The organism is Bradyrhizobium sp. USDA 4504, from assembly GCF_054063995.1.
In genome coordinates this window covers 919,586-1,834,252 of record NZ_JBSSGV010000001.1, presented here as the reverse complement: position 1 = coordinate 1,834,252, position 914,667 = coordinate 919,586, and the positions used below count along the sequence as shown (strand labels likewise).

The 914,667-nt window shown below is 64.7% G+C and carries 777 protein-coding genes, 11 pseudogenes and 1 riboswitch (2 of these 789 only partly in view); of the genes and pseudogenes, 321 read left to right on the top strand and 467 right to left on the bottom strand.

Annotated features, from left to right (window positions below; genetic code table 11):
* Positions 1-1,078, bottom strand: the 5' portion of a protein-coding gene (locus tag ACVMB1_RS07890) for a c-type cytochrome (RefSeq protein ID WP_456849884.1). It extends 215 nt beyond the left edge of the window; only the first 1,078 of its 1,293 coding nucleotides appear in the window; the start codon lies at positions 1,076-1,078; its stop codon lies off the left edge, out of view.
* 117 nt (positions 1,079-1,195) lie between these two features.
* Between ACVMB1_RS07890 and ACVMB1_RS07885 the strand changes: the two genes are divergently transcribed.
* The gene (locus tag ACVMB1_RS07885) at positions 1,196-1,597 is read left to right on the top strand and encodes a hypothetical protein (RefSeq protein WP_244558738.1); all 402 of its coding nucleotides are present in this window, start codon (positions 1,196-1,198) and stop codon (positions 1,595-1,597) included.
* 128 nt (positions 1,598-1,725) lie between these two features.
* Here the strand turns inward: ACVMB1_RS07885 and ACVMB1_RS07880 are convergent, their stop codons facing one another.
* From ACVMB1_RS07880 to ACVMB1_RS07840, 9 genes are all read right to left on the bottom strand, one after another.
* Positions 1,726-1,920 carry a hypothetical protein gene (locus ACVMB1_RS07880; protein ID WP_057017127.1) on the bottom strand — a complete coding sequence of 65 codons (195 nt, stop codon included), beginning with the start codon at positions 1,918-1,920 and terminating at the stop codon, positions 1,726-1,728.
* 136 nt (positions 1,921-2,056) lie between these two features.
* Complete coding sequence (locus ACVMB1_RS07875) at positions 2,057-3,361, bottom strand: acyl-CoA dehydrogenase family protein (RefSeq protein ID WP_456848398.1); 1,305 nt, start codon at positions 3,359-3,361, stop codon at positions 2,057-2,059.
* A gap of 11 nt (positions 3,362-3,372) precedes the next feature.
* Positions 3,373-5,049, bottom strand: a complete 1,677-nt coding sequence (locus ACVMB1_RS07870) for an AMP-binding protein (RefSeq protein WP_456848396.1) — start codon at positions 5,047-5,049, stop codon at positions 3,373-3,375.
* Positions 5,050-5,160: 111 nt separating this feature from the next.
* Entirely contained in the window at positions 5,161-5,835 is a 675-nt protein-coding gene (locus tag ACVMB1_RS07865; RefSeq protein ID WP_229189506.1) for a GntR family transcriptional regulator, read from the bottom strand.
* Positions 5,836-5,965: 130 nt separating this feature from the next.
* Positions 5,966-7,507 carry a sugar ABC transporter ATP-binding protein gene (locus ACVMB1_RS07860; protein WP_310880355.1) on the bottom strand — a complete coding sequence of 514 codons (1,542 nt, stop codon included), beginning with the start codon at positions 7,505-7,507 and terminating at the stop codon, positions 5,966-5,968.
* Complete coding sequence (locus ACVMB1_RS07855) at positions 7,504-8,622, bottom strand: SMP-30/gluconolactonase/LRE family protein (protein WP_057017124.1); 1,119 nt, start codon at positions 8,620-8,622, stop codon at positions 7,504-7,506. Before ACVMB1_RS07855 ends, ACVMB1_RS07860 begins: the two co-directional genes overlap by 4 nt.
* Before the next feature lie 3 nt (positions 8,623-8,625).
* Positions 8,626-10,737 carry an ABC transporter permease gene (locus ACVMB1_RS07850; protein ID WP_456848394.1) on the bottom strand — a complete coding sequence of 704 codons (2,112 nt, stop codon included), beginning with the start codon at positions 10,735-10,737 and terminating at the stop codon, positions 8,626-8,628.
* 115 nt (positions 10,738-10,852) lie between these two features.
* The gene (locus tag ACVMB1_RS07845) at positions 10,853-11,875 is read right to left on the bottom strand and encodes a sugar ABC transporter substrate-binding protein (RefSeq protein ID WP_028334112.1); all 1,023 of its coding nucleotides are present in this window, start codon (positions 11,873-11,875) and stop codon (positions 10,853-10,855) included.
* A gap of 59 nt (positions 11,876-11,934) precedes the next feature.
* Complete coding sequence (locus tag ACVMB1_RS07840; RefSeq protein ID WP_229189502.1) at positions 11,935-12,921, bottom strand: ABC transporter permease; 987 nt, start codon at positions 12,919-12,921, stop codon at positions 11,935-11,937.
* Positions 12,922-13,431: 510 nt separating this feature from the next.
* Here ACVMB1_RS07840 and ACVMB1_RS07835 point away from each other — a divergent pair.
* Complete coding sequence (locus ACVMB1_RS07835) at positions 13,432-14,025, top strand: alpha-ketoglutarate-dependent dioxygenase AlkB (RefSeq protein ID WP_456848393.1); 594 nt, start codon at positions 13,432-13,434, stop codon at positions 14,023-14,025.
* 229 nt (positions 14,026-14,254) lie between these two features.
* On the opposite strand, the pseudogene ACVMB1_RS07830 reads toward ACVMB1_RS07835, so the two are convergent.
* Positions 14,255-14,515: pseudogene (locus ACVMB1_RS07830) on the bottom strand (DUF2312 domain-containing protein); the annotation flags it as partial.
* Positions 14,516-14,624: 109 nt separating this feature from the next.
* On the bottom strand, positions 14,625-15,236 hold the full coding sequence (locus ACVMB1_RS07825) for an exopolysaccharide biosynthesis protein (protein ID WP_456848391.1): 612 nt from the start codon (positions 15,234-15,236) through the stop codon (positions 14,625-14,627).
* A 66-nt stretch (positions 15,237-15,302) separates the two neighbouring features.
* On the opposite strand from ACVMB1_RS07825, the gene ACVMB1_RS07820 reads away from it, so the two are divergent.
* Both ACVMB1_RS07820 and ACVMB1_RS07815 read left to right on the top strand, forming a co-directional pair.
* Entirely contained in the window at positions 15,303-15,833 is a 531-nt protein-coding gene (locus ACVMB1_RS07820) for a hypothetical protein (RefSeq protein WP_159109551.1), read from the top strand.
* A gap of 8 nt (positions 15,834-15,841) precedes the next feature.
* Complete coding sequence (locus tag ACVMB1_RS07815; RefSeq protein WP_063790083.1) at positions 15,842-16,204, top strand: hypothetical protein; 363 nt, start codon at positions 15,842-15,844, stop codon at positions 16,202-16,204.
* A gap of 103 nt (positions 16,205-16,307) precedes the next feature.
* Here the strand turns inward: ACVMB1_RS07815 and ACVMB1_RS07810 are convergent, their stop codons facing one another.
* A complete protein-coding gene (locus ACVMB1_RS07810) occupies positions 16,308-17,228 on the bottom strand; it encodes a LysR substrate-binding domain-containing protein (RefSeq protein WP_057017118.1) in 921 nt (306 codons plus the stop codon).
* Positions 17,229-17,328: 100 nt separating this feature from the next.
* On the opposite strand from ACVMB1_RS07810, the gene ACVMB1_RS07805 reads away from it, so the two are divergent.
* From ACVMB1_RS07805 to ACVMB1_RS07705, 21 genes are all read left to right on the top strand, one after another.
* Positions 17,329-18,099 (top strand): ABC transporter ATP-binding protein, encoded by a 771-nt coding sequence (locus ACVMB1_RS07805; protein ID WP_456848389.1) that lies wholly within the window; start codon positions 17,329-17,331, stop codon positions 18,097-18,099.
* Positions 18,096-18,818: an ABC transporter ATP-binding protein gene (locus ACVMB1_RS07800; protein ID WP_141341045.1), complete on the top strand. Its 723-nt coding sequence runs from the start codon at positions 18,096-18,098 to the stop codon at positions 18,816-18,818. The genes ACVMB1_RS07805 and ACVMB1_RS07800 overlap by 4 nt, the downstream gene beginning before the upstream one ends.
* Before the next feature lies 1 nt (position 18,819).
* Positions 18,820-19,734, top strand: coding sequence for a branched-chain amino acid ABC transporter permease (locus tag ACVMB1_RS07795; RefSeq protein ID WP_057017115.1), 915 nt, complete (start codon positions 18,820-18,822; stop codon positions 19,732-19,734).
* 3 nt (positions 19,735-19,737) lie between these two features.
* Positions 19,738-20,811: a branched-chain amino acid ABC transporter permease gene (locus ACVMB1_RS07790; RefSeq protein ID WP_456848387.1), complete on the top strand. Its 1,074-nt coding sequence runs from the start codon at positions 19,738-19,740 to the stop codon at positions 20,809-20,811.
* A gap of 31 nt (positions 20,812-20,842) precedes the next feature.
* Positions 20,843-22,030, top strand: a complete 1,188-nt coding sequence (locus tag ACVMB1_RS07785; protein WP_028345052.1) for an ABC transporter substrate-binding protein — start codon at positions 20,843-20,845, stop codon at positions 22,028-22,030.
* Positions 22,031-22,119: 89 nt separating this feature from the next.
* Entirely contained in the window at positions 22,120-22,848 is a 729-nt protein-coding gene (gene pxpA, locus ACVMB1_RS07780; protein WP_028345053.1) for a 5-oxoprolinase subunit PxpA, read from the top strand.
* Positions 22,849-22,888: 40 nt separating this feature from the next.
* Positions 22,889-23,131 (top strand): acetyl-CoA carboxylase, encoded by a 243-nt coding sequence (locus ACVMB1_RS07775; protein ID WP_018270951.1) that lies wholly within the window; start codon positions 22,889-22,891, stop codon positions 23,129-23,131.
* A 16-nt stretch (positions 23,132-23,147) separates the two neighbouring features.
* On the top strand, positions 23,148-24,548 hold the full coding sequence (locus tag ACVMB1_RS07770) for an acetyl-CoA carboxylase biotin carboxylase subunit (RefSeq protein WP_253640150.1): 1,401 nt from the start codon (positions 23,148-23,150) through the stop codon (positions 24,546-24,548).
* Between the two features lie 42 nt (positions 24,549-24,590).
* The gene (locus ACVMB1_RS07765; RefSeq protein ID WP_057017112.1) at positions 24,591-25,466 is read left to right on the top strand and encodes a 5-oxoprolinase subunit B family protein; all 876 of its coding nucleotides are present in this window, start codon (positions 24,591-24,593) and stop codon (positions 25,464-25,466) included.
* Positions 25,456-26,433: a 5-oxoprolinase subunit C family protein gene (locus tag ACVMB1_RS07760; protein WP_229189496.1), complete on the top strand. Its 978-nt coding sequence runs from the start codon at positions 25,456-25,458 to the stop codon at positions 26,431-26,433. The genes ACVMB1_RS07765 and ACVMB1_RS07760 overlap by 11 nt, the downstream gene beginning before the upstream one ends.
* Positions 26,434-26,651: 218 nt before the next feature.
* Positions 26,652-27,617: a LysR family transcriptional regulator gene (locus ACVMB1_RS07755; protein ID WP_253587230.1), complete on the top strand. Its 966-nt coding sequence runs from the start codon at positions 26,652-26,654 to the stop codon at positions 27,615-27,617.
* Positions 27,618-27,722: 105 nt separating this feature from the next.
* A complete protein-coding gene (locus ACVMB1_RS07750) occupies positions 27,723-28,679 on the top strand; it encodes an AraC-like ligand-binding domain-containing protein (protein WP_456848384.1) in 957 nt (318 codons plus the stop codon).
* A 165-nt stretch (positions 28,680-28,844) separates the two neighbouring features.
* The gene (locus ACVMB1_RS07745) at positions 28,845-30,872 is read left to right on the top strand and encodes a hydantoinase/oxoprolinase family protein (protein ID WP_253587231.1); all 2,028 of its coding nucleotides are present in this window, start codon (positions 28,845-28,847) and stop codon (positions 30,870-30,872) included.
* A gap of 3 nt (positions 30,873-30,875) precedes the next feature.
* Positions 30,876-32,837: a hydantoinase B/oxoprolinase family protein gene (locus ACVMB1_RS07740; RefSeq protein ID WP_076826271.1), complete on the top strand. Its 1,962-nt coding sequence runs from the start codon at positions 30,876-30,878 to the stop codon at positions 32,835-32,837.
* A gap of 103 nt (positions 32,838-32,940) precedes the next feature.
* Positions 32,941-34,041, top strand: coding sequence for a TMAO reductase system periplasmic protein TorT (gene torT / locus ACVMB1_RS07735; protein ID WP_168856840.1), 1,101 nt, complete (start codon positions 32,941-32,943; stop codon positions 34,039-34,041).
* 72 nt (positions 34,042-34,113) lie between these two features.
* On the top strand, positions 34,114-35,652 hold the full coding sequence (locus ACVMB1_RS07730) for a sugar ABC transporter ATP-binding protein (protein ID WP_456848382.1): 1,539 nt from the start codon (positions 34,114-34,116) through the stop codon (positions 35,650-35,652).
* Positions 35,649-36,665 (top strand): ABC transporter permease, encoded by a 1,017-nt coding sequence (locus tag ACVMB1_RS07725; RefSeq protein WP_076826266.1) that lies wholly within the window; start codon positions 35,649-35,651, stop codon positions 36,663-36,665. The genes ACVMB1_RS07730 and ACVMB1_RS07725 overlap by 4 nt, the downstream gene beginning before the upstream one ends.
* Complete coding sequence (locus tag ACVMB1_RS07720; RefSeq protein WP_076826264.1) at positions 36,658-37,671, top strand: ABC transporter permease; 1,014 nt, start codon at positions 36,658-36,660, stop codon at positions 37,669-37,671. Before ACVMB1_RS07725 ends, ACVMB1_RS07720 begins: the two co-directional genes overlap by 8 nt.
* On the top strand, positions 37,668-38,558 hold the full coding sequence (locus ACVMB1_RS07715; RefSeq protein ID WP_244558735.1) for an FAD binding domain-containing protein: 891 nt from the start codon (positions 37,668-37,670) through the stop codon (positions 38,556-38,558). Before ACVMB1_RS07720 ends, ACVMB1_RS07715 begins: the two co-directional genes overlap by 4 nt.
* A gap of 16 nt (positions 38,559-38,574) precedes the next feature.
* Entirely contained in the window at positions 38,575-39,033 is a 459-nt protein-coding gene (locus ACVMB1_RS07710) for a (2Fe-2S)-binding protein (RefSeq protein WP_076826263.1), read from the top strand.
* Between the two features lie 15 nt (positions 39,034-39,048).
* Entirely contained in the window at positions 39,049-41,409 is a 2,361-nt protein-coding gene (locus ACVMB1_RS07705) for a xanthine dehydrogenase family protein molybdopterin-binding subunit (protein WP_076826260.1), read from the top strand.
* A 144-nt stretch (positions 41,410-41,553) separates the two neighbouring features.
* Here the strand turns inward: ACVMB1_RS07705 and ACVMB1_RS07700 are convergent, their stop codons facing one another.
* The 4 genes from ACVMB1_RS07700 to ACVMB1_RS07685 all read right to left on the bottom strand — a co-directional run bounded on the left by ACVMB1_RS07700 (position 41,554) and on the right by ACVMB1_RS07685 (position 46,206).
* Positions 41,554-42,441, bottom strand: coding sequence for a 2-hydroxy-3-oxopropionate reductase (locus tag ACVMB1_RS07700; protein ID WP_456848379.1), 888 nt, complete (start codon positions 42,439-42,441; stop codon positions 41,554-41,556).
* A gap of 125 nt (positions 42,442-42,566) precedes the next feature.
* The gene (gene hyi / locus ACVMB1_RS07695) at positions 42,567-43,352 is read right to left on the bottom strand and encodes a hydroxypyruvate isomerase (protein ID WP_076826256.1); all 786 of its coding nucleotides are present in this window, start codon (positions 43,350-43,352) and stop codon (positions 42,567-42,569) included.
* 36 nt (positions 43,353-43,388) lie between these two features.
* Positions 43,389-45,176, bottom strand: coding sequence for a glyoxylate carboligase (gene gcl, locus ACVMB1_RS07690; RefSeq protein ID WP_076826254.1), 1,788 nt, complete (start codon positions 45,174-45,176; stop codon positions 43,389-43,391).
* Positions 45,177-45,357: 181 nt separating this feature from the next.
* The gene (locus ACVMB1_RS07685) at positions 45,358-46,206 is read right to left on the bottom strand and encodes an IclR family transcriptional regulator (protein WP_229190204.1); all 849 of its coding nucleotides are present in this window, start codon (positions 46,204-46,206) and stop codon (positions 45,358-45,360) included.
* Between the two features lie 238 nt (positions 46,207-46,444).
* Here ACVMB1_RS07685 and ACVMB1_RS07680 point away from each other — a divergent pair, with 238 nt between their 5' ends.
* From ACVMB1_RS07680 to pyk, 6 genes are all read left to right on the top strand, one after another.
* Positions 46,445-46,858: a CBS domain-containing protein gene (locus ACVMB1_RS07680; protein ID WP_057017285.1), complete on the top strand. Its 414-nt coding sequence runs from the start codon at positions 46,445-46,447 to the stop codon at positions 46,856-46,858.
* A gap of 85 nt (positions 46,859-46,943) precedes the next feature.
* Positions 46,944-47,963, top strand: coding sequence for a 2-dehydropantoate 2-reductase (locus ACVMB1_RS07675; protein WP_057017096.1), 1,020 nt, complete (start codon positions 46,944-46,946; stop codon positions 47,961-47,963).
* A gap of 5 nt (positions 47,964-47,968) precedes the next feature.
* Positions 47,969-48,751, top strand: coding sequence for a fumarylacetoacetate hydrolase family protein (locus ACVMB1_RS07670; RefSeq protein WP_456784511.1), 783 nt, complete (start codon positions 47,969-47,971; stop codon positions 48,749-48,751).
* A 65-nt stretch (positions 48,752-48,816) separates the two neighbouring features.
* Complete coding sequence (oxlT, locus tag ACVMB1_RS07665) at positions 48,817-50,175, top strand: oxalate/formate MFS antiporter (protein ID WP_229190205.1); 1,359 nt, start codon at positions 48,817-48,819, stop codon at positions 50,173-50,175.
* A gap of 30 nt (positions 50,176-50,205) precedes the next feature.
* The gene (locus ACVMB1_RS07660) at positions 50,206-51,501 is read left to right on the top strand and encodes a glycerate kinase type-2 family protein (protein WP_456784510.1); all 1,296 of its coding nucleotides are present in this window, start codon (positions 50,206-50,208) and stop codon (positions 51,499-51,501) included.
* 3 nt (positions 51,502-51,504) lie between these two features.
* Positions 51,505-52,920 (top strand): pyruvate kinase, encoded by a 1,416-nt coding sequence (gene pyk / locus ACVMB1_RS07655; RefSeq protein WP_456848376.1) that lies wholly within the window; start codon positions 51,505-51,507, stop codon positions 52,918-52,920.
* Positions 52,921-53,001: 81 nt separating this feature from the next.
* On the opposite strand, the gene ACVMB1_RS07650 is transcribed toward pyk, so the two are convergent.
* Both ACVMB1_RS07650 and dinB read right to left on the bottom strand, forming a co-directional pair.
* Positions 53,002-53,211, bottom strand: coding sequence for a hypothetical protein (locus ACVMB1_RS07650; RefSeq protein ID WP_456815961.1), 210 nt, complete (start codon positions 53,209-53,211; stop codon positions 53,002-53,004).
* A 114-nt stretch (positions 53,212-53,325) separates the two neighbouring features.
* Complete coding sequence (gene dinB / locus ACVMB1_RS07645) at positions 53,326-54,573, bottom strand: DNA polymerase IV (RefSeq protein WP_456815960.1); 1,248 nt, start codon at positions 54,571-54,573, stop codon at positions 53,326-53,328.
* A 423-nt stretch (positions 54,574-54,996) separates the two neighbouring features.
* Here dinB and ACVMB1_RS07640 point away from each other — a divergent pair, with 423 nt between their 5' ends.
* Both ACVMB1_RS07640 and ACVMB1_RS07635 read left to right on the top strand, forming a co-directional pair.
* A complete protein-coding gene (locus ACVMB1_RS07640) occupies positions 54,997-55,263 on the top strand; it encodes a hypothetical protein (protein WP_016846025.1) in 267 nt (88 codons plus the stop codon).
* Positions 55,264-55,528: 265 nt separating this feature from the next.
* A complete protein-coding gene (locus tag ACVMB1_RS07635) occupies positions 55,529-56,632 on the top strand; it encodes a hypothetical protein (protein WP_456815959.1) in 1,104 nt (367 codons plus the stop codon).
* Between the two features lie 156 nt (positions 56,633-56,788).
* On the opposite strand, the gene ACVMB1_RS07630 is transcribed toward ACVMB1_RS07635, so the two are convergent.
* From ACVMB1_RS07630 to ACVMB1_RS07555, 16 genes are all read right to left on the bottom strand, one after another.
* Positions 56,789-57,325, bottom strand: a complete 537-nt coding sequence (locus ACVMB1_RS07630) for a tetratricopeptide repeat protein (protein WP_210262745.1) — start codon at positions 57,323-57,325, stop codon at positions 56,789-56,791.
* A 171-nt stretch (positions 57,326-57,496) separates the two neighbouring features.
* Positions 57,497-57,898 (bottom strand): hypothetical protein, encoded by a 402-nt coding sequence (locus ACVMB1_RS07625; protein WP_253592203.1) that lies wholly within the window; start codon positions 57,896-57,898, stop codon positions 57,497-57,499.
* Positions 57,899-57,909: 11 nt separating this feature from the next.
* Complete coding sequence (locus tag ACVMB1_RS07620) at positions 57,910-59,529, bottom strand: type II and III secretion system protein family protein (RefSeq protein WP_456815957.1); 1,620 nt, start codon at positions 59,527-59,529, stop codon at positions 57,910-57,912.
* A 397-nt stretch (positions 59,530-59,926) separates the two neighbouring features.
* Positions 59,927-60,337: a TadE/TadG family type IV pilus assembly protein gene (locus ACVMB1_RS07615; protein ID WP_456815956.1), complete on the bottom strand. Its 411-nt coding sequence runs from the start codon at positions 60,335-60,337 to the stop codon at positions 59,927-59,929.
* Positions 60,337-61,650 (bottom strand): pilus assembly protein TadG-related protein, encoded by a 1,314-nt coding sequence (locus tag ACVMB1_RS07610; protein ID WP_456815955.1) that lies wholly within the window; start codon positions 61,648-61,650, stop codon positions 60,337-60,339. The genes ACVMB1_RS07615 and ACVMB1_RS07610 overlap by 1 nt, the downstream gene beginning before the upstream one ends.
* An 8-nt stretch (positions 61,651-61,658) precedes the next feature.
* Positions 61,659-62,111 (bottom strand): hypothetical protein, encoded by a 453-nt coding sequence (locus ACVMB1_RS07605; RefSeq protein WP_456815954.1) that lies wholly within the window; start codon positions 62,109-62,111, stop codon positions 61,659-61,661.
* Between the two features lie 27 nt (positions 62,112-62,138).
* Positions 62,139-62,777 (bottom strand): methyltransferase family protein, encoded by a 639-nt coding sequence (locus tag ACVMB1_RS07600; RefSeq protein WP_456815953.1) that lies wholly within the window; start codon positions 62,775-62,777, stop codon positions 62,139-62,141.
* An 18-nt stretch (positions 62,778-62,795) separates the two neighbouring features.
* Positions 62,796-63,701 carry a type II secretion system F family protein gene (locus ACVMB1_RS07595; protein WP_456816544.1) on the bottom strand — a complete coding sequence of 302 codons (906 nt, stop codon included), beginning with the start codon at positions 63,699-63,701 and terminating at the stop codon, positions 62,796-62,798.
* Entirely contained in the window at positions 63,698-64,624 is a 927-nt protein-coding gene (locus ACVMB1_RS07590; RefSeq protein WP_456815952.1) for a type II secretion system F family protein, read from the bottom strand. The genes ACVMB1_RS07595 and ACVMB1_RS07590 overlap by 4 nt, the downstream gene beginning before the upstream one ends.
* Positions 64,624-66,069, bottom strand: a complete 1,446-nt coding sequence (locus ACVMB1_RS07585) for a CpaF family protein (protein WP_456815951.1) — start codon at positions 66,067-66,069, stop codon at positions 64,624-64,626. Before ACVMB1_RS07585 ends, ACVMB1_RS07590 begins: the two co-directional genes overlap by 1 nt.
* A complete protein-coding gene (locus ACVMB1_RS07580) occupies positions 66,066-67,097 on the bottom strand; it encodes an AAA family ATPase (protein ID WP_456848374.1) in 1,032 nt (343 codons plus the stop codon). Before ACVMB1_RS07580 ends, ACVMB1_RS07585 begins: the two co-directional genes overlap by 4 nt.
* Positions 67,098-67,267: 170 nt before the next feature.
* The gene (gene cpaB, locus ACVMB1_RS07575; protein ID WP_456815949.1) at positions 67,268-68,233 is read right to left on the bottom strand and encodes a Flp pilus assembly protein CpaB; all 966 of its coding nucleotides are present in this window, start codon (positions 68,231-68,233) and stop codon (positions 67,268-67,270) included.
* A gap of 1 nt (position 68,234) precedes the next feature.
* Positions 68,235-68,741 (bottom strand): A24 family peptidase, encoded by a 507-nt coding sequence (locus tag ACVMB1_RS07570; protein ID WP_092090353.1) that lies wholly within the window; start codon positions 68,739-68,741, stop codon positions 68,235-68,237.
* 72 nt (positions 68,742-68,813) lie between these two features.
* Positions 68,814-69,029, bottom strand: a complete 216-nt coding sequence (locus ACVMB1_RS07565; protein ID WP_456815948.1) for a Flp family type IVb pilin — start codon at positions 69,027-69,029, stop codon at positions 68,814-68,816.
* 93 nt (positions 69,030-69,122) lie between these two features.
* Positions 69,123-69,338 (bottom strand): Flp family type IVb pilin, encoded by a 216-nt coding sequence (locus ACVMB1_RS07560; protein WP_456815947.1) that lies wholly within the window; start codon positions 69,336-69,338, stop codon positions 69,123-69,125.
* 897 nt (positions 69,339-70,235) lie between these two features.
* Positions 70,236-70,661, bottom strand: coding sequence for an HlyD family efflux transporter periplasmic adaptor subunit (locus ACVMB1_RS07555; RefSeq protein ID WP_456848372.1), 426 nt, complete (start codon positions 70,659-70,661; stop codon positions 70,236-70,238).
* A 358-nt stretch (positions 70,662-71,019) separates the two neighbouring features.
* Here ACVMB1_RS07555 and ACVMB1_RS07550 point away from each other — a divergent pair, with 358 nt between their 5' ends.
* Positions 71,020-71,166 carry a hypothetical protein gene (locus tag ACVMB1_RS07550; protein ID WP_168856864.1) on the top strand — a complete coding sequence of 49 codons (147 nt, stop codon included), beginning with the start codon at positions 71,020-71,022 and terminating at the stop codon, positions 71,164-71,166.
* A 676-nt stretch (positions 71,167-71,842) separates the two neighbouring features.
* Here the strand turns inward: ACVMB1_RS07550 and ACVMB1_RS07545 are convergent.
* From ACVMB1_RS07545 to ACVMB1_RS07530, 4 genes are all read right to left on the bottom strand, one after another.
* Entirely contained in the window at positions 71,843-73,213 is a 1,371-nt protein-coding gene (locus ACVMB1_RS07545) for an HlyD family type I secretion periplasmic adaptor subunit (RefSeq protein WP_233475537.1), read from the bottom strand.
* An 8-nt stretch (positions 73,214-73,221) separates the two neighbouring features.
* Positions 73,222-74,934: a type I secretion system permease/ATPase gene (locus ACVMB1_RS07540; protein WP_347340111.1), complete on the bottom strand. Its 1,713-nt coding sequence runs from the start codon at positions 74,932-74,934 to the stop codon at positions 73,222-73,224.
* A gap of 204 nt (positions 74,935-75,138) precedes the next feature.
* Positions 75,139-82,983, bottom strand: coding sequence for a beta strand repeat-containing protein (locus tag ACVMB1_RS07535; protein ID WP_456849881.1), 7,845 nt, complete (start codon positions 82,981-82,983; stop codon positions 75,139-75,141).
* 1,512 nt (positions 82,984-84,495) lie between these two features.
* Positions 84,496-87,282, bottom strand: a complete 2,787-nt coding sequence (locus tag ACVMB1_RS07530) for a DUF7507 domain-containing protein (RefSeq protein WP_253587258.1) — start codon at positions 87,280-87,282, stop codon at positions 84,496-84,498.
* Positions 87,283-88,017: 735 nt separating this feature from the next.
* On the opposite strand from ACVMB1_RS07530, the gene ACVMB1_RS07525 reads away from it, so the two are divergent.
* A complete protein-coding gene (locus ACVMB1_RS07525; protein WP_168859126.1) occupies positions 88,018-88,170 on the top strand; it encodes a hypothetical protein in 153 nt (50 codons plus the stop codon).
* A 343-nt stretch (positions 88,171-88,513) separates the two neighbouring features.
* Here ACVMB1_RS07525 and ACVMB1_RS07520 read toward each other — a convergent pair whose 3' ends face one another.
* The 3 genes from ACVMB1_RS07520 to ACVMB1_RS07510 form a co-directional block, all read right to left on the bottom strand.
* Positions 88,514-89,227: a nuclear transport factor 2 family protein gene (locus ACVMB1_RS07520; RefSeq protein ID WP_456848370.1), complete on the bottom strand. Its 714-nt coding sequence runs from the start codon at positions 89,225-89,227 to the stop codon at positions 88,514-88,516.
* Between the two features lie 527 nt (positions 89,228-89,754).
* Positions 89,755-90,324: a hypothetical protein gene (locus ACVMB1_RS07515; protein ID WP_456848368.1), complete on the bottom strand. Its 570-nt coding sequence runs from the start codon at positions 90,322-90,324 to the stop codon at positions 89,755-89,757.
* Between the two features lie 473 nt (positions 90,325-90,797).
* Positions 90,798-91,013, bottom strand: coding sequence for a hypothetical protein (locus tag ACVMB1_RS07510; RefSeq protein WP_168859128.1), 216 nt, complete (start codon positions 91,011-91,013; stop codon positions 90,798-90,800).
* A 125-nt stretch (positions 91,014-91,138) separates the two neighbouring features.
* On the opposite strand from ACVMB1_RS07510, the gene ACVMB1_RS07505 reads away from it, so the two are divergent.
* The 6 genes from ACVMB1_RS07505 (at position 91,139) to ACVMB1_RS07480 (ending at position 99,146) form a co-directional block, all read left to right on the top strand.
* Positions 91,139-91,675 (top strand): LabA-like NYN domain-containing protein, encoded by a 537-nt coding sequence (locus tag ACVMB1_RS07505; RefSeq protein WP_456815942.1) that lies wholly within the window; start codon positions 91,139-91,141, stop codon positions 91,673-91,675.
* A gap of 122 nt (positions 91,676-91,797) precedes the next feature.
* Entirely contained in the window at positions 91,798-92,256 is a 459-nt protein-coding gene (locus ACVMB1_RS07500; RefSeq protein WP_076826195.1) for a hypothetical protein, read from the top strand.
* A gap of 270 nt (positions 92,257-92,526) precedes the next feature.
* Positions 92,527-94,227, top strand: coding sequence for a TolC family outer membrane protein (locus tag ACVMB1_RS07495; protein WP_456815941.1), 1,701 nt, complete (start codon positions 92,527-92,529; stop codon positions 94,225-94,227).
* A 267-nt stretch (positions 94,228-94,494) separates the two neighbouring features.
* Positions 94,495-96,648: a type I secretion system permease/ATPase gene (locus tag ACVMB1_RS07490; protein WP_456849879.1), complete on the top strand. Its 2,154-nt coding sequence runs from the start codon at positions 94,495-94,497 to the stop codon at positions 96,646-96,648.
* 14 nt (positions 96,649-96,662) lie between these two features.
* Entirely contained in the window at positions 96,663-97,913 is a 1,251-nt protein-coding gene (locus tag ACVMB1_RS07485; protein ID WP_456848366.1) for an HlyD family type I secretion periplasmic adaptor subunit, read from the top strand.
* A 219-nt stretch (positions 97,914-98,132) separates the two neighbouring features.
* Positions 98,133-99,146, top strand: coding sequence for a transglutaminase-like cysteine peptidase (locus tag ACVMB1_RS07480; RefSeq protein WP_456848364.1), 1,014 nt, complete (start codon positions 98,133-98,135; stop codon positions 99,144-99,146).
* A gap of 84 nt (positions 99,147-99,230) precedes the next feature.
* Here the strand turns inward: ACVMB1_RS07480 and ACVMB1_RS07475 are convergent, their stop codons facing one another.
* The gene (locus ACVMB1_RS07475) at positions 99,231-108,149 is read right to left on the bottom strand and encodes a DUF5801 repeats-in-toxin domain-containing protein (RefSeq protein WP_456849877.1); all 8,919 of its coding nucleotides are present in this window, start codon (positions 108,147-108,149) and stop codon (positions 99,231-99,233) included.
* A complete protein-coding gene (locus tag ACVMB1_RS07470; protein ID WP_456848362.1) occupies positions 108,043-108,909 on the bottom strand; it encodes a hypothetical protein in 867 nt (288 codons plus the stop codon). Before ACVMB1_RS07470 ends, ACVMB1_RS07475 begins: the two co-directional genes overlap by 107 nt.
* Positions 108,910-109,083: 174 nt before the next feature.
* Here ACVMB1_RS07470 and ACVMB1_RS07465 point away from each other — a divergent pair, with 174 nt between their 5' ends.
* The gene (locus ACVMB1_RS07465) at positions 109,084-109,587 is read left to right on the top strand and encodes a hypothetical protein (RefSeq protein WP_253609349.1); all 504 of its coding nucleotides are present in this window, start codon (positions 109,084-109,086) and stop codon (positions 109,585-109,587) included.
* 44 nt (positions 109,588-109,631) lie between these two features.
* Here the strand turns inward: ACVMB1_RS07465 and ACVMB1_RS07460 are convergent, their stop codons facing one another.
* Together ACVMB1_RS07460 and ACVMB1_RS07455 are read right to left on the bottom strand one after the other, a co-directional pair.
* Positions 109,632-110,186, bottom strand: a complete 555-nt coding sequence (locus ACVMB1_RS07460; RefSeq protein WP_456815939.1) for a DUF3617 domain-containing protein — start codon at positions 110,184-110,186, stop codon at positions 109,632-109,634.
* 265 nt (positions 110,187-110,451) lie between these two features.
* Positions 110,452-111,036 (bottom strand): DUF3617 family protein, encoded by a 585-nt coding sequence (locus tag ACVMB1_RS07455; RefSeq protein WP_158074169.1) that lies wholly within the window; start codon positions 111,034-111,036, stop codon positions 110,452-110,454.
* Positions 111,037-111,365: 329 nt separating this feature from the next.
* Between ACVMB1_RS07455 and ACVMB1_RS07450 the strand changes: the two genes are divergently transcribed.
* The gene (locus tag ACVMB1_RS07450) at positions 111,366-111,740 is read left to right on the top strand and encodes a hypothetical protein (RefSeq protein ID WP_141339930.1); all 375 of its coding nucleotides are present in this window, start codon (positions 111,366-111,368) and stop codon (positions 111,738-111,740) included.
* Between the two features lie 62 nt (positions 111,741-111,802).
* Here the strand turns inward: ACVMB1_RS07450 and ACVMB1_RS07445 are convergent, their stop codons facing one another.
* From ACVMB1_RS07445 to ACVMB1_RS07425, 5 genes are all read right to left on the bottom strand, one after another.
* On the bottom strand, positions 111,803-112,066 hold the full coding sequence (locus ACVMB1_RS07445) for a hypothetical protein (RefSeq protein WP_076826182.1): 264 nt from the start codon (positions 112,064-112,066) through the stop codon (positions 111,803-111,805).
* A 97-nt stretch (positions 112,067-112,163) separates the two neighbouring features.
* Positions 112,164-112,934, bottom strand: coding sequence for an SDR family NAD(P)-dependent oxidoreductase (locus ACVMB1_RS07440; protein ID WP_456815938.1), 771 nt, complete (start codon positions 112,932-112,934; stop codon positions 112,164-112,166).
* Positions 112,935-112,987: 53 nt separating this feature from the next.
* On the bottom strand, positions 112,988-113,785 hold the full coding sequence (locus tag ACVMB1_RS07435) for an SDR family oxidoreductase (protein WP_168858924.1): 798 nt from the start codon (positions 113,783-113,785) through the stop codon (positions 112,988-112,990).
* Positions 113,785-115,173, bottom strand: coding sequence for a transaminase (locus ACVMB1_RS07430; RefSeq protein WP_456815937.1), 1,389 nt, complete (start codon positions 115,171-115,173; stop codon positions 113,785-113,787). The genes ACVMB1_RS07435 and ACVMB1_RS07430 overlap by 1 nt, the downstream gene beginning before the upstream one ends.
* Positions 115,170-116,654, bottom strand: coding sequence for an aldehyde dehydrogenase (locus tag ACVMB1_RS07425; RefSeq protein ID WP_456815936.1), 1,485 nt, complete (start codon positions 116,652-116,654; stop codon positions 115,170-115,172). Before ACVMB1_RS07425 ends, ACVMB1_RS07430 begins: the two co-directional genes overlap by 4 nt.
* A 217-nt stretch (positions 116,655-116,871) precedes the next feature.
* On the opposite strand from ACVMB1_RS07425, the gene ACVMB1_RS07420 reads away from it, so the two are divergent.
* From ACVMB1_RS07420 to ACVMB1_RS07410, 3 genes are all read left to right on the top strand, one after another.
* Positions 116,872-118,134, top strand: a complete 1,263-nt coding sequence (locus tag ACVMB1_RS07420) for a Tm-1-like ATP-binding domain-containing protein (RefSeq protein ID WP_253624072.1) — start codon at positions 116,872-116,874, stop codon at positions 118,132-118,134.
* Positions 118,131-118,796 carry an HAD family hydrolase gene (locus ACVMB1_RS07415; RefSeq protein ID WP_253624073.1) on the top strand — a complete coding sequence of 222 codons (666 nt, stop codon included), beginning with the start codon at positions 118,131-118,133 and terminating at the stop codon, positions 118,794-118,796. Before ACVMB1_RS07420 ends, ACVMB1_RS07415 begins: the two co-directional genes overlap by 4 nt.
* 119 nt (positions 118,797-118,915) lie before the next feature.
* Positions 118,916-120,268 (top strand): aminotransferase class III-fold pyridoxal phosphate-dependent enzyme, encoded by a 1,353-nt coding sequence (locus ACVMB1_RS07410; RefSeq protein WP_456848360.1) that lies wholly within the window; start codon positions 118,916-118,918, stop codon positions 120,266-120,268.
* Here the strand turns inward: ACVMB1_RS07410 and ACVMB1_RS07405 are convergent.
* From ACVMB1_RS07405 to ACVMB1_RS07360, 10 genes are all read right to left on the bottom strand, one after another.
* A complete protein-coding gene (locus ACVMB1_RS07405) occupies positions 120,254-120,571 on the bottom strand; it encodes a hypothetical protein (RefSeq protein ID WP_141339924.1) in 318 nt (105 codons plus the stop codon). The genes ACVMB1_RS07410 and ACVMB1_RS07405 overlap by 15 nt on opposite strands.
* Entirely contained in the window at positions 120,568-122,580 is a 2,013-nt protein-coding gene (locus tag ACVMB1_RS07400) for a copper amine oxidase (RefSeq protein WP_456815935.1), read from the bottom strand. The genes ACVMB1_RS07405 and ACVMB1_RS07400 overlap by 4 nt, the downstream gene beginning before the upstream one ends.
* Before the next feature lie 68 nt (positions 122,581-122,648).
* Positions 122,649-123,647, bottom strand: a complete 999-nt coding sequence (locus ACVMB1_RS07395) for a branched-chain amino acid ABC transporter permease (RefSeq protein ID WP_253624075.1) — start codon at positions 123,645-123,647, stop codon at positions 122,649-122,651.
* A 26-nt stretch (positions 123,648-123,673) separates the two neighbouring features.
* Positions 123,674-124,540, bottom strand: a complete 867-nt coding sequence (locus tag ACVMB1_RS07390; protein WP_057017060.1) for a branched-chain amino acid ABC transporter permease — start codon at positions 124,538-124,540, stop codon at positions 123,674-123,676.
* A 16-nt stretch (positions 124,541-124,556) separates the two neighbouring features.
* Positions 124,557-125,255 (bottom strand): ABC transporter ATP-binding protein, encoded by a 699-nt coding sequence (locus tag ACVMB1_RS07385; RefSeq protein WP_028331396.1) that lies wholly within the window; start codon positions 125,253-125,255, stop codon positions 124,557-124,559.
* Entirely contained in the window at positions 125,242-125,973 is a 732-nt protein-coding gene (locus ACVMB1_RS07380) for an ABC transporter ATP-binding protein (protein ID WP_253624076.1), read from the bottom strand. The genes ACVMB1_RS07385 and ACVMB1_RS07380 overlap by 14 nt, the downstream gene beginning before the upstream one ends.
* A gap of 1 nt (position 125,974) precedes the next feature.
* Entirely contained in the window at positions 125,975-127,288 is a 1,314-nt protein-coding gene (locus tag ACVMB1_RS07375; protein WP_456815933.1) for an ABC transporter substrate-binding protein, read from the bottom strand.
* A gap of 42 nt (positions 127,289-127,330) precedes the next feature.
* Complete coding sequence (locus tag ACVMB1_RS07370; RefSeq protein WP_168858932.1) at positions 127,331-128,419, bottom strand: CobW family GTP-binding protein; 1,089 nt, start codon at positions 128,417-128,419, stop codon at positions 127,331-127,333.
* Positions 128,419-130,086: an amidohydrolase gene (locus tag ACVMB1_RS07365; RefSeq protein ID WP_253624078.1), complete on the bottom strand. Its 1,668-nt coding sequence runs from the start codon at positions 130,084-130,086 to the stop codon at positions 128,419-128,421. The genes ACVMB1_RS07370 and ACVMB1_RS07365 overlap by 1 nt, the downstream gene beginning before the upstream one ends.
* 330 nt (positions 130,087-130,416) lie before the next feature.
* Positions 130,417-131,994: a gamma-glutamyltransferase family protein gene (locus tag ACVMB1_RS07360; RefSeq protein ID WP_253624079.1), complete on the bottom strand. Its 1,578-nt coding sequence runs from the start codon at positions 131,992-131,994 to the stop codon at positions 130,417-130,419.
* 496 nt (positions 131,995-132,490) lie between these two features.
* On the opposite strand from ACVMB1_RS07360, the gene ACVMB1_RS07355 reads away from it, so the two are divergent.
* Positions 132,491-133,417 carry a D-alanyl-D-alanine carboxypeptidase family protein gene (locus ACVMB1_RS07355; RefSeq protein ID WP_456815932.1) on the top strand — a complete coding sequence of 309 codons (927 nt, stop codon included), beginning with the start codon at positions 132,491-132,493 and terminating at the stop codon, positions 133,415-133,417.
* 994 nt (positions 133,418-134,411) lie between these two features.
* Here ACVMB1_RS07355 and ACVMB1_RS07350 read toward each other — a convergent pair.
* Positions 134,412-135,104 (bottom strand): response regulator transcription factor, encoded by a 693-nt coding sequence (locus tag ACVMB1_RS07350; protein WP_456848358.1) that lies wholly within the window; start codon positions 135,102-135,104, stop codon positions 134,412-134,414.
* A 234-nt stretch (positions 135,105-135,338) separates the two neighbouring features.
* On the opposite strand from ACVMB1_RS07350, the gene ACVMB1_RS07345 reads away from it, so the two are divergent.
* Together ACVMB1_RS07345 and ACVMB1_RS07340 are read left to right on the top strand one after the other, a co-directional pair.
* Positions 135,339-136,541, top strand: coding sequence for a serine hydrolase domain-containing protein (locus ACVMB1_RS07345; RefSeq protein ID WP_456815931.1), 1,203 nt, complete (start codon positions 135,339-135,341; stop codon positions 136,539-136,541).
* Between the two features lie 22 nt (positions 136,542-136,563).
* Positions 136,564-138,153, top strand: a complete 1,590-nt coding sequence (locus tag ACVMB1_RS07340) for an ABC transporter substrate-binding protein (protein ID WP_456848356.1) — start codon at positions 136,564-136,566, stop codon at positions 138,151-138,153.
* A 5-nt stretch (positions 138,154-138,158) separates the two neighbouring features.
* Here ACVMB1_RS07340 and ACVMB1_RS07335 read toward each other — a convergent pair whose 3' ends face one another.
* The 9 genes from ACVMB1_RS07335 to ACVMB1_RS07295 form a co-directional block, all read right to left on the bottom strand.
* Positions 138,159-139,562: an amidase gene (locus ACVMB1_RS07335; RefSeq protein WP_456848354.1), complete on the bottom strand. Its 1,404-nt coding sequence runs from the start codon at positions 139,560-139,562 to the stop codon at positions 138,159-138,161.
* An 86-nt stretch (positions 139,563-139,648) separates the two neighbouring features.
* Positions 139,649-140,410: an SDR family NAD(P)-dependent oxidoreductase gene (locus tag ACVMB1_RS07330; RefSeq protein ID WP_253624085.1), complete on the bottom strand. Its 762-nt coding sequence runs from the start codon at positions 140,408-140,410 to the stop codon at positions 139,649-139,651.
* Positions 140,411-140,473: 63 nt separating this feature from the next.
* A complete protein-coding gene (locus ACVMB1_RS07325; protein WP_016845725.1) occupies positions 140,474-141,184 on the bottom strand; it encodes an ABC transporter ATP-binding protein in 711 nt (236 codons plus the stop codon).
* The gene (locus ACVMB1_RS07320; protein WP_018270850.1) at positions 141,174-141,893 is read right to left on the bottom strand and encodes an ATP-binding cassette domain-containing protein; all 720 of its coding nucleotides are present in this window, start codon (positions 141,891-141,893) and stop codon (positions 141,174-141,176) included. The genes ACVMB1_RS07325 and ACVMB1_RS07320 overlap by 11 nt, the downstream gene beginning before the upstream one ends.
* Positions 141,894-141,896: 3 nt before the next feature.
* Positions 141,897-142,970, bottom strand: a complete 1,074-nt coding sequence (locus ACVMB1_RS07315; RefSeq protein WP_057015931.1) for a branched-chain amino acid ABC transporter permease — start codon at positions 142,968-142,970, stop codon at positions 141,897-141,899.
* A gap of 13 nt (positions 142,971-142,983) precedes the next feature.
* On the bottom strand, positions 142,984-143,850 hold the full coding sequence (locus ACVMB1_RS07310; protein WP_016845722.1) for an ABC transporter permease subunit: 867 nt from the start codon (positions 143,848-143,850) through the stop codon (positions 142,984-142,986).
* 93 nt (positions 143,851-143,943) lie between these two features.
* Positions 143,944-145,158, bottom strand: a complete 1,215-nt coding sequence (locus ACVMB1_RS07305) for an urea ABC transporter substrate-binding protein (protein ID WP_253624086.1) — start codon at positions 145,156-145,158, stop codon at positions 143,944-143,946.
* A 59-nt stretch (positions 145,159-145,217) separates the two neighbouring features.
* A complete protein-coding gene (locus ACVMB1_RS07300; RefSeq protein WP_456815928.1) occupies positions 145,218-146,213 on the bottom strand; it encodes an acetamidase/formamidase family protein in 996 nt (331 codons plus the stop codon).
* Between the two features lie 17 nt (positions 146,214-146,230).
* The gene (locus tag ACVMB1_RS07295; protein WP_456815927.1) at positions 146,231-147,631 is read right to left on the bottom strand and encodes an amidase; all 1,401 of its coding nucleotides are present in this window, start codon (positions 147,629-147,631) and stop codon (positions 146,231-146,233) included.
* A 423-nt stretch (positions 147,632-148,054) separates the two neighbouring features.
* Between ACVMB1_RS07295 and ACVMB1_RS07290 the strand changes: the two genes are divergently transcribed.
* Both ACVMB1_RS07290 and ACVMB1_RS07285 read left to right on the top strand, forming a co-directional pair.
* The gene (locus ACVMB1_RS07290) at positions 148,055-149,218 is read left to right on the top strand and encodes a transporter substrate-binding domain-containing protein (RefSeq protein WP_057015928.1); all 1,164 of its coding nucleotides are present in this window, start codon (positions 148,055-148,057) and stop codon (positions 149,216-149,218) included.
* The gene (locus ACVMB1_RS07285) at positions 149,215-149,802 is read left to right on the top strand and encodes an ANTAR domain-containing response regulator (RefSeq protein ID WP_057015927.1); all 588 of its coding nucleotides are present in this window, start codon (positions 149,215-149,217) and stop codon (positions 149,800-149,802) included. The genes ACVMB1_RS07290 and ACVMB1_RS07285 overlap by 4 nt, the downstream gene beginning before the upstream one ends.
* A gap of 10 nt (positions 149,803-149,812) precedes the next feature.
* Here the strand turns inward: ACVMB1_RS07285 and ACVMB1_RS07280 are convergent, their stop codons facing one another.
* From ACVMB1_RS07280 to hutI, 15 genes are all read right to left on the bottom strand, one after another.
* On the bottom strand, positions 149,813-152,101 hold the full coding sequence (locus ACVMB1_RS07280) for a VWA domain-containing protein (protein WP_456848352.1): 2,289 nt from the start codon (positions 152,099-152,101) through the stop codon (positions 149,813-149,815).
* A 14-nt stretch (positions 152,102-152,115) separates the two neighbouring features.
* Positions 152,116-152,943 carry an AAA family ATPase gene (locus ACVMB1_RS07275; RefSeq protein ID WP_456814226.1) on the bottom strand — a complete coding sequence of 276 codons (828 nt, stop codon included), beginning with the start codon at positions 152,941-152,943 and terminating at the stop codon, positions 152,116-152,118.
* Between the two features lie 34 nt (positions 152,944-152,977).
* On the bottom strand, positions 152,978-153,997 hold the full coding sequence (locus tag ACVMB1_RS07270) for an alpha/beta fold hydrolase (protein ID WP_057015925.1): 1,020 nt from the start codon (positions 153,995-153,997) through the stop codon (positions 152,978-152,980).
* A 34-nt stretch (positions 153,998-154,031) separates the two neighbouring features.
* Positions 154,032-155,366, bottom strand: coding sequence for a purine-cytosine permease family protein (locus ACVMB1_RS07265; protein ID WP_225647403.1), 1,335 nt, complete (start codon positions 155,364-155,366; stop codon positions 154,032-154,034).
* Between the two features lie 94 nt (positions 155,367-155,460).
* On the bottom strand, positions 155,461-156,498 hold the full coding sequence (locus ACVMB1_RS07260; RefSeq protein WP_456814225.1) for an aliphatic amidase: 1,038 nt from the start codon (positions 156,496-156,498) through the stop codon (positions 155,461-155,463).
* 33 nt (positions 156,499-156,531) lie between these two features.
* Entirely contained in the window at positions 156,532-157,224 is a 693-nt protein-coding gene (gene urtE, locus ACVMB1_RS07255) for an urea ABC transporter ATP-binding subunit UrtE (protein WP_050386944.1), read from the bottom strand.
* Positions 157,217-157,969, bottom strand: a complete 753-nt coding sequence (gene urtD / locus ACVMB1_RS07250) for an urea ABC transporter ATP-binding protein UrtD (RefSeq protein ID WP_057015922.1) — start codon at positions 157,967-157,969, stop codon at positions 157,217-157,219. The genes urtE (ACVMB1_RS07255) and urtD (ACVMB1_RS07250) overlap by 8 nt, the downstream gene beginning before the upstream one ends.
* Positions 157,966-159,105 carry an urea ABC transporter permease subunit UrtC gene (urtC, locus tag ACVMB1_RS07245; protein ID WP_229189288.1) on the bottom strand — a complete coding sequence of 380 codons (1,140 nt, stop codon included), beginning with the start codon at positions 159,103-159,105 and terminating at the stop codon, positions 157,966-157,968. Before urtC (ACVMB1_RS07245) ends, urtD (ACVMB1_RS07250) begins: the two co-directional genes overlap by 4 nt.
* Before the next feature lie 16 nt (positions 159,106-159,121).
* Positions 159,122-159,991, bottom strand: a complete 870-nt coding sequence (gene urtB, locus ACVMB1_RS07240; RefSeq protein ID WP_057015920.1) for an urea ABC transporter permease subunit UrtB — start codon at positions 159,989-159,991, stop codon at positions 159,122-159,124.
* A gap of 129 nt (positions 159,992-160,120) precedes the next feature.
* Positions 160,121-161,371: a transporter substrate-binding domain-containing protein gene (locus ACVMB1_RS07235; RefSeq protein ID WP_456848350.1), complete on the bottom strand. Its 1,251-nt coding sequence runs from the start codon at positions 161,369-161,371 to the stop codon at positions 160,121-160,123.
* 127 nt (positions 161,372-161,498) lie between these two features.
* Entirely contained in the window at positions 161,499-162,140 is a 642-nt protein-coding gene (locus ACVMB1_RS07230; protein WP_016845707.1) for an ANTAR domain-containing response regulator, read from the bottom strand.
* Complete coding sequence (locus tag ACVMB1_RS07225; RefSeq protein WP_253587281.1) at positions 162,137-163,291, bottom strand: transporter substrate-binding domain-containing protein; 1,155 nt, start codon at positions 163,289-163,291, stop codon at positions 162,137-162,139. Before ACVMB1_RS07225 ends, ACVMB1_RS07230 begins: the two co-directional genes overlap by 4 nt.
* 363 nt (positions 163,292-163,654) lie before the next feature.
* Positions 163,655-165,322 carry a urocanate hydratase gene (gene hutU / locus ACVMB1_RS07220; protein WP_253587282.1) on the bottom strand — a complete coding sequence of 556 codons (1,668 nt, stop codon included), beginning with the start codon at positions 165,320-165,322 and terminating at the stop codon, positions 163,655-163,657.
* Positions 165,323-165,349: 27 nt separating this feature from the next.
* A complete protein-coding gene (hutH, locus tag ACVMB1_RS07215; protein ID WP_456815926.1) occupies positions 165,350-166,909 on the bottom strand; it encodes a histidine ammonia-lyase in 1,560 nt (519 codons plus the stop codon).
* Positions 166,906-168,120: an imidazolonepropionase gene (gene hutI / locus ACVMB1_RS07210; protein ID WP_456848348.1), complete on the bottom strand. Its 1,215-nt coding sequence runs from the start codon at positions 168,118-168,120 to the stop codon at positions 166,906-166,908. Before hutI ends, hutH begins: the two co-directional genes overlap by 4 nt.
* Before the next feature lie 85 nt (positions 168,121-168,205).
* Between hutI and ACVMB1_RS07205 the strand changes: the two genes are divergently transcribed.
* The 5 genes from ACVMB1_RS07205 (at position 168,206) to ACVMB1_RS07185 (ending at position 173,029) form a co-directional block, all read left to right on the top strand.
* Complete coding sequence (locus tag ACVMB1_RS07205; protein WP_456814222.1) at positions 168,206-169,564, top strand: formimidoylglutamate deiminase; 1,359 nt, start codon at positions 168,206-168,208, stop codon at positions 169,562-169,564.
* Complete coding sequence (hutC, locus tag ACVMB1_RS07200; protein ID WP_456784449.1) at positions 169,561-170,304, top strand: histidine utilization repressor; 744 nt, start codon at positions 169,561-169,563, stop codon at positions 170,302-170,304. Before ACVMB1_RS07205 ends, hutC begins: the two co-directional genes overlap by 4 nt.
* A 146-nt stretch (positions 170,305-170,450) precedes the next feature.
* Entirely contained in the window at positions 170,451-171,395 is a 945-nt protein-coding gene (locus ACVMB1_RS07195) for an ABC transporter substrate-binding protein (RefSeq protein WP_057015912.1), read from the top strand.
* Positions 171,396-171,473: 78 nt separating this feature from the next.
* Positions 171,474-172,247 (top strand): ABC transporter permease, encoded by a 774-nt coding sequence (locus ACVMB1_RS07190; RefSeq protein ID WP_456784448.1) that lies wholly within the window; start codon positions 171,474-171,476, stop codon positions 172,245-172,247.
* The gene (locus tag ACVMB1_RS07185) at positions 172,244-173,029 is read left to right on the top strand and encodes an ABC transporter ATP-binding protein (RefSeq protein WP_168857084.1); all 786 of its coding nucleotides are present in this window, start codon (positions 172,244-172,246) and stop codon (positions 173,027-173,029) included. Before ACVMB1_RS07190 ends, ACVMB1_RS07185 begins: the two co-directional genes overlap by 4 nt.
* A gap of 116 nt (positions 173,030-173,145) precedes the next feature.
* Here the strand turns inward: ACVMB1_RS07185 and ACVMB1_RS07180 are convergent, their stop codons facing one another.
* The 7 genes from ACVMB1_RS07180 to urtA all read right to left on the bottom strand — a co-directional run bounded on the left by ACVMB1_RS07180 (position 173,146) and on the right by urtA (position 179,837).
* On the bottom strand, positions 173,146-173,493 hold the full coding sequence (locus tag ACVMB1_RS07180; RefSeq protein ID WP_057015943.1) for an FmdB family zinc ribbon protein: 348 nt from the start codon (positions 173,491-173,493) through the stop codon (positions 173,146-173,148).
* Between the two features lie 101 nt (positions 173,494-173,594).
* A complete protein-coding gene (fmdA, locus tag ACVMB1_RS07175) occupies positions 173,595-174,824 on the bottom strand; it encodes a formamidase (RefSeq protein ID WP_057015910.1) in 1,230 nt (409 codons plus the stop codon).
* Between the two features lie 28 nt (positions 174,825-174,852).
* Entirely contained in the window at positions 174,853-175,542 is a 690-nt protein-coding gene (urtE, locus tag ACVMB1_RS07170) for an urea ABC transporter ATP-binding subunit UrtE (protein ID WP_050400072.1), read from the bottom strand.
* 12 nt (positions 175,543-175,554) lie between these two features.
* Positions 175,555-176,310 carry an urea ABC transporter ATP-binding protein UrtD gene (gene urtD / locus ACVMB1_RS07165; RefSeq protein WP_057015909.1) on the bottom strand — a complete coding sequence of 252 codons (756 nt, stop codon included), beginning with the start codon at positions 176,308-176,310 and terminating at the stop codon, positions 175,555-175,557.
* Positions 176,311-176,322: 12 nt separating this feature from the next.
* Entirely contained in the window at positions 176,323-177,459 is a 1,137-nt protein-coding gene (gene urtC, locus ACVMB1_RS07160) for an urea ABC transporter permease subunit UrtC (protein ID WP_057015908.1), read from the bottom strand.
* Positions 177,460-177,476: 17 nt separating this feature from the next.
* Positions 177,477-178,403, bottom strand: a complete 927-nt coding sequence (gene urtB, locus ACVMB1_RS07155; RefSeq protein ID WP_057015942.1) for an urea ABC transporter permease subunit UrtB — start codon at positions 178,401-178,403, stop codon at positions 177,477-177,479.
* A 171-nt stretch (positions 178,404-178,574) separates the two neighbouring features.
* Positions 178,575-179,837 carry an urea ABC transporter substrate-binding protein gene (gene urtA, locus ACVMB1_RS07150; protein ID WP_092079983.1) on the bottom strand — a complete coding sequence of 421 codons (1,263 nt, stop codon included), beginning with the start codon at positions 179,835-179,837 and terminating at the stop codon, positions 178,575-178,577.
* A gap of 169 nt (positions 179,838-180,006) precedes the next feature.
* Between urtA and ACVMB1_RS07145 the strand changes: the two genes are divergently transcribed.
* Together ACVMB1_RS07145 and ACVMB1_RS07140 are read left to right on the top strand one after the other, a co-directional pair.
* Positions 180,007-183,375, top strand: a complete 3,369-nt coding sequence (locus tag ACVMB1_RS07145) for a hybrid sensor histidine kinase/response regulator (protein ID WP_456814220.1) — start codon at positions 180,007-180,009, stop codon at positions 183,373-183,375.
* Positions 183,365-184,291 carry a response regulator gene (locus tag ACVMB1_RS07140; protein ID WP_456784445.1) on the top strand — a complete coding sequence of 309 codons (927 nt, stop codon included), beginning with the start codon at positions 183,365-183,367 and terminating at the stop codon, positions 184,289-184,291. Before ACVMB1_RS07145 ends, ACVMB1_RS07140 begins: the two co-directional genes overlap by 11 nt.
* Before the next feature lie 130 nt (positions 184,292-184,421).
* Here the strand turns inward: ACVMB1_RS07140 and ACVMB1_RS07135 are convergent, their stop codons facing one another.
* The gene (locus tag ACVMB1_RS07135; RefSeq protein WP_456814219.1) at positions 184,422-185,339 is read right to left on the bottom strand and encodes an AraC family transcriptional regulator; all 918 of its coding nucleotides are present in this window, start codon (positions 185,337-185,339) and stop codon (positions 184,422-184,424) included.
* 130 nt (positions 185,340-185,469) lie between these two features.
* On the opposite strand from ACVMB1_RS07135, the gene ACVMB1_RS07130 reads away from it, so the two are divergent.
* Entirely contained in the window at positions 185,470-186,006 is a 537-nt protein-coding gene (locus ACVMB1_RS07130; protein ID WP_310884976.1) for a carboxymuconolactone decarboxylase family protein, read from the top strand.
* 37 nt (positions 186,007-186,043) lie between these two features.
* The gene (locus ACVMB1_RS07125) at positions 186,044-186,550 is read left to right on the top strand and encodes a YkgB family protein (RefSeq protein ID WP_057015903.1); all 507 of its coding nucleotides are present in this window, start codon (positions 186,044-186,046) and stop codon (positions 186,548-186,550) included.
* A gap of 566 nt (positions 186,551-187,116) precedes the next feature.
* On the opposite strand, the gene cobF is transcribed toward ACVMB1_RS07125, so the two are convergent.
* Genes cobF through cbiE form a run of 6 tightly spaced genes read right to left on the bottom strand, consistent with a single transcriptional unit; the run spans position 187,117 to position 192,234 of the window.
* Positions 187,117-187,866 (bottom strand): precorrin-6A synthase (deacetylating), encoded by a 750-nt coding sequence (gene cobF / locus ACVMB1_RS07120; RefSeq protein WP_456814218.1) that lies wholly within the window; start codon positions 187,864-187,866, stop codon positions 187,117-187,119.
* Between the two features lie 7 nt (positions 187,867-187,873).
* Positions 187,874-188,602, bottom strand: a complete 729-nt coding sequence (gene cobA / locus ACVMB1_RS07115; protein WP_253587288.1) for a uroporphyrinogen-III C-methyltransferase — start codon at positions 188,600-188,602, stop codon at positions 187,874-187,876.
* Positions 188,599-189,909 carry a cobyrinate a,c-diamide synthase gene (locus ACVMB1_RS07110; protein WP_456815922.1) on the bottom strand — a complete coding sequence of 437 codons (1,311 nt, stop codon included), beginning with the start codon at positions 189,907-189,909 and terminating at the stop codon, positions 188,599-188,601. The genes cobA and ACVMB1_RS07110 overlap by 4 nt, the downstream gene beginning before the upstream one ends.
* A complete protein-coding gene (gene cobM, locus ACVMB1_RS07105; RefSeq protein WP_229189273.1) occupies positions 189,906-190,691 on the bottom strand; it encodes a precorrin-4 C(11)-methyltransferase in 786 nt (261 codons plus the stop codon). Before cobM ends, ACVMB1_RS07110 begins: the two co-directional genes overlap by 4 nt.
* Positions 190,688-191,056, bottom strand: coding sequence for a cobalamin biosynthesis protein (locus ACVMB1_RS07100; RefSeq protein WP_057015941.1), 369 nt, complete (start codon positions 191,054-191,056; stop codon positions 190,688-190,690). The genes cobM and ACVMB1_RS07100 overlap by 4 nt, the downstream gene beginning before the upstream one ends.
* On the bottom strand, positions 191,053-192,234 hold the full coding sequence (cbiE, locus tag ACVMB1_RS07095) for a precorrin-6y C5,15-methyltransferase (decarboxylating) subunit CbiE (RefSeq protein ID WP_456784439.1): 1,182 nt from the start codon (positions 192,232-192,234) through the stop codon (positions 191,053-191,055). Before cbiE ends, ACVMB1_RS07100 begins: the two co-directional genes overlap by 4 nt.
* On the opposite strand from cbiE, the gene ACVMB1_RS07090 reads away from it, so the two are divergent.
* A complete protein-coding gene (locus ACVMB1_RS07090) occupies positions 192,233-192,982 on the top strand; it encodes a cobalt-precorrin-6A reductase (RefSeq protein ID WP_057015897.1) in 750 nt (249 codons plus the stop codon). The genes cbiE and ACVMB1_RS07090 overlap by 2 nt on opposite strands.
* Here the strand turns inward: ACVMB1_RS07090 and cobJ are convergent.
* Genes cobJ through ACVMB1_RS07055 form a run of 7 tightly spaced genes read right to left on the bottom strand, consistent with a single transcriptional unit; the run spans position 192,958 to position 200,865 of the window.
* A complete protein-coding gene (gene cobJ, locus ACVMB1_RS07085) occupies positions 192,958-193,692 on the bottom strand; it encodes a precorrin-3B C(17)-methyltransferase (protein ID WP_456784438.1) in 735 nt (244 codons plus the stop codon). The genes ACVMB1_RS07090 and cobJ overlap by 25 nt on opposite strands.
* The gene (locus ACVMB1_RS07080; RefSeq protein ID WP_456848346.1) at positions 193,689-194,420 is read right to left on the bottom strand and encodes a precorrin-2 C(20)-methyltransferase; all 732 of its coding nucleotides are present in this window, start codon (positions 194,418-194,420) and stop codon (positions 193,689-193,691) included. Before ACVMB1_RS07080 ends, cobJ begins: the two co-directional genes overlap by 4 nt.
* Positions 194,421-194,422: 2 nt before the next feature.
* The gene (locus tag ACVMB1_RS07075; protein ID WP_456784436.1) at positions 194,423-195,052 is read right to left on the bottom strand and encodes a precorrin-8X methylmutase; all 630 of its coding nucleotides are present in this window, start codon (positions 195,050-195,052) and stop codon (positions 194,423-194,425) included.
* On the bottom strand, positions 195,052-196,215 hold the full coding sequence (cobG, locus tag ACVMB1_RS07070; RefSeq protein WP_456814215.1) for a precorrin-3B synthase: 1,164 nt from the start codon (positions 196,213-196,215) through the stop codon (positions 195,052-195,054). Before cobG ends, ACVMB1_RS07075 begins: the two co-directional genes overlap by 1 nt.
* The gene (gene cobN, locus ACVMB1_RS07065) at positions 196,212-199,460 is read right to left on the bottom strand and encodes a cobaltochelatase subunit CobN (protein WP_456814214.1); all 3,249 of its coding nucleotides are present in this window, start codon (positions 199,458-199,460) and stop codon (positions 196,212-196,214) included. The genes cobG and cobN overlap by 4 nt, the downstream gene beginning before the upstream one ends.
* Positions 199,460-200,494 carry a cobalamin biosynthesis protein CobW gene (gene cobW, locus ACVMB1_RS07060; protein ID WP_057015891.1) on the bottom strand — a complete coding sequence of 345 codons (1,035 nt, stop codon included), beginning with the start codon at positions 200,492-200,494 and terminating at the stop codon, positions 199,460-199,462. The genes cobN and cobW overlap by 1 nt, the downstream gene beginning before the upstream one ends.
* Positions 200,491-200,865 carry a DUF1636 family protein gene (locus ACVMB1_RS07055; RefSeq protein WP_028331460.1) on the bottom strand — a complete coding sequence of 125 codons (375 nt, stop codon included), beginning with the start codon at positions 200,863-200,865 and terminating at the stop codon, positions 200,491-200,493. The genes cobW and ACVMB1_RS07055 overlap by 4 nt, the downstream gene beginning before the upstream one ends.
* 94 nt (positions 200,866-200,959) lie before the next feature.
* Positions 200,960-201,171, bottom strand: a riboswitch (cobalamin riboswitch).
* A 36-nt stretch (positions 201,172-201,207) separates the two neighbouring features.
* Here ACVMB1_RS07055 and cobO point away from each other — a divergent pair.
* Positions 201,208-201,861 (top strand): cob(I)yrinic acid a,c-diamide adenosyltransferase, encoded by a 654-nt coding sequence (gene cobO / locus ACVMB1_RS07050; protein ID WP_456814213.1) that lies wholly within the window; start codon positions 201,208-201,210, stop codon positions 201,859-201,861.
* 11 nt (positions 201,862-201,872) lie between these two features.
* Positions 201,873-203,321, top strand: a complete 1,449-nt coding sequence (locus tag ACVMB1_RS07045; RefSeq protein ID WP_456814212.1) for a cobyric acid synthase — start codon at positions 201,873-201,875, stop codon at positions 203,319-203,321.
* A 181-nt stretch (positions 203,322-203,502) separates the two neighbouring features.
* On the opposite strand, the gene cobD is transcribed toward ACVMB1_RS07045, so the two are convergent.
* Both cobD and cbiB read right to left on the bottom strand, forming a co-directional pair.
* Positions 203,503-204,468, bottom strand: coding sequence for a threonine-phosphate decarboxylase CobD (gene cobD, locus ACVMB1_RS07040; protein ID WP_456814211.1), 966 nt, complete (start codon positions 204,466-204,468; stop codon positions 203,503-203,505).
* An 11-nt stretch (positions 204,469-204,479) separates the two neighbouring features.
* A complete protein-coding gene (gene cbiB, locus ACVMB1_RS07035; protein ID WP_456814210.1) occupies positions 204,480-205,421 on the bottom strand; it encodes an adenosylcobinamide-phosphate synthase CbiB in 942 nt (313 codons plus the stop codon).
* Positions 205,422-205,570: 149 nt separating this feature from the next.
* Here cbiB and cobU point away from each other — a divergent pair, with 149 nt between their 5' ends.
* The 5 genes from cobU to ACVMB1_RS07010 are packed head-to-tail and all read left to right on the top strand — an operon-like array spanning position 205,571 to position 208,039.
* Positions 205,571-206,074 carry a bifunctional adenosylcobinamide kinase/adenosylcobinamide-phosphate guanylyltransferase gene (gene cobU / locus ACVMB1_RS07030; RefSeq protein ID WP_456814209.1) on the top strand — a complete coding sequence of 168 codons (504 nt, stop codon included), beginning with the start codon at positions 205,571-205,573 and terminating at the stop codon, positions 206,072-206,074.
* A gap of 32 nt (positions 206,075-206,106) precedes the next feature.
* Entirely contained in the window at positions 206,107-206,739 is a 633-nt protein-coding gene (gene bluB, locus ACVMB1_RS07025; RefSeq protein WP_057015939.1) for a 5,6-dimethylbenzimidazole synthase, read from the top strand.
* On the top strand, positions 206,717-207,061 hold the full coding sequence (locus ACVMB1_RS07020; protein ID WP_076833476.1) for a hypothetical protein: 345 nt from the start codon (positions 206,717-206,719) through the stop codon (positions 207,059-207,061). The genes bluB and ACVMB1_RS07020 overlap by 23 nt, the downstream gene beginning before the upstream one ends.
* Positions 207,058-207,270 carry a CbtB domain-containing protein gene (locus tag ACVMB1_RS07015; protein WP_456784431.1) on the top strand — a complete coding sequence of 71 codons (213 nt, stop codon included), beginning with the start codon at positions 207,058-207,060 and terminating at the stop codon, positions 207,268-207,270. Before ACVMB1_RS07020 ends, ACVMB1_RS07015 begins: the two co-directional genes overlap by 4 nt.
* Positions 207,271-207,280: 10 nt before the next feature.
* Positions 207,281-208,039: a CbtA family protein gene (locus ACVMB1_RS07010; RefSeq protein ID WP_456814208.1), complete on the top strand. Its 759-nt coding sequence runs from the start codon at positions 207,281-207,283 to the stop codon at positions 208,037-208,039.
* On the opposite strand, the gene ACVMB1_RS07005 is transcribed toward ACVMB1_RS07010, so the two are convergent.
* Positions 208,022-208,849, bottom strand: coding sequence for a dienelactone hydrolase family protein (locus tag ACVMB1_RS07005; protein WP_456848344.1), 828 nt, complete (start codon positions 208,847-208,849; stop codon positions 208,022-208,024). The genes ACVMB1_RS07010 and ACVMB1_RS07005 overlap by 18 nt on opposite strands.
* A gap of 104 nt (positions 208,850-208,953) precedes the next feature.
* On the opposite strand from ACVMB1_RS07005, the gene ACVMB1_RS07000 reads away from it, so the two are divergent.
* Positions 208,954-209,880, top strand: coding sequence for a GlxA family transcriptional regulator (locus ACVMB1_RS07000; RefSeq protein WP_456814206.1), 927 nt, complete (start codon positions 208,954-208,956; stop codon positions 209,878-209,880).
* Here the strand turns inward: ACVMB1_RS07000 and ACVMB1_RS06995 are convergent.
* Positions 209,869-210,291: a hypothetical protein gene (locus ACVMB1_RS06995; RefSeq protein ID WP_456814205.1), complete on the bottom strand. Its 423-nt coding sequence runs from the start codon at positions 210,289-210,291 to the stop codon at positions 209,869-209,871. The two genes, ACVMB1_RS07000 and ACVMB1_RS06995, sit on opposite strands and share 12 nt — an antisense overlap.
* Positions 210,292-210,446: 155 nt before the next feature.
* Here ACVMB1_RS06995 and ACVMB1_RS06990 point away from each other — a divergent pair, with 155 nt between their 5' ends.
* Positions 210,447-211,814: a glycosyltransferase family 87 protein gene (locus ACVMB1_RS06990; RefSeq protein ID WP_456814204.1), complete on the top strand. Its 1,368-nt coding sequence runs from the start codon at positions 210,447-210,449 to the stop codon at positions 211,812-211,814.
* Between the two features lie 312 nt (positions 211,815-212,126).
* Here ACVMB1_RS06990 and ACVMB1_RS06985 read toward each other — a convergent pair whose 3' ends face one another.
* From ACVMB1_RS06985 to ACVMB1_RS06930, 12 genes are all read right to left on the bottom strand, one after another.
* Positions 212,127-212,960, bottom strand: a complete 834-nt coding sequence (locus tag ACVMB1_RS06985) for an inositol monophosphatase family protein (protein WP_456814203.1) — start codon at positions 212,958-212,960, stop codon at positions 212,127-212,129.
* 57 nt (positions 212,961-213,017) lie between these two features.
* Positions 213,018-214,208, bottom strand: a complete 1,191-nt coding sequence (mmsB, locus tag ACVMB1_RS06980) for a multiple monosaccharide ABC transporter permease (protein ID WP_456814202.1) — start codon at positions 214,206-214,208, stop codon at positions 213,018-213,020.
* The gene (mmsA, locus tag ACVMB1_RS06975) at positions 214,205-215,785 is read right to left on the bottom strand and encodes a multiple monosaccharide ABC transporter ATP-binding protein (protein WP_456848342.1); all 1,581 of its coding nucleotides are present in this window, start codon (positions 215,783-215,785) and stop codon (positions 214,205-214,207) included. Before mmsA ends, mmsB begins: the two co-directional genes overlap by 4 nt.
* 168 nt (positions 215,786-215,953) lie before the next feature.
* Positions 215,954-217,027 carry a multiple monosaccharide ABC transporter substrate-binding protein gene (gene chvE / locus ACVMB1_RS06970; protein ID WP_057015877.1) on the bottom strand — a complete coding sequence of 358 codons (1,074 nt, stop codon included), beginning with the start codon at positions 217,025-217,027 and terminating at the stop codon, positions 215,954-215,956.
* A gap of 615 nt (positions 217,028-217,642) precedes the next feature.
* Complete coding sequence (locus tag ACVMB1_RS06965; RefSeq protein WP_456814200.1) at positions 217,643-218,359, bottom strand: HAD family hydrolase; 717 nt, start codon at positions 218,357-218,359, stop codon at positions 217,643-217,645.
* The gene (gene cbbX, locus ACVMB1_RS06960) at positions 218,356-219,297 is read right to left on the bottom strand and encodes a CbbX protein (protein ID WP_057015875.1); all 942 of its coding nucleotides are present in this window, start codon (positions 219,295-219,297) and stop codon (positions 218,356-218,358) included. The genes ACVMB1_RS06965 and cbbX overlap by 4 nt, the downstream gene beginning before the upstream one ends.
* 109 nt (positions 219,298-219,406) lie before the next feature.
* Complete coding sequence (locus ACVMB1_RS06955) at positions 219,407-219,832, bottom strand: ribulose bisphosphate carboxylase small subunit (RefSeq protein ID WP_076833455.1); 426 nt, start codon at positions 219,830-219,832, stop codon at positions 219,407-219,409.
* A 12-nt stretch (positions 219,833-219,844) separates the two neighbouring features.
* The gene (locus ACVMB1_RS06950; RefSeq protein WP_057015873.1) at positions 219,845-221,308 is read right to left on the bottom strand and encodes a form I ribulose bisphosphate carboxylase large subunit; all 1,464 of its coding nucleotides are present in this window, start codon (positions 221,306-221,308) and stop codon (positions 219,845-219,847) included.
* 30 nt (positions 221,309-221,338) lie between these two features.
* Positions 221,339-222,421, bottom strand: a complete 1,083-nt coding sequence (gene fba / locus ACVMB1_RS06945) for a class II fructose-bisphosphate aldolase (RefSeq protein WP_057015872.1) — start codon at positions 222,419-222,421, stop codon at positions 221,339-221,341.
* A 15-nt stretch (positions 222,422-222,436) separates the two neighbouring features.
* Entirely contained in the window at positions 222,437-224,458 is a 2,022-nt protein-coding gene (gene tkt / locus ACVMB1_RS06940) for a transketolase (protein ID WP_456848340.1), read from the bottom strand.
* Positions 224,455-225,330 (bottom strand): phosphoribulokinase, encoded by an 876-nt coding sequence (locus ACVMB1_RS06935; RefSeq protein WP_229192041.1) that lies wholly within the window; start codon positions 225,328-225,330, stop codon positions 224,455-224,457. The genes tkt and ACVMB1_RS06935 overlap by 4 nt, the downstream gene beginning before the upstream one ends.
* Before the next feature lie 10 nt (positions 225,331-225,340).
* Complete coding sequence (locus ACVMB1_RS06930) at positions 225,341-226,372, bottom strand: class 1 fructose-bisphosphatase (protein WP_410469753.1); 1,032 nt, start codon at positions 226,370-226,372, stop codon at positions 225,341-225,343.
* Between the two features lie 155 nt (positions 226,373-226,527).
* Between ACVMB1_RS06930 and ACVMB1_RS06925 the strand changes: the two genes are divergently transcribed.
* Both ACVMB1_RS06925 and ACVMB1_RS06920 read left to right on the top strand, forming a co-directional pair.
* Positions 226,528-227,454 carry a LysR family transcriptional regulator gene (locus ACVMB1_RS06925; protein ID WP_028331483.1) on the top strand — a complete coding sequence of 309 codons (927 nt, stop codon included), beginning with the start codon at positions 226,528-226,530 and terminating at the stop codon, positions 227,452-227,454.
* 97 nt (positions 227,455-227,551) lie between these two features.
* Complete coding sequence (locus tag ACVMB1_RS06920; protein WP_456815235.1) at positions 227,552-229,309, top strand: ATP-binding protein; 1,758 nt, start codon at positions 227,552-227,554, stop codon at positions 229,307-229,309.
* A 9-nt stretch (positions 229,310-229,318) separates the two neighbouring features.
* On the opposite strand, the gene ACVMB1_RS06915 is transcribed toward ACVMB1_RS06920, so the two are convergent.
* Entirely contained in the window at positions 229,319-230,023 is a 705-nt protein-coding gene (locus ACVMB1_RS06915) for a TetR/AcrR family transcriptional regulator (RefSeq protein WP_092079865.1), read from the bottom strand.
* Between the two features lie 157 nt (positions 230,024-230,180).
* Here ACVMB1_RS06915 and ACVMB1_RS06910 point away from each other — a divergent pair, with 157 nt between their 5' ends.
* Both ACVMB1_RS06910 and ACVMB1_RS06905 read left to right on the top strand, forming a co-directional pair.
* Positions 230,181-231,365, top strand: a complete 1,185-nt coding sequence (locus tag ACVMB1_RS06910; protein ID WP_168857120.1) for an HlyD family secretion protein — start codon at positions 230,181-230,183, stop codon at positions 231,363-231,365.
* Between the two features lie 8 nt (positions 231,366-231,373).
* Positions 231,374-232,987: a DHA2 family efflux MFS transporter permease subunit gene (locus tag ACVMB1_RS06905; protein ID WP_083715182.1), complete on the top strand. Its 1,614-nt coding sequence runs from the start codon at positions 231,374-231,376 to the stop codon at positions 232,985-232,987.
* Positions 232,988-233,032: 45 nt separating this feature from the next.
* Here ACVMB1_RS06905 and ACVMB1_RS06900 read toward each other — a convergent pair whose 3' ends face one another.
* The 3 genes from ACVMB1_RS06900 to ACVMB1_RS06890 all read right to left on the bottom strand — a co-directional run bounded on the left by ACVMB1_RS06900 (position 233,033) and on the right by ACVMB1_RS06890 (position 236,148).
* Entirely contained in the window at positions 233,033-234,676 is a 1,644-nt protein-coding gene (locus ACVMB1_RS06900; protein WP_057015865.1) for a benzoate-CoA ligase family protein, read from the bottom strand.
* Between the two features lie 158 nt (positions 234,677-234,834).
* A complete protein-coding gene (locus ACVMB1_RS06895) occupies positions 234,835-235,650 on the bottom strand; it encodes an alpha/beta hydrolase (protein ID WP_456814198.1) in 816 nt (271 codons plus the stop codon).
* 3 nt (positions 235,651-235,653) lie between these two features.
* Positions 235,654-236,148, bottom strand: a complete 495-nt coding sequence (locus tag ACVMB1_RS06890; RefSeq protein ID WP_016845834.1) for a MarR family winged helix-turn-helix transcriptional regulator — start codon at positions 236,146-236,148, stop codon at positions 235,654-235,656.
* A 294-nt stretch (positions 236,149-236,442) separates the two neighbouring features.
* Between ACVMB1_RS06890 and ACVMB1_RS06885 the strand changes: the two genes are divergently transcribed.
* Positions 236,443-237,609, top strand: a complete 1,167-nt coding sequence (locus ACVMB1_RS06885) for an ABC transporter substrate-binding protein (protein WP_057015863.1) — start codon at positions 236,443-236,445, stop codon at positions 237,607-237,609.
* A 21-nt stretch (positions 237,610-237,630) separates the two neighbouring features.
* Positions 237,631-238,083 carry a cupin domain-containing protein gene (locus tag ACVMB1_RS06880; protein WP_141339932.1) on the top strand — a complete coding sequence of 151 codons (453 nt, stop codon included), beginning with the start codon at positions 237,631-237,633 and terminating at the stop codon, positions 238,081-238,083.
* 134 nt (positions 238,084-238,217) lie between these two features.
* On the opposite strand, the gene ACVMB1_RS06875 is transcribed toward ACVMB1_RS06880, so the two are convergent.
* The 10 genes from ACVMB1_RS06875 to ACVMB1_RS06830 form a co-directional block, all read right to left on the bottom strand.
* Positions 238,218-239,459 (bottom strand): flavin-dependent oxidoreductase, encoded by a 1,242-nt coding sequence (locus ACVMB1_RS06875; RefSeq protein WP_456814197.1) that lies wholly within the window; start codon positions 239,457-239,459, stop codon positions 238,218-238,220.
* Between the two features lie 267 nt (positions 239,460-239,726).
* The gene (locus ACVMB1_RS06870) at positions 239,727-240,122 is read right to left on the bottom strand and encodes a RidA family protein (RefSeq protein WP_038382134.1); all 396 of its coding nucleotides are present in this window, start codon (positions 240,120-240,122) and stop codon (positions 239,727-239,729) included.
* 1 nt (position 240,123) lies between these two features.
* Positions 240,124-240,963, bottom strand: a complete 840-nt coding sequence (locus ACVMB1_RS06865) for an enoyl-CoA hydratase family protein (protein WP_194295415.1) — start codon at positions 240,961-240,963, stop codon at positions 240,124-240,126.
* A gap of 11 nt (positions 240,964-240,974) precedes the next feature.
* Entirely contained in the window at positions 240,975-241,754 is a 780-nt protein-coding gene (locus ACVMB1_RS06860) for an SDR family NAD(P)-dependent oxidoreductase (RefSeq protein WP_456814196.1), read from the bottom strand.
* Positions 241,751-244,066 (bottom strand): bifunctional salicylyl-CoA 5-hydroxylase/oxidoreductase, encoded by a 2,316-nt coding sequence (locus tag ACVMB1_RS06855; protein ID WP_456814195.1) that lies wholly within the window; start codon positions 244,064-244,066, stop codon positions 241,751-241,753. Before ACVMB1_RS06855 ends, ACVMB1_RS06860 begins: the two co-directional genes overlap by 4 nt.
* A gap of 347 nt (positions 244,067-244,413) precedes the next feature.
* Entirely contained in the window at positions 244,414-245,952 is a 1,539-nt protein-coding gene (locus ACVMB1_RS06850; protein ID WP_456814194.1) for a sugar ABC transporter ATP-binding protein, read from the bottom strand.
* Positions 245,949-247,070 carry an SMP-30/gluconolactonase/LRE family protein gene (locus tag ACVMB1_RS06845; protein ID WP_456814193.1) on the bottom strand — a complete coding sequence of 374 codons (1,122 nt, stop codon included), beginning with the start codon at positions 247,068-247,070 and terminating at the stop codon, positions 245,949-245,951. Before ACVMB1_RS06845 ends, ACVMB1_RS06850 begins: the two co-directional genes overlap by 4 nt.
* Entirely contained in the window at positions 247,070-249,208 is a 2,139-nt protein-coding gene (locus ACVMB1_RS06840) for an ABC transporter permease (protein WP_456814192.1), read from the bottom strand. Before ACVMB1_RS06840 ends, ACVMB1_RS06845 begins: the two co-directional genes overlap by 1 nt.
* Before the next feature lie 100 nt (positions 249,209-249,308).
* Positions 249,309-250,334, bottom strand: a complete 1,026-nt coding sequence (locus ACVMB1_RS06835) for a sugar ABC transporter substrate-binding protein (RefSeq protein ID WP_076833596.1) — start codon at positions 250,332-250,334, stop codon at positions 249,309-249,311.
* Between the two features lie 79 nt (positions 250,335-250,413).
* Entirely contained in the window at positions 250,414-251,439 is a 1,026-nt protein-coding gene (locus ACVMB1_RS06830; RefSeq protein WP_233475853.1) for an ABC transporter permease, read from the bottom strand.
* A 91-nt stretch (positions 251,440-251,530) separates the two neighbouring features.
* On the opposite strand from ACVMB1_RS06830, the gene ACVMB1_RS06825 reads away from it, so the two are divergent.
* Positions 251,531-252,526, top strand: coding sequence for a LysR family transcriptional regulator (locus ACVMB1_RS06825; RefSeq protein WP_076833425.1), 996 nt, complete (start codon positions 251,531-251,533; stop codon positions 252,524-252,526).
* 128 nt (positions 252,527-252,654) lie between these two features.
* On the opposite strand, the gene ACVMB1_RS06820 is transcribed toward ACVMB1_RS06825, so the two are convergent.
* Positions 252,655-252,870, bottom strand: a complete 216-nt coding sequence (locus tag ACVMB1_RS06820) for a hypothetical protein (protein ID WP_076833423.1) — start codon at positions 252,868-252,870, stop codon at positions 252,655-252,657.
* A gap of 41 nt (positions 252,871-252,911) precedes the next feature.
* On the opposite strand from ACVMB1_RS06820, the gene ACVMB1_RS06815 reads away from it, so the two are divergent.
* On the top strand, positions 252,912-253,004 hold the full coding sequence (locus ACVMB1_RS06815) for a DUF6471 domain-containing protein (RefSeq protein WP_229159983.1): 93 nt from the start codon (positions 252,912-252,914) through the stop codon (positions 253,002-253,004).
* Positions 253,005-253,293: 289 nt separating this feature from the next.
* On the opposite strand, the gene ACVMB1_RS06810 is transcribed toward ACVMB1_RS06815, so the two are convergent.
* From ACVMB1_RS06810 to ACVMB1_RS06800, 3 genes are read right to left on the bottom strand one after another with little or no spacing between them, the layout of a single operon-like run.
* Entirely contained in the window at positions 253,294-253,857 is a 564-nt protein-coding gene (locus ACVMB1_RS06810) for a VOC family protein (protein WP_076833421.1), read from the bottom strand.
* Positions 253,858-253,873: 16 nt separating this feature from the next.
* The gene (locus tag ACVMB1_RS06805) at positions 253,874-254,737 is read right to left on the bottom strand and encodes an SDR family NAD(P)-dependent oxidoreductase (protein ID WP_076833419.1); all 864 of its coding nucleotides are present in this window, start codon (positions 254,735-254,737) and stop codon (positions 253,874-253,876) included.
* Positions 254,738-254,741: 4 nt separating this feature from the next.
* Positions 254,742-255,299 (bottom strand): carboxymuconolactone decarboxylase family protein, encoded by a 558-nt coding sequence (locus ACVMB1_RS06800; protein ID WP_141340879.1) that lies wholly within the window; start codon positions 255,297-255,299, stop codon positions 254,742-254,744.
* Between the two features lie 219 nt (positions 255,300-255,518).
* Between ACVMB1_RS06800 and ilvD the strand changes: the two genes are divergently transcribed.
* Positions 255,519-257,363 carry a dihydroxy-acid dehydratase gene (gene ilvD, locus ACVMB1_RS06795; RefSeq protein WP_229191386.1) on the top strand — a complete coding sequence of 615 codons (1,845 nt, stop codon included), beginning with the start codon at positions 255,519-255,521 and terminating at the stop codon, positions 257,361-257,363.
* A 449-nt stretch (positions 257,364-257,812) separates the two neighbouring features.
* On the opposite strand, the gene ACVMB1_RS06790 is transcribed toward ilvD, so the two are convergent.
* From ACVMB1_RS06790 to ACVMB1_RS06775, 4 genes are all read right to left on the bottom strand, one after another.
* A complete protein-coding gene (locus ACVMB1_RS06790) occupies positions 257,813-258,028 on the bottom strand; it encodes a hypothetical protein (RefSeq protein ID WP_028331505.1) in 216 nt (71 codons plus the stop codon).
* Between the two features lie 656 nt (positions 258,029-258,684).
* A complete protein-coding gene (locus tag ACVMB1_RS06785; protein WP_456814191.1) occupies positions 258,685-259,734 on the bottom strand; it encodes a hydroxyacid dehydrogenase in 1,050 nt (349 codons plus the stop codon).
* A gap of 15 nt (positions 259,735-259,749) precedes the next feature.
* Positions 259,750-260,646: an amidohydrolase family protein gene (locus ACVMB1_RS06780; protein WP_456814190.1), complete on the bottom strand. Its 897-nt coding sequence runs from the start codon at positions 260,644-260,646 to the stop codon at positions 259,750-259,752.
* 3 nt (positions 260,647-260,649) lie between these two features.
* Positions 260,650-261,615, bottom strand: coding sequence for a Bug family tripartite tricarboxylate transporter substrate binding protein (locus ACVMB1_RS06775; protein ID WP_456814189.1), 966 nt, complete (start codon positions 261,613-261,615; stop codon positions 260,650-260,652).
* Between the two features lie 186 nt (positions 261,616-261,801).
* Here ACVMB1_RS06775 and ACVMB1_RS06770 point away from each other — a divergent pair, with 186 nt between their 5' ends.
* On the top strand, positions 261,802-262,353 hold the full coding sequence (locus tag ACVMB1_RS06770) for a thiamine pyrophosphate-binding protein (RefSeq protein ID WP_050405122.1): 552 nt from the start codon (positions 261,802-261,804) through the stop codon (positions 262,351-262,353).
* 8 nt (positions 262,354-262,361) lie between these two features.
* Positions 262,362-262,964, top strand: coding sequence for a thiamine pyrophosphate-dependent enzyme (locus ACVMB1_RS06765; protein ID WP_456814188.1), 603 nt, complete (start codon positions 262,362-262,364; stop codon positions 262,962-262,964).
* 156 nt (positions 262,965-263,120) lie between these two features.
* Here ACVMB1_RS06765 and ACVMB1_RS06760 read toward each other — a convergent pair whose 3' ends face one another.
* The 4 genes from ACVMB1_RS06760 to ACVMB1_RS06745 form a co-directional block, all read right to left on the bottom strand.
* Positions 263,121-264,182 (bottom strand): ketopantoate reductase family protein, encoded by a 1,062-nt coding sequence (locus ACVMB1_RS06760; RefSeq protein ID WP_456814187.1) that lies wholly within the window; start codon positions 264,180-264,182, stop codon positions 263,121-263,123.
* Positions 264,183-264,384: 202 nt separating this feature from the next.
* Positions 264,385-264,774, bottom strand: coding sequence for a DUF1236 domain-containing protein (locus ACVMB1_RS06755; protein ID WP_016842369.1), 390 nt, complete (start codon positions 264,772-264,774; stop codon positions 264,385-264,387).
* Positions 264,775-264,988: 214 nt separating this feature from the next.
* On the bottom strand, positions 264,989-265,768 hold the full coding sequence (locus tag ACVMB1_RS06750; RefSeq protein WP_456814186.1) for an NYN domain-containing protein: 780 nt from the start codon (positions 265,766-265,768) through the stop codon (positions 264,989-264,991).
* Positions 265,769-265,916: 148 nt separating this feature from the next.
* Positions 265,917-266,324, bottom strand: coding sequence for a hypothetical protein (locus ACVMB1_RS06745; protein ID WP_456814185.1), 408 nt, complete (start codon positions 266,322-266,324; stop codon positions 265,917-265,919).
* Between the two features lie 365 nt (positions 266,325-266,689).
* On the opposite strand from ACVMB1_RS06745, the gene ACVMB1_RS06740 reads away from it, so the two are divergent.
* Both ACVMB1_RS06740 and ACVMB1_RS06735 read left to right on the top strand, forming a co-directional pair.
* Positions 266,690-268,102 carry an MFS transporter gene (locus ACVMB1_RS06740; protein ID WP_057020275.1) on the top strand — a complete coding sequence of 471 codons (1,413 nt, stop codon included), beginning with the start codon at positions 266,690-266,692 and terminating at the stop codon, positions 268,100-268,102.
* A 106-nt stretch (positions 268,103-268,208) separates the two neighbouring features.
* Positions 268,209-268,967, top strand: coding sequence for a GntR family transcriptional regulator (locus tag ACVMB1_RS06735; RefSeq protein ID WP_253609454.1), 759 nt, complete (start codon positions 268,209-268,211; stop codon positions 268,965-268,967).
* 6 nt (positions 268,968-268,973) lie between these two features.
* On the opposite strand, the gene ACVMB1_RS06730 is transcribed toward ACVMB1_RS06735, so the two are convergent.
* The 6 genes from ACVMB1_RS06730 to ACVMB1_RS06705 form a co-directional block, all read right to left on the bottom strand.
* Positions 268,974-270,083 carry a Zn-dependent alcohol dehydrogenase gene (locus ACVMB1_RS06730; RefSeq protein WP_456814184.1) on the bottom strand — a complete coding sequence of 370 codons (1,110 nt, stop codon included), beginning with the start codon at positions 270,081-270,083 and terminating at the stop codon, positions 268,974-268,976.
* Positions 270,084-270,118: 35 nt separating this feature from the next.
* Positions 270,119-270,427, bottom strand: a complete 309-nt coding sequence (locus ACVMB1_RS06725; protein WP_456814183.1) for a DUF6166 domain-containing protein — start codon at positions 270,425-270,427, stop codon at positions 270,119-270,121.
* Between the two features lie 40 nt (positions 270,428-270,467).
* The gene (locus ACVMB1_RS06720) at positions 270,468-270,665 is read right to left on the bottom strand and encodes a hypothetical protein (protein WP_024579640.1); all 198 of its coding nucleotides are present in this window, start codon (positions 270,663-270,665) and stop codon (positions 270,468-270,470) included.
* A 12-nt stretch (positions 270,666-270,677) separates the two neighbouring features.
* Positions 270,678-271,055, bottom strand: a complete 378-nt coding sequence (locus ACVMB1_RS06715) for a hypothetical protein (RefSeq protein ID WP_057020272.1) — start codon at positions 271,053-271,055, stop codon at positions 270,678-270,680.
* Positions 271,042-271,839, bottom strand: coding sequence for a sterol desaturase family protein (locus ACVMB1_RS06710; protein ID WP_076833360.1), 798 nt, complete (start codon positions 271,837-271,839; stop codon positions 271,042-271,044). Before ACVMB1_RS06710 ends, ACVMB1_RS06715 begins: the two co-directional genes overlap by 14 nt.
* 267 nt (positions 271,840-272,106) lie before the next feature.
* Complete coding sequence (locus tag ACVMB1_RS06705; protein WP_456814182.1) at positions 272,107-274,236, bottom strand: acetate--CoA ligase family protein; 2,130 nt, start codon at positions 274,234-274,236, stop codon at positions 272,107-272,109.
* A gap of 217 nt (positions 274,237-274,453) precedes the next feature.
* On the opposite strand from ACVMB1_RS06705, the gene ACVMB1_RS06700 reads away from it, so the two are divergent.
* The 3 genes from ACVMB1_RS06700 (at position 274,454) to frc (ending at position 278,309) form a co-directional block, all read left to right on the top strand.
* A complete protein-coding gene (locus tag ACVMB1_RS06700) occupies positions 274,454-275,149 on the top strand; it encodes a GntR family transcriptional regulator (protein ID WP_050387017.1) in 696 nt (231 codons plus the stop codon).
* Positions 275,150-275,238: 89 nt separating this feature from the next.
* Entirely contained in the window at positions 275,239-276,972 is a 1,734-nt protein-coding gene (oxc, locus tag ACVMB1_RS06695; RefSeq protein ID WP_253587327.1) for an oxalyl-CoA decarboxylase, read from the top strand.
* Between the two features lie 59 nt (positions 276,973-277,031).
* On the top strand, positions 277,032-278,309 hold the full coding sequence (frc, locus tag ACVMB1_RS06690) for a formyl-CoA transferase (protein WP_076833358.1): 1,278 nt from the start codon (positions 277,032-277,034) through the stop codon (positions 278,307-278,309).
* A gap of 101 nt (positions 278,310-278,410) precedes the next feature.
* Here frc and ACVMB1_RS06685 read toward each other — a convergent pair whose 3' ends face one another.
* Both ACVMB1_RS06685 and ACVMB1_RS06680 read right to left on the bottom strand, forming a co-directional pair.
* Positions 278,411-278,653, bottom strand: coding sequence for a helix-turn-helix domain-containing protein (locus tag ACVMB1_RS06685; RefSeq protein ID WP_057020304.1), 243 nt, complete (start codon positions 278,651-278,653; stop codon positions 278,411-278,413).
* 11 nt (positions 278,654-278,664) lie between these two features.
* The gene (locus ACVMB1_RS06680; protein ID WP_456814181.1) at positions 278,665-279,222 is read right to left on the bottom strand and encodes a DUF2975 domain-containing protein; all 558 of its coding nucleotides are present in this window, start codon (positions 279,220-279,222) and stop codon (positions 278,665-278,667) included.
* A gap of 133 nt (positions 279,223-279,355) precedes the next feature.
* On the opposite strand from ACVMB1_RS06680, the gene ACVMB1_RS06675 reads away from it, so the two are divergent.
* Positions 279,356-279,862 carry a DUF2147 domain-containing protein gene (locus ACVMB1_RS06675; protein WP_456814180.1) on the top strand — a complete coding sequence of 169 codons (507 nt, stop codon included), beginning with the start codon at positions 279,356-279,358 and terminating at the stop codon, positions 279,860-279,862.
* A 118-nt stretch (positions 279,863-279,980) separates the two neighbouring features.
* On the opposite strand, the gene ACVMB1_RS06670 is transcribed toward ACVMB1_RS06675, so the two are convergent.
* The gene (locus ACVMB1_RS06670) at positions 279,981-280,613 is read right to left on the bottom strand and encodes a helix-turn-helix transcriptional regulator (protein ID WP_456814179.1); all 633 of its coding nucleotides are present in this window, start codon (positions 280,611-280,613) and stop codon (positions 279,981-279,983) included.
* A gap of 91 nt (positions 280,614-280,704) precedes the next feature.
* Here ACVMB1_RS06670 and ACVMB1_RS06665 point away from each other — a divergent pair, with 91 nt between their 5' ends.
* The 7 genes from ACVMB1_RS06665 to ACVMB1_RS06635 all read left to right on the top strand — a co-directional run bounded on the left by ACVMB1_RS06665 (position 280,705) and on the right by ACVMB1_RS06635 (position 287,482).
* Entirely contained in the window at positions 280,705-280,935 is a 231-nt protein-coding gene (locus ACVMB1_RS06665) for a hypothetical protein (protein WP_456784393.1), read from the top strand.
* Between the two features lie 188 nt (positions 280,936-281,123).
* Positions 281,124-281,261 carry a hypothetical protein gene (locus ACVMB1_RS06660; RefSeq protein ID WP_167350443.1) on the top strand — a complete coding sequence of 46 codons (138 nt, stop codon included), beginning with the start codon at positions 281,124-281,126 and terminating at the stop codon, positions 281,259-281,261.
* 257 nt (positions 281,262-281,518) lie between these two features.
* The gene (oxlT, locus tag ACVMB1_RS06655; protein ID WP_456814178.1) at positions 281,519-282,811 is read left to right on the top strand and encodes an oxalate/formate MFS antiporter; all 1,293 of its coding nucleotides are present in this window, start codon (positions 281,519-281,521) and stop codon (positions 282,809-282,811) included.
* Between the two features lie 237 nt (positions 282,812-283,048).
* Positions 283,049-284,365: an oxalate/formate MFS antiporter gene (oxlT, locus tag ACVMB1_RS06650; RefSeq protein WP_028331533.1), complete on the top strand. Its 1,317-nt coding sequence runs from the start codon at positions 283,049-283,051 to the stop codon at positions 284,363-284,365.
* 300 nt (positions 284,366-284,665) lie between these two features.
* The gene (locus ACVMB1_RS06645; protein ID WP_028331534.1) at positions 284,666-285,100 is read left to right on the top strand and encodes a CBS domain-containing protein; all 435 of its coding nucleotides are present in this window, start codon (positions 284,666-284,668) and stop codon (positions 285,098-285,100) included.
* 246 nt (positions 285,101-285,346) lie between these two features.
* Entirely contained in the window at positions 285,347-286,342 is a 996-nt protein-coding gene (locus tag ACVMB1_RS06640; RefSeq protein ID WP_456814176.1) for an NAD(P)H-dependent flavin oxidoreductase, read from the top strand.
* A gap of 171 nt (positions 286,343-286,513) precedes the next feature.
* A complete protein-coding gene (locus ACVMB1_RS06635) occupies positions 286,514-287,482 on the top strand; it encodes a zinc-binding dehydrogenase (protein ID WP_141340892.1) in 969 nt (322 codons plus the stop codon).
* Between the two features lie 93 nt (positions 287,483-287,575).
* Here the strand turns inward: ACVMB1_RS06635 and ACVMB1_RS06630 are convergent, their stop codons facing one another.
* The 5 genes from ACVMB1_RS06630 to ACVMB1_RS06610 all read right to left on the bottom strand — a co-directional run bounded on the left by ACVMB1_RS06630 (position 287,576) and on the right by ACVMB1_RS06610 (position 292,436).
* Entirely contained in the window at positions 287,576-288,070 is a 495-nt protein-coding gene (locus ACVMB1_RS06630) for an RlpA-like double-psi beta-barrel domain-containing protein (protein ID WP_456814175.1), read from the bottom strand.
* A 54-nt stretch (positions 288,071-288,124) separates the two neighbouring features.
* Complete coding sequence (locus ACVMB1_RS06625; RefSeq protein ID WP_456814174.1) at positions 288,125-288,376, bottom strand: hypothetical protein; 252 nt, start codon at positions 288,374-288,376, stop codon at positions 288,125-288,127.
* 58 nt (positions 288,377-288,434) lie between these two features.
* A complete protein-coding gene (locus tag ACVMB1_RS06620) occupies positions 288,435-290,456 on the bottom strand; it encodes an alkyl/aryl-sulfatase (protein WP_456814173.1) in 2,022 nt (673 codons plus the stop codon).
* A 424-nt stretch (positions 290,457-290,880) separates the two neighbouring features.
* Positions 290,881-291,747 (bottom strand): DMT family transporter, encoded by an 867-nt coding sequence (locus ACVMB1_RS06615; RefSeq protein WP_076833340.1) that lies wholly within the window; start codon positions 291,745-291,747, stop codon positions 290,881-290,883.
* A gap of 92 nt (positions 291,748-291,839) precedes the next feature.
* Entirely contained in the window at positions 291,840-292,436 is a 597-nt protein-coding gene (locus tag ACVMB1_RS06610; RefSeq protein WP_456815234.1) for a TetR/AcrR family transcriptional regulator, read from the bottom strand.
* Between the two features lie 555 nt (positions 292,437-292,991).
* Between ACVMB1_RS06610 and ACVMB1_RS06605 the strand changes: the two genes are divergently transcribed.
* Both ACVMB1_RS06605 and ACVMB1_RS06600 read left to right on the top strand, forming a co-directional pair.
* Entirely contained in the window at positions 292,992-294,380 is a 1,389-nt protein-coding gene (locus tag ACVMB1_RS06605) for a cation diffusion facilitator family transporter (protein WP_456814172.1), read from the top strand.
* A 193-nt stretch (positions 294,381-294,573) separates the two neighbouring features.
* Complete coding sequence (locus ACVMB1_RS06600) at positions 294,574-296,895, top strand: ATP-binding protein (protein ID WP_456784388.1); 2,322 nt, start codon at positions 294,574-294,576, stop codon at positions 296,893-296,895.
* A gap of 9 nt (positions 296,896-296,904) precedes the next feature.
* Here the strand turns inward: ACVMB1_RS06600 and mdoH are convergent, their stop codons facing one another.
* The 3 genes from mdoH to ACVMB1_RS06585 all read right to left on the bottom strand — a co-directional run bounded on the left by mdoH (position 296,905) and on the right by ACVMB1_RS06585 (position 301,618).
* Complete coding sequence (mdoH, locus tag ACVMB1_RS06595; protein WP_456848338.1) at positions 296,905-299,025, bottom strand: glucans biosynthesis glucosyltransferase MdoH; 2,121 nt, start codon at positions 299,023-299,025, stop codon at positions 296,905-296,907.
* On the bottom strand, positions 299,013-300,479 hold the full coding sequence (locus ACVMB1_RS06590; protein WP_456814169.1) for a glucan biosynthesis protein G: 1,467 nt from the start codon (positions 300,477-300,479) through the stop codon (positions 299,013-299,015). The genes mdoH and ACVMB1_RS06590 overlap by 13 nt, the downstream gene beginning before the upstream one ends.
* Before the next feature lie 242 nt (positions 300,480-300,721).
* Complete coding sequence (locus ACVMB1_RS06585) at positions 300,722-301,618, bottom strand: LysR family transcriptional regulator (protein WP_018270739.1); 897 nt, start codon at positions 301,616-301,618, stop codon at positions 300,722-300,724.
* Between the two features lie 256 nt (positions 301,619-301,874).
* Here ACVMB1_RS06585 and ACVMB1_RS06580 point away from each other — a divergent pair, with 256 nt between their 5' ends.
* The 5 genes from ACVMB1_RS06580 to ACVMB1_RS06560 are packed head-to-tail and all read left to right on the top strand — an operon-like array spanning position 301,875 to position 307,841.
* Complete coding sequence (locus tag ACVMB1_RS06580) at positions 301,875-302,351, top strand: formate dehydrogenase subunit gamma (protein WP_028331545.1); 477 nt, start codon at positions 301,875-301,877, stop codon at positions 302,349-302,351.
* Complete coding sequence (locus ACVMB1_RS06575; RefSeq protein ID WP_456814168.1) at positions 302,348-303,904, top strand: formate dehydrogenase beta subunit; 1,557 nt, start codon at positions 302,348-302,350, stop codon at positions 303,902-303,904. The genes ACVMB1_RS06580 and ACVMB1_RS06575 overlap by 4 nt, the downstream gene beginning before the upstream one ends.
* Before the next feature lie 13 nt (positions 303,905-303,917).
* Positions 303,918-306,797, top strand: a complete 2,880-nt coding sequence (gene fdhF / locus ACVMB1_RS06570; RefSeq protein WP_456814167.1) for a formate dehydrogenase subunit alpha — start codon at positions 303,918-303,920, stop codon at positions 306,795-306,797.
* Between the two features lie 2 nt (positions 306,798-306,799).
* Positions 306,800-307,636, top strand: coding sequence for a formate dehydrogenase accessory sulfurtransferase FdhD (gene fdhD, locus ACVMB1_RS06565; RefSeq protein WP_456814166.1), 837 nt, complete (start codon positions 306,800-306,802; stop codon positions 307,634-307,636).
* On the top strand, positions 307,620-307,841 hold the full coding sequence (locus ACVMB1_RS06560; RefSeq protein WP_076833312.1) for a formate dehydrogenase subunit delta: 222 nt from the start codon (positions 307,620-307,622) through the stop codon (positions 307,839-307,841). Before fdhD ends, ACVMB1_RS06560 begins: the two co-directional genes overlap by 17 nt.
* A 163-nt stretch (positions 307,842-308,004) precedes the next feature.
* On the opposite strand, the gene ACVMB1_RS06555 is transcribed toward ACVMB1_RS06560, so the two are convergent.
* The 11 genes from ACVMB1_RS06555 to ACVMB1_RS06505 all read right to left on the bottom strand — a co-directional run bounded on the left by ACVMB1_RS06555 (position 308,005) and on the right by ACVMB1_RS06505 (position 323,720).
* A complete protein-coding gene (locus ACVMB1_RS06555; RefSeq protein ID WP_456814165.1) occupies positions 308,005-310,962 on the bottom strand; it encodes a bifunctional [glutamine synthetase] adenylyltransferase/[glutamine synthetase]-adenylyl-L-tyrosine phosphorylase in 2,958 nt (985 codons plus the stop codon).
* A complete protein-coding gene (locus tag ACVMB1_RS06550; protein ID WP_057020254.1) occupies positions 310,959-312,413 on the bottom strand; it encodes a sensor histidine kinase in 1,455 nt (484 codons plus the stop codon). Before ACVMB1_RS06550 ends, ACVMB1_RS06555 begins: the two co-directional genes overlap by 4 nt.
* Positions 312,397-313,077: a response regulator transcription factor gene (locus tag ACVMB1_RS06545; protein WP_028331552.1), complete on the bottom strand. Its 681-nt coding sequence runs from the start codon at positions 313,075-313,077 to the stop codon at positions 312,397-312,399. The genes ACVMB1_RS06550 and ACVMB1_RS06545 overlap by 17 nt, the downstream gene beginning before the upstream one ends.
* 265 nt (positions 313,078-313,342) lie before the next feature.
* Positions 313,343-314,929 carry a Do family serine endopeptidase gene (locus ACVMB1_RS06540; protein WP_057020253.1) on the bottom strand — a complete coding sequence of 529 codons (1,587 nt, stop codon included), beginning with the start codon at positions 314,927-314,929 and terminating at the stop codon, positions 313,343-313,345.
* Positions 314,930-315,100: 171 nt separating this feature from the next.
* Positions 315,101-315,607, bottom strand: a complete 507-nt coding sequence (locus ACVMB1_RS06535) for a cytochrome c-type biogenesis protein (protein ID WP_456784378.1) — start codon at positions 315,605-315,607, stop codon at positions 315,101-315,103.
* Entirely contained in the window at positions 315,607-317,589 is a 1,983-nt protein-coding gene (locus ACVMB1_RS06530) for a heme lyase CcmF/NrfE family subunit (protein ID WP_456814164.1), read from the bottom strand. The genes ACVMB1_RS06535 and ACVMB1_RS06530 overlap by 1 nt, the downstream gene beginning before the upstream one ends.
* Positions 317,586-318,083: a cytochrome c maturation protein CcmE gene (ccmE, locus tag ACVMB1_RS06525; protein ID WP_076833296.1), complete on the bottom strand. Its 498-nt coding sequence runs from the start codon at positions 318,081-318,083 to the stop codon at positions 317,586-317,588. The genes ACVMB1_RS06530 and ccmE overlap by 4 nt, the downstream gene beginning before the upstream one ends.
* 47 nt (positions 318,084-318,130) lie before the next feature.
* Positions 318,131-319,270 carry a c-type cytochrome biogenesis protein CcmI gene (ccmI, locus tag ACVMB1_RS06520; protein WP_456814163.1) on the bottom strand — a complete coding sequence of 380 codons (1,140 nt, stop codon included), beginning with the start codon at positions 319,268-319,270 and terminating at the stop codon, positions 318,131-318,133.
* Positions 319,271-319,636: 366 nt separating this feature from the next.
* Entirely contained in the window at positions 319,637-321,031 is a 1,395-nt protein-coding gene (locus tag ACVMB1_RS06515) for a hypothetical protein (protein ID WP_229193578.1), read from the bottom strand.
* A gap of 357 nt (positions 321,032-321,388) precedes the next feature.
* On the bottom strand, positions 321,389-322,765 hold the full coding sequence (locus tag ACVMB1_RS06510; RefSeq protein ID WP_310884986.1) for a sensor histidine kinase: 1,377 nt from the start codon (positions 322,763-322,765) through the stop codon (positions 321,389-321,391).
* Between the two features lie 292 nt (positions 322,766-323,057).
* Complete coding sequence (locus ACVMB1_RS06505; protein WP_016841655.1) at positions 323,058-323,720, bottom strand: response regulator transcription factor; 663 nt, start codon at positions 323,718-323,720, stop codon at positions 323,058-323,060.
* 172 nt (positions 323,721-323,892) lie between these two features.
* On the opposite strand from ACVMB1_RS06505, the gene ACVMB1_RS06500 reads away from it, so the two are divergent.
* Positions 323,893-324,492, top strand: coding sequence for a VanZ family protein (locus tag ACVMB1_RS06500; RefSeq protein WP_456814162.1), 600 nt, complete (start codon positions 323,893-323,895; stop codon positions 324,490-324,492).
* A gap of 18 nt (positions 324,493-324,510) precedes the next feature.
* On the opposite strand, the gene ACVMB1_RS06495 is transcribed toward ACVMB1_RS06500, so the two are convergent.
* Positions 324,511-324,744, bottom strand: coding sequence for a hypothetical protein (locus ACVMB1_RS06495; RefSeq protein WP_310884988.1), 234 nt, complete (start codon positions 324,742-324,744; stop codon positions 324,511-324,513).
* On the bottom strand, positions 324,741-325,898 hold the full coding sequence (locus tag ACVMB1_RS06490; RefSeq protein ID WP_310884989.1) for a hypothetical protein: 1,158 nt from the start codon (positions 325,896-325,898) through the stop codon (positions 324,741-324,743). The genes ACVMB1_RS06495 and ACVMB1_RS06490 overlap by 4 nt, the downstream gene beginning before the upstream one ends.
* Before the next feature lie 126 nt (positions 325,899-326,024).
* On the opposite strand from ACVMB1_RS06490, the gene ACVMB1_RS06485 reads away from it, so the two are divergent.
* Both ACVMB1_RS06485 and ACVMB1_RS06480 read left to right on the top strand, forming a co-directional pair.
* Positions 326,025-327,602, top strand: a complete 1,578-nt coding sequence (locus tag ACVMB1_RS06485; RefSeq protein ID WP_456814161.1) for a hypothetical protein — start codon at positions 326,025-326,027, stop codon at positions 327,600-327,602.
* 36 nt (positions 327,603-327,638) lie between these two features.
* Entirely contained in the window at positions 327,639-328,625 is a 987-nt protein-coding gene (locus ACVMB1_RS06480) for a UbiA family prenyltransferase (RefSeq protein WP_229190050.1), read from the top strand.
* Between the two features lie 100 nt (positions 328,626-328,725).
* Here ACVMB1_RS06480 and galE read toward each other — a convergent pair whose 3' ends face one another.
* The 4 genes from galE to ACVMB1_RS06460 form a co-directional block, all read right to left on the bottom strand.
* A complete protein-coding gene (gene galE, locus ACVMB1_RS06475; protein ID WP_456814160.1) occupies positions 328,726-329,721 on the bottom strand; it encodes a UDP-glucose 4-epimerase GalE in 996 nt (331 codons plus the stop codon).
* 552 nt (positions 329,722-330,273) lie between these two features.
* Complete coding sequence (locus ACVMB1_RS06470) at positions 330,274-330,903, bottom strand: transglutaminase-like cysteine peptidase (RefSeq protein ID WP_456814159.1); 630 nt, start codon at positions 330,901-330,903, stop codon at positions 330,274-330,276.
* A 219-nt stretch (positions 330,904-331,122) separates the two neighbouring features.
* Entirely contained in the window at positions 331,123-331,785 is a 663-nt protein-coding gene (locus tag ACVMB1_RS06465; protein WP_028345280.1) for a ParA family protein, read from the bottom strand.
* Between the two features lie 15 nt (positions 331,786-331,800).
* A complete protein-coding gene (locus tag ACVMB1_RS06460; RefSeq protein ID WP_310884992.1) occupies positions 331,801-333,036 on the bottom strand; it encodes a glycosyltransferase family 4 protein in 1,236 nt (411 codons plus the stop codon).
* Between the two features lie 194 nt (positions 333,037-333,230).
* Here ACVMB1_RS06460 and ACVMB1_RS06455 point away from each other — a divergent pair, with 194 nt between their 5' ends.
* Both ACVMB1_RS06455 and ACVMB1_RS06450 read left to right on the top strand, forming a co-directional pair.
* Positions 333,231-334,157, top strand: coding sequence for a hypothetical protein (locus ACVMB1_RS06455; RefSeq protein WP_225641897.1), 927 nt, complete (start codon positions 333,231-333,233; stop codon positions 334,155-334,157).
* Positions 334,158-334,182: 25 nt separating this feature from the next.
* Positions 334,183-336,738, top strand: coding sequence for a glycosyltransferase (locus ACVMB1_RS06450; RefSeq protein ID WP_310884993.1), 2,556 nt, complete (start codon positions 334,183-334,185; stop codon positions 336,736-336,738).
* Here the strand turns inward: ACVMB1_RS06450 and ACVMB1_RS06445 are convergent.
* Positions 336,679-339,255 carry a glycosyltransferase family 2 protein gene (locus tag ACVMB1_RS06445; RefSeq protein WP_244558970.1) on the bottom strand — a complete coding sequence of 859 codons (2,577 nt, stop codon included), beginning with the start codon at positions 339,253-339,255 and terminating at the stop codon, positions 336,679-336,681. The genes ACVMB1_RS06450 and ACVMB1_RS06445 overlap by 60 nt on opposite strands.
* Between ACVMB1_RS06445 and ACVMB1_RS06440 the strand changes: the two genes are divergently transcribed.
* On the top strand, positions 339,254-340,561 hold the full coding sequence (locus ACVMB1_RS06440) for a UDP-glucose dehydrogenase family protein (protein ID WP_057020237.1): 1,308 nt from the start codon (positions 339,254-339,256) through the stop codon (positions 340,559-340,561). The genes ACVMB1_RS06445 and ACVMB1_RS06440 overlap by 2 nt on opposite strands.
* A 135-nt stretch (positions 340,562-340,696) precedes the next feature.
* Here the strand turns inward: ACVMB1_RS06440 and rfbD are convergent, their stop codons facing one another.
* Entirely contained in the window at positions 340,697-341,608 is a 912-nt protein-coding gene (gene rfbD, locus ACVMB1_RS06435) for a dTDP-4-dehydrorhamnose reductase (protein WP_076833270.1), read from the bottom strand.
* Positions 341,608-342,162: a dTDP-4-dehydrorhamnose 3,5-epimerase gene (gene rfbC / locus ACVMB1_RS06430; RefSeq protein WP_028331576.1), complete on the bottom strand. Its 555-nt coding sequence runs from the start codon at positions 342,160-342,162 to the stop codon at positions 341,608-341,610. The genes rfbD and rfbC overlap by 1 nt, the downstream gene beginning before the upstream one ends.
* A 109-nt stretch (positions 342,163-342,271) precedes the next feature.
* Here rfbC and rfbA point away from each other — a divergent pair, with 109 nt between their 5' ends.
* The 3 genes from rfbA (at position 342,272) to ACVMB1_RS06415 (ending at position 344,975) form a co-directional block, all read left to right on the top strand.
* A complete protein-coding gene (gene rfbA, locus ACVMB1_RS06425) occupies positions 342,272-343,183 on the top strand; it encodes a glucose-1-phosphate thymidylyltransferase RfbA (protein WP_018270712.1) in 912 nt (303 codons plus the stop codon).
* Positions 343,173-344,240, top strand: coding sequence for a dTDP-glucose 4,6-dehydratase (gene rfbB, locus ACVMB1_RS06420; protein WP_057020236.1), 1,068 nt, complete (start codon positions 343,173-343,175; stop codon positions 344,238-344,240). Before rfbA ends, rfbB begins: the two co-directional genes overlap by 11 nt.
* A 168-nt stretch (positions 344,241-344,408) precedes the next feature.
* Positions 344,409-344,975 carry a hypothetical protein gene (locus ACVMB1_RS06415; protein WP_225161215.1) on the top strand — a complete coding sequence of 189 codons (567 nt, stop codon included), beginning with the start codon at positions 344,409-344,411 and terminating at the stop codon, positions 344,973-344,975.
* A gap of 116 nt (positions 344,976-345,091) precedes the next feature.
* Here the strand turns inward: ACVMB1_RS06415 and ACVMB1_RS06410 are convergent, their stop codons facing one another.
* The 12 genes from ACVMB1_RS06410 to ACVMB1_RS06355 form a co-directional block, all read right to left on the bottom strand.
* Positions 345,092-346,336, bottom strand: a complete 1,245-nt coding sequence (locus ACVMB1_RS06410) for a glycosyltransferase family 92 protein (protein WP_057020235.1) — start codon at positions 346,334-346,336, stop codon at positions 345,092-345,094.
* A 503-nt stretch (positions 346,337-346,839) separates the two neighbouring features.
* Entirely contained in the window at positions 346,840-347,763 is a 924-nt protein-coding gene (locus tag ACVMB1_RS06405) for a glycosyltransferase family 2 protein (protein ID WP_076833264.1), read from the bottom strand.
* Between the two features lie 11 nt (positions 347,764-347,774).
* A complete protein-coding gene (locus ACVMB1_RS06400; RefSeq protein ID WP_168856485.1) occupies positions 347,775-349,979 on the bottom strand; it encodes a glycosyltransferase WbsX family protein in 2,205 nt (734 codons plus the stop codon).
* A 334-nt stretch (positions 349,980-350,313) separates the two neighbouring features.
* Complete coding sequence (locus ACVMB1_RS06395) at positions 350,314-352,350, bottom strand: tetratricopeptide repeat protein (RefSeq protein WP_456848336.1); 2,037 nt, start codon at positions 352,348-352,350, stop codon at positions 350,314-350,316.
* Positions 352,347-353,693: an HlyD family type I secretion periplasmic adaptor subunit gene (locus ACVMB1_RS06390; protein WP_076833256.1), complete on the bottom strand. Its 1,347-nt coding sequence runs from the start codon at positions 353,691-353,693 to the stop codon at positions 352,347-352,349. Before ACVMB1_RS06390 ends, ACVMB1_RS06395 begins: the two co-directional genes overlap by 4 nt.
* Positions 353,683-355,917, bottom strand: coding sequence for a peptidase domain-containing ABC transporter (locus ACVMB1_RS06385; protein WP_057020230.1), 2,235 nt, complete (start codon positions 355,915-355,917; stop codon positions 353,683-353,685). Before ACVMB1_RS06385 ends, ACVMB1_RS06390 begins: the two co-directional genes overlap by 11 nt.
* Positions 355,918-356,112: 195 nt before the next feature.
* On the bottom strand, positions 356,113-356,727 hold the full coding sequence (locus ACVMB1_RS06380) for a class I SAM-dependent methyltransferase (RefSeq protein ID WP_057020229.1): 615 nt from the start codon (positions 356,725-356,727) through the stop codon (positions 356,113-356,115).
* Positions 356,728-357,188: 461 nt separating this feature from the next.
* On the bottom strand, positions 357,189-358,460 hold the full coding sequence (locus ACVMB1_RS06375; RefSeq protein ID WP_076833253.1) for a calcium-binding protein: 1,272 nt from the start codon (positions 358,458-358,460) through the stop codon (positions 357,189-357,191).
* 668 nt (positions 358,461-359,128) lie between these two features.
* Positions 359,129-360,283, bottom strand: coding sequence for a glycosyltransferase (locus tag ACVMB1_RS06370; RefSeq protein ID WP_076833251.1), 1,155 nt, complete (start codon positions 360,281-360,283; stop codon positions 359,129-359,131).
* Positions 360,280-362,268, bottom strand: coding sequence for a heparinase II/III family protein (locus ACVMB1_RS06365; protein WP_076833248.1), 1,989 nt, complete (start codon positions 362,266-362,268; stop codon positions 360,280-360,282). The genes ACVMB1_RS06370 and ACVMB1_RS06365 overlap by 4 nt, the downstream gene beginning before the upstream one ends.
* A 1-nt stretch (position 362,269) precedes the next feature.
* Positions 362,270-364,450: a bi-domain-containing oxidoreductase gene (locus ACVMB1_RS06360; RefSeq protein WP_076833246.1), complete on the bottom strand. Its 2,181-nt coding sequence runs from the start codon at positions 364,448-364,450 to the stop codon at positions 362,270-362,272.
* Positions 364,451-364,561: 111 nt separating this feature from the next.
* The gene (locus ACVMB1_RS06355) at positions 364,562-365,812 is read right to left on the bottom strand and encodes a glycosyl hydrolase (RefSeq protein WP_244558969.1); all 1,251 of its coding nucleotides are present in this window, start codon (positions 365,810-365,812) and stop codon (positions 364,562-364,564) included.
* 117 nt (positions 365,813-365,929) lie between these two features.
* Between ACVMB1_RS06355 and ACVMB1_RS06350 the strand changes: the two genes are divergently transcribed.
* The 3 genes from ACVMB1_RS06350 (at position 365,930) to ACVMB1_RS06340 (ending at position 369,351) form a co-directional block, all read left to right on the top strand.
* Positions 365,930-367,234: a glycosyltransferase family 4 protein gene (locus ACVMB1_RS06350; RefSeq protein ID WP_076833240.1), complete on the top strand. Its 1,305-nt coding sequence runs from the start codon at positions 365,930-365,932 to the stop codon at positions 367,232-367,234.
* 78 nt (positions 367,235-367,312) lie between these two features.
* On the top strand, positions 367,313-368,623 hold the full coding sequence (locus tag ACVMB1_RS06345) for a nucleotide sugar dehydrogenase (protein ID WP_076833238.1): 1,311 nt from the start codon (positions 367,313-367,315) through the stop codon (positions 368,621-368,623).
* Positions 368,624-368,631: 8 nt separating this feature from the next.
* On the top strand, positions 368,632-369,351 hold the full coding sequence (locus ACVMB1_RS06340; protein ID WP_076833235.1) for a class I SAM-dependent methyltransferase: 720 nt from the start codon (positions 368,632-368,634) through the stop codon (positions 369,349-369,351).
* A gap of 21 nt (positions 369,352-369,372) precedes the next feature.
* Here the strand turns inward: ACVMB1_RS06340 and ACVMB1_RS06335 are convergent, their stop codons facing one another.
* The 11 genes from ACVMB1_RS06335 to ACVMB1_RS06285 all read right to left on the bottom strand — a co-directional run bounded on the left by ACVMB1_RS06335 (position 369,373) and on the right by ACVMB1_RS06285 (position 381,912).
* Complete coding sequence (locus tag ACVMB1_RS06335) at positions 369,373-370,044, bottom strand: class I SAM-dependent methyltransferase (RefSeq protein ID WP_076833232.1); 672 nt, start codon at positions 370,042-370,044, stop codon at positions 369,373-369,375.
* A gap of 85 nt (positions 370,045-370,129) precedes the next feature.
* Positions 370,130-370,756: a class I SAM-dependent methyltransferase gene (locus ACVMB1_RS06330; protein WP_057020219.1), complete on the bottom strand. Its 627-nt coding sequence runs from the start codon at positions 370,754-370,756 to the stop codon at positions 370,130-370,132.
* A complete protein-coding gene (locus tag ACVMB1_RS06325) occupies positions 370,753-372,072 on the bottom strand; it encodes a polysaccharide transporter (RefSeq protein ID WP_456848334.1) in 1,320 nt (439 codons plus the stop codon). Before ACVMB1_RS06325 ends, ACVMB1_RS06330 begins: the two co-directional genes overlap by 4 nt.
* Entirely contained in the window at positions 372,069-373,361 is a 1,293-nt protein-coding gene (locus ACVMB1_RS06320) for an O-antigen ligase family protein (protein ID WP_076833226.1), read from the bottom strand. The genes ACVMB1_RS06325 and ACVMB1_RS06320 overlap by 4 nt, the downstream gene beginning before the upstream one ends.
* A complete protein-coding gene (locus ACVMB1_RS06315) occupies positions 373,358-374,473 on the bottom strand; it encodes a glycosyltransferase family 4 protein (protein WP_310884996.1) in 1,116 nt (371 codons plus the stop codon). Before ACVMB1_RS06315 ends, ACVMB1_RS06320 begins: the two co-directional genes overlap by 4 nt.
* Positions 374,474-374,476: 3 nt before the next feature.
* Positions 374,477-375,235 carry a class I SAM-dependent methyltransferase gene (locus tag ACVMB1_RS06310; RefSeq protein ID WP_076833222.1) on the bottom strand — a complete coding sequence of 253 codons (759 nt, stop codon included), beginning with the start codon at positions 375,233-375,235 and terminating at the stop codon, positions 374,477-374,479.
* Positions 375,232-376,074 carry a hypothetical protein gene (locus tag ACVMB1_RS06305; protein ID WP_244558967.1) on the bottom strand — a complete coding sequence of 281 codons (843 nt, stop codon included), beginning with the start codon at positions 376,072-376,074 and terminating at the stop codon, positions 375,232-375,234. Before ACVMB1_RS06305 ends, ACVMB1_RS06310 begins: the two co-directional genes overlap by 4 nt.
* Entirely contained in the window at positions 376,058-378,331 is a 2,274-nt protein-coding gene (locus ACVMB1_RS06300) for a polysaccharide biosynthesis tyrosine autokinase (RefSeq protein WP_076833217.1), read from the bottom strand. Before ACVMB1_RS06300 ends, ACVMB1_RS06305 begins: the two co-directional genes overlap by 17 nt.
* A gap of 129 nt (positions 378,332-378,460) precedes the next feature.
* Positions 378,461-379,123 (bottom strand): hypothetical protein, encoded by a 663-nt coding sequence (locus tag ACVMB1_RS06295; RefSeq protein ID WP_244558966.1) that lies wholly within the window; start codon positions 379,121-379,123, stop codon positions 378,461-378,463.
* 58 nt (positions 379,124-379,181) lie between these two features.
* The gene (locus tag ACVMB1_RS06290) at positions 379,182-380,696 is read right to left on the bottom strand and encodes an O-antigen ligase family protein (protein WP_244558965.1); all 1,515 of its coding nucleotides are present in this window, start codon (positions 380,694-380,696) and stop codon (positions 379,182-379,184) included.
* Between the two features lie 31 nt (positions 380,697-380,727).
* Positions 380,728-381,912, bottom strand: a complete 1,185-nt coding sequence (locus ACVMB1_RS06285) for a polysaccharide biosynthesis/export family protein (RefSeq protein ID WP_194295410.1) — start codon at positions 381,910-381,912, stop codon at positions 380,728-380,730.
* 221 nt (positions 381,913-382,133) lie between these two features.
* Between ACVMB1_RS06285 and ACVMB1_RS06280 the strand changes: the two genes are divergently transcribed.
* The 5 genes from ACVMB1_RS06280 (at position 382,134) to ACVMB1_RS06260 (ending at position 385,597) form a co-directional block, all read left to right on the top strand.
* The gene (locus ACVMB1_RS06280; RefSeq protein WP_143271189.1) at positions 382,134-382,442 is read left to right on the top strand and encodes a hypothetical protein; all 309 of its coding nucleotides are present in this window, start codon (positions 382,134-382,136) and stop codon (positions 382,440-382,442) included.
* Positions 382,443-382,546: 104 nt separating this feature from the next.
* Positions 382,547-382,831, top strand: a complete 285-nt coding sequence (locus ACVMB1_RS06275; protein WP_143271187.1) for a hypothetical protein — start codon at positions 382,547-382,549, stop codon at positions 382,829-382,831.
* Between the two features lie 109 nt (positions 382,832-382,940).
* A complete protein-coding gene (locus tag ACVMB1_RS06270; RefSeq protein ID WP_456814154.1) occupies positions 382,941-384,224 on the top strand; it encodes a hypothetical protein in 1,284 nt (427 codons plus the stop codon).
* 7 nt (positions 384,225-384,231) lie between these two features.
* Entirely contained in the window at positions 384,232-385,008 is a 777-nt protein-coding gene (locus tag ACVMB1_RS06265; RefSeq protein ID WP_083715177.1) for a metallophosphoesterase family protein, read from the top strand.
* Between the two features lie 4 nt (positions 385,009-385,012).
* Positions 385,013-385,597: a hypothetical protein gene (locus tag ACVMB1_RS06260; protein WP_057020211.1), complete on the top strand. Its 585-nt coding sequence runs from the start codon at positions 385,013-385,015 to the stop codon at positions 385,595-385,597.
* A gap of 29 nt (positions 385,598-385,626) precedes the next feature.
* On the opposite strand, the gene ACVMB1_RS06255 is transcribed toward ACVMB1_RS06260, so the two are convergent.
* The gene (locus ACVMB1_RS06255; protein WP_310884999.1) at positions 385,627-387,045 is read right to left on the bottom strand and encodes an undecaprenyl-phosphate glucose phosphotransferase; all 1,419 of its coding nucleotides are present in this window, start codon (positions 387,043-387,045) and stop codon (positions 385,627-385,629) included.
* Positions 387,046-387,164: 119 nt separating this feature from the next.
* Here ACVMB1_RS06255 and ACVMB1_RS06250 point away from each other — a divergent pair, with 119 nt between their 5' ends.
* Positions 387,165-387,470 carry a hypothetical protein gene (locus ACVMB1_RS06250; protein ID WP_016841787.1) on the top strand — a complete coding sequence of 102 codons (306 nt, stop codon included), beginning with the start codon at positions 387,165-387,167 and terminating at the stop codon, positions 387,468-387,470.
* A 13-nt stretch (positions 387,471-387,483) separates the two neighbouring features.
* On the opposite strand, the gene ACVMB1_RS06245 is transcribed toward ACVMB1_RS06250, so the two are convergent.
* Complete coding sequence (locus ACVMB1_RS06245; protein WP_018270679.1) at positions 387,484-387,858, bottom strand: helix-turn-helix domain-containing protein; 375 nt, start codon at positions 387,856-387,858, stop codon at positions 387,484-387,486.
* Positions 387,859-388,525: 667 nt separating this feature from the next.
* Here ACVMB1_RS06245 and ACVMB1_RS06240 point away from each other — a divergent pair.
* Positions 388,526-388,714 (top strand): hypothetical protein, encoded by a 189-nt coding sequence (locus ACVMB1_RS06240; RefSeq protein ID WP_028331611.1) that lies wholly within the window; start codon positions 388,526-388,528, stop codon positions 388,712-388,714.
* Positions 388,715-388,900: 186 nt separating this feature from the next.
* Here ACVMB1_RS06240 and ACVMB1_RS06235 read toward each other — a convergent pair whose 3' ends face one another.
* From ACVMB1_RS06235 to ACVMB1_RS06200, 8 genes are all read right to left on the bottom strand, one after another.
* Positions 388,901-389,110 (bottom strand): hypothetical protein, encoded by a 210-nt coding sequence (locus ACVMB1_RS06235; RefSeq protein ID WP_016841790.1) that lies wholly within the window; start codon positions 389,108-389,110, stop codon positions 388,901-388,903.
* A 765-nt stretch (positions 389,111-389,875) separates the two neighbouring features.
* Positions 389,876-390,133 (bottom strand): hypothetical protein, encoded by a 258-nt coding sequence (locus tag ACVMB1_RS06230; RefSeq protein WP_225641843.1) that lies wholly within the window; start codon positions 390,131-390,133, stop codon positions 389,876-389,878.
* Between the two features lie 181 nt (positions 390,134-390,314).
* Positions 390,315-391,343 carry an NAD-dependent epimerase gene (locus tag ACVMB1_RS06225; protein ID WP_141342556.1) on the bottom strand — a complete coding sequence of 343 codons (1,029 nt, stop codon included), beginning with the start codon at positions 391,341-391,343 and terminating at the stop codon, positions 390,315-390,317.
* Positions 391,344-391,437: 94 nt separating this feature from the next.
* Entirely contained in the window at positions 391,438-391,854 is a 417-nt protein-coding gene (locus ACVMB1_RS06220; RefSeq protein ID WP_057020208.1) for a hypothetical protein, read from the bottom strand.
* 55 nt (positions 391,855-391,909) lie between these two features.
* Positions 391,910-392,188: a hypothetical protein gene (locus ACVMB1_RS06215; RefSeq protein WP_057020207.1), complete on the bottom strand. Its 279-nt coding sequence runs from the start codon at positions 392,186-392,188 to the stop codon at positions 391,910-391,912.
* A 168-nt stretch (positions 392,189-392,356) separates the two neighbouring features.
* Positions 392,357-392,554, bottom strand: coding sequence for a hypothetical protein (locus tag ACVMB1_RS06210; protein ID WP_076833203.1), 198 nt, complete (start codon positions 392,552-392,554; stop codon positions 392,357-392,359).
* Positions 392,555-392,715: 161 nt separating this feature from the next.
* A complete protein-coding gene (locus ACVMB1_RS06205; protein WP_168856472.1) occupies positions 392,716-392,874 on the bottom strand; it encodes a hypothetical protein in 159 nt (52 codons plus the stop codon).
* 415 nt (positions 392,875-393,289) lie between these two features.
* Positions 393,290-393,442, bottom strand: a complete 153-nt coding sequence (locus ACVMB1_RS06200; protein ID WP_016841798.1) for a hypothetical protein — start codon at positions 393,440-393,442, stop codon at positions 393,290-393,292.
* Positions 393,443-393,706: 264 nt separating this feature from the next.
* Here ACVMB1_RS06200 and ku point away from each other — a divergent pair, with 264 nt between their 5' ends.
* Together ku and ACVMB1_RS06190 are read left to right on the top strand one after the other, a co-directional pair.
* Complete coding sequence (gene ku / locus ACVMB1_RS06195) at positions 393,707-394,684, top strand: non-homologous end joining protein Ku (RefSeq protein ID WP_057020206.1); 978 nt, start codon at positions 393,707-393,709, stop codon at positions 394,682-394,684.
* A gap of 54 nt (positions 394,685-394,738) precedes the next feature.
* Positions 394,739-394,966 (top strand): hypothetical protein, encoded by a 228-nt coding sequence (locus ACVMB1_RS06190; RefSeq protein ID WP_076833200.1) that lies wholly within the window; start codon positions 394,739-394,741, stop codon positions 394,964-394,966.
* A 30-nt stretch (positions 394,967-394,996) separates the two neighbouring features.
* On the opposite strand, the gene ACVMB1_RS06185 is transcribed toward ACVMB1_RS06190, so the two are convergent.
* Positions 394,997-395,161 carry a Flp family type IVb pilin gene (locus tag ACVMB1_RS06185; RefSeq protein WP_016841801.1) on the bottom strand — a complete coding sequence of 55 codons (165 nt, stop codon included), beginning with the start codon at positions 395,159-395,161 and terminating at the stop codon, positions 394,997-394,999.
* A 424-nt stretch (positions 395,162-395,585) separates the two neighbouring features.
* On the opposite strand from ACVMB1_RS06185, the gene ACVMB1_RS06180 reads away from it, so the two are divergent.
* Entirely contained in the window at positions 395,586-397,220 is a 1,635-nt protein-coding gene (locus ACVMB1_RS06180; protein WP_283062661.1) for a thiamine pyrophosphate-requiring protein, read from the top strand.
* Between the two features lie 83 nt (positions 397,221-397,303).
* The gene (locus tag ACVMB1_RS06175) at positions 397,304-398,518 is read left to right on the top strand and encodes an NAD(P)/FAD-dependent oxidoreductase (RefSeq protein WP_310885000.1); all 1,215 of its coding nucleotides are present in this window, start codon (positions 397,304-397,306) and stop codon (positions 398,516-398,518) included.
* Between the two features lie 178 nt (positions 398,519-398,696).
* Here ACVMB1_RS06175 and ACVMB1_RS06170 read toward each other — a convergent pair whose 3' ends face one another.
* The 7 genes from ACVMB1_RS06170 to ACVMB1_RS06140 all read right to left on the bottom strand — a co-directional run bounded on the left by ACVMB1_RS06170 (position 398,697) and on the right by ACVMB1_RS06140 (position 407,354).
* The gene (locus ACVMB1_RS06170; protein ID WP_057020203.1) at positions 398,697-399,941 is read right to left on the bottom strand and encodes an ABC transporter substrate-binding protein; all 1,245 of its coding nucleotides are present in this window, start codon (positions 399,939-399,941) and stop codon (positions 398,697-398,699) included.
* Positions 399,942-399,982: 41 nt separating this feature from the next.
* Entirely contained in the window at positions 399,983-401,461 is a 1,479-nt protein-coding gene (locus ACVMB1_RS06165; protein ID WP_028331621.1) for an ATP-binding cassette domain-containing protein, read from the bottom strand.
* Complete coding sequence (locus ACVMB1_RS06160) at positions 401,462-402,388, bottom strand: branched-chain amino acid ABC transporter permease (protein ID WP_076833577.1); 927 nt, start codon at positions 402,386-402,388, stop codon at positions 401,462-401,464.
* 1 nt (position 402,389) lies between these two features.
* Positions 402,390-403,265 carry a branched-chain amino acid ABC transporter permease gene (locus ACVMB1_RS06155; RefSeq protein ID WP_076833192.1) on the bottom strand — a complete coding sequence of 292 codons (876 nt, stop codon included), beginning with the start codon at positions 403,263-403,265 and terminating at the stop codon, positions 402,390-402,392.
* Between the two features lie 94 nt (positions 403,266-403,359).
* The gene (locus ACVMB1_RS06150) at positions 403,360-404,583 is read right to left on the bottom strand and encodes an ABC transporter substrate-binding protein (RefSeq protein ID WP_076833190.1); all 1,224 of its coding nucleotides are present in this window, start codon (positions 404,581-404,583) and stop codon (positions 403,360-403,362) included.
* A gap of 479 nt (positions 404,584-405,062) precedes the next feature.
* Positions 405,063-406,658 (bottom strand): MDR family MFS transporter, encoded by a 1,596-nt coding sequence (locus ACVMB1_RS06145; protein ID WP_456848332.1) that lies wholly within the window; start codon positions 406,656-406,658, stop codon positions 405,063-405,065.
* A 159-nt stretch (positions 406,659-406,817) separates the two neighbouring features.
* Positions 406,818-407,354, bottom strand: a complete 537-nt coding sequence (locus tag ACVMB1_RS06140; RefSeq protein ID WP_076833185.1) for a YcgN family cysteine cluster protein — start codon at positions 407,352-407,354, stop codon at positions 406,818-406,820.
* A 288-nt stretch (positions 407,355-407,642) separates the two neighbouring features.
* Between ACVMB1_RS06140 and ACVMB1_RS06135 the strand changes: the two genes are divergently transcribed.
* Genes ACVMB1_RS06135 through ACVMB1_RS06125 form a run of 3 tightly spaced genes read left to right on the top strand, consistent with a single transcriptional unit; the run spans position 407,643 to position 411,125 of the window.
* Positions 407,643-409,928, top strand: a complete 2,286-nt coding sequence (locus ACVMB1_RS06135; RefSeq protein ID WP_310885001.1) for a transglycosylase domain-containing protein — start codon at positions 407,643-407,645, stop codon at positions 409,926-409,928.
* A 1-nt stretch (position 409,929) separates the two neighbouring features.
* The gene (locus ACVMB1_RS06130; protein ID WP_057020198.1) at positions 409,930-410,508 is read left to right on the top strand and encodes a DUF1214 domain-containing protein; all 579 of its coding nucleotides are present in this window, start codon (positions 409,930-409,932) and stop codon (positions 410,506-410,508) included.
* On the top strand, positions 410,505-411,125 hold the full coding sequence (locus ACVMB1_RS06125; protein WP_057020197.1) for a DUF1254 domain-containing protein: 621 nt from the start codon (positions 410,505-410,507) through the stop codon (positions 411,123-411,125). Before ACVMB1_RS06130 ends, ACVMB1_RS06125 begins: the two co-directional genes overlap by 4 nt.
* Here ACVMB1_RS06125 and ACVMB1_RS06120 read toward each other — a convergent pair.
* The gene (locus ACVMB1_RS06120) at positions 411,122-411,964 is read right to left on the bottom strand and encodes an MBL fold metallo-hydrolase (protein ID WP_076833179.1); all 843 of its coding nucleotides are present in this window, start codon (positions 411,962-411,964) and stop codon (positions 411,122-411,124) included. The two genes, ACVMB1_RS06125 and ACVMB1_RS06120, sit on opposite strands and share 4 nt — an antisense overlap.
* A gap of 91 nt (positions 411,965-412,055) precedes the next feature.
* On the opposite strand from ACVMB1_RS06120, the gene ACVMB1_RS06115 reads away from it, so the two are divergent.
* Positions 412,056-412,916 carry a LysR family transcriptional regulator gene (locus tag ACVMB1_RS06115; RefSeq protein WP_076833176.1) on the top strand — a complete coding sequence of 287 codons (861 nt, stop codon included), beginning with the start codon at positions 412,056-412,058 and terminating at the stop codon, positions 412,914-412,916.
* Position 412,917: 1 nt separating this feature from the next.
* On the opposite strand, the gene ACVMB1_RS06110 is transcribed toward ACVMB1_RS06115, so the two are convergent.
* Both ACVMB1_RS06110 and ACVMB1_RS06105 read right to left on the bottom strand, forming a co-directional pair.
* A complete protein-coding gene (locus ACVMB1_RS06110) occupies positions 412,918-413,685 on the bottom strand; it encodes a hypothetical protein (RefSeq protein WP_038379546.1) in 768 nt (255 codons plus the stop codon).
* 16 nt (positions 413,686-413,701) lie between these two features.
* A complete protein-coding gene (locus tag ACVMB1_RS06105; RefSeq protein ID WP_024579523.1) occupies positions 413,702-413,896 on the bottom strand; it encodes a hypothetical protein in 195 nt (64 codons plus the stop codon).
* 295 nt (positions 413,897-414,191) lie between these two features.
* Here ACVMB1_RS06105 and ACVMB1_RS06100 point away from each other — a divergent pair, with 295 nt between their 5' ends.
* Entirely contained in the window at positions 414,192-415,124 is a 933-nt protein-coding gene (locus ACVMB1_RS06100) for a DUF2336 domain-containing protein (RefSeq protein WP_310885002.1), read from the top strand.
* Here ACVMB1_RS06100 and ACVMB1_RS06095 read toward each other — a convergent pair.
* Positions 415,121-415,465, bottom strand: coding sequence for a DUF1491 family protein (locus ACVMB1_RS06095; RefSeq protein WP_092079509.1), 345 nt, complete (start codon positions 415,463-415,465; stop codon positions 415,121-415,123). The two genes, ACVMB1_RS06100 and ACVMB1_RS06095, sit on opposite strands and share 4 nt — an antisense overlap.
* 225 nt (positions 415,466-415,690) lie before the next feature.
* Between ACVMB1_RS06095 and ACVMB1_RS06090 the strand changes: the two genes are divergently transcribed.
* Positions 415,691-417,334 (top strand): hypothetical protein, encoded by a 1,644-nt coding sequence (locus ACVMB1_RS06090; protein ID WP_456848330.1) that lies wholly within the window; start codon positions 415,691-415,693, stop codon positions 417,332-417,334.
* Positions 417,335-417,454: 120 nt separating this feature from the next.
* Here the strand turns inward: ACVMB1_RS06090 and ACVMB1_RS06085 are convergent, their stop codons facing one another.
* The gene (locus tag ACVMB1_RS06085; protein ID WP_199805192.1) at positions 417,455-418,195 is read right to left on the bottom strand and encodes a peptidoglycan-binding domain-containing protein; all 741 of its coding nucleotides are present in this window, start codon (positions 418,193-418,195) and stop codon (positions 417,455-417,457) included.
* Positions 418,188-419,999, bottom strand: coding sequence for a PAS domain-containing sensor histidine kinase (locus ACVMB1_RS06080; RefSeq protein ID WP_253587381.1), 1,812 nt, complete (start codon positions 419,997-419,999; stop codon positions 418,188-418,190). The genes ACVMB1_RS06085 and ACVMB1_RS06080 overlap by 8 nt, the downstream gene beginning before the upstream one ends.
* A gap of 433 nt (positions 420,000-420,432) precedes the next feature.
* Between ACVMB1_RS06080 and ACVMB1_RS06075 the strand changes: the two genes are divergently transcribed.
* Positions 420,433-420,813, top strand: coding sequence for a DUF5330 domain-containing protein (locus ACVMB1_RS06075; protein WP_310885004.1), 381 nt, complete (start codon positions 420,433-420,435; stop codon positions 420,811-420,813).
* A gap of 144 nt (positions 420,814-420,957) precedes the next feature.
* The gene (locus ACVMB1_RS06070) at positions 420,958-421,389 is read left to right on the top strand and encodes a SufE family protein (RefSeq protein WP_141343262.1); all 432 of its coding nucleotides are present in this window, start codon (positions 420,958-420,960) and stop codon (positions 421,387-421,389) included.
* Between the two features lie 4 nt (positions 421,390-421,393).
* On the opposite strand, the gene ACVMB1_RS06065 is transcribed toward ACVMB1_RS06070, so the two are convergent.
* Positions 421,394-421,807 (bottom strand): MucR family transcriptional regulator, encoded by a 414-nt coding sequence (locus ACVMB1_RS06065; protein ID WP_057015640.1) that lies wholly within the window; start codon positions 421,805-421,807, stop codon positions 421,394-421,396.
* 177 nt (positions 421,808-421,984) lie between these two features.
* Positions 421,985-422,878, bottom strand: coding sequence for a DUF308 domain-containing protein (locus ACVMB1_RS06060; protein WP_310885005.1), 894 nt, complete (start codon positions 422,876-422,878; stop codon positions 421,985-421,987).
* 339 nt (positions 422,879-423,217) lie between these two features.
* Here ACVMB1_RS06060 and ACVMB1_RS06055 point away from each other — a divergent pair, with 339 nt between their 5' ends.
* Together ACVMB1_RS06055 and ACVMB1_RS06050 are read left to right on the top strand one after the other, a co-directional pair.
* Entirely contained in the window at positions 423,218-424,867 is a 1,650-nt protein-coding gene (locus ACVMB1_RS06055; protein WP_141339566.1) for a glycosyltransferase family 39 protein, read from the top strand.
* 146 nt (positions 424,868-425,013) lie between these two features.
* Positions 425,014-425,793, top strand: coding sequence for a class II aldolase/adducin family protein (locus ACVMB1_RS06050; protein ID WP_028331642.1), 780 nt, complete (start codon positions 425,014-425,016; stop codon positions 425,791-425,793).
* 103 nt (positions 425,794-425,896) lie between these two features.
* Here ACVMB1_RS06050 and ACVMB1_RS06045 read toward each other — a convergent pair whose 3' ends face one another.
* Together ACVMB1_RS06045 and ACVMB1_RS06040 are read right to left on the bottom strand one after the other, a co-directional pair.
* Positions 425,897-427,297: a M20/M25/M40 family metallo-hydrolase gene (locus ACVMB1_RS06045; RefSeq protein WP_456814149.1), complete on the bottom strand. Its 1,401-nt coding sequence runs from the start codon at positions 427,295-427,297 to the stop codon at positions 425,897-425,899.
* Between the two features lie 95 nt (positions 427,298-427,392).
* Complete coding sequence (locus tag ACVMB1_RS06040) at positions 427,393-429,015, bottom strand: helicase HerA-like domain-containing protein (protein ID WP_076833148.1); 1,623 nt, start codon at positions 429,013-429,015, stop codon at positions 427,393-427,395.
* Positions 429,016-429,367: 352 nt separating this feature from the next.
* On the opposite strand from ACVMB1_RS06040, the gene ACVMB1_RS06035 reads away from it, so the two are divergent.
* The 11 genes from ACVMB1_RS06035 (at position 429,368) to ACVMB1_RS05985 (ending at position 439,471) form a co-directional block, all read left to right on the top strand.
* Positions 429,368-429,733, top strand: a complete 366-nt coding sequence (locus ACVMB1_RS06035; protein ID WP_016841849.1) for a hypothetical protein — start codon at positions 429,368-429,370, stop codon at positions 429,731-429,733.
* A 57-nt stretch (positions 429,734-429,790) separates the two neighbouring features.
* Positions 429,791-430,198: a DUF4332 domain-containing protein gene (locus ACVMB1_RS06030; protein ID WP_018270650.1), complete on the top strand. Its 408-nt coding sequence runs from the start codon at positions 429,791-429,793 to the stop codon at positions 430,196-430,198.
* 105 nt (positions 430,199-430,303) lie between these two features.
* The gene (gene folP / locus ACVMB1_RS06025; RefSeq protein ID WP_246786898.1) at positions 430,304-431,143 is read left to right on the top strand and encodes a dihydropteroate synthase; all 840 of its coding nucleotides are present in this window, start codon (positions 430,304-430,306) and stop codon (positions 431,141-431,143) included.
* The gene (gene folB / locus ACVMB1_RS06020; RefSeq protein ID WP_016842351.1) at positions 431,140-431,520 is read left to right on the top strand and encodes a dihydroneopterin aldolase; all 381 of its coding nucleotides are present in this window, start codon (positions 431,140-431,142) and stop codon (positions 431,518-431,520) included. The genes folP and folB overlap by 4 nt, the downstream gene beginning before the upstream one ends.
* 6 nt (positions 431,521-431,526) lie before the next feature.
* A complete protein-coding gene (gene folK, locus ACVMB1_RS06015; RefSeq protein WP_141339559.1) occupies positions 431,527-432,018 on the top strand; it encodes a 2-amino-4-hydroxy-6-hydroxymethyldihydropteridine diphosphokinase in 492 nt (163 codons plus the stop codon).
* 105 nt (positions 432,019-432,123) lie between these two features.
* The gene (locus tag ACVMB1_RS06010; RefSeq protein ID WP_141339557.1) at positions 432,124-433,998 is read left to right on the top strand and encodes a methylmalonyl-CoA mutase family protein; all 1,875 of its coding nucleotides are present in this window, start codon (positions 432,124-432,126) and stop codon (positions 433,996-433,998) included.
* Complete coding sequence (locus ACVMB1_RS06005) at positions 433,995-434,465, top strand: GFA family protein (protein ID WP_057015646.1); 471 nt, start codon at positions 433,995-433,997, stop codon at positions 434,463-434,465. Before ACVMB1_RS06010 ends, ACVMB1_RS06005 begins: the two co-directional genes overlap by 4 nt.
* A gap of 55 nt (positions 434,466-434,520) precedes the next feature.
* Entirely contained in the window at positions 434,521-436,677 is a 2,157-nt protein-coding gene (gene scpA / locus ACVMB1_RS06000; protein WP_141339555.1) for a methylmalonyl-CoA mutase, read from the top strand.
* A gap of 73 nt (positions 436,678-436,750) precedes the next feature.
* Positions 436,751-437,515 carry an RsiV family protein gene (locus ACVMB1_RS05995; protein ID WP_141339584.1) on the top strand — a complete coding sequence of 255 codons (765 nt, stop codon included), beginning with the start codon at positions 436,751-436,753 and terminating at the stop codon, positions 437,513-437,515.
* Positions 437,516-437,834: 319 nt separating this feature from the next.
* Complete coding sequence (gene meaB, locus ACVMB1_RS05990; protein ID WP_076833131.1) at positions 437,835-438,827, top strand: methylmalonyl Co-A mutase-associated GTPase MeaB; 993 nt, start codon at positions 437,835-437,837, stop codon at positions 438,825-438,827.
* On the top strand, positions 438,824-439,471 hold the full coding sequence (locus ACVMB1_RS05985; protein ID WP_141339553.1) for a pyroglutamyl-peptidase I: 648 nt from the start codon (positions 438,824-438,826) through the stop codon (positions 439,469-439,471). Before meaB ends, ACVMB1_RS05985 begins: the two co-directional genes overlap by 4 nt.
* A 32-nt stretch (positions 439,472-439,503) precedes the next feature.
* On the opposite strand, the gene ACVMB1_RS05980 is transcribed toward ACVMB1_RS05985, so the two are convergent.
* Positions 439,504-439,794 carry a hypothetical protein gene (locus tag ACVMB1_RS05980; RefSeq protein ID WP_057015652.1) on the bottom strand — a complete coding sequence of 97 codons (291 nt, stop codon included), beginning with the start codon at positions 439,792-439,794 and terminating at the stop codon, positions 439,504-439,506.
* Between the two features lie 529 nt (positions 439,795-440,323).
* Here ACVMB1_RS05980 and ACVMB1_RS05975 point away from each other — a divergent pair.
* Positions 440,324-441,697 carry a TIGR03808 family TAT-translocated repetitive protein gene (locus ACVMB1_RS05975; protein WP_141339551.1) on the top strand — a complete coding sequence of 458 codons (1,374 nt, stop codon included), beginning with the start codon at positions 440,324-440,326 and terminating at the stop codon, positions 441,695-441,697.
* Positions 441,698-441,774: 77 nt separating this feature from the next.
* Here the strand turns inward: ACVMB1_RS05975 and ACVMB1_RS05970 are convergent, their stop codons facing one another.
* The 4 genes from ACVMB1_RS05970 to ACVMB1_RS05955 form a co-directional block, all read right to left on the bottom strand.
* Positions 441,775-442,269, bottom strand: coding sequence for a TIGR03809 family protein (locus tag ACVMB1_RS05970; protein WP_141339549.1), 495 nt, complete (start codon positions 442,267-442,269; stop codon positions 441,775-441,777).
* 553 nt (positions 442,270-442,822) lie between these two features.
* Complete coding sequence (locus ACVMB1_RS05965) at positions 442,823-444,505, bottom strand: S8 family serine peptidase (RefSeq protein WP_141339547.1); 1,683 nt, start codon at positions 444,503-444,505, stop codon at positions 442,823-442,825.
* A 37-nt stretch (positions 444,506-444,542) separates the two neighbouring features.
* Positions 444,543-445,262 carry a hypothetical protein gene (locus ACVMB1_RS05960; RefSeq protein WP_050387103.1) on the bottom strand — a complete coding sequence of 240 codons (720 nt, stop codon included), beginning with the start codon at positions 445,260-445,262 and terminating at the stop codon, positions 444,543-444,545.
* The gene (locus ACVMB1_RS05955; protein WP_016843228.1) at positions 445,259-445,828 is read right to left on the bottom strand and encodes a sigma-70 family RNA polymerase sigma factor; all 570 of its coding nucleotides are present in this window, start codon (positions 445,826-445,828) and stop codon (positions 445,259-445,261) included. The genes ACVMB1_RS05960 and ACVMB1_RS05955 overlap by 4 nt, the downstream gene beginning before the upstream one ends.
* 417 nt (positions 445,829-446,245) lie before the next feature.
* Here ACVMB1_RS05955 and ACVMB1_RS05950 point away from each other — a divergent pair, with 417 nt between their 5' ends.
* Both ACVMB1_RS05950 and ACVMB1_RS05945 read left to right on the top strand, forming a co-directional pair.
* Positions 446,246-447,394: a GGDEF domain-containing protein gene (locus ACVMB1_RS05950; RefSeq protein WP_141339545.1), complete on the top strand. Its 1,149-nt coding sequence runs from the start codon at positions 446,246-446,248 to the stop codon at positions 447,392-447,394.
* 57 nt (positions 447,395-447,451) lie between these two features.
* The gene (locus ACVMB1_RS05945; protein WP_141339543.1) at positions 447,452-448,558 is read left to right on the top strand and encodes a DUF2336 domain-containing protein; all 1,107 of its coding nucleotides are present in this window, start codon (positions 447,452-447,454) and stop codon (positions 448,556-448,558) included.
* Here ACVMB1_RS05945 and ACVMB1_RS05940 read toward each other — a convergent pair.
* Both ACVMB1_RS05940 and ACVMB1_RS05935 read right to left on the bottom strand, forming a co-directional pair.
* The gene (locus ACVMB1_RS05940) at positions 448,555-449,193 is read right to left on the bottom strand and encodes an NrsF family protein (protein WP_141339541.1); all 639 of its coding nucleotides are present in this window, start codon (positions 449,191-449,193) and stop codon (positions 448,555-448,557) included. The two genes, ACVMB1_RS05945 and ACVMB1_RS05940, sit on opposite strands and share 4 nt — an antisense overlap.
* 2 nt (positions 449,194-449,195) lie before the next feature.
* Positions 449,196-449,741 carry a sigma-70 family RNA polymerase sigma factor gene (locus ACVMB1_RS05935; RefSeq protein ID WP_200844632.1) on the bottom strand — a complete coding sequence of 182 codons (546 nt, stop codon included), beginning with the start codon at positions 449,739-449,741 and terminating at the stop codon, positions 449,196-449,198.
* Positions 449,742-449,790: 49 nt separating this feature from the next.
* Here ACVMB1_RS05935 and ACVMB1_RS05930 point away from each other — a divergent pair, with 49 nt between their 5' ends.
* Positions 449,791-450,750, top strand: coding sequence for a hypothetical protein (locus ACVMB1_RS05930; RefSeq protein WP_246786897.1), 960 nt, complete (start codon positions 449,791-449,793; stop codon positions 450,748-450,750).
* A gap of 124 nt (positions 450,751-450,874) precedes the next feature.
* Complete coding sequence (locus ACVMB1_RS05925) at positions 450,875-451,654, top strand: enoyl-CoA hydratase (RefSeq protein WP_141339537.1); 780 nt, start codon at positions 450,875-450,877, stop codon at positions 451,652-451,654.
* Positions 451,655-451,729: 75 nt separating this feature from the next.
* Here ACVMB1_RS05925 and ACVMB1_RS05920 read toward each other — a convergent pair whose 3' ends face one another.
* Positions 451,730-453,601 carry an acetyl-CoA hydrolase/transferase C-terminal domain-containing protein gene (locus tag ACVMB1_RS05920; RefSeq protein ID WP_141339535.1) on the bottom strand — a complete coding sequence of 624 codons (1,872 nt, stop codon included), beginning with the start codon at positions 453,599-453,601 and terminating at the stop codon, positions 451,730-451,732.
* A 242-nt stretch (positions 453,602-453,843) separates the two neighbouring features.
* Here ACVMB1_RS05920 and ACVMB1_RS05915 point away from each other — a divergent pair, with 242 nt between their 5' ends.
* Entirely contained in the window at positions 453,844-455,262 is a 1,419-nt protein-coding gene (locus ACVMB1_RS05915) for a TolC family outer membrane protein (RefSeq protein WP_141339532.1), read from the top strand.
* Positions 455,263-455,400: 138 nt separating this feature from the next.
* Positions 455,401-456,369 carry an amidohydrolase family protein gene (locus ACVMB1_RS05910; RefSeq protein ID WP_141339530.1) on the top strand — a complete coding sequence of 323 codons (969 nt, stop codon included), beginning with the start codon at positions 455,401-455,403 and terminating at the stop codon, positions 456,367-456,369.
* Here the strand turns inward: ACVMB1_RS05910 and ACVMB1_RS05905 are convergent.
* From ACVMB1_RS05905 to ACVMB1_RS05895, 3 genes are all read right to left on the bottom strand, one after another.
* Positions 456,362-459,496, bottom strand: a complete 3,135-nt coding sequence (locus tag ACVMB1_RS05905; protein WP_076833100.1) for an efflux RND transporter permease subunit — start codon at positions 459,494-459,496, stop codon at positions 456,362-456,364. The genes ACVMB1_RS05910 and ACVMB1_RS05905 overlap by 8 nt on opposite strands.
* Before the next feature lie 115 nt (positions 459,497-459,611).
* Complete coding sequence (locus tag ACVMB1_RS05900) at positions 459,612-460,859, bottom strand: efflux RND transporter periplasmic adaptor subunit (RefSeq protein WP_057015665.1); 1,248 nt, start codon at positions 460,857-460,859, stop codon at positions 459,612-459,614.
* Between the two features lie 151 nt (positions 460,860-461,010).
* On the bottom strand, positions 461,011-462,417 hold the full coding sequence (locus ACVMB1_RS05895) for a CoA transferase (RefSeq protein WP_141339528.1): 1,407 nt from the start codon (positions 462,415-462,417) through the stop codon (positions 461,011-461,013).
* 122 nt (positions 462,418-462,539) lie between these two features.
* Between ACVMB1_RS05895 and ACVMB1_RS05890 the strand changes: the two genes are divergently transcribed.
* Complete coding sequence (locus ACVMB1_RS05890) at positions 462,540-462,827, top strand: hypothetical protein (protein WP_018270628.1); 288 nt, start codon at positions 462,540-462,542, stop codon at positions 462,825-462,827.
* Positions 462,828-463,428: 601 nt separating this feature from the next.
* Here the strand turns inward: ACVMB1_RS05890 and ACVMB1_RS05885 are convergent.
* The 3 genes and pseudogenes from ACVMB1_RS05885 to ACVMB1_RS05875 all read right to left on the bottom strand — a co-directional run bounded on the left by ACVMB1_RS05885 (position 463,429) and on the right by ACVMB1_RS05875 (position 469,237).
* Positions 463,429-466,867: pseudogene (locus ACVMB1_RS05885) on the bottom strand (error-prone DNA polymerase).
* Positions 466,864-468,513, bottom strand: coding sequence for a Y-family DNA polymerase (locus ACVMB1_RS05880; protein ID WP_200844631.1), 1,650 nt, complete (start codon positions 468,511-468,513; stop codon positions 466,864-466,866). Before ACVMB1_RS05880 ends, ACVMB1_RS05885 begins: the two are co-directional and overlap by 4 nt.
* Positions 468,404-469,237 (bottom strand): ImuA family protein, encoded by an 834-nt coding sequence (locus ACVMB1_RS05875; RefSeq protein ID WP_375167000.1) that lies wholly within the window; start codon positions 469,235-469,237, stop codon positions 468,404-468,406. The genes ACVMB1_RS05880 and ACVMB1_RS05875 overlap by 110 nt, the downstream gene beginning before the upstream one ends.
* 329 nt (positions 469,238-469,566) lie before the next feature.
* Here ACVMB1_RS05875 and ACVMB1_RS05870 point away from each other — a divergent pair, with 329 nt between their 5' ends.
* Positions 469,567-471,015, top strand: coding sequence for a UdgX family uracil-DNA binding protein (locus tag ACVMB1_RS05870; RefSeq protein WP_076833091.1), 1,449 nt, complete (start codon positions 469,567-469,569; stop codon positions 471,013-471,015).
* Between the two features lie 534 nt (positions 471,016-471,549).
* The gene (locus tag ACVMB1_RS05865) at positions 471,550-473,172 is read left to right on the top strand and encodes an inorganic phosphate transporter (protein ID WP_057015669.1); all 1,623 of its coding nucleotides are present in this window, start codon (positions 471,550-471,552) and stop codon (positions 473,170-473,172) included.
* Between the two features lie 91 nt (positions 473,173-473,263).
* On the opposite strand, the gene ACVMB1_RS05860 is transcribed toward ACVMB1_RS05865, so the two are convergent.
* Positions 473,264-474,172 (bottom strand): LysR family transcriptional regulator, encoded by a 909-nt coding sequence (locus tag ACVMB1_RS05860; protein WP_057015750.1) that lies wholly within the window; start codon positions 474,170-474,172, stop codon positions 473,264-473,266.
* 139 nt (positions 474,173-474,311) lie between these two features.
* Between ACVMB1_RS05860 and ACVMB1_RS05855 the strand changes: the two genes are divergently transcribed.
* Positions 474,312-475,493 (top strand): cytochrome P450, encoded by a 1,182-nt coding sequence (locus ACVMB1_RS05855; RefSeq protein WP_057015670.1) that lies wholly within the window; start codon positions 474,312-474,314, stop codon positions 475,491-475,493.
* Positions 475,494-475,496: 3 nt separating this feature from the next.
* On the opposite strand, the gene ACVMB1_RS05850 is transcribed toward ACVMB1_RS05855, so the two are convergent.
* Positions 475,497-476,669 carry a M20 aminoacylase family protein gene (locus tag ACVMB1_RS05850; RefSeq protein WP_057015671.1) on the bottom strand — a complete coding sequence of 391 codons (1,173 nt, stop codon included), beginning with the start codon at positions 476,667-476,669 and terminating at the stop codon, positions 475,497-475,499.
* Positions 476,670-476,931: 262 nt separating this feature from the next.
* Here ACVMB1_RS05850 and ACVMB1_RS05845 point away from each other — a divergent pair, with 262 nt between their 5' ends.
* Positions 476,932-477,357 (top strand): hypothetical protein, encoded by a 426-nt coding sequence (locus ACVMB1_RS05845; RefSeq protein ID WP_057015672.1) that lies wholly within the window; start codon positions 476,932-476,934, stop codon positions 477,355-477,357.
* A gap of 43 nt (positions 477,358-477,400) precedes the next feature.
* Here ACVMB1_RS05845 and ACVMB1_RS05840 read toward each other — a convergent pair whose 3' ends face one another.
* Together ACVMB1_RS05840 and ACVMB1_RS05835 are read right to left on the bottom strand one after the other, a co-directional pair.
* Entirely contained in the window at positions 477,401-478,027 is a 627-nt protein-coding gene (locus ACVMB1_RS05840) for a pyridoxamine 5'-phosphate oxidase family protein (protein ID WP_141339524.1), read from the bottom strand.
* A gap of 164 nt (positions 478,028-478,191) precedes the next feature.
* Positions 478,192-478,962 (bottom strand): IclR family transcriptional regulator domain-containing protein, encoded by a 771-nt coding sequence (locus ACVMB1_RS05835; protein ID WP_076833082.1) that lies wholly within the window; start codon positions 478,960-478,962, stop codon positions 478,192-478,194.
* A gap of 170 nt (positions 478,963-479,132) precedes the next feature.
* On the opposite strand from ACVMB1_RS05835, the gene ACVMB1_RS05830 reads away from it, so the two are divergent.
* From ACVMB1_RS05830 to ACVMB1_RS05810, 5 genes are all read left to right on the top strand, one after another.
* Positions 479,133-479,624 carry a MaoC family dehydratase gene (locus tag ACVMB1_RS05830; protein ID WP_057015674.1) on the top strand — a complete coding sequence of 164 codons (492 nt, stop codon included), beginning with the start codon at positions 479,133-479,135 and terminating at the stop codon, positions 479,622-479,624.
* 11 nt (positions 479,625-479,635) lie between these two features.
* Positions 479,636-480,088 carry a MaoC family dehydratase gene (locus tag ACVMB1_RS05825; RefSeq protein WP_057015675.1) on the top strand — a complete coding sequence of 151 codons (453 nt, stop codon included), beginning with the start codon at positions 479,636-479,638 and terminating at the stop codon, positions 480,086-480,088.
* Between the two features lie 231 nt (positions 480,089-480,319).
* Positions 480,320-481,627 carry an MFS transporter gene (locus ACVMB1_RS05820; protein WP_076833079.1) on the top strand — a complete coding sequence of 436 codons (1,308 nt, stop codon included), beginning with the start codon at positions 480,320-480,322 and terminating at the stop codon, positions 481,625-481,627.
* Between the two features lie 197 nt (positions 481,628-481,824).
* A complete protein-coding gene (locus tag ACVMB1_RS05815) occupies positions 481,825-483,444 on the top strand; it encodes a GMC family oxidoreductase (protein WP_141339522.1) in 1,620 nt (539 codons plus the stop codon).
* Positions 483,445-483,451: 7 nt separating this feature from the next.
* On the top strand, positions 483,452-484,354 hold the full coding sequence (locus tag ACVMB1_RS05810) for an alpha/beta fold hydrolase (protein WP_141339520.1): 903 nt from the start codon (positions 483,452-483,454) through the stop codon (positions 484,352-484,354).
* A gap of 26 nt (positions 484,355-484,380) precedes the next feature.
* On the opposite strand, the gene ACVMB1_RS05805 is transcribed toward ACVMB1_RS05810, so the two are convergent.
* From ACVMB1_RS05805 to ACVMB1_RS05780, 6 genes and pseudogenes are all read right to left on the bottom strand, one after another.
* Positions 484,381-484,890 carry a DUF2721 domain-containing protein gene (locus ACVMB1_RS05805; RefSeq protein ID WP_246786895.1) on the bottom strand — a complete coding sequence of 170 codons (510 nt, stop codon included), beginning with the start codon at positions 484,888-484,890 and terminating at the stop codon, positions 484,381-484,383.
* A 123-nt stretch (positions 484,891-485,013) separates the two neighbouring features.
* Positions 485,014-486,026 (bottom strand): annotated as a pseudogene (locus ACVMB1_RS05800) (SphA family protein).
* Between the two features lie 193 nt (positions 486,027-486,219).
* On the bottom strand, positions 486,220-487,653 hold the full coding sequence (locus ACVMB1_RS05795) for a DUF1254 domain-containing protein (RefSeq protein WP_141339518.1): 1,434 nt from the start codon (positions 487,651-487,653) through the stop codon (positions 486,220-486,222).
* 91 nt (positions 487,654-487,744) lie between these two features.
* On the bottom strand, positions 487,745-488,086 hold the full coding sequence (locus ACVMB1_RS05790) for an HdeA/HdeB family chaperone (protein ID WP_141339574.1): 342 nt from the start codon (positions 488,084-488,086) through the stop codon (positions 487,745-487,747).
* 106 nt (positions 488,087-488,192) lie between these two features.
* Positions 488,193-488,860, bottom strand: a pseudogene (locus tag ACVMB1_RS05785) (hypothetical protein).
* Between the two features lie 106 nt (positions 488,861-488,966).
* Positions 488,967-489,353, bottom strand: a complete 387-nt coding sequence (locus ACVMB1_RS05780) for a helix-turn-helix domain-containing protein (protein WP_141339516.1) — start codon at positions 489,351-489,353, stop codon at positions 488,967-488,969.
* A gap of 217 nt (positions 489,354-489,570) precedes the next feature.
* Between ACVMB1_RS05780 and ACVMB1_RS05775 the strand changes: the two genes are divergently transcribed.
* From ACVMB1_RS05775 to ACVMB1_RS05760, 4 genes are all read left to right on the top strand, one after another.
* Positions 489,571-490,623: an AraC family transcriptional regulator gene (locus ACVMB1_RS05775; protein WP_310885009.1), complete on the top strand. Its 1,053-nt coding sequence runs from the start codon at positions 489,571-489,573 to the stop codon at positions 490,621-490,623.
* Between the two features lie 65 nt (positions 490,624-490,688).
* The gene (locus ACVMB1_RS05770; RefSeq protein WP_456848328.1) at positions 490,689-491,414 is read left to right on the top strand and encodes a hypothetical protein; all 726 of its coding nucleotides are present in this window, start codon (positions 490,689-490,691) and stop codon (positions 491,412-491,414) included.
* Between the two features lie 896 nt (positions 491,415-492,310).
* On the top strand, positions 492,311-492,757 hold the full coding sequence (locus tag ACVMB1_RS05765) for a hypothetical protein (protein ID WP_076833062.1): 447 nt from the start codon (positions 492,311-492,313) through the stop codon (positions 492,755-492,757).
* A gap of 112 nt (positions 492,758-492,869) precedes the next feature.
* Complete coding sequence (locus ACVMB1_RS05760; protein ID WP_246786893.1) at positions 492,870-493,157, top strand: hypothetical protein; 288 nt, start codon at positions 492,870-492,872, stop codon at positions 493,155-493,157.
* A gap of 78 nt (positions 493,158-493,235) precedes the next feature.
* On the opposite strand, the gene cax is transcribed toward ACVMB1_RS05760, so the two are convergent.
* Positions 493,236-494,339: a calcium/proton exchanger gene (cax, locus tag ACVMB1_RS05755; protein WP_456814146.1), complete on the bottom strand. Its 1,104-nt coding sequence runs from the start codon at positions 494,337-494,339 to the stop codon at positions 493,236-493,238.
* Between the two features lie 229 nt (positions 494,340-494,568).
* Here cax and ACVMB1_RS05750 point away from each other — a divergent pair, with 229 nt between their 5' ends.
* On the top strand, positions 494,569-495,075 hold the full coding sequence (locus ACVMB1_RS05750) for a Spy/CpxP family protein refolding chaperone (RefSeq protein WP_057015685.1): 507 nt from the start codon (positions 494,569-494,571) through the stop codon (positions 495,073-495,075).
* A gap of 98 nt (positions 495,076-495,173) precedes the next feature.
* On the opposite strand, the gene ACVMB1_RS05745 is transcribed toward ACVMB1_RS05750, so the two are convergent.
* Positions 495,174-495,581, bottom strand: a complete 408-nt coding sequence (locus tag ACVMB1_RS05745; RefSeq protein WP_076833057.1) for a GFA family protein — start codon at positions 495,579-495,581, stop codon at positions 495,174-495,176.
* 249 nt (positions 495,582-495,830) lie between these two features.
* On the opposite strand from ACVMB1_RS05745, the gene ACVMB1_RS05740 reads away from it, so the two are divergent.
* The 4 genes from ACVMB1_RS05740 (at position 495,831) to ACVMB1_RS05725 (ending at position 498,539) form a co-directional block, all read left to right on the top strand.
* Positions 495,831-496,784 carry a metallophosphoesterase family protein gene (locus ACVMB1_RS05740; protein ID WP_057015687.1) on the top strand — a complete coding sequence of 318 codons (954 nt, stop codon included), beginning with the start codon at positions 495,831-495,833 and terminating at the stop codon, positions 496,782-496,784.
* 12 nt (positions 496,785-496,796) lie between these two features.
* On the top strand, positions 496,797-497,120 hold the full coding sequence (locus ACVMB1_RS05735; RefSeq protein WP_028338682.1) for a cupredoxin domain-containing protein: 324 nt from the start codon (positions 496,797-496,799) through the stop codon (positions 497,118-497,120).
* A gap of 94 nt (positions 497,121-497,214) precedes the next feature.
* On the top strand, positions 497,215-497,772 hold the full coding sequence (locus ACVMB1_RS05730) for a sigma-70 family RNA polymerase sigma factor (RefSeq protein WP_018270594.1): 558 nt from the start codon (positions 497,215-497,217) through the stop codon (positions 497,770-497,772).
* The gene (locus tag ACVMB1_RS05725) at positions 497,769-498,539 is read left to right on the top strand and encodes an anti-sigma factor family protein (RefSeq protein WP_057015688.1); all 771 of its coding nucleotides are present in this window, start codon (positions 497,769-497,771) and stop codon (positions 498,537-498,539) included. The genes ACVMB1_RS05730 and ACVMB1_RS05725 overlap by 4 nt, the downstream gene beginning before the upstream one ends.
* Positions 498,540-498,641: 102 nt before the next feature.
* Here the strand turns inward: ACVMB1_RS05725 and hpnO are convergent, their stop codons facing one another.
* On the bottom strand, positions 498,642-500,033 hold the full coding sequence (gene hpnO, locus ACVMB1_RS05720; RefSeq protein WP_057015689.1) for an aminobacteriohopanetriol synthase HpnO: 1,392 nt from the start codon (positions 500,031-500,033) through the stop codon (positions 498,642-498,644).
* A 102-nt stretch (positions 500,034-500,135) separates the two neighbouring features.
* Here hpnO and ACVMB1_RS05715 point away from each other — a divergent pair, with 102 nt between their 5' ends.
* Positions 500,136-500,765, top strand: coding sequence for a DUF2147 domain-containing protein (locus ACVMB1_RS05715; RefSeq protein ID WP_141339510.1), 630 nt, complete (start codon positions 500,136-500,138; stop codon positions 500,763-500,765).
* Between the two features lie 83 nt (positions 500,766-500,848).
* On the opposite strand, the gene hpnN is transcribed toward ACVMB1_RS05715, so the two are convergent.
* Entirely contained in the window at positions 500,849-503,461 is a 2,613-nt protein-coding gene (hpnN, locus tag ACVMB1_RS05710; protein WP_057015691.1) for a hopanoid transporter HpnN, read from the bottom strand.
* A 449-nt stretch (positions 503,462-503,910) separates the two neighbouring features.
* Here hpnN and ispH point away from each other — a divergent pair, with 449 nt between their 5' ends.
* On the top strand, positions 503,911-504,837 hold the full coding sequence (gene ispH / locus ACVMB1_RS05705; protein ID WP_076833051.1) for a 4-hydroxy-3-methylbut-2-enyl diphosphate reductase: 927 nt from the start codon (positions 503,911-503,913) through the stop codon (positions 504,835-504,837).
* A gap of 44 nt (positions 504,838-504,881) precedes the next feature.
* The gene (gene hpnH / locus ACVMB1_RS05700; RefSeq protein ID WP_028331712.1) at positions 504,882-506,042 is read left to right on the top strand and encodes an adenosyl-hopene transferase HpnH; all 1,161 of its coding nucleotides are present in this window, start codon (positions 504,882-504,884) and stop codon (positions 506,040-506,042) included.
* A gap of 249 nt (positions 506,043-506,291) precedes the next feature.
* On the opposite strand, the pseudogene ACVMB1_RS05695 reads toward hpnH, so the two are convergent.
* The 10 genes and pseudogenes from ACVMB1_RS05695 to ACVMB1_RS05650 form a co-directional block, all read right to left on the bottom strand.
* A pseudogene (locus ACVMB1_RS05695) lies at positions 506,292-507,014 on the bottom strand (Rossmann-like and DUF2520 domain-containing protein); the annotation flags it as partial.
* Positions 507,011-507,853, bottom strand: coding sequence for a class II aldolase/adducin family protein (locus tag ACVMB1_RS05690; protein ID WP_141339507.1), 843 nt, complete (start codon positions 507,851-507,853; stop codon positions 507,011-507,013). The pseudogene ACVMB1_RS05695 and the gene ACVMB1_RS05690, both read right to left, overlap by 4 nt.
* A gap of 11 nt (positions 507,854-507,864) precedes the next feature.
* Positions 507,865-509,553 (bottom strand): acyl-CoA dehydrogenase family protein, encoded by a 1,689-nt coding sequence (locus ACVMB1_RS05685; protein ID WP_141339505.1) that lies wholly within the window; start codon positions 509,551-509,553, stop codon positions 507,865-507,867.
* Positions 509,550-510,194, bottom strand: coding sequence for a TetR/AcrR family transcriptional regulator (locus ACVMB1_RS05680; protein WP_057015695.1), 645 nt, complete (start codon positions 510,192-510,194; stop codon positions 509,550-509,552). Before ACVMB1_RS05680 ends, ACVMB1_RS05685 begins: the two co-directional genes overlap by 4 nt.
* 346 nt (positions 510,195-510,540) lie before the next feature.
* Positions 510,541-511,299 (bottom strand): phosphorylase, encoded by a 759-nt coding sequence (locus ACVMB1_RS05675; protein ID WP_076833044.1) that lies wholly within the window; start codon positions 511,297-511,299, stop codon positions 510,541-510,543.
* Positions 511,296-513,257 (bottom strand): squalene--hopene cyclase, encoded by a 1,962-nt coding sequence (gene shc, locus ACVMB1_RS05670; protein WP_141339503.1) that lies wholly within the window; start codon positions 513,255-513,257, stop codon positions 511,296-511,298. The genes ACVMB1_RS05675 and shc overlap by 4 nt, the downstream gene beginning before the upstream one ends.
* Before the next feature lie 164 nt (positions 513,258-513,421).
* Positions 513,422-514,672: a hydroxysqualene dehydroxylase HpnE gene (gene hpnE, locus ACVMB1_RS05665; RefSeq protein WP_456848326.1), complete on the bottom strand. Its 1,251-nt coding sequence runs from the start codon at positions 514,670-514,672 to the stop codon at positions 513,422-513,424.
* Positions 514,672-515,508, bottom strand: a complete 837-nt coding sequence (gene hpnD / locus ACVMB1_RS05660; protein ID WP_141339499.1) for a presqualene diphosphate synthase HpnD — start codon at positions 515,506-515,508, stop codon at positions 514,672-514,674. The genes hpnE and hpnD overlap by 1 nt, the downstream gene beginning before the upstream one ends.
* Positions 515,505-516,383, bottom strand: a complete 879-nt coding sequence (gene hpnC, locus ACVMB1_RS05655) for a squalene synthase HpnC (RefSeq protein ID WP_456848324.1) — start codon at positions 516,381-516,383, stop codon at positions 515,505-515,507. The genes hpnD and hpnC overlap by 4 nt, the downstream gene beginning before the upstream one ends.
* 194 nt (positions 516,384-516,577) lie before the next feature.
* Positions 516,578-516,814, bottom strand: coding sequence for a hypothetical protein (locus ACVMB1_RS05650; protein WP_057015701.1), 237 nt, complete (start codon positions 516,812-516,814; stop codon positions 516,578-516,580).
* 406 nt (positions 516,815-517,220) lie between these two features.
* Here ACVMB1_RS05650 and ACVMB1_RS05645 point away from each other — a divergent pair, with 406 nt between their 5' ends.
* Entirely contained in the window at positions 517,221-517,724 is a 504-nt protein-coding gene (locus ACVMB1_RS05645; protein ID WP_028331723.1) for a hypothetical protein, read from the top strand.
* Positions 517,725-517,819: 95 nt separating this feature from the next.
* On the opposite strand, the pseudogene ACVMB1_RS05640 reads toward ACVMB1_RS05645, so the two are convergent.
* From ACVMB1_RS05640 to ACVMB1_RS05625, 4 genes and pseudogenes are all read right to left on the bottom strand, one after another.
* Positions 517,820-520,206 (bottom strand): annotated as a pseudogene (locus tag ACVMB1_RS05640) (efflux RND transporter permease subunit).
* A 197-nt stretch (positions 520,207-520,403) separates the two neighbouring features.
* Positions 520,404-521,198 (bottom strand): ethanolamine ammonia-lyase subunit EutC, encoded by a 795-nt coding sequence (gene eutC, locus ACVMB1_RS05635; RefSeq protein ID WP_141339493.1) that lies wholly within the window; start codon positions 521,196-521,198, stop codon positions 520,404-520,406.
* 4 nt (positions 521,199-521,202) lie between these two features.
* On the bottom strand, positions 521,203-522,789 hold the full coding sequence (locus ACVMB1_RS05630) for a B12-binding domain-containing radical SAM protein (protein ID WP_076833026.1): 1,587 nt from the start codon (positions 522,787-522,789) through the stop codon (positions 521,203-521,205).
* 129 nt (positions 522,790-522,918) lie between these two features.
* Positions 522,919-524,301 (bottom strand): ethanolamine ammonia-lyase subunit EutB, encoded by a 1,383-nt coding sequence (locus tag ACVMB1_RS05625; protein ID WP_076833024.1) that lies wholly within the window; start codon positions 524,299-524,301, stop codon positions 522,919-522,921.
* Positions 524,302-524,639: 338 nt separating this feature from the next.
* On the opposite strand from ACVMB1_RS05625, the gene ACVMB1_RS05620 reads away from it, so the two are divergent.
* Together ACVMB1_RS05620 and ACVMB1_RS05615 are read left to right on the top strand one after the other, a co-directional pair.
* Complete coding sequence (locus ACVMB1_RS05620; protein ID WP_141339491.1) at positions 524,640-526,346, top strand: methyl-accepting chemotaxis protein; 1,707 nt, start codon at positions 524,640-524,642, stop codon at positions 526,344-526,346.
* A 165-nt stretch (positions 526,347-526,511) separates the two neighbouring features.
* Positions 526,512-528,014, top strand: coding sequence for a sensor domain-containing diguanylate cyclase (locus ACVMB1_RS05615; protein WP_456814144.1), 1,503 nt, complete (start codon positions 526,512-526,514; stop codon positions 528,012-528,014).
* 47 nt (positions 528,015-528,061) lie between these two features.
* On the opposite strand, the gene ACVMB1_RS05610 is transcribed toward ACVMB1_RS05615, so the two are convergent.
* The 11 genes from ACVMB1_RS05610 to ACVMB1_RS05560 form a co-directional block, all read right to left on the bottom strand.
* Positions 528,062-528,940, bottom strand: coding sequence for a transglutaminase family protein (locus ACVMB1_RS05610; RefSeq protein WP_456848322.1), 879 nt, complete (start codon positions 528,938-528,940; stop codon positions 528,062-528,064).
* Entirely contained in the window at positions 528,937-531,474 is a 2,538-nt protein-coding gene (locus ACVMB1_RS05605; RefSeq protein WP_141339485.1) for a circularly permuted type 2 ATP-grasp protein, read from the bottom strand. Before ACVMB1_RS05605 ends, ACVMB1_RS05610 begins: the two co-directional genes overlap by 4 nt.
* A gap of 20 nt (positions 531,475-531,494) precedes the next feature.
* Positions 531,495-534,752 (bottom strand): transglutaminase family protein, encoded by a 3,258-nt coding sequence (locus ACVMB1_RS05600; RefSeq protein ID WP_456848320.1) that lies wholly within the window; start codon positions 534,750-534,752, stop codon positions 531,495-531,497.
* Between the two features lie 226 nt (positions 534,753-534,978).
* Positions 534,979-535,482: a GDSL-type esterase/lipase family protein gene (locus ACVMB1_RS05595; RefSeq protein ID WP_246786892.1), complete on the bottom strand. Its 504-nt coding sequence runs from the start codon at positions 535,480-535,482 to the stop codon at positions 534,979-534,981.
* A gap of 293 nt (positions 535,483-535,775) precedes the next feature.
* Entirely contained in the window at positions 535,776-537,299 is a 1,524-nt protein-coding gene (locus tag ACVMB1_RS05590) for a UxaA family hydrolase (protein ID WP_076833008.1), read from the bottom strand.
* 192 nt (positions 537,300-537,491) lie between these two features.
* A complete protein-coding gene (locus ACVMB1_RS05585) occupies positions 537,492-538,268 on the bottom strand; it encodes an HpcH/HpaI aldolase family protein (protein ID WP_018270573.1) in 777 nt (258 codons plus the stop codon).
* A 40-nt stretch (positions 538,269-538,308) separates the two neighbouring features.
* On the bottom strand, positions 538,309-539,394 hold the full coding sequence (locus ACVMB1_RS05580) for a malate/lactate/ureidoglycolate dehydrogenase (protein ID WP_141339481.1): 1,086 nt from the start codon (positions 539,392-539,394) through the stop codon (positions 538,309-538,311).
* A gap of 36 nt (positions 539,395-539,430) precedes the next feature.
* Positions 539,431-540,159 (bottom strand): ABC transporter ATP-binding protein, encoded by a 729-nt coding sequence (locus ACVMB1_RS05575; protein WP_057015754.1) that lies wholly within the window; start codon positions 540,157-540,159, stop codon positions 539,431-539,433.
* Positions 540,159-541,931 carry a branched-chain amino acid ABC transporter ATP-binding protein/permease gene (locus ACVMB1_RS05570; RefSeq protein WP_141339479.1) on the bottom strand — a complete coding sequence of 591 codons (1,773 nt, stop codon included), beginning with the start codon at positions 541,929-541,931 and terminating at the stop codon, positions 540,159-540,161. Before ACVMB1_RS05570 ends, ACVMB1_RS05575 begins: the two co-directional genes overlap by 1 nt.
* Complete coding sequence (locus ACVMB1_RS05565) at positions 541,928-542,803, bottom strand: branched-chain amino acid ABC transporter permease (RefSeq protein ID WP_016841141.1); 876 nt, start codon at positions 542,801-542,803, stop codon at positions 541,928-541,930. The genes ACVMB1_RS05570 and ACVMB1_RS05565 overlap by 4 nt, the downstream gene beginning before the upstream one ends.
* A 75-nt stretch (positions 542,804-542,878) precedes the next feature.
* Positions 542,879-544,024: an ABC transporter substrate-binding protein gene (locus ACVMB1_RS05560; RefSeq protein WP_092083322.1), complete on the bottom strand. Its 1,146-nt coding sequence runs from the start codon at positions 544,022-544,024 to the stop codon at positions 542,879-542,881.
* A 289-nt stretch (positions 544,025-544,313) separates the two neighbouring features.
* Between ACVMB1_RS05560 and ACVMB1_RS05555 the strand changes: the two genes are divergently transcribed.
* The gene (locus tag ACVMB1_RS05555) at positions 544,314-545,309 is read left to right on the top strand and encodes a GntR family transcriptional regulator (RefSeq protein ID WP_092083321.1); all 996 of its coding nucleotides are present in this window, start codon (positions 544,314-544,316) and stop codon (positions 545,307-545,309) included.
* A gap of 25 nt (positions 545,310-545,334) precedes the next feature.
* Here the strand turns inward: ACVMB1_RS05555 and hpaR are convergent, their stop codons facing one another.
* Positions 545,335-545,868: a homoprotocatechuate degradation operon regulator HpaR gene (hpaR, locus tag ACVMB1_RS05550; protein WP_057015717.1), complete on the bottom strand. Its 534-nt coding sequence runs from the start codon at positions 545,866-545,868 to the stop codon at positions 545,335-545,337.
* Between the two features lie 110 nt (positions 545,869-545,978).
* Here hpaR and hpaH point away from each other — a divergent pair, with 110 nt between their 5' ends.
* From hpaH to ACVMB1_RS05520, 6 genes are all read left to right on the top strand, one after another.
* Positions 545,979-546,785, top strand: coding sequence for a 2-oxo-hept-4-ene-1,7-dioate hydratase (hpaH, locus tag ACVMB1_RS05545; protein WP_141339477.1), 807 nt, complete (start codon positions 545,979-545,981; stop codon positions 546,783-546,785).
* A 21-nt stretch (positions 546,786-546,806) separates the two neighbouring features.
* On the top strand, positions 546,807-547,205 hold the full coding sequence (locus ACVMB1_RS05540; protein ID WP_076832987.1) for a 5-carboxymethyl-2-hydroxymuconate Delta-isomerase: 399 nt from the start codon (positions 546,807-546,809) through the stop codon (positions 547,203-547,205).
* On the top strand, positions 547,198-548,742 hold the full coding sequence (hpaE, locus tag ACVMB1_RS05535; RefSeq protein WP_057015720.1) for a 5-carboxymethyl-2-hydroxymuconate semialdehyde dehydrogenase: 1,545 nt from the start codon (positions 547,198-547,200) through the stop codon (positions 548,740-548,742). Before ACVMB1_RS05540 ends, hpaE begins: the two co-directional genes overlap by 8 nt.
* Before the next feature lie 108 nt (positions 548,743-548,850).
* Positions 548,851-549,834, top strand: a complete 984-nt coding sequence (hpaD, locus tag ACVMB1_RS05530; RefSeq protein WP_141339475.1) for a 3,4-dihydroxyphenylacetate 2,3-dioxygenase — start codon at positions 548,851-548,853, stop codon at positions 549,832-549,834.
* Positions 549,835-549,898: 64 nt separating this feature from the next.
* On the top strand, positions 549,899-550,771 hold the full coding sequence (locus tag ACVMB1_RS05525; protein WP_141339472.1) for a fumarylacetoacetate hydrolase family protein: 873 nt from the start codon (positions 549,899-549,901) through the stop codon (positions 550,769-550,771).
* Between the two features lie 25 nt (positions 550,772-550,796).
* Positions 550,797-552,425 (top strand): thiamine pyrophosphate-dependent enzyme, encoded by a 1,629-nt coding sequence (locus tag ACVMB1_RS05520; protein ID WP_141339470.1) that lies wholly within the window; start codon positions 550,797-550,799, stop codon positions 552,423-552,425.
* A 90-nt stretch (positions 552,426-552,515) separates the two neighbouring features.
* On the opposite strand, the gene ACVMB1_RS05515 is transcribed toward ACVMB1_RS05520, so the two are convergent.
* The 10 genes from ACVMB1_RS05515 to ACVMB1_RS05470 form a co-directional block, all read right to left on the bottom strand.
* Positions 552,516-553,730, bottom strand: a complete 1,215-nt coding sequence (locus ACVMB1_RS05515; protein WP_141339468.1) for an MFS transporter — start codon at positions 553,728-553,730, stop codon at positions 552,516-552,518.
* Positions 553,731-553,756: 26 nt separating this feature from the next.
* Complete coding sequence (alkB, locus tag ACVMB1_RS05510; RefSeq protein ID WP_057015725.1) at positions 553,757-554,410, bottom strand: DNA oxidative demethylase AlkB; 654 nt, start codon at positions 554,408-554,410, stop codon at positions 553,757-553,759.
* A gap of 13 nt (positions 554,411-554,423) precedes the next feature.
* Positions 554,424-555,167, bottom strand: coding sequence for a 2OG-Fe(II) oxygenase (locus ACVMB1_RS05505; RefSeq protein WP_141339466.1), 744 nt, complete (start codon positions 555,165-555,167; stop codon positions 554,424-554,426).
* A 255-nt stretch (positions 555,168-555,422) separates the two neighbouring features.
* Entirely contained in the window at positions 555,423-556,109 is a 687-nt protein-coding gene (locus tag ACVMB1_RS05500) for a DUF2848 domain-containing protein (RefSeq protein WP_141339464.1), read from the bottom strand.
* Entirely contained in the window at positions 556,102-557,451 is a 1,350-nt protein-coding gene (locus tag ACVMB1_RS05495) for an amidase (RefSeq protein ID WP_141339462.1), read from the bottom strand. The genes ACVMB1_RS05500 and ACVMB1_RS05495 overlap by 8 nt, the downstream gene beginning before the upstream one ends.
* A 92-nt stretch (positions 557,452-557,543) precedes the next feature.
* Positions 557,544-558,263 (bottom strand): ABC transporter ATP-binding protein, encoded by a 720-nt coding sequence (locus ACVMB1_RS05490; protein ID WP_057015727.1) that lies wholly within the window; start codon positions 558,261-558,263, stop codon positions 557,544-557,546.
* Complete coding sequence (locus tag ACVMB1_RS05485) at positions 558,253-558,981, bottom strand: ABC transporter ATP-binding protein (protein WP_141339460.1); 729 nt, start codon at positions 558,979-558,981, stop codon at positions 558,253-558,255. Before ACVMB1_RS05485 ends, ACVMB1_RS05490 begins: the two co-directional genes overlap by 11 nt.
* On the bottom strand, positions 558,971-559,891 hold the full coding sequence (locus ACVMB1_RS05480) for a branched-chain amino acid ABC transporter permease (RefSeq protein WP_141339458.1): 921 nt from the start codon (positions 559,889-559,891) through the stop codon (positions 558,971-558,973). Before ACVMB1_RS05480 ends, ACVMB1_RS05485 begins: the two co-directional genes overlap by 11 nt.
* A complete protein-coding gene (locus ACVMB1_RS05475) occupies positions 559,884-560,807 on the bottom strand; it encodes a branched-chain amino acid ABC transporter permease (protein ID WP_028338731.1) in 924 nt (307 codons plus the stop codon). The genes ACVMB1_RS05480 and ACVMB1_RS05475 overlap by 8 nt, the downstream gene beginning before the upstream one ends.
* A gap of 45 nt (positions 560,808-560,852) precedes the next feature.
* On the bottom strand, positions 560,853-562,103 hold the full coding sequence (locus tag ACVMB1_RS05470) for an amino acid ABC transporter substrate-binding protein (RefSeq protein ID WP_233475624.1): 1,251 nt from the start codon (positions 562,101-562,103) through the stop codon (positions 560,853-560,855).
* Between the two features lie 228 nt (positions 562,104-562,331).
* On the opposite strand from ACVMB1_RS05470, the gene ACVMB1_RS05465 reads away from it, so the two are divergent.
* From ACVMB1_RS05465 to ACVMB1_RS05450, 4 genes are all read left to right on the top strand, one after another.
* Positions 562,332-562,745 (top strand): Zn-ribbon domain-containing OB-fold protein, encoded by a 414-nt coding sequence (locus tag ACVMB1_RS05465; RefSeq protein WP_016841161.1) that lies wholly within the window; start codon positions 562,332-562,334, stop codon positions 562,743-562,745.
* A 4-nt stretch (positions 562,746-562,749) separates the two neighbouring features.
* Complete coding sequence (locus tag ACVMB1_RS05460) at positions 562,750-563,889, top strand: thiolase C-terminal domain-containing protein (protein ID WP_076833558.1); 1,140 nt, start codon at positions 562,750-562,752, stop codon at positions 563,887-563,889.
* Positions 563,890-563,998: 109 nt separating this feature from the next.
* Positions 563,999-564,913, top strand: coding sequence for an SDR family oxidoreductase (locus ACVMB1_RS05455; RefSeq protein ID WP_141339456.1), 915 nt, complete (start codon positions 563,999-564,001; stop codon positions 564,911-564,913).
* A gap of 188 nt (positions 564,914-565,101) precedes the next feature.
* Complete coding sequence (locus ACVMB1_RS05450) at positions 565,102-566,214, top strand: SMP-30/gluconolactonase/LRE family protein (protein WP_141339454.1); 1,113 nt, start codon at positions 565,102-565,104, stop codon at positions 566,212-566,214.
* Between the two features lie 134 nt (positions 566,215-566,348).
* Here the strand turns inward: ACVMB1_RS05450 and ppc are convergent, their stop codons facing one another.
* The 4 genes from ppc to ACVMB1_RS05430 form a co-directional block, all read right to left on the bottom strand.
* Positions 566,349-569,156, bottom strand: a complete 2,808-nt coding sequence (gene ppc, locus ACVMB1_RS05445) for a phosphoenolpyruvate carboxylase (protein ID WP_141339568.1) — start codon at positions 569,154-569,156, stop codon at positions 566,349-566,351.
* 292 nt (positions 569,157-569,448) lie between these two features.
* Positions 569,449-570,414 carry an IS481 family transposase gene (locus ACVMB1_RS05440; protein WP_069280608.1) on the bottom strand — a complete coding sequence of 322 codons (966 nt, stop codon included), beginning with the start codon at positions 570,412-570,414 and terminating at the stop codon, positions 569,449-569,451.
* Positions 570,415-570,474: 60 nt separating this feature from the next.
* Positions 570,475-572,019, bottom strand: coding sequence for an acyl-CoA synthetase (locus tag ACVMB1_RS05435; RefSeq protein WP_141339452.1), 1,545 nt, complete (start codon positions 572,017-572,019; stop codon positions 570,475-570,477).
* Between the two features lie 138 nt (positions 572,020-572,157).
* On the bottom strand, positions 572,158-572,970 hold the full coding sequence (locus tag ACVMB1_RS05430) for a crotonase/enoyl-CoA hydratase family protein (RefSeq protein ID WP_141339450.1): 813 nt from the start codon (positions 572,968-572,970) through the stop codon (positions 572,158-572,160).
* Positions 572,971-573,070: 100 nt separating this feature from the next.
* On the opposite strand from ACVMB1_RS05430, the gene ACVMB1_RS05425 reads away from it, so the two are divergent.
* The 3 genes and pseudogenes from ACVMB1_RS05425 to ACVMB1_RS05415 all read left to right on the top strand — a co-directional run.
* Complete coding sequence (locus ACVMB1_RS05425; protein WP_141339448.1) at positions 573,071-573,946, top strand: SDR family oxidoreductase; 876 nt, start codon at positions 573,071-573,073, stop codon at positions 573,944-573,946.
* Positions 573,947-574,187: 241 nt separating this feature from the next.
* Complete coding sequence (locus ACVMB1_RS05420) at positions 574,188-575,768, top strand: fatty acid--CoA ligase (RefSeq protein ID WP_141339446.1); 1,581 nt, start codon at positions 574,188-574,190, stop codon at positions 575,766-575,768.
* A 207-nt stretch (positions 575,769-575,975) separates the two neighbouring features.
* Positions 575,976-576,875, top strand: a pseudogene (locus tag ACVMB1_RS05415) (IS481 family transposase); the annotation flags it as partial.
* Positions 576,876-576,948: 73 nt separating this feature from the next.
* Here the strand turns inward: ACVMB1_RS05415 and ACVMB1_RS05410 are convergent.
* Together ACVMB1_RS05410 and ACVMB1_RS05405 are read right to left on the bottom strand one after the other, a co-directional pair.
* Positions 576,949-577,428 (bottom strand): GFA family protein, encoded by a 480-nt coding sequence (locus ACVMB1_RS05410; protein ID WP_076827205.1) that lies wholly within the window; start codon positions 577,426-577,428, stop codon positions 576,949-576,951.
* A 15-nt stretch (positions 577,429-577,443) separates the two neighbouring features.
* The gene (locus tag ACVMB1_RS05405; protein ID WP_038388013.1) at positions 577,444-578,718 is read right to left on the bottom strand and encodes an acyl-CoA dehydrogenase family protein; all 1,275 of its coding nucleotides are present in this window, start codon (positions 578,716-578,718) and stop codon (positions 577,444-577,446) included.
* A gap of 220 nt (positions 578,719-578,938) precedes the next feature.
* Between ACVMB1_RS05405 and ACVMB1_RS05400 the strand changes: the two genes are divergently transcribed.
* On the top strand, positions 578,939-579,718 hold the full coding sequence (locus ACVMB1_RS05400; protein ID WP_076827202.1) for an enoyl-CoA hydratase-related protein: 780 nt from the start codon (positions 578,939-578,941) through the stop codon (positions 579,716-579,718).
* Positions 579,719-579,909: 191 nt separating this feature from the next.
* Here the strand turns inward: ACVMB1_RS05400 and ACVMB1_RS05395 are convergent, their stop codons facing one another.
* Genes ACVMB1_RS05395 through ACVMB1_RS05385 form a run of 3 tightly spaced genes read right to left on the bottom strand, consistent with a single transcriptional unit; the run spans position 579,910 to position 582,113 of the window.
* The gene (locus ACVMB1_RS05395) at positions 579,910-580,281 is read right to left on the bottom strand and encodes a DUF6285 domain-containing protein (RefSeq protein WP_456814141.1); all 372 of its coding nucleotides are present in this window, start codon (positions 580,279-580,281) and stop codon (positions 579,910-579,912) included.
* Between the two features lie 60 nt (positions 580,282-580,341).
* A complete protein-coding gene (locus tag ACVMB1_RS05390) occupies positions 580,342-581,325 on the bottom strand; it encodes a phosphotransferase family protein (RefSeq protein WP_057015739.1) in 984 nt (327 codons plus the stop codon).
* Positions 581,322-582,113 carry an enoyl-CoA hydratase/isomerase gene (locus ACVMB1_RS05385; protein ID WP_057015740.1) on the bottom strand — a complete coding sequence of 264 codons (792 nt, stop codon included), beginning with the start codon at positions 582,111-582,113 and terminating at the stop codon, positions 581,322-581,324. Before ACVMB1_RS05385 ends, ACVMB1_RS05390 begins: the two co-directional genes overlap by 4 nt.
* Positions 582,114-582,264: 151 nt before the next feature.
* On the opposite strand from ACVMB1_RS05385, the gene ACVMB1_RS05380 reads away from it, so the two are divergent.
* The 5 genes from ACVMB1_RS05380 (at position 582,265) to ACVMB1_RS05360 (ending at position 586,419) form a co-directional block, all read left to right on the top strand.
* Entirely contained in the window at positions 582,265-583,047 is a 783-nt protein-coding gene (locus ACVMB1_RS05380; protein WP_016845858.1) for an SDR family NAD(P)-dependent oxidoreductase, read from the top strand.
* Positions 583,048-583,392: 345 nt separating this feature from the next.
* Positions 583,393-583,770: a VOC family protein gene (locus ACVMB1_RS05375; protein WP_057015741.1), complete on the top strand. Its 378-nt coding sequence runs from the start codon at positions 583,393-583,395 to the stop codon at positions 583,768-583,770.
* Positions 583,771-583,944: 174 nt separating this feature from the next.
* The gene (locus ACVMB1_RS05370; protein WP_076827195.1) at positions 583,945-585,219 is read left to right on the top strand and encodes an acyl-CoA dehydrogenase family protein; all 1,275 of its coding nucleotides are present in this window, start codon (positions 583,945-583,947) and stop codon (positions 585,217-585,219) included.
* Between the two features lie 298 nt (positions 585,220-585,517).
* Positions 585,518-586,132: a flavin reductase family protein gene (locus tag ACVMB1_RS05365; protein ID WP_141339438.1), complete on the top strand. Its 615-nt coding sequence runs from the start codon at positions 585,518-585,520 to the stop codon at positions 586,130-586,132.
* Positions 586,133-586,143: 11 nt separating this feature from the next.
* The gene (locus tag ACVMB1_RS05360; protein WP_141339436.1) at positions 586,144-586,419 is read left to right on the top strand and encodes a GNAT family N-acetyltransferase; all 276 of its coding nucleotides are present in this window, start codon (positions 586,144-586,146) and stop codon (positions 586,417-586,419) included.
* Positions 586,420-586,487: 68 nt separating this feature from the next.
* Here the strand turns inward: ACVMB1_RS05360 and yghU are convergent, their stop codons facing one another.
* Entirely contained in the window at positions 586,488-587,366 is an 879-nt protein-coding gene (gene yghU / locus ACVMB1_RS05355; protein WP_057015744.1) for a glutathione-dependent disulfide-bond oxidoreductase, read from the bottom strand.
* A gap of 277 nt (positions 587,367-587,643) precedes the next feature.
* Between yghU and ACVMB1_RS05350 the strand changes: the two genes are divergently transcribed.
* Entirely contained in the window at positions 587,644-588,777 is a 1,134-nt protein-coding gene (locus ACVMB1_RS05350; RefSeq protein ID WP_141339434.1) for a nitronate monooxygenase, read from the top strand.
* Positions 588,778-588,921: 144 nt separating this feature from the next.
* Positions 588,922-590,433, top strand: a complete 1,512-nt coding sequence (locus ACVMB1_RS05345) for an acetyl-CoA acetyltransferase (RefSeq protein ID WP_141339432.1) — start codon at positions 588,922-588,924, stop codon at positions 590,431-590,433.
* A 183-nt stretch (positions 590,434-590,616) separates the two neighbouring features.
* On the opposite strand, the gene ACVMB1_RS05340 is transcribed toward ACVMB1_RS05345, so the two are convergent.
* From ACVMB1_RS05340 to ltnD, 6 genes are all read right to left on the bottom strand, one after another.
* Complete coding sequence (locus ACVMB1_RS05340) at positions 590,617-591,819, bottom strand: efflux RND transporter periplasmic adaptor subunit (protein WP_141339429.1); 1,203 nt, start codon at positions 591,817-591,819, stop codon at positions 590,617-590,619.
* A complete protein-coding gene (locus tag ACVMB1_RS05335; protein ID WP_168857530.1) occupies positions 591,806-594,985 on the bottom strand; it encodes an efflux RND transporter permease subunit in 3,180 nt (1,059 codons plus the stop codon). The genes ACVMB1_RS05340 and ACVMB1_RS05335 overlap by 14 nt, the downstream gene beginning before the upstream one ends.
* 381 nt (positions 594,986-595,366) lie before the next feature.
* Positions 595,367-597,058 carry a methyl-accepting chemotaxis protein gene (locus tag ACVMB1_RS05330; RefSeq protein ID WP_057017651.1) on the bottom strand — a complete coding sequence of 564 codons (1,692 nt, stop codon included), beginning with the start codon at positions 597,056-597,058 and terminating at the stop codon, positions 595,367-595,369.
* A 123-nt stretch (positions 597,059-597,181) separates the two neighbouring features.
* On the bottom strand, positions 597,182-598,519 hold the full coding sequence (gene otnK / locus ACVMB1_RS05325; RefSeq protein WP_456848318.1) for a 3-oxo-tetronate kinase: 1,338 nt from the start codon (positions 598,517-598,519) through the stop codon (positions 597,182-597,184).
* Positions 598,516-599,298: a 2-oxo-tetronate isomerase gene (gene otnI, locus ACVMB1_RS05320; RefSeq protein ID WP_057017649.1), complete on the bottom strand. Its 783-nt coding sequence runs from the start codon at positions 599,296-599,298 to the stop codon at positions 598,516-598,518. Before otnI ends, otnK begins: the two co-directional genes overlap by 4 nt.
* A 12-nt stretch (positions 599,299-599,310) precedes the next feature.
* Entirely contained in the window at positions 599,311-600,318 is a 1,008-nt protein-coding gene (ltnD, locus tag ACVMB1_RS05315; RefSeq protein ID WP_256520680.1) for an L-threonate dehydrogenase, read from the bottom strand.
* 100 nt (positions 600,319-600,418) lie between these two features.
* On the opposite strand from ltnD, the gene otnC reads away from it, so the two are divergent.
* Both otnC and ACVMB1_RS05305 read left to right on the top strand, forming a co-directional pair.
* Positions 600,419-601,075 (top strand): 3-oxo-tetronate 4-phosphate decarboxylase, encoded by a 657-nt coding sequence (otnC, locus tag ACVMB1_RS05310; RefSeq protein ID WP_057017647.1) that lies wholly within the window; start codon positions 600,419-600,421, stop codon positions 601,073-601,075.
* 33 nt (positions 601,076-601,108) lie between these two features.
* On the top strand, positions 601,109-601,384 hold the full coding sequence (locus tag ACVMB1_RS05305) for a hypothetical protein (protein ID WP_057017646.1): 276 nt from the start codon (positions 601,109-601,111) through the stop codon (positions 601,382-601,384).
* A gap of 174 nt (positions 601,385-601,558) precedes the next feature.
* Here the strand turns inward: ACVMB1_RS05305 and ACVMB1_RS05300 are convergent, their stop codons facing one another.
* From ACVMB1_RS05300 to ACVMB1_RS05275, 6 genes are all read right to left on the bottom strand, one after another.
* Positions 601,559-602,263: an ABC transporter ATP-binding protein gene (locus ACVMB1_RS05300; protein WP_018270525.1), complete on the bottom strand. Its 705-nt coding sequence runs from the start codon at positions 602,261-602,263 to the stop codon at positions 601,559-601,561.
* Positions 602,247-602,978 carry an ABC transporter ATP-binding protein gene (locus ACVMB1_RS05295; RefSeq protein WP_016842862.1) on the bottom strand — a complete coding sequence of 244 codons (732 nt, stop codon included), beginning with the start codon at positions 602,976-602,978 and terminating at the stop codon, positions 602,247-602,249. The genes ACVMB1_RS05300 and ACVMB1_RS05295 overlap by 17 nt, the downstream gene beginning before the upstream one ends.
* Positions 602,975-603,952 carry a branched-chain amino acid ABC transporter permease gene (locus ACVMB1_RS05290; protein ID WP_016842863.1) on the bottom strand — a complete coding sequence of 326 codons (978 nt, stop codon included), beginning with the start codon at positions 603,950-603,952 and terminating at the stop codon, positions 602,975-602,977. The genes ACVMB1_RS05295 and ACVMB1_RS05290 overlap by 4 nt, the downstream gene beginning before the upstream one ends.
* Entirely contained in the window at positions 603,952-604,830 is an 879-nt protein-coding gene (locus ACVMB1_RS05285; protein WP_026192487.1) for a branched-chain amino acid ABC transporter permease, read from the bottom strand. Before ACVMB1_RS05285 ends, ACVMB1_RS05290 begins: the two co-directional genes overlap by 1 nt.
* Before the next feature lie 290 nt (positions 604,831-605,120).
* Positions 605,121-606,368 (bottom strand): ABC transporter substrate-binding protein, encoded by a 1,248-nt coding sequence (locus tag ACVMB1_RS05280; RefSeq protein ID WP_141339423.1) that lies wholly within the window; start codon positions 606,366-606,368, stop codon positions 605,121-605,123.
* An 87-nt stretch (positions 606,369-606,455) separates the two neighbouring features.
* The gene (locus ACVMB1_RS05275) at positions 606,456-607,274 is read right to left on the bottom strand and encodes a putative hydro-lyase (protein ID WP_141339421.1); all 819 of its coding nucleotides are present in this window, start codon (positions 607,272-607,274) and stop codon (positions 606,456-606,458) included.
* A gap of 120 nt (positions 607,275-607,394) precedes the next feature.
* On the opposite strand from ACVMB1_RS05275, the gene ACVMB1_RS05270 reads away from it, so the two are divergent.
* The 3 genes from ACVMB1_RS05270 (at position 607,395) to ACVMB1_RS05260 (ending at position 610,629) form a co-directional block, all read left to right on the top strand.
* The gene (locus ACVMB1_RS05270) at positions 607,395-608,312 is read left to right on the top strand and encodes a LysR family transcriptional regulator (RefSeq protein ID WP_057017643.1); all 918 of its coding nucleotides are present in this window, start codon (positions 607,395-607,397) and stop codon (positions 608,310-608,312) included.
* A 123-nt stretch (positions 608,313-608,435) separates the two neighbouring features.
* Positions 608,436-609,686, top strand: a complete 1,251-nt coding sequence (locus tag ACVMB1_RS05265) for a Zn-dependent hydrolase (RefSeq protein WP_141339419.1) — start codon at positions 608,436-608,438, stop codon at positions 609,684-609,686.
* Between the two features lie 31 nt (positions 609,687-609,717).
* Positions 609,718-610,629, top strand: coding sequence for an NAD(P)-dependent oxidoreductase (locus ACVMB1_RS05260; RefSeq protein ID WP_141339417.1), 912 nt, complete (start codon positions 609,718-609,720; stop codon positions 610,627-610,629).
* Between the two features lie 79 nt (positions 610,630-610,708).
* On the opposite strand, the pseudogene ACVMB1_RS05255 reads toward ACVMB1_RS05260, so the two are convergent.
* Together ACVMB1_RS05255 and ACVMB1_RS05250 are read right to left on the bottom strand one after the other, a co-directional pair.
* Positions 610,709-611,640 (bottom strand): annotated as a pseudogene (locus tag ACVMB1_RS05255) (IS110 family transposase).
* Between the two features lie 479 nt (positions 611,641-612,119).
* Positions 612,120-613,199, bottom strand: coding sequence for a tartrate dehydrogenase (locus ACVMB1_RS05250; protein WP_057017663.1), 1,080 nt, complete (start codon positions 613,197-613,199; stop codon positions 612,120-612,122).
* A 168-nt stretch (positions 613,200-613,367) separates the two neighbouring features.
* Between ACVMB1_RS05250 and ACVMB1_RS05245 the strand changes: the two genes are divergently transcribed.
* The gene (locus tag ACVMB1_RS05245; RefSeq protein ID WP_141340863.1) at positions 613,368-614,144 is read left to right on the top strand and encodes an SDR family oxidoreductase; all 777 of its coding nucleotides are present in this window, start codon (positions 613,368-613,370) and stop codon (positions 614,142-614,144) included.
* A 116-nt stretch (positions 614,145-614,260) separates the two neighbouring features.
* On the opposite strand, the gene ACVMB1_RS05240 is transcribed toward ACVMB1_RS05245, so the two are convergent.
* Positions 614,261-615,115: an alpha/beta hydrolase gene (locus ACVMB1_RS05240; RefSeq protein WP_229190443.1), complete on the bottom strand. Its 855-nt coding sequence runs from the start codon at positions 615,113-615,115 to the stop codon at positions 614,261-614,263.
* An 88-nt stretch (positions 615,116-615,203) separates the two neighbouring features.
* Here ACVMB1_RS05240 and ACVMB1_RS05235 point away from each other — a divergent pair, with 88 nt between their 5' ends.
* Positions 615,204-616,628 (top strand): amidase, encoded by a 1,425-nt coding sequence (locus tag ACVMB1_RS05235; protein WP_456814139.1) that lies wholly within the window; start codon positions 615,204-615,206, stop codon positions 616,626-616,628.
* A gap of 200 nt (positions 616,629-616,828) precedes the next feature.
* Here the strand turns inward: ACVMB1_RS05235 and ACVMB1_RS05230 are convergent, their stop codons facing one another.
* Complete coding sequence (locus ACVMB1_RS05230) at positions 616,829-617,461, bottom strand: TetR/AcrR family transcriptional regulator (protein ID WP_076827173.1); 633 nt, start codon at positions 617,459-617,461, stop codon at positions 616,829-616,831.
* Between the two features lie 207 nt (positions 617,462-617,668).
* Here ACVMB1_RS05230 and ACVMB1_RS05225 point away from each other — a divergent pair, with 207 nt between their 5' ends.
* The 5 genes from ACVMB1_RS05225 (at position 617,669) to ACVMB1_RS05205 (ending at position 622,504) form a co-directional block, all read left to right on the top strand.
* Positions 617,669-617,875: a ferredoxin gene (locus tag ACVMB1_RS05225; protein WP_016842874.1), complete on the top strand. Its 207-nt coding sequence runs from the start codon at positions 617,669-617,671 to the stop codon at positions 617,873-617,875.
* A gap of 74 nt (positions 617,876-617,949) precedes the next feature.
* Positions 617,950-619,176, top strand: a complete 1,227-nt coding sequence (locus tag ACVMB1_RS05220) for a cytochrome P450 (protein ID WP_141340861.1) — start codon at positions 617,950-617,952, stop codon at positions 619,174-619,176.
* A gap of 81 nt (positions 619,177-619,257) precedes the next feature.
* Positions 619,258-620,580 (top strand): MFS transporter, encoded by a 1,323-nt coding sequence (locus tag ACVMB1_RS05215; protein WP_316397829.1) that lies wholly within the window; start codon positions 619,258-619,260, stop codon positions 620,578-620,580.
* A gap of 12 nt (positions 620,581-620,592) precedes the next feature.
* Positions 620,593-621,255, top strand: a complete 663-nt coding sequence (locus ACVMB1_RS05210; protein ID WP_253609641.1) for a sulfite oxidase-like oxidoreductase — start codon at positions 620,593-620,595, stop codon at positions 621,253-621,255.
* Between the two features lie 28 nt (positions 621,256-621,283).
* Positions 621,284-622,504, top strand: coding sequence for a bifunctional alpha/beta hydrolase/OsmC family protein (locus ACVMB1_RS05205; RefSeq protein WP_456784293.1), 1,221 nt, complete (start codon positions 621,284-621,286; stop codon positions 622,502-622,504).
* A gap of 182 nt (positions 622,505-622,686) precedes the next feature.
* On the opposite strand, the gene pdxR is transcribed toward ACVMB1_RS05205, so the two are convergent.
* Positions 622,687-624,171 (bottom strand): MocR-like pyridoxine biosynthesis transcription factor PdxR, encoded by a 1,485-nt coding sequence (gene pdxR, locus ACVMB1_RS05200; RefSeq protein WP_456848316.1) that lies wholly within the window; start codon positions 624,169-624,171, stop codon positions 622,687-622,689.
* 89 nt (positions 624,172-624,260) lie between these two features.
* Here pdxR and ACVMB1_RS05195 point away from each other — a divergent pair, with 89 nt between their 5' ends.
* A complete protein-coding gene (locus ACVMB1_RS05195; protein ID WP_456814137.1) occupies positions 624,261-625,160 on the top strand; it encodes a DMT family transporter in 900 nt (299 codons plus the stop codon).
* Positions 625,161-625,372: 212 nt separating this feature from the next.
* Complete coding sequence (locus ACVMB1_RS05190) at positions 625,373-626,353, top strand: helix-turn-helix transcriptional regulator (protein ID WP_082653808.1); 981 nt, start codon at positions 625,373-625,375, stop codon at positions 626,351-626,353.
* A gap of 220 nt (positions 626,354-626,573) precedes the next feature.
* Here the strand turns inward: ACVMB1_RS05190 and ACVMB1_RS05185 are convergent, their stop codons facing one another.
* The 19 genes from ACVMB1_RS05185 to ACVMB1_RS05095 form a co-directional block, all read right to left on the bottom strand.
* A complete protein-coding gene (locus tag ACVMB1_RS05185; RefSeq protein ID WP_156436242.1) occupies positions 626,574-626,963 on the bottom strand; it encodes a DUF1330 domain-containing protein in 390 nt (129 codons plus the stop codon).
* 265 nt (positions 626,964-627,228) lie between these two features.
* On the bottom strand, positions 627,229-627,612 hold the full coding sequence (locus ACVMB1_RS05180; protein WP_057017631.1) for a nuclear transport factor 2 family protein: 384 nt from the start codon (positions 627,610-627,612) through the stop codon (positions 627,229-627,231).
* 152 nt (positions 627,613-627,764) lie between these two features.
* Positions 627,765-628,820: a YeeE/YedE family protein gene (locus ACVMB1_RS05175; protein ID WP_057017630.1), complete on the bottom strand. Its 1,056-nt coding sequence runs from the start codon at positions 628,818-628,820 to the stop codon at positions 627,765-627,767.
* A gap of 110 nt (positions 628,821-628,930) precedes the next feature.
* Positions 628,931-629,965, bottom strand: coding sequence for a quinone oxidoreductase family protein (locus ACVMB1_RS05170; RefSeq protein WP_410469807.1), 1,035 nt, complete (start codon positions 629,963-629,965; stop codon positions 628,931-628,933).
* 102 nt (positions 629,966-630,067) lie between these two features.
* Entirely contained in the window at positions 630,068-631,498 is a 1,431-nt protein-coding gene (gene iaaH, locus ACVMB1_RS05165) for an indoleacetamide hydrolase (RefSeq protein WP_456848314.1), read from the bottom strand.
* 32 nt (positions 631,499-631,530) lie between these two features.
* Positions 631,531-632,856 carry a phenylacetate--CoA ligase PaaK gene (paaK, locus tag ACVMB1_RS05160; RefSeq protein ID WP_316398461.1) on the bottom strand — a complete coding sequence of 442 codons (1,326 nt, stop codon included), beginning with the start codon at positions 632,854-632,856 and terminating at the stop codon, positions 631,531-631,533.
* Between the two features lie 20 nt (positions 632,857-632,876).
* The gene (paaI, locus tag ACVMB1_RS05155; RefSeq protein ID WP_057017660.1) at positions 632,877-633,332 is read right to left on the bottom strand and encodes a hydroxyphenylacetyl-CoA thioesterase PaaI; all 456 of its coding nucleotides are present in this window, start codon (positions 633,330-633,332) and stop codon (positions 632,877-632,879) included.
* Between the two features lie 139 nt (positions 633,333-633,471).
* Positions 633,472-634,548: a 1,2-phenylacetyl-CoA epoxidase subunit PaaE gene (gene paaE, locus ACVMB1_RS05150; protein WP_057017627.1), complete on the bottom strand. Its 1,077-nt coding sequence runs from the start codon at positions 634,546-634,548 to the stop codon at positions 633,472-633,474.
* Positions 634,549-634,550: 2 nt separating this feature from the next.
* A complete protein-coding gene (gene paaD / locus ACVMB1_RS05145; protein ID WP_229190392.1) occupies positions 634,551-635,054 on the bottom strand; it encodes a 1,2-phenylacetyl-CoA epoxidase subunit PaaD in 504 nt (167 codons plus the stop codon).
* Complete coding sequence (gene paaC / locus ACVMB1_RS05140) at positions 635,048-635,824, bottom strand: 1,2-phenylacetyl-CoA epoxidase subunit PaaC (RefSeq protein WP_229190393.1); 777 nt, start codon at positions 635,822-635,824, stop codon at positions 635,048-635,050. The genes paaD and paaC overlap by 7 nt, the downstream gene beginning before the upstream one ends.
* Before the next feature lie 143 nt (positions 635,825-635,967).
* Positions 635,968-636,255, bottom strand: coding sequence for a 1,2-phenylacetyl-CoA epoxidase subunit PaaB (paaB, locus tag ACVMB1_RS05135; RefSeq protein ID WP_016842890.1), 288 nt, complete (start codon positions 636,253-636,255; stop codon positions 635,968-635,970).
* A 12-nt stretch (positions 636,256-636,267) separates the two neighbouring features.
* Complete coding sequence (gene paaA / locus ACVMB1_RS05130; protein ID WP_316398460.1) at positions 636,268-637,260, bottom strand: 1,2-phenylacetyl-CoA epoxidase subunit PaaA; 993 nt, start codon at positions 637,258-637,260, stop codon at positions 636,268-636,270.
* Between the two features lie 76 nt (positions 637,261-637,336).
* Positions 637,337-638,206 (bottom strand): phenylacetic acid degradation operon negative regulatory protein PaaX, encoded by an 870-nt coding sequence (paaX, locus tag ACVMB1_RS05125; protein ID WP_456814134.1) that lies wholly within the window; start codon positions 638,204-638,206, stop codon positions 637,337-637,339.
* Positions 638,207-638,410: 204 nt separating this feature from the next.
* Positions 638,411-639,181, bottom strand: coding sequence for an esterase/lipase family protein (locus ACVMB1_RS05120; protein ID WP_456814133.1), 771 nt, complete (start codon positions 639,179-639,181; stop codon positions 638,411-638,413).
* A 189-nt stretch (positions 639,182-639,370) separates the two neighbouring features.
* Complete coding sequence (locus tag ACVMB1_RS05115; RefSeq protein WP_316398458.1) at positions 639,371-640,654, bottom strand: DUF445 domain-containing protein; 1,284 nt, start codon at positions 640,652-640,654, stop codon at positions 639,371-639,373.
* Between the two features lie 237 nt (positions 640,655-640,891).
* On the bottom strand, positions 640,892-641,368 hold the full coding sequence (locus ACVMB1_RS05110) for a phasin (RefSeq protein WP_028331816.1): 477 nt from the start codon (positions 641,366-641,368) through the stop codon (positions 640,892-640,894).
* A 170-nt stretch (positions 641,369-641,538) separates the two neighbouring features.
* The gene (locus ACVMB1_RS05105; protein ID WP_038383826.1) at positions 641,539-642,135 is read right to left on the bottom strand and encodes a GNAT family N-acetyltransferase; all 597 of its coding nucleotides are present in this window, start codon (positions 642,133-642,135) and stop codon (positions 641,539-641,541) included.
* Between the two features lie 26 nt (positions 642,136-642,161).
* Positions 642,162-643,244, bottom strand: a complete 1,083-nt coding sequence (locus ACVMB1_RS05100; RefSeq protein ID WP_141340843.1) for a PHA/PHB synthase family protein — start codon at positions 643,242-643,244, stop codon at positions 642,162-642,164.
* Entirely contained in the window at positions 643,241-643,624 is a 384-nt protein-coding gene (locus ACVMB1_RS05095; RefSeq protein WP_057017659.1) for a hypothetical protein, read from the bottom strand. Before ACVMB1_RS05095 ends, ACVMB1_RS05100 begins: the two co-directional genes overlap by 4 nt.
* Before the next feature lie 178 nt (positions 643,625-643,802).
* Between ACVMB1_RS05095 and ACVMB1_RS05090 the strand changes: the two genes are divergently transcribed.
* Positions 643,803-644,723 (top strand): alpha/beta fold hydrolase, encoded by a 921-nt coding sequence (locus ACVMB1_RS05090; protein WP_168857785.1) that lies wholly within the window; start codon positions 643,803-643,805, stop codon positions 644,721-644,723.
* A 203-nt stretch (positions 644,724-644,926) separates the two neighbouring features.
* Positions 644,927-645,391, top strand: a complete 465-nt coding sequence (locus ACVMB1_RS05085; RefSeq protein WP_456814132.1) for a nuclear transport factor 2 family protein — start codon at positions 644,927-644,929, stop codon at positions 645,389-645,391.
* Between the two features lie 65 nt (positions 645,392-645,456).
* Here the strand turns inward: ACVMB1_RS05085 and ACVMB1_RS05080 are convergent, their stop codons facing one another.
* The 6 genes from ACVMB1_RS05080 to ACVMB1_RS05055 form a co-directional block, all read right to left on the bottom strand.
* Positions 645,457-646,131, bottom strand: coding sequence for a spermidine synthase (locus ACVMB1_RS05080; RefSeq protein WP_316398455.1), 675 nt, complete (start codon positions 646,129-646,131; stop codon positions 645,457-645,459).
* 132 nt (positions 646,132-646,263) lie between these two features.
* Positions 646,264-649,497, bottom strand: coding sequence for a bifunctional cytochrome P450/NADPH--P450 reductase (locus ACVMB1_RS05075; protein ID WP_316398454.1), 3,234 nt, complete (start codon positions 649,495-649,497; stop codon positions 646,264-646,266).
* 115 nt (positions 649,498-649,612) lie between these two features.
* Positions 649,613-650,608, bottom strand: coding sequence for an alpha/beta fold hydrolase (locus ACVMB1_RS05070; protein WP_316398453.1), 996 nt, complete (start codon positions 650,606-650,608; stop codon positions 649,613-649,615).
* Positions 650,609-650,620: 12 nt separating this feature from the next.
* Positions 650,621-652,171, bottom strand: a complete 1,551-nt coding sequence (locus ACVMB1_RS05065) for a WS/DGAT/MGAT family O-acyltransferase (protein ID WP_456814131.1) — start codon at positions 652,169-652,171, stop codon at positions 650,621-650,623.
* Positions 652,172-652,230: 59 nt separating this feature from the next.
* Positions 652,231-653,022, bottom strand: coding sequence for an alpha/beta fold hydrolase (locus tag ACVMB1_RS05060; RefSeq protein WP_316398451.1), 792 nt, complete (start codon positions 653,020-653,022; stop codon positions 652,231-652,233).
* An 8-nt stretch (positions 653,023-653,030) separates the two neighbouring features.
* Positions 653,031-653,279, bottom strand: a complete 249-nt coding sequence (locus ACVMB1_RS05055) for a DUF6489 family protein (protein ID WP_141340837.1) — start codon at positions 653,277-653,279, stop codon at positions 653,031-653,033.
* Between the two features lie 372 nt (positions 653,280-653,651).
* On the opposite strand from ACVMB1_RS05055, the gene ACVMB1_RS05050 reads away from it, so the two are divergent.
* The 12 genes from ACVMB1_RS05050 (at position 653,652) to ACVMB1_RS04995 (ending at position 667,394) form a co-directional block, all read left to right on the top strand.
* The gene (locus ACVMB1_RS05050) at positions 653,652-655,250 is read left to right on the top strand and encodes an ABC transporter substrate-binding protein (RefSeq protein ID WP_316398450.1); all 1,599 of its coding nucleotides are present in this window, start codon (positions 653,652-653,654) and stop codon (positions 655,248-655,250) included.
* A gap of 103 nt (positions 655,251-655,353) precedes the next feature.
* Positions 655,354-656,334 carry an ABC transporter permease gene (locus tag ACVMB1_RS05045; protein WP_028331828.1) on the top strand — a complete coding sequence of 327 codons (981 nt, stop codon included), beginning with the start codon at positions 655,354-655,356 and terminating at the stop codon, positions 656,332-656,334.
* A gap of 10 nt (positions 656,335-656,344) precedes the next feature.
* The gene (locus ACVMB1_RS05040; protein WP_456814130.1) at positions 656,345-657,304 is read left to right on the top strand and encodes an ABC transporter permease; all 960 of its coding nucleotides are present in this window, start codon (positions 656,345-656,347) and stop codon (positions 657,302-657,304) included.
* Positions 657,301-658,284, top strand: a complete 984-nt coding sequence (locus ACVMB1_RS05035) for an ABC transporter ATP-binding protein (RefSeq protein ID WP_057017611.1) — start codon at positions 657,301-657,303, stop codon at positions 658,282-658,284. The genes ACVMB1_RS05040 and ACVMB1_RS05035 overlap by 4 nt, the downstream gene beginning before the upstream one ends.
* Entirely contained in the window at positions 658,281-659,273 is a 993-nt protein-coding gene (locus tag ACVMB1_RS05030; protein ID WP_229190406.1) for an ABC transporter ATP-binding protein, read from the top strand. The genes ACVMB1_RS05035 and ACVMB1_RS05030 overlap by 4 nt, the downstream gene beginning before the upstream one ends.
* Before the next feature lie 112 nt (positions 659,274-659,385).
* On the top strand, positions 659,386-661,191 hold the full coding sequence (locus ACVMB1_RS05025; RefSeq protein WP_229190407.1) for a gamma-glutamyltransferase family protein: 1,806 nt from the start codon (positions 659,386-659,388) through the stop codon (positions 661,189-661,191).
* 15 nt (positions 661,192-661,206) lie between these two features.
* A complete protein-coding gene (locus tag ACVMB1_RS05020) occupies positions 661,207-661,917 on the top strand; it encodes a DUF1028 domain-containing protein (RefSeq protein ID WP_456814129.1) in 711 nt (236 codons plus the stop codon).
* Positions 661,914-662,903, top strand: coding sequence for an ABC transporter ATP-binding protein (locus tag ACVMB1_RS05015; RefSeq protein ID WP_456784278.1), 990 nt, complete (start codon positions 661,914-661,916; stop codon positions 662,901-662,903). Before ACVMB1_RS05020 ends, ACVMB1_RS05015 begins: the two co-directional genes overlap by 4 nt.
* Positions 662,900-663,997: an ABC transporter ATP-binding protein gene (locus ACVMB1_RS05010; protein WP_456814128.1), complete on the top strand. Its 1,098-nt coding sequence runs from the start codon at positions 662,900-662,902 to the stop codon at positions 663,995-663,997. The genes ACVMB1_RS05015 and ACVMB1_RS05010 overlap by 4 nt, the downstream gene beginning before the upstream one ends.
* A 17-nt stretch (positions 663,998-664,014) precedes the next feature.
* Entirely contained in the window at positions 664,015-665,526 is a 1,512-nt protein-coding gene (locus ACVMB1_RS05005; protein WP_456814127.1) for an ABC transporter substrate-binding protein, read from the top strand.
* A gap of 31 nt (positions 665,527-665,557) precedes the next feature.
* A complete protein-coding gene (locus ACVMB1_RS05000) occupies positions 665,558-666,499 on the top strand; it encodes an ABC transporter permease (protein ID WP_016842919.1) in 942 nt (313 codons plus the stop codon).
* Between the two features lie 4 nt (positions 666,500-666,503).
* The gene (locus tag ACVMB1_RS04995; RefSeq protein WP_456814126.1) at positions 666,504-667,394 is read left to right on the top strand and encodes an ABC transporter permease; all 891 of its coding nucleotides are present in this window, start codon (positions 666,504-666,506) and stop codon (positions 667,392-667,394) included.
* Between the two features lie 274 nt (positions 667,395-667,668).
* Here ACVMB1_RS04995 and cnbZ read toward each other — a convergent pair whose 3' ends face one another.
* From cnbZ to ACVMB1_RS04965, 6 genes are all read right to left on the bottom strand, one after another.
* Positions 667,669-668,412 carry a 2-amino-5-chloromuconate deaminase CnbZ gene (gene cnbZ, locus ACVMB1_RS04990; protein WP_057017604.1) on the bottom strand — a complete coding sequence of 248 codons (744 nt, stop codon included), beginning with the start codon at positions 668,410-668,412 and terminating at the stop codon, positions 667,669-667,671.
* Between the two features lie 132 nt (positions 668,413-668,544).
* The gene (locus tag ACVMB1_RS04985) at positions 668,545-671,646 is read right to left on the bottom strand and encodes a multidrug efflux RND transporter permease subunit (protein ID WP_253609674.1); all 3,102 of its coding nucleotides are present in this window, start codon (positions 671,644-671,646) and stop codon (positions 668,545-668,547) included.
* Positions 671,647-671,727: 81 nt separating this feature from the next.
* On the bottom strand, positions 671,728-672,921 hold the full coding sequence (locus tag ACVMB1_RS04980) for an efflux RND transporter periplasmic adaptor subunit (protein WP_076827115.1): 1,194 nt from the start codon (positions 672,919-672,921) through the stop codon (positions 671,728-671,730).
* A 1-nt stretch (position 672,922) separates the two neighbouring features.
* On the bottom strand, positions 672,923-673,624 hold the full coding sequence (locus ACVMB1_RS04975; RefSeq protein ID WP_456848312.1) for a TetR/AcrR family transcriptional regulator: 702 nt from the start codon (positions 673,622-673,624) through the stop codon (positions 672,923-672,925).
* Between the two features lie 64 nt (positions 673,625-673,688).
* Positions 673,689-674,279 carry a thiamine pyrophosphate-dependent enzyme gene (locus ACVMB1_RS04970; RefSeq protein ID WP_028338816.1) on the bottom strand — a complete coding sequence of 197 codons (591 nt, stop codon included), beginning with the start codon at positions 674,277-674,279 and terminating at the stop codon, positions 673,689-673,691.
* Positions 674,276-674,809 (bottom strand): thiamine pyrophosphate-binding protein, encoded by a 534-nt coding sequence (locus ACVMB1_RS04965; protein ID WP_057017601.1) that lies wholly within the window; start codon positions 674,807-674,809, stop codon positions 674,276-674,278. The genes ACVMB1_RS04970 and ACVMB1_RS04965 overlap by 4 nt, the downstream gene beginning before the upstream one ends.
* A 204-nt stretch (positions 674,810-675,013) precedes the next feature.
* Here ACVMB1_RS04965 and ACVMB1_RS04960 point away from each other — a divergent pair, with 204 nt between their 5' ends.
* Positions 675,014-676,237: a cytochrome P450 gene (locus ACVMB1_RS04960; protein ID WP_253609676.1), complete on the top strand. Its 1,224-nt coding sequence runs from the start codon at positions 675,014-675,016 to the stop codon at positions 676,235-676,237.
* A 125-nt stretch (positions 676,238-676,362) separates the two neighbouring features.
* Positions 676,363-677,577, top strand: a complete 1,215-nt coding sequence (rocD, locus tag ACVMB1_RS04955) for an ornithine--oxo-acid transaminase (protein WP_057017655.1) — start codon at positions 676,363-676,365, stop codon at positions 677,575-677,577.
* A 525-nt stretch (positions 677,578-678,102) separates the two neighbouring features.
* Here the strand turns inward: rocD and ACVMB1_RS04950 are convergent.
* The gene (locus tag ACVMB1_RS04950; protein ID WP_245311495.1) at positions 678,103-678,558 is read right to left on the bottom strand and encodes a hypothetical protein; all 456 of its coding nucleotides are present in this window, start codon (positions 678,556-678,558) and stop codon (positions 678,103-678,105) included.
* A gap of 51 nt (positions 678,559-678,609) precedes the next feature.
* On the opposite strand from ACVMB1_RS04950, the gene ACVMB1_RS04945 reads away from it, so the two are divergent.
* Together ACVMB1_RS04945 and ACVMB1_RS04940 are read left to right on the top strand one after the other, a co-directional pair.
* Positions 678,610-679,533, top strand: coding sequence for a Spy/CpxP family protein refolding chaperone (locus tag ACVMB1_RS04945; RefSeq protein WP_456814125.1), 924 nt, complete (start codon positions 678,610-678,612; stop codon positions 679,531-679,533).
* A 469-nt stretch (positions 679,534-680,002) separates the two neighbouring features.
* Positions 680,003-680,356 (top strand): potassium channel family protein, encoded by a 354-nt coding sequence (locus ACVMB1_RS04940; protein WP_456848310.1) that lies wholly within the window; start codon positions 680,003-680,005, stop codon positions 680,354-680,356.
* Between the two features lie 42 nt (positions 680,357-680,398).
* Here the strand turns inward: ACVMB1_RS04940 and ACVMB1_RS04935 are convergent, their stop codons facing one another.
* The 9 genes from ACVMB1_RS04935 to ACVMB1_RS04895 form a co-directional block, all read right to left on the bottom strand.
* Positions 680,399-681,262 (bottom strand): sugar phosphate isomerase/epimerase family protein, encoded by an 864-nt coding sequence (locus ACVMB1_RS04935; RefSeq protein WP_057017598.1) that lies wholly within the window; start codon positions 681,260-681,262, stop codon positions 680,399-680,401.
* Positions 681,262-682,455: a dihydrodipicolinate synthase family protein gene (locus ACVMB1_RS04930; protein WP_456814124.1), complete on the bottom strand. Its 1,194-nt coding sequence runs from the start codon at positions 682,453-682,455 to the stop codon at positions 681,262-681,264. The genes ACVMB1_RS04935 and ACVMB1_RS04930 overlap by 1 nt, the downstream gene beginning before the upstream one ends.
* A gap of 14 nt (positions 682,456-682,469) precedes the next feature.
* Complete coding sequence (locus tag ACVMB1_RS04925) at positions 682,470-683,621, bottom strand: Gfo/Idh/MocA family protein (RefSeq protein WP_456814123.1); 1,152 nt, start codon at positions 683,619-683,621, stop codon at positions 682,470-682,472.
* Positions 683,618-685,024: a hypothetical protein gene (locus ACVMB1_RS04920; RefSeq protein WP_456814122.1), complete on the bottom strand. Its 1,407-nt coding sequence runs from the start codon at positions 685,022-685,024 to the stop codon at positions 683,618-683,620. The genes ACVMB1_RS04925 and ACVMB1_RS04920 overlap by 4 nt, the downstream gene beginning before the upstream one ends.
* A 14-nt stretch (positions 685,025-685,038) precedes the next feature.
* Positions 685,039-685,884 carry an ABC transporter ATP-binding protein gene (locus ACVMB1_RS04915; RefSeq protein WP_253587456.1) on the bottom strand — a complete coding sequence of 282 codons (846 nt, stop codon included), beginning with the start codon at positions 685,882-685,884 and terminating at the stop codon, positions 685,039-685,041.
* A gap of 124 nt (positions 685,885-686,008) precedes the next feature.
* Positions 686,009-687,007, bottom strand: coding sequence for an ABC transporter substrate-binding protein (locus ACVMB1_RS04910; protein ID WP_057017654.1), 999 nt, complete (start codon positions 687,005-687,007; stop codon positions 686,009-686,011).
* A gap of 136 nt (positions 687,008-687,143) precedes the next feature.
* A complete protein-coding gene (locus ACVMB1_RS04905) occupies positions 687,144-687,953 on the bottom strand; it encodes an ABC transporter permease (RefSeq protein ID WP_057017593.1) in 810 nt (269 codons plus the stop codon).
* Between the two features lie 284 nt (positions 687,954-688,237).
* Entirely contained in the window at positions 688,238-688,894 is a 657-nt protein-coding gene (locus ACVMB1_RS04900) for a TetR/AcrR family transcriptional regulator (RefSeq protein ID WP_057017592.1), read from the bottom strand.
* A 218-nt stretch (positions 688,895-689,112) separates the two neighbouring features.
* Positions 689,113-689,973 (bottom strand): VOC family protein, encoded by an 861-nt coding sequence (locus ACVMB1_RS04895; protein ID WP_076826992.1) that lies wholly within the window; start codon positions 689,971-689,973, stop codon positions 689,113-689,115.
* A 226-nt stretch (positions 689,974-690,199) separates the two neighbouring features.
* Between ACVMB1_RS04895 and ACVMB1_RS04890 the strand changes: the two genes are divergently transcribed.
* Positions 690,200-691,093 carry a sugar kinase gene (locus tag ACVMB1_RS04890; protein ID WP_018270479.1) on the top strand — a complete coding sequence of 298 codons (894 nt, stop codon included), beginning with the start codon at positions 690,200-690,202 and terminating at the stop codon, positions 691,091-691,093.
* 21 nt (positions 691,094-691,114) lie between these two features.
* Positions 691,115-692,050: a ribokinase gene (gene rbsK, locus ACVMB1_RS04885; protein WP_168857803.1), complete on the top strand. Its 936-nt coding sequence runs from the start codon at positions 691,115-691,117 to the stop codon at positions 692,048-692,050.
* Positions 692,051-692,152: 102 nt separating this feature from the next.
* Here rbsK and ACVMB1_RS04880 read toward each other — a convergent pair whose 3' ends face one another.
* Positions 692,153-693,376 (bottom strand): NAD(P)/FAD-dependent oxidoreductase, encoded by a 1,224-nt coding sequence (locus ACVMB1_RS04880; RefSeq protein ID WP_456848308.1) that lies wholly within the window; start codon positions 693,374-693,376, stop codon positions 692,153-692,155.
* Between the two features lie 257 nt (positions 693,377-693,633).
* Between ACVMB1_RS04880 and ACVMB1_RS04875 the strand changes: the two genes are divergently transcribed.
* On the top strand, positions 693,634-694,428 hold the full coding sequence (locus tag ACVMB1_RS04875) for an enoyl-CoA hydratase/isomerase family protein (protein ID WP_253587458.1): 795 nt from the start codon (positions 693,634-693,636) through the stop codon (positions 694,426-694,428).
* An 8-nt stretch (positions 694,429-694,436) separates the two neighbouring features.
* Here the strand turns inward: ACVMB1_RS04875 and ACVMB1_RS04870 are convergent, their stop codons facing one another.
* The 4 genes from ACVMB1_RS04870 to ACVMB1_RS04855 all read right to left on the bottom strand — a co-directional run bounded on the left by ACVMB1_RS04870 (position 694,437) and on the right by ACVMB1_RS04855 (position 699,371).
* Complete coding sequence (locus ACVMB1_RS04870; RefSeq protein ID WP_316397731.1) at positions 694,437-695,777, bottom strand: TRAP transporter large permease; 1,341 nt, start codon at positions 695,775-695,777, stop codon at positions 694,437-694,439.
* Positions 695,774-696,358 (bottom strand): TRAP transporter small permease, encoded by a 585-nt coding sequence (locus tag ACVMB1_RS04865; RefSeq protein WP_076826996.1) that lies wholly within the window; start codon positions 696,356-696,358, stop codon positions 695,774-695,776. Before ACVMB1_RS04865 ends, ACVMB1_RS04870 begins: the two co-directional genes overlap by 4 nt.
* 153 nt (positions 696,359-696,511) lie before the next feature.
* Complete coding sequence (locus tag ACVMB1_RS04860; RefSeq protein ID WP_057017493.1) at positions 696,512-697,513, bottom strand: TRAP transporter substrate-binding protein; 1,002 nt, start codon at positions 697,511-697,513, stop codon at positions 696,512-696,514.
* Between the two features lie 154 nt (positions 697,514-697,667).
* On the bottom strand, positions 697,668-699,371 hold the full coding sequence (locus ACVMB1_RS04855; protein WP_456848306.1) for an IlvD/Edd family dehydratase: 1,704 nt from the start codon (positions 699,369-699,371) through the stop codon (positions 697,668-697,670).
* 172 nt (positions 699,372-699,543) lie between these two features.
* On the opposite strand from ACVMB1_RS04855, the gene ACVMB1_RS04850 reads away from it, so the two are divergent.
* Positions 699,544-700,236 (top strand): GntR family transcriptional regulator, encoded by a 693-nt coding sequence (locus tag ACVMB1_RS04850; protein ID WP_057017495.1) that lies wholly within the window; start codon positions 699,544-699,546, stop codon positions 700,234-700,236.
* Between the two features lie 34 nt (positions 700,237-700,270).
* Positions 700,271-700,837: an invasion associated locus B family protein gene (locus ACVMB1_RS04845; protein ID WP_141340326.1), complete on the top strand. Its 567-nt coding sequence runs from the start codon at positions 700,271-700,273 to the stop codon at positions 700,835-700,837.
* Here ACVMB1_RS04845 and ACVMB1_RS04840 read toward each other — a convergent pair whose 3' ends face one another.
* Positions 700,838-701,659, bottom strand: coding sequence for an NAD-dependent epimerase/dehydratase family protein (locus ACVMB1_RS04840; protein WP_316397727.1), 822 nt, complete (start codon positions 701,657-701,659; stop codon positions 700,838-700,840).
* A gap of 113 nt (positions 701,660-701,772) precedes the next feature.
* On the opposite strand from ACVMB1_RS04840, the gene ACVMB1_RS04835 reads away from it, so the two are divergent.
* Complete coding sequence (locus tag ACVMB1_RS04835; protein WP_168857809.1) at positions 701,773-702,735, top strand: SMP-30/gluconolactonase/LRE family protein; 963 nt, start codon at positions 701,773-701,775, stop codon at positions 702,733-702,735.
* 219 nt (positions 702,736-702,954) lie between these two features.
* On the opposite strand, the pseudogene ACVMB1_RS04830 reads toward ACVMB1_RS04835, so the two are convergent.
* Positions 702,955-704,389, bottom strand: a pseudogene (locus tag ACVMB1_RS04830) (aldehyde dehydrogenase family protein).
* A 291-nt stretch (positions 704,390-704,680) separates the two neighbouring features.
* Complete coding sequence (locus ACVMB1_RS04825) at positions 704,681-707,047, bottom strand: transketolase (RefSeq protein WP_456814118.1); 2,367 nt, start codon at positions 707,045-707,047, stop codon at positions 704,681-704,683.
* 131 nt (positions 707,048-707,178) lie between these two features.
* Between ACVMB1_RS04825 and ACVMB1_RS04820 the strand changes: the two genes are divergently transcribed.
* On the top strand, positions 707,179-707,640 hold the full coding sequence (locus ACVMB1_RS04820; protein ID WP_016841346.1) for an Lrp/AsnC family transcriptional regulator: 462 nt from the start codon (positions 707,179-707,181) through the stop codon (positions 707,638-707,640).
* Between the two features lie 741 nt (positions 707,641-708,381).
* Here the strand turns inward: ACVMB1_RS04820 and ACVMB1_RS04815 are convergent.
* On the bottom strand, positions 708,382-709,554 hold the full coding sequence (locus ACVMB1_RS04815) for a fumarylacetoacetate hydrolase family protein (protein ID WP_229190791.1): 1,173 nt from the start codon (positions 709,552-709,554) through the stop codon (positions 708,382-708,384).
* Positions 709,555-709,702: 148 nt separating this feature from the next.
* Here ACVMB1_RS04815 and ppk2 point away from each other — a divergent pair, with 148 nt between their 5' ends.
* The 3 genes from ppk2 (at position 709,703) to ACVMB1_RS04800 (ending at position 712,279) form a co-directional block, all read left to right on the top strand.
* On the top strand, positions 709,703-710,635 hold the full coding sequence (gene ppk2, locus ACVMB1_RS04810) for a polyphosphate kinase 2 (protein WP_456814117.1): 933 nt from the start codon (positions 709,703-709,705) through the stop codon (positions 710,633-710,635).
* Between the two features lie 152 nt (positions 710,636-710,787).
* Positions 710,788-711,210: a DUF6294 family protein gene (locus ACVMB1_RS04805; protein WP_028331873.1), complete on the top strand. Its 423-nt coding sequence runs from the start codon at positions 710,788-710,790 to the stop codon at positions 711,208-711,210.
* Between the two features lie 190 nt (positions 711,211-711,400).
* A complete protein-coding gene (locus ACVMB1_RS04800) occupies positions 711,401-712,279 on the top strand; it encodes a transporter substrate-binding domain-containing protein (protein ID WP_057017505.1) in 879 nt (292 codons plus the stop codon).
* Between the two features lie 162 nt (positions 712,280-712,441).
* Here the strand turns inward: ACVMB1_RS04800 and ACVMB1_RS04795 are convergent, their stop codons facing one another.
* The 7 genes from ACVMB1_RS04795 to ACVMB1_RS04765 all read right to left on the bottom strand — a co-directional run bounded on the left by ACVMB1_RS04795 (position 712,442) and on the right by ACVMB1_RS04765 (position 722,651).
* A complete protein-coding gene (locus ACVMB1_RS04795) occupies positions 712,442-713,110 on the bottom strand; it encodes an amino acid ABC transporter permease (RefSeq protein ID WP_456848304.1) in 669 nt (222 codons plus the stop codon).
* A gap of 58 nt (positions 713,111-713,168) precedes the next feature.
* Positions 713,169-714,428, bottom strand: a complete 1,260-nt coding sequence (locus ACVMB1_RS04790; protein ID WP_456814115.1) for an NAD(P)/FAD-dependent oxidoreductase — start codon at positions 714,426-714,428, stop codon at positions 713,169-713,171.
* Between the two features lie 4 nt (positions 714,429-714,432).
* Complete coding sequence (locus ACVMB1_RS04785) at positions 714,433-715,191, bottom strand: SDR family NAD(P)-dependent oxidoreductase (protein ID WP_456814114.1); 759 nt, start codon at positions 715,189-715,191, stop codon at positions 714,433-714,435.
* 107 nt (positions 715,192-715,298) lie between these two features.
* Entirely contained in the window at positions 715,299-716,381 is a 1,083-nt protein-coding gene (locus tag ACVMB1_RS04780) for a zinc-binding dehydrogenase (RefSeq protein ID WP_456814113.1), read from the bottom strand.
* A 117-nt stretch (positions 716,382-716,498) separates the two neighbouring features.
* On the bottom strand, positions 716,499-720,386 hold the full coding sequence (locus ACVMB1_RS04775) for an autotransporter domain-containing protein (RefSeq protein WP_456814112.1): 3,888 nt from the start codon (positions 720,384-720,386) through the stop codon (positions 716,499-716,501).
* A gap of 247 nt (positions 720,387-720,633) precedes the next feature.
* Positions 720,634-721,578: a DMT family transporter gene (locus tag ACVMB1_RS04770; RefSeq protein ID WP_167350404.1), complete on the bottom strand. Its 945-nt coding sequence runs from the start codon at positions 721,576-721,578 to the stop codon at positions 720,634-720,636.
* A gap of 233 nt (positions 721,579-721,811) precedes the next feature.
* Positions 721,812-722,651, bottom strand: a complete 840-nt coding sequence (locus tag ACVMB1_RS04765) for an aldo/keto reductase (RefSeq protein WP_076827015.1) — start codon at positions 722,649-722,651, stop codon at positions 721,812-721,814.
* A 149-nt stretch (positions 722,652-722,800) separates the two neighbouring features.
* On the opposite strand from ACVMB1_RS04765, the gene ACVMB1_RS04760 reads away from it, so the two are divergent.
* A complete protein-coding gene (locus ACVMB1_RS04760; protein ID WP_076824845.1) occupies positions 722,801-723,904 on the top strand; it encodes an IS4 family transposase in 1,104 nt (367 codons plus the stop codon).
* Positions 723,905-724,241: 337 nt separating this feature from the next.
* On the opposite strand, the gene ACVMB1_RS04755 is transcribed toward ACVMB1_RS04760, so the two are convergent.
* Positions 724,242-725,726: an aldehyde dehydrogenase family protein gene (locus tag ACVMB1_RS04755; protein ID WP_076827207.1), complete on the bottom strand. Its 1,485-nt coding sequence runs from the start codon at positions 725,724-725,726 to the stop codon at positions 724,242-724,244.
* A gap of 119 nt (positions 725,727-725,845) precedes the next feature.
* Between ACVMB1_RS04755 and ACVMB1_RS04750 the strand changes: the two genes are divergently transcribed.
* On the top strand, positions 725,846-726,931 hold the full coding sequence (locus ACVMB1_RS04750) for a substrate-binding domain-containing protein (protein ID WP_057017575.1): 1,086 nt from the start codon (positions 725,846-725,848) through the stop codon (positions 726,929-726,931).
* Between the two features lie 94 nt (positions 726,932-727,025).
* Here the strand turns inward: ACVMB1_RS04750 and ACVMB1_RS04745 are convergent, their stop codons facing one another.
* The 6 genes from ACVMB1_RS04745 to ACVMB1_RS04720 all read right to left on the bottom strand — a co-directional run bounded on the left by ACVMB1_RS04745 (position 727,026) and on the right by ACVMB1_RS04720 (position 732,996).
* Entirely contained in the window at positions 727,026-727,925 is a 900-nt protein-coding gene (locus tag ACVMB1_RS04745) for an SMP-30/gluconolactonase/LRE family protein (protein WP_456814111.1), read from the bottom strand.
* A gap of 195 nt (positions 727,926-728,120) precedes the next feature.
* Positions 728,121-728,546 carry a globin family protein gene (locus ACVMB1_RS04740; protein ID WP_076827212.1) on the bottom strand — a complete coding sequence of 142 codons (426 nt, stop codon included), beginning with the start codon at positions 728,544-728,546 and terminating at the stop codon, positions 728,121-728,123.
* Positions 728,547-728,659: 113 nt separating this feature from the next.
* Positions 728,660-729,454 (bottom strand): ABC transporter ATP-binding protein, encoded by a 795-nt coding sequence (locus ACVMB1_RS04735; protein ID WP_057017512.1) that lies wholly within the window; start codon positions 729,452-729,454, stop codon positions 728,660-728,662.
* A gap of 10 nt (positions 729,455-729,464) precedes the next feature.
* A complete protein-coding gene (ntrB, locus tag ACVMB1_RS04730) occupies positions 729,465-730,367 on the bottom strand; it encodes a nitrate ABC transporter permease (RefSeq protein ID WP_076827017.1) in 903 nt (300 codons plus the stop codon).
* 60 nt (positions 730,368-730,427) lie between these two features.
* Positions 730,428-731,738, bottom strand: a complete 1,311-nt coding sequence (locus tag ACVMB1_RS04725) for a CmpA/NrtA family ABC transporter substrate-binding protein (RefSeq protein ID WP_076827018.1) — start codon at positions 731,736-731,738, stop codon at positions 730,428-730,430.
* Positions 731,739-732,081: 343 nt separating this feature from the next.
* On the bottom strand, positions 732,082-732,996 hold the full coding sequence (locus tag ACVMB1_RS04720) for an intradiol ring-cleavage dioxygenase (protein ID WP_076827021.1): 915 nt from the start codon (positions 732,994-732,996) through the stop codon (positions 732,082-732,084).
* Positions 732,997-733,165: 169 nt separating this feature from the next.
* Here ACVMB1_RS04720 and ACVMB1_RS04715 point away from each other — a divergent pair, with 169 nt between their 5' ends.
* The 3 genes and pseudogenes from ACVMB1_RS04715 (at position 733,166) to ACVMB1_RS04705 (ending at position 737,540) form a co-directional block, all read left to right on the top strand.
* Positions 733,166-734,440, top strand: coding sequence for a serine hydrolase domain-containing protein (locus ACVMB1_RS04715; protein WP_057017516.1), 1,275 nt, complete (start codon positions 733,166-733,168; stop codon positions 734,438-734,440).
* Between the two features lie 183 nt (positions 734,441-734,623).
* Positions 734,624-736,133, top strand: a pseudogene (locus tag ACVMB1_RS04710) (sensor histidine kinase).
* An 87-nt stretch (positions 736,134-736,220) separates the two neighbouring features.
* A complete protein-coding gene (locus tag ACVMB1_RS04705) occupies positions 736,221-737,540 on the top strand; it encodes a dicarboxylate/amino acid:cation symporter (protein WP_456814109.1) in 1,320 nt (439 codons plus the stop codon).
* Positions 737,541-737,591: 51 nt separating this feature from the next.
* Here ACVMB1_RS04705 and ACVMB1_RS04700 read toward each other — a convergent pair whose 3' ends face one another.
* Positions 737,592-737,849, bottom strand: a complete 258-nt coding sequence (locus ACVMB1_RS04700; protein ID WP_083714987.1) for a hypothetical protein — start codon at positions 737,847-737,849, stop codon at positions 737,592-737,594.
* 621 nt (positions 737,850-738,470) lie between these two features.
* On the opposite strand from ACVMB1_RS04700, the gene ACVMB1_RS04695 reads away from it, so the two are divergent.
* Together ACVMB1_RS04695 and ACVMB1_RS04690 are read left to right on the top strand one after the other, a co-directional pair.
* Positions 738,471-738,866 carry a helix-turn-helix domain-containing protein gene (locus ACVMB1_RS04695; RefSeq protein ID WP_016844123.1) on the top strand — a complete coding sequence of 132 codons (396 nt, stop codon included), beginning with the start codon at positions 738,471-738,473 and terminating at the stop codon, positions 738,864-738,866.
* A gap of 522 nt (positions 738,867-739,388) precedes the next feature.
* A complete protein-coding gene (locus ACVMB1_RS04690; protein WP_076827027.1) occupies positions 739,389-739,706 on the top strand; it encodes a hypothetical protein in 318 nt (105 codons plus the stop codon).
* Positions 739,707-739,745: 39 nt separating this feature from the next.
* Here ACVMB1_RS04690 and ACVMB1_RS04685 read toward each other — a convergent pair whose 3' ends face one another.
* The 8 genes from ACVMB1_RS04685 to ACVMB1_RS04650 all read right to left on the bottom strand — a co-directional run bounded on the left by ACVMB1_RS04685 (position 739,746) and on the right by ACVMB1_RS04650 (position 748,745).
* Entirely contained in the window at positions 739,746-740,828 is a 1,083-nt protein-coding gene (locus ACVMB1_RS04685; RefSeq protein ID WP_076827029.1) for an isocitrate/isopropylmalate dehydrogenase family protein, read from the bottom strand.
* Positions 740,829-740,937: 109 nt separating this feature from the next.
* Entirely contained in the window at positions 740,938-742,008 is a 1,071-nt protein-coding gene (locus ACVMB1_RS04680) for an alcohol dehydrogenase (RefSeq protein WP_057017522.1), read from the bottom strand.
* Positions 742,009-742,089: 81 nt separating this feature from the next.
* Positions 742,090-743,058 carry an ABC transporter ATP-binding protein gene (locus tag ACVMB1_RS04675; RefSeq protein ID WP_057017523.1) on the bottom strand — a complete coding sequence of 323 codons (969 nt, stop codon included), beginning with the start codon at positions 743,056-743,058 and terminating at the stop codon, positions 742,090-742,092.
* On the bottom strand, positions 743,055-744,041 hold the full coding sequence (locus tag ACVMB1_RS04670) for an ABC transporter ATP-binding protein (RefSeq protein WP_057017524.1): 987 nt from the start codon (positions 744,039-744,041) through the stop codon (positions 743,055-743,057). Before ACVMB1_RS04670 ends, ACVMB1_RS04675 begins: the two co-directional genes overlap by 4 nt.
* Positions 744,038-744,910, bottom strand: a complete 873-nt coding sequence (locus ACVMB1_RS04665; RefSeq protein ID WP_076827031.1) for an ABC transporter permease — start codon at positions 744,908-744,910, stop codon at positions 744,038-744,040. The genes ACVMB1_RS04670 and ACVMB1_RS04665 overlap by 4 nt, the downstream gene beginning before the upstream one ends.
* A complete protein-coding gene (locus tag ACVMB1_RS04660; RefSeq protein WP_057017526.1) occupies positions 744,897-745,847 on the bottom strand; it encodes an ABC transporter permease in 951 nt (316 codons plus the stop codon). Before ACVMB1_RS04660 ends, ACVMB1_RS04665 begins: the two co-directional genes overlap by 14 nt.
* 6 nt (positions 745,848-745,853) lie before the next feature.
* A complete protein-coding gene (locus ACVMB1_RS04655; protein ID WP_076827033.1) occupies positions 745,854-747,395 on the bottom strand; it encodes an ABC transporter substrate-binding protein in 1,542 nt (513 codons plus the stop codon).
* 117 nt (positions 747,396-747,512) lie between these two features.
* On the bottom strand, positions 747,513-748,745 hold the full coding sequence (locus ACVMB1_RS04650; RefSeq protein WP_076827035.1) for a CaiB/BaiF CoA transferase family protein: 1,233 nt from the start codon (positions 748,743-748,745) through the stop codon (positions 747,513-747,515).
* A gap of 153 nt (positions 748,746-748,898) precedes the next feature.
* Here ACVMB1_RS04650 and glgA point away from each other — a divergent pair, with 153 nt between their 5' ends.
* Both glgA and ACVMB1_RS04640 read left to right on the top strand, forming a co-directional pair.
* Entirely contained in the window at positions 748,899-750,326 is a 1,428-nt protein-coding gene (gene glgA, locus ACVMB1_RS04645; protein ID WP_076827213.1) for a glycogen synthase GlgA, read from the top strand.
* Positions 750,327-750,506: 180 nt separating this feature from the next.
* Positions 750,507-751,565, top strand: coding sequence for a class I SAM-dependent methyltransferase (locus ACVMB1_RS04640; RefSeq protein WP_057017529.1), 1,059 nt, complete (start codon positions 750,507-750,509; stop codon positions 751,563-751,565).
* A gap of 111 nt (positions 751,566-751,676) precedes the next feature.
* On the opposite strand, the gene ACVMB1_RS04635 is transcribed toward ACVMB1_RS04640, so the two are convergent.
* The 5 genes from ACVMB1_RS04635 to ACVMB1_RS04615 form a co-directional block, all read right to left on the bottom strand.
* Entirely contained in the window at positions 751,677-753,308 is a 1,632-nt protein-coding gene (locus ACVMB1_RS04635; protein WP_456848302.1) for a L,D-transpeptidase family protein, read from the bottom strand.
* A gap of 263 nt (positions 753,309-753,571) precedes the next feature.
* On the bottom strand, positions 753,572-754,810 hold the full coding sequence (locus ACVMB1_RS04630) for an MFS transporter (protein ID WP_076827037.1): 1,239 nt from the start codon (positions 754,808-754,810) through the stop codon (positions 753,572-753,574).
* Positions 754,811-754,898: 88 nt separating this feature from the next.
* A complete protein-coding gene (locus ACVMB1_RS04625; RefSeq protein WP_456815232.1) occupies positions 754,899-755,453 on the bottom strand; it encodes a PRC-barrel domain-containing protein in 555 nt (184 codons plus the stop codon).
* Positions 755,454-755,513: 60 nt separating this feature from the next.
* Complete coding sequence (locus tag ACVMB1_RS04620; protein WP_076827041.1) at positions 755,514-757,715, bottom strand: amylo-alpha-1,6-glucosidase; 2,202 nt, start codon at positions 757,713-757,715, stop codon at positions 755,514-755,516.
* A gap of 84 nt (positions 757,716-757,799) precedes the next feature.
* A complete protein-coding gene (locus ACVMB1_RS04615; protein ID WP_076827043.1) occupies positions 757,800-759,563 on the bottom strand; it encodes an ABC transporter ATP-binding protein in 1,764 nt (587 codons plus the stop codon).
* 313 nt (positions 759,564-759,876) lie between these two features.
* Here ACVMB1_RS04615 and ACVMB1_RS04610 point away from each other — a divergent pair, with 313 nt between their 5' ends.
* From ACVMB1_RS04610 to ACVMB1_RS04585, 6 genes are all read left to right on the top strand, one after another.
* The gene (locus ACVMB1_RS04610) at positions 759,877-760,944 is read left to right on the top strand and encodes a glycosyltransferase family 4 protein (RefSeq protein ID WP_057017535.1); all 1,068 of its coding nucleotides are present in this window, start codon (positions 759,877-759,879) and stop codon (positions 760,942-760,944) included.
* A 303-nt stretch (positions 760,945-761,247) separates the two neighbouring features.
* On the top strand, positions 761,248-762,501 hold the full coding sequence (locus ACVMB1_RS04605; protein WP_057017536.1) for an ABC transporter substrate-binding protein: 1,254 nt from the start codon (positions 761,248-761,250) through the stop codon (positions 762,499-762,501).
* A gap of 16 nt (positions 762,502-762,517) precedes the next feature.
* Entirely contained in the window at positions 762,518-763,387 is an 870-nt protein-coding gene (locus tag ACVMB1_RS04600; protein ID WP_028334343.1) for a branched-chain amino acid ABC transporter permease, read from the top strand.
* Positions 763,387-764,373, top strand: a complete 987-nt coding sequence (locus tag ACVMB1_RS04595) for a branched-chain amino acid ABC transporter permease (protein ID WP_076827047.1) — start codon at positions 763,387-763,389, stop codon at positions 764,371-764,373. The genes ACVMB1_RS04600 and ACVMB1_RS04595 overlap by 1 nt, the downstream gene beginning before the upstream one ends.
* Positions 764,374-764,383: 10 nt before the next feature.
* On the top strand, positions 764,384-765,133 hold the full coding sequence (locus ACVMB1_RS04590; RefSeq protein ID WP_076827049.1) for an ABC transporter ATP-binding protein: 750 nt from the start codon (positions 764,384-764,386) through the stop codon (positions 765,131-765,133).
* Positions 765,126-765,830: an ABC transporter ATP-binding protein gene (locus ACVMB1_RS04585; protein WP_206601509.1), complete on the top strand. Its 705-nt coding sequence runs from the start codon at positions 765,126-765,128 to the stop codon at positions 765,828-765,830. Before ACVMB1_RS04590 ends, ACVMB1_RS04585 begins: the two co-directional genes overlap by 8 nt.
* A gap of 120 nt (positions 765,831-765,950) precedes the next feature.
* On the opposite strand, the gene ACVMB1_RS04580 is transcribed toward ACVMB1_RS04585, so the two are convergent.
* Positions 765,951-767,894, bottom strand: coding sequence for an alkyl/aryl-sulfatase (locus ACVMB1_RS04580; protein WP_076827053.1), 1,944 nt, complete (start codon positions 767,892-767,894; stop codon positions 765,951-765,953).
* Positions 767,895-767,943: 49 nt separating this feature from the next.
* Positions 767,944-769,764, bottom strand: a complete 1,821-nt coding sequence (locus tag ACVMB1_RS04575; RefSeq protein WP_083714980.1) for a flavin-containing monooxygenase — start codon at positions 769,762-769,764, stop codon at positions 767,944-767,946.
* Positions 769,765-769,887: 123 nt separating this feature from the next.
* Here ACVMB1_RS04575 and ACVMB1_RS04570 point away from each other — a divergent pair, with 123 nt between their 5' ends.
* Together ACVMB1_RS04570 and ACVMB1_RS04565 are read left to right on the top strand one after the other, a co-directional pair.
* Positions 769,888-770,676, top strand: a complete 789-nt coding sequence (locus ACVMB1_RS04570) for an IclR family transcriptional regulator (protein ID WP_076827055.1) — start codon at positions 769,888-769,890, stop codon at positions 770,674-770,676.
* Positions 770,677-770,850: 174 nt separating this feature from the next.
* Positions 770,851-772,014, top strand: a complete 1,164-nt coding sequence (locus tag ACVMB1_RS04565) for an IS4 family transposase (protein WP_456814107.1) — start codon at positions 770,851-770,853, stop codon at positions 772,012-772,014.
* Between the two features lie 194 nt (positions 772,015-772,208).
* Here ACVMB1_RS04565 and ACVMB1_RS04560 read toward each other — a convergent pair whose 3' ends face one another.
* The 4 genes from ACVMB1_RS04560 to ACVMB1_RS04545 all read right to left on the bottom strand — a co-directional run bounded on the left by ACVMB1_RS04560 (position 772,209) and on the right by ACVMB1_RS04545 (position 777,093).
* On the bottom strand, positions 772,209-773,312 hold the full coding sequence (locus tag ACVMB1_RS04560; protein WP_456814106.1) for an ABC transporter ATP-binding protein: 1,104 nt from the start codon (positions 773,310-773,312) through the stop codon (positions 772,209-772,211).
* Between the two features lie 15 nt (positions 773,313-773,327).
* On the bottom strand, positions 773,328-774,353 hold the full coding sequence (locus ACVMB1_RS04555; protein ID WP_244558777.1) for an ABC transporter substrate-binding protein: 1,026 nt from the start codon (positions 774,351-774,353) through the stop codon (positions 773,328-773,330).
* Positions 774,354-774,376: 23 nt separating this feature from the next.
* Positions 774,377-776,119, bottom strand: coding sequence for an ABC transporter permease (locus ACVMB1_RS04550; protein ID WP_050385128.1), 1,743 nt, complete (start codon positions 776,117-776,119; stop codon positions 774,377-774,379).
* 611 nt (positions 776,120-776,730) lie between these two features.
* Entirely contained in the window at positions 776,731-777,093 is a 363-nt protein-coding gene (locus ACVMB1_RS04545; protein ID WP_016846500.1) for a darcynin family protein, read from the bottom strand.
* A 77-nt stretch (positions 777,094-777,170) separates the two neighbouring features.
* On the opposite strand from ACVMB1_RS04545, the gene ACVMB1_RS04540 reads away from it, so the two are divergent.
* The 9 genes from ACVMB1_RS04540 to soxA all read left to right on the top strand — a co-directional run bounded on the left by ACVMB1_RS04540 (position 777,171) and on the right by soxA (position 785,431).
* Positions 777,171-777,794, top strand: coding sequence for a TetR/AcrR family transcriptional regulator (locus ACVMB1_RS04540; RefSeq protein ID WP_076827061.1), 624 nt, complete (start codon positions 777,171-777,173; stop codon positions 777,792-777,794).
* Between the two features lie 99 nt (positions 777,795-777,893).
* Positions 777,894-779,291: an MFS transporter gene (locus tag ACVMB1_RS04535; protein WP_076827063.1), complete on the top strand. Its 1,398-nt coding sequence runs from the start codon at positions 777,894-777,896 to the stop codon at positions 779,289-779,291.
* A gap of 153 nt (positions 779,292-779,444) precedes the next feature.
* On the top strand, positions 779,445-779,894 hold the full coding sequence (locus ACVMB1_RS04530; protein ID WP_016846497.1) for a (2Fe-2S)-binding protein: 450 nt from the start codon (positions 779,445-779,447) through the stop codon (positions 779,892-779,894).
* Positions 779,895-779,904: 10 nt separating this feature from the next.
* Entirely contained in the window at positions 779,905-782,091 is a 2,187-nt protein-coding gene (locus ACVMB1_RS04525; RefSeq protein ID WP_076827216.1) for a xanthine dehydrogenase family protein molybdopterin-binding subunit, read from the top strand.
* Positions 782,092-782,149: 58 nt separating this feature from the next.
* Positions 782,150-783,421, top strand: a complete 1,272-nt coding sequence (locus ACVMB1_RS04520) for an NAD(P)/FAD-dependent oxidoreductase (RefSeq protein ID WP_076827065.1) — start codon at positions 782,150-782,152, stop codon at positions 783,419-783,421.
* A gap of 13 nt (positions 783,422-783,434) precedes the next feature.
* On the top strand, positions 783,435-783,863 hold the full coding sequence (soxX, locus tag ACVMB1_RS04515; RefSeq protein WP_076827067.1) for a sulfur oxidation c-type cytochrome SoxX: 429 nt from the start codon (positions 783,435-783,437) through the stop codon (positions 783,861-783,863).
* 13 nt (positions 783,864-783,876) lie between these two features.
* The gene (locus tag ACVMB1_RS04510; protein ID WP_076827069.1) at positions 783,877-784,341 is read left to right on the top strand and encodes a SoxY-related AACIE arm protein; all 465 of its coding nucleotides are present in this window, start codon (positions 783,877-783,879) and stop codon (positions 784,339-784,341) included.
* Positions 784,341-784,661, top strand: a complete 321-nt coding sequence (gene soxZ / locus ACVMB1_RS04505) for a thiosulfate oxidation carrier complex protein SoxZ (protein WP_076827071.1) — start codon at positions 784,341-784,343, stop codon at positions 784,659-784,661. The genes ACVMB1_RS04510 and soxZ overlap by 1 nt, the downstream gene beginning before the upstream one ends.
* Entirely contained in the window at positions 784,658-785,431 is a 774-nt protein-coding gene (gene soxA, locus ACVMB1_RS04500) for a sulfur oxidation c-type cytochrome SoxA (RefSeq protein ID WP_076827073.1), read from the top strand. Before soxZ ends, soxA begins: the two co-directional genes overlap by 4 nt.
* Positions 785,432-785,551: 120 nt before the next feature.
* On the opposite strand, the gene ACVMB1_RS04495 is transcribed toward soxA, so the two are convergent.
* Positions 785,552-786,325 (bottom strand): ferredoxin--NADP reductase, encoded by a 774-nt coding sequence (locus ACVMB1_RS04495; protein ID WP_456814105.1) that lies wholly within the window; start codon positions 786,323-786,325, stop codon positions 785,552-785,554.
* A gap of 146 nt (positions 786,326-786,471) precedes the next feature.
* Here ACVMB1_RS04495 and ACVMB1_RS04490 point away from each other — a divergent pair, with 146 nt between their 5' ends.
* The 3 genes from ACVMB1_RS04490 to ACVMB1_RS04480 all read left to right on the top strand — a co-directional run bounded on the left by ACVMB1_RS04490 (position 786,472) and on the right by ACVMB1_RS04480 (position 790,224).
* Positions 786,472-787,668, top strand: coding sequence for an amidohydrolase family protein (locus tag ACVMB1_RS04490; protein ID WP_076827077.1), 1,197 nt, complete (start codon positions 786,472-786,474; stop codon positions 787,666-787,668).
* 384 nt (positions 787,669-788,052) lie between these two features.
* Entirely contained in the window at positions 788,053-789,453 is a 1,401-nt protein-coding gene (locus ACVMB1_RS04485; RefSeq protein ID WP_076827078.1) for a selenium-binding protein SBP56-related protein, read from the top strand.
* 102 nt (positions 789,454-789,555) lie between these two features.
* Positions 789,556-790,224 (top strand): hypothetical protein, encoded by a 669-nt coding sequence (locus tag ACVMB1_RS04480; protein ID WP_076827080.1) that lies wholly within the window; start codon positions 789,556-789,558, stop codon positions 790,222-790,224.
* A 198-nt stretch (positions 790,225-790,422) separates the two neighbouring features.
* Here ACVMB1_RS04480 and ACVMB1_RS04475 read toward each other — a convergent pair whose 3' ends face one another.
* The 8 genes from ACVMB1_RS04475 to ACVMB1_RS04440 form a co-directional block, all read right to left on the bottom strand.
* Entirely contained in the window at positions 790,423-790,878 is a 456-nt protein-coding gene (locus ACVMB1_RS04475; protein WP_028334366.1) for a MarR family winged helix-turn-helix transcriptional regulator, read from the bottom strand.
* Between the two features lie 15 nt (positions 790,879-790,893).
* A complete protein-coding gene (locus ACVMB1_RS04470; RefSeq protein ID WP_038383941.1) occupies positions 790,894-791,598 on the bottom strand; it encodes an ABC transporter ATP-binding protein in 705 nt (234 codons plus the stop codon).
* Positions 791,595-792,386: an ABC transporter ATP-binding protein gene (locus ACVMB1_RS04465; protein WP_016842451.1), complete on the bottom strand. Its 792-nt coding sequence runs from the start codon at positions 792,384-792,386 to the stop codon at positions 791,595-791,597. The genes ACVMB1_RS04470 and ACVMB1_RS04465 overlap by 4 nt, the downstream gene beginning before the upstream one ends.
* The gene (locus ACVMB1_RS04460) at positions 792,383-794,272 is read right to left on the bottom strand and encodes an ABC transporter permease (RefSeq protein WP_076827081.1); all 1,890 of its coding nucleotides are present in this window, start codon (positions 794,270-794,272) and stop codon (positions 792,383-792,385) included. Before ACVMB1_RS04460 ends, ACVMB1_RS04465 begins: the two co-directional genes overlap by 4 nt.
* Positions 794,273-794,487: 215 nt before the next feature.
* On the bottom strand, positions 794,488-795,702 hold the full coding sequence (locus tag ACVMB1_RS04455; RefSeq protein ID WP_076827083.1) for an ABC transporter substrate-binding protein: 1,215 nt from the start codon (positions 795,700-795,702) through the stop codon (positions 794,488-794,490).
* A gap of 28 nt (positions 795,703-795,730) precedes the next feature.
* Positions 795,731-796,315, bottom strand: a complete 585-nt coding sequence (locus tag ACVMB1_RS04450) for an amino acid synthesis family protein (RefSeq protein WP_057017559.1) — start codon at positions 796,313-796,315, stop codon at positions 795,731-795,733.
* Positions 796,316-796,331: 16 nt separating this feature from the next.
* The gene (locus tag ACVMB1_RS04445; RefSeq protein ID WP_141341365.1) at positions 796,332-797,240 is read right to left on the bottom strand and encodes a UPF0280 family protein; all 909 of its coding nucleotides are present in this window, start codon (positions 797,238-797,240) and stop codon (positions 796,332-796,334) included.
* Positions 797,237-798,685 carry a 6-hydroxynicotinate reductase gene (locus ACVMB1_RS04440; RefSeq protein WP_076827087.1) on the bottom strand — a complete coding sequence of 483 codons (1,449 nt, stop codon included), beginning with the start codon at positions 798,683-798,685 and terminating at the stop codon, positions 797,237-797,239. Before ACVMB1_RS04440 ends, ACVMB1_RS04445 begins: the two co-directional genes overlap by 4 nt.
* A gap of 275 nt (positions 798,686-798,960) precedes the next feature.
* Here ACVMB1_RS04440 and ACVMB1_RS04435 point away from each other — a divergent pair, with 275 nt between their 5' ends.
* The 5 genes from ACVMB1_RS04435 (at position 798,961) to ACVMB1_RS04415 (ending at position 806,526) form a co-directional block, all read left to right on the top strand.
* Positions 798,961-799,428 carry a (2Fe-2S)-binding protein gene (locus tag ACVMB1_RS04435; RefSeq protein WP_076827089.1) on the top strand — a complete coding sequence of 156 codons (468 nt, stop codon included), beginning with the start codon at positions 798,961-798,963 and terminating at the stop codon, positions 799,426-799,428.
* The gene (locus ACVMB1_RS04430; protein ID WP_456814103.1) at positions 799,428-802,970 is read left to right on the top strand and encodes a molybdopterin cofactor-binding domain-containing protein; all 3,543 of its coding nucleotides are present in this window, start codon (positions 799,428-799,430) and stop codon (positions 802,968-802,970) included. Before ACVMB1_RS04435 ends, ACVMB1_RS04430 begins: the two co-directional genes overlap by 1 nt.
* A 62-nt stretch (positions 802,971-803,032) precedes the next feature.
* Positions 803,033-804,337, top strand: a complete 1,305-nt coding sequence (pncB, locus tag ACVMB1_RS04425; RefSeq protein ID WP_028343682.1) for a nicotinate phosphoribosyltransferase — start codon at positions 803,033-803,035, stop codon at positions 804,335-804,337.
* Positions 804,338-804,445: 108 nt separating this feature from the next.
* Positions 804,446-805,741, top strand: coding sequence for an O-acetylhomoserine aminocarboxypropyltransferase (locus ACVMB1_RS04420; RefSeq protein ID WP_069276947.1), 1,296 nt, complete (start codon positions 804,446-804,448; stop codon positions 805,739-805,741).
* A gap of 5 nt (positions 805,742-805,746) precedes the next feature.
* The gene (locus tag ACVMB1_RS04415; RefSeq protein ID WP_076827218.1) at positions 805,747-806,526 is read left to right on the top strand and encodes an alpha/beta fold hydrolase; all 780 of its coding nucleotides are present in this window, start codon (positions 805,747-805,749) and stop codon (positions 806,524-806,526) included.
* 482 nt (positions 806,527-807,008) lie between these two features.
* Here the strand turns inward: ACVMB1_RS04415 and ACVMB1_RS04410 are convergent, their stop codons facing one another.
* Together ACVMB1_RS04410 and ACVMB1_RS04405 are read right to left on the bottom strand one after the other, a co-directional pair.
* The gene (locus tag ACVMB1_RS04410) at positions 807,009-808,409 is read right to left on the bottom strand and encodes a DASS family sodium-coupled anion symporter (RefSeq protein WP_141341363.1); all 1,401 of its coding nucleotides are present in this window, start codon (positions 808,407-808,409) and stop codon (positions 807,009-807,011) included.
* On the bottom strand, positions 808,406-808,654 hold the full coding sequence (locus ACVMB1_RS04405) for a hypothetical protein (RefSeq protein ID WP_141341361.1): 249 nt from the start codon (positions 808,652-808,654) through the stop codon (positions 808,406-808,408). The genes ACVMB1_RS04410 and ACVMB1_RS04405 overlap by 4 nt, the downstream gene beginning before the upstream one ends.
* A 513-nt stretch (positions 808,655-809,167) precedes the next feature.
* On the opposite strand from ACVMB1_RS04405, the gene ACVMB1_RS04400 reads away from it, so the two are divergent.
* Entirely contained in the window at positions 809,168-809,824 is a 657-nt protein-coding gene (locus ACVMB1_RS04400; RefSeq protein ID WP_141341359.1) for a VIT1/CCC1 transporter family protein, read from the top strand.
* Between the two features lie 6 nt (positions 809,825-809,830).
* Entirely contained in the window at positions 809,831-810,760 is a 930-nt protein-coding gene (locus ACVMB1_RS04395) for a TorF family putative porin (RefSeq protein ID WP_083714981.1), read from the top strand.
* 99 nt (positions 810,761-810,859) lie between these two features.
* Here ACVMB1_RS04395 and ACVMB1_RS04390 read toward each other — a convergent pair whose 3' ends face one another.
* From ACVMB1_RS04390 to ACVMB1_RS04375, 4 genes are all read right to left on the bottom strand, one after another.
* A complete protein-coding gene (locus ACVMB1_RS04390) occupies positions 810,860-811,882 on the bottom strand; it encodes a S1C family serine protease (RefSeq protein ID WP_141341357.1) in 1,023 nt (340 codons plus the stop codon).
* A gap of 257 nt (positions 811,883-812,139) precedes the next feature.
* Positions 812,140-812,589, bottom strand: a complete 450-nt coding sequence (locus ACVMB1_RS04385; protein WP_076827100.1) for a hypothetical protein — start codon at positions 812,587-812,589, stop codon at positions 812,140-812,142.
* Between the two features lie 17 nt (positions 812,590-812,606).
* On the bottom strand, positions 812,607-814,208 hold the full coding sequence (locus tag ACVMB1_RS04380; protein WP_456814102.1) for a GMC family oxidoreductase: 1,602 nt from the start codon (positions 814,206-814,208) through the stop codon (positions 812,607-812,609).
* A 118-nt stretch (positions 814,209-814,326) separates the two neighbouring features.
* On the bottom strand, positions 814,327-815,550 hold the full coding sequence (locus tag ACVMB1_RS04375) for a cytochrome P450 (protein ID WP_083714982.1): 1,224 nt from the start codon (positions 815,548-815,550) through the stop codon (positions 814,327-814,329).
* Between the two features lie 235 nt (positions 815,551-815,785).
* Here ACVMB1_RS04375 and ACVMB1_RS04370 point away from each other — a divergent pair, with 235 nt between their 5' ends.
* Both ACVMB1_RS04370 and ACVMB1_RS04365 read left to right on the top strand, forming a co-directional pair.
* Complete coding sequence (locus tag ACVMB1_RS04370; RefSeq protein WP_141341355.1) at positions 815,786-817,420, top strand: flavin-containing monooxygenase; 1,635 nt, start codon at positions 815,786-815,788, stop codon at positions 817,418-817,420.
* Between the two features lie 207 nt (positions 817,421-817,627).
* The gene (locus ACVMB1_RS04365) at positions 817,628-818,731 is read left to right on the top strand and encodes an IS4 family transposase (RefSeq protein ID WP_076824845.1); all 1,104 of its coding nucleotides are present in this window, start codon (positions 817,628-817,630) and stop codon (positions 818,729-818,731) included.
* Positions 818,732-818,969: 238 nt separating this feature from the next.
* Here ACVMB1_RS04365 and ACVMB1_RS04360 read toward each other — a convergent pair whose 3' ends face one another.
* The 11 genes from ACVMB1_RS04360 to ACVMB1_RS04310 form a co-directional block, all read right to left on the bottom strand.
* Positions 818,970-822,272 carry a carboxyl transferase domain-containing protein gene (locus ACVMB1_RS04360; RefSeq protein ID WP_076824346.1) on the bottom strand — a complete coding sequence of 1,101 codons (3,303 nt, stop codon included), beginning with the start codon at positions 822,270-822,272 and terminating at the stop codon, positions 818,970-818,972.
* Positions 822,273-822,480: 208 nt separating this feature from the next.
* Positions 822,481-823,365, bottom strand: coding sequence for an ABC transporter permease (locus tag ACVMB1_RS04355; RefSeq protein ID WP_076824344.1), 885 nt, complete (start codon positions 823,363-823,365; stop codon positions 822,481-822,483).
* Positions 823,362-824,318 (bottom strand): ABC transporter permease, encoded by a 957-nt coding sequence (locus ACVMB1_RS04350; protein ID WP_057015154.1) that lies wholly within the window; start codon positions 824,316-824,318, stop codon positions 823,362-823,364. The genes ACVMB1_RS04355 and ACVMB1_RS04350 overlap by 4 nt, the downstream gene beginning before the upstream one ends.
* 3 nt (positions 824,319-824,321) lie before the next feature.
* Positions 824,322-825,869, bottom strand: a complete 1,548-nt coding sequence (locus ACVMB1_RS04345; RefSeq protein WP_141341353.1) for an ABC transporter substrate-binding protein — start codon at positions 825,867-825,869, stop codon at positions 824,322-824,324.
* Complete coding sequence (locus tag ACVMB1_RS04340; RefSeq protein ID WP_076824339.1) at positions 825,866-826,891, bottom strand: ABC transporter ATP-binding protein; 1,026 nt, start codon at positions 826,889-826,891, stop codon at positions 825,866-825,868. Before ACVMB1_RS04340 ends, ACVMB1_RS04345 begins: the two co-directional genes overlap by 4 nt.
* Entirely contained in the window at positions 826,888-827,964 is a 1,077-nt protein-coding gene (locus tag ACVMB1_RS04335) for an ABC transporter ATP-binding protein (RefSeq protein ID WP_141341351.1), read from the bottom strand. The genes ACVMB1_RS04340 and ACVMB1_RS04335 overlap by 4 nt, the downstream gene beginning before the upstream one ends.
* Positions 827,964-830,396 (bottom strand): CaiB/BaiF CoA transferase family protein, encoded by a 2,433-nt coding sequence (locus ACVMB1_RS04330; protein ID WP_076824334.1) that lies wholly within the window; start codon positions 830,394-830,396, stop codon positions 827,964-827,966. Before ACVMB1_RS04330 ends, ACVMB1_RS04335 begins: the two co-directional genes overlap by 1 nt.
* A gap of 173 nt (positions 830,397-830,569) precedes the next feature.
* The gene (locus ACVMB1_RS04325) at positions 830,570-832,006 is read right to left on the bottom strand and encodes an amidohydrolase family protein (RefSeq protein WP_456814101.1); all 1,437 of its coding nucleotides are present in this window, start codon (positions 832,004-832,006) and stop codon (positions 830,570-830,572) included.
* Positions 832,007-832,110: 104 nt separating this feature from the next.
* Positions 832,111-833,136 carry an ABC transporter substrate-binding protein gene (locus tag ACVMB1_RS04320; protein WP_076824351.1) on the bottom strand — a complete coding sequence of 342 codons (1,026 nt, stop codon included), beginning with the start codon at positions 833,134-833,136 and terminating at the stop codon, positions 832,111-832,113.
* 44 nt (positions 833,137-833,180) lie between these two features.
* Positions 833,181-833,957: an ABC transporter permease gene (locus ACVMB1_RS04315; RefSeq protein WP_050425957.1), complete on the bottom strand. Its 777-nt coding sequence runs from the start codon at positions 833,955-833,957 to the stop codon at positions 833,181-833,183.
* Between the two features lie 2 nt (positions 833,958-833,959).
* The gene (locus ACVMB1_RS04310; RefSeq protein ID WP_076824349.1) at positions 833,960-834,814 is read right to left on the bottom strand and encodes an ABC transporter ATP-binding protein; all 855 of its coding nucleotides are present in this window, start codon (positions 834,812-834,814) and stop codon (positions 833,960-833,962) included.
* Between the two features lie 201 nt (positions 834,815-835,015).
* Between ACVMB1_RS04310 and ACVMB1_RS04305 the strand changes: the two genes are divergently transcribed.
* On the top strand, positions 835,016-835,774 hold the full coding sequence (locus ACVMB1_RS04305) for a GntR family transcriptional regulator (RefSeq protein WP_076824333.1): 759 nt from the start codon (positions 835,016-835,018) through the stop codon (positions 835,772-835,774).
* A gap of 124 nt (positions 835,775-835,898) precedes the next feature.
* A complete protein-coding gene (locus ACVMB1_RS04300) occupies positions 835,899-837,062 on the top strand; it encodes an IS4 family transposase (RefSeq protein ID WP_057015126.1) in 1,164 nt (387 codons plus the stop codon).
* A 165-nt stretch (positions 837,063-837,227) separates the two neighbouring features.
* Here ACVMB1_RS04300 and ACVMB1_RS04295 read toward each other — a convergent pair whose 3' ends face one another.
* Positions 837,228-837,647, bottom strand: coding sequence for a nuclear transport factor 2-like protein (locus ACVMB1_RS04295; RefSeq protein ID WP_076824328.1), 420 nt, complete (start codon positions 837,645-837,647; stop codon positions 837,228-837,230).
* A 155-nt stretch (positions 837,648-837,802) separates the two neighbouring features.
* Here ACVMB1_RS04295 and ACVMB1_RS04290 point away from each other — a divergent pair, with 155 nt between their 5' ends.
* Both ACVMB1_RS04290 and ACVMB1_RS04285 read left to right on the top strand, forming a co-directional pair.
* On the top strand, positions 837,803-839,065 hold the full coding sequence (locus tag ACVMB1_RS04290; RefSeq protein WP_076824331.1) for an amidohydrolase family protein: 1,263 nt from the start codon (positions 837,803-837,805) through the stop codon (positions 839,063-839,065).
* A gap of 234 nt (positions 839,066-839,299) precedes the next feature.
* Complete coding sequence (locus ACVMB1_RS04285) at positions 839,300-840,514, top strand: mandelate racemase/muconate lactonizing enzyme family protein (RefSeq protein ID WP_076824326.1); 1,215 nt, start codon at positions 839,300-839,302, stop codon at positions 840,512-840,514.
* A 192-nt stretch (positions 840,515-840,706) separates the two neighbouring features.
* Here ACVMB1_RS04285 and ACVMB1_RS04280 read toward each other — a convergent pair whose 3' ends face one another.
* The 3 genes from ACVMB1_RS04280 to ACVMB1_RS04270 all read right to left on the bottom strand — a co-directional run bounded on the left by ACVMB1_RS04280 (position 840,707) and on the right by ACVMB1_RS04270 (position 845,989).
* Positions 840,707-841,942, bottom strand: a complete 1,236-nt coding sequence (locus tag ACVMB1_RS04280; RefSeq protein ID WP_076824323.1) for an ABC transporter substrate-binding protein — start codon at positions 841,940-841,942, stop codon at positions 840,707-840,709.
* 347 nt (positions 841,943-842,289) lie between these two features.
* Positions 842,290-844,329 carry a hydantoinase/oxoprolinase family protein gene (locus tag ACVMB1_RS04275; protein WP_057015147.1) on the bottom strand — a complete coding sequence of 680 codons (2,040 nt, stop codon included), beginning with the start codon at positions 844,327-844,329 and terminating at the stop codon, positions 842,290-842,292.
* A gap of 7 nt (positions 844,330-844,336) precedes the next feature.
* The gene (locus ACVMB1_RS04270; protein ID WP_057015146.1) at positions 844,337-845,989 is read right to left on the bottom strand and encodes a hydantoinase B/oxoprolinase family protein; all 1,653 of its coding nucleotides are present in this window, start codon (positions 845,987-845,989) and stop codon (positions 844,337-844,339) included.
* 266 nt (positions 845,990-846,255) lie between these two features.
* Between ACVMB1_RS04270 and ACVMB1_RS04265 the strand changes: the two genes are divergently transcribed.
* From ACVMB1_RS04265 to ACVMB1_RS04250, 4 genes are read left to right on the top strand one after another with little or no spacing between them, the layout of a single operon-like run.
* Positions 846,256-846,723, top strand: a complete 468-nt coding sequence (locus ACVMB1_RS04265; RefSeq protein ID WP_057015145.1) for a DUF305 domain-containing protein — start codon at positions 846,256-846,258, stop codon at positions 846,721-846,723.
* Positions 846,724-846,735: 12 nt separating this feature from the next.
* Complete coding sequence (locus ACVMB1_RS04260) at positions 846,736-848,196, top strand: YncE family protein (RefSeq protein WP_076824319.1); 1,461 nt, start codon at positions 846,736-846,738, stop codon at positions 848,194-848,196.
* Positions 848,193-848,720, top strand: a complete 528-nt coding sequence (locus ACVMB1_RS04255) for an RNA polymerase sigma factor (RefSeq protein WP_076824317.1) — start codon at positions 848,193-848,195, stop codon at positions 848,718-848,720. Before ACVMB1_RS04260 ends, ACVMB1_RS04255 begins: the two co-directional genes overlap by 4 nt.
* Complete coding sequence (locus ACVMB1_RS04250; protein ID WP_076824315.1) at positions 848,717-849,481, top strand: anti-sigma factor family protein; 765 nt, start codon at positions 848,717-848,719, stop codon at positions 849,479-849,481. Before ACVMB1_RS04255 ends, ACVMB1_RS04250 begins: the two co-directional genes overlap by 4 nt.
* 114 nt (positions 849,482-849,595) lie before the next feature.
* Here the strand turns inward: ACVMB1_RS04250 and ACVMB1_RS04245 are convergent, their stop codons facing one another.
* On the bottom strand, positions 849,596-850,831 hold the full coding sequence (locus tag ACVMB1_RS04245; RefSeq protein ID WP_456815231.1) for an MFS transporter: 1,236 nt from the start codon (positions 850,829-850,831) through the stop codon (positions 849,596-849,598).
* 336 nt (positions 850,832-851,167) lie between these two features.
* On the opposite strand from ACVMB1_RS04245, the gene ACVMB1_RS04240 reads away from it, so the two are divergent.
* Positions 851,168-852,331 (top strand): IS4 family transposase, encoded by a 1,164-nt coding sequence (locus tag ACVMB1_RS04240; RefSeq protein WP_057015126.1) that lies wholly within the window; start codon positions 851,168-851,170, stop codon positions 852,329-852,331.
* 41 nt (positions 852,332-852,372) lie between these two features.
* Here the strand turns inward: ACVMB1_RS04240 and ACVMB1_RS04235 are convergent, their stop codons facing one another.
* The 7 genes from ACVMB1_RS04235 to ACVMB1_RS04205 form a co-directional block, all read right to left on the bottom strand.
* Positions 852,373-853,218, bottom strand: a complete 846-nt coding sequence (locus tag ACVMB1_RS04235) for a CmcJ/NvfI family oxidoreductase (RefSeq protein WP_076824469.1) — start codon at positions 853,216-853,218, stop codon at positions 852,373-852,375.
* A gap of 430 nt (positions 853,219-853,648) precedes the next feature.
* The gene (locus ACVMB1_RS04230) at positions 853,649-854,590 is read right to left on the bottom strand and encodes an ABC transporter substrate-binding protein (protein WP_456848298.1); all 942 of its coding nucleotides are present in this window, start codon (positions 854,588-854,590) and stop codon (positions 853,649-853,651) included.
* A complete protein-coding gene (locus ACVMB1_RS04225; RefSeq protein ID WP_076824465.1) occupies positions 854,587-855,681 on the bottom strand; it encodes an LLM class flavin-dependent oxidoreductase in 1,095 nt (364 codons plus the stop codon). Before ACVMB1_RS04225 ends, ACVMB1_RS04230 begins: the two co-directional genes overlap by 4 nt.
* A gap of 32 nt (positions 855,682-855,713) precedes the next feature.
* Positions 855,714-856,886, bottom strand: coding sequence for an acyl-CoA dehydrogenase family protein (locus ACVMB1_RS04220; protein WP_076824463.1), 1,173 nt, complete (start codon positions 856,884-856,886; stop codon positions 855,714-855,716).
* Positions 856,880-857,677 carry an ABC transporter ATP-binding protein gene (locus ACVMB1_RS04215; protein WP_076824461.1) on the bottom strand — a complete coding sequence of 266 codons (798 nt, stop codon included), beginning with the start codon at positions 857,675-857,677 and terminating at the stop codon, positions 856,880-856,882. The genes ACVMB1_RS04220 and ACVMB1_RS04215 overlap by 7 nt, the downstream gene beginning before the upstream one ends.
* Entirely contained in the window at positions 857,671-858,687 is a 1,017-nt protein-coding gene (locus tag ACVMB1_RS04210; protein WP_141340949.1) for an ABC transporter permease, read from the bottom strand. Before ACVMB1_RS04210 ends, ACVMB1_RS04215 begins: the two co-directional genes overlap by 7 nt.
* Positions 858,665-859,759, bottom strand: coding sequence for an ABC transporter substrate-binding protein (locus tag ACVMB1_RS04205; RefSeq protein WP_076824491.1), 1,095 nt, complete (start codon positions 859,757-859,759; stop codon positions 858,665-858,667). Before ACVMB1_RS04205 ends, ACVMB1_RS04210 begins: the two co-directional genes overlap by 23 nt.
* Positions 859,760-860,235: 476 nt before the next feature.
* Here ACVMB1_RS04205 and ACVMB1_RS04200 point away from each other — a divergent pair, with 476 nt between their 5' ends.
* Complete coding sequence (locus tag ACVMB1_RS04200) at positions 860,236-861,222, top strand: ABC transporter substrate-binding protein (RefSeq protein WP_141340948.1); 987 nt, start codon at positions 860,236-860,238, stop codon at positions 861,220-861,222.
* Between the two features lie 332 nt (positions 861,223-861,554).
* Positions 861,555-862,334, top strand: a complete 780-nt coding sequence (locus ACVMB1_RS04195; RefSeq protein WP_076824458.1) for an SDR family oxidoreductase — start codon at positions 861,555-861,557, stop codon at positions 862,332-862,334.
* 163 nt (positions 862,335-862,497) lie between these two features.
* Here ACVMB1_RS04195 and ACVMB1_RS04190 read toward each other — a convergent pair whose 3' ends face one another.
* Positions 862,498-862,797, bottom strand: coding sequence for an HU family DNA-binding protein (locus ACVMB1_RS04190; RefSeq protein WP_021077434.1), 300 nt, complete (start codon positions 862,795-862,797; stop codon positions 862,498-862,500).
* A 434-nt stretch (positions 862,798-863,231) separates the two neighbouring features.
* Between ACVMB1_RS04190 and ACVMB1_RS04185 the strand changes: the two genes are divergently transcribed.
* The 4 genes from ACVMB1_RS04185 to ACVMB1_RS04170 all read left to right on the top strand — a co-directional run bounded on the left by ACVMB1_RS04185 (position 863,232) and on the right by ACVMB1_RS04170 (position 868,515).
* A complete protein-coding gene (locus ACVMB1_RS04185) occupies positions 863,232-864,845 on the top strand; it encodes an ABC transporter substrate-binding protein (RefSeq protein WP_076824457.1) in 1,614 nt (537 codons plus the stop codon).
* Between the two features lie 237 nt (positions 864,846-865,082).
* The gene (locus tag ACVMB1_RS04180; protein ID WP_076824456.1) at positions 865,083-866,060 is read left to right on the top strand and encodes an ABC transporter permease; all 978 of its coding nucleotides are present in this window, start codon (positions 865,083-865,085) and stop codon (positions 866,058-866,060) included.
* 2 nt (positions 866,061-866,062) lie between these two features.
* Complete coding sequence (locus tag ACVMB1_RS04175; protein ID WP_076824453.1) at positions 866,063-866,893, top strand: ABC transporter permease; 831 nt, start codon at positions 866,063-866,065, stop codon at positions 866,891-866,893.
* Positions 866,890-868,515: an ABC transporter ATP-binding protein gene (locus tag ACVMB1_RS04170; protein WP_141340946.1), complete on the top strand. Its 1,626-nt coding sequence runs from the start codon at positions 866,890-866,892 to the stop codon at positions 868,513-868,515. The genes ACVMB1_RS04175 and ACVMB1_RS04170 overlap by 4 nt, the downstream gene beginning before the upstream one ends.
* A gap of 16 nt (positions 868,516-868,531) precedes the next feature.
* Here the strand turns inward: ACVMB1_RS04170 and ACVMB1_RS04165 are convergent, their stop codons facing one another.
* The 3 genes from ACVMB1_RS04165 to ACVMB1_RS04155 all read right to left on the bottom strand — a co-directional run bounded on the left by ACVMB1_RS04165 (position 868,532) and on the right by ACVMB1_RS04155 (position 872,661).
* On the bottom strand, positions 868,532-869,749 hold the full coding sequence (locus ACVMB1_RS04165) for a fructose-1,6-bisphosphatase (protein ID WP_283805954.1): 1,218 nt from the start codon (positions 869,747-869,749) through the stop codon (positions 868,532-868,534).
* A gap of 143 nt (positions 869,750-869,892) precedes the next feature.
* Positions 869,893-871,080: a 6-phosphofructokinase gene (locus ACVMB1_RS04160; RefSeq protein WP_057015264.1), complete on the bottom strand. Its 1,188-nt coding sequence runs from the start codon at positions 871,078-871,080 to the stop codon at positions 869,893-869,895.
* A gap of 213 nt (positions 871,081-871,293) precedes the next feature.
* Positions 871,294-872,661: an NAD(P)/FAD-dependent oxidoreductase gene (locus ACVMB1_RS04155; protein WP_076824487.1), complete on the bottom strand. Its 1,368-nt coding sequence runs from the start codon at positions 872,659-872,661 to the stop codon at positions 871,294-871,296.
* Between the two features lie 77 nt (positions 872,662-872,738).
* Here ACVMB1_RS04155 and ACVMB1_RS04150 point away from each other — a divergent pair, with 77 nt between their 5' ends.
* From ACVMB1_RS04150 to ACVMB1_RS04135, 4 genes are all read left to right on the top strand, one after another.
* Positions 872,739-873,593, top strand: coding sequence for a VOC family protein (locus tag ACVMB1_RS04150; protein ID WP_057015263.1), 855 nt, complete (start codon positions 872,739-872,741; stop codon positions 873,591-873,593).
* 115 nt (positions 873,594-873,708) lie between these two features.
* A complete protein-coding gene (locus ACVMB1_RS04145) occupies positions 873,709-875,031 on the top strand; it encodes an ABC transporter substrate-binding protein (protein ID WP_076824449.1) in 1,323 nt (440 codons plus the stop codon).
* A 164-nt stretch (positions 875,032-875,195) separates the two neighbouring features.
* Positions 875,196-876,047: a carbohydrate ABC transporter permease gene (locus ACVMB1_RS04140; RefSeq protein WP_229191509.1), complete on the top strand. Its 852-nt coding sequence runs from the start codon at positions 875,196-875,198 to the stop codon at positions 876,045-876,047.
* Positions 876,044-876,868, top strand: coding sequence for a carbohydrate ABC transporter permease (locus tag ACVMB1_RS04135; RefSeq protein ID WP_038383999.1), 825 nt, complete (start codon positions 876,044-876,046; stop codon positions 876,866-876,868). The genes ACVMB1_RS04140 and ACVMB1_RS04135 overlap by 4 nt, the downstream gene beginning before the upstream one ends.
* Here ACVMB1_RS04135 and ACVMB1_RS04130 read toward each other — a convergent pair.
* Positions 876,865-877,542, bottom strand: a complete 678-nt coding sequence (locus tag ACVMB1_RS04130) for a cysteine hydrolase family protein (protein ID WP_076824447.1) — start codon at positions 877,540-877,542, stop codon at positions 876,865-876,867. The two genes, ACVMB1_RS04135 and ACVMB1_RS04130, sit on opposite strands and share 4 nt — an antisense overlap.
* Positions 877,543-877,767: 225 nt before the next feature.
* On the opposite strand from ACVMB1_RS04130, the gene ACVMB1_RS04125 reads away from it, so the two are divergent.
* On the top strand, positions 877,768-878,781 hold the full coding sequence (locus ACVMB1_RS04125) for a formamidase (protein ID WP_028339439.1): 1,014 nt from the start codon (positions 877,768-877,770) through the stop codon (positions 878,779-878,781).
* A 63-nt stretch (positions 878,782-878,844) separates the two neighbouring features.
* On the opposite strand, the gene ACVMB1_RS04120 is transcribed toward ACVMB1_RS04125, so the two are convergent.
* A complete protein-coding gene (locus ACVMB1_RS04120) occupies positions 878,845-879,915 on the bottom strand; it encodes a YeiH family protein (protein WP_141340943.1) in 1,071 nt (356 codons plus the stop codon).
* A gap of 86 nt (positions 879,916-880,001) precedes the next feature.
* Between ACVMB1_RS04120 and ACVMB1_RS04115 the strand changes: the two genes are divergently transcribed.
* Positions 880,002-880,973 carry a LysR substrate-binding domain-containing protein gene (locus tag ACVMB1_RS04115; protein ID WP_076824443.1) on the top strand — a complete coding sequence of 324 codons (972 nt, stop codon included), beginning with the start codon at positions 880,002-880,004 and terminating at the stop codon, positions 880,971-880,973.
* Here ACVMB1_RS04115 and ACVMB1_RS04110 read toward each other — a convergent pair.
* From ACVMB1_RS04110 to ACVMB1_RS04100, 3 genes are all read right to left on the bottom strand, one after another.
* Positions 880,921-881,154 (bottom strand): hypothetical protein, encoded by a 234-nt coding sequence (locus ACVMB1_RS04110; protein WP_016843102.1) that lies wholly within the window; start codon positions 881,152-881,154, stop codon positions 880,921-880,923. The two genes, ACVMB1_RS04115 and ACVMB1_RS04110, sit on opposite strands and share 53 nt — an antisense overlap.
* A gap of 137 nt (positions 881,155-881,291) precedes the next feature.
* Complete coding sequence (locus ACVMB1_RS04105) at positions 881,292-882,530, bottom strand: ATP-binding protein (RefSeq protein WP_076824441.1); 1,239 nt, start codon at positions 882,528-882,530, stop codon at positions 881,292-881,294.
* A 199-nt stretch (positions 882,531-882,729) separates the two neighbouring features.
* Positions 882,730-884,001 carry an allantoate amidohydrolase gene (locus tag ACVMB1_RS04100; protein WP_076824439.1) on the bottom strand — a complete coding sequence of 424 codons (1,272 nt, stop codon included), beginning with the start codon at positions 883,999-884,001 and terminating at the stop codon, positions 882,730-882,732.
* A gap of 374 nt (positions 884,002-884,375) precedes the next feature.
* Here ACVMB1_RS04100 and ACVMB1_RS04095 point away from each other — a divergent pair, with 374 nt between their 5' ends.
* The 5 genes and pseudogenes from ACVMB1_RS04095 to ACVMB1_RS04075 all read left to right on the top strand — a co-directional run bounded on the left by ACVMB1_RS04095 (position 884,376) and on the right by ACVMB1_RS04075 (position 889,752).
* Positions 884,376-885,485: a BMP family ABC transporter substrate-binding protein gene (locus ACVMB1_RS04095; protein ID WP_456814099.1), complete on the top strand. Its 1,110-nt coding sequence runs from the start codon at positions 884,376-884,378 to the stop codon at positions 885,483-885,485.
* Positions 885,482-886,592, top strand: a pseudogene (locus ACVMB1_RS04090) (ABC transporter permease). Before ACVMB1_RS04095 ends, ACVMB1_RS04090 begins: the two are co-directional and overlap by 4 nt.
* 1 nt (position 886,593) lies before the next feature.
* Positions 886,594-887,520: an ABC transporter permease gene (locus tag ACVMB1_RS04085; protein WP_028339446.1), complete on the top strand. Its 927-nt coding sequence runs from the start codon at positions 886,594-886,596 to the stop codon at positions 887,518-887,520.
* A gap of 19 nt (positions 887,521-887,539) precedes the next feature.
* Positions 887,540-888,223, top strand: coding sequence for a biuret amidohydrolase (gene biuH, locus ACVMB1_RS04080; RefSeq protein WP_057015253.1), 684 nt, complete (start codon positions 887,540-887,542; stop codon positions 888,221-888,223).
* Positions 888,220-889,752 carry an ABC transporter ATP-binding protein gene (locus ACVMB1_RS04075; RefSeq protein ID WP_141340941.1) on the top strand — a complete coding sequence of 511 codons (1,533 nt, stop codon included), beginning with the start codon at positions 888,220-888,222 and terminating at the stop codon, positions 889,750-889,752. The genes biuH and ACVMB1_RS04075 overlap by 4 nt, the downstream gene beginning before the upstream one ends.
* Positions 889,753-889,765: 13 nt before the next feature.
* Here the strand turns inward: ACVMB1_RS04075 and ACVMB1_RS04070 are convergent, their stop codons facing one another.
* From ACVMB1_RS04070 to ACVMB1_RS04060, 3 genes are all read right to left on the bottom strand, one after another.
* Positions 889,766-890,917: a mechanosensitive ion channel family protein gene (locus ACVMB1_RS04070; RefSeq protein ID WP_076824483.1), complete on the bottom strand. Its 1,152-nt coding sequence runs from the start codon at positions 890,915-890,917 to the stop codon at positions 889,766-889,768.
* Positions 890,918-891,058: 141 nt separating this feature from the next.
* Positions 891,059-891,997 (bottom strand): allantoinase PuuE, encoded by a 939-nt coding sequence (puuE, locus tag ACVMB1_RS04065; protein ID WP_076824431.1) that lies wholly within the window; start codon positions 891,995-891,997, stop codon positions 891,059-891,061.
* Between the two features lies 1 nt (position 891,998).
* A complete protein-coding gene (locus ACVMB1_RS04060) occupies positions 891,999-892,412 on the bottom strand; it encodes a DUF3830 family protein (RefSeq protein ID WP_016843084.1) in 414 nt (137 codons plus the stop codon).
* Positions 892,413-892,607: 195 nt separating this feature from the next.
* Here ACVMB1_RS04060 and ACVMB1_RS04055 point away from each other — a divergent pair, with 195 nt between their 5' ends.
* The 4 genes from ACVMB1_RS04055 to ACVMB1_RS04040 all read left to right on the top strand — a co-directional run bounded on the left by ACVMB1_RS04055 (position 892,608) and on the right by ACVMB1_RS04040 (position 896,835).
* Positions 892,608-893,342: an SDR family NAD(P)-dependent oxidoreductase gene (locus ACVMB1_RS04055; RefSeq protein WP_076824481.1), complete on the top strand. Its 735-nt coding sequence runs from the start codon at positions 892,608-892,610 to the stop codon at positions 893,340-893,342.
* 1,127 nt (positions 893,343-894,469) lie between these two features.
* Positions 894,470-895,318: an Npun_R2479 family HD domain-containing metalloprotein gene (locus tag ACVMB1_RS04050; protein WP_076824479.1), complete on the top strand. Its 849-nt coding sequence runs from the start codon at positions 894,470-894,472 to the stop codon at positions 895,316-895,318.
* Positions 895,319-895,549: 231 nt separating this feature from the next.
* Positions 895,550-896,551, top strand: a complete 1,002-nt coding sequence (gene trpS, locus ACVMB1_RS04045) for a tryptophan--tRNA ligase (protein WP_076824428.1) — start codon at positions 895,550-895,552, stop codon at positions 896,549-896,551.
* Between the two features lie 83 nt (positions 896,552-896,634).
* Positions 896,635-896,835: a hypothetical protein gene (locus ACVMB1_RS04040; RefSeq protein ID WP_076824477.1), complete on the top strand. Its 201-nt coding sequence runs from the start codon at positions 896,635-896,637 to the stop codon at positions 896,833-896,835.
* A gap of 11 nt (positions 896,836-896,846) precedes the next feature.
* On the opposite strand, the gene ACVMB1_RS04035 is transcribed toward ACVMB1_RS04040, so the two are convergent.
* The 3 genes from ACVMB1_RS04035 to ACVMB1_RS04025 form a co-directional block, all read right to left on the bottom strand.
* Entirely contained in the window at positions 896,847-897,716 is an 870-nt protein-coding gene (locus tag ACVMB1_RS04035) for an aldose 1-epimerase family protein (protein WP_076824426.1), read from the bottom strand.
* A gap of 111 nt (positions 897,717-897,827) precedes the next feature.
* Positions 897,828-898,595, bottom strand: a complete 768-nt coding sequence (locus ACVMB1_RS04030; RefSeq protein ID WP_076824424.1) for an enoyl-CoA hydratase-related protein — start codon at positions 898,593-898,595, stop codon at positions 897,828-897,830.
* A 77-nt stretch (positions 898,596-898,672) separates the two neighbouring features.
* Positions 898,673-899,107 (bottom strand): MarR family winged helix-turn-helix transcriptional regulator, encoded by a 435-nt coding sequence (locus ACVMB1_RS04025; RefSeq protein ID WP_057015246.1) that lies wholly within the window; start codon positions 899,105-899,107, stop codon positions 898,673-898,675.
* A gap of 310 nt (positions 899,108-899,417) precedes the next feature.
* Here ACVMB1_RS04025 and ACVMB1_RS04020 point away from each other — a divergent pair, with 310 nt between their 5' ends.
* The 8 genes from ACVMB1_RS04020 to ACVMB1_RS03985 all read left to right on the top strand — a co-directional run bounded on the left by ACVMB1_RS04020 (position 899,418) and on the right by ACVMB1_RS03985 (position 907,897).
* Positions 899,418-900,317, top strand: coding sequence for a CHAD domain-containing protein (locus tag ACVMB1_RS04020; RefSeq protein ID WP_244558653.1), 900 nt, complete (start codon positions 899,418-899,420; stop codon positions 900,315-900,317).
* A gap of 165 nt (positions 900,318-900,482) precedes the next feature.
* Positions 900,483-900,755: a helix-turn-helix domain-containing protein gene (locus tag ACVMB1_RS04015; RefSeq protein ID WP_076824420.1), complete on the top strand. Its 273-nt coding sequence runs from the start codon at positions 900,483-900,485 to the stop codon at positions 900,753-900,755.
* A complete protein-coding gene (gene hyfB, locus ACVMB1_RS04010) occupies positions 900,752-902,767 on the top strand; it encodes a hydrogenase 4 subunit B (RefSeq protein WP_456814098.1) in 2,016 nt (671 codons plus the stop codon). Before ACVMB1_RS04015 ends, hyfB begins: the two co-directional genes overlap by 4 nt.
* The gene (locus ACVMB1_RS04005; RefSeq protein ID WP_076824416.1) at positions 902,758-903,714 is read left to right on the top strand and encodes a respiratory chain complex I subunit 1 family protein; all 957 of its coding nucleotides are present in this window, start codon (positions 902,758-902,760) and stop codon (positions 903,712-903,714) included. The genes hyfB and ACVMB1_RS04005 overlap by 10 nt, the downstream gene beginning before the upstream one ends.
* Positions 903,714-904,376 (top strand): hydrogenase-4 component E, encoded by a 663-nt coding sequence (locus ACVMB1_RS04000; RefSeq protein WP_016843065.1) that lies wholly within the window; start codon positions 903,714-903,716, stop codon positions 904,374-904,376. Before ACVMB1_RS04005 ends, ACVMB1_RS04000 begins: the two co-directional genes overlap by 1 nt.
* Positions 904,373-905,821, top strand: a complete 1,449-nt coding sequence (locus ACVMB1_RS03995) for a hydrogenase 4 subunit F (RefSeq protein ID WP_076824414.1) — start codon at positions 904,373-904,375, stop codon at positions 905,819-905,821. Before ACVMB1_RS04000 ends, ACVMB1_RS03995 begins: the two co-directional genes overlap by 4 nt.
* An 18-nt stretch (positions 905,822-905,839) precedes the next feature.
* The gene (locus tag ACVMB1_RS03990) at positions 905,840-907,351 is read left to right on the top strand and encodes a hydrogenase large subunit (protein WP_141340940.1); all 1,512 of its coding nucleotides are present in this window, start codon (positions 905,840-905,842) and stop codon (positions 907,349-907,351) included.
* Between the two features lie 12 nt (positions 907,352-907,363).
* A complete protein-coding gene (locus tag ACVMB1_RS03985; protein ID WP_057015240.1) occupies positions 907,364-907,897 on the top strand; it encodes an NADH-quinone oxidoreductase subunit B family protein in 534 nt (177 codons plus the stop codon).
* Between the two features lie 210 nt (positions 907,898-908,107).
* Here ACVMB1_RS03985 and ACVMB1_RS03980 read toward each other — a convergent pair whose 3' ends face one another.
* Positions 908,108-909,118 carry a LacI family DNA-binding transcriptional regulator gene (locus ACVMB1_RS03980; RefSeq protein WP_076824410.1) on the bottom strand — a complete coding sequence of 337 codons (1,011 nt, stop codon included), beginning with the start codon at positions 909,116-909,118 and terminating at the stop codon, positions 908,108-908,110.
* 98 nt (positions 909,119-909,216) lie between these two features.
* Here ACVMB1_RS03980 and ACVMB1_RS03975 point away from each other — a divergent pair, with 98 nt between their 5' ends.
* The 4 genes from ACVMB1_RS03975 (at position 909,217) to ACVMB1_RS03960 (ending at position 913,989) form a co-directional block, all read left to right on the top strand.
* On the top strand, positions 909,217-910,089 hold the full coding sequence (locus tag ACVMB1_RS03975; protein WP_057015238.1) for a phytanoyl-CoA dioxygenase family protein: 873 nt from the start codon (positions 909,217-909,219) through the stop codon (positions 910,087-910,089).
* Positions 910,090-910,215: 126 nt separating this feature from the next.
* Positions 910,216-911,562, top strand: a complete 1,347-nt coding sequence (locus ACVMB1_RS03970; protein ID WP_076824407.1) for an MFS transporter — start codon at positions 910,216-910,218, stop codon at positions 911,560-911,562.
* Between the two features lie 3 nt (positions 911,563-911,565).
* Positions 911,566-912,426, top strand: a complete 861-nt coding sequence (locus ACVMB1_RS03965; protein ID WP_076824405.1) for a sugar phosphate isomerase/epimerase family protein — start codon at positions 911,566-911,568, stop codon at positions 912,424-912,426.
* A gap of 57 nt (positions 912,427-912,483) precedes the next feature.
* Entirely contained in the window at positions 912,484-913,989 is a 1,506-nt protein-coding gene (locus tag ACVMB1_RS03960; protein ID WP_244558652.1) for a glycosyl hydrolase family 79 N-terminal domain-containing protein, read from the top strand.
* Positions 913,990-914,004: 15 nt separating this feature from the next.
* Here the strand turns inward: ACVMB1_RS03960 and ACVMB1_RS03955 are convergent, their stop codons facing one another.
* A protein-coding gene (locus ACVMB1_RS03955) for a division plane positioning ATPase MipZ (RefSeq protein ID WP_244558651.1) crosses the window boundary here: on the bottom strand, positions 914,005-914,667 show its 3' portion. Its footprint extends 123 nt past the window's final position; the window shows 663 of its 786 coding nt (coding positions 124-786); its start codon lies off the right edge, out of view; it ends in the stop codon at positions 914,005-914,007.

Sequence of the window (914,667 nt, the reverse complement as noted above, 5' to 3'; positions counted from 1 at the left end):
GTCCGGCAAGGGTGGGACCGGCGCGCTGCACCTCCGTCTCCGACAATGTGTGGCAGGCGACGCAGGCCCTGAAGATTTCGGCGCCGTGATCGCCGCCATAAGCGGCGAGCGGGTCCCTCGGCGTGCCCACCACGTTCGATCCGGCCGCCGCGCCAGTCAGTGCATTCCAGCGCCTGATCTTGCCGTCGGCGCCGCCGGTCAGGAGCGTCACGCCATCGGGCAGGAATGCCACCGACCAAACCGGCCCGCCCAGCCCGGCGAGCGTGCGCAGCACGCTGCGCGCCTTGCGATCGACGATCGCCACCGTGCCGTCAATTGCCGCCGCGGCGATCAAGGCGCCGTCATGCGAGACCGCCAAGGCGACGATCGGCGTGGCGCCGGCGATGACCTCGCCGCTTGCCTTGCCGTCGGCCGTCATCATGCGCAGCTTGCCGTCCGCTGCGCCGGTGACGATTTCGCCGTCAGGCGAGATGGCCACGGCATTCAGCGGCAACGGCACCGTGACGACCTCGGCGCTGCCGTCCGGCAGGCGCCAGATCCGCACCGTCAGATCGTAGCCCACGCTCACCAGCGACTGTCCGTCGGGGGCAAAGGCCACGCCATTCACGTTTTGCGAGTGACCTTGCAGCACGCGCGAGCCCCCGTCGGACAACGACGAGAGCCGCACGGTATGGTCCCACGAGGCGGATGCGAGCTTGGATGCATCGGGCGTAACGGCGAGCCCGACGATGGGTCCCGTATGGTCCGCGAAAACCCGGTCCGGCTGCGGCCGGCCCGACGTCCAGATGGCAATCCGGCCATCCGCACCCGCCGTTGCCATTCTTCCATCGCCGAGGAAGGCGACCGCGTTCACCGCACCCGAATGGAAGCGAAGGACCTGATCCGCGGACTCGGTTGCCAGCGACCATCGGATCGCCGCAGTGTCGAAGCTGCCCGACAGAATCGTCCTGCCATCGCCTGAAACGGCGATCGCGCGGACAGGTCCGCCGTGTCCGGCCAATTGCGCTTGCGCGGGTTGCAGCGCAAGAAGCAGCGATGCTGTTACAAGGAACGTGGCGAGACGCAAAATCAAATCCATGGCCGTCGGAGACACTCGCAGCGCAGCCCCCAAGCCATTCTGCCCGTTTTTGCTGCCCGGCCAAAGTGCTCCCCTGGCGTCCATCGGCCCCGCCGGCGATCATTCTGGAAATCTGGCGTGTCCATGGGCGACGGGCTTGGCCCTTGGCAACAACGTGCCCATTTCACCAGTAATCAACAAGGGAGCTCGTATTCGGTTTGGGGTGCGACAAGCGGCGCCTTGAAGAGCGGCCCACGCGGTCGCAGTCTTGGTAAAGGCGCCTCACAATCGAGGTCGAACATGCAAATACATCCGAAAGCATATCTGCAGTTCATCTCGCGCATTTGGCATTCTCGCGTGTTGCCGCCGCGGGATCGCAATCCCACCAGCCGGGACGCGTCGCCACTGCTCATCTACATCGCTGCGGTGTTGGCGCTGCTACTGGCAATTCTGATAGTCGATCGCCACGGTGCGCCGTTTCAACTCCCAGAACATGTCGGCGATCCCGCTGAGATCAACCCGATCTTCATGAATTTTTGAAACACAGCGCGCGACGGGGGCTGCGCAAGCGAACAACCCGTCCGACGCGTTGCGCTGTTCAACGCCAGACGATTTCCAGCCCGCTCATCTCGAACCGAATGCGTTCGGATGCGACGGCACCATTCTCTCTATTGCTGAGTTCCCCTCGGAAACACCAGCGATCGATCGTCAAAATCTTCAACCGGCAGCTTGTCTTGTTCTTGCACAGCGGGCATCCCTGCCACCGATGTGTGGCTCACGGACGATGGATGCGATCTCGGGACATTCGTCGCAGCCAGAAAAAGCGCGAGGGCGGTCAGGCCGGCGATCATCAGGAGCTTCATGCGAACCTCCGTTGGTTCTGGGAGAGTCCTGACTAGTGCAGGATTCGACGTCCCCCTGTGAGATCGCTCACAACTCTCCTTTTGTTGATCAGCGCTGGAGCCGATGCGCTCCGGCTCCAGCCCCTTCCCAACCCGCCTATGGCAAATCTTTCGGGCGCGGCCACAAGCCGCCTTCGGACCAGGATTCGGATTCATCGGGCGACAACGGATCCGCGCCGCCGCCGGTCCGTGCGGGATCGACGTTGAGCCATCGGCGCAATTCGAGCTTGCCGATCTGGTTGCGGTGGACCTCGTCGGGGCCGTCGGCCAGTCGCAACAAGCGAGTCGTCGCGAGCGCTGCCGAAAGGAAATGGTCGTTGTTGGTGCCGCCTCCCCCGAACGCCTGGATCGCCCAGTCAACAATGGTCTGCGCCATGTTCGGCGCGACGACCTTGATCATCGCGATTTCCTGCCGCGCTGCCTTGTTGCCGACCGTGTCCATCATGTAGGCCGCTCTGAGCGTCAGCAGCCGCGCCTGGTCGATCTTCATGCGCGCTTCGGCCACGCGCTCGAGCGTCACGGTTTGCTCGGCGAGAGGCTTGCCGGAGGCGACGCGTTTCAGCGCGCGTCGGCACATGCGCTCGAGCACGCGCTCGGAGAGGCCGATCAGCCGCATGCAATGATGAATGCGTCCGGGCCCGAGCCGACCCTGCGCGATCTCGAACCCACGCCCCTCGCCGAGCAGCATGTTGGCGGCCGGCACGCGTACATTGGTGAATATCACCTCGGATGCACGATCCGGGACGCCGTAGAAGCCGAGCACGGGCAGCGAACGGACGACATGCACGCCGGGCGTCTCCTTCGGCACGAGGATCATCGACTGACGCTTGTGACGATCCGGATTCTGCGGATCGGTCTGCCCCATGAAGATGATGATCTTGCATCGCGGATCGGTGGCGCCGGTGGTGTACCATTTGCGACCGTTGATCACGTAATCGTCGCCATCACGGACGATCGAGCTGGCCACATTGGTCGCGTCGGACGAGGCAACGTCGGGCTCCGTCATCGCAAAGGAAGAACGGATCTCGCCGGCCAGCAAGGGCTTCAGCCAGCGTTCCTTCTGCGCCTCCGTTCCGTAGCGCAGGATGGTCTCCATGTTGCCCGTGTCAGGGGCGCTGCAATTGAAGACCTCGGGAGCAAGATGCGAACGTCCCATGATCTCGCACAGCGGGGCATATTCGAGATTGGTCAGCCCGTCCTCGTGAGCGGGTAGAAACAGGTTCCACAGGCCGGCCTGTTGTGCGAGCGGCTTCAGTTCCTCGACAACCGGGTGCACAGCCCAGGGCCCGAGCCGCTCGGCCTCCTGATAATATCGGCGCTCATTCGGATAGATGTGCTCTATCATGAAGCGCTGGAGACGCGCGGCCAGTTGCTGGCTGCGCTCGCTTTGGGTGATATCCATGTAGATTCTCCTTACCGGCCGCGTAGGCCGTCCCTGAGCGTGTTTCGGGTGATTTTTCCGGATTCCGTCTTCGGCAGATCGTCCAGCACGCGAATGTCGACCGGGCACTTGTAGGCCGCCAGTCGCTCGCGGCAGAAGCGCGAGAGCGCGGCAACATCGATCACGGTGCCGGGTTGAGCGGAGACGAAGGCGACCACCGTCTCGCCGCGATAGGGATCGGCGGCGCCGACGACGGCTGCTTCGCGCACGCCCGGAAAGCCATAGATCACGTCTTCGACTTCGCGCGGCCAGACCTTGAAGCCGGAGGCGGAGATCATGTCCTTCTTGCGGTCCACGAGGTAGAACCAGCCGCTCTCGTCAAAGAAGCCGACGTCGCCGCTATGCAGCCAGCCGTTGGTCAGCACCTCGTCGGTTTCCGCCGGCTTCCTCCAGTAGCCGGCCATCACACCTGAGCCACGCACAACCACCTCGCCATGCGCGCCGGGTCCGAGCGGGCGGCGCTCGTCGTCGACGACGATCGCATCGACGCCCGAAGTCGGCCTGCCGATCGACAGCGCGCCTGAGTCGGGATCGACCGGAATCCGACCTTCGTTGGGCGCAAGATGGCTTGCAGAGGTCAGTTCGGTCATTCCATAGGAACTGCGGATCGCCCGTCCAAACCGTTTCGCAAAGGCATCGATGACCGAGGGCGCGATCGGCGCGCCGCCGGAATAGATATGTACGAAGCTCTCGAAATGCCGGCTCGTTGCGTCAGCCTGGTTCATCAGCGCGATGTACGCGGTGATGGCACCGACGATGAATGTCGGCCGCCATTCAAGGAAGGCATCGAGCGCGACCTGGGGCTGGAAGCGATAGGTCAGCACCATCGCTGCACGCGCGGCAAACGCCGCGACCATCTGGATTTCAAAGCCGGTGATGTGGAACAGCGGCGCGACCCCAAAGATGCACGACGTGCCGTTCAATTCGAAATGATCGCAACAGATCAACGCGGTCGCCACCAGATTGCGATGCGTGAGCATGGCGCCCTTTGGAACGCCCGTGGTTCCGGAGGTATACAAGAGAAGGGCGGTGTCGTCGGACGTCAGAACCGGTGCCGGTGGTGCGGCTGCATTTTCGGCGAAAACCGTCGCCAGCGCCCGGGCCTGCGGAGCTGCGCCCGGCACCGGCAGCACCCGGACATCGTTTCGCAGCTGGAATTCCCGAGCGCCGGTCCAGAACACCAGCTCGGAATCGACCGAACCGGCGGCCAGGAAAACGTTCTCCCATTGATCGTCGTGGCAGATCACCGCCTTCGGCTCGCAATCCCCGAACAGCTTGCGAAGCTCTGGCGTGCGGTACATCGGGTTGAGGCTGACGACGATGGCCCCGACCTTCCAGGCCGCTACGCTGACGATGACGAACTGCGGCACATTCTGAAGAATGACGGCGACCCGATCGCCGCGCCCGACTCCTTTTTGCGCGAAGCGGGCGGCGAGCCGGTCGCTGAGCCGATCGATATCGGCATAGGTCTGCGTCGCATCGAAATAGAACACGGCCGGCGCCTCGCGCGGCGCGGCTCGAAACAGATCAAGCGCCGTCCGCCTTCCGGGATCGGGCGGAGCGACCGATTCCCCGAGCCGCGCGCGCAGCCGGCCCGCGGCTTCCTCGTAAGCGCGTGCACGCGACACGGAATCCAGGTCGACAGTCATCGCCGCTTGCCACCACTGTCGCAACGATGGCAGCCCCGTCCGGGCCGGCGGCCGCTATAGCCCGCCGCCACCTGGCGCAGCAGGAACCGTGGCAAAAGGCGTTCGCCGCCACTACTCATTGGCACTTTTTCCTCGATAGACCGAGCCGAGACGCGCATGCGGAAGCGCGGCACGGCTTGCAAGGGGCGGCTGAGCCGCCCCACTCTCTTTTGCTTGAATGACAACGCGCGTGCGCCGGATGTGGAGACGCACCAACACCTGTGCAGCTTCGACATCGCGCGCCCGGATCGCGTCCATGATCAGGACATGCTGGGGATCGGAGAACGGAAACCCGTCCTTGGCATAGGTCTCGCTCACAAACTGTCGCCGGAAATGCTGCGTGCTGTTCCAGAAGCGTTCGACCATCGCGAGCAGTTGCGGCATCCGCGCCCGCGAATAGGTCCGTAGATGAAACTCCCGATCAAGCTGGATGTACTCCTCGAGCGTGGTGACCTGCTCAAGTTCGCGCACAATGCGGTCAAGCGTCTCGATATCCTCGTCGGTCAGATTTGGAACGCTTTCGCCGATGGCAAGCGGCTCGACCGCTTCACGGATCTTGTAGATCTCGATCGATTCTTCCGAATTGACGTCCGCAATCCAGGCGCCACGGTTCGGCGCCATCACGACGAGCCCCTCGTTCTCGAGCTGCTTCAGCGCCTCGCGCACGGGAATGCGGCTGGCTCCGAAATGGGCCGCAAGAAGCTCCTGCCGAATCCGCGTGCCTGGCCGCATCTCGCCGCTCAGCACCGCGCTGCGAATCTCGCTTGCGATCCTCTCGCTCATCAGGCGACGGGACTCCGGATCGTCCTCATTGCCGTCCCGCGTCATGTCCTTCCAATGGGGAGGCCGCTGATAAGGACTCATGAAAGGCCCTCCTTCAATGAATGGCCGCGTACATGATCTTGTCCTCGGTCGCATCAGCCCGTGCCATTTCCTCGACGATACGTCCGCCGCGAGCGACCAGGATCCGATCCGAGATAGCCAGAATCTCCGGCAGATAGGAAGAAATAACGACAACCGCCTTGTTCTCGCGCGCCAGCCTGCGAATCGCCTCGTGAATTTGTGGAATGGCGCTCACATCGACACCACGCGTCGGTTCGTCGAAGATGACCACCGTAGGCTCCTGGGCCAGAGACTTTCCCACCACGACTTTCTGTTGGTTGCCGCCGGAATATTCGACAATCTTCAGCGTCCGCTTCAATGCAGAGATCGAGAGCGCCGAGATCCATTGATCGGCGATCCGCTTCATCTCGCGCGTGGAGTAAAGGAACCGCTTGACGCGCGGCGACGACAGATAGCCAAGATAGATATTCTGATCCACCGTCATCGTCTCGAAGAAGCCGTCGACCTTGCGGTCCTCGGTGATATAGGCGATTCCGTCGCGCACCGCCTGCCGCGGCACCCGGTAGCGGACCGGCTTGTCCCGCAGATAGATCATCCCGCCGCGCAGGAAGTTGCGCTTGCGGGCGCCGCTGACGATCTGCGCGATCTCGGAGCGCCCTGCCCCGACCAGCCCGAAGATGCCGACGACTTCTCCATTGAACACCGAGAACGACATGTTCTTGACGATGCTGCCCATCGTCACGTTCTCGACCGAAAGCACCTTCTCACCGCGGGAGGCATGCGGCTTCGGCGCATCCGGATCAGCCCCGTGGGTCGCGTACTGCGCTGCGGTTTCCTCACGGCCAACCATCATCCGCACCAGGGCGTCACGCGTGACGTCCTTCGCCGGTACAGTGGCGACCAGCTTGCCATCGCGCAGCACGGTGATGCGATCCGCGATGTTCAATGCCTCTTCCAGAGCATGCGAGATGAAGATGATCCCGGCGCCCTTCTCTTTCAGGGTGTTGAGAAGATGGAACAGGTGCTGCGTCTCTTCGGGGGTCAGCGATGCGGTCGGCTCATCGAAGATGAAGACCTGGGCGTTGTGGCGAACCGCACGCACGATCTCGACCATCTGCCGCTTGGCCGTTCCGAGATTCTCCACCAGCACCAGCGGGTCGACGTTGAAGTTCATCGATTGCAGCGACTGGGTCGCGGCGATGTTGATCTTGCTGTAGACCGTGACCCATTTCTCCATGCCGAGTTCAAGGTTCTGCGCCACCGTCATGGAGGGGACCAGGCTGGATTCCTGGTAGACCATCGCGACCCCACCCTCGAGCGCTTCCTTTGGCGAGGCGAACGAAACCTTGCGTCCCTGGATCAGGTAGTCGCCGGAGGTCAGCACGATCGCACCGGCAATCGCCTTGCAGAGCGTCGATTTCCCGGCGCCGTTTTCTCCTAGCAGCGCGTGGATTTCGCCCGGCCGCAGATCGAAATTGACACCATCGATGGCGTGCAGACCGCCATAGACCTTGCTGCCATTGACGATCTGAAGCAGCGGGGTCCCTGCCTGTTGTTCCGCCGGCATGGCGTTCATCCTTCCTGCATGCCGCGACCAGGCGGCAGTTCGACGAGGCAATCGCGTCCCTTGGACACCGCCAGCACGCGCGAGCCGATCGGGCGGACGGCGGTGATTCCATGAACCCGACCATCGACGCGGCTGTGCAGCGTCTCGGTCGCCGCGCCCTTGTCGTCGAGCCGGGCGACGAGACCATAGGAACGCGGCGGCGCCCACGGCTTCTGGATACCGAGTTTCTTGATGCGGCCGATCTGGGTCGGTTCGCGCGGATTGAGGCGGCCATCCAGCGCCGGCCCGATCCAAAGCTCAGGTGGCACCGTCCGCATCATCTCTTCGCAGAATGCCCGCTCGCGCAGGACGAATTCGGTCAATTGCGTGCGCAGCGCGAGGAAGGCCATCCAGACCTCACCGTTCGCGCCTCGGGCAAGACGCGCCGGGTAGCCGGTATGATTCTTGACGATCACGCGCCTGTCGTCACCCGTGCGTGAAAAAGCGGTCAGGCGGTGGGTCCAGGATTCGGCGACCCAGACCTCCTTGCCGTCGCCGGATACGACCAAGCCGAGCGGCCATGCGAGCTTGTCCGCACGCACGCTCGCACTGCCGAGCGAGGAATTGCAGGCGATGAGCCGGCCCGAGGGGGCGCGGTTCTGCATCAGGTCGGTCAGCCAATGCTCTGGCCGATTGTTTCGCGAGCCGTCGGTCAGGTAGATCGCCCCGTCCGGCGCGACCGTCACCGACAGCGGACAGGCAATCTTTTCACCGCCGACGCTTTCGAGCTTGCCGATGATCTCGCCAGCCGGCGAAAGCGCCACCAGCCCCACGCCGGAGACGCAGGCGAGCAGCCGGCCGTCCGGCGTGCAGGCAAGCCCGCCGACCGGGCCGTCGAGCGTCGCGAACTCCGTGCGCGTGTTGAAGTCGTCTCCCGTGCAACGCAGGACGTGGTTGCCGGTCGAGACGTAGAGCGCACCGTCCTGCCCGAGCGCAATGTCGTCCGGCCGCTCGATCTCGTCGCCGAGCTGGCGCGCCTGATCGAGCCGCTGGTTCGGGGAGAAGGCGCCGTCGAGCACCGGAATGCCGTGAATTTCCCGGTTCGGGGACAGCACGCGATCGATGATATCGCCAAGCAGAGACATGGCTCAGGCCCTTCCCCAATAGGACTTGTGCGCTTCCCAGGTCGGGTCGGCGTCCTGCAGGCGGATGCGGCCGATGCGGTTGTTCTCCAGACCCCCGATATAGAGATAGCCCTTGTGTTCACGGACCGACGTGATGGTCGGATGCGAAAGCCCGCCTGGATCCCAGAGCGATTCCGTCACCACGCCGTTGTCGTCGAACTTGACCACGCAGCCGTAGTTGATGCCCGGACACAGCCATTCGTCCGGCGGGATCTGCTTGACCATGCGGGTGCGGAAAACAGGGTTGCGCATCGCAAGGTCGTAGACCGGCGTGCGCAGGCCGACGAAGGCGAGCCAGTACTTGCCGTCGGAGGCGCGGTTGATGTTGTCGCAATAGCCCGGAAGGTTGTCGATCAGGATTTCGCTGGTGCCCGCCTTCGGGCCGGCGATCCAGAAGCGGTTGATCTGGCATAGCCAGGTGCTGGCCCACAGCACCGACTGGCCGTCATGCGAAATGCAGATGCCGTTCGGGAACGTCAGGTTCTTGAGGACCGTCCTGGTGATCCCGGTTTTCGGATCGTGGCAGATCAGCCGGCCGTTGCCGCGCCCCTCAAAGCCGTCGAGCGCCCAGTCGGTCAGTTCATAGCGGGTCGAGGCCTCGCTGAAATAGATCTTGCCGTCTGGCGCGACGTCGAGATCGTCAGCGAGATAGAGCCGCGAATCGTCCTTGAGGCGCGTACGCGTGCGCGTGGTGCGGTCGGTGACCTTGAAGACCGAGCGATCGGGCTTCACACCGTAAACGCCCATGCCCGCGATGCAGACGAGGAGGTTCTGATCCCGATCGAACGCCAACCCGAGGGGCCGGCCGCCGATGCGTGCGAATTCCTCGCGCACGGTATAGTTAGGCGCGAGAAAGCGGATGATCGAACCGTTGCGGTTGACGGTGTAGAGGTTGTCCTTGCGGTCAAGGATGATGTCTTCCGGGCCTTCGATCATGTTGAGCGCGATCGCTTCCGCGTTCTTCAGGCGATCGTTCTCCGCGAACGGCGTGCCGCTGCCCCGCTCGACCGACGGCGGCGGCTCGAAATCAACCCAGCTTGGGGTGACGTAGACCTTCTGCAGCACCTTGCCCTTGTTCTTGACCCACTTCACGTTGAAGCCGACCGCGAGCAGCAGGATGATGCCGATGATGGCGGTGGTCAGGTTGCCGGAGATGCCGAGCCGGACCATCCCGCTGGTGAGCATGAAGATGATCGCCGCGCCCATGACGGCGCGCGCGATGGTGCCGCGGCCGCCGGACAGGCTGATGCCGCCGAGCACCACCGCGGCCAGCGCGTTGATCTCCCAGCCGACGCCGGTGTCGGTGCCGGAGCTGCTCTGCCGCGCGGCATAGAGGATTCCCGCCAGCGCCGCGATCGCGCCCGACATCACATAGGCCGAGAACAGCACGCGCTTGACGTTGACGCCGGCGTGGCGGGCCGCCTTGCGGCTCGACCCGACCGCCATGATGTGGACGCCGGGCTTGATGCGGGTGAGGAAGAAGTGGGTTCCGACCGCAAGCAGGATCAGCACCAGCATGTTGAAGGGAATGCCGAGAACCCTCCCCGAGCCCATGAAGTCCCACGTACTGGACCCGCTGTCGATGCTCGCGAGTTCGTTCGTGAACGCAACCGTCACCTTGTTGTAGGCGGCGCGGACGATGATGAGGACGACGAGCGTCGTCAGGAACGGCCGGGTCTTGCCGTAGGCAATCAGGCCGCCGTTGATCGCGCCCATCGCCGCACCGAACAGGACCACAAGCACGATGGTCACGGGCAGCGGCAGCCCGAGGATGAGATACAGATAGAGCGCGAGGAAGTTCGACATCGCGAACACCGCGCCGACCGACAGGTCGATGCCGCCCGACAGCACGGAGAAGGCCATCGCGACCGCGACCATGCCCTGCTCCGCGAAATTCCGCATCAATTCCTGCAGGCTGCCCGCCGTCAGGTAGCGCGGGATCATGATCGCGAAGGCCAGGAAAACCGCGATCGTCAGCGTGAATGGAATGATCGGCTCCATCCAGCGCTTCTCAAGCAGTTCGCCCAGGAACAACTGGGGCGAATGGCGGTGCCAGGCTCGTTGCAGGCTCTTCATCAACAGACTCCGGCGGGCTCGGCGCAGCAGCGGCCGAACGGCGGGACGACGCGGGGGATTGGGATCGACAGCTCCGGCCTGCCCGCGCCGCGGTGGGCGCGGGCGCCGGAACGACTTACTTCGCCCCCTTCGGGATGCTGAAGCAGTACATGCGATCGTCCTTCGACTTCACCCAGGCGGGGGTCGTGTAATAGGCGATGTTCTTCGCGCCCGGCTTGTCGCCGCTCTGCAACAGCGCAATCACCGCGTCGGCGATGGTCTGGCCCTGCACGTCGGCGCGATACGACAGGTTCGCGGAGAACGCGCCTTGCTCGAGCAGATCGCAATCCGCAGGCTGGCCGTCGCTGGCGACGAACACCTTCACCTTGTCGCCCATGTTGGCCGCCTTGATCGCCTGCGCCGCGCCCGCGGTTTGCGGTCCCCAGACGCTGAGGATCCCGCACAGCTTGGGATGCTGCTGCAACACGGTTGTCGTGATGTCGCCGGCCTTGTTGGCGTCCCAGCTGGTCGGCTGCGACGATACGACCTTGATCGACGGGTCGGTCTTGAACACCTCCATCGCGCCATTCTTCATGTCGAGCGAATAGGCTGCGGTCGCCTCGCCTTCAAGGATCGCAACCTCGCCGGAGCCCTTGCCGCCGCCACACTGATTGATGACCTCGCGCGCGATCTTGGTGCCGAGATCCTTGGCATCGACGCCGACATAGGCATCGGTCAGGGTATTCGACGCCATGTTGACCTGCACGACATAGATGCCGGCGTCCATCGCACGCTTGAGCTCCTTGGCGAGCAGCGTGACGTTCGGATTTTGCACCACGATCACGTCGGGCTTGTCGTTGATATAGTCGCTGACGGTCTGAAGCTGGATGTCGGACTTCATGTTGGCGTCGCGGGTGACGAGCTTGATGCCGTAATCGTCGAAACGATCCTTCATCACGCGCGTCCATTCGGATTCCAGAACACCCATCCAGACCGGCGACCAGGCCACCGTCTTGCCCTTGAGCGACTTGTCGAATTTCTCGCGCAGCTGGTCGCGCGGCCCGGCCGCCTGCGATGGCGCAGCCACCAGCGCGGCGGTTGCCACCATCGCGGCCAGCCCGATGCCGGCAAACGCCCTCCTGTGCACAGCTTTCGTCATGTCAATTCCTCCCCTGTTATGTCGGCCGACTGTTGCGGCCCGTTGGTTGATGCAGAGCTTTAATCGCCCTGCTTCGACGTCTCCTCGTCGCGCGGATGCAGCCGGGAATCGAGCAGGATCGCGATCAGCAGCACGACACCCTTGACGATGTTCTGGGTCTGCACGTCCATGTCCATGATGGTCATGCCGTTCAGCAGCACGCCGATCAGCAGCGTTCCGGCGATGACGCTCATCACGTTGCCGCGGCCGCCGACGAGGCTGACGCCACCGAGCACCACAACCATGATGACGTCGAAAATGATCGTCGATTCCGCGACCTGGAGATGCATCAGCGCCGTCTGCGCGACCATCACGACACCGCCGACATACCCGATCGCGGCGCACAGCGCGTACTCGATCATGGTCAGCGGGCGGGTCGGCAGACCGGTCTGACGCGCGGCGTCGGGATTGTCGCCATGGGCATAGACGAAGCGCCCGATCACGGTGCGCGACAGGAAAAGATGCACCACGACCGCGGTGGCCGCGAAGATCAGGATCGAGATCGGAACGCCGCCCCAGATGTTGCCGCCGAGCCGCAGGAATTCGTCATGCCCCTTGGAAAGATAGACGACATAGTGCTGCACCGCTGTGGTGCGCACGATCCCCAGCACCGCAAGGCTCGACGCCAGCGTCGTCAGCAACGGCGGCATCTCGATCACCGAGATCAGAAACCCGTTCAGGATGCCGATGGCGATCGCCATCACGAAGCCGATCAGCAGTGCGACCGGCGTCGCGTAGCCCGAGTTCATCAGAATGATCGCGATCGCGGTGGAAGCGGCAAAGGAGGCGACTTGCGACAGATCGAGTCCACGTCCGATCACGACCACGGCCATGCCGAGCGCGAGAATGCCGAGTATCGAAATGTTGCGCGCCAGCGCGAACAGATTGCCCAGCGTCAGGAAGCCCTTCAGGAAGATCGAAAAAATGACGATCAGGATCGCGCACATCACCAGCACGGCCGTCGTCTGCGTCAATTTCGCCCCGCGCGCGCCCGAACTGCCGGTCACCGGGTCCTCCCAGGATTGATTTTATTGTGAGCGGAAATTGAACAGAATGTATCCAGATGTCAATCTCCGTATCCAAATTTTGGACAGCGGCTGGTTTGACCGGAGGATATATTCACACCTGAAACCCTCCATAACTATCTATATCTACATGGATATATGTATGTTCTGGCGTCCGCGATCGAAGCGCATTTTCCGAGTTCGATCGGTCCTTTTGAAGCCGACATTGCTATATTGGATACATTCGGCTTGAGAGCCTGTCCCTAAGGTCAACTGGTCCTCATAGCGCCGTCACCCGCGGCGACGGAACGAAGCCGACGACGTTGCGGCAATCGCTCCTGGCCAAGGCCTGAAGATCGTGGCGAAAGAGAATGCCGAGACCGAGCTTTGACGCCGCCTTTCGCCCATCGAAGCCGCGCCAGGTGGAAGCCCGAGCGAACTGACGGCCGGTTTGAATTCTGTCTCGGCGCGCCCATATTCGTGACAGGTTCGCAAACACTGACGGTACCAGATTTGTCCGAGCAACTGTCGATGTTCGATGCGCCCGCCGCAGGACCGGCGGGTCTGCAGTACGCGCCGGATTTCATCTCCAAAGCGGCCGAGGGCGAACTCATCCGCCACATCCGGGCACTTCCGCTTGCCCCCTTCCAGTTCGGACAGTTCGAAGGCAAGCGCCGCGTGGCTTCGTTCGGTTACCGGTACGACTATGGGTCGCGCCGACTGGAATGTGCCGAACCGATCCCGTCCTGGTTAAACGGCATCGTCGCCGCGATCCAATCCTTCGGCGGCGCGTCGACCGAGATCGGGCAGATCCTGTGCACCGAGTATGATCGCGGCGTCGGTATCGGCTGGCACCGCGACAAGCCGCATTTCGACCGGATCTTTGGACTGTCCCTGGGATCCGCATGCAAGTTCCGTTTTCGTTGTCGGACGGAAAACGGATGGGAGCGGTTCACGCTCGATGCGGCGCCCCGATCACTCTACCTGATGGCCGGTGATGCACGGCAGATATGGGAGCACAGCATTCCGCCGGTCGAGGCCCCCAGATACTCGATCACCTTCCGAACCATGGTCGAAACGGTGCGGGGCGCCAAAGCGTCGCGATAGCCTTGGATTGCCGGTTCCAGCGCTCCGCTGCGCATCGCCGCATCAACCCTGATCGAGCGCTACTTCGATCCGATCGGAAGACGCAATCCTGAGCGGAAGGTGCGACCAACGCCGCGCGAATGGTTGATGGGACGGGGGCGGACGAACTTGGGAAGTTCGTCCGCCGAGAGATCGCGCGCCCCCGGAGTGTCGATCGCGGGGAACGCAGCGGGCGTCTCACGCCGCTTTCCGCAGCAGCCTTGTCGGCCGGTGCCGTTTCCATGGCGCGCATATAGAGATCGAGCAGCGATTCGCGCTCGTCGCGCTCATCCTGATCCTGCTTTCGCAGTTTGACGATCTCCTTGAGGATCTTCACGTCGAAACCCTCACCCTTGGCTTCCGAAAAAACTTCCTTCTTCTGCTCGTTCAGTTCCTGCAGTTCAGCGTCCAGATTCTCGATCCGCTCGATGAAAGAACGAATTTTTCCGCCGGGAATGGTGATGTCAGACATGGTGCCTCTTTGTTGAATGAGGCGGTGAAAATGAAAGCAAAGTGATAACCAATGTCTTAAGCTTCATCGGTTCCTGTAGCGCATCTATCCCGCGGCTTGCCGCGGTATTTCAGACCGCGATCCAGCTGATCACGGCCGCGGCCGACGTCCAGAGCGTCCATCCAAGGCCAAGCAGGGACACCACCGCGGCCGCCATTGCTACGGCCAGCAGCAGACCATCTTCCTGCAGGTAAGCGATCGCGATCAGGACGACCACAATCCCGGGAATGACGTTGACCAGAGGCAGGGGCCAGCCCGCCAACAGGCCCAGCAGGAACACGACCAACCCAACAAGCCGGTCAGTCACGTCATGGCGCGCGTTCCAGCGCGGCCGGCTGATGTTCTCGATCGCGCGCAGCAGCGGACCTGCTTTGACGGTGAACCGCTTGAATCGCTTGAAGTCGAACGGCCGCTTCGACAGGAAGCGGGGAAAAGATGGAGCACTGTGCCCCAACATCATCTCGACCGCCGGAAACAGGAGGGCCAGCGTCGCAACCGTGGCGACGCCGGGGACGATCACGAGTAGCCCCAGCAACAGCAGGAGCAGCCCGAACGAGCGCCTGTCCAGATGGCTGAGGAGCCATTCGAGGTCGACGGGGCCGTCAGGTGCTTGCGCGACGAGTTCTTCGAGAAGCTGGGAAGTACGGGTAGGCGCTGAGCGGGGAACGGGCAAATGAAGCATTACCCGGTAACATGGTCGAACTCCGTATCGATTGCAACGAATGCCAGAGGCGCCTAGGAAGCATTGATGGACAACGATTCCGACCAGGCGTGGCACGGCCATGCGCCGAACAGCCCCCTGCCCGCCGGTCGCCGCCGCTGGCCGTGGTTTCTTCTGATCGTCGTCGTCGCCCTTGTCGGCGCCGGCGGCGTCTACGCTTGGCCTGAAGTCGCGGCATTGGTCCCCGCCATAAGCCACGAATCGTCCGGCGGGGCGACGCCGACGAGCGACAAGGAGGCATTGCCAACTCTCCTCGCGGCCCAGCAGAAGCTCGAGGAAGACCTCGCCGCACTCGATCGGTCGGTAGCCGACGGGCAGGCGCAGTTGAAGGCCATTACCGACCAGTTGGCGGTCCTGACCTCGAAGGTCGAAGAGTTGCAGCATCTGCCCCCGCCGGCAGCGCCGCCGCCACCTGTTACGGCCGAGGTGCCGCGTGCCCCGATCGCGCCAACTACCCCGCAGCCGAGAAAGCCGCCGCCTCGGGCCGCCAGGCCTTCAGGTCCCGTTTCGATTGGCGGCGTACCGCTCAATGCCGCGCCCGGCAGCATGGCCCGTTGAGCTCAGAAATGCCCCAAACCGCATTCCGATTTTTGGCTTGGGGTTTGATCCTGGGCCTCTTCATCGTCACCGATACGACGCTGGCATTTCGTCCCCACACGTTGATATCGCCAAACGCCGATCGCTTTGCCGCGCTCTTCGTTGTCGGAGCCGTCTTTTCGCTCGCCTATCCGAAGCATGTCCTGCCGATCCTGCTGGCACTGCTCGCCGTCATCGTCGGCTTCGAACTCATTCAAAAGCTGCTCGCCGGCAGGCATGGCTACATAAAAGACATATTCGTCAAAGGTGCCGGCTGCTGCGCAGGCGTTGTCGCCGCCAATGCCCTGAGACGCGCGCTTTCAGCGATGTCCAAGCCGACAGGTACCTCCTGACGTCCTGCGCCGCCTTTGCCCTGTTCGACGTTGGCGCAGAGGCACGTGTCGGCAACCTTCGGTCCAATCCATCATCAAACCTGCCTTGGCACGTGCAAGTCCGCTATTCAAATTGGACCGGCTCGGATCCGGGATAGGAATGAGCGACGAATTCGCAGAACGCGCGAGCCGCCGGAGAAAGCTTCGCCTTGTCCTTCCAGGCAAGCCCGACATCCATGGTGTGGACGTCGTCATCGAGCGTCTTGAGATCGATGCGATGTCCTTCGAGCGACCAGGGACGGTAGACCATGTCGGACAGGATTGTAATTCCCATGCCGGTTGCGACCATGCTGCGAACCGCTTCGACCGACAGGGTCCGGAAGATGACGTTCGGCACGTACGCCGTATGCTGCCAGTAACGCATCGCGGAGCGTTCGGCTTCATCGACGGTCAACATCAGATAGGGCTCGCTCACCAGGTCCGCCAGCTTGATGCTGTCCTTGCGAAGCAACGGATGATTGACGCAAGTCCACAAGCGACGCGGCGAGCGCAACAAGAGCCGCGAGCGAATGGAGTCCCGGTCATGCAAGTTCGCAACCAGCATGATGGCCGCATCGACGCTACCGCTGATCAAGCTCTGCTCGATCGCGTCGCGCGGAAACTCGTGGAGACGCACCGTGATGCCCGGGAATGATCGCCAGAAGCGCGACAACAAGGGCGGCAGGAAATATCCGGCGATGGTGTAGCTGACGGCGACATCGACGGTGCCGTCCACCTGCATTCCCCAGCGATGCGGCCCGCGTATCGCATCCGATACGCTGGCCTCGATGGCGCGGGCACGCTGCAAGAACTCCCGTCCGTCAAAGGTCAGCGTCACGCCGTTCGAGTGACGGTCGAACAGCTTGTGGCCGAGCTCGGCCTCGAGCGCCTTGATGGACGCGGTGACCGCAGACTGCGTCACGCTGAGCGCCGCCGCGGCGGCCGAAACGCGCCCGGTCTCGGCGGTTGCGATGAAATGCCGAACCTGACGGAACGTCAGAGACATAAAAATTTCCGATATCAGCGAACGATATTTCGAATTTTACAATCCCCCGGCGGACCGGAAAAATCAATCCATCGGTTCGCGAGTGAGAGGCATTGAGGTCATGTCCGATGGTTTGGAGTTGGTCGCTCGCGATATCAGCGTCCAATTCGAAGGCCTGAAGGCGCTGTCCAACGTGACCTTGAGCGTACCGCGGGGACGTATCGCCGGACTGATTGGTCCGAACGGAGCCGGCAAGACCACCCTTATTAATGTGCTGACGGGTTTCCAGCCGGTTGGCGCCGGAACCGTGGAACTGGAAGGCGAGACGCTGAGTGGCATTGCAGCGCACAAGTTGCGTCGCAAAGGCGTGGCGCGAACCTTCCAGTCGGGCCGACTTTTCCGCGACCTGCCGGTGATGGACAACCTTGAGGTCACCGGCGTCGGCCTGGGCCAATCCCGTCCGGAGGCGATCGGTGAAGCCGAGCGCGTCATGGCTTGGCTCGGCATTTCGCATCTGTCCAACACCATCGCCGGCGCCCTGCCCTATACCGACGAGCGCCGCGTCGCGATCGGCCGCGCCATCATGTGCACACCGCGCTATCTGCTGCTCGACGAACCCGCGGCAGGAATGTCGGAGCATGAGAGCCACGAACTTGCCGCCATCATCCGGCGGATCGCGGGCGAGCTCAATGTCGGGGTGCTGCTGATCGAGCACAATATCGGCCTCGTGCTCGAGCTCTGCGAGCGCATCTACGTCCTCGATTCCGGTGAGGTCATCGAAGCCGGCCCGCCCGCTCAGATCCGTGACAGCGACGCGGTCAGGCACGCCTATATGGGCACGCAGCGCGACGAGCTGCTTCCGGTCGCCGCCGAAGAGGCCGTCGCGTCATGACGCTGCTTGCCGTCGACGACATCACCGTCAGCTATGGCCGCCTGACGGCTCTCCGCGGCCTGACGCTGAAGATCGATGAAGGCGAAATCCTGTTCGTGACCGGCCCGAACGGCGCCGGCAAGTCGACCTTGCTCAACGCCATCGCAGGCGTCGTGCCACCGGGCTCCGGGTCCATCATGATCGATGGCGCAAAGATCACGGGTGCCGCACCCGAAGACATCGCCCGGCGCGGATTCTCCCTGGTTCCCGAGGGACGCAATGTCTTTGGCGCGCTGACGATCGAGGAGAATCTGAAGGTCGGAACCGGCATGCGCACCGACCGCAAGAAGATCGCCGACGACCTGGATCAGGTCTACGAGGAATTCCCGATGCTGGCCGAGCGCCGCCACACCCCGGCGGGCATGCTCTCCGGCGGCCAGCAGCAGATGCTCGTCCTTGGCCGCGCCTTGATGGCCGCGCCCCGCATCATGGCGATCGACGAGCCGTCGCTCGGCCTTGCGCCAAAGATCATCGACCAGATCTACGAGATCCTGGTGCGGCTGCGGACGCAGCGCAAGCTCACCCTCCTGATCGTCGAGCAGAGCTCGACACGCGCCATGATGACGGGCGGACGGATGGTCCTGATCCGCGGCGGCCGCATCGTGCTCGAGGGCCCAGCGGCCGATATGGTCAGGGATGATCGTCTGAAGCAGTCCTATTTCGGCTTCGGAGATCATTGAGATGCGCGAGTTGCTCCAGATCATCTTCGATGCCCTCAGCCTCGGCAGCCTCTACGCCCTTGGCGCGCTCGGTATCGCCCTGATCTTCGGCGTGATGCGGCTCGTCAACTTCGCGCACGGCGATTTCATCGCGTTTTGCGTCTTCGCCATGCTGTGGCCGTCGATCGATGCGGCGGCGATCGTCTTTGCCGGGCAGCTACCGTTCTATCTGCTGATCCCGCTGCTGCTCTTGATCGGCGCCGCGCTGTCGATCCTGTCGGAGATCGTCGTCTTCCGCCGCTTCCGCAATGCCAATCCGGCGACGATGATGATCGCATCCTTCGCACTCGGCTTCGTGATCCGGCATCTCCTGCTGATGCTGTTTTCCAGCCGGCCGAAGTCGATCACGCTGTGGCCGAGCCTCGGCCTGCCGGTCGAATTCCTCGGCGCTCACATCCCGATGCTCCAGGTCGTGACCATCATCATCACGCTGGCCGTGCTGGTGGTCCTCGTCCTGTTCCTCAAGCGCACGCGCTACGGGCTCGAGATGCGCGCGGCCGCCGACAATTTCACCATGGCGCGCATGCTCGGGGTCCGCGCCAACGGCGTGATCCTGCTGGCCTTCGCCATCAGCGGCATGCTGGCGGCGGCGATCGGCCTGATCCTGGCGACCAATTCCGGCACCGCCGACATCGGCATGGGCGCCAACGTGATGCTGATCGCGTTCATCGCGACCGTGATCGGCGGCCTCGGCAGCATTCCCGGCGCCGTTGCCGCCGGCTTCCTGATCGGTGCGGCCAGCGTCGTGTTCCAGGCGACCCTGCCGCATGACGCCAGGGTATTCCGCGACGCCTTCGTCTACGGCGCCGTCATCGTCGTCCTTCTGGTGCGGCCGCAGGGCCTGTTCGCACCGAAATCCGCCAAGCAGAGGGTCTGATCGATGTCGCAGCGGCCGTCCGTCATCCGGCAAACGATCATCACGCCGATCGTGCTGATCGTGGCGCTGCTCATCATGGCGGCCCTCTCCTATCAATTCGGCAGCCGGGCCTTCAACCGCACCGTGGTCGAGATGTTCATCAACATCATGGTGGTGGTCGGGCTCTACGTCTTCGTCGGCAATTCGGGCCTGCTGTCGTTCGGCCATATCAGCTTCATGTGCCTCGGCGCCTACATGACCGCCTGGCTCACGATTCCGCCGGTGATGAAGTCGATCACGCTCAAGGGCCTGCCGGCATGGCTGCTCCACGCGCAACTGCCGATGTGGGTAGCGACGCCGATATCCGGACTGTTTGCGGCACTGTTCGCGCTGATCGTCGGGCGCGTCATCATGCGCCTTTCGGGCATCGCCGCCTCGATCGCGACCTTCGGCCTGCTCGGCGTCATCAACAATGTCTATTCGAACTGGGATTCGGTGACGGGCGGACAGGGTTCGATCGTCGGCATTCCGCCCACCATGAATGTCTGGACCGGATGGATCGGCGGCGCCGTGGCCATCGCGATCGCCTATCTCTACTCGATTTCGCGCTCCGGACTGGCACTTCGCGCCACGCGAGACGAAGCGGTCGCGGCCAGCGCCTCCGGCATCGACATCGTCCGCGAACGGCTGATCGCCTTCGTCGTCAGCGCCTTCATCATCGGGCTCGCCGGCGCGCTCTACGCGCATTTCCTGAGCATCGTCAATCCCGGCGCATTCTATCTGCGGACGACGTTCATCACGCTGTCGATGCTGGTGGTCGGCGGCATGTACAGCCTCAGCGGAGCCGTCTCGGGCGTGGTTGCGATCTCCGTGTTGATCGAGCTGTTCCGCAATCTCGAGAAGGGCATCAGCCTCGGCGGTCACGCCGTCGGCCTGCCGAACGGTGTCCAGGAAATCGCGATCGGCATCATCACCATCGCGATCCTGATGTACTTGCCGACGGGACTGACCCGCAACCAGGAATTCTCCTGGCGTCGATGGCCGTTGCAGCGCCGCCTGACGCCACCGGTCCAGACCGCGCTGAAGGAACTGCACTGACGCTTGTTTGTACAATTGGAGGAGTGGGGATATGCGCTTTACGACATTACTCAGCATCTTGGCCGGAGCATCCGCGCTCTGGTTCACGCCTGCCCGGGCAGCCAACGAGATCGTTGTTGGGTTTGCGACCGCGGCATCCGGATTCATGCAAGCCTACGACAAGCCGGCGCAGGACGCGGCACTGATCCGGATCGAGGAGATCAACAAGGCCGGCGGCCTGCTCGGCAAGAAGATCAAGCCCGTCTTTGCCGACACCAAGACCGATCAGGCCGAGGGTGCCAAGGCCGGCCTTGCGGTGCTCGACCAGGGTGCCGACCTCGTCATCGTCTCCTGCGACTACGATTTCGGCGCGCCCGCGGCGCTGCAGGCGCAGGCTGCCGGCAAGGTTTCCTTCTTCCTCTGCGCCGAATCGATCAAGGCCGGCATCCCCGGCGTCGGCCCGTTCTCGTTCTCGGCCTCGGTGCTGGCACCGGTGCAGGGAGCGACCATGTCGGAATGGGCTTACACCAAGAAGAACGCGCGCAGCTTCTATCGGCTGCTCGACAGCTGGACCGTCTACAACAAGGGCATCTGCGACGGCTTCGACTGGATGCTGCCGCGCCTCAAGGAGGCCAAGCTGGTCGGCAGCGACACCTTCAAGAACGACGATGCCTCGATCGCTTCGCAGATCACGCGCATCAAGAGCCTGCCGAAGGAGCCTGACGCCATCATGCTCTGCACGATGATGCCGGGCGCTGTCTCCGCCATCAAGCAGATCCGCGCCGCCGGCATCAAGTCGATGATCCTCAACGGGTCGGGTGTCGACGGCAGCTACTGGATGAACGCCGTTCCTGACCTCTCGAACTTCTACGTCCCGGTGCAGGGCTCGGTCTATGGCGACGATCCGAACCCGAAGGTCAACGAGTTCAACAAGAAGTACAAGGAGGTCACCGGCGGTGACCCCTCCAGCCAGTACGTCTATCCGGGTTACGTCCTGATCGACGTCTGGGCCAAGGCGGTCGAACGCGCCAAATCGACCGATGCGGCAGCCGTCGTGGCCGAGCTCGAGAAGATGAACAACGAGTCCACGCTGTTCGGGCCGCGCACCTTCACCAAGGACATCCACCACCAGAACCAGGGTCGCTACCTGATCGTCGACACCGAGGCCGGCAAGCCGCAGGTAATCGACCAGTGGACGATCTCGGAAAAGATCCCGCTCGACTATCTGGTGTCCAAGTAACCCGGCAATGCGCCGCCCTGGGTGCGCCAGTCATACCCGGGGCGGCCTTCGCCGGTCATATGCAAAGCCAGTTGGAAGGAAATCAGGAGATGGTCGTGATCAACTGCGACATGGGCGAGGCCTACGGCCTCTACAAGATGGGCGACGACAAGGCATTGATGCCTCATATCGACGTCGCGAACGTCGCCTGCGGCTTTCATGCCTCCGACTTCAATCACATGCGCAAGACCGTGCAGCTCGCCAAGCAATTTGGCGTCAAGGTCGGGGCGCACCCGTCGCTGCCCGATCTGCAGGGATTTGGTCGCCGGGAGATGAAGATCGACCGCGAGGAGCTGGCCAATTGCCTGCTCTATCAGATCGGCGCACTCAAGGCCTTCCTGGATGCCGAAGGCATGGCGCTCAATCACATCAAGCCGCACGGCGCACTTTACGGCATGGCATCGCGCAACGAGGAGATCGCCGAAGCCGTGGCTGATGCCGCTGACGTCTACAAGGTGCCGTTGCTCGGCATGAAGGGAACGTTGCACCAGAAGGTCTACGAGCGGCGCGGTCATGCCTTCGTCGCCGAATACTATGCCGACCTCGACTACAATGCCGACGGCAGCCTGATCATCACCCGCGAGCACGAGGCGAAGGATCCGGCCGACGCCGCAACCCGATGCGCAAGGGCGGTCAATGAAGGCAAGACGCGCACGGTGGCCGGAAACGACATCGTGGTCGGCTCCGATTCGATCTGCATCCACTCCGACACGCCGAACGCCGTCGCCATCGCCGAAGCCGTCCGCGAGGCGGTGCGCCCCTATCTCACCGCGCGCTGAACCGTCGCGGCAACGAACCAAAGACTCTCAAGAGGAAACAATGGCAACGCAGCAGATCTTCTCGCCGCTCCCAGGCATCTTTTATCGCAAGCCCGCACCCGACAAGCCGGTCTACAAGAACGACGGCGACGCCGTCGCCGAGAGCGACACGATCGGGCTCATCGAGGTGATGAAATCGTTCAACGAGGTGAAAGCCGGCATCGCCGGCAAGATCGTCCGCTTCCTGGCCGAGAATGAAGATGCCGTGATGGCCGGCCAGCCGATCGCCGAAATCGACGTTTAGGGCTCTTCGACCAGCCATGGCGATCAAGAAGCTCCTCATAGCCAATCGCGGCGAGATCGCGGTGCGCATCATCCGCGCAGCGCGCGATCTCGGCATTGCAACCGTGCAGGTCTACAGCAAGGCCGACCAGGCCTCGCTTGCGGTCAGGCTCGCCGACGAAGCGGTCGATATCGGTCCGCCGCAGGCGTCGAAATCCTATCTCAACCAGGCCGCCATCCTCGCCGCGGCGCGGAGCACTGGTGCCGACGCTATCCATCCCGGCTACGGCTTCCTCGCCGAGAACGCCGAGTTCGCCGCCGCAGTCGAAGCGGCGGAATTGATCTTTGTCGGCCCGACCGCGCAATCGATCCGGCTGATGGGCGACAAGGTCGCGGCACGCGAGGCCGCCGCCGCGGCCGGCGTGCCGACCGTCCCTGGCAGCCAGGGGCGGCTGGAATCGGCCGAAGCGGCCTTCGCGCTGGTCGAGAAGACCGGCTTCCCAGTGATGATCAAGGCCGCCGCCGGGGGTGGCGGACGCGGCATCCGCATCGCGCGGTCCCCCGGGGAGTTTCAGCATCTGATGCCGCAGGCACAGGCCGAGGCACTCGCGGCCTTTGGCGACGGCGGGCTTTACGTCGAAAAGCTGATCGAAGGCGCGCGGCATATCGAGGTGCAGGTGCTCGGCGACGGACACGACGTGATCCATTGCTTCGAACGCGAATGCTCATTGCAGCGCCGCCGCCAGAAGGTCTGGGAAGAAGCCCCCTCGCCCTCGCTCAGCCAGGCCGTGCGGGAGAGGCTCTGCACCTCGGCCGTGGCACTCGCCAGAGCGGTCAATTATCGCGGCGCCGGGACGCTCGAATACCTCTACGACGACGCCACCGGCGAATTCTACTTCCTGGAGATGAACACCCGCATCCAGGTCGAGCATCCGGTCACGGAAATGATCACGGGCATCGACCTCGTCCGCGAGATGATCCGGATCGCCGGCGGCGAACGCTTGCGCATCAGCCAGAACGAGATGCGCGTCAGCGGCCATTCGATCGAGGTCCGTATCAACGCCGAGGATCCTGCCAGAAACTTCCTGCCGAACCCGGGCACGGTGAGCGCGCTCAGCCTGCCCGTCGGCGACGGCGTTCGCTTCGACAGCATGCTCTATCAGGGCTACACGGTGCCTCCCTTCTACGACAGCCTGCTCGGCAAGCTGATCGTGCACGACAAGGATCGGCCGAGCGCCATGAAGAAACTCGAGCGCGCGCTCGCCGAGCTCAGCGTCGAAGGCATTTTCACGACCAAGCCCCTACACCAGGCGCTGGCGCGCGACGCCGACGTCCAGGCTGGGCGCTTCCATACGGCATGGCTCGAATCCTGGCTTGAGTCCCATGCCGCCGCCCTTGCCACCGCTCAGCCGCCATCAGCCGCGAAGGTCGCCTCATGATGGCGAGAGAATCCGCCCCGTCAGCAACAGGAGGCCGCTAGCATGCAAACTCGATTTTCCTTCGGCGGCGATGAGCACATTTTCGCCGAGGTCGGCGAAGCGATGTCGCTCGAGGCCTTTTTCAAGAGCCTGTTCATCACCAATGCGGTGCGCGATGCCAGGATCAAGGGTGTCACCGAGATCTGCCCGGCGAACGCGTCCTATCAGGTCAAGTTCGATCCGGAGCGGATCAAGCCCGACGATCTCCTCGCCGAGCTGAAGCGGCTGGATTCCGCATCCGAGAAATCGGAACCGGTGATCAAGACGCGGATCATCGAGATTCCCGTGCTCTACAACGACCCCTGGACCCGTGAGACCTTGATGCGCTTCCGCGAGCGTCACCAGGATCCTGACGGCACCGACCTCGAATACGCCGCGCGGATCAACGGCCTCGACAGCGTCGATGCCTTCATCAAGGCGCATTCCAGTGCGCCCTGGTTCGTCTCGATGGTCGGCTTCGTCGCCGGCCTGCCCTTCCTCTACCAGATGGTCGAGCGCAAGCGGCAGCTTCAGGCCCCGAAATATCTGCGCCCGCGCACGGATACGCCAAAGCTCACCGTCGGACATGGCGGCTGTTTCAGCTGCATCTATTCGGTGCGCGGCGCCGGCGGTTACCAGATGTTCGGCATCACGCCGATGCCGATCTATGATCCCAATCAGACCATCAGCTATTTGCGCGACTTCATGTGCCTATTCAAGCCGGGCGACATCGTGAAATGGAAACCGATCGACCGGGCAGCCTATGACTCCGCGGTCGCCGACGTCGACGCCGGCCGGTTTGCGCCTGTGATCCGCGACGTCTCGTTCTCGTTGACCGAGTTCAACCGCGATATTGATGGCTACAACAGCAAGCTCGATGGAGTTCTCCATGGCCGTTAGGGTTTTGAAGCCGGGTCTTGCGACCACCGTCCAGGACCTCGGACGTCCCGGCTATTATCACATCGGCATCCCGCTCTCCGGCGGCATGGACCGTCACGCGCTGGTCGCCGCAAATCTGCTCGTCGGCAATGATGCAGGCGCAGCCGTGCTTGAGGCGGTGTTCATGGGGCCCGAGCTCGAATTCACCGAAGACGCCACGGTCGCCGTCACCGGCGCGGAGCTGCCGCCGAAACTCGACGGCGAGCCGCGCGAGACCTGGACCAGCTTCAAGGTGAAGCGTGGCCAGATTCTCTCCTTCGACTTCCTCAAGCGAGGCGCACGCGGCTACATCGCGGTCGCCGGCGGCATCGATGTGCCCGTGGTGCTCGGCTCGCGATCGACCTACGCACTCGGCGCGCTCGGCGGCTTCAAGGGCCGCAAGCTCGAGGCCGGCGACGAATTGCCGGTCGGCCATGCCAGCGTGACGGTCAAGGACGGCCGCACCGTCGCCAACGATTTACGCGGACAACCGGCGGGAATGCCGACAGAGCTGCGCGCCATGCCCGGCCTCTATTGGCACCGCATTACCGAGGCCGCCGGCAACGGCTTCTTCTCCGACACCTGGAAGGTCGCGCCGGAAGCCGACCGGATCGGCTACCGCTTCAAGGGTGGCAAGGCGCTCGAATTCGTTCCGCGCGAACCGCCGTTCGGCGCCGGCTCTGACCCGTCCAACATCACCGATGCCTGCTATCCCTACGGCTCGATCCAGGTTCCCGGCGGCACCGAACCGATCGTGCTGCATCGCGACGCCGTATCCGGCGGCGGCTACTTCATGGTCGGCACCGTGATCGCCGCGGACATGGATCTGATCGGTCAGCTTCAGCCCAACACGCCGGTGAAGTTCGTCAAGGTCGACATGGATCAGGCGCTTGCGGCACGCAAGAGCCGGACCGAGCTGCTGGGCAAGCTTCGCAGCGCCATGGCGTAATCGCGAGGGGGCCCACCGCATCTGCCAACGGACCTCGGCCGCGGGTGCCGGAGCGATCGCGCATGGTCAAGTCTAAACCTGTGGCTGTCGATTGCGCGCTCGCACATCTGAGGTCTGTGCCACGGTGTGCTGTCCGCCGGACGGCACGAGAGTTGCAGCGGACACATTCGGGCTGAGAAACACTGCTCATGAGTTGTGCAAACATCGGAACAACCGCGATGTCCGTTTCTCTGAAACAGATCCGCTACTTCGTCGCCGCCGCCGAGACCGGGCGGATCAGCCAGGCGGCCATCGATCTCAACGTCTCGCAATCAGCGGTCACCGCGGCGATCCAGCAGCTCGAGGCCACCGTCTGCGCCCGCTTGCTGGAGCGCGCGCCGAACGGCGTAACCGTCACCATGGAGGGCAGCCGCTTCCTCTCCCAGGGCCGTCATATCCTCGCCGCCGTCGCCGAGGCGGTGCGCGACACGCAGATGTCCGCCGGCCCCCTGTTCGGGACGATCCGCGTCGGCGTCACCTACACCGTGTCGGGCTACTTCCTGCCGCGTCATCAGATGCGCTTCAAGGCGAGTTTCCCCGGGATCACGATCGAGCTGTTCGAGGCGCCGCGCGACGTGCTCGAGCGCGCACTCGTCGATGGTGCGCTCGACCTCGCGGTGATGCTGGTCTCGAACCTGCGCGACAACGCCATGCTCACCAGCGAGACCTTGCTGCGATCGCCGCGCCGGCTGTGGCTTGCGCCCGAGCATCCCCTGACCCGCGCCGAGCGGGTCCACCTCGCTGACATCGCGACCTATCCCTATGTCATGCTCACGGTCGACGAGGCCAAGCACACCTCGATGCGCTATTGGAACAACGCCTCACTCGAACCGAAGACGGTGTTCCGTACCTCCTCGGTCGAAGCCGTCCGCTCCATGGTCGCCGGCGGCATGGGGATCGCCATTCTGTCCGACCTGATCTACCGGCCCTGGTCGCTGGAAGGACAGCGGATCGAGACCCGCGTCATCGAGGACGAGGTGCCCAGCATGGACATCGGTCTTGCCTGGCGTCGCGACACCAAGCCATCGGAGGCTGCGATGGCTTTTCGCGATTTCATGCGCTTTGCGGTTGCCGGCGTCGGGCCGGCCCGGCCGCCGGTCAGCATGGACCACCGACATCAGGCCGAGGAGGCCATCGAAATCTAGAATATCAGTTTCCGTTTTATTCGACTTGACGCCGTCCGGCTGTCCTCGCCAAACTTTGCCCGGGGACACGACGACCGGAGGCACAGCCGGCGGCGGGAGTGAGACATGCAAGTCACCTACACGACCAACGACATCCCGTTGCAGACCCGCCGCCAGTACTGGCAGGAGGTCGTGTCGAAGACCTATTACTCGCTCGACCTGCGCTTCCCCACGCGCGGCTTCAATGCGCGCCTTGGCGCCTGGTCGATGGGCCCTGTCTCGGTGTCCCGCAACATCGCCAATGGCCTGCTGTACAAGCGGCATGAGCGGCATCTCCTGAGCGAGCGGGAGGAATCCTTCCTGATCACGGTGCCCGAACTCGCCGAAATCCGTTTCGAGCAGGACGGCAAGGTGGTGCATTGCCGCCCGGGCGCGTTCCTGATCGAGCGCAGCCACCTACCCTACGAGTTCAGCCATCAGGATCCGACGGCGCTGTGGTGTCTGAAGATCCCGAGCGCGGTGCTGCGCGCCCGCATTTCCCGGCCCGAGCGCCTCGCGACGCTGCAATTCGACGCCAGCCGCAGCGTCGGCGCGCTGTTCGTCGACACGCTGCGCCTGTCCGGTGAACGGATCGAGGAAATGGACGAGACGGCGCGCACGATGATGGGCAAGCACCTGATCGAGCTGCTTGCGATGGCCATTGAATCCGACGACCGTGTGTTGACCGGTCACTCGTCCTCCGTGCGCAACGGCCATTTGCTGCGTTGCGAGCAATTCATCCGGGCCCGTCTCGACGATATGCGGCTCACGCCGCAGATGATTGCCGACGGCTGCGGCATCTCGCTGCGCTATTTGCACCAGATCTTCGAGGGCGAAGGTCTGACCGTCTGCGCCTATATCCGCAACCAGCGCCTTTCAATGTGCGACGCCCTGCTGCGCGATGCGAACTGCCGCAAGAGCATTTCGGAAATCGCCTATCAATGGGGCTTTGCCGACCAGGCGCAGTTCAGCCGCAATTATCGCGGCCGGTTCGGATGCACCCCGAGCGAGGCCCGCGCGATTTCGCGCACAGCCAACTCCTGAAGACTGGCCTGCTGATCGATTCTTAGGCACCCCGCCGCCGGTCTGGGCATGTATGGGCACCGGCACGGTTCGCTCTCTCGCACAAATCTTCCTGCGCTCAGCGTCAAGAACGAAGGCCGCCGCTCTGCCTAAGATCGGCGAAACGCTCGTTCGAAAGGAAGAGGCATGGCGCAGAACCTTCGTGTGGCCGTCGATGTCGGTGGCACCTTCACCGACATCTGCATCATGGACGAGACGACCGGTCTCGTGCGCATCGAGAAGACCTCCTCCACGCGCGATCCGATCGAAGGGATCATGGGCGGCGTATCCAAGGCCGGCATCGACCTGTCCAAGGTGGCGCTGTTCTCGCACGGCACCACGATTGCCACGAACGCGCTGATCACCCGCCGCCTGCCGCGCACCGCGGTGGTCACGACCAAGGGGTTCCGCGACGTCATCGAGATCCGGCGCGCCAACAAGGAAGACCTCTGGGACACCTACAAGGACGTGGTCCGGCCCTATGTGCCACGGCGCGACCGCCTCACCGTGCCCGAACGCGTCGATGCTGCCGGCACGGTGATCGAGCCGCTCGACGTCGAAGCTGCGCGCAGCGTCGCACGCATCCTCAAGCGTCGCGGCGTCGCCGCGGTCGCGGTGTGCTTCATGAACGCCTATCTCAACGGCACCAATGAGCGCGCCATGCGCGATATTCTGCTGGCCGAGATGCCCGATATTCCGGTCTCGATCTCCTCGCAGGTGCTTCCCGAAATCTTCGAGCACGAGCGGTTCTCGACGACGGTCGCCAACGCCGTGGTGAGCCCGGTCGTCGTCAACTACACGAGCCGGCTCGGCGAACGACTCTCGGACGAGGGCTACACCCGTGATCTTTTGCTGCTGCACACCGGCGGCGGCGTGATGACGCCGGCGAGCGTGAAGGATTTCGCGGCGCGCCTTGCCGGCTCCGGCATCGCCGCCGGGGCCATAGCCAGCCGCCATATCGCCGGTCTTTGCGGTTTCCCCAATTCGATCGGCCTCGACATGGGCGGCACGTCGACCGACGTGTCGCTCGCCTATGAGGGCCAGTCGCGGATCACCAAGGACTGGCACATCGAGTTCGGCTATCCGATCCGCTTCGCATCGATCGAGGTGCTCACCATCGGTGCCGGCGGCGGCTCGCTGGCCTGGACCGATCCGGCCGGCTCGCTGCGCAACGGCCCGCAATCGGCCGGCGCCTATCCGGGACCGGCCTGCTACGGCAACGGCAATACGCAGCCGACCAACACCGATGCCAATGTGACGCTCGGCCGGCTTGGCACCGATCTCGCCGGCGGCAAGGTCAAGCTCGACCCCGAGCTGGCGCGGCAAGCGGTCGAGGGCGGCGTCGCCAAGCCGTTCGGCCTCGGCCTGCACGAAGCCGCAGATGCAATCGTCAAGGTCGCCAATGCCAACATGTCGGATGCGGTGCGCCTGATCTCGATCAGTCGCGGCTACGATCCGCGCGACTTTGCGCTGGTGGCGTTCGGCGGCGCCGGTGCCCTGCATGGGGTCGACGTCGCACGTGAGCTGGCGATTCCCGTCGTGATCGTTCCGCTCAATCCCGGCGTGACCTCAGCGCTCGGTTGCCTGCTCGTCGACATGCAGCACGATTTTTCGCAGAGCTGCATGGTCGACGCCGCCGAGGCCGACGCCACCGAGATCGAGGCACAGTTCGCCGAGCTCGAGAAGGCTGCGCTCGCACGGTTGATCCATGAGGGCGTCGCGCAGCAGGACATCGTGCTGCAGCGCTCGATCGACATGATGTATCGCGGCCAGTGGCGTTCGCTTGCCGTCAACGCGCCGCGGCCGATCGGCGCGATCGCCGATCTGGTGCAGAGCTTCCATGCCGAGCATCAGCGCGAATACAATTTCCGCCGCGACAGCGCGCCGGTCAGCTTCTTCCGTCTCAATCTGAAGGCAGTGGGCGTGGTCCCCAAGGCCGAGTTTGCCGTCCACGAGCCGACCGGCGCTAGCCCCGAGCCGGTCAGCCGCCGCAGGGTCTGGTTCGAGGGCAGCGGGCTCGATACACCCGTCTATCGGCGCGACAACCTGCCCTGCGGCTTCTCCTTTCAAGGCCCCGCGATCATCGAGCAGGTCGATGCCACCACCGTCGTTCCGCCCGGCGCCGCCGCCGAGGTCGACAGATATCTCAACATCATCATCCGCGTGAAGGAGTAAACCATGGCCGGAGCTCTCCCGCTCGACCCCGTGACCTTCGAGGTTTTGAAGAACTCCTTCATCACCAGCGTCGACCAGATGGGCGAGCAGGTCCTGAGGACCTGCTACTCCTTCGTCATCTACAATCGCGACTTCTCGAGCGCGCTGCACGACGCCAACGGTGAATGCGCGGCGCAGGGCAACCAGGATATTGCCGTCCACGTCGGCACGCTGCATTTCACCTGCAAGGATGTCATGCGCCATTTCGAAGGCGACATGCATGAGGGCGACGTTTTCGCCATCAACGATCCCTATGCCGGCGGCACGCACTTCTCCGATGTCCGCCTGATCCGTCCGATCTTCGCCGACGGCAAGATCATTGCCTTCAGCCAGTCCAACGGACACTGGTCCGACGTCGGCGGCAGCGTGCCGGGATCGTTCGACGTCGCCGCCCGCGAGATGTTCCGCGAGGGCCTGCGCATCACGCCAGTCCGGCTGTTCGACAAGAACGGCCTGCGCAAGGACGTCGCGCATCTGATCGCGTCGAATACGCGCGATCCGGCCTCGATCATCGGCGACATCCAGGCACAGGCCGAAGCCACCGCCGTCTGCGAACGGGAGATCCTGCGCCTGGTCGGCAAATATGGCCGTGATACCGTCGAGACCGGGCTTGCCGCCGTCCAGGACTATGTGGAGCGTTCGGCGCGCCAGCGCATCGCGGCGCTGCCTGACGGCGAATGGGAAACCGTCGACTTCATCGACCGCGATCCGGCCGGCGGCGAAGGCATGATCCCGATCCGCATCAAGATGACGATCAAGGGCGATCGCGCAATCTACGACTTCACCGGCAGCCATCCGACCATCGGCTCGATCTACAATTCGGCGTTCGGTGCAACCTTCTCTGCCGTCGCCGCCGGCATGAAGACTTTCTTCCCCGACCTGCCACTCAATTCCGGTTTCTACCGCTGCTTCGAGATCATCGCCCCCGAAGGATCGATCGTCGACGCCAAATGGCCGATCGCGGTCACCGGCTTTCTGATGCCGTTCGAGAAGATCATGAACTCGATCTACGAAATGTGGTCGAAGCTGATGCCGGAGCGCGCGCTCGCTTGCGCGTTCAATCTCGAATATCTGCTCACCGGCGGGCTCGATGCCCGCAGCTCCGACAAGCCGATCTTCATGTTCTATGACTGGCTGCCCGGCGGCTGGGGCGGGCGCAACGGCAAGGATGGCAGCAATGTCACGACCGCCTGCTTCGGCACCGGCCTGATGTCGCAGCCGGTCGAAGGCCAGGAGCGCGCCAACCCGATCCTGACCACCGAATGCGAGATCCTCAAGGACTCGCCCGGCCCCGGCAAGTGGCGCGGCGGCGCCGGCGTGGTGAAGACGTCGCGGATGCTGCAGGCCGAGAAAACCGTGATCTCCTATATCTGCGACCGCGAGCGCGCGATCGTGTGGGGCATCGAGGGCGGCCTGCCGTCGATGCCGCACGGCCTGACCCTGAAGCGCGCCGGCAGCACGGCCGCGGAGCGGCTCGGCTCGATCTTCTCGGACGTCCCGATCGGCGAAGGCGACACTTTCTCGCGTCCGACCGCCGGCGGCGGCGGATTTGGCGATCCGCTGGAGCGCGATCCGAACCTCGTCGTCGAGGATATCAAGGACGACTATGTCTCGGTCGAGCGTGCCGCCAAGGACTATGGCGTCGTGGTGCACACCACCGACGCCGAGCTCTGCAACTACGAGGTCGACAAGGTCGCGACCGAGGCGCTCCGTGCGAAGATCCGCTCCGAGCGTGTCGCCAATGTCCGGCTCGATCCGGAGCTGGTGGCGCAACGCTATCGCAGCGGAGCAATCGACGCGCTCGACGCGATCCGCAAGCACGCGGTGATCCTCGATTGGGGCACCGGTGCCTTGCTTCCCGAATCCACGCGCCAGTTCCGCGAGGTGTTTGAGCGGCGCTCGGTCGCAACGTGGAAAGCAGGCTGAATACCATCGCCGGCCGCGACGTCGGCAGACCGCACAGAGCGTTCACGAAAAACTGGATCCGACACCGCCCCTCCACTTTCATTCGAGCCATGAGGATTGTGCTATGACGAGTACGACGTGCCTTTCCCCCAATCGAGTTTGGCCGATCCGCCCCGCGCTCGGCCTTGCCGCCGGCCTCGCCCTTGCCGCTGCGGTCGCGCCGGCCGCGGCCGAGACGCCGTGGTTTCCGATGAAGGTCTACGACGCGTCGTCCGGCACACCGAAGCCGGCCGAGTACACGCCGCTCCCCAAGGCCGAGAAGCCTTACAGGCTCTGCGTGCTGTTTCCGCACATGAAGGACAGTTTCTGGGTCGCCGTCGCCTATGGCATCGTCAAACAGGCCGAGGCGATGAACGTCAACATGAACCTCTACGAGGCCGGAGGTTACGAGAACCTGCCGAAACAGCTGTCGCAATTCGATGACTGCATGGCGAGCGGGCCGGACGCCATCATCGTCGGCGCCATCTCCGGCGCAGGCCTCAGCAAGAAGTTCGAGGAAGCCAAGGCCAAGGGCGTTCCGGTCGTCGGCGTCACCAACCCGCTGCCGCCGAACGCGCTGCCCGCGGCCAACTACGTCGACTTCGTCGCCATGGGCGAAGTCACCGGCGCCGGCCTGCTGGCGCAATCCAAGCCTGGCGACAAGCTCAACATCGTGACGTTCCCCGGTCCGGCCGGCTCTGGCTGGGCGGAGTCGTTCAACGAAGGCTTCAAGAAGGCCGTTGCCAAGAACGCGAACGCCAAGATTTTGGCCGAGAAGTTCGGCGACTCCGGCGTCGCCGTGCAGCTTCAGCTCATTCAGGACGCCTTGCAGGCCTATCCCGGCATGAATGTGATCTGGGGCACGGCCCCCACCGCTGAAGCGGCCATCGGCGCCGTTGCCGAGGCCGGCCGAAGCGACCTGAAGATCGTATCGTCTTACGAAAACCAGGCCATGCTCGACGCGCTCAACCGCGGCGACATCCTCGCCTTCGCAACCCAGTATCCGGTCGGAGAAGGCGCCGTCGCGATCGATCAGGCGGTGCGTCTCATCGAGAAGAAGCCGGTCATGAGCCTTGTCCAGCCGATCGCCGCTGTCATCGACAAGACCACCGTACCGAAATTGCAGATGGACCTCGTGCTGGCTCCGGCGAGTTGGACACCGGTCTATTCGGTCAAGGCCAAGTAAGCCGCTCGCGAATGATGCCGGGTGGGAGCACGTGCTCCCACCCGTCTTGCTCACGGCCCAACGGAGACGCGGATGGATGTCGAGATTGACCCGAAGCCCGCCGAGCCTCTGCTTCGATTGCGGGGGATATCAAAGCGCTTCACCGGCGTTCGCGCGCTCGACCGGGTCGACCTCGACGTTCGTGCCGGCGAGCTTCATGTCCTGTTCGGCGAGAACGGCGCCGGCAAATCGACCCTGATCAATGTCATCTCGGGAACGTTTCCGCCGGACGAAGGCACGTTCCATTTTGGCGACGAGGAGATCCATCATCTCACGCCGCAGCGGGCCCGCACGATCGGCATCAGCCCGGTCTTTCAGGAGTTCTCGCTGATCCCGAGCCTCACGATGGAAGAGAACCTGTTCCTCGGCCGCGAGGTCACCCATGGCGGCGTGCTGCGCTCGCGCGAGATGCGCAAGCGCGCCAGGGCGCTGATCGACGAGCTCGGCTTCGATCTCGATCCGGCGCAGCGGATCGACGACCTTTCCCGCGCGCACCAGCAGATGGCCGAAATCGCCAAGGCCCTGCTCGGCCGCGTCCGCCTTTTGATCCTTGACGAGCCGACTGCCTCGTTGACCGAGCGCGAGACCGGACGGCTGTTCGAGCTGATCGCGCGCCTGAAGAGCCAGAATGTCGGGCTGATCTATGTCTCGCATCGCATGCGCGAAATCCGCGCCCTTGCCGACCGTGTGACGGTGCTGCGCGACGGCCGCCACATCCAGACCCTCGACGCCCCCGGCTCGACCGACGGCGAGCTGGTGGAGCTGATGACCGGCCGCAGGATCGACCTGCTGTTCCCGGCCATCGCCCACCGGCCTGACAAGGTGATGGTCGACATCGAAAACCTGACGCTCGCGGACGGCAGCGTTCAGGAGGCGAATTTCCATGCCCGCGCCGGCGAGATCACCGGCATCGCCGGTCTCGTCGGCTGCGGCAAATCGGAGCTGATCCGCGCGGTCTACGGCATCGAGGCCGCGGCATCAGGCGTGATCCGGATCGACGGTCTGCCTTACGAATTCCCGACCCCGAGGCAAAGCCTCAAGCGCGGCATCGCCTATTTTCCCGCCAATCGGGTTGCCGAAGGCCTCGCGCTGTCCCGTCCGATCCGCGAGAACGCATCGATGACGGTGCTCGACCTGCCCGCGTTCGCGCGCTTCGGCGTGCTGCGGCAGGCCGCCGAACGCGCCACGATCGCGGACATCATGGAGCGGTTGCAGCTGAGGCCGCCGAACATCGAACGGAGCGCCGGCGCGCTGTCCGGCGGCAACCGTCAAAAAGTGATGCTGGCACGCGCGCTCACGCGTGAGCTGACCGTGTTCCTGTTCGACGAGCCGAGCGTCGGGATCGACGTCGGCGCCAAGCTCGAGGTCTACCAGTTCATGAAGCGGCTGGTCGAGGCCGGCGCCGCCGTGATCGTGGTGTCGTCGGAATTGCCGGAGGTTCTGGCGCTGTCGAACCGGCTCTACGTCATGCATCACGGCCGCATCGCCGCCGAACTGACGGACTCCGAGAAGACCGAGCAGAACGTGCTGTCCAGCTTCTTCCGCGACCATCTCGCCGCGGAGGTCGCGTGAACACCGCGCTGGTCAGCGCAAACCCGCAAGGCGCGATCGGCCTGCGATCGATCGCAGGCCGTGTCGGGTTCCTGCCGGCCCTGCTGGTCTTGCTCGTCGCCGGCATGTCGGCGATCGATCCGCAGTTCTACGGCATCATCAACATCCTCAACATCCTGCGCAACGCGTCGCTGCTCGCGATCGTCGCCTGCGGTCAGGCGCTGGTCATCATCGCGGGTGGCTTCGATCTTTCGGTCGGCGCCGTCGTGGCGCTCGCGAGCGTCGTCACCGCCAAGACCATGGCCGCCGCAGCCACCGCGTTTCCCGGCAACAACGCCCTCATCATTGCCAGCGGGATGGCGGCCGGACTCGGCTCCGGAGCCGTGGTCGGGCTCGTCAACGGATTCTGCGTGGCGAAGCTCAAGGTATCCGGCTTCGTGGTGACCCTGGGCACGATGTCGGCGACTGCGGGCGTCGGCCTGATGATCACTAACGGAATCCCGGTTTACGGCATGCCCGATATCTTCGTGAAGGGCTTTGGGCGCGCCCAGGCGCTCGGCCTGCCGACCGCCGTCCACGTCGCGCTGATCATCATCATCGTGATGGTGTTTGCGCAGCGGCGCACGCTGTTCGGCCGTTACGTCTACGCGATCGGCGGCAATGTCGATGCGGCCATCGTGTCGGGCGTATCGATCCAGCGCCACGTCGTCGGCACCTACGTTGTCTCGAGCATGCTCGCGGCGTTGACGGGCATCCTGCTGACCGCGCAGGTCGGCTCCGGCCAGGCCAGCTTCGGCGGCGACCGGATGATGCTGCAATCGATCGCAGCCGCCGTGATCGGCGGGGTGAGCTTGCGCGGCGGCGTCGGGCGCATCGAAATCGTCGCCATCAGCGCCCTGTTCCTGACCATCCTGGGCAATGCGCTCAACCTCCTGCACGTCGACTCCCGGCTGCAGCCGGTCTTTCTCGGCGTCATCATGGTCGCGGCCGTGGCGCTGGACGAACTCAGCCGACGGAGCAAAGCTCGTGTCTGACCTCGAATTGTCCGTCGCCGCCAAGAACGCGGATCGCCCGAAATTGGCGCCGGGTCGCTGGCTCTGGAGCGCAGTGCTGCCGGTCGCGTTGGCGGCCCTGTTGCTCGGCTTCGCCGCGGTCGACCGCGGCGTGTTGTCGCCGGCCAACCTGCTCAACATCGCGCAGCAGACCAGCTATCTGGCCCTGTTCGCGATGGCCCAGACCGTGGTGATCCTGACGCGCGGCTTCGACCTCGCACTCGGCCCGACCGTATCGATGGTGAGCGTCGGCACCGCGCTGGCGATGGCCGGCGCGACGGCGTCGGGCCATGGTACAGGCGCCGTGCTGCTCGCCGGGCTCGCTGCCGGCTTCGTGCTCGGCACCGCGTGCGGGCTCTTCAACGGCGTGGTTATTGCGCTGCTCGGGGTCAACCCCTTTGTCGCAACGCTCGGCAGCTACAATATCGCGATCGGGATTGCGACCACACTATCGTCCGGACGGCCCGTGCAAGGCGTGCCGGCGCCGTTCTCGCAGATCTTCTACGGCGGCAGCGTCTTCGGAATTCCGGCGGCCATCGCGATCACGGTCGGGGTCGGCGCCGTGCTCCATTGGACCCTGACGCGGACCGTGTTCGGCCGTTCGCTTTACCTCATCGGCACCAACCCGCGCGCAGCGGCGGTCGCCGGCCTGCCGGTCAAGCGCACCCTGATCGCGACCTATGTGCTGTGCTCCGGGCTTGCGGCGCTCGGCGCGATCATGATGACGGCGCGGACCGGATCGGGCGAGCCGAACCTCGGCGGGGCGCTTTCACTGCAGGCGATTGCCGGCGCCGTAGTCGGCGGAACAAGCCTGGCGGGCGGGCGCGGTGGGGTCGGCACCGCGGTGCTCGGCGCCCTGTTCATCACCATTCTGTCCAACGGCATGAACCTCACCCGGATCGACGGATACGTCCAGATGGTCGTGCTCGGCGCGATCGTCATCGTCGGCGTTCTGCTCGATCGCCTGCGACTGGAGCGGCGCCAATGACGACGGGTTCCATGCAGAGCGTCGCGGGCGAGACGCACGAGGCATCTGCGTCGATCTACGTCGCGCCCTCGCTCGCTTCCGCACTCGACGCACTGAGCGAATTCGGCGCGGCCGGCGCTGCCTTTGCCGGCGGCACATGGATCATGCGGTCACCGATCCGCCACGAGCGGTTGAAGCCGCACTATGTCGCGATCGGCAAGATCGCCGAGCTGACCGCGGTTCGTATCGGCAGCGATGCAATCGAGATCGGCGCGGCGGTTACGCATGCGGCACTCGCGGCGGCCCTGGCCGATCTTGCGGAATTCGCGGTCCTGGTCGACGCCGCCGGCCGCTCCGCCAATCCTGCGATCCGCGCGATGGCAACGATCGGCGGCAACCTCGCGACGTCGGAATTCGCCGCCGCGGATTGCGTACCGGCGCTGCTCTGCCTCGATGCCCAAGTGGAAATGTCGGACCGCGACGGCCGCGAGCGCATCGGCCTGTCGCATTTCCTGAAGATCCGATCGTCCCTTCCGCGCGGTCATCTGGTGACGCGGATCATCTTGCCGCGGGCGGCGCGCAGAAGCGCCCATGCCCGCCTGCCGCTGCGCAAATCGGGTGACTACCCGGTCGCCATCGTCAGCCTGTCGGTCAGCATCGATGCAGCGAACCGTGTCCAGGCGGCGCGCGTCGCGGTCGGTTCAGTCGAGCCGGTGGCGCGCCGCTGGGAGCGGCTCGAGGCAGCTCTGATCGGACGCCCGCTCGATGCGGCGGAGGCGGCGCAGAGTGCGGCCGCGTTGGCGGATGAGTTCGTCGGCCGCGACAGCGTCGATGCCCCGGCCTGGTATCGGGTCAGCGTGCTACCCGGTCTCGTCCGCCGCGCTGCGATCGCAGCGCTTGGCTCCTGAACCGGTGGGGATCGACATGGGATTCAACTTGACAGTGAACGGTGATCGCCTCTCTTCCGTGGCCGACCCCGCCACGCCGCTGATCGACATTCTGCGTGAGGAGATGCATCTGACCGGCGCGAAACCGGTCTGTCGCGAAGGCTTTTGCGGTGCCTGCATGGTGCTGGTCGACGGCGAGCCGACGCCATCGTGCCTGTTGCCCGCCGCGCTCGCCGATGGCCGCGAGATCCGCACCGTCGAAGGCCTTGCGCCTCACGGCGAACTGAACCGCATCCAGGCGGCCCTCGAGGCCAGCGATGCGGTCCAATGCGGCATGTGCTTTCCCGGCATGGTGGTGAGCCTGACGCATCTCTTGACGACCCGGCCTGACGCCACCCGTGACGATATCCGGGCCGCACTGACCGGGAACATCTGCCGCTGCACGGGATACGAACGCATCGTCGAGGCGACGCTGCTCGCCTTGGCCAACGCATAATCGGGAGGCGCAAGCATGTCCGACGTTTCCGCGACGATGGATTTGCGGCGGCGGGACGCCGCCGACAAGCTGCGTGGCCGTACGCGCTACACCATCGATCGATATCTGCCCGGCATGCTGCACGCCGCGGTGCTGCGTGCCGGCCTGCCTTCGGGCCGGATCATTCGCCTCGACACGTCGAGGGCTGCCCGCATGCCGGGGGTACGTGCGATCGTGACGGCGTCGGATGCGCCCGGCATGATCGGCATCGGCATCGCCGATCACCCGCTGTTCGCCCGCGATGTCATTCGCTACGACGGCGAACCGCTTGCCGCGGTCGCTGCCGTCACGTTGGCGCGGGCGCAGGCCGCGCTCGCGGCGATCGACGTGGAAATCGAGCAACTCCCCGCAATATTGACCATGGCGGAGGCGCTGGCACCAGATGCGCGGCTGGTTCATCCGGACTGGCGCGGCTATGAGGTCCTGGTCGAAGGCGGCGCGCGTGCGGGCAATGTCGCCTGGGAGGCGACCGTCGTTCGCGGCGACGTCGACGCCGCCTTTGCGCGGCCTGACGTCGAGATCGTCGAAAGTTTCTATCGCGTCGGCCGGCAGAACCACGTGGCCTTCGAGCCGCGTGCGGTCGTCGCAAGCTACGAGGACGGCCGCTTCCATATCGAGACGTCGACGCAGGTTCCCTGGAGCGTCCGCAATGCAACCGCGCGCGCGTTGGGCGTGCCGGCATCGCAAGTGCGCGTCACTGTGCCGCCGGTCGGCGGCGGCTTCGGTCTCAAATTCGATCTGGCGGTTGAGCCCTTCGCCGCCCTCCTCGCCCGCGCCAGCGGCCGGCGGGTTCGCCTCGTCAATTCCCGCGAGGACGAGATGCTGACCTGCCTATTCCGCGAGAACGCCGATATTCGCATCCGCTCGGCGGTGACGCGCGACGGAGAAATCGTGGGCCGCGAGGCGGTCGTGCTGATGGACTGCGGCGCCTATGGCGGCGAACAGATCTTCCTGACCACCATGACCGCACACACGCTCGGCGGAAACTACAGGCTTGGCAGCGTGCGCATGGTCTCGCGCGCGGTCTATACCAACACGGCGCCGAACGGCGCGTTCCGCTGCTGCAATGGCGTCTACAACACCTTCGCGCTCGAGCGGCACACCGACGAGATCGCAGCGCGGATCGGAATGAATCCGCTTGCTTTCCGGCGCCGCAACGTGCTCGGCGACAAGGATCTCGGCGCCACCGGCCAGGTATTCGAAGGCGATGTGCTCGGCCCGATGCTCGACCGGATGGATACGTTGCGCGACGCGGCAGCGCCGCTGCCGGCGCGCACCGACGGCAAGCTCCTTGGACGCGCGACCACCGTCGGCACCTGGTTCGTCTTCGTCGGCCCATCGGCCGCGACGGTGAACATGAATGCCGACGGCACGGCGACCCTGGTCACGTCGGGTGTCGAGATCGGATCCGGCTCGATGATGCAGAGTCTGCCGCAGATCGTTGCCAGCACGCTCGGCATCGCGCCCGAGCAAGTGATCGTCCGCGCCGCCGATACCGATGCGGCCGGTTATGATGTCGGCGTCGGTGGCGGCCGCACCACCGTCTCGCTCGGCGCCGCCAGTCTGTCGGCGGCACAGGAGGTGCGCACGAAGCTTTTGAGGATCGCCTCCGAGATGATCGAGGCCGCGCCCGGCGATCTCGTCATGCGCGATGGTCGGATCGAGATCGCGGGTGCGCCGGGCTCCGGCCGCACCGTCGCGGAGGTCGCGACCCGCGCTCAAGCGCTGGGCGGACCGGTCGCCGGCACCGGCGCCTTCACGGGCGCCGGCGTGCCGGCGATGCCCGGTTGCGTTGCCGGTCATTTCATCGACGCGATCGACATCCCCGTCTTCGCCGTCCACGACTGCGAGGTCGCCGTCGATCCGGAGACCGGGCATGTCGAGGTGCTAAGCTATCGCGTGGTCCAGGACGTCGGCCGTGCGCTGAATCCACGCGCAATCCACGGCCAGATCCAGGGCGGCGTCGCGCAGGGCCTGGGCTACGCCCTGCACGAGGAGGTGACGATCGGCAGCAATGGCCGTGTCAGTCAAAGCGGCTTTGAGACTTACCGCGTACCGCTTGCGCTCGACGTCGTACCGGTGGAGATCAGCCTCTATGAGGGTGCGGCGTCGGTGGGGCCGCTCGGCACCAAGGGCGCCGGCGAGGTGCCGATCCTCAATGTCGGCGCCACCGTCGCCTGCGCCGTTGCCAACGCGACAGGAAAGCGGGTGCAGGAATTACCCCTGACGCCGCCGCGCGTGCTCGAGCTTCTGCTCGAGCGCAAGCCGGGTCTGGCACTGTCTCACATTGCCGAGGTGTGGGCGGACAACCTTGTTCGTCCTCACGGGGCGCCCTAGGGACACCAGAAAAAATGCCCAGCAAACGATCCGAACGCTGAGCGACCGGCTTGGGCGCCAGGCGCCTGATCCGTGGCAGGTAGGCGCTACCGTCCCCGCACCGACCAGGCCCACGATATTTTCGTCCATTCCCCTCCGCGGCGCTCAGGCAGCCGCGACCTCGTGGCCCGCCATGACCTCCAGCGCTCTCAGAATGCCGGAATGGTCCCAGCTTTTGCCGCCGAGGGCGGTACAGGCGTTGAACAGCTGCTGGGCTGCGGCAGTGCCTGGCAGCGACAAGCCAAGCGCGCGCGCCCCTTCCAGCGCGAGGTTGAGGTCCTTCTGATGCAGCTCAATGCGGAAGCCCGGATCAAAATTGCGCTTCAGCATGCGATCGCCGTGCACTTCGAGGATCCGGGACGACGCGAAGCCGCCCATCAACGCCTGGCGCACCAATGCGGGGTCGGCCCCGGCCTTGGAGGCGAACAGCAACGCCTCGCTCACCGCCTCGATGGTCAGCGCCACGATGATCTGGTTCGCAACCTTGGTGGTCTGGCCGTCGCCGTTGCCGCCGACATGCGTGACATTCTTCCCCATCGTTTCAAACAGGGGCTTCATCGCATCGAACGCCCGCTCCCGCCCGCCGACCATGATGGTCAGGCTGGCCGCCTTTGCACCAACTTCGCCGCCGGAGACCGGCGCGTCGAGATAATCGGCCCCGAGCGCATCGATCCAGCGTGCAAACTCCTTCGTCGCCAGCGGAGAGATCGAGCTCATATCCGTCACGATCATGCCCTTGGAGATGCCCTCCGCGACGCCGCCTTGACCGAACAGCACGGCTTCGACATGCGGAGTGTCCGGTACCATGATGATCACGGCGTCCGCCTCCTGCGCCACCTGCTTGGCGGACTCGCAAGCGATGCCGCCGGCCGCGATCAACTCAGGCGCAACAGGTACGACGTCGTGCAGGAACAGGCGATAGCCGGCAGCCAGGAGGTGGCTGGCCATCGGACGTCCCATGGTGCCAAGTCCGATGAATCCGATGTCTTTCATTGTCGTTGCTCCCTGTCATCCGGATGAAGGCGTTTTTCCGGCGAGCGACTCTCGGCTCGCGTGAAGAAACCGCGTTAAATAAAATTCCAGAGGTCCGTCCCGATTCAATCGGAACGGAACAGGCTCTAGGTCACGAAAGTCTGTGCGGCGTGCCAGCCCAGGCTCTCGAGCGTGGTCGTCCGCGGCTTGTATTCGCACCCGATCCAGCCCCGATACCCGATGCTGTCGAGATGCTTGAACAGATAGCAGTAGTTGATTTCGCCGGTTCCCGGTTCATAACGGCCCGGATTGTCGGCGAGCTGGACATGCGCGATCCGGCCGAGATGCTTCTGCAGGGTCCGCGCGATATCACCTTCCATGATCTGCATGTGATAGATGTCGTACTGGATGAACAGATTGGATGAGCCAACCTCGGAAATGAGCTGCACCGCCTGTTCCGTACGGCTCAGGAAGAAGCCGGGAGTATCGAGCGTGTTGATCGGTTCGACGAGGAGCCTGATGCCATGCTGGGCGAGCGCGCCTGCGGCGAAGCGCAGGTTGGACACGAGGACTTCCTGCAGGTCCGCCCTATCCGTATCGGCTGGAGCGATGCCGACCAGGCAGTTCAGCTGCCGGCAATCCAGCGCCTTTGCGTAGTCGATCGCGCGCACCACGCCGTCGCGAAATTCATCGACCCGATTGCGCAGGATCGCAATGCCACGCTCACCGGCGGCCCAGTTGCCGGCTGGAAGATTGTGCAGCACCTGGGTCAGCCCACAGCGCGCCAATTCCTCCCGCAACGCGCCCTTTTCGAAGTCATAAGGAAAAAGATACTCGACTGCGTTGAAGCCGGCCGCCTTGGCGGCCGCGAACCGATCGAGGAACGGCAGCTCGTTGAAGAGCATGGTGAGATTGGCGGCAAATTGAGGCACGAGTCGTATCTCCGCTTGAAGCGATGAATGATGTGGTCAGGCCGGCAACAGCGTGCCGGATCGTGATGCGCTCGGCACGTCATCGAGCAGAAGATCGAGCACCTCTTCGAACTCGACGATGTTGTCGATCTCCGTTCCCATCGCGATATTGGTGACTCGCTCGAGAATGAACTCCACGACCACGGGCACGCGATGCTTCGCCATCAGCTCGCGTGCGGTCGCGAACGCCGCCTGCGCGTCGTTCGGATCGGTGACCCGGATCGCCTTGCAGCCCAAACCCTCTGCGACGGCCACATGGTCGACGCCGTAACCGCCGATCTCGGGCGCGTTGATGTTCTCGAACGAGAGCTGGACGTGATAGTCCATGTCGAAGCCGCGCTGCGCCTGCCGGATCAGGCCGAGATATGAATTGTTCACGACGACGTGGATGTAGGGCAGATTGAACTGCGCCCCGACCGCGAGCTCCTCGATCAGGAACTGGAAGTCGTAGTCACCCGACAGCGCGACGATGTCGCGGTCGGGATCGGCGGCACGCACGCCAAGCGCGGCCGGCAGTGTCCAGCCGAGAGGACCGGCCTGCCCGGCGTTGATCCAGTTGCGCGCATTGTAGACGTTGAGGAACTGGGCCCCAGCGATCTGCGACAATCCGATCACGGTCACGTAGCAGGTGTCGCGGCCAAAGGCCTTGTTCATTTCCTCGTAGACGCGCTGGGGCTTGATCGGGATGTTTTCGAAGTGGCTCTTGCGCAGCATCGAACGCTTGCGGTCGCGACAGGCGGCGGGCCAGGCCTGCCGATCGCGCAGCCTCCCGGACTTCCGCCACTCCCTGGCGACGCTCACGAACATTTCCAGCGCGGCCTTGGCGTCGGAGACGATACCGAGGTCCGGATTGAAGACCCGCCCGATCTGCGTCGGCTCGATGTCGACATGCACGAATTTGCGGCCCTTCGTGTAGGTCTCGATCGAGCCGGTATGCCGGTTGGCCCAGCGATTTCCGATGCCGAGCACGAAATCGGATTCGAGCATCGTGGCGTTGGCGTAGCGATGGCTGGTCTGCAAGCCGACCATGCCTGCCATCAGCGCATGATCGTCAGGAATAGCGCCCCAGGCCATCAGCGTCGGAACGACCGGAACGTTGACCGCTTCGGCAAAGGCGACCAGCAGCTCGGATGCATCGGCGTTGATCACGCCGCCGCCGGCCACAATCAGCGGCCGCTCCGCGGCGTTCAGCATCTCGAGTGCCTTCTCGATCTGCTTGCGCGTCGCCGTCGGCTTGTAGACCGACAACGGTGAATAGGTCTCGTCGTCGAACTCGATCTCGGCCAGTTGCACATCGAGCGGAAGGTCGATCAGCACCGGTCCCGGCCGCCCCGACCGCATGACATGGAAAGCCTGGCTGAACACGCGCGGCACCAGCGCCGGCTCGCGCACGGTGACGGCCCATTTCGTCACTGGTTTTGCGATCGACTCGATGTCGACGGCCTGGAAATCCTCCTTGTAGAGCCGCGCCCGCGGCGCCTGACCGGTGATGCAGAGGATCGGAATGGAATCAGCGATCGCCGAATAGAGGCCGGTGATCATGTCGGTGCCGGCCGGACCCGATGTGCCGATGCAGACGCCGATATTGCCCGCCTTCGCCCTGGTATAGCCTTCCGCCATATGCGAGGCGCCTTCGACGTGCCGCGCCAGAATATGCTGGATCGATCCGTTGCGCTTCAGCGCGGAGTAAAGCGGATTGATCGCCGCGCCGGGAACGCCGAATGCGCACGTGATCCCTTCGCGTTGGAGAATGCGCACTGCTGCATCGACTGCTCGCATCTTCATGTGATGATCCCGCTTCGCTATGAGTTGGCCTGAGCAGGATCATCAGGCCCGCGAGCATCGATCTCAACGCAATCGATTGGAATTTCCGCGCTGTGGCAACGCTCGCGATTTCTTGCGCGTCTTCAAACGATTAGCGTCAGTGTAGAAATGGAAATTGTTGCGGACGGAATTGCAGCCCGCCCTACGCCTGCGTTTGCTGCGTGCGGTTCCCGCGAAGTTCGGCCGTGAGTTCGGCTGCGATCCGATGCACGATCGTACCGATCTCGGGCAAGCGTTCGTTCGTCAGCCTGTCCGCCATGCCGGATACCGAGATTGCGGCATATGGCTCGTTGCAATCGTTGAAGACGACCGCGGCCACGCAGCGCAGGCCGAGGCGCGCCTCTTCATCATCCACCGCATAACCCTGACGCCGCACGCTCTCCAATTCCTTGAACAACTCGCCGGGCCGCACGATCGATTTTTCCGTCAGCCGCGGCATGCCCTGACGGCGAATGATCGCGTTGACGTCTGCATCGGAATAGGTAGCCAGCACCGCCTTGCCCACTCCCGAGGCGATCATCGCGACGCGTCCGCCGACCTTGGTCAGCGAGCGCATGATCTCACGGCTTTCAATGCGGGACACGACGATGATGGATTCATCGTCGACCACGGCAAGATTGGCCGTTTCCCGGGTCTGGTCGCGCAGCTTGCGCAGATAAGGCAGTGCCTGCGCGGCAAAATTCCGCCGGCGCACGAAGGTCGAGCCGACCACGAAGCTTTGCGCGCCGATGTGCCACTTGGATTCGTCGCGGTCGAATTGAACGAACCTGCGGTTCTCGAGCGTGGTCAGCAGCCGATGTACGGTCGAGGGAGACAGGCCGGTGCGGATCGCCAGATCGGTCAGCCGATAGCCTTCATCATCCTCTGCAAGTGTCTCCAGGATTTGCATGGCGCGATCAACGGACTGAACACCGCCGTCGCGCGCGTCCAGTTCCGGCTGCGCGCGAAGATCGGGATCGGACGGCTTGCGCCGGATCGGCTCTCTTTTCATCACGACCTGCCCCTAACCGGTTGCGGTTCAGAACGAAATTGCTCGTCGAGAGCGAGCCTTAGAATTGGCATATGGCATACCAAAAGGCCATGGAGTCAAGGCGACAATACTCGCGAATAGGTCAGTATTTTTGCCATTATTCTTGGCAAATAGCTCGATTCTTTTGTTTGACTTCTGGGATAATGTATACCACGATCGCTTCACAACGACCAAATCAAGCAACCGGGAGGACGATGCCATGTACGTCGGGGACATCCTTCGCGCCAACAATGCGCACGTGGTGACGATCGGCTCGAACGAAACCGTGAGCATTGCGGCGAACCTGATGTACGCGAGCAATGTCGGCGCCCTCGTGGTCAGGAACGCCTCGCGCAGCAAGGACGCCGCCGTGATCGGGATGTTCAGCGAGCGCGACGTCGTCGCTGTGATCGCCGAGCGCGGCACTAATGGTCTTGCGATGAAAGTCGCGCAATTCATCTCGCCGCGGCCGCTGCTGTCCTGCAATTCGCAAGATGCGCTCACGGATGTCGAGCGCCTCATGGCCCGTCATGGAATCCGCCATGTCCCCGTCATCGACAACGGCCGGCTCGTCGGCGTCGTGAGCATGCGGGACATCACCCTTGCTTTCGAGGAAGCCGCCTGCGCGGCCTGACAGACTTGCCCAAGGCCATTGCCACGCTACTCGGTTCGAGCCGCTGCGGCTCCTGCTGTGTCCCCACTCTGCTTGCGAGGATCGAATGAGAATCTGCATCTACGGCGCCGGCGCGATCGGCGGCTATCTCGGTGTCGAATTTATGCGTGCTGGTGCCGATGTCAGCCTGGTCGCGCGGGGTGCGCATCTCGCCGCAATGCGGCAGAACGGCCTGAAACTCCTGATCGGCGACGAGGAGCGCGTCGTGCATCCTCGCTGCACCGATAACCCCGCCGAACTCGGCGAGCAGGATTACGTCATCATTTGCCTCAAGGCGCATTCGATCACCGGTGTCATCGAGCCCATGCGGCCGCTGCTGGGCGATCGGACCCGCATCGTCACCGCCGTCAACGGCATTCCCTATTGGTATTTCCACAAGCACGGTGGTCGGCACGAAGGATCGACGCTCGAGAGCATCGATCCTGGCGGTCAGCAGTGGAACGAGCTCGGCCCCGAGCGCGCGATCGGCTGCGTGGTGTACCCCGCCACCGAGATCGAGGCGCCCGGCGTGATCCGCCATGTCTACGGCAACAACTTTCCGCTGGGCGAGCCCTCCGGCGAGATCACATCCGACGTCCAGAAACTTTCCGAGCTGTTCGTGGCCGCGGGCATGAAAGCTCCGGTCCTCGACCGTATCCGTGACGAGATCTGGCTCAAGCTGTGGGGCAACGTCTGTTTCAACCCGATCAGCGCCCTCACCCACGCGACGCTCGACGTGATCTGCAGCAATCCGGGCACGCGCGCGCTGTCCCGGGCGATCATGCTGGAGGCCCAGGCGATCGCGGAAAGCCTCGGCGTCAAGTTTCGGGTCGATGTCGAACGCCGCATCGAAGGTGCGCGCAAGGTCGGCGCGCACAAGACCTCGATGCTGCAGGATCTCGAGCGCGGACGTCCGGTCGAGATCGATCCGTTGATCACCGTGGTGCAGGAGATGGGCCGGATGACAGGAATCGCGACGCCCGCCCTCGATGCGGTGCTGGCCCTGGTCGCGCAGCGCACCAGGCTGGCCGGCCTCTATGACGGGGCGGCCGGCGCCGCAGCAGCAGAAACGCTGGCGGTGGCGTGATCCCGATGGCCAATGTTACGCGCTGGGTCCGCTTCCGCCACCATGCCGAAATCGGCTTCGGGCAACTCATTCCATCCGGCATCTCCGTGCACGAAGGGGACATGTTCGGCGACATGCGACCGACTGGACAAACGCTGGCGCTGGACAACGTCGAGCTGCTCGCCCCGACGCAACCGAGCAAGGTCATCGCGCTCTGGAACAATTTTCACGCACTTGCGGAGAAGCTGAAATCACCTGAGCCTGCCGAACCGCTGTACCTGTTGAAGGCGCCGACCAGCGTCACCGCGCCTGGTGCCGTCATCAGGCGTCCCTTGGGCTATGATGGCAAGACGACCTACGAAGGTGAACTCGGCATCGTCATCGGCAGGAGCTGCACGGCGGTCGCGCCCGAGCAGGCCGACGCCTTCATCTTCGGCTACAGCTGCACCAACGACGTCACCGCCGCGGACATCCTCAATCGCGACCCGACCTTCCCGCAATGGGCGCGGGCCAAGGGCTTCGATGGATACGGCCCGTTCGGCCCCGTGATTGCGTCAGGCCTCGACCCCGCACGCCTCGTGGTGCGCACCATTCTGAACGGCGTCGAGCGCCAGAACTACCCGATCGCGGACATGATCTTCAGCGCACAGACGCTGGTCAGCAAGATCTCGCACGACATGACGCTGTTGCCGGGCGACCTGATCTGCTGCGGGACATCGATTGGCGTCGGGGTGATGAAGGAGCCCGTCAACACGGTCACCGTCGCGATCGACGGAATCGGCGAGTTGACCAACGAATTCCGTCAGTAGGCTGCGGCGGGACGACAACCCGACGCAGCCGGCCCAAACGACGATTATCTGCCTTAGGAGCGTACATGATCTCCACCAACCCGGCATCATCGCCCGGCGGCTTCCGCTGGCTGCAACTGGCGATCGGCATCGTCTGCATGGCGATGATCGCCAACCTGCAATATGGCTGGACGCTGTTCGTTGATCCGATCGACGCGAAGTTTCACTGGGGCCGTCCGGCCATCCAGCTCGCCTTCACGATTTTCGTGATGACGGAGACATGGCTTGTGCCCGTGGAGGCCTGGTTCGTGGACAAATACGGCCCCCGCATCGTCATCATGTTCGGCGGGCTGATGATCGGGTTGGCCTGGATCATGAACTCATACGCCTCCTCTCTCGTCACGCTTTATGCGGCAGCTGTCGTCGCGGGCATCGGTGCCGGCGCCGTCTACGGCACTTGCGTCGGCAATGCCCTGAAATGGTTTCCGGACCGGCGCGGCCTGGCCGCAGGAGCAACCGCCGCCGGGTTTGGCGCCGGTGCGGCCCTCACCGTCGTACCGATTGCCAACATGATTGCCGCCAGCGGCTACCAGAGCACCTTCCTGACCTTCGGGATCGGACAAGGCCTCATCGTCATCCTGCTGGCCTGGTTCGTCCGGCCACCGCATGGCGTCGAAGCACCCAGGAAAAAGCGTCTCAATCTGCCGCAGAGTGCGATCGACTACACTCCGCCCCAGGTGTTGCGCACCCCGGTCTTCTGGGTCATGTACGTGGTGTTCGTCATGGTGGCTTCCGGCGGCTTGATGACCGCCGCGCAAATCGGGCCGATCGCCCATGACTTCAAGATCGCGGACACGCCGGTCACCCTGGCGGGCTTCCAGATGGCGGCACTGACGTTTGCCATCTCGCTCGATCGCGTCTTCGACGGTTTCGGCCGTCCGCTCTTTGGCTGGGTCTCCGACAATATCGGGCGCGAGCACACGATGTTCATCGCGTTCGCGACAGCGGCGCTGATGTTGCTGACGCTGTCCACCTACGGTCACATTCCGGTTGTCTTCGTGCTGGCCACGGCGATCTATTTCGGCGTCTTCGGCGAAATCTACAGCCTGTTTCCCGCGACGTCGGGCGACACGTTCGGCGCCAAATATGCAACCACCAACAACGGCATGCTCTACACGGCGAAGGGCACGGCGGCGCTGCTCGTGCCGCTCGCGAGCATCATCTCTTCCCAGCTCGGCTGGCAGGCCGTGTTCATCGTCGCGGTTGCACTCAATGCGACCGCTGCCCTCACCGCGTTGTTCCTGATCAAGCCGATGCGGCGCGCGTTCATTCTCGGCAGTGAAGCGACGGCAAGTGCCGCAATCGCTCGCGCAAAGGTCTTTCCCGGTGAAGGCGGTCGACTTGAGGCACCCATGTCTTACGACCGTCTCGAGAAGGCGCCATAACAAGAGACCTATCGGCCGGAGCGCAAGCGATTGAACGACAGATGGACGGATGTGCGGGCTCGGACCGCCCTGCGGCGAATCTTCGACGCCGCCATCGCGAGCGCCGATCCGAGGATCACGATTGCCGACGCCCTGCCGGCAAAGCCGAGGGGCAGATGCATCGTCGTCGGCGCGGGTAAGGCGTCGGCGGCAATGGCTGCGGGCCTCGACGCGGCATGGCCTGACGTCGCGCTTTCCGGCGTCGTCGTCACGCGCCACGGCCATTCGGTTCCAGCCGGCCGTATCGAAGTGCTCGAAGCGTCTCACCCCGTGCCGGATGACACGAGCAGGACCGCGGCCCTTCGCATGCTGCGCGCCGTCGAGGGGCTTTCTGCAGACGATCTCGTCATCGCCCTGATGTCCGGCGGTGGCTCGGCGCTGATGACCCTGCCGGCATCTCCGATGACTCTCGCCGACAAGCAGGCGGTCAACCGGGCACTCCTTGCAAGCGGCGCGACGATTGCCGAGATGAACGTCGTCCGCAAACATCTGTCCGCGATCAAGGGCGGTCGGCTGGCGCTGGCCGCCCGTCCCGCCCGCGTCACGACCCTTGTGATCTCAGACATTCCCGGCGACGATCCCGCGGCGATTGCCTCCGGTCCCTCGCTGCCGGACAGCAGCACGAAAGCCGCTGCGCTGGAGATCGTTGGCCGCTTTGCAATCGACCTGCCGGAAGCGGCGCGGCTTGTGCTCGAACAAGCGGACGAGACACCCAAGCCCGGCGAGATCGATGCTGATGTCCGCATCCTTGCCGCTCCATTCCATGCGCTTGACGCTGCGGCCAGCGCCGCCCGGGACGAAGGCCTGACGCCGATCATCCTTGGAGACGCGATCGAGGGCGAGGCACGGGAACTCGGAACCGTGATGGCCGGCATCGCCCGGTCGGTCGCGAGATATGCGCAGCCGGGCCCTGCCCCCGCGGTGCTGCTGTCCGGAGGCGAGACGACAGTGACGATCGGGCGCGGGCCGGCGGGACACGGCGGCCGCAACACCGAATTCCTGCTGGGGCTTGCCGTCGCCCTGTCCGGCGCATCCGATATCTGGGCCGTTGCGGGCGACAGCGATGGAATTGATGGAACGGAAGATGCGGCTGGCGCTTTGATCGGTCCGGATACGCTGCGGCGCGCCGCCGCGAATCTGCTTGACGCACGAGCGTACCTGGCTGCTCATGACAGCTACACGTTCTTCGACCGCCTTGGAGACCTCGTGCGCACCGGGCCGACGCTTACGAACGTCAATGATATCCGTGCCGTGCTGATCGCAGCCGGCCAGCCACCGACGAGGTGATTCATGCGTCGTCATCGACGAGCCAAGATCGTTGCAACCGTTGGTCCAGCAAGCAGTTCCCCCGAGATGCTCGAGGCACTGCTGCTGGCGGGCGTCGATACGTTCCGCCTGAACTTCAGTCACGGAACACAGAGCGATCACGCACGCATTCACGCGGCGATCCGAAAGCTGGAACAGGACGTCGGCCGGCCGATCGGCATCCTGATGGACCTCCAGGGCCCGAAGATCCGCGTCGGCACCTTGCGCGATGGAAAGATCGCCGCAATGGCCGGAGAGACCATTCGGTTCGTCTTGTCCGGATCGGAAGGCGACCGAACCGCAATTCCCCTCCCGCATCGGGAGATCTTTGCCGCCGTTGCCCCCGGCCATGACCTTCTGATCGACGACGGCAGGGTCCGCGTTCGCGTTACCGGGCTCGGTGACGATTTCATCGAAGCCAAGGTGATCGTCGGCGGCACGATCTCGAATCACAAGGGCGTCAATCTGCCGGGTACGGTCCTCGATCTTTCACCGCTGACCGCGAAGGATCGCCTCGATCTGGAGTTCGGCCTGAAACTTGGCGTGGATTGGGTTGCGCTGTCGTTCGTGCAGAAGCCCTCGGATATCATCGAAGCGAGAGGCCTCGTCGGGGACCGTGCCGGCCTGATGGCCAAGATCGAGAAACCTGCCGCGCTCGAACGGATCGACGATATCATCCAGCTGTGCGACGCCATCATGGTTGCGCGGGGAGATCTCGGCGTCGAAATCCCGCATGAGGACGTGCCGGGGCGCCAGAAGGAGCTGGTGCGGGCCTGCCGTCTCGCGGTGAAGCCCGTGATCGTCGCCACGCAAATGCTGGACTCGATGGTCGCCGCCCCTACGCCGACGCGCGCGGAAGTCTCCGACGTTGCGACCGCCATCTATGACGGCGCAGACGCCGTGATGCTGTCGGCGGAGTCCGCGACAGGCCGATATCCGCGCGAGGCGGTCGAGATGATGGGCCGCATTATCCGCAGCACCGAACAACACAAGATGTACCGCTCGATCGTCGAGGCGACCCAGCCCGGCGAAGAGCAGACGCCACCGCATGCCGTGGCCACGGCAGCGGCCGATCTCGCCTCCGTCGTTCACGCCGCGGCCATTGTGGCCTACACCTCGAGCGGCACCACGGCCGCACGCGTCGCGCGCAAGCGGCCGAGCCGCCCGATCCTCGCCATCACCCCAAGCCGCGAAGTGTCCCGCCGCTTGTGCCTGCTTTGGGGCGCTCACAGCGTGCTTTCCGACGACGTTCAGAGCTATGAGGAGATGGTCGAGCGCGCAACCACATTCGCGCAAGCAGAGCAGTTTGCATCGAGCCGCGATCTGCTGGTCGTGGTCGCCGGCATTCCCTTTGGACAAGCGGGAACGACCAACAATCTACGGGTCGTATCGCTGCCCTGAGAGAACCGTCGGCCCGAGCGATTGCATCATCAGCGCACCGCGCGGCAAGGCGAACGCGACGGTCGCGCGCATCCCGATCGCCTAGGTCAGCATCGAGATGATCGACTGAAGCTGATCGGATGCCGACGTCACGAGCCCGTCGAACGATGTCTGGCCGTGAGCTGCGGCTCGCAGGATGCATTCCGCAACAGCGGCCTTGAGACCGAACACGGATTGATCCGCCGGTACGCTTGCCATGACCGCATTCAACGCATCGCGCATCGTCTGGATCAGTTCGGCGCTGTGCTTCATGGCTGTCCCTCCGCGGGCTCAAAATAAGCCGGCCGTACAGGGTCGCCACTCACAAGCGCGCGATTCCAAATTGCCTTTTCTTAATGCAGTGACAGATACGTGAACCGGCGAACGCTAGAGCTCTCTCTCGGCAAGCTTGCGAAACGCGTCGGGCACCGAATGAACCGCCTCCAGCGCCGCTGAACCATATCCGATCGCCTCCCAGCCAAAGCGATCGCGGATCCTGTCGATCGCACGGTCCGCCGCCCAGCGGGCCATCCCTGTCGGACTTCCAGGCCGAAGCGCTTCGTCCTCCAGTCCGAGTGGAAGCTCCAGTGCAAGATCCCAATGCTCCTCGAGATGCGAAATCGAGATCGCCAGCAGCGAGATGATCTTCTCGCCGGGATGGTCAGCAAGAGCAGCGCGCACCAGATTCTCGGCGAGCCGCGCCAGCACGATGGTCGTGCACACCGGCGCATCGAGCGTCATCGAGCGCGTCACCGACTTCAGGTCGGCGAAACGGACGCGCACCGTCACGGTTCGTCCGGGCCGCGACTTCGCCCGAAGCCGCGTGGCGACGCGGTCGGCGAGATGAAGCAGCGTGGGCCGGATGACTTGCTCGATCGCAGGCTTTCGGCCAAGCGCCGATTGTGCCCCCGCCGATCGTGCGCGCCGGTGTGGCTTGAGCTGTCGCGGATCACGATTCCAGGCCAGCGCGGCGAGTTTCTCGCCCGCTGCCGGACCGAGCAAGTGCGTCAGCGACCGTTCCGACAGTTTGGCGAGCTGACCTATCGTCGCTACGCCGATCGCGTCCAACCGGGTCCTCGTGACCGGCCCTACTCCCCACATCAACTTGACCGGCAATTCGTGAAGGAAGCTCAGCTCGGCGTCGGGATCAACGACGACAAGTCCGTCGGGCTTTGCGACCTGCGAGGCGATCTTCGCCAGATGCTTGGTGCGGGCGACGCCGACCGAGATCGGAAGGCCGAGCTCGCTGCGTACGCGCCACCGGATCGACGCGGCTATTTCGGCAGGCGTTCCGAACAGGTGAGTGCAGCCGGCAACGTCCGCAAACGCCTCGTCGATCGAAATTCGCTCGACCAGCGGCGTGAAGTCGCCGATCACCTTGATGGCCGCGTCACCCAACCGCTGGTAATCGCTGAAATGGCCGCCGACGAAAACCAGTTGCGGGCACAGTTGGCGCGCTTCCCGCCCCGACATGCCGCCATGCACTCCGAAGGCCTTGGCCTCATAGGACGCCGCCAGCACAACCCCGCCCCCGACGGCGATCGGCTTGCCGCGCAGCGACGGCTCGAGCAGCTGCTCGACCGATGCGTAAAATGCATCCAGGTCCGCATGAAGGATGGTGACTGCGGCTGCCATCTCGACCCGTTCATCCCTGACCTGACCGAAGCCGCCCGTCTCCGGACGTGGAAATTGACAATAGAACAAAATAGGAACAATCTGAAATCGAGTCAATCCAGCATGTCATCGCGGCCGCTGGCGCCGCGAACGACGCCGGGTCGTCAACGCGCGTTGCCACGCTGCGCGCGCGCTTGCCGCGCGAGAGGATCTGCCGGCGCTCCCTTCAGCCGGCTTCGCCCGATCGCCCCCGATCTCGGTCCGCGGGAGATCGAAGCGGGAGTTGCTGCGAGGCATCAACGCAAGGCACATCGGCGGATCGTTCGAGATGCATGACGGCGGCTTCTGCGATGCACGACCGCAGCTTGCGCGTATTGCCGCACCGGCTCACTCATCAGCCGGCTGACTTTGCCGCGCAGGGCTTTTTCGGGTAGATATTTTGCAATGACCGACCAATCCCATCAGGTGGACTTCCAAGCTGCGGCCCACCTTTACAAATGGCCTTCTCTCAACAACTCGAGGCGAGAGGATCGCGCGCCCTATATGGTCGTCAACGGAACGCTCGACCAATGCATTCGGGATTTCATGGGCAAGCCCGAGAAGACGCGACATCTTTACGAGATCCGGACCAAGTCGCAGCCTCCCCTCGTCCCCGACGTGCTGTCACCCGAGCATGTGATCGAGCTCTCCAGGCTTCGCGAGTTTCTCTGAGGCGCGCAGCGAAGGCGATCCCGACGCGTGTCGTTTGCGGGCCGACTTATCCATCTGTCGTAGGTCTGGTGCCGGATTGTTTGCCCCTTGGCGAGCCGGTACACTTGCTTGACTCCCTGACTGACCGACGTCCGTGGCGGCATGATTGATCCGCTTCGACCCCGCTGAGGCTCGCACGTCGCCTGCACGGGAGCGGAACGGCGGCACGGCCGGTTGATGGGGCATCGCGAGGCGCCGCATGAGGTTCAATCTGGCGATCCTGAGTGTGCTGGCCGCAAGGCCCGGGCAGCGGATCGCGATCGACGAGGTCAGCCGCGAGGTCAAGCGCATGATCGCGGCCGGCGATGAAGCCACACAGTCGAAGCGGCCGTCCGAGCTTGGCGACGCCGACGTCTTCCAATCGGGATGGGCATCGATCAACGACGCGGGCCTGCAGATCACCGATTCGGGACTCTCGCTGTGGCGCTCGCTTGAAACCGCCCGAATCGAACACGGACCCGATCGACAGGAAACGGAGCGATTGGACGCCGCTACGGCCGACACGCGCCATTACGTTGCGGATACTGCGATCGACCGCCCCGACGACGTTGATCTCGAGCTCCCCGGTATGACGCGCGAGGACCACGACGACCGCCAGCCATCCGGCGCGGGCCGTTCGGCTACCGCTCCCGACATCCCCTCGGCGCACTCTCCGATCGTCCCGGCGCCTGCATTCGGCGCCTTTCAAGAGGCGAACCGCGTGGTGGCTGCGCGGCTGTCCGGTCTGGTCAGCTTCCTCGGTACGATCAAGCCGAAATTCGCCACCGCGCAGCGACGGCGATCCGCGGAGGATGTCGGGGATCGTCGTGCCGATCGTCGAGGCGGATTGACGGGGCTGGCGGTGGCGTGCCTCAGCCTGATCTCGGTCGTCGCTTGCGTTGCCGCCGCGATTGCACTTGGTCAGCTCTCTTCGCTGAAGTCGGACATTACCGCGTTGCGACGCGAGATCGCGCCGCTGAGGGAACGCCTCGCCAGACTCGAACAGGTCGAAGTCGCAAGACGCGATGCCGCCCAGCAGGAAGATGCGCGAGACAGGGCCGAGGCGGAAAAGAAGCTGGCTGACGGCGCAGGCGAACAGGCCGCGCTCAGCCTCTCGCGTGAAGAGATTCAGTTGATCAGGGAGTACATCAAGGCAGCGCCTTCGGCCGGCGCAGCCGTCGCGCCGATCAACGTCGGCGATCCCATCACCGGCGGAATGATTCCGCTGCCGTCGTCGTTGACGGAAAAAGTGCCGCGGCTTCTCGGTGCGAGATTCGCCACCCGCAACGGCGCCATCGTCATCAGCACACGAAACAGCCGCCGCATCGATGTCGTGCTGATGCCGAACTAGATCGTGGCGAGGTCAAGTCGCAGGGGCGAGCTGCCAAAATATCGAAAACAACCCCATGCAAAGGAGCCGGCGGACCCGGCAACTCGACGCGTCGGGCAAAATTTGGTATTATTATACCCTAAGAAATCGTGCAGAGGCTCGTGAACCGCTGTCAACCTACGGCTGATTGTTCGGCGGCCGCTCGATGAAGCGCCGGCTGCCGTTGAGAAGCTCGAGGTTGTTCGCGATGACGGGGTTGCCCGGATCGAGCGAATACGCCTTCTCGAACTTCCGCCGCGCGCCGTTCAGATTGCCGCGCAGCATGAGGGAATAGCCCTGATCGTTGAGGATCTGGACGGTCTCGCCGCCAAGCCGGATCGCCTGCGCATAGGCCTGATCGGCAAGGTCGAAGCGGCGCAACTTGTCATAGCTCGCCGCGAGCCCGACCCAGGCCGTCACGTCCTTCGGCGCCTTCTCGACCGCTTCCTTGAAATAGCGCTGCGAGATTCCGTAATTGCCGCGGTTGTAGTGCTCGAGCCCCATCCGCACCGGTTCGTCGGAGGGATAGTATTTGACGTCGGTCGGCTCCTGCACGGGGTCGCCGCCTGGCGGATCCACGGGGGCTACGATCGCAGCCTCCCGCGTCGTGTAGTCACAGGCCCCAAGGCCGGTCGCCAAGCCGCAACAGATCAACGCCGGTGCGAGGCGATGCAATCCTCGCCCCGTTCCCCAAGTCCAGCGCAGCCCCTGCACCATTCGAAGATCCATCGCAAAACTACCTACGAAAACAGACGGCACGACCGAAATACCGAGGTCCGCCGAAACCTAACGTCGCATTTCCCTTCCGAATCCCTGCCCCGGCACTTGTCCGACGCTGCAAGGATATTACCTGCCGCCTCCGCCGACCCCGACGGCCACCGATCCTCCGGTCCCTGCGCCCAATCCGGTCGTGTTGACGTTCTGAATCGTGGTGACAGGCGGCGGCTGGCCCATCGCCTTGGTCGGATCGCCCATGTCGGGAAGCTGATCCAGCGGACGTTGCTGAGTGCCATAGCGCTGTACGGCACCGTTTGTACGCCGCGCGTCGTACGCGATCCGGCGATCGCCGACATAGGCCGGCCATGGGTGGATCGTGTGCGTAACGGCGTTGACCTCCTTGGCGTTGCCGGCGCTCATCGTGATGGTGTCGGAACGCTGCACGTAGCGGTCCATCTCGTCATGCCCATAAACGCCGTAGCAGCCGCCGAGCAGGAAGGGTGCGAGCAAAGCCAGATATCGGATGGTCATCTCCCGCCCCCCTAGTTCAAGGTCTTCACGACCGGCTGGTTCGCACCGACAGCCGGTGGCGGAGCCGGTACAACAGCGTTTGGCGCGATGATGTGACCATAGGGTCCCTTCACGTCGCCGCCGGAATTCACGTAGTCGTCGTAACGCTTGCGCACTTCCATCTGGCCATTGAGGAAGAAGTCGACGTCATTGGCCGGCAGGCGGGAATCGAGCGGCGATGCCAGCTGCTGACCGGGTGCCGCCGGCGCGACCAGGCGCGGCGTCACGATGATGACCAGGTCGGTTTCCTGCTGCTGGTACGACTTGCTGCTGAACAGGGTTCCGATCACAGGTACCGAGCCGATCCACGGCAATTGCGACACGTCCTGCCGGTTGCGGGTCTGCAGCAGGCCGGCGATGGCAAAGCTCTGGCCGTCGCGCAACTCGACCGTGGTGCGTGCGTCACGGCGGGTCAGCGCCGGGATGGTCGTTCCGGAGATGCTCACCGCGTTGGTGAAATCGAGTTCGCTAACCGAGGGCTCGACGCGGAGATTGATCACTCCGCGCGACAGCACGGTCGGCACGAAGGCCAGTTCGACGCCGAACTTCTTGTAGTCGATGGTCACGGTTGGCAATGCGCCCGGGACCGGCGACGAGGCGACCGGTACCGGGATCTCGCCACCTGCCAGGAATCGCGCAGCATCGCCCGACAGCGTGGTCAAATTCGGCTCCGCCAGCCGGCGGGCCAATCCTTTGGTTTCCAGTGCGGTAATCAGAAGGTCCACCGAACTGCCATTGCTGGTTCGAAGAATGCTCGTCAACAAGCTTCCGAACGGGGGCGCAGCCACGCCGCCGGCGGAACCAATGAGTGTACCCGCCGTACCCAACAGCGGAATGGAGCCAGGTGGAGGCCCCACGTTCGGCATGTTAACTCGGCCGCTGTTCGTGTTCAGTGTGCCAGCCCCAGTATTGGCAATATTCGATCCGCTGGCGTTTGCTGCATAAAGATTCACCCCGAGATCGCGCCCCGCCTCTCGGCTGACCTCGAGGAAGCGCACCTCGAGCATCACCTGCTGCGGAGCCGCAACGCTCATTGCATTGACGACGATGCCGCCCTCGGGAATGCTGCCTTTGGCGATCGACAGTGCTCGCTCCGCGGCGACCGCATCGGCGGCCATTCCGCTCAGCACCACCTGCCCTTCGGAGGCGGACACGCGAATGCCGCGCGTGCCGGTGCCGGCCTGGATGTTCTGCTGCAAATTGCCGATATCGAGCGTCACCTCGACATCGAGAATGCCGATCTGCTTCATCGAGCTGTCGAACAGGATGACGTTGGTGGTGCCGGTCTTCTTGCCCTGGACGTAGATCAGATGGTCGCTCAGCGACTTCACGTCGGCGATATCGGGCGAGCCCGCGACGATCGACGAGAACGCCGTATCGACCCTGAAGGTGCGTGACTTGTTGATGGTCACCCTGACGCGCTGGACGTCGCTCATCTCGCTGACGAAGACACCGCTGGACGACGGCGCCCGCCGGTCGGCGGCGGCGGCGGGATCGGTGAAATGAAACAGGGCGATCGCAGCTCCAAACGCCATCGCGCTCAAGGCAACCAGCCCAAGTCCCGCATCAACCGAAACGCGACTTCCCATCATGCCAATCCCCTTCGCCGCGTCTCCGCGACGACCCCCGTAAATCTACGACCTCGGCGTCCCGATCACTCCCGTTCGTCCACCACGCCGTAGAGTTTACAGTCTGTCCGACTACAAATCGTTACTCGCAAAAATTCCCATTTCCCCGCGCACCGAATACTCACCCGGGTCGCAAGGCCGCTAATGGCGGCTGGTAGATCATCCCTCGCCACGCGCCTCGATTGCAAGGAGAGAGGCCCGCCCCGCTGCGGCAAGCCCGGAGAAAACTGCCCGATGTTGCCAGCGCGCACCACATCCGTAGCCCGGCTGGGCTATTCCCCGGCCCCGCCCAACGGGCCGAGCCGCCCCGGCGGCCGCCCAAGCCGGCGCCTTCGACCAGCCTCGCCGAATCGGGCTCTGCTCAGAAGGGAATCGTGGTGGACGCGCTCGGCGCGTTGAGGGACTTGCCCCAGATCGGCATGATCATGGCAAAGCCCGACTGGGATGCCGTCACCGTCAGCGCCGAGGCGCCCGCCGTCGTGGTCACCGTCGGCGTAAGACTGGCGCCATACAGGAAGGGAGCAACGGCCTGCTTCTGCGCAAGCGTCAGATAGTCACTGGTACAGCTGGATGGTGAATTGGACGCCAGCACAGCGGGGGTGTAGCAGCTGATCATGTTCGCCCTGGCGCCGGCATCCGCAAGCAGGCGCAGCGACTGCATCGTGATCGCGTAGCGTCCGAAATCAAAGACGGCGAAGATCAGGGTGAACAAGGGCACGGCGATGAGGCAGAACTCGAGAGCCGCGACCCCGCGCTGGTCGAGCCTTTTCATCACTGCACCAGGCGCACGGTTTGAACGTTGGGCTTTGCTGCTCCGGATCCGGTACCGCCAGAGCATCCGGAGTTGTCCAGCGTCGTATTGCCCTGGAATTTCACAGAATAGGCAATGACCTGGTAGCAACCAGAACTTGGCGCCCCCGACGAGTTGCCCGAATACGTGACAGGCGAATTTGGTACATATACCGTGCCATTGAAATAGCTGGCGGACGTACCACTGATGTTGACGTTTGAACTCTTCTCATCGTCATAGATGAGAAGCTTGCTCATCTGAGCCAGCACCGATGGTGACAACGGCCCAGCGGGAGACGTCATTGCGGTTAACTTGATCGTCGGGTTGCCAGTGATGGTGAGTGATCCTCCCCCAAAAAAAATCAGTGTGGCAGTTCCTGTTATCGTTGGGCTGCCATTGATTTTGACATTCCCCGTAAACCAATACGTGCCGCTCAACGCGCCGGATAACGTCACGCTATTGCCTGCATTGTAACAGGAGCCCGACTCATACGAAGTGGGTGTAGAGGTGCACGCCCCTTTCGAAAAGGCCGATAGCTTCAACGCACCAATCGCGGTCGCCACCGCGCTAAGGGGATCGGGGATCGGTTGCTGATAGGTTTGCACGCCCGTGCATTGGGTTCCGCCCGTCTGGGAGCAGCCGCCCACCGTGTAACTTGGTGCATTCACCGAGATGCCTGAATTGCCGACGAACCCAATCGCGTTTGACGCGGTGCTGTTCGACGAAATGCCGCAGGTCGGCGAGTTGACCGTGGCAGAGCCCTGGAAGGTAACTGACCCTACGACTGCCAGAACGCATGGAGGCTTCGCCAAGCTATCAACTCTGGCGATCGCCGTCGCGGCGATAGTAACCGTCGACAAGCCAAGCACCTGAGCCAGATATCCCGGCTGCTGCTGGCTGATGGTGGCCTGAACGTACGTCCCGGCGACCCCGTTCCACGACGTCAGCGAGGCGACCTGGACGGTCCGCGTGACGCCGCTGGTCGCCACGCATCTGGAGCCGGGATAGCCGGTATCGCCCGAATTGCAGAATGCGTTCTGAGCCGCAGCCTGCTTGCCGCGATAATCGTATGTCTGTGAGTTACTGCAACTTACACCGGCCTGTGGCGCGCTGCTGCACGCAAACCACAAGGCACCCGAATAGGCCGCCGCATCAGCCGCGCCCTGGGCGCGTTGCCGAGTGACATACCAGGATCCGGCCTCACCACCGAGCGCCATCATTCCGATCAACGGGATCAACGCAATCACGGTTGCGAACGCGGCCGAGCCGCGACGGCAATGAAGCATGTTACGCATGGACCACCTCATTGAAACCGTTCCGAATAGGTCAGCGTGAACGAACAGGGATTGGTATTGCCGCTGGTGCACAATGCCGATCTCATCACCATTGGCGTCAATGTGATCGTCGTCGAATACACGTAGTACTTCGGCTGCGACGGAGCAGAGTTTGTCGAATCGCAGACCGCATTGCTTTCGCCGCAGATGAGCTGGATGCTGGGTATGGGGTACCGGGAGTCGGCCTTGGCGAGCGCGGCAGCCGCCCAACTGGACGCATTCGTGACGTCGCCCGGCGGGGAATACTGGATGGACTGTCCAAACCCACGCAGCGCCGCGAGCGCCTGGATGTATTGAAAGCCGGCCAGCGCGAGGTCGGCAAGCGGCAGCAGAATAACCAGGAACAGGAAAGCGAAAACGAACAGCATCTCGAACGCGACGGCGCCGCGTCGATCCGCGATCAGGGAACGCTTGCCGTTCACACGGCTCTTCCAGCTTCGCATGGCCGCTCACCAGACATAAGGAATCAATCTCCAGCGCGACGCCTCGTAGCTGGAATATTCAGGAAGCGTGCGCCGAAGCACGTCCTCCTCGTAGTGAATTCGCCAGACCTGGATGCAGATGTGCAGAATCAGCAGGCCCACGGTCATCCAGCTCAGATGCTGCAGCACGACACCAAGGAACACGATCTCTTCCGACAGATAGAGCGGATGCTTGATCCACCGGTACGGCCCGGTTTGCACCACCGAACGCGCCTGCGGCACCAGGCTGAACGACCGTCCGAGATGACGAACAGTCACGAGGATCATGATCATGCCGGTCAGCACGCAAATCGTCGACACGAGGTTCGGCAATGTCCCCTCGGTCTTCGGGAAAAACGTGATCGTCCACGGCCAATACGTGCCGACGAAGGCCGCGATCCTCGGCAGCAGGCCTTCGGCCTGCGCCTTCGCAGGCCCTCGGGTCAGGATCAGCAGTGCCAGCATCAGATAAAACACGGCGACACAGAAGCTCGACACCAGCGAAGGCCAAGGCTCGTCTGCCGCCGTCCCAAGCTTGAACGTCACGACAAGTCCCAACAGGAGGAACCAAGCGCTGCCCAGCAATCGGGTTATCCGATCGTAAGCCAGATTCGTCGGCAGGGTCATTGCAGTTGCACTCATGCCTTACTTGCCGATGTTGGAGAAGGTGCGAATGAGGTGAAGGAACGGGCTTCCGCCCAAAATGACGAACATCGCTGGCAGCAGGAACAACACCATAGGAACGGTGAGCTTGGCGCCCAATTTGTGCGCCCGCTCTTCCAGCTTGGTGATGCGCTCCCGCCGCAGGTCGACCGCGATGCTGCGCAGCGCCTGGCTGAGCGGCGTGCCATATTGCAGGCTCTGGCTGACCATGGTGCCGAAGCGACGGAGGCCCTCCGACGTGGACGCAAGCTTCTCGAAGGCGTCGGCACGGTTCGGCAGGATCCGGAGATCATCGAGAAGACCGCGCAGCACGTGGGTGATAGCGGGATTGGTCTCCCGCATCTCCTCAGCCACACGCTCAATCGCGCTCTCCAGGCCCATGCCGGCTTCGCTGCAAACCACAAGCAGATCGATGGTGTCCGGCGTGCCGAGCCGGATCGCGGCATCGAAGCGTCGCTTCACGACCAGCAAGATCAGGCGCGGAATCATGATTCCAAACGCCAGGCCAAGCAGCGTGAAGATCATCACGTCGCTGAACGGCCGTCCAAGAATCTGCGAAACAGAGAAAGCCGCGATCGGCAACACATATGTGCTGACCGTCTTGAAGCCGATCCAGATCGGCAGCGTTCGATAGTGATTGAACCCTGCCGACTGAAGAACCATCTTCAGCTGGTCGAGATTTTCCTGGGCGTAGTAGCGCCTGTAGCGCATGCCGACTGATGAAAGCCAACCGATCAGATCCTTCGAATTCGATCGATCGGAGATGCCCAGCACGGCATTCGAGACACGCGTGTCCAAGGTGCGCAGATGTATCTCGCGAATAACCAGCAGGAAGGTCGCGGCCGCGAGTGCGACGGCAAGCGTGGCAAAACCGAGAACAGCCGTCATAGGGTGGTTTCCCTTCTGACCATCCAACGGATCACGAAATGCCCGATCAGGACCGAGCACACCGCATAAGCGAGAAGCACGTTTCCCTGTCGATCAAACAACAGCAGATCGACCGACTGCGGATTGATCAGGTAAAGCAGCCCGCCGATCACGACCGGCGCACAGGTGAGCGCACGCGATGAAAAGATGACCTCTCCCGCCAAGGCCTTCGCACGGGCCGCCAGCGCAACCCGCTGACTCACGGTCTCGCCCAACGTCTGCAGCGTTTCCGCCAGGCTGCCGCCGGTCTTCAACTGCACCGCGAGGGTCACCGCAAACATCGCATACTCGGGCACCTGCGTTCGCTGATAGATCTCCTCGACGGCTTCCTCGGGCGACCTGCCCAGGTTCAATTCATGACAGACGATGGCAAATTGCCCGGATGTCGGTTGCGGCATCTCGCGGGCGATGGTGCGAAAAGCTTCGTGCACGGGCAATCCGGACCGGACAGTACTCGTCACCAGCTGGACCGCATCGGGAAGCTGCTGGAAGAGCTGGTTTGCAAAGCGATGTTGCTGCCATCCGAACAGACCGCGCACGACCATGATGGCGACGCCGACAGCCGCAATGGCTCCATAGGAGCCAGGGAACCGCAGGAATCCATTGACGTAGAGAATTCCTGCCGCTGCCATTCCCCCTGCAAGCAGCACATAGACCGGTCGTACGACGTACACCATATCAGGGCGGTAATTGGCAAAGCGCTGGAGCGCGCGCCAACGCGACGTCTTGGCCGCGCGACGGATGGACACCAAGGCTGCTGCTTCAGCCGTCGGCAGCGCAATCTCGAGCTGGCGATCCATTCGTCTCTGTCGTGCGTCGAGCCAAAGGGTGTTGGCCCCGGCACACAGCAGAAGCACCAGAACGATGATCAAGGGCGTCGACATCAGATGTGCCTCATCGCTTCTGCCCAGGCCCGATCGAGCCCGTAATAGACGAGGCGGCTCTTGAACTTCGGAACCGCATTGGTGGAGCGGTAGGTGCCGGATATCCGCCCTTGGACATCCTCGTCCTTGTACTCGAACAACGCGATGTCGTTGGTGGTGATCACCTCGCCCTCGAGGCCGATCACCTCGCTGATCTGCACGATGCGGCGCTGGCCATCCCGCATGCGCTCGACCTGCACAATCAGATCCAGGGCCGCGACGATCTGGGAGCGGATTGCGCGCGACGGCAGATTGACCTGCCCCATCTGCACCATGTTCTCCACGCGCGTCAGCGCGTCGCGGGTACTGTTGGCGTGCACGGTGGAGATCGATCCATCATGGCCGGTGTTCATCGCCTGCAGCATGTCGAACGCCTCGGCGCCGCGCACCTCACCGACGACGATGCGGTCCGGACGCATACGAAGTGCGTTCCACAGAAGGTCGCGCTGCGTCACCTGGCCGGTGCCCTCGAGGCTGGCCGGACGGGTCTCCAGGCTGATCACGTGCGGCTGCTGAAGCTGCAGCTCCGCCGCGTCCTCAATCGTGACGATGCGCTCGCTGTGGTCGATGAACTGACTCAAGGCGTTCAGCAGCGTCGTCTTGCCGGAACCGGTGCCTCCGGAGACCAGGACGTTAAGCCGGCAGCGGGAGGCGATCTCCAGCAGCTGTCCAAGCGCGGCGGTCATCGAGCCGTTTTCGATCATCCCGGCGATGTTCAGACGCCGGTTCGGAAATTTTCGGATCGAGATGCAGGGGCTATGGATAGCCAGCGGCGGCAGGATGATGTTGACACGGCTGCCGTCCGGCAGACGGCAGTCCACCATCGGGCTGGATTCATCCACCCGCCGGCCGACCTGCGAGGCGATCTTCTGTGCGACCGAGGCGATATGGTCATTGTCGCGAAACCGGACCGCGACCCGCTCCAGCTTGCCGGCCCGCTCGACATAGACGTTGCTCGGCCCGTTGATCATGATGTCGTTGATCGTCTCGTCGAGCAGAAGCGGACGCAGCGGCCCGTAGCCGGTCATGTCGTCGGCGATCTCCTCCGCCAGGAAGAGCTGCTCGCGGCCCGACAGCTCCAGCCGCTCCTGGTTGGCGATGCCGTGGATGATTTCCTCGATCTGCCGCCGCAGGACGTCGCGGGGAACGGTCGCGGCCACCGACGGCTCGATCTGCTCGATCACCCGTTCGCGCAGGGATGCCGACATCACCGGATGGTGGGTCGCAGGTTCTTCATGCTTCGGTGTCGATGCAAACAGGCTGGACGCCGGTGACGCCACGCTCGTTTCCGCCGGCGGCAAGGGTGGCGGCGCCGGCCGCGCGCTTGGTGCCGCTGCCGGGGCGTCCGGCACCGCTGCGGGCATCCGCACTGGCATTTCGTCTGCGCGCCTGCCGAACTTTTTCATATCCCGAGCCACCTCTTCCACCCGGCGCTTTTCTTGGCACCGACGCCGGTGATTTCCCGCACGATCGGGGCAAGGTGGCGCCGTAGACCGGATACGTGCTTCAGAGCCGGAACGCCGAGATTGACCGCCTGGGTCATTCCCTTGCCGAGATCCGGGATCACCATGTCCGGCTCGGCGCCCAGCGCCTTGACGATCGTCGCTCTCGGCAGACCGCCGGCGCGGTCGGCACGATTGAGCAGGGTAAACACGCGATCCTTGCCCGCGATGTTGGTGACGGCGTTGCGCAGCGCGTGGGCATTGCGCAGGCCGGTTACTTCGGCCTCCAACAGCACCAGCACATGACGGGACATCTGAATGACCGGATAGATCGATGCCGGGAACGGAACCGGCACATCAACAACGACGTAGTTGAACCGCTGACGGAGCAGGCCCAGCACGTGCCGCACGCCGGCTTCGGTGATGTCGAGCTTTGCATCGAGCTCCTCGTCGCCGGAAATCAGGCAGACCCGATCGTTCACCTCGATCGCCGCCCGCTCGAGAAACAGCGTATCGGCCCGCATCGGGTTTTCAAGGGCGATGCGAAGGCCAGGTCCCGGACGAACACCCAGCATCACCGCGGTCTCGCCGCCCTGCAGATGCAGGTCGAGCAGCGCCACCTTCGCCTTGGTGGTTTCGGCCAGTTGCAGCGCGAGGTTGATCGCGACGCTGGTCGCGCCGGCGCCGCCCTGCGCGCCACAGATCGACACCACGTGCCCGCCGCGGTCGTTCTGGGCCGGCGCGACGTCCCCGATCAGCCTCGGACGTAGCTGGTCGAGCACCATATCCCTGGTGATCGGCGTCGGCAGGTATTCAGTAAGGCCGATCTCCATCAGCTCGCGGTAGAAGGTGATCTCCCTGTTGTCTCCGATCAGGGCCACCTTCACATCGGGCGGACAGACACTGGCGAGGCGTTCCAGTTCAGTGAAGGGATCATCGATGCCGCTTATGTCGGTCACCAGCGCGTACAGATCGGTGTCGGTCTCGAGCATGCGTGTCGCATGACGGATGGTACCGCGCCGGATCACCAGATTGCTGCCGTCGAGACCCTTGCGGAGGGCTGCCGCGCTCAGCTCGTCATTGACGAAGCAGACGATGCGGTTGCGCGCGACAAGAGACGTCGTCTCTTCGGGTTGTTCCACCACTGCCATGTTCGCACTCATCAACGTTTCTCCGGTCCCTTGCCGACGTCACTCGCTGCCGCTGTAGTCTGACGATCGAGTTCGGACGGCACGTCGCAGCCCGTGCGGGCGTCGTCGTCAAGATCCTGTCTCCTGACCGAGTATTGCTTGACCTCGCTGCCGGTATAGATCGCGACCGTCGTGCTCTGGCCGGCAACTGCACTCTGGCGCGCCAGCTCCGGCGATACGTCGCAGCTGGACGTTACGCTCGTGTCGGCCTTGTCCCACTGCTCGGCCGCGGCGCGGATGACGAGCGACAGCGTTCCGAGCTGCTTTGCGACGGCCACCTTCTTGACCTGATCCGGCTTGAGCTCCAGCGACACGGTCTGTGCCGTCTTGCCCGGGACGGCATTGGTGATCGGACGGCCGCCTTGCGCAATCTCCTGGTCGATCGCGATCACGCGCACATTGGACAGAACGGTTTCGCTGACGGCTCGCTTCACCGGCGCGGCCTTCTCGAACACCTGGGTCAGCACCACGTCGACATTGTCGCCCGGCCTGATCAGACCGGACACACCGGTCTCCTCGTCGACCTTGATGCTGATGGCGCGGCTGTCCGGCGCCAGGACGCTGGCAAGGAAGCCGCGATCCTTCGGACGCAGGATGTCGTCCAGTGTAATGGCGCTGCCGGCTTCGACGAACTTGCGAACCAGCGAACCGGGCAACCCGGCCTTGGAGTCAGGCGTTTCGAGGATCGCCCCCGCAGGGACACGGTTCGGTGCTGTCTGGCGCACCGCGAAATCTTCGTCCCGCGCCAGCGTTCCCTTCGAAAGCGGGCGGGTCGCGACAAAGTAGCCGACCGTCGCGGCCGCAGGCGCAGGCTTCTCTTCGACTGCCTGCGCAACAACCGGATCTGCGGGTCGGTTCATGCTGTAGGCGATCATTCCAAGCGCCGTAGCCGCAAGCAGCAGCACCATGATGATCGAGACACGGAGAGCGGACGACATGTCAAATTCCTTTGCTCAAAATGGCCCAGATACCGCCGCATGCGATGGCGACCCCGTAGGGAAGCGGTGCATGTCGCAAATGACGCCAGCGCTCGACCGCGTAGACCCGGCGCATCAGCGATGATCCGGCGGGCGCCAGCCTAGGTTGGGGCAGACGGCGCATCATCAGATGCACCGCGGCCAGAACGCCGCCGGCCAGTGCAGTTGCCGTCAACAGTTCAATCACGCCGGTCAGCGGCAGACCGATCGCCAGGGCAACCAGCAACTTGACGTCGCCACCGCCGATCGCTCCGCGTTGGTAAATCACGAAGAGCGCCAGGAACAGGATTGCGGCAACGATCAGCGACTGGCCGATCTGCATCGGACTGGCCAATTGGCCGACGATCCCAAGGAACGCCAGCGCCAGACAAATTTCGTTTCGGATCAACCGTGTCGCGATATCGATCGTTGCGACATACAACAACAATGCGATTTCCAGACACAAGGTCGTGGACGCAATCCAATTCATGAAATAATCGCCTTAGAAAAATGGCGGGGGGCAAAAAATAATGCCCCCCTCCGGAGCGCCGTCCCTCTGGACTTAGGCGCTAACCGCGCTGGTAACCGCGGTGCCGATCGAAGTGAGCGAGGTGGTCAGAACACTGCCGATGCCGCTCGCGGTACCCGTACCGAACGCTGCGGAAACCGCGGCGACGATACAGGCGGCGACGATCACGTACTCGAACGACACAACGCCGTCCTTGTCCGTGCGCAGACGCCTCAATCCCTCTGCGATCTTGATGTATGACTGCAACATAGGAGAAAGCATCCTTAAAAGGCTCGCGCAGATCGCAATCCGGTTGACTGCTGTTGACAGAAGGAATCTGCCAACAGCATTCAATATCCGGAGTTAAGCGGCGACAGCTTTGCTGACGGCGGTGCTGATGGCGGTGATCGAGTCGTTCAGAACCGAGCCGATACCGCTGGCGGTACCCGTACCGAACGCAGCAGAGACGGCGGCCACGATGCAAGCGGCGACGATCACGTACTCGAACGACACAACGCCGTCCTTGTCCGAGCGGAGACGCTTGAAGGCTTCGGTGGTCTGGATGTACAGCTTCAACATAGGAAAATATCCCTTTTACGATGAAATTTACGCAATACGTTGGCGGGGGGCAAAATCCGGGTGCCAACTAGCATTTTCTTATAATGCGTCGCGAGAAAACTGTCGATTGGTAATCGTTTATTAACCCTACCGGCGTAGCGGCGCACACCTTCTCCTCGGCGAGGCGCTCCGACAACGATGCACGAAACCCCTTAAATTGTAGGACTTTCGACATTTCACGACATTTCAGTTCGGCTGCTCCGTGCGAATACGGTGCCGGCGCTGCCCAGATCGGCGCGGGCGCTTGCCCAGCTCTCCGGGCCGGCTCGGCACGGCATTTTGCAGTTGCCGCCACTGGGTGACCGCCAGCGGCGACTAGCCCGCGTCGGCTGGCGCGGCCGATGCCTGCTGCGCCCTTCATCGAGGAGCTGCGAATGAAGCTTCTGATCTGCATGTTTCGCTCGAGTAGGGACATTGTCCTTGCCCGGACTTGCCCTGCCAACGCCTTGCGCTGGGCGTTCTCCCGATCGAGCAATTCGGGAAACGGCAGCAGCGGCCGCGCGGGCTCCGTTCGCCTTGATCTCGCCGGACGCCCTCGCTCGGCCGGCGCGATCTGATCCGGGACCGCGCCGCGGCATTCCGCGCGCGCCGTTCAGGCTGACCGCTGCCGGACTCGCGGTCCGGCTCCGCCTTCTCCTCAGCGGCCTGATGCGCGGGCAGGTCACGCAAGATAGAGGTCAAATAACCAGCGCACAGCGGATGTTCTCCCCCCAGATCACGCTGCCCGTTTTGGCAATCACCGAACGTGTCATGAGTTGCAGGGTGACGCAGAGTGCAATCGTTGATCAGCTCAGGGGCCATGGTTGCCCAGCCCCGCTGCTACACCGACCGGGAGCATTGAGAGGTCGTTCGTTGCGGTCACTTCTGCCGGAACGCGTGATTGAGCGACATCACGAGCGGCCCCACGATGTAGTCAAATGCGGTTCGTTGAATCGTCTGGATCATCACCGTTGCCGGCATTCCCGGATCAAGACGAATGTTGGGCATGGTCGCCAGTTCGTCCTGGTCGATCCGAACGCAGGCTGTGTAATAGGGATTGTTGGTCTTGGGATCCGTCAAGCGGTCCGCCGAGACCTGAATGACGTCGCCATGAATGATCGGGACGATCCGCTGCTTGGAGGCGGTTAGGTGAACTTCCGCGCGCGTGTTCGGATGCACGTCGCTGATATCCTCGATCACCACCTGCGCTTCGATCGTCAACGAATCCTCGTCGGGCACGATGTCGAGGATTTTGTCACTGCGCTGGATCACGCCTCCCACCGAAAACACGCTGAGGCCAACCACGCGCCCTCGGCAACGATTGGGCTTCGTACCAGCGAGGGTGGTCCCGGACTGCGGCGTAACGCCTGGTCCCGTCGCGCCGGTCCACCGCGACGGGTCGATCGAGATCGAGTTTGCTGCCGGGTTCGCGGGCTGTAGCGTGGTCGACGCTTCGCGCAGACATCATCGGCCTTACATGTCCGTGGGGCCCGCTGCATGGACATTGGGAGATTTTAGCAAACAAACTTGAATTCACTCCAGTTTCTGAGTGCAACTGAAGATTCGTTGCATCGCTTATTCCGGGAAAAATACGCATTCCCTTAATGGTTTTGTATAACGGGTGAAGCATTGATTTGTGCTTTCCGGTCCTCGTGAATGATCAATGTGGATTGTCGTGGCCGTTTCTTCGATGTTTTTTCATATCCGCAGCCTGCGCTCGGATGATTGCGGCGCCGTCAATGTGATCATGGGTGTCCTGCTCGTTCCTCTGATCGGAGCCCTGGGTATCGGCTTTGAGGTTTCGAACTGATCCATGAGGACGCGCGGCATGCAAAACGCGGCCGATGCGGCCGCGCTCGCGGCTGCGACCAACAACAGCTCAAACTACGATGTCGAAGCCAAGGCGGTTGCGGCGCGATACGGTAACCAGAGCCTTAAGCAAGCGCGGGGTGGGTCTAAGTTCCAGGAAAAAGCGCGACGGGCACGACCTGTATGCCAGCTAAGAGCGAGCTCGCCGGACATTGCTCTCCCGCTTTTTTGGTTGCGTGGCGAAACGGACCGAGCGCTCTCCGCCGCGTTCGGCCGTTATGGCAATCGATGGTTCGCGTTCCGAGGTAGAGCAGCATTAACCAGGGATTGGCCGAAGGCGTAAGCAGAACCCGCGCTTCAGTTAGCTGTCTCACCGAATCTGGCTGGCCAGCTTGCGCCAGTGATAGCCACGTTTTTCGACGTCCTCGCGGATTTTTTCGCTCACCGATCGCACGGTGCGCTTCCTTTTGCGCCAAATTCCGCCCAAGTTCGATGGGAAGTCCGCGTCGGATAACCAGCAGATCGTTCTTCCCACTCAAGTATACATCATACATGAGAGCGCCCTGTTGCGGGGAGCAACATAGACCTATGCAGGGCATCGTTGGTGGCACGGGTGCCACAGCAATTTCAAAACTATTATGTCGGCGCCAGTTAGCTTCGAGGGATGCGTCCAAGGCTTACTTCTGCCGGAACGCGTGATTGAATGACATCACCAGCGGCCCGACGATGTAGTCAAAAGCGGTTCGCTGAATCGTCGGGATCATCACCGTTGCCGGCATTCCCGGATAAAGGCGAATGTTGGGCATGGTCGCCAGCTCGTCCTGATCGATCCGAACGAAGGCCGTGTAATAGGGATTGTTGGTCTTCGGATCAGTCAAGCGGTCCGCCGAGACCTGAATGACGTCGCCATGGATGATCGGAACGATGCGCTGTTTGTAAGCGGTTAGGTGAACTTCCGCGCGCGTGTTCGGATGCACGTCGCTGATATCCTCGACCGCCACCTGCGCTTCGATTGTGAGCGAATCCTCGTCGGGCACGATGTCCAGGATCTTGTCGCCGCGCTGAATCACACCGCCCACCGAAAACACGCTGAGGCCAACCACGCGTCCGGTATAGGGCGCACGAATTTCCATCCGGCCGAGCACGGCTTTGGCGTTCGTCGCCTTCGGGATAACCTCCAGGAGCTTGGCTTGCGTATCGCGCAAATCCTTCGTGACGTCTGTCATCCGATCGTTGTCGAACTGGGCGATCTGCTGCTCCTGCTCGGCGATCGCCTGGCGAGCCTTGGCGATGTTGGCGTTCGCATCGGCGATCTGGCCTTCGAGGCCGTACGCGGTCCGCTCCAGCTGCAGGATGCGGGGACGGGCGATCAACCCGCGTTCGACGAGCGGTGCGATGTCTTTGGCCTCCTTGCGCACTGAGTCGATCTGGTTGGTGAACGATTTCACCTGCGCTTCCGAGCCAACGATCTGGGACCCCAGCTGGTTGATCTTCTCGCGGACCACGCTTCTTTGTCCTTCGAGCGACGCCCTGCGGCTGTCAAACTGACTGACCTGCCCGTTCCAGACGCTTTTGAAATAGGGATCGTCAGAGCGCGCCTTCAGATCCGGCGGCATGACAAGCTGGGAGCCATGGTCAAGCTCGGTCAGCAGCCGGACCTCCGTTGCGCGCAGCACGGCATATTGCTGCGTCAGCACCTCATGTTCGGCGCGAGCTTGGGTCTCGTCCAGGACGATCAGCAGGTCGCCTGCGAGCACCCTGTCGCCTTCCCTGACGTGCAATTCCTTGACGATGCCGCCATCGAGGTGCTGAAGGCTCTTGCGGTTGCCATCGACCTTCACGACGGCATTGGCAACTACCGCACCGTTGAGCGGCGCACTCACGGCCCAAGTACCGATCCCGCCGAAAAAGACCGCGATGATCAGCCAGCCCGCTGTTGCAACCTTGCGAATGGAGTCGTTTGGCGATCCATCCTTGTTGGCGCGCTTTGTTCCGCGTGGAGCAGCAGCGGGACGCATCGACAGGTCTGTGACATCAAGCAATGTCATGATTTCTCCTAACCGGTCGCTCCCCGAACTGCAGGAACCGGCACAGGCCGCGTGAGGCGCGCCAGAATTTCGCTCCGCGGTCCGAACATCTCGGCCACGCCTTCGCGCAGCACCAATATCTTGTCGACCACGCCGATCGTGGCCGGCCGATGGGAAATGATCACCACCGTGGTGCCGTGCTTCTTCAGCTGCGTGATGCAGTCGGCGAGCGCCGCATCGCCCTCGGCATCGAGGTTCGAGCTCGGCTCATCGAGCACGACCAGGCTTGGATTGCCGTAGACCGCGCGTGCGAGGCCGATGCGCTGGCGGTAGCCTCCGGACAGGATCGCGCCGCCTTCCCCGACCTGGGTGTCGTAGCCGTCGACGAGCCGCAGGATCATCTCGTGCACGTCGGCCATTCGCGCCGCCAGAATGATGTCCTTGTCGTCTCCGTCCTTGAACCGACAAATATTGGCTGCCACCGTATCGGCAAACAGCTCGATATCCTGCGGCAGATAGCCAAGATGCTCGCCGAGCGACGACCTGATCCAGCTCGAAACATCCGACCCGTCGAGGCGGACGGCACCCGCGGATGGGGCCTGAACGCCGACAATATGGCGCGCCAGCGTCGATTTGCCGGCACCCGAAGGGCCGATGATCCCCAGCACTTCGCCCGGTTCGATCTGGAAGGTGACCCCGCGCAGAATGGGCTTCCACGTTCCGGGCGCAGCAAAGGACAGCGCTTCGACGGAAAGACGGCCTTCGGGCCGCGGCAGCGTCAGTCCTGTTTCGCGCGCTGGGTTGGCCGCCAACAGCTCGCGCACCCGCAGGAATGCGCCGCGGGCCGAGACGAGACTACGCCAGGATCCAACGATCTGTTCGATCGGCTGCAACGCGCGGCCAAGCAGGATGCTGGCGGCAAACATGGCGCCGGCGGTGGTCATGCGCTCGATCACCAGATAGGCACCAAGACCGAGGATCAGGGATTGCATCGACAGCCGCAAGAAACGAATCATGCTCTGCATCGTCGCCGCGCGATCGCTGGCGGCGACCTGGCGCTCGAGCATGCGGTCGCGGTCGCGGCTCCAGCGCTTCAGGAGGCCACCGGTCATCCCCATGGCGCGCACCACTTCGGTGTTGCGCAGGCTCATCTCGGTGAAACCATAATTCCGGTTTGCCGCCTCGCCGGATTCGGCGAGCGGAGGCTTGACGATCCATTCATTGAGGAAGGCCATCAGCACCAGAATGATCGAAGATCCCAGCGCAAAGGCGCCCAGGAACGGGTGCAGGCAAAAGATCACCGCGATGTAGATCGGCGACCACGGCAGATCGAAGATTGCGTGAATTCCGGACCCGGTGATGAACTGGCGGAACGTATCAAAATCACGCAACAGCTGGCTGCGCGCGCCGCCGATTTTTGCCGAATGGTCGATGATGGCGGTCATCACCCGCGGCGCGATCTTGCGATCGAGGCGAATGCTGGTGCGGGTCAGAACACGAGCGCGCACGGCGTCGAGACCTGCGAGTGCCATGAACGCTAGTAATAGCGCAAGCGTCAGCATCAGCAGCGTGATCTCGCTCCCGCTCGAGATCACGCGGTCATAGACCTGCAGCATGTAGAGCGGGCCGGCCAAGTACAGCAGGTTAATGGCAAGGCTGAAGATAGCCGCAGTGACAAAATAGCCTTGGCAGGCTTGCAGCGACTGCCGGAATTCGTCCGGCCTTTTGCGAAGGGTACTCACGCGGAATCTGGCTGGAGCCATCCCTAAGAATGATGACTGACAGCCAATAGGCGACAGTCAAAAGGATCAAGTAAATCAATCATTCAATCTGTCCCACTTAGCATAGGCGGCAGCTGTACCAAAGCCGCTGCCGGCGCAAAAACGGCAGGAAGGTAAATCTACGGGGTTCAGCTCCTCTCGCGGTCCATTTCCTTCCCTGGAGCCTCAGGCTACGTGGTGTGGATCGTAAGTAATCATCGTGCCGTTCGTTGCGTCGGCCTTCTCGGCAAAGCCATTCGGATCGTATTGGCCGAGCAGGACGATATTGGCCGTATGCGCGCCGTCCGACACCGTCAGAGTGCCACCAGTTCCCGCCTGGTTCTCCGTGAAGCTCAACGTGGTGCCTGCGCCGAAACTGATGCCCTTGAGGTCGATGTCGTCATTGCCATCGAGGCCGGTCACCGTACCGGAGAAGTGGAATGCATCATCCAGGATCAGGTGGCCAGCGGCGGTCGTGTCGAAGGTGACGCCCGCCGCCGAGGCTGCCCCGAACTCGATGGTGCCAGCCCCGCTGATCAAGGCGTTGCCGTTGCCGGTAACGTCGCCTTCTGCTGTGACCGTGCCGCCGTTGGCCCAGATCAGACCGCTGTTGGCCACCGCACTGGCGAGCACCAGCCCACCCGTGCCGGTTGCCTCCAGCGTGCCAGCGTTGGCGATCACGTTGGCTCCGGTGTCGATCACAAGGGCATGGGTGCCGGTGGCATCGATAGTGCCCTCGTTGCTCAGCGTCAGGCTGCCCTGCCCGATCTGGCCGGCACCCGAGATGACGTTGTCAACGTTGTCGAGTGTGACGTTCGAGGCCGTACCGGCGATGATGTTGTGATCGTCGTCGGACAGGAGCACGTGACCGCCGCCGTTGAGCGTAATGCCAGTCTGGATGATCTGGAGAAGCGTATCGTCGCCGGAGGCCTGCAGATCGATCTCGCCGGTGTTGTGGATGACGCCCGACAGCGGCAGCATCGCGCCGTCGCCGATTGTCATCTGGCCGGGATTTTCGACCGTCGGCGTCACGTCGAATTCGAAGTTCGCGGCGGTGAGATCCGATGCATGAACGCCATCGAGCGTGATCGTTTGGCCATCAGCCAACGTGATCACAGCATTGCCATGCGCGTCGTCCGCGGTGTGGGCTTGAACGTCCGCGAAACTTTGCCAGCCATAGCTGATCAGGTCGATGACGTCGGAGGACACCTCGAAACTGTGCACGACGTCGTTGCCAATCGGCTGCGAAAACACAAAGGTATCGTGGCCGCTTGAACCGGTCAGATGGTCATCGCCCGACCAGGCGAAAATTGGAGATCCCGGGGCGTACGCTTCGACATTGTCGCGAACCAGAATTGTGTCAAAGCTACCATCGGGATTGGCCCAGGTGGCGGAAATGGTGATAACCGCGGCTCCGACAAATTCAAGGGGCGTCGTAACGGTGAGCGCGCCTAAGTCGACGCCCGTTACGGCAAATGAACCGTCGCTAAGCTTGGTGCCGTTTGGTACGGTCCACCCCGTTGGCAGGCTTGTGATCGTCACTGAGACAGCGGCGTCGTTTGCTTCGGGTTGTTCCAGACCGAGATTAATCGGCTGCCCCGAAATACCCGCAGGAGCTTTTTTCGAGATAGTCAAAGATCCGCCACCTGTCCCGGGATTTCCCGAAAGGTCGGTCCAATACGGATCCGTGGCAGCCGTAGTGCCACTGTTGAAAACGCTGATTGTTGTACTATTGGAGCTGCCCTTGGTGAACGTCGCTGTCCAAGTGAGCCCGCCATCCGTGGACTGAAGGTTGCTCAAACTGGTGCCGTTTGAGCTATCGGCTAGCGATATATCTCCAAGCGTAAGATTAGTCACTTTTTCGCTGAATGTAAACGTGATCGTTTCGCTGTTGCCCGCAGGCAACGAGGTGCCACCCGTAATCGATATCACCGTCGGCGGAGTTGTGTCGGTCGCATTGATAGTAATGTTCGCAGTATCAATGGCTGTCGAAAATGCCGTCGTACCGCCATTGGATGACGTGTCCACCTTAACTCCGTTCGAGCCGCTGGTCTGATCCCAAGCACGGAAGGTGATGGCATTCGTATCTGTTCCGGCAAAGCCCGCGCTTGGCTGGAAGTAGAGCCGCGTGTTGGCGTCCGCCGAGAGGAGTAGGGCCGTGGTGTTCGACACTGCTCCTACAGCCGTCCATGTTGCGCCGTTATTTGTGGAAAAGAACCAGGTGCCGTGGCTCGTATCGGTACCCGTCAGTGCGATTCCGGTCACGGCCCCTGAATCGACGTCAGTAACGTTGTCCAAGCCACCACTGGGTGGATTAAGATCCACCAAGCTAGAGACCAACGTACCGACAGCTCCTGCCGGCGCACCGCTGCCTTGGTTCTCGGCCGTGAGCACTGGCGTTTTGGACGGATCGAGAACTGGGGCGTCATTGGTGCCGGTCACCGTGATCTTCAGCGTCGTGCTGTTGGACACTAGCCCGCCCGGGTCCTTGGCCGTGTAGGTGAAGGTGTCCACCGCCGTGACACCCGTGGCGAGACTGTTAGCGGTGTCGGCCACATAGCTGTACGAGCCGTTCGCATTCAGCGTCAGATGACCGTAGGTGCCCGCGATCGAGGTCGCCACCCCAACACCCTGCGTCACCGACCCCGTTCCGGCAACCACGCCTGAGACCACCAGCGTGCTGGTTGCATTGTCGACGTCGGTATCAGCCACCGATCCGCCCGTGGTGCCCTGAATCACGCCATTCGCGGCAGGCATGGTGAGGGTCGCGTCCTCATTGACTGTCCCAGTGTCGGCGTTGGCAACCGGCGCGTCGTTGGTGCCGGTGATCGTGATCGTCTCGGTCTGCGCCACCGTCGCACCCTGCGCGTCCTTCACATTGTAGGACACCACGATCGTCATGTGCTCGCCGACCGCCAGGCTGTTGAACGCCGGGTCGGTCGGATCGACCGTCAGCGTCGAGCCCGACAGGCTCACCCCGGCCGGCGCCGTCGAAGACGAGGCTCCGCCGTCGACCGCATAGCTCACATCGGCAACGCTCAGCGTCGCCGTCTCGCCGTGGTCGGGATCGCTCGCCCCGCTCAGCAGGTTCAGCGGGTACGACGCAGCACCTTCCGCCGCCGTCGAGGTCAGCGCCGCCGCAACCACCGGCGCGTCGTTGGTGCCGGTGATCGTGATCGTCTCGGTCTGCGCCACCGTCGCACCCTGCGCGTCCTTCACATTGTAGGACACCACGATCGTCATGTGCTCGCCGACCGCCAGGCTGTTGAACGCCGGGTCGGTCGGATCGACCGTCAGCATCGAGCCCGACAGGCTCACCCCGGCCGGCGCCGTCGAAGACGAGGCTCCGCCGTCGACCGCATAGCTCACATCGGCAACGCTCAGCGTCGCCGTCTCGCCGTGGTCGGGATCGCTCGCCCCGCTCAGCAGGTTCAGCGGGTACGACGCAGCACCTTCCGCCGCCGTCGAGGTCAGCGCCGCCGCAACCACCGGCGCGTCGTTGGTGCCGGTGATCGTGATCGTCTCGGTCTGCGCCACCGTCGCACCCTGCGCGTCCTTCACATTGTAGGACACCACGATCGTCATGTGCTCGCCGACCGCCAGGCTGTTGAACGCCGGGTCGGTCGGATCAACCGTCAGCGTCGAGCCCGACAGGCTCACCCCGGCCGGCGCCGTCGAAGACGAGGCTCCGCCGTCGACCGCATAGCTCACATCGGCAACGCTCAGCGTCGCCGTCTCGCCGTGGTCGGGATCGCTCGCCCCGCTCAGCAGGTTCAGCGGGTACGACGCAGCACCTTCCGCCGCCGTCGAGGTCAGCGCCGCCGCAACCACCGGCGCGTCGTTGGTGCCGGTGATCGTGATCGTCTCGGTCTGCGCCACCGTCGCACCCTGCGCGTCCTTCACATTGTAGGACACCACGATCGTCATGTGCTCGCCGACCGCCAGGCTGTTGAACGCCGGGTCGGTCGGATCAACCGTCAGCGTCGAGCCCGACAGGCTCACCCCGGCCGGCGCCGTCGAAGACGAGGCTCCGCCGTCGACCGCATAGCTCACATCGGCAACGCTCAGCGTCGCCGTCTCGCCATGGTCGGGATCGCTCGCCCCGCTCAGCAGGTTCAGCGGGTACGACGCAGCACCTTCCGCCGCCGTCGAGGTCAGCGCCGCCGCAACCACCGGCGCGTCGTTGGTGCCGGTGATCGTGATCGTCTCGGTCTGCGCCACCGTCGCACCCTGCGCGTCCTTCACATTGTAGGACACCACGATCGTCATGTGCTCGCCGACCGCCAGGCTGTTGAACGCCGGGTCGGTCGGATCAACCGTCAGCGTCGAGCCCGACAGGCTCACCCCGGCCGGCGCCGTCGAAGACGAGGCTCCGCCGTCGACCGCATAGCTCACATCGGCAACGCTCAGCGTCGCCGTCTCGCCGTGGTCGGGATCGCTCGCCCCGCTCAGCAGGTTCAGCGGGTACGACGCAGCACCTTCCGCCGCCGTCGAGGTCAGCGCCGCCGCAACCACCGGCGCGTCGTTGGTGCCGGTGATCGTGATCGTCTCGGTCTGCGCCACCGTCGCACCCTGCGCGTCCTTCACATTGTAGGACACCACGATCGTCATGTGCTCGCCGACCGCCAGGCTGTTGAACGCCGGGTCGGTCGGATCAACCGTCAGCGTCGAGCCCGACAAGCTCACCCCGGCCGGCGCCGTCGAAGACGAGGCTCCGCCGTCGACCGCATAGCTCACATCGGCAACGCTCAGCGTCGCCGTCTCGCCGTGGTCGGGATCGCTCGCCCCGCTCAGCAGGTTCAGCGGGTACGACGCAGCACCTTCCGCCGCCGTCGAGGTCAGCGCCGCCGCAACCACCGGCGCGTCGTTGGTGCCGGTGATCGTGATCGTCTCGGTCTGCGCCACCGTCGCACCCTGCGCGTCCTTCACATTGTAGGACACCACGATCGTCATGTGCTCGCCGACCGCCAGGCTGTTGAACGCCGGGTCGGTCGGATCAACCGTCAGCGTCGAGCCCGACAGGCTCACCCCGGCCGGCGCCGTCGAAGACGAGGCTCCGCCGTCGACCGCATAGCTCACATCGGCAACGCTCAGCGTCGCCGTCTCGCCGTGGTCGGGATCGCTCGCCCCGCTCAGCAGGTTCAGCGGGTACGACGCAGCACCTTCCGCCGCCGTCGAGGTCAGCGCCGCCGCAACCACCGGCGCGTCGTTGGTGCCGGTGATCGTGATCGTCTCGGTCTGCGCCACCGTCGCACCCTGCGCGTCCTTCACATTGTAGGACACCACGATCGTCATGTGCTCGCCGACCGCCAGGCTGTTGAACGCCGGGTCGGTCGGATCAACCGTCAGCGTCGAGCCCGACAGGCTCACCCCGGCCGGCGCCGTCGAAGACGAGGCTCCGCCGTCGACCGCATAGCTCACATCGGCAACGCTCAGCGTCGCCGTCTCGCCGTGGTCGGGATCGCTCGCCCCGCTCAGCAGGTTCAGCGGGTACGACGCAGCACCTTCCGCCGCCGTCGAGGTCAGCGCCGCCGCAACCACCGGCGCGTCGTTGGTGCCGGTGATCGTGATCGTCTCGGTCTGCGCCACCGTCGCACCCTGCGCGTCCTTCACATTGTAGGACACCACGATCGTCATGTGCTCGCCGACCGCCAGGCTGTTGAACGCCGGGTCGGTCGGATCGACCGTCAGCATCGAGCCCGACAGGCTCACCCCGGCCGGCGCCGTCGAAGACGAGGCTCCGCCGTCGACCGCATAGCTCACATCGGCAACGCTCAGCGTCGCCGTCTCGCCGTGGTCGGGATCGCTCGCCCCGCTCAGCAGGTTCAGCGGGTACGACGCAGCACCTTCCGCCGCCGTCGAGGTCAGCGCCGCCGCAACCACCGGCGCGTCGTTGGTGCCGGTGATCGTGATCGTCTCGGTCTGCGCCACCGTCGCACCCTGCGCGTCCTTCACATTGTAGGACACCACGATCGTCATGTGCTCGCCGACCGCCAGGCTGTTGAACGCCGGGTCGGTCGGATCAACCGTCAGCGTCGAGCCCGACAGGCTCACCCCGGCCGGCGCCGTCGAAGACGAGGCTCCGCCGTCGACCGCATAGCTCACATCGGCAACGCTCAGCGTCGCCGTCTCGCCGTGGTCGGGATCGCTCGCCCCGCTCAGCAGGTTCAGCGGGTACGACGCAGCACCTTCCGCCGCCGTCGAGGTCAGCGCCGCCGCAACCACCGGCGCGTCGTTGGTGCCGGTGATCGTGATCGTCTCGGTCTGCGCCACCGTCGCACCCTGCGCGTCCTTCACATTGTAGGACACCACGATCGTCATGTGCTCGCCGACCGCCAGGCTGTTGAACGCCGGGTCGGTCGGATCAACCGTCAGCGTCGAGCCCGACAGGCTCACCCCGGCCGGCGCCGTCGAAGACGAGGCTCCGCCGTCGACCGCATAGCTCACATCGGCAACGCTCAGCGTCGCCGTCTCGCCATGGTCGGGATCGCTCGCCCCGCTCAGCAGGTTCAGCGGGTACGACGCAGCACCTTCCGCCGCCGTCGAGGTCAGCGCCGCCGCAACCACCGGCGCGTCGTTGGTGCCGGTGATCGTGATCGTCTCGGTCTGCGCCACCGTCGCACCCTGCGCGTCCTTCACATTGTAGGACACCACGATCGTCATGTGCTCGCCGACCGCCAGGCTGTTGAACGCCGGGTCGGTCGGATCAACCGTCAGCGTCGAGCCCGACAGGCTCACCCCGGCCGGCGCCGTCGAAGACGAGGCTCCGCCGTCGACCGCATAGCTCACATCGGCAACGCTCAGCGTCGCCGTCTCGCCGTGGTCGGGATCGCTCGCCCCGCTCAGCAGGTTCAGCGGGTACGACGCAGCACCTTCCGCCGCCGTCGAGGTCAGCGCCGCCGCAACCACCGGCGCGTCGTTGGTGCCGGTGATCGTGATCGTCTCGGTCTGCGCCACCGTCGCACCCTGCGCGTCCTTCACATTGTAGGACACCACGATCGTCATGTGCTCGCCGACCGCCAGGCTGTTGAACGCCGGGTCGGTCGGATCGACCGTCAGCGTCGAGCCCGACAGGCTCACCCCGGCCGGCGCCGTCGAAGACGAGGCTCCGCCGTCGACCGCATAGCTCACATCGGCAACGCTCAGCGTCGCCGTCTCGCCGTGGTCGGGATCGCTCGCCCCGCTCAGCAGGTTCAGCGGGTACGACGCAGCACCTTCCGCCGCCGTCGAGGTCAGCGCCGCCGTAACCACCGGCGCGTCGTTGGTGCCGGTGATCGTGATCGTGATAGGTTTGGTCGAGCTTGCGCCGTGGTTGTCCGTGACCGTCAGATTGTAGGTGACCGTCAGGGTCTCGCCCTGAGCCAGGAAATCGAAGGTCTGGTCGATTGCGCTGTAGCTGAAGCTGACCGAACCCGAGCCCGATCCCGTGCTGTCGGTCTCAGTCACTGTCAGCGAACTTGCCGTGGTTAACGCCGATACCTGAGCCGCGGTGAGCGGGCCGCCTGACCACGCAAAGTTGGGATCACTTTTGCTCACCACGTGCGTGTCGCTAAGATCAGCGTCGGTGAACGCTAGCGTCCCTGTCGTCGTGTCGTGATCGATCGTATCGCCGGTGTGGCCGGCGAGCTCGGTGATATTGTGCGGCCCGGAGGCGTCGGCGGAGAGCACCGGACCGTCGTTCACCCCCGTAAATGTCAACGTAGTCGTCGCCCAGCTCAGCGTTCCATTGCCCAGCCGAATGGCGTAGGTGAACTTGTCAACAAGAGTCTCGCCTGCCGCTTTCGCCTGAAGTTGCGCTGAGATGCTCGATGCGTCGTATCCAATTGTCCCGTCCGAATTGATCCAGATTTTAGCACCGAGCAGGCTCCTATCGGAGGTCCCTGCGTCGCCCGCAAGAGTGGTTGAATAGACTGTGTCTTTCGTCAGGAGATCGGCTGGAGCGTATTTACCGTTCGACGATGTAACGCTGACGCTAAGATCGTTGTCGACGGACCACAGCGACTTGGCGGCGCCACCAAGATCGTTGGCCATCACATTCAAGATGAGTATTCCCGAGACGCTCGCTGAATAATTGTAACTATCGTCAACCGCCTGGGGCGTATTGCTGAACGACGTTGTCGTACCGCCTGAGGTGTTCTGAGTGGTGGCCATAGCTGCAATGCCTTTATGCGTTCAATATTCTGTTCGTACAATTCGCGTGTAAGTAATGGTTCAGCGATTCAATGAGAGCGATGAACGGCCTCGAATTTAGTGATGGGATTGATAGGTGACAGCGAAATAGCGCCTCGGCGACAAGGAGCGCATGTCGGACGGATCGTGTTCGGCTTCCATCGGCGCATCAGTTGCTACCGACGGGCTCGAAGCCAGCGGATCATTGGCCGGGGTGAGCGAGGTCTCGATCGAAAAATCGGCTAACCATGAAGGAGATGTAGACGCAGAATTTAAAGTTCCTTGGGAACGCGATTCGACTTCGCACCAGTTGATCATTGGTCGGACCTTCGGGATGAAACAATGCGACTCAATACACACTCCTTGAACTCTGCCGACGCAGAGCAGGCGTGATCGCACCCGAAAATCAATTCACAACAACACGTACACGATGCCCATCAGCAATATTCGTGGGGCGCGCGGCCAAAAGGCCGCCCATGTGCCATTAGACGCCTACCGTGAAAAGACTCCGACCGCCATTACCCTGCCCGTTTCGCGTGCGGCCCTGCACTCCGCATGCTCGCAATTTTTCTTGTCTTTCAATATTCAGCTTCGAGAGGCTTCGGCGCCTGGTCCGCAAGACTGCGGGCGGCCAAACCTCTAAACCTAATTGAATGCAATTTGCCGCAAATTTGCGCAGCCGTCTAGAGCCGTGCGATTTGCTCTACTTTAACGATTAACGCCGTGCCGCCATGTGGTTCCCTCCTGTCGTCAACAATGCCCCGTTGATTTACGGGGTCGCCTCAAACGTCGTATCCACGCGTAGCGCCGGTTTGGGCGCCGCGGGCTCCGACGCCATCCCGACCATGCCTTGTTTCGTCACTGAACAGTCCGCGCGCCGGCGCGGCCGATAGCCTGCTGCGCTCCTCTTCGAGCAGCTGCGAATGAAGCTTCTGGATCTGGATGTTGCGCTCGAGCAGGGAAATGGCCCGTGCTTGCACCTGCTCTGCCAACGCTTTGCGCGTTGTACTCTCGGAAACGCCAGCGACCGAACGGGTTCGGCCGCCTTGATTACGCAGGACGCGCGCTGCACCGCCTGTGCGATCTGGTCGGGGAAGGCGCTGCGGCATTCCGTGAGCGCGCCTTCAGGTTGACCGCTGGCGGCTCAGGCTCGGCCGCCTGCTCGATGGCATGGCGAGCGCCCCCGCAACAGGCCAGCACGATACAGCGCGAAACGACGCGCGCGCCGGACATTGTCCCTCAGATCCTGCTGCGCGATTGACCGGGTCACCGGGCGTCTCATGAGTACGGCTGACGGCAATGCCGGTATCCCGTGGGCAAGCAGAGGATCCCGAACGAGAATACTCTCGTCCGAGCCCCTCCTCTGTCGTGCGGTCAGACGAAGCCTAAGTTGTTGTAGTGATCTAGATCGGTGTGGAGATGGCTTGCCGAGAGATCGATGGCTTGACCGAGCAGCGGCACATTTACCACCGGGCCGCTCCATATCGCAGATGACGTCTTGACGGCCGAGCTCGACGTAAGGTCGTCCGCCACCGACAAGGTATGGAAATCCGCACTGTTTTCGATGGCACCCGGTTTGGCTTGCGTGTATTCGAGCCACTTGATTGCATCATCAATGTCGTGCCTTGCAGTGCCGGCCGAACCATTTCCGATTGCATTACCTTCAAGATAATTGAGCCAAGTGGCTACGACGTCCCTGCCCAACATATAGCGGCCATCCTGGACCTGCTTGTCGGACGCATTCAGCAGCGTAAGTGCATCGGCCGTCGAGATGAACAGCACATTTTCGCCGATGTCCTGGACTCCGTTGAGATTGTAATCACCGATCAAGAGACCCGCTTTGTCAGCAGAGGTAACATGTGTGTCGTGATTTGAATCTACGGCATAGGTGATTTCGCCGCTCGCAAAGCCATCTGTTCCGGCCTGCTTAGGTTGATTATTTGCGTTACCGTCCCAGAATGTTTGCCAGGTCTTTTGTGCCCAGAAGCCGGGCGTCCGCACGCCCGGTCCCAGTAGGACGTGAGCCGTGTCGTAGTCCGTTACGTTTTGATTGTCAGTGACCGTGGCGGTATTATCGAATACGCCATCGCCACCATTGAGCCAGTTGTTGTCCAAGTCCGCTTGGGTCAATGTGTGGGTCGTTGTGTAGGTCCAGGTTTCACCCACATCGAGGACGTGGTTTCCGTTGTCTCCGGTCACGGTCGAATTGTCCAACGTGGCAAGGGAATAGCCTTCTAGCGCATCCGTTACTTTGACCCCGGTTAGCGTCACGTCGCCGGTGTTCTCCACGGTGATCTGATAGGTGATGACATCGCCAACATGATCAGCATGCCCTCCCGTGACGGAAAGGACCGACTTGGTCAGATCGACCGACGGCTTGTAGTCGATCGGTTGATCCACCGAGTCGCTGACCGGGGTGGTCTGGTCGCTATCCGCGGTCGCCGTATTGGTGATCTTGTCGTCCTGGGTAAGATCAACCAGGTTCGAGCCGTGATTGTCGATGTCAGACTGCGTCAGCGTGTAGGTCGCCGCCAGATCCTCGCTGCTCCCAACCGCCAGGGTCGATAGGCCACCCGTCGGATCGCCCGTCAGCGGGTCGGTCACCGTCACGCCGGTCAACGTCACGTCACCCGTGTTCGCGACATGGATATTGTAGTGAATGATGTCGCCCGCGTCGGTCAGCCCGTCACCATTGACGTCATCTACCGACACCACTGTCTTCACGATCGACATCGACGGCTTGTAGTCGATCGGCTGATCAACCGAGTCGCTGACCGGGGAGGTCTGGTCGCTGTCCGCGGTCGCCGTATTGGTGATCTTGTCGTCCTGGATGAGATCAACCAGGTTGGAGCCGTGGTTGTCGATGTCGGCCTGCGTCAGCGTGTAGGTCGCCACCAGATCCTCGCTGCTACCGACGTTAAGCGTCGACAAACCGCCCGCCGGATCGCCCGTCAGCGGGTCAGTCACCGTCACGCCCGTCAGCGTCACATTACCCGTGTTCGCGACATGGATGTTGTAGTGAATGACGTCGCCCGCGTCGGTCAGCCCGTCACCATTGACGTCGTCGACCGATACCACCGTCTTATCGATCGACATCGACGGCTTGTAGTCGATTGCGACAGACGCTGTATCCATAGCATCGGGAACACCCGGTGCTGATGCTGTAGCCAGGTTGTCGATGAAGCCATCACCTGGCGCGCCACCTGCGCCGGTGCCGTAGCCATCATGGTCGATATCAGCCTGCTGAACGGTGTACGAGGCTGTGTACTGCCAGTGTTCGCCGGGATCGAGCAGGTTATTATGGTTCGTATCACCCAGATTGTACGTCGCATTATTGAAAGTCGTTGTCACGGCAACAGCAGCCGTGGCGCCTAAGCTTTCGATTTGGTCGGTAACTGACGTCAGGGTAAGCACGCCCGTTCCGGTATTCCCAACCTCAATGCTGTAATCAATCTGCTGGCCGGCATGGTCGACCACCAAATTTTGAGTATTGCCATCGATATCGTGAACCTGTTTGACGACGCTCAGCGCGCCGAGCCCGCTCCCTCCACTTCCGATGACACCCCATTCTTCAAAACCGCTATTTGCAGCATAGTCACCGCCAACAGCGCCAAACTGCGAATAGAGATAAACGTAAGGGTCGGCTCCGGACGTATCGAAATTGGAAAGTGGGACAAGGATCACATAATCACCCTTGCCGCTGCCCGCATCCCACTGCGCGTTAAGCAAAACCGTATTGTCGCCAAGGTCGAATTTCGGCGTTTCGCCGGCGAAGTCGGTCAGGAGATTACCGCTGCTTTCCTGATAGATCTTCAATTGATCCAACGAGATCAATTGGGGTTGGTTGGCCGACCCGTTTTGATTGATGTCGAGTCTGAACTCGAGGTACTGAGTTCCTGCAACGGTGCCGTTCTGACCATCTCCGGTGACCACCGGAATCGACGAAAGCAGGATTGCGTTGGTATGCGATGCTTGTTTGTCGTCAAGCGGCAGAGGCGAGCCATCCGTATTGTAGCCCTGCTCGGTGCCGTTGTTCTGGATAACCAGAAAGCTGTCGAATACGCCTGTGCCGGTCGAAGCAACCGACGCTACGTTCGTGAAAACTGCTCCGGTATCGGTGGTGGCTGTTGAGCTCTGAGCTGTAACGTCGATGGTAGCCATGAAGCATAAACCCCCTAAAATATGAGCATTCGCGGCAATGATCCGGCGCTGTATCCGGATCACCTGACCGCGCATTGCACGCGGTCGCTAAGCGCACGCAGCAAAAAAACCGCACCGCTAACGCGCTGCGGGGACACACAAATTCAAACCGGCATGTAATCCGCTTTTTCAAATTAACGCAATATCAACCTATCCGGGAAGAGATCGATCTCCCCCGCGCATCCGATCTCCGCTTTTCCGAGCTTTCGCCAGCGCGCCGACCTCAAAAATGCAAATGATTCCTGCTGGATGACCATTGAAATTTCAAATCCGGTCGAACCGTTGCTCGGCGCTCGCTTCGGACGCAAGCCCTCCGGCCAACGATGCAGGTAATTGTGGACCTCTCCGCGCAGACCAAGCTTCTGCGCCGAACGAGCAGGTATCGCAGCTCCTCTCGAGACGGCTCCCAAATTCCCTGATCGCGGGAGCGCCTGGCAGACCTTCCGCGGCACGAACGCGCAGAATATCAAAATAATGGCATGGCCGCTTGCAAGCCGGCCCGCGACCGCCGTCTTATCAGAAAGCGCACGATTCGTACGCTACCCGCGATCGCAAGAACTTCCGCTTCTTCCCTGCCAAGTCCTTGCTCCAGGATTAATCATTTCGGCTAGGGTGCTCACCCTGGATACGCCCGTGGAATTTTAGAACCACGCACGCCACCTGAGCAGACGCAAACAGAGGCGAACGAGGACTCAAATGATGTTCAACGTCACGCGCCCCGAATTCCTCCTCTATGTCATCGCCGCGTTGACCATTGCAGTGCTATCGCTTGGAACGAACCGTGGATCATGGGGCGAATCTGAAGGTGTCCTTGAGAGACCGGCACGCGATGCAATCCGCAGGCTTTGACGAGAAAAACCTGGGGCGCCGGGCATGCCGACGCAGCCTCGCAGGGACGCGGTACGCTAATTAGGCCTGATGACGCCCCACACGTCGACACCTGCGCGCCAGGCCCGATCCTGCGCTGGCTCTTCCATTTGCCAGCGACGTAAGACGCGAGGTGCGCCTTGGTGTTGCCGAGCATTTGGTTTGCGCCCAGGTAAAGGCCGAAGGCGCGCCAAGCTCGCTCTCGATCCGCCAGACGTGTTCTGGGCTCGCGCATGATCAAGTTGATGGGGCCTCGGCGGTTAGTCTTCACCAGATCGCCGTATTCCTCGCATCAGGGTTGCGTATTCAAGGCCGAGCAATAGGATCAGACGATAAAGGCCGTAGCCGGTCGGACAGGCTCCGTAACAGAGCTGCACACCGACAAATCGGCTGGCGATCCGTTCAACGACCCGGCGCATTCTGGTCTCCGACGTGCCGTCGCACGCATCGGCAGGGCGGCGCAGCCCGGGATCAAGCCCGCCGAGACCCAAGCCACGGGCCACAAGGATCCCCGGAGTTGTAGCACGGAATGTGGGGCGGCAGTTGCCGCCCCGAAGTTCGCCGACGCCTCAGGTTTTTTGGCTGCTTCCTCTTGCGGCTGCGGCGGTGCCTTGGGCATCGACGTCAGCATACGAATTTTCCACTGGCCATTCTCACGAACATCGAGACTGGTCCAGAAGGCGTTCAATTCCAGAGGATCACCTTTCTCACTCTTGCCGGTTACGCGGGCCTCGCCGGTTCGCATAGCCATGTTCTCCGACAAGAGCTGAACGTCGGTTGTTCTTATTTCCAAGTGATTCATCCCGGCCTTGAACGCTCCTTCATAATATTTCGTGTTGTCAACAATCCCCATTGGCGTAACGCGCAGGTAATTTTTCGCAAAAAGTGAAGTAATGCCTGCAGCATCCTGCTTGTTGAAATACTGCTCATAGGCGGTGCTAATCTTCCCGAGTTCGTCCTTCTGACTTTGATCGAATGCATTTGCAGGAACTGCAGAAAGTAACAGTGAGAAACATACTGCTCCGGATAATTTGCGCATAATGTTCTTCCCTCTGTTGAAGCCTCAGGGATGGAGGCGGAGGCCCGCCTCCATCGCTTGCTTAGTCCGTGATCGCCAGCCTAGACCTTGATGCAGATCAAAGTGCGTCGGCCTGTGGGCGCTTCGCGCAGCACGCGCTCTAACAGCCCACCCACCACGTGCGAAGCTATCTGAGGCACCCACGGTCGTGTTCGTGGCCGAGCCACAGGATCAGGCGATAAAGCCCGTGGCTAGTCGAACCAGCCTCGCACAGAGATGCACACCAACAAGCCGGCTGGCGATCCGTTTAAAGACTCGACGCATGCCGGTCGCCGACGCATCGACCTCACGAAAAAGCGAACCTCTCCTCACCGGCTTGTTTCGGCGATCGCGATGGCATTTTTCAGATTCGCGACGTCGATTCCGACATAGCTTCTCAACAAACTGCCACGGCTCGTCCTCCCATGATGAGGATCGGCTCGGACCGCCCAATTGCCGCAGTGTAGGCGAGCCACCTCTCGGGAAGAGGCGGACCTATGACCTTCCACTCAATAACACGTCCCCGAGTCGCCTCCGAGCCGGCCGCAACTTTCCCCATTGGATTGCCGCCATTGCGTGACCGCCAGCTGCGGCTTGCTCCCGTCCGCCGGCGCGGCCGATAGCCTGCTGCGCTCTTCTTCGAGGAGCTGCGAATGCAGCTTCTGAATCTGGATGTTGCGCTCAAGCAGGGACATTGTTCTTGCTTGAACCTGCTCGGCCAGCGCTTTGCGCAGCGCATTCTCCCGATCGAGCAGATCGGGAAACGGCAATAGCGGTCGGACGAGCTCGGTCGCTTTGATCACACACGACGCTCTCGCGACCGCCTGCGCGATCTGATCCGGAAACGCGTTCCGGCATTCCGCGAGTGCGCCGTTCAGGTTGACCGGTTCCGCCGCCGGTGCCGGCGTCCCTGTCGCCTCCGGCGTCGGCGTCGGTGTCGTTGTCGCCGCTGGTGTCGGCTCTGTGGCCGCTGTTGCCGTCTCCGTTATTGGATCCGGTGCCGGTTTCGCCTCCTTCTCGATGGCCTGGCGAGCGGCCCCGCAACAGGACAGCATGATGCAGAACGAGAGAACGACCAAGCATCTCGCGCGCCTTGCCCAACACTCCCTGGTGCCCGCCTCGATCGGACGCCCGATTGCCACATCGATCACGGCAAGCCCCATCGCGAGCGCCCCACCCTGCCTCCTGCTGATCGGAACATCGAGCAATGGGTCGATCGCGACGGCTCGTTAGCAATGCATGCGAGAGACTGGTTGAGGCGGCACGACAGACACGCCGCCGCGCATCCACACCCGCCCGCTAGAATAAACCATCTGCGTAATGTGGGGACGCAAGGCGGTCTTCCTCTGACGAAATTGGCATCGACCAAAATCTGCATCTGCAAAAAAGTGGTATCTCGAAATATTCCGCCGGCACGAAATGATGCCGCTACACCAGATTGATTTTAGATGTAGTTTTATCGGTGACGCAACTGTCGCCTTGTGACGGCGCGCCGCGCTGCACCATTGTTGGCGTCTACGGCGGCTTTCGTCCGATGCCATTTATTTAGATACTAGGAGATGAGGATCGACGCTGCGCGCAGGCGCTCGGACCGCCGATGCCACCGAATCGCCATCGCAGCCAGCTTTTCTGCGCCGGCGCAAACGGCCGCCTCCTTGTTCAACGACGACCGTGTTGTTTGCGTGGCCGGCCAGCCGCGCACTTTCGATCGTTCTGTTATCAACAGGCGCACGATTCGTATGGCATCCGGGTTGGCGAAAATTTTCACTTTTTCCAGGGCGAGTCCTTGCTCTAGGATCAGTCATTTCAGTTTTGGCGCTCACCCACGATGCGCTCGAGGAATTTTCAGAACCAAAGCGTACAGCACTGATCCGGGCGTCATGGGGATTTGAGATGGCCGATCGCATTGCACTTTTCATTGATGGTGCGAACCTCCACACCACGGTCAAGAACCTCGGCTTCGAAATCGATTTCCGGCGACTGCTCTCGGAGTTCGGCAAGCATGGACAGATCGTCCGCGCCTACTTCTACACGGTCGTGAGAGACGACGACGAGTTCAGCAGCCTTCGGCCGCTGGTGGATTGGCTCGATTACAACGGATATGCGGTCAGGAGAAAGTTAGCCAAAACGCACGATGACGGCGAAGGGCGGCGGCGAATGAAGCGCAGCATCGGCATCGAGCTCGCGGTCGACGCATTGGAAATCGCGCACCGCATCGACCACGCGTACCTGTTCTCCGGCGACGGTGATCTGCGCGCCGTTGTCGAAGCCGTCAGGCGGGCTGGTGTCCGCGTGACGGTCGTTTCCAGCATCCGAACAAAGCCTCCCATGATCGCCGATGAGCTTCGCAGGCAAGCTGACGTCTTCCTCGAACTCGAAACCCTCAGGGCATCGATCGAACGTCCAGCGCACCCGATCGCGCCCGAGTGAAATCGCGGGCGCCTCTTCCGGCGAGGAAGCAAAGCAGCTCTGCTTGTCCGTAAATCACCGAGTTGCGCGAGTCGCGCGCTGACATCACTATCCCCCAAACAACGAAACAGAGGGTAACGCCCATGTGGAGGTCGGTCGGCTGCCTGTTGCTGTTCTTGGCGGCGACGAGCGCCGCGGTCGCCGAACCTTCCCGGTTCACCTGCGACACGCCGCGGGGCAAACGGGTCGAGCTCGGCCCGTCAGGCAAAGGCGGTGACGCCCAGTGGATCGATGACGATCTCGATACGGTCCGGCCCGCCGTCGTGATCGATGGCGACACGTTCACGGTCACCTGGGGGACATCTGTCGCGGCAGAAGGCAAGGGAGGAGCCAAGCTCACGACCTACGTCTTTGCGGCCGCCCGCCGTACCGCCGCGTCGATCTTTGCGACCCGCACGGACGACACCACGGCCGAGATCTTCCGGTTCTATTTTGGCGACAAGTCGCTCTACAAACTAACGAGCCGCCTGGGAGGCCCCTCCGCGGACACCAAGGCCGCGCCCTTCGTTGCAACCTACCTGGCGACCTGTCGCCAGCAGTAGCCGGCTGCCGCCAACCTTAAGATGGGCTTAACTGATCTTTCATGTTCCGGTCCCCGGTGTTGCGGCTCGGCACCAGTTCGCGCGATCACAGAACATCATATAAATCACTGAATTTTAATAAAAATGTTTAGATTTGCGCGCACTGGACCTCGGATGGTTCGGCCCCCACTTAGGGCGCCTGTGTGGCTGAAATGTCATAGGTCGCGGAACTGTCCTTTGTTACCCTTTGGAGGATTCTACATAATATTTTTGTGAGTAGGGGCTGAGATTATGAAGTCGGCATACACGGTCATAGCGTGCCTATGTCTGGCGGCAACGCCAGCATGTGCCGAGGTTTTTTCTATTAATGATGCACTACGCCAGGCCATGCAGACCAACCCGGGTATCGGCGAGGCTTCGGCGAACCGGCGGGCGACGGAAAGCGAGCTGCGGCAAACCCAAAGCACATTGCTGCCGCAGGTGCGCATTGACGCCAGCTACGGCCCGGAAAAATTCGATCAATCGCCGGGCTTCATCACCCCGAACATTCAGGCGGCACCGACCGTGGGCTCAGGACCATGGCGCAATGGCAGCCAGGAATCGGTCGTGGTGCGCCAGCTGCTGTGGGACGGTTTTTCGTCGATCTATGACGTCTGGCGCCAGACCGCGCGGGTCAATGCCGCCGCCTCCCGCGTCAAGGAGAGAACCGAGCTGCTGGCCCTCGACGCCGCCGAAGGCTACATGGACGTCGTCCGCTACATCCGGCTGGTCAGCCTCGCCCAGCAGAACGTCGCCAACCACGAGAAGATCTTTGCAAACGTGAACTCCCGCTTCTCGGGTGGCCGGGCCGGCGAAGGCGACCTGGAGCAAGCGCGGGAGCGCGTCGAAGCTGCCCGTGCGGCACTCGCCGAATTCCAGCGCAGCCTCGATGACGCCCGGGCAAAGTACCGCAAGGTTGTTGGCCTTGAGCCGATCAATGTTCGCTTCCCCGCCCCTCTCGCAGGATTGCCGCACAGCCGCGACGAAGCGCTGGCGACCACCCTCCGATTCAATTCGACGATCGCGGCGGCCCAGTCTGACGCCGACGCCGCCAAGCATGCGTTCAAGGCCACCGACGGCACGTTCGGCCCGAAATTCTATCTCGAGGGACGGGCAACCCATTACGACAACTCCTACCCCTACGTGGCGCCCCCCGGGACTCCCTCCATCACGCATGAGGACTACAGCGGCAAGGTCGTCATGTCGTGGGACATCTTCCGCGGCGGCCAGGATGCCTGGAACAGGTCGGAGAAGGCCGAGCGCTATACCGAAGCCACCATGCGCCACGCCCGCCTGCAGCGCGACGCGTATGAGTCGATCGACAAGGCGTGGAATGCCCGTACAATTACGGCTACCCGCATCGGTGCTCTGACCCGTGAGCTGGAAGCAGCCAGGAAGACCATCACGGCGTTCCAGAAGGAATATGAACTCGGCCAGCGTTCGCTGATCGATCTCCTGAACGCGCAGAACCAGTTCTTCAACGCATCGGTCTCGCTCACCTCCGCCCGCAGCGTCGTCGTTTTCGCCGACTACCAGCTGCTGGCCGCGATGGGGACCCTGATTGAGTACCTGAAGGCTCCGCCGCCGGTCGATGCTGCGCCGACGGACATGCTTTCGATTGGCCTGCCCCGCTACTCGTTCCCGACTCTTCGCGTGAACCTCCCGCAAACCGGGTCCGAGCCGCTGCACGTCGCCGTTCCGGCGCCTGTCGCACGTCCTGCCAAGACCTATGCGGCAACCCAGCCGAAGGACGTTGGCTTTGCGGACCGTTTCACCGGTGCGACGACGACCGCAGCGGTGCCCGGTTCAACGGAATGGATGCAGCAGCAAAAGACGGCTGCGGACGGCCCGAACGTGATTTACGCGGATCCGTCGGTCACGGCGAACGCGAGCTCCTATGCGTCGACCAAGCCCCACTGGCTGCTGTCGGCCTTCCCGAGTTCCGCTCGATAGTGACCGCCAACAAGCTCAGGACAGGACTGCCGGAAGGGCCCCAAGTCGGGGCCCTTTCGATTCCTTATTAATCGTTAAGATAAGTTTCGCTGAATTTGTTCGCTGTTTGTTGTAGTCTGCCCGAAATCTAATGCGATTGCTGCATTTCCATTTTGCTTGTCGAGGTTTCAGTTGTTGTTTCGCACCCCCAGCGCGGCGGCCGACGCCGTCCGCCCCTCGCCGGATGACTCAACCTCAAAGCCTGCCGCGACAAACAGGCCACGCGCGCTGGGCGACGATCCCCTCACCGCGTCGTTGACTTATCTCGCCGCCCATCATGGCCGCGCGGTGAGCCGCGAAGCTCTGCTCGGCGGACTTCCGATCACGGACGGACGCTTGTCCGTTTCGCTCTACGACCGCGCCGCCAGGCGCGCGGGTCTGGAGACCGAGGCCGTCAAGCGCGACATTTCAGACATTCCCGCGCTGGTCCTGCCGGCCGTCCTCGTCATGAAGAACGGCTCTGCGCTGATCCTTCTGGGTGTGGACCCGGCGAACAAGTCGATCAAGGTCGTTGATCCGGCGACGCCGAACAGCCCGCGCGTCGCCGACATCGCCTCGCTCGCCACGGACTATACCGGCTATGCGTTCCTGGTGAGAAGCGCGGCGCAGGCCGATGCGCGCGCCGCCGCCGCAGGCGACATCCCCAAGAGCCACTGGTTCTGGTCGGTGGTGAAGACGCATTGGCGCAGCTACGGGCACATCGCGGTCGCGGCTTTTCTGACCAACATCCTCGCGCTCGCGACGCCGCTGTTCACGATGAGCGTCTATGACCGCGTCATCCCCAACGGGGCAATCCCCTCCCTGATCGCGCTCTCGATCGGCATGGGGCTCGGCATCGTGTTCGATTTCATCTTCCGCATGGTCCGCAGCCGCATGATCGACGTGACCGGCAAGACCATCGACGTCGTGCTGGCCGCAAACATTTTCGAGCACGTGATGTCGGTGAAGATGGCGCAGCGGCCGACTTCGGTTGGCATCCTGGCCAATCAGCTCCGCGACTTCGACTCGGTGCGCGAGTTCTTCACCTCCGGAAGCGTGGTTTCGGCAACCGATCTGCTGTTCGCCATCCTCTTCGTCGGGGTGCTGTTCCTCATCGCCGGACCGCTGGCCTGGATCCCGCTGGTCATGCTGCCGCTGGTCATGCTGATCGGCTTCCTGCTGCAGCGCCCGCTTGATCGTGCCATCAAGCGGCTGCAGGCCGAATCCGCCGCCCGGCACGGCGTGCTGGTCGAGTCGCTGTCCGGCCTCGAAACCGTCCGTGCGACCGGCGCCGAGGCCCGCATGCAGACCTTGTGGGAACGCTCGGTTGCCGCGACCGCCCGATCCGGCGAGGACGTTCACTTCTGGTCGTCGATGTCGCTGACGAGCGCGAGCACGGCCCAGCAGATCACGAGCCTGCTCCTCGTCATCGTCGGCATTTTCCTGATCCTCGACGGCAAGCTGAGCGTCGGCGCGCTGGTCGCCGCAAACATGCTCGCCGGGCGCGTTCTGGCGCCGATCGCCGGGATCGCCGCGGTGATCACCAAGGGTACGCAGACGATCACGGCCCTCAAGGCGATCGATCGCATCATGTCGATCGAGCGGGAACGCTCGCCGACCCGGTCCTACGTCGCAAGACGAATCGAAGACGGCAAGGTCGCCTTCGAGAACGTATCGTTCGCCTACCCCAACGCGCCGGCTAACGCGCTCGAAAAGGTCAGCTTCAAGATCGAGGGCGGAGAAAGGGTCGGCATCATCGGCAGGGTGGGATCTGGCAAGACCACGGTCGGCAGGTTGCTGCTCGGATTTTACGAGCCGAAGGAGGGCCGCATCCTGGTCGATGGCGTCGACTCGCGCCAATACGATCCCTCGGACCTGCGCGCCGGCATCGGCTTTGCGATGCAGGATACCGACCTGTTCTTCGGCAAGCTGCGCGACAACATCGCCCTTGGCAAACCGGAAGCGACCGACGAGGAAGTCCTGCTTGCCGCGCGGCTTTCGGGCGTCGAAAGCTTCATCGCCGGTCACCCGATGGGCTATGACATGCCCATCTCGGAAGGCGGCCGCAGCCTGTCGGGCGGCCAGAAGCAGGCCATCGGACTCGCGCGCGTTCTGATCCGCAAGCCTCGCGTGCTCTTTCTCGACGAGCCGACGGCGCACTTCGATATTCGCAGCGAACAGGAGTTCCTTGAGCGGCTCAAGGGCCTCGATGATGATCGCATGACCATCATCATTTCGACCCACCGCCTGTCATTGCTGAACATGGTCGATCGCTTGCTGCTGTTCGACAATGGCCGCCTGGTTGCCGACGGCCCGCGCGACAAGGTGCTCGCTTTGCTCCAGGGCCGGCCGGCGTCCGCGGCCCCGTCGCCGGAGAATACGATTCAGCCGAAATCCGCATAACGAGCAAATACATTATGGCGTCTTCCGATTTCACATTTGCAAATGATATCCGGTCCGCGGCGCTGCTGCGCACGCCGCGCACCTCCCGCATGCTGTTGTGGACGTCGTGCGCGCTCCTTGCGACGTTCTTGATCTGGGCTCATTTTGCCGTGCTGGACGAGGTCAAGCGCGGCAGCGGCCGCGTCGTGCCGTCGCGGCAGATGCAGGTGGTTCAATCGCTCGAAGGCGGGATCGTCGGCGACATCCTGACCCGGGAAGGCGACATCGTGCAGCAGGGCCAGTCCCTGATGCGGATCGATGATACGAAATTCGCTTCCGAGTTCGGCGAAATCCGCGAGCGCCGTGCGGCGATGGCGGCGCGGGTGGCCCGCCTCGACGCCGAGGCGCGCGGCCGAGCCGAGATCGCCTTCCCGGATGATCTCGACAAGATGGTTCCCGCCGCCGTCGCGACCGAGACCAGCGTGTTCAAGATGCGGGGTCAGAAGGTCGCGCAGGACATCGACGTCCTCAACCAGCAGGTCACTCGCCTCACCGGCTCCCTCAAACTCCTGGAGCGCGAGCAGACCCTGACGCGCAGGCTGTATGAGCAGAAGGTCGTGCCCGAGATCGAGATGCTGCGACTTGATCGGCAGGCAACCGAGATGAAGGGACAGCTGGCCGAAGCGCAGTCGAAGATCGCGAACATCACCGCGTCGTTCCGTTCACAGGCCGACGAGGACCTGGCCAAATCGCGCGCCGACCTCGCCGTGCTCGACGAGAATATCAAGTCCGCCCAGGACCGGGTGCGCCGCACGGATCTGAAGGCGCCGGTCCACGGCATCGTCAACAAACTGAACATCAGTACCATCGGTGCCGTCGTACAGCCGGGCGCCAACCTGATGGACATCGTGCCGCTGGACGACACGTTGCTGGTGGAAGGCCGGATTCGTCCCCAGGACATCGCGTTTATCCGTCCCGACCAGGACGCGGTGGTGAAGATCAGCGCCTATGATTCCTCGGTCTACGGATCGCTGAAGGGCAAGGTCGAACGCATCAGCGCCGACACCATCGTCGACGACAAGGCGGAAAAGACCGAACGCCAGGAGACCTTCTACCGGGTCATGGTGCGTACCGATAAGAACCATCTCGGCACCGAGCAGCATCCGCTGCCGATCATTCCGGGCATGGTGACCACGGTCGAGGTCCTGACCGGCGAGAAATCCGTGCTGGACTACATCGTGAAGCCTGCCCGCCTGCTGCGTGACGAGGCCCTGCGCGAACGCTGATCGGGACCACGGTGACCGTGGTTAACCGGTCGTGACCTCGGTTCGTTCAATTTCGAACGAACCGGCAAACCCCGGATTGACCGCCTTTTCGACATTCGAGGCGGCACCCCCTCCACTTAACTCCGCTTAAGCGGCCAAAGCGCCAGTCTGCGTCCCGATAACAGCGGGGACGCAGATCGACGCACAGACGTTGACGGTCCCCGACATTGGGGACGTCATATGAAGTCGCTGAAGTTTGCTTCGTCGGCGGTCATGGCCGCGGCTGCACTGACAATCGGTCTTTGCGCCACGCCTGCCGCGTTTGCCGCGGACGAGCTCTCTCTCGGAAAACCCGCCGGCGAGCTCGCGCCCGCAGCGGACGCCGCGTCGAACCGCCCGCCTGCCACCTTCTTCACCATCGCCGACGTCCTGGCCAAGCTGGACCGGCAGCGCGGCCGGGGTCCGAACGCCATTCGCACCGCCTCGCTCACGCCGCCAAACACCGCGACCGACGCGGTGCCTGCGGCAAAGCCGCTTCCGCCTGTCGGCGCCGAGCCGTTTGGCCTGTTCACCTTCCGCGCACCGGAAAACGGCCTGTGGCGCAAATGGCGCAGCCTCGAATCCGATCTCGCAAAGGAGGCGAGCGTTCTCGCGCAATGCCGGGAGAGCGCAACCGGCTGCCCGTCGCAAGCCGCGCAATTCCTTCGCCTGATCGGCGCGGTCAAGTCCAAATCCGGACGCGACCGGCTGGATGAGGCCAACCGCGCCGTCAACCAGGCGATCCGCTATGTCAGCGACTTCGCTCAGCACGGCGAGGCCGACCGCTGGACTGCGCCGCTCGCCACCTTCGCGACCGGCAAGGGCGACTGCGAGGACTATGCGATCGCAAAATACATCGCGCTCAGCGAAGCCGGCTTCCCGCGCGAGGATCTGCGCCTGGTGCTGGGCCGCGATCGCGCCATCCGCCAGGATCATGCCGTGCTGGCGGCGCGCCTGGACGGCCATTGGTTGATCCTGGACAGCCGCCGCTCCGAACTGATTGATGACGGCGAGCTCGGCAACTTCACACCGATGTTCGCGATCAACGACCGCGGCGTGCAGCTGTTTGCGGCCCCCTATGCCAAGCGCCTCCCGCTCGGCGACGAGCTCGACGCGGCGCCGGCGGCCGCCAATGCCGCGGAGACGGAATGGACCGGCGTGGAAGCGCTGGACGCGGCAAGCCCGCTCTTGGGCTTCCTGCCCGTGCTGATGTGATTGCGCGCAAGAAAGGCGACAATTCAATCAATAAAAATCCGCGGAGAGGTCTCCGCGGATTTTCGATTTTGCTGCAAGCCTAGCCTAGAAAATATGAACGTTCGTGGCCGCCGGCAAGCCGGTGCTCACATGTGCGAGGTCCACCTTGTCGGAGCCGGTGCCATTTGCCGAGTACCAGAGCTCATGGGTCGTATTGTTGAAGAAGAATTTGTTCGTGCTTGCGCTTTCGTTCCAGGCGCTCGCGTTGTTCTCGGTCCCGCCGGTGACTGCCGATGACGTGAATTGACCAGCCGTAAGGGCGTTTGAAACGCCCGTCGGCAGGCTCAGACCGGCCACGTCGAGAAGGAGCGTATCACCGCTGTTGAAATCACTGATGATATCGTGGGCGCTGAGATTGAGAACAAACTTGTCGTCCCCACCATTGCCAGTGAGCGTCTCGTTGGTTGGTCCGGCGACAATGACATCATTGCCGGCCGTGCCCAGCAGGGTCGCGGTGCCATTGATGTTGATACTGATAGTGCTCGACGCAGTGTCGCCGTCACCGTCAATCGTCGACACGTTGAAGCTCAGATCCTCGGAGACGTTCGTGGTGGACGAAACTCCGACGCCAACCAGGTCGACCTTGCCGCTGCCTGTCACGTCCGTGAACTGGACAGTGTAGAGCTGCAGGCCGGCCGGCGCTGTGGGCGTCGACCATTCGGTGGCGACCGTGGTGTGGGTGGAAGGATCGAAATCACCGGAGACCGATGTGATCGAGGCGGCGTGCACTCCGTCCCAATAGGAGACGACGTAGTGAATGTCGTCGCCGGCTTTGTAACCGCTGAACGTGTAGTTCGCGACCGATTCGTGTGCTGGAGGATGGAACCCCGCGTTGCCGCCGGGGCTGGCGCTTGCGCCGTCCGTGAAGTCAAACAGCAGCTTTTCGTTGGGATCGAAGTTGTTGTTGCCGACGCCCCAACCATTGGTCGATCCGTTCACGCTGCCTTGAGCACCGCCGGAGGCCGTGCCCGAAACAACCGCCAGCTGATCGGTGCTCGAGGAAAGAATCTGCTCTTGCGAGGGTCCCGAGCCGAAGGCGGATGAACTGCCGACATTCTGGATCGTTGTCTCCGTGAATGGCTGAAGCAATGTGAACAGGTAGTGACCGGTTGTGTCATCCAGAGTCAGCGTGAAGATATTATTCGCTGCCGATGGGGCCGCACCGATATAGGCCGTCAAATTCTGTCCAAATGCGTCGATGGAATAGTGCACGGCCTGGCCATTGAACGTCAGGCCGGCCGGCGCCGTGTTTCCAGTCAAGGTGAAGTCATATGCGCCAAAACCATCGGCGCCGGAGAACACGGGTAGGTTACCTAGCACGGACATTCCCGCGTAATCGGCAATGATTCCATGCTCGATCGTGCCGAAACTCGGGCCGTCGTCGAGGAAGCTGATATGAGTGCTGATGTCGGCGGTGGCCGTCACATGATCGCCATCGGCGTCCGTCAACGTGACCGTCGCGCCGATCTTGCCGGCCGTCATCGTCAGCAGATCGTTCGGACTGGCGGTGCTGTTGTGGTGGAGCGAGAGATAGTCCGCCACATAGAGCTGACCGGTGATCGGATCGATGGCGATCGCGAACGCCGTTTGGCCCGTCAGGCTGGGGTTGGCGGCATCGTTGCCCACAGTACCGATGATCCGGCCGCTGGCATCCAGCGACAGCTCGATCCCTGTGCCATCCGTCAATGTCAGGCCTGACGCAGCGCTGAGGACGCTCAACGCATAGGTCGTAGACCCCGCGCCGTCAGAGCCGAAGCTGCCCCCGGCCACCGTCAGGATGCTGCTCGCGCCCGTCGAGGCAAAGCTGAGCGCGCCGTTGTCAAGCGACGCTGCCGACACATCGGTGTCGACGCCCTTGTTCGCAACCGTGCTGAACAGCGCGGCGACAGTGCTGGCGGCACCGTTGAACGTGATCGCAGTGGAGCCGAGCACGTCGCTCGCGCCGCCGGTGGTCTGCACGCCGGGCGTCTCGTCCACGCCGATCGTAGCTGCGCTGACCGTCGCTGTCGGCGCCGTCGGGCCGCTGTCCTGGATTGTGAACACGCCGGTGCCGAGGTCGAGCGGCGTCGACACGCTGTCGCCGTCGGCATCGACGATGGTCTGCACCACCTGCAGCAGATTGGCGCTCGAGAGCGTCAGCGTCGCCGCATCGTCCGAATTGTTCGGATCGGAGTGCCAGATGTTGTTGACTTGGGTGAAGGTCACGATCCCGGTTGCGGGATCAATGGCGATCGTGAAGTAGGTCGTCGCGCCAACCGAACCGGTGATGGTGTTGCCGGACTGGTTCAGCAGAATCTGCGCACCTTGTCCGATACCATCGCCGTCGCCGGCAGTCTTGTCGGTCGCATCGAGCGCATAGAGGCCGGAGGCCACGTTCGAGCCCGTCAGCTTCAGCGTGTAGGTCGTCGAACCAGCACCGTCGCTGCCATAGCTACCGCCGGTGAAGTTGTCGGAGAAGTTCGCCGTCACGGAAACAACCCCGTTCGGCGCCGTGCCGCCCGCGGTGTCGGTGCCAACAGGACGCGTCTCGTCGAGCACGAGCGTGTCGGTCGGGCCGGTCACCGTGCCGGCGGTCGGACCGCTGTCCTGGATCGTGAACACGCCGGTGCCGAGGTTCAGCGACGTCGAAACGCTGTCGCCGTCCGCATCGGTGATGGTCTGCACCACCTGCAGCAGATTGGCAGCCGACAGCGTCAGCGTCGCCGCATCGTCCGGGTTGGTCGGATCGGAGTGCCAGATATTGTTAAGCTGAGCAAAGGTCACGATGCCGGTCGAAGGATCGATCGTGATCGTGAAGTAGTTGGTGCCGCCAACCGAGCCGGTGATGGTGTTGCCGACCTGGTTCAGCAGAATCTGCGCACCCTGTCCGATACCATCGCCGTCGCCGGCGGTCTTGTCGGTCGGATCGAGCGCATAGAGGCCGGAGGCCACGTTCGCACCGGTGAGCTTCAGCGTATACGTCGTGCTGCCAGCACCGTCGCTGCCGTAGCCGCCGCCGGTGAAGTTGTTGGAGAAATCCGCCGTCACGGTGTCGAGCCCGGTCGGCGCTGTGCCGCCCGCGGTGTCACTGCCGACAGGACGCGTCTCGTCCAGCACGAGCGTATCGGTCGGACCGGTCACCGTACCTGCCGTCGGGCCGCTGTCCTGGATCGTGAACACGCCGGTGCCGAGGTTGAGCGGTGTCGTCACGCTGTCGCCGTCCGCATCCGTGATGGTCTGCACCACCTGCAGCAACTCAGGGCGCGTCAGTGTCAGCGTCGCCGCATCGTCCGGGTTGTTCGGATCGGAGTGCCAGATGTTGTTGACCTGCGTGAACGTCACGATCCCGGTCGTCTCATTGATGGTGATCGTGAAGTAGGTCGTGCCGTTCGCCGAGCCGGTGATGGTGTCACCGACCTGGTTGAGCACGATCTGCGTTCCCTGTCCGATGCCGTCGCCGTCACCGGCGGTCTTGTCGGTCGGATCGAGCGCATAGAGGCCGGAGGCCACGTTCAAGCCCGTCAGCTTCAGCGTGTAGGTCGTCGACCCAGCACCATCGCTGCCGTAGCTGCCGGCGGTGAAGTTATTGGAGAAGTCCGCCGTCACGGTGTCGAGCCCGGTCGGCGCTGTGCCGCCTGCGGTGTCGCTGCCAACGGGACGGGTCTCGTCCAGCACCAAGGTGTCGGTCGGGCCGGTTACCGTGCCCGCGGTCGGACCGCTGTCCTGGATCGTGAACACGCCGGTGCCGACGTTGATCGGCGTCGTCACGCTGTCGCCGTCCGCATCGGTGATGGTCTGCACCACCTGCAGCAGGTTCGCGGCCGACAGGGTCAGCGTCGCGGCATCGTCCGGATTGGTCGGATCGGAGTGCCAGATATTGTTGACCTGGGTGAACGTCACGATCCCGGTCGTCTCGTTGATCGTGATCGTGAAGTAGGTCGTGCCGTTCGCCGAGCCGGTGATGGTGTCACCGACCTGGTTGAGCACGATCTGCGTACCTTGGCCGAAATGGGTTGGGTCGGTGTCGGTCGGATCCAGCGCATAGAGGCCGGAGGCGACGTTCGCACCGGTCAGCTTCAGCGTGTAGGTCGTCGACCCAGCACCATCACTACCGTAGCTGCCGGCGGTGAAGTTGTTGGAGAAGTCCGCCGTCACGGTGTCGAGCCCGGTCGGCGCCGTGCCGCCGGCAGTATCCGTTCCGGTGGGACGGGTCTCGTCCAGCACCAAGGTGTCGGTCGGGCCGGTCACCGTGCCCGCGGTCGGACCGCTGTCCTGGATCGTGAACACACCGGTGCCGACGTCGAGCGGCGTCGTCACGCTGTCGCCGTCCGCGTCGGTGATGGTCTGCACCACCTGCAGCAGATTGGCCGCCGACAGCGTCAGCGTCGCAGAATCGTCCGGATTGGTCGGATCGGAGTGCCAGATATTGTTGACCTGGGTGAACGTCACGATCCCGGTCGTCTCGTTGATCGTGATCGTGAAGTAGGTCGTGCCGTTCGCCGAGCCGGTGATGGTGTCACCGACCTGGTTGAGCACGATCTGCGTACCCTGCCCGAAATGGGTCGGGTCGGTGTCGGTCGGATCGAGCGCATAGAGGCCGGAGGCCACGTTCACGCCGGTCAGCTTCAGCGTGTAGGACGTGTTGCCCGCACCATCGCTGCCGTAGTTGCCGCCGGTGAAGTTGTTGGAGAAGTCCGCCGTCACGGTATCGAGCCCGGTCGGCGCCGTGCCGCCTGCGGTGTCGCTGCCAACAGGACGGGTCTCGTCCAGCACCAAAGTGTCGGTCGGACCTGTCACCGTGCCCGCCGTCGGGCCGCTATCCTGGATCGTGAACACGCCGGTGCCGACGTCGAGCGGCGTTGTCACGCTGTCGCCGTCCGCGTCGGTGATGGTCTGCACCACCTGCAGCAGATTGGCAGCCGACAGCGTCAGCGTCGCAGAATCGTCCGGATTGGTCGGATCGGAATGCCAGATGTTGTTGAGCTGGGTGAAGGTGACGATACCGGTCGAGGGGTCGATCGTGATCGTGAAGTAATCGGTGCCGCCGACCGAGCCGGTGATGGTGTTGCCGACCTGGTTCAGCAGAATCTGCGCGCCCTGCCCGATGCCATCGCCGTCGGCGGTGGTCGTGTCGGTCGCTTCGAGCGCAAAGAGGCCGGACGCCACGTTGGCACCGGTCAGCTTCAGCGTGTAGGTCGTGTTGCCCGCACCGTCGCTGCCATAGCTGCCGGCTGAGAAGTTGTTCGAGAAGTCTGCCGTCACGGTGTCGAGGCCGGTCGGCGCCGTGCCGCCCGCCGTATCCGTGCCGACGGGACGGGTCTCGTCCAGAACCAACGTATCCGCCGCCGCGATCACTGTGCCGGCGGTCGGGCCGCTGTCCTGGATTGTGAACACACCGGAGCCGAGGTTGAGCGACGTCGTCACGCTGTCGCCGTCGGCATCGGTGATGGTCTGCACCAATTGCAGGATTTCCGGACGCGACAGCGTCAGCGTCGCGGCGTCATCCGGGTTGGTCGGATCGGAGTGCCAGATGTTGTTGAGCTGGGTGAAGGTCACGATCCCGGTCGAGGAATCGATAGCGATCGTGAAGTAATCGGTGCCGCCGACCGAGCCGGTGATCGTGTTGCCGACCTGATTCAGCAGAATTTGCGCACCCTGCCCGAAATGGGTCGGGTCGGTGTCGGTCGGATCCAGCGCATACAGGCCGGACGCGACATTGGCGCCGGTGAGCTTCAGCGTGTAGGCCGAATTGCCCGGGCCATCGCTGCCATAGCTGCCGCCGGCGAAGCCGTTCGAGAAATCCGCCGTGACGCTGGCAAGGCCGGTCGGCGCCGTGCCGCCTGCGGTGTCGGTGCCGGCAGGCCGCGTCTCGTCGAGCACGAGCGTGTCCGTTGCGCCGGACAGCGCGCTCGCCGTCGGGCCGCTGTCCTGAATGGTGAACACACCGGTGCCGACATCGAGCGGCGTCGACACGTGGTCGCCGTCCGCATCGGTGATGGTCTGCACCACCTGCAGCAGGTTGGCCGCCGACAGCGTCAGCGTCGCAGAATCGTCCGGGTTGGTCGGATCGGAATGCCAGATGTTGTTGAGCTGGGTGAACGTCACGATGCCGGTCGTCTCGTCGATCGTGATCGTGAAGTAGTTGGTGCCGCCAGCCGAGCCGGTGATGGTGTCACCGACCTGGTTCAGCAGAATCTGCGCACCCTGCCCGAAATGGGTCGGATCGGTGTCGGTCGGATCCAGCGCATAAAGGCCGGAGGCGACGTTGGCGCCGGTCAGCTTCAGCGTGTAGGCCGTGTTGCCCGCACCGTCGCTGCCATAATTGCCGCCGGTGAAGTTGTTGGAGAAGTCCGCCGTCACGGTATCGAGGCCGGTCGGCGCGGTGCCGCCTGCGGTGTCGGTGCCGACAGGCCGCGTCTCGTCCAGCACAAGGGTGTCGGTCGGACCTGTCACCGTGCCCGCCGTCGGGCCGCTGTCCTGGATCGTGAACACACCGGTGCCGACATCGAGCGGCGTCGACACGCTGTCGCCGTCCGCATCGGTGATGGTCTGCACCACCTGAAGCAGGTTCGCGCCCGACAGGGTCAGCGTCGCGGCGTCATCCGGGTTGGTCGAATCGGCGTGCCAGATGTTGTTGAGCTGGGTGAACGTCACGATCCCGGTCGTCTCGTCGATCGTGATCGTGAAGTAGGTGGTCCCGCCGACCGAGCCGGTGATGGTGTCACCGGATTGGTTCAGCACGATCTGCGCACCTTGGCCGAAGTGGGTCGGGTCGGTGTCGGTCGGATCGAGCGCATAGAGACCGGAGGCCACATTCACGCCGGTTAGCTTCAGCGTGTAGGCCGTGTTGCCCGCGCCGTCGCTGCCGTAGCTGCCGGCCGAGAAGTTGTTGGAGAAGTCCGCCGTGACGGTGTCGAGGCCGGTCGGCGTGGCGCCGCCCGCAGTGTCGGTGCCGACAGGACGGGTTTCGTCCAGCACCAACGTATCCGCCGCCGCGATCACCGTGCCGGCGCTCGGGCCGCTGTCCTGGATCGTGAACACGCCGGTGCCGACATCGAGCGGCGTCGTCACGCTGTCGCCGTCGGCATCGACGATGGTCTGCACCACCTGCAGCAGATTGGCGCCAGACAGCGTCAGCGTCGCGGCGTCATCCGGGTTGGTCGGATCGGAGTGCCAGATGTTGTTGAGCTGGGTGAACGTCACGATCCCGGTCGAGGGGTCGATCGTGATCGTGAAGTAATTGGTGCCGCCAGCCGAGCCGGTGATGGTGTTGCCGACCTGGTTCAGCAGAATCTGCGCACCCTGCCCGATGCCGTCGCCGTCGGCGGTGGTCGTATCGGTCGCATCAAGTGCGTACAGACCGGACGTCACATTCGCGCCGGCGAGGTTCAGCGTGTAGGTCGTGTGGCCCGGGCCGTCGCTGCCATAGCTGCCGGGCGTGAAGTTGTTGGAGAAGTCTGCCGTCACGGAATCAAGGCCGGTCGGCGCCGTGCCGCCCGCGGTGTCGCTGCCGGCAGGACGCGTTTCGTCCAGCACCAGGGTATCGGTCGCGCCGGTCACCGTGCCGGCGGTCGGGCCGCTGTCCTGGATCGTGAACACACGGGTGCCGACATCGAGCGGCGTCGACACGCTGTCGCCGTCCGCGTCGGTGATGGTCTGCACCACCTGCAGCAGGCTGGGGCTCGACAGCGTTAGCGTTGCCGGATCGTCCGGATTCTTCGGATCAGAATGCCAGACGTTGTTCGACTGCGTGAAGGTGACGATCCCGGTCGACGGATCAATCGTGATGGTGAAATACGTCGTCCCGCCGGCCGAGCCGGTGATCGTGTTGCCGGACTGGTTGAGGACGATCTGGGCGCCCTGTCCGATACCGTCGCCGTCAGCAGTGGTCGTGTCGGTCGGATCCAGCGCGTAGAGACCCGAGGCCACGTTCGAGCCGGTGAGCTTCAGCGCGTAGGCCGTATGGCCGGGTCCGTCGCTGCCGTAGCTGCCGGACGTGAAGTCGTGGGAGAAGTCCGCCGTCACGCTGGCAAGCCCGCTCGGCGCAAAGCCGCCCGGCGTGTCGCTGCCGACCGGGCGCGACTCGTCCAGCACCAGCGTTTCCGCCGGCCCTTCCTTCTCGATCACCGTGCCGGCCGTCGGACCGCTGTCCTGAATTGTGAACACGCCGCCACCGAGGTTGATCGGCGTTGCCACGCTGTCGCCGTCCACGTCAGTGATGGTCTGCACCACCTGCAGCAGGCTGGCGCTGGAGAGGGTCAACGTCGCCGCGTCATCCGGGTTGGTCGGATCGGCATGCCAGATATTGTTGACCTGGGTGAAGGTCACGATCCCGGTCGTCTCGTTGATCGTGATTGTGAAGTAGGTCGTGCCGTTCGCCGAGCCGGTGATGGTGTCACCGGACTGGTTCAGCACGATCTGCGCACCCTGCCCGAAATGGGCCGGGTTGGTGTCGGTCGGATCCAGCGCATAGAGGCCCGAGGCCACGTTCGTGCCGGTGAGATGCAGCGTGTAGGCAGTGCTGCCGGCGCCGTCGGCGCCGTAGCTGCCGCCGGTGAAGTTGTTGGAGAAGTCAGCCGTCACGCTGGCGAGGCCGGTCGGCGTCGTGCCGCCCGCGGTGTCGCTGCCGACAGGACGCGTTTCGTCCAGCACCAGCGTGTCGGTCGCGCCGGTCACCGTGCCCGCCACCGGACCATCGTCAAGGATCGTCAGATGCGAGCCGACATCGACGCTCGCACTTGCCGACTGATTGTTGTTGTCAGTCACGGTGGCGGTCAGCGTGATCAGACCCGATGCCAGCGTGATCCCTTCATTGAAGTTGCCCGGTGTTGCCTCATGAACCGCGCGCAGATCGGTCAGCGTCACATGACCCGCGGCGTCAACCGAGACCGTGAGGACCAGATCGCCACTGATCGCCGTGCGCCCTTCCACGACGCCGGCCGCGTTGACCGTCAGCAGAACGTGCTGACCGGTCGCCGAATCGATCAGACCGGAATCTTCGTTCGGGGTCGTGACCGACAGCGCATAGGTCAGCAACTGCTGGCCGCCCGGTACCGTGACGTTGAACGACACCTGCACAGACGCGACCGTTTGCCCCTGCGGGTCCGAGCCCCGAACCGGCGACACCATGGTTGGTGGCCGCAGTCAGGAAGCTCTCGTCGACAATCAGCGCCGACAGGGGGTTGCCGGAAATGGTCGGAGGCGGAGCAATGCCCAGCACGAAGCCGGTCGGCGGCACAGGGGTCACGAGGTTCGGCAACTCTTCCTGCGGCGCCAACACGTTGGTCGGCACAGGAGCTAACGGATCAATCGCGAACGGACTGAAATTCGCGCCGCTCGCCTGCGCGTTGCCGTTCGAGTTGCCGCCATTGTCGGCCGCCGGCAACACGGAGGCGTCCGTGCTGATCGGAAAAAGGGTCGCGAATTCCTGGACCGAGACCTCGCGCCCCGGCGCCATCTCGATCGTGACATTCTTCAGTCCATCCGCACGGGAGTCGAAGAACGGCTCAACCGTGACGGTCGACTGGTTGTCGAACAGGATTATCAGCTTTTCGCCGACGTGAACCAGCGTGATCTTTTCATTGGCGATCGACGAAAAGTCGACCTTCACCTTCTGGTCGTATCCAAGATTGACGACCACCGCCTGATCGGTCAGCGGCTTGGTCAGCTTGTAAATTCGTACGGGAGCCGAATTGGTGGAATTGCCGGTGCCGGTTGCCTGAGCGACCTGAAACGAACCCTGCATTATCAACTCCGCAAAATGCGATTAGAGGAAAAGTTGTAGAAAAATTTAGTTTTAGGCTATTGTTAACCCTCCCCGCGGTCAAGAAATGTATTTGGTTAATCAATGCTTTCCGTGGAAGTGTGGTAAAGATCGGACAGGTCGAAGCTGAAAGAACAACGGCTTAGCCGGATTAACTTGGCCAAAGGCAGTATTTCCCCGGCCCCGTTCGTCCTTCCCGGCGATTTGGAGCAGCAGTCGATGCGGGTGATTCTTCAGGCGTGTGCCGCTGTCCTGATTTGGGGATGTTTCGGCGCGGCGGCCGCGCAAGCCCCTGCACAACCTGTCCCGCAGGAGACCACGGTGGAGCGCCAGGTTCGCGCCCTGGCCAACCGGGACACCCAGATTGGCCTCTATCTCAACGTGTTACCTGATTGCACGTCGGGGCCGCTGCCGACCATCCGCCTGGTCACTGCGCCGGCTGCCGGAAAGGTTGTGGTGAAGTCGGCGAAGGCGAAGGCCACCAATTACAAGGCCTGTTTGGCGCTCGAGGTGCCGGCCTATGTCGCCTTCTACAAGGCGCCGCCGGAATTTCTCGGCGACGACGCCCTGACCATCGAGGTTAAGTATCAGGGCGGTCGAACCGAAATTCAGAAGATCACCGTCAAGGTGAGTGCACCAGGCGGGCAGCAGAAGATCTGATGGGTGTTGCCGGCGATCTGAGGCCCGCGCGCCGACCAATCGCCTTACAGCGGCTCGCCCTCGGCTTCGTCCTGCTGCAATGACACCTCGCTCGGTGCGGAGGCCGGCTGGCTGAGCGAAGCTCTATCCTCGTGGCAATCGCTGATTCGGCGGGCAACCACGCGGTCGGTCCGCGGCGCCTGACCAACATTGGTCTTGTTGACCTCGGTATAGGCCTCGTCGCTGAGAACCGTGATGACGGTGCTGACCGGCCCGAGATAGTCGCAGCGGTTGGAGAAGACGTATTTGTTGTTGATCTTCTCCGGCCGCGAAGAGTGGCAATTTCCAACGGACGGGGTCGAGAAAGTCGCCTTCATCGCCTGCGTTGGATCGACACAGCGCGTCATTTCGCGCTCGAGCAGCGTTTGCCGGACGTTCCAGGACGTGGCGATTTCCAGCGTCCGCACGAAGCGCCACATTCCCTTTCGGAAGGTCGGCCCGCTGAATCCCTCCTCCGCCATGGCGCTCGGGGAGGCGAGCACGAACACGGAAAGCGCGGTCACGACGCCAAGCGCGGATGCGAAGATCTTCGACGGGGCGAAGCCCTCACGCGATGTCATTTATTGAATCCCTAACCGGCCGATTGACGCGGATCGCGTGACTTCGCTTGAAGCACGTCCAACCTCACATCATTCAGGAGCATTTCGTGTTAAGACCCCGTAAATGCTTGGCCTTTCCTCGACGCTCTCACGAGCTCTTGCGCCAAACACGGTGAATGCCCGGTTGCTTCAGGCCGAGGCAGCTTCGGCGCGAAAGGAAGCGCAGCGCTGCGTCGTCGGGGACAAATGGACGCCTCGTCCGCCGCCACTGCCGTTTGATTGCCAGCTAGTGCTGCAAAGCCGCCGCAGCGGACTTGTCAGTCTTGGCCTCGGACTTGGCCTCAATCTTGGCCGCGCTACCGTCGTCGCAGTCGCCGATCCTTGTCGCGACGACCGTGTCGGTCCGGGGATGCTCTCCGGTGCTGATCTCGTTCAGCTCGGTATAGGCCTCGTCGCTGCGCACGGTGATGACGGTGCTGACTGTCCCCATGTAATCGCAGCGGTGTCCGAAGGTGTATTGATTACCGACCTTCTCCGGCTTGTCCGAGACGCAGCTTCCGATCGATCCCGAGGCAAAGGTCGCCTTCATGGCGTGGGTCGGGTCGACGCAGCGCGTCGTCTCCGCGTTGACCATCCGATACTTGAAGTTCTTGTTGGCCGTCCTGACCACATCGAGCGTTCGCACGAAGCGCCACAGACCTTTGCGGAAGCTCGGGCCAGAAAAGGCTTGATCGCCCTGAGCCGGCTGCGCCGCCGCTGCCCGGCCGTTCGCCGGTTGAGGAGCCTGAGTCTGTGCATGAGCTGCCAGCGCAGGCAATGAGACAATCATCAGGGTCAGTAGCGAACGTGCAATGCCACCACGGAAGTCCATTCCCACCCCCGATGTCCGTCCGAATGCGTTCGTGATGCGATCCGGTCAGCGCATTGAAGCAATCTCCGGAACACGACTCAATACATCACACCACTTGCAGGGCGAATTGTGGCCAGTAAAGGCGCATTAACGCTACCGGGCAGCTTGCAGCCGAATTCAGACTTACTGCAGCAAACTTGCAACACCTGACACGCCATTCGCGATGGCGCCGGCCGATCTCCCCCGCACCGCATTGGGCAGAGAGGTTTGACCTCAGAGGTTTTTTTTGCTCATTTAGCGCGAGATATTTTCTTCAATTACTTAGCCTATCGCTGGACGAGGGGGCACTGATGCGTATTCGGTTTGGCTACACGGTCGCAGGCATTTTGGCGTTGGGTGCAACGTCGTTCGGCAGCTCCGGGCCGGCGGCGGCAGCGGACCTTGGCCTGGTCACAAAAGCACCGGTCGGCACCTGCACCGAGATCGTCTTCACCTGCGAGAACGGCCATCAATATCCGCTGTGCCCGCGCGCTGTGTCGGTCGAGGGCGAAGTGGTCACGGCCTCCCTGCTCACCGGCCGTGGCGGCATCCATGTGCGGCACGTTCCGATGGGCGTCGGCTATCGCTATGCGGGCCGCGGCGTCTGGCTGGACGGCTTCCGGGAAAACGCGCTGCTCAACTTCGGCAAGCGCCACCAGGTGGCGTGCACCATCGCGCATTCATGAGGGCGCGCTCTGCGTCGCTGCAACGGGCGTGACGCAGAGCACCTCAAGCAGCCGAACTCTCCTCACCCCTTGGTGCGGAGCACGACGCGCGACGAGCGCGAGAACATATACGCCTTCGGATTGACGTAGACCGGGCAGTAGTCCTGCCACTGGTACAGCTGCCAATTCCATTTCCAGCAGCCCGATACGATCTGGGGCTCTTGCACGTAGTCCAGCCGGTACGGCGGATCGCCAAACGGATAGTAGTCGCCGCATCGCGCCGCCGTCGAAGACAGAACGACGATTGAAGCGGCCGCGGCAATGATCACGGAAAATGACTTGTTCATAACGCCCCTCGATCGAATGACGTGACCGCACGAGAGTGCCAAATCCGCCGGTCGTTATCAAGGTGCCGGCCGCCTGCCCGAGACGCCAACCGGCCGCCTACACCGCGCGATTCTGCGTCGGCGCGCGGCCGCCGCCGTCGGCGACCAGCACCGCGCCGGTCACGAAGGACGCCTCGTCGGAGGCCAGAAACAGGCAGCACGCGGCGATCTCGGCGGGCTCGGCCATCCGTCCCAGGGCAATGCGTCGTTCGACGCCGCGAATCTCGGCATCGACAGTGGTGCCGTTCTGGTCCGCAAGCAGCTGCATTTCATGGGCGCTCATCGGCGTGCGCACCCAGCCCGGCGCCACCGCATTGGCGCGGATGCCGTCGGCGCCGTGCGCGTAGGCCAGCGAGCGCGTATAGGCGACGACGGCCGCCTTGCTGGCGGCGTAGCTTGCGCTGTCCGGGCTGGCATTGAACGCGGCAACCGAGGCGACGTTCACGATCGCGCCGCCGCGCTGCCGGAGCAGCGGCAGCGATGCCCGGCAGACCCGCATGGTCCCCGTGAGGTTGACATCGAGCGTCCTGACCCAGACCTCGTCGGAGACGCTGGCGGGCTGATCCGGCACGATCAGACCTGCGGCGTTGACCACGATGTCGAGCCACGCCCCGCAGGCGGCGACGGCGTTGGCGATGTCGTCCGGACGCGTGACGTCGCCATGGACCGCCTGCCCTCCGCACTCCGCCGCGGCGGTCTGGAGCTCTGCCTCACCGAGCCCGAACAGCACGACGCGCGCGCCGCTCAACGCCAGCAGCGCCGCCGTCGCCCGGCCGATCCCCGTGGCTGCGCCGGTCACCAGCGCCGTCTTTCCGTCGAGCCGCGGCATCAGGGCATGATCGGGAAAAGTGGAAACCGTTTTTCCGAAAAGACCATGCTCATCTAGACTCCCCACTGCCGTTCGACGGCAAATCCGGTCTCCGGCAGCGTCGAGCCGCCATCGACGACGATGGTCTGCCCGGTGACGTATTTGGCCTCGGTGGAGGCGAGATAGAGCATCGCGCAGGCGATGTCGTCGGCGCTACCCATGTGCCCCATCGGAATGAAGCGCTCGAGCTTCGCCTTGTTCTCCGGCGCGCTCATGGTGCCGCGGCCCGGCTTTTCGATGAAGCCGGCCTCGACGCCGTTGACCGTGATGCCGTCGCGCGCGAGCTCGAAGGCGGCGCCGCGGATGAATGCGTTGACGCCGGCCTTCGCCGCCGAGTAATGCGCGCCGCCGCCCATCGCGACGCGCGCGGAGACCGAGGATGTCACGAGGATGCGCCCGAACCTGACGGCACGCATGTGCGGAATTGCGGCCTGCGCGAGCCAGATGCTGGCGTTGAGGTTAAGCGCCAGCGTGTCCTCAAGTTTGGCTTCGTCAAGCTCTTCAAGCGATGACCACGGACAGCCGCCGGCATTGTGCACGACGATATCGAGCCGGCCATATTGAGCAGCGACGCGATCGACCATCGCGCGCAAGCTACTGCGGTCCAGCCGGTCGAACGGGACGCAATAGGCCGCCCGTCCATCGGCCGTCAATTCGCGCGCCAACGCCTCGGCCACATCAAGCGTCCGGTTGGCGATCACCACGGTCGCGCCGGCCTCCGCGAGCCGTCTCACGATGGCGGCGCCGATCCCCCTGCCCCCGCCGGTGACGATGGCGATGCGGCCGTCAAGATTGAACGGAGGCACCTGCATCAGATCGCTCCTGCGCCGCGCAGCAAGTCGATGAACCGCGCCAACACCGCCGTGTGTGTGTCGACGTCGCGCGCGGACGTCGCCGGACACATCAGCAGCATGGTGTGGAACGGGGTCACCAGAATGCCCTCGTTGATGTAGAACGCATGCAGCAGGGTCTCGAGATCGGGTTGCCGGCCAGCAATGACGTCGGCGCCGCTGCGTGGCGGCTGCGGCATGAACATGATCTCGGCGCGCGCGCCGATCTGCGTGACGTGCCAGGGCAGACCGGCCGCCGCGATCAGCCGGCGCGCTTCCTGCGCAAGCCAGGTCGCGGTTCCGATCATCCGCTCGTAATTCGCAGAGGTCAGCACCTTCTCCAGCACCGCGCGCATGGTCGCGACCGTCAGCGCGTTGCCGGCAAGCGTGCCGCCGAATCCAAGATGCGCCGACTGCCGCTCGCGCGGATTGACGTGGGGAACGAGTTTCCAGAGCCGCTCGGCGATCTCCTGGCTGAGACCGAATACGCCGGCAGGGATGCCGCCCGCGATCGCCTTGCCCGCGACGAAGATGTCGGGCTCGAGTCCATGGCTCTTCGTGTAGCCACCCGGCCCGCAGGACAGCGTGTGGGTCTCGTCGATAATGAGGACGGTGCCGGCGCGGCGCGTCAGCTCCCGCAACGCTTGGTGAAAACCGGGATCGACCGGGATCATGCCGAAATTTGTCATCAGCGGCTCGGTCAGCACGCAGGCGACGTCGCCATGGGCAAGTGCCGCCTCAAGGCCCGCGACATCGTTGAACTCGACGACCCTGCTCACCGCATCATGATCGATGCCGTTGGGATGGATCATGTTGCGCAGGCCGACCCGGCCGTCGCGGATCTCGACATGCGCCTCCTCGACGCCGCCATGATAGCAGCCGGAGAACACCAGCACCTTGCGCCGGCCGGTGATCATACGCGAGATGCGGATCGCGGCACGGTTGGCGTCGGTCGCCGACGTCGTCAGCGTCCAGTATTTCGGGCCGAAGCGCCGCGACAGCTCAGCGCCGACCCAGATACTGTCTTCCGTCGGCAGCATCATGGTCGCGCCACGCTTGAGCTGAGCGAGCGCCGCCTCGGTCACCGCCTCGGGCGCGTGCCCACACATGCCGCCGGTGTCGCCAAGGCAGAAATCGATGTAGTCGCGTCCGTCGATATCCCTGATATGCGCGCCCTGCGCCTCCTCGGCATAGACAGGGAAGCCGCCGGCCCAGCGCCGCATCCAGTGCGACGGGCCGCCATAAAGATAATGCTGCCTTCCCTCCTGCCAGGCCGCGGCCGAGCGCGGGTGCAGCGCGCGAAAGCGCTCCTGCTCGGCATCGAGCAATCGGTTCAGAACGCCGGCGCGTTCGGCAGCCAAAGATGTCATAGCGCGATCCAGGCGGTCTTGAGGTCGGTATAGGCGTCGAGGGCGTGCAGCGACTTGTCGCGTCCGAAGCCGGATTGCTTGAAGCCGCCGAGCGGCACCGTGATGTCGGCGCCGCCATAGGCGTTGACGTGCACGACGCCGGCCTTGATGGCGCGCACCATACGATGCGCCGTCGACAGACTTGCGGTCCACACCGCCGACGCAAGTCCATAGGGGGTCGCATTGGCGAGCGCTGTGGCATCTTCCTCGCCCTCGAACCGCGTGACTGCGAGCACCGGGCCGAACACTTCCTCGCACCAGACCTGCATCGTAGGCGTCACCTCGGTGAGGATCGTAGGCGCCATGAAGTTGCCGCCGCTCTCGACGCGGATCCGCTCGCCGCCGATCAGCCGCTTCGCGCCCTCCGCTTCCGCATGGGCAACGGCATCCAGATTCTTGCCTAGCTGCGGTTTGCTCGCGATGGCGCCGATATCCGAGGTCAATTCGAGGGGATCGCCGACGCGGAGCTTCGCGGTGGCGTCAAGCAGCTCGGCCATGAAGCGATCATAGATCGAGGACTGCACCAGGAGCCGCGATCCGGCGACGCAGACCTGGCCGGAGTTTCGGAAGATCCCGCTCGCGGACACCTTGGCCGCATGCTTGATGTCGGGCACATTGGCGAACACGATGTTGGGCGACTTGCCGCCAAGCTCGAGATGGACGCGCTTCAAGTTCGATCGCGCCGAGCATTCCAGGAGACGCCGGCCCACCGCACCCGAGCCGGTGAAGGCAAGCACATCGACATCCATGTGCAGCGCGAGCGCTTCGCCGGCCGTTGCGCCGCGGCCGGTGACGACGTTGAGCACGCCGTCCGGCAACCCCGCCTCGGTCGCGAGTTCGGCAAGCCGCAACAGCGTCAGCGACGCCAGCTCCGGCGGCTTGACCACGACCGAATTTCCGGCGGCGAGCGCCGGGCCGATCTTCCACGCTCCGATCATCAGCGGGAAATTCCACGGCACGATCACGCCGACGACACCAAGCGGCTCGCGATGCACGAGCCCGAGCACATCGCCTGAGGTCGGCGCGATCTCGCCATAGACCTTGTCGATCGCCTCGGCGTAGTACCGGATGGTGCCGGCGGCCGAGAGCGGCTCGGCCTTGTAGGCCATGCTGATCTCGGTGCCGTTGTCGCGCACGCCGAGCACCGCAATCTCGAGCGCGTGCCGCTCGATGAGATCGGCGAACCGCAGCAACACCTTCTTGCGCTGCGCCGGCGCCGCACGCGACCAGCTGCCCTGCTCGAAGGCCTGCCGCGCATGTCTGACCGCGGCGTCGACATCGGCCACGTCGCCGTCAGCTATGCTGGTCAATACCTTGCCGTCGATCGGCGACACGACATCAAGCCGCGCCTCGCTGATCGCCGGCGCCGGCCGGCCGCCGATGAAGAGCTGCTGAGCCGGAATGACGGCCACGCGTAGTCGATCGATCTGGGCTTGCTGCATGCGAGACAATTATGACGATGACAAAGGCGGCTTCCGAGCGAGACCGCTGGCACCGCGCAATCCTCGCCAAATCAAGGCTTTGGCAGCAATCAACCGATAGGTGGATGTCACGGCAAGGCGCGCCCCCATAGCGTGATCGCACGATGGCCGAGCGCTCCGCCTGCGTTATCCAAACCGGTTGTCACCATCCCTTACGCCTGCCGGCGAGCCGAAGGTCATGCCTGAGATGACGCAGCCCCGCATTCTCCTGATCGGAACGGGAGACACCAAGGCCGACGAACTGCTGTTCATGAGCGAGTGCATCGCGCGCGCCGGTGGCCGAACCGTCATGATGGACATCAGCGTGCTCGGCGATCCGCCGTACCAGGCGGCACATGACAAGCACGCGGTGGCGGCCGCCGCACAGACCACGATCGAGGCGATCACATCGAGCGGCGACGAGAATTCCGCGATGTCACTGATGGCGGTCGGCGCCGCCAATCTGGCGCGCGCGCTCGCGGAGCGCGATGCCATCGACGGCGTGATCGCGATCGGCGGCACGATGGGCACCGACCTTGCGCTCGACGTCGCGCAGGCGCTGCCGCTCGGCCTGCCGAAGCTGATCGTCTCAACCGTCGCCTTCTCGCATCTGATCCCGCCCGAGCGCGTCGCCGCCGATCTGATGATGATCCTATGGGCCGGCGGTCTCTACGGCCTCAACGGCACCTGCACCGCCGTGCTGTCGCAAGCCTGCGGCGCGATCGTCGGCGCCGCCAGAAGCGCAATCAGGCCGCGCAAAGACCGGCCGGTCGTTGCGATCACCTCGCTCGGCAAGAGCTGCCTACGCTATATGGTCGAGCTCAAGCCGCAGCTCGAGCGGCGCGGCTACGAGGTGGTCGTCTTCCACACCACCGGCATGGGCGGCCGCGCGATGGAATCGATCGCCGCGCAAGGCGGCTTTGCCGCGGTGCTGGACCTCAGCCTGCAGGAGGTCGCCAACCAGCTCACTGGCTCGGTGGTCAATTCCGGCGCTGACAGGCTTGAGAATGCAGGCAGAGCCGGCATTCCACAGATCGTCGCGCCGGGGGCGATCGACATGGTCGACTTCCCGGCATGGCTTGGGGTTCCGAGCGAGCTGTCGGATCGTCCATTCCACGCGCATAACCGGCTGCTTGCGTCGGCAACGTCGGGATCCACCGATCGCCAACGGATCGCCCGCGCGATTGCCGGGAAACTGTCCCAGGCCAACGCTCCCGTTGCCTTCGTGCTGCCCGCCGGCGGCATCCAGCAATGGGATCGCGAAGGCGAAGCGTTGCACGATCCCGACGCCCTCGCCGCCTTCGTCGACGCCATGCGATCGGCGATCCAGGCGCCGGTCGAGCTGCACGAGATCAAGGATCACATCAACAGCGCCGCATTCAACGAAACGGTGCTCGGCATCTTCGACCGATGGGTCGCTGCCGGCATTGTCCCTCGCGGCCGCACCACGGCTGCCGCATGAGGAGGCCGCTTGCCCAGGCGCTGGTGCTCGACTTCGGCGGGGTAATCTCGAAGACATTGTTCGAGACCCACGACCTGACCGAGCGCACGCTCGGACTCGCCCCCTGCACACTGAAATGGCTCGGACCGTTCGCGCCCGACAGCGATCCGCTCTGGACGAGCATGCAGCTCGGCGAGATTTCGGAACGCGACTACTGGCTGACCCGCAGCCGCGAGGTCGGGCGCCTGGTCGGCGAGGACTGGCGCGACATGGAGACCTTCGTGAAACGCGCGCGCGGCGCCGATCCCGACACCGTGATCCGCCCCGAGGCAGCGCGCGCAATCACCCTCGCCGCCGATGCCGGGTACCGGCTCGCCATCCTCTCGAACGAGCTCGACCTGTTCTACGGCGCCGATTTCCGCAGCCGCCTCTCCATCCTCAAGCGCTTCGACACCATCGTCGATGCCACGCATACCGGAATCCTGAAACCCGACCCTCGCGCCTATCAAAGCGTGCTGGACGAACTGGCGCTGGAGGCAGACAATTGCGTCTTCGTCGACGACCAGCGCCGCAACATCGCAGGCGCCGCCGCATGCAACATGCGCACGGTGCTGTTCGATGTGCGCAATCCTGCCACGTCCTACAGCGAGGCGCTGCGGCATTTCGGGCTGCAGTTCGACTAAAGCGCTTTCGAGCGAAGCGGGTACCGGTTCGCGTGAAGAAAACGCGTCAAGACCAGAATCTGGAGCTCGGTCCCGATTCCATCGGAACGAAAAAGGCTCCAACCGGACAGGGAACGATCATGCGCGACAGAAACTTCCTGGTTGAGAACAACGCCAAGCCGATCTGGCACCCGATGGCTCATCCCGCCGAGATGCGGGCGCAGCCGCCGCGGATCGTGATGAAGGGCGAAGGCGTCGAAGTCACCGATATCGACGGCAAGAACGTGATCGATGCGGTCGGTGGATTGTGGAATGTCAATCTCGGCTACAGCTGCGATCCGATCAAGCAGGCGATCGCGGACCAGCTCAGCGCGCTGCCGTATTATTCGGGCTTCCGCGGCACCTCATCCGGCCCCTCGATCGAGCTCGCCTACGAGCTCACCGAATGGTTCAAGCCGGAAGGCATGGTGCGCGCTTTCTTCACCTCGGGCGGATCGGACTCGGTCGAGACCGCGCTACGGCTCGCGCGGCAATACTGGAAGATCAAGGGCCAGGCCGACCGCACCAAGTTCCTGGCGCTGAAGAAGGGCTACCACGGCACCCATTTCGGCGGCGCCTCCGTCAACGGCAACGCCAATTTCCGCCGCAACTACGAGCCGATGCTGCCCGGCGTGTTCCATATCCCCGCACCGTCGACCTATCGCAATCCCTTCAACGAGACCGATCCCGCAAAACTCGCGCAGCTGTGCGCGTCGGCGATGGAAGAGGAGATCGCGTTCCAGGGCGCCGACACCATCGCGGCCTTCATCATGGAACCGGTGCTCGGGGCCGGCGGCGTGATCGTGCCGCCGGACAGCTTCATGAAGCTGGCGCGCGAGATCTGCAACCGTCACGGCATCCTGATGATCGCGGACGAGGTCGTCACCGGTTTCGGGCGCACCGGCGCATGGTCGGGTTCGCGGCTCTGGGGCGTGAAACCCGACATGATGACGATGGCCAAGGCGATCACCTCGGGCTATTTCCCACTCGGCGCGACGCTGATCGGCGAGCAGGTTGCGGAAGCTTTCGAGGCCGACACGACCACGTTCGGCTCGATCGGCCACGGCTACACCTATTCCGGCCATCCGGTCGGCTGCGCCGCGGGCCTTGCGGCGCTCGCCGAGACCCGCCGCCTCAAGCTGGACGAGAATGCCGCCGCACGCGGCGAGGACCTTGCGCGGGCACTTGCCGCGCTCAAGGCGAAGCACACGCTGGTCGGCGACGTCAGAGGCAAGGGTTTGATGGCCGCACTCGAGCTGGTCGCCGATCGCGACAGCAAGAAGGCCGCCGACAAGAAGACGATGGCGAAGGTCGCCGATGCGGCCTACGAGGCCGGGGTGATGCTGCGCGTCTCCGGCAACAACCTGATCCTGTCCCCGCCCCTGATCCTGACGTCGGCCGACGTTCGGCGGATCGCCGAAGGAATCGACGCCGGCCTCTCAGCGGCCGGTTGACAGCACGCTGACGCAAGCCATGGCGCGCTCGAACAGCGCGCCATCCGCCTTGTCGCGGTCGAGGCAATCGGCCAGCGACGCGGCCGACATACTCTGGTCGGTGCAGAAGATGCGCATGAAATCGGCCGCCAGCGCGACCTTGCGCGGCGCGGATTGGCGCTCCCAGTCGCGGCTGCTCAGATAGAGCAAGGACGCATCGTCAATGCTGATTTCAGCCGCTGCGCCAGCAGCGGCCGGCCCTGTCGCGAGCAAAGCCAGCAGCGCGCCGGCCACCGCTCCGATGCAACGCGCGCGGCCGCTCATTTCGTCTCCCTGGCATTCACCATCGGCGGCACGTCGAGCGCGGGATTGCGATCGAAGAAGTTGAACGGACGCAGCCGGAAGCCATGCCACAGGCCGGGCATAACCGGCCAATCCTCGGCGCGCGGCACGTGGCGGAAGCCGACCGTGTACCACAGCACGAGGTCGCGGTCCTCGATCGGCCGCTTCGCCGCCGTCCATTTCGGCAGGCCGTCGACCTCGGGGTTTCCGTTCGGATACATGCCCGCGGCGTAGCGCTCGTTCTTGGCGTAGGCCGAGGTCCATAGCGTGTAGGCGCTGAAACCCGCGCGCAGCTGGATCGGATCGTCCTTGGCGAGCAGCGAGACGTCGGAGTGACCGGGCATCAGCTGATAGCTCGTGCGATAGCCGCGGCTGTTGGTCTTGCCTGTGCTCTCGATCCTGAACTGTGCCGCGTTCAGCGGCATGGTGATCGGCCCTTCGGTCGCAACCGGCCTGGTGTCGACCTGCCAGAGGCTCTTGCGCTGACCCTGCTCCAGCCGGCGGACATTGAAGCGATCCTCGACCAGCCGGTTCGAGGTGCCGTCGACGTCCATGTCGATCCGGAACGTCATGTAGTGATCGTGATTGACCGCGAGCAGCCGTTCGTCGACCAGCGTCCCAAAGGCGGTATCTTGCGCCGCCGTCGGGTCGCTCAGTGTCTTGCTCGCGACGCCCTTGGTCGCATCGATGCCGTAGGCGCCGAGCCGCACATCGATATTGCCGGCACGGTCGAACACGTAGTCCACCAGATAGTCGTAATTGCCGACCACCGGCGCCATCCGCACCACCAGCTCGTTGTTCGGCCGCACCTCGGCGGTGTTGTTGATCAGCTCGCTGTGGCGCCAGATCGGATCGCCGGTCGGGCGCTCGAAGATGCAGACCGCGCCCTTGGAAACGACCGGCGCACCCTTGGTATCCGAGATCGTCAGGTCGAGATAATGCGCGCCTTCGGGACAATCCGCGCCGCGCTGCAATTCGCTGGAGAGCACGCCAAAGCCATACTCACCGATGTCCATATAGGCGCGGAACGACCAGGTCGGCGCCGGATCCATATAGGGCACGAACATCTCGCTCGCCGAAATCTGGTAGGCGATGTCGCGAAGCGTGCCGTGGTCGTCGTAGCGGATCAGCGACAGCACGGCGCCGACACGCGGCTCGAGACGGACATGGAACGACCAGTTGTCCCAGTGGACCTGGCCGCCCTCCACCTTCACGTTGCTGCCTTCAGGCGCGGTGATTTCGATCGGCTTCGGTGGCTTGCGATATGTTCCGGAGTCGGCATAGGCGTGCGAGGGCGTCTGCGGCGGTGGCGGCACCACGCCGAGATCGGTCACCGACAGCACCGTTTTGCTCTTGAGATCGACCTGGGCGAACAGGTTCTCGATCGGCTTGCCCCAGAGATTGTTGGCGGCGCCCGTGGTGTCGACACAGGGAACGTTGAGCAGGCGGCGGCCTTTCAGGGCCGGGTCGCTCACCGGACCGACCGTCAGCGGCAGACACATGACGTTGCGGAAATCGGTGATGCCGCGCTTGGCCATCGCGGCGATCCAGCGCGGGTCCTGCTTCGGCAGATCGCCGGCGGAGATCAGCTCGTCGATGGTCAGCGCAGCCTCGTGATCCCTGACTTCCTGCCAGCCGATCAGGCTGCGCGCGGCGAGATCGACATGGGCCTCGTAGAGATGTGCGCCGCTCAGCAGCGTCGCGCTGGCCCGCCGCGTGAAGGGCTGTCCGGGCTTCCACGCCCGTACCTCGTCCTTGGGATCCTCCTCGACCGACATCGAGACGACCCGCGCCGAATCGTCGAGCTTGCCGGCGCCGCGCAGGATATCGGAGACCGAGCGGATTTCGTCGGTGGTGAGCCCGTCCATCGGGTGCGTTGCGGCCGCTTGCGGCCACATCCGCCGCTCGGCCTGCGCCGGCAGCGGCGCCGCCAATGTCGCGACCATCAGACCGGCCACTGCCCACACGCCATGCCTGAAAATCAGAGCCATTCCGCCCTCCACTCAAAGCCAGAACTGTCAGAATACAAGCAACGGTGGCGACGTGAAGGCTCGCTTCTTCATCCGGTAACCTGTTCCGACGCCGCCGGCAGGATCGCGGCGGCGGCCGGGCGTGGCGCGGCGCGGTGTACATCGAGCAGCCGCACGCCGAAGCGATCGCGCAAGGCCGGCCAGAGGCCGCGCGGCGCCACGATCATCACCACGACGGCGATGATGCCGAGCCCCACCAGATACCAGGCGCCGGATAGGCCGAGCGGTCCGGTCATCAGCTCGCGCAGGCCGAAGAAGATGATGACGCCGAGGATCGGGCCTTCCAGGGTTCCAATACCGCCGATGATCACGATAAACATCATGTAGACGGACCAGTTGACGTCGAAGGCCGCCAGCGGCGCGATGAACAGATTGCCCATGAAGCTGAGCGCGCCGGCAAGCCCACATCCCGCCGCCGAGAGCACGAAGGCGACGAAACGATTGTGCCGGACGTCAACGCCGACGCTCATCGCGGCAAGATCATTGTCGCGCACGCTCATCAGCCCGAGCCCGAAGCTCGACGTCATCATCCTGTACAGCGCCGCGATGGTGACGAGCGTCAGGCCGCCGGCGAGCCAGAACATCGTCGGCTCGAACCAGTCGAAATCGATCAGCTTGCTGGTCGCGAGCGGCACGCCCGACGTGCCGCCGACGGCCTGCGACTTCATTGTAAACGCGCCGATGATCTCGGCGAACACCCACATCGCGATCGAGAAATAGGCGTCGCGAAGCCGAAACAGCGGAAAGGCGATGATCGCCGCAACGGCGCCCGCCACCAGCGGCGCGACCGGCAGCACCCAGATCGGCGTGACCTCGAGCCAGCCCGAGGTCAGGAACAGCGCATAGGCGCCGAAGGCGATGAAGACCTGGTGGCCAAGCGAGACCAGCCCGGCATAGCCCGCCAGCAGGTTCCACATCTGCGCCATCGTCAGCAAGAGCAGGCACTCGGTCGCCAGCCGCAGAAAACCCTCGTTCAGCACGAAGGGCGCGCCGGCAATTGCGGCGACAAGCACGATGGCAGAGGCCATGAGAATTGTCCGTGTCGGCATCGGCATCACACCCTGCTCGACACGAGACCCGACGGGCGGATCAGCAGCATGATGAAGAACAGGAGGTGCGCATAGAGCAGCCCGGCATTCGGATCGATTTTCAGCCCGATCAATTGCGCCATGCCGAGCGCGATGCCGCCGAGCAGCGCGCCCCAGAACGAGCCGAGCCCGCCCAGCACCACGACCTCGAACGCGATCAGCAGCCGCTCGGCGCCCGAGAACGGCGTGAAGCTCGAACGCACCGCCAGCAGCACGCCGCCGATCGCGCCGAGCGCGAGCGACAGGCCCATGACATAGTTATAGACCCGGTCCGGCTTGACGCCGGACAGCCGGACGATATCGCGGCGGTCGGCGGTGGCGCGCACGATCCGGCCGAACTCGGTATGACGCAACACGAGCTGCAGCGCCATGAACAGCAGCGCGGCCAGCACCAGTGTCAGCAGCGGCATGATGCCGATATTGAGGCCCGCGATCTCGAGGCTGGCGCGCGAGAGCTCGCCGACCTGGAGGCTGCGCACGTCGGCGCCGAACACCTCGACCATCACGTTGCGCAGAATGACAGAAACGCCGAAGGTCAGCAGCAGCGGCGATAGCGGATCGGGCGAGGTCACCACCCGGTTGACGATGGCGGCCTGGTAGAGCCATCCGACCGCAAAGGACAGCGCGATCACTGGGATCAGCATCAAGAGGGGCGAGACCTGCGGAAACAGGTTGGCCAGCAGCACGGCGCAGAACGCGCTCAGCACCATGAACTCGCCATGGGCGATATTGACGACGCGCATCACGCCGAACACCAGCGCGAGCCCGATGCCGAGCAGCCCATAGAGCCCGCCGAGCAGAGCCCCGTTGATCAATGTCTCAACCCAGATCATGTCGTGCCAATCCTGGCTAGTTACCGAAATAGGCGTGCGTTAGCTGCTCCGGCTGCAACCCTTGCGCCGGGCCGGTCAGCGACACCCGCCCCTTCAACAGGCAATAGATCCGCTCCGAGGTCGCGAGCGCACGCTTGACGTCCTGCTCGACCAGCACGACCGCGGTGCCCTCGCGGCGGATGTCGGCAAAGGAGCGGTAGATCTGCTCGACCACGACCGGCGCGAGCCCGAGCGAGATCTCGTCGCACAGCAGGAGCCGCGGGTTCGACATCAGCGCGCGGCCGATCGCCGCCATTTGCTGCTGGCCGCCGGAGAGCTGGCCGGGAAACATCCGCCGCCGCTCCTCGAGGATCGGGAACAGGTCGAACACCCGCCGCAGGGTCCAGCTGCCTTTGCGTCGGTTGACGCTGCCCATCAAGAGGTTCTCCTCGATCGTCAGCGAGTCGAACAGCAGGCGGCCCTCGGGCACCATGATGAGGCCGAGCCGCGACACCTCTTCCGCCGGCATCTGCGAGATATCGATGCCGTCGAACTGCACGGCCCCGCGCCGCTCCTCGTTGAGACCGACCAGCGCCTTCAGGAACGTCGACTTGCCGGCGCCGTTGGCGCCGACCAGCGCCACCGCCTCGCCGTCCGCGACGGTGAAGTTCATGTCGAACACGGCTTGCAGATCGCCGTAGAAGATTTGCAGGCCGTTCACATCAAGCAACGCCATCGGCCTTCAATCCCATGTAGATCTCGCGCACCACGGCGCTGTCCATGACCTCGGCCGGCGGTCCCTCCAGCACCTTGCGGCCGAAATCGAGCACCAGGATGCGATCCGATACCGCGCGCAGCGCGTGAGGAATGTGCTCGATCCAGATCGTGGCATGGTCGGCCTTCACCGACTGGATGATGGCAACGAGGCGCTCGACCTCGGGCTCCGTGAGACCGGCCGCGATCTCGTCGAGCAGGATCAGTTTCGGCTTCGAGGCCAGCGCCTTGGCGAATTCCAGCCGCTTGCGGTCGATCAGCGGCAAGGCGCCCGCGAGCTTGTCCGCCTTGGCGTCGAGCCCGGTGCGCTGCAACACCTCCATGGTCCAGCTCGACGCCGCCTCGCCGGTGAGGCCGGCGCCGTAGGATGCCGCGACCAGCGCATTCTCATAGACCGACAGATGCGGGAACGGCTGCGGAATCTGGAACGCTCGCCCGAGCCCCATCCGCGCCCGGCGGTGCGGGGGCAGGCCTGATATCTCCCTGTCGTCGAGCATGATCGAGCCGCCGTCGGCGGTGAGCAGGCCGACGATCAGGTTGAGCAGCGAGCTCTTGCCGGCGCCGTTCGGGCCGATCACGCCGAGGCACTCGCCGCGCGCCAGCGCGAAGCTGACATTGTCGGCGACCACGATCTCGCCAAAGCGCTTCGACAGCCCGCTGACGAGCAGAAGCCGTGCCATCTCAGGCCAGCTTGGAGAGCAGCTGGAGATCGGCCTGCTTCGGGATGAACGGTGCCGTTCCGTTGTGCACGATCAGGAGCTCGTATTTCGACTTGCCGCCCCTGGCCTTGCGCCATTGCCCGCCCGACAGCGAGGTCACCGCGACGTTCTTGATCGGGCTGTCCTTGAACTTGACCCGGCCGACCACGGTCTCCATGTCGAGGCCGGCGATCGCATCGCGCAATGAGTTCTTGTCCTTGGGATCGCTGTTCTGCAACGCCGCGAGCCCGACCTCCCACAGCGCATGGGCGTAGCCGATCGGCTGGGTCCACTGCTTGCCGGTGGTCTTCTCCCATTCCGCGGCGAGCTCGGCAGCGCTCTGCCCGGTCAGCGAGGACTTGAACGGATAGGCCGGCGTCCACCACACCTCGGTCGACATGCCGTCGCCGCGATCGCCGAGCGCATTAACCGCGGCCGGGAACAGGAAGGCCGCCGCCACCGTGCAGATCTGCGGCTTGAAACCGGCCTGCGCCGCCTGATTCCACAGCGTCACCCAGTGATTGCTGAAGGTGAAGCCGGAGACGATGTCGACGCCGTTGTTCTTGAACAGCGCGATCTGGTTGGTGAAGTCGTCGGTCGCGATCTGGAATTTGCCGGCCGAGAATTCCTGATAGCCGGCCGCCGAGATGCCCGCCGGCAGGCCGAGCTTCGGATCGGAGAACGCCTGGCCCGGCGGGTTGTCGATGTAAAGCGTGCCGACCTTCTTGTTGGTGTCGACCGACTGCCACATGCCCAAGAAATTTTTGGCGACGTCGTCGGCGCCCCAGAAGAAATGGTAGCTGTAGGGAAAACCCTTGTCCGGCGTCGACTTGCGCGGGAACATCCAGCCCTGCCACGGCACCATGGTCGAGATGGTGGGAATGCCGCGGGCGTCGGCGAGCTCCTGCACCGGCGGCTGGGCGTCGCCGTCCTCGATCAGGATCAGGTCGCACTTCTCACGCAGCACCAGCTCGCTCGCGATCACCGACGAGCGGTTCGGATCGGATTGATTGTCCTTGAACACCAGCTCGACCTGATAGGTCTTGCCGCCGATCTTCAGGCCGTCCTTCAGCCGTGCCTTGATGCGCTCATGGATCCAGGGATCGGGCTCGGCGAACTGCGCGCGGACGCCGGAGAGGCAGCCGACCCAGCCGATCTTGATGGTGTTGCCGGTGGCCCGCGCGACATTGACCAGCGGCACGTTCATCGCCGATGCGAGGCCGGTGGCACCGGCCGCTTTCAAGAGCGTGCGGCGATTGAGCCGGCCGGATGCCGTATTGTTCTTTGTCTCAGTCATGTCCCTCTCCCTCCACAACCAATGAAAATGCCTGACCGCGGCTCACGCAGCCGGTCGCTGGATCGCCGCACGGCTCACCGCGGCGAATTTGCACAAGGTGTTTTCGATGATCTGGCGCGGGATGCCGCGCACGATGAAGACGAGCCGCGAGCGCCGGTCCGCCGACGGCCAGCCCTGCAGCGCGATCGGCGGATGGAACACGTGCTGCACGCCGTGCACCACCATGGGCGCATCGGGCTGCTCGGCGACATGCACGATCGCCTTGAAGCGCAGCAGGTCCTCGCCTCTAAGCGCCGCGACATAATCGAGCCAGCGCGCGAACGCCTCCCGCTGGATCGGCTCGTCGATGATCAGGCTGTAGGACGATACGCCGGTGTCGTGCGCGTGGTGACTGTGGTGGCTGCACGCCTCGCCGTCGCAATGGTGATCCCCGTGATGGTGCGGCGTGTTCGCCGCCTGCGCTGCCAGATCGAACCAGCGCACCACATCAGCGGAGCGCGCCGCCGGATCGAACAGCCCGGCATCGAGGACTTTTGCCGGATCGACGATCCCGTTCCGCACGTGTGAGCGCGTTGCGACCGGATTGATCGCCGCAAGCTGCGCATCGAGCCGCGCCAGTGCATCATCGGCGGCAAGGTCGGTCTTGGTCACGAGCAGCCGGTCGGCGACGGCGATCTGCCTGACGGCTTCGCTGTGCGCCGCAAGAGTGTGCGTACCATTAACCGCATCGACGGTCGCGACCACGCCGTCGATCCGGTAGCGGCCGACGATATCGGACGCCGTCATCAGCGTGTGCAGCACGGGCACGGGATCGGCGAGCCCGGTGGTCTCGACCAGCACCCGGTGGAATGGCGGGATCGTGCCGTCAGCGCGGCGCGATGCGAGGTCGGCCAGCGTCTCGATCAGGTCCTCGCGCACCGAGCAGCAGATGCAGCCATTGTCGAGCAGCGCCAGGCGGTCCTCGCTGCTCTCGACCAAAAGGTGATCCAACGCCACCTCGCCGAACTCGTTGATGATGGCGACGACGCCATTGAGCTCTGGCTGGCGCAGCAAATGGTTCAGCACCGTGGTCTTGCCGCTGCCGAGGAAACCGGTCAGCACCGTGACCGGGATCTGATCCGCCGTGCCCATCACGCGCCCCGCTCGTAAACCTTGCGGCCCTCGAAGAAGGTCAGCTCGACCCGCGTATCGGCCAGTTGATCCGGCGGGATGTCGAAGATCATCTGGTCGAGCACGATGAGGTCGGCGGATTTGCCGACCTCGATCGAGCCGATCGACTGGCCGAGGCCGGCCGCGCGCGCGGCGTCGATGGTGTAGATGTCGATCACGGTTTTGAGGTCGAGCGCCTGCTCCGCCCACAGCGACTTGCCCGGAAAATCTCCGGTCGGATTCTGCCGCGTCACCATGCCCTCGATGCCCTGCCAGGGGTCGGGGATCGGGATCACCGGCCAGTCCGAGCCGCCGGCCATCAGTGCGCCGGCTTCCTTCAAATCCTTGTTCGGCCAGAAGCGCTGCGCGCGCTCCTCGCCCATCGCGGCCTTATGCGCCTCGAGGAAGATGGTCGGATACCAGATGATCGGCGACAGGTCGGCGGCGACGCCGAGCTCGGCGAAGCGCTTGACATCGTCGGGCGCGATATAGCTCGCATGCGCGATCTGATGGATCAGATGGGTCGGGCCGTTGAAGCTGCGCACGACATCGATGGCGTCGAGCGCCTGCGTCACTGCGGCGTCGCCCGCGCAATGGATCTTCGCGGCAAGGCCGAGCTTCTCGCAGCGCCCGAGCCAACGGATCAGGTCCGGCACGGTCAGCATGGTGGAGCCGCGGAAGCAGCAGCCGCGCACCGGGTCGGCCACATACGGCTCGTGGAAGGCCGCGGTCTTGGCGCCCGGCACGCCGTCGAGGAACACCTTGACATAATCGGGCTTCACATGCGCACCGCGGTAATCCTCGCGCAGCGCGAACAGCTCCTCGCCAGCCTTGCCGAACATGAAGCCCGGCTCGACCACCGGCATCGCGCACACCGCCCAGGCGGTCAGCTCGCCGCGGTCGTCGAGCCCCTTCAGCGCCGCCATGATCGGCTGCATGCTGGCAGCGTCGATGAAGGCGGTGACGCCATAGGCGTTCAGCACCGAGATCGAGCGCGCCACCGCCGCGCGGTCCATCTCGGCCGTGTAGTGGCCGGAGGCCGCGAGCGCCCGCTCGACCAGGCCGGAGGCGGCCTCGATCATGATGCCGGTCAGCGTTCCGGTCTTGAGGTCGCGGCCGATTTCGCCGTCGGTCGGATCAGCCGTGTCGGCCGCAACGCCGGCCAGCCGCAGCGCCGCCGAGCTCGCCCAGCGATTATGATAGGTGTCGTCGCGCAATACGACGGGATGCCCGAGGCAGGCAGCGTCCAGCAGCGCGCAGGACTCCGCGGTGTTCATCTCGTTCAGGAGATTATTGCCGAACTGCCCGCCGACGATCCAGGCGCCCGGCGCAGCCGCTGACGCGGCCTTGTGCAGGGTTTCGGCGATCCTTGGAATGCTGTCGGCGTTGGAGAAGCGCAGCTCGTAAAGATCGGCCTGTCCACCCATCATGATGTGATTGTGGATGTCGACGATCCCCGGCATCGCCATGCGGCCGCCGAGATCGACGGTCGCCGTTTCCTCGCCGATGAGCGCCGCGACGTCGCGTTCCTCGCCCACCGCGATGAACCGGCCGGCCTTGACGGCTGCGCAGCTTGCCCAGGGTTGCCCGCGGTTCGACGTGTAGATCCGGCCGTTGCGGAAGACCGTGTCGGCGAATGTCCTGTTCATACGGATCAAACTTCTCGATTGGGAAAGCCTGGAGCGATCAGCCTCTCACCGTGCGGTGCACAAGGCTGAACCGCGCACGACGCCGGCATGATGGCCAAACGTTCGGCATGTCGGCATTTGGAACAATCCACCGTCCGGTGGATGCTCCGCCGCTTCCCCGCAAGCGCAGGGCTATTGCGTATTGCCTGCCTCCGCAGGGGCGCACTGCCAAAACATCGAAGACAACCCCATGCACAGTAGCCGGCGGCGTGCCGGCACTCGACATGGCGACTTGACATGTCGGGCAAATCAGCGTTACTATTCTATTATTCCGAAACCGCGCGACGCGCCTCAGAACCCTAGCGCCAGTCCGTCCTTGCGGTGGTCCGAAGCGCCGAACAGGACGCCGCGGGCGTGGTCGATGCGGATCGCCTGGCAGCCGCCGATCGGCTCCTCCGAGAACCGCGCATCGTGGCCGCGGGCGCGAAGGTCGTCGCGTATCCCGGGAGAAATGGTCGTCTCCAGCGACAGCGCGCCGTCGAAGGCAAAGGAGCGCGGCGCCTCGGCCGCGGCCTGGATGTTCATCTTCATGTCGAAGATGTTCGACAGCAGATTGGCGTGGCCCGCGGCCTGGTAGTGCCCGCCCATCACGCCGAACGACATCACGGTCTTGCCGTCCTTGCGCAGAAGGCCCGGAATAATCGTATGCATCGGCCGCTTGCGCGGCCCGAGCGAATTGGGATGTCCCGGTTTGGCGCGAAAGCTCCAGCCGCGGTTGTGCAGCAGGATGCCCGATTTCGGCGCGTAGATGCCGCTGCCGAACGGATAGAACAGCGAGTTGATCAGCGAGACGGCGTTGAGATCGCGGTCGACCACCGTGACATAGACGGTGTCGCGATGCTCGATATCGTCCCAGGTCGCGGGCGCGGATGCGCGGCGCATGTCGATTTTTCCACGGATTCTCTCGATATAGTCGTCGGCAAGGAATGCGGCCGGATCGACCTTGCTGGTGGCGGGATCGCAAAAGAAGGCGTCGCGCGCGCGGTAGGCCGCCTTGGTGGCTTCAGCCAGCAGATGGATGCGATCGGCCTCTCCGAGCTTGCCGACATCGAAGCCTGCAAGCGTCCGCAGGATCATCAGTGCGGCCAGGCCCTGCCCGTTCGGCGGGCATTCGACCACGTCGTGGTCGTGGTAGCGCGCCGAGATCGGGTGCACATAGTCGGAGGCTTGGGCGGCGAAATCGTCGGTGCTGTGGGCGCCGCCCAGGGCACGCAAGATAGCCACCATCTCGTCGGCAGCCTCGCCCGTGTAGAACGCGTTGCGTCCGTGCTGCGCGATCCGGCGAAGGGTGCGGCCGAGCGCGGGTTGCGTACGGACGTCGCCGACCTCAGGCGCCTTGCCGCCGGGCAGGAACTGCGCCGCCGCATTGCCGTCGATCTCGATCCGGGCCCGGAAGCGGCGCCAGTCCTCCGCGACGCGGGGCGTCACGCAAAAGCCCCGCTCGGCAGCCGCGATCGCCGGTCGGAAGATCTCCTCCAGGGACCTGCTGCCATGATCGGCGACCAGCCGGCACCACGCATCGATTGCGCCGGGCACGGTGACGGCCTCGGGCGCGGTCGGCGGAATGTCGCGCGCGCCGCTCGCGGCAAATTTCTCGGCATCGGTTGCGGCAGGCGTGCGGCCCGAGCCGTTCAGCGCGATCGGCTCGCCGGCGTCAGGCGAATACAGCGCGAAGCAGTCGCCGCCGATCCCGGTCATCTGCGGCTCGACGACGCCCTGCACCGCGACCGCCGCCACCGCGGCATCGACGGCATTGCCGCCGGCCTTCAGCATCTCGACCGCGGCCAGCGTCGCCTGCGGGTGCGAGGTCGCGGCCATGCCACGCTCCGCAACCGCCACCGAACGGCCGACGGCCATGAAATCGCGCATGTCGTTTCCTTCAATGTTGTGAGCGGCCGCCGCTCGCCAACATTGTCGAAAACGACACCGGTCCTCGCGGAGGACTCTCGTTTGGCCACCGGGCAGGCAGCAATCCACCCAACGGTGGATCGGTGAATACGGACGAGGGTTGTCACGCCTCTCGGACGCGGCGAATTGATCCGGCGGCAACCGGGCAAAACCTGTCAAACCTGCGCGTGAGGAATTCTTTCGGCCTATCTGAATAGTTGCGTGCTCGGCGGCAATTCTGTGGTGGGTAACTGGTTGCCAAGCCCGGAGCGCGATGGCACGCTGCCACGATCAATTTAGCTCATGTCGATTGCCAATGCCGATGTCATCTCTCAGAGAGCTTCATGGCGCCAGGCGAAGTCGGTTCGGTTGGGGGGCTGGTTGGTTACGCATTGCCTCGTCTCTGGTCTCACTGTCATGCTGCGCCGTCGTTCACGACGTGCGTGCGGCGTCGCCCAATGAGGAGTCGAGCCGACCCGTGACGGCATCCGAACCGTCGGCTCAATCCGATGCCGACGGAGGTGTCTTGCCGGACGCGGACCGAGCGTCGCCCGAGGCTCCGTCGACGACGCCAGGCGAGAAGCAACCTGAGCAGGTATCCACGGCCAACGTTGCCGGCTCGTTCAAGGTCGCCCCGGACAATATTGATACAGTTCTGGTCCTGGACGAATGCTTCGTTGCCGAGGCGTGCATCGACCGGTTCCTTGGCGCGCTCTACACGCGAGCGCCGAAGACCGACTGGATCGTCGTGTACGAAAAAAAGGACGTGATCATCAAACGGAAGCGCAAGCTGATCACGGTCACGCGCAGCATCCCGAAGCGGGTCGAAAATGACTTCGGATGGAAGGACCCCAAGGCGGCAGAAAGAGCCCGCATGCCTCTGATGGATTACGTGATCGGAGGGATGGATCGAGCCTTCAAGCAAAAGCTGTTCTATATGCTCCACGCAGCGGAGCAGGCCGGACTGGCACCCGGGATCACAAGCGGATTTCGCGACGACTACCGCCAATCGATTGCAAGCGGGCTGAAGGCCGCAAATGACAAGTCCTATCACGGCGGCAGCTCGCGTGGAGGCTATGGTCACGGGCTCGCCGCAGACGTCGTCAGCATGAATGGCGGGAGCAAGGAGGAGCGTGCAACCGAGACCAAGCGATTATGGAAATGGATCGACGAGCACGAAAAGCAGTTCGGAGTCGGACGTCCATACTTGAATGGAGACCCAGCGCATCTCGCACCGGTCGATGGTCGGGAGTATGCTGCTCATCGTACGGTATCAAGGCACACAAAGCTGGCCGGCAAGCGACATACCCGAATCGCAGCATCTTCCAGACATGGCGTGACGACGCGCGCAAAGTCAAAGGCAGCGTCGAGGGCCGCGACGACGAAACTCAGCTCGCGCCTCTGATTGGCCTACCCCTCCTGCGCTTCGTGCGCTCCGGCGCGCCCCAGCTCAGGGGGTGAGCTGGGGCTGACGGCGGCTTCGGAGGCCGTAGCGGCCAGCCTCCGTCCATGACGTTACGCCTCTCCCCGGACTCTCATCTACCAGGAACCGCGATTGCTGCGCCGCGCTACTACTTCTGCGCTGTGGAGCTTGCTTGCCGCTGAATCTGTTACTCGGGGCTAGTCCAGAATGGCAATTGCCGCGTGCGCTTGTCGATCTATCATGTCCCCAGTCGTGCGGATTGGCCGACATTTTGCCCACACCCGACCATGCACCTCGCGCGATCAGGGATCGCCGCTTCGGCCCACGGAGCGACGGTCCCGCCCAATTCCGGAAACGACAGATCAGTTCGACGGGCAACTCAGCAAATCCTGTCAATCCTTCACGCGAAGAATATTTCGCTTTGTCAGAAGCGCCACTCGATCACCCGCATGCGCATGCGCGGGTGATGACACCGAAGAAGGGTGCGCAGTAGCGGTGCGTTGTCTCGCGCGAGAAGCATCCTCATCGTCGTCCTGGCGCAGGCCGGGACCCATAACCACTGAAGATGATTGTTGTGCGACGCTGGGGCCACGGCTTTCCTCACCAACCCAGTCCTGTGGTTATGGGTCCCGGCCTTCGCCGGGACGACACGTGGAGGGAGCTGTGTGCTGGCATATTCTTCGGTGTCATCGCCCGGCTCGACCTGGCGATTCAGTGTGCCGCGGCCTCTCGATTCAAGCACAGGCATCTCTGGAATACTGGATCCCCGCATGCGCGCATTCGCGGGTGATGACACCGCGCCGCTTGACATCTTGAATTGCGATTCATCCTCATCGACGTCCCTGCGAAAGCAGGGACCCATAACCACCGATGTTTATCGTTTCACGACGCTGGAGTAACGAATCCCGTTCACAATCCGCCGCAGCGTATGAGTCCCTGCTTTCGCAGAGACGACGTGCTGGAAGAGCCGCGGGCTCTAATCGACAGCCCGCGCCTCATGCGGCCGCGACATCATCGCCACGACGGCGGAGCGGGTCTCGACGCCGAGCTTTTCGAAGATATGGATCAGATGCGTCTTCACCGTCGCGAGGCCGATGTTCAGGCGCTCGCCGATCTCGCGGTTGGTTCGGCCGCAGCACAACAGCTCGACGACTTCCATCTCGCGCGAGGTCAGGCCAAAGCGCGCCGGCTCGTCGGCATTCGACGACAGGCGACTGGTCAGGTTGAACTCGAGATAGTCGTGGATCTTCTCCGCAATGTGCATGCTGCCGTCGGGGATCGCGCAGCCCGGCGCCCACAGCACGCTCATTCCGGCGACGATGCGGTCGTTGCGGCGGAAGAAGAACTCGATCATGTCGGCGACGCCGCATTGGCCGGCGAAGGCGCGGTAGGTCGCCGCCTCCTGGGTCGCGCATTGGTCGAGCGCCGTGCTCAGCCGCGCAATCGGCCGGTTGCTCGCCGAGCGCGGATGCAACGGATCGAGCCGGTTCATGCCGGCAAGATACTGGTCGTGGAAACTCGGCGGCACGTTGCTAGAGAGCACGAAGCGGTTGAGGGTCAAATTGCCGTCGACCTCGTAGAACGCGGTCGCCGACCCCTCGAGAATGCCGCGCGCGAACTGAATGGCCTGCGTGGTTGCCGGATCCGGTCGGCCCAGAAGCGCGATCATGACCTACCTCCCGATGTTTCCCGATGGCGAACGTCTGCGCGTCGCGTAACGGTCACGCTGGGGCACGCGCGAGCCATAGTCAAGCAAATTGCGGGCCAAACGCACGAAGCGCACATCCGGGGAAACGGTTACGCCGAAGTAACCCAACGGCCCCCTCCACCATCCGGTTGATTGCGAGCGACACGAGCCATGCGGAACTTTCGCGCATCATCCGATGTCATTGCTGGATCAAGAATGAATTCGCGTCGCATCATGGCCGCCTTCCCGTCGGCGGCCGACGAACAGGTCACGCTCGCCAACTGGCGCCAACATCCCTTCAACGAGTGGGCATTCCGCAATGTCCGCGAATTGCTGCCCACCGCGAACATCGCGCGCGCCGCAGCGCCGGCGCCACTGTCCTTTGCGCCGCGCTATCTCGACGACCTCAGCTTCGCCAACCCGCGCGGCGAGACGGTCGGCGTCGGCGAGGCGCTGCGCGCCAGCCACACCGACGGCATCGTGGTGTCGCATCGCGGACAGGTCGCGTTCGAATGGTATGCCCATGGCCTGACGCCCGATACCCCGCACCTGATCTTCTCCGTCAGCAAGTCGGTCGCCGGAACGCTCGGCGGCATCCTCGCCGATCACGGCAAGCTCGATCCCGACGCGCCGGTCACGCGCTACATCCCGGAGATGGAGGGCTCGGTCTATGGCGGCGACTGCAGGGTGCGGCATCTGCTCGACATGAGCGTCGGCATCCGCTTCGACGAGGATTACATGGCGCGCGACGGCGACGTCATGAACTACCGGCGCTCGACCGGCTGGGAGCTGCCCGATCCGGCGATTCCGCCGAGCAATCTGCGCGACTATCTGCGCACGCTGCGACCGAACGGCGCACCGCATGGAGAGACCTTCCACTACGTATCGACCAACACCGATGTGCTCGGCTGGGTTTATGAGCGCGCCTGCGGCATGTCCTACGCAAAGATCCTCTCCCACTATCTGTGGCAGCCGATGGGCGCCGAGCACGACGCTTACATCACGGTCGATTCACGCGGTGCCGGCCGCGTCGCCGGCGGCATCTGCGCGACACTGCGGGATCTCACCCGGTTCGGCGAGATGATGCGCAATCACGGCATCAGCAACGGACGACAGGTCGTCCCCGGCTGGTGGATCGACGACATCAGGCAGAACGGCAATGCCGAGGCCTGGTCGCGCGGCGACCTGACGAAAGTGTTTCCAAACGGCAACTACCGCAACAAGTGGTACACGCTCGATCGACGCGAAACGCCGTTTGCCGCGGTCGGCATTCATGGCCAGTGGATCTACATCGATCCGGCCAATGAGACCGTGATCGCACGCGTCTCCTCGCAGCCGCTGCCGATGGATCTCGATCTCGATCACATGTGGATGCGCGGCTATCGCGCGATCGCGGCCAGGCTTGCCGGCAAGAGCTGACCGATTGCGACAGGGGGACACCATGGGACCACCGATCAACCGCCGCCGTCTGCTGCAGATCAGTGCGGGAGCAAGCCTCGGCATTGCGATGCCGCGCATCGCGCGGGCCAGTTCGAAGACGATCACGGCCGTCATGCACGCGCCGCTGCGCGCCACCGACCCGATCATGACGACGGCGTGGACCGCGCGCAACCACGGCTACATGATCTACGACACGCTGTTCTCGACCAATTCGAAATTCGAGATCAAGCCGCAGATGGTCGAGGCCTGGGAGGTCTCCGCCGACGGCCTGACCTACACCTTCCGCCTGCGGCCCGGCCTCAAATTCCATGACCGCAGCGCGGTGACGTCGGCCGACGTCATCCCTTCGCTGCAGCGCTGGGCCAAGCGCGACACGATGGGCCAGAAACTGTTCGAATTCGTTGCCGAACTGAAGGCGGTCGACGAGCGCAGCTTCCGCATGGTGCTGAGGGAGCCATGCGGCTTCGTGCTGGCGGCGCTCGGCAAGCCAACCGCCAACGTGCCCTTCATCGTGCCGGCGCGGATCGCCGCGACGCCCGCCGACCAGGCCATATCAGATCATCTCGGCTCCGGACCGTTCCGCTTCGTGACGGCGGAATTCCAGCCCGGCGTCAAGGCCGCCTATGAGAAAAACCCGGACTACGTTTCCCGCGACGAGCCGTCCGACGGCACCGGCGGCGGCAAGGTCGTCAAGATCGGCCGCTACGAATGGATCAGCGTGCCGGATTTCCAGATCGCGACCAACGCGATTGTCAACGACGAGATCGACTATTTCGAGGTGCCGCCGCACGACCATCATCCGATGCTCGCGCGCGCCTCCAATGTCGAGCTGACCGATTACAACACGCTCGGCTTCTCCGGCATGTGCCGGATGAACTGGCTGGTGCCGCCGTTCGACCGGCCGGAGATCCGCCAGGCCGTGCTGCACGCGGTGAACCAGAAGGACTGGCTCGACACCCAGATCGGCAATCCCGATTACTTCAAGATCACGCCGGCGATCTTCGTCGCCGGCACGCCTTTCGAAAGCGCGGTCGGATGGTCGACCAAGGCGGACACCGCGAAAGCCAGGGAGCTGCTCAAGCAGGGCGGCTACAAGGGCGAGCCGATCACGATCCTGCACGCGACCGACGCCCCGATCATCACCGCGCTCGGCACGGTCACCGCCGATGCGCTGCGTTCGATCGGCATGAACGTCAGCCTGCTGGCGATGGATTGGGGTTCGGTGGTGGCACGCCGCGCCAAACAGTCGATGCCGGCCGAGGGCGGCTGGTCGCTCTACCATTCGACCTGGGCCAGCGTCGACCTCGTCAATCCGATCGGCAACGCCTGCGTCAACGGCAAGGGCAAGAACGGCGGCTTCTTCGGCTGGGTCGAGGACGCCGAGCTCGAGCGGCTGCGCGACAGCTTTGCCCGCACCGCGGCGCCGCCGGACCAGAAGGCGCTGGCCGACAAGATCCAGGCACGCGCCTACGAGGTGGTCACCCACGTCCCGACCGGGCAGTACAATCAACCGGCCGCGACGCGCAAGGCGCTGAAGGACATCGTCCGCGCGCCGGTGCCGCTGTTCTGGAATGTCGACAAGACGGGTTGAGGCCTCTATTCGATCGGCGGCCGCCGCGTATGCCAGTCCGTCATCGACTGGAACGCGGCGCCGGCGCGGACCAGCACGTCTTCGGACAGATGTGAGCCGACCAATTGCATGCTGAGCGGCATCTGGTCCGAGGCCATGCCCATCGGCAAGGTAATAGTCGGGCTGCCCGAGAAATCGAACACCGCCGTGAAGCGCAGAATGCTCAGGAGGATATTGGGGTCGGCACCGTATTCGCTCATCTTGGTGAGCGTCGGGATCGGTACCGGCATCGTCGGGATCAGCAGCAGGTCGATATCTTCGAACATGGCGGCGAGGCTGCCGCTGAACTTCAACCGTTCATGATGGATCGCGGCAATATCGACGCCGCTCGTCGCCCGGCCCTGCTCGATCAGCTGCGCGAGATCGGGTCCGTATTCCGACTTGCGCGACGGGTAGGTGTCCAGATGCGCCTCAGCCGTCTCGACCGAGCACATCGCAATCCATTGGCTGACGAGCTTCTGGTAAGGCGGGAAATGCACCTCGCGGATGTCGGCGCCGAGATCGGCGAGCGTGCGCTCGGCTTGCACCAGCGCAGCGACGACCTGCCGGTCGATGCCCTCCTGGGTGTACCTGCGGTCAACACCGATCCTGAGGCCCCTGATGCTGTCGCCCGCTCCAGCCAGATAGTTCGGCACTGGAGCCCGCAAGGCGGTCGGGTCGTTGATATCAGCGCCCGCGATGACGCCGAGCATCGCCGCGGCATCCGCAGCGCTGCGGCACATCGGCCCGACGTGATCGAGCGAGTCGGCCAGCGGGAAGACGCCGTAGCGGCTGACCCGCCCCCAGGTCGGCTTGATCCCGGTCAACCCGCAGGTCGCCGACGGAAAGCGGATCGAGCCGCCGGTGTCGCTGCCGATCGAGCCGTAGCAGAGCCCCGCCGCGGTCGCGGCGCCCGATCCGGTCGATGAGGAGCCGACCCAGTAGTTCACATTCCACGGGTTGAGCGGGGCCTGGATTGCAGGATGGTGGCTGGTATAGGCCCCCTCCGTCATCTTCAGCTTGCCGAGCGTCACCGCGCCGGCGACTTCGAGCCGGTCCACGATCGTGGCATTGAAGGACGGTACGAATTTGGCGTGAATCGTGGTGCCGCCCGCGGTCGGTGCAAACGAGGTGTAGCAGAGGTCCTTCAGCCCGATCGGAACGCCATGCAGCGGGCCACGCCAGACACCCTTGGCGATCTCCGCGTCGTACTGCTTGGCCTGGGCCATCGCTCGCTCCGCTAGGACCAGCGCATAACCGTGAAACTGTCCATCCAGCTTCGCAATCCGGCCCAGCATTGCCTCGGTGATCTCCGACGGCTTCGCCTCCTTGCGGCGAATGAGCTCGGAGACTTCGATGATGGATTTGTAGTGCAATGAATCCGCTGACATCTGACGCCCTGCTGTTATCGGAATATGCCTGTCCGGACCGCCGCCGCGGGCGGCGATCACGCGGCTTTGCTGACGGCGCGCCCCGCCTAGAACTGGACGCCGCGCGTCAACGCGCCGTCCACCACGAGGTTGGTCCCGGTGATGAAGCTCGCCGCTTTGCTCGCCAGGAACACAGCGGCGTTCGCCATCTCCTGCGGCGTGCCCATGCGGCCGGTCGGGTTGAGCGCCAGTGCGGTCTTGTACAGTTCGGGATTGCCGTCCTTGATCATGTTCCAGACGCCACCCTCGAAGTAGGTGTTGCCCGGTGATACCGAATTGGCCCGGATGCCCTTGGCCGCGAGCTGGTAGGCAAGGCCCTGCGTGTAGTGGATGATCGCCGCCTTGAACGTACCGTAGGGACCGCTGGCAAAATCGACCTCGCGTCCCGACACGCTCGAGATGGTGACGATCGCGGCGGCGCCGCTCTTCTCCAGATACGGCATCGCCGCGTTGACGAGGCGCACCGTCCCCATCATGTCGGTGGAGAATTCCTTCTCCCAGCTCTCCTCGTCCTGCCCGATCGACAACGCGCTGACATTGGCGACCACGACATCGATGCCGCCGAGCTTGGACGCCATGTCGGCGACCCAGGCCTTCAGGGCCGGCCCGTTTGAGACGTCGACGGCACTACCGAACGCCGAAACGCCCTTGGCCTTGAGCGCTGTGACCGCAGCGTCGACGTCGCCCTGGTTGCGCGCACAGATGCCGACATTGGCGCCCTCGGCGGCGAACGTGTCGGCGATCGCCCTGCCGATGCCCTTGGTGCTGCCGGTAACGAGAGCCTTTGCTCCCTTGAGTCCGAGATCCATGTCCATTCCCTCCATTATTATCAATTATGCAACGCACTGATCTTCACCGCATCGCGCGGTCGATCACAGCAACAGCTGCGCGCGAACGTTGTCCGCGTTGACCTCCTCACCGGCCAGCGATCGCGTGATCTTGCCCTTCTCCATGATGTAGCAGCGCTGCGCGATCTCCAGGATGGTGTCGAGGTTCTGCTCCACGAACACGATCGTGGTCCCGAGCTCCGCTCGGAACGATTTCAGCGCCTCGCAAATATGCTGCACGATCGACGGCTGGATGCCCTCCGACGGCTCGTCGAGGATCATCAGCGCCGGATTGCCGATCAGCGCGCGGCCGATCGCAAGCTGCTGCTGCTCGCCGCCCGACATGGTGCCCGCGATCTGGCGCCGGCGCTCCCTCAGGCGTGGAAAATACTCGTAGACGAGCTCGGGCAGCTTCTTGCCTTCGGGCCCGCCGATCAACTCGCCGACCTGCAAATTCTCCTCGACGCTCATTTGTGGAAACACGTCGCGGCCCTGCGGGATGTAGCCGAAGCCGGCGCGCGCCCGCGCATCGGCCTCGAGCTGCGTGACATCCTGATCCATGAAGCTGATGGTGCCGCGCCAGGTCTGCAGCAGGCCGATCAGGCACCGCATCAGGGTCGACTTGCCGACGCCGTTGCGGCCGATCACGCCGACGATCTCGCCGCGCGAAACCGACATGCTGACGCCTTGCAGGATCGGCGTCGCGCCGTAGCCCGCCCAAAGCCCCGACACCTCCAGAATGCGATCAGTGGGCATGAGTCTTACCCAGATAGATTTCCGCGACCTTCTCGTCTTCCAAAATCGCCTCCAAGCTGCCGCGCGCGAAGATCTTGCCAAGATGCAGAACGGTAACGCGCTGGGCGACCTGACGCACGAACGCCATGTCGTGCTCGACGACCAGGACGGTCATGCCCTCGGCATTGAACGACTTGATCAGCTCGCCGGTCTTGAAAGTCTCTTCCGGCGACATGCCGGCGGTCGGCTCGTCCAGCAGCAGCAGCTGCGGCTGCAGCGCCAGCGCCATCCCGATCTCCAGCCATTGCTGCTGGCCGTGCGACAGCGCACCGGCGAGCTTGCCGCTATCGTCAGCCAGATTGAGCAACGCGAGCAGCCGCTCCTCTTCAGCACGGCATTCCGCGCCCGAAATGCGTTCCTGCAGCGCGATCTGGATGTTCTGCCGCACCGGCAGCTCCTTGAACACGCTCGGCGCCTGCATCTTGATGCTCATGCCGCGCTGCACCCGCGCGTAGGGCCGCTCGGCGGTGATATCGATCGAGTCGAAGAAGATGCTGCCCGTGGTCGGCGGATAGAGCCCGACGATCAATTTGAACAGCGTGCTCTTCCCGGCCCCGTTGGGCCCGATCAGGCAGTGCACCTCGCCGGCATTGACCGTCAGGTCGACGTCGGAGACGGCGGTCAATCCACCGAAACGCTTGGAGACACCTTTCACATCGACCAGCGCCATGATTCAGGTCTCATCGGATTGCAGGCGGGCGGTGTCGGCCAGCGCGGGGGCTTCGTCGCGGCGCCGACGCCTGGTCCACCAATCGACGACGAGCTTGCCAATGCCGAGCACGAAGCCCTGCGGCGCCAGCATCACGGTGGCGAGCAGCAGAACGCCCATCAGCACCAGCGCCGCTTGCTGGCTGTAGACCGTGATGGTCTGAAAGCCGAACAGCAGCAGGAACGATCCGACCAGGGTCGCGGTCAGATCGTTGCGTCCGGAGAACGCCACCCACACGATCGGCATCGCCGCCGCCGGCAGGCCGATGCTGGATGGCGTGATGAACTGCCCCCACGACGTGTACAGTGCGCCGCTCAACCCTGCGAGGCCGCTGCCGATCACGAAGGTCAGAAGCTGATACTTGCGGACGTCATAGCCGAGCATCTCGGCGCGCTGCGGATTTTCCCGCGTCGCCACGATCACGTTGCCTACGCTCGAGTTCACCAGCATGCGCAGCGCGATGTAGACGATCACGATCAGCGCGATCATGACGTAATAGAGCGCCGAGCCCTCGATGTCGAAGTCGCCGACCGTGAGCGGGTCCATTCCCTTCATGCCGTTGAAGCCGTTCAGCCGAGCCGGACCGATATGCCATTCGGGCCCCGCGGTCTGCCCGAGGAAGAAGGCAAGCACTAGCGTCGCCGACAACGTCACGATGCCGAAGAAAATCCCGCTGATGCCGCCCCAGATCATGAAGTAACCGAGGATCCCGGCCGCGATCATCGCGATGACCACGGAGAGAACCAGCGCGGCGATCGTGGTCGTTCCCCCGCCCATATTGATGGCGAGCACGCCATAGCCGTAGCCGGCGATGCCGAAGAAGAAGGTCTGGCCGAACGACAGCATGCCGCCGTATCCCCACATCAGGCAGAGGCCGAGCGCCATGAAGATCCAGATCAGGAAGTAGGCGAAATTGCCGACATCATAGGAATCGGCGAACAGCGGATAGATCAGCGCCCCGGCCAGCACGGCGAGGAAGCAGGACCAGAAGATCTTCCCGCGTCCGAGCGTCTGCGGGCCCTCGAGCAGCTTCAACATCAGAAATTCCCGTCTAGCGCCCACGACGAACCAGCACGCTGGATAGTCCCTCGGGCAGCACACGTATGATCAGGATGACAGCAAACAGCATGCCGATCTGGCCGATGATCTGCCCGTAGCTGGCATTCAATGCCATTCGGATCATCGCCAGGAACACCGCGGCCGGCGCGGTTCCGAGCAGGACATTGGCGCCGCCGATCACCACGGTGACGAAGCTCTCGACCACAAAGGTCGCGCCCATGGTCGGGATCAGCGTCATGGTCGGCGCGTAGAGCGCGCCGCAGAGCCCCGCGAGCGCGGTGCCGATGCCGAAGCTGATGGAATAGATCCGCCCGGTGCGCGCGCCGAGCGCCTTGGCCATCGCCGCGTTCTGCATCGTGGCGCGCGCGATCACGCCAAAGCGCGTCTTCATGAAGATGATGTAGAGGCCCGCAAGGACCGCTACCGCACAGGCAAACAGCACCAGCCGGTAGGTCGAAAACGTGTAGCCCCCGATCGCGAAGCTTCCTTCCGGCGTGCCAATACCGCGCACCGCGGAGCCGACGATCAGCAGCATCGACTGCGTCACGATCAGACTGAGGCCCCAGGTCGCGAGCAGCGAGTCGAGCGGTCGCTTGTAGAAGCGCCGCACGACGAGGTACTCGACGATCATGCCGATGATCCCCGCCGTCAGCGCGGCCAGGATCTGCGCGATCGGAAGCGGCACGCCGAGATTCACGAGCCCCACGGTGACGTAGGCGCCGCACATGATGAACTCGCCATGCGCCATGTTGATGACGCCCATCATGCCGAACACGATGGCCAGGCCCGCCGCCGACAGGATGAGGAACGCGAAGACATCGGCGAACTGATAGAATACCGAGAAGAGTTCAGCCGACATTCCGGTCTCCCTGATCGCGGCGCCGCATCATTGCGGCGCCGGCTCGCCTCAAAGCCGCGGTGCAAACACGAGCAAGATTCGTGCCTGCGCGCATCACGACTTGCTGGGAAGATGACTCGGCGTGTACTGATCCTTGTCGTTCTTCTTGGTGAGGTCGCAGCCGATCTCGCCAAGCCAGTAAGGCTGGATGGTGCCGTAGTCCTTCTCCACCGTCACCTCATGCTTGGGCCCGACCGAGATCAGGCGCATGCGGTGCGACGTATGCTGGCTCTTCGGGTCGATGCAGACCTTGCCCTCGGGAGCCTCGATGCAGGCATCCCCCGTTGCGATCACCTTGCGCATGTCCTCGAGCTTGGTCGACTTGGCCTTCTCGACCAGCGCCTTGTACATGTAGAGCGCGTTATAGGCGTTGTAGCCCATGTCGTTGATGTAAAGCTCGTCGGGGAATTTTGCGTGCCAGCGCTTCTTGAAGTCGTTGGCTTCGGGGGTATCGATCTCCTCGAACCAGTTCGCGGTCGCATGCATGTTGTTGAGCGCCGGCGGCTTGAACCGCTTGTGCTCGAAGCCGAGCATGATCTTGATCGAAGAGCCCATCGGCAGGTTGAGGTTGGCCGCGGCCGCCTGCTCGAAGAACGAGTCCTGCGCCGCGCCGACATTGATCGTCAGCAGCCAGTCCGGCTTGGCCTTCTGGATGTTCTGGATCGTCTGCGCGAACTGCGACACGCCGAGCGGGATGAATTCCTCGCCCACGACCTCGCCGCCGAGGTCCTTCATGATCTTGCGGTTCCACTCCGCGGAGATCTGGCCGAAATTGTAGTCGGCTGCGATGACGTAGACCTTCTTGCCGAACTTCTGGACCATCCAGGGGATCAGGGTTGAGAACTGCTGCTCCGGCACCGCACCCATGCTGATCATGCTGGCGTCGCAGACACCGCCTTCATACTGGTTCGTATAGAAGTACGGCGTGGTGGTGCGATCGACGATCGGGCGCAATGCCTCGCGCGATGCCGAGGTGATGCCACCGATCAGCACGTCGACCTTGTCGCGATTGAGCAGCCGTCGGCCGAACTCCTGATAGCGGGCATTGTCACCCTGGGGATCGAGATGAATCAGCTCGATCTGCCGGCCGAGAATGCCGCCGCTCTTGTTGATCTCCTCGACCGCCAGCTGCGAGCCGTGCAGCTTCGGCATGCCCATGAAGGCGAGATCGCCGGAGACGTCCTCCAGCAAGCCGACCTTCAGCGGCGGCTCCGCCGCCTGGGCGGCACCTATTGCCGCGGTCCCGAGCATTGTACCAAGCAAAGCCATTCCGACTATACGCCCCGAATACATCGCGATGTCCTCTGTCGTTGAAGGATGTTTTGAAGTCACGCCTTGAGGTAATTCTTCAGGATCGACGCCCCCATCGTGTATTTGGGATCGACCATGTTGCCGAGCCGCATGCGGCCGGCCTGGCTGAGCAGCATGTAGGCGTCGATCTCGTCGAAGCCGTAATCGGCGCTCATCCAGCGCACGAGCTCGCGATAGGCGATGCGCGCCGCGTCCTCGAGCGGGCGCGCGCTGCCGATCGTCATGATGAAGTCGCGCGTCTCGAGCCGCGGCCAGGCGAAGCTCCAGTTCTTGATCAGATCGATCTGCAGCGTCACCGTCGCGCGCTGCTCCAGCGCGACGCCCGAGAGCTCGCCATCGCCCTGTGTGGCGTGGCAGTCGCCGACATAGAGTAGCCCGCCTTCGGCATGCACCGGCAGATAGATGATCGCGCCCGGTGCAACGTCGGGCAGGTCCATGTTGCCGCCGTGATAATCGGGCTGCAGCGAGGAGATCGCCTCGATCTCTGGCGAGACGCCGATCGTGCCGATGAACGGTTCATAGGGCAGCGTGATCTTGTCGTTCCAACGCACGCCGTTGCGGTCGACATGCAGCTTCCTGACGCGTTCCGGCAGCGGCGGGTTGAGCAGCGCCGTGGATGCGGTCCCGACCAGGCCGCCGAACTCCGGAATGATGCAGGTCGTTCCCGCCGGCTGCGCGCCGCGGGTCTCGACGTCGCGGATATGGACGGCGAGGCAATCACCCTTCTTGGCGCCCTTGACCGCGATCGGCCCGCATTGCGGGTTCAGATAGGGGAACTTCAGCTTCGCCGTAGGACTGTCGCTTTCGCTGGTGAGCACGCCGCCGAAGGCGTCTTCGGTTTCGACAACGACGACCCCACCCGGGTCGATCGACAGGGTCGGCTTGGCATAGGGCCCATAGACGTAATGGAAGCCACCCTGCTGCTCGATCGTCAGGCTATGGGTCGTACCGATCGCGCCCTTGGCAAGGGCGCGCTTGGCCATGATGGAACTCTTCAACCAATCTTCGGTCATGCGGTCGGCTCCTCAATTCAGATCGCGGGATGGCGCTTGTGCCAGTCGGTGACGCGCTGGAAGGCATCGCCCGCGCGAACGAGGCTTGCTTCGTCGAAGTGGCGGCCGACGAACTGGAAGGCGATCGGCCCGCCGTTCGGCGCGAAGCCGCCGGGAAGCGTCACGGTCGGGCTGCCGGTCATGTCGAACGGACAGGTGAAGCGCAGCAGCCCGGTAATCAGCGACGGATCCTCACCCAGCGCCGCCATCTTGGCCAATGTCGGCGCAGCGAACGCCTGGGCCGGAACGGCGATCAGATCGACCGTCTCGAACAACAGCCGCACCGCGCCGCGGAACGCTTCGCGCCGCAGCACGATCTTCTGGTAATTCATGCCGGATTGCGCCCGGCCGAGATCGAGCAGGCCGGCGAACGCCGGACCATATTCGTCCTTGCGTGCGGGATAGGTCTCTTCGTGCGCGACCGCCACTTCGATGCCGCACAAGGGGAACCAGTCCTCGATGACGGCCTTGGGATCAGGAAACGTGATGTCCTTGATCTTCGCGCCGAGATCGGCAGCAACGCGCAGCCCTTCGCTGAGCACCTTGCCGGCAGCCTCGTCGGTGCCTTCGATGGTCCAGCGCCGATCAACCCCGATCGTCACGCCGCGCAAATCGCCGGACAGACCGGCGAGATAGTTCGGCACAGGCAGCGGCACGGAGGTGGTGTCCTTGGGATCCTGGCCGGCAATCACGGCGAGGATCGCGCCGCAATCGGCCGCGCTGCGCGCCATCGGCCCGATGTGATCGAGCGTTGCCGCGAGTTCGAACGCGCCATAACGGCTCACGCGTCCCCAGGTCGGCTTCAGCCCGGTGATGCCGTTGGCGGCCGATGGAAAACGGATCGAGCCGCCCGTATCGGTGCCAAGCGAGCCGAAGCAAAGCCCCGCGGCGGTGGCGACGCCGGAACCGCTCGACGATGCGCCCGACCACAAATCCGCATTCCACGGATTCTTCGGCGGATCGATCTTCGGGTGATGGTCGGCATAGGCGCCCTCGGTCTGCTGCAGCTTGCCGAGGATGACAGCGCCGGCATCCTTCAATCTCGCGACGACCGTGGCATCCTCGCTCGGCCGGAAGTCCCGGTGAATGGTCATGCCATGCGCGGCCGGAGCGCCCTTGGCCCAGCACAAATCCTTGACGGCGATCGGCACGCCGTGGAGCGGTCCCTTGATCTTGCCGGACGCGATGTCCTTCTCGGCTGCCGCCGCTTCAACCAGCGCCGCCTCGCCCATCACATAGGCGTAGCTCTTGAGCTTGCCGTCGAGCTGCTCGATCCGCCCGAGCATCGCCTTGGTCACCTCGACCGGCGAGAGCTTTTTGGCCTGGATTTGCTGCCCGATCTCAATGAGCCCGAGATAGTGAAGATCCGTCGTCGGCATCGTTTCTCATCCCCGCACTTGACATGACGCAAGCGCAGGCACTGCCCATCACCGCGCATGCGCCTCCGGCTTGGCGGCACGGACGTGTCGCCAATTTGTTTAGCGGCAAAAGCAAAAAACCACCCGCCCCTCCGAAACGAAGGTGACGAATGGCCCAAATGCCGCGGCTATGAACTATCGCATGGGTCCGGAGTCGAACGGAGCACTCTGCGCGGCGATCGGGACGTCATCGGCCAGATCGACGCACGCAAGGTTCGACAGGAAGCCCTGTAGGAGAAAATTCTAAGGAGGTGTGCAGCGCGTTGTCAACGAGGCTGGCTGCACAAATTTCGCGAGGTGCATGCGCAGCAAATCGGCATGACCTCTTGCACCGACCTCTGCGAAGATGATCTCCTTGATGCGTTGCGCGGCCGAAAGTACTCAATGACCAAGCCCTCCATTCCAGTCGGCATCATCTGCTCGCAGCACGGGCCCTATCAGGCCATGGGACGCGAGATCCTGAAGAGCGCCATGATGGCAGTCGACGAAATCAACAATCAGGACGAATTCGACTTCGCGATATCGGCGCATGTCCGCGATCCCCGCGGAATCATTTCGGAGTACCACACGGTCTGCGACGACCTCATTCGCAACGTCGGCGTCGAGCATATCATCGGCTGCTACACCTCGGCCTCGCGCAAGCAGGTGCTGCCGATCGTCGAGCGTACCGACCGCCTGCTCTGGTATCCGGCGCGCTACGAGGGGTTCGAATGCTCCGACAATGTCATCTATGTAGGCGCCTCACCCAATCACAACGTACTGCCGCTGGTGCGTTACGTGCTCGATAATCTGTCGCGCGAGATCTTCTGTGTCGGCTCCAACTACGTCTGGACCTGGGAAACCAATCGCGTCACCCGCGAGCTGGTGACGGCGGCCAAAGGACGCATTCTCGCCGAACGCCTGCTCGAACTTGGTGAAAGCGCGGTCACGCACATCGTGGACGAGATCGTGCGGCGCCGGCCGCCGGTCGTCTTCAACACCTTGGTCGGCAGTTCGAGTTACGACTTCATCCGCGCCTTTCATGCGGCGACCGCCGCGGCTGGCCTCGAGATCCCGATGCTGAGCTGCAGCCTGTGCGAGCCCGAGCTCAAGATCGCGGGTCCTGCATCGGCCGGATGCATCACATCGTCGGCCTATTTCGAGAGCATTCGCCTGCCCGAGAACCGGGCCTTCGTGGCGCGCTGGAAGGCGCGCCACGGCGAGCACAGCAGCCCGTCCGTCGACGGGCAATCCGCCTATGTCGCGGTCTATCTGCTGGCCCGGGCGCTGCAGCGCGCGGGCACATCCGATATCGGCGAGGTGCGGCGCGCCGCGGCCGGCCATCGCTACAATTCGCCGCAAGGTCCGGTCTGGATCGACGGCAGCAACAACCACTGCGTCCTGACGCCGCGGCTGGCCGTCTCGAACGCCGAAGGACAGTTTGACATCTTCTGGGAAGCTGAAGCGCCGGTTAGACCGGATCCCTATCTGACGCAGCTCGACATCGCCGCCAGCCCGGCAAGGGATGGAACGTTGCCGAATGCGCCGCATTTGCGGGTTGTGAAATGAGCAAACCGTCTTCATTTTCGCTGCGGGGCCGCAAGGCGCTCGTCGCCATCAAGGATGAGCGCGATGCCTCGATCGTCAGGCGGCAGTTCGAGCGCCTCGGGATCGAGATCGTCATATGGGAGCCCGGTGCCAGTATCGACTGCCGTCCCGACGTGACGCTGATCGATGACGAGTTCCTGCCGCTCACCTCGCCGGCACAGCGGACGTCGCTTGGACGAAGCCCGGTCATCGCCCTGCTCGGCACCGAGACGCCAAGCCGTCTGAAGCTGGTGCTCGACCTCGATCCGGCGTCATTCCTGGTGAAGCCACTGCGATCGGCCGGCATCTATGCCGCGCTCGTCCTGGCTTTCGAGCGAAGCGAGCGCACCAGCGAGCTCAAGCAGCAGGTGCTCAAGCTGGAGCAGCGGCTGCGATCCCGCCGCGTCGTGCTTGCCGCGGTCCTTCAGGTCATGCACAGCCATGCGCTGGCCGAGCCGGCTGCGTTTGCGCTGATCCGCCGCGCCGCCATGGAGCAGCGCAAGACGATCGAGGAACTTTCGGCGGAGATCACCGCGAAGGGCTCCCTGCCCCGGGCAACGGGCTAGAGCCGGTCGTCTATTTCTTCAGTTCCGCGTAGAGCTGCATCACCCGTTGCGGCAACACCTCGATGCGCGGCACCCGGAGCGCATAGCGCTCGCCGAAAATCCGATCGAGCTGGGGAAATCTTTGCTCACCGATGCCGAAGGCAAAGATATCGGTGCCGCGCCGCCGCAGCTGCTGCGCGGCCCGGCGGGCGTCCTCGACGAGATATTGCCTGTCCGGCACGTCGACGTCGGACGGCTCGCCGTCAGTCAGAACCAGCAGCACTTTCCGGAACGCGCGTCGTTCCGCGAGGTAGCCCCCGGCATGGCGCAATGCCGCGCCCAGCCGCGTGGAATGGCTGCTGCCAAGACCCGCGAGACGTGAACGAACCACGGCATCCATCGGCTCCGCAAAGCCTTTGATGCGCAGATAGCGCACGCGCTCGCGGCCGTCGGAGCTGAAACCATGCACCGCGATCGCATCATTGGCGGCCTCGACCGCCGCCGCCATGATCGCAGCCGCCTTGCGTTCGACGTCGAGGACCGTCCGGCCGCGGCGGTCACGGTCGGCGGTCGATTGCGACAGGTCCAAGAGCAGCAGGATGGCGAGATCGCGCGGTCCCGGCGCATCGCGCTGGTAAACCCTGGGCTCGCTGATATTGCCGGTGCGCCGCTCGATCGTCAGGGCGATCGCCGCGTCAATGTCGAGCGCGTCGCCGTCGCGCTGGCCCTTGTGTCTGATCCGGCGGCCGATCGACGCGTCGCGGGTCAACTCCGTGATCCAGCGCATCGCGTCGGCGTCCGTCGAGGAATCGAAGGGCTGTGCGGAAACGGCGGCATCGGCTTCCAGAATCGTGGTCCAGTCCGGCCGCTCGGTACGCGCCGCATAGTCCCATTCCGGGTAGGTCGCGACCGGAAACCCGTCCAGCAGCGTTACCGCGCTGGCCTTCGCGCGCAGCGTCTCGTCCGGCCTGGCGTTGTCGTCGGCCGGCTGACCACCCGCATCGTCGCGCCGCTCGATCCGGACGGAATCGACGGCAAGTTCGATCGTCTCGGCCGGACTGTCCCGCTGGTCGCCGAAATCCCACAGCGCCAGATTGTCGTCGCGATAGGCAGGTTCGACGACGTAGCTCTTGGCGTTGAACTGCAGCCGCATCTGACCGATGTCGTTGCCGAGCAAACCACCGATCTCGCGGCTGATGGCGGGATCGGTCCAGCGGCCGGCGGCAGCGGCAAACAGCGTCCGCCCCTTGGTCACCCACGCATCCGGATCCTGATAATCGGGATCGATCAGCGCCCGCGCCAGCCGCATCATCAGTCCGGCTGCGGTTGCCTGGCCGGCTGGCGTCGCGCTGTGAAATGGCAGCCACAGCCGGCGCAGCCCCGGCATCTGGTAGAGCGCCAGCGCCTCGACCCGGGCATCCTCGATCAGCGAGACCAGCGCGATCTGCAGCGCCTTCAGTCGTCGCACCGGAAAGCGGACGGTGGAATGCACCAGATGCGCGCCGGCATGCGAGACCGCCGCGAGATAGACGGCGTCGGCCGCCTCGTCCTCGAAGCCGGGAAAGGTCTGCGGAAGACCGACGAGGCCGGCGGCGAGCGAGGTCCGCCGCGGCACCGGCGTCGGTGCAACGGCAAGTTTGCGGAAACGCGGCTTTCTGTTCCACAACGCGATCGTGGTTGCAGCGAGGCGCTTCTCCAGCCGCGCGAAATCATCCCCGCTCCGACCGGCTGCGAACAGCTGCGCCGAAAGCTGATCGTCGAGCGCGAAATAGGCGCGGCGGCGCGATGCGCGACTGCCACTGGCGCGCAAGCCAGCGGAGACCCACGCCGCAAACTCCTCGCCGCCGGCATGCGTCAGAAACTGCCCCAGCCGGCCGATCGCGAGCCCCGCCGACTCCGGCCCGGTGGCTGCGAGTTCGTCGAGCGCGGCGAGAACCGCGGTGAGTTCTCCTGCACCCGCAAGCCGGGGCAGCACCTTGGACAATTCGGTCAGCAAGGCATGGGCGACACGGCTTCCGGCACCGCAGCCGATGTCCCTGACCGCGCGGCCGATCGCGATCAGATCATCGGCCGATCGCTGCGCCGGCCATTGCTCCGATAGACGCAGAAAACCCTGCACCACGGCTTGACCGAGATTGGCCTCGAACAGGGCGTGCACGGCCTCGTCCCAGACCGCCAGGTGATCGAACCAACCAGTTCGCTGCAGAGCGGTACGCGCTGTCTGCACCGCCGCAGCTACATCGTCATGGCCGCGCAAGAGTGCCGCAAGCCGACGTCCGGACCGGAAGCTATCGAGCGAACTGATTTGCGCGACCGCCACCTGCAATCTTCCACTTACCCACAGGCCGAGATCACGTCGCGCAACGTGTTCCTGGTGTCCGCATCATCGGTCAGGGGAACGACGATCGTGGTCTCGCAGGCCTTTTCGAGGCTGATGCCGCATCCGATCAGTCGGCCGGCATTGACCAGCATCCGGGTCGAGGCACCTTCGTCGAGCCCCTGGCCTTTCAGGTTGCGGCTGTGCTGGGCGATCTTCACCAGGAGATCGGCGAGGTTCGGCTCGATACCGGCTTCGCGCGACACCACCTCGGTTTCGGCCGGCCGATCAGGATAGCCGAAATCCAGCGCCGCGAAGCGCTGCTTGGTGGATTCCTTGAGGTCCTTGATCGCGCTCTGGTAGCCCGGATTGTAGGAAATCACGAGCTGGAAGTCGGAATGGGCGTGGATCAATTCACCGCGCTTTTCCAGCGGCAGCACACGACGATCGTCGGTCAAGGGATGGATCACGACCGTCGTGTCCTGGCGCGCCTCGACGATCTCGTCGAGGTAACAGAGCGCGCCAAGGCGCACCGCTGTGGTGAGCGGCCCGTCGCTCCACACCGTGCCCTCTGCGTCGAGCAGCCAGCGCCCCACCAGATCCGCCGCCGTCATGTCCTCGTGGCAGGCCACCGTGATCAGCGGGCGGCCGAGCCGCCACGCCATATATTCGATGAAGCGGGTCTTGCCGCAGCCGGTGGGCCCTTTCAGCATCACCGGCATGCGGTTGGCATAGGCCGCACCGAACAGTTCGACCTCATCCTTGAGCGGCCGGTAATACGGCTCTTCCCGGATGCGGTACTGATCAAGCAGCAAAGCGGGATTGGACAAGCTCACGCCTCCCATGATCGCGCAGGCAGCCGTTCGCAACCGGTCGATATCACGATGCGAGCAGCTCCTTGAGCTTGCTGTCGATGAAGTCGACATCGACCGGATTGGTCCCCGGCCCGCCGGCGAAGTGGCCCCAGATCGACGGTACCGGCACGAACTTGGCGTTCGGCATGTTCTCGACCTCGAACTCGCTATCCTCCGGCGGGAAATAGAGATCGGTCTGACCCGGCATGACATAGGCCTTGGCCTTGATCGCCCGCAGCGCGGCCTTGAAGTCGCCGTTGTAGATTTCGTTGTCGCTGATGTCGCCGTGCTGCCAGGTCCACAGCATGGTCAGCAGGTTGTTGGGATCCTTCGGCAGGAAGAAGCCTTCCCAGAATGCCACCAGGAAATCCTCCAGCGACGAATAGCCCAGCGTCTTGATGTCGAGCTGCTCGCGATAGAAGGCCTGCGAAAAGCCCCAGCCGGCATAGACACGCGCGGCGGCGCGCAGGCCGCGGGCCGGCTTGTCGGTGTACCAGCCCTCCTTCCACGCAGCATCCGCGGTGAGTGCCGCCTTGACGCCTTCGAGAAACACGAAGTTGTGCCGCGAGCATTTGGCCGAGCCGCAGAACGGCGCCAGGAGATCCATCATATCGGGATAGAGCGCGCCCCAATGGAACGTCTGCAGCGCGCCCATCGACCAGCCGACCACCAGACGGATGTGCTTGATGCCGAATTTCTCGGTCACCAACCGGTGCTGGGCGCGCACATTGTCATAGGCCGTCACCTGCGGAAAACGCGGTCCATTATACGGTTCCGGCGTGTTGCTCGGCGACGACGACAGCCCGTTGCCGAGCATGTTCGGGATGATGATGAAGTACTTTGCCGGGTCGAGCGCCCTGCCCGGTCCGATCAGCCATTCATTGTCGTAGTGCTGGCCGGAGTACCAGGTCGGATAGACGATGACGTTGTCCTTGGCTGCGTTGAGCTGGCCATAGGTCTTGTAGGCGAGCTTGCAGTCGCGAATGGTCGCGCCGCGCTGCAAGGTCAAATTGCCGAGATCATGGATCTGATAGTCGACGCTCATTGATGTACCCTTCTTGCTTGATCGAGCTGATCGCTTACGCCGGACGCGCCACCTTTTCAGTCGGAGACTCCACCCGTGCGATCGCACCGTACACGATGCCTGCGACCACCGCGGCGGAGATCGCAGTGGACAGTCCCGGCATCAGGTTTTCAACCGCAAAGGCAAACAGCGACCCGATGCCCCAGGCGATGAACGGCTTCGCACGCCAGTCGACGTCCGCACGCGCCTCGGCCCGTAGCAGATACTGATCGACCAGAATGATCGCACCGATCGGCGGCACGAGGATGCCGAGCAGCGACAGCCACTGTATGAAGAACGCCCAGACATTGCCGGCAGCAACCAGGATGCCAAGCGCGCCGAGCACCACCGCCATCAGCCGCATATTGGTCCCGAGGATGCGCGACCAGCCGGTGGCCGCGTTGTACAGGCAATGCGAGCAGACCGAGCCGAGATTGGCATAGAGGAAGATGAATGCGAGGATGCTGAGCCAGGTGAGCTGCTTGCCGTTCATGTAGCCGAACATGTTGTCGACACCGAACGGGTTGGCGTTCGGCACGGCGAGCGCCGCCGTCATCACGCCGCCGACCAGCATCGCGACCAGATTGGCGAACGGAAACGCGCTGAACGTGGCAAACAGCGAGGACCGCGTGCTCGGCGCCCAGCGATTGAAGTCCGCCGTCACCGTGCCTGCGTCGATGAACAGCGCGAGCACCACGGTAAGCCCGACGCCCATCGACATGCTGGCGACGCCATTGTTGCCGGCATAGCCGAAGATCGCCGCCGACGTCGTGGTCGAGGCGGCATCGGCCGCGACCCAGAGGCCAAGCACGACAAACAGCGGCACCGACGCCAGCCCGATCCAGTGCAATCCCTTCACGCCGACGAAGGTGATCCCGATATAGAGCACGCCGGCGACGATGGTCATCGCCACATAATTGAGGCCGTAGGTCGAGGAGATCAATGCGCCGGTGATGCCGGTCTGCACCGCATACCAGCCGAGCAGCAGGGTCGACAGCAGGCCCGACGCCAGCACGTAGCCCTTCTTTCCGAACACGATGCTGGCGATCAGCGCGAAGTTCATGCCGCGCCGGGTGCCGATCAGGCCGAGCGCGCCCACATAGGCGAACATGATCAAATTGCCGACGATCATCGCCACCAGTGCATTCTTGAACCCCATGCCCAGCACCAACAGCGATCCGGTCATCGCGCCGGTGATGATCATCGGAAAGCCCAGCCACACCATCGTGACCGAGAAGGCGCTGCGCCGGGCGCTCATCGGCACCGGCTCGTGCTCGAATTCATGGCCGAGAAGGTCGTCGATCTGCCCTTCGGTCTGCTGAACCAGCCCGCTATTCGATTGACCGCTCATGATGTCCCCCTGTTTCCTCCGCGAGGAAGTGTCCGCCGTTGCATCGAACCACGCCGGCGCGAAACATCGCGCCGGCGCCGATCATCGATGTCACTCAACGATGTGCGACTTTCTGGTTCGGAATGCCCTCGATCGGACATTCGTCGGTTCCGACGGTCGGACGGGTCATGGCCTCGACCATTTCCCGGGTGCCCTCGGGGTCCGTGATCCAGTTCTTGTAGAAGGTGTAGGGGCAGACCGCGTGCCCCCGATCGCCGTCGCCGGAGTTGATCAGGCCGGTATAGCCGCGGTGCATCAGCTTGAAGAGATGGTTCTGCGACTGCATGTTGCGGCGGGCGTCGCGGATCAGCGACACCGAGAGCTGCGCGTACTGGATGCCGTTCTCCTCCGTGCCGCACTCGCCGAGCGTCCTTCCGTCGAAACCGATGAGCGCGGAATGGCCGAAGTAGGAATAGACGCCGTCGAAGCCAGAGGCGTTGGCGACCGCGACGTAGCAGTTGTTGGCCCAGGCCATCGACTTCGATATCTGGATCTGCTGCTCCTTGGCCGGATACATGTAGCCCTGGCAGCGCACGATCAGCTCGGCACCGCGCATCGCGCAGTCACGCCAGATCTCCGGATAGTTGCCGTCGTCGCAGATGATCAGGCTGATCTTCAGCCCCTTCGGCCCGTCCGAGACGTAGGTGCAATCGCCGGGATACCAGCCCTCGATCGGTACCCACGGCATGATCTTGCGGTACTTCTGGACGATCTCGCCCTTGTCGTTCATCAGGATCAGGGTGTTGTACGGCGCCTTGTTGGGATGCTCCTCGTGGCGCTCGCCGGTCAGCGAGAACACACCCCAGACCTTCGCTTTGCGGCAGGCGTCCGCGAAGATGCGGGTCTCCTCGCCCGGCACGGACGACGCCGTCTCGTACATCTCCTTGGAGTCGTACATGATGCCGTGGGTCGAGTATTCCGGGAAGATCACGAGGTCCATGCCCGGAAGGCCGAGTTTCATGCCCTCGACCATCTTGGCGATGTTGCGCGCGTTATCCAGCACCTCGGCCGTGGTGTGCAGGCGCGGCATCTTGTAGTTCACCACGGCAACGCCGACCGTGTCCTTGCTGCTCGATATGTCTCCATGCAACATGTCTCGACTCCCTTTCCTGAGCGATAATTCCCGCTACACGGCCATGTGCAGCTGGATGAGATCATCGGTGAGCTCACCGATCGCGCCCTTGGCGACGACGCGTCCCTTTTCGAGCAGCGCGAAGCGGTGAGACGCGCGCCGCGCGAACGCGACATTCTGTTCGACCAGCACGACTGTGATGCCGCGCTCGCGATTGAGACTGACGATCACGTCCTCGATCTGCTCGACGATGTTCGGCTGGATCCCCTCGGTCGGCTCGTCCAGCAGGATGACCTTGGGCTTGGCCAGCAGCGCCCGCGCGATCGCAAGCTGCTGCTGCTGGCCGCCGGAGAGATTGCCGCCATAGCGATTGAGAAAGTCCTTGAGTACCGGAAACAGCTCGAGCACCCACTCCTCGATTCCGTTGGCCGATTTCGCCGCGAAGGTTCCGAGCGTCAGGTTCTCCCGCACGGTGAAGCGCGGCAAAATCCCGCGGCCCTGCGGCACGTAGGCAATACCGGCCTTGGCGCGCTGATAGGTCCGCAGCGGCGAGATGTCGGCACCGTCGAGCGATAGCCGTCCGGTGCACCGGTCCATCAGGCCGAGGATGCTGCGCATCAGCGTGGTCTTGCCGACGCCGTTGCGGCCGAGCACCGAGAGGAATTCGCCATTGCCAACCATCAGGTTGATGCCCTGCAGGGCGCGGCTGTTGCCGTAGAAGGCGTCGACGTCGGTCAGCTCAAGCATGGCTGATGCCTCCCGATCCGAGATAGGCTCGGCGCACTTCCGGATGCGCCTCCACTTCCGCCGCGGTGCCCTCGGCCAGCATCTGGCCCATATGCATCACGGAGATGATGTCGCCGATCGCCTTGACGAAGCCCATGTCGTGCTCGACCACGATCAGCGTGTGCTTGCCCTTCAGCCGTGCGAACAGTTCGGCGGTCTTGCGGGTTTCCTGCGCCGTCATGCCCGCGGTAGGCTCGTCCATCAGGATCAGCTCGGCGTCCTGGGCGACCAGCATGCCGATCTCCAGCCACTGGGTCTGACCGTGCGACAGATAGGCGGCCGGTCGGTCGAGCTGCTCGGTGAGCCCGACCAGCTCGGCCAGACGCTCGACATGCTCGCGTCCTGAATTGCCGATGTTCCAGCGCAAATTGCCAAGCACGGAGGTGCGACGCGCCCGCGCCACTTCGAGGTTCTCGGAGACCGACAGCTCGCGGAACACGCTCGGCACCTGGAATTTGCGGCCGACGCCGGCGCGGGCGATTTCGTATTCCTCAAGATCCTGCAGCGCGGTGCCATCGAAGCTCACCGTGCCGGCGCTCGGCTTGACCTTGCCGCAGATGATGTCCAGCGCGGTGGTCTTGCCCGCGCCGTTCGGCCCGATCAGGCAGCGCAGCTCGCCCTTGCGCACGCTCATGTTGAGTGAATTGAGCGCCTTGAAACCGTTGAAGCTGACCGACACGTCGCGGAGATCGAGATGGGAGCTCATGTGCTGCCCTCCGTCTGGCCGACGCCTTGCGCCACCCCGCCCGCGGCCGCATGGCGGCGCTGCACGATCCAGCGCAGCACGACCTGCGCAAGGCCGGCGAGCCCCTTCGGCAAAAACAGCACCACGAGCACGAACAGCGCGCCCATCACCAGCGTCCAGGTTTCCAGGAACGCCGCTGACTCCGACAGCGCGCCCTGCATGCCCGCCACCAGCACTGCGCCAAGGAACGCACCGACCAGGCTCTGCCGGCCGCCGACCGCGCACCACACCACCACCGAAAGAGAGAGCTGCACGCCGAGGAAGGTCGGCGAGGCAAACTCCATCACCACCGTGTAGAGCATGCCGGCAAGGCCCGCGATCGCCGCCGACAGCGCGAACACGAAGATCTGGTAGAGCGCGACGTCGTAGCCGAAGTAGCGCACCCTGCTCTCATGGTCGCGGATCGCCTGCACGATCAGTCCGGCCTTGGTTCTCGTGAAGGCAAAGGCGACAAGCAGGCTGAGCAGGACACAGCTGGCCACGAGATAATAGGTAGCCCGGCCATAGGCATCGAACGCGACGCCGAAGATCTCGAGCTGGGCGAGATCGGTGATGCCGTTGAAGCCGCCGGTGTAGCTCTGCTGGTCGATGATCACGAGATTGATCACCACCATGGTGGCGAGCGTGATGATCGAGACATAGACGCCGGTGACGCGGCCCCGGAACATGAACCAGCCGAGCGCCGCCGCAACCAGCGCCGGCACGATCAGGCCGGCGGCGATCGCGAAGGTCAGCGAGCGGAACGGCTCCCAGAACCACGGCAAATGCGGGACATTATTCCAGACCATGAAGTCCGGCAGTCCGCTCGCTCCGGTGTGCACCGGGACGGTCTTGAGCTTGAGCGCCATTGCCATTGCGTAGGAGCCGAGCCCGAAGCTCATCGCCTGGCCGAGATTCAGGATGCCGCCGAATCCCCAGGACAGCCCGAGCGACACAGTAAGGATGCCCAGCACCAGATAACGCGCGACCTTGTTGAGCAGGAAGTCGTTGTTGAGCAGCACCGGCAGCGCGAACACCACGGCAGAGACAATGAGCAACGGTGCAAGCTGCGCGATCAGGCGCTGCAATCCGCTGGAGTTAGGAACATGCGACGGCATAGATGAGCGATCTGTCTCAGGCCCGCACGCGTGCGGTGAAAAGCCCCTCGGGGCGGAACCGGATGAGCACGACGATGGCGAGCAGCACGATTGCCTTGGCCACCGTGTCGTTCTGCAGGAAGGCAATGCCGCCGGAGAGCTCGCCGAGGATGAAGGCGCTCGCCACGGTGCCGGCGAGGCTCTGCACGCCGCCGAGCACCACCACCATGAAGGCATCGACCACATAGCCGGTGCCCATATCGGGCGACACGCTCTTCAGCGGCGACACCAGCGCGCCAGCCAGTCCCGCAAGGCCCGCACCGTAGGCGAAGGTCAGCGCATAGACCCGTTTGGCGTTGATTCCGAACGAGGCAGCGACGGAACGGTCCTGGATGATCGCGCGTAGCTTCATTCCGACCGTGGTGCGGTTCATCAGCAACCAGGTCGCCACGAACAGTGCGATCGACACCACGAACAGGAACACCCGATAGGACGATACCGAGATGCCGAACACGTCCATGCTGTCGGACAGCGCCGGCGGCAGCTGCACGTAGCGCAGTTCGCTGCCGACCATCAGCCGCACCGCCTGCTGCAGCATGATGCCGACGCCCCAGGTCGCAAGGATCGTGTCCAGCGGCCGGTTGTTGAGCAGGCTCAGGACGTAACGCTCAATGACCCAGCCGAACGCGGCGACCACGAAGAAGATCGGCACCAGGCTCGCGAGCAGGCCGAGCCCGAGATAGGTATGGAACACCCAGGCCGCGTAAGCGCCCAGCATCACGAACTCGCCATGGGCGAGATTGATGATGCCCATCGAGCCGTAGATGATCGACAGGCCCAGCGCGACCAGCAGCAGGATCGATCCGATGCTGAGGCCGGTGACGATTTGTTCGATGAATTGGTCCACGTCGGGATCCGCTTTCGATGTTCGCGTTGTGCGCCCTGCCCCTCGCCCCCGTTCGTGCGAGAGGCAGCATTCGTTTCGGGACGCTGGCCGCCGGCGCCGCACGCCGACGGCCTTCGTCAGCCCCCGTCGTCAGCTCTTCTCGGCCAAGCCCTTCTCGGTGCATGACTGTCCGGGATAGGCCGCGTAAGGCACCGGCTTCAGCCACTCCTTGGCCTCGACGAGAATCTCGAACTGTCCGTTCGACTTCGCCTGCGCGATCTTGGGCCACAGCCAGGTGTGCAGGTTCTCCGGCTCGATCCGGACCTTGCCCTGCGGTGCAATCACTTCCTGGCCCTTGACCGCGTCGCGGATGTTCGGCGGCGTGAGATCGCTGGTCGCGAGCTTCTCGACCGCCTGCTTGAACAGGTAGGTCTGGAAGTAGCAGGCCTCCGACACGAAATGCGTCACCTTGTCGGCGCCCCAACGCTTCTTGTAAGCCTCGACGAACTTCTCGTTCTCCGGCGACTTGTGCACCATGAAGTAAGGCGCCGAGGTGAAGTGACCGGCGGCCGCCTCGCCGCCCATCGCAGCGACTTCGTTCTCGGAGGTCGTGAGACTCGCCATCGGCATCTTCTCGGGATCGAGGCCGGCCGCCTTGTACTGACGATGCAGCGCGACCACGGAATCGCCGACCACGGTGGAAAAGATCACGTTCGGCTGAGTCGAGCGGATCTTGTTGATGACGGAAGAGAATTCGGAATGGCCGAGCGGCACATATTCTTCCGCCACGACCTCGCCGCCGAGTTTCTCAAGCAGCTTCTTGCAGTAGTTGTTCTCTTCCTTCGGATAGATGTAGTTGGAGCCGATCAGGTAGAACTTCTTGCCGAACTTCTTGACCAGCCAGGGCACGAACTCGTCCTGCTGCTGGTTCGGCACCGCGCCGGTGTAGATGACGTTCTTCGAGCACTCGCGGCCTTCATAGAGCGTCGGATACCAATAGAGATTGTTCTGCCGCTCGAACACCGGGAGCACCGCCTTGCGGCTTGCCGAGGTGTAGGAACCGAACACACTGACGCATTTGTCGCCGACGACGAGCTTGCGAGCCTTCTCCGAGAAGGTCGCCGGATCGGACGCGGGGTCCTCGACGATCGGCACGATCTTGCTGCCCTTGATGCCGCCTGCGGCGTTGATCTCCTCGATGGCGAGCAGCGTCGCCTTGTTGAGCGATTCCTCGATGATCGCGGTCGTTCCCGTCAGCGAGAACAGCACGCCGACCTTGATCTCGCCGCCGGCGGCGTAAGCGAGGTCGGCGTTCTTGATCCAGATGTGCGGCAGTCCGGCGCCGGCAAACGCGCCCAGCGCCGCGGTATTCCTCAGCAAAGTCCGCCGTGAAATGCTCATCCCTAGCTCCCTTCAGGACTGAAAAAATAAAAAGCCCTCCCGATGCGCGCTTACGCGAGCATTGGGAGGGCTTTGTTGCCGGTTGTGTCGAAGGCGGCGCTGTCGCCGCCGGCCCCGCTATTGGGGCTTACTGTTGATGATCGTAGCCAAGCAGTTCGAACGAGTCAACAATCGCCGCGGCGACTGCACTTGCCGACACGCGACGATCCATCGCCTGTCGTCTGATGAAGCCATAGGCTTCGGTTTCCGGCATCTGCCGCGTCGCCATCAGGATCGCCTTGGCGCGCTCCACCGTGCGCATCGAGCGCAGATTGTCATCCAGCTTCTCGATCTTGCTGCGAAGCCGCCGTTCATAACCAAATTGACTGCGCGCCAGCACGAGACTGGACAGCACGGCATTCTGCGTGAACGGCCGCGGCAGCACGGCGTTCGGCGTCGCATGACACAGCGCATCGGCGTGAACGGTTTCCGTCGCCGGCAGGATCACAACCAGCGCCGAGCGCGCGTCGCCGGGAATCCATGGCAGGCGCCGCGCCAGGTCAGGGGAATATTCGCAGTACACCACGTCGGCATCGGCGGGTACGCTCTCCGGCATCGGCCAGACCTGCCGCACCCGCATCCGGAACCGCTGCAACTCGCGCAGCAACATGCCGACCTGATCGTCGACCGGCGCGACCACCACCGCCGACAAATCGGCAAGTTCCTGAACCATGGTCTTGCGTCCGCCGACGTCTCGGCTCAGCGACGGCTTACGCGACATTTCGTTCATTGGACGCTTCCTGTTTGCGTTGCACGACCATATCCGATCAGGAACGGATCCGCATGCACCGGCTCCTTCGACTGGCTGACGACATCGAACTGCCCCTGGCGGTTGGCGCGCCCGATGCGGGTCCAGAGGTCGGTATGACCCGACATCGGGTTGACGGTGACGGCACCTTGCGGTGCATCAAAGCTGGTGCCGAACACCATCGAGCGGAGAACTTCGGTGTCGAGTGAATTGACCTGCTCGAGCGCCTTCGCGAACAGATGCAGCTGGAAATAGGATGCTTCGGCGCACATGTTGGTTGAGATATCGGCGCCGAACCGCTTCTTGAAGCGCTGCACAAACGCATTATTAGCGCTGCCCTCGACGCCCTGGAAATACGATGCGGCCGTGACGTGTCCCTCGCCGACGTCGAAGCCCATGGCGGCAATTTCCGCTTCCGTCGTGGTCAGGCTGGCGATCGGCACCTGCTTTGGATCGAGCCCGACATTCGCATAGGCCTGATAAAGGAACACCGTGCCCTCGCCAACGACGGTCGAGAAGATCACGTCGGGCCTGACACGCTTGATATCCTGGATGATCGGCACAAAATCCTGCCAGCGCGCATAAACATTGACATAGCGCTCGCCGACCACCGAGCCGCCGTTGCTCTTGAGCAGCTCCCGCATCACCCGGTTGGACTCGCGCGGATAGATGTAGTCGGACCCCACGAAATAGAACCGCGTTCCGATCGTATCCATCAAATAGCGGCACAGCGCGAGGCTGTTCTGGTTCGGCGAGGCGCCGGTGTAGATGACGTTGGGCGACGCCTCGAACCCTTCGTAAAGCGTCGGATACCAGAGCAGACCGTTCAGCCGTTCGACTACCGGCAGCACCGCCTTGCGGCTCGACGAGGTGTAGCAGCCGAAGATCGTGCTGACCTGATCCTCGATCATCAGCCGCTTGGCGTAATGACCATAGGCGGCCGAGTCCGATCCGGGGTCATAGGCAACGGGAACCAGCTCGCGGCCGCAGACGCCGCCCGCTTCATTCACCTCTTCGATCGCGAGTTGCGTGCCCTGATACTGGGTCTCCTCGATGACCGACATGAAGCCGGTTCGCGAGAACAGCACTCCTATCCGCCACGGAGCGGATGTCGTTTGGGTAAGGTTCGACATGATCAGGCCCTCGACAGAATTGGAGGGACGAGAGGGATTATTGTTCTTGTTGCTCTCGAACAGCATTGCCGGCTGCGGAAGATTGCATGCCATCTGCCGCGAGACAAGGACCCTGGCCGCTCATCCTGTCAGCGAAGCTGACGCGAAAGCAGGCAGACTAATGTGTCACCCGCGACGGGTCACAGGCGCAGCGCTCCACGGACCACCTATCTCCGGTAGCTGCACCGCCGATTTCCCGTATCAAGGCATGTCCGGCCGGTCACCTCGCGTACATCAACCGGAAGGTTGAGAGCTGCAACGAGATTGCTCGTTAAGCTGCGCCCCGGTCGGGAGATGCCGCAACTCCCGATCGAGGAGGTCCCATCAGCGCAGGCTAGGCAGATCGAGCCGGTTGGCGCGCGCGCATTCGACCGCCGTGTCATAGCCGGCGTCGGCGTGGCGCATCACGCCTGTCGCCGGGTCGTTCCATAGCACACGCTCGAGCCGGCGCGCGGCCTCCGGCGTGCCGTCAGCGACGATCACCATGCCGGCGTGCTGCGAATAGCCGATGCCGACGCCGCCGCCGTGATGCAGCGACACCCAGGTGGCGCCGCTCGCGCAGTTGAGCAGTGCATTGAGCAGCGGCCAGTCGGACACCGCGTCGGAGCCGTCGCGCATCGCCTCGGTCTCGCGGTTCGGGCTCGCCACCGAGCCGCTGTCGAGATGATCGCGGCCGATCACGATCGGCGCCTTGAGCTCGCCGCGCGCCACCATCTCGTTGAAGGCAAGGCCAAGCCGATGGCGGTCGCCGAGCCCGACCCAGCAAATTCGCGCAGGCAGTCCCTGAAACTTGATGCGCGCCTTGGCCATGTCGAGCCAGTTGTGCAGGTGGCTGTCGTTGGGCATCAGCTCCTTGACCTTGGCATCGGTCTTGAAGATGTCCTCGGGATCGCCCGACAGCGCCGCCCAGCGGAACGGCCCGACGCCGCGGCAGAACAGCGGACGGATATAGGCCGGAACGAAGCCTGGAAAATCGAACGCCTGCTTCAGGCCCATGTCCTTGGCCATCTGGCGGATGTTGTTGCCGTAATCGAGCGTCGGGATTCCCTGCGCGTGAAAATCCAGCATGGCCTGGACGTGATCGACCATCGAGGTCTTGGCTGCCGTCTCAACGGCCTTCGGGTCGCCCGCGCGTTTGGTTTCCCAATCGGCGAGTGTCCATCCCTTCGGCAAATAACCGTTGATCGGATCATGCGCGCTGGTCTGGTCGGTGACGATGTCCGGGCGCACGCCGCGGTGCACCAGTTCGGGAAAGATCTCGGCCGCATTGCCGAGCAGGCCGACCGACACCGGCTTCTGGCTCTTGACCGCCTCAGCAATGATCGCGAGCGCGTCATCGAGCGTCGCCGCCTGGCGGTCGAGGTAGCCCGTCCGCAGCCGCATCTCGATGCGGCTCGGCTGGCATTCGACCGCGAGCATCGAGGCGCCGGCCATCGTCGCGGCCAGCGGCTGGGCACCGCCCATGCCGCCGAGGCCCGCCGTCAGGATCCATTTGCCGGCGAGACTGCCGCCATAATGCCGGCGGCCGACCTCGACGAACGTCTCATAGGTCCCCTGCACGATGCCCTGGCTGCCGATATAGATCCATGAGCCTGCCGTCATCTGGCCGAACATCATCAGGCCCTGCCGGTCGAGCTCGTTGAAATGATCGAGCGTTGCCCAATGCGGCACCAGGTTGGAATTCGCGATCAGTACGCGCGGCGCGTCGGCATGGGTCCGGAAAATGCCGACCGGCTTGCCGGACTGCACCAGCAGGGTCTGGTCGCCTTCGAGCTTGCGCAAGGACGCGGCAATCCGATCAAAGCTCTCCCAGTCGCGCGCCGCACGGCCGATGCCGCCATAAACCACGAGCTCGCTCGGGCGCTCGGCGACATCAGGGTCCAGATTGTTCATCAGCATGCGCAGCGGTGCTTCCGTCAGCCAGCTCTTGGCGCTGATGTCGGTGCCGCGGGGAGCACGGATGATGCGTTCGTTATCCAGTCGGCGGTTCATGACGGATGTTCCTGCTAAGCAAGTCTTCTAAGTCAGTCTTGGAAATGGATCGGTCGGAAGCACCGCGATCGCAGCGGCGGGCAGCGCGTCGGCTTCGATCAGAGCGGCCGCCCTGGCGAGATCGTCAGCCATGTAGCGGTCGGCGGCGAGCGCCGGAACCTGCTCTCGGAGCGCGGCAATGACCGCAGCGAGCGGCGCGCTCGTTGAATGCGGCGCGCGCAGCGTGATGCCCTGCGCCGCGACCAGCAGCTCGATGCCGAGGATGGCGGCGAGATTGTCGGCCATGTCGGACAGCCGGCGCGCAGCATGCGCGGCCATCGAGACGTGATCCTCCTGATTGGCGCTGGTCGGCGTGGAATCGATCGAGCACGGCAAGGCGCGCTGCTTGTTCTCGGCATAAAGCGCCGCCGCCGTCACCTCGGCGATCATGAAGCCGGAATTGATGCCGGGTTCGGGCGTCAGGAACGGCGGCAGGCCGAAGTTCAGGGCGGGATCGACGAGGGTCGCGATCCGGCGCTCGCTGGTCGCGCCGATTTCCGCGAGCGCCAGCGCGATCTGGTCGGCGGCGAACGCCACCGGCTCGGCGTGGAAATTGCCGCCTGACACGATTTCGCCGGTCTCGACCAGGACGAGTGGATTGTCGGTGACGGCATTGGCCTCAACGGTCAGCCCGCGGGCGGCTTGCGCGAGCAGGTCGAGCACAGCACCCGCGACCTGCGGCTGGCAGCGCAGGCAATAGGGATCCTGCACGCGCTCGTCGCCTTCGAGATGCGATTGCCTGATGTCGCTGCCGTCAAGCAGCGCGGTCAGGGCGGCGGCCGCAGCGATCTGCCCGTCATGGCCACGCAAAGATTGAATCTCGGGACGAAACGGCACCGTCGACGCCATCGCCGCATCGACCGACAGCGCACCGGTCACCAGCGCGGCGCACGCCAGGCGATGCGCACGCAGCAGCCCGGAGATGGCGTAGGCGGAGGAAAACTGCGTGCCGTTGATCAGCGCGAGCCCCTCCTTCGGGCCGAGCGTCAACGGCGCGAGGCCGGCAACCGCAAGCGCTTCGCGGCCCGGCACGACTTTGCCATCAAGGATTGCCTGTCCCTCCCCGATCATGACCGCGGTCATGTGAGCGAGCGGCGCGAGATCGCCGGAGGCACCGACCGAGCCCTGCTGCGGCACCAGCGGATAAACGCCGCGCGCCAGCATGCCCTGCAACTGCTCGATCACCTCGCGGCGCACGCCGGATGCGCCGCGACCGAGCGAAATCACTTTCAACGCCATCATCAAACGCACGATCGGCTCGGGCGTGTTCGGACCGACTCCACAGCAGTGCGACAAGATGAGGTTACGCTGAAGCAGCGCGGTTTGATCGGGCGCAATGCGCGTCGATGCCAGCTTCCCGAAACCGGTATTGATGCCGTAGACGGGAACGTCGATATGCGCCGCCTTCGCCACGATCTCCGCGGCCGCCTCGACGCCCGGCCAGCACGATAGATCGAGCATGATGGGCGCGCCCGCGAGCACGCGCACCAGGACGTCGAGGCCGACGGTTCCGGGCGTCACGACGACAGGCGCATCCCGATCGCTCATTGCCCCCTCCACACCCGGCTGTGCAGCGGGTTGAAGCCGATGCGGTAGACCAGTTCGGCCGGACGCTCGATGTCCCAGATCGCCAGATCGCACCACTTGCCGGCCTCTAACGTACCGGTCTCGGCGAGCATGCCGAGCGCGCGCGCCCCTTCCCGCGTCACCCCTGTGAGGCATTCGGCGACCGTCATCCGGAACAGCGTTGCGCCCATGTTCATCGCCAGCAGGAGCGAGGTGAGCGGCGAGCTGCCAGGATTGCAATCGGTCGCCAGCGCCATGTTCACACCGTGGCTACGGAACAGCTCGACCGGCGGCTTGTGCGTTTCACGAATGAAATAGAACGCGCCGGGCAGCAGGACCGCGACGGTGCCGGCCTTCGCCATCGCCACCGCGCCGGCTTCGTCGGTGTGCTCGAGATGATCGGCCGAGAGCGCCGAGAATTTCGCGGCCAGCGCCGCGCCGCCGAGATTGGACAACTGATCCGCATGCAGCTTGACCGGCAGTCCGAGCGCACGCGCCGCCTCGAACACCCGTGCCGTCTGCTCTCCGGAAAACGCGATCCCCTCCATGAAGCCGTCGACGGCATCGGCGAGGCCGGCCTTGGCCACGGCCGGCAGCATCTCGTTGCAGACCAGATCGATGTAACCGTCCTTGTCGCCATTGGCCTCCAGCGGCAGCGCATGCGCTCCGAGGAAAGAGGTGCGGATCGCGACCTGCCGCAGGCGGGCGAGGCTGCGTGCCGCCGCAAGCTGTCGCATCTCGGTCTCGGCATTGAGGCCATAGCCGGACTTGATCTCGACCGTGGTTGCGCCCTCGCCGATCAGCGCGTCGAGCCGCGGCAGCGCGCCGGCGACGAGCTCCGCCTCGGTCGCCTTGCGCGTCGCCGCAACGGTCGAGACGATGCCGCCGCCGGCGCGCGCGATCTCCTCATAGCTCGCGCCTTTCAGGCGCAGCTCGAACTCGTGCGCGCGATTGCCGCCGAAGACGAGATGGGTGTGGCAATCGACGAGCCCGGGCGTGATCCAGCGGCCGGCGCAATCGATCCGTTCAACGGCGTCTGCATCCACGGGAAAATCCGACTGCACGCCGGCATAGACGATGCGGCCGTCGCGCGCCGCGATCAGGCCCCGCTCGATCTCGCCGAGATCAGTGCGGTCGCTGCGCATCGTGGCGAGCCGGGCGTTGTGCCAGATACGGTCGAAGCGCTCTGCCATGCGATCGTCCCCTCGAGGTGGGATGCTTGACTTATATGTCTAGACATATAATCGTGTCCGGGTTCTGTCCAGCCGGCGTGGAAAAATGACACGACTGCATTTCGCATTCGCGCTGCTGCCTTCGGGCTGGGCCAATGACGTGCAGGTCGTCGTTGTCGATGGCGCGATCGCCTCGGTGACGGCGGGCGTTGCGCCTGGCGCCGGCGACGAACGTCACCAAATGGCGGTTCCGGGATTGGCGAGCCTGCACAGCCACGCCTTTCAGCGCGGCATGGCCGGCCTTGCCGAACTGCGCGGCGACACGACCGATACGTTCTGGACCTGGCGTGAGACGATGTATCGCTTCGCGCTGACCATGACGCCGGACGACGTCACAGCCGTCGCGACCCTGCTCTATGTCGAGATGCTCGAGCGCGGCTTTACCCGTGTCGGCGAGTTTCACTATCTGCATCATGATCGAGACGGCGCGCCCTACGCCAATCTCGCCGAGATGGCCGTACGCATCGCAGAGGCCGCCGACGCCTCCGGCGTCGGGCTCACACTGCTGCCAAGTTTCTATGCTCACAGCACGTTTGGCGGCGCCGCACCGCATGCCGGGCAACGTCGCTTCATCTGCTCGGTAGATCAGTTCGCGGCGCTGATGGCCGCCTCGCGCGAGGCAATCCGAAAACTTCCCGGCGCCAACATCGGCATCGCTCCGCATAGCCTGCGCGCCGTGGCGCCGGATGAGCTGGCGGCGATCATCCCGCTTGCCGGGGCGGACCCGATCCACATCCACGCCGCCGAACAGGTGCGCGAGGTGGAGGATTGCCTTGCCTGGTCAGGACAGCGGCCGGTGCAATGGCTGCTCGAACATGCGCCCGTCGATCAGCGCTGGTGCCTCATTCACGCGACCCACATGACGGAGCAGGAAGTCAATGCACTCGCCGGCAGCGGCGCGGTTGCCGGCCTTTGCCCCGTCACCGAAGCAAGTCTCGGCGACGGCATCTTTTCGGCGCGCGAATTCCTCGCCGCGGGCGGCCGGTTCGGCATCGGCACCGATTCCAATGTGCTGGTCGGCGTCGCCGACGAGCTGCGCCAGCTCGAATACGGTCAGCGGCTGAAACACCGCGAGCGCAATGTACTCTCGGGGCGTCCCGGCACATCCACCGGCCGCGCCCTGTTCGACCAGGCGCTCGCTGGCGGCGCGCAGGCTCTGGCACGGACCAAGGCCGGGCTTGCGCCCGGCGCGCGCGCCGACATCGTCAGCCTCGACACCGCGCATCCGTCCCTCGCGGGACGGTCGGGCGATGCGGTTCTCGACGGCTGGCTGTTTGCAACCGGCAGCGACGCGATCGATTGCGTCTGGGCCGCCGGCGACAAGGTGGTGGCGGGCGGACGGCATCGGCTGCGCGACAAGGCGCGCGAGCAGTTCAATGCAAGCGTGCGGAGGCTCGTCGCATGAGCCTCGCCTCCGACCAGGCCAAGCCCGGCGCGGCGAACAAGCCGACACTCTACAAGCGCATCCGGCTCGACATCGAGACGCGGATCCTGACCGGCGAATGGCCGCCCGGGCATCGCATCCCGTTCGAGCACCAGCTGATGGCGCGCTATCGCTGCTCGCGCATGACGGTGAACAAGGCGTTGTCGGAACTGGCGCAGGCCGACCTGATCGAGCGGCGGCGCCGTGCCGGCACCTTCGTGCGCCGTCCGCAGCATCTGTCGGCGGTGCTCAAGATCGCCGACATCCGCGCCGAGATCACCGCGCTCGGCCGCAGCTACGGCTATCAGCTGATCGAATGCCGGCGCCGTACCGCGACATCGGCCGATCGCGCCCGGCTCGGCGTCAGCACGGCCGGCAAGATAGTCGCGATCGCCTGCCGGCACAGCGCCGACAATGTGCCGTTCGCCGTCGAGGACAGGCTGATCGATCTCTCCACGGTCCCGGAAGCTGCAACCGCGGACTTCGCCCGCGAACCGCCGGGGTCATGGCTGCTGCACCATGTGCCGTGGACCGAAGCCGAACATACGATCAGCGCCGTCATCGCCGACGACCGCACGGCAAAGGCGCTCGACATCGCGGTCGGGGCGCCCTGCCTCGTGATCGACCGCTACACCTGGCGCAGCGCGCGCACGGTGACGGCGGTGCGGCTGCATTATCCAGGCGAGACGCATCGCCTGGTGGCTCGCTTCAAGGGAGGCTGAGGACAGCTTGCGCGGCATATTTCATGCAATGCATCATGGGCCATCGTCCGCCGACATGCTTCATGCGGCAATCCGCCGCGACTGAAGAGATCAGTGACGTGAAGACATCAACTGGGTTCAATCCATCGTTCAAGGGGTCGACAATCATGCGTTCCTTCAAGCTATTGCCCGCAATCGCAGTGTTGCTCGCGTCCACGGGCGCGTTCGCGGATGACGTCAAGGTCGGCGTCGGCATCTCCGGATGGACCGGCTTCGCGCCGCTGACGCTCGCCAAGGAGGCCGGCATCTTCAAGAAGAACGGCCTCGACGTGACCCTGAAGAAGATTCCGCAGAAGGACCGCCATCTCGCGATCGCCTCGGGCGACATCCAGTGCGCGGCCACCACGGTCGAGACCTGGATCTCCTGGAACGCCAATGGCGTCGCGACCAAGCAAATCTTCCAACTCGACAAGAGCTATGGCGCCGACGGCATGGCCGTGCGCAACGACATCGCCGCGATCAAGGACCTCAAGGGCAAGACCGTCGCGGCGTCGGCGCCCGGCACCTCTCCGTATTTCGCGCTGGCCTGGATGCTGAAGAAGAACGGCCTCACGGTGAAAGACGTCACCGTGGTGAATCTGGAGCCGGCCGCCGCAGCGCAGGCCTTCGTCTCCGGCCAGAACGATGCCGCGATGACCTACGAGCCTTATCTGTCGACGGTGCGCGCCGCTCCCGACAAGGGCAAGATCATCGCGACCACGCTCGACTACCCGATCGTGATGGATACGTTCGGCTGCACGCCGAAATTCCTGACCGACAATCCGAAGGCGGCGCAGGCGCTTGCCAACAGCTATTTCGAGGCGCTCGACATGATCGCCAAGGACCAGGCCAAGTCCTACGAGATCATGGGCGCTGACGTGAAGCAGACCGGCGAGCAGTTCGGCAACTCGGCAAAGTACCTGCGCTGGCAGGACAAGGCCGCCAACCAGAAATTCTTCGCCGGCGACTTCCTGACCTTCAATAAGGACGCTGCCGAGCTCCTGCTCGAGGTCGGCATCATCAAGGCCGCGCCGAAGGTCGAAGACATCTACGACGCAAGCTTCATCAAGTAACGCAGCAACCATTTGGACCGGTCCCACCTCGCGACACAGCGGGCGGGACCGGCGCATAAGCTACCTCCGGATCATTTGATGCGTCCTCTCGAGCCCACGACATCGAAGCAGCGCGTGGCCTATGGCCTCGCCTTCTTCGTGCTGTTCGTCGCCCTCTGGTCCTGGGCAACGTTCGGCGGCCATGTGTCGAGGACCTTCCTCGCCAACCCGCTGACCATGGTGCAGGAGGGCTATGAGCTGCTCGCAAAGCAGGGCTTTCTGTTCGACATCGGGATGACGATCTGGCGCGTGATCGGCGGGTTTGTGCTTGCTGCCGTCATCGCGGTGCCGCTCGGCGTTCTGATGGGCGCTTACAAGCCGATCGAGGCCTTTCTCGAGCCCTTTGTGTCCTTTGCGCGCTATCTGCCGGCATCCGCCTTCATCCCGCTGCTGATCCTGTGGGCGGGCATCGGTGAGTTGCAGAAGCTGCTTGTGATCTTCATCGGCGCAGTATTTCAGATCATCCTGATGGTCGCCGTCACCGTCGGTGCCACACGGCGCGACCTGGTGGAGGCCGCCTACACGCTCGGCGCCCGCGACCGCGGCATCATCCGCCGCGTGCTGCTGCCCTCCGCCGCGCCCGAGATTGCCGAAATCCTTCGGCTGGTGCTGGGCTGGGCCTGGACCTACGTCATCGTGGCCGAATTGATCGGCTCATCATCCGGCATCGGACACATGATCACCGACAGCCAGGCGCTGCTCAACACGGGCCAGATCATCTTCGGCATCATCGTGATCGGGCTGATCGGCCTGATCTCCGATTTCCTGTTCAAGGCCTTCAACTCCTGGCTGTTCCCGTGGAAGCTCGCATGACCGCGCTCAGGATCGATCAGGTCTCGCGAACCTTCCCCGCCCGCGCCGGCAACGCGCCGACGAGAGCGCTCGAGCCGACCACGCTCGACGTCGGCAACAACGACTTCGTCACCATCCTCGGCCCCTCCGGATGCGGAAAGTCCACTTTGCTCCGGATCATCGCCGGGCTCGACCGGCCGACCAGCGGACGGGTCACGCTCGACGGGCGCGAAATCACCGGCCCCGGCGCCGATCGCGGCATGGTGTTTCAGTCCTACACATTGTTTCCGTGGCTGACGGTGCGGGAGAATATCGCCTTCGGCCTGCGCGAGCGCGGCGTGTCGCAAGCGGAGCGCCATGAGATCGCCGATGCGTTCATTCGCCGGGTCGGGCTATCGGGCTTCGAAAATCACTGGCCCAAGCAGCTGTCGGGCGGCATGCAGCAGCGCACCGCGATTGCCCGTGCGCTGGCCAACGATCCGAAGATCCTGCTGCTCGACGAGCCGTTCGGCGCGCTGGACAACCAGACGCGCGCACTGATGCAGGAGATGCTGCTGGGGATCTGGGAGCGCGACCAGAAAACGGTGCTGTTCGTCACCCACGACATCGAGGAAGCGATCTTCCTCGGCAGCCGCGTCATCGTCATGAGCGCGCGTCCGGGCCGCATCAAGGCCGAGATCGCAGTCGACCTGCCGCATCCCCGGTCCTACAAGATCAAGACCACGCCCGAATTCGTCGCCCTGAAGGAACGGCTGGTCGAGGAAATCCGCACCGAAGCCCTGAAGGTCGCCGAACAGGCCTGATGATCAGCCACGCTTCTAGAGCCCTTCCCGTTCCGAGTGAATCGGGACGGGCTCCAGACTCTTGTTTTGACGCGTTTTCTTAACGCGAACCGGTATCCACTTCGCTCGAAAACGCTCTAATGGCTGATCATCCAGGGCCGCGCGGTCGGAAAGCCCTTAGCGCCGCTCTTGGTTTTGGTCATCAGCCGTGCCGGCTTCTTCCTTCCCGTCGAGCAGCAGCCGCAGCCCGGGCCGTGCGCCGCCTTGTATTGATCGAGCGTCTTCGGCGCGTGGCGGCTCTGCTCGTTGGTGGCGTGGGCCTTGCGCTTGTCGGAGGGCATGCAGAAGAACGCCGGCGCGGTCAGGATCACGCGCGGCGATGTCGTCTCGCATTGCGGGCAGTCCTGCGGCAGGTCGCATTCCGCCATCGGCCGCATGTCGGTGAACGGGCCGCAGTCGTTGCAGAGATATTCGTAGATCGGCATTTCGTTCATCCTTGCGCAATCGTGCGTGACATCCGGCGATGGATGCGGGGCGGCCAATACGCAGCCGTCCCGCACCCTTCGCGCAGGGATCACCAAAAGGATCACTTGTCCGGCGAGATTGGCATCTGCACGTCGCCCGTGATGTGCTTGATCGGTCCCGCCGACGACGGCATGACGTCGAAGTCGAAGATCTCCGTCGGCAGCCACAACGTGGCGCAGGCATTCGGCACGTCGACGACGCCGGAGATGTGACCCTGGCACGGCGCGGTGCCGAGGATCGAATAGGCCTGGGCGCCGGAGTAGCCGAACTTCTTCAGATACTCGATCGCGTTCAGGCAGGCCTGGCGATAGGCGATGTGGACGTCGAGATAATGCTGCTTGCCGGCCTCGTCGACCGAGATGCCCTCGAAAATCAGGTAATCCTTGTAGTTCGGCGTGATCGGCGACGGCTTGAACACGGGGTTCTTGATGCCGTATTTCGAGACGCCGTCCTTGATGACGTCGACCTTGATGTGCAGCCAGCCGGCCATTTCGATCGCGCCGCAGAAGGTGATCTCGCCGTCGCCCTGGCTGAAATGCAGATCGCCCATCGAGAGGCCGCCGCCCGGCACATAGACCGGGAAGTAGATCTTCGAGCCGCGCGACAGATCCTTGATGTCGCAATTGCCGCCGTGCTCGCGCGGCGGCACGGTGCGGGCGCCCTCGAGGCCGATCTTGGCCTTGACGTCACCCTTGGCCTGGCCGGCATGCGCGGTCGGCGCGAACGGCGGATTGGCAAGGCCCGGCACCCGGGTCGGGTTGGTCGCGATCAGCTCGGCCTCGCGCTTGTTCCAGGCCGCCAGCATCTTGGCATCGGGCAGACAGCCGATCAGGCCGGGATGGATCAGGCCGGCGAAGTTGACGCCGGGCACGTGGCGCGACGAGGTGTAGAGGCCCTTGATGTCCCAGATCGACTTCTGCGCCAGCGGGAAATGGTCGGTAAGGAAGCCGCCGCCATTCTGCTTGGAGAAGAAGCCGTTGAAGCCCCACAGGCTCTCCTTCAAGGGACCGACGTCGAGCAGGTCGACGACGAGGAGGTCGCCAGGCTCGGCGCCCTTGACGCCGATCGGGCCGGACAGGAAGTGCACGATCGACAGATCGATATCGCGCACGTCGTCGGCGGAATCGTTGTTCTTGATGAAACCGCCGGTCCAATCGACGGTCTCGATGATGAAGTCGTCGCCGGGGCTGACCCACTCGACGATCGGAACCTCCGGATGCCAGCGGTTGTGGATCTTGTCGTTTTCGTAGGCCGACTTGCTGAGATCGACCTTGATCAGTGTATCTGGCATCGCATTGCTCCCCTTGGGTTACTGATAGTTAGACGGACAGGTACTTGGAAATCTGCGCGGCATCGACGCTGGCGCGCGGATCGTCGCGGACGATCTCGCCATTCTCGATGACGAGCACCCGGTCGGCGATGTCGAGCGCGAAGCTCAGGACCTGTTCGGAGACCACAATCGACAGCCCGCGCTCGTCGCGGATCCGCTTCAGGGTGCGCGCCATGTCCTTGATGATCGACGGCTGGATGCCTTCGGTCGGCTCGTCCAGCAGCAGCACCTTCGGCTTGGTCGCCAGAGCGCGGGCGATCGCGAGCTGCTGCTGCTGTCCACCCGAGAGATTGCCGCCGCGGCGGCCCTTCATCTCGAGCAGCACCGGAAACAGCTCATAGATGTCGCCCGGTACCTCGGAGCCGCCTGACACCACGAGCCCGGTCTCGATGTTCTCCTTCACCGTCATCGTGGAGAAGATCATGCGACCCTGCGGCACATAGGCGAGCCCCTTCGCGACCCGCTCGTAGCTCTTCATCGCGCCGAGCTCGGTGCCGTCCATGGTCACCTTGCCGCTCTTGGCCGGCAGGATGCCCATCAGCGACTTCATCAGCGTGGTCTTGCCCATGCCGTTGCGGCCCATGATCGCGACGATCTCGTTGGGCGCGACCGAGACGTTGAGGCCGTGCAGCACCTCGCTCTGGCCATAGGCGACGTGAAGATCATTGATTGCCAGCATCGTCCCGGTTCCTCAGTGGCCCAAATACACTTCGATGACTTTCGGATCGTTCTTGACGTGCTCCATCGTTCCCTCGGACAGGATCTGTCCCTGGTGCAGCACCGTGACCTTGTGCGCGATGTCCTCGACGAACTTCATGTCGTGCTCGATCACCAGCACCGAACGGTCCTTGATGATGCGGTTGAGCAGCTCGGCCGTCTTGGCGCGCTCGGACACGCTCATGCCAGCGACCGGCTCGTCGAGCATCAAGAGGTCCGGATCCTGGATCAGCAGCATGCCGATCTCGAGCCACTGCTTCTGGCCATGGCTCAACTGGTCGGCATAGGTGTTGAGCTTGTCCTTCAGGAAGATCATCTCGGCGACCTCCTCGACCCGCTGCCTGACGGTATCGTCGCGCTGGAAGGTCAACGAGCCGAACACGGTCCGGCCGCGCGGGAAGGAAATCTCGAGGTTCTCGAACACGGTGAGATCCTCGAACACCGACGGCGTCTGGAACTTGCGTCCCACCCCGGCCTGCACGATCTCGTTCTCGCGCAACCTGGTCAGCTCCTGGCCACGGAACTGGATCGAGCCTGACGTCGCCCTGGTCTTGCCGCAGATCAGGTCGAGCACCGTGGTCTTGCCGGCGCCGTTCGGGCCGATGATGACGCGGATCTCGTTCTCCTCAACATAGAAGGAGAGATCGTTCACGGCCTTGAAGCCATCGAACGACACAGTGAGACCGGAGACCGCGAGCAGGAAGTCCTTGGGCTGATGGCCGACGAGCATGATGATCCCTCCTCACTCGGCCGGTGCGCCGTCGGCGATCAGGCCGGCCGCCGATTTCGATTTGCGTGATGCCAGCAGGCGATCGATGCGCGGCTGGACGTGGTCCGCCCAGATGCCGGAGAGCCCGTTCGGGAAGGCGAGCACGACCGCGATGAACAGCGCGCCGAGGCCGAACAGCCAGAGCTGCGGGAAGGACTCCGAGAGGCTGGTCTTGGCGAAATTGACCAGGAGCGCGCCCCAGACTGCGCCGAAGATCGACATCCGGCCGCCGACCGCGGTGTAGATCACCATCTCGATCGACGGCACGATGCCGACGAAGGACGGCGACATGAAGCCGACCTCGAGCGTGAACATGGCGCCGCCGATCGCAGCGAACACCGCCGCGGCGCAGAACGCGAAGATCTTGAAGTTGGCGACGCTGTAACCGGAGAAGCGCACGCGATCCTCCTGCTCCCGCATTGCTACCAGGATGCGCCCGAGTTTTGTCAGGCGGATGAACTGCGCGACGCAGATGCAGCCGAACAGCAGCACAACCTCGACGAAATACAGAATGAACTTGGCGTGATCGGTGCGGATGTCCCAGCCGTGCAGCGTGCGTAAGTCGGTAATGCCGTTGATGCCACCGGTGTAGCCTTGCTGCCCGACAATCAGAATAGTGAGGATCGCGGCGATCGCTTGCGTGATGATGGCAAAGTACACGCCGCCGACCCGACGCTTGAACATCGCGGCACCGATGATCAGCGCGAAGACCGCGGGAACCAGCAAGATCGCAAGCAGCGTGACCGGGAAGCTGTGGAACGGCTTCCAGAAGAAAGGCAGCGAGGTGAGCTGGTTCCAGTCCATGAAGTCGGGGATGCCCGGCGTCGACTGGATCTTGGTGTTCGCGACCGACGACGCCTCGAGCTTGAGGTACATCGCCATGCAGTAGCCGCCGAGGCCGAAGAACACGCCCTGCCCCAGGCTCAGGATGCCGCCATAGCCCCAGCACAGCACGAGGCCGATCCCGACGAAGGCGTAGGTCAAATATTTGGCGACGAGGTTGAGGCGGAAGATATCCAGCGACAGCGGCAGGATGACAAACAACAGCACCGCGAGCGCAAGGAAGCCGAGCAGTTCGGAGCGATTGAAAAAGCGCGAGTTGATGATCATGACCAGCCTGCTTGTTCTTATTTGCGGACCTTGAGCGCGAAGAGCCCCTGCGGACGCACCATCAGGATCGCGACGATCGTCAGCAGCGTGATCACCTTGGCCATCGATCCCGACAGGAAGAATTCCAGCGTCGATTGGGTCTGCGAGATCGAGAAGGCGGAGGCGATGGTGCCGAACAGCGAAGCCGCACCGCCGAACACGACGACCAGGAAGGTGTCGACGATGTAGAGCTGGCCGGCGGTCGGTCCGGTCGAGCCGATCATGGTGAAGGCCGAGCCGGCGATCCCGGCGATGCCACAGCCGAGGCCAAAGGTGTAACGATCGACCTTCTCGGTGTTGATGCCGACGGCGCCCGCCATCACGCGGTTCTGCACCACGGCGCGTACCTGCTTGCCCCAGCTTGACCAGAACAGCACATAGGCGACCGCGATCGTGATCAGGATGGTCAGCGCCATCACGAACATGCCGTTGATCGGTATCTGGATGGAGTCGGTCGCTTGCCAGGAGCCCATCATCCATTCCGGCAGTTCGACGCCGACCTCGCGCGCGCCGAAGACCGAACGATAGGCCTGTTGCAGGATCAGGCTGAGGCCCCAGGTCGCCAGCAGCGTGTCGAGCGGACGCTTGTAGAGATGGCGTATCAGCGCCCACTCGACCAGCATGCCGAGCGCGCCTGACGCAGTGAACGCGAGGATCATTGCGATGAAGAAGTAACCGGGGAACAGCCAGGGCGCGACGTGCTGCACGGCGTTCGACGTCATCCAGGTGACGTACGCCCCCAGGATCATGAACTCGCCATGGGCCATGTTGATGACGCCCATCTGGCCGAAGATGATGGCAAGCCCCAGCGCCATCAGCACATAGACGGAGAACAGGATGAGCCCGGCAAATCCCTGCATCGCAAGGATGGCGCCGAGATCGCTGATCGAATAGTCGCCGAACATCTGGTCCTCCGTCATTCCAAGGGGCACGCGCCGCCGGTCAAGCGACGCTCGTTCCGTAGCGTGGACGATGACGTCCACGCCACGATGCGTTGTGGAGCTTCGTAGCCCGGGTGAGCGGGGGCGATACCCGGGACGGTCCCGCATATCGCCCCGCTCATGCGGGCTACTGGCTCACTGGTAGCCCTTGGGGAACGGATCCGGCTCGACGAGATCGGCGGTCTCGTAGATCAGCTCATACTGGCCATCGGCCTTGGCGCGTCCGACGCGGGTCTTCGACCAGAGGTGATGGTTCTCGTGGATCCGGACGTAGCCTTCGGGCGCGCCCTTGAACTCGACGCCAGGGGAAGCCGCCGCGATCTTGTCGATGTCGAAGCTCTGCGCCTTCTCCACCGTCAATTTCCACAGCCACGGGCCGAGATAGGCGGCCTGCGTGACGTCGCCGATCACGGTCTTCTCACCCCACATCTTCTTGAAGGCGGGCACGAAGGCCTTGTTGTTCGGGTTGTCGAGCGACTGGAAGTACTTCATGCAGGCATAGGCGCCGGCGATGTTCTCGCCGCCGATACCGTCGATCTCGTCCTCGGTGACCGAGATCGTGAGCAGCGTCTGCTTGGACAGGTCGATGCCGGCCGCCTTGAGCTGCTTGTAGAATGCGACGTTGGAGCCGCCGACAATGATCGCGTAGATCACGTCCGGCTTGGTCAGCTTGATCTTGTTGATGACCGAGTTGAACTGGGTCGAGCCGAGCGGGAAGTATTCCTCGCCGACCACCTTGCAGCCCTGCAGATGGTTCTCGATGTGCTTGCGCGCGATCTTGTTCGAGGTGCGCGGCCAGATGTAGTCCGAGCCGAGCAGGTAGAAGCTCTTGGCGCCCTTGGTCTTGTTGACCCAGTCGAGTCCGGCGATGATCTGCTGGGTCGCCTCCTGCCCGGTGTAGATCACGTTCTTGGACTGCTCGAGGCCTTCATAGAAGGTCGGGTAGTACAGCATGCCGTTGTACTGCTCGAACACCGGCAGCACCGCCTTGCGCGAGGCCGAGGTCCAGCAGCCCATCACGGCCGCGCATTTGTCGTTGACCAGCAGCTTCTTGGCCTTTTCCGCGAAGGTCGGCCAGTCGCTGGCGCCGTCCTCCTGGATGAACTTGATCTTGCGGCCGAGCACGCCGCCGGCGGCATTGATCTGCTCGATCGCGAGCTTCTCGGCCTCGACCGACCCGGTCTCGGAGATCGCCATGGTGCCGGTGACGGAATGCAGGATGCCGACCGTGACTTCGCTATCGGTGACTGCAAGACCCGTGGTATTGACCGCAGAGGTTGCAGGAACGTCGGCAAATGCCGGACGGCCCAGCATCGAAACGGCCGGCAATGCCGCCATTCCCATCAAGAGCTTGCGTCGGAGCGGAGACTTCAGGCCTGGTTTTGGTTCGTCTGACATGAGCACCCCATCTGGTTCGAGAACGCTTATTGATCAGGCGAGGATTGCTCACTTTTGTGCAGCGCACTGATACGTGAGATCGCGTATACTGCACCGCAAAATAGCGACGTAGGTTTTTGGTACGGGATTTGCCCGCGATCAGCGCATTGTGGACCAGGAGTTCAAACGAGTGGCAGGGCGGCAGCGGATAGACCGCGTCAGGCGCCAGTACAATCAATGGGTCGCCAACCAGACGCTGGAAGACTACGCGCTGCGCTTCACCGCCAAGAGCGCGCGGCGCTGGTCCGCCGCCCGCGTCGCCAACACCGCGCTCGGCGCGATCTCCTTCCTCGCGCTGGAGGCGATCGGCGGCACCATCACCCTGAATTACGGCGCGATGAACGCCTCCGCCGCGATCCTGGTCGTCAGCGTCATCATCTTCCTCTGCGGGCTGCCGATCGCCTACCATGCCGCGAAAAGCGGCATCGACATCGACCTGCTGACCCGCGGCGCCGGCTTCGGCTATATTGGCTCGACCATCACCTCGCTGATCTACGCCTCCTTCACCTTCATCTTCTTCGCGATCGAGGCGGTGATCCTGGCCAGCGCGCTCGACATGTGCTTCGGCATCCCGCGACCGATCGGCTATTTGATCAGCGCAGTCGTGATCATTCCGCTGGTCATCTACGGCATCACGCTGATCAGCCGCTTCCAGCTCTGGACCCAGCCGCTGTGGATCATCCTCCACATCATGCCGTTCGCGGCGATCGCCTGGGCCAATCCGCATTCCTTCACCGAGTGGCGCAAATTCGCCGGCGATCACGGCGATCCCGCAGGGACTCTCGACCTGCTGCTGTTCGGCACCGCCGCCTCCGTCGTGTTCGCGCTGGTGGCGCAGATCGGCGAGCAGGTCGACTTCCTGCGCTTTCTGCCGCGCGACCGCCGCACCTCGCGCAAGGCCTGGTGGATCGCGCTGCTGAGCGCCGGTCCCGGCTGGATCGTGCTCGGCGCGCTCAAGCTGCTGGCCGGTTCGTTCCTGGCCTTCTTCGCGCTCAGCCACGGCGTCTCGGCCGAGCACGCGGCCGAGCCGGCCAACATGTATCTCGAAGCCTTCCGCTACGTGCTGTCGCAGCCGGATCTGGCAATGGCGCTGACCGGGACATTTGTGATCCTGTCGCAGGTCAAGATCAACGTCACCAACGCCTATGCCGGCTCGATCGCCTGGTCGAACTTCTTCTCCCGCCTCACCCACTCGCATCCGGGCCGCGTGGTGTGGCTGGTGTTCAATGTCGTCGTCGCGCTGCTGCTGATGGAGATCGGTGTCTACAAGGCGCTGGAGCAGACGCTCGCGCTCTACTCCAACGTCGCGATCGCCTGGGTCGGCGCGCTGGTGGCCGATCTCGTCGTCAACAAGCCGCTCGGCCTGCGGCCGCAGCACATCGAGTTCAAGCGCGCCCATCTCTGCGATATCAATCCGGTCGGCGTCGGCGCGATGACGATCGCCACCGTGGTCTCGATCAGCGCGTTCTACGGCCTGTTCGGCCCGACCGCGAAGGCGCTGTCGGCCTTCGTCGCGCTTGCGGTCGCGTTCGTCACGGCTCCCCTGATCGCCTGGGCCACCGACGGCAAGTACTACATCGCCCGCAAGCCGAAGCGGAGCTGGCAGAACATCGAGTCGATCCAGTGCTGCATCTGCGAGCATGCGTTCGAGCCCGAGGACATGGCTTCCTGCCCGGCCTATGCCGGCCCGATCTGCTCACTGTGCTGCTCGCTCGACGCACGCTGCCATGACCTCTGCAAGCCGCATGGCCGGATCGGCGCACAGGTCTCGGACGCGCTGGGCAAGGTGATGCCGCAGCCGATCTACGCCCGCATCAATTCACAGCTCGGGCATTACCTCGGCGTGTTCGCCGTCTCAGCCGGCCTCGTGGCGCTGGTGCTCGGCCTGATCTACCTGCAGACCACGGCGGCCGTGCATGCCAATGAATTGCTGGCCGACGTGCTCTGGAAGGTGTTCTTTGCGCTGACCCTCATCATCGGCGTGGTCGCCTGGCTGTTCGTGCTGGCGCAACAAAGCCGGCGTGCCGCGGAAGCGGAAACGCGCCGGCAGACCACGCTGCTGATCCAGGAGATCGACGCCCACAAGCGCACCGATGCCGAACTGCAGCGCGCCAAGGAAGTCGCCGAGTCAGCCAATCTCGCCAAGAGCCGGTACGTCGTGGGCCTCAGCCACGAGCTGCGCTCGCCGCTGAATGCGATCTCCGGCTACGCGCAATTGCTGGAGCAGGACGATAGCCTGCAGGTGCGGCCGCGCGAGCAAGTGCGCGTCGTCCGCCGCAGCGCCGATCATCTGTCTGGGCTGATCGACGGCATCCTCGATATCTCCAAGATCGAGGCCGGCCGGCTCTACCTGTCGCGCGACGAAGTGCGGCTGAACGATTTCCTCGAGCAGCTGGTCGGCATGTTCCGCCTGCAAGCCGCAGCAAAAGGCATCGACTTCGTGTTCAAACGGCCTGCCGTGCTGCCCGTCGTGGTCTATGCCGACGAGAAGCGGCTGCGTCAGATCCTGATCAACCTGCTGTCGAACGCGATCAAGTTCACGCAATCCGGCCAGGTCCAGTTCGTGGTGCATTACCGCAGCCCGGTCGCAGAGTTCGAGGTGATCGATACCGGGCCGGGCATCCAGCCCGACGACCTCGAGCGGATCTTCGCGCCGTTCGAGCGCGGTGCGCTCGGCGTCACCCAGCCGCAGACCGGCACCGGGCTTGGCCTGACCATCAGCCGCCTGCTCGCGGGCGTGATGGGCGGCGACATCAAGGTCCTGAGCACGGTCGGCACCGGCAGCACCTTCCGCGTCAAGCTGCTGCTGTCGGAGGTCACCAATCCGCGGCGCGATGCACCGGTCGATGCTCCCGTGTACGGCTATCACGGTCCGCGCAAGACCATCCTGATCACCGACGACGACCCGACCCACCGCGACCTGTTGCGCGAGATCCTGACGCCGCTCGGCTTCATCCTGCTCAGCGCGCCGGACGGACCGGGCTGCCTTGCCCTCGCACAGCATTGCCGGCCGGACTTATTTCTGCTCGACATCTCGATGGCGGGCATGGACGGCTGGACGGTCGCCGAGACCCTGCGCTCCGAAGGCCATCACCAGGCGCGGATCCTGATGATCTCGGCCAGCGCGCTGGAGGCTCATGGCGCGCCGCTGGCGCAGCCATTCCATGACGGCTACCTGATGAAGCCGATCGACATCCCGCGGCTGCTCGAGACCATCCGCCAGTTGCTCAAGATCGAGTGGCAGTATGAGGCCGAGCCGGCCCCGCCTCCGCAATGGAAGCCCGAGAGCGGTTCGCGGCCGCCGGTGAAATATGTCGAAGAGCTGATCAGCCTCGGCCAGCTCGGCTATGTCAGGGCGATCCAGCTCAAGCTCGACGAGATCGGCAATGAGTGTCCCGAACATGCCGATTTCGTCGGCCAGATGCGCACGCTGATCGACCGGTTCGATCTCGATGAATATATGGCGACGTTGAAGACATTGCACAGCTATGACCATTGAACAGAAGAAGCGCGACGTCGCGCTCGTCGTCGACGACTCACCCGAGACGTTGCGTCTCTTGACCGATGCGCTCGACGGCGCTGGCATGACCGTGATGGTCGCGCTCGACGGCGCCTCGGCGATGCGCATCGTCGAACAGATCACGCCCGATATCGTGTTGCTCGATGCCGTGATGCCCGGCATGGACGGTTTCGAGACCTGCCGGCGGCTGAAGCGCGACGCAGGGCTCGACGGCGTGCCGATCATCTTCATGACGGGCCTCGCCGAGACCGAGCATATCGTGCGCGGGCTGGAGGCCGGCGGGGTCGACTATGTCACGAAGCCGATCGTGGTCGAGGAGATGCTCGCGCGCATCCGGGTCCATCTCGCCAATGCGCGGATGACGCAAAGCGCCCGCGCGGCGCTCGACGTCTCCGGCCGCTATCTGCTCGCCGTGAACAGCGCCGGCGCGCTGCTGTGGGCGACGCCGCAGGCACAGCGACTGCTGTCGGATACGCTCGCCGACGCCGCCGACAATTTCGCGCTGCCGGACCCGATGCCGCAATGGCTCGAGCAGGCGCAGAAGGGCGTCACGGGAAAGAAGACAGCGACCGTGGCGTCGTTCCCCGGCAACGAACAGCTTCGGCTGCAATATATGGGCAAGCTCGGGCCCAACGAATTCCTGCTGCGGCTCGCCAAGGACACCAGCGGCGACATGCCAGCCGAGTTCTCCAGCGAGCTCGGCCTGACCACCCGCGAGGGCGAGGTGCTGTCCTGGCTCTCCAAGGGCAAGACCAACCGCGACATCGCGCAGATCCTCGGCCTCAGCCCGCGTACCGTCGACAAGCACCTCGAGCAGATCTACGCCAAGCTCGGCGTCGAGAACCGCACCGCCGCCGCCGCGATCGCGGTCAATGCGAGGCATCGCAAGTCTTGATCAAGCGCACTCTGCGCCTCGGCATCGAAACGTACGCGAGGCACGGGGGACGCTACGCATCCACAGTCGGCGAACTGCCTTTCCGATCAGCTGGCACCGCAGATTCCAACGACACGTCGTGTTCCGGCGGCTACGTCTTTCGCCACTGCGCCGGCGTCACGCCCATGTGGCTCTTGAAGGCGCGCTGAAAGGCGGCCTCCGATTGATACCCGACCATCTCTGCCACGGCGCCGGTCGAAAGCGATGATCCCTTCAACTCGTTCGCCGCAAGTGTCATCCTGATATCGGTGAGCAGGTCGCTGGCCGATCGCCCGAGCTTGTCCTGGAACTGCCGCGCCAGCGTCGCGCGCGACATGTTGCAAAGCCGTGCGAGCTCCGGCAGCGACCACGCATGCGCGGGCTCCTTGAACATGGCGGCCACGGCCGGTGCGAGCCTGGGATCGCCGACCAGGGCGAGAAGTCCCCGTGACGTTGCATCGGTCTCGCTGGCAAGCCGCAGCACAAGCGCGAACATTGCCGTGGACAGCGCATTCAGCATGGCGTGGCCGCCCAGATGATCGTCGGCCGTTTCGCTGCGCATCAGCGACACGAGCCCGGCGAGCTGCGCAGCCGTTCCCTTTCCCGCACGCGTGCCGGCATGCACGACAAGACGCGGCGGAAGATAACCGCGCAACAGACGGTCGTGTGGCGGTGCAATCGCGAAGTGCCCGCACAACAGGTCAAGCCGTTCGTCCGATCCGAGGTTTTCGCTGATCGTGAAATTCTCCGCCGCCCGGTTGCGCGCCGGCAGCGGTGTCGCCCCGCTGCCATCGTGCATCACGTGTCGCGGGTTGCCGGGAAGCAGGAGGATGTCGCCGGCCTTCAGCAGCAACGGCCGTCCGCCCGCGGCGTCGTCCAGGATCGCCGAGCCGGCAAGCACCGCATGATAGGGGATCTCGCTGGTTACACCCGGGCCCTGCTCGATACGCCAGGGCACGCTGTAGCTGCAGCGCAGGTCGAGCCGCCCGCGCACCGGCATCATCTCGAACAGCCGGCTCAGCCAATCCATAGCCATTCCCCCCGAAGCAGTTCATGAGACGATGAAGCATATAAACGAGCAATATGAACATTCAATGTCTCAAATCTCGATCCTATTGTCACTCCGCAATCGTTCACCACCCCAAACAAGGAGTGCCACCATGTCTCGTCTCTCAACCCCCAATCTCGAAACCGATACCGGCCCGTCCGGCCAGATCTACGCCCAGATCAAGAAGGCGATCGGCGCCGTCCCGAACACCTACGCGGCGATTGCCGCCCACGGTCCGGCCGCGCTCAAATCGATCCTCGCGGCCGATGCCGTCCTGACTGGCGGCAGCCTGCCCCGGCGCGACCTGGAGATCGTCAAGCTCGTGATCAGCGCTGCCAGCGGCTGCGATTATTGTGTCGCCGCGCACTCGCATCTCGCCAGACTCGCCGGCGTGAATGCCGATGTGCTCAAGCAGATCCGCGACGGCGCGCCGACCGGTGACGCCAAGCGCGATGCGCTCGTGCATTTCGTGCGCAAGCTCGCGCAGTCGAGCGGCACCGTGAGCGACGAGGATTTCGCCGCGATCAAGTCCGCCGGCTACAGCGACGCGCAACTGGTCGAGATCAGCCTGGCGTTTGCGACCACGGTCTTCACCAACGTCTTCAACCGCATCAACGACACCGACATCGACTTCCCGGCAGTCGCGTGAAGCGACCGGGCGATGTCACGCGAAAAGGATCACGACCATGACCACGCTTGCCAACACCACACAAAATCCGCTTGTCCGCGCGCTTCATAGGTCCGGCCTGCTCGCGGAAGATCTCGACTATCACGTCGTCCGGGCCGCGATGGTGATCATGTTCCTGTTCTTCGGTTACCAGAAGTGGTTTCCGTACGAGTTCGAACGGCTGGTCCCGTTCATCAGCAACGGGCCGCTGATCTGGTGGCTGTACCCAGCGTTCGGCCACGCCGGCGCCAGCTACTTCCTTGGCGCCTCTGAGTGGACGTTCGGTTCGCTGCTGCTCGCGGGCTTCTGGGACAAGCGGCTAGGCGTGCTCGGCGCCCTCGGCTCGACCGGAACCTTCATCGCGACGGTCACCATCATTCCGTTCATGCCCGATGGCTGGGACGTTGCCGCCGGTGGCTTCCCCGCGATGACCGGTAACGTGCCCTTCCTGATGAAGGACGTCGTCCTGCTCGCCGTCTCGCTCTACCTGCTGCGACAGGACGTGGTTCGTCTGATCAGGCAATAGCTGATCGCGATTGATCGCCGGTGGGCCTCGGGCGTGCCGGCGATCGCGCGTGCTATTGAGCAGACGCAGCATTTCTCTCGAACACAACGACATGGCAGTCACTATTGCTGCACGGTCCAGCGGCCCATGCTCCTTAAGAGCCGAGCCATAACCCATTGCCGAACTTGCATAACGCGTTGAAAATCGGCTCCGCGCGATCGGCTGCGCTGTCGCCCGCTCGACGACGCACCGCCGCTTCCATGCACGAATGATCCGGTAGCTCTCCGGCCATGAACATAGTTCCGCCGCGCGGTCTGGGCTAAAAGGAGCGCCGGTGTTGTTCTGGGGTGAGTTGATGAAGAAGGACGACGTCACATGCCCGCGTTGCGGGGCTGGATTCCGACGCCTTGAGCTGGCATCCGGGTCAGGAAGTGAGGGCGAGTATCGCTGCCCGGTTTGCGAGACGACCCTCGAGCAGTTCGATGGCGACAAGCTTGTCGCTTACCGCCTGACCATCCAACCCTCGATTCGCGGGTTGAAGACCTAGCGGCCTCGCTGGATGGAATGCCGCCGGAGCAAAATCAGGATCACGATCTCCGCTTCAGGACATAGCTGTCCATGATCCAGCCGTGCCGCTCACGCGCCTCGCGTCGCGCGGCGACGATGCGAGGGCCCACCTCTGCCAGTTCCCCCGCCATGACGATCTGATCGGGCATGCCGAGATAGGCGCCCCACCAGATTTGCAGCCCCGCAGGATCCAGCGTCTGGAAAGCGGCGCCGCCGTCGAGCATCACGACCACGGTGTCGACGCCGGGCGGCCAGCCGCCCTCGCGCAGCCGCCGGCCGGTCGTCACAAGAAACGGCTCGCCGATCTCATTGAGCGGCAGCGCATGCGCCGCGCACAGCGCCTGGATCGACGTGATGCCGGGGATCACCTCGATCGATGGCAACGGATCGAGCCGTCGCGCAATCCGCAGGCTCGAATCGTAAAGCGAGGGATCGCCCCAGATCAGCAGGGCGACGCGTCCCTCCCCGCCGAGATGGCGCGCGATTTCCTTCGACCACGTCGCGGCGATCGCATCGTGCCAATCGTCCACGCCCTTGCGATAGTCCTCCTCACCGGCGTCACGCACCGGCAGGTCGAACTCGGCAATGCGTGTGCGGTCGTTGCTCAACGCTTCCGCGCAGATGGTGCGACGCAACTCGGCGAGATCCGACTTCGCCGTCCCCTTGCGCGGGATCAGGATCAGGTCGGCGGCATTGATCGCGGCGGTCGCAGCGAAAGAGAGCTGCCGGGGATCACCACAACCGATGCCGATCAGAGACAGCGTCAACATAGCCGCGTCACCCTCGTTCCGGCGCCAGCGCACCGAACAGGATAACGGCAGCCGCCGTGGCCGCGCCAGCCTGCGTGAGCTGTTCGGCCAGCGCTGCGATCGTGGTGCGAAGCAGCCGCTCGTCGGCGTGGCCGAGCGATTCCGCCAGCAGTGCGGGCGTGTCGGGCGCGAGGCCGTGCGCGATCAGCCTTGCGGCCAATGCCGGGAAGGTCCGCCGCCCCATATAGACGACGGTGGTCGCTTCCGGATCGGCCAGCGCCGCCCAGTTCAGGTCCGCAGGCAATTCGCCCGTCACATCGGCGCCGGTGACGAACTGGACCCGGCGCGAGGTCAACCGGCGCGTCAGCGGAATGCCGGCCTGCGCGGCGGCAACCGACGCCGAGGTCACGCCGGGAATGATCTCGTAGCCGATGCCGGCCACGCGCAGCGCTTCGATCTCCTCCTCGAGCCGTCCAAAAATACCGGCGTCGCCGGATTTCAGCCGCACGACCCGCACGCCGGCGGTGGCATAATCGACCAGCAGCCGGCTGACATGGTGCTGCTTCGCCGACAGGCGGCCGGCGCGCTTGCCGACCGCGACGAGATTGGCGCCGGAGCGCGCGAGATCGAGGATCGCGCCCGAAGCAAGATCGTCATAGAGCACCACATCGGCCTCGCGCAGCCGCGCCGCTCCCTTCATGGTCAGGAGTTCGGGATCGCCGGGACCGGCCGAGACGAAGGAAACGAATCCGCTCACCGGTCCTCCGCAATCAGATGGAAGAATGTACCCGTCGCACAGCCGCGCCGCGATCCGGTCTCCGCAACGATCGTACCAGTCGCATCACGCACCACCGCGAGCGGCGTGTCGGGCTGCGCGATGATCGTCGAATAATGAAACTCGTGGCCGCGCAGGCGTGCGCCTGGGCCGTGGCCGGGCATCGGTGCGGCGAGCTCGGCGAGCCGGTAGCCCAGATGCATGCGGCGCTTGGCATAGCTCGTCTCAAGGCCGAGCAGGCCCGCCATCTCGTGGCGCACGCCGTCGGCGTCGGTCAGCGCGGCGCCCAGCACCATGTAGCCGCCGCATTCGCCGTGCACCGGCCGCGTCGCGGCGAAGGCGCGGAGCCGCCCGAAAAATCGCCTGTTGGCCGCAAGTCGGCCGGCATGCAGTTCGGGATAGCCGCCGGGCAGCCAGCACACATCGGCGTCCGCGTCGGGGCCTTCGTCCGCAAGCGGCGAGAACGTCACGATCTCAGCGCCGGCCGCTCGCCAGGCTTCCAGCATGTGCGGATAGACGAACGAGAATGCGGTATCGCGCGCCAGCGCAATGCGCTGGCCGGGCGGCGTGATGTCCGGGCTGGGCACGGCGGATTGCGGCGACCAGACCTCGGCCGATTTCAGCACGGCGTCGAGATCGACATGCTCGGCGACGAAGCGTGCGGCTTCGTCAATCAGACCGTCGATTTGCGCTTGCTCTTCGGCCTGCACCAGGCCGAGATGACGCTTCGGCAAGGCGATCTCGGCGTGGCGCGGCAGCGATCCCAACACCGGAATGCCCGCGCCTGCCATGGCATTGCGCACCAGGGCTTCATGCCGCGCGCTCGCGACGCGATTGAGGACGACGCCGGCAAGCCGAACGCCGGCGCGAAAATCGCGCAATCCCGCCGCGACCGCCGCCGCGGTCTGCGCCTGACCAGAGGGATCGATCACCAGCAGCACCGGCCATCCCATCATCCCGGCGATGTCGGCGGTGGCGCCGGTCCCCGAGACGCCCCGCGCGGCGACGCCGTCGAACAGTCCCATCGAGCCTTCCGCCAGCACGAGATCGGCATGCGCGCCGCGGCCTGCCAAATGCGCGATGGCTTCGCGCGCCATCGCCCAGCTATCGATGTTGACCGACGCGCGTCCCGTGGCGACCGCGTGAAAGGCGGGATCGATGTAGTCAGGCCCGCTCTTGAGGCATTGCACCCTCACGCCGCGATTGCGATAGGCGCGCGCCAACGCCAGGGTCAGCGTCGTCTTGCCGACACCGGATGCCGGCGCGGAGATGACGAGCGCCGCGGTCATTGCGATGATTCCGGAAAATGCGGCGCCGCCCCGACCGGACGGTAGCGACGGTCGTAGTCAGCTGCATAGAGACGGCTCTCGGCGAATTCGTCCGCGCCGAGCGTCTTGCCGACCAGAATGAGCGCAGTGCGTTCGAGCTCGGGGCCGACGGCGGTATCGAGCGTCGCGAGCGTGCCGCGCACGATGCGCTGGTCCGGCCAGCTCGCGCGCCAGACGATCGCAACCGGGCAATCCGCGCCGTAGTGCGGCGTGAGCTCGGCGATGACCTTGTCGAGCAGATGGATCGAAAGATGGATCGCCAGCACCGCGCCGGTCGCGGCAAAGGCTGCGAGCGTCTCGCCATCAGGCATCGCGCTCGCCCGGCCCGGCGTGCGCGTCAGCACCACCGATTGCGCAAGGCCCGGCAGCGTGAGCTCGGCCTCCAGCGCCGCCGCGGCTGCCGAGAAGGCCGGCACCCCGGGCGTGACCGAATACGGAATCCGCAACGCGCGCAGCCGGCGCAGCTGCTCGCCCATCGCCGACCAGATCGAGAGATCGCCCGAATGCAGCCGCGCGACGTCCTTGCCCTCTGCATGCGCGGCAGCGATCTCGGCGATGATTTGGTCGAGCGAGAGCGGCGCGGTGTTGACGATGCGCGCATCCGGCGGACAATGCGCCAGAACACCCGATGGCACCAGCGATCCGGCATAAAGACAAACCGGGCACGAGGCGATGAGATCGCGCCCGCGCAGGGTCAGCAAATCGGCAGCGCCGGGTCCTGCGCCGATGAAATGCACCGTCATTCGCCGTCTCCTTCCGCGATCGCCGCAACGGCCATCCGGTCCGGTGACGCGGTCCTGATCGAGATCAGGCGCGCACCGCGCCCTGCTGCAGCGATCGCCGCAGCTTCGGCGACCGAGCCCGTTCCGAATCTCGCCTCGATGAACTCGGATTGCGTTGCAGTCTTTATTTCAGCCAGGACCCCGGCGGGAATGCTCAGGACCGGCAGCCCCAATTCCCGCGCCAAGTCCCTCAATGCCGCCGCATCGGCCTTATCACTCACCGTTGCAATTGCCGCAAGGCTGTCGGAACCGCCTGCCGCGTCGAGTGCGTCGCGCAAGGACGCGACACTGGCATTGCGCCTGAATCCGAGACCGGCGACTTTCATCGGAGCGCGCTCCATTGCACGATCGGCCGCGCGGCCTTCCAGGCGCGATAGCGGCCCAATGGCTCGGCCTGCGCGATCTCGAGGCGCATCAACTCGCCGCCATGACGCCGGTGCAGATCGGAGAGCAGCGCCTCTGTCTCCAAGGTCACCGCATGTGCGACCAGCCGCGTGCCCGGCGCGATCCGCGACCAGATCGCATCGAACATCGCGGCGTCGAGGCCGCCACCGATGAACACAGCGTCAGGCGCGGCGAGGTCCGATAAAGCGCCGGGGGCCTCGCCTTCGATGATCGTGATCCGATGCGCCAGGCCGAAGCTCGCCGCATTGCTGCGGATGTTGGCGGCGCGTTCGCTGCGGGCTTCGACGGCGATCGCCATCCCTCCACACAGCGCCCACTCGATCGAGATCGAGCCCGAGCCCGCGCCGACATCCCACAGCCGCTCACCGGGCCGCGGCGCGAGCGCCGACAGCGCAAGCGCGCGGACCGGCCGCTTTGTCATTTGCCCGTCATGCACAAAGAGCGCATCGGCAAGACCCGAGCTGCGTGCGATTCCCTGCGCTCCCCGCGCCTCCAGCGCGATCGCGATCAGGCTCTCGCCTGAATCACCCGCATACGAGTCGGCGCGATGCTGCGTGATGGATTCACGCGGTCCGCCAAGCGCCGCAAGCGTCCATATTGCCGACGCCCCCCAACCACGCTCCGTCAGCCAGCGCGCAAGGTCGGAAGCTGCCTTGCCGTCACGCAGCAGGCAGATGATCCGCGCATCGCGCACTAGATGCGGCAACAGCCGCTCGAACGGCGCGGCATGAAGACCGAGACAGACAGCATTCTCGATACGCCAGCCCAAACGAGCCGCCGCCAGTGAGAACGTCGACGGCGCGGAGTGCGCGACCCACTCACCGGCCTGCAGCTTCTCGACAAGGCTTCCGCCGACGCCATGCCAGAACGGATCGCCCGACGCGAGCACCGCCGTCGGACGGCCGCGACAGCTCAGCACGATGTTCGCATCGAACGGCACCGGCCAGGCACGGCCACGGTCGGCGATGCCGGCGAGCGCGAGGTGCCGTTCGCCGCCGAAAACTGTTTCGGCTTCACGGAGCGCCTTTCGGCTTGCATCGGAGAGGCCGGCAAGGCCATCTTCGCCGATGCCGATGATGGTCAACCACGGATTACCCATGATGCGTGCCCTGATCCTGGGCGGAACGGCCGACGCCAATCTGCTCGCCGCTGCGATCGCAAGCGCGGGGATCGACGCGGTCTATTCCTATGGCGGCCGCACCCGTGCGCCGGCTGACCAGCCATTGCCAGTCCGCAGCGGTGGTTTCGGCGGCGTCAGCGGTCTTGCCGACTATCTGCAACGCGAAGCCATCACGCATGTGGTCGATGCGACGCATCCCTTCGCGGCCGAGATGAGCCGCAACGCCATCGCGGCGTGCGCGCAGACCGCAACGCCGCTGCTCACGCTCGAACGCGCGCCCTGGGACAAAACCTCCGGTGATCGCTGGATCGAGGTCGCGGACGTCGTATCCGCAGCCGCGGCCTTGCCGGACAGCCGCGCCAGCGTGTTCCTCGCGATCGGCCGCCAGCACGTCGCGCCGTTCGGCGCCCGGCCGCAGCATGCCTATACATTGCGGTTCGTCGACCCGCCCGAGCAAGCGCTTCCATTGCCCGATGCCGACGTCATTGTGTCGCGCGGCCCCTTCACGCTCGAGGGTGAGCTCGCGATGATGCGCACGCGTCGCGTCGAATGGATCGTCGCCCGCAACTCCGGCGGAACCGGCGCGCGCGCCAAGATCGACGCCGCCCGCGTGCTCGGCCTTCCCGTCATCATGATCACACGGCCGTCGCTGCCCGACCGGCCACGGGTGGAAAGCGTGAGCGAGGTGATGCAGTGGCTCGGTCATCGAACCTGCCTCGGCGCGTAGACCCAGCGGCCGACCCGCCGTGTCGCCGAATTGCCGACGATCACGAGCGTCCGCATGTCGGCCATCTCCGGCCTTGCGTCACGCAGTTCGACCGTCTCGATCCGCTGCTCGGGCGTGCTGACGGCGCGCGCGAACACCACGATCCGCTCGTCACAGCCGGCCTCGCGCAAGATCTCGAGCGCGCGCCCAAAACCTTCCGGCCGGCTGGCCGAGCGCGGATTGTACATCGCGATCGCGAAATCCGCTTCGGCCGCAAGCCGCAGGCGCTTCTCGATCAGCGGCCATGGCTTGAGATTGTCGGAGAGGTTGATCGCGCAGAAATCATGACCGAGCGGCGCGCCGGCGCTTGCCGCCGCCGCCAGCATCGCCGTCACGCCGGGCAGAACGCGAATCGGCAGGTCGTGCCATTGCGGCGCGTCCTCCAGCGCTTCGAACACGGCCGATGCCATCGCAAACACACCGGGATCGCCAGAGGAAACCACGACGACGTGGCCCCCTTCCGACGCGAGCCGCAGCGCGGCAGCGGCGCGCTGCAACTCCACGCGATTATCCGAGGGATGCAGCGTGAGCCCGGCGCGCGGCGGCACGCGGGTCACATAGGGCGCATAGCCGACGATGTCGGTCGCAGCCGCGAGCGCAGCAGCGACCTCCGGCGTGATCAGCGCCTCATCGCCCGGTCCGAGCCCCGCGATGGTCAGCGTGCCGGTCATTGCGCGGCCTCCCTTCGCCGTCCCTGCCCGTGCACCAGCACGATCGCAAAATACGGACAATCGGCCTCGCCGACATCTGCAAGCCGTGCGACGCGCTGATCCGGCATGGTGCCGCGTTCGACCAGCCACGCATCATCGAGGCGCCCCGCGGACGCCAGCGCGCGGCGAATCTTCGGAAGATTGCGACCGGTCTTCATGACGACCAGCGCGTCGGAGCTGCGCATCCGCTCGGCGAGCTCCGCTTCCGGCAGCGTCCCCATCAGAACGGTCGTCACATCGTCGGCCAGCGCAATCGGCTGACCCACCGAATTCCAGCAGCCGACCATGCCGGGAATGCCGGCGATCATCTCGATCTCGACACGCCCCTGCAGCCGTGCATGCAGATGCATAAATGAACCATAGAAATAGGGATCGCCCTCGCAGAGCACGACGATGTCGACCGCGCGCGCAAATCGCGCCAGGCGCTCGGCCCATTCGTCATAGAAGTCGGCAAGCAGCCGCGCATAGTCCGGACTGTCGAACGCGATCCCGGTGGTGACCGGATATTCCATCGGATATTCGTCGACGTGAGCGGCGAGCAAGCCTTCGACAATGCGGCGAGCCTGCCCCGGCTGGCCCTTCTTGCGAAAATAGGCGACGTGCTTCGCGGCACGCACAACGCGGTCGGCGCGCACGCTCATCAGGTCCGGATCGCCTGGGCCGAGGCCGCAGCAGATGATACGTCCCATCGCTATTCGCTCCGGCTCGCCAGCGCATTGACGGCGGCAACCGTGATCGCCGAACCACCGAGCCGTCCCTCGACCGTCAGCGCCGGCGCGGGGGGCTCAGCCATCAATGCCGCCTTGGATTCCGCCGCGCCGACAAAGCCGACCGGACAGCCGATGATCGCCGCCGGCCGTGGGCAATCACCATCCTCCAGCATGTTGAGCAGATGAAACAGCGCCGTCGGCGCATTGCCGATCGCGACGATGGCACCGGCCAGATGCGGCCGCCACAGCTCGAGCGCTGCCGCGGAGCGCGTGTTGCGCATCGATTGCGCAAGCGCAGGTACCTTGACATCGCCGAGCGTGCAGATCACGGCATTGCCGGCCGGCAGCCGCGCGCGCGTGATTCCCTCCGACACCATGCGCGCGTCGCAGAGGATTGGCGCGCCCTCCTGCAAGGCGGCTCGCGCGCGCGCAGCCATGCCTGATGTGAAGCGCACATGCGCTTCCAAGCCTACCATACCGGCGGCATGGATCATGCGCACGACCACCGGCTCTTCGTCTGGCGTGAAGCGGGCAAGATCGGCCTCGGAGCGGATGGTGGCAAAGGACTGGCGATAGATCGCCGCGCCATCGGTCTCGTAGACGCGCGGCATCAATGGCCTCCCGTCAGCACGGTAGGATTTGCGACGAGGTACGAACTGCTCAACCCTCGGAGGACCGGCGCATCCCGCGTCGTGCTGCGGCGGATCAGATCAAAGCCCTCGTCTGTCGCAACGAGGGTAACATCCGCAGAACCGGAATGGGCGCAGCCCTTGGCGCAGCCGGAGACGTGAAGCCGCGCATCGGATGGAATATGCCGCGCGAGCGCCGATGCCAGCATACGCGTGTCCGCATGCGCATCGCCGCAGCGCGGTGCGCCGCTGCAGGCGACCACACGAAGCCTCGGATCGCCGGCATCAGTCACGAGGTCCGCCCCACCGGGCATCTCGCGCATCCCCTCCACCAGCATCATCCGCCACGGTGTCATGCGGAGAGCCCGCGCGCAGCCGGCGAGATCGTTGAGCGTCTGGTGCGGGATCTGCCCGAAGGCGACGCCAACCATCGCGCCCATTGGATAGATGCCCGGCACTGGACTCGACGATTGGCCGACGGGTTCGGCATCACCGCGAAGCGACTGCGGCAGGCTCGCGCCGCCGGCGAGATGAGCCGCCATCCGTCGCCGCTCACCCCTGGTTCCGCCGGAGGTGACAAACCATTCGGCCAGCGCCAACGCGACCTGAACGGCCTCGCTCCGCATGACCGAGAGCCCGCGCTGCGCGCCATCGGCCCGCACCAGCAGTCCCCGGCCGCGATCGCGCTCGATCCTGATATCGGCGGACGCATCCGCCAGCATCCGCGCATTGCCATCGTCGATTGCGAAGCCGAACTTGGTTGGAAGATCAAACGAGGCACCGGCTAGCCGCTGCTCAAGCTCGGTCGCAAGCGAGCGCGTCTCGTCGGCGACAGTCCAGAACGGCGTCACCAGAATGTTGCGCTGCGCCTCGGTATTCGAGTCCGTGTCCAGCAACCCGAGTTCAGCGAGCCCATCGACCAGGGGCGGATAAGCTTCATCGCTGACGCCGCGAATCTGGAGATTGGCGCGGCTGGTCAGGTCGATCAAGCCGTTGCCGTATCGCGCCGCCAGCCTGGCGATTCCCGCTGCCTGCGCCGCGTCCAGCCGTCCGCCGCGCGGGCGAATGCGCACCACGAGGCCATCGCCTGATAGCATCGGCCGCAGCGCGCCTGGACACCAACCCTTGACCGCAACCGCGCTCATGAGGCCTCCTGCAGCGCAGCCGCGATCGAATTGCGCCGCGTCTGCCAGAGCGAGGCTTCATGCAATCTCGCGAAGCAGGTTTCGATCGCAGCCAGCGCCGCCGGGTTCTCGCGCGCCATGAAGCCGCGAACCTCGTCATTGCCGAGCGTCGCATCGTAGTAGAGATCGAACAGATGCGGCGGCACCGCGCCGGCAAGATGGGCGAACGCCGCCATGTGCTCCAACGTCGCTGTGATTTCGGCGGCACCACGGAAGCCATGGCGCATCATGCCCGCGATCCAGGCAGGGTTGGCCGCGCGCACTCGCACCACCCGTGAGATTTCCTCGGTCAACGCCCGGGCATGCGGCTGATCCGGCCGCGTCGCATCGAGGTGATAGAGCGATGGGGCTTTCGTGCCAAGGCGCCGGGCCGCCGCCGCGATGCCCGCCTCGTGCGCGGCGTAGTCGGCCGCCAGCAGCAGATCGGTCTCCGGCAGATCCTGGGTGTGAACAAAACTGTCCGCAGCCGCGAGCCGCGCCTCGATGCCGGCGCGATCGGGCCGCATCTCGCCGTCGGATGCGAGAGCCCACGACGATGCCGACAACCAGGCTTCGCCGGCCGCCTCGCGCGCCTCCGGTGTGAAGACGTCGGGGACCGACGAAATGCCAACGCCATAATGTCCGGGGCGAGGACCGAACACGCGCGCGATGCGCTGCCGGTAAGGATTCTCGTCCGCCTCGTCGCTGCGTTCGGACAACGCCTCCGCCGCGGCTTCGAATAACTGGGCCAGCCCTGAGAAGACGTCGCGGAACAGCCCCGACACGCGCAGCGTGACGTCGATGCGCGGCCGGCCGAGCTCTGCCGGCGCGATGATGTCGTAACCCGACACCCGCCCCGAGCCGTGATCCCAGCGCGGCGCGATGCCCGCGAGATGCAGGGCCATCGCAAAGTCCTCGCCAGCGGTGCGCATCGTCGAGGAGCCCCAGAGGTCGACCACGAGTCCCTTCGGCCAGTCGCCGTGATCCTGCAAATGACGGCGCAGCAGCTCTTCAGCAAGCTTCACGCCTTGCGCATGCGCCGACGGCGTCGGCACCGCGCGCGGATCGACCGCAAACAGATTGCGCCCGGTCGGGAGCACGTCGCTGCGCCCGCGATAGGGCGAGCCCGACGGCCCCGGCGCAACACGCCGGCCGGCGAGCGCGCCAAGCAACGCCTCCTTCTCCGCCTCACCGCAAGCGCCCTGCCCGAACACATGCAGGCCGTCGCCGAACTGGCTTTCCTTGAGGTCGCAGACGAAACGATCGATCTGCGGAATGGTCTCGGCCGCGGAGACCGACGCGGCGAGACCGAGATCGTCCTCCAGCCCGGCGATGCGCGCTTCGTCGCGGATCGCGGCGATCAGGCGCTGCCGCCGCGCCGGATCGAGACCATCGGCGGTCGAATACTCATCGAGCAAGCGCTCAAGATTGCGCAAGCCTTTGGGGACCGCGGCCTGTGCCAGTGGCGGCGGCAGATGACCGATCGTCACGGCACCGATCCGGCGCTTGGCCTGCGCCGCCTCGCCGGGATCGTTGACGATGAAGGGATAGACAACAGGCAGATCGCCGATCAGCGCCTCCGGCCAGCATGCGGGCGACAGCGCAACCGACTTGCCGGGCAGCCATTCCAGCGTTCCGTGCGCGCCGATGTGGACGACGGCATCGATGGCCTGCCGCCTGAGCCACAGATAGAACGCGACATAGGCATGGCGCGGCGTGCGCGCCAGATCGTGATAGTCGGCGCCGCGCTGTCCCACCTCACCGCGCTCCGGCTGAACGGCGATGACCGATTTGCCGCAGCAGATCGCCGCGAAATGAAATGCGCCGTCACGGCAATCGGGATCATCTTCCGGCGCGCCCCATGCGCGGCTGAGATCGTCCTGCAGCAGCTCGGGAAGGCCGGAAAGCGCCGCACGATAGTCGGCGACGTTCCACGTCAAATTTCTGCGCAAAAGAATGTCGCCCAGCGACTCCACCGGCTCAAGGTCAAATCCCGCGCCCGCGAGATCAGCCAGCATCGCCCCGACCGACGCCAGCGCATCGAGTCCGACGGCATGCGCGATCTGATGCGGGCGGCCGGAATAGTTCGAGAGCACCAGCGCGAGCCGCTTCTCCTGTGCCGGCTTGCTGGCAAGCCGATGCCAGGCGGCCACGCGTGCGGCAACTGCAGCGACGCGCTCGGCATCCGGTCGATGCGCAAGATGCGCGAATTGCAGCTCAAGATCGCGCTCACCAGGCGATTTGAAGCTCACGACCCCTGTGAACAGGCGGCCGTCGACCTCCGGCAGCACCACATGCATCGCGAGATCGCCGGGCGAGAGCCCGCGGAGCGACAAGGCCCAATCCTCGCGCCGCGCGGTCGACAGCGCGACCTGGAACACCGGGCATGATGCAGCGTCGAACGGCGTCGTGCCGTCGTCACCGGCCGCGGAAAACGCGGTCGCATTGACGATCGCCGCTGGAGCGCATTGCGCAAACTGAGCGCGCAGCCAATCGGCCACGCCCGCCGCCTTCAGCGAGGTGACGAACACACCGTGGGCATCAAAGCCCCTCTCACGCAATGCATCGATCAATGCATCGACCGGCGCCGTATCGCCTGCCGCGAGGTAGGAACGATAGAACGTCACCAGCACGCGCGGCCGGCCGTCCGGTGCCGGCAACGCCGTGATGGCACCGCGCCGGGAATCGTAGACGCCGATCTCGGGAAGATCGATCTCGCCGACCACCGGCCCGGCATAGAGTCCGGACGCCAGCGCCAGTTGCGCGATCACGGCCTGCGCGGCAACCGGGCCGCCCTTGTCGCACAGCACCTTCAGACGGCGCAGCGTCGAGACCGGCAAGGTCGAGAATTCATCGAGCCGCAGATCGTCGCGGCCATCCGCCGGCAGCACCACCAGGGCAATGCCGCGCTCCTTCGCCAGCCGATGCACCGCGGCCAGCCCGTATGACCAATAGGGCTCGCCGCCGATCAGCCGCACCAGAATGCCGCGGGCGTGCGAGAGCGTCCGCTCGATATAGGTATCGACCGACAGCGGATGGCGCAGCTCCGCGAGATTGGCGAGCCGCAGCGACGGCAGCGCAGCACGGCCGCGCCGCCAGCCGGCCGCGAAGGCAGCAAGATCGCTGTCGGAAAACGACAACACCACGAGATCGGCCGGATCCTGGCCGAGGTCCCTTGGCGTCGCGGTCTCATCAAGGCCGCGGCTCTCGCGGAAGACGACGTGCATCAGACACCAAGCCGTGCCCTGATCGCGGCTTCATCGATGTCGGCATGTTCGCCGATCACGACGAGCTTCGACTGCCGCGCCCGGGCGCCCCAGGGCATGTCGAACTGATGCCGCACCCGCTCGCCGACCGATTGCACCAACAGCCGCATCGGCTTGCCTTCGACCGCGATGTAGCCCTTGGCGCGCAGCACGTTCTGCTCGCGCGCCAGCCCCTTGATCGAGGCGACCAGCGCGTCGACATCCGAAACTTCCGGAAGATCGATCACGACGGAATTGAAATCGTCGTGCTCGTGTTCCTCCTCGCCATCGTGATGCGACGGCCGCGCCGCGAGATCGCTTTCCGCCGCCGCCCCGAGCCCGAGGATCACGCGCGCGTCGATCGTGCCGTCGACGACGGGCAACATCGGCACCTCGCGCGGCATCTCGGCCGCGATCACCTCTTTCGCTGCCTTGATCCCCTCCGCCCCCGCGAGGTCCGCCTTGGTCAGCAGCACGATATCGGCACATGCGATCTGGTCCTCGAACACTTCCGACAGCGGCGTCTCGTGGTCGAGATTGTCGTCCGCCGCACGCTGCGCATCCACCGCGGCCGGATCAGGCGCAAAACGGCCGGCGGCGACGGCCTCGGCGTCGGCGAGCGCGATCACGCCGTCGACCGTGATCCGCGAACGGATCTCCGGCCAGTCGAACGCTTTCAGCAGCGGCTTCGGCAGCGCGAGCCCGGAAGTTTCGATCACGATGTGATCGGGCTTCACGTTCCGCGCCAGCAACTGCTCCATCGCCGGGATGAAATCGTCGGCGACGGTGCAGCAGATACAGCCATTGGCGAGTTCGACGATGTTCTCGGCCGGACAATTGGCGTCGGCGCACGACTTCAGGATGTCGCCGTCGACGCCTTCGCTGCCGAATTCGTTGACCAGCACCGCGAGCTTCTTGCCGTTGGCATTGCGGATCAGATGCTGGATCAGTGTCGTCTTGCCGGAGCCGAGAAAGCCGGTCACGACGGTGACCGGAATTTTGGCGAGCGTGGTCATTCTGCGGCCTCCGGCACGACGGGAAGAGGTGGAATGCGGGCGAGCGATTGCTTGCGGAAGATTTCCGGACGGCTGCGCCACGGCACGATGCCGTCGGGCGCCGCCGCATAGGCGGAGGCACCGGCGATCACATCCGCGGCATTATCAGCGGACAGTCGGCCGTAGACATAGGACCAGCGCCCCGGCGCGCTGAGCGCGACCGAGCAACCCTGGCTGCAGGCCGACAGGCATGCGACGGGAACCAGATTGACGTCATCAGGCACGCCGGCCTCGACAAGCGCGGCATGCAGGCGTGCACCGGGCGCGAGCTCACCTTCCGCCGGCGTCTGGCCGGCGCGGCAGGTGATGCAGACATGAAGTGTAACGCTCATCGCCCTTCCTGGATTGACAGCGGGAAGCGATGAGGCACACGAACCGATTTTGGACAGGTTCGTTCCCCGTCGCGGAACACCCCGTCCGCCGGTTTCACAACATGCTGCGTTGGCAGGTCTCCCGGCTTGCGGAGCAGGTTTTACCCTTCGATGCCCACCTTCCCGACTCCGTATGGAATCAGTGGCTTGGGCATCTCTCCGGTCACGGTCGCGGGGGCGGCTGCGCTTCGGGCCCGATTTAGCGGAGCCCTATCGCATTCCCTCTTCGCCTGTCGTAGGACAGGAACCGACGCAGGACCACCATTCGTCCAAGCCTCGCACTTGTCAAGCCGAAGGAATGTGATGACTTCTGATGGAAAGGACGCTGAAGACGGCGCCGTCGGCACCGATCTTTCGCCGGATGCGCGCTACGCGGACAAGATGGCGAAAAAGAAGGCCGCCCGCGACCGCATCATGGCGACCAAGAGCGGTGAAAAGGGCCTGATCATCGTCCATACCGGCGCCGGCAAAGGAAAATCCTCCTCCGCGTTCGGCATGATCGTGCGCTGTGTGGCGCACGGCTTTCCCTGCGCCGTGGTGCAGTTCATCAAGGGCGCCTGGGATACCGGCGAGCGCCGCCTGCTCACCGGGCATTTCGGCGATCTCTGTCAATTTCACGCCATGGGCGAAGGCTTTACCTGGGAGACGCAGGATCGCGCCCGCGACATCGCGGCAGCGCAAGCCGGCTGGGAAAAGGCCAAGCAGCTGATCGCAGACCCGAGCCTGCGCATGGTCGTGCTCGACGAGATCAACATCGCGCTACGCTACGACTACCTCGCGATCGCCGACGTCGTCGAGTTCCTGACTACGTCGAAGCCGCCGATGACCCATGTCGTGCTCACCGGGCGCAATGCCAAGGAGGAGCTGATCGAGATTGCCGACCTCGTCACCGAGATGACGCTGGTGAAGCATCCGTTCCGCTCCGGTATCAAGGCCCAGCCGGGCGTCGAGTTCTGACAGACATCACGATGGCGCGCGCATTGATGATCCAGGGAGCCGGCTCGGACGTGGGCAAATCGCTCATCGTCGCCGGCCTCGCGCGCGCCGCGAGACGACGCGGCCTGCGCGTGCTGCCGTTCAAGCCGCAGAACATGTCGAACAACGCCGCGGTGACCGTCGACGGCGGCGAGATCGGCCGCGCACAGGCGTTGCAGGCGCTCGCCGCCGGCGTCGAGCCGCACACCGACATGAATCCAGTGCTTCTGAAGCCCGAAACCGATGTCGGCGCCCAGATCATCGTGCACGGCAAACGGATCGCCACCGCACGGGCGCGCGAATATGCCGGCATGAAACCATCGCTGATGGGCGCGGTGCTGGAGAGTTTTGCGCGCCTGAAGCAGCGCGCCGATCTGGTGCTGGTCGAGGGCGCCGGCAGCCCCGCCGAGGTCAACTTACGCAAGTCCGATATCGCCAATATGGGGTTTGCACGCCGGGCCAACGTGCCCGTGGTGCTGGTCGGCGACATCGACCGCGGCGGCGTGATCGCGCAACTCGTCGGCATCAAGACGGTGATCGACCCTGACGATGCGGCGATGATCCAGGGCTTCGTCATCAACAAATTCCGCGGCGATCCGTCGCTGTTCGATGACGGCTATCGCTTGATCGAAGAGCGCACCGCCTGGCGCGGATTTGGCGTGCTGCCCTGGTTCGTCCGCGCCGGCGAGCTTCCGGCCGAAGATGCGCTCGGGCTCGGCGAGGCGCGCAAGCCCGGCCAGTGCAAGATCGCGTTCCTTGCGCTGTCGCGGATTGCCAATTTCGACGACCTCGATCCGCTGAAGCTCGAGCCCGGCGTCGATCTCGTGATGGTACGTCCGGGCGAAGCCATCCCGGGTGATGCGAAGCTCGTCATCCTGCCCGGCTCGAAATCCACCCGCGGCGATCTCGCCTTCCTGCGCGCGCAAGGCTGGGACATCGACCTCCTCGCGCATCATCGCCGCGGCGGCCATGTCCTCGGCCTGTGCGGCGGATACCAGATGCTTGGACACAGCGTCGCCGACCCCGATGGGATCGAAGGTCCTGCCGGCGAAACGCGCGGGCTCGGGCTGCTCGATGTCGCGACCACCATGACCGAACAGAAGACGCTGACGCGCTCCAGCGCGGTGCATGCCGCGACCAGCCAACCGATCAGCGCCTATGAAATCCATATCGGGCGCACCGACGGGCCGGATCGCGCGCGGCCCTTTGCATCACTCGACGGTACGGCTGAGGGCGCGGTCTCCGCAGACGGGCGCGTTCACGGCAGCTATCTGCACGGCCTGTTCGCCTCGGACGAATTTCGCAAGGCGTTCCTTGCACAGCTCGACATCCCCGCGGCGGATCAGACTTACGGCGCCAGGGTCGAGAGCGCGCTCGACGCGCTCGCCGGGCACATCGAGACCCATCTCGATGTCGAAGGCCTGCTCGCGCTGGCGCGTTAAAGCGAGATGATTCCTTCTCACCTCGCCCCGCGTGCGGGGAGAGGTCGGAACGCATCGCTAGATGCGTTCCGGGTGAGGGGGAGTCTCCGCAACCGCAGCTGTCGCCGAATATGCGGATGCGGCCCCTCACCCCAGCCCTCTCCCCGTAAGAACGGGGAGAGGGAGCGCAGCGCCGTCGCAATCAGAGCGACAACACGGCGGAAAGGCGCGACCACTCGGCCTCACTGCCCGGCAAGCCGAGGCGCAGCCATCCCGGTTTCTGCTGGAAGACCCGCGGCCAGATCTGCGCACGCGCAAGTTTCTCCTGCGCAGCCAATGCTTCGCCGGTCTCGTAGAGCCGGAACAGCAACGTGCCGCCGACCAGCGTCCAACCCTGCGATCGCGCCATTGCATCGAGCCTGACGCAGTCGTCCGCGAGCCGCGCAGCCGTCGCCGTTGCCCAGTCGTGATCGAGCAACGCGCGCCGCCCGATCGCGATTGCTGCTCCCGAAACCGGCCATGGGCCCGCCCTCGCCGCAAGCGCGGCGACGTCCGCCTCGCTGCCGATCGCGAAGCCGAGGCGCAAGCCGGCAAGTCCGTAGAACTTGCCGAATGAGCGCAGGATCAGCAGCCCCGCGTGTCCTGCTTCCGGTGCAAGGGACAGGTCAGGAACGGCGTCCGCAAAACTCTCGTCGATGACGAGCCGGCCAACGCGCGGCAGCAGTGCCAGCAACTCGCGCCGATCATGGCGTCGTCCGTCGGGATTGTTCGGATTGACGACGACGGCGATGTCCGCTCCCGCCAGCGCGGCGAGATCGGACACCTCGGCGACGTCCCAGCCGGCGGCCGACAACACCGCGGCATATTCATTGTAGGTCGGCGCCAGAATCCGCGCCCGCCCCTTGAGCGCCAGATGCGGCAGCAACTGAATCGCGGCCTGCGCACCACCCATCGCCACGATCGGCGCCTTGGTGACATAGGCCTGCCGCGCAGCGTCGTGCAGCGATTCAAGATCGGATCGCGACGGCAACGCGCTCCATTGCCGCGGCTCGACATCGACCAAGGGATACGGCACCCGATTGATCCCGGTCGACAGGTCGATCCAGTCGTCCGCGGCGCCGCCGAAGCGCTGCTGGGCGACATCAAGGTTCCCGCCGTGCTCACGCATGCGCCGCACCTTCACGCCCGCGCCAGGACTAGCAGCGCCCCGGCCAACAGAATCATGGCGTAACGATAGAGTCTCAACCCGGTGAGGACATCAGCTGCAGCCGGATCGCGCGCCCCCTCGTTCAGCCAGGGCTCATCGGCGACGTGTCCGTGATAGATGCGGGGACCGCTGAGCCGCACGCCGAGCGCGCCGGCCATCGCAGCTTCCGGCCAGCCGGCATTCGGCGAGCGATGCCGGCGCGCATCGCGCAACATGCATGACCACGCCTGCGAACGGTTCGGCGCGAGCAGCACGAACAGAACACCCGTCAACCGCGCCGGAATGAGATTGGCGAGATCGTCGATCCGGGCGGCTGCCCAGCCAAAGGCTTCGTGCCGCTCGGTGCGGTGGCCGATCATCGAGTCCAGCGTGTTGATCGCCTTGTAGCCAAGGATTCCCGGCAGGCCGAACAGCGCGCCCCAGAACACCGGCGCCACGATGCCGTCGGATGCATTCTCGGCAAGGCTCTCGATGGTGGCGCGCGCGATGCCGGCGTCGTCGAGCGTTGCCGGATCGCGCCCGACAATCTGCGCGACCGCCGAACGTGCGGCCGCGATGTCGCCGGATGCCAAGGGACTTGCCACCGCGGCGACATGGTCATGCAGCGAGCGCACGGCAACCAGCGGCCATGCCAGGACACCGACAAGGACAACGCGCACCCATCCGGATGCGAGCACGGACTGAATGGCCCAGCCTAGCGCAATTACCAGCGCGATCACGAGGATCGCAGCCGCAATACCAGCGCCGCGACGAAACGCCGGCGGGTCGGAGGCGCGGTTCCAGGCGCTGTCGACAAGATGGATCAACCGGCCGAGCCAGGTCACGGGATGGCCGATGCGGCCAAACAGCCCCGCCGGCCAGCCGATCAGGGCATCCACCGCCATCGCCACCGCCATCGCTCCCGCAAAACCCACGATAACCCTCTCCGCGCCGCGGTCCCCCTGATGCGCAAGACATCGGCCGAGCGCAAGCCCTCCGTGACGGATTTCGGCTTTGTCTTTCTCCGCGATTGGTGGTTAGAGCGTTTCCGAACGACGTGCGTACCAGTCGCACAGGAGATGATATGGCCGTCATTCTGATCACGGGGGGAGCCCGGTCCGGCAAAAGCCTGCGCGCCGAACTTCGTGCACGCAGCTTTCCGGGACAGCCGGTCTATATCGCGACCGCCGAGGCGCTCGACGCGGAAATGGATGAGCGGATCGCCAAACATCGCGCGCGGCGCGGCAGCGACTGGATCGAGCGCGAGGTGCCGCTCGATCTGGTTGAAGTGCTGTCCGGGACCGATGGCGCTGGTGCAAGGCTGGTCGATTGCCTGACGCTCTGGCTATCCAATCTGCTGCATGCCGGGCGCGACTGGTCGCAGGAAGTGACGCGGCTGGCGGATGCGCTGTCGCGCCAGCACGGCCCGGTCGTGCTGGTCACCAACGAGGTCGGTCTCGGCATCGTGCCAGACAATGCATTGGCGCGGACTTACCGCGACGCCGCAGGAATCATGAACCAGACTATCGCCGGCATCGCAGACGAGGTCGAGTTCGTCGTTGCGGGCCTGCCGATGAAGCTTAAATGAAATCCGAGATCGATCCTGCCAAAGGCCCCGCAATGGTCTCATTTGACGATACGTTTCGCCGGCAGCTGCACGATCTGTTCGTGTGGCGGCGCGACGTGCGGCGGTTCCGAACCGATCCGCTGCCGGATGGCACGATCGAGCGGCTGATCGAGATCGCCTGCCTGTCGCCTTCGGTCGGCCTGAGCCAGCCTTGGCGGTTCGTCATTGTCGACGACAAGACACGACGCCGCGCTGTCATCGACGACTTCAAGGCCTGCAACGCCGATGCGCTGCGGTCCTATTCGGGCGAGCGCGCCACAAAATACGCCGCGTTGAAATTATCGGGCCTCGAAGAGGCGCCGGGCCACCTCGCCGTGTTTGCCGAGAAGACCGACCGGATCGGCGCCGGTCTCGGCCGCGCGACGATGCCGGAGACGTCGGAATATTCCGTGGTGGCCGGGATCTGCTCGATGTGGCTTGCCGCGCGCGCCGAAGGCATCGGCATCGGCTGGGTATCGATCCTCAATCCAGAACGCATTCATGGCGTTCTGGAAATCCCGGCCTCCTGGAAATTCATCGGCTATCTCTGCATCGGTTACCCCCAGACCGAGTGCGACCGTCCGGAGCTCGAACAGGCCAAGTGGGAATCGCGGCGAGGTCCGGATGAATTCACCATCCGACGCTGACCGCCCCCCTGCCGGCGACGGCACCTTGAGCTGTGACGCGCACTGGCGCGCCGACATCGCCTCGCTGGTCTTTCCCGTGCCGGAGCACCGCGCTATCTGCGCGGTGCATCGGGGCGCCTTTCGCACGCTGCTGGGCACCGATCCGACGGTGGACGCATGTCTCGCCCATTTCAGGCGGTTTGAACCAGCCTTCAAGGCAGCCGCACGCGCCAAGATCGAGCGCAAGCGCATTCCTCTTGGAACAAATTTGCATCTTACCAGTCGCGACATCACCCGAAAGCTGCTAGAAGCCGATCAAATCGAATGTGGAGAACGACCATGAGCCAGTCCCAGACCGCGCAAACCCAGGTTACTCAAGCTCAGGTCACGCATCTGCCGATCGCTACCCGACAGGTCGGACGGCTTGTACAGTCGTTGATGGCCATGACGCTCGGCCTGTTCATCGTCGGCGTGGTCGGCTTCTCGCACATCGACGTGATCCACAACGCCGCGCATGACGTGCGCCATTCCAACGCCTTCCCCTGCCACTGATCTCGTTGGCATGAGCACGTTTCGCTCGATCGTCTTCTCGTCGGTCATTGCCGGGTTCATCGTCGGCCTGATCGTCACGGCGGTCCAGCAATTCGGCACCGTTCCCCTGATCCTCAGGGCCGAGGTCTACGAGAAGGCGGCCGCGCACAAACACGAAGCCGCCGCGCCACCGCAGGCGATCCTCGTCCATGATCATGCGGATCATGATCATGGCGCGGAGGCCTGGGAGCCGCGCGACGGTTTGGAACGCAACGTCTATACCGCGGGGGCGAACATCCTGACCGCGATCGGCTTTGCGCTTCTGCTCTGCGGCTTCCTCGCGGTTCGCAGCGGCGCGACCGGCGAGCAAATCTCGTGGCATGAAGGCTTGATGTGGGGCCTCGCCGGTTTCGCCGTCTTCACCATCGCTCCGGGCCTCGGACTGCCGCCTGAATTGCCGGGGGTCCCCACCGCTCCATTGCTTTCGCGCCAGATCTGGTGGGTGACGGCGGTGCTGGCGACCGCAGCCGGCCTCGGGCTGATCGTGTTCCGGCGCTCGATGCCGGCCGCCATTGCCGGCGTGGTCCTGATCATGCTGCCGCATCTGATCGGCGCGCCCGAGCTGGAGCACGTCCAGACCAACGTGCCTTCGTCCCTGTCGCATCAGTTCATGGTCGCCGTCACGCTGACCAGTCTGGTGTTCTGGTCCCTGCTGGGCAGCCTGACGAGCGCCGCATTCGCCTATTTCGATCGGCAAGGCCCATCGCAAGGCTCACCCGCTCGCGGGTGACAGCCGCTGCCGGAAAAACGCCAGAATCTCATCGCGGGCCGCGATGGTCGGCTGGCCGGCCTCGTCGATCAGATGCACGGTCACGACGCTGTGCGGTGTCGTGACGAAATTCCGGAAGAACGGCGGCACATCGCCGTTCGCCGCGCTGTCGGGAAGCACCCGCCCGATGAAGCGGTCGCCGAGCGCCTCGCGATAGGCCGCAAAGCGCTGCGCCATGCAGAACTTGTCGCCCTCAAATCGATAGGCCAGCACGGTCAGGTCTTCGCGCTCCAACCGCTCGCGGACCGCCTTGACCTCCTCCGGCGCGATCTCGATGCCCGCCGGATCGTTCAATGGCAATGACGGCTGCGAAAGCACCGGCGCCAGCATCGACGGCTCCAGCATCATGGTGAGCGCGAAATTGCCGGTAAAGCACATCCCGATGGCCCCGACACCGGGACCGCCGCATTCACCATGGGCAAATCGCGCCAGCGCGCGTAGCCATTGCGTCACGGGACTCGACCGGTTTGCGGCCATCGCGCGAAACTCCGCGCTGACGCAGGCGCGCTGAAACACCGCGGCGCCCTCCTCTGCGCTCGCGACAGCGCCGTCACGGCCGAACAGCGACGGCATATAGACGGTGAAGCCGGCATCGCGAACCCAGCGGGCGAAGCGCGCCACATGCGGGCTGATACCCGGCATCTCCGCCATCACGATCACCGCAGGACCGCCGCCGCCAACATGGACGGTCTTGCCGGCACCATCGAGGGTGATCTGGCGGCGCTCGAAATCCTCGAGCGGATCGTCCTGGGTCATCGGCCGGTTCGGCATCGGCGGTCCTCCTGATCGAGATCGGCAGCGTCTCGGCGTCAGAGTTGCGATTTTCCGGCCCAGCAGCTAGTGTCAAAAATGACATTGATCGCGGATTTTATGACATGACCAGAATCGCGGTTGTCGAGATCGACGGCTGCCTCGCGTCAGCGGCCGCCATCACCCACGACGTGCTGGCCACCGCCAACCGGATCAGTACGTCGAAGCGCGCGCCCTTTGAGGTGACGACGCTGCGTTATGGGCCGAGGCGGCGCGCCGCCCGATTGCGCGGCGCCGACCTTGTCATCGTTCCGGGGCTCGGCTCGGCGTCGGCCGATGCACTGGAGCGGAAGCTGGCGACACCGGCGTGTCGGCACGCCCGCGACATGCTGGTCACGGCGTTCGCGAGCGGCGCGATGCTCGCCGCGTCCTGCGCCAGCAGTTTCCTGCTCGCGGAGACCGGCCTGCTCGACGGCAAGCGAGCGACCACGACATGGTGGTTCGCGCCGCTGTTTCGGCAACGCTATCCAAATGTCGAGCTGATGACGGAGCGGATGGTGGTGGCCGACTGGCCGATCGCAACCGCCGGCGCGGCGATGGCGCAGATGGACCTGATGCTTGCTGTGATCGCGCGTTTCGGCAGCCCGGCGCTAGCCAAGGGCTGCGCCAATTACCTGCTGCTTGGCGAGCGGCATTCGCAGGCGCCGTTCATGGCAATCAATTATCTTGCCAGCCAGGACCTCAAGATCGCCCGGGCCGAGAAATGGGTGCGCAGCAACATCGCGCGCGACTTCACGATCGGGGACGTCGCCGCCGCCGTCGCGCTGGCGCCGCGGACATTTGCCAGACGGCTCGAGTCGATCTGCGGCGTGTCGCCCATTCAATTCGTGCAACGCATCAGGATCGAGACGGCGCGGTCGTTGCTCGAGACCACGCGCCTGTCGGTCGAAGAGATCGCGGGTAAGGTCGGATACGCCGAGCCATCGACCCTCCGCCGGCTGATCCGGCGCGAAACGCGGCATTCGCCGCGGCATTTCCGTTCAGGCGGTTGATCCGCAACGACGCCACATCAGCGATGAAATCATCACGCCGACAGCCACGCGAAGGCGCGGCGCAAGAATGCCGGCGCATCCTTGTCGACGGGCGTGCCATGGGCTTCCACTCGCGAGGAACAAATGATGCAGCGAGTTGGGCGCCACGATGTGCCTGACCTGGCCGAGTGCGTCGACGCCGGCCTGCATTTGCTCGGTCAACCGGACCGGCGACCAGATGAAAAGGGCACCGTCCGCCAGCCTGACGATGGCCATCCGGGTCGGATAATGAAACCCGGCGACCGCAAGGTTCGGTCCCCCGGCAATCCAGATGTCGTGGCCGAACTGCTGCAATACCGCCATTCGCGATGAACCTTGACCGTCGGGCTCCGCATCCAACCCCGCACGCTGCCGCCGGCGTTGCGGGTTCATTTACCATGCCCGGCGTGACAGGCCGCGGACAAGGGGCAATGTCGATCATCGGTTCCGATTGCGCCGCGGCCAATTGCAACGATCGGGTTTACGCAACCTTAGACGATTTGATCCAAATGTTGCGCGTGCACGACGCGAATGGGATGAAGCGGCCGATGTCGCAGAAGTCGGACCTCGAAGGACACAGGCTGGCCTTCGCTGATGACGCCGCGCGTCACCTCGCAGCGGATGACGCAGGTCGTGGCGCCGCGATGCCGCGCGCGACCATCAGCCCAACCTCGAATACGTCCACAGGTCAGCCGCCGGTGGCAATCGCGCATTCACGGCAGTCCGGCGCGGGCGTGCTGGTCTCCGCGCTGCGTGAGGCCGACTGGCTCACGGCTGACCGTGTCACCGCCTTCACCCGCGTATTTCTCGTCCTGTTCATCGCCTGCATCGCGATCATCCCATGGGCTGTGCCGACGATGGATGTCGGCCATGATTTCGCCGCGTTCTGGACCGCGGCGAAGCTCGCGCTCGAAGGCCGCGCCGGCGACGCCTATGGCGACGCGGGCCGCGCCGCTGTAGCCGCCGTGCTCGGTCAGAACACCTACGCACCGTTCTTCTACCCGCCGACGTCGCTGTTGTTCTGGCTGCCCTTTGCACTGGTTCCCTTTGCAACGGCGGCCGTCGTCTGGATCTTCGCGACCGGCGCCGCCTATGCAGCCGCGGTGAGAGCCATGCTCGAGCGCGGCTCCGTCGTTCCAGCGCTCGCCTTTCCCGCCGTGTGGGTGTGCGCGCTATTCGGACAGAATTCGCTGTTCTCGGCGGCTCTGCTCGGCGGATCGGCCGCCACGCTGGACCGCTACCCGGTGATCGCCGGCGCGCTGCTCGGGTGCTTCAGCTACAAGCCGCAGATCGCCCTGCTTGCGCCGCTGGTGCTGATCCTGACGCGGCGCTGGCGCGCGCTGGCTGCTGCGGCCGCAACGACGCTCGTGCTTGTGCTGGCGGCCACCGCCTTCTTCGGGATCGACCCGTGGATCAAGTTTGTTGCCGTTCTGCCGGAGGCAAGCGCCTGGAGCCTCGGCGGCGGACCCGGTTTCGAGAAGTTCGCCAGCCCCTATGCCGCGGTCAGGCTGGCCGGCGGATCCAGCAGCACGGCCTGGCTCGTCCAGGTGACCGCGGCCGCGATCGCGATCGCCGTCCTGATCCTGGTGCTGCGAAAACGTCCCGGCGGCGCCGCCGAGATCGCGCTGATGGTGGCGATGACCGGCCTGTGCGTACCATCGCTCGGCAACTATGAGGTCGTGATCCTGGCGATCCCGGGCGCGTGGCTGATCGCGCAGGCGCTTGCGCAGGGTTGGCTGCCCTATGAACGCATCGCCGTCGCGGCGCTTTATTTGACGCCATTCGCCATGGTGCCTGCGGGCGCCAACGGCCTGCAACTGGCACCGATCGCCGCTGCGGCAGTTGCCATCCTTGTCGTGCGCCGCATCAGGCATCTGCCACTCCCGGATGCTCCGGCCGAAATCGCCAATCACTGATTTGCCCGACGTGGCAAGTCCCTTTGCGAAGACTCGAGGCGGACGGCGAAATCGTGCAGGCCTGACGCCCTAAGCGAAGGTATGACCCACAAACGACGACCCATATTGGGTGTCGTCCCTGCGAAAGCAGGGACCCATAACCACAAATGCTGATTGTTGAACGATGCTGGGACGACGAGTCCCGTTCCCAACACCCGCCGCGGGGTATGGGTCCCTGCTTTCGCAGGGACGACACAAGCTGTTTGGCAGTTGAATCCGAAAACCAACGTGGCCCATAACCGCCAGCAACGTGACGAACCGCACCTTCTGCTTCTATCCAGCCGGCATCAGGATCGCCTCTCGCGCCGCGTGCCAGCTCGCCTCATCGGGTGCGCACAGCAAGCCGCCGGTCAGATTGACCGGCCGGTAGGGTGATCCGTCGAAATGCGCGCTGTAGCCGCCGGCCTCGCGATGCAACAGCCAGCCCGCGGCATGATCCCACGGCATCAGCTTGTTGTAGAACAGCAGGTGGCAATGTCCGGACGCTGCCATGCGATATTCATGCGCGGCGCATCTGAGCCAGGCGCTGCCGCCGAGCCTGGAAAGATTGCCGGCGACAATCGTGCGCAGCGGCTCGGGCAGGAAATTGACGCCGACGATCGCATCCATCTGCTTGACCGGCACGGCGGGAGCCACTTTCAGGTCATGCCGCCGGCCGTCCGGCATCGCGAGCCAGGCGCCCTCGCCGCGCAGCGCGAATGCGGTGTCGTTGCTGACCGGATCATGGATCGCGCCGAGCACGATCTCGCCGCGCATGGTGGCCGCCACCATGGTGCCGAACAGCGGCAAGCTCGAGGTGAAGTTCCGCGTGCCGTCGATCGGATCGATGCTGAAGGCAAGCTCCGCGGTTCCGACCTGATCGAGCGCGGCCGGATCACGCGCGGTGCCCTCCTCGCCGATCACAACCGCATTCGGAAACGCCCGCAGCAGCGCCGCCGATATCGCCTGCTCGGCAAGCTCATCGGCTTCGGTGACGACGTCGAATGCCGATGTCTTGGTGCGGACCTCGATCTCCCGCACGCGGCGGAACCGCGGCATGATCTCGCTGCGGCCGACTTCGGCAAGGATGGCTCCGATATCAAGCGCGTCGGCATGGGACAGTTTCACGCGGCATTCTCCTGCGTTGCGCCGGCATCCTATCGTGGAATTGCGACTGCGTGGCGGTCAGCGGCGCTGGTTGTAGACATCGATGCAGACGGCGCCCAGCAGGACGAGGCCCTTGATCACCTGCTGATAATCGATGCCGATACCGAGGATCGACATGCCGTTGTTCATCACGCCCATGATCATGGCTCCGACCACCGCGCCACCGACCCGGCCGACGCCGCCATAGGCCGACGCACCGCCGATGAAGCAGGCGGCGATCACATCGAGCTCGAAGCCGAGGCCGGCCTTCGGCGTCGCGGTGTTGAGCCGGGCTGCGAACACCAGCCCGGCGAGCGCGGCCAGCACGCCCATGTTGACGAAGGTGAAGAAGGTGAGCCGTTCGGTCTTGACGCCCGACAGTTTCGCCGCCTTGGCGTTGCCGCCCACCGCGTAGATCTGCCGCCCGATCACCGTCCGCCGCGTGACGAAGCCATAGAGCGCGATCAGGACGGTCATGATGACGAGCACGTTGGGCAGGCCGCGATGCGAGGCGATCAGGTAGGTGAAGTAGAGCACCGCGCCCGCCAGCGCGATGCTCTTGACGACGAAAAACGCATAGGGCTCGACGGCGATACCGTGCGCCTGCTCGCGCGCCCGGCTCCTGGCGGTCGCCAGCACCAGCACAAACGCCAGGACGATGCCGATCGCGAGCGACGTCGGATAGAGCGTGCCGGCGCTCGGGAACAGCTCGGGGATGAAGCCCGACGACAGCTTCTGGAAGGTCGGCGGGAACGGCCCGACCGACTGGCCCTGCAGGACCGCAAGCGCGAGGCCCTTGAACACCAGCATGCCCGCCAGCGTCACGATAAAGGACGGAATGCCGAAATAGGCCACCCAGTAGCCCTGGGCCGCGCCGATCGCGGCGCCGACCAAGAGGCAGGCGACGAAGGTGATCGGGTAGCTGACATGGTAGCGCACCATCAGCACCGCCGCGACGGCGCCGACGAAGCCCGCGACCGAGCCGACCGAAAGATCGATATGCCCGGTGACGATCACCAGCAGCATGCCGAGCGCCATGATGACGATGTAGCTGTTCTGCAGCACGAGATTGGTGAGGTTGAGCGGCTGCAACAGCGTGCCGTCGGTCACGATCTCGAAGAACAGCATGATCGCGAGCAGCGACAGCAGCATGCCGTAGTTGCGCAGATTGTTCTTGATGAAGCCGGAATGCCTGGGGGCCTCGGGAAGTGATACCGTCTTGTCGGTCATGGTGACCCTCCTCCGGCGCGCGCCGCCCTTTCGTCGGCGCCGCGTCCGGACATTCTGTCATTGCGCATGATGGCGCGCATGATCTTCTCCTGCGTCGCATCGTGGCCTGCGAATTCGCCGACGAAGGCGCCGTCATTCATCACACAGATCCGGTCGCAGATGCCGAGCAGCTCGGGCATCTCCGAGGAGATCACCACGACGCCCCTGCCGGCCTCCGCCAGCTCGTTGATAATGGAGTAGATCTCGTATTTCGCGCCGACGTCGATCCCGCGCGTCGGCTCGTCCAGCAGCAGCACCCTCGGATCGGTCATCAGCCATTTCGACAGCACGACCTTCTGCTGGTTGCCGCCCGAGAGGTCGCCGGTCGCCTGGTAGACGTCGGAGCAGCGGATCCGCATCCGGGTGCGGTAGTCGCTCGCGGCCTTCAGCTCGGCGACATCGTCGATCACGCCGCGATCCGACACCTGGCGCAGGCTCGCCACCGTCACGTTCTTGCGGACGTCGGCGGCAAGGATCAGCCCGAGCTGCTTGCGGTCTTCGGTGACATAGGCGATGCCGGCATCGATCGCGGCCGGCACGCTGGACAGATCGGCCTCGCGTCCATCGAGGCGGACCTTGCCGGAGACGTTGGTGCCCCAGGCGCGGCCGAACAGGCTCATGGCGAACTCGGTGCGGCCGGCGCCCATCAGGCCGGCGATGCCGACTACCTCGCCGCGGCGCAGTGTGAAGTCGACGTTCTTGATCACCTGCCGCTCGGTATGCAGCGGGTGATACACTGACCAGTTCTCCACCGTCATCACGGGTTCGCCGATCTCCGCCTTCCGCTCGGGAAAACGATGCGCCAGATCGCGGTCGACCATGCTGCGGATGATGCGGTCCTCCTCGATGCGCTCGGTGCGGCAGTTGATGCTGTCGACGGTGCGGCCGTCGCGCAGCACCGTGATGCGGTCGGCGACCCGCGCAACCTCGTTCAGCTTGTGCGAGATCAGGATCGAGGCGATGCCCTGCTCGCGGAAGGCCAGGAGACGCTCGAGCAAGGCGGCGCTGTCGGCCTCGTTGAGACTGGCGGTCGGCTCGTCGAGGATCAGGAGGCGCACCCGCTTGGACAGGGCCTTGGCGATCTCCACGAGCTGCTGCTTGCCGACGCCGAGGTCGGTGATCAGCGTGTCCGGCGGCTCCCGCAAGCCGACCTGCGCCAACAGTTCGGCGGTCCGCCGATGCACCGCGTTGCGGTCGATGACGCCGAACCGCGACGGCGGATGCGACAGAAAGATGTTCTCGGCAATCGACATCAGCGGGATCAGCGCCAGCTCCTGATGGATGATGATGATCCCGAGCGCCTCGCTGTCGTTGATGTCGCGGAAGCGCCGCTCCTCGTCGTCGAACACGATCGACCCGTCGTAGCTTCCGGCCGGATAGACCCCGCTCAGCACCTTCATCAGGGTCGACTTGCCGGCGCCGTTTTCGCCGACCAGCGCATGGATCTGCCCAGCCTCGACGGTGAAGCTGACGTCGCGCAACGCCTGCACGCCGGCAAAGCTCTTGCTGACGCCGCGCATCTCAAGCATTGCCGTCATCGGATCATGTCCTGCAGCGTCAATCGCCCCCGGCCCGGCTCGCCGCCGCTTGCCCGGCGATCCGCCCTGAAGCCTATTCCGTTCCGATTAAATCGGAACGGGGCTCCAGATTCTAGTTTTGACGCGTTTTCCTCACGCGAACCGGTACCCGCTTCGCTCGAAAACGCTCTAGTCGAATTGCGAGCGCTTGTAATAGCCGCTGTCAATCAGGACTTTCTCCCAATTGGTCTTATCCACCACGACCGGCTTGAGGAGATAGGACGGAACCACCTTGACCCCGTTGTTGTAGGTCTTGGTGTCGTTGACGCTGACCTCCTTCTTGCTCAGCACAGCGTCGACCATGTCGGCGGTGACCTTGGCGAGGTCGCGGGTGTCCTTGAAGATGGTCGAATATTGCTCGCCGCGCAGCATCGCCTTGATCGAGGGGACTTCGGCATCCTGCCCGCTGATGTACGGCATCGGCTGGTCCTTGCTGCCGTAGCCGACGCTCTTCAGCGAGGAGATGATGCCGATCGACAGGCCGTCATAGGGCGACAGCACCGCGTCGACGCGCTTCTTGCCGTAGAACGCACTGAGCAGGTTGTCCATCCGCGCCTGCGCGGTCGCACCGTCCCAGCGCAGCGTCGCAACCTTGTTCATGCCCGTCTGGCCGCTGCCGACCACGAGCTTGCCGCTGTCGATATAGGGCTTCAACACCGACATCGCGCCGTCGTAGAAGAAGTACGCGTTGTTGTCGTCGGGCGAGCCGCCGAACAGCTCGATGTTGAAGGGCCCCTTGCCCTCCTTGAGCCCGAGCGCGTTCTCGATCGACTGGGCCTGCAGCACACCGACCTGGAAATTGTCGAAGGTCGCGTAATAGTCGACGTTGGGGGTGCCGCGGATCAGGCGGTCATAGGCGATCACCGTGATGCCCTGGGCCTTGGCCTGCTTCAGGACATCGGACAAGGTGGTGCCGTCGATGGCCGCGATGACCAGCACCTTGGCGCCCTTGGTCACCATGTTCTCGACCTGGGAGAGCTGGTTCGGAATGTCGTCTTCGGCATATTGCAGATCGGTGCCGTAGCCGCGCTCCTTCAGCACCTTGACCATGTTGTTGCCGTCGTCGATCCAGCGTGCCGAGGACTTGGTCGGCATCGCGATGCCGATGGTCGGCTTGCTCTGGGCCATGGCGTCGCGATCCGACACCGTCGCGGCAAGGCCGGCCAGCGCAAGCGCGAACAAGGTGGTCTTCAATTTGAACATGCTTCACTCCCTTGCTTTTTTGAGTTGGGATTCCAGTTGCCGTGGACAGCGTCAATCGACGGCGATCGCTCGTGGGCCGGCCTCAGATTCTACGGCGATGTCGGATCGGCGCCGGGACCGTCACGAACCGAAATTGCGGAATGTCGATCGTACCCGTCAACAGCGCCAATGCTCGCTACGCATGGTCGGTCATGTCGATCCCGCAATGCCGGGTTCAGCCGCGAGCCATGTCGTTGGACGAACGAGGCGCAGGAATGACGTGGAGGATCATGAGGCGCCGGTCTCCCGGAATCGTTGGCGAGCGCCAGCGTCCGACAGGACGTCTGGCGGTGCGCTGCCGTTTTCTGCACCCTTTGGTTGATGTTGCCGCTGCAATGTGGACGCAAGCGCCGACTGGCCATTTATTTAATTATCCGAAGAAATTGATCGGAGACGCGGAGGGTCGCAGGGGTACTGTCCGGAATCTCTGGCAAGTCCTATCGCCTCTCAGGTGGTGCAGCACCGCTTCTGGTAACCTTTGGCCGGATTGTGCCTTCACCCTGCTATGGATGCAAGCGCCATTTATTTCATCATCTGAATAAATAGGCCTGAGCTGCCGGCCGGCGGCAGCGATCTTCAGGCGTCGATGTCAGAGAGATCGTCAACAACCAGCAATGCCTCGGTGAAATCGTCGTCGCTGAAATAGGTGCTGCGGGTGATGACCACGGGGATGCCGGCGTGGGCCGCGGCGGCGAGGCCGTTGCCGGAATCCTCGATTGCGACGCAATCTCCCGGCCCGAGCCCGAGCCGGGTCAGGACCTCGGTGTAGACGTCAGGCGCCGGCTTCTTCCGCGGCACGTCGTCGCCGGCAACGATCGCCTCGAACTGATCGGCCCAGTCCAGCCCCAGCGAAACCGAAAGCAGCGCATCGATATTGCCGTGCGAGGTGGTCGTTGCGATCGCCAGCCGCTGGCCGCGGCTGCGCGCGCCGGCGAGCCAGGCCCTGACACCCGGCCGCAATGGGCAGCCGCCCGAGGCAATCAGCGCGGCGTAGCGCGCGGTCTTGATCCTGTGCAGGTCGGCGATCTCGGCGAATGTCAGGATTGGGACCGCGTTGCGCTGGTCGAAGGCGCGGATGCGCTCCTTGCCTCCGGCCACCCGAAGCAGCCGCGCATAAGTGACCTGGTCCCAGAACCAATCGAGGCCGGCTTCGGCAAAGGCTTCATTGAAGGCGCGGCGGTGCACCTCCTCGGTTTCGGCGAGCGTGCCGTCGACATCGAAGATCAGGGCGCGGGCGCTCACGATGATGTCGCGCATCCCGGCGGACCGGATCACGGCGAGCGCCTCGTTCATCGTCCCTCGCCCGGCGCACCGGCGCCTTTGACGAACACCCGGCTAGCGAGCACGTCGCCGGCCTCGATCGACATCACGTCGTCGGCGGTGAGCGTGCGGTCGAGCTTCGCCACGATCCGGTTGGCCTGGCGCAGCCGGATGCGATCGAGCGCATTGCGGATCGAGCGTGCATTGGAGAACAGCGGCTGTTCTTTGCGCACGGCGATGTAACGGATGAAGGCCTCGCGGGCTTCCGGAGAGAACCGATAATTCTGCTGCTGCAACATCAGCTCGGCGATCCAGAGCAACTCGCCGTCCGAATAGTCCGGGAAATCGATATGATGCGCGATGCGGGAGCGGAAGCCTGGATTGCTCTGGAAGAACTTCTCCATGCGGTCGCCATAGCCGGCCAGGATCACCACCAGATCCTCGCGCTGCTGCTCCATCACCTGCAGCAGGATCTCGATCGCCTCCTGCCCGTAGTCGCGCTCATTTTCCGGGCGATAGAGGTAATAGGCCTCGTCGATGAACAGCACGCCGCCCATCGCCTTCTTCAATATCTCTTTCGTCTTCGGCGCGGTGTGGCCGATATATTGGCCGACGAGGTCGTCGCGCGTGACGCTGATGACGTGGCCGCGGCGCACGAAGCCGAGCTTGTGCAGGATGCCGGCCATCCGCAGCGCGACCGTGGTCTTGCCGGTGCCGGGGTTGCCGGTGAACGACATGTGCAGGGTCGGAAACGTCGTCGCCAGCGCCATCTTCTGCCTGATGCGTTCGACCAGCAGCAGCGAGGCGATCTCGCGGATGCGGGTCTTCACCGGCTTCAGGCCGATCAATTCGGAATCGAGCTGGTCGAGCACGTCGCCGATGCCGAGGTCGGCGAATTCATGGCGAAGGTCGATGGTCTCGAGCGGGGTCTCGCGGATTTGTTCGCTGATCTGTTCTTGCGCTTGCGTCATTGTCCTCTCGCCTGGAAAAGCTCCGTCGCCGCGGCGGCGACGACGGAGAAGTGCATCCGGACCAGGACGGTCGAGGGAGCAACCCGCCTGGTTTGCAAGCCGGACGCGGTCAATGATCGGTGTAGCGTTCGCCTTCGGGGCGGCCCGCTGCATAGGAATGGGTCGCATAACGCAGATTGCGTCCGGCCGCCTCCTGGCGGTCGAGCCGGAAGCCTGGCTCCTCCTGCGGCCGGTTGACGATGAAGGAGATGCGAACGGACTCCCAGCCCGGGCTGGAATCAAAGCCGGAGATCCGGATATAGCGGTCGCCATAGACCCGTCGGCAGTCGGCGAGCTCCTTCATGATGCCCGCCGCATCGCGCAGGTCGAACATCGGCAGGCCCCACATGTCCCAATAGGTGTTGCGGGGATGCGGATCGTCGGTGAACTCGATGTTCACCGCCCAACCCTTGTCGAGGCAGTATTGCACCTGCGCAGCGATCTGCTCGTCGGTGAGATCGGGCAGGAACGAGAAGCAGCCTTGGGTAACGCGCATGAGTATCTCCTCTCAGACCGCCATGCTCGGCGTGGGAACGAAATCGGGGGCGTCGGTCGACTCGTAGTTGAAGGTGACGTCCTTCCAGACGTCGAGCGCCTCGCGCAGCGGCGTGCAGGTCTGCGCCGCCTTGGCCAGGATCTCCGGCCCCTCATGGACGTAGTCGCGCCCCTCGTTGCGGGCGAGGATCATGGCCTCCAGCGCGACGCGGTTGGCGGTGGCGCCGGCCTGGATGCCGCGGGGATGGCCGATGGTGCCGCCGCCGAACTGCAGCACGACGTCCTCGCCGAGCAGATCGAGCAGCTGGTGCATCTGGCCGGCATGAATGCCGCCAGAGGCCACCGGCATCAGCTTGTTGAGGCTCGCCCAGTTCTGGTCGAAGAACACGCCGTGCTCCAGGTGCAACGGATTGAAGTCCTCGCGGCAGATGTCGTAATAGCCGCGGGTGGTGTTCGGATCGCCCTCGAGCTTGCCGACCACCGTGCCGGCATGGATGTGATCGACGCCGGCGAGCCGCATCCATTTCGCGATCACGCGGAACGAGACGCCGTGGCTGCGCTGCCGCGTGTAGGTCGAGTGGCCGGCGCGATGCAGATGCAGGATCATGTTGTTCCGACGCGCCCACTTCGCCATCGACTGGATCGCGGTGTAGCCGATCACAAGGTCGATCATGACGATGTTGGAGCCGAGCTCGTGAGCGAACTCGGCGCGCTCGTACATGTCCTCCATGGTCGCCGCGGTGACGTTGAGATAGGTCCCCTTGATCTCGCCGGTCGCGGCCTGCGCGCGGTTGACCGCCTCCATGCAGTAAAGGAAGCGCTCGCGCCAGTGCATGAAGGGCTGCGAGTTGATGTTCTCGTCGTCCTTGGTGAAATCGAGCCCGCCTTTCAAGGCTTCATAAACAACGCGGCCATAGTTGCGGCCGGACAGGCCGAGCTTCGGCTTCACGGTGGCGCCGAGCAACGGACGGCCGAACTTGTCGAGCCGCTCGCGCTCCACCACGATGCCGGTCGCGGGGCCCTGGAATGTCTTCACATAGGCGGTCGGCAGCCGCATGTCCTCGAGCCGCAGCGCCTTCAGCGGCTTGAAGCCGAACACATTGCCGATGATCGAGGCGGTCAGGTTCGAGATCGAGCCCGGCTCGAACAGGTCGAGGTCATAGGCGATGTAGGCGAAGTAGCTGCCCGGCGAATTCGGCACCGGATCGACGCGGTAGCACTTCGCCCGGTATTTCTCCGCGGCCGTCAGCCGGTCGGTCCACACCACGGTCCAGGTCGCGGTCGAGGATTCGCCCGCCACCGCCGCGCAGGCTTCGGTCGGATCGACGCCATCCTGCGGCGTGACGCGGAACAAGGCGATGACGTCGGTGTCCTTGGGCTCGTAGTTCGGCTCCCAATAGCCCATCCGCTTGTATTCCATCACGCCGGACTTGTAGCGATCCTTGCCGCGCACCGTGATCGACTGCTGTATATTCATCGAAATCTCCTGTGGTTCGTCGCCATTTGCTCAGGCGGCCTGGGTCATCTTTCCAATTTGCGGATCGAGCGCGCCGGCGCGATAGCGGCGGGCCATCTCCGGCAGTGCAACCACCTTGATCCGGGCGGCATTGCCGGCCGTGCCGAATTGCTCGAAGCGGTCACGGCAGAGTTCGCGAAGCGAATCCATCGCCGGCTTCAGGAATTTGCGCGGATCGAACTCGCTCTTCGATTGGACGGCGACCTTGCGGAAGGCCGCCGCCATCGCCAGGCGGCAATCGGTGTCGATATTGACCTTGCGCACCCCGTGCTTGATGCCGCGGACGATCTCCTCGACCGGGACACCCCAGGTCTGCGGCATCTCGCCGCCGAACTGGTTGAACATGTCCTGCAGCGGCTGCGGCACCGAGGACGAGCCGTGCATCACCAGATGCGTGTTCGGCAGGCGGGTATGGATCTCCTCGACTACGCGCATCGCCAGGATCTCGCCATCGGGCCGCCGCGTGAACTTGTAGGCGCCGTGCGAGGTGCCCATCGCGATCGCAAGCGCATCGACCTTGGTAGCGCGGACGAAATCGACCGCCTGGTCCGGATCGGTGAGCAGCTGGTCATGGCTCAGCTTGCCCTCGACGCCGTGACCGTCCTCCTGCTCGCCGCCGCCATGCTCGAGCGAGCCGAGCACGCCGAGCTCGCCTTCGACCGACGCGCCGACCCAGTGCGCCATGTCGACCACCCGGCGGGTGATATCGACGTTGTAGTCATAATCGGCTGCGGTCTTGGCGTCGGCCTTGAGCGAGCCGTCCATCATGACGGAGGTGAAGCCGTAACGGATCGCGGTGGCGCAGGTCGCCTCTTCGTTTCCGTGATCGAGATGCAGGCAGAGCGGAATCTGCGGATGCATCTCCTCGAGCGCGTCGATCATCTTCGCCAGCATGATGTCGTTGGCATAGGAGCGCGCGCCGCGCGAGGCCTGGATGATGACAGGCGCATCGCAGGAAGCCGCCGCCTCCATGATGGCGAGGCCCTGCTCCATATTGTTGATGTTGAAGGCCGGAACGCCGTAGCCGCGTTCGGCGGCGTGGTCCAGCAACTGTCTCAGGGTTATCCGCGCCATGGTGGCGTCCTCCTTTCAATTCGCTCGTTGAATGAGCTGTTTTGCTGCAGCAGCGATTGCCGCGGGCGTGATGCCAAATTCGCGGTAGAGCACGTCGGCCGGCGCGGAAGCGCCGAAGCCGGCCATGCCGACGAACGCACCGTTGTCGCCGAGCCAGCGCATCCAGTCGCCCTCGACCGCAGCCTCCACGCCGACGCGCGGGGCGCTGCCCAGCACCTGGGCGCGATAGTCGCTCGGCTGCTGACGGAACAGGTCGAAGCACGGGGCCGAGACGACCGCGGCCTGTATCCCGTCTTCCGCCAGCAGCTTTGCGGCTTCGAGCGCGATCGCCACCTCCGAACCCGTTGCAATCAGGGTGACGTCACGCGCGAAGGCCGGCTCGACGAGAACGTAGGCGCCGAGCGCGACCTGGTTGTCCTTGCTGCCGTCGCGAACCGTCGGCAGCGCCTGCCGCGACAGGCAGAGGATCGACGGCGAGGTCTCTGCCTTCAGCGCGCAGTCCCACGCTTCCGCGGTCTCGACCGCATCGGCCGGACGGAACACCAGGACGTTTGGGATCGCGCGCAGCGCCGCCAGATGCTCGACCGGCTGATGGGTCGGCCCGTCCTCGCCGAGCCCGATCGAGTCGTGGGTCATCACATGGATAACGCGGATCCCCATCAGCGCAGCAAGGCGGATCGCCGGCCGGCTGTAATCGGCAAAGCTGAGGAAGGTGCCGCCATAGGGAATGAACCCGCCGTGCAGGGCGATGCCGTTCATCGCCGCGGCCATGCCGTGTTCGCGAATGCCGTAGTGGATGTAGCTGCCGTCGAGCGTTTCCGGCCGCACCGAAACCTGCGACTTCGCCAGCGTCAGATTGGAGTGCGTGAGGTCGGCCGAGCCGCCCAGCAAATTGGGCAACGCCTCTGCGATCACGTCGATGACCTGCTGCGAAGCCTGTCGCGTGGCGAGCTTCGGCCGCTCGGTCGCGAACCGCTCCAGCAGCTTTGCCATCGCCTCGGCATAGGCGCAGGGCAATTTCCGGTTCAGCGCGTCATGGAACGGAGACCGCTCGGCCCTGTCGCCTTTGCAGGCGCTGCGCGAACGCTCGATCCAGGCCCGCCGCGCGTCGCGGCCCCGGCCGCCGAGCTCGCGCCACTCCGCCAGCACCGCATCGGGGATTTCGAATGCCGGATACGGCCAGCGCAGCGCGGCACGGGTCTTCGCCACCTCATCGGCACCGAGCGGCGCGCCATGCACCTTTTCGCTACCCTGCCGGTTCGGCGCACCGAACCCGATCACCGTCCGGCAGGCGATCAACGACGGACGATCGCTCGATCGCGCCTGCCTGATCGCCGCGGTAATCGCCTGCGGATCGTGGCCGTCGATGCGGTTGACGTTCCAGCCGCTGGCCTTGAACCGCGCTGCCTGGTCGTCCGAACAGGACAGCGACGTGACGCCGTCGATCGAGATATGATTGTCGTCGAACAGCACGATCAAGCGGTTCAGCCGCAAATGGCCGGCCAGCGAGATCGCCTCATGGCTGATGCCTTCCATCAGGCAGCCATCGCCGGCGATCACATAGGTGTAGTGGTCGACGAGGTCGTCGCCGAAGCGCGCGTTCATCAGCCGTTCGGCAAGCGCCATGCCGACCGCGGTCGCAACCCCCTGCCCGAGCGGCCCGGTCGTGGTCTCGACACCCGGGGTGTGGCCGTACTCGGGATGGCCCGGGGTCTTCGATCCCCACTGCCGGAATGCCTTGAGCTGATCGAGCGTCATGCTCTCGTAGCCCGTCAGATAGAGCAGCGCGTAGAGCAGCATCGAGCCGTGCCCCGCCGACAGCACGAAGCGGTCGCGGTCGGGCCAAGCCGGATCGGCCGGGTCGAACTTCAGGAACTCCGTGAACAGCACGGTCGCGACATCGGCCATGCCCATCGGCATGCCGGGATGACCGGATTTCGCCTGCTCGACCGCGTCGACGGCGAGGAAGCGGATGGCGTTCGCCATCTCGGCGTGGCTGATTTCGGGGCGGCTGGCAACGGACGCAAGTGCGGTCATATCGTTCGCCTCTTTCGTTCGATCAGTTGCAGGATCAGCGGGGTCAGGATGAGCTGCATCGCGAGGTCGAGCTTGGCGCCGTGCACCACGATCGAATTGGCGCGCGACATGAAGCTGTTCGGGATCATCGAGAGCAGATAGGGGAAGTCGATGCCGCGCGGGTTCTTCAAGCGGATCACGACCATCGATTCATCCGGCGTCGGGATCCAGCGCGCGATGAAAGGGTTCGACGTATCGACGGTCGGCACGCGCTGGAAGTTGATGTCGGTCTCGGTGAATTGCGGACAGATGTAGTTCACGTAGTCCGGCATGCGGCGCAGGATGGTGTCGGTCACCGCCTCGGTGGAGTAGCCGCGATGGCTGCGGTCGCGATGCAGCTTCTGAATCCATTCGAGGTTGATGACCGGCACGACGCCGATCTTGAGGTCGGCATGTTGCGCGACATTCACCTTGTCGGTGACCACGGCGCCGTGCAGGCCCTCGTAGAACAGGAGGTCGGAATTCTCCGGCAGCGCCTCCCAGGCGGTGAAGGTGCCGGGCTTGGCGCCGTAGAGCCGCGCCTCATCCTCGTCGTGCACATAGTGCCGCGTGGTTCCGGTGCCGGTCTCGGCATAGTCGCTGAACAGCTTCTCCAGCTCCTCGAACAAATTGGTCTCGGGACTGAAATGGCTGAAGTGCTTGTTGCCGTGCTCGGCCCTCTCCGCCATCAGGCTGCGCATCTCGGCGCGGTCGTAGCGGTGGAAGGCGTCGCCCTCGATATAGGCGGCGACCACGTTCTCGCGGCGGAAGATGTTCTCGAACGTCTTCTTCACCGAGGTGGTGCCGGCCCCGGAGGAGCCGGTGATCGAGATGATGGGATGCCGACGTGACATGCGGTCCTCCTCAGCGGAACAGGCCGCGCCGCGCGAACAGCGGGGCATCGCTGCTTTCGAACAACGGCTCGACGGTCAGGTGGATCGCATCGACGTCGCGCACGGCGCTCGCCGATCCCATGATCAGCGGCACACGCTGATGCGGCGTGCGTGCCGACAGTTCGAGAATGCGCGACCGGCCGTTCGACGCCGCACCGCCCGCCCATTCCATGATCAATGCGATCGGATGCGCCTCGTACAGCAGACGCAACCGGCCTTCGCGGTAGCCCTGGCGCGCATCCGCCGGATACAGGAACACGCCGCCGCGCATCAGGATGCGGTAGGCTTCAGCGACCAGCGAGCCGATCCAGCGCATGTTGAAGTCCTGCCCGCGCTCGCCGTTCACTCCGGCGAGGCAATCGTCGATGTAGCTGCGCACCGGGCCGCTCCAGTGCCGCCGGTTCGAGGCATTGATGGCGAATTCCGACGCGTCCTGCGGCACGCGCAGATCGCGCGCGGTCAGGACGAACTCGCCACTTCGCGGGTCCAGCGTGAAGCAGTCGACGCACTGGTCGATCGCCAGCACCAGCACGGTCTGTGGACCGTAGATGAAACAGCCGGCGGCACATTGCGCCGTGCCGGGCTCGAAGAAGGTCGAGATGACGTCGTTTCCTTTCGGCCGGATTGAGAAGATCGTGCCGATCGAGATGTTATTTTCGAGATTGGCGGATCCATCGAGCGGATCGATCGCGACACAGAGCGGCGCGTCGGGATCGAGCGTCTCAGGCAGTTCGACCTCCTCCGACAGCACTGCGGCGACCGGCGCGGTGCGCAGCGCGTTCCGCATCAGATCGTCGGCGACGATGTCGATGGTCTTCTGGCGGTCGCCGTCGGGATTGACGCCACCGCTCTCGCCGCCGACTCCGGCGAGCGGCCCGGCGGCAATGATGCGCGAGAGCTCGATCGCCGCACGCGCAAGGGCTTCGATCACCACAACGGTCGCGGCGCGCAACGGGTTGTGCTGCGCGGGCCACTCCAGATGGGCATGCAATGCTGGACGAATCTCCACCGGCCTCTCCCTATGATCGCGCCCTCTGTCCCGAGGCTTCGAGAGGCGACCTCAGGGGAGTCGCCTTCGCCCTATCAACGCGCGAATTGCCCAATTAGGGAAATTTTATTATCTTTGGTCCGGGCAAAGTATTTCTTATGGAGCTTGTCATGGCCGGCAACTTCTCGCGGGATCTCACCATCCGCCAGCTGCGCGCACTGTCGACCTTGCACGAGGCCGGTTCGATCACGTCGGCCGCCAACCGGTTGAACCTGACGCAGCCCGCGGTGACGTTGCAGCTCCGCAACCTGCAGGCGCTCGCAGGGTTGCCGCTGATCCAGCGCACCGGCGACGGCATGGCGCTGACGGATGCCGGCGCGCATGTGCTGACGCTGGTCGAGCGGATCGAGGCGGCGCTGAAGGATTGCGAGCAGTCGCTCGACATGATCGCCGGCCGCAGCGGCGGCCGCGTCGCGATGGGCGCGGTCTCCACCGCGAAATACTTCGTGCCGTTCGCGATCGCGGCGTTCTCGCGCCGCTTTCCCAAGATCGAGGTCACGCTCAGGATCGGCAACCGCGAGGAGATTCGCGACGCGCTGCGCGGCTATGATCTCGACATCGCGGTGATGGGCCGGCCGCCGGCCGACGTCGAGGTCGAGATGAAGCCGCTCGGCCGGCATCCGCACTTCATCGTCGCCGCGCCCGATCATCGGCTGGCGCGGCGGCGGCACGTCGCCCCATCGGAGCTCGCCAACGAAACCTTCATCACTCGCGAGCAAGGATCGGGGACGCGGATGCTGATGCAGCAATATTTCGAGCGGGTCGGGCTGGAGCCGAAACTCGGCATGGCGATGGACAGCAACGAGACCATCAAGCAGGCTGTGATGGCCGGGCTTGGCATCGCCTTCATCTCCCAGCACACGGTGTTCCATGAGCTGGAGGACGGCCGGCTGGTGGTGCTCAAGGTGAAGGGCCTGCCGATCGTCCGGCAGTGGCACGCGATCAGGCGCGCCGACAAGATCCTGCTGCCGCCCGCGCAGGCCATGCTGGATTTCCTCGGCAAGGAGGGCTGGCGCTATCTGCCGAATTCAAACTAGCGCCCGGGCGACGTCGCAACGCCCGATCGAGCCAGAAAATCGAGGTGGCGCCGTATGTTAGGCATTGAAGTTCCGCGAAACGCATGTCACATCTTGACTGCGGTCACCCGGCGGACCGCACCCTGCGAGGGAGGTTGAACTGCAGAACCAGTCCCCGCCGACGCCCGACTTCAAGGCGTTATTCGAGGCGGCGCCCGGCCTTTATCTGGTGCTGACGCAGCCCGACTTCCGCATCGTGGCAGTGAGCGACGCCTATCTGCGCGCCACCAAGACCGAGCGCGCCGCGATCCTCGGGCGCGGGCTGTTCGAGGTGTTTCCCGACAATCCGGACGATCCGACCGCCGACGGCGTGCGGAACCTGCGCGCCTCGCTCGAGCGCGTGGTTCAGTTCCGCCGCCCCGACACCATGACGGTGCAGAAATACGATATCCGCAAGCCCGAGTCGGAGGGCGGCGGCTTTGAGGAACGCTACTGGAGCCCGCGCAATACGCCGGTGCTGGGGCCGAACGGGCAGTTCACCTACATCATCCATCGGGTCGAAGACGTCACCAGCTTCATCCAGCTGAAGCAGCGCGGTGCCGAGCAGGACCAGCTGACCGACCGGCTGCGCGAGCGCACCGAGCAGATGGAAGCGGAAATCTTCATGCGCGCCCGCGAGGTCGAGGCCGCCCGCGAACAGCTCGAAGCCGAGCAAAAGCTCCGCCAGGTGCAGAAAATGGAGGCCGTCGGGCACCTCTCCGGCGGCATCGCCCACGACTTCAACAATATCCTGACCGTCATCACCGGCCTGATCGACATCCTCGCGGAAGCCGTTGAACATGATCCGGCGCTGTCGTCTGTCGCCAAGATGATCACCGATGCGGCGTTTCGCGGTGCAGAAGTGACCAAGCACCTGCTGGCCTTCTCGCGGCTGCAGCCGCTGCAACCGCGTGAAGCGAATCTCAACACGCTGGTGCAGGACACCGCGCGGCTGCTGCGCCCCTCGCTTGGCGAGCAGATCGAGATCGATACCGCGCTCGAGCCCGATGCCTGGTCGGCCTTCATCGATCCGAACCACATGGCGACCGCGCTGCTCAATCTCGCGGTCAATGCCCGCGATGCGATGCCCGACGGCGGCAAGCTGATGCTGGAGACCAGCAACGTCATCCTGGACGAGGTTTACGCCGTCGCCAACCCCGACGTGCGGGCGGGTGAATATGTGATGGTCGCGGTCAGCGACACCGGCGGGGGCATCCCGGCGGGGATCCGCGACAAGGTGTTCGAGCCGTTCTTCACCACCAAGGAGACCGGCAAGGGCACCGGGCTCGGGCTCAGCATGGTGTACGGCTTCATCAAGCAGTCCAACGGACACCTCAAGATCTATTCCGAAGAGGGCCACGGCACCTCGATCAAGCTCTATCTGCCGCGCAGCAGCGGCGACATGATCGACGTCGAGCCGCCTCCTCCGGTCGACACCCGCGGCGGCAATGAATCCATCCTGGTCGTCGAGGACGATCCGCTGGTGCGCAATTACGTCAGCGCCCAGCTCGAGCAGCTCGGCTATCACACCATGGTCACCGCCAACGGCCCGGAAGCACTGGCTGCGGTCGACAACGGGTTCGTCTGCGACGTGCTGTTCACCGACGTCATCATGTCCGGCGGCATGAACGGCCGGCAGGTCGCCGACGCCGTGATCGCCAAACTGCCCTCGGTGCGCGTGCTCTTCACCTCCGGCTACACCGAGGACGCGATCATCCACCACGGCCGTCTCGACCCGGATGTGACGCTGCTGCCGAAGCCCTACCGCAAGTCCGATCTCGCGCGGATGATCCGGCAGGTGCTGGCCCAGCCGCCGGCGGCGGCAATGGGCAAGTGAGGCGGCGCGTCACGCCTCTCCGTTCTGCTTCTTGATCTGGTCGGCCGGCACCGCGCATCCGGACAAGAACAGTGCCGCGCAGGCCTTGGCGCGGGCCTCGATCTGCGCCCGCGACGGCGGCGGCCTGTGGCCGTACATCACGTCGCGTTGCGGCTGGAACACGAGCATGCCGAGCAGCATGCCCGCAGCGGCCTGCGCGTCGTCCACCGCGATCCGTCCCCTCCGCTGCTGCACGCCGAGCCACGCAGCGAGCGCGCCAAGCGTCCGCTGCATCGCCTTCTCGTAGAACATCTCGGCGATGTCGGGAAATTTGTCGCTGTCGGCCAGGATGATGCGCTGAAGCGCGATGACCTCGGCATCGAGTATCAGCTCGCCACAGGTCGAGAGTGCGGCCTCCAGTGCCGCCGCGATATCGCGGCCGTCGCAGGCGCCGAGATTTACGGCGGATATGAATCGGTCCATCCGGTCCGTCACCGTGCCCTCGAACAGCGCCAGCTTGGTCGGGATCAGCCGATAGAGGGTCTTGGTGGAGACGCCGGCGCGGCAAGCCACGTCGGCGATGTTGGCCGCAGCGAAGCCGCGCTCTGAGAACTCGCGCCGCGCGGCGTCATAGATCAGCGCACGCGTCTCGTCGTCGGAACGCAGCTGCGGCCGCCCACGACCGCGCCGCGCCGGTGCGCTTTGCTCAGTCTGATCCTTGTCATTCCGGTTCATCCGCGAGCCATGCTTTTAAATGATGCCTGTCATTCTATTGACACTCCCAATATGGGCTCTATTTTGGAAAACATCAAGTTTCCTAATTAACTCTGCCGGCATCGGCCGAAATTAGCAAGATTTTCCAGCAGGATAGAACGGATCAGGGAGCACTGCCATGAGCCAGCATGAGACATCATTCAAGGCCGAGAGCCAGGTTCCGGCCGAGACCGCCAGGCAATTGATCGCACATCCGGAGGCCGCCAGGCCGCCCGCCGCCAAGGGCAGGCTTCGCCGCCTCCTGCTGGCCGGCGCGGCGCTCGCCGTCCTTTCGGGCGGCGCCTGGTACGGCTGGGATTACTGGACGGTCGGCCGCTTCCAGGTCTCGACCGACGACGCCTATGTGAAGGCCGATAACACGACGATCGCACCAAAAGTCTCCGGCTATCTCAGCGCGGTGCTGGTCGGTGACAATGAGCATGTGCGCGCCGGCCAGATGCTGGCGCGGATCGACGATCGCGATTTCAGGGTCGCGCTGGATCAGGCCAAGGCTGACGTCGCGGCCGCCGAAGCCGCGATCGCCAGCAAGCATGCGCAGCTCGATGTGCAGCAGTCGGTGATCGAAGCGGCACGTGCGACCCTCGCCGTCGACACCGCGACGCAGACCTTCGCCGAGCAGGAGAACAAGCGCTACACCGACCTCGCCGGCACCGGCTTCGGCAGCGTGCAGAACGCGCAGCAGGCGCAGTCGCGCTACGCCAGCGCACAGGCCGCCGTCGCCCGCGATACCGCGAACCTCGCCTCCGCGCTCCGCCAAGTGGAGCTGCTCAAGGCCGACATTGCACAGGCGGTCGCGTCGCAGGCGCGCGCAACCGCGCTCCAGCATCAGGCCGAGTTGAACCTCGGCTACACCACCATATCAGCCCCGATCGACGGCGTGGTCGGCAACCGCACCCTGCGCACCGGCCAGTTCGTCCAGGCCGGCACGCAGCTGATGTCGCTGGTGCCCGCCACCGGCGCCTATGTGATCGCGAACTACAAGGAAACGCAGCTCACCAATGTCCGCAAGGGTCAGCCGGTCGAGATCGCGGTCGACATGTTCCCGGGACAGGTGGTGCGCGGCCATGTCGACAGTCTCGCGCCCGCCAGCGGCCAGGAATTCGCGCTGCTGCCGCCCGACAATGCGACCGGCAACTTCACCAAAGTGGTGCAGCGCATCCCGGTGAAGATCGCGCTCGACGCGACGGCGGTCGAACTGCGGCCCGGCATGTCGGTCATCCCGACCATCGCAACCTTGTCGCAACCTGGCGAGGCGCCGCGCTCCGGCGCCTCTCCCAAGCTCGCTGTCGCCTCCTTCAAATAGGTGATGTCATGTCCGATCTCGCGCTCTCCTCCCCGGCTGCCGCGCCCCGCGCGGCACCCGCAGTGGTCGATCCCAACCGCGCCAGCATGGCCGTCTGGATCTCCATCGTCGCTGCCATGATCGGCGCGTTCATGGCGATCCTCAACATCCAAATCACCAACGCCTCGCTGCTCAACATTGAGGGCGGCATCGGAACCGGCGTCGACAACGGCTCCTGGATCTCGACCTCCTATCTGATCGGCGAGATCGTGGTGATCCCGCTGACCGACTATCTCAGCCGGGTGTTTTCCTTCCGCAAGATCATCATCGGCTTCGCCACCCTGTTTGCGATCTTCTCGGTCGCCTGTGCCTTCACCCACGACCTGCCCTCGATGATCGCGATGCGCGGCTTGCAGGGTTTCTTCGGCGGCGTGCTGATCCCGATGGCCTTCACGCTGGTTTTCACCAAGCTGCCGAAGGCCCAGCAGCCGGTCGGCCTTGCCATGTTCGCGCTCGCCGTGACCTTCGCCCCGGCGATCGGACCGACCATCGGCGGCTACCTCACCGAGAATTACGGCTGGCAGACCATCTTCTTCGTCAACGTGATCCCGACCGCGGTGATGGTCATCACCCTCTATTTCACGCTGGAACGCCAGCCGATGCAGCTGCATCTGCTGCGCGAGGGCGACTGGCTCGGCATCGCCACGATGGCGATCGGCCTGTCGTCGCTGCAGGCCGTGCTCGAGGAAGGCAACAAGAACGACTGGTTCGGCTCGCCCTTCATCGTCAAGCTCGCGGTGATCGCCGCCGTCAGCCTCACTCTGTTCGTCTGGATCGAGCTCGTCGTGGAAAAGCCGCTGATCCGGCTGCGCCTCCTGACCCAGCGCAGCTTCGGCTTCGGCACCATCTCGGCGGTGTTCGTCGGCTTCGCACTGTTCGGCTCGGTCTACCTGCTGCCGGCCTATCTCGGCCAGGTGCAGCGCTACAACGCCGAGCAGATCGGCCAGGTGCTGGCCTGGACCGGCCTGCCGCAGCTGATCCTGATCCCGCTAGTCCCGAAGCTGATGCAACGTTTCGATCCGCGCTTCATCGCCTTCACCGGCATGATCCTATTCGCGGTCTCCTCCTTCATGAACATCGCGATGTCGCTCGATTACTCCGGTGACCAGTTCTTCGTCCCGAACATCGTCCGTGCAATCGGCCAGGCTATCATGCTGGCCCCGCTGTCGGCGGTCAGCCTCGGCAGCGTCGCCCCGCAGGATGCCGCGGCGGCCTCCGGCATCTCCAACATGATGCGCAATCTCGGCGGCGCGATCGGCACGGCGCTGCTCGCCACCATCGTCACCAAGCGCGAGCAGTTCCACTCCAACATCATCGGCCAGTCGGTCGACCTCGGCCGCGAGGAAGTGCGCACCCGGATCGCCGAGGTGACCAATTACTTCCTCAGCCACGGCATCTCCGATCCGGCGACCGCGCATCATCAGGCGATCGTGGCGCTCGGCAATATCGTGAAGCGCCAGGCCCTGGTGCTTGGTTTCAGCGACACCTTTGCCGTGATCGGCATCGTGCTGGTGTTCGCCGCGATTGCGATCCTCTTGACCGGCAAGCCGAAGAACGCCGCCGGCGGCGGCGCGGCGCATTGATTTGTCGGGCGGCGGCCGCGAGCCGTCGCCCTCCGCTTTTGCTTGTCAGCTTGCCTCGCGCAGCTTGAAGCGCTGGATCTTCCCGGTCTGGGTCTTCGGCAGCGCCTCGACGAAGGCGATCGCGCGCGGATATTTGTACGGCGCGATCGTCGCCTTGACGTGATCCTGTAGCAGCTTGACCTCGACCTCGTCGCAGCGCGCGCCCTGCTTCAGCACGATGAACGCCGAGACGATCTGCCCCCGCTCCTCGTCAGGTGCGCCGATCACGGCGCACTCCGCGACATCGGGATGGCCGAGCAGCGCGGCCTCCACCTCGGGACCGGCGATGTTGTAGCCCGCCGAGATGATCATGTCGTCGGCCCGTGCCACGAAGGACAGCCGGCCGTTCTCGTCCCTGACGAAGGCATCGCCGGTGATGTTCCAGCCGTCACGGACATATTTGGTCTGCCGGGAGTCGGCGAGATAGCGGCAGCCGGTCGGACCGCGAACCGCCAGCTTGCCGACCTGGCCCGCCGGCAGCTCGTTCATGTCTTCGTCGACGATCTTCGCCTCGTAGCCGGTGACAGGCGTGCCCGTGGTGCCGCCGACGGCGCTGCCGGTGCGGTTGGTGATGAAGATGTGCAGCAGTTCAGTGCTGCCGATGCCGTCGAGGATCGGCTTGCCGGTCTTCCTGGTCCAGCTCTCGAACACCGGCGCCGGCAGCGTCTCGCCGGCCGAGACGGCGAGCCGCAGCGACGACAGATCGGCGCCCTTGTCCATCGCGGCCATCATCGCCCGATAGGCGGTCGGCGCGGTGAAGCAGATCGTCGCCTTGTAGGTTTCGATGATCCGGATCATCTCGCTCGGCGCCGCATTCTCCAGCAGCGTCGCGGTGGCGCCGAAGCGCAGCGGGAAGATCGCGAGCCCGCCGAGGCCGAATGTAAACGCAAGCGGCGGCGAGCCGACGAACACGTCGTCGGGCGTCACCTTGAGCACCTCGTTCGCATAACCGTCGGCAACGATCAGGAGATCGCGGTGGAAGTGCATGGTTGCCTTGGGCTCGCCCGTCGTGCCCGACGTGAAGCCCAGCAACGCGACGTCGTCGCGGCCGGTCTTCACCGCATCGAACTTGACCGGCTTGTTCAGCGCGATCCGGTCGAGCTCGGCGTCGTGGTTCTGCGTGCCGTCGAAATTGACGACCTGCTTGAGGAATTTGCTGGTCTTGGCGCAGGCCACCAGTTCATCCGCGATGCGGCTGTCGGTCAGTGCCAGCGAGATCTCGGCCTTGTCGACGATCTTGGCCAGTTCGCCGGCGCGCAGCATCGGCATGGTGTTGACGACGACGGCACCGGCCTTGGTCGCCGCGAGCCAGGCCGCGACCAGCGCCGGGTTGTTGCCCGAGCGGATCAGCACGCGATTGCCGGGCTTGACGCCGTAATTCTCCACCAGCGCGTGCGCCAGGCGGTTCGACCAATCGGTCAATTCCTTGTAGGTGCGCTGACGGCCATTGCCGATCAACGCGATGCGATCGCCCATCCCCTGCTCGACGATGCGGTCGGTCAGTTCGACCGCGGCGTTGAGATAATCGGGATATTGAAACTCCGGCCGGTCGAGCAGCAGTTGCGGCCATTGCGCTGATGGCGGCAGGTTGCGCCGCGCGAAATCGTCGACATGCCCGGATGGGCCGAGCCCGGGAAATTCACCTGACATTCGATTGCCCCTCGCTTTCCATCCAGAAAGGCCAAGACCAACGTCGAGAAGAACAAGGACGCCCGGCAGCGTTCCAATCGCCAATCATTTTATACTTAAAACAATTCGGCGCAAGGGTGGAAATCGCGCGGCAAACGCCGGCCGATCCTTCAAGAAGCTCAGATTTGCGTAAGCTGCTTCAGCCGCGCGACCATCGCCGAGCCCGGGTCGGCGAGCGGCGCAATCGCGGTGAAATGATTGGCGTCCGGCACAACGCCGAACCGCGTTGCGACGCCCGCTTTGCCCCAGACATCGACGATGGTCCGGCTCTGCCGGTGATATTCCGCGCTCTCGGCGCCGCCGACGACGGCATCGAGCGTCGCGCCCGCAGGCGGCGTCCAGGACAGCGGGCTCGCCGCCCTCGCTGCGGCGCGGTCGAGGCCAAGCGCCTTGTTGATGGAGGTGCCGACCAATGGCTCAAGCTCGAACAGGCCGGAGATCGCGTAAGTAGCCCTGACCAGGTCCTTCGGCAGCGACCCATCATAGGCCGGCCAATCGGTCGCGAGCATGCATGCGGCAAGATGTCCGCCTGCGGAGTGTCCCGACACGACCAGCGGCCGGCCGAGTCTGGCCAGTTCGCGGCACGCCGCACGCATCTCGCCGATGATGTCGCCGACCGTGACATTGGGACAGAGATCGTAGCTCGGCACCGCGACGCCGATGCCGTGACCATTGAGCCCTCGCGCGCAGTGGCTCGATGACGAGCCGTCGAGCGCCTGCCAGTAGCCGCCATGGATGAAGACCACGAGCGGGCCGTCACGATCGCCTTCGAACAGGTCGATGACGTTGCGGCTGCCCGGACCATAGGTCAGCCGCCGCGGCGGATGCTGCTCGCGATAGGCCGCGGAGTCCCTCGCCCAGCCGGCCATCAGCGCCGGATTTTCCGGCACCCGCGCCCGGTTGTTGTATTCGACCTCGTAATCGACCTCGCTCACGGCTTAAGCGCTCCTCGCCTTGGCGGAGCGCTGCGCCGAGCCCTTGGCCTTGGCGAGCAGCCGCATCAGTTCGCGGATATCCTTCGGCGAGAGATCGCCGAAGATATCGGCGATCCACTTCTCGTGCTCGGCGGCCATCTTGCGGAATTCGGCGCGACCGAGTTTTGTGAGCCGGATGAACTGCACGCGGCGGTCCGTCTCCGAGGTGCGGCGGTCGAGATGGCCCGATTCAACCAGGCGCTCGACCAGCCCGGTGACGTTGCCGTTGGATACCATCATCCGCTTCGACAGGTCCGACAGCGTCATGCCGTCGGACACCTTGTCGAGCTGGGCCATCAGGTCGAAGCGCGGCAGCGTGACGTCGAACTTCTCGCGCAGCCGGCTGCGCACCTCGCCTTCGATCAGCGTGGTGCAGGTCAGGAGGCGCAGCCACAGCCTGAGCTCGGTGCCGTGATCGTCGGGCAGTTCGACGGCTTTGGTTTCGGAATCGAGGATCATGCGGCGATCGTGCCTCCGCGGCGGGTTCCGGTCGGACCAATTGTTTTGAGCTTCAAGCAATTCGCGGCGCCCCGCAAGGACAATTGCGAATCGTGCCTGATCCGTCTGGGCAATCCTGCAATTTCTTTAAACTTCAAGCAATTGGCGCGGCGCTTGCATGGGGTGCGCCTGCATGATGCGCGACGATCGCCCTGACGCGATGCCACATCGCTTGCAGCGGTTGCGCGCGTCAGACTAAGCTGAGGCCAATTGGGCTGAAGCCGAAAACATCAAGGCAGTGGTCGGGGGAGAGACATGAAACAATTGACGAAGCTCGCGGGATTGGCGGCGCTGCTCGGTGTCGCCGTCACCCCGGCGGCCGCGCAGGAGAAGATCAAGATTGGCGTGCTGGTCACAACGTCGGGCCCGGCCGCGGCGCTCGGCCAACAGGTCCGCGACGGCTTTGCGCTCGCGATCAAGGACCTCGGCGGCAAGATGGCCGGCCGCGATGTCGAGATCGTCAACGCCGACGACGAACTGAAGCCCGACGGCGCGGTGGTCAAGGTGCGCGGCCTGCTCGAGCGCGACAAGGTCGATTTCGTGGTCGGCCCGATCTTCTCCAACATCCTGCAGGCGATCCACCGCCCGGTCACCGACAGCAAGACCTTCCTGATCAGCCCGAACGCAGGCCCCTCCAGCTATGCCGGCAAGGAGTGCAACCCGTTCTTCTATGTGACGTCGTACCAGAATGACCAGGTGCATGAGATCCTCGGCAAGGTGGCGCAGGACCGCGGCTACAAGCGCGTCTATCTGCTGGTGCCGAACTATCAGGCCGGCCGCGACTCCGTCGCCGGCTTCAAGCTCGACTACAAGGGCGAAATCGTCGAGGAATCCTACACGCCGCTGAACACGCTGGATTTCCAGCCCGAATTGTCCAAGATTGCCGCGCTGAAGCCGGACGCGCTGTTCACCTTCATGCCGGGCGGCATGGGCGTTAATCTCGTGAAGCAGTACAAGCAGGCCGGCGCCACCGTGCCGGTGCTCTCCGCCTTCACCGTCGACGAATCCACCCTGCCCGCGCAGCAGGACGCAGCGGTCGGCATGTTCGGCGGGGCGAATTGGGCCCCGAACCTCGACAATCCCCAAAGCAAGAAGTTCGTCGCGGCTTATGAAGCAGCCTACAACGGCGTGCCCGGCACCTATGCCATGCAGGCCTATGACGCAGCGTTGTTGATCGACAGCGCGGTGAAAGCCGTGAAGGGCGATCTCTCCAACAAGGACGCCGTCGCGGCTGCGCTGAAGAAGGCCGACTTCACCTCGCTGCGCGGTAACTTCAAGTTCAGCAACAACGGCTATCCGATCCAGGATTTCTACCTCACCAAGGTCGCGAAGCGTCCGGACGGCAAATTCCAGACCGAGATCGTCGAAAAGGTGTTCTCGAATTATGGCGATCGCTACGCCAAGGACTGCGCGGCGAAGTAGATCATAGGAGCAAGCATGAGCATGAAAGACGAGATTGCGGGCATCACCCGCGCCAATGAAGGCATGCAGGGCATTTCCTGGAGCATCCTTGGCCAGACCTACGTGCCGAAGAGCCGCACCGAGCATTCATTCTCCTGGCACGCCACCTTCCCGCCGGGCACCTTCGTTCCTCCGCATATCCACCCCGACCAGGACGAGTACCTCTATATCCTCGAGGGCAAGCTCGACTTCATGCTCGACGGCGCCGACGAATCCGCAACTCCTGGCGATCTGGTTCGGCTGCCGATGGGCAAGCCGCACGGCATCTTCAACAAGTCGCAGCAGCCCGCCAAGACGCTGTTCTGGGTGTCGCCGACGCGGAGGCTCTACGACCTGTTCTGGGCGATCCACAACATGAAGGAACAGAACCCGGACGACGTGGTGCGGCTCGCCGCCGAGCACAACATCCACTTCCTGCCGCCGCCTCAGGCTTAGCTTATTCCGTCATTGCGCGCGAAGCGAAGCAATCCATATTTCCGCGATTGCGGAACGATGGATTGCTTCGTCGCTTTGCTCCTCGCAATGACGGTGTGGAGATGGCCTGCCGGACGTCTCCTCCTGCAAAGGACCTACTGCCGCGCCACCACGCGCGCGGCAAAGCCGGCCTTGGCCGCATAGCCGCGTACGATCGCCTCGCGCGCCTCGTAATTGAGGATGGTGTCGACGTCGGTAAAGCCCTGCGGCGCGAGCTGCTCGACGGCGTCGATCACGCCCTCCGGCCCGCCGCGGCGGTTGGAGGCGACGATGTCGGCGGTCATCGGCAGCCGCTGCCGCTCATAGGCCGCCAGCGCGTGGCGCGGATGCTCCGCCCGCGCCAGCAGGTCGGCCAGGCAGCGCGCATCGAGGATCGCCTGCGATGCGCCGTTCGAGCCGACCGGATACATCGGATGCGCGGCGTCGCCGAGCAGCGTGACCCGGCCGCTCGACCAATACGGCAAGGGATCGCGGTCGCAGCACGGATACTCCCAGAACTCAGGCGTCGCGTTGATCAGGCCGGCGAAGTCGACCTGCGGGATCGTGAAACCAGTGACATAGGGCATCATCTCGTCGCGCCGGCCGAGATTGGACCAGCCCTCGCGGCGCGGCGGCGGCGAGGTGCCGTCGCCGATCCGCACCAGCACCGCCCAGTTGGTGAGGCGGCTTGCCGGGCTCGAGCCCGGCGCGATCGGATAGATCACGGCCTTGGCGTTCAGGCCGCCGGCGATGATCATCGAGCGCCCGGTCAGGAACGCCGGCCAGTCGGTCGCGCCGCGCCACAGCATCAGGCCGTTCCAGCACGGCCCGCCCTCGTCCGGAAACAGCGTCTGCCGCACTTTCGAATGGATGCCGTCGGCGCCAATCAGGATGTCGCCGCGCGCGGTATGCACATGGGCGCCGCTGCGATCGAAGAAATAGGCCGAGACGCCGCCCTCATCCTGGGTGAAGGAGCCGAGCCGGCAGCCGGTGTGGATCGCATCCGCGCCGAGCCGATCGATCACGGCCTGATGGATCACGCTTTGCAGACGGCCGCGATGGATCGAGAATTGCGGCACGTCGTGGCCGGCATCGAGCCCGCGCTTCTCGTGCCAGACCTGCTGGCCATGTCGCGTCAGATAGAACAGCTCATAGGTGCGGATCGCCACCTCGTCGAGCTTGTCGAGCAAACCAAGCCCCGCCAGCTCGCGGATCGCATGGGGCAATGTGTTGATGCCGACGCCGAGCTCGCGGATCGTTTCGGACTGCTCGTACAGCTCGCAAGCGATGCCGCGCGAGCGCAGCATCAGCGCAGTGGTGAGGCCTCCGATTCCGCCTCCGACGATAATCGCCTTCATCGTCCTCACCTCCACTCACAACAGGACGCTTTTACGCTTTGGGCTAAGGTCGCATGGCCCGTTGCCCGCCCGCAAGCGGCTTTGTCGCCCTGGTCGCGGGCCTGCCGGTGCCGATTGGGCTTAGGCTTAACATTGCTTCAGCGCATTCCCTTCCATCTCCGTCACCCTGAGGAGCGCGGAACGCGCGTCTCGAAGGGTCGACGGCCACCAGCCGGGCCGTGCATCCTTCGAGACGCGCTGCGCGCTCCTCAGGATGACGGCTCACGGTTAATCCGGCACCACCGCAATCGCCTGGATTTCCACCTTGGCGCGGTCCTCGATCAGGCCGGCAACCTGGATCGCGGTCATCGCCGGAAAGCGCCGGCCGATGATGTCGCGATAGACCGTGCCGATCTCCTTCAGCCGCGCGGAATATTCCTTGCGGTCGAGCAAGTACCAGGTCATCGACACGATGTGCTCGGGCCCGGCCCCGCCGGCGGCGGCGACCGCGACGATGTTGCGCAGGGTCTGGCCGATCTGCGCCACGAGATCGTCGGTCTCGAACACGCATTGTCCGTTCCAGCCGATCTGGCCCGCGATGAAGAGCTGTTTGCCGCGCGCGGCCATGCCGTTGGCGTAGCCGATCGGCTTGGCCCATCCTTGGGGTTGCAGGATCTCGATCATCTCAATTGCCCTCGAAGGCCGGTTTCTGCTTGGCGGCGAACGCCTCGAAGGCGCGGCGGAAATCGCCGGTGACCATGCAGATCGCCTGCGCCTGCGCTTCCGACTCGATCATCTCGTCGACGCCCATCGCCCATTCCTGGTTGAACATCGTTTTCGTCACGCCATGCGCGAACCACGGCCCATCCGCGAGCGAGCGCGCCAATTCATGCGCGGCACCGGCGAGTTCCGCCGGCGGCACCAGACGGTTGTGGAAGCCCCACGCAAACCCTTCCTCGGCGCTCATCGCACGCCCGGTGTAGAGCAGGTCGGCCGCATGGCCCTGCCCGATCACGCGGGGCAGCAACCCGCATGCGCCCATATCGGCGCCGGCAAGGCCGACGCGGGTGAACAGGAACGCGGTCTTGGCTTGCGGCGTCGCCAGCCGCAAATCGGACGCCAGCGCCAGCATCGCCCCGGCCCCGGCGCAAATGCCGTCGATCGCTGCGACGATGATCTGCGGGCATTTGCGCATCGCCCGCACGACCTCGCCGGTCATCCGCGTGAAGGCCAGCAGGTCCGGCATCGCCATCCGCGTCAACGGCTCGATGATCTCGAACACATCGCCGCCGGAGCAGAAATTACCCTCGGCGCCGGTCAGCACGATGGCGCGGACATCGGCGGCGTATTTGAGATTGGTGAAGAGATCGCGCAGCTCCTCATAGGACTCGAAAGTCAGCGGGTTCTTCTTGTCCGGCCGGTTCAGCGTGATGGTCGCGACACGGCCGCTCGCATCGACCTGCCAGCGGAAGTGCTTGGCGGGATAATCCTTGAACGGCCGTAGCTTTGCTTTCATCTCGGACATGACGTGTTCCTTCACCCGGTAAAGACTTCGCCGCCGGCGACCGCGACGGCTTGTCCGTTGATTGACGATGCAGTCTCGGAGGCAAGCCAGAGGATGGCGTCGGCGACCTCCTCCGGCGTCACCAGCCGCTGCATCGGATTGACTTTGGCAAGCGCAGCGCGCGCCTCCTGCTCGCTGCGGCCGGTCTTGGCGACGATGTTCGCGGCGGCATCCGCCACCAGCGGCGTATCGGTGTAGCCGGGGCAGACCGCATTCACGGTGACGCCGCGCCGTGCATATTCCAGCGCCAGCGAGCGCGTCAGGCCGATGACGCCGTGCTTGGCCGCGACATAGGCGGAGACGTAGGCATAGCCGGTGAGGCCCGCGGTCGAGGCGACGTTGATCACGCGCCCGCGGCCGCGCTGCGCCATGCCTGGCAGCACGGCTTGCGTCACCAGGAACACGCTGGAGAGGTTGCTCGCCAGCATGTCGGCCCACAGCGCCGCGCCGGTCTTGTCGAACGGCGCGCTCGCGGCCTTGCCGGCATTGTTGACGAGAATATCGATCGGGCCAACTTCGGCCTCGATCTGCGCGAAACCCTTGCTCACCGCGGATTCATCCGTCACGTCGATCGAAACCACGGCGCCGGCCTGCTTGTCGAGCGATGCCGCCGTCGCTTTCAGCGCGTCGATCCGCCGTCCGGTGATGCTGACGCGCACGCCGGCTTTTGCGAGTGCGATCGCCGTCGCGGCGCCGATGCCGGAACCGGCACCGGTCACCAGCGCATGTGCGTTGGGCCAGAAGCGTGTCATGCCTTCACTCCCGCGGCGGCGCGCTCGAGATTGGCCTCGTATTGCGACTTGCCCGACAGGTACTGCTTCGGCCAGGCGACCTGCTTGACGCCGATCTTCGCGGCCTCATGCAGCGTCCAGGCGGGGTCGGCGAGATGCGGCCGCGCGATGGCACAGAGATCGGCGCGGCCGGCGGCGATGATCGAGTTGGCGTGATCCGCCTCCGAGATCGCGCCGACCGCGATGGTCGCGATGCCGACCTCGTTGCGGATCTTGTCGGCGAACGGCGTCTGGTAGAGCCGGCCATAGATCGGATGGTCGTCGGCCCAGACCTGCCCCGAGGAGCAGTCGATCAGGTCGGCTCCCGCCTCCTTGAACAGCTTTGCGAAGACCAGCGCATCCTCGGGCGTGTTGCCGCCCTCGGCCCAGTCGTGACACGACAGGCGGACCGACATCGGCTTGTCCTCCGGCCACACCGCGCGGACGGCGCGGAACACCTCCAGCGGATAACGCGCGCGGTTCTCGATCGATCCGCCGTAGTCGTCGGTGCGGCGGTTGGTCAGCGGAGAGAGGAAGCTCGACAGCAGATAGCCGTGCGCGCAGTGCAGCTCCAGGATATCGAAGCCGGCGGCCGCAGCGCGCCTGGCTGCGGCGACGAACTGCTCGCGCACCTCGTCCATCTCGGCGCGGCTCATCGGCTCCGGAATCTGGCCGTCGGGCAGATAAGGCACTGACGAAGCCGACACCAGCGGCCAGTTGTGGTCCGGCAGCGCTTCGTCCATGCCTTCCCAGGCGACGCGCGTCGAGCCCTTGCGGCCGGCATGGCCGAGCTGGATGCCGATCCTGGCTTGCGAATTGTGATGCACGAAGTCGACGATGCGCTTGTAGGCCGCCGCCTGCGCGTCGTTCCACAGGCCGCAGCAGCCGGGCGTGATCCGCGCTTCCGGCGAGACGCAGGTCATCTCGGTAAAGAGAAGGCCGGCGCCGCCGAGCGCGCGGGAGCCGAAATGCACCAGATGGAAGTCGGTCGGCACGCCCTCCTCCGCCGAATACATCGCCATCGGCGAGACGATGATGCGGTTATGAAGCGACAGGCCGCGGATCTGGAACGGCGTCAGCATCGGCGGCGTGACCCGGTCGTTAGTCGCGGCCACGCCGCTGCGCTCCGCGAACCAGCGCTCATAACCCTCGAGCCAGGTCTTGTCGCGCAGCCGCAGGTTCTCGTGGCTGATGCGCTGCGAGCGGGTCAGCAGCGAATACATGAACTGTTCCGGCTCCAGCGTGTCGGCATAGCGCGAGCCGACCACTTCGAACCATTCCATCGCGTTGCGCGCGGCGTTCTGGATCCGCGCCACGTCGACCCGGCGCAGCTCCTCGTATGCCTTGAGCACCGCGGGAATGCTGTCGCGCGTCGCGCCGTGGATCTTGAACTGGTTGGTGAGCTCGATCGCATCCTCCAGCGCGAGCTTGGTTCCCGAGCCGATCGCAAAATGCGCAGTGTGGGCGGCGTCGCCCATCAGCACGACATGGCTGTTGCCGTTGAACGCGGTCCATTTGCCGCAGATCAGCCTGGGAAACGACAGCCAGGCCGAGCCGCGCAGATGCCGCGCGTTGGAGACCAGGTGATGCCCCTCGAGGATTTCCGCGAACACGTTCTCGCAGAACGCGATGGAGTCGTCCTGCTCCATCTTGTCGAGACCGTGGGCGAGATAGGCCTCCTCGGTGGTCTCAACGATGAAGGTCGCCGCGCCCTCCTCGAACTTGTAGATGTGCGCCTGGAACCAGCCATGCTCGGTCTTGCGGAAGTCGAAGGTGAAGGCGTCGAACGGACGGTTGGTGCCGAGCCAGATGTAGCGGTTCGGCCGCATCAGCATGTCGGGTTGGAACGCCTCGACGTATTTGGTGCGGATCTTCGAGTTGACGCCGTCGCATGCCACGATGAGATCGGCGTCGGGGAATTCGAGATCGGAATTCACCTCGCGCTCGAAGATCAGCTCGACGCCGAGCTCCTCGGCGCGCGCTTGCAGGATGTTGAGCAGCCGCTTGCGGCCGATGCCGACGAAGCCGTGGCCGGTGGTGCGCATGCGGCGGCCCTTGATCAGGACCTCGATGTCGTCCCAGTGGTTGAAGGCCTGCTCGATCGTGTCAGCGGTGACCGGATCCCATTTGCGCATGTTGTCCATGGTCGCATCGGAAAACACCACGCCGAAGCCGAAGGTGTCGTAGGGCCGGTTGCGCTCGACCACGGAGATCCGATGCGCGGGGTCCAGCATCTTCATCAGGATGCCGAAGTAAAGCCCGGCCGGCCCGCCCCCAATGCAAACGATCCGCATGGCGTTCTCCCGTTGGCTTCGGCGGCGCGGGCACGGACGAGGCGCGTTCCCCTGGAGCCGATACGGGATATTATTTTATACTTAAAATAATTGTCAAGGGAGTTGGCGCCCCACCCAACGCTGTCGTCCCGGCGCAGGCCGGGACCCATACGCCGCAGCAGATATTGTCGGCGGGACTCGTCGTTCCAGCGACGTACAACAATGACGATCTGTGGTTATGGGTCCCGGCCTGCGCCGGGACGACACTGAACTTGTTGCCGCTGATTTGCCCGTCGAAGGCGTGGCAAGACGGCGGATTGCGCTGCGCTAATCCGCCCTACGCCGACGACAGGCCGCGCCGCGCGCCCTCAATGCACCGCGGCGTACAGGATCTTGTCCTGCGTCGCGTCCGCCGCGTCGAACTCGGCGACGATGCGGCCGGTGCGCGCGACCAGGATGCGGTCGGACACCGCGAGGATCTCCGGCAGGTAGGACGAGATCACCACCACCGCCTTGCCCTCGTCGGCGAGGCGGCGGATTTCGCCGTGGATGTGCGGGATGGTGCCGACGTCGACGCCGCGCGTCGGCTCGTCGAAGATGATGATCGAGGGGTCCTGCACCAGCGTCTTGGCCAGCACCACCTTCTGCTGGTTGCCGCCGGACAGCTCGATGATCCTGGCCTTGCGCTGCAATGCGCTGATCTTGAGCCGATCGACCCAGTAGCTGGCGAGCTTGCTGCGCCGCGCGCGCGACAGCAGGAAGCTCCAGCCCTTTCCGGTGGCGAGGCTGCCGATATAGACGTTGTCGTCGACCACCATGGTCTCGAAGAAGCCGTTGGCCTTGCGGTCCTCGGTGATGTAGGCGATGCCGTCATTGATCGCCTGCCGCGGCACGCGGTAGCGGATCGGCTTGCCGCGCAGCCGGATGGTGCCGCCATTGACCAAATTGCGCTTCAGCGCGCCGTAGATGATCTTGGCGATCTCGGTGCGGCCGGAGCCGATCAGGCCGGCGATGCCGACCACCTCGCCGGCATAGACCGAGAACGACATGTTCTTGACCGCCATGCCCATGGTGACGTTCTCGACCGTCAGCACCTTCTCGCGGCGTTGATGGGTTTTCGCCTTGCCGCCATAGACCGCCTGCGCCACCTCGCGGCCGACCATGTGCTGCACCAGCGCATCGCGCGTCAGCTGCCTGGCCGGCGCCGTGATCACCAGCTTGCCGTCGCGCAGCACGGTGATGCGGTCGGCGATCTGCAGCGACTCCTCCAGCGCATGCGAGATGTAGATGATCGAGACGCCGCGGGCGCGCAGGTCGCGCACCAGATGGAAGAAGTGGACGATCTCCTCCGGCGTCAGCGATGCGGTCGGTTCGTCGAAGATGATGATGCGCGCCTTGTTGTAGATCGCGCGCGCGATCTCCACCATCTGCTTCTTGGCGGTGCCGAGCAGCGCCACCGGCGTCGCCGGATCGACGTGGAAGTTGAGCGACTGCAACAGCTGCTGGGCCTGGATGTTCAGGGTGCGGAAACGCGTCAGCAGCTTTTCGTTGCCGAGCTCGATGTTCTGCGCGGCGGTCATGGTCGGCACCAGGCTGGTCTCCTGATAGACCATGCAGATGCCGGCATTGAGCGCGTCGCGCGGCTGCTCGAAATTAGTCGGCTTGCCGTCGAGCAGATAGTCGCCGGAGGTGAGCTGGATCGCGCCCGCGATCGCCTTGCACAGCGTCGATTTTCCGGCGCCGTTCTCGCCGACCAGCGCATGCACCTCGCCGGGATAGAGGTCGAAATTGACGCCCTCGATGGCGTGGACGCCGCCATAGATTTTCGAGCCGTTGGTGATCCGCAGCACCGGCTCGCGGACTGCGGACTGGGTCGCGGTTGCCGCCTGCATCACACCGTCATTCATCGCAGCTCTCCCGTCGTGCGCAGCAGGCGTCCGGCGCCGCGCGCCGCGATCACGACGCCCGATGGCGTGGCGCAGGCGGCGGTGATGCCGTGGAAGCGGCCGCCGGCGCGGCTGTGCAGGCTGTCGATCGCATCGCCCTCGCCATCGAGATGCACCAGCAGACCGTAGGAGCGCGGCGGCGCCCACGGCTTCTGGATGCCGAGCGCCTTGACGCTGCCGATCTGCATCGGCTCGAGGCAATCGCTGCCACCGGCGAGCGCCGGCGCGACCCAGTAATCCGGCGGCATCGTCGCCATCATCTCCTCGCGGAAATCGTCTTCCTTGAGCACGAACTCGATCAGGTGGGTGCGGCGGGCGAAGATGCCGAGCAGCATGCCGCCGTGGCCGTCCGGATGCAGCCGCGCCGGATAGCCCGGCATGTTGCCGGCGACGGTCTCGCGCGGACCAAGCCCGTTGCCGCCGAGCGCGAACCGGCTGAGGCGATGGGCCCAGCTTTCGGTGAGCCACAGGCTGCTGCCGTCGGCCGAAACACTCACGCCATAGGGATAGGGCAGATCGCGCAGCAGCAGCTGCGGATTGTCGAGCCCGGCGCCGCAGCTGACGAGCCGGCCATTGGCGCGCTTCTCCATCAAATCATGCCGCCATTCGCCCGGGCGTCGGCCGGTGCTGCCTTCGACGGCATAGATGCGGCCATCGGGCGCCGCCGTCACCGACAGCAGCCCTGTGAGCGCGCTGCCGCCGGCAGCCTCCAGCCAGCGCGGATCGGGCTTTGCCGGATCGATCGCGGCAAGGCCCCTGCCCGCGACGCAGACCAGCAGGCGGCCGTCCGGATGCAACGCGAGCCCGCCGGCATCATCCTCGAACTCGGCGACGACCGTACGTGTCGACAAGTCATTGCCGCCGAGCTTCAGCACCCGGCGTCCGGCCGAGACATAGACCGCGCCGTCGCCGGCGGCGATCACGTCGTCGACGCCGGGCAACGGCTCGCCGATCGGGGTGGCGCTGTCGAGCCGGTCGTTCGGGCTCAGCGCACCGTCGAGCGGCGGGATCGCGTTCTGGCCGCCGTCGCGGTCGATGACGCTGCGGATGTCGCGCAGCAGATGATCGAAAAATCCCATTACGTCGTCACCCTGCTCTTTGCGCCCCAATAGGCATCGTAGCCGGTCCAGCTGTCGTCGACGCCGTCGAGCTTGATGCGGCCGATCCGGTTGTTCTCGAGCCCGCCGAGATAGAGATAGCCCTGGTGCTCGCGCATCGAGGTCAACGTCGAATGCGAAATGCCGGTCGGGTCCCACCAGGATTCCAGCGCCTCGCCCTGCTCGTTGAATTTCAGCACGCAGCCATGGTTGAGCGCCGGCGCCAGCCACTCGTCGGTCGGCACCTGCTTCACCATGCGCAGGCGGAAGCCGGGCTTTCGCGCGGCAAGGTCGAAGGTCGGCGTGCGGATGCCGACCAGCGCCAGCCAGTAGGTGCCGTCGGACGCGCGGTTGATATTGTCGGGGTTGCCCGGCAGCTCGTCCATCAGCACCTCCGTCTTGCCCTTGTTCGGCCCGTCGATCCAGTGCCGGAACACCTTGCACAGCGAGGTCGACGCGATCAGGATCGATTTGCCGTCATGCGAGACGCAGATCCCGTTCGGGAAATAGAAGTGGTTGATCACCGTGCGCGTGGTCTTGGTCGCCGGGTCGTAGCAGACCACGCGGCCGTTCGGCCGGCCCTCGAGGATGTCGAGGGTGTTGGTGGTCATCTCGTAGCGCGTGGTGCAGTCGCTGAAATAGATCTTGCCGTCGGGTGCGATGTCGAGGTCGTCGGCCATGCGCAGGCGGCTGTCGTCGTTCAGCTTGTACCAGGTGCGGTTGGTCTCGTCGGTGACCTTGAAGATGCGGCCGTCGGGCGCGACGCCGTAGACGCCCATGCCGGCGACGGCGACGATCAAATTCTCATCGCGATCGAACTGCATGCCGAGCGGCCGGCCGCCGATATGGGCGAACACCTCGCGGGTCTCGAAGTTCGGCCCGGAAAAACGGATCACATTGCCGTCGCGGGTCGAGCCGTAGAGCCGGCCCTGGCGGTCGAGGATGACATCCTCGGGCCCCTCGACCTGATCGACGCCGATCGCCTGCGCATTGATTAGCCGGTCGTTCTGCGCATAGGGCGACGCCGCGCCGGGCTGCACCGCGGGCGCCGAGGCGAGCGGCACGAATGCCGGATTGACATAGATCTTCTGGATCGCCTTGCCGCGGTTCTTCGACCATTTGACGTCGATGCCGACGGCCGCGAGCAGGATCATGCCGGTCACCGCCGAAGTGACATAGCCCGGGATGCCCATCCGCACGAGGCCGTTGATCAAAAGAAAGATGATCAGCGCGCCGATCATCGCCCGCCACACCGTGCCCTTGCCGCCGGCCAGCGACACGCCGCCGAGCACCACGGCGGTGAGCGCCTGGAATTCCCATCCCACGCCCGTGGTGGAATCCGTCGAGGCTTGGCGCGCGGCGTAGAAGATGCCGCTCGCCGCACACAGCGTGCCCGACAGCACATAGGTCATGAACAGCATCAGGCGGACGCGGATGCCGGCATGACGCGCCGCCTTGCGGCTGGCGCCGATCGCGGTGAGATGCCAGCCATAGCGCGAGCGCGACAGGAAGATGTGGCAGATCAGCAGCACCACGAACAGCGTCGCCGCATTGACGGGAATGCCGAGCACGCTGCCGCCGCCGATGAAATCCCAGGCATCGCTCTCGACCGAATTGGTCGCGAATACCTGGGCGTAGCTGGTGTTAAGCAGATTGACCGAAGCGCGCAGGATGATCAGCGTCACCAGCGTGGTCAGGAACGGCCGCGTCTTCAGGAAGCCGATCAGAAAGCCGTTGATGCTGCCGAGCAGCGCACCGACCAGCAGCGTCGCCGGCACCGCGAGGCCGACCGGCCATTCGCGCACCAGCAGGAAATACAGCGCCGCGAAATTGCACAGCGCGAAGATCGCGCCGACCGACAGGTCGATGCCGCCGGTGACGAGGCAGAAACCCATCGCGAGCGCGACGAAACCGAATTCGGCAAACAACCGCAGCAGCGACACCGAGTTCTGCACCGAGGCGTAGTCGGGAATGGTGAGCGCGAAATAGGCCCACAGCCCGATCATCACGGTGAACGGAACGACCGGCTCGAACCACTGTTTCAGCAACAGCTCCGACAGCAGGAGCCGGGGTGAGAACCGCCGCACCGATGCGGAAAAGGAATCAACTGCCATCGACATCGCCAAAGCACTCCCTGATCCGGTTTCAACGTTTCCGGATTCTGACCCGTGATACAGCCGGCGCGGGAATGCCCCCCCGCGCCGGCTGTCTCGCGCCTTGTTAGTTTTTCTTGGGTAGCGCGAAGCAGGTGCCGCCGAGCGAGGCGTTGGTCTTATCGATCCAGATCGGCCGCGTGTAATAGGACAGGTTTTTGGTGCCGGGCTTGTCGCCGGACATCAGCAGCGTCTCGGCTGCGAACATCAGATCGTGACCCTGCTCGGTCGCCTTGTAGCTGAGGAATTTGCTGAAATTCCCGGAGTTGACCTGGTCGCAATCGAGCTGCGAGCCCTCGCCCGAGGCGAACACCTTTACATCGTCGATCTTGCCGGCATTGCGGATCGCCTGCGCGGCGCCCGACTCCATGATGCCCCAGAAGCCGATCGAGGCGCAGAGATCGGGGTGCTGCTGGATCACGGTGGCGGTGATGTTGAGCGCGGTGTTGGCGTCCCAGTTCGCGGCCTGGTTCGACACCACCTTGATGTTGGGATCCTTGTTCAGGACCTCCATGATGGCGCCGACCTGGTCGACGCTGGCCGCCGCGGTCAGTTCGCCCTGCACGATCTGCACCTTGCCCGACTTGCCGGAGCCGGTGCCGCAGGCCTTCACGGCTTCGTTCGCCAGCATCCTGCCGATCTCGCGCCAGTCGACGCCGACAAAGGCGCCGGACTTGTAGTTCGAGGCCATGTTGACCTGGATCACATGCGTACCCTGGCTTTCGGCGCGCTTCAGGTCCTTCATCAACAGCGTCACGCTCGGATTCTGCACGATCAGGACGTCGGGCTTCTGGTCGACCAGCGCGGTCAGCGCCTGCTGCATGGCCGACGGGTTGTTGTTGGGGTCGCGCACGATGTATTTCATGCCGCGCCACTCCGCCTCTTCCTGCACGACGCGGCCCCATTCGTCGGACAGCGGCACGCCGAGTGCGATCGGCAGATAGGCGACGGTCTTGCCCTGCAGCGACTTGTCGTACGCTGCGCGCAGCTCGCGCCCGGCCTTGGTACCTTCATCCTGCGCCGACGCCGCGAACGGCATCGCGGCAAGCGCCACCCCGGCGAGCAGGATCGTCCAGAACTTGGTCGTCTTCATCGTCTCCTCCACACAAAATTCTTTTGATTGATTTGGAATCGCTTTGATTGGCGCGAGGGACGCGCCCAGTCTTCATGTCCTAGTCGCCTTGCCGCGCGGTCTCCTCGTCGCGGGGGTGCAGCCAGTTGTCGAGCACGATGGCGGCCAGCAGCACCACGCCCTTGATGATGTTCTGCACCTCGCTGTTGACGTCCATGATGGTGAAGGCGTTGAGCAGCGTGCCGATCAGGATGCAGCCGACCACGACGCTGAACACGCTGCCGCGGCCGCCGATTAGGCTGATGCCGCCGATCACGACGACGAGCACGACGTCGAAGATCATGGTGCCCTGGGTGATCGCCATCTGCATGCTGCCCGTGGTGCCGACCCAGACCAGGCCCGCAATCCAGGCGAGCAGTGCAACCAGCACGTGCTCGAGCACGATCAGCGGCCGCAGCGCGACGCCGGTCAGCCGCGCGGCCTCCGGATTGTCGCCCTGCGAATAGATGAAGCGGCCGATCGAGGTGCGCGACAGGAACAAATGCATTGCGATTGCACAGGCCGCGAACACCAGGATCGGAACCGGGATGCCGAACAGCCGTCCGGCGCCGAGATACATCAGGCCCGGCGCATCCTTCGGCGCATAGACCACCCAGGCCGGCGCGATCCAGAAGGCGAGGCCATAGATCACGAAACCGGCAGCCAGCGTCACGAACAGCGCCGGCGCCTCGACGAAGGCGACCATCACGCCGTTGACGACGCCGATCAGCACCGCGACCGCCAGCGCCAGCAGCACTGCCGTGAAAACAGGCATGCCGTTCTGCATGTAGATCAGCGCGATCGCCCAGGAACCCGCCATGATCGCGACCTCGGAGAGGTCGATGCCGCGGCTGATCACGATCAGACCCATGCCGAGGCCGAGCACGCCGAGGATGGAAATACTCCGCAACAAATTCAGGAGATTGGAGACGGTGGCGAAGCCGTTCAGCGTCAGGCCGAACACGATCAGGAGTGCGATGGTGATCAGGAGCACGATCTGCTCCTGGCTCGGCTTTGCAAGCATTGCGCCCAGGCGAGATGATGCCGCAGGGACAGCAACGCCGCGCGATGGCGATTGCACGCTCATCGTTTCCTCCAGGTATTATTTTGCTTGAGACTTTAAGAGTGCCGATTAGTATTCGTCAAATGCATTCGGCGGATACGGATTGATCATTTCCATGCATGTACGCGACGTCGATCTGAACCTGTTCGTCGTGTTCGACGCGATCTATTCCGAGGGCGGCGTCAGCCGCGCCTGCTTCCGCCTCAACCTGACGCAGCCCGCGGTAAGCCATGCGCTCAGCCGGCTGCGCGCGATGTTCAACGATCCGCTGTTCGTGCGCCGCAACCACGTGATGACGCCGACCCCGCTGGCTCGGCAGATCATCACCACGGTGCGCCAGGCGCTCAACGGCCTCGAGACGACGCTGACCCACACCCACCGGTTCGATCCGGCGCAGACGCCGAAGCGGTTCGTGATCGGGCTGCGCAACAATCTCGAGGCACCGATGCTGAGCGCGCTGATCAACCGCATCAGCACGGTGGCGCCGCTGGTCGAGATCGCCACCGTGCGCAGCGAGCGCAACAATCTCGAGCGCGAGCTTGCCGCCGGCACCCTCGACGTCGCGATCGATACGCTGTTGCCTCTGTCGGCGGAGGTGCGGCGCGAGCAGATCCTGACGGAGCATATCGCGGTGTTCGCGCGGCGCGGCCATCCCGAGCTCGGCACCCGGCTCGACAAGAAGGCTTATTTGCGCATGGAGCATGTCTGCGTGACGTCGCGGCGCAGCGGCCTGTCATTCGAGGATTTTCAGCTCCAGCGCCTCGGCCTGACCCGCACTGTTCGCCTGACCTGTCAGAATTTCGCAACCGCCTGCCACGTCGTGAGCCGCAGCAACATGCTGCTGACCGCCTCGGAGAGCGCCGCCTCCGTGCTGGAAGATCCCGGGCTGCTGCAGTGCTTCCCCTGCCCGTTTCCGATCAGTCCGCACGTCAATTATCTCTACTGGCACGCCACCGCCGAGGACGACACCACCAATCAATGGCTGCGCGAGCAGTTGCGCGCCGCCGCGGCGCTGCTGGCCGGCAGCCGCTTCAGCAAGAAGAATCGCCGCGCAGTGAAAGCGCGCCCCAGGGTCGGCATCCCGCTTCCGGCCAGCCTCGCCGCCGAATAGCCGCGTCCGCCCGGTATTATGGCGCAAACGCCACAAGCCTACCGAAACTCCGGTTCCTAGATTCCGGGAGGGTACCGTGAGCTAGGAGAAGCGCCGTGTGGCGGCGCGCGGCTTGGGCCGCAACGCTCTTAAGTCTTTTGATTGTATGCCGGAGCGGCGTCGGCGACAAAGTAGCCGTGCGTATTGGGATTATCGACCCTCCGCCAGCAAAAGCCGCTTTCACGGCGGACCTGTATGAACTCGAGATAGACCAAATTGCAATAGAACCAGAGGGTTTTGCCGCCTTTGCGCAATGGATCCGAAAACTCGCCGCTGGCGATGAATTCAAATTCGTTAACTTGCATTCCGTTTGGCCGCCGAGGCTGTTCAGATACCGGGTGGAACCATGAAGCTGAAACGTGGATCGTTTACGGCGATCTTCTTCCTTGCATGCGTCGCGGCACTAGAGCTTGAGCAGGTAGTGCTGGAGGAGATTTGACCGCAATAACCGGCAACTTAGTGCCTTGAGGCGTTTTCAGATCGTTCCGTGATCGGGGAGAAACATATTGCTGGCGCTCGCACGAAATAGAGCGCAGCTTTGTCTCTATCACCGCACGGCCTTTCGGCATCTATCGGTGACGAGATCGCTGTCAGTCACCGCGCTCCCGCCTCGCCCCAAGCAACGCAAGTGGAGCGCGCAATGCCTGAACTGCCACGTTTCGAATCCCATTCTGTCCCGGCACGCATTTGCCTTGGCATTGCAGCTTTCAGTACTGCCGTGCTCGTCCTCATAACCCTTGTGGCGTTTGCGCCATAATACCGCGTCGGCCCACCACGCGGATCGGGTCCGAGCCGTCCCAGGTCGCGGCCACGGTCCTGATCGTCTCGAAAAACCGCCCCTTCGATCCCGAGATGTCTGAGATCTCGATCACGGTGCCGGCATGGCCGGCGGTGTCGAAATAGGCGAAGCGTCCCCTGGGGCCGCCGATCTGGCCTTCATGACCGACCGTGAAGCCTGCCGCGACGGCGCGGTCATAGAGCAACTGGTAGTCCGTGCTCCAGTACGACATGTGCTGCAGGCCCTCGCCGTGGCGCGCCAGAAAATCCAGATACATCGACGGCGCGTCGTTGCGCTGTTGGATCAGCTCGATCTGCAGATCGCCGGAATTGGCCAGCGCGATCGACATCTCGACCGCGGAGTCCACGCCGCGGTAGCGGAACCAATCGACCTTGACCGAGGGGATCAGGAAGAATGGCCCGACCCGCAGTGTCTCGGTCCAGAACTTCAGCGCCGCATCGATGTCGCGAACGACGTAGCCGTTCTGACAGACCTTGCCGAACAATGCGCTCATGCGCCCTCCCCGCCGCTCACAAACCGCTGAGCCCGCTGTCGACCGCGAGCGTCTGCGCGGTGACATAGACGCTTTCATCCGACATGAAGAACAGCACGGCATAGGCGATCTCCCACGCCGTCGCCTGACGGCCGAACGGGATATGCCCCTTGCCGCGCGACGGCCGGCCCGCGCCGGCCTCGCGGCCGTTCGGGGTGTCGACCAGCCCGGGATAGACCAGATTGGCGCGGATGCCGCGCCGCGCGCCCGTGTGTGCGATGTTGCGCATCAGGCCGCCGAGCGCGGCCTTGGAGGAATCATAGACCGCCATCTGCGATCCCGCCTTCAGCGCCGCGATCGAGGAAATGAACACGATCGAGCCGCCGTCTTCGAATTTCGGCAAGGCCGCGCGGCAGCACAGCATCGGGCCGCGGACATTGACGTCGTAGATCCTGTTCCATTCCTCCGCGCTGACATTGTCGAGCCCGGTCTTGCCGAAGGTACCGATGTTCAGCACCATGCCGTCGAGCCCGCCCATCGTGCGATGCGCCTCGTCGATCATCCTGATGACGTTGGCTTCCTTGGTGACATCGGCGGCGATCGCGAAAGCGCGGCCGCCGTCAGCAGCGATGCGCGCAACCGTGTCCTCGGCCGAGGCGCGGTTGAGGTCGGCGACCGCGACATGCGCGCCCTCGCGTGCGAACAGCAGGCTCATGGCGCGGCCGTTGCCGATCGGATCGGTGGCGGCATCGAACACCCGCTGGCCGCCGCCGACCACGAGGATGCGGCGGCCGTTGAGGCGTCCCCTGCCCGGCGCGGTACCCGAGGATTCCGCGCTCAGCGGACGGACATAGCGCTCCGGCTCGGGGTCTTGCTTGGCCTCTTGCGAAGTCTCCGACATCTCGTCAACCCTGCTTCTTGCCGCCTTCGAACACGGCCATGCCGGCGGCCGGATCGAGATCGGTCTCGGTCGCCTCGGTCAGCCGCGCCATCATCATGTAGAAGCCGAGCGCGACGATCGCCTCGACGATCTCCTGATCGCTGAAATGCTCGCGCACCGCGGCAAAGGCGGTATCGCCGACGCGGACCTTCTCGACCACCTCGCGGCCGAAGCGAAGCAGCGCGCGCTCGGCTGCGTTGAGTGCGGCATCGTCGTAATCGCCGCGCTCGACGGCATCGATCTGCGCCTGGGTGACGCCGACACCGAGCGCGATCGGCACGTGCTGGCGCCATTCATAGGCGCCGCCCTCAAGCTGCGCGGCCTGCAGGATCAGGAGCTCGCGGTTGACCGCCGACAGCTTCTGCTTGTGCAGGATCGAATTGGCGAGCCGCATCGCCGGGATCATATTGGCCTCGGCATGGGCCATCATGCGGAAGATGTTGAGCTTGACCGGCATGCGGTCGAATGAGGCGCGGATCTCTCCGCTCGTCGTCTCCGGATCAATCAGGGGCAGCCTTGCCACGCGTGTCTCTCCCTTTTTTGCTTGTTCGTTATTCTTGCCGTCGGTGCGACCAGCTAATGCACCGGGCCGACCGAGATCAAGCCGACCGGCTCGACATTGCCCGAATTGCGGGGTTCAGCCATGCGGTTCCGCGCTTGAATCCGCATCCACGGGCAGGCATAAGGAGCGCCAACTCCCCTAAAAAATGCCCTTAGCCCAAGGATTTGAGAAGGATTTACGATGCCCGCCTATCGCTCCCGCACCACCACCCACGGCCGCAACATGGCGGGTGCACGCGGCCTCTGGCGCGCCACCGGCATGAAGAACGAGGACTTCGGCAAGCCGATCATCGCGGTGGTCAATTCCTTCACCCAGTTCGTGCCCGGCCACGTCCATTTGCAGAATCTCGGCCAATTGGTCGCGCGCGAGATCGAGAAGGCCGGCGGCGTCGCCAAGGAGTTCAACACCATTGCGGTCGATGACGGCATCGCGATGGGTCATGACGGCATGCTGTACAGCCTGCCCTCGCGCGAATTGATCGCCGACAGCGTCGAATACATGGTCAATGCGCATTGCGCCGACGCGATGGTCTGCATCTCCAACTGCGACAAGATCACGCCCGGCATGCTGATGGCGACGCTGCGGCTCAACATCCCGACCGTGTTCGTCTCGGGCGGACCGATGGAATCGGGCAAGATCGTGCTCAAGGGCAAGAAGCGCGCGGTCGACCTGATCGACGCGATGGTCGCGGCCGCCGACTCCAACGTGTCGGACGAGGACGTCGCGGTGATCGAGCGCTCGGCCTGCCCGACCTGCGGCTCCTGCTCTGGCATGTTCACCGCGAACTCGATGAACTGCCTGACCGAGGCGCTCGGCCTCGCGCTGCCCGGCAACGGCTCGGTGCTGGCGACGCATGCCGACCGCAAGAGCCTGTTCGTCGAAGCCGGCCATCTGATCGTCGACCTCGCCCGCCGCTACTACGAGCAGGACGACGCCAAGGTACTGCCGCGCAACATCGCGAACTTCAAGTCGTTCGAGAACGCGATGACGCTCGATATCGCGATGGGCGGCTCGACCAACACCGTGCTGCATCTGCTCGCCGCCGCGCGCGAGGGCGAAGTGCCGTTCACGATGACCGATATCGACCGCCTGTCGCGCAAGGTGCCGGTGCTCTGCAAGGTCGCGCCCTCGGTGCAGGACGTCCACATGGAGGACGTGCATCACGCCGGCGGCATCATGGCGATCCTCGGCGAGCTCGACCGCGCCAAGCTGCTCACGACCGACGGGCCGACCGTGCATGCCGCAACGCTGGACGATGCGCTGAACCGCTGGGACGTGGTGCGCACCACAAGCGACAAAGTACGCAACTTCTATTGCGCCGCGCCGGGCGGCGTGCCGACCCAGGAAGCCTTCAGCCAGGACCGCCGCTTCGACGAGGTCGATCTCGATCGCGAAAAGGGCGTCATTCGCGACGCCGAGCATGCCTATTCCAGGGACGGCGGCCTCGCCGTGCTGTTCGGCAACCTCGCCGAGGACGGCTGCATCGTGAAGACCGCCGGCGTCGACGAGAGCATTCTGAAGTTCTCAGGTCCCGCCCGCATCTTCGAGAGCCAGGACGCATCGGTCGAAGCCATCCTTGGCAACAAGGTGAAGGCCGGCGACGTCGTGCTGATCCGCTATGAGGGACCGCGCGGCGGCCCGGGCATGCAGGAGATGCTGTACCCGACCAGCTATCTGAAGTCGAAAGGCCTCGGAAAAGCCTGTGCGCTGATCACCGACGGCCGCTTCTCGGGCGGATCGTCGGGCCTGTCGATCGGCCACGTCTCGCCGGAAGCCGCCGAAGGCGGCCTGATCGGCCTCGTCGAGGAAGGCGATATCATCGAGTTCGATATCCCGAACCGCAAGGTCAACCTCAAGGTCGACGATGCCGAGCTGAAGCGCCGTCGCGCAGCGATGGAAGCCAAGGGCAACGCGGCCTGGAAGCCGGCAGCGCCACGCAAGCGCGCCGTCTCGACCGCGCTGAAGGCCTATGCGGCGTTCGCCAGCAGCGCGGCCAAGGGTGCGGTTCGCATCCTGCCGGAGTGATCGGGGCGAGCTGGCCGCTTTTGGCTTCGGTCTCGTGGCGGAGTTGCTGCACCTCTCCCGCTTGCGGGGTCGAGACGAGCGAAGCTCGCTCTTAGGTCGACGCGCGACGAGCGACGCGAAGCGTCGTCCGCAGCGCGGCGGGGGTGGGGGCTCTTTCCACAATACGACTCGCGGAGCGAGCCCCCACCCCGGCCCTCCCCCGCAAGCGTAGGGCAATCGCATATGGCCGTTTGAGGTAATCGGAGTTCCCACAAACTCGTCATGGCCGGGCTTGTCCCGGGCATCCACGTCTTCGTTTCCACGCGGAGAAAAGACGTGGATGGCCGGGACAAGCCCGGCCATGACGGCGCGGAGGAATCGGTTCATTCATATGCGATTCCCCTGCCCGCAAGCGGCGCAAGCGGGAGAGGGAGCGCATTGCGGATGTAGCTGGTAGTCGACCTGTGACGTCAGCTCACGTGCAAGTCGGCCGCCTCGATCCGGATGCGGTCGGCATGCAATGACCAGTCGCACAGCGATTGCTCCTGGCAAAACTTGACCTTGGCCATCTCGGTGGCCTGGCCCTCGCTCGAGGCGTCGATCTCAAGCGCACCCTGGCAAACCTCGCGCTCGCGGCCATTGCCGCCGAGCACGTCTTTCATGAAATGAACGACGAAGCGTGACATGGAACCCTCCCTGCTGCACCGGCAGAGCCCGGGGGTACCACGCTAGCACTAACACGAAAGGGTAGTGAGTTAATTCGGCTGATACGCGTGCGACTGTTCGCAGCGGGAAAAGCTACGCGCCGGCCTGGGGCAGGCTGGCGGCGGCGATCGCGACGATCTGCGCAAGACGGCGGCCGATCCTGGCGGGCGCGTTGCGGAGCAATGACTGGACCTGTCGCATGAACCTCTTCCTTCCGTGCCCGGAATGGTCGGGCACAGACGGAAAATGGCGATTTCGGGCTAAGCCGTCGATATCTCAGGGAAAATAACAACGGACGTGTTGCGAGGCGGTCGTTCGGCAGTGGGTTTATTGCCTCGATCGAGGCTGCAACGAAGGAGATTTTCTCCGGTATTTTTGCCCGCGCAACAACGCTCGCACGGCTGGCCGCTTGTGCGAGGGAAGCACCGGCGGAAGAGTTCCCTTCCGCCCTTGCGGGTATTCTCCCCCGCAAAGCCCAGCGCTTGCACGATTTCTGAATATTGGAAATGTACCCCTGAGTTGCCCGACGCGTCAAGATGCCCGCTCGAACGCCGACAGCCGCCAGCTCCTTTGCATGGGGTTGTTTTCGATATTTTTGACCGCGCGCAGCCGCGGCCCCGCAGGGGCACTGCCGACCCTACCCCGGCATGAACCCGAACGCCTTCTCGAACCGTCTTGCGTAGACCGGCCAGACCTCGGGATTGATGATGCGCGGCGGGCGCTTGCCGTCGAGGGCATCGAGGATCTGCTCGGCGGCGATCCGGCCCATGTTGAGGCGCGCCTCGCGGGTGACGCCGGCGGTGTGCGGGCTCGCCAGCACATTGTCGAACTGCAAGAGCGGATGATCCGGCGGCGGCGGCTCCTTGTCCCAGACGTCGAGGCCCGCACCCGCGATTCGCTTTTCACGCAGCGCTTCCTCCAGCGCCTTCTCGTCGTGGATGAAGCCGCGCGCGGTGGTGACGAAATAGGCGTGCGGCTGCATCAGCGCGAACTGGCGCGCGCCGATCATGCCGCGGCTGTTCTTGTCCAGCGGACACGAGATCGAAACAAAGTCCGCGCGACGCAGGAGATCGTCGAGCTCGACCTTCTCCCCGCCCCGCTTTGCCATCTCATCCGCCGTGAGATAGGGATCGTAGGCGATCACCTTCATGTGCAGGAGGCCCCTGCACAGCTCGGCGATGCGGCGGCCGACATTGCCGAGCCCGACGATGCCGACGGTCTTCTCCTTCAGCTCGTTGCCGATCAGGTCGTTGCGGTTGACATTGGCCTCGCGCCGCAGCCTGCGGTCGGACTGGATGATCCGCTTCGACAGCGTCAGCATCATGCCGAGCGCGTGTTCGGCGACCGAATTGGCATTGCCGCCGGACTGGTTGACGACAAGCACGCCCGCCGCGGTGCAGGCATCGACATCGACGGGATCGAAGCCGGCACCATTCGACGACACGATCAGAAGATTCGGCGCACGCTTCAACAGCTCGGCGTGGGCATGGAAATGCGGCGCCAGCTCATCGCGCGCCGCGCCGATCTGATAGGCATGCGCGTCGGCAAGAACCGGCGCGAACGTCGCCTCCGGCGTCTCGTTCTCGAGACGATCGAGCCTGACGTCCGGCCGCTTCTTCAGGATATCGACGTAGATCTCGTGGGCGAGGTATTTGACGTAGAACACGCGCTTGTTGTTGACGGTCATGTCTTCGAGCAGCTTTCAGTTTGGGAAGCCATAGAGTCGTGCGGGATTGTCGACGAGGATACGGTGCCGGGTCGCCGCGTCCGGCGTCCAGTCCTGGAACAGCGTCAGCAGATGGCCAGCGTCGGGCATTTCGCCTTCGACCCGCGGATGCGGCCAGTCGCCGCCCCACACCAGCCTTTCAGGATTGGTCGATACCAGCGCCTCGTGGAACGGCCGCGCATCGGGATAATCAGGGGCCCGCCGGCTCAGGCGATGCGCGCCCGAGAGCTTGGCCCAGCACCAGCCTTCGTCCACCGCGCGCAGCAGGCTCTGAAAGCCCGCGGTGTTGATGCCGGCGGCAGCATCTGTGCGGCCCATGTGATCGACCACGACCGGCAACCCGAGCGTCTTCAGCGTCGGGATCGTGTCAGGCAAATCCTTCACGTCGATCCAGAGCTGCAGATGCCAGCCGAGTTCGGCCATCACGCCCGCGTGCGTCTCGGCAACGTTCAAGGGAATGCCGCCGCGATAGTGCAACTGCCCGCCGCGGAAGAAATGGTTGAAGCGCAGACCGCGGACGCCGAGCACATGCCATTGCCGCAGCGTGCCTGCCGCCACATCGGCATCGGCCACCGCGACGCCACGCAGCCGCGCGGGTTCACGCTGCAACGCATCCAGCATCGCCGAATTGTCGTGGCCGTGCGCGCTGCCCTGCACCAGCACGCCGCGGGCGAAACCGAGTGTATCGAGCATGCCGAGATAGGTCGCGAGCGGCGCGTCCGGCGGCGTGTAGCTGCGATCGCCGGCATAGGGGAAGCGGTCAGCCGGGCCGAACACATGCGCATGCGTATCGCAGGCCTTCGGCGGCAGCTTGTCTCTGGGCGGCGTCACCGGACGCGGCGGCAGGCAGGCGGGAATTTTTGACGCGGCCATCGTCTACTCCGCCTTCATGCCGGCGGCCTTGATGATCGGCCCCCATTTGTCGTAGTCGGCCTTGATCTTGGCGGCGAACTTGTCCGGCGTGGAGCCGATCGGGATCGCACCGAGCTTGCCGAGCCGCTCCTTCACGGCATCGGTGTTCACGGCCGCGACGAAATCATGCGAGATCTTGGCGACGAGGTCGGCCGGCATGTTGCCGGGCCCGAGCAGCCCCCACCACACTTCTGTGTCGTAGCCGGGCACGGTTTCCGACATGCTGGGCACGTCAGGCAGGAACGGCGCACGCGAGCCGGTCGTCACCGCCAGCGCGCGAACCGTGCCGGCCTGCAGCTGCCCGACCGATTCCGGTCCGTTGTTGAACGACATCGGAATTTGCGCGCCGAGCAGATCGTTGATCGCCGGCGCGCCGCCCTTGTAGGGGATCGCGTCGAGATCGATCTTGGCGAGGCTCTTGAGCAGCTCGCCGGCCAGATGGGTCGAGGTGCCGTTGCCGGCATGGGCGAAGGACAGCCTGCCCGGCTTCGCCTTCGCCGCGGCGATGACGTCGGCGACCGATTTGAACGGCGAATCCGCGCGCACCAGCAGCACGTTCGGCGACGACGCCAAGAGCGAGATCGGCGAGAAATCCTTGAAGGTGTCGTAGGGCAGCTTTGGATAAAGGAACGGATTGGTGGCGTGGCCGCTCGCCACCATGATCAGATTGTAACCGTCGGGCGCGGAGGTCGCGATCGCCTGCGAGGCGATCACCCCGCCGGCGCCGGGCCGGTTCTCGACCACGATCGACTGCGTCCAGCTCTTCGACACCGCTTCGGCGAGCGTGCGCGTCAGCACATCGACGCCGCCGCCGGGCGGATATGGAACGAGAATGTGAACGGCCTTGGCCGGGAACGGCTGCGCGGACGCAAGGCCGGCCACAACCATGGCCGCTGCCGCAATGGCGGTCCGCCAGACCCATCCGGCCATCGACGCCTCCCGTCCCTTGATCGATACCGTCCCTTTTTCGTTACGCCTGTATCGCACGTTGGCTCAGCGCTGCGATGGCCGAATTCCGCAGATCGCGTTGCGGCCGCGACATGTTGACAATCGCAGGCACCGCGTCAAGTTTCGTGCGGCAAGCGGCCATAGCGTCGCGCGAGCAGGGAGAACAGGATGGCGGCCGCGGAACAAGCCTCGTCCCAGAAGACGGCGACCACCTGGCACGGCATCGTGCTGCAGACGCTGAAGCGGAACGAGATCAAGCTCGTGCCCTACGTGCCCGACCGGGTGCTGACCACGCTGATCAAGGACCTGCACGCCGATCCCTACTTCACGACATTTCCGACCGCGCGCGAGGAAGAAGCGGTCGGCATCGTTTCCGGTGCCTGGATGGCGGGCACGCGCGGCGCGGTGCTGATGCAGACCTCGGGCTTTGCCACGCTGGCCAATGTGCTGGCCTCGCTCGCGGTGCCCTACCAGATCCCGTTGATCATGTTCGTCTCCGAGCGCGGCACACTCGGCGAGTTCAACTACGGCCAGGCGCTGGTCTGCCGCACCATGCGCCCGGTGCTGGATTCGCTGGCCATGGAGCATCACACCATCACCCGGCTCGACGAGCTCGAATTCATTGCCGACCGCTCGATCAAGCAGGCCGTCACCACCCAGGCGCCGGTGGCACTGATACTCTCGCCGCTGCTGACCGGCGGCAAGACCTTCGACAAGTGAGATCAGCCATGACCAGCACCCCCGCGCGCAACACCAAGGTGATGAACCGCTTCGAGCTCACCCAGCGCCTCGTCGCCGGGCTGAAGGACGAGGCCGTGGTCGGCGGCATCGGCAACACCAATTTCGACCTCTGGGCCGCCGGCCACCGCCCGCAGAATTTCTACATGCTGGGCAGCATGGGCCTCGCCTTCCCGATCGCGCTCGGCGTCGCGCTGGCGCAGCCGAAGCGGCGCGTATTCGCACTCGAAGGCGACGGCTCGCTGCTGATGCAGCTCGGCTGCCTCTCGACCATCGCGACACTGGCGCCGAAGAATCTCACCATGGTGGTGATGGACAACGGTATCTACCAGATCACGGGCGCGCAGCCGACGCCGGCCGCCGGCCATACCGATATCGTTCAGGTCGCAATCGCCAGCGGCATCGCGAGCAGCTCATGGGCCGCCGACGAGGACGATTTCGAGCGACTGATCGAGCAGTCGAAACAGGCCTCCGGCCCAACCTTGATCGGCGTCTGCATCGACGACAAGCCCGGCACCGGCACCACCCGCCGCGACCCCGTGCAGATCCGCGAGCGGTTTATGCATGGGATGGGGGTGAGGCAGCTGCTCTAGATAAGAAGGCGCCTGCGACCGACGCATCCGTCATTGCGAGGAGCTCGCGACAAAATTGCAGAGCAATCTTGCGCTGAAGCGACGAAGCAATCCATGCATCCGCGCATGCGGCTGGATGGATTGCTTCGCTGCGCTCGCAATGACGGCCGTGGCCACTCAATTCAACCTCAGCTCCGTGATGTGCCGCGGATCCGGCGCGAGCTCGCCGCGTTCGACGCGCTTGACGATGTCGGTCAGCGCGGCATTGGCGTTGCACGCGATGCCGAGCTTCTCGCCTTCGCTGACCACGAGCCCGTTGAGGAATTCGATCTCGGTGCGGCGGCCCTTTTGCATGTCCTGGCCCATCGAGGGGCGCTGCGCCGATGAGGTGCGCTTGGCATCCTTGAAGCGCTGCTCGTCGCACGCGCGCGTTGCGGCCTCGTCGCCCTCGCCGGCGCGGGCGATGGTCTCGGGCGGCAGGTGCAGAATCTCCTCCAGCTGATAGCCCCGCGCCTGGCCGACGCGGATCGCCTCGCTGCCGAGCCGGGTCGAGAAGCGGCGCAGCGGTTCGCTTTGCAGCACCTCGCCGCCCGCCAGACCCGTGCAGGCCGAGAGCCCGTTGCCCATCACGTTGGCGACGAGCTTGGACCAGCGCTCGCCCCAGAGATTGGAGGTGACCTTGGCGCTGTCGGAATAACCGACCAGGCGGCAGACTTCCTCCGCCCGCGCGGTGATCCGGCCATGCACCTCGCCGGCGCGAAACACGGTGTGGGCGGCCCCGCCCTTGCCGGCGCCGCGGTGGATATGGCCCGGCTCCGGCAAATTGACGGTGATGCTGCTCGCGATGCAGCCGAGCGTCTTGCCCCAGCCGACGATGCCGGCGATGGTCTCCTCGTTCATACAGTTCTGCAGCGAGACGACGTAACCGTCCGCCGCCAGATATTGCCGGATCAGCATGGTGGCCCAGGCGGTGTCGTAGGACTTCATGCAGACGAAGGCGATGTCGACCGGTTTCTCTTTCGCCAGCTGCTGCGCGTCGGTGACATCAAGCGCGCGCACCGGCACCGAGAATTCCGCGACGTCCATCGCGTGCGTGACGCGCAGGCCGTGCTTGCGCATGTGCTCGACATGCGCGGGCCAGGGATCGATGAAGGTGACGTCCTCCCCCGCCTGCACCATATGCGCACCGGCGTAGCCGCCGACAGCGCCCGCGCCGACGATCGCGATCTTCCGAGCCATGCTTCCATCCCCTGTTCTTGATTGAGACGAACGCTGGCTGCGTCCATCCGTTGCGGATCAGTCTAGGGGATCGCGGCGTCAGGCCAACCGGTCGCTTCATGAAAAAAGCGGGCCTGTGCCATGCCAGTATTCATGGGACTCAGGAAAATCCCCGCGGGCGATGTGCCCGCGAGGATCTTCGTAGTCAGACGTCTCGACGCGATCAGTCGATGATCTTGACGATCCGGCGGGTGCGCGGCTCCACGATCACGCGGCGATCATTGACGACCGCATAGCGATACTCGGTGTAGCGCGGCACCGGACGCAGCACGACGGTGTCGGGCAGCGGCTCGCCGACCACGACGCGTTCACGCACCACCACCGACGGCTCGTTGCGCGGGATCGACGTGATCACCGCATTCGGAATCTCAAGGCCGGCGCCGACCGCGGCACCCACCGTGCCGCCGACGATCTCGCCGACAGGCCCCGCGATTTCGCCGCCAGCCCGCGCGCCGTTCGCGGCACCCGCCGCAGTCGTGGACTGCGCGAAGGCCGAGCCGGACGCGAGCAGCGACGCAGCAGCGACAAGGGACACAGCAAAACGCTTGTTCATGATTCTCCTCCTCCGAATTGATCGATGCCCCCTCAACATCGCAAGCAACGAGAACGTTCCAGTTCCAACGCTGCAACCCGCGCAACGCCAGTTCCGCGCGCAATTCGCTTGATTCCGGCACGAACGAAAATGCTGCTCCGAACAACCTTCGAAGCAGCATTCATCCTGGGTTCAGATTCAGAGATCGTGCAGAACAGACCGCACTGCGCGCCGTTCATTCCGGCGATTTTTGATCGGCTCGCCGTCTCGGAGCTCGCCGTCTTGGCGGCGGTGCAGCCGCTGGCTTGATGCGAATTCGCATCGTCCCGCCTTTCGACTCGATCTCGAAAGCGTTGGTCCTGCGCACCAGTTCGCCGAGTGTGCGGAAGCCGTAGGTCCTCTGATCGAAATCCGACGCGAAATTAGCCAGCTGCCGTCCGACCTCGCCAAGCGTGACCCAGCCGTCTTCGCTCGCCATCTGGCTGATGACCTTCTTGATGATCGCCGTGGCAGCCTCCGGCGGCTGCAACGGCTGCGCCCGCACGGCGGCATCCTGATTGCTCGGCGCGCCGCCGCGCAGATTCTCGGTATAGACGAACCGGCGGCAGGCCTGCCGAAAACTCTCCGGCGTCTTCTGCTCGCCGAACCCGAACACGTCGATGCCGTGCTCGCGGATGCGGGCGGCAAGCCGGGTGAAATCGCTGTCCGACGACACCAGGCAGAAGCCATCGAACCGGCCGCTGTGCAGCAGGTCCATGGCGTCGATCACCAAGGTGATGTCGGATGCATTCTTCCCGGTCGTATAGGCGAATTGCTGCTGCGGGATAATGGCGTGCTTCGACAGGATGTCGGCCCAGCCCTTGGACCTGGGATTGGAGAAGTCGCCGTAGATCCGGCGCACGCTGGCCTCGCCGATCTTGGCGATCTCCTCGAACAGCCCATCGGCGATCTTCGCAGATGCGTTGTCGGCGTCGATCAGGACGGCCAGACGAGGCGAACGGAGTTCGGAAGGCATGGCATTTCTCGGCTGGGACAGGATGAATGGACAATTCCGCAGACAGCTGCGGAACCGGCGCAGCTGCCGTATCGGAGCACATCGCGCGTCCCAAGCATAGGCGGCATCGCCAAGACGTCGCGGCGATGCCAGCCTTGAGGCGGCGAGGTCAGATCACCTCGCCCAAGTCGATCGCCCGCCTGGCGAACTCGATGGCCTTCTCGGCGGTGATCGCGTCCGCTGTGGTCGTCGCCTCGTCGCGCACCGACGGCGGCGAAGCGATCCGGATCTTCTTGCCGTTCGAACGGCGGATGGTCGCGCGCCAGCGATCGATGTCGCGCCGGTAGGCATCGATGACAAAATCCCGATAGGCGACACCGCTCATCAGCGGCTGAATCGATGCCGCTTCGACAGTGAGCGGCCGGCTTGCGATGTCGCGCACCATCTCGACAATCGTCTCGACGGCATGCTCACGCGCGACGCCGGTCGCGTCCCTGAGCAGGTAGCTCACCGCCGCGCCGATCTGCGCCCTCGCGCGATCGTCGCTCGCAAAATCCAGATCGGTCTGAACTGACATAAGGGGAAAACGCCTCCGCCCGACGCAACATCGGATACCTCCAGGCATCCGGCACCTTTGCAACCACGTGACGTTTAGTCGGCTCCCCATTAAAGCCGGATTATCCGTTAGCCCCCGATTTCTCGGATGCCGTTAACCGGCTCTTGATGCCACTTCACAGGATGCCCGACGCGGCAGGGATGGTCGGCCGGATCACGGGAGGACCGCACTACGCGCCGATGTGTCCGCGGCCCGTCCGGTGCGGCAGCCCGGTCGCGCCGCCAATTTGCGCGTGATCAGCAATTGACATATCACTGCTACCCGTGTGACATTTTATTAAAAGGGGCCGACAAGAAGCCCATCAATCTCTACTTGGGGAGGCAGCAATGACCATTTCCGACGTCACCGCGGCAGCGGGAAGCCGGGCTCCGGCCGCCGTTGCGCGAACCGCGCAGGCGCAGCAGGTCGCCGATATCGCGGCGCGGCTCGAACGCCTGCCGCTCACCTCCTATCAGCGCTGGATCTTCGGAATCATCGCGACCGCGTGGTTCTTCGACAGCATGGATCTGGCCGCGCTCACCTTCGTGCTCGGTTCGATCCGCCAGACCTTCGGCCTGTCGACGGCGGAAACCGGGCTGCTGTCCAGCATGAGCTTCCTCGGCATGTTCGCGGGCGCCGCGTCCGCCGGGCTGCTCGCCGACCGTTTCGGCCGCGCCCGCGTCTTCCAGGTCAGCATGATCTTCTGGGGACTGGGCAGCCTGTGCTGCGGTCTGTCCACCACGGCGACCGCGCTCGGTGCGTCCCGCCTGCTGCTCGGCTTCGGCATGGGCATGGAGTTTCCGGTCGCGCAGTCGATGGTCTCGGAGATCATGCCGGCGCGCAACCGCGGCCGCTACATCGCGTTCCTCGAAGGATTCTGGCCGCTCGGCTTCATCGCGTCGGGCTTGTTGACCTACTTCGTGCTGCAGGTCGCCGACTGGCGCTGGGTCTTCATCCTGCAGGCAATCCCGGCCGTGTTCGTACTGGTGGTGCGCCGCTTCGTTCCGGAATCGCCGCGCTGGCTTGCGTCCCACGGTTATTCGGAGCGGGCCGAAGCGACCGTGCGCGACATCGAATCCAGGGTCCGCGACCGTCTCGGCGGCAAGGAGCTGCCGCCGGTGGTGCGCCAAGTGGCCGCCCCCGCGTCCGAAGTGACCGGCCTGAGAACGCTGTTTTCGGGCATCTATGCCAAGCGGACCACGATGTTGTGGACCCTGTGGTTCTTCGCGCTGCTCGGCTTCTACGGCCTGACCACGTGGCTCGGCGCGCTGCTGCAGGCCAAGGGCTTCCCGATCACCAAATCGGTGTTCTACACCATCCTGATCTCGCTCGCGGGGATCCCCGGCTTCCTGGTCTCGGCGTGGCTCGTCGAATCCTGGGGCCGCAAGGCGACGCTGGTGATGAACCTGCTCTGCGGCGCGATCGCCTGCCATTTCTACGGCTCGGCGGCGGACCAGACCCAGCTCATCATTGCCGGCCTCTGCATGCAATTCTTCCTGTTCGGCATGTGGTCGGCGCTCTACGCCTATACGCCCGAACTGTACCCGACCCATGTCCGCGCCACCGGAACGGGCTTTGCCTCCGCGGTCGGCCGAATCGGTTCGCTGATCGGCCCCTATGTGATCGGCGTGATCCTGCCGGCGGCCGGACAAGGCGGCGTGTTTGCGCTCGGCGCCGGCGCGTTCGTGGTGGCGGCGCTTGCGGTGCTGTTGCTCGGCGAGGAAACCCGCGGCCGGACGCTGGAAAGCATTTCGCACTGATGGGCGCGCGGCGCGCCGTCCGGTTCGGCGCGGCGCCGATCGACCGGCCTTGTCATTGCCATCGGGCGTGTGAGATATCTGCTGTACAGCAGCACTCACGATCCTGATGGTAAATTCGAGCAAACGATCCAGCACGGTGCGCGTGCGCACAGCAGGAAGCCGCCGGCCGGCACGGCAATCGTCCGCCGCCGGCGACAAGCCGCGCGGTTCCGCGCCGGCCCCGCTCCCGCAAAGCGACGTCACGCTCACGGATCGCGCCTATGCCGAGCTGGAAGAGCTGATCGTGACGCTGCAACTGCCGCCGGGCACCGCGCTCTCCGAGCTCGTGCTCGCCAAACGGCTCAACATCGGCCGAACCCCGATCCGCGAGGCCTTGCAGCGCCTGTCGCGCGACGGCCTCGTCAACATCCTGGCCCGCCGCGGCGTGCTGGTGTCCGAGATCGACCTCAGGGCCCAGCTGCGCCTGCTCGAAGTCCGGCGCGAGCTGGAACGGCTGATGGCGCGCGGCGCCGCCGAGCGCGCCACCAGCGAGCAGCGCACCCAGTTCTCCGAGATCGCCGCCGGCATGCGGCGCGCGGCGGAGAAATCCGACGACCTGCTGTTCATGCGGCTGGATCACCAGTTCAACACCCTGATCTCCGCGGCGTCGCGCAACGAGTTCGCCTCCCGCGCCATGGGCCTGATGCATGGCCTGTCGCGCCGGTTCTGGTACCAGCATTACAAGGAAGCGGCCGATCTGCCGCTCGCGGCGCGGCTGCATGCCGACGTCGCCGAAGCCGTCGCCGAGCGCCGCGTCGACGCCGCGGGCGCGGCGTCCGACAGCCTGATCGACTACATCGAAAGTTTTGCGCGTTCGACCTTGTAACAGCTCTCAGAGCTCGACGACCGCGCGGATCGACCGCCCGCGCCGCAGCGCCTCGAAGCCGTCATTGATGCCGTCGAGGCTGCAGCGGCCGGTGATCAGTTCGTCGAGCTTGAGCCGGCCGTCCAGATAGGCCTGCGCCAGAAAGGGAAAGTCGCGCCGTGGCCGCGCGCCGCCATAGCTCGAGCGGCGAAATCGCTTCTCGCCCATCAACGCGCCCCAGCGAAAACTCACGTCCCGCGTGACGTCGATCTTGCCGAGCCAGATCACCTCGCCGCCCGGCCGCACCGCCTCCGCGGTCTGCCGAAACGCCTTGGGATGGCCCGCCGCCTCGAGGATGACGTCGGCGCCGCGGCCGCCCGTCGCCTGCTTTGCGAACTGGACCGGGTCCTCGCGGGCCGCGTTGACGACGTGCGTGGCGCCGAGCTGCCGCGCCAGCGCCAGCTTTGCATCATCGAGGTCGACCGCGATGACAGCACCTGCGCCGGCAAGCCGGGCGCCCTGCACCGCTGCCAGCCCGACCGCGCCGCAGCCGGTGACCATCACGGTATCGCCGTGACCGATGGCGGCGACGTTGAGCGCGGCGCCGACGCCGGTCATGACGCCGCAGCCGATCAGGCACGCGCGGTCGAACGGGATGTCGTTCGGCACGACGATCGCCTGCTGGGCCGGCAGCACGACATATTCCGAGAACGCGCCGAGGAACATCAGCTGCGTCAGCTTGCGTCCGTCCGCGAGCTGCGCCTTCGATGCGCCGTCGAAATGCACGCCTTCCGCACCCCGCGCGAGGTAGGTCTCGCACAGGATCGGCTGCGCGCGGTCGCAGTGAAAGCAGTGCCCGCAATGCGGATTCCAGGACAGGATGACGTGATCGCCGACGCTGATGTCGCGCACCGCGCTGCCGATTTCCTCGACGATGCCTGCCGCCTCGTGCCCGAGGATCATCGGCAAGGGATAGCGCAACGATCCGTCGATGACTTCGAGATCGGTGTGGCAGAGCCCCGCGGCACGCACCTTCACCACGACGTCGGTCGGCATGGGCGGCGCAAGCGATACGCGCTCGACGGAAAGCGGCGTTCCGCTTTGATGCAGCACCGCCGCGCGACAGGTCAGGGTCATCTCAAGAATTCTCTGCCGGGGGCATCAGCACGGGCTCAGGCCGTCTGTCCGGAGCGCAGCGCCGCAACCGCCTCGTCGAGATCGGCCGAGGAGAGCTCCCATTCATTGTCGAAATTGGCGACGACGCGCCGCATGAAGCACTCGTGCAGCGCTTTCGCAGCAGCGGCATCGTGCAGATGGTCATAGAGCAGCGCGAAGGCCAGTTGTGCCGGCTCGGGCCCTTCGTAGCTCCATTCAAAGCCGTGCTCGGTGACACGAAGCTGGTCGTAATGCGGTGACAGCGGCTTGCCGTCGACCAGCACCGAAATGCCGTCGATGGTGCGGTCCCCGGTATAGCTCGCCATCGGATCCTCCCTGTGCTGCAGCATCATATCAGGAGCTCGGTCAGGATCCCGGCGGACGCATCTTGAGGTCCTTCTTGACGACCTCGGGGAATATCCACATCGCGACGGTTGCGAACACGCCGAGGAAGGCTACCGCATAGCTCGGTCCCTGCTGTCCCAGATAGACCATGAAAAAATATCCGCAGGCCGCCGTGGCGAGGCAAGCCAGCGACAGCATGAGCTTGATGTGGCTTGGCATCGAGACCTCCCTTCAGGTTATCCACGTGGAAAAGGACGGCGCGGCGACGCGGACCAGCAGCGCGAGCGCGGCGATCATGGCGCAACAGGACAGCCGCAATCCCGCGCGTCCGTCGCGCCACCATTCCGGCAGCGCCTGAAACAGCCCGGGTAGAAACAAGAACAGCACGCCGCCGACGACAACGATTGTGGTCCAGCGCAATTCGGCCAGCGCGAATGCCAGCGTGCCGGCGAGCAGCATCACCCATAATGCGGTGGTCATCGTCACCGGCAGGACGGCGCGCCCGCGCAGCGGGTACATCCCGGCCAGTTGCAGGAAGCCGATGCAGCACACGCTCCACAGCAGGCCGAACCAGGCGAGACCGGCGAGATTGGGCTCAAGCTGCGGCATGCGGCACCGATTGCTCCTTCGCCATGACCCGCGGCGTCCGCGCCGTCCGGCGCATGTCGGTCTTCACATGGCGCGTGCTGTAGCCGTTGAAGATGTGGCCAAGCAGGCCGCGATTGAGATCGGAGGTGCCGAACACATAGTCCATCACCGGGAAGGTCAGGTTCATGTTCCGCTCCATCATGATCGACTGGTTGTGATGGGCGGTATGATGCCGGCGGATGGTGTTGACGAACGGCATGTTGCGCACGAAGGCATTTTCCTCGACGTGGCAGCAGAAATGCATGAACTCGTAGATCAGGTACATCGAGGTCGTCGTGGTGATCAGCAGCCAGCCGGTGTTGGCCGAGATCACAAGGCCCGCGACGATCGCCGGCGGGATCGACATCAGAGTAAACACCACGAGCGCATAGGGCGGGAAGAAGGTGACGCGCCAGTCGTGATGATCGGCGAAGCGCATCTCCTCCTCGGTGAAGAACTGATGGTGCATCAGCGTGTGGCGGCTGTAGATCGCGCGCAGCAAGGGCACATTCGAGGGCCGGTGCATGACGAAGCGATGCACCGCCCATTCGAAGAAGTTTGCGATCAGGAAGACCACGGGAATGGTGAGGTATTCCCACCATTTCACGTCGTGCACATTGGCCAGATAGACGTACAGCGCCGTGAAGCCGATCGTGTAGATCAGCACGACATGCAGCCAGCCATTGTACCAGCCCACCACGCGCTCGCGGTAAGTCGCGCGATATTTGCGCTGGCGGTCGGTCATCCCTGTTGCAGCCAACTCCATCGCGGGTCCCTCCGTCATTGATCTGATATATCAGTAGCACATCAGATGCGGAAGGCAAGCTTCGTCAGCCGCGCGCGGGTCCGGAAAAGAAGATGGTGCGGAACCCGCGCTGGAAGATCAGGAAGGCCTGGCTTGGTTTCGCGCGATCGGGCTGGTCGCGCCCTTCCCGTTCATCTCGGCGACCCATTGCAGATGGGGGCAGCCCAATGAAAAGGCCGCCCCGGACGGTGTCCGGGGCGGCCTGTGGTATTCGACAGATTCAGAAGATCAGAGCAGGCCCGCGCCGCGCGCCCACTTGTACTTGGCGCCGAGCACCTCGACCGGGAGTTCGGTCGAATAGGCGTAGGCCGGGATGCCGTTCTGGTAGAGATACTCGGCGGCTTCCTCGACCTCGACGTCGCCGGCGAGCGAGGCGACGATCGGCTTGACGAAGCCCTTGGCCTCCATCTCCTTCTTCACCTCGACCATGTTGCGCGCGAACACCATCGGCGGCGTCACGATGGTGTGCCAGTAGCCGAGGATCAGCGCGTGGATGCGCTCGTCCGACAGGCCGAGCTTGACCGTGTTGACGTAGGTGATCGGCGGCTCGCCGCCGGTGATATCCACAGGATTTCCGGCCGCGCCGAACGGCGGGATGAACTTGCGGAACGCCGCATCGAGATCCGGCGGCATCTGCATCAGCGACAGGCCGTTGTCGACCACGGAGTCGGAGAGCAGCACGCCGGAGCCGCCGGCGCCGGTGATGATCAGCACGTTCTCGCCCTTCGGCGTCGGCAGCACCGGCACGCCGCGGGCGAATTCGAGCAGCTGCCGCAGGCTGCGGGCACGGATCACGCCCGACTGCTTGAACACGTCCTCGTAGATCTTGTCGTTGCCGGCGAGCGCGCCGGTGTGCGACGAGGCCGCCTTCGCACCCGCAGAAGTGCGGCCGGCCTTGAGCACGACCACCGGCTTCTTCTTGGAGACGCGCTTGGCGGCTTCCGCGAAGGCGCGGCCATCCTTCAGGTCCTCGCAGTGCTGCGCGATCAGGTTGGTGTTGGGATCCTGCTCGAAAAAGGCGAGCAGATCGTCCTCGTCGATGTCGGACTTGTTGCCGAGGCCGACGATCGCCGACACGCCCATCTTGGCCGAGCGCGAGAAGCCGATGATCGCCATGCCGATGCCGCCCGACTGCGACGACAGCGCGGCGTGGCCCTTGACGTCATAGGCGGTGCAGAACGTGGCGCAGAGATTGGCCGGGGTATAATAGAAGCCGTAGATGTTCGGCCCCATCAGGCGGATATTGTACTTCTTGCCGACCTCGACGATCTCGGCCTGCAATTCCGGCGCGCCGGCCTCGGCAAAGCCCGAGGGAATCAGCACCGCGCCGGGGATTTTCTTCTCGCCGCATTCGGCGAGCGCGCCGGCGACGAATTTCGCCGGGATCGCGAACACCGCCGTGTCGATCACGCCGGGCACGTCCTTGACGCTCTTGTAGGCCTTGTAGCCGAGGATCTCGTCGGCCTTGGGGTGGATCGGATAGATCTCGCCCTTGTAGCCGCCGTTGATGAGGTTCTTCATCACGGAGTTGCCGATCTTGCCGTCCTCGGCGGAGGCGCCGATCACAGCAACGCCCTTCGGCTGCATGATTCGGTTCATCGCGGCGACGATCTCTTCGGTCGGACGCGGCGCCGGGCGCGGCTTGTAGTCGAAGTCGACGACGATGCGGACGTCGGCCGCGATCGCGTTCTTGCTGGTGGCGAACACCGGGTTGAGGTCGAGTTCGACGATCTCGGGGAAATCGCTGACCAACTGCGACACCTTGACGATGACGTCGGCGAGCGCCTCGCGATTGACCGCCTCGCCGCCGCGCACGCCCTTCAGCATCTCATGCGCCTGGATGCCGTCGAGCATCGACAGCGCATCGTCCTTGGTCGCGGGCGCGAGGCGGAAGGTGATGTCCTTGAGGATTTCGACCAGCACGCCGCCGAGACCGAAGGCGACCAGCTTGCCGAACGAGCCGTCGGTGATCGAGCCGACGATCACCTCGGTGCCGCCGCCCAGCATCTGCTGGACCTGGATGCCCTCGATCTTGGCATCGGCCTTGTACTTCCTGGCGTTGGCGAGAATCGTCTCGTAGCTCTTCTCGGCCTCGGCGGCGCTCTTGACGCCGACCACCACGCCGCCGGCCTCGGTCTTGTGGAGGATGTCGGGCGAGACGATCTTCATCACGACCGGGAAGCCCATGTCGGAGGCGATGCGGGCGGCCTCGGCCGCCGACTTGGCGACACCCTCTTTCGGCACCGGAATGCCGTAGGCGTCGCACACCACCTTGCCTTCGGGCGCGGTGAGGCTCGTGCGCTTGTCGGCCCTGACCGCATCGAGAATTTTGCGGACCGCATCCTTCGAATTTGACATTGGCTTCCTCCTGGGACAGATTTCGTGGCATTTGGTATGCCAAAAACGCAATTGTCAAGGTCGGTCGAGGTCCAAAAAGATCGAAAAATATAGGCAGCTTGACATTCTGGTATTTGGCATGCCAAAAATCTAAGGTAATTTCTTCTGCTAAGAAGACGTCTCCAAGAGGAGGAGACGAGTCGTGCCAGAACCGAAACAGACCAAGGCGTCGCCCACCATGGCTGACACAGATATCGCCATCGTCCGGATCGCGCCGGAGACGAGCTTCAAGAACAAGGCCTATGAGGCCTTGAAGGAAGCGATCCTGAAGATGGACATCTACGCGACGCCGGAGCCGGTGATGCTCGACGAGCGCGCACTGTCCGAGCGCCTCGGCGTCAGCCGCACGCCGATCCGCGAAGCGATCGCGATGCTCGAGCAGGACGGATTCGTGAAAACCGTGCCGCGCCGCGGCATCGTCGTGGTCCGCCGCACCAAGGCGGAGATCGTCGACATGATCCGCGCCTGGGCGGCGCTGGAGAGCATGGCGGCGCGCCTGATCACGACCACCGCGCGCAAGAAGGACATCTCGGCGCTGCGCGACTTCTTCAAGGACTTCAGCGACGATCGCCTGCCGCAGGATCACGTCGAGGAATATTCCAAGGCCAACATCGCCTTCCACCAGGCGCTGATCTCGCTGTCGGAATCGCCTGTTCTGGTCGACCTCACCAATGACCTGCTGCTGCATGTGCGCGGCTATCGCCAGCTCACGATCGGCCGCAAGGACCGCACCGCAACCTCGCTGCCCGAGCATCTCGGGATCATCGAGGCGCTGGAAGCGCGCGACACCGAGCTTGCCGAGAAGCGCGCGCGCGACCACACGCTTGGGCTTGCCGCCTATGTCGAGGCGCACGGCCAAGAACTATTCACGTAGAGAACCGTTCACTTAAATTTGAGAGTCCACACCCGCTTCAGACGACAATCAGATCGTCCGAACAAAGAACGATCAGGGAGACGATGCCGATGCTGAATACCGCAACGAAGTCCGAGGCACCGGGCACCGAGCAAGAACTGACCGATGGCTTCCATCTCGTCATCGATGCGCTCAAGCTCAACGGCATCGACACCATCTATGGTGTGCCGGGTATCCCGATCACGGACCTGGGCCGCATGGCCCAGGCGGCGGGCATTCGCGTGCTCTCGTTCCGCCACGAGCAGAATGCCGGCTACGCGGCTTCGATCGCCGGCTTCCTGACCAAGCGGCCCGGCGTCTGCCTCACGGTGTCGGCGCCCGGCTTCCTCAACGGCCTCACCGCGCTCGCCCACGCCACCACCAACTGCTTCCCGATGATCCTGGTCTCGGGCTCGTCCGAGCGCGAGATCGTCGATTTGCAGCAGGGCGACTATGAAGAGATGGACCAGCTCGCGATCGCCAAGCCGCTGTGCAAGGCCGCGTTCCGCGTGCTGCACGCCCAGGACATCGGCATCGGCCTCGCGCGCGCGATCCGCGCCGCGGTGTCGGGCCGTCCGGGCGGCGTCTATCTCGACCTGCCCGCAAAGCTGTTCTCGCAGGTGATGAACGCCGACGCCGGCCAGAAGTCGCTGGTCAAGGTGATCGACGCCGCGCCCGAGCAGATCCCCTCCCCGTCTTCGGTCAAGCGCGCGCTGGAAGTGCTGAAGAGCGCGAAGCGTCCGCTCATCATCCTCGGCAAGGGCGCGGCCTACGCGCAGGCCGACGAGGCGATCAAGAATTTCGTCGAGAAGAGCGGCGTGCCGTTCCTGCCGATGAGCATGGCCAAGGGCCTGCTGCCCGATCTGCATCCGCAATGCGCGGGTGCGGCGCGCTCGACGGTGCTGAAGGAAGCCGACGTCGTGATGTTGATCGGCGCCCGCCTCAATTGGCTGCTCTCGCATGGCAAGGGCAAGACCTGGGGTGAAGCTCCGAAGAAGTTCATCCAGGTCGACATCGAGCCGAAGGAAATGGATTCCAACGTCGAGATCGTCGCCCCCGTGGTCGGCGACATCGGTTCCTGCGTCTCGGCGTTCCTCGACGCCATGGGCGCGAACTGGACCGCGGCGCCGTCCGACTGGCTCTCGACCATCGCCAAGAAGCGCGACGACAACGTCGCCAAGATGGCGCCGAAGCTGATGAGCAACGCTTCGCCGATGGATTACCATGGCGCGCTCGGCGCGCTGCGCGCGATCATCGCGGAGCGTCCGGACACCATCTTCGTCAACGAGGGCGCCAACACGCTCGACCTCGCCCGCGGCGTTGTCGACATGCACAAGCCGCGCAAGCGGCTCGACGTCGGCACCTGGGGCGTGATGGGCATCGGCATGGGCTATTCGATCGCCGCTGCGGTCGAGACCGGCCTGCCCGTGCTCGCGGTCGAAGGCGACAGCGCGTTCGGGTTCTCGGGCATGGAGATCGAGACCATCTGCCGCTACAGGCTGCCGATCTGCGTCGTGATCTTCAACAATGACGGCATCTATCGCGGCACCGACGTCAACAGCGCCGGCGACGATCCGGCGACCACCGTGTTCGTCAAGGGCTCGCGCTACGACAAGATGATGGAAGCCTTCGGCGGCGTCGGCGTCAACGCCACCTCGCCGGACGAGTTGAAGCGCGCGGTCAATGCAGCGCTGGATTCCGGCAAGCCGACGCTGATCAACGCGGTGATCGATCCGGCGGCGGGCTCGGAGAGCGGCCGCATCGGCAATCTCAATCCGCAGAGCGTTCTGCAGAAGAAGAAGTAACCCCTAACCCCCATCACTCCCTGCGGGTGCAGGGGCAGACAGAGTACGGAGCAAACATTATGACCAAGGCGCTGAAGGGCGTTCGCATTCTCGATTTCACCCACGTCCAGTCGGGTCCGACCTGCACGCAATTGCTGGCCTGGTTCGGCGCCGACGTGATCAAGGTCGAGCGTCCCGGCGTCGGCGACATCACGCGCGGCCAGCTGCAGGACATCCCGAACGTGGACAGCCTGTATTTCACCATGCTGAATCACAACAAGCGCTCGATCACGCTCGACACCAAGAACCCGAAGGGCAAGGAAGTGTTGACCGCGCTGATCAAGCAGTGCGACGTGCTGGTCGAAAACTTCGGCCCCGGCGTGCTCGATCGCATGGGCTTCCCCTGGGAGAAGATCCAGGCCATCAACCCGAAGATGATCGTCGCCTCGATCAAGGGTTTTGGCCCCGGCCCGTATGAGGACTGCAAGGTCTACGAGAACGTCGCGCAGTGCACCGGCGGCGCTGCCTCGACCACCGGCTTCCGCGACGGCCTGCCGCTGGTCACCGGCGCGCAGATCGGCGACAGCGGCACCGGGTTGCATCTCGCGCTCGGCATCGTCACTGCGCTGTACCAGCGCACCCACTCCGGCAAGGGCCAGCGCGTCACCGCCGCGATGCAGGACGGCGTGCTCAACCTCGCCCGCGTCAAGCTGCGCGACCAGCAGCGGCTCGCCCACGGTCCGCTGAAGGAATACAGCCAGTTCGGCGAAGGCATTCCGTTCGGCGATGCCGTGCCGCGCGCCGGCAACGATTCCGGCGGCGGCCAGCCCGGCCGCATCCTGAAGTGCAAGGGCTGGGAGACCGACCCGAACGCCTACATTTACTTCATCACCCAGGCCCCGGTCTGGGAGAAGATCTGCGACGTGATCGGCGAGCCGACCTGGAAGACCGATCCGAACTACGCCAAGCCGCCGGCCCGCCTGCCGCGCCTCAACGAGATCTTCGCCCGCATCGAGCAGTGGACGATGACCAAGACCAAGTTCGAGGCGATGGAGATCCTCAACAAGGACGACATCCCCTGCGGTCCGATCCTGTCGATGAAGGAGATCGCCGAAGACCAGTCGCTGCGCGCGACCGGCACCGTGGTCGAGGTCGATCATCCGACCCGCGGCAAGTACGTCTCGGTCGGCAACCCGATCAAGCTCTCGGATTCGCCGAGCGACGTTCAGCGCTCGCCGCTGCTCGGCGAGCACACCGACGAGATCCTGCGCGAGGTGCTCGGCTTCAGCGATCACCAGGTCGCCGAGATCCACGACTCCGGCGCGCTCGACCCGCCGCGCAAGCAGGCGGCCGAGTAAAGGCAGCGCTCAAGCAGAAACACGAATGGCCGCGGGCAACCGCGGCCATTTTGTTTTGGGAGGAACTTGCGGTCCCGCGCCGCTGTCGACCGCACGCCGGATCAACCACCCTCGCCACTCTCGCCTTCGCCGCCCTCATCGCCCGGCACATATTCCAGGATATCGCCCGGCCGGCAGTCCAGCTCGCGGCAGATTGCCGACAGCGTCGAGAAGCGCATCGCCTTCGCCTTGCCGGTCTTCAGGATCGACAGGTTCTGGATCGAAATGCCGATCGCGTCCGCGAGGTCTCCGAGGCGGCGCTTGCGCTTTGCGAGCATGACATCGAGGTTCACCACGATGGGCACAAGCATCACCCTCAGATCGTCAGATCGTTTTCGGACTGCAACAGGATGGCCTGCTCGATCACGAATTTCAGCGCCATCAGGAACACGCCGCCTGCGACCGTGCCGACGTCGACGCCGTAGCTCGGCAGGAAGAATTTGATGTCGCCAAGCTGATACAGCGCATAGGTCACCGCGATGGTCGTGATCGTATCCACAAACGGCCAGACCACCAGGAAGATCCCCATCCACCAGACACCCTGCAGCGTTTCGGACACGAAGATCCGTCCGTTGGCGAATCGGTTCACCATGCGATGCAGGATGCCGATCAGCACGGCGTAAAACGATACCCCAAGCGCGAACAGCGACCAGAACAACACCTGGCCCTTGGCGGACATGGTCAGCGGGTTGGCGACGATGCTGGCGCACTTCGCCTGGTCGCCGATCAGGCTCTCGGCGATCGTCGCCGACGCCGTGGTGGTGCGGTAATAGGCCAGCCACAACACCACCGGCAACGCCGCCCAGATCAACCAGAACGCCCGATCGAGCCTGCGAAACCAGAGCTGGCGCTGCTCACGAACCGATTTCCTCATCGCACCCATCCGAAAAATTCTTTGCCAAAAAGCCGGTACGGCCGGATTGCATCATGCCCAGGCAATGTCATTGACTCAACCTTAAGCGTGATTTATTTCATGTTTATCATGAAATTTTTCATGAAGAAGGTGGATGATGACGGTATTCCCAGACCAAAACGGCCAGCGCAAGGCCCTGAAGCAATTGATCCACGCTCACCTCACGCGCCGCTTGATCGTGGCCGCGTTCCACATCCCGCTGCTCGGCAGCCCCGCCGATGCCGCCAAGGCGAGCGACAAGGCCAACGATCCGGCCGGCGTCTGGCTGACCCAATCCGGCGACGCCAGGATCAAGGTCCACCGCTGCGGCAGCGCGCTGTGCGGCCGCGTCGTCTGGTTGAAGGAGCCGACAGACAAGGCCACCGGCAAGCCGCAGCTCGACGACAAGAATGCCGATCGCGCGCAGCGCACCCGACCGGTCATAGGCATGTCGCTGTTCATCAACATGCAGCCCGCCGGCCCGAACAAATGGGCCGGCCGGATCTACAACGCCGACGACGGCAAGACCTATGAGAGCTCGGTGACGCTGGTGTCGCCGGGCACGCTGAACGTTCGCGGCTGCATGGGAACGCTGTGCGCCGGCGAAGACTGGACGCGGTGAAGGGAATGCGGTGAAGGGACTTGGCCCCTACCCTTCATCGGCCAAGAAGAAAAGCAAACCCGCTCACTCGAGGCCGCCGCATTTGGGCGGCCTTCTTTTATGAACTCGCCGCCCGCCCTCAGCCTTCCACGCCGAGCTTCCACAACGGCGGCAGATCGGCGAAGGGCGGCGTGGTGTGGGCGATGACGATCGCGGCGCGCCGGCTGTCGGAATCGATCTTGCTGTTGATCGCCTTGACGTGCGCCTTCACGGCATCGAGCCCGACGCCGAGGATAGCAGCGATCTCTTCGTTCGACTTGCCCTGCGCGATCCACGACGCCACCTCGATCTGGCGCGGCGTCAGCGCGGGAAATGCCAGACGCAGGCGGTCGCTCGGTGTCAGCGCCGCCAGGGTTCGCTCCTGCGCCTGGCGGTAGCCGCGTAGGATGTGCGGACGAAAACCCTGCATCCGGTCGCGCTCCTCGTCGCTGAACGCCGGCCGTCCCACCACGCGATGCCCGACAACCGTGACCACATAACCGGCGTGCTCGAACGCGATCCCCATGATCCGCCGCGCCCCCGACGGCAGGAACACCTCATTGGCAATCGGCAGCTCGACGAATTCCTCGTCGCTGAAGAAATCCGACTCGCGCAGCGCGCGTTCGCCATAGAACGCCGGATCGTGCTGCCAGAACGGATGCGAGTGCATGTGCTTCGCAAACGCCTGCATGCCGCGGGCACGAACCTCCGGATCGTCGCCGACCGAAATCAACGACCGGAATCCCAGCTCGGACGATGGAACTCGGTGAAGCTCACCACCTCCGCATCGACCAGGCGGCCGACGCCGGCGAACAGGCGGTGGCGTGGCAGTACGCCTTCGGCGACGTGACCCCGACATCTCGCTCGCGTTCCAGGGCCTGGGAACCGGATTCACCGTGGCCGGCGTGCCGCTGGCGCGGAACGCGGCACTGGTCGAAGGCGGCCTCGACCTGCGGGTCACACCGCAGGCCAGCATCGGCATCGCCTATGTCGGCCAGCTTGCCGACCGGGTCCAGGACCACTCGGTAAAGGCCAGTTTTAGCTGGAAATTCTGACCCGGCGTCGCCGCCTGGCTCCCGCCCCATCCACGCCGATCCGGAATCCGATCCGCCGATTTTGCTGCATTGCACAGTCGTGCATGCTGCCATGCAAACAAGTCCGTTGTATCTGGCATCTGGTATACATAGTTTGGCTGCAGATGATGAGCCGGCCCATTGCTGGCCTCCAATGAAAGGGGACACCAATGTCCAAGACCACTGTACTGACGCTTGCGCCCTCCTCCACCCTGTTCGGCCGCCTGCTGGCCTCGATCGACCGCCTGCTGATGAAGAGCGCGGAGATTTCGAATCGCAACGGCGACCTGCCGCGCTTCGGCCTCTAAGCCAAGGGATTTCCGGCGCTCTCCGCCGATGCAGCTTTCGTCGCAAGATGCGACCTGACATTAAACCTTCGACCAATGGCCCCGATTTTCGGGGCCATTTCCTTGCGCGCTGAACTACTCTCCCGGGGTGCCCGGGCTGAGTCCTGTGCGGCATAAGCGCGCGCCGCCCCTGCGACAGCTTGAACCTTGGCATATCGGATACCAAGATGGCCGTCGCGCGCTCATAAGCAACGACAAGGGGCGCACTGGGAGGATCTATGTCGGACATGGTTCAGGCAACTGCGGCCCCTGCGGCCGCGCGTGTCAGCGACACCTATCGCTGGACGCAACTCGCGATCGGCGTCGCAGCGATGGTGATGATCGCAAATTATCAATACGGGTGGACGTTCTTCGTCCCCGACATCCAGAAGAAATTCGGATGGGATCGCGCATCGATCCAATGGGCCTTCACGCTGTTCGTGCTGTTCGAGACCTGGCTGGTGCCGGTCGAAGGCTGGTTCGTCGACAAATACGGTCCGCGCATCGTCGTGCTGGTCGGCGGCATCCTCTGCGCACTCGGCTGGGCGATCAACGCCCAGGCGACGTCGCTAAACGGCTACTATCTCGGCATGATCATCGCCGGCATCGGCGCCGGCGGCGTCTACGGCACCTGCGTCGGCAACGCGCTGAAATGGTTTCCGGATAAGCGCGGACTTGCCGCGGGCATCACCGCTGCCGGCTTCGGCGCAGGCTCGGCGCTCACGGTCGCGCCGATCCAGGCGATGATCAAGGACTCCGGCTTCCAGACCACCTTCCTGTATTTCGGTCTCGGCCAGGGCATCATCATCGTGCTGCTCTCCTTCTTCCTGCTGGCGCCGAAGGCCGGACAGGTGCCGGCCGTCGTGGCGAACGCCAACATCATCCAGACCCGGCGTAACTATCAGCCGACCGAAGTGCTGCGGCAGCCGATCTTCTGGCTGATGTACTTCATGTTCGTGATCGTCGGCGCCGGCGGCCTGATGGTGACGGCGAACCTGAAGCCGATCGCGGTCGACTGGAAGGTCGACAGCGTGCCGGTCACGCTGATGGCGGTGACGATGACGGCCGTCACCTTCGCGGCAACCATCGACCGCGTCCTCAACGGCCTGACGCGTCCGTTCTTCGGCTGGATCTCCGACATGATCGGCCGCGAGAACACGATGTTCATCGCCTTCGGCATGGAAGGCATCGGCATCTGGATGCTCTACCTCTGGGGACACGACCCGGTTTGGTTCGTGCTGCTCTCGGGCTTCGTGTTCTTTGCCTGGGGCGAGATCTACTCGCTGTTCCCCTCGACCTGCACCGATACGTTCGGCGCCAAGTTCGCCACCACGAATGCGGGCCTGCTCTACACCGCGAAGGGCACCGCGGCGCTCTTGGTGCCGATCGCCAACTACATGCAGCAATCGTCGGGCAACTGGGACAAGGTGTTCATCATCGCGGCAGGCGCCAACATCCTCGCCTCGCTGCTCGCGATCATGCTGCTCAAGCCCTGGCGAAAAATCGTGGTCGCGAAATCGGCTACGGCTTGAGCAACCGCCTCACCACAGCCTGCGAAGCGCCTGGCCAAAAGCCGGGCGCTTTTCATTTTGGCTGGCCACGAGATGCCGTCTGGACCGGCGCGTCGAATGTCAGATTTGCTGCGTTGCAGCGGAATGAAGGGCTTGCTTTCTGGAATATAGTATACCAACTTCCGCCGGGCGCTTGCGACGATACGCCACAATAATTGCGACACTCGGTCACAAGACCAGCGCGCTCGGGAGGACTTGATGGTTTCCAGCAATACTGCCGTCACACAAGCTCAACCTTCGTCCAGCGGCTTCCGCTGGCTGCAGCTCGTCATGGGCATCGTCTGCATGGCGATGATCGCGAACCTGCAATATGGCTGGACGCTGTTCGTCGATCCGATCGACGGCGCGCACCACTGGGGCCGCGCGGCGATCCAGTTCGCCTTCACGATCTTCGTGGTGACCGAGACCTGGCTGGTGCCGGTCGAGGCCTGGTTCGTCGACAAATACGGCCCGCGGCTCGTCATCATGTTCGGCGGCATCATGATCGCGCTCGCCTGGGTGTTGAACTCCTATGCCGACTCGCTCGCCCTGCTCTACACCGCCGCCGTGTTCGGCGGCATCGGCGCCGGCGCGGTGTACGGCACCTGCGTCGGCAACGCGCTGAAGTGGTTTCCCGATCGCCGCGGCCTCGCCGCCGGCGCAACCGCGGCCGGCTTCGGCGCCGGCGCCGCGCTCACGGTGGTGCCGATTGCAAAGATGATCGCCGCGAGCGGCTATCAGACTGCGTTCTTCGATTTCGGCATCGGACAGGGATTGATCGTCTTCCTGCTCGCCTTCTTCATCCAGCCGCCCGCGGTCTCGATCCCGCCGAAGAAGAAGCAGCTCAATCTGCCGCAGACCAAGGTCGACTTCACGCCGCCGCAGGTGCTGCGCAGCCCGATCTTCTGGGTGATGTATCTGGTGTTCGTGATGGTCGCCGCCGGCGGCCTGATGGCGGCGGCGCAGATCGCGCCGATCGCGCACGACTACAAGATCGCGAACACGCCGGTCACGCTCGCCGGCTTCCAGATGGCCGCGCTGACCTTTGCGATCTCGCTCGACCGCATCTTCGACGGTTTCGGACGGCCGTTCTTCGGCTGGGTGTCCGACAATATCGGCCGCGAGCACACCATGTTCATTGCGTTCGGCACCGGCGCGCTGATGCTGCTCACGCTATCCACCTGGGGTCACAACCCGGTGGTGTTCGTGCTGGCGACCGCGGTCTATTTCGGCGTGTTCGGCGAGATCTACTCGCTGTTCCCGGCGACCTGCGGCGACACCTTCGGCTCGAAGTTCGCGACCACCAACAACGGCATGCTCTACACCGCGAAGGGCACCGCAGCGCTCTTGGTGCCTGCCGCCAGCATCGTTGCCGCCAGCTATGGCTGGCAGGCGGTGTTCGTGATAGCGGTCGCCCTCAACGCCACCGCGGCGCTGATGGCGCTGTTCGTGATCAAGCCGATGCGCCGCGCCTTCATCAACGGCAACGAGGCTGCCGCCGCGGAAGAGACCGCGACGAGCGCCAAGACGGCTTAACAAGACGGCTTGGCTAAAGACCACCCGATCAGGACCGCTTGGTCCCGACATTTCCCCGGAGACTGATGGAGGCGCATTTCGGTGCGCCTCTTCTCTTTTTTGCCAACTCAGGGATGCCAGATGCCACCACGCTTAGTGCGGCAGATCGCCCGCGCCGCCCACGGCCGCTCACAATCGTCGGAAATGTCAGCAAACCTGCCTATTTAAGCATTTTGCTGATGGTAGATTTCTGTGACAGCCACGTTGACAATTGGCATTTTGTATACCAGACTCCAGTCAACGATAACCAAGGAGGTTGCCATGCAAGTCGGAGATATCCTGCGCAAGAAGACCCCCCGCGTCGCCACGGTGCGCATGAACGAGACGGTGGCGATCGCCGCGCAACTGATGCGCGCCAGCAATATCAGCGCGCTCGTGGTCAAGGATGTCGTTCGCACCGAGGGTAACACCGCCGTCGGCATGTTCACCGAGCGCGACGTGGTGCGCGCGATCGCCGAGCACGGTGCGGCGGGCGCAAGCATGAAGGTGTCGCAGTTCGTGTCGGTGCAGCAGCTGGTGTCGTGCACATCGAGCGACACGCTCGAGCACATCCGTCATCTCATGACCAAGCACCACATTCGCCACGTGCCCGTCATCGACAATTACAGCCTGATCGGCGTCGTCAGCATGCGCGACATCGCCGCCGCATTCGACGAGGAGACCGCCGCGTCGAAGAAGGACGCCGTGCCGGCGTAACAAGCGCCTGCTTTGCCTTGCTCTCAGCCAGGCGCTGCGTGTTCGATCACCAGCGCCTGAACAGATGACGAAAGATTTCCGTCCCGCCCTCGCCCGACCGCCGCGGCCTGTCATTTCCGCATGGGCGCGCCGCAGGTCGCCGGTAGACAATTGCCGGACAGGACTGCATCCTTCCCCTCGACATCCATAACAACACCGTGCGCCGCCGTCCGCGACACGGAAAATCCTGATGGAAACGAGGGCAGAATGATCAAGACACGTTTCACCGAAATGTTCGGCGTCGACCACCCGATCGTGCAGGGCGGCATGCAATGGGTCGGGCGCGCCGAGCTGGTTGCCGCCGTGGCCAATGCCGGCGCGCTCGGCATGATCACCGCGCTGACGCAGCCGACGCCGGACGATCTGCGCAAGGAAATCGCGCGCTGCCGCGAGCTGACCGACAAGCCGTTCGGCGTCAACCTAACCATCCTGCCCGCGATCAAGCCGCCGCCCTACGCCGAATACCGCCAGGCCATCATCGAGAGCGGCATCAAGATCGTCGAGACCGCCGGCAACAAGCCGCAGGAGCATGTCGACGAGTTCAAGAAGCACGGCATCAAGGTGCTGCACAAATGCACCAGCGTTCGCCACGCGCTGTCCGCCGAGCGGATGGGCGCCGACACGATCTCGATCGACGGCTTTGAATGCGCCGGCCATCCCGGCGAGGACGACACCCCCGGCCTGATCCTGATCCCCGCCGCCGCCGACAAGGTGAAGATCCCGATGATCGCCTCCGGCGGCTTCGGCGATGCGCGCGGCCTGGTCGCAGCGCTCGCGCTCGGCGCCGAAGGCATCAACATGGGCACGCGCTTCATGTGCACCAGGGAGAGCCCGATCCATCAGCTGGTAAAGGAACGCATCGTCGCCAATGACGAGCGCGAGACCGAGCTGATCTTCCGCACCATGCGCAACACCTCGCGCGTCGCCAAGAACGCGATCTCGACCAAGGTCGTGCAGATGGAGAAGGAAGGCGCCAAGTTCGAGGATGTGCGCGAGCTGGTCGCCGGCGCGCGCGGCAAGATGGTCTACGCGTCGGGTGATGCCGACGAAGGCATCTGGTCGGCCGGCCAGGTGCAGGGCCTGATCCATGACATTCCGTCCTGCGCCGAGCTGGTGTCGCGCATCGTCCACGAAGCGGAAGCGATCATTCGCGAGCGGCTGGAAGCGATGATGTCCGGCGCCAAGCGCCAGGCCGCGGAATAGGCCGGAGCGGAGCACGAGTGTTATCCGTCACCCTGAGGAGCGCGAAGCGCGTCTCGAAGGGTCGACGGCCACCAGCCGGGCCGTCCATCCTCCGAGGGCCGCTGAAAAAGCGGCCACCTCAGGATGACGGAATTCAAGTCATCTCGCGTTAGACACAACGAGAAGAAGCCCATGAAAGCCTATGTCTACGGCCCTAACGGCCCTGAAATCACCGACGTTGCGAAGCCCGTGCCGAAGGGCACCCAGGTGCTGGTCAAGGTTCATGCCTGCGGGCTGAACCGCGCCGATCTCGGCATGACCAAGGGCCATGTCCACGGCGCGGCCGGCGGCGTCGGCACCGTGCTCGGCATGGAATGGGCCGGCGAGGTCGCCGAACTCGGCCCCGATGCCAAGGGCGTCAAGGTCGGCGACAAGATCATGGGCTCCGGCGGCGCGGCATTCGCCGAATACACGCTGGCCGATCACGGCCGGCTGTTCCGCGCGCCCTCCAACATGAACTTCGACGAGGCCGCAACCCTGCCCGTTGCGCTCGCCACCATGCACAACGCCGTCGTCACCAATGGCGCACTGCTGCCGGGCCAGAGCGTGCTGATCCAGGGCGCAAGCTCCGGCGTCGGGCTGATGGCGATGCAGATCGCCAAGCTGAAGGGCGCCAAGCTCGTGGTGGGCTCATCGACCGACGCGATGCGCCGCGGCCGGCTGAAGGAGTTCGGCGCCGATCTCGCGGTGGACTCGAAGGATCCCGGCTGGGTCGATCAGGTGCTGCAGGCGACATCAGGCGAAGGCGTCGACCTGATCGTCGACCAGGTTTCCGGACCGGTCGCGAACCAGAACCTCAAGGCGACCAAGGTCAAGGGCCGCATCGTCAATGTCGGCCGGCTTGGCGGCACCCACGGCGACTTCAACTTCGACCTGCACGCGGCGCGCCGCATCCAGTATATCGGCGTCACCTTCCGCACCCGCTCGATCGAGGAGATCCGCGCGATCTTCGACGAGGTGCGCAAGGACATCTGGCCCGCGGTCGAGGCACGCAAGCTGCAGCTGCCGATCGACCAGGTCTACAAATTCGCCGACATCGGCAAGGCGTTCGAACACATGGAAGCCAACAAGCACCTCGGCAAGATCGTGGTGACGCTGTAGCAGCAGGCTCCGGCGATTTGCGAGTGAAGGGCGGATCAGCCAACGGGTCCGCGCTTGCCGCGTGCTATGCCCTGGCTCTTTCGCGTGCGATGTTCAGCCGACAGGTCCTGGAATCCAATAGTCCCCCGCAAGCGGGCTAACCTTGACGCCACTGATGACTCCGAGCTCCAGGCTTGGATCGAAATAGCGCATCGTCCGCTCATTGAGGTCAATGATGCGGCCAGGCCTGAGTGGCCCCACGTCATTTATCTTCACGATGACCTTCTTGCCGACGGCCTCGACGAGGGCATATTTCGGCCTCGCGCCAAATTGGACCCCACCAAACTTCCGGCGCAAACTCGTCTTGATGGCAGCCGCCCAGACCGAGTGATCATAGCGCTCGCCGGAGGCTGTGCTCGGACCGCCCTCCTCCTTGCCGGGCTTGAACGGATTGTACATGGATGCCGCGCCAACGATTGCATCCCCACGCGCGGCATTGACGACGGCGCTCGAATGAACCGCAGCGATTTCACTTCGAGCAGCGGTGCCAAAAAAGGCGAGCGCAACCAGGGCGCCGCAAATCGCGGCGCTCGAGCCGAACAGCATCATAACTCCTTAATTGATTTTCTTCGATCGTCCGGTTCCCGATGCCGCAAAACATGGTCAAGCGAACGCGGAGGCGTTTACGCGTGCCAATTCCTTGCGGATTCGTGCCAGTTCCGGCGGTGGAACCATCGTGAGAACCTGGGCGGCCCTCACACCGTGTTTTTCAGTTTCTGGCTCGACTAAAACAGAGATTGCGTCAGCAAAATGACTGAATGGAGCTGTCTTCGACAGCGCGTGAAGAGTGTCGGCGTCACCTTCCGCACCCGCTCGATCGCGGAAATCCGCGCCATCTTCGGCGAAGGTGCGCATAGCAAAGCGGCGCGAAGCAAGTGCCCCGCGCCGCTTGACCGTGTGATTAACGTTATGATTATCGCGACGTTCCCCCTCGCCCCGTCGTGGCGGATTGAGCCGTCTGGTTCGGCGTCACGATATTGAACCAGAAGTCGAACGTGTCGAGATACGACACGAGATCGCGCAGCTTGGTCTGGTCTCCGCTGACCTTCACCGCGCCGGCCGAGATGGCATCATCAAACCTGGTTTGCTGCAGGATGATGCTGTTCAGCGTATCCCGCGACAACGCGACGGTCGCATCGGCATTGTTGGACTTCATGTTCGCCGTGTGGTTCAGCACTCCGTTCTTCAGTTCGACGAAGTAGTTGCCGTCCTTGCCGAACTCGAAGTTGAGCTTCGCATGCGCGTTGCCGGCCTTCTCCGCGTTGAGGCGAACCCCGAGATAGTCGAAGAACAAATCCGCGGACATCGCGCGCACCGTATCGGGGCTCGCGGTGTTCGGCGTCGGCAGCTTGGCGACACCGTTGCGCAGCTCCTGGGCGCCGGTCAGGTAGAAGTTGCGCCACGGTCCGGACTCGGCCTGATAGCCGAGCTGCTCGAGCGCGTCGGCTTCGAGATTCTTGGCGGCCTGATTGTCGGGATCGGCGAACACGACGTGGTGGACGGCTTGAGCCACCCAGCGATATTCGCCCTTGTCGTAGGAAGCCTTGGCCTTCTTCAGAACCTCGTCGCTGCCGCCCATGAACTCGACGTACTTCTTGCTCGCCTCGACCGGCGGCAGTTCGTGCAGGGTGGCCGGGTTGCCGTCGAACCAGCCAAGATAAAGAACATAGGTGGCGGCCACGTCATGATAGATCGAGCCGTAGTAACCACGGTTTGCCCAGACGTTGGCGAGGCTGTCAGGCATTTTGAATCCGTCGGCGATCTCGCGCATCGTCATGCCGTGGTTGACCATGCGCAAGGTCTGGTCGTTGATGAAGCGGTAAAGGTCGCGCTGGCTCTCCAGAAGTGAAACCACCTTGTCATTGCCCCATGTCGGCCAGTGATGCTGCGCAAACACCACGTCGACCTTGTCGCCCCACATCACCAGCGCCTGGTTGAGGTATTTCGACCAGGGAAGCGGCTCGCGAATTTTGGCGCCGCGAAGCGAATATGTATTGTGCAGCGTGTGGGTCGCGTCCTCGGCGGATTCCATCGCCTTCTTTTCCTCGATGAACCACATCATCTCCGAAGGCGCTTCCGAACCGGGCGCCATCAGAAATTCGTAGGTCAAGCCGTCGATCTTTTCTTTCTGTCCGGTTTCCTTGATGATGTTGGTCGGCGCGATGAGCGTGACCGTGCCTGCCGAGGTCGTGGTGCCGAGACCCGCGCCGACCTGACCTTTCGGATCCGCCTTGAGCAGGTTGCCGTACATGTAGCTGGCGCGCCGGCTCATCGCGGTGCCGGCCATGACGTTCTCGGCGACCGCAGCCTCCAGGAATCCATCCGGCGCGTAGATCTTGACCTTGCCGGACTGGACGTCGTCCTCGCTGGTGACGCCCCGCACACCACCATAGTGATCGACGTGGCTGTGGGTGTAGATCACGGCCTTGACGGGTTTGTTGCCGCGCTTCGAGCGGTACAGGTCGAGCGCCACCTTTGCCGTCTCTGCCGACACGAGCGGATCGACGATTGTAATGCCCTCGCTGCCCTCGATGATCGTCATGTTCGACAGGTCCTGATTGCGGACCTGATAGATGCCGTCGGTCACCTCGAACAAGCCGGAGATGTTGATCAGCCGGGATTGTCGCCACAGGCTTGGGTTGACCGTATCGGGGGCCGTCGCGTCGCTGATGAAGCCGTACTGCTGCGGGTTCCAGATCGCGTTGCCCGTGCTTCCCTTAATTGCCTCGGAAGGCAGCGCGGCCATGAAGCCTTTGTTCGCGGCGTCGAAATCGGAGGTGTCGTTAAACGGCAGCTGTTTCAGCAAGACCGAATTTGCCTGCTTGGTCGCATCGGCCGCGCCATTGCGCAAATCTTGAGTCTGTGCCGCAGCCGTACCGATCAGCCCCGCGCTGACAAGCCCGAGGATTGACGCCTTCGCGAAAACGCTCCTCATGTGGCCTCTCCCTTCTGCATTGGATATTGGTCCACTCCCTGAGCGCCGAGAGCATCGCCGCCAAACACGTCCAGAGGGCAATCGTTCCACCCGAAGTTGCGACGTCGAAACATGTCCGGCAGCATCCGTCCGCATGGCTGCGCGCTCTGGCACAAGCTGCACACCAACGCTGCGGGCTGAGCGGTCAAAAAGATGTCTGGCGCGCGAAATCACGCTCCGAGTAGCCCTGCATGCCGCGATGGCCGGCTCTGAGGCGAGGCGCCGCGCACCGGCCATGCCGAGAGAGCGCTGTTTTGCCGCACACGCTCGCGTCCTGGCGGCGGCGAACCGTTCGCATTTTACGCAAACGGACGACCGACCGAAGGGGGTTCCCTGTTGCGGAAGCGAAGCATCGGCTACGGCCGAAATGCCGTCCCTGCGAGCGCTACGACTGGTCCGACTTCGCACCCGGTCTGACCTGTGTGATGGCGACGCCGGAGATCGCGAGCAGTCCGCCGACGACCAGTTTCGGCGTCACCTGGTCGCCAAGGAACAGCACGCTCGAGATCAAAGCGAACACCGGAAGCAGCAGACCGAAGGGGGCGACACGGGCCATGGAGCAGCGGGCGATCAGCCAGAACCACAGGCCGAACCCGACAATGCCGCCGATGAAGACGGTGTAGGCGAGCGCCAGCCAGCCCCGTTGATCCGCAGTGCCAAGGCTCGCCAGCTGTCCGTATTCCAGCAACAGCGACATCAACATCACCTGCGGCACCGTGAGCAGCGACGACCACCCCATCAGCATCAGGGGATCAAACGGGCCGTAGCGTTTCGTCAGGACGGTGGACACCGCGAATGCGAACGCCGCGGCAACCACGAGCAGCAGCGGCAGCACGTTTGCCGACAGCCCCGGCCCCGCCGCCAGCACCACCACGCCGACGAACGCCAGCACCACGCCAGCGGATGTGACGAGCGACGGCCGCTCCGCGAGCAGCGGCCAGGCGAGCAGCACGGTGAACGGCGGGGCGAGTTGATAGGCGACCGCCGACATGCTCCCCGAGCCGAGCCCAAGGCCGACATAGAACAGCCCGAAGTTCAGTCCGCCGAGGAAAACCGAAATAGCTGAGACAGGGCCGAGTTGTTGGCGTGTCGGCCTTCTGACGAACGGAACAAGCAGCAGCGCGATGGCCAGGAAACGCAGTCCGAGGAAGAACAGCGGCGGAAACTCGGTGACGCCGACCTTGATGACCACGAACTGATAACCCCAGAGCAAGGGAACGGCCACCGCGCAAATGATCTGGATGGCAGACATCGCATCCTTCCTTTCAAGACCGATCGGTCCATATATGGGCGTACCGATCGCGCAGACGTCCAGAGGACATCAAGGGTCATTCCAACAGTTGCTTATTTGATGAAGCGATCGAGCAGCGCGTCAGCGGTGGCCTGCGACGTGGTACGTGCCGGAGCCGTCTTTGCGACCACGCGCAGCCCCCAAAGGAAACAGATCAGGATTCGGGCGGCACTCGAAGGCTCGACGCCATCGGCCAATCTGCCCGCGATCTCCGCACGGGAAAATGCATCCGCCACCCTGGTCTCCATGGTTTTGAAGAAGCTCGCGAAGCGACGACCAACCTCGGCATCCTGGCCGGCCAGCTCCATCGCCGTCGCCACCAACAGGCAGCCACGCCGGCCATTGGCACCGCACGTGCGCTCAACGTAACCGGCAAGGTAGGCCCGCAGGCCATCGACCGGATCTCTGCGGGGATCGAATTCGTCATCCATCCGGGTCAGGGCATCGGCAATGTAGCGATCGAGTGCGCGCAGGAACAGCGAGTGCTTGTCGCCGAACGCGGCGTAAAGGCTGCCGCGCGAGAGTTTTGTCGCACGCAGCAGGTCCGGGAGTGCCGTGGCGCGATAGCCGCGCGACCAGAACACATTCATCGCGCGTTCGATGGCGGCGTCCACGTCGAAACTTCGCGGGCGGCCACGGGGCGCCTGCATGGTGGTTTGGCGGCTCATTGCCGATATATAGACCAATCGGTCCTTAAATGGCAAGGGCCGCTTTGGATCATTAGCTCGTAGGATGGGTAGAGCGAAGCGAAACCCATCGATTGCATCCGCACGCCGAGATGATGGGTTTCGCTGCGCTCTACCCATCCTACGTTACGCGTCGAGATGGCGGCATGAGTTACCCATTCGACACGACGGGCGGTGCAGCGCGCACCCGGCATTCCCTGCGCCCTCTTGTGTCGTGGCGAAACGATTTTGCAAAGCTCGGGCGAAACGCGCCGCGAGAACGCAGATGTTCGGTTGACACGTCGCGCAACACATCCAGCGTCGTCCTGGCGGAAGCCAGGACCCATTACCCCGAATGCGAGTCATGACGCGATGCGGTTGCCACAGCTCACTTCAACCACACAACCCTGTGGTTGTGGATTCTGGCTTCCGCCGGGACGACCGCGTGATTTTGGCAAAATCCTGCAATTGCAACTGAGTGGCGATTGCGTTTCATCAACGACGCTTGATGTTCACCAACTCCCTGCTAAACCGCCGCCCATGAGCTCTTCCAGCACCAGCGCACCCTCCACCAAGACATCGGTCGCCGCGATCTCGATCCTCGCCAGCGGCAGCATGGCGGTGGCGAAGTTCGTGGTCGGCATCGCGATCGGATCGCTGGCGCTGATCTCGGAGGCGCTGCACTCGTCGATCGACCTGGTCGCCACCATCATCACCTGGGCGGTGGTGCGGGTGTCGGACCAGCCGGCCGACGCCGAGCATCATTACGGACACGGCAAGTTCGAGAGCGTCTCGGCGCTCGGCATCATCGCCCTGCTCTATGTGCTGGCCGGCGGCATCCTGGTCCAGGCCTACAGCCATCTGCGCGAGGGCGCGCCGCCGCCGTCGATCTCGGCCATTCCCTTTGTCGTTCTGGTCATCGATATCGGCGTCAATCTGTGGCGGGCCCGCGCGCTGCACCGCGCCGCGCGCGACACCAAGAGCCAGGCGCTGGCCGCCGATGCGCTGCATTTCGCCTCCGACGTGATGGGCTCGACCGCCGTCATCGTCGGCCTGGTGCTCGCCGGCTTCGGCTTCTGGTGGGGCGATGCCGCAGCGGCGATCGCGGTCGCGGTGATGATCGCCCTGCTCGGCCTGCGCATGGCGCGGGAGACGGTCGAGACCCTGCTCGACCGCGCGCCCGAAGGCGCGCTGGAGAAGGCCACCGCCGCCATCAAGGCCGTGCCGGGGGTGGTCGATGTCGACCGGTTGCGCGTCCGCATGGTCGGCGCGACGCATTTCATCGATGCCATCGCCAAGGTGCCGCGCACCTACCCGATCGACCGCGTCGAGGACATCAAGCGCCGGGCGCAGGCGGCGGTGACCAAGGCGTTCGGCGACGCCGACCTCACCTTCACCGCGGTGCCGGTGGCGCGCGACAATGAGAGCGTGCGCGAGCGCATCATGGTGATCGCGCGCAATTCCGGCCTCGCCATCCACCACGTCACGGTGCACGACATCGGCGGCAAGCTGATCGTCGGCATCGACCTCGAGGTCGACAGCGACATGGCGCTGGACGCGGCGCACGACGTCGCCCACGGGCTCGAGCGCGCGATCCGCGAGGATTTCGGCGAGGACGTCGAGGTCGACACCCATATCGAGCCGCTCGAGCCGGAACTGCCGTGGGGAACCGACGCCGCGCCGGACCGCGTCGAAGCCATCAAGGCGGCGCTGACCGGCTTTGCCGATGGCGGCGCGATCCATGACATCCACAATGTGCGGGTCCGCAACACCGACGCCGGCGAGGTCGTCAACTTCCATTGCCGCGCGCGGCCTTCGATGAGTGTGATCAAGGTGCACGAAAGCGTCGACGAGATCGAACGCAAACTGCGTCGTGCGTTCCCCACCGTGAAGCGTGTGATCAGTCACGCAGAGCCGACGCGCGCGTAATTCTACGGAACCGTTCCCGTTTCGGACTCGCTTTGCGCCGCATGATTCTTCCCGGGACAAGAATTTTTTCGCATTAACGAATCGTTGACTCTCGACAGTCCCGGAAATCTGGATTCAAATGATCATGATTCGGATGCATCGTGGGGAGCATCCGAACCGGGTAAAAAATCAGCTTAGAGCGGGGGTCTCAGGCATGGCGCGCGCGCATGCAGCGAACGCGTGCGTCCAATCCGATTCGATCAAGGGATTGGCGCAGTCGATCGCGAAACCGGCCTATCACAGGCTCCTGACGGCCGAGCCTGCACTGCGCCGCGCTGTCCCTACGCTCATCATCGCCTTCCTCATCACGATCTGCCTCGGCGCCTTCGTCCAGGTGATCGACCAGAACCGGCAGAAGCGCGGCGCGATGAAGCGCGACCTTGCTGCACTGTCCGACATCCTCGCCGAACGTCTCGATCGCCTGACCTCGGTGCGGCGCGACCGGCTCGCCAACATCGAGCGGATGCAGGAACTGCTGCCGGACCTGATCCCGTCCTGGGGCATCGCCTACGGCCGCCACGTCATCATCACCGGCGCCGATCACCGCGTGCTGGCGCGCGTGCCGGTCGACGGCGCCGGCGAGAACGACCGCATCCTCGACATCGTCTCCACCGCGCAGCTGCTCGTCGCGCCCGGCCAGCAGGGCACGGTCAGCGACATGACGCTGCCCGGCGGCACGGGCGCGCTGGCGATCTCGCAGCTCGTCAAGTCGCTGCCCGGCCAGGTCGTCGTCATCCAGGAGATGAACGAGCCGATCTGGGGATCGGATGCGGCACTCTCGGTGACGCTGTCGGCGACCACGAGCTTCGTGGTGCTGATCCTCGGCTTCGCGTTCCACTGGCAATCGACCCGCGCCCGCGAGGGCGACCTGATCAACGACGCCGTGCGCGGCCGGATCGACACCGCGCTCAACCGCGGCCGCTGCGGATTGTGGGACTGGGACCTGTCGCGCGGCCGGATCTTCTGGTCGCAGTCGATGTTCACCCTGCTCGGCCTCGACACCCGCAACGACCTCCTCACCTTCGGCGAGGTCAACGCGCTGGTGAATTCGGACGACATCAACCTGTTCGACATCGCCGACCAGCTGATCTCGGGCAAGATCGATCACATCGACCAGAGCTTCCGCATGCGCCATGTCGGCGGCCACTGGATCTGGCTGCGGGTGCGCTGCGAGCTCAGCCATGCTGCCGCCGACGGCGGCCTGCATCTGATCGGCATCGCGGTCGACATCACCGAGCAGAAAAGCCTCGCCGAGAAGTCGGTGGAAGCCGATCTCAGGCTGCGCGACGCGATCGAGACCATTCCCGAGGCTTTCGTGCTCTGGGATGCCGACGACCGCCTCGTGCTCTGCAACTCGCACTTCCAGCGGCTGCACAAGCTGCCCGATTCCGCCGTCAGCCCCGGCACCTCCTACGAGACCGTGATCGAGGTCGGCAGCATGCCGGAAGTGCGCACCCGCCTGCACGAGAGCGGCGTCCCGGCGCCCGGCGCCCGCACCTTCGAGGCCCAGCTTGACGACGGCAGCTGGCTGCACATCAGCGAGCGCCGCACCAAGGACGGCGGCTACGTCTCCGTCGGCACCGACATCACCCGCATCAAGGCGCACGAGCAGAAGCTGGTCGACAACGACCTGCGCCTGCGCGCCACCGTGATCGACCTGCAGCGCTCGCAAGCCGAGCTGGAACGGCAGGCCGTCGAGCTTGCCGACCTCGCCGAAAAATATTCGCAGGAAAAGACCCGCGCCGAGGACGCCAACGCCGCGAAGTCGAAATTCCTCGCCAATATGAGCCATGAGCTGCGCACCCCGCTCAACGCCATCATCGGCTTCTCCGAGATCATGGGCAGCGGCCTGTTCGGCACGCTCGGCTCGGACAAATACGCGGAGTACTGCCACGACATCCTGACGTCGGGGAAATACCTGCTCGAGGTCATCAACGACATCCTCGACATGTCGAAGATCGAGGCCGGCCGCATGAAGTTCGACATGGAGCCGCTCGATCTCTCCGGCATCCTCGCGGAGTCGCTGCGCGTGGTCTCCGGCCGCGCCGAGCACAAGGGATTGTCGCTGGAGTCGAATATCGAAAGCACGATCTCGGTCGTCGCCGACCGCCGCGCGGTCAAGCAGATCATCGTCAACCTGCTCTCCAATGCGGTGAAGTTCACGCCCGACCACGGCCGTGTGCTAGTGCGCGGCCAGATGCTGGATGACTCGATCGTGCTGTTGATCGCCGACAGCGGCATCGGCATCGCGCCGGAATCGCTGCGCCGGCTCGGCAAGCCGTTCGAGCAGGTCGAGAGCCAGCTCACCAAGAGCTACCAGGGCTCCGGTCTCGGACTTGCGATCGCGCGCTCGCTCACCAATCTGCACGGCGGCTCGATGCGGCTGCGCTCCAAGCTCGGCGTCGGCACCGTCGTCCGCGTCACGCTGCCGCGCGATCCGCGGTCCCTGCAGACGAAGCTGCCGGAAGCGGCCTGACGCCCCCCACTACTTCGCAAGCACCCCTTCCAGCAGCGCGGAATCACCGAGCACGGCCAACGTCTCGCGAGGCGTGAGATGGCGGACCGCCTGGTCGAAGCTGTCGCTTGCCTCGATCCGCGCACGCGCCACCGCGAGATGAAGATCGATCTCGCCCGGACCGCCGCGCCGCGCCGGCGGCAGCGACGAGAGATGGCGCTGCAACAGCCCGGAATCCTGCCGCAACGTCGCGAGCGCAGGGGCCGATGCGTGTGCCGGCGACGCCGCCAGCTCATTGGCGCGGACCAGCACGCGTGGCGGCTTAGCTTCCTCCGGCGTCACGAACAGCGCGTGCATCGCCGGCCGGGCGGTCCAGGCGCCGATCGGAATCGCAAACAGCAGGCCAACGATCACCGGCGACATCCACAGCAACAGCGGCAGCGACACCGCCCAGGCGCTTATCGCCATCGCGACACCGCAGGCGGTGGGAACGCCATACTTCCGATACAACTCCCGCCGCTCGACCGCGCCGTCGTCGCGCCGCTGCGTCTGCCAGCCGGCGTCCCGGCCGAGCAGGATCTCGACGACGGCGATCGACTGGAACACCATCATGACCGGCGCGATCATCGCCGAGATCAGCACCTCGGCGAGCACGCCCGTCAGCGCCCGGAACCCGCCGCCGAATTGCCGGCGCACGTCCGACCGCGTCAGCAACAGGATGAAGCCGAGCAGCTTCGGCACGATCAGCAGCGCCATGGTGAGGCCAAATACCCAGGCGGCGAGCACCGGGTCCTGCGCCGGCCAGTTCGGGAACAGCGAAAAACCCTTCGGAAAATATTCGGGCCGAATGAAGCGCGCCTGCAACGAGATCAGGATTCCGAGCAGCAAGAACGACAGCCAGAGTGGCGCGGTAAGGTAGGAGCCGATCCCGGTCATGAAATGCAGCCGCGAGATCCAATGCAACCGGCGCGTCCTCAGCACGGCGAGATGCTGCAGATTGCCCTGGCACCAGCGGCGGTCGCGCGCGGCAAAATCCAATAGCGACGGCGGCACCTCCTCAAAACTGCCGCCGAGCATCGGGGCCATGTAGATGCCCCAGCCGGCGCGCCGCATCAGCGCCGCCTCGACAAAGTCGTGGCTCAGGATATGTCCGCCGAACGGCTTGCGTCCCGAGAGTTCGGGTAGCCCCGCCTGCTGCGCAAATGCCTCAATCCTGATGATGGCGTTGTGCCCCCAGTAATTGCCCTCGGAGCCGTGCCACCACGCGACACCGGCGGCGACCATCGGTCCGTAGAGCCGGCCGGCGAACTGTTGCAGGCGGCTGAACAGGCTGCGCGCATTGACGATGACCGGCAGCGTCTGCAGCAGCGCCGCCTGCGGGTTGGTCTCCATCGCGTGCGCCATCCGCACCATGGTGTCGCCCGACATCAGGCTGTCGGCGTCGAGCACGATCATAAACCGATAGGCGCCGCCGAACCGCGTGATCCACTCGCCGACATTGCCGGACTTCCGCGCCGTATTGTCGGCGCGATGCCGGTAGAACAGCCGTTGCGCGCCGCAGGCCTCGCACAGTTCGAGAAACGCCCTCTCCTCGGCGATCCAGATATCGGGATCGCGGGTGTCGCTGAGCACGAACCAGTCGAAGCTGTCGCCCTGCCCGGTCCCCTCGACGGACTCGTTGATGGCGCGCAGGCGCGCCATCAATTGATGCGGATTCTCGTTGTAGGTCGGGAGCAGGACCGCGGTCCGGCTCGCGAGCTGCGGCAAGGGACCGTCGTCGCGGATCGGCAAGGCGTTGCCGTTGCGGCGAAGCAGAGCGAAGAAGCCGGCGAGCGCCGAAGCGAACGAAAACGCGATCCAGGCGAGCAGCGCGACGAACAGCACCAGCACCATGCCTTCCATGATCGTCACGCCGCCGACTTGGACCACCATGTACATCTCGTAGGCGCCGGCACCGGTCAGCGCCGCCGTCAGCATCAGGACGAACGCGCGGCGCATCAACATGCCCGCGCCGACCGACACCGGCGTGCTCACCGCATGCGGCGGCCGGCCGAGATCGGCCGCCGACATCGCAAGCGGGCTCTCTTGTGGCAGGAAGCCGTCGGCCGCCGCGGCGACGTCGGACTGAGGCGACGTGACTATGGCGCCCATCGATAGACCCAGATCTCGGAGAGCGGCTTGTCATCCTGCGCCAGATGCGCACGCAGCTCGACCGGGTCCTTCTTGACGGCGCATTGGAAGCTGAGCCGCCATCCGCCGGTATTCGGATTTGGCTGCGTGACGACATTCGTGATCTCGGACTTCTCGGCCGCCACGACGCCCTTGACGCTGCCGGGATCGATCCCCTTCAGATTGTCACCGAACAGGTCGAGCACGAACAGCTTGCTGTTCTCGCCATGCGCGCCGATGCCGCTGCGCGTGAAGCGCGCGAGCGAATGCGGCTTCGGCGCATCCGGCCCCCAATGCAGGCGATAGGTGAAATTGGTCTCGCTCTTGGCCTTGAGCGGCGCCTTCGGCCGCCAGAACGCGGCGATGTTGTCGTGGATCTCTTCCTTGGTCGGGATCTCGAACAGGATGACCGCGCCCTCGCCCCAGTCGCCGATCGGCTCGACCCACAAGCTCGGACGCTTCTCGAAGCGCGATTCGATGTCCTGATAGGCGAAGAAATTCTTCTCGCGCTGCATCAGCCCGAAGCCATGCGGATTGACGTCCTGGAACGTGCTGATCTGGAGGTCGCGCGGATTGCTCAGCGGGCGCCACAGGCTCTCGCCCTTGCCGTTGTAGATCGCAAGCCCGTCCGAATCGTGCACCGACGGCCTGAAGTCGTCGACCTCGTTGCGATCGTTGGGCCCGAAGAAGAACATGCTCGTCATCGGCGCAAGGCCCACGTGCTCGAGATCGGCACGCGGATAGAGCGATGCCTCGACATCGAACACCGTGGTCGCTCCAGGCCTGATCGTGAAGCGGTAGCTTGCCGCGCAGCTCTTGCTGTCGAGCAAGGCGTGAATGACCAGCGAGGTCGCGTTGGGCACGGGACGCTCGAGCCAGAACGCCTTGAAGAACGGAAACTCCTCGCCCTTGGCTTCGCCGGTATCGATCGACAGGCCGCGCGCCGACAGGCCGTAGGTCTCGTCCTTGGCGACCGCGCGGAAATAGCTCGCGCCGAGGAAGACGCAGACCTCGTCATAGTAGTTCGGCTTGTTGATCGGCGCGTGGATGCGAAATCCGGCAAAGCCGAGGTCGGTCTCGGTGAAGTCAGGCACGGTCTCGCCGAACGAGAACATGTCCTTGCTGTACTTGACTTCGCTGACCTTGCCGTCAGCGACCTCGAAGATCTTGACCTTGTTCTTGTAGAAGAAGCCGCGGTGGAAGAACTGCGCCTCGAACGGCAGCTTCGCGCCGCGCCACAGCGCGCGCTCGGGCGTGAAGCGGATCGAGCGGTACTGGTCGTAGTTGAGGTCCGTCAGGCCGTTCGGCAATTTCTCGTCCGGCGCCTCGAACGACTTGCCGGCGAGATTGCGCGCAAGCTCCCTGACCATGCCTGGGTTGAAGGGTGCGTCCGTCGCGCTCGCTGCGGCGGCGGCCTGGCGCTGTGGCAAGAACATGAGTGTCGGCAATACGGCCGATCCGTGGAGTAACTGGCGACGATTCAAAGCAGCTCCTGCTCGCTGACCGGGACGCCGCAATGCAACCGCCGAACCGGCGCTGAGTTCCATCTTTGCTGCGAGCAAGCGAAGATTGTCCGCCGGCTGAAGACCAGGACTTGCTTCAACACAACCACACAACGCGTGGTCGGTTGCTGCCGTGCCGGAACCGTGGCGAAAAGGCTGCGAGAGAATGCCGGGAGCTACGCGCTCTCGAGCGTCGGCGCGACCTCGCGTGCGACCTGCACCAGGGCTGCGATCAACGGCGTCATCGGATCGCGCTGCGGGATCACGAGGCCAATGCTGTAGTCCACGACCGGATCGACGATCGGAATGCTGCGCACGGCATCCGCAAGGCCGAGCGTCTCGGCGAGCTTGGCCGGCATCACGCTGGCCCAGCGGCCGGTCTTCACGTGGGTGTAGAGCACGAGCAGTGAGTTCGACGTCAGCGTCGGCGTCGCCTCCGCGCCGACCGAGGTCAGCGCGCGATCGATGATGCGGCGGTTCTGCATGTCGGGCGTGAGCAGACAGAGCGGCACGGTGCCGACTTCCTTCCACGTCACCTGCTTGCGGTCGCCGAACATCGCATCCGGCGCCGTCAGCAAGCGATAGCTCTCGTTATAGAGCGGGATGGTGCGGACCTTGCCGATCGGCTCGTTCTCGATATAGGTCAGCCCGGCATCGACCTCGAGATTCTCGAGCAGGCCGAGCACATCGGCCGACGTGCACGACTGGATGCGGAACCGCACGTCGGGATGGCGCGCCCGGAACGGCGTGGTCAGCGAGGCCACCATGCCGAGCGCGGTCGGGATCGCCGCGATCCGGATCTCGCCCGACAGCTTGTCCTTGAGGCTGTTGATCTCCTGCTTCATCGCGCGCGCATCGCCGACGATGCGCCGCGCCCAGTCCAGCGTCCGCTCCCCTTCGGGCGTGAAGCCCTGGAAGCGGGATCCGCGCTGCACCAGCATGACGCCGAGGATTTCCTCGAGCTGCTTGAGACTGGTCGACATCGTCGGCTGGGTGACGCCGCACGCCTCCGCAGCCCGGCCAAAGTGCCGTTCCTTGGCCAGCGCCAGCAGAAGTTCCAGCTTGTCGATCAAGGTTCAAATCCCTTCGGAAAACGGCGCCCCAAGCGGCAGCCCAACACGTCCATAGGTAGCACGATCGGGGTTCGATCCCGAAATCCAAAGCGCCCCGGAAGTGCGTGATTCCAGAACATTATTACGATCCCGCATCGATCCATTCGACAGCGCTATTAATCGCGTTTCGCAATCGCCGCATGAGACAGCTTTATTGATGTTTCGAAGGATTCCAACTCTCATGTGCGAAGCAAAAAACTGATCGTGAGAAGCGCTGATGACGGTGGGATACGAACCTTGGGACAAGGCGCGCGGCGCTGAAATCATCGCCGAGCATGCCGGGCTCGAAGGCGCCACGCTGGTGATCCTGCACGCGCTGCAGGAGGCCTTCGGCTACGTGCCGGAGCCTGCGATCCCGATGGTGGCGGAGGCGCTCAACCTGTCGCGCGCCGAGGTGCACGGCGTCTTCACCTTCTACCATGATTTCCGGAAGCAACCTGCGGGCCGCCACGTCCTCAAGCTGTGCCGCGCCGAGGCCTGCCAGGCCGCCGGCGGCGATGCGCTCGCGGCGCGCGCGGAAGCCAAGCTCGGCGTTGCCCTGGGCAATACCACGGCGGATGACCGCGTGACGCTGGAGCCGATCTACTGCCTCGGGCTGTGCGCCACCGCGCCCTCGGCGATGCTGGATGGCCGCGTGGTCGGCCGGCTCGACGAAGCGCGGATCGACGCGCTGGTCGCGGAGGCACAGCGATGACAATGCGGATCTTCATTCCCCGCGACGCCGGCGCGGTCGCCGTCGGCGCCGACGACGTCGCCCTCGCCTTCGAGCAGGCCGCAGCAGCGCGCGGCATGCCGATCGAGATCGTCAGGACCGGTTCGCGCGGGCTGTACTGGCTGGAGCCGCTGGTCGAACTCGCGACCGCCCAGGGCCGCGTCGGATTCGGCCCGGCGACGCCGGCGGACGTTCCACCCCTGCTCGACGCGATGGCCGGCAACGGTCAGCACGCGCTGCGGCTTGGGGTCACGGACGAGATTCCCTGGCTGAAGCGCCAGACCCGGCTGACCTTCGCCCGCTGCGGCGTGATCGATCCGCGCTCGGTCGACGATTACCGCGCCCATGGCGGCTACAAGGGCCTGGAGCGGGCGCTGACGCTGACCTCCGACCAGATCCTCGCCGACGTCACGACGTCCGGTCTGCGCGGCCGCGGCGGCGCCGGCTTCCCCACCGGCATCAAGTGGAAGACCGTGGCGCAGGCCAGCGCCGACCGCAAATACATCGTCTGCAACGCAGACGAAGGCGACAGCGGCACCTTCGCCGACCGCATGATCATGGAAGGCGACCCCTTCGTCGTGATCGAGGGCATGACGATCGCAGGTATCACGGTAGGCGCCACCAAGGGCTACATCTACATCCGCTCGGAATATCCGCACGCGGTCGAAGCGATGAACGCGGCGATCGTGGTCGCCCGCCGCGCCGGCTTGCTCGGCAAGCGCATCGGCGGCTCCACCCATGAGTTCGATCTCGAGGTGCGTGTCGGCGCCGGCGCCTATGTCTGCGGCGAAGAGACCTCGTTGCTGGAAAGCCTCGAGGGCCGCCGCGGCATCGTGCGGGCCAAGCCGCCGCTGCCGGCGCATAAGGGCCTGTTCGGCCGCCCGAGCGTGATCAACAACGTGCTGTCGTTCGCGGCGATTCCCTTCATCCTCGACAACGGCGCCAAGGCCTACGCCGATTTCGGCATGGGCCGCTCGCGCGGCACGATGCCGATCCAGCTCGCCGGCAACATCAGATATGGCGGGCTGTTCGAGACCGCCTTCGGCGTCACGCTCGGCGAACTCGTCGACGAGATCGGCGGCGGCACCTTCACCGGGCGCGAGGTGCGCGCGGTTCAAGTCGGCGGCCCGCTCGGGGCCTACTTCCCGCGCGCGCTGTTCGACACGCCGTTCGACTATGAAGCGTTCGCCGCGCGCGACGGCCTGATCGGCCATGGCGGGATCGTGGTGTTCGACGACAGCGTCGATATGGCGAAGCAGGCCCGCTTTGCGATGGAGTTCTGCGCGGTCGAATCCTGCGGCAAGTGCACGCCGTGCCGGATCGGCTCGACCCGCGGCGTCGAGACCATCAACAAGATCATCAATGGCGAGCGCGTGGCGGAAAACCTCGCTGTTGTCGAAGACCTCTGCAACACCATGAAATTCGGCTCGCTGTGCGCACTCGGCGGCTTCACGCCCTACCCCGTGATGAGCGCACTGAAACACTTCCGGGAAGATTTCGGTCCCGCACCGGCCCGGCTGCAGGCCGCGGAATAGCAAGGAAATCACGATGTCGCTGATCCAGGAAACCGATTTCGGCACGCCCAAATCCAAATCCGAGACGATGGTCACGCTGACCATCGACGGCAATCAGATCACGGTGCCCGAAGGCACCTCGATCATGCGCGCGGCGATGGAAGCCGGCACCCAGATTCCAAAGCTCTGCGCGACCGACATGGTCGACGCCTTCGGCTCCTGCCGGCTCTGCCTCGTCGAGATCGAGGGCCGCGCCGGCACGCCGGCCTCCTGCACGACGCCGGTTATGCCCGGCCTCGTCGTGCACACCCAGAGCGAGCGGCTGAAGAAGCTGCACAAGGGCGTGATGGAGCTCTACATCTCCGACCACCCGCTGGACTGCCTGACCTGCGCCGCGAACGGCGACTGCGAATTGCAGGACATGGCGGGCGCGGTCGGCCTGCGCGACGTGCGTTACGGCTATGAAGGTGAGAACCACGTCTTCGCCAAATCGCACGGCTGCGAAAACGACAACTGGATGCCGAAGGACGAGTCCAATCCGTACTTCACCTACGACCCCTCGAAGTGCATCGTCTGCTCGCGCTGCGTCCGCGCCTGCGAGGAAGTGCAAGGCACCTTCGCGCTGACGATCTCCGGCCGCGGCTTCGACAGCCGCGTCTCGCCCGGCATGAACGAAAGCTTCCTCGGCTCGGAATGCGTGTCCTGCGGCGCCTGCGTGCAGGCCTGCCCGACCGCGACGCTGACCGAGAAATCCGTGATCGAGATCGGCCAGCCCGAACACTCGGTCGTCACCACCTGTGCCTATTGCGGCGTGGGCTGCGCCTTCAAGGCTGAGATGCGCGGCGAGGAAGTGGTACGCATGGTGCCGTGGAAGGACGGCAAGGCCAATCGCGGCCATTCCTGCGTCAAGGGCCGCTTCGCCTGGGGTTACACCACCCACAAGGAGCGCATCCTGAAGCCGATGATCCGCGAGCGGATCGAGGATCCCTGGCAGGAAGTGTCGTGGGACGATGCGCTGAATTTCGCCGCCGCGAAGTTCAAGGGCATCCAGCAGAAATACGGCCGCGACGCGGTCGGCGGCATCACCTCGTCACGCTGCACCAATGAAGAAACCTATCTGGTGCAGAAGCTGATCCGCGCCGGCTTCGGCAACAACAATGTCGACACCTGCGCCCGCGTCTGCCATTCGCCGACCGGCTACGGCCTGTCGCAAACCTTCGGGACTTCGGCCGGCACGCAGGATTTCGACTCGGTGGAGGACACCGACGTCGTGCTGATCATCGGCGCCAATCCGGCTTCCGCCCATCCGGTGTTCGCCTCGCGGCTGAAGAAGCGGCTGCGCCAGGGCGCCAGGCTGATCGTGATCGATCCGCGCCGCACCGAGATGGTGGAATCTCCGCACGTGAAGGCGCTGCATCTGCCCCTGATGCCCGGCACCAACGTCGCCGTGCTCACCGCGCTCGCCCATGTCATCGTCACCGAAGGGCTCGTCGATGAGGCCTTCGTGCGCGAGCGCTGCGACTGGAGCGAGTTCCAGGACTGGGCGGCTTTCGTCGCCGATTCCAAGCACAGCCCGGAAGCCACCGCGATCATGACCGGCGTCGATCCGAAGGTGCTGCGCGAGGCGGCCCGAATCTATGCCACCGGCGGCAACGGCGCGATCTATTACGGGCTCGGCGTCACCGAGCACAGCCAGGGCTCGACCACGGTGATCGCGATCGCCAACCTCGCGATGGCGACCGGTAATATCGGCCGGCCCGGCGTCGGCGTGAATCCGCTGCGCGGCCAGAACAACGTGCAGGGCTCCTGCGACATGGGCTCGTTCCCGCACGAGCTGCCGGGCTACCGCCACATCGCCGGCGATGCGGTGCGCGAGCAGTTCGAGGCGATGTGGAACGTCAAGCTCAACAACGAGCCGGGCCTGCGCATCCCGAACATGTTCGACGCCGCCATCGAAGGCAGCTTCATGGGCCTCTACGTGCAGGGCGAGGACATCCTGCAGTCCGACCCCAACACCAAGCATGTGGTGGCGGCGCTGTCGGCGATGGAATGCGTCATCGTCCACGATCTCTTCCTGAACGAGACCGCGAACTACGCCCATGTCTTCCTGCCCGGCTCGACCTTCCTCGAGAAGGACGGCACCTTCACCAATGCCGAACGCCGCATCCAGCGCGTCCGCAAGGTGATGACGCCGCTCAACGGCTACGCCGACTGGGAAGTGACGATCATGCTCGGCAAGGCGATGGGCTTCGAGATGAACTACACCCATCCATCCGAGATCATGGACGAGATCGCCGCGCTGACGCCGACCTTCGCGGGCGTCTCCTATGCCAGGCTCGACGAGCTCGGCTCGGTGCAGTGGCCCTGCAACGAAAAGGCGCCGGAAGGCACCCCGGTGATGCATATCGGCGGCTTCGTGCGCGGCAAGGGCAAGTTCATCCTCACCGAATATATCGCGACCGACGAACGCACCGGCCCGCGCTACCCGCTGCTGCTCACCACCGGCCGCATCCTCAGCCAGTACAATGTCGGCGCACAGACCCGCCGCACCGAGAACGTGGTGTGGCACGCCGAGGACCGGCTGGAGATCCATCCGCACGACGCCGAGCAGCGCGGCGTGCGCGACGGCGACTGGGTGCGGCTGGCGAGCCGCGCCGGCGAGACCACGCTGCGCGCCGAGATCACCGACCGCGTGGCGCCGGGCGTTGTCTACACCACGTTCCACCACCCTGACACCCAGGCCAACGTCATCACGACTGATTTCTCGGACTGGGCCACCAACTGTCCCGAGTACAAGGTCACCGCAGTGCAGATCTCGCCGTCGAACGGTCCGTCCGACTGGCAGAAGGCCTATGACGAGCAGGCTCGCCACTCCCGCCGCATCGCCGCGCCGGTGGTGGAAGCCGCGGAATAGCGATGCGCGAGCCCGTCTATCAGGCGAACCGGAAGGTCTGGCGCAACGGCGTCTTCAGCGACGGCGCGCGCCTGATCCCGGAGGAGACGCCGCTCGCGCTGACCTATAATGGCGGCACCTACGCCGTGATGATGGGCTCGCCCGAGGACCTCGGCGATTTCGCCGTGGGCTTCAGCCTGAGCGAAGGCATCGTGCAAGCGGCCGACGAGATCGAGACACTCGACATCGTCGAGCTCGATGACGGCATCGAGCTTCGGATGTGGCTCAGGCCTGACAGGGCCGAGCGGATCGCCGAGCGACGGCGCAACATCGCCGGACCGACCGGCTGCGGCCTGTGCGGACTCGATTCCATCAGCGAGGCAGTCCGGCCGGCCGCGGTGGTACGCGCGGGCCGCGCCTTCTCGCCGCGCGAGATCATGGCGGCGGTGGCGGCGGTGGCGCCGCTGCAGGAGATCAACCACCAGACCCGCGCCGTGCACGCCGCGGCGTTCTGGACGGGCGCGCGCGGCATCGTGGCGCTGCGCGAGGATGTCGGCCGCCACAATGCGCTCGACAAGCTCGCCGGCGCGCTGGTCCGCGACAAGGTCATGGCCAGCGAAGGCATGGTGCTGCTCACCAGCCGCGTTTCGGTCGAAATTGTGCAGAAGACCGCCGCGATCGGCGCGCCGCTGATCGCCGCAGTGTCGGCGCCGACCGCGCTTGCGGTGCGGATGGCGGATGCCGCCGGCATCACGCTCGCCGCGATCGCTCGCGCCGATGGATTTGAAATCTTTACGCATCCGGAACGCGTCACAGGCGCGATGGCCGGCAAGGAGCCCGTTTATGTCGTCGTCGCCTGACAAACTGGTCTATATGGCGAACCAGATCGGAAAATTCTTCCAGAGCCAGGGGCGCGAGCGTGCCGTGCAGGGCATTTCCGAGCACATCTGGAAGTTCTGGGACCCGCGGATGCGCAAGCAGATCTTCGCCCATCTCGACGCCGGCGGCACCGGCCTCGATCCCGACGTCCGCGATGCCTTGCAGAAGTTGAAGCAGCAGGCGTAGCTTTCTGGACTATCATTCCTAGAGGCTGTGAGCGCTCCGCACCGCCGTCATTGCGAGGAGCGATAGCGACGAAGCAATCCACCTCTCCGCTTGCGGAACTGTGGATTGCTTCGCCTCGCTCGCAATGACGTGGATCGAGCGGTGATTGTAGGCGCTACCGCCCCTACCCCACGATCGTGTTGAAGACGCGGCGCACCTCGCTTTGGGTCTCGCGCAGGCGGGCTTCCAGCGCGGAGAAGTCCGGCGTGTCCCCGGCCCGCGCCATTACGCGCAGCAGGTCTTCGCCCGCGGTCTCCGGATTGAACTTGCCGGTGACGCAGAGCCGCAGGATCTGCGTCAGGTCATGATAGAGCCGCGCCGCCGAGCGCAGGATCTCCGCCTCGGACTGGCCGAGCAGGCCGAGCTTGGCGGCATTGTCGAGCACCTGCAGCGTGGAGACGCTGAGGATTTCCGGCTTCACCGCGGCATGCGCGAGCTGGAGATATTGCGCGATGAAATCGATGTCGACGAGCCCGCCGGCGGCGAGCTTGAGATCCCAGACGTCGTCCTCGCCCTTCTCCAGCGCGATCGCGCGCCGCATGTCGGCAACGTCGGCCGCGGTCGACGCCGCATCGCGCGGCCGGGTCAGCACGCTGCGGATGATCGCTTCGATCTTCTCGCGGAATTCCGGCGACGACGAGATCACGCGGGCGCGCGTCAGCGCCATGTGCTCCCAGGTCCACGCCTCGCGCTCCTGGTAGTCGGAGAACGAATCGATCCGCGAGGCGACCGGGCCGGCGCGCCCCGACGGGCGCAGCCGCATGTCGACCTCATAGAGCACGCCGTAATTGGTCCGGGTCGTGAAGGCGCTGATCAGGCGCTGGGTGAAGCGGGCAAAATACTGCGCGCCATGCAGCGAGCGCTCGCCGTCGGAGTCCGGCGCCTCGCTATCGAAATCGTACAGCAGGATCAAATCGAGGTCGGAGGACGCCGTCATCTCGCGGCTGCCGAGCCGCCCCATCGCGACGATCGCGGTCTCCTGCCCATTGATCCGGCCATATTGCGCGGCGAACTGGTCGGTGACGAGGCCGTGCACGGTGTGGACGATCCCCTCGGCCACATCGGCAAAGGCGGTGCTGGCGTGCTGCGCCGATACCGTGCCGGACAGGATCCGCGTGCCGATCAGGAACAGGCTCTCCTGGCCGAACAATCTCAGACGATCGAGAAAATCCTCGTAGGACGACGCATCCTGCAGCGTGGCGGCCAGCCGCTCCGACAGTTCCTTCTTGTCCGGCATCGCGCCGAAGAAGCGCGGATCGACCAGGCCGTCCATGATCTGCGGCTGCCGCGCCAGCATGTCGCCGAGCCGCGGTGCCGCGCCGAGGATCAGCGCCACCAGCGCGACGAAGTCGCGGTTCTGGCTGAGCAGCGAGATCAGCCGGCCGCCCCGCTGCAGCGCGCCGAGGAAACGGTCGAACGCCGCCACCGCATCGTCAGGCTCCTCGGCATGCGCGAGGCCGTCGATCAGGCCGGGAATGAATTCCAGGAACGCGGCGCGCGTCGCCTCGACGCGCAGCGCGCGATAGTCGCCCTCGATCCATTGCTGCACGGTGCCGGCAACCGCAATGGGCTTCTTGAAGCCGAGATTGGCGAGATGTTCGATCAGGCGGGCGTCCTCAGGTCCGGCGCCGTAGTCGATATCCGGCAGCTTTGCGGTGCCGGTCGGATCGTCGCCCTCGAACAGCTTGCCATAGTGGTTCTGCACGATCTTGAGCTGGCCGAGCAGGTCTCTGGCGAAGGCCTCGCGATTTTCGTAGCCGAAGAAATGCGCAAAGCGCTCGACATCCTCAGGCGCTTCGGGCAGCGAATGGGTCTGCTCGTCGGCGATCATCTGCAGCCGGTGCTCGACCCGGCGCAGGAATTCATAGGCCGTCGTCAATTCGTCGCGCGCTTCAAAGGTGATCCAGTTGCTGTTGGCGAGCACGTTGAGCGCCTCCAGCGTCGGCCGCACCCGCAACTCCGGATGGCGGCCGCCAGCGATCAGCTGCTGGGTCTGGGCGAAGAACTCGATCTCGCGGATGCCGCCGCGGCCGACCTTGACGTTATGGCCCTCGACCGAGATCTCGCTCTGGCCGCGATAGGTCTGCATCTGCCGCTTCATGTCGTGGACATCGGCAAGCGCGGCAAAATCCAGATGCTTGCGCCAGACAAAGGGCGCGAGCTCGGCGATCAGCGCCTCGCCGGCCTTGGGATCGCCGGCGCAGGGCCGCGCCTTGATCATCGCAGCACGCTCCCAGGTGCGTCCCTCGCGTTCGTAATAATGCAACGCCGCGTCGGTCGAGATCGCGACCTGGGTCGAGGCCGGGTCCGGACGCAGCCTGAGATCGACCCGGAACACATAGCCGTCGCCCGAGCGCTGCTGTAGCATCCGCGCCATCGCCTGGGTGACGCGCACGAAGAACGGCTGCGGCTCAATGTCCTCGGCGAGCGAGGTGGCCGCGCGATCGAAGAACACGATCAGGTCGATGTCGCTGGAATAGTTCAGCTCGCCGGCCCCCATCTTGCCCATCGCGAGCACGATCAGGCCCGAACCTGCTTCGGGGTGATCGGGATCGGCCGCGGTCATCCGGCCGCGGGCCACTTCCTGCCGGAACAGATATCGCAGCGCCGATTGCACCGAATTCACCGCGATGTCGGTCAGCGCCGCCGTCACCCGCATCACCGGCCAGACGCCGCCGATGTCGCACAGCGCGATAATCAGCGCGGCCTCCGCCTTCATGCGGCGAAGCAGAACCATCACGTCGGCCTCGCTGCCGGCGGCGAGCACCTCGCGCGACGTCGTCTCGATCAGGTTGGCCAGATGCGACTCCGGGTCGCATGACAGGATCCGGATCAGCCGCGCGGCGTCGGCACGCGCGAGCTCGAACAAATAGGGCGAGAACTCGGCGATGCCGCGCAGGATGTCGCGTGCGAACGGATGTTCAAGCAGCGCATTGAGCGCGGCCAATTGCGCCGGCTCGAGCTCGGCGAACCAGTCGGTCAGGCGCTGATCGGCGGATGTGGGCGCGGCGACACGCGGTCCGTCCGCGAACCGCGCGGCCAGACGATGTCGATCCGCGTTTCCCGGCGCGGCGGCATTCATGCCGCCTTCTGTGGCACATCCTGCGTTTGAGCCGCAAGCCTGTCACTGCCGCCCGCCCGCGCGGGCAGCACCAGGGTGGCGACCAGCCCCGGATGGGCATCGCCGAGCCTGAGCTCGCCGCCATGAAGCGTGGCGACCGCCGAGGCCAGGCTGAGGCCGAGACCGGAACCGGGTAAGGTCCGGCTCGCCTCGAGCCGGACGAAGCGCTCGACCGCGTGCTTGCGGTCGGCCTCGGGAATGCCCGGACCGTGGTCGGTGACGCTGAGCAGGACCTGGTCGCCCTCGCGCCGCGCCTCGATCAGGATCTCCCGCGCATCCGCATTGAGCGGCTGCACGCTGACGTCGGGCTTGCCGTATTTGATGGCATTCTCGACCAGGTTGGCGACGGCCTGGCTGATCAATTCGCGGTTGCCGTGAATCGGCGCCGGCACGGTCTTCACCTGCAGCGTCATGCCGTCGTCCTCGGCCAGCGGCTCGTACAGCTCATGGATGCCGTTGGCGACATCGGCGCCGTCGAAATCGTCCATGTTGCCGCGCGCCTGGCCGGACTCGGCACGCGCAATCATCAACAGGGCGTTGAAGGTGCGGATCAGCCCGTCGGATTCCTCGATGGTCCGCTCCAGCGCCGCGCGATAGTCGGCCTCGCAGCCCGACCGCGCCAGCGCCTCCTCGGCGCGGTTGCGCAGCCGCGTCAGCGGCGTCTTGAGGTCATGGGCGATGTTGTCGGAGACCTCCTTCAGCCCCGTCATCAGCGCCTCGATGCGCTCGAGCATGGCATTGAGATTTTCCGCCAGGCGATCGAGCTCGTCGCCGCTGCGGCCGACCGGCAGCCGGCCGGACAGATCGCCCGCCATGATGCGCTTGGTGGTGCCGGTCATGGCGTCGATCCGGTGCAGCACGCGGCGGGCGACGAAGATGCCGCCGCCAATGCCGAGCACGACGACGACGAGGATCGACCATTGCGCGGCCTTGGCGACGATGCCGAACAGCCGCCGCCGCTCCTCGAGGTCGCGCCCGACCAGCAGGCGGAAGCCGTTCTCCATCTCGGTGACCTTCACGAGCGCGCGGTGATCGGTCTTGTCCTGGTCGTCGAGCCGGCGATAGGCGGTCTCGGTCCAGCCCTGCACGCTCATCACGCCCGGTGCCAGCGCGCCGACATTGCCGGCGAGCATCTGCCCGTTCGGCGCCGTCACCAGATAGAGGTTGGCACCCGGCCGCAGCGCACGATTGCCCATGGTGCCCAGCAGGCCGCGCAGGCCGCGGCGGTTGTAGATGTCGGTGATCTCGCTGATCTCGACGTTGACCGTCGTCGTGATCTGCTCGGTGATCAGCCGCCGCGTGTTCCAGGCGAAGTAAGCCAGCAGCGAGGCGGCGAACAGCGCGAACAGGAACAGGTAGACCAGCGTCAGCCGAAACGCCGTGGTCCGGATCAGTTTACCGAATGCCGTCACGGATCATATACCCCGCACCGCGGATGGTATGCAGCAGCGGCCGTTCAAAACCCTTATCGATCTTGGAGCGCAGCCGCGAGATGTGGACGTCGATGACGTTGGTCTGCGGATCGAAATGATAATCCCAGACATTCTCGAGCAGCATGGTGCGTGTCACCACCTGCCCGGCATGCTTCATGAGATATTCGAGCAGGCGGAACTCGCGCGGCTGCAAGGTCAGCTCGTCCTTGCCGCGGGCGACGCGATGGGAAAGCCGATCGAGCTCGAGGTCGCCGACCCGGTAGGTCGTCTCCTCGGCCGGGCCGACATTGCGCCGCGACAGCACCTCGACGCGCGCGAGCAGCTCGGCGAAGGAATAGGGTTTCGGCAGGTAGTCGTCGCCGCCGGCGCGCAGGCCCTTGATGCGGTCATCGACCTGGCCGAGCGCCGAGAGGATCAGCACCGGCGTCCGGTTGCCCTTGTCCCGCAGGCTGCCGATCAGCGACAGGCCGTCACGCTTCGGCAGCATGCGATCCACAACCAGCACGTCGTAGTCGCCGGACTCGGCCATCGACAGCCCTTCCTCGCCATCGGAAGCGAGATCGGCGATATAGCCGACTTCGCGGAATGCCTTGACCAGATAGTCGGCTGACTCACGGTCGTCTTCGATGATCAGGATGCGCATTTGCGGAGCGATTGCGGTCACGGGAATTGGCCCTCTGTCAGCATGACGCGGCCGGCCTGCACATGCAAGACGACCGCGCATATTCTCGATTGCTTGAAAAAAGTGGGCGGTGAAGCTGGGGGACCTCACCGCCCTGAGACCTTCCGACAGAGGGGGGCATATTCCATCGAAAGGCAACGTAGGGAGCGAGCAAGGGGCCCGCCCCCCGGAAAGCGCCGTCGGCGGGGGCGACTGATGCCGGCGACGCCTTCCAACTCATAGATAGTTATCCCTTCGCCAGCGGCACTGCCACAAAGCGCGACGAACCGCCGCTCTTCACGCGCATGAGAACGCTGTTCTTGCTGTCATTGCGCGCCGCGGTGATCGCATCTCGCACTTCACCGGCGGTGCCGACGGACTTGCCGGCGACCTCGAGGATCACGTCGCCTTCCTTGAAGCCCCGCTCAGCGGCAGCACTCTTGGGATCGACTTCGGTCACGACCACGCCGTCCTTGCCGGCGCCGGCCACGCTGTTGGCGGGCGCGACGGTGAGGCCGAGCTTCGGCACGTCGGTGCCGCGGGACGAGTTGCCCTTGTCGCTCTTGTCGGTGTCCGCCTTGGCTTCCAGGTTGTTCGGCAGCTGGCCGAGCGTGAGGTTGACGGTCTTGTCCTGACCCTTGTGCAGTACGTTCAGCTTCACGGCGTTGCCGGGCGCGAGGCCACCGATGGTGCGGGCGAGTTCGCGCGCATCCTTCACCGGCTCGCCATTGACGGCGGTGATGACGTCACCGGATTCGATGCCGGCCTTGGCCGCGGGGCCGTTGGCCTGCGGTTCGGCAACCAGCGCGCCTTCGGCCTTTTTCATGCCGAGGCTGTCGGCGATGTCGGAGGTCACCGGCTGGATCTGGACGCCGATCCAGCCACGGCTGACCGCGCCCTTGTCCTTCAGCTGGGCGACGACGCTCTTGACGGTCTGGGCCGGGATCGAGAACGCGATGCCGACGCTGCCGCCGGACGGCGAGTAGATCGCCGTGTTGACGCCCATCACCTCACCGGACACGTCGAACGCCGGGCCACCCGAATTGCCTTTGTTCACGGGCGCATCGATCTGGATGAAATCGTCATACGGGCCGTTGCCGATGTCGCGGCCGGAGGCCGAGACGATGCCCGCGGTCACGGTGCCGCCGAGGCCGAACGGATTGCCGACCGCCAGCACCCAGTCGCCAATGCGCGGCTTGGTTTCGGAAAGCTTGGCAAACTGGAAGTTGGAGCCGCCCTCGACCTTGATCAGCGCAAGGTCGGTGCGCGGATCGGTGCCGATCACCTTGGCGGAATAGGTCTTGCCGTCGTCGGTGGTGACTTCGACCTTGTCGGCGCCGTCGACGACGTGATTGTTGGTCACGGCAAAGCCGTCAGCCGAGATGAAGAAGCCGGAACCCTGGCCCGTCACCACGCCACCGCCGCGCGGTCCACCGCGCAGGCCCGGGGGCAAGCCATCCGGACCGCCGAAGCGGCGGAAGAAGCGCTCCATCGGCGAACCCGGCTGGAACGGCGAATCGTCATTGTTGTTGCTGTCATCCTTCGCGACCTTCTCGCGAATGTTGACCTTGACCGAGATCACCGACGGTTTCACGCGCTCGACGATGTCGGCAAATCCGACCGGCTGCTGAACCTTCTTGACCTCGTTATTGACCTGCGCATGCGCGGGCGTCGTGAACAGGTCGGCGGGGTTGTGCGAGGGGCTGAAGCCGTAGGTGGCGGCACCGAGGCCGGCCACGACCGACGCCATCAGCGCGAGTTTGCGGGCAGAGAACAGCGAGCGCTTCGGCGCCTTGTAGGATGGAAGGGTCGAGAGGTCGGGACGGTCGGTCATGTCTTGAAATCTCCAGGGGCCAGAATCATTGGTGCCGGGGCAAGCACCTGATGGGTCTGAACATGGGGTCATCAGCCTTACGGCGCGCTGGCTGCGGAATTAAACTTTTGTAATCGAGGCGGCCGCCGCTGCGGCAGAATAGCGCAGGTAAATAAAGGACTTAAAAGGGAACTAAAGCGGCTTGTCCGGCGCGGATTCCGCCGCCAGCAGGCGTTCCAGCCGCGCCTGCTCGTCGGACGTCAGTCCAGGGGCGGAATCGCCCCCGCCGGCGGCCGGATTTGCCTTGCGCCGGCCGAGCCGCCAGAGCGCCAAGCCGCCCAGCAGCAGCGCCAGCGGCGGGGTCAGCCACAGCAGCAGCGTGTGCTCGTTGAGGCGCGGCTTCAGCAGCACGAATTCGCCGTAGCGCGCCACCAGGAAATCGATCACCTGGCCGTCACTGTCGCCGGCCGAGATGCGTTCACGCACCAAGAGACGCAGGTCGCGCGCCAGCGGCGCCTCCGAATCGTCGATCGACTGGTTCTGGCAGACCATGCAGCGCAGCTCCTTGGAGAGCTCGCGCGCCCTCGCCTCCTTGGCCGGGTCCGCCATGACCTCGTCGGGCAGCACCGCCCGGGCCGGCGTCGCACCGAGCATCAGGACCGCGGCAAGCACGGCGGCTGCAAGCGCGCGCGACCGCATCACTCGGCCGCCTGCAATGCACGCGCCGCTTTCGCCGGCTTCGGCGCGCCGACCCGCAAGCGGCGGTCGGACAGCGACAGCAGACCACCGAACGCCATCAGCACCGGGCCCCACCAGATCATCAGCACCAGCGGCTTGTGATAGATGCGCACCGCGATCGCGCCGTCGGCCGAGGTATCGCCGAGCGAGATGTAGAGCTGGCTGGCGCCGCGCGTCATCAGCGCGGCCTCGGTCGTCGAGGCGCCGCGCGTCGTGAAGTTGCGCTTCGACGGCGTCATCACGCTGACCTTCTCGCCGTCACGCGTCACGGTGAATTGCGCGACCATCTCGCGGAAGTTCGGACCCTGCCGTGGGTTCAGGCCGTCGAGCCGCAACTGGTAGCCGGCGACACGGGCGACGTCGTCGGGCTTCATCGCGCCGATATATTCGCTGTTCCAGGTGGTCTCGCAGACGATCCCGATCAGCGCGACGCCGAGACCGGCATGCGCGAAGGCGGTGCCCCAGGTCGCGCGCGGCAACCCGCGCGCGCGGCGCAGCGAGAGCGACAGCGGAATCCGGAACAGCGCGATGCGCTCGGCGAGATCGCACAGCGCGCCCATGATGACGAACACCGCCAGCCCGATCGCGAGCGGCGCCAAGGTCGCGCCGCCATAGGTCCACGCCAACACCAGCGCCATCGCAACCAGCGCGACGATGCCGGCCACCATCAGCCGCTGCGCTGCGCCGAGCAGATCGCTGCGCTTCCAGGCTAGCAGCGGCCCGAACGGCACCGCGAGCAGCAGCGGCACGAACAGCGGCGCGAAGGTGAAATTGAAGAACGGCGCTCCGACCGAGATCTTCTCGCCGGTCAGCACCTCTAGCGCCAGCGGATACAGCGTGCCGATGAACACGGTCGCGCAGGCGGTGGTGAGCAGCAGATTGTTGAGCACCAGCGCGCCTTCGCGCGAGATCGGCGCGAACAGCCCGCCCTGCTTCAGCGCCGGCGCGCGCCAGGCGTATAGCGACAGGCTGCCGCCGATGAAGACGAACAGGATCAGCAGGATGAACACGCCGCGTGTCGGATCGGTCGCGAAGGCATGGACCGAGGTCAGCACGCCGGAGCGCACCAGGAAGGTGCCGAGCAGCGACAGCGAGAAGGTCAGGATCGACAGCAGGACGGTCCAGACCTTCAGCGCATTGCGCTTCTCCATCACCAGCGCCGAATGCAGCAGCGCGGTGCCGGCAAGCCACGGCATCAGCGAGGCGTTCTCGACCGGATCCCAGAACCACCAGCCGCCCCAGCCGAGCTCGTAATAGGCCCAGTAGGAGCCCATGGCGATGCCGAGCGTCAGGAAGATCCACGCCATCAGCGTCCACGGCCGCACCCAGCGCGCCCAGGCGGCGTCGATCCGTCCCTCGAGCAGCGCCGCCACCGCGAACGAGAACGAGATCGAGAAGCCGACATAACCGAGATAGAGCATCGGCGGATGCACCGCGAGGCCGATATCCTGCAGCACCGGATTGAGGTCGCGTCCCTCCAGCGGCGGATTGGCGATGCGCAGGAACGGGTTCGAGGTGATCAGGATGAACAGATAGAACGCGCTGGCGACCCAGGCCTGCACCGCCAGCACATGCGCGCGCAGCGACAGCGGCAGATTGTTGCCGAAGGCAGCGACGAGGCCGCCGAACAGCGCCAGGATCGACACCCACAGCAGCATCGATCCTTCATGGTTTCCCCACACGCCGGTGATCTTGTAGAGCAGCGGCTTCAGCGAGTGCGAATTCTCGTAGACATTGGCGACCGAGAAATCCGAGGTGACGTGCAGCGTCACCAGCGCCGCGAACGACGCCGCGACGAACAGCAACTGGGCGAGCGCGGTCGAACGCGCGACGTTCATCAGCGCCGCATCGCGCCAGCGCGCGCCGACGATCGGCACGATGGACTGGATCAGCGCCAGCCCGAGCGCGAGCACCAGGGCGTAATGTCCACTTTCGGCAATCACCGCACGGCTCCCTGGGTCGGCGCCGCGGAGGCGCTCGGCGTATTGCCCGGCTTGGCACCGTAATCGTCCTTCCAGTGCCCCTGCTTCTTCAGGGCGTCGGCGACATCCTTCGGCATGTAGGTCTCGTCATGCTTGGCGAGCACGGTGTCGGCGCGGAACACGCCATCAGCGTCGAGCGCGCCTTCGGCAACCACGCCCTGCCCCTCGCGGAACAGATCCGGCAGGATGCCCTTGTAGGCGACCGGCAGCGTCGCGCCGCCATCGCCGACGGTGAAGGTCACGGCGAGATTATCGCCGCGCTTGAGCGAGCCCTGCTCCACCAGGCCACCGAGCCGGAAACGCTTGCCCGGACCGAGATGCTTTTCGGCGACCATCGACGGCGTCGAGAAGAACACGATGGAATCGCGCAGCGCGTTCAGCACCAGGCCCGCGGCGATCGCGAGCACGACGAGCGCGCAGCCGATCAGTGTCAAACGCCGTTGCTTCCTGGTCATGTTCCATCCTTGCGCATGACGTTCTCCGCACTTTTCGGCGTCATGCTCTATCCATCCAGCCCGAGATTCTTCAGCCCCTCATTGAGCTGACGCAACCGATCCGCATCGTTGGCGACCGCCTGACGGGCATCCGCGAGCGCGCTCATCGCCTTGTCGCGCTCGCCCATCACGAGATAGGCGCGGACCAGCCGCAGCCAGCCCTCGACGTCGTCGCCATTGGTCTTCAGCCGCGTCGCCAGCCGATCGACCATGCCTTTGATCATGGTGCCGCGATCGGCCTCGCTCATGTCCCTGGCCGCAGCCACCGCACTGTCCGGCAGCGCCGGTGCGCTCACGCCACCGGGTGCGCTGACGCCGCCGGGCACGCTTCCGCCCACCCGCACCAGCGCGGCCTGTACCAGCGGCAGCCACGGCGCGTCCGCCGGCGCCTTCGCCAGCATCTTCTGCCAGAGCGCAGCGGCATCAGCCTTGCGGCCGTCCTGCTCGGCGGCGAGACCGAGGAAATAGTTCGCCTTTGCATCGTCGCCGTTCAGCGCGACCGCGCGCTCGAATTCCGCCTTGGCGTCCGCGGTGACGACGCCGCCGGCAGTCCCCATCAGCGCCTCGCCGAGGTCGGCGCGGCGATCGGCGCTGTCGCCGGCATAGGTGATGGCGTTGCGATAGGCGCGGACGGCGTCATCGTAGCGGCCGAGGCGCGACAGCACCGGCGCCAGCACCGTCCAGCCGCGGCCGTCGGTCGGGTTCTTTTCAAGGTGCGCCTCGACCTGCGCGACCAGATTGGCGAGCGGCTGGTTGGCGTCGGCCACCCGGCCGCGCTCGGCGAGCGGAAAGTCGCCAAGCCGCGGCGAGCCGAGCGCGAGATAGAAGCTCGAGGCAATCACCGGCAATCCGACCAGGCCGACGATCGCGGCCGTGCGCCGCAGATTGAGGCTGCCCTGCACCGGGGTCTCACGTCCGATCTGATCGGCGGCGGCCAGCAGCCGGCGGCTGATCTCGACCCGCGCGGCGTCGGCCTCGGCGGCGCCGATGATGCCGGCGGCCATGTCGCGGTCGATTTCAGCGAGCTGGTCGCGGTAGACCACGACCTCGCTGCCACCGGTATCCGCGCGCCCGCGGCGGCTGAGCGGCCACAGCACGGCAAAGATCGCCGCGACCGTCATCAGCGCGAACACAAACCACAGCGTCATCAAGCGGTTCCCGGATGGAACGGCGGCTTCCGGCAAGCCGCCTTAGAATCGCTTTACACTACCGGCGGCGAGCCCGGCAATTGACAATTGCTGGATCGGAGGAAGGTCAAAATCAGGCGGTTTCCGGTGCCGTTCCGGCGGTATTGCGCCGGCGTCTCCGGGCGAAGGCGTGCACGACCAAAATATCGAAAACAACCCCATGCAAAGTAGCCGGCGGGCGGCCGTCGGTGCTCGATTGACGGTTGACACGTCGGGCAACTCAGTGCCACACTTCCATTATTCCGAAATAGCGCAAATGCCTATCATCCCGCCGTGGCGGGGCTCGTCGGCTTACCGTCGAACCTGCTCGCGAATTGCGCGGTCTCGCTACCCCGCGCGCGACGACTTGCGCTCGCCGGTCACGGCGTTTTCGGCGGCCCGGTTCATCAGGGAGGCGTAGTCGTGGCCGAACAGCACCTCGCAGAAGCGGATCGCGGCCTTGACCTGCTGCTGGCGGAACGTCCGGACCCGGGCGTCGCCGCCGCGCAGCGACTGCACCAGCCCTTCGGTCGACTGCTCGACATAATGTTGCAGGTCGGAGAAAGTCCGCAGCGTCACCTCGTTGATGGCGAGCTCGCTGGCATAGGTGCGGCACACCGCGACGAAATCGATCAGTGCCGCGGCATCCTCGACCTCGGTCGCATCGATCTTGGCCCCTGCCGTAATGTCCTTGTCGGCGCGCTGGCGCAGGATGCGGCGGACCCGGCCCGGCACGCTGTCGATCTCCGATTGCAGCGCGTTGGAAGTATCGGCGCGGACCGAGGTGAGCTGGCGGCCCCAGGTGGAATCGTTGCGCAGATCGAGCTCGGTGCGCAGGCCGCGGACGCCGTCATGCAGGGTCTTGAGCTGCTCGCCGACATAATCGAAATGCCCGCGCCTGATGTCGGTGCGCAGGCAGGCCGCGACGAACGACAAATCATGCAGCGCGATGGTGACCGCGATGCCGTAAGGCGTCGCCGCAACCCGCAGTTCGTCGTCGGAGGCCGCCATCTTGATGGCGAGACGGATGATCTGCCATGGCGCGGCGAGCCGCTGCGCAATCAATGACAGCGCAAACGGCAGCAGTTGCGGCGTCTGCAACGACGGCAGCTTGAGCGCCTCCATCGCGGAGGCGATCTGGGAATCGGCAAACACCCGGATCTGGCTCGGCAGCCGGCTTCCCAGGGTTTCCAGCGCTTCGCGGGCCTGCAGAACGAGGCCGATCGGCAGCAGGTCCTCGACCACGTTTGGCGGGCCGACCCGCGACAGCGCGCGCTGGCGGTCGTCCTGGCTCGGCGCCGCGATCTTGAGGATGGCGTCCGCGGCGGCAAGCTGGAACTTGCGCGCGGCGGCCTCCATCGGACCGCTCTCCGTGGCCGCGGCCAACGCCGCCTCGAACGCGCGAGCCGCTTCGGGCGCGCCCTCGCGGGCCAGCCATTGCCAGATCGGCAGCAGCGAGGCGCGCCGGATCTGGCCCGCTCGCGTCGGGAAATTGGTCTCGGCGAGGAACGGCTCGAGCGGCCGGAACAGGAGCCGCGCCGGGTCGTCGCTGCGCGGCTGGATCTGCTCGTCCTCCTCGGCCCCGCGCACGATCTTGCGCAGCTGCTCGAGGACCAGATTGGCGACGGCGACGTCGTCGCCGCGTTCGACGGCGCGCTCCAGCTCGCGCATCAGCAGCGCCTGCGATTGCGGCGGAAGCTGCGCGAGATAATCCCTCAGCCGCTCGGTCGATTTCTGGCTCATGCCCGGTCGTGAAAGCTTGGTGCCCGGCAAGCGCCGCAGCCCGTCCGCCCGCAATGATAGCGGCGGGCGTGTTAAGAAGCCGTTTAGGAAGAATAGCGGCGTCGATCCTCCCAAGGCAGACTAGAGCGAGATGGGTTTAGGTCGGATAGCGACCGCGGCGGCGCTGCGCTCCCTCGCCCCGTTCTTACGGGGAGGGGGTTGGGGTGAGGGGCCGCCTCCGCGTATCGGGTGATAGCTGCGTTTACGGAGACTCCCCCTCACCCGGAACGCATCTAACGATGCGTTCCGACCTCTCCCCGCGCGCGGGGCGAGGTGAAGCGGAATCCGCCGCTCGATTCAGAGTAAAGTCATCTTGTGCTACACCGCCGGCAGCGTGAGCTTGGCCCGCAGGCCGCCGATCGGCGCGTTGTTCAGGGTGAGATTGCCGCCGTAGAGGCCGGCGAGATCGGTCACGATCGACAGGCCGAGACCGGAGCCTGGTTTTGACTCGTCGAGCCGCTGGCCGCGCCGCGACACCTGGGCACGCTCGGCTTCCGACAGGCCGCGCCCGTCGTCGTCGACCACAATGCGCAGCCTCGGCCCGGCGCCCGAGGCCTCGGGCGGGACCACGGTCACCTCGACGAACACCTGCGAAGCCGCCCATTTGCAGGCGTTGTCGACGAGATTGCCGACCATCTCCTCGAGGTCCTGCCGCTCGCCGCGAAACCGTGCCGCCGGATCGGCGTTCGCCTCGATCGAGAGGTCGCGATCGCGATGGATCTTCTCCATGGTCCGGCGCAGCGCCTCGATCACAGGTGCGACGTCGGTGATGGTGCTGACGATGGTGGCACGGGCGGCGATCCGCGCCCGCTCGAGATGGTGCGCGACCTGGTCCCGCATCAGATCGGCCTGCTCCAGCACCTTGCTGGCGAAAGGATCGGCGGTATGCGCGGCCGCCTCGTTCACGATCACCGAGAGCGGCGTCTTGATCGCATGGGCGAGATTGCCGACATGGGTGCGCGAGCGCTCGACGATCTCCCGGTTGGCATCGATCAGCGCATTGGTCTCGCGCGCCAGCGGTGCGATCTCGACCGGAAACCGGCCCTCCAGCCGCTCGGCGCGGCCGGAGCGGATGTCGGCGATCGCATCCGAAATGCGCTTGAGCGGCGCGAGGCCGTAGCGCACCTGGAAGACCGTGGTCAGCAGCAGCACGACGCCGAGCGCGGCGAAGGTGCCGCCGAGATAATAGTCGAAGCTGCGGGTCTCATCGAAGATCTCGGTGGCATCGCCGGCGACGCTGACCAGGAACTTGCCGTCGGCACCGAGATCGACCGGCCGCTCCACCACGCGCAGGCTCTGGCCTTCGGGCCCGTCGACATAGCCGAGCCGGACCCCGGCAGCGGTCAGCTCGGCGCCGTGCTCCTCGAGCTTGGGCAGCTTCTTATCCCACAGCGAGCGCGAGGCGCGGGTCTCGCCCTTTTCGGTATCGGTCCGGGTGATCTGCCAGTACCAGCCCGACAATGGAAGGTCGAACAGCGGCTCGCCCAGCGACTGGAACTGGCGGTCCGCCGGCTCGTCCGGCGTCGCCACCTCGGCGATCAGGGTGCGCAGATAGAGATTGAGCCGCCGGTCGAAGGCGCGCTCGGTCGCGTCGCGATAGACTGACGACAGGATGACGCCCGTGATCGCCAGGATCACCACCACCCAGGCGGTCGCCGAGACGAACAGGCGTGTCGCGAGCGAGCTGCCGCCCATCAGGGCACGAGCTCGAACATCGCGTCAGCGGGCCGTGACAAGGCGAGTTCAGACATGGCGAATCCAGTCCTCCTGGCGCGGATCATGCCAATGCCCGCATCGCGATCAAGCACCTTAAGAGCATGATCCGATTGAATAGGACATGTTCTTATCCCATTGTTTGGTCCGCGCTTTCTTCACGCGAACGAACCGGCATCCACTTCGCTCGAAAATGCTTCAAGAGCATGATCTCCGCGCAAACGCTTCGCGTTTGTCGCAGGGAAAACCGCTGCGCACTTTTCCGGATCATGCTCTAGGTCGGCGGCGAAAGCATGTAGCCGAGGCCGCGCACGGTCTGGATGATATCGACTTCCAGCTTCTTGCGAATGCGCCCGACGAACACCTCGATCGTGTTGGAGTCGCGGTCGAAGTCCTGGTCGTAGAGATGCTCGACCAGTTCGGTGCGCGAGACCACCCGCCCGGTGTGGTGCATCAGATAGTCGAGCAGATTGTACTCGTGCGAGGTCAGCTTGATCGGATTGCCGTTGACGGTGACCCGCTTGGTCCGGGTGTTCAGCGCCACCGGCCCGCAGTTCAGTTCGACCTGGGCATGCCCGGTCGCGCGGCGCAGCAGCGCGCGGATCCGCGCCAGCACCTCCTCGAGGTGGAAGGGCTTGGCGACATAGTCGTCGGCGCCGGCGTCGAAGCCCTGAACCTTGTCGCTCCAGCGATCTCGTGCGGTGAGGATCAGCACCGGCATCACCCGCTTGTTCCGCCGCCAGGCCTCGAGCACCGAGATACCGTCCATTTTCGGCAGGCCGATATCCAGCACCACCGCGTCGTACGGCTCGCTATCACCAAGGAAATGCCCCTCCTCGCCGTCGAACGCGCGATCGACCACATAGCCGGCGTCCGTCAGCGCGGTGGTGAGCTGGCGGTTTAGATCCGGATCATCCTCAACGACGAGCAGACGCACTTTGGCCTCCGAGAGTGAGCATTACGACATTCCGGCACCAAATGAGGCTTCCCGCCGTGAACGGCTTATGAATGGACCCGCAAGGCGCCGCTAATTTTTTCGTCAGGTGCACCATCCGGGGAACCCGCGCAAGCACCCCTGGTTCCCTCCATGAGATGCGCGCGAAGTGAGATTGGGTTTCAGTTTAAGGTATCTTACTACCATAAACTTGAAAGCGATTGTTGCTGGCAACCTTCCGGCGGACCGGCGCGCGGACAACATGTCGGGTCATTTGCAGTCGATCGGCAAGTTAACCTTCGACGACCATTTTCATGTCGCTGACACCGGCGATGCGCTAATTCAACCGCGGTGCGCCCAGCGCATATGGACCGGGAAGAACGCGTTGCTTGTTTCAAAGATACGGAGGTTCGGCGTGATTGCAGGCTGGCTTGCGCTTGCGTTCATCGCCTTCGTGACGCTGTCGCCGATCCAGGACCGTCCCTCGCTATTCCATCCGCAGATCGAGCATTTTGCTGCGTTCGCCGTGATGGCGCTGGCCTTCGTGCTGGGCTACCCGCGGCGCACCGCGCTGATCGTGCTCCTTGTCATCTTCAGCGCGTTCACGCTCGAAGCAATGCAATTCCTGACACCGGACCGTCACGGCCGCCTGATCGACGCGATCGTCAAGGTGGCGGGAGGTCTCGTCGGCATCGGCGTCGGTCGCTTCATGCTACTCGTGCTGCGCAACCAGCTCGGCCGGCTGAGGTCGGACGTGGAGCAGTCCGCGAACTGAGCATTCGGCGCACTGCGCTCAATCGCGCTTCGGCGCTTCCGCCGACTTCGTGTCGTCTTGCACCATGCATTGCTGAAAGAAATGCAGCCGATCGCCATTCATCGGCACGGCCCCCGGTCGCTTGTAGGGGTAGACGATGTAGGCCGCGCGCAGGCAGCGTTTTGCGGTCTCGGCGGCGGGTGCGGCGACGGCGGCACGCGATGCCAGCAGGAGCGCCAGCACGACGCTGAACCGGAGGGACACCCCGCTCACGGTTTCTCGCATTCCGAGTAGAACACGCCATTCGCAGCCGCCAGCCGCTGCAGGCAATGCCGCCTGTCGGTGACCGCGCCTTCGACGGTGAAATCGTAGGCCTGCGCCTTCAGGATCAACGCGTAGCGTCCCGGCGGCAGCGGCACGTCGTCGCGCGGCAGGACCTCGAACATCTGCGGATCGTCCTTGAGCGGCGCCGCGCGGAACGGGATCGAGATGTTGCGGATCACCCAGATGTCGTCGCCCGGCGAGACCACCGGCTTGCCGGTCGCGTCGAACGTGGTCTGCTGGCTCACATGCGCGATCAGACGCACATCGATCGGGTCGGAGGCGCCGCCAGCACCCTCGCGCCGGAACACGATGAAGCGGAGATGTCCGTCAGGCAGCGTGGTCTCGCTCGGCCTGGTGATCGCCGCCGAGATCGCCACCCGCGGATCCGGCGCACGCCCCTGGATCAGCTGCAGCTCGTAGAGCTTGCCGCCGCTCTCGGCGTAGACGCCATAGGCGGTCGGCAATGGCCGTTTCGGCGGCGGCGGCGCGGCGGCCGCAGCGGCCGGCGCCGGGACGGCCGCGACCACCGCCGGCCTTTGGGTTTCAGGCGGCGCCGATGCCATCGTGCCGGCAATCATCGCGCGGGCCGCGGCCAATGACACGCCGCGTTGCTGCAGCAGGACAACGGCCGCGATCAGCCCGAAGAACGCCAGCATGAGAACGTAACGCAGCGGCGCCGACGACGACCATCGCGGACCGCGCGCCACCGCAGGCTCGACGCGATCGAGGGTCGTGACAAAGGCCGCCTCGGCATCGATCCGGGGCGGGGCCTCGATCCGCCGTGCAGCGCCCGCCGCCTCGAGGAATGCGGGCAGCGCCCGCGCCGGCGGCACCTCGAATTTCTCGATCACATTGCTCTTGGTGTGCGCTTCGACGCCTTCGATCGCCACTTCCAGCGCCTGCATCAGACGCTGCTTTTCCGCCGGATCCTCGTGCGCAAGCTGCTGCAGCTTCTGCCGCGCGAGCTCGTAGACCGCGCTGCGCAGCTGCTGCGGGTCGGCGCTCACGGAATCGATGGTTCGCGCCAGCACCAGCGCGAACTCCACCTCGGGGTGCGCAGGACCGATGTCCCTGACCGTTCTCTGGGCCGGCGTCGGCGTCATAAATGTTAGTCTGGTTCGCCCATAATGTTACAACATTCTATGTGGATTTTACTGTTAACACAAACCACCAGGCCGGCAGATGACGCCCCGGTTTGACCGTCCCGATCCGAGCAGCAGCAGGATTCATTGACCCGTTCTCTGCCCATCCTGGACCAGTGGTTGTTCGCGCCCAAGCGGGACCGCCGATCCTGGCCGGACGTCCTGCTCCTCGCGGGATGGGTCGCGCTGGTCGGCTTCCAGATCGGCCGTCACGTGATGTGGCGCGACGAGGTCCGGGCGCTCACCATTGCCCGGAACGGCGACGATCCGGTCGCCATGCTGAGAGGGTTGCATGGCGAGGGCCACCCTGCCCTCTGGTACCTTCTGTTGCGCGGCGTGCATGCCGTATTCGATCGGGTCGAGGTGCTGCCCGCCGTCGCCCTCATGGTCGGGCTCATCACGGTCGCACTGCTGATCTTCCGGTCGCCATTCCCGCGGCCGTTGGTCCTGCTGCTGATCACGAGCCATGCGCTGTTGTTTGAATATGTCGTGATGGCGAGGAATTACGGCATCTCGGCCCTGTTCCTGTTCGCGATCGCGGCCTGCTATCGGGCCCACCGCGACCGTGGTTTGCTGCTCGGCGCGCTGCTGTTCCTGCTCGCCAACACCAACGTCGTCGGCGCGATCATGGCCGGCGCATTCCTCCTGTTCTGGCTGCTCGACCTGCTCGAGACCCGAGGGAGCCGTGACTGGCGCTGGTCGCCGCAACTCACCAATTTCGCGATCAATGCAACGATAACGACGATTGGCGTCGTGATCTGCGCGGTGACGATGCTGCCGACCTATAATGACGCCGCGGCCCGGGACTGGTCGCACGAGTCACCACTCGCGGCGGCAATCCTGTCCCTGGTGAACCCTGGCGCGACGTCGCTGGGCGCGCTGTTTGCCAATCTGCTGCCGGGGGTCGCGGGATCGGTGCTGCTGTTCGGCGCGACGCTCGGGCTCTTGCCGCGGCGACCGGCGTTTCTCGCCGCCATCGCCGCCCTGTTGCTGACGTCGTTGTTCTTCGCCGTCGCCGCCAACGGTGCCTACCGACATGCCGCGGTCTGGCTGAGCTTCCTGATCGCGCTTTACTGGATCGGCTGGAGCCGGGTCACCGCGCCATCCGGCTCTCGCGCATGGCTCGACCGGCGCTTGCCGGCGATCGGACGCGGGTCGCTGCTGCTGGTGCTCGCGATCCAGACCGCCGCCGGCATCAACGATTTGCGCAACGCGGTGACCGGCGTGGTCGCAAGCCGCAGCGCCGATCTCGGCCGCCTGATCGCCTCGCGCGCCGATCTCACCAATGCAGTGATCCTCGCCGAGCCGGAATGGCTGGTCGAGGCGCTGCCCTACTACGTCAAGAACCGGATCTATCTCGCGCGCGACCATAAATTCGGCAGCGTCGTGATCTTCTCGCGCAAGGGCAAGATGGACAGCGATCTCGGCGAGACCCTGCGCCTTGGCCGCGAGCTTCGCGACACGACCCGCGCGCCCGTCATCATCCTGCTGGCCTACCGGCTCGACGAGATCACGCCCGACCGGACCTACGACGAAGGCAAGGACTGGCGGACGTTCCGTGCCTCAGCGGCGCAGATCCGCGATTTCCGCGAAGCGACCACGATGCTGCGCCGCTTCGGCCCCGCCAAGACCGACGAGAGTTTCGACGTCTACCTCCTCAACTAGGCGATCGATCAACGACGACAGAAAAAGGACCGCGCGATGGCGCTGATGGACAGCAAGGTCGAAGCCGGCAAGCCGCCGGCCGCAAGCATCGGGCAGTATCTTTCCATCCTGCGGCTCGATCACAGCACCAAGCACATCTTCATCGTTCCCGGGATTGTCCTTGCCTGGCTGTTGCGCGGCCCGAGAGGCGAGCATATCGCAAGCGCTATCGTCCTCGGCCTTGTGGCCGCGATCTGCATCGCGTCGGCCAATTATGTGATCAATGAATGGTTCGACCGCGACTTCGACCGGCATCACCCGACCAAATCGCAGCGCTCCGCGGTGCAGAGCGCGATGGACGGCAAGATCATCGGGCTAGAGTGGCTGCTGCTGGTCGCGCTCGGCCTCGTCTGCGCATCTGCGAGCAGCCGCCTGATGCTGTTCGCAACCGGCATCTTCGCCGTGCAGGGCATCGTCTACAATGTCCCGCCGCTCCGGAGCAAGGACAAGGCCTATTTCGACGTCATCTCGGAATCCGTCAACAATCCGCTGCGGCTGTTGATCGGCTGGGCGATGATCGATCCGACCTCGCTGCCGCCGGGCTCGGTGATCCTGTGCTACTGGTTTGGCGGCGCGTTCCTGATGGCGGCCAAGCGGCTGTCCGAATATCGCGAGATTGCCGCGTCCCATGGCAAGGAGCTTCTGGCGCGCTACCGCGCTAGCTTCGCGCACTATACCGAGGTGTCGCTGACGGCCTCGTGCCTCAGCTATTCGCTGTTCTCGGTGTTCTTCCTCTCGGTGTTCCTGGTGAAGTACCGTATCGAGTATGTCCTGGCGATGCCGCTGGTGGTGATGCTGTTCACCACCTACTTCTCGATGTCGACGTCGCCGGGGTCGTCGGCGCAGAAGCCCGAGAAGCTCTATGGCGAGCGCGGCCTGATGCTGCTCGTGCTGGCGCTGGTCGCCGTCTTCCTGGTGGCAAGCCTTGTCGACATGCCGTTCCTCGCGCGGCTGGCCGAACAGCACTACATCACATTGAACTGAGCCTCTCGCGGCTTGATCGTTATTTGAGCATGATCTCCGCGCAAACGCGTTCCGCGTTTGTCGCGAGGGAAAACCGCTTCGCACTTTTCCGGATCATGCTCTACCGCCGGCGCGGATGCGCCTTCTGATGCCAGGCCCAGGCCGAGCGAATGATGTAGCCGAGATCGGACCGGCTGGCCTTGAAGCCGAGGCCGCGCTCCGACCTGGAGGGATCGGCCACCAGGATCGGCGGATCGCCGGCCCGGCGCTCGCGCACCACGCTCGGCACCGCTTCACCGGTCTCGGCGCGGATCGCGTCGAGCACCTGGCGCACCGAATAGCCGGTGCCGGTGCCGAGATTGAACACGCCGCCGGCGTCGCCACTCAGCAGCAGCTCGAGCGCCGCGATATGGGCGCTCGCGAGGTCATCGACATGGATGTAGTCGCGCACCGCGGTGCCGTCAGGCGTGTCATAGTCTTCGCCGAAGATGGCAAAGTCCGGCACGTGCCCCAGCAGCGCCATCAGCGCGCGCGGAATCAAATGCGTCTCGGGATCGCGGAGTTCGCCGATGGTGACGGAGGCGTCGGCGCCGCAGGCATTGAAATAGCGCAGACAGACCGAGTTGAACCGATAGGCCGCGCGGTAGTCGGCCAGGATCTGCTCGATCATGAATTTGGAGCGGCCGTAGGGATTGACGGTCGGACCTGCGGCACTCTCGGGAATTGGATCGCGGCCGGCGTTGCCGTAGACCGCGCCGGTGCTGGAGAACACCAGGCGGTCGCAACCCGCCTCCCGCATGCCGCGCAGCAGGCCGAGCGTGCCGGCAACGTTATTGGTGAAATATTTCTGCGGATCCGCCACGGACTCGCCGACCGCACTGAACGCGGCGAAATGCATCACGGCGAGCGCGTTGTGGTAGCGGATGGTGGCGGCGATCTTGTCATGGTCGGCGACGTCGCCGATCACGAGCGGTCCCCATCGCACGAAATCGCGGTGACCGGTGGACAAATTGTCGTAGACCACCGGCAGAAATCCGGCCTCGGCAACCACCTTGGCGCAATGGGATCCGATATATCCCGCGCCACCCGTGATCAGGATTGAACCCCTGCTCGCCATCTGAAAATTTCGCCCTGCGCGAACCAATCCCGCGCCTCAACCGGCGCAGTGATCGCATCGGTACGACATTCCGTCCGAGGCGGCAAAATGACGATGGGAATAGCGTTAAGACTGAACGGATTTGCAGCCGAAGCGACGGTCAGCGCGACCCCAGCGGCACGTTGGTCCGTTGACCGACCGGCGGCCCGTGCCGCGACGCTCTGCCATAGGGGTAAGCCGGTGTTGCCGGCGGGACCGGCTGGGTCGCCTGCGGCCGCGATGTCGGAACACCACCGCCCGGTCCATCGATCGAATAGCGTGTTGTGCCCTGCGTGGTCTGCCCGGTGCCCTGTGCAAGCACCGGTGTGGCTAGGGCGACGACCAGCGTCGCTGTTGTGACAAGGCCGGCCAGCTTCATGTCGATGCCTCGATGGGTTGAACCGGGGTCAACCGTCGATGCCTCCAATCGTTCCGGATGAGATCACAGCGACCCTGCGGTCATCCCTCATATGAAAATGGCGCGGCGAAATGTCTCGCCGCGCCATTTTCGATCGATGGGGCTCGTTCAGGAATTCAGGCGCGGGCCTGCGCGACGCCAGCCCAGTGGTCGGGGTTCGCCGGGGTCTGCATCCTGACCCAACGATAACGCGCCTGCGACCAGCTGCGGATCTGCGCATTCAAATTGTCGAGCACGATGTCTCCACCCTTGGCGCGGACCACCAGCACGAGATGATGCTCACCGGAGGAGGTCACAACCTCGCTCAGCAGAAGGTCGCGCATCGGCCAGCCGCGCGCCAAAAGCTCGTGGCGCTTGCTGACTGCATAATCGTTGCAATCGCCGCGCGCCGGATTGATCACCCATTCCTCGCCGGCAAGGCCGCGTTCGTTGCGCTGTGGCACGATGCTGCGATTGACCGAAGCGTTGACCTCGATCAGGTCGGCGATTCGCTGCTTGGTCAGGCGTGTGGCGCCGCCGCGGAACACCATCCGGACGCGGGCTTTCGGCTTGCACTCGTCGGCATAGCGCATGCAGAACATGGTGTAGGCCATCGGCGCCAGCGTCGGCTCGCTGAAACGGATCTTCTCGATCACGCCGCGCAGCGGCAGCGGGAAGCCGACCATTCCAGCCTGGGTGTTCTGTGCGCTTGTCCCGAGCGCAAGGACGGCCAGAACCAGGGCCATCACTCTCTTGACGTTGTACATTCATCACTCCCCACAGTGACGGGAAGCATGTACGGGAAATGTCTTGAGCTTGGGCTCAAGCGCGCGGCGGCATTTGTTTCAAATGCGAGGGTGTGCGCGAGCAATCCGTTAACCAAGCCTGCGGGGCGCCGCCGTCAGGTCAAGGGCCGGTTGCGGCCCGAACTCTTTCGTTCCCATGCCGGCATGGTTGGCCTGTCGTGAAGCCGCCGGCGCGCTCTGTTAAATCGCCACCCGCTGCCTGGGCGCGATCCCGCACCAGCTCATCACGAGATCGGCGAGCATCTTGATCTCGAGATCCGCGGGCGTCCCGCCGGCGAAATCGGCGACCGATTGCCCCAAGGCGACGGCGCGCACATAGGCCGAGCGGCTGCCGATCATCGGCCCGATCTCCTCGTCGAGCGTATCAAGCTCCTCGATCAGCTGCTGGCCTTCGAGCGTGCGCTGGTCGACGCGGTTCGGCACGATCATGGCGCGGAGCGCCGTTCGCCGCGTGGCGCGCACTTCCCGCACGATGTCGAGCGTCCGCGCGGTGGCCTCGATGTCAAGGCCGGACGGCGTGCACGGCATCAGCACGATATTGGCGACCGCGAGCACCGCGCCCAGCACCCGATCGTTCGGCGCGGAGTCCACGACGATGATCTGATGCGGAATCTGGCGCATCAGCTTGGCCCATTCGGCGACCGGCCGGGTTTCCGGATCAAGCTGGTAGACGGGGAACGACAGATTGCCGGGCTCGGCCCAGTGACACGCGGACGCCTGCGAGTCGGCGTCGACCAGTCCCACCACGCCCGTGCGCCGATCCAGTTCTGCGGCGAGCAAGACCGCAAGGGTCGTCTTTCCGACTCCGCCCTTGCGCTGGGCAACCGAGATGACAAGCGGCATCGCAAACTCCTGGCGTTATCCCCCGTACGTGCGCGGGAGGACACCTTCATCAACGAGCGTCAGCATCCGGGGCAGACAGACCCGCTTTGCGTCGTAATTGTCCCGCACGAAGCTGCGCGCCTTCATCCGCATCTTCTTGAAGGCCTTGGGCCGTGACAGCACCGACAGTACCTGATCCGACAGCGCATCAATATCAAAAAACGGCACCAGCAGGCCGTTGCCGTCCGAGATGATATCGCGAAGCGGGGCGGTGTCGGATGCCACCACCGCACATCCCGCGCTCATCGCCTCCAGCAGCGACCAGGACAGCACGAAGGGATAGGTCAGATAGACGTGCACCGAGGAAATCTGCAGCAGCTCGAGATACGGTTCCCGAGGAATCCGGCCGAGGAAATGCACCCGGCGCAGGTCGATATCCGACTTGATCTCGTCCAGGAACATCGACTTCCAGCTCGAACCCTTGGGCGGGTTCGCCCCGTAGGATGTCCCGCTGCCGCCGACGATCACAACCTGCGCATTCGGCCGCGCGGCGAGTATCCTCGGCAGGGACCGCATGAAGATATGGAATCCGCGCACCGGCTCGAGGTTGCGCGAGACGTAGGTGATCACTTCGTCGTCCGTCGACAGCGTCGCACCGTTCGGAAGCTGAAACCGCGCGACGGGATTGGGCTTCACCTCGTCGGTGTCGACGCCCTCGTGGATCACCTCGATCTTGCTCTGAAACTCGGCGGGAAAGGTCGACCTCTGCCATGGCGTCGGCGAGACGCCCGTATCGCATTCCGTGAGCGCCAGCAGCGTGGTCGCATTCTTCAGATGGAGTGCGACGTTGCCATCAAGGCCCGTCATGGGAAACTCGGGATCGAAGCCGACGTCCCTGCCCTCGGCACCGTAGTAGAATTCGCAATAGAGGATGATCCGCGCGCGCGGAAACATCGTGCGCAGCGGCAGCGTCTCGCCCCAACCGGGATGCGCGAAGATCAGGTCGGGCACGAAGCCTTGCCCCGACAGCGACGACAGCGCGTACAGAACCTCTTCGGCACGCCGCGATTCGACATCGAAGCGCCGGGCAAACGGATGGACGACCGCGGAATCCGTCTTGGTCGTCGAATATTTGAGCAGCCGGATATCCGGCGTCGTGCTGGCGGTCGATGAACCGACGGCAACGACCCTGTTGCCGGGCTGCTCTGCGAGCGCGCGCGCAATGTGGCGGTACTGGGCCGGAAAGTTATTGTGGACGAACAGGACGTTCATTGGCGGGCGAGCGCGCCCCCCGGCCGCGCGGTCTTCGATTGGGGTCAGGGTCTGCATCATCACCGGCGGTATGTCATCGATTGGCGAGCGAAACTATCTTACCGGATTAACATTAAGCCCCCTTCTATCACACAGATTTTTGGGGCACACTGCAGGAGACTTACCAATCCATTCCGTTAGGCTCGCAGGCGACAATGAACGAACAGATTCAGCAGAAAACCATTGATCTGGCACGGGGTCTCTTCCTGGTTCGATACAATGGCGCAGATGATAAGGTGTCACCTCCGGTGGTGCGCGTATACGCGGATCGCGCCAGTCTTAACAATTGTAATATCATTACCGGACCGGACGTGGTCAATGGAACCCTGTTCGCGCCCGAGACCGCGCTGGTCGTGTCGGTCGCCCGACCGAGCCGCCTGATCGTCGAGGTCACGGCAGGGCGCGTCGGCGGGTCGACCGCCGCCAATATCAAGATCGAGCCGCTGACCCAGGGACAGGCGGCTGAGCAGCAGCCGGCCAGCCAGCCATTCGACATGTTCGAGCCGGAGGCCGGCCCCGGCGAGTTGAGCGACCTCAAGCTGCTCGCGCATGTCGCGGGCCTGGGCGACGTGACCGTCGGCTCGAATGTCTGGATTGCCGGACCGTCCGCGCCGGCCCGGATCGAGGGAATTTCCCTCGAATGGCCCAACAAGCCGCGGGATCTCCAGCTGCAATATGCCGTCAAGTTCGCTAGGCCGCAGCGGGGCGACAACCAGTTCGTTCCTCTCGGAACTTTTGCCGGAACCCGGGGACGCGCATTGGCCATCACGGGGTTCTCGCTGGAGGCCTCGGGTCCCGGCGCGGATCGCTACGCCATCGCGGCTGAAACCATCTTCCTGGGGGCTCCGACCCTGCGGGTCACCGGGAACCGGATTGTGGTGTCGGGCCCTTCCGGACGGGAACCGCTGGTGGGCCTCAAGCTCAACCTCGAGGAGCGCCGGGTGCAGGCAGCCCCTCTCGCGCCCCAGCAGCCGAGGCGCGTCGAACCCGCCACTCCGATGCCGCACCAGGACGGACCCCGCCTCGAGGGACGGGTGCGCGTGTTCCGGAGCCGGCAGGGCGCCGTCAAGACGGCAGGCTGACCATGCGGGCAGATAAGGGCGCCACTTGACCGCCGACGCGCGCAGGATCGCCTTTACGTCCAAAACGCTCCACCACGTCGATCTCGAGCGGGCCGCTGTCGGGGCGCTCGAGGCGCGTGATTTCCGCCTGGCGTTCGCGCTCGCCGACCGCCGCTGCCGGATCCTGCCGCATCCGGGCGCTCGCGCCCATCTGCTGCGCGCGGAAGCGCTGTTTCATCTCGATCTCAGGGATGCGGCCATCGCCAGCGTGGCGAGGGCGCTCGAGCTCGAGCCGGACGATCTGGTCGCTGCCCGGCGAATGATGGCTTGGGGCGACGACCTTCAGCAGATCGAGGCGGCGCGAAGCGTCACGCGGCGTGATGACGATCCGGATTCGGTCAGGAGCGCCCTCCTTCTGCTCGAACAGAGCGGCCAGGACAGCTGCGCCCGCATCGACTTTCTCGATGAAGAGGTGAAGGGATGGGTGACGTGGCGCGGGCCGGACGACCCGCACCTTTCGCTGGCGCAGGCGGATCAATCCAGCACGATCCAGCTTCCCGCCGATCCACGCCACAGATTCGCGCGTGACGGGCGACAGGCTGCGAGCTTCCGTCTGATCCGGCCCGCATCCGCGACCTCGCAGCGCCTGCAGATCACGCAGGCGGACCGGGTGATCGCAAGTGTTCAACTCCCGGCCAACCGCGTTCCGGATCATCGGACCGCACCACGCCGGCCGGCTCGCCTTCGAAACGGCGAACCCCCTCCGCTCACCATCATCATCCCGGTATACCGGGATCTGGCCGCAACGCGAGCCTGCATCGACAGCGCGTTGAATGCGCTCGCCTGCACGCCGGGCTCGACCATCGTCGTCGTGGATGATGCGTCGCCCGAGCCCGACATCAAGCACCTGCTCAATGAGCTCGCCGCCGAATTCCGCATCAGGCTCCTGACCAACGAGCACAATCTTGGCTTTGTCGGCGCGGTCAACCGGGCGCTCGGCGAGACCGGCGCCGGCGACGTCGTGCTGCTGAACTCGGACACGATCGTGCCGAAATACGCGCTGCAACGCCTGCGCAGCGCCGTGCAAGCGACGCCGCGGGTAGGCACGGCGACCCCGCTGTCGAACAACGGCGAATACACCAGCTTTCCAGTCCCGAACCGGTCAAATCCCCTGCCCGCGGCCGGCGAAATCGAATTGCTGGATGAACTTGCAGGCAGGGCAAATTCCGGGATTGCCATCGACATCCCCAACGGCATCGGGTTCTGCCTCTACATTACCCGCGAATGCCTCGACGCCGTGCGCGAGCTCTCCGACGACTTCTATCGCGGCTATCTCGAAGACGTCGACTTCTGCCTGCGCGCGGCGGAGGCGGGCTTCCGCAACGTCTGCATTCCTTCGGTTTTCGTCGGACACGAGGGTTCGCGCTCGTTTCTGGGCGAGAAGCGTTCGCTCGTGATGCGAAATCTTCGCGTTCTCGAACACCGTTACCGGCGCTATGCGACGGACTGCGCCGCATTCCTGCTTGCCGATCCGCTCCGCGATTGCCGGGCCGCGCTTGAGCTCAAGCTGCTCACGAACCAGCAGGTCGCCATCGGCCCATCCGTCATCCTGTGCGGCTCGTTCGCCGGCCGCGCAATTGCCATCAGGCGCTGCCGGCAGTTGGCGGCAGAGGATCAGCACGGTGTGGTCGTGCAGATCCGCTCCGAGGGACAACGCCAGCTGGCTGCGATGTTCGATCCGGATGGCGGAGCGCCGCAGTCGATCGTACTCGACGTTGCGACGCCTGAGGGCCGCGAAGCTCTTCTGAAGTCTCTCGCCGATCTCGGAATCCGATCGCTCGAGATCGCAGAGCCGAACCGCATTCCCGGCGCATGTCTGGCGCAGCTCACGCAACACTTTGCCTACGACCTCCTGATCACCGACACCGCGCTTGCAACGCGCGCGGCGGTTGGATCAGGCGTTCATCCGGACTGGGCAAGCCTGGTCGCCGGGGCGCGGCGCGTGACTGCGATCGATGACCACGGCGCGGCCTTTTCGGAAGGGGTTCTCGGCCTGCAAGCCGTGAGGCTGAGCGACCCGCCCGCGCCGCCGGCGCTGTATCCCGCCGCGAGCGGCCCCGCGCGTCTCGGCCTGCTGGTCCTGCACGCCAACGCCGCGGAATTTCGCTTCATACGAGCGTTGAGCGATCAACTGGCCGACGCCGACCAAGACGTCGAGATCATCGTGCTGGGAAGTACCCTCGACGATCTCAAGCTGATGCAGCGCACCAATGTCATCGTCACCGGCGATATTGTCGTCGACGACGTCGCCACGCTCATCGAAGGTCACGGCATCACGAAATTGGTTCTCGACATCGGCAAACCGGCGTTTGGCCATCCGTTGGTGGACGCGCTGCTGGCAACCGGCCTGCCGATCGCCGTGACGGAATGGAGTCCAACTCGTCCGGGACGTGGCCGAAGCACGGACCTGCAGCTGCAGCCAGGCTTTGATGCCGATGCAACGATTGCTGCCGTACGCGACTGGGCGGTCGATGACGTCCTGCTACAACCCGATCGGAGGAGCGGTCGACACCGGCGGCAGGTTGGCACGCGGCTTCCATGATCGCGGCGGCCATGCAAGCGAGGAGAACGGCGTCGAATCCAGCCCCAGCAGTGGGCTGTAATAGGGATCGTCGAGCAGCACCTCGCCCCATTTCGCGCGCAGGATCGACAGCTCGCGCCTGAAGCGTGCCCTGCGATCCGGCGCGGAATCGCGACCGCGGCTTGCCGATTCCAGATGAACGAGTTTCGCGTCCGGCGTGAACACGATCCGCTTTCCGAGCTGGCGCAGCTTCAGGCACAAATCGATATCGTTGAAGCTGATCGGAAAGCGGATCTCGTCCATGCCGCCGACGGCCACGAAATCGCGCTTGCGCATCAGGAGGCACGCCCCCGTCACCGCCGAACATTCGTGCGCCACCTGAAGCAAATCGCCATAGCCGGGATCACCATCCATCCGGTCGTTGAAGGCGTGCGCGGCCGAGAAATTGGCTCCCAGCACCACTCCGCCGTGCTGCACGACGCTGCTCGGCCAGAGCAGCTTTGCACCGACGGCTCCGACGTCGGGAGCCGCGAGCCGCCACAGCATCTCCGCCAACCAACTGTCGTCGAGCGCCTCGACGTCATTGTTGAGAAAGCAGATGTTCTCCGTGTCGACGCAAGCGACGGCGGCGTTGTTGATGAATGCGAAGTTGAAGGGCCCCTCGACCGAGATGACGTCGATTTCCTGCGCCGACAGGCTGTCCAGATAGTCCAGCGTTTCCGGCTCGGTCGAGCTGTTGTCGACGACAAGGATCCGGGCGTTCGTCTCATTTGCCGCCGGCATGACCGTCTCGATGCATCGCTTGAGCAGCTCGGCGCGATTTCTGGTCGGGATGATGATGGTGGTGCGCTCGCTCCAATCGACGGCGCGCTTGACCTGAACAGCCGGAAGAAGACCCGCTTTCCGAGGCTCGACATTGGCCTCGATGCCGGCTCTGGCAAAATACGCCTTGCTCGCGGCGACCAGTTCGGAGGTTGCGGCCGATGCATCAATCCGCGGCAATGCCGCAATCGATCCCGGAAGATGATAGGTTCGATCCGGCTCCGCGCAGCAAAGGAAGATGTCGTAGAGCGACGTCGCCGATCGCAGCGCTTCCACGGCAGGCTCCCGACGCACCGCAAAACAATACGCCCCATAGCCCTGCTCGAGCGCGCGTTCGAGATCGAATGCGGAGAACGCCAGCGGCCAGACAGCGCCGGCGCCTGCAGCGACCTCGACATCGCCATAGACCATATCGCAGCCAGGTTCGGACGCGAATAGATCGGCGAAGCGCTGCAAGGCGTCTTCCGCGAGGATCGTTCCGCTCAGACAAAACACAAAGAACGCACTGCCAGCGGCATCGCCGTCGACAAACTCGCGCGCTGCCATCGGATCGAATTGACTGAACGCTCGCGCCGGCAGGGACACCGCCGACCAAGCGGAGTGCCGTTGGGCTTCGAGGCTTTCGATGCTCTCGTCCACCCTGACATCGCCGATCAGGACGACTGCCGCCTCGGATACAACATCAGACTGTTCAGATTGTGTCGTCGGCGAGAAGCGCTCTTTCCAGCCGCGATAGGCGTGAAACGGCATCGAGGCCGGCAACACTCGGTCGAACAGCTCTCCACGAAGCCGCTCGCTATCCCAGCGCCCGAGATCCGCGAGCGTTTGCTCCAATCCGCGATCGAAAGCGACGAAGGAAATCGGCTCCGAGATCAGGCTCCGTCCCGAAATCGTCCGCGCGGATAGTCCGCGCATGCGACCGTCCGCAAAATGCTCGGGCAGATGAAAATCGATCCGGCGGCCTACGCCGAACTCGCCGCCCCGCGCAACGTTGGTCCACCCGGTCGGCTTCACGGTCATCACCGGGCGTTGCGCGATCAGGATTTCGATGTCCTCGTCGATGTCCTGAGCAAGCCAGCCTTCGAAGCGCAGACCTCCGACCCACTCGATATCGCCGATCCGGTGCCATCGCGCTTCCGGCGCAGCGACATCGCAGCGAATCGGAGCACCGACGGGAGTGCCGATATTTGCCAGCCTTGCCTCAATGATCCCGGCGTTCGCGCTGACCTGATCCTGCACGTTGAACGTAAAGCCAAATCGAGCGTCGCCGATCCCGACGTCGGCAAGCTCTGTTACGAACTCGTCACACAATGATGACATGTATGGCTCGCCGTCGACGAGCAGGTCGACAGTGTAACGCCGGCCGAGATCGGCGCGATCATAGACAAACCCGGAAAACGTCGTGCGATCGGATCTGGAGAACCGCGTTTGCAACGACGCGTATTCAGCTCCTGAGGGCTTCTGCTTGCTAATCGTCTTCATGCTCATGTCCACCCTCAAACGGCAGCTCGAATGTCGGTCGATTTCAAGTTGAGAATGTGTCCATGGTGCGCCCGAGGTGACTAGCGGGCGCTCAGCTGCACTGGGGCGATCACCGTTTGCACAAAAAGCCGCCGACCTCCAACACAAACTATGCGTTATAAAACTTGGCGTTGTCGGCGCCAATTGTGCTAGTGCTAACTCCTCCTCTCCACACTGATCGACGAGCGGATTCATGAAGATTGCAATGGTTGGAACGGGATATGTAGGTCTCGTGTCCGGAGCGTGTTTTGCCGATTTCGGCCATCAGGTCGTTTGCGTCGACAAGGACGCCGGCAAGATCGAAGCCCTGAAGCGCGGCAAGATCCCGATCTACGAAACTGACCTCGATAAGCTCGTCGACACCAACGCCGCGGCTGGACGGCTGACCTTCACGACGGAGCTCGCGGGCGCCGTCGCGGACGCCGATGCCGTGTTCATCGCTGTCGGAACGCCCTCGCGGCGCGGCGACGGCCATGCGGACCTGAGCTACGTCTATGCTGCTGCCAAGGAGATCGGCGCGGCGCTCAAGAAGTTCACCGTGGTGGTGACCAAGTCGACCGTGCCCGTGGGCACCGGCGACGAGGTTGAACGCCTGATCCGCGAAACCAATCCCGACGCCGATTTCGCCGTTGCGTCGAACCCCGAATTCCTCCGCGAAGGCGCCGCAATCCAGGATTTCCGCCATCCCGACCGCATCGTCGTCGGCACCGAGGACGACCGGGCCAAGAGGGTGATGGGCGAAGTCTATCGTCCGCTCTATCTGAACCAGGCGCCGATCCTCTATACCGCGCGACGCACGGCGGAATTGATCAAATACGCCGCGAATGCCTTCCTTGCCACCAAGATCACCTTCATCAACGAGATCGCCGATCTCTCCGAGAGGGTCGGGGCGAACGTGCAGGAGGTCGCGCGCGGCATCGGGCTCGACAACCGGATTGGAACCAAGTTCCTGCATGCCGGCGCCGGCTATGGCGGTTCCTGCTTCCCGAAGGACACCCGTGCGCTGTTCAAGACCGCGCTCGACCACGACGTCCAGCTGAAAATCGTCGAGGCCACGCTGACCGCGAACGACAACCGCAAGCGCGCGATGGCGCGCAAGGTCGCCAACGTGCTCGGCGGCGAGCTGCGCGGCAAGACCATCGGCGTGCTCGGCCTGACCTTCAAGCCCGACACGGACGACATGCGCGAGGCGCCCTCGATCCCGCTGATCAACGGCCTGATCGACTTCGGCGCCAAGGTTCGTGCCTACGATCCCATTGGCATGGAGCAGGCGCGCAAGGAATTGCCTGAGATCGAGTACTGCAAGGATGCCTATGAATGCGCGCGCCAGGCCGATGCGCTGGTGATCGTGACCGAGTGGCGCCAGTTCCGCGCGCTCGATCTCAAGCGCATCAAGCAGGAGATGAAGCATCCGGTCGTCGTCGACCTGCGCAACATCTACCGTCCGGACGAGATGGCCGCGCACGGCTTCACCTACGACAGCATCGGTCGGCCGCGCTGAGCGCTCGCGCCTGGCAACGATAGCCGCCGGCCCGTTCAATCCTGGAGCCTTGGTTCTGATCAAATCAGAACCAAGGCTCTTTTCTTGTCTGACGCGTTTTCTTCACGCGCACCGGCATCCGCTTCCGAAGCGGCCCTAAGCGTGGGCGGGCGCGCCGAGCTGGACAAACGCATCCAGTTCGCGCGCCAGCGCTTCCTGCCAGGTCGGCATCGCCACGCCGAACTGCGCCTTCAGCCGCGACAGATCCAGCCGCGAATTGCCCGGACGCATCGCCTTGGTCGGGAATTCGGCCGCTGCGATCGGAGCGATGTTCTCGACCGCCAGCGTGACCCCGCGGGACCTCAGCCCGCCGACAATGGCGGTTGCGAAGCCGTGCCAGCTGGTTTCGCCGGCGCAGACGAGATTGACGACACCGCCCCGGCGCGCGAGCTGATCGTGCAACGTGGTGAGGTTCGGCAGGACGATGCCGGCGACCGCACCGGCGATCGCTGATGCCGTGGTCGGCGCACCGATCTGATCGGCCACGATCCGCAGCTCCTTACGCTCGCCGGCGAGCCGCGCGATGGTGCGCAGGAAATTCGTACCCTTTGCGGCATAAACCCATGAGGTGCGCGCGATCAGATGCGCCCCGCCCGCCGCCTGGATCGCGACATCGCCGGCAAGCTTGCTGGCGCCGTAGACCGACAGCGGTTCGGTCGGGCTGTCCTCGCGCCACGGCCTGTCGCCCGAACCATTGAAGACGTAGTCCGTGGAGAAATGCACCAGCGGCACGCCGTTCGCTGCAGCCCATTTGGCGATCGCTTCAGGTCCCTTCGCGTTGACCAGGAACGCCAGCTCACGCTCGTCCTCGGCGCGATCGACGGCGGTATAGGCCGCCGGATTGATGATGAGATCGGGCTTCAGACTCTCAAGCTGGCTCGTCAGCATCTCCGGCTTCGACAGATCGAACTCCGCGGTGGGCGGCGCGATGATCGTGCCGTGGCTTTCCAGCAGAGGCTTGAGCGCACTGCCAACCTGGCCGCGTGTTCCCGTCAACAAGATCCGCATCAGATTTGTCCATAGGTCGGAAGGTTGCTGGCGTCGGCGAGGAGCGGCGCGTCCGCATCCTTGGCCGACAGCTGTGGCTTGTCGACGCCCCACTTGATCCCGATCGCGGGATCATTCCACCGGATCGAGAGCTCGTCCTTGGGGCTGTAGAAATCGTCGCACTTGTAGAAGAAGTCGGCGGTCTCCGAGAGCACCACGAAGCCGTGGGCGAAGCCGCGCGGCACCCATAATTGCCGGCGGTTCTCCTCGCTCAATTCGACCGCGACATGCTTGCCGAAATTCGGACTGCCGACGCGCACGTCGACGGCAACGTCCAGCACCTTGCCGCGCAGCACGGAGACGAGTTTGCCCTGGGTGACCGGGTTTTGCAGATGCAGCCCGCGCAGCACGCCATAGGCCGAGCGGGACATGTTGTCCTGCACGAACGGACGCGTGATGCCGTGCTCGACATAACGCGGAGACTGGTAGGTCTCGAGGAAGAAGCCGCGCTGGTCGCCGAACAGCTTCGGCTCGACGATCAGGACTTCAGGAAGCTCGGTCTTGATGACGTTCATCTAACATTTGTTCCAGTTTGACGCGCTTGAAATGTTAATTTCCTTCTCATAACAAACTTGTGCAGCGCACGCTATATGTTATGTTCCGATAGTCAAATTGTGAGGGACCATGAAAGGCATTATCCTTGCCGGTGGCACCGGCTCGCGCCTCTATCCGGTGACGACAGTCGTCTCCAAGCAACTGCTGCCCGTGTTCGACAAGCCGATGATCTACTATCCGCTGTCGACGCTGATGCTGGGCGGAATCCGCGATATCCTGATCATTTCCACGCCGCAGGACAAGCCGCTCTTCCAGCGCTTGCTTGGCGATGGCAGCGAGATGGGTGTCCGGTTCGCCTATGCCACGCAGGAGACCCCGCGGGGTCTTGCCGACGCCTTCATCGTCGGACGCGACTTCATCGGTGATGACTCCGTTGCCCTTGTGTTAGGGGATAACATTTTCTATGGCCACGGCCTGCCGAGCATGCTGTCGTCCGCCTCGATCCGCAAGAAAGGCGCCACCGTGTTCGGCTATGTCGTGAACGCGCCTGAACAGTACGGCGTGATCGAGCTGGACGGCACCGGCCGGGCGCTCTCGATCGAGGAGAAGCCGAAGCGGCCGAAATCCAACGTCGCGGTCACCGGCCTCTACTTCTACGACAATGATGTGGTCGACATAGCGGCCGGTATCAGGCCATCCCCGCGCGGCGAGATCGAGATCACCGACGTCAACAAGGCCTATCTCGAACGCGGCGACCTCTATGTCGAGGTGCTCGGCCGCGGCTTTGCCTGGCTCGACACCGGCACCCATTCCTCGCTGGTCGAGGCCAGCCATTTCGTCCAGATCCTGGAGCAGCGCCAGGGCCTGCGCATCGCCTGCCCCGAGGAGATCGCGCTGCGCCAGGGCTACATCTCGCTCGAGGCGTTCGCGAGGGTCGCACAGAAGACCGCCAAGAGCAGCTACGGCGAGTACCTGCTGTCGGTCTACCGCTCATTCCACGGCGAGCCGCGCGCGGCGGAGGTATTCAAACATGCGGTTTAAGGGATCGACGATCTTCGTCACCGGCGGCGCCGGCTTCATCGGCTCCGCCGTGGTCCGCCACCTGCTGCGCGACACCCACGCCCGCGTCGTCAACATCGACAAGCTGACCTATGCGGCAAACCTGGCCTCGCTGCCCCGTGCCGCCGAAAGCCTGAACTACACCTTCGAGAAGGCCTGCATCTGCGAGGCGCAGAACCTGCGCCGGCTGTTCGAGAAATATCAGCCCGATGCGGTGATGAACCTTGCCGCGGAAAGCCATGTCGACCGCTCGATCGACGGCCCCGGCGAATTCATCCAGACCAACATCGTCGGCACCTTCACGATCCTGCAGGAGACGCTGCGCCACTGGCGTTCGCTCTCGCCCGAGAAGCGCGACCGGTTTCGCTTCCTGCATATCTCGACCGACGAGGTGTTCGGTTCGCTCGGCGACGAAGGGCTGTTCACCGAGACCACGGCATATGCGCCGAACTCGCCCTATTCGGCCAGCAAGGCATCGTCCGATCACCTGGTGCGGGCCTGGCGCGAGACCTACGAGCTGCCGACCCTGGTGACCAACTGCTCCAACAATTACGGCCCCTATCACTTCCCCGAAAAGCTGATCCCGCACATGATCATCAAGGGGCTCGCCGGCGAGCCGCTGCCGGTCTATGGCGACGGCAAGAACATCCGCGACTGGCTGTTCGTCGAGGATCACGCCAAGGCGCTGACGCTGGTGCTGGAGCGCGGCGAGGTCGGCGAGACCTACAATGTCGGCGGCCGCAACGAGCGCACCAACCTGCACGTGGTCGAGAGCATCTGCGACCTGCTCGACGAGGTCGTGCCGGCCGCGGCAGGCCCGCGCCGCCAGCTGATCAATTTCGTCGCCGACCGGCCCGGCCACGACCGCCGCTATGCCATCGACGCCACCAAGCTCGAAACCGAGCTCGGCTGGCGCGCCGAGGAGAATTTCGAGACCGGCATCGCCAAGACCGTGCGCTGGTATGTCGACGAGCAACCTTGGTGGCGCGCCATCCTGGAGGGCGGCTACAAGGTGGAGCGCGTCGGCCTGAACCAGTAGTCGCCGGTCTTTCCAATCACCGGCGTGGATGGCCGCCAACAGGACGTCGAGAAGCGCGATGACGACTCAACCAGATATCATCGCTGCTTGACGAGCCGCGACCGCCTTCCGACGGTGGATTGGCAGCCACCCGCCAGACAACAACTCGAGAAACCACGGAATCCCGTCATGAACATCGCAATGGACGGTCAGGAACTGACACTGTTCAAAAGTTTCGTGGACCTCTCGACGCGGTATCTGGAATTTGGCTCGGGAGGAAGCACTTGGCTGGCCTGTCAAACCAAGAAGGAGTGGGTCATTTCCATCGATTCCTCCGCGGAATGGCTCGCCAACGTTGCCGACGCCACGGGCGACGCGAGCACCAAGCCTTTGCTGCTGCACGTCGATATCGGCAAGCTGCGCGAGTGGGGTTATCCCGTGGAAAAGGACAAGGAGCGCTCGTGGCCCGAGTATCACGAACGTGTCTGGGAGCGTCCGGAAAGCAAGACCGCCGACCTGTATTTCGTTGACGGCCGGTTTCGCGTGGCTTGCTTCGTACAGTGCGTGCTTCACGCCGCACCGGGAGCCTTCATCGCAATTCACGACTTCGAGAATCGTCCCCACTACCATTCGGTGCGGACGGTCGCTCGCGAAATCGCGCGCGCCAACAACATGTCGATCTTCCAAAGGCCGGCAGAGATTGATCTCGTCGCCGCACAGCAGTTGCTTGCGAAATACCGGCTGGAACCGCTGTAGCCGATCGCTGCGGCCAGAGTAGCCGATCGCGGCGATCAAGAATCACTTCAAGCACACGATCGGGCGCGCCGCCTGGCGCGCCCTCCTCCAGCGAGGACATCGCTGTTCCCTTGAATTCAGCCCTGAACCAGTTTCTTCAGCTCCGGAAGAAACCTCTGGATCGTGGCGTCTTCGACATCGTTGCGATCGCGCAACGTGAAGAATTCCATTGCGCGGATCTTTTCAGGATCTCCATCGCCGAGCGGCCTGCCCCGCTCACGCTTCTTCAGCAATTGCTGCCGCGACTTCGTGTAGTAGTGATTGATCACGAGCTTGTTCCGCTTCGGAGCAGTGCAGCGCCCGCCGATCGGGAAGACAGGCGCGCCGTCCTCGTGAACGTAGCAACCCAAGACAAGCGATTGATGGGGATGCAGATAGGACACGATGGTGTCAGGCCGCACGATTGACTTCATGATGAAATGATCCGGGAAATCGTCCGGAGCACGACGCGTGAAAGATTCGATGCACAGACCGGCCGGCCTCGCGTCGTGACCGTTCGACCCGAAGTTCAACCAATGCACCGCCACCGCCGGCGCCGGCCCGAGCTCGGTCAAGACGTCCTTGATGTTGCCGGCCTGCGTCGGAAACAGATACTCATCGGCATCGATGAAGGCGCACCATTCGGCACAATTGCGGTAGCTGTCGATCGCATGCGAGAACGCGCGCATCTGGCCGAATTCCCCTTCCACGAAATGATAGGTGATCATTTCCGGCCACGGGAAGGACTCGATCACGGCACGAGTATCATCAGTGCTGCCGTTGTCGTAGAGGTAGAAGTGATCAACGCCGACCAGTTTGTGGAAGTGTAGCCATTCCAGCAGATCGTCGCCTTCGTTCTTGATGGCGCACACCACCGCCAAGCCGTGCTTCTTCCGATCGACCCCGGCGTAGAGCTTCTTGGCCTCCATCACGCGCAGGAGGCCGGCAAACTCTCGCCGCAGATTTTCACTTTTCGGGGCCGCAATGAGCGCGGCAAGATAGACATCCTGCGCTTCATGGGCGGACCCCATATTGAGGGCCGCGATTGCCAGGCGATGCAACACCCGCGAGTCGGACGGCATCTGCTTGACGAGGTCGAGAAGGATTCCACGCGCTCCGGCGAAATCGCATGCCTGCACAAGCGCCGCCGCCTTTGCAAACTGGAATTCCTTGTAATCACCGAATTGCTGCTCCAACTGCTTGACCGATTGGATCAGCTCGTCGGGCTTCGGATTTGCGATCCGCCCGGAAAAGAAATCTCTAAGCCTTGTCTCGATCTCACTTGCTGGAAGCGTATCGAGATTCACGCCTGAGCTGAAACTAGACAATGCTGGAATTTCCATGTCCAACCTGAGCCGCTCCACGAGATCAACAAGCTATTAACATTGGTTCGCACCACGAATTCCCTATTAGCGCACATATCCTACAAGAATAAGGCTATAACACGCAGTGCTCACAATTAACTCTTGTAAGGTTATTTCGAGGAAAATCAATACAATAGAGCAAGGGGCTCGACGTCATTTGCACGAAAACCGTGTCACGGGACCGGAACGATCGGAGATCGCCGATGGACGACGGGAATGAAGCAGTCCGCCAGTCGTTCGGGCTTACAAGAACGATGCTTTTGACATCGTTATCCGCAAGCCTCCCGCCCGGCGCGTTCAGCTTTTTGAGTTCCGGCACCCTGCTGCGGCTGCGGCACGCTCCAGACCTCTCGTCGGCGCAATTCGATCGGACGCCAGGCTCCCAGCCGACGAAGCGATGAAGCAATCGCTCGGTCTCCATCCCAATCAAGGCCCCGTTCCGATTGCGTCGGAACGGACAAGGCTGGCCTTGCATTGCTCGATCAGCGCCAGCGAACCGGCCGGGTCCGATCGTTCGACTCCACCGTCCGGTGTTCTACATGATAGGGCGCGTAGATCTGCTTCACCCAATAGTTGAAGTTCGGGTGCAGCTTCACGAAGTCATAGAATGAATCGCCGAAATTCGACGGACTGAGGCAGGTCTTGTTCTGAGGCCGTGACGCGATTGCATTCAGGCAATACGACATCATGCAAGCCTTTGTCTCGCTCTCTGCCACCTTGCTCAGACTTCGGAAACTGTTGGTTGAATGAAGTCGGTACAGATAGCGGTCGGTCTCGAGATAGGTCGGCTCGACCTTGGTTACCGCGCGCAACGCAAAGTCCCAGTCATGGCAGTATTTGAGATCGGCAAGCCAACCCACCTGCCGCAGCAGTTCACGGCTGAAGACAAAGTTTCCGGTCGATGCCGCGATCTGAGAATCCAGAAATGTCCATGACAACGGCGCACCTGCGATCTGGGCCCGATCGATCGCATAGCGCAGGCGCGTTGGAAACTGGAAGTTGCTGATCGACTTTCCATGTTCGTCGATTGGCTCAACCGCCGAGAAGCCGAAGAACAGCCGATCATTGGCATGCTTATCCGCGAACAGCCGAACCCGTTCCTTGGAAAAGGCATCGTCCGAATTCAAAAGGAAAATCATGTCGCCGTTCGTCAGCGATAATGCCCTGTTCCAGGTGTAGTGGGCGCCAAGATTTTGAGGGTTCTTGAGCAGCTTGCAGGAAACAAAGCGCTTTCCGAACGACCTCTTCTTGAGGACCCTCTGCGCGACTTCAAAACTCTTGTCCGGCGAATTGTCGTCTACGATGACGAGCTCGATGTCGGCAAACGTCTGTTGATAGACGGTCTCAAGGCATTCCTCAAGATACTGCTCATGCTTGTAGCACGCGATGACAACACTTGCGAGCATTGGTGGCGACCTCAACGTCTCACGATGATCGAGTGGCGAGACCGCACGAGTGCACTAGTCCCGTCGCCGACCTCCAGAACCGCGAGTTGATATTCACCATCCGGCAAATCTCGAATCGAGAAGGACAGCTGGAAACCGAAATAGCAGTCCTTGCTCTCGGCCTTCATATACTCCTTCACGTCCACGCGCTCGTGCCAATCTACGATCAGGCAATAGCCGCCGTTTGCTGCGCCATCCGGAGTAAGCCCCGACAGGACCAGGAATCCCGTTCTCTGTCGGCTGGCCTCAAAGGCGTTGCCCGCGCAAATCCATCCCCGCACCAATATCTCATAGCGCGGATCGACAATCACCCGTTCGCCGGTTTGAGAATTGATGTTCTCGATCACCAGCAACGAACCTGCCGGATTACCGGACGCGCCTTCTGCCTCCACTGGCGTGCCGCTTCTTACGCGCTGCACCCCCGAATGGGTGAGGCCCGACCGGTGCAGGCTTGCGAGCACTTCGACATGCGTCGAGGCTTCTTTTACCGCCCACTCAAGCTCCTGCCTGCTCAGGCAATCCAGCAAATCCGGGCTATTTCGAATCTGGGCCGAAATGGGCTCAGCCGAAGCGACCCTTCGCACGACCTCGAGAAACGCCCGTCCATGGCGCGAATCCGGCTCGAGATGCGCACCTTCCGCCCACTCGTTCCAGGAATTGATAAACACCAATGATTCGGAAAAGCTGTTGCCCTTGGCACGCAGGGTTGCATCGCGAAGCCAAACCTCAAACGCTTCCGGACTGGACCTGGTAAAGACGTGACCGCGCGGCCCCTTGCGAGGCGTATTGTCCCAACGCGGCATCACCGCAGGAAAGAACGGAAAGTCGTAGATCTTGCCGATCGACGATCGCATGGCATCGACATAGTCGTACACCTTTCCAGCGAAGGTCGGCGGTGCATCGACTTCGGTCGGCGGCACCTCCCTTGTCGAGACCGTGTGCGGAGGAAACTCGATTGCCGCGTCGCAATTGACGTCGCGCGGATCGAACTCTCCGAACGTCATCGCATTGCAAATGAGAAGCTCGCCGATTCCGAGTTCTCTGGCTCGCTCGCGCCAAATCTCGAACAAGCGCTGCTTGTCCGGCAACAATGACGGCCTGTAGATGACGATGACCTTTCGACCGTCGACAGTTATGTAGCGCTCATCGAGCAGCAGGTCGGCCATGTCGTCGATAAAGCGGACATCGTCGTCCAGGGAGTGGTTTTGTCCCAACAGAAGCTCAGCGTCCGAGCCGTCCCACCGACGAGACCAATTCTCGTTTGCCCAGCAAATGCAGAAAGGCAGGTTCGGCTCGCCGTCCTCGAGCAGCAGCTGAAGCGGCTTTTCCAATAACCTTCGGCCCTGGAACCAATAGACGTAGTAGCAAAATCCATCGATGCCGTACTGGCGCGCAAGCTCGCCCTGCTGACGACGCGTTTCCGGCAGCCGGACGTCATAGAATCCAAGATCGGCCGGCAACCATGGGGACTCGTGTGCCGGAAACTGGGCACGCATGCGCGCGACGTTGGTCCACTCGGTAAACCCTGGCCCCCACCACCTGTCATTTTCATCAAATGAATGGAATTGCGGGAGGTAGAAGCAAATGTAGCGCACCTCCTTGGGAGGCGCGTCCGCCAGTCCAGCAACGATCCTGTTGTTGCTCGGAAACAACAGGTCGTCGTAGTCCGCGGTCGAGAACCCCAGCGCGACGATCAATTCGCCTGGCGTATAGTTCTCGAACAGGGGTATTTCGTAGTACTCGCCATCATTCAGGCTGATACGCAGATAGATCTGCGCACGCTTAGGCTCCACAAGCGCGTTTCTCAGGGCGCGCGCCAAGCGACGGCGCACTCCCGGCGCGGATAGATCGATACGAAACCCGGGACGTCCGATCACGCTCCGCGGACCTACGCGGGCCGGCATAGATCGGCCCGTCCGTCCCTCCTCGACACAGTGGGAACCGACAAAAAGCGCGATCGAAACGGTTGAAGCGGGCGACTGGGCATCGACAATCCAACCCGAAATCCCACGCCCCGAATACTCCAGTATCGCGCCGCGCAGACGCGATCCTGACTGGAGATCGCCTACGTCGGGATCCAGGAACAGACTCTGCGGATGGTCGTCCTGCTGAACCGGACTGGCAACGGGCAACATATCCTTTGTATCCCTGACGCTCCGTTCGACCATCTTGTTCATTGCCACTCAATCTCCTGCCAACGCTCAGCGCCGGGTCCAGTTTCTCTTTCCCGGTCGCGCGGAAGTTCGATCCCGAGATCACGCTGCCTGACATGCCCGGATCGTGACCTCTTGATCCTTATCGATCATCTCCACACAACCAGAGGTACAATGAACATTTCTTCCGCGAACGCAACATTAGCGCAATCTCTCTGTCGTCGATGTGAAAACCATTGTTAGTTCTGCCTAGATTGTCACGCGGACTTGCCCGCTTCCGTGCCTTCGCGCTCAAAAACAAAGCTGTCCATCATCTCTGCCGTTGCCTGCGCGCGACGCGATGCCGCCTCCAACAATCTCAGCCAACGCTCTCGCCCATTGCCTGCAGACGACGTCGCGCGCCTTCGTTGTTCTGCTGCGCCGCTTGTCGATACCAGTACAGCGCCTGATCGCGATCCTGTGCGACGCCGTTGCCGGCGCGCAGCGCATCGCCAATTGCGAGTTGGGCTTCGATCATGCCCTGCTTCGCAGCGGCCTCGAACCATTCGGCCGCCTTCGCCGGATCGGCATCGCGGCCCTGTCCCCGGCCCAGCATCACGGCAAGGTTGTATTGCGCCGTCGTATGCCCCTGGCGCGCCGCCGCCTCGTACCACGTGACGCCGTTGGCGAGGTCCTGCTCGACGCCTTGTCCGGTGCAATACATCACCGCAAGCTTGAACTGCGCCGCAGCGTTGCCGCCGTCCGCGGCCTTGACGATCCAGCCGGCGGCGGCCTGCGGATCCTTGAGGCCGCTCTTGGGATCGGAATACAGTAGCGCCAATGTGTGCTGGGCTTCGACGTGACCGGCGCTTGCCGCACGTTTGAACCATTGGGCTGCGGCCGGAAGGTCGACGGCGCCGCCGGATCTTCCCATGTGAAGCCCGCCCAGCTGAAATGCCGCGGCCGGATGGCCGGCCTCGGCAGCGTCGGTCAGCAGCGCACGTGCCTGCGCAAGACGCTCCGCGGACGGTTCATCCTGGATAAGAAACATCGCATAGGCCGTCTTCGCATCGGCATCGCCGCCGTCGGCCGCCTTGCTGAGCCACTCCGCCGCGCGCACTTGATCGCGCGGCACGCCGTTGCCCGCCGAGTAGAGCCGGCCGAGCTGTACGCCTGCGGCGCTAATGCCTCCCTCGGACGCGCGCTCGAACCACTTGATCGCAGTGGCGACGTCGCGCGCCACGCCCCTGCCATTGAGATAGAACACCGCAATGTTGTGGGCCGCCGTGGCATGGCCGCCCTCCGCCGCACGCTCGAACCATTTCGCAGCCTGGCGGATGCTGGGCGGAACGCCGGTGCCGGTGGCATAGAAGCGTCCGGTCAGGAACTGCGCCTGCGTATCGCCGCGCTCGGCCGCCTTCTCGTACCAATATGCCGCCTCGCGCAGATCCGGCTCGGCGGCAGTTCCGAGCGCATAGAACTCAGCCAGCGCCTGGATCGCCGGCAGGTAGTCCTTCCGCGCCGCCTTGCGCAATGCGGTCTCGGCCCTGTCGAGATCCTTGACAGCCCCTTTGCCGCTCAACCGCAGCAGTGCAATGTTGTAGAGCGCGATCGTATCGTCATGGACAGCGGCGCTCTGGAACAGTCGCGCGGCTTCCTCGACATTTTGGGGAAGCCCGGTGCCCTTGAGGCACATGAAAGCGAGCGCAACCTGTGCGCGCACATGTCCCTGTTCCGCGGCCTTGTGATACCAGATCGCGGCCTGCGTGAAATCGACGGGAACGCCCCGCCCCTGATAATACACATCGCCAAGCGCGAACTCACCGGCCGCCGCCTTCTGCTCGGCCGCGGCCTCGTACCAGCGCAGGGCGGCAGCGTGATCTTTCGTGCAGCCTTGCCCGTTGGCGTACATATCGCCAAGGATCGCTTGCGCCTCCGCTTTGCCGGCCTCCGCCGCCACCGATAACCAGAGGAACGCGGCGTCGATATCCCTGGGCACGCCGATTCCGTTCGGGAAAACCAGATCGTGGAGGTTGACCGCCTTGTCGCCCAGACGCGCCGCAGTGGATTGCCGCCACATCTCTGGCCTGTTCGGTCCAACCGTGGCGTTGACGCCGTTGAAGTAGATCAAGCCAAGCTGGAATTGGGCTTCGGTATGTCCCTTCAGGGCGGCGCGTTCGTACCACGCGACCGCATCCGGAAGGCTGCCGATAACGCCCTCGTTCCGCGCATAGAGCAGCCCGATCCGGTAATCCGCCTCCGGATCGCCGGCTTGCGAGGCGAGCCGCCAAAACCGCAACGCCTCGAGATATTGCTGGTTCTCGTACGCCTCCAGCCCCCGTTCAAACGGCTTCGAGTCTGAACGGGACGAGCCGGGGCGCAGCAAGTCGAGAAGGGAACGCGTCGATACCGTCATGGCTCGCGCATTGCTTCTTTTGCGCTGCGCAGCATGCCGCCGAGCAGATACATCGCCACCGAGCGGGTGCCGACATTGACATCACCCTGCAGCGTCATGCCGGGGATGAGGCGGAAGGTCTTCGGAACATCCTTGAAGTTGGTCTGGTCGACCGAACACCGCGCCTTATAGAAGGCGTCGACAGGCTTTCCATCATCGTCGTTCGTGAAGGCGCCTTCGCTGATCCAGCGAATCTTGCCTTCGGCCGTACCGTGCTCCGCCGCGTTGAACGCATCGACCTTCATCGTGCAGGGGTCGTTGGGCCGGACGAAGCCGACGTCGCGCGACAGGATCTGGATCTCCGCCTCGAGCCGCGTCTTGAGCGGCATCAGCGTGATGAAGGGATCACCCGGCTTCAGCACGGACCCGACCGAGAGCTTGGCGAGGGTCAAGACGACCGATGGCTCGGCAGCCGTCCACCGCACAAGGTCCTGATGCTTGATCGCCTTGTCATACTGTGAGCGGGCCGTATCAAGGTTGTTGCGCGTCGTGACCAGATCCTGGCTCAGCTGCGCGTTCCACTGCTCGGTGAAGGCGTTGCGATCCGCCTTCAAGGAATCCAGCTGGTGCTGCGCTTCAAGCAAAGTGTTGTGCGTGTTGTCGATCTGACGCAACAGCTCCAGGCGCGTGTCCTGCGACAGATACAGGTTCAGCTTGGACCCGCTGCCGCTTTCGGCGAGCGTCGAGCGCATGTCCTCGATCTTGCCGGCGATCTCGGCACGCTGACTGTACCGCTCGTCGTCCTTCTTCGACTTCTGGATCGTCGCTTCGGTTTGGCTGATCTTGGAATCGTAGCTGTTCACCTGTGCGTGGTACTGCGCGACGCGCTGGTCGTAGAGCGCCTTTTGCAAGGAGTTGTACCTGGTGACATCAGGATCGTTGGATTGGCCGTACGACAACGGCTTTCCGGACAATTCGGCCTCGTCCCGGGCGACCTGCGCCTCAAGGCTCGCAACCTGCAGCTTGTACTGCGTGACATCGGCAGCCGTGAACGTCGAGTCCAGCGTCGCGAGCAATTGTCCCGTCTCAACCTGCTGACCTTCCCGAACATCGATCGTCTTGATGATGGACGCGTCCAAAGCCTGCAGGACGTTGATCTGATCGACGGGAACGATCTTGCCGCCCACGCTCGTGATCACGCGATCGACGCGCGTGAAGCACATGATCGCCACGACGGCGGCGAGGAACCCCACCAGGACGAACAGCGTTGCGCGGGCCAGCAACGGCTCGGCGGCCTCGCGGATCGCATCGGTCTCGGACTGGAACTGGCGAACGGTCGCGAGCGAAGCTTGATTAGGAGACAAGGGTCGGACTCCTGAAATTCTTTTCATTGCGGCCCGCCGGCGCAAGGTGAGTGTTCTGCTGGTACCAGAGCGAGCTGTAGATGTCGTTCCGTTCAAGAAGTTCCTCATGACGACCGATATCGTCGACGACACCGCGGTTGAGAACGAGGATCGCGTCGGCCTTCGTCAGCGACGACAGACGGTGCGAGATGATGATCAGCGTGCGGCCATGGGCAATCCGCGAAATATTCGCGTTCACGATCGTCTCGCTCTCCGCATCGAGCGCGCTGGTCGCTTCGTCCAGGATCAGAATCGGCGGATTGACGATCAGCGCTCGCGCGATCGCGAGGCGCTGGCGCTGGCCTCCGGAAAGATTCGTGGATCCCTCGTAGATATAGGTCTCATAGCCTCGCGGCAGCTTGTCGATGAATTCCTCGGCACCGGCCAATCGCGCCGCCCTGACGATGTCATCGAAGGTCGCATCGGGCTTTGCGGCCGCAATATTCTCGCGGATCGTGCCGCTGAACAGAAAGTTCTCCTGCAGCACGACGCCGACGTTGCGCCGGAGATGGTCGACGTCGTATTCGCGGACATCGATCCCGTCGACCTTGATCAGCCCGCCATAGTCGGAGTGCAGGCGTTGCAATAACCGCGTGATCGTGGTCTTGCCCGAGCCGCTCTTGCCCATCACGCCCAGCGTCGTACCGAGCGGAATCTCGAAGGAAATATTGTTGAGCGCCGGCGACACCGCGCCCTTGTACTTGAACGTGACGCCGGAGAATTCGACCAGCCCCTTCAGCGGGACCCTCACACCATGGCCGGAGCGTCCCTCCTCGGCCGGCTGATTCACCAGCCTGCCGACGATCGTGACCGCGGTGCGCGCCTCGTCATATTGGTTGATGAGCTGGGCCATCTGCATCAGGGGGCCGGCAACGCGCTGCGACAGCATCAGAAAGGCAAACAGCGCGCCAACATAGACCGGATCGCCACTCGACACGGCCATGTAGACGCCGAACGCATAGGGAGCACTCACCGCCAGCCGCTCCAACGGCTTCACCAGCGTCTGGATGGCGGTTCCGGTCATGCCTTCCGCAAGCCGCGCCTTGGCGACGCGCGCCACCAGCACGTCCCACATGTGGCGCTGGCGCGCATCGAGCGCCAGCGATTTGATGGTCCGCATGCCGTTCAGGCTCTGGATCAGAAACGCTCCCTGTGCCCCTTCGGCCGCCAGGGTTGCCGAGGACTTCTTCCGATAGGCGGGCAGCATCACGATCAGCCAGGTCACGATCATCGCAGCAAAGGCAAGAACCATCAGCGTCATGAGCGGGCTGAAGAAGAACATGACGGGCAGGAAGAAGAACAGCGTCGTCGAATCGAGAATGGTCCCGAACAACTGCCCGGTCAGAAAGCCGCGAATTCGAAATACTTCGCGGATATCCCGGGAAATCAGGCCGACGGGATTCTGCTCGAAGTAGTCGATCGGCAGATTGAGCACCTTCTCGAACACGTAGGTCGACAGTTTGACGTCGAGGCGTGCCGTCAAACGCTGAACCAGATACTGCCGCAGGAACGAGAATGCCGCCTCGAACACGATGACCACGAGCATCGCAGTACACAGCACATAGAACGTGTTGTAGGCCTTGTAGAAGATAACCTTGTCCGAGAGCAGCCGCCAGAACATGATCGGTGCCAGGCCCATGAAGCCCAGGATCAGCGCCGCAATCGCGACGTCGCGCAGGATGCGCCGTTCGCGGAACAACAATGCGGTGACAAAGCCGAAGCTGAACGGCTGCGTCTCGTCGGAAATCTCATAGTCGCGCTTGGCCATGACGACGTCGCCCGACCAGATGTCCTCAAAGCGCGGCTGATCGATGACGAGCAGCGCGTCCTCGCTCGCGTTCGGATCCTGCAGGACCACCCGGGAGCTGTTCTCGTCGCCTTCGAGGCGCAGCAGCACCATGTGGCTGCCGTCGCGCAGCCGAACGATGGCCGGCAGCGCCCTCTTGAGATGGCTCAGACCCTTCCAGTCCAGCGTGACGGCCTTTGCCGTCATGCCCGAGGAATTCGCACACTTCAAAAGCTCGGCCAGCGTGACTTCCTGATCGCCCAGGAGGTTGTCGTGGATCAGCTGGGACGGGGTCAGATGCAAGCCATGCTGCCTTGCCACGATGACGAGACAAGCGAGGCCCGAAGGTGGCAGCGCCTCCACCGAAGGTGCGCCGACGAGCGAGAGGTGTTTGGTCATGGATGCCTCGAAGTTTCGACTGCGCAAGGTCCGGTCCCAGCGAGATATAACGTATCACTGTTAGTTCGCTAACGCAGCATTTTCAGCGCGTCACCCGAAAAAGATATGTTTCACGGCAGGCCGCGAAGCCAATTTCGAGCACGTTCTCGCGCGATTTAACCAGGGAACCTTATAACATTGTTTAACATCGACAAATCACGAGTCGGCGGTCACTGTCTCCTGGAAGTCGAATCCGCAGGCCTCCAGCTGCGGCCTGATCCGCTCATCCCTGGCCTCCGGCATGAGTGCCAATGCACAGATCTCAAAATTCCCGCTCCGAACGGAAACCGTCGGAAAGCCGGCGCTGAGCAGCAGGTTTCCCATCCGCTCGGTCGAAAAGCCGGTCTTGTGCGCCATGTGATAGCGCCCCTGTTCGATCGCGCCGGAATGCCCGTAGATCATGTCCAATGGCCGGATCGGACCGGCCGGCGAGACGTAAGCGATCGCGCCGAGGCCGCGCGTCAACATGTGCTGCGCGACCGCCTCGAGGTCGGGAGACATGATCAACGCGAATCCGTCCGGCTTGAGGACTTGGCGGAACTGGACGAATGTGGGGTGAACCTCATGGGCGTAGAGATGCTCCATGACATGAGAACACCAGATCGCGTCGAACGAGGCCGCCGGGAACAATCGGGCAAGATCGGTAATCGACCCGACGACGTCGGGGCTCACGCCGCCGTCGACGTCCAATCGAATCTCGTCCCATTCATGCGATGTCAGGAGCGGCTGGATGCGCTTGGTAACCGTCGATCCAGCGCCGGCATTCAGCATTTTTTTCTTGGCCAATTCGAGAGCTCCGCGAGTTCGTTAAGCGGCTGAGTTCTGCAGCGATCGTTCGTCTTGAACAAAGGTGCCAGGGCCGCAGATAGCCATCGGGCGCAGCTCCGTTGTGTCAAGCGAGCGGCAAGGCTTTACAAAAGCTACGTGGTCCGAATGTGACGAACTAACTTATAACATCCATTGGCGGAAATGCCCCGGGCGGAACTTGTGATTGATTCGATGCATCCGACGCGAATCGGCCGACAAAGTTCCAATCGGAATGCGCGCATGCGCTTCCCCTTGAGGCGAGCCGTCGAACTCATCGCAGGTGCGTCATGATCATCAACGGCAGCGTATTCGATTGTTCAATTTCAATTACCCATTCCTGACGGCCATGCCGGCGATCAAAGAAAAAAAAGCGCCGCCTCAACCTCGGTTGGGGCGGCGCTTTCGCTTAGTGCAGACCTAGGATCTTACAGCTTGGTCGAGTTACCATCGTTGAAGATCAGGTATTCGATGTTGCTGATCTGGGTCACCTGACCATTGCTGAAGGTGATGTCCATAGAACCGTTCGATCCAGAGCTGATGTTGCTCACGTCGGTCGAAGCGTGATCCAGGAAGGTCAGGGAGTCCTTGTTGCCGCCACCGCCATCGATGGTGTCGCTGCTGGTGGCGTTGTTCAGGTAGAAGTAGTCCTGACCGGAGCCGCCGACCATCGAAGCCGTACCGGTGTCGGAGCCGACGAACGAGTCCTTGCCGTCGCCGCCGATCAGCGTCTGCGTGCCGGAGCCGGCGACCAGCGTATCGTTGCCGGAACCGCCATGCAGCGTGTCGTTGCCGGCACCGCCATAGAGCGAGTCGTTGCCGGCACCGCCATCGAGCGAGGTCGCGTGCGACGCATCGCTGCCCGAGTAGAGCACGTCCTTGCCGTTGCCGCCGAACTCAGCAGCAGTCTGAGCACCGCCGACAAGGAGGTCATTGCCGTTGCCGCCATGCAGCGTGTCGACCCCGGAGCCGCCATACAGCGAGTCGTTGCCGGCGCCGCCATCCAGGCTGTCGTTGCCCGCACCACCGTACAGCGCATCGTTGCCCTTGCCGCCATCCAGCGTGCTGGAATTGCCGGCGGTGCTGCCGGACACCAGCACGTCCTTGCCGTCACCGCCACTCAACTGCGACGAGCTGCCGCCGTAGAGCGTGTCGTTGCCGGAGCCACCGTTCAGGGTGTCGGCACCGGAGCCGAACAGCAGATCGTTGCCCTTGCCGCCATCCAGCGTGCTGTGACCGGAGACGTTGTCGACCAGCACGTCGTTGCCGGAGCCGGCATCGATCGAGTCGTGACCGGCACCGCCGAAGATCGTGTCGTTGCCGGAGCCGGTGAGAACCGTCGTGTCGCCGGTATTGTTGATGAACACCTGATCGTTGCCGTGGCCGGTCGCGACCAGCACCGGGGTGCTGCCGTTCACCGTCAGCGTGACGTCCTTGTTGGTGTCCTCGATGATCGCCTTCAGGTTGGCGTCGGTGTTAACGGTGTTAATCGGGTTGGTTTCGATCAGAACATTGGCGTTCGGATCCGGGTTGGTGATCCCAGCCCCTTCCTGCACCGGAATCGTCGCGCCGTTATCCGGGCTGGTGTATCCGATCCCCGCGTTGATCAGATAGTCAAGAATCTGTTGCTGGGTCGAGTGATCGATCGTTCCGTTGATCGCGTGTTTGAGGTCCGTCTGGTCTAGATTGTAAGTCGCCATCGATGTAGCCCCTGCTTGGGATACGAGGATTCAAGCCGCTCGCCCACACATAAGCTGTTGATTCACAACTGGTTTGTTGCGACGCAACTCAAATGTGGACCCAGGTTACGAACTTGTTAAGTCCATTGTTAAGACCGTTAGCCCGGAGTGTCAATCAGCAATGCGCTGTTAACACCTGGTTCCCTGAGATTTATGCGGGACTTAGCACTACTTCGAATGCACCATAACATTCAACGCGCGCCCATCGCCAATGTTAGCCGCGACGCAAAAAAGGGTAGCGATTATACGGGGTTTCACGGGGCCCCCGGATACCGCGGGAGCGCAGAATTTCGCTGATGCCGTGAGCGCTTCGACGCGATTTTCTGATCTGAAAAAAATATTTCTGCATCGCATGAGACGTTTTGCAAAAAAGCGTCAAACTTCGCAGCCGGCGCCCCACCGGCCAGTGTTATAGCGCCCCTTGGCAGCAGTTTGCGGGCTCGATCAAGCGAGATCCACGGAATCACCCGCAGAATCAGCGCCGTTCGACCGCAAGATCAAAAACCTGGCGCGATGCCGCTCAGACACCCTGCTGTAACAAATTAACACCAGATTTGCCGCAATATGTTAGCAACGCCGGCATGGAACCGGCGATGCCCGATCGCGGGCAGAGCGCCGACCTGCGGCGATCATCCCCCGGCGGCCCGCGCGTAGATGGCCTCGAGCAGCCGGCGGTTCTCGTCCGGCGCGTAGCGCTCGAGATAGGCGGCTCGTGCGGCCCGTCCCCATGCGGCGGTCAGTTCGGCGGCGCCGAGAACCTCACTGATCCGATTTCGGAGCGTGGCCGCGTCGCCCGGCGGCACCAGCGCGCCGGTCTTGCCGGCGCTCACCACCTCGGCAAGTCCGCCGATCTCGGAGGCGATGACCGGCGTGCCGCACGCGAAGGCCTCGACCACGACAATCGGAAATCCTTCGTACCATAGCGACGGCACCACCAATGCCCGGGCATTCGCCATTTCCCGCAGCACCTCATCGCGCGAGAGCCCGCCCAGGAAGGTGACATGATCGGAAGCCCGAGCCTCCAACGCAGCACGCTCCGGCCCCTCGCCCACGACGCGCAAGGGCACGCCGGTCCCCGCAACGGCCTCGAGCAGCACGCCGACGCCCTTCTCGCGGCTCAGCCGTCCAACATAGAGCAGCCCGCTGCGCGGCGTGGCTGCATCGGGCGCCCCCGGATCGACCATGAAATTCGGTTTCACGTCGATCCGATCGGCGTCGAAGCCGGCCTGCGTGAACAGGGTTTTGGCGAACTGCGTCAGCGCGATCAGGCGCAGGCCGGGACGCGTCCAGGTGCCGCGGCGCTGGTGCTGCGCGATCATGTAGGCCGAGGCGATCGAGCCCGGAAGCGATCCGCGGTAGCAGCGGTGCACGACGCCCCAGAGGTGTCCGCGATCGAGGCACTTGTGGCAGATGCGGCCGTCGCGCAGCAGCATGCCGCCGGTGCAGATGCTGCGATAATTGTGCAGGGTCGCCACCGCGGGCACGCACTTTTGCCGGCAGAGATCGAACACGGCGGGCGACAGCAGCGGGAAGAAATTGTGGACGTGCACAACGTCGGGGCGAAAGCGGTCGATCGCTTCCGCCACGACCCGCTTTCCCTCCGCATTATCGGCGATCGACAGCGTGGTCGTGATGCGCGCGGGGAGCGAATTGATCGCCGCGTTGCTGACCGTGAGCGTTTCAACGCTGTGTCCTGCGGCGCGCAGCAGGTCGACTTCCGCTTCAAACACGACGTCCTCGCCGCCGCGTCCCTGATACCTGTTGTGAGCGACCAGGATCTTCATGATCCGGCCGGGTCTGAAAACCAGCGCAGCTCGGTCACCAGGTTTTGCCCGCCCGCGAGCGTACCGCAGCCGATCAAGGTCGTCGCCGGCACCTTGAGATCGAAGGACGGCGAATGCCAGCCGGCCGGCATGATCTCGTCACCCCGATACGGCACCCAGCTGAGGGCCGCCGGCAGATCGAGCTCGCCGCGCCCGCCGGGCCATGCGAGCTGCGCCCTGTGCCCTTCGAGCCTGCATTCGACCTCGGGACCGAGATGCCAGCTGAGGCTCGCCGGCACCGCAAGCGCTTCATCAGCAAGCACGGTATCGGTGACGACGAGCCGCGCCGCCTGACGCTGCAATTGCGCCGAGCGGCGATGCACGACACCTGCTTCGTCGCGATATCCCGAATGCTCCGCGACCCAGTTCGCATCCGCATCGCGATCGTCCAGGCCGCTGGCGGCGACAAGCCGGCTCTGCGCATGCCTTGTCCAGAGAAAAGGCCCGCCCGACCCCGACTGGTCGCGCGCGAACAGGCACAGCGTGTTGTGCGCCAGCGTGGAGCGGAAGTAGGCCCGCCATCGCGGATCGCCATGGTAGCAATAGGTGCCGGGATCGGCGAAGATCTCCGCACCGCCGATCCTGCATTCGAGCGACAACGCGTCCGCATGGGCGTGGGCGGCAATGCGGCCGAAGCCATGCGGGCCATGGTCACAGCGGCACCACACCGCGCGGTCGGAATCGATCAGAAAGGTCTGTCCCGCCCCCTCGAGCAGATGCGGGCGGCGCTTGGGCCGCCCGGCGATCGCTCGGGCCTCGATGCCGTCGGTGAGCACAAAGCTGCGCAGATCGGGCTCCGGCGATGTGGGCCACCATGGCAGAGCGCCGAACAGGCGCGCGCCGCTGGCGAGCAAGCCGAGCCAGCGATTGCCGGCGTGATCGTCGAGCAACAGGCCGATGCCGTCGTCGCCATCGCCCTGCCGCGGCGGATGACCGCGATCGTCCAGCATCGCAGCAATGACGTCGCTCATGCGGCACATCGTGGTCCACACCGCATCGCCAAGCGGATGTCCGGAGGACTCGCCCTGCACTGCCGCCGCCAGCAGCAGTTCGAGAACAAAGCCATGATAATCGGTCGCGAGCTCGCTGTTGCTGCCGCAGGCAAGCGTCTGCGCAACGGCTTCGTGCGCCAGTGTGGCGGCCGATTGCTCGCGCCATCGCGCACTGTCCTGGAAGAACGGAAACACGCAAGCCGCCACGAACTGCCCGGCAGCCTCCGCGATGAGGTGGTTGTTGGCCGAGGAGCCACGGCTTGGGAACTGCGACAGCCAGTATTGATGCGCATAGAGCTGCGTCAGGAACAGTTCGTTGTCCTCGAACAGCGCGGCAGCGCCGGGCCAGTTCTGCAGCAGCTGACGTACCCAGGCCCATGAGATCAGCCGCACGCCAAGCTCGATGCCGCTGATCCAGTGCGGGCCGCGCGGGAACGGATTTTCGCGCCACCAGCTCACCAGATGCTCGGCCGCGCGCACGGCGTAGCGCTCGTCGGAGGTCAGGTAATACGCGGCCGCGAGCACCGTGAGATGGTGGTGACGCGACGGCTCCCAGATGTATTTGATGTTTCCGACCGCGGTTTCGTCACGATAGGGAACCGCGAATGCGTGCACGCCGGCCGGCGCCCGCTTGCCGCTTCTGATATCGACGAACCAGTCGGGCCATTCGCCGAGGGCCCCATGATCCCTGGCGAAAATCCGCCAGTGCCCGGCGAGAATCCGATCGGCGATCTGGATCAGCCGTTCGGCGGCCTGTTGCGGGGCGCTCGCCCGCGAAGGCAGCGGCTTCAGGCGCGGCTGCCGCGGGCCGGCAGCGAGCCTGGCGCCGGCACGCCGCGCGATATCCGGCGGAGTGATCCGCCAGAGCAAATGCAGCACCTGGTCGTTCACCCGCCCCGCAAGCTCGGACGGCTCCATGCGCTGCAGCCTGCGCAGATACCAGGCCGGATTCATCTCACGCCGTCGAGGCGTGCGCGACGCCCTGCTCTGCCGCGCCGGCCGTCAGATCGATCGGCATCCCGGCGGCCGCGCTTTCCTGCACGGCAAGCGTTGCGCGCGTGGTCGCCAGCAGCGAGTCGAGCGCGATCGGCATCGCGGCTCCCGATGCGACCGCTGCGATGAAGGCATCCAGCATCGGCCGCTGGCCCTTGTCGAGCCGCGCTGTCTTCGCCGTGCGCTGTCCGGCGTGCCAGACCTCGAAGCCCGAGAAATTGTCGAAGGCGGCAAAACCCGTGCTTGCCGATATCTCGAGCGCTTCCTTCGGCACCCGCGGATCGCCGCCGGTGAGATAGCTGAGACTCGCGACCGAACCGTCGGCAAAATCGAAGGTGGCGACGAGATTGTCGACGTCCTTGCCCGCCGTGCTCGCGGAGACACGCACCGGCTCGGCGCCGAGCCACCAGCACAACACGTCGATGAAATGGCCGCCCTCGCCGACGAAGCGGCTGCCTTCGCTCTCGGCCTGCAGATACCAGGACGATTTCTCCAGCGGCCCGGCGATGACGCGATATTGCAGGGTCTGCGGTCCTGCCGGCGCGAATGCCGCGCGCATGCCCTGCAGCAGCGGCGAAAAGCGGCGGTTGAAGCCGACCATCAGCCGGCTGTTGCCGGTTTCCCGGATCACCTGCTCCAATCGATCGAGCGAGCTTGTATCGATCGCCAAGGGCTTCTCGACAAACACCGCCTTGCCGGCGCGCAGCGCCTGCGTCGCGAGGTCGGCATGGGAGGCATGGCGCGTTGCGATCAGCACGGCATCGATGTCGTCGGCGCCGAGCACCGAGGCCGCATCCGTCGAGGCACGCGCGAAGCCGAACTTGCGGACTGCCGTGGCGCCGCTCAGGCCGGTATTGGTGGCGACCTCGACGAGATCGACGCGCTGGTTGCTCGCAAGCTGCGGCAACAGCATGCTGGAGGCATAATTGCCGGCGCCGATGACGCCGAGCCGCACCCGGCCGCTGCGCAGGGCAACCGCCGGACGATAGGTCATCTGCATCGCGCGGGGAGCGGCGTCCGGATAGGCGAACACCATGCCGAGACCGACCTCGCCACGGCTCATGCGCTCGAACGCCGACGTCGCCTGCTCCAGCGGCACCGTTTCGGAAATCAGCGAGGAAAAATCGAGCCGCCCGTCGGCGAGCAGCGCGACGATCGCCTCCATATTGCGCTTCTCGGTCCAGCGCACATGACCGATCGGATAATCGATGCCGCCCTCCTCATAGAGCGGATCGTAGCGGCCGGGGCCGTAGGAGCGCGAGAAGCGCACGTCGAGCTCCTTGTCGTAGAATTCGCTCCACGGCAGGTTCAGCGTGCATTTGCCGATATCGACAATGCGGCCGCGGTCGCGCAGCAGCGCCGCCGAACGCGACGCGAGATCGGGATCGTCGCTGCCTGCGGTGATGAACACGCAATCGACGCCGTTGCCTGCGGTCAGCTGGTCGATCCGTGCGCGGAATTCGGCCGCGGCATCATCCGATGCGACGGCACAGACCGCGGCGCCAGCAGCCTCCGCCTGCCGGCATCGCGCCTCCAGCCTGTCGAGCCCGACGACCACGACACCGGCGCTGCGCAGCAGCCGCACCATGATCTGCCCGATCAGGCCAAGGCCGATCACGCAGGCGGTCTCGCCGAAACGGATCTCCGACTGGCGCATCGCCTGCAGCGCGATCGAGGCGATCGTGGTGAATGCGGCCTGGTCCAGCGCAGCGCTGTCCGGCAGCGGCACGCAGAGGTTCACCGGCACCCAATTATATTCGGCGTGGGTTGCATATTGATTGCCGCCGCAGCAGACACGCTGTCCGACCGAGAAGCCGCCGACGCCCTCGCCCACCTCCACGACGGTGCCCGACAGCGAGTAGCCGAGCGGCGTGTAGGAATCGAGGCGGTTCATCACCTTCTGATAGGTCGCAGCCAACCCCTGCTGACGGACCGAACGCACCACCTTGGCAACCTGGTCAGGTCGCGCGCGCGCCTTGCCGAGCAGCGACAGGCGGCCTTCGGTGAACTTCATCATCTCGGTGCCGGTCGACACCGCCGAGAACGCCGTGCGCACCAAAACCCCGCCGGGGCGGCAGCGCGGCGCCGGCACATCGATCAGCTTGAGCTCGCCGCTCTTATAGTTCTGCGCGATCTGCTTCACGGTCGGTCAATCGCCTCAAGTTAACAGCGCTCCTTGTATCGCGCCTGCCGCCCGCAATGAAGCCAGGATCATCGTCATAATTATCTCATTGCCGGAGACTTAACATTGTTATCATTCCAGCAACAGGACCGGTTTTGGCGAGATCTCGACCTCGCCGTTGGCGACAGGCCCTTCGCCGCCGTCGAGGCCCTGGTAAAGGCTGAAGCGCGGGTCGACCCGATAAACGGACCGGCCTTTGGTGGTCCAGAGGATCAAGCCGTTGCGGCCATCCGGCATGCGAAGCTCGACGCGCCAGGTCGACGGCGACGTCCTGCCTGCCGCCACGACGCTTGCACCGACCAACCAGGACTGGATCGTGCGGTAGGCAATTCCGCTCGGAAGCAGCCCGCGCGCCGGGTCCCATAATTTTCCAAAGTCGCTGCCGCCTCCGGCAAACTCGTACCAATAGAACCGGTCGACGCCGCTGATCCATTTCAGGATGTAGGCGCGCGCCAGACACCCGTCCGGATTGTCCTCATAGGACGACCAGCCGGCCTCGGTGTCCCAGATTGGCCTCGCGGACAGGTCGTGTGCGGCGAGGATTTTCTTGAAGCGCGCAATGATTCCAATCACCGCTTCGGGTTCGCTCGTGTAGCCGTGGAAGGCGAACACATCGGCATATTGTCCGCCGCCTTGCGCCATGAAGGCCTGTTGCCAGCGATATCCGTCCGGCGTGCCGTTGGACGGCGGTGTCAGCACGGTCAAGGTGGGATCGCTGGCTTTAATGATCTCGTAGGCCCGCTTCTGCAGCTGGACCATGGTCGCGATATCGCCCGAGTAATATTTGGGATCCTCGGGCTCGTTCCAGATTTCCCAGTATTTGATGCGGCCGGCGGCGCGCGCCACGGCCGCGCGCACCCAGTCGTCCCATGACGCGAGATCGGCCGGCGGTGAGCTGGCGCCGGGCGTGAACGCCGGCGGCGCATCCTTCACCGACGCGGCCCAGCGCGGCGTATAGGCGAGATTGAGAACGATCTCGACGTGTTCTCGCTCGGCCGCCGCCAGGATGGCATCGAAGCGCGCCCAATTGTAGATGCCGGGCGCCGGATTAATCTGTGCCCAGTAGATCGCGCCCCATAGCCGAACGCCGTCGAATTTGAGCTCCGGCCAGGGCTGCGACTTTGGCTGCGACTGTCCGATCGCATTGATGGCCATGCCGAAAAGCGTCGGCGGGATCACCGCGTTCACGCGGCTCGCATTCAGCGCATCGCTTGACGTCGAACCATTCCACTGCAGCGGCCATTTGTAGGCCAGCGGCAGCACCGCGCTCAAAACCAGCGCAATCAATGCCCTTTGGCCCCAATCCCTCACTCTGCCTGCCATGTCCCTGTCTCGTCGCCGTCACATCGGTGCCGGGATTGCATAGTGGAAGCCGCACATGTTAATGCCGATGTTAGTCGGATTGTGATGTTGTTAGGTCAATGGTATAGATCATCTCAGATGTCGAGAGCTGAACCATCACCGCGGCGGATCCTGTTCATCGTCGAGAACCTTCCGGTTCCTTTCGATCGCAGGGTGTGGTGCGAAGCAACGTCGCTGCGCAAGGCGGGCTATGAAGTTTCTGTGATCTGCCCGAAGGGCCGCGGCCATGACGAATCCTACGAATGCCTCGAAGGCATTCACATTTATCGCCATCCGATGCCCGTGGAAGCGCGCGGGATCGCCGCCTACCTGATCGAATATCCGGTCGCGCTGTTCTGGGAAACGCTGCTCGCGATCAAGGTGGCGTGGAAGCACGGCTTCGACGTGATCCAGGGCTGCAATCCGCCCGACCTGATCTTCCTGATCGGCCTGTTGTTCAAACTCGGCGGCAAGCGCTTCGTGTTCGATCATCACGACGTCAATCCCGAGCTCTACGAGGCGAAATTCGGCCGCAGGGACTTCTTCTGGCAGCTGCTGCGGCTGGTCGAATATCTCACCTTCAAGACGGCGAGCATCTCGATCGCGACTAACGAATCCTATCGCGAGATCGCGATCACGCGCGGCGGTATGCCGGCCAGCCGGGTTTTCGTGGTGCGATCCGGCCCCAATCTCGACCGGGTGCGCTCGCGGCCGGCCGATCCGGCCTGGCGCCGTGGCCGGCGCTACAGCGTCGGCTATGTCGGCGTGATCGGCCAATCGGAAGGCATCGATCTTCTGCTGCAGTCGATCGGCCACATCGTGCACGATCTCGGCCGCACCGACATCCAGTTCAACATCGCTGGCACCGGGCCAGAGTGGAATGCCGTGGTCAAGCTCTGCGAGGAGATGCAGCTCTCCGACTACGTGAACTTCACCGGCGCCATCGCGGATGACGCGCTGTTCACGATGCTCTCGACCGCTGACGTCTGCGTCAATCCGGACCGCGTCACGCTGATGAACGACATCTCCACCATGAACAAGATCATGGAATACATGGCGCTCGGACGGCCGATCGTTCAGTTCGACGTTCGCGAAGGCCGGCGCTCGGCGCTCGACGCCTCGCTCTATGCCGCGAAGAACGATCCAAAGGATTTTGCCAGCAAGATCATCACGTTGATCGACGATCCGTCGTTGCGACAGACGATGGGGGCGTTTGGCCGCAATCGCGTCGAGCGCGCGCTCTCGTGGACACATGAGGAGCCGAAGCTGCTCGCGGCCTATGAGGCGTTGTTCGCCGGGAAGGTCCCCGCGCAGAACCGCGCACCGCGCGCGCATGTCCCCGCCGAGCGGCCGACCTCGCAACCTTCCAGCGCGAACGCAGCCGCCGGGCGGGCATCGTCTTGAACGCGCAGCCGCCTCACTCACGTCAAACGCGACGCGGCTGCGGCCACGCGCACGTCCTGGATTGTTGAAGGTCGAAGCATGAACGTCAGCATTTTCGGCCTCGGCTATGTCGGAACGGTGTGCGCCGCCTGCTTCACCGAGCTCGGCCACCAGATCATCGGCGTCGACAAGAGCGTTGCGAAGGTCGACCTGATCCGCGGAGGCAGGTCGCCGGTCGTCGAGCCGGGCATCTCGGACAAGGTGGCGCGCGCGGTGGCAACCGGTCAGCTGACCGCGACCACCGACGCCACCGAAGCGATCGTCAACAGCGACATATCGATGGTCTGCGTCGGCACACCCTCGTCCGGCAACGGCAACCTCGACCTGACCGCGATCCGACAGGTCGCGATCGAGATCGGCCGCGGACTGCGCGCCAAGAACGCGCCGCACACCGTGACGATCCGCTCCACCGTGCTGCCTGGCACCACCCGCGGCACCGTCGGGCCGCTGATCGAGGAAGCCTCCGGCAACAGGATCGGACGCGATTTCGACCTTGCGTTCAATCCCGAGTTCCTGCGCGAGGGCAGCGCGATTGCGGATTTCAACGCGCCGTCCAAGACCGTGGTCGGCGCTTTCAATCAGGAAACCGCCGACCGCGTCATGGCGCTCTACAAGGACCTGCCGGGCGCCAAGATGACGCCGCCGGTCGAGACCGCGGAACTGGTGAAATATGTCGACAACAGCTGGCATGCGCTCAAGGTCAGCTTTGCCAACGAGATCGGCACGATCGCGAAGACGCTCGGCATCGACGGGCGCGACGTCATGAACATCTTCATGCAGGACACAAGGCTCAACATCTCGCCGGCCTATTTGCGGCCAGGCTTTGCGTTCGGCGGCTCCTGCCTGCCCAAGGACGTCAAGGCGCTGAAACACCTTGCGCACAGCCGCGGACTGTCGACGCCGGTGCTCGAGAGCATCCTGCCGAGCAATGACATGATCATGTCGCGCGGCGCCGAGTGGATCCTGTCGCATGAGGGCCGCCGCATCGCGTTCCTCGGCATCAGCTTCAAGGCCGGCACCGACGACGTCCGAGACAGTCCGTTCGTGAGGCTGGTGAAGAGCCTGCGCGGCGAACGGCGCGACATCCGGATCTACGACCCCAATGTGCAGCTGTCGCAACTGATCGGCGCCAACCGGGAATTCCTGATGCGCAATCCGGAGCTGGTCGGCCTGTTGAACGACGACGTGACGGCAACCATCGAGTGGGCCGACATTATCGTGCTGACGACGGCGGATCCGCGCTTCGTTGCGGCGCTGACGGCGACCCGTCCCGACCAGGTCGTGCTCGAACTGTCGGAGATCGGATTGCCCGAGCAGGTGCGCGCCAAAGTGAGCGGCTTCCACTGGTAGGGAATATCATGGCCACCATGGGCCGGACCCGCGAGCGACCCGAAATCCGCTTTCACGACGAGATTTCGTCGGGGTGGGAGACGCTGCATCAGAGCCGCACCTTCAGGGCGCGGACGGCCGCGATGTTCGGCCTGCTCGGGAACGCAGACCTCAATGGGCAGCGCTGGCTCGACGCCGGTTGCGGCACTGGAACGCTGTCCCGCCTGCTCGCCGGGCGCGGCTGCGACGTCACCGGCGTCGACGCCTCATCGGAGATGATTGCGGCGGCTCGCGGCCGCGGCGCCGACGGCACGCTCGCCGGGCGGCTCAAATTCCAGCAGATTCCGACCATCGCAAGTCTGCCGTTTCCCGATCGATCCTTCGACGGCGCGCTGTGCGCGAGCGTGCTGGAATATGTTCCCGACGTGGCGCAGTGCCTCGCCGAGATGCATCGCGTGCTCATGCCCGGCGGGCTGTTGCTGCTCTCGATCCCAAACCGCGGATCGCTGCTGCGCCGGAGCTACAAGCTCGCGCATGCGGCCTCTTCACGCGTATCGGCGCGGCCGCTGTTTCGCTATCTCGCGTTCTCCAAATTCGACACCTCGCCGGCGGCCATGCAGGGTCTGCTTCGGCAACATGGCCTCACGATGCTGGGGAGCAGCTTTGCCGGCTCCCCGCTGCCGCCGGCGCTCGATCGCCAGCCCGCAGTGGGCACGCTGATCAACATCCTGGCCCGGCGCGACGATTGACGTGGCAGGCGGATAGCTGCCTCAGACCTTGATCGCCATCAGCGATTTGGTCATGCCGAGATAGCGTTCGCGATAGATCTTCGCGTCCGGAAACGTTTCGGTCATCTCGCGCCAGTCGAACAGATGCCAGTCGGGCGCGGTGCGCTTGAACCAGAAGCGATTGAATCGCTCGATCAGCGCGATCTGCAGCCGCCTCGGCAGCAAGACGATGATGCCCGGCAGCCAGGTATGGCTTTCGATCGGAAAGTACCGGTACGGCGTCTGCACGTAGAAGGACTTTGCGACCCGCGAGATCTCGCCCGCAAAACGGTTCTGATGCGCGCGCGCGATGCTCTGAAACGCCGCTTCGTCCTCGATCGTCACGACATCCTGCTTCGGCCCGGTGACATGTTCGATCACCGACGAGCAGAAGCAGAAGTCGAACGCCTGATCGTCGAACGGCAGGCGCTCGGTCTCCCGGAGCAGGACCGTCTTGAATCCAAAGCGCTCGCGCGCGGCCTTCAAATCATCGGCAGATATGTCGCAGACCGTGATGTCGGTATGGCGCGGCAGGATCGTGCGAATGTGGCGGCCGGTGCCGCCGCCAAGATCGAGGATTTTCGCATCAAGCGGCAGGTTCACGGTGCGAACGAGGAATTCGCCGCGCCGCTGGCGCGCTGCATTGGAAAATCGGGCTTGAATCGCACCCAGCAAGGTCAGTCTCCTGCTACCGGTCGGTCCGGTCTAGCACGGCATGCGCGATCCCTCACGCTACGATGCATCGATTTTCCTGTCGCGCTCACTTGATGGCCTCGAAGAAGATCGACTCGTCCGGCCGGTTGTCGAGCCGGTCGATGTCGGGACAGACCCCCTCGCGATAGGCACGGGTGTAGGTTTCCGAACAGCCGGCGTTGCGGAATAGCGCGGCGAGCGAGGCGCGGGTAAAGCCCCAGTGATGCGCGAAGGCGGCCTCCTTGCGGCGATCGATCTCGAAAACGCCCTTGAGGAAAGCCAGCGGCGCCGCCGGATCGTAGAGCGCGACGATCCGCTCCATGTCGGGGACGACGATGCGACATACCCCGCCAGGCGCCAGCACCCGCGCGATCTCGCGCGCCAGCCGCTCGACCTCGTCGGGAAACAGGTGCTCGAAGACGTGCGCGCTGAACACCGCCGAGAGGCTGCGATCCGCGAACGGCAGCGGCTTGGTCAGGTTCATGTGGCGCAGTCCGGCAAACTTGCCTTGGCGATGCTCGGCATAGCGGGCATCGCTCAGCATGCCGGCGAGATGTAGCGCTTTCGCCGCGAACGGCACCCGCGCGATCCACAGGTGCATCGTGATGTCGGTATTGATCCAGCCGTCGATGCCGCAATTGAAGGCGCCGATATGCAGCTTTTCGAGCGAGCCGCCGCGCGCGTCGTCGGTCATGTCCGCTCCCGCGCCGAATTGGTCAGCACAACCGTGATCACCGACGCCGCGCTGGAGGCCACCATCGCCGCAACCGCGCCCATCACCTGCCAGGCCTCGGCTGCGAACGGCAGGACGCAGCACAGCGCGACGAGGCCGGCAATCCGGCTCAGCATGAACCGCTGCGGCTTGCCGGTCGCAAACAGCGGCAGAGCGAGGCCGAGCCACACCGCGTCGAGCGCCATCGCAGCGCCCATCAAGGCGAGGCTGCCGGTACCGATCTCATAGCTCTGTCCGTAGATGACAAGCGCCAGAATGCGCTGGCCGAGCAGCACGACCGCCGCCCCATAGGCCGCGGCGATCGATCCGAGCAACAGGGCATTTTCGCGCGCGGCAGCGGCGACCGCGCTGCGCCGGCCGGCGCGCAGTTCGGCCGCGATTTCCGGCAGGCGAACCGAGAACATCGTCGCGCAAAATTGGCTGAGCGGTGCGAACACCAACAGCAGGATTCGCAGCGACGCGCTCGCGTCCAGCCCGATCAGGAAGCCGCAGACCGGGATCAGCCCGATGCTGCCGATCCAGTAGGTGAGCGAGGTCGCGACGAACCAGCGCCCGTTCCGAAACAGCCGCCGCAGCGAGCCGCGGAAGATTCTGGCTTGCGGCCAGGCCAGCTCGCGGGTGTGGGCCAGCAGCAGGCTGCCGGCGAGCGCGGCCGAGATCGCGATACACGCCATCGCCGCGGCGGCGCCGGCGAGCTTGAGCGCGATCATCAGCCCGGCCGAGACGACCAGCGCCACGCAATAGGTCAGCGAGGACGCCAGCGCGCGCGGCAGTCGCCCGTCGAGATAGCAGATCCGGCGGAACATGCTCTGCAGCCGAACCGCCGGGATCGCGAGCCCGGTTGCGATCACGAGCCCGCCGGCGTCCCCGCCGACGGCTGCGATCACAAGCCCCGCACCCACCAGCAGCAGGCCGAGCGCACCCGAGACGAGCAGCGACGACAGATAGAGGCCGAGCCGCAGCTGCGGCCATAGCGACTTCGGGATGCGATGCGCGGTCGCCGGCAGCCCGTCGTCGAACAGGCCGCGCAGAAACACCGCCTCGATCAGGATCGAGAATGCCCAGGCGACGCTGAACCTGCCGAATGAATTGATGTCGAGCACGTTGGCGAGCACGATCGTCAGCACGAAGGCAGACCCGCTCAGCAGCGCCTGATCGATCAGGCCAAGCGCGACATTGCCCCCGGCATGCCGCAGCCGGCGAAGCAATCCGCTCATGGCACCGGCGACCCGGGTCTGAGCCGCCGCCCGGTCCAGCCTGTTGGTCAACGCACTCACGCCTCACTCACCCGCAATCTGTTGAATGTCCGCCGCGGCGCCATCTGCAGCCTGGCCTCCGGGCCGAAATAGCACCAGAACACCAGCACGCAGCCGAAATAATTGTGCAGCAGCTGGCTGGAGTCATTGGCCGACGCGATCACGACGAACAGCAGCATCGCGAATGGTGCCATGCAGTACATCCCTCTCCGCTCGAACGCGAAGACGATGCTGTTCCACAATGCGCGCGCCAGCAGCAGTATATAGAGCGCACCGCCGAGCAGGCCGAACTGGAGAAAGGCGTCAAGATAGGAATTCTCGAACGAGCCGAACTCGGTATTCCACGGCGCCATGCTCGTCAGCTCGTTCACCGGCGAATTCGGCAGTTCGTTGAAGAATCCCGAAAACCCGTAGCCGAGCCAGGGGTGCTGCCAGAAGAAGTGCGGCCAGACCGACCAGAGGAACGAGCGGCCGGTCAGGTTTCCGCTGCGGCCCACCAGCCCGTACAACTCGTCGCTCGGCAGGGCGAACACGACAAGCGCAACAAGAGCGAGGCCAAGCCAATAGATCGAGGCAGCGCCCCTGTGCCCGAGCACCACGAGCACGAGCCCGAAGGTCACGGCAAGCGCCGTCAACATGCTGATCAGCGGACCTGCGGCGCCGGCCGCGGCGAGCGCAAAAAGATGACATCCCATCAGCAGCAGCGTCCAGCCGAACTGGCGGCGCGGTCCTGCCAGCATGCGCACGAAGCAGATCAGCACCATGAGACCGAAGAATGCGCCCGCGAGGTTCTTGTGACCGAACACGCCGGCATAGGCCTGGGTTCCGAGCACCGTCGGCCGATGCAGCGGGTCGTAATCCCATTGCGAGCCGATCACCGGAAACAGCAGGACGTGAACGATCAGCACCACGATCCCGATCCGGAACAGCGCATCGACGAGACGATCGACCGGGCAGCTGATCACGACCCACGCCGAGAACATCGTGGTCAACAGATACATCGCGAACTTGATCGACGAGCCGGCGGGGTCGGCGCTCAGCGCCAGTGATACCAGGGCGAAGGCGATGAACGTCAGATAGAGATGCGACTGCAGCATCAGCAGGCCGAAGCGCTTCGGATCGATTGCAATGTGCAGCACCAGGAGGATGTAGAGCAGCAGCCAGGCGCCGCGGAACAGCGTGGATTCCCCGGCCCTTTCCGAGAACGAGATGCCCTCGATGAAATTGAACAGGAAATAGATGCAGCCGAGCACCATCACCAGATAGGCGTGCAGAAAGACATCGGTTCGCAGCCACCATCTGCCGATCATTGCACGGCCTCCTGCCGGGCCGGAGCCCTCAAGAGATGATCGACCGCGGCCGCAAAACGCGCCGCGGCGTCGGCAAGCGCATCGCGTCGCACGCTCTGCCGGGCCTGCCGCGACATCGCCTCCCAGTGCGCGGGATGTTCGAGCAAGCCGCGCGCCGCGTCGACCCAAACCTGTTCATCGAGCGCGCAAACATAGCCGTTGTCATGGTCACGGACCAACTCGCCGCCTGCCCCGACATGGGGCGACACCAGGCACGGAACCCCGCACTGCAGGGCCTCGTTGCACACCAGGCCCCACGGTTCCAGCAGTGAAGGCAGCAGCAGCAGCCGCGACTGCAGAAAAACGTCCGATATCGCCTGCCACGGCAGGTAGCGGTCGTGGCTGACATCGATGCCGGCACCGCCGAACCGCGCCAGCATGCGCCGTTCGGCGGCGCCGGACCCGACCACACGCACCTTCAGCCCGGGCACGATCCGGCCAAGCGCGATCGCGACGTTCTCGAAGAAGATCGCATTCTTGGCGTCGTCATTGAGGCGGGCGCACCACAGCAGATGAAATGGACGGTCGTCGAATGCCGGCACAACCGCCGGCGGATCCCATGCCGGCACCAACGGCACCACGAACAGGTCGTCGGCGCGAACACCCTCGCCGCGGAAATACGCCCTACCCTTGTCGCTGCAACACACCACTGCGTCGCACTGGCGCAGCAGCCAGGGCCGCGCCAGACGGTGATAGGCGGTGTTGGGCATCGTCTCGCGCCAGCCGTCGATCGTCAGCGCGAGCGCCTTGCCGTTGGCGCGCGCCCATGCCGCGCCGGCCAGCATCGAGGGATAAAGACCGTTCACGAACAGCAGGTCGGGCGCGAGCGCATGCAAGGCGCGCCCGACCCCGATATTGACATGGGTGTGACGCGACCGCGACAGCGGGATCGATACACCCGGCACCGTGCGCGTGATGTAACGCGGCGTGAACGAGCCGGCCCAGGAGCGATCGGCCTCCTGTGGCGTGCAGGACAGCACGGCGAGATCCAGCCCGCGGCTGGCCAGCTCGTTGTAGAGACGGTTGGTGTAAGGTGTGATCATGTTATTGAAGACGACCACGCGCGGCGCCATGGCTTACCGGTCCCGCGGCAGCGCCTGCGCCTCGTCACGCCGGCAGAGCGCCCCGCAATGATAGGTCGCAAGCCTGGTCGCGAACGCCGGGCCGACCGACAACAGCGACTTCCGCACAATGCTTTTGGCGAGCCCCTTCACCCGCGACGAATGGAACGCATGAACCGGCAGGCTGTGATCATAGGTGCCGAAGCCGGTGACGCGGAGCCCGGCCGTCTCCAGCACCAGGCGGAACGTGTCGGGCGTGTAGAAATTGATATGGCCGATGTCGAGCGTCGATTGCAACGCCCGGCGATTGGTCCGCGCATGCAGCTCGCACGGCACCTCGACATAGACAAAGGTCCGCGCGACCCGGGCGAGCTCGTGCAGGAATGCGCGCGGTTCGGGCACGTGCTCCAGGACGTGGCTGGCATAGACGAGGTCGAACGATCCGTCGGCGAACGGGATCGTCACGCCGTCATAGCTGGACCAGCGGAACGGAGCCGAAGCGGCGTCGTCGATCTCCAGATTGGTCGCGGGATCGATCACGTCGATGCCGGTGAAGTCGCGGCCAACGCCGATCGCCGACAGCCGCGCCAGCACGGCGCCGGTGCCGCAGCCGACCTCGAGCACATTGCCGACCTTCGCGACGGCTGCGCCAAGCAAGCCGGCGATATGGTCGGCCTTGTCGACCGCACAGACGCGGCGCCAGTCGCGCTCCTGCGCCGAATAGACGCCCTCATAATGCGCGTTGTGCTGTCCGATGCAAAATTCCATCGTCATGGCCTAGCGCTCGCCTCCGGCGGCATTCGGGCAGGCTCGTCGAGGCGGTCGTTCGATTTGTGCTCCCAATTGCGGCGTTCCGCCGGCGAGCGGCGGTCGAGATCGTATCCAATGTCGGCCATGGTGCGGGTCAGGATGTCGACGTTCCGTTGCGGGACAGCTGCAAGGCCGGCCAGCAGCGTGTCGCGGTGCGCCCAGCCCGGTCCCTTCAGGAGATCGATTGCCTCGGTGTACAGTTCGGTCTTCACCAGACGCGCGAACTCGGCAATCACGTCGGACGAAAGGTCAGGCGGCAGCGCGTCGAACATTGCGAGCGCCATCGCGCTGCGCTTGGCCACGATCCAGCCCTCGTTGGGTCCGAGCCGGTACGACATCCGCAGCAGGTCGAAATTGGCGTCGCTCAAGCCCTGCCGTATATTGCGAAGCCAGAACAGCACGAGCCAGAGATAGGGATCGGCCGGCGCGCAGCCGAGCGATTTGCGGACGGCTTCGTCAAGCTCGCCCATCCGGGCGTCGACCTGCGCGCCGGATGCGAGCGCGTTCTCGGCGAGCCGCAGCCGGATCACCGCCGCGCTGCGATCGATGGCCGGCATGCAATCCTTCTCCGCCACGGCGCGCGACAGCAGCGGACCGAGGTTGTCGAGCTCGGCGTCGCTGACCGGTACGTTGCGAAGGATCAGGTCCTTTGCGCCGTCGAGTCGGGTCTGGTCGACAAAGTCCGGAAAGGTGGTCGTGCCCCAGGCGACGGACGAGCACGCGACCGCGGCCAGCAAGCCGCGCGCAAGCCAGGCGGCTGCGCGCCCGGGCAACCCGCCGTGCGTCTCACTCGGTGTAGCCATATCGCCCATAGTGCGAGTTGTAATAGTAGTTCTTGCCGCCATAGCCGCTATAGCGGCTCATCGCGGCGATATCGGCCTTGTTGAGCACGACGCCGAGCAGGTTCTCGTTGACCGCTCGCGCACTGCGCAGCGCACGCTCGACCACCTGCACCTGGGTCTTGCCCCATTCCACGATGAAGACGAAGGAATCGACGAAGTGCGCGGTGATGCGGACATCGACCACCGGCGTGAGCGGCGGGAAATCGACGATCACGTAGTCGTAGTGGCTGCGGGCCCCGTCGATGAAATCCCTCATCTGGTCGGAGGCCAGCACGTCGTGCGAATGGGCGATGCGCGATCGCGTAGCGCCAGGCAGGAAGGCGAGGCCGGTCTCGGGATCGCGCCATAGCGTGTCCTGCAAGGTCGCATTGTTCGACAGCACGTCGAGGATGCCGCGCTCGGCAGTCGCCGCGACCTTGCGGCTGAGCGAGGGATTGCGCAGATCGCAATCGATCAGGAGCACGCGGGCCCCGCTCTGGGCAACCAGTTGCGCAAACACGAAGGCCAGCGTCGACTTGCCCTCGTTGGGCAATGCCGAGGTCAGCCCGAGGATCTTTGACGGCTTGGTGACGTTGAGGTCGGCATTGACCTTGATCGAGCGGATCGCTTCCGAGAACCGCGAGAATGGCGAATCGATCGCCGCCCACAGCACCGGCTCGTCGCCGCGCCGGATCGTGCGCGGACCGATCGGCAGACTGGGACGACCGGCGACCGGCGCCTTGATCTGGCCCGGCGAGACGCGGGGAACGATGGCGACGCAGTCGGCCTCGAGGATCGTCTCGACCATTTCAGCGGTGCGGAACACCCGGTCATAGAGGTCGCGCAACACGCCGAGCCCGAGCCCGGCGATCAGGCCGCCGAGCGCCGAGAGCGCGAGCACGACCAAGGTTTGCGGATGGCTCTTGCTGAGCGGACGCGACGCACGGGTGATCACCCGCGCCTCGCTGACCGGGAACGACTGCTGCTGCACGTTTTCCATGTAGCGCTGCAGGAAATTGTCGTAGAGCGAGCGATAGGTCTGCGCCGAGCTCTCGAGCTCGCGCAGCGTGACCTGCGCCTGGTTGGTCGACTGCGACTGCGACACCGAGTCGTTCACGGCGCGCTCGATCTCGTTCTGGCGCTGCTGGGCGATCGCATAGTCGCTCTTGTAGCTTTCGGCGAGCCGCTTCAGTTCATCGATGATCGACGACTGGATCTCGCGCATCTGGTTGCGCAGGTTGACGGCGGCCAAATGATTGTAGCCGTAGCGCGACGACCAGTCGGCCTCGCGGTTGGCAAGCTCGAGATATTGCGAGCGCAGCTTGGTGATGACCTGGTTGTTCAGCGTATCGGCCACCGTCGCATCGGGGACGCCTCCCTTCACCACCGCCTCGATGCGGTCGAGCTTGGCCTTGGCGTCGGTGACCTGCGACTTCACCTGGAGCAGCTGGGTGTTGAGCTCGCCGAGCTGCTGCTCGTTGAGCAGCTTGCCGCTGGAGGTGACGATGTTGTTGGTCTTCTTGTAGTCGAGCACCGCGCGCTCGGCGTTGGATGCCTGCGTGCGCAGCTCCTGGATGCGGTCCTGCAGCCAGACACTGGCGCGGCGCGTCGCCTGATATTTGGAATCGAGCTGATCGACGATATAGGCGTCGGCGACGGCGTTCGCGATCTGCGCCGCACGCTCGGGATCGAGCGAGCGGAAGCTGACCTCGATCACATAGGTCATGCCGCGGCGGCGGACGTCGAGCTGCTTCTGGAACGTGCGGACCGCGCGCCGGGTCCGGTCGAATTCGGTGGGCGGCGCCCCGCCGGCGAGCAGGCCGGACACGAAATCGAGCACGGCTCCTACCGCGCCGGCCCTGGAGCCGACGAATTCCGGATCCTCGTTGAGCTTGAGGTCGCGGATCACCGCGAGCGCCACATTCTCCGACTTCAGGATTTCGACCTGGCTCTCGACCGCGGCGGAATCGACGGGGGCCTCGCTCACCGGCGATTGCTGCTGGAAGGCCTGGAATTTGCGCGTGTCGATGATCATCGTGGCAAGCGCCGTATAGCTCGGCGCCGCCGTCGCCAGATAGCAGATGCCGCCGAACAGGCAGAGCGCGGCGGTCCCGAGGATGACCCAATATTGCCGGAGCAGATAGGTGACGAAGGCGTCAAAGGTTTCCGCCAGCGACGGCAATTCAGCCGGACGATTTCTCAGATCGACAGACGGCGAAATCTGGTTGCGCTGAAGCATCTCGTCCTATCGCCGCGCCGGCAGGATGGATCCTGCCCTCGCGCCCTCCAATGATCCTGGGAAGCGTCCCGCCGCCGACACCGAAGCGCGTTGCTGCAGAAAGTTCTCCATTGGCGATCGGACGTCCGCTCAGGGGGTAACTGTTGAAATGAGTGTGGTGCCGGTGCCCGTGGCGGTACCGGTCGTCGTGCTGCCCGAACTGCTGACCGACGAGGTGAAGCTGAAGATGCCGGTGTTCACGCTGTTGCCGTCGATGGCCTCGAGCGTTCCGCCGCCGGCGCCGCTGGCGCCCAGCGCGCTGGTCTGGCCGCCGGATGCACCGGCGCTGCCCGCGCCGCCGGCGCCGGTCGCCGCGGTGCCGCTGTCACCCGACGCAGCGGCAAACGCCATCACGGTGTCGAGATCCTTGGTGTCGGCAATCGCCTGCTGGATGCGCGTCGCGTAGGGCTGGTTGCTGCGCACCACGATGCGCGCGGCCTGGGCGAGACCGGCGGCGATCGCCGTCTTCTGGTCCTTGCTTGCCTTGGCGAGCAGCGCGATCAGCGGATCGAGCGATGTCGGATCGTTGAGGGCGAAATCGCGCGCCCGCGAGGTCAATTCCACGCCCGCATTCGGATACTGGGTCAGCAACTGCTCGGGATTGGCCTTGAAATTGGTGACCGCCTGGGACGGCTGTATCAGCCCGCCAGGTGTCTCCGCCAGCGCCGCGCCACCGGGTGTCGCGAGCACCAGCATCACCAACATCGCAAGGCGCGGGGCGGAAAAGCCGCAGGATCGCTCAAATGTGAACACAGCTATCTCCCTAACGAATACTAACAGTTCGTTAGCATAGTCAGAGTTATCGCGCCAATTAAATAGCCGCGCCGGCCGCGGCCGGGCCGTGGCGCGCGAAATCAGCGTTAACCGGCAGCCCGACCGTAACACTGGCGTCACGGTCGGAGCCGCCACCGCCGGCGCCCCGGCCGGAGCGGAAGGATTGCGACAGGCCTGCCCCGAGCAAGGCCGCGATAACAACGGCATAGCCGGTGATCTGGAGCGAGAAATCGATCATCGAATGGAGTGCGCCGGCGACCGACGCGCAGAGCGCCGCGAGCGGCACGATCACGTCGCGGCGACGGGTCCGCACGCCATGCGCGAGCACGACGAACGCCGCGAGCAGCGCGATCATGGCGGCGCCGGCCATTAACATTCCGCCGTCGGACGCCAGTTCGAGCCAGCTGTTGTGTGCCCGGTTCCAAGTCCCGCGCAGCGAGATGTCGTCGGTGCGATAGGCCGGATAAACCCATTCGAAGGTCCCGAAACCATCGCCGAGCCACGGGTGATCCCAGATCATCCGCAACGTTGCGCGATAGGTCGAGAACCGTCCCTCATCGGACAGGCCCATCGTGCTGAAGCGCGCGCCGACACCGCCGCCGAGAAGCTGCAGCAGTGCCAGCGCGACCAGGCTGCCGACCCCGAGCGCCACGATCATGCCGTAGCGGCGCGGCACCCGGTTGCGAAAAAAGATCGCGACAGCCGCGACCGCGGCGAGCAGCGAGACCCCGACGCCGCCGCGCGAGCCGGTCAGAAACATCGCCAGCAGGCAAGCGAGCCAGCCGAACGCATGGCCGGCGAGCCGGCGCCGCGCCGGCATATCGAGGCGCGCGAGCAGCCGTGACAGGCCGGCACGGCGCGGCGGCCAATGCCGCTCGATCAGCTCGCAGCCGAACAACAGCCAGATCAGCGCGCAGCAACCGTAATAGATGCCGGCAGTGTTGCGATTGACGAAGGGAGATGTCAGCCACGCCAGGTGCGCCTGCTTCTCGTGCAGCAGGTAGATCCGGGTGGGATCGATCACGAAAGTGATGATGCCGCAGATCGCATAGACCAGCCCCGCTGCGGCCACCGCCCGCAACAACCCGCGCGCCAGTCCGCGGTTGGCACCGAGCACGACGCCGATGGCGAAGCTGAGCAGGCAAACGATTCCGACGCCGATCGAATAGAACGGCTGACCGCGCGCGATCGACACGGCCGGCGGCAGCTCGGCAGGCAGCAATCTGCCGGCCTGCGCCCACAACGCGTTCGGCGCCGCACCCGACCAGGGCCGGACGACCGACTGCTCGTGCAGCACCAGCATGGCAAGCGCCGTCAACAGCACTGTCACGGCAAGGATCGCGAGCTGACTGCCGCGCAGGCGCATCGGCAATACTCCGAGCAGTGCAATCCCGAGCAGGATCGACCAGATCGCGGGCGCAACCGTACCGACCGAGCCGAGCGGCAGCGGCGCCAAAGCGACGACGGCGCAGAACAGCCACGATGACCAGCGCACCGGCCACGGCAATGCCGTCGCCTCGCTTGAGCCGGAAGGTAATCTTGAGCGTGTCATGAAGCCGGCCGTGCCGGCTCACGCCCCAATATCAGGGCGCAAGCTTGATCGAATTACGAAGTAAGGTTGCGTTGTAGGCGGCCACGATCGGATCATTCGCCGTTGCGGTCACGAGGCGGATCTGCTGCATCACCTTGGCGTCCTCGACGGATGCCGCGTTCGACGCATAGAGCACGTCCTTGTTGCGCAACTGGAAACGCGTGGCCAGGAAATAGCCGGCCGGATCGCGGAAATTGATGTTGTAGACGACCGGGATGATCGGCCCTGAATATTTGCTGACGTCGACGCCAAGCTTGGCGGCCACTTCCGGCAGTTCGCCGCGATAGACGAACACCGAGGCCGGATCGGCCGAGGAGTCGTTCAGGCCGCCCGCCTTGGCAACGGCTTCGGCGAGCGAGATGCGCCAGGCCTCGAAATTGAACTGGCCCTGCGCGCCCGACGCGCCGAAGGCGACGAAGGTTTGCGGCTCGCGGTAGACATAAATGGTGTCGCCGGGATGGGCGTAGATATTGCTCTTGGGCTCGTAGACCAGCTGGCCGAACGGCACCGTAGTACGTTTGCCGTCGCGCTCAAGCATGACCCATGTGTCAAAACCCTGCCCTTTCGGGCCGCCGGCGCGCGTGATCGCGTCAAGCACGTGCTCACCCGCGGCATTGGCGGGGAAGCGGTTCGGCGAATTGACCTCGCCGAGCACGGAGATCAGCGAGGTGCGCTGCTCGATCAGGGCGACCACGGCCTGCGGCTCGATCGCGCGATTCTTCAACGCATCGACGATCGAGCGCTGCACTTCGGTCGGTGTGCGGTTCTTGGCGCGGATCGCGCCGGCATAGGGCACCGAGATATTGCCGTCGGTATCGACGTTCTGGTTCGGCAGCGTGATGTAGTTGCCGGGACGCACGCCGGCCTCGACCGGAATGAACAGGCCGCCGGCGGCGGCCTCGAAGATCGTGACGCTGACGACGTCGCCGATGCCGAAGCGGATGTCCTTCGGCGGCGGGCCCTGGATGCCACCGGCGAGTTGCGGCGCGAACGACGCCAGCACGTTCTCGATCTGCGGTGTGATCTTGACCATCGCATAGGGCAGGCTTTCAGGATCGCGCTGCCCGGCCACGACATCGGAGCTCGTCGGACCGTTGGTCGGCATGTAATGGCAACCGCTGACCCAACAGGCGGCCGCAAGCAATAACATCACCCGAATGAAAATCGCACGCGACATCTAAATACTCCGGCCGTGCCGTAACACGCCGACTATCACAATCACAAGTTTCCGCGATATATTGCGATGCAATTGATAAATAATGTTAGCGAGGTGAGGCAATTCGGCGACACCGGCGCACCGCCGTGAGACAAAGCCCCGCGCGCCGTCACTCCGGCTTTGCTTTCGTCCGATCTCCCCGTTATCTGTGAATGAGATGGTTTGAGTTAACCGAGGGTTCGATGGCCCGCAGGAAGCTACCCGCGATCGCGTTGGGAATGGTCGCCTTGCCGCTGATAGGCGCCCTCGGCGGCTCCGGGGTTTTCGCCGCAGAACTAAGCGTTTCCCCGGCCCCGCGCGCCGTGCAACGGGTCAGCGGCAATTGTCAGCGGCTGCAATATTGTCATGGCGACGTCTGCCAGTGGAAACGGGTTTGCTGGCACGGCTGTCCCGATCGCTACTCCTGCGCGCCGCTCTACGGCGCCTATGGACCGTTTGGCGGCCGCGATTATTGGGCTGCCTATAGTTACGGCGATCTGCGCCCGTTCTGAATGTTAATCGACTAACAAAACCACAGGCCATCGAGCTCGGCCAGCACCGCGCCGGCCCGCTGGCGACGCGCGGGTTAACCCCGGCTTAGGCCCGGCCCGATACCATGCGGGCGCAGGGTTTGATTATGTTATTTGTTTTCCTTGGCAATTTGATCGGCGGCACCGTTCTCGGGCTGCGCCAGCACTGTCTGGTGCTGGCGCCGGTGGCGCTCGCGGAACTCGCGCTGTTGGCCGCCATCGGAGTCGGGCGCCTGTCGTGGTCGGAAACCGCGCTGCTCATGATCGCTGCGATCGTAGCGCTGCAAATCGGATATCTGGCAGGCGCCTTCGCGCCGCTGTTCTGGTCTCGCACCTCGACGCCACGTCTCGCCCTGCGCCGTTCGCAATAGCAGGGCATGACACTGCCCGCTTTGGCGTGGCCGATTTCCGTTGACCTCGCGGCAAGCCCGGGGCATCCCGCTGCCTTGCGTCTCATCCTCTGCAGGACCTCCCCCTCTCGTGTGGAACGTCACGGCCTTCATCTGCATCTTGATCGGGGCGTCGATTCCGCTCGGTCTCATCGACGCATCGCTCGCGACGGGTGCCGTCGGCGCGGCGACGTCGCTAGGGCTGCTCGCAAGCCTGCTGGCGATCCGTCCGGGTGAGCTGTCGTTCCTGAAGTCGGTCGCCGGTCCCGCTGTTGCGGCGGCGCTTCTGCCGGTGCTCTGGATCGTCCTGCAGATGTTTCCGCTGGCGGCCCTGGCGCATCCGGTGTGGAAGTTCGCCGGCGAAACGCTGGGAGCACAGCTCAGCGGCAGCATCACGATCGACACCGGCGCAAGCTTCGGCGCGCTGCTGATCTGGCTGTCACTCATGTCAGCCATGATCACCGCCGCCGCTGTCGCGATCGACGCCCGCCGCGCCGATATGGTGGCCCGCACCGTTGCAGCAACCGCGGCCGTCGCGGCCCTGATCCTGCTGCTATCAAGCGATCCGGTCAAAGTCTGGTCTGGCGCTGCACGCGATGAGACGGCAAACGGATTCCTGGTCGTCGTTCTCGTTGGCGTTCCGCTCGGCCTTGCGCGCGCGCTCGACGTCGGCGGACACGCCGATGGCCGCACCGCCGCCCAATTGAGACGGCTGCGCTGGCTGCTCGCTGCCGGCGCGCTGCTCTGCGCCGCCAGCGCCTGCTGGGTTGGGCGGCGCGGCGCCGCGATCGCGATCGCCGCGGGCATCGCCCTCGTCCTGATGACCTTCGCCGCGCGGAAACTTCATCTGCACCGCAGGAGCAGCGCTGCTGCGGCGACAGCGATCGCGCTGATCGCCCTGGCGACGGCGATCGGCAATCGTCATCCCGACGTGCCGCTTGCGGTCGCCTTTGTTCATGCACCGTCCGAGTTCGTGCAATCGACCCACAATCTGCTCGCCGACCTGCCCGCGCTCGGCAGCGGCGCCGGCACCACGGCAACGCTGGCGTCGACCTATATGGACTGGCAGGGCGCCACCACGCGGCCCGTGGTTGCGACCAGCGCCGCGGCCTTGATCGCGCAATTCGGTTCCGCCATGTTCTGGACTTTAGTCGCGGCTATCATCGTCTGCATCGCAGCGTTCACGGCCGGTGCGCGCAATCGCGGCCGCGACTGGTCCTACCCTGCATCGGCCGCAGCCGTCCTGCTGACGCTGCTGCTTGCTGGCTTCACCTTGCCGGAATTGCCGGCGCTGCCCGGAGTGATCGTGTTGGGAGCCGTGATCGGAACAGGACTGGCACAGCGGATCAGCCGTTCACGGTCGCAGGCGGGCTAGACGCCAGATGCGCAGCTTCCTCCAGCGTCTTGTCGGCCAGACCGGCGATCTCGAACATGAGGGCGGCGAGACCTGCATCTACGCCGTCGGCGATATCCACGGTCATGCCGACCTGCTGCACGAGATCTGCGCCTGCATCGATGCCGACATCCGTCGGTTCCGGCCGGCGCGACCGATCCAAGTGTTCCTCGGCGACTATATCGATCGCGGACCGGATTCGCGCGATGTTATCGCCATGCTCGAACAACGCCGCCGCACCCGCAGCATGGTCTGCCTGCTCGGCAATCACGAGGCCTGCCTGCTGGAATTTCTCGTCAATCCCGACATGCTCGCGCAATGGCGGCAGTTTGGCGGCTTGCAAACGCTGATGTCCTACGGCCTGACGCCCTCGCCCAATCCCGACGCTTCCGAACGCAGGGCGCTCGCCCGGCAATTGATCCGCCAGATGCCGCCGGTCCATCTCGCCTTCCTGCGCTCGCTGCCGCTCTGTTATGTGCACAAACGCTATTTCTTCGTCCATGCCGGCGTCAGGCCCGGCATCGCGCTCAACCAGCAGCGCAAGGAGGATCTGCTCTGGATCCGCGACGACTTCCTGATCTCGGAAGATGATTTCGGCAAGGTCGTGGTCCACGGCCATACGCCGGTGCATGAGGCCGAGCTGCTGCGCAACCGCATCAATGTCGACACCGGTGCCTATGCGACCGGCCGCCTGACCTGCGTCAAACTCGAGGGAGCACGGCGAACCTTGCTGATGACCCGCAACCGGGCCGCGCGCCATGGCTAATGCGATGGCTGACGCGATCGGCCGGAATGCGAGGCGTCTCTCGCCGGCCTTCGTGCCGGCCGCCGCTGCGATCGGCGCGGCGACGCTGGCCTTGTCGGCTTGGTGGCTTGCCGCCGATGCATTGCGCGCCAAACCGGCGATCGCCGCAGAGGTCGGCATGGTCAGAGGCGAGCTGTGGCTGCGCGACGGCTGGAGCCAATTGCAGACGTCACCGGAGGCGGCCGAAGCCGCGTTCACGCGGGCGCTTCGCCTCTCGCCGATGGACGCCGGCGCCTGGTTCGGCCTCGCCTCGGCAACCGGACGGTTCGACTGGCTGAACCCGACCGCGTCGAAGGCGCTCAAGATGTCCTACTATACTGGCTTCAACCGCAGCGATCTGATCGCGCCGCGCCTGATCCTCCTGGCGCAAGTCGACACCACGCGCGATGTCGAATTGGTCGACCTGCTGCAGCGGCAGATCCGCCTGATCCTCACGCGGGCGCCGGAACTGAAGGGCGCGATCGGGCAGGCCTATCGCGTGGCTGGCGACGCCAACCGGCGCATCATCGAGGCGGAGTTCAAGGACGCCAACCAGAGCATTCCGCAGTAACGCGCGCCTGGCGCCCAGATGCCCAGCCGTCAGATACCCTTGTGACGCAACACCGCGCCGACCGTGCGCAGCAGGATGCGCAGGTCGAGCACGAAGCTCCAGCTCTTGATGTAGATGAGGTCATGCGCCACCCGCAGCTGCATGTCCTCGATCGCCGGCGTCGCGCCGCGCAGCCCTTGCACCTGCGCGAGACCGGTGATGCCGGGCTTGACGTGCTGGCGCTCTGCATAGCTCGCGATCAGCTTCGAATATTTGTCGTCATGCGCCAGCGCGTGCGGCCGCGGCCCGACCAGCGACATGTCGCCGCGCAGTACGTTCACCAGCTGCGGCAATTCGTCGATGCTGCGGCGGCGCAGGGTCGCGCCGATCCCGGTCAGCCGCGGATCGTTCGGGCGGGCCTGCGTGATGATAGCGCCATCCTCGAGCACGTGCATCGAGCGGAATTTGAGAATGGTGAATTGCTTGCCGTCGAAGCCGTTGCGGCGCTGCCGGAACAGGACCGGTCCCCTGGAGTCGAGCTTGATCGCAATCGCCGTTCCGATCAGCAGCGGCGCGAACAGCACCAGGAGGCCGCTGGACGCCACGATGTCGAACAGTCGCTTGCCGGCGCGCTCGAGCGAAGTAAGCGGCGAGCGCTGCATTTCCAGCGTCGGGATCGGGCCGGTCGCCACCATTCGCAGTGCCAGGAACCGCTCCGCGGTCCGGTCCGGCAGCAGCCGCACCGGCAGCGGCGATGCCCGCAGCTGATCGCACACGAACTGGATGCGCGGCTCCTGCTGCCAGGGCATGGCCAGGATGATCTCGTCGGCGCCGCACTCGCGGGCTGCAAGAATGGCCGACGCGACGGCGGTCCGGTCGCCGGCGTCGTCGGACGATCCGGAGAGCTGGACCCGTCGCACCTCGCTGAGGCCGAAATCGCGCAGCAGGCTCGCTTGCCGCACCCGGGACAATTCGTCCGCCATCCCGACCACGACCGCGCGGCGCGTTGCCAGCATGCCGCGGTCGATCGCGCGTTGCAGCGGCGCCTGCAGCAGCATCCGTCCGCCGACCAGCCCGAGGCCGCCGATCAGGCCAAATGACAGCACCGACCCGCGCGAGACGCCGGAACCCACCTTCAAAAGGAAGATGATCAGGGTCATCAGCAGAACGACCAGCAGCCATCCGCCGAGCAGGCTGCTCCAGCGCCGGTCGAGACCGGCCAGCACCTGCGCATTGTAAAGGCCCTGCGACTTCGCCACGAACATGTGAAGGATGGCGGCGAGGACCCCGATCCCTAGAAAACCCTCGAAGCTGTTGCTATAAACCGTGTGGTAGTAAAAGAGGTGATAGGCCGCGCCGCCGACGATGCTGGACAGCACGACGATTATCATCTCGAACGCGACGGCAAACGCCTCGAGGGAGGCGAAAGCGAACGAGAAGGCGCCGAAGTTAACCGGTACCTTCGCCAATCGAGCGTCCGAAAGGTCGGTCATCGGGAATTAACATTCGTGTTAACAATTCATATGTGTATTATCAGGCGGGTCGTGAGCTCGCAAGAGCTGCTGCGGATATCGGATAGAGAGCGCGCATGAGTTCATCGGCTGGCGAAACCGAGGCCGCGCTGGTGGCCCTCCTCCACCTCATCCGCCTGATGGGCGCCGAGCTCGTCGCGGGCCAGCACCGCGACGACGTCGAGGTGCTGGTCAAGGCGATCGAGACAAAGCTGCGCGCGGCCCGCTTCCCGGCCGACATGCCGAATCAGGACATCGTCAGGGGCCTGGACCTTGCGCAGGCCAGACTGCGTCCGATCTTCGAAGAGCTGCGCGCAAGGTCGGAGAAGGCACATCTGAGCGACCAGCTGCTGCTGGCTCCCAGGCCTTCACGCATCCACTAACGGATAGCTTACGTCAGCTTTGGGCTTCACCACGGCGGGGCAAGCCGCTCCCGCCGCCGGACCTGAGCGCAAGCTTTTCCTCGATCTTCATTTTCTCGAGCAGCAAGTCGGTCACGATCCGGCGCAGCCGTTCATTTTCCAGCCGTAATTCATCAATACGGTTATGGACAGGGGGGATCCCATCTCTATCATCGGTGCGAGCGGCGAATTCGGTAACAGTACCATTCGCCTGGTGGCCGCGTGCGGCCTCCTGCTTGCGCCAGCGATGAAACGTCATCACGCTAACGCCCAGCACCTTGCACGCTTGGGCCTGGGACTGCCCCCGCGCCATGAGTTCCTCGGCCTGTTTGACCTTGGAACTGATCTCCTCAGTAGAATGACGCCTCATTGGTCATCTCATTGCCCCCTAGATTAGCAATCATCGCATGGCCTATAAGCTATGTAAATGCAACAGGAAATTCAAATTGAGGGTTTCCCGGGGGCCTTTCGGGAGCCTCGAACTTGCCGGTCGGCAGCAACACATAGTGCGAAGAAACGCCGAAGCTGCAAGGTATTGAGCGGAATATACGGGGAATATTCCTCCGCTGAAAGGGCCCGATAAAAAAAGTTATACGACTTTCTGTGTATGAGAGTTTGATCGGGATAACTGGCGCACTGTTTGCATTCTCAAACGGGAAGCAAATGAGAATATTCAATCGGTCTCTCGACAGATTGTGAGTGCGCCATGCCTCGCCGCGATAATCGCCCCACCGGTCAAGCGCAACTTTCACAAATTTCTAACAAATTAATCCCGCGAGTTTCGCGTCCGGCCGCTTGCGGGCATACACGCCCAGCAGTAGTTACTAGGATGTTAGGTGTCACGAGGGTTTCAACATATTTGAGGATTATTTTCACGAAACCTAACGCTCATATCTCGATCCACGAATTATCAATTAAGCGCTTTCCCACCCGAGGCCATCAGGCGGAACCACGTCCGCCCGATAATCCGCGAACCATTCTGTGCTGACGCTTGTCAGAGCCAGCCTCTGATCAACATTTTTGCGAGGATCGACACCATGGCGCGTCTCAAGGTCTTCGAGGGGAACCAACCCGCGTCAAGCGAGGCGGCCGACATCCTGGAACGCCTCGTCGCGGAGAATTGCGAGCTCCGGCATACCGCGGTCGAACTGGTCTTGCAGAATTGGATCCTGCGCGAGCGTCTGTCCGATGTCGGGGCACGCAAGTCCGTGCCGCTGGAGCACTGACCGCCCCCACCCTCACGACCGCGATTATCCGCAGCAACGTCCGCCAGCTCGCCTAAACGAGCATCGGGCCAGCGCATCATTCAATTTAGAATTGAAATGTCCGCAACTGCAGGCGCGCGAGCATGCTCGCCGGATTGGCGAGGATGTGGCCGCATATTCTGCCGATGAGAAAGAGGCTGACGGACTTCAGCTGTGAACCCGGCGCAGCGCGACGCGCGGAGTGTTCTGCTCTCGAGACATGCCGAACGAACGCGACGAGCCCGGGCGTTCCTGGATTTCACGTAACTCAGCGATATCAAGCATCAGCGCAACGACTTCGTTGCGCAGCGATTGATTGGTCGCGAGCAACGCCTCTTCGATCGGCTGATGCAAATGTTGAACTTTGTGCTGCTTCATGGCGCGCCCTCGCTCTGCGGTTAAGGGTATGAGCGATGTGATTGAAGTTTCGATGACAGGGTTATTCCGCGCACATGGAAGGCGGTTAATGGGGCAGGTTTGCGACCAACATGGCTCCGAGTTAAATTTTCTCAATCAGGTTCCACAACCTGATCGCGAAGCGCCCGATCGGCGGCCTTTGATGTGTCGTACAGATGAGTTGGCAGCGGCAGCTATGAGGCGCGCGGCTGGACAACGCGGCTCAATGTGGGTCGGAAGCTCTACCAAGCGCATGATATTGCTTGGTGATCATTGATGGCTGCCAAGTCGTTCAACCGAACGTGCATTGTCCGGCTATCACAATGTCGCCGTGTTACAGCGATCGCGCTTCAAGGGACGCGCTCAGGTGCACACAAGATATTCCACCAAAGCTGCTCCGTAGACGCAAAATCTGCTGCTGCCACGTCCATCAAGGATCGCAGAGTGTTTCGACCGGTTGCGAATATTGAAGCGGCTGACGGTGTCCTGAAGCGCTCGAGCAATCCAGCGAAATGAATTCAACGCTGAACATCGGACCAACGCGATTTCGCCTCCGCCGGACCCAACCGCGCTAACGCTATTCTAATTAAAATGAGCGGGACCGAAGCGTCCGGCTTGAACAGTGGGAGTGAACGCCTTTCGCGCGCCTGTCGCTGCATTCGCACGCTTGCACAGTCCCCACGAACAGCAGCGACAGCGAAGATTCGCCATAAGCATCGCTAATTCGCCCCGCGTCGCGATCGCGCGCTATTTCGATTTAGGAGGCGTATCGTCGTCCATCTTGCCACCATTGGCGACGCACTTGTTGAAATAGTCCCGCTGGGCTTTGGCGCCTCCCCGCGCGCTCCCGGAAGCGGGATTGCCGGGCTGTAGCGGCGGAAATGCCTTCGCGACCAAGGCATCGCAGGCGCGCGCCACCTGCACGTCGATCGCATGCGCGGGAACCATTGCGCTGGAGATCATGATCACGGCTGAGGCGATCGCAAAACCCGAGATAACTCGCATTGCCACACTCCGTTCCAAACTGAATCAGTTTTTTTCTCGAGCCCGGACTCGCAATGAGCGCACTAAAGCATGATCCGGAGAAGTGCGAAGCGGTCTTCCGTCGCAACAAAACGCGGATCGCGTTTGCGCGAAGATCAAGCTCTGACTGCGAGCTGAAACACGACGACGCTTCTCGCGGCGCCTAGGTCCGATCGACGTCGTGATAGGCCCGATACCAGGCGACAAACCTGGCAATGCCATCCTCGATCCGCGTCTGCGGGCGGAAGCCGATTTCACGCTCCAGGTCGGAGACGTCGGCCGACGTCTCCAGTACATCTCCCGGTTGCATCGGCATCAACTGCTTTTCGGCCTGCCGCCCCAAGCCCTGCTCGAGCAGCGCCACCACATGCATCAGTTCTTCCGGCCTGCTGTTGCCGATATTGTAGACCCGCCACGGCGCCCGGCTCGAGCCCGGATCGGGATGCGCTCCCGACCAGTTGACGTCGCCTTCCGGCGCGCGGCCGATCAACCGCACCATCGCCTCAACCACGTCGTCGACATAGGTGAAGTCGCGCCGCATGTTGCCGTTGTTGAACAGCTGGATCGGCTTGCCCTTGGTGATCGCGTCGGCGAACGCATAGAGCGCCATGTCCGGCCGATACCACGTCCCATACACGGTGAAAAACCGCAGCCCGGTTGCCGGTACGCGATACAGATGGCTATAGGAATGGGCGATCAACTCGTTGGCCTTCTTGGTCGCGGCGTACAGGCTGACCGGATGGTCGACATTGTCGTGGACCGAAAACGGCAATTTGGTGTTGGCGCCATAGACCGACGATGAGGACGCAAACAACAGGTGCTTGCACGCGGTGTGTCGGCAGCCCTCGAGGACGTTGAGGAAGCCCTCCAGATTGGAATCCGCATAGGCGTGGGGGTTCTGCAGGGAATAGCGCACGCCGGCCTGCGCGGCGAGATGCACCACGACCTCGAAGCGATAACGCTCGAACAGCGCCTTCATGCCGGCTCGGTCGGCGAGGTCGAGCTCCACGAAGGTGAAGCCACGGTGCTGCTTGAGCAGATCGAGGCGCGCGCGCTTGAGCGCCGGGTCGTAATAGTCGTTCAGATTGTCGAGGCCGATGACCGGCTGCCCTGCCCGCAGCAGATGCTCCGCCAGATGGAAGCCGATGAAGCCGGCGCAGCCCGTGACGAGTAGATTGCCTGCGATCACCACGTCTTGCCCGTGCCTTTCGCCTTGCGCCGGACCATTCGAATAAGCCGTTACACGCGGCAGCCGCAGCTGTCTTCGCGTTGCGCGCCGCCAGGCGTCAGTTGCTGGCGGCCGGAGGCTTGTAGTCTGGAAAGCGGCTCAGGACCGCGGCCTTCATGAACTTGAAGTGCGCAATCTCGGTCGCCAATTCCTTCAGCCGGCGCTGGCCGTTGGAGATCTCGGCGTCAAACAGGTCTTGATGATAGTTGTCAAGCGCCTCGCGTTCCAGATATTCGTCAGTGCCGTTGCCGAGAGTCACCGCGGCACGGGCCAGAACATCATCGACGCGGCGGCCAAGACCGGATTGCTCGCTTTCGGCCGCCTGCAACGCGGCCTCGATCGCGGCCATGATCGATCCGATCCGGGCGCGATCGGTCTCGGCATCGCGCTCGGCCGAGCGTGCCTTGAAACCTTCCTCGCCGCGCCGCGATTTGATCAGGTCCTGCGCGCGAGACCGCAAAAACAGCTGAAACATCTGTCAGTATCCGGCTCGGGCCCATTGAGGCAGCACAGGTCAAAATCGCCCGGTCTTAGTTAAAAAAGGGTGAATTGCCCTCGTGCCCGGCCCTCAGGTCGGCTTTCCACTTGATCCAGGCCTTGTCGTGCTTGTCATAGAGCTCGAGCCACCGTCCCTCACCGGCTGACGGCACCAGGCCCGTCCCGTTATCGTGCCCGTCCGCCAGTCCCGGCAGCGAGGAGTCCAGGTCCTCGAACTCCGACGTCTCCTCAAGCGTCAGCCCGACCAGCACACGCTTGCCACTGACATCGACGACATACCGCCTTGGCGAATGCCCCCTGAGATCACTCATGACGTGAAAGTTCCCTTGCGATCCGCGGGGCTGGCGACGAGATCAGGGGCACGCTGGCATGCAACCAACCCGCCTGCCCAACGGACGCCGACATGATGACCGATTGCATGTTGCCAGCCAACCCCAACTCACCGCACACCGTCGCGCTACCTCGATCGAACTACTCCGCTAGAACGCGCGACGCATGTGGCCGAACGCACTGACCGGCTGTTCCCGCCTCGCCGATTTCGCGGCTGATGGCGCCACATACGGTGCATAGATCCGATATTGCGCGCGGCGCTTGTGCGACCGCCACGAGCGCGCGGCGAAACCGGAGAAGAAGCCTGCGACGAACACCGCCGCGAGAATCAGAGCAGGAGAAACCATCACAACCGTCCACGTTCGCCCCGATGTTATTAACATTCGAAGTTGTGACGACATCATGATTGGACGCGCCGAAAGATTGTTCAGCCGCTGGAATTTTTGTGCAATCGAACGACGCATCAATGATCAGGCGTCGACAATAATTGTTCTCGCGAGAGAACGTCTCAGGAGAACCACCAGAGCATGAATTTCAGGAACATCGAGCTGAGAAGATAAATCCACCCCGCCATCGCCAGCACCGTCAGTCCGACGAAGACACCTGAAACGCTTTTCTCCTTGAAGCGCGCCAGCAACGAGTTTTTTTCTTCTTGCGAATAGAACATCTCAGGCTCAAGGCGTAACTGATTCAAATCAGCTAGCAGTCAATTTCGATGATCTCGTGACGCGTCGCAGCAGCCATTCGCATCGCGCATCACAGATCACTGCTGCAAAACGCCGCCAGGCCGCACGCCATCGCGCAGTGGAAATTCCGTTCGACACGATCAGGAATTTTACGTCGGCGATCGCGGCGGCCCGCGCGCCGGAATTTCCCTTCGGATCCTCGCCCGATCGACGTCACATACGTCGATCAAGACGGTCGTGCAGCTTGACCAGGCGATGTGGCCGGCATGCAGGATAGCCGCGCGCCGGAGGCCGGCGCGACCGAACGGATTCTTCCCGGGAGCAATCTGCCCGCTTCGCCCTGCCTCTCAGTTTAACAATCAAGTCCTCGCACGCGGTCAACCAATGATAATCGCCTCACACGCGGAAAAAGGCGAACCAGACAATGCCGAGGATCAGGACGGCCAGCCCTGTCGAGGCCGTGAGCAGCGCGAGAACCGAAGGTCCAGGCTCGGCCTGCCGCGCCTCGGTCGGGGTTTCGACGATTTGGCCGTGTCGTTCCGTTGCCATGGCAACCTCTTTGCTTAAGTGCCTGTAATTCCGGCGTTTGCCGCGCCCCTTCGACAGCCAACGCGTGATCGGGAGCGATGTTCCGAGAGCGTTGACGGCTGGGCCGACGGCAGTCCCGCCCGCCGCGTCAAACGGGCGCAGCGCGAGGACACGGTTAACGCCGTTGCGAGATTCACCGGGCCGTGTTGTTTCAAACTGGGGTTCCCGGTGTTATCCTTGACCGTTCCGTCGGTTGCGTAATCGGAGTTTCCCTGGAGTTTCCCCATGGCCCCTCGCGCCAATTGGAAGGGCTTTTTGCGCCTTTCGCTCGTGACTTGCCCGGTTGCCCTGTACCCGGCGACATCGGATACCGAAAAGGTCTCCTTCAACCAGATCAACCGTAAGACCGGCCACCGGATCAAATACGCCAAGGTCGACGCGGAGACCGGCGAGGAAGTCTCCACCGAAGACATCATGAAGGGCTACAAGGTCGACACCGACACCTATATCGAGGTCACCAAGGAAGAGCTCGACGACATCGCGCTGGATTCGACCCGCACCATCGAGATCGACGAATTCGTGCCGCGCAGCGAGATCGACAGCCGCTATCTGATCCGCCCCTACTACCTCGTTCCCGACGGCAAGGTCGGCCACGACGCCTTTGCGGTGATCCGCGAGACCATCCGCAGCCTGAACAAGGTCGCGATCGGCCGCGTGGTGTTGACCAATCGCGAGCACATCATCGCGCTCGAGCCGCTCGACAACGGGCTGATGGGCACACTGTTGCGCTACCCGTATGAAGTGCGCAGCGAGAAGGAGTATTTCGACGACATCCAGGATGTGAAGATCACCAAGGACATGCTCGATCTCGCCAGGCACATCGTCGAGCAGAAGTCCGCCGACTTCGATCCGGAGGAGTTCGAGGACCGCTACGAGCAGGCGCTGATCGACCTGATCAACCAGAAGCGCAACGGCATCAAGGTCGCCAAGCCCGCGGCGAAGACCAGCGGCAACGTCATCAACCTGATGGACGCGCTGAAGAAGAGCCTTGCCAACGAGAAGCAGGCCGCGCCCGCCAAGGCCGAGGCAAAGGCCGCGAAGGGCAAGAAGCCGAAGAAGCGCATCGAGGGCCAGCGCGAAATGCTGCTGCCGATCTCGGGCAGCGGCAAGCGCGAGCCCAAGGAGGCCGCCAAACCCGAGCCGAAGAAGGCCGAGAAGACAACGCGCGCCCAGGGCACCGCGGCGCGCAAGAAGGCAGGCTAGCGCAGCGACCGCAAGATGAGCCCGGTCCACAGCGCCTGAGATGTTCCGGTCGAGATGCCCTGGTCGACGCCGTTTGACGAACCGATCGCGCTGCATCACGGCGGCACACTGGTGACGCTGCAGCACGCCGCCGACTACATCATGAAGCTATCGGAAGACACCCAGCAGGAAACGCGCTGGCAGATCGCGGTCGAGCATCTGATCAATGCGGCGGAACAAGGCGCCGGCTGGTTGATGTTCGCGCGCATCGCGATGCTGCGCGCGTTGAACGGGGACGACTGAATCCGGAAAATGCCGAGCTGCCGGCAGGGCTTACTTGAATGCCGAGCTGACGGCATTGAATTGGCCGCTCACGCTGGTGCCGATGCCCCTGACGCCGGCGACGATCACGATGCTGATGCCTCCGGCGATGATGGCGTATTCAATGGCCGTCGCCCCGACCTCATCACGCAGAAACCTTGCCATCAACGCGCGCATGAAAAGCTCCTGTCCGACGCTCGCGGCTTTTTCTCCCGCGCCGTAGTAATATGCCGGCCAAACTAGGCCACATTGGTTGACGGCCCATTGAGGGAAAGGATGAACGGTCGCTTAAAAGTTGCAGCGAATTTCCGTGCTAGTTCTGCCTGCATCGGGTTGCCGCCGGGCGAGGCACTTGGCCGCGGCCGGAGCGCTTTCCAGCGAAGTGGACACCGGCTCGCGCAAAGAAAACGCGTCAAAACAAGTATCTAGAGCTCCGTTCTGATCCTGTCTGAGCGGAAACAGCTCCAGTCGTAAACGCATATCAGAACTACCTGATCCGGCCCCGGCCGCGCTTTACCGGTGCCGCGGAATCCTGTTCCTTTATCGGACAGGCGACAACGAGGCCGGAACGAACCGGCCGCATGCAAAGGGAGTGACCGTCATGAAGCTCGGCACCGCGATCGCGGAAATCATGAAGCGCGAGGGGATCGAGATCCTCACGGGCTACCCGGTCAACCACCTGATCGAATACGCCGCCAATGCCGACATCCGCCCGGTGATGGTGCGCCAGGAGCGCATCGGCGTGCACATGGCGGACGCGATCTCCCGCGTCACCTCGGGCGAGAAGATCGGCGCCTTCTGCATGCAGCACGGCCCCGGCGCGGAGAACGCGATGGGCGGCGTCGCGCAGTGCTACGGCGAATCCGTGCCCGTCCTGGTGCTGCCGATGGGCTATGCGCGTCGGCTGGCGAATATCGACCCGAACTTCAATTCCAGCCAGGCGATGAAGGCGTTTTCAAAATCGTCGGAGCCGATCAACATCGCAGCCGAGGTCTGCAACATCTTTCGGCGGGCGTTTACAAAATTGAAGAACGGCCGCGGCGGGCCGGTCATCGTCGAAATCCCCGCCGACATGTGGAACGAGGAGGTGCCGGAGCCCTTGAACTACACCCCGGTGCTGCGCACCCGCTACGGCGCCGACCCCGTCCATGTGAAGGAAGCGGCCGCCCTGCTCGTTGGCGCCAAGCGTCCGGTGATCTATGCCGGCCAGGGCGTGCACTATGCAAAGGCCTGGCCGCAGCTGAAGCGCCTCGCCGAACGGCTCGCGATCCCGGTCACCACCAGCCTCGGCGGCAAGTCGTCCTTCCCCGAGACGCACCCGCTCTCGCTCGGCTCCGGCGGCCTCGCGGTGCCGCGCGCGGTGCCGAAATTTCTTTCCGAAGCCGACGTGATCTTCGGCATCGGCTGCTCCTTCACCGAGACGTCATTCGGCATCGCGATGCCGAAGGGCAAGACCATCATCCATTCGACGCTCGATCCGAACCACATCAACAAGGATGTCGAGGCCAAGGTCGGCCTCGTCGGCGACGCCGGCCTGGTGCTTGACGCGCTGCTGGAGGAGATCGGCAAGACCGTGACCTCGGACCGCAACGCAAGCGCGGTCGCCGAGGAGATCGCCGCCTCCCACAAGGAGTGGCTCGCCAAGTGGATGCCGAAGCTGACGCACAACGACGCGCCGCTCAATCCCTACCGCGTGCTGTGGGACCTGCAGCACACCGTCGACATCCACAACACCGTCATCACCCACGACGCCGGTAGCCCGCGCGACCAGCTTTCGCCGTTCTGGAAGTCCGTCGAGCCGCTGTCCTATATCGGCTGGGGCAAGACCACGCAGCTCGGCTACGGCCTTGGTCTCGCGATGGGCGCCAAGCTCGCCAAGCCGGACAAGCTCTGCATCAATGTCTGGGGCGACGCCGCGATCGGCTTCACGGGGATGGACTTCGAGACCGCGGTGCGCGAGCGGATTCCGATCATGTCGATCCTGCTCAACAATTTCTCGATGGCGATCGAATTGAAGGTGATGCCGATCTCGACCGAGAAATACCGCTCGACCGACATCTCCGGCGATTACGCCGCGATGGCCCGCGCCTTCGGCGGCTACGGCGAACGGGTGACCAAGCCCGAGGACATCATCCCCGCGATCAAGCGCGGCATCCAGAAGACCAAGGAAGGCGTGCCGGTGCTGCTGGAATTCATCACCAGCAAGGAGACCGAGGTGTCGCGGCCGGGGACGTGACGGCACCTCACACGCCGCTCTGCCACTTGATTTGACCGCGCCAGCGCAGGCAAGCTCCCTCCGGTGCAACTTCGGAGGGAGAGATGGCGCGCATCCTGGTGCTGGGGGCCGGCTTTGCCGGGCTATGGGCCGCGCTCGGCGCAGCCCGCAAGCGCGACGAGATCGGTGCACGGGCAGCGGACACCGAGATCCTGGTCGTCGATCGCAACGCCTATCACAACATCCGGGTGCGCAATTACGAGGTCGATCTCGGCGATGTCGCGCTGCCGCTCAAGGACCTGCTCGATCCGGTTGGCGTCGGCCACATGGTGGCCGAGGTCGCGGCGATCGATCCGGCGACGCGCGCGGTCACGATCAAGACCAGCGCGGGCGCGGAGGTTCTGAGCTACGACCGGCTGGTGCTAACCACCGGCAGTGAGCTGGTCCGCCCCGCCATTTCGGGCCTTGCCGCCCACGGCTTCGATGTCGACACGTATGAGGCAGCGATGCGGCTCGACGCGCATCTGGCGGCGCTCGGCAACGAGCCGCCGTCAGAGGCACGCGCGAGCATCGCGGTCGTCGGCGCAGGGTTCACCGGGATCGAGGTCGCGACCGAGATGCCGGCCAAGCTGGCGCACGCCGGCATCACCGGCGATCATCGGGTCATCCTGATCGATCCCAATCCCGTCGTCGGCGCGACCTTCGGCGCGCATGGCCGCCCGGTCATCAACGAGGCGCTGGCCACGCTCGGCGTCGAGACGCGGCTGAACGTCCGGGTCAGTGCCGTCGGCGCCGACAGCATCACGCTCGATAGCGGCGAGATCATTCCGACCAAAACCGTGGTGTGGTGCGCCGGCATGCGCGCCAGCCCCCTCGCCGCCTCGCTGCCGGCCAGGCGCGACGCGCTCGGCCGCATCGAAGTCGACCACACCATGCGCGTCGAAGGCCTTGCGGACGTCTTCGCCGCCGGCGACGTCGCCGCCTGCCTGATCGACGGCGAGCACCCGACGGTGATGTCCTGCCAGTTCGCGCGGCCGATGGGCCGCTTCGCCGGCCACAATGTGGTCGCGGACCTGTTTGGCGAGAAGCTGCTGCAGCTCAATATCGACTGGTATGTGACGGTGCTCGATCTCGGCGCCTGGGGTGCGCTCTACACCACCGGCTGGGACCGCGAGGTGCACACCACAGGCGCCGCCGCCAAGCTCACCAAGCAGACCATCAACCAGCAGCGCATCTATCCGCCACGCAACGGCGACCGCGCCGCGCTGCTCGCGGCGGCCGCGCCGACGATCCAGACGGCGCCGCCGACGCGCAAGTAGTTTGGGACTCACATTCGCCGATCGTCATTGCGAGCCACCCGGTCGGCGCGAAGCGCCGCGGGATGACAGGCTCCGCGAAGCAATCCACCCCGGGATAGATGGATTGCTTCGTCGCTACAGCGCAAAATGGCTTCGCAATTTTGTCGCGAGCTCCTCGCAACGACGGCGAGTACGTCTGCTACTGCGACAGCTTCACGAAGTTCGGAAACTTCATCTGGCCCTCGGCGATCGCCTTCGGCCAGACCGTGATCTGCTTGCCGCCCTGCCACTGGAACACGAGGCCGGTCACCGCGCCCGGACCGGACTTGATGCCGTGGGTGAACTCGTCGTTCTTGCCGTAGAACTGGATCTTGCCGATCGTGCCCTCGAAGTCGGTCTTCTCGAGCTCGGTCACCATCTTGTCCGGATCGGTCGAGCCGGCGCGCTGGATCGCCTCGGCGATGATGTAGACCTCGTCATAGGCGGTGTAGCCGGTATAGGCCGGCGGCGTGCCGAACTTGGCCTTGAACGCCGCCGCAAACGGCTTGGTCTTCGGCGTTACCGCAACATCGGGCGTTGCCACCGCGAGCGAGGGCACGCCCTCGGCGGCGCCGTTGGTGTCGCCCCAGAAGGTCGGGCTCAGCGCCTGCGCGCTGATGCCGAACATCGGGATCGGTACCTGCTGGTTCTTCCACTGCACGGTCGGCTGCACGCCGACATGGGAGATGCCGGTGACGATCACGTCGGGCTTGGCGGCTTCCATCTTGTTGAAGATCGGCGTGAAGTCGGTAGTGTCGGGCGAGAAGCGAATGTGCTCGACCACCTTCAGGCCCGCTTTCGGCAGGCAGGCCTCGTAGCCGACGTCGAGCGGCTTGGTCCAGGCCGCGTCCTCGCTCATGATCGCGACCGACTTGAACTTGAGCTGGTCGACCAACAGCTCCTTGGCCGCGTCGCAGACCAGCTGCGCCTGCGCGGCCGAGGTCAGGTAGCCGTGGAAGGTGTACTTGTTCTTCTCATAGTCGTTGTGGATCGCTTTGGTGATCTCGTTCGAGGCGGCGCCGGGCGTGATCAGCGGCATCTTCAACCGCGCAGCCCACGGCTCGAGCGCCAGCACGACCTCGCTGATGTAGCTCGCGATCACGGCCGAAACCTTGTCCTCGCTCACCGCGCGCTGGAAGGCGCGCACCGAGTCCGCCGACGAGCTCTTGTTGTCGTAGGTGACGATCTCGATCTTGCGGCCCATCACGCCGCCCTTGGCGTTGATCTCGTCGGCTGCGATCTGCGCGCCACCCGGCGTCGCCGCACCCGCGATCGACTGTACTTCGGCAATGATGCCGATCTTGATCGGGTCCTTGGACTGCGCATAGGCCGGCGCGGCGAGGCAGAGCGCGAGCACCGAGGCCAACAGACTCACGCGGGTCGCGGTTGAATATGCCGTCATCATGATCTCCTTTGTTTTGCTTTCTTCTTTTCAAACTGCGAACGTCAGAGAAAGTCCTTGCCGGCCTCCGCGGCGAACCGGCCCGGATCGCCCTCCCAGACGATCCGCGCGTGCTCCAGCACATAGACGCGGTCGGCATGCGGAAGCGCAAACGTCACGTTCTGCTCGCCCAGCAGCACCGTGATCTTGGTGGTCTGGCGCAGCTTCTCCAGCGCCTTCGACAGCAGCTCGAGGATAACAGGAGCAAGCCCCAGCGTCGGCTCGTCCAGGATCAGGATCTGCGGCTGCATCATCAGCGCGCGGCCGATTGCCAGCATCTGCTGCTCGCCGCCGGACAGCGTCTGCGCCATCTGGCCCTGGCGTTCCTTCAGGATCGGGAACAGCTCGAACAGCCAGGCGAGTTGCTTGGCCCGCGCCGCGTCGTCGAGATGTTGGCCGCCGAGGTCGAGATTTTCCCGCACCGTCATCTCGCCGAACAATTCGCGCGATTCCGGACATTGCACGAGGCCGGAGCGAGCGATCTTCGCGGGTCCCGTGCCGCGCAGTGGCTGCCCGCCGCGCAGGATCTCGCCGGTATACGGCAGGAAGCCCGAGATGGTGTTGAACAGCGTGGTCTTGCCGGCGCCGTTGAGGCCGACGACGGAGACGAATTCGCCCTCATGGACGTGGATCGAGACGTTCTCCAGCGCCTGCGCCTTGCCGTAATGCACGCTGACATTCTCGACCTGCAGCAGCGGCACCTTATCCTTGAACGAGGTCTCGGGCCGCGCGTGGGTCTCGATCGCGCCGCCGAGATAGACCCGCCGCACGGTCTCGTTCTTCATCACGTCCTCGGCTCGGCCGGTCGTGATCTCCTCGCCGAGATACATCGCGAGCACGCGGTCGACCAGCGCCGCGACGCTCTTGACGTTGTGATCGACCAGCATCACCGCGCGGCCCTCGTCGCGGAAGCTGCGGATCAATGCGGAGAAGGTGCCGACCTCGGCGCTGGTGAGACCGGCGAAGGGCTCGTCGACCAGCACGACCTTGGGGTCACGCGCGATCGCCTTGGCCAATTCCAGCCGGCGCAGGTCGGCGAACGGCAGCGTCGGCGGGCGGCGGTCCATCACCGCCCCGAGGCCAACACGCTCGGCGATCCATTTGGCGCGCTCGGTCAGCGCCTTGTCGGGAAACAGCATGAACAGGCTGTCGGGCAACAGCGCGACCATGATGTTCTCCAGCACGGTCTGCCGGTTCAGCGGCCGCGAGTGCTGGAACACCATGCCGAAGCCCTTGCGCGCGATCTTGTGCGCAGGCAGCCCGGCGACGTTCTCGCCTTCGAACAGCACCTCGCCTGCGGTCGGGCGCTCGATGCCCATCACGCTCTTCATCGCGGTCGACTTGCCCGAGCCGTTCGGCCCGATCAGGCCGAGGATCTCGCCGGGATGCAGATCGAACGAGAGGTTCTTCACGGCGGTCAAGCCACCGAATCTTTTGGTCAATCCGCGGACGGTGAGCGTTGCTGTGGTCACAGTCTGATCCATTTAAGAGCGCGCCTCGCGTGACAGGGCCGCTCCGAGGAAACCGCCGGGGAAGAACAGGACGACGAGCAGTGCCACCGCCGAGACGATGAAGGTCGCAAGCTCGCCGGTCGGGCGCAGGAATTCGCCGGCCACGATCAGGAAGATCGCGCCCAGCGCGGCCCCCAGCACCGTGCGCCGTCCGCCGAGCACGGCGGAAACGATCACGTTCACGCCGACCGCGACGTCGACCACGGTGCCGACCGAGGCGGTGCCGAAGTAGAACACGAGCAGCGCGCCCGACAGTCCCGAGAAGAAGGCGCTGACGATGAAGGCCGCGAGCTTGTGCTTGACGATGTTGAAGCCGAGCGCGCCGGCCTGCACCGGGTCCTGCCCGCTCGCCTGCAGCACGAGACCGACCGGCGATTGCGACAGGCCATAGAGGATGGCCGCGCTCACGGTCATGAAGCCGAGCGCGATCCAGTAATTGGCACCGGCATTGATGGTGATGACGTCAGGAATGGTGAGCCCGATCTCGCCGCCGGTGAGATCTGCGAACACCACGACGAAGTTCTGCAGCATCAAGACCGCCACCAGCGTGGTCAGGCCGAAATACGGCCCCCTCACCCGCAGCGCCGGCAGCGCCAGCACGAAGCCCGCGACGACCGAGGCCAGAGCGCCGAGCAGGATACAGACATAGACCGACCAGCCGAACTGGTTGTTGAGGATCCCTGCGGTGTAGGCGCCGGTGCCGATCAGGAAGGTCGGGCCGAAATTCACCTCGCCGGCGAAGCCGAACAAGAGGTCCCAGGCCATCGCGAACACGCCGAAATAGAACGCGACGGTCAGCAGCCCGAGGATGTAGCCCGAGACGTAGAACGGCAGCGTCGCGGCGACCACCACGCAGAACAGCGAAATGAAGAACAGGCGCGAGGAAAAGAAGCTGGCCATCTCAGCGCCTCCCGAGCAGGCCCTGAGGCCGGACATACATCACGAACACCAGAAGCAGCAGCGCCGGAATGGTGCGATAGGCTGGCGAGATCATGTAGGCCGTGATGGTCTCGAGATAGCCGACGACGAAGGCTGCGATCAGCGAGCCCGACACGCTGCCGAGGCCGCCGAGCACGACGATCGAGAACGCGCTCGCGGTCAGCGGCCCGACGCTGTAGGAGCTGACGCCGAGGAACATGCCGAGCAGCACGCCGGCGATGCCGGCGAGAATGCCGTAGATGCCCCACACCACGATGTAGATCTGGGTGAGCTCGAGCCCGAGCAGCGTGACGCCGCGCGGGTTCATCGAGGCCGCCAGTACCGCCTTGCCGGTCCTGGTGCGGTTCACCAGGAGCCACAGCAGGCCGATCACGAGGCAGCAGACCAGCGCGGTGAAGATATTGTTGCGCGGTGTACGGTTGCCGAAGATATCGACGACACCCTCGACGATCGGCAGCACCGTCTTGGCGTTGTTGGTGAAGAAATAGGCGATCAGCTCCTGGATCATGATGCCCCACAGCAGGGTGCCGGTGAGGACGAAGATTTCCTTTTCCTCGTTGGGGATCCGCGTTGAATTCTGGATCGGCTTGACGACCGCGAAATAGGTCGCGAACGACACGATCAGCGCGACGCCGACACCGAACAGCGCGCCGGTGTAGATGTCGAGGTGCAGCACGCTGGCCGCGGCCCAGGCCGCGACCGCCGCGGCCACCATGATGGCACCGTGGGAGAGATTGAGGACGCCGGAGACACCGAAGATCAGGGTGAAACCGGTGGCGCCGAGCGCATAGAGCGCGCTGATGGCAAAGCCATCGATCAGGATTTGTAAGGCAAGCATCTCAGATTGGCCGCGGCAGCAGGGCTGCCTGTTGTGGAGGACACAGAACCGAACAGGGATGCTCCCGGGTGGGGCCCGGGAGCATGATCATCAGTCAGTTCGTGGTGACCTTGATGAAGCTCGGGAACTTGAGATCGCTTTTGGCGACCTCCTTCGGCCAGACCGCGACCTGCTTACCGCCCTGCCACTGCAGCATCAGTCCGGTGATCAGGCCCTTGCCGTATTTGATCGAATGGGTGAACGGATCGTCCTTGCCGTAGAACTGGACGCGTCCGATGGTGCCTTCCCAGTCGGTCTTCTCCAGCGCATCGACCATCTTGTCGGCCTCGACCGAGCCGGCGCGCTTCACCGCATCGGCGATGTAGTAGACCTCGTCATAGGCGGTGTAGCCCGCGTAGGACGGATAGTTGCCGTAGCGCTTCTTGAAGCCTTCCGCGAACGGCACCGACTTCGGCGTCACCGCGACGTTCGGGCCGGATACGCCCTGATACAGCACGCCTTCCGCCGCATCGTTGGTGTCCTTGCCGAAGGTCTCGTTGGTCGCCTGCGAGGAAATGCCGAACATCGGGATCGGCACCTGCTGGTTCTTCCACTGCACCGTCGGCTGCACGCCGACATGCGAGATGCCGGTGATGATCACGTCGGGCTTGGAGCCTTCGACCTTGTTGAAGATCGGCGTGAAGTCGGTGGTGTCGGGCGAGAAACGGATATGGTCGACGACCTTGAGCCCGATCTTCGGCAGGCACTCCTCGTAGCCGACATCGAGCGGCTTGGTCCACGCGGCATCCTCGCTCATGATGACCGCGGTCTTCATGTGCTTCTGATCGACCAGCAGCTCCTTGGCGGCGTCGCAGACCGACAGCGCCAGCGCGGCCGAGGTCAGGTAGCCGTGGAAGGTGTACTTGTTCTTCTCGTAATCGGCGTGGACGCTCTTGCTGATCTCGTTGGAGGCGGCGCCGGGCGTGACGAACGGCGTCTTCAGGCGCGAAGCCCAGGGCTCGAGCGCCAGCACCACTTCGCTGATGTAGCTCGAAATGACGACGTTGACCTTGTCTTCGTTGACCGCGCGCTGGAACGCGCGCACCGAATCCGCCGAGGACGAGTGGTTGTCGTAGCTGACGATCTCGATCTTGCGGCCGTCGATGCCGCCCTTGGCATTGATCTCGTCGGCGGCCAGCTGCGCCGCCTGCGGGATCGATGCACCGGCAATCGCCTGCGCTTCGGCGATCACGCCGATCTTGAGGGTGTCGGCAGCCAGCGCTCCGCTCGGCGCCGCAGCCAACAGGCCCAACACGGCCGCTCCTGCAAGTTTCTGCATCGCGTGCACGGGGAGTCGCAATGTTCTTGTCACCCTGTTTCTCTCCTCTTTTTCTTCGGCTGCTTCGAGCTCTTGGGGCGCGACTATAGCCGCGACAAAATGCGCAGCAAGTGAAACTGCGCGCAGATCGCCATGCAAGGACGGCGACTAAAGTAGTGGGTCGGCGCTCACCAAATGAACAAACATGAGGCAGCGGGGGAATAAAGTGGTGGTGCACCGATCGCTCAGATCGTCATTCCCCGCTGCGCAAATTACGCGGGGCGAGCGAAGCGGAGAGAGCGGAACGAAAAGCACGGCTCGGGCAATTCATGTCGCGAGAACGCGGATTGTTGCCCGCTGGCCGTGCGACAAGCTCAGTGCCGTCCCTGCGAAAGCGGGGACCCACAACCACGGATGCTCATTGTTACGCGATTTGGAACGACGAGTCCGATTCACAACATCCGCCGCGGCGACGACAGCGGTGTATGAGTCGACTGCCTCTACTCCGCCATCTCCGCCGGCGGGTGGGCGGCGGGACCAGCGAGCGGGCGCTCTTCCATCGTGATCATGCAGATCGAGGCGGTGGTCAGCAGCACGGCGGCGGCGCCGAACACGTAGCGGAACGCATGGATCATGTCGGCCATCGGGATCGCGCTGACGGTGCCGGCGGAGGCGGCATGATGCTCGCCGGCGAGCGAGATGTCGGTCCCCAGCGTCATCAGCAGGATGGTGGTGAAGGCGGCGACCGTGAAGGAGGCCATCATCGCGCGGAAGAAGTTCATCGCGCCGGTCACGGTACCGACCTGCGGCCGCGCCACCGCGTTCTGCAACGACACCACGCTGATCGGGAATGTGGTGCCGAGGCCGAGCGCGAACACGCTCATCAACAGCAATAATCCCCACAGCGGCAGCGTCGTCACCGCCATGCCGACGGCACAGATCGCGGCCACCGAGGTGCCGACGATGGCGACGCGCTTGTAGTGCTTGGCCTTCGCCATGGTCCGGCCGGCGATCGCCGCACCGAAGGTCGAGATCGCCGCGAGCGGGATCAGCGCGAGGCCGGCCTCGCTGGCGGTGAGATGATAGACCACCTCGTAATAGAGCGGCAGATGCACGGTGAGGCCGACCATGGCGCCGAGCGCACAGCCGCCCGCCCCCATCGCGAACGGCACCACCGAGCCGCCGAGCAGCGACAGCGGCAGGAACGGCTCGTCGGCGCGGCGCGCGTGCCAGACGAAGGCGCCGGCGAGCGCGATCGAGGCGCCCACCATCGCGGTGATGGTCGGCGACAGCCAGGACAGACGGGTGCCGCCCCAGGTCAGCACCAGCATCAACACGACGGCCGAGGCCATCAGCAGGATGCCGCCGAGCCAGTCGACCTTGCGCTTGCGGTGGAACACCGGGATCTTGCCCATCTTCGGCAGCAGCAGCGCCAGCGCCGCCGCCGCGAGCGGCAGGTTGATCCAGAAGATCATCGACCAGTGCAGATGCTCGGCGAACACGCCGCCGACCACTGGGCCGAGAATGCCGCCGGCCATCCAGACGCTGGAGAAATAGGCCTGATAGCGGCCGCGCTCGCGCGGGCTCACCACGTCGGAGATCACGGTCTGGACCACCGGCATGATGCCGCCGCCGCCGAGCCCCTGCAGGCCGCGGGCAACGATCAGCATCGTCATGCTGGGCGCGATCGCGCACAGCACCGAGCCGACCACGAACAGGCTGAGCGAGGTGATAATCATGACGCGGCGGCCATAGATGTCGCTCAGCGTGCCGAACACCGGCGCCACCGCCGTCGAGGCCAAGAGATAGGCCGTGATCACCCAGGACAGATTGGTGACGTCGTGAAACTGGCGCCCGATCGTCGGCAGCGCGGTCGCGACGATGGTCTGGTCGAGCGCGGCCAAGAACATCGTCAACATCAGGCTGATGACGATGGTGCGGACTTCGTCCGGATTGAGCGGTGCCGGCGGCGCCAGCGGCGGCGCTTCGCTGAGTTCGATCACCTCGCTCGGAACCCGTGACAGCTCTTCGGCAATGTCGTCGGGCAATGTCGCTTGGTCGGCAGGAATCCGGCTCTGCCGTTCATACTTGTTCATTTGAGGCGTAATGCTGCTGCGCGGGCGCGTCCCGCGATGGAATCATTCTCTGCTTCGCAATTTATGCAGCAATTGAATGCTGAGGCAGGCACCGCAGCGCATGGGTGCATCCCGCCGCGATGTTCTCGCGGTGACGTGATCGCGGACGCGGCGACGACGTCACGCTTTGGTCGTCTTGCCCAGCGTTTTCGGCCGCTTCTTCAATTGTGCCCGTTTCGGCAGCAGCGCCGGCCATCGCACGATATGATCCTCGAGATCGGCGTCGTTGACATCGAGCTCGGTGCCCTCCACCCGCCCGCGCACCGAGACGCCGGCTTCATGGACGGTGTTGGGATCGCCCGAGATCAGCGGATGCCACCAATAGAGGTCCCGCCCCTCGGCCACCAGCCGGTAGCCGCAGCTCGGCGGCAGCCAGTTCAGCGTCCGGACGTTTTCGGGCGTCAGGCGGACGCAATCCGGAACCTGGTCGGAACGGTTCGGGTAGTCCTTGCAGGTGCAGAGGCCGGAATCGAGCAGCTTGCAGGAGATATGGGTGAAATAGATCTTGCCGGTGTCCTCGTCCTCGAGCTTCTCCAGGCAGCACCGTGCGCAGCCGTCACACAGGCTCTCCCATTCGGCGTTGGACATCTCTTCCAACGTCTTGGTTTTCCAGAAGAATCCCTCCTGGCCCGACGGGCGCTTGGGCGATGCGGTCATGATATCCCTGAAATGGCGGTGCAACTCTTCTTGGGATGCCGGCAACGCTTGCGCAAGGGGGTGGTATTGCGGGGTCGAAAAAGCCGGTGGGCAGCGTTAGGGCTCCCATTAAATTCACAAGCCGCGCCATTGGTTTATGGCAGCCGCTCGGATAGAACAACGAACGAGTCCCCATCGACGCAAAAGCGCCTTGGGATTGCCGCAACATCGAAGCAAGACGCTGCCCTGTGCCCGGTTTGGGCGCCCGCAGCGCAGTCGAACTGATCAAGGGTCCGGTCCTTTCAGATCATGCCGTCCGATTGGAAACAGAGGGTCCGGAACTTCTTCCTGGACCTCGATGCGCGTATCGACTCGACGCTGTTCTCGTCGGGCAAGGGCCTGCGCGAGCTCTACGAGCGCTATTCCACCTTCATGGACCGCTTCTATGTCGGCCGCTGGAAGCGCTGGGTGTTCATCGAGCCGCTGTCGGAGGCCGCAACCCTTGGGCTCGGCGGCATGATCCTGATGCTGACGCTCGCGATCCCCGCCTTCCGCGAGACCGCCGACGAGGACTGGCTGAAGAAGTCCGACCTCGCGGTGACGTTCCTCGACCGCTACGGCAACCCGATCGGCAGCCGCGGCATCAAGCACAATGACTCGATCCCGCTGGAAGATTTTCCGGACAATCTGATCAAGGCGACGCTCGCGACCGAGGACCGCCGCTTCTACGATCATTTCGGCATCGACGTGCCGGGCCTTGCCCGCGCGCTCGTCACCAACGCGCAGGCCGGCGGCGTCCGCCAGGGCGGTTCGTCGATCACCCAGCAGCTCGCCAAGAACCTGTTCCTGAACAACGAGCGCACCATCGAGCGCAAGGTGAAGGAAGCCTTCCTCGCGATCTGGCTGGAGACGCGGCTCACCAAGAACGAGATCCTGAAGCTCTATCTCGACCGCGCCTATATGGGCGGCGGCACCTTCGGCGTCGACGGCGCGGCCCATTTCTATTTCAACAAGTCGGTGCGCGACGTGAATCTCGCGGAGGCCGCGATGCTCGCCGGCCTGTTCAAGGCGCCGACCAAATACGCCCCGCACATCAACCTGCCCGCGGCCCGCGCCCGCGCCAATGTCGTGCTCGACAACCTCGTCGATGCCGGCTTCATGACCGAGGGCCAGGTGTTCGGCGCCCGCCGCAATCCGGCGGTCGCGGTCGACCGGCGCGACGAGAACTCGCCGAACTACTATCTCGACTACGCCTTCGACGAGATGCGCAAGCTGGTCGACACCTTCCCGAAATCCTACACCGAGCGCGTCTTCGTGGTCCGCACCGCGATCGACATGAACGTGCAGAAGGCGGCCGAGGAAGCGATCGAGAACCAGCTGCGACAGTTCGGGCGCGACTATCACGCGACGCAGGCCGCGACCGTGGTGTCCGATCTCGACGGCGGCATCCGCGCCATGGTCGGCGGACGCGACTACGGTGCGAGCCAGTTCAACCGCGCCACCGACGCCTATCGCCAGCCGGGCTCGTCGTTCAAACCCTATGTCTACACCACGGCGCTGCTGAACGGCTTCACGCCGAACTCGAAGATCGTCGACGGCCCGGTCTGCATCGGCAACTGGTGCCCGCAAAACTATGGCCATTCCTATTCGGGTCAGGTCACGCTGACGCAGGCGATCACCCGCTCGATCAACGTGGTGCCGGTCAAGCTCTCGATCATGATGGGCGGCAAGGAAGGGCCGAAGGCGGGCCGCGCCAAGATCGTCGAAGTCGCGCGGCGCTTCGGCCTCAAGGCGCCGCTGCCCGATACGCCATCGCTGCCGATCGGCTCCGACGAAGTCACGGTGCTGGAGCACGCGGTCGCCTATGCGACCTTCCCGAACCGCGGCAAGGCAGTGACGCCGCATTCGGTGCTCGAGGTGCGCACCGGCGCCGGCGACCTGGTCTGGCGCTGGGACCGCGACGGCCCGAAACCGCGGCAAGCGATTCCGCCGAACATCGCCGCCGATATGGCGGGCATGATGAGCCACGTGGTCAGCGAAGGCACCGCGCGCCGCGCCGCGCTCGACGGCATTCCGACCGCCGGCAAGACCGGCACCACCAACGCCTATCGCGACGCCTGGTTCGTCGGCTACACCGGCAACTTCACCTGCGCGGTCTGGTACGGCAATGACGACTATTCGCCGACCAACCGCATGACCGGCGGCTCGCTGCCGGCGCAGACCTGGCACGACATCATGGTCGCGGCGCATCAGGGCGTGGAGGTCAAGGAGCTCGTCGGCGTCGGCATGGGCCAGAAGCTGCCGCCGCAGCCGGCGCAGACCAATGCCCAGGCCAACGCGGCGCCGCGCGTATTGGAAACCAAGCCGGGTCCGCCGCCGGTCTTGACCAAGCGCGGCGCGGATATCCTGGTGCGGGTCGAGAAGATGCTCGACGACGCGGCCAGGACGGCTGAGAAGACCACCGGCAAGACCACGCTGAACGAGTCCTCGAAGACCGGCAAGGCCGAGTCCTCGAGCGCGCTGGCGTTCCCCGAAAACTACGTTGCCGCGGCCGGGCCGGACGGCGCGACACCGGCACCGCCACGCAAGAACTGACGTGCGGCTCCTCCTCACCACTTTGCTGGCACTCGTCATCGCCACCGCCGTCGGCCTCGGCCTGACCTACGCGACGGCGACCCGCGGCACCGATCTCGGCACGCTGAAGATCGGTGCCTGGACCGCGCGGCCGAAGAGCGGCACCTCCGATGTCGATCCCTACTCGCGCGCCACCATCGCGCGCAGCGGCGAGCTGCCGATCGGCACCGGCGACGGCATCGCGTTCTCGGCGACCACAGACGACAAGAACAAGCCGCTCGATGGCCGCTGCGACATCGTGGTCAGCGGCGTGACGCCGGCGGCGCGGTTCTGGACACTGACGCTGTTCGACCGCAAGGGGCACCTTGTCGCCAACACGCTGCAGCGCTACGGCTTCACCAGCCAGGAGATCATGCGCGCCTCCGACGGCACGTTCGAGATCCACATCGCCTCGCGCTCGCGCGCCGGCAACTGGCTGCCGACCGGCGGCATCGAGCGCTACGCCCTGATGCTGCGCCTCTACGACACGCCGGTCGGGGTCGCGACCCGCACCCAGCGCGACGCGCCGATGCCGTCGATCACAACGACGGGCTGCCCATGATCCGCGTGCTGCTCACCATCCTCGCAGGCGTGCTGCTCGGCGGCGTGGTGCATCTCGTCAGCGTGCTGGCGTTGCCGCGCATCGCCTCGCAGGACGCCTATTCGCGGCTGACGCCGATGACCAAGCTCAACGAGGTGACGCAGCTGCCGCTGGCCGACCCGAGCCACTCGCCGATGCCGCTGATGGATCCGGCCTTCGCGGTGGCGATCTGCCGCTACGATCTCTCGACCGGGCCGCTCAAGCTCACCGTGCCGGTCAGCCAGGCCTATACGTCGGTGTCGTTCTACACCCGCAACGAGGTCGCCTATTACGCGATCAACGACCGCTCGGCCGGCAAGAAGGTGATCGAGCTCGACCTGATGACGGAAGCGCAGCACAACGAGCTGCCGGAGGACGAGGAAATCACCGCTGCCGACCGGCTGATCATCGACTCGCCGACCTCAACCGGCCTGATCCTCCTGAAGGCGCTGGCGCCGGAGCCCGGCCTGATGCCGCAGGCGCAGGCCTCGCTCGCCGCCTCCTCCTGCAAGGTGCAGACCGAGCCGGTCGCGGCCAAGCAGGAGGCGCCGCCGCCGCTGCCTGTGCCGGCCCCGCCGCCTGCGGCACGCAAGCGCTAGCTCGCGGCGAGCGCGTGCCGGCCGCAGCGGCAGGTCTCGTAGTCGACGGGATCGTGGCTGTTGACGATCGTCACATCAGCGCCATGCGCCGCCTTCAATTGCCGCAGCCGCTCCTGGTTCTGGATGCGCATCGCGCGATCCATGTCCGCCCGGCGCTGGAACATGCCGAGCACCAGCGGGATCCGCGGCCTGGCGTCGAGCTGCGCGTGGTGGAAATAGGCGTCGCCGGCGTGCAGCAGCCAGCTGTCCTTGTCGCGCACCGCGATCCCGCAATGGCCGAGCGTGTGGCCCGGCAACGGGATCATCAGAATGTCCGGCTCGCGGTCGCCGAGCGCGCGCACGCCCTTGAAGCCGAACCAGTCCTCGCCGCCGGCACCATAGAACGCCCAGTCCGGCCCGTGCTGCCACTGCGCCGTGATGTAGCGCCCCTGCGGCGGCGTGACCTGATGCGTTACCGCCATGTCGTACTCCTTGCGATCGACGTGCACCCTGGCCTTCGGAAAGTCCGGCACGCCGCCGGCGTGATCGCGGTCGAGATGCGTCAGCAGCACATGGCGCACATCGTCCGGCGAGAAGCCGAGCGCCTTGACCTGCCGCACCGCCGTCTCGGCCGGATCGAGCCGCGGCGTCGTCTGCCGCACCCATTTGCGTCCGAGCCGCGGCGGGTCGCCGATGTCGTCGAGCCCGATCCCGGTGTCGACCAGCACGAGGCCATCATTGCTCTCGACCAGCAGGCAATGACAGACCATCCGCGCCCGCTGGAAGATGCTGCCGCTGCCGTTCACGAGCCGCTTTCCGATCGGGCACATCGTGCCGGTGTTGAGATGGTGGATGCGCATGACAGGTCCTCCGCTGTAACAGGCGCAGACTTGCCACTCGCGTTTCCATAGGTAAAATATTGTCTTTCTATCCATGTGATAGGATACACCTATGGATATCCGCGAACTCCGCTACTTCGCCGCAGTCTACCGCGAGCGCAATCTGACCGCCGCGGCGAAGCGCTGCTTCATCTCGCAGCCGTCGATCTCGGCGGCGATCACCAATCTCGAGGCCGAGCTCGGCACCACGCTGTTCATCCGGCACAAGAAGGGCATGGCCCCGACCGCCTCAGCCGCGCAGTTTCACGGCATCGCCCGCAGGATCATCGACGAGGCGGACGCGGCGCGAAACCTCTTCCGCAAGCCCGCGACGCGGCAGGCGCTGACGCTCGGCCTGTTGCGGACGCTCGATCAGACCCGGACCATCGCGCTGCTGAAGCCGCTGACCGGCAATACCGATCTTGCGCTCCGGCTGGTCGGCGCCAGCGAGAAGGCCGACGCGCGGATCGTCGCCAAGACCATGGTCGGCGCCGGCGAGCACTTCATCCCGCTGTGGAGCGAGCGCTATGTCGCGGCATTGCCGCCCTCGCATCCGCTGACGCTGAAGGAGACGCTCCGGACCACCGACTTCGCCGGCGTTCCGATGATCGATCGTTGCCATTGCGAGCAGCAGGAATTCTTCAAGGGTGCCTCACCGCCGCGCAAGCCGGTGGCGATCGCGGAATCCGAGGAATGGGCGATGGCGCTGGTCGCGGCTGGGATCGGCGTCGCGATCGTCCCCGAGGGCGTGGCGCGCGGCAATCCGGACGTCGCAATGCGCGCGATCGATATCGACGTGACGCGCCAGGTCGGCCTCGCCTACCCCTCGGCCCACCCGCCCTCCGATGCGCTGAAGGCATTCATTGCGAGCTTGCCACGGCAAGCCAACAGTCGCCGGGTCAAATCGACGGCGAAGAAAACGAAGCGTGCCTAGACTAGCCCTTCGTCACCACGGCCTGGCCCGTCACCGGCGCGGAGATGAGCGGCGCATTGGCGGTGAGCCGGGCGAGTTCGTTGATCTGGCGCTCGGCGTCGGCCGCCATGCCGTCTGGCGCCTGGATCACCAGCCGCTCCAGCGCCCAGCGATAGGACGAGATGCGCCGCTCCAGGGCCTGCTGGACCCATTGCACGATCAGCGTGTTCTCTTCCATCCGCGCCACCGCATCGGCGCGTTCACGCGGCGACACATCGGCGATCATGTGGAGGCTGGCATTGCGCTTGCGATCGAGCTCGATCACCTGGATCGCGGTGGCGAAGAACGGCTCGAAGCGGGTGATGTCGTCGCGCACCTCGTCGATCAGCAGCGAATAGCGCGAGGCGAACGAGCGATGCGGCTCGTCGATCAAATTGCGGCCATAGGCGGTGCGATCGAACACGACCCTCTGCCGCCACGGCGAAGGCAGCGGCTGGTAGTCGCCGAATACGCTCTTCCACGCCGGACGCGACAGCGGCGGCTCGATGAACTGATAGGCGAGGTCGCGCAGCTGACGTTCGTGTTCGGTGAGCTGGAATTGCGAGGCGTTCTTGCCGATGCTGCCGGTCGCCTCGGCACCGATCCAGCGATGCATATCGTCGTTGCGGAAATCGGCCCGGGTGCGGCCGAAATCGCCGCCGCTGCAGCCGGCGAGCGCCGAGCCCGCCAGCAGCAGGATCAGCGCCGGGAGTGACCGCCGCGCGACGGTCCGCTGCACAAGCTCCGGCATTGCCCGATGTCCGCGATCAGGAGCGGCGTCGGCGACGGCGGCCCTGCGCAGTGCCCTGCTCCGGTCCGCGACCACCGCCGGTCTCCTCCGTCGTTCGCTCGATCCGGACGACGGGAAGGATCAGTACGGTCCCCATGCCTTCGCCAGCAGCACCGGCCATGCTCGGCCGCCGTGCAGCCGCATCCGCCGGAAACTCAACGATGGTGCCCATGTTCCGTTCTCTCTGGCCCCGCACGGACATGATTTGCCCCGCGCATGCCGAGTTAAGAACGCGCATGGTTAATGACATCTTAAGCCGCCGGTACGGACGGTTACGGATATGGCGCTGTGCCTTAATAGACACGCGCAAATTCGAGCATTCACCTTCACGGCTTGTTTTCCTTAACTGCCTCTTAAAACAGCCTGCGTAGGCTCGCTGCCACAAGGCTTTCAAACCGAAGTTCACTGGCAAGTCGCGTACGCCCGAGATGAGCGCAGCTCCGCTATTTCCTGGTTTCGATGGGCTGATGACGCTCTCCCGTCGCGAGGGCGTCGACATCCGCCCGACGCTGCTGCGCGTCCTGACCGACCTCTATGTGCAGGCGAGCGCCCACTCCGCCGATGAAGAGCGCCAGTTCGTCGAGTTGACGACGCGCCTGATCGACGAGGTCGACGACGCGACGCGTGCCGCGGTCCGCGCGCGGCTTGCGATCTATCCGGCGACGCCCGCGCGGATCGTGGACAAGCTCGGGCTGCGCCGCGTCGGTCCCGACCAGCCGATGCCGGCGGCCACGCCAATTCCCGCGCCCGCCCCGTCAGCGCTGCCGGCCAAGGTCCCGACCGAAGCCGAGCTGCGGATGGCCGCGAGCCTTGCCATGCGGCCAAACGATGCCGCCGAAATCTCCGACATGTTCTTTGCCGCCAGCACGAGGGAGCGCGCGCAGATCCTGCACAATCTGCAGGAGACGCCGCTGAAGGCCGCGGCGCGGATCCCGGCCGCGCGCGCCGCGCGCGCAATCCATATCCTGGAGATGGCAGCGTTTGCCGAGGACCTCGATAACTTCACGCTCGAACTCGGCGAGGCGCTGATCCTGCCGTCGCGGATCGCCGCGGACGTCGTCAACGATCCCGGCGGCGAGCCGCTCGCCTGCGCGATGCGGGCGCTTGACGTGTCGAGCGCCGCGTTCCAGCGGATCCTGATGTTCCTCAATCCGGAAGCCGGCTCCTCGGTCAATTACGTCTATCGGCTGTCGCGGCTCTACGATCGCCTGAGCGAGCGCTCGGCGTTGGTGATGCTGGCGGCGTGGCGCGGCTCGACCATGGCGGTGGCCCGCGCCAGGTATCGCTCGTCGCTCTATGACGATGAGCGTCATCGCGTGCGCGCGACATCGTCGCAGACGCGCCCCGCGTTGCAGCCCGGCAGCGCGCCCGCCATTCGCAACCAGAAGTCCGGAAGCTAGTTTTTCGCCAGATCAAGAAAGTGCCGCCCGGCACGGTCCTCGGTCTCGACGATCCAGGCATCGGGATCGAAGCGGAGCTCCTTGGTCAAGCGCTCCTCGACAGATGGCTCGGATACCGGCTGTGGTGCCGTCGGCACGAACAGCCGCTCGACCGGACGGCTGTCATCATAGACCGTCTGCGGCGCCGGCGCATACAACATCGCGTTGCCGTCCATCAGCGCCACCTTGACGAACACGGCGCCGGCTTCCTCGGCGCCCTTCTTGCGGACTGCGCCGAACACGCCTTCGGTCTGGCAGCGGCGCAGATACGCCGCGACCCATATGCTGGTTTTCAATCGCATGCGGCGAGCTATAGGCCAGCGGCGCGGTCACGTCCAATTGTCACAGATGTCGTCACGCCGCGGCGGGTTGACCGAACCAATCGTCACCCATATCCTTGCATCTGCGGTGCAAGCCGCGCCCGGGTCCACGGGAAGGGTTGAACCCACTTGCACCAATTGAGCGGCCAACCAAGCCTTTGTGCAGCCGGTTTTGTGGACCATCGGCGATGATGCACGGAGGTTTCCATGGACCGATCGCCCGGGCGATTGAATCTCGATCATCTGAAGAAGCAGGCCAAGGAGCTCATTCGCCTTTATCGGCGGCAGGCGCCAGAGGCCTACGCGCGTTTCCGGCATGCGCTTCCGGCTGCGGCCGGGCGCAGCGACGCTCAAATCGCCGCGCTCAATCTGCGGCTGCACGATGCGCAGTCCTGCGTGGCGCGCGATCTCGGCTTCGCCTCCTGGCCGGACCTGCGGCGCTATGTCGACGCACAATTGCCGTCCGGTAAAAGCAAGGCCGATCGCGTGCGGCGATGGCTGCAGCTGGTCTATGCCGCGGACGTCGCCGGCACCACCGACCGCGCCAATCCGCGCGTTGCGGCGCGGATGCTCACCGAGGATTCCAGTCTTGTCGCCGACGATCCCTATCTCGCCTGCGCCATCGGTGACGAGGAGACAGTGCAACGCACCGCCAACGACGATCCCACATGGTTCAACCGTGCCGGCGGTCCGTTCAAACTGCCGCCGTTGGTCGCCGTGACGCATTCCAGCCTGCTGCAGATTCCGGAATTTGAAGCGCGGCTGCATCGCTGCGCACGCCTGCTGCTGCAGGCCGGCGCCGATCCCGACCAGCACATCAGCAGCCGCTGGCCGCCCGGAACGCTCGACGCACCCGATGACAGCAATCCGCTGTCAGCGCTGTACGGCGCCGCCGGCCGCAACCACGATCTCGAACTGACCAAACTGTTGCTCGAAGCGGGCGCCAATCCGAACGACAATGAATCGCTCTACCACTCGCTCGAAGGCTCGGTGACGACTGGCCTGCTGCTCGAGCATGGCGCACGGATCGCCGGCACCAACGCGATGTACAAGGTGCTCGATGACGAGAACGTGGCGGCGCTCGACCTGCTGCTGCGGCACGGCGGCAATCCAAACGAACCCGCCGGCAACGCGCCGCTGACCGAATGCGGCTCGCCGTTGCTGTGGGCGATCCGCCGGCGGCGGTCGCGAACCTGCATCGCGATACTGCTCGACGCCGGCGCGGATCCGCGCATCACGACACCAGGCGGGCTCAGCGCCTACAGGTACGCGCTGCAGTTCGGACTGACCGAGGTCGCCGAGTTGCTCCGCGAGCGTACCGGCGACGAGACGCTTGCCGATGATGAGCGGTTCGTCGCGGCGTGCAGCAGCGGTGACGAGAGCGAGGCGCGGCGAATCCAGGCCGGTCGGCCCGATCTTCCAGGTTCACTTTCACCGCGGCAATTGCGGTTGCTCCCGGAGCTCGCCGCGGCAGGCGGCGACGATGCGGTGCGGCTGATGGTCGAGCTCGGCTGGCCGATCACGGTGCGCGGCGGCGATTGGGATGCGTCGGCACTCAATCACGCGGTGTTCCGCGGCAATGCCGGCCTGACGCGATTCCTGCTCGAGCACGGCGCGGAGTGGACCGAGCAGCACGGCTTCGGCGACAACGTGTCCGGCTCCTTGTCATGGGCCTCCTGCAACGAGCCGGTCAGGGGCGGCGACTGGGTGGCCTGCGCGCAGGCCCTGCTCGATCACGGCATGCCGCGCGCTATTCCGGATCGCGACGATCCGGAATGGGTGCTGGTGGCCGGCCGCAGGAAGCTGTTCTCCGACGAGGTCAGGGACGTTCTGCTGGGCGACGCGCCTTAACTCGTCATGGCCGGGCTTGTCCCGGCCACCCACGTCTTGGCTGCAACAAGTCTCAAAGACGTCAATGCCCGGGACAAGCCCGGGCATGACGAATACATATTCAATGCCTTCGCAGAGAGACTACTCGATCGAATGGCCGATCATCGCGCCGAGCTCGCGCACCAGGCGATCGGACATCTGTCCGGTCACCGGCAGCTTGCGGGCGCGCTCGAACTTCGCGATCGCGTGCTGGGTGTCGGCGCCGATCGTGCCGGTCGGCTTGAGCTGGCCGTAGCCATACTCGGTCAGTGTACGCTGGACCGCGGCGATGCGTTTTCCGGCCGGGCTCAGATGCTGTGTCGGAATCGACGCCGGCGGACGAATGACGCTGGACGGCGCGGCGGCCGGGGACGGTGCTGCGGCCGGTGGCGCAGTGGTCGATTTCAGCACCAGATTGGCCATCGGATCGACCGGCTTGGCCTCGACCTTGGGTTCTGCCGGCTTGGCTTCGACGGACCTGGTCTCGGCCGGCTTGGTCTCCACCGGCTTCACGTCGACGGGCTCGGCCGATCGGGCAGCCGCCTCGGCCGGACGCGGGCGCGGTATCGGGCTGGTGGCCGCGGCAACCGGGGCCGGCGGCGGCAGCGTCACAACCGAACCGCCGAACATCGGCGACGGATGACGGCCCGCCTGCAGGAACAGCGCATTGATCAGGATCGCAACGATGGCAGACGTCGCCAGCACGCCGGCGACCAGATCCTTCGGACTGTGCAGCAGCAGGCGCAGGACGAGGCCACGTTCCTCCTCGGCCGCGATGGCCACTGCCTTGGCGCCGCGGCGACGGCGCGGCGTTTCATCGTCATCCAAAGTCTGTCTAGGCACTCTTCTTCACCTGATGGGTTTGCTCTTGTAGTCCGGAACGCAGCGCGGGCTTCAGGGTCGAGACATTGCTGGACGGCTCGACGGCGGCGGGCGGGGTGAACGCCAGCGGCAGCGCGACCGATACAATGGTGCCCTCGCCCACCTTGCTCTCCACATTGATTTCGCCGTGGTGCAGGCCGACCAGCCCCTTCACGATGGAAAGACCAAGACCGGTGCCCTCGTGGCGGCGCTGATAAGTCTTGCCGGCCTGGAAGAACGGATCGCCGATCCGCTTGAGATCATCGGCGGCGATGCCGACCCCGGTGTCCGAGACACGCAGCACCAGCCGCGATCCCTCGACGCCGGCCGACACGGTGACCTTGCCGCCGCGCTCGGTGAACTTGATGGCGTTCGAGACCAGATTGAGCACGATCTGCTTGAACGCGCGCGGATCGCCGTTCACGATCGGCAGATCGTCGGGCACCCGGGTGACGAGATCGACGCCGCTCTCGCGCGCCTTCAACGCCACAAGATTGCAGCAATTGAGCAGCGCCGGCCGCGGCGCAAACGGCTCCGGCGAAATCTCGAAATTGCCGGACTCCATCTTCGACATGTCGAGGATGCCGTTGACGACCGACAGCAGATGCTGGCCGGAATCGTTGATCAGCTGCGCGTATTCCTTGCGGCGGGCCACGTCGAGGCCGAGCACGTCTTCCTGCGCGATCATCTCGGAGAAGCCGATGATGGCGTTGAGCGGGGTGCGCAGTTCGTGGCTCATGGTGGCCAGGAAGCGCGTCTTCGACGCATCGGCCTGCTCGGCCACATTGCGCGCCTGTTCGAGCGCCTGCTCCTGCACCTTGCGATCGGTCACGTCGCGGATCACGGCGACGACCTCGGCATCGGCGGCGGCCTGATCGAGCGGGCGGCAGCGCATCTCGGCCCAGATGAATTCGGCGACGGCTTCGCCCCGCGCACCGTCACGGCGCACGCGGAACTCGACGCTGCGGGAGTCACCGCGCGCGGCGTCCGACAGCGCCGTGAGATAGGCCGGGCGATCGGCGACATGAACGCGGTCGAACAGGCCATGGCCCAACAGCCGCGATGCCGGCACGCCGAGCATGTTCTCGGCCGCGGGCGAAATGAAGCGCACCGCGCCGTTGCGGCTGTGCCGCGACAGCACGTCGCTCATGTTATGCGCGAGCAGGCGGTAGCGCTCTTCCTCGACATAGAGCAGCGCCACGCTGGTGCGCGCCAGCGACTCCGCACCGAAGGCGAGCCCGGCGGCGTAGAAGATCGCCGACACGACGCCGAAACCGATCAGCGTGCTGTTCGAAGCAACCGTGGGATCGACGACCGGCAGTACATGATAATGGCCGAGCACGCTCAGCAGCGCCGCGCAGATCATCGCCAGCGCGAACGCAAACGCCACCACACGCCGCGAGGCCGACAGCGCCGCCTCGATCGGAATCACGACGAGCCACACGGCGGCGAAAGAGGCGATGCCGCCGGTCGTCGCCGCGATCATCATCACGAGACCGGCGAGCGCCAGCGACGACAGCACATGCGCGCCTTCATAGCGGCCGGTGCGCGACAGGAACCACGACAGCAGAATCGGCGCGATCAGCCAGGCGAATGCCGCGACCTCGATCGCCGTCGGCGCACCGCGCATCGCAAGAAAGGCAGGGAACGAGGCAAGCGCCGCCAGGCTGCCGAGCAGCCGCGGCGCCATGAAGGCACGATGGCGCGCACGCGTCAGCGCATCATATTGCGCCGACGGATGCAGCAGCGCATCCAGGCAATCGCGGATCAGACTCAAACTACTCACAGCACTCGCGCTTCGGCTCAATCGTCAACACAGACGCGCCGGAACGCCTCCTTCGTGATTGCAGGTCAACGTGTCAGAGCGAACTTAAGCGAACGCTAAGGCTGGGCGGCCTGCCGCCAAACACCGTGCATTGGAGTGGGTTTGACCCGCTATTCACCGGCCATTTGTCGGGGATGGTGAACGGCTGGTTTCCGGATGCGACATTCTATGGTTTCGAAATGGTGGACGGGGCGAATCCTGCGTATCCGGCGCGCGTCGGCCGCCATCAATCGAAAATTTACGGCGAATCAATTCAGGCGAATTTTCCGCGATTTTTCGGCGGATTTACTTCAATGCAGATACTTCCGATTTATCGACCGATGCTAACTCTCAAGGCCAATAGCGGCATCGACCGCGCAAGAAGCAAGACAAGACAGACGACCGGGATCGCGCCATGTTCTTCCTGCTGCGTTTGGCATTCTGGCTCGGGCTTGTGCTCGTGCTGCTGCCGAGAGACAAAACACCTGAAGCGGACAAGGCGCCGCAGATCAGCGCGTCGGACGCGGTGTCGGCCGCGACCGCGACGATCAACGACATGGGTCAGTTCTGCAAGCGCCAGCCGTCCGCCTGCGAGGTCGGCGGCCAGGCCGCGACCGCAATCGGCCAGCGCGCGACCGACGGGGCGCGCAAGCTCTACCAGATCATCACCGACAAGAAGCCACCCGACCACACCGGCGCGATCGGCCAGGACGAGACCGATTCAGCCACCGCGTTCCGCGACACGCTGACCGCGGAGGATCAGTCGATCGAATTCCGCCTGCCGCCGACGCCGTGAGCGGAAACCAAGGCGCTGTCGAGCGAGGCAGGCACCGGTTCGCGTGAAGAAAACGCGTCAAAACAGCCGGGAACCGGTTCCATTTTCATCGCTTTCGCGGCCCGCCTTCCTATATAAGCCGTCAAGGACAGGACGCGGGCCACGATGACGACGATCGACGAAATCAGGGACAATTTTGCGCTGCTGGACGAGTGGGACGACCGTTACCGCTATGTCATCGAGCTCGGCCGCACGCTCGAACCGTTGTCGGAGGCGGAGCACTCGGCCGAGAACAAGGTGCAGGGCTGCGTCAGCCAGGTCTGGCTGTCGAAGCGGATCGAGCGCGATGCCAACGGCGAACCGCGCCTGATCTATATCGGCGACAGCGACGCCCACATCGTGCGCGGCCTGGTCGCGATCGTGCTGACGCTGTTTTCCGGGCAAACGCCCAAGGAAATCCTCGGCACCGACGCGCTCGCGCTGTTCGACGAATTCGGCTTCCGCGACCATCTGACGCCGCAGCGCTCCAACGGCCTGCGCTCGATGGTTGACCGCATCCGCAACGATGCGCGCGAGGCGCTGGCGTCCGCCGCGTAGATCTTTACTTCCGCTTCCGCGCCTGCTGGCCGAGACCCATCTTCTTGGCGAGCTGCGATCGCGCCACCGCATAGTTCGGCGCCACCATCGGATAGTCGGCCGGCAGGCCCCATTTGTCGCGGTACTGTTCCGGGGTCATGTTGTACTGGGTGCGCAGATGGCGCTTCAGCGACTTGAAGCGCTTGCCGTCCTCGAGGCACACCAGATATTCGGGCGTGATCGACTTCTTCATCGACACCGCAGGCTTGGCCGGCTCGCTCGGCGTGTCGTTGCGTCCGCTCGACACCCGCAGCAAAGCGGAGTGGACCTGGCTGATCAGGTTCGGAATGTCCGAGGCCGGCGTCGGATTGTTGCTGAGATAGGCCGAAACGATGTTGGCGGTCAGCTCGACCGGCGTTTTGCCTGACGTATCGGACATGGCTCAATCTTCCCCGTGCTCTCGGCAGCCCGGCGCCCACCGGACAGTATCCATGCGCAGCAATACATTAATGGAATCGCGTACTACTTTGCGAATATGCACGAATTGCAGCAAATCTGACAACAACAGCTGCGTTTCCGGCTTCGGGCCGGCCGTGCGCAAGTATTGGCCCGGATCTTAAGGCCGCTGCTCCAGATGCGACCTGAGCTCGTCGATCGAGGCAAATCGCATCATGCCCTCCGGCATCTGCGCCTCGATTGATCCGTCCGAATAGAGCGAATAGGCCATGCCGTCGACGACGCCGGATTTGAGCACGGTCACCGGCGGCTGCTCCTGGGGCGGCGGCGGATGGCCCGACGACGGCGAGGCGGCGGCGGCCGACTGAGCCTCGCCGAAGGTCGATGGCGTCCGGGGGCCGCGCCGCGGGGCGACGTCGACCGGCCGCGGCCGGTCGGCCTTCGGCCAGGCATCGTCGAAGGTTGCCGACGCCGGTTCGGCCGAACCACCCGGATTCGGACGCAGTTCCGGCGACAACAGATCCGGCGTGAGCGGCTCGGCGGCACGCCCCTGGCTCCGCTCGCGCTCCTTGCGCGAGGAGGAAAACAGCAGATTGCGCCGCTTGGGCGGCGCAGCGCCATCCGCGGGCGCGGCCGCCGGTGCGGGCGGCGGCACCTCGCCTGATGCGCCGCGCGAGGCGATCTCGTCGTGCCAGGGCGGCGGCGCCGCGGGAGCGGATGGCGGGAACGCTGGAGCCAGCGGCGGAGGCGCCGAGACCTTCGGCTCAGGCGGCGGGAACACCGGATCGTCCGGAGTGCCGCGCGGGGAAGTTGCAGACGGCGACCCGGACCGCAGACCCACTGCCACGACGGCATCGAGCCGGTCGCCCATGGCCTGGAGTTCGCGAAGGATGGCGGCAAGGGCCAGAACAATCACGCCGGTACATGCGCCGGTCACGCCTGTTGCGATCAACGTGCCGCCGACGCTGAATTCCTTGTTTGGAATTCCGAGGCCGATCGCCGCCAAGCCCGCCACGACCAGGCCCGCGCCGACGACCAACAGACCAACCTTCATCGAACTAACCCCCGGGAGACCCGACCGAAAATCGGCGCGGGCCACCAACGCCACGATACCGTCATATTGCCCACACCGCCAACCGCCAATTGTAGACAGAGTTCCCTAAAATCCCGCTTAACCAAGCCGCGATGCGTTGCTTCACCGCGGCCGCAGTGGCTATCGGGCAGCCAGCTCCCGTAGATTTACTGGCTACGAATTGCTGCCAATTTATTGCAACGCATCTGGGAAATTACGCCACAATTACCAATTACTCGGAAACGGAACTGCGCTATGGATGCCGGGGAATGAGGCCCTAAAGCGCCAATCTGGGCCACAGGCACGCCGGTATCACTAGCTATGTCATCGATTACGACGTCTGCCCTCGAGGCGCCTGCGCGGCGCTCGGTGGAGAAGACCTGCGACGATCTCGCTGTCCTCGTCCTCGGCGTGGTCGCCGTGGTCGCCGGCTTGACGTTCCGCGATTACGGTCTGGGCTGGGACGATTACACCCACGCTGAATATGCCGACCTCCTGCTGCGCATGTACGAGTCCGGGTTCAAGGACACCGGCGCGCTGTCGTTTGCCAATCTGTATATGTACGGCGGCGGCTTCGACATGGCCGCGGCCTTGCTGCACAAGCTCATTCCGCTCGAACTGTTCGAGACGCGCCGCCTGCTCGGCGCGATCGTCGGCGTCATCGGCCTTGCCGTAACCTGGCGCCTGGCACGCCGCGTCGGCGGCCCGCTGGCGGGATTGGCGGCGCTGCTGCTGCTGGCGCTGTGCCCGACCTTCTACGGCCACATGTTCATGAATCCGAAGGATGCGCCGTTCGCCGTGGCGATGGTGGTCCTGATCATGGGCCTGGTCCGCCTGATCGAGGAATATCCGGCGCCCTCGCCGCGCACCATCCTGATCGTCGGCCTGGGCGCCGGCCTGTCGATCGGCTGCCGCGTGCTTGGCGGGCTCGCATTGATCTACGCCGTGGTCGGCTTCGTCCCGCTCCTGATCGAGGAATTCCGCAAGCAGGGCCCGCGCGAGGCGACCCACCGCTTTGCCCATGTCGTCTATGTGCTGCTGCCGGGACTTGTGCTGGGCTATCTCGTGATGGGCCTGATCTGGCCGTGGTCGATCATGGAGCCCGGACATCCGCTCGAAGCGGTGACCTATTTCTCGCACTTCTTCGAGAAACCGTGGAAGGAGATGTTCGACGGCGCGCTGGTGTCGGTGCCGGACATGCCGTGGTCCTATCTGCCCACCTTGTTCGCGCTGCAGCTTCCCGAAGTGCTGCTGGTGCTGCTGGCAGCCGCCGTCGTCATCACCCTGATGTCGCTGTCGCGCTATGACGTCACCGCGAAGCGCAAGTCGATCATGCTGATGCTGACGCTGGCGGCGACGCTGCCGCTGGTGATCGCGATGGTGAAGCGGCCGGCGCTCTATAACGGCATCCGCCACTTCATCTTCGTGATTCCGCCGATGACGGTGCTGGCCGGCGTCGCATTCGCGCGCGGCATGGACTGGCTCGGCGAGAACCGCCGGGCCTGGCAGCCCGCGGCGCTCGCCATGTTCGCGTTCGGCCTCTTGCTGCCGCTCAGCGAAATGATCCGCCTGCATCCGTATCAGTACACGCACTTCAACCACATCGCCGGCACGGTGCGTACCGCGGACAACTTCTTCATGCTGGACTATTGGGGCCTGGCGCTGAAGCAGGCATCCGACGGGCTGCGCGAGCAGCTGGCGGAGCGGCAGGAAGTGCCGCCGCAGAACCGCAAGTGGAAGGTCGCGGTGTGCGGACCGCAGCGCCCCGCGCAGGTCGCGCTCGGCCCTGATTTCACGATCGGATGGGACAGCAATGCCGCCGACTTCGCGATGACGCTCGGCGAATTCTACTGCAAGGGCCTGGCCGCGCCTGTCATGGTCGAGATCAAGCGCGACGACGTCGTGTTCGCCCGCGTCTACGACATCCGCGGCCGCAGCATCTCGAGCCTGCTGGCGATCCCGGCGCCGTAGCGCATCACGCTGCCCACTGACGATTGCCGTTCGGATCGTGGGCCGCATGCCGACATGACTGTCACGCCGTTACCCTGCCTTGCTGCGGTCCGGCGGCGGCGCTACGCTTGGATCAAGCAATAACGCCATCAATGGAGCAATCGGCCATGTCGCCAGCGGAAGCGCGCCTGAAGGAAGTGCCGTCGGATATGAGTGCGGCGGAATGGGAGCAGCGGATCAATCTCGCCGCCTGCTACCGGCTGGTCGCGCTCTATGGCTGGGACGATCTGGTCGATACCCACATCTCCGCCCGCGTGCCGGGGCCCGAGCATCACTTCCTGATCAACCCCTACGGGCTGATGTTCGACGAGATCACCGCGTCGAGCCTCGTCAAGGTCGACCTCGACGGCAACCAGCTTTCGAAGAGCGACTACAGCATCAACCCGGCCGGCTTCACCATCCATTCGGCGATCCACGAGGTGCGCGAGGACGCCGGCTGCGTGCTCCATCTGCACACCGTCGACGGCACCGCGGTATCGAGCGGCCCCGACGGGCTGCTGCCGCTGAACCAGACCGCGCAGCTCGTCACCCACGACCTCGCCTATCACGACTATGAAGGCATCGCGCTCGATCATGACGAGCGCCCGCGCCTGCAGCGCGATCTCGGCAGCAAGAACCACATGCTGCTGCGCAATCACGGCACCCTGACGGTCGGCCGCTCCGTCGCCTCCGCGTTCGAGCGGATGTACCATCTGGAGCGCGCCTGCTCGATGCAGGTGGCGACCCGCGCGCTCGGACCGATCGCCTATCCGGTCGACCAGCATGCGATCGACAAGAACACCGAGCTGCTCTCCAACCCGGACCGCGCCGAGCTGCGCTCGACCCAGCTGGTCTGGCCGCCGCTGCTGCGCAAGCTCGACCGGGTCAATCCCGGCTACCGTGATTGAAATTTCATAATCTTCGGGTAGGCTAACGGCCAACACCCTCTGCACTACCGAATCAAAACGCCGCCCAATTCCGGGCGGCGTTTTTACGTGAATTGCCGTTGCGCTATTTGGCGTCGGCGAACGCCGCCAGGATCCGCGCCCAGGAGCGGATGCCCTTGTGGTAGCTCTTGAGGTCGTACTTCTCGTTCGGCGAATGGATGTTGTCGTCGTCGAGCCCGAAGCCGATCAGCACGCTGTCGAGGCCGAGCGTGTGCTTGAAATCGGCGACGATCGGGATCGAGGCGCCGGAGCCGATCAGCAGCGCCTCCTTGCCCCATTCGTCGGTCAGCGCACGGCGCGCGGCTGCCAGCGGCTTCATGTTCCAGTCGAGCGCGATCGCCGGCGCGCTGGAATGGTCGATGAACTCGGCCTTGCAGTCGGCCGGCAGGCGCGCCTTCACATAGTCGCGGAACGCCCTTCGGATCTTCTCGGGATCCTGTCCCTCGACCAGGCGGAACGAGACCTTCGCTGACGCCTCGGCCGCGATCACCGTCTTGGAGCCCTCGCCGGTATAGCCGCCGACGATGCCGTTGATGTCGCAGGTCGGGCGCGAGGAGACCTGCTCGATCAGGAGCCGGTCCCTTTCGCCGGCGGGCACCGAGAGGCCGATCGGCTTGAGGAAGCTCTCCGGCGTCAGATTGAGCTGCTTCCACTGGGCCAGAATATCCGGCGGCAAATCCTTCACGCCGTCATAGAAACCGGGGATGGTGATGTGGCCGTTCTCGTCATGCAGGCCGCCGAGGATCCGCGTCAGCACGCGGATCGGGTTCTGCGCGCCGCCGCCGAACACGCCGGAATGCAGGTCGCGATTGGCGGCCTTGATCTTGACCTCGTCATAGACCAGGCCGCGCAATGAGGTGGTGATCGCCGGCGTATTCGGGTCCCACATGCCGGTGTCGCAGACCAGCGCGAAGTCGGCCTTGAGGTCGTCCTTGTTCGCCTCGAGGAACGGCACGAAATTCTTCGAACCGATCTCCTCTTCACCCTCGATGACGATCGTGATGTCGACCGGCAGCGATCCCGTCACCGTCTTCCAGGCACGGCACGCCTCGACGAAGGTCATCAACTGTCCCTTGTCGTCCTCTGCGCCGCGCGCGACGATAACCTTGCGCCCGTCGGCATGGTCGGTCACGACAGGCTCGAACGGCGGACGATGCCAGAGATTCAGGGGATCGACCGGCTGCACGTCGTAGTGGCCGTAGAACAGCACGTGCGGGCGTCCGTCGGCCGAGCCGTTCAGCTTGCCGACCACGGCCGGATGGCCGGCAGTCGGCCGCACTTCGGTCTTGAAGCCGACTGTCGCGATATCCTTGGCGAGATGATCGGCAGCCGCCTTGCAGTCATCAGCGAAGGCCGGATCGGCCGAGATCGATTTGATCCGCAGCAGCGTGAACAGCCGCTCGAGACTGTTGTCGAAATCGGCGTCGATGCGGTCGAGGACGGGCTGCAGCTTGGCGTTGGACATCGCGGATATCCTTTTTGTTGGACGTTGCGCCAGGTTGTAGCGCGCCGGCCGCGGGAGGCAAAGCCGGTCTCCCGCTTCGGCCGACCGGCGCGGTGCTATCTGCGCAGCAATCCGCCGAGCGCGCCGCGCACCAGCGCCCGGCCGATCGAGCCACCGACCGAACCGCCGAGCGATTTGCCGAGATCGGCGGCCACGCCACCGATCACCTTGTCGGTCACCGAGCGCGTGACGCTGCGCGCGATCACCTGTCCGGTCGACATGCGGCCGCGCTTGACGTTGGTGCCGAAGATCGTGGACGCGATCGAACCGAGCTGGCCGAGGATGCCGCCCCCCTCGCCGCCGGCGCTGCCGTCCGCCGGCGCCGCCGTTCCGGCGAGCCGCTTCTGGATGATCTCGTAGGCGGATTCGGCGTCGACCGCGGTGTCGTATTTGCCCTTGACCGGGCTCGCATCCATGATCGCCTTGCGCTCCTCCGGCGTGATCGGCCCGATCCGCGCCGACGGCGGGCGCACCATGACGCGCTCGACCATCGACGGCGTGCCGCCGCCCTCGAGGAACGACACCAGCGCCTCGCCCTTGCCGAGCTCCATGATCACCCGCGCGGTGTCGAGCTTCGGATTGGGCCGGAAGGTCTGTGCGGCCGCGGCAACCGCCTTCTGGTCGCGCGGCGTGAAGGCGCGCAGCGCGTGCTGCACGCGGTTGCCGAGCTGCGCCAGTACCTTGTCCGGCACATCGATCGGATTCTGCGTAACGAAATAGACGCCGACGCCCTTGGAGCGGATCAGCCGCACCACCTGCTCGATCTTGTCCATCAGCGCCTTCGGTGCGTCGGTGAACAAGAGATGCGCCTCGTCGAAGAAGAACACCAGCTTCGGCTTCGGCAGGTCGCCGGCCTCCGGCAATTCCTCGAACAATTCCGAAAGCATCCAGAGCAGGAAGGTGGCGTAGAGCCGCGGGCTCTGCATCAGCTTGTCGGCGACCAGGATATTGACGATGCCGCGGCCGTCGCGGTCGGTCCGCATGAAATCCTTCAGCGTCAGCGCCGGCTCGCCAAAGAACTTGGCGCCGCCTTGGTTCTCGAGCACCAGGAGCTGACGCTGGATCGTTCCGACGGTCGCCTTGGACACATTGCCGTAGCCTTGCGCGGCCTTACGGATCGGCGCCAGCGGATCCTCCTCGTCGTCGGCAGCCTTCTTGCTGCCGTCCGGGGCGATCGCATCCAGCAGCGCCCGCAGGTCCTTCATGTCGATCAACGTGAGGCCGTTCTCATCGGCGACACGGAAGGCAACATTGAGCACGCCCTCCTGCACGTCGTTCAGATCGAGCATCCGCGAGAGCAACAGCGGTCCCATCTCGGTGACGGTGGCGCGCACCGGATGGCCCTGCTCGCCGAACACGTCCCAGAATACGGTCGAGAACTGATCCGGCTGGAAGGTCAGGCCCATCTCCTTGGCGCGCTTCAGGATAAAGTCCTTAGCCTCGCCGACTTCGGAGATACCGGAAAGATCGCCCTTGATGTCGGCTGCGAAAACCGGAACGCCGGCGCGCGCAAATCCTTCAGCCATGACCTGTAGCGTGACGGTCTTGCCGGTTCCGGTCGCACCGGTCACAAGGCCGTGGCGGTTGGCCAGCGCAAGCGTCAGCCAGGCTGTTTCCTCGCCCTTGCCGATAAAGATTTTCTCATCGGTATCGGCCAACTTGGTGTCGGACGTCGCCATCGCTTCGCCTCTTAACGCGATTTTAAATCGGCTCGATCCATTCGAACCGATGACATCATATTGCATCTTGCAGGTCGATTGAAACCATCGGCGCGCACTGATGTATATTGTCGCTGCACCAGTTCCTCATACTTTATTCCCGGCCAAGATTCCGGGCCAAGTGACGAAAGGCATTGCGCATTGCGACAAGATGGTGTGAATCCGCCGCTCAATCTTGCAGAGGTGCAACACTCCCGACGCGATCGAAAAAGAAAACGAACTGAAATGCGCGGATCGCTTGTATTTCGTGACACAGGCGCTCAAGATAAATCTTCAAGAATGATCCGGCAAAAACCGGTTGAGGCGGGGCAATATGGACGAATTGGTTGGGCAGCTGGCCGCGAAGGCCGGCATCGACGGTGCTGTCGCTGAAAAAACCATCGGCATCGTTCTGGGTTTCCTCCGTAACGAGGGACCTTCCGACAAAGTTCAGGCTCTGATCGACCAAATCCCCGGCGCCGAAGCGGCAATCGCCGCCTCCAACAACAGCGGTGGTCTATCGCGGTTGATGGGTGGCGGTCTGATGGCTGTCGGCACCCGGCTGATGGCGCTTGGATTGAGCATGAGTGAGATTCAGAACGTCGCGCGTGAACTTTTCAGGTTCGGCCGCGACAAAATCGGAGCGGATCAAATGGGCGAGATCATCTCGGGGACGCCGGGCCTCAGCCAGTTTGCCTGAAGCATTCTCCCAAAACGCCATTGCACGTGCGCTCCCTTCTACCTGCATACGAGTATCATGACATACCCCCTCTCCGAGATCGAAGGCCTGTCCGCCTATTGCGCCACCAAACTGAAATCGCAGGGTATCCGCACGACCGACGCACTGCTTGAAGCCGCCCGCACCGTCAAGGGACGCAAGGCGCTCGCCGCCAAGACCGGGATCAGCGAACAACAATTGCTCGAATGGGCCAACATCTCCGACTACATGCGGATTCCCGGCATGGGCAAGGCGAAGGTCGGCCTGGTCCGCGCCGCCGGCGTCACCACCGTGCGCGAGCTCGCGCACCGCAACCCGTCGCGGCTCGCGCAGAGCATGAAGGACGCCAATGTGCGGCGTAAGCTCGTCCGCGTGATGCCGTCGGAGAAGTCGGTCGAGTTGCTGATCGAAGAGGCACGCAAGCTGCCTCCCAAGATCACCTATTAGCCTGTCTTAACGGCATTCGGCCGCCGGCCGCGTCACCCGCCATCGCCGCACCTTGACTTGCCGCTGCGGTCAGCGCAAAGCCACCGCATGATGGCGAGCAAGCCCATGGCATCGACGGTGACCGGCCCGGCCGTATCGGCGCTGCTGCCGGCGCTGTTGTCGCGGCCCTATCCGGCCGTGATGGGCATCCTGAACGTGACGCCGGACTCGTTCTCCGACGGCGGCCAGTTCGCCGCACCCGAAGAGGCGCTGGCGCAGGCCCGCAAGCTGGTCGCCGAGGGCGCCGATATCATCGACATTGGCGCGGAATCCACCCGTCCCTACGGCTCGCAGCCGATCACCGCCGAGGCCGAGATGGCGCGGCTGAAGCCCGTGCTTGCCGACGTGATCGCGCTTGGCGTGCCGGTCTCGATCGACAGCATGAAATCGGAGGTCGTGGCCTGGGCGCTCGACCAGGGCGCTGTCATCGCCAACGACGTCTGGGGCCTGCAGCGCGATGCCGGCATGGCGCCACTGGTCGCCGCACGCGGCGTGCCCGTGATTATCATGCACAATCGCGAGCAGGCCGATCCGGCGATCGACATCATGCAGGACATCGCCGCCTTCTTCGAGCGCTCACTCGCGATCGCCGCAAGCGCCGGCATTTCGCCCGACCGGATCGTGCTCGATCCCGGCATCGGCTTCGGCAAGACCCCGGAGCAGAGCATGATCGCGCTGGCGCGGCTTGCCGAGCTCGACGCGTTCCACCTGCCGCTGCTGGTCGGCGCCTCGCGCAAGCGCTTCATCAGCACGGTCGCGCCGTCGGAGCCGCAACAGCGGATCGGCGGCTCGATCGCGGCGCATCTGATCGCCGCGCAGAATGGCGCCCGCATCATCCGCGCGCATGACGTCGCCGAAACCGTTCAGGCGCTGCGCGTGGCCGCAGCAATCGAGGGACAGCAATGACCGATACGATCTTCATCACCGGGATCGTCATCCATGCCCGTCATGGCGTGATGGAACATGAAACGGAGGTCGGGCAGCGCTTCGTCATCGATCTCGAGCTCTATACAGACCTCTCGGAATCCTCGCGCACCGACCGCCTTTCGGATACGGTCTCCTATTCCAACGTGGTGGCGACCGCGACATCGGCATTCAAGAACACCAACTACAAGCTGCTGGAGCGCGCCGCCGGCGCGGTGGCCGAGGACATCCTGGCGAGCTTCCCGCGCATCCGGGCGGTCAAGGTCACGGTGCACAAGCCGCACGCGCCGATCGCCGCGATCTTCGACGATGTCGGCGTCGTGCTGACCCGCTCGCGCCATCAACCGCCCCAGGGTTGAACGCAGATGGCTGACGTCCTGATCGCCCTCGGCGGCAATGTCGGCGACGTCCGCACCACGTTTCGCAAGGCGATCGCCAATATCTGCGGCATGACCCAGGCCGCGCTTATCGCACGCTCGTCGGATTATTCGACGCCGCCCTGGGGCGAGCAGCAGCAGGACAGCTTCATCAACGCCTGCATCGAGATCGAGACCAGTCTCGATCCGCATGCGCTGCTGTTCACGCTGCACAAGATCGAAGCCAAATTCGGCCGCGACCGTGCCAATGAGCAGCGCTGGGGGCCGCGCACCCTCGACCTCGACCTGATCGCCTATGACGAGGTCACACTGAACAAGCCGGAACTGGCGCTGCCGCACCCGCGTTTGTTCGAACGCGCCTTCGTCTTGGTGCCGCTCGCCGAGATCGTTCCTGACCGCGTCATCGCCGGGCGCCGCGTCGCCGATGCGCTGGCGAAGGTCTCTACAGACGGTATTTTCCGTCTAGCGGACCTCGATTAAAGCGAAACCACCGCAAACAACCGTTTGGCTTGGCCGCCCGCCCGTGGCAATTTCCGGCCAAATCAAGGGGCCCCGCGCGGGGCCGGTGAAGGACGATTTGGGCGGATGACGACCTCGACTGACGATTTGGCTCTGGCTTCGGATTTTCGACCTGCGACCTATGACGACTGGCGCAAGCTGGTCGACGGCGTGCTGAAGGGCGCCCCGTTCGAGAAGCTGGTCGGCAAGACCTATGACGGCCTGAAGATCGATCCGATCTACCGCCGCGCCACCAATTCAAGCCCGCTTGCCGGCCGCGCCGCCGCTGCACCCTGGCAGATCCTGCAGCGGGTCGATCATCCCGATGCCGCACAGGCCAATGCGCAAGCGCTGCAGGATCTCGAGAACGGGGCGACCGGCCTCGAATTCGAGTTCGCCGGGGGTCCCGGTGCGCGCGGCTTCGGTCTTGCCGACGCCAGCAAGAAGACGCTGGCGCGCGCCTGCGGCGGCGTCCATCTCGATGCCGGCATCATGATCGCGCTCAATCCGGTGATCGGCCGCGAGAACGCCGGCGAGACCTTTGCCGACATGGTCGAGGCCCGCAAGCTCGACCCGGCCAAGCTCGATCTGCATTTCAATTACCAGGCGCTCAGCACCATGGCCGTGCGCGGTGCTGCGGCCATCGCCTGGCCCGACTACGAAAAGTCGTTCGGCCAGGTCGTCAATGGCCTCATCAAGCGCGGCTTCAAGGGGCCGTTCGTGCTGGCCGACGGCCGGCCGGTCCATGATGCCGGCGGCTCCGAGGTGCAGGAACTCGCGTTCACGCTCGCGCTTGGCCTCGCCTATCTGCGCATGCTGGAGGGCGCCGGCATCGAGCTCGACGCGGCGCGCGCGGCGATCTCGTTCCGCCTCAGCGCCGACGCCGACCAGTTCCTGACGATGGCGAAATTTCGCGCGCTGCGGCTGCTGTGGGCACGTGTCGAGCAAGCCTGCGGACTTGCGCCGAAGCCGATCTTCGTCAACGCGCAAACCGCCTGGCGGATGCTGACCCAGCGCGATCCCAATGTGAACATGCTGCGCGCGACGATCGCGACCTTTGCGGCCGGGCTCGGCGGCGCCAATGCGATCACGGTGCTGCCGCACACGCTGGCGCTCGGCCTGCCTGATGACTTCGCCCGGCGCGTGGCGCGCAACACGCAACTCGTGCTGCTCGATGAGTCCAACCTCGCCAAGGTCTCCGATCCCGCGGCCGGCGCCGGCGGCATCGAGACGCTGACCTCGCAGCTCTGCGAGGCGGCGTGGACGCTGTTCCAGGAGATCGAGAAGGCCGGCGGCATCTTCGCCGCACTCGAGCAGGGACTGCTGCAAAACAAGGTCACCGCGACGCGATTGCTGCGCGAGACCAATGTGGCGAAGCGCCGCGACGTGCTGACCGGCGCCAGCGAATTTCCGGATCTGCGCGAGGCCGCCCCCGCGGTGCTGGATGTGAAACCATCAGCGCCGGCGTCCCTCGCCGGCGCCAAGGTGAAGTTCGACGCCCTCGCGCCGATGCGGCTTGCCGAACCGTTCGAGGCGCTGCGCGACAAGTCGGATGCCGCGCTGAAGGCGCATGGCGTACGGCCGAAGATATTCCTGGCCAATCTCGGCACCGCCGCGGACTTCACGGCCCGCGCGACCTTCGCCAAGAGTTTCTTCGAAACCGGCGGGATCGAGGCTATCGACAGCGAGGGTTTTGCCGACGCGGCGGCGCTGGCCGCGGCCTACAAGGCCTCGGGCGCCACGCTGGCGTGCATTTGTTCCTCGGATAAGGTCTATGCCGCCAGCGCCAGTGAGGCCGCCAGGGCCCTTCAAGGCGCCGGTGCAAGGCATATCTATCTGGCAGGGCGGCCCGGCGACCAGGAAGCGGCGCTGCGGGCGGCCGGCATCGGCGAGTTCGTCTTCGCCGGCGGTGATGCGCTGGCGACATTGCGCGACGCCTATCGGCGGATGGAGCAGACATGAGCGCAGAGGCACCATCGACACCCGTTCTGACCGGCGGCTGCCAGTGCGGCGCCGTCCGGTTTGCCGTCTCGGCGGCACCGACCCGGATCAGCATCTGCCACTGCCGGATGTGCCAGAAAGCGTCCGGGGCGCCATTTGCCTCTTTCGCCGACATCGATCGCAACGACTTCAGATGGACCCGCGGCAAGCCCGCCGCGTTCAGATCCTCCTCGATCGCCGAGCGCGACTTCTGCGCCGCCTGCGGAACGCCCCTGAGCTTCCGCCGCATCGACGGGCCCCGCATCGAGATCATGACCGGCGCCTTCGACCGGCCCGACCGGGTGATACCGACGCAACAATTCGGAACCGAGTCCCGCCACGGCTGGGTGGTCGGCATCGCCAACCTGCCGAGCCAGACCACGATGCAGAATTACGGACCGGACAAGATGGCGACCATCGTCAGCCATCAGCATCCGGACCACGATTGAGTTGGAAGCTACAGCGATTGATCGAACGCAATCGCCAGTTTGAGGAAGCCCAGGGATGACCCGCATTCCCAATTTCGCCGATGTCGCCTTCCAGCCCGTGGCCAGTACGGCCCCGGCTGCGAGCGCCGAGCCGTGGCTGACGCCCGAGGGCATCCCGGTGAAATCCGTCTACGGCGAGGCCGATCTCGAAGGCATCGACTTCCTCGAGACCTGGCCGGGCATCGCGCCCTATCTGCGCGGCCCCTACCCGACCATGTATGTCAACCAGCCCTGGACCATCCGGCAATATGCCGGCTTCTCCACGGCAGAGGACTCCAACGCGTTCTATCGCCGTAACCTCGCGGCCGGACAGAAGGGCCTGTCGGTCGCCTTCGACCTCGCCACCCATCGCGGCTATGACTCGGATCATCCGCGCGTCTCCGGCGACGTCGGCATGGCCGGCGTTGCGATCGATTCCATCTACGACATGCGCACGCTGTTCGCCGGCATCCCGCTCGACCAGATGAGCGTGTCGATGACCATGAACGGCGCGGTGCTGCCGATCCTCGCGCTGTTCGTCGCGGCTGCCGAGGAACAGGGCGTGCCGCCGGAGAAACTGTCGGGCACCATTCAGAACGACATTCTGAAAGAGTTCATGGTGCGCAACACCTACATCTATCCACCTAGCCCCTCGATGCGGATCATCTCCGACATCTTCGCCTACACCTCGCAGCGGATGCCGAAATACAATTCCATTTCCATTTCCGGCTACCACATGCAGGAAGCCGGCGCGACGCAGGACCTCGAGCTCGCCTATACCTTGGCCGACGGCGTCGAATATCTGCGCGCCGGGCTTGCCGCGGGCCTCGACGTCGATCGTTTTGCCCCCCGCCTCTCTTTCTTCTGGGCGATCGGCATGAACTTCTTCATGGAAGTCGCCAAGATGCGCGCCGCGCGGCTGTTGTGGGCCAAGCTGCTCAAGCAGTTCAATCCGAAGGATCCGCGCTCGCTGTCGCTGCGCACCCATTGCCAGACCTCGGGCTGGTCGCTGACCGCGCAGGACGTCTTCAACAACGTGATGCGCACCACGATCGAGGCGATGGCGGCAACCCAAGGCCACACCCAGTCGCTGCACACCAACGCGCTCGACGAGGCCCTGGCGCTGCCGACCGACTTCTCGGCGCGCATCGCCCGCAACACCCAGCTGTTCCTGCAGCAGGAGAGCGGCACCAACCGCATCATCGATCCCTGGGGCGGCTCCTACTATGTCGAGCGGCTGACCCGCGATCTCGCGCAGAAGGCCTGGGGGCACATCCAGGAGGTCGAGGCGCTCGGCGGCATGGCCAAGGCGATCGAGGCCGGCGTGCCGAAGCTCAGGATCGAGGAAGCCTCCGCCAAGACCCAGGCGCGGATCGATGCCGGCCGCCAGGCGGTGATCGGCGTCAACAAGTTCAAGCCCGAGAACGAGAAGCCGATCGACGTCTTGAAGGTGGAGAACTCCACCGTGCGTCGGCTGCAGATCGACAAGCTGGCGCGGCTCAAGAAGGAGCGCAACCAGAAGGACGTCGATGCGGCGCTCGCCGCGCTTACCCGCTCGGCGGGCGAAGGCAACGGCAATTTGCTGGCGCTGGCGATCGACGCCGCTCGCGCCAAAGCCACCGTCGGCGAAATTTCGGACGCCATGGAAAAGGTGTTCGGCCGCCACCGCGCCGAGATCAAGTCCATCACCGGCGTCTACAAGCGAGAGGCAGCGGCGATGTCCAACAAGGTCGAAAAAGTGCAGGCCCTGATCGATGCGTTCGAGGAGGCCGAAGGCCGCCGTCCGCGCATCCTGGTGGCGAAAATCGGCCAGGACGGCCATGACCGCGGCCAGAAGGTGATCGCATCGGCGTTCGCCGATGTCGGCTTCGACGTCGATATCGGACCGCTGTTCGCAACCGCCGATGAAGCCGCCCGTCAGGCGGTCGAGAACGACGTCCACATTCTCGGCGTCTCCTCGCTCGCCGCGGCACATCTCACCGCGGTGCCCGAACTGAAGGCCGCGCTGAAGAAACACGGCCGCGACGACATCATGATCATCATCGGCGGCGTGGTGCCGCCGCAGGATTACGACGCGCTGTATGCCGCCGGCGCCGAGGCGATCTTCCCGCCCGGCACGGTGATCTCGGATGCCGCCGAGGAGCTGATCCACAAGCTCAACGCCCGGCTCGGCCATAGCGCTGCAGCGGAGTAACGCTGCCGCGCTTGCCCCCTGCCACCTGGAGTTTTTCATGCGCGCCGATCGCTTGATGACGCCTGCCCGCATCATGGCTTTTACCGGCCTGCTGGCCTGCCTCTGCCTGCCCGCCATCGCCGCCGATCCGAAGCCCGACGCGTCGATCAAGAATGCGAGCATCGAGGCGAGCGTCTATCTCGACGACAGGATCAAGGCAGATAGCGCGCTGGCGGCCGATTGCCTCGCCGAAGGCAAGACGTGGATCGACAAGAATGCCGCCGAGGCTGCGGCCGACCGCAAGCAAGAGCCTGACCTCTTCAAGGATCGTGGTGGCTACTCGTTCGAACGCAAATACTCGGAGCGCTCCGTCGTCGACGGCCGCTATGTGAGCGTGCTGCGCGATGACTACATGGACACCCACGGCGCGCATCCGAACTCCGACGTCAACACCATCCTGTGGGACACCACCGCGAAGAAGCGCATCAGCATCCGCCCGTTCTTCACCGAGACCGCAGACAACGGCCCAACCCTGACGGCGATGCGCAAGGCGGTCATCGCCGCGCTCAACGCCGAGAAGAAGCGGCGCGATGCCGGCGAGACCGCAACCGCCGAGTGGTACAAGGAGATGAAGCCGACCCTGCTCAAGATCGGCGCCGTGACGCTGGCGCCGTCGACCGAAGCGGGCAAGAGCTCCGGCCTCACCTTCCACTACCCGCCCTATGCCGTCGGCCCCTACGCCGAGGGCCAATACGTGATCTTCGTGCCGTGGGAGACGCTGAAACCCTATCTGACACCGGAAGGCGCAAAGATCTTCGCCGGCGCACGGCCGAAGGGCGATGCGGACGAGCAGCAATAGTTCGTAGCCCGCATGAGCTGAAGCGATATGCGGGGCCGGTTTCCCCTGACATCGCGGAGCCTGTCATCGGGCGCGCGTTCGCGCGACCCGTTGGCTCACCCGGGCTACGGGTGTCTGCACGATTTCTGGATAATGGAAGAATGCCGCTGAGTTGCCCGACGTGTCAAGTAGCCTTGTCGCACGTGCCTTGTCGCACGCCGGCTGCCAGCCGCCGGCTCCTTTGCATGGGGTTGTTTTCGACATTTTGGCAGTGCGCCCCTGCGACGTGCCGATCCGCGTTCCCCTCGCCTGCCATGGCCAGCCGTTGTAAACCAACACCATGACCTCACCGAAGCCTGCCGCTCCCGACATCCGCGCCCTCGCCAAGGACCTCCGTGCCGGCCACCGTGCCGCGCTGGCGCGGGCGATCACGCTGGTCGAGAGCCGGCGCAGCGACCACCAGGCGGCGGCGCGCGAGCTGGTGCAGGCGCTATTGCCCGACACCGGCAAGGCGGTGCGGGTCGGCATCACCGGCTCGCCCGGCGTCGGCAAATCGACCACCATCGATGCGCTCGGCATGTTCCTGATCGAGCGCGGCCACAAGGTCGCGGTGCTGGCGGTCGATCCCTCCTCGGCGCGCACCGGCGGCTCGATCCTCGGCGATAAGACCCGGATGGCGCGGCTCGCCGTCTCCGACCAGGCCTTTATCCGTCCCTCGCCCTCCTCGGGTACGCTCGGCGGTGTCGCGGCGAAGACCCGCGAGGCGATGCTGCTGTGCGAGGCGGCCGGCTTCGACGTCGTGCTGGTCGAGACCGTCGGCATCGGCCAGTCCGAGACCGCGGTCTGCGATATGACCGATTTCTTCTTGGCCTTGATGCTGCCCGGTGCCGGCGACGAGCTGCAGGGCATAAAAAAGGGCCTTGTCGAGCTCGCCGACATGATCGCGATCAACAAGGCCGACGGCGACAACCTCAAGCGCGCCAACCTCGCCGCCGCCGACTATCGCAGCGCGCTGCACATCCTGGCGCCGCGCTCCGAGCACTGGCATCCGCCGGTGGAGACCTATTCCGCGCTGACCGGCGCCGGGCTCGACCGGCTCTGGCAGAAGATCCTCGACCACCGTACCGCGATGAACGCCTCGGGCGAGTTCGCCGGCCGCCGCCGGGAACAGCAGGTGAAGTGGATGTGGTCGATGCTGGAGAGCCGGATGATGGCGCGGCTGCGCTCGGATGCCGCGATCCGCGCCAAAGTGAAGAAGATGGAGGCCGAGGTCGCCGGCGGCCGCATCTCGCCCGCGGTCGCCGCCGAACAGATCGCGGAGATGCTGCATTGAGCGGCAGGCTGCGCATCCTCGTCACCGGCTTCGGGCCGTTTCCGGGTGCGCCGTTCAACCCGACCATGCCGTTGGTGAAGCGGCTGACCGCCCTGCGCCGCCCGGCCTTCGACGACGTCGCGCTGTCGAGCCACATCTTCGACGTCACCTACGCGGCCGTCGATCGCGAATTGCCGGAGCTGATCGCAGAACACCGCCCGCAGGCGCTCTTGATGTTCGGCCTCGCCGGCCGCACCGACTATCTGCGGATCGAAAGCCGTGCCCGCAACGCGGTGACCACGCGCTTCCCCGACGCCGGCCGCCAGCAAACACGCAAGGGATCGATTGAGGGCGGCGCCGATGCGCGCATGTTCGGGCCTCATACTGAAAAATTACTGCGCGCCGCGCTGGCGACCGGGATCGACGCGCGAGCCTCGCGCGACGCCGGCAGCTATCTCTGCAACTATCTGAGCTGGCGCGCGATCGAGGCCGTCAACGGCGACAATGACTTGCGCCTCGCGCAATTCGTCCACGTCCCGCCGCTCGCCCATGACGGCACGGCTGCACCCGGCAAATCATCGATCACGCTGGAAGCGCTCGTCGATGCCGGCGAGGCCATGCTGATGGAGCTGGTGAAACTGACCCGGCAGGCCTCGCGCGCGTGAGCGCGCGGATCGGGCGGTGTAAGTACACGTCCCTAGTTGGCATCCTCCAACTCACGCGTACGCAAGCTGCGCATCATTTCAATGAACTCAGGCTCCGCAGGATCGATCTTGCGGAATCTGTAAGGCTCGAACCCAATCATCGGAGGAGGTAGCGCGACGCCCGCTAGCCCGACGGTCAGACTCCCCGTCCAGGTCGTCCCGATGAAATTGACACGGTAGATGCGCCCCTTGTGCAGCAGATGATGGATGGGCACTACCGGCCCAATGGCTCCTTTCTTCGGGCCATTGTCGATGCAGACAACCAGGTCTCCTACGTCAAACACCGGTCTCTCCTCTCAAGCCAGCGGGCGAGCAATACTCCAGACGCGTCAACCGTAGACCCCGGCAAATACTAAAATTGGATCGAATGACGAGGTCAGCAACGGGTTGAATTCAGTGTCGTCCCGGCGAACGCCGGGACCCATAACCACGAAAGATCATCGTCGCTGCGATGATGAGTCGCGTTCACAACACAAGCCGCGGCGTATGGGTCCCGGTCTTCGCCGGGGCGGCCTGGGAAGGAGTCGTGGGCCCGCATTCTCCCCGGTGTCAGGCCCGCGAAGGCGGGGCATCCAGTACGCCGCGGCCTCTCGATTCAAGCACCGGCGGCTCTGGAATTCTGGATTACCCGCATGCGCGGGTGACGACACCGAGGAACGACTGTTTGACAACGTGAATCGGTTGCACCCGCGATTAACCCTACCGCCAACAATCGCCGCGCTGCCTCGGCGTGTTCACCATGCCGCGCCGCCTTTCGCGCTACCACTCGACCCGCGAACGTCACCGCTCGCGAATGTTGCGAGGGCCTTGCCCATGGACGTCAACCGCCGCCATCTGATCGGAGTAACCGCCGCCGGCGCAGCCGGCGCGCTTGCGATGTCGCCGGACGCCGCGCGTGCCGCCGCGCCATCGACCGGCTCGCTCGGCCGCGACGTCACGCAATATGGCGTGCACCCCGGCAGCCCGGACGACCAGACCCGCAATCTGCAGCGCGCGATCGACGACGCCGCGCGGGCGCAGGTGCCGCTGGCGTTCCCGCCCGGCGTCTACCGCACCGGCCTGTTGCGGCTTGCGCCCGGCAGCCAGCTAATCGGCGTGCGCGGCGCCAGCCGGCTGGTGTTCAACGGCGGCGCCTCGCTGCTGGAGGGCGAAGGCGCCGGCGGCGTCGTCCTGATGGGCCTCACCTTCGACGGCGGCAACGTCCCGCTGCCGAACCGGCGCGGCCTCGTGCACTGCCTATCGGGCCGCGACATCCGCATCACCGATTGCCGGTTCACCGGCAGCGGCGGCAACGGCATCTGGTTCGAGCAGATGTCGGGCGACGTCAGCAACAACGTCTTCACCGAGATCGCGACCACGGCGCTGGTGTCGTTCGACGCGCTGGGCCTGATGGTGTCGCGCAACACCATTAAGGGCACCAACGACAACGGCATCGAGATCCTGCGCACCGCGATCGGCGACGACGGCTCGATCGTCGCCGACAACCGCATCGAGGACATCAAGGCCGGCCCCGGCGGCTCCGGGCAGTACGGCAACGCCATCAACGCCTTCCGCGCCGGCAACGTGATCGTGCGCGGCAACCGCATCAAGAACTGCGACTTCTCGGCGGTGCGCGGCAATTCGGCCTCCAACATCCACATCACCGACAACAGCGTCAGCAATGTCCGCGAGGTCGCGCTCTATTCGGAGTTCTCGTTCGAGGCCGCGGTGATCGCCAACAACACCGTCGACGGCGCGGCGATCGGCGTCTCCGTGTGCAATTTCAACGAGGGCGGCCGCATTGCGGTGGTCCAGGGCAACATCATCCGCAACCTGCTGCCGAAGCGCCCTGCAGGCACCGACCCGAACGACGGCGCCGGCATCGGCATCTATGTCGAGGCCGACAGCACCGTGACCGGCAATGTGATCGAGAACGCGCCGACCTTCGGCATCGCCGCCGGCTGGGGCAAGTACCTGCGCGATGTCGCAATATCAGGCAACGTGGTCCGCAACGCCTTCGTCGGCATCGGCGTCTCGGTAGTGCCGGGCGCCGGCACCGCGCTGATCAACAACAACATGATCTCGGAAACCCCGCGCGGCGCGGTGGTCGGGCTCGACCATGCCCGCCCAATCACGCCGGATCTGTCGGCAGGCGGCGCCCAGCAATATGCGCAGCTCGTGGTCGGCGCGAACGCGGTGCGGCGCTAGATCCGGGAAAGGGCGAAGCGGTTTTTCCTCGCGACAAGCACGGAGATCACGCTCAAAAAATAAGCGAGAGCGGTCGCCTACAGCGCGTTGCGCAGCAGCGGATAGCGCCGCTGGATGGTGTCGAGATCGAGCACCGGCGGCGGCGCAGCCGGAGCGGGCATTTCCAGCGGCGGCGCGTCGGCGACCGTGGGCGGCTGCTCCAGCACCTCGGCCGCCGTTTCCAGCGCGGCCGCGACCGCTTTCATCGCCGCCTCGGCCAAGACCGAGGCCTCCGGCCGGCGCTCGAGCGGCGGCGAGATGTGGGGCGGCGGCAGTTTCGACCTGCCGCGGCCGAGCCAGGACAGATCGATCGGCGAATTGTCGAGCGAGGCTTCGCGGGTCAGCAATTCGCGCCAGATGTCGACCGCGGCGCGGGCTTCCCTGATGTTCTCGAGAAAGGCCTGCTCGCTGTGATAGCGCCGCCAGCGCCCGGTATCGAACAGTTCGGTAAGGTGCTCCAGCCTTTGCTCGGCGAGGTTGCACCAGCGTGCAACGATCTCCTGGCCTCTGGCCACGTCGGTCCGATGTGTCATTCAAATTGCCCGCAGGAAAAGAAACGGACGCAGACGCAACCGAACGAACCGAACCGAATCAACTGGACGCGACGCCGATATTCTGTGGAAAAGGTAAATAAAGTCTAACTAAATTCTTAGTCGCGAACGGGCGATCGAAGAAGTCCGCTCTACTACGGAGTTTCTCGCTCGAACTGCCTCAAGTCATCGACTTGCCGTGGTGGCGATGCGCACCGCTCCTGGGGCGGAATGATCCACAGCAAACCGTCGCAGCCGTCGCGCGTTTGCCCATCCCGTTGCGATCGGTCGGCGCCATCGCGCCGCGCACCGTCGAGTCCGTCACACAAGGGACCCCCAAAATGAAAGACCCGTCCGGGGGGACAACCGGACGGGTCAAAGCCATATGGGCGCTTGGGGTGGATGGGCGCTCGCGCCTGATATAGCCGGGGAGGGATAAACCGCTCCCACACACATAAGTCGTGAGAGGAAGGCGGACGTTCAAATCGCCGGCGATTTTTTTAACCTTCTCGCGCCGCGGTTCCATCGCACCGTTGCCGGCGTTCGGGGTCGAAAATCACTGCGCAGCACGGCGATTTGCAGCGGAATCCTCCGATGCGAACGACGGGGCGGGTTCATTCGACGTGCGGCTCACGGAAGTGTTATTGCTGTCGGCCTGCGGTGCAGGCTGCGACGGTTTGTCCGCGGCAGAGGCACCGGGCGCACTGGTCGCCGCCATCACCGCGGCAAGCGCGTCCGCCTCCCCCGCACCGAACAGATCGTCACGTCCAGGTGTCCCGAGATCGCGCGCCGTGCTGGTCAGGACCCGTCGCACCTCGGCGGGCTTCAATGCCGGATTGCGTTCCAGCACCAAGGCCGCGATGCCGCTGACGAACGCGGCCGAAAACGATGTGCCCGACATCAGCTGGTACTTGCCGTCGGGCACCGGCACGAGGAGATCGGCGCCCGGGGCCGCCAGCGCGATATGGCTGCCGCGGTTCGAGGCCGCCATCAGCCGGTCGCCGGCATCGGTGCCACTCACCGCGATCACATCGGGATGGGCGGCCGGATACAGCGGCGGCGATGTCGCGCCGGCATTGCCGGCCGCGGCGACCAGCACGACGTCCCGCATCACGGCAGCGGCCACCGCGCGCTCGACCAGGGCGTCCTTCGGTCCGGCGAAGCTCATGTTCACGATCTGCGCGCCATGCGCCACCGCGTAGTCGAGGCTCCTGAGGATCACATAGGAGGTGCTCCCGGCGCCGCCCGCGACCGCACCGAAGGCGCAGATCGCCAGGATCCGCACTTCCGGCGCGCTCCCCGTGAGCCTGACACGCGCCGCAATCGCGCCGGCAATGGCGGTGCCGTGGGCGTTTGGAGCATCCTTGCTGCCGAGCGCATCGAACGTATCGGCGACCGTGTTCGCCAATTCCGGATGGGCGGCGTCGACGCCGGAATCGATCACGGCAATGGTGACATTCATGCCGCGCGCCAGCTTGTGGGCCGCGGGCAGATGCAGCTGTGTCTGGGCATATTGCGCCGGATCGCTGCCGCCCAACGCCTTCTGGTCCTGCAGCGCGTAACGGTAGTTGGGCTGTACGGAGCGGATCCCGGCATCGCTTGCGAGCTCGCGGCTCGCCATTTCTGCGGAACGATTGCCCAGGATGCGGAACAGGCCGATCGTCGCACCCAGCAGCGCGACATTCTGCGAGGCGATCCGCCTCAACCCATGGCGGCGCGCGAGTGCATCGGCCTCTACCTCCGTCAAGGCACCGTCGATTTCGGCCACGAGCTCATTCGGCACGGTTCGCACGCTCGACGCATCCTGTGCACGCAAACTGCCGCCACCGCCGGCCCTGCCCTTCCGCGTTGCGCCCTTGCCGCCGCCGTTGCCGGCAACCGGCCGGTCGGAACATTGGCCGCGATCGCCGTCATCGCATCTGGCAGAGAGACGGGGCGCGGGGCGCACGGGGGACGGCACGCGCAATCGCGGCCCATCGTCGGTCCACGACGTGGCCGGGCCGCGGTCCACCGTCGGCGGCATGCGGCCAACCGGGCCGCCGAACCCGCCGACGGGATTGCCACCAACACGGCCCATACCGGGATTGGCCCGCATCCCGGGCGAGACCTGTGGCGCGCCACCGGTCGGCGATCGCATGAAATTCTGGGCGGAGGCGGAGCCGGCAACACAAACCAGCAACAATGCTGCGGCTGCGGCGATCGCGTGGTTCGTCGATCTGGTCCGGCCGTTGGCGGCCATGGTGACCTCAACTCGGCGCAGAACCGTCAGCCGCCGATTACGGCGTTTCGACCGCGAGGCTGACGATCTTCTCCTTCTGCAAACGCGCAATCAGCGCAGCGACGCTGCTCTTGTCCATTGCGCGGAACTGCAGCCGGAACATCCCGCCCTTCCCGTCGAGGATCGAGGCCTGGTAATTGTCGAGCAGCGACGTGATGTCGGCGACCCTGGCATCGGGTGTGAAGCGCACCAGCAGCCGGGTCGGCGTCGCCGCCACGCTGGCGCCGAGGTCGCGCGTGATCGGCGCACTGGGCGCGACCGGCGCACTGCGCTCGGCGACATCGAGCGACGCCGTCTGGAACAAGGCCGGCTGGCTGCGCATCAGCACCGCGCCGATCACACCCGCCTGCAACAACACCACGACCGCACCGAGGCCGGACGACCACGCCAGCGTCCGCGGCGACAATTTCGAAAAGAACTCCGAGACAGAGGCCGACATGCGCGCGCCCATCGACGGCTTGTGCTCCGGCTCGGCATCGATCGCGGCGAACAGCTTCTGCATCGCGCGCGCCGAGGGCGCACCGAGGCTCTCGTTGAGGCCGATGGTCTCGGCATATTCCTCGCGAATGACGGCATATTGCCGAGCGAGCTCCGGATCGCTCGCAAGCGCGTCCTCGACGCGGCGCGTGTCACGCGCGTTCAGCGTGCCGGCCGCGTGCCAGGGCAGCAGCATCTCGATATCGTCAGGCTCTTGCACCTTTGTTCTCGCAGCCATCATGGCCAACCTCGCTCGACACCGGCTGCCTTCAGCAACTCGGCAAGTTTCTTGCGCGCATAGAACAGGCGCGTCTTCACGGTATTCTCCGGAATCCCCACGATCTCAGCGACGTCTTCCACGGATTTCTCGTGATAGTAGACAAGATCGACAATTTCCCGATGTTCCGCCGATAGTCCCGTCAGGCACCTACGCAGCGTGTCACCGGTGTCCTTCTTCTGCACCACCGTTTCCGGATCGTCGGACGTGTCCTCGATCGCGTTCGCGGCCTCATCGTCCAGCTCGGCGTCCTTCCTTCGCCGCAGCGAAGACAACGCCTTGAACCGGGTAATCGCCAGAAGCCAGGTCGAAACGGCGGATCGTCCCTCAAACTTGCCCGCCTGACGCCACACGTCCAGGAAGACCTCGCTGATGAGATCTTCCGCCACCTGTTCGTCCCGCACGAGCCGAAGCCCGAAGCGGTACACCCTGACATGGTGCCGCCCGTACAGCACCTGCATGGCAAGCCGGTCGCCTTGAGCGATCCGAGCGATCAGAACGTCGTCTGAAGCCGCCTGTGTCGCGCTCAATGCCCGTCTCGCAAAGTTGGTCTGAAGGGGGCGGTGCGTGGTTCGACGCGAGAGCCAAGATTCTTCACATTACGGCAATGTCCGCACTGCATGTGTGATCTATGCCACAGTCGGCGCTTCCAATGAGAAAAAATCAGCCGAGACTCGATAAACGGTATCATAATAGTGGAAACTCTCGCGGGCAGGCACCATCCGGCGCGACCATACCAAGGCTTTATCGGCAAGCCAGCACCGTCACGAAGTCCGCCACGGCGCAGGCTTGCCGCACATCGCTCCCGTCTCGCCTCTGCGAACGGATTCCCCTTACGAAACAAGGGCGATGACCGGGCTACACCGGGGTAGATTCGGTTCCAAAAGATACCAAACCTAAAGGCTTTCCCACGTAGATTTTCGCCGGACTTCACCAATGGCGAGACCATGGGCAGCGCTGCGTCGTCACTTCCCAGTCCGATCGCGGGCGCATCGGAAAGCGGCCGTCCCAGGCTGACGGCCGAGCGCCTGGCGCGCCGGGCCAAGCAGCGCCGCCAAATCCAGTCGGTGATCGCGGCCTGCTTCGTGCTCGACGCCGTCGTGCTGCTGATCTACGCGCATGGCGGCACCACGTCGGCTTGGGTGGCGGCCGCCTACGCGCTGACCGGTCTGTCTTTGGTCGCCGTCTATGTGGTGCTCTCCGAGCGCGGCTTTCACGAGCGCTTCCGCGACCACTATCTGGTCGCGCCGCAATCGGCGATCAACATGGTGAACCTGCTGGTGTTCACCTACATCGCGCCGGAAGTCGGCGTGCTGTTTCTCTGCAACCTGTTCGTGGTGTTCGGCTTCGGCGCGCTGCGCACCTCGGCGCGGCAGACCGCGATCGTCTGGACCGTCATGGTGCTGGGCCTCGCCGCGCTGTTCCTCGGCACCGACAAGGCGATCGGGATGCCGACCGCGACCCGGATCGATCGCCTCGCCACCATGCTCGTGTTCGCGCTGACGATCGGGCGCTGCATGTGCCTCGGCATCTTCTCCAGTTCGATGCAGCAATCGCTGTACCAGAGCGGACTGAAGCTGAAGGAGGCCTATCGGCGCATCGAGGAGCTCGCGGAGCTCGATGAACTGACCGGCGCCTCCAATCGCCGCAGCATCATGCGCACGCTCGAGGAGGAGATCGCGCGCTGCGCGCGCAACGGCAGCTCCTGCGCGGTCGCGCTGATCGACCTCGACCATTTCAAGCGCATCAACGACGTCTACGGCCATCCGATCGGCGACGAGGCGCTGCGCACCTTCGCCATCGGCATGTTCGCCAACCTCCGCAGCGTCGATCGCTTCGGCCGTTACGGCGGCGAGGAATTCTTGCTGGTGCTGCCCGACCTGTCGCAGGATCAGGCGATGCGCGCGCTCGAACGGCTGCGCGCGATCATCGCCGATCTCGACTGGAGCGCATTCTCGCCCGGCATGCGGGTGACGATCTCCGCAGGCGTCACGACGCTCAAGCCGCGCGAAAACTCTGACACATTGCTCGCCCGCGCCGATGGCGCGCTTTACGCAGCCAAGGCCAGGGGACGCAACCGCATCGCCAGCGCCTGAAATCCATTTCCCTCTTCGGCGCCGGAGAAGCCGTCGCCACCGCTCCAGGATAGAGTCATGAGTTTGAAGCCCGAGACCGCCCCCGAAAGTCTGCTCGACGAGCTGCAGACGACGCTCGCGCACGGCACCGTCGCACGCCGCGTCGAGACGCTGCGCCGCGTGACCGACCTCTTCATCAACGGCTCGGTGAACTATTCCAACGAGCAGATCGTGCTGTTCGACGATGTTTTCCAATGCCTGCTCGAGCACATCGAAAACTCGGCCAAGGCGTTACTCGCCGACCGCCTCGCCCCGATCGACACCGCACCGCCGCAGACCATCCGCACCCTTGCCTTCGACGACCTGATCGAGGTCGCGGGCCCCGTGCTGACGCTGTCGCCGCGGCTCGACGACGACACCCTGATCGAAACGGCGCGCAGCAAGAGCCAGGCGCATCTGCTCGCGATCTCGAACCGCAAGACGCTGAGCGGCGCCGTCACCGACGTGCTGGTGCTGCGCGGCAATGACGAGGTGATCCAGAGCGCGGTCAACAATCCCGGCGCGGAATTCACCGAGCGCGGCTTCACCCGCCTGGTCAGCCGCGCCGAGGGCGACGACAACCTGTCGACCTGCGTCGGCCTGCGCCCGAACATCCCGCGGCATCTCTATCTCAAGCTGGTCGCCAAGGCCTCGGACGCGGTCAGGCAGCGGCTTGAGGCTGCCAATCCGCTGCAGGCCAAGGAGATTCCGATCGCGGTGAAGGAAGCGACGCGGCGCGCGCGCTCGGCGCCGGCCGCCGTGACGCCGAACACCACGATCGCGCATGCCTTGGTCAAGTCGCTCTACCAGGATGGCCGGCTCGACGAATTCCAGCTCGCAGCCTTCGCCGAGGCCGGCAAGTTCGACGAGACCAACGCCTCGCTCGCCGCACTCGCCAACGTCTCGGTCAGCGTCGCCGAGAACATGATGATCGAAACCCGCGCCGAGGGCGTCATGATCCTGGCCAAGGTCTCGGGCCTGTCATGGTCGACGGTGCGGGCGATCATCAACCTGCGCGACGACATCTCGGGCGGCGAGCCGACCGATCTGCAGGCCTGCAAGGACACCTATGAGCGGCTGCGGCCGTCGACCGCGCAGCAGGTGCTGCGCTTCCATCGCATGCAGCAGTCCGCGCCAGCGGCCTAGTAGCGTAGCGCCCGGTTTCCCATCAGTGCGCCGACGCTCGCGACGATCGCGGTCGCCAGCGTGTACCAGGTGGCGACGAACAGCGGCGAGTCATCCGTGCAGTGCGACGCGTAGACGGTTGCCGCGAGCCCCGCCGAGAGCAGGCCGGCTATCGCACCCGCGACCGCCGGCCGCGCCGGCGCGCCCTGCCGCAGCCCGTACAGCGCGCCGACCAGCAGCGGCAGCGACATCGCGGGGATCGCGGTCATGCAGGCCATCGAATTCTTGCCGATCAGCCGCGTCATCATCGGCGTCCGCTGCGGCATCATCATCTCGCCGCTGATGGCGGCGACGAGGATGCCGGCGGGAATCAGCAGCCACCAGCCGAAGCCGCGCAGCGAAGCCTCCGGGCGCGACAGATGCAGGCTGACCGCGATCGCCGAGGCGGCGAGCGCCAGCGTCACGGCGAATTTCAGGTCGAAGAACGGATTGTGCATCGCGATCATCACGTCGGGCCGCACGCCGAGTTCGGCGAAGAAGATCAGAAGCGAGACCGGCGCCGCCGCTAGTAGTGCCAGCATCAGCGCAAGACCGATCGGACGCGAGCGATAGGCATTGTCGGCGGCCAGGGTTCGAATGAGTTGATCGGTGTCCATGCTCATCGATCCCGTAATTTCGCGGTGAGGCTCGCAAGCCCGCGATGCAGCGCGACTCGCACCGCGCCCTCGGTCATCGAGAATTTCGCCGCGGTGTCCTTGATCGAGGCGCTGTCGACCGCAATCGAATGCAGCACCTCGCGCTGCCGCGCGGGCAAAGCCTGCAACTGGGCGCTCACCTCGCCCGGTGAGGCCGTCGGTTCCGGTGTTTCCCCGGGCAGCGTCTCGGCGAAATCATCGATGTTGACGAAGATCCGCTTGCCGCGGCGGCGCAGCGCGTCGATCAGCTTGTTGCGCGCGATCGCGAACAGCCACGGCGCGAACGCCGCGCTGGTGTCCCAGGTCTGTCGCTTCAAATGTACCGCCAACAAGATGTCCTGCACGATGTCCTCGGACTGATCGACCGGTTGTCCCGCGCGCGCCAGGCCGCGGCGCGCCGCAGCACGGAGCACCGGCGTGATGGCCTTGAGCAGGCGATGGTACGCCGCATCATCGCCTGAAATGGCCGACCGCATCAGGCCGGTCCATTCATCCTCACGTTCGCGCACGCAGGCTCCTGAATTGCAATTCGGCCGATCTTTCAGTTCGTTACGCGGCATGCCAGACGATCACGAATTCGTGATCTCTATCCTCCAGCAAGACCGCGCCGAGGATCGGCCTCAAAGAATCGCTCCGGCGGGTTTCCAGACGTCACGGCTCATAACACCGATCGGTCCGACAAGCATCGGTGCTGCTGCCGTCGATGGGCCACTGGGAAGAAATTGCCCAGCTTTTGCCCCCGGATGCCCGAAGATTCCCTTTTTCTGCCCCGGTGTGGACACGCAGCGGGGTCTCTTTTCGCCCTTGGGCGGGCGACATGGGGAGATCATCAAAATGAAGATCAAAGCCAGCGGGCGCTTGGCATTGATGGTTGCGACAGGACTGACAGGGCTTCTTGTGTGTCTCGCGGCTCCGTTGCCGGCGCATGCGGCCGGATCGGACGCATCGGCATCGAAATCCGACAGCGCAACGACCGAAAAGTCTGCCGAGCAGAGTTCGCGGCATGGCCGGCGCTCGGCACGCCACCGGTCCTCCAGGACCGCTGACAAGACCGCCGACAAATCCGACAGCAAGAAGGCCACCAATAACGACGCCGGCAGGGTCACCTCGGCAGGCATTCCCGCCACCGTCGCCAACGCCAATGCGGAGCTGACCTCCGGCGACGACAATGCAGCGGCGACGCCGGTGAAAGCCAATGTGTTGATTGCCGCGGCCGACAAGCCCGCAGACCAGTCCGACGGTAATGTGGTCGCATCCGACCAGCTCAACGAGGTCGACCGAGCCCTGCAGCAGGAGCAGCCGGCGGAACAGCCGCAGCCGGCCCAGCCGCAGACCGCTCAACAGGAGGCATCGCCGGCGCCGCCGCCGACGGTTGCCGTGGCTGCACCCAAGCCGGCCCCGGTTCTGGCGAGCAGCGACAGCGCGAGCTGGGACCAGACCTCGCTGATCGGGAAGATCTTCATCGGGTTCGGCGCTTTGCTCACGGTGGCCTCCGCCGCGCGCATGTTCATGGCCTAGCGGAGGCACCTGCGGTGCGGCGCGGGGGGCGCCGCACCGCAGCCCAAAGCCTCGTTTCAGCCACTTGAAGCGCATCCCGTCAGCGGGCACATTGCCCGGCAAATCAGGCACGGGGTTTGCGTCCATGGCTACGTTCGAATTCATCATTGTCGAAAGCAAGGGACCGGTCGGCGTCATCACGCTGAACCGGCCGAAAATGCTGAATGCACTCTCGTTCGGCGTGTTCCGCGAGATCGCCGCGGCGGTCGATGATCTCGAGGCCGACGACAAGATCGGCTGTATCCTGATCACCGGCAGCGAGAAGGCCTTCGCGGCCGGCGCCGACATCAAGGAGATGCAGCCGAAAGGCTTCATCGACATGTTCAACAGCGATTTCACCGCCATCGGCGGCGACCGCGTCGCCCGTTGCCGCAAGCCGACCATTGCCGCGGTCGCGGGCTATGCGCTCGGCGGCGGCTGCGAGCTCGCGATGATGTGCGACATCATCATCGCCGCCGACACCGCCAAGTTCGGCCAGCCGGAAATCACCCTCGGCACCATTCCCGGCATCGGCGGCACGCAGCGCCTGACCCGTGCGATCGGCAAGTCGAAGGCGATGGACCTCTGCCTGACCGGGCGGATGATGGATGCGGCGGAAGCCGAACGCTCGGGCCTCGTGTCGCGGATCGTGTCGGCCGACAAGCTGCTCGAGGAGGCGCTCGCGGCAGCCGAGAAGATCGCCTCGATGTCGCGTCCGGCCGCCGCGATGGCCAAGGAAGCCATCAACCGCGCGTTCGAGACGCCGCTCGCGGAGGGCATGAATGTCGAGCGCAACCTGTTCCACTCGACCTTCGCGCTCGAGGATCGCTCCGAGGGCATGGCGGCGTTCATCGAGAAGCGCAAGCCGGTCAACAAGAACCGCTAAAGCATGATCCGGAAAAGTGCGAAGCGGTTTTCCGGACAAGATCATGCTCAGACAACAGGCTAAGGCGCGATGATCTCATCGCGCTTTAGCCATTCGGCTCCGTTGCAATGCCGCGGTGACGAGCGCGCGATAGGCGCGCTCGTCGAAATGCGTCGGCTTGTCGAGACCGAGCCGCGCCAGGCATTCGCGGTCGGCGGCATCGGGCGGATGTCGCATGCCCTGCCACAGCAGGCCGGCGAGTTGCAGCGGCGTGTGCTGCGCCTGCTGCAAGATCTGCAAGGCCGGAATCAACCGCTGCTCGACATCGGTGAAGTCGCTGCCGAACGGGAATGACGGCAGCAGCCCGGCATCGCGCGCGGGCCTCAGCGCATCGCCGATGCGCTCGGGATAATTTTCGCGATGCGCCGCAGGAATCTCGTAGCTGCGTTGCAGCTTGCCGGCATCCTTTGCCCGCCGCATCAATTCGCCCTGGAAGCGGGAGTCCGAGACCTGCAGCATCGCGGCGATCACGTCGGCATCGGATTTCCCCCTGACGTCGGCAACGCCATATTCCGTGACAAAGACATCGCGCAGATGCCGCGGGATGGTCTCATGTCCATAGGACCAGCGGATGTTCGACTGCGCTTGCTTGCCGGACTGACGGGTCGCCTCCAGCGCCAGCACAGAACGTGCGCCCTCGAGCGCGAATGCTTGCGCCACAAAATTGTACTGGCCGCCGACCCCGCTCACGACTTGGCCGTTCTCGAGACCGTCCGAGATCGCAGCGCCGAGCAGCGTCGCCATCATCGCATTGTTGACGAAGCGCGCATCGACCCGGGCGCGACGCTTGCCGTCCTCGTCGCCGAAGATCTCGTTGGTGAAGGAAACCGGCATCATCTGGATTCGCGCCAGCTGCTCCGGTGCCATCTCGCGCAGCGCCCGGTAGAATGATGGCGGGCCCAGGAAGAATGCGCCGTGCAGGATCACGCCGCCGACCTCGCGCTTGAGGATGCCGGCGTCGATCAACCCGAGGAACGCCTCGAACAGCATCTCGCTGACGCCGTAGAGACCCTCTTCGAACGACCCGGTCTCGGCCGCGGCGAGTTGCCTGGTACCGGGCGCAAGGCGCTGCATGATGCCGTGGAATTGGGCGTTGTCGCGATGGCGGACCACGAGCCCCTGCGCCAGCGCGTCGCCGACCTGCCCGATGCCGATCTGCAACGTGCCGCCGTCGCGGACCAGACCGGCGGCGTGCAAGCCGATCGCATATTTGGTGTCGCTGATCGGCTCGGACGGCGGCGCGAACAGCGGGAAATCGGTCTCGGGACTGTCGAGCACCGCGGCGAATTCATCCGCCGGCAGGTCGCCGGCGCCGGGCATGAAGGGCAGCTCGGAATTGACCTGGCCGATCAGCTTGAACGACGCCCGCCCCTGCGCACGGGCGCGCAGCACGTCGAGCGTGGTGTCGGTGTTGCAGCTCAGGCTGTAGCGCGGCACGCCGTCGACCATGCGCTTGGCAACGAGCTGAGGCACGACATTCAGTCCGCGCGACAACAAATATGACGCCGCATGGGTGTAGTTGGCGGAAATGTAGTGCTGTTGCGCGAATGGCTGGTGCAGCCACTGCCCCGCGAGGAAGAAGAACTCGATCACCTTGATGTTGGGCGGAAGTGCGCCGTGATGCAGCGCATCCGCGTAGGCGAGATCTGGATAGCCGCCGAACAGGCGATCGGTCACCGGTCCGATGAAGCGCCGTTCGAGCAGGCTCTTCGGCTTCGGCTTTTCCAGCGTCAGCGCGGAGAACAGCGTCAGGTTGATGGAGCGGTCGGCCACTGCTCGCGCATACAGCGCGTTGACGATGTGGTTGGCCTTGCCGAGGCCGAGCGGCAGCCCGACCACCAGTTCGGTTCCGACGTCACGAATGATGTGCTCCGCGATCGCCTCGGGGTCGGAGAAGAATATCGGCATTAGCAATGGACCCGGAAGAGACGGTGGATAACCGGCATCGTTGAATCGACGGCCGGCGGTTCAAACTTATACTTCATATGACCGATACGTGCGCCTGTGACGAACCGGCAACAGACAAGAACTGAAATGATGTGCAGATGTCGCGCGGCGGTTTGTCTGTGGCGGCACCGCCCCGTAAACAGGTAGATGTGTCGGCGGCATCGGCGGGGGCGCACTGCCGGAGTTTTGGTTTGCGGGATCACATGGTTGAGCGTGCCGCGAGGGTCGGCGACGTAGCGAGGCGCGTGCTTTTGTCGGGCATCGGCCTTGGCGCGCTGGCATGTGCGCTGCTGACGGAGACCGCGGCACGCGCCGAGAGCCTGCCGGACGCCCTGGTCAAGGCGTATCAGACCAATCCGCAACTCAACGCCGAGCGGGCGCGCCAGCGTGCGACCGACGAGAACGTGCCGCAGGCGCTGGCCGGCTACCGTCCCCAGATCATCGCCGGCCTGTCGGTTGGTCTGCAAGCGGTGCGCGACCAGCTGCCCGGCAATGTGATCCAGACCGCAACGCTGAAGCCGTGGCAGATCGGCGTCACGGTGACGCAGACCCTGTTCAACGGCTTCAAGACCGCCAACAGCGTCCGCGTCGCCGAGTTGCAGGTGCAGTCCGGCCGCGAGGCGTTGCGCAATGTCGGCCAGGGTGTGCTGCTCGACGCCGTCACCGCCTACACCAACGTCCTGGCCAACCAGACCCTGGTCGAGGCGCAGCGCGCCAACGTCGCCTTCCTGAAGGAGACCCGGGCAATCACCGAACGACGCCTCAATGCCGGCGACGTGACGCCGACCGATACCGCCCAGGCCGAGGCGCGGCTCAACCGCGGCCTCGCCGACCTCAACGCCGCCGAGGTCAATTACGCGATCAGCCAGGCCACCTATGCGCAGGTGGTCGGCAGTGCGCCATCCCAGTTGCGTCCGGCCGAGACCATCGACCGGCTGCTGCCACGCAGCCGCGAGGATGCGATCGCGCTCTCGCTCCGCGAGCATCCCGCCGTCACCGCGGCAGGCTTCGACGTCGACGTCGCCTCGACCTCGATTCGCGTCGCCGAGAGCAGTCTGATGCCGAATGTCTCCGTGCAGGGCAGCGTCAGCCGCAGCCGCGACACCGACACCACGCTCGGCAGCTTCGGCACCGATCAAGCCTCGGTGATCGGTCAGGTGACGCAGCCGATCTATGACGGCGGCACCGCCGCGTCGCAGACCCGGCAGACCAAGGAGGTCGCGGCGCAGAGCCGGCTGGTGCTGGATCAGGTCCGCAATCAGGCCAAGACCGCCGTCGTCAGCGCGTGGGTCGCCAATGAGGGCGCCAAGATCGCGGTATCGGCCTCCGAATCCGAGATGAAGGCCGCGGAGGTTGCGCTGGCCGGCGTGCAGAAGGAAGCCGCGGGCGGCCAGCGCACCACGGTGGACGTGCTCAACGCGCAGCAGGATCTGATCACCGCGCGGGCACGGCTGATCGGTGCGCAGCGCGACCGCGTGATCGCCTCCTACACGCTGCTCAGCGCGACCGGGCGCCTCGACGTCAAGACGCTGAACCTGAAGACGCCGGATTATCTGCCCGAGGTGCACTACCATCAGGTGCGCGACGCCTGGCACGGCCTGCGCACGCCGTCGGGACAATAGGCATCGTGGAACCGTTCGCACCGCGAACGGGCCCTTCCCGCCCGCTCTCTCCGCCGATAACCTCCGCCCCCGCCGGCAACCCATAATGCCGGCGCGCGTATGACGCGCATAACAGCCGAGCACGCAGGGAGACGTCCAATGCTGACGCGACGCGATATGATGCTGGCTTCCATCGCAGCCGGAGTGACCATGACCAGCAGCAACGCATTTTCCAAGGCAGCGCAGCCATCGACCGCGGTGAACTTCGACGTGCCTGCCGGGGCATGCGACTGCCACACCCACATCCATGGCGACCCCGAGAAATTCCCGTTCTTCGCCGGCCGCGTCTACACGCCGGAACCGGCCTCGCCGGAGGAGATGAGCGCGCTGCACAAGGCGCTCCATGTCGAGCGCGTGGTGATCGTGACGCCGAGCGTCTATGGCCCCGACAATTCGTCGACCCTGTTCGGCATCACGGCCCGCGGGCCGACCGCGCGCGGCGTCGCCGTGATCGACGACAAGACCAGCGAGAGCGATCTCGATGCCATGAACAAGGCCGGCTTCCGCGGCATCCGCCTCAACCTCGCGACCGGCGGCGTCAACGATCCCAATGTCGGCCGGCAGCGCTTCTCGGCCGCGATCGAGCGGATGAAGGCGCGCGGCTGGCATGTGCAGCTGTTCACCAGCCTCGCCATGATCTCCGCGATCAAGGACCTTGTCGCTACAGCGCCGGTGCCGGTCGTGTTCGACCATTTCGGCGGCGCCGAGGCCGCGCTCGGCACGGACCAGCCGGGATTTGCCGACCTGCTCGCGCTGGTCAAGTCCGGCAAGGCCTATGTCAAGATTTCCGGCGCCTACCGCGCCTCCAAGCTTGCGCCCGATTATGCCGACGCCACGCCGCTGGCACAGGCACTGATCGCGGCCAATGCCGAGCGTATCGTCTGGGGCACCGACTGGCCGCACCCGGATTCGGTGACGCCGCAAGGCAAGAAGGTCACCGACGTGACGCCGCTGTTTCAGATCGACGACGGCCGCCTCCTCAACCAGCTTCCGGTCTGGGCGCCGGACGCCGCGGTCCGCAAGGCGATCCTGGTCGACAATCCGGCGCGGCTCTACGGCTTCACCTGAGGCCGTCCTTCGGCCGGCGCGAGAAGTAGGAGATCAAGACCGGCAGCGTGATCAGGATCACCAGCGGCGCCAGCATCATGCCGGTGACGACGACGATGGCGAGCGGCTTCTGCACCTGCGAGCCGATGCCTTCCGAAATCGCCGCCGGCAACAGGCCGACGCCCGCCACCACGCAGGTCATCAGCACCGGACGCAACTGCAGCTCGCCGGTGCGGATCACCGCGCGCATCCGGTCGTAGCCTTCGTCGATCAGCTGGTTGAACTGCGACAGGATGATGATGCCGTCCATCACCGCGATGCCGAACAGCGCGATGAAGCCGATCGCCGCCGACACGCTGAACGGAATCCCCGAGATCAGCAGCCCGAGCACGCCGCCAAAGATCGCCATCGGGATCACGCTCATCGCGAGCATGGTGTCGACCATCGAGCCGAAATTGAAGAACAACAGCACCGCGATCAGCGCGAGGCTGATCGGCACCACGATCGACAGCCGCCTGATCGCGTCCTGCAGATTGCCGAACTCGCCGACCCACTCGACACGCGATCCCGGCGGCAGCTGCACCTGCTCGTCGATCTTCTGCTGCGCCTCCCGGATCGCGCTGCCGAGGTCACGCTCGCGGACCGAGAACTTGATCGGCAAATAGCGCTCCTGCTGCTCGCGGTAGATATAGGCCGCGCCGGAGATCAGGTTGATCGAGGCCACTTCGGAGAGCGGTATCTGCGTGATGCCGCCGTTGGCGTTGGCCACCCCGATCCGCAAGTTCTGGATCGCCTCCGCGCTCTTGCGATATTCCGGCGCAAGGCGGACGATAATCGGAAAGTGCCGGTCGCTGCCGGGCTCATAGAGGTCGCCGGCGCTGTCGCCGCCGACCGCAACCCGGATCGTGGCGTTGATGTCGCCCGGCGACAGGCCATAGCGCGCGGCGCGCGCGCGATCGACGTCGATCTGGATGGTCGGCTGGCCGAGCGAGGTGAACACCGCAAGATCGGTGACGCCCTGCACCGTCGACAGCACCGACTTGATCTTGTTGGCGGTGTCGGTCAGCGCCTGCAGATCATTGCCGTAGAGCTTGATCGAGTTCTCGCCCTTCACGCCGGACACCGCTTCCGACACGTTGTCCTGCAGATACTGCGAGAAATTGAATTCGACGCCCGGGAATTTCTCCTGCAACTGCGCCAGCAATTGCGCGGTCAGCACGTCCTTGTCGTGAGTATTTGGCCATTCGCTGGCCGGCTTCAGCGGCGCGAAGAATTCGGCGTTGAACAGGCCGGCCGCATCGGTGCCGTCGTCGGGACGGCCGTGCTGCGACACCACCGATACCACCTCGGGACGGCTGCGGATCAGCTTCCGCATCTCGTTGACATAGGCATTGCCCTCCTGCAGCGAGATCGTCGGCGGCAGCGTGGCGCGGATCCACAGATTGCCCTCTTCCAGCTTGGGCAGGAATTCGAGGCCGAGGAAGCGCGCGAAGATGATGGTCATGACCACGAGGCCGGCCGCGCCGGCCATCACCAGCTTGCGGTTGGCGATCGCCCAGTTCAGCACCGGCAGGTAGATCGCGTCGAGCTTCTTGACGATCCAGGTCTCGGTCTCGTGGATATGCGCCGGCAGGATGATCGCGCTGAACGCCGGAGTGACCGTGAACGTCGCCAGCAGCCCGCCGGCCAGCGCGTAAGCATAGGTGCGCGCCATCGGGCCGAAGATGTTGCCCTCGACGCCGGACAGCGTGAACAGCGGCAGGAACGCCGCGATGATGATCGCCGCGGCAAAGAAGATCGAGCGCGACACGTCGGCGGCCGCCGACAGGATCGCGTGGCTCTTCATCCCCATCACCGTGTCCTCGGAGATGTGGCTTCGCTCGTGTTCCGACAGCGCGGTGGTCTGCGACAGCCGGCGGAAGATCGCCTCCACCATGATCACGGTGGCATCGACGATCAGGCCGAAATCGATCGCGCCGACCGACAGCAGATTGGCGGATTCGCCGCGCAGCACCAGGATGATCACGGCGAAGAACAGCGCGAACGGGATCGTCGCACCGACGATCAGCGCGCTGCGGAGGTCGCCGAGGAATATCCACTGCAACAGCACGATCAGGAGGATGCCGACCACCATGTTGTGCAGCACGGTGTGGGTGGTGAGCTCGATCAGGTCCTTGCGGTCGTAGATCCGCTCGATTTTCACGCCGGGCGGCAGGATCGAGGAATGGTTGATGTCGTGGACCAGCTGCTCGACGCGGGTAATCGTCGGCGAGCTCTGCTCGCCGCGGCGCATCAGGACGATGCCCTGCACGATGTCGTCGTCATTGTCGAGGCCGGCGATGCCGAGCCGCGGCTTCTCGCCGATCGTGACATGGGCGATGTCGCGCACCAGCACCGGATTGCCGCCGGACTGCGAGACCATGGTGTTGGCGAGGTCGTCGATCGAGCGGATCAGGCCGACGCCGCGCACCACGGCCGATTGCGAACCGATGTTCACGGTGTTGCCACCGACATTGATGTTTGCGTTGGACACCGCCTGCAGCACCTGCGGCAGCGTCAGTCCGTTGGCGACCAGCTTGTTGAAGTCGACCTGGATCTCGTAGGTCTTGGTCTTGCCGCCCCAGCCGGTGACGTCGATCACGCCGGGCACCGCGCGGAAGCGGCGCTGCAGCACCCAGTCCTGCAGCGTCTTGAGGTCGAGCACGCTGTAGTTAGGCGGTCCCTTCAGGCGGTAGCGGAAGATTTCGCCGATCGGGCTGAGCGGCGAGATGCCGGGCAGCACGTTGCCCGGCAGCGGCGCGAGCTGCGACAGGCGGTTGAGCACCTGTTGCAGCGCCTCGTCATAGGTGTAGTCGAAGGAGAACTGCAGCTTGACGTCGGAAAGGCCGTACAGCGAGATGGTACGGATGGTCTTGAGGTTCTTGATGCCGGCGACCTGGGTCTCGATCGGGATCGTGATGTAGCGTTCGATCTCCTCGGCCGAGAGGCCCGGGCTCTGCGTCACGATATCGACCATCGGCGGGGTCGGATCGGGATAGGCCTCGATGTTGAGCTGCTTGAACGCGAGCAGGCCGCCGATCAAGACGGCCACAAACATGGCCACCATCAAGTAGCGGCGATTGACGGCAAGGGCGACGAGGCGATCCATTCAGATCGGCGCTTTCAACTGGAAGGGAATTTTCTTATTGAGCGTGATCTCCGCGCAAACGCGTTGCGCGTTTGTCGCGAGGGAAAACCGCTTCCCACTTTTCCGGATCATGCGCTTAGGTGCCTGATGCGGCGCGGTCGATGAAGAGGCTTCCCTTCGTCACGATCTGCTCGCCCGGCTTGAGGTTGCCGGCCACCTCGACGAGGTCGCCATTGATGAGGCCGGGCTTGATCTGACGCAGCTCGATGGTCTTGTCGTCGGCCCTCGCGACCCAGAGCCGAACCTGGTCGCCCTCGTAGATCAGCGCCTGCTTCGGCACGCCGACTGCCGGGTGATCGCCCTTCGAATACAGCGTCACATTGGCGAACATCTCGGGCTTCAGCCGCTTGTCGGCGTTGTCGATGGTGGCGCGAACCAGGAGCCGGCGCGAGGTCGCGTCGATCGCCGCGGCGACATAGTTGACCCGGGCGTTCAGCGTCTTGCCCGGCAGCGCCATCACGCTGAAGGTGAGGTCCTGGCCGACCGCGACATTGTCTGCGTCGGATTCGCGGACGAAGGCGATCAGCCAGACCGTCGACAGATCGCCGATCACGTAGACCGGGTCGCTGGCACCGGTCGAGACATACTGGCCGGGACCGGCCTTGCGCTGGACCACGGTGCCGCCGATCGGCGCGAACACCGTCGTCTCCGGATTGAGGCGGCCCTTCTGCCGCAGCGTCGTGATGTCGTCGTCGCCGAAGCCGAGAATGTGCAGCTTGTTCTGCGCCGCTTCCAAAAGCGTCTGCGCCGAGCGCGCATCGTTCTGCGCTTGCACCAGCGCGGTCTGGGCCTGCTGATAATCCTTCAGCGGGATCGCCTTGCCCTCGGACAGATCCTTGGCGCGCTTCTCCTGGATCTGCGCCAGGTCGAGCGCCGACTGCGCCTTGTTGAGGCCGGTCATCGCCGCGATGTAATCGTTCTGCGCCTGCACGGTGTCGGCCGCCTCGATCACGAACAGCGGCTGGCCCTTCACAACGGCATCGCCCGGCCGCACCATGAGGCGGGTGACACGCCCGGTATAGGGCGAATAGACCGGGGTGGAGCGGTCCTCATCGATGCCGATCTTGCCCTCGGTCACCAGCTCGGAGCGGAAAGTGTGCTCGCTCACGGTCTGGAAGGTCAGGCTGGCCCACTCGGCCGCCGACGGCGCATAGCGCGCGCCGCCCTTGCGGGACTGGCTGGAGACTTCCGAAGATGTCTGCTTTTCCGAGCCGAAACGCGTGTAGCCATAGGCACCCGCGCAGGCAACCGCCAGCAGCGCCGCGGCCACGACCAGGCGCGGACGGCTAAAGCTCTGCATTCTCTTGGTAAACTCTTTCACCATGCGGTCCGCGGGGTCGATCGTTGCAGCATCCGGCGGGACGGCCCCAGCGGTGCGCTAATAGTGCTGAATTGGCGTATCAAACAACCTAAAAATCGCCATTCGGCGACGCCTGTCGTTAAAGTTTGCATAGCCTGAACGGCAGCTGAATGTCTCATCCGGGAAACTCCGGGGCAGGAAACTCCGGAGGGTGGCTGCCGAGCGGCATGGCCGGACGGGACCAATGGGCCGGTGTGCTGGACAGCACTGCGGCATGCCGGACCGAGCTCAGCGTACCAAAGCCGGACGGCAGCCGTTCGATGAAGCGCTGCACCGCATCCGCCTTCAGGTCCCCGGTCGCAAGGCCTCCTTCGAGGCGGCCAAGATTCCACAGCCAGCGCCCGGTCTGCGCCAGCGATACCCGGACGTGCCAGCTGCCGCCTTCGCGGGCCTGGCGGGCCTTCGCCATCATGGCACCGAACGCCATGAAATATCCGGTGGCGTGGTCGAGCATCTGGGCCGGCAATTCCTTCGGCCCGTCCGTGCCGGCCGCCTGCCCTTCGGCATGATTGAAGCCGGTCGTGGTCTGCACCAGCGAGTCGAAGCCGCGGCGCCCGGCCCATGGTCCGGCATGGCCATAGGCCGACAGCGTCACATAGACGATCCCGGGATTGATCCGCGCCGCTTCCTCCGGCGAGAAGCCGAGCCGCGCGATCGCCTGCGGCCGATAGCCCTGCGAGAGAATATCGGCCTGCGCCACCAGACCCTGCATCACGCCCCGCCCCTCTTCGCTCCGCAGCTCGAGGAAGCTCGTGAGCTTGCCGCGGCCGGTGTCGATGGTGAGCCAGGGGATCGCCGGCAGATCGGGACCGGAAATCAGCAGCACCTCGGCACCATGCGCCGCGAGCGTGCGGCCAGCGACGGGACCGGCGATCACGCGCGACAGATCGAGCACACGGATGCCGGCCAGCGGCCGGCTGCCGGCGGGCCACGGCTTCGGCGCGGCTTCGCCGATCTTCTCGATCGAGATCAACGGCAGTTTTGCCAGTTCTTTGGCATGCGGCGTCGCCGACCATTCGTCGTGCGAGCGCATCAAGGCGACGACGCCGCCGGCGGCGTAGGCCGCGGTCTCGAACGCCTCGCCGTCCCATTGCAGCAGCGCGGCCTGGACCTCGTCGCGCTCAGCGTTGCAGCCGAGCACCCTGCAGACGGCGTCGCGATGATGCGGGAAATTGGTGTGCAGGCGGACAAAGCGGTTGTCTTTGACACGATAGACGCCGGCGATCTTGTCCCAGGCCGGCGGCGGCGGCTTGTCGTCGACGCGCAAATAGCGCTCGCTGCGGCATTCGACGACGGCATGGCGGATGTCGACCGCGACGTCCTGCTGCTCGCCGCTGCGGGCCTTCCAGATCTCGGCCGCGGCGAGGCCGGCTGCTGCGATCGGCGCCTGCGCTGCGGCTGCGACCCGAAACGACGACGGCAGCTGCGGCTCGCTGCCGGTCAATGTGACCGCATCGAGCGCGGCCGGCGCGCCGCCGGCGCCGGTCCAGACATCGGAAAGGATTTCACGAATGTCCTGCATGCGCATACCCGTTTGCGATTATCCTATGCCCGAGCATGATGACAAAAAGGCGGTGCCCGATCCCAACAATCATTTCCGGCCCTGCTTATATCCAGCTCTGCCCGACCCACACAGGAGTTGCAATGGCTGCCATCGATCCTCTCACCGCCGGCGCTGTCTTCCTCGCGACCGCAGCGACCGACGCGGTCTATGTCATGTTCACCTCGGCGGTCGTGGCGCGCAAGCGCGTGCCGGCGGCGACCTGGAGCAGCGTCTGGTATGTGCTCTCCTCCTATGCGGTGATCAGCTACACCGAAAACTGGCTCTACGTCGCCTTCGCCGCCCTCGGCTCGTGGGTCGGCGCCTACGCATCGATCACCTTCCTGCACCGCCCGCCGGGCGGACCGCCGGTCGGCGCCGCGGTGGAGTAGCATGCAGCGGCTGAGGAAGTCATCCGCCATCGATGCGACGGTGAGACCCGCCCGACAGGGACCAGCTGTAAGCTACGTGTCAGCATTGGCGTGTAGGTTACACGTTCGCATTCGCGCGACATCAGTCGATGAACTGGTTGGATGGACAATGGCGCGTTCGCGCCGCATGAACTCGGAGAACCCATACGCCGCGGCGAATGTTGTAGGCGGGACTCGCCGTTGCAAGAGTGCATAGCAATTTGCTTCGGTGGTTAAGTCCCAGGCGTCGTCCCGGCGAAGGCCGGGACCCATACGCCGCAGCGGATGTTGTGGATGGCACTCGTCGTTCCAGCAGAGCGTAACCATTTGCAACGGTGGTTGTGGGTCCCGGCCTTCGCCGGGACGACGATGAGTGTGTGGCGCGGTATGTGAGTCATGCTTCCGCGTTCTCACGACATGTTTTGTCCGAGCTTTGCATCTCGTTCCGCCCTCTCTTTTGAACAGAGGGCGCAGGGAAAGCCGGGTGCCGATCGCACCCATGGGCCCCGAGCAATGGGTAGAAAGCTCGGGGTAGGACCACAGGTGTCCTCAGGGTGACGGTGAGAGAGCCGTCGCACGCGGTTCAATGAAAATCGCGGGACGGCGGCAGGATGCGGACGTTGCGTGGGTGGCGGATCTTTTGCGGCGAGTTGTCGCCGTGATCGCGGCGGTCGTCGTTGAGCGGCTCGATCAGCGCGGGGCCCGCCGGCACCGGATGCTTGCGGCTCAAGGATTCGTTGGCGAGGCCGATCAGATCGTGGGAGCGATCGGTCATGCGCTGCGCCACCAGATGCGTCACGCCCTCCGGGCTGCTCTGGATATAGCCCTCGACCAGGATCAGGCGCGCGCCCATCACCTCCTTGCGGTACTGCTCCATCACCTTCGGCCACACCACGATGTTGGCGATGCCGGTCTCGTCCTCCAGTGTCATGAACACGACGCCCTTGGCGCTGCCCGGCCGCTGCCGCACCAGCACGACGCCGGCACAGCGGACGCGGCGGCGGTCGTTGCTCCGGTTGATGGTGTGACAGGCGACGACGCGCTCCTTTGTAAAGGTGTCGCGCAAAAACTCCATCGGATGGCCCTTCAGTGACAGGCGGATGGTCTGATAGTCGGCGACCACCTGCTCCGGACGCGGCATCTCCGGCAGCGGCTTGGCGCCCTCATCCGGCTGCTCGCGTGCGGTGGCGGCCTCGAACAACGGCAGCGGCACGTCGTCGGGCAGCCGGCGCACCGCCCACAGCGCCTCGCGGCGGTCGAGCCCGAGCGAGCGGAACGCATCGGCGTCGGCGAGCAGGATCAGCGCGCGCTTGGGCAGGCCGGTGTCGCGCGCGAAGTCTTCCAGCGAGGTGAACGGCCGGCGGTTGCGCGCGGCAACGATGCGGTCGGCCCAGTCTGTCTCAACACCGTCATTCCGGGGATCGCGAAGCGAGAACCCGGAATCTCGAGATTCCGGGTCTGGTGCTAGCGCACCATCCCGGAATGACAGTTGAAGCTGTTTCAGCCTCTCCTCGTCCTCATCCACCCAGTGAAATCCGTCGATCTGGCGAAAGCCGAGCCGCACCGCGCAATGATCGCCGACCTTCTCCTCGAGCGTGTTCTGCGCAAAGCTGAAGGAGACATCGACTTCGCGCACCGTGATGCCGTTCTTGCGGGCGTCGCCGACGATCTGGGCCGGGGCATAGAAGCCCATCGGCTGCGAGTTGAGCAGGCCGCAGCAGAACGCATCCGGATGATGGTGCTTCAGCCATGAGGAGATGTAGACGAGTTGGGCAAAGCTCGCGGCATGGCTTTCCGGGAAGCCGTAACTGCCAAAGCCCTTGATCTGGTCGAAGCAGCTGCGGGCGAAATCCGGATCGTAGCCGCGCGCCACCATGTTGCCGACCAGCTTCTCCTCGTAGCTGCCGATGGTGCCGAGATTGCGGAAGGTCGCCATCGAGCGGCGCAGGCCATTGGCTTCCTCAGAGGTGAAATGGGCCGCCTCGATCGCGATCCGCATCGCCTGCTCCTGGAACAGCGGCACGCCGAGCGTCTTGTGCAGCACGTTGTAGAGTTCGTCCTTGTCGCCCTGGTCGGGCGCTGGCGATGGATAGCTGACCTTTTCCTGGCCGTTCCGCCGGCGCAGATAAGGATGCACCATGTCGCCCTGGATCGGCCCCGGGCGCACGATCGCGACCTCGATGACGAGATCGTAGAAGGTACGCGGCTTCAGCCGCGGCAGCATGTTCATTTGCGCCCGGCTCTCGACCTGGAACACGCCGAGCGATTCACCGCGGCACAGCATGTCGTAAACTTTCTTGTCGTCCTGCGGGACCGAAGCTAGCTCCCAGTGCTCGCCCTTGTGGTCGGCGATCAGGTCAAAACATTTGCGGATGCAGGTCAGCATGCCCAGCGCCAGCACGTCGACCTTCATCATGCTAAGGGCGTCGACGTCGTCCTTGTCCCATTCGATGAAAGTGCGGTCGTCCATCGCGGCGTTGCCGATCGGCACATAGGTGTCGAGCCGGTCCTGGGTCAGTACATAGCCGCCGACATGCTGCGAGAGATGACGCGGAAACTCGATCAGCTCGGTGGCGAGCTCGACCGCGAGGTTGATCATCGCATTTTTGGGATCGAGCCCGGCCTGTCGCACCTGCATGTCGTTGAGGCCCTTGCCCCAGCTGCCCCACACGGTGTCGGCGAGCGCCGCGGTGACGTCCTCGGTCAGCCCGAGCGCCTTGCCGACGTCACGGATCGCGCTGCGCGGGCGATAATGGATCACGGTGGCGATGATCGCGGCGCGGTGGCGGCCGTAGCGGCGGTAGACATATTGCATCACCTCCTCGCGCCGCGAATGCTCGAAATCGACGTCGATGTCGGGCGGCTCCAGCCGCTCCTTGGAGATGAAGCGCTCGAACAACAGATCGACCTTGGTCGGATCGACCGAGGTGACGCCAAGCACGAAGCAGACCGCGGAATTGGCTGCCGAGCCGCGTCCCTGGCACAGGATGTTCTGGCTGCGCGCATAGTGCACGATGTCGTGCACGGTGAGGAAGTAATGCGCGTATTTCAGCTCGGCGATCAGCGCGAGCTCCTTGTTCAGGGTGGTGCGAAGCCTTTCGTCGATCTCGCCGCCGAAATATTTGTCGACACCGGCCCAGGTCAAATCTTCCAGATGCTGCTGCGCGGTCTTGCCCGGCGGCACCGGCTCGTCGGGATACTGATATTTGAGCTGGTCGAGCGAGAAAGAGATGCGTGCAGCAAAGCGCATGGTTTCCGCGATCGCGTCCGGCAGATCGCGAAACAGCCTGATCATTTCATGCGCCGGCTTGAGATGCCGCTCGGCATTGGCCTCGAGCCTGCGGCCGACCGCCTCGATCGTGGTCTTTTCGCGGATGCAGGTCAGCACGTCCTGCAGCGGGCGGCGCGCCGGATGGTGATAGAGCACCTCGTTGGTGGCGATGAGCGGCACACCGGCGTCGGTGGCGAGGCCATGCAGCCGCGCGAGGCGGCGCCTGTCGTCGCCGCGATAGAGCAGGCTTGCGGCGAGCCAGACGCCGTCGGCGGCGCTTGCCTTCAGCTTTGCAAGCAGATCGAGCGTGCCTGCCTCCTCAAAGCGATGCGGCAGCGCCAGCACCAGGAGCTGCCCCTCGACGAAGTCGAGGAGGTCGGCGAGCTTCAGATGGCACTCGCCTTTCTCGATCCGCACGATGTCGTCGCCGCGCTTGCCGCGGGTCAGGAGCTGGCACAGCCGGCCATAGGCGGCGCGATCGCGCGGATAGACCAGGATGTCGGGCGTAGAGTCGATGAAGACGATGCGGGCGCCGATCAAAAGCTTTGGCGGATGGGCAACCTTCTCGCTGTCGAGCTCCTTCCAGGCGCGCACCACGCCGGCCAGCGTGTTGTGATCGGCGAGCCCGATCACGGGAAATCCCGAGTTCGCTCGCCTGATGCACATAGGCGCGCGGATCGGAACCGCCGCGCAGGAAGGAGAAATTGCTGGTGATGCCGATCTCGGCATAATCAGGTGGAGGTGCGCTCATGCGAACAGCCCATGCACATACCAGTTGGCCGGAACGGGCTTGCCCTCCTCGTCGCGCAGCTCGCTCTCGTAGAGACCGTCGCGAAAGATCCAGAAGCGCTGGCCTTCGGCATCCTCGACGCGGAAATAATCGCGCGTCAGCGACGCGCCGTCCTGCTTCCACCATTCCATCGCGATGCGCTCGGGGCCCTCGACCCGCACCACCTCGTGCTGCGCGCGCCGCCAGGTGAATTGATGCGGCGGACCGTCGGGCACGGTCGCGAACGGCACCTTGATCGGTTCGGGCTGCTCGAATAGCCGCAAGGGACGCAGCGGTGGTTCGCTCGCAACGTGCTCCGGCCAGGCGGCGGCGCTGGCCGCGGCCAGATGATGCTGCGCCGGCAGCGCGAGCGCCGATCGTTCGGGGATGTGGCTCTCCAGCGGCAGATGCACGACGACGCGTTTTCCGCCGATGCGGGCGGCGATGCGGTCGATCAGCGCCGAGAGCTCGTCATTGTCGTGTATGGTGGCGTCGAGATCGCGCTGCTGCTGTACCACGATCTCGGTACGCCCTGCGGCGAGGCGAATGAGATCGAAGCCGAAGCCGGGATCGAGCGGATCATTCAGCGCATCGAGCCGCTCGCGGAACAGGCGATCGATCATCTCGGGCCGCGTCACCGGACGCCCGGTCTCGACCATGATCGCGCGCACCGCACCGTCAGTGCGGAAGAAGCTCGCTTCCAGCTGCCGCGCACCTTTGCCCTGCTTGTCCATCGCCGCAACCAGCATCTTGGCGAGGCTTGAGAGCGTCAGCGCGATCACGGTGTCGGTCGCGATCGGCTCGGGGAAACGCTTCTCGACGATGTAATCGGGCAGCGGCTTGCGCGGGCTGATCGGGGCATCGCCCTGCCCGAGCGCGTGGCTGAGCAAGGTGGTGAAGGCCGCACCGAACCGCGCCGAGATTTCATGCGGCGCGCGCGAGGCGACATCGCCGATGGTCTTCAAGCCGGCGCGGCGCAGGCCGGTGGTGACAGCGGCATCGGCACCGAGCGCCGACACCGGCAGCGGGCCGACCGCCGCCGCTTCCTCGCTATCGGGGACAATCTTGCCCGAGGCGGTGCGCGTCAGCGTACGCGCCGCGATCGAGGTGCCGGCAATCGCCGCGCTGACGGCAAAGCCTCGCCGGCTCAGCGCCCCCGTCACGGTCTGCAGCAGCGCGCGCTCGCCGCCGAACAGATGCGCGCAGCCGGTGATGTCGAGAAACAGACCGTAAGGCAGATCGAGCGCGACCAGCGGCGTGAAGCGATCGCACCAGTCGGCGATGTCGTTCAGCGTCTTCAGATCGGCGGCGGGATCGGCATCATAGACCGTGAGCTCCGGACAGATCGCCCGCGCATTGGCGAGCGGCAGCCCGATCGACAGCCCGGCGCGCACCGCGGCCTCGTCGACAGCATGCAGCAGGATCGCGTTGTGGTCTTTTGTGACGACGACGCTGGGGAGTTCTGCTTTCTTCGCCTCTCCCGCTTGCGGGAGAGGGAGCCCTGCCACCTCCCGTGCATCAACTTGCGAGGCGATGTCCTGCGCGAGCTTGCGCTTGATGCGGTCGATGGGCAGGCGTGGCAGCCACAGGCTGAGGATACGCCGACGGTTCACTGAATTGGCACTCATCACATTTCCATTCCATGATCCATCGCCCGACAGGGCCATGACGATTGCGCACGAGTTCGGCCTCGAAGCGCGGCGCGCCCCACACGCTCGCGGCATTGCCCGGCGGCGAATGCGCCGCGCGCACGATCCAGCGCGTCTCCGCGGTCGAGGGGATCGGGGTTGCCGCGATCCGCAGCACCAGCGCGGTGACGCCGGAGGCCTGCGCGGCCAGGGTCAATTTGCGGCTGGCGACGAGATCGAGCTGGCGCGCCTGGCCCCAGACCTCGAGCACGACCGCGCCGAGCGCATCGCAGGCGAGCGCGTCGGCCGCGGCGCGCAGGCCGCTATCGACATCGGCAGCGCGCACCGTGACCAAGAGGCGCGGATCGAGGCCGAGCCCGGCAAGCCCGCGCATCGATAGCGCGCCGTTTTCGCGATCGGAAAAATCCTGCCGCACCCAGACCAGCGGCTTGCGTGCCGACAGCCGTCCGGCGAGCCCCGCAATGAAGCCGGTCGCCGCGCCGCCTTGATGGCCGGCCGCGAACACCTCGTGCAATGCCGCCGGCGCAAGCCCGCCGCGCAGCATCGCATCCGCGCCGGCATGGCCGAGCGCGACGCGGTTCGGCATCGCCGCATCCGATGACGCCTCGATACGCGCGATGCTGCCGCGCAGAGACGCAAGCGTACCTATGCGTGCGGCGGCGCATGATCCGCCAAAGTGTGAGCGGTTTGGCGACAAGATCATGCGCCTTTCTTAAAAAAGAGGAGCGCGATCGGACGCAAAACCGGCGACCACTTTTGCTGATCGCGCTCCGGCATATGCGCCGCTCCTTCCAACCAAAATTTGAGGCCGTCACTGGTCTGAACAGAGAACCAGGGACTGGCTCATTTGTTCATGATATGTTCTAATATAAAGCTAACAGGGCCCACGGAGTCAATCGGATTGGTGAGATCATCGATTCATGAGTGGAATCAATGGGATTCAGCAGCCGCCGAACCGGACAGGCCCTGATCTTCCGCAAGTCAGGCACGCAGGCCCCGAAAATGACGGCGTGACGGAAACGGAGCAATCGCATGCGCATCATCGTGCTCGACAACGACACCGATTTCGAGGGCTGGCGCAAGGCCGCGCGGCGATTGGCGCTGAACGATGTGAAGCCCGCGGAGATCACATGGACCGTACGCAGCGACGACGAATTGTCGTCGGCATCCTGCGTGAATGAATTGCCGGATACGCCGCAGGCGCGGTTCAATGTGTCGGCCAAATTCGTCGAGCTCGCAAAGGCCGCGATCCTGCATCGCAGTGACGAACGCTTTGCCCTGCTCTATCGCCTGCTGTGGCGGCTGCGCAGCCGTCACGATCTGCTCAGTGCGACCGATGATCCCGATATCGCCGAGGTCCACGCGATGGCGCGCGCGGTCTATGTCGATATCGACAGGATGCATGCGCATCTGCGCTTCCGCGAGATCGGCCGCGAGCGGACGGCTCATTACGTCGCATGGTTCGAGCCGGAGCATCACATCGTCGAGCTTGCCGCGCCGTTCTTCGCCGGCCGCTTCGCCGACATGCCGTGGTCGATCCTGACCCCCGACGTCTGCGCACATTGGGACGGGCACGCGATCTCGATCACGCCGGGCGTCGCCAAATCCGAAGTGCCGACCGAGGACCGGCTCGAGGAGGCCTGGCGGCGTCACGACAACGGCCGCTTCAATCCCGCACGGCTGAAAGTGATGGAGATGCCGCAAGCCTATTGGAGGAACCTGCCCGAGGACTCGATCATTAAGCCTCTGATCGAAGACGCAATGCGCATGACCAGCGGCCCCTTCATCGCACGCAAGGCGGCCGAGCCGCAGAAGCGGCAGGATACGCCGATGCCCCGCAAGCAAGTTCAAGGCAAGCAAGTTCAAGGCAGGCAAGCTCACGACACCATCGCGGCCTTGCGCGAGGAGGCCGCCGATTGCCGCGCCTGCCCGCTGTGGAAAGACGCAACCCAGACCGTGTTCGGCGAGGGACCGCAAAGCGCAACGCTGATGCTGGTCGGCGAGCAGCCCGGCGACAAGGAAGATCTCGCAGGCCACCCCTTCGTCGGACCGGCCGGCCAGATGCTCGATCGAGCGCTGCAGGAAGCCGGCATCGATCGCCGCAAGGTCTATGTCACCAATGCAGTGAAGCACTTCAAATTCGTGCCGCGCGGCAAGATCCGGCTGCACCAGAAGCCGAGCACACCGGAGATCCGCGCCTGCCGCCAGTGGTATGAGCGCGAGCTCGCCACCATCAAGCCGGACCTCGTGATGGCGCTCGGCGCCACCGCGGCGCAGAGCGTGCTCGGCAAGATCACGCCGATCAACAAGAACCGCGGCCATCTGATCGACCACGACGGAACCAAGGTGCTCGTCACTGTGCACCCGTCCTATCTGTTGCGGCTGCCGGATGAAAAAGCCAAGGCGCTGGAATATCAGCGCTTTATCGACGACCTGAAAATCGCCGCACATCAGTTGCGCAGATCAGTCGATGCAGCTTGAGTTCCGTAAAACCAGCGGAACCTGAGGAACCACATCGCAACGAGAAATTGTTCTAAGCCGCGGACAAATACCTACAACCTTTAATTGATCCGTGGTAGGGTAGCATGTTCCGCAGGTATCGGGCGTCATGTTCACGCCATGACGTACCCTGAGGCGGGCGCGCTGCGCGGTTTGCTAGCCCCGATCGTGCGGCGCGCCACCTCATCTCTCAATCCCCCTCCCTCATTTCGCAACCTTCCACTCGCAGGCGCCCGCCGAATTCTCCGGCTGCCCGGCCGGCCGGATGCCGGTGTGATGTCCTCCGCACATTGTCTCGTCCCGCGAAACGCAGGCCAGAGGTTTCCGTCGCGATCGGCAATCCCTTTTTGCTGAAGATTGCCACGAGGCCGCGAAGGCACGTGCGCGCTCAATGCGTTGCACAAAACTTCGGCTCGATGTCCACCGCCACGGGAGACCGCGCGTCTCGCGGGCCGGATTTCAATTGCTTGTCATATGCATCGATCAAAATCGGGAGCATTGGGACAGGAGTTTACCATGAGCGATATGGCGTTACCCGGCTCGATCGAGCCCGCCCTGAAAAAGGGTCCGGACCTCGACAAGGGCTTTCATCCTCTCACCGGGGTTATCTATTTGGGCGTGGTTGCGGCCGCGCTGCTGTTCGTTGCCTACAGCATCTATGCCGATGTCGACGCCACCGGCACGCGCATCACCTCGTTCCTGCCGTATATCCTGCTGTTCGTCGCGCTGCTGATCGCGCTCGGCTTCGAATTCGTCAACGGCTTCCATGACACCGCGAACGCGGTCGCCACCGTGATCTACACCCGCTCGCTGCCGGCGCATGTCGCCGTGGTGTGGTCGGGCATGTTCAACCTGATCGGCGTGCTGCTCTCCAGCGGCGCCGTCGCGTTCGGCATCGTCTCGCTGCTTCCGGTCGAACTGATCCTGCAGGTCGGCAGCAGTGCCGGCTTTGCCATGGTGTTCGCGCTCTTGATCGCCGCCATCATCTGGAATCTCGGCACCTGGTGGCTCGGCCTGCCGGCCTCGAGCTCGCACACCCTGATCGGTTCGATCATGGGCGTCGGCATCACCAACGCGCTGCTGCGCGGCCGTGACGGCACCTCGGGCGTCGACTGGTCGCAGGCGACCAACATCGCGAAGGCGCTGCTGCTGTCGCCGCTGTTCGGCTTCGCGCTCGCCGCCGGCCTGCTCTACCTCCTCAAGATCGCGCTGCAGCGCGCGACGCCGGCGCTGTTCGGCGAACCGGTCGGCGACCAGCCGCCGCCGTGGTGGATCCGCGGCATCCTGATCCTGACCTGCACACTGGTCAGCTTCTTCCACGGCTCCAATGACGGTCAGAAGGGCATGGGCCTGATCATGCTGATCCTGATCGGCACCGTGCCGACCGCCTATGCGCTGAACCGCGCAATGCCCTCGAGCCAGATCGAGCTGTTCACGGCGCACTCGACCGCGGCCAGCAAGGTCATCGAAGGCAAGGCCGCCGGTTACAACGTGATCGGCAACCCGCGCCCGGCTGTGACCAACTATGTCGCGCAGCACCAGATCAACGAAGGCACCTTTCCGTCGCTTGCGGTGCTGGTGCGCGACATCGGCCAGCAGGTTGCCCAGTATGGATCGCTGGCCAAGTTCCCGGCTGACGCGGTCGGCAACACCCGTAACGACATGTACCTGGCGTCCGAGGCGATCCGTTTCCTGATGAAGGACAAGGAAGCCGAGCTGACCGCTGCCGACATCGCCACGCTGAACCAGTACAAGGGCTCGCTCGATGCCGCGACGAAGTTCATCCCGAGCTGGGTGAAGTTCGCCGTCGCCATCGCGCTCGGCCTCGGCACCATGGTCGGCTGGAAGCGTATCGTCGTCACCGTCGGCGAGAAGATCGGCAAGACCCACCTGACCTACGCGCAGGGCGCCTGCGCCGAGATCACGGCGGCCGCGACGATCGCGGCGGCCGACGGCTACGGCCTGCCGGTCTCGACCACGCACGTGCTGTCGTCAGGCATCGCCGGCACCATGGCCGCCAACGGCTCCGGCCTGCAATGGGCCACGATCCGCAACATCGCGATGGCCTGGGTGCTGACGCTGCCGGCCGCGATGATCATCTCGGGCGTTCTGTACTACGTGTTCTACCACCTGTTCTGACGCCCCACGCTTTCGGCGCAGCAACGCGCCGGACAAAGGCCCGCACTCCGGTGCGGGCCTTTTGCTTTGGACCTGCAGCCCGGCTCCTTGCTCAGGCGGCGCAGGCCTTCGCAACCTCGGCCAGCAGGCCGCGCGCCCATTTGTGCAAGCCGGATTTGGCCGTCCTGGCGCCCCAGTGCATGTCGATCGAGATCGGCACGCGGAACGGCAGCGCAGCGACATGGAGGCCGCCGCGCATCGCCCGCGCCAGATGATGCGGGATAGTCGCGACGAGCCTGGTGCCTGTGATGATGCGCTCCAGACTGTCGTGGTTGGGCAGGCTGACCACTGGCTCGATCTCGATCTTCCTCGCCCTCAGCGCCGCGAGATAGAGCGGCTGCCACTCACCGCTGTGGGTGATGAAGACATGCTCGGCCCTGGCATAGGCCGACAGCGCGATCCGGCCGCGCGCCAGCGGATTGGCCCGATCCATCACGCAGACGTAGTGGTCGGTGAGGATATGGCGCCGGAAGAAGCCTTCGCCGGCGATGCCGACCGGACCAAGCACGATGTCGCACTGGTTCTGCTTGAGATGGACATCGCCGTGGCCCGCGGCATCGAGCAGGACGAGACGGACTTGCGGCGCGCCGGCGCGCAGCCGCGTGCTGAACTGCGGGATCAGGGTCTGGCGTTCGTGATAGTTGCAGGAGATCGTCACGCTGCCCTGCGTCGTCGCCGGATCGAATTCCGCCGGTGAGGCAAGCCCGTCGATCTCGCCGATCATCTCCCGCGCCCAGGTAACCAGCGTCGCGCAGCGCTTGGTCGCCGTCACGCCATTGCCGCTGCGAACGAACAGCGGGTCATGCAGCGCGCCGCGCAGCCGCTCGATCGCATAGCTGATGGTGGACTGGTTGACGTCGAGCCGTTTGGCCGCGGCGGAGAACGACTGCAGGTCATAGACCAGCACAAGGGTCCGCAGAGTCCCGATGTCGATCGGATCGATCGAGGAATTGGCCGCCACCCTTGCACCTCCCGCATTGCTGGCGGCCCAGCCTAGCACAAGGTCATGGAATATTTCGATGGTCCGGATCAATCCCATCGAATTGAGCGATCGTGCACCCGGAGCTAGCCTTGGCGAAAAAGCGCTTCCGGGAGGACCAATGACCAGCGCCGTGCCTGTCGTCACCGATATCGCGTATCAGGATCTGCTCGACGACCCCTATCCGATCTTCCGCCGGCTGCGCGAGATCGCGCCGGCGGTCTTCGTCGCGCCCGCGAAGCTGACGCTGGTGACGCGCTTCGACGACATCATGCGGATCGAGCGCGATCCCGCGACCTACTCGGCCGATAATCCGGCCTCGCTGGTCAACAAGGTGATGGGGCCGACCTTCATGCGCAAGGACGGCGCCGAGCATGCGATCGGCCGCAAGGCGATCGAGCCCTCGTTCCGTCCGGCCACAATCAAGGAGCATTGGGCGCCGCAATTCACCGCGATCGCAGAAAAACTGATCGATGATCTGTTGGCGACCGAAGAGGCCGATCTGTTCTCCGCCCTTGCCGCGCCGATGGCCTCGCTCAGCCTGATGGCAATGATCGGGTTTCGCAAGATGCCGTGGCAAACCCTCGCCGAGTGGTCGCAGGCGCTGATCGACGGCGCGGGCAATTACGCCGCCGACGCCGAGATCGAGCGCAAGGCGATGCAGGCGAGCGCCGAGGTCGATGCCGCGATCGACGCGGTGCTCGACGATCACCGCCGCCAGCCGAATCCTTCGGTCCTGTCCTCGATGATCAATGCCGATCCGCCGATGCCGATCGAGGGCATCCGCGCCAACATCAAGGTGATCATCGGCGGCGGCCTGAACGAGCCGCGCGACGCGATCCTGACGCTCGTGCTCGGCCTCCTGGAAAACCCGCCGCAGAAGAACAGCGTGCTGGCAAAGCCGGATCTGTGGCCGGCCGCGCTCGAGGAAGCGGTGCGCTGGATCTCGCCGATCGGCATGTATCCGCGCCGCGTCACCCGCGATGTCGATCTTTCCGGCATCACGCTGCCGCAAGACCTTCAGATCGGCCTTTGCGTCGGCGCCGCGAACCGCGACGGCAGCCGCTTCGCCGAGCCGGATCGTTTCGACGTGACGCGGCCCAAGCAATCGCATCTGGCGTTCGGCGCCGGACCGCATTTCTGCGCCGGCACCTGGGTGTCGCGGCTGACCGTCGGCAAGATCGTGGCGCCGATGCTGTTCGCGCGCCTGCGCAATCTGCGCCTCCGCGCGGAGGCTCCGCCGGTCGTGCGCGGCTGGGTGTTCCGCGGTCCGGTGACGCTGCCGGTGCGCTGGGACGCTTGAGCCTCACGCCGCCAATGCGTTCTCGACGATCTTCACGAAATACGACGTGCCGAAGACGATCGCCTCGTCGTTGAAATTGTAGGCGGGGTGATGCAGGCCGGCGCTGTCGCCGTTGCCGCAGAAGATGAAGGCGCCGGGCCGCGCTTCCAGCATGTAGGAAAAATCCTCGGCGCCCATCAGCGGCGGCATCTCGTGCACGTTGGACGCGCCCGCGACCTCGCGCGCGATGCGGCTCGCGAATTCGGTCTGCGCCTCATGGTTGACGGTGACCGGGTAGCCGCGCTCATAGGTCAGATCGATCTTCGCGCCGGTCATCTTCGCAACGCCGTCGACCACCTCGCGCACGCGCTTCTCGATGAGGTCGCGCACCTCGCGGGTCAGCGTGCGCACGGTGCCGCGCAACTCCGCGGTCTGCGGGATCACGTTGCGGGCGTTGCCGGCGTGGAATTCGCACATCGAGATCACGGCGGAGTCGAGCGGATCGACGGTGCGCGCGACGATCTGCTGCAAGGCGGTGACGAGCTGCGCGCCGACCAGCACGGAATCGATGCATTTGTGCGGACGCGCGGCGTGACCGCCGAGCCCTTCGATCTTGATGTCGATCGCATCGGTCGCGGCCATGATCGGGCCGGTGCGGATCGCGAACGAGCCGATCGGAATCCCCGGACCGTTGTGCATGCCGTAGACCTGCTCGATGCCGAAGCGGTCCATCAGGCCGTCCTTGATCATCGCGGCGGCACCCGCTCCGCCCTCCTCGGCCGGCTGGAAGATCACGACCGCCTCGCCGGCGAAATTGCGCGTCTCGGCGAGATAGCGCGCCGCCCCCAGCAGCATCGCGGTGTGGCCGTCATGGCCGCAGGCGTGCATCTTGCCCGGCGTCTTCGAGGCGTAGGGCAAATTGGTCTGTTCGTGAATCGGCAGCGCATCCATGTCGGCGCGCAGGCCGATCACCTTGACGTCGCCCTTCGCCGGCCCCTTCTTGCCCTTGATGACCCCGACCACGCCGGTCTTGCCGAGCCCGGTCGCGACCTCGTCGCAACCGAACTCGCGCAACCGGTCGGCGACGAATGATGCAGTGCGGTGCACATCGTAGAGCAGCTCGGGGTTTTCATGGATGTCGCGGCGCCAGGCCTGGATATCGGGTTGCAGATCGGCGACGCGGTTCACGATGGGCATGAGAATTCTGGCCTCAGAGGTTGGACGTAAGTCATCTCTAGCATGCAAGAGCCGGTCCACCCAAACAGATGTGGCATGCTCGCGGCTGGAGCCTGCATTCGCAATCGGGATGCGGGCCGTCCCTCGCTGGACTTTGCGCAGACCTCAGGTCTGATATCATCGCATCCGACCAAAGCCTAATAGTGCGGCACATATCCCGCACGGATACTACCCCAGGTTTCCCGCACCGAAATCCTCTCGCCTTCCAACACGGAGCGGCTGCATGACGCCGGATCAAGCGGTCCTGTTTTCCACCATCATCCTGCTGGTGCCGATGGGATACTTCCTGCTGGCGGCGCCGGCGTTCCTGCTTGTGAAGCTCGACGTCCCGCCGGTCACACGGCTGCTGCGTGGCATGTTCAATGCCTACTTCCTGGTGCTCACTGTTTCGGGCGTGATCGGCACGCTCGCCTTTGCCACGGCCGGCCGGTTCGCCGTTGCGCTTGGCATCGCCTTGATCGCGGCGTTCGCGGTGCTGGCGCGCCGATGGTTCTTGCGGCGGCTCGATGCTGAGGCGGACGCGCGAGACTCGGGTGATCCCACCGCGGTGCGGCGGCTGCGCCAGCTGCATTGGGGCGGCATGCTGTGCAACGCGGTGCAGGTGTTCGCTCTGGTCGGCAGCATTCCCTACATGGCGCCGCTGCCCTGATCGCGGTTTGCTCGCTCGTCCGGATGCGGTTCCTGGCTGTCCGCTATGCGTCACGTTTCCGATGCGGATCGTACTTCGAAAGGACGTCCTTGAGATAATCCCGGCTTTTCCATTCCGGGGCGGGCGGCTCGTACCCGGGCCGAGGCACGTAAAGATTCGCCGGTACGTCCGCTGAGGCGCCCATCAGGTCCGGAACGTAGCGCGGGCAATTTGGAAAGATCTCGCATTTGACGCGCACGACGACCTTCGCGCCATGATGCCCGGCAAGCACTTCGGCGCTGTCGTGGATCGTTGCCTTGCCTCGGATGCGCGTGCGAAACGTCTTGCCGTCGAGCCGTACAAACAGCAACCCGACGTTCGGGTTGCGGTGAATATTGCCGAGCGTGCGGTACATGTTGTTGCCGTCGTATTCAGGGAATTCAAGCGTATCGGGCCCTGTGATCCTCACGAAGCCGGGATCGCCGGAACGCATCGAGCAATCGACGTTGTCCTGGTAGCTGGTCGCGATGAAAAAGAAGCGCGTCTCCTCGATGAGCTTGCGGTCCTGTTCCCAGAATTCGAAGTGGAGGCGATGCTTCTCGAGGCCGTCGGCGACACGCCGACCGTCGAAGCGGTCCTGCAACTCACGCATTCCGTCGTGATAGAAAGGGGCGCGGACTGGGTCGGCCACGGCAATCCTCCGGCAAGTTGAGCAATCGATCTGCACTTTGACGTGGCCGCGATTTTCCTTGGCAGTTCACCCGGCCAGCAAGGCGAAAGACTATTCATTCGGCATGGGCGTGGAAAGCCATCCAGGTCCGGAGCGGGTGAAAAGGCGTCGATAACGGCCGTCCCCTACCCTGATGTCAGCATCTGGCTGCGGATCTCCTGCGCGGTGCGGCGCAGCGGCAGCAGGAACTTCTTGCGCGCGCCGGCTTCGCTCACCGTCCCCGAGATCGTGTTGACGCTGAGCGCGGCGACCACCGCGCCCGCGGGATCGCGCAACGGCACCGCGATGCCGCAGATCGCCGGATCGAGCTCGCCATCGACCCAGGCATAGCCGTCGCTCTCGACGCGCGCGAGCAACTCGCCGAGACGCTCCGGATCGGTGACCGTGCGCGGCGTGACCTGCCTGAAGCCCCCGGTCGCGAGATAAGCCTCGCGGGTGCCGGGCGGCAGCGCCGCGAGCATGACGCGGCCGAGCGAGACCAGATGCGCGGGCAGCCGGCTGCCGACGCCAAGATTGGCGGAAAGAATCCGCCGCGCCGGCAGGCGCAGCGCATAGACGATCTCATCCTCGTCGAGTACCGCCATCGCGCAGGATTCGCCGATCTCGTTGCGCAGGTTTTCCAGCGCACGCTGCGCATGACCCCAGTATGGCAAGGCGTTGAGATAGGACAGGCCGAGCCCGAGCGCGCGCGGCCGCAGGCTGAAATAGCGTCCGTCGGAGGCGCAATATTTCAGCGCGATCAGGGTCGCGAGGATACGCCGCGCGGTGGCGCGGTTGAGGCCGGCAGTATCGGCGGCCTCCGCCAGCGTGTGCCGCCCCGGCGGCTTGCCGAGTGCCTCGATGATCGAGAAGCCGCGCGCAATCGCGCGCACGAAGCCGTCACTCTCTTTGCTCATGGCGGGCGCCCAGCTGGTTCCGTCATCGCGCTCATGACATCGCAGCCCGCATGGCGGCCTGCACATGACGCGGCCCTGCGCGCTTGTCAGGGGCTCCCGACCGCGCTAGCGTGAATTCATATAGCGAATGAATTGTTCGCCTGGCGAACTCAATAGCAGGAGGATGCACGATGGCGCAAGCAGAAAGTTCTGCGGCCACCCCGTTCGAAACCGATTTCTGGAAGGACGCGAAGCTGCGCAAGGTGTGGGACGACATCGTCCCCGGCGAGCCGCGCAAGACGCTGCCCTACAAGCTCACGCAGGAAGCGATCGCGCTGTACTGCCGCGCAGTCGGCGAGACCAATCCGCTCTATCTTGACGAAGCAGCCGCCAAGGCCGGGCCCTATGCCGGGCTGATCGCGCCGCCCGCGATCCATATCCTGCTGATGTTCGCCTGCACGCCGGCCGACGACTGGATGCGCTCGCCGGGCACCGTCAATGCCGGGCAGTCGTGGAGCTACAACATCCCGGCACGCCCCGGCGACACCATCACCCTGCAGGCGCGCGCGCTCGACAAGTTCATCAAGCGTGAGCGGTTGTTCGTGGTGCACGACAATGTCTTCTTCAACCAGCATGGCGACGTGATCTGCTCGGGTCGCGGCCAGACCATCCGTCCGATGTAAGGAGGATCACCATGACCACGGCGAATTTCGAATCTCTCAAGGCCGGCGACACCATCGACGGCCCGGCATTTGCGGTTTCGCGCGAATCGATCCGCCTGTTCTGCGACGCGTCGCTCGACTACAACCCGCTGCATCTCGACGACAACTACATGAAGGGCGATTTCGGCAAGACCAATTTCGGCGGCATCATCATGCACGGCATGAACAATTTCGGCCTGATCTCGCGCATGCTGACCGACTGGGCAACGCCTGCCGGCGCGATCCATCGCAGGCTCGAGACGCGCTGGCTGAAGCCGGTGAAGCCCGGCGACACCATCCGTCCGGCCGGCACCATCAAAGCCAAGCAAACGACCGCGAAGTCGCGCTGGGTGCTGGTCGACGTCGCCGTACAGAACCAACGCGGCGAGACGGTCGCAGCCGGCGAAGCGATGCTGGAGTTTCCGCCGAACGCGAAGGCAGGCTAGCCGCGCGCACTCGATCGGAGCAACGGGCTCTTTCGCCCCGCCTGCGGGGACAGGTCGGAAATGCATCGCTAGATGCATTCCGGGTGAGGGCGAGCCTCCGCGAGGGTTGCTGTCACCGTCTATGGGGAGACGGTCCCTCACCCCAACCCTCTCCCCCTAAGAACGGGGCGAGGGAGCCTACCGCCGTCGCGGCACCAACAAACAATCAAATAATCACTTGAGGAGACTTTCATGCAGGATGCGGCCCATTCGCGGCTCTATGGACGGATCGCCTGGCGCCTGATCCCGTTCCTGCTGGCTTGCTACACGGTTGCGATCATCGACCGCTTCAACATCGGCTTTGCCAAGCTGCAATTCCTGCACGACCTGCAGATCGACGACGCCGTGTTCGGGCTTGCTGCCGGCATCTTCTCGGTCGGCTATGTCGCGCTCGAAGTGCCGAGCAATCTCCTGCTGGTCAAGGTCGGTGTCCGCAAGACACTGCTGCGGATCATGGTACTGTGGGGCGCAGTCACCGTGCTACTCGCGCTGGTGCAGAACCAGTATCACCTCTATCTGCTACGCTTCCTGCTCGGCGCCGCCGAGGGCGGCTTCTTCCCCGGCATCCTGTATTATCTGACGCTGTGGTTCCCGGATCGCGTGCGCGGCCGCATGACGAGCCTGTTCGTGATGGCGGTCCCGCTCGGCGGCGTCATCGCGGGTCCCTTGTCGGGCCTGATCATGGATCACATGCAGGGCGTCCATGGCCTGCATGGCTGGCAGTGGCTGTTCATCCTCGAAGGCGGCCCGGCCGTGCTGCTCGGCATCGCCGCCTATTTCTACCTCGCCGACGGACCGCAGGTCGCGAGCTGGCTGAGCGCCGACGAGCGGCGGCAGGTCGCAAGCGATCTCGCCCGCGACCGCGCCGCCGTTCCCGGCACCACGCGGAGCTTCGCGGCGGCGCTGCGCGAGCCGCGCGTCTATCTGCTCTCCTTCATCTACTTCGCGTTCTTCTGCTCGCTCAACACCATCCTGCTGTGGACTCCGACGCTGCTGAAACGCGTCGGCGTGGCGACCACCACCGAGATCGGCTGGCTGAGCGGCGCGATCTCGGTTGCGTCCGCGATCGGCATGGTGCTGATCGGCTACAGCTCCGACCGCACACGGGAACGGCGCTGGCACGTGGTCTGCTGCGGCCTCGTCGCAGCGGCCTGCTTCATCGCCTTGCAGGCCGCGCAAGACAGCGTGCTCCTGACCGTCACGCTGCTTGCCGTCGCCTCGATCGGCATCTTCGCGATCCTGTCGCTGTTCTGGACGATTCCGAACGCGATGCTGGAGGGCAGCGCCGCGGCCGGCGGCATCGCGCTGATCTCGGCGATCGGCTCGTTCGGCGGCGCGGTCTGCCCTGCCCTGATCGGCTGGATGACTGCCGCAACCGGGAGCATCTACGCACCGCTCGCCCTCGTCGGCGCCGTGCTCGGCATCGGCATGCTGACGCTGATCGTCTGTGTTCCCCGCGCGAGCCATGAGGTCACACTGGCCGAACCGAGCCGCCCCTGATCATCCAGCGCACGCCCGGCATCCACTGCCGGGCTTGTGTCGGCCCGCTGCGTCTGGATAGAACTCGGTCCTGACTCTGTCAGAACCGAGTTCTATTTTCTTGTGTTGACGCGTTTTCTTCACGCGAACCGGGCTCCACTTCGCTCGAAAACGCTATAGAAGGGGCCCAACAAAAGACGCTTGCCGGGAACGAGGACATGCCGCGAAGGCTCGAGGGTGATTTCGACTACATTATCGTCGGCGCAGGCACGGCGGGCTGCATCATGGCCAACCGCCTGTCGGCCGATCCGAAGAAGCGCGTGCTGCTGCTGGAAGCCGGCGGCAAGGACAACTGGATCTGGTTTCATATCCCGGTCGGCTATCTCTTCGCGATCGGCAATCCGCGATCGGACTGGATGTTCAAGACCGAGGCCGAGCCCGGCCTCAACGGCCGCGCGCTCGCCTACCCGCGCGGCAAGGTGATAGGCGGCTCCTCCGCCATCAACGCCATGATCTCGATGCGTGGCCAGGCCGAGGATTACGACCACTGGCGGCAGCTCGGCCTCACCGGCTGGAGCTACAGCGACGTGCTGCCGGCGTTCAAGCGGCTCGAGGATCACTTCCTCGGCGAAAGCGAGCATCATGGTGTCGGCGGCGGCTGGCGCATCGAGGCGCCGCGGCTGTCGTGGCAGATCCTCGATGCGGTCGGCGATGCCGCCGAGGAGATGGGCATCAAGCGCATCCCGGATTTCAACACCGGCGACAACGAGGGCACCAGCTACTTCCACGTCAACCAGAAGCGCGGCCGGCGCTGGTCGTCGGCGCGCGGCTTCCTCAAGCCGGTGCTGAACCGCAGCAATCTCAGGCTCGAAACCGACGTGCTGGTCGACCGCCTGGTGATCGAGAGCGGCCGCGCCGCCGGCGTGCTGTTCCGGCAGGGCAATGAGACGGTGGAGGCGCGCGCCCGGGGTGAAGTGATCCTTTGCGCCGGTTCGATCGGAACCACGCAGGTGCTGCAGCGCTCCGGCATTGGTCCGTCCGAATGGCTGTCGCCGCTCGGCATCGACATCGTGCTCGACGTGCAGGGCATCGGCCATAATCTGCAGGACCATCTGCAGCAGCGCGCGATCTACAAGGTCTCCGGCGTGCGTACGCTGAACGAAACTTACTACAATCTCGTGCGCCGCGGCCTGATGGGCCTCGACTACGCATTCCGCCGCCGTGGTCCCCTGACCATGGCGCCGTCGCAGCTCGGCATCTTCACGCGCTCGGACGCGACGCGCTCGCGCGCCAATATCCAGTTCCACGTGCAGCCGCTGTCGCTCGACAAGTTCGGCGATCCGCTGCACCGTTTCCCCGCGATCACGGTGAGCGCCTGCAATCTGCAGCCGAGCTCGCGCGGCACCGTGCGCATCAAATCGTCCCTTCCCGACGACAAGCCGTCGATCGCGCCGAATTATCTGTCGACCGACGACGACCGCCAGGTCGCGGCCGACGCAATCCGCACCACGCGTAGGCTGATGAAGCAGAAGGCGCTGGAGAAACATCATCCCGAGGAATTCCTGCCCGGCCCCTCGGTCGGCGACGACGATGCTTCGCTCGCCAAGGCTGCCGGCGACATCGGCACCACGATCTTCCACCCCGTCGGCACCGCGAAGATGGGAACGGCCAATGATCCGATGGCCGTGGTCGACGAGCGGCTGCGCTTCTACGGCCTGCACGGCCTGCGCATCGCGGATGCCTCGGTGATGCCGACCATCACCTCGGGCAACACCAATACGCCGACGGCGATGATCGCCGAAAAGGCCGCGGCGATGATCCTGCAGGATGCACGATAAAACAACGATGAACGCCCCGAAGCGCTTTCTGGTCGGCGATACCGGTGCACAGGTTGCGGTGGCGCAATGGGGCGAGCCGGCCTCGGACAAGCCGCCGGCGCTGCTGCTGCACGGCACAGGCTTTGTCGCGGAGGTATGGACCGAGGTCGCGGAGGCGCTTGCTGCCGATCACGCCGTCTATGCGCTCGACCGCCGCGGCCATGGCTTGAGCCACAAGCCGCCGGCCGATCGCTATCACTTCCAGGATTTTGCCGAAGACGTCCGCATGGTGGTGGAGCGCCTCGACCTCCATGACATCTACGCCATCGGTCACAGTGCCGGCGCAACCGACCTGCTGCTCGCAGCCAGACTGATGCCCGGTCGCTTCGCGCGCCTGCATGTCACGGAGCCGACCGCGATGGATCCGCGCGCGCCGCGCGCCGGAGGCCTCAGCGACATCGCGAACGGCTCGGTGCAGGGCGTGCTGCGCCGCCGGGCCGAGTTCGACAGCGCCGACGATCTGTTCCAGCGGCTGCGCGCCGCGCCGGCCTTCGCACCATGGACCGAACGGTCGCTGTGGGCCTATGTCCATCACGGCTTTGCGCGGCTCGGCGACGGCCGCATGCGGCTGCTTTGTACGCCGGAAATCGAGTCGGCCCTGCTCGGGCCGATCTTCCAGGCCATGGAGCAAATCTACACCGGCGACGCCCGCGGTAATCCGTTCCCCTGGTTCTGCGACATTGCCTGCCCGGTCTGCATCGCGACCACCGAGCAGTCATGGCCAATCTACAAGGAAATGGCCGACCGCGCCGCGGCGCTGATCCCGCATGCGAGCCGCTGGACGTTCGACGGTGTCGGACATTGCGTCGCGCAGGAAGCGCCGGAGTTGATGGTGGCAGCGCTCACGACATTTGCCGCGCGTGCGCGTTAAGGCGTGCACGTATCAATGCGTTGCGTCTAGCCGTAGTGATCGAACTCGCTCAGGGCAATTCGGACCTCTCGCGCGAAATCGACCAACGACACGATGAAAGCCACAACGGCAACAATGAAGAGAATGGCAACGCCCCGCTCGTGCTGGATGTGAAGGAACGCACTCACAAAGCCGACGACGATGACAACGCTGATCGAAATGCTTCCCATGATGGACCAGAAGATCGCGCGATTGATCATGGTGGCGCGCCGAGCAGGACGCGGCAGGTCTGCCTTGAGCCGGCATCTCGCCTGATCCTGATCCGAAATTTGGTTCAGGTAAATCGACCTGTCGATGATCCGGTTCAGGCGGGAAATCAGCACCGCGATAAAGGCCGCCAATGCGCCAAGCAGAAATGCGGGCGCGGCCGCTTGAGAAATCACTTGAAAGAGCTGACTGACCGACGGCGTATCCGGTAACATCGACTCCACTTTCGGGTTGGCGCGGCTGAAACCAATCGGCCGAGCATTGGCAGCGTGGACCCTGCTGACAATCACGACGCCCGCGTATCGAACCGGCGTCGGCTAAAATTGCCGGGTGGCGTCCGAACGGCGGGCATCGACACGGTTGCGGCCCATAGTGGCGTGATCTCGGCACAATCGAAGGCGCCAGCAGCGCTGCTATTTTGTCACGACCCGTCGGGTCGGCGTCACGGTGCTGGTCGGCGCCATCGGAGAGATCGAGAACGTCAACCAGGTATTCCAGCCGCCGGGCGATTCTCAGCTGCAAATTCTCCATACCCTTTGAGATTCAGATAACCCTGCATGTCGCCTACGGGAAACAGGAAGCCGATCTGCGGACCAACGCCAAGCACGCGGGACCGGAAGCCTCCCAGGACAGGGTGCTGGCCGAAATCGTCGGTGACCTGCTGATAGGCATATCCAACCAGGCCAACGAAAACCTGCTTTGACAGGAATTGGGAGGCGCCCCAATCCAGATGGAAGTCGACCCCGCTCTGGTACTGGGTATCCGGATTCTTGAAATTGTAGGTGAAGCCCGCGACCGCGGAAAATTCGTGGCCCGCCTGCTGGTTGAAGTAGGTGTAGCCGCCGCCGGCATCGATGGCCGCGTGACCGATGCCGAGATTGGCAAGGCTGCTCGGGCTGTATGCTCCGACCGGGATGTCTCCCGTTACATAGCTCATGAAATTGTGCACCCCGGCGTTCCACTTCAGCGTCGCCTGCGGGTAGAGGTCGCCGACCGATGTGATCGAATCGCCGAAGCTGCCGGTGCGGGTTGTCGCCAGCGGACCGACGGCCGCCGTCAGCGTCCCCGCAAGATCCGCGCTCGACCGTCCGAACAGCCCGGTCACGCCGATGGCAAGTTGGCCACCCAGCACCGGCGTTGCGAACGTATAAGTGGGATTGAGAAGGATGAGATCCGCCTGCGCGTTGAGATGCAGGTTTAGGTTGACGTTAGCCGCGGCGGGGATTCTGCCGACCTGGATCTCCCTGGCGGCCGCGGCATTGCCGAATGCACTTACGCTGGTGTGATAGTAGACCTCCGCCATCGACCAGCCAGGGACCTGCGGGGTCGCAGCGAGGCTGCCGAAGCGGCCGGGAAGCCAGTATGAGACGCCGGCCTCGTCGGCACGCGCGGCCTCAGACGAAACTGACGCCATGACCAGTATCATGGCGATGCCGACATCCCTGAGTGTCTTGCCTCGCCCGTTTGGTCGCCGCCTCATCGAAAGACCGCGAAGCCGCATGTCACGCCCCCTTTGGTGCGGTGCGACCTGTACGGCTCGCTCAAGCGCACGATTCGCCCCAAAATTGTAGCACATTGATTCATGCCGGCCCGGTTGGAGCCGGCATGAATCCAGTTTCTCAGGCCCCGATCTTCTTGGCGGCCGGAATCGTCCAAGTGCCGTTGATGATCGAGGGGTCGGTTTCCTGCGGCCAATACATCCGCAGCATGAGTATGAAATCTCCCTCGGGCGCAGGAAGCCAGTTCGATTCCTTGTCTTTGCCGGGCGAGTCTTTCTGAATATAGAGATCGGTCGAGCCGTCCGGATTTTCCTTCAGATTTTCCCGCGCACTGATCGAATATCGGTTGAGCGGATTGTTCACGAAGAAGTAGCTGCTGTCGTACATAGTGAGCGACCAGAATCCCTCGACCGGAGGCAAGTGGCCTTTGGGAAACCGCATGACGTATTTGTTCGCACCATTGTACTTGCGGCCATCCGCATCCTTTTGCGAGGTCGGATAGACGGCATCCTGCGGGCGGTTGGCGCCGAGTCCGATCGCGGTTACCAGGGCCCGCATCGGGTAGTCCGTCCCGTAGATGCCGGTTTTCGTCGTGAACGCAAAGCCGTTCTCATCCGTGATGGCCTTGTTGACCTTGAACTGAAGCATGATCCTGTCGAATGACACCTCGGGCACACGCTTCAGGAAGTCCGCCTTCAGCTTGGTCTCGTCAAAGTCCCGCCCGGGTACGATGCCGATGCGGGCAAATTTGGCGAGCTGGGCCGCGTCTGCCGCGTTCGGCGGGTTGCTTTTCATGAGCTCGCATAGCAGCTTGAAATACGACACCGCGTCCATGCGATTGACCTGTTCGCGGACGGCCGTCTTCATGTCGATCGAAGGATCGACCTTTCCTGGAGGCGGTGTGTACGGCTTGCCGTAAGCACTGAGCGGAACGAGCTTGCACTCATCCTGCAGCTTGTGGACGGCGGCGTAGTCCTCCGGCGTTCCGGTGCAATAGATGCGGCCGAGCAGCCACACGATATTGGTGGGCGATTTGTACTCCTTCACGCCGTCCGGCAGCGTGCCCTTCCAGCCGGGCCCGGTGATGGCATAGGTTTGTGCACCGGTGCCGGTGGTGCGCTTTCCCGGCACCTGGAACACCGTCGTCCAGCCATCAAGCATGGGCATCAGGAAATAGCGCCCCTTCATGTCCGGGATGCTGAGGACCCACGGCTCTTTGCCGACGTCGAAGAAGGACGTGGTGTAGAGCGTGTCCGCGTTGGGCGCAGTGACGTCACGGAACGACGCGTCCGGATATTGACGCAGCTTGATGATATGGCCCATCGGCCCCCGCGTGCCCACGGGCTCCGCGACGTTGGTGATGATCCTCCGCGTCATCTCCATCGTCACCAACGGATAGCCGAATATGTAGGCGTCGCTCGCGAGCCAGAAGTCCTCCAAGCCCTGACCGACACCCGCGAAAGCTCCCTCCTCGGCGACGGCTGGTCGACCTATCGCCGCTCCGGTGAGCAGACCCATTCCGCCGAGCGCAAGATTGCGACGCGTGATCTCCATTGTTCTCTCCTTTGCAAATCGAATGGTCTTCAAACAATCGTCAGGCTGCTCCGACTGTCGGCCTGCCGTAAAAGGTGTCCGATCCCGCGGGTCAGGGCTGCATCCTGATCCCGAGCGCCGCTCTCATATCCTTGAAGACCACCGCGATCGCCTCGATGATGAGTTGATCAGCATGCGCCTTGCAATGTTGGATTACTTCGTGCTCGGCCTCGCGGGACTTCTTGATGTCGAGGTAGTGCTTGCGCGCAAGCCCGTTGTACCAACCGCTGTACCAGGCAGTGAGAAGGTCGGCGTCTCCCTGCCATGTTCCGGCGAGTTGCGCGCAGGTCAGCTTCTGAACGTCCAGATAGCCTTCGGCGTTGGCGTAGGCGCTGAGGTCTGTCTGCGCGTGCGCCGACTGAATGCCGGCGACGATCAGCGATGCTGCGATCATAGCGGTTCGTCTCATGATGCTCTCCTGTGAGCTCGCGTGCCCGGCTTAGATCGCGGCCGATCTTCCACCTGTCGGCCCAGCGGCTTCGACGCGACGGTCGCGTTGCTCAGTAACAAGGCGGATAAGGATAGTATCCGCATCGGGGGGCGTAGTACGGATAGGCTGCCGCAGCCCCAAGCGCGGCCGCACCCGCGATTGCAGCGCCGCGGTAGTAAGCACCTCGCCAGGCGGTGCGGCGGGCAACGCCGGCAAAAGACAGCGGCGTGAATGGACGACCGATGATGTCGATAAAGATCGACGCCGGTCCATCAGCCCCCGCAAGGTCGCCTTCGAGCATATCGACATCGAAAGTCAGCCTGTCGCCTTCGAGCTTGGGCGATTTCAAGACGACGACGGCGTCCGCTACCGATGATCCGTCTTTCCTGAACCGGACACCGTGGCGTTTGGAGGGTCCTTTGCGAAATTGTCACTGCCATTGCCCCAATCCTCGACAATGCGCGATGTGAGATCATGACCGGCTGCCCTCACGGGCCGATCGGCGAACACGATCGCATTCGGTGAAACCCCCGTCAGCACAAGCTTCCCGTCCTTCAAGCTCGCACCGCGCGAGTTGAGGACGAAGAGCGATGGCACGACTTCCGGCTTTGCCTGACCTATCGACTTCTCGAGCGGTACGTGTGGTTTGTTCTCGGGTGCAGTTTGGGAAAGCACCTTATGGGGAGCGGCAATCAATCCGGCGACGCAAAATACCAACAGAGCTGAGCGAAGGGTCATGTTTGTTATTCCTTTGGGGAGCGCTATCTCGGCAATCAGCTTCGCTAAGCATTTCGCGCCAATTCAAATCGCGCGTCTTGCCATTTCGCGCCAATGATCGGAATTGTCATGGCCCAGCGGTGTGGGATCTCTTGCGATGGCACGCTTGGCCCTGCCGATCGGCAAGTTGCCGCTGCCTGTAAACGATAGGTTGGATTTTCATCAAACGCACGAACCTGCGGCTGAAGCTGCTGGCGTTGCTGTAGCCGACGAATTTCGCGATTTCCGACAGCCGCTTGCTTGAGTCTACGAGCAAGCGGCAAGCGATGTTCAAGCGAACCTCCGCGAGTATGTCGCTGTGGCTGGTGCCCAGGCGACCAAGGTGTCGCTGCAACGTGCGCGAGCTGATCTTGAGGGCGCGAGCGGTGCTATCAAGAGTTGCGTCACCGTGTCGCAGCGACGCGACAATGACTGCGCGGACCGCCTGGGCTGAAGGCAATCGGACAGCTCTCATCGGTTGGTTTGAGGCGTGAAGCCCGTGCTCCTGCAAGAAAAACGACGCTTCAAGATAAAGCAGCTGCGTCCACCGATCTGGCCATCGGCCGCCAAAACTTTCGCGAACCGGAATTCGTCGAACGCGTCGTCGCAGCTGGTTTCGCGATAAAGACAACGCAAGACGAGTTCCGGCCTGCTAAGCTGCGATCGCGGCAAAACTTCTTGGGTAGGTAGTAATGACCGTCATTCCATTGACCCGTTGTCAATTTCTGATCCCGTTCGCTGAGCTCCATTCTGAAATAGGCGGCCCGACGGCAGCACTTCTCGCCAGATTTCAACTCCCGACGTCCTTTGAAGAAAAAGCGGATCATTACGTGCCTTTGCTGCCGGCGGTTCGGTTCGCGACGGCCGCTCAGCAAAAGCAGGGCCTATCGGAAATCGCCTTTCGCGCAGCCCAGCGGCTCTCGTTCGAACATTTGAGCGAAGCCATGCGGGCGCGGGTGCGCCATGCGCCAACGCTTCTGGTTGCCCTGCAGCAAATTTGCCGGTGGGCGCCGTGCGAAGATACGATCCTCCAGCTATGGCTCGAGCCAAGCGGCGAGAACTTGAAGATTTGCAGCAAGCTTACTGGAACGGAGGGCATTTCCCATCTTGAGATATCCCAGTGGCTTCAGAACATATTCGTCCTGCACATCGTCCGTCAGTTCGCCGGGATCAGTTGGTCTCCGAGAGTGATTGCGTTTGAAGCACTCTATACGCCGAGCCCGGAGGTCCAGTCGCATTGGCCGAACACGCGCTTCATGTCGGGTCAAAAGGCGTCATGGATCGAAGTGCCGGCAGAACTCCTCAGTCTTGCAAATCCCGCAAACGACGTTCGGCCGACGCCCGCCGATCACGAGCCGCAGTCATTCGGAAAGGACGTCGTCAGCGCACTGAAGCTAAGCTTGCCCTCCTACCTTGATCAAGGAGGCCTCACGATCATGCAGGCCGCCGAGATGATGGGCGTGAGCACCAGGAGTCTGCAGCGGAGGCTTTCGCTCGCTGGTCTGACATATTCGGGTCTGCTTGAGCAGGCTCGCTTCAACAATGCGGCCAAGCTTCTGGGCAGCACAGAAATCAAGATCATCGACGTTGCATTCTCGTCGGGCTATGCCGACCCCGCCCACTTCACGCGGGCTTTCCGCCGGATTTCCGGCTGCACCCCACGGGAGTTTCGGCAAAGGTCGAGCAACGGACAAGCCACGATCGATCGGCCTGCCTCCCGATCCAATGGCAATCGCCGCGCCTAGGGAAGGTTCTCGCCTTGAACGCGCCGCCACGTAACAACGCGGGGCTCCTGGCTCCCGGATCGATCTTGAGCGCGGCATTGTGCGCGCTGCTTATCGCCGTCGCGGTTGCGCAGGCCTTTGCCGCAAACGATGATGGCCTTGCCAATGCTTCGGTGCCGACGATCTATCTCGACCTCAGGACGATCTACGCACAGGTTCCGGCAGGATCGCTCGCGTTCGGCTTTGGCCATCCGACGCTGTTCAATACGCAGACGCTTGCGACATCAGGCGGCGCGGCATTTCCGGTCGGCCTGCCAGCAGCGAAATCTCTCAATATGGATTTTCCGCTGACGGTCGATGTCACCGAGAGCGCCTCGCTTTATGCCGGCGTCTCCGGTAGTTCGACGAGCTTTGGAAGCGCCGGCTTTTCGTCCTTTCAAATCACAAGCTGGAACATCGGCTTCCAGGCCGACCTTTACGAGCAGAACGGTGGAACCTTTCCTACCGTGACGCTGCAGTCGACTATCACAAAGTCGATTCCCGATGGTCCACTGAGCACAACCTCCTTCAACAACATTCTCGAATTTGACTATGCGCTCGATTCCGATGAGACCAGAGGCTTCCTCGGCGGTTTCCAATACACGCGAACCGACGTCGACGGTGCGCTGGGAAGGATCAACCCGAACACGATTGCCTATGTCGGCGGCTACTATCAATGGCCGAACAATTGGAAATTTACCGGCCGCGTGGGCGTGCAATCCTTCGAGGGCGCGCAGCTTCTGAACCTCGCATCCATTCAGCCCTTTGCGTAACCGATCGTGCGGATCGATCTCGACCGCGTGGACGATAATGACAACCGACTGTTTGGCGTCACAGCCGAAATCATGTGGGTGCCGAAACCGGCCTATCAACTGACTTTCAGAACGCCTCTGTATGCCGTCAAGAACTAGCCGGCGCCCGGCCGCCCGAGCAAGCAAGCACCGAGACCATCCGACGAGGGTGCGAGCGACCCGCCCCCGACCGTGCTCCTACGACAGGTAGTTCTGCCCCGGTCACTTTGACTGCGTCCTCTGCGGCCGTCACCGGGTCGGCCATCGGCGCGCCGGGATGCTGCGCCAATCGGTGCAGTGACACGGCCAAACAGTCATGGCGTCAGCCGTTACCTCAAAAACCGAAGCGCGCTCGCGGCAACCAATCGTCCGGCTATTGTTGATCGTCGATCGGTTTGACCGAGTAGGCCGGCGCGCGCACCGGCTGGATCGTCAGCCGATAGGCGATCAGGTTGGTGCCATCGAATGCCTCGAGCAAGTAGTCGCAAACGGGACAGTGATACTCACCTTTGGCGCCAGGTTCGGACCATAGCTCCAACCGCCGGAAACCTGCGCCACAGCACGCGCACGTCACATCCGCTTTCCGCACGTTGATCCTCTTGGCTGCGTTCCGCAGGACGTAAAAGCACCAGGTGAACTCGGCAAAGAAACGACGGCTGTCGCCTGACTGAGGCGAAAGCAAATGTCATGGAACTCACGTTCGCATTCCAGGCAAGATGCTTCGGCAGCAAAGTACAGATTGTGCCTGGGGTTGATGACAGCTGCCTGACCCTTTTCGAACGCGCGCCCTGCTGCATTCCGTTGATCTACGTCAATCTCGCGAGGCGAAATTGTCGCAGTGTCGCCGTTCGCAAATTGTCCCATAGGGAGGACACGCCATGCTTCGTTGCATCCTCGCCGCTCTGGCGGCTCTGGTTCTCGTCGCTGTCTGCCTGATTCCTGATGACGCCTATGCCCGTCGCGGAGGAGGCGGCGGCTTCCGCGGCGGCGGAGGCGGCTTTCACGGCGGCGGGATGCGTGGCGGTGGCATGCATGTAGGCGGCGGAAGAGTTCACGGTGGAGGATATCGCGTTGCCGGCCGTCCAGGTGGCCGACCGATTGCAGGGCGTCCGGGCTATCCCGGTCGACCGATTGCAGGGCGCCCTGGCCGCCCGGTCGCCGGCTATCCCGGCTACGGCAGAGGCTACTATCGGCCGGGCTGGGGTTATGGTGCTGCCGCCGTCGGCGCTGCAGCCGCAGCCGGCGCGTATGGCGCCTATGGCTACTACGGCAACCAAAGCTGCTACTACAATGAATACGGGCAAATGGTCTGCCCGCAGTATTGATCCGGCTGAGCTGCAATGGATGGACGTGCGGTTGCACCGCACCGGCTCGCTGTCGAGCTTCGGTCAGGCATCGGCATGTCCATGTTGAATGGATCGATCGCAAAGAGACGCCATGATCGCCATCGTGGCGGTCGCTTGCATTTTGCTTTTCCAAGGAGACGGCTCGATGGAGTACGACGCCTTCACCGACGCGAGCCTTAAGATGATGTACGAGGCTGTTCGCGGCGCGCTCGAAGCCGACGATGAGTTCGAGGCAAACGGTGAAGATCCAAAATTCCGGGTCCGGTCGACGGCCGAATGGAAGCGGCATGCCAGCAATCTTGAGGCCGAGATTCTGAAACGGGGGCTCCAGATCGACATCATCGACTGGACGCGCGGTCAGAGCGAGCTACCGCTCTAAAGCCATCAGGGGTCCGCGTGAACGCGACGAAGAACACGCGCCCTCGTCCGGATTGGTGCCGGCAACGCTCGCCGTTGATCAAACCGGGCCGTGCGATCCAGGTGGCACCATGTACAGGGTCATGGCGAAAATCACATAGATGAGCACGAGCAAGGCGCCGATAAACCATGCCGACCGTCCGCTGTTGGTGATGAAGCAGGACGTCACGGAGGCGATCATGACCATCGTCACGGCGCCCGGCCAGAACTGCAAATCCATCGGCTTCGGACCGACGACGTAGCTCAGAAGCACCAGTGCCGGCGCGACAAACAAGGCGATTTGAGACGCGCTGCCGAGCGCGATGCTGACGCTCATATCGAGACGGTTCTTGCGCGCCGCAGAAAACGCGACCGCCATTTCTGCCGCGGCGCCGACCAGCGCGACGATGATGAAACCGACGAACGCCGGGCTCAATCCCAGCGTCTCGCCCGCTTTCTGCACCGAGCTGACGAATATTTCGCTGACCAGCGCAACCAGCACCGTGACGACGAGAAGGGTGCCTAACGCAAGTCCGATCGGCCAGCCGGCGCCGCCGGTTTCGCCATGCTCCTCGCTTGCGAACAGCTCCTTGTGTGTCTTGAGCGAGAACAGCAAGCCGAGCCCATAGGCGCATATCAGTAGCACAGCGAGGCCCGTACTGAGAGCCAGCGCCATGGCCTCGCCGCGCGCCAGATCGAGGTCGGCGACAGCCGAGGGCGCAAGCAGCGCAATCGTCGCCATCAGTAGCAGCGCTGCATACATCCTCCCGCCGGCCCGGTTATATTCCTGAACGTGATGGCGGAGCCCCCCGAGCAGGAACGATGCGCCGAGCATGAAGAGTGAATTGGTGACGATGGCACCAGCGATCGATGCCTTCACCAGCATGTATTCGCCGGCATGCAGCGCAGCGATCGCGATAATCAGCTCGGTCAGATTGCCCAGGGTTGCGTTGAGCAAGCCTCCGATTGCGTCGCCCGTTTTCTCCGCGACGCTTTCCGTCGCGTGGCTGAGAAGGGCAGCCAACGGCACGATGGCCAGCACGGCGAGCACAAACAGTGCTGTGTGGGCGGACGGAGCTGCCGTCTCGACCACCAGCACAATCGGCACGAAGACAAGCATCCAGAATAATGGATTGTGACGAATTTCCTTGAGCAGAAGGTGCATGGGACCGCCCGGTCGGTGGGAGTTGGACAGCAATTTCTGAACACCATGGACCGCCCGCGCTTAATCTAGCTCAACCCGCAAACAGCCGACGTCGCTCGGTATTTTGCGAACGGTCAGAAGAGCGTTCCTGCCTCCGGCTCCCTGCCCCTTTGACCTAGATCAACCGGCAGCCGATCCGGCTATGTTTTCCTTCTCGGGACGTCCAAGAAAAGCAGCTCAGGAGTTTGCAATGACGAGGAACGCAGCCGCCGCAGCGATTGCACTTTTGATGACAACCTCGTCTCTCGCCATCGCAGCAGAGACATCCCCGACTGTCGGCGTTGCGCCACCCAGCGCCGCCGACCTGAAGAGCCTGACCGACATGCGCGTCGGCATCGTCAAGGCCGCCTTGCAGCTGACTCCGGATCAGGAGAAGTACTGGCCGGCCATCGAGGATGCGATCCGCACCAGAGCGAAAAATCGGCAGGCTCGGTTGGAGCGCATTGCCGAATTGCACGAAAACGGACCGATGGACGGAATGCATGAAGGCAATCCGGTCGAATTCATGCAGCGCAGGGCGGATCGGCTGATTCAGCGCGGGACCGACCTCAAGAAGCTCGCCGATGCCTGGGAGCCGCTCTACAAGACATTGAGCGATGATCAGAAGAGAAGGATGGCGTTCGTGTCGTTCGCTGTCATGCGTAGCGTGCGAAATGCAATCGAGCAGCGCGGCGGTCCGGAAGACGAGGACGAGTAAAGCCAAACGGGCGCAGGCGTCTACGTTGCGGGGCGATTCCATGTCGCGGCGCGCATCGCCTCTTCGCCAGAGGCCGCGCCGCGTTCATCAACCGGCGGTCATTCCGGCGGCGGAAAGCGGTCGAAGGTCGGCAGCTCATGCGCATCCTCCATCCAGCGCAGCCGCTCCGCGACCTGGATATGCATCGTGGCCGGCACCGCGTCGGGATCGTCATAGGTGCCGCTCTGGATGTCGATGAACCCGGGCAGCATGTTGCCATTGGTATAGAAAAGTCCGCTGCCGCAGTTCGCGCAGAAGTGCCGCCGGCCATGCTCCGAGGATCGGTAGATCCTGGGCTGCCCCTTGGTCACCTTGACCATGTCCTCGGCAACCATGATCCAGCCAACCATCGGCGCGCCGGCGTGGCGCCGGCAATCGGTGCAGTGGCACAAAGCATGGACGACCGGTTCGCCGGTCACCTCGTAACGGATCTCGCCGCAGTGACAGCCGCCGGTGACGTCAGCCATGTTTTCCTCCGCTTGATCAGTGGTTTGCCGGATCGATAACGCTGCGAGAAGCAATGCTTCAATTGCGTATCTTGCCCTTGCGTCGAGCTGTCGCGCGGTCCCCTGCGCCTGCCGATCATGCGGGCCGGCGTCGCACCTCACGAAATCGTCATCCCTGCCCTCGGCCCCGCCGAGGCCTCGGGAATAAAGCCCCAGCCCCGCCGATCACCTCCCCGGAAACCCAATCCCTGGGCCCACGGGAGACTTGCCATGAGCGGACACGATCACGACCATCGCGATGAGGAAAAAGGCGTCAGCCGACGCAAGGTGCTGGAATGCATGACCTGGGCCGGCACCGGCGTGCTGTGGACCGTCACCGGCGGCGTGCCGCATTCGCTCGGCATCGTCGGCTCGGCCGCGGCTGCGGAAGCTGCGCCCGGCATGACCTTCATGCAGATCAGCGACAGTCATGTCGGCTTCGACAAGCCGGCCAACCCGAACGCCATCGGCACGCTGGAAGAGGCCATCAACAAGGTCCGGGCGATGCAGGTCAAGCCGTCCTTCATGATCCACACCGGCGACATCACGCATCTGTCGAAGGCATCCGAATTCGATGACGCCGATCGCATCATCTCGCAGGCCAAGCTCGACGTGCACTACGTGCCGGGCGAGCACGATTTCATCGACGAGGAGGTCAAGCTCTACAAGGAGCGCTACGGCCGCGGCACCAAGGGTCCGGGCTACTATTCGTTCGATGCCGGCGGCGTGCATTTCATCGGCCTCGTCAACGTCGTCGACCTCAAGGGCGGCGGCCTCGGCAATCTCGGCAACGAGCAGCTCGAATGGCTGGAGAACGACCTCAAGGGCCGCTCGAAGTCGACGCCGATCGTGCTGTTCGCCCACATCCCGCTGTGGACGGTCTATCCGCAATGGGGCTGGGGCACCGAGGACGGCGCCCGTGCGCTGGAATACGTCAAGGGCTTCGGCTCGGTCACAGTGCTTAACGGCCACATCCACCAGGTGATGCAGAAGGTCGAGGGCAACGTCACCTTCCACACCGCGCGTTCGACCGCCTTCCCGCAGCCGGCGCCGGGCTCCGCCCCCTCGCCCGGCCCGATGAAGGTGGAGGATGCCAAGCTGCGCAGCATGCTCGGCGTCGCCAGCATCAACTTCAAGCAGAACAGCCAGCCGCTGGCGATCATCGACACGCCGCTGCAAGGCTGAGGGACAAGACCGATGAGTTCGATCAATCGACGCGACTTCGGGATCGCCGTGGTCGCGACCATGCTGCTGCCGGTCACGGCGGCCCGCGCCGAAGATACCGCGGTTCACATCGACAACTTCTCGTTCACCCCGCCCCAGCTTGACGTGAAGGTCGGCACGACCGTGACCTGGACCAACCGCGACGACATCCCGCACACCGTGGTGTGCGCGGGCAAATTCCGCTCCAAGACCATGGATACCGACGGCACCTTCTCGTTCACCTTCACGGAGCCCGGCGAGTACAAGTATTTCTGCTCGCTGCATCCGCACATGACAGGCAGTGTCAAGGTTGGGTAACGTGACAACCCATACAATCACAACCATGCCCGGCCGGTGGCCCTCCGCCCCCGGCCGGGCACGAGCCGTCTCTCGACATGCCGGACAGGACACGATGGTTGTCAACGCGTCGCAAGACGATCCCGAAAAGGCGCGGCGCTTCCGCGAGGCCGCGCTGCCGTACCTTGACGACGCCTATACGCTGGCCCGCTATCTGCTGCGCGATGCCGCCGACGCCGAGGATGCGGTGCAGGAATGCTATCTGCGCGCCTACAAGCATTTCGACAGCTACCGCGGACCTGCGATGAAGCCGTGGCTGTTCGCCATCCTGCGCAATGTCTGCCGTGCCGAATATGCAAGGCGCAAGACCGCCCCGACCGCGGTCGAGGAGTTGCCCGAAGGCGGCGAGCAGACCCCGTTATGGAATGAAGCCCCGGAGACCCCGGAAAAGCAGCTGCTGCGCCGCTTCGACGGCGAAACCGTGCGCAAGCTGGTCGCGGCGCTTGCCGAGCCGTTCCGCGAGACCTTCGTTCTCAGGGAAATCCAGAATCTTTCATACCGCGAGATCGCCGATGTCGCCGCCGTGCCGGTCGGCACCGTGATGTCCCGCCTCGCGCGTGCCCGCGCCATGCTGCGATCGGCCTGGCTTGCGGAACAGGAGCAAGCGAAATGACCTGCGAGGAAGCCGAAGTGCTGATCCACGCGCTGATCGACGGCGAACTCGACGCCGGCCATGCGCGCGAAGTGGAAGTCCATGTCGAGGGGTGCGCGCATTGTGCCGCGCTCATGAAGGAGTATCAGGAGATCCGCCAGGCGATCGCCGAGAGCGATTTGCGCTACAAGGCGCCGCTCGAGCTGCGCCGCAAGATCGAGAAGTCACTGCCGCAACCGCAAGCGCAGGCGGCGCCGACCCGGCGCTCGGTGCTGCGCGGCTTCGCGCTGGGCTCCGCGGTGTCGGCGATGGCAGCGACCGGCCTTGTCGCGATCGTGCTGCGCAACGATGATGAGCAGCGCATCGAGAACGAGGTGGTGTCGGCGCATCTGCGTTCGCTGCAGGCCGGCCACCTCACCGACGTGATCTCGACGGATCAGCATACGGTCAAGCCCTGGTTCAACGGCAAGCTCGACGTCTCGCCGCCGGTGATCGATCTCACCGCGCAGGGCTTCACGCTGATCGGCGGCCGGCTCGACTACGTCAACGCCCGCGAGATCGGCGCCGTGGTCTACAAGCGGCGCCAGCACGTCATCAACCTGTTCGTGGCGCAGACCGCGAACACCGAACGCAAGGCGGCGAAGATCTCGACACTGCAGGGCTTCAACATCCGCCGCTGGAGCGACCGCGGCCTGAACTACTGGGCGGTCAGCGATCTCGGCGCCGACGAGCTGAGCGAGTTCGGCGACAAGTTCGAGGGCGCAATGCGCGCCAACAAGGAGGGGTGAAATCTTGTAGCCCGGATGGAGCGAAGCGCAATCCGGGAACGGTCTTGCCGGTTGTGAGAATCCCGGATTTCGCTTCGCTCCATCCGGGCTACATCGTGAGGCCTACGCCGACTTGCGCACCGCGTTGTCGACCAGCGTCTTGCCGAGCGACCAGATCGCGCCGGGCACCTTGTGGCTGCCGGCGATCACGTCGTCGAACGACTTCTCGATCCAGGTGCAGTCCTCTTCGGTGATCATGAGCGGCGGCAGCAGCTTGATGGTGTGGAGGCCGTGGCCGGCGACCTGGGTCAGGATCTTGTGATCCTTGAACAGCGGTACCGTGATCAGCTGGCAGAACAGGCCCTTGTTGGCGGTCTCCAGCAGATTCCACGACGCCTTGAGCCGCAGCGATTTCGGCGGACCGAACTCGACGCCGATCATCAGGCCCTTGCCGCGCACTTCCTTCATCAGTTCATAGCCGGGCACCATGCGCGTCAGCGCAAGACGGAGCTCGGCGCCGCGTTTGGCGGCGTTCTCGACGAGCTTCTCGGCCTTGATGACGTCGAGCGTGGCGATGCCGGCGGCCATCGCCAGATCGTTCTTGGCAAAGGTCGAGCCATGCACGACCGCGCGGTCCATCTGGTTGAAGATCTTGTCGAAGATGTTCTTGCGCGTCAGCAGCGCGCCGATCGGCACATGACCGCCGGATAGCGCCTTCGCCAGCAGCACCATGTCGGGCTCGATGCCCCAATGCTCGATCGCGAGGAATTTTCCGGTGCGGCCGATGCCGGTCTGGATCTCGTCGGCGATGAACAGCGTGCCGTATTTGCGGCACAGCGCCAGCGCGCCGGGCAGGAACTCGTCGGTGGGCATGTTGACGCCCTTGCCCTGGATCGGCTCGACGATGAAGGCGCCGACCTGGCGCGACGACAGCGCCTTCTCCAGCGCTTCGAGATCGTTGAAGGGAATCGGAGTGCAGCCCGGCAGCAGCGGCTCGAATCCGCCGCGGAAATTCGAATCATCCGTCAGCGACAGCGCGCCGTAGGACAGGCCGTGGAACGAATGCCCGCAATAGACGATACCGGGGCGGCCGGTCGCGCCACGCGCGAACTTGATCGCGGCTTCGACGGTTTCGGCGCCGGAATTGGCGAAAAACACCTTGTCCAGATATGGAACATGTTCCAGAAGACGTTCAGCGAGCACGCCGGCGAGCGTCGAGACATCGAGCTGCACGAGATTGGGCAGATCGGCGTCGAGCACGCTCTTCAGCGCCTGGCGCAGGGCCGGATGATTGCGGCCAATCGCAAAAACGCCAAATCCGCTCAATAGATCAAGGTAACGAGCCCCCTGACGATCGAAGAGGTATTGGCCTTGCCCCTTCTGGAAGCCGACGTCGTAGCCGATGGTCTTGAGAACGCGAACGAGCTGCTCGTTGAGGTGACGCGTGTGCATGGCACCGCGCTGCCCCTCGCGCTCCACAAAAATCTCGGAAACGTCTAAATTGGAACTTACCATTCGTTACATACGTCGGTTGATGGCCATCTCGTCAACTTAAAACGCTCGCTAGCGGCGTTTTGACCCCCGCTCGGATCGTCCAGTCAAGCACAGGTTTGGACCATGTTGCACTGCCCAAGAACTTTCGCGCGTACAATAGCCTTTTCAGGTTTATTTTTGGCCACCGTATTATCACCGGCACTTGCAGCGGACCCGACCGGCGACTGGAAGGTCGCTGACGGTGTCGCCACCATCCGCGTCGCCCAGTGTAATGGCAGCATGTGGGGTGCGGTGTCCTGGGAAAAAACCCCAGGCGGCAAGGATAAGAACAATCCTGATCCTGCGAAGCAGAGCAGGCCGACGCTCGGCATGCCGATCCTGATCGACATGAAGAAGAAGGCCGGCGCGGATGCGTGGGAAGGTCAGGTCTACAACGCCAAGGACGGCCAGCTCTACAGCTCGACCATCAAGCCCGTCGGCACCGATCAGCTCGAGATCCAGGGCTGCGTGCTCGGCTTCCTGTGCGGCGGCGAGACCTGGACCCGCGTCGGTCCGCCGATTCCGGTGAGCGCCGCCGGCAGCCCGGCGGCGAAGGGCACCCAGCCCAAGTCAGCAGCACCGCAGAAAACCACCGGTGCCGTGGCGCCGGCCACCAAGCCGGGGCAAAAGCAGGCCCCGGGCAATGCCAATGCGCAGGCTGACGCCGTGGGCGATATCTGCCTGCTCCCCGACATCGCGCGACCGACGCATTAGCGGAAACCTGCGGGAACACCGTCCGCTGACATCGCGGCTCGGCGGCGCCTGCCAAGCCGGTTCGACAGCGAATCGCCAACGCGTCAGGTGACGTCGTTGGCGATGTCCTCCTCCTTGACCTCGCGCGGCTTGCCCATCAGCGCCGGCTGGAACAGCAACACCGCCGCGAGCGTGGTGACCAGCGAGAGCGCCAGCAGCTTGCCCATGCTGGCGGTGCCGGGATGGCTCGACAGCCACAGGCTGCCGAACGCGGTCGCCGTGGTCAGCGCGCTGAAGAAGATCGCGCGTGTCAGGCTCGACTGCAGCAGATTCGTCCTGCCCTGGCGCCACGCCGTGACATAGTAGATCTTGAACGCCACGCCGACGCCGAGCAGCAGCGGCAGCGCGACGATGTTGGCGAAGTTGAGCGGCAGCCCGATCAAGACGCAAATCTCCAGCGTGACGATGCCGGCGACGAGGAGCGGCACCAGCGTCATCAGCACGTCGACGACGCGGCGCAGCGTGAGCCACAGCAGCAGGCTGATCGTGACCAGCGCCAGAATGCCGGCGTGGATGAACGCCTTCACGATGACGTCGCCCGACTTCAGGATCGAGACCGGTCCGCCGATCGCGGTCGGCTCGGCGGCGAGCACGGCGTCGGCAAAGCGGCGCAGATTGTCGTTGTCGTTCGGATCGCCCTTCGGCTCCACCTCGACACGCATCAGGCCGTCCTTGGTCTTCCAGCTGGCGACGAGTTCCGGCGGCAGGTTCTGCAGCGTGACGGTCTGGGCCTGCAGCGTATTGCGGAGCTGATCGAACACGATCTTCATCGGCGCGACGAATACGTCCTGCGCCTTGTCGCGGGTCGCCTCATTCGCATCGGCGAGCTTCTGCAGCGCGTCGGCGAGCCGGCGCGCGGCCAGCGCACCCGGCCCCTTGCCGTCGCCCGCGGTCTTGCGCAGGCCGTCGACCGAGCTCTTCAGCGACTCGACATTCTCCTGATCCGACGGCGCCGGATCGACCGAATCCGGGTTGAGCGCGGGGCCGAGCGTCTTGGCCGCCTGCGCGATCAGCTTCAGCTTGGCCGGCTGGTCGTCGGGCACGAAGCTGTCGAGCGACATCACGCGCGACACTTCCGGCAGCTTCTCGAGCTTGGCCTCGATCTTCTTGGCGTCGGCTTCCGAGCGCGTCATCACATTGATGGCATTGGCGCCGGTGTTCGGATCCTTCCTCAGGTCGAGGAAGGTCGCGATCGATTCCACCTTGGAATTGCGCAGATTGATCGGGTTGAAGTCGAACTTCATGTAATGGAGCAGCGGCAAGCCCGCGACCGTGACCAGCAGCGTGCCGACGATGATCGGAACGCGATGCTTCTCCAGGAAGTTATCGAGCGGCGCCAGGAAGGCGTAGCCGACCGGCTCCTTCTCGCCGGGCGGATTGAGCAGATCGAGCAGCGCCGGCAGCACCGTGATGCTGGTGACGAACGCCACCAGCATGCCGGCGCCGGCGATCTTGCCGAGCTCCGAGATGCCCTTGTAGTCGGTCGGCAGGAAGCAGAGGAAACCAGCAGCGGTCGCCATCGCGGCGAGCGACAACGGCACCGCCGAGCGGCGCGCCGCGTTTTCCAGCGCCAGCGTCAGATTGTCGTTCTTGAAGCGCTCGGAGCGGTAGCGGACGCTGAACTGGATGCCGAAGTCGACCCCGAGGCCGATGAACAGCACGGCGAAGGCAATCGAGAGCAGGTTCAGCGAGCCGACCATCATCAGGCCGACCGCCGTGGTGATGGCAAGCCCGATGAACAGGTTCACGAACACGGCGAAGATGATCTTGCCGGAATGCAGCGCCATCCAGAGGATGACCAGCACGATCACCACGGTGCCGATGCCGTTGGTGATCGCGCCGTCCTGCACGGTGGCGTATTCCTCGTTGGCGATCGGCACCGGTCCGGTCAGGCGAACGCGCGCGTGATATTCAGTCGGGAATTTCAGATCGGCCGCCGCCTGGCGGATCGCATCGGTCGCGGCCTTGCCCGGCTCCAGCGCCGAATAGTCGATGATCGGCTTGATCTCGATGAAGGCGCGCTTGTCCGAATCGGTCAGCGGCTTGTCGCTGGTGAGCTCGCGCCACGAGAAGGTCGCGTTGCCCTTGGCGAGGACGGTCTCGACCGTCTCGGAGATCAGGTTGAAGGGCGGCGCGGCATTGTCGAGCTTGACCTGCCCGCGCTTGACGCCGGCAAGGCCGGTCTCGAGCGCGCCGGTCAGGCCGCGTATCGAGGGATCGCCGGCCATGATCTCGATCAACGGTGCAGCCGATTCGAGCTGGCCCGCGACCTTGCCGACCTCTTCGGTCGGCAGGAACAAGAGGCCATTCTTCTCGAAGAATTCGCCGGAGCCGAGCGCGGTGATCGCTTCGAAGTTCTTCTTGTCGGCCTGCAGCTTCGCGGTGAGCGCCTTCGCGGCCGAGCTGGTCAGCTCCGGCGTCGCTGCCTCGACCACCGCCAGGATCAGCCGCTCGCGATCAAACGCTTCCTCGAACTGGTTGTCGCGCTTGCGCCAATCGAGATCCGGCGAGATCAGCTTGTTGATGTCGGTGTTGATCGAGAAGTTGCGGGCCGTGTAGAAGCCGGCGCCGATCGACAACAGGACAGAGATAATCACAACCGGAAGGGCAAAACGCGTACAGGTTCTAACAACGGAGACGACAATATTTGTCAGCACTTCGTTTCTTTCTATCTCGGGGAAGCATGGCCGAAAACGCCCGCTCTGTAGCGGAGTTCCCGGGACCGATCTAATGTTGTTTTGGTTATCTTCCTCGACGGGACGGCGAGGAGGTTCCAAATCACAGGAACGGCCACGAATGGCCGGTATAAACCGCATCAGTGGGCGATAAAGTGACGAACAAGTGAGGGAGACGGACGGTCGCAGGGGTCGAAATCCACACCATATTACCTCTAACGCCCCTAGTCCGTGACCACGCCCCCATCGAACCGCTACCTTTTTGCCACAAATCGCTGTATTTCCATGCGCTTGGGGCGCAGATCCCGTCCAGGAACTGTGATGGCTCAGACATTGCAACTGACGTTGCGACGTCCGACCTGTGGAGTGCGTTGCCGAAAAGGCCGCAGGGCATTGAACGAGATTGGTGCAATTTGCGTAACGGACGTCAGATGGAAGTGTTTCTTGCTCAGCCGCGCGGCTTTTGCGCGGGCGTTGTGCGCGCGATCGAGATCGTCGAACGCGCGCTCGAGAAGTATGGGCCGCCGGTCTATGTCCGCCACGAGATCGTGCATAACAAACACGTCGTCGAGAGCCTGAAGAAGAAGGGCGCGATCTTCGTCGAGGACCTCTCGGAAGTGCCGGCCAAGGCGGTGACCGTCTTCAGTGCCCATGGCGTTGCTAGGAGCGTCGAGGAGGAGGCGGAAGCCCGCGATCTGCCGGTGCTCAATGCCACCTGCCCGCTCGTCACCAAGGTCCACAACCAGGGCAAGCGCTATATCTCGAAGGGCCGCGCCCTGATCCTGATCGGGCACGCCGGCCATCCCGAGGTCGAGGGAACCATGGGCCAGGTTCCGGGGCCGGTCCTCCTAGTCCAGAGTGTCCAGGACGTGGCGGAACTGAGGCTGCCGAGCGATACGCCGGTCGCCTACATCACCCAGACCACCCTGTCCGTGGACGACACCAGGGACATCATCGCGGCCCTTCAAGCAAAATTTACAGATATTCAAGGCCCGGATATCAGGGATATCTGCTATGCGACACAGAACCGCCAATCTGCGGTAAGGGACCTCAGCAAACTGGTTGACGTCATTTTGGTGGTGGGGGCCGCCAACAGTTCCAACTCGAACAGGCTTCGTGAAATCGGCACCGAGGTCGGCGTCGCGAGTTATCTCATTGCCGATGGGAGCGAACTCAATCCGGATTGGCTCAAGGATGCGAAGGCCGTCGGCATTACCGCGGGCGCTTCTGCGCCCGAAGTTTTGGTCGACGATGTGATCGAGGCTCTGCGGCGGATCGGACCGGTGTCGGTCTCGGTCGTTCCGGGCCGAGAAGAGAATATCGAATTCCGGCTGCCAGCCGAACTGACTGCGGGCTGATCTGAACCCACATCCCTTTGATAAGTGCAGAAAGAAATCGTCTAATGGCTATACCGTTCTTCAAGGAAATGCGTATCGGCGGTTATCTGATCAAGCAGAAGCTGCTTGGCCGCAAACGCTATCCGCTCGTGCTGATGCTGGAACCTTTGTTCCGTTGCAACCTCGCCTGCGTCGGCTGCGGCAAGATCGACTATCCCGATGCGATCCTCAATCGCCGCATGACGGCGCAGGAATGCTGGGATGCGGCCGATGAGTGCGGCGCGCCGATGGTGGCGATCCCCGGCGGCGAGCCGCTGATCCACAAGGAAATCGGCGAGATCGTGCGCGGCCTCGTGGCCCGCAAGAAGTTCGTCTCGCTGTGCACCAATGCGCTGCTGCTCGAGAAGAAGCTCGATCTGTTCGAGCCGTCGCCCTATTTGTTCTTCTCGGTGCATCTCGACGGCCTGAAGGATCATCACGACAAGGCGGTGTCGCAGAAGGGCGTGTTCGATCGCGCCGTCTCGGCGATCAAGGCGGCGAAGGCGCGCGGCTTCACGGTCAACGTCAATGCCACAATCTTTGATGGTCATCCGGCCGAGGAGATCGCCAAGTTCCTCGATTTCACCACCGAGCTCGGCGTCGGCGTCTCGATGTCGCCGGGTTACGCCTATGAGCGTGCGCCCGACCAGGAGCACTTCCTCAACCGCACCAAGACCAAGAAGCTGTTCCGCGACGTCTTTGCGCTCGGCAAGGGCAAGAAGTGGAATTTCATGCATTCCGGCCTGTTCCTCGACTTCCTCGCCGGCAACCAGGAATACGAGTGCACGCCCTGGGGCATGCCGGCGCGCAACATCTTCGGCTGGCAGAAGCCCTGCTATCTGCTCGGTGAAGGCTACGCCAAGACCTTCAAGGAGCTGATGGACACCACCGACTGGGACACCTACGGCACCGGCAAGTACGAGAAGTGCGCCGACTGTATGGCCCATTGCGGCTATGAGCCGACCGCGGCGACCGCCGCGATCAACAATCCGCTGAAGGCGATGTGGGTTGCGCTGCGCGGCATCAGGACATCGGGCCCGATGGCGCCCGAGATCGACATGTCGAAGCAGCGTCCGGCGCAGTACATCTTCGCCGAGCAGGTGCAGAAGAAGCTCTCGGAGATCCGCCGCGACGAGGCTGCGGCCGCCGCCGCCAAGCAGCAAGCGAAGGCCTCGACCGCCGCCTGACGCGCGATGTGAGCGAAAGCAGAAACATGAAAGCCCCGGTTCAGCGAACCGGGGCTTTTTTCTTTGGATCAGGATGCCGCATGCTCTTCCGATCTCGTGCGCAGAAGCAATCTCTCGATCTCTGCCGCGCGCGGTGCACTGAGTGTGCCGCGCTCGATCCCGAGCGGGACGTTGCGCAGGGCGAGCTCGCGATACAGCGCGCCGGAGGGAGGGAAAGCGCTCATCCAGCGCCCGGAGATGCTTGAGGATCGTTCCGACGTCGCCGCGCGCCACGCAGCCGCCCATGCCGTTGGCGAGGCCACCGTCGAGAACAGCCGCGACCGTCCCCCGCAGCAGCGGCATCATCGCGCGCAACGCGTCGGCCTCGCTGGCGCCAAAGCTCTTCCAGAGCTCGACGCCCTCCTTGAGCAGCGCGATCAGGAACGGACCGACGTAATAGGCCGACGCATGATAGAGCGCCCGCGCACCGGCCGGCAGCGCGAGCGGTTCACACCCGATGCGGGTCGCAAGCAATTCCAGGTCACGCCTGAAGTCGCCCTCTGCCTCGATGCCGACGGTGCATCCGCGCAACCCCTCGAGCGCGACGTCGGGATTGGCAAACATCTGCATCGGATGAAATCCGCCGGTCGCGGCGCCTGCGGATTTCGCATGATCGAGCGCGGCCAGTTCGGTCGCGCCGCTGCAATGAACCACGCGGTGACGCGGCTCCCAGCGCAAGTCGCGGCAGACCGGCAGGATCGCGTCGTCGCTCACGGTCAGGAAAACCATGTCGCAGCGGTCGACGACCTGCTGCGCATCCGTCATCGGCCGCGCCGACGGGATGCGGGATCCGAGCCGCTGCGCGGCATCGGCACCGCGGTTGTAGAACGCCGCGACGTTCAGCCCCGCGCAGGCGAAGGCCGGCGCGAGCGTCTGCGCCACGCGGCCGGCGCCGATGAAGCCGATCCGCAACGCCGCCAGCGCCGTGCTCATTGCGCATAGCTCCCGTCGATGCGGTCGAGCCTGCGCCGTAGCGCCGGCCATTCCAGCAGGCCGTACCCGGCTTGCAGATTTTGCGCCGCTTCATTCAGCACCGGATTGGTGTCGCGCTCATTGTCCAGCGTGATCTCGGTGCCGGCAAAACAGGTCACCGTGTTGCCGATCGCCATCTCGGTCGGCGCATGCAGCGGCCGGCCACAGCCGAGCGCGTCGACCTGGATCCGGCAGGCCTGCTCCAGCCAGTAGATCGCGTTGAACGCCTGCGGAATCGTGTTGCCGCACACCAGGAGGCCATGATTGCGCAACACCAGCACATTGTTGCGACCGAGATCAGCGACGACCCGGTCGCATTCCTCCCGATCGATCGCCGGCCCCTCGAAATCGTGATAACCGATCCGACCGTGAAACCGCATCGCCGTCTGCGACAGCGGAAGCAGCCCTTCGGCAAGCGCGCTGACCGCGGTGCCAGCCCTGGTGTGGGTATGGAGAACGCAGTTCACGTCGGGCCGCGCGCGATGGATCGGGGCGTGCAGATAGAAGCCGGCCACGTTGACGTTGTAGCCGTGGTCGGGCTGCAGCAGGGTCCGGCCCTCGATGTCGATCTTGACGAGGCTCGAGGCGGTGATTTCCTTGTACAGCATGCCATAGGGATTGATCAGATACTGATCGTGATGCCCCGGGACCTGTGCACTGATGTGATTGTAGATCAGGTCGGTCATTCCGTAGAGCGCGACCAGGCGGTAGCACGCCGCAAGGTCGACGCGGGTTGCCCACTCCTCGTCTCCGACGACGGCCCTGACATCGCTGACGGCACAAACTTCGGTCTGACGCATGACTTGGACCCTCAGTGATGGATGACGGAGGCACGTTCGACGATGGCGCCAAGACCTTCCGTCGATGGAAGCCCGCCCAATACCTGCATCCCGTCCGCGCCAAGCCTGGATTTCACGAACAGTTCGGCGGTAGCGGCGTCGCCATGCTTCAGCATCTCGGCGGCCTGCAGCGCATGCGCCATGCGGGTGACGAGTGCTCTCGCATGCCCGTCGTCCGGGTATCGAGCACGCAAGCGATCGGCGAGATCGTCCGTGCTTCGGTCATAGACCGGATTGAGGCCCCTGCTCGCACGCAACTCGTCGACGAATGCGTCCCGGCAATTCGCATCGCGTTGCATGGCGCGCAAAACGTCCATGCACATCATGTTCGAGGTGCCTTCCCAGATCGAATTCAACGGCGCCTCGCGATAGAGCCGGGCCATCGGATTCTCCATGATGAAGCCGTTGCCGCCATGCACCTGCAGGCATTCATAGGTGAAGGCCGGCGCGCGCTGGCAGTTCCAGAACTTCATCACGGGTGTCGCGACCCGCGCCAGCAATCGCTCGTGTTCGCTTGTCTGCAGACCGTCGGTCGCGCGCGCGATGCGAAACGCGCCGAGCATCGCCGCCTCGCTCTCGAGCGCGAGGTCGGCGAGCACGTTGCGCTGCATCGGAAGCTCGGACATCGGCTTGCCGAACGCCGTTCGCGTTTGCGCGTGGTTGAGGGCGAGGCTCAGCGCCTGGCGCATCAGCCCGGCGGAGCCGACCGCGAAATCCAGCCGCGTCAGATGGGCATGCGAAAGGATTTCCGCGATGCCGCGGCCCTCTTCGCCAACCAGGATCGACCACGTATCGTGGTACTCGATCTCGCTCGACGCGTTCGACCGGTTACCGCACTTGTCCTTCAGACGCTGAATGTGGATGCGGTTGGCACTGCCATCGGGCAGCAGGCGCGGCACGAACAGGCAGCTGACGCCGGACTGGGTGCGCGCCAGCGTGTAGAATCCGTCGGCCACCGGCACCGAGAAGAACCATTTGTGGCCGGTGAGCGCATAGATCTCGCCATGCGCGCCGCGCTCGACAAAGCGCGCGGTGGTCTGGGTCTCACGCAGATCGGAGCCGCCCTGCTTTTCGGTCATGGCGTAACCGATGACCGCGGAGCGCTTGGCCTCGATCGGAAGCCGCCGCGGATCGTAGTCCGCCGCCAGCGTTCGCTCCCGCCACAAATTGAATTGCGGCTTGCCGGAGAACCCGGCGATCGCGGCGTACGCCATCCCGGTGGGGCAACCGACGCCGTTCTCGATCTGGTTCCAGAGATAGCTCAGCGCCGCACGCGCCAGATGGCCGTGTGGTTCGCGCGTCGACCAGGCGAGGCTATGCACCTCGCTCCGGAACGCCAGCGCCATCAATTGATGCCAGGCCGGATGAAATTCGACCCAATCATTGCGGTTGCCATACCGGTCATGGGTCAGGAGCTTCGGTTCGTGCTCGTTGGCCAGCCGTGCCGCCTCCTGCACGGATTCGCTGCCGGCATGAGCTCCGAGCGCGGAAAGCTTGTCTTTCGCCCACGGCGCGATCGTCGCGATCAGGCCACTCAGCGCGCGGTCGTCATCGAACGCATTGAAGCCGAGCGCCGGCCGCGCCTGATTGCGTACTTCATGGGTCGCAAACGGAGCGGCTTTCGCTTCAGCGACGGCAACCGGCTGGACGCGCGCGTTCATGCGGAGACTCGCGATACAGGGATGAGTTCAGGCGTGGCGTGGCGAAACAGCATGCGCGCGGAAAGCCCTGCGATCGACTGTGCGATCGCCTTCGCCGCGTCGGAATCGGGGGCCGCTTCGGGCGCAAGGGGACCGACCAGCGCCTCCATGAAGGCGCCGGTCACGCAGGATGCCGCGACGTTCGCGTCGATCTCGACGAACTCACCGCCGGCGATACCGCGCCGAACCAGCCTTGCGATCTGATCGGCCAGGGCCGCCCGGTATTTCAGGCGCGCCGCGTCGATCTCGGGTTCACAGGGTTCGGCGATCAACGCGTACGCCAGGCGGCGGCCGCGCATCGCCCGGACCGCGAAAGTGTAGATCGCGTCGACCAGGCACTGGGACGCCGAGCCTTCCGCCTCGACGATCGCGGCGACGACAGCCACCTCGCGCTCGGACACCAGGGCGAGCACCTGCGCGTACAGGTCCGCCTTGGAGTCGAAGTAGCGATACACGCTGCCTGTGGCCACGCCGGCCCGTGAGGCGATCAGGGCGATCTGGGCGTCCTTCCAGCCACTCAGCGCCACGGCCTCCCTGGCGGCATCGAGAATACGCGCTTTGGTTTCGACCAGCTGGTTGAGGCGAACGGCAGCGATTGCCATAGTGAACCTTAATTCATGAATAAAGGATCATAGTTCATTCTCGGATGAATAGCCGTAGCTGTCAAGCGTCGACCCAGCGCGGTCCGCGTAGGGCCTTCCCGGGGCGCCGGCGCGCTGCTGGCAAGTCGTCAGAGGCTGGCCGCGCGACCCCACCGGCCCGAGGGACACGGATATGCGGGGTCTCTCACCGCACAGCGCGCAAGTCCGCTGATCGCGTGGAACCGGAACAGCGTGGCATCGAGCGAAACCTTTGGGCATCAAAGCAAAAGGCCCGATCGCGATGCGACCGGGCCTGTGAGTTGAGCTTGATGCGGTGAGAAACCCGGTCCCTGCCCGGCGCAGCGGATCAGGCCGCCTTCGCTGTGATCAGAACGTCTTCTACCGGCATCAACACCTCGTTGCCGAGCAGGAAGCCGCGGCAGCTGCGCAGCGAGCGCAGCGCGCGGTTGAAGTCAATTCCGGTCGACACCAGCGCGCGCAGCGTCCGTGGATTGCGGGCGATGCCGCGCAGCACCTTGCGCAGGTCGATGTCGCCGTTCGGCTTCACTGCGGATTTCGCAAGTTCCGGTAGCGCCCGGTGCGCGGGATCGCTGATTACGCGCAATGCGGCAAACGGAATGCGGGCCTTGGCGGCATAGGCCGCCGCGATATGGCTCTCCATATCGACCGCGGCTGCGCCCGTCATCGAGCGCAGAGCGGCCTTGCAGGCCTTTGCCGCGATCACCTCTTCCACGCCGGCGAGACTGCCGCGGACGATCCTGCGGCGCTTCAGCGCGGCGCTGGCGATCATCTCTTCGTTCAGCGCGGATGCGGCCAGGAAACGGGTATCGCCCGACATCACCTCGGTCGCAACCACGACGTCGCCTGACTTGAGCGACGGATCGAGCCCGCCGGCCACGCCGAACGAAATCACGCCACGGAAGGTGCTCGGATCCAGCGTCGCCAGCAACTCACGCAGCTGCTGCGGATCGCTCGAACTGCAGATTACGATCATGCCGGGGCCTGCCGCGATGCGAGCCTCCTGCACCAATCCAGTCACAATCAATACCGGCCGAGGATCAATTCTACTGCCCACGGTCTCGGCGGCCCCCGCCTCAACAATCACATCCCGACCCCTACCACCCTGCTATTGGTGCTTCTCAAATTTCGATACCGCGCCAGCGCCCAGAGCGGAAAGAACTTCGAGTAGCCATGATATCGCAAGTAAAATACCCGCGGAAACCCCGTAGCTGTGTATCGCTGCTCGTCCCACAGCCCTTTTTCCGTCTGTGTTGCCTTTAGGTACTCCACCCCGCGCGTAACAGCGGGATTTTCGACCTCTCCGGCCGCCATCAATCCAAGCAAAGCCCATGCCGTTTGCGAGGAGGTCGAAGGCGCAACTTCATAACCCTTGTAATCCAGCCGGTAACTGACGGCGTCCTCGCCCCAGCCGCCGTCCTGATTCTGGACTGACGCCAGCCAGTCGACCGCCTTCCGAATCATCGGGTCGTTGCGATCGACCCCTGCGACATTTAGCGCCGAGAGCACCGACCAGGTGCCGTAGATGTAGTTCAGGCCCCAGCGGCCGTACCAGGAGCCCTCGGCAAGCTGGGTGCGGCGCAAATAAGCGACGCCGTCAGCCATCGCCTTGTTGCTCTCGGCGGTCTCGCCGAGCTGGCCCAGCATCGAGATGCAGCGCGCGGTGACATCCTCGGTCGGCGGATCCAACAATGCGCCATGATCGGAGAACGGGATGTTGTTGAGGTAATATTCGAGGTTGTTGACGTCGAATGCGGCCCAGCCGCCATCGCGGCTCTGCAGCCCCTCGATCCACTCGCGGCCGCGCGCGATGGACTCATCATATTCCCTGGTTCCGGTATGACGCCGCACGCGATCCATCGCCATCACGACCACCGCGGTGTCATCGAGATCGGGATAATGGTCGTTGTTGTACTGGAACGCCCAGCCGCCCGGGCGGACGTCCGGCGCCTTGACCGCCCAATCGCCCTTCAGGTCCAGCACCTGGCGCGGCTTCAGCCAGTCGAGGCCCTGCCTGGCCTTGGCCAGGGTGTCGTCGCCGCCCGCTTCCTGCAGCGCATGACAGGCCAGCGCGGTGTCCCACACCGGCGAAACGCAGGGCTGGCAATAGGCCTCGTGTTCGCTAATCACGAGCAGCTTGTCGATGCCGCGGCGGGTGGTGGCGCGCGGCGGGAAATTCTCGTCCTTGCCGAGCGCCTCGTACATCATGACGATGTTGGCCATCGGCGGATAAATCGCGCCCATGCCGTCTTCGCCGTTCAGCCGCTCTTCGGTGAAGGCGAGCGCGGCATCGATCGCGCGCTGGCGCAGGCTCTTCGGAAACAACGGCTCGATTACCCGCAGCACGGCGTCGAGCGAGCGGAACAGATAGAACCAGCTCGCGCTCTGATGCGGCGCCTTCGGCGCCATGCGGACCGATTTCGGATCCTCCAGGAACAGTTCGTCGATGCCGACGCCCTTCGGATTCTTCGCACGCGGCTTCAGCGCGGCAAGCACCATCAGCGGCACCATGGTGGTGCGCGCCCAGTAGGAGATCTTGTTGATGTGGAACGGCGACCACATCGGCAGCAGCATGATCTCGATCGGCAGCACCGGCGTCGCGCGCCAGGTCACGACGCCATAGAGCGCGAGCAGGAATCGCGTGAACACGTTGCTGCCCGAAGCGCCGCCGCGCGAACGGATCGCCTCGCGCGCCCGCGCCATGTGCGGCGCGTCGACGGAATCGCCGATCATCTTCAGCGCGAAGTACGACTTCACGCTGGCGCTCATGTCGAACGGGCCGTCATGCACCAGCGGCCAGCCGCCATGGGCGCCCTGGACGCGGCGCAGATAGTTGCCGATCTTGGCCTCGAGCCCGGCATCGATCGGCTCGGCCAGGTAGTGACGCAGCAGGATGTACTCGGCCGGAATGGTGCTGTCGGCCTCGAGCTCGAACACCCAGTGCCCGTCGGATTGACGGTAGCCGAGCAGCGCTTCGGTTGCCTTGGAGATGCTCTTCTCCAGCGCGACCGGGTCGACTGCAACGCTGTGATCTCTCGCAAGCATTTCGCTCGATATCCTCTTCATCGCGGGCCGGCTGATCGAAAGCCGCGGCCGCTCCAGAGCATGATCCGATTGCTTCGGATCACGTTCTTGTCCTTCTGTTTGGTCGCGTTTTCTTCACGCGAACCGGTAGCCACTTCGCTCGAAAACGCGCCAACAGGTCGAATCTAACGTCTGGCCAGAACCAGATCGGCGGCGCGATCCCCCGATCGCACCGATCCCTCGATGGTTGCCGGCAACCCGGTAGCAGTCCAGTCGCCGGCAAGGAACAGGTTTTTTTGCGCCGTCGCGGGCCCCGGACGCAGGGCATTCTGTTCCGGCGTCGCCTCAAATGTGGCACGGCGCTCACGCACGATCTGCCAGGGCGGCAGGTCGCCGGAAACCCCCGAGGCCTCGCAGATGTCCTGCCAGATCGCCAGCGCGAGCTCCTCGCGCGGCATGTCGACCAGGCGGTCGCCGTTGCTGATCGTCACCGACAGCCGTTGCGGGAACGCGAACAGCCACTCCACGAGGCCGCCGACCACGCCGAGAATGGGCGCAGCGTCGCGCGGCGGATCGACGCGGAAATGCGCGTTCACGATGGCGCGGAATTTGGTCGGGGTTTTCAGGCCGGGCAGCAGTGCGGCCGCGGCCCGCGGCGGCACCGCAAGCACGACGGCGTCGTCGGCTCCCAGCGCGACCTTGTCGCCATTGCCAAAATCGAGCTCACTGATGCGATCACCCGACATGCCGAGCGCACGCAATTCGTGACTGAACTGAACGCTGTGGCCCCTCTCCTGCAGCAGCTTCACGGCCGGCTCGATCAGGACCGAGCTCAGGCCGTCGCGCGCGATCAACGGACGGCAGGCCTGCCCGCCCGCGAGCAGCGTCTCGCGCACGATGGCGCCCGCGAGCCCGGCCGAGCCCTCCGGCGGATCGACGTTCAATGCGGCGAGCAGCAGCGGCTGCACCAGGCGGTCATACAGCGTGCCCTTGCAGGGAATAGTGTTGCCGACCAGCGCACCGGTGCCGGCCCAAGCCAACGGCGCCAAGGCGAGATAGTCGCGCAGGCTAGTGTCCGGGACGCGGCGCGCCTCGTCGAACACCCACAGCGGCAGGCGGGAATCGCCGAGGTCGAGCTGCCAGCGCCGGCCGCTGGCAAGATTGACGAACGGAAACTGCGCGCGCGCAGGCCCGACGAGGCCGGCCTCGGTGCCGATCGCGCGCGCGTAGCTCAGCGCATGGCGATTCCCCGACAGCAACAGATGGTTGCCATTGTCGATGGTGAGATTGGTGGCCGCGTCGAAATAGGAGCGGCAGCGGCCGCCGGCCTGCTGCGTTGCCTCATGGACGAACACCTTGTAGCCGCCATTGGCGAGGCGCACCGCCGCGGAGAGGCCGGAAATGCCGGCACCGATGATATGAACGGTCTTTTGCATCAGATGATCGCGTAACGAAGAAGGATGCCGATCTTGGCGGCCTTGGACACACGTACCGGCGCGCGCGGCGCGGTGAAGCCGCGCGCGATCAGAAGATCGAGAATCGCGCGGTAGTATTTCGACATGATCCGCGGCGCGCGCACGGCGCGGCGCGAATTGCGCTTCATGATCTCGTCGGATTTCTGGAAATGCATCTTGGCCCGCTCGGCCAGCGGCGCGCACACCTTCGGCAGCGCGCGGTCGGCGGTGACGCGGGCCGGATCGTTATTGGTGATGCCGGCGTGCCAGAGCCATTCGCGCGGCAGATAGAGCCGGCCGAGGCCGGCATCCTCGTCGATGTCACGCAGGATATTGGTGAGCTGCAGCGCGCGGCCGAGGTGGTACGCGAGCTGGATGCCATCGTCCTCGGGCAGGCCGAACACGCGCACCGACAGTCGGCCGACCGCGCTCGCGACGCGATCGCAATACAAATCGAGCGTCGCGAGATCCGGCGCGCGGATGTCCTGCGGCACGTCCATCTCCATGCCGTCGACGATCGCGACAAAATCCTCGCGCTTCAGGCCGAAGGTCTTCACCGAGGCGACATAGTCCTTCAGCCGCTCCGGCGGATGCCCCGCATAGAGCGCGTCGATATCGTCGCGCCACTGCTGCAGCGCGGCCAGCCGCTCCGGCCGCGGGCCGTCGGAATCGGCGATGTCGTCGACCTGCCGGCAGAAGCTGTAGATCTGGAACATCGCCTCGCGCTGCGCGCGCGGCAGAATGCGCATCGCGGCGTAGAACGAGCTGCCCGACGCGGTGCTTCCGTAACTTGCGTTGGCCGCCGCCTCCACGCTCATGCGCCAGCCGCCGATTTGGAGACCGCACGCCGTCCGGTCGCACGCCGCGTCGTCTCGCCGGCCACGCCGCCAAGGCTCTGCAGCAGCAGTTCGAGCGGGCTCAGATGCACGCGCTCGCTGAGCGGATCGCGCACCTTCAGCATGTTGACGATCTTGTCGGCGAACGCCTGGATCACGGAGATCTCGAGCCCCAGCCTGAAATCCTTCACCTCGGCGGCGAGCGACTTGCTCTGGTCGAGCAGCGCCTCGGTGCGCACGGCGAGCGCCTGCAGGCATTTGAGCAGGGCCGGCTGCGATTTCGCCTCGCCGAGCATCTCGACGGTCGCGCCCGCGGCGGCCAGGGCATCGCGCGGCAAGTAGACACGGTTCAGGTTGCGGTAGTCCTTGCCGCAGTCCTGAAGATGATTGTTGATCTGCAGCCCGGCGCAGAGCGCGTCCGACGCCGCCCAGGTCGAGGTATCCTCGCCGTGCACGTCGAGCATGAACCTCCCGACCGGCATCGCCGAGTACCGGCAATAATCGATCACGTCGTCCCAGTTCTCGTAACGCAGCTTGGTGACGTCGAGGCGGAACGCCACCAGCACGTCGAGCGCGTGCCGCGGCGGCATGCCGCGCTCGGCGAAGGCGCGGCGCAGATTGACCGCTTCCTTCTGGGTGTCGCCGTTGCCAAGCAGCTCGGCCTCCATGAGGTCGAGGTAGCGCAGCTTCTCCTCGGCGGGCAGCGTGGCGTGATCGGCGATATCGTCGGCGGTGCGGACGAAATTATAGAAGGCCAGGATCAGGGCACGATGCCGCGGATGAATGATCCACGACGCGACCGGGAAATTCTCGTCGCGGTGGGTCTTTCCGGATCGCAGGTCGTTCGCGGTGGTCATGGGAAATTTGGGCTACACTGGTCATGGCACGACGCAGGCGCGAAAGGTCAGCGCATGCGGGGGATTTGCGAGCCCCATATAGGGGAATACGCCACCAAAACCAATGCTGTCCGTGACCGCCAGCATACCAAGCCCGTGGCCGGCACACATGCCGAGCACGGGCTTTGCGGCGATCCATGGGGCCCGAACCGGCCTTACTGGCCGTGGGTCTTCAGCACCTGGTCGCAGGCGGAGCTGATCTTGCTGCGGTTCTGCTGCAGGCAGGCGAGAATGGTGAAATCGCCCTGATCGATCACGGCGCGGCAGTGACGCTGCACGTCACGCGTGCAGGCCTTCTGCTCATCGGGTGTCCCGCGCGTCTGCTGCTGGGCGAAGGCGCTGGAGGAGAGCGGGATCGACAACAGGGCAAGAGCCAAGAGAAATTTACGCATCGTATTCCTTCATTTCCGACAGCAGAAAATCTGTTCCCGAAAAGCGCTTCGGCATGGCCGGGACGGATTTTGGGGATTTGCAGACGCCACGTAACGCGGCAACGGATTGACGACAAGCACCGCTAAATGCGGCTAAATTTGCGGCGCTGTAAACCCCTACATAAGTTATTGATTCGCAATGACGATTCGTGCCATCACTTTATCGCGTTCGGCTATTGCGGATAGCAGTTGCGCAAAGCTACATGCCGTCACGAAGCCGACGGTTTCTGATTCTGTTCGATGACAATATGGGCGCCGCGCGCCGTTTCTGTCGTTTGAACCTAACATTCTTCGGTGACACTAAACCTTCGATGCGGCGAGACGCTTTCTTGCGTAGGAAGCGTTGATTTTGATGGGAAAATTCACAATGAAACGGTTTGGTTCCAGCCTTTATGGTCAGGCTCTCAGGGCTGTGGGCGTCGGCGCCGCACTGATGCTCTCTGCCTCCGCCGTCCACGCCCAGGCCAGCGGGCCGTTTGCCGGTTTTGCCGGCTCGTGGACCGGAACGGGCACGGTGGCGCTGTCCAACGGCACGACTGAACGGATTCGTTGCAAGGCGGATTACAAGGTCGCACCCTCGGGCATGAGCCTGAAACAGTCCCTGCATTGCGCCAGCGACAGCTACAAGTTCGACCTCTCCAGCGACGTCACCAGCCAGGGCGACCGGATCTCCGGCAACTGGAGCGAGGCGAGCCGCAACATCTTCGGCAATCTGCAGGGCACCGCGGGCGGCGGGCGGATCGACGTGTTCGTCGAGGCGTCCGGCTTTGCCGCGAACCTGAACCTGCAGACCAACGGCTCCAAGCAGGTCGTGCAGATCGACTCCAAGGGCGAGATCCGCGGCGTCTCGATCACGATGACGAAGAGCTGACGCTCCCGGCCGATTGCGCCCACAAGACACAAAGGCCCGGTTCCGAACGCTTCGGAACCGGGCCTTTTTGCTGCAGCTTTTTGATCGCTCGTCGATCAGGCCTTTTCGATCGGCGCGGGCTGGCCGCCCCTGCCGCGGAGCTTTTGCGACAGGTTGATCAGGAACATCGAGGTCGGCCGCAGGATGAAGAGGTCCGCAACCAGGGCTGCGACCATCGAGAAGGCGCTGAGCCAGCCGAACAGGCGCAGCGACGGCAGGTCGGAGAACACGGTGACGACGAGACCGCAGGCCAGCACCACCGTGGTCAGGATCAACGCTGGGCCGACCAGGACGGTGGCGCGCTCCACCGCAAGTTCCGGCGTGACACCCGGCTTGGTCTCGAGCCGCAGGCGATTGAGGAAGTGGATGGTGGCGCTGAGGCCGAGGCCGAACGACACCGTCAAAGCCACCACGCTGGCGAATTGCAGCCCCTCCCCGAGCAGCCACAGCACCGTGCCCGACAGCACCACCGGGAAGATGCCCGGCAGGATGCAGGAGAACATCACCACGATCGAGCGGAATGCGAGCCCGATGAAGATCGCGACCAGCAGGAATTCGATAGTGAGGCCGTGGTTGAGCTTCTCGATCATGCTGGCGCTGTTGCGTGCGGCAATCACCGACAGACCCGTGACCGCGATCTCGTAGCCGGGATGCTCGGCGCGCACCTTGTCCAGCGAATGATCGAGCTTGTTCACCACCGGAAGCAACTGGCTCGAGTCCACATCCGGGACGCGGCCCGACACCACGACAGCATCCTGATTCTTGTCGATGAACCGGCGCACCAGGTGTTCGGGGATCAGGTCGACATATTCCTTCAGCGTCGCGACATCATTGCTGCCGGCCTTTTCGGCGAGCCAGCGCCGCAAGGTCTCCAGCGACCAGACGTTGCCGACGCCGGCAGAGTCCTCGACCAGTGCATGGACATCGGCAATCGTCTTCAAGGTCTCCGGCGAGTACAGCGATTGCCCCTTGGGGAATTCGATCAGCACATCGACCGGATTGGCGCCGGTCAGCTTGGCGTCGAGCCGGCTCGACGCCGCCACCGCCTGCCGCTTGTCCGGCACCTGATCGGCGAGCCGGTAGCGCGGCTCGAGATTGGCGTAGATGATGCCGAGGCCGCCGACCACGATCAGCGCAAGCAGGCTGAACAGCCCGGGACGGCCGACCATGCGCACCGCGATCCAGTAGCAGAAATTGCGCAGCGCCTGTACGCCGGCATCCGCGCTCTGGAACTTGACCGCAAAGATCTTCTCGTTGCGCACGAACAGGACGCCGAACACCGGCACCAGCGACAGCACCGCGATCAGCGCGATGATGGTCGCCGCCAGCCCGGCCTCGCCGAACTTGCGGATCAGGTCGGAATCCGAGAACTGCAGCGCGATGAAGGAAATTCCGGCCGTGCCGTGCGTCAGCACGCAGGCCGGTCCGACCACCAGCACCGCATTCTTGAACGCGGTGAACTTGTCCTGCCCCGCGATCAGCCGGTCGCGCGCGCCGCGAATGTCAGCTGCATCGAGTCGGAGAAGCTGATCACCATGATGAGCGGCGTCATCACGTTGAGGAACATGTTGAGGTTGAAATTGGCCCAGCCGAGGCCGCCGAGCGCGAGCAGGATCGCGATCATCGGCGGGAACGCCGCCGCCACCATGAAGGATATCTTGCGGAAGAAGATGATGGCGATGATGCAGCCGGCGAGGATGCCGAGGATGTTGTAGGTCAGGCCGTCGCGCTCGACCGCGTTGCGGATCTCGAGCTGCATGACCGGCACGCCGGACAATTGCGCATTGAGCCCGCTGCCGCCGAGGTCGTCGGCCATAATCTTCCTGATGTCGCCGACCACCTTGCTGAGCTTGTTGCTGCCGACCACCTCGGGCTCGAGCGATAGCACGATCAGCGCGAGCGTTCCGTCCTCCGACAGCAGCTTGCCGCGGATGATCTCGTTGCTTTTGACGGTCTCGACGAATTTGTCGTAGGCTGCGCCCTCGGGCAGCTCGTTCGGGAACAACGCCGCCGGCAGCTTGCCTCGCTCCGGCGCCTGGCGCGCGGAGAACAGCGACACCAGGCCGCGCACGCCCTCGACGAGTTGCAGATCCGTGACCATGTCACGCAGCTTGCCGAGATTGTCGCGCTCGAGCAGCGTCTTGCCTTCGACCACGACGAGCACGTCGAACTCGGTCGCCGGGAAGCGCTTGGTCACCGCCTCATACTGCTTGTAGTCCTTGGATTCGGAACGGAACAGCTGCGACAGCGAGTCGTCGATCTTGATCCGGTGCACGCCGAACACGGCGCCGATCAGCAACAGAACGAGGACGATGCAGGACAGGATCGGCGCCCGCATCGGGATCAGGCCGAGACGCTCGATCCCGAACGCGATGCTGAGGCCCGACCGCGGCTCTTCGATCTTCTCGACGTGGACCTGACTTTCGGAATTCTTTTCGAGCATGCCCTGTCCAGTTCTGAAAACGGCTCAATCTGTCTAGCTTGGGTCTAGGGGCGCGAATGAGGCGGGTGAGCGCAACTGATCAGCGCTAGTCCTTGAAAACACGCGAATATTGACCGGCGCCGGTTTTACCTGCCCGCCCCTTTGCTCGCAAGCGCGAGGGGCCGACCAAATCGACAGGGAACCGCCGACCCCCGCCATTAAGTATCTGATTTGTCACACCTTGGTAGCGCATTCCTCGACGATCCACCGCCGCTTTCATCTTTCAACGCGACCCCTGTGATCTGGCGTGCCAGGCCCTCGCGCACAAGCCACGAAATCCTGAATGCGGCCTCCACATAGCTCAGCCCGGCATGGTGGATGTTGGAGATGCAGTTGCGGTCGGCGTCGGTGAGACCGATTCGCGGCGCGAAGGTGAGATAGGCGCCGAGGCTGTCGGGAGCGGACAGGCCCGGCCGTTCGCCGATCAGCATCACCAGCATGCGCGCGCCGACGATGGCGCCGATCTCGTCACCGAGCGCGACCCGCGCCCCGGACGCTGCGATCACCGCGCCGGCCTCGATCTTGTCGGCCGCCAAGCGCGGCACGAGATGCCGGATCAATTCGACGGCATGCACATTGACCGCCGTCGGCGACAGGCCGTCGCCAATCACGATGGCGCAGGGGCATGCGGTGATGCCACACTTCTCCAGCGACCGCCGCGACGCAGAATCCAGCATGCGCCCGAGATCGGGCCGCCGCAGATAGTCGCGCCGGCTGTGCGCCTGGCTCGACACCTCAAGCGGCGTGATGCCGAGGCCGGCAAGACCGGCCGCGATCCCGCTGACATCGAAGGCGGCGTGGACGGCGTCGCGGGCGCGGGCATGGTCGAGCGTGAACGACAGCAGCGCATCGGTCGGCAGGCTGGCACCGGACCGGCCAAGGCCGACGCGCGCCGGCGTGAGCTCGCGCAGATCGGCGAGCGAAGGGGACGTGGGCGCCGGCGGTGTCGTCATGCTGTTATTCGGCGGGGACGGAAGCCTCGCGCAGCCGGATCGAGTAGTTCGAGGCGTTCTGCCGGCCGCTGGAGGCTGCACGCGCAAAGGTGATCAAATGATGCGCAACCAGTGTCGCCGAGATCAACCCCTCGATGTCGCCGCGCTTGAGCCGGCCGAGCGCAAACCTCCAGAACACGCGCTTGTAGTCGCCGAGCACGCCGACCTTCCAGAAGATGTTGCGGAGCATGATCAGGCCGCGCCGGATGTTGGCCCAGCTCTTCATCTCCGGGCTAACCGGCACCTTGATGCGATTGGCATAGGTGTAGTTGCATTGATGCAAATAGCGCGCGAACAGCTTCTTCGGCTCGTAGGCAACTTCCATGCATTTGCGCCAGGAACTGACCACGTCCTCGTAGGGCAGCAGGAACTCGACATTGGAGTCGCGGCCCTCGTCATCGATCAGGCGCCCGGCTTTTTCGAGCCGATCCCACAATGGCGTCTTCGGCAGCGCCTGCAGCAGGTTGATGGTGAGCAGCGGAATCCGCGACTCCTCGACGAAGGAGAGCAACGCGTCGCCGGTCTGGGGCTTGTCGGTATCGAGCCCCATGATGATGCCGGAGACGACCTCCATGCCGAACGAGTTGATGGTGCGCACGCCCTCGAGGATCGGAACCATCATGTTCTGATCCTTATGCATGGCCTTCAGCGCGTCGGGATCGGGCGTCTCGATGCCGACGAAGATCGTCACGAAGTAGGCTTCGCGCATCTTCTCCAGGATCTCGGGACGCTTGGCGATGTTGAGCGTCGCCTCGCAAGCGAGGCGCGTGACATATCCGGTCCGCTTCTGCCACTCGATCAGGTGCGGCAACAGCTCGCTCGCCGCCTTGCGGTTGCCGATGAAATTATCGTCGACGAAATACACGGTGTCGGTGGCACCACAGGCGCGCAGCTTGTCGAGCTCGGCGATGATCTGCTGCGGCGACTTCAGGCGCGGATTGCGGCCATAGAGCCCGGGGATGTCGCAGAACTCGCACTGATAGGGGCAGCCCGAGGAGAACTGGATGCTGCCGAGGAAATATTTCTTGGTTTCGGCGAGCTCATAGGCTGGCAGCGGGAATTCCGTCATCGGCAGCCGGTCGATGGTTTTAAGCACCACCTGCTCGTCGGGACGGCTGGTATCATGAGCCAGACGCTTGATCAGCTCATTGGTCGCATCGCCGAGCTCGCCGACGTGGAGGTAGTCGAATGAAGGATAGTAGTCCGGGCAAGCACTGACCGACGGGCCGCCGATCGCGACCACCAGGTCATGGTCATGCGCGCGATGGCAGATGTCGTTCATCTGCTGGCGCTGGATATGCATACCGCTGACGAACACGGCATCCGCCCACTCGAAATCCTCCGCCGTCGCCGGACGCAGATTCTCGTCGACGAAACGCACCGGCCAGTTCTCGGGAAGGTATGCGGCGATCAGCAGCAGGCCCTGCGGCGGCATGAACGCCTTGACGCCGTCAGTGAGGGGGTAGGCGTGCTCGAAGGTCCCAAACGACGACGTATAGCGCGGAAAAACGCAGAGGATACGTCGTACTGTCTTTATGCCCTCAGCTCTCATCAAACGACCCCGAAGCACCGGCAAATCTAACCACGGCGCGGAACGCTGGGCCAGAAATTCTTCAACATTGTGGCACTACTTAACGACATAACGACGAGATAGTTGCTCTGCAGAATTTCGCTATCCCCCTCAGGTCAGCAGCCTGGCAGCGAGGTCGGGCAGCCGCTCCGCACCGGCCACGAGGCGGAAGTCCTGCCCGGCAAGGCCGACGCGCGCGAGCCAGTCGTCGAATTCGGGAGCCCGCTTCAAGCCGAACAAGTCGCGGACATAGAGCGCATCGTGAAACGATGTCGACTGATAGTTCAGCATGACGTCATCCGCGCCCGGCACGCCCATGATGAAGTTCACGCCGGCGGCCGCGAGCAGCGTCAGGAGATTGTCCATGTCGTCCTGATCCGCCTCGGCGTGGTTGGTGTAGCAGACGTCGATCCCGAGCGGCAGACCGAGCAGCTTGCCGCAGAAGTGATCCTCGAGCCCGGCGCGGATGATTTCCTTGCCGTCATAGAGGTACTCAGGACCGATGAAGCCGACCACGCTGTTGACGAGCAGTGGATCGAACGCGCGCGCCACCGCATAGGCCCGCGCCTCGCACGTCTGCTGGTCGACCTGGTGATGGGCATTGGCGGACAGCGCCGAGCCCTGCCCGGTCTCGAAATACATCACATTGTCACCGACCGTGCCGCGGCGCAGCGACAGCCCCGCTTCCCGGGCTTCCCGCAGCAGCGAGAGGTCGACGCCGAAACTGCGATTGGCCGCCTCGGTGCCGGCGATCGACTGGAACACGAGATCGACCGGCAGCCCCTGCCCGATCAGTCCGAGCGTGGTCGTGACATGGGTCAGCACGCAGCCCTGCGTCGGAATCTCGAATCGCGTGATGATGTCGTCCAGGAGCCGCAGCAGGGTGCCGATGACGTTTGGGTCGTCGCTCGCCGGATTGATGCCGATGCAGGCATCGCCCGCTCCCAGCAGCAGCCCGTCGAGAATCGAGGCGGTGATGCCCTTGGGGTCGTCGAAAGGATGGTTCGGCTGCAGCCGCGTGCTCATTCGCCCGCGCAACCCGATGGTGTTGCGGAAGCGGGTCGTCACCTCGCATTTCTTCGCGACCAGGATCAGATCCTGGTTGCGCATCAGCTTCGACACCGCCGCAACCATCTCTGGCGTGATGCCGCGCGAGATCTTCTTGATCGCTTCCCCGCTGGCGGCATCCGACAGCAGCCAGTCGCGGAATCCGCCGACGGTGAGCGACGACACCGGCAGAAAGCCGGCAACGTCGTGGCTGTCGAGGATCAGGCGGGTGACTTCGTCAGCCTCATAGGGGATGACAGGCTCATCGAGGAATTGTTTGAGCGGAACATTGGCCAGCGCAAGCCGCGCTGCGATCATCTCCTCCGCGCTGTCGGCGGCGATGCCGGCCAGGCGGTCGCCTGAACGCGGCGGCGAGGCCTTGGCAAGCAGGATGCGCAGATCGTCGAATGCGTAATTGGTGGCGTCGATGGTGTGACGATAGAGCATGAGGGGTTCGTCGCGGGCTGGGGCAGCGCAATCTAGCACCTCTTTGCGAAAGGCGTGCCATCGGCTTCGCCCCGCGTGCTGGCGCCTTTGCCGGTAACGGCGGCGCAGCCTCGGCACGACCGCAAGCCGCGAGCACCCGGCAGACTCAAAGCGGCCCATAAGGCATTGGGATTATTTACAGATTTTAACGGTCGCGGCTGCACAAATCTCGCGTGTTAACAAATTGTCCATGAAAATTTTGCATAAGCTTTAATCGGCCGAAGGTACTCCCCGGCCTCTTGGAGTGCCCCGCAATGCCCGCCCCCGTCACATCCCCCATCTCCATGTCCCGGCCTCCAATGGCATCCCGATTCTCGCTTGCTGCCAGGCTGTACTCGACGTTTGCGCTGATTGCGGCGCTGACCGCGGCCATCACCTTCCTGTCCGAATACAATGCGCGGCGTAATGCCGAGCTGACCGAGGCCGTCGACCTCGCAAGCCGTGCCGCACTCAATGTCGAGCGGGTCAATTCACTGGTCTACGCCGTGGTGATGGAATCCCGCGGCATCTACATGTCGACCGATCCGGCAGCGGTGAAGAAATACGGCGACGGGCTGCTGGCGTTCAACGAACGCATTCTCGGCGTGGTCAAGAACTGGGAAACGCTGGTGCAGGCCGACGACGCCGCCCAGTTCGCGGTGTTCAAGAAGCGCATCGAGCAGTTCATCGATTTCCGCAAGGAGCTGGTACGCCGCGGCATCGAGATCGGCGCCGCAGCCGGGCGGGAATGGGGCGACAACGACGCCAACCGCGACGTGCGCACCGCACTGAACAAGGATCTCGAGGCGCTCTCCAAGGTCTATGCCGACCGCAGCAAGAAGCTGGCGCGGGAGACCGACACCAACCGCACGATGGCGCTGGTGCTGACCGGCCTCGGCGCCGCGGCCTTGATTGTGGTGGTACTCGGCGTGCTGATCATCGCCCGCTCGGTGGCCCGGCCGCTGTCGCAGATCACCATGACGATCAAGCGCGTCGCCGAGGGCACCGACCATGTCGAAGTACCGCATGTCGGGCGCAGCGACGAGATCGGCGCACTGGCACGCGCCATCAAGGTCTTCCAGGAGGCGATGGACCGCAATCGCAGCCTCAACGCGCAGGTCGTACAGGATTCCGAGGCGCGCGACGCGCGCGGCCGGCATATCGAGACCTTCGTCGAAGCGTTCCGTGGCACGATCGGCGAGGTGCTCCGCGCGGTGCACGACAACGCCGCGACGATGCGTCAAACCGCGCAGACCATCGCAACCGTCGCGTCGGACGCCAGCGACCGCGCGGTGGCGGCGGCAGGCGCCACCGAACAGGCCTCGAGCAACGTCTCCGCGGTGGCGGGCGCAGCCGAAGAACTCTCCGCCTCGGTCGAGGAGATCGGCCGCCAGGTCAAGCAGTCGTCCGGCGCAGTCGATCAGGCCGGTGCGCGCACCGACCGCTCGATCACCGAGATCGAGGGCCTTGCCGCCACCACCCAGCGCATCGACGGGGTGCTGAGTCTGATCCAGGCGATCGCCGAGCAGACTAACCTGCTCGCCCTCAACGCCACCATCGAAGCCGCCCGCGCCGGCGATGCCGGCCGTGGCTTCGCCGTCGTCGCGCATGAGGTCAAGGCGCTGGCCGGCCAGACCGCGAAGGCAACCGCCGAGATCAGCGAGAATGTGGGCCTGATCCAGGCCTCGACCCGCAACTCCGTGGCCGCCGTGCGCGAGATCGGTCAGGCGGTGCGCGAGATCAGCAACGTCACCGCGAACATCGCGAGCGCGGTCGGCCAGCAGGACGCGGCGACGCGCGAAATCTCCGCCAATGCCCAGATGGCCGCCCAGGGCAACGAGACCCTGGTCACTAATGTCGGCTCGCTCCGCGATGACATGGACCAAACCAGCAAGGCGGCGGAATCGGTGCTCGCGGCCTCGAACGATCTGACCACAACTGCCGAGACGCTGTCGCGCGAGGTCGAGCAGTTCTTCCGCAACCTGCGCAGCGACGCGGCCGACGGCCTGCAGCGGACCGGAACCTGAGCGGCGATCTGGCGGGGCCCTGCGACAGGGCCCCGGCAATTCGGATGGTTAAGACTCTCCCAACGCACGGACACAAATTGCCTCCGTTTCGGGTCGCATTTCTCAATTTGATGCCTCCATAGAAAAGCGTCGCTGCGCGAGGGCGCGGGGAAGTGGAACCGAGCAATGAACGGGCTTTTGCCAAAGCCGAAGGCAGTGCCGACCAAACGGCTCCTTGCGCTCGGGATCGGCCTCGTTCTCTGCTTTTCGGCGATCTGCGCATCCATCCTCTGGGAGATGGCGGGCAAGGACTATCAGCATGCGAAGCAAGGTGCGACCAACCTCGTCGCCTCCATCGCCAGCGAGATCGACCGCAACATCGACCTCTACGACCTCTCGCTCCAGGCGGTCGCCGACGGCGTCAAGCTGCAGGAACTCGGCAAGATCAGCCCGGAGCTTCGCCAGGTCGTGCTGTTCGACCGCGCCGCCACGGCCAAGGATCTCGGCTCGATCCTTGTGCTGAATGCGGCGGGGGACGTCACGCTCGATTCCAGGACGTTGACGCCGCGGGCCGCAAATTTCGCCGATCGAGACTTCTTCCGGGCACATCAGACGCGAGCGGACGGCGGGCTGTTCATCAGCGCTCCGTGGATTACCTCTGACGGCGAATATCTGATCAACCTCAGCCGCCGCATCAACAATGACGACGGTTCCTTTGCCGGCGTGGTCGCGGGCAGCATGCGGCTCAGCTATTTCCACAATCTGTTTCGCAAGCTGAATTTCGGCTTCGGCGACAGCATGGCGCTGTTCAACAGCGATGGCGTCATACTGATGCGCGCCCCGTTCGACATCAGCAAGATCGGGCAAAGCATCAAGGACTCTCTGGTCTTCAAGCAATTTCCGGCACGACAATCCGGCTCCTACATCACGAAATCGATCGTCGATCATGTCAGCCGGCTCTATGTTTTCCAGGCGGTCGGACACAATCGCCTGCTCATCGCCGAGGGTCTTGCGCTCGACGGCATCTATGCCGACTGGTGGCAGCAGCTCTGGCTGATCGGCAGCGTGGTGGCAGCGCTCTGCGGCTTCTCGATCGTGCTGATGTTCTACCTGGTGGCCGCTCTCAAACGGCGGGCCGCCGCGGAAGACCGGCTCGCGCACCTCGCGAGCACGGATGCACTGACGGGCCTCGCCAATCGCCGCCGCCTCGACGATACCCTTGACGTCGAATGGCGCCGTGGCATGCGTGCAAAGGCGCCGGTCTCGCTTCTGATGATCGACGTCGATCATTTCAAGATCTACAACGACACGTACGGGCATCAGGCCGGCGACGCCGTGCTCACCACCGTGGGACGGTGCATCGCAAGCAGCGCCAAGCGTGCAACTGATCTCGGTGCCCGCTATGGCGGCGAGGAGTTTTCGGTGTTGCTGCCGGGCATCGGCAAGACGGGCGCCCTGGAAATTGCCGAACGGATTCGCACCAAGCTGGCGGCTGCGCGGGAATCCGAGCCTGAATTGCCGACCGTCAGCATCGGATTGTCCTGCCTCGTCCCGGACCACGAGCGCACGTCGCGCGATCTGCTCAAGGCCGCGGACCTCGCGCTCTATCAAGCCAAGCGTGAAGGCCGCGACCGCGTCATCGTCAGCCCGATCGGGTGGGACAAATCGGGCAAGCGGCACGTCGCCTGATCGCGACCGCATTGGCGCGGTCGAGCGCGCCGCGCGCCCATCCCGGCTCACCCCACCGGCAGCACGTCGACCGCAACGGCGAGCTTCTGCTTGCGCGCGCCGACGATGACGCCATCGACCGGCGAGACGTCGGCGAAGTCGCGGCCGATGGCGAGAATGATGTGGTCGCTCCCGACCATCAGATCGTTGGTCGGGTCGAACCCGACCCAGCCGAGCGCGCTGCCGCACCAGACCGAGACCCAGGCATGGGTGGCGTCGGCGCCCTGCAGCCGCGGCTGGCCCGGCGGCGGAATGGTGCGCAAATAGCCGCTGACATAGGCCGCGGGCAGGCCGAGGCCGCGCAGCCCCGCGATCATCACATGGGCAAAGTCCTGGCACACGCCGTGGCGCTTCTCGAACACGTCGCGAAGCGGTGTCGAGATCACGGTCGCCTTGGGATCGTATTTGAAGTCGTTGCGGATGCGGCGCATCAGGTCGGCCGCCCCGGTGAGGATGCCGCCGCCGGGCAAAAAGCTCGCGGAAGCGTAGGCCGTCACGGGCCGTAGCACCGGCACCAGTGCGCTGGCAAAGACGTAGCCGACCGGCGAGGCCGCATCGAGGCTCAATGCCTCGAACGCGTTGTCACGCACGTCCTCCCAGGGCGGACTGGCGGCGTCGCACGCCGGCGGCTTTCGCGCCACCGAGACCCGCGAGCGGGCATCGATGCGCAGACTGCGATGCGCGGTCTCGATCAGGACGCTTTCAGTGAGCGTGCCGAAGAAGTCGCGCCTTGCGGTGCGTTCCGCGGGCCTCGGACGGATCTCGACCGAATGCGAGATCAACTGCTGCCCGTCGCCAGTGACCGGCTCCAGCCGCAGCGAGCAGCGCGCGAAGCTGACCTGGGTCTCGTAGCTGTAGGTCGTGACGTGACGGATGTCGTAGATCACGCCAGCCCCGTGAGCTTCTCCGGCCGGCTGGCATTCGGTCCGTGCGGGAAATAATGCAGCCCGATCGCGTCGGCGAGGTTGAGCAGATCCTGCTCCAGCGCGAACAGCGTCTTGACGTCGAGGCTCGAGGCTTCAGCCGTTGTGAGCATTGCCTCGACCGCGACGGCAAGACGCTGCGGCCGCTCGATCAGGCCATGCTCCTTCAGGCTCGGCAGCGCGGCAATATGCTCGTTCAGCGCCGCGACCTGGAATGCGACCGAGCGCGGATTGTAGGGGTCGAGCACCGCCAGATCGCGCACCGGTGCGAGCAGCGGCTGCACCAGATAGCGCGAGCGATAAGTGATCTGGCAGTCGACCAGCGTGAGCAGAACGTCGAGGTCCTCGTCACCGGCTTCGTCATAGGCGAACTGACGGGCAAAGCGCGTGGTGTTGACGGCGCGCTCGGCGCGGCGGCCCATCTCGAGGAAACGCCAGCCGGCGGCGCGGTTCATGTTTTCCTGCGCGAGGCCGGCGAAGCTTGCGAGCTCCTGCAAGGTCAATTCGGCGGCGCTGACGACGCCGTCATCGTCATGAACCTCGATGGCCAGCCGATCAGCCATCTCGGTGATGACCTGCCAAGCGTCCGGCGACAGCCGCTCGCGGAGCGAGGTCGCCGTGCGCTGCGCGGATCGCACCAGCGACAGCGCCGAGCCGAATTTCTCCTCGCTCTGCAGCGCTTCGAGCGCGACCTTGGCGAGATTGGCGCGCGCGGTCTGCGAGGCCGCGCCCCAGGCGACCAGCATGCGCTGGATGCGCTCGGCCGAATGCATCGCCGGCGCCGCGCCGTTCGAATTCGCGCGCGCAGGATCGCGCAGCGGCGTGCACAGCGCGCGGATCAGCCGGATGGTGGCCTCGGCGCGCTCCAGATAGCGGCCGAGCCAGAACAGATTATCGGCGGCGCGGCTCGGCAGCACGCCGGCGATGCGGCGGATGCGGACGGTGTCGACCGCCGGCAGCAGGGTCGAGGTCTCAACCGCCTTGTCGGAGACCACCCAGACATCGGCGGACACCGCGCCATCGCCCATCGACACCGCGCGCGCATCGGCCCGATCAGCAATCCGGCAGAAGCCGCCGGGCAGCACAGTCCAGCCGCTCGGCGTCGCCGCCGCGAACACCCGCAACACGAACGGACGCGGCGCGATGCGACCGTTCTCCCATACCGGCGTGGTCGACAGCCGCACGAGCTCCTGACCGACATAATCGATGCCGCGATGGCTGATGGCATCCTTCAGGCGGTCGCGGTCCGCTGCCGACAATTCGCCCGGGAGCACCGGTCCGTTGCCGGGAAAATCCGCAACGCCGCGGCCATAGGCGCCTTCGATCGCGAACTCGTCGAGCCGCGACAGCACCTCTTCGCGGGCGGATTTCTGGCCGCACCACCAGGTCGCGATGTGCGGCATCATCAGGTCTTCAGAGAGCAGGCGCCGGCACAGATTGGGCAGGAAGCCGAGCAGCGCCCTCGCCTCCATCACGCCGGAGCCCGGCATGTTGGCGACCACGACGCCGCCCTTGCGCAGAACCTCGACAAGCCCGGGCACGCCGAGATAGGAGGACGCGTCGAGCTCGAGCGGATCGAGCATGTTGGAATCGACCCGGCGCAGCAGCACGTCGAGCCGCTTCAGCCCGGCGACGGTGCGGATGTGGACGCGATCGCCTGAGACCGCGAGATCGTCGCCCTCGACCAGCAGGAAACCGAGATAGCGCGCCAGCGTGGCGTGCTCGAAGTAGGTCTCGCTGAACGCGCCGGGCGTCAGCAGGCCGATCCGCGGCTCGTCGCGATCGGCGCTGGCGCGCAGCGAATCGCGGAACGCCTCGAAGAACGGCGCGACGCGCTCGACATTCATCGACTTGTAGAGATTGGAAAAGGCGCGCGACAGCACCAGGCGGTTTTCCAGCGCATAGCCCGCGCCCGACGGTGCCTGCGTGCGATCGGCGAGCACCCACCAGCGGCCGTCAGGCCCGCGGCCGATGTCGGCGGCATAGAGATGCAGATAGCGGCCCCCCGGCGGCTTGATGCCGCTGACCGCGCGCAGATACTCGCTGCTGCCGGCGATCGCCGCGGCAGGGATGGCGCCGTCCGCAACGAGGCGGCCTTCGCCGTAGAGGTCGGCCAGCACCATCTCCAGCAGCTGCGCGCGTTGCGCGACACCGGCGGCGAGCTGGCGCCAGTCCGCCGCGTCGATGATCAGCGGCAGATGGCTGAGCGGCCAGATCCGGTCGGAAGTGTCGCCCGGCGCGCGATAGGTGACGCCGGCCTCATGCAGATGGCGATCGGCGGAGGCGAAGCGGCGCTCGATATCGGCCGGCGACAGCGCGGCAAAGGCGTCGAAGAAGCGGGCCCAGACCGGCCGCGGCGCGCCGTTGTCTGCAATATACTCGTCGGGAATGCCGGGCAGCCGGACATAGTCGCGGGTCCACTGCGCCATCCGGCGCTGACCGGGACGGGCCCTGCTCTCCTGACTGCTGCCTGGACTATTGCCACCCGATGCGGACATTCCACTTCCCCTTGACACAATTAGTGCAGGAGCGGCGTCCGCAAGTCGAGGGTCAAGGGAAACTCAATTGTGCGTTCCTCCGGCGGCGTCTCGATCTTGCCTGGGGTATGGCCGTGCTCCTGGAAGCGCGCCAGCCGCCGCGCCTCGGCCTCGTAGGAATTGACCGGCTTGGTCTCGTAGTTGCGGCCGCCGGGATGGGCGACATGATAGACGCAGCCGCCGAGCGAGCGTCCGTTCCAGGTGTCGATCAGGTCAAACGTCAGCGGCGCATGCACGGGAATGGTCGGATGCAGGCCGGAGGCCGGCTGCCAGGCCTTGAAGCGGACACCGGCGACCGCCTCGCCGGCACGGCCGGTCTCGGTCATCGGCATCCGTCTGCCGTTGCAGGTAATGACATGGCGCCCATCGACGAATCCGGTCGCCTTCACCTGGAGACGCTCGACCGACGAATCGACGTAGCGCACGGTGCCGCCCGAGGTGCCCTCCTCGCCCAGCACATGCCAGGGCTCGAGCGCCTGCCGCAGTTCGAGACCGACGCCGCCGTGATGAACGCGGCCGAAGGCGGGGAAACGGAATTCAAGTTGCGCCTTGTACCACTCCGGCTCGACGTCGTAGCCGGATTGCTTGAGCTCGGCGAGGACGCCGAGAAAATCCTCCCAGAGGAAATGCGGCAGCATGAAGCGGTCATGCAGCGCGGTGCCCCAGCGGACGAACCGGCCCTGCTGCGGCTCACGCCACAGCTTTGCGAGCAGCGCGCGGATCAACAGTTGCTGCGCCAGCGACATCCGCGGGTCGGGCGGCATTTCGAGCGCGCGGAATTCGACGAGGCCAAGCCGGCCGGTCGGGCCGTCGGGCGAATAGAGCTTGTCGATGCAGATCTCGGCGCGATGGGTGTTGCCGGTGATGTCGACCAGGATATGCCGGAACAGGCGATCGACCAGCCACAGCGGCGCATCCATGCCCGGCGGCGGCACGTGCGACAGCGCAATCTCCAGCTCATAGAGCCCGTCATGCCGCGCCTCGTCGATGCGCGGCGCCTGGCTGGTCGGGCCGATGAACATGCCGGAAAACAGATAGGACAGCGACGGATGCCGCTGCCAGTACAGCACGAGACTCTTCAACAGGTCCGGCCGGCGCAGGAACGGAGAATCCTCCGGCTTGCTGCCGCCGACCACGATGTGGTTGCCGCCGCCGGTGCCCGTGTGGCGGCCGTCGATCAGGAAACGGTTGGCCCCTAACCGCGTCTTGGCGGAGTCCTCATAGAGGCCGAGCGTGATGTCGACGGCTTCGCGCCAGCTTTGCGCCGGCTGCACGTTGATCTCGATCACGCCGGGATCCGGCGTCACCTTGATCACCTCGATGCGCGGATCGAAGGGCGGCGCGTAACCCTCGACGTGGACCTGCAGCTGCAACTCTTCGGCGGCGGCTTCGATCGCTGCGATCAGGTCGAGATAATCCTCGACCCTCTCGACTGGCGGCATGAAGGCGCACAGCACGCCGTCGCGAACCTCGATCGACATCGCGGTACGCACCGGCAGCGGCTCGGGAATCTCCCTCAGCGCCTGCCGCAGCTCTTCGGAAAGCGCATCGCGCGGCGCCATCGGATCGCGCTCGACGACATAGGGATAATCGTCCGGCGGGACATATTCGAGCGAGGCGATCGGAAGCCGCAAGCCCAGCGGCGAGTCGCCGGGCGACAGGAACAGATGGCTGCGTCGGATCTTCCAGCGCTCGCTGCGCCAGCGTGCCGGCACGCGATCACCGAGCGGGCTCCAGCGCTGGATCGGCAGCACGTAACCTTTCGGCGTGGTCAACCCCTCGTCGAACACCCGCGCCATCCGGGCGCGCTCTTCCGGATCGGTCAGCTTGGAATTCGCCGGGCTGACATTGGCCGGCAGGCCGGCTTCACGCTGCAGCCAGAAGGCGGGATCTTCATAAGCCGGCATGGCATAGTCGACGCCGAGACCAAGCTTGGTTGCTGTTACTCTGACGAAACGCTGGGCCTCCGCGATCTCGGCCCTGCGCGAATTCTCAATGCCGGCGATCAGCTCGGCATTCTTCCAGATCGGCTTGCCGTCCTTGCGCCAGTAGAGACCGAACGCCCAGCGCGGCAGGCTCTCGCCGGGATACCATTTGCCCTGGCCGTAATGCAGCAGGCCGCCCGGAGCGAACCGCGTGCGCAGCTTGCGGATCAATTCGTCGGCGAGCGCGCGCTTGGTCGGGCCGACCGCGGCGACATTCCACTCCGGCGATTCCAGATCGTCGACAGAAACGAAGGTCGGCTCGCCGCCCATGGTCAGGCGCACATCGTCTTTCCTCAGGTCGGCATCGACCTGCTCGCCGAGCTGGTCGAGCCGCGCCCAGGATTCATCGGAGAATGGTTTGGTGATGCGCGGCGCCTCGCCGATGCGCTTGACGCTCATCTCGAAGCCGAACTCGACATTGGCAACGCCCGCGGTGCCGGTCACCGGCGCGGCCGAACGATAGTGTGGCGTGGCGCAGACCGGGATGTGGCCCTCGCCCGTCAGCATGCCGGAGGTGACGTCGAAACCGATCCAGCCCGCCCCCGGCAGATAGACCTCGGCCCAGGCGTGCAGATCGGTGAAATCGCTCTCGACCTCGCGCGGCCCCTCGAGCGGATCGATGTCCGGCCGCAGCTGAATGAGATATCCGGAGACGAAACGCGCGGCGAGCCCGAGGTGGCGCAGCGTCTGGATCAAGAGCCACGCCGAGTCGCGACAGGAGCCGGAGCCCGCGGCAAGCGTCTCCTCCGGCGTCTGGATGCCGGCCTCCATGCGGATGACGTAGCTGATCTTCTTCTGCAGCTGCGCGTTCAGCTCGACCAGGAAGTTGACGGTGCTGTCAGCCTGGCGCGGAATCTCCTTCAGGTAAGCCGCGAGCAGTGGCTCGGGCTCATCGGTCTCGAGATAGGGCGCGAGTTCGGTCTTGAGATCGCCGGGATATTCGAACGGAAAGCTGTTGGCAAAGGGCTCGACGAAGAAGTCGAACGGATTGACCACCGTCATGTCAGCGGTGAAATCGACCTCGACCTTGAGCTCGGTCGCCTTCTCGGGGAAGACGTAGCGCGCCAGCCAGTTGCCCTGCGGGTCCTGTTGCCAGTTCACGAAGTGATTGGCGGGCGAGATCTTGAGCGAATAGCTTGTGATCGGCGTGCGCGTATGCGGCGCGGGCCGGAGCCGGATGGTCTGAGGCCCGAGATCGATCGGCCGGTCGTATGTGTAGTGCGTGACGTGATGCAGTGCGACGGATATCGACACGGACCGAGGGCTCCAGCAGCTTTTTTGAGCAGAACACTGGTTCCGGTCGACATCAAGCACTAACAACGGGCACGGGGTGCCCAAGGTAAGGGCGCGATCCGTAGCCCTGATGGAGCGAAAGCGAAATCCGGGGCCTTCATCCGCAGGAAGAGTCCCGGATTGCGCGGAGCCTGTCATCGGGCGCGCATTCGCGCGACCCGTTGGCTTCATCCGGGCTACGCGATTGCTAGCGGCCGATCGCGCCGGATACCTGCGACGCGAGTTGCTCGGCGAGCATGTGATAGCCCTCGGGGGTCAAATGCACACCATCGGGCTGATGGGGGAGTCCACCCAGCATCCCGTTAGGGAGCATGATCACCGCGATGCCACGGGCGCTGAGACGACTTTGGATATCCGCGGTCCGGTCAGGGCTGCCCTTGCGCCGGTCATTGCCGCCCGGCTGGAGAATCACCGCCCGGGTCCCGTTCGGGACGGCTCGGTCCAGGCGTTGCAGCATCCCTTCCGTGGTGTCGCCGTTGATGCCGGCATTCACGATGCGGACGCTTAATCCCTCCGCCCGCAAGATCGCTTCGAGCTGCGCGGGATAGGCCTGGTTGCGCGCCACGCCCTTGCCATAGGTATTGCTCGCGCCAAGCGCGACTATGGTTGCGGCGTCAGCCGAATCGACGCCGAGGCTCAAAGCGGCGAGAAATGCGATGCATCCAACAATTCCCAACCGACGCGCGCGCATGCTTCCTCCGTCCCATCCGTAGCCCGGATGGAGCGCAGCGTAGTCCGGGAAGCTTCATTCGCCAAGTTCGTCCACGACTACAATCGGACCCGCCTCAAATGCCTCGGCTACCTGGCGCCAATCCAGGCCCTCGCCAATCACACGGGACCGAACACGAAAGCAGGGACCCAGACCGCGTGGTCCTAATGATGAAAGACGATGGCAGACGCCTCGCACATCACTACGGCCGGTGGTTATGGGTTCCAGCTTTCGCAGGGACGACGGCGGAGTGAAAGGCTAGATCGTGGCTCAAACTACATCGTCGCGCCCAGTACCCACGGCGCGAATTCAGCGCCGCCGAAGTCAAAGCTCTCGCTCTTGGTCAGCTGGCCCGAGGCGGTCTTGAGGATGAGGTCGAAGATGCGCTGGCCGCATTCCTGCACGCTCTCCTCGCCATCGAGGATGGTGCCGCAATTGACGTCCATGTCGTCTTCCATCCGCTTGAACATCGGCGTGTTGGTGGCGAGCTTGATCGACGGTGCCGGCTTGCAGCCGAACACGCTGCCGCGGCCGGTGGTGAAGCAGACGAGGTTGGCGCCGCCCGCGACCTGCCCGGTCGCGGCGACCGGGTCGTAGCCGGGCGTGTCCATGAACACAAAGCCCTTCTTGGTGACGGGCTCGGCGTAGTTGAGGACGTCGACGAGGTTGGTGCTGCCGGCCTTGGCCATCGCGCCCAGCGACTTCTCAAGGATGGTGGTGAGACCGCCGGCCTTGTTGCCCGGGCTCGGATTGGCGTTCATTTCGGCGCCCTCACGCTGGGTGTACTCCTCCCACCAGCGCATCAGGCCGACCAGCTTCTCGCCGACCTCGCGGCTGACGGCGCGGCGAGTCAGAAGATGCTCCGCGCCATAGGTCTCGGGCGTCTCCGAGAGGATCACGGTGCCGCCGTGACGGACCAGCAAATCGCTCGCCGCGCCGAGCGCCGGATTGGCGGATACGCCGGAGTAACCATCCGAGCCACCGCATTGCAGCGCCACGGTGAGTTCGCACGCCGGCACCGCCTCGCGCTTGACCTTGTTGGCATCGGCGAGCGCCTCCTTCACGAAGGCAACGCCGGCTTCCACCGTCTTGCGGGTGCCGCCGACCTCCTGGATGTCCATCGCGCGGAGGCGGCCGGCGAGCTTCTGCTCCTGCATCAGGCCGCCGATCTGGTTCACCTCGCAGCCGAGGCCGAGCACGATGACGTTGGAGAAATTGACGTGCCGCGCATAGCCGCCGAGCGTGCGGCGGAGCAGCGCCAAGGGCTCGTCCTGGGTCATGCCGCAGCCGGTCTTGTGGGTCAGCGCGACGACGCCGTCGACATTCGGGTAATCGGCGAGCGGATTGTCGCCGGTGAACGGATTCTTCTTGAACATGTCGGCCACGATGCCGGCGACATGGGCACTGCAGTTCACCGAGGTGAGGATGCCGATATAGTTGCGGGTCGCGACGCGGCCGTCGGCGCGGCGGATGCCTTCGAACGTCGCCGGCAGATCGAAGTTCGGCACCGGCTTGACGTCGACGCCATAGGCATAGTCCTTGGCGAAATCACCCATGCCGCAGTTCTGCGTATGTACGTGCTGGCCGGGCGCGATCGGCTGGGTCGCAAAGCCGATGATCTGGCCGTAGCGCCGGATCGGCTCGCCTTGCGCGATCGGCTTGATCGCGACCTTGTGGCCCGCGGGGATCCGATCGACCGTCGTGACGCCCTCAGTCACCTCAAGCCCCGGCGGCAGGCTCGCGCGCGCGATCAGGACGCTGTCGTCGGCGTGCAGGCGGATCACTTGTGCCGAGGCCATCGGAGTTCTCCTTTGGAGTTAGTCACCTCTCCCCGTCCTTTACGGGGAGAGGTCTCGCACAGCGACAATTCGGGTGAGGGGCGACGCACGTTGCCAATTAAAAAGACGGTGCTAGCCGGATAGAGCCCCTCACCCCAACCCTCTCCCCGCAAAAGCAGGACGAGGGAGCAGAGCTAACATCGCGGACAGAGCTTACGCCTTGCCGCCGGACTTTTCGCGGGTCGCGTTGACCTGCATCTTGGCGTAGACCTGCATCAGGCCGACCTCGTTCGATAGCGTCACGAGCTTGAAGCCCATGTTGATCGCGCGCACCGCGCCTTCGGCGCCCGAGCAGTGGATGCCCGGATTGAGACCGCGCTTGCCGCATTCCTTGATGATCTTCTCGTAGATCTTGAGGATCTCCGGCTCATCGCGATCGAGCTTCGGCACCAGGCCGTAGGAGAAGCCGAGATCGGACGGGCCGATATAGACGCCATCGATGCCTTCGACATCGAGGATCGCTTCCATGTTCTCGACCGCGGTCTTGGTCTCCATCATCGGCAGCAGCACGATCTCGTCGTTGGCGGTCTGCTGATAGGTGCCGGCCGAGCCGTACATGCCGGCGCGGATCGGGCCGTTGGAGCGCACGCCCTTCGGCGGATATTTTGCGTAGGAGACGAGGTTCTTGGCTTCCTGCGGTGTGTTGACCATCGGGCAGATCACGCCATAGGCGCCGCCGTCCAGCACCTTGCCGATGATGCCGGGCTCATTCCAGGGTACGCGGACCATCGGAGTGACCGGATGGGCGTGCATCGACTGGAAGCACTGCACCATCGATTGATAATCCTGCACACCGTGCTGCATGTCGACGGTGACGCTGTCGAAGCCGCATTGCGCGATCACTTCGGCCGAGAATCCCGATGGGATCGCGAGCCACGCGTTCACCACCGCTTTGCCCGATGCCCAGACTTGCTTGACCTTGTTTGCCATTGATCGCGTTTCCCTTTGCGGTTTATTGGGGGACGAGCCTTCAGCTGGTCGCCCGCTGGATAGAAACTTCGCTGACGCCGACTTCGCGCGCGGTATTCACTATCGCCGCCCACGTGTCGTCAGGCAAGGGGATGCCATTCCTGGTGCGATCGGCACGGGTTTTCCGCTCCGGATCGCCTGGAACCAGCACGGAATCCGTGCCCGCGATCGGCTTGGTGGCGCGGATGAAATCGGTGTAGCGGGTGATTTCTCCATCGAAGAAATTGCTGGTGTCGATCACCTTGGGGTCGATGTAGAACGCCATCATGCCGTTGGCGAAGCGCCGGTCCGACGACGTCGCGCCGGTGCCGGTCAGCGCGCCGCCCAGCAGTTCGCAGATGAAGGCGAGACCCGAGCCCTTGTGATCGCCGAAGGCGCGGATCGCGCCAGTTCCCTTGGTGTGGTCGCGCGGTCCGTCCGGCGTGTACGGCCCATACAGCACGTGGGGATCCTCGCTCAGCGTGCCGTCGGCATCGACGAGCGCGCCGGTCGGCAGCTTCTTGCCGCCGCGGCTTGCCACCAGGCACTTGCCCTCGGCGACAACCGAGGTCGCAAAATCGAGCACGATCGGATTCTGGCCCTGACGCGGAATGCCGACGCAATACGGCGCCGTGGACAGGCGCTTCTCGACGCCGCCGTAAGGCGCAACCAGCAGCGAGCCGGCCGCGGTCACGAAATGAATTGAAACAAGACCTTCGGCGGCGGCCATCTCGGCCCAGTCGCCGACGCGGCCGAGATGACCGGAGTTGCGCAGCGCGACCGCGGCGAGCCCCGCCTTCTTGCACTTCTCGATGCCGAGTCTGACCGCAACCGGCGTGACGGTCTGGCCATAGCCGAACTTGCCGTCGACCACCGCGAGCGATGGCGTGTCGACCACCACCTCGGGAGTCTGGTTCGGCACGATCGAGCCCATCTTCTTCCACCTGACATAAACCGGCACGCGGATCACGCCGTGGCTGTCATGACCTGTAAGATTCGCGGTCGTCAGATAGGTCGCGATGCGCTTCGCCTCTTCCGGAGAGGACTCCGAATGGGAAAACACCTCGGACACGAAGTTGATGAGGTTATCGACCTTGATGGTGACCATGAAAAACCAGCTCGCTCAGTAAAGCACGGGACGTTGTCAGGCGTGGGTTTTGGCGTGGCCGCCGAGATAGGCCGCGGCGATAGCCTCATTGCCCCACAATTCGTCGGGCTTGCCGCCCAGCACGATCCGCCCCGTTTCCAGGACAAAGCCATGATCGGCGACCGAAAGTCCCATGCGCGCATTTTGCTCGACGAGCAAGACCGTGGTGTCCTTCCTGATCTGCGAAATGATGCGGAACACCGCCTGCACGATCACAGGCGCCAGCCCGAGCGACGGTTCGTCGAGCAGCAGCAGCCGCGGCTTGGCCATCAGGCCGCGCGCCACCGCGACCATCTGCAGCTGGCCGCCGGACAGCGTCCAGCCGAGCGCGTTGGAAAAGGCGCGGATGTCCGGGAACAGATCGAACATCGCGTCGGCCTCGCGCGAGATCTGCGACGCCGGCACCTTCCGGTTCGATGCGCCGAGCATGATGTTCTCTTTCACGGTGAGGCCCGGAAACACGCGGCGGCCTTCCGGCACGTGCGAGATGCCGAGCCGGACGATCGCTTCGGGCCCGAGGCCCGCGATCGAGTGGCCGTCGAACATAATGTCGCCGGAGGCGGGCTTGGCGAGGCCTGAGATCGCGCGCAGCGTGGTCGACTTGCCGGCGCCGTTGGCGCCGAGCAGCGTGACCACCTGGCCCTGCTCCACGGCGATGGTGACGCCGCGCAGCGCCTCGATCTCGCCGTAGCGGACCACGAGATTACGGATTTCGAGCAGCGGCATCATTCGCTCCCGAGATAGGCGGAGACGACGTCGGGATGGCGCAGCACCGCCATCGACTCGCCGTCCGCGATGCGGCGTCCGAAGTTCAGCACGGTGATGTGCTGGGCCGCTTCCGACACCAGCGTCATGTCGTGATCGATGATCAGGATGGTGAGGCCCTGGGCTGCGATGCGCTTGAGCAGCTCATGCAGCTCCAGCTTCTCGGTCGAGTTGAGACCGGCCGCCGGCTCGTCGAGCAGCAGCAGCGTCGGGTTCGACGCCAGCGCCCGCGCGATCTCGATCAGGCGCTGGTGGCCGTAGGAGAAGCTCGAGATCAATTCGTTGGCGCGGTTGCCGAGCCCGACGAAGGTCAGCGCCTCCATCGCGCGCTCCGTCAGCGCGTCCTCGCCCTTCCCGATCATGGTGTTGCCGGGCCGCTCGGCGCCGATCTCGACATTCTCCAGCGCGGTCATCGAACGGAACAGGCGGATGTTCTGGAAGGTGCGTCCGAGGCCGGCCGCCGTGCGCTGATGCGGCGCCATGTTGGTGATGTCGGTGCCGTCGAGCACGATCCTGCCCGCGGTCGCCTTGTAGAGCCCGGACAGCACGTTCAGCGTCGTGGTCTTGCCGGAGCCGTTGGGCCCGATCAGCGCATGCACGCTGCCGCGCTTCACCGCGATATCGACGCCGTCGACCGCCTTGAGGCCGCCAAAGTGCTTCGAGAGCCCGGTCACTTCGAGCACGATGTCGCCGCCTGACGTCGCCGGCTTGAGCTGCAAGGCCGCCGCGGCCGGCGGCGCCTTGGTGTGCGCACGCCAGCGCGTGAATGCGTCCGACACAAAACCCCAGATGCCGTCGGGCATGAAGCGGATGATCAGGATCACGAACAGGCCGTAGATCGCCAGATAAAGTCCCGGCACGCTCTTGAGGAAGCGCAGCCATTCCGGGATCAGGATCAGGAGGCCCGTACCGATCACCGAGCCAATCGGCGAGGCCACGCCGCCGAGCAGCGACATGGTCAGGAACACGATCGATTCTGCGAACGAGAACTGGTCCGGGCTGACATAGGCGAAGCCGCCGGCGAACAGGCCACCGGCCAGACCGCCGAGCAACGCGCACAGGCCGAAGGCGTAGATCTTGGTGCGGAACACGTCGATGCCATTGACGCCCGCCGCAAGCTCGTTGTCGCGCACCGCGCGCATGGCGCGGCCGAGCTTGGTATCAGGCAGATGCCAGACCAGATAACCGACGATCGCGAGCATCGCGACGCAGAAGGCCAGGTAGCTCTGCGAGGACTGGAACAGCTCCGGCCGGCGAATGTTGGCGACGCCGTCCGGCCCGTGGGTCACGCCGATGGCATTGATCATCACCAGCGTCACGATCTGCTGGAACGAGATCGTCACCATCGCAAGGTAGTGCCCGCCGAGCCGCAGCGTCGACATGCCGAGGAACGCGCCGGCGATCAGCGTGATCGCGCAGGCGCCAACCAGGCAGAGCCAGAAGTTCAGGTGCAGGTCCGCGGTGCCGAGCCCGACCACATAGGCGCCGAAGCCGAAGAACGCGGCCTGCGCCAGGTTGATCTGGCCGCACAGGCCGAGCACGACCGACAGCCCGAACACCGCGATCGAGAAGGTCGTGGCCTGCAGCAGGATGTTGAGGATGTACCCGTCGAACCGCATGCCGGCGGCGAGCGCCACCAGCACCGCGGCGCCGATGAAATACGGCAGATGACGGATGATCAGCGGCTTCGAGCGCACGGCCGGCGCGGGGATCATGTTGTCGGTGGCGCTCATGCTTTCTCCGCGACGCGTTCGCCGAAGATGCCCTGCGGCCGGAACACCAGGAAAGCGATCAGCACCAGGAAGGCAAAGCCGTCTTTGTACGGCACTGAAATATAGGCGGCACCGAACGTCTCGATGACACCGAGCGCGAGGCCGCCGACGATGGCGCCGGCGACGTCACCGAAGCCACCGATGATGGTCGCGGCAAACGCCTTCAGCGCAATCGTCGAGCCCATCTGGATCGAGACGAACAGCACCGGCGCCACCAGGATGCCGGCGAGACCGCCGAGCACGGCCGAATAGATGAAGGTGATCATGATCATGGTGGAAACGGAAATGCCGAGCAGCGAGGCCATTTCCTTATCCTGCGAGGTCGCCTGCAACTTCTTGCCGAGCAGCGTCTTCTCGAAGAACCAAAAATTGAACAGCACCAGAAGGATCGTGACGCCGATGATCAGAAGATACTGGCTGTCGAGATAGACCGGGCCGAGCTGGATGCCGGGCGTATCGAACCAGCCCTGCAGCACCTGCGGCTGCGGGCCGTAGATCGCAAGCACCGAGTTCGACAGCAGGATCGAGGCGCCGATGGTGGCGATGATCACGGGCAGATAGGTGCGATTGCGCAGCGGATAATAGACGCCGAGATTGAAGATGACGCCGAACAACGCCATGCCGGCGAGCGCGATCAGGAACGACAGCCAGTAAGGCCAGCCGAGATCGACCGAGAACACCACCATCAGATAGGCGGCGACCATCGAGAACTCGCCTTGCGCGAAGTTCACCACGTTGGTGGCACGGAAGATCAGCACGAAACCGAGCGCGACCAGCGCGTAGACCGCGCCGATGCCGATGCCGGTAAAGAGCAGTTGGAGGACGAGATCCATGACGAGCGCTCGATCTGAGAATTGTGTCGCGGGCGAACGGCCTCTCCGAGGTGGCCCGGAGAGGCCGAACCGCTATCAATCGTTGAAGTCGATATGCTTGTCGTAGACGATCTTGCCCTTGTCGTTCTTCACGACATTGTAGCCGTGCAGACCGTCGCCGTTCTTGTCGAAATTGTACTCGCCCTCGGCGCCGGCGAACTTCTGCGTCGCGAGAATGGCGTCGCGGATCTTGTTCGGATCGGTCGAGCCGGCCTTGTTGATCGCCGCCGACAGGATGGTGATCGCATCGTACGGCCAGGCGCTCTGGTTGTCGGGCGCGGTCTTGTAGGCATCGCGATAGGCCTTGCCGAACGCCTTCGCCGCATCGCTTGAATCCTCGGCGAAGTCGGCGACGCCGTAGGTGTTGAACAGCGCGGGGCCGGCGAGCTTGGTCGAGGAGACCGCCACCACCGAGGGCGAGCCGACCCAGGGAATGTTGACGCCGAGCTGGCGCAGCTGCCGGGCAAAGATGCCGAGATCGTTCTCGAAGGTGAAGTAGGTGCCGAGCACGTCAGCGCCGGACTGCTTCACGGCCAGTACGACCGGGGTGAAGTCCTGACTCTGATTGGCATAGCCCTGGTCGAGCACCGGTGGCGCGCCGAGCTTGGTCAGCGCTTCCGAGAGCGCCTTGCCGCCCGCCGTGCCGAAGGCGTCGGTCGAATGCACGATCGCCCATTTCTTCTTTCCGAGCGTATTGACGCCGAAGTCGGCGATCACGCGGCCGGAATAATTGTCGTTCGGACGGAAGCGGAACAGCCAGGGATTGCCGGAATGGGTGAGGTCGGGATTGGTGCCGCCGATCATCACGGGCTTGCCGACCTTGATCACGTCGGGCGCCATCGCCTGCACCTGGGTCGAGCGGATCGAGCCGAGGAAGGCGACGATGTCGGATTGCGCGGCGAGCTTGGAGAATGCCAGCACGATGCCCGGATTGGTGGTCTGATCGTCCTCGATGACGAGTTCGACCTGCTTGCCGAGCACGCCGCCGGCCTTGTTGACCGCGGCCAGCGCCAGCTTGGCGCCGTTCTGGGCCCACAGCCCCTGCTCCGCCGCGGGTCCGGTCACCGGCACGCACATGCCGATCTTGATCGTCGCACCCTGCGCCCAAGCGCTGCGCATCAGCGCGGGTGCGGCGAGACCTGCCGCCAAGCTGGCGGAAAACTCACGTCTCGTCAGTTTCATTCCATCCTCCCTGTGATGCGCCGAACTTGCTGTCGGCTGCGTTGAGACGAGCTGACGCGTCGATCTGTTGGCCCGTCCGCAGCCATCAAACGGCGCGACGAGCAAACGTGAGCACCGCTGCAGCGCGCAAGCCGTGCAACGGCGACCATCAATCTGGCGTTTGACCCAGCTAAACATGATTGCACATTGCACGCAATAGTCAAAAGTTCGCTGGCAGAGGTGCGTAAATGCCTGCTACGAGCGACCATGACGCGATCACGTGATAGTGTGGCCAGCGGGCAGCCATCCCATGTCGATTCCACGAGCGAAATCGCAAACCAGACGAAAACAGCCGGCCTACGCGCTGATCAAGAGCGCATTGGCAAAGCACATCCGCGCTGGTGACGTGCCACCTGGCACGGTTCTTTCCGAATCGGCGATCGCGACCTTGTTCGGCTCCAGCCGCTCTCCGGTGCGGCAGGCTTTCGAACAGCTCGAGCATATCGGCCTGGTGCGGCGGTTCGACGGTCGCGGCGTCATCGCCGGCAAGCGCAAGGTCGACCCTCGGCGCGTCCCGATCACACCGGAAATGTTTGGGCTGACCGACGGCCCCGTCGATGCCGTGCGCAGCGACGCCTGGGATACGCTCTACTACAAGCTCGAACGTGAGATCATTTACCGGTCGCTGTTCGGACGCTTCCGCGTCAGCGAGCTCGCATTGGCGCGGCATTTCCGGGTGGGGCGCACGGTGGCGCGCAACCTGCTGCTGCGCGCGCAGGCGATCGGCATCCTCGAGAAGGGCGCCAAGGCGCACTGGTACGTGGTGCCGTTGGACGAGGACCGCCTCCGCGACATCTTCGAGGTGCGCGCAACGCTCGAGCCGCTGCTCCTCAAATCCGCGACGGCGACAATTCCTGCCGCCCTGCTCGACCGTATGGCGGAGCGGCTGCGCGAGGGGATCCAGCACCGCGACCGCGTCGGCGTCGGCGAACTCGATGAGATCGAAGGCGACCTCCATATCCGCTGCCTGGGTTACGGCGCCAATCGCGAGATGATCGAAGCCCTCAAGCGCACCCACTGCGCTTTCGTGATCGGCAAGCACATTCAGGTCGCCCTGACCGCGCCGCAGATCGATTCCTTCATGGACGAGCATCTGGTGATCATCGAGGCCTTGCGCACGCGTGACGGCGACGCGGCGGCAGCCATCTTGCGCCGCCATATCGAATGGTCCCACTCGAAGGTCGCGGGCTGGATTGCCGAATTCCGCGCCATCAACGTGATTTCGCGCGTGCCCTACATGGCCTGAGCGCGAATGCCGCGCATGATCGAAGCTACTCGTCAGCCTCGACCTCGGCGTCATCGGACGAGCCCATTCCGGCCAGGCTCGCTTCGAGCGCGCCCAGCATCTCCTGCAATTCGGCAAGCTTGCGCGCCCCGAAGCGCCGGGTGATCTCGGCATAGATCGTCTCCGACGTCGGCGCCACCGCCTCGATCAGCTTCAACCCCTTGGCGGAGATCGAAACCACCGCGCGCCGCGCGTCGTTCTCCGCTGCCTTGCGCTCGATCAACGCGCGGCCCTCGAGATCGCGAAGGATTCGCGACAGGCTCGGGCCGAGCAGAAACGCCATGCGGGCGAGTTCGGTGACCTCGATCTCGTCGACCGCGGTGAGCGCGCGCAGGATCCGCCATTGCTGCTCGGTCAACCCGTGATTGCGCAGCGACGGACGGAATTGCCGCATCACCGCCTCGCGGGCGCGAAGCAGCGACATCGGCAGCGAGCGCGAGAACTCGCGCATCGGGGTCCGTCGCGCCGCCACGTCCTCGCCCTGCCCCGGCCGAATGTCGTTCGAATTTTTGCGCGCCATTACCTAATCCTGCGCAACGAAATTTTGCGTTGCAACATGCCTTGATTCAGTTTGCGGGAATTCACTTAACATGTTAATCATCTCCCGACATCCACTTTTGTGTAGCACGCATGGCCCTCTCCAAGGACGATATCCGCGCTGCCGCCGAACGGCTCGACGGCGCGGAAAAGACCCGCAAGCAAATCCGCCAGCTCTCGCTGGAATACCCCCGCATCACCCTCGAAGACGCCTACGCGATTCAGAAGGCCTGGGTCGAGATGAAGGTGGCGCAGGGCCGCGTCGTCAAGGGCCACAAGATCGGCCTGACCTCGAAGGCGATGCAGAGCGCGCTCAATATCGACGAGCCCGATTCCGGAATCCTGCTCGACGACATGTTCTTCGCCGATGGCGGCCTGGTCCCGACCGACCGCTTCATCGCCACCCGCGTCGAGGCCGAGCTTGCCTTCGTGATGAAGCATCGCCTGACCGGGCCGAACTGCACACTGTTCGATGTGCTGAACGCAACCGATTTCGTGGTACCGGCGCTGGAGATCCTGGATACCAGGGTCGAGCGCGTCGATCCCGAGACCAAGGCGACCCGCAAGATCTTCGACACCATCGCCGACAACGCCGCCAATGCCGGCATCGTGCTCGGCGGCCGGCCGATCCGCCCGCTGGACGCCGACCTGCGCTGGATCGGCGCGCTGTGCTTCCGAAATGGCCAGCTCGAGGAAACCGGCCTGGCCGCCGGCGTGTTGAATCATCCGGCGACCGCGGTGGCGTGGCTCGCCAACAAGATCGCGCCGAACGGGCTGGCGTTGGAAGCCGGCCAGGTCGTGCTGGCGGGCTCCTTCATCCGTCCGATCGAGACCCGCAAGGGCGACACCATCCAGGCCGACTACGGACCGTATGGTTCCGTAAGCTGCTACTTCGCCTGACGCCTTCAGCAGGAGCGCTGCATGCCGCATTTCACGCTTGAATACTCTGCCAATCTCGACGATCTGGTCGACATGGGCGCGACGGTCGAACTGGTCCGCAAGGCCGCGGTCGAGACCGGCATCTTCCCGCTCGGCGGCATCCGCGTCCGTGCCGTCAGATGCGAGCACTACGCGATCGCCGACGGCCGCAAGAATTACGGTTTCCTCGACATGGTGCTGCGGCTCGGCGAAGGCCGCGATCTCGCCACCCGCAAGAAGGCCGGCGAGTACATCTTCAAGGCGCTATCGGCTCATCTCGATCCGGTCTTCGCCAACAGCAAATTCGCGTTGTCGTTCGACATGCAGATCAACGACAAGGAAACCAGCTGGAAACGCAACAACATCCACGACGCACTGAAGGTGGAGACGGTCAATGGATAAAGCGACAGCGAAATCGCCAGCCGACGTGTTCCAGGCCAACCGCGATCGCGCCGGCCCGCTGCTTGCAAGCTTGAAAGCCGAAGGCATCGGCCATGTGATCGACGGCAAGATCGTGCCGGCGGCCTCCGGCCAGACCTTCGAGACGAGATCGCCGATCGACGGCACGGTGCTGGCGACGGTCGCACGCGGCAATGCCGAGGATATCGACCGTGCCGCAACCGCGGCGTCCAAGGCCTTCAAGGCCTGGCGCGACATGCCGGCGGCGCAGCGCCGCAAGCTGCTGCATCGCGTCGCCGATGCGATCGAAGCGCGCGCCGACGACATCGCCGTGCTCGAATGCATCGACACCGGCCAGGCGCACCGCTTCATGGCCAAGGCCGCGATCCGCGCTGCGGAGAATTTCCGCTTCTTCGCCGACAAATGCGGCGAGGCCCGCGACGGTCTCAACACGCCTTCGGACGAGCACTGGAACATCTCGACCCGCGTGCCGATCGGCCCGGTCGGCGTGATCACGCCGTGGAATACGCCGTTCATGCTCTCGACCTGGAAGATCGCGCCGGCGCTCGCGGCCGGCTGCACCGTGGTGCACAAGCCGGCGGAATGGTCGCCCGTCACCGCCGATCTGCTGGTCAAACTCGCAAAACAGGCCGGCATCCCCGACGGCGTGCTCAACACCGTGCATGGTTTCGGCGAAGAGGCCGGCAAGGCGCTGACCGAGCACCCCGCCATCAAGGCGATCGGCTTCGTCGGCGAGAGCGCGACGGGCTCAGCGATCATGGCGCAGGGCGCGCCGACCTTGAAGCGGGTGCATTTCGAGCTCGGCGGCAAGAACCCGGTGATCGTATTCGATGATGCCGATCTCGATCGCGCGCTCGATGCCGTCGTGTTCATGATCTACTCGCTCAATGGCGAGCGCTGCACGTCGTCGAGCCGGCTGCTGGTTCAGGAGAGCGTCGCCGGCAAGTTCATCGAGAAGCTGACCCAACGCGTAAAGGCGCTCAAGGTTGGCCACCCCCTCGATCCCGCCACCGAGATCGGGCCGCTGATCCATGAGCGGCATCTCGCCAAGGTGTGTAGCTATTTCGACGTCGCCAAGAAGGACGGCGCCACGATCGCGGTCGGCGGCAAGCCGCATGACGGTCCTGGCGGCGGCCACTATGTGCAGCCGACGCTGGTGACCGGCGCGAACGCAAAAATGCGCGTCGCGCAGGAGGAGGTGTTCGGCCCGTTCCTGACCGTGATCCCGTTCAAGGACGAAGCTGACGCCATCGAGATCGCCAACGGCGTGCAGTACGGCCTGACCGGCTATGTCTGGACCGGCGACATGGGCCGCGCGCTGCGCGTGGCGGATGCGCTGGAAGCCGGCATGATCTGGCTCAATTCGGAGAACGTCCGCCATCTGCCGACCCCGTTCGGCGGCATGAAGTCGTCAGGCATCGGCCGCGACGGCGGCGACTACTCGTTCGACTTCTACATGGAAACCAAGCACGTCTCGCTCGCGCGCGGGACGCACAAGATTCAGAAACTGGGAATTTAGCCAGCCGTCGTTCCGGGGCGATGCGCAGCATCGAACCCGGAACCTCGAGATTCCGGGTTCTCGCTTCGCGAGCCCCGGAATGACGAACAAGATTGAGGGGAAACGCCGATGCCCGTTCCAACGCACGTTTTCGATCCGCCGTTCAACATCATCCGCTGCAGCCACGCCGTGCTCGACGTCACGGACCTCGACAAGAGCGCCGCCTTCTACGAGAAGACCGTCGGCCTCCACATCGAGGACCGCGACGACAAGTCGGTGTATCTGCGCGCCAGCGAGGAGCACCAGCATCACTCGGTGGTGCTGCGCAAGGCGCCGAAGGCGGCCTGCAACCGGCTTGGCTTCAAGGTCGGCAACGACGGCGACCTCGACAAGGCCGCCGCCTTATTCTCCGAGAACGGCATCGCCTACGCTTTCGTCGACCAGCCGTTCCAGGGCCGCACCCTGCAATTCACCGATCCGTTCGGCTTCCAGATCGAGCTTTACGCCACGATGGAGAAGCGCCCGCATCTCTTGCGGCGCTACGATCTCTACAAGGGCTGCCATCCGCAGCGGCTCGACCATTTCAACGTGTTCGCCGCCGAGGTGCAGGACACCGTCGATTTCTACGCCCGGCTCGGCTTCCGCCTCACCGAATATGCCGAGGAGGACGGCGACAACGGCCGCATCGCAGCCGCCTGGATGCACCGCAAGGGCAATGTCCACGACTTCGCCATCACCAACGGCCGTGGCCCCCGCCTGCACCACATCGCCTATTGGGTACCGACCGCGATGAACATCGTGCATCTCTGCGACGTGATGGCCTCCTCCGGCTACCTCAAGAACATCGAGCGCGGCCCTGGCCGGCACGGCATCTCCAACGCCTTCTTCCTGTACATCCGCGATCCCGACGGCCACCGCATCGAGCTCTACACCAGCGATTATTTCACCGGCGATCACGACCATGAGCCGCTGCGCTGGTCGCTGCGCGATCCGCGCCGCCAGACGCTGTGGGGCGCGCCGGCGCCGCGCTCCTGGTTCGAGGAAGGCTCGACCTTCGCCGGCCAAGCGGTGCGCGAGCCGCGCTTCGTCGCCGACGTGCTGGTCGCGGACTAGTGCGCGCCTTCCTCCTCACGTCGTCCCTGCTTTCGCAGGGACGACACCAATTATGGGACTACTAATGCCCTCTCCTCGCCTCGCCACCTATTCCTTCAACGGCGCCACCAGCTATGGCGTCGTCACCGACACCGGCATCGTCGACCTCTCGTCGCGCTTCGCCAAGGACTATCCGACGCTGCGCGAGGCGATCGCCGCCGGCGCGCTGAGCAGGCTCGTGGAGGACGCCGCCAGGCGCGCGCCCGACCACGCGCTCGACGCAGTCGACTGGCAGCCGCCGATCCCGGCGCCGGAAAAGATCATCTGCATCGGCGTCAACTACCCGGACCGCAATGCCGAATACAAGGACGGCTCGGACGCGCCGAAATACCCGAGCATGTTCCTGCGGGTGCCGCGCTCCTTCGTCGGCCACAACACGCCGGTGGTGCGGCCGCGCATCTCGCCGCAGCTCGACTATGAGGGCGAGCTGGTGCTGGTGATCGGCAAGGCCGGCCGGCACATTGCGGAGAGCGCCGCGCTCGATCACATCGCCGCGATCACGCTCTGCAACGAAGGCACCATCCGCGACTGGGTGCGGCACGCCAAGTTCAACGTCACCCAGGGCAAGAACTTCGATTCCACCGGCAGCCTCGGCCCGTGGATCGTGCCCTACACCGGTGAAGCGCAGATCGCCGATATCCGTCTGACCACGCGGGTGAACGGCGAGACCCGCCAGGACGACCGCACCTCGCGCTTGATCTTCGGCTTCCGCTACCTCATCAACTACATCTCGACCTTCACGACGCTGGTTCCCGGCGACATCGTCGTCACGGGCACCCCGACCGGTGCAGGTGCGCGGTTCGATCCGCCGCGCTATCTGAAGCCCGGCGATGTCGTCGAGGTCGAGGCCGAAGGCGTCGGCATCCTGCGCAACAGCGTCGTCGACGAAGCCACCTAACCTCACCAGCAAAGTGGACAGTGCCATGACCTCAACATCCGGCGGCGAAGCGATCGTCAACGGCCTCGTCGCCCACGGCGTCGACACCGTGTTCGGCCTGCCCGGCGCGCAGATCTATGGCCTGTTCGATGCCTTCCACCAGGCCCAGCTCAAGGTGATCGGCGCCCGGCATGAGCAGGCCTGCGGCTACATGGCGTTCGGCTATGCGCGCTCCAGCGGCAAGCCCGGCGTGTTCAGCGTGGTGCCCGGCCCGGGCGTGCTCAACGCCTCGGCGGCGCTGCTCACCGCATTCGGCTGCAACGAGCCGGTGCTGTGCCTGACCGGTCAGGTGCCGACGCAGTTCCTCGGCAAGGGCCGCGGCCATCTGCACGAGATGCCGGACCAGCTCGCGACGCTGCGCACCTTCGTGAAATGGGCCGACCGGATCGAATACCCTGATAACGCCCCCGCGCTGGTGTCGCGCGCGTTCCAGGAGATGCTGTCGGGCCGGCGCGGCCCGGCCTCGCTGGAGATGCCGTGGGACGTGTTCACACAGCGCACCCAGGTCGCGCCCGTCAAGCCGTTCGATCCGTTGCCGGCGCCGCAGCCCGATGCGGACCGCATCAAGGCGGCCGCCGACCTGATCGCCGGCAGCAAGGCGCCGATGATCTTCGTCGGCAGCGGCGCCATCGAGGCGCGCGAGGAGATCCTCGAATTGGCCGAGATGATCGACGCGCCTGTCGTCGCCTTCCGCAGCGGCCGCGGCATCGTCTCCAACGCGCATGAACTCGGGCTCACCATGGCTTCGGCCTACAAGCTCTGGCCGAAGACCGACCTGATGATCGGCATCGGCACGCGCCTCGAGCTGCCGACGATGTCGCGCTGGCCCTACCAGCCCGCCGGACTGAAATGCGTGCGCATCGACATCGATCCGGTCGAGCTGCGGCGCTGGCCGGCCGATGCCGGCGTGATCGCGGACGCCAAGGCCGGCACCGCCGATCTCGCCGCCGCTGTGCGCAAGGTGGGCTACCGCAGGACCTCCGGCCGCCGCGCCGCGATCCGCGAGGCGACGGCCGCGACCGAGCAGGAGATCCAGCGCATCCGGCCGCAGATGGCCTATCTGAAGATCCTGCGCGAGGTGCTGCCGGCGAGCGCCATTGTCACCGACGAGCTGTCGCAGGTCGGTTTCGCCTCCTGGTACGGCTTTCCGATCTACGAGCCGCGGACCTTCGTCACCTCGGGCTATCAGGGCACGCTCGGCTCGGGTTTCCCGACCGCGCTTGGCGCCAAGGTCGCCAATCCGGACAAGCCGGTGGTCGCGATCACCGGCGACGGCGGCTTCATGTTCGGCGTGCAGGAGCTTGCCACCGCCGTGCAGTTCAAGATCGCCGTGGTGACGCTGGTGTTCAACAACAACGCCTATGGCAATGTCCGCCGCGACCAGCGCGAGCGCTTCGACGGCCGCGTCGTCGCCTCCGACCTGGTGAATCCGGATTTCGTGAAGCTTGCAGAATCCTTCGGCGTCGGCGCCGCGCGGGTCACCTCGCCGGATCACTTCCGCCCCGTGCTGGAGAAGGCGCTGGCCGACGGCGGGCCTTACGTGATCTCGGTGGAAGTGCCGACGGATTCGGAAGTCTCGCCCTGGGCGCTCATCCATCCGGCGCGGAATAACTAAGCCAAACGCTCGTCATTCCGGGGCGATGCGCAGCATCGAACCCGGAATCTCGAGATTCCGGGTTCGTTTCGCGCCACGGGAATGACGACGCTAAGCGCTCTTCACCCCGTGTTGCAGCCGTGACGCGGCGATCACGAGCAGGCCGGCGCCGGCGACCGACCAGCAGGCGACCGGCGCCCAATGCACCAGCGGCGCATAGTCCGGCATCTTCTGCAGGCCGCCCGCGACCGCCGCCATCCGCGCAAAGGTCGCAAGCGCCAGCGCCGAGAACACGAGGCCGGTGACCTTGCCTTCCGCGCCGGTCTCCCCGATCGCGAGCGCCGCGGACACCGCGCTCATCAGCATGCAGCCCCAAGCGGCCCCCGCCATGAATTGGGCCACGATCAGGACGTTGAGACTGCCGGCGATCTCGGCGGCGATGATCGCAAAGGCACCGAGCAGTCCCGCCGCGCCCATCACGATCAGGCCGCCGCGATGCTTGACGACGATGCTTGCCGGAAACATCGCGATGTTGAAGCCGATCCAGAATACCGGCATCAGCCATTGCAGCTCGTCCGCCTTGGCAAAGCGCAAATAGAACGGCGCGCTGTTGATGTTGAAGTGCAGCTGGTAGCCGAGCGACAGCAGCACCATCGATCCGATCAGGAACATCGGCACCGCCCCGAGCCGCTTCGCCGGGGGCGCCAGCCGCGCCGGCTGCGCCTCTGCCGCGATGCGGCGCTCGACGCCTGAGAAGGCGAGCGCGGTCAGTAGCAGCACCGCGCCTGACAGCACGAACGGCAGCCGTGCATCCTGGTTGCGCAGCACGACGCCAAGATAGGGCGAGACCGCGCCCGCGATGCCATAACCCAGCATCGCCAGCGCCGCGAGGAATGGCACCGAGGGTTGCGCGCGATACTTGCCGAGCAGCGTCAGCGGCGGCGCCCGCAAGGCCGACGACGTCACGCCCCAGATCACGATCAGCACGATCAGCCAGACCCTCGCGCCCGGCCCGGTGCCGGCGACGTAAGGCAATGCGACGAAGGCGGCGCAGGAGATCGCGGCAAGGATACCGACAAACAAGCCAAGGCGGCCGACCAGGCTCGAGATCCTGTCGGCGGCCATGCCCATCGCCGTGTCGGTGACGGTGAAGATGCCTTGATCCATCATCAGGATCAGGATCACGGTCGACGGCGCGATGCCGACATCGGCGCACAGCTTCGGCAGATAGATCAGATAAGTGGTCCAGCCCAGCGTGAAGACGAGCTGCAGCACGGCGAGATAGACGCCGGTACGGTTGACGGCGCGGTCGGCCTTGGTGGTCATCCGCCAAGTCTAGACCACCCGGCGGTTCAGCGCACCTTGCGGAAGGTCAAATTGATGCGCTGGCGGCCGAGCACGCTGTGCTCGCCATCTGCGAGCGGTGCCACGCCGTGATAAAATAGCCGTGACGAGCCGCCCCACACCGCAACGTCGCCATGTTCGAGTCGATAGCGGCGCGGCGTGTCGCTGCGCTGCAGGCCGCCGAACAGGAAGATCGCCGGCAGCCCGAGCGAGATCGACACGATCGGTGCGCGGTAGTCGAGCTCGTCCTTGTCCTGATGCAGCGACAGTTTTGCGCCGGGGACGTAGCGATTGATCAGGCAGGCCTCAGGCGCGAAGCCGTTGAAGCCGGCTTCATCAGCGGCGTCGGCGGCGAGCCTGCGCAACACCTCCGGCATTTCAGGCCAGGGTTGTCCCGAGACGGGATCGATCGGATCATAGCGATAGCCGCTGGGATCGGAGACCCAGCCGACGCTGCCGCAATTGGTCATCGCGACCGACATGCGGTGGCCGCCCGGCGTGATCAGATGCCGGAACGGCGCCTGCTTGACGATGGCACGCAAGGCCGGGATCAGCTCGGCCTCGAACGGCCGGACAAAGCCGCGCAACAGCACCGCGCCATCCGCGATCGTCTCGCGCGATGGCCGGGCATCGCCAATGGTCTCGAACAGATCGGTGGCCACGCCTCTCTCGCACTCACTTCGCGTCGTGGAAGATCACACCAACGGTGTGGCGATGGCCGGAGCGAATCCTGCTGACGCCATGGCGCAGATTGACACGATACGGTCCGCGCGTCCCCTGCACCGGTCGATGATGCACGGCAAAGGCCACCGCATCGCCCTTGGTGAGCGGCACCACCTCGGGCCGCGACTGCATCCGCGGCCGCTGCTCGGTCAGCACGAATTCGCCACCCGTAAAATCGCGCCCGGGCTGCGACAGCAGGATCGCGACCTGGATCGGGAACACGTGCTCGCCATAGAGATCCTGGTGCAGGCAGTTGTAGTCGCCCTCGCCATATTGCAGCAGCAGCGGCGTCGGCCGCGTCTGTCCGGCGTCATGGCAACGCTTCAGGAACGCCGCATGCGACGGAGGATATCGGATATCGATCCCCATCGTCTCGTTCCAGCGATTGGCTGTCGCGGTCAGCCGCGTATAGAGCGCCGGCCGCAGCTCCGCGATCAGGTCCGGCAGCGGATAGGAGAAATACTTGTACTCGCCGCGGCCGAAGCCGTGACGGCCCATCACGATCCGGCTGCGGAACTGGCTGTCGTCGGGATACAGCGCGGCGATGTCATCGCATTCCTCAGGCGTCAGCAGGCCGTTGAGGACGGCGCATCCCTGATCGTCGAGGTCGGTCTTGATCTGGTCCCAGTCGAGCCCGTCGACGCGGGCCGGGATGCCGGTGGATGGGCGGGTAATGGTTTTGGCTGTTGCTGTCATGGGACGGAATCTGGCCCCTGATTGCGGCCCGCGCCACCCGATTTCCGGTCGAAAGATGCAGAGAACGTCACCACAATTACGGTGTCGTCCCGGCGAAAGCCGGGACCCATAACCACCGTCGTCAGTTGTTGAGATCGGTGGGGCCACAGCCTGCCAACCACAACACTCTGTGGTTATGGATCCCGGCTTTCGCCGGGACGACGCACGTGGAGAAAGCGTCGGTCATCTCCCTCACAACAACAACGCGGCGAGCAATCAGCCCCTCACCGGCAGCGTCACCACATCGTAGCCGTGGCTGATCTTCCGCTTCAGCACCGGGTCTTCCAGCTCGAACTCGAACCGGCTGGCCGGGCGGATGCCGCCCTTGGCCGCGAAGGTGCCGCCGAACATGGCGCAGCCGTCGGGCAGCGCACCTTGGTCGAAGCCGCGCGCGATCAGGTCCCTCACCGGCAGCATGTGATCGAGCGTGCCTTCCTGGTAGAGCACGCGCTGGCCGCCGATCACCGCCCACGAGCGCAGCACCAACTGGTCCCAGTGGCCGATGACGTCCTCGAGTTCCCACAGCTCCGATGCCATCGGCTTGTCGCACATCTGCTTCGACACGGTGACGCTGTAGCTCTCGACCTTGCGGTCGGTGTGGTCGGAGCCGCAGCCGACGAAAATGCGGCCCTGCCAGCCGATCAGCACGAACTCGACCTCGCCGCTCGAGTCCTCTCCGCAGACTTCGATGGCATCGGCGAAGGTGAGCCGGCGCGCCGAGCAGCGGTAGTAGATCGGCGTGGTCGCGGGCCGCGCGATGCCGAGCGCCTCGAGCTCGGCGATGTGCTTGTCGCGCGCCACCGGATCGCGGCCGGTCCAGCCGGCGATCACGGCCTGCCTGATTTCCAGTGTGAGCGGAGTGGCGACGCCCTTGTCGTCGACATTGAAGGTGAGATCAAACACGGATCACGGTCTCCATTCCGGCAGCGAGCTCGAAAATGCGCCGATCCGAACCGCCCGCGGCGGCGAGCATCAGGCCGACCGGCGCCTCGCCCTCGTGATGCGCGGGCAGCGAGATCGCGCAGCCGTCGAGCACATTGATCAGCGTGCAATTGCGCAACGCGCGCAAATTCTCGGTGGCGAACGCCTTGTCGTCGGCGAGGCTGGCGATCGTAGGCGGCAGGTTCGCCGTGGTCGGCAGCACCATCGCATCATAGGGCGCGATCCGCTTCTCGGTACGGGCGATGAAGGAGCGGCGTGCGTTGAGCAGATCGATATAGTCGGCGGCCGGAAAGCCCTCGCCGCGCTGGATGCGCACGGCGACGCGCGGATCGTAGATGTCGCCCTTGCTGGCCAGCAGGAAGCGATGCCAGGCATAGCTTTCGGCGGCGGCAAAGCCGCCCTTGGCGTTCATGACGCCGACATCGAGCAATTCGGGCACCTCGATCCGCTCGATCAAGGCGCCTGCGCGCGACAACGCCGCGAGCGCGCGCTCGAAGGTTTTCGCGACGGCCTCGTCGAGGTCGTCGAGAGCGACCGTGGTCGGCACCGCGAGCCGCATGCCTTTCACCGGGCGCGGCGAGACCGGCGTCACCGGCTGATCCGCCAGCACCGCGTCGAGCGCGGCGCAGCAGGCCACCGAATTGGCCAGCGGGCCGTAGCTGTCGAGCGTGAACGACAGCGGCACGCCGCCATCGAGCGGAATCCGACTTTGCGTCGGCTTGTAGCCGACGATGCCGTTGAAGGCGGCGGGAATCCGGCAGGAGCCGCCGGTATCGGTACCGAGCGCGCCGAACGCCATGCCGTCCGCGATCGAGACCGCCGCCCCCGAGGACGAGCCGCCCGGCACGTGGCCGGCGCTCCGGTTCCAGGCGCTCTTCGGCGTGCCGTAATGCGGATTGATGCCGATGCCGGAATAGGCGAACTCGGTCATGTTGGTGCGGCCGATCACGATGAAGCCGGCGCGCTTGAGCCGCGCCACGACAGGTGCATCGGCATCCGCCGGCGCGGAATCCTCCAGCGCGCGCGAGCCCGCCCGCGTCACCTGCCCCTTGATGTCGAACAGGTCCTTGATCGAAACCGGAATGCCGGCAAATGGCGACGGCGCGGCATTGGCCTTGCGCAGCCGGTCCATGGCGTCGGCGGCCTCCAGCGCGGCGTCGCGGTCGACATGGATGAAGGTGCGTTGGCCCTCGCCTGAGGGATCAGCGATTTTGGCGATGCACTGCTCGACGAGCTTGCGGGCAGAGGTCGCGCCGCCGGCGAGATCGGCGGCCAGGGAGGCGAGTGTCGGATTCTTGGGCATGGCTTTCACTTCACGGCTTGCACTTCATGGCTTGCAGTTGATTGTCGCGCGAACCGAAGCCGATTTCCAGCCCGCCGGCGCCTCACCTCGCATCACTTCAGCCCGAAATAGGCGCGGTGCAGCTCTTCATTGCCGCTCATCTCGGCAACCGTGCCGGAGAAGCGGATCCGCCCGCCTTCCAGCACGAATACGCGGGTGGCAATCTCGAGAAAACCGATATTTTGCTCCGCGATCAAGAGTGCCAGTCCGCGGCCCTGCAGGCTCGACAAGGCGCGCAGCACCTCCTTGACGAACAGCGGCGACAGCCCGGCCGAGGGCTCGTCCATCACCAGCAGCTTCGGCTCGGCCGACAGCGCCTTGGCGATGCCGAGCATCTTTCGCTGACCGCCGGACAGGCTGGACGCGGGATCGCGGCGCTTGTCGCGCAGCACCGGGAACAGGCCGTACAGTTCGTCGACCCGCGCCCCCGGATTGGCATGGCCCAGCGCCTGCGCGCCGACGCGGATATTTTCCTCGATCGACAGGTCGGGAAACACCGCAAGCTCCGACATGTAGGTCATGCCGCGCTTCATGCGATCCGACGAGCGCATCCTGGTGATGTCCTCGCCGCCGAGCTTGATGTGGCCGCTGCGGGCCTCGATCAGGCCGACCAGCGACTTCAGGAACGTGGTCTTGCCCGCGCCGTTGGCGCCGAGCAGCAGCACGGTCTCGCCGGGGCGGACGTCGAGATCGACGCCCCACAGCACCTGCATGGTGCCGTAGCCGGCATCGACGCCCCTCGTGTCCAGAAGCGACACCGCATCAGTGGGCATGCTCGCCTCCCAAAAATACCTCGATCACCTGCGGCTCGCGTACCGCGGTCGCCAGCGTGCCCTCGAAGATCTCCTTGCCCGCATTGAGCACGATGACGCGGTCGGTGATCTGCTCGATGAAGCCCATCAGATGCTCGACCACGATGATCGCCATGCCGGTTGCGGCCAAGGCCTTGATGCGGCCGGCGATCCAGTCGAGCTCCGCCGGGTTGAGGCCGGCCGCGAGTTCGTCGAGCAGCAGCAGCCGCGGCCGCGTGGCGAGCGCACGGGTCAGATCGAGCATCTTCTGCTGCGCGCTGTTGAGATCGGCGGCCGGACGGTCGGCGACCTCCTTCAGCCTGAAATCCTCGAGCAGTTCGGCAATCGACGGCGCACCGGTTGCGCCGCCATAGGCCAGCGCCACCTGGATGTTCTCGCGTACCGTGAGCGACAGGAACGGCTTCGGTACCTGGAAGGTGCGGTTGATGCCGCGGTGAACGAGCTTGTGCGAGGCGACGCCGCCGGCGGACACGCTGTCGAACACGACCTCGCCGCCGTCTGGCGCATAGAGACCGGAGATCACATTGATCGCCGTGGTCTTGCCGGAGCCGTTCGGGCCGACCAGCCCGAGGATCTCGCCGGGCACGACGTGGAAGCTGAGGCCATCGAGCGCGTGGAAGCCGCCAAAGCGCTTCACCAGCTTCGAGACCTTGAGGATCGGGGTTTTCTCAGGGGACATGCCACCCCCTGCGGGTTGCCAGCGACACCAGTCCAGAGGGCAGGAACAGCACCAGGCCCATGATCAGGAGACCATAGATCAGCTGGAAATATTGCGGCGTGGTGAAGCCGATCAGATTGTAGATGCCGTAGAGAATCAGCACGCCGACGATCGGTCCGGTGATGGTGGCAACGCCGCCGAACAGCGCGAACACGATCGCGAAGATGCTGAACTCGCCGGAGAACACGTTGTCCGGATAGAACACCGAGACGTACCAGGCATAGATGCCGCCGGCGAGGCCGGCGACCAGCGCCGAGGCGAGCCAGGCAATCACCCGCATCTTCACGATATTGACGCCGGCCATCGAGGCCGACACCGCATCCTCGCGCACGGCCTGCAGCGCCAGCCCGAACGGCGAGTTCTTCAGATAGACCACCGCACCGACCGTCAGCGCCATCACGACGACCGCGGCATAGTACGCATGGGTCGGGTTGAACGTGCCGGTGAGCGACACGCCGTAGGGACCCTTGGTGATCCCCTCCAGCGCCGGGTTGGCGACGAAGTGCAGCACCGCGAGCGAGGCCGCGAGATTGGCGATCGCGAAATACGCACCCGACAGCCGCAGCAGCGGTGTCAGCAACAGGCCGAGCGCCACCGCCACGACGCCGCCGACCAGCACCGCCAGCGGCGCCGGTGTATCCAGATGCATCACCATGATGGCGAAGCCATAGGCGCCGGCGCCGAAGAAGCCGACATAGCCGAACGGCAGATAGCCGGTGAAGCCATAGATGATGTTCACGCCTTGCGCGAGGATCAGGAAGATCACGAAGTTGAACAGCAGCAGATGGTTTTGATACACGCCGGGCAGCAGTGCGAACACCACCACCAGCGGCGCCAGGATGAACAGCAGGTGTTTCGAGGCGTTATGCAACGCGCACCCGCCTTCCGAGCAGACCGCTCGGACGCAACAACAGGATCACGATCAACAACACATAGGGCAGCAAGTCGGCCCAGGAACTGAGATAGGTCTGCACCAGCATGTAGCAGAGACCGTAGACGACACCGCCGAGCGCGGTGCCGAGCGGATTGCCGAGCGAACCCAGCACGACGATCGCAAACGACGTCACGGTCGCGTCGGCGCCGAACGCCGGCGTCACCGAGCCGAACATGAAGGGCGCGAACACGCCGGCGACCGCCGCGATGCCGAGCCCGATGCCGAACGCCGCCGCCGAGACGCGATCGACGTCGATGCCGGTCGCCAAGGCCTCGTCGCGCCGTGACATCACCGCGCGGGTCAGGGTACCGAGCCTTGTGTGGTAGAGATAGAGGTAGACCAGCGCGATCGCGATCAGACTGGTGATGGCCGCGATCACCCACGGCGCGGGAAAGCCCTGGCCGAAGATCTGGATCGGCCCTGCGCCGCCCGCCTTGCCGCCGAACCATTTCACCTTGATGGTCGTGAAGACGGTGCCGAGCAGCCGGCTCTGGATCGAGCGCTCGCTGGTGCCGGCGAAGATCGTGGTGACGGCCTCGATCACCTGCGACAGGCCGAAGAACAGGATGATCGACAGCATTTCCGGATTGGCCGAGCCCTGCAGCCGCGGCACCAGCACCCAGTATAGCAGCACGCCCACCAGCACGAACACTACGAAGGCCAGGGGCACCGCGAACAGCGGGTCGATGCCGGCGATGCCGACCACGCCGAGCGCGATGAAGGCGCCCAGCATCAGGATGTCGCCATGCGCAAGGTTGACGATGCGCATGACGCCGAACACGAGATTGAGACCGATGCCGACCAGGCTGAAATACAGCCCGAACAGCACGCCGGCAACGAGCGCATAGGTCATGCTACCGCTCGCCGCCGACGGTTACGCCTGCCGCACCCACCTGCATCACGGCGCCGGGTAGATCGGCTTGCCGGTGGCGGTCTCGTGCGGATAGATCGAGACGAACTTGATGTGATCGTGCTCGTCGACCGTGAGCTGGCCGAGCGGCGTGAGTTCGCCGATCTGGCCGCCGGTCTCATCCAGCGCGAAGGTGCCGTCCAGCGTCTTGAGCTGGCCGCTGAGCGAGAACACCGCGCGGCGCAGCTCCATCTGGTCGAGGCTGGTCGCTACCGACAGCGTCTTCTCGATCACCAGCGCCGTGGTGTAGCCGGCCACCGCGTTGAAGCCGAACTCCATCTTGCCGTCGTTGTACTTTTTGGTCCAGGCGGCGCGGAAATCCTTCATGTTCATCCCGAAATTGACGGGATAGTCCAATTCGGACGGCGGCACATAGGTCCAGATGTGCTCGAGACCCTTGGCGCCGACGTTCTTCTCGAGCAACTCGGTCTCGAGGCCGGCATAGATCGCGAACAGCATCTTGAACTTGGTGCCGACGTCCTGGACGTTGCGCAGGAAGGCGATGTCGTTCGGCGCATAGCCGAAATGGATCACCGCGTCGGGATTGGCGTTGCTGATGTTGTTGATGATGACGTTGTAGTTGGTGGTCTCGGTCGGAACGCCCTGGTCATAGACGATCTCGATCGGCGCGCCGGACTCCTTGACGAACTTGCGGAACGCGTTGGCCTGGGTGCCGGTGAACTCGTTGGTCGAATAGAGGATCGCGACCTTCTTGATGCCGAGGCCAGGACCGTCATGGCTGATGAAGTCGGCGACCGGCTTCGGCCACACCGTCGACACCGGATCGGCCATCAGCGCGATGTAGGGATTGTCCTTGGAGAAGAAGCTCGCGCCGGTGCCGGTCTGGTCGAACAGGAACATCTTGTGATCGCGCGCGATCGCAACCGCGGGCGCCGTCAGCACCGATCCGGAATCGGCGACCAGGAGATCGACCTTATCCTGGGTGACGAGCTGATTATAAAGCGTCGAGGCGGTCGCGGTGTTGCTCTGGTCGTCATAGGAGACGAGCTTGATCGGGATCTTCTTGTCGAACGCCTTCACGAAGACGCCGCCCTCGGCGTTCTTCTGCTCGACCCACAATTTCAGCGAGCTGTAGACCGGCATCGAGATCGAGGCGTAGCGCCCCGAGGATGCGTAGAGCGTGCCGATCTTGATCTCCAACGGTGCGTCGGCGGCCATCGCCTGCGTGGCGAATGCGAGGCTGGCAGCGAGTGCCGCGCCGATGATCCTCAGCATCATATGTTCCTCCCGGCTATCTTGAACGTGTCTTGGACGTATCTTGGACGCGGCCCTTCTACGCGCCGGATCGGAGCGACACAAGCAGCGCGGCCTTAGCAATTGTGCGAGGGGCGGAATATGCGGCATGCGCGGGACACAGGCCGCTGCGCGGAGCATGGATGGACCGTTGACGGGCCTTGGTTCAATGTCGCATCAAGACTGTAACGATTTCGGGAGGAGACATCAGACATGGCCGAGCCCGCGCGCGCGAAACCAAAGCCGACACCGGAGACCCAGCATTTCTGGGATGGCACCAAGGCTGGCGAGCTGCGCCTGCAGCGCTGCGATGCCTGCGCCAATGTCTACTTTCCGCCGCGGCCGTTCTGCCCCTCCTGCGCCTCGCGCAAGGTCTCGATCTTCAAGGCCAGCGGCAAGGGCAAGCTCTACAGCTACGTCATCAACCACCGTCCCGCAGCGCCCGGCTTCACGCCGCCTTATGCGATCGCGGTCGTCGAGCTCGACGAGGGCCCGCGCATGATGAGCAACATCATCGATTGTCCGCAGACGCCGGAAGCGCTCGAGCTCGACATGCGGCTCGAGGTCGCCTTCGAGGCGCTCGACGACAAGATCACCCTTCCCTTGTTCCGTCCGGCAAAGGGGTAATGTGATGCGCAGGAACCAGGTTGCCGTCGTCGGTGCGGCCGAAACCACCGAACTCGGCGTCATCCCGAACATTTCGCAGATCCAGCTGCACGCGGACGCGGCGCTGAATGCGATCGCGGACGCCGGCCTGAAGCTGTGCGACATCGACGGCTTCGCTACTGCGGTCGAGACCCCGCAGCAGATGGCGCACTATCTCGGCATCACGCCGACCTGGGTCGACGGCACCTCGGTCGGCGGCTGCTCCTTCATGCTGCATGTCCGCCACGCCGCTGCGGCGATCGAGGCCGGCCTGTGCAAGACCGTTCTGATCACGCATGCCGAAAGCGGCAAGTCGATGATCGGCAAGCAGCCGCGCTTCACGCCGGCCGACAGCCTCAACGGCCAGTTCGAGGCGCCGTTCGGCGTCTACGGGCCGCCGAGCATGTTTCCGATTCCCGTGCTGCGGTTCATGAAGACCCACGGCATCACGCATGAGCAGCTCGCGATGGTCGCGGTGGTGCAGCGCGAATGGGCGGGGAAGAACCCGCGCGCGACCATGAAGGACCCGATCACCGTCGCCGACGTCCTGAACTCGCGGATGATCGCCTATCCGTTCCGGCTGCTGCAATGCTGCCTCGTCACCGACGGCGGCGGCGCGCTGATCCTCACCTCGGCCGACCGCGCCAAGGATTTCCCGAACAAGCCGGTCTACATCCTCGGCACCGGCGAGAGCGTGGAAACGCCGATGGTCAGCCAAATGAAGACGTTCGACTCATCGCGCGCCTTCAAAGTGGCAGGGCCGCTGGCCTTCAAGGAGGCCGGCATCACCCACAAGGACGTCGATCATCTGATGATCTACGATGCATTCGCGCATCTGCCGCTCTACGGCCTCGGCGACCTCGGCTTCATGCCGTATGAGGAGACCGGCAAGTTCATCGCCGACGGCAACACCCGCCCCGGCGGCAAGCTGCCGCTCAACACCAATGGCGGCGGCCTCAGCTACATGCACTCCGGCATGTACGGCATGTACGCGCTGCAGGAGAGCGTGCGGCAGATGCGCGGTATCGCGCCGGCGCAGGTGCCGAACGCAAAGATCTCGGTCTGCCACGGCGTCGGCGGCATGTTCGCCGCAAGTGGCACGATCATCTTTACGAACGAGAAGTAACAACTCCGTCGTTCCGGGGCGCGCGAAGCGCGAACCCGGAACCTCGAGATTCCGGGTCTGGTGCTTCGCACCATCCCGGAATGACGGAGAGCAAACCAGGAGAACCGACATGGCAAAATCACTGCAGGATAAAGTCATCATCGTCACCGGCGCGGGGCGCGGCATCGGCCGCGAAATCGCGCTGCTCTGCGCGGCGGAAGGCGCCAAGGTCGTGGTCAACGATCCCGGCGGCGCCGCCGATGGCGCCGGCACGAGTGCCGCGCCCGCCGAGGAGGTGGTCGAGGAGATCAAGAAGCGCGGCGGCACCGCGGTCGCCAATTTCGAGTCGGTGGCGGAAGCCATTCCCGCCAGCAAGATCGTGAAGACCGCGACCGATCATTTCGGCCGGCTCGACGGCGTCGTCAACAATGCCGGCATCCTGCGCGACATGATCTTCCACAAGATGAGCGTGGAAGCGTTCGAGGCCGTCATCAAGGTGCATCTGATGGGCTCGTTCTATGTCAGCCACGCCGCGGCGCGGATCTATCGCGAGCAGGAGTCGGGCTCCTTCGTGCACTTCACCTCGACCTCCGGCCTGATCGGCAATTACGGCCAGGCCAACTACGCCGCCGCCAAGCTCGGCATCGTCGGCCTGTCGAAATCGATTGCGCTCGACATGGGCCGCTTCAACGTGCGCTCGAACTGCGTGTCGCCGTTCGCCTGGACCCGCATGATCGGCACCATCCCGACCGAGACCGACGCCGAGAAGGCGCGTGTCGAGAAGATCAAGCAGATGGGCCCGGAGAAGATCGCGCCGGTCTGCGCCTATCTGCTCTCGGACGCGGCCAAGGACGTCACCGGACAGATCTTCGGCGTGCGCATGAACGAGATCTTCCTGTTCGGCCAGCATCGTCCGGTGCGCTCGGTGCATCGCGGCGAAGGCTGGACGCCCGAGACCGTTGCCGAACACGGCATGCCGGCGCTGAAGGGATCGTTCGCCAAGCTCGACCGCTCGGCCGACGTCTTCACCTGGGATCCGATCTGAACTTGATCTGATCCTCCGATCCGATCTGACAGTTTTATGAAATCGTCGCCTCCGCGAACTCCGCGCGCAATCGCGCTAGGCGGGGGCGACACACTCTTTGGTTGTTTCATCATGGCGTGCCCGCATTGTGCCAGAATTGCGGGGGTATGATCGTCCTCCCGATAACAAAAAAGCCTGGGAGGACTTTCGTGACAAATCCAAGCAACATTCAGAAACACGAGGGCGACGGTGCGAAGGCGTTCGACCGTCGGACAATCTTGCGCGGTGCAACCGCGCTTGCTGCAACCGCGATGGCCGCATCCGATGCCGCAGCGCGCGACTTCGGCCCCAACGCGGAGCCGCAGCGCTATCCCGATCCAGACATCGTCGTGATCGACGACAAGCGCTTCAAGGCCAAGGTCGGCAACACCGCGATCAAGCGGCTCTACACCGGCTGCCTGTGGGCGGAAGGCCCGGCCTGGAACGCGCAGGGCCAGTATCTGGTCTGGAGCGATATCCCGGCCAACCGGCAGTTGCGCTATCTCGACGATGACGGCCACATCTCCGAGCAATTCCACAAGCCGTCAAACGAGGCCAACGGCTCGACCTTCGATTTCGAGGGCCGCCAGATCACCGCCGAGCGCACCCGGCTGGTGCGCTACGAGCACGACGGAACCGTCACGCCCTTGGCGGAGCAGGCCAATGGCAAGCAGCTCAACGGGCCGAACGACATGGTCGTGCATCCCAACGACAAGTCGATCTGGTTCACCGACCCCGGCTACGGCGCGATCTCGATCTATGAGGGCCAACTGGCCAACACGGGATCGAAGCAGCCCTACCAGAAGGAAGCCGTCTATCGCATCGATGCTGCGACCGGCCAGATCACCAAGGTCGCGGACGAGCCGTTCAAGCCGAACGGCATCGCCTTCAGCCACGACTACAAGAAGGTCTATGTCTGCGACACCGGCACCACGCATTACCCGAATGCCAAGAACATCGTCTGGCAGTACGACCTCAACGGCGACAAGCTCTCCAACCCGCGCACGCTGATCGACATGACGCTGGACGGCAAGTCAGGCTTCCCGGACGGCCTGCGTGTCGACGTCGACGGCAATATCTGGGTCGGCGCCGGCTGGGTCGGACCGGGCTACGACGGCGTGCAAGTGTTTGCGCCCGACGGCCAGCGGATCGGCCAGATCCTGCTGCCGGAGACCTGCGCCAACCTCACCTTCGGCGGCAAGAAGCGCAACCGCCTGTTCATGACGGCAAGCCAGTCGCTCTACGCGGTCTATGTCGAGACGAAGGGCGCGCACAACTGTTGATCTAACCGTAGTCCCGGCGAAGGCCGGGACCCATTACCACTGTAGTTGGTTGTTGAAGAAAGCTGGGGCCCACATCGTTCACGACACTCCGGTCGTGGTTATGGGTCCCGGCGTTCGCCGGGACGACACTGTGGCTAGCCGCTATTCCGCAACCCCGCCGAGATCCCGTTGATCGTGATCTGAATCCCGCGCAGCACCTGCTCGTCCGGGTTCTGCGCGCGATACTCCTTCAACAGCTCGACCTGCACGTGATTGAGCGGATCCATGTACGGGAAGCGGTTGCGGATGCCGCGCTCCAGCAGCGGGTTGCCCTGCAGGAGCCGGTCATGCCCCATGATGTCGAGCAGCGTCTCGATCGACAGGTGCCATTCGCGGCGGATCTGGCCGAAAATCTTCTCGCGCAACGCGACGTCAGGCACCAGCTCGGCATAGCGCGAGGCGATCGCGATCGAGCTCTTCGCCAGCACCATATCCATGTTGGAGAGCAGCGTGCGGAAGAACGGCCATTCCCGATAGAGCTCCTGCAGGAACGCCATGCCCTGCTCCGGATGCTCTGATATCCAGCTCTCGACCGCGCTGCCGAAACCATACCATCCCGGCAGCATCAGCCGGCATTGCGCCCAGGAGAACACCCACGGAATGGCGCGCAGGTCCTCGATCTCGCGGGTCTTCTTGCGCGAGGCCGGGCGGCTGCCGATGTTCAGCGTCGCGATCTCGTTGATGACGGTCGAGCCCCAGAAATAATCGGCGAAGCCTTCGGTCTCATAGACAAGGCCGCGATAGGCCTTGAAGGCGAGCGCGGAAATCTCCTCCATCGCCTTGAGATATTCGGGGCGCGGCGCGCTCTGCCGAGGCTGCAGCAGACTGGTTTCCAGCGTCGCCGCGGCGAGGATTTCCAGATTGCTGCGGCCGACCTCGGCATTGGAATATTTCGACGAGATGATCTCGCCCTGCTCCGTGATGCGTATCTGGCCGTTCACGGCGCCGCCGGGCTGCGCGATGATCGCGTCATAGCTCGGGCCACCGCCGCGGCCGACCGAACCGCCGCGGCCGTGGAACAGGCGCAGCCGCACGCCGTGGCGCTCGAACACCTCGACGAGGCCGATCTCTGCCTTGTAGAGCTCCCAACCCGAGGTGACGAAGCCGCCATCCTTGTTGCTGTCGGAATAGCCGAGCATCACCTCCTGCACGCTACCGAGACTGTCGACCAGCTTGCGATAATCGTGCAGCACCAGCATGCGGTCCATGATGCCGCTGGAGGCCTGCAGATCCTCGATGGTTTCGAACAGCGGCACGATGTTGACGGCGCTGCGGCCGGACGGATTGACGAGCCCGACCTCCTTCAGCAGCACCGCGACCTCGAGCATGTCGGACATGCCCTGGCACATCGAGATGATGCATTGGGAGATCACCTCCGGCCCGAACCTGGCATGCGCCTCGGCCGCGGCTCGGAACACGGCGAGCTCGCTCTGGGTCTCCTCGGAATATTTCACGAAGGGCGAGGCCAGCGGCCGTGCATTGCGCAGCTCGCCCAGCAGCAGGCTGACGCGGGCGTCCTCGCCGAGCGCCAGATAGGACATCCCCGGATTGGCGGTGTCGAACAGTTCGGCGATGGTGCGCTCGTGCACCGCCGAGTTCTGGCGGATGTCGAGTCGCGCCAGATGGAAGCCGAAGCAATCCACCGCCCGCCGCAACAGCCGCAGCCGGCCGCGCGCGATCACGCTGGAATTGTTCGCAATCAGCGAGCGGTTGAGCACGTCGAGATCGGCCTGGAATTCCCTGGCGCGCGCATAGGGCTCGGCCTTGCCGACCGGCGGCCGCGTGGTCTCGACCTCGAGCCGGGAGGCTGTCGCCGCAAGTCTCGCATAGATGCCCGATACGGCCAGACGATACGGCTCGCCGCTGCGATGCGGTGAGGTGTCGGGCGAACGCTCGGCGAGGCTCCGCAGCTCGTCCGAGACGTCGGCGAGATGCGCCGCCAGCGACAATTCGGCGCCAAGCGCATGCAGCTCCTCGAGGTAGAAGTTGAGCGCCTGGCTCGACTGCAGGCGCAGCGTGCCGCGCATCACCTCCGCGGTGACGAAGGGATTGCCGTCGCGATCGCCGCCGATCCAGCTTCCCATCCTGAGGAAGGAAGCGAGTTCGCCGGCCTCGCCGCCCTCCTTGTTCAGGCGGTCCTCCAGCGCGCAATGCAGCCGCGGCACCTCCTGCAGGAAGGTGTAGTCGTAGAACGACAGGCCGTTGGCGACCTCGTCGAGGACGGTCAATTTGGTCCGGCGCAGCAGATTGGTCTGCCACAACGTCACCACGGCGCGGCGAAGCTGCTCGTCGCTGGCCTCGCTCTCGTCCGGCGTCATCTGCAGCCGCTCGCGGCGGTCGAGCAGATCGGCGATCTCCATCTCGCGGTCCATCGTGCTCTTGCGGCGGACCTCGGTCGGATGCGCGGTCAATACCGGGCTGACCAGTGCACTCTTGAAGAAGCTGCGCAAATCGGCCGGGCTGATGCCGGCCTGACGGGCATGCACCAGCGTCTGTTCCAGCGTGCTCGGCCGCGGCGCCCCGCTCGGACCGCGGCTGCGCATCTGGCGGATGTTGTTCTGGTCCTCGGCGATGTTGGCGAGGTGGGAGAAATAGCTGAAGGCGCGGACGATCTGCAGCGTCTCGGCAATCGACATGCCGTCGAGGATGCTCTCCAGTTCCCGACGCGCCAGCTTGTCCTCGTCGCGATGGAAGCGAACCGAGGTCTGGCGGATGCGCTCGACCAGGTCGAATACATCGGCCCCTTCCTGGTCGCGCACGGTGTCGCCGAGAACGCGCCCCAGCAGGCGGATGTCGTTCCGGAGCCGCGCATCCTCCTCCTGCGCAGTCGCTTCCAGAAGGCTGGCCTCTGCGGCACGCTTGGCGCGGATTTCGGTCTCGGACGGCATGGTCTGGGGAGGCATTACCTGGGGAGACATGGCTCGGCTACTCCGGAGGCTGCCCGGCTCCTCCCGAGTGTGCGCTTTTTTTGCCGCAGCGCAAGATGAACTTGGTGGCGGTGCACACTCACCAACGCCGTCCCGGCGAAAGCCGACCCATAACCACCGGCGGCTGCGGTCGAAGCAAGCTGGCGCTACTGCAGCGCGCAACACGGAGATTGGTGGTTATGGGTCCCGGGTCGCGCGGAACCTGTCATCGGGCGGCGCTTCGCGCCGACCCGTTGGCTTGCCCGGGACGACGGCGAGTTTTGTGGCGCTAGGTGTTCAGTCCCGAGGTCAAGTGGATGGGATCGATCCTGAAGCGGTTTGGTTCGTCGGCCCATGCTTTGCAGATAGCTTCATAGGGCGTGAGACCACGCAGGGTCTTAAGGCGTCTGGCGAAGTTGTAAGCATCAAGGAAGGCAGCGAGGTGATCTTCCAATTGCTCGTGGGTCTCGTAGTGGTATCGCCGGACGGTTGCCTCCTTGAGCGTGCGGTTCATTCTCTCGACCTGACCGTTAGTCCAAGGATGATTGGGCTTGGTCAGGCGATGCTCGATGCCGTGTCCCAGGCAGGCCCGGTCGAAGGGATGGCCGCGCCAGCTTGCAGTGGCGCCATCACGATTCTTAGGCAGGTCGGCGAACTGGATACCGTTGTCGGTCAGTACAGTGTGGATCCGGAAAGGGACGGCCGCCACCAGTTCTTCGAGGAAGGCCCTGGCTGCTGCACCCGTGGCCTTCTTCACCAGCCGGGCGAAGGCGTATTTGGCGGTCCGGTCCACCGCCACGAAGAGATAGAGTTTGCCTTCCTCGGTGCGGACCTCAGCGATATCGATGTGGAAGTAGCCAATGGCGTAGCGCTTGAAGGGGTGCCTGGCGGGCTTGTCGCCGGCGATCTCGGGTAAGCGGCTGATCCCGTGACGTTGCAGGCAGCGGTGCAAGGACGAGCGCGTGAGATGCGGGATCGTCGCCTGCAGCGCATAGAGACAGTCATCCAAAGGCAGGAGCGTGTGCTTGCGGAAGGCGACGACCATCGCCTCTTCCTCGGCAGAAAGCACGGTCGAGCGCACGGTCTTTGGCCCCATCGGCGCATCGTGGACAAAGGTGCGCTTACGCCACTTGGCGACCGTCTTTTGGTTGAGCCCGTGCTGGGCGGCTAGCTCTTTGAGCGGAGCCTTCGATCGCTGTATTGCCGCTCGGATCGCGTGCGTGGTCGTGGCGCTGCCATGGAGTATCTGGCCCATAGGTCCTCTCGGAATGAAGGACCAGTTTGGCTGATTCCCCCACACTCCGGGACCAGACACCTAGATCCTCCGCCCCGCTCGCTCCCAATACGGATCGCGCAGCCGGCGCTTGAAGATTTTTCCGGAATCCTCGCGCGGCAGGCTGGTCTGGATCTCGATGTGCTTGGGCACCTTGTAATCGGCGAGCGCGCTCTTCAGCTGGGCGCGGACGGAGGCGATGTCGAGCGCGACGCCGGGCTGCGGCTCGACCACCGCCATCAGCGCCTCGCCGAACTCGGCATCGGGAATGCCGAACACCGCACAGTCGTGCACGCCGGTGACGGCATGCAGCACCGCCTCGATCTCGGCCGGATAGATGTTGACGCCGCCCGAGATCACCATGTCGCGCTTGCGATCGCAGATGAAGACGTAGCCGTCGGCATCGATATAGCCGACGTCGCCCGAGGTAATGAATCCCTGCCGGTCGATCTCGGCGCGCTTCTCGGCCTTGTTGTGATAGGTGAAATCGGGATTGCCCTTGATCCGCGAATAGATCTCGCCGATCTGGCCCTGCGGCACCTCCTTGCCGTCGTCGCCGATGAAGCGAAGCTCGGCACCGGGCGAGATCTTTCCGACCGTGCCGGGCTTCTTCAGCGCGTCCTCGGAATTGGCGAAGGTCACCGCGCCTGACTCGGTCGAGCCGTAGAACTCGTAGATCACCGGCCCCCACCATTCGATCATGGCGCGCTTGACATCGGGCGGACAGGGCGCGGCGGCATGGATGATATGGCGCAGCGACGACATGTCGTACTTCCAGCGCACCTCCTCTGGCAGCTTCATCAGGCGGATGAACATCGTCGGCACCATGAAGATGGTGTCGATCCGCTCGCGCGCGATCAGCTGCAGAAACTCCTCCGCGTCGAAGCGCGGCATCAGCACCAGCGCGCCGCCGAGCTTGCCCGAGCGCAAGCCGAAGGAATTCGGCGCGGAATGGTAGAGCGGTCCGGGCAGGATCGCGCGTGCACCGGGCTTCAGGCCGTAGATCATCGCGCGCATTGCTTCCGCATTGGCGGTCTGCTCCGGCGTCGGCGCGAAGCGGCGCACGCCCTTGGGATGGCCTGTGGTGCCCGAGGTGTAGATCATGTTCTGCGGCTGCGGCACCACCGGGCCGTCATAGCGCGGGAACTGCGCCAGCCAGGCTTCGAAATCGATCGCGAAATCCGGTGTCGCCAGATGATCGGGATTGATCTTGTAGTTGGCGAGGATTTCCGGTGGCGTCGGCACGCTGAGCACGATGACGCCGGGCGGGATCGCGCCGCGCAGCGGATGCAGCATGTCGGCATGACCGATCAGGACGCGCGTGCCGGAATCCGTCAGCACGTAGTTGATCTCCTCCGGCTTGAAGTGCCAGTTGATCGGTACGCCATAGGCGCCGAGCCGCATCGCGGCATAGGCAGCCTCGATGAAGGCGATGTCGTTGCGCATCAGCATGCAGACGCTGTCGCCCGGCTTGACGCCGAGCTCGTTGAGGCCGCTGGCAGTACGGTCGGCGCGCTCGGCCACTGCAGCGTGATCGCGCCGGCGACCGCCGCTGACGATGCCGAGGAAGAGCTGGGACGTTTCCATTGTCGTTGTCCGATCTTTCGTCGGGTTAAATGTCAATCCGGGGCGCGCAGAGCGCGAACGCGGAATCTCGAGATTCTCCGGTGCGCAATTGCGCACCATGGTTCGATGCTGCGCACCGCTGCGGAATGACTGCGGTCGTTACCCCGCATCCACAAACCTCGGCGCGCGCTTCTCCAGATTGGCGCGCACGGATTCGGTCTGGTTCGGGCTGCCGAGCAATTTCTGCTGCTCGACCGATTCCGCGAGCAGCGCGGCCGCCGGGTCGACCGACAGATTGTTGAGCATGCGCTTGGCGGCATGGATCGCATCCGGGCTCTTGCCGGCGATCTCGCGCGCGACTTCGAGCGCCGCGGCGCGCGGGTCGTCGCAGACGCGGGTGGCAAGGCCGTAACTTTGGGCCTCCTGCGCCGAGAAGATGCGACCGGTATAGGTGAGCTCGCGCAGGATGTCGTCGCGCACGAGGCTCGCCAGAATCGGCGTGCCCGCCATGTCGGGCACAAGACCCCATTTGATTTCCATGATCGACATCCGTGCATCCTGCGAGAGGAAGCGCATGTCGGCGCCGAGCGCGAGCTGGAAGCCGCCGCCGAACGCGACACCGTGAACCGCTGCGATCACCGGCACCGGAAGCTGGCGCCAGCCCCACACCGCCTGCTGCGGGAAATTGGCCTTGCCGTGGGTGCGGATGGTGAGATCGCGCTTCTCGCCGCCCGGCACTCCGTTACCGCCATCCTTCATGGCGGCGAAACGGCCCATGTCGAGCCCGGCGCAGAACGCCCGGCCCTCGCCGGACAGCACCACCACCCGAACGGCTTTTTCCCTGGAAAGCCGGTCGGTTGCGGCCACCAATGCCTCGAACATCGCGGCGTCGAGCGCGTTCATCTTGTCCGCCCGCACCAGGCGGACATCGGCGATACCGTCCGAAATCGATATCGAAACGCGATCTTCCATTGAAATCTCCTCCGCTGTTCCTTGTTGGCGCTTTACACAAAGGCCGTTGTCCGCTTTTAGTCAATCGACCAATTAACTGACAACCCCCGTGGAGGAAACGATGTTCTCTGATCAGCTTCTTGCCGGGCGGCGCATACTGGTAACCGGTGGTGGCACCGGCCTCGGCAAGGCCATGGCCTCGCGGTTCCTGCAGCTCGGGGCAGAGGTGCATATCTGCGGCCGCCGCAAGAGCGTCTGCGACGAAACCGCGACCGAGCTGATGGCCGAGTATGGCGGGCGCGTGGTCAGCCACGGCGTCGATATCCGCAACGCCATGGCGGTCGACGAGATGATCGAGGCGATCTGGACCACCAGCGGCCCCCTCACCGATCTCATCAACAACGCCGCCGGCAATTTCATCTCGCGCTCGGAAGAATTGTCGCCGCGCGGCTTCGATGCGGTCGCCAACATCGTGATGCACGGCACCTTCTACGTGACGCACGCGGTGGGCCGGCGCTGGATCGCCGGCGGTCATCGCGGCAACGTGGTGTCGATCACCGTGACCTGGGTGCGCAACGGCTCGCCTTACGTAGTGCCGTCGGCGATGAGCAAGTCGGCGATCCACGCCATGACCATGTCGCTCGCCATCGAGTGGGGCCGTCACGGCATCCGCCTGAACACCATCGCGCCCGGCGAGATTCCGACCGAAGGCATGAGCAAGCGCATCAAGCCCGGCGACGAGGCCGGCGCGCGCACCAAGGCGATGAACCCGATGGGCCGCGTCGGCACCATGGAGGAGTTACAGAACCTCGCGGTGTTCCTGATTTCCGGCGGCTGCGACTGGATCAACGGCGAGACCATCGCCATGGACGGCGCGCAGGCGCTCGCGATGGGCGGCAATTTCTATCAGCTCCGCGACTGGAGCGACGACGACTGGACCAAGGCGCGCGAGTCGATCAAGGCGCAGAACGAGAAGGATCGCGCGGCGCGGGGCTGAGGCCCGCGCTTGCTCCTCAATCACTACTGTCGTCCCTGCGAAAGCAGGGCCCATAACCACCGCTGCGCGTTGTTGAGCTCGCTGTGTCCCCAGCGTCGCGCCACATACAGAATCGTGGTTATGGGTCCCGGCCTTCGCCGGAACGACGATGTTGAAACAGCGCGGCCAATTCCTCCGTATTGTTTTTCCCGCGCGATGCCGCCACACTCCGTGCAACCAAAACAAGACGTCACGGGGGAACATGTCCGACGCGCAGAAACTAACCAATCTTGCCGACATGGTGCGCGAGCGCGCCAAGAGCCGCGGCGATGCGCTGGCCTATGAATTCGAGGGTCGGCAAACCAGCTTCGCCAGGTTCGACATCAAGACCAACCGCGTCGCCAACGCGCTGATCGCGATGGGCGTCAAGAAGGGCGAGCGCATCGCTTATCTCGGCAAGAACAGCGACTTCTATTTCGAGCTGTTGATGGGCGCGATGAAGGCCGGCGTGGTGATGGCGCCGGTGAACTGGCGCCTTGCAGGCCCCGAGGTCGCCTTCATCGTCGACGACTGCAAGGCCCCCGTCCTGTTCGTCGGCCCCGAATTCATCACGCAGGCGCGCAACATCAGCGACAAGCTGCCCAGCGTCCGCACCATCATCACGACCGAGGGCGGCGCGCCGGAATGGCCCGACTTCGTCGCCTGGCGCGATGCGCAGGGCGGCGACGACCCGCGCGTTGCGATCGAGCCGAAGGACATCGCGATCCAGCTCTACACCTCGGGCACGACGGGCAAGCCGAAAGGCGCGATGCTGTCACACGCCAATTTCCTCAACCTCGTGCAAAGCGGCAACGAGGCCGAGAAGCCAGAGTGGAACCGCTGGACCACCGACGACGTCTCGCTGGTCGCGATGCCGATCTTCCACATCGGCGGCTCCGGCTGGGGCGTGATGGGCCTCTATCACGGCGCCCGCGGTGTAATCGCGCGCGAGTTCGACCCGACCAAGGTGCTCGACTTCTTCGAGCAGTCCGGCATCACAAAGCTGTTTATGGTGCCGGCGGCGATGCAGTTCGTGGTGCGGCAGCCGCGCGCGCGGCAGGTCGACTTCTCCCGCCTGAAATACATGCTCTATGGCGCCTCACCGATTCCGGCGGCGCTGCTGAAGGAGTGCATCGAGGTCTTCAAATGCGGCTTCGTGCAGATGTACGGCATGACCGAGACCACCGGCACCATCGTCGCGCTGCCGCCGGAAGACCATATCGAAGGGCTCGACCGCATGCGCTCGGCCGGCAAGGCGTTGCCCGGTATCGAGCTTGCGATCCTCGATCCGGACGGCAAGGCGCTGCCGCCGGGCGAAGTCGGCGAGATCGCCACCCGTTCCGGCTCCAACATGGCCGGCTACTGGAATCTGCCCGAGGCCACCGCGCGCACCATCGACAGCGACGGCTGGCTGCGCACCGGCGATGCCGGCTACATGGACAAGGACGGCTACCTCTACATCCACGACCGCATCAAGGACATGATCATCTCCGGCGGCGAGAATATCTATCCGGCCGAGGTTGAGAGCGCGCTGTGCGACCATCCGGACGTGGCGGAAGCGGCCGTGATCGGCATCCCCGACGACAAATGGGGCGAGGCGGTGAAGGCGGTGGTGGTGATGAAGCCGGGCAAGAGCGCGACCGCGACCGACATCATCACCTTCACCCGCGAGCGGATCGCCGGCTACAAGACGCCGAAATCGGTCGACTTCATCCCGGCACTGCCGCGCAACCCGTCGGGCAAGATCCTGCGGCGGAGCCTGCGTGAACCGTACTGGGCGGGCAAGGACCGGCAGGTGAACTAGCGGTCTCTGTCGTCCCGGCCAAGCGAAGCGCGAGCCGGGACCCATAACCATCGTTGTTCATTGTCTGTCGACGCTGGGGCCACATCTCGTTCAACCAATAGCCGACTGTGGTTATGGGTCCCTGCTTTCGTGTTTGGTCCCTGCTGATTGGTTGGATGGAATCGGTGTAGAACGAGGCGTGGCTTTTATCATGGAGCGCTTCGCGTCATGGAACTGAGCCTGCATGCGAACGCCACGACGACACCGAAGACGCGTGCCTACATCCAGCGCAGCAGGAAGTCGGTCGCCCAATTGGCGGCCGAGCTGGGGGTCAGCGAGACCACGATCTATCGCTGGCGCGGTCGCAGCACGGTCGAGGATCGCTCGCATCGGCCGAAGCACCTCACGACCAGCCTGTCCGCCCTTGAGGAACGGGCAGTGTGTGAGCTGCGGACATCGCTGCAGCTGCCGCTGGACGATATCGTCGAGGTGATGCAGCGGTGCATCAATGCCAAGCTGTCCCGCAGCGCGATCCACCGCTGCCTGCAGCGCAACGGCATCAGCCGGCTTGCCAAGCCTGACAAGCCCAGGGCCGGCGTCTTCGAAAGCGCCAGCATCGGCTTCATTCATATCGACGTGAAGTATCTGCCCGCGCTGCAACGCCGCACCAGTTATGCCTTTGTCGCGATCGATCGCGCCACCCGATACGTCTTCGTCGAGATCCATTCCAGGCGAGACGGAACGACCGCGACCGGCTTCCTCGAACGCTTCCTGGCCGACTTTCCGCACGGTGTTCACACCATCCTGACCGACAACGGAGCCGAGTTCACCGACCGCTTCGCCGTCGACAAGAAGAACAAACCGGTCGGGAAGCCTTCCGGCGACCATCCCTTTGATCGGCTCTGCAAGCAGCGCGCAATCGAGCATCGCCTGACCAAGCCCTACCACCCGCAAACCAACGGCCTCGTCGAACGCTTCAACCGGCGCATCGCTGAAGCCATCGGCCGCGAACACAAACGGGGCAGCGCCCGCCGGACCTTTGTCAACCACGCCGACCGCGACGCCTTCATCGCCAAGTTCGTCCACGACTACAATCGGACCCGCCTCAAATGCCTCGGCTACCTGGCGCCAATCCAGGCCCTCGCCAATCACACGGGACCGAACACGAAAGCAGGGACGACGGTGGAGGGAGTGTCGCACTTCACTTCTTCCCCGTCCTCTCCCGCAAGACGCGCCACCGCTCCTGCGCCTCTTTCGGCCAGACCTCTTTCCGATCGTAATACTCGGCGAACACTTTCGCGCCCGGCGGGAACGTCACCCAGGGCTGCTTCGACGAGGTGAAGATGTGAGCATCCGGCGGGCACTGGCTCGGATCATCCAGCGTGCCGACGCGGACGAAGCGTACCGCCGGTCCCGCGCCCGGATAGTTGCTCCACACCGCGACCTTGCAGATGGAGCAACGCGCGATCTTCTGTCCCTTGCCGCTCGCCGAGGGCGTGTCGACGATCTCGGGCTCGGCCGCGATATGCTCGACCCGCTCGGCCTCGTACAACGCGTTGAGCGCGTGCACGGTGCCGGTCTCGCGCTGGCACCAGGTGCAGTGGCAGGCGTGCACGATCAGCGGCCTGCCGGTCAGGCGGTAGCGGACGTTTCTGCAGGTGCATCCACCTTCCATGCTCATGCCGCCTCCTCTGCGTTAGTGCTTGCCGGCTCCCATGTAGCCGAACAGGAAGCCCGCCACCTTGCGCTTCTGGATCTCCTCGCTGCCTTCCGTGATGCGATAGCGGCGGTGATGGCGGTAGATGTGCTCGAACGGCTTGTGGCGCGAATAGCCCATGCCGCCATGCACCTGCATCGCGCGGTCGGCGGCTTCGCAGCACAGACGGTTTGCCCAGAAATTGCACATCGAGACCCGGTCGGACAGCGTGTGCTCGACCTGCGCCTGGGTCAGTTGATCCATCTCCCAGGCGGTCTTGCGGATCAACAGCCGCAGCATCTCGGCCTGGGTCGCGAGCTCGACCAGCGGCCACTGGATCGCCTGGTTCTCGGCCAGCGCCTTGCCGAACGGCTTGCGCTCGCGAGCATATTTCACGCTCTCATTGATGCAGTACACCGCGGCGCCGAGCGAGCTCGCCGCCTGGCGGATGCGGTTCTCGTGCACGAAGCATTGCGCCAGCGACAGGCCGCGGCCGACCTCGCCGAACTGCGCATCCTCCGGCACGAACACATCGGTGAAGCTGACCCGCGGATGGTCGGTCGGCATATTGAAGGTCCACATATACTCTTCGACCTTCACCCCCGCCGATTTCGCCGGCACCAGGAAGCAGCTGATGCCGCGCGCGTCGCCGTCATTGCCCGAGGTGCGGGCAAACAGCGCACAGTGGGTGGCGACATGCATGCCTGTCGTCCACATCTTCTCGCCGTTGATGATCCAGCCCTTGACGTTGTCGCGCGTGGCCTGAACCGCTTTGGTTTCCATATGGGTGGCGTCCGAGCCGTGCTCGGGCTCGGTCAGACCGAACGTGATGCGGTACTTGCCGGTGATCGAGCCGTCGATCATCGCCTTCTGCTCGTCGGTTCCGTAGCGGTCGAGCATGGTCACGATCGGCAGATTGCCGACGATCGAGTGTTCGTTCTGCAGGTCGTTGTGCAAACCGAGACCCTTTGAGGCAAAATGTTCGCGGATCACGGCCATCCACAGGTTGGAGCCGTCCTTGCCGCCATAGCGCTTCGGGATCGCGAAGCGCAGATGGCCGGCGGCATCGGCCAGGTTCTTGGCCTTGCGCAGCAAGAGCTCCCATTCATGGCGCGGCAGGCCGCCCTTGTCGAAATCGGTGCGCGCCCATTCACGGCGATGGTCGAAGAAGCGGATGTTGTCGTCAGCCTCTTCCAGCGGCTTGATCTCGCGTTCGATGAAGCGATCGAGCTCAGCGAGATAGGCTGTCAGGTCAGCCGGCAAGTTGAAATCCAAGGCGGTCTCTCCCGGAAATATTGTTGATTCTGATTTTGCGTCTAGACGCTGTCGCGCATCCGCGTTCGGATCGATTAAGGTGAGAAGCCTGTCGCCAAGTCAAGCAGGCGAGCGAGGCTTGCACGCGCGGTCGCCTTGCGTAATTGGATGGCACGGAACGACGCGCAGGCGCTAGGATATCAGCAATATTCTTCGCCGCAGAAAATCGACGGGAGCAAACATGGATCTGAAATTCTCCAAGGTGACGCGCAGGGGTCCCATCACCATCGTGACGCTGTCGCGGCCCGAGGTCTACAACGCGCTGCATATCGACGCGCATTTCGAGCTCAACAAGGTGTTCGACGAGTTCTCCGCCGATCCCGAGCAGTGGGTCGCGATCGTCACCGGCGCCGGCGACAAGGCGTTCTGCGCCGGCAACGACCTGAAATGGCAGGCTGCCGGAGGCAAGCGCGGCTGGGACAAGGGCGGCTTCGCCGGCCTGACCACCCGCTTCGACTGCGACAAGCCGATCATCGCCGCAGTCAACGGCGTCGCGATGGGCGGCGGCTTCGAGATCGCATTGGCCTGCGATCTGATCATCGCTTCCGAGAATGCGACCTTCGCCCTGCCCGAGCCGCGCGTCGGCCTCGCCGCGCTGGCCGGCGGCCTGCACCGGCTGCCGCGCCAGATCGGGCTGAAGCGCGCCATGGGTATGATCCTGACCGCCCGCCATGTCAGCGCCAAGGAAGGCCTCGAACTCGGCTTCGTCAACGAGGTGGTGCCGCAGGGCGAGGCGCTGGCAGCCGCCGAGCGCTGGGCCGAGACCATCACCAAGAACTCGCCGATGTCGATCCGCGCCTCCAAGCAGGCGATCCAGAAGGGTCTCGAAGTCTCGCTCGAGCAGGCACTGGCCGAGCAGCGCGACTATCCGGCGGTGAAGGCGATGGCCGCCTCGCAGGATTACATCGAGGGCCCGAAGGCGTTTTCAGAGAAGCGGCCGCCGAAGTGGCTGGGGCGGTAGCACGTCCCTTCTGTCATTCCGGGGCGATGCGAAGCATCGAAGCCGAAATCTCGAGATTCCGGGTCTGGTGCTGACGCACCATCCCGGAATGACGGCGATCCTGTCATGACGACGTGGGATGGGTAGAGCGCAGCGAAACCCATCTACGCTTGCCGCGTGTCGTGATGGGTTTCGCTGCGCTCTACCCCATCCTACCTTTCGAGTTCCCGCTTGTAGGACGCGTAGTTCGGCTGGTCGACGGCGAGCTTGTCCATCGTGGTCTGCCAGAGATGCTCCGATAGCCCCGGCGTTTTCAGATCGACCTCGCCACCTGCGATCTTCCCCGACAGCACGCGGTTCAGCTCCATCAGCGTCCCGTCGGTGCCCAGCAATTGCTTCAGCCGCGCGGCCTCGGTCGCATCGCCGGCTTCGGCGAGCGCGAGCTGCCGCGTCACCAGGTCGAGCGCGTTGATGCCGACGCGCAGCTTGAAGCCGTTGTGCCCCTTGATCGCGGGCGCGATCTCGTTGCGCAGGAAATCGGCGACGGCCTTGATCAGTTCCGTGGGTGTCGGTTCGTCCTGCATGTCACTTGCTCTCTTTCTTGCGCATGATCGATTCCGAAGACCGGTCTCCACGTTCCGGGATCATGCGCGCGGCGCCAGCAACCGCAGCAGATCGATCTCGGTCTCCGACGCGCGCCGCCCGATCATCGCGCGCTCCATCGAGTGATCCGGGCCGCTTCGGAAGCGCTGCATCATGCCGCAACACATCACGCCCCAGCGCAGCGTGCCCATCACTTCCCAGAACATCACGCGCTCGGGGTCGGCCCTGCGGCCGGCTTCCTCATAGCCCGCGAACAAATCTTCGCGCGTGCCGAAACCGCCGACCGGCTTGTCGATCTCGCCGAAGCGCCATGAGTTGACGCAGATCCATCCGAGATCCTCCATCGGATCGCCGGTATGCGCGAGCTCCCAGTCGAGCACCGCGCGCACCCCGTCGGGACCGATGATCAGATTACCGTGGCGGAAATCGCCATGCACCAGCGTCGTCTCCGACGACGGACCGGGATCGTGATCGCGCAGCCAGCGCAGCGCCAATTCGAACACCGGCCGCGGCCAGTTGAAGCTGTGATACTCGCGGGAGAGATCCTCGATCTCCCTGGTCGCGGTCAGGCTGCGCAGCTTCGGCAGCTTGGCCTTCGGCAGGCCATGGATGCCGGCGATGACGCGGCCGAGCTGGCGGGCGAGAATCGGCCGCGCGCCGGCAAATCCCTCGTCGCGCAAAATTTTCCGCGCGATGGTCTCGCCTTCGACCCGCGCCATGATGAAGCCGCGGCCAAGGCCGTCCTCCGGCCTCAAGACATGCATCACCTTCGGCGACGGCAGGCCCGCGTCATGCGCGAGCTGCATCAGCGTCGCCTCGGCATCGAGGCCGGCGGCGCGGCCCGGCGCGGCACCGTAGCCCGGCGGCGCGCGGCGCAGGATCGCGCCGACAGTGCCGTTCGGGTGCACGATGTCGAACGACCAGGTCTCCTGGCTGGCGCCGCCGGAGAGTTTTGCGGCGCCGGTGACGCCGGTCGCGCCGGGATGAAACGAGGCGACGCAGCGGGTGAGTTCGGTCTCGATCATTTGCCCTTGAACTTCGCCGGCCGCTTCTCGAGGAATGCGGTGACACCTTCCTTGAAATCCTCGGCGCTGCCGGCAAGGCGCTGCGACTCGAATTCCAGATTGAGCTGATCCTCGAGGGTATTTTCCGGGCTGTCCCAATAGAGCTTTCGGATCAGCGACAACGCCACCGTCGGGCCGTTGGCGAGATCGTGCGCGAGCTTCATGGTTTCTTCCATCAGCGCGGCGTCGTCATAGACGCGGTTGACGAGGCCCCACTCCAGCGCCTTCTCGGCCGGCAGCCGCTCGCCGAGCAGCGACAGCTCGACCGAGCGCGCCTTGCCGATCAGCCGCGGCAACAGCCAGGTCGAGCCGCAATCCGGCACCAGGCCAATGCGGCGGAATGCCTGCAGGAAATACGACGAACGCGCGCACAGGATGAGGTCGCCCATCAGGGCGAAGCTCATGCCGGCGCCGGCGGCCGGACCGTTCACCGCCGTCACGATCGGACAGTGCAGCTTACGCAATCGGCGCAGGAACGGATGGAACGCGGTCTCCAGCGCCGCGCCGGCATTGCTCTTGCCGGGCTTCTGCTGGTTGCGGCCCTGCAGATTGGCGCCGGTGCAGAAGGCGCGGCCCGCGCCCGTGATCACCAGGCAGCGCACCTCATCGCGCCTGTCGTCGATCGCATCGAGCGCTTCTGCAAGCCCGCCCAGCATGTCGATCGAAACCGCGTTCATGACTTCCTGGTGGTCGAGCCTCAGGATCGCGACCGATCCGTCGAAGTCGAGCGTGACGTGCTTGAACTGCATGGTTTCCTCTTCACGTTGTTTCGGCGGCGGGTACCGCGGTAGGTCGATGCTTCGACCCATATTTGATTTTTGTGCCGGGCTTGTCCATGGTCGGCGGCAAGCCCATCCGTGAACGCGTGATTAGCGCGCACCAAACCAAATGGAAACCCCAATGAGTGGCATCTTCGATCTCACCGGCCGCGTCGCTGTCATCACCGGCGGCAACGGCGGCATCGGCCTCGGCATCGCGCAGGCGCTGAACGCCGCCGGCTGCAACGTCTCGATCTGGGGCCGCAACGCGGAAAAAAACGCCAACGCCGCGGCCTCGATGAAGGCCGGCCCCGGCAAGGTCGCGACGCAATTCTGCGACGTCAGCGATCCCGGCTCGGTCAAGACCGCGATGAAGGCAACCCTGGACACCTTCGGCCGCGTCGACGGCTGCTTCGCCAACGCCGGCATCGGCGGCGGCGGACGTAGAGCCTTCATCGACCGCACCGAGGAGGAATGGCGCAAGATGTTCGCGACCAATCTCGACGGCGTATTTCACGTATTCCAGGCTGCGGCACGCCACATGACCGACCGCGCCGAGGCCGGCGACAAGTTCGGCCGGCTGGTCGCGACCTCGAGCCTCGCCTCGCTGTTCGGCACCGCGCGCAACGAGCACTATGCCGGCACCAAGGCGGCGCTGAACGCGCTGTGCCGCGCACTCGGCGTCGAGCTCGCGCGCCACGGCGTCACGGCGAACGCGATCCTGCCCGGCTGGATCAAGAGCGACATGACCGCCGGCATCATGGCCAACGACAAGTTCGTCGCCAATGTGATGCCGCGCATCCCCCTGCGCCGCTTCGGCGAGCCGAGCGATTTCGGCGGCATCGCCGTCTACATCATGAGCAAGGCGTCGTCCTATCATACGGCGGATTGTTTTGTGATCGACGGCGGGTACACGGCGTTCTAGCCCGGCTCTTGCCGCATCAACGCCGTCGTCCTGGCGAAGGCCGGGACCCATACGCCGCGGCGGATGTTGTGAACGGGACTCGTCGTACCAGCATCGCACCACAAATGACATCGGTAGTTATGGGTCCCGGCCTTCAACGGGACGACGCTGAATATGTGGCGCGCGGTTGAGTCATACATCCGCACCCTCGCGGCGCAGTTGCGCGGCGTGGAATGACGGCCGGAGAGCGACGGATAGAACAACGCGCGACGCAGCGTCGCTTCCGTCGCGGCAAAACTGCTGCTAGCGTTTGAGCCGCAAGGGACGCAATGAGGCGGCTTTTAACAAGCAGGGAGGATATTTCAGATGTTTTCACACGTGATGGTTGGCACCAACGATCTGGACAAGGCCAAGGCGTTCTATGATGCGCTGCTCGGCACGCTCGATGTCCGGCCGGCCCGGGTTGACGGTCACCGCATCATGTACCTCACCAAGGCCGGCATTTTCATGGTGTCCAAGCCGATCAACGGCGAACCGGCGACGCATGCCAATGGCGGCACGATCGGCTTTGCCTGCTCTTCGCCGGAGCAGGTCCATGCCTGGCACGCGGCCGGCGTCGCCAATGGCGGCAAGCCTTGCGAGGACCCGCCGGGCGTACGGGAAGGTTCTGGCGTGAAGCTCTATCTCGCCTATCTGCGCGACCTCGACGGCAACAAGATCTGCGCGATGCACCGGATGAGCTAACCGGCGTCCGCCGGAATCTTTCACGCTGCACGCGGCGGCGTTCAAACAACGTTTGAAACGCCGTCGCTAAATTCCGCGATGCGGTAGAGGTGATCGGAAAATCGGTACTCGCGCTTCGCGTCGCACGCGTCTATTGTCCGCCGCGAAACGCGCCTTCGCGAGGGAGAAAAGACAGTGAAACATGCCTATGTGCCGCGCACCACGAACTACACGCTCAGTCCGGGCGACGAGCTCAATGACCTGCGCATGTCGGACAAGGTCCGCCCGCTCTACGACCATGTGAAGCAGTTCATCCGCGACACGGTCGACCCGATGTCGGTCGAGTTCTATCGCGCCGGCGAGAAGAAGACCAACCGCTGGAGCTTCACGGACGAGCAGCTCGCGATCCTGCAGAAGGCCAAGGACAAGGCCAAGGAAGTCGGCCTCTGGAACTTCTTCCTGCCCGATGCAGAAACCGGCGAAGGCCTCAACAACCTCGACTACGCCTACATCGCCGCCGAGCTCGGGAAGAGCCCGCTGGCCTCCGAGACCATGAACTGCTCGGCGCCCGACACCGGCAACATGGAGGTGCTGGAGCGCGTCGGCACCAAGGCGCAGAAGGAGAAGTGGCTGAAGCCGCTGCTCAATGGCGAGATCCGCTCGGCCTATGCGATGACCGAGCCGAACGTCGCCTCCTCCGACGCCAAGAACATCTCGACCACCGCAAAGCTCGTCGGCGACGAGTGGGTGATCAACGGCGAGAAGTATTACATCTCCGGCGCCGGCGATCCGCGCTGCAAGATCATGATTGTGATGGTGAAGACCAATCCCGATGCCGCGCCGAGCAAGCAGCAGTCGCAGATCCTGGTGCCGATCGACACCCCCGGCGTCGAGATCCTCGGGCCCATGCATGTGTTCGGCCACGACCACGCGCCGCGCGGCCACATGCATCTGCGCTTCAACAATTGCAAGGTGCCGAAGGAAAACATGCTGCTCGGCGAAGGCCGCGGCTTCGAGATCTCGCAGGTCCGCCTCGGACCGGGCCGCATCCATCACTGCATGCGCACCATCGGCAAGGCCGAGAAGGCGCTCGACATGATGGTGCAGCGCGGCCTGACCCGCGAGGCCTTCGGCAAGAAGATCGCCCATCTCGGCGGCAACATGCAGATCATCGCCCAGGCGCGTTGCGAGATCGAGGCGATGCGGCTGATGGTGCTGAAGGCGGCCAAGGCGATGGACGTACTCGGCAACAAGGAAGCCCGGGTCTGGGTTTCGATGGTCAAGGCCATGGTGCCCGAACGCGCCTGCAAGGTGATCGACCAGGCGATCCAGATGCACGGCGCCACCGGCATCTCGCAGTGGTCGCCGCTCGGCGAAATGTACCAGGACGTCCGCCATCTCCGCTTCGCCGACGGTCCGGACGAGGTGCACTGGATGGTGGTCGGCCGCCACGAACTGAGCATGCCGTAGTCGCTTCTTCTCCTTCTCCCCGCTCTTGTGGGGAGAAGGCCGGGATGAGGGGCTGCCTCCGCAAGCACGGTGAGAGATAGTCTCGCGGAGAATCCCCCTCACCCGGATCGCATCTGACGATGCGATCCGACCTCTCCCCGCAGGCGGGGCGAGGTAAGGGAAGAGCGCTCCAAGGAACAAAAACAAACAAGCAAGTCTGCAAGGCGGGTTCGCGCGAGCGTAACCCGCCTTTTGCTTTGCGGTCCGCTCGCGGCGGGTTACCCTTCGCTAACCCGCCCTACGAACTTCCGGACATCCCATGGAATATTCCCCAAGCGACCTCACCCAGCGCGAACGCTACAAGGTGCTGACCTCCTTCGTGCTGCCGCGGCCGATCGCCTGGGTGACGAGCACGAGCGCGGACGGCGTGGTCAATGCGGCGCCGTTCTCGTTCTTCAATGTGTTCTGCGAGGATCCGCCGCTCTGCATGTTTGCGGTCAATCGCCGGCCCGACGGCCGCGAGAAGGACACCCTGGTCAACATCCAGCGTCTCGGCGAATTCGTGGTCAACCTGACCGACGAGCCGCTGGCGCGCGCGATGCATGAGACCTCCGGCGACTTCCCGCCCGAGATCGGCGAGCCCGATTATCTCGGCCTGAAGCTCGCGCCCTCAAGCAAGATCGCAGTCCCTCGCCTCGCCCAGGCGCCGTTCGCGATGGAGTGCAAGACCTGGAAGCTGATCGACGTCAATGGCGACCGCCAGCTGATCATGGGCGAAGGCATCCATTTCCACATTCGCGACGAATTGTGGGACCGCGAGGCGATGCGCGTCCACATGGAGCGCTACCACCCGATCGGCCGCATGTTCGCCGACCGCTACTGCCGCACCGACGACCGCGTGGTGCTTCCCGCGGCCGAGGGCACAAAGAAATAGAGGATCAGACAATGAGCGAAACATTCCGCGACAACAAAGCGCAGAGCCGGTTCGAGCTCGCCGTCGACGGCTCAACCGCTTTCGTGGTCTACCGCAAGACGCCGGACACGATCACGCTTGTGCACACCGAGGTGCCGGCGGAGCTCGGCGGCCGCGGGATCGGCTCCAAGCTCGCACGCGCCACGCTCGACGCCGTCCGCGCGCAGGGCATCAAGCTCGTCGTGAAATGCGAATTCATCCAGGGCTTCATGAAGAAGCATCCGGAGTATGACGATCTGTTGGGGTGATCGCAGGGCGGGTTGGCAAAGCTGTCATTTCGTCATGGCCGGGCTTGTCCCGGCCATGACGCGTTTCGTCACGACGCCACCGGCTCGCCGATCTTGTCCTGCGTCTTCGTTTCGAAATCGCTGGCGTCGTGGCGCTCATGGAGCTGGCTCGACGGCTCGCCCCAGGTGCGGTTGACCATGCGTCCGCGCTTCACCGCGGGCCGTGCCGCGATCGCATCGGTCCAGCGCTGCACGTTCTTGTAGTCCTGCACCGAGAGGAATTCGCCGCCGCCGTAAAGCAGACCCTTGGCGAGGCTGCCGTACCAGGGCCACACCGCCATGTCGGCGATGGTGTAGACATCGCCCGAGAGATACTCGTTGTCGGCGAGCCGGCGGTCGAGCACGTCGAGCTGGCGCTTCACCTCCATCGCGAAGCGGTCGATGGCGTATTCGATCTTGGTCGGCGCATAGGCGTAGAAATGGCCGAAGCCGCCGCCGAGATAGGGCGCGGCGCCCATCTGCCAGAACAGCCAGGAGAAGGTTTCGGCGCGGGTCTTGACGTCGGTCGGCAGGAACGCGCCGAACTTTTCCGCGAGGTACACCAGGATCGAGCCCGACTCGAACACCCTGATCGGCTCCTTTCCGCTGCGGTCCATCAGCGCCGGGATCTTCGAGTTCGGATTGACCGCGACGAAGCCGCTGCCGAACTGGTTGCCGTCGATCTTGATCAGCCAGGCGTCGTATTCCGCGCCCTTGTGACCCGCCGCCAGCAGCTCTTCCAGCATCACGGTGACCTTGACGCCGTTCGGCGTCGCCAGCGAGTAGAGTTGCAGCGGATGGCGGCCGACCGGCAGTTCCTTGTCGTGGGTGGGACCGGCGATCGGCCGGTTGATGCTGGCGAAGCGCCCACCGCTCTCCTTGTTCCAGGTCCAGACTTTCGGCGGCTCGTAGGCAGGAATGTCATTCACGTCGTTGGCTCCCGATTCATGTTCTTGCCAGGTGGCGCGGCGGCGCCGTGCCCATCCCCATGTCCGCACTAGATGGTGCGCGGGCTGCGCTTTGCCCACCCCGCGGATCGCATTTTCTATCCAGCGGAATGCGCTGCGAGGGATGCAGCCGGAGCAGCGCCTGCACGCAAGATCGCCGTGGCCGAAACCCGCTTGGCTTCGCGGACCGTGATGCGCTAGCGTTGCAGCGGCTGACGCCAACAAGCACAAGAAGCAGCCGCCGGGAGAGAACCAGTCCATGAAATCACCGATCTGCGATATGCTGGGGATAGACTTCCCCCTGCTCGCTTTCAGCCATTGCCGCGACGTGGTGGCGGCGGTCAGCCGCGCCGGCGGCTTCGGCGTGCTAGGCGCGACCGCGCATTCGCCAGAGACGCTGGAGCAGGAGTTGACGTGGATCGACGCGCATGTCGACGGCAAGCCTTATGGCATCGACGTGCTGATCCCGGAAAACATCTCGACCGCGGGCGAGAAGAACGTCACCTGGAAGAGCCTCGAGGCGCGGGTCTCGCAGGAGCATCGCGACTTCACCCGCAATCTCTTGAAGAAATACGACATCGAGCTGACCAGCCGGAACGTCGCCGACAACCAGCCGCAGCCGTTCGACGCCGAGACCGCGCTGCAACTGCTCGAGGTCTCGTTCCGGCATCCGATCCGGCTGATCGCGAATGCGCTCGGCGTACCGCCGAAGGCGATGATCGAGATGGGGCGCAAGCACGGCGTGCCGGTGGCGGCGTTGGTCGGCTCCAAGGAGCACGCGCTGCGCCAGGTCGCGGCCGGTGTCGATATCCTGGTCGCGCAGGGCACCGAGGCCGGCGGCCATTGCGGCGAGGTCTCGACCATGGTGCTGGTGCCGGAGGTGATCAAGGCGGTCAAAAAGATCCGCGACGTGCCGGTGCTCGCCGCCGGCGGCATCATGACCGGCAGCCAGATGGCGGCCTGCATGGCGATGGGCGCGGCCGGCGCCTGGACCGGCTCGGTGTGGCTGGCCACGGTGGAATCGGAGACCTCGGAGATCTTCCGCGAGAAGATGATCGCGGCCTCCTCGCGCGACGCGGTGCGCTCCAAGGGCCGCACCGGCAAGCCGGCGCGGCAGCTCCGCTCGGTCTGGACCGACGCCTGGGACCGCGCGCCGGAGAGCCCCGGCGCGCTGCCGATGCCGCTGCAAAGCATCATCAGCCGCGACGCCTTCAACGCGATCGACCGCGCCGCAGCTGGTGGTAACGAGAAGGCCCGCGATCTCGTCAGCTATTTCGTCGGCCAAGGCGTCGGCCTGATCGACAGCGTCAAATCCGCCGGCGCCGTGGTGCAGGAGTTCAAGGAAGAGTTCGTCGAAGCTGTCGAGCACATGAACGCGCTGGTGGCGGAGTGACGATCCCTCCCCGCCGTCATTGCGAGGAGCGAAGCGACGAAGCAATCCACCTTTCCCCGTGTCGGAACATGGATTGCTTCGCTTCGCTCGCAATGACGCCCATAACAACCATCGAGCCCAAGACTGCAGAGTGAACCAACAAGAATGTCGAACAGCATCCCCGAAGACCGCATTCCCGTCATCGTCGGCGTCGGCGAAATTGTCGATCGTCCGAAGGACATCGCCGCCGGCCTCGAGCCGCTCACGCTGCTTGAGGAGGCGCTGAAGCGCGCCGAGGCGGACAGCGGCGCCAGGCTGCTGTCCGACGTGCAGTCGCTCGACGTCGTCAACTTCCTGAGCTGGCGCTACCGCGATCCCGAGAAGCAGCTCGCCGCACGGCTCGGCATTCAGCCTTCGCATCTCTATTACGGCCCGGTCGGCGGCGAGAGTCCGATCCGCTATCTGCACGAGGCTGCGCAACGCATTGCGCGCGGCGAATGCAGCGTCGCCGCGGTCTGTGGCGCGGAGGCGCAGTCGACGGCGACCAAGGCGCAGCGTGCCGGCGTGGAGCTGCCGTGGACGCCGTTCGCGCACGACGTGGAGGAGCCGAAGCGCGGCGCCGCGTTCCAGAAGCCGATGGCCGTGAGCCTCGGCGTGTTCAGGCCGATCACGGTCTATCCGCTCTATGAATCCGCAACATCGGCGCATTGGGGCCAGACGCCGCGCGACGCGCTGAAGGAATCGGGCGAGCTATGGTCGACCTATGCGCGCGTCGCGGCCGACAATCCGAACTCGTGGCTGAAGAAGACGTTCACCGGCGACGAGATCACCACGGCCACGCCCGACAACCGGATGATCGCCTGGCCGTATACAAAGCTGATGGTGGCGAACCCGACGGTGAACATGGGCGGCGCGCTGATCCTGACCAGCCTCGCGAAGGCGTGCGCAGCCCGCGTGCCGGAGGACAAGCTGATCTATCCGCTCGGCGGCGCCTCGGCGGAAGAGCCGCGCGACTATCTGATCCGCGATCAGTTCGTCGAAAGCCACGCGCAGACCGCGGTGCTGAAGGCGGTGATGGATCTCGTCGGCGGCGACGGCAAGAAGTTCGACGCGATCGAGCTCTATAGCTGCTTCCCCTGCGTGCCCAAGATGGCGCGCCGGACGCTCGGCCTCGGTGCCGACGTGCAGCCGACCGTGACGGGTGGTCTGACGTTCTTCGGCGCGCCGCTCAACACCTACATGACGCACTCGGCCTGCGCGATGGTGCGCAAGCTCCGAAGCGGCGGCACGCTCGGCCTGCTCTATGGCCAGGGCGGCTTCGTCACCAAGCATCATGGCCTCGTGCTGTCGCGCGCGGCGCCGAACGTCGCGCTCAAGCAGGACACGTCCGTGCAGACGGAGGCCGACCGCAACAGGCGCAACGTGCCCGACTTCACCGCCCAGGCTGCGGGAAAGGGCAAGATCGAGGCCTTCACCGTGATCTATCGCGCCAATGGCGAATTCGAGCATGGCGTCACCATGCTGCGCACCGAGGACGGCCGGCGCACGCTCGGCCGCATCCCGGCGAGCGACACGGCGACGCTGGCCTATCTGCAGGACATGGACCGCACGCCGGTCGGTACCACCGGCGACATCGTCACCGCCGGCGATGGCATGCTGGAATGGCGGGTGGGCTGACAATTCCTACCACGCCGCAAAATCCGCCGTCATCCTGAGGTGCGAGCGGAGCGAGCCTCGAAGGATGGGCTGCGAACACCGTCGTGATCCCATCCTTCGAGGCGCGCAAGGGCGCGCACCTCAGGATGACGGCAGAGCAAGCGGCTTGAGGTGAGAGGCAGGAACGAGCTTACCTGTCCTCCCCTACCCCTTCACGTCCTGCTTTTCGGATGCCGTGGTCGGCTTGCCCTTGGCGCCGGCACCGGTGACGCGGACATGGTCGCCGTCGGCGAGGCCGTCCGGCGGGGCGGTGATGATGCGATCGTCGGGCGCGAGGCCGGTGGCGATCTCGATCTCCTTGCCGAGGTCGCGGCCGATCTTCACGGTCTTGAACAGCACCTTGTCGTCAGGACCGACGATTGCGACCCGCAGGCCACTGCTGTTGAAGATCAGCGCGCTGGCGGGAATGCTGAGCGGCGTGGATTCGCGCTGCAGATTGAGCTTCACGCTGGCATAGCTGCCCGGCATCAATTCGCCGGAGGAGTTGTCGAGCCCGAGTTGCATCCGCGTCGTGCCGGAGGCGACATCGACCGCCTGCGAGGAGGCTTCCACCGTCGCCTGGAAGGTGCGGTTCGGGTAATCCGGCAGCGCCAGCGTCGCCTTGGCGCCGATCTTGATCGCCGGGACGTAGTTCTGCGGCACGTTGACATAGACGCGCAGCTTGGTGATGTCCGAGATCGTGAACATCGCCGGGCCCGAGTTGCCGCCGGCGTTGATCAGCGCGCCGACGTCGGTGTCGCGCGAGGTCACCACGCCGTCGAACGGCGCCGTGATCTTCTTGTATCCGGCGAGCGCTTCCAGCCGCTCGACATTGGCCTGGCCGGCCTTGACCGCACCGTTCTTGTTGGAAAGGTCGGCGGTGCGCTCGTCGATCTCCTGGGCGGAGACGAAGTTCGAGGCCACCAGCGTCTTGCGCCGGTTCAACGTGGCCTCGGAGAGCTTGGCCGAGGCCTGGGCGCTGGCGAGATCGGCGCGCGCCTGCAGCAATTGCTGGTCGAGGTCGGGCGCCTCGATCTCGGCGATCACCTGGCCGGCCTTGACGCGGGCGCCGATGTCGGCGTCCCAGTTCTTGAGATAGCCGGACACCCGGGCATAGATCGGCGCGCGGGAATAGGCCTCGAGCCGGCCCGGCAGGTCGATCGTGGGGCTCAGCGCCTTGGCATTGGGCAGCGCCACCGCGACGGTCGGAATGGCCTGGTCGTCGGTCCATTCCTTCAGCCGGGTGTCCTGTTCCTCACGGGCGCGGATCCCGGTGCCGACGATCAGGCCCGCCCCTACCAGGGCCACCACGCCGAAGATGCCCAGCTTCCGGCGTGAGACCGGGGGGCGCTTTTCAGTGGGCGGCATGCGGAATCTCCGATGAGGCGGCGGCTTTGGCGCCTTGCTTCTTGTGTACCATACTGAATACCACGGGAACAAACATCAGCGTCGCGAAGGTGGCGAAGATCAGGCCGCCGATCACGGCCCGGCCCAACGGCGCGTTCTGCTCGCCGCCCTCGCCCAGCCCCAGCGCCATCGGCGCCATGCCGATGATCATGGCAAGCGCGGTCATCAGCACCGGGCGGAACCGGACGAAGCCGGCTTCCAGGGCCGCCGCGACGGGATCGCCGAGTTCCTCATAGCGCTCGCGGGCGAAGCTGATCACGAGCACGCTGTTGGCCGTCGCCACACCCATGCACATGATGGCGCCGGTGAGCGCCGGAACCGACAGCGTGGTCTCCGTCGTGAACAGCATCCAGACAATGCCGGCGAGCGCAGCGGGCAGCGCCGTGATGATCACGAACGGGTCCGACCAGGACTGGAAGTTCACGACGATCAGGAAGTAGATCAGCACGACGGCGCCGAGCAGGCCGAACAAGAGGCCGGTGAAGGCCGAATTCATGGTCTGCACCTGGCCGAGCAGCACCACGGACGAGCCCTTCGGCACCTCCTTGGCAGTGTCGGCGATCAGCTTGCGCACGTCGGTCGCGACGCCGCCGAGATCCCGGCCTTGCGTCGTGGCGTAGATCTGCACCAGCGACTGGATGTCATATTGCGACACCACCGCACTCGAGGTCGCGCGCTTGATGTCGGCGATGCCGCCGAGGATCGGTGCCTGGGTGTTGCCGGTCGCGGTGATCGGCAGGGTCTGCAGCGCGCTCAGCGAGTCGATCTGGTATTGCGGCGTCTGCATCACGATCGAATACGACACGCCGTTATCGGGATTGAGATAATAGGTCGGCGCCACCTGCGAGGAGCCGGCGAGGTTGACCACCAGCGAGTTGGTGACGTCGCGCTCGGTCAGGCCGACATATTGTGCGCGGGTGCGGTCGACATCGATGTTGAAGGTCGGGTTGTTCGGCGACTGCTGGATCCGCGCATCGGCGATGCCGGGGATGCGCTTGATCCCGGCCAGCAGCTTGTTGGCATAGGCGAAGTTGGCCTCGAGATTGGCGCCGCGGATCTGCAGGTCGATCGGCGCCGGCGCGCCGAAGTTCAGGATCTGGCTGACGATGTCGGCCGGCAGGAACGCGAAGCTGGTGCCCGGGAACAGCCGCGGCAATTGCTCACGCAGTGCGCGGACATGCTGTTCGGTCGGCTTGTGGCCTTCCTTGAGGCGTATCTGGATGTCGCCGTCCTGCGGACCGATCACGCCGGTGTTGTTGTAGGTCATGTTGATGCCGGAGATCGGCATGCCGATGTTGTCGGTCATGGTCTCGATCTCGCCGGGCACCAGCTTGCGGATCGCCTTCTGGATGTCGGCGAGCTGGTTGGCGGTCTCCTCGACGCGGGTGCCGACCTGGGTGCGGACATGCATCAGGATGTTGCCGGCGTCGACCGACGGGAAGAAGTTGCGCCCGAGGAACGGCACCAAGAGGAACGACGCGGCGACGACTGCGAGAAAGCAGCTCACGAACACCGTGCGATGACCGAGCGCCATCGCGAGCAGGCCACGATAGCCGCTGCGGATGCGCTCGAACCGCGCCTCGAAGCCGCGCTGGAACCAGACCAAAGGATTGCGCGACTTCGGCGGCGCGCCCTCATGATGCACATGCGCCTGCAGCAGATAGTTCGCCATGGTCGGCACCAGGGTGCGCGACAGGATGAACGACCAGATCATCGCGAACATCACCGCTTCGGCCATCGGCACGAACAGGAAGCGCGCCACGCCGGTGAGGAAGAACATCGGCACGAACACGATGCAGATACAGAGCAAGGAGACGAAGGCCGGCGTCACGATCTGGTTGGCGCCATCGAGGATCGACTGCTCGACCGGCTTGCCCTGCTCGAGGTGATAATTGATGTTCTCGATCGTCACCGTGGCGTCGTCGACCAGGATGCCGACCGCGAGCGCGAGGCCGCCGAGCGTCATGATGTTCAGCGTCTCGCCGATCAGGGACAGCATGATGATGGCGCCGAGCACTGACAGCGGGATCGACACCGCGATGATGACGGTCGAGCGCCAGCTGCCGAGGAACAAGAGGATCATGATGCTGGTGAGCAGCGCGGCGATCACGCCCTCGAAGGCGACGCCGGTGATCGCGCCGCGGACGAACACCGACTGGTCGCCGATGAAGCCGATCTTCAGCGCGTCCGGCATCTGGTCCTTGACCTCGATCACCTTCTGCTTGATGCCGGAGATGATATCGAGCGTCGAGGTGGCGCCGGCCTTCAGCACCATCATCAAGACCGAGCGGTTGCCGTCGACATGGACGATGTTGGTTTGCGGCGGATTGCCGTCGCGGACCGAGGCGACGTCACGCACATAGACCATCGCGCCGTTGACCTGCTTGATCGGCAGGTCGCCGAGCTCCTCGAGCCGCAGCGGCGAGTTGTTGAGGTTGATGGTGTATTCGAAATTGCCGATCTTCTGCGTGCCGACCGGCGTGATCAGGTTCTGCGCGGCGAGCGCATTGGCGACGTCCTGACCCGACAGGCCGCGCGCCTGCAGCGCGGTCGAATTGAGATCGATCTGGACCTGGCGCTGCTTGCCGCCGAACGGATACGGGATCGCCGCACCAGGCACCGTGACCAGCGGCGTGCGCAGCTGGTTGATGCCGATATCGGCGAGGTTCTGCTCGGTCAGTCCCTCGCCCGACAGCGCGACCTGGATGATCGGAACCGTCGAGGCGCTGTAGTTCAGGATCAGCGGCGGCGTCGCGCCCGGCGGCATCTGCTTGAGCAGGGTTTGCGAGATCGCGGTGACCTGCGCATTGGCGGTGCGGATGTCGACGTTGGGCTGGAAGAAGATCTTGATGATGCCGACGCCGTTATAGGAATTGGCGACGATGTGCTCGATGTCGTTGACGGTCGTGGTCAGCGCGCGCTGGAACGGCGTGGTGATGCGGCCGGACATCTGGTCCGGCGGCAGGCCGGTGTACTGCCAGACCACGCCGATCACGGGGATGCGGATGTCCGGGAAGATGTCGGTCGGCGTGCGCAACGCCGCCAGCGGTCCGATAATCAACAGCAGGATCGCGAGCACGACGAAAGTATATGGCCGGCTCAGCGCGATACGGACCAGTGCGATCATAAAACTAGCGTTCCCGAAATGAAGCCCGCCCAGGCAGAGGAATCGACATTGCAAAAGCCGTTCCGTAGCGGCCGATTTACCCGATGCCGGGCAAAACGCCAACCCGCGGAGCCGCGGCGGCTTTCACTTCCTCGGCATAGTGCGTGAGGCTGCGCGCTCCGAGCGACCATGCCGGGCGCAGTGCCGCCGATCGCGTGCGGATCATCGTCAAAAAGAGACGGCTCTGCTGCGAATGCGAGCCGGCCGAGGATGCTATTTCGGCCGACGCGAGGTTAACGCATCGCTGCTCTGCGAAAATGTAAAACGTGATGGGCCGGGTCAGCCCACCACGTCGGCATCGGTTAGGCGAAGGATGGCGGCCGCCCGAGCGGCGCCGCCGGATCAGGCGGCGCGGACGGCGTCGAGGAACTTGCTGACCTCGAGCTTGAGGCGGCTGCTGTCGCCCGAGAGCGATTGGGCCGCCGACAGCACCTGGCTCGACGCCGAGCCGGTCTCGTTGGCGCCATGCTGGACGTCGGTGATGTTGGCCGAGACCTGCTGGGTGCCCTGCGCCGCCTGCTGCACGTTGCGGGAGATTTCCTGCGTCGCCGCGCCCTGCTCTTCGACCGCGGCCGCAATGGTGGACGAGATTTCCGACAGCCGTTCGATGGTCGAGGAGATTTCCTTGATCGCGCCGACCGACTCCTGGGTCGCGGTCTGGATGCCGGCGATCTGCTGGCCGATCTCGCCGGTCGCCTTGGCGGTCTGCTCGGCCAGCGCCTTCACCTCGGACGCCACCACGGCGAAGCCGCGGCCGGCGTCGCCGGCGCGTGCCGCCTCGATGGTGGCGTTCAGCGCCAGCAAATTGGTTTGGCCGGCAATGGTGTTGATCAGCTCGACGACGTCGCCGATCCGCGCGGCGGCCTTCGACAGCTCGCTGACGCGATCGTTGGTGGTGCGCGCCTGGCCGACGGCATCGCCGGCCATCCGTGCCGACTCCTGCACCTGGCGGCTGATCTCGGTCACCGACGACGACAGCTCCTCGGTCGCCGACGCCACCGACTGGACATTGGTCGAGGCCTCCTCGGACGCCGCGGCAACCGAGGTGGTCAGCTCCTGCGAACGCCGGGCGGTCGACGACAGCGTGCCGGCGGAGGCTTCGAGCTGGGTCGAGGCCGACGACACGGTCTGCACGATCTCGCCGATCATCTGTTCGAAATTGCGGGTGATGGTGTCGACCCGGCGGCCGCGCTCGATCTTGGCTTCGGCGTCGGCAGCCGCGGCTTCATCGGCCGCCTTCTTGGCGACCAGGGCTTCCTTGAACACCTGCAGCGTATCGGCCATCGCGCCGATCTCGGTCTTCTCGCCCTGATGCGGGACGTTTGCGGTCAGGTCGCCGCGGCCCAGCGCCTGCATCGGGCTCACGATCGAGGCGATGCCGGCCGAGACGTCGCGGATCATCAGGAAGCTGACGCCGACGCCGACGATGATGGCGGCGCCAAGGATCATCGCAAGCAGCATGACGGCCGACGCGTAGCTGTTTGCCGCCTCCTGCGCCGCCTTGTCGGCGCCGGCATTGTTGAGCTCGATGTCCTTGCGCAGGATCTCGTCGGCCTCGAGGCCGATCTTGTTGACGGTCTTGGCGTTCAGCTCATGCGCATCGTGCGGGGCCTTGCCGACATCCCTGCGCGACAGCGCCATCACCTCCTCGGTGCCCTTCTTGTAACGGGTCCAGGCATCGACCCATTGATCGTAGAGCGCGCGCTCCGCGGGGGTCGCGATAAGCGGCTCGTAGATCGCGCGGACCTTGAGGTTGGCGTCGACCACCGAGGTCAGGGTCTTCTCCTGCGCGAGCTTGTCCTCCAGCGTCTCGGACAGCATGTGTTCGCGGATCACGTTGCGATAGGTGATGACGCCGGCGCGCAGATCGCCGAGCGCACGCACGCTCGGCAGCCAGCTCGTCGTGATGTCGACAGTGTTGGCGTTGATCGACCGTAAATTCACGACCGCGAGCAGGCCCATGCCCGTCATCGCGACAAGCAGGAACGCAACCACGGCAATAATCTTGGCGCGGATCGAGAATTTGGCGAACATCGTGGGGGTCTCTTGATATCGGGCTCGCGAAGCCCGATCGAATGGCTGGGGGCGTGGCGGGACGCCGCAGACATCAAAGCCAGCCCCCCTCCTTAAGTAGGGTTAATTTGGTTCCCCGTTGAACTACGGAGGCGCTCTTCGACACCGTGGCATGATGCGCGCCAGCCGCATCAAGGCATCAACACGAGCGCATCCGAGAAAAAACTCCGGCCCGCCGAAATTGCCTGATTTCAGGGCAAGCACCATCTCGCCTCTCCCGGCGCCGACCGCTCGCAGAACCGGCACGCCGGCGGCGATTTCCGAACCGACCAGGAATCCAGGAATGCGCAGGCGATCGACCACGGCGCCCGAAGTTTCACCACCGGCGACCACCAGCCTGTGCACGCCCGACTGCACCAGACCATCCGCGATGTCGGCCATCGCCTGCTCGATGGCATGCCCGGCTGCATCGCGACCATGACGGGATTGCACAGCTGCCACCTGATCCGGGGTCGAGCTGCTCGCAATCAGGATTGGCCCCGCCCCGAGCCGGTCTCTGGCCCAGGCGAGCGCACGCTGCGTTTCGTCCTTGCCGGCGACCACCTGCTCGGGATCGAGGTGCAGGACCGGCATCACTTTCTCGGCGTTTGCGATCTGGCGCAGGGTCGCCTGCGAGCAACTGCCGGCAAGGCACGCCGCCGGGCCGCCGACCGGCGTCGCCAGCATCGCATCCGCGCTGTCCGGTTTGGCCTTGCTCGCGGCGACCAGCGCCCGCGCCAGGCCAAGCCCGATCCCGGAAGCGCCGACTGAAAGACGGTGATCCAGCGCGACCTGCCCGATGGTCTCGAGGTCGCGGTCGAACACCGCATCGACGATGGTGGCGCCGATGCCGCTTTGCGTGAGCTCGGCGAGCTTTGCCCGGACGGCGTCCGCGCCACGGCTCAGCGTCGCCAGATCGACCAGGCCGACCTTGGTCGTGCTTTGCCGCGCCAGCACGCGAACCAGATTGGAATCATGCATCGGGTTGAGCGGGTGGTCCTTCAGCGGACTCTCGTTCAGCGGCACCGAGCCGACGAACAGATTGCCCTGGTAGACGGTGCGGCCGGTCTCCGGGAATGCCGGAGTCACCAGCACGATGGCATCCCTGGAATCGGCGCGCAGCGCGTCCATCACGGGGCCGATGTTGCCGGCATCGGTTGAATCGAAGGTCGAGCAGATCTTGAACAGGATATGTTTGGCACCGCGGCCGCGCAGCCAGGCCTCCGCTGCGCGCGAACGCGTCACGGCGAGGCCGGCCTCGATCGAACGGCTCTTCAGCGACACCACGACGGCGTCGACCTCGGGCAGCGCGAGATCGTCCGCAGGCACGCCGATGGTCTGCACCGTGCGCAGGCCGGCGCGGGTCAGCGTGTTGGCGAGGTCGGAGGCGCCGGTATAGTCGTCGGCGATGCAACCGAGAGACAGTTTTCCGGCTCGCGTCACGGCTTCACTCCGGCATAGGGCTTGAACCAGGCGAGACCGTCGGTGGTCTTGCCGCGCGGATTGTACTCGCAGCCGACGAAGCCGCCGTAGCCGAGCCGGTCGAGCTCGCCGAACAGGAACGGATAGTTCAGCTCCTCGCCGTCGGGCTCGTTGCGCGAGGGGATCGACGCGATCTGGACGTGGCCGATGATCGGCATCATTTCACGCAGCCGCATGGTGACGTCGCCATGGATGATCTGGCAGTGGTAGATGTCGAACTGCAGCTTCAGGTTCGCGATACCAAGCTCGTTGATCAGATCGCGCGCGAAGATGAAGTCGTTGAGGAAGTAGCCGGGCACGTTGCGCGGATTGATCGGCTCGATCACGACGTCGAGGCCGTGCGGCGCGAAGAACTCTGCGGCATGGGCGACCGATTTGCGAAACGCGGCGACCGCCCTGGCATCGCTGCGGTCGGCTATTCCCGCCATCAGATGCACCCGCTTGACGCCGGTCGCCTGCACATAGGGCAGCGCGGTCTTCAGGCTTTGCTGGAGGTCGGCGAAACGGTCCGGCAGCGCGGCAAACCCCTTCTCGCCGGCGTTCCAGTCGCCCGGCGGCAGGTTGAACAGCGCCTGCGTCAGCCCATTGCCATTCAGCCGCTTGCCGACCTCCTCGGCCGGATGGTCGTAAGGAAACAGGAACTCGACCGCGGTGAAGCCCGCCTTCGCGGCCGCCTCGAAGCGGTCGAGGAACGGGACCTCGTTGAACATCATGGTGAGGTTGGCGGCAAAACGGGGCATTGCAGGATCCTCTTATTTCTCGCCTGGAAGCTTGGTGCCGGTAACCTGCGCATACATCCGCGCCACCGACGCATCGTCGTCGCGGCCCATGCCGGCGGCCGCGGTCATCAGGAACATCTGCAAGGCCGCGGCCGAGACCGGCACCGGGAAGCGTGCATTGCGCGCCATGTCCTGGATGATGCCGAGGTCCTTCACAAAAATTTCGACGGCGCTGCGCGGCGCATAGTCGCCGTCGAGCACATGCGGCATGCGGTTCTCGAACATCCAGGAATTGCCGGCGGAGGCGGTGATCACCTCATAGACCTTGCGGATGTCGAGCCCCTGCTTGGCGGCGAAGGCGATCGCCTCGGAGGCGGCCGCGATATGCACGCCGGCCAGCAGCTGGTTGATCATCTTGAACGCGGCGCCCTGCCCCGCGGCATCGCCGAGCTCGTAGAGCTTTGCCGCCATCGCATCCAGCGCCGGCCGCGCCTTCGCAAATGCCGCGGCGCTGCCGGAGGCGAGAATCGTCAATTCGCCCTGCGCCGCGCGCTGCGCGCCGCCGGAGATCGGGGCATCGAGATAGTGCCGGCCGGTCGCCTCGAGCTGCTTTGCGAGGCGCCGCGCGATATCAGGGTCCATGGTCGCCGAGGAGATGAAGACCGCGTCCTTGGCCAAGGTCTCGGCGACGCCGTCCTTGCCGAACAGGATCCCTTCAGTCTGCGCCGCGTTGACGACGACGCTGACGACAATGTCGGCATCCCGGGCCGCCTCGGCCGGCGACTTGGCGCCCTTGCCGCCGTCGGCGACGAAGCGCGCCACCGCATCGGCCGTGACGTCGCAGCCGGTCACCTCGAAACCGGCCCGCCTGAGTGAGGTCGCCATGCCGTATCCCATCGAGCCCAGCCCGATGACGGCGACACGTGATGTTGCGGAACTGGACATTTGGCGATCCCTGAACATTTTTAGTTGTTTGAGCATGACCTTTTCGGAAAACCGGCTGCCACTTTGCGCCAGCGCGGCCTTCCGGGCCCGGTTCATGCTCGTTGCTGCTTGCCTATCACGGCTTGGCCGCGCTGCCAAAGCATGAGACAAAGCGGAAAACGGATAGCGCCAAAGATGGCGCGACGAGCGAAACCGGATGAGCGAAACAAAGCTTCGTGAGGACATCTGCCGCTTCGGCCGCTCGCTGTTCGAGCGCGGCCTGACGCCGGGCTCCTCGGGCAATATCAGCGTCCGGCTCGCGGACGGCGGCTGGCTGGTGACGCCGACCAACGCCTCGCTCGGCTTCCTCGATCCGGCGAAAATGTCGCGGCTCGACGGCAACGGCCGGCTCGTCTCCGGCGACGCCCCGACCAAGGAAGTGCCGCTGCACACCGCGCTCTACCAGACGCGCGCCTCCGCCGGCGCCGTGGTGCACCTGCACTCGACCCATTCGGTCGCGCTCTCGATGCTGCCCGAGATCGACCCGCGCGCCGCGCTGCCGGCGATGACCGCCTATTACGTCATGAAGTGCGGCCAGACCGCGCTGGTGCCCTATTATCGCCCCGGCGATCCGGCCGTTGCCGACGCGATCCGGGGACTGGCCGGGAAATATTCATCGGTGCTGCTCGCCAATCATGGGCCCGTCGTGTCGGGCGATACGCTGGAAACGGCGGTGTTCGCGACCGAGGAGCTGGAGGAAACCGCAAAGCTCTATCTGCTGCTGCGCGGCCTGAACCCGCGCTATTTGTCGCCCGACCAGGTGGCGGATTTGACCAGGACGTTCGGGCTCGTGCTGCCGGATCACCCTCACTAGATCAAGCGGAGGATCGATATGCGGAAGACAGTCATGATGAGGTTCACAGGCTTGGCGTTAGCGATTCCGTTCGCCGTCGGCCTTGCGGCGTCGGACGGACGGACCGAAGAGACCTTGCAAGGCATGCTGGCAACCCAGCTGCGCGCGCAAGGCTATGCCTGCGACAAGCCGCTCAAGGCCGAGCGGGACGACAAGCTCTCGAAGCCCGACAACGAGGCCTGGACGCTGACCTGCAGCAACGCGACCTATCGCGTCAGCCGCGTGCCGGACCTCGCCGCCAAGGTCGAGAAGATCGACGAGAGCAAGTAGGCTGCGTGGGCTGGATCAGTAGCCCGCATGAGCGCAGCGATATGCGGGACGCCCCGGATGTCGCTGCGCTCATCCGGGCTACGGGCTGGATTGCGCGCACCGCATGCACTGGCGTCATCCCCGCGCAAAGGCAAAGCCTTTGTCGCTGGAGCTACGAGCGTGGAGATTCCGTCGCTACAGCCCCAGATACGCCTTGCGCACGTCGGGATTGCCGCTGATCTCGGCGGCGGTGCCCTGCATCAGCACGCGGCCGGTCTGCAGGATGTAGGCGCGGTCGGCGATCTCGAGGCACTCGGCCATGCGCTGCTCGACGATCAGGACCGTCATGCCGGCGTCGCGGATGCGCTTCACGGCCTGGAATATCTCGTCGACCAGTTTCGGCATGATGCCCTGCGACGGTTCGTCGAGCATCAGAAGCCGCGGCCGCGTCATCAGCGCGCGGCCGATCGCAAGCATCTGCTGCTCGCCGCCGGACAGCGTCTCGGCGCGCTGGTCGAGCCGTTCGCCAAGCCGCGGGAACAGCTTGAACACCAGATCGAGCGGCGCGTCGCGGTCAGACTGACTGCGGTAGAGATAGCTGCCGAGGCGCAAATTGTCGCGCACCGAGAGCCGCGGAAACAGCCGGCGGTTCTCCGGCACGTAAGCAATGCCGCTTGACGTGATGACGTGCTGCGGCTGGCCGTCGATGCGCTTGCCGTCGAAGGTGACGGTGCCTGCGCGCGGCCGCTCGGCGCCGGCGATCGATTTCAGCAGCGTCGACTTGCCCGCGCCGTTGGCGCCGGCGACGCAGACGATCTCGCCCTTGGTGACGTCGATCGACACCGAGGAGATCGCGACCAGGCCCTGATAGGCGGTGGTGACTTCACGCACCGACAGCATGACGATCCCCGAGATAGGCAGAAATGACTTCCGGATTGCGGACGACCTCAGTCGGCTTGCCCTCGACCAGCACCTTGCCGAGATTCAGCACGATGGCGCGATCGACCAGCGGCATCACGATCTCCATCACATGCTCGACCATCAGCACGGTGATGCCGGCGGCGCGGACCTTGCGCACCAGCTCGACGCCGGTCTGCGCCTCGACCGGCGTCAGCCCGGTGAGGACTTCGTCGAGCAGCAGCAGCTTCGGCTCGGTGGCGAGCGCGCGGGCCACCTCGAGCCGGCGCTTCTCCGACGGCACGAGGTCGGCGGCGAGCTTGTCGGCGCGCGCGGCAAGGCCGCAGAACTCCAGCACCTCGTAGGCCTTCTGCCGCGCGATGCGCATCTTGGTGTTGCGGATCAGCGCGCCGACGATGACGTTGTCGATCACGGTCATGGTCTCAAAACTCTTGACGACCTGGAAGGTACGCCCGACGCCGCGCTGGCAGCGTTCCGCCGCCGGCAGCTTGGTCACGTCCTCGCCGTCGAAGATGATCGAGCCTTGGGTGGGCGGCAGCACGCCCGCGATCAGGTTGAACAGCGTCGACTTGCCGGCGCCGTTGGGGCCGATCAGGCCGACGATCTCGCCGCGCCCGACCGAGATCGAGACATCGCTGTTGGCGACGAGGCCGCCGAAGCGCTGCCATACTCCGCGCGTTTCCAGCAGCGCCGTCATCGTGCAGCTCCCTTGCGCAGGGAGAACACGCTGACCAGGCCGCGCGGCAGCGCCAGCGAGATCACGACGATCAGCGTGCCGTAGACGATGAGGTCGACGCCGCGCCCGGAGCCGCCGATGAACGAGCGCGTCAGCTCGGTGAGCGGGATCAGGATGACCGCGCCCAGCACCGGGCCCCACAAGGTGCCGATGCCGCCAAGCACCGCAGGCAGCGCCATCAGCAGCGAGAACTGGAAGCCCATCACGCTCTCAGGATCGATGTAGGAGACGAACTGGGCGTAGAAGCTGCCGCCGACCGCAACGAGGAAGGCCGAGACCGCCGCCGCGCCCATCTTGGAATTGAACACGACCACGCCGAGGCTTTCGGCCGCATCGGGATTGTCCTTCACCGCGCGCCACCAATAGCCCCATTTGGAATCCTCCAGCCACCAGGTGACGAACCAGGCGATGCAGGCCAGCGCCAGCGCGAAATAGAAGTAAGGCAGCTTCGAGCGGGTGAACTGGAATTTCAGCCAGCTGTCGCCGCGCACCGGGATGTCGATGCCGAGCGCGGCGCCGGCCCAATCCCAGTTCTGGATCAGCAGCAGCGCGATCTCGGCGATCACGATGGTCGCGATCACGAAGTAATGCCCGCGGAGGCGGAAGCAGGGATAGCCGAGCGCCATCGCGATCAATGCGGAGATCGCCCCGCCCGCCAGCATGCCGAACCACGGCAGCACGCCGAACTTGGTGAACAGCAGCGCGGTGGTATAGGCGCCGAGCCCGAAATACAGCGCATGGCCGAGCGATATCTGCCCGCAATAGCCGGACAGGATGTTCCAGCTCTGCGACAGCGCCGCATACATCAGCGTCAGCACCATGATGTTCTGGACGTAGACGTCCTTGACGAACAGCGGCACCAGCGCGGCGATCACCGCGAGGCAGGCCGCCACGATCAGGTCACGCCTGCGGCGTTGGGCGAACTGGGTGTCCATCACATCGATCCGAACAGGCCACGCGGGCGGATGAAGACGACCAGCAGGTAAACGGCATAGATGCCGACCGATTTCAGCGACGGCGGCAGGATCAGCGCGGTGGTTGCTTCCACCAGGCCGACGATGATGCCGCCGGCAAAGGCGCCGAACACGCTGCCGAAGCCGCCGAGCGCCACGGTGACGTAGGCGATCAGGGCGAACGACGCGCCGACATCGGGATAGACGTAGAAGAAGATCGCCATGATGGCGCCGGCGAGGCCGACCAGCGCCGCACCGAGGCCCCAGCCGAGCGCGAACACCCGGTTCTTGTCGATGCCGACCAGCGCCACCGCGCCGGCGTCTTCGCGCGTCGCCTCGAGCGCGCGGCCGAAATCGGTGCGATTGATGAAGAAGTAGAGCGCGACGAAGGCCGCGATCGACAGCATCGCGCCGATCAGCTGCGGCTCCGGCAGATAGATGCCGGCGATCGACACGGTCTTGCCGCCGACCCAGGAGTTGGTGACGCTGCGGTAGTCGGGCGTGAAGAAGAACTGGGCGAGGCCCCGCATCACGATCGCGAGGCCGAAGGTCGAGAAGATCTGCACCATGCCGGCATTGGCCTTGGCGCGCATCGCGAAGCGGACGATCAACAGATAGACCACCGCACCGAACACGAACAGTGCCGCGGCGACCAGCGGCGCCGAGAGCAAGGGATCGATCGCGAAGAACGCGAACAGGAAGAAGGTCGCGTACATCGCGATCATCAGGAACTCGCCGTGCGCGAAATTCACGACGTCCATCAATCCGAAGATCAATGCGAGGCCTGCGGCGATCAGTCCGTAGAGCAGCCCCATCAACAGGCCGCTCGCCAAACTCTGGATAATGGTCTCGGCTGTCACGGTCGACGCTCCATGTTCCGACCATTGTCTTTAGCCCCCGTCATTGCGAGGAGCGAAGCGACGAAGCAATCCATGCTTCCTTTTCGCGGAGACGTGGATTGCTTCGCTTCGCTCGCAATGACGGAACATGCGAGACTCTGAATGATGTCTTCGGCTGTCACCGCCGTCTGCCCCCTCAATAGCGTTTTCGAGCGAAGTGGATACCGGTTCGCGCTAGGAAAACGCGTCGCAACAAGAATCCAGAGCTCCGTTCCGATACGATCGGAACGGACGCTCTGGCGCCCGACCGATCAGCTGTTCATCGGCCAGATCGCCTCGGAGACGGCGGCCTGTTCCGGGAAGATCGTCACGAAGTTCTTCGCGGAGTACTGCAACAGCACCGGATCGGCGAAGTTGTTCTGACCCATCTCGTCGAACTTGACGCGCCGCCACGGCATGATGGTCTGATCGCCCGGCATGTCGGTGGCGACCAGCGCCTCGCGGATCTTCTCGCCGTCGGTCGACTTGGCGCGGTTGATGGCGTCCGCCATCACGATCAGGCCCATGAACTGGCGCGACGAATAGTCGTTGAAGTCCTTGCCGGACTTCGCGCGGTACATCTCGTTGATCAGACCGACCATCGGACGCTTCTGCGCCAGGTCGAGCGAGAAGCTGCCGCGCGAGATCACGCCCTCGAGCTTGTCGCCGACCGCGTCATAGGTCGCCTTTTCCGAGAAGCCGGCGTCCTGCGCCATGATGTTCTTCGGCTTGTAGCCGAGCTCGGCCATGGTCTTGACCAGGAGGATCGCGTCGGTGGTGTAGCTCGACGGCATCAGCACGTCGGCATTCGCCGCCTTGAGCTGCTGCACCTCGGCGGTCAGCGACGGCGAGTTGGCGCGGTACTTGATGTCGGCCACGATCTTGTAGCCGCGCTCGCCGGCGAGCTTGGTCTGCGCGTTCGCCGAATCGGTGCCGAAGATGGTGTCCTCGTGGAACAGCGCCAGCGTCTCGATCTTCTGGCCCTTCTTCTTCATCGCATCGAAGAAGTCGAACATCGCGGTCGAGAACATCTCGTCATGCGGCGAGGCGCGGAAATAGTATTTCAAACCGCGGCGATGCAGGCTCGGCGAGGAATTGTCGGCCGAGAGGAACGGAACGCCGTAACGCTCGCAGATCTGGCTGACGGTGACGGCGACCGCGCTCTGATAGGTGCCGATCACGGCGCAGACCTTCTCCTGCGTGATCAGGCGCTCGGCTTCGGCGCGGCCCTTTTGCGGATCGGCCTGGTGGTCGGCGAACACAAGCTTGACCTTGGCGCCGCCGAGGCCGGACAGGCCCTCGCCCTTGGCGAGCGGCAATGCGAAGTCATAGTTCTTGTTGATGATGTCTGCCGCGGTCTCGAACGCGCGCTGCGCATCGACGCCGATCTGGGCGCTGGCGCCCGAGAGCGGATAGATCACGCCGATTGCCACTTCACTGGTCTGCGCGCGCGCGGCCATCGGACCGAGCGCCGCGGCGGCAGTGGCACCCAGCAACACGTTACGGCGAGAGATCGTCATCGAAATTTCCCCTTGGTCAGCTTGTTATTATCGATGTGACGCTTGTAGCGCGCAGTAAAGCCTCAATGAATTGCACGAATTGCCTATTCAGAGCACAGCGAGCTGCTTGTTCCTGAGATCGGTCACCAGCATCAGGCCCGGCGAATGCGTGATCGCGAACGGCAGCTTCGCACTTGCGATCACCGATTGCGGCGTCACGCCACAGGCCCAGAACACCGGGATCTCGTCATCGGCGACCGGTACCGCATCGCCGTAATCGGGCTTGGCGATATCATTGATGCCGATCGCATGCGGATGGCCGAGATGGATCGGCGCGCCATGCACGGACGGGAAGCGCGAGGTGATCTGCACCGCGCGGATCGCATCCGCCGGCTTGAACGGGCGCATCGACACCACCATGGGTCCAGCGAACGGCCCCGACGGGCTGCAGGCGATATTGGTGCGATACATTGGCACACGCAGATTGCGTTCAATGTGACGGATTGGCAGGCCCTCATCCAGCAGCGCCTCCTCGAACGAGTAGGAGCAGCCGAGCACGAAGGTGACGAGATCGTCGCGCCAGTATTTGGTGATGTCGGTCGGCTCGTCCGCCACCTCGCCGTCGCGCCAGACCCGGTAGCGCGGCACGTCGGTGCGGATGTCGAGGTCGAGGCCAAGCGAGGGAATGCGGGGATCGCCGACGTCGGACATGCCGATGATCGGGCACGGCTTCGGATTGAGCTGGCAGAAGCGGTGGAAGGCGCCGGCGAGCTTTTCCGGCAGGATCGCGAGATTGCCCTGGACGAAACCGTTGGCGAGGCCGGCTGTGGTGGCCGAGGCCACGCCGTCACGGCAGGCGCGGCGCGCTTCGACGCTCGCCGGCACTGGCTCCCCTTGAGATCGCTGCACTGCCGCAAAAACAGTCATGGGATTCTCCTGCCCATAATCTCGACAAGGACAAACCAACACCAAGCGTGATATAATGTCTAATCGTCCTTTCTAATCAAAATCGATAAAGCAGATTTATCGATCGGGAAAATGCTTCCAATGACGGACTTCCGCTCGATCGAGACATTTCTCTGGGTCGTCAAGCTCGGCAGCTTCCGCGGCGCCGCCCAGCGGCTCAACACCACCCAGCCGGCGATCTCCCAGCGCATTGCCCAGCTCGAGCGCGAAATGGGCGTCAAGCTGCTCAACCGCGACCACCGGGTGGCCTCGCCCACCCCGAGCGGGCGGCTGATGATGATCTATGCCGAGAAGCTGATCGGCCTGCGTTCGGAGATGATGGCCGAGGTCGGCGACCGTTCGGCGATGCGCGGCGCGCTGCGGCTCGGTGTCGCGGAGACCATCGTGCACACCTGGCTGCCGCGCCTCGTCAAAAGCGTCAACGAGGTCTACCCGAACCTGTCGCTGGAGATCGAGGTCGACATCACGCCCAATCTGACGCAGCGGCTGCTGGCGCAGGAGATCGAGCTCGCCTTCGTGCTTGGACCGGTCTCGGCGTCCGGCGCGCACAACCACGTGCTGTGCGATTACCCGATCGGTTTCCTGGCGAGCCCGGCGCTCGGCCTCGGCGACGGCCCGGTGGCGCGGCAGGACCTGGCGCGGTTTCCGATCATCACCTTTCCGCGCAAGACCCAGCCCTACGAGACCGTGCGCGCGCTGTTCAACGCCCCCGATCTGCCGCCGATCCGGCTGCACGCCTCGACCTCGCTCGCGACCGTGATCCACATGGCCAATGAAGGGCTTGGCATCGCGGTGATCCCGGCGGCGATCGTCGAGAACGAGCTTGCCGACGGGCGCTTGCTGCTGCTCGATACCGACCTCAAGCTGCCGCCCCTCACCTTCACCGCGAGCTGGCTCGCCTCGCCCGATGCGGTCGCCATCGAGCGCGTCGCCAATCTCGCCAGGCAGATCGCGCAGACGAGCGTGGCGGTTGACGGCGCGAGAGTGGCGCGTCATTGAACGATTGCCGGAGATGAACTGTCATTCCGGGGCGATGCGCGAGCATCGAACCCGGAATCTCGAGATTCCGGGTCTGGTCCTTCGGACCATCCCGGAATGACCGAATACAAATGGAATGTCAGCATGAGCCGAGCCGCCACCAACCTGCAGATCGATTCCGCCCGCCTCTGGGGCACCATCCACGAAACCGCGCAGTTCGGTGCAACGCCCAAGGGCGGTGTGCGGCGGCTGACCTTGAGCGCCGAAGACAAGCAGGTGCGCGACTGGTTCCGCAAGGCATGCGCGGACGCCGGCCTCGAGGTGCAGGTCGACGCGCTCGGCTCGATGTTCGGGTTGAGGAAAGGACGGGACATGTCGAAGCCGCCGATCGGCGTCGGCTCGCATCTCGACACCCAGCCGACCGGCGGCAAATATGACGGCGTGCTCGGCACGCTGGCGGCGCTCGAAATGGTGCGCACGCTGAACGATGCCGGGATCGAGACCGAGCTGCCGATCTGCATCTGCAACTGGACCAATGAGGAAGGCTCGCGCTTTGCACCGGCGATGATGGCCTCGGCCGCCTATGTCGGCGATTTCACCACCGACGACATCCTGTCGCGCAAGGACGCCGAGGGCGTCACGGTGGCGCAGGCACTGGACACGATTGGTTATCGCGGCGACGCTCCGGTCGGCCGCCAGAAGTTCACCAGCTTCGTCGAGCTGCATATCGAGCAGGGCCCGATCCTGGAGGCCGAGAACAAGACCATCGGCGTGGTCGATTCCGGCCAGGGCGTGTTGTGGTACGACGGCAAGATCACCGGCTTCGAGAGCCACGCCGGCTCGACCCCGATGCCGCTGCGCCGCGATGCGCTGGCGACGCTGTCCGAGATCGTTCTGGCGATGGAGAGCATCGCGAAGAAGCACGGCCCGAAGGCGGTCGGCACCATCGGCGAGGCCGTGATCGCCGCGCCCTCGCGCAACGTCATCCCCGGCGAGATCACCTTCACGGTGGATTGCCGCAGCGCCGACGCTGGGATCATGGATGCGCTGGATCGCGACCTGCGTGCCGCTGTGAGCGAGATCGCAGCAAAGCGCAAGGTCGAGGTGCAGCTTGATCTCGTCTGGCGCAAGGCGCCGACGCATTTCGATCCCAAGCTGGTCGACGCGGTCGAGAATGCCGCGAAGCAGCTTGGCTACTCGCACCGCCGCATCACCTCGGGCGCCGGCCACGACGCCTGCAACCTCAACACGGTGATGCCGGCAGCAATGGTGTTCGTGCCCTGCAAGGACGGCGTCAGCCATAACGAGCTGGAAGATGCCAAGCAGACCGATTGCGCCGCCGGCGCCAACGTCCTGATGCATACGGTGCTGGCGCTCGCCGGCGTCGCGTCCTGATCTTCCTTTCTCCTCATCGATGGAGGCTTTCGTGCGCGCAGTGTTTGTCGACGCCAATGAATCGCTCGCTGTCATCACGGAGCGGTTGGAAAAGCCAGGCGATCCCAGGATGCGGATCAACCGCAACCCGGACATCACGTCCGAGGACTATCCAGCGGTGCTCGACGGCGCCGAGATCGCGGTGGTCGACCACACCGCGCTGCCGACCGATGTAGCGAAGAAGTGCGCCGGCCTGAAGCACGTCGTGTTCCTCGGCACCGGCGCGCGCAGCTACATGAACCCGGAAGAGCTCGCCGAGCTCGGCATTTCCGTGCACCTGATCAAGGGCTATGGCGACACCGCGGTCGCGGAATCGGCGATCGCGCTGATGTGGTCGTCGGCGCGCGTGATCGCGCAGATGGACCGCGAGATGCGCGCCGGCAACTGGCTGCGCGAGGACGGCATGCAGCTCACCGGCAAGACGCTCGGCCTGGTCGGGTTCGGCGGCATCGCCGCCGAGGTCGCCCGCATCGCGCTCGGCAGCGGCATGAAGGTGATCGCCTGGAACCGGTCGCCCAAGAGCCATCCGGGCGTCGAATTCGTCGATCTCGACACCGTGCTCGCGATCAGCGACGTGGTCTCGATCCATCTGCTGCTGAACGACGAGACCCGCGGCCTGATCACGCGCGACAAGATCGCGAAGATGAAAAAGGGCGTGGTGCTGATCAACACCGCGCGCGGCGCGATCGTCGACGAGCAGGCGATGATCGATGCGCTCAATTCGGGCCACATCCGCCACGCCGGCCTCGACGTCTACAACATCGAGCCGCTGCCGAAGGATCACCCGCTGACCAGGATCCCGAACGTGACGCTGTCGGCGCACTCCGCCTTCCGCACGCCCGAGGCGAGCGAGAATTTGATCCACGCGGCGTGGGAGCACTGCCGAAGGATCGTGAAGGGATGATTTCACCGTCGTCCCGGCCAAGCCAACGGGTCGGCGCAAAGCGCCGCCCGATGACAGGCTCCGCGCGAGCCGGCAACTGTTATGTTGGTTTGGTCTGCAGGTACGGCTTTCGGTCTCGCATCATGGCATTGAGGACCGTCAACAGCTTCCTGGCGACGGCGATGAGGGCGAGTTTGGCTGGTTTTCCGGCCTGTCGCAGTCGTGCATAGAAGGCCTTGAACGGATCAGCCCTGCGAATTGCGTTGAGGGCCGCCATATAAAGGGCGTCACGAACGCGCTTTCGGCCGCCCGCAATTTTGCGCTTGCCGCGGAAGGCGCCGCTGTCGACGTTGAAGGAGCAAGGCCAGCAAGCGCTGCGAGTTGTTTCGGTCCGACCCGCCCGAGTTCCGGCATCTGGGCGATGAGCTGCATGCAGGCCACCGGACCCACGCCGGGCAGCGAACGCATTAACTTCGCATCGTCCGCGATCTCCGCTTCGGCTTTAATCAAGGCGCCGATGTCGGCCTCGATCTCGGCGATCTCGCTGTCGAGGACCTCGATGAGGCGGCCAATGCGTTCGGCCATTGCACGATCGTCGGCCTCGCTGCGCCGGTTCTTCTCCTGGGCGCGCATGAGGACCAGCTGATCCCGCCGTTTTGCAAGCCTCGCCAAGGCGCCCCGTGCAGGATCGGCGACCTGCTCGGGGGCGGGCTGCATGGCCCGCGCAAAGGCCGCCAGCATCCGCGCATCGATCGGATCGGTCTTGGCCAGCAGGCCGCTAGCCCGTGCAAAGTCGCGGGCACGGGCCGGGTTGATCCGTGCGAACTGGATCCCGGCCTGATGCAGCGCCTCGCGCAGCGCGAGGTCATAGATACCCGTCGCCTCGAAGACGACCAGCACCCAACGCGCCACCTGCTGTGTGATGGCCTGTGTCGCGTTGGCAATGCGCCTCGGCACGCCGTCAGCCTCATCAAAGATATCGAGGTGCTTCTTGGAGATGTCGATTCCGACGTAACGAAGAGCTATGGTCACGGTGCCTGTCCCTGTGATGCGAGGTCTGTTGCTGCAGCCTCGTGCAACTGTTCAGGTTGATAGATGGAACGGGCGGGAGACCGAGCCGGCTCACGGCGTCAAGCGCCAAGGACCCAACGGCTTCCCGCCCACCCACATCCTGACAGACTTCCAAGACACAGGGACCCATAACCATCACTGCCCATTGTCACGAAGGCTGGGGGCACAGCGAGCCCCAACAACGAGACCCTGTGGTTATGGGTCCCTGCTTTCGCATGGACGACAGTGGCCGTAGGGTGGCTAACCCGCCCTACGCAGATTGCGAAGCAATCAATAACGACGTCGTCCTGGACAAGCGAGCGTAGCGAGCGCGATCCAGGACCCATTACCACCGGCCTGCGTCATCGCGCAGGGCGGTGGTCAGACCCAGCAACACAACAAGCACTCGGGGTAATGGGTCCTGGCTTTCGCCAGGACGACCCCGTGCTTGACGGCGCAGCCTAATCCACCATCTCCGCGACGGCCTTGCCGCATGCCGTGGTGTCGGCATTGCCGCCGAGATCGCGCGTGCGCAGCGTGCGTTCGCCGAGCGTGCGCTCGATCGCGCCGACGATCGCAGCCGCCGCCTGCTTCTCGCCGAGATGCTCCAGCATCATCGCGCCCGACCAGATCATGCCGATCGGGTTGGCAATGCCCTGCCCGGCGATGTCAGGCGCCGAGCCATGGACCGGCTCGAACACCGAGGGGAAGTCGCCTTCCGGATTGATGTTGCCCGACGGCGCGATGCCGATCGTGCCGGTGCAGGCCGGGCCGAGATCGGAGAGGATGTCCCCGAACAGGTTGGAGCCGACCACGACGTCGAACCAGTCCGGATGCAGCACGAAGTTCGCGGTCAGGATGTCGATGTGGTATTTGTCCCACTTCACGCCGGGATATTTCTTTGCCATCGCCTCCACGCGCTCGTCCCAATAGGGCATGGTGATGGAGATGCCGTTCGACTTGGTCGCCGAGGTCAGATGCTTCTTCGGCCGCGACTGCGCCAGATCGAACGCAAATTTCAGGATGCGGTCGACGCCGGTGCGGGTCATCACGGTCTGCTGGGTGACGAATTCGCGGTCGGTGTCCGGGAACATGCGGCCGCCGACGGAAGAGTATTCGCCCTCGGTGTTCTCGCGCACCACCCAGAAATCGATGTCGCCGGGCTTGCGGTTCGCCAGCGGCGACGGCACGCCGGGCATCAGCCGCACCGGGCGCAAATTGACGTACTGGTCGAACTCGCGGCGAAATTTTATGAGCGATCCCCACAACGAGATATGGTCGGGTATTTTCGCCGGCCAGCCGACCGCGCCGAAATAGATCGCATCATGCTTGCCGATCTGGTTCTTCCAGTCGGCCGGCATCATCTCGCCGTGCTTCTCGTAATAGTCGTAGGAAGCGAAGTCGAAATGGTCGAACTTCACGTCGACGCCGTGCTTCTTGGCCGCCGCCTCGATGACGCGCAGGCCCTCCGGCATCACTTCCTTGCCGATGCCGTCGCCGGGAATGACCGCAATCCGATACTGCTTCTTTGCGCTGCTCATCGAGAACACCCTTGTGATTTGCCCGGCCGGCAATGCCGCCTATTCTGATGGTCCTGCAATGGACCAAACTTTGCGCGAGCGCAACGCTGCAGTGCAGTGTTGACCGCGGCGCGACCCTGCCCCACCAAATTCGCCGACACCCACTCCTCATACCAAGCGAGACATCCCATGGATCTGCATCTGCGCGGCAAGCGTGTCCTGATCACCGGCGCCTCCAAGGGCATTGGCGCGGCCGCCGCCGAAGCCTTTGCCGAGGAAGGCGCCAACCTCCTGCTCGCCGCCCGCAACGGCGACCAGCTCAAGGCGCTCGCCGAGCGGCTGCGCTCCGCGCACCAGATATCTGCCGCGACCAGCGTGGTGGATCTGCGCAAGTCCGAGGATCTCGCGCGCCTCGCCGGGGAGGCCGCCGACATCGATATCCTTGTCAACAATGCTGGCGATATCCCCGGCGGCTCGATCGACAAGATCGACGAGGCGACCTGGCGGCATGCGTGGGAGCTCAAGGTGTTCGGTTACGTCAATCTGACGCGCGCGATCTACACCCAGATGAAGGCGCGCGGCGGAGGCGTGATCGTCAATGACATCGGCGCGGCCGGCGAGAAGTTCGACGCCAATTACATCTGCGGCAGCGCCGGCAATGCCGCGCTGATGGCGTTCACCCGCGCGCTCGGCGGCAAGAGCCTCGCCGACAATATCCGCGTCGTCGGCATCAATCCCGGCCCGGTCGGGACCGACCGCCACGTCACGCTGCTCAAGACCCGCGCCAAGAACCAGTTCGGCGACGAGAACCGCTACAAGGAATTCCAGAAGGGCCTGCCGCTCGGCCGGCCCGCACATGCACGCGAGATCGGCGACCTGATGGCGTTCCTCGCCTCCGACCGCGCGGGCTATACGTCGGGCGTGATCTACACGGTGGATGGCGGGCTGACGTCGGGATGGGGTTAGAAATCGCCCCTCCGCTTGTACCGCCGTCATCCTGAGGAGCCGCGCGTAGCGCGGCCTCTCGAAGGATGGGCCACGGGCTGCGCCATCCTTCGAGGCTCGCCGAAGAGGCTCGCACCTCAGGACGACGCCGTCCGCTCGAACAGCTGCCGGATCAGCGTCGTGATGCGGCCCTGCGGCGCCAGCATCTGGTTCATGATAGAGAAATGATCGGCGCCGGCGATCTCCTCATAGGTCACCGGCAAGCCGTAGCGGGCGCGATGGCCGGCGAAATCGGCGGTCTGCTTGCGCAGCAGCGGCAATTCGGCGCTGCCGACTACCAGCGACAGCGGCTTTGCCGTGCCGCCCTCCGCCATCATCGGCGAGTTGCGCCGCGACGCCGCTTCGTCGAGCCTCAGCTTTTCGTTGAGGTAGGAATGCCTGATCGGCTCGAGGTCGTAGATTCCCGAGATCGCCATGCCGGCCCGGACATGGCCGTTCGACAGCGCCATCGATGTCAGATGTCCGCCGGCCGACCAGCCCGACACCACGATGCCCTCGGCAGCGGCCCCGAGCGCGGGCAACTGCCCGGCCAGAAAGTCGATGCCGGCATGGATCTCGGCGACGATGTCGTCGAGCGTCGCATCCGGCGCCAGCGTATAGCCGATCAGCGCGACATTGATGCCGTGGACCATCGGCCCCTCGGCGAAGGTCGTGAACACTTCCTTGGCACGGGTCTGCCAATAGCCGCCGTGGATGAACAGCAGCGTCGGCGCGCCGTCGCGAACTTTCAGGAAGTCGATCCGGTTGCGCTCGCGCGAGCCGTATCTGAGGTCGAGACGGCCGGCGTGCTTTTGCCGCAGTGCCGCCGAGCGTTGCTCCCAGCCGGCGGCGATCTCGGCGCTGCCCTTGACGGCAACGCCGTTGTTCAAGCCGAGGTCACGCTCCTGCTGGCTCATCGCGCGCCAGTCCAGCGCGGAAAACAACGCTGCCATCCCTGTCCCTTCGGTTCTCGTCGCATTGCCACGACGGCAGGAAATGTTCTACAGCACAAGCAAACAGAAGGCATAGGAGCAACGGCGCATGGCTGATCAGGGCTTGGTGAAGGAAACGGCGTGTGCCGTCGTCGAGAAGCTGAAGGCCGGTGACGTTACGCCGCTCGATCTGCTCGACGTGCTGGAGACGCGCATCGCCGAGGTGGACGGCAAGGTCAACGCACTGCCGACGCTGTGCTTCGACCGCGCCCGCACCCACGCCAAGGCCCTGATGCAGAAACCGGTCAGCGAGCGCGGCCTGCTCGCGGGCCTTCCGGTTCCGATCAAGGACCTCACCGCCGTCTCCGGCGTGCTGACCACGCTGGGCTCGCCGATCTTCAAGGACAACGTCCCGGCGAAATCCGACATCCTGGTCGAGCGTCTCGAAGAGAATGGCGGCGTGATCTACGCCAAGTCGAACACGCCGGAATTCGGCGCCGGCGCCAACACCTTCAACGAGGTGTTCGGCCCGACCCGCAATCCCTGGGACACATCGCGCTCGGCCGCCGGCTCCTCCGGCGGCGCCGCGGCGGCACTTGCGAGCGGCACCGCGTGGCTGGCGCACGGCTCCGACATGGGCGGCAGCCTGCGCAACCCGGCGAGCTTCTGCGGCATCGTCGGCCTCCGGCCGTCGATCGGCCGCGTCGCGCAGACGCCGAAATTCGGCGTCGACCGCACGCTCGGCCAGCAGGGACCGATGGCGCGCAATGTCGAGGACCTCGCGCTGCTGCTCGACGCGATGAGCGGCGAGCATGCCGCCGATCCGCTGTCGCTGCCCGCACTGCCGACGTCGTTCCTGTCGGCGGCGCGGTCAGGCAGCAGGCCGAAGCGCATCGCCTATTCGCCCGATCTCGGCATCACGCCGGTCGATCCCGAGGTCAAGGCGGTGACCCGCAAGGCGGCGGAGCGGTTCGCGGCAGCCGGTGCGATCGTCGAGGAGGCGCATCCCGATTTCAGCGAAGCCCATGAATGCTTCCACGTGCTGCGCGCGTTCGATTTCGCAATCAGCAAGGCCGAACTGCTGCGCACCAAACGCGATCTGCTGAAGCCCGAGGTGATCTGGAACATCGAGGAAGGGTTGAAGCTCACGGTCGAGAAGCTCGAACGCGCCGAGGCGCAGCGCGTCGCGATGACGGCGCGTACGCTCGAATTCTTCGACAAGTACGACCTGCTGCTGGCGCCCGCGACCATCGTGGCGCCGTTCCCGGTCAAGAACCGCTATGTCGCCGAGTGCGACGGCAAGAAGTTCGACAACTACGTCGAATGGCTCGGCATCGTCTACGCGATCACGCTGGCCTGCTGCCCGGCGCTGTCGCTGCCCTGCGGCTTCACCGCCTCGGGCCTGCCGGTCGGCCTGCAGATGGTCGCAAAGCCGCGCGCCGAGGCGCAGCTGCTGGCCGGCGCGAAAGTGCTGGAGGACATTCTGGGCGTGCGCGGCACCACCCCGATCGATCCGCGGCCGCCGCGATCCTGACCCTTATGGTGGAGAGGCGGGCGATACCCTCCACTTCGTCATTGCGAGCGAAGCGAAGCAATCTGTCACCGAGCGCGCAGAACGATGGATTGCTTCGTCGTTTCAGCGCAAAATTGCTCTGCAATTTTGTCGCGAGCTCCTCGCAATCCAGGGGCTATCTATCTCTATGGGACGAAGGGATAGGCTGCAGACGATCTGCCCTACGCCTTATCCTCCGTCGCCTGCAGCGCCACGGTGAGTGCCGCCTTGGTCTGCTCGACGATTTCGTCCAGCAACTCCTCGCGGCTGATCTGCGCGGACTCGCCGGTCAGCAGTCCCTGCTCGGCGAGCATCACGATGCCGTGCAGCCCGGCCCAGATCTTCAGCGCCTGCCGCTCGCGCAGCAGGCCGACCGCGGGCGCCTCGAACGACTCGATCAGCAGTGCCAGCGTTTCCATCGCCGCGGTGTGCAGCTCGCTGCCCTTGGGCGCGCAGGCCATGGTGCGCGACGCGAACATCAGCCGGTAGATGCCGTGGCGCTCGAGCCCGAAGGCGAGCGCGGCCTGGGCAAAACGCGACAGCTTCGAGCCCTTGCTCGACTGCTCGATCGCCTCGCGCATGATCACGTTGAACTGCCGGAATGCTTCCGCGGTCACCGCCTCCAGCAGCGCCTCGCGGTCGGCGAAATGCCGGTACGGCGCCGGCTGCGAGACGCCGAGCTGCTTGGCCAGCGCCTTGATGCTGATCGCCTCGGGACCACCGAGCTCGACCTCGCGTAACGCGGCCTGGATCAGGGCTTCGCGGAGGTCGCCATGGTGGTAGGTTTTGAACGGCTTACGAACGATTTGTCCCATTGCGGCAATGATCGCTGAATTTTCGCTTGACGCGCAAGCGCGACGATAATGTAATATACTATAACTTGGCGATCCGGTTAAGAGGCCGGCCGCCCAAGCAAGCCAAGAGCTTGCCTAAACAAGAACTTGCCTAAACAAGGCTTGCATAAACCGGAATGAGGAACCCGGCGCAACCCACAATGCGCCAGAGCCGAGGGAGGTGCTTGCATGTCCAAGCTCAGAATCCGCGTCGACCAGGACAAGTGCCAGGGTCACGCCCGCTGCAAATCACTCGCCCCCGAACTGTTCGAGCTCGACGAATACGGCAACGCCCATGAGGTCGGCGACGGGACGGTCCCGGCCGGGCTCGAGGACAAGGCCTGGCTCGCGCAGACCAATTGCCCGGAAATCGCGATCGAAGTCACCGAGGAATGACGGCCAGCCGGGGACGGCCGTGCGCCGCCCGTTGAGCCAACCAGCGTTTGATCGAACGAGAAGGAAACGAGCTGATGTCCGATTCCCCGTCCGCAAGCTATCTGCCCGAACATCCCCCGGTCTCCGACTGGGTCCATGATTTCGACCATACCGATCCGGTCTGGACCGACGACCCGTTCCCGATCTGGGAGACGCTGCGCGCGGCTTCGCCCGTCGTGCATACCGAGCGCTTCCTCGGCTGCTACATGCCGACCACCTATCAGGCGGTGAAGGAGATCGCCTACGACACCGAGCACTTCTCCTCGCGCCGCGTCATCGTGCGCGACATCCGCCCCGAGATCACCGCTCGCGCGCCGCCGATCACCTCCGATCCGCCGGAGCACAAGCCCGCCAAGCAGGTGCTGCTGCCGCCGTTCACGCCGGACGCGATGAAGCGGCTGGAGCCGCGGGTGCGCGCGATCTGCAACGAGCTGATCGACGAATTCATCGCCGATGGCCATTGCGACGCCGCCGCGCGCTACACCAAGCACATCCCGGTGCGCGCCATCGCCCATATGCTGGGAATTCCCGAGAAGGACGGCGACCTGTTCATCAAATGGATCCACCAGATCCTCGAGCTCGGCATCAAGAACGAAGACGAGCTGATGAACGGCGTGCGCGAGATGACCGGCTACTTCGTGGCCCATCTCGAGCAGCGCAAGCTCGAGCCGGGCGACGATCTGATCTCGCAGCTGCTGCGGGCCAAGGGCCCCGGCGGCCAGCCGCTCACCGACGAGCATGTGCTCGGCTCGCTGCGGCTGCTCTTGATCGCCGGCATCGACACCACCTGGAGCGCGATCGGCTCCTCGCTCTGGCACCTCGCCAAGACGCCGGCCGATCGCGAGCGCCTGATTGCGGAGCCGGCGCTGATCCCGACCGCGATCGAGGAATTCCTGCGCGCGTATTCGCCGGTGACGATGGCGCGCGAGGTGATGAAGGAGACCACGATCTCCGGCTGCCCTGTGAAGGCAGGCAACATGGTGCTGCTGTCCTTCCCCGCCGCCAATCGCGATCCCGCCATGTTCCCCGATGCCGACAAGGTGGTGATCGACCGCAAGGAGAACCGCCACGCCGCCTTCGGCCTCGGCATCCACCGCTGCGTCGGTTCCAACCTTGCGCGGATGGAGATGCAGGTCGCGATCGAGGAATGGCTGAAGCGAATCCCTGATTTCCGGCTCGATCCGGCCGGCAAGGTCACCTGGTCGGAAGGCACGGTCCGCGGCCCGCGTCAACTGCCCGTTCTGTTCGGCAACAACGCCTGAGGAACCCGACAGCGGTTACATCGCGTCACCCAATGAGGTAGCTTGCCCCGGAATCGAACCGACGAGTCCGGGAGCAATGCAATGACCGAACAAACCGCTCAGCCCGCGAGCGATCATCTCGACATCCACGACGTCGAGCGGCGGGTGAAGGCGATCTTCATCGGCTCGGTCGGCAATCTCGTCGAGTGGTACGATTTCTACGCCTACACGGCGTTTGCGCTGTATTTCGCGCCGGCGTTCTTCCCGCACAGCGACCCGGTGGTGCAGCAGCTCAATGCCGCCGTGCTGTTTGCCGCGACCTTCCTCATGCGTCCGCTCGGCGGCTGGCTGTTCGGCTTCATCGCCGACCGCTATGGCCGGCGGCTGTCGTTGACGCTCTCGGTGGTCTGCATGTGCTTCGGCTCGCTGATCATCGCGGTGACGCCGACCTATGCCTCGATCGGCATCGCGGCCCCGGCGATCCTGGCGCTGGCCCGCGTGATCGAGGGCCTGAGCCTCGGCGGCGAATATGGCGCCAGCGCCACCTATCTCAGCGAGGTCGCCGATCCCAAGCACCGCGGCTTCTATTCCAGTTTCCAGTACGTCACGCTGATCGGCGGCCAGCTCACCGCGATCATCGTGCTGCTGTTGCTGCAAAAGGTGTTCCTGACGCCCGACGAGCTGAAGGCCTGGGGCTGGCGGATTCCGTTCGTGATCGGCGCCATGCTCGCGATCGTCGCGGCGGTGATGCGCCGCAGCCTGCATGAGACCGAGGCCTTCGAGGAGGCCAAGAAGGTTTCCAAACCGACCGGCTCGATCGTCGGCTTGTTGAACTATCCGCGCGAATTGCTGCTGGTGGTCGGCCTCACCGCCGGCGGCACCGCGGCATTCTATACCTTCACCACCTACATGCAGACCTTCGTGAAGCTGTCGGTCGGCCTCACCGAGGACCAGACCACCTTCGTGATCTTCGGCTCGCTGATCTTCGCGACCATCCTGCAACCGATCTATGGCGGGCTCTCCGATAAGATCGGCCGCAAGCCGCTGCTGATCTTCTTCGGCATCGCCGGCACGCTCGGCACGATCCCGATCCTGACCGCGCTGAAGGACACCAAGTCGCCGTTCGTGGCCTTCCTTCTGATCTGCGGCGCCTGGATCTTCGTCGCCGGCTACACCTCTATCAACGCGATCGTGAAGGCCGAGCTGTTTCCGACCAATGTCCGCGCGCTCGGCGTCGGCCTGCCCTACGCCATCACGGTGTCGATCTTCGGCGGCACCGCGCCGGCGGTCGCGCTCTATTTCAAGAGCATCGGGCATGAGGACTGGTTCTACTACTATCTCAGCGGCATGATTTTCCTGTCGCTGCTGATCTACTCGACGATGCGCGATACCAAGCGCGACTCCGCGATGCATCGCCACGAATGATGGCCTGACGCGATGACCGACGATAACGAACCGCCCGAGAGCAAGCTGACGCGCAGCAAGCAGCGTTGGGCGCGCGAAGGCAAATTCCTCACCGGCAAGGTCACCCGCCCGGAGGAGCAGCGCCTGCCGCCGGGCCAGCATCTGACGGCGGATTGGCCGGTGCTCGATCTCGGGCTGATGCCGAACATCTCCCAGGAGCGCTGGCGGCTCGACGTCTACGGCGCGGTCGAGCAGACCATCTACTGGACCTGGCAGCAGTTCATGGCGCAGCCGCAAACGCAATTCGTCTCCGACATTCACTGCGTCACGACCTGGTCGCGCTACGACAACCAGTGGGAAGGGCTCGCCACAAGCGACCTGCTCGCCGCCTGCCAGCCGCGCGAGGACGCGCGCTTCGTCGCGCTGCATTCCTATGACGGCTATACGACCAACCTGCCGCTCGAAGACTTTGCCGCCGAGGACGCGCTGCTCGCCCATAGCTGGTCGGGCAAGCCGCTGGAGCAGGAGCATGGCGGCCCGGTGCGGCTCGTGGTGCCCCACCTCTATTTCTGGAAGAGCGCGAAGTGGCTGCAGCGCATCGAATTCCTCACCGAGGACGCGCCCGGCTTCTGGGAGGTGCGCGGTTATCACAATCGCGGTGATCCCTGGGCCGAACAGCGCTATTCTGGCGACTGACACACCAACAAGATGATGGAGCCTGCCCGTGCCGCACGAACGCTTTCAATTCACCGGTGTTGGCGGCCATCAGCTGGCCGCCGCGCTTGACACGCCCGACGGGCCGATCAAGGCCTATGCGCTGTTCGCGCACTGCTTCACCTGCGGCAAGGACGTGCTGGCCGCAAAGCGCATCGCGGTCGCGCTCGCGGCCAAGGGCATCGCCACGCTGCGCTTCGACTTCACCGGCCTCGGCTCCAGCGAGGGCGAGTTCGCCAACTCGACCTTCTCGTCGAACGTCGCCGATCTCGTCCGCGCCGCCGACCATCTGCGCGAGATGCGCACAGCACCCGCGATCCTGATCGGCCACAGCCTGGGCGGCGCCGCGATCCTCGCCGCCGCGGGTCAAATCCCCGAGGCCAAGGCGGTCGCGACCATCGCCGCGCCGTCAGATCCCGTCCATGTCACGCATTTCTTCAGAGACCGGATCGAGGACATTCGCACGCAGGGCGAAGGCGAAGTCTCGCTCGCGGGCCGCCCGTTCCGCATCAAGCGCGAATTCCTCGACGACGTCGCCGAGCAGAAGTTGATGGCGCAGGTGAAGCAGCTGCACAAGGCGCTGCTGATCATGCATTCGCCGACCGACGACACCGTCGGCATCGACAACGCCACGCATATCTTCAGCGCCGCCAGGCACCCCAAGAGCTTCGTCTCGCTGGCCGAGGCCGACCATCTCTTGAGCGGCAAACAGGATGCCGCCTACGTCGCCGACGTGATCGGCGCCTGGGCCGAACGCTATATCGATATCGCGCCGCAACCGGCGGCAGATACCGGCAGTGCGCCGCGCAATGTCGTGGTGCAGGAGACCCGCGCCGGCAAGTTTCAGCAGATTGTCACGGCAGGCCCGCATCGCATGCTGGCCGACGAGCCGGTCGCGGTCGGCGGCCAGGATTCCGGCCCCGGGCCGTACGACTTCGTGCTGGCCGGGCTAGGCGCCTGCACCTCGATGACGATGCGGATGTATGCCGACCGCAAATCGCTGCCGCTCGATCGCGTTACCGTGACGCTCACGCACAGCAAGATCTATGCGAAGGATTGCGAGGAGTGCGAGACGCGCGAGGGCATGCTCGACCAGATCGACCGCGTCATCAGGATCGAGGGCGAACTCGACGCCGACCAGCGCAAGCGGCTGATGGAGATCGCCGACAAGTGCCCGGTGCACAAGACGCTGACGTCGGAGGTACGGATCGTCACCAAGGCCGCGGAGTAAGCCTGCGACACAGCGAGACGGGTCGTGCCGTAGCAGCATCTGGGCGGCGTCCCTCTCCCGCACGAGGGCCGTCGCAGGGGCGTGCTAAAAAATATCGAAAACAACCCCATGCAAAGGTGCCGGCGGCCGCCGGCGCTCGACAAGGCAACTTGACACGTCGGGCAACTCAGGGACATCTTCCATTATTCCGAAATCGTGCGAGCGTCCCTTTGCCCGCGCGCCGCGCGCTTGCCGGTCAGGCAGTTCGCCATGATCCGCACCGCGGCGCCGATCTCGTTCTCGCGCCAGGCGGCGAAGCCGAGCAACAGGCCGTGGTCGCGCGGCCGCTCCAGCGCGAGGCTCGACAGTGCGCGCACCTCGACGCCGGCGACCACCAGGCGCGTCACAGCATCCCGGTCCGCACGGCCATCCTTGAAACGGGCAATCAGCTGCATGCCGCCCGGCGGCACCTCGGCGGTGAGCACCTCGCCGAGCTGCCGCGCCAGCGCCGCCGCGAGGTGATCGCGGCGCGCGCGATAGATCCGCCGCATCCGCCTGACATGCGCCAGGAAATACCCGTCGGCCATGAAGCCGGTCAGCGCCTCCTGGACATGCACGGAGGCGATCAGCCCGAGATGGCGCTGCGCGATCTCCATCGTCCGCGCCAGTGATGGCGGCACCACCAGATAGCCGATGCGGATATCGGCGGTCATCGCCTTGGCGAAGGTGCCAAGATAGAGCACGCGTCCCTCGCGATCGAGCCCCTGCAGCGCCGGCATCGGGCGACTGTCATAGTGAAACTCGCCGTCGTAATCGTCCTCGACGATCCAGGTCTTGCCGGGCTCGGCAGAAGCCAACAGCTCGGTGCGGCGCGCGACCGGCATCACGCGCCCTGTGGGGTGCTGATGCGAGGGCGTGGTGAAGATCAGCTTCGGCGCGCGCGTCGCGCGCGTCCGCATCATGCCCCATTGATCGAGGCTGACACCGACGACGTTTGCACCGGCGGCACGAAACGCCGCCGCCGCACCGGGATAGCCGGGATCCTCGGTCCACACCGCATCGCCGGCGACGATGGTGGTCGCGGCGATCAGCGTCAGCGCCGCCTGCGCCGTCGGCAGCACCAGGATCTGATCGGCCTCGGCGCGCACGCCGCGGCTGACTTCGAGATAATCGCGCAAGGCTTCGCGCAGGCTCGGCCGGTTGACCACGGTCTGGTCATTGAAGCGGCGGCGCAATGCGCTGCGACGCAGGCAGCGCGCCCAGATCTCGTGCGGAAACTCGCGCGCATCCGCAAGCCCGGGACGGAGCGGCCGGAAATCCGCCTGGTAGGACAGCGGCCAATCCGTATCGGAGAGCTGCAACGCCCAAGGCGACAGCAGCGGCTTGCGGGCGGCATCACGGCGTGGCGCGGGCAGAGCCTTGGCGAAGCGCGCCTCGATATCGTCGGTCACAACCGGCCGCCGCCGCGCTGCGACCCGCAGATATCCTTCGGCGGCGAGTTGCTCATAGGCATGCGTCACGGTGTTGCGCGCCACGTCGAGCTCGGCCGCAAGGCTGCGGCTCGATGGCAGCATGGCGCCGCTCCTGATCCGGCCGCTCGCCATCAGCGCGCGCAGCTGCTGGGTCAACTGCGCGGCCAGCCCGGCATCGTCCGATCGCTTCAGCGCGAGCAATTCGACGAGGATCAATCTGGCTCCACTATTCTACCAAATCTGGCTCTTTCGAGAGAGCCAGCATAATCCTATTCACAAGCGGTATTGCCTGCAAGGATCCTGCCGTGAACCAGTCACTCTCCCCCGCCAAGGCCGCCGCCCTGTTCATCGTCGTGGTGCTGGCCTGGGGCATCAACTGGTCGGTCACGAAATCGCTGGTCGAGGCGGTGCCGCCGCTGTGGACCGCATCGATCCGCAGCTGGGTCGCCCTGATCGCGCTGCTGGTGATCCTGCGCGCCAGCGGCGATTTGATCATTCCGCGGATCGCCGATGTCCCGGTCGTGCTCAGCGTGGCGCTGCTGCACATGACGTTTTTCTCGACGCTGGTCGCCGCCGGCCTGCGCTATCTCCCGGCCAGCAAGGGCGTCGTGCTCGGCTACACCACGCCGCTCTGGGTCGCGCTTGCCGCGGCCGCCGCGCGCACCGAACGGCTCGGGACGCTCAAGCCTGTCGGCGTCGCGCTGGGACTCGCCGGGCTCGGCGTGATCCTCAACCCGGCGTCGCTGGACTGGAGCAATCTGCATGTCCTCGCCGGCGCCGGCATGATCATCATCGCCGCGATCTGCTGGGCCGCGAACATCATCTATATCCGCTCGCACCGCTGGATCGCGACGCCGCTGCAATTGCTGCTGTGGCAGGTGCTGGTCGCGACGCTGGTGCTGACGATGTCGGCGCTCGTCACCGAAGGCGTGCCCGAGGTGAAATGGTCGCCACACCTCCTGCTGCTGTTCCTCTATTCCGGCTTCATCGGTACGGCGTTGGCCTATTGGGCGATGTCCATGGTCAACAAGAGCCTGCCGGCACTGACCACCTCGCTCGGCACCACGGCGACGCCGATCGTCGGTATCGTGACCGCAGCCCTCTTGCTCGGCGAGCCGATCGATCTCTCGCTGGCGATTGCCGCGGCCCTTATCGTCGGTGGGATCGCGCTGAGCTCGCTCGCGGATGCGCCGTCGCGTGCGTAATTAGGACCTGTGCTCATAGATTCGTCACGTCCGCTTCGGTCTCGGAAGCTGACGTCGAAACCGACGCGCTGCATGTCGGCCTTGGGCCACAAGCGGTCCTCAACAGGACGAATGTCACGCAGCCGGCTTCCCTTTGTAAGCCATTTCACACAGTAGCGAAGCGCCGCCCATTATGATTACTTGAGGGACTGCCCCCAAAACGGGAGGTCGAGATGCCAACGTCATCTCACCTTTTGCGATGGTCGACCGAGATGCTGCCGGAGCGCGTGCGGTTCTCCACGTTCCGTGAGGAGTTTGCGCGGCTGAACCTCGCGTTGGACGTGATAGACCACAGCGGTGGCCGCCCACGTATCGACGTCACCTGCTTGTCGCTCGGTGCGGTTGGCGTTTGTAGCCTTGTCACGACGCCGGTGGAGTTTATTCGTCACAAACACCACCTCAAGGATAGCCGTGAGCAATTCGGACTGAACCTCGTCGAGGCTGGACCGGTCCAATTTGCAAATGCTGGCCAAGAGTATGGCTATGACGTCGGCTCCGCTTGTTTGGTCGATCGGGGAAGGACGCTGCGAGTATTTGGGCCGCGTGGGGGGAGCGTCAAATTCGTAACCGTGCAGGCTGCCGCCCTTAGGTCTCTGGTGGCCAACCCGGAAGACCTATCAGGCCGGCCAGCGCGTTCCGGACCGGCGCTGAGACTTCTCAACCGCTACCTGCGGTCGCTCGCATCCTTCAAAGAACCTCCGTCATCAGAGCTAGCCGCCACCGTCGGCGTACATCTCCTCGATCTTGTCGCCGCGACGCTCGGGCCGACCGACCAAGCAACAGACATCATTACGGAGCGCGGTGTGAAGGCAGCAAAGCTGCAGGCGATCCTAGCGGAAGTCGCGAGACGCTACAGCGATCCCAATTTCGATTTGAACAAGGTCGCTGGGGCGATCGGCATGTCGCGGCGATACGTGCAAAAATTGCTCGAGGAGGGGACCGGAAAGTCTTTCACCGAGCATCTTGCAGGACGCCGGCTCGAGCGTGCCTTCGCGATGTTGACTGACCCGCACCATCTGCATTTGGCCATCATCGACATCGCGTATGCAGTCGGCTTTGGTGACGTTTCTAATTTCAATCGCACGTTCCGCCGGCACTTCGGCGAGACGCCCTCAGGTGTGCGCGCCGCATCGACCATGCGGGAGCAGAAGTGATCCTGCGGCTCCTTACCAGTGCGCCGACGATGCCGCAGAATGCGAGTATTTGCGGGCTTCGCGAACACCCTTTCTTTAACATCATCGCCAAGAGGCGCATACCGACATCGCAGGGAATGAGCGCTAGACATGCAGACCGTCAGCTTAGGGCTAGCAGGCAACATCGAAATGAATTAGGCCGCCAACTGAGGCGGCCTAGTCATGTGACCAAAGTTGGTGGTCACTTCTCAACTTCCACGATGTATCGCCGTATCGTTTTCGCGGTTTTCGCGCCCTCAGGTGCAAGGTCCTGCCAGACCTTGGACTGGAAAAATGCTATGGCGGCATCTGCGCTATCCCACTCGGTCATGGCCACACTGATTGGAGCAGGCCCGCCCTCCGCGTGGAAAACTCTGCCTTTCAAAGTCCCCATTGAGCGGCCACCGGCCTCGGCCAGTGCCCTTCTCGCTGCCTCGATATAAGCGGGCGAAACAGTTGCACCAGCAATTGGTTCGATCTCACCGATACTGTAGGCCTTCAGCTTGGTTTGAGCGTGCAAACCTTGGAACGCGAACCCGCCGATTGCGATGCCGCTGAGCAGTGACAATGCCATCAAGTATTGAGTTCTCATGATTTCCTCCAGCTCGCCGATAACCGGCCGGGCGAGAGTAGGGTGAGAGGCAGCCGCACTCAACTTCGATAAAAGCGCGAGGGACTTCCGGTTACCCTCGAAGAGCCAACCTCTCGGGGATCATGCAGACCATCAGCTTAGGGCCATCCCGGACTCATGCGTGCGATGACCATCCTACTCGATCACCTCGTCGGCATTGGCAGGCAACGCACGAGAATGATGAGCCGGAGCACGCTGCGGTGGTGAGATTGAATGCAAAGACATCTCAACGTATTGGCTCGATCCATTGGGCGCGCGACGGCCCCGGCTCAAAGGGATCACCGAAGTACTGGGTTTCACGAACGACCTTCCCGCCTCTGAATTCCATGATGCTCACCGTGTAAGATGGCAAGCCGTCGTATGTGAGGACAAATTCAGTAACCCAAAGGTCGGCAGCGCCGAGTATGCGTCGCACCGTAAAGCGCTTCTTGTTCGGCTGCGCAAAACGAGACGCTTGAATATTGCGTCGACCGCGGATTCTCTCCCCGGATTGAGGGTACTCAAGCACGGCATCATCACGGTAAATCTCATGCTCCGCCTCGAAGTCATTTGCATCTGAGGCTGCCCAGTGATGATCCAAAGCCGCTCGAATGGTTTGATCTTCATTCATTCTCTTCCCTCGCGTCGCAATGCTGCATATTATCTCCAAAACGGAGCATCGGCACGAACGGAATGTCTGCTGAGGGGCCATAAGCCGCCGATAACTACCGAACCGGGCAACTTCCGCTTTATGACGGGAAGCCGACGGTTATGAGTACACGCCTAGGCCGTCGCAAGCGGCCTGACCCGCAAGCTCCCGCGCAGGCCGGCGCCGGTGCCGAGCATGATGCCGGCGATCGCGATGAGGGACGACAGCGAGAGCGTCGACAGCCCAGTCAGCCCCTGCCCGACCGAGCAGCCGAACGCCATCACGCCGCCCGCGCCCATCAACGCGGCGCCGCTCGCCGAGCGCAGCATATGCTGCGGCGACCGGTAGCCTTCGAGCTGGAAGCGCCCGGTGGCGATGGCCGTGATCAGGCTGCCGGCGAACACGCCGAACACGGTGACGATGCCGAAATTGAGCGTCGAGCCGGTCGACAGCATGACGTATTGCAGGGCGTCGGCGATCGGCGCGATGAAGGTCAGCGACGTCACCGGCACCGGATTGAAATCATCGGCGCCGAGATAGCCGGTCGCGTACCAGCCCCCCGCCACCAGCAGGCCGACGATCAGGCCGGCCGCGATCTGGCCCGGTGACTTGCGGAATGGCGCATGGGCAAAGGCGAAAATAATCAAGAGGGCTGCGAGAACCGAGGCCGCCACCATCCGCGCCGGCACCGCGCCGAGGCCGATGTCCGCCAATAGCGCCGGCACCGAATTGGCTGACACTGTGGCCTGTGACGCCTGCACCATCGCGATCCGCGCCGGGGCGATCAGGCCCTTCAGCGTCATCTCGGCGAAAATGCCGAGCACGATCACGACCACGAAGGAGCGCAGATTGCCGCGCCCGAGCAGCACCAGCGCCCGCGAGCCGCAGCCATTCGACAGCACCATACCGTAGCCGAACAGGAGCCCGCCGAGGAACATCACCGGCGCCGAGAAGGACGGTTGCAGATAGATCGACTTGCCGAGATCGACGAGGCCTGCCGCCGCCAACAGCTGCGAGGCCGCGATCGCGACGCCCATCGCCAGCGCATAGGTGCGCGCCAGGCGGCCGTCGCCCTCCGCCCACCAGCCGCGCAGGCCGCTCATCATGCAGAAGCCGCTGAGCAGCGCGACCGAGCCATAGATGAGGCCGATGGTCAGGGCGGCAATGATGACGATCGTGGCGGGGTCCATAATAGTCCTTCAATTACGTTCGTCATTGCGAGCGACGCGAAGCAATCCATACTATCACGCTGGAGAGAAATGGATTGCTTCGTCGCTTCGCTCCTCGCAATGACGGTGAACTAGGGTCGCAAAATCACGCGGTCGCGCGACGAGCCTGCCACGGCAACAAACGCCGCCTTGGCCTGTTCCAGCGGGTAGATCGCGCTCGGCTTGATCGGGAATGGCTTCAGATGTCCGCCGGCAAAGCCCGGCGCGAGCTCGCGCAACACCTCGCCGGTCGCAACCGACGACAGCGCAAGCGTGTCGATGCCGACATAGGTGTGCTGGCCGCGGTAGAATTCGAGGATGTTGAACTGCACGATGCGGTCGACCGCCGCGATCAGGATCTGGCGGCCGCGCAGCGCCAGCGACTTGTGCGCGGCCTGGAAATAGGGATCGCCGACCGTGTTGTAGACGATGTTGGCGCCCTTGCCGCCGGTCAGCTCGCGCACGCGAGCGGCGACGTCGGTGGTCGAGGCGTCGATCACCTCGACCGGCGAATTGCTGTGGCCTTCATAGGGCTCGCTCTTGCGCACCACGCCGATCACGCGCGCGCCGTGCCAGCTCGCGATCTGCACCGCGGCCTGCCCGACCTTGCCGTTGACGCCCATCACGAGCACGGTCTCGCCCGCCTTCGGCAGGCCGGCGCGGCGCAGGCCCTCCATCGCGGTGACGAAGGGCACGCCGATCCCGGCGGCTTCGTCCCAGGAAATGCCCGCGGGTTTTTCCACCACGGCATCGCGCTCGACCACCAGATGCGTGGCATGGGTGCCGTCGCGGCGGATGCCGAGGTCGCCGGACGAGCCGAACACCTCACGCCCGATGAATTCAGCGGGACCATCGATTACGACACCGGCGTAGTCGCGGCCCGGGGTACGCGGGAATATGGCATAGGGCATCAGCCCGGTCGCGGCCTTGACGTCGGACGGATTGACCGCGGCGGCCCTCACCTCGATGAGCAGATCGTCCGCCGCGCGCGACAACGCAAGGGTCTCGACCGCTGGCGCCACCGCCGCCGCGTTCTCCGCCTTCGTCAGCAGGCGGACGCAGCGCGCGTCGACAGGATGACGGTTTGCTTGCGGGGCCGGCGGCATCAGCGTTCCAGTCTCGGTCATGGAGCGCGCCGCAAGGCACGCGGATGGTGGCGGCCGGATGGCCTCGGGCCATGACTAATCGACTGACCGATCAATTCAAGGGGCTTGTTGCGGCCGGCCGAGTCAGAGCTTCGGCGGCGGGGCCGTGCCCAGGATCGCCTCGATCGACAGGCCGAGCCCGAGCAGCCTTGCATCGCTGCCGACCGGACCGTCGAGCTCGAGCCCAACCGGCAGGCCATCGGACGTCATGCCGGCATAGAGCGACAGCCCGGGAAGGCCAGAATTGCTGCCGGGATCGGTGTTGCGGATCAAGGTGCCGAAGGTCGGCACCTGCGCGCCGCCATTGACCGACACCTCGCCGGATCCGTTGTTTTCGTCGATGACCGGTGCAGGCGCGATCGTGGTCGGAAACAGGATCGCATCCAGCCCGTTGTCCCTGATGTAGGTGGCATAGATCGCCTGCAGCACCGGCCGCTGCACTTTGATTGCATCATCATAGGCGGCACCGAAGGCGTCCGTAGTGATGGCACCGAATGCGCCGACGACATCAGGACTGGCGACGCCGGCCGCGATGTCGGACAGCGTGATCCCTTCAATCCCGGAGGCGGCGAGCCAGGCCGGGATATCGGCGATCGGCTCGTGCAACGCGACCACAAACGACACCTTGCCGTTCTGCTCAAACAGATCGGGCATGTCGACATCGACCAGCACCGCGCCGGCCGCCGAGAGCCGGGCGCAGGCTGCGCGGGCGACGGCTTCGACATCGCGATCGAGGCCGCTCCAGAAACAGGCGGGAATGCCGAGACGCACGCCGCGTAGCGGGATGCTCGTTGCCAGCGGCGTGCCTGTCATCACGGCATCGAGCAGCGCGACATCGGCGACGGTGCGTCCCATCGGGCCGACGGTGTCGCGGGTATGGCTGATCGGAACCACCTGGTTGTCATCGTGATAACGCCGCTCGGCGCCGCCATCGCCGACTGAAGGCCGAAGGCCCACGGTCCCGGTCAACGCCGCGGGCACGCGGGTCGAGCCGCCGGTGTCCGATCCGAGGCCACAGGTGGCGATGCGCGCGGCGATCGCCGCCGACGTTCCGCCGGACGACCCGCCCGGGATCCGGCTGGTGTCGTATGGATTCCGCACCGGTCCTGCGAACGGTGCGAGATTGGTACTGGTGATGCCGAAGGCAAGCTCGTGCAGATTGGTCTTGCCGATGACGACGGCACCCGCATCGAGCAGCTTTTGCAGCGACGGCGCATTGCGCGCAGGCCGCGCGTGTTGCAGCGCCGGCGTGCCGCCCGATGTCGGCAGTTCTGATGTGTTGATATTGTCCTTCACGACGATCGGAAGCCCGGCCAGCACGCCGGTCCGCGTCCCGGCATCGACCTCGCGCGCCGCGGCCAGCGCGCCGTCGCGGTTCAGCACGATGAAGGCGTTGAGGTGCTTGAGCCGCTCCGCACGATCGAGCGCGGCCTCGACGACACTGACCGCCGTTACCTTGCCGGCGCGGATATCAGCCAGGATCTCCGCAGCGGTCGTTTCATTGGTGTCGGCCATACCCTGCGCCCTGTTGAATTGCAGGGATTAGGCTATTCTTTCGGCCGCTTGTCGTAAACACGTTTCGCCTTGCCGAGCGAACGCTCCAGCGTCTCGGGCGCAACGACGCGGACGCGGGTGGAGATGCCGATCGTGTTCTTGATGAAGGCGGAGACCTTCTCGGCGTGTGCAGTCAGCCCCTCGCCGTCCCAGCTCTCCGGCCGGGCTTCGGCGAGCACCGTCATCTCGTCCATGCGGCCCTCACGGGTCAGCTCGATGACAAAGTGACCGCCGCACCAGTCGGTCGCCAGCAGCGCTTCCTCGATCTGGGTCGGGAACACGTTGACGCCGCGCAGGATGATCATGTCGTCGGAGCGGCCGGTCACCTTCTCCATCCGCCGCATGCCGGGCCGCGCCGTGCCGTGCAACAGCCGCGTCAGGTCGCGGGTGCGGTAGCGGATGATCGGAAAGGCTTCCTTAGTCAGCGAGGTGAACACCAACTCGCCCTTCTCGCCGTCGGGCAGCACCTTGCCGGTCAGGGGATCGATCACCTCCGGATAGAAGTGGTCCTCCCAGATGTGCAGGCCGTCCTTGGTCTCCACGCATTCCTGCGCGACGCCGGGACCGATCACCTCCGACAAGCCATAGATGTCGGTGGCGTCCATGTCGAACGCCTGCTCGATCTCGACGCGCATCGCATTGGTCCAGGGCTCGGCGCCGAAGATGCCGAACTTGAGCGACGATTTGCGCGGGTCGAGGCCCTGTCGCTTGAACTCGTCGAGGATCGCCAGCATGTAGCTCGGCGTCACCGTGATGATGTCGGGCCGGAAGTCGTTGATGAGCTGCACCTGCCGCTCGGTCATGCCGCCGGAGATCGGGATCACCGTGCAGCCGAGCCGCTCGGCGCCGTAATGCGCGCCGAGGCCGCCGGTGAACAGGCCATAGCCATAGGCATTGTGCATCAGCATGCCGGTGCGGCCGCCGGCGGCGCGGATCGAGCGCGCCATCACGTCCGCCCAGGTGTCGATATCGGCTTTGGTATAGCCGACCACGATCGGCTTGCCGGTCGTGCCGGAGGACGCATGGACCCGCACCAATTGTTCGCGCGGCACCGCGAACATGTTGAAGGGATAATTGTCGCGCAGATCCGTCTTCACCGTGAACGGAAATTTGGCGAGATCGGGAAGCTGCCTGAAGTCGGACGGCTGCACGCCGGCGGCATCGAACGCCTTCCTGTAGTGCGCGACATTGTCATAGGCATGCTTGAGCGACCAGGCCAGCCGCCTGGTCTGCAGCGCCATGATCTCGTCGCGCGAGGCGCGCTCGGCCGCATCGAGCTCGGCGTGATAACCGCTGTCCTTGAGCTTTGCCGTTGCCATCGACGTTTCCCCTGAAGCCTTTATGCCTTGATGTCCGTATCCGGCAGCCAGGTGCCCGCTATCACGCGCGAATGCCCGCGGAATTCGGCGATCACGCTGTCGCCGGAGGTCACGCTCACGTCGTAGATTCCCGAGCGGCCATTGCGCGAGATCTCGCGCGCGGTCGCCACCAGGCGGTCGCCAAGCTTGCCGGGCCGGATGAAAGTGACGTTGCCCTGCGCCGCCACCGCGCGATCGTTGCGGCTGTTGCAGGCAAAGGCGAAGGCTGAATCGGCCAGCGTGAAGATGTAGCCGCCATGACAGATGCGCTGGCCGTTGACCATGTGCGGCTGCACCGTCATCGCCATCACCGCCTGCCCCGGCCTGATCTCGACGAGCTCCATGCCGAGGCCCTTGCTGGCGTCGTCTTCCTTCCACATCGCGTCCGCGCAGGCGCGGGCAACGTCCTCGGGCGATAGCGTGGCCTTCACGTTCACATCGAACTCCCTGTGCGCGGGCCCGTTGCGGAGGGCCTCTTGTGCCGAACTTCAATTTCAAGCGCGACGCACGAGGCGTCAACGCTACTTCCGTCATTCCGGGGCGATGCGCAGCAGCGAACCCGGAATGACGACAATCTCAGACGTGGTCGTAGTCGACCACGACCTTCTCAGAGCACGGCTTGGCCTGACAGGTGAGGATGAACCCCGCCTTCAGCTCCCACGGCTCCAGCGAATAGTTCAGGTCCATCGGCGCCTCGCCTTCGACCAGCTTGGCGCGGCAGGTCGAGCACATGCCGCCCTTGCAGGCAAACGGCAGGTCCATGCCGGCGCGCAGCGCAGCGTCGAGGATCGACTCGCCGTCGGCCACCGGGACCTCGCGGCGCTTGCCGTCGATGATCAGCCCGGCAATCGCCTTCGGCGGCGCGCCGGCCGGAACGACGACCTTCGCCCGCGGCTTGCCGCCGAATTCCGACACGAAGCGTTCGACATGGATGCGCTCGTCGGCGATGCCGATCTCGCGGCAGGTGGCCTCGATGGTCTCGCTCATCGCGGCCGGACCGCAGACGAAGACGTGATCGACCGTCTCGGCCGGCACCAGCGAGCGCAGCAGCACCCGCACCTTCTCGCCGTCGAGCCGGCCGTGCAGGATCGGAATGTCCTGCTCCTCGCCCGAGATGACGTGGAATACCGAGAGCCGCTGCATGAAGCGGTCCTTCAGCTCCTCCAGCGCCTCGCGGAACATGACGCCCTCAGTCGAACGGTTGCCGTAGAACAGGAAGAAGCGGCTGTCCGGCTCGCGCGCCAGCACGCCCTTGATGATCGAGAGGATCGGCGTGATGCCGCTACCGGCGGCAAAGCCGACATAGGTCCGCGCCTCGCCCGGCGCGTGGGCGACGCCGAAACGCCCGGTCGGCGTCATCACGTCGAGCTCGTCGCCGGTCTTCAATTCCTCGGCCGCCCAGTTCGAGAATGCGCCGCCGTCGACCTTCTTCACCGCGATGCGCAATTCGCCGTCGTCGGGACCGGAGCAGATCGAATAGGAGCGGCGAACCTCCTCGCCATCCATCGTGGTGCGCAGCGTCAGATACTGGCCCGGCGTAAAACGGTAGTCGCCTTGCAGATCGTCGGGGATCGCAAAAGTCATCGAGATCGCGTCCGACGCTTCGCGGCGCAGATCGCTGACGGACAGGCGGTGAAAGCGCGGTGTCGACATGGTCAATGACACTTGAAGTAATCGAAGGGTTCACGGCAGCTCCTGCAGCGCCACAGCGCCTTGCAGGAGGTCGAGCCGAATTCGGAGAGCAGCTCGGTATCTCCCGAGCCACACTGCGGGCACGCGACCGCCTGCTCGCCGAACAGCGCGCGGCGCGAGGAGCCCGGCAGCGGCGGCGCGATGCCGTACTCCTTCAGCTTGCGGCGGCCGTCCTCGCTCATCCAGTCGGTGGTCCAGGCCGGCGACAGCACGGTGCGGACCTTCGGCCCATGAATGCCTTCACGCGCCAGAGCGAGCTCGATCTCGAGTGCGATCATGTTCATGGCGGGACAGCCGGAATAGGTCGGCGTGATCGCGACCTCGACATGACCGTCGTGGACCGCGACATCGCGCAGTACGCCGAGATCGGCGATGGTCAGCACCGGGATTTCGGGATCGACCACCTGCGCGGCCGCGCTCCAGGCGCGCCGGCGCAGATCGGCATCGCTGAGCGCGACGGTCACCATGTTGCCCCCGGAAAGGTCCGCTGCATCGATTGCAGCTCGCTGAGGAGATGGCCGAGATGCTCGCTGTGCCGGCCGCTGCGGCCGCCCTGCTGCATCCAATCGCTCCTCGGCAACGCCAGCGTCGCCTCGTTGACGATGCCGGTGACCGTCTTCAGCCAGCGCGGCTGCAGCGCCGCTGGGTCGATCGCGATGCCGGCATCGATCAGGCCGCGCTCGCCGTCATCGATCGTGAACATCTCGCCGGTATAGGCCCAGAGGTCGTCGATCGCATCCTGCGCGCGGCGATGGCTCTCCTCGGTGCCGTCGCCGAGGCGAACGATCCATTCCGACGAATGCCTGACATGATAGGCGCTCTCCTTCTCCGACTTCGCCGCGATCGCGGCGAGCGTCGGATCGGACGAGGCCATCATCGCGCGCCAGTAGAGATCGGCGAATGCCGCGTAGAAGAATTGCCGCACCATGGTGCGAGCAAAGTCGCCGTTCGGCTGCTCGACCAGCAGCAGGTTGCGATACTGCCGGACGTCGCGCAGATAGGCGAACTTGTCTTCGTCGTTGCCTCGGCCTTCGACCTTGGCCGCGTAGGTGTAGAGCTCACGGGCCTGACCGAGCAGGTCGAGCCCCATATTGGCGAGCGCCATGTCCTCTTCCATCGCGGGCGCATGGCCGCACCATTCGGACAGCCGATGGCCGAGGATCAGCGCGTCGTCGGCGCGGCGCAGCGCGTAGAGCACCAGCGGCGTTTCGGAGACTTCGATGTTGGCGGTTGCCATGTTCTCTATTCCACCTGCATCCACTTGCTCGACGTCATCCTGAGGAGCCTGCGCAGCAGGCGTCTCGAAGGTTGGCCGCGGTTACGATCGGGCGTCATGGTTCGAGACGGCGCTGCGCGCCTCCTCACCATGACGGGTGAAATTCACATGTGCCCGACTTCGTCGGGGACGTCGTAAAAGGTCGGGTGACGGTAGATCTTGGATTCCGCCGGCTCGAACATCATGCCCTTCTCGGACGGATCGGACGCGGTGATCGCGTTCGAGGGCACCACCCAGATCGACAATCCCTCGCCGCGGCGGGTGTAGATGTCGCGCGCGGCCTGCAGGGCGAGCGTCGCGTCGGCCGCGTGCAGCGAGCCGACATGCTTGTGCGCCAGGCCATTGCGGCTGCGGATGAAGACTTCCCAGAGCGGAACGTTCGGCGTGGCCATGGCGGCGCTCCCTTATTCTGCGGCTTGCGCGAGCTGGCGGCGCTTGCGCTTCTCGGCATAGGCCATCGCGGCCTCGCGCACCCAGGCCCCCTCCTCATGCGCCTTGCGGCGCGCGGCGAGACGATCGCGGTTGCAGGGGCCGTTGCCTGCCAGCACCTGCTTGAACTCGTCCCAGTCGATCGGGCTGTGTTCCCAATTGCCGTTAGCGTTCTGCTTCATGCCGGGATCGGGGATCGTCAGGCCCAGGAATTCGGCCTGCGGGACGGTGGCGTCGATGAATTTCTGGCGCAACTCGTCATTGGAGAAGCGCTTGATCTTCCATTTGGTCGAGGTGTCGCTGTGCTGGCTGACCTGGTCCGGCGGACCAAACATCATCAGCACCGGCCACCACCAGCGATCGAGCGCGTTCTGCGCCATCGCCTTCTGCTCCGCGGTGCCGCGACACAGGGTCACCATGATCTCAAAACCCTGGCGCTGGTGGAACGACTCCTCCTTGCACACGCGGATCATCGCACGCGCATAGGGGCCGTAGGAGCAACGGCACAGCGGGATCTGGTTCATGATCGCGGCGCCGTCGACCAGCCAGCCGATGGCGCCGATGTCGGCCCAGGTCAGCGTCGGATAATTGAAGATCGAGGAATATTTCGCCTTGCCCGAGAGCATCGCGTCGACCAGCTCCTCGCGCGAGGTGCCGAGCGTCTCGGCGGCGGCGTAGAGATAGAGGCCGTGGCCGCATTCGTCCTGCACCTTGGCGAGCAGCGCGGCCTTGCGGCGCAGCGACGGCGCGCGGGTGATCCAGTTGCCCTCGGGGAGCATGCCGACGATTTCGGAATGGGCGTGCTGGGAAATCTGCCGCGTCAGCGTCTTGCGGTAGGCGGCGGGCATCCAGTCGTTCGGCTCGATGCGCTCGTCGGCATCGATGCGGGCCTGGAACTGACTGGCACGGGCGACATCCTCGACGCCGCGATCGTCGCCGTCGGATGAGTTGAGCGCCTGCGTGTACATGGCCGACCTCCCAATGTGTTGTTAGGCAGCAATATATAACACAAATTTTCGAATGCAAGAAGTTTTTGTAATATATTCAGACACCCTCGAAACGGCGCGCCACCGCCCCGTTGGGCTTCGGAAGCGGCCCGTCCTGGTTGGTTGCGTGGTCGTCAAGCCATTGTTCCGACGGCGAAAGCAGCCCGCGATAGATCTCGCCGCAGAGTTTCCGCGCCGCCCTGCCCGGCCAGTCCTTCGGCAGCAGCTGATACGGCAGCAGCGGATCGCGCAGCACGACGCGGCGGTAATGGTGGATCAAGAGAATGCGCGCGGTGAAGGCGTCGGCGTCGCTCAGCGTCTCGCCGCGGATGATCGAGCCGTGCAGCGGCTCGAACGTCTTCATGAACTTCAGATAGGCGTCCGCGGTGCGGTCGAGCGGCCAGCTTTCGCTGAGTAGCCGCCTTCCGCTGTCATCTTCCGCGGAGACTTCGAGCCGGATCGCGCGCGACGCTTCATCGGGGATCGGCACGCCCGACGGCGCGACCCATACGCCGGGCAGCGGGGTGCCGAAGCCAGCATTCTTCAACGCCTCGCGCGCGGCGTCGCGGTCCTCGGCATTGCCGATCAACAACAGCTCGAAGCGGCCGGTCCAGTCCGACGGCGGCGGATCGTAGATGTGCCGAGTCGCGGTGTCGAAGGTCTGCCGGCCCTTGGCGTTCAGCCGATAAAAACTGTTGCGGCCGACCTTGTTGCGCTCGAGCCAGCCGTCGGCGGCGAGCCGCGACATCGCGGTGCGCACCACATTGCCGTCGATGTCGAGCGACTTGAAGAATTCCAGCAGCGTGCCGAGCCACACCGAGCCGCCGCGCGGCACGATGGAATCGCCGAACACGGTGATGATGATCGAGCCGGTGCGTGACGGCTCGCGCTTCAGCTGATCGACGATGCGGGCAAGCGGCTGTGGCATGCCCAACGCATAGCGCGTTTTGTCGATTCACGACAATGCAGGGTCTTCTCCTTCTCCCCGCGTGCGGGGAGAAGCTCGGGATGAGGGGGCTCTCCGCAATCACGGTGCGAGTTGCGCTCGTGGAGACTCCCCCTCACCCGGATCGCATTGCGCTGCGCTTCATGCGATCCGGCCTCTCCCCGCAAGCGGGGCGAGGCAAGCAAGTCAGCGATTCGGATCCGGATAAACGATGCTGCGCCAGCCGCTGCGATCGAACGGCGCCCACTCGCCTTCCTTCTGCGCGAGGCGATCGGCGACCGCATAGACCACGGCCGGATGATGACCCATGCCGCAATGGCTGCTCTCGACCTCGATGCTGTCGGTCATCGACGAGGCCTGCTCGCGGCAGCCCTGCCAGGCGCAGACGCCGTCGGTGCGGCTGAAGATCGCGGTGGTCGGCACCGGCGGCGCGCTGGCGAGCGAGCCGCCGAAACGGGAATCCTCCTCGTCGGCACGACGCCCGCTGGCCATCTCATAGACGCGCCAGGCGTTGGTCGACTTCGGGCCGGCGGCAAACGGGCTGCCGAGCGTGATCACCTGGCGCACGCGCTCCGGCATCATCTTGGCGAGCTGGCGCGCATAGAGGCCGCCGAGGCTCCAGCCGACCACCGAGACCTTGCGGCTGGTGGTTTCATTCATCTCCTGCAGCAGCTCGACCATCCCGTCCTGCACGCCGGCGCGAAGCCCGAGATTGCGGCCCTGGCGCCAGCCGCTGACGGCGTAGCCCTTGCTCCTGAGAAAGTCGCGCAGCGGCCGGGTCGACATGTCGGAAGCGATCAGCCCCGGCAGCACCAGCACCGGATGCCCATCGCCGCGCGGCGCGAGGCTGAGCAGCGGCAATGCACCAAGAAAGGCGCCGAGCTCATGAATGGCGCGGCCTTCCAGAAACATCAGCGTCCTGGACGGCGGGCGTAGCGTCTGCGCAGCAACGGACATTTCAGCTCCTCTTCCGGCAGGACCGCCGGCAATGGGACCAACGAGAATGGTCAACGGGATTGACTCAAACCCGGCGGAATCGTTCCGCAACGCAACAATCTGTCCTGAAAAGCTAGGGAACCGGACACTTTCGTGCAAGCGGTCCGGGTCACACTTGCCACAACTAAAGTGACGTTCGTGCCCAATCGGTCACAGCAGCCGCAGCGTGTATTCCAGGGTGTAAAGCGCAAGGCCGGCAAGCCCGCCGATCAGCGCGCCGTTGAAGCGGATGTATTGCAGATCCTTGCCGACATTGACCTCGATCAGGGAGATCAGCTGCTCCATGTCCCAGCTCTTCATCTGGTCGGCGATGAAGCCCGAGACGCCGCTCTTCTGCTCGGCGACGACGGTGCGCAGGATCGCCACCAGGCCCTGATTGATCTCGCCGCGCAGGTCGGTGTCGCCGTCGAGCGCGTCGCCGGCCTCGACCAACATTCGCGCCAGCTGATGCTGCAGCACCTGCGACTCGCCCGAGGCGCTGCGTTCGATGAAGTCCTTGACGTTGGCCCAGATGGTGCGCCCGAGATTGGCAAGCTCCGGCCGCGCCATCAAATCGCGCTTGAGACCATCGATGCGGTCGGCGAATGCCTTGTCGCTGCCGAGCCGGTCGACAAAGGACAGCAGCATGCGGTCGAACTCGCCGCGGAACGGATGCTGCGGGTCGTTGCGCACTTCCTCGAAGAATTTCGCGGCGGACGCGATGATCCGGTTCACCACGAACTTGTCGGCACGATAGAGCCTGAGCAGCGTCGGCATCTCGGCGCGGACCTTGTCGCGGATCACCGCCATGGTCTCCTGCTGCGTCAGCGTCTGGTGCAGCACGCGCAGGATGTCGTCGAGCAGGCCGCCATGCTTGCCCTCCTGCACGAAGCCGCGCAGCGCGCCGGCCGCGAGCGGCGCGAGGTCGATCGAGAGCACCTGCGTCGTGACGCGGCGGCTGATGAACTGCATCAACCCCGAGCTCTCGGTCGCCGCGAATGCCTCGGGCAGCATCCGCAGCACGAAGCGGGCGAGATCCTCGGAACGTTTGCGGTCGCGCAGCCAGTCGGCGATGAACGAACCGAAATCGATCTCGCGCAGCTTGGCCTCGACCGGCCCGGATTCCAAAAAGTTGTTCTCGATGAATTCGCCGAGCTTCTCGGCGATGCGCGCCTGATTGCTCTGGATGATCGCGGTATGCGGGATCGGCAGGCCGAGCGGCCGCTTGAACAAGGCGACGACGGCATACCAGTCGGCGAGGCCGCCGATGGTTGCGGCCTCGGCAAACGCGGCGATGAAACCGAACACCGGATGCACCGGCAGCAGTGCTTTCGCTGCGATGAAGATGATGAAGGTTGCCGCCAGCACGCCAGTCGCCAGCCACTTGACGCGCCGCAGCTCGGCCGCGCGTTCGACGTCGACTGGCGTTGCGATGAGGGCGGCGGGAAGGGTCATGGGGTTTCGCGGGGGTGACGAACGAAGCATAGCATGGCTCACCGCCGTCATTCCGGGGCGTGCGAAGCACGAACCTCAGGTGCGCAATTGCGCACCGGGGAATCTCGAGATTCCGGATCGCCGCTTCGCGTCGTCCGGAATGACGGTGGACACATGAGCTATGAAGGACACCGCCAAAAAAGAAGGCCCGCAAAATGGCGGGCCTTCGAAAAGGGCAGTTGGCCAGCGCGGCCGCGATCAGGCGGTCTTGCCGTAGACCTTGGCGAAGTTGTCCTGCGCGGTCTTCGCACCATCGGTGACGAGCTTGCCGAGATACTCAGTGGTGGCCTTCGCCCGCGAGACGAACAGTTCGCCACGCGCACGGGCCAGCTCCGACTGGATCTGGGCGGCTTCGCTCAGCGACTTGGCCGACGCGAGCTTGTCGATGCCGGCGAAGAACGCCTCGGCGTCCTGGTAGATCGCCTGCTGGATGTTGCGGCTGATCTTGGCGGCTTCGGTCACCGAACCGGCAACGGCGGACTCGATCACGTTGGTCACCTTCTCCGAGCCGGCATAGGCATCGGCAGCGCGGGTCTTGGCGGCCTCGGCCTGCTTCTTCACGAACTCACGGGCGGCTTCCGGAACTTCCAAGTTCTGAAGCTTGGTGAACGCCTCGGTGACGGGCGCGAAGGCTTCCTTGACGCTGTTCAGCACGGAATTGGTTTCGGTGGTCATTGGGGTCTCTCCATCCTCAGGTTTGAGCTATGGGCTCACCCCGTCCGGTTTGGCCCGGGGCAACGGTGTTATGACACGCCTCATGGTGCGTCGCAACATCTATGTTGCAGCGCGATATCACGAACCTGTGAACAGCACGAAGATCCGGCGGAATGCCTAGGAAACGGTTTCTAATTACCACTGACCGCGTCAGACACTCCGTAAGCCTCCATTTGGGCCCGGACCTGCGCCACGTTGTGCCCGAGCACGACAATGTCGTGGGTCTTGCCCTCGACGTCGCGGACATGGTCGCGCAGCAGGGCCTCAGCCTTGAAGCCGAGGCTCTCGAACAGCGCGATCGCCGCCCGCTGATCGACGGTCATCTGCACCGAGAACTTCTCCAGCCCGGCACCGAGCGCGATGGCGAAGGTCTCCTGCGACAGCGCCCGGCCGACGCCCTGCCCGCGCACGTCGAGCGACACCACCATCCGGATCTCGCCGACATGCGGCGACCAGGAATGCGGATCGCGCACCAGGGTGCCGCAGCCGACCACCTTGCCGTCCTTGATCGCGAGCAGGCTCGTGATGTCGCCGCGCTCGATCTCGTTGATCCAGGCCGACAGCACCTTCGGCTGGCTGATGTTGCGCGGCAGGAACAAGAGATCATGCGTCGGCAGCTTTTGCGCGAAGGCCAGCACCGCGGCCTCGTGGTCCCGAATCATCAGGCGAAACTCGATGTCGCCCGCCTCGGTCTTGACGCGGCGCGGATAGGAACGTTGTTCGGTCATGTCGATCTCTCTCAAGTCGACCCTTCTTAGGTCGATCTTTTGCTCAGCCAGGAGTCCAGTTTCGGCCACAGCCGCTTGATTGCATTGGCGCCGGCGACCAGCGAGACGTGACCGCCCTTCAGCATCACCTCCTCCTTGTCCTCGGAGCCGATCTTGGTGATCAGATGTTTTGCCGCATCATACGGCACGATGTGGTCGTGCTCGGCGACCGCGTGCAGGATCGGCACCTTGATGTCGGCAAGCTTGGCCGCGCGGCCGCCGACCGTCATGGTGTCGTTGTAGAGCTTGTTGTCCCACATCAGGTCCTTGGTGATGGAGCGGAAATATTCGCCCGCGAGCGGCAGCGTGTCGGTCGCCCAGCGATCGAACATCCGGTACGACTTGACGAACTCGTCGTTCCAGATGTTGTCCCAGAGCTGGATCTGGCCGACGACACGCGCGGCCGGCCGCAACATGTCGAACGATTGCAGGATCAGTTCGGGCGGCATGTTGCCGGTGCTGTCGATCAGGCGGTCGACGTCGAAATAGCGGCGGTCGGCGAAATTCGAGAACAGCTTCATCTCGCGGAAATCGATCGGCGTGGTGAAGCAGATCAGGTTCTTCATCGGCCCGTCGTTGAAGATCGAGCCGTACAGCAGCGACAGCACGCCGCCGAAGCAATAGCCGATCACCGAGACGTCCTTTTCGCCGGAATCCTGCTGCACGCGGCGGACCGATTCCGGAATGAAGTCGAGGACGTAGTCCTCCATGCGCAGCGATCTTTCCTCGGGCTTCGGCGCACTCCAGTCCAGCATGTAGACGTCGAAGCCGCGCTTGAGCAGGAACTCGATGAAGCTCTGCCCCGGCACCAGGTCGAGGATATAGCCGCGGTTGGTGGTCGCCATCACGATCAGCACCGGCACGCGATAGACTTCGCTGGCCAGCGGCCGGTAGTGATAGAGGTTCATGGTGCCGCGCGAATACAGCACGTCTTTCGGCGTCGAGCCGAGCGACGGGCCGGAGCTCGAGAAATACTCGACGCCCTTGATGCTGCGCTGGATCGCGCGCTGCACCTCGGACTGGACCCGCTCGGAGATCGAGGCGAAATCAAAGGGGGTGGGAGCATTCATTTGCTGCCTCCCTCCGCTGGCGGCTGCTTGGTGCGCGGTGGCCGCGGCGTTGCGCCATGGCCGTCGTCCGGCGCCAGCGAATTGTGGTGCACCTGCTGCAGCAGCGTCTTGATCTCGTTGAGCTGGTTCTCCATCGATTGCAGGCGCTCGGCCATGCCGACGAGCTGGGCGCGGCTCGGCAGGTTCATCGCCAGCAGATATTTCTCCATCAGCTCGCCGAGCTGCTTCTGCGCGCCGGCCGCAACGCCGCCGGCCTGGTTCATCGCCTTGGAAAATTCCGGCGAGCTCATGAGCTGGTTGCCGAAGGAGTTGAACCCCTTCTCCATCTCGCCAATCATCGTCTGCCAGATCACGGCAGGGTCGTTGCCCTTGTCGGCCATGCGGCGCTCCTCCACACCAATTTCGGGCGCTTGCCGCGCTTCCATTTGTTTCTGCCATACGACACTGTTGCTGCTGATCGGTCAACTGCGCGGCGCGACCAGCGACGCCGAGGCTCTTCTGCGCTGCGTCAATCCGTGGCATAGAGGTTCCTGACCGCGACACCAGCAGGGGACGCCCGTGACCACGCTCGCCCATCAGCCGCCGCAGATCATCCGCGCCAATGGCATCGACATCTGCTACGAGATGTTTGGCGATGCGAATGCCGAGCCGCTGCTCCTGATCATGGGCCTCGGCGCCCAGATGATCCATTGGGACGACGAGTTCTGCCGCCAGCTCGCCGCCCGCGGCTTTCGCGTCATCCGATTCGACAACAGGGATATCGGCAAATCCTCCCGCCTGAGCGGCGGCAAGCGGCTGACCGCGCTCGAATTGCTCAAGCTCCGCTTCCTGAAGATCCCGGTCGCAGCGCCCTACAAGCTGGCCGACATGGCGAGGGATACGATCGGGCTGATGGATGCGCTCGGCATCCGCACCGCGCATCTGGTCGGTGCATCGATGGGCGGCATGATCGCGCAGGAGGTTGCCATCACCTTCCCCGAGCGTGTGCGCTCGCTGACCTCGATCATGTCGACCACGGGCAATCCAAAGATCCCGGGCCCGACCCGCGAGGCGACCGCAGTGCTGATGGCGCCGCCACCGAAGAGCAAGGAAGAGTATTTCGTCCGCTTCGGGCAGACCTGGAAAGTCCTGCGTAACGGCTCGTTCCCTGAAGATGAGGCGCTCGATCCCGAACGCGCGCGGCGCACCTTCGAGCGCGGCCTCAATCCGGAGGGCGTCGGCCGTCAGCTCCGCGCCATCCTCGCCTCCGGCAGCCGCAAGGAGCGCCTGCGCGGCGTCAAGGCGCCGACGTTGGTGATCCACGGCACCATCGATCCGCTGGTGCATCCCGAAGGCGGCAAGGACACCGCGGTCTCGATCCCGGGCGCGAAGCTGGTGATGATCGAGGGCATGGGCCACGCCCTGCCGATTCCGATGTGGCCGCAGATCATCGACGCCATCGACAAGCACGCGCATGGCGCGGCGGCGAAGGCGGCGTGAGGCCAGAGCGTTTTCGAGCGAAGTGGATCCCGGTTCGCGTGAAGAAAACGCCCCAAAGCCAAAATCGAGAGCCCCGTCCCGATTCAATCGGAACGGGGCTCCGGTATCTTCCGGTAACCATGTGAGCCAGGAGTGCGTTCTTCCGGGCGCGGCATGGACGCTGTAGAGAGCGCTATCCACGCTCAGCCACCGGGAGCAACCAGATGAAGACCCTTCTCCGGCCACAGACAGCCGTCGCCGCTCTCCTCCTCGCGCTCGCGTCTTCATCGGCACTGGCGGCTGCCAGCCAAGCGCAGCAGGAAGCCAACCGCAAGGCGGTGCTGGCGTTCTACGAGAAGGGGCTGAACCAGAAGGACGCCGACGCGGCGCTCGCCTATGTCGACAACCGCTATGTACAGCACAATCCCGGCGCGGCCGACGGCCGCGAAGGCTTCCGCAAGTTCATCGGCTTCCTGCGCGAGAAGTTTCCGAACTCGCACAGCGAGATCAAGCGCTCATTCGTCGACGGCGACTACGTGATCCTGCACGTCCACGCCGTGCGCGAGCCCGGCACCCGCGGCAACGCGATCATCGACATCTTCAAACTCGAGGACGGCAAGATCGTCGAGCACTGGGACGTGGCGCAGCCCATTCCGGAGAATCCCGCCAACAGCAACACGATGTTCTGAGGCATCGTGATGGCTTGTGTTCAGCCACTGGCATGATCAGGCTGGCGAGCGCGCCGGGACGCCCGCTATTGCTTGACCGCGATCCAGATCACGTGGCGGACACCGCGGCCTCGGCCGGTGGCGCGGACGGCAATTTCGTTGACCGCGAACCCGGCCCGGGTGAGCGATTTCGGGAACTTGGCATTCGGACCGGACGACCAGACGGCGAGCACGCCGCCGCGCCGCAACGCGGCGTGTGCGATCTTGAGCCCGGAGACATCATACAGCGCGTCATTGGCCTTGCGGGTGAGACCTTCAGGCCCGTTATCGACGTCGAGCAGGATGGCATCGAAGCCGAGCGGTTGGCGTTCGATCACGCTGGCAACATCCTCCTCCCGGATGCTCACGCGCGGATCGTTCAGGCTGCCGCCGAAGATCTCCGCCATCGGGCCTCGCGCCCAGGCAACGACCGCCGGCACCAGCTCGGCCACCGTGATCCGCGCCTCGGGTCCGAGCACGGCGAGCGCGGCCCGCAGCGTAAAGCCCATGCCAAGGCCGCCGATCAGAAAATGCGGCCGTGCGACCGTCTCGATCTTCTTCGCGGCAAGCGTCGCCAACGCCTCTTCCGAGCCCGACAGGCGGCTGTTCATCAGCTCGTTGGTGCCGAGCATGATCGAGAATTCGTGGCCTCGCCGCATCAGACGCAATTCACCCTCGGTGCCGGGAATGCGCGCGGTATCGATCTTTTCCCATGGAATCATGCGGCGGTTTGTATCATGGCAGGCACCTCTGCCGTAGCCCGGATGGAGCGAAGCGAAATCCGGGGTCTGCCCCGTCCGCATGAGACTGTCCCGGATTACGCTTCGCTTCATCCGGGCTACGAAGGCGTGAGCCTAGCCGCCTGTCCAGACGTCGAGCACGTAGCGGTTCCTGGTGCCCATTTCCTCGATCCAGCGCGCGGCGGCGTCGGTGTCGACACCGGTGCGCTCGCGATAGATCGAGATCAAGGTCGCCTTGACGTCGGGCTCCATCCTGCCGCCGTCGCCGCAGACATAGACGACCGCGCCCTTCTGGATCAGCTCCCAGACCCGGTCCTTGTGAGCGGCGACAAGGTGCTGCACATAGGTCTTCGGGCCATCGGCACGCGAGAAGGCGGTGTGGAGTTCACTGACGCCGTCGGCTGCGAACGCCTTCAGCTCATCCGCATAGATGAAGTCCTGCTCGGGGTGCCGGCAGCCGAAGAACAGCATCGCCGGCCCCAGCGTCGCGCCTTGCGCCTTGCGCGCGGCGCGCTCCTGCAGGAAGCCACGGAACGGTGCGAGCCCGGTGCCCGGCCCGATCATGATGATCGGCACGGCGTTGTCGTCCGGCAGGCGGAAGCCGGCCTTGGTCTCCTTGATGGTGGCGTGGACGGTGTCGCCGGCGCGGCGGCGCGCCAGATAGTTCGAGCAGACGCCCTTGTAGATGCCGTGGCCGGAACTTGCCGGCGCCTCCACCACGCCCACGGTGACGCTGCAGCGCTGCGCCTCGCCGGCCGGAGACGACGAGATCGAATAATAGCGCGGCGCCAGCAGCGACAGCATTTCGAGATAGAGGTGGAACGGCAGCTCGCAGGCCGGATATTCCTCGAGCAGGTCAAATACCGATTTGCGCTTCGCCAAGACGTCGGCGCGATAGCGCGCGGCCGAGGCATCGTCGTCCCCGACATAGGCCATCAGCTTCGGCTTGGTCACCGGGCAGCGAGTGTGCTCGGCCATGATCTGGATCTGCTTGCGGGTCGCGACCTGCTGCAGCTCGACGAACTCGGTGAGCAGCCGTCCGACCGACACGGCGTTGCCGACCGGCAGTTGCGCGCGGCGGCCTTCCGAGACCTGCAGACGGATCTGGTCGGCCGGCAGGAAGCCGAAGCGGCGCGCAACGGAATCGACCAATGTAGGATCGTTGCGCGGCACCACGCTGAGATGATCGCCGACGCGGTATTTCAGACTGGACGGCAGCTCGACCTCGATATGCCGGGTCGAACGCTCCGACGGATGAGCGCCTGCCTTGGTCTGCAGCTCGCTATTGGCGAGCACCTTCATCGGCACCGCGCCGCCCTGTGTCACGATGGTATTGACCGCACCCTGCGCCACCGGCTCGATCGCGTAGAGCGGTTCGTCCTCGGCGGTGCGGGTGAAATTCCAGTCGATGCCGAATTCCTTGGTCGCGACCTTGGCCGCCTCCGGGAACCATTTCTGGAACTGGCCGTCGAGATCGCTGCGCGCGTCGCCCTCGCCGCGCGGATAGACGGCGCGCGCGCCATGTTTGGTGAGCTGCTCGTCGATGAAGCGCGGCACCGACTGGTAGGTCGCCGCCCAATCGCTGTTGCCGCAGCCGAACACCGCGTAGCGGACCTTGGCGAAGGCATCCTTCGGCAGGTCGCTGTCGAGCCATTTGACGAACTGCGTCGCGTTGTCGGGCGCCGCGCCATTATAGGAGGCGCAGATGATCAGCACGCCGCCCTCCTCCGGCAGCTTGCCCACATAATCGTCCAGCGGACCCAGCCGCGTCGCGAAGCCGTTGATCTCCGACAGATCGGCCATGCGGGTCGCCAGTTCCTCGGCGGAGCCGAGATTGGAGCCGTAGAGCACCAGCATCGGCGTGTTGTGGCCGGGACGCGTGGTCGGCGCGCGCGGAGCCTTCGGCGCGGCCGCAACCGCGCCCGTGCTGCCGGCGAACGCGCCGCGGTCCTTGTCGTCGCGCGGCCGCACCTTGATCCTGAAGCCATCCGGCTTGACGGTCAGCGTCTCCTTCAGATGCATCTGGTAGCGATGCACGTCGATCAGCTTGAAGCGTTGCAGGATCATCCCGATCGCCAGCGCCGCCTCGTGCATGGCAAAGCCGCGGCCGATGCAGGCGCGCTGGCCGTTGCCGAACGGCTTCCAGGCATTGATCGGGCGCTTGGCCTCCGCCTCACGGCTGAAATTCTCGGGATCGAACACGTCGGGGTTCGGACCCCAGACGCTGGGATCGCGATGCAGCGCCATCACCAGGATGGTGATGAAGGTGTTCTTCTTCAGCTTGTACTTGCCGCCGATCATCTCATCGTTGAGCGGCGCGATGCCGTAGGCCGGCGCCGGCGGCCACAGCCGCAGCGCCTCCTTCAGGCATTGCGTGATGTAGGTGAGTTGGGTCACCTGCTGATAGGTCGGCCGCGCATTGACGTCGGGACCGAGGACGCGATCGACCTCCTCATAGGCCTTCTTCAGCACCTCCGGGTGCTTCAGCAGCGCGTAGATCGTGCACGACAACAGGCCGCTGGTGGTCTCGTGGCCGGCGATCAGGAAGGTGTTGATCTGGTAGCGGATGTTGACGTCGTCGAGCTGCTCGCCGGTGGCGCGGTCGACGCCGGTCATCATCGCCGCCAGCATGTCCTTCTTGTCGTCGGTCGCGGCGGTGCTGCCGCGCCGCTCGGCGATGATCTCGTCGACCATCTTGTTCATGAAGGCGACGTCGTCGGCCAGCGTCCTGCGCCGCTTCTGCATCCACAGACCCTCGAGCGGCAGGCCGCGGGTCATCATGATGGTTTCGAGCGAGCGCACCAGCGATTCCACGAACGGGTGGTAGTCGCGGCGGTAGAACGAGTTGAAGCGGTAGTCGAAGCCGCAGAGGCCGATGGTGTCGAGGGTGAGCGCCGTCATATCGTGGACGACCTCGATCTCCTCGTCGGCGTTGAGGCGCTCCCATTTCTTGACCAGCTGCTCGGCGATGTCGACCATGCTCGGGTGGTACGACTGCATGGCGCGGTTGCCGAACGGCTGCATCAGGATGTTGTGCGCCTTGCTCCAGTTCGGCTCCTTGGTGTCGGCGGTGAACAGGCCGTCGCCGCCGACCGCACGCACCCGGCGCAGCGAGCCGCGCACCGCCTTGTCGAAGCGCTTCTCGTCGGAGAGCTCGTCGACGAGATCGTGGCCGGACACGATCACGAGCGGCGCGCCCATCATGTCGAGCCAGAAGATCGGTCCGAGCTCCTTGGAGAGCTTGACGAGATGCTGCACCGGCGCGGTCGAGTCCAGCGACAGCATGTTGCCGACCACCGGCTTCGTCGGCGGATGCGGAATCGGACTCAGTCTGTTGCCGGACGCCATTTTCGAAGTGCCCCCTCTAACCTCAGTCATTCCGGGATGGTCCGAAGGACCAGACCCGGAATCTCGAGATTCCGGGTTCGATGCTGCGCATCGCCCCGGAATGACGACGCTGCCGTCAGCCAAACCGCTTTCTGCGCCATTCGATCAGCTTCGCGCTGACTTCGTCAGGCTTTTCCTGCTGCGTCCAATGGCCGCTGTCCTTGACCAGATACTTCTCGAGGTCCGGCACCAGCCGCTCCATGCCGTCGGCGGCCGAGGGCGGCAGCACCGCGTCGTTCTCGGCCATGATCATCAGCGACGGCACCCGGACGTGATGGTCCAGCCCGGCCGAGCGCTCCCAGTTGCGGGTGAAATTGCGATACCAGTTGATGCCGCCGGTGAAGCCGGTCTTGATGAAGGTGTCGACGAACACCTTTTTCTCGTCCGCGGACAGGATCGGCGTGCGCGGATCATGCTTGGCGTCGTAATTCGCGATCATCTGCGGAAACGCCAGGTTGAGCCGCGCCGAGGCGCCGACGCCGGCGATCGGCTGTTCGGGCGGCGCGTCCGCCGGACGCGGCACCGGCTTGCGCATGAAGGCGTCGAAGGTCTGCTCGACGCGGCTGCCGAAGATGCGGTCGGGCTCGCGCGCCGGATCCTGGAACTGGACGATGTACATGTGATCGCCGAAGCGCTGGCGGAACAGCGCGATCGGATCCATCGGCGCGCGGTCCCAATGCGGCGTGTTGACGCCGACGACGCCGGCGACCCGCTGATGATGCCTGAGCGGCATCTGCCAGACGACAAAGCCGCCCCAGTCGTGACCGACGAAGATCGCCTTGTCGATCTTGAGATGGTCGAGCAGGCCGACGAGGTCGCCGGTCAGGTGCTCCATGTCGTAGGCCTCGACCGGCTCCGGCCGGTCGGTCGCGCCATAGCCGCGCTGATCCGGCGCAATCACCCGGATGCCGGCCTCGCCCAGCGCCTTGATCTGGTGGCGCCAGGAGAACGCCAGTTCAGGCCAGCCGTGGCACAGCACCACCGGCGGCGTGTCGGTCTTGGGGCCTGCTTCATAAAACCCCATGCGGATGCCGTTCGTCTCGGCGAACTGCAGCGGTGGCATCTCAATCATCGACAGGGATCCTTATTCGGCTGCGCCCTTGATGTCCGCGGGCGGGGGAGCGAACGCCGCCTCGAGGACATCGAACTCGAGCGGCAGCATGTCGCACATCACCTGCACGTGGGGAATGATGTTGGCGCCCACGATGAAGCCGAAATCGAGCTGATCGCGGTAGCTCTGCACGGTGATGTTGAGCGCCACGCCGTGGGTCGAGATCGAAACCGGGAAGATGTGCAGCAGCTCGGCACCCGCCGCATACAGCGTCTGCCGCGGCCCCGGCACATTCGAGACCGTGATGTTGGTGGCCGGCGGCAGCACGTTGGAGAGGTCGGAGCGGCTGTAAAGCAGCGCCATGATCTGCACCAGGATCGGCGCGCCCAGCAACGAGATGTTGGTGACCTGCGGCACCAAAGCGCGCAGCGGATGCGACATCTCCTTGGACTTGGTCGACTGCGCGATGATGGTTTCGAGCCGCTTCCTTGGGTTTTCGATGTCGGTCGCGATCGAGCAGATCATGCCGAACACCTGGTTGTTGGATTCGGCGTTGCCCTCCTCGCGCAGCGAGATCGGAACGCCTGCCGTCAGCGACTTGTTCGGCAGCGCGCCCTGGCTGATCAGATAGCGCCGCACCACGCCGGAGGCGAGCGCCAGCACGACGTCGTTGAGCTTGCCGCCGGACGCCTTCGCCAGTGCCTTGGCACGCGACAGCGAGATCGAGGTGCCGGCAAAGCTGCGCTCGGACGAGATCGCCTTGTTGAGGATGGTCGGCGGCGAGGACATCGCCTGCAGGCTCTCGCGCGACCTCGGATCGGCGACCTTGGCGACGACGTCGGACAGGCTCTTCATGACCGTCGGCATGGAGCCGGCGAACTTCACCGCGCTCTCGATCTGAAACATGGCGTTGTCGAACAGGATCGAGCCGAGGTCGCTCTTGCCGGAACGCGGCAGCTCCAGGCTCTTCTGCGCGGCGGCGGCCGCCTCGAACGGCTGGGTCCAGAGTTGCTGATAGGCATCGATCAGATTGGCCGCGATGTCGCGCGGTTCCTGCGCGACCTTCTTCGCGCTCGGCGGCTCGATCTCGCGCGGCACCGGCGTCAGGTCGTAGATCATGCTGGTCAGCGCCGCGCCGGCGCCGCCGTCGATGCAGGCATGGTGCATCTTGGAATAGAGCCCGATCTCGTTGTCCTTCATGCCCTCGAAGACGTAGAACTCCCAGAGCGGGCGGGCGCGGTTCAACAGCTTGGCGTGCATCCAGCCGACGATACGCTCCAGCGTCGCGCGATCGCGCGGCGCCGGCAGGCTGGCGCGGAAGATGTGGCGGTCGATGTCGAACTGGTCGTCCTCGACCCAGGACGGATGATCGATGTCGAGCGGCGCCTTCTGCAGCCGCGCCTTGAGGATCGGCGCGATGTGCAGCCGCGAGGCGATCATCGCCTTGAACTCCTCGAAGAAGTCGCCCTTGTAGCCGTCGGGCAGGCGGAAGATCGCCATGCTGCCCACATGCATCGGCATTTCCGGCGTTTCCAGATAGAGAAACGATGCGTCCAGCGAGGACAGCTTCTTGGCGTCGCTCATGGTCTCCTCCCGAGAGCCTACTTACGCGGGCGCCTTGGGCGGCGCTTCTCGTCGTTTGGTCAGGATAGTGCCTGTTCTGCCGGCCCGTAGGCAATGGCAAAGGGGCCCGAGCGGTCAAAATGCCGGAATTCCCCTTCCGGCTGGGCCAGCCGGTCCGCAATTGCCCACAGCGCCGCGGGATTGACGCCGAGGCCGATATGGCTGGCGAAATGCACCTCGATGTTCTCGGCGGTGGCCGACGGCCGCACGCGCGAGGTCCGCCAGTTCACGATGCCATCGGTGCGGGAATAGATCGAGGTTGTCGGCACCGGCATGTCGCCGGCGATCGCGGCGCGGATCTCAGGGATGTCACCCACAGCTTCGCCGGACAAGAGCTCATAGAGCCGCGTCGCATTGGTGGCGCGGATGTCGTCGGCGAACGGGCTGCCCAGCGTCATGATGGAGCGCACCAGCTCCGGCATCTGCGACGCCAGGTCGCGCGCATAGACGCCGCCGAGGCTCCAGCCGATGATCGAGACCTTCCGCCCGGTCGCCTCATGGACCCGCTTCAGCAGGTCGCGCAGCGCAGCCCGCCTGCTGGAAATCCCGCCGAAATTGCGGCCCATGTTCCAGGCATAGGCATCGTAGCCGAGCTCCTTGAGATAGCGCCGCATCGGCGCCATCGAAAGGTCGCTGGCAAGGAAGCCCGGCAGCGCCAGCACCGGATGACCATCGCCCTTCGGCGCCTGCATCAGGAGGGGTGACAGCAGCAGGCTCGAATTGAGTTCGAGCACGCCGCGCGCCTCCGCCAGCATCAGGAACAGGCTCGGCGGGCGCAACCGGCGTTCGGTCCCATCAACGCTCCTGTCCATGTCGGTCACTATTTCTTCTTGCTCGTGCCGCCGAAGCCGGCCATCGCCACGAACATGTCCTGGAAGCGTTCGGCGAGCTTGGGATCGAAGGTGAACCAGCTCTGCATCAGCGATTCCGGTGAGATCTTGTCGATGTTCGACGTCATCTGCTGCTGCAGCTTGTCCATCACCGCCGCCTGCATCGGCCCCACATCGGGCAGGCCGAAGAATTGCCGCGCTTCGAGGGGCGTACAATCTATCTCGACGTTGACTTTCATATCCGCCTCCTCAAATGCGCCTTGGCCCGCCACAGTATCGCCGGGACGGGGCGAGTTGCGCAAGCGAGCCGTACCTGCCCCGGGGGGCAGTCGGCCTCAATCATCCGTTATGGTCAACCAAACCGTTTGGAGCGGTTGCTCGAGGCGCGCCGGTGATCATTCCCGTGACCGACAAGCGGCACTCCGAAAGTCGAATGTCACGCGTTCGCGCCTACAGCCTACTCTCCAAGCCGGTTCATTGCGCTGCACCCGCGCGGATGGGTTAACCCTTTGGCAAATCGCGCTTGCGCGGCCGGTAAACTCTGGCAACATGGATCAATAATACCAGCCGGACAAAGCAGCCGGCGGACAAAAACGGGGACGCGGGATTACATGTCGGGACGTTGGAGTTTGTTTGCGGCCACTGTCGCCGCACTCGTCGCCTTTGCTTTGCCGGCATCGGCCCAAACGTTGAAGTATGCGAACCAGGGCGAGTTGAAGTCGCTGGATCCCTACACGCTGAAGGAAACCACGACGATCGCGCACCACGCCCACGTCTACGAAGGCCTCACCGCGCGCGACAAGGACCTCAAGATCATTCCGGCCCTGGCGGAAAGCTGGGAGACGCTGAGCCCGACCAAATGGCGCTTCCATCTGCGCAAGGGCGTGAAATTCCACAATGGCGATCCCTTCACCGCCGACGACGTGCTGTTCTCGGCCGAGCGCGTCCGCGCCAAGGGCTCCAACTTCCTCAGCAACGTCCCGGCCGACGCCAAGTTCAGCAAGGTCGACGACTACACCGTCGACGTGACGCTGGACTCGCCCAATCCCATTCTGATCTCACAATGGGATAGCTGGTACATCATGGACAAGAAGTGGTGCGAGGAGAACAACTCGGTCGCACCGACGCCGGCCTCCGCAACCACGCCGAGCTACGCGGCGCTGCACGAGAACGGCACCGGCCCCTTCACGATCGAGAGCCACCAGCCCGGCGTGAAGACCGTGTTCAAGGCGTTTGCCGGCTATTGGCGCAAGCCCGAGCATAATCTCAAGGAGATCATCTTCACCCCGATCGGCTCCGACGCCACCCGCGTTGCCGCGCTGCTCTCGGGCGAAGTCGACGTGATCGAACCGGTTCCGCTCCAGGACATCCAGCGCGTCAATTCCAGCGGCGTCGCCACCGTCATGACCGCGCCGGAGATTCGCACCATCTTCATCGGCATGGATACGGCGCGGGACGAGCTGCTGTATTCCAACGTCAAGGGCAAGAATCCGTTCAAGGACATCCGCGTCCGCGAAGGCTTCTACAAGACGATCGACGTCGATCTGATCAAGACCCGCGTCATGCGCGGCATGTCGACCCCTTCGACGTTGATGATCGCCCCCGAGCTTTATCCGCTGTCGAAGGAATTCACCCGGCCGAAGCTCGATCCTGATGGTGCCAAGAAGCTGCTGGCCGACGCCGGCTATCCGAACGGCTTCGAAGTCACGATGGACTGCCCGAACGACCGCTATGTCAACGACGCCGCGATCTGCCAGGCGGTGGTCGGCATGCTGGCCCGCATCGGCGTCAAGGTGAACCTGCTGGCGCAGCCGAAGGCGCAGTATTTTGCCAAGGTGCTGAAGCCCGGCGGCTACCAGACCTCGTTCTTCATGCTGGGCTGGACGCCCGCGACGTCCGACTCGCACAACGTGCTGCACGACATCCTCGGCTGCCGCGACGATCCGAAGGATGCCACAAGGGGTGAGGCCAATCTCGGTGGCTATTGCAACAAGGAAGTCGACGCGCTCACCGACAAGGTGCTGATCGAGGGCGACACTGCCAAGCGCGACCAGTTGATCAAGCAGGCCTACGACATCGTCATCAAGGATTACGGCTACATTCCGCTGCATCAGCAACCGCTGGTGTGGGGCGTGTCGAAAAAGGTCAAATTGACCCAGCGCGCGGACAACCAGGTGCTGCTCTACTGGGCGACCAAGCAGGGTGAATAGTGGCTTTGGCGAATTGGGTCCCGGAAGCGCAGGCTTCCGGGACCTCGCGTTTTCCGGCCGCGCAAAGCCGCGCGCCGAATGTCAAAGGCAGTGAAAGGTAGAGATGCTGGCTTTCACTCTTCGCCGCTTCCTGCAGGCGATCGGCGTGATGCTCGCCGTGGGCGTGATCGCGTTCGCGATGTTCCGTTTCGCCGGCGACCCGGTGAACCAGATCGTCTCGATCGACACCTCGGCCGCGCAGCGCGCCGAAATCCGGCACTCGCTCGGCCTTGACGATCCCGTGCTGGTGCAGTTCGGCCGCTACTTCATCAATGCGCTGCAGTTCAAGTTCGGCGTGTCCTACCAGTTCCGCCTGCCGGTCTCCTCGCTGCTGGCGGAGCGGCTGCCGGCGACGCTGGAGCTTTCGATCTGCGCCACGCTGTTCGCGATGGTGGCCGGCATCCTGATGGGGGTCTATTCGGCGCTGCGCCGCGACACCGTGCTTGCCAAATTATTCCAGGCGGTATCGCTGATCGGCATTTCGCTGCCGACCTTCCTGATCGGCATCCTCCTGATCTATCTGTTCGCGGTGACGCTGGGCTGGCTGCCCTCCTTCGGCCGCGGCGAGGTGGTGAAGCTCGGCTGGTGGACCACCGGACTGCTGACCGTCTCGGGCCTGAAGGCGCTGATCATGCCGGCGATCACGCTCGGGTTGTTCCAGATGACCCTGATCATGCGGCTGGTGCGCGCCGAAATGCTGGAAGTGTTGCGGACCGACTATATCCGCTTCGCCCGCGCCCGCGGGCTGACCACGCGCGCAATCCATTTCGGCCATGCGCTGAAGAACACCCTGGTTCCCGTGATTACGGTGGCCGGCCTGCAGTTTGGCTCGGTTATTGCTTTCTCGATCATCACCGAAACCGTGTTCCAATGGCCGGGCATGGGACTTCTGTTCGTGCAGGCCGTGCAGAATGTCGATATCCCGATCATGGCCGCATATCTGTTGATGGTCTCGCTGATCTTCGTCACCATCAATCTCGTGGTCGACATCCTCTACACCGTGGTCGATCCGCGCTTGCGCTCGACCGTCGGCCGCGCGGCGTGAGGGCTGACCGATGTCCGATGCCGTCGTCCCCCATCGTTCCCAAGGCCACCAGGCCCCTGCCGGCTGGTTCAGGCGCGCGCTCGACAGCGACATCTTCTATTCGTTCCGTCGCTCCAGGCTGACGATGGTCGCCGCCGTGATCACGCTGCTGTTCTTTCTGCTCGCAATCTTCGCGTCGTGGCTCGCGGTGCAGAACCCGTTCGATCCGGCGCAACTGCAGCTGATCAACTCGCGGATCGCGCCGCTGTGGACCACCGACGGCCAAAGCCCGTTCCTGCTCGGCACCGACGAGCAGGGCCGTGACGTGCTCTCGGCGATCCTCTACGGCCTGCGCATCTCGCTTGCGGTCGGCCTGGCCGGCGTGGTCTTCGCCGGCGCGCTCGGCATCGCCCTCGGGCTGATCGCAGGTTATTTCGGCGGCGTGGTGGACACCGTGATCATGCGGATCGCCGACGTACAGCTCACCTTCCCCGCGATCCTGATCGCGCTGCTGGTCAACGGCGTCGCCAAATCGGTGCTCGGCAACCGGCTCGACGAGATGAGCACGCTCGGCGTCCTGATCATCGCGATCGGCCTCAGTTTCTGGGTGCAATATGCCCGCACCGTGCGCGGTTCGGTGATGGTCGAGAAGAACAAGGATTACGTGGCCGCGGCGCAGCTGATCGGCCTGCCGGCGCCGAAGATCATGCTGCGGCACGTGCTGCCCAACACGATGGGCCCGATCCTCGTCATCGCCACCATCAACCTCGCGCTCGCGATCATCACCGAGGCGACGCTGTCGTTCCTTGGCGCCGGCATGCCCGACACCATGCCCTCGCTCGGCACCCTGATCCGGATCGGCAACAACTATCTGTTCGCCGGCGAATGGTGGATCGTCGCCTTCCCCGGCATTGCGCTGGCCGGCCTGATCCTCTCCATCAACCTGCTCGGCGACTGGCTGCGCGACGCCCTCAATCCGAAGCTCCGATGACCAAGCCTGTTCTTTCCGTGCGCAATCTCGAGGTGGAATTCGTCACCCGCCGTGCGACCTTGCGCGCCATCAACGGCGTGTCGTTCGACATCGCCAAGGGCGAGGTGCTCGGCGTGGTCGGCGAGTCCGGCGCCGGCAAATCGGTCACCGGCCTTGCCGTGATCGGGCTCATCGATCCGCCCGGCCGCATCTCCGGCGGCGAGATCGAACTGTCGGGCACGCGGATCGACCATCTTCCGCTGGAGGAGATCCGCCGCATCAGGGGCAAGCGGATCGGCATGATCTTCCAGGATCCGCTGACCAGCCTCAATCCGCTCTACCGGATCGGCGAGCAGATCATCGAGACCATTCGCACCCACAGCAATCTGAGCGAGAGCGCCGCGCGCAGGCGCGCCATCGATCTGTTGGCCGAAGTGGGCATTCCAGCGCCGGAGAAGCGCATCGACGGCTACCCGCACGAATTCTCCGGCGGCATGCGCCAGCGCGTCGTCATCGCGCTTGCGATCTGCGCCGAGCCCGAACTGATCATCGCCGACGAGCCGACCACCGCGCTCGACGTCTCCGTGCAGGCGCAGATCATCGCGCTGATCAAGCGCCTCGGCCGCGACCACGGCACCGCGGTGATGCTGGTGACCCACGACATGGGCGTGATCGCCGAAACCTGTGACCGCGTTGCGGTGATGTATTCCGGCCGCATCGCCGAGATCGGCCCGGTGCAGGAGGTGGTGCGCAATCCGCTGCATCCCTACGCCAGGGGCCTGATGGGCGCGATCCCGACGCTTGCCGGCGAGGACAAGCGCCTGGTGCAGATCCCCGGCTCGATGCCGCGGCTGTCGGCGATCCCGCCGGGCTGCCCGTTCAATCCGCGCTGCGCGTTTGCCTTCGATCGCTGCCACGTCGATCGCCCCGAGCCGATCCGGCAGGGCACGCAGTTCGTTGCCTGTCATCTGTTCGAGCCGACGAAGGAGACGGCGGCATGAGCGGAACATTGATCGAGGTCAGGAACCTGCGCCGCGTCTTCGACGTCTCCAAGCCGTGGCTCAACCGCGTGATCGAGGGCGGCCATCTCGAATTCCTGAAAGCCGTCGACGGCGTCTCCTTCGACATCAAGCGCGGCGAGACCTTCGCGCTGGTCGGCGAATCCGGTTCCGGCAAGACGACCGTCGCCCGCATGGTGGTCGGCCTGCTGCCGCCGAGTTCAGGCGAGGTCGTCATCGACGGCGTCTCGATGACCGATCCGCGGCAGGGCCAGGCACGCCGCCGGCTGCGCCGGCGCATCCAGATGGTTTTCCAGGATCCCTATGCGAGCCTCAATCCGCGCTACCGGGTCGCCGCCATCGTCGCCGAGCCGATCCGCGCTTTCGACCTGATCCAGGGCGAGCGCGACGTCAAGGCCCGGGTCGGCGAATTGCTCTCGCTGGTCGGCCTGCACCCCGACGACGGCCAAAAATTCCCGCACGAATTTTCCGGCGGCCAGCGCCAGCGCATCGCGATCGCCCGCGCGCTGGCATCCGAGGCCGAGTTCATCGTCTGCGATGAGCCGACCTCGGCGCTCGACGTCTCCGTGCAGGCGCAGATCCTCAACCTGATGCGCGACCTGCAAGACAAATTCGGCCTCACCTATCTCTTCATCAGCCACAATCTCGCAGTGGTCCGCCACATGGCGAGCCGGATCGGCGTGATGTATCTTGGCCGCATCGTCGAGATCGCCGAGGGTCGAGAATTGTTCGAGAACCCGCGGATGCCCTACACGAAGATGCTGCTCGGCGCGGTTCCGGACCTTGCGATGTCCGGCCGCCAGCGAATTCCGGTGAAGGGCGAGATTCCGAATCCGATCGATCCGCCGTCAGGCTGCTCGTTCAATCCGCGCTGCCCCATCGCCTTCGATCTCTGCCGCCAGAAGACACCGGAACTGATCGACGGCGTTGCCTGCCATGCCGTCAACAGTCCCGCAGCCGTTCCGGCTTGATCACGCGGATGGGAGCGGCCATGTCCACCAAGCGGTTGGCATACCAGCCGGCCTGTGATCAAGTGCGCCCGCCGAGAAGGCCCAACAACAAACCGACGAACGGTCAATCGCCATGAGCAACATCAACCCCGATCCGTTCACAACGCGGCCCGAGATCGAAGGCACCTTCGGCGTCGTCACCTCGACGCACTGGATCGCCACCGCGGTCGGCATGGCAGCGCTGGAGAAAGGCGGCAACGCCTTTGACGCCGGAGTGGCCACCGCCTTCACGCTACAGGTGGTCGAGCCGCATCTGAACGGCCCCGGCGGCGACGTTCCGATCATCGTGCACGACGTCAAGCGCGGCAAAAGCGAAGTGATCTGCGGCCAGGGCCCGGCGCCGGCGAAGGCAACCATCGCGCATTATCGCAGCGAGGGCCTCGAGATGGTGCCCGGCACCGGCCTGCTTGCGGCCTGCGTGCCCGGCACATTCGAATCCTGGATGCTGCTGCTGCGCGACTACGGCACCATGAAGCTGCGCGACGTGCTGGAGCCCGCGATCGCCTACGCACGCGACGGCTATCCGTTGGTCGAGCGTGCGTCGGCCACCATCAAGACCGTCGAGCAGCTGTTCCGGAAATACTGGACCACATCGGCCGACGTCTATTTGCCTGGTGGCGAGGTGCCGAAGCCCGGCACCATCTTCACCAACAAGAAGCTCGCGGAGACGTACGCACGCATCCTGACCGAGGCGGAGAGCGCCGGCGGCGATCGCGTCGCGCAGATCGAGCGCGCGCGGCAGGCCTGGTCGAAGGGCTTCGTGGCCGAAGCGATCGACAAGTTCTGCCGCACCCAGGAGGTGATGGACGTTTCCGGCTCGCCGCATCGCGGCGTGCTGTCGGCCGACGACATGGCGCGCTGGCAGCCGACCATCGAGGCGCCGCTCACCTATGATTACGGCCGCTACACCGTGCAGAAGGCCGGAGTCTGGAGCCAGGGTCCGGTGATGCTGCAGCAGCTCGCGCTGCTGAAGGGTTTCGAGCTCGACGGGCTCGATCCCGCAGGCCCCGACTTCATCCATCTGCAGATCGAAGCCGCCAAGCTCGCCTATGCCGATCGCGAGACGTTCTACGGCGACCCGAAATTCACCGACATCCCGATCGAAACGCTGCTCTCCGACGCCTATAACAACGAACGGCGCAAGCTGATCTCAAAAGACAAGGCGTCGCTCGACTTCCGCCCCGGCTCGGTCGAGGGCTTCGGCGGCGTCGTGAAGTTGCGACACGCCGAAGGGCATCGTGAAGCGGTCGGCGCCATGGGCGCGGGCGAGCCGACCGTCGGCCGGTTCGGCGAAGTGCGCGGCGACACCGTGCATTTCGACATCATCGACAAGGCCGGCAACATGATCTCGGCGACGCCGTCCGGCGGCTGGCTGCAGTCCTCGCCGGTGATTCCCGAGATCGGTTTCTGCCTCGGCAGCCGCGCCCAGATGTTCTGGCTCGAGGAGAACCACCCTGCCTCGCTCGCGCCGGGCAAGCGGCCGCGCACCACACTCTCACCGACCATGGCGCTGCGCGACGGCGAACCGTATCTCTCCTGGGGCTCGCCGGGCGGCGATCAGCAGGACCAGTGGATCACGCAGTTCTTCCTGCGTCATGTGCACGCCAGGCTCAATCTGCAGGAGGCGATCGACGCGCCGGCCTGGCACTCCGAGCATTTCCCGATCTCGTTCTGGCCGCGCACCTCGCGGCCCGGCGTCCTGGTGCTGGAAAACCGCGTGCCGAAATCGACCATCGACGAATTGAAACGCCGCGGCCATGTGGTCGAGATTGGTCCCGATTGGTCGGAAGGCCGCCTCACCGCGGCCTCGAAGGTCGGTGCCCGCCGCCGCGCCGCCGCCAATCCGCGCGGTATGCAGGGTTACGCCGCAGGCCGCTAGACACGAAGGTTTGAGATGACCTGGTCGATCATCGCCCGTGACAGCGCCAATGGCCAGCTCGGCATCGCCGTCGCGACGCGGTTCTTCGCGGTCGGCGCGCTGGTGCCGCACATCGCACCCGCAATCGGCGCGGTGGCGACGCAGGCGCTGGTCAATCCTTATTACGGCATCGACGGCCTCGCGCTGTTACGCAGCGGCGACAGCCCGCATGAGGTGATCGCGGCGCTGATTGCGCCCGACAGCGGCCGCGAAAGCCGGCAGCTCCACGTCATGGACGTCAGGGGCCGCATCGCGGCGCATTCCGGCAAGGACTGCATCGACTGGTTCGGCCATATCGCCGGCGACGGGTTCTCGATCGCCGGCAACATGCTGGCCGGCCCCGCGGTGCTCGACGAGACCGCGCGCGTTTATGCCGAGAACGAGAAGCTGCCGTTCGCGGAGCGGCTGATCAAGGCGATGTTCGCCGGCGAAGCGGCCGGCGGCGACAAGCGCGGCAAGCAATCGGCGGCGCTTCTGATCCACGGCGCGGAGGAATGGCCATTGCTCGACCTGCGCGTCGACGACCACGCCGATCCCCTGCGCGAGCTGGAGCGGCTGGAGGCCGTCAGCCGCGAGCACTGGGCGCCATTCCGGAGCTTCATGCCGACCCGCGACAACCCGGCCGGAACCAGCGATCGCGCCACCATCGACGCCGGCATCGCGGCGGCAACCACGAGCCGTAAATGACAGCAGGCCCGCTGATCGAGATCGAAGGCCTGCGCGTCACCTTCCAGGGCGATGACGGCCGCACCACGCATGCCGTCGACAGCGTCGATCTCTCCGTCGCCAAGGGCGCCACGCTCGGACTGGTCGGCGAGTCCGGCTGCGGCAAGAGCGTGACCTCGCTCGCGATCATGGGGCTGTTGCCGAAGCAATCCGCCGCGGTGTCCGGCGCGATCCGCTTCGACGGCTTCGACCTGCTCGAGGTGCCGGACGAGACGTTGCGCGACCTGCGCGGCGATCGCCTCGCGATGATCTTCCAGGAGCCGATGACCTCGCTCAATCCGAGCTTTACCATCGGCGACCAGATTACGGAGACGATTCTGCGCCATCGCGGCGGCTCCCGCCGCACGGCGCGCGAACGCACCATCGAGCTGCTGCGCCGCGTGCATATTCCCTCGCCCGAGAAACGCATCGACGAGTTTCCGCACAAGCTGTCCGGCGGCATGCGCCAGCGCGTGATGATCGCGATGGCGCTGGCTTGCGACCCGCAGCTTCTGATCGCCGACGAGCCGACCACCGCACTCGACGTCACCTTGCAGGCGCAGATCCTCGATCTGATGCGGGAGCTGAAGGCCGCGAGCGGCGCCGCGATCATCCTGATCACCCATGATCTCGGCGTCGTCGCCGAAGTCTGCGACGAGGTCGCGGTGATGTATGCCGGCGAAATCGTCGAGCGCGCGCCGGTCGACGAGCTGTTCGCCAATCCGCAGCATCCCTACACGGTCGGCCTGCTCGGCTCGATCCCGCGGCTCGACCGCCGCACCAGCCATCTCGCCACCATCGAGGGCATGGTGCCGAACATGGCGAACCCGCCCGCCGGCTGCCGCTTCGCCGCGCGCTGTCCGTTCGTCGAGGATGCCTGCACCAAATCGCCGCCGCCGCTCGCGCTGCTGAGCCCGACCCACGCCTCGCGCTGCATCCGCGCGCCGCTGGAGCGGCTGGTGTCATGACGGCGCTGCTCGAGGTCGAAGGGCTGGTGAAGCATTTCGTCGCCGAACGCTCGCTGTTCGGCCGGCCGACCGCCCATGTGAAGGCGGTCGACGGCGTCAGCTTCACGGTCGAGGCCGGCAAAACGCTGGCGCTGGTCGGCGAATCCGGCTGCGGCAAATCCACCGTCAGTCGGCTGGTGCTGCGGCTGATCGAGCCGGATGCCGGACGGATCCGCTTCGAGGGCCGCGACCTCGGCACGCTCAATGCCGAGCAGCTCCGCGCCTTCCGCCGCGACGCGCAGCTGATCTTCCAGGACCCCTACGCCTCGCTCAACCCGCGCATGACGGTGAGCCAGATCCTGACCGAGCCACTGGCGCTGCACAATCTCGTCCCGGCCGCGGACCGCCGCGCGCGGGTCGAGGACCTGCTGCGTCTGGTCGGGCTCGAGCCGCGCTTTGCGCGGCGCTATCCGCACGAATTCTCCGGCGGCCAGCGCCAGCGCATCGCGATTGCCCGCGCGCTCGCGGTCGAGCCGAAGCTGATCATCTGCGACGAGCCGGTGTCGGCGCTCGACGTCTCGATCCGTTCCCAGATCCTGAATTTGCTGCGCGACCTGCAGGATCGCCTGAAGCTCGCCTACATCTTCGTCTCGCACGATCTCGCCGTAGTGAAGCACATCGCCGATCGCGTCGCCGTGATGAATCTCGGCACCATCGTCGAGACCGCGGATGCCCAAGCGCTGTTCGCCGCGCCGCGCCATCCCTATAGCCGCGCGCTGCTGTCGGCGATCCCGGTGCCGAAGCCGCGTGCGAAGCGCAGCCGCATCGTGCTGGAGGGCGAACTGCCGAGCGCGCTCAATCCGCCCTCCGGCTGCCGCTTCCATACCCGCTGTCCCTATGTGATCGCGCGCTGCCGCAGCGAGGTTCCGCAATTGCGCGAAGATGGCACCGGTTATGCATCGGCCTGTCACCGGACGGGCGAGCTGCCCGGCGCGGAGGCGATCGTGCCCTCCGATGGCGGGTTCTCGCCGACACTGGAAAAGCTGGTGGCGGCGTTCAATGCGGCGGAAGCCTCGGCGCAGCCCGGGGTTATTTCACAGGGAACAGAGGCGTAGGGAATAAGGGGTTGGCGATGAGATTTTGGCGCTTGGCAGTCCTGATGGCGGCCCTCGTGACCTGGTGCGGAACGAGTGCGCGTGCCGAGACGACACTTCGCATCGGGCTCGCCGAGGACCCCGACATCCTCGATCCTTCAATCGGACGCACCTATGTCGGCCGCATCGTCTTTTCAGCCTTCTGCGACAAGCTGTTTGACATTGACGAGAAGCTGAACATCGTTCCGCAGCTCGCGCTGTCCTACGAGAACTCGGCCGACGGCAAGGAGATGACGATCAAGCTCCGGCCGGGCGTCAAGTTCCACGACGGTGAGCCGTTCGACGCCGAAGCCGCCAAATTCTCGCTGGAGCGCCATCTGACGCTGCCGACCTCGTTTCGCAAACCGGAATTGGCTGCGCTCGACCACGTCGACGTCGTTGATCCCCTGACCATCAAGCTGGTGCTCAAGACGCCCTACTCGCCGCTGATCGCCCAGTTGACCGACCGCGCCGGCATGATGGTTTCGCCGAAGGCGGTGAAGGAAGCGGGTGACAAATTCGGACTGCATCCAGTCTGCGCCGGACCCTACAAGTTCGTCGAACGCGTGCAGCAGGACCGCATGGTGTTCGAGAAATTCGGGGATTACTGGAACAAGGACAACGTCTTCATCGATCGCATCGTGTTCCTTCCTATCGTCGATGCCACGGTGCGGCTCGCCAATCTGAAATCCGGCGGGCTCGATCTGATCGAGCGCGTGCTCGCCACCGATATCAAGGACGTCCGAGGTGACAAGCGGCTCGTGCTGTCGACCGCACCTGAACTCGGCTACCTCGGCCTCACCATCAACGTCGGCAACGACAAGAACAAGGGGCCGCTCAGCCAGTCGGAAAAGGTGCGCCAGGCGCTCGATCTGTCGATCGACCGCGAGGCGCTCAACCAGGTCGTCTTCAACGGCGAGTTCACGCCGGGCAATCAGTGGGTCAGCCCGACACACCCTTACTATCAGAAGGCGTTTCCGGTTCGGGGACGCGACATTGCCAAGGCCAAGGCGCTGCTGAAGGAGGCCGGTGTCACGCTGCCCGTCGCCATCGACTACATGGTCCCCAAAGGCGCCGAGAACGAAGCCGTAGCCCAGGTCGTGCAGTCGATGGCGGCCGAAGCCGGCTTTGACATCAAGATCCGCGTGGTCGAATTCGCGACGACTTTCAAGCAGGCCCAGGCCGGCGAATTTCAGGTGTTTCAGATCAACTGGAGCGGCCGGATCGATCCCGACGGCAATTCCTATGTCTTCCTGCACACCAAGGCGCCGCAGAACGATGGCGGCTATTCTAACGCGGAAGCCGACAAGCTGATGGAAGATGCACGGCTGATCAACGATCCCGCCCAGCGCAAGGCAATCTACGAGAAGATGACCAGGATCGTGCTCAATGACGAGCCGATCATCTATCTCTATCACCGCACACTCCTGATCGCGCATTCCACAAAAGTCGCGGGTTACCGGCAGATGCCGGACGGATTGGTGCGCGTGGTCGGGCTGAAATTGAAATGATCGCCACAGCGCAGGACACGCGGGGCCGACAATGCTGAACTTCCTCGCCAAGCGGCTGGTTCAGCTGGTCCCGACGCTGTTCTTCGTCTCGCTCCTGATCTTCTCGCTGCAACATTTGCTGCCCGGCGATCCGGCACTCGTCATGGCCGGCGAGGAGCGCGATCCGGCCGTCATCGAACAGATCCGCCAGCAATACCATTTAGATCAACCGATCCCGGTGCAATACGCCTATTGGGTCAAGGGCGTGCTCACGGGCGACCTCGGCGAGTCACTGCGCAACAAGATGCCGGTGTCGAGCCTGATCGCGCAGAAGCTGCCGGTTACGATGCAAATCGCCGGCATGGCGATCGTGGTCGCCTTCCTGATCGGCATTCCCGCCGGCATCATCTCGGCGGTGAAAATCGGCACCGCGTGGGACTATGGCGCCAATTTGTTCGCGCTGTGGGGTATCTCGACGCCGAATTTCTGGCTCGGCATCATGCTGATCTTCCTGTTCTCCGTCGAACTTGGCTGGCTGCCGGCCTCCGGCTACGTGCCGCTCAGCGAAAACTGGCGCGCGAGCCTCGCCGCATCGGTCATGCCGGCCTTCGTGCTCGGCAATGCGATCGCGGCGATCCTGATGCGGCATACGCGAAGCGCGATGCTGCAGGTGCTGGAGAGCGACTATGTCCGCACCGCGCGCGCCAAGGGCCTGTCCGAGCGCACCGTGATCCTCAAGCATGCGATGCGCAACGCGCTGACGCCGATCATCACGCTCGGCGCGCTCGAGCTCGGCACGCTGCTGTCGGGCGCGGTGCTCACTGAGCAGATCTTCTCGATCCCGGGCTTCGGCAAGCTGATCGTCGATGCCGTGTTCAACCGCGACTATGCGGTCGTGCAGGGCGTGGTGCTGACAACGGCGACGATCTACATCACGCTCAATCTGATCGCCGACATCGCCTACATTCTCGTCAACCCGCGGCTGAGGGGCTGATCGGATGACCGACGCTGCACTCAGCCCCCTCGCTCCGCTTGCCGCCGCCGAAACGCTCGAGAGCCCGGCGCGGCGCGCCTGGCGGCGGCTGATCCGGCGCAAGGGTGCCGTGCTCGGGCTCACCGTGATCGCGCTCTTCATCCTGCTCGCCGTGTTCGCGCCGTTGATCGTGCCCTATGATCCGGTCGCGACGAGCTGGTCGCTGGTACGCAAGGCGCCGTCGGCGCAGCACTGGTTCGGCACCGACGAGCTCGGCCGCGACGTGTTCGCCCGCGTCGTGTTCGGCGCCCGCGCCTCGCTGCTTGCCGGCGTCATCTCGGTCGGCATCGCGCTTGCGGTCGGCGTGCCGCTCGGCCTCTTCGCCGGCTATCGCGGCGGCTTCATCGACGCGCTGATCAGCCGCATCACCGATGCCATGCTGGCCTGCCCGTTCCTGATCCTGGCGATCGCGCTCGCAGCGTTCCTCGGCCCGAGTCTTAGCAATGCCATGATCGCGATCGGCGTCTCGGCGACCCCGATCTTCATCCGCCTGACCCGCGGCCAGGTGATGAGCGTCAAGGTCGAGGATTATGTCGAGGCGGCGCGCGCGATGGGCAATCCGCGCTGGCGCATCGCGCTGGTCCACATCCTGCCCAACATCCTGCCGGCGCTGCTGGTGCAGGCGACGCTGTCGATCGCGGCCGCGATCATCGCCGAGGCCGCGCTGTCGTTCCTCGGCCTCGGCCAGCAGCCGCCGGCGCCGTCCTGGGGCAGCATGCTCAACGCCGCGCAACGCTTCCTGACCAGCGCGCCATGGATGGCAGTCTGGCCTGGGCTTGCGATCTTCCTGGTCGTGTTGTCGTTCAATCTGGTCGGCGACGGCCTGCGCGACGCGCTCGATCCGAAGGCGCGGTAGTGGATTCGTGCCACAGCGAGCGCCTATGCTCTTTCCGTCACCCCCGCGCAACGGCTTCGCCATTGTCGCTGGAGGAGCGCGCATCTTGCGCGCGTCGCGAAGGGTCGACGGCCACCGACCGGGCCGTTCATCCTTCGAGACGCGCCACGCGCTCCTCAGGATGACGGGACACCAAGTTCTCGTCATTGCGAGCGAAGCGAAGCAATCCACCATCACCGCGCATGCGGAGCTATGGATTGCTTCGTCGCTTCGCTCCTCGCAATGACGGCGGAAGCTAAATCACCACTTCCCTGAGCACCCTGCGGCAATCCATCTCGTATTCGAGATCGACCACCGGCGGGCGGCAGAAGTGCCAGGTCAGGCCGGAGCGGGTGGCGCCGCGGCGGACCAGCTCGTCGACGAGCACCGGATGGATGTCGTGCACGGTGTAGGCCTGCACCGCCGTCGTCTCCTGCCAGCCGAAGCTGAACTCGGCGAGACGGCGTTCCATCTCGCCGGCGGTGAAGCGGACCTTCTCCCGCCACGCGCCGGGACTGAGATCGCGATAGCAGACGATGCGGTCGGGATAGCTGGCGGTGCCGCCGCGCGCCTCCGCACCGCCGGCGATCACGAAGGATGGCGACGTCGTCGTGCTCGGCCGCGTGAACGAGAACGCATGGAACGACGGCTCGGCCGGCGGATCGATCTCGGGACAGACGTTGCTGCGCGCCACCGGATTTATGGTGCCGTCGAACAGGCCCCATTCGGCGAGCGTCTTGACGTAGTGCTGGTTGAAGGCGCGGAAGCCGTCCTCGGTGAAGGCGGCCGGCGAACGCAATTCGCAGGCGCAGAACGCGGTCAGCGGCCGGCCGGCGTCGCGGATGTAGGCCGCGATCCGCGCAAAACCTTCCGCGAGCGGCAGCAGGCGATCGAAGCGCACCCGTTCGATCTCATAGCCCGCGTTCGCCTGCGCGCCGCTTGAATATTGGAACACGGCCGGAATGAACCGGTAATTGCCCGCCGCAAACTCGCTCGCCATGCCTGTTTCCTCCGGATTTCCTTGAGGCGAGTATTTTCTGCCCGCCGTCGGCAAAGGCTATCACGAGACAAAGAAAAGGCGGCAGTGGCTTTCGCCAGTGCCGCCTTCCCTGCGAGCATGAGCTTGGAGGGCTCAGGTCGGTTTCAGCGCGCCGCCGCGACGGTCGAGCTCGTAGTCGGCGATCTGCTTGGCGCGATCGGAATGGGCAGCGGCCTGGTGGTCGGTCGCGATCACCGTGTAGACCATTGGCAGCACGAACAGCGTGAACAGCGTGCCGATCGTCATACCGGCGACGACCACAAGCCCGATCGAGAAGCGGCTGGCAGCGCCGGCGCCCGAGGCCGTGAGCAGCGGCAGCAGGCCGGTGACCATGGCCGCCGTCGTCATCAGGATCGGACGCAGGCGGATCCGGGCGGCCATCTCGATCGCCGCGCGGCGGTCCAGTCCCTCGTTGAGCTGCAACTCGTTGGCGAACTCCACCATCAGGATGCCGTGCTTGGTGATCAATCCGACCAGCGTCAGCAGGCCCACCTGGGTGTAGATGTTCATGGTGGCGACGCCGAAGAACAGCGGGATGAGGGCGCCGACGATCGCCATCGGCACCGAGATCATGATCACGAACGGATCGCGCAGGCTCTCGAACTGCGCCGCCAGCACCAGGAAGATGATGATGATGGCGAACGCGAAGGTGACCAGCAGCTGGTTGCCTTCGTGGACGTATTGCCGGGAGTCGGCCAGGAAGTCGTAGCTGAAGCCGGACGGCAGCTTCTTGGCTTCACCCTGCAGGAACTCCACCGCCTGGCCCATCGAGACGCCGGGCATCGGCACCGCCTGGAAGGTCGACGAGTTGAGCTGGTTGTAGTGGGTCAGCGCGTTCGGATCGACGCCGGTCTCGACCGAAACCACGGTGGACAGCCGCACCAGCTGCCCGGTCGCGGTCGGGACGTAGTAATCGTTGAACGCCTCAGGCGCGAGCCGGCTGGCGCGCGGCACCTGCGGAATCACCTGGTAGGAGCGTCCTTCCAGATTGAAGCGATTGACATAGTTGCCGCCGAGCAGCGTCGCCAGGGCGCCACCGATCGACTGCATGGTGATGCCGAGGTCGCTCGCCTTGGAGCGGTCGACCTTCACCCGGACCACCGGTTGGTTGAAGTCGAGGTCGCTGTCGGTGACGATGAACAGGCCGCTCTTGCGCGCCGCATCCTTCAACTTGCTCATCTGGTCGAACACCTGCTGGAATCCGGCCGTCGAAGAGATCACCATCTGAACCGGCAGACCACCGGGGCCGCCAGGCAGCGGCGGCAGGCTGAACGCGAACGCACTGATGCCCTCGATCTTGGACAGCTCGGCCTGAACCAGCGGCTGCAGCGCCTGCGCGCTGCGCTTGCGCTCATCCCACGGCTTGAGCAGCATGCCCGCGAAGCCGCCCTGCGGACCGGTGATGCCGTTCAGGATGAACCGCAGATCGGTCTCGGGAAACTTCTGGAACTCCTTGTCCATCTTGTCGCCGTAGAAATCGATGTAGTCGATGTTGGCGTATTTCGGCGCCTTGGTCACCGCAAACACGATGCCCTGGTCCTCCTGCGGCGCCAGCTCCTTCTGGATGTGCATATAGAGGAAGCCGACCAGACCGAGGATGGTCACGGCGAACAGCGCCGTGATCGGGCGGTAGTCGAGCGAACGGTCGAGCTGACGGCCATAGGCCCGCGTCAACGCGCCGAACACGCGATTGACCACCTTGGCGAAACGCCCCTCCTCCGCGCTCTTGAGGAACACCGAGCACATCATCGGCGACAGCGTCAGCGCGATCACGCCCGACACGATCACCGAGCCCGCCAGCGTGAAGGCGAATTCGCGGAACAGCGTGCCGGTCACGCCGCCGAGGAAGCCGATCGGCGCGTACACCGCCGCCAGCGTGATCGTCATGGAGATGACGGGACCGACGATCTCGCGGGCACCCTTTAGCGATGCCTGCACCGGTGGCAGGCCCTCCTCGAGATGTCGATGGATGTTCTCCACGACCACGATCGCGTCGTCGACCACGAGGCCGATCGCCAGCACCATCGCCAGCAGCGTCAGCAGGTTGAAGCTGAAGCCGGCGGCCAGCATCAGGATGCAGACGCCGATCAGCGACAGCGGGATGGTGACGACGGGAATGATCACCGACCGCAGCGAGGCCAGGAACAGGAAGATAACGACGACGACGATCAGGACCGCTTCGGTGAGCGTCTTCTCGACCTCATCGATCGACGATTGAATGAACTTGGTGGAATCGTAGGCCACCTTCATCTTCATCGACGGCGGCAGGTTGCGCTCGAGGTCGGGGAACAGCGCGCGCACGCCCTTCACCAGGGTCAGCGGGTTGCCCTGCGGCGTCGCCTTGATGCCGATGAAGATCGCATGCTCGCCGTTGAAGGCGACGCTGGCGTCCGTGCTCTGCGCCGCGAGCTCCACCGTCGCGATGTCCTCGATGCGCACGAAGCCGCCGTCCTTCGCCTTCACGATCATCCGCTTGAACTGGTCGATGTTCTGAAGGTCGGTATTGGCCGAGACGTTGGAGACGATGAAGAAGCCCTTGGTCTGGCCGGCGGCCGCCTGGAAGTTGTTGGCGGCGATCGCGGCGGCGACGTCGTTGGGCGATACGCCGCGTCCGGCCATGCGGGTCGGATCGAGCCAGACGCGCATCGCGAAGGTCTGGCCGCCGAGGATGTCGGCCGAGGCGACGCCATCGACCGTCGAGAGCACCGGCTGCACGACGCGGGTCAGATAGTCGGAGATCGACGATCCGGTCAGCTCCTCGCTGGAGAAGCCGAGATACATCACGGCGATGGTGTCACCGGTCGCCTTGGTCACGACGGGATCGAAGGCTTCCTTCGGGATCAGGTATTTGACCGAGTTGACCTTGGCGAGCACCTCGGTGAGCGCTTGGTTCGGATCGTGATTGAGCTTGACGTAGACCTGAATCGTCGAGGTGCCGAGCACCGAGTTCGACGTCATGTAGTCGACGCCTTCGGCCGACGCGACGGCCTGCTCGATCGGCGTAGTGATGAAGCCGTTGATTAGCTCGGGCGACGCACCGGGATATGACGTGGTGATCGTCACGACGGTGTTCGAAAGATTCGGATATTGCCGGATCGGCAAAACCATCGCCGCGCGCAGGCCGATCAGCAGGATCAGCAGACTGACGACGACCGACAGCACCGGGCGCTTGATGAAAATATCAGTGAAGGCCATCGCCAACTCGATTCGTGTTCTGCCGGCTTGCGGCAAGATGTGGCGGAGGGCCGATGGCCCTCCGAGTTCGATGAATGAAGATCAGTAGCGCGGCGGTTCGGCCGGAACCGGCGGCGGCGGATCGGTCGAGATCGCAACCGGCATCCCCGACTGCAGCTTGATCTGGCCGACTGCGACGACCTTGTCCCCCGCCTTCAGACCCTTGAGGATCTCGACACGGCCCTCGACGCGGTTGCCGGTCTTCACGAAGGTGCGGTCCGCGGTCAGGGTGGTCTTGCCGTCGTCGCCCTTCTTCTCGGTGATCAGGAACACCGAGTCGCCGTACAGCGTGTAGTCGACCGCGGTTTCGGGAATGGTCACGACCGGCGGCTTCCCGGGCAGCACGATTGTGGTGGTCGCGAACATGCCGGGCTTGAGGATGCTGTCCGGATTCTGGATCGTGGCCTGCACCCGGATGTTGCGGGTGTCGGTCGCGATCTGCGGCTCGATGGTCGTGATCTTGCCCTCGAAGGTGCGGCCCGGATAGGCGTCGACCGAGACCCGTACGGCCTGGCCGACCTTGATCTGAGAGCTCTGCTTCTCGGTGACGGTCAGGTTGGCGTACAGCACCGACAGATCGGTCAGCGACACGATCTGCGTGCCGGCCGTCAGATACTGGCCGACTTCGACCTGGCGCACGCCGAGATCGCCTTCGAACGGTGCGCGCACCAGCTTCTGCGAGATCAGCGCTTCGGTCTTGGCAATGCCCGCCTTGGCCTGGTCGTAAGCCGCCTGCGCCGTATCGACGGTCGACTGCGGACCGAACTGGCGCGACGCGAGTTGCTTGGCGCGGTCGAGCTGCAGCTCGCCCACGGTCGCCTGCGCCTTGTAGTTGGCGAGGTCGCCCTGCTCCGGTGCGTCGAACAACTGCACCAGCGGCGTACCGGCCTTTACGTGGCTGCCGGCGGTGAACTGGATCTCGGTGATGCGGCCCGGCACGTCGGTCGTGACGTTGACCTGGTGCACGGCGACGAGATCGCCGACAGCGGTCAGCAGGTTCGGAATCACCTCAGTCTTCGCCTCGACGGCCGACACGTTCGCCGGCGGCGGCTTATTGTTGGCAAAGAACTGCGCGATCATGTGGCTGCGGAAGGCGTTGAAGCCGACCAGCGCACCGACGAGCAGGGCCAGCAACAGGCCTACGATGATGAACCAGCGCACCATGCGGACGGGACGCTTGGCTTGCTTCTCCTTGATCGGTTGCCCCGAGATGTGGCTTTCGGTCTGAATATTCATGTCATGCACTTTCTGCAGTTACCGACGGTCCTGCGATCGGCGACGGCTGGCGGCCCAAATGAGTTGAAATTGCGGCTTCGGTAAGTCCGATGCCGCGAAGGATGAATTGGCAAAGCTGCCGCTCGGCCGCAGCGGCATCGCCGTAGGGGAGACATGGTGTCGCAGGCAGCTGGGTCAGCGCACCCATCAGCACGGTATGGTGCGCAAACCAGAACAGGTTGAGCGGCCCGTCGCCGATCTTCGTGGCCTCGCCGGCGGCGATCGCCCGCTCGAGCGAGGCGGCGAAGGTCGGGCCGATCAGCTTGCCGACCTTGTCATAGAGCAGGCGCGCAAACTCGCCGTCGTCGAGATGGCTCGTCACCATCAGCCGCATCCGCTGCGTCTCTTCCTGGTCCGGCGCATCACGCAACTGCATGAAGTGATCGACCATGCCTTGCACCAGCTCGACCAGGGTCGCGGTCGAGGGCTCCTGGCCGAGCAGATGCGCGAGATCGGGATCCGCCTCGCACTCCTCGGCAAGGATCTCGGCATAGAGCGCCGCCTTGGACGGGAAGTGCTTGAACAGCAGCCCTTCCGAAATGGCAGCCGCGGCCGCCACGCTCTTTGTCGTGGTGCCGGCAAAGCCGCTGCGGGCGAAACACCGCTTGGCGGCGCTCAGGATCAACTGACGCCGCAAGTCACTCGTCATGCGTAAGGTAGACATTTGGGTCGTGAGTAATCACTCACTTTACCAAAAGTCAAGGTTCTATTGCACCGCGAAAGCCACTTTAAATAGGAGTGTGGCCGATCGACCCTCTGATGCGGTTCACGAGGTAGGTGCCGTCGCGGCTGGACAGCACGCGCTCCAGATTGGCCCCGTCGATCTTCGCGCTGGCGAACCGCGGCCCCGCCGTAACGTCTTGCAAAGACGAGGCAAAAGCCTCGACCTCAGCCATCGTGCTGATCGCCCGGCTATCCCCGATTCCGCAGGCTTTGGCAACACCCACGAGGTCGGCGGTTCCGCCGGTATGGCTGGCCTGGCCGCCGGTCTCGCCGTAAGCCTCATTGTCCAGCACGATGATCGAGAGATTTTTCGGCTGCTGCAGGCCGACGGTGGCGAGGCTTCCCATCCCCATCAGCATCTCGCCGTCGCCGGTGATCACGACGACCGGCAGCGTCGGCTGGGCCAGCGCGAGGCCGAGCCCGATCATCACGGCGCCGCCCATGCCACCCCAGAGATAAAAGTTGCGGTCGTGGTCGCCGGCAGCGGCGATGTCATAGGTCGAGGCGCCGAGGCCGCCGACGGCGAACGCGCCCTTGCGATCTTTCAGCAGTTCGGAAACGACGGCACGGCGGTCGAGGAGATTGGCTTTGCTCATTTGGTGAAGACCTTTGCCCCGATCAGGCGCTGCGACAGCAGGACGGCGGTGGGCGTGCAGGCGTTAAAGGCCTGCGCTGCGCCGGCCTCGACGACTTCGCGGACTTCTTCAGGGTGCGAGGCGCGCAGCACCTTGATCCCGGACAGTTCGAGTATCCCTTGCGTGTTCGAGCCCATCGGCACCTGCCAGGGATTGAACTCGCCCCATTCGCCGCGCATCGTCACCAGCGTCAGGAACGGCAGGCGGAAGATCTGCACCAGCGACAGCATGTTGATGCAATTGCCGACCCCGCTCGACTGCATCAGCAGCACGCCGCGCTGGCCGCCGGCCCAGGCGCCCGCGAGCAGCGCCACGCCCTCTTCCTCGGTGGTCAGCGCGATGCCGCGCATCGAGGACGACCCCAGCACCCGCTCGATCAGCTCTGAATGGCCGGCGTCGGGCACGTAGGGCACCTGACGCACCTCGAAGCGCTGCAATATCGAGAAGATCTCCTCGGGCCAGGAGGCCGCAGTGTCGGCACGGGCATGCATTGGCGTTTCCGGTCTTGTTGTTTGATCGCGACTGTAGAGGGGCGCGCGCGCTTCATCAAAGCGCAAAACCGCATATGGCTCTGCGATTTGCTCGCACCACGCGACGCCCCGCCGCGCTGTTCCCGGCCCCAGCAAATTGTGTTGCGCGGCCGCCGCCCGCGGCTTACGATAGTTGCAAATGAAACTAATTGGGTTGGATGCGCCATGAACGGACACGCGCGCGAGCTGGCTGACGGCTTCGACCTCGAGAAGCTGACGCCGGAGTTCTATGCCGACCCCTACCCGACCTATCGCGCGTTGCGCGAGAGCGCGCCGGTCAAGCGGCTGCCGAACGGCTGCTATTTTCTCACCCGCTACGACGACCTCATCGCCGCCTACAAGAACACCAAGGCATTCTCCTCCGACAAGAAGAAGGAGTTCTTGCCGAAATACGGCAACTCGCTGCTCTACGAGCATCACACGACCAGCCTCGTCTTCAACGATCCGCCGGCGCATACCCGCGTGCGGCGGCTGATCATGGGCGCATTGTCGCCGCGGGCGATCGCCGGCATGGAGCCTGACCTGATCGCGCTGGTCGACAGCCTGCTCGACCGGATCGAGACCCGCGACCGCTTCGAGCTGATCGGCGACTTCGCCTCGGCCATTCCGGTCGAGGTGATCGGCAATCTGCTCGACGTGCCGCACGACGAACGCGAGCCGCTGCGTGACTGGTCGCTGGCGATCCTGGGCGCGCTGGAGCCGGTGATCGGCAAGGAGGCGTTCGACCGCGGCAACAATGCGGTGAAGGATTTCCTCGCCTATCTCGAAACGCTGGTTGAACGCCGCCGCAAGAAGCCGGGCAATCCCGAACGCGACGTGCTGACAAGGCTGATCCAGGGTGAGGACAATGGCGAGCGGCTGACCGCGAAGGAATTGCTGCACAACTGCATCTTCCTGCTCAACGCCGGCCACGAAACCACGACCAATCTGATCGGCAACGGGCTGGTGACGCTCAGCCAAAATCCGGATCAGAAGCAACGGCTGATCGCGCAACCCGAGTTGATCAAGACCGCGGTCGAGGAGATGCTGCGCTACGAAAGCTCGAACCAGCTCGGCAACCGCATGATCGTGGAAGAGACCGAGCTCGGCGGCATCAAGCTGCCGGCGGGCACGCTGGTCACGCTCTGCATCGGCGCGGCCAACCGCGACCCCGCGCAATTCCCCAACCCCGAAGCTTTCGACGTCGCGCGCACGCCGAACCGCCACCTCGCCTTCGGCACCGGCGCGCATCAATGCGCCGGCATGGCGCTGGCGCGCCTCGAAGGCGCCATCGCGATCTCGCGGTTCCTCAAACGCTTGCCGAACTACGCGCTCGACGGCGCGCCGGTGCGCGGCGGGCGGGTGCGCTTCCGCGGCTTCCTCAGCGTGCCCTGCAGCATCAGCGCATAAGACGACACATTGTCGCCTGCGAATTTGGCTGGCGACACACTTCCCTGTGGAGGAACTGATGCCCAAATCAACTGCAGGCACGATTTGATGTAGTCTCTCGTACGCTGCAGCGGGAGTGACGCATGATGAATGCATCGGTCACTGATTTCCTCGCAACCGAAGCGCAGTTCGGCACCTACAACTATGAGCCGATCGGGGTCGTGCTGTCGCGCGGCGAAGGCGTCTGGGTCTGGGATACCGATGGCAACCGCTATCTCGACTGCCTCTCCGCCTATTCGGCGGTGAGCCAGGGCCACTGTCATCCGAAGATCCTCGCAGCCATGATCGAGCAGGCGCATCGGCTGACGCTGACCTCGCGCGCCTTCCACAACGACCAGCTTGCTCCCTTCTACCGCGAGCTCGCGGAGCTGACCGGCTCGCACAAGGTGCTGCCGATGAACAGCGGCGCCGAGGCGGTGGAGAGCGCGATCAAGTCGGTGCGCAAATGGGCCTATGAGGTCAAGGGCGTGCCGGACGGGCAGGCCGAGATCATCGTCTGCGCCAATAATTTCCACGGACGCACGCTCGGCATCGTCGGCTTCTCGACCGACCCCGGCTCGCGCGATCATTTCGGCCCGTTCGCGCCGGGCTTCAAGATCATCCCGTTCGGCGATGCCGCCGCGCTCGAGCAGGCGATCACGCCGAACACCGCGGCCTTCCTGGTCGAGCCGATCCAGGGCGAAGCCGGCGTCGTGATTCCTCCGCCAGGCTATTTCGCCCGCGTGCGCGAGCTATGCACCGCGCATAATGTGATGCTTGTGCTCGACGAGATTCAGACCGGGCTCGGCCGCACCGGCAAGCTGCTCGCTGAGCAGCACGAGGGGATCGAGGCCGACGTGACGCTGCTCGGCAAGGCGCTGTCGGGCGGCTTCTATCCGGTGTCGGCGGTGCTTTCCAACAACGCCGTGCTCGGCACGTTGCGGCCCGGCCAGCACGGCTCGACCTTCGGCGGCAATCCGCTGGCCTGCGCGGTGGCGCGGGCGGCGCTGCGCGTGCTGATCGACGAGGGAATGATCGAGAACGCCGCGCAACAGGGCGCCCGCTTTCTCGCCGGATTGCAGGACATCCGCGCCAACGTGATCCGCGAGGTGCGCGGGCGCGGGCTGATGTTGGCGATCGAGCTGCATCCCGAAGCCGGCGGCGCCCGTCGCTATTGCCTGGCGCTGCAGGCGCGCGGCATCCTCGCCAAGGACACCCATGAGCACACCATCCGGATCGCTCCGCCGCTGGTGATCACGGCCGATCAGGTCGACTGGGCGACGGAGCGGATCGCGGCGACCCTCACGCAGGACGTTTCCTGACGGTTCCCCTCGCCGGAAGACCGTAACGCCGGCCGTAGCCACAACGAACGAATCCGACGTCGGTGCGTTAAAGTACTGCGGGCGACTGTTGAACGGAGAGCTAAGCTCATGCTTTCCCGCAGCGCTTTGTTTGTTGTCTTTTCGATTGGCAGCTCGATGCTCGTGCCGCACGGCGGCGCGTCCGCCCAGCCACACGGAAAGGGTCCACCGGCGGCAAGGCCGGCTGCACCGGCCGCAATGGCGCGTCCCGCCGCGCCGATGGTACACGCCGCCCCTCCCGCAATGGCCAGGCCGCCCGCAATGGCGAGACCGCCTGCAATGGCTCGGCCACCCGCGATGGCACGGCCGGCAGCACCCGCGTTCCACGCCCCGCAGCGACCGGCGATGGCGCCGCGCCCGGCCCCGCATTTCGCCGCCCCGTCGGTGCGCCAGGCCCCCCATATCGCCGCGCCGCGTGTCGCAACGCCACGCCCCGAATTCCGTCGAGGAGCACCGCAGCGCCAGGCTCCGCATATCGCGGCGCCATCACGCCCGAGTCCACCTTCGCGCTTGAGCGAGCGGCCGTCGCCGACGGAGCGCGTTCAACAGCGCGCGCAGCAGCATCAGCAGATGATCCAGCAACGCCAGCAGGCGGCGCAGCAGCGGCAGCGTGACGCGCTCTCGCGCCAGACCACCGAGCGGCAGACCCGGATCGATCGCCTGCAGCAACGCGTGCAGCAATTGCAGTCGCAAAAGGTCCAAGGCGCACGCGCGCAACGCGTCCATGACCGTGCCCTGCAGGCGCAGAGCCGTCTGTTGCAGCGCGAGCAGCGTACGCAGCAGGCCGACGTTGCCCGCCAGCAGAGATTGGCGCCGGCAGCAACGGTTGGAGCCGCGGTCGCGACCACAGCCGCGACGCAGGCGGCGCAGCGCGAGCGGTTTGCCGCGCACTTCCGCGAGCAGGCAGGCGCGCAAGGCCAGGCAGGGCTTGCGGCGCGCCAAGGCGGCTGGGCGCCCCGACATGCCTGGCGACGCGGCAGCCACGCGGCCTTCGTGGCGTGGCTTGGGCCGGTGTTCTGGCCCTACGCCTATTCGGACATCTTTGACTACACGTTCTGGTCCTATGCCTACGAGCCCGGCTATTGGGCCTACGCCTATGACGACTTCGTCGACACCGTGTTCTGGGACACCAACAGTCCCTACTCCGCCTATGCCAGCATCAATCCTGGCGACTATCCGGCGACCGCGGGCCGCGATCGGTCCCGTCAGCGCACCGACACGAGCCCGCAGGCAGTCAAGCAGCTCTGCGGCGAACCGGACAAGGGCGTCACGGCCTGGCCGCTTGCCGACATCGCGCGGGCGGTACGGCCGGACCAGCAGCAGCGCGCCCTGCTCGACGAGTTGAAGACATCAGCGGCAAAGGCCGCCGATATCTTCAAGGACTCCTGTTCGGACAGCTATGCCATGACGCCCACCGGCCGCTTGCGGTCGATGCAAAACCGCATCAGCGCGACGCTCGAGGCGATCAAGATCGTGCGGCCTGCGCTGGAGAATTTCTACAGCTCGCTCAGCGACGAGCAACAGGCCCGCTTCAATGCGCTCGGTCCACATGTCGGCGAGCGTTCGCCGCAGCAGGAGGCGACCGCGCAAGCCGGCAATTGCGGCGATTCGAAATCCGACCTGGCGCACCTGCCGATCAACCGGATCGCGGCCTCGCTTCATCCAGCCGGCAAGCAGAAGGAGGCGCTCGACCGCCTGAGCGATGCGACCACAAGAGCCATAGCGGACCTGCAGGCGGCCTGCCCGAACGACGTGCCGCTGACGCCGGTCGGCCGGCTGGAGGCGATGCAGCACCGGCTCGAAGCCATGCAGAAGGCCGCGAAGCTGATCGAGCCCGCACTGGACGAGTTCTATGCGATGCTGAGCAGCGAGCAGAAAGCCCGCTTCAACACGCTGCAGCGGGTCGCGAGCCCCTGAGACGGCCGGACGGCGATCCGGATCGCCGGGCGCGCCACAGATTGCCAGCCCCCCATCTTGCCTTTGCGGCCGGCGCGCAGCAATGTCTGGTACCGGCATCCTGATGCAATGCCGAATGACGGGACGGGAATGAAGCGCGGCTGGATGAGCACTGGCGAGCTACGCGAGCGCTGGGGCGATTCCTTGTTGACGGTGCTCACTGTCCTGCTCCTGGTCATGATTTTCGTGGTAGCGCCGTTGCAGGCATTGGGGCTGTTCGAGTTCCAGATTTTTGAGCTCCTGCTCGCGCTGGTCCTGGTCGGCGGCGTCTTCCTGATGTCAGGCAGCACGCTGGCGGTCGTCACGATGCTGGTCGCGCTCGTCATGATCGTCACGGGCGGGATCCTGAGACTACGCTCACCTTCAATTTTCGATCTCAACCTGTTCGCCGCATCCTGGCTGCTCGTCGGCCTCACCATGGACCGTGACGGTGGCGCGCGCGACGTTCGCGCCAGGCCGCGTCACCTATCACCGTGTGATCGGCGCGGTCCTGCTCTATCTCACGGTCGCCGTGATCTTCGCGGCGCTCTACACCTTTGTCGGCACGCTGAGGCCCGACGCATTTCCCGGCATGAAGGTGGAAGACAGCCCGACATTGGCGAGCCGCGTCCTCTATTTCAGCTTCGCCACGCTCACGACGACAGGTTATGGCGACGTCGCTCCGTTGCATCCGATCGCGCGGAGCCTGTGCAATCTCGAGGCGATCTTCGGCCAGCTCTATCCGGCAACGCTGCTGGCGCGGCTCGTCACGCTTGAGATCGAGCACCGCAACGAGGAGTCCTGATGGGGCGGGAAGCATGCAGCGCCGTGCCCACCTGACGGCGTACTAGACCACCGTCCGGTGCCGCTCGATGCAGGTTCGCAGCACTTCGTCCAGCGGACGGCCCCACCAGTCATTCGAAAAGATCTCAATCTCCGAATAGCCGTCAAAGCCCTGCGCCTCGACGGCGGCGCGCACCGATCTGATGTCGATGACGCCGTCACCCATCATGCCGCGGTCGTTGAGGATGTCCTTGGTCGGCACCAGCCAGTCGCAGACATGGAACGCGAGCAGGCGATCCTGGCCGGCGCGCGCGATCTGGCGCATCAACTCCGGATCCCACCAGATGTGATAGACGTCGAGCGCGACGCCGATCGCGCCGGTTCTGCCGGGATCGAGTGCGTCGCAGATATCGAGCGCATGCCTTGTGGTGTTCACGCAGGCGCGGTCGGCGGCATAGGCCGGATGCAGCGGCTCGATCGCGAGCGGCAGCTTTGCTTGTTTCGCATAGTCCAGCATCTCGGCGATGCCGTCATGCACCTGCGATCGTGCCAACGCTATATCCTTCGACGCCGCGCTGCCCGGCCGTGAATATTGCGGCAGGCCGCCGACCACCAGCACGATGCAGGAGGCGCCGAGCGCCGCCGCCTCGTCGACAGCACGGCGATTGTCGTCGCGCGCCTCGCTGCGATGCGCGCCATCTGCCGTGAACATGCCGCCGCGGCAATAGCCCGACAGATCGAGCCCGGCATCCCTGACCGCACGGACGGCGCGATCGAGGCCGACGGCTGCGACCTGGTCGCGCCAGGGATCGATGGCGCGGATGCCATGGCGCGCGCAGGCCTCGACGATGGCGAGAAGATCGCCCTGCTTGCGGACGGTCGCCGTGTTCAGCGACAGCCAGCGGTGGTCGTTGGAAAAGTCGCGCATCAGGCGTCGATGCCGCGCGTGGCCAGGATCGTCGCCATCCGGCGCGTCGCGAGCTCCGGATTGGCGAGCAGACCAGCCTTGTCGGCGAGCCGGAACAGCTCGGCAAGATGCAAGGTCGAGCGCGCGCTCTCCTGCCCGCCGACCATCGTAAAATGATCCTGGTGCCCGTTGAGATAGGCCATGAACACGATGCCGGTCTTGTAGAAGCGCGTCGGCGCCTTGAAGATGTGGCGCGACAGCGGCACCGTCGGTCCAAGCACATCGTGGAAGCTGGCCTCATCGCCGGCCGCGAGCCGCGACAGCGCGTAGGACGCCGCCGGTGCGATCGCATCGAAAATGCCGAGCAGCGCGTGGGAAAATCCCTTGTCGTCGCCGGCGATCAGTTCGGCATAGTTGAAGTCGTCGCCGGTGTACATTTTGACCCGCGGATCGAGTCGGCGCCGCATGTCGATCTCGCGCTGCTTGTCGAGCAGCGAGACCTTGACGCCATCGACCTTGGCCGCATTGGCGTTGATGATCGCAACCGCCGTATCCATCGCCTTGTCGAGATCGGCCGTGCCCCAGTAACCTGATAGCGCCGGATCGAACATGTCGCCGAGCCAATGGATGATCACGGGCTCACGAACCTGCGACAGCACGCGGTCGTAGACCCTGGCGTAGTCGTCAGCGCTCTTGCCGAGCTTTGCCAATGCGCGCGAGGCCATCAGGATGATGCGGCCACCGGCCTTCTCCACTGCCGCGATCTGCTCCTCATAGGCACGGATCACATCATCGATCGACCTGGCATCTTCCACCGCGAGATGGTCGGTGCCGGCGCCGGAAAACACCAGCGCATTGCCCCTGGCCTTGGCCGCCTTCACCGAGCGCTGGATCAGTTCGAGCGAGGTCGGCCAATCCAGCCCCATGCCGCGCTGCGCGGTGTCCATGGCTTCGGCGACGCCGAAGCCGAGGTCCCAGACGTGCTCACGAAACGCGATCGTCCTGTCCCAGTCGATCGCCGCGGCCAGCCAGGGATCGACGTCGGCGCGCGGATCGGCCACCACATGCGCCGCCGAGAACGCCACGCGGTTCAGCGTACCCTCGAGCTTCGCCGGAAAGGTCCGCGACGCCGCCAGGCGATAGGTCTCGAGGCCGCCGCCAGCGGTCGGCAGCTTCAGCGACAGCGATGATATCGGCCGGACTGGCTTGTTCATGGCAAGGTCCCTTCTCAGACTGATATCGGGGCGACGTCGATCCAGCGCCGCTCCTTCCAGCTCTTCAGCGCGCATTCGGCGAGCTGCACGCCCTTGGCGCCTTCGAGCAGGGTGTATTTGTAGGGCGCGTCCTCGCAGACATGGCGGATGAACATCTCCCACTGTTCCTTGAAGCCGTTGTCGTAGACGACGTTCTCAGGCAGCTTCTGCCAGTCGGCATAGAAATCATGCATCCGCTTCTCGTCCGGATTCCACACCGGCCGCGGCGTCGCCTGGCGTGCCTGGATCACGCAGTCGGTCAGGCCCGCCACCGCCGAGCCATGGGTGCCGTCGACCTGGAAGGTGACGAGGTCGTCGCGGTAGACCCGCGTCACCCAGCTCATGTTGATGTGCGCAATGACGCCACCCTTCAGGCGGAAGGTAGCGTAGGCGGAATCATCGGCGGTCGCCTGGTATTTCTTGCCCTTCTCGTCATAGCGCTCGGGGATGTCAGTCGTGCCGAGGCAGGTCACGCTCTCGACTTCGCCGAACAGATTGTCGAGCACGTAGCGCCAGTGGCAGACCATGTCGAGGATGATGCCGCCGCCGTCCTCGGCGCGGTAGTTCCACGACGGCCGCTGCGCTTCCTGCCAGCCGCCCTCGAACACCCAATAGCCGAACTCGCCGCGCACCGAGAGCATGCGGCCGAAGAAGCCGGAGTCGCGCAGGAAAGCGAGCTTCTTCAGGCCCGGCAGGAACAGCTTGTCCTGCACGGTGCCGTGCTTGAGGCCCCTGGCATTGGCGAGCTTCACGACCGCAACGGCCTCCTCGAGGTTGGTCGCGATCGGCTTCTCGCAATAGACATGCTTGCCGGCGTTGATCGCCTTGATCAGCAGCGAGGGCCGCGCCTGCGTGGTCGCGGCGTCGAAGAACACGGTGTCGCCGTTGTCCGCGAGCGCACGATCGAGATCGGTGGTGTGGCGTTCGATGTTGTAGCGTTTTGCCAACGCGCCGACCTTCTCGGCGTCGCGGCCGACCAGGATCGGATCGGGCATGACGCGGTCGCCGTTCGCGAGCCGCACACCGCCCTGCTCGCGGATCGCGACGATCGAGCGGATCAGATGCTGGTTGAGCCCCATCCGGCCGGTGACGCCGTTCATGATCAGGCCGAGGCGTTTGGTCGTCATACTGCTTGCTCCTGCGAAACGCGTGGTGTTGGCCGCTTGAGCGGCTGCATGGTGGACCAGTCCGGATGGATCGAACTGGCAAAGCCCGGCGCGGCGGCGATCGATTCCGTCAGCAGATCGCCGTCATGGATCGCGAGGCGGACCTTGCTGCCCGCGCGCGCGTAGAGATCGGAATGCGCGGTGAAGAAGGCGTCGGCTTCGTCGGCCGGGGTGTCGGCAAAGCCATCGACATAATGATGTCCGTTGCGCTCAGCATGGGTGACGCCGATCAGCGCCCCGAGCGCGAGGTCCTGCTGCACGCCGAGCCCGGCCTGGCAGGTCAGGTCCTCGCCGCTGATGAAATACCCGCCGCTCTCAGCGTTCCACGCCGCCGCGCGGGTGGCGTTGATGATGGACTTGTAGATGCCCTTGCAGGATTTCGAGGAGATGCCGCGATAGCCGAGCACGCGGGCCTGCGGGAATGCGTCATAGCAATCGTCGGCTTCGTCGATGATGAAGCCGTACGCCGCCAGTTTCCCGAGCGGCGAGGCTCTTGTGATATCGCGCGGCATCGGCTGCTCGATATAGAGCAGGTTTGCCCTGATCGGCTGCAGCACCGCGTCATGGTCGAGCCGGTCGACCAGCGCGTTCAGCGCGGCAAGGTCGGCATATTGCTCGTTGGCGTCGAGCGTGATCCTGGTTGCGTAAGGCAGCTTTGCGAGCTCGCCGCCGATCCGCGCCAGCCGCGCCGCGTCATGTGCGGGATCGCCGTTCAGCTTAAGCTTGAAATAGCGCGCACCGGCGTTCTCGTTGCGGTCGGCGACGCCGCCCTCGCCTTCAACCTTGTCGTCCATTCCGACCGTGTGCCTGACGGCGACACGCTCGAGCCGTTGGCGCGTCGACAGAAACCGCGCGATCGCCGCGTCGTCTAGATCAGGCGTCAGCCGCTCGTCGATGCCGGCGATATTGCCGGCCATGCCGTCGAAGAAGTTCGCGCCGGCGGCGCGCAGCAGCGCATCCAGGATCGCCTTGTCGATCTCGGCCGGGCCAAAGCCGGCGGCAAGCGGCGGAATGTCTTCAGCTGCGCAGGCCGCAACCTGCGGGCCGATACGTTCGGCGTGGAGGCCAAACGCGGTCTCAAGACCCTTGTTCGCCAGATAGAGCCCGCGCGCGATCGCAAGCGAGCGGCGAAGCCCGTCGAGCGACTGCGCTTCGGTGAGATGCGGCCGCTTGTCGAACCATCTCGGCGCCAGCATCTCGGCGCTGGCGCCGGTGGCGCGGCCCTTGCCTTCCACCTCGATCTCGACCCGCACGAACATCTGCGTCGATGCGGTGATCGTCACCGCGCCGAAGCGGAACGGCCGGGCGAACACCAGCGGCCGTTCGAAGAAGGCGATATCGTTGACTTTGAGGCGAAGCGGCATTGACGGCTCGGGTGTTAGTCCAGCGACCCCTGTGAGAAGAAATGCTTCCGGATCCGCTGCACCAGTTCGTTGAAGACAGGATCGGACATCGTCTCGAGCGAGCGCGGCCGTGGCATCGGCACGTCGTAGATCGCGGCGATCGCGCCGGGCCGCTCGGTCATCACGAGCACGCGGTCGGCGAGGAACACGGCTTCCGGGATCGAGTGCGTGATCAACAGGACCGTCTTGCCGGTCTCGCGCTGGATCCGCATCAATTCGACATTCATCCGCTCGCGCGTCATGGCGTCGAGCGCGCCGAACGGCTCGTCCATCAGCATGATCTTGGGGTCGTGCACCAGGGCGCGACAGATCGAGGCGCGCTGCTGCATGCCGCCGGAAAGCTGCCAGGGCAGCTTCTTCTCGAAACCTTCGAGGCCGACCAGCTTCAGCAGATCCTTGGCGCGCGCGAGATACTTGTCCCGCGGCAGCTGCTTCATGTCGATCGGCAACATCACGTTGGAGAGGATGTTGCGCCACGGCAGCAGCAGCGCGTTCTGGAACACGATGCCGACATTGCCGTGCGGCCTGGTCACCGGCTCGCCGTCGACCAGCACCTCGCCGGTCGTCGGCGGCAGCAGGCCCGAGATCATCTTGAGCAGCGTGGACTTGCCGCAGCCGGAGGGCCCGACCACGACAAAGAACTCGCCGTCGTTGATGGTGAAGTCGAGCGGCCGCAGCGACGGCACATCGCCGTCGCGTGACCGGTAGGTCTTCGAGACGCCGGAGAGTTTGATACCCGGCGTGGCATCCGCGGCGCGGTCCGACACCAGGCGCAGATGCGCGGCGGGCTGAACATCGGCTGGTTTGGTTGCAGGATTCATTCTGTCGAATCCACTGGGATGTAGAATGCTGTCATTCCGGGATGGTCCGAAGGACCAGACCCGGAATCTCGAGATTCCGGGTTCGATGCTTCGCATCGCCCCGGAATGACGGTGTTTGTTGCGCTCACGAGTCACCCTTCGGCAGATAGTCGTTGGTGTAGAACGCCTTCGGATTGGCCTTGGCCTTGGCGTCGAGGCCGCCATACTCGACCATCAAATTGACCGACTCGGTCATGTTCTGGTCGGTGACCTGGAACGGCCGCTTGGTCCTGGTCTCCGGCGTACGATAGAGCGGGATCGTCAGCTCGAAGCCTTGCGTCAACGTGTCGATCTTGCCGCCCTTCGGGTTGGCGTCGAGGATCGACTGCGCAGCCGCCTTGGGGTCCTTCTCCGCGGCTTCCACCGCCTTTGTCGTCGCCGACATGAAGCGGCGGACCAGGTCGGCATTGGCCTTCACATAGTCGGAGTTCGCGATGATGCCCGACGACACCATGTTGATGCCGTAGTCGGCGAACTTGATCGGATAGACGTCCTTGCCGGTGGCGTCCTTGATCTTCATCGACTGGTCCATGACGTAGCCGAGCAGCAGGTCGGCTTGGCCGTTGATCACGGCGTTGAGCTTGGTCTGGCCGTCGCCGGCGACGGTGTTGAAATCGCTTTCCTTCAGACCGGTCTTCTTCAGGAACAGCGGCCAGATCTGCGTCATCGAATCCGCCGGCGTGATCGCGACCGTCTTGCCCTTGATGTCCTCCGGCTTCCTGATGTTCTTGTCGGCAAGGCTCATCGCCGACATCGGGCTGGTCTGCAGCAGCACGCCGGTGGCAATCACCGGCGCACCCTTCACGGCCGCGCGCATCATCGTCGGCACGTCGACATAGCCGAAATCGGCGGTCTTGGCGGCCACCGCCTGCGTGGTCGCGGCCGAGCCGCGGCCTTCCTGGATCTCGAGGTCGATGCCCTCAGTGGCATAGATGCCCTTGGCCTTGCCGTAATAGAACGGCGCGTGCTCGCCGTAGACGTACCAGTTCAGCATCAGCACGACCTTGTCGGCCGCAGATGCAGGGGCCACCGCAAGCGCGGTCCAGGCCAGTGCGGCAATGACAGCAGTGATCAATCGCATCACGTTCTCTCCCTGTTTTTCGTCATTGCGAGGAGCGAGAGCGACGAAGCAATCCATTTCTCAGCTTGTGGCGCGATGGATTGCTTCGCTTCGCTCGCAATGACGGCTTCCCTTTTCGCTAGGTGGCTCTGCGATATCCCTATGAAGCAAAAATGATGTCGTCGCGCTGGCTGACGTGCCAGGGGATCACCAGCCGCTCGATGCGGTCGACGATCCAGAACAGGATGACGCCGAGCAGCGCGAGGATCACCAGCGCGGCGAACATCGTCGGCAGGTCGAAGGTGCCGATCGAGCGCTGCATCACATAGCCGATGCCGGAATTGGAGCCGACGAACTCGCCGACGACGGCGCCGACCACGGCGAGCGTCACCGAGACTTTCAGGCCGGAGAAGATCGCGGGCATCGCGTGCGGCAGGTTGACCGCACGGAACACCTGGAAGCGGCTGCCCTGCATCGCGCGCGCCAGATCGACCATATCAGGGTCGACCGACTTGAAGCCCTGCACCGCCGACACCACCACGGGGAAGAAGCCGAGCAGGAACGCGGAGATCACCTTGGGGATGATGCCGAAGCCGAACCACACCACGAACAGCGGCGCGATCGCGATCTTCGGCACGGATTGGGAGAACACCAGCAGCGGATAGACGTAGCTCTCGATCGTCTTCGAGCCCGCGATCAGCATCGCAACGGGAATGCCGAACAGCGCCGAGAGCAGGAAGCCGCAGATCGTTGCATAGGTTGTCGGCCAGGACTGCCGCAGCAGTTCCGGCCAGTCGCTCCAGAGCACCGCGACGACGTCGCCGGGCGAGGGAATTTGGTAGGCGGGAATATGGAACAAGCGGATCGCGAGGTCCCAGGCCGCCACGATGACAACCAAAAACAGGAACGGACGTACCCACGCCGCATTCAGCACCTTCGACAGGCCCGAAGGGCTCTTTGCCTCCGCCACGTCACGCTCCCTTTGCAGTCTCTCTGTTCGTTCAGAAATTAACTCGTTGGATAAATACTGTCCAGCCCCAAGCGCGCGGCAAAATCGCGCCGAAATACGCGACTTTCGTCAGGTGAGAATTTTTGTCGGATGAGACTTCGTAGCCCGGATGAAGCGCAGCGAAACCCGGGACCGCTATCCGCGCATGCAACTCCCCGGATTGCGCGGAGCCTGTCATCGGGCGCGCGTTCGCGCGACCCGTTGGCTCCATCCGGGCTACGGATCACCGCAATGATCGCAAGACCTCACACCACGCGGTGCTCGGCCGCGCGCAGCACCGGCATCGCGCCACCGAACGCTGCCGTGGATTTGCCGGTCAGCGCCGCCAACACCAGCGCGGTCATATGCTCGAGGCGCTCGTCGCGGGCGTCCTTCTTCAAGAGGTCGCGGCCGAAGATCACGCTCAGCGTGGCGCTGTTGGAGAGATAGAAGAATGCGAGCCCGGCGATCGAGATGTAGAGCTGCACCGGATCGACCGCGACGCGGAAATCGCCGCTCTCGACCCCGCGCGTCACCACGGTGCGGATCATCTCGACAAAGGGCGAGTGCATCGACTTGACCTTGGTCGAACGCTTTAGGTGTTTTGCCTTGGCGAGGTTTTCGGTGTTCAGCAGCGCCAGGAACTCGGGGTTGCGAAGAAAATAGTTCCACGTGAAGTCGATCAGGCGCCCGATTGCCTCGGGCGGATCGAGATGCTCGAGATCGAGGGTGCGTTCCTCGGCACGGATCTTCTCATAGGCGCCTTCCAGCACCTCGAGATAAAGATCCTCTTTGTTGCCGACGTGGTAGTACAGCATACGTTTGTTGGCGTCGGCATTGGCCGCGATGCGGTCGACCCGCGCGCCGGCGAGGCCATGGGCGGCGAATTCCTGCTTGGCAGCCTCGAGAATCCGCAGCCGCATCCCCTGGGGGTCGCGCTGCCATCTCTGTATTCGCTTTGCCTTGGCCAAATCGATCGCCCGTGATGCTGAATTGATGAATGTAGCATGACGAACGACGTTTGAGAACGAATGTTGTCGTGACGGCCATGCGGGAATATTTCTCGCAGACGCGGCATGCAGCGTTCTCCCTGCCATTCCCGGATGCACGCTGTCATGACGACGCGCGCATGAAACGCGCCCTAGTCCGGTTTTCCTTGCGAAGGCTGCACCAGCAGCGTCGGCACGCCGCAGGTGCCGTTGCGCACGGTCATCACGCGCGTGCCGGGCTTGCGGCCGGTACGAACCTCGGAGACGTCGACGCCAGCGGCGATCAGCCGCGCACGTGTGGCGTCGATATCGGCGACGCGCCAGCAGATGCCGCGCAGCCGGTCCGGCGCGTCGGCCTCCGCCTTGTCGTTTTCCTTGCCCGGCCGGTGCGTGACCTCGACCACGAGGTCGCCGCAGCGGAAGAACATCAGCCGGCCCCACTCCGGATGCGACCGGTCGAGCGCCATGTCGAGCCCGAGCCGCGCGCCATAGAGCGCGGCGGCGCGTTCCGGGTCGGCGGTCGAAACCACCACATGATCCATCGCGGTGATCGATGCGGTCGTGGTACGCACCGACAACGGCCGCTCCTGCTCGCGTTCCAGGAAGAACATGCGCACGCCGCGCGTCGCATCGGTCGCGGCCCGCGTACGCTTCCACGACAGCACGGCGCCGCTGGTCTCGTCGCGGCTTTCGACTTCAGTGACGGGTTCGGGCTTCAGCGTCAGCCGGTCGAGCCGGCGGTGTGTCCTGGCGATGTCGCTGGTGCGGAAGCAGAGGCTCGCAAGCCCCTCACCTTGCGTAACGAGCGCGCTGCGGATGCGCTGGGCTGCGTCATCGTCGCCGAGCGGCGCCACCAATTCCAGCGTGGTGTTGTCGAGCGTGAACAGCGTGCGGTTCGCACCACCGCCACTGTAGCGCCAGGAAGGCGTCCGCGCGAACAGCGCCTCATAGGCCGCGCTGGCAGCAGCGATGTCACTGGTCAGGACGACGATGTGATCGAGACCGGTAATCATGGCTGCAACCTCCCCGAATCTGCCGTCATTGTGTTTCTCCCTTAACCCAACCCGGAACCACGGACTGCCGCCGGCCGTTATGCCGCATGCCAGAACGGCCCGGCGCAGCCATCATCTCTACCTGTAAACCAGGCAGGGTTGCGAATATTTTCAGCGATATCGGCCGATCAGCAATGCTAGTCTGGAACCGCCGGCCGGGACCACACCAAGCCACGACGGAAAGCGAATGCAGGCCCTCTTCATCGGACAGACCTATATCGACGTCACCTTCATCACAGATCACATGCCCGTCGGCGACGAAAAGCACGTCGCCGACGCCTATGCGGTGTCGTTCGGCGGCAACGCCGTGACCGCAGCATTCTGCTGCGCCAAGCTCGGCGTCCCGCCGGACCTGATCGCCACCATGGCCAATGACTGGCTCGGACGGATGTTCTGGGACATGGCCGACAGGTACGGCATCTCGTTCCACCCCCGCAAGGTCAACTCCTCCTCGCTGTCCTTCATCATGCCGAACGACGGCAAGCGCGCCATCGTCCGCTGCCGCGACGACCAGCACATCCACCCCTTTCCGCTGCTGAACATCAAGGGCTGCCGCGCGCTGCACATCGACGGACACCAGCCGGACGCCGCGATCCATTATGCGAAGCTGTGCCGCGAGGACGGCATCCTGACCTCGCTCGACGGCGGCGGCCTGCGCACCAACACCCACGAGCTGCTCGCATTCATCGACATTGCGATCGTTGCCGAACGCCTGTGCGAGCAGATGGACAAGACGCCGGAGCAGATGCTCGACTATCTCAAGAGCCGCGGCTGCAAGGTCGGCGGCGTCACCATGGGCGAGCGCGGCCTGCTCTGGTATGACGAGGCCGGCACAGTGCGCACGCTGCCGGCCTTCCCGATCCCGCGCGCGCGCGTGATCGACACCAACGGCGCCGGCGACGTCTTCCACGGCGCCTACATCTACTCTTACCTTTCGAACCCGAGCAAAGGCTGGCATGAGCACTTCAAGTTCGCGCGTGCAGCCTCGACCTTCAAGATCCAGAAGCTCGGCAACGAGGCCGGCTTGCCGACACTCGCCGATATCGCAGCGGTCAAGCAGGAATTTCGCGCCGAGGCCTGATATCGGTGAACGGGGCTAGTCATGAGGCACGTCTTCGTCGCCGGCAGCATCAATATGGACGTGGTGGCGACCGCCGAGCGCCATCCGCGGATCGGCGAAACCGTCGCCGGCGAGGCCGTGCTCTATTTTCCCGGAGGCAAGGGCGCCAACCAGGCGGTGGCTTCGGCCAAGCTCGGCGTAGCGACCACGCTGATCGGCCGGCTCGGCACCGATGCGTTCGGCAAGGAGCTGCGAGCGTTCCTTGCCGCGCAAGGCGTCGATCTCACCTCGGTCAAGACCACGCACGGCACGCATTCCGGCACGGCGATCATCACGCTCGCCAATGCCGACAACACGATTGTCGTCGTGCCAGGCGCCAACGGGCTCGTTGACGCTCATGATGTCAAGGTCCCCTCACTTATGAAGGGTGACGTCGCGGTCAGCCAGTTCGAGATCCCGCTGCCGGCGATCGCTGCCTTCTTCCGGCGCGCCCGCGCCGTCGGCGCCACCACGATCCTCAATCCGGCACCGGCAAAACAGGCCGACAAGGCTCTGCTCGATCTCGTCGACATCCTCGTTCTGAACGAGACCGAACTCGGCTACCTGACTGGCACGGGGCTGCGCGACAGCGACACGCCGGAGCGCTTCTCCGAGGCGGCCCGGGCGTTGGGGCAAGGCAGGATCGTCTGCGTCACGCTCGGAAAGCGCGGCGTGCTGGCGCTGGTCGACAACCAGCCGCTGCTCGTGCCGGGACGCGAGGTCAAGGCCGTCGACACCACAGGCGCCGGCGATTGCTTCGTCGGCGCCCTCGCCTCACAGCTCGCCATCGGCAAGCCGCTCGGCGACGCGCTGGCCTACGCCAACGCCGCCGCCTCGATTTGCGTGCAACGGATGGGAGCCGCGCCGTCGATGCCGACGGCGGATGAGGTGGAGGACGCTCTCTCCCCAAGTCGTCCCGGCGAAGGCCGGGACCCATAACCACCGGCCACAGTTTGGGGGCACACGCGTGGCAACTGCGTTCGTCTCCGCCAACGACTGCCACGGAGTATGGGTCCCGGCTTTCGCCGGGACGACGCTTGCTTACATTTGCGCCAGCGCACTCTTCAGATCAAAGCTCGCATCCGCCGCCTGCTCCGGCGTAATCGAGCCGTCGGCGCCGAGCAGCCGGCGGCCGAACATGTGATCGCCGGCGCGATTGATCGATTCGATGCCGAGCAGCTTGTCGCCGCGATAGCAGAACGCCGAGAACGCGCCCTGCGCGCGGTCGCCGCGCACTACGACGCGGTCGTAGCCGGTGGTGAGACCCGCCATCTGCAGCTTGTCGGGGCCCTGGTCGCTCCAGAACCACGGCAGACCGTCATAGACCTCGGTCTTGCCGGTCAGCCGCGACGCCACGCAGCGCGCATGGTCGGTCGCATTCTGCACCGACTCCAGCCGCAGCGACCCGCCGAAGCGTTTGCTGGTATAGAGCGCGCAATCGCCGATCGCGGAGACATTCGGATCGGCGGTCAACAGATGCTCGTCGACGATGATGCCGGATGCCACCGGCAGCCCGGCCTCCGCCGCAAGCTCGACATTCGGCAGCACACCGACGCCGACCACGACGAGGTCGGCCGGGATATGCGTGCCGTTGCTCAGGCTGACACCGGTAACCTTGCCGCCATCGGCCTCGATCGCCGTGACCTGCACCCCGAGGTGAATCCGGATGCCGGCCGCGCTGTGGCGGGATTGCGAGAACTCGGAAATCTCCGCGGTCACCGCCCGCGCCATCACGCGGGAGGCAAGCTCGACCACGTCGACCTCGAGGCCCTTGGCCCGGGCAGTGGCGGCGAATTCGAGCCCGATGAAGCCCGCACCGATCACGACGACGCGCATGCCGGGCGCGATCAAGTCGCGCAGCGCCTGGCTCTCATCCAGAATGCGCAGGTAGCGGACTGCGTCGAGCTTGGCGTTGGGGATATCCAGCAGCCGGTTCCGCGCGCCGGTTGCGAACACCAGGTGTCCGTAATCGAGCGACGCGCCGGAGGCGAGCGCCACCTTCCGCGCATTGCGGTCGATCGCATGGGCGCGATCGGTGATCAGCTCGATCTTGTTGTCCTGGTAGAACTTGTCGGGCCGGAACATCAGGCTCTCGGGCCCGCCGGTCCCTTTCAGATAGGCCTTCGACAGCGGCGGCCGCTGATACGGCAAATGGCCTTCGTCATTGATCAGGGCGATGCGCTCGGCGAAGCCGGCCTGGCGCAGCGACGCCGCGAGCTGGAAGCCGGCGTGTCCGGCGCCGACGATGATGACCGAGCCTGTCATCGGAACAACCCAAATACGCGCGAGCAGGAGTGACCCATGCCGTTTCCTCTTGTCGATGTTAGCTTGCTTGCCCCGTCCCCACAGCGCTCGTGTCTGCGTACCGAAGGCGCACGCCATTTGGCCTCATGGCTCGTACCGATGCAAGGGGGTCCCAGGCGATTCTGGGCGCGCCCGCGGCCCCCGGGCGCCGGGCCGGATTGCCACGGCTCCCGCCAAGGCCTTAAATGTCCGGAACCAACAAGCCCAAGGTCTTCAATATGCCAGCACCCGCCCCCTCCGCCACCGACCCCGCTTTGCTCCGCATCGACGGCGCCATCGCGACCATCACACTGAACCGGCCGGCCGCGTTCAACGCGATCGACATGACGATTGCCAAGAAGCTCGAGCAGCTCAGCGCCGAGGTCGAAGCCAACAAGGACGTTCGCGTACTGGTCATCGAGGGCGAAGGCCGCGCCTTCTGCGCCGGTGGCGATTTGCAGACCATCGGCGCCGCGACCGAAGCCAACAATGTCGCCCCCGTGGTCGGCGAGATGCTTCACCACTACCATGCCTTCATCGAGACGGTCCGGCGGATGCCGAAGATCGTGCTATCCAGCGTGCATGGTTCGGCGGCCGGAGCCGGCATGGGCCTCGCGTTCGTGACCGACCTGTGTATCGCCGCAGAGGATGCCCGCTTCACGCCCGCCTATGCCAAGATCGGCGTATCGCCGGATGGCGGCAGCACGGTCGGCATCGTCGGCACGGTCGGTACCCGCCGCGCGCTGCAGATTTTCCTGGCCGAGGATGGCTTCACCGCGCAGCAGGCCTATGAATGGGGTCTCGTCGTCAAGACCGTCCCCGCGGCCGAGCTGAAGGCGGCGACGCGGCAGCTCGCCGAGCGTCTGGCGCAAAATCCGCCCGCCGCGATCGCGGGGACCAAATCACTGGTCTATCAGGCCGCCACCACGCCGACCAAGCAGCAGCTCGACGCCGAGGAACACAAGATCATCACGGCGATGCATACCGATGATTTCCGCGTCGCCGTGAAGAAGTTCACCAGCAAGTCGAAGTAGAGGTTTGGCTAGTTCGGGCAAATGTACCCCGTGCCGCCGGGTGCCTTGAAGCAGCCGACCGATTCCGGGATCACCTGCTTGGGCAGCCACAGCACGACCTTCGGAAAATAGATCGTGAAGCAGATCGTGACCAGGAACACGACATAGATCGGCAACGCCGCCCGCAACGCTTTTGCAAAACTGATGCCGACGAATTTCGAGGCCATCAGCAGCACGAGCCCGTAGGGCGGCGTGATCAGGCCGAACGCCAGCGTTGCGATCAGCACCACGCCCATGTGCACGCCGTTGATGTCGCCGGCCTGGGTCAAGGCGTTGACCAGCGGCATGAAGATGATGATGGTCGGCACCGGCTCGATGAAGTCGCCGACCACGGTGAACAGCAACACCATCAAGAGCATGATGAGGTGCGGGTCGTTACCGGCGATCGAGGTGATCCAGTCGGCGATGTAGATCGCGCCGCGCAGATAGGCCAGCATCCAGCCGAACGCGTTCGCCGCGCCGATCGTGATCAGCGGCAGCGAGAAGATCAGGCCGGCGAGGCAGAAATCATACGGGATCTTCTTCAGGTGCCCGCGGTTCAGCGCCGGGATCACCACGACGATGATGTAGGCGACCGCGACCACGCCGGCCTCGGTCGGCGTGAACCAGCCGGTCAGGATGCCGCCCAGCAGGATCACCGGGATCATCATCGGCAGCGCCGCGTCACCGGCGGCGAACGCAACCTGGCGCGGCGGCGCACGCGGCTTGCGCAGGCCCGAGGGACCGAAGAAGTAGCAGTAGATCATCAGCCCGAAGCCGATCATCAGTCCGGGGACCACACCGGCCATGAACAGCCCGGCGATCGAGACATTGCCGACCGCGCCATAGACGACCGCCGTGATGCTCGGCGGCACCAGCGCTGCGATCGTCGACGCCGAGGCGATGATCGCGGCGATGAAGGCCGGCTCGTACCCTTCCCGCCGCATCGGCCCACCGAGCGCCCGGCTCATGACCGCGACGTCGGCGGTGGTCGAGCCGGACATCTCCGAGAAGAACATGCTGAAGACGACGACGACCTGCGACAGCCCGCCCCTGATATGGCCGACCAGCGAGACCGAGAGATTGGCGATGCGGACCACGACATTTGCGGAGCTCATGAGCTCGCCGACCAGCAGGAAGAACGGGATCGCAAGCAGCGCCTCGGAATCGACGCCGTCGAAGACCTTCTGGATGATCGCCGCCAGCGAGACGTCTGATAGCACTGCGCCGACGAACACGCCAGCCATCAGCGAGAACGGCACGGGCACGCCGAGATAGCCGAAGAACAGGAAGCAGAACGACATCAGCGCAAGCACGACCGGTGCGCTCACGGCTGCACTCCCGTCGTCGCGCGGGTATCGATCGCAGGAATCGGAAGGTGGTCATCCGGCGGCTCCGGATGGTCGAAGCCATTGCGGATCCCATTGACGAGCTGCTCGATCGTGAACAGGCCGATCAGGATGCCGGACAGCGGGATCACCGCATAGAGCGAGGCGATCGGCGTACCGGACGGCAGGCGGAAGCTGCCGAAGCCTCGGAGGTAATTTTGATAGCCGTACCAGACCAGGCAGAAGGCGACACCCAGCACCACCAGACGGATGACGATCTCGACGATCAGCCGCGACCTGCCATGCAGCGCTTCGGAGATCGCGGTGAGATAGAGATGGTCGTTGCGCCGTGTCGCGACCGCGGCCCCGATGAAGATCGCGTAGATGAACAGCGTCGAGGTCACCTCCTGCAGCCACAGCCAGGGATGACCGATGGTGCGGGTGACGATATCGGCGGTCACCGATAGCGAGAAGCCGAAGCACAGCAGGCCGCACAGCATCATCAGGATCAGCTCGAGCCGGTCGAGCGCCCGCCATTTCAGATGCCGCTGCCGTTGCAGCACCAGTGTGTCGGCGATGGCCATCGAATGCTCCGTCCTCGTATGTCGTCCCGGCGAAGGCCGGGACCCATAACCACCGGCGCCTGATGCTTTGAGAAAGAACGGCGGCCCGGTGCTTCAATGGACGAGCCGCGGCGTATGGGTCCCGGCCTTCGCCGGGACGACGCAGGAAGTGGGCTAGTTGACCGCGCGGATCAAATTCTTAATCTTCTCCGCATGCGGCCCGAGATCCTTGGCGAGCTTGTCGAGATAGGGATCGGCGATCGCGGTAAAGCTCTTCTTGTCCACATCCTCGACCACCTTGACGCCGAATGACTTCAGTTTTGCAGCCGCATTCTTCTCCAGTTCGAACGCCTTCGCCGGCTCCTTGGCGCTCACCTCGGCGGCCGCTGTCGTCACCCAGGCCTTCTGCTCGGCTGAAAGGCTCTGCCACAGCCTGTCGCTGATGAACAACAGCGCATTGTTGGCCTCATGCTCGGTCATCGAGAGCACCGGCGCGACTTCGTAGTGCTTATTGACGAGGTAAACATTCACGCTGTTTTCCGCCGCCTCGACGACGCCGGTCTGCAGCGACGTGTACACGCTGCCGAACGGCATATGGACGGTTTGCGCGGCGTAAGCCGGGAAGATCGTGTCTTCCGTAGCCGTCGCCTGAACGCGAATCTTTACACCCTTGAGGTCGCTGACGTTGTGGATTTCCTTCCTGGCGTAGATGCTTCTTACGCCTTGGCTGCCCGTCGCGATGACATGAAGGCCTTGCGACGTGTCGTCGATCATCGCCTTGATCGCGTCAATCACCTTCTGATCGGCAAGGGCCTTCACCACATGGTTGGCGTCGCGGAACAGGAAATGCAGCGACATCACACCGGCCTGCGGCGAGATAGTCGCGGTGTTCGCCGACGAGATGATGGCGAATTCAATGTCTCCGGATTTCACGAGCTGCAGCAGCTGCGGCTCCTGTCCGAGCTGCGCTCCCGGATACTGGTCGACGATCATGGTCCCCTTGCTCAACTCCTTGAGCTTGGCGGAGAACATATCGTAGGCCACGCTGTATCCGGTGTTGAGCTGCTGATCGTGCGCGAAGCGGTAGTGCTTGACTTCCTGCGCGCCGGCGCCCGCGGAAAGCAGCAGCGCTGCCGCGGCCATGGCAATCCCGACGATCCTGGCTGAATAGCCCATCGCGACGTTCCCCCTGTTTTTAATTGAGGGGGATCATCCCACCAGTCGCGCAGGATTGTCAATAAAACAGAGGCAATCAGCTCGTCGTAGGCGACAACGAGCACCACATCGCAGAAATTATCGACAATTCAGCAGATGCGCCGAACTTTGCAAGCTACTTCCCCTTGGCGCGCATGAAGTCGAAATCGCAGCCCTCATCGGCCTGCAGGATGGTGTCGTTGAAGAGATGCGCGTAGCCGCGCTTGGCCCAATCGGGCGAACCGGCCGGCGCGAGCGCGTCGCGGCGCTTCTGCAATTCGGCCTCGTCGACCAACAGATCGATGCTGCGCTTGACGACATCGAGCCGGATCATGTCGCCGTTCCGCACCAGCCCGAGCGGACCGCCGACCGCGGATTCCGGCGTGATGTGCAGCACGATGGTGCCGAACGCGGTGCCGCTCATCCGCGCATCGGAGATGCGGACCATGTCCTTCACGCCGGCGCGCGCGAGTTTCTTCGGGATCGGCAGGTAACCCGCCTCCGGCATGCCCGGCGCGCCCTTCGGGCCGGCATTGCGCAACACCAGCACGTCGTCGGCGGTGACATCGAGCGCGGGATCGTCGACCCGCAGCGTCATGTCCTCGACCGATTCGAACACCACGGCGCGGCCGGTGTGCTGCAATAGTTTCGGGCTCGCCGCCGACTGCTTGATGACGGCACCGCGCGGCGCGAGATTGCCGTGCAGGATCGCCATCGCGCCTTCGGATTTGATCGGGTTCGCCTTGGAGCGGATCGCGTCCTGCCCCGGCACATCCTCGGCATTGGCGACGACCTCGCGCAAGGTCTGGCCGGTGATGGTTTTGGCATCGAGATCGATCAGGTCGCCGAGCTGTGCCATCAGCTTCGGCACGCCACCGGCGTGATGGAAATGCTCCATGTAGTGTTCGCCCGACGGCTTGAGGTCGACCAGCACGGGGACCTCGCGGCCGAGCTTGTCGAACGCCTCGAGGTCGATCTTGTGCGGCGAGCGGTTGGCGATCGCCGTGAGATGGATCAGCCCATTGGTCGAGCCGCCGATCGCCTGCATGACGACCTGGGCGTTGCGGAACGAGGACGGCGTCAGGATCTCGCTCGGCTTCGGTCCCTTGGTCTTCGCCATCTCGGCGGCGACGCGGCCGCTGGCCTCGGCGGAGCGGAAGCGTTCGGCATGGGGCGCCGGGATCGTCGCGCTCATCGGCAGCGACAGGCCGAGCGCCTCGGTGATGCAGGCCATGGTGGAGGCAGTGCCCATCACCATGCAGGTGCCGACCGAGGGCGCGAGGCGGCCGTTCACCGCCTCGATCTCGTTGTCGTCGATCTCGCCGGCGCGATACTTGCCCCACAGCCGGCGGCAGTCCGTGCAGGCGCCGAGCACCTCGCCCTTGTGATGGCCGACCACCATCGGGCCGACCGGAATCACCACGGTCGGCAGATCGGCGCTGATCGCGGCCATGATCTGCGCCGGCAAGGTCTTGTCGCAGCCGCCGATCACGACCACCGCATCCATCGGCTGGGCGCGGATCATCTCCTCGGTATCCATCGCCATCAGGTTGCGCAGATACATCGAGGTCGGATGCGCAAAGCTCTCGGCGATCGAGATGGTCGGGAACACGAACGGCATCGCACCCGACAGCATCACGCCGCGCTTCACGGCCTCGATGATGTCAGGCACGTTGCCGTGGCAGGGATTGTAGTCGCTGTAGGTGTTGGTGATGCCGACGATCGGGCGATTGAGCGCATCGTCCGAATAACCCATCGCCTTGATGAAGGCCTTGCGCAGGAACAGCGAGAAGCCGGCGTCACCATAGCTTGTCAGTCCCTTGCGAAGTCCGTCGGCCATTTTCTTCTCGTCCCGTGGTTGTTCGGCCGCACTTAAGGAGCGGCAGGAATTATTGTCAATATGAGATAATCCGGTCGCGGCGGGTGGCTGGTCCGCGGCAAAATCGCCCCCATTATTGACAATAACCGTGGCGCTATGCTGACCTCAGGCACCGATCCAAAGCCGAGAGCGCATGACAGCCGAGCCCACATTGCCCGAACTCCAGGCCCCCTCGCGCGAGGAGGAACAAGCGGAGGTGATCCGCCGGCTGGAGGAGGACATCATCTTCGGCCGCTTCGCGCCCGGTTTGCGCCTGGTCGAGGATAACCTGATGCAGCGCTACGGCGCGAGCCGGCATTTCGTCCGCCAGGCCCTGTTCCAGCTCGAGCGCCAGGGCATCGTGCTGCGCGAGAAGAATGTCGGCGCCACGGTGCGGTTCTATTCGGCCGAGGAAGTGCGGCAGATCTATGAGGTGCGCGAGATGCTGACGCGGCAGGCCGCGCTGATGATCGCCCTGCCCGCGCCGCAAAGCCTGATCGACCAGTTGAGCGAGCTGCAACGGCACTACTGCATCAAGGCCGAGGCGCAGGACATGCGCGGCATTCACGAGACCAACGATGCGTTCCACCTCGCGCTGTTTTCCGCCTGCGGCAATCCTTACCTCGTCCGCTCATTGCAGGACTACATGAACCTGACGCTGCCGATGCGCGCCAAGAATCTCGCCGACAGCGAGGGCCTCGCATTGTCGCGCCGCCAGCACGAATTGATGATCGAGCTCTTGAAGGGCCGCGACAGCTGGGCGCTGGCGCAGCTTTGCGTCGATCACATGCAGTACAGCAAGGCGGATTATCTCGTCCGCATCTCCAACGACAAAAAGCCGCAATAGCGCGATACGCGGCCTCCTCGTGAAGGAGACGGCGATGCGCTATGTGGCTATATTCCTTGGATCGTTCACCGTGCAGCTTGCGCTCGGCGGCGTCGGCGAAGCGGCCGATCCGCGCGCGACGCAGCTCACCTACGAGCCCTGGACCAAGACGTGCCTGACAGAGGCGAGCTGCTTCGTCGGCGCCGCCGCGCGCGGTCAGTGTTCACCATCGGGCGGCACACTCAGCGTCTCGCCGCAGAGTAGCAAGCGCGCGATCGTGAGCGCCAATGTCGGAACGCGGACCATGCTGGAAGGCACGATCAGCCTCCGCATCGATCAGGACGAGCCGATCCAGATCGCGAGGCCGCATTGTTACACGCTCGGCTGCGGCGGCACGCTCGAGGCCGACGGCGAAATGATCGAGCGGCTGAAGCACGCGCAGACGATCGCTGTCGAAGCCAAGAACCTCACCGGGCAGACCATAAGCCTCGCCTTTCCCCTCACGCACTTCGCCGAGACCTTTGACGGGCCCGGCAGCCCGCCCAAGACATCCGGGCAAGGTTCGAAGGAGGCGCAGCAGCACACCGAATCCGTGAAGCAACTGCCGCAATGCGAGGATTGATCACTTCTTCCAGTCGATCACCCTCTCCTTGTCGCCGTCGAACTCCATGCTGCAGAACGCGCCGCCCTGGTAATAGTCGCCGACCGGATCCGGCGGCAGCTTGGCCTGCTCGGCCATCGCGTGCTCGCGGAAATCTTCAGCCCTTCCGGTCGGACGATAGCCGAGATCGTAGGCGCAGTGATTGTCCCACCACGAGCGCTCATTGTAGGACGCGCCGTACAGCACCTCGAAATGGATGTCGGGATGCTCGAGCCCGATGCGGCAGAGCTGCACGAGGTCTTCCGGCTTGAGCCAGATCGAGAGCCTGCGGTGGTCGAGCGGCGCCTCGCCGAAATTGCCGATCCGGAGGCACGTGACCTTGATGCCGTGCTTGTCGGCATAGAGCGCGCCGACGCCTTCGCCGAACACCTTGCTCACACCATAGCGACTGTCCGGCCGCGCGGTGACGTCGGTGCCGATGCGGTGATGACGCGGATAGAACCCGACCGCGTGATTGGATGAGGCGAAGATCACGCGCTTGACGCCCTTTTTGCGCGCCGCCTCGAACAGATTGTAGCAACCGATGATGTTGGACTGCAGGATCGCGTCCCAGGGGCCTTCGACCGAATAGCCGCCGAAATGCAGGATGCCGTCGACGCCCTCGCAGATCGCCTCGACCTGCGCAAGGTCGGCGAGATCGGCCGCCTTGAACTTTTCGTTGCTGCCGAGATCGGAGGGCTGCTTGATATCGCTCAGCAGGAGATCCGGATAGATCGGCGGCAACAGCTTGCGCAGGCTCGTTCCGATTCCCCCCGATGCGCCGGTCATCAATATGCGTGGCATGCCGTCCCTCTTCTTTCCTGATTGCTGCGATCGAATTGCGGTCGCAGGCCGACAATGATAGCAAACCGGGCGCTCAAGGAAACACCATCGAAACACAACAACGAGAACAGCAAATGTCCGATGTTCATTCCGCCGGCTGGCGTCCCGCGACCTGCTATCCCGATCCCGCGATCCGCGCGCTCGATCCGCGTTTCGAGAAATACTGGCTGAAACTCTCCGCCGTCGAGCGCATCGCGACCGGCCTGCGCTGGGCCGAAGGTCCGGTGTGGTTCGGCGACGGCCGCTATCTGTTGTGCAGCGACATCCCGAACCAGCGCATCCTCAAATGGGAGGAAGAGACCGGCGCGGTCAGCATCTTCCGCAAGCCGTCGAACTTCGCCAACGGCAACACCCGCGATCGCCGGGGCCGGCTGATCACCTGCGAGCATGGCGGCCGCCGCGTGGTGCGCACCGAATATGACGGATCGATCACGGTGCTGATCGACTCCTTCGGCGGCAAGCGGCTGAACTCGCCGAACGACGTCGTGGTGAAATCCGACGGTTCGATCTGGTTCACCGATCCGATCTTCGGCCTGCTCGGCAACTACGAAGGCTACAAGGCCGATCCCGAGATCGAGCCCAACGTCTACCGGCTCGATCCCGAAACCGGCAAGGCCACCATCGTCGCCGAGGGCGTGCTGGGGCCGAACGGGCTGTGCTTCTCGCCGAACGAGAACATCCTCTACGTCGTCGAATCCCGCGGCGAGCCGAACCGCAAGATCCTCGCCTATGACGTCGCAGCCGACGGCAAGACGATCTCCAACAAGCGCGTCTTCATCGACGCCGGCCCGGGCACGCCCGACGGCATGCGCTGCGACATCGACGGCAATCTGTGGTGCGGCTGGGGCATGGGTGATCCCGAACTCGACGGCGTCGTCGTGTTCGCGCCCGACGGCGTCATGATCGGCCGCATCGCGCTGCCGGAGCGCTGCGCCAACCTCTGCTTCGGTGGCGTCAAGCGCAACCGCCTGTTCATGGCGGCGAGCCAGTCGATCTATGCGCTCTACGTCAACACCCAAGGCGCGCTCGGCGGTTAGCCCGGCCGTCATTGCGAGGAGCGAAGCGACGAAGCAATCCATCTGTCCGCCCGTGAGGAGAGATGGATTGCTTTGCTTCGCTTCGCTCGCAATGACGGCGAGACTGCAACCTTCATCTTCGCAAGATTCGCACTCTTCAAGACCTTGCGCCCCCAAAATGGCTAACGCCGGAGCAGTTGCCTGCCCCGGCGCCAAAAGTCGCGTCTCTCGTGGCTCGGCTTACGCGGCGTTGTAGCCGGCGACCGCCTTGGCCTCGAGATATTCTTCCAGACCGTAGCGGCCCCACTCGCGGCCGTTGCCGGACTGCTTGTAGCCGCCGAACGGCGCGGTGCGCTCGTTCGGCACGCCCTGCAGGTTGACGTTGCCGGCGCGGATCTGGCGGCCGACGCGGCGCGCGGTTTCCACGGTGTCGGCGGAGACGTAACCGGCGAGACCATACGGCGTGTCGTTGGCGATCTTCACCGCGTCAGCTTCGTCCTTGGCGCCGAGGATGGTCAGCACCGGTCCGAAGATCTCTTTCGCGGGCGATCGTCATGTCGTTGGTGACGTCGGCGAAGATGGTCGGACGGACATAGAAGCCCTTGTTGACGCCCTCGGGCAGGCCCGGGCCGCCGGCGACGAGCGTTGCGCCCTCGTCGATGCCCTTCTGGATCAGCGCCTGGATCTTGTCCCACTGGCCGCGGTTGACCACCGGACCGATCGTCGTGCCGTCGGCACGCGGATCGCCGGCCTTGGTCTTGTCGGCAACGCCCTTCGCGATGGCGGCCACTTCCTTCATCTTGGAGAGCGGCACGATCATGCGCGACGGCGCGTTGCAGGACTGGCCCGAGTTGTTGAACATGTGCATCACGCCGCCGGTCACCGCCTTGGTCAGGTCGGCACCGTCGAGGATCACGTTCGGCGACTTGCCGCCGAGCTCCTGGCTGACGCGCTTCACGGTCGGCGCCGCACGCTTGGCGACGTCGACGCCGGCGCGGGTCGAACCGGTGAACGAGATCATGTCGATGTCCGGGTGCTCGCTCATCGCGGCACCCACCTCCGGGCCGAGGCCGTTGAGCAGGTTGAACACGCCCTTCGGCACGCCGGCTTCATGGAGGATTTCTGCGAAGATCAGCGCCGAGGTCGGAGTGAACTCCGACGGCTTCAGGATCATGGTGCAGCCGGCGGCAAGCGCGGGCGCGACCTTGCAGGCGATCTGGTTGAGCGGCCAGTTCCAGGGCGTGATCATGCCGACGACGCCGACCGGCTCGCGCACGATCACGGCGGTGCCCATGGTCTCCTCGAACTCGTACTTCTTCAGCACTTCGAGGGTGTTCATGAGGTGGCCAAGGCCGGCGCCGGCCTGCAGCTTCTCGGCCATCGGCAACGGCGCGCCCATTTCGTCGGAGACGGCCGCGCCGATCTCCTTCATGCGGCCCTTGTAGACCTCGACGATCTTGGTGAGCAGCGCGACGCGCTCCTCGCGGCTGGTCCGGGAAAAGGTCTCGAAGGCGCGCTTGGCGGCGGCGACTGCCTTGTCGACATCGGCCTTGGAGCCGAGCGCAATCTCATACATCGCTTCTTCGGTCGCCGGATTGACGACCGGGGTGGACTTGCCTTTGACGACGGGATCGACCCAGGCGCCGTCGATGTAGAATTGCATGCGATTGACCATCGGAAACCTCTTGTACGGGGCGTATGGAATGGGGAACGAAAGCGTTCGGCAGGCATCCTTGCACGAAAGCCCGGCGAATTGAACCCGCCATATGCGGGACGCGGCTCGTGCGCGCGAACAGCATATAATGTCGCTATCGCGCAGGTGGCAAGGTTGGTCTCGTCGCCCCGGCGAAGGCCGGGGCCCATAAACTCCGCCGGCAATTGGTAAAGGGTGCTGTTAGAACGAGTCGCGTTTACTTGCTGCCAGTTGTGGTAATGGGTCCCGGCCTTCGCCGGGACGACGATGTGGCTACACCGCCATCTTGCGATGCCGCACCGGGGCGCCGACCGAGACGCTTTCCGCCGCGTCGATGATGGCGTTGGCGTCGATGCCGTAGTGGCGGTAGAGGTCGCCGATCGTGCCGGTCTGGCCGAAATGCTCGACACCGAGCGCCTCGACACGGTGGCCGCGCACGCTGCCGAGCCAGCCGAGCGTTGCCGGATGGCCGTCGATCACGGTCACAATGCCGCAGTCGCGGCCGAGCGGCGCCAGCATGCGCTCGATATGACTCAAATGCTGCGCGCCGCGGCGGTCGCGGCGCAAATTCCGCGCGGCGGACCAACCCGCATAGAGCCGGTCGGCGGAGGTGACCGCCAGCAGACCGACGTCGCGGTGGCTCTCGCCGATCAGGCCGACCGCCTCGATTGCCTCCGGCGCGACGGTGCCAGTATACGCAATGACGATGTCGCAGTTCGGGCCCGGCTTGCGCATCCAATAGGCGCCGTCGGTGATGTCGCGCTGCAGGTCCGGGGTCATGATCCGTTGCGGCTGCTCCAGCGTACGGGTCGAGAGTCGCAAGTAAACCGAACCACCCTCGGCACCCTCGCGCTGCATGTGGCCAAAGCCCCAGCCCATGATCACGGCAAGTTCATCGACGAAGGCCGGATCGAACGAGGCGAGCCCGTCCTGCCCGATCCCGATCAAGGGCGTCTTGATCGACTGATGCGCGCCGCCTTCCGGCGCCAGCGAGATGCCCGACGGCGTCGCCGCCACCATGAAGCGGGCATCCTGGTAGCAGGCATAGTTCAGCGCATCGAGGCCGCGTTCAATGAAGGGATCGTACAGCGTGCCGACCGGCAACAGCCGCGCGCCGTTGATCTGGTGCGACAGGCCGAGCGCCGACAGCATGATGAACAGATTCATCTCGGCGATGCCGAGCTCGAGGTGCTGTCCCTTCGGCGAATATTCCCAGGTGTAGGCGGACGGGATCTTCTCCTGCCGGAACAAGTCGTGGTTCTCCGCCTTCGCGAACAGGCCGCGGCGGTTGACCCAGGCGCCGAGATTGGTCGACACGGTGACATCGGGCGATGCGGTGACGATGCGCGAGGTGAGTTCGCTATCACCGCGCGCCAGCTCGTGCAGCACGAGACCAAAACCCTGTTGCGTCGACATCTGCGCCGAGGCCTTGAAGGCCAGCCGTTCCGGCACATCAATTTCGGGCGCCGACAGGCGGCGGCGCCCCTCGCGGTTGAACGGCGCCTCGGCGAGGAATGCCTCGAGCTCCGCAGGCTCCTGCGACAGGCCCTCGAACTTGTCCCACTCGTGGCCGGGGCGGATATTCTGCGCGGCGCGCCATTTCTCCATCTGGGCGACCGTCATCAGGCCGGCGTGGTTGTCCTTGTGGCCCTGCATCGGCAGGCCGACACCCTTGATGGTATAGGCGATGAAGCAGACCGGCCGATCATGGTCGATCGCCTCGAAGGCCTCGATCATGCTCGCCATGTCGTGGCCGCCGAGGTTCGACATCAGCGCCAGCAACTCGTCGTCGCTGCGGCGCTCGATCAGCGCCGACACCTCGCCCTGGTCGCCGATGTCGTCGCGCAGATGCTTGCGGAACGCGGCGCCGCCCTGGAAGCAGAGCGCGGCGTACATCTGGTTCGGGCAGTTGTCGATCCAGCGCCGCAGCGCTTCGCCGCCGGGCTCGGCGAACGCCTCGAGCATCAGCTTGCCGTACTTCACGATCACCACGTCCCAGCCGAAGTTGCGGAACATGGTCTCGAACTTGGCCCACAATCCCTCGCGCACCACGGCGTCGAGCGACTGCCTGTTGTAGTCGACCACCCACCATGTGTTGCGCAGGCCGTGCTTCCAGCCTTCGAGCAGCGCCTCGAAGATGTTGCCCTCGTCCATCTCGGCGTCGCCGACCAGCGCGATCATGCGGCCCTCCGGCCGGTCCTGCAGCCAGCCGTGCGCCTTGACGTAGTCCTGCACCAGCGAGGCGAACAATGTCTGCGCGACGCCGAGGCCGACCGAGCCGGTCGAGAAGTCGACGTCGTCGCTGTCCTTGGTGCGCGAGGGGTAGGACTGCGCGCCCTTGTAGCCGCGAAAATTCTCCAGCTTGTCGCGGGTCTGGTGGCCGAACAGATACTGGATGGCGTGGAACACCGGGCTCGCATGCGGCTTCACCGCGACGCGGTCCTGCGGGCGCAACACCGAGAAATAAAGCGCCGACATGATGTTGGCGAGCGAGGCCGACGAGGCCTGGTGGCCGCCGACCTTCAACCCGTCGGTAGAGGGCCGCACATGGTTGGCGTGATGGATGGTCCACGACGACAGCCACAGCACCTTGCGGGCCAGGGCGGACAGCATGTCGAGGCGTTCAGGCGCGATTCCCATGGCAATGCTCCGGGCGATATGCCGGAATGTTACTGCCGCAGGCGGCGGCGAAAATATCAATTCCACGCGACAGCACAGCAAAAATTGGGATAAATTCCCACGATCCGACTTCAACTGACGAGTTCATCCCAATGCCTGCCCTCGATGCCATCGACCGCAAGATCCTGAGTCTGCTCCAGACCGACAGCCGCATGACCATGCAGGAACTCGCCGACAAGGTCGGGCTGTCGGTGTCGCCTTGCCACCGCAGGGTCAAGCTGCTCGAGGAGCGCGGCGTGATCTCTCGCTACATCGCAACCGTCGACCAGAAGTCGATCGGGCTGCACGTCTCCGTCTTCATCTCGATCAAGCTGGCGCGGCAGAAGGAGGAAGACCTCAACCGCTTCGCGCGCGCGATCTCGAAATGGGACGAGGTGCTCGAATGCTACCTGATGACCGGCAACCGCGACTATCTGCTGCGCGTCGTCGCCGCCGACCTTTCCTCCTACGAGGCATTCCTGAAGAACAAGCTGACCCGGCTCGACGGCATCGCCTCCATCGAGTCGAGCTTTGCGCTGAGCCAGGTGAAGTATTCGACGGCGTTGCCGGTGTGAGGGCGTTGGTTGGTCACTCGAATGACGCCAACCCCACAGTGTCGTCCCGGCGAAGGCCGGGACCCATACGCCGCAGCAGTTGTTGTGAGGGGGACTCGCCGTTGCAGCATCGCTTAACAATTTGCATTTGGGGTTATGGGTCCCTGCTTTCGCAGGGACGGCACTGAGTGTGTGAATCGTCCGAGCTTTGCATCTCGTTCCGTTTTGCAAAAGAGGCTTGCGCCGTCGGGCAACTCAGTGATTGCCGCTGGCGCCCTGCCCGGCTGGACGGCCTCGCCGCGACAACCAGGCTACGGCGCGATCCATATCCCAATCACGATGATGGCCAGTGATACGGCAATGACCAGCATATCGGTGGTGAGCCAATCGGGCATTCCGTTTGATGGCTGCTCGCTCATGTACGCGATTCCTTCTGTTCGCGTCGAGCCAATATGCTGGAGCGGACCGGCGCGAACGAGGATGAACTGGTTCACATAAAGCTAGGAAAAAGCGGCAAATTCCGCGTGTTTTAGCGCGCTCAAGTTGCGCCACACGGTCGATCTGCCGCGCAGGTTTCTGAACATGTTCGACAACGCCGCCGCTTCGGCACAGTCACCATCGTCGTCGTTCAACGCGCTGCGAGAGGCGGCTGAACGTCACCGGATTGTCGGCGCAACCCAGCGCCGACCTGCCGCCACGCGACAGGCCGCACACGGCCGACGAAGTGGCCGAGGTAGTGGACTCGCCGCCCCGTCCTGATCCTCACAGCACCTTGCGCTGTGCGAGGTTCTTCATCAGCGCACCGACGCCGAAGGTCCAGGGCTCGCATTCGTCGCTATTGCGCATCCGGTTGACCAGCTTGCCGAGCTGTGGTGCGGCGATGGTCACGATGTCGTCGCGCTTGTGGGTAAAACCCTCACCCTTGGCATCGCGATCCTTGACCGGCGCGAACATCGTGCCGAGGAACAGCGCAAATCCATCAGGATATTGATGCACGGGGCCGATGGTCTGGGCGACCAGATCGGTCGGGTCGCGGCTGATCTTGCTGATCGAGGAATGGCCCTCGAGCACGAAGCCGTCTGCGCCAGTCACGGTCAGGCCGACATCCATCTTCCTGACATCGTCGAGCGAGAAGGTCTGGTCGAATAGCCGGAGCAGCGGGCCGATCGCGCAGGACGCGTTGTTGTCCTTGGCCTTCGACAGCAACAGCGCCGAGCGCCCCTCGAAGTCGCGCAGATTGACGTCGTTGCCCAGCGCGGCGCCGACGATCTTGCCGGCGGCGGAGACAACAAGCACGACCTCCGGCTCCGGATTATTCCAGGTCGACTTCGGATGCAGCCCGGCATCCATGCCTGATCCGACCGAGGATAGCGTCGGCGCCTTGGTGAACACTTCGGCGTCGGGACCGATGCCGACCTCGAGATACTGGCTCCAGGCATTCTGATCGATCAGCACCTGCTTCAGTTTCATCGCCTGCTCGGAGCCGGGCTTCAGCTTGGAGAGATCGTCGCCGACCAGGCGCACCACTTCCTTGCGGATCGCGTCCGCCGAGGACGGATTGCCGCGCGCCCGCTCCTCGATCACGCGCTCCAGCATCGAGATCGCGAAGGTGACGCCGGCGGCCTTCAGCACCTGGAGATCGACCGGCGCCAGCAGGTGCGGCCTGGCCTTGTCGCGGCCGTCGGGCGGGGTGTTGGCGAGGATCGCCTCGAAATCGCCGATCCGCTCGCCGCCCGTGGCGCGCAGCGCGGCCGCGGGATCGCTTTCCTCGCAGAGCGCGCTCACCGTCGGGAACCGCGCCGTGACATCGAACACACCGTCTGCCCGCACCGCGACGACGGCCGGCCCGCCGGCCTGCGGCAGCCAGACCCGCCCGACCAGCGTGCCGGCGGTGCCGTCCTCCGGCAGGACGTCTTTTGGCGTGAGTGAAATCATCGGCACATCTCCCTTTTTGGTTTTGTCGGCTTGTTAGCACAGTCCGCCCGGCGGCGTGAAACAGCGGTCACGGCATTGTCATAGAGGGGTAACATCGCCCGTCAATGCTGCCGTCCGATCCATCTAACACACTGAAAGACGGACCTTGATGACGACCTCCGCCCTCACCGACGAAGCCTTGCGGGATGAAGCCTTGCGCGCCCGCATCCATCAGGAGATGGCCGACAGCCTCGACGAGGAACTCGAGCTCGAGCTCGACGACATGAGGCTCGACGAGCTCGACCATGACGGCGCCGCCGGCAGGCCGTCGATCGACCGCAAGTTCTATTTCCGCGAATTGCTGCGGCTGCAGGGCGAGCTGGTCAAGCTGCAGGACTGGGTGCAGCACGAGAAGAAGAAGGTCGTCGTGCTGTTCGAGGGCCGCGATTCCGCCGGCAAGGGCGGCGTGATCAAGCGCATCACCCAGCGGCTCAACCCGCGGGTCTGCCGGATCGCGGCGCTGCCGGCGCCGAACGAGCGCGAGCGCACGCAATGGTACTTCCAGCGCTATGTCTCGCATCTGCCGGCCGGCGGCGAGATCGTGCTGTTCGACCGCAGCTGGTACAACCGCGCCGGCGTCGAGAAGGTGATGGGGTTCTGCAGCGACGAGCAGTATGAGGAATTCTTCAACTCGGTGCCGGAATTCGAGCGCATGCTGATCCGCTCCGGCACCGTCCTCCTGAAATACTGGTTCTCGATCAGCGACGAGGAACAGGCGTTCCGCTTCTCGATGCGGATCCAGGATCCGCTGAAGCAGTGGAAGCTGAGCCCGATGGACGTCGAGGCGCGGACCCGCTGGGAGCTCTACACCAAGGCCAAGGAAACGATGCTGGAACGCACGCACCTGCAGGACTCGCCGTGGTGGATCGTCGATGCAGTCGACAAGAAGCGCGCCCGGCTCAACTGCATCTCGCATCTCTTGAGCCAGATCCCCTATCAGGCGGTCACCCACCAGCCGGTGGTGCTGCCGCCGCGGGTGCGCAACCCGGACTATCACCGCGGCCCGATCCCGCAGGAGATGTACGTGCCGGGACGATATTGATTCTGGGCACGAGCACGCTCTGTCCTCCCCCGCTTACGGGGAGGATCACTAAATCGCGATTGGAGATTGTGAGGCAGCTCACTGGTCCTTTTGCGCCCTCCCTTTAAACCAGAGGTTGCTCGCAATTCGCGGGCTAGAAGGAGGCGTACGCTATGTTGAAAGAACATCTTGAAAGCAAAAGCTCGGCGACCGACCAGCCAGAAAGCTATAAGGGTGTTGCGACACATGCTATCCAAACCCTTGACCTCAGTTGGAGCGCGCCTATTCGTTACGGCGATTGCAAGCTGTCCGGCTTCTTGAACGGCACCCTGAACAACGGCCCCACTCTCAGGCTTCGTTCTGACGGAACAGCAGAATTGCTGGCAAAATTTTTCTCGACCGACGACGGTGATGTTTGGGTTATCGATCGTCTCGTTCTTTTGGACATTCACGGGACGGTGCTTTTTCAATTTCCACACCTTTCAAGTCCAGAAACCCAGACAGACAACCAAGTGCTCGATTGGGTAGCCGAACTGAGCTTCCCCGCCGTTTTCTTTTCTTCGGTCACAGGGGCGAACATGACCTATCGTTGCTAACCCCTAAGGGCGCGGTTCGCGGCTTATTCGACCTCCCCCACAAGCGGGAGAGGTGAAGTCCGGCACGTAGGCGACCGCGCCCTCGCCTTGCCTACCAATGGTGCAGGCGCGCGCACTGTGCAGGCGCGCGCACTTGCTGGCACCGGATACCGACGCTAGGCTTCCCCCGATCTGGTGCAGGGAGGCCCGCTTGACTCAATCCGACGACATCAAAATCTCCGAAGATCGCCGCGACGCGCTGCGCTATGCGCTCGGGATCGGCAGCGGCGCGGCGCTCGCGGCCGCGATGGCAACGCCGGCCTCGGCGCAGACGCCAGCCGACAACACGCTGGATCGAATCCGGGCCAACAAGGTGCTGCGGATCGCGGTGCTGCCGGGCGAACTGCCCTATTTCAACAAGGACCTCGCCTCGGGCACCTGGTCCGGCTTCTCGATCGAGATGGCCAACGACCTGGCCAAACTGCTCGACGTCAAGCTGGAATATGTCGAGTCGACCTACGGCAATTCAATCCTTGATCTGCAGGCCAACAAGATCGACCTCGGCTTCGCGCTCAACCCGACGCCGCAGCGCGCGCTGGTGGTCGATTTCACCAATCTGGTGTTCCCTCATCCGTTCGGCGCGATGCTGAGGAAGGGGCTGGAAGCCAAGACCTGGGCCGACATCAACAAGCCCGAGGTCAAGATCGCGGTCGACGTCGGCTCGGCCAACGAGGCGGTGGCGCGCCGCTTTGCGCCGAACGCCACCATCAAGTCGCTGAAGTCGCGCGACGAGGTGATGCTGGAAATGTCGTCGGGTCGCGTCGATTGCGTGGTCAACGCGCTGGTGCTCGGGCTGACCGCGATCGCCAAGAACCCGAACCTCGGCACCTACAAGATCCTGGCCTCGCCATCGGTGACGATCGCGAGCGGCACGGCGGTACGGCGCGAAGCCGACAAGCGCTGGCGCGATTTTCTCTCGGTGTGGATCGACTACAACCGCGGCATCGGCCAGATGCGCGAATGGTTCGTCAAGGGCCTCGGCCTTGCCGGCGTCAAGCCCGAGGATGTACCGGTGGAGTTGAGTATCTGAGGCGATTGCCGAGACGGCAGTGATCTCCCTCTCCCGCTTGCGGGGAGGGCCGGGGTGGGGGTGTCGCCACAAGCGACACCCCATGTATGGAGAGAGCCCCCACCCGGATCGCACCTAACGATGCGATCCGACCTCCCCCGCAAGCGGGAGAGGTCAGGCAACTCACACCTTGTCGTAGGTCAGCCCGCGCTCCAACCGCCTCGCCACCAGCGTCGACGGGAACAGGATCGCAAAATAGATCAGCGCCACGATGGTGTAGACCTCGAGCGGCCGGTAGGTGTCGGCGTTGATCAAGGTCGCGTTGTAGACGAGATCGGGTACCGCGATGATCGAGACCAGCGAGGTGTTCTTGAGCTGCGTGACCGACTGGTTGACATAGGGCGCCATCATCGGCTTCAGCGCCTGCGGCAGGATCACGAGCCGCATCAGGCGCCAGCCGCGGAAGCCGAGCGCCTTCGCCGCGTCCCACTGCCCGATCGGCACGCTCTCGATCGAGCCGCGCACGATCTCGGCGTAGAATGCGCCGCCATAGAGCGACAGCACGCTGACGGCGGCGACATGCGCCGGGATGTTGACGCCGATCACGACCGGAAACGCGTAGTAGAACCAGATGATCTGCACCAGCAGCGGCGTGCAGCGGAACAATTCGATATAGGCGATCAGGAGCCAGTCGATCGCGGGAATGCGCCGCAGCCGCAGCATGCCGACGATCAAGCCGATCAGGGTCCCGAGGATGATGGTGCCGATCGTGTAGGCGATGGTCCAGCCGAGCCCGAGCCAGAACAGATGGCTGTACTTGGCAAGGATGCCGAAATCCCAGACGTAGTTCATCCTGCCCCTCGGTTGCCGCGCGCTTGATCGCCAAGCATTGCAGGCGGTCTCGCGCGAGTCACGCGATATACCGGGCGGGCGAAAATGCCCGCACCTCGAACGGCGGCGCATCGCCCGCGATCATCGCCGCAATTGCGGCGCCCGTTCCGGGGCCGGTGGTGAAGCCGATATGCTGGTTGCCGAAGGCGAACCAGAGCCCGCGATGTCGCGGCGCCGCGCCGATCATCGGCAGGCTGTCGGGCAGCGTCGGCCGCGCGCCGCGCCAGCGCTCGCCGACCGCATCGCCGAATTCGACCACGCTGCGCGCCATCGGCACCACCGCCTCGAGCTGCGAAAAATTCGACGGCGCATCGCGCGCAGTGAGCTCGACGCCGCTGGTGACGCGAACGCCCTGCTCCATCGGCGTCATCAGAAAGCCGCCCTCCGCATCATGGATCGGCCGCAGCAATTTGCGTGCCGGGTTCGGCACGAAATGCTGATGATAGCCGCGCTCGAACGCCAGCGGCACGCGATAGCCGAGCGGCTGCAGCAGCTCGGCCGACCACGGCCCGAGCGCGACCACGACATGGCGCGCGGCGATCTCGCCGTCGGCGAGCTGCACGCGCCAGCCGTCGCCGTGCGGCTCGATCCGCCGGATTCCGGATTGCCTGATCGTGCCCCCGCCAGCGGCGAACATCTGCGCGTAGGCCTTGACCACTGCGCCGGGTGAATCGACCGATGCCGTCTGCGTGTGCAGCAGGCCGACGCTATAGGCAGGAATGATGTTGGGCTCGAGCGCGGAGATCGCCTGCCGATCAAGCACCTCGCTCCGGATGCCGAACTCGGCGAGCGCTGCCTGCTCAGCCTGGGCGGCGGCGAGCCCGTCGCTGCGCCAGGCCTTGAGCCAGCCGGTTTCGCGGATGCGATGGCCGGCGCCGGCCTGCACGATCCAGTCGCGATGCAGCTTCAGCGAGGTCCTGATCAGGCCGTGCAGCGCGGCGGCGCGCGGTTTGGTCTGCGACGGCGTTGCCGCCGCGAGGAAGCGGATCACCCAGCCGGTATTGGCGAGCGCCCACGCAATGTTCCAGCGCAGCGCCGGATGCGCGTTGGTCAGATATTTCGGCAGGTTCTTCAGCAGCGACGGCGTATTGAGCGGCAGGATCGAGCCCGAGGAGATGATGCCGGCATTGCCGTAGGAGGTTTCGCTGCCGGGCTCGCGGCGATCGACGACGACGACGGAGAGCCCGCGCTGTTGCGCGGCGAGGCCCGCCGAGACGCCGACCATGCCGGCACCGACCACCGCAACATCGACCTGCTCTGTTGGTTCGCCCTCGCTCATGGCGTCACATCAAGGTCAGGCCGCCATCGACCGGCAGCGTCGCGCCAGTGACGTGGCATGCTTCCGGCGACAGCAGGAAGGCGACGACGGCCGCGACCTCGTCGGCCTCGGCCAGCCGCTGCATCGGATTGGCCTTTGCGACGCTCTCCCAGGTCGCGGTATCAAGCGCGCCGAACAGGCCGGGATCCTTGCGGGTGTAGCCCGGCATCACGGCGTTGGCGGTGGCGCCTGACGCGGCGAGCTCGATCGCGAGCGACTTCACCAGCACCTCGAGCGCGGCCTTCGCGGCGGCCGATGCCGGATAGGTGGCGCCGGGCACGAAGCGATGCGGCCCGAAGCTCGACACCGCGACAACGCGGCCTTGCGCGCTGCGCGTAAGGTCAGACAGCGCCGCCGCCGCGATTTCATGGAAGGCCGCCGCCATCACCGCGAAGGCGCGCTCCAGCGCCTCGCGCGGCAGGCTTAAGAATTCGCGCCGGTCGGCAAAACCCGCGGCGTGCACGATGGCGTCGATCGGACCGAACGCGGCCCGCGTTGCCGCGACCAGCGCGGTGCCGGCGCCGGCTTTGGCGAGATCGCCGGTGCTCACCTCGACCTTCGCGCCCTTGCTGCGGCATTCCTCCGCGACCGAATTCAGCCGCGCGAGGCCGACGGCCTCGACGCCCTGTCCGTGCAGCATCAGGGATTGAGCGGGGCCGGCGAGCCGGCGCGCGACTGCGGCGCCGATGCCGGAGCCGCCTCCCGTGATGATCGAAATTCGCATGAGGTGCGTGCTGTCAGTGCGATACGAGACAGCGAACTATAGATTCGGCGTCACGAAATGCAAACCGCGCCCCTGGCCATCAGGTTAGCGCCGCGTTCAACGCCAGATCAGCGCCACGGCTCGACCAGGATCTTGGTGTGCGCCTCGGGATTGGCGAGATCGGCAAACGCCTGCGCGACGCCGTCGATGCCGACGCGGCCAGTGACCAGCGAGGCGGCATCGACCTGGCCTTCCGCGATCAGGCGCAGCGAATAGGCGAATTCCTCGGGCGTGTAGCCGAGCACATATTGGACGTTGAGCTCCTTGATGATGCCGAGCATCGGTTCGGACTTGTCGGTCTCCATGCAGACGCCGACCACGACGATACGGGCGCTGCGCGGGGCGCCCTCGAACACCTGCTGCAGCACGCCGGGCACGCCGACGCATTCGAAGATCAGCGCAGGCTTCAGCGGCGGCAGCAGCGCCTGCATCGGCGGACGCGCCGCCTTCTCCGCATCGGTCATCTGGGCGTGCTCGGCCCAGCTCGCATAGGGCTGCGTCCTGGCGGGATCGACCACCACATCGGCGCCCATCTTCTCGGCGAGCAGGCGCCGCGCCGGCGAATAATCCGCAGCAACGATCGGTCCGAGCCCCCTGATCTTCAGCGCCGCGATCACCGCCAGCCCGACCGGTCCGCAGCCGATCACCAACGGCACCTCGCCGCCCTGGATGTTGGCCATCGCCACCGCATGCACGCCGACCGCAAGCGGTTCGGTGAGCGCGGCGTGCTCGGCCGCAAGCCCGTTCGGCACTTCGAGCAGCAGCGGCTCGCTGAGCAGCATCTGCTCGGCATAGCCGCCGAGATAATCGTTGGAATAGCCGATGCCCTTCGGGCCCTCCGGCGTCAGCAGCGCCGGCAGCGAGCACACTTTCGTCCCGGGCTTCAGCTTGCGCGTCGTGTTCGGGCCGTAGTCGAGGACCTCGCAGCAGAACTCATGGCCGAACACGACGTCGCGCGACAGATCCATCGGCGTGCGACCGGGCAGGAACTTGCTCAGCTCCACCATGCGGTGGGCATGCTTGCGTGCGTGCAGATCGGAACCGCAGATGCCGCAGGCGAGCGATTTGACCAGCACCTGGCCGGCGCCGGGCTTCGGCTCGGGCACCCGGTCGACGACAATCTCGCCGTTCCTGAAGATCGCTGCGCGCATATTCCCTCCCGCGTGGGTTTTGTCCCACTCATTTTGATGCGTATTTCGTCTCGCGAAATGCTGTCGCGGATCAAGTCCGGGACAAGCTTTCGCCGCAGGAGGCTATAGCACGGAGGGTCACCACGTATAGCGCATAACGCCCTTGCCGGCGTAAGACTGTGTCACGTTGGAGAATTCGCCCTCGAAGGTCGCGGCGGCCGACCAGCCGTTGCGCCACTTCAGCTCGGCGGAGGCGGTGGTCAGCGCCGAGTCGCTGGCCTGCGCCGCGCCGTTGACCATGAAGGCCGCGCCGGGCAGCGTCTGGAACACCGCACCAACGGCGCGGTCCGGATTGAAGTCATGCGCCCAGGCAACGCGGCCGCGCAGCGTGAAGATGCCGCCGTCAATAACGAACGATTTGTCGGAGCGCAGACCGAGTTCGCTCCGGACGTCGGTGACGCTCTTCGCGGCATAATTCAGCGCGAAGGCACCGCCGCCGGAGACCACGCTCTCCGCATAGGCCGGCAGCTCGAAGCTCGTGAACTGCGCCGCCGCATAAGGCGTCAGCCCGATCCACGGCGTGGCAGTGCGATAGCCGCCCTCGAGCCGGCCCGACCAGGCATTGGCATTGAAGTTGGCGCGCAGATGATCGGCGCCGGCCGCGGCGACGATGCGATCGGTGGTGACATCCTGCCAGCCATAGGCGAGCGCCGCGCTCAAGTACGCCGCGCCGACGCTGTGGCGAACGAACGCACCGGCCTGGAACAGATCAGAGCGGCCCCAGCCGAGACCGTTGACGCTGAAGCTGCTCGCGCCGCCGGCGAGCGCAAAGCCGGCAATGGTGTTCGGCGAGAAGCGGTGGTCGGCGCCAACCGCGGTGCCATAGAGGCTGCTGCTGGTGTTGTTCGAGCCCAGCACCGCATTGCCGCTGGTGGTCTGCGAGCCGCCATAGCCCGCCGCCCATACGCTCCAGCGCTGCTCGAAATCGACCAGCCGCGGCGGCGCCTTGGTATAGATCGCGGCCAGCGCATCGCGCGGCTCGCTCTGGCGCGCCGCATAGGCGAGCGGCATGCTCTTCTCGGCGAACGGCGTCGCCCCCGCGCCGCCGCCAAACCCACCATCGCGCCCGGCGACGAACGGATCGGTCAGCAGACCGAGGAACAGGCCCATCGCGTTGAACGTCGCCTGCTGCGAACCGGTCGCGCCCTCGCCCGAGGCCTGCGTCAAGCCGGCCGGCGACAGCCCGGCGAACACCGCGTTGATACCGCCATTGGCGTTGAAGAAGTTCTGCAGTGTGGCGGCGACGTTCTGCTGATTGACGTTCAGCTTCGACTTCGCGCCGTAATCGAGCGTGAAGTTCAGATAGGTGTTGCTCGCGTCATAGCCGAGCGTCGCGACGAGGTTCGACGGCAGCCCGGTTGAATCGATACCGGCGAACGTGCCGTTGCGGCCGCCGGCCGCCGACAGGATGGTGTATCGCTTGGCAATCGTACTGCCGGCGGCGACGCTGACGCCGACCGATCCGGCCAGCGTCGCACTGCCGCTCAACTTGGCCAAGGTGGACGCCGTCGAATTGAGCCCGATGAGGTACAGTGCCCCCGACTGGAAGGCGAGGTTGCCCGCCACGTTCAGGGATGTGCCTGGTGTCGCGTTGCCGGGCATCAGGATGCCGCCGCTTGCAATCGTCGTGTTGCCGACGGTGCCGATGCCGGAGAGCGCGCCGCCGGCATTCACCGTGGTGAGGCTCGACGAGGCGATCGAGCCGTCGACCTGCAGGATGCCGCCATTGACGACGGTGGTGCCGGTGTAGGTATTGGTGCCCGACAGGGTCAGCGTGCCGCTGCCGGTCTTTTCAAAATTCGCCGGACCGGTGCGACCGCCGCCGAAACAGCCACAGATATGGAATGGGTTCAACGGATCGAAGTCGGCAAGCACGCCGCTGAGCGTCGTCGAGAGATTATTGCTGCCAACGGCGAGGGTGTTGCCTGAGCCGATATAATAGAAGCCAGAGCCTGCGATCGAACCCGCGGTGATGCGCCCGTCGCCGTTCAGCCCCGTGCTGAGCGAGAAATCGACCAGTCCGGTGCCGTTGGTGATGAACTGTGCGTTGCCGCCGGTCGCGTTGTTGAAGAACTTAATGGTACTGCCGGCTTCAGTGGTAATGGTGGCGTCGCCCGCGGTAGCGAACGCCGTGAAGATGTGTTGGCTGCCGGCCTGGTTGTCGATAATCGCATTGCCCGCGGTGGCATAGGCATCGAACTGGAGAACGCCGCCAGCCCGATTGACGATCGTCGCGTTGGCCGCGGTCGGCGCCTCCACCGGGTTGATACCGACAGATCCGAAATAGAGCACGCCGCTGTTGTCGAAACTGGCGTTCGCCGCCGTGCTGTTCTGAAAAAAGGCGACCTGACCGCCCGCGAGCGTAACGATGGTTGCCGAAGCCGCAGATGAGGACTCGAAAAACTGCGTCGAGCCGCCATTGGTGCCGTTGGTGATGGTGGCCTGCCCTGCATTGGTGTGGCCCAGAAACACCGCGGCGCCGCCGTTGGAGTTGTCGATCACGGCCTTGGCGGCCGTGCTGGTGTCGGAGCCGCCGGGAGGACCAAACGCGTCGCCGAACACCACAGTGCCGCCGTTGGTGTTGGTGAACCTGGCGTTGCCGGCAGAACTGGTGTCGCGGAACACTGTGAGCGCGCCATTGGTGTTGCTCACGGTGGCATTGCCAGCGGTGCTGCTGTCGCGAAACTCCGTAATGCCGAAATTCTGGTTGACGATCGTCGCCGTCGACGCCGTGGTGGAATTGTAGAACGTCGTGGTGGCGATCCCGTTGAAGCCGTCGTTGACGATCTTGGTGATGCCCGCGGTGTTGGCATTCACGATGTCGAACTTGCCGTCGACGGTGACCTCGCCGACGATCGAAGCGGTGTGGCTGGCGTCGCCGAGTTGCAACGTCGCGCAATCGCAGATCGTGGTGCCGCCGGTGTAGGTGTTGGTGCCGAGCAGCACGACGCGGCCGAGGCCGCCTGAATTATCCAGCACCGTCAGCTTGCCGGGGCCGTTGCCGTCGGCGATGTTGCCGGCGATCGTAAGCGTCACGCCATTGGCGTCGATCGCGCTGCCGATCGCCGACGTGTTGATCTTGAAGTTGTTGCTGAAAGTCAGGTTGATGAGGCCGTCGGCCTGAAACGAGGCATTGTCGAGCGTGACGGTGCCTGACCCGACCGAACTGTTGTTGCTGACGACAACGGTCGTATCGACCACCAGCGTGCCGCCGGAATAGGTGTTGGCGCCGGAGAGCTGCACATTGGAGAACGCGGACGCCGACGAGTCGATCAGGCGCAGAACCCCGGCGCCGACGCCGTCGGCGATCACGCCCTGGAGATTGACCTGGGCGCCGTTCGCATCGACCGTGCCGCCGGCCGCATTGACCGCGATGTTGTTGGCGAAGGCGACGCTCGAGACCGTCGGCGACTGCATCTGGAACGTGCCGCCATTGAGCGTGATGGTGCCGGTGCCGACCGAATCCGCATTCGTCACCTGCACGGTACCGGCGGAGATCAGCGTGCCGCCGGAATAGGCATTGGTGCCCGCGAGCACCAACGTGCTGTTGCCGAGCTGCTGCACCATCGCCGGACCGCCAATGCCGTCGGTGAGGTTGGCGTTGATCGTGATGGTCTGGCCGTTGTTGGCCTGGTTGATCAGGCCGCCGGTCAGCCCGGACAGGCTGAAGCCAACCGGGTTGCCATTGATCGTGTAGGATTGCGAATTGGCGGTGAAGCTCCAGGACCCCGGCAGCATCAAGCCGGGCCCGATGGTGACCGTCGCCGATCCCGATGAATCGAAAATGGCTGACTGGTTCGGGAGGATCGGCGGCGCGCCGGCCGACGTGGTCGACCAGTTGGTCGGGAGTTCGTAGACATCGGTGCTCGTCGAGCTGCCCGTGCCGCCCCAGGTGTAGCTCTGCGCTCGTGCCGAACCGGTCGGCAACGCGATTGCGCTGGTCAGGGCGCAGAGTGCCAGGGCCATCGCAGCGCGAGACGACCGACCAGCTGACAGGAAAAAGAACGAACCAAAATGCACGTACCCGACCCCCAAACGCTCTGCGGCGCTCTTGGGGCTAGGGTTAGCACGCGGCGAACCGTGAGGTTCGCCGATCGTTTCCGAAATCCGGTGATTCAGCGATCCGAGATCAAAGATTTCGGCCCGACTGTTGTACCCGCGCAACGCTAGTTGAAGCCGGCTTTGCAACCGACGCGCGATTTCGTCCGGACGCTCAGGCGTTCGGCGACGGCTCGCTGGCCACGGTCAGCAGCTGCGACCGTCGGACGCGCTCGCGATGCGCGGTGTAGAGGCCTGAGGCGACGATGAAGCCGGCGCCGAGAATGGTCCAACGGTCGGGCACTTCGCCGAAGATCAGGAAGCCGAGGATGCTGACCCACAGCAGCTGCGTGTAGGAGAACGGCGCGAGCACCGAGGCATCGCCATAGCGGAACGCCAGCACCACGATCCACTGTCCGACGGTGGACGCAACACCGATCAGGATGCCGAACATGATGTCGTGCCAGCTCGGCGTGACCCAGACGAACGGCACCAGCGCGCTGACGATGGCGACGCCGACGATCGACGAATAGGTCATCACGGTGATCGGGCGCTCGCTGCCGCTCATCATGCGCGTCAGGATCAACGTGGCCGCCCACGCCAGCGCCGAGACGATCGGAAAGATCGCGGCGGGATGGAAGGCACTGGTGCCCGGCCGCAGGATGATAAACACGCCGGCGAGGCCGACCGCGGTCGCGATCCAGCGTCGCATACCGACCCTCTCACCGAGGAAAGCGATCGACAGCGCGGTGACGAACAGCGGCGAGACGAAGCTGGTGGCGGAGGCTTCGGCGATCGGCAGGAAGCCGAGCCCCGTGATGAAGATCAGCGAGGAGCCGAGCAGCGCGGCGCCGCGCAGCACGTGCAGGCCGGGACGGCTGCTGCGCAGCGCGAACAGCGGCGAGCCTGGCAGCATCGCCGGCGTCATGATCATCGCAAACACCAGGAAGCGGATCCAGGCGATCTCGATCGAGGGCAGCGTGGAGGAGAGATATTTTGCCGTGACGTCGGAGGTGCCCAGGAACACGGTCGACAGCAGGATCAGCGCGATGCCCTTGAACGGCCGGTCGGTGCGGGCGGGCGCCTTGCTTGTCGCTGCGGGCGCGGTCTTTGCGGGCAATGAAAGAGGAACGCTGTCCAGCCTGGCGGCCACGGCTGCGGGGGGCGGTGTCACGGCAATCTCGAAGGCAAAATAAAGGGAATCTGCTCCTCGTACAAAACGCCAATTCCGCCGCGAGAACAATGCCCGAAAACGGGACTCCGATATGCGCCAGCGCGCGCGACCGCCCGCCGCAGGCCGTGTGCCGCCGCAACTGCAACAGTTTGTTAAGAACTGTGTGGAGCGGAACGCCCTCAGAGCATCGGCAGCGAGCGCGGCTTCGGCCCGCGCGGGAACGCGGCATCGAGCGCGGCGAGTTCATCGCCGCTGAGCTTCAGAGTTCCTGCCGCCGCATTCTCCGCCGCGTGTTCCGCGTTCGACGCCTTCGGAATCGCGAGCACCGACGGCAGCCGCGTGAGGAAACTTAGCGCCACCTGGCGCGGCGTTGCCTTGTGCGCCTGCGCGATCGATTGCAGCAGCGTGCCGGCCCTGCTCGACGACGAAGGAAAATCATTGTGACCGAACGGCGAATAGGCGACGACGGCGACGCCGTGCTGCTCGCACCACGGGATCACGGCGTGCTCGATGGCGCGCTCCTGCAGATGGTAGAGCACCTGGTTGCAGGCAATCTTGCCTTCACCCGCGACATCGAGCAGTTCGTCGAGATCCTCGGTGTCGAAATTACTGACGCCCCAGGACCGGACCTTGCCCGCCGCGATCAATTCGTCGAACGCCGCGACCGTCTCGGCAAGCGGAGTGGTTCCGCGCCAGTGCAACAGATAGCAATCGAGGCGATCGGTCTTCAGCCGCTTCAGCGAGCGCTCGCAGGCGGTGATAGTGCCGCGCCGCGAGGCGTTGCTCGGCAGGACCTTCGAGACCAGGAACAGTTCGTCGCGCCGGCCGGACATCGCATCCGCGATCACGAGCTCGGCGTCGCCATACATCTCGGCGGTGTCGATATGCGTCATGCCGGCATCGATGCCGCGCTTCAGCGCAGCGACGGCCGCCTTGCGGTCACCGCGATCGAGATACCAGGTGCCCTGCCCGATCACCGAGACCTGCGGGCCGTTTCTGCCGAATTTTTTTGTCTGCACGATCGCCTCGTCTCGCGTGTTCCCTTGTGGCTCCGCGCAGGACGATAAAGCATACGGACGACCATGTCTCCACATCGTCGTCCCGGCGAAGGCCCATAGGCGCTAAAATAGGATTTGCGCCTTGGATTCGCTTGTGATTCCAAGATGGAATGGCACACGAATCGCTTGTGAACAAAGATTGGGCGCGCGTTGTCGCCCGACTTGGCGGAGCCGAGGCTCTGAACATTAGCGCGCGCAAGACGAAGGCGTTTGTCCGTCCGCGGGAGATCAGCAATGCGGTCGACTTGCTGCGCCTGATCTTGGCTTATTGCCTTGGTGAGAAAGGGCTGCGGTTGACGGCGGCATGGGCCACGTCGGTTGGGCTTGTCGATATCTCCAACGTGGCTCTGTTGTATCGCTTACGCCAGTGCGGAGATTGGCTGGCAATCTTGGTCGAGCAGGCGCTTGCCGCCGCGGCGCCGAAGGCGAGCCGCGGTCGTCTGATCCGTATTGTTGACGCCACGACGGTCCCCAAGGCTGGGACGAGCGGCAGGAACAAGAACGCAGTGTGGCGTATCCATAGCGCGTTCGATCTTCCGCAGGAGCGCTTTGGTCACTTCGAACTGACCGATCAGCGAGCGGGCGAGACGCTGGATCGGATACCGGCGGTTGCCGGTGAGATCCGTCTTGCCGATCGCGCCTATCTGCAACCGGAGCGCATGGCGCATCTCGTCGATGCCGATGCGGACTTCGTGATCCGGGCCGGCTGGAAGAGCGCGCGCTGGCTCGATGCCGAAGGTAATCTTGTTGACCTCACTGCCGAACTGCGCAACGCCTCGGCGCGTGGCCTGATCGATCGGCCGATTTGGATAAAGCGCAAGTCAGGTGCGCCGCCGCTCGCAGTGCGTCTGGTTGCCGCGAAGAAGCCGGCGCAAGCTGCTGCGGCTGCGCGACGCAAGGCGCGCCGGACTGCACAAAAGGGAGGTCATCAGCTCTCCAGGCAAACACTTGACGCCGCAGATTGGGTGATCCTGGTGACCTCACTCAGGCCAGAGGACTTCACGACTGCAGATATCCTCGCCCTCTATCGGCTGCGATGGCGCATTGAGCTCGGCTTCAAGCGGCTGAAAAGCCTGATTGGCCTGAAGGGACCTCCCGGAACCGACGAGCGGTCCGCCAGACCCCATATCCTCGCTCATCTGCTGATCATTCTATTGCTCGAGCCGCTCGTCGACGAACTCGAAGACTCTCCCCGCTTGGCCGACGCCGCCTGACCCACCCAGTGACGTGGCGTCTGCTGCGCCAGCTCGTCGCTTCGCTACGGCAAGCGATCATTCCACAGCCCGCAATCGCTCTACTCTGCAGAGCCAGTCACCCTCTCCGGCGACATCTACGCGAGCCACCCAGACATAAGCGCCACTATCAGACTATGATCAAACTATCTTAGCGCCTATGGGCGAAGGCCGGGACCCATACTCCGCAGCAGTCGTTGTTGGCGGGACTCGTCATTTCCACCCGTGTACCACAACAGATATTCGTGGTTATGGGTCCCGGCCTTCGCCGGAACGACAGCTGTATTGTGACGCGCGCCCTCGCGTCTCTCGACGCGCATCAAACGTTGAGGTTCATCCACACCGCCTTCGGTTCCGTAAAATTGTCCAGCGAGGCAGTGCCGTGCTCGCGGCCGAGGCCGGAGTCACGCTCGCCGCCCCACGGCAACCGCACATCGGTGTAGCCATAGGTATTGATCCACACCGTGCCGGCGCGGGCCCTTTTGGCGAAGCGCTGCACGCGGCCCATATCGGCACTCCAGACGCCGGCAGCGAGGCTGTACGCCGTGCCGTTGACGATGCGCAGCGCATCGGCCTCGTCCTTGAACTTGATCACGCTGACGACGGGGCCAAAAATCTCCTCCTGCGAGATGCGCATCTCGTGCGCAACGTTGGCGAACACCGCGGGGCTGATGAAATAGCCGAGGTCACCGACCCGCGCACCGCCGGTGGCCAGCAGCGCGCCCTCATGCTTGCCGATCTCGACATAATCGAGGATCGAGCGCATCTGCTTCTCGGAGATGACTGGCCCGAGCGCGGTGGCGCGATCGGCGGGATCGCCGATCCGCAACGCTTCCGCACGGTCGACCAGACGCTCGACCACCTCGTCATAGGCGTTCTCCTGCACCAGCACGCGCGAGCCGGCCGAGCAGACCTGCCCGGCGTTGAAGAAGATGCCGGCAGCCGCGGCCTTGGCAGCGGCTTCGAGATTGGCATCGTCGAAGATCACATTGGCGGACTTGCCGCCGAGCTCGAGCGAGACCCGTTTGAAGTTGCCGGCGGCGCCCTTCATGATGCCGCGGCCGACGCCGGGCGAGCCGGTGAACGTCACCTTGTCGACATCGGGATGATTGACCAGCGCGTCGCCGACGACGCGACCGGGCCCGGTCACGATGTTGAGCACGCCCTTCGGCAAACCGGCCTCGAGCGCGAGCTCGCCGATGCGCAGCGCCGACAACGAGGTCAGCTCGGCCGGCTTCATCACCACCGTGCAGCCGCAGGCGAGCGCCGGCGCGAGCTTCCACATGCCGATCATCAGCGGGAAATTCCACGGCACGATCGCGGCGACCACGCCGACCGGCTCGCGCACCGTATAGGTCAACGCGTCGTCGCGCGCCGAGACCACATCGCCGCTGATCTTGTCGGCCCAGCCGGCGTAATAGGTCAGCGTGTCGATGGCGGCCGGAAAATCCTGGCGCAGCACACCCGCAATCGGCTTGCCGGCATCGAGGCTTTCGAGCGCGACAATCTCGTCGGCATGCTGCTTCAGCAGTTCAGCCCATCGGAGCAGAATGTGGCCACGTTCGGCCGCGCGCATGGTGCGCCACGGCCCCTCGAAGGCGCGGCGGGCAGCCGCCACGGCACGATCGACATCGGCCTCATTGCCTTCGGCAATCGTAGCGATCACCTGCTCGGTGGCGGGATTGAGCGACTTGAAGGTATTTCCGGACAACGAACGGACGCGGGCGCTGTCGATCAGCAGCAGTTCGTCCCTGATGGTCGGGGCGCGGCGGGCGTCACGCTCATAGTCATATGCAACGGACATCATATTTCCTCCTGGTGTTGTCACTCAACCTAGGAGGCTTCGATCAGCAGTAAATATGATATCTTGTGCCGATTGGCATAGCCAAGGATATGAAGTCAACTTCATAAGTGGTGACCACGATGCTGCAGATCGAGATCGAGACCGTCTGGCGCTTTCGGAAAGAGGACAGCCCGCAGACCGCGGTCGTGATGCTCGGCATCCTCAACGAGATCCGGAAGACCGGAAAGATCACCAGCGCCGCCAGCGATGCGCAGCTGTCCTATCGCCATGTCTGGAACCTGATCGAGCAATGGACCGAGTTCTTCGGCGTGCCGCTGGTTGAAACCCACCGCGGCAAGGGCTCGAAGCTGACGCCATTCGGCGAGAAGCTGGTGTGGGCCGGCGAGCGCATGCAGGCGCGGCTCGGGCTGCAGCTCGAGAACCTCGCGCAGGAACTGGTCACCGAGATCAAGCCATTTCTCGAGCAGCGACCGTCGGTGATCCGGGTCCATGCCAGCCACGGCTTTGCGGTATCCAAGCTGCGCGAATTCCTTGATCGCGCGGGCGGCGTCGGCGTCGATCTGCGCTATGTCAGCAACCAGAACTCGCTGGTCTCGCTGGCGCAGGGCGCCTGCGATCTCTCCGGCGTGCACCTGCCGCGCGGCGAATTGCGCGCGCAGGGCATCAAGGCCTGCCGCGAATGGCTCGATCCGCGCGAGGACCGCGTCATCAATTTCGTGACCCGCGAGATGGGCCTGATGGTCAAGCGCGGCAACCCGCTGAAGATCACGACGCTGAAGGACCTCGTCGAGCGCAAGGCCCGTTTCGTCAACCGCGACCACGATTCCGGCACGCGGCTGCTATTCGATCAATTGCTGAGGCTGCATAAGATCCCGGAAGGGCGGATCAACGGCGCCCAGCATATGGAATTCACCCATGCGGCGGTCGCCGCCTATGTCGCGAGCGGCATGGCGGATGCGAGTTTTGGCGTCGAGGCCGCGGCGCGGCAGTTCGGGCTCGATTTCATCCGCCTGCTCACGGAAGATTATTTCTTCGTCTGCAAGCGCGCCTTCCTCGAGACCGAGCCGATGCAGCGCGTGCTCGACATCATGAAGAGCAGCGAGTTCCACAAGGCGGTGGGCGCCCTTCCCGGTTATGTCGCCTCCAACACCGGCGCCGTCAGCGGGGTGAAGGAGTTTCTCGAGAAGCTGCATTCCGACCGCTGATCAGCCAGACCCCGGCAACGGCCGACCTGATGGCCGTCGATCCTTCGGGACTCGCGCCAGGTGCGATAACGATGGTCGACAGTCAGGAAGATAGCTAGCCGAGCCCGCTGATGTCGGCGACCAGCACCGAGCCAGTCACCGATTCCGTGATGTAGAGGCGGTCGCGGTCGGCGCCGCCGATGGCGACATTGGTGCAGCTCGGCCCGGCGCAGGACTTGATCCGCGCGATGCACTCGCCGTTCGGCGCAAACAGGAAGACATGGCCGAGCGAGGCGTGCGCGACGAACAGCCGACCGGCGACGTCCATCGTCATGCCGTCGGGTCCGCTCGGGCCGAATAGCGAGCAGAAGCGGCCGACCTTGGAGACGCTGCCGTCCTTCATGAACGGCGCGCGCCAGACCGCATTGTCGCGCGTCATCGCGACGAATAGCACCGCCTCGTGCGGATCGAGCACCAGGCCGTTCGGGCTGATGCCGGTGTCGATCAGGCAGTCGAGCGCTCCGTTCACCCGCAGCCGATAGACGCGGCCGGTCGGATCGTGCAGCCCGGTCTGGCCCTGATCGGTGAAATAGATGTCGCCGTTCGAGGCGATGTGCAGGTCGTTGCAGCCGCGGAACGATTCCGAGTTGCGCGAGCGCAGCAGCGGCGTGACCTCGCCGGACCTGGCGTCGAGCTCCATCAAGCCGTGCCGATAATCGGCGATCAGGATGCGGCCCATCGCATCGATCTTCAGCCCGTTCGGCCAGCCGTCATACTCGGCAACCTGCGACCATGACTTGTCCGGCGCGATCCTGAAGATGCGGCCGAACGGAATGTCGACGATGTAGAGATTGCCGTCGGCATCGAACGACGGTCCCTCGATGAAGCAGTCGGTCACCGCGCCCGGGCGGTTGGCGTCGGCCCATTCGCTCGCCACCCTGCGGCGGAATTCCGCCGGCACGGCGGAGAAGATTTCAGTCGCGATCAGTTTCGGCGGCGTTTCCAGGAACATCATTGTTGGTTCACCCGTTGGCGGAACGGGGCGAACCATAGAGAAGATTGCTGGCGCCGTCGAATACCCCAAAGCCCACCACGTCATTGCGAGCGAAGCGAAGCAATCCATACCTCCATGCGCGGCAAGATGGATTGCTTCGTCACTTCGTTCCTCGCAATGACGGTTGGACAGCCGTCCTGTGCTTACGACGTTTTCCTATTCGGCCGGCTGCGCCGGGCCATAGGCTTCCGAGATCATGTAGCCGGACAGCGTGCCGTACGCCGCGGTCCACGCGGCGGCGACGTCAGGTGTCCAGGCTTCGCCGAGCCCTTTCTCCAGCGTCCACAACAACGCGCCGCCGACGACCGGATAATGCTCGGGCTTGGCGCCGTAGCTGACATGCCGCTTGGCCAGCGCACTCGCGGCCGGCAGGATCGTGTCGAGATTGCTCAGCCCATTCACGACGACGGCAAGCGTCGTCATCAATTTCTTGCGCTGCTCCTTCATGTCGACCGGAAACATCGCCTTCACGGCGGGCGCGACTTCGAACAAGCGGTCGTAGAAAATGACCGCGGCCTGCTCCGAGATCGGCGCGACCTTGCCAAAGCTGTCCTGAACCAGCTTGATTTGAGCCGGATTCATCTCAATCTCCTCGGTCATGAAATGAGTGCTGCAACGATTTTCAAAACGCGAGCATTGGTAACCGAAGCCGGCGCTTCGGTTCAAAGCGGAAACGCTTGCCGTCGACGTGATCATCACGCCGCCTCGACGAAGCTGTGGCGCTCATAGAGGAATTCGAGCACGCGCTGCCGGCACTTCAGGTAGCCCTGGTTGGTCGCGAGCTCGAGCCGCTTGCGCGGCCGCGCCAACGGCACCTCGAGCACCTCGCCGATCCGCGCGCTCGGACCGTTGGTCATCATCACGATGCGGTCCGACAGCAGCACCGCCTCGTCGACGTCGTGGGTGATCATCAGGATGGTGTTGCCGAGCTTCTGGTGCAGCGCCATCACCGAATCCTGCAGATGCGCGCGGGTCAGCGCGTCGAGCGCGCCGAACGGCTCGTCCAGCAGCAGCACCTTCGGCTCCATCGCGAGCGCACGCGCGATGCCGACGCGCTGCTTCATGCCGCCCGAGATCTCGCTCGGCCGCTTATCCTTGGCATGCGCCATTTGCACCAGGCTGAGATTGTGCATAACCCAGGCGTCGCGCTCGGCCTTGCTCTTGGTCCTTGCAAACACCTTGTCGACGCCGAGCTTGACGTTCTCGTAGACGGTGAGCCACGGCAGCAGGCTGTGGTTCTGGAACACCACGGCCCGATCCGGCCCCGGCGAATTGACCTCGCGGTTCTCCAGCAGCACGCCGCCATTGGTGGCGCCGGTGAGGCCGGCGACGATGTTGAGCAGGGTCGACTTGCCGCAGCCGGAGTGACCGATGATCGAGACGTATTCGCCCTTCTCGATCGTCAGGTTGATGTCCTTCAGCACCTCCGTAGTGGCGTTGCCGCGGGTGAAGGTCTTGTCGATGTGATCGAGCTTCAGATAGGCCTGCATGACTTCCTCCTCAGTTCGCCGCCGTGCCGCGGGTCACCACTTTGCCGAGGCCCGCAATGAGCCGGTCGAGCACGAAGCCGATGATGCCGACATAGAACAGCGCCAGGATGATTTCGCTGATATGCGAGGAATTCCACGCATCCCAGATGAAGAAGCCGATGCCGACGCCGCCGATCAGCATTTCTGCGGCGACGATCGCGAGCCAGGACAGGCCGATGCCGATGCGCAGGCCGGTGAACATGTAGGGCGCGGCCGCCGGGATCATGATCTTGGTGAAGAACTCCAGCGGATTGAGCTGCACGACCGCCGCGACGTTGCGGTAGTCCTGCGGGATGTTGCGGATGCCGACCGCGGTGTTGATGATGATCGGCCACACCGAGGTGATGAAGATCACGAAGATCGCCGAGGGCTGGCCATCGCGGAATGCGGCCAGCGACAGCGGCAGCCAGGCGAGCGGCGGGATGGTACGCAGCACCTGGAACAGCGGATCGAGCCCGCGCATCGCCCAGACCGACTGTCCGACCAGCGTGCCGAGCGCGATGCCCGCAATCGCCGCCAGCGAATAGCCGTAGGCGACGCGCTGCAGGCTGGCGGAGAGATGCCAGAACAGGCCCTTGTCGATGCCGCCATTGTCGAAGAACGGATCGAGGATCAGCTCCTTGGTATCTTTGAACACTTTCGACGGCGGCGGCAGGCTGGAGCCGGCGCGCCGGCAGATCAGCTCCCACACCACCAGCAGCAGCGCGACCACGATCAGCGGCGGCACCACGCGCGCCGCGGTCTCCTTCGCCATCCTGGCGTAGGTCTCGGCGCGCGGCGCGCGCTTCGGCGTCATGGTCACGACCGGCGCCGCGGCAGCGGCCGGCGGGATCGCGACCGCCGACACTTCGGTCTTCATGGCAGGCATCGACATTGAACGAAAATCTCCATGGTCAAAAAAGGAGAGCTGCACTGCTCGCGCGGCTCGCTCAAATCAGACGTCAACACGCTTGATGGACAACGACTTCAGATAGACCGCGGGATCGGCGGGATCGAACACCTTGCCGTCGAAGAAGGTCTCCTTGCCGCGCGAGGTCGAGGCCGGAATGTCGGACACGCCAAGCTCCTTGGCGGCCTCCTTCCAGAGATCCTCGCGGTTCACCTTGGCGATCAGCGCCTTGGTGTCGAAGCCTGCCTCGTACTTGCCCCAACGGATGTCTTCCGTGAGGAACCAGAGGTCGTGGCTCTGATAGGGATAGGAAGCGTTGTCGCTCCAGAACCGCATCTGCTGCGGCGAATTCTCGACCACGCGGCCGGTGCCGTAGTCGAACTTGCCCTTCATGCGGTCGGTGATGTCCTCGACCGGGCAGTTGATCCACTGCCGCTTGGCGCAGATCGCCGCGGTCTCCTCGCGGTTCTCCGCCTTCTCGCACCACTGCTGGGCTTCCATGACAGCCATCAGCAGCGCCTTCGCGGCCTTCGGGTTCTTGTCGACCCAGGCGGCGCGCAGGCCGAGCGATTTCTCCGGATGCTTGTCCCAGAGCTCGCCGGTCGTGATCGCGGTATAGCCGATCTCCTGATGGATCAGCTGCAGATTCCACGGCTCGCACACGCAGAAGCAGTCCATCGTGCCGACCTTCATGTTGGCCACCATCTGCGGCGGCGGCACCACGATGGTCTCGATGTCCTTGTCCGGATCGATGCCGCCGGCGGCGAGCCAGTAGCGGATCCACAGATCATGCGTGCCGCCGGGAAAGGTCATCGCGGCCTTCACCGCCTTGCCGGAGGCCTTCTTCTTCTCCAGCGCCGCCTTGAACGGCGCGGTGTCGATGCCGACCTTGAGATCGGCATATTCCTTGGCGACCGAGATGCACTGGCCGTTCAAATTGAGCCGCGCCATGATGTACATCGGCGTCGGCTGATTGTTCTGCGTCACCTTGCCGGCCGAGATCAGATACGGCATCGGGGTCAGGATATGCGCGCCGTCGATGCCGTTGCCCTCGGAGCCGAGCACGAGGTTGTCGCGCGTGGTGCCCCACGAGGCCTGCTTCTGCACCTCGACATCGGGCATGCCGTATTTGGCGAAGATGCCCTTCTCCTTGGCGACGAACAGCGGCGAGGCATCGGTCAGCGCAATGAAGCCGAGCTTGGCAGCCTTCACTTCCGGACCGGCGCCCTGCGCGAATGCACCTGCGGGAAAGTTGAGCTTGGCCGCGGCGAGCAGCGCGGCGGCGCCGCTGCTTGCCTTGAGTAGCTGACGGCGGCTGAGGCCGCGGCTTGGCGGCTTGTCGGTGGGCTTGGTCATCGGTCGTCCTTTGCGTCGTTGCGTTGCGGTATTGCGTCAGTGCGTCGAGCGCCGCCCTTCGGATGGCGACGCGCGCAGGGCGCAAAAAGGCGTGCACCGGGAAGGCCCCGGTCTGGCGGCGTCAGAAATCCGATGGGGTAGCCTCGAGGGACGGCTTCAATGGCGTCGGCTAATGATGATTCAAGCCTTGTGCCAATCTACCGCAGTGCAAAAATCGATTTTGATGCAAAGCCTTGCGCAACATGTCGCAGCCCGCGCGAATTTTCCGCGCGCTGCCAAAACTTGCGATTCGCCCAATCCTTGTGCGGCGCACAAGAATTGGGCAGAAGCGTTCGGAAACCGATCAGGCGTCTTCGGTGACCTTGGCGCCGAGCGGCGCGGGCGCCATTCCGCCGCCGGGCTTCACATGGAATTCGTAGGTCATCAGGCTCCACGGCCCATCCGAACGCTGGCCATCGGGCATGACAGGATCGGTGCGGCGCTCGACCTTGGCGATCAATTCATCCTTCACGCCGAACACGACGTCGGAATCGATGTACTTGTCGCCCTCGACGAAGACATGCGTGATCAGCGGCTCGTAGCCCTTGGCGTTGACCAGGAAGTGCACATGCGCCGGCCGCATCGGGTGACGGTTGGTCTGCGTGATCATCTGCCCCACCGGGCCGTCGGTCGGGATCGGATAGCTGCACGGCACGATAGTGCGGAAGAAGAAGCGGCCGTCGGCATCGGTGATGAAGCGCGCCCGCGACGACGGACCTTCGGTGGCATAGCTCGGCTTCTGCGAGTCATAGAATCCGTCATCGTCCGCGTGCCAGATATCGACCGGCACATTGGCCAGCGGCTTGCCGCCGAGGTCGGTGACGCGGCTCTGCACGAACATGCGCTCGCCCGGCAGGCTTGCCGAGATGTCGGTGCCGTGCGGCGTCACCTTGTGCTCGCCGACATAGAACGGGCCGAGCACGGTGGTCTCGGTCGCGCCATCGCGATCGCGATGGTTGACCGCATCGACGAGCATCGACACGCCGAGCACGTCGGACAACAGGATGAACTCCTGGCGGATGTCGGTGCACTTCTGCCCGGTGCGGGTCAGGAAGCCGATCGCCTGGTCCCATTCCTCGAAGGTGAGATCGGTCCTGCGCACATAATCGTGCAGCGACTTCACCAATTCCTGCAGCAGGAACTTGGCCCGTGGATCGGGTGTCTGGTCGAAGCTGCGGATGACGGCGGCGGTGAGCTCGGTTTCGTTGAACTGGGTCATCTCGGCGTTTCCCTTGACGGATACCTTGGCAGATACTTTGGGCCCCTTCGGGGGCGCGATTGCAGGGGCGACGGTACACCACCAGCTCAATGCCGGTAAGCGGCAGCGGATTGGTGCAGCAGACACTTTTCGGCTATCAAGGCTGCCTTGCAAGCCGGAGAAACGCCTGATGCTAGCCCCCACGCCTGCCTCGCCCGAATCCGCGGGAATGTCGACCACTGCCCTCAACCGCCTCGAAGCGCATCTGAAGAGCCGCTACATCGATGCCGGCCGTTTTCCCGGCACGCAGGTCCTGATCTATCGCCGCGGCAAGATCGTGCATTCCACGGTCCAGGGCTTTGCCGATCTCGAGCGCAAGGCGCCGGTCAAGGACGACACCATCTTCCGCATCTATTCGATGACCAAGCCGATCACATCAGTCGCCTTCATGATGCTGGTCGAGGAAGGCAAGGTCGCGCTCGACGAGCCGGTCGCGAAATATATTCCGGAATGGAAGAACCTCGGCGTATTCGTCGCCGGCACCGCGCCCGCCTTCCTGACCCGCCCACCGACGCGGCCGATGCAGATCGTCGACCTCTTGCGCCACACCTCGGGCCTCACTTACGGCTTCCAGCAGCGCTCGAATGTCGACGCGGCCTATCGCGAGAAGAAGATCGGCGAGGTCATCAAGGCCGGCACGCTCGACGGCATGATCGAGGACCTGGCGAAGATCCCGCTGGAGTTCTCGCCGGGCGAAGCCTGGAACTACTCGGTCTCGACCGACGTGCTCGGTTATCTCGTCGGCAAGATCTCCGGCCAGCCGTTCGAGCAATTCCTGAAGGAGCGCATCTTCAAGCCGCTCGGCATGAACGACACGGATTTCTTCGTGCCGGCCGACAAGGCGCATCGGTTTGCCGCCTGCTATTCCGCCGATCCGCAGGGCGGCTTCAACCCGCTCGCCGCCGAGCGCAAGGGCACACTGACGCTGCAGGACGATCCGACCACCAGCTCGTTCCTGGCGCCGCCTTCGCTGATCTCGGGCGGCGGCGGACTGTGCTCGACCGCGGCCGACTACCTGACCTTCTGCCGGACGCTGCTCAATGGCGGCGAGCTCGGCGGCGTCAGGCTGCTCGGCCCGAAGACGCTGAAGCTGATGACCTCGAACCATCTGCCCGGCGGCGTCGACCTGCCGGCGATGTCGCGCTCGATGTTCGCCGAAGCCGCCTATAACGGCATCGGCTTCGGCCTCGGCTTCGCCGTCACCATGCACCCGTCGCAGACGCTGATCGCCGGCAGTCCAGGCGAATTCAACTGGGGCGGCGCCGCGACGACGTCGTTCTTCATCGACCCGGCCGAGGAGCTGATCACGATCTTCATGACCCAGGTGCTGCCGTCGAGCGCCTATCCGCTGCGGCGCGAGCTGCGCACCATGGTCTACGCCGCGATCACCGAGAGCAATCTCTGACACGACGTCATTCCGCGGCGCACACTCCTCGTTCGAGCATGATCCTTTCGGAAAACCGCTTCACACTTTTCCGGATCATGCTTTGGGCGCCGCGGAACCTTTCTGATATAAAACTATTTCCTTTGGCGAATTTTTCCCGCCTCCCCTAAGCTCGCAGCGAATGGGCACCGACCCGGGGACTTCGTGCCGAAACTGACATTGCCAGTCCGTCTCGCGCTTCTGGTCGCGGGAACGATGTTGGCCGCTGATCATCTTCGCGGTCGGGATCGTCTTCCACAATTATCAGCGGGATCGTCAGGCGGCCACGCAGCGCGTGCTGGAGACGGCGCGCAGCATCCGTCTGCTGCTCGATGCGGAAATGCAGCGCATGACCGGCGGGCTGCAGGTGCTGGCCCTGACCAACTCGCTGCGCAACAGCGACTTCGACAACTTCCGCCGCGTCGCGGTCGGTTTCATCGACCAGTACGGCAAGGAAGGCGTGGTGCTGGTGGCAGACCGCGCCGGACGCCAGGTGTTCTCCTCGCTGACGCCGGACACCGCGAGCCTGCCGCCGCGCAACAATCTCGAGATCCTCGAGAAGGTGTTCGCGACGCGGCAGCCGCAATACTCCAACCTGTTCTTCGGCGCGGTGAAGCAGCGGCTGATCATCACCGTCGAGGTACCGGTGATGCGCGACGGCGAGGTGCTCTACGACATCTCCTTCAGCCCGCCGATCGAGGTGTTCCAGGCCATCATCGAGAAGCAACGCCTCAACCAGGACTGGACCATCTCGATCTTCGACAGCGACGGCGTCAACCTCGCGCGGGTGCCAAATCCGCAGGCGACCATCGGCCAGCGCGCCTCGCCATCGCTGTTTGCCGAGATGTTCCGCCGCGGCGAGGCGACGCTGCCGACCGTCTTGCTGGAAGGCGTGGCGCTGATCACCGGTTTCACCCGGTCGCGCGTCACCAGCTGGACCGTCGCCGCGGGGATCGCGGAGAACTCGCTGGTAGCGCCGCTGTGGCGCTCGCTGGCGATCACCAGCGTGATCGGCGGCGTCCTGCTGCTGGTCGGGCTCGGCTTTACGGTGCGGATGGCAACCACGATCGCGCGCGGCGAGATGCTGCACGACCTGCTGATCGAAGAGCTCAACCACCGCGTCAAGAACACACTGGCGATCCTGCAATCGATCGCCACGCAGACCTTCCGCAGCGCAAGCCGCGCCGAGCGCGACAAGTTCGAGGGGCGGCTCGGCGCGCTGGCCGAGGCGCACAATCTGCTCTCCACCGACAAATGGCAGGGCTCCGACTTCCAGGACGTCGTCAGCCGCGTGCTGCGGCCCTACCTCTTGAACACGTCCGCGCGGGTCAGGATGTTCGGCCCCCGCGTGCCGCTGTCGCCCCGGCTTGCCTTGGTGCTGTCGATGATCCTGCACGAGATGGCGACCAACGCCGCCAAATATGGCGCACTGTCCAACGACACCGGCACGGTGACGCTGGATTGGGAAATCCTCAACGAGAGCCCCGGACCGAAGCTGCGGATGATCTGGACCGAAACCGGCGGCCCACAGGTCACCGCGCCGGTCCAGCGCGGCTTCGGCTCCCGGCTGATCGAGCGCAGTGCCCGCGACCAGCTCGGCGGCGAGGCCACCGTGGATTTCCTGCCCCACGGCGTCGTCTACACCGTGACCAGCACTCTCGAAATCGACGGCTGACCCGACAGGAGTGGCCGATCCTGCGACATCTTGGCACGCAAGTTGCTATGATTGGCGGGTTCGGCCGGCCAGAAACAGGGGGAAGTCATGTCGACCATCGCAGCGGAAGCGACAGTTGCGCGCAAGCCGCTTTACACATCACTGTTCGTGCAGGTGCTCGTCGCGCTGCTGCTCGGCATCGTCATCGGCATGGCCGCGCCCGATTTCGCGATCGGGTTGAAGATCTTCAGCGATGCCTTCTTGAAGCTGATCTCGATGATCGTGGCGCCGATCGTGTTCTGCGTCGTCGTGCACGGCATTGCGGGTGCCGGCGACCTCAAGAAGGTCGGCCGGGTCGGCGTCAAGGCGCTGGTCTATTTCGAGGCGATGACGACGGTTGCGCTCGTGGTCGGCCTGCTGCTCGCCTATCTGTTCGGCCCCGGCCACGGCATGAACATCGACACCTCGACGCTGGATGCCAAGGCGCTCGGCAACTATGCCAACAACGCGCAGAAGCTGAAGGGCGAAGGCATCGGCAGCTTCCTGCTCAACATCATTCCGACCACCTCGTTCGACGCGCTGTCGCGCAACGACGTGCTGCAGGTTTTGTTCTTCGCCATCATCTTCGGCGTCAGCCTGGCGCTGGTCGGCGGCGAGAAGGGCGAGAAAATCTCCTCCTTCATCGACGCGGTCTCGACCGTGCTGTTCCGCGCCATGGGCCTGATCGTGCGCTTCGCTCCGATCGGCGTGCTCGGCGCCGTCGCCTATACGGTCGGCAAATACGGCGTCGGTTCGCTGAAGCAGCTGCTGTCGCTGGTCGCGCTGTTCTACGTGTCGGTCGCGATCTTCGTGCTCGGCGTGCTCGGCGCCGTGATGGCGCTCGCCGGCGTCAACATCCTCAAATTCCTCGGCTACGTGCGCGAGGAGCTGATGATCGTGGTCGCAACCGCATCGTCCGACGCGGTGCTGCCGCAGGTGATGCGCAAGCTGGAGCGTTTCGGCGTCAAGGATTCGGTGGTTGGCCTCGTGATTCCGACCGGCTATTCCTTCAACCTCGACGCCTTCTCGATCTACCTGACGCTTGCGGTCGTGTTCATCGCGCAGGCGACCAACACGCCGCTGTCGTTCGGCGACCTGATGCTGGTGCTCGGCGTGTCGCTGATCACCTCGAAGGGTGCGCATGGCGTGCCCGGCTCGGCGATCGTCATCCTGGCGGCGACGCTCAACGCCGTGCCGAGCATCCCGGCGATTGGCCTCGTGCTGGTGCTCTCGGTCGACTGGTTCATCGGCATGGCGCGCGCAGTCGGCAATTTGATCGGCAACTGCGTCGCCACCGTCGTGGTCGCGGCATGGGAAGGCGACCTCGACCGCGACAAGGCCCGTCGCGTGCTCGAAGGCGCCGAGGCGGTTGACGTGACCGCGGGCTGAGCCACGCGTCCCAAGCCGAGCAGCGTCCCGCGCGTGGCGCGGGGCGCTGACTTACTTGATCAGCCTCAAATACGGCGGCAGTTGCCGGGCCGTCGATTGTTCCAGCACGGGCTCATCCGAAGCGATCATGTCACAGAGGGCCTTCAGCTCAGAATCCGTGACCTTGTGGAGCTCCATCCGAAGCTCGAGGATGGCAAGGGACAACAGCCGTGCCGTCTCCGTGTTCGCCCGGTCAGTCAGGAACGCCTGACATTCCTCCAGCGTTGCGAGCAGCGCCAGCAACCGTTCTTCCGTGTTTGCGACCGCCATATCTTCAACTCCCGAAGCCGCGAGGTAGAGTCGAGGCGTTCCCCTCTTTCGCTTCATTGGCCCCTCCCGCCAGAGTTCGCCGGCTTGTCGTAGGCACACATTTGTTCCAGATGATTGAGAACTTTTGGGCAATTGTCCAGCAACATTCCGAAAGCCTGACTTGGACTTACGTCAAACTCTTGCAAATCGGATGATTCAGTCAAGCACTCGCCGGCCACCTCTCGACCTCAGGCTGCACTAGCTGGGGTTGCATCCGTGCAACGACGCTCGTACAATATAGCGGCCCGTAGAACTACGGGCGCTGTGCATTGACGCCTATTATGCATGTGCGCAAAATCTGTGTCGATCAAACTCGCGCTAGTTGTGGTTTGGTCAATATTTTGCCAAATGTAGAGGGCGGGGTGTCGACAGACACCTTGGCGCGGTCGACTTCAGGTAGTCGACCGAGTCGGTACTAGGGTGTTTCCTTGCGCGTTTGCGTTTGGATACCATCCCGCGATCTTCCTGGATTTCGTGGTTCAGACGAACTGGCGATCCACTCGAGCTTAACGCGGTACATCATGAACGTGTCCCTGACCCAGCCGGGCCAGGGATTCTCGATTTGAAGGACGGGTCACAAGAATGAACAGATCAGCAGCAAAGAAGATGAAGCAGCGCAGTGCCGGCAAGCCGGACATTGAGTTGGGCAAGCGGATTCGCCTGCGCCGTGTCGAGCAAAAGATCTCGCAGGCCGAACTCGGCGACAAGCTTGGCGTCAGCTTCCAGCAGGTTCAAAAGTACGAGAAGGGCGTCAACCGTGTCGGCGCTGCCCGCCTTCAACAGATCGCGACCGCGCTGGATGTGCCGGTCACCTTCTTCTACGACGGCGACAATAAGGCCCGCGAAGTCGAGAGCCTGCTGTTCCTCGACAGCGCGTTCAGCCTCCGGTTGCTGCGCGCCTACAGCAAGATCAAGGATCAGACGGTGCAACGTCAGCTGGTGTCGCTGATGGAATCGATCGCCGCCAACGAAGACTGAGCGCGGATCGGGTCGCGTCGCCGCGAACGCGATCCCACCACACCGCAACGGCCGGTCACCGGCCGCTGCGGCTGCACACGCCGGTCGGGCCAGGAAGACGTCGAAGCGCTGCCATCGCCGATGGCAGCGCTTTTTCTTGAGGCGCGGCTGTCTTTCAAGATTTTGTGATCCAGGCGGATAGCTTCAGTACCCGCCGGATGCGCGGTCATGAAGCGGCGACGAGCATCGCGTCATGATCCCGCCGCTCCACGTGAGCACGATCTTCGCGCAGGTAGCCGCGCATGCGCGCCGCTCTTTTTAGCTCGCGCTTCGACTGCCGATCTCGCGCAGCGCATGCGCGCGCAATGCGTCGCTATTCTGTCGCGCGGCCAATTGTCGCCCGCGCATCAGGCGACCTCATAACTCCCGCATTTCCTCAGTTGAACCGGCGTCGCCAGAACCAAGTGCACGAGCCTGTCTTTTTTGTCGCAGCAACGAAGTGGCCCGCATGGACGTTCTCAGGCTTCAACCAAGGAGATCTCGATGAATATCAAGCTTGCCGTTATTGGACTCGCCGCGCTTGGAAGCGCAGCGTTGATGTCCGGCGCGGCATCCGCGATGCCCAACGGGCTTCCGCAAGCCGGTCACATCGCGGGCGAAACGTCCAATGTCGACAAGGTGCGCCAGGTCTGCGATCGCTGGGGCCGCTGCTATTGGCGACCGGGCGCATACGGCTACTACGGACCGCGCCATCACGGATGGCATCATCGTCCGCAATTCCACCATCGCCCGCATCATTACGGGCACCGCCCTCATCACGGCGGACATCATGGTGGCCATCACGGCGGACACCATCGCTAATCATCAGCGAGGGGGCTTCGGCCCCCTCACCCTTCCGCGCTAGAGCGCTGCCAATACCGCCTTCGCGACATCGGTCGTGCCGTTGCTGCCGCCGAACTCAAACGGCTTGATGCCGTCGGCGTAGACCTTGTCGACCGCGCGCTCGATCCGCTCGCCGGCCTCGGCGGCGCTTTCGAGTCCATGCTTGTCGGCGAGCCAGTCCAGCATCATCGCGGCCGACAGGATCATCGCGGTCGGATTGGCCTTGCCCTGCCCCATGATGTCGGGCGCCGTGCCATGACACGGCTGAAACACCGCGTAGCGGTCGCCGATGTCGGCTGACGGCGCCATGCCCATGCCGCCGATCAGACCGGCGGTGAGATCGGACAGGATGTCGCCGAACATGTTCTCGGTCACCATGACGTCGAAGTCCCACGGACGCTTCACCAGCGCAGCCGCGGCCGCATCGATGTAGAGGTGGTCAGCCCTGACGTCGGGATGACGCCTCGCAGTCTCGTCGAAGATGTTCCGGAAGAATGCGAACGCCTTGAACACGTTCGCCTTGTCGACGCAGGTCAGCCCGCCATTGACCTTGCCGCGCGCCTTGCGGCGTTCGGCGAGCCGGAACGAGAACTCGAACAGCCGCTCGGAGGTGTGGCGCGTGATCACCATCGTCTCGCGCGCCTCGCTGTCGGTGACGACGCCCTTGCCCATCGAGGCGAACAGGCCCTCGGTCGATTCCCTGATCACGACGAGGTCGATACCCCGCTGGTCGGCGCCGACGATCGTGCTCGATACGCCGGGGATCAACCGCGCGGGCCGCACGCCGGCGTAGAGATCGAAGATCATGCGCAACTCGATCTGCGGCGCGATCTCGGTGTTGTCGGGGTAGCGCACCGACGGCAGGCCGCAGGCTCCGAGCAGGATCGCGTCGGCCTCCTCGCACAGCCGGATCGTGCTCTCCGGCATCGACTTGCCGGTTTCCTTGTAATGGCCCGCGCCGGCCGGCGCCTCGGTGAAGCGAAATTTGAGACCGGCCGACGCCTCGATCTTGCGCAGCACGTCGAGCGCCGGCGCCATCACCTCGGGGCCGATGCCATCGCCACCGAGGACGGCGATGTGGAGTGCGTTGTTGGCCGACATGAGATTCTCCGGAGCACAACAGTCATTCCGGGGCGATGCGGAGCATCGCACCCGGAATCTCGAGATTCCGGGTTCACGCTTCGCGTGCCCCGGAATGACGGAAGGGAGGCTACGGCGTCAGCACCGCGCGGCCGACCAGCTGGCCCTTCTGCAGGTTGGTCAGCGCCTCGTTCGCCTTTGCCAGCGGCATCGGCGTGACCGGGATCGCCGGAATCTTCTTGGTCCGCACCAGGTCGAGCAGCTCCTGGGTCTCGCGCAGATTGCCGACATAGCTGCCCTGGATGGTGACCGCCTTGATCGGGATCAGCGGCAGCGCCCAGGGCGCGCCGCCGCCGAACAGGCCGACGATCACGAGCTTGCCGCCCTTGGTCAGGCAGTCGAAGCCGAGCTGCGAGGTCTGGGCGTTGCCGACCAGATCGATCGCGGCACGGATCGGCTGGCCGGCCTTCTTGACAAGCTGTTCCAGCGCGTCGGGCGCCTTGCCGTCGACGGTCGCGAGCGCGCCGGCGGCTTCGGCCGCCTCACGCTTCCTGGCGTCGATATCGACCACGATCGCACCCTTGCCGCCCATCGCCTTCAACAGTGAGAGCGCCATCAGCCCGAGACCGCCGGCGCCGAAGATCACGATCGGTGTGTCGAGATCCTTCTCGACCTTCTTCAGCGCGCTGTAGGTCGTGACACCGGAGCAGGCATAGGGCGCGGCCGTGACGGGATCGAGCCCCTTGAGGTTGAGCAGATACTTCGGATGCGGCACCGTCATGTGGTCGGCGTAGCCGCCGTCGCAATAGACACCGAGCGCATTCGGCTTGATCGCGCACATGTTCTCGTCGCCGCCGAGGCAGGTCGGGCATTTGCCGCAGCCGAGCCAGGGATAGGCCAGCGCGATATCGCCGACCTTGAGGCCGCCCTTGTCGGCGTCCCTGACGTCGGGCCCGAAGGCCACGATCTCGCCGACCGTCTCATGGCCCATCGTGCGCGGCAGCGAGACGCCGCGATCCTTCAGGGACAGCGGCTTGCGGCCGTGGCCGAGATCATAGCCGCCCTCCCAGATATGCAGGTCGCTGTGGCAGACGCCGGCGGCCTTGACCTTGATCAGCACCTGCGTGCCCGACGGCTGTGGCGTCGGCTGATCGACCTCCTTCAAGGGGGCGTTGAAATCGACGACCTGGAAACTCTTCATCGCTGTTCTCCCGTAGCTTCTTGCGGCGGACCTTGCCACGCCTGCCCGTCCGGGACAAACGCGGTGTCGGCCTCCGGATATTTAGATCAGGGGATGATGGCAAGCCGCGAACTGGCCGGGCGCAACCACGCGCAGTTCCGGCACTTCGCTGGCGCAGCGCGCGTCGGCCCGCGGGCAACGGGTGCGGAAGCGGCAGCCGGAGGGCGGCGCGATCGGCGACGGCGGCTCGCCGACCGGCACGCTCTGGGTCGGGCGGACATCCGGATCCGGCACCGGGATCGCCTCGATCAGCAGCGCGGTATAGGGATGCGCCGGCCGTGCAAACAACTGCTCCGACGGGCCGACCTCGCAGAGCCGGCCGAGATACATCACCGCGACGCGATCTGAGACTGCCTTCACCACGGCGAGGTCGTGGGCGATGAACAGCAGGGTCAGGCCGTAGCGCGCCTTCATCTCCTCCAGCAGATTGAGGATCTGGGCGCGGATCGAGACATCGAGCGCGGACACCGGCTCGTCGCAGATCACGAATTCCGGATTGAGCACCAGCGAGCGGGCGATGCAGATGCGCTGGCATTGTCCGCCGGAGAATTCATGCGGCAGGCGTCCGCTCACCAGCGCCGGATCGAGGCCGACCGCCGACAGCACGTCACTGACGCGCCGCCGGCGTTCCTCGGGATCCTTGACGCCCGCGATCACCAGCGGCTCGGCGACGATGTCGCCGATCCGCCGCCGCGGATTGAGCGAGGCAATCGGGTCCTGGAAGATCAGCTGCACGCGCCGGCGCATCTTGCGCAGTGGCTCGCCCTTCAGTGTGGTGAGATCGTGCCCATCGAACAGCACCTTGCCGGAGACGGCCTGGCGCAATTGCAGCACCGCGCGGCCAAGGGTGGACTTGCCGCAGCCGGATTCGCCGACCAGCCCCAGCGTCTCGCCGCGCGCGATCTCGAGACTGACATCGGAGACGGCATGGATGGTCTTGCCTCCCACCGAATATTCGACGACGAGGTTTTCCACCTTCATCAGCGGATCGGGTGCTGCCTGCAGCATCATGCGCGGACCCCCGCGGTGATCGGATGGAAGCAGGCGTAGAGATGCTCCGGCGTTTCGGCCCGGCTGAGCTGCGGCTTCTCCGCGCCGCAGCGCTCCGCGGAATAGCGGCAGCGCGGCGAGAACGAGCAGCCCTTGAGCGGCCGGGTCGGATCGGGCGGCCGCCCCGAAATCGCCGGCAGCGGCGTATGCGGCGCGACGTCGAGCTTCGGCAGCGCGGCGAGCAGCGCCTCGGTGTAGGGCATCCGCATCTGCTTGAACAAGGCAGGCGTCGGCGCGCGTTCGACGACGCGTCCGGCATACATCACCGCGACCTCGTCGGTGCGGCCGGCGACCACGCCGAGGTCATGCGTGATGATGATCATCGCCATGTGACGGCGCTGCTGCTCGCGCGCCAGGAGATCGAGGATCTGCGCCTGGATCGTGACGTCGAGCGCGGTGGTCGGCTCGTCCGCGATCAGGAGCTGTGGCTCGCAGGACAGTGCCACCGCAATCGCGACGCGCTGGCGCATGCCACCGGAGAGCTGGTGCGGATATTGCGCGAGGCGCTGCTCGGGCGCGGGAATGCCGACCGCCGCCAACAGTTCGATGCTGCGCTGCCGGGCCTCGGCGAGATCGAGCTCGAGATGTTCCACAATGGTCTCGATCAGCTGGGTGCCGATGGTCAGCACCGGATTGAGCGAGGTCATCGGGTCCTGGAACACGACCGCGAGCGAGCGACCGCGCAGCTTGCGCAATTTCTCCGCCGGCAGTTTCGTCAGATCCTGCCCGTCGAACATCACGCGGCCGGACAGTTTCGCCTTCTTGGGCAGCAGCTGAAGGATCGCGCGCGACAGCATGGTCTTGCCGCACCCGGACTCGCCGACGATGCCGAGCGTCCTGCCGGCGCCGACGGCGAGATCGACATGATCCACCGCCCGCAGATTGCCGCGCGGCGTCGGCAGGTCGACCACCGCATTCTCGACCGAGAGCAGCGTCCGGCTCATAGCGCCCCCTGCCTGGGATCGGTCAGCGCACGCATCGTATCGCCGATCAGGTTGAACGAGAGCACGGTCAGGAACATCGCGATCGCCGGAATGAAGGCGAGCCGCGGCGCCACCTCGAGGCTCTCACGCCCCTCCCCGATCATGCTGCCCCAGCTCGAGATCGGCGGCGGCACGCCGAGGCCGAGGAACGACAGCGAGCCCTCGACCACGATGGTGACGGCGACGCCGAGCAGGAAGAAGGCGAGCAGCGGCAGCATCACATTGGGCAGCAGCTCGCGCAGCAGGATGCGCGCATGCGTGGCGCCGAGCGCCTGCGCCGCGATGACGAATTCGCGCCGCGCCAGCGACAAGGTCGCCGCCCGCGCCACCCGCATGAAGGCTGGAATGCCGAGCACGCCGAGGATGCAGGTCAGATTGAAGATCGACTGGCCGAGGTAGGCGGTGACCGCAAGCGCCAGGATCAGCGGCGGGAACGCCAGCAGCACGTCCATGCTGCCGACCACGAAGGATTCGAAACGGCCGCGGAAATAGCCCGCGAGCATGCCGAGCGCGCCGCCGATCGTGACACCGATCATCGGTGCGCAGAGACCGACGATCAGCGAGATGCGCGCGCCATAGATCAGCCGCGACAGCTCGTCACGGCCGAGACCGTCGGTGCCGAGCCAATGCTCGGCGGAGATCGGCGCCCGCCGCTCCAGCATGTCCATGTCGGTCGGGCTCGGCAGCGGCAGCAGGTCGGCAAAGATCGCGACCGTGAACACCAGCGTCATCCAGCCGATCGCGATCCAGAACAGCATGCCGAGCCCGCGGCGGCGCCGAGCCGGCGTCGCACCGGCCTCTTCCTCGAGGCTGAGCTCAAGCGTGGCCATGGCGGATCCTCGGATCGAGAAGGGCGTAGAGCATGTCGACGATGAAATTCATGATCACGAAGCCCGCGGCAACCAGCAGCACCACGCCCTGCAGGATGATCAGATCGCGGGTATAGATCGCGCCGACCAGGAGGCGGCCGATCCCCGGCAAGGCGAAGATCGACTCGACGATGACGGCGCCACCGATCAGGCGGCCGATATTGATGCCGGTGATGGTGACGAGCGTCAGCGACGACGGCTTCAGTGCGTGCACGAACAGGATGCGCGACGGCTTGAGGCCCTTCGCCTTGGCGAGCGCGATGTAGTCCTCTTGCAGCGCCGCGATCATGTCGGAGCGCAGCACGCGCATGATGCCCGGCCATTCCGCAAGCCCGAGCGTCAACGCCGGCAGCACCATGAAGCGCAGATTGGCGACCGGGTCCTCGGTGAACGGCACGTAGCCAGTCGCCGGCAGCAGGCGCAGCTCGACCGCAAACAGATAGATCAGCAGGATCGCGGACAGGAAGGTCGGCACCGACAGCATGCCGAAGGCCGAGCCGGTCATGAAGCGGTCGAACGCGCTGCCCGCCTTGGCCGCGCAGGCGATCGCCAGCGGCACGCCGATCGCGAGCCCGATCAGCTCGGCCAGGATCATCAGCTCGAACGAGACCGGGACGCGGTCGCTGACAGCCTGCAGCACCGTCTGCCCGGTGCGGAAGGATCGTCCGAAATCACCCTGCAGGATGTGCCACAGCCAGCCGAGGTAGCGCAGCCAGATCGGCTGATCGAGCCCCATATCGTGACGCAGGGCCGCGACGTTCTCCGGCGTCGCCTGGTCGCCGAGGATCACATAGGCCAGATCGCCGGGCAACAGCGAGGCGATCACGAAAGTCAGGACCGAGACCGCGATCAGCACCGGTACCAGGTACAGGAGCCTGCGCGCGACGAAGAACAGCATGAAAGGCTATTCCTTCCAGGCGTCGGAGACGTCGAGCACCCCGTTGAACATCTTCGGCACGCCCTTCACCTTCGCGCTCGAGATTGCGTAGTAGGTGTTCTGGAAAGTCCAGAACCAGATTGCTTCCTTGTTGATCAGGCGGCTGATCGCGCAATAGTCCTCGGTGCGCTGGGCGACGTCGGCCGTGGTCCGCGCATGCTCCAGCAACCGGTCCAGCTCTGGATTGGAGTAGTTCGCGAGCGCCACCGGGCTGCCGGTGTGGAAATTGGCGTACATCTGCGGATCGGGATCGGCGAGATCGACGATGCGCCACGGCGTGAGCTGGAACTGGCGCATGAAGGCGCGCGGCGGAATGGTTGCCTGATCGACCTGCTCGATCTCCATGTTGGCGCCGATGCGCTTCCAGAATTGCTGCAGCACCTGGCCGCCGGTGCGGCCGCGCGGCGTCGCCGTGACCAGCATCTTGAATTCGACCGGCTTGCCGTAATCCTTGATCAACGCCTTGGCCTTTTCGACATCGTAGGGCAGCGCGCCGTCATCCTTGCACTTCACCCAGGACCCGTCGCCGTAGGGATTGCTGGCCGGTCGCGCCAGACCATTGGTAATCGCCTGCGACATCTTCGTGCGGTCGAGCGCCATCACCAGCGCCTGACGCACGCGCACGTCGTCGAACGGCGGGACCTTGGTGTTGAAGGCAGCGACTGCAGCCCCCGAGCCTTCATAGGTATGCACGGTCAGGCTCGTGTCCTTGCGCGCCCTGATGATGTTGTCGGCATCGGCTTCGTCGTCCCAGATGATGTCGGCCTCGCCCGATTGCAGCGAGGCAAAGCGCGACTGTGCATCCGGCAAGGGCTTCAGGACGATGCGGTCGAGATACGGCTTGCCCTTGTTCCAGTAGTCCGGGTTCTTCTCGAGCACCATGCGGTCGCCGGCGGTCCAGGACTTCAGGATGTAGGGACCGGTGCCGACCGGGTTGCGGTTGTAGTCGTCGCCCTTGGTCTTCCATGCGGTCGGCGACTGCATGACGTTGTTGGAGCTTTGAATGGTCTGCGTCGCCGGGAAGTTCACGGCCGGGTCGCTGAAATTATAGACCACCGTCAGGTCGTCGACCAGGTTCACGCTGATGATGTTCGTGATGTAGAAGGCGCAACGGCATTTGTTGGCGGGATCCTTCTGGCGGTCGAAATTCTCCTTCACCGCCTGCGCGTTGAATGGCGTGCCGTCATGGAATTTGACGCCTGGCCGCAGCTTGATGGTCCAGGTCTTGAAGTCTTCCGAATGCTCCCATGACAGCGCGAGCTTCGGCTTCACCTCGCCCTTGTCGTCGAGTGTGGTCAGCGTGTCGAAGATTGCGGCCGCCGCGGTATTGGCTGAGGTGTCGTAGACGCCGACCTTGAGCGGGTCGAAGCCGGGAATGTCGAGTTCCTGGCCAACGTTGAGCGTGCCGCCCAGCTTCTGCGCATTGGCCGATGCAGCGAATGCCGCGGCACTGAATCCCGCCACAAGAAATATGCGCGCAACGGCGTGCGCGCGCCCGACCAGCTTCATCAATGCTCCCTCCCAGGTGGGCGACGTCCGGTGTTCCGGATCGTCGTCTGTTGGGCGGCAGATTGTCCGGAATCGCCGCGCGCGACAAGACCGTAATGCGGATGAAAAGCCGCAGGCTTAATGACGCGCCGTCTTTGCCGGTTGCGCCGCGAAGCCTGCGATCTGATCCTCGGAGAGCCCGATCTCCTTCAGATAGGACAGCGTGTGCTCGCCGAGCGTCGACATCCGCTTGCGCGCACCGACCGCAGCGCCGGACATGCGGAACGGCAGATTGAGCACCTTGAAGCTGCCGCCGCCGTCCGCAACCTCGGCCAGCGCGCCGCGATGGGCGATTTGCGGATCGGCGAGCGCCTCGCGCACGGTGCGATAGGCCGATGACGGCACGCCATACTCGTTGAGCGCGGCAAGGCAGGCCTGCGTGCTGACCGAGCGCGACCATGCCTCGACGCCCTCCATCAGGCCCGCCCAGTTCTCCCGCCGATCGGAATATTTGGCGAAGCGCGGATCGGACACCCAATCGGGACGACCGATCACCTGCATCAGGTTCTGGAACGTCTTCTCGCTGGCGATCGCCACCATCACGTAGCCGTCAGTGGTTTCGATCGGGCCGAACATCGGGCGCTGGGTTTGCTTCACCTCGAATTGCGACCATTGCAACTCGTTCAGGGTCAGGCTCAGCATCGATTCCAGCATCGAGACGTCGATATGCTGGCCCTTGCCGCTGGCGGCGCGCTGGTAGAGCGCCGCCGAGATCGCACCGAATGCGTAAACGCCGGTCAGCACGTCGGCGTGATAAATGCCGCAATAGTCCGGCCGGCTGCGGCCCGACTGATAGGCGAGATGAGCCATCTCGTAGCCCGAGGCGGCATGGATCACCGGCGCATAGGCCGGCAATTCCGCCGATGGGCCGGTCTGGCCGTAGCCGGAGATCGAGCAAAAGATCAGCTTCGGATTGATGTCGCGGATAGAGGCATAGTCGAGCTTCAGCCGCCGCATCACGCCGGGACGGAAATTCTCCACCAGCACGTCGGCGGTGGCGATCAGCCGGCGCACGACTTCGACGCCGGCCGGCGACTTCAGGTCGAGCACGAGGCTGTTCTTGCCGATATTGAGCTGGCCGAACGCCGTCGAGCAATTGTTGCGCACCGGCGGCCGCGTCCGCATTGTCTCGCCCTCGGCGGGCTCGATCTTGATCACCTCCGCGCCCATGTCGGCGAGCATCCGCGTGCAATGAGGTCCGGCGATCGTGGTCGAAAAATCGAGCACGCGAAGGCCGTCGAAGCTCCGTGTCAAATTCCCCTCATCGTCAGCGGCTATGGTCGTCGGCAAGGCTTCCTCCACCTTCGTCATTGGTTGTTCGGCGTCGCGTGACCCTAAAGTGAGCCGCCCTGGCAGGAAAGCGTCTCGTCCAGACCGGGAGCGCGGGCCGTCTTGCATTTTACTCAAAGGCAGATTGGACCCGATCTTGCATAGCCATGTCACGGGCTGGAACGAGGGCGCTTGTTGAAGGTCTTATTCGTCACGACGGAGATGGACGATTTCGTCCGCGTGGGCGGGCTCGCCGCCGTTTCCGCCGCCCTTCCACGGGCGCTCCGCCCGTGGAGCGACGTCAGGATCATGCTTCCCGGCTACCGGGATGTGGTCGAACAGTTCACGCATATTGAAATCGTTGGGCAATGCCGAGCGCTCGCCGAGATGCCGGCCTGCACGCTCGGGCGTGCGTCGACCAGGGACGGACTTCCGGTCTACGTGCTGCTGTGCCCGCAACTCTACGAAAGGCCGGGCAATCCCTATGGCGATGAGTCCGGCCGCGACTGGCCCGACAACGACATCCGCTTCGGCCGCTTTGCCTCCGCCGCTGCCGAACTTGCAGCCGGGATGCTGGACAAGAATTGGGCAGCGGACCTCGTACACGCCAACGACTGGCAGGCCGCGCTCACACCGGCCTACCTCGCCTGGCGCGGCGCGCGGATCCCCTCGATCCTGACCATCCACAATCTCGCCTATCAGGGCCTGTTTCCGAAGGACTCGCTGCGACGGATCGGCGCACCGGAAAGCTCATTCCACATCGACGGGCTGGAGTTCTACGACAAGCTCTCCTTCCTCAAGGGCGGCCTCGTCTACGCCTCGCATCTGACCACGGTCAGCGCGACCTATGCCAGGGAGATCACGACCGCAGAGCTCGGCTGCGGCCTGGAAGGCCTGCTCCGGGTGCGCTCCGACGCCGACCAGCTGACCGGCATCCTGAACGGCATCGACGAGAGCTGGGACCCGCGCCACTGCGCGCAGCTCGCACAGCCGTTCGGCTCCGGCGACTGGAAGGGCAAGCAGGCCAACGCCGACTATGTCCGCCGTCAGTTCGGCCTTGCGGTCTCGCGCGGGCCGATCTTTGGCCTCGTCGCCCGCCTCGTGCATCAGAAAGGCGTCGACCTCGTGCTGTCGGCCGCCGACGAGATCGTCAGGGACGGCGGACAGATCGTCGTCACCGGCAGCGGCGAGCCGGCCATCGAGGATGCGCTGGTGGCCGCGCATCGCCGCCGGCCCGATGCGATCGGCGTGATCATCGGCTTCAACGATGGGCAGGCGCGCCGAATCTTCGCCGGCAGCGATTTCACCCTGATGCCGTCGCGCTTCGAGCCCTGCGGCCTCAGCCAGATGTATGCGCAGCGCTTCGGCTCGCTGCCGATCGGCCACCAGACCGGCGGGCTTGCGGAAACCATCGCCGACGGCGAGACCGGCTTCCTGTTCGCGCAGCCGTCGGCGGAATCCTTCCTCGGCGGCGTCAGGCGCGCCTTCGACGCCTACCGCGCCAAGGACCGGCTCAACGCCATGCGCTCCAGCGCGATGGCCAAGTCCTACAGCTGGGACCTGTCGGCCGCCTGCTATGGTGCGCTGTACAAAAGGCTGATCATGCCGCGCGTGATGGCGTAGGCGGCTCGCCTCGCGGGCTTGTGAAGCCCGGCGTTTGTGGGATCCCACCGGCCCGGTAACAATCGGGTCATTGCACCGAACCTTTCAGGCAATCACGTCGCCACACGGCTGGACGACGACGCATGCGTGAAATTGCGAATGATGACTTTTGGCCAAACGCGATTGCGATGGAGGAACATCATGGACGTCAACGAAGAGCGCCTCAATTCATTCATGGGAAAGATGATCGGCGATGTCGGCGCGGCGATGAATGCATCGTTGATGCTGCTGGGCGACAAGCTCGGGCTGTACAGGGCCCTCGCGCAGGGCGGGCCGATGAATGCCGCGGCCCTGGCCAAGGCAACGGGAACGGCCGAGCGCTACATCCAGGAGTGGCTGTCGGCGCAGGCGGCCTCCGGCTACATCGAGTACGACAAGGCATCCGGAAAATTCTCGATGCTGCCCGAGCAGGCGCTCGCGCTGGCCGACGAGGACAGCCCGGTCTTCCTCGGCGCCGTCGGAAGCCTGGTCGGCGCGACCTTTCTCGATGAGCCAAAAATTACCGACGCCTTCAAGACCGGCAAAGGCGTCGGCTGGAACAGGCGCAGCGAGTGCCTGTTCTGCGGCACCGCCCGCTTCTTCCGCACCAGCTACAAGCACTATCTGGTGCAGGAATGGCTGCCGGCGCTCGAGGGCGTCGTCGACAAGCTGAAGAAAGGCGCCGTCGTCGCCGACGTCGGCTGCGGGCACGGCGTCTCGACGCGATTGATGGCGGAGGCGTTTCCAAAATCAACCTTCTACGGCTTCGATTATCACGAGGGCTCGATCGAGGCGGCGCGGAAGTCCGCGCGGGAGGCGGGATTGTCGGACCGCGTTCATTTCGAAACGCATTCCGCCAAGACATTCCCGGCCAAGGGCTATGACCTGGTGTGCTTCTTCGACTGCCTGCACGACATGGGCGATCCGGTCGGCGCCCTCAAGCATACCCGCTCCACCCTCGCCGACGACGGCACCTGCATGCTGATCGAGCCGTTCGCCAACGACCGGCTGGAGGACAACCTCAATCCGATCGGGCGCGTCTACTACGCCGCCTCGACGATGATCTGCACGCCAGCGTCGCTGGACCAGGAGGTCGGGCTCGCGCTCGGCGCGCAGGCCGGAGAGGCAAGACTGCGCGAAGTGGCGCGTCAGGGCGGCTTCTCGCGGTTCCGCCGCGCCGCGGAAACGCCGTTCAACCTGATCCTGGAAGCTCGCCCGTAAGACGGGCAACCGCACAATGCGATTGGGCGGCGACATCACGCCGCCGCCCAACGCTGCAATGCTGATCTCACGCCCCGGCCGCTCGTTGCGGCCTGCGTCCTCGACGCCCCGCTACCAGTCCTGTTGCGATTGCCAGAAGTACTGGCCGCCGCGCCGGCGCGGATTGGCCGCTTGCGGATTACCGTAAATCTGGGGATTGCCGTACTGAGGATTGCTGTATTGGGGACTGCCATACGGAGTACCGTATTGGGTGCCCGATTGGGGATTCCAGCTGCGCTGATAGAAGAAGCCGAAACCGTCGTCGTCTCTGCTCGCAACCATGTCGTCGGTCATCATGGGCCGGGTCGGCTTGCGCGTGATGAAACCGCCCTGAGGCTGGTTGCTCAGAACGGCGACGAATTCGGTGCGATAGTTGGTCTCGGCGCTCAATGGCTCGTCCGAGATGATGATCGAAGAGCGCGCAACGGCGGTCGGCGCGATGCGATCCAGCACATCCTGCGGGATGGTGATGCGGTCGAGCGCGTTCCTGGCGCTGTCGCCGTCGTCGATCGACACCTCGGTCCAGCGCAGACCGCCCGCGTCGTTGCGTGCCATCGCCGTGTAGATGTGCGTGCCGATCGGTTTGTCCGGATCGCGAATCGTGACTGAAACCTCGATGCTCGAGTCGAACACTTCGCCGCCATCAGCCCACGGCTTGTGGGTGTTGCGCCGAACGTAAAGCTTCTGCGTCGCGCGGCTGATGTAGACGGACACCGGCTCCAGCGCGAGCTTCGCCTCGGTCGCCGCCTTCTGGGTATCGGCTTTCCTGGTCTCGGCCGCCTTGGTGGCGTCCTTGGCGGCGGCTGCGGCGTCGAGCTTCGGCTTGGCGTCGCCCTGGGCGGCCTCGAACTGCGTGGTCGCTTCCGCGGCCTTGGCCACCGCCTTCTGCTTCAGATCCTCGGCGCGCGCCTTGGCCTGGTCGGTCTTGGCCGCGGCGAGCGTCTTGTCGGCCAACGCAACCGCAGCATCGGCACGGGTCTTGATCTGTTGCAATTTGCGCAGCGACGCCGGTGTGAACAGTGCGGCCTCCTTGGTCGCGGCTATCGAAGCCTTCTTCGCCTCGTCGGCTGCCTTGGCGGCATCCGCGGCCTCGCGGCTGAGCTTCTCGGCGCGCGCCGGAGCTGCCGCAATGGCTTGCGCGTTCGGCACGAACAGCGCCGGATGGGTGAAATCGACCGGGGCCGGGTCGTTCGGCGCGATGATCACCCGCATCCCGATCCGGGTCTTGTCGAACAGCTTCTCGGCAAAATCGTAGGGCATCCGGACGCAGCCGTGCGAGGCCGCATATCCCGGCAGCGGCCCGCCATGCAGCGCGATGCCGTTCCAGGTGATGCGCTGCATGTTGGGCATCCAGGCATCGTCATACAGGGTCGAGTGGTGGTCCTTGTCCTTCTCGATCAGCGCAAAGACGCCGGCCGGCGTCTCGCGTCCCTTGACGCCGCTCGAGACCGGCGCACGGTAGATCCAGCCCTCGGCGTCGTAGAGCGTCACCTTCTGGGCCTTGATCGACACGATCGCCATGATCGGCTCGCCAGCGGTGCGCGGCGCGGTCGCCTCGACGGCTGCCGCGGGACGCTGCTCTTTCGCCGCGACGCCACCGGTCAGTGACGCAAGTGTGACCATCGCTGCGAAAGTCACAAAGGCGGGTTGGCCCCAACGCCGCATCGCTCCGGTGGTTTGCGCCGTCGTCGTTCGATGTACCATGCCGCTCCTCGGTCGAAATGCCTGCCCGCGCTCCGTCAACCCCGTACCAGACCGCGATTTTGGATTGATTAATCGCCGCCACGGTCCAACGCGCGAACTCGCTCCTGGGGACCATCGGACTCGTTCCAGCAGCAAATCACTTATGTATTCACTCATATATGACGGCACATGCAGGAGAAAGGGTGCCGCGCAGCAAAACCGACCGGTAGCCGTATCCCAGTCTGGTCGGTGGCGGCCAATGGTGCCGCGGTTGCGCCCTGCCATCATGCCGTCCGCCGCGTCTCCGGCATCACCAGCCAGATCACGAACAGCCCGAATGCGGCGATCCCGGCGAGGCCCATGAAGGCCGTGCTGCTGCCGAGCTTGTCGCTGACATAGCCGGCCAGCACCGTGCTGAGCGACGCGCCAATGCCGACCGCGGTGCCGACAATGCCCTGCGCCAGATTGAAATGGCCGCTGCCGAAGGCGATGTCGGCCACGATCAGCGGCACCATCACGCTGAAGATCGCCGCGGTGATGCCGTCGAAAATCTGCACGATGACCAGCAGGTAGGGATCGCGCACGGTTGCAAACAAAAGGCCGCGGACCGCCAGCGCGACGAATGCGATCAGGAGCAGCGGCCGCCGGCCCCGGATCTGGGCTATGCGGCCGACCGAGGGCGAGGACAAAGCGACGATCGCCTGCGGCACAATGATGCAGGCCGCGATCAGGACCGGCGCCCATTGGCTCGACCGTGTCGTCACCACGCCCGCCATCAAGGGCAGCATCGCGGCATTGGCGAGCTGGAACAGCATCATCGCGCCGGCAAAGATCAGGAGCGGCCGCTGCCGCACCAGCGCGAACACGCTGGTGGCGCGCTTGTCGGGGACTTCCCGTTTCACCTCGCCATGGGCCTGCGCGATGTCGATCTCGCGCTCGCGGATCCGGGCCAGCGACAACAGCGTCGGGATCGCCAGGATGAAGGTGACGAGGAACACCGAGCGGCTCGACAGCAGATAACCGCAGGCGCCCATCAGTGCCGCGGCCGAGCCGCTGCCGAGCGAGGCAAAGCGCGCGTTGCGGCCGAGCCGCTCGCCGATCGCAAGCGGCCCTACCAGACCGAGGCTGATCGCGGCGATCGCTGGACCGAGCACGCAGCTTGCTAGCGCGTGCAGCGTCGCGGCGAGCGTCACCACGGGAAAGATCGGCCAGAGCGCATAGGCCAGCGCGCTGGCGCCGATCGCGGCCACCGCGCAGCCCGCAACGACCCGCTCCGAGCGCGCCGCATCGACGATCGCTCCGCCGGGCATCTGGCCCAATAGGCCGATGATGCCGCCGATCGAGAGCACGAAGCCGATCTCGACCTGGGTCCATTTCTGCGTCGTCAGATAGACCGCGACGAACGGGCCGAAGCCGGTCTGCACGTCGGCCAGAAAGAAGATGAACCAGTCGAGCCCGCGCTGGCTTTCCCGCGACGGCCCGCGCGGTTCCTCCGGGGTGGGCTGATCGGGGACAATTGACACAACGCTGGTGCTGCCGGCTGATCGCTCGCCACGATCGTCGCCAACCGTCTCTAAAGAAGAGTTCGGACGCGCGACCAGCTCTACCCCCCTAATGTTCGTAATCCCATGGATGCAGGCTTCCCGCCGCGCCCAGCACGATCAGCGGCGTATCTTCCTTGTACTCGGGCGCAGCGCTCACCTGCTGCTTGTTGAGGTCCAGCGTGATGCTGTCGCTCTTGCTGGAAACACCGGCGAAACGCAGCGCGTTCCAATCGACCACGATCTTGCGGCTGCCGACGCCGAGGAAGCCGCCGAAATCGATCACTGCGGCGCGGACCTTGCCGTCGCGGTCGACAATGACGTCGACGATACGGCCCATGTTCTCATTGGCGGAACTGCGAACGTCGCGCCCGAGAATGCCGTGCGCATCGCGCGCGCCGATCACGGTCACCGACGGCGGCGGCGACGGTTCCTTGGACGATTCCTTGGACGATTCCTTGGACGATTCCTTTGAGGGCTCCTTCGCCTGCTCCTTCGGCATCGCAGAGGCTGCTGGCGGCGCCTGGGCTGCCGGCGGCGATGGTGCAGGCGCCGGCGCTTCGTCGTCGGCGGCCCGGACACCCGCGCATGCCAGCAGCGCCGCTGCGACCAGCATCATCATCATCCTCGGACGCATGTTACTCTCCCCGCGATTTCCCGGCGCGCGCATGCCGCGCGACGACGCTCAATGCGTCAGCACGATAGACACCTGGATCTGGCCGCGCGTTCGCAACACTTCGAGCGACACCTCGTCGTCATGGCGGCGCAGCCTCAGATCGACACTGGAAGCGCCGAGCCTGAGGTCGCGCAGCACCACGTCGTTGAGGAACTCCGGCAGCCGCGGATCGCGCAAGCGAATCTCGCCGCGCGCGGTGTCGAACTCGAGGCCGAGCGCCGCCTCCAGCAGCGTGAACGGCGTCGCGCTCGCCCAGGCCTGCGGTGCACAGGCCACGGGATAGAGCACCGGGCCGCGCCGGCGCTCGCGGCGGAAGCCGCAGAACAATTCCGGCAGCCGCCGCAGTTCCATATAGCTCGCGGCGTCGAACAGGCCCTTGAACAGATGCGCGACCGAATGCTTGAGGCCGTAGCGGGCAAATCCGAGCGCGATCAGCGCATTGTCATGCGGCCAGATCGAGCCGTCGTGATAGGACATCGGGTTGTAGCGCACTTCGCCCGCGGCGACGGTGCGGATGCCCCAGCCCGAAAAGAACTTCTGGCTCATCAGGTCGGCGGCGACCCGTCGCGCGCGGTCTTCCCGCACCATGCCGGAAAACAATGTCTGGCCGGCATTCGACGTGCGCACCTTGCACGGCTGCTTGGCGCCGTCGAGCGCGACCGCATAGGTGCCGAGCTCCTCGCACCAAAATGCTTCCTCGAACCGCTCGCGCAGCCGCTCGGCCTCGGCTTCCAGCTTCGCAGCCTTGTCGGCAAAGCCGAGCTTGCGCGCCGCGCGCGCGGCAAGCTGCTTGCCGGCAAATACGTAGCCCTGCACTTCCGCGAGCGCGATATTGCCCTCGGCAAGCGTTCCGTCGGCGTGGAAGATGGCGTCGAACGAATCCTTCCAGCCTTGATTGCGCAGCCCCTCCTCGGTGGCGCGCTGATATTCGACGAAGCCGTCACCGTCGGGATCGCCCGGGCCGTCGATCCATTGCAAGCCGGCCTCGACCGCGGGCCACAGCTCGCGCAGCGTCTCCAAATCGCCGGTGCGCTCCAGATAGAGCCCGGCGAGCAGCACGAACAGCGGAGTCGAATCGACGCTGCCATAATAATGCGCGAACGGCACCTCACGAAGCGCGGCCATCTCGCCGCCGCGCATCTCGTGCAGGATCTTGCCTGGCGCGGCATCGGCCAGCGGATCGACCGCCTTGGCCTGGAACAGCGCGAGCCGCTTCAGCACGCCCTTGGCGATCCGTGGATCGACCCACAGCATCTGCAACGCGGTGATCAGTCCGTCTCGGCCAAACGTCGTCGAATACCAGGGAATGCCGGCATAGGGGTAACGGCCCTGCGGCGTCTCCGTCATCAGCATGTTGAGGTCGGCCATCGCCTGGCACAGCACCTCGTTGAAGATGTTGTTCGAGGTTTCGATGCTGGCTGCGCCGGCCGACGAGGTCCGCATCTCGCGGCGGTGCGCCAGCAGCCCGCGGAAGAACGGCACCGGCTTCTGCATGATCGGCTTGTTGCAGGAGACCGCGACGAACAGCGACGTGACCTGCCCGGGCTCGAGATCGAAATGATAGGTCGCCGCGTTGACCGACAGCCGCGTCGGCCGCGGATCGAAATGCAGCGCGGTGATCCGCGTCTGCTCGTCGAGGCCGCAATATTCCAGCACCACGTCGGTCGGGCCGAGCAGCTTGCTCGAACCGATGCCCCGCCGCGCCCGGCGCTCGCCGCGCACCTCGAACAGATCGGCAAAGTCATTGTCGAACAGCAGCGTGAGATCGAAGCTCGCGGCATGATCGCCGTGATTCTGCAGGCCGATGCGCTGATAGGCCGTGCCGCGCCACAGAAAGATCGAGCGCACGATATGCAGCGTGTCCTTCGGCAGCGTGAGGCGGTCGTCGCGATAGACGTCGGAATTGGTAAGGTCGACCGTCAGCGCCGAATTGTCGTCGCGCATGTTGGAGCCGAGCAGGAGCGGCTGCACGTCCTCCAGCACCATTTCCAGCCGCGCCAGGTAGCGGGTGTCGGCGTTGAACAGGCCGTCCGGCCCGCCGGCCGAGGCGCCGATGTCGCCATGGCTGTCGAGCACGATGAAGGTGTCGTCATGCTTGAGCGAGCGCCGCGGCCGCGCCGCGGGCCCGGTCATCGGAATGTAGAACGGCGATTCGGCGACGTGCTCCGTGATGCGAGCGGTGATGATCTGCGTAACGACGTCAGCTGCCATCTGAACCTCTGGCGACTTTGCTTGGCCCGTATCCTGGTTCGAACGAACGCACCGGAACGCACAAACGCACTTGACGACGCGGGGTCAGGCCGCGCTGGTGGAAAGGCGGCCCATTTCACGCGCGACCAGGTCGCGGTAGGGGCCCCTTCCCTTCACGAGGATATCGGGCGGACCGTCCTCGACGATCCGGCCGCCCTGCAGCACAAGCACGCGGTCGAAGCTGCGCAGCGTCGCGAGGCGGTGCGCGATCGCGACCACGGTACGCCCGCGCATCAGCCGCGACAACGCCTCGCGGATCGCCTCCTCGGAATCGGCATCGAGCGCCGCGGTGGCCTCGTCGAGCAGCAGGATCGGCGCATCCTTCAGGAAGGCGCGCGCGATCGCGATGCGCTGGCGCTGGCCGCCGGAGACCTTGACGCCGCGATCGCCGACGATGGTGTTCATGCCCTCGGGCAAAGTTTCGATGAAGTCGCAGCGCGCCGCGATCGCCGCCCGCAGCACCTCGTCGTCGGTGGCGTCCGGCCGGCCGTAGCGGATGTTCTCCAGGATCGAACGGTGGAACAGCGAGATATCCTGCGGCACCACCGAGATTGCGGCGCGCAGGCTTTGCTGCGTGACGCGCGAGATGTCCTGGCCGTCGACGGTGATGTTGCCCTGCTCGACGTCGTAGAAGCGCTGCAGAAGGGTAAACAGTGTTGACTTGCCTCCGCCGGAGTGGCCGACCAGGCCGACCCGCTGGCCGGGCTGGATGCGCAGGCTGAAGCGCTCGAACACCTGCAGGCCGCCGGGATAGCGGAACGAGACATTGTTGAAGGCGATTGCCGCGCCGCTCTTCACCAGCGCCTCGGCCTCCGGATGGTCCTTCAGCTCGTGCGGCTGCAGCAGCGTCGCCAGCGCCTCAGTCAGCCGCGCGACATGCTGGGTGACGTCGACCAGCGCGACCGCGAGATCGCGGGTGGCGCTGAGGATCGAGATGCCGAGCGTGCAGACCAGCACGACATCGCCGGTGGTCGCCGCGCCCTGCTGCCAGAGACTGAGCGCCCAGGCCAGCATCGCGATGGTCAGGATGACGGTCACGCCGGCGTGAATGAGACGAAGCTTCTCAAGGTAGCGCAGGGAACGGCCGCGCGCGACGAGTTCCCGATTGACGGTCGCATCGAAGCGTTCGTGCTCATAGCCGAGGCCGCAGAACGCGCGTACCAGCGGCAGGTTGTTGATGACGTCGACCATTTCGCCGTCCACGGCGGCCGCCCTGTTGGCGAAATCGTCATGCAGCGGCCGGCCGGCGGCGGCGATGCGGAACATGGCCACCACCATGGTTCCGGCGATCAGGATCAGCACTGCTGACATTGTCACGCTGACTGTTCCAACCAGGGCGATCGCCGCGAAGGTCGCGATGCAGGGCGGCAACACGTTCCATACGAACATATTCTCGACGGTGAACACCGCGTTCGAGGTCGCCGTGATCCGGCTGGTCAGCATGCCCGGCAGCCGGTCCGTGAAATAGCTCGGCGCGTGGCCGGTGAGATGGCGGAACATGTCGCGGCGAAGATCGCCGGTGACGCTGACAAAGGTGTAGCTCGCGGTCCAGCTCGCGATCCGCCACAGGAAGTTGTCGGCTGCAATCAGTGACATGAGCAGAGCGAATGCCAGCCATACGCCGTTCGCGGCCGACGGCCCTGCCGACAGCGCATCGACCAGATTCTTCACGCCGTATTGCGTGCCTACCGAGCAGGCAACCGCCGCAACAACGGCTGACAAAATCACAACATGCGACGGCAGACGCCGGCGCAGATAGCGCAACACAAAGGGAAACGGACGATGCGCGTATCCTGACAGATGGTCCATGACGTCCTGCAAAGCTGTTGAAGGTGAACGAGAAAATTCTAGTCGAAGCTCTCGCGCACGATGACGTGAAGGGCGGCGGTGGGATTCCTTGATGCAGCCATCACTGCGCAACAATTTTGCAACGCTGGCATAGGCAAAACCGTGTTGGAGCGTGATGGCATCAGCAAGACCACAGTGTGATGGAAGAAAGAAGCGGCAGATCTCCCACATCTAAGGAACCTCGCACGTGCGAGAACGTTCCCGTCTTTGGCATGTCGGCGCCATCTGAGGGCTGAGGGTAGTTCATTCCACATTACAAACAGGAGACGGAGAGATGCGCATCGCGCAGGTTGCCCCGCTGACGGAGGCTGTTCCCCCCAAGCTCTACGGCGGCACCGAACGGGTCGTGCACTGGCTGACCGAAGAACTTGTAACACTTGGACATGACGTGACGTTGTTCGCCAGTGGCGATTCTCAAACCTCCGCGAAGCTCGATGCGACCTGGCCGAAGGCACTGCGGCTCGACGGCTCGGTCCGCGATCCCAATGCGCTCCACATGGTGATGCTGGAACGCGTGCGGCAGAAGGCCGACGACGAGGAGTTCGACTTCCTGCACTGCCATCTCGACTATTATCCGTGGTCGCTGTTCGCGCGGCAGCCGACGCCGTTCGTCACCACCTTGCACGGACGGCTCGACCTGCCGGAGCATCAGCCGGTCTTCAACACCTTCTCGAAGATTCCGGTGATCTCGATTTCCAACGCGCAGCGGCGGCCGGTGCCGCAGGCGCATTGGGTGCGCACCATCCATCACGGCCTACCGGAGAATCTGCTGACGCCGCAACCGGCGAAGCCGTCCTATCTCGCGGTACTCGGGCGCATCGCGCCGGAGAAAGGCGTCGATCGCGCGATCAAGATCGCAACCCGCTGCGGCATTCCGCTGAGGATCGCGGCCAAGGTCGATCGTGCCGACCAGGAATATTACGATGAGTTGATCAAGCCGCTGATCACCAGCAACCCGTTGGTCGAGTTCATCGGCGAAATCAGCGACCGCGAGAAGCCGGATTTTCTCAGCGGCGCGATCGGGCTCCTGGTTCCGATCGACTGGCCGGAGCCGTTCGGCCTCGTGATGATCGAAGCGATGGCCTGCGGCACGCCCGTCATCGCCTATAACCGCGGCTCGGTGCCGGAGATCATCGAGGATGGCCTGACCGGCTTCATCGTCGAGGACGAGATCAGTGCAATCTCCTCCGTCGGCCGCCTAGGAACGCTCAATCGCGACGCGATCCGCAAGCAGTTCGAGACCCGCTTCACCGCGCGGCGCATGGCGCTCGACTATCTCGCCGCCTTCCGCGGCCTGATGGAAGCCGAGCCGCGCTTCAAGCTGGTGGCCAGCGCAGAGTAGCAGTTGCAGCGGCCGATCGAATGATCCGGCGGGCCGGCCGGCACCATCCGTGCCGGTCCGTCGGGTCGTTCGATTGTCAATAATACCGTCGTGCGCGGCGGCAACTCTCACGCAGCAAAACACTCCGCATGCGCGCGTCGCACGATTGCTGCGACGCACCAGCGATGACAGGTTTCCCCATCAGTTCGGCTGATATCGCCTTTGCGAATGCCGAATTACGTGCTCTTATGCGCCGCGCTTGAGCAAAAAATAATAAGCGAGCGGACGGAGCAACCGTGCCGTGATCGCGCAGGGGGGAACGCCATGACAGGGGACCGCAAGCCGTCGGCCATTAATAATGCCGCACCGACCAGAGCCTCACAAAACAAGCTGAACCGCCGCAAATTCCTCGCCAAGACCGGCGGCGTGCTGGCGGCAGGCGCGTTCGGCGCCGTTCCGCTGCGCGGCTGGGCGGCCGATCCGATCAACATCGGCGCGCTCTATCCGACCACCGGCAGCATGGCGCAGATCGGCGTCGGCTGCGTGGCTGCGGCCAAGCTCGCGGTCGACATGGTCAACGAGGCCGGCGGCATCAAGTCGCTCGGCGGCGCCAAGCTCAACCTCATCGTCTCGGACGTGCAGAGCGACACCACGGTGACGCGCACCGAGACCGACCGCCTGATCACGGGCAACAAGCTGTCGGCGATCCACGGCTGCTATGCCAGCGCGCTGACCTTGATCGCGAGCGAAGTCTGCGAACGGGCGAAGGTCCCGATCATCACCGGATCGAGCTCCGATCAGCTCAACAAGGGACGCACCTACACCTTCACGCCGTTCGCGCGCGCTTCGCAGTTTGCCAAGGCGCAGCTGCAGATGGCCAAGCTGGTCAGCGAGCAGGCCAAGGTCGCCGTCATTTTCGAGAACACCGCGTTCGGCACCTCGACCTCGAACGGGCTGAAGGAGCTGGCGCCGGGCGAAGGCGTCGAGATCGTGATGTTCGAGCCCTACTCGGCCGGCTTCACCGATGCGAGCCCGCTGATCAACAAGGTCAAGGCCTCCGGCGCCAACACGCTGTTCTCACTGTCCTATCTCAACGACCTCATCCTGATCGTGCGCACCGTGAAGCAGGTCGGGCTCAACATCGCGATCAACGGCGGCTCCGGCGGCTTCGTGATGCCGGACTTCTACAAGAATGTCGGCAATGCCGCCGAGGGCCTGCAGGGCGTTGCGCACTGGAACCACGACGTCAGCGACGACGCGCAGAAGGTGAATGCCGAATTCAAGAAGCGCACCGGCGAGTTCGCGTTCGAATATGCCGGCGGCCTGGTCGCGCAGACCTTCATGCTGGCCGACGCGCTGGAGCGCGCCGCCTCCGCCGATCCCAAGAAGGTGCGCGAGGCGCTCTCGACGCTCGATGTTTCCTCGGGCTTTGCTGCGATGGCGCCGGGCGGCAAGGTGAAGTTCGGGCCGGACGGCAAGAACGTCTACGGCCGCCCGGTCGGCGTGCAGTGGCAAAACACCGATCTCGTCAGCGTCTTCCCGAAGGAAGACGCCCGCGCCCCGCTGATGAAGACCTGAACCGCGGTCGCATCGCATGTGGGAGACACTGGCCCAGGCCGTGATCAACGGCCTGCTCATCGGCGGCATCTACGCGCTTGTCAGCATCGGCGTCACGCTGATCTTCGGCGTGGTCAAGATCGTCAACTTCGCCCAGGGCGAGTTCGTGATGATCGGGATGTATATCTCGTTCTTCCTCGCCACCCAGTTCGGCATCGATCCACTGGTCTCGCTCGTGGTCTCGATGCCGGTGCTGTTCCTCGCCGGCGTCCTGATCCAGCATTTCCTGATCCGCAGGGTGCTGGGGCCGAACGACATGCCGCAGATCTTCCTGACCTTCGCGCTGTCGCTGTTGCTGCTCAATCTCTCGCTGATGTTGTTCAGCGCCAATTACCGCACAGTCCACACGTCCTATTCGGATGCGGCGTGGCATATCGGCGGGCTGTACATCCCGGTGGCGAAACTGATCGCCTTCGCGGTCGCGATGGCGCTGAGCGGGCTGCTGTGGGTATTCCTGCACACCACCGATCTCGGCCGCGCGATGCGCGCCGCATCGCAGAACCGCGACGTCGCGATGCTGATGGGGATCAATCCGAACCGCGTGTTCGCGGTCGCGTTCGGCACCGCGCTGGCGCTCGCGGGCGCCGCCGGCTCGCTGCTGATGCCGTTCTATTCAGCCTATCCATTCGTCGGCCAGGTGTTCGTGCTGATGGCGTTCGTCGCGGTCGTGATGGGCACGCTCGGCAATGTGATGGGCGCGCTGATCGCAAGCCTGATGATGGGCGTCGCGGAATCGCTCGGCATCCAGTTCGTCGGCGCCGATTCCGGCTTGATCGTGGTGTTCGCGCTGCTGCTGCTGACGCTCGCGTTCAGGCCAAGCGGGCTCGGCGCCAGGAGGGGCCGGTGATGCAGACGTCCAGCAACTTCAAATGGCTGTGGCTCGCGATCGGGGCGGTCGTCATGCTCGCCTTGCCCCAGCTCGTCACCTCATCGTTCGCGATCGACATCTTCATCCGCATCCTGCTGTTCTCCTTCATCGGCGTCGCCTGGAACCTGATGGGCGGCTACGCCAAGCAGCTGTCGCTCGGCCACGCCGCCTATTTCGGGCTCGGCGCCTACACCTCCACCATCATGCAGGTGAACTACGGCATCTCGCCCTGGATCGGGATGATCGCGGGCGGCGTGGTCGCGATGCTCGCAAGCCTGCCGATCGGCTGGCTCTGCTTCCGCCTGCGCGGCCCCTATTTCACCATCGCCACCATCGCGACCGCCCAGGTGCTGATGCTGATCTTCCTCAAGTTCCGCGACTTCGCCTGGGGCGCCGAAGGCACCACGATCCCGAATCTCGGCAGTGCGCCGTTGATGATGCAGTTCGAGGAAAAGTCGTCGTACTATTACGTCGTGCTCGGCCTGCTCGTGGTCGGGCTGTGGATCACCCACAGAATCGAGAAATCCTGGATCGGCTACTATCTCGTCGCGATCGGCGAGGATGAGGACGCCGCCGAGGCGGTCGGTGTCAACGCGCCGAAGGTCAAGCGCGACATCTACATGATCAGCGCGTTCCTGACCGCGCTCGCCGGCACCTTCTACACGCAATACATCTACTTCATCGATCCCGCGACCGCGTTCAGCTTCAACGTCTCGATCGAGGCGGCGCTGGTGTCGATCGTCGGCGGCATCGGCACGCTGTGGGGACCGGTGATCGGCACCGTGCTGCTGGAGACCACGTCGGCGCTGCTGCAAAGCTGGCTCGGCAGCTCGGTCGGCGGCATCCAGCTCACGGTCTACAGCCTGATCCTGATGGCTGTCATCCTGTGGCGGCCGACCGGACTGATCGGGTTCGCGACCGACATCTATCACCGCACCGCCCGGCGCAAGCCGGCGCGCGCCTGAGGTCGTCGCGATGGCAGAAGCACTCGTCATCAAGGGTCTCAGCAAGCGCTTTGGCGGCCTGCGCGCCGTGCAGGACGTCAGCTTCACGGTGCAGGAGAACGAGACGGTCGCGCTGATCGGGCCAAACGGCGCCGGCAAGACCACGAGCTTTCATTTGATCACGGGATTTCATCGGCCGGATTCCGGCTCGGTGCTCGCCTTCGGTCACGAGATCGTGGGGCTCAAGCCGCATGATGTCTGCGCGCTGGGCCTTGCCCGCACCTTCCAGGTGGCAAAGCCGTTCGGCGCGATGACCGTGCTCGCCAATGTGATGACCGGCGCGTTCCTGCGCGACCGGCATATCGCGGCCGCGCGCAACAAGGCGCTCGAGGCGATCGAGTTCGTCGGCCTTTCCGTCAAAGAGCAGACCCCGGCCAAGGACCTCACCACCATCGACCAGCGCCGGCTGGAAATGGCCCGCGCGCTGGCAACGCAGCCAAAGATCCTGCTGCTCGACGAGGTGATGGCCGGACTCAACCCGGCCGAGATCGACCAGGCGGTGGCGCTGGTGAAGAAGCTCTCCGCCAGCGGCCTCACCATCGTGATCGTCGAGCATGTGATGCGCGCGATCATGGCGGTGGCTCGCCACATCGTGGTGCTCGACCACGGCCAGAAGATCGCCGAGGGCGCGCCGAAGGAGATCGTGGAGAATCCGGAAGTGATCCGCGCCTATCTCGGCTCCTATGTGCATCCGCCGGCGCAGGGAGACGCCCATGCTTGAGCTCTCGCGCGTCAGCGCCAGCTACGGCTCGGTCCCTGCCATCACCGATGTCAGCATCTCCATTGGCGAGGGCGAAGCCGTCGGCCTGTTAGGTGCCAACGGTGCCGGCAAGAGCACGACGCTGCGCGCCGTCTCCGGCCTCGTCAAGCTGTTCGGCGGCAAGGTCACGTTCGACGGCGTCGACCTCGCCACGCTGCCGCCCTACCGGATCCCCGAGCTCGGCATCGCGCATGTGCCGGAAGGCCGCCAGGTGTTCCCGGAAATGACGGTGCAGGAGAATCTCGAGATCGGCGCCTACACGCCGAAGGCCAAGGCGGATCGCGCGCGCACGATGGAGCTCGTTTACAGTATCTTCCCGCGGCTCGCCGACCGCAGGAGACAGTTCGCCGGCACCATGAGCGGCGGCGAGCAGCAGATGCTCGCGGTCGGCCGCGGCCTGATGCTGAAGCCGCGCCTGTTGATGCTGGACGAGCCCTCGCTGGGCCTCGCGCCTGTGATGACCGACGTCACCTTCGAGAAGATCGGCGAGATCCACAAGATGGGCACCGCGATCCTGCTGGTCGAGCAGAATGTCAGCCGCGCGCTGTCGCTGGTGCAGCGGGCCTACGTGCTGGAAAGCGGCAATGTGATCATGCAAGGCAGCAGCGCCGAGCTCGCGGGCAACAAGCAGGTGCAGGCGGCGTATCTCGGGATTTGAGATACTTGCCAACTCAGTGCGTAAGTTAAGTGCCACGTCATTCCGGGATGGTCCGAAGGACCAGACCCGGAATCTCGAGATTCCGGGTTCGATGCTTCGCATCGCCCCGGAATGACTTCGTCACGTCACCGCCGTCCGCTTCGGCTCGACGATCTCGAACATCCGCGGGAATTCGTCCATCAGCGCCATCAATTCATCGAGCCGCTGCAGCTCGCCGGATGTCTTGATCCTGCCGGCATCGACGGCGTCCGGGAAAGTGGTCAGCTTGGCGATGACCTCGTCTAGCACGCTGCGCGCCAGCGTGAAGCTCGCCTGCGCATCGGCCGCCTGCGCACCCCTAACGTAGGTCAGGGCTGAATTCTCGAGATTGAGCACGAAGGTCTCGCCGGTATCGGTAAAGCTCCAGTTCAGCACGATGCGCTTGCCTTCGGCCTTGGGGCCGTTGAGGCGGATGCCGAGCACGTCCCAAAGCTGCTCGGTGCGCAGCGCAGCCAGCGTCTCGCGCGGCATCGGCGAGCGCGGCGGCGTCTTCGGCATGCCCTGCCGCAGCTCCTGCGCACCGAACAGATAGGCGTTGCGCCAGGTCGAGCTTTCCGCGGCATAGCCGAGCTGCTCGAACGTGTCGGCGAGGAGCGAGCGCGCGGCCTGATTATCAGGCTCGGCGAACACGAGATGGCTGACGGCCTGCGCCACGAAACGGAATTCGCCCTTGGCAAAATCCGCCGCGGCGCGTTTCAGGATCGCGTCGGCGCCGCCCATATACTCCACATATTTCTTGCCGGCCTCGACCGGCGGCAGCGGATCGAGGTTGACCGGATTGGCATCGTACCAGCCGAGATATTTCTGGTAGATCGCCTTCACATTGTGCCTGATGTGGCCGTAATAGCCGCGGCCGTGCCAGGCGCCCTCCAGGCTCTGCGGCAGGCGGATCGTCTCGGCGATCTCGGCTGCATTGAGCCCATGGTTCATCAGACGGATGGTCTGGTCGTGCGCGTATTTGTAGAGGTCGCGCTGCTCGCGGATCACGCTGTCGATCCGCGCCTGCCCCCACACCGGCCAGTGGTGCTGGCCGCACATCGCTTCCGCCTTGCCGCCCCACATCTGCAACGCCTCGCCGAGATATTTCGACCAGGCCAGCGCATCGCGCACATCCGCGCCGCGGAACGGCAGCAGATTGTGGAAATTGTGCGTGCAGTTCTCCGCAAGATTCAGGAGCTTGTAGCGCGGGATGAAGAAATGCATCTCCGCCGGCGCCTCGCTGTTCGGCGCCATCTGGAATTCGAACTCGACGCCGTCGATCACGCGCTTGTCGCCGGTCGCGATGATCAAATCGGTCGGCCGCAGCAGCGCCACGCCGCCCGCGGCCATAGTCTTGCCGAGGCCGCAGTCGACATGGCCGCGCACGCCCTTGGCGAGGAACGGCCCGAACTGGTATTGCGCACGGCGCAGCATCGCCGGCCCCGCGATGATGTTCTCGGAGACCGCATGCTCCATGAAGAGGTTCGGCGCGATGATCGGCACGCCCGCCGCCAGCATAGCGTCGTCGAGCACACCGCGGGCGCCGCCCCAATGGTCGGTGTGGGTGTGGGTGAAGATGACGGCGGCGACCGGCCGCTTGCCGCGGTGCCGGAAGTACAATTCCATCGCGGCGCGCGCGCCCTCGATCGAGGTCAGCGTGTCGACCACGATGACGCCCGTGTCGCCCTCGATCAGGGTCATGTTGGCGATGTCGAGGCCACGCACCTGGTAGACACCCGGCACCACCTCGAACAGGCCGTGATGCATGTTGAGCCGCGACTGCCGCCACAGGCTCGGATCGACGGTCGCGGGCGCTTTCTCCTCGGACAGGAATCCGTAGGGCTCGAGACTCCAGACCACCCTGCCCTGGGCCGAGGTGACGCGTGCGTTCTCGATGGTGCCGAGAAAGCCGCGCGCGGCGTCGTCGAAGTCCCTGGTGTCGGCGAACGGCAGCGCCTTCAGCGTCGCCGCGTGCTGCGCGATGACCGGCGCGGATGCCGCCTTCGGACTTTCGTGCGACGTTTCGCTTGCGGTTGTCTGGGCCATACTCAAGCACTCCCTCGATTGGCGGAAATCGGTTCCGATCGCGCTTCCCTCAGCGGAATTGCACGCCCTCGAACTGGCCGCTACGGCGCCAGCCGTCGATATATTTGAAGTAGGCCAGCGCGCCCGAGGGATGGCCGACACTGAGCTTGGCCGCGGGACCGGGCTCACGGCCCTCATTGTTGTAGTAACCGGGCGTGCAATCCGGCCCGCCGATCATCCGGCCGACGCCAGTCAGCAGCAGTTCGACCCAGCGATCCTCGGCTTCCTTGCTGACCTCGATTTCCATGAAGCCGTTGTCCTGCGCGTGGCCGACCATCAGCGCGATGGTGCGCGCCGCTTCGGTCAGATTGTGTGGCACGTTGGAGATCAGATTGGCGCCCTGGGTCGGCTGCACGAAGAACACGTTGGGGAAGCCGTGCACGTGGATGCCGTGCTTGGTACGCATGCCCTCGGCCCAGTGCTCCGATAGCTTGATGCCGTCGCGGCCGGTCAGATCGAAGCCCGCGCGCCGCTTGTACTCGGTACCGACCTCAAAGCCGGACGCATAGATGATGCAGTCGAGCTGATACTCCTTGCCCGCAACGACGATTCCGTTCTCGGTGATCTCCTCGACGCCCTTGCCGTCGGTATCGACCAGATGGGTGCCCGGCGTATTGAACGCCTGCAGATAGGCGTCGTGGAAGCATGGCCGCTTGCAGAGCTGGCCGTACCAGGCCTTGAGATTCCTGGCGGTGTCGACGTCGCGGACGATGGTGTCGACCCGGTTGCGGATTTCCTCCATCTTCTCGAAGTCGGAATCCTCGAACGCGGCCCGCATGTTTTCCACGCTTCGCTGCTCGCGCGGCAGCAGCATGATCTTGGCGCGGATCCGCTTCGACAGGTCGGTCCAGCCGTCCTGCACCAGATCCTCCTCGGCCGATCCGCCGGCCTGGTTGGCGGTGAAATTCTCCAGCCAGCGCTGTTGCCAGCCCGGCGTCGCGATCTCGGCAAACCAGTCGGGATCGATCGGCTCGTTGCCGCGCACATCGACCGACGATGGCGTACGCTGGAATACGTAGAGCTCCTTGCAGGCGCGCGCGAGGTGCGGAATGCATTGCACCGAGGTCGCGCCGGTGCCGATGATGCCGACGCGCTTGTCGGCCAGCTTCTCCATCAGCGCGCCCTTGGGGTCACCGCCGGTGTAGTCGTAATCCCAGCGGCTGGTGTGGAACGAGTGGCCCTTGAAGCGCTCGATGCCGGGTATGCCGGGCAGTTTCGGCACGTGCAGCGGGCCTGTGCCGATGCCGACATATTGCGCGGTAAACGCGTCGCCCCGCGTGGTGCGGATGATCCAGCGCGATTGCGCGGCGTCCCAATCGAGGCTCGTGACCTCGGTGTGGAACAGCGCGTTGTCGTAGAGACTGAATTGCCTGCCGATCCGCTGGCAATGCGCGAGGATCTCGGGCGCATGCGCGTATTTCTCGGACGGCATGTGGCCGGTCTCTTCCAGCAGCGGCATGTAGACCATCGACGCCGTATCGCATTGCGCGCCGGGATATCGGTTCCAGTACCAGGTGCCGCCGAAATCGCCGCCCTTCTCGACAATGCGGACGTCCTTGATCCCGGCCTCGGTCAGCCGCGCCGCGGTGGCGAGCCCGGCGAAGCCGCCGCCGATAAAGGCGAAGGTGACGTGATCGGTCTTCGGCGCGCGCTCAACGACCGGCGTGTAGGGATCGTCGAGATAATGCGCGAGCTGGCCCTTGATCTGGAGATACTGGTCATTGCCGTCGGGACGCAGCCGCTTGTTGCGCTCCTCCTGATACTTCAGGCGCAGCCTCTCCTTGTCGATCGCGGCGGGCTTTGCGTCTCGGGCTTGCTCGGTCATCGTCATCGGGAGTCGCCTCGCTCCAGCGGTTCCTTGTCCTTATTCCCGGCAGATAAACCGATATCGACACGATTTGCAAATTTATTCCGATATATTGACAAATCAGGCCATCTGCGACCAATATTCCGTATGATAGCATCTTCCCCTGCCGAGACTCAGGCGGACCCGTCCTTTGCGACCACCCTGGCGCATGGGCTCGATGTACTGGCGGCGTTTCGCCGTCATCCCGGCTCGCTGTCGAACGCCGAACTCGCGTTGCATACCGGCCTGTCGCGGCCGACGGTGTCGCGGCTGACCTACACGCTCGAGCAGCTCGGCTATCTCAGGCGCGACACCAAGGGCCGCTTCGTGCTCGGGCTGGGCGCGCTCGCCGCCGCCTATCCTGTGTTGTCCGCGCTGAAGGTGCGCCAGCTGGCACGTCCGCTGATGCGCGACTTCGCGACCTATGCCGGCGGCACGGTGTCGATCGCGATGCCGTTCGGGATCGACTTCATCTATGTCGAGACGTTGCGCACGATGGATACCGCGCCGCACGTGCCCGACGTCGGCTTTGTCAGCACGCTGGCGCCGACCGCGGTCGGGCACGCACTGCTGTCGCTGTTCACCGAGGACGAACTCGGCGCCTATGTCGCGCGCGTCAAGGCCGAGCGCCCCGACGAATTCGATTACGTGCAGAAGCGCACCTTGCCCGACATCGAATTGTGCCGCGAGCGCGGCTTTGCCGTCTCGCTCGGCGAATGGCGGCGCGAGATCTTCGGCGTCGCCGCCCCGCTCTATCGGACGCCGACCGGCGAATGCCTGTCGGTCAATTGCGGCGTCCCCTCCTTCCGCTTCAGCGCCGAGCAGATCGAGCGCGAATGCGGTCCGCGCATCCTCGGACTCGCCCGCAGCATCCGCGCGCTGGTGGAGGAAGGTTAGGCGGCGCGCTGGTGGCACGGGCTGCCTGCCATCGCGCCACGCGACGGCCGCCGCTTCACCTCGCCCCCGCGTGCGCAGGGGTGTCCGGGGAATGATTCACTGTGTCGCGGTGCATGCTCGGCAGGACCGAGGCAAATCGGTCTTTTCTGGTTGTCGAGACACAGAGGGCCGAGCATGCGATATCGCGGTAGCATTTTTGGAAGGCTGCTTGAACCGATCAATCGACGGCAGTTTCAGACGGTTGTGGATCGTCTGGACGGGGATGCCTACGACAAGTCGTTCAGGAGCTGGGATCATCTGGTGGCGCTGATCTATGCCCAGCTTAGCGGCAACAGCAGTCTGCGCGGGGTGGTGACTGGCTTCAACGCCAATTCGCAGCATCACTATCACTTGGGAACCGGCAAGCTGTCGCGCTCGACGTTGTCCGATGCCAATGCCCGCCATCCGATCGGCATTTTCGCGCAAACCTTTGCGGCGCTGTCGGCGATGGCGCGTCGCCAGCTGCGGAGTGAAGGCATGGAGATGGTGCGTCTGATCGACGCCAGTCCGATCCCGCTCGGCAAGGTCTGCAGTTGGGCGACGTGGAACGGCCGCATCCGCGGCATGAAGCTGCATGTCGTCTACGACCCAAGGAGCGATGTCCCGACCTGCGTCGAGATGACGGCCGCGAACGTCAATGACATCGAGATCGGCCGACAGACCCCAATCCAGCCCGCCACCACCTATGTGTTTGACAAGGGCTATTGCCGTTTCGACTGGTGGCAGAAGATCAATGATAGCAAGGCTTTCTTCGTTACCCGGGCGAAGACGAGCATCCGTCTTCGCTCGCTCAGGCATCGCGCCATCCGCAAGCGTAACGGGGATGGCTTCGAAATCCTTGCCGATGACGAGGTGAAGCTCACCAGCAAGGGCGATTCGCGCCTTCCAATCCCGCTCCGCCGCATCAAGATCAGACGCGAGAAAGGCGGCAAGATCACACTCCTGACCAACGACCTTGCCCGTAGCGCCGTCGAGATCGCCGCCCTCTACAAGAGCCGATGGCAAATCGAGCTGCTGTTCCGCTGGATCAAGCAGCATCTCGATATTCGCAAGTTCCTCGGCGCCAACGACAACGCGATCCGCCTTCAGGTGCTCGCTGCGATGATTGCCTACCTGCTGCTGCGCATCGCCGCTCACACCAACTGCATCAAAATGCTCCCGCTCAGGTTCGCCGAACTCGTCGGCCAGCTCCTGCTCACGCGTCGATCCCTCGCTGCCATCGACAAACCTCCGCCCATCAACCCCAGCCGTCGGAAATCAACCATCTCACCTGACCAGATGGAGCTCCGCTATGCCTGAATTTCCCCGGACACCCCTGCCGCGTGCGGGGAGAGGTCGGAATGCATCGTTAGATGGGTTCCGGGTGAGGGAGAGCCTCGCAAACGCAACTATCACTGTATTCGCGGAAGCAGCCCCTCACCCCACCCTCTCCCCGCGAAGAGCGGGGCGAGGGAGCCCAGCCCCTTCGCCACTCGACGCGACAATACCACGCTCTACTCATGCGATGCCGGCCCGCTGTCGCGATAGGCCCACAGGCATTCGCGCGGCAACGCGACCTGTGCCTCGACGCCGACCTGATGGCGCGCGGCGGTGCCGAGCTCGATCGCTTCCAGCCGTTTGCCGAACAGCTCGATGCCGTAGGCGGTCTGGGTGCCCTGATATCTGCGGTCGAGCACCTTTGCCGCGAACGTGTTGGCGCCGTCGGGCCGGCCGATCGCGATGTTCTCGGGCCGCAGCGCGATCCGCACTTTCTCGTCGGGCTTGAGCGCCTGGCACAGCGCGACCTCGCCTCGCCGGCCGTCACCGAAATCGACCACGCCATAGCGGCCATTGCATGTGACGAGCGTGCCCGCGAGCTCGTTGGTTGCGCCGGTGAAATTGGCGACGAACAGATCGGCCGGACGGTTGTAGATCACGTCGGGCGTGTCCATCTGCAGCAGCTTGCCGTCGCGCATCACCCCGATCCGGTCGCCGAGCACGACCGCCTCGGCCTGGTCATGGGTGACGTAGAGCGCGGTCATCCCGGTCTGCTTGAGGATGACGCGAAGGTCGTCGCGCAGCCGCAGACGCAGTTTGGCATCGAGGTTCGACAGCGGCTCGTCGAGCAGGAGGAGTTGCGGCCGGTACACCATGCTGCGCGCCAGCGCGACGCGCTGCATCTGGCCGCCCGACAGCGCCACCACCGGCCGGTCGGCATAGTCGGACAGTCCGACCAGCGCCAGCGCCTCCTCGACCATGCGGGCAGCATCGGTGCGCCCGATCTTGCGGTGCTTCAGCGGATAGATCACGTTCTGCCGCACCGTCATATGCGGCCACACCGCATAGGACTGGAACACCATGCCGAGATCGCGCGAACGCGGCGGCACGAGGATGCCGCTTGCCGGCGAGGAGACCACCCGCCCGGAAATGCTGATCTCGCCACCGGTCGGATGCTCGAGCCCGGCGACGCAGCGCAGCGTCGTGGTCTTGCCGCAGCCGGACGGCCCCAGCAGCACCACGATCTCGCCGGCCGGCACGCCAAAGCTGACGCCGTCGATGGCCGGGCGGCCGATCGAGAACTGCTTCCTGAGATCGGTGACTTCGAGCGTCGCCGTCATCGCTGCACCATCAGCCTATTGCCGGTAGCCAAACGTCTTGTCCCAGTCCGCGACCCACGCCGCGTGCAGCTTCACATACTCGTCGAACTTCGGATACCAGAGCTTGACCACCTTTGGATCGAACCCCTCCGGATATGCCGGCGGCGCCTTCAGGGATGTGAGATTGCCAAGCTCCTTGATCATGAAGGTCTGTCCTTCCTTGGACAGACACCAGTTCAGGAACAGCTTTGCTGCATTGGGATGGGCCGCCGTCTTCGGAATGCCGGTCGCGTAGGGATTGACCGGGGCGCCTTCGGGCGGAAAGAAGATCTCGATCGGCGCGCCGTCCTTCTTCTTTTGGTAGATCACGTTGTAGAGCAGCGGCGCGATCGCGATCTCGCCGCGCACCAGCGCATCGGCCGTCGGCGCGCCGGAGGGATACAGCACCGGATGGGTCGCGGCCTGCTTTGCCCAATAGTCCTCGCCGAGCGCCTGGCGCTCGAACATGATCCGCGTCCAGGTGGTGCCGCCGGACTGCGCGAACACCTGCCCGATCAATTTGTCATACTGCGGCTTGGTCAGGTCCATCCAGGATTTCGGCGGGTCCTTCACCAGCTCGGTGTTGTAGGCGATCGACCAGGCGATCGTCGCGCGCGGCCAGTATTTCGGCGAGATCAGCGCGTGCGGATCGTAATCGGCCGCGTTCGGCGGCGCGTAATCCTGGAACAGGTCTTCCAGCGGCTGCATCAGCGCGCGGTCGGAATGGTCGACGACGTCGGCGATCAGCTTGCCGGCCGCGGCCTCAGTCTTCACGCGGGTGATCAGCTGGCCGCCGGGCGCCCGGACCATCTCGACCTTGATCTCGGGAAAGCGCTTATTGAAGGCCTTGATGACCTGCTGCTCGATCTCGGCGAAGTTCGCGGTGTAGTAGACGAGCTTGCCTTCGGACTTGGCCGCCGCGATCAACTCCGCCGAGCCGAACTCCTGCGCCTGTGCCGCAGGCGCCAATGCAAGCGTCGCCACGCTTGCCAAGGCCAGTGTGGTGAAGGTTCGTCTATCCATCGCAATCCTCCCCTTATTCGTTGTTATCCGGTCCGCGCCACGTTGCCCTGCGCCGATCCGCGCGACAGCCAGTTGGCGCCGCCGATCAGGACACCGAGCAGCACGGTCTGCACCAGGCTGAAGGCCGCGGTCTTGCCGATATTGCCGCCCTCATAATAGTCGAGCAGCAGCACCGACATCACCATGGTGTTGCTGGTGTACAGGAACAGCGACGAGCCGAGCTCGCGGATCGCCAGCACGAACAGCAGCGTCATCGACGCCAGCACCCCCGGCCGCGCCAGCGGCAACACGATCGTCCTGATGGTGCCGAGCATGCCCTTGCCGCAGACCCAGGCGGCCTCCTCGAGTTCGCGGTGGATTTGCAGGAACGAGGTCGACAGCGCCTTCACGGTGTCCGGCATGAAGCGCGCAATGAAGGCCAGCGCGAGAATCCAGATCGTGCCGTAGAGCCCGCCCGGCACGCCGATCCAGGCCCAGAGATAGGCGACGCCGACCACCAGCCCGGGGATCGCGACCGGCAGCGTCGAGATCAGGTCGATGGCGCCGCGTCCGCTGACGCGGGTGCGATGGATGGTGTAGCCGATCGCAAAGGCGAGCGCGCCGCCGACAACGGCCGTGATGACGCCGACCTCGACCGCATTGTAGATCGAGCGCATCGTCAACGGATTGTCGAAGATGCTCTCGAAATGCGTCAGCGAATATTGCCGCATGTCGAACAGGCTCGCGACGTCGCGGATGAACATGAACTTGCGGAACGCCGCGACGATCAGCGCCAGCGACGGCAGCACCACGACGATGAGGAGGTAGACGATCCCGATCGCGAAGGTGAGCCAGCGCCATGGGCCGAGATCGAGGCTGCGCGGCCGGAACGCCTTGCCCGCGACGGTGGTATAGCTGCGTCCGCTCAGCAATTTCTGCTGCAGATAGACCAGGAGCCCCGTGACCACCATCAGGATGATCGCGACCGCAGCCGCGGTGTTGTAGAGCGGCGGCGACCAGTTGGTGAGCTTGAAGATGTAAGTGGTGAGCACGTTCAGGTTGGTCGGCGCGCCGAGCACGGCGGGGATGCCGTAGATGCCGAGCATCACGATGAAGGACAGCAGCATGCCCGAGACGATCGCCGGCATGATCAGCGGGAACGTCACCGTGAACAGGGTCGCGACCGGGCTCGCGCCGGAGATTTCCGCGGCCTCCTCCAGGCTCGGGTCCATGTTGCGCAGCGCCGACGAGGTGAACATGTAGACATAGGGCGCGTAGTAGATGCCGAACACGAACACCAGGCCCCACATCGAATAGAGATCGACGCGCAGGTCGGAGCCCATCCACTTGAACATCGTGTTGATCAAGCCGGTCTTCGGCGAGCCGAGAATCGCCCAGGCCACCCCCGCGACCAGCGGCGGCGCGAACAGCGGCAGGATGCTGGCCGCGGCGATGAAGCCCTTGAACGGCGTGTTGGTGCGCACCACGATCCAGGAGAACAGGAGCCCTATCGCGACCGCGATCACCGTGCCGCCGCCGCAGGCAATCAGCGTGTTGAGCAGCGCTTCGGCGACGTTCGGATTGGCCAGCACGGCGAGGAAATTGGCGATCGACAAATGGCTCAGGCTGAGACGGATGCCGTCGACCACCGGATTGGTGTCGGTGAGCGCGCCGAGCAGCAGCATGAAGACGGGATAGATGACCAGGAAGGTCAGGATCGCCAGCAAGGCCGCGACCCAGAGGCCGGTGAACGCGCGGCGGCGAGTCCCCTCGCTGGCGCTTCGCATGGCTTCGCTGCGCCGGTCGGCCTGTCCGTGCAATGCCCGTTCCCTCTTGCGGCCCGATCTGACGCCGGGCCTGCTTGTATACCAAGGGTAGTCGATCGCGACTGTGACGCAAGCTATCCGAAAGTCGCTTCGGCGCGATTCTGTGACGCACCGCGGGAACACGAAATCGATTGATCGCGTTCGCACGCTGCTCCACCGCCGTCGTCCCGGCGACGGCCGGGACCCATACTCCGCGGCGGATGTCTTGAACGGGACTCGTCGTTCCAACACGCCCGATAAGCAGCATCGGTGGTTATGGGTCCCAGCCTGCGCCGGGACGACGATGCGGGTGCGGCGGAATTCGAGATGCCAAAACAGCCACTCGGTGTCATCACCCGCGCAAGCGAAAGCGGGTGATCCATCACTGACACCTCACTCCAAGGCATGGACGGCCTCCCGAATCGGACCAATCCAGCCAATGTTGATGTGTCAGCTATGTCTCCGAACACCCGTCAGTGATCTGTCCGGGCTGAACATCGAGCCGGGCGATGACAGATGTGGATGGGACGCAGTTGCGTCGCCACAGGCTGCCGGGACGCCGGCCCGGAACGATCCGGGCCGGCGTCGGCATCCTAGGCAAGGTAATTGCCTTCGAGCGCCGGCATGATGTCGAGCACTTCGAAATAGTGGTCCCAGAACCTCGTCTCGCGCAGGTGGTCGCAGAACCACGCCCAGGCCGAGAGGTCATCGGTCTCGCAGATCATGACGTCGGTCGCCCTGGTCGAGAAGGCCTCCGGCTCGAACCAGCGCACCTTCAGCTCCGGGCGACGCCGGAGCAAGGGAATGACCTCCTCGTGCAGGAAGGCGAGACGCTGCTCGGTCTTCAGATCGAGCCAGTGCCGCGTGGTCTTGACCATGACGAAGATATGAAACCTGTGCGGATCGTCCTCGTGCTCGGGAAGCACGGGAGACGAGGTCGTTTGCAGTGTCACCATTGATCGGTTCTCCTTTCACGGCCATAATGTGAGTAATTGCTCATATTCCACAACTCGCGTTTTGGGAGACGCCCGCCATGCCGCCGAAGCGGCGCATAAAGGCCCGCAAACAGCCGCTTCAGCAGCGTTCGCGGGAAACCGTGGCGGTGATTCTGGAAGCGGCGGCTCGCGTTTTGGAAGCGGGCGGGCTCGAGGACTACAACACCAATGCGGTCGCCGAGCGCGGCGGGATCAGCGTCGGCTCGGTGTACCAGTACTTCCCGAACAAGGACGCGCTGACGCTGGCATTGATCGCCAGATTCGAGGACGCGCTGCTGGCGAAAGTACGGGATGCGGTCGCGGCATCCGAGGGCAAGAGCCTGACGGCATCGCTCAACCTGATCGTTCGGGCCCAGCTCGAGGCGCATGCCGAGCGGGCCGGGCTCAATCGCATTCTGGAGGCCGAGGAGGATCGCCTGCGCGCGGCGTCATCGGGCACGTCAGCGGCCGGCGAATTGAAGGAGCTGGTCGCCGCCCTGCTGGCGCGGCATCGTCGTGAGATCGCAAGGCCCGTCGACGATGACGCCATCGAGGATCTGATCGTGATCAGCCGCGCCATGGTCGACCACGCGCTTCAAAACGACCTCTCGCAGGCTGCGGCCAGCCGCCGGGTGCTGCGCGCCATCGAGGGATATCTGTTCGGTCCGCGGCCGGACTTTTGACGCTTCCGGCAAGGCCGCTTCGCATACGCATCATGCAATGGCGCGGCTGGGGAACGGGATGCCGGCGTAGTACATGGCGGTCGCGGAGACATTTCAGGCATGCTCGAGAAGACCCCGACCACCGCGGCAACGGCGCCGATCACCGATGGGTTGCCTTGGGAACGCCGCCGCTGGGCGGTGGCCGCGATCTTCACGGCGCTGGCGATGGCCTCGCTCGATACCGCGATCGCCAATATCGCGCTGCCGGCGATTGCGAGCGATCTGCATGTCAGCCCTGCGGAAGTGGTCTGGGTCGTCAACGTCTATCAGATCGCGCTGGTCGCGACGCTGCTGCCGCTCGGCGCGCTCGGCGAGATCGTCGGCCACCAGCGAATCTATCTCGGCGGCCTTCTGCTGTTCACATTGGCGTCACTCGGCTGCGCCCTGGCGTGGTCGCTGCCGAGTCTGCTGGTTGCGCGCACCTTGCAGGGGCTCGGCGCCAGCGGCCTGATGAGCGTCAACACAGCGCTGGTGCGCTTCGTCTATCCGAGCCGGATGCACGGCCGCGGCTTCGGCCACAATGCGCTCGTGGTCGCGACCGCCTTCACGCTGGGGCCGACCATCGCCTCCGGAATCCTCGCGCTCGGCCCATGGCCCTGGCTGTTCGCCGTCAATATTCCGTTCGGCGTCGTCGCGTTGCTGATCGGCATGAAGACGCTGCCGACAACGCCGCGCGCCACCCACGCCTTCGATTTCGCCGGCGCGGCGCTGGCCTGCGCCTGTCTCGGCCTCTTCATCATCGGCATCGGCAGCGCCGCGCACAAGGCCGCGCCGGCGCTTGTCATCGCCGAGCTTGTCGGCGCCGTCCTGTTCGGATGGATCCTGACCCGGCGGCATGCCGACCATCCGGCGCCGATGCTGCCGATCGACCTGTTCCGGCGGCCGATCTTCGCGCTGTCCGCCGCGACCGCCGTCTGCTCGTTCGCTGTGCAGGGCCTCGCCTTCGTGTCGCTGCCGTTCTACTTCGAGGACATATTGCACCGCTCGCAGGTCGAGACCGGCTTCTTCATGACGCCCTGGCCGCTGGTGGTCGCCTTCATGGCGCCGATCGGCGGCCGGCTGTCGGACCGCTATCCGGCCGGCATTCTCGGCGGCATCGGCATGCTGCTGCTCGGACTTGGCATGGTGCTGCTCGCGACCCTGCCGGCCGAGCCCAGCGTCGCCAACATCGTCTGGCGCACGATGATCTGCGGCATCGGCTTCGGTTTCTTCCAGACCCCGAACATGAAGGCGATCATGTCGAGCGCGCCGTCGCATCGCAGCGGCAGCGCCAGCGGCATCGTCGCGACCGCGCGGCTGACCGGGCAGACCACCGGCGCCGCCCTCGCCGCGCTCTGCTTCGCGCTGGCCGACCGCGAGGGCGCCACCGTGGCGCTGGCGCTGGGTGCCGGATTTGCCGCGCTCGGCAGCGTCATGAGCTTCCTGCGTTTGGCCGTCGCTTCACCGCAAAAGTCATGACAGGTATGCGGCGCGCACAGTCCGCGGCCAAACACCACAGCATCAACTTTCTTTCGCGCTGCGAGCGCATTTTCTTGATTTGAACCGTTCCAGTTTCAAGGCCAACATCGCGCTGCAGTCCGGTCGGAGGATCGGACCATTCAGGGGATCGCGATGGCAAACCTCAAAATTAACGGCAAGACAATCACTGTAGACGTCGAGGACGATACGCCACTGTTGTGGGCTATCAGAGAGAACGTCGGACTGACGGGGACCAAATACGGTTGCGGCATCGCCCAATGCGGCGCCTGCACCGTGCATATCGACGGCGTCGCGATGCGCTCCTGCGGCGTCACGGTGAGCGAAGCGGCCGGCAAGGAAATCACCACGATCGAGGGTCTCGCGGCGGGCGGCGTGATGCACAAGGTGCAGCTCGCCTGGATCGCCAGCGACGTGCCGCAATGCGGCTATTGCCAGAGCGGCATGATCATGGCCGTCGCGGCGCTCTTGAAGGACAATCCGAAGCCGACCGACGACGACATCAACGACGCCATCACCAATATCTGCCGCTGCGGCACCTTCCAGCAGGTGCGCGAGGCGATCCATGCTGCCGCGAACGCATAAGGACGCAGCGATGAACCAGCACGTCATGCCAAAACTGAATCGCCGCGCCTTTGTGATCGGCACCGCAACCGCCGGCGCCGGCCTCGCGCTCGGCCTCGACCTGCCGTTCGGCGGCCCCGCCGTGGTGCGCGCGGCCGACGGCGCGCCTGAAGTCAACGCCTGGGTCGTGATCCGGCCCGACGACACCGTGGTGATCCGCATCGCCCGCTCCGAAATGGGCCAGGGCACGCTCACCGGCCTCGCCCAGCTCGTCGCCGAAGAACTGGAATGCGACTGGTCGAAGGTCACGACAGAATATCCGACGCCCGGCCAGAGCGTCGCCCGCAAGCGCGCCTGGGGCGACTTCTCGACCGGTGGCAGCCGCGGCATCCGCACCTCGCAGGACTATGTCCGCAAGGGCGGCGCCACCGCGCGCGTGATGCTGATCCAGGCGGCAGCCAACGAGTGGAAGGTGCCGGCCTCGGAATGCAAGGCCGTCAACAGCGTCATCACCCACACGCCCACGGGCAAGACCACGACCTACGGCAAGGTCGCGGAAGCCGCCGCCAAGCTCGAGCCGCCGGCCGACGTCAAGCTGAAGGACCCGAAGGACTGGACTATCGCCGGCAAGGGCCTGAAGCGGCTCGACACCGTCGACAAGACCACCGGCAAGATGGTCTACGGCATCGACGTCAAGCTGCCGGGCATGTTGAACGCCGCGATCAAGGATTGCCCGGTGTTCGGCGGCAAGGTGAAGAGCTTTGACGAGGCCAAGGTCGCCGGCATGAAAGGCGTCAAGAAGGTGGTGCAGGTCGGCGACAGCGCCGTTGCCGTCGTCGCCGACACCTGGTGGCACGCCAAGACCGCGCTGGATGCGTTGCCGATTGTCTGGGACGAAGGCCCCAACGCCAAGGTCTCCAGCGAGACGATCGCGACGTGGCTCGCCGAAGGTCTCGACAATGCGCAGCCGGCCTACATTGGCAACCAGAATGGCGACGCCAAGGCGGCGATCGCCGGCGCTGCCAAGAAGGTCGAGGCGATCTACAGCTATCCCTACCAGAACCACGCCACGATGGAGCCGATGAACGCCACCGTGCTCTACACGCCTGACAAATGCGAGGTCTGGTGCGGCACGCAGAATGGCGAGGCGGCGTTCGCGGCGGCGCTGGAGGCCTCCGGCCTGCCGGCGGAGAAGGTCGACGTGCACAAGCTGATGCTCGGCGGCGGCTTCGGCCGGCGCGGCATGACCGACTATGTGCGGCAGGCGGTGGCGATCGCCAAGCAGATGCCGGGCACGCCGATCAAGCTGCTGTGGTCGCGCGAAGAGGACATGCAGCACGGCAAGTATCACCCGATCACGCAGTGCAAGCTGACCGGTGCCTTCGATGCCGACAACAACCTGGTCGCGCTGCACTACCGGCTGTCGGGTCAATCCATCCTGTTCTCGGTGCGCCCGGAAGCGCTGCAGAACGGCATGGACCCCGCCGCGTTCCAGGGCGTCGCGCAAGCCGGCGAGGCCGCGATCGGCTATTCGGTGCCTAACCTGCTGGTCGAGCATTCGATGCGCAACCCGCACGTTCCACCGGGCTTCTGGCGCGGCGTCAACGTCAATCACAACGCGATCTACATGGAATGCTTCATGGACGAGCTGGCGCTCGCGGTCGGGCAGGACCCGCTCGAATTCCGCCGCAAGCTGATGGGCAAGCACCCCAAGCATCTCGCCGTGCTCAACGCCGTGGCCGAGAAGATCGGCTGGGGCACGCCGGCGCCGCAGGGCGTCTATCGCGGCATCGCGCAGGTAATGGGCTATGGCAGCTATGTTGCCGGTGCCGCCGAGATCTCGGTGACCGACGGCAGCAAGATCAAGGTGCATCGCATCGTCGCCTCCACCGATCCCGGCTATGTCGTCAACCCGGCGCAAGTCGAGCGGCAGATCGCGGGCTCCTTCGTCTACGGCCTCAGCGCGCTGTTCTACGGCGGCTGCACCGTGAAGGACGGCCGCATCGAGCAGACCAATTTTGACACCTACAACTCGATGCGCATCAACGAGATGCCGAAGGTGGAATCGGTGATGGTACCGAGCGGCGGATTCTGGGGCGGCGTCGGCGAGCCGACCATCGGCGTTGCGGCGCCGGCGGTGCTCAACGCCTATTTCGCCGCGACGGGAAAGCGCATCCGCAGCTTCCCGCTGCGCAACCAGAACATCAGCTTCGCCTGATCAAACCGGAAGCGGCGGCCCCGACCGGCCGCCGCCTCCTTTTTTCGGATTCTCGTGCATGGCCGTCACGCGTCATCAGACGCGCAGGGATGTGATCCGTGGCGCCGCTGCCGTCGCAGCGGCCGCCTTGGCGCGTCCGGCGTTGGCGCAGGCGGCGCCGCGCATCGCGGTGATCGGCGGCGGCTTCGGCGGCGCGGCCTGCGCGCGGGCGCTGCGGCGGCTCGACACCAAGCTTCAGGTTACGCTGATCGAGCCGAACAGGACTTTCACCGCCTGCCCCTTCAGCAACGAGGTGATTGCAGGTCTGCGCGAGCTTGCCGCGCAGCAATTCACCTATGACAAGGTTGGGGCCGACGGCATCACGATTGCCGCACAGGCGGCGACGAAGGTCGACGCGCAGGCGCGCAGCATCGCGCTCGCTGATGGGACAACGCTGTCCTATGACCGGCTGGTGCTGGCCCCCGGCATCGACATGCGCTTCGACGCCCTCTCCGGCTATGACGAAGCAGCGGCCGAGAAGATGCCGCACGCCTGGAAGGCCGGCGAGCAAACCATGCTGTTGCGCAAGCAGCTTGAAGCCATGGACGATGGCGGCCTCGTCGTGATCGCAGTGCCGGCTGCGCCGCTGCGCTGTCCGCCCGCGCCTTACGAGCGCGCCAGCCTGATCGCGCATTATCTGAAGGCGAACAAGCCGAAGTCGAAGATCCTGGTGCTCGACGCCAAGGACAATTACTCGCAGCAGAAGCTGTTCGAGAAGGCCTGGACGGAGCTCTATCCCGGCATGATCGAACGGATCGCGCTGTCGCAGGGCGGACGGGTGACGTCGGTCGATCCGGCGACCAACGAGATCGTCACCGACTTCGGCAACTACACCGCCGCGGTCGCCAATGTGATCCCGCCGCAAAGGGCCGGCCGCATCGCTGACATCGCCGGCGCCGCCGATCACACCGGCTGGTGCCCGATCGATCCCGTCACATTTGCTTCAAAGCTCGTGCCCAACATCCACGTCATCGGTGATGCCGCGATCGCCGGCGGCATCCCGAAATCCGCCTCCGCGGCGGCAGCGCAAGGCCGCGCCTGCGCGGCCGCGATCGTGAGCGCGCTTGCCGGCAAGGCGCCGGAGACGCCGCGGCTGGATGGTGCCTGCTACAACACGGTCGCGCCGGGCTACGCCTTCTCGCTGAAGGGCATCTATCAGCCGAAGGAAGATCAGTACGCCGAGGCGGAGGTCACCACGAGCCCGGTCGACGCGCCGCGCGAGGTGCGCCAGCGCGAGGCAGATCAGGCGCTCGACTGGTTCAAGAGGATCACGGGAGATGCCTTTGGCTAGGCTCGCCCTCACAATGCTTCTCGCCGCGGGACTGTTCGCGGCCTGCTGGCCCGTCGGCGCCGAGGAGCTGCGGAATTACACCGTCGTGGGCGATGCGATTCCGGCCTCGCTGACGGGAACCAGGGGCGATGTGGCGCGCGGCCGCGCCCTGATCGTCGAGCGTTCCTCCACTTGCATCCTCTGTCACAGCGGCCCATTTCCCGGGCAGGCGTTCCAGGGCGACCTCGCGCCGAACCTTGCCGGAAGCGGCAGCCGCTGGTCGGAAGGACAGTTGCGGCTCCGCCTGGTCGATGCGTCGCATCTCAACGCGGCGACGATCATGCCGTCCTACTATCGGGTCGAAGGGCTCGTGCGGGTCGGCACCTCTTGGCGCGGCAAGCCGATCCTGTCGGCGGAGCAGATCGAGGATCTCGTGGCTTACTTGACGACACTGCGGAACTAGGACCAATCAATCGATGGCGAATTCGGACCACACCACACGCCGGACGTTTCTGAGCCTGACTGGCGGCGCCGCCGCGCTGGTGATCGTGCGCCCCGTGGACGCGACGCCGGCGATGCTGTCGGCCGCGATCCGCAATGTCGTCGGCGAGGCCGATGTGCACACCGGCAAGGTCAAGCTCGACATTCCGCCGCTGGTCGAGAACGGCAACACGGTGCCGATGACGGTCAGCGTCACCAGCCCGATGACGGCGGACGAGTATGTGAAGAGCATCCACGTCTTCAACGAGAAGAACCCGCAGCCGAACATCGGCAATTTCCATCTCGGGCCGCGCGCCGGGCGCGCCCAGGTGTCAACCCGCATCCGCCTCGCTGACAGCCAGAAGGTCACCGCCATCGCGCGGCTGTCCGACGACACGTTCTGGTCTGCAACCGCCGACGTCGTGGTAACGCTCGCTGCCTGCACCGAGGAGGCGATCTGATGCCGTCGGCCCTGATCAATGTCCCGGCCAAGGCCAAGCGCGGCAGCGTCATCGAGATCAAGACGCTGATGTCGCACATCATGGAGACCGGCTACCGCCACACGGCCTCGGGCAGCGTGGTGCCGCGCGACATCATCACGAGCTTCACTTGCCGCTTCAACGGCAAGGAAGTGTTCCGCGCCGATCTTTATCCTGCGATCGCGGCCAATCCGTTCATCACCTTCTTCACCACGGTGACCGAGAGCGGCAAGTTCGAATTCGAATGGATCGGCGACAAAGGGTTTTCGGAGACCGCGCAGGCTTCGATCACGGTCGAATGAGGATTGCGGTCTGCATCGCGCTGCTGACGGCGATGGCGGGCGCCGCGCTCGCCGACGAGATCCCGCAAGGCGAACGCCGCTCCGGCTACAGCTTCATGAGCGCCGACAGCAAGGCGATGCAGGACGAAGACACCGCCAATCCCGGCATGCTGTCCGTGCTCGACGGCGAGGCCTTGTGGACGCGCAAGGCCGGCGCCGCCAACAAGGCCTGCGCCGACTGCCACAACGACGCGCGCGTCAGCATGAAGGGCGTCGCGGCGCACTATCCGGCCTTCGACAAGACGCTAGGCAAGCCGGTCGACCTCGAGGGACGGATCAACCTCTGCCGGACCAACCACCAGCAGGCCTCGCCCTTCGCCTATGAAAGCCGTGAGCTGCTGGCGCTGACCGCCTATGTCGCACGGCAATCGCGCGGCATGCCGATTACGGCCGACGACGATCCGGAGCTCGCGCCGTTCGTCGAACGGGGCCACGCGCTGTTCATGCAGCGGCAGGGCCAGCTCAATCTCGGCTGCACCAACTGCCACGATGATAACTGGGACAAGAAGCTCGCGGGCAGCGCGATCACGCAAGGGCAGCCGACCGGCTATCCGCTGTACCGGCTGGAATGGCAGGCGCTCGGATCGCTGCAGCGGCGGCTGCGCGCCTGCATCACCGGTATCCGCGCGCAGGCCTATGATTACAGCTCGCCCGAGCTGGTCGAGCTCGAGCTCTATCTGATGACGCGGGCGCGCGGCATGCCGGTCGAGACGCCGGCGGTCAGGCCTTGACTACACAGCTCCATCCGCGTCATTGCGAGGAGCGGAGCGACGAAGCAATTCATCCCTCCGCGCGCTGGGTAGCAATGGATTGCTTCGCTTCGCTTGCAATGACGGCGAAATGTGCGGGCTTCAGCGCTCGGCGAACGCCTTCTCCACCACGAACTGCGCGGGCTCGCCGTGATTGCCCTCGACGAAGCCGCGGCCGTTCAGCAACGTGCGGGTGTCAGCGATCAGCGCCGGCGAGCCGCAGATCATGACGCGGTCATGCGCGGCATCGAGCGCCGGCAGGCCGATGTCGGTGAACAGCTTGCCCGAGGTGATGAGGTCGGTGATGCGGCCGCGGTTATGGAACGGATCGCGCGTCACGGTCGGGTAGTAGATCAGCTGGTCGCGCACCAATTCGCCGATCAGTTCGTCCTGCGGCAGCTTCTCGGTGATCATCTCGCCATAGGCGAGCTCCTTGACGCGGCGGCAGCCGTGCAGCAGCACGACCTTCTCGAACCGGTCGTAGGTCTCGGGATCCTTGATCACGCTGAGGAACGGCGCGAGGCCGGTGCCGGTGCCGACCAGATAGAGGTTGCGACCATCCTCGAGGTTGTCGATGACCAGCGTGCCGGTCGCCTTGCGGCTGACGATGATCTCGTCGCCTTCCTTGAGGTGCTGGAGGCGTGAGGTCAGCGGGCCGTCCGGAACCTTGATCGAGAAGAACTCCAGCGTGTCCTCGTAATTCGCGCTGGCGACGCTGTAGGCCCGCAGCAGCGGCTTCTCGCCGACCTTGAGCCCGATCATGGTGAACTCGCCGTTGCGGAAGCGGAACGACGGGTTGCGCGTGGTCTTGAAGGAGAACAGCGTGTCGGTCCAGTGGTGAACGCTGAGGACGCTTTCCTGGTTGAAATTGCTCATCGTCAGTTTCCTTGACGCGCGTGCCGGATCGGCGGCAAAATCATTTGTACACGATCGTTCGTATACAAATGAATAATCCAGCTTGATCCGGCCGTCAAGCCACGGGCACAATGGCCGGCGAAGGCGTTGAACCTAAAGGAAAAACCATGGCGCACGATGCACCCCAGGCGACCGGTCCGAGCAAGCTGGTGATCCGCAATATCGGGCTATTGCTGTCGGGGGCCCTGGAAAAGCCGATCCTGGATGCCGACACCATCGTCGCCGAGAACGGCAAGATCACTGCGATAGGCCGCCTCAAGGACGTCGACACCGAAGGCGCCACCACCATCGTCGATGCCAATGGCACGACGGTCGCGCCCGGCCTGATCGACAGCCACGTCCACCCCGTCGCCGGCGACTGGACGCCGCGGCAGAACCAGATCAACTGGATCGACAGCTATCTGCATGGCGGCGTCACCACCATGATCTCCGCCGGCGAAGTGCACATGCCCGGGCGGCCGCGCGACGTCGTCGGGCTGAAGGCGATGGCGATCTTCGCGCAACGCGCGTTCTGGACGCTGCGTCCGGGCGGCGTGAAGGTGCATGCCGGCGCGCCCGTGATCGAATGCGAGATGGTGGAGGACGACTTCAAGGAGATGGCCGCCGCCGGCGTCAAGCTGCTCGGCGAGGTCGGGCTCGGCGGCGTCAAGGACGGACCGACCGCGCGCAAGATGGTCGGCTGGGCGCGCAAATACGGCATTCAAAGCACGATCCACACCGGCGGCCCGTCGATCCCGGGCTCCGGCCTGATCGACAAGGACGTGGTGCTGGAGGCCGACACCGACGTGGTCGGTCATATCAATGGCGGCCACACCGCCCTGCCCGACGACCAGATCCGCTGCATCTGCGAGGGCTGCAAGCGCGGACTCGAGCTGGTGCATAACGGCAATGAGCGCTCGGCGCTGTTCACGCTGCGCACCGCGCGCGAGATGGGCGATTTGCACCGCGTCATCCTCGGCACCGACGCGCCCGCCGGCTCCGGCGTGCAGCCGCTCGGCATCTTGCGGATGGTCTCGCTCTTGTCCTCGCTCGGCGAGCTCCCGGCCGAGCTGGCGTTCTGCCTGGCGACCGGCAACACCGCGCGGATGCGCGAGCTCGATTGCGGCCTGATCGAGGTCGGCCGCTCGGCCGATTTCGTGCTGATGGACAAGGCACAGCATTCGCCGGGCAAGAACATCCTGGAGAGCGTTCAGCTCGGCGATCTCCCGGGCATCGGCATGACCATCATCGACGGCATCGTCCGCACCCAGCGCAGCCGCAACACGCCGCCCGCGGGCAAGGTGCCGGAGGTGGTGGCGAAGTGACGTGCACCAAAGCCGTTGCGCGGAGGTGACGGGGTGAACAGCGGTGCAACATATCCGGTGTCGCCCCGGCGAAGGCCGGGACGGCGCTGAGCGTTTGGTGCCACTCGTCAGTCATACATTCACTTGCTCTCAGGCTGATGTGCTGGATCGGTTGCTCAACCCCTTGAGCAGGCTGCCAGATCGCGCGCCCGGCGGCGCGCGGCTTTGCCGCGCCGGCGCCGTCACCGAACCTTGTTTTCAGCTGTCACCGTTGAGGTGTATCCTGAGCACAAGCGAACCCTAGCCGGCGGCACTCGCAAGAGGCATTTTTCGATCCGGAATAGTTCTTGCTGCTGCATGCCGCCATGCCGTGTTGATCTACACCAGGCAATCAGGAGGCAGCCGATGACGATGAGGCCAGATCCTACGTTCCACGCGTCGCCGAAGCTCGCGATGGAAGCGCCGGCCGAGAGCTTTGCCTACACCGTGCTGCTCAGTCCGGATTTCTCGAAGCCGGACGCACTCGCGGTGATCGACGTCAAGCCCGGCTCCCCAACCTACAGCAAGATCGTCCACACGGTGACGATGCCCAACAAGGGCGACGAGTTCCACCATTTCGGCTGGAACGCCTGCTCGTCGGCGCTGTCCCCGCTGGCAGGACACGCCTTCCTCGAACGTCGCTATCTCATCATCCCCGGCATGCGATCCTCCCGGATCTATATCGTCGACACCAAGCCGGACCCGACGCAAGCCAAGATCCACAAGATCATCGAGCCGGAGGAAATCTTCAAGAAGACCGGCTACTCGCGACCGCACACCATCCACTGCGGGCCGGAAGGCATCTATGTCAGCACGCTCGGCGGGAGCGGCAAGGACGGCACCGACGGCCCGCCCGGCATCTTCATCATGGACTGCGAGACATTCGAGGTGCTCGGCCGGTGGGAGATCGATCGTGGGCCGCAGACCAAGCATTATGACTTCTGGTGGAATCTGCCGCGCGACTACATGGTGAGCAGCGAGTGGGCCTTGCCGCCGCAGTTCGAGAACGGCATCGTGCCGGAAGACCTGCTGTCGAACAAATACGGCCATCGGCTGCATTTCTGGGACCTGCGCGCCCGACGCAATGTCCAGACCATCGACCTCGGCGCCAATCATCAGATGGCGCTGGAGGTGCGTCCGGCGCACGATCCGGTTCGCGAACACGGCTTCGTTGGCGTCGTCGTCGATACCACGAACCTCGAGGGTTCGATCTGGACCTGGTGGCGCGAGGGCGGCAAGTTTCACATCGAGAAGACGGTGACGATCCCGCCCGAGCCTGCATCGAAGGACCAGCTGCCGCCGCTGTTGCAGGGTTTCGGCGCCGTACCTCCGCTGGTGACCGATATCGACTTGTCGATGGATGACAAGTTTCTCTATGTCGCCTGCTGGGGCACCGGCGAGATGCGCCAATACGACGTCAGCGATCCGCGCAAGCCGAAGCTCGCCGGATCGGTCCGCATCGGCGGCATCGTTCATCGCGCGCCTCACCCGAACGGACAGGCCTTTGCCGGCGGGCCGCAGATGGTCGAGATCAGCCGCGACGGCAAGCGGGTGTACTGGACCAATTCGCTCTACTCGACCTGGGACGACCAGTTCTATCCGCAAGGCATTCCCGGCGCCGAGGTGATGGCGAATGCAAGCCCGGGCGGAGGGCTCGAACTGGCGAAGGACTACTGGGTCAGCTTCCCCGACGGCTACCGGGCGCACCAGATCCGGCTCGATGGCGGTGACTGCTCCACCGACTCCTTCTGCTATCCGTCGGTCTAGAGCGTTTTCGAGCGAAGTGGGTACCGGTTCGCGTGAAGAAAACGCGTCAAAACAAGAATCCAGAGCCCGTTCCGATTCGATCGGAACGGAAAGGGCCCTGACGTGAGCCCGGCCGACTGGACTCCGGCCTGGCTGTGGCTGGCGGTCATCGCGAGCGGCCTCTACCACGGGATCAACCCGGGCATGGGCTGGCCGCTCGCGGTTTCCGCGGGATTGATGCAGAGGAGCTCGCGCGCGCTGCTGACCGCGCTTGGCCCGCTCGCGATCGGTCATTTGCTGGCGATGCTGCTGGTGATCCTTCCGTTCGCGCTCTTGATCACCCTCGTCGAATGGCAGCGCACGATCCGGATCGGCGCGAGCCTGCTCGTCATCTTGTTCGGCGTCTACCGGCTGATCGACCGGCGCCATCCGCGGGCCCTGGTCCGGATACCGCCGACGCAACTCGCTTTGTGGTCGTTCGCGGTGGCGATCGCGCATGGCGCGGCACTGATGCTGGTGCCGATCTATCTGGGGCTGTGCCGCGAGGCTGAAGCGGACCAAGGCCATGCGGCTGCCAACAGCCTGATCGATACCAGCCTCACGATGGCCGTACTGGTCTCGATCGTCCATGCCGGCGCGATGATCGCCGCCGGCGGATGCCTGGCGTGGCTGGTCTACCGCTACCTCGGCCTGAAATTCGTATCCCGGAGCTGGTTCAATCTGGACACGGTTTGGGCGCTCAGCCTGGTGCTGGTCGGCGCCGTCGCGCTGGCGCTTGGCCTGGAATCGTAGTGCGGACACAGCACGCTGCCCAATCGGCAAGGTTGCGGAGGTCGTGACACGTGAGGCACGATAGATGACCCGTCATCCTGAGGTGCACGCGCAGCGTGCCTCGAAGGGTGAACGGCCCGGCTAGGTCTGCGCGGCGAAAGCCGGGCCTTCGAAACGGTCGCTTCGCGACCTCCTCAGGGTGACGGTGTTAGATTTGCGTCAGCGGAGCTTGCCGAGCAACGCGATCAGCGTCTCGCGCTCCTTGGCGTCGAGCGGCGCCAGCGTTTCCCTGGAGATCACCAGCGCATTGGGCGCGGCCTTGTCGGCCATTTGCTGGCCGGCGCGCGTCAGGCTCACCAGCAGGCGGCGGCCGTCGTCGGGATCGGGCGAGGTCTCGGTCAGGCCGCGCGCGGTCAGGCGATCGATCACGCCCTTGATGGTCGCAACGTCCATCGAGGTCAGCCGCCCAAGCTGGTTCTGCGAGCAGGCGCCGACCTCGGACAGCTTCGACAGCGCCGCCCACTGCGTCGGCGTCAGATTGATGCCGATCTCGCGGGCGAAGATCACGGCGTGGCGCTGCGACACCTGGCGCAGGATGAAGCCGATCTGCTCGTCCAGCACATATCCCGGCCTGGTCGCTTTCCCGTTTCGCTTCGGTGCCGCACTCCTCGCCATCGTCCACTCCGCCCTTTACAGCGACAGATGCGCGTCACGGATATCCGGACGCGCATCGAGTTCCGCCATGGTGCCGCCAAAACAGATCCGGCCGCGCTCGATGATGTAGGCGCGATCCGAGATCAGCCGGGCGAAATGCAGATTCTGCTCGGAGACGACGATGCTGACGCCCTCTTTCTTCATCGCCAGGATCGCATCGACCATCTGCTCGACGATTTTCGGCGACAGCCCCTCCGAGGGCTCATCGAGCAGCACCAGCGACGGATTGCCCATCAGCGTGCGCGCGATCGTCAGCATCTGCTGCTCGCCGCCGCTCATGCGTCCGCCGGGCCGGCCGCGCATCTCGCCGAGGTTCGGGAATAGCTTGAACAGTTTTTCGCGATCCCATTGCGGCGCGCCTGCCCGCTTCGGCTGACGGCCGACCTCAAGATTCTCCTCGACCGTCAAATCCGTGAAGATGCGCCGCTCCTCCGGGACATAGCCGAGCCCGCCCCGCACGATCGCATGCGTCGGCAAATCGGAGACGTCCCGGCCCTCGAACATCACGCGGCCGGAGCGGTTCTCGACCAGGCCGACGATGGAGCGGAACGTGGTCGATTTGCCGGCGCCGTTGCGCCCGAGCAAGGCGACCACCTCGCCCTCGCCGACCTCGAGTGCGATGTCGAACAGGATATGCGCCGGGCCGTAGAAGCTGTTGAGATCCTTTACCGTCAGCTTCATGCCGATGCTCCCTCGCGGTGCCGCGCATCGTAGACGAGGCCCTCGCCGAGATAGATCGCCCGCACCTGGGCATTGCCGCGCACCTCTTCGGGCGAACCTTCGGCGATCAGGCTGCCGCGGTTCAGCACCAGGATGCGGTCGGCATGCTCGAACACCACGTCCATGTCGTGCTCGGTGAACAGCACGCCGATCGACTGCTCGCGCGCGATCCGCGCCGTCAGCCGCATCAGCTCGACGCGCTCGCGCGGCGCCATGCCGGCGGTCGGCTCGTCCATCAGGAGCAGCTTCGGCTGGTTGGCGAGCGCGATCGCAAGCTCGAGCCGCTTGACGTCGCCATAGGCGAGCTCGCCGCAGGGCCGCTCCGCATAGGCACCCATGCCGACCAGATCGAGCAGCCGCCCGGCCTCGTCGCGGGCGTGGCGGGCGGTCGAGGCCCACAGGTTGAACAATTGCCCGCCATGCGAGACCAGCGCGACCTGCACGTTTTCGCGTACCGTCATGGTGGGGAATGTCGCCGCGATCTGGAAGGTGCGGCCGACGCCCATGCGCCAGATCACGCGCGGCTTCTTGCCCGTGGTCTCCGCGCCCAGCACGCGAATGCGGCCGCTGTCGGGAATATTCTGGCCGTTGAGCATGTCGAAGCAGGTGCTCTTGCCCGCGCCGTTCGGCCCGATCAGCGCCAAAATCTCGCCGGCACGCAGTTCGAAGGAGACGCCGCGCACGGCATGCACGCCGCCATAGGATTTGGTCAGCCCCTCGACCGACAGCAATGTGGGAACCATGCTCATTCGGCGCTCTCGATGCGGGAGGTCAGCAAGGGCGATACCGACGACGAGGATTTGCGCCGGCGATGCATGAAGGCTTCCAGCGTGCCGACGATGCCCTTCGGGAACGCGACCACGATCAGCACCACGAAGCCGCCGAGCACCAGCTTGGAAAGATCGGTCTGGCTGACCAGCCAGATGTTGAGCGCCTTGTAGACGATGGCGCCGACCACCGCGCCCGACACCGTCTCGACACCGCCGAGCAGCACCATGACCAGCGCATCGACCGACAGCGAGATGCCCATATTGTCGGGGAACACGCTGCCCTTGAGATAGGCGAACAGCGCGCCGGCAAGGCCGGCGACCGTGCCCGCGATCACGAAGGCGGTCCACTGGATGCGCTTGCCGTCGATGCCGATGGCTTCGCTGCGCAGCGGCGAATCGCGCGTCGCGCGCAGCGCGAAGCCGAACGGCGAGAACACGATGATGCGGAGGATCACCACCGCGAGCGCGGCGATGCCGAGCGACAGCCAGTAGAAATGCGACGGGCTCGCCGCCCAGCTCGCAGGCCAGACCCCGAGGATGCCGTTGTCGCCGCCGGTGACCGACACCCATTGGAACGCGATCGACCAGACGATCTGGGCAAAGGCCAGGGTCAGCATCGCGAAATAGACCCCGGAGAGCTGCACCGCGAAGAAGCCGAATACGGCGGCGCCGAGGAGCCCGAGCAGCGGCCCGAGCAGCAGGCAGGCAATCATCGGCAGGCCGGCCATCTTGGCGAGCAGCGCCACGCCATAGGCGCCGAGGCCGAAATAGGCGGCGTGGCCGAACGAGGCGAGCCCGCCGACCGACATCAGGAAGTGCAGGCTGACCGCGAAGATCACGAAGATCGCGATCTCCGAGCCGACCGTGAGCAAATAATTGCCGGCGACGAACGGCAGCGCGGCGGCGAGGACCAGCACGGCAATCGCGGCGAACCGCTCGTTCATCGTCAGCGGACGCCACGGATTGACGGTCAGCCCCGGCGTGCGCCGTGCCGGTGCCTCCGGCTTGCCGAACAGCCCCCACGGCCGGACGATCAGCACCACCGCCATCACCAGGAACACCAGGATGATGGAGATCTTCGGGAAGATCAGGATGCCGAAGGCGTTGAGCTCCGAGACCAGCACCGCCGCGACGAAGGCGCCGATGATGCTGCCGAGGCCGCCGATCACGACCACGACGAAGACCTCGACGATGACGCGCAGATCCATCGCGTGATTGACCGCATCGCGCGGAATCTGCAGCGCGCCGCCGAGCGCGGCGAGGAAGACGCCGAGCGCGAACACGCTGGTGAACAGCCATTTCTGATTGACGCCGAGCGCCGCGACCATGTCGCGGTCCTGCGTCGCCGCGCGCACCAGCACACCCCAGCGGGTGCGCTGGAACAACAGCCAGAGCACGCCGAGCACGACCGGCCCGAGCACGATCAGGAACAGGTCGTAGCTCGGTATATTCTGGCCGAAGAAATCGATCGCGCCCTTGAAGCCGGGCGCGCGGCGGCCGACCAGATCGTCCGGGCCCCAAATCAGCACCACGAGATCCTCGACCATCAGCGTCAGGCCGAAGGTGGCGAGCAACTGGAACAGCTCCGGCGAATGGTAGATCCGGCGCAGCAGCACCATCTCGACCAGCACGCCGATGGCGGCCACGGCCAGCGCGGCAACGACGATGCCGCCCCAGAACCCGAACGCGCCCGAGAAGCGCTCGGTCAGGGTAAAGGCGACATAGGCGCCGAGCATGTAGAACGCGCCATGCGCGAAATTCACGATCCGCGTCACGCCGAAGATGATCGACAGACCCGAAGCGACCAGGAACAGCGACGCCGCGCTGGCAAGACCGGTCAGGAACTGGACGACGTAGAAGGCCATGGGCGGTCCGCGTTGGAGTTTCCGTTCACCTTGCCTCGCCCCGCCTGCGGGGAGAGGTCGAATTCAAGCGCCAGCTTGAATTCGGGTGAGGGGGACTCTCCGCGCGCTCGTTCGCGGAAATAGCCCCTCACCCCAACCCTCTCCCCGTAAGAACGGGGAGAGGGAGAAGTTCAAGTCTCTCCCCGCAAGAGCGGGGCGAGGGAGAAGGTTGCAGTTCAATCCTTCGGCCGCAGCTTCTCGATCTCGGCATCGCTGGGCAGATAGTCCGAGCCCTTGCGATAGGCGGTGTCGACCATGATGCCCTTGCCGTCCTTCAGCGCGGTCTTGCCGGTGAAGGCGCCCAGCGTCGACTGGTGATCGATCTTGCGGAAGGTGATCTCGCCGAACGGCGACGGCATCGAGATGCCTTCCGCCGCCGCGATCAGCTTCTCCGGATCGCTCGAGCCGGCCTTGGCGAGGATCGCCGCCGCCGCCTTGATGGTCTGGTAGCCGACGATCGAACCGAGCCGCGGATAGTCGTTGTACTTGGCCTGGTAGGCCTTCAGGAACGCGTCATGCTCAGCCGTCTTGATCGCGTACCAGGGATAGCCGGTGACGATCCAGCCTTCCGGCGTCTCGTCCTTGAGCGGATCGAGGTATTCCGGCTCGCCGGTCAGGAAGCTCACCACGGTGCGGCCCTTGAACAGGCCGCGGGTGTTGCCTTCGCGCACGAGCTTGACGAGGTCGGCGCCGAAGGTGACGTTGAGGATCGCTTCCGGGTTCGCCGCGGCAACCGCCTGCACCACTGGGCCGGCGTCGATCTTGCCCTGTGGCGGCCACTGCTCGTCGACCCACTGGATGTCGGGCCGTTTCGCCGACATCAGCTTCTTGAACACGGCGACCGCCGACTGGCCGTATTCATAGTTCGGCGCGATCGTCGCCCAGCGTTTTGCGGGCAGCTTCGCCGCCTCCTCCACCAGCATCGCGGCCTGCATGTAGTTGGAGGGACGCAGGCGGAACGTGTAGCGGTTGCCCTTCGACCAGGTGATGGCGTCGGTCAAAGGTTCTGCCGCCAGGAAAAACACCTTCTTCTGGTTGGCGAAGTCGGAAACGGCGAGGCCGATGTTGGAGAGGAACGTGCCGGTGAGCATCGCGACGTTCTCGCTCGACACCAGTTCGTTTGCCGCGGTCTGCGCATCGGCCGGCTTGCCGCCGTCGTCCTTGGAAACGACAACGAGCTTCTTGCCGCCGATGCCGCCGGCGGCATTGATCTCCTCCACCGCGAGCTGCCAGCCCTTGCGATAGGGCTCGGTGAATGCCGGCAGCAAGGAATAAGAGTTGATCTCGCCGATCTTGATTTCGCTCTGCGCCATGGCCTGCGTTGTCATGGCACTCGTTGCCATGGTCGCGACCGCGATCGCCAATCCCGCCCCTACGAAATAACCACGCATCCCGTCCTCCAGTTTTTCTTCAAAGAAATTATCGCAATCCGTCTTCGCCCTTGATCTCGCCGACCGTCAGCCCGCCGACGCGCGGCAGCGGCCGTCCACTGTCAGTCACCGCGACCGCAACCATGATCTCGTTGGCCCGCGGCGCGTCGTTGATCTGCACTTCCATGCCGTCGAAATGGCTGCGCACGAAAGCCGCGTCCTTGTGCCCGAGCGGAATATCCAGCGTGGTGCCGGGCCCCGAGCGCTTCTTCGACGACGGGATCAGCGCCGCGCCCTTCGACAGCACCTTGCGCACCGGCGCGCCCATCTTCGGATGCAGGATCGCCGCCGCATGCTCGAGCTCGCCATTCTCACCGACGGCGGCGGCCTTGCCGTAGCTGTGGGCCTTGGCGCCCTCGATGCCGAGCGCGGCGACGGCCCGCTTCGAGAGCAGTTCGCCGAGTTCCTCGCCGATCGCGATCAGCGGCGACAGATCCTCGACATAGCGGCCGGCAAAGGGGTTCTCGATCACGGCGATGGCGGCGGCACGCCTTGTCGGCGGTGCGATGGTCTTGCCCATCTCCAGATGGGTCTCCTCGACCACGGTGACGATCTTGCGAATGACGGCGCTCATCTTGCCTCGCTTCCAGTCATGCCCGCAGCATGTGTTCTATCGTTTGTCCCTGAAACGCGTGCGACGCCGGCGCCCCAATCCCAGTTGCACCGACAAGCCGCGTTTCGCCCAGTAGACGCAATGCCGCGCCCTCGATCAATCCCGACATCAGGAGGTCGCGCGCCCGCGTCGCCCCCACCTCGAGCGCCTGCTCAACCTCGTGTTCCGCCAGCCGCCCGACATCGCGGGTCACCAGCCGCGCGCCGAGGTCGCTGTCGGGCTGCAGCTCGTTCGCCGCAACGCGCAGGATCGCGGGATGATTGGGCAGATCGACCGCATTGGCGATCACGGTCGCCGCAGCATCCGCCTGCGACGCCGTCCGCGCCAGCACGGTGACGGCATCGGCAATGCCCAGCGAAAAGCTGCGGCCGTGGCGGCCGCTGGTCGCGATGCCGCGAACCGGCATATCGGCATCGACCGTCATGGTGCGCATCACGCCGTGACGGTCGGGCCGATCCATCAGACCGACAGTGAATTGTTCGCCGTCGCCGAGATGCAGGGCAATGTCGCCGCCATTGTTGACATAGGCGCGGTCGAGCGGCGCGGCCTCAAGCATCGCGCCCAAAATTTCCTCGGCGACCGACCCCGCGACCGCTGCCATCGGCGTGATGAAGCAATCGGCGGCAAAAGGCGCGACCGCCGCATGCATGCGCCGCGCGACCACGCCCTTCAGCACGCAAAGACGGGGATCCGCCGCACTGCGCAGCTCGGCCAGCTCCGCGCAGAGTTCGTCAAGCAAACCGGTGAAGCGCGCCGCAGCGGCCTGATAGGCGGTACGAATGTCAGCGTCTCTGCCCTTGGCCTCGACGATCAAATCAATGGGGCCGTCCTGCAAATGCAGCCGCTTGCCGTCAGGAAGGAGCGCGATTTGCGGGAGCCTCTTCATGCGCGCCGCCCGGGAAGATACGGCATCGACCGGACCTCGGCGCTATCCCGCAGTGAGGATAGCGGCCGGACGTAATCCATATGGCCGCCGAGCGCCGCGTAGTCCGACAGCTTCATCGTGAACTCGATCGGCGCCACCAGCGCCGGCGTCGGCACGTAGCCGAAGGCGCCGGCCGGCATCTGCGTGACATCGACCATGAAGGTGATGCCGCCGCCGGGCCAGACATAGACCGGCGCGCCGCCGCTGGTCACCCGTGTCAGCGCGTCCTTCACCGAGCGCGTCAGCCGCACCGGATTATCGGTGACGCCGGCGCGCAGCGATCCGCCCGCGCCGCCCATGAACAGCACGGTGCACAGCGCCGGCTCGCAATTCTCCTGGATGCGCTCGACCGAAAATTTGAGGTCCGCCGGCATCTCGGTCTCGATCGGCTTCAGCGCCTCGTCGAGCACGTAGTAGGACGCATGCTCGCCGGTGGTCGAGACCATCAGCATGGTGAGCCCGGGCCGCGCCTCCTTCGCATTGAAGGGGCCGAGGATCGACAGCGGATCGGAGATGTTGGTGCCGCCCCATCCGGTGCCGGGATCGGCGACCTGGAAATAGCGGCCCGGCGTCGAGCGCCGCCCCTTCATCTTGATCCCGGTGTCGGCGATGTCGAGCAGCTTGCCGGCCTGGTGCTCGCTGAGCACGCCGGTGATGTGATCGTCGACCACCACGACCTCATCGACCTTGCCGTGCCATTGCTTGGCGAACATGCCGATTGTCGCCGAGCCACAGCCGACCCGCATGCGCTCTTCTGCCACACCATTGACGATCGGCGGCCTGCCGGCCTGCACCACGACGGTGGCGCCGCCGTCGATGGTCAACTCGACCGCCTTGCAGTTGGAGAGATCCATCAGCGTGTCGCAGGTGACGCGGCCCTCCTTCTTGGAGCCGCCAGTCAAATGATGCACCCCGCCGAGCGAGAGCATCTGCGAGCCATATTCGCTGGTCGTGACATGGCCGACCGCCTCACCGTCCGAGCGCACGGTCGCGGTTTCCGGGCCGAGGTAGCGGTCGGTGTCGATCTTCACCTTGACGCCGCAATACGAGAAAATGCCTTCAGTCACCACGGTGACCATGTCGACGCCGTCGACCTCCGACGACACGATGAAGGGCGCCGGCTTGTAATCCGGATAGGTTGTTCCTGCGCCGATCGCGGTGACGAACAGTTCGGGCTGGCGGACGATCTTGCCGTCCCAATCGCCGCTCACCTGGAACGGAACCAGCTTGCCGCCATGCGACATGGTGCGCTCCAGCACGACATGCGGATCGACGCGCACCAGCGTGCCGTCATGATTGGCATAGCGGTCGCAGGCGCCGGCCGCGCCCGGCTTGATGTAACACATCACCGGACAGGCATCGCAGCGGATCTTGTCGCCGGCGGCGACGGTCATTGTGTCAGCCATCGTGACCAAGCCTGGACTTGTGGCGGCGGTCGATCATACTGCGCTTCCGCCTCCCATGCATATCGTTCGTATACGAATGATCCTGCGCGCGAGCCCGTGACCTGTCAAGCGGCCTTTGCAATCAAACCGTGCCCTTCGCGTGCGCACCCTGTTCATAAAGCGGGCACGCGCTGCAGCGCGGCATGCCGCCGCTTGCACGTTTGTATACAAACGTTATCCTCGTCGGCGATCCGACGCTGACGTTGCAGCGCAAACATCAAGGGAGAACCGGGGCAATGCGCCTGACCGTGAACGGCAGGAATCATGATGTCGACGCCGCTCCCGACACCGCATTACTTTACGTGCTGCGCAACGACCTCGAATTGAACGGACCGAAATACGGCTGCGGGCTCGGCGAGTGCGGCGCCTGCGCGGTGCTGATCGACGGCGTCGCTGCGCGTGCCTGCGTGATTCCGATCGAGGGCTGCGCCGGCCGCAACATCGTCACGCTCGAAGGTCTCGGCAGCCGCGAGCACCCCGATCCCGTGCAGGATGCCTTCATCCACGAACAAGCCGCGCAGTGCGGCTATTGCCTCAATGGCATGATCATCACCACCAAGGCCTTGCTGACGCGCAATCCCAATCCGTCTGAGCATGAGGTGCTGGAGGCGCTGCGCTACAACCTCTGCCGCTGCGGCGCGCATATCGAGATCATCCGCGCGGCGATGCGTGCGGCCGGCCACGCGCTCGAGGCGCGCGATTGATGGTGGACGCACGGGCTCCTGAGCAACGCCAGCGCGGCTCGCTGTCGGTCGTCCGCCCTGCGGTGCTGGGCGCCGAAGATGAGTTCGAGACCTTCATCACCATCACGGCCGACGGCACGGTCAATGCCTATAACGGCCATGTCGATCTCGGCACCGGCATCCGCACCGCGCTCGGTCAGATCGTTGCCGAAGAGCTCGACGTCTCCTTTGCCCGCGTCGTCGTGATCCTCGGCGACACCGCCGTGGTGCCGAACCAGGGCCCGACGATCGCAAGCGAAACCATCCAGATCACCGCCGTTCCCCTGCGCAAGGCCGCCGCGCAAGCGCGACACTTCTTGCTCGCACGCGCGGCCGAGCGGCTTGAGCTGCCGGCGAGTAGCCTCGCGATCGAGGACGGCCTGATCCGCGGCCACGACAACCGCAGCGTCAGCTATGGCGAGCTGATCGCGGACGAAACCATCCGGCTCGATCTTGCCGACGACGTTCCGGTCAAGGCCGTGAGCGCCTATTCCGTCGTCGGCAAGTCCGTGCCGCGCGTCGACGTGCTGGCGAAGGCCACCGGCGAGCTTGTCTACGTTCACGATGTGCGCGTGCCCGGCATGCTGCACGGCCGCGTGGTCCGCCCCCCTTACGCCGGCGTCGATGCCGGCCCGTTCGTCGGCACCAGCCTGATTGCGGTCGATGAAGCTTCGGTGCGCGATATTCCAGGCCTCGTCGCGGTGGTGCGGATCGGCGATTTCGTCGGCGTCGTTGCCGAGCGCGAGGAGAATGCGATCAAGGCCGCCGCGCAGCTCAAGGTGAGCTGGAAGCCGGAACCGGCGCTGACCGATCTTGCCGACGTGGAGAAGGCGCTGCGCGCCAATCCCTCGACGCCGCGCCAGCTGATCGACAAGGGCGACGTCGACGCCGCGCTCAAGGCCGCCGCCAAGCCGATGCAGCGGACTTATCTCTGGCCCTACCAGATGCACGGCTCGATCGGCCCGTCGTGCGCGGTCTCCGATTACAGCGAGGGCGCGATCCGGGTCTGGTCCGGCACCCAGAACCCGCACATCCTGCGCGGCGACCTGGCGCTGCTGATCCAGCGGCCGGAGTCCGAGATCGACGTGATCCGGATGGAGGTCGCCGGCTGCTACGGCCGCAACTGCGCCGACGATGTCTCTGCCGATGCATTGCTGCTGTCGCGCGCGGTCGGCCGCCCGGTGCGCGTGCAGCTCACCCGCGAGCAGGAGCATGCCTGGGAGCCGAAGGGCACCGCGCAGCTGATGGACGTCAATGGCGGGCTCAACGCCGACGGCAGCGTCGCCGCTTACGATTTTGCCACGCGCTATCCCTCGAACGGCGCGCCGACATTGGCACTGCTGCTCACAGGGCGGATCGCGCCTGAAGCCGCGGTGTTCGAGATGGGCGACCGCACCGCGATCCCGCCCTACGACTACGAGAACATGCGCGTGATCGCCAACGACATGCCGCCGATCGTGCGCGCGTCATGGTTTCGCGGCGTCTCGGCGCTGCCGAACACCTTTGCGCATGAATCCTACATCGACGAGCTTGCGGCGGAGGCGAAGGTCGATCCGATCGAGTACCGGCTGCGCTATCTGAAGGATAAGCGCGCGATCGATCTCGTCAATGCCGTTGCCGAGCGCGCCGGCTGGACGCCGCGCCCGGTGTGGAAAGAGCCCGAGGCGGACGGCGACATCGTGCGCGGCCGCGGCTTTGCCTATGCGCTCTACGTGCACAGCAAGTTTCCCGGTTACGGCGCGGCGTGGTCGGCATGGATCGCCGACGTCGCTGTCAACAAGGCGACCGGCGATGTCAGCGTGACCCGCGTCGTCGCCGGCCAGGATTCCGGATTGATGATCAATCCGGAGGGGGTGCGGCACCAGATCGAGGGCAACGTCATCCAGTCGACCAGCCGCGCGCTGATGGAGGAGGTCTCCTTCGAGCGCGGCGCGGTGGCGGCGCGGGAATGGGGCGCCTACCCCATCATCAAGTTTCCTGAGCTGCCGAAGGTCGATGTGTTGATGCTGCCGCGGCAGGATCAACCGCCGCTCGGCGTCGGCGAGTCCGCCTCGGTGCCGAGCGCCGCTGCGATCGCCAACGCGATCTATGACGCGACCGGCATCCGCTTCCGCGAATTGCCGTTCACACCGGAACGCATTTTGAAGGGATTGCGCGGCGAGCAACCGGTCGCGCCCGCCCCGCTCCCGCCGCCTGCGCAGACGGCCGACCTCAACAGATGGCAGAATCCCTTTGCAAAGTGCGGCGGCGTGCTCGCCGGCATTGCCGCACTCTGCGCAGCGGCGATCGGCATCGGCGCGGCCGTGCTGCCCTGGCGCGCGATCGCGCCGATCGCCCGGCCCGACGCCTCGGTCTATTCCGCTGCGACGATCGCCCGTGGCAAGGAGCTTGCAGCGCTCGGCGCCTGCGCCGTCTGCCATACGTCGGAGCATGGCGTTCCGAACGTCGGCGGTCGGCCGCTGGAGACGCCGTTCGGCACCATCTTCACCACCAACATCACGCCCGACGTCGACACCGGCATCGGCGCCTGGTCCTATCCCGCCTTCGAGCGCGCGATGCGCGAGGGCATTCATCGCGACGGGCGCCATCTCTATCCGGCGTTTCCATACACGCACTTCGCCAGGACCAGTGACGCCGACCTGCAGGCGCTCTATGCCTATCTGATGGCGCAGGCGCCGGAGCGCGCCGAAACGCCGGCCAACGCGCTCGTCTTTCCGTTCAACCTGCGGCCGCTGCTCGCCGGATGGAATGCGCTGTTCCATCAGGCGCAGGCGTTCCAGCCCGATCCATCGAAGTCAGCGATATGGAATCGCGGCGCCTATCTGATCGAAGGGTTCGGCCATTGCAGCGCCTGCCACTCGCCGCGCAATGCGCTCGGCGCCGAACGACAGCGCGCCTATCTCGCCGGCGGCTTCGCCGAGGGCTGGGAGGCGCCGGCGCTGACGTCGCTGTCGAAGGCGCCGATCCCCTGGAGCGAGGACGAGCTCTACGCCTATTTGCGCACCGGCGAGTCCCGCCTGCACGGCGTCGCCGCGGGACCGATGGCGCCGGTCGTGCAGGAGCTCGCCGCGCTGCCCGACCAGGACATTCGTGCAATGGCGGTCTACCTCGCCTCGTTCAACCAGGGCACCGATCGGCCGGCCCACGATGCCATTGCCGCGAAGCTCGAAGCCGGCACCGTCGTCACCACCGCCGCCTCGGCCGGAGCGCGGATCTATCAAGGCGCCTGCGCGGTCTGCCATGAGGTCGGCGGCCCGCCGCTGTTCGGCAGCCGGCCGTCGCTGGCGCTGAACAGCAACCTGCACAGCGACGCGCCCGATAACCTGATCCAGGTGATCCTGCACGGCATCGCCAAGCCGGCCGTGACCGATCTGGGCTACATGCCGGCCTTCAAGGACAGCATGAGCGACGGCCAGGTCGCCGAGCTTGTCACCTTCCTGCGGCGGCAATTCGCCCCTGATAAGCCGGCCTGGGCCGATGTCGCCGCCACCGTCGGCCGTATACGGCAGACCATAGCGCGCTGACCTGCCATGTTTCCGCCCGATACCCACTGGGCGGGCGGCGCCCGGCAGGCTAAGGTTCCCGCATGACCGTGACAGATATCGCGACCCGGACCTACAACCACGGCTGGCGGCTCGACCCGATCGTGCGCAGCCTGCTGGACACCGATTTCTACAAGCTGTTGATGCAGCAGATGATCCGGGAATGCTATCCGGACACGCGCACGACCTTTTCGGTGATCAACCGCTCGACCCATATCCGACTCGCCGAGGTCATCGACGAGGCCGAGCTGCGCGCCCAGCTCGACCACGCCCGCACCATCCGCTTCACCAAGAAGGAGCTGATCTGGCTCGCCGGTAACACGTTCTACGGCAAGACCCAGATGTTCTCGCCCGACTTCATCAACTGGCTGTCGAACTTCCGGCTGCCCGAATACGAGCTGCACAAGGTCGACGGCCAGTACGAGCTCCATTTCCACGGGCCGTGGACCCACACCACGATGTGGGAGATCCCGGCGCTCGCGATCCTCAACGAGCTGCGCTCGCGCGCGGCGACCAAGACCTACGGCCGCTTCGCGCTCGATGTTCTCTATGCGCGCGCCAAGGCAAAGCTGTGGGCCAAGGTCGAGCGGCTGCGCAAGCTGGACGGCTTGCGGCTGTCCGATTTCGGCACACGCCGCCGCCATGGCTTCCTCTGGCAGCGGTGGTGCGTCGAGGCGGTGAAGGAAGGCCTCGGCCCCTCCTTCACCGGAACGTCGAACGTGCTGCTCGCGATGGACAACGACCTCGAGGCGATCGGCACCAACGCACATGAGCTGCCGATGGTCGCGGCCGCGCTCGCCAATGACGACGAGGCGCTGCGCTGGGCGCCCTATCGCATCCTCGACCAATGGCGCCACACCTATGGCGGCAACCTCTTGATCGCGCTGCCCGATGCCTTCGGGACAAAACCGTTCCTGCGCGACGCGCCCGATTGGGTCGCCGACTGGACCGGCTTTCGTCCCGACAGCGCGCCGCCGATCACGGCCGGCGAAGAGATCATCAAATGGTGGAAGCAGAAGGGCCGCGATCCCAAGGAGAAGCTGCTGGTGTTCTCCGACGCGATGGATGTCGGCTCGATCGAGGAGACGTTCCACCATTTCAAGGGACGCGTGCGCGTCAGCTTCGGCTGGGGCACCAACCTCACCAACGATTTCGTCGGCTGCGCGCCCGACGGCACCGCCGAGCTCGACCCGATCTCGATCGTGTGCAAGGTGACGTCGGTCGACGGACGCCCGGCCGTCAAGCTCTCCGACAATCCGGAGAAGGCGACCGGCATCCCCTCCGAGGTCGAGCGCTATCTGCGCGTGTTCGGCAATGTCGGCCGTGTTCGCACCGCAGTTCACGTCTAACAAAGCGTTTTCAAGCGAAGTGGACACCGGTTCGCGTGAAGAAAACGCGTCAAACAAAAGACTCCTCGCCAACCCACCACTCCCATCGACTGACCCGACGAGTTTCGCATGCCCGCACCCAAGCCGCCTGCCTTCGAAACCCTGAGCCTGCACGCCGGCCAGCGCCCCGATCCCGCGACCGGCGCGCGCGCGGTTCCGATCTATCAGACCACGTCCTACGTGTTCCAGGATGCCGATCATGCCGCGGCGCTGTTCAATCTGGAGCGCGCCGGCCACATCTACACCCGCATCTCCAATCCGACGACCGCCGTATTGGAAGAGCGCATCGCCGCGCTCGAATGCGGCGTCGGCGCGATCTGCACCGCCAGCGGCATGGCCGCGATGCATCTTGCGATCGCGACCCTGCTCAATGCCGGCGACCACATCGTCGCCTCCGCCTCGCTCTATGGCGGCACCATCAATCTGCTGGCGCACACGCTGCCGCGGTTCGGCATCACCACGACGTTCGTGAAGCCGCGTGCGCTCGACGAATTCCGTGCCGCGATCAAGCCGAACACCCGCCTCGTGATCGGCGAGACCATCGGCAATCCCGGCCTCGAAGTACTCGATATCCCCGCGGTGGCTCAAATCGCGCATGATGCGAAGATTCCGCTTCTGATCGACAATACGTTTGCGACGCCCTATCTGAGCCAGCCGATCGAGCTCGGCGCCGACATCGCGATGAACTCGGCGACCAAATGGATGGGCGGCCACGGCATCGCGATCGGCGGCGTGATCGTCGACGGCGGCCGGTTCGACTGGCGCGCCTCCGGCAAATTCCCGCAGCTCACCGAGCCCTATGCCGGCTATCACGGCATCGTCTTCGACGAGCAGTTCGGCAAGGCCGCCTTCATCATGCGCGCCCGCACCGAGGGCCTGCGCGATTTCGGCGCCTGCCTGTCGCCGACCAACGCGTTCCAGCTCTTGCAGGGCATCGAGACGCTCGGCGTCCGCATGGATCGCCATGTCAGCAACACCCATGCGGTGCTGGACGCCCTCGCCGCGAACAAGGCGGTCGACTGGGTGCTGCATCCCTCGCTGGAAACGCATCCGGATTACGCGCTCGCCAAGAAGCTGTTGCCGCGCGGCGCCGGCTCGATCGTCAGCTTCGGCATCAAGGGCGGCCGCGCCGCCGGCAAGAAGTTCATCGAGTCCTTGAAGCTGATCAGCCATCTCGCCAATGTCGGCGACGCCAAGACGCTGGTGATCCATCCCGCCAGCACCACGCATCAGCAGATGGACGCCGAGCAGCTCAAGGCCGCCGGCATCGGCGAGGAGCTGGTGCGGCTGTCGGTCGGCATCGAAACTGCCCAGGACATCATCGACGATCTCGGCCAGGCGCTGCGCGCCTCGCAAAGGACTTGAGCGCCATGCAGCTTTCCGTGAACGGATCAGACACTTTCATCGCGACCGGCGGCAAGCCGTTCGATCCGTCGCTGCCGGCGGTGGTGATGATCCACGGCGCCGGCTTCGATTCCTCGACCTGGGCGCTGCACAGCCGCTGGTTCGCCCATCATGGCTATTCCGTGCTGGCGCCGGACCTGCCGGGCCATGGCCGCTCCGCCGGCAAGCCGCTCCCGACCATCGCCGAGATGGCCGACTGGATCGCGGCGCTGATCACGGCAGCCGGCGCGTCGAAGGCGCGGCTGATCGGCCATTCGATGGGATCGCTGATCGCGATCGAGACCTCGGCGCGGCATCCCGACAAGGTCTCCGGCCTCGCGCTGATCGGCACCGCCGCGACCATGACGGTCGGCCCCGATCTCCTGAAAGCCGCCGAAGCCAATGATGTCGCGGCGATCGACATGGTCTCGATCTGGGGCCTCGGCTTCAAGGCCGAGCTCGGCGGCAGCCTCGCGCCCGGCCTGTGGATGCACCAGGGCGCGCAGCGGGTGCTGCAGGAGGCGAAGCCCGGCGTGCTCTACAACGACCTCAACGCCTGCAACGCCTACCAGAACGCGCTCACGGCTGCTGCCGCGGTCAAGGTGCCCGCCACCTTCATCCTCGGCGAGCGCGACATGATGACCCCGGCCAAAGCCGGCAAGGCCCTCGCCGCCGCGACGTCGAATGCGCGCACCGTGGTGCTCGCGGGCGCCGGCCACATGATGATGGTCGAGCAACCCGACGAGTTGCTGGCGGCGCTGCAGTAGCGGCGCGCAAGCTCCCCTTCCCTTCTCCCCTCATGTCCGCCGTAGCCTTGGCGAAGGCGGATGTGGGAGAAGGTGGCATAGGCGGCCAATGGCCGCCGTTTCTAAACAACGCTGACGCGCAGCGTCGGCTACGGCGGCGGATGAGGAGCTCTCTCCGCAGATGAGATCGGGGAGACAGAACCCTCACCCCGCTCCGATGCTCTTGCACTCGAACTGCCGTTTGCCGCTGCTACTGTCGGTGAGGTTGGAGAACCTCCTTCGAAGGTGCGCGCCCCCAAAATATCGAAAACAACCCCATGCAAAGTAGCAGGGCGCCCGCCGGCGCGCGGAGAGGCAACTTGACATGTCGGGCAAATCAGCGATATCTTCTATTATTCCGAATTTTCGCCAAACGTCATCGCATCCGCGCGTGCGGATGCTGTCGCCGCCTCGAACCCCAGTGAACTCCCGAAGTCAGACTGGTAGGTCAAGGCTGCGCGCAGTCACGTGACCAGCAGGATCCAGGGAGTTCCGATTACAAGGAACACGGCAAGAAAGAAGAGCGTCACAAGCAGGCCAAGCCGATAGAGCTCCCGCTGTGTGAGATAGCCGCTGCTTACGAAGATGACGTTCTGGCTGCCACCCTGGGGCGTAATGACTGAGAAGTAACTGCTTGCAAACAGCAGAGCAAACGCCATCAACGGTGCGGGCACGCCTCCTCGGATGCCGACGTCAACAAAGACGCCGAGCAAAGCCAGCACCTGTGAAGTCTGACTGACAAACATGTAGTGAATTAACACATACAGTGCGACCAGTATGACGTAGGTCATCTGCCACGAAAGGCCGACGATGTAGGACGCCAGCCGCTGGCCGACGTAACCCATAAACCCGAGTTCGTTGAGCTGCCCGCTCAAGGCAAACAGCACGGCAAGCCACAGAAACGTTTCGAGGGCCTCTCCGTGTTCTGCAATGTCTTTCAATCCTATGACATTTGACATGAGCAACATTCCGAGGCCAGCGAAAGCGACGCTGGTCGAATTCAGCTGCAAGGAATCGCCAAATACCCAACCCAGGATTATGAATGCGAAGATTCCGGCCGTGATCCATTCATCGCGCTTGAGCGGACCAAGCTCCGCAAGCTCCTTGCGGGCAGCAACGGGTGCGTCGGGTGTTTGGCCAATCCCTGGCGGGAAAATGCGCGCCACAAGCCAGGGAAGCAGCAAGAGCGCAATCAGCGCAGGCACTGCGGCCACGACCAGCCACTTGCCGAAGCCGATTTCTACCCCGAACCCCTTGGCTATCTGGACCCCGAGCGGGTTGGCCGAGGTGGCGGTCATCCAAAGCGCAGACGAAACCGACAAGCTCGCCATCCCGCAGAACATGAGATAACCGCCCAGTTTACGCCCCTCGGGCTCCTCCGGTCGCGAACCGGACCCGCTGGCGACCGACAGCACTATCGGGAACAGAACCCCACCTCGCGCCGTGTTACTGGGAAAACCCGGAGCAATGATGGCGTCCGTTATGACGATACTGTAGGCAAGCCCGAGAGACGATTTGCCGAACAGACCGACCATGAACAGGCTGATCCGCCGCCCCAAGCCCGACTTCACCACGGCGAGCGCGACCAGGAAGGCAATCACGACCAGCAGCACGCTGGCGTTGGCAAAGCCCGCAAAGGCCTTCGCCGGCGAAATAGTGCCGGTCAGGACCACCGCCGCGACAGCGAGCAGCGCGGATGGGAGCAACGGAAAAGAGCCGATCAGGACCGATGCGATCGCCGATGCAAACACGGCGAACAGGTGCCAGGCGGGCGGGGTCAATCCAGCCGGAACGGGTGTCAGCCAGATGCCGACCGCCAGCATGAACGGCAACGCCGGCTTCAGGAATGTGAGGGGGCGTTTCATGGCTTGGACGTTCCTGCGCCGGGCTCACTTGGTGTTGACAGAAATCGGACCTTGCCGCTGAGCCCCATCGACTGGCCCTGAACGACACCGTCTTCGTTTTCCAGAAGAAAGCGCCAGGAGAATTCGTAGGTGCCCGTCGCACCCTTGTACCGACCGCTGCCGCCCACAAATGTCCCGACGATGCGATTGCCCTGCCGGGGTGGTTTCGCCGCGAAGCTCGCTATAGACGTGATTGTCTGTGTCATCCGTCCAGACAGCCCGTCCTGTCAGGCCGGTAGCGCTGTCGTTGAGTACGATGGCCTCAGCGCGGAAGCCCAGCGCAGGACGTGAGGACCCGTAGAGCATGAGTGATCCGCTGTAATCGGCAACCGAAGCTCGTCGATCGCCACCGAGTCCAATGTCGCGGCGGCTGCCAGCCGCGGTCCACGTTCCGCTGAACTCGTGCCACTCGGAATCTTCGGAGGCAGCTTGCACCGGCGACACAGCGCCAGCTCCCGCAAGTATAGCGCGACGAAAAGAAGAGATGATCTTTGCCAGCCATCGCGCCGGAGCCACGGCGCAGCGCGGAAGCTGCGGCCGCTCATCATCAGACAACCGCACCAGAGCGCAGCGAAAAGAAACATATTTCGCCTCCGCGTATACTTAGGGCCGGATACCTGCACGGAATTGAAATCCCGGCTTGACATGGATCAATCGATGTCAGGCGCAGAGTGCGCAGCACCTAAAGGGAGCCGAGAAGGCCAACGGGAGATGATTTCATGTCAGACGCCTCAGCGCCTCGACGCGTACTGGATCCGATGGAACGAATCTCGGAGACCTTATTCGGTCTGATTATGGCACTTACCTTCATCTGCTCCCTGAGTATCGCATCGGGTGCTGGCATCAACATTCGTACGATGCTGCTGGGAGCGCTAGGCTGCAATCTGGCCTGGGGTATTGTTGACGGCGGTCTTTATCTTCTGGCTCGTATCAATGACCGGGGTAACAAGGCTCTCACGCTTCGCGCAATCAGGCAGGCGCCCGATCCCGAAACAGCGCAGCGCATCATCTCGGATGCATTGCCGCCTCAATTGGCGGCAATCCTACCTCTGGACCGACTGGAAGTCCTTCGGAAAACTTTGCAGCAATTGCCTGAACCGTTCCTTGGTCCAAGGCTGACGAAGCGCGACTGGACGGGGGCGCTGGGCCTTTGCTTGTTGAGTTTCTTTTCGATCTTCCCGCTGACAATTCCGTTCGTGCTGCTGCGCGACCCCAGATTAGCCTTGCATGTGACCTACGTTGTCGCCATCGTGATGCTGTTCTGCTGCGGTTACGCATTTGGAGTCCGTAGCGGGTTGCGGCCCTGGATGGCAGGGCTGTCGATGGTGGCTATGGGGAGTGCACTGGTTGGCGTCGCGGTAGCTCTTGGAGGGTAAGCGACAGTGCGGCAGCGAAAAGACGCAACACGTGGTCGCTCGATCACAGGGGTGGTCGCGCTATGGCTTTTGCTTTCGACCAGCGATCTCGCTTTTGCCCAAGCCCCCAACCCAGCCGGAGCAATCGGCCTTGGTAATCGCGGATGGTCGGCGGCCGACACCAACCACACGACGTCTGCGAACGAACTGGAATTCAGCGCCCGCGCGGGACTTGCGTCCGACTACATCTATCGCGGCGTGACATTGTCCAATCACGGACCTGCAGTCGGCGCCGCCCTGGAAGCAAGATGGGGCCAGCTATATGCCGGCACAACGGTCGCCACCGTCAACCTGCCGACACAACCAGCCGCCGAGTTCACCTACACCGCTGGTATCCGTCCGACATTCGCAACCATCGATTTCGATTTTGGCGTGACCTATTTCGCCTATCCCGGAGAAAGACTTCCCGGCGAAACCAACGGAATCAATTATTGGGAGACGGTCATCCGCGGTGACCGGAAAATCAGCGAACAAGTCCGCCTTGCCGCAGGCTACGCCTATTCGCCGAACGTCTCGAACACCGGGGCCTGGAGCCAATATGTGGCAGGTGGCGTCGGCTATGATGTGCCGAGCCAATTGCTGCCGCACGACGTCGCCATATCCTTCACAACCGCTGCCGGTTATTCCTGGTTCGGCAATCAAAGCCAGCAGCTCGGCGGATTCCCTTTACCTTCCTATCTCAATTGGCAGGCGGGCGTGACCTTCACCCACAAGGCTTTCAACTTCGACCTGCGCTACTACGACACCAATCTGACGAAGGAAAACTGCTTTGTCTTTACCGGCGATCCAAACGCGCAGCCAGGCGGTCGTGTAAACCTCTCCACCAACCCGGATGGCCTGACCTCGAACTGGTGCGGCGCGACGTTTGTCGCCAAGGTCTGGTTTGCATTGAACTAGTCAGGAACTTTGGGGCTTAGGGTTGTTGCCGGGCCGCCCGGCCCGCATGCCGAGTTGCGAATGAAGTCTCTATCCGCGGAGACGGACCCCTCACCCGCTTCACTGCTTCGCCGGCTTCCTCCCGATCGGATGGATCTCGATCGCGCGCAGGCGGCCGAGGCGGAGCACGTCCATCGATAGTGTCCGATCGATCCGGCTGTGATCGAGCGCGCGGATCAGGTCGTCGACACCGTTGATCTCGATGCCGTCGAGCCTGATCACGACGTCGCCGGGCAACAGGCTCGCGCGCGCGGCCGGGCTGTCCGGTTCGATCTGCATCAGGAGCGCGCCCATCTTGTTCTCGACGCCGGCCAGCACCGCGTGGCGCCGCGGCACCGGCGCGGTCTGCCCCGCGACGCCGATATAGGCACGGCGGACATAACCGTGGCGAATGATCTCCGACAGCACGAACTGCGCGGTGTTAGAGGCGACCGCAAAGCAGATGCCCTGCGCGCCGTTGATGATCGCGGTGTTGATGCCGATCACCTCGCCCTTCGACGACACCAGCGGACCGCCGGAATTGCCGGGGTTGAGCGCGGCATCGGTCTGGATCACGTCCTCGATGGTCCTCCCGCTCACCGAACGGATCGAGCGGCCGAGCGCCGAGACCACGCCGGCGGTGACGGTCGATTCGAAGCCGAGCGGATTGCCGATCGCGACCACGAGTTGGCCGCGCCGCAGCGTCTTGGAGTTGCCGAGCGACGCGTAAGGCAGATCGCGCGCGCCATCGGCGCGCAGCAGCGCGAGGTCGGTGTCGGGATCGACGCCGAGCACATGGGCGTCGGTGACGAAGCCCTCGGTGTCGCGCAGGCGGATCTCCTTCGACGATCCGACCACGTGACTGTTGGTCAGCACGAAGCCGTCGGGCGAGATCACGATGCCCGAGCCGAGCCCGCCGCGCTCGCGCGCGTTGCGCAGCTTCGGCCCGGTCTCGACCCGGACCACGGCCGGGCCGACGCGGTCGGTGACGTCGATCACGGCATTCGAATAGGCATCCAGCAAAGCCCGGTCGTTATCCTGGGCAGCATCGGCCGTTCGCGGTGACGGCGTGTCACCGGCGGTATCTGAGGTAATATCCAGCATGGCGAGAGTCCTTTGGTCTCCTCAGATGGTGACCGGCTCCCCGCGCCGCAAGTGGTTACGCCCTGCACCTGCCCGGATGGCTAGGGCTGCGTCTCTGACGCGCGATTGACTCAGTGTCATTCCGGGGCTCGCGAAGCGAGAACCCGGAACTCGATGCACGACCTCTGGATTCCCCGATGCGCGATTGCGCATCTGAGGTTCGCGACTTCGTCGCGCCCCGGAATGACGGAATGGACTGTCAAGTCACGGACACAACGCTAGGTCGCCCGCCGCAGCGTGCCGCCGCGCGCCCTGACCGGATCGAGCAGCGACCAGTCGCCCTCCGGCAGCACATGGCCTTTCGGGAACGGCGCGCGCAGCTCGAGGCCGAGCGAGCGCAGCACGCGGTCGTCGCGGTAGTAGCATTGCAGCACCACGCGGACGAGCGTCGCCGCGGCGGCACCGCCACGGCTACGAAACTCCCGCGCCACCGCATCGCGTCCGGCATCGTCGAGCGCGGCGAGCGGCTTGCCCGCGAGATCAGCCAGATGATCCAGCGCCTGCGCGACCAGCGCGGTGTCGCGGCCGAGCGTCGCCAGCATGTCGGCCTGGATCGCGGCATCGTCCGCCCCTGGCACCTTGTACTCGTCACTTTCGGGAACGATCATCGCGGCGACGGTGCGCAGATCGGCGCGCTGGGCTGCGGTCAGTTGATTGCTATCGGACATGTCGGTCTCTGGCGGTCTCAGTAGAACAGGTTGGCGAGGCGCTGCTTCATCTGGTCGGCGATGTAGAGCGCAAGGGCCTGGATGGTGGAGGTCGGGTTCACGCCGCCCGAGGTGACGAAGATGCTGCCGTCGACGATGAAGAGGTTCTTCACGTCGTGCGAGCGGCCCCATTCGTTGACCACGGAGCGCCCGGGATCGGTGCCCATCCGCGCGGTGCCGAGCAGATGCCAGCCGCCCCACGGGATCGGATCATTGATGCAGATGTCGGTGGCGCCGGCGGCCTCGAGGATCTCCCGGCCGCGCGCCAGCCCATGGTCCATCATCTTCCGGCTGTTCGCGCTGATCGTGTAGTCGATCTTCGGCGCGGGAATGCCGTGGCTGTCCTTCAGCACGGGATCGAGCGTGACGCGGTTGTGCTCCTCCGGCAGATCCTCGCAGATCGCCGATACCGCGAGACGATGGCCGTTGAGCTTGCGGAACACGCGGTGATGATCCTTGCCCCAGGGCAGGATACCCTTCTGCTCGCTCGCGACCGCCTCGAACACCGGCCCGGCGCCGCGGCCGAACTGGATGCCGTAGCCGCGGACGAAGCCGCGCGACAGATCGGTGTCGTAGAACTCTTTGCTCCACAGGCAGGTCGGCGGCGCGCGGTTGCTGTCGGTCGGCTCCTTCACGAAGCCGTAGATCTGCGCATAGGGATGGAACATCAGGTTCTTGCCGACCAGGCCCGACGAGTTGGCGAGGCCATTGGGGAATTTGCCTGACGCCGAATTCAGCAGCAGCCGCGGCGTGCCGACGCCGTTGCAGGCGATGATGACGACCTCGGCTGGTTGAAACTGTTCGACGCCGTCCTTGTCGTAATAGACGACCCCGGAGGCCATGCCGTGCTCGTTGGTCAGGATCTCGCGCACCCGGCAGTGGGTCTTGAGCTCGACCCCGGCGCGGACCGCGTGCGGCCAGTAGGTGATGTCGGTCGAGGCCTTGGCACCCTGCGCGCAGGCCGGCGTGCAGTGGCCGAGATTGATGCAGCGCGCCCTGCCCTCGTAATCCATCGTCGCCACTGTCGTGTCCGACGGCCACCAGTGCCAGCCAAGCTTGTTCATGGCCTTGCCGATTAAGGGGCCTGACAGCCCGAGCGGCTGCTGCGGCATCGGCGGATGGCTCAGCGGCGACAGCGGATCGCCCGACAGGCCCGACGTGCCCATCATGCGATCGTTCTCCTCGAAGAACGGCGTGAGCGCGTCATAATCGATCGGCCAGTCGTCGGCGACACCATCGAGCGTCTTCACCTTGAAATCGGACGGATGCAGCCGCGGCCAGTGCGCGGTGTACATCACGGTCGAGCCGCCGACGCCGTTGAAGTTGACGACCTTGATCGGCGAATTGTCGTCGTTGATCGGATAGTCCTCGGGCCGCTTGCGGACGTTCGGGCTGGACGACCACTCGCCGTAGAACTTCGCCTCCCAGTCGCGCCCGGTGCTCGGATATTCGGCCGGATTCATCCAGCCGCCCTGATCGAGGCAGAGGATATGCATCTTGGTATCGGCGAGGCTCCAGGCCACCGCGGCGCCGGAGGCGCCGGCGCCGATGATCAGGACGTCAACGGGATCGTTCTTCATTCTTGTTCCTTGATCTTTATGACCCCGTCATTCCGGGATGGTCCGAAGGACCAGACCCGGAATCTCGAGATTCCGGGCTCGATGCTCTGCATCGCCCCGCAATGACAACCCCACAACTTCAATTGACGATTCTCGCCGGCAAGCTTCGTATACCGCGGATGAAATTGGAATAGAGCCTTTGCGGCGGGCCCATCAGCTCAAAACGCAGATCGCGCGCCAGAACCTCCTCCCAGAGGATGCGCAGCTGCTGCTCGGCGAGGCGATCGCCGACGCAGCGATGGACGCCGGCGCCGAAGGCGAGATGCTGGCGCGGCTTGGCGCGGTCGATGATGAATTCATCGGCACGCTCGATCTTGTCCTCGTCGCGGTTGCCGGAGATGTACCACATCACGACCTTGTCGCCCTTCTTGATCCGGCGGCCGGCAAGCTCGACGTCGTTGCGTGCGGTGCGGCGCATGTGCAGCACCGGCGTGTGGTAGCGGATGGTCTCGGACACCAGGTTCGGGATCAGCTCCGGCCTCGCGCGGACCAGCTCGAACTGCTCCGGGTTCTCGTACAGCGCCATCAGCCCGGCCGACATTGAGTTGCGCGTGGTGTCGTTGCCGCCGACGATCAACAGCCCGATCGTGCCGATGAACTCGCGCGGCTCCAGATTCCGCGTCGCGTCCGAATGCGCCAGCATCGAGATCAAATCGAAGGTCGGCGGCGCATCGGCCCGCGCGTCCCACAGCTTGCGGAAATATTCTCCCATCTTGACCAGTTCGGCGGTGCGTTCAGCCTCCGAACGCACCACCGCGTCGGGGGATTCGACGTTGGCGATCGCAACATCCGACCACCAGGTCAGCTTGGCGCGGTCTTCAGGGGGGAAATCGAACAGCGTCGCCAGCATCATGTTGGTGAGGTCGACCGAGACCCGCTCGGCCCAGTCGAAGGTCTCGTTGCGCGGCAGCGCATCGAGCACGGCTGAGGTGCGCTTGCGGATCAGGGCGTCGAAATTGGCAAGGTTCGACGGCGCTACGATCGGCGCCACCGTGCGGCGCTGCGCGGTATGGCCGGGCGGGTCCATCCGGATGAAGCTCGGCCGCTCCTGCCCCTTCGGCTGGTCCGTGACCTGGATACCGCCAAGCTCGGAGGCCGACGAATAGTTCTGGTGATCCAGCTCGACCGCGAAGATGTCGTCATAGCGTGTCACCGACCAGTAGGGGCCGTAGGCCGACGCCTCGCAATAATGCACGGGATCGTCGCGGCGGAGCTGCGCGAACAGCGGCCGCCAGGTGTCATCCTGGTAAAGCCGGGGATTGCTGACGTCTATGGACGTCGGCCTGCGCAGCGCCTCTCCCATCGCTTCACTCCCGTTAGGTTCCGTCGCCGCTTGGCGGGCGATCGTCGTGTCGGGCCGACGATAGAGGGAATCCCGCGGCCGAGTAAAGCCGCGGGGCGGACAGTCCGCCGCGCGGAATGCGCGCGGGCCGACGCACCCGGCAAATCCCGATAGCTGCTCCGCTCCGCGATGTTTGTCGGCAGCAGGAAGACCGGTTAGCCTTGCGGGCAATCAATCCATCGGGGAGCAACGACAGGTGGCCGAATTGCGCCAGGACAACACCGCCCAGACGGCTGCGCTGGACGACGACGTCATCATCATCGGCGCCGGCCTGTCCGGCATGTACCAGCTCCACCGGCTGCGCGAGCTTGGGCTCAGCGCGCGCGTGTTCGAGGCCGGCACCGGCGTCGGCGGCACCTGGTACTGGAACCGCTATCCCGGCGCACGTTTCGATTCCGAGAGCTATTCGTACGGCTACTCGTTCTCGAAGGAGCTGCTCGAGGAATGGGAGTGGTCGGAGCATTTCGCCGGCCAGCCCGAGACCTTGCGCTACTGCAACTATGTCGCCGACAAGTTCGACCTGCGCCGCGACATCCAGTTCGAGAGCCGCGTCGCGTCCGCGATCTACCAGGACGACACGCGAAGCTGGCGGGTCACACTCGAAAGTGGCGCGCAGCACTCCTGCCGCTTCCTGATCACCGCGATCGGCCCGTTGTCGACGCCGACCCTGCCGCGCATCGAGGGCCGCGACGATTTCAGGGGCCAATCGTTCCACACCGCGCGCTGGCCGAAGGAGAAGGTGGATTTCACCGGCAAGCGCGTCGCCGTGATCGGCACCGGCGCGACCGGCATCCAGACCATCCAGACCATCGCCGGCGAGGTCGGGCATCTCACCGTGTTCCAGCGCACCGCCAACTGGGCGGCGCCGCTGCACAACGGCAAGATCGACGCCGAGACGCAAGTCAGGATCAAGGCCGGCTATCCCGAGATCTTCGCGCGCTGCAAGGAGACCTTCGCCTGCTTCGTGCATACGCCCGATCCGCGCGGCGCGTTCGAGGTGAGCGCGGAGGAGCGCGAAGCGTTCTACGAGAAGCTCTATGGCGAGCGCGGGTTTGGCATCTGGCAAGGCAACTTCAAGGATATCCTGATCGACCGCGCGGCGAATGCGACGATCAGCGATTTCGTCGCGCGCAAGATCCGTCAGCGCGTGAAGAACCAGGCGGTCGCCGAGATGCTGATCCCGAAGAACCACGGCTTCGGCACGCGGCGGCTGCCGCTCGAGACCTTCTATTACGAGGTCTACAACCGCGACAATGTCGAGCTGGTCGATATCAAGGAGACGCCGATCGAGCGGATCACGCCCGAGGGCATCCGCACCAGCGACAAGGACTACGCCTTCGACATCATCATCTACGCCACCGGCTTCGATGCCATCACCGGCAGCTTCGACAGGATCGATTTCCGCGGCGCACACGGTGCGCGGCTGAAGGAGAAATGGACGCACGGCCCGGAAACCTATCTCGGGCTGATGGTCGACGGCTTCCCCAACATGATGATGCTGATGGGCCCGCACACCGCGCTCGGCAACATCCCGCGCAGCATCGAATACAGCGTGGATTGGGTCACCGGGCTGATCCGCTTTGCGCAGGAGAGAGGCCTGACCTTCCTCGACGCCACGCCCGAAGGCACCGCCGACTGGACCGAGCATGTCAAGGCGCTCGGCGTCGGCCTGCTCTCAAACGAGGTCGATTCCTGGATGACCGGCATCAACCGCAACGTCGAGGGCAAGCAAACCCGCATCGTCGCCCGCTACAGCGGCAGCGCCCCGGCATATCGCGCGCGATGCGACGAGGTGGCGGCGAAGGGGTATGCGGAGTTGCGGTTGGGGTAACTCTCTCAATGACGCGAGACGCCCGCCCACCCGCCGCCGTCGTCCCGGCGAAAGCCGGGACCCATAACCACAGGGTTGAGTTGTTGAAGGAGGCTATGGCCCCAGCACCGTGCAACAATGACCATCGGTGGTTATGGGTCCCGGCCTTCGCCCATAGGCGCTAAAATAGGATTTGCGCCTTGGATTCGCTTGTGATTCCAAGATGGAATGGCACACGAATCGCTTGTGAACAAAGATTGGGCGCGCGTTGTCGCCCGACTTGGCGGAGCCGAGGCTCTGAACATTAGCGCGCGCAAGACGAAGGCGTTTGTCCGTCCGCGGGAGATCAGCAATGCGGTCGACTTGCTGCGCCTGATCTTGGCTTATTGCCTTGGTGAGAAAGGGCTGCGGTTGACGGCGGCATGGGCCACGTCGGTTGGGCTTGTCGATATCTCCAACGTGGCTCTGTTGTATCGCTTACGTCAGTGCGGAGATTGGCTGGCAATCTTGGTCGAGCAGGCGCTTGCCGCCGCGGCGCCGAAGGCGAGCCGCGGTCGTCTGATCCGTATTGTTGACGCCACGACGGTCCCCAAGGCTGGGACGAGCGGCAGGAACAAGAACGCAGTGTGGCGTATCCATAGCGCGTTCGATCTTCCGCAGGAGCGCTTTGGTCACTTCGAACTGACCGATCAGCGAGCGGGCGAGACGCTGGATCGGATACCGGCGGTTGCCGGTGAGATCCGTCTTGCCGATCGCGCCTATCTGCAACCGGAGCGCATGGCGCATCTCGTCGATGCCGATGCGGACTTCGTGATCCGGGCCGGCTGGAAGAGCGCGCGCTGGCTCGATGCCGAAGGTAATCTTGTTGACCTCACTGCCGAACTGCGCAACGCCTCGGCGCGTGGCCTGATCGATCGGCCGATTTGGATAAAGCGCAAGTCAGGTGCGCCGCCGCTCGCAGTGCGTCTGGTTGCCGCGAAGAAGCCGGCGCAAGCTGCTGCGGCTGCGCGACGCAAGGCGCGCCGGACTGCACAAAAGGGAGGTCATCAGCTCTCCAGGCAAACACTTGACGCCGCAGATTGGGTGATCCTGGTGACCTCACTCAGGCCAGAGGACTTCACGACTGCAGATATCCTCGCCCTCTATCGGCTGCGATGGCGCATTGAGCTCGGCTTCAAGCGGCTGAAAAGCCTGATTGGCCTGAAGGGACCTCCCGGAACCGACGAGCGGTCCGCCAGACCCCATATCCTCGCTCATCTGCTGATCATTCTATTGCTCGAGCCGCTCGTCGACGAACTCGAAGACTCTCCCCGCTTGGCCGACGCCGCCTGACCCACCCAGTGACGTGGCGTCTGCTGCGCCAGCTCGTCGCTTCGCTACGGCAAGCGATCATTCCACAGCCCGCAATCGCTCTACTCTGCAGAGCCAGTCACGCTCTCCGGCGACATCTACGCGAGCCACCCAGACATAAGCGCCACTATCAGACTATGATCAAACTATCTTAGCGCCTATGGGCCTTCGCCGGGACGACACCGAGTTTGATGCACGATCTAACTCGCCCTACGCCACCCTACCACGCATCGATGCACGGCCGCTTGCGGTGGGTCCGCGGCTCAGCTTTCGGCACCGAGCGCAGGCCGGCCATGATCCAGTGCCTTGTGTCGGCGGGATCGATCACCTCGTCGATCTCGAGCACCGAGGCGATCGAGACCGCCTTGCCGTTGGCGTAGAGCTCGGCGACCTTGGTCTGGAAATACTTCTCGCGCTCGACCGGGTCCTCGATCGCCTCCATCTCCTTGCGGAAGCCGAGGCGGACATAGCCTTCGAGACCCATGCCGCCGAACTCGCCGGTCGGCCACGCCACCGTGAAGAACGAGGCGTGGAAGCCGCCGCCGATCATCGACTGTGCGCCGAGGCCATAGCCCTTGCGCAGCACGATGCCGAACAGCGGCACCGTGATGCTCGCGCCGGTGACGAACATCCGCGCGACGTGGCGCACGATCGCGGTCTTCTCTGCCTCGGGGCCGACCATGAAGCCCGGCGTGTCGCAGAGCGAGACGATCGGAATGTCGAAGGCGTCGCACAGCTGCATGAAGCGCGCGGCCTTGTCGCCGGCAGGTGCGTCGATCGCCCCGCCGAGATGCTTTGGATTGTTGGCGATCAGGCCGAACGGCTTGCCCTCGATGCGGATGAAGGCGGTGATCATGCCGACGCCGAAATCGCGCCGGATCTCCAGCACCGAGCCTTCGTCGGCGATCAGGTCGATCACGTTGCGGATGTCGTAGACCCGCAGGCGATTTTCCGGGATCGCACGGCGCAGCAGCCGCTGGTCCGGCGCCTTCCAGTCCTGCACCGCGCCCTGGAAGTAGGACAGATATTTCTGTGCCACCGTGGTCGCCTCGGCCTCGTCCTCGACCAGGATGTCGATCACGCCGTTCGGCGACTGGAACGAGACCGGGCCGACCTCGGCCGGATGGTAGACGCCGAGCCCGCCGCCCTCGATCATCGCCGGACCGCCCATGCCGATCGACGCATTTTTGGTGGCGATGATGACATCGCAGACGCCGAGCATCGCGGCATTGCCGGCGAAGCAATAGCCGGAGACCACGCCGACCACGGGCACCAGTCCGGAGAGTTTTGCGAACTGCACGAAGGACGGGCCGTCGAGGCCGGTCATGCCGAGCCGGTCGGTATCGCCGGGACGACCGCCGCCGCCCTCGGCGTAGAACACCAGCGGCATGCGCCACTGCTCGGCGAGGCCGAGCATGCGGTCGATCTTCTTGTGGTTCATATGGCCCTGGGTGCCGGCGAGCACGGTGTAGTCGTACGAGATCACCATGCAGCGCGCGCCGTCGGCGCCGAAATCCTTGGCGTTGACGGTGGCGACGCCTGATATCAGGCCGTCGGCCGGCGTGTTCTTGATGAGATCTTCGACCTTGCGGCGGCGGCGCTGCGCCGCGATCGCGAGCGACCCGTATTCGACGAACGAGCCCTCATCGACCAGCTGCGCGATGTTCTCGCGCGCGGTGCGCTGGTTGGTCTTCCGGCGGCGCTCGACCGAGGCCGGGCGGTTCTCGTCCAGTGTGATCGCCTTGCGCGCGATCAGCTCGGCGAGATCAGGCCGGATGTGATCGAGATCGATCGCGGCCTCCTCCGCCGCGTGATGGCCGTCGACCTCGGCAGGCTCGAAGAACAGGATCGGCTCGCCATGCATCAGGGTGACGCCGATGCCGCCCGCGATCCTGGTCACCCGGCCGCCATGCGGCGCCGTGACCAGATGCTCCATCTTCATCGATTCCAGCACCGCGATCTGCTGGCCGGGCCGAACCAGATCGCCCTCCGCGACCTCGATCGCCACGATCGTGCCCTGCAGCGGCGCCGGCACCGGGAGCGATCCCTCGGGCGCTGCTTCGGCAGCAACGGCCTTGGTCGCAGCCGCCTCGCTCACTTCGATCAAGGGTGCGGCGAGATCCTGCGCCGCGCCGACCAGCGCCGCAACATGGGTATCGATGAAGTTGGTGCTGATCTTGTTCCGGCCAAAGCTCTGGTGCGCCAGAATGGCGCCGAGGAACGGGATGTTGGTGGCGACGCCGCCGATCCGGAATTCGCGCAAGGCGCGCGATGCCTTGTGCACCACGTCGGTCCACTTTGGGCTCGGCGAATGCACGATGACTTTTGCCAGCAGCGAGTCGAACGCGGCAGAGGTCCGGTAACCGGAATAGCCGAACGTATCGACGCGAACGCCGGGGCCGGACGGCAGGTCGAACACACTGAGCGTGCCGCCGGTTGGCTTTGTGATGCCCTTCTCGTCCATCACCTCCATGTTGACGCGAAGCTGCATCGCATAGCCGCGCGGCAGCGGCACGGTGGCCTGCGCCAGCCCAAGCGAAGCGAGCGTGGCGCCGGCGGCGACCGCGAGCTGCGCGCGCACGAGGTCGACGCCGAGCACCTCCTCGGTGACGGTGTGCTCGACCTGCAGTCGCGGATTGGCCTCGATGAAGGCGAAGGCACCCTCACCTTCGCCGGCTTCGTCATCGACCAGGAATTCGAAGGTGCCGAGGTTGTCGTAGCGCGCAGCCGTGGCAAGCTGCTTCGCCGCCTCGATGATGCGCGCGCGCATTCCCTCGCTCAGCGACGGGCTCGGCGCCACCTCGATGAGCTTCTGGTTGCGGCGCTGGATGGTGCATTCGCGCTCCCAGAGATGGCTGATGACGCCGTGACGGTCGCCGATGATCTGCACCTCGATATGGCGCGCCTTGCGGATCAGCCGTTCGACATAAACCGCATCGTTGCCGAACGCCGCCTTGGCCTCCGACTGGCAGCGCGCATAGGCCTCGTCGAGCTTGGCGGCATCCTCGACCACCCGCATGCCGCGCCCACCGCCGCCGGCGATCGCCTTGATCATCACGGCGGCGCCGGCGCCGAGCGCGGCGAAGAACGCCTTTGCCTCGTCGAGACTGGTCGCGCCTGATGTGCCGGCAATGATCGGGACGCTGCATTTTTTCGCTAGCGCCTTTGCCTTGGCCTTGTCGCCGAACAGATCGAGCGCCTCTGGCGACGGGCCGACGAAGGTGATCTTCTCCTCGGCACAGCGCCGCGCCAATTGGGTGTTCTCGCTGAGGAAGCCGTAGCCTGGATGCAACGCGTGGCAGCCCGCGGCCTTGGCCGCCGCAACCACCGCCTCAATGTCGAGATAGGCCCGCGCGCCGCGGCCGGGGATCTCGCGCGCCTCGTCGGCGGATCGGACATGCAGCGAGGCGGCATCGTCGGCGGGATAGATCGCGACGGTCGCGATGCCGCTGTCGGCAGCGGCGCGGGCAATCCGGATCGCGATCTCACCGCGGTTGGCAATCAGCAATTTCTTGAAGGACATGATCGGTTCCGTAAGTTTGCTCACCTCGCCCCGCTTGCGGGGAGAGGTCGAAATTTGCGCGCAGCGCGAATTTCGGGTGAGGGGGACTCTCCGCGAGCTCGCCTGCGGAGACTCCCCCTCACCCGAAGCCTACGCTTCGCTTCGGCTTCGACCTCTCCCTGCAAGCGGGGCGAGGTGATGAGCGCGCGGCATCCCGTACACATTTGCACTAGCGATCCTTCATGGTCGGATCGAGCACGACACGCAAGGATTCCCCGAGCGCATTGAACGCCAGGGAGACGACGAGAATGGCAAGACCCGGCGCATACATCTGCTCCGGGGCGATTTCCATGTATTGATAGGCGCGCGCCAGCATCGCGCCCCAGCTCGGGTCCGGCGGCTGGATGCCGAGGCCGAGGAACGACAGGCTGGCTTCGGCCAAGAGGGCAGCGGCGAGCAAGAGCGTCACTTGCACGATGACCGGCTGCAGCGTGTTCGGCAGCACGTGCCGCCACAGCACATGCCATGTCGGCGCGCCGAAGCCTCTGCAGGCATCGACATAGAGCTCCTGCCGCACGATCAGCGTGCGGGCGCGGACGATGCGCGCCAGCGCCGGAAACATCGTGATGCCGACCGCGATCATGCCGTTGGTCAGCCCGATGCCGAGCGCGCCGGTGACGGCGATCGCCAGCACGATGGCGGGGAACGACAGGAAGGTGTCGATGATGCGGCTGATGATGTCGTCGATCCAGCCGCCGAAATAGCCGGCGATCAGGCCGACCGGCAGCCCGATCAGGACCGCGACGCCGACCGCAAGCAGGCTAGCATAGACGGTGGCCGGCGCGCCGTAGATCAAGCGGGAGAAGATGTCGCGGCCGAGGTCGTCGGTGCCGAGCAGATGGGCCGGCCCCGGCGGCGCCAGCATGTTGTTGACGTCCTGCGCGGTCGGCGCATAGGGCGCGATCCAGGGCGCGCCGATTGCGACGACGACGAGCACCACGAGCACCAGGATCGACAGCGCGGCGCGGAGGTCGCCGGCGAGCCAGCGCGCAAAGCGCCGCAGTCGCGTCGGCCGCGCCGGTGCCTTCAGGGGTGCAAGCGCCACCTCGGTCATTGCTCGATCCTCGGATCGACCGCGGCGCAGAGCAAATCGGTGATCAGGTTCACCGCGATCACAACCACCACCATGGTGAAGACGACGCCTTGCACGATCGGGAAATCGCGCTGGATCGCGCCGCGCACGATCAGGCTGCCCAGGCCGGGAATGGCGAACACCGCCTCGATCACCACGGTCGCCGCCAGCATGCGGTTGACCAAAAGGCTGATGATGGTGAGCAGATTGACGCCGACATTCTTCAGGCCGTGCTGCCAGAGGATGCGGGACATCGACAGCCCCTTGGCATGCAGCGTGCGGACATATTGCGATGACAGCACCTCCAGCAGCGCCCCGCGCAGCTGGCGCGCCACCTCGGCCATACCGTAGGCCGCGATCGCGATGCCAGGCAGCAGCGCATGCCTGATCGCATCGACCGGCGAGGCGCTGAAGGATTTTGCGCCGGTCGCCGGCAGCCAGTTCAGCTTCAGCGAGAATTCCGCCACCAGGATCATCGCGAGCCAGAAGCCGGGCACCGCGACGCCGAGCGACGCCAGCATGCTGATCAGCTTGTCGATCCAGCCGTTCGGCTTGATCGCGGCCATCACGCCCATCGGGATGCCGGTGACCAGCGCCAGCGCCAGCGCGATCACGACGATCAGCAGCGTGTTCGGAAACGCGCGCCCGATCGAGTCCGCGACCTTCTCGCCGGTCAATAGCGATTGCGAGAGATCGCCTTGCGCGACATTGCCGAGCCAGGCGCCGTATTGCACCAGGAACGGGCGGTCGAGGCCGTAGATCTTCCTGATCTCGGTGATCCGCGCGTCGGTCGCGTTGTCGCCCGCCAGCGTCACGGCGATGTCGCCGGGCACCAGCTTGAGTAGCGCGAACACCATGAAGGTCGCGAGCAGGATCACCGGCAGCGCCTGCACGAGGCGGCTGCCGACGACCTTGACCGGTGACCGTCGCGCCATCGCCTAACTCCCGAGCCAGACGTCGTCGTATTTCGGCTTGCCGAGCAAGTTCGGCCGATAGCCCTGCACCTTCTTGTTCATGGCGACCAGCTCGAACTGGAACGCCAGCGGCGCGACGAAGGCGTTCTCCATCACCAGCCGCTGCACGGTGGAGAACGCCTTGCGCCTGGTGTCGATGTCCTCCGAGGCGCGCGATTCCTTGATCGCAGCCTCGAGCTCGGCCGGCACCGGCGCGCGGCCGCCATTGTAATAGGCGTCCTTGGTGAACATCAGCGAATAGGTCAGGCTCGGGTCGGGCCGCCCGGTCCACGCCGAGAGCAGCCCGGCGCCCTTCTTCTCCGCACCGAAGAAGGCCGCGGAAGCTTCCGCGATCGGAGCGTTGACGAAGCGCACGCCGATGCCGGCCTTGCGCAGCTGCTCGATCAGGATCTCCTGACGCTGCACCGAATCCTGGTCCGGATAGCCGCCGAGCTCGATTGGGGTACCCTCCTTGAAGCCGGCCTCGGCGAGCAGCTTGCGCGCTCGGTCGGGATCATAAGGATAGAGTTTTGCGACCTCGGCGTCGTAGGCCCAATGCGCCTTCGGCAGGTTCATGTAGGCGGGCTCCGCAAGACCTGCGAGCGCGGCCTTGACGAAGGACTCGCGATCGATCGCGAAGTTGAGCGCTTGGCGGACCTTGAGATTGTCGAACGGCGGCTTGGCCCAGTTGAGGAATATCTGAAGCACGTAGAGCGTCGGGCCATGCACCACCTTGACGCTGGAGGCGCGCTCGATGATCACCTTCTGCCGCGGCGGCAGCTGGTAGATCAGATCGTTCTGCCCGGCGGTGACCGAGCGGGCGCCGGTGGTGAGCTCGGGAATGATCGAGATCTCGATGGCGTCGGGAAGCGGCCGCTCCGGCTTCCAGTATTTCTCGTTGCGCTTGACCACGATCTTCTCGCCGTCGGCCCAGCTGACGAACGAATACGCGCCGGCGCCGACCGGCTTGCGCGTCACGACGCCGCCCTCGGCCGCCTTCAGCGCCGTCGGCGACACCATCATGCCGGCGCGGTCGGAGAGGATGCCGGGGAGCGCGGTATCCGGTGTCTTCAGCTTCAACGTCACCTGCTGCGGGCCGGTGACCTCGACCGCGGCGACCGAGAGCAGATCGGCCTTGATGTTTGACTTCGCATCGCTGCGGTTGCGCTCGAGATTGAACTTGACGGCTTCCGCATCAAGCGGCGTGCCGTCATGGAAGGTGACGCCGGCGCGGATGTTGAGCACCAGCGTGGTGGGGTCGGTGAACTTCCAGCTTTCGGCAAGGCCGGGCTTCGGCTTCAGCGTGTCGAACTCCCACTCAGTTAACGTGTCGTACATCGTGAACAGGAAGGCATGGTCGGAGCCGGCGCCGCCGGTCGCCGGATCGAGGCTCGACGGATTGGCGGGTGCCGAGATGCGCAAGGTGCCGCCCTTCTTCGGCGCGCCTTCCGCAAACGCACGACCGCTGAGCGTGGTGCTGGCCAATGCACCCGAGATCAGCGCCATGGCCTCGCGTCGTGTCGTCATTGTCATGGCGTCGTCTCCGGTTGTGAGTTCGGCGAAAAATTCGGGCGGTCGGCGAAATGGCAGGCCACCCAGTGATCGGGCTTCAGCTCGCGCCACTCCGGCACGCGTTCGGTGCAGAGCGGCTGCGCGTGCGGGCAGCGGGTGCGGAAGCGGCAGCCCGAGGGCGGATCGATCGGGCTCGGGACCTCGCCCTGCAGGACGATGCGGCTCTCCTGCCGCATCGTGGACGGCAGCGGCCGCGGCTCGGCCGACAGCAGCGCGATCGTGTAGGGATGCAGCGGCCGCTCGGCGACCTCCTCGGTCGGCCCGAGCTCGACGAACTGGCCGAGATACATCACCGCGACGCGCTCGCTGATATGCGAGACCACGGCGAGATCATGGGTGATGAAGACGTAGGTCAACCCGAGGTCGCGCTGCAGTTCGGCAAACAGATTGAGCACGTCGCCGCGGATCGACATGTCGAGCGCGGCCACCACTTCGTCGCAGACGATCAGTTTTGGTTTGAGCGTCAGCGCGCGGGCGATCACGACGCGCTGCTTCTGGCCGCCGGACAGCTGGTGCGGGTAGCGCGCGCCGAACTCCTGCGGCAGGCCGACGCGCTCCAGCGCCTCCCGCGCCTGCCCCTCACGCTCGGCGCGGCTGCCGACACGTGCGAGCTCCAGCGGCTCCAGCACCGAGGCCAGAATGGTCATGCGCGGATTCAGCGCGGCGTTCGGGTCCTGGAAGATGATCTGGTAGTCGCGGCGATGGTTTTGAAACTCCCGGCGTGGCAGCGCCGTTGGATCGATGCCGTCATGCAGGATGGCGCCGGCGCTGGGATTGAGCAAGAACACCAGCGCGCGGCCGATCGTGGTCTTGCCCGATCCGGACTCCCCGATGATGCCGAAGGTCTCGCCGCGGCGGACGTCGAAATTGACGCCGTCGACCGCCTTCACGGTGGCGCGGCGGTCCGAGGTCTGGAAGCGGACCTGAAGGTCGCGCACCGAGACGATGGCATCGCGGCGGGGCTCGGCACCGGCTGTGGTCATTGCGTCGCGACCTTCGCAGCAGCCGGCGCGCCAGGCGGATGCAGCGCGCCCGGCAGATTGAGCTCGGCAAAGCGCCAGCAACGCACCCTTCTGCCGCCGCCGGCGTCCTGCAGCTTCTGCTCGGCCTCGCAACCTTTGGCCGCATGCGCGCAGCGGGCCCGGAAGCGGCAGCCATTCGGCATCTCCGCGATCGACGGCACCCGGCCCGGGATCGACGGCAGCCGGCCGTGGCGCGGGCTCAAATGCGGCAGCGAGCGCAACAGTCCGGACGTGTAGGGATGCAGCGGCCGCACTAGCGCCTCGTCGACCGTGGCGTCCTCGATCACCTCGCCGGCATACATCGTGATCATCCGCGTGCAGGTCTCGGCGACGACGCCGAGATCGTGGGTGATCAGCATCAGCGCGGTCTTCGAGGTCTCGCTGATGTCGCGCAGCAGCTCGAGGATCTGCGCCTGCACGGTGACGTCGAGCGCGGTGGTCGGCTCGTCCGCGATCAGAAGCTGCGGCCCGCAGATCAAACTCGCCGCGATCATCACGCGTTGGCGCATGCCACCGGACAGCTGGTGCGGATAGTCGTCGATCCGCCGCTCGGGCGAGGCGATGCCGACGCGGCGGAGCATCTCCAGCGTTTTGGCGCGCGCCTCCTCATGGGAAACGTCCGTATGGACGCGCAGCGTCTCGGCGATCTGGTGGCCGACGGTGAAGACCGGGTCGAGCGCGCTCATCGGCTCCTGGAAGATCATCGCGATCCGCTTGCCCCGGATCGCGCGCATCTGCCGCGCGCTGCAGGAAGCGAGATCGACGCCGTCGAACAGGATCTTGCCGTCGAGGCCGGCAAAATTGCCCGGCAACAGCCGCAGGATCGACAGGCCGGTGATGGTCTTGCCGCAGCCGCTCTCGCCGACGATGCCGACGCGCTCGCCGGGCGCGATGTCGAAGTCGACGCGGCGCGTCGCCTGCCAGACGCCCTGCGCGGTCTTGAAGCGGATACCGAGCCCGTGCACGGACAATAGCGGCCGCGCGCCGTCGCGCGCACCCTCCGCCCTGCGCTGTGCCGACTGGCCTGCGTCCATCAGCCCGCCGCCCGCTTCTTTTCTTTCACCAGCTGCTCCTCCATCAGCATCTCGGTGCCGATGATGCCATCGCGGGCGAGCTCATCGAGCTCGGCGTCGGAGAGCCGGAGCATGCCGCCAAGGATCTCGCGGTTGTGCTCGCCGAGCGTCGGCGGCACCGAGCGGATCGCGAACGGCGCATCGCTCTCCCGGAACGGCATCGACGGCTGCGGATGTCGCCCGATGAACGCGCGGTCGACATGCTGGATGAAGCCGCGCGCGTGGAGCTGCGGATCCTCTAGGAGATCGATCGGCAGCCGCGCCACGCCGGAGGCAACGCCGGCAGATTGCAGCGCGGTCATCGCCGCATCGGCATCGCGCGCCGCGGTCCAAGCCGTGATCGCAGCCTCGATCTCGGCCTCGATGGCGCGGCGGCCCGCGGCCGTCTTGAGTGCCGCGTCCGCTGCCCAATCCTCGCGGCCGAGCAGCCGGGCGAGCTTCGGCCACATCGCGTCGTCGGACGCCGCGACGACGATCCAGTTGTCTTCTCCGGCGCAGCGAAAGCAGCCATGCGGCACGAAATCGGGATGGCGGTTGCCGTATTTGGTCGGCGGCTCGCAACTGGTCGAATGCGCCACGATCCAGGGCGCGGCGAACGGCATCATGCATTCGATCTGGGCGAGATCGATGAACTGCCCCTGTCCCGTCAGTTTGGCGTGGATCAGCGCGGTCAGCACCGCGGCGGCGCCGTTGAGCCCGCCGACGGCGTCGCCGAACGCGGTATGGCTCATGACCGGCGGACCATCGGGATCGCCGACCACACTGGGCAGGCCGGAGCCCTGCTCCAGCGTCGAGCCGTAAGCGCGGCAGTCGCGATGCACGCTGCCGGCACCGAACGCCGACATCGACATCATCACCAGCTTGGGATTGATCTTGCTGAGCACGTCGTAGCCGAGGCCGAGCTTGGGCAGCACCTCGACCGAATAATTGTCGACCACGAGGTCGGCATCGGCGAGCAGGCGCTTGGCCAATTCAAGCCCCTTCGACCGGGTCAGATCGAGCGTGATGCCGCGCTTGTTGCGGTTCATGATGCAGTAGCGCACCGACTTCTCGTACATCTGCTCCAGCACATAGGCCGGACGGCGGTCGACGCCGCGCCACCAGTCCGGATACTGGGTCGCCTCGATCTTGATGACGTCGGCGCCGAGATCGGCGAGCGTGCGGGTGCAGATCGGCCCGGCCCAGCCCATCGAAAAGTCGACGACGCGGATGCCCTCGAGCGGCAAGCGATCGGTTGCAGCGGGCTTGGGCGCCGGCACGCGCGGCGCAGCCTCGCGCCTCGCCTGCTGCTCGCCGAGATCAGGCACCCGGCCGCCGCGCAGCGGCGGCGTTGCGGTCAGCCGCTGCATCGTGCCGGCGGAAAAGCCGGTCTCGTCACCGATGGTGATCGGGACGATGGCGCCACGCGCACGCTTCTCCTCATCGGCGATGAGATCCGCGACCTCCGGCACCGGCACGATCGGAATCTTGCGCTTGAGCCCTTCGGCGAACCATTCCTGCGCGGTGCGCTGCTTCAGCTTCGGCAGGATCTTGGCTTCGATCTCGGCGACATGGCGCAGCCGGTCGACCCCCATGACCAGTGTCGGATCGTCGCGCAGCTCGTTGAACCCGAGCATCTCGCAGAACGCGCGCCACTGCGCCGGGGTCACCGTGGTGACGCCGAGCCAGCCCTGCTTGGTCTCGTAGATGCCGACCGGAAAGGTCGGCCAGAACCGGTTGACGCCGATCCGCCGCATGATGTCGCCGCGCTGGAATGCCTCGAACATGATGTATTCGGTGACGGCGATAGAGGCCTCGAACAGGCTGAGATGGTTTTCGCGCCCGCGCCCATCGTGCATGCGGCCGAGCACCGACGAAGCGGCCGCGATGAAGCCCCACAGCCCGCCCAGAATGCCGGTCTGGAAATCCGGCGCATGCATCGGCGGCCCCTGCTCCGGACCGACCAGCTTCACCAGTCCGGTCAGCGCGCGGATCGTGGAGTCCGTCGCCGCGAAATTGGCGTAGGGACCGCGATCGCCGAACCAGGCGAGGTCGAGATGGATCAGGCCGGGATGGTCCCGCCTGATCCCGTCGAGATCGATCTCGGGACAATCCGCCGCAGCGATGCCGCGCCCGTCGAGCAGGATGTCGCAGCCGGCAATCAGCTCCCGCAAGCGCGATACCGCACCCGCATCGCGCGTGTCGAGGACGACACTCGACTTGTTGAAGTTGAGGAACGCAAACCACGCGCTCCGGCCTTTGGGCGTCAGCGGCGCGGTGCGGCGAAGCGGATCGCCGTGCGGCGGCTCGACCTTCTGCACATCGGCGCCGAAATCGGCAAACAGCCGCGCGCAATAGCTCGTCGCCGCAGCACTTCCGATCTCGACAATCCGCAGATGCGATAACGCGCCCATCAGGCTTCCTCGCGACACATGACCAGCCGGTGACAGCGACTGATTCAGTCTTCTTGTTGGGTGAACTTGAAGCCGCGCCGACTGTGTGATGCAAGTGGAATTTTCTTCCGCTTGACGGAATTAGCGAGCGTATGACCGAAGTTGCTGCTCAGCGCGAAGCGAAGATTGTGCAGCTAATTGCAGGTGAGCTGCGCTTCGAACCAGTGTTGCACTGAGTTCGACAATCGCGGCCATGCGCGCAAGACATGCGCGTATGTGGCCGCGCTCGCGCGGGTGATGTCGCGCAGTTCCTGCTCGATGGCGGGGAGATCAACACCGAGGCACCGGCCGGCCTTGGCGACGCTGCGACCATCGACCACAAGCTCAGAGATCAGCGACGCATTGCCGCGTGCGAACAGCAGATCGAGCGGATCGGCATCGAGAATCTGATCACGCTCGAGGCGGTCGAGATCGATGCTGACGAAATCGGCCGGCGCACCGACCGCGAGCTCGCCGGTGCCCGGCGCGCCGGTGGCGCGGCGGCCGTTGCGGATCGCGAGCGTGAAGAATTCCTGAGCAGTCCATGTACGCTTGAAGCCGAGACCACCGTGCATCATCTGCACCAGCCGCATCTCGCGCAGCACGTCGTCATCCTCATCGAGCGCGAGGCCATCGACGCCGACCGCGATTGCACAGCCGCAGCCGTGCGCCGCCGCGATCGGTGCCAGCCCGGAGCGCAGATGCAGGTTGGAGGAGAAGTTGGTGACAATGCGCGCGCCCGACGCCGCGATCATCTTGAGCTCGTCGGGCCGCGCGTGGATGCAATGCGCGAGCGTCAGCCGCTCCGAGAGGAAGCCGATATCGCGGAGATAGCGCACGATGCCGCCGGGAAAATGCTGGTCGGCCCAGGTGCGCTGGTAGGTGGTCTCGAGCAGATGCATGTGGATGCGGCGGCCGGTCCGCGCCGAGTTCTCCGCGACCGCCTCCAGCAGCGGCTTCGAGCACCACTGCACCCCGGCCGGCCCAAGCTGCACATCAACCTTCGGCCCGCCGATCGCAGCCGCGATCGCGTCGGTCAGCTCGATATACGCTTTTGGCGACATCGGGGCCCGCACGAACAGCTGTTCGATCGTCTTGCGGTCATCGGCCGGAAGACCTGACAGCACCGCTTCGCTGTCGCCATAGACGATCGGGTTCTGGTCGCGCACCGCGATGGCAAAGGCGATGCGGATGCCGACATCGCCGGCGGCGCGCGCGATCGCCCTGGCTTCATCGACGAGCGGCATGGTACCGCTCGGGCGGGTGTAGTGCACCATCATCGCCGCGCAGCCGGCCTGCGCCGCGCGGGCAAACGCCGAGGCCGCGGTGAGATAGGGATCGACCGGCGTGCCGACCACCGTGCGCAGGATCCAGCTCTCCAGCGGCATGCCGACCGCGCCGAAGCTCGAGGCGCGCGGGCGGGCGTGGTCGTGGGCGTCGACGAAGGCGGGAAGGATGAGGGAACGCGGGCCTGTCGCCGGGCGCGCGGCTTCGGAAATATCGGTGATGACGCCGCCGTCGTGACGGAGCACGACGTCGTTGCGGATGTCGTGGTCAGAACCGCAGAACAGACGGGTTGCCGTGACGTCCATCGGTCCCTCCGCCGTCATTGCGAGGAGCGGAGCGACGAAGCAATCCATCTATTCCCGTGCCGAAGAATGGATTGCTTCGCTTCGCTCGCAATGACGAGTTAAACTTAATTCGCCGTATACACCAGCTCCCGCTCCGCGCGTGGCGGCAGGAATTCCCGCGAAAACACTTCGGCCGGGGCCGGCGTGCGGGTGAGCTGGTAGCCTTCGACGATGAAGCCGATGGCGCGCGCCATGCGGTCGTCCTTGACGTCGCCGATGCCGATGTCCTTCATCTCCGGCGAGACGATCAGCTTCTCGAAGGAATATTGCAGCCGGCGCTTCTCGACATCGACATTGATCAGATTGTCATAGTTCAGCGCCGCCTTCATGGCCGCGTTCTGGTCCTTGGCGACCGCGATCGCGCCCTTGTTGATGGCGCGCACCAGACCGGCCACCGCCTTCGGGTTCGAGGCGATCAGCTTGCGCGAGACCATCACGCCGTTGGAATAGAGGTCGAGCCCGTAATCGCCGAACGAGAACCATTTGAAGTCCTTGTCGGGGTCCTGGCGGTTCAGCACCAGGTTGAAATAGCTCGTGATGTTGAACACCAGCGCGGCGTCGATGTCGCCCTTGATCAGCATCGGCTCCTGCAGGTTCGGCGCCATGTTGGAGACCTTGATCTTCTCGCCATCGAGCCCGTTCTTGTGCACGAACACCGGCAACAGCCGCGTGGTCGGCGTCCCCTGCGCGCCGCCGAGCGTGTGGCCCTCGAAATCCTTGATCGTCTTGATGCCGCTCGAGTTCTTGGCGACGATCGCGAATGGCGGCTGGTTCCACATCATGTAGACCATGACCGGCGCATCCTGCGGCTTGGTCGCGGCGTTCTGGATGATCGCATTGACGTCGCCGAAGCCGGCGTCATAGGCGCCCGACATGATGCGCGTCACGGTCGCGCCGGAGCCTTCGCCCTGGTCGATCACGACGTTGAGGCCCTCTTCCTTGAAGTAGCCGTTGTCCTTGGCGTAGAAGAACGCGGCGTCCGAGCCTTGCGTCTTCCAGCCCAGCGTGAACTTGATGGTGGTGTCCTCGGCGCGCGCGGGACCGGCGACCAGGGCCAATCCCAACAGCGCGGCGCTTACTTTTCTCAGCATCGATATCTCCTTAAGCTTCATTGCTTGACGGTCGACGAAGTGTCTCAAGTGGCGATGACATTGTCCTTGCGTGTCGCCCAGCCGGTGACCTGGCCCTCGATCAGCGAGAACAGGACGTAGAGCGCGACGCCGAGACCGGCGAGCACGAACAGCCCGGCGAACACCAGCGGCACGTTGAAATTGGAGGACGCGGTCATCATGACGTTGCCGATGCCGCGGTTTGAGGCGACGGTTTCCGACAGCACCGCGCCGACGAAGGCGTAGGAGACCGCGACCTTCAGCGAGGCGAAGAAGAACGGCATCGTCCTCGGCAGGCCGACGTTCCAGAGGATGTCGAACTTGCTGGCGCCGAGCGCCTTCAGCACGTCCTCAAGCTCGGGCTCGGTGGTGGCAAGGCCGGTGGCGATGTTGACGACGATCGGGAAGAAGCAGATCGACAGCGAGGTCAACACCGCCGGCACGGTACCGGAGCCGAACCACAGCACGAAGATCGGCACCACGGCGACCTTCGGGATCGACGAGAAGCCGACCAGCAGCGGATAACAGGTGTCGTAGGCGGTTTTTGACACCCCGATCACGGCACCGAGCGCGACGCCGAGCGCCACGCCGAGCACGAAGCCGATCATGGTGGTGACCAGGGTCTGCACGATGTGCGGCCACAGGATCGGGAATTTCTCGAACAGCGTGACGAAGATTTGCGACGGCCGCGGCAACACGAGGTCCGACATCCCCGTCATCAGGCAGAACAATTCCCAGGCGACGAAGAACAGCACGATCAGGGCGGCGGACCAGGCCTTCTGCCTGATGTCTGACACGGACATGGTCAGGCTCCCTCGCGCGCCGCGCTGCGCGCATCGACGATGAAGGCGCGGAGCTTCTGGTTGAGCGCGACGAAGTCGGGCTCAAAGGTCATCGCCACGGTGCGCGGACGGGCGAAGTCGACCCTGGAGTCGTCGAGGATGCGGCCGGGCCGCGCGCTCATCACGCAGATACGGCTGGCGAGGAAGCCGGCCTCGCGCAGATCATGGGTGACCAGCAGCACGGTCGGCCTGTGGGTCATCCAGAGCTGCTGAAGGATTCCCCACAGCTCCTCGCGGGTGAACTGGTCGAGCGCGCCGAACGGCTCGTCGAGCAGCAGCATGCGCGGCTCGTGGATCAGCGCGCGGCACAGATTGGCGCGCTGGAGCATGCCGCCGGAGAGCTGCCACGGATAGCGGCCGCCGAACCCCTTCAGCCCGACCTGCTCGAGCAACGCATTGGCCTTGTCGCGGAACTCGGTCTTGCGCAGCTTGCGGAACTGCGAGCGGAACGGCTCGACGATCTTCAGCGGCAGCATGATGTTCTTTTCGATCGTCATCCACGGCAGCATGGTCGGGTTCTGGAACGCCATGCCGACCCGCATCGCGCGCGCCGCGACCTCGCGGCCGCCGACGATGACGACGCCGGTGGACGGCCGCGCCAGGCCGGAAACCAGCCGCAGGATGGTGGACTTGCCGCAGCCGGACGGGCCGACCAGCGCGACGAACTCGCCGTCGGCGATCCGCAGCGTGGTTGTCGACAGTGCCGGCACGGCGCGGGCGCCGCGGCCGAAGGTGACGGAGGCATCCGACAGCTCGATCGCGGTCGGCGCGGATCCGGCGGCCATCGGCTCGCCGGCAAATTCGGAGTTTGGTTGCATGCGCATCACGAGCAAAGTGCATGCAAGCCGGATGCCAGCGGCAGCCGCGTTGAAAATCAAGGAGATCGCGCGTTCCCCGCCTCAAAGGCCGGATTCCTTTTGGGCAATCCGCGGCTCAAACTGCATGCAATTCGAGCGCCCGATTGCTCTGGCGGTATGATAAAGAGGCGTTCGAAGCACCTTCGAGAGGGATTCGCGGCAATGGCGGGGCGCGCCGACAGCAGCAAGACGGCTGAATCGTCAGACAAGGTCAGCGTGATCTGCCGCGCGCTGCGGCGCGCGATCATCGAGCAGGCGCTGGAGCCCGGCGCCAAGCTGCCCGAGGATTCGCTCGGCGAGCGCTTCGGCGTCAGCCGCACCATCGCACGGCATGCGCTCGGGCAATTGGCGGCCGAAGGCCTGGTCGAGCTGCGCCGCAACCGCATCGCCGTGGTGGCGACGCCGAGCTGGCAGGAGGCGCGCGATGCCTTCGATATTCGCATCGAGCTCGAGCGGCTGGTGGTGCGGCAGCTCGCGGGCAAGCTGACCAAGGCGCAGATCGCCGAGCTGAATGCCCATGTCGACGCCGAGGATCGCGCCCGCGACGGCACCGACGCGGTGTCGATCCGGCTCGCCACCGAATTCCACATCCTGCTCGCCCACATGACGAACAGCCCGATCCTGGTGCGCTATGTCAGCGAGGTCGCCTACCGCTGCTGCCTGACGCTGTCGCTGTACAGCCGGCCGCATTCGTCGGAATGCGCGATCAACGAGCACCGCGCGATCATCGCCGCGCTGGCGAAAGGCGACGTCGACAAGGTGATGGGGCTGATGCACAGCCATCTGGATTCCGTGGCGACCCGTGCGCTGGTCGCGCCAAGCCCGCAGCGCGGCCGCGATCTGCTGGATATTCTGGCCCCCTATGCCGACGAGGCAAGCGGCGAAAAGGTGGTGAAGCTGCCGAATGCGGCGCGGCGCTGATGCTCTTACCTCGCCCCGCCTGCGGCAGGGGTGTCCGGGGAATGATTCACTGTGTCGCGGTGCATGCTCGGCAGGACCGAGGCAAATCGGTCTTTTCTGGTTGTCGAGACACAGAGGGCCGAGCATGCGATATCGCGGTAGCATTTTTGGAAGGCTGCTTGAACCGATCAATCGACGGCAGTTTCAGACGGTTGTGGATCGTCTGGACGGGGATGCCTACGACAAGTCGTTCAGGAGCTGGGATCATCTGGTGGCGCTGATCTATGCCCAGCTTAGCGGCAACAGCAGTCTGCGCGGGGTGGTGACTGGCTTCAACGCCAATTCGCAGCATCACTATCACTTGGGAACCGGCAAGCTGTCGCGCTCGACGTTGTCCGATGCCAATGCCCGCCGTCCGATCGGCATTTTCGCGCAAACCTTTGCGGCGCTGTCGGCGATGGCGCGTCGCCAGCTGCGGAGTGAAGGCATGGAGATGGTGCGTCTGATCGACGCCAGTCCGATCCCGCTCGGCAAGGTCTGCAGTTGGGCGACGTGGAACGGCCGCATCCGCGGCATGAAGCTGCATGTCGTCTACGACCCAAGGAGCGATGTCCCGACCTGCGTCGAGATGACGGCCGCGAACGTCAATGACATCGAGATCGGCCGACAGACCCCAATCCAGCCCGCCACCACCTATGTGTTTGACAAGGGCTATTGCCGTTTCGACTGGTGGCAGAAGATCAATGATAGCAAGGCTTTCTTCGTTACCCGGGCGAAGACGAGCATCCGTCTTCGCTCGCTCAGGCATCGCGCCATCCGCAAGCGTAACGGGGATGGCTTCGAAATCCTTGCCGATGACGAGGTGAAGCTCACCAGCAAGGGCGATTCGCGCCTTCCAATCCCGCTCCGCCGCATCAAGATCAGACGCGAGAAAGGCGGCAAGATCACACTCCTGACCAACGACCTTGCCCGTAGCGCCGTCGAGATCGCCGCCCTCTACAAGAGCCGATGGCAAATCGAGCTGCTGTTCCGCTGGATCAAGCAGCATCTCGATATTCGCAAGTTCCTCGGCGCCAACGACAACGCGATCCGCCTTCAGGTGCTCGCTGCGATGATTGCCTACCTGCTGCTGCGCATCGCCGCTCACACCAACTGCATCAAAATGCTCCCGCTCAGGTTCGCCGAACTCGTCGGCCAGCTCCTGCTCACGCGTCGATCCCTCGCTGCCATCGACAAACCTCCGCCCATCAACCCCAGCCGTCGGAAATCAACCATCTCACCTGACCAGATGGAGCTCCGCTATGCCTGAATTTCCCCGGACACCCCTGCGCCTGCGGGGAGAGGTCGGATCGCATCGCAGATGCGATCCGGGTGAGGGGGTACAGGTCTATCCGCGGCCGATACTCGCGGATGCAGCCCCTCACCCCGACCCTCTCCCCGCAAGAGCGGGGCGAGGGAGAAGTGGCACCGCTTCCTACGCCTCGATCCCCCGCTGCATCAAAATCCGCTCGGCGCTGTCGTTCCAGACGTCCATCTTGACGATCTGCCCGCCCCGCACCACGAAGCGGTCGACATAGCGGTTGCCTTCGAACGGCGTGCCGTCGGTCCATTCGCCGTAGAGCGTGCCGACGCTATAGACGACGGTCTCGTCCGTGCCGGGACAGACATCGAAGCGGTCCATCTTCTTCTTCACCCAGCGATAGCGCTTCGCGTTGAAGCCGGTCGGCCCGCGCGGATGGTCGAATTTGCGCCCGCCGGTGAAGGTGATCACCGTGCCCGGCTTCATATAGGCCGCAGCCGCATCCGGATCGGGGATCATCGACGCCGTCAAATAGGCCTCGACGATCTCGGCATCGGACATCGGGCGGGCATCGGCTTTGGCGGGTGCGGACATGGCGGGTCTCCGGGGATAATCAGGACTCTACAATCTGGTCATCAAAGTGTATGCATATTTTTTAGACAATCGAACCATATAACTGCACACAATCTGGTGCTGCCGGATTCTGGCCGTTCCGCTAGGCTCAGACCACCCTGATGCTTCCCTCGCCGATGATCGCGAAACCTGCCTTCGACCTCGTCTTCCGCAATGCCGTGACGCGCAGCTCTGCCGCCGCGGTCGATATCGGCATCGCCGGCGGCAGGATCGCCGCGATCGCGCCGCGCCTCGTGTGCGAGGCGGTCGAAGTCGACCTCAACGGCCGGCTGGCGTTGCCCGGCTTCGTCGACACCCATATCCATCTCGACAAGGCCTGCCTGCTCGGCCGCTGCGGCCACGATCACGCCAGCCTCGGCGAGGCGATCCGCGCGGTATCGGCGATGAAGCGCGACTTCACGATCGAGGATGTCCATGCGCGCGGCTCAAAAGTGATCGAGCGCGCAATCACGGCGGGCACCACGCGGATGCGCACGCATGTCGAGATCGACCCGAGGATCGGGCTGCGCGGCTTCGAGGCTGTCAAGGCCTTGAAACGCGACTATGCCTGGGCGCTCGACCTCTCGCTCTGCGCCTTTCCGCAAGAGGGCCTGACCAACGATCCCGGCGCCGACGAGCTCTTGGTCGCGGCGCTCAACGACGGTGCCGAGGCGGTCGGCGGCTGCCCCTATGTCGACAGCGATCCGAACGCGCATATCGCACGCATCTTCGACCTCGCGCAGGAGTTCGATGTCGACGTCGACCTCCATCTCGATTTCGACCTCGATCCCTCCTGGTGGCACATGGAGGAGGTCTGCCGGCAGACCGAGCGGCGCAACTATCATGGGCGCGTCGCGATCGGGCACGCCACCAAACTCTCCGCGCTGCCGCCTGATCGGTTGAAGAAAGCCGGCGCTCGGCTCGCCGAGGCCGGTGTCGCGGTCACCGTGCTGCCGGCGACCGATCTCTATCTGATGGGCCGCGACGCCACCCACAACGCGCCGCGTGGGCTGACCGCCGCGCACCGGCTCGTCGCCGATGGCGTGCTGTGCTCGGTCGCGACCAACAATGTGCAAAATCCCTTCACGCCGTTCGGCGATGCTTCGCTGCTGCGGATGGCCAATCTCTACGCCAATGCGGCGCATGCCGGGATCGGCGAGTTCGACGCCTGCCTCGATCTCGTCACCGACCTGCCGGCGCGGCTGATGAACCTGAAGGATTACGGCATCACGGTCGGCAATCCCGCCGACATCGTCGTGCTCGACACCGACAGTGGAACCAACGCGATCGCCGAGCTGCCCGACGTGCTGATGGGCTTCAAGCGCGGCCGCAAGACCTTCGAACGGCAGCGGCCGACGCTATTCCGGCCTGACACCGAGATGTTTGTCCCGTCACCCTGAGGCGCGAGCTCTTGCGAGCCTCGAAGGATGCACGGCCCCGCGAGATCCATGAAAGAGCCGGGCCGTCGCCCTTCGAGACGCGCGCAAGAGCGCGCTCCTCAGGGTGACGGTGAACGAAGAGGCGAGTGCCGCCTTGCCAATGCGCATTGTCGCCTTGCCTTGGCGCGAATTGACGCGTCCGCCGATCCGTTGTTGGTATCCCGCCAACAGCAACAAACAACCGGGCAGGAAACCATGAGCAAATCCACCACAATCAAAAGCGTCGAGACGCTCGCCTGCGATGCCGGCTGGCGGAATTATCACTTCGTCAAGGTGACGACGACGGACGGGCTGGTCGGCTGGAGCGAATATGACGAGGGCTTCGGCGCGCCCGGCGTGACGGCGGCGATCGAGCGGCTTTCGGCGCGGGTGGTCGGCAAGAACGCGTTCGAGCACGAGCGGATCCATGTCGAGCTGTTCGCCGCGACGCGCCCTGCCGCCGGCGGCGTGGTGGCGCTGGCGCTCGGGGCGATCGAGAACGCGCTGCTCGACGTCAAGGCCAAGGCGCTCGGCGTGCCCTGCTACGACCTGCTCGGCGGCAAGATCCGCGACCGCGTGCGGGTGTACTGGTCGCATTGCGCGACCTGGCGCATCAATCATCCCGACTGGTACAAGCCGGCGATCACTGATCTCGACGGCGTCAAGGCGATCGGGGCCGAAGTGCGCGAGAAGAAATTCACGGCGATGAAGACCAACATCTTCGTCTATACCGACGGCAAGCCGCAAGGCTGGCGCCCCGGCTTCGGCTCGCCGTTCCAACCCGAGATCAATATCGACCGCACCGTGCTGCGCAATCTCTGCATGCACCTGGAGGCGATCCGCGACGGCGCGGGGCCGGATGTCGATCTCCTGCTCGACCTCAACTTCAACGCCAAGACCGAGGGCTATCTCAAGATCCTGCGCGCGATCGAGAAGATGGACATGTTCTGGGTCGAGATCGACACCTTCAACCCGCAGGCGCTCGGCTACATCCGCCGCCAGAGCCCGCACCCGATCTCATCCTGCGAGACGCTGCTCGGCCTGCGCGAGTTCCTGCCCTATTTCACCGAGCAGGCGATGGACGTCGCGATCATCGACACGCCGTGGAACGGGGTCTGGCAGTCGATGAAGGTCGCCGCCGCCGCCGAGCATTTCGAGGTCAACGTCGCGCCGCATAATTTCTACGGCCACCTCTGCACCATGATGAACGCGCATTTCTGCGCCGCGGTGCCGAACCTGCGCATCATGGAGACGGACATCGATCGCCTGGCCTGGGACCACGAGCTGTTCACCCACGTGCCTGAATTCGTCGACGGCCATCTGGTGATCCCGGATCGCCCGGGCTGGGGCACCGAGCCGAACGAGGAAGGCCTGCGCGCGCACCCGCCGAAGAACAAGGGCGGGCTGCTGAATTATGGATTGAAGAAGTAGGCGTTTGTTGCGCCGGCCCACACCCCATCGTCGTCCCGGCGAAGGCCGGGACCCATAACCACCGCTGCCTGGTGTGTAAGGGATTATCGCCCCAGCAGAGCAAAACAATGCGCAGTTGGGGTAATGAGTCCCGGCCCCCCGTGCGCAATTGCGCACTAGGCCGGGACGACGCATGACCCAACTCAACGGCCCTCAATTATCCTCGCGCACCGCCGTGAACGCGCTGTCGATCACGTCGCCGATCGGCTGCCAGGCATTGCCGTCGAACTGCACCAGCCGCATCTGCTTGATCGGGCGGAAGTCCTTCGGTCCGGTGTTGATCACGATCCCGGGTAGCGCGATCGGGCTCTGGTAGTCCTTCAGCGACGCGGCCTGCCGCATGACGTTCTCGCGCGACAGATCGTCGCCGCACTGGCGCAGCACCTGCATCAGCGTATCCGCGGCGGCGTAGCCGAACACGGCGTAGATGTCGTCCTTGTCACCGTCGGGATAATATTTGTCCATGAAGGCGAGCCACGCCTTGATCTGCGGATCGTCCTTCCAGGAGGCATCGCCGGCATCCTTCAGGAATGAGGTCGAGATCACGCCAAGCGAATTCTGCAGGCCTGCTGGCCGCAAGGCGCTGGCGATCGAGGCCGACGCATTGTCGAGGATGAACACCGGATGCCAGTCGAGGTCCGCGGCGACGCGGATCGCGCGCGCCGCGATCGCCGGCGCCCCGTCGAACACCAGGATGTCGGCGCCGGAGTTCTTCAAAATTCCGATCTGGTTCTGGATCGCGGTCTCCGATGCATCGAAGGCGAGATCGGCGACGATCATGCCGGCGGTGTCGCCGAGCCCCTCCTGCAATCCCTTGAACAGGTCGCGGCCGAACTGGTCGTTCTGCCAGAGCACCGCGATCTTGCGCGAGGGATAGGCGGCCTGGATGTAATTGGCGTAGATCCGCCCCTCGGCGCGGAAGGTCGGCTGCCAGCCCATGGTCCAGGGAAAGGTCGCAGGATGCGCCCATGCCTCGTCGCCGGAAGCGACGAACAGCTGCGGGACCTTGTTCTCGTTGAGGTACTTCCGGACCGCGAGGTTGCTCGGCGTGCCGAACGAGCCGAACATCAACAGCACATCCTGCTTCTCGACGAGATCGCGGGTCTGCTCCATCGCGATCTTCGGATTGGAGCTGTCATCGACCGAGACGAACCTGACCTTGCGGCCGTTGATGCCGCCATGCTCGTTGACCATGTCGAAATAGGCCGCCTCCGCCCGCCCGATGGTCGCGAACGCGGCGAGCGGCCCGGTATAGGGCATGACGTTGCCGATGCGGATCTCGTTGCCGGCCGCCGCCGTCTGCGCCAGCTGCGCGCGCAACGGCGCCGCCGCGAGGACGCCTGCGAGGACGAGGGATATCGAAAGCGCAGTTTGTCTTTTTGTTTGCATCAACATCGCCACAAACGCGCCGGCACCAGGCCGGCGCTCCTCCCGAGCGAGCGGAGTTTATCGCCCAAGCCAATGCCGGAAAAATGAAATGTTGATGGCGGAGGCAGGCCTTCTTTCACCTCCCCCGCAAGCCCAGGGCAATCGCATATGGCAGCGAAAAGCTTGGCGGCGCTATTTCCACATCGTCATGGCCGGGCTTGTCCCGGCCATCCACGTCTTTTTCGCGCGGAAACCAAGACGTGGATGCCCGGCACAAGGCCGGGCATGACGAGTCTGTGGAGGGATCGAGCGCACATGCGATAGCCCTGCCCGCAAGCGGGAGAGGGAGTGCAGTTCCGACTTGACGATCAGCGCAATATTATATCGAGCCAGCCCAGCGGGTTGACCGCGACGCGGTCGCCGCTGTCGACCAGGACGGTCGTGGTTTCGGCCTCAATGATCGCGGGACCGGCCAGCGCTTGGCCCGGCCCGAGATCGTCGAGCGCGTAGACCGGCACCTCGCGCCAGGCACCGAACCAGGCCTGCCGCTTGCCGCGCGGCGCGCAGGGCGCAGCCGAGCTGGCCTTTCCGGCATCACTGCTGCCGCGCGCCACCTTGCCGACGGCGGCAACTCGGGCGTTGACGAACACCACCTCCTGCCCGCGCGAGGCATAGGTGTAGAGCTCCTCGTGGCGGCGATGGAAGCGTTCCTCGATCTGCGCCACCAGGTCGGCGGCGCCGAGATCGAGCTCGCCGAGCGGTACGTCGATCTCGAACACCTGCTCGCCGTAGCGCATCTCGGCCGAGCGCTCGATGCCGATATCGCCCTTGAACCAGTCGCGCAGCCGCCCCGCCGCCTGCTCTTCCAGCCCGGCGAACAAGGCGCGAACCTCGTCGGCGGAAATCCGGCCGGTGCCGTAATGGGTGCGGCTGACCTCGTAGCGCAGATCGCTGGTCAGCATGCCCCAGGCCGAAAGCACAGAGGCGACCGTCGGCACGATGATGCGCTTGATCTCGAGCTCGCGCGCGACCTCGGCGGCGTGCATGCCGGCGGCGCCGCCGAAGCTGAGCAGCGCGAATTTGCGCGGATCGACGCCGCGGCGCAAGGTCATCAGGCGGATGCCGTCGGCCATCTTCAGATTGATCATCTTGTAGATGCCGGCGGCGGCCTCGATCCGCGACAGCTCGAGCGCTGCGGCGATCCGGTCCACCGCGGCTTCCGACGCCGCTCGGTCGAGCGGCCGCGCGCCGCCCATGAAGGCGGCGGCGTCGAGATAACCGAGCACGACATTGGCATCGGTGACGGTGGCAGCCGTGCCGCCATTGCCGTAGCAGGCCGGGCCCGGCACCGAGCCCGCGCTCTCCGGCCCGACCCGCAGCGTGCGGCCGCCGTCGACGCTCGCGATCGAGCCGCCGCCGGCGGCGATGCTGGCGATGTCGAGGCTGCGCAGCGCGATGCGCTGGCCGGCGAGCATGCCATCCGCCGACAGCGAGGCCTGGCCATCTGCGATCAGCGAGATGTCGGTCGAGGTGCCGCCCATGTCGAACGGCACGAGATCGGGGATCCCGAGCATCTCGGCGCAACGGCGGCTGCCGGAGATGCCCCCGGCCGGCCCCGACAGCACCGTGCCCGCGGCGAGCCGCGAGGCTTCCTCCACCGGCGCCATGCCGCCATGCGACAGCACGACGAACAGCGAGCCCTTGAAGCCCGCCTCATGCAGGCTACGCTCCAGATTGGTGAGATAGCGTCGCACCGTCGGCGCGACGTAGGCGTTCACGATTGTGGTCGAGACACGCTCATATTCCTTGATCTGCGGCAGTACGTCGCTCGAGCGCGACACGCTGACGTCGGGCAGCTCCTTCGCCAGCTGCTCGACGGCGGCAAGCTCATGCGCCGGGTTGAGATAGGCATGCAGAAAGCAGACCGCGACGGAATTCGCACCCGAACGTTTCACTTCCGCGATGACGTCGCCGAGCGCGGCGGCATCGAGCGCAACCGCAGCGCTGCCGTCGGCCTTCAGCCGCTCGCGCGCGCCAAAGCGGCGCTCGCGCGGCACCAGCGGCTCCGGCGGCGGCGTGCGCAGATCGTAGCGGTCCGGCTTCAACCCCTCGCGCATCTCGACGACGTCGCGATGACCTTCGGTGGCCAGCAGCGCAACTTTGGCGCCCTTGCGCTCGAGCAGCGCATTGGTCGCAACCGTCGTGCCGTGCACCAGGCGATCGGTCGCGGCGAGCATCGCCGCGCGCGTCACGCCGAGGCGGCGCGCCAGCTCTTCCAGTCCCGCCATCACGCCGATCGACTGATCGGCCGGCGTGGACGGCGATTTCGCGAACACGGTGCGCCCGCTTTGATCCGTCGCAACCAGGTCGGTGTAAGTGCCGCCGACGTCGACCCCAATCGTATACATCGCTGCCCTACACCGCTTTCGAAACCAAACCTTGCGCAAGATCGCGCGCCCGCGCTTCCGCCGAGCGCTTCTCGGGTGGACCCCAGCCGCCGCCGCCGGAGGACCGGATCTCGAGGCAGTCGCCGGGGCGCAGCTCGATGCCGACTTCCTTCGTCTTCAACACGCGCGGCGCGCGGCCTTCCGAGAGCAGCCGGTAATGATGCGGCTCGCCGTCCTTGCCGCCGAGCATGCCGCAGGGACCATGGCGCGCGCCGTCGCCGGCGGTGTTGCCCTTGGCCGGCTTCTGCGTCTCCAGCACCATGTCGAGCGCGACGCCAAGGCCGCCGCGATGCTGGCCGTCGCCGCCGGAGTCCGGCCGGAATTCGTGCTGGCGGAAATGCAGGGGAAAGCGCACCTCGGCCACCTCGATGCTGCCGAATTTGAGACCGCCGACCGAGTGCCATTCGCCGATCGACGAATAACCGTCGCCGCCCGGCGAGGCGCCGCCGCCGGGCCGAGCCTGGAACATGTGCCAGATGAAATTGCGTCCGTTGCGCGGGTCCTCGCCCTGGATCGCGATGCGGAAGCGGCGCCCCCACCCGCCCATGACGCGATCTGGACAGGACGCCGACATCGCCTTGATGATGGCTTCAACGATCTCGTTGGAGGGATGGCTGGTGCACAAGGTGACGGGACGGCCGGGATCGGCCCAGACAATCGTGCCCTGCTTCGCCACCACCTTCAGCGGCCGCAGCGCGCCGGTGTTCTTCGGAATGTCGGCGTCGATCAGATAGGCAAAGGCCATCGCGACCGCTGCCTGCATGTTGGCGTGTGACGAATTGACGAAACTGGTCGACTGCGGATCGGAGCCGGTGAGATCGACCTCGATGTCGCTGCCCTTCTTGGTCACCTTGGCGGCGATCTTGATGTCGGTGCGGCCGTGGCCGTCATCGTCGAGCAGAGCTTCGCCGTAGAACACGCCGTCCTTCCAGGCGGACACCACGGCGCGGGTCTGCTGCTCGGTCGCATCGAGAATGGCCTCGATCGCGGCTTCGACCGTATCCGCGCCGAACTCGCTGAACAGTTTTGCGACACGGCGCTCGCCGAGATGCGCAGCGCCCAGCATCGCCGCGAGGTCGCCGCGGAATTCCCTGGGGTTGCGGATGTTCAAAGCCAGCAGGTCGAGCAGATCCTCGCGCGGCTTGCCGGCCTCGTAGAGCTTGATCGGCGGAATGCGGATGCCTTCCTGATAGATCTCGGTGGCGGCTGGATTGTAGGCGCCGTGGGTGGCGCCGCCGATATCGCTCTGATGCGCGCGCACGATGGTCCAGAGCAGCCGCTTGCCACTGTCGAACACCGGCACGAAGGCAGTGAGATCGGGCAGATGGCTGCCGCCCTGGTAGGGATCGTTGAGCAGGATGACGTCGCCGGGCGCGACATCCTTGAAGCGCTCCTCGACCGCCAGCGTCGCCCAGGGCAAGGCGCCGACATGAACCGGAATGTGGTCGGCCTGCGCGATCAGCCGCCCGTTGGTGTCGCAGATCGCCAGCGAGAAATCGCGGCTGGAATTGAGGATCTGCGAATACGAGGTGCGAAGCATGGCTTCGCCCATCTCCTTCACGATCGACGACAGGCGGTGCTGGACGACGGAGCGGGTGATCGGATCGATCTTGGCGGACATCTTGGCCTTCTTGGCGCGAGGACTTGCGCAGGGAGGATCGTGGAACCGGTCGATCGAAACCGGAATTCCTTCTTATAGCCAGTGGCTTGCGGATCGCAAATCGGCTGGCCCGGCCGAAACGGATCATTCCGGCGATCAGCAAGTCGTGATCGACAAGTATCTGCCTGACGACGGAATAGAACTCACGCTGCTGCGTCCCACCCATGCACGCCGGCCCAAGCCCGTAACCGCTCGGGCCTCCCCGACAACTCCCAGGGTGAACGCAAATGCTTCCTCGATTCCTTAAGTCCGGCCTCGCGCCGCTCGCCGGCGCCGCCCTGCTTGCTTTTGCAGCTGCGGCGGCTGCTTTCGCGCATGACGACCATCATCCGGTCCAGACCGGGCAGACGGCCGAAGAGAGCGCCTTCCTTGCTGAAAACGATACCGCGATGACCAAGATGATGAATGACATGGCGGCCAAGCCGAGCGGCGACATCGACCGCGACTTCGTCGCGATGATGCAGCCGCATCATCAGGGCGCGATCGACATGGCCGTAATCGAGCTCCGCTACGGCAAGAACGAGCAGCTGCGCCGGATCGCGCAGGAAATCATCGTCGAGCAGCAGCAGGAGATCGACGCCATGAAGCTCGCGATCGGAGATCCGGTTACGGCGTCCGCGCCCGCCCCAACACAGCAGACCCCGGCGCCTGCCGCTCACGATCATATGAACATGTCCCACGGAATGAAGAACTAGGAGCCTCAAACGATGAACCGTCAAATCCTCAAGAGCCTGCTGGCCACGACCGTGCTGGCGATGTCGAGCTCCGCTTTCGCCGGACAGGCGCCGGGCGCTGCGTCCGCGCCCGACATTCCGGTCAGCCATCACGATCGCGTCTACGCCGCCGAGCAGTTCTCCAACACGGTGTCGGTCACCGACCCGGCCGACAACAAGCTGCTCGGCGTGATCCGGCTCGGCGACCCGCAGCCGGGCAATTTCAGCCCGCTCTACAAGGGCCAGGTGCTGGTCCACGGCATGGGCTATTCGCCCGACCACCGCACCCTCGCGGTGGTCTCGATCGGTTCGAACTCGGTGAGCTTCATCGACACGGCAACCAACGCGGTCAAGCACGTCACCTATATCGGGCGGTCACCGCACGAGGCGTTCTTCACGCCCGACGGCAAGGAAGTATGGGTCACCGTGCGCGGCGAGAATTACATCTCGGTCATCGACGCGCAGAGCTTCAAGGAAACGACGCGCATCGAGGTGCCCGCGGGACCCGGCATGCAGATCTTCTCGCCCGACGGCAAGTACGGCTACATCTGTTCGTCGTTCAATCCGGAGACCGACGTGGTCTCGGTCGCAGACCATCAGATCGTCGCCAAGGTGAAGCAGGAAAGCCCGTTCTGCCCGAACATCGCGGCGTCGCCCGATGGCGACCAGGTCTGGTTCACGCTGAAGGATGTCGGCAGGACGCAGGTGTTCAATGCCAAGCCGCCGTTCAACCTGATCAAGACCATCGACACCGGCCCGATCACCAACCACGTCAATTTCGCCAGGACCTCAAAGGGGACCACCTTCGCCTATGTGACCATCGGCGGCACCAACGAGGTCAAGGTGTTCCGAACCGACGATTTCTCGCAAGTCGCGACCATCCCCGTCGGCAATCTGCCGCACGGCGTCTGGCCGTCCGGCGACGGCACGCGGGTCTATGTCGGTCTCGAAAATGCCGACGCGCTGGCCGCGATCGACACCGCGACCAATAAGGTGATCGCCAATATCCCGATCGGCCAGGCGCCGCAGGCGATCGTCTATGTGCCGAACGCCGCGCCAAATCCGGAAGATCGCCAGAACCTGCAGGCCCTCGGCGTCGCCGGCCAGGCCGCTCACCTCGCGCTCGCACCGAAAAAGCAAGCCAAGGACGAGAAGCCGCCGACCAGCGTATCGCTGTTCGATCAAGGCCTGATCCAGGTGCTGCAGGCTTCCGTGACCGGGCTCGAGCCGAAGCAGCGCTACGTGCTGGGATTGGCCGAACACGCTGACGGTGGCGGCATGGTGGAGCCGCTGGCAGCCTTCATGACCAATCCGGCCGGCTCCGCGATCGTCAACGCGGCCGGTCCGATCCGGCAGATCGTGCAGAGCGCGGCCAGGGCGGAGCGACGCTACCTCGTCATCGCAGCCGGCGAGCCGGCGAAACTCGGCGCGGTCGTGCAGGTACAAGCGCCATGAGCGACATGCTGCACCTGGTCGAGCCGCTGATACCTGCCTTGCGGCGTTATGCGCGGGCCCTGGTCCGCGATCACGCCGCGGCCGACGACCTGGTGCAGGACTGCCTGGAACGCGCCGTCATCCACTGGGAGCAGCGGCGGTCGGACAATCCGCGCCCGTGGCTGTTCGCGATCCTGCATAATCTCGCCATCAACCAGTTTCGCCGCGCAACGGTGCGCGGCGTTCATGTCGCGATCGACGAAACCAACGAGGATGCATTCGGCCAGGAAGCGGCGCAGGAGCACAAGGTAATGTATCGCGATGTCATGGCGAAGCTCGCCAGGCTTCCGCATGACCAGCGTGCGGTGCTGCTGCTCGTCGGCGTTGAGGATTTGTCCTACGCCGATGCCGCGAAGGTGCTCGGTGTGCCTGTTGGAACGGTGATGTCCCGCCTCGCGCGCGCCCGCGAGCGGTTGCATCACGAACTGGAGGGAACTCCCGGCGACCTGGATCATAATATCGTGCAATTGCGGAACAAGACATGAGTAACCGACCCATTACAGAAGACGATCTGCACGCCTATATCGATCGCGCGCTCGAGCCGGAACGCGAGGCCGAGGTCCGTGCCTATCTGGACAAGCATCCGGACGTGGCCAAGCGCATCGCCGCCTACTCCGATGAGCGTAACCTCTTGCGATCGGCGCTGCTGCCGATCGCCGAGGAGCCGCTGCCGCCGCGGCTCAACCTCGCCAGGATGATCGAGAGCCCGCGCCGCCGCCCCTCGTCGTTGCGCTGGGCCGTCGCAGCGATGCTGATGCTCTCGATCGGCGGCCTCGGTGGATGGATGATCCGTGGCGCGACACAGACACCGGTCGGCGGAATTGTGGCGCTCGCCGAGGAGGCCAGCGATTCCTACAGAGTGTACGCCTCCGATCGCACGCGGCCGGTCGAGCTGCGCGACAGCACCGAGCTTGTGCAATGGGTCTCCAACCGGTTGCATCAACCGGTGAAGCTGCCGGATCTCACCAAGTCGGGATATCGCTTAATGGGCGGACGGGTAGTGCCGACCGCACATGGTCCTGCGGCCATGTTCATGTACGACGACGATCGCGGCGAGCGGCTTGTGGTTCTCACCCGCCCGATGACGTCAGACCAGAACGCGCCGATGGCGGCGCATTCGGGTGGCGATGTCGCGGGCTTCTCGTGGGCTGACGGCGGTACGGGCTACTCCCTGGTGGGGCCGCGCGGGGGCGATTCCCTGCGGCCGCTTGCCAACGAGATTCGCAAGCAGGCGCAGACGATCTGATCGGAACGGCGCGCTAAAGCATGATCCGGAAAAGTGCGAAGCGGTTTTCCGAAAAGATCATGCTCAAACAAAGAGCCAAGGCGCGATGACGATTCAACCCAATCTCATCGCGCTTTAGGGCCTGGTGTAGATCAGGAACAGCACGGTCCCGATCACCAGCGCGCCGGCGATGAACAGCAGCACCGCAGGCAGCCCGAACAGCGCCGCAACGCCGGCGGTGCTCGATTGCAGCAGCGCTGCGCCAAGGAAGAACGCGAGATTGACCGAGGACAGCGCCTTGCCGGTGTTCTGTGCGGCGACAAGCTGCCGCGTCATGCCGTAGATCAGCGGCTGCGCCGACGTCGCAAGCCCGATCAGGATCAACAGCACCAAGTCATATTGCGTCGGCATCACGGCAACCCCGAAGAGGTTCGAGACCGGGAAATGCGGCGCACCGGCCGCCATCAAGACGAGCAGCAGCGCGGCGATGGCGTGCGTCACCGCCACCATGGCACGGCGGTGCCCGAACTTGCGATCGAAAGCGCCGATGCAGGCTGGGCCGACGATCATCGCCAGCGTGAACAGGCCGAGCACATTGCCGGCCTCGATCCGGCTCAGCCCTTTCTCGTCCATCAGCCACGGGCCGCCCCACAAGCCGCGCAAGGTCAGCGACGCGCCGAGCGACACCAGCGACAGCGCGATCAGGCCGCGCAGGCCGCGCGACATGCCGAGCCGCAGTACCTCGGCCATCTGGTGCAGCGGCGAGGAATCATCCGCATGCGCCGCCGGCTGCCGCGGCACCAGCGCGAACACCGCGATCAGCACGACAATGCCGAAGCCGGCCGAAACCCAGAAACCGGCGCGCCAGCCGAACTGATCGACCATGAACGCCAGCGGGCTTGCCGACAGCAGCATGCCGATATTGCCGATTGAGAGGATCAGGCCGGACCACAGGCCGAACTTCGCCGCCGACATCTGTTTCGCCGCGAGCGTCATCGGGCACATCAGCATGCCCGAAGTGGCGACGCCGAGCATGAGCTGGCCGAGCACAAAGCTCGCAGGCCCCGTCGCCAGCGCCGAGACCAGCGTTCCGATCACGGTACCGGCGAGCAGGCTCAGCGACACCGGCCGCACGCCGAAACGATCCATCGCGGCGCCGACCGGGATTTGCGAGGCGGCAAAGGAGAAATGATAGATCGAGGTGAGGCTCGCGAGCGCCTGCGGCGAGGTGCCGAAATCCGACGCCATCAGATCGAGGCTGATCGCCGGGATGGTCCGCAGCAGCGTCGACAGCATGTGGCCGGAGGCCAATGCCAGAAGTGCAAGCACCAGGGCGCGGAACCCGATCCCCGCCTCTTCCTTCGTCACCACGCCGTCCACGAATCGCCTCTTCCCCGAGCGGTTTGGCGACGGGCGTAACATTATTGGGCGGAGGGTGCCAATCGGTTAGCCCTCTCCCCGTTCTTCACGGGGTCGAGACGAGCGAAGCTCGCTCTAAAGGGTTGGGTGAGGGGCTGCACCCGCGAACACGGTGACAATTGGATGTGCGGAGACTCCCCCTCACCCGGAACGCATCTAACGATGCGTTCCGACCTCTCCCCGCACGCGCAGGGGTGTCCGGGGAATGATTCACTGTGTCGCGGTGCATGCTCGGCAGGACCGAGGCAAATCGGTCTTTTCTGGTTGTCGAGACACAGAGGGCCGAGCATGCGATATCGCGGTAGCATTTTTGGAAGGCTGCTTGAACCGATCAATCGACGGCAGTTTCAGACGGTTGTGGATCGTCTGGACGGGGATGCCTACGACAAGTCGTTCAGGAGCTGGGATCATCTGGTGGCGCTGATCTATGCCCAGCTTAGCGGCAACAGCAGTCTGCGCGGGGTGGTGACTGGCTTCAACGCCAATTCGCAGCATCACTATCACTTGGGAACCGGCAAGCTGTCGCGCTCGACGTTGTCCGATGCCAATGCCCGCCGTCCGATCGGCATTTTCGCGCAAACCTTTGCGGCGCTGTCGGCGATGGCGCGTCGCCAGCTGCGGAGTGAAGGCATGGAGATGGTGCGTCTGATCGACGCCAGTCCGATCCCGCTCGGCAAGGTCTGCAGTTGGGCGACGTGGAACGGCCGCATCCGCGGCATGAAGCTGCATGTCGTCTACGACCCAAGGAGCGATGTCCCGACCTGCGTCGAGATGACGGCCGCGAACGTCAATGACATCGAGATCGGCCGACAGACCCCAATCCAGCCCGCCACCACCTATGTGTTTGACAAGGGCTATTGCCGTTTCGACTGGTGGCAGAAGATCAATGATAGCAAGGCTTTCTTCGTTACCCGGGCGAAGACGAGCATCCGTCTTCGCTCGCTCAGGCATCGCGCCATCCGCAAGCGTAACGGGGATGGCTTCGAAATCCTTGCCGATGACGAGGTGAAGCTCACCAGCAAGGGCGATTCGCGCCTTCCAATCCCGCTCCGCCGCATCAAGATCAGACGCGAGAAAGGCGGCAAGATCACACTCCTGACCAACGACCTTGCCCGTAGCGCCGTCGAGATCGCCGCCCTCTACAAGAGCCGATGGCAAATCGAGCTGCTGTTCCGCTGGATCAAGCAGCATCTCGATATTCGCAAGTTCCTCGGCGCCAACGACAACGCGATCCGCCTTCAGGTGCTCGCTGCGATGATTGCCTACCTGCTGCTGCGCATCGCCGCTCACACCAACTGCATCAAAATGCTCCCGCTCAGGTTCGCCGAACTCGTCGGCCAGCTCCTGCTCACGCGTCGATCCCTCGCTGCCATCGACAAACCTCCGCCCATCAACCCCAGCCGTCGGAAATCAACCATCTCACCTGACCAGATGGAGCTCCGCTATGCCTGAATTTCCCCGGACACCCCTGCCGCACGCGGGGCGAGGTGACTTCACTGCTTATGGAACACCAGCGTGCGCAGCTCGATGCTCTCGCGCGGCGCGGCATCCGCCGGCGTGGTGGGATCGACGAAGGCGGTATGCGGCCCGAACCGGGTGCGGCCGTCGGTCGCCGAGTCGTAGCATTTCAGCAGGATCGCCTCGTCCGGCGTCATCTCGGGAATGTAGAACCAGCGGTGGTTCGGATTGTACTTCACCGAGTAGGTCTCGCCGCTGCGGTTCGGATAGATCAGGTCCGAAGCAATCAAATCCTCCGGCGCGACCGTGGTGCCGTCGGCCATCGCCAGCGGTGAATCCCGCAGGGGACCGCGGATCGGGCGCCACAGATTGATCACCTGGACGCGGCCCTTGACCAGCTGCTCGGCCTCGTCGGGCAGGTGCTCGAACACGCGGTTGCGGCCGGAGACGGCGGTCTGGTCGACATGGACGCGGGTCGCCGGCTGGCGCGGACCACCGCCGCGGATGTCAGCCGCGCCCTCGACGCGCTTGCGCACGGTGTGATCGAAGATGACAACGCGATCCGCCTTCAGCGTCGCCTTCAGGAAGGCTTCGACGGCGGGATAGTAGACGTTGCGGACTTCGTTCTCGTCGTAATAGTCCTTGACGCTGGTCGGATGCTTGACCAGCGCAAAGCCCTCGCGATCGAGCGAGAAGCTGTCGGCGATCAAACGCCCGTCAAATATCGGAACATTGTGGGCTTCGGGCAGCGCGGTGGATTTGGGTTCGCCGGGCGGCGGATCGAAGGCGTAGGTCCGGGGCTTGCCCGGCGTCGGCGCGAGATAATTCAGTTCAGCGGTCACAAACGGCAGCGACTCGATGCGAGTTTGTTGAAGGCCCATGGTGATCTCCCGGACTCGATTGTTCGTGCTTTTGATCTTGGCGGCGCCGGGCGGGGTGGCAAGGTCGTGGCGAAAATAGCAACGTTGCGGTTTTGGAATGTGCCAAACGGGGAAAATCCTTGCCGCGCGGCAGCCGGCGGACGAATGGATGTTTTGAATCACGGGTTCGTTAGCGGTGCAATAGTGCGGAGCTGAATCGCTTCCGCGCAGACGGTCCACATCTCCCGCCTGCAGGGCCGCCGCAGGTGCGCCGGCAAAATATCGAAAACAACCCCATGCAAAGGACCTCGCGGCTGCCGGCCTTCGACAGGGCAGCTTGACACGTCGGGCAAATCAGGGATATTTTTCCAATATTCCGAAATCGTGCGAGCACCGCCGTCCTGGCGAAAGCCAGGACGACGCTGAATGTTTGGTGTCGCTCGCGAATTGCCTACAGTCCCGCGCCCTTCCCGACGGCCGCACCAAACGAGCGGTCGACGATGTCGGCGGCGTTGATCTTCTGCCGGATCAGGCCCCAGCGGTCGTAGAGGTCGATGGTCTTCTGCTCGTCGGCGACCACGCTGTCGTCGATCGGCGCGATGCGGATCTTGGCCCGCGTCAGCCAGTTCACCGCCACCGCGGGCGGGATGTTCATCAGCCTGCCCCAGGTCGCAGCGTAGCCCTCGACATTGTTCTGCGACCATGCGCGCGCCGCGGCGAGGCGACGCACGAAATCCTCGAGCTCGGCGCGCTTGCCCTTGATCGCATCGGGCGTTGCGACCTGGAAGCCGAGGCCGGGCGTGATGCCGTCAGCCGTGATGACGCGGCGCGACTTGAACAGCACCTCTTCCTGGCTCACATAAGGCTCCCAGGTCGACCAGGCGTCGACCGAACCTTGCGTGTGGGCGACCTTGGCATCCGACGGCGCGAGGAACACGATCTGCACGTCGTTCGCCTGCCAACCCCTGGATTCCAGCGCCGCCAGGATCAGCTGATGGCCGATCGAGCCGCGGCCGGTTGCGATCTTCTTGCCGCGCAGATCGTCGAAGCTCTTGATCGCGGAGTTCTCCGGCACCACGACCGCGAGCCCGTCGCGCGACTGCCGCACCGCGGCGATCGCCTTGACCGGAATTTTGGCGGCCGCCGCGAAGGTGAACGGCGCGTCGCCGACCAGCCCGGTATCGATCGCGCCTGCGCCCAGGGCCTCCAGCAGCGGCGCGGCTGCGGCGAACTCCTTCCACTCGATCTTGTAGGGAACGTCCTTGAGCACACCGGCCGCTTCCATCACGGCCTGCGAATTGCCCTTCTGGTCGCCGACGCGCAGCGTGGTCTGCGCGAAGGCCGCGTCGACGGCGACGAGCGCAAGCACTGCCGCAACAATGAGACGGATCATTCGGCGGCAATCCCCCGCTGCTGGTCGCGCGCTTCGATCAGCTTGCGGGTCAGCGGGATCAGCGCCCGGCCATAATCGATCGCATCGACCAGCGGGTCGAAGCCGCGGATCAGGAAGTGGCTGACGCCGAGATCGTAATAATCGCCGAATACCTCGGCGACCTGCTCGGGTGTGCCGACCAGCGCGGTGGTATTGCTGTTGGCGCCCGTCAGTTTGGCGATCTCGGTCCACAGCCGCTTGTCGATGCGCGTACCCTGATCGGCGAGCGCCAGCAGCCGCTTGGCGCCGTCGCTCGCGTGGTTGGGACGGCGATAGCCGGTCTGGTCCTGCAGCGCGGTGGCGCGCTCGAGGATATGTTCCGCCTTCTTCCACGCCTTCTCCTCGGTGTCGGCGAGGATCGGCCGCACCGACAGACTGAAGCGCGGCGTCGGCCTTCCGTGCCTGGCCGCGGCGGCGCGCACCCGCGCGGTGACATCGCGCACCTGCGCGTAGGACTCGCCCCACAGCGCGAAAGTATCGGCGTGCTTGCCCGCGACCTCGACCGCGGCGTCCGAGCCGCCGCCGACGAAGGTGTAGATGCCGCCCTTCTGCAACGGCTTCACCTGCGAGAAGCCGTTCTCGACGTTGTAATACTTGCCGCTGTAGTTGAACGGCTTCTCGCTGGTCCATTCCAGCCGCACCACGTCGAGGAATTCGCTGGTGCGGGCGTAGCGCTCATCCTTGTCGTCGAGCGTGTTGCCGTCCTGGCGCAGCTCGATGGCGTTGCCGCCGGTGATGACGTGCAGCGAGACGCGGCCGCCGTAGAACTGATCCAGCGTCGCGAGCTGGCGCGCCAGCAGCGTCGGCGCGGTGAAGCCCGGGCGCTGCGCGATCATCACCTTGAGCTGCTTGGTGATGGTCAGGACATGCTGCGCGACCTGCAACGCATCCGGCGTGGTGGAATGGAACGCCAGCAGCGCGCGATCGAATCCGGCGAGCTCATGCGCCTTGGCCACCGTCTCGATATAGGGTGGATCGAGCACCGGGCCTGAGCGGACGATGGTCTCGGAGGCATTGTTGTTGGTGATGAAGCCGATGAACTCGACCGGCATAACGGGAACTCCGTTGTTGTTGGCTGTTGTTTTCAGACGCCCAGCGCGGAGCGTCCGGCGGAGACACGGGTGGCATCGTCTTGCGGGGTATGGACGCGGCCGCACAGCACGTCACGGTAATGCCGCTCCAGCGGATTGGTGCGCGACAGGCCGTGATTGCTGGTCAGCGACAAGGCATCCTCCACCACTGCCGCGGCGTTATTGGTCACCGTCAGCTTGATGATGTTAGACTCGATCGCGGACAGCGGGAAGCCGTTATCGAAATCGGCGGCGAAGCTGTCGATCAGGCGGGCATTGACCGCAAGCCGCGCCTCGATCGCGCCGACGACCTCCTGCATCCGCGGCAAGGTCGCGAGCGCCGCGCCGAGATTGGCGGGCACCCGCTGCTTCAGGAATGTGACCAGCCAATCGCGGGCCGCGCGGGCGATGCCGTCATAGATCGCGGCGACGAAGATCGCATGCACGGTCGCCTGGGTAACGTCAGGAACCTTCCAGTCGTCGGGCGTGCGCACGTCGATCTCGTAATCCAGCGGAAACACGACGTCGTCGAAGATCACGGTGTGGCTGCCGCTGGCGCGCAGGCCGAGATGGTCCCAGGTCTCCTCGATCCGCGTTCCCGGCAGACCGGCGGGAACCAGAAACAAGCCGACACGGGTCTCCTGCTCGTCGGTCTTCGCCCAGACCGAATACCATTTCAGGATCGGCGCGCCGGTCGAATAGATCTTCTTGCCGGTCAGCCGCCAGCCGGTCTCGGTGCGGCGCGCCGTCGTCGCCGGCAGGCCACCGCGCGCGGGCGAGCCGAGCTCGGGCTCGACGCGCAATGCGTTGATCAGCGCCACGCCTTCGACCGTTTCCTTGGCGAGCTTGCGCGACAGCCGGCCCGGCCAACGCGTGCTGCGCGCCATCACCAGATGCTGGATGTAATGCATCGACAGCACCAGCGCGGTCGACGGATCGGCCTTGCCGATGATGCCGAGCACGCGCGTGGCGTCGCGGGCGCCTGCTCCGCCGCCGCCGAGCGCGGCCGGCACGGTCAGCGCCAGCAGGCCTTCGCGCGAAAGATCCGCGAAATTCTCGAACGGAAAGCTGGCGTCGCGGTCGTGCGCCGGTGCACGCGCTGCAAACACGTCGGCGAGCCGCATCGCGCGCGCGATGTGCTCCGGCTCGTCCGCCGGATGCAGCTCCCTCGCCGCAGACGTCACCATGTCGCCTCCAGTCCGAGCAGGCCGAGAATCTGCTTGCGCAGCTCAGCCAGATAGGGATCGCCGCGATGCCGCGGGTACGGCCTGGCGACTGCGATGTCCGCCTTGATGCGCGCCGGCCGATCGGACAGCACGATGACGCGGTTGGCGAGCACCAGCGCCTCCTCGACGTCGTGGGTGACCAATAGCGTGGTAAAGCCCTTGCGCTGCCACAGCGCGACGAGTTCTGACTGCATGGCGATCCGCGTCAGCGAATCGAGCTTGCCGAGCGGCTCATCGAGCACCAGGATCTTCGGATCGTTGACCAGTGCGCGCGCCAGCGCCACGCGCTGCGCCATGCCGCCGGACAGCTGGTGCGGATAAGCGTTGCGGAACGAGGACAGGCCGACCAGCTCGATGACGTCATCGACGCGGTGGCGCTGCGCCTTCAGGATGCCCTGCGCTTCGAGGCCAAGCGCAACATTGTCCCACACCGTGCGCCACGGAAACAGTGTCGGATCCTGGAACACGACAACGCGCGACGGATGCGGGCCGGCGATACGCACTTCATCCTCGCGCAGCGAGCCGGACCGCGGCCTTTCCAGCCCCGCGACCAGCCGCAGCAAGGTCGACTTGCCGCAGCCGGACGGGCCGAGCAGCGCCACGAACTCGCCCGGCGCGATCGCGAGATTGACATTGTCGAGCACTGGCAGCGTGGCGCCATCGATATCGAAGGCGTGGCTGACACCTTCGATATCGAGCTCGGCGCCGACCGCCGGGTAGGTGATCGCTTCTGCGGCGGACTGCACTACCATTTCACGACGCCCTTCTGCCAGACCAGCAGGCGGTCGCGGGTGCGGAACAAGAGCGTGATCGCGCCGGAGCAGAGCAGCGACATCACGATCAGCGCCGCATACATGTTGGCGTAGGCCGCCCAGCCCTGCGCCCATTGCAGGTACCAGCCGAGCCCGGCCTTGACGCCGATCATCTCGGCGACGACGAGCACCGCGAAGGACGAGCCGAGCCCCATGAACAGGCCGACGAACACATGCGGCAGCGCGGCGGGGATCGCGACCTTCAGCACCAGGAATGACGGTTTTGCGCCGAGCGTGCGCGCGACGTCGTAATAGGCGCTGCTGACGCTCGCGACGCCCGACCAGGTCAGGACCGTCACCGGAAAGCCGGTGGCAAGCGCGATCAGGAAGGTCGAGGCGCTCCAGCTCGACGGAAAGGTGAAGAAAGCGATCGGCAGCCAGGCCGTAGCCGGCAGCGGACCGATGAAGCGCAGCACCGGATGCACCCAGTAACCGATCTTCTGCGACCAGCCGATCGAGACACCGGTGATAAAGCCGACGGTTGCGCCGATGATGTAGCCGCCGAGCTGCAGCTTGATCGAGGCGAACACGCTATCGAGCAGTTTCGGCAGATCGTCGGTATAGACCTCGAGGATCGACTGCGGCGGCGGGAAGAACGGCAGCGGCAGCCAAGCGAACTTTGCGGTGGCCACCTCCCACAACGTCACGAAGGCGCCGAACGCGACCAGCCACGGCGCGCGTTTGCGCAACGCCTGACCGGCGCCGCCGAGATAATCCGCGCTGAATGTGCCGAACAGGATGAAGGCGGCGATGACGATCGCGCCGATGCCGAGCGATCCGGTCCGCGACCAGTCGCCGACATCAGGCCAATAGAGGCATGAGAGGCCGAATGCGAGCCAGACGAGGCTCGCCGCAAGGCCGACACCGTAACTGCCGGAGAGGTTCGAGAACGTGACCGCCGCGCGCGGCGCGGCCGCGGCCGTCGCGTCAGACACTGAATACGTCGACATAGATCCGCTCCGCGAATTTGGCCGTGTCGGTGCTCTGCTTGAACACCTGCACCGTCTTGAGGTCGTCGGCGTAGCCCTTCAGCTCGCGCTTGAGCACCTCGCCGGTCGGATGATGGTGATGGGTGTGGTAGCGCGCCATCGCCTCGAGATCGGCGAGGCTCGCCGCCTTCGGCGCATAGGGCTGGAACGACTTCGCCGCCTTGTCCGGGTTCTGCGAGGTGAACATCGCGGCGTCGAGCAGCGCCTGGGTGATGGCGCGCGCGACTTGAGGCTCCTCGCGCACCAGGCTGCCGCGCAGGCCGACGATGCAGCAGCTCTTGTCGCGATATTCGCCGTCGAGGTTGGAGGCGACCTCCTTGTACTGCGCATCCTTCAGCCAGAGATAGGCCAGCGGGTCCGACGACAGGAAGGCCTGCACCTCGCCCTTCTCGACCGCGACGTTCAGGAGATTGCCGGGATAGGCGCGCCAGTCGACGTCCCTGATCGGGTCGATGCCGAGCTTGGCCAGCTGGATTGAGAAGAAATTCTTGTCGGGACCTGCGAGATCGCCGACCGCGACGATCTTGCCCTTGAGATCGGCGAGCTTGTCGACCCCGGAATTGGTGCGGGTCAGGACGCGCATGCAGCCGCCATGGGTGCCGGCGGCGATCTTGACGTCAAAGCCCTGCTCCAGCGGCTTCAGCCAGCGCAGCGCCATGCCGAGACCGGCGTCGCTCTTGCCGGTGGCGATCGCCTCCAGCAGCTGGTCGGTCGAGCCCGAATAGTTGACCAGCTCGACGTCGAGATTCTGCTTCTGGAAGAAGCCGTGGTCGATCGCGACCGGCAGCGGCGCAAGGCAGACCGCGCCGGCGTTCCAGGACAGCTTCAGCTTGCGCGGCGCGCCGGCCAAAGCCGGTGCATCGGATACGGTCTTGCAGACCGGGAATTCGGAGAAGTCGATCGCCGGCGTGATCGCCCGTGGCGCGAAGGCCTGCGCACTATACGCCCCGATCGGCGCGGCAAAGGCCGCGGCGGCGCCCGCACGCAGCAATGTGCGGCGATCCATCACCGTCTTCTTGTTATCCGTCGACATCTTCACTCCTGCATTTCGGCAAGGCTCCGCCCCGCGCGCAAAACGTCTCCGTTTGAACGCCCCGTCGTTCGAAGCACATGGTTCAGAAAAAAGCGGATTTCTCCGGCGCGATTGCACTCAAAGCAACATGCAAATGATGCGGCGCGACATGATCATCGTCAATGAAATGGAATTTCGAATGTTGTCGGCGCCACAGCTGAACTCTCCACGATCGCATCGCGCGGCGATGAAAGGATTTTCACGATCGTCCCAGACGGAGATGCGGCGCGATCACCCGTGACTGCATCAAATCTAGGCGTTTTGCGGCCGCATGCGCGATGTCTTCTACGCGCGGCCTGCTTGACGAGATCATCCTTGCCACGCAGCCGGCGAATTCAGATTTCCGTTTCGTTGACGGCGAACGGCTTGCTCATAGACTTGATCGAACGCTGCCGCGCGTTCCGCGGCGCAGCGAATGAATCAGGAAGAAAATTCATATGCGCAAACTGACCCGCTCGGGCCCTGCCTATTCTCTCACCCGCCGCACGGCGGCAGCGCTGATCACGGCCGTGATCACCCTGTCGACATCGGCTGCGGCGCTCGCGGCCGACGCGATCGTGCTGCGCGTCGGCGACCAGAAGGGCGGCAACCGCTCGCTGCTGGAGATTTCCGGCCTCGCCAAGGATCTGCCCTACAAGATCGAGTGGTCGGAATTCCCCGCCGCAGCCCCGATCCTGGAAGCGATCAACGCCGGCGCGCTCGACGTCGGCTACACCGGCGATCTGTCCTTCCTCACGGTCTATGCGTCGGGCGCGCCGATCAAGGCGATCGGCGGCACGCGCTCCGATGCGCGGACGCAGGCGATCCTGGTGCGCGGGGATTCGCCGATCAAGACCGCGGCCGATCTGAAGGGCAAGCGCCTCGCCGGCACGCGCGGCGGCTGGGGCCAATTCCTGATCAACGCGACGCTGGAAAAAGCCGGCAGCAGGATCGAGGACGCGACCTTCGCCCCGCTCGGCCCGGTCGACGCCAAGATCGCGCTGCTCGCCGGCTCGATCGACGCCTGGGCGGTGTGGGAGCCGTATATCTCCTACGCCACGCTGAAGGACAAGGCGCGCGTCGTCGCCGACGGCGAAGGGCTGACGCCGACCATCACCTTCATCGTCGCCTCCGACAACGCGATCGCAACCAAGCGCGCGGCGGTGCAGGACCTGGTGCAGCGGCTCAACAAGGCGCGGCTGTGGTCGCTCGACCATCTCGCCGAGTACGCCAGGAACACGGCCGAGCTCACAAAACTGCCGGAGGACGTGCTGCTCGCCGCCTACACCGCTCAGAAGACGAGCCCGATCGCGATCGACGAGGCCGTGGTGAAGGAGGTGCAGGCCGCCTCCGATCGCGCCACGCGCTACGGTATCCTCGGCAAGACGCTGGATGTCGGCAAGGCCGTCGACCGCAGCTTCACGGCCGGCGCGAGTTTGAACTAGCGGCGCGCGTGAACCGGGCACGCTCTTTCCTCACCTCCCCTTGCAAAGGGGAGGTCGGATTGCACAGCAATCCGGGTGGGGATCCTGCTCCGCAGACGCCGGCGTCCGTGGAGGGCAACCCCCACCCCGCCCTCCCCCTTTCAGGGGGAGGGAGCCTAAGCGGCAGTGCTCACCTCACGGAGCATCAAGCCGCGCACCACCATGGAGATCTCCGATGTCCGGTCCGCTCCATCTCGCACTGATTGTCACAGCACACCTGCTCTGCATGACCTTGTTGGTCGCGCTGTCGGTTTGATAGCGTCCTCTCCGGGCCAGCCCCAGGGAGAACAACAATGAACCTATCAATGAAGGACCGCGTCGCGGTGGTTACCGGCGGCAGCAAGGGCATCGGGATCGCGGTGGCGCGGCGGTTTGCCGAATCCGGCGCCAGGGTCGCGATCCTCGCCCGCGGCGCGGCCGATCTCGCTGCGGCGCGCGAAGCGCTCGCCAGGGACGGCCTTGTGGTACGCGATTATGTCTGCGACGTCGCGAAGGCTTCCGATATCACCAAGGCTCACGACCAGATCGTTGCCGATCTCGGCAAGGTCGACGTGCTCGTCAACAACGCCGGCACGGCGCGCACGCTGGCGTTCGAGAGCATCAGCGACGAGGCCTGGCAGGAGGACCTCGACCTGAAGCTGTTCGCCGCGATCCGCTTCAGCCGGCTGGTGTGGCCGGGCATGAAGCAGCGCAAATGGGGCCGCATCATCAATGTGCTCAACACCTTTGCGAAAGCGCCGGCCGGCAATTCCGCGCCGACCTCGGTGTCGCGCGCGGCCGGCATGGCGCTGACCAAGGTGATGGCCAATGAAGGCGGCGAGCACAACATCCTGGTGAACGCGCTGCTGGTCGGCCTGATCATGAGCGATCAATGGGTCAAGCGGCATGCTGCCCAGGCGCCGAACACGGATTTCGGGGAATTCGCCAAGGGCCTTGCCAAGGGCACCCCGCTCGGCCGCATCGGCACGGCGGAGGAGTTCGCCAACCTCGCCTGCTTCCTGGCCTCGGAGCAAGGCTCCTACATCACCGGCACCGCCATCAATGTCGATGGCGGCCGGTCGCCGGTAGTCTAGAGCCCCGGTCCCGGTTCAACCCGGTCCGGAGCTCCAGATTCTGCTTTGGCGCGTTTTCTTCACGCGAACCGGTGTCCACTCGCTGGAAAACGCGGGCTGGCAACCAACGGCAGGAAGCGACGGCTCAAAAGCAAAAGGCCTCCGTCACCGGAGGCCTTTCATCTCAAACCGCGTCCTTGGCGGCCTTGACCGGCCGTGCGCGGACGATCTTCCGGGCCGGCTTGGCCTTGAACATCATCTCTTCGCCGGTGAAGGGGTTGGTGCCCTTGCGCGCCTTGGTCGCAGGCTTCTTGACCACAACGAACTTCGCGAAGCCGGGGACGAGGAACACCCCGGCCTTCTTCAGCTCCTTGTGGCCGACATCGACAAGCGAGTCCAAAACGTTCTTGACGTCGCGCTTGGAGAGTTCGGTGGTGGTCGCGATCTTCTCGATCACTTGCGACTTCGACAGTTGGGTAGCCATGGTTGCTCCATTGATTCTGGAGTGGGCACGATATGGCGGAAAACGCCGAGAAAAACAGTGTTTTCTGCACTCCCCACCACAATATCGCTGTGGACAGCCGCCGAATCAGGGTTTTTTCCAGTGTTTTTTCAAGTCAAGGCGCTTCCGACCCCTAAAATTACAGGGTTTGCGCGGCTTCGGCGCTCCCGAAACGTCCCTTCGAGAGAATCACCAGACGCAACTCGCGCGGCCCAAACTGCGACAATGCGGCGCCCGATCCGGGTTGCGAAGCGTCGCAATGCGCCACTTCAGGTTTCGGAAACGATCCTCCAAAAGGCCGAGGCATTAGAAAATGACTCGGGTTCCCATTCCATCGTAACATCGCAAAGGGGCGCCACGACCGATCCGGCTGGTCGCCCGATGCAAGCCTTTATGTAAGTACCGGAGACCCGCGTATGGATTTGAGCCGCCTCGAGATCAACCGCCGCACGGCCCTTCTGACCTCGGCCGCGATTGCGGCCAATGTCATCAATCCGATGCGGGCCTTCGCGCAGGAGGCCCCGCGCAAGGGCGGCGTGTTCAACGTCCATTACGGCGCCGAGCAGCGCCAGCTCAACCCGAGCATCCAGGCCTCGACCGGCGTCTACATCATCGGCGGCAAGATCCAGGAGAATCTGGTCGACCTCGACGCCAACGGCCAGCCGGTCGGCGTGCTCGCCGAGAGCTGGGAGGCGACGCCGGACGGCAAGACCGTCACCTTCAAGCTGCGCAAGGGCATCACCTGGCACGACGGCAAGCCGTTCACCTCGGAGGACGTCGCCTTCACCGCGATGAACATGTGGAAGAAGATCCTCAACTACGGATCGACGCTGCAGCTGTTCCTCACATCGGTCGATACGCCCGATCCGCAGACCGCGATCTTCCGCTACGAGCGGCCGATGCCGCTCAACCTGTTGCTCCGGGCCCTGCCCGACCTCGGCTACGTCTCCGCCAAGCATCTCTACGAGAGCGGCGACATCAGGCAGAACCCGACCAATCTGGCGCCGGTCGGCACCGGCCCATTCAAATTCGTCAAATACGAGCGCGGGCAATACATCATCGCCGACCGCAACCCGGACTATTGGCGGCCGAACGCGCCCTATCTCGACCGCATCGTCTGGAAGGTGATCACCGACCGCGCCGCCGCGGCCGCCCAGATGGAGGCCGGCGAGCTGCACTACAGCCCGTTCTCGGGCCTGACGATCTCGGACATGGCGCGGCTCAGCAAGGACAAGCGCTTCATCGTCCAGACCAAGGGCAATGAGGGCAACGCCCGCACCAACACCATCGAGTTCAACTTCCGCCGCAAGGAACTGGCGGACATCCGGGTCCGCCGCGCCATCGCGCACGCGATCAACGTGCCGTTCTTCATCGACAATTTCCTGGGCGATTTCGCCAAGCTCGGCACCGGCCCGATCCCGTCGACCTCGACCGACTTCTATCCCGGGCCGAACACGCCGCAATACCCCTATGACAAGGCCAAGGCGATCGCGCTGCTCGACGAGGCCGGCTTCAAAGCCTCCAGCGGCAACCGCTTCTCGCTGAGACTCCTGCCGGCACCGTGGGGCGAGGACATCTCGCTGTGGTCGACCTTCATCCAGCAGTCGCTGGGAGAAGTCGGCATCCAGGTCGACATCGTACGCAACGACGGCGGCGGCTTCCTCAAGCAGGTCTATGACGAGCACGCCTTCGATCTCGCGACCGGCTGGCACCAGTATCGCAACGACCCCGCGGTCTCGACCACGGTATGGTACCGCTCCGGCCAGCCCAAGGGCGCGCCGTGGACCAACCAATGGGGCTGGGAGGACAAGACCGTCGACAAGACCATCGACGATGCCGCCACCGAAGTCGATCCGGCCAAGCGCAAGGCGCTCTATGCCGATTTCGTCAAGGAGGTGAACACCGAGCTGCCGGTCTGGATGCCGATCGAGCAGATCTTCGTTACCGTGATCACGGCCAAGGCGCGCAACCACTCCAACACGCCGCGCTGGGGCTCGACGAGCTGGCACGATCTTTGGCTGAGCGCATGAGGCCACATCTGCGCTAGGCGTGGCGCCCTCTTCTCCCTCGCCCCGCTCTTGCGGGAAGAGGGTCGGGGTGAGGGGCTCGCTCCACGATATTGCTCCATCGATAGACCCGTACCCCCTCACCCGGATCGCATCTGGCGATGCGATCCGACCTCTCCCCGCAAGCGGGGCGAGGTAAGAAGGGGCCGGTGCCCACCCCGAACCGGTGTCCACATCGTTCGAAAACGCTATAGATAAAATATGCGTATCCTGAGCCTTGCGGGGCGGCGGCTCGCCGCCTCGATCCCGACCCTGTTCCTGATCCTGATCGGCGTGTTCCTGCTGCTGCAGCTCGCGCCGGGCGACACCGTCGATGCGCTGATGGCGCAGATGGGCGGCGGCGACGCCGCGACCGCCGAGGCGCTGCGCAAATTCTACGGGCTGAACCTCTCGGTTCCGGCGCAGCTCGGGAACTATCTGTGGCACCTGGTCCGGCTCGACCTCGGCTTCTCCTCGATCTACGGCAAGCCGGTGGCGACCGTGATCCTGGAACGGCTGCCGCCGACCATCCTATTGATGACGGCGTCGCTGTCACTCGCGTTCTTCTTTGGCCTCGTGTTCGGCGTGATCGCCGCGCGCGGCGTCAACCGCTGGCCGGACACGATGATCTCCACCCTCGGCCTGATCTTCTACGCCACGCCGTCGTTCTGGTTCGGGCTGATGGCGATCGTGGTGTTCTCGGTCTATCTGCAGTGGCTGCCGCCGGGCGGCTTCGAGGATATCGGCAACGTCCAGACCGGAATCTGGCGCATGCTGGATATCGCGGCGCATCTGGTGCTGCCGACGCTGACGCTCGGGCTGATCTTCCTCGCGATCTATTTGCGCATCATGCGCGCCTCGATGCTTGAGGTCCTGAACCTCGATTTCGTCCGCACCGCCCGCGCCAAGGGGCTGGACGAGACCCATGTCATCACCCGCCATGTGCTGCGCAACGCGCTGCTGCCGATGGTGACGCTGATCGGATTGCAGGCCGGCACCATGCTCGGCGGCTCGGTCGTGGTGGAGAGCGTGTTCTCGCTGCCCGGCCTCGGCCGTCTCGCTTATGAGTCGGTGGTGCAGCGCGACCTCAACACCCTGCTCGGCATCGTCTTCGTGTCCGCGCTGCTCGTCATATCCGTGAACTTCGTCGTCGACCTGCTCTACGCGCGGCTCGATCCGCGCATCGCGGCGGAGGGTTGACGATGGATGCCGTGAAGCGCTACTTCCGCAGCCCGGCCGCGGTGATCGGCCTGATCCTGCTGCTGCTTGTCATCACGATGGCAATCAGCGCGGGTCTCCTCTATCCGCGTGATCCGCTCGCTTTGGCGGGCCGGCCGCTGATCTGGCCGTTCTCCAACCCGCGCTTCCTGCTCGGCACCGACAATTCCGGCCGCGACATCGCCGCCCAGATCTTCTACGGCGCGCGGATCTCGCTGCTGATCGGCGGCGTCGCCACCCTGATCGCGATCCTGATCGGCATCCTGGTCGGCGCCTTCGCCGGCTATTACGGCGGCTGGGTCGACAATGTGCTGATGCGGATCACGGAAGCGTTCCAGACGATGCCGAACTTCGTGCTGCTGCTGGTGCTGGTCGCGGTGTTCGGCTCGACCCTGACCACGGTGACCATTGCGGTTGGCGTGGTGTCGTGGCCGGCGCCGGCGCGGCTGACCCGCGCCGAGTTCCTGTCGCTGCGCAACCGCGAATTCGTGCAGGCCGGCAAGACGCTCGGCATGAAGGACGTCCAGCTCATCCTCGGCGAAATCCTGCCCAATGCGCTGCCGCCCGTCATCGTCTATGCCAGCGTGGTGATGGCGGTCGCGATCCTGCTGGAAAGCGCGCTCGCCTTCCTGCGTCTGTCCGATCCCAACGTCGCCTCCTGGGGCAATCTGATCGGGCTCGGCCGCGACGTGCTCCGGGTGCAATGGTACGTCTCGGCAATCCCTGGCATTGCGATCCTCGTCACCGTGCTCGCGGTGTCGCTGGTCGGCCAGGGCCTCAACGATGCGCTCAATCCGAGGCTGAAGAGCCGATGAGCGACACGGTCCTTTCGCTCGACGCCCTGACGGTGCGCCTGCCCAAGGGCGCCGACCGGCCGCATGCGCTGTCCGACGTTTCGCTTTCAATTGCGTCGAACGAGATCCTCTGCGTGGTCGGCGAGTCCGGCTCCGGCAAATCGATGATGGCGAACGCCATCATGCGGCTGCTGCCGAACGAGGTGACGATCGAACGGGGCCGGATGATGTTCGACGGCCGCGACCTCTGCGCCGCCGACAGCGCCGAGATGCGCGATGTGCGCGGCGCCGGCATCGCGATGATCTTCCAGGAGCCGATGACCGCGCTCAATCCGCTGCGCACGATCGGCGACCAGATCGGCGAGATGTTTGCGATCCACACCGCTCTCTCGAAGGCCGAGATCAATGCTCGTGTGCTGGCGCTGCTCGAAGACGTCCGCATCCCCGACCCCAAGGCTGCCGCAAAAGCCTATCCGCACGAGCTCTCTGGCGGCCAGCGCCAGCGCGCGATGATCGCGATGGCACTGGCGCTCGACCCGAAGCTTCTGATCGCGGACGAGCCGACCACCGCGCTCGACGTGACGACACAAGCACAGATCCTGAAGCTGATCCGCGATTTGCAGCAGCGCAAGAAGACCGCGGTGCTGTTCATCACCCATGATTTCGGCGTGGTCGCCGAGATCGCCGACCGCGTCGTGGTGATGCAGCATGGCGCGATCGTCGAGCACGGCACGGCCGACAAGGTGCTGAACGATCCGCAGCATGCCTACACGAAGCAGCTGATCGCAACCGTTCCGCCGCTGAAGGCGCCGCCGCCGCGCATCCTTTCCGGCAAGGACATCCTGACCATCGACGGCGTCTCCAAGACCTACCGCACCGGCGGCTTCCTCGGCCGCGGCGCGCGGATCACGGAGGCCGTCAAGAACGTGTCGCTGCACCTGCCGCGCGGCGCGACGCTCGGCATCGTCGGCGAATCCGGTTCGGGCAAATCGACGCTCGCGCGCTGCATCGTGCGGCTGATCGATCCGGACATCGGGTCGATCGTGCTCGACGGCAAGGACTGGGCAAAGCTCGGCCGCGACGATATCAGGCGCGAGACCCGCCACATCCAGATGGTGTTCCAGGATCCCTTCGCCTCGCTCAATCCGCGCCGCAAGGCGGCCGAGCTGGTGGCGCAGGGACCGATCGTGCACGGCACCGACCGCGCCACCGCGATCGCGGAAGCGCGAAAGCTGTTCGAGCTGGTCGGCCTCGATCCGTCCGCGGGTGACCGCTACCCGCACGAATTCTCCGGCGGCCAGCGCCAGCGCATCGGGCTCGCCCGCGCGCTGGCGCTGAAGCCGGATGTGCTGGTTGCCGACGAGCCGGTCTCGGCGCTCGACGTCTCGGTGCAGGCGCAGGTCTTGAAGCTGCTCGCCGGGCTGCGCCAGCAGCTTGGCCTCTCCATCATCTTCATCACCCACGATCTGCGCGTCGCCGCCCAGATCTGCGATCTCGTCGCCGTCATGAAGGACGGCGCCGTGGTCGAGCAAGGGCTGACCGCCGAGGTGTTCGGCAGGCCGCAGCATCCCTATACGCAGGCGCTGCTGTCGGCGATCCCCGGCGGCGCGTTTGCGCGCGAGCACGGCACCGCAACCGTGTAGCCGGGCACGCGCGGCCCTACTCCGCCGCTTGTGGCTTGGGCTCCTCGCGCAGCCGGAAGCGCTTCAGCAATCCGGATACCGTGTCGCGGAAGCCGCCATATTCCAGCTCTGAATAGGGCAGCATCGCAGCGCCGGACCAGCCCTGGCTGCGCATCTCGATCGCCTTGCGCTGCGCGCGCTGGCGAACCTCGTCCCACGCCAGGTTGTCAAAGAAGTCGGTATAGGACTCCGAGAACTTCCCGTCCCGGTCGATCGAGAAGCCGACGCAGGACACGATCGGCAGGCAATACATCCCCGTCACCGGGGTGTTGAGCGGCACCGGCATGAGCGGCATCACATGCGAGCCGCGCGCATCGCCGCCCACGAAGTGCGCCTTGGTGAACGGCGAGATGATTTCTTCGGGCGCCGCGAAAATGCCCTGGTTCCTGACGACCGCGACCGGATCATCCTTGCCGGTGTACTTGCCTGCGATGGAGTGAAGGCGCTGCGCCGAAACGGCGACAGCGACCTCGCCATAGGTTTTCGAGACGATGCGATCAATGCCGAAGCGCTCGTTGTCGCGAAGCAGCGCCGCAATGTGGTAGCCGTCCGCGGGCGCATCGAGTTCGATCACGCTGTCGCCGGCCGTGTTGTCCATATCGATGATATGGAAACGGAAGCCCTTGATCATCGGGGGCAGCATCAGCCCGGCGCAATACATGGGATCGGCAAAAGCCAGATAGAGCGGCAGGTTGTAGGCACCGGGGCCGCACTTGTCTGCGGCGAACACCATGAAGGACTCCGCGGGTCTCGCGCCCGAGAGGCTGTGGTCGAAGCTGAGCTCGGCGACAGCCGGGCCCGCGCCGCGAACGTTTCCGGACGGGGCGTCGACGAGAAGATCCTGGCCGGCGCCGTAGAGCCCGGAGGTCTTCGCGACCGCAGTGGCCGCGAGAAACGTCTTCCAGGCGAATTGGTGGACTTCGGAGCTCCCTTCGCCCCGCGTGTGCGTCATGATGATCGCAATATCGTCGCCGGTATGGCGCACGAAACCGTCGATCAGGAGACCGTTTTCGATCGCTTTCGCGACCTCCCCTTCGACAGCCGCCATCATGCGCGCAGATGGTTTCGTGTGGCCCCCGACGGAGCCAATGTCAGCCTTGATGACCGAAATGGTGAGTTTCATGAGCATCCCTCCGACCGCAGCGCAGCGCCTTCGCCTCGGCGCTCGCTGCGCCGGGGGCGACGGCGCGCTCATTTGCAAAAAAGAACGTCGTGTGGTGCGACAGGTTCCCTGCGCATATTGCTTGCGGAACTATGGCCCCTCCGTCACCGCGTGTCGATACGGGCTATCGACGCATCTGGAATAGCTCGCCCTGCCCGATGGGGTTACCACCCGCCCTATGAAGCGCGGTTGAGAAAGATCGGCAGGCCCCGCTTGTTGGAATAGAGAGGACGGTAGCGCTCGGTGTTGTACGCGCTTGCGACGTCCAATTTGCGTGGCCCGAGCTTGGCGTCGGGGATCGGCACGAGGTCGTATCGGCCCTCGACCAGCGCCGACATGAGGCCGGTTTTGCCTTCCAGGATCGCATCGTAAGCCATGTTGCCGAACGTCAGCGCCACAAGCTTGTCGATGAAGTCCGGATCGCCTGACCGCAGGTCGTAGGTGAGGTCAGAGACGATGGTCTCCTCGCCGGTGCGCCGCTTGATCTCGTCGGCGAATGCTTCGGCCACGCTCGCCTTCCTGCGGTGACCGTAGGCGTCAGGCTCGCCGAATTCCTGCACCTTGTAGCCCTCCCACTCGGCGCCCTCGCTGAGCACGATCAGCGCGTAGTTGCTTGGGTTGCCGTGCTTGTCATCGAGGAGAAGCTGGATCAGCTTGTCGAGATTGACCTTGTACTCCGGTATGGCGCATCGGATCGAGGTTGCGTATGCGGTATAGAGTGCCGTAAAGCCGGCATCGCGACCAAAGACGCGGAAGATGCCGATTCGCTCGTGCGAGCCGACGGTGGTGCGCTGGCGCTGGATGGCATCGCTGGCACGGGTGATCGCGGTCGAGAAGCCGATGCAGTATTCGGTGTTGCGAACGTCGTTGTCCATCGTCTTCGGGATCGCAATGATCTTGACGCCTCGCCTGTTGAGCTTGTCCGCGTAGCTGAGCGTATCGTCGCCGCCGATGGCGATCAGATGCTCGATACCGAGCCCCGCGAGGTTCGCGAGCACCTCGTTGGTGAGGTCCCACGTCGTGGTTGCGATGCCACCCTTGGTGCTCTGGGAAGCCGGAAAGTCGCGGCCCGCGAGATGATCGGGCAACTTCTTCATTTTGGAGGGATTGGTGCGGCTCGAGTGCAGCACGGTGCCGCCGCGCCGGTCGATGACGCGCGTATTTTCGCGGTTCAGCGGGATGATGTAATGGGACTTGCTCGACGGGTCGTCGAGGTTCAGGTGCGTGAGGGCCTCCCAGCCCCGGCGGAGACCGACAACCTCGATGTCGTCCTCACTGCCGCGATAAGTCACGCTCTTGATCACCGCGTTAAGGCCGGGGACGTCACCGCCTCCCGTGAGAATACCAATGCGCTTCCTCGCCATGCCCACCTCCCAGGGTTGCTATCTGGCAATAACGCCTGCGTCGCGTCGGGGTTTCCACAACGCTATCCGCCAACGGCGGAATCCTCGTGATCGCGGCGCCCACCCGAACCTGCTTGGGCCCCAATCTTCCAGCGACGTCCTCTGACCAGTCCCCAACTCGGGCGGCTTGCCCCTCCATGCCTCTCGCGTGCATGGCGCGACGTTGCTCCGCGCCTACCGCGAACGGCGCGAGGCGAGGAAATACTCAGCCCAGCGCAGCAGCTCGAAGCGATCGCCCTTGACCAGCTCCTGCGCGTCGCGGCCGCGGTAGAGCACCAGCATCCAGGGCGCCAGCTTGCGGAGCAAGCCATGCGCCATGTACTGCACCGGCTCGGTGAACGGCAGCGCCAGCTCGCTTTCCGGCACGCCCTGGACCGCGCGCGCCAATTCGCGGCCGAGCGGGATGGTCAGCGCGACCGCGCGGCCGTTGCAGCCGGTCCAGCCATAGGCGTTCGGGCCGAGCCGGTGCATGCGCGGCAGGAAATCCGCGGTCATCCCGACATAGCCGTTCCAGACATAGTCGAACGAGACGTCGCCGATCTGCGGCCACAAACGCTGCAACCGCTCGGTCACCCGCGCCTTCAGCCGCCCGGTCTTGTCGCCCGGACCGAGCACGGCGCCGCCGGTGACGAGGCGGTTGCGGGCATCGTAGCGCGCGAAATAGAGTTCGCCATGGGTGTCCGACATCGCCTGCCGGGCGGGGATGATGGTCTTGCGGACATTGTCCGACAGCGGCTGCGTCGCCATCTGCCACGACAGCACCGGCATCACCTCGGTCGCGATCTCCGGCACCAGCGATTTCGCGAACTCGCCGCTATAGGCATTGGTCGCGACCACCAGCGCGCGGCCGGAGATTTCACCCTTTTCCGTCTTCACCACCCAGCGATCGCCGCGGCGCTCGAAACTGAGTGCCGGCGAGCGGGCATAGATCCGCGCACCGAGGCCGAGCACGGTGCGCGCAAGGCCCCGCGCCAGCGCCAGCGGATTGACGTGGCCGCCGGTCCTGTTCCAGAAGCCGCCGTACCAGGCATTCGAGCCGAGCATGTCCCGGGTCTGATCGCGCGACAGCAATTCGACCGGCGCGCCGAATTTCGACCATTGCTGCACCCGCCGTTCTGCGATCTTGATACGGCCCGGCGAGTGCACCGGCTGCACCCAGCCGGCCTGCTCCTGCTCGGCCTCGATGTTGTAGCGCCTGACGACGTCGAACAGATCAGCGGCACTGTCACGCAGCATCGCGACGAAGCGCTCGCCGGCCGCGCCGTGCCTCGCGATGATGTCATCCGGATCGGGGCGCGACAGCGTCGGGATCACCTGGCCGTTGTTGCGCCCCGAGGCGCCCCAACCCGGTTCGGCGGCCTCGACGATCGCGACGTCGACATTGGCCTCGCGCAGATGCAGTGCGGTCGATAGACCCGTGAAGCCGCCGCCGATGATGACGACGTCGGCCTGCTGCGCGCCAGTCAGTTCGGGACAATCGGGGCCGGAGGGCGTCACTGCTGCCCAGAGCGAATTGGGCCAGCGCACGGCATTGCTGTTCATCATGATCCTTCCTTGCGGCCGCCCGGTCATTCTGGTTACTTTACTCTACTCTCCTATTCCAGCCGGGAAGACAACAAGTGGCACTCAAGAACGTCATCGGAATCGATCACGCCGTGGTCATGGTGAAGGACCTCGACAAGGCGGCCGAGAACTACAAGCGGCTCGGCTTCACCGTGTCGCCGCGCGGCACCCATAGCGCGCATATGGGATCGGGCAATTACACCATCATGTTCGACCCCGATTATATGGAATTGCTCGGCGTGCTGACCCCGACCGAACACAACGCTCCGGCGCGCGCCTTCCTCGAGAAGCGCGGCGAAGGCATCGAACGCATCGCGTTCACCGCGGTGGATTCCGCTGCTGGCGCCGAGGAGATTCGCGCGCGCGGCTATGCGCCGATCGGGCCGACCGATTTCGAACGCCCGGTGACCTTGCCGAACGGCACGATCTCCGCGGCGAAATTCCGCACCTTCCAGTGGCCGACCGCGGAGGCGCCCGGCGGCGTCCGCATCTTCGCCTGCCAGCACAAGACCCGCGAGACGGTGTGGATTCCCGAATTGATGACGCACGCCAATGGGGCAAAACGCCTCAAGCAGGTGCTGATCGTCTCGCCCGATCCCGCAGCCGATGCCGCGCATCTCTCCAGGATGATCGACGTCGCCGTCAGGAACGACGCCGACGGTGCGGTTGCGGTGCCGTCCGGCGGCAACCGCGCCGACTTCGTGTTCCTGACCAGGGATCAGCTCGGCAAACGTTATCCCGGCGTATCGCTGGATGGCCTGCCCGACCGCGGCGGCGCCGGCCTCGTGATCGCGGCCGACCTTGCCGCGACCGAGAAAGCGCTGGGCTCAGCCGGCGTGAAGAGCGGCAATAGCATCACCGTGCCGCCGGCTTCCGGCAACGGCACCCTGCTCGCTTTCGTCAAGGCATAGCTGCCATACCATGCGCGGCGCAGCGTTATGCAACGGCGCCGCGCATGTGGGACTAGGCACAGAAAGTTGAGGCGCTAGTATCTCTCCCAAACAAGAACCGTCCAGGGAGAGAAACATGTCGCATCACCTGATCTCGCGCCGGCAGATGCTGGCCGGCACCGCGGCCGCCGGCGCGGTTGGACTGACCGGATTTCCGGCCCGCGCCGACGTCAACTGGAAGAAATATTCCGGCACCACGCTCGAGGTGATTCTCGCCAAGGGGCCGCGCGGCGACAATCTGCAAAAATACATCAAGGAATTTACCGAGCTCACCGGCATCAAGGTCGAGTCGGAGCAGATCCCCGAGCAGCAGCAGCGCCAGAAATGCGTGATTGAGCTGTCCTCGGGCAAGCCGAGCTTCGACGTCGTGCACCTCAGCTATCACGTGCAGAAGCGGCAGTTCGAGAAGGCCGGCTGGCTCGCCGACATGTCGGGCTTTCTGAAGGATCCGAGCATGACGCCGCCGGACCTCGTCGAGAGCGATTTCTCGGCGGCCGGGCTGCAATATGCCCGCAACGACAAGGGCCAGATGCTGTCGCTGCCATGGTCGGTCGACTATTTCATCCTCTACTACAACAAGGAGCTGTTCCAGAAGAAGGGCGTCGAGGTCCCGAAGACGCTCGAGGAGATGGCAATCGCGGCCGAGAAGCTGACCGATCCGAAGGAAGGCATCTACGGCTTCGTCGGCCGCGGCCTGCGCAACGCCAACATGGCGATGTGGACCAACTTCTATCTGAACTATGGCGGCGAATTCCTCGATGCCAAGGGCAACATCCTGACCGACGGCCCCGAGGCGATCGAGGCCACCAAGCTCTATCAGCGCCTGCTGACGAAATGCGCGCCTCCCGGCGTCGCCGGCTTCAACTGGATGGAGTCGATGGCGTCCTTCACGCAGGGCAGGTCCGCGATGTGGATCGACGCCGACGGCTGGGCGCCGCCGCTGGAAGATCCCGCCGCCTCGCGCGTCGTCGGCAAGGTCGGCTACACGCTGGTACCCGCCGGTCCCAAGGGCAAGTTCTCCTCGACCTATGGCGACGGCGTCGGCATCGCCGCGGCGAGCAAGAACAAGGAAGCCGCCTATCTGCTCTGCCAATGGGTGGTCTCGCGCGGACAGGGCGCGCGCCTGCTGCAGGCCGGCGGCGGCGTGCCGTTCCGCAACTCCATCGTCGACGATGCCGAAGTCGCCACGGGCGTGAAGACCAAGGAATGGCTGCAGTCGGTGATTGACTCCGCCAAGATCTCCAAGCTCGGCCTGCCCGTCATCATCCCGGTCGCCGAATTCCGCGACATCGTCGGCGCCGCGCTGACCGCGACGCTGTCGGGCGCCGATCCGGCCACCGAGCTGAAAAAGGCGCACGAGCAATTCCGCCCCATCCTGGAGCGTAGCGAAAAAGCGTGAGCGTGGTGACACAGACTGAGCCGGCGGCGGCCAGCAAAGCGTTTTCAAGCGAAGTGGGTACCGGTTCGCGTGAAGAAAACGCGTCAAAGCAAGAGTCCAGAGCCGCAGGCTCTGGAGAGGCCGCCCCGGCGCGTGAATGGCGTCCGCCGTCCTATTGGCCGTTCGTGATCCCGGCGCTCGTCGTGGTGCTGGCGGTGATCATCTTTCCGTGGGTCTTCACGATCTGGATGAGCCTGCAGGAATGGAAGGTCGGCTCGCCGACTGTGTTCGTGGGGCTCGCGAACTATCTGCGGCTGCCGACCGATCCGCGCTTCGTCGAGGCGGTCGGGCACACGCTGTCCTATACAGCGCTGTCAGTGCTGTTGCCGCTGGTGTTCGGCACGCTGGCGGCGGTGGTATTCCATCAGAAATTCGCCGCGCGCGGTTTCCTGCGCGGCATCTTCATCATGCCGATGATGGCCACGCCGGTGGCGATCGCGCTGGTGTGGACCATGATGTTCCACCCGCAGCTTGGCGTCTTGAACTATCTGCTGTCGCTGGTCGGGCTGCCGCCGCAGCTCTGGGTGTTCAACCCAGCGACGGTGATCCCCTCGCTGGTGCTGGTCGAGACCTGGCAATGGACGCCGCTGGTGATGCTGATCGTGCTCGGCGGCCTCGCCGCGATCCCGACCGAACCCTACGAGAGCGCGCAGATCGACGGTGCCAATTTCTGGCAGGTGTTCCGCTTCATCACGCTGCCCTTGATCATGCCGTTCCTGTTCATCGCCGGCATGATCCGCATGATCGACGCGGTGAAAAGCTTCGACATCATCTTCGCGATCACGCAAGGAGGGCCGGGCTCGGCGTCGGAGACCATCAACGTCTATCTCTACAGCGTCGCCTTCGTCTATTACGACCTCGGCTACGGCTCGGCGATCGCGGTGGTGTTCTTCCTCCTGATCGTGGCGCTGGCGGCACTGCTGCTTTACTTGCGCAAGCGCCTGCTGTGGACATCTGAACTCGGGGGCGAGGCATGAACCCGCGCCAGATTCTCGGGCGGATCGGGCTTTGGCTGTCGGTGTTCGTCATCGTCTCGCCGGCGATCCTGTTCTTCCTCTGGATGGCCTCGCTGTCGCTCAAATTCGAGATCGACAACGCCTCCTACCCGCCGGTGTTCTTTCCGGAGCATATCGCCTGGAAGAACTATGCCGACGTGTTCGCCTCCAACCGGTTCCTGACCTATTTCAGCAACAGCCTTGTGGTCACCGGCTGCGCCACGGGCCTTGCGATGCTGGTCGGTGTGCCCGCGGGCTACGGGATCGCGCGGATGGCCGCGCATAAATCGGCGATCGTGATCCTGATCGCGCGCATCACGCCCGGCCTGTCGTATCTGATCCCGCTGTTCCTGCTGTTCCAGTGGCTCGGCCTGCTCGGCACGCTGGTGCCGCAGATCATCATCCATCTCGTGGTCACGGTGCCGATCGTGATCTGGATCATGATCGGCTATTTCGAGACCACGCCGCTGGAGCTGGAGGAAGCTGCGCTGATCGACGGCGCCACCCGCTGGCAGGTGTTCCGCCATGTCGCGCTGCCGATCGCAAAGCCCGGCCTTGCGGTTGCCTTCATCCTCGCGGTGATCTTCTCCTGGAATAATTTCGTGTTCGGCATCGTGCTGGCCGGGCGTGAGACCCGCACGCTGCCGGTCGCGGTCTATAACATGATCTCGTTCGACCAGCTGAGCTGGGGCCCGCTCGCCGCCGCCGCCTTGATCGTGACGGCGCCGGTGCTGCTGCTCACCGTGATGGCGCAGCGGCAGATCGTGGCGGGACTGACGGCGGGTGCGGTGAAAGGCGGCTAGTCCCCGAGCGCCTCCAGCACGGCAGCTGAATCGGTGACCCAACCAAAGATGCCGCCCTGGGCCTTGATCATCTTCAGACCCATCTCGTGGAATTCCGGGAAGTAGGACGCGCAGCCGTCGGAGATCACGACGCAGCGGTAGCCGCGATCGTTGGCCTCGCGCACCGTGGTGTTGACGCAGACCTCGGTGGTCACGCCGCAGACCAGGAGATTCTCGATGCCGTATTTCTGCAGGATGTCGCCGAATTCGGTGGCGTAGAACGCGCCCTTGCCGGGCTTGTCGATCACGATCTCGCTGTCGAGGGGATAGAGCTCGGGAATGATGTCGTGCCCCGCCTCGCCGCGGATCAGGATTCGTCCCATCGGTCCGGGATCGCCGATCCGAAGCGACGGCGCGCCGCGCTCGACCTTCGCCGGCGGCGCGTCGGAGAGATCGGGCAGATGGCCCTCGCGGGTGTGGACCACGAGCAGCCCGGCGTCGCGCACCGCCGCGAGCACCGCGGCGATCGGCTGCACCGCGCGGGCAAGCCGGCTGACGTCATTGCCGAGCGTCTCGCCGAAGCCCCCTCGCTCCATGAAATCGCGCTGCATGTCGATGATGACGAGCGCGGTCCTGCTCCAGTCGAGCGTGATCGGCGCCGGCTCCGCCGCGATCGTCCCGCTTGAATTCGCCATGACGCACGCCCCGAATGCGAGAAAACCCGCATTTGATTAAGCAAACCGCGTGCCATTGCGCAATGATGCGGCGCATCGCGGCGATCCCGATCAGCATGTGACCGTACGCTGCATTTGCGCATTCTGCGATCTTGCTGGCATGATCGTTGCTAGCTGGGAGCCCGACCGAACGAAGATCATCGTTCGCGAAATGACAGCCCATTTCAAACAGGCGGGAGGACAGGCATGAATGGACTTGGCGGTCTCAACAAATCACCGAACGGCGTCGTGATCGGACTGGTGCAGCTGCAGTTGCCTGTGGTTGCGACAAGGTCCGACCTGGCACGGCAGACGGAGCGCATCGTATGGATGGTCGGCAAGGCGCGGCGCAACCTCGGAACCATGGACCTCGTCGTGTTCCCCGAATACTCGCTGCACGGCCTCTCGATGGATACCAATCCGGAGATCATGTGCCGGCTCGACGGGCCTGAAGTCGCGGCTTTCAAGCGGGCCTGCATCGAGAACAAGATCTGGGGCTGCTTCTCCATCATGGAGTTCAACCCGCATGGTAATCCCTATAATTCAGGGCTGATCATCGACGATCACGGCGATATCAAGCTGTACTACCGCAAATTCCATCCCTGGATTCCGGTCGAGCCGTGGGAGCCCGGCAACATCGGCATTCCCGTGATCGATGGACCGAAAGGCGCGAAGATCGCGCTGATCATCTGCCATGACGGCATGTTCCCGGAAATGGCCCGCGAATGCGCTTACAAGGGCGCGGAGATCATGATCCGCACCGCAGGCTACACCGCGCCGATCCGCGACAGCTGGCGCTTCACCAACCAGGCCAACGCGTTCCAGAACCTGATGGTGACGGCCAATGTCTGCATGTGCGGCTCGGACGGGTCGTTCGACTCGATGGGCGAAGGCATGATCGTCAATTTCGACGGCAGCATCATCGCGCACGGGACCACGGGGCGGGCCGACGAGATCATCACCGCCGAGGTGCGGCCCGACCTCGTGCGCGAGGCGCGGATCAACTGGGGCGTCGAGAACAACATCTATCAGCTCTGGCACCGCGGCTATGTCGCGGTGAAGGGCGGTGCGATGGATTGCCCCTACACGTTCATGCAGGACATGGTGTCCGGCCGCTTCCGCCTGCCTTGGGAAGATCAGGTCAAGATCACCGACGGCACGTCCTGCGGCTTTCCCGCACCGACACGGATGTTCGGCAAGACCGCGAAGGCCGCCGAGTAGCCGGCCCTTTGATGTGAGCATGATCTCTTCGGAAAACCGCTCCACACTTTTCCGGATCATGCTCTACTTGAAGAAGTGCACGAGGCCGATGCTCAAGCCCAGCAGCAGCATCAACGACAGCGTGACGGCGGCCGTCACCCGGCCGCCGACGGTCGAGAGCACGCGGACATCGACGCCGAGCCCGAGCGCTGCCATCGAGACGACGGTGAGGATCGCCGCCGTCTTGGTCACCGGCGCGATCGCGATATCGGGCACGAGTTGGAACGAGCGCAACGCGGCCAGCACCAGGAAGCCGATGATGAACCAGGGCACCAGCTTGAACGGGCTGATCGAGGCGGCCTTCGAGGTGCCCTCCCTGGCGGCGCCGGCCTTGCGCCGCCGCGCCACCAGCAGCGAGAGGCCGATCACGATCGGGCCCAGCATCAACACCCGCACCAGCTTGACCAGCGTGCCGATCTGGGTGCTGACGATGCCCGCCGGCACGGTCGCTGCCAACACCTGCGGCACGGCATAGACGGTGAGGCCGGCGAGGATGCCGTATTGCGTCGCCGTCAGCTTCAGCAGCGGGATCAAGAGCGGCAGGCCGAGCACCATCAGCACGCCGAGAATGGCGGTGAACGAGATCGACGAGGCGATGTCGTCGCCATCGGCCTCGATCACCGGCGCCACCGCCGCGATCGCCGAGTTGCCGCAGATCGAATTGCCGCAGGCGATCAGGATCGCGAGTTTGGTCTTGAGCCCCAGCATCCGGCTGAGGCCATAGCTCACCGCCAGCATGATCACGACGGTCACCGCGATGGCGCCGATCAGCAGCCCGCCCGACGCCACGATCGCGGCAAAGCTGATGGAGGCGCCGAGCAGCATCACCGCGACCTCAAGCAGCTGCTTGGCGCTGAAGGCAATGCCCGAGCGCCAGCGCGCCGACGGCTCCCAGGCGGTGCGCACCGCCATGCCGAGCAGGATCGCGACGACGAGGGCCTCGATATAGGGATGGTCGAAAACGCGCTCCTCGGCGGCCTGGATGCCGAGCGAGATGACCGTGACGACCCCGCAGAGCAGAATCCCCGGAATGAGCTGGAATATGCGCCGCAGCGCCCCCTGCTTCTGCCCCTGGTCTTGTTCTTGTTCCGGCACAAAATCCTCTTTTCGGAGAAGATTTTATGCGCCAAGGCACACCTCTTGGCTAATATATTTTCGGACTGCCCCGATAGAGAGAAGTTATGTCCCTCAACCTGCATCTGCTCCGCCTGTTCGCGGCCGTGGCGAGGACCGGAAGTTTCTCCCGCGCCGCCGACCTCCTGCACATCAGCCAGCCGGCGATCTCCAAGGGCGTGCGGGATTTCGAGCTGCAGGTCGGCTGCCGGCTGCTCGACCGCACGCCGAAGGGGGTGCGGTCGACCCGGGAGGGCGCGGCGCTGGCGCGGCATGCCGAGACGCTGTTCGCGGCCGAACGCGCCGCCGAGGACGAATTGCAGGCGCTGCGCAACCTCGACAGCGGTTCGCTGCGGATCGGTGCCAGCACCACGATCGCGACCTACATGATCCCGGAATATCTCGGCGTGTTCCACCGCGCCTTTCCCGGCATCGATCTGCATGTCGTCAGCGCCAACACCAGCGACATCGCCGCGCTGATGCTGGGACACGAGATCGAGATCGCGCTGGTCGAGGGACCGGTCGAGGACGAGAATTTGGTCAGCGAAGCCTGGCGTACCGACGTGATGGCGCTGATTGCGGGTCCGGATCATCGCTTCGCAGCGGTCCAGGGGCCGATCGACATCCGGTCGCTGAACGACGAGATCCTGATCGTGCGGGAACCCGGCTCAGGCACGCGCGAGGTCGTCGCGCAGGCGCTGGCGGCCCACCACGTCGAGCCGCAGCGGACGCTCGAGATCGGCAGCACCGAGGCGATCAAGCAGGCGGTGGCATCAGGCGTCGGCGTCGCCATCGTGTCGATCGCAACGATCGACGATCAAGTGAAGCTCGGAAAGCTGAAGGTGATCCCGATCAAGGGCATCCATATCGAGCGCACGCTCTGGCAACTGAAATCGCCCGGCCGGCTCGAGGTGCCAGCGGCGGTCGCGTTCGAGGGGATCATTCGGGAGGCGCAAAGGGCCAGGACGGCGCCGCGCGGACCTGCGGCTAGAGCGCGGCGAACAGACCCTGCGCCCAGGCAACGGCATGCTCGAAGCTGAACACGCCGGGCTCGAAATAGACGGCCCGTGCCAGCACGATGCCGACCACCAGCACCCAGAACACGCTGGTGCCCGCGGTCTTCAGCCATTTCGACACGCCCTCGCTCGCGATCGAAGGATCGACCGCGGGGACCGGCTCGCCGAAGGGATCGAATGCGGATTGGCTCATCGTCGTGACCATCAGGAATATCCTCAGAATGTCGCGACGACGGGGGCGGAAGCAAGGGTAGTGGAATGCCTTTTGCGGCGGTTACTTGGAAGGACGTTTTCCGGCCAGAAAGCCGGGGAGCATTTCCTTCTCGGCGTCGCCTGTAGCCATCAACTGTCGGTCACGCGCTGCGGCGCCACGCGTGGCAGCGTGATGCGCATGCGTGTCCCCATACCCGGCGCACTTTCGAGATTGAGCTCTCCGCCGAGCCGGTTCGTGACGATGTTATGAACGATGTGCAGACCAAGCCCGATGCGGCCGATGTCGCGGCGCGTGGTGAAGAATGGATCGAAGGCCTGCCGCAGCACGTCGTGATCCATCCCGCAACCGTTGTCGGCGAACAGGATCTCGACCTGGTCCGCGCCTGAGGCGCGGAGCCGGATCGCGATGATGCCGCCCTTGCCATCCGGGAACGCATGCGCCACCGAATTGACGAACAGGTTGGTCAGCACCTGGCCATAAGGGCCGGGATAGCTGTTCATGGCAAGACCGGGCGGGCAATCGACCTCAAGCGCCAGGTTGTTCTTCGGCAAGGCCGGACGCAGGCTCGAGAGAACCTGCTCGGTCGCCGCGCCGAGATCGAACTGGCTCCGGTCGAAATAGCTGCGATCGACGGCCACCTGCTTGAACGATTGCACCAGGTCTGCCGCGCGCTTGAGGTTGCCGACAAGCAGCGACGAGGCGCTTTCGACGACCTCGATGAAATCGCTCAGGCTGGATCGCTTCAGCTTGCCGCGCGCAGCCTCGGCAGCGAAGTCGGCGCATTTCTGCTCCAGCACCGAGGCGACGGTGAGACTGGTGCCGACCGGACTGTTGATCTCGTGCGCGACGCCGGCCACCAGCCGGCCCAGCGCCGCGAGCTTTTCCGCCTCGATCAGCGACGCCTGGGTCTCCTGCAGATGGTGCAAGGCCTTCTCGGCTGCATCGCGCGCGGCGCGGATCTCGCGTTCGCTGCGCTTGCGATCGGTGATCTCTTCGGCCGCAACGTTGACGCCGACGATGCTGCCGTTCGGTTCGCGCTGCGGATGCCAATGCGTGATCCAGCATCGCTCGTCATTGTGGCCGGGGCGCTGGCCGTAAACCTCCACGTCGGTGACGGGCTCTCCGGTCTCCATGATCGAGCGAACGATACCCTCGACGGCCGAAGCCAGCGCGGGCACGCAATCATGCACCGTGCGCCCGAGGTGACCTTCGACCGAAATGCCGCAGATCTCGGTGAGCCGCTGGTTGATCTGAAGGTAACGGCAATCCGGTGAGAGATAGGCGAGCCCGATCGGTGCAGTGTCATAGATCAGCTGCAGCGCCGGTTGTTTTGGGAACTGAACGTCCTGGACGACGGACGACCTCATGTCCACTACCCCCCGTTGCACCAAGTCTAGCGCTTCACGCCCGGCCCGCAAATAGGCCAGCTGAGCCGGAAACGGTGGTCTGATCTGTCCGGATCAGGCATGGGTCGGGCCGGCAGCGGCCCCTGACCAGTGCCTGCGGCGTGCTGACGCAACGTGGGCAGCGAGCGCCCCTCGGCGCAGGCCTGCGAAGCGCGCAATTTCAGCTATTCACTGCAACGTGCGGACGAAAATTCTCGACGACGCGCAGCAGCACCCGCGCGCCGATGTCGGCATCGGCGAGTTCGACATGCTCGGCCGGATTGTGGCTGATCCCGCCGCGGCAGCGCAGAAAGATCATGCCGATATCGGCGACATCCACCATCGCCATCCCGTCATGCCCCGCCCCGCTCGGCAGCTCGAACGCGGCATAGCCCTCGGCCGCGATGGCCTCGGCGATCTGCGCCTTGAGCCACGGCGCGCAGGGCACGCTGCGGTTCTCGTGGGTGACGTCGATCTGCAAGGCGAGGTCGCGGCGTTTTGCGATCGCCTCGATCTGCCGCACGATGTCGGCGACGGCGCGCTTGCGATGCATGTCGTTCTGCGAGCGGATATCCATGGTGAAGGACACCTTGCCCGGGATCACATTGGTGGCGCCCGGCATCGCGTTGACATAGCCGACGGTGCCGACGAGGCCTTGTTCGTCGGACCTGCAAAACTGCTCGATCGCAACGATGCATTCGGCAGCACCCGCCAGCGCATCGCGCCGCAGCTTCATCGGCACCGTGCCGGCATGGCCGGCGACGCCGGTGAGACTGGCGGCAAGCCTTGTCGCGCCCGAAATCGCGCTGACGACGCCGACCGGCAGCGCCTTCTCTTCCAGCACGGGACCCTGCTCGATGTGCAGCTCGACATAGCCGAGCAGATCGCGGCGGGCGCGCGCCGCCTTGCCGATATGATCGGGATCGAGCCCGAAGGCGACCAGCGCATCGCGCATCGAGATGCCGGCGCGATCGCGCGTGTTGACCACGCTCTCGTCGAAGGTGCCGGCGACCGCGCGGCTGCCGAGCAGGGTCGAGGCGAAGCGCACGCCCTCCTCGTCCGCAAAGCCCACGATCTCGATCGCGAACGGCAGCCGCCTGCCGCGCCGGTTCAGATCGGCGACGCAGGCGATTGCGGTGATGACGCCGAGCGGGCCATCCCATCTGCCGGCGTCGCGCACGGTGTCGTAGTGCGAGCCGAGCATCAGCGCCGGCAGCCCCGGCCGCTCGCCCTCGTAGCGGCCGCAGACATTGCCGATCGCGTCGAGATGCGCGCTCATGCCGGCCTCGCGCATCCAGGACAGGATGAGATCGGCAGCCTTGCGATGCTCGTCGGTAAGGAAGATTCGCGCCAGATGCTCCGGCGTCTCGGAGATCGTCGCGAGCCGATCGATCCGCGCCACGATCTCTTCGCCAAGGGAAGACGGTTTCGAGGACGGTTTGGTCTCGCTCATGCTGTTTCCCATCAATCCAACGCCGCCGCCGGAGCCCGCTTCACTCGTAGCAGGCCCGATCCGATTCACCAGCCGGCAAATGGCGCGTTGTGCGCAGGTCTCGACCGGGCTCGCACCGGCTGTCCGGCGGTTATCGACTGCTTAACGGCATTGCATACAACAGCGATCGATCGCTCATAAAATAGGCAAATCGATCTCAATCGGGATTCCGAGCGTTCCGGGAACGATCACCATTCTCACGTACATCCAACCATTTACGGAAGACTGATCGCCAAACATGCTCTGGCATGAAGCTTGCGACACTTCCCCCAAGCTCCGCCGACAGGCGGCTGCGACAGGGACAGGCGGGCCGGACCCGCCGGAGGGAGCGAGCGATGGATTTTGGCAGGATTTCAAGAAGGCATTTATTGCAGGGCAGCGCCGCACTGGCGCTCGGCAGCACGCTCGGCATTCGGGGCGCGGCGGCAGCGGAAACCACGATCGGCTTCATCTATGTCGGGTCGCGCGACGACTACGGCTACAACCAGGCGCACGCGCAAGGAGCCGCGGCGGTGAAGAAGCTTCCCGGCATCAAGGTGGTCGAGGAAGAAAAGGTGCCGGAGACCGATGCAGTCGAGAAGACCATCGAGTCCATGATCAATCTCGACGGCGCCACGCTCATGTTCCCGACCTCGTTCGGCTACTACAATCCGCACGTCCTCAAGATGGCGGGCAAGTTTCCAAAACTGCGCTTCGAGCACTGCGGCGGCCTGTGGTCCGACAAGGACCCGAAGAACGCCGGCAGCTATTTCGGCTATATCGACGAGGCGCAATACATCTCCGGCATCGTGGCCGGCTATTCGACCAAGAGCGGCAAGCTCGGCTTCGTCGCCGCCAAGCCGATCCCGCAGGTGCTGCGCAACATCAACGCGTTCACGCTCGGCGCCCGGCTCGCCAATCCGAAGGCGACCACGCAGGTGATCTTCACCGGCGACTGGTCGATGCCGGTCAAGGAAGCCGAGGCTACCAACAGCCTGATCGACCAGGGCATCGACGTGCTGACCTGCCATGTCGACGGACCAAAGACGATGGTCGAGAACGCCGCGCGCCGCGGCGCTCTCGTATGCGGCTATCACGTCAACCAGTCGCCGCTGGCGCCGAAGGCCTATCTCGCCGGCGCCGAGTGGAATTGGGAGGCGCTCTACCCGAAATTCGTCAAGATGATCACCGCCGGCGAAGCGATCCCGAACTTCTATCGCGGCGGCCTCAAGGAAGAGATCGTCAAGGTGTCGCCCTATGGCGAGATGGTGTCCGCCGAGGCGCGCAAGCACGCCGACGACGTCAAGGCCAAGTTCATGGCCGGCGAGTTTACGATCTTCAAGGGCCCGCTCGTCGACAACAAGGGCAAGACGGTGATCGCGTCCGGCACCGATCGCGGCCAGCAGGATCCCGAGCTCGAGAAGATGGACTATCTCGTCGAGGGCGTGATCGGAGCCACCGCGTGACGACGGAAACGGCGGAATCGGTGGAGGCGGCCGGCATCGCTCCGGCCGTTGATCCCGGATTCCTCCAGCGCCACGGCGCGAGCATCGAATACATCCTGATCCCGGCCGCGGCGCTGGTCGGCGCGCTCGCGGTGTTCGGCGGCTTTGTCGCGCTCTACGGCAAGAACCCGCTCGATCTGTATTTCTACATGTATTACGGCGCGTTCGGCACCGCCTTCTCCTGGCAGAACACGCTGACCCGCGCCGCGCCGCTGATCCTGACCGCGCTGTGCACGGCGCTGCCGGCACAGCTCGGCATGGTGATCATCGGTGGCGAAGGCGCCCTTCTGATCGGCGCACTGTCGGCGACCGCGGCGGCGCTGGCGGTGCAGGGCGCGGCGCCGATCGTGGTGCAGATCGCCATGGTGATCGCGGGCATGATCGGCGGCGGCCTCTGGATCACGCTGTCGGGCGGCCTGCGGCAATATCGCGGGGTCAACGAGACGATCTCGAGCCTGCTGCTGGTCTATATCGCGCTTGCGATTCTGAACCATCTGGTCGAGGGGCCGATGCGCGATCCGGCGAGCCTCAACAAGCCGTCGACGCGCGAGATCGGCGCCGCCAACATGATCGGCACCATTCCCGGCACCGACGTGCATTGGGGCCTGGTGTTCGGCCTCGTCGCCGCCATCGCCGCCTACATCCTGATCTATCACACCACCTTCGGCTTCGCCGCGCGCGTCGCCGGAGGCAACATCCGCGCCGCCAAGATCGTCGGCCTCAGTGTCGGGCAAACTGATCCTGACCGTGTGCTTCCTCGCCGGCAGCTGTGCCGGGCTGGCCGGCATGATCGAGGTCGCGGCGGTGCAGGGCCGCACCAACGCCAACCTCGCGGCGGGCTACGGCTTCACCGGAATCCTGGTCGCGTTCCTGGCGCGGCAGAATCCGCTGGCGATCATTCCGGTGGCGATCCTGCTCGGCGGCATCTCGGCCTCCGGCGGCCTGTTGCAGCGGCGCCTCGGCCTGCCCGATGCCTCCGTGCTGGTGCTGCAAGGCATCATCTTCGTGTTCGTGCTGGCGAGCGACGCGCTCTACGGGCGGATCGGCTTCCTGAAGGGAAAGTCCTGACATGGCGGATGCATCGCTCGGGCTCTGGACCGTCCCGCTGGCCGTGTTCGGCGGCGCCATCCGCGTCTCGACGCCGTTCCTGTTCGTCAGCCTCGGCGAGTGCATCACCGAGCGAAGTGGCCGCATCAATCTCGGCCTCGAGGGCACGCTGGTGATGGGCGCGATGAGCGCCTACGGCATCTCCTATCTGTCGGGCTCGCCGTGGCTCGGGGTGCTCGCGGCCGGCATCACCGGCGCGCTGTTCGGCGCGCTGCATGCCGGCATCTGCTCGCTGCCGCGCGTCAACGACATCGCGGTCGGCATCGCGCTGATGCTGCTCGGCACCGGCCTCGCGTTCTTCCTCGGCAAGCCGCTGATCGAGCCGACCGCGGCCCGGCTGCCGGCGATCGATTTCGGCTGGTGGAGCGACGTGCCGCAGGTGCGCGCGGCGCTGCGCATCAACGTGCTGTTCCTGATCGGCGTCGCGATCGCGCCGCTGCTCTATTGGGCCTTCAGGACCACGCGCTGGGGCCTCTTGATCCGCACCGCCGGCGAGAGCGCCGATGCGGCGCGCGCGATGGGCCATTCGGTGCTCTTGATCCGGTTGCGCGCCACCATGGTCGGCGGTTTCCTCGCCGGCATCGGCGGCTCGTTCCTGTCGCTGTTCTATCCCGGCAGCTGGAACGAGGGTCTTTCCTCGGGACAGGGCATCACCGCGGTGGCGCTGGTGATCTTCGCGCGCTGGGACCCGATGCTGTGCCTGTGGGCCTCGCTCGCCTTCGGCGGCGCGGCCGCACTCGGGCCCGCGCTGCAATCGGTCGGCATCACCTCCGGCTATCATTTGTTCAACGCCGCGCCCTACATCCTGACGCTCGCGATCATGATCATCACCTGCTCGCCGAAGCGCACGCTGACCGGCGCGCCCGCCGAATTGTCCATCACCCGATAGCATCTCGAAAGATCATTTCATGCCCGAGCGCTTCATCAAGTCCGAGCCCTACGCCTGGCCCTACAATGGCGATCTGCGGCCGCAGAATACCGCGCTCATCATCATCGACATGCAGACCGATTTCTGCGGCGTCGGCGGCTATGTCGACAAGATGGGCTACGACCTCTCGCTGACCCGGGCGCCGATCGAGCCGATCAGGAAGCTGCTCGCGGTGATGCGCGCGCAGGGCTTTCACATCATCCATACGCGGGAGGGGCACCGGCCTGATCTGGCCGACCTGCCCGCCAACAAGCGCTGGCGCTCGCGCCAGATCGGCGCCGGCATCGGCGACCCCGGCCCCTGCGGCCGCATCCTGGTGCGCGGCGAACCCGGCTGGGAGATCATTCCCGACCTCGCGCCGCTGCCGGGCGAACCTGTTATCGACAAGCCCGGAAAAGGCTCGTTCTGCGCCACCGACCTCGAACTGATGCTGCGGCTGCGCGGCATCGAGAACATCGTGCTGACCGGCATCACCACCGATGTCTGCGTTCACACCACGATGCGCGAGGCCAACGATCGCGGCTTCGAATGCGTGCTGGTCGAGGACTGTTGCGGCGCGACTGACAAGGGCAATCACGACCACGCGCTGAAGATGATCAAGATGCAGGGCGGCGTGTTCGGCGCGGTGACCAAATCCGCCGACCTGATCGGGGCGCTGTCGTGATCATCGGCGAGCCGCCCGCACCATCAGGCGCGTTCGGCGTCGACGCCATCGCCATGACGATGCGGTTCGGCGATTTTACAGCGCTCGACAATGTCGAGCTCAAGGTGCGTCCCGGCTCGTTCCACGCGCTGCTCGGTGAGAATGGCGCGGGCAAGAGCACGCTCGTCAAATGCATCATGGGCTATTACCACGCCACCGAAGGCGACATCCTCGTCGGCGGCCGCCAGCAGGCCATTGCCAATCCGAAGGACGCGCATGCGCTCGGGCTCGGCATGGTCTACCAGCACTTTACACTAGTGCCGGCGATGACGGTCGCCGAGAATTTGGTGCTGGCGCGCGACGACGTGCCTGCCGTGGTCGACTGGCGCAAGGAGAAGAAGGAGCTGGAGGCCTTCCTGGCGCGGATGCCGTTCAAGGTGCCGCTCGATGCAAAGGTCTCCGACATCTCCGCCGGCGAACGGCAGAAATGCGAGATCCTCAAGCAGCTGTACCTGAAGCGCCGCTTCCTGATCCTGGACGAGCCGACCTCGGTGCTGACGCCGGGCGAAGCCGACGAGGTGCTCGACATGCTGCGCGCGATGGTGGTCGCGGGCGAGCTCACCATCCTGATGATCACGCACAAGTTCCGCGAGGTGATGGCCTTTGCCGACGAGGTGACCATCCTGCGTCGCGGCAAGCTTGCCGGCAGCGGCCGGGTCGCCGAGCTGACGCCGGACGAGATGGCCCGCACCATGATCGGCGCCGAACAGCTGACGGTACAACCGCCGCGCACCGGCGAGACCGGAGCGGCCCGGCTCGAGCTCGACAAGCTCACCGCGCTTGACGATGCCGGCGCGATTGCCGTGCACGGCGTATCGCTGACCGTGAAAAGCGGCGAGATCGTCGGCATCGCCGGCGTCTCCGGCAACGGCCAGCGCCAGCTCGTGGAGGTGCTGGCCGGCCAGCGCGAGGCCGAGAGCGGCGTGATCCGCGTCCAGGGCGAGACCTATGCGGCGAGCCGCGCGGAGATGCGGCGCCACAGGATGTCGCTGTTGCCGGAAGAGCCGCTGAAGAACGCCTGCGTCGGCGGCATGAGCGTCGCCGACAACATCGCATTCCGCGAATTCGATCGCGCTCCGTTCGCGCGCGGCGGCTGGTGGCTGAACCGTGCCGCCTTCCGCAACGACGCCGAGCGCAAGATCAACCGCTACAAGATCAAGACCCGCACGCCGGAGACGCCGATCGCGGCACTGTCGGGCGGCAATGTCCAGCGCGCGGTGCTGGCGCGCGAGCTCTCGGGCGACGTCGAGGTGCTGATCGCCGCCAATCCCTGCTTCGGGCTCGACTTCGCGGCGGTGGCGCAAATCCACGCCGAGATCATGGCCGCCCGCAACCGAGGCGCGGCGGTGCTCTTGGTCAGTGAGGACCTCGACGAGCTGCTGGAGCTGTCGGACCGGCTGGTCGTGATGTTCCACGGCGCGTTCGTGCATGAGGCCCGCGCCAGCGAGGCCGACCTCACCGAGATCGGCCGGCACATGGCCGGCCACTAGAGCAAATCACGGATCAGTTGCGCGCCGGCGCCGCCGCGCGCTGCCGTGCCGGCGCGCCGCGCAGGAACGCCCGGCCGAAATCATCGACCGCGGGCGCCAGGATCGCCCGATCGCGCGGCAGCGCGTCTGGCATCTCGTCACGGATGAACGCCAGCAGCTTCTCGCGGATCTCGCAACGCAGGTCCCAGGATTGCGGTGCATTCCGTGCACTGATCAGCGCGCGCAGCTCGATGGTGCGCGGGTGGGTGTCGATCACCTGCAGATTGACCACCGCGCCGTCCCAGAGCCGCGACTCCTTCGCCGCCTGCTCCAGCCTTTTGCGGATCGCCGGCACGTCGGCGCTATAATCAACATGCAGCGCAATCGCACCGATCAGGGATTGCGCGTCGCGCGTCCAGTTCTGGAACGGGCGCTCGATGAAATAGGACAGCGGTACCACCATGCGCCGCCAGTCCCACAGCCGGATCACGACATAGGTTGAGGCGATATCCTCGACCCAGCCCCATTCGTTTTCGATGATGACCGCGTCCTCGATCCGGATCGGCTGGGTCACGGCGATCTGCACGCCGGCGATCAGATTGCTCAGCAACGGCCTTGCGGCAAGACCGACGATCAGGCCGGCGGCGCCGGCGGAGGCGAACAGGCTGACGCCGTATTGCCTGACCGAGTCGAACGTCATCAGCGCGGTGGAGACCGCGATGATGACGATCAGCGTGTCGGTGACCCGCTTGAAGACGCGCACCTGGGTGACGTGCTTGCGTGCCAGGAAATTCTCGGCAACGTCGAGGCGAAATTTATCGAGATACCTGGCCGACGCCATGTCGACGGCGCGGATCGAGATCCAGCCGATCAGCGCGATGACGGCGACGCCGAAGAAATGGCTGAGTGTCAGCCGCAGCAGATCGTTGAGCGGCGCCAATGGCAACACCAGCGCGACGGCGGCAAGGCACAGCGCCAGCCGTGACGGACCGGCTGTCCGGTCAAGCAGCATCGGCGCGACGGAATTCTTTGGTCCCACCATGCGATGGACGATGCGTTGCGCGATGGAGTGAACGACGAGCGCAACGGCGATCGCAGCCGTGATCAGGACGAGGCCGACCACCCAATCCGGAACCCAGCGAAATGTGTGTTCCAATCCGGTTACGATCTCCTGGACGTCTTGCATGAAACCCGCCTGCTCCCGCATTGCAGGCTGCTAACGCGTGGAATCCGGGATCGCTTCTGACGTCTGTGCAACGCAGCAATTCACCCGATGCAATTCGAATGCGCAGGATGTTGCGTCAATTCGGCTGGAGTGGCACCGGCGCTAGCCGATCTCAAACGCTTCCGCGGCGAGATGCTTCATATTGGCGTGCCAATGCTCGGCGATTTGAAGCCGGGTCGGCGCCCAGACGTGCTCGTGCTTCTGGATGTAGTCGAGAAAGCGCATCAGCGCGGCGGCGCGGCCGGGACGCCCGACGACGCGGCAATGCAGACCGATCGACATCATCTTCGGTGAGGTTGCGCCCTCGGCATAGAGCACGTCGAAACTGTCCTTCAGGTAGGTGTAGAACTCCTCGCCGCCGCCGAAGCCCTGCGCGTTGATGAAGCGCATGTCGTTGGCATCGAGCGTATAGGGGATCACGAGATGCGGCTCGGTGCCGGCTGCCTTGATCCAGTACGGCAGATCGTCGGCATAGGAATCGCAGAGATAGCGCAGGCCGCCCGCCTCCATTAGAAGCCGCAGCGTGTTGATCGAGGAGCGGCCGGTGTACCAGCCGAGCGGCCGCGCGCCGGTCGCCTCGGCATGCACGGCAATGGCGCTGGCGATCTCCTCGCGCTCCTCGTCCTCCGACATGTCCTTGTGCTCGACCCAGCGCAGGCTGTGGCTCGCGATGTCCCAGCCCGCCTCCTGCATCGCGGCGACGACGTCCGGATTGCGCTTCAGCGCCATCGCGACGCCGAACACCGTGGCCGGCAGCTTCCGCTCGGTGAATATCCGCCACAGCCGCCAGAAGCCGGCGCGCGCGCCATATTCGAACATCGTCTCGATATTGGCGTGCCGCCGGCCGACCCAGGGCTGCGCGCCGAGCACGTCGGACAGAAACGCTTCCGAGGCGCGATCACCGTGCAGGATGTTGTTCTCCCCGCCCTCCTCGAAATTGACCACGAATTGCACGGCGATGCGCGCCGCGTCGGGCCATTTCGGATCGGGCGGATTGCGGCCGTAGCCGCGGAGATCGCGCGGATAGCGGGCCTCGGTCACATCAGATTTCCTCGAAGCGGATGTTCTGCGCGCCCTTCCACAACACGGTCTTGCCGAACGCGGTGAGGTTCTCCAGCCCCGAGGTCAGCGTGATGAAGTGATTGCCGGCGAGCTGGCCCATCTTGCTGGCGAAGTGCACGCCGCCATAGGCGAGCAGGATCTCGGTCTCGCTGATGCCGCCCGGATAGAGGATGATCTGGCCCGGCGCCGGATAGCTGGTGTGGTTCTCGTAGGACACGCCGAAGTCGAGATCGCCGAGCGGCATCCAGACGCCCTCGCCGCTCCAGCGCACGTGGATCGCCTGGCTCTCGAACGGCATCGCCTTGCGGAACGCGGCGACCGTCTTCGGCGCCAGCTGCTCCTCGAAACGGGCGTCAAAGGTGAACTCGCCGGCGCGGACAATCAGTTTGCTCATCGATCTCTCGTGGGTGGGCTAAGAAGTGATGTCCCAACCATTGCCGCCGGCCCGGGCCGGACGCAAGGCCGATTCCGGGCCCGGAGCCCGGTTTTTCGCCGCGCGGCGGCCTCCAACGCAGATTTGAGCAGAGTTGCATTGCGCCGCGCCTTCCCGTTTGCGTCCTGCGAGGGTACGTCGAACAGGGTGACCCTGATGACAACAAGCAGTCTGCACGGACATGTGGCGCTGGTGACCGGCGGATCGCGCGGCATCGGCGCGGCGATCGTCAAGATGCTGGCGGATGCCGGCGCAGCCGTCGCCATCAATTATCGCGAGCGCTCGGCCGAGGCGGAGACGCTAGCGAAGGGCATCATTGCCGCCGGCGGCCGCGCCGTCGCGATCGCCGCCGACGTCTCGGAAGCTGCCGCCGTCACCGCGCTGGTCCAGCGCGCCAAATCCGAGCTCGGCCCGGTCGACATCCTCGTCAACAATGCCGGGATCGCGATCGTCAGGGGTGTCGACGACCTCACCGAGGAGGATTTCGACCGCACCATCACGGTCAATCTCAAATCGGCGTTTCTCTGCACGCAAGCGGTGCTGCCGATGATGCGCACCCGGAAATGGGGCCGCATCGTCAACATCTCCTCCGGCGCGGCGCGCGGCGCCGGCTCGATCGGGCCGCACTACAACGCATCCAAGGCGGCGATGGAGGGGATGACCCGCGGCTATGCCGCACGCCTTGTCAAGGAAGGCATCACCGTCAACGCCGTGGCGCCGTCGCTGATCGAGACCGACATGATGAAGGGAAAGAGCGAGCTCGTCAGCCGGATCCCGGTCGGCCGTTTCGGCACCGCCGAGGAGGTGGCGCAGGCCGTGATGCTGCTGGTCAATAATCCCTACATGACCGGACAGACCATCGCGATGAGCGGCGGCATGGCGTTCAACTAGGGCACGTACCCATAAGCCCAGCGGCATCATGCGATGAAGCTTACGTCCGCTTTGTCCTTATAGCGGTCATTTTGTGCAGCATCGGAATATGTCGCGATGGGCCAACTCCGGACTCTTGCATCGCAAGTGTCCCGCAAAATGACGGGCCAATTCAAATGTCCGTCCGGAGTGGTGCCTGCTACTTGCAGCCGCGGCAAATCGTAAGCTTGCCCTTTAGTTTGTCATCGTCCCCGGGATCGACCGATTGCTGCCGAGAGACACGATCCGCTTCTTGATCGAGCTTGGGCTGCTTTGCCCGGTGTGACCTGACGGGTCGCGTCGTCCGGCTTGACGTGTCGTCGTCGATGCCGACGCTAAAACCATCGTAATCGGGGACCGGTCTAGCCGACGGCGGCGACCTGTCGATCACTTGTGCTGGCGAAGCGCTGCCTGACTCTACCGGCGTGTGTTCGACAGTGGCAGATCGCGGGGCAGTGGAGCGTGGCAAAGAATCTTCAGCAGCCCGGGGCGGTACCGAACTCTTAGCGGTCGCCGTCGGCGGCCAGACGCTGTTGGTTGCGCCCGGAGATGCCGATCTCTCATCCGGCGGCGGCGGCGCAAGCGAAAGCGGAGGGGAAAGCGAGGTCTGACATCTCGCGCTGTCTTGTGACCAAACTCCCGCCGCCAACAAACCAAGGGCCAACAGTGTTGCGTTCTTCATTACTCGTCCTGCAAATCACTTGGAATGAAAGCATTGATCGCGTGACTCCTATCGCCACGCTTCGGCAAGAATTTCCACATCTGACATGGCGATCAAAAATTGACGGAAGTTGGGAGCCATGGGCGGATACATGCGCGCTTCGGTCCACCCTCGTTACTGGCCCCACTGCCCACTTCGGGTCCAATCGCGACCGTTTGGCCCGGTCTCGGCAAGATCCGGTATGCACCTCACAGCGGACCGTTTGGCGGTCGGGTGCATTGATCGCGATGGGCCATCAGCGGTGGTTCAGCCTTGCCTCATCCCGGTAACCCTCAAAACCAGGGCTCGACAGGCCTCCGGGCCACCAGGCTCCGGCCCAATTCGCGGGACCAACAACCCGGTGACGAAATACCCAAACCGGCATAGCATCCGCGCATTGGAGGCGATCATGTTCAACCCAACTCAAATTGTCATCCAAGCGTTTGTCGATCAGCTTAAGGGTACATACGGCCAAATCTACGGAATCCTCGAGCCCGCCTATCCGGACATCATCGGTTTCGTTGGGCGCCTCGCGTTGGAGAATATTGCCAATAGCGATGCGGCCTACCACGACATGAACCACACCATCATGGTGACGTTGGTCGGACAGAACATTTTACTCGGCAAGCATACGAGCGAAGGCGGCGTCAGGCCGCGCGACTGGCTCCATTTCATGATTTCGCTCTTATGCCACGACATCGGCTATGTACGCGGGGTATGTCGAGGCGACCGGGACGGACTTTATGTTTGTAACGAAAACGGTGATCGCGTCCGGATATCTGCTGGAGCCACGGACGCATCCTTGACCCCCTATCATGTGACACGATCCAAGCTCTTTGTCCGCGAGCGTTTCGGCAAGGTGAGCTTGACCTCCATCGACACAAAGGAAATCGAGGCGAACATCGAGCACACGCGCTTTCCGGTACCGGGGGAAGAGGAGCATACCAGTACGGCGGATTATCCCGGCCTGCTTCGTGCCGCGGATTTGATCGGCCAATTGGCCGACATTGACTATTTGCGGAAGACGTCAGCCTTGTTTGCCGAATTTCGGGAGACTGGCGCAAGCGAGAAACTCGGATATCAGACCCCCGATGATCTACGTGCAGCGTACCCTGCTTTCTTCTGGAAGGCCGTCTGCCCCTATATCGGCGACGCACTTCGATATCTGCGGGTCACGCAGGAAGGTAAGCAATGGATCGCCAACCTTTACGCGCACGTGTTCTCGGAGGAGCACAGGGGAGCGATTACTCGAGCATAGCCGGGTGGAAGAATAACTGGCTATGCCGTCTTGACCGGCTCGTTCGATTGCCTTACGCCTCACGCCATGAACCGCTCGATCCTGATCGCCAATCTCTGGTGGCTGGCTCGCCGACTGACAGGCGGGCCGAACGCGTTCATGCATTTCGGGGCCGCCGCATTGGGCGGCCTTTTTCTTTCACCTCATCCAGCCCGCATGCGGTGTCCCCATTCAAACGAATGGAGATAAGCCGTGACCAAACCGATCATCCTCACCGGCGACCGCACCACCGGGCCGCTGCATCTCGGCCATTACGTCGGCTCGCTCAGAAGCCGTCTCGCGTTTCAGGACAGCCATGAGCAATACCTGCTGCTCGCCGACATGCAGGCGCTGACCGACAACGCGCACGACATCGGCAAGGTCCGCGGCAACGTCATCGAGGTCGCACTGGATTATCTCGCCGTCGGAATCGATCCCGAACGAACCTCGATCTGCCTGCAGTCGCAGCTTCCGGCGCTCGCGGAATTGTCGATGCTCTATCTCAACCTCGTCACCGTCGCGCGGCTGGAGCGCAATCCCACCATCAAGGACGAGATCCGCGCCCGCGGATTCGGACGCGACATCCCGGCGGGCTTCCTGTGCTACCCGGTGGCGCAGGCCGCCGACATCACCGCGTTTCGGGCCACCGTCGTGCCGGTCGGCGAGGACCAGGCTCCCCTGATCGAGCAGACCAACGAGATCATCAGGCGCGTCAACGCGCTTGCCGGCCGTGCGCTCCTGCAGGAGGCGGTGGCCGTCATACCGCGCGCGGGACGGCTGCCAGGCGTCGACGGGCGCGCGAAGATGAGCAAATCCGCCGGCAATGCGATTGCTCTCTCGGCCTCGCCCGGCGACATCTCGGCCGCGGTGCGCGCGATGTTCACCGATCCCGATCATCTGCGCGTCGGCGACCCTGGCAAGATCGAGGGCAATGTCGTCTTCAGCTATCTCGACGCGTTCGATGACGACCGGCACGCCGTCGAGGAATTGAAGGCGCGCTATCGGCGCGGCGGTCTCGGCGACGCAGCGGTCAAGCGGCGGCTGGAGGACATCCTGCAAGCCCTGATCGCGCCGATCCGGGCCCGGCGCGCCGAGCTGGCAAGCAATCGCGACCATGTCGCTGACGTGATCAGGCGCGGAACCTCGAAAGCCCGGGAGATCACCGAGCGCACCAAGCGCGATGTGATGGCGGGACTCGGCGTGTTCCAGCTCTGAATGCGCTGTCATCAAACCAAGGCAGGAACTGTGCTTGCCTGTAAGGGTTGTCCGCTTGGCGAAAACCGGATTTGGAGCTTGTCGTGATCGATCCGAAAACGCTTCTCGAACGCGCCGCGCAATTGACCGATCAGGCCAAAAGCGAGGAAGAAGCCGGCATCCGCGAGCGGCTGCTGCGCATGGCCGAGCATTACCGCGACCTGGCCGCGCATGAGGCCTGGGCGAACGAGAACCCGCCATCGGTCGGCGCGATCACCAGTGCGCTCAGCTCCCGCGCCCATTGACCTGTTCTTCGTCAGCTCACGCGAATGCGATAGCCCAGTGACTGCCGCGCACCCGGCGCGATGTGCATGAGGCCGGGCTTGCCGGCGAACTCGCCATCGAATTCGACAGGGCTGGCGAAACCGTACCACGGCTCGATGCAGAGGAACGCCGCGCCACCGACCTTCGACCAGATGCCAAGTTCGCGAAAGCCGCGCCACGACACCTCGATCGCAGGCCCCTGCGCAGCAGCAAAGCGGACCGATGCGCTCGCGACCTGATCGAGGATCATGGCGTCGTCGTCGAACAACTGCTCCGACAACGCCAGCACGCTGCCCTTGATCGGACTCGGCTCGGCTTGCGGCCGCATCAGTCCCTCCGTCAGCCGGCGGATCGGCGCCGGCTCATCCTTCGCGAAGGTCAACGCGTACGCCTCCTTTGCCAATCCCGGAAGCAGCGGCCAGTTGAAGGCAGGATGACCGCCGAGAGAGGCCGACAGCGTCTCGGCGCCGGTGTTGACGATGTCGAAGGCGACATCGAGATCGGCGCCATCAACGGTATAGGTGACCTCGAGCCTGAACGCGAAGGGATAGCGCGCACGCGTCTCCGTATCGTCGGTGAGCGCAAGCTTGCAGGATCGGGGCCCCTGCTCCACCCAGGCAAAGCGGCGATCCCGCGCGAAGCCGTGCTGCGTCATCGGATAGGTCTTGCCGTTGTGGCGCAGCGTATCGTTCTTCAAGCGGCCGACGATCGGGAACAGGATGGGGGCATGGCGCGGCCATTGCGGGCCGGCCTGCCACAACAGTTCGGTCCCGTCGGCATTTCTGAGCGACGACAATTCGGCGCCCTGCGCCGAAATGGTCGCGGCGATTCCTTCGCCGCGCAGCGTGTGACTGTCGCTCATGCCTCGCCTCGCCGGGTTGCGCTATGCCCCGACAGGAGATGTTCGAAGCCGGCGAGGCCGTCAACCCCAAAGCAATAGCGCCGCCCACGCGTGGCGGCCCACGCTCCGGACCTAACCGGTAATCTTGGAGAAATCGGGCTGGCGACGCTCGGCAAAGGCGGCAAAGGCCTCGCGTGCTTCCGCACTCATCAGTCGCTCCTGGAAGATCTCGCCCTCGCGCGCCATTTGCGCGCTGATCCTGGCGGGGTCGCGCATCAGCGCCTTGGTGTGCTGGAGCGAGCCGAACGGCCGCTTCGCCAGCGCGTCCGCCGCCGCGCGTGCCTTGGCGCGCAGGTCCGCGAGCGGCACAACCGCGTTGGCGAGGCCGATCGAGACCGCCGTCTCCGCCTCGACCGGTTCGCCGAGCGCGAACATCGCATAGGCCCGCGCATAGCCGATGCGCTGCGGCAGCAGATAGGTCGAGGCCGCCTCCGGCACCAGCGCCAGATTGACGAACGGCGTGATCAGCCGCGCAGTCGGCGCGAGGTAGACGAGGTCGCAATGCAGCAGCATAGTGGTGCCGATGCCGACCGCATTGCCCTGCACGGCGGCAACCAGCGGCCGCGTCGCCTTGGCAAGTCCGGCGAGGAAGCGCGTCACGTGGCGCTCGCCCTGCACGCCGCGCGACACCGCCGCGAAGTCGGCGAGATCGTTGCCGGCGGTAAAGCTGTCGCCGTCGCCCTGCAGCAGCACGGCGCGGATCGCGGAATCGCCCTCCGCGCGCTCGAGCGCATCGGCCATCGCGCCATACATCGCGTTGGTGATCGCATTCTTCTTGTCCGGGCGCGCCATCGTCACGGTGAGGACACCGCCGTCCAGCGCTACGACCACTTCACTCATGCTTCACTCCTGTTGCTCGCTTCCTGCTTGACGCGTCTTCTTCACGCGAACCGGTAGCCACTTCGCTTGAAGACGCTCTAGCTGTCCTTGCCTTTCGGAAACTTGTCTTGCAGGCTGGTCAGCCAGCGCGACACCACGTCGATCTCCGCGTCCGAGAACCCGTCCATCAGACGGTTGTTGATCGCCCTGGTCCGCGTCGCGGCGCGTTTGCCGAACTCCTGCCCCGCCGCGGTCAGATGGAGCCGCTGGCTGCGGCCGTCCTCGCCATCGCGGCGGCGCTTCACGAGGCCTGCACGTTCCATCCGGTCGGCGAGCCCGCTCATCGCCGACGGCACGATGTCGAGCGCCTGCGAGACGTCGCCGATCAGCGCGCCGTCATTGCGCCCGAGAAAGAACAGCACGCCGGCCTGGGCCGACGTCAGATCGTGCGTGGCCGTCTCCTGCTCGATGGCGCGTTGCAACCGGCGATAGGCCACGGTCAGAAGAAAGATCAGCCGGTGTTCCGCTTTCATGCCGTCCGTTATATATTTCGCACGCGAAATATCAAGATACTTCGTGCACGAAATATCTGGTGCTGCGGCGAAGTCCGCTGGCTGGTTTTGCGGCGTGCTCGAAACCATGGTGTTCCCTCAAAAGCCCGGCCTGCATATCGACTGGAATGAGCTCCCGCCAACGGGTTGATTGCGACATTTTGATCCTGTCGCTGGATCGTCGCACTGCGGCCCGGCAGAAAATCCTTGATCGACATCGATCAAACGGGAAATCTTCCCACCCGGGAGCCGCCCGGTTGCGTTGCGGTACCGGCGGGGTCACGAGAGTGTCATGACGGTAGCGGCAAGTCCGGCCAAGGAGCGTGTTGTCCGCCCAAAGCGGCCGCGCCATCTAAGCGAAGCCATGCGCTGTGAGACCGCGTTTCGCCTGATCCTGTCCGAATGCCTCGAGGAAGTCGCCACCAATCACGAGGCCATGAGTTCCGGCGATTCCGCCGCGCTGCACCAGACCCGTATCGCGCTGACGCGGCTGAAGGCGGCGATCGCTTTCTATGGGCCGATGGTGGCGGACACCGAATGGACGCGACTGAAATCCGAGTTGAGATGGCTGAGCGCCCATCTCGGCGCCACGCGCGACCTCGACGTCGCGATCGAGAACAGCAAGGGCCTGCCTGAAGAAGGCATGCTCCAGACGGCGCGAACCGACGCGTTCGAGGCGCTCAAGGAGGCGTTGCAAAGCGATCGATACTGGCGATGGTTCGACGGCATGTGGGACTGGGTCGGCAGCGGACCCTGGACCACGCGGCAGGACCCCCGCGCCGCGCAGCGGCGAGCCGTGCCGGTCGCGGTGTTTCACGCGCGGCGGCTGGCGCGGTGGCATGGCAAGCTGTGCCAGAAGAGCCGCGGGCTGCAAGGCATGGGCAAGAACAAGCGCCACCGCGTCCGTCTCGCCAGCAAGCGGCTGCGTTACGCGATCGAGTTCTCGCAGGGCGGCTTGCCCCCCGACGAATACGCGTCATGGCGGATCATCCTGAAGCATCTGCGCAAGGGACAGCAATTGCTCGGCGAATTGAACGATGACGAGGTCCGTCGCGGGCTGCTCGAGAGCGTCGATGCACCCGCGCAACGCGCCCACGAGCGCAAGGCCAGGCACCAGCGCGTGCACGAACGGAAGCGCAAGAGCCGGCTGCTGCGCCACGCCGCGGCGGTCTATCGAAAAATCTCCGACTGAACGCGCATCAGCGCAACTCCGTCGGCGTGCGGATACCGCTCGCGTTGAGGACCGCGCCTAGGAATGATGTATAAAACATCATTTATTGCTCTTGTGCCATCATTACTTGATGTGCATAAATGACATTCAAATAGACGCGACTCTCAAATCGACGGCCATCAATCGATGATCACCGCGGCGCAGCTACGAGCGGCCAGAGCCTTGCTCGGCATCGACCAACGGCAGCTCGCCGAACTGTCCGGACTTTCGGTGCCAACCATCCAGCGGATGGAGGCGAGCGAAGGAACCATTCGCGGCAACGTCGACTCGCTCGTGAAACTGATCGACGCGCTCGGCACAGCCGGCGTCGAGGTCATCAATGAGGGCGCCGTCAGCAACGGCGGCGGCCGCGGGGTGCGATTGAAGGCCGGATCAGGTTCACCGAAGGTGCGGACATGATCCCGGCGGTCACTCAGCAGATCTGGTGTGTAGCCGCCCTGCTGGGAACGACCGCTCTCGCGATTGCAACCAGCAGATCGCGCCAATCGACAGCCATCGTCTACGGCGCGACTTTCGCGATTTCGCTGATCGCGCTGGCCGGGGCCATGATTTCGCTCATCTCCCGTACCAGCGCGACGGAACTGGCTCTGCCGATCGGGTTGCCCTGGCTGGGATCGCATTTCCGCCTCGATGCGCTCGCCGCATTCTTTCTCGTCGTGGTCAATCTCGGCGGTGCGGCCGCAAGTCTTTATGGCCTCGGCTACGGCAGCCACGAATCCGCGCCGCAGCGCATCCTTCCCTTTTTCCCGGCGTTCCTGGCCGGCATGAATCTCGTCGTGCTCGCCGACGATGCGTTCACCTACCTCTTGTGTTGGGAATTCATGTCGCTCGCCTCGTGGGCGCTCGTCTTGGCGCATCACCGTGACGCGGATAATGCCCGCGCAGGCTACGTCTATCTCGTGATGGCAAGCTTCGGAACGCTGGCTCTGTTGCTTGCCTTCGGCCTGCTGGCGGGAGCGGGCGGCAGCTACAGCTTCGCGTCCATCCGCGCTGCTCAGCACACCCCGTCCGAAGCCGCACTGGTGCTCGCGCTGATGTTGCTCGGCGCCGGGTCGAAAGCCGGCCTGATCCCGTTGCACGTGTGGCTGCCGCTGGCTCATCCCGCCGCGCCGAGCCATGTCTCGGCGCTGATGAGCGGCGTGATGACGAAGGTCGCGATCTACGGATTCATCCGGGTCGTGTTCGATCTGCTCGGGCCGCCAAGCTGGTCGGCGGGTGTCGCGGTTCTCATCCTCGGCGGCGCCACGGCCGTCATGGGGATCCTCTACGCGCTGATGGAGAAGGATCTCAAGCGCCTGCTCGCCTACAGCACGATCGAGAACATCGGCGTCATCTTCGCAAGCCTCGGCCTTGCGCTGGCATTTCAGGCGAACGGCCTTGGCCTCGCGGCCGCCCTCGCCTTCACGGCCGCATTGTTCCACGTGCTGAACCATTCGTTCTTCAAGAGCCTGTTGTTCTTCGGGGCCGGCGCGGTGCTGACGTCGACCGGCGAACGCGACATGGAGAAGCTGGGCGGCCTGATCCACCGCATGCCGCTCACGAGCTTCGTCTTTCTGGTCGGCTGCGTCGCGATCTCGGCGCTGCCGCCGTTCAACGGGTTCGTGTCGGAGTGGCTGATGTTTCAGGCCGTCCTGCAGAGCCCCGACCTGCCGCAATGGCTGCTGAAGATCATGGTGCCCGCGATCGGCGCCTTGCTGGCGCTGGCCGCGGCGCTGGCCGCCGCATGCTTCGTCAAGGCCTTCGGCATCACGTTCCTCGGCCGCGCGCGGAGCCCGGCCGCGGAAGCCGCCGGCGAAGTCGATCGCTATTCGCTCGCCGCGATGTTCGGCCTTGCCGTGCTCTGCTTCCTCGCCGGCATTCTGCCCGGCCTAGTGATCGACGCGCTTTCGCCGGTTGCGCAGACCGTGATCGGCCACCGGATGCCGCTTCAGGCGGACGATCCCTGGCTCTCGATCGTTCCGATCGAGGAGAGCCGCAGTTCCTACAACGGATTGCTCGTCTTTGCTTTCATCACCGCCGCGGCGTCGCTCGCGGTGTACTTTATCCATCGCTTTGCGTCGCGCGCGATCCGGCGCGGACCGGCCTGGGGTTGCGGCTTCTCCGACCCGACACCGGCGGCGCAGTATTCCGGCGTGAGCTTTGTGCAACCGATCCGCCGCGTCTTCGGCACGCTGGTTTTCCAAGCCCGCGAGCATGTCGACATGCCCGCGCCGGGCGAACTGCGGCCGGCCCGCCTCAGGGTCGATATGCACGACCTGGTCTGGGAGCGGCTCTACACACCCGTGACTGAACTCGTGTGGTTCTTCGCCGATCGGCTGAACCAGCTCCAGTTCCTGACCATCCGCCGCTACCTCAGCCTGGTGTTCGCAACCCTCGTCACATTGCTGCTGGCGCTCGCGATATGGTCGTGATCTCGGACATCCTCGTTCAGCTCGGCCAGATGGCGCTTGTGCTGCTGCTCGCGCCGCTGCTGACGGGCGTCGTGCGCAAGATCAAGGCGCGGCTGTTGCGGCGAAAAGGACCGTCGATCTTCCAGCCCTACCGTGACCTGCTGCGGCTGCTGCGCAAGGAGGTCGTGCTCGCCGAAAACGCGTCCTGGCTGTTCCGTGTCACGCCCTATGTGACGTTCGCGGCCATCTGGGTCGCGGCGGCGCTGGTCCCGACATTCGCGACCGGCCTCCAATTCAACTGGAGCGCCGACCTGATCGCGATCGTCGCCCTGCTCGGCAGCGCGCGCTTCTTCCTCGCGCTTGCCGGCATGGACGTCGGCACCAGCTTCGGCGGCATCGGCTCCAGCCGCGAGGTGATGATTGCCGCGCTCGCCGAGCCGGCCATGCTGTTGATGGTGTTCTGCGTCGCGCTGATTGCCGGCTCGACGCAGCTGTCGACGGTCGCGACCTTCATGGCGTCGTCGGAAGTCGGACTGCGCGTCTCTCTCGGCATGGCGATGATCGCCCTCATCATGGTGGCGCTCGCCGAAAACGCGCGCATCCCGGTCGACAACCCGGCGACGCATCTGGAGCTGACCATGGTGCACGAGGCGATGATCCTCGAATATTCCGGGCGTCACCTCGCCATGATCGAGTTCGGCGCCTTCCTCAAGCTGCTGCTCTACATCTCCCTGATCATCTGCGTGTTCTTCCCGTGGCAGATCACCACCGAAGGCGCGGGGCCGCTGTCCTATCTCGTCAGCGTCGCCGTCTACATCCTCAAGCTTGCGGTCGCGAGCTTCCTCCTTGCCGTGCTCGAGACCGCGACGGCCAAAATGCGGGTGTTCCGCGTCCCCGAATTCCTCGGCGCGGCGCTGATGCTCGGCCTGCTCGGCACGCTGCTTCGGTTCGTGTCACGGGGCTTCTGATGCACAACCTCGCCTTCGACATCGCCCATCTGCTCGCCGGCGGGCTCGTGCTGATCAGCTTCATGATGCTGTACCAGGATCGCCTGTATGCGCTGCTGAACATCTTCGCACTTCATGCCGTGGTGCTCGCAGCTTCCGTCGCCTGGCAGGCCTTCATCCAGAATGCGCCGCATCTCTACGTCACCGCGGCGATCGCACTGGTCTTCAAGGCGATCGTCATCCCGGTGGCGTTGCATCGGATCATCAAGCAGCTCGGCATTCATCGCGATATCGAGACCGCGGTGAGCATCGGTCCGACCATGCTTGCCGGCATGGGGCTCGTCGCCCTGTCCATGGTGCTGATGCTGCGCGTGACCGGCGCGGCCGATCCGCTGGCGCGGGAAGACCTTGCCTTCGCACTGTCGGTGGTGCTGCTGGGATTGCTCGTCATGGTGACGCGGCGCAACGCCGTCAGCCAGGTCGTCGGCTTCATGTCGCTGGAAAACGGCCTGGTGCTGGCCGCGACCGGCGCCAAGGGCATGCCGCTCGTCGTAGAGATCAGCGTCGCCTTCTCGATCCTGATCGCATTCATCGTGATCGGCGTGTTCCTGTTCCGCATTCGCGAGCGGTTCGACACCGTCGACGTCGGTGCGCTCGATGAATTCAGGGGGGAGCGCCGATGACTGCCGCGTCGGACGCCGTCACCTGGGTCCTGTTGATACCGATCACCGCCGCGGCGGTGCTGGCCGCGCTGCCCGGCTACCGGCTGACCGCGGGCCTCAATGTCCTGGCCAGTCTCGGCACCTTGCTGGCCGCGCTTTCGCTGCTCGTGGTCGAGCGCCCGCAACCCGGCCAGTATCTGCTGATCGACGATCTCAACATCGTCTTCATCGTGCTCAACACCTTCGTGGGATTCACCACGAGCGTGTTCAGCGCAAGCTATATCGCCCATGAGCTCGAAACCGGACGGCTGACGCCGGGCTATCTGCGATTCTACCATGCCATGTATCAGGTGATGATGTTCGGCATGAACCTCGCATTCGTGTCGAACAATATCGGCCTGATCTGGGTCGCGGTCGAGGTCGCTACGCTCACCACCGTGCTGATGGTCGGCATCTACCGGACCCATGCGGCGCTGGAAGCGGCCTGGAAGTATTTTATCCTCGGCAGCGTCGGCATCGCGCTGGCGCTGTTCGGCACGATCCTGGTGTACATGGCCGCGCTGCCGGTGGTCGGCGAGGGTCAGGATGCCATGGTGTGGACGGTGCTGATCAGCCGTGCGGCGACGTTCGACCCGGCATTGCTCAACGTCGCCTTCATCTTCCTGCTGCTCGGATACGGCACCAAGGTCGGCCTGGCGCCGCTGCACGCCTGGCTTCCGGATGCGCATGCCGAGGGCCCGACCCCGATCTCCGCCGTGCTCTCCGGCCTGCTGCTCAACGTCGCGCTCTACGCGGTGCTCCGCTTCAAGATCCTGCTCGCCGCCAATCCGGATGCGATATCGCCCGGGCCGCTGATGGTGACGATGGGGCTGACTTCGCTGTTGTTCGCGGCCTTCATGCTTTACCGCCGCCGCGACATCAAGCGGTTGTTCGCCTACTCCTCGATCGAGCACATGGGCATCATCGTGTTTGCGTTCGGCATGGGTGGCCCGCTCGCCAACTTTGCCGGCCTGCTGCACATGGTGATGCACAGCCTCACCAAGTCGGGAATCTTCTACGCAGTCGGCCACATTGCGCAGGTGAAGGGCACGCAGCGGATCGCCAACATTCGCGGTCTGACCGAGTCGCATCCGGCACTCGGCTGGAGTCTCGTGATCGGCGTGGTCGCGATCGCCGGCCTGCCGCCGCTCGGTATCTTCATGAGCGAATTTCTCATCGTCAGCTCCACTTTCGCGCGCCAGCCGCTGCTCGCCATCCCGCTGGTGTTCGGCCTGCTGCTCGCCTTCGGCGCGCTGATCCTGCGCCTGACCAGCCTTGCGTTCGGCGAGCCGCGCGGCAATGCCGCGCCGGCGGATGCGTCCTATTTGCCGATGTTCGCGCATTTCGCACTGGTGCTGACTGCGGGCATCTACCTTCCGGGACCGCTGGTCGTCTGGTTCCAGCACGTCGCCAAGCTGCTCGGTTAGCGCGAGGGAGAACGGGATATGCCGAGGTTGATCGATCTGATCCGGGCGGGCCACAGGATCGAACGACATCATCCATGGCCGCGCGCCGTGGTCGACGGCGATACCTGGCGCGCCGCCGCTCACGCGCTTGCGGATGGCGGCCTGAGCCTGCTCGGGCTGTGGGGCGAGCCGTCGCGCGTGCACATGGCCGTCCTCGACGACCGCACGTCCGATATCGGCGTGATCAGCCTGGATTGTCCCGATCGCCAATTTCCTTCGGTTGCGGCCCATCATCCCCCGGCGCTTCGATTGGAGCGCACCCTGCACGACCTCTTCGGATTGCAGGCGACAGACACACCGGATTCCCGTCCCTGGCTTGATCACGGCCGTTGGCAAACGCGCTTCCCGCTCGGCGAACATCGCGATGCATCGGCGAACGCAGCGCCTTATCAATTCCTTCCGGCCGAGGGGGACAGCCTGCATCAGATCGCAGTCGGTCCGGTGCATGCGGGCATCATCGAGCCCGGGCATTTCCGCTTTACCGCGAGCGGAGAGACGGTCGTCCGCCTCGAGCAGCGGCTCGGCTACACCCACAAGGGCGTCGAAGGGCTGATGACGGGCAGCACGATCGAGCAGGCCGCGCGGCTCGCCGGCCGGGTCTCCGGCGACAGCACGGTCGCCTATGGGCTGGCGTTCGCGCAAGCCGTCGAGGCCGCGCAGCGGATTGCCGTGCCGCTGCGCGCGCTGTTGCTGCGCGCACTGATGGCCGAGCTCGAGCGGCTGGCCAATCATCTCGGCGATATCGGCGCGATCTGCAACGATGCGTCATTTGCGCTGATGCAGGCGCATTGCGCCGTGCTGCGCGAATCCGTGCTGCGCGCGGCCGACGCTGCATTCGGCCACCGCCTGATGCGCGACCTTGTCGTGCCCGGCGGCGTCGCGCGCGATATCGCCGGCGATGGAGCCGACACGATCCGGGCCGCGCTCGACCAGATCCGCCGACATTTCCCTGCGCTGGTCGAGCTCTATGACAATACCGCCTCGTTGCAGGACCGCACCGTCAGCACCGGCATCGTTGCTCCAACGCTCGCCCGGCAATTCGCCGCCGGAGGCTATGTCGGGCGCGCGAGCGGCCGCGATCATGACGCCCGACGCAAGCCCGGCTATCTCCCCTATGATGGCCTCCGCTTCGAAGTCCCCGTCCTGAGCGACGGCGACGTCAACGCCCGGGTCTGGATCCGGATCCGCGAGGTTGAGCAGAGTCTCGCGCTGGCGTACCAGATCCTGATCGGCCTCGAGGCCGGCCCGGTGCAAGTGCCACTGCACAATACGGCGAAGCCTTGCGAAGGCATGGCGCTCGTCGAAGGTTTCCGCGGCGACATCCTGGCCTGGCTGCGCCTGAACGGCGATCGGATCGAGCGATGCCATCTGCGCGATCCGTCGTGGTTTCAGTGGCCGCTGCTCGAGGCGGCCATCGAAGGCAACATCGTGGCGGACTTCCCACTCTGCAATAAGTCGTTCAACTGCTCCTATTCCGGGCAGGATCTCTGAGGGCTTGAGGCGATGCGCAAACTTCTGTTCCAGAGCCTGTTTCGCCAGCCATTGACGGAGCAGGCGCCGCGCCCGGACGACGCTGCGCTTGCGGAGCTCGCGGCCATGGTCGGCCGCACCGCACGACGACGCCTCGGCCGCAGCCTCTCGATCCGCGAGGTTGATGCAGGCTCCTGCAACGGATGCGAGCTGGAAATACACGCGTTAAGCAATGCGTATTACGACGTAGAACGATTTGGAATCCGGTTCGTCGCCTCGCCCCGTCACGCCGACGTGCTGCTGGTCACGGGTCCGGTCACCAAGAATATGCGCGAGGCGCTGGAGCGCACATACCGTGCGACGCCAGATCCCAAATGGGTTGTCGCCGCGGGCGATTGCGCCAGGGATGGCGGATGCTTCGCCGGCAGCTATGCCGTGGTTGGCGGAGTCTCCGCGGTTGTTCCGGTCGATCTTCATATTCCGGGTTGCCCGCCTTCGCCGATCGCCATCCTGCGGGGCCTCGTGACCTTGCTCGAGGCGGTCGACGCCGGGGTCGCGGCAAGGTGAAGGCACGGAAAGAAACGAGCACCTCCGCCCGCACCGTGGGCGAGGCGCGCTAGTGTCCCGAATCCGAAGTTCGCATCATTTGCCGCACCTTCGGAGCGAACTTCGGATTCGATAAGGACACTAGCAAACTTATGATTCTAGTGTGCTTTATGAATGCGAAGTTCGTGAAAGTGGCTGCCGCGAAATCGCACGAACTTCGCATTCAGCACACTAGCCGCTGTCGCGCAGCACCAGCTCGAAGCCGAGATCGACGCGGCGCTCGCCGCCGCGCTCCAGCGTCAGCGTCGCCGCGGTACGGCCGATCGCGTCGCCATGCACGCTGATCGTGCTCAGGGTCGGCGAGATCAGCTGGCCCATTTCGAGATCGCCAAGCCCGATCACGGCGACCGGCTGCGCCGATGCAGGCCCGTCGCGCAGCAGCCCGGCCTTGCGCAGCCCGGACATGAAGCCGATCGCATGCGCATCGTTGGCGGCGAACACCGCGTCGACACCAGGCAGGCGTGCATGCGCCGCCACGCTGCCGGAATCCTTGCGGTCCAGGATCAACCGGCGCGGCTCGGCAAGGCCGCCGGCCAGTGCCTCGTCCCTGAAGCCGAACCAGCGGCGCGTGCCGCGCGGATCGTCGCCGCCGATGAAGGCGAGCTGCTTGCGGCCCTGCGCGACCAGATGCTTCGCGACGGCGACACCGGCCTTGTAATTGTCGAAGCCCGCGACCGCGTCGATCGGGTTTGCCGGCAGATCCCAGGTCTCGACGATCGGGATGCGCGCATTGCGCAGCAGGCGGCTGCCCTCCTCGGTCGCCGGCGAGCCGACCATGATGATCGCCTCGGGCCGCCGCGACAGCAGCGCCGCCAGCATGCGGTCCTCGCGCGCCGCGTCATAGCGCGACTGCGCCAGGATCACGGAAAAGCCGAGCGGCTCGAGCTTGTCGGACAGGCCCTGCACCGTGTCGGCGAAGATCGAGTTGGCGATGGTCGGTACCAGCACGCCGACCGAATTGGTCCGCGCGCTCGCCAGCGCGCCCGCCACCAGGTTCGGGACATAGCCGAGATCGCGCATCGCCCGCTCGACCCGCGCCCGGGTCTCCGGCGCGACCAGGTCGGGCATCCGCACCACCCGGCTCACCGTGATCGAGGAAACGCCGGCGCGCTTGGCCACCTCTGAAAGGGTGGGCGCGGCACCGGCCGGGCCGGTCCCGGGGGCGGTCAGTTCGGAGCTCATGGGCCGAAGCCTGCACGATTCCGGGTTGCCAAGCCATGATATTAGCGCTAGCATCACCTAATGTTAGCGCTAACATGGAACAAAAAGGGAGAAGCGGCATGATTTCGGACGAACAGGCCCAGGCTTACAAGCGCGACGGGGTGATCGTGGTCCCCGAGGTGCTCAACCAGGAAACCCTGGCGAAGGTGCGCACCGTACTCGCGCAGCTCGTGGCCGGCGCCGCCAGCGTGAGCGAGCACACCGACGTCTACGACCTCGAGCCGGGCCATTCGCCTGACAATCCGCGCGTCCGCCGCATCAAGGCGCCGCACAAGGTGCACCCGATCTTCGACGAGATCGTGCGCAGCCCCGCCGTGATCTCGATCCTCACCAAGCTGATCGGCCCCGGCCTTCGCCTGCACGGCTCCAAGCTCAACATGAAGTCGGCGCAATACGGCTCGCCGGTTGAGTGGCATCAGGACTGGGCATTCTATCCGCACACCAATGACGACATCCTCGCGATCGGCGTGCTGCTCGACGATTGCGATATCGAGAACGGTCCGATGCTGGTGACGCCGAGGTCGCACACCGGCGCCACGATGTGGGATCATCACGGCGAGGACGGCCACTTCGCAGGCCTGATCGATCCGGACCAGATTCAGGACGACATCAAGCGCGCGGTGCCCTGCATGGGCAAGGCCGGCAGCATGTCGTTCCATCACGTGCGCGCGCTGCACGGCTCGGCAACCAACACGTCGAACCGGCCGCGCAACCTGCTGCTCTATGAAGTGGCCGCGAGCGACGCCTGGCCGCTGATGGGCGTCAAGGACTTCGACGAATTCAACAGCCGCCTGCTGGCGGGGCCGCCGGTGGTCGCGCCGCGGCTCACCGACGTACCGGTGCGGATGCCACTGCCGCCGGCCAAGCGACAGGGATCGATCTACGAGACCCAGTCGGCGTCGAAGAAATCCTACTTCACGCGCGCCGCCTAAGACCGACCACAATGCCCGCGGCCAGGCCGCGGGCATTGCTGCTTTCACGAGCACGATCCGCCGCGACAAACGCGGAGATCGTGCCCGATCAAAACGACCATAAAAACCAAAACAACGGGGAAACGAATGACCGAGATGGCAAGAGATGGCGCTCGCACATCGCGCCTGCGTGTGATCCTGGCCGCAAGCATCGGCTCCGCGCTCGAATGGTACGACTTCTTCCTGTACGGCACCGCCGCCGCGCTGGTGTTCGGCGAATTGTTCTTTCCGAAGAGCGATCCGGTGGTCGGCACGCTGTTGTCGTTCCTGACCTTCGGCGTCGGCTTCGTGGTGCGGCCGTTCGGCGGCCTTTTGTTCGGCATCCTCGGCGATCGCTATGGCCGCAAGCCGGTGCTGGTCTCCACGCTCCTGATGATCGGCATCGGCACCACCGCGATCGGCTTCCTGCCGACTTATGGGCAGATCGGGATCTGGGCGCCGATCCTCCTGGTCGCGATGCGCGTCATCCAGGGCCTTGGCGCCGGCGCCGAATATGGCGGCGCGGTGATCTATCTGGTCGAGAACGCACCGCCGAAGCATCGCGGCTTCTGGGGCGGCTTCGCGCCGCTCGGCGTCTCCGTCGGCAACCTGCTTGCGGCCGGCGCCTTCGCGCTGGTGACCATGCTGCCGCGCGAGGATTTGATGAGCTGGGGCTGGCGCCTGCCCTTCCTGGCGAGCTTCCTCCTGATCGTGGTCGGCATCTTCGTCCGCATGCGCATCACCGAGACGCCGGTCTACACCGAGGCGGTGGTCGCGCGCGGCAAGGTCGAGAGCAATCCGGCGATGGAAGCGTTGCGCCGACACCCGCGCAACTTCTTCGTCGTGCTCGGCGCCCGCATGGCCGAGAACGGGCTCGGCTATTTCTTCCCGGTGTTTGGGCTGAGCTACGTGATCACCACGCTCGGCGTGCCGAAAGCCGAGGCGCTCAGCGCGCTGATGCTGGCATTCACGGTCGAACTGTTTGCGATCCTCGGCTTCGCGGCATTGTCGGACCGGATCGGACGGCGGCCGGTCTACATGTTCGGCGCGCTGGCCGGCGTGGCGCTCGCCTTCCCGTTCTTCTGGATGGTCGGCACCAAGGAGTGGATCATGATCGCGCTCGCCTTCATCCTGGCGCGCGCCGTGGTGACGGCGGCGATGTTCGGGCCGCAGGCGGCGTATTTCGCCGAGCTGTTCCCGCCGCAACGCCGCTTCGCGGGCTTTGCCTTCGCCCGCGAGCTCGGCTCGCTGCTGTCGGGTGGTCCGGCGCCGTTCGTCGCAACCGCACTGGTGGCGGCCTATGGCACCTGGTGGCCGGTCGCCTGCTACGCGATGTTCCTGTCCGCCTGCACCGTCGTTGCGATCTGGATCGGGCCCGAGACCTACCAGGAGAATATCGCCGCCGACGAAGGCGAACAGGCCGAGCTGCCCACGGCGATCCCGGCGCGGGCCTGACCGGTGGCGCAGCAACTGCGCGTCCTGCAGTCGCTCTGGGCGATGGAGCGACGGCTGGCCGATGAGGGCGAATGGCCGCTGCAAACCCAGCTCGCGATGATCCGCGATGCCGGGTTTGACGGCGCCGGCGTGCGCTTCATCGATCCTGTCTTTGCGCGCGAGGCGACGAGCTTCCTTCGCGCGCATGGCATGATCTGGCAGGCGCAATGCTACCCGAAGAGCGTCGGCGACCTGAAACCGGTGCTCGAGCTGGTCGCCCGGCTCGGCGCCGATCACGTCAATCTGCAGCCGGACGTTCGGCCGCGCCGGCTCGCGGATTGCATTCCCCTGCTCGAAGGCTGGCGGTGGCTTGCTGCCGAGGCCGGCATCGCCGTGCATGTCGAGACCCATCGCGACCGCATGACGACCGACCTGTTCTTCATGCTCGACCTGCTCGACTGCTTTCCCGATCTGCGGCTCACCGCCGATCTCTCGCATTATCTGGTCGGCCGCGAATTCGCCTGGCCGGTCGATGACGTCAACCACGCGATGATCCATCGCATCCTCGACAATGCCTGGGGCATCCACGGCCGCATCGCGAGCCGCGAGCAGGTGCAGGTCTCGCTCGGCTTTCCGCAGCACCAGGGCTGGGTGTCGCTGTTTATGGGCTGGTGGGACTACGGTATCCGCTCCTGGCGGAAACGTGCCGGTCCCGACGCGACCCTGACCTTCCTGTGCGAGCTCGGTCCCCCGCCCTATGCCATCACCGGGCCCGACGGCAGGGAACTGTCCGACCGCTGGCAGGATGCGCTGGTCATGAAGGACATGATCCGCGCGCTGTGGGATCGTATCGCGAACGAGCCGCAAGGCGCGCTCCCGCATTGATTCAAGCAAGCCACGGCGGCATCCTGAACGCCACAATCCGGAACGCCGCGAGGACTTGTGCGCGACCGCTGGGCTTATCCGCTTCGATGCCTCGCCGCCGTCTCGGCCATGGCAGCCTTCGCGCATACGAAAGCGGCCGCGGCAGAGCTCGCCCTGAATGTCGCGACCCTGCCGCGCGTCGCGACCATCGACCCGCGTTTTCAGTCCTACAACATCGAGATGGTCGAGGTGACCGGCGGACGGTTCTGGAAGCCCTATGCCACCGCCGCCACGCGTCGGCGTGCAGAGACGGAGCGGTTCGCAGCTCGCACTCCGATCGACCTGCACGATGGCAGGCTTCGCAAGCTCGCGGCAGCCCTCTCACCCGTCTATCTGCGCGTCAGCGGCACCTGGGCCAACAGCACGTTCTTTGCGGATTCCGAGACGCCACCGGCTGCACCGCCGGCCGGCTTCAACGGCGTGCTGACGCGACGGCAGTGGCGGGACGTGATCGAGTTCTCGCGTGCCGTCGACGCTCCGATCGTCACGTCCTTTGCGATCAGCGCGGGCGCGCGTGACGCCGAGGGGCAGTGGAGCCCCGAGCAGGCCCGGCAACTTCTCGCTTTCACGCGATCGGCCGGCGGGCGTATCGCCGCAGCCGAGTTCATGAATGAGCCCGATCTGCCGACCATCGGCAGCGCCCCTAACCGCTACGATGCCGCGGCCTACGGCCGGGATTTTGCAGCGTTCCGCGCCTTCATGAAGGACACAGCGCCCGACGTGACGATCCTCGGCCCCGGCACGATCGGCACCGGCGCTGAGGCCCAAGCGCTTTTCGCCCTATCGGCAGCCGGCGTCGACGCGGTCTCCTATCATCACTATGGCGCGCTGTCGGCGCGATGCGGCGGTGATCGCAGGGCAAGGCATGCATTGTCGGACGAATGGCTGGCGCGAACCGGCGAGACCCTCGCCCTCTACGAGACGCTGCGCGACCAGCTTGCGCCGGGCAAGCCGATCTGGCTGACCGAGACGGCCGAGACCGCATGCGGCGGCAATCGCCTGGCCGCAACCTTCGCCGACACGTTCCGTTACCTCGATCAACTCGGACGGCTGGCCAAGGCCGGCGTCCAGGTGGTGATGCACAACACGCTTGCGGCGAGCGACTACGGGCTGCTGGACGAGCGAACTCATCTGCCGCGGCCGAACTATTGGGCTGCGCTGCTGTGGCGGCGGTTGATGGGCACCATTGTGCTCGATGCCGGTATCGCGGAGCGTCACGGCTTCCATGTCTATGCGCATTGCGCGCGCGACATGCCTGATGGAATAGCCCTGCTCGTCATCAACAATGACCGGCGGATGCGGCACAAGCTCACGCTCTCAGCCGCCTCGCAACGTTACACGCTCGCGAGCGAAAAGCCTGCCGACGGCAACGTTCAGCTCAATGGCGCGACGCTCTTGCTCGGGACCTCTGACCGTATCCCCGCCCTCAACAGCGACGCGGCTGTCGCCGGAACGATCGTCTTCGCACCCAGAACGATCACGTTCCTGATCGTCGCCGACGCCGGCAACGCCAATTGCCGGTAGCGGCCCGACGTCGCCTTACGCCGCGTCGCGGCTGGCGTCGGAGGATTCCGGCGGGCGCGCCACCAGATGGCCGAGCATGATGGCAGTCATCAGCCGCTCCATCTCGAGCCGCGCGGTGACATGCGACATGGTCGGCCGGCTACCGAGTGCGAGCTGGCTGACGTCGTCGATCGCCGTCAGTCCGCGCGGATAGAATTCGCGGAAGATCACGCGTTCGGCCAGGCCATCGACCAGGCGGAAATTCAGCGTCTTGGCCAATTCGCTCAAGGCTTCGCCGACCAAGCGCTTGTTGCGTGACCCAAGCGTGGAGAGGCGGTTGCGCAGCACCACCCACTCGAATGCCGGCTGATCGTGTGTGCTGCGCTGGCGCCGCGCCTCCTCCACCATCTTCGAATAGTGGCTGATGCCGGTCACCTTGAACTCGTTCGGATCGACGGTGCCGAGCACGTCGAAATCGAGGAAGCTGTCGTTGAGCGGCGTGATCAACGTGTTCGCCAGCGAATGCGTGAACGTCGTCAGATAGGTGTCATGGCCGGGGCAGTCGATGACGACGAAATCGTGCGACCGGCCGAGCCGCTCGACGATCTCGGCAAGCGCGCTGCGCCCGAGCGTCTCGACCTCGCCGCTCCTGCCGCTCACCGTCTCGAAGCACATATGCGCGGGAACGCCGAGATCCAG

What these genes read in the sequence shown, in the direction of transcription:
- ACVMB1_RS07880 (WP_057017127.1), bottom strand. Translation starts at nt 1,920, where the DNA reads ATGAAGCTCCTGATGATCGCCGGCCTGACCGCCCTCGCGCTTTTTCTG.
- ACVMB1_RS07875 (WP_456848398.1), bottom strand. Translation starts at nt 3,361, where the DNA reads ATGGATATCACCCAAAGCGAGCGCAGCCAGCAACTGGCCGCGCGTCTC.
- ACVMB1_RS07870 (WP_456848396.1), bottom strand. Translation starts at nt 5,049, where the DNA reads ATGACTGTCGACCTGGATTCCGTGTCGCGTGCACGCGCTTACGAGGAA.
- ACVMB1_RS07860 (WP_310880355.1), bottom strand. Translation starts at nt 7,507, where the DNA reads ATGAACGCCATGCCGGCGGAACAACAGGCAGGGACCCCGCTGCTTCAG.
- ACVMB1_RS07855 (WP_057017124.1), bottom strand. Translation starts at nt 8,622, where the DNA reads ATGTCTCTGCTTGGCGATATCATCGATCGCGTGCTGTCCCCGAACCGG.
- ACVMB1_RS07850 (WP_456848394.1), bottom strand. Translation starts at nt 10,737, where the DNA reads ATGAAGAGCCTGCAACGAGCCTGGCACCGCCATTCGCCCCAGTTGTTC.
- ACVMB1_RS07845 (WP_028334112.1), bottom strand. Translation starts at nt 11,875, where the DNA reads ATGACGAAAGCTGTGCACAGGAGGGCGTTTGCCGGCATCGGGCTGGCC.
- ACVMB1_RS07825 (WP_456848391.1), bottom strand. Translation starts at nt 15,236, where the DNA reads ATGCTTCATTTGCCCGTTCCCCGCTCAGCGCCTACCCGTACTTCCCAG.
- ACVMB1_RS07820 (WP_159109551.1), top strand. Translation starts at nt 15,303, where the DNA reads ATGGACAACGATTCCGACCAGGCGTGGCACGGCCATGCGCCGAACAGC.
- ACVMB1_RS07815 (WP_063790083.1), top strand. Translation starts at nt 15,842, where the DNA reads ATGCCCCAAACCGCATTCCGATTTTTGGCTTGGGGTTTGATCCTGGGC.
- ACVMB1_RS07810 (WP_057017118.1), bottom strand. Translation starts at nt 17,228, where the DNA reads ATGTCTCTGACGTTCCGTCAGGTTCGGCATTTCATCGCAACCGCCGAG.
- ACVMB1_RS07805 (WP_456848389.1), top strand. Translation starts at nt 17,329, where the DNA reads ATGTCCGATGGTTTGGAGTTGGTCGCTCGCGATATCAGCGTCCAATTC.
- ACVMB1_RS07800 (WP_141341045.1), top strand. Translation starts at nt 18,096, where the DNA reads ATGACGCTGCTTGCCGTCGACGACATCACCGTCAGCTATGGCCGCCTG.
- ACVMB1_RS07795 (WP_057017115.1), top strand. Translation starts at nt 18,820, where the DNA reads ATGCGCGAGTTGCTCCAGATCATCTTCGATGCCCTCAGCCTCGGCAGC.
- ACVMB1_RS07790 (WP_456848387.1), top strand. Translation starts at nt 19,738, where the DNA reads ATGTCGCAGCGGCCGTCCGTCATCCGGCAAACGATCATCACGCCGATC.
- ACVMB1_RS07785 (WP_028345052.1), top strand. Translation starts at nt 20,843, where the DNA reads ATGCGCTTTACGACATTACTCAGCATCTTGGCCGGAGCATCCGCGCTC.
- pxpA (WP_028345053.1), top strand. Translation starts at nt 22,120, where the DNA reads ATGGTCGTGATCAACTGCGACATGGGCGAGGCCTACGGCCTCTACAAG.
- ACVMB1_RS07775 (WP_018270951.1), top strand. Translation starts at nt 22,889, where the DNA reads ATGGCAACGCAGCAGATCTTCTCGCCGCTCCCAGGCATCTTTTATCGC.
- ACVMB1_RS07770 (WP_253640150.1), top strand. Translation starts at nt 23,148, where the DNA reads ATGGCGATCAAGAAGCTCCTCATAGCCAATCGCGGCGAGATCGCGGTG.
- ACVMB1_RS07765 (WP_057017112.1), top strand. Translation starts at nt 24,591, where the DNA reads ATGCAAACTCGATTTTCCTTCGGCGGCGATGAGCACATTTTCGCCGAG.
- ACVMB1_RS07760 (WP_229189496.1), top strand. Translation starts at nt 25,456, where the DNA reads ATGGCCGTTAGGGTTTTGAAGCCGGGTCTTGCGACCACCGTCCAGGAC.
- ACVMB1_RS07755 (WP_253587230.1), top strand. Translation starts at nt 26,652, where the DNA reads ATGTCCGTTTCTCTGAAACAGATCCGCTACTTCGTCGCCGCCGCCGAG.
- ACVMB1_RS07750 (WP_456848384.1), top strand. Translation starts at nt 27,723, where the DNA reads ATGCAAGTCACCTACACGACCAACGACATCCCGTTGCAGACCCGCCGC.
- ACVMB1_RS07745 (WP_253587231.1), top strand. Translation starts at nt 28,845, where the DNA reads ATGGCGCAGAACCTTCGTGTGGCCGTCGATGTCGGTGGCACCTTCACC.
- ACVMB1_RS07740 (WP_076826271.1), top strand. Translation starts at nt 30,876, where the DNA reads ATGGCCGGAGCTCTCCCGCTCGACCCCGTGACCTTCGAGGTTTTGAAG.
- torT (WP_168856840.1), top strand. Translation starts at nt 32,941, where the DNA reads ATGACGAGTACGACGTGCCTTTCCCCCAATCGAGTTTGGCCGATCCGC.
- ACVMB1_RS07730 (WP_456848382.1), top strand. Translation starts at nt 34,114, where the DNA reads ATGGATGTCGAGATTGACCCGAAGCCCGCCGAGCCTCTGCTTCGATTG.
- ACVMB1_RS07715 (WP_244558735.1), top strand. Translation starts at nt 37,668, where the DNA reads ATGACGACGGGTTCCATGCAGAGCGTCGCGGGCGAGACGCACGAGGCA.
- ACVMB1_RS07710 (WP_076826263.1), top strand. Translation starts at nt 38,575, where the DNA reads ATGGGATTCAACTTGACAGTGAACGGTGATCGCCTCTCTTCCGTGGCC.
- ACVMB1_RS07705 (WP_076826260.1), top strand. Translation starts at nt 39,049, where the DNA reads ATGTCCGACGTTTCCGCGACGATGGATTTGCGGCGGCGGGACGCCGCC.
- ACVMB1_RS07700 (WP_456848379.1), bottom strand. Translation starts at nt 42,441, where the DNA reads ATGAAAGACATCGGATTCATCGGACTTGGCACCATGGGACGTCCGATG.
- gcl (WP_076826254.1), bottom strand. Translation starts at nt 45,176, where the DNA reads ATGAAGATGCGAGCAGTCGATGCAGCAGTGCGCATTCTCCAACGCGAA.
- ACVMB1_RS07685 (WP_229190204.1), bottom strand. Translation starts at nt 46,206, where the DNA reads ATGAAAAGAGAGCCGATCCGGCGCAAGCCGTCCGATCCCGATCTTCGC.
- ACVMB1_RS07680 (WP_057017285.1), top strand. Translation starts at nt 46,445, where the DNA reads ATGTACGTCGGGGACATCCTTCGCGCCAACAATGCGCACGTGGTGACG.
- ACVMB1_RS07675 (WP_057017096.1), top strand. Translation starts at nt 46,944, where the DNA reads ATGAGAATCTGCATCTACGGCGCCGGCGCGATCGGCGGCTATCTCGGT.
- ACVMB1_RS07670 (WP_456784511.1), top strand. Translation starts at nt 47,969, where the DNA reads ATGGCCAATGTTACGCGCTGGGTCCGCTTCCGCCACCATGCCGAAATC.
- oxlT (WP_229190205.1), top strand. Translation starts at nt 48,817, where the DNA reads ATGATCTCCACCAACCCGGCATCATCGCCCGGCGGCTTCCGCTGGCTG.
- pyk (WP_456848376.1), top strand. Translation starts at nt 51,505, where the DNA reads ATGCGTCGTCATCGACGAGCCAAGATCGTTGCAACCGTTGGTCCAGCA.
- ACVMB1_RS07650 (WP_456815961.1), bottom strand. Translation starts at nt 53,211, where the DNA reads ATGAAGCACAGCGCCGAACTGATCCAGACGATGCGCGATGCGTTGAAT.
- dinB (WP_456815960.1), bottom strand. Translation starts at nt 54,573, where the DNA reads ATGGCAGCCGCAGTCACCATCCTTCATGCGGACCTGGATGCATTTTAC.
- ACVMB1_RS07640 (WP_016846025.1), top strand. Translation starts at nt 54,997, where the DNA reads ATGACCGACCAATCCCATCAGGTGGACTTCCAAGCTGCGGCCCACCTT.
- ACVMB1_RS07625 (WP_253592203.1), bottom strand. Translation starts at nt 57,898, where the DNA reads ATGACCATCCGATATCTGGCTTTGCTCGCACCCTTCCTGCTCGGCGGC.
- ACVMB1_RS07620 (WP_456815957.1), bottom strand. Translation starts at nt 59,529, where the DNA reads ATGATGGGAAGTCGCGTTTCGGTTGATGCGGGACTTGGGCTGGTTGCC.
- ACVMB1_RS07615 (WP_456815956.1), bottom strand. Translation starts at nt 60,337, where the DNA reads ATGAAAAGGCTCGACCAGCGCGGGGTCGCGGCTCTCGAGTTCTGCCTC.
- ACVMB1_RS07610 (WP_456815955.1), bottom strand. Translation starts at nt 61,650, where the DNA reads ATGCGTAACATGCTTCATTGCCGTCGCGGCTCGGCCGCGTTCGCAACC.
- ACVMB1_RS07600 (WP_456815953.1), bottom strand. Translation starts at nt 62,777, where the DNA reads ATGACCCTGCCGACGAATCTGGCTTACGATCGGATAACCCGATTGCTG.
- ACVMB1_RS07595 (WP_456816544.1), bottom strand. Translation starts at nt 63,701, where the DNA reads ATGACGGCTGTTCTCGGTTTTGCCACGCTTGCCGTCGCACTCGCGGCC.
- ACVMB1_RS07590 (WP_456815952.1), bottom strand. Translation starts at nt 64,624, where the DNA reads ATGTCGACGCCCTTGATCATCGTTCTGGTGCTTCTGCTGTGTGCCGGG.
- ACVMB1_RS07585 (WP_456815951.1), bottom strand. Translation starts at nt 66,069, where the DNA reads ATGAAAAAGTTCGGCAGGCGCGCAGACGAAATGCCAGTGCGGATGCCC.
- ACVMB1_RS07580 (WP_456848374.1), bottom strand. Translation starts at nt 67,097, where the DNA reads ATGCTCGAGACCGACACCGATCTGTACGCGCTGGTGACCGACATAAGC.
- cpaB (WP_456815949.1), bottom strand. Translation starts at nt 68,233, where the DNA reads ATGTCGTCCGCTCTCCGTGTCTCGATCATCATGGTGCTGCTGCTTGCG.
- ACVMB1_RS07570 (WP_092090353.1), bottom strand. Translation starts at nt 68,741, where the DNA reads ATGAATTGGATTGCGTCCACGACCTTGTGTCTGGAAATCGCATTGTTG.
- ACVMB1_RS07565 (WP_456815948.1), bottom strand. Translation starts at nt 69,029, where the DNA reads ATGTTGCAGTCATACATCAAGATCGCAGAGGGATTGAGGCGTCTGCGC.
- ACVMB1_RS07560 (WP_456815947.1), bottom strand. Translation starts at nt 69,338, where the DNA reads ATGTTGAAGCTGTACATCCAGACCACCGAAGCCTTCAAGCGTCTCCGC.
- ACVMB1_RS07550 (WP_168856864.1), top strand. Translation starts at nt 71,020, where the DNA reads ATGTGGATTGTCGTGGCCGTTTCTTCGATGTTTTTTCATATCCGCAGC.
- ACVMB1_RS07545 (WP_233475537.1), bottom strand. Translation starts at nt 73,213, where the DNA reads ATGACATTGCTTGATGTCACAGACCTGTCGATGCGTCCCGCTGCTGCT.
- ACVMB1_RS07535 (WP_456849881.1), bottom strand. Translation starts at nt 82,983, where the DNA reads ATGGCCAACGATCTTGGTGGCGCCGCCAAGTCGCTGTGGTCCGTCGAC.
- ACVMB1_RS07530 (WP_253587258.1), bottom strand. Translation starts at nt 87,282, where the DNA reads ATGGCTACCATCGACGTTACAGCTCAGAGCTCAACAGCCACCACCGAT.
- ACVMB1_RS07525 (WP_168859126.1), top strand. Translation starts at nt 88,018, where the DNA reads ATGATGTTCAACGTCACGCGCCCCGAATTCCTCCTCTATGTCATCGCC.
- ACVMB1_RS07520 (WP_456848370.1), bottom strand. Translation starts at nt 89,227, where the DNA reads ATGCGCAAATTATCCGGAGCAGTATGTTTCTCACTGTTACTTTCTGCA.
- ACVMB1_RS07505 (WP_456815942.1), top strand. Translation starts at nt 91,139, where the DNA reads ATGGCCGATCGCATTGCACTTTTCATTGATGGTGCGAACCTCCACACC.
- ACVMB1_RS07500 (WP_076826195.1), top strand. Translation starts at nt 91,798, where the DNA reads ATGTGGAGGTCGGTCGGCTGCCTGTTGCTGTTCTTGGCGGCGACGAGC.
- ACVMB1_RS07495 (WP_456815941.1), top strand. Translation starts at nt 92,527, where the DNA reads ATGAAGTCGGCATACACGGTCATAGCGTGCCTATGTCTGGCGGCAACG.
- ACVMB1_RS07485 (WP_456848366.1), top strand. Translation starts at nt 96,663, where the DNA reads ATGGCGTCTTCCGATTTCACATTTGCAAATGATATCCGGTCCGCGGCG.
- ACVMB1_RS07480 (WP_456848364.1), top strand. Translation starts at nt 98,133, where the DNA reads ATGAAGTCGCTGAAGTTTGCTTCGTCGGCGGTCATGGCCGCGGCTGCA.
- ACVMB1_RS07470 (WP_456848362.1), bottom strand. Translation starts at nt 108,909, where the DNA reads ATGCAGGGTTCGTTTCAGGTCGCTCAGGCAACCGGCACCGGCAATTCC.
- ACVMB1_RS07460 (WP_456815939.1), bottom strand. Translation starts at nt 110,186, where the DNA reads ATGACATCGCGTGAGGGCTTCGCCCCGTCGAAGATCTTCGCATCCGCG.
- ACVMB1_RS07455 (WP_158074169.1), bottom strand. Translation starts at nt 111,036, where the DNA reads ATGGACTTCCGTGGTGGCATTGCACGTTCGCTACTGACCCTGATGATT.
- ACVMB1_RS07450 (WP_141339930.1), top strand. Translation starts at nt 111,366, where the DNA reads ATGCGTATTCGGTTTGGCTACACGGTCGCAGGCATTTTGGCGTTGGGT.
- ACVMB1_RS07445 (WP_076826182.1), bottom strand. Translation starts at nt 112,066, where the DNA reads ATGAACAAGTCATTTTCCGTGATCATTGCCGCGGCCGCTTCAATCGTC.
- ACVMB1_RS07440 (WP_456815938.1), bottom strand. Translation starts at nt 112,934, where the DNA reads ATGCCGCGGCTCGACGGAAAGACGGCGCTGGTGACCGGCGCAGCCACG.
- ACVMB1_RS07435 (WP_168858924.1), bottom strand. Translation starts at nt 113,785, where the DNA reads ATGCAGGTGCCTCCGTTCAATCTTGACGGCCGCATCGCCATCGTCACC.
- ACVMB1_RS07430 (WP_456815937.1), bottom strand. Translation starts at nt 115,173, where the DNA reads ATGACATCTTTGGCTGCCGAACGCGCCGGCGTTCTGAACCGATTGCTC.
- ACVMB1_RS07425 (WP_456815936.1), bottom strand. Translation starts at nt 116,654, where the DNA reads ATGCAGCAAGCCCAGATCGATCGACTACGCGTGGCCGTCATTCCGGCT.
- ACVMB1_RS07420 (WP_253624072.1), top strand. Translation starts at nt 116,872, where the DNA reads ATGCCTGAGATGACGCAGCCCCGCATTCTCCTGATCGGAACGGGAGAC.
- ACVMB1_RS07415 (WP_253624073.1), top strand. Translation starts at nt 118,131, where the DNA reads ATGAGGAGGCCGCTTGCCCAGGCGCTGGTGCTCGACTTCGGCGGGGTA.
- ACVMB1_RS07410 (WP_456848360.1), top strand. Translation starts at nt 118,916, where the DNA reads ATGCGCGACAGAAACTTCCTGGTTGAGAACAACGCCAAGCCGATCTGG.
- ACVMB1_RS07405 (WP_141339924.1), bottom strand. Translation starts at nt 120,571, where the DNA reads ATGAGCGGCCGCGCGCGTTGCATCGGAGCGGTGGCCGGCGCGCTGCTG.
- ACVMB1_RS07400 (WP_456815935.1), bottom strand. Translation starts at nt 122,580, where the DNA reads ATGGCTCTGATTTTCAGGCATGGCGTGTGGGCAGTGGCCGGTCTGATG.
- ACVMB1_RS07395 (WP_253624075.1), bottom strand. Translation starts at nt 123,647, where the DNA reads ATGGCCTCTGCCATCGTGCTTGTCGCCGCAATTGCCGGCGCGCCCTTC.
- ACVMB1_RS07390 (WP_057017060.1), bottom strand. Translation starts at nt 124,540, where the DNA reads ATGATCTGGGTTGAGACATTGATCAACGGGGCTCTGCTCGGCGGGCTC.
- ACVMB1_RS07385 (WP_028331396.1), bottom strand. Translation starts at nt 125,255, where the DNA reads ATGGCGTTGCTTGATGTGAACGGCCTGCAAATCTTCTACGGCGATCTG.
- ACVMB1_RS07380 (WP_253624076.1), bottom strand. Translation starts at nt 125,973, where the DNA reads ATGGCACGGCTTCTGCTCGTCAGCGGGCTGTCGAAGCGCTTTGGCGAG.
- ACVMB1_RS07375 (WP_456815933.1), bottom strand. Translation starts at nt 127,288, where the DNA reads ATGACTGAGACAAAGAACAATACGGCATCCGGCCGGCTCAATCGCCGC.
- ACVMB1_RS07370 (WP_168858932.1), bottom strand. Translation starts at nt 128,419, where the DNA reads ATGGGCACGGCGGATCAGATCCCGGTCACGGTGCTGACCGGTTTCCTC.
- ACVMB1_RS07365 (WP_253624078.1), bottom strand. Translation starts at nt 130,086, where the DNA reads ATGAACAGGACATTCGCCGACACGGTCTTCCGCAACGGCCGGATCTAC.
- ACVMB1_RS07360 (WP_253624079.1), bottom strand. Translation starts at nt 131,994, where the DNA reads ATGCGCGATTTCATGGCCGTCGGCCGTTCGGTGGCGGTTGCGGAGCGT.
- ACVMB1_RS07350 (WP_456848358.1), bottom strand. Translation starts at nt 135,104, where the DNA reads ATGATCGCGCTTCTGGGCCGACCGGATCCGGCAACCACGCAGGCCATT.
- ACVMB1_RS07345 (WP_456815931.1), top strand. Translation starts at nt 135,339, where the DNA reads ATGAATTCGCGTCGCATCATGGCCGCCTTCCCGTCGGCGGCCGACGAA.
- ACVMB1_RS07340 (WP_456848356.1), top strand. Translation starts at nt 136,564, where the DNA reads ATGGGACCACCGATCAACCGCCGCCGTCTGCTGCAGATCAGTGCGGGA.
- ACVMB1_RS07335 (WP_456848354.1), bottom strand. Translation starts at nt 139,562, where the DNA reads ATGTCAGCGGATTCATTGCACTACAAATCCATCATCGAAGTCTCCGAG.
- ACVMB1_RS07330 (WP_253624085.1), bottom strand. Translation starts at nt 140,410, where the DNA reads ATGGATCTCGGACTCAAGGGAGCAAAGGCTCTCGTTACCGGCAGCACC.
- ACVMB1_RS07325 (WP_016845725.1), bottom strand. Translation starts at nt 141,184, where the DNA reads ATGCCCACTGATCGCATTCTGGAGGTGTCGGGGCTTTGGGCGGGCTAC.
- ACVMB1_RS07320 (WP_018270850.1), bottom strand. Translation starts at nt 141,893, where the DNA reads ATGGCGCTGGTCGATGTGAAAGGTGTCTCCAAGCGTTTCGGTGGATTG.
- ACVMB1_RS07315 (WP_057015931.1), bottom strand. Translation starts at nt 142,970, where the DNA reads ATGTTGAAGCTGCTCGAGGGCCCGCAGACGCTCGGACGCGGGAAGATC.
- ACVMB1_RS07310 (WP_016845722.1), bottom strand. Translation starts at nt 143,850, where the DNA reads ATGTCGGCTGAACTCTTCTCGGTATTCTATCAGTTCGCCGATGTCTTC.
- ACVMB1_RS07305 (WP_253624086.1), bottom strand. Translation starts at nt 145,158, where the DNA reads ATGGCTTTGCTTGGTACAATGCTCGGGACCGCGGCAATAGGTGCCGCC.
- ACVMB1_RS07300 (WP_456815928.1), bottom strand. Translation starts at nt 146,213, where the DNA reads ATGACCGAAGATTGGTTGAAGAGTTCCATCATGGCCAAGCGCGCCCTT.
- ACVMB1_RS07295 (WP_456815927.1), bottom strand. Translation starts at nt 147,631, where the DNA reads ATGCCGACGACGGATCTTCACTATCTCGGGCTCATTGAGATCGGGCAG.
- ACVMB1_RS07290 (WP_057015928.1), top strand. Translation starts at nt 148,055, where the DNA reads ATGACCAAGCCCTCCATTCCAGTCGGCATCATCTGCTCGCAGCACGGG.
- ACVMB1_RS07285 (WP_057015927.1), top strand. Translation starts at nt 149,215, where the DNA reads ATGAGCAAACCGTCTTCATTTTCGCTGCGGGGCCGCAAGGCGCTCGTC.
- ACVMB1_RS07275 (WP_456814226.1), bottom strand. Translation starts at nt 152,943, where the DNA reads ATGGGAGGCGTGAGCTTGTCCAATCCCGCTTTGCTGCTTGATCAGTAC.
- ACVMB1_RS07270 (WP_057015925.1), bottom strand. Translation starts at nt 153,997, where the DNA reads ATGAGCGTCGACTATCAGATCCATGATCTCGGCAATTTGACCTTGCAG.
- ACVMB1_RS07265 (WP_225647403.1), bottom strand. Translation starts at nt 155,366, where the DNA reads ATGAGCGGTCAATCGAATAGCGGGCTGGTTCAGCAGACCGAAGGGCAG.
- ACVMB1_RS07260 (WP_456814225.1), bottom strand. Translation starts at nt 156,498, where the DNA reads ATGTTGCATGGAGACATATCGAGCAGCAAGGACACGGTCGGCGTTGCC.
- urtE (WP_050386944.1), bottom strand. Translation starts at nt 157,224, where the DNA reads ATGCTTGAGCTGACCGACGTCGACGCCTTCTACGGCAACAGCCGCGCC.
- urtD (WP_057015922.1), bottom strand. Translation starts at nt 157,969, where the DNA reads ATGAGCTCCCATCTCGATCTCCGCGACGTGTCGGTCAGCTTCAACGGT.
- urtC (WP_229189288.1), bottom strand. Translation starts at nt 159,105, where the DNA reads ATGCCGTCGCATGTTCCTAACTCCAGCGGATTGCAGCGCCTGATCGCG.
- ACVMB1_RS07235 (WP_456848350.1), bottom strand. Translation starts at nt 161,371, where the DNA reads ATGAGCATTTCACGGCGGACTTTGCTGAGGAATACCGCGGCGCTGGGC.
- ACVMB1_RS07230 (WP_016845707.1), bottom strand. Translation starts at nt 162,140, where the DNA reads ATGAACGAAATGTCGCGTAAGCCGTCGCTGAGCCGAGACGTCGGCGGA.
- ACVMB1_RS07225 (WP_253587281.1), bottom strand. Translation starts at nt 163,291, where the DNA reads ATGTCGAACCTTACCCAAACGACATCCGCTCCGTGGCGGATAGGAGTG.
- hutU (WP_253587282.1), bottom strand. Translation starts at nt 165,322, where the DNA reads ATGAACCGCCGACTGGATAACGAACGCATCATCCGTGCTCCCCGCGGC.
- hutH (WP_456815926.1), bottom strand. Translation starts at nt 166,909, where the DNA reads ATGAGCGATCGGGATGCGCCTGTCGTCGTGACGCCCGGAACCGTCGGC.
- hutI (WP_456848348.1), bottom strand. Translation starts at nt 168,120, where the DNA reads ATGGCAGAGCGCTTCGACCGTATCTGGCACAACGCCCGGCTCGCCACG.
- ACVMB1_RS07205 (WP_456814222.1), top strand. Translation starts at nt 168,206, where the DNA reads ATGACACGACTGCATTTCGCATTCGCGCTGCTGCCTTCGGGCTGGGCC.
- hutC (WP_456784449.1), top strand. Translation starts at nt 169,561, where the DNA reads ATGAGCCTCGCCTCCGACCAGGCCAAGCCCGGCGCGGCGAACAAGCCG.
- ACVMB1_RS07195 (WP_057015912.1), top strand. Translation starts at nt 170,451, where the DNA reads ATGCGTTCCTTCAAGCTATTGCCCGCAATCGCAGTGTTGCTCGCGTCC.
- ACVMB1_RS07190 (WP_456784448.1), top strand. Translation starts at nt 171,474, where the DNA reads ATGCGTCCTCTCGAGCCCACGACATCGAAGCAGCGCGTGGCCTATGGC.
- ACVMB1_RS07185 (WP_168857084.1), top strand. Translation starts at nt 172,244, where the DNA reads ATGACCGCGCTCAGGATCGATCAGGTCTCGCGAACCTTCCCCGCCCGC.
- ACVMB1_RS07180 (WP_057015943.1), bottom strand. Translation starts at nt 173,493, where the DNA reads ATGCCGATCTACGAATATCTCTGCAACGACTGCGGCCCGTTCACCGAC.
- fmdA (WP_057015910.1), bottom strand. Translation starts at nt 174,824, where the DNA reads ATGCCAGATACACTGATCAAGGTCGATCTCAGCAAGTCGGCCTACGAA.
- urtE (WP_050400072.1), bottom strand. Translation starts at nt 175,542, where the DNA reads ATGCTGGCAATCAATGATCTTCACGTCGCCTATGGCCAGAGCGAGGTG.
- urtD (WP_057015909.1), bottom strand. Translation starts at nt 176,310, where the DNA reads ATGCTCGTCGGCCATCAGCCCAAGGACTTCCTGCTCGCGGTCTCCGGT.
- urtC (WP_057015908.1), bottom strand. Translation starts at nt 177,459, where the DNA reads ATGATCATCAACTCGCGCTTTTTCAATCGCTCCGAACTGCTCGGCTTC.
- urtB (WP_057015942.1), bottom strand. Translation starts at nt 178,403, where the DNA reads ATGTTCGGCGACTATTCGATCAGCGATCTCGGCGCCATCCTTGCGATG.
- urtA (WP_092079983.1), bottom strand. Translation starts at nt 179,837, where the DNA reads ATGTCAGACGAACCAAAACCAGGCCTGAAGTCTCCGCTCCGACGCAAG.
- ACVMB1_RS07140 (WP_456784445.1), top strand. Translation starts at nt 183,365, where the DNA reads ATGACCATTGAACAGAAGAAGCGCGACGTCGCGCTCGTCGTCGACGAC.
- ACVMB1_RS07135 (WP_456814219.1), bottom strand. Translation starts at nt 185,339, where the DNA reads ATGGATTGGCTGAGCCGGCTGTTCGAGATGATGCCGGTGCGCGGGCGG.
- ACVMB1_RS07130 (WP_310884976.1), top strand. Translation starts at nt 185,470, where the DNA reads ATGTCTCGTCTCTCAACCCCCAATCTCGAAACCGATACCGGCCCGTCC.
- ACVMB1_RS07125 (WP_057015903.1), top strand. Translation starts at nt 186,044, where the DNA reads ATGACCACGCTTGCCAACACCACACAAAATCCGCTTGTCCGCGCGCTT.
- cobF (WP_456814218.1), bottom strand. Translation starts at nt 187,866, where the DNA reads ATGTTGACGCTGTCTCTGATCGGCATCGGTTGTGGTGATCCCCGGCAG.
- ACVMB1_RS07110 (WP_456815922.1), bottom strand. Translation starts at nt 189,909, where the DNA reads ATGACCGCGGCGCTCGTCATCTCCGCGCCGGCATCCGGTGTCGGCAAG.
- cobM (WP_229189273.1), bottom strand. Translation starts at nt 190,691, where the DNA reads ATGACGGTGCATTTCATCGGCGCAGGACCCGGCGCTGCCGATTTGCTG.
- ACVMB1_RS07100 (WP_057015941.1), bottom strand. Translation starts at nt 191,056, where the DNA reads ATGAAAGTCGCCGGTCTCGGATTCAGGCGCAATGCCAGTGTCGCGTCC.
- ACVMB1_RS07090 (WP_057015897.1), top strand. Translation starts at nt 192,233, where the DNA reads ATGATGCGTGCCCTGATCCTGGGCGGAACGGCCGACGCCAATCTGCTC.
- cbiE (WP_456784439.1), bottom strand. Translation starts at nt 192,234, where the DNA reads ATGGGTAATCCGTGGTTGACCATCATCGGCATCGGCGAAGATGGCCTT.
- cobJ (WP_456784438.1), bottom strand. Translation starts at nt 193,692, where the DNA reads ATGACCGGCACGCTGACCATCGCGGGGCTCGGACCGGGCGATGAGGCG.
- ACVMB1_RS07080 (WP_456848346.1), bottom strand. Translation starts at nt 194,420, where the DNA reads ATGGGACGTATCATCTGCTGCGGCCTCGGCCCAGGCGATCCGGACCTG.
- ACVMB1_RS07075 (WP_456784436.1), bottom strand. Translation starts at nt 195,052, where the DNA reads ATGCCGCGCGTCTACGAGACCGATGGCGCGGCGATCTATCGCCAGTCC.
- cobG (WP_456814215.1), bottom strand. Translation starts at nt 196,215, where the DNA reads ATGAGCGCGGTTGCGGTCAAGGGTTGGTGTCCAGGCGCGCTGCGGCCG.
- cobN (WP_456814214.1), bottom strand. Translation starts at nt 199,460, where the DNA reads ATGCACGTCGTCTTCCGCGAGAGCCGCGGCCTTGATGAGACCGCGACG.
- cobW (WP_057015891.1), bottom strand. Translation starts at nt 200,494, where the DNA reads ATGACCACGCTCGCCAAAATTCCGGTCACCGTCGTGACCGGCTTTCTC.
- ACVMB1_RS07055 (WP_028331460.1), bottom strand. Translation starts at nt 200,865, where the DNA reads ATGAGCGTTACACTTCATGTCTGCATCACCTGCCGCGCCGGCCAGACG.
- cobO (WP_456814213.1), top strand. Translation starts at nt 201,208, where the DNA reads ATGACTTCTGATGGAAAGGACGCTGAAGACGGCGCCGTCGGCACCGAT.
- ACVMB1_RS07045 (WP_456814212.1), top strand. Translation starts at nt 201,873, where the DNA reads ATGGCGCGCGCATTGATGATCCAGGGAGCCGGCTCGGACGTGGGCAAA.
- cobD (WP_456814211.1), bottom strand. Translation starts at nt 204,468, where the DNA reads ATGCGTGAGCACGGCGGGAACCTTGATGTCGCCCAGCAGCGCTTCGGC.
- cobU (WP_456814209.1), top strand. Translation starts at nt 205,571, where the DNA reads ATGGCCGTCATTCTGATCACGGGGGGAGCCCGGTCCGGCAAAAGCCTG.
- bluB (WP_057015939.1), top strand. Translation starts at nt 206,107, where the DNA reads ATGGTCTCATTTGACGATACGTTTCGCCGGCAGCTGCACGATCTGTTC.
- ACVMB1_RS07020 (WP_076833476.1), top strand. Translation starts at nt 206,717, where the DNA reads ATGAATTCACCATCCGACGCTGACCGCCCCCCTGCCGGCGACGGCACC.
- ACVMB1_RS07015 (WP_456784431.1), top strand. Translation starts at nt 207,058, where the DNA reads ATGAGCCAGTCCCAGACCGCGCAAACCCAGGTTACTCAAGCTCAGGTC.
- ACVMB1_RS07010 (WP_456814208.1), top strand. Translation starts at nt 207,281, where the DNA reads ATGAGCACGTTTCGCTCGATCGTCTTCTCGTCGGTCATTGCCGGGTTC.
- ACVMB1_RS07005 (WP_456848344.1), bottom strand. Translation starts at nt 208,849, where the DNA reads ATGCCGAACCGGCCGATGACCCAGGACGATCCGCTCGAGGATTTCGAG.
- ACVMB1_RS07000 (WP_456814206.1), top strand. Translation starts at nt 208,954, where the DNA reads ATGACCAGAATCGCGGTTGTCGAGATCGACGGCTGCCTCGCGTCAGCG.
- ACVMB1_RS06995 (WP_456814205.1), bottom strand. Translation starts at nt 210,291, where the DNA reads ATGAACCCGCAACGCCGGCGGCAGCGTGCGGGGTTGGATGCGGAGCCC.
- ACVMB1_RS06990 (WP_456814204.1), top strand. Translation starts at nt 210,447, where the DNA reads ATGTCGCAGAAGTCGGACCTCGAAGGACACAGGCTGGCCTTCGCTGAT.
- mmsB (WP_456814202.1), bottom strand. Translation starts at nt 214,208, where the DNA reads ATGACCGACAAGACGGTATCACTTCCCGAGGCCCCCAGGCATTCCGGC.
- mmsA (WP_456848342.1), bottom strand. Translation starts at nt 215,785, where the DNA reads ATGACGGCAATGCTTGAGATGCGCGGCGTCAGCAAGAGCTTTGCCGGC.
- chvE (WP_057015877.1), bottom strand. Translation starts at nt 217,027, where the DNA reads ATGTTCAAATTGAAGACCACCTTGTTCGCGCTTGCGCTGGCCGGCCTT.
- ACVMB1_RS06965 (WP_456814200.1), bottom strand. Translation starts at nt 218,359, where the DNA reads ATGAACGAGGCGCTCGCCGTGATCCGGTCCGCCGGGATGCGCGACATC.
- cbbX (WP_057015875.1), bottom strand. Translation starts at nt 219,297, where the DNA reads ATGACGCAAGCGCAAGAACAGATCAGCGAACAAATCCGCGAGACCCCG.
- ACVMB1_RS06955 (WP_076833455.1), bottom strand. Translation starts at nt 219,832, where the DNA reads ATGCGCGTTACCCAAGGCTGCTTCTCGTTCCTGCCCGATCTCACCGAC.
- ACVMB1_RS06950 (WP_057015873.1), bottom strand. Translation starts at nt 221,308, where the DNA reads ATGAATATACAGCAGTCGATCACGGTGCGCGGCAAGGATCGCTACAAG.
- fba (WP_057015872.1), bottom strand. Translation starts at nt 222,421, where the DNA reads ATGGCGCGGATAACCCTGAGACAGTTGCTGGACCACGCCGCCGAACGC.
- tkt (WP_456848340.1), bottom strand. Translation starts at nt 224,458, where the DNA reads ATGACCGCACTTGCGTCCGTTGCCAGCCGCCCCGAAATCAGCCACGCC.
- ACVMB1_RS06935 (WP_229192041.1), bottom strand. Translation starts at nt 225,330, where the DNA reads ATGTCACGTCGGCATCCCATCATCTCGATCACCGGCTCCTCCGGGGCC.
- ACVMB1_RS06925 (WP_028331483.1), top strand. Translation starts at nt 226,528, where the DNA reads ATGGCCGGCAACTTCTCGCGGGATCTCACCATCCGCCAGCTGCGCGCA.
- ACVMB1_RS06915 (WP_092079865.1), bottom strand. Translation starts at nt 230,023, where the DNA reads ATGAACCGGAATGACAAGGATCAGACTGAGCAAAGCGCACCGGCGCGG.
- ACVMB1_RS06910 (WP_168857120.1), top strand. Translation starts at nt 230,181, where the DNA reads ATGAGCCAGCATGAGACATCATTCAAGGCCGAGAGCCAGGTTCCGGCC.
- ACVMB1_RS06905 (WP_083715182.1), top strand. Translation starts at nt 231,374, where the DNA reads ATGTCCGATCTCGCGCTCTCCTCCCCGGCTGCCGCGCCCCGCGCGGCA.
- ACVMB1_RS06900 (WP_057015865.1), bottom strand. Translation starts at nt 234,676, where the DNA reads ATGTCAGGTGAATTTCCCGGGCTCGGCCCATCCGGGCATGTCGACGAT.
- ACVMB1_RS06890 (WP_016845834.1), bottom strand. Translation starts at nt 236,148, where the DNA reads ATGATCCTCGATTCCGAAACCAAAGCCGTCGAACTGCCCGACGATCAC.
- ACVMB1_RS06885 (WP_057015863.1), top strand. Translation starts at nt 236,443, where the DNA reads ATGAAACAATTGACGAAGCTCGCGGGATTGGCGGCGCTGCTCGGTGTC.
- ACVMB1_RS06880 (WP_141339932.1), top strand. Translation starts at nt 237,631, where the DNA reads ATGAAAGACGAGATTGCGGGCATCACCCGCGCCAATGAAGGCATGCAG.
- ACVMB1_RS06875 (WP_456814197.1), bottom strand. Translation starts at nt 239,459, where the DNA reads ATGAAGGCGATTATCGTCGGAGGCGGAATCGGAGGCCTCACCACTGCG.
- ACVMB1_RS06870 (WP_038382134.1), bottom strand. Translation starts at nt 240,122, where the DNA reads ATGATCGAGATCCTGCAACCCCAAGGATGGGCCAAGCCGATCGGCTAC.
- ACVMB1_RS06865 (WP_194295415.1), bottom strand. Translation starts at nt 240,963, where the DNA reads ATGTCCGAGATGAAAGCAAAGCTACGGCCGTTCAAGGATTATCCCGCC.
- ACVMB1_RS06860 (WP_456814196.1), bottom strand. Translation starts at nt 241,754, where the DNA reads ATGACACGCTTCTGGCCCAACGCACATGCGCTGGTGACCGGTGCCGGT.
- ACVMB1_RS06855 (WP_456814195.1), bottom strand. Translation starts at nt 244,066, where the DNA reads ATGCGGATCGTTTGCATTGGGGGCGGGCCGGCCGGGCTTTACTTCGGC.
- ACVMB1_RS06850 (WP_456814194.1), bottom strand. Translation starts at nt 245,952, where the DNA reads ATGAATGACGGTGTGATGCAGGCGGCAACCGCGACCCAGTCCGCAGTC.
- ACVMB1_RS06845 (WP_456814193.1), bottom strand. Translation starts at nt 247,070, where the DNA reads ATGGGATTTTTCGATCATCTGCTGCGCGACATCCGCAGCGTCATCGAC.
- ACVMB1_RS06840 (WP_456814192.1), bottom strand. Translation starts at nt 249,208, where the DNA reads ATGTCGATGGCAGTTGATTCCTTTTCCGCATCGGTGCGGCGGTTCTCA.
- ACVMB1_RS06835 (WP_076833596.1), bottom strand. Translation starts at nt 250,334, where the DNA reads ATGAAGACGACCAAGTTCTGGACGATCCTGCTCGCCGGGGTGGCGCTT.
- ACVMB1_RS06830 (WP_233475853.1), bottom strand. Translation starts at nt 251,439, where the DNA reads ATGAGCGTGCAATCGCCATCGCGCGGCGTTGCTGTCCCTGCGGCATCA.
- ACVMB1_RS06825 (WP_076833425.1), top strand. Translation starts at nt 251,531, where the DNA reads ATGCATGTACGCGACGTCGATCTGAACCTGTTCGTCGTGTTCGACGCG.
- ACVMB1_RS06820 (WP_076833423.1), bottom strand. Translation starts at nt 252,870, where the DNA reads ATGCAAGTTAACGAATTTGAATTCATCGCCAGCGGCGAGTTTTCGGAT.
- ACVMB1_RS06815 (WP_229159983.1), top strand. Translation starts at nt 252,912, where the DNA reads ATGAAGCTGAAACGTGGATCGTTTACGGCGATCTTCTTCCTTGCATGC.
- ACVMB1_RS06810 (WP_076833421.1), bottom strand. Translation starts at nt 253,857, where the DNA reads ATGAGCGCATTGTTCGGCAAGGTCTGTCAGAACGGCTACGTCGTTCGC.
- ACVMB1_RS06805 (WP_076833419.1), bottom strand. Translation starts at nt 254,737, where the DNA reads ATGTCGGAGACTTCGCAAGAGGCCAAGCAAGACCCCGAGCCGGAGCGC.
- ilvD (WP_229191386.1), top strand. Translation starts at nt 255,519, where the DNA reads ATGCCCGCCTATCGCTCCCGCACCACCACCCACGGCCGCAACATGGCG.
- ACVMB1_RS06790 (WP_028331505.1), bottom strand. Translation starts at nt 258,028, where the DNA reads ATGTCACGCTTCGTCGTTCATTTCATGAAAGACGTGCTCGGCGGCAAT.
- ACVMB1_RS06785 (WP_456814191.1), bottom strand. Translation starts at nt 259,734, where the DNA reads ATGACCGTCAACAACAAGCGCGTGTTCTACGTCAAATACCTCGCCCAC.
- ACVMB1_RS06780 (WP_456814190.1), bottom strand. Translation starts at nt 260,646, where the DNA reads ATGGCCGCGTCAAAAATTCCCGCCTGCCTGCCGCCGCGTCCGGTGACG.
- ACVMB1_RS06775 (WP_456814189.1), bottom strand. Translation starts at nt 261,615, where the DNA reads ATGGCCGGATGGGTCTGGCGGACCGCCATTGCGGCAGCGGCCATGGTT.
- ACVMB1_RS06770 (WP_050405122.1), top strand. Translation starts at nt 261,802, where the DNA reads ATGGCGGCCGCGGAACAAGCCTCGTCCCAGAAGACGGCGACCACCTGG.
- ACVMB1_RS06765 (WP_456814188.1), top strand. Translation starts at nt 262,362, where the DNA reads ATGACCAGCACCCCCGCGCGCAACACCAAGGTGATGAACCGCTTCGAG.
- ACVMB1_RS06760 (WP_456814187.1), bottom strand. Translation starts at nt 264,182, where the DNA reads ATGGCTCGGAAGATCGCGATCGTCGGCGCGGGCGCTGTCGGCGGCTAC.
- ACVMB1_RS06755 (WP_016842369.1), bottom strand. Translation starts at nt 264,774, where the DNA reads ATGAACAAGCGTTTTGCTGTGTCCCTTGTCGCTGCTGCGTCGCTGCTC.
- ACVMB1_RS06750 (WP_456814186.1), bottom strand. Translation starts at nt 265,768, where the DNA reads ATGCCTTCCGAACTCCGTTCGCCTCGTCTGGCCGTCCTGATCGACGCC.
- ACVMB1_RS06745 (WP_456814185.1), bottom strand. Translation starts at nt 266,324, where the DNA reads ATGTCAGTTCAGACCGATCTGGATTTTGCGAGCGACGATCGCGCGAGG.
- ACVMB1_RS06740 (WP_057020275.1), top strand. Translation starts at nt 266,690, where the DNA reads ATGACCATTTCCGACGTCACCGCGGCAGCGGGAAGCCGGGCTCCGGCC.
- ACVMB1_RS06735 (WP_253609454.1), top strand. Translation starts at nt 268,209, where the DNA reads ATGGTAAATTCGAGCAAACGATCCAGCACGGTGCGCGTGCGCACAGCA.
- ACVMB1_RS06730 (WP_456814184.1), bottom strand. Translation starts at nt 270,083, where the DNA reads ATGACCCTGACCTGTCGCGCGGCGGTGCTGCATCAAAGCGGAACGCCG.
- ACVMB1_RS06725 (WP_456814183.1), bottom strand. Translation starts at nt 270,427, where the DNA reads ATGGCGAGCTATACCGGGGACCGCACCATCGACGGCATTTCGGTGCTG.
- ACVMB1_RS06720 (WP_024579640.1), bottom strand. Translation starts at nt 270,665, where the DNA reads ATGCCAAGCCACATCAAGCTCATGCTGTCGCTGGCTTGCCTCGCCACG.
- ACVMB1_RS06715 (WP_057020272.1), bottom strand. Translation starts at nt 271,055, where the DNA reads ATGCCGCAGCTTGAGCCCAATCTCGCCGGTCTCGCCTGGTTCGGCCTG.
- ACVMB1_RS06710 (WP_076833360.1), bottom strand. Translation starts at nt 271,839, where the DNA reads ATGGAGTTGGCTGCAACAGGGATGACCGACCGCCAGCGCAAATATCGC.
- ACVMB1_RS06705 (WP_456814182.1), bottom strand. Translation starts at nt 274,236, where the DNA reads ATGTCAAATTCGAAGGATGCGGTCCGCAAAATTCTCGATGCGGTCAGG.
- ACVMB1_RS06700 (WP_050387017.1), top strand. Translation starts at nt 274,454, where the DNA reads ATGGCTGACACAGATATCGCCATCGTCCGGATCGCGCCGGAGACGAGC.
- oxc (WP_253587327.1), top strand. Translation starts at nt 275,239, where the DNA reads ATGCTGAATACCGCAACGAAGTCCGAGGCACCGGGCACCGAGCAAGAA.
- frc (WP_076833358.1), top strand. Translation starts at nt 277,032, where the DNA reads ATGACCAAGGCGCTGAAGGGCGTTCGCATTCTCGATTTCACCCACGTC.
- ACVMB1_RS06680 (WP_456814181.1), bottom strand. Translation starts at nt 279,222, where the DNA reads ATGAGGAAATCGGTTCGTGAGCAGCGCCAGCTCTGGTTTCGCAGGCTC.
- ACVMB1_RS06675 (WP_456814180.1), top strand. Translation starts at nt 279,356, where the DNA reads ATGATGACGGTATTCCCAGACCAAAACGGCCAGCGCAAGGCCCTGAAG.
- ACVMB1_RS06660 (WP_167350443.1), top strand. Translation starts at nt 281,124, where the DNA reads ATGTCCAAGACCACTGTACTGACGCTTGCGCCCTCCTCCACCCTGTTC.
- oxlT (WP_456814178.1), top strand. Translation starts at nt 281,519, where the DNA reads ATGTCGGACATGGTTCAGGCAACTGCGGCCCCTGCGGCCGCGCGTGTC.
- oxlT (WP_028331533.1), top strand. Translation starts at nt 283,049, where the DNA reads ATGGTTTCCAGCAATACTGCCGTCACACAAGCTCAACCTTCGTCCAGC.
- ACVMB1_RS06645 (WP_028331534.1), top strand. Translation starts at nt 284,666, where the DNA reads ATGCAAGTCGGAGATATCCTGCGCAAGAAGACCCCCCGCGTCGCCACG.
- ACVMB1_RS06640 (WP_456814176.1), top strand. Translation starts at nt 285,347, where the DNA reads ATGATCAAGACACGTTTCACCGAAATGTTCGGCGTCGACCACCCGATC.
- ACVMB1_RS06635 (WP_141340892.1), top strand. Translation starts at nt 286,514, where the DNA reads ATGAAAGCCTATGTCTACGGCCCTAACGGCCCTGAAATCACCGACGTT.
- ACVMB1_RS06630 (WP_456814175.1), bottom strand. Translation starts at nt 288,070, where the DNA reads ATGATGCTGTTCGGCTCGAGCGCCGCGATTTGCGGCGCCCTGGTTGCG.
- ACVMB1_RS06625 (WP_456814174.1), bottom strand. Translation starts at nt 288,376, where the DNA reads ATGCGCACCTTCGCCGAAGATGGCGCGGATTTCCGCGATCGAGCGGGT.
- ACVMB1_RS06620 (WP_456814173.1), bottom strand. Translation starts at nt 290,456, where the DNA reads ATGAGGAGCGTTTTCGCGAAGGCGTCAATCCTCGGGCTTGTCAGCGCG.
- ACVMB1_RS06615 (WP_076833340.1), bottom strand. Translation starts at nt 291,747, where the DNA reads ATGTCTGCCATCCAGATCATTTGCGCGGTGGCCGTTCCCTTGCTCTGG.
- ACVMB1_RS06610 (WP_456815234.1), bottom strand. Translation starts at nt 292,436, where the DNA reads ATGCAGGCGCCCCGTGGCCGCCCGCGAAGTTTCGACGTGGACGCCGCC.
- ACVMB1_RS06605 (WP_456814172.1), top strand. Translation starts at nt 292,992, where the DNA reads ATGAGCTCTTCCAGCACCAGCGCACCCTCCACCAAGACATCGGTCGCC.
- ACVMB1_RS06600 (WP_456784388.1), top strand. Translation starts at nt 294,574, where the DNA reads ATGGCGCGCGCGCATGCAGCGAACGCGTGCGTCCAATCCGATTCGATC.
- mdoH (WP_456848338.1), bottom strand. Translation starts at nt 299,025, where the DNA reads ATGGGCGCCATAGTCACGTCGCCTCAGTCCGACGTCGCCGCGGCGGCC.
- ACVMB1_RS06590 (WP_456814169.1), bottom strand. Translation starts at nt 300,479, where the DNA reads ATGTTCTTGCCACAGCGCCAGGCCGCCGCCGCAGCGAGCGCGACGGAC.
- ACVMB1_RS06580 (WP_028331545.1), top strand. Translation starts at nt 301,875, where the DNA reads ATGACGGTGGGATACGAACCTTGGGACAAGGCGCGCGGCGCTGAAATC.
- ACVMB1_RS06575 (WP_456814168.1), top strand. Translation starts at nt 302,348, where the DNA reads ATGACAATGCGGATCTTCATTCCCCGCGACGCCGGCGCGGTCGCCGTC.
- fdhF (WP_456814167.1), top strand. Translation starts at nt 303,918, where the DNA reads ATGTCGCTGATCCAGGAAACCGATTTCGGCACGCCCAAATCCAAATCC.
- fdhD (WP_456814166.1), top strand. Translation starts at nt 306,800, where the DNA reads ATGCGCGAGCCCGTCTATCAGGCGAACCGGAAGGTCTGGCGCAACGGC.
- ACVMB1_RS06560 (WP_076833312.1), top strand. Translation starts at nt 307,620, where the DNA reads ATGTCGTCGTCGCCTGACAAACTGGTCTATATGGCGAACCAGATCGGA.
- ACVMB1_RS06555 (WP_456814165.1), bottom strand. Translation starts at nt 310,962, where the DNA reads ATGAATGCCGCCGCGCCGGGAAACGCGGATCGACATCGTCTGGCCGCG.
- ACVMB1_RS06545 (WP_028331552.1), bottom strand. Translation starts at nt 313,077, where the DNA reads ATGCGCATCCTGATCATCGAAGACGACCGTGAGTCAGCCGACTATCTG.
- ACVMB1_RS06540 (WP_057020253.1), bottom strand. Translation starts at nt 314,929, where the DNA reads ATGACCGACCGTCCCGACCTCTCGACCCTTCCATCCTACAAGGCGCCG.
- ACVMB1_RS06535 (WP_456784378.1), bottom strand. Translation starts at nt 315,607, where the DNA reads ATGCGGTCGCGCGCGCTTGCAGCCGCCGTGCTTGCCGCGGTCCTGATG.
- ccmE (WP_076833296.1), bottom strand. Translation starts at nt 318,083, where the DNA reads ATGACCAGGAAGCAACGGCGTTTGACACTGATCGGCTGCGCGCTCGTC.
- ccmI (WP_456814163.1), bottom strand. Translation starts at nt 319,270, where the DNA reads ATGACGCTGTGGTTTGTGTTCGCGCTGATGACGGTCGCGGCGATCTTT.
- ACVMB1_RS06515 (WP_229193578.1), bottom strand. Translation starts at nt 321,031, where the DNA reads ATGAGCCAGAAATCGACCGAGCGGCTGAGGGATTATCTCGCGCAGCTT.
- ACVMB1_RS06510 (WP_310884986.1), bottom strand. Translation starts at nt 322,765, where the DNA reads ATGGGCGGCAGCTCGCTCGCGACACGCCTGTTCGTCTCGGCGACCGCC.
- ACVMB1_RS06490 (WP_310884989.1), bottom strand. Translation starts at nt 325,898, where the DNA reads ATGACGCCGACGCCGGCCCAGAGAACGGTCAGGGACATCGGTCCTGCG.
- ACVMB1_RS06480 (WP_229190050.1), top strand. Translation starts at nt 327,639, where the DNA reads ATGGCGCTGATGGACAGCAAGGTCGAAGCCGGCAAGCCGCCGGCCGCA.
- galE (WP_456814160.1), bottom strand. Translation starts at nt 329,721, where the DNA reads ATGGCGAGCAGGGGTTCAATCCTGATCACGGGTGGCGCGGGATATATC.
- ACVMB1_RS06470 (WP_456814159.1), bottom strand. Translation starts at nt 330,903, where the DNA reads ATGTACAACGTCAAGAGAGTGATGGCCCTGGTTCTGGCCGTCCTTGCG.
- ACVMB1_RS06465 (WP_028345280.1), bottom strand. Translation starts at nt 331,785, where the DNA reads ATGCCGCTTGTCATCTCGGTTGCCCAGCGCAAGGGCGGAGTCGGAAAG.
- ACVMB1_RS06460 (WP_310884992.1), bottom strand. Translation starts at nt 333,036, where the DNA reads ATGAACGTCCTGTTCGTCCACAATAACTTTCCGGCCCAGTACCGCCAC.
- ACVMB1_RS06455 (WP_225641897.1), top strand. Translation starts at nt 333,231, where the DNA reads ATGAACGAACAGATTCAGCAGAAAACCATTGATCTGGCACGGGGTCTC.
- ACVMB1_RS06440 (WP_057020237.1), top strand. Translation starts at nt 339,254, where the DNA reads ATGAAGATTGCAATGGTTGGAACGGGATATGTAGGTCTCGTGTCCGGA.
- ACVMB1_RS06445 (WP_244558970.1), bottom strand. Translation starts at nt 339,255, where the DNA reads ATGAATCCGCTCGTCGATCAGTGTGGAGAGGAGGAGTTAGCACTAGCA.
- rfbD (WP_076833270.1), bottom strand. Translation starts at nt 341,608, where the DNA reads ATGCGGATCTTGTTGACGGGAACACGCGGCCAGGTTGGCAGTGCGCTC.
- rfbC (WP_028331576.1), bottom strand. Translation starts at nt 342,162, where the DNA reads ATGAACGTCATCAAGACCGAGCTTCCTGAAGTCCTGATCGTCGAGCCG.
- rfbA (WP_018270712.1), top strand. Translation starts at nt 342,272, where the DNA reads ATGAAAGGCATTATCCTTGCCGGTGGCACCGGCTCGCGCCTCTATCCG.
- rfbB (WP_057020236.1), top strand. Translation starts at nt 343,173, where the DNA reads ATGCGGTTTAAGGGATCGACGATCTTCGTCACCGGCGGCGCCGGCTTC.
- ACVMB1_RS06415 (WP_225161215.1), top strand. Translation starts at nt 344,409, where the DNA reads ATGAACATCGCAATGGACGGTCAGGAACTGACACTGTTCAAAAGTTTC.
- ACVMB1_RS06410 (WP_057020235.1), bottom strand. Translation starts at nt 346,336, where the DNA reads ATGGAAATTCCAGCATTGTCTAGTTTCAGCTCAGGCGTGAATCTCGAT.
- ACVMB1_RS06405 (WP_076833264.1), bottom strand. Translation starts at nt 347,763, where the DNA reads ATGCTCGCAAGTGTTGTCATCGCGTGCTACAAGCATGAGCAGTATCTT.
- ACVMB1_RS06400 (WP_168856485.1), bottom strand. Translation starts at nt 349,979, where the DNA reads ATGAACAAGATGGTCGAACGGAGCGTCAGGGATACAAAGGATATGTTG.
- ACVMB1_RS06395 (WP_456848336.1), bottom strand. Translation starts at nt 352,350, where the DNA reads ATGACGGTATCGACGCGTTCCCTTCTCGACTTGCTGCGCCCCGGCTCG.
- ACVMB1_RS06385 (WP_057020230.1), bottom strand. Translation starts at nt 355,917, where the DNA reads ATGACCAAACACCTCTCGCTCGTCGGCGCACCTTCGGTGGAGGCGCTG.
- ACVMB1_RS06380 (WP_057020229.1), bottom strand. Translation starts at nt 356,727, where the DNA reads ATGCTGAATGCCGGCGCTGGATCGACGGTTACCAAGCGCATCCAGCCG.
- ACVMB1_RS06375 (WP_076833253.1), bottom strand. Translation starts at nt 358,460, where the DNA reads ATGGCGACTTACAATCTAGACCAGACGGACCTCAAACACGCGATCAAC.
- ACVMB1_RS06370 (WP_076833251.1), bottom strand. Translation starts at nt 360,283, where the DNA reads ATGAAGATCCTGGTCGCTCACAACAGGTATCAGGGACGCGGCGGCGAG.
- ACVMB1_RS06365 (WP_076833248.1), bottom strand. Translation starts at nt 362,268, where the DNA reads ATGAATCCGGCCTGGTATCTGCGCAGGCTGCAGCGCATGGAGCCGTCC.
- ACVMB1_RS06355 (WP_244558969.1), bottom strand. Translation starts at nt 365,812, where the DNA reads ATGGCAGGCAGAGTGAGGGATTGGGGCCAAAGGGCATTGATTGCGCTG.
- ACVMB1_RS06350 (WP_076833240.1), top strand. Translation starts at nt 365,930, where the DNA reads ATGTCGAGAGCTGAACCATCACCGCGGCGGATCCTGTTCATCGTCGAG.
- ACVMB1_RS06345 (WP_076833238.1), top strand. Translation starts at nt 367,313, where the DNA reads ATGAACGTCAGCATTTTCGGCCTCGGCTATGTCGGAACGGTGTGCGCC.
- ACVMB1_RS06340 (WP_076833235.1), top strand. Translation starts at nt 368,632, where the DNA reads ATGGCCACCATGGGCCGGACCCGCGAGCGACCCGAAATCCGCTTTCAC.
- ACVMB1_RS06330 (WP_057020219.1), bottom strand. Translation starts at nt 370,756, where the DNA reads ATGACCGACGACGCGCGCGGCGGCTCGCTCGAAAAGCTGCATATCGGC.
- ACVMB1_RS06320 (WP_076833226.1), bottom strand. Translation starts at nt 373,361, where the DNA reads ATGATCGGCAGATGGTGGCTGCGAACCGATGTCTTTCTGCACGCCTAT.
- ACVMB1_RS06315 (WP_310884996.1), bottom strand. Translation starts at nt 374,473, where the DNA reads ATGGCGCCGCGCGTGGTCGTCTTCAATAACATGATCACACCTTACACC.
- ACVMB1_RS06310 (WP_076833222.1), bottom strand. Translation starts at nt 375,235, where the DNA reads ATGACGATGGAATTTTGCATCGGACAGCACAACGCGCATTATGAGGGC.
- ACVMB1_RS06305 (WP_244558967.1), bottom strand. Translation starts at nt 376,074, where the DNA reads ATGGCTACACCGAGTGAGACGCACGGCGGGTTGCCCGGGCGCGCAGCC.
- ACVMB1_RS06300 (WP_076833217.1), bottom strand. Translation starts at nt 378,331, where the DNA reads ATGCTTCAGCGCAACCAGATTTCGCCGTCTGTCGATCTGAGAAATCGT.
- ACVMB1_RS06290 (WP_244558965.1), bottom strand. Translation starts at nt 380,696, where the DNA reads ATGACACGCTCAAGATTACCTTCCGGCTCAAGCGAGGCGACGGCATTG.
- ACVMB1_RS06285 (WP_194295410.1), bottom strand. Translation starts at nt 381,912, where the DNA reads ATGTCGCGTGCGATTTTCATTCGGGTGATGTTATTGCTTGCGGCCGCC.
- ACVMB1_RS06280 (WP_143271189.1), top strand. Translation starts at nt 382,134, where the DNA reads ATGGCCCGCAGGAAGCTACCCGCGATCGCGTTGGGAATGGTCGCCTTG.
- ACVMB1_RS06275 (WP_143271187.1), top strand. Translation starts at nt 382,547, where the DNA reads ATGCGGGCGCAGGGTTTGATTATGTTATTTGTTTTCCTTGGCAATTTG.
- ACVMB1_RS06265 (WP_083715177.1), top strand. Translation starts at nt 384,232, where the DNA reads ATGCGCAGCTTCCTCCAGCGTCTTGTCGGCCAGACCGGCGATCTCGAA.
- ACVMB1_RS06260 (WP_057020211.1), top strand. Translation starts at nt 385,013, where the DNA reads ATGGCTGACGCGATCGGCCGGAATGCGAGGCGTCTCTCGCCGGCCTTC.
- ACVMB1_RS06250 (WP_016841787.1), top strand. Translation starts at nt 387,165, where the DNA reads ATGAGTTCATCGGCTGGCGAAACCGAGGCCGCGCTGGTGGCCCTCCTC.
- ACVMB1_RS06245 (WP_018270679.1), bottom strand. Translation starts at nt 387,858, where the DNA reads ATGAGGCGTCATTCTACTGAGGAGATCAGTTCCAAGGTCAAACAGGCC.
- ACVMB1_RS06240 (WP_028331611.1), top strand. Translation starts at nt 388,526, where the DNA reads ATGGCGCGTCTCAAGGTCTTCGAGGGGAACCAACCCGCGTCAAGCGAG.
- ACVMB1_RS06235 (WP_016841790.1), bottom strand. Translation starts at nt 389,110, where the DNA reads ATGAAGCAGCACAAAGTTCAACATTTGCATCAGCCGATCGAAGAGGCG.
- ACVMB1_RS06230 (WP_225641843.1), bottom strand. Translation starts at nt 390,133, where the DNA reads ATGCGAGTTATCTCGGGTTTTGCGATCGCCTCAGCCGTGATCATGATC.
- ACVMB1_RS06220 (WP_057020208.1), bottom strand. Translation starts at nt 391,854, where the DNA reads ATGTTTCAGCTGTTTTTGCGGTCTCGCGCGCAGGACCTGATCAAATCG.
- ACVMB1_RS06215 (WP_057020207.1), bottom strand. Translation starts at nt 392,188, where the DNA reads ATGAGTGATCTCAGGGGGCATTCGCCAAGGCGGTATGTCGTCGATGTC.
- ACVMB1_RS06210 (WP_076833203.1), bottom strand. Translation starts at nt 392,554, where the DNA reads ATGGTTTCTCCTGCTCTGATTCTCGCGGCGGTGTTCGTCGCAGGCTTC.
- ACVMB1_RS06205 (WP_168856472.1), bottom strand. Translation starts at nt 392,874, where the DNA reads ATGTTCTATTCGCAAGAAGAAAAAAACTCGTTGCTGGCGCGCTTCAAG.
- ACVMB1_RS06200 (WP_016841798.1), bottom strand. Translation starts at nt 393,442, where the DNA reads ATGGCAACGGAACGACACGGCCAAATCGTCGAAACCCCGACCGAGGCG.
- ku (WP_057020206.1), top strand. Translation starts at nt 393,707, where the DNA reads ATGGCCCCTCGCGCCAATTGGAAGGGCTTTTTGCGCCTTTCGCTCGTG.
- ACVMB1_RS06190 (WP_076833200.1), top strand. Translation starts at nt 394,739, where the DNA reads ATGCCCTGGTCGACGCCGTTTGACGAACCGATCGCGCTGCATCACGGC.
- ACVMB1_RS06185 (WP_016841801.1), bottom strand. Translation starts at nt 395,161, where the DNA reads ATGCGCGCGTTGATGGCAAGGTTTCTGCGTGATGAGGTCGGGGCGACG.
- ACVMB1_RS06180 (WP_283062661.1), top strand. Translation starts at nt 395,586, where the DNA reads ATGAAGCTCGGCACCGCGATCGCGGAAATCATGAAGCGCGAGGGGATC.
- ACVMB1_RS06175 (WP_310885000.1), top strand. Translation starts at nt 397,304, where the DNA reads ATGGCGCGCATCCTGGTGCTGGGGGCCGGCTTTGCCGGGCTATGGGCC.
- ACVMB1_RS06170 (WP_057020203.1), bottom strand. Translation starts at nt 399,941, where the DNA reads ATGATGACGGCATATTCAACCGCGACCCGCGTGAGTCTGTTGGCCTCG.
- ACVMB1_RS06165 (WP_028331621.1), bottom strand. Translation starts at nt 401,461, where the DNA reads ATGGATCAGACTGTGACCACAGCAACGCTCACCGTCCGCGGATTGACC.
- ACVMB1_RS06160 (WP_076833577.1), bottom strand. Translation starts at nt 402,388, where the DNA reads ATGGCCAGCTTCTTTTCCTCGCGCCTGTTCTTCATTTCGCTGTTCTGC.
- ACVMB1_RS06155 (WP_076833192.1), bottom strand. Translation starts at nt 403,265, where the DNA reads ATGCTTGCCTTACAAATCCTGATCGATGGCTTTGCCATCAGCGCGCTC.
- ACVMB1_RS06150 (WP_076833190.1), bottom strand. Translation starts at nt 404,583, where the DNA reads ATGCAGAAACTTGCAGGAGCGGCCGTGTTGGGCCTGTTGGCTGCGGCG.
- ACVMB1_RS06145 (WP_456848332.1), bottom strand. Translation starts at nt 406,658, where the DNA reads ATGAACAAGTATGAACGGCAGAGCCGGATTCCTGCCGACCAAGCGACA.
- ACVMB1_RS06140 (WP_076833185.1), bottom strand. Translation starts at nt 407,354, where the DNA reads ATGACCGCATCGCCCAAGCGCCCGTCGGGCCAGGAGGGATTCTTCTGG.
- ACVMB1_RS06135 (WP_310885001.1), top strand. Translation starts at nt 407,643, where the DNA reads ATGCCGTCCGATTGGAAACAGAGGGTCCGGAACTTCTTCCTGGACCTC.
- ACVMB1_RS06125 (WP_057020197.1), top strand. Translation starts at nt 410,505, where the DNA reads ATGATCCGCGTGCTGCTCACCATCCTCGCAGGCGTGCTGCTCGGCGGC.
- ACVMB1_RS06120 (WP_076833179.1), bottom strand. Translation starts at nt 411,964, where the DNA reads ATGCGCATCCACCATCTCAACACCGGCACGATGTGCCCGATCGGAAAG.
- ACVMB1_RS06115 (WP_076833176.1), top strand. Translation starts at nt 412,056, where the DNA reads ATGGATATCCGCGAACTCCGCTACTTCGCCGCAGTCTACCGCGAGCGC.
- ACVMB1_RS06110 (WP_038379546.1), bottom strand. Translation starts at nt 413,685, where the DNA reads ATGCCGGAGCTTGTGCAGCGGACCGTCGCGCGGCGGTCACTCCCGGCG.
- ACVMB1_RS06105 (WP_024579523.1), bottom strand. Translation starts at nt 413,896, where the DNA reads ATGGGCACCATCGTTGAGTTTCCGGCGGATGCGGCTGCACGGCGGCCG.
- ACVMB1_RS06100 (WP_310885002.1), top strand. Translation starts at nt 414,192, where the DNA reads ATGACGCTCTCCCGTCGCGAGGGCGTCGACATCCGCCCGACGCTGCTG.
- ACVMB1_RS06095 (WP_092079509.1), bottom strand. Translation starts at nt 415,465, where the DNA reads ATGCGATTGAAAACCAGCATATGGGTCGCGGCGTATCTGCGCCGCTGC.
- ACVMB1_RS06090 (WP_456848330.1), top strand. Translation starts at nt 415,691, where the DNA reads ATGGACCGATCGCCCGGGCGATTGAATCTCGATCATCTGAAGAAGCAG.
- ACVMB1_RS06075 (WP_310885004.1), top strand. Translation starts at nt 420,433, where the DNA reads ATGTTCTTCCTGCTGCGTTTGGCATTCTGGCTCGGGCTTGTGCTCGTG.
- ACVMB1_RS06070 (WP_141343262.1), top strand. Translation starts at nt 420,958, where the DNA reads ATGACGACGATCGACGAAATCAGGGACAATTTTGCGCTGCTGGACGAG.
- ACVMB1_RS06065 (WP_057015640.1), bottom strand. Translation starts at nt 421,807, where the DNA reads ATGTCCGATACGTCAGGCAAAACGCCGGTCGAGCTGACCGCCAACATC.
- ACVMB1_RS06060 (WP_310885005.1), bottom strand. Translation starts at nt 422,878, where the DNA reads ATGAAGGTTGGTCTGTTGGTCGTCGGCGCGGGCCTGGTCGTGGCGGGC.
- ACVMB1_RS06055 (WP_141339566.1), top strand. Translation starts at nt 423,218, where the DNA reads ATGTCATCGATTACGACGTCTGCCCTCGAGGCGCCTGCGCGGCGCTCG.
- ACVMB1_RS06050 (WP_028331642.1), top strand. Translation starts at nt 425,014, where the DNA reads ATGTCGCCAGCGGAAGCGCGCCTGAAGGAAGTGCCGTCGGATATGAGT.
- ACVMB1_RS06045 (WP_456814149.1), bottom strand. Translation starts at nt 427,297, where the DNA reads ATGTCCAACGCCAAGCTGCAGCCCGTCCTCGACCGCATCGACGCCGAT.
- ACVMB1_RS06040 (WP_076833148.1), bottom strand. Translation starts at nt 429,015, where the DNA reads ATGGCGACGTCCGACACCAAGTTGGCCGATACCGATGAGAAAATCTTT.
- ACVMB1_RS06035 (WP_016841849.1), top strand. Translation starts at nt 429,368, where the DNA reads ATGGACGAATTGGTTGGGCAGCTGGCCGCGAAGGCCGGCATCGACGGT.
- ACVMB1_RS06030 (WP_018270650.1), top strand. Translation starts at nt 429,791, where the DNA reads ATGACATACCCCCTCTCCGAGATCGAAGGCCTGTCCGCCTATTGCGCC.
- folP (WP_246786898.1), top strand. Translation starts at nt 430,304, where the DNA reads ATGGCATCGACGGTGACCGGCCCGGCCGTATCGGCGCTGCTGCCGGCG.
- folB (WP_016842351.1), top strand. Translation starts at nt 431,140, where the DNA reads ATGACCGATACGATCTTCATCACCGGGATCGTCATCCATGCCCGTCAT.
- folK (WP_141339559.1), top strand. Translation starts at nt 431,527, where the DNA reads ATGGCTGACGTCCTGATCGCCCTCGGCGGCAATGTCGGCGACGTCCGC.
- ACVMB1_RS06010 (WP_141339557.1), top strand. Translation starts at nt 432,124, where the DNA reads ATGACGACCTCGACTGACGATTTGGCTCTGGCTTCGGATTTTCGACCT.
- ACVMB1_RS06005 (WP_057015646.1), top strand. Translation starts at nt 433,995, where the DNA reads ATGAGCGCAGAGGCACCATCGACACCCGTTCTGACCGGCGGCTGCCAG.
- scpA (WP_141339555.1), top strand. Translation starts at nt 434,521, where the DNA reads ATGACCCGCATTCCCAATTTCGCCGATGTCGCCTTCCAGCCCGTGGCC.
- ACVMB1_RS05995 (WP_141339584.1), top strand. Translation starts at nt 436,751, where the DNA reads ATGGCTTTTACCGGCCTGCTGGCCTGCCTCTGCCTGCCCGCCATCGCC.
- meaB (WP_076833131.1), top strand. Translation starts at nt 437,835, where the DNA reads ATGACCTCACCGAAGCCTGCCGCTCCCGACATCCGCGCCCTCGCCAAG.
- ACVMB1_RS05975 (WP_141339551.1), top strand. Translation starts at nt 440,324, where the DNA reads ATGGACGTCAACCGCCGCCATCTGATCGGAGTAACCGCCGCCGGCGCA.
- ACVMB1_RS05970 (WP_141339549.1), bottom strand. Translation starts at nt 442,269, where the DNA reads ATGACACATCGGACCGACGTGGCCAGAGGCCAGGAGATCGTTGCACGC.
- ACVMB1_RS05965 (WP_141339547.1), bottom strand. Translation starts at nt 444,505, where the DNA reads ATGGCCGCCAACGGCCGGACCAGATCGACGAACCACGCGATCGCCGCA.
- ACVMB1_RS05960 (WP_050387103.1), bottom strand. Translation starts at nt 445,262, where the DNA reads ATGATGGCTGCGAGAACAAAGGTGCAAGAGCCTGACGATATCGAGATG.
- ACVMB1_RS05950 (WP_141339545.1), top strand. Translation starts at nt 446,246, where the DNA reads ATGGGCAGCGCTGCGTCGTCACTTCCCAGTCCGATCGCGGGCGCATCG.
- ACVMB1_RS05945 (WP_141339543.1), top strand. Translation starts at nt 447,452, where the DNA reads ATGAGTTTGAAGCCCGAGACCGCCCCCGAAAGTCTGCTCGACGAGCTG.
- ACVMB1_RS05940 (WP_141339541.1), bottom strand. Translation starts at nt 449,193, where the DNA reads ATGGACACCGATCAACTCATTCGAACCCTGGCCGCCGACAATGCCTAT.
- ACVMB1_RS05930 (WP_246786897.1), top strand. Translation starts at nt 449,791, where the DNA reads ATGCCAGACGATCACGAATTCGTGATCTCTATCCTCCAGCAAGACCGC.
- ACVMB1_RS05925 (WP_141339537.1), top strand. Translation starts at nt 450,875, where the DNA reads ATGGCTACGTTCGAATTCATCATTGTCGAAAGCAAGGGACCGGTCGGC.
- ACVMB1_RS05920 (WP_141339535.1), bottom strand. Translation starts at nt 453,601, where the DNA reads ATGCCGATATTCTTCTCCGACCCCGAGGCGATCGCGGAGCACATCATT.
- ACVMB1_RS05915 (WP_141339532.1), top strand. Translation starts at nt 453,844, where the DNA reads ATGGTTGAGCGTGCCGCGAGGGTCGGCGACGTAGCGAGGCGCGTGCTT.
- ACVMB1_RS05910 (WP_141339530.1), top strand. Translation starts at nt 455,401, where the DNA reads ATGCTGACGCGACGCGATATGATGCTGGCTTCCATCGCAGCCGGAGTG.
- ACVMB1_RS05905 (WP_076833100.1), bottom strand. Translation starts at nt 459,496, where the DNA reads ATGGATCGCCTCGTCGCCCTTGCCGTCAATCGCCGCTACTTGATGGTG.
- ACVMB1_RS05900 (WP_057015665.1), bottom strand. Translation starts at nt 460,859, where the DNA reads ATGGTGAAAGAGTTTACCAAGAGAATGCAGAGCTTTAGCCGTCCGCGC.
- ACVMB1_RS05895 (WP_141339528.1), bottom strand. Translation starts at nt 462,417, where the DNA reads ATGCAGGACATTCGTGAAATCCTTTCCGATGTCTGGACCGGCGCCGGC.
- ACVMB1_RS05890 (WP_018270628.1), top strand. Translation starts at nt 462,540, where the DNA reads ATGGCTGCCATCGATCCTCTCACCGCCGGCGCTGTCTTCCTCGCGACC.
- ACVMB1_RS05880 (WP_200844631.1), bottom strand. Translation starts at nt 468,513, where the DNA reads ATGAGTGCCAATTCAGTGAACCGTCGGCGTATCCTCAGCCTGTGGCTG.
- ACVMB1_RS05875 (WP_375167000.1), bottom strand. Translation starts at nt 469,237, where the DNA reads ATGATCTTGTCGCCAAACCGCTCACACTTTGGCGGATCATGCGCCGCC.
- ACVMB1_RS05870 (WP_076833091.1), top strand. Translation starts at nt 469,567, where the DNA reads ATGCGCATCATCGTGCTCGACAACGACACCGATTTCGAGGGCTGGCGC.
- ACVMB1_RS05865 (WP_057015669.1), top strand. Translation starts at nt 471,550, where the DNA reads ATGAGCGATATGGCGTTACCCGGCTCGATCGAGCCCGCCCTGAAAAAG.
- ACVMB1_RS05855 (WP_057015670.1), top strand. Translation starts at nt 474,312, where the DNA reads ATGACCAGCGCCGTGCCTGTCGTCACCGATATCGCGTATCAGGATCTG.
- ACVMB1_RS05850 (WP_057015671.1), bottom strand. Translation starts at nt 476,669, where the DNA reads ATGCCCATCGTGAACCGCGTCGCCGATCTGCAACCCGATATCCAGGCC.
- ACVMB1_RS05845 (WP_057015672.1), top strand. Translation starts at nt 476,932, where the DNA reads ATGACGCCGGATCAAGCGGTCCTGTTTTCCACCATCATCCTGCTGGTG.
- ACVMB1_RS05835 (WP_076833082.1), bottom strand. Translation starts at nt 478,962, where the DNA reads ATGAGCAAAGAGAGTGACGGCTTCGTGCGCGCGATTGCGCGCGGCTTC.
- ACVMB1_RS05830 (WP_057015674.1), top strand. Translation starts at nt 479,133, where the DNA reads ATGGCGCAAGCAGAAAGTTCTGCGGCCACCCCGTTCGAAACCGATTTC.
- ACVMB1_RS05825 (WP_057015675.1), top strand. Translation starts at nt 479,636, where the DNA reads ATGACCACGGCGAATTTCGAATCTCTCAAGGCCGGCGACACCATCGAC.
- ACVMB1_RS05820 (WP_076833079.1), top strand. Translation starts at nt 480,320, where the DNA reads ATGCAGGATGCGGCCCATTCGCGGCTCTATGGACGGATCGCCTGGCGC.
- ACVMB1_RS05815 (WP_141339522.1), top strand. Translation starts at nt 481,825, where the DNA reads ATGCCGCGAAGGCTCGAGGGTGATTTCGACTACATTATCGTCGGCGCA.
- ACVMB1_RS05810 (WP_141339520.1), top strand. Translation starts at nt 483,452, where the DNA reads ATGAACGCCCCGAAGCGCTTTCTGGTCGGCGATACCGGTGCACAGGTT.
- ACVMB1_RS05795 (WP_141339518.1), bottom strand. Translation starts at nt 487,653, where the DNA reads ATGGAGATCACGCGTCGCAATCTTGCGCTCGGCGGAATGGGTCTGCTC.
- ACVMB1_RS05790 (WP_141339574.1), bottom strand. Translation starts at nt 488,086, where the DNA reads ATGATCGCAGCATCGCTGATCGTCGCCGGCATTCAGTCGGCGCACGCG.
- ACVMB1_RS05780 (WP_141339516.1), bottom strand. Translation starts at nt 489,353, where the DNA reads ATGAGAGCTGTCCGATTGCCTTCAGCCCAGGCGGTCCGCGCAGTCATT.
- ACVMB1_RS05775 (WP_310885009.1), top strand. Translation starts at nt 489,571, where the DNA reads ATGACCGTCATTCCATTGACCCGTTGTCAATTTCTGATCCCGTTCGCT.
- ACVMB1_RS05765 (WP_076833062.1), top strand. Translation starts at nt 492,311, where the DNA reads ATGCTTCGTTGCATCCTCGCCGCTCTGGCGGCTCTGGTTCTCGTCGCT.
- ACVMB1_RS05760 (WP_246786893.1), top strand. Translation starts at nt 492,870, where the DNA reads ATGATCGCCATCGTGGCGGTCGCTTGCATTTTGCTTTTCCAAGGAGAC.
- cax (WP_456814146.1), bottom strand. Translation starts at nt 494,339, where the DNA reads ATGCACCTTCTGCTCAAGGAAATTCGTCACAATCCATTATTCTGGATG.
- ACVMB1_RS05750 (WP_057015685.1), top strand. Translation starts at nt 494,569, where the DNA reads ATGACGAGGAACGCAGCCGCCGCAGCGATTGCACTTTTGATGACAACC.
- ACVMB1_RS05745 (WP_076833057.1), bottom strand. Translation starts at nt 495,581, where the DNA reads ATGGCTGACGTCACCGGCGGCTGTCACTGCGGCGAGATCCGTTACGAG.
- ACVMB1_RS05740 (WP_057015687.1), top strand. Translation starts at nt 495,831, where the DNA reads ATGAGCGGACACGATCACGACCATCGCGATGAGGAAAAAGGCGTCAGC.
- ACVMB1_RS05735 (WP_028338682.1), top strand. Translation starts at nt 496,797, where the DNA reads ATGAGTTCGATCAATCGACGCGACTTCGGGATCGCCGTGGTCGCGACC.
- ACVMB1_RS05730 (WP_018270594.1), top strand. Translation starts at nt 497,215, where the DNA reads ATGGTTGTCAACGCGTCGCAAGACGATCCCGAAAAGGCGCGGCGCTTC.
- ACVMB1_RS05725 (WP_057015688.1), top strand. Translation starts at nt 497,769, where the DNA reads ATGACCTGCGAGGAAGCCGAAGTGCTGATCCACGCGCTGATCGACGGC.
- hpnO (WP_057015689.1), bottom strand. Translation starts at nt 500,033, where the DNA reads ATGGTAAGTTCCAATTTAGACGTTTCCGAGATTTTTGTGGAGCGCGAG.
- ACVMB1_RS05715 (WP_141339510.1), top strand. Translation starts at nt 500,136, where the DNA reads ATGTTGCACTGCCCAAGAACTTTCGCGCGTACAATAGCCTTTTCAGGT.
- ispH (WP_076833051.1), top strand. Translation starts at nt 503,911, where the DNA reads ATGGAAGTGTTTCTTGCTCAGCCGCGCGGCTTTTGCGCGGGCGTTGTG.
- hpnH (WP_028331712.1), top strand. Translation starts at nt 504,882, where the DNA reads ATGGCTATACCGTTCTTCAAGGAAATGCGTATCGGCGGTTATCTGATC.
- ACVMB1_RS05690 (WP_141339507.1), bottom strand. Translation starts at nt 507,853, where the DNA reads ATGCGTCAGACCGAAGTTTGTGCCGTCAGCGATGTCAGGGCCGTCGTC.
- ACVMB1_RS05685 (WP_141339505.1), bottom strand. Translation starts at nt 509,553, where the DNA reads ATGAACGCGCGCGTCCAGCCGGTTGCCGTCGCTGAAGCGAAAGCCGCT.
- ACVMB1_RS05680 (WP_057015695.1), bottom strand. Translation starts at nt 510,194, where the DNA reads ATGGCAATCGCTGCCGTTCGCCTCAACCAGCTGGTCGAAACCAAAGCG.
- shc (WP_141339503.1), bottom strand. Translation starts at nt 513,257, where the DNA reads ATGCTTGCGAGAGATCACAGCGTTGCAGTCGACCCGGTCGCGCTGGAG.
- hpnE (WP_456848326.1), bottom strand. Translation starts at nt 514,672, where the DNA reads ATGCAAAAGACCGTTCATATCATCGGTGCCGGCATTTCCGGCCTCTCC.
- hpnD (WP_141339499.1), bottom strand. Translation starts at nt 515,508, where the DNA reads ATGAGCGTGGAGGCGGCGGCCAACGCAAGTTACGGAAGCACCGCGTCG.
- hpnC (WP_456848324.1), bottom strand. Translation starts at nt 516,383, where the DNA reads ATGACCACCGCGAACGACCTGCGATCCGGAAAGACCCACCGCGACGAG.
- ACVMB1_RS05650 (WP_057015701.1), bottom strand. Translation starts at nt 516,814, where the DNA reads ATGCGTAAATTTCTCTTGGCTCTTGCCCTGTTGTCGATCCCGCTCTCC.
- ACVMB1_RS05645 (WP_028331723.1), top strand. Translation starts at nt 517,221, where the DNA reads ATGAAACGGTTTGGTTCCAGCCTTTATGGTCAGGCTCTCAGGGCTGTG.
- eutC (WP_141339493.1), bottom strand. Translation starts at nt 521,198, where the DNA reads ATGACGACACCGCCGGCGCCCACGTCCCCTTCGCTCGCCGATCTGCGC.
- ACVMB1_RS05630 (WP_076833026.1), bottom strand. Translation starts at nt 522,789, where the DNA reads ATGAGAGCTGAGGGCATAAAGACAGTACGACGTATCCTCTGCGTTTTT.
- ACVMB1_RS05625 (WP_076833024.1), bottom strand. Translation starts at nt 524,301, where the DNA reads ATGCTCTATCGTCACACCATCGACGCCACCAATTACGCATTCGACGAT.
- ACVMB1_RS05620 (WP_141339491.1), top strand. Translation starts at nt 524,640, where the DNA reads ATGGCATCCCGATTCTCGCTTGCTGCCAGGCTGTACTCGACGTTTGCG.
- ACVMB1_RS05615 (WP_456814144.1), top strand. Translation starts at nt 526,512, where the DNA reads ATGAACGGGCTTTTGCCAAAGCCGAAGGCAGTGCCGACCAAACGGCTC.
- ACVMB1_RS05605 (WP_141339485.1), bottom strand. Translation starts at nt 531,474, where the DNA reads ATGTCCGCATCGGGTGGCAATAGTCCAGGCAGCAGTCAGGAGAGCAGG.
- ACVMB1_RS05595 (WP_246786892.1), bottom strand. Translation starts at nt 535,482, where the DNA reads ATGCGCGCGCGTCGGTTGGGAATTGTTGGATGCATCGCATTTCTCGCC.
- ACVMB1_RS05590 (WP_076833008.1), bottom strand. Translation starts at nt 537,299, where the DNA reads ATGGCCTCGGCACAAGTGATCCGCCTGCACGCCGACGACAGCGTCCTG.
- ACVMB1_RS05585 (WP_018270573.1), bottom strand. Translation starts at nt 538,268, where the DNA reads ATGGCAAACAAGGTCAAGCAAGTCTGGGCATCGGGCAAAGCGGTGGTG.
- ACVMB1_RS05580 (WP_141339481.1), bottom strand. Translation starts at nt 539,394, where the DNA reads ATGGTCACCATCAAGGTCGATAACCTCATCAACTTCGTGTCCGAGGTG.
- ACVMB1_RS05575 (WP_057015754.1), bottom strand. Translation starts at nt 540,159, where the DNA reads ATGCCGCTGCTCGAAATCCGTAATCTCGTGGTCCGCTACGGCGAGATC.
- ACVMB1_RS05570 (WP_141339479.1), bottom strand. Translation starts at nt 541,931, where the DNA reads ATGAGCGCCACCGACAACATGATCCCCGCGCCGGCCGTGCGCTCGAAG.
- ACVMB1_RS05565 (WP_016841141.1), bottom strand. Translation starts at nt 542,803, where the DNA reads ATGGATCTCGTCCTCCAACTGCTCTTTACCGGCATCGGCATCGGCGCG.
- ACVMB1_RS05560 (WP_092083322.1), bottom strand. Translation starts at nt 544,024, where the DNA reads ATGAAACTGACGAGACGTGAGTTTTCCGCCAGCTTGGCGGCAGGTCTC.
- ACVMB1_RS05555 (WP_092083321.1), top strand. Translation starts at nt 544,314, where the DNA reads ATGTCGATTCCACGAGCGAAATCGCAAACCAGACGAAAACAGCCGGCC.
- hpaR (WP_057015717.1), bottom strand. Translation starts at nt 545,868, where the DNA reads ATGGCGCGCAAAAATTCGAACGACATTCGGCCGGGGCAGGGCGAGGAC.
- hpaH (WP_141339477.1), top strand. Translation starts at nt 545,979, where the DNA reads ATGGCCCTCTCCAAGGACGATATCCGCGCTGCCGCCGAACGGCTCGAC.
- ACVMB1_RS05540 (WP_076832987.1), top strand. Translation starts at nt 546,807, where the DNA reads ATGCCGCATTTCACGCTTGAATACTCTGCCAATCTCGACGATCTGGTC.
- hpaE (WP_057015720.1), top strand. Translation starts at nt 547,198, where the DNA reads ATGGATAAAGCGACAGCGAAATCGCCAGCCGACGTGTTCCAGGCCAAC.
- hpaD (WP_141339475.1), top strand. Translation starts at nt 548,851, where the DNA reads ATGCCCGTTCCAACGCACGTTTTCGATCCGCCGTTCAACATCATCCGC.
- ACVMB1_RS05525 (WP_141339472.1), top strand. Translation starts at nt 549,899, where the DNA reads ATGCCCTCTCCTCGCCTCGCCACCTATTCCTTCAACGGCGCCACCAGC.
- ACVMB1_RS05520 (WP_141339470.1), top strand. Translation starts at nt 550,797, where the DNA reads ATGACCTCAACATCCGGCGGCGAAGCGATCGTCAACGGCCTCGTCGCC.
- ACVMB1_RS05515 (WP_141339468.1), bottom strand. Translation starts at nt 553,730, where the DNA reads ATGACCACCAAGGCCGACCGCGCCGTCAACCGTACCGGCGTCTATCTC.
- ACVMB1_RS05505 (WP_141339466.1), bottom strand. Translation starts at nt 555,167, where the DNA reads ATGACAGCAACAGCCAAAACCATTACCCGCCCATCCACCGGCATCCCG.
- ACVMB1_RS05495 (WP_141339462.1), bottom strand. Translation starts at nt 557,451, where the DNA reads ATGCCCAAGAATCCGACACTCGCCTCCCTGGCCGCCGATCTCGCCGGC.
- ACVMB1_RS05490 (WP_057015727.1), bottom strand. Translation starts at nt 558,263, where the DNA reads ATGCCCACTGATGCGGTGTCGCTTCTGGACACGAGGGGCGTCGATGCC.
- ACVMB1_RS05485 (WP_141339460.1), bottom strand. Translation starts at nt 558,981, where the DNA reads ATGTCCCCTGAGAAAACCCCGATCCTCAAGGTCTCGAAGCTGGTGAAG.
- ACVMB1_RS05475 (WP_028338731.1), bottom strand. Translation starts at nt 560,807, where the DNA reads ATGACCTATGCGCTCGTTGCCGGCGTGCTGTTCGGGCTGTATTTCAGC.
- ACVMB1_RS05470 (WP_233475624.1), bottom strand. Translation starts at nt 562,103, where the DNA reads ATGATGCTGAGGATCATCGGCGCGGCACTCGCTGCCAGCCTCGCATTC.
- ACVMB1_RS05465 (WP_016841161.1), top strand. Translation starts at nt 562,332, where the DNA reads ATGGCCGAGCCCGCGCGCGCGAAACCAAAGCCGACACCGGAGACCCAG.
- ACVMB1_RS05460 (WP_076833558.1), top strand. Translation starts at nt 562,750, where the DNA reads ATGCGCAGGAACCAGGTTGCCGTCGTCGGTGCGGCCGAAACCACCGAA.
- ACVMB1_RS05455 (WP_141339456.1), top strand. Translation starts at nt 563,999, where the DNA reads ATGGCAAAATCACTGCAGGATAAAGTCATCATCGTCACCGGCGCGGGG.
- ppc (WP_141339568.1), bottom strand. Translation starts at nt 569,156, where the DNA reads ATGCCTCCCCAGACCATGCCGTCCGAGACCGAAATCCGCGCCAAGCGT.
- ACVMB1_RS05440 (WP_069280608.1), bottom strand. Translation starts at nt 570,414, where the DNA reads ATGGGCCAGATACTCCATGGCAGCGCCACGACCACGCACGCGATCCGA.
- ACVMB1_RS05435 (WP_141339452.1), bottom strand. Translation starts at nt 572,019, where the DNA reads ATGGAAACGTCCCAGCTCTTCCTCGGCATCGTCAGCGGCGGTCGCCGG.
- ACVMB1_RS05430 (WP_141339450.1), bottom strand. Translation starts at nt 572,970, where the DNA reads ATGGAAGATCGCGTTTCGATATCGATTTCGGACGGTATCGCCGATGTC.
- ACVMB1_RS05425 (WP_141339448.1), top strand. Translation starts at nt 573,071, where the DNA reads ATGTTCTCTGATCAGCTTCTTGCCGGGCGGCGCATACTGGTAACCGGT.
- ACVMB1_RS05420 (WP_141339446.1), top strand. Translation starts at nt 574,188, where the DNA reads ATGTCCGACGCGCAGAAACTAACCAATCTTGCCGACATGGTGCGCGAG.
- ACVMB1_RS05410 (WP_076827205.1), bottom strand. Translation starts at nt 577,428, where the DNA reads ATGAGCATGGAAGGTGGATGCACCTGCAGAAACGTCCGCTACCGCCTG.
- ACVMB1_RS05400 (WP_076827202.1), top strand. Translation starts at nt 578,939, where the DNA reads ATGGATCTGAAATTCTCCAAGGTGACGCGCAGGGGTCCCATCACCATC.
- ACVMB1_RS05395 (WP_456814141.1), bottom strand. Translation starts at nt 580,281, where the DNA reads ATGCAGGACGAACCGACACCCACGGAACTGATCAAGGCCGTCGCCGAT.
- ACVMB1_RS05390 (WP_057015739.1), bottom strand. Translation starts at nt 581,325, where the DNA reads ATGATCGAGACCGAACTCACCCGCTGCGTCGCCTCGTTTCATCCCGGC.
- ACVMB1_RS05385 (WP_057015740.1), bottom strand. Translation starts at nt 582,113, where the DNA reads ATGCAGTTCAAGCACGTCACGCTCGACTTCGACGGATCGGTCGCGATC.
- ACVMB1_RS05380 (WP_016845858.1), top strand. Translation starts at nt 582,265, where the DNA reads ATGAGTGGCATCTTCGATCTCACCGGCCGCGTCGCTGTCATCACCGGC.
- ACVMB1_RS05375 (WP_057015741.1), top strand. Translation starts at nt 583,393, where the DNA reads ATGTTTTCACACGTGATGGTTGGCACCAACGATCTGGACAAGGCCAAG.
- ACVMB1_RS05365 (WP_141339438.1), top strand. Translation starts at nt 585,518, where the DNA reads ATGGAATATTCCCCAAGCGACCTCACCCAGCGCGAACGCTACAAGGTG.
- ACVMB1_RS05360 (WP_141339436.1), top strand. Translation starts at nt 586,144, where the DNA reads ATGAGCGAAACATTCCGCGACAACAAAGCGCAGAGCCGGTTCGAGCTC.
- ACVMB1_RS05350 (WP_141339434.1), top strand. Translation starts at nt 587,644, where the DNA reads ATGAAATCACCGATCTGCGATATGCTGGGGATAGACTTCCCCCTGCTC.
- ACVMB1_RS05345 (WP_141339432.1), top strand. Translation starts at nt 588,922, where the DNA reads ATGTCGAACAGCATCCCCGAAGACCGCATTCCCGTCATCGTCGGCGTC.
- ACVMB1_RS05340 (WP_141339429.1), bottom strand. Translation starts at nt 591,819, where the DNA reads ATGCCGCCCACTGAAAAGCGCCCCCCGGTCTCACGCCGGAAGCTGGGC.
- ACVMB1_RS05335 (WP_168857530.1), bottom strand. Translation starts at nt 594,985, where the DNA reads ATGATCGCACTGGTCCGTATCGCGCTGAGCCGGCCATATACTTTCGTC.
- ACVMB1_RS05330 (WP_057017651.1), bottom strand. Translation starts at nt 597,058, where the DNA reads ATGTTCGCCAAATTCTCGATCCGCGCCAAGATTATTGCCGTGGTTGCG.
- otnI (WP_057017649.1), bottom strand. Translation starts at nt 599,298, where the DNA reads ATGCCCCGTTTTGCCGCCAACCTCACCATGATGTTCAACGAGGTCCCG.
- ltnD (WP_256520680.1), bottom strand. Translation starts at nt 600,318, where the DNA reads ATGAACCGGGCCCGGAAGGCCGCGCTGGCGCAAAGTGGCAGCCGGTTT.
- otnC (WP_057017647.1), top strand. Translation starts at nt 600,419, where the DNA reads ATGAGCGAAACAAAGCTTCGTGAGGACATCTGCCGCTTCGGCCGCTCG.
- ACVMB1_RS05305 (WP_057017646.1), top strand. Translation starts at nt 601,109, where the DNA reads ATGATGAGGTTCACAGGCTTGGCGTTAGCGATTCCGTTCGCCGTCGGC.
- ACVMB1_RS05300 (WP_018270525.1), bottom strand. Translation starts at nt 602,263, where the DNA reads ATGCTGTCGGTGCGTGAAGTCACCACCGCCTATCAGGGCCTGGTCGCG.
- ACVMB1_RS05295 (WP_016842862.1), bottom strand. Translation starts at nt 602,978, where the DNA reads ATGACGGCGCTGCTGGAAACGCGCGGAGTATGGCAGCGCTTCGGCGGC.
- ACVMB1_RS05290 (WP_016842863.1), bottom strand. Translation starts at nt 603,952, where the DNA reads ATGGACACCCAGTTCGCCCAACGCCGCAGGCGTGACCTGATCGTGGCG.
- ACVMB1_RS05280 (WP_141339423.1), bottom strand. Translation starts at nt 606,368, where the DNA reads ATGACGATCTCTCGCCGTAACGTGTTGCTGGGTGCCACTGCCGCCGCG.
- ACVMB1_RS05275 (WP_141339421.1), bottom strand. Translation starts at nt 607,274, where the DNA reads ATGACTGTTTTTGCGGCAGTGCAGCGATCTCAAGGGGAGCCAGTGCCG.
- ACVMB1_RS05270 (WP_057017643.1), top strand. Translation starts at nt 607,395, where the DNA reads ATGACGGACTTCCGCTCGATCGAGACATTTCTCTGGGTCGTCAAGCTC.
- ACVMB1_RS05265 (WP_141339419.1), top strand. Translation starts at nt 608,436, where the DNA reads ATGAGCCGAGCCGCCACCAACCTGCAGATCGATTCCGCCCGCCTCTGG.
- ACVMB1_RS05250 (WP_057017663.1), bottom strand. Translation starts at nt 613,199, where the DNA reads ATGAGCAGCGCAAAGAAGCAGTATCGGATTGCGGTCATTCCCGGCGAC.
- ACVMB1_RS05245 (WP_141340863.1), top strand. Translation starts at nt 613,368, where the DNA reads ATGGATCTGCATCTGCGCGGCAAGCGTGTCCTGATCACCGGCGCCTCC.
- ACVMB1_RS05240 (WP_229190443.1), bottom strand. Translation starts at nt 615,115, where the DNA reads ATGGCAGCGTTGTTTTCCGCGCTGGACTGGCGCGCGATGAGCCAGCAG.
- ACVMB1_RS05235 (WP_456814139.1), top strand. Translation starts at nt 615,204, where the DNA reads ATGGCTGATCAGGGCTTGGTGAAGGAAACGGCGTGTGCCGTCGTCGAG.
- ACVMB1_RS05230 (WP_076827173.1), bottom strand. Translation starts at nt 617,461, where the DNA reads ATGGGACAAATCGTTCGTAAGCCGTTCAAAACCTACCACCATGGCGAC.
- ACVMB1_RS05225 (WP_016842874.1), top strand. Translation starts at nt 617,669, where the DNA reads ATGTCCAAGCTCAGAATCCGCGTCGACCAGGACAAGTGCCAGGGTCAC.
- ACVMB1_RS05220 (WP_141340861.1), top strand. Translation starts at nt 617,950, where the DNA reads ATGTCCGATTCCCCGTCCGCAAGCTATCTGCCCGAACATCCCCCGGTC.
- ACVMB1_RS05215 (WP_316397829.1), top strand. Translation starts at nt 619,258, where the DNA reads ATGACCGAACAAACCGCTCAGCCCGCGAGCGATCATCTCGACATCCAC.
- ACVMB1_RS05210 (WP_253609641.1), top strand. Translation starts at nt 620,593, where the DNA reads ATGACCGACGATAACGAACCGCCCGAGAGCAAGCTGACGCGCAGCAAG.
- ACVMB1_RS05190 (WP_082653808.1), top strand. Translation starts at nt 625,373, where the DNA reads ATGCCAACGTCATCTCACCTTTTGCGATGGTCGACCGAGATGCTGCCG.
- ACVMB1_RS05185 (WP_156436242.1), bottom strand. Translation starts at nt 626,963, where the DNA reads ATGAGAACTCAATACTTGATGGCATTGTCACTGCTCAGCGGCATCGCA.
- ACVMB1_RS05180 (WP_057017631.1), bottom strand. Translation starts at nt 627,612, where the DNA reads ATGAATGAAGATCAAACCATTCGAGCGGCTTTGGATCATCACTGGGCA.
- ACVMB1_RS05175 (WP_057017630.1), bottom strand. Translation starts at nt 628,820, where the DNA reads ATGGACCCCGCCACGATCGTCATCATTGCCGCCCTGACCATCGGCCTC.
- ACVMB1_RS05170 (WP_410469807.1), bottom strand. Translation starts at nt 629,965, where the DNA reads ATGACCGAGACTGGAACGCTGATGCCGCCGGCCCCGCAAGCAAACCGT.
- iaaH (WP_456848314.1), bottom strand. Translation starts at nt 631,498, where the DNA reads ATGGCCGACACCAATGAAACGACCGCTGCGGAGATCCTGGCTGATATC.
- paaK (WP_316398461.1), bottom strand. Translation starts at nt 632,856, where the DNA reads ATGGCAACGGCAAAGCTCAAGGACAGCGGTTATCACGCCGAGCTCGAT.
- paaE (WP_057017627.1), bottom strand. Translation starts at nt 634,548, where the DNA reads ATGTCGACACCGCGCTTTCACCGCCTGTCCGTCAGCGATCTGCGCCGC.
- paaD (WP_229190392.1), bottom strand. Translation starts at nt 635,054, where the DNA reads ATGGTGACCGTCGCGCTCAGCGATGCCGATCTGCGCCGGCGCGCCTGG.
- paaC (WP_229190393.1), bottom strand. Translation starts at nt 635,824, where the DNA reads ATGGCAACCGCCAACATCGAAGTCTCCGAAACGCCGCTGGTGCTCTAC.
- paaB (WP_016842890.1), bottom strand. Translation starts at nt 636,255, where the DNA reads ATGGCCACGCCGAACGTTCCGCTCTGGGAAGTCTTCATCCGCAGCCGC.
- paaA (WP_316398460.1), bottom strand. Translation starts at nt 637,260, where the DNA reads ATGTACACGCAGGCGCTCAACTCATCCGACGGCGACGATCGCGGCGTC.
- paaX (WP_456814134.1), bottom strand. Translation starts at nt 638,206, where the DNA reads ATGCCACAGCCGCTTGCCCGCATCGTCGATCAGCTGAAGCGCGAGCCG.
- ACVMB1_RS05120 (WP_456814133.1), bottom strand. Translation starts at nt 639,181, where the DNA reads ATGTCCGTTGCTGCGCAGACGCTACGCCCGCCGTCCAGGACGCTGATG.
- ACVMB1_RS05115 (WP_316398458.1), bottom strand. Translation starts at nt 640,654, where the DNA reads ATGACCCTTCCCGCCGCCCTCATCGCAACGCCAGTCGACGTCGAACGC.
- ACVMB1_RS05110 (WP_028331816.1), bottom strand. Translation starts at nt 641,368, where the DNA reads ATGACCACCGAAACCAATTCCGTGCTGAACAGCGTCAAGGAAGCCTTC.
- ACVMB1_RS05105 (WP_038383826.1), bottom strand. Translation starts at nt 642,135, where the DNA reads ATGACCGAACAACGTTCCTATCCGCGCCGCGTCAAGACCGAGGCGGGC.
- ACVMB1_RS05100 (WP_141340843.1), bottom strand. Translation starts at nt 643,244, where the DNA reads ATGAATGCTCCCACCCCCTTTGATTTCGCCTCGATCTCCGAGCGGGTC.
- ACVMB1_RS05095 (WP_057017659.1), bottom strand. Translation starts at nt 643,624, where the DNA reads ATGGCCGACAAGGGCAACGACCCTGCCGTGATCTGGCAGACGATGATT.
- ACVMB1_RS05085 (WP_456814132.1), top strand. Translation starts at nt 644,927, where the DNA reads ATGAAGACCCTTCTCCGGCCACAGACAGCCGTCGCCGCTCTCCTCCTC.
- ACVMB1_RS05080 (WP_316398455.1), bottom strand. Translation starts at nt 646,131, where the DNA reads ATGATTCCATGGGAAAAGATCGATACCGCGCGCATTCCCGGCACCGAG.
- ACVMB1_RS05075 (WP_316398454.1), bottom strand. Translation starts at nt 649,497, where the DNA reads ATGGCGTCCGGCAACAGACTGAGTCCGATTCCGCATCCGCCGACGAAG.
- ACVMB1_RS05070 (WP_316398453.1), bottom strand. Translation starts at nt 650,608, where the DNA reads ATGATTGAGATGCCACCGCTGCAGTTCGCCGAGACGAACGGCATCCGC.
- ACVMB1_RS05065 (WP_456814131.1), bottom strand. Translation starts at nt 652,171, where the DNA reads ATGAGCGACGCCAAGAAGCTGTCCTCGCTGGACGCATCGTTTCTCTAT.
- ACVMB1_RS05060 (WP_316398451.1), bottom strand. Translation starts at nt 653,022, where the DNA reads ATGGACAGGAGCGTTGATGGGACCGAACGCCGGTTGCGCCCGCCGAGC.
- ACVMB1_RS05055 (WP_141340837.1), bottom strand. Translation starts at nt 653,279, where the DNA reads ATGAAAGTCAACGTCGAGATAGATTGTACGCCCCTCGAAGCGCGGCAA.
- ACVMB1_RS05050 (WP_316398450.1), top strand. Translation starts at nt 653,652, where the DNA reads ATGTCGGGACGTTGGAGTTTGTTTGCGGCCACTGTCGCCGCACTCGTC.
- ACVMB1_RS05045 (WP_028331828.1), top strand. Translation starts at nt 655,354, where the DNA reads ATGCTGGCTTTCACTCTTCGCCGCTTCCTGCAGGCGATCGGCGTGATG.
- ACVMB1_RS05040 (WP_456814130.1), top strand. Translation starts at nt 656,345, where the DNA reads ATGTCCGATGCCGTCGTCCCCCATCGTTCCCAAGGCCACCAGGCCCCT.
- ACVMB1_RS05035 (WP_057017611.1), top strand. Translation starts at nt 657,301, where the DNA reads ATGACCAAGCCTGTTCTTTCCGTGCGCAATCTCGAGGTGGAATTCGTC.
- ACVMB1_RS05030 (WP_229190406.1), top strand. Translation starts at nt 658,281, where the DNA reads ATGAGCGGAACATTGATCGAGGTCAGGAACCTGCGCCGCGTCTTCGAC.
- ACVMB1_RS05025 (WP_229190407.1), top strand. Translation starts at nt 659,386, where the DNA reads ATGAGCAACATCAACCCCGATCCGTTCACAACGCGGCCCGAGATCGAA.
- ACVMB1_RS05020 (WP_456814129.1), top strand. Translation starts at nt 661,207, where the DNA reads ATGACCTGGTCGATCATCGCCCGTGACAGCGCCAATGGCCAGCTCGGC.
- ACVMB1_RS05015 (WP_456784278.1), top strand. Translation starts at nt 661,914, where the DNA reads ATGACAGCAGGCCCGCTGATCGAGATCGAAGGCCTGCGCGTCACCTTC.
- ACVMB1_RS05010 (WP_456814128.1), top strand. Translation starts at nt 662,900, where the DNA reads ATGACGGCGCTGCTCGAGGTCGAAGGGCTGGTGAAGCATTTCGTCGCC.
- ACVMB1_RS05005 (WP_456814127.1), top strand. Translation starts at nt 664,015, where the DNA reads ATGAGATTTTGGCGCTTGGCAGTCCTGATGGCGGCCCTCGTGACCTGG.
- ACVMB1_RS05000 (WP_016842919.1), top strand. Translation starts at nt 665,558, where the DNA reads ATGCTGAACTTCCTCGCCAAGCGGCTGGTTCAGCTGGTCCCGACGCTG.
- ACVMB1_RS04995 (WP_456814126.1), top strand. Translation starts at nt 666,504, where the DNA reads ATGACCGACGCTGCACTCAGCCCCCTCGCTCCGCTTGCCGCCGCCGAA.
- cnbZ (WP_057017604.1), bottom strand. Translation starts at nt 668,412, where the DNA reads ATGGCGAGCGAGTTTGCGGCGGGCAATTACCGGTTCATTCCGGCCGTG.
- ACVMB1_RS04985 (WP_253609674.1), bottom strand. Translation starts at nt 671,646, where the DNA reads ATGGCCTTCACTGATATTTTCATCAAGCGCCCGGTGCTGTCGGTCGTC.
- ACVMB1_RS04980 (WP_076827115.1), bottom strand. Translation starts at nt 672,921, where the DNA reads ATGAATATTCAGACCGAAAGCCACATCTCGGGGCAACCGATCAAGGAG.
- ACVMB1_RS04975 (WP_456848312.1), bottom strand. Translation starts at nt 673,624, where the DNA reads ATGTCTACCTTACGCATGACGAGTGACTTGCGGCGTCAGTTGATCCTG.
- ACVMB1_RS04970 (WP_028338816.1), bottom strand. Translation starts at nt 674,279, where the DNA reads ATGAGCAAAGCCAATCTCCTCGACCGCCGTGCCGTCGTTTCCGAACTG.
- ACVMB1_RS04965 (WP_057017601.1), bottom strand. Translation starts at nt 674,809, where the DNA reads ATGCATGCCCGTGCCGACACTGCGGCCTCCTGGCCCGAGGAGATCTTC.
- ACVMB1_RS04960 (WP_253609676.1), top strand. Translation starts at nt 675,014, where the DNA reads ATGAACGGACACGCGCGCGAGCTGGCTGACGGCTTCGACCTCGAGAAG.
- rocD (WP_057017655.1), top strand. Translation starts at nt 676,363, where the DNA reads ATGAATGCATCGGTCACTGATTTCCTCGCAACCGAAGCGCAGTTCGGC.
- ACVMB1_RS04935 (WP_057017598.1), bottom strand. Translation starts at nt 681,262, where the DNA reads ATGCGCGACTTTTCCAACGACCACCGCTGGCTGTCGCTGAACACGGCG.
- ACVMB1_RS04930 (WP_456814124.1), bottom strand. Translation starts at nt 682,455, where the DNA reads ATGAACAAGCCAGTCCGGCCGATATCATCGCTGTCGCTGAAGCTGCCG.
- ACVMB1_RS04925 (WP_456814123.1), bottom strand. Translation starts at nt 683,621, where the DNA reads ATGACGACCAAACGCCTCGGCCTGATCATGAACGGCGTCACCGGCCGG.
- ACVMB1_RS04920 (WP_456814122.1), bottom strand. Translation starts at nt 685,024, where the DNA reads ATGCCGCTTCGCCTCAAAGTCAACGATATCGCCTTCTTCGAACGGCCG.
- ACVMB1_RS04915 (WP_253587456.1), bottom strand. Translation starts at nt 685,884, where the DNA reads ATGAATCCTGCAACCAAACCAGCCGATGTTCAGCCCGCCGCGCATCTG.
- ACVMB1_RS04900 (WP_057017592.1), bottom strand. Translation starts at nt 688,894, where the DNA reads ATGCGGCTGCGGATTCTCGAGGCTGCCAAGCAGGAATTCGCCGCCCAT.
- ACVMB1_RS04895 (WP_076826992.1), bottom strand. Translation starts at nt 689,973, where the DNA reads ATGATTACCGGTCTCGATCACATCGTCGTCCTGACCAGTGACATCGCT.
- ACVMB1_RS04890 (WP_018270479.1), top strand. Translation starts at nt 690,200, where the DNA reads ATGCAGGCCCTCTTCATCGGACAGACCTATATCGACGTCACCTTCATC.
- rbsK (WP_168857803.1), top strand. Translation starts at nt 691,115, where the DNA reads ATGAGGCACGTCTTCGTCGCCGGCAGCATCAATATGGACGTGGTGGCG.
- ACVMB1_RS04880 (WP_456848308.1), bottom strand. Translation starts at nt 693,376, where the DNA reads ATGACAGGCTCGGTCATCATCGTCGGCGCCGGACACGCCGGCTTCCAG.
- ACVMB1_RS04875 (WP_253587458.1), top strand. Translation starts at nt 693,634, where the DNA reads ATGCCAGCACCCGCCCCCTCCGCCACCGACCCCGCTTTGCTCCGCATC.
- ACVMB1_RS04865 (WP_076826996.1), bottom strand. Translation starts at nt 696,358, where the DNA reads ATGGCCATCGCCGACACACTGGTGCTGCAACGGCAGCGGCATCTGAAA.
- ACVMB1_RS04860 (WP_057017493.1), bottom strand. Translation starts at nt 697,513, where the DNA reads ATGGGCTATTCAGCCAGGATCGTCGGGATTGCCATGGCCGCGGCAGCG.
- ACVMB1_RS04855 (WP_456848306.1), bottom strand. Translation starts at nt 699,371, where the DNA reads ATGGCCGACGGACTTCGCAAGGGACTGACAAGCTATGGTGACGCCGGC.
- ACVMB1_RS04850 (WP_057017495.1), top strand. Translation starts at nt 699,544, where the DNA reads ATGACAGCCGAGCCCACATTGCCCGAACTCCAGGCCCCCTCGCGCGAG.
- ACVMB1_RS04845 (WP_141340326.1), top strand. Translation starts at nt 700,271, where the DNA reads ATGCGCTATGTGGCTATATTCCTTGGATCGTTCACCGTGCAGCTTGCG.
- ACVMB1_RS04840 (WP_316397727.1), bottom strand. Translation starts at nt 701,659, where the DNA reads ATGCCACGCATATTGATGACCGGCGCATCGGGGGGAATCGGAACGAGC.
- ACVMB1_RS04835 (WP_168857809.1), top strand. Translation starts at nt 701,773, where the DNA reads ATGTCCGATGTTCATTCCGCCGGCTGGCGTCCCGCGACCTGCTATCCC.
- ACVMB1_RS04825 (WP_456814118.1), bottom strand. Translation starts at nt 707,047, where the DNA reads ATGGGAATCGCGCCTGAACGCCTCGACATGCTGTCCGCCCTGGCCCGC.
- ACVMB1_RS04820 (WP_016841346.1), top strand. Translation starts at nt 707,179, where the DNA reads ATGCCTGCCCTCGATGCCATCGACCGCAAGATCCTGAGTCTGCTCCAG.
- ACVMB1_RS04815 (WP_229190791.1), bottom strand. Translation starts at nt 709,554, where the DNA reads ATGATTTCACTCACGCCAAAAGACGTCCTGCCGGAGGACGGCACCGCC.
- ppk2 (WP_456814117.1), top strand. Translation starts at nt 709,703, where the DNA reads ATGACGACCTCCGCCCTCACCGACGAAGCCTTGCGGGATGAAGCCTTG.
- ACVMB1_RS04805 (WP_028331873.1), top strand. Translation starts at nt 710,788, where the DNA reads ATGTTGAAAGAACATCTTGAAAGCAAAAGCTCGGCGACCGACCAGCCA.
- ACVMB1_RS04795 (WP_456848304.1), bottom strand. Translation starts at nt 713,110, where the DNA reads ATGAACTACGTCTGGGATTTCGGCATCCTTGCCAAGTACAGCCATCTG.
- ACVMB1_RS04790 (WP_456814115.1), bottom strand. Translation starts at nt 714,428, where the DNA reads ATGAGCGAGGGCGAACCAACAGAGCAGGTCGATGTTGCGGTGGTCGGT.
- ACVMB1_RS04785 (WP_456814114.1), bottom strand. Translation starts at nt 715,191, where the DNA reads ATGCGAATTTCGATCATCACGGGAGGCGGCTCCGGCATCGGCGCCGCA.
- ACVMB1_RS04780 (WP_456814113.1), bottom strand. Translation starts at nt 716,381, where the DNA reads ATGCGCGCAGCGATCTTCAGGAACGGCGAGATTGTCGTCGACCGGGTG.
- ACVMB1_RS04775 (WP_456814112.1), bottom strand. Translation starts at nt 720,386, where the DNA reads ATGGCCCTGGCACTCTGCGCCCTGACCAGCGCAATCGCGTTGCCGACC.
- ACVMB1_RS04760 (WP_076824845.1), top strand. Translation starts at nt 722,801, where the DNA reads ATGGCACACGAATCGCTTGTGAACAAAGATTGGGCGCGCGTTGTCGCC.
- ACVMB1_RS04755 (WP_076827207.1), bottom strand. Translation starts at nt 725,726, where the DNA reads ATGTCCGTTGCATATGACTATGAGCGTGACGCCCGCCGCGCCCCGACC.
- ACVMB1_RS04750 (WP_057017575.1), top strand. Translation starts at nt 725,846, where the DNA reads ATGCTGCAGATCGAGATCGAGACCGTCTGGCGCTTTCGGAAAGAGGAC.
- ACVMB1_RS04745 (WP_456814111.1), bottom strand. Translation starts at nt 727,925, where the DNA reads ATGATGTTCCTGGAAACGCCGCCGAAACTGATCGCGACTGAAATCTTC.
- ACVMB1_RS04740 (WP_076827212.1), bottom strand. Translation starts at nt 728,546, where the DNA reads ATGAATCCGGCTCAAATCAAGCTGGTTCAGGACAGCTTTGGCAAGGTC.
- ACVMB1_RS04735 (WP_057017512.1), bottom strand. Translation starts at nt 729,454, where the DNA reads ATGCAGGCCTATCTGAAGCTCGATCACATCGACAAGACCTTCACCCGC.
- ntrB (WP_076827017.1), bottom strand. Translation starts at nt 730,367, where the DNA reads ATGTCGATGCCTGCCATGAAGACCGAAGTGTCGGCGGTCGCGATCCCG.
- ACVMB1_RS04725 (WP_076827018.1), bottom strand. Translation starts at nt 731,738, where the DNA reads ATGACCAAGCCCACCGACAAGCCGCCAAGCCGCGGCCTCAGCCGCCGT.
- ACVMB1_RS04720 (WP_076827021.1), bottom strand. Translation starts at nt 732,996, where the DNA reads ATGACCCAGTTCAACGAAACCGAGCTCACCGCCGCCGTCATCCGCAGC.
- ACVMB1_RS04715 (WP_057017516.1), top strand. Translation starts at nt 733,166, where the DNA reads ATGCTAGCCCCCACGCCTGCCTCGCCCGAATCCGCGGGAATGTCGACC.
- ACVMB1_RS04705 (WP_456814109.1), top strand. Translation starts at nt 736,221, where the DNA reads ATGTCGACCATCGCAGCGGAAGCGACAGTTGCGCGCAAGCCGCTTTAC.
- ACVMB1_RS04700 (WP_083714987.1), bottom strand. Translation starts at nt 737,849, where the DNA reads ATGGCGGTCGCAAACACGGAAGAACGGTTGCTGGCGCTGCTCGCAACG.
- ACVMB1_RS04695 (WP_016844123.1), top strand. Translation starts at nt 738,471, where the DNA reads ATGAACAGATCAGCAGCAAAGAAGATGAAGCAGCGCAGTGCCGGCAAG.
- ACVMB1_RS04690 (WP_076827027.1), top strand. Translation starts at nt 739,389, where the DNA reads ATGAATATCAAGCTTGCCGTTATTGGACTCGCCGCGCTTGGAAGCGCA.
- ACVMB1_RS04685 (WP_076827029.1), bottom strand. Translation starts at nt 740,828, where the DNA reads ATGTCGGCCAACAACGCACTCCACATCGCCGTCCTCGGTGGCGATGGC.
- ACVMB1_RS04680 (WP_057017522.1), bottom strand. Translation starts at nt 742,008, where the DNA reads ATGAAGAGTTTCCAGGTCGTCGATTTCAACGCCCCCTTGAAGGAGGTC.
- ACVMB1_RS04675 (WP_057017523.1), bottom strand. Translation starts at nt 743,058, where the DNA reads ATGATGCTGCAGGCAGCACCCGATCCGCTGATGAAGGTGGAAAACCTC.
- ACVMB1_RS04670 (WP_057017524.1), bottom strand. Translation starts at nt 744,041, where the DNA reads ATGAGCCGGACGCTGCTCTCGGTCGAGAATGCGGTGGTCGACCTGCCG.
- ACVMB1_RS04665 (WP_076827031.1), bottom strand. Translation starts at nt 744,910, where the DNA reads ATGGCCACGCTTGAGCTCAGCCTCGAGGAAGAGGCCGGTGCGACGCCG.
- ACVMB1_RS04660 (WP_057017526.1), bottom strand. Translation starts at nt 745,847, where the DNA reads ATGCTGTTCTTCGTCGCGCGCAGGCTCCTGTACCTGGTACCGGTGCTG.
- ACVMB1_RS04655 (WP_076827033.1), bottom strand. Translation starts at nt 747,395, where the DNA reads ATGAAGCTGGTCGGGCGCGCGCACGCCGTTGCGCGCATATTTCTTGTG.
- ACVMB1_RS04650 (WP_076827035.1), bottom strand. Translation starts at nt 748,745, where the DNA reads ATGACGAAGGTGGAGGAAGCCTTGCCGACGACCATAGCCGCTGACGAT.
- ACVMB1_RS04640 (WP_057017529.1), top strand. Translation starts at nt 750,507, where the DNA reads ATGGACGTCAACGAAGAGCGCCTCAATTCATTCATGGGAAAGATGATC.
- ACVMB1_RS04635 (WP_456848302.1), bottom strand. Translation starts at nt 753,308, where the DNA reads ATGGTACATCGAACGACGACGGCGCAAACCACCGGAGCGATGCGGCGT.
- ACVMB1_RS04625 (WP_456815232.1), bottom strand. Translation starts at nt 755,453, where the DNA reads ATGATGATGATGCTGGTCGCAGCGGCGCTGCTGGCATGCGCGGGTGTC.
- ACVMB1_RS04620 (WP_076827041.1), bottom strand. Translation starts at nt 757,715, where the DNA reads ATGGCAGCTGACGTCGTTACGCAGATCATCACCGCTCGCATCACGGAG.
- ACVMB1_RS04615 (WP_076827043.1), bottom strand. Translation starts at nt 759,563, where the DNA reads ATGGACCATCTGTCAGGATACGCGCATCGTCCGTTTCCCTTTGTGTTG.
- ACVMB1_RS04610 (WP_057017535.1), top strand. Translation starts at nt 759,877, where the DNA reads ATGCGCATCGCGCAGGTTGCCCCGCTGACGGAGGCTGTTCCCCCCAAG.
- ACVMB1_RS04605 (WP_057017536.1), top strand. Translation starts at nt 761,248, where the DNA reads ATGACAGGGGACCGCAAGCCGTCGGCCATTAATAATGCCGCACCGACC.
- ACVMB1_RS04600 (WP_028334343.1), top strand. Translation starts at nt 762,518, where the DNA reads ATGTGGGAGACACTGGCCCAGGCCGTGATCAACGGCCTGCTCATCGGC.
- ACVMB1_RS04595 (WP_076827047.1), top strand. Translation starts at nt 763,387, where the DNA reads ATGCAGACGTCCAGCAACTTCAAATGGCTGTGGCTCGCGATCGGGGCG.
- ACVMB1_RS04590 (WP_076827049.1), top strand. Translation starts at nt 764,384, where the DNA reads ATGGCAGAAGCACTCGTCATCAAGGGTCTCAGCAAGCGCTTTGGCGGC.
- ACVMB1_RS04585 (WP_206601509.1), top strand. Translation starts at nt 765,126, where the DNA reads ATGCTTGAGCTCTCGCGCGTCAGCGCCAGCTACGGCTCGGTCCCTGCC.
- ACVMB1_RS04580 (WP_076827053.1), bottom strand. Translation starts at nt 767,894, where the DNA reads ATGGCCCAGACAACCGCAAGCGAAACGTCGCACGAAAGTCCGAAGGCG.
- ACVMB1_RS04575 (WP_083714980.1), bottom strand. Translation starts at nt 769,764, where the DNA reads ATGACGATGACCGAGCAAGCCCGAGACGCAAAGCCCGCCGCGATCGAC.
- ACVMB1_RS04570 (WP_076827055.1), top strand. Translation starts at nt 769,888, where the DNA reads ATGATAGCATCTTCCCCTGCCGAGACTCAGGCGGACCCGTCCTTTGCG.
- ACVMB1_RS04565 (WP_456814107.1), top strand. Translation starts at nt 770,851, where the DNA reads ATGCGATATCGCGGTAGCATTTTTGGAAGGCTGCTTGAACCGATCAAT.
- ACVMB1_RS04560 (WP_456814106.1), bottom strand. Translation starts at nt 773,312, where the DNA reads ATGACGGCGACGCTCGAAGTCACCGATCTCAGGAAGCAGTTCTCGATC.
- ACVMB1_RS04555 (WP_244558777.1), bottom strand. Translation starts at nt 774,353, where the DNA reads ATGGATAGACGAACCTTCACCACACTGGCCTTGGCAAGCGTGGCGACG.
- ACVMB1_RS04550 (WP_050385128.1), bottom strand. Translation starts at nt 776,119, where the DNA reads ATGCGAAGCGCCAGCGAGGGGACTCGCCGCCGCGCGTTCACCGGCCTC.
- ACVMB1_RS04545 (WP_016846500.1), bottom strand. Translation starts at nt 777,093, where the DNA reads ATGGTGACACTGCAAACGACCTCGTCTCCCGTGCTTCCCGAGCACGAG.
- ACVMB1_RS04540 (WP_076827061.1), top strand. Translation starts at nt 777,171, where the DNA reads ATGCCGCCGAAGCGGCGCATAAAGGCCCGCAAACAGCCGCTTCAGCAG.
- ACVMB1_RS04535 (WP_076827063.1), top strand. Translation starts at nt 777,894, where the DNA reads ATGCTCGAGAAGACCCCGACCACCGCGGCAACGGCGCCGATCACCGAT.
- ACVMB1_RS04530 (WP_016846497.1), top strand. Translation starts at nt 779,445, where the DNA reads ATGGCAAACCTCAAAATTAACGGCAAGACAATCACTGTAGACGTCGAG.
- ACVMB1_RS04525 (WP_076827216.1), top strand. Translation starts at nt 779,905, where the DNA reads ATGAACCAGCACGTCATGCCAAAACTGAATCGCCGCGCCTTTGTGATC.
- ACVMB1_RS04520 (WP_076827065.1), top strand. Translation starts at nt 782,150, where the DNA reads ATGGCCGTCACGCGTCATCAGACGCGCAGGGATGTGATCCGTGGCGCC.
- soxX (WP_076827067.1), top strand. Translation starts at nt 783,435, where the DNA reads ATGCTTCTCGCCGCGGGACTGTTCGCGGCCTGCTGGCCCGTCGGCGCC.
- ACVMB1_RS04510 (WP_076827069.1), top strand. Translation starts at nt 783,877, where the DNA reads ATGGCGAATTCGGACCACACCACACGCCGGACGTTTCTGAGCCTGACT.
- soxZ (WP_076827071.1), top strand. Translation starts at nt 784,341, where the DNA reads ATGCCGTCGGCCCTGATCAATGTCCCGGCCAAGGCCAAGCGCGGCAGC.
- soxA (WP_076827073.1), top strand. Translation starts at nt 784,658, where the DNA reads ATGAGGATTGCGGTCTGCATCGCGCTGCTGACGGCGATGGCGGGCGCC.
- ACVMB1_RS04495 (WP_456814105.1), bottom strand. Translation starts at nt 786,325, where the DNA reads ATGAGCAATTTCAACCAGGAAAGCGTCCTCAGCGTTCACCACTGGACC.
- ACVMB1_RS04490 (WP_076827077.1), top strand. Translation starts at nt 786,472, where the DNA reads ATGGCGCACGATGCACCCCAGGCGACCGGTCCGAGCAAGCTGGTGATC.
- ACVMB1_RS04485 (WP_076827078.1), top strand. Translation starts at nt 788,053, where the DNA reads ATGACGATGAGGCCAGATCCTACGTTCCACGCGTCGCCGAAGCTCGCG.
- ACVMB1_RS04475 (WP_028334366.1), bottom strand. Translation starts at nt 790,878, where the DNA reads ATGGCGAGGAGTGCGGCACCGAAGCGAAACGGGAAAGCGACCAGGCCG.
- ACVMB1_RS04470 (WP_038383941.1), bottom strand. Translation starts at nt 791,598, where the DNA reads ATGAAGCTGACGGTAAAGGATCTCAACAGCTTCTACGGCCCGGCGCAT.
- ACVMB1_RS04465 (WP_016842451.1), bottom strand. Translation starts at nt 792,386, where the DNA reads ATGAGCATGGTTCCCACATTGCTGTCGGTCGAGGGGCTGACCAAATCC.
- ACVMB1_RS04460 (WP_076827081.1), bottom strand. Translation starts at nt 794,272, where the DNA reads ATGGCCTTCTACGTCGTCCAGTTCCTGACCGGTCTTGCCAGCGCGGCG.
- ACVMB1_RS04455 (WP_076827083.1), bottom strand. Translation starts at nt 795,702, where the DNA reads ATGCGTGGTTATTTCGTAGGGGCGGGATTGGCGATCGCGGTCGCGACC.
- ACVMB1_RS04450 (WP_057017559.1), bottom strand. Translation starts at nt 796,315, where the DNA reads ATGAGCGCCGTCATTCGCAAGATCGTCACCGTGGTCGAGGAGACCCAT.
- ACVMB1_RS04445 (WP_141341365.1), bottom strand. Translation starts at nt 797,240, where the DNA reads ATGAAGAGGCTCCCGCAAATCGCGCTCCTTCCTGACGGCAAGCGGCTG.
- ACVMB1_RS04440 (WP_076827087.1), bottom strand. Translation starts at nt 798,685, where the DNA reads ATGGCTGACACAATGACCGTCGCCGCCGGCGACAAGATCCGCTGCGAT.
- ACVMB1_RS04435 (WP_076827089.1), top strand. Translation starts at nt 798,961, where the DNA reads ATGCGCCTGACCGTGAACGGCAGGAATCATGATGTCGACGCCGCTCCC.
- ACVMB1_RS04430 (WP_456814103.1), top strand. Translation starts at nt 799,428, where the DNA reads ATGGTGGACGCACGGGCTCCTGAGCAACGCCAGCGCGGCTCGCTGTCG.
- pncB (WP_028343682.1), top strand. Translation starts at nt 803,033, where the DNA reads ATGACCGTGACAGATATCGCGACCCGGACCTACAACCACGGCTGGCGG.
- ACVMB1_RS04420 (WP_069276947.1), top strand. Translation starts at nt 804,446, where the DNA reads ATGCCCGCACCCAAGCCGCCTGCCTTCGAAACCCTGAGCCTGCACGCC.
- ACVMB1_RS04415 (WP_076827218.1), top strand. Translation starts at nt 805,747, where the DNA reads ATGCAGCTTTCCGTGAACGGATCAGACACTTTCATCGCGACCGGCGGC.
- ACVMB1_RS04410 (WP_141341363.1), bottom strand. Translation starts at nt 808,409, where the DNA reads ATGAAACGCCCCCTCACATTCCTGAAGCCGGCGTTGCCGTTCATGCTG.
- ACVMB1_RS04405 (WP_141341361.1), bottom strand. Translation starts at nt 808,654, where the DNA reads ATGACACAGACAATCACGTCTATAGCGAGCTTCGCGGCGAAACCACCC.
- ACVMB1_RS04400 (WP_141341359.1), top strand. Translation starts at nt 809,168, where the DNA reads ATGTCAGACGCCTCAGCGCCTCGACGCGTACTGGATCCGATGGAACGA.
- ACVMB1_RS04390 (WP_141341357.1), bottom strand. Translation starts at nt 811,882, where the DNA reads ATGCTGGATATTACCTCAGATACCGCCGGTGACACGCCGTCACCGCGA.
- ACVMB1_RS04385 (WP_076827100.1), bottom strand. Translation starts at nt 812,589, where the DNA reads ATGTCCGATAGCAATCAACTGACCGCAGCCCAGCGCGCCGATCTGCGC.
- ACVMB1_RS04380 (WP_456814102.1), bottom strand. Translation starts at nt 814,208, where the DNA reads ATGAAGAACGATCCCGTTGACGTCCTGATCATCGGCGCCGGCGCCTCC.
- ACVMB1_RS04375 (WP_083714982.1), bottom strand. Translation starts at nt 815,550, where the DNA reads ATGGGAGAGGCGCTGCGCAGGCCGACGTCCATAGACGTCAGCAATCCC.
- ACVMB1_RS04365 (WP_076824845.1), top strand. Translation starts at nt 817,628, where the DNA reads ATGGCACACGAATCGCTTGTGAACAAAGATTGGGCGCGCGTTGTCGCC.
- ACVMB1_RS04360 (WP_076824346.1), bottom strand. Translation starts at nt 822,272, where the DNA reads ATGTCCTTCAAGAAATTGCTGATTGCCAACCGCGGTGAGATCGCGATC.
- ACVMB1_RS04355 (WP_076824344.1), bottom strand. Translation starts at nt 823,365, where the DNA reads ATGACCGAGGTGGCGCTTGCACCCCTGAAGGCACCGGCGCGGCCGACG.
- ACVMB1_RS04350 (WP_057015154.1), bottom strand. Translation starts at nt 824,318, where the DNA reads ATGGCGCGACGGTCACCGGTCAAGGTCGTCGGCAGCCGCCTCGTGCAG.
- ACVMB1_RS04345 (WP_141341353.1), bottom strand. Translation starts at nt 825,869, where the DNA reads ATGACAATGACGACACGACGCGAGGCCATGGCGCTGATCTCGGGTGCA.
- ACVMB1_RS04340 (WP_076824339.1), bottom strand. Translation starts at nt 826,891, where the DNA reads ATGACCACAGCCGGTGCCGAGCCCCGCCGCGATGCCATCGTCTCGGTG.
- ACVMB1_RS04335 (WP_141341351.1), bottom strand. Translation starts at nt 827,964, where the DNA reads ATGGACGCAGGCCAGTCGGCACAGCGCAGGGCGGAGGGTGCGCGCGAC.
- ACVMB1_RS04330 (WP_076824334.1), bottom strand. Translation starts at nt 830,396, where the DNA reads ATGGGCGCGTTATCGCATCTGCGGATTGTCGAGATCGGAAGTGCTGCG.
- ACVMB1_RS04325 (WP_456814101.1), bottom strand. Translation starts at nt 832,006, where the DNA reads ATGGACGTCACGGCAACCCGTCTGTTCTGCGGTTCTGACCACGACATC.
- ACVMB1_RS04320 (WP_076824351.1), bottom strand. Translation starts at nt 833,136, where the DNA reads ATGCTGAGAAAAGTAAGCGCCGCGCTGTTGGGATTGGCCCTGGTCGCC.
- ACVMB1_RS04315 (WP_050425957.1), bottom strand. Translation starts at nt 833,957, where the DNA reads ATGTCCGTGTCAGACATCAGGCAGAAGGCCTGGTCCGCCGCCCTGATC.
- ACVMB1_RS04310 (WP_076824349.1), bottom strand. Translation starts at nt 834,814, where the DNA reads ATGCAACCAAACTCCGAATTTGCCGGCGAGCCGATGGCCGCCGGATCC.
- ACVMB1_RS04305 (WP_076824333.1), top strand. Translation starts at nt 835,016, where the DNA reads ATGGCGGGGCGCGCCGACAGCAGCAAGACGGCTGAATCGTCAGACAAG.
- ACVMB1_RS04300 (WP_057015126.1), top strand. Translation starts at nt 835,899, where the DNA reads ATGCGATATCGCGGTAGCATTTTTGGAAGGCTGCTTGAACCGATCAAT.
- ACVMB1_RS04295 (WP_076824328.1), bottom strand. Translation starts at nt 837,647, where the DNA reads ATGTCCGCACCCGCCAAAGCCGATGCCCGCCCGATGTCCGATGCCGAG.
- ACVMB1_RS04290 (WP_076824331.1), top strand. Translation starts at nt 837,803, where the DNA reads ATGATCGCGAAACCTGCCTTCGACCTCGTCTTCCGCAATGCCGTGACG.
- ACVMB1_RS04285 (WP_076824326.1), top strand. Translation starts at nt 839,300, where the DNA reads ATGAGCAAATCCACCACAATCAAAAGCGTCGAGACGCTCGCCTGCGAT.
- ACVMB1_RS04280 (WP_076824323.1), bottom strand. Translation starts at nt 841,942, where the DNA reads ATGCAAACAAAAAGACAAACTGCGCTTTCGATATCCCTCGTCCTCGCA.
- ACVMB1_RS04275 (WP_057015147.1), bottom strand. Translation starts at nt 844,329, where the DNA reads ATGTATACGATTGGGGTCGACGTCGGCGGCACTTACACCGACCTGGTT.
- ACVMB1_RS04270 (WP_057015146.1), bottom strand. Translation starts at nt 845,989, where the DNA reads ATGTCCGCCAAGATCGATCCGATCACCCGCTCCGTCGTCCAGCACCGC.
- ACVMB1_RS04265 (WP_057015145.1), top strand. Translation starts at nt 846,256, where the DNA reads ATGCTTCCTCGATTCCTTAAGTCCGGCCTCGCGCCGCTCGCCGGCGCC.
- ACVMB1_RS04260 (WP_076824319.1), top strand. Translation starts at nt 846,736, where the DNA reads ATGAACCGTCAAATCCTCAAGAGCCTGCTGGCCACGACCGTGCTGGCG.
- ACVMB1_RS04255 (WP_076824317.1), top strand. Translation starts at nt 848,193, where the DNA reads ATGAGCGACATGCTGCACCTGGTCGAGCCGCTGATACCTGCCTTGCGG.
- ACVMB1_RS04250 (WP_076824315.1), top strand. Translation starts at nt 848,717, where the DNA reads ATGAGTAACCGACCCATTACAGAAGACGATCTGCACGCCTATATCGAT.
- ACVMB1_RS04240 (WP_057015126.1), top strand. Translation starts at nt 851,168, where the DNA reads ATGCGATATCGCGGTAGCATTTTTGGAAGGCTGCTTGAACCGATCAAT.
- ACVMB1_RS04235 (WP_076824469.1), bottom strand. Translation starts at nt 853,218, where the DNA reads ATGGGCCTTCAACAAACTCGCATCGAGTCGCTGCCGTTTGTGACCGCT.
- ACVMB1_RS04230 (WP_456848298.1), bottom strand. Translation starts at nt 854,590, where the DNA reads ATGATCCGTCTCATTGTTGCGGCAGTGCTTGCGCTCGTCGCCGTCGAC.
- ACVMB1_RS04225 (WP_076824465.1), bottom strand. Translation starts at nt 855,681, where the DNA reads ATGCCGGTCGAGTTCATCGGCTTCATCACCAACAACAATGCCTCCGAG.
- ACVMB1_RS04220 (WP_076824463.1), bottom strand. Translation starts at nt 856,886, where the DNA reads ATGGTGACGTCTGCGGCGAGGGAGCTGCATCCGGCGGACGAGCCGGAG.
- ACVMB1_RS04215 (WP_076824461.1), bottom strand. Translation starts at nt 857,677, where the DNA reads ATGGTAGTGCAGTCCGCCGCAGAAGCGATCACCTACCCGGCGGTCGGC.
- ACVMB1_RS04210 (WP_141340949.1), bottom strand. Translation starts at nt 858,687, where the DNA reads ATGTCGACGTATTCAGTGTCTGACGCGACGGCCGCGGCCGCGCCGCGC.
- ACVMB1_RS04205 (WP_076824491.1), bottom strand. Translation starts at nt 859,759, where the DNA reads ATGTCGACGGATAACAAGAAGACGGTGATGGATCGCCGCACATTGCTG.
- ACVMB1_RS04200 (WP_141340948.1), top strand. Translation starts at nt 860,236, where the DNA reads ATGCGCAAACTGACCCGCTCGGGCCCTGCCTATTCTCTCACCCGCCGC.
- ACVMB1_RS04195 (WP_076824458.1), top strand. Translation starts at nt 861,555, where the DNA reads ATGAACCTATCAATGAAGGACCGCGTCGCGGTGGTTACCGGCGGCAGC.
- ACVMB1_RS04190 (WP_021077434.1), bottom strand. Translation starts at nt 862,797, where the DNA reads ATGGCTACCCAACTGTCGAAGTCGCAAGTGATCGAGAAGATCGCGACC.
- ACVMB1_RS04185 (WP_076824457.1), top strand. Translation starts at nt 863,232, where the DNA reads ATGGATTTGAGCCGCCTCGAGATCAACCGCCGCACGGCCCTTCTGACC.
- ACVMB1_RS04180 (WP_076824456.1), top strand. Translation starts at nt 865,083, where the DNA reads ATGCGTATCCTGAGCCTTGCGGGGCGGCGGCTCGCCGCCTCGATCCCG.
- ACVMB1_RS04175 (WP_076824453.1), top strand. Translation starts at nt 866,063, where the DNA reads ATGGATGCCGTGAAGCGCTACTTCCGCAGCCCGGCCGCGGTGATCGGC.
- ACVMB1_RS04170 (WP_141340946.1), top strand. Translation starts at nt 866,890, where the DNA reads ATGAGCGACACGGTCCTTTCGCTCGACGCCCTGACGGTGCGCCTGCCC.
- ACVMB1_RS04165 (WP_283805954.1), bottom strand. Translation starts at nt 869,749, where the DNA reads ATGAGCGCGCCGTCGCCCCCGGCGCAGCGAGCGCCGAGGCGAAGGCGC.
- ACVMB1_RS04160 (WP_057015264.1), bottom strand. Translation starts at nt 871,080, where the DNA reads ATGGCGAGGAAGCGCATTGGTATTCTCACGGGAGGCGGTGACGTCCCC.
- ACVMB1_RS04155 (WP_076824487.1), bottom strand. Translation starts at nt 872,661, where the DNA reads ATGAACAGCAATGCCGTGCGCTGGCCCAATTCGCTCTGGGCAGCAGTG.
- ACVMB1_RS04145 (WP_076824449.1), top strand. Translation starts at nt 873,709, where the DNA reads ATGTCGCATCACCTGATCTCGCGCCGGCAGATGCTGGCCGGCACCGCG.
- ACVMB1_RS04135 (WP_038383999.1), top strand. Translation starts at nt 876,044, where the DNA reads ATGAACCCGCGCCAGATTCTCGGGCGGATCGGGCTTTGGCTGTCGGTG.
- ACVMB1_RS04130 (WP_076824447.1), bottom strand. Translation starts at nt 877,542, where the DNA reads ATGGCGAATTCAAGCGGGACGATCGCGGCGGAGCCGGCGCCGATCACG.
- ACVMB1_RS04125 (WP_028339439.1), top strand. Translation starts at nt 877,768, where the DNA reads ATGAATGGACTTGGCGGTCTCAACAAATCACCGAACGGCGTCGTGATC.
- ACVMB1_RS04115 (WP_076824443.1), top strand. Translation starts at nt 880,002, where the DNA reads ATGTCCCTCAACCTGCATCTGCTCCGCCTGTTCGCGGCCGTGGCGAGG.
- ACVMB1_RS04110 (WP_016843102.1), bottom strand. Translation starts at nt 881,154, where the DNA reads ATGGTCACGACGATGAGCCAATCCGCATTCGATCCCTTCGGCGAGCCG.
- ACVMB1_RS04105 (WP_076824441.1), bottom strand. Translation starts at nt 882,530, where the DNA reads ATGAGGTCGTCCGTCGTCCAGGACGTTCAGTTCCCAAAACAACCGGCG.
- ACVMB1_RS04100 (WP_076824439.1), bottom strand. Translation starts at nt 884,001, where the DNA reads ATGAGCGAGACCAAACCGTCCTCGAAACCGTCTTCCCTTGGCGAAGAG.
- ACVMB1_RS04095 (WP_456814099.1), top strand. Translation starts at nt 884,376, where the DNA reads ATGGATTTTGGCAGGATTTCAAGAAGGCATTTATTGCAGGGCAGCGCC.
- ACVMB1_RS04085 (WP_028339446.1), top strand. Translation starts at nt 886,594, where the DNA reads ATGGCGGATGCATCGCTCGGGCTCTGGACCGTCCCGCTGGCCGTGTTC.
- biuH (WP_057015253.1), top strand. Translation starts at nt 887,540, where the DNA reads ATGCCCGAGCGCTTCATCAAGTCCGAGCCCTACGCCTGGCCCTACAAT.
- ACVMB1_RS04070 (WP_076824483.1), bottom strand. Translation starts at nt 890,917, where the DNA reads ATGCAAGACGTCCAGGAGATCGTAACCGGATTGGAACACACATTTCGC.
- ACVMB1_RS04060 (WP_016843084.1), bottom strand. Translation starts at nt 892,412, where the DNA reads ATGAGCAAACTGATTGTCCGCGCCGGCGAGTTCACCTTTGACGCCCGT.
- ACVMB1_RS04055 (WP_076824481.1), top strand. Translation starts at nt 892,608, where the DNA reads ATGACAACAAGCAGTCTGCACGGACATGTGGCGCTGGTGACCGGCGGA.
- ACVMB1_RS04050 (WP_076824479.1), top strand. Translation starts at nt 894,470, where the DNA reads ATGTTCAACCCAACTCAAATTGTCATCCAAGCGTTTGTCGATCAGCTT.
- ACVMB1_RS04035 (WP_076824426.1), bottom strand. Translation starts at nt 897,716, where the DNA reads ATGAGCGACAGTCACACGCTGCGCGGCGAAGGAATCGCCGCGACCATT.
- ACVMB1_RS04030 (WP_076824424.1), bottom strand. Translation starts at nt 898,595, where the DNA reads ATGAGTGAAGTGGTCGTAGCGCTGGACGGCGGTGTCCTCACCGTGACG.
- ACVMB1_RS04025 (WP_057015246.1), bottom strand. Translation starts at nt 899,107, where the DNA reads ATGAAAGCGGAACACCGGCTGATCTTTCTTCTGACCGTGGCCTATCGC.
- ACVMB1_RS04020 (WP_244558653.1), top strand. Translation starts at nt 899,418, where the DNA reads ATGACGGTAGCGGCAAGTCCGGCCAAGGAGCGTGTTGTCCGCCCAAAG.
- ACVMB1_RS04015 (WP_076824420.1), top strand. Translation starts at nt 900,483, where the DNA reads ATGATCACCGCGGCGCAGCTACGAGCGGCCAGAGCCTTGCTCGGCATC.
- hyfB (WP_456814098.1), top strand. Translation starts at nt 900,752, where the DNA reads ATGATCCCGGCGGTCACTCAGCAGATCTGGTGTGTAGCCGCCCTGCTG.
- ACVMB1_RS04005 (WP_076824416.1), top strand. Translation starts at nt 902,758, where the DNA reads ATGGTCGTGATCTCGGACATCCTCGTTCAGCTCGGCCAGATGGCGCTT.
- ACVMB1_RS04000 (WP_016843065.1), top strand. Translation starts at nt 903,714, where the DNA reads ATGCACAACCTCGCCTTCGACATCGCCCATCTGCTCGCCGGCGGGCTC.
- ACVMB1_RS03995 (WP_076824414.1), top strand. Translation starts at nt 904,373, where the DNA reads ATGACTGCCGCGTCGGACGCCGTCACCTGGGTCCTGTTGATACCGATC.
- ACVMB1_RS03990 (WP_141340940.1), top strand. Translation starts at nt 905,840, where the DNA reads ATGCCGAGGTTGATCGATCTGATCCGGGCGGGCCACAGGATCGAACGA.
- ACVMB1_RS03985 (WP_057015240.1), top strand. Translation starts at nt 907,364, where the DNA reads ATGCGCAAACTTCTGTTCCAGAGCCTGTTTCGCCAGCCATTGACGGAG.
- ACVMB1_RS03980 (WP_076824410.1), bottom strand. Translation starts at nt 909,118, where the DNA reads ATGAGCTCCGAACTGACCGCCCCCGGGACCGGCCCGGCCGGTGCCGCG.
- ACVMB1_RS03975 (WP_057015238.1), top strand. Translation starts at nt 909,217, where the DNA reads ATGATTTCGGACGAACAGGCCCAGGCTTACAAGCGCGACGGGGTGATC.
- ACVMB1_RS03970 (WP_076824407.1), top strand. Translation starts at nt 910,216, where the DNA reads ATGACCGAGATGGCAAGAGATGGCGCTCGCACATCGCGCCTGCGTGTG.